The following is a 922,746-nucleotide window of genomic DNA, read 5'->3' on the forward strand; positions in this document are numbered from 1 at the left end:
TGATTTGACGGTTGGTGATGCGGTGGCCTTGGTTAATTCAAATCCAGAACAACACTTCACCCAACCACCAGCCCGCTATACCGAAGCGGCTTTGGTTAAGGCCTTGGAAGAAAATGGGGTGGGGCGTCCTTCGACATATGCCGCAACGATTGAAGTCATTCAAAAGCGTAATTATGTCCGGATCGATACCAAGAAGTTTGTGCCCACCGAATTAGGTGAAATGGTCCAAGATACGGTGCGTCAATTCTTCCCTGAAATTGCTAATATCAAATTTACGGCCAAAGTTGAAGATGAACTTGACCAAGTTGAAAATGGGCAAGAGAATTGGGTCCAAGTCATTGATGATTTCTTTAAGCCCTTCTCAAAGGAACTTGAAAAAGCAGAAACCGAGATGGAAAAAATTGTCATCAAGGATGAACTAGCCGGCTACAACTGTGAAGTCTGTGGTGCGCCAATGTTGGTTAAAATGGGCCGCTATGGTAAATTCCATGCGTGCTCACGCTTCCCAGATTGTCGTAACACTAAGACCATCGTGGAAGAGATTGGCTTAACTTGCCCTAAGTGTGGCATCGGTCAAGTCGTTGAACGTAAGACCAAGCGTGGTCGGACCTTCTACGGTTGTTCACGCTATCCTGATTGTGATTTCGTTGCTTGGGACAAGCCAAACGAACACACATTAGCTGATGGCACAACGCCAAAGGTCGAAGATCAGGCTGACTCAGCAAAAGAAGCTGCAGCGACTGAAGCATAGATCCAACTAAAAAAGCCGCGCTTAGCTTGCGCGGCTTTTTATGAAGCATCTCGTCAGGAGGTATCACATGACAACAGATTATCCACAATTGTTTCATGACTATCTGCGCGTTGAACGCCAGTATTCTCTCCAAACGGTGCGCGCTTATGATTCAGATATGCGTGAATTCATCAAATTTTTAGCTGATAGTCGCCACACCAGTGATTTGTTACAGGTAGATTATTTGGATGTCCGGGTGTTCTTGAGTTATCTGTATGAAAAAAATGATCAACCACGGACGATTGGTAGAAAGGTGAGTTCTTTACGTGCCTTCTACGATTTTCTCGTACGCAATGATTTTCGGGCATCAAATCCCTTTGCCGGTGTCCAGCTGCGTCGCTCAGGGCACCATCTGCCACGTTTTTTTTACGAGAAAGAAATGACCGCGCTTTTTGAGACTGCAGCTCAGGATGATTCACCGCTGGGGTTGCGCAATCAACTCTTACTGGAATTGCTGTACGATACTGGGGCTCGTGTATCGGAAGCTTCAGATATGACCTTAGCTCAGATGGATCAGTCTGCCCGGATCATCATGATTACTGGTAAGGGGAACAAGACTCGAATAGTGCCCTATGGTCGTTATCTTGAAGAACACCTGCAGACCTATCTGACTAGTAGTCGTCCAATCTTGATGGTGCATGCTAAACAAGCGCATGATTATCTCTTAGTGAATAAAAATGGGGATAAATTAACGCAGAGTGGGATCGAATATGCGCTGAAACATCTTGGTCGTAAAGCTGGTTTGACGCAAGAGGTGACGGCACACATGTTCCGGCATACTTTTGCCACCGATTTATTGAACAATGGCGCGGATTTGCGCACGGTCCAACAGCTACTAGGCCATAGCAGTCTCAGTACCACACAAATTTACACGCACGTGACCCGCGAAAATCTACAACAAAGTTACCGCGATTTTTTCCCGCGGGCCTAGCCAGGGGAGCACGTGTCAGGCGGCAATTGATGCCGATGAATGGTCACTAGATGATTGAGAATACCTGTCATTTTTGTTACACTATAGTCAAAGTTGAGAGCGTTTGTGGGGTTTTATCATGTCAGTCATTTTAGAAAATGATTCAATTATCGTCACTGTGAGTGAGCACGGTGCGGAGCTAAAAAGTGTCAAGAGCAAGCGAACTGGGATTGAATATATGTGGCAGGCCGATCCAGAATTCTGGGGCCGGACCGCACCAAACCTATTTCCAGTGGTTGGTCGTTTAAAATCAGATCGGTATACGTACCGTAATAAGACGTATTTCATGACCCAGCACGGATTTGCGCGTGATAACGAATTCGAAGTGGTGTCATCTAAGCCAATGACAGCACGTCTACGCTTAACGGATAGTGAAGATACAGCCGCCATCTATCCGTTTAAGTTTCAATTGGACGTCATTTTTCACCTGACCAGTCAAGATACATTAGGAATTACGTATGCAGTGACTAATGTTGATACGAAAGATATTTTCTTTTCAGTCGGCGGCCATCCTGCGTTTAATATTCCTTTGAATCCAGCAACTGAAAAGTTTGAAGATTACTACTTTAATGTTGAACCACAAAAGATATTTAGTCGTGAGAAGTTAGTTGGACCATACGTTGATTTTAGCCAAGAGACAACGCATGATACGCATATCCCAACCCGTTTATCGCGGGATGATTATCAGGATGATGCCATTATCTTGCGGTTGGACGGTGAACCCACGGCGATTGTTTTAGCCAAGGTTAATGAGTCGCATGGGGTGACAATGCATATCGCAGATGCTAAGTTTGTTGGTATTTGGACCAAGTATAATAAAGAAGCCCCCTTCTTAGCCATTGAGCCTTGGTGGGGAATTGCTGATACAGTCGATGCTGATGGTAATATTGCCCATAAGTTTGGGATTAATCAATTAGCGCCAGCTCAGACCTTTACCGGATCATACTCAATGTCATTCTTCTAAAGCAACAAAAAAATACGGATTCACGGCGTCGTTTCGCCGTGAATCCGTATTTTTTATTTGCGCTTATGCTGTGACCAATAAACCAGGCCAAAGGGCACTAAGCTTTCCTTGCCGCGCCGGATACGTTTGATATTCCCGCGATGCCGGTAGACCACAAAGATGGTCAAAATTAGCGCGAGGCCAAACAAGAACCAATCCCCCATAAAGAGCGTCAAAATGGTGACCAAGATGAAGCCAAAGATCGAAGCGACTGACACCATACTCGTCAAAAAGATGAGTGTCAAAAAGATTAATAACGCTTCTAGGGATAGCACGGGGGCATAGGCAATCAACATGCCAAATGACGTCGCCACCGCTTTACCACCACGAAAGCCAATCCAAATCGAGAAGGTGTGCCCAATGATCCCGGCCAAGCCGAAAATCAATAACCACCAGTGGACAGGGAGTGGCCCCCAGATAACCCCCATCAACGTGGCGGCAGTTCCTTTGAGTGAGTCTAAGACAAAGGTCAAGAACCCGGCCGTTGGTCCCAATACCCGGAAGGTGTTGGTGGTGCCGATATTACCCGAACCTTCAATCAAGAGGTTTTTATGATAAAAAACGCGGCCTAAGACATAACCAAACGGAATTGACCCTAATAAGTAGGCAAACACAAAACTAAGAATAAAATGTAGAGTAGACATCGCGTCTAATTCCTCCAATAAATAAATGCAAGATTGATTGATAAACAATCGACTATCATTGTAGCAAATTTACTAGCGCTTGTATCAATCTATCATCAATTGTTAGGGACTTCTAATGAAATAGCGGTTGCGCCAGTTAAGTTTAGTGCGGTATATTGGTAGTTGGATTGTTTTGCTATTAGTCATTGCGTTGCCCAGTGCCAACCAAAAAGGACACGAGCCAGCCAATGACTGGAGAGTACAGCTTATTACTATTTAATAAGATTATAGAATTTACTTGTCAGATCAGAAAATGATGACTGATCGCAGAAGAGGAGTGCAACATGGCAGAAAAAGAGACTTATTCAGACGACTCGATTACAGTCTTGGAAGGACTTGAAGCCGTTCGCAAGCGTCCCGGTATGTACATCGGATCTACTGATGGCCGTGGCTTGCATCACTTAGTTTATGAAATTTTTGACAACGCGGTCGACGAAGCCTTGGCCGGTTACGGTAGCGAAATCAACGTGACCATTCATCAAGATAATGCCATCACTGTGGTTGACTACGGCCGTGGTATGCCGGTGGGGATGCATGCCTCTGGTAAGCCAACTCCTGAAGTTATTTTGACGGTGTTACACGCTGGTGGTAAGTTCGGTCAAGGTGGTTACAAAACCTCTGGTGGTTTGCACGGGGTGGGTTCATCAGTGGTGAACGCCCTGTCATCCAGTCTTACGGTCACGATTGTACGTGATGGCATGAAGTACCAAGAACACTTCATCAATGGTGGTCACCCGGATGGGACCTTAAATAAACTCGGTAAGACGAAAGAAGGTAATGGGACGACGGTGACCTTTAAACCCGACCCAAGCATTTTTTCAACGACGGTTTATAATTATGACATCTTAGCTGAACGGTTACGTGAATCGGCTTTCTTATTAAGTGATGTTAAGGTCACCTTGACTGACGAGCGTTTGGGTCAAGAACGGCATGAAGAATATCACTACCCCGAGGGTATTAAAGCATTTGTCAATTACCTGAATGAAGATAAAGACACGTTGGGGGGCGTCATGTACTTTGATGGCACGGCCCAAGGTGTCGAGGTTGAAGTAGCCGCCCAATACAACGATGGTTATTCAGAAACTATGATGTCATTCGTTAATAATGTGCGCACACCCGGTGGTGGGACGCATGAGGCAGGGTTCCGTTCGGCTTGGACCAAGGCCTACAATGAGTACGCGCGTAAGGTTGGTCTGTTAAAAGAAAAAGACAAGAACTTGGAAGGCTCGGATGTACGTGAAGGGCTATCAGTGGTGGTGTCTTTGCGTGTGCCGGAAGAACTGCTACAATTCGAAGGCCAAACCAAGGACAAATTAGGGACCTCAGAAGCACGTTCGATCGTTGATCAAGTGGTTTCTGAGCAATTAGGTTTCTACTTGATGGAGAATGGTGAATTCTCACAAGGCTTGATTCGCAAGGCGCTCCGTGCCCGTGAAGCACGTGAGGCTGCGCGGAAAGCCCGTGAAGATGCACGTACTGGTAAAAAAGGTAAGAAAACCGAGCGGGTGTTGTCAGGTAAGTTGACCCCCGCCCAATCAAAGAATGCGGCCCAAAATGAGCTGTTCTTAGTCGAGGGTGATTCCGCCGGCGGTTCTGCTAAGCAAGGACGTGACCGTAAATTCCAAGCTATCTTGCCCCTACGTGGTAAAGTGCTGAATACAGAGAAGGCGAAATTAGCCGATATCATGAAGAACGAAGAAATCGCCACGATTATTTATACGATCGGTGCGGGCGTTGGTTCTGAATTTAATGTCGCGGATGCCAACTACGATAAAATTATTATCATGACCGACGCGGATGATGATGGGGCACATATTCAAACGTTGTTGCTCACATTTTTCTATAAGTACATGCGGCCAATGATTGATGCGGGTAAGATTTACATCGCCTTGCCCCCTTTGTACATGTTACGTAAGGGAACGAATAAAAAAGAAATTGTCTATGCCTGGACCAATGAACAATTGGCCGAAAAAGAGAAAACCATTGGCCGTGGGTATACCTTGCAACGGTTTAAGGGGCTTGGTGAAATGAACGCCGATCAATTATGGGATACCACCATGGATCCGGCTAAGCGGACATTAATCCGGGTGACCATCGATGATGCCGTTACTGCCGAGCGGCGCGTCACCACGTTAATGGGTGATAAGGTTGAACCACGGCGTAAGTGGATCGAAGCCAATGTGGCATTTACCTTAGCTGAAGGTGACTCACTGCTTGATTCAGCCACCGCCACTCAGGAAGCGGCAGAGGATGACTTTGTGGCACCCGAAATTCAAACTTGGACCGATGGTGATGGCGAGGAGGTTAACTAATGGCAGAAGATATCAATTCCAATATTCAAGAACTTTCCCTGGAAACGGTGATGGGTGATCGGTTCGGCCGCTATTCAAAGTACATCATTCAAGACCGCGCTTTGCCAGACATTCGTGATGGTTTGAAACCTGTGCAACGGCGTATTTTGTATGCCATGAACAAGGATGGGAATACCTACGACAAACAGTTCCGTAAGTCCGCTAAGTCGGTGGGAAATGTCATGGGTAATTACCACCCCCATGGTGATTCATCGATTTATGAAGCGATGATTCGCATGTCACAAAGTTGGAAGCTCCGGGCGCCGCTGATCGAGATGCACGGAAATAATGGTTCCATCGATAACGATCCCGCTGCTGCGATGCGTTATACCGAAGCCCGGTTGTCAAAGCTGGCTGGTGAAATGTTACGTGATTTGGAAAAAGACACCGTCGACATGGTCTTGAACTTTGACGACACTGAATACGAACCCACCGTGTTACCAGGTCACTTTCCTAATTTGTTGGTCAATGGGGCCACGGGTATTTCAGCGGGTTATGCGACGAATATTCCGCCACACAATCTGGGTGAGATCATCGATGCGACGGTCTACCTTTTGGGCCATGAACATGCCACAGTGGATGATTTATTAACCTTTGTACCCGGACCAGACTTTCCAACGGGTGCGATTGTACAAGGAGCTGAAGGCATTAAGGCCGCTTACAAGACTGGTAAGGGTCGGATTGTTGTCCGTTCACGCACGGCGATTGTGCCCCTGAAGGGTGGCAAGAGTCAAATTGTCATTTCAGAGATTCCATATGAAGTCAACAAGGCCGATTTAGTACGTAAAATGGACGAAATTCGCGCCAACAAAGATGTCGCTGGCATGACAGAAGTGCGTGATGAATCAGACCGTGAAGGACTGCAAATTGTCATTGAACTCAGTAAAGATGCCAATGCAGATGGGATCTTGCAATACTTGTTCAAGAAGACTGATTTGCAAGTTGCCTATCACTTCAATATGGTTGCGATTCACAATCAACGTCCTGAACAAGTCGGTCTCTTAACTGCTTTGCAAGCGTTCCTAGAGCATCAAGAAGAGGTGATCACGAAACGGGCCCGGTATGACTTGAAGAAGGCCCAAGATCGCCAGCACATTGTGAGTGGCTTGATTAAGGCCCTCTCGATCCTTGATGAAGTGATTGCAACCATTCGTGGTTCCCAGGATCGTAAGTCGGCCAAGGGGAATTTAATCGCGGCGTATGACTTCACCGAAGCCCAGGCCGAGGCGATTGTGACCCTCCAGTTGTATCGTTTGACGAACACGGACGTCACACAGCTTCAAGCTGAATTTGAAGACTTGAACGATCAGATTGCCCAACTCAAGATCATTTTGACTGACCCCAAGGCTTTGAAGAAGGTCTTGAAGTCAGAACTGTTGGCCATTAAAAAGGAGTATGCCACTCCACGGCTGACTGAAATTCAAGGCGAAGTCCAAGAAATCAAGATTGATAAGACGGTGACCGTGGCCAATGAAGATGTTGTGTTGTTGGTTTCGCGCGCAGGGTATCTGAAGCGGGCCTCATTACGCTCATTCAGTGCATCTGGCAATGACAATGGACTGCGGGATGATGATGAAATCGTGTATCTCGATAAGGTCAACACCTTACAGCACGTCTTTATCTTTACTAATAAGGGTAATGTGATCTACCGGCCGATCCATGAGATTCCTGATTTTAAGTGGAAAGACGCCGGTGAACACTTATCACAAACCATCGCTGGTCTATCGGGCGATGAAGTCGTGATGAAGGTCGTGGTGGTTGATGACATTGATGCATTGACTGGCGAGTGGTTGATTGCCACCAATGATGGTTATATCAAACGGACTAATTTTGCCGATCTCGCGCCACGAAGCACCTATAAGAAGAAACCAGCCACTTTCATCAAGTTAAAGGATGACAATAGTCTGGTGGTTGGCTTGCATTATGTTGATGAAGAGAAGCTGGCCTTTGATGAGGTCTTCTTAGCTTCATATAATGCCCAAGGATTACGGTACAACTTGGCTGAAGTACCAACGACAGGTCCCCGGACAGCCGGGGTCAAGTCAATGAACTTGGTAGCCGGTGACTACATTGTCGGTGCTGATTTGATTACCAAAGATGACGCAATTGCCCTAATTTCTAATCGCGGTGCCTTCAAGTGGATGGCGGCTGATGAAGTGCCTGTCACTTCCCGTGCGAAGAAGGGGGTAGCGATCATGCGTGAGTTGAAGAGCATCCCTCATCGTGTGGTGGGTGCTGTGGTGGTTCCAAAAACGGCGCCAACCGCTTTGACAGTGATCACTGATCGCAATCAAACGATTGACATTATGCCAAAGGAACACCCAATGGCCCAACGTTATAGCAATGGTAGTTTTGTCATTGATACCGATACAGTCGGGGTACCAACCCGCATGCAGCCGGTCGTGACACCATTGATTTTAGTCTAAACAATAAAAGCTTGTGATCAGCTCCATTTGGAGGTTTGATCACAAGCTTTTTAATTATTTTTTGAAATAGCGTTAGTTGCCCATATCTAAAATGGCGTCAAACACTTCTTGTGGTAGTTCAATGTCGCTCTTAGCTTGACCGGCCCGCCGTAGTTGTTCTTGTTTTTTAGAGACTTTAGTGCCTTTAGCCGCCATCTTGCGGAGGGGTGGAATATTTTCCCGCGCGACGACCCGCCCTTCAACGATGGCCTGGACGGGCATCTGTTGTAATTTGCGCGGTACTAAGTCACGGAGTTTTGTCACCGTATCCTGGGCAAATTTCTCGACTTTGAAGCGGTGGAGTACAAACGTCAACGCATCCACATTGGCGTAGTCAATGGCAATATCCATCCGTACCATGTCGGATGCTTCAAAATCAGCGATTTCGGTTGAAAGGGTCGCAAAGCCATGCGAAACAGATTTAAGTTCGTTGAAGAAATCATAAGCAATTTCAGAAACGGGCATCTTGTAGGTGACCATTAACATCGAACCCAATGTATCAAGATCTTCAAGGACACCACGACGGCCTTCGGCGAGGCGCATCACATCATTTAACATGTCATTTGGTAAGGTCATCTTAGCATGAACATAGGGTTCTTCAACCTTAGCAATTTGCGCAAAGTGGGGGAATTGCGTGGGGTTTTCAACCATGACCATTTCATCTTTTTGCTTCAAAGTAACCCGGAAAGTCGAGTTAGGCATCGTCGTCAAGATATCAAGCCCAAACTCGTCTTGCAAGCGTTCACGAATGATTTGGAGATGAAAGATGCCCAAGAAGCCACCACGAAAGCCCATCCCTAGGGCTTCGGATTGTTCTGGTTCATATTGAAAAGCCGCATCGTTTAATGCTAATTTTTCAATGGCAATCTTGAGATCTTTATAGTCAGTGCCACGGGGGTAAAGGCCTGCATAAACCATTGGTTGAACCATTTGGTAACCAGGAAAAGCCGCAGGTGTTGGTTGCGCCACACTGGTAATTGTTTCACCAACTCGAATCGCGTGTGCGTCCTTAATACCGGTAACGATATAGCCAACATCCCCAGCTTGGAGCTTAGCCAGGGGCGTGGTAAAGGGAGCAAACACACCGACTTCTTTATTTTGTGATGTCAAATCAGCGGCCATGAATAACATTTGGTCCGTGGTGTTTAACGTCCCTTCAAAAAGACGGACCAAGGCAATGACGCCTTTATAAGGATCAAATTTCGAGTCGAAAACTAATGCCTTTAAGGGCGCCGTCTCATCACCAGTCGGCGCGGGAATCCGATCACGAATGGCCGTCAAGACTGCGTCCACCCCTAAGCCACTCTTGGCCGAAATCTTGAGAATTTCTTCCTCGGTAAAGCTATCATCGAGGCCCAAAATTTCTTCAACCGTCTTATCGACATCGGCCATAAGATTATCAATCTTGTTGACGATGGGGATAATCGTTAAGTTAGCTTCTTTAGCTAGTCGGTAATTGGCCACTGTTTGGGCTTGAACACCCTTAGTAGCGTCTACCAGTAGTAAGACCCCATCCGTTGCTGATAATGACCGAGAGACTTCGTAATTAAAATCGACGTGTCCGGGGGTATCAATCAAGTTATATTGGTACTCATCCCCACGGTCATCTACATAATAATTCCGTACGGTCCGGGACTTCACCGTGACACCATGGGCTTTTTCAACGGCTAAATCATCTAGCAATTGGGCAGCAGTGTCGCGTTCACTGACGGTATTTGTCATCTCCATGATGCGGTCAGCTAACGTCGACTTACCATGATCAATATGGGCAATAATTGCAAAATTTCGAATATATTTTTGTCGGTCAGACATGTTTGTGACCACCTTTAATTGAATATTTCATACAGTGCAAACTGTATGGACTAGCTATAAGTTTACCATGAAATCAGCCACCAAGGGCAGTTAGTCCATGAAAGCTGCGCTGCAAGTTTGGTCACTAGATCAGTTAGTCTTAGATTAGTTAACCGGGCAAGCGGCCTCATGAGACGACCCGTTCGCAAATTTTGCTGGCGATGGACAAGACGAATTGCGCCAACTAAGTTATAATTAACATAACGAAGACAATTTTATATCGATTAGCGGTTGCAAGTTAATCGATTCAACCAAATAGATGAGGGCATTATGCAAAAATTTAAATTAATGGCAACGATGAGCGCTGGCTTAGAATCCTTAGTGGCTAAAGAACTTAAGGATCTGGGATACCAGGTGCAAACGGAAAATGGCCGCGTTAAATTCGAAGGGACCATGGAAGATATTTACCGGGTCAATTTATGGTTGCGGGTCGCTGATCGGATTAAGATTATTGTGACAGAATTTGAAGCCAAAACTTTCGAGGAATTGTTCCAAGGGGTGAAACAGTATCCATGGGAAGACCTCTTACCATATGATGCTGAATTCCCGGTGAATGGGCGTTCAAAGAATTCTATCTTGCACTCAGTGCCAACGGTCCAAAGTATCACCAAAAAGGCGATTGTTGAACACATGACGGAAGCCTACCATGCCCGGGGGTATTTACCTGAATCAGGGAATCGTTTCGTCCTGGAGACGGCCATTGACAAAGATCACGTCATGGTGACACTTGATACCACAGGTGACTCTTTGTTCAAGCGTGGTTACCGTACTGAAAAGGGTGGTGCCCCATTGAAGGAGACCATGGCCGCAGCATTGGTCTTGTTAGCCCACTGGTTTACTGATAATCCCTTCGTGGATCCCGTTGTTGGTTCTGGTACGATTCCTATCGAGGCAGCCCTGATTGGTCGGAATATTGCGCCTGGTTTAAACCGTGAATTTGATATTTCAGCCTGGGACTGGTTTGATCCAGCCATTGGTGAACGACTAAAGGCCGAAGCACGCGCCGCCATTAAGCTTGACGAACCACTTGATATCACTGGTTACGACATCGATGGCTCAATGATTGAAATCGCCAAAGCCAATGCCGAAGCTGCCGGAGTTGGGGATGACATTGTCTTCGAACAACTCGCCGCCAAGGACTGGTCAACAAACAAGATTAATGGCGTGTTGGTGGCTAACCCGCCTTATGGTGAACGTTTGGGTGATGAAGACTCTGTCCGTTTACTGTATAGCGAAATGGGGGCCATTTACCGCCAAATGCCAACTTGGTCAAAGTACATTTTGACCAGTGATGAAGGCTTTGAAGAGGCCTACGGTGAACGCGCAACGAAGAAGCGTAAGTTGTACAATGGGGCTTTGAAAGTTGATTTGTACCAATACTGGGGTAAGAAGATTCGTAATTAACGATGACAACGAGAGGTATCGCTGTGCAAACAGGGGTACCTTTCGTATTTGGCTACACATAGCGTAGAAAGGAACTGGAAGATGTCTTTACTAGATGGAATGAATCCAAAACAGGCTGAAGCCGTTAAAACGACGGAAGGCCCATTACTGATTATGGCGGGGGCCGGTTCCGGGAAAACTCGTGTGTTAACCCATCGTGTGGCGCATATCATTCAAGACTTGAATGTAGCACCTTGGCGTATTTTGGCGATCACATTTACCAATAAGGCAGCCCGTGAAATGAAAGAACGTATCGCTGGTTTGATTGGTGAGGAGGAAGCCGACAAAGTCTGGGTTTCCACTTTTCACGCCTTGGCCGTGCGCATCTTGCGGCGTGACATTGATAAGCTAGGTTACAAACGCGATTTTTCAATCATTGATGCCAGTTCACAACGGACTCTCGTCAAGCGTATTTTGAAAGATCAAAATGTGGATATCGAGAAGTATGATCCCCGCACTGTCCTGGGAACCATTTCCAACGCCAAAAACGCGATGGAAACACCGGCAATTTATGCAAAAAAAGCGAGTGGTCCGTTTGAAGAAGTCGTTGCCAAAGCCTATCAGGAATACCAACATGAACTAAGCTTGGCCCAAAGTGTCGATTTTGATGATTTGATCATGCTGGCCATCCAATTGCTCGAGCAAGAAGCAGATGTCTTGCAATACTACCAAGATAAATTCAAGTATATTCACGTCGATGAGTACCAAGACACCAACGATGCACAATACCGCTTGATCCAGTTGTTGGCTGCTGGTTGGCGTAACCTGGCCGTGGTCGGTGATTCTGATCAAAGTATCTATGGTTGGCGTGGTGCCAATATGCAGATCATCTTGAACTTTGAAAATGATTATCCGGGTGCGAAAAAGGTCATGTTGGAGCAGAATTATCGTTCCACGCAAACCATTTTGAATGCCGCTAATGATGTGATTGCAAACAATAACGAGCGGATTGCTAAGAATTTATGGACGGATAATGGTACCGGCGAGAAAATTACCTACTACCGTGGGCAATCGGACCGTGATGAAGCGTACTTTACGATTAAACAAATTCAAGACCTTATGAAAAATGAGCACAAGCAATATCGAGACTTCGCGGTGCTATATCGGACCAATGCCCAGTCGCGTGGTATTGAAGAAGCGCTGGTGAAGGCAAATGTGCCATACACCATGGTCGGTGGGTCAAAGTTCTACGAGCGTAAGGAAATCCGTGATATTTTGGCCTACTTAGCGTTAGCGACAAACCCAGCCGATAATGAGAGTTTCTTGCGGGTTGTCAATGAACCTAAGCGTGGTCTTGGCAGCACTTCGCTGGAAAAGCTGCGCCAATTCGCGTTGCAAAATGATTGGACCTTATTAGATGCCGCGACCAATGCGGTGCTGATTCCTGGCTTGCAAACCCGGGCGATTAATCAGTTGATTAAGTTTGCCCAATTAATCACTAATTTTGCCCAACAAGAAACGTTTGATTTAAGTATCACCGACCTCACGAAAGAGATTTTGACTAAATCTGGCTATCAGGCGGCCTTAGAGGCTGATTCGCGCAGCATTGAAAACCAAGCGCGGTTAGAAAACTTAGCTGAATTTCTTACGGTGACTGAGCAATTCGATAAAAACTATGAGCCAACCGAAGAGAGCGTTTCAAAGTATGTTGACTTCATGGGGGAATTGGCTTTGGTTTCCGATCTTGATAATGTTGAAGAAACCGATAACAGTGTGACCTTGATGACCTTACACGCGGCCAAAGGACTGGAGTTTCCGGTTGTCTTTCTTGTCGGCATGGAAGAGGGCCTTTTCCCATCGAGTCGTTCGATTCAAGAACCGGATAAGATTGAGGAAGAACGGCGTTTGGCGTATGTCGGGATTACACGGGCCAAAGAAAAGCTGTTCATCACCAATGCCTACAGCCGGATGTTGTACGGCCGGACCTCCTCGAATATGCCCTCTCGGTTTATCGATGAAATCTCCGCTGAATATCTCGAACAACCGGCTGGCCAAACTTTGGCCAACGCTGGGATTTCAGAAGGGGCCTTACCCTTCGCCCGCCGGACGCAGCAGGCTACGGCAACGACCTTCCGGGGACGGCAAGCAACGCCCCCAACCAATACCCGTCCAGCACCCTTTATGCAGACTAGTCAGCCAACCCCAGCTACCACCAATGATGGTTGGGTGATTGGTGATCAGGCGATGCACAAGAAGTGGGGGGTTGGCACGGTGGTTAAAGTGAATGGTCAAGGTGAAGATCAGGAGCTCGATATTGCGTTCCCACAACAAGGTATCAAGCGACTATTAGCAGCATTTGCGCCAATTACCAAAGCAGATTAAGGAGCATTCAAATGTCAATTGATATTGAAAACCTTACAGAAGACCAAGCCCGTGTTCACGTGAGCACGTTACAAGCTCAATTGAAGCAATGGGCACAAGAATATTATGAAAATGATGCGCCCTCGGTTGAGGATGCGGTCTATGACGAAGCCTACAATCAAATACTCGCGTTGGAAGCGCGTTTTCCAGCATTGGTCACGGCCGACTCAATTACGCAACAAGTGGGTGGTCGCCAATTAAAAAATGATTTACCAAAAGTGGCGCATCCCATCCCAATGTTGTCACTGGGTGATGTTTTTTCCTTGAATGCCCTCATGGACTGGGTAGCGACGACCGAGAAGGCCACGCAACCCCATCTGGATTTCAATGCCGAACTGAAGATCGATGGCTTAGCAATTAGTTTAATTTACGAAAAGGGGACCTTGGTGCAAGCCTCAACCCGTGGCGATGGGAATATTGGGGAAGACGTCACTGCCAATGTTTTACAAATTGACGCCGTACCCAAACAGTTAAATGAACCACTGTCAGTTGAGGTACGTGGGGAAGTCTACATGCCAAAGGACGCTTTCGTCACGTTAAATGAAAAGCGTGAGACTGAGGGCCTGCCAACCTTTGCTAATCCCCGCAACGCTGCGGCTGGTTCATTGCGCCAATTAGATGCCCGTGTCACCAAGGCCCGGCAACTAGCTGTTTTCCTCTACAACGCGGTTGAAGCTGAAACAACATTAGGGGTCAGCACACAGGCTGCCTTACTCACGCGCTTGGCGGCGTTAGGGTTGCCGACGAATCCAACGAATGCGGTCGTCACTGACCAAGCGTCCGTCGAGGCGTATCTCGCAAAATACACCGCCGTCCGTGATGACTTGGCTTATGGCATCGACGGCATTGTCGTGAAAGTGAATGACTTGGCGTTACATGCAGAACTGGGCAATACGGTTAAAGTTCCTCGTTGGGCGATTGCGTATAAATTCCCACCTGAGGAAGCAGAAACGATTGTCCGTGATATTGAGTGGACCGTGGGCCGCACCGGCGTCGTGACCCCAACCGCGATCATGGATCCGGTGCAATTAGCTGGTACCACGGTGTCACGTGCTTCATTACATAATCCCGATTATCTCTTGGCAAAGGATATCCGGCTTGGCGATACGGTCACGTTACATAAAGCCGGGGATATTATTCCAGAAGTTGGGCAAGTTATTTTGCCCAAGCGACCAGCTACGGCGACGGAGGCCTATCCCATTCCGGCTTTTTGTCCGGCTTGTGGTCAACCCTTAGTGCATACCGCTGATGAAGTGGCGTTGCGTTGTATCAATCCGTTCTGTCCCGCCCAAATTCAAGAGTCTGTAACCCACTTTGCGTCACGTGACGCGATGAATATTGATGGTTTGGGGCCCAAGATTGTGGCCCAGTTATTAGCGAAAAACTTGATTCATAATGTCGCCGATTTATATAAATTAACTTTTGATGAATTGACCGGCCTTGAAAAATTTGGCGTTACGAGTGCCAATAACTTATTAGAAGCCTTGGCTAATTCCAAAGAAAATTCTGTGGAACGCTTACTATTTGGTCTCGGTATTCGCAATGTCGGTGCAAAAGCTGCTAAAGTGATTGCGGCCAAATATGGCGATTTAACAGCCATTGCGGCCGCGACGGCTGATGATATTGCAGACCTGCCCGGGCTCGGTCAAACCATCGGTCAAAGCATTGAACAATACTTTGCTGAAGCCCCCACACAAGCACTGGTGCGTGAATTTCAGGAATTAGGGGTCAATCTCAAGTTCATATCCGATGGACCCGTGGCCACTGATACGATCTTTAGCGGTAAAAAGGTGGTCTTAACCGGTAGGTTGACTATGTTTAGTCGCAAGGATGCGAGTGATTGGCTTGAACGGCAAGGTGCCATTGTGAGTGGATCCGTTTCCAAAAAGACGGACCTCTTGATCGCCGGTGCGGATGCTGGTTCTAAGTTGACGAAAGCCCAAGAACTTGGCGTCGAAATCTGGTCGGAAGCCCAATTTCGTGATACCATGGAAGCATAGTTAGGCACAATTCACAAATCGACAGAGAAGAAGGAAAGCTCATGCGTTTTGCAAAATGGATTGGTGGCGGCTTACTTGTCCTTATCTTAGGAGCGGCATTAGTGTTCTTTGGTAATTTCTACCATGAGAACTCGTCAAATGTCTCAAAAAGTACGAAGACGTCATCTTCCACTACAAATTCAAAAATAACCTCAAAATCCGGTATTCAAGTGACCGGAAAAGCCTCTGATACCGAGTATAAGACCGTGGTCAAGGACGGGAATTACCTGGTCAGCAAGGCGCGTGGTGTCACATCAAGTGAGAATGCCAGTAATGCATTTAATACCACTAGTTTTGAAAACGGCTTACTTGAAGTGGCCAAGAACCACTTTTCACCCAAGTCATATATCTTCCAAGAAGGTCAATACTTATCTTCAGCAACGGCTTTGAATTGGCTTGATCGTAAATCATCAACGAATTCGCTTGGGTTGAATCCGACTGATAACAAGAAATATGATGATTCACGGGCGCCAATTTACCTACAAACTATCGAAGAACAAGACTTCATGACGCAAGACGGCAATAACCTGAAGCTGAGTGGGATCGTGATTGGTTTGGCCATGAACACGCAAGATTCATATCAAAAGGTGCAGTATGGTGCGACATACACGCAAGATATTGCCAAGGCTGATATGATTGCACATGGTAAGACGATTGCCGCGGAAGTCATCAAGCGTTATCGTGCGATGAAGAGTGTCGGTAAGGATGTCCCAATCGTTGTTGCCATGTATGCGCAAGCCAAGAATGATAGCCTTTCAGGGGGTAGTTTTTACGCCTGGGCCCAATCAAAATCTGGTGATTCACTGGGGACTTGGAATGGCATTAACGACGCAACAGTCGTGCTGCCAATGCAGGATGGGACGACATACGCCAAGGCAGTCGCCACTGAGACGAACAAGAGTTTTGTGAAGTTCCAAGATAACATCGAAGGCTTCTTCCCGAACTTATCATCAGTGACTGCCCAAGCTGCGTTCAATGGGTCGACGGTGAAGGGGATGAATGTGACGGTGACTACCCAATTCTACTCAGCCACAGAAATTCAAAGCTTCGCTAACTACATTTCGCAAGTCGCGCCAAACTATTTACCAACCAATGTCCCCGTCCAGATTCGTGTCCAAACATCGACTGGTCTCCAGGCATTGATTGTGCAACAAAAGAATGAAAAGACCTATACCGTGAATATTATCGGTTCATATTAGTTATCAAACCTCGGTCAAACTGACTGAGGTTTTTCCATGTAAAAATTGGAGGTATCATGTTACTGCAAGTCATCTTACAAGGGATGCTCATCGGGTTTGCCTACTCAGCCCCGATTGGTATGCAGAACTTGTATATTTTTAATAATGCGCTATCAAATCGGCTAAGTAAGGCCTTCCTCTATGCCAGTGTCATCTGGTTAGTCGATGCCGTGTTCTCATTGATCGCGTTTTTAGGTGTCGGCACCTTAATTATGCAAAATGATTTTATCAAATTAGCTGTCATGCTGATTGGTGGGTTAATCGTCAGTTATCTTGGTGGGACGATTATTCGCACGGCCAACGCTGTCCAACTGAATACGATCGAACAAGCGACCACGCTGGGTAAGGTGTTCGTCACGGCGCTGGTATTAAGCTTTGGGAATCCACAGGCTTTAATTGATGGTTCGTTGATGTTGGGGGCGTTGCGAGGCACGTTAGCCGATCGTGAGGTCATGCCATTCTATGGTGGTGTCATCCTAGCAACCGCCATCTGGTTTACGGGTATCACCTTAGCGTTTAATATTTTACGCGATCGTCTATCAAAGAGATTCCTAGTTTGGATTAATTTGATTTCTGGGTTCATCGTCTTGTTATATGGACTACATCTCATTTTGGAATTCATGAAACATTTTTTCTAGCAGTTTAACTTGCATTCTCCAAAAAAGTTGCGTATAGTGTTTAGAAATGTATTTAAGGAAAAGGGTAGGTAAAATGGGAATTCATCAATATTTGTCTGGACTGACAGAACTAGAAATGATTAATCGAGCTCCTGGTTACTTTAAGTATTTTCCACACTCAGTGGCGTCCCACTCATGGAAAGTCACGCAGGTGGCGCAGTTCCTAGGTGACGTCGAAGAACAATCTGGTAATGCTGTGAATTGGCGGCTCTTGTACGAAAAGGCCTTGAATCACGACATCACCGAACGCTTTATCGGTGACATTCGGACCCCCGTCAAATACGCTTCCGCGGAATTACGCCATATGTTAGCTGATGTGGAAGAATCTTTGGCGGACAACTTTGTCCGGGCGGAAATTCCTGCTGAATACCGGGAAGCTTATCATCGACGGCTCGGCGAAGGGAAGGATGACACCCTTGAAGGGCGGATCCTGTCAGTCGCTGATAAAATCGACTTATTGTATGAAGCCTTTGGTGAACTACAAAAAGGCAATCCAGAAAGCGTCTACAGTGAAATCTATAAGGAGAGTCTGGAAACAATCTATGCTTTCCGCGATATGCCAAGTACGGATTACTTTATTCGTAAGGTATTACCTGAAATGTTGGCGGAAGAATTTCCAGGTTCAGAAAAATTACAACGTATCTACATCGCCATTTTTAATTCAAAATAAGCGACTAGTGGTAAAATATTAAGTTTAAACGTATAATAAAAGAACTAGTTCCCTAGTTCTTTTTTGTTTGAAATAAGCAACGCCCGCAAATAATGTTGTTGTGCGCTGGAAAAGAGGTTCTTCATGATTACACGACAAACTGACCACCCCTACCGTGTGGTCTCAAAATACGAACCAACTGGTGATCAACCCACGGCGATTAAGCAATTAGTTGATGGCCTTCTTCAGGGCACCAAGGAACAAATTTTGCTTGGGGCCACGGGAACCGGTAAAACGTTTACGATTTCAAACGTGATTGCACAAGCCAATAAACCGGTTTTAGTTCTATCCCACAACAAAACACTGGCGGGACAACTCTATGGTGAATTTAAAGAATTCTTCCCTGATAATCGGGTCGAGTACTTTGTCTCCTACTATGATTATTATCAACCCGAGGCTTATGTGCCTTCTTCAGATACTTATATTGAAAAAGATTCTTCCATCAACGATGAAATTGATAAGTTGCGTAACTCAGCAACAGCATCTCTGTTGAGTCGTAATGACACCATCGTGGTGGCCTCTGTGTCCTCAATCTTTGGGTTGGGTGACCCGCACCAGTACCAAGACCACGTCATTAACATTCGTATCGGGGATTTGCTGGAGCGTAATGACCTGATGCGCCAATTAATTGATATCCAATTTCAACGTAACGATATTGATTTTCAACGTGGCCGTTTTCGCGCGCGCGGGGATGTCTTAGAAATTTTCCCAGCTTCTGAAGATGCGAAGGCCTTACGGATTGAATTCTTCGGGGATGAGATTGATCGTATCCGGGAGGTTGATAGCCTAACGGGTGAAATCACCGCCGAACTAGATGTGGCAACCATTTATCCAGCCACTCACTTTATGACCAATGATACGATTCGTAATCGGGCCCTGGGGACCATTAAGGCCGAACTTGATGAGCGGTTGAAGGAGTTAGAAGGGGCGGGTAAGTTACTGGAAGCTCAGCGGTTGAAGCAACGGACGGAATATGATCTTGAGATGATTGCCGAGATGGGCTTTACCACTGGAATCGAAAATTATTCGCGCCACATGGACGGGCGTGCACCCGGTGAACCTCCCTTTACTTTGCTTGATTTCTTCCCTGAGGATTTCTTGATTGTGGTTGATGAGTCTCACGTGACGATGCCCCAAATCCGGGGGATGTACAATGGTGACCGGGCACGAAAGCAGACGCTGATTGACTTTGGTTTCCGGTTGCCCTCGGCGCTTGATAACCGGCCATTACGCCTAGAGGAATTTGAACAGCATGTTAATCAGATCATTTATATGTCAGCAACGCCCGGTGACTATGAACTTGCCCGGGTCCCTGACGATCAGATGGCGCAACAAATCATCCGGCCCACTGGCTTATTAGATCCAGAGGTTGAAGTCCGCCCAGTCATGGGGCAAATTGATGATTTACTCGGTGAAATCAACGCCCGGGCCGCTAAGGATGAACGGGTCTTTATCACCACCCTCACAAAGAAAATGTCGGAAGATTTAACAGACTATCTCGAAGACGTTGGGGTCAAGGTGAAATACCTGCACTCGGATATCAAGACGCTCGAACGGACAGAAATTCTGCGTGATTTGCGTTTAGGAAAGTTTGATGTTTTGATTGGTATCAATCTACTCCGCGAGGGTATCGACGTGCCAGAAGTGTCATTAGTGGCGATTCTGGACGCCGATAAGGAAGGCTTTTTGCGTAACGAACGCTCATTGATTCAAACGATGGGCCGGGCGGCACGAAACGAAAATGGGCATGTTATTTTATATGCCGATAAAATCACCGGTTCGATGCAACGGGCCATGGATGAAACGGCACGACGGCGTTCAATCCAAATCGCCTATAATACCGAACATGGGATTACTCCACATACGATCAAAAAAGATATTCGCGGCCTCATTAGCGTGACGCATGCGACAGACAAGACGGTTCAACCAGAGAGCTTTACTGAAATTGCCTTCAAAGATATGGCACGTGATGATCAAGAAGCGATGCTTGCTAATTTGGAAAATCAAATGCGGGCGGCGGCCAAGCGTTTGGATTTCGAAGAAGCGGCTAGTCTTCGTGATACAGTCATGGAGCTTAAATTAACCGTCGGCAAGTAAAAATAAATGGGACCTCACTGATTAAAGTGAGGTCCCAATTTTTATGAACGTTTTTTTAACGCCGCGAGTGCTTCAGTAATGTAGGCTTGGCGTTCTTTAATCCGGGCCAGGCGTGGCGCATTTTTGAAGTTCATCTTCTCAGTACCAACCTGCAGGGCGTCCAACACATCTTGGATGACGGGCAACGTGGCTTGCAAATCGGTCACGGACTGCTTCACATGCTTTTGCGCAGTGGTCAGCCGGGTAAGATCGGCCTTCGTGGTTTGGAAGAGCTGCTTCATTTTTTCGATGACTGTTGGCATATTAATCCTCCAAATGAGCGATAATGTTATCTGCAATCGCGACATATTGCTCAGGCGTGTAGTCGGCTGAATTGTCGCCAGTCGGAATTTTCACGTGATCGTCAGCATAGCGGGGTAGAATATGCCAGTGGGAGTGGAACACTGATTGACCAGCTGCTTCACCGTTATTTGACAGGATGTTAACCCCGATGATGTCTGGGTTAGATGCTTTTATCGCCCGGGCAATCTTTGGTAACTTCGTCAGCACACGCTCAGCTAACTCCTCATCATATGCGAAGATGTCGGCGACGTGTTGTTTAGGTACCATTAATGTATGACCTGGGGTCACCTGTGAAATGTCCAAAAAGGCGAGCACGTCGTCATCTTCGTATACCTTATACGATGGAATTTCACCCGCAACGATTTTATCAAAAATATCAGCCATGTAGAGTTCCTCCTAGGAATAATTAACTCTATTATACCGTTATTGGGCGGAAATTTAGTGTAAAATATAATGTAAACCAAAATAGAAGTGAGATAAATAATTATGTTAGAAATTAAACACCTGTCAGGAGGGTATGGTCAGTTAAAAGTCTTATCAGACATTAACTTCACTGTCGCTGATGGCACCATGACCGCCTTGGTCGGGTTGAACGGTTCTGGAAAATCAACCACGATTAACCATGTCATTGGTTTATTAGCCCCGAAAACGGGTGAGATCCTGTTGAATGGGGTGGCACTACAAACTGACCCCGTCGCCTATAAGCGTCAAATTGCCTATATTCCAGAACAACCCGTCTTGTATGAAGAATTGACCTTACGTGAACACCTCGAAGTCACGATGAAAGCCTATACCCTAGATCGTGATGTCGCCTGGGCTCGTGCTGAACAATTATTGACCATTTTCCGTTTGACCAACAAATTGGAGTGGTTTCCAACCCATTTTTCAAAGGGGATGCGGCAAAAAGTGATGATCGTGATGGCCTTTATCACCGATGCGCCTTTGTTCATTATCGATGAGCCATTCCTAGGACTCGATGTAGTCGCGGTACGCGATCTGTTGCACCTGATAGATGAACGTAAAGCCACGGGGACCTCTTTCTTATTGACGACGCACGTGATTGATACGGTCGAAGCGCACGCTGACCATTTCGTCTATCTCAAAGACGGCGTGGTTGACCAACAAGGGGCCGTGGCTGATTTCGCGCGTTTGGTACCTGAATTAGTCGAAGAGGGGTAGGTGCGATGCAACTATTTCAACAACGACTGGCAGTCCAGTGGCGACGTTATCTGAAGCTGAGTCGCTATGTGTTTAATGATCACGCTGTGATTGCCTTTGTCATTTTGCTAGGGGCAGCGATGCTGGCCTATCGGAACCTGTGGATGAACGCGCCGATTACTTGGTGGGCCCAGGCACTGCTGATTGGACTGACCGTGCTCACCCTTAGCGTCTTTAATAAACCAGCTAGCTTTCTACAACCAGCCGACCCCGTTTTCTTATTAGGGGATGAGGCGGCGTTACGCGAGCTTGTGCAAAAAGGCACCCGTTACTCGATGGTCGTCAACGGCTTGATTGAGGGGGGGCTCGCATTCATCCTATGGCCAATGTATCTGCGGGAATTTAAGGTATCGATCATCGGTCTAATCGTGATCAGTGGCGCTTTAATGCTCATTAAAATGGCCTTGACCCAAAAGATCGCGGCCCATGCTGCCAAGTGGACGGACCGGGCTGCCGGCAACCTCCTAAATTGGCGGCAGATTGAACAAAAAGAGGCAGAGCGCCGCGGGCGTGTTGATGGCTTCTTTAACCTCTTTATTGATATTCCCGGGCAGCAACAACAGGTCCGCCAGCATAAATGGTTTGAGACCTGGTTACGTCAGGTGCGGGTGTTGCAAGCGGGTGACTTATTGACGATCGCCTTTCTCCGAACGCCAGCCTTTTTTGATGCTTGGCTACGGTTAACCATTTTTGGTTTTGGGGTAGGTGTGTTCACTAGTGGTTGGTTACGGGTTGCCTTATTAGTCTTGTTCTTGTACATGCTCATCTTGCAATTACTCCCCCTAGCCCACAAGCACGAACAGATTGTCTTCGATCATTTGTTGCCAATCACTGACCGTGAGCGCCGGGTACGCTTTACACGAACAGTGCGGCCGTGGTTTGGCCTAACCACTTTAATTTACATGGCGAGTGGCTTAGTGAACGTGGCTAGCTGGCAAGAATTGGCAATCTTACTGGTAACCCTTGCAGTCGCAGGGCATTCTCTGTTATTCTTTTATTCGGACTTTATACTGAAAAACAATCAAAAGAAGAGGTAAAACGCGTGCGTTTACGAAATAAAAAATGGGCTAGCGGTTGGCTAGCAGAGCACAATGACTTGGTTATCGATCAAGAACGGGCCACTGGCTTGCAAGGAAACTGGCAAACCATCTTTGAAAAGACCCAACCCATTCATGTCGAAATTGGTACCGGTAAGGGGCAATTCATCATTGGCATGGCTAAAAAGTATCCTGAAATTAACTTCATCGGGATGGAAATTCAAGAATCAGCGGTGGCCGTGGCGGCCCGTAAAGCGGCTGAAGACGAGGCTGTACTACCTAACTTGAAGTTTATCTTTGGGGATGGTGCAGGCGTTGAGACTTACTTTACCAAGGGTGAAGTTGCCAAGATTTTCTTGAACTTCTCAGATCCATGGCCAAAGTCACGTCATGAGACACGGCGACTAACTTATAAGACCTTCCTTGAAGGTTATCAGAGTGTCTTACCGGCGGGTGGTGAGCTCGAATTCAAGACGGATAACCGTGGTTTGTTTGAGTACTCATTGTATAGTTTTGCCAATTTTGGTATCAAATTTGATCCAGCTGGTATTTCATTGGACTTGCACAATGATGCGTATAAGATGGTTGATAATGTTGCCACTGAGTATGAAGAAAAGTTTTCAGCGCAAGGTTTCCTAATTTACAAGTTCGTTGGTTCATTTGAATAAGCACACTAAAAGCGGATCTGCCCGAGTTGGGTAGATCCGCTTTGTTGTCCTTAGCTTAATCTTGCAAAGTCGCAGCGACTTCAGTCATCACGGTAAAAACCACCTTGTTCTTACTGATTTCAGTCTGCGTTTCGGCACCGAAGCCAACTTGTTGTTCAGTTTGTTGGGCTAAGAAGCCAGCTTCTAATTCGAACGAGGCTTTTGGATTATCATCCAAGCGTGCTTCGATAATCGGTCCATCGAGTTGCCAACGTTGGATGGCCGCTTTTTGGCTGAGCATGGTTAAGTGACCAAAGCCGGCATCCGTAAAAAAATTCTCAACCGCTGCAATACCATTTAAATCAATTTCACGGGCAATGTTTTTACCTGCCCAGTAGGTGATTTCATCGATATCTTCCTTCAACAAGTCGGGTAGCAGGCGATCCCGAAGCAACATTAGTGCGAACAAGCTTGCTGTGTTTTGTGGAGTATCCATCTATATTTATCTCCAATTTCATATTATCTGATTGTTGTCATACTGACCATTCATTATTATAACGAAATTCGACCAGATTTGCCAATTGTATAACAAACATGTTACAATTGATGTTATCGGAAGGACACAATTTGTATGCAAATGCTCGACACACCTTTAATAACTAGCACGCTTGGCCTACTAGACGGGGACATGCGTTCACGTCAAATGACTGATCCCGCGACTAACAATTGGGGCAGTGATGGGGCCTTGACGCTTGCAACTGTTGCTAGTTTGTCATCAGGATACAACTTATCTAAGATGATGACTGAATTTACGAAATGGTACACTAATGGGGCTTATTCATTAAATCATGAAAAAGTCATGCCCGGTCACACAACGCGATATGCCTTAGAGGAGTATTTACAAGCCCACGATCCTTATAGTTCTGGTGGGCGGGGCATCCACGATAATGGCAGCGGCGCCTTAATGCGTCTCACGCCAGTGGTTCTGTTCCTCATTACCCAATATGGCAATGAATTCTATAAGGACGATGCCGCACGGCTGATCTTACATCAAGTTGCGGGTCTCACGCATAATCATCCCCAAGGATTGATTGGCGCGGGGCTATATGGGACCTTTTTGTCACTATTGTTAACCACCCGTAACGTCCAAGACGCTGCGGAAGAAGCGTTGGCTGAAACCTATGAATACTATTCAAAACATACCATCTTTGCTAATGAACTACCGGCCTTTGAACGCTTGAATCGGCCAGCATTTGTCGAAATGTCGATTGATGCGTTAGAGGCGAATGGTTACTTTATCAGCACGATTGAGAGTGTCTTATGGGTCATGTATCATGCGGTATCTTATGAAGATGCGCTGACGCTGACACGCGGTATCGCTGGCCAATCCCACCGCATCTTGCCACTCGTTGGGGCGCTAGCAGGAATGTATTTTGGTGTCAGTCAACTACCTGATTATATTAAAAATATCGAAAAGAATAATGTGGCCGCGCAAGTGCTTGAACGGGCCTTGCGCAGTGGCAATTTTATTGCCCAACCAGCCATGAATGAATAGTAGCCGAGAGAAAGTCATAGTCGCTCGGCTACTTTTATACTATACTTATATGAGGAATAATAAGTAAAAATTAATTTAGATTAGGGGAAGTGCTATGCAGAAGTATGTGCTACATGCGCCATCGCACAAATTAATTACATCAGGAAAGGTACGCGAAGACATCGTCCAATTGGCTAGTGATTTAGATTATGCCAAGCTGTCAGTCGACGTCGTCCTAGAAACAGAATTTGAGACTGGGGATATCATTTTGTATCCTTATCCTTCTGAAAAAGGTAGCGAACAACTTGACTTGCTCCGTATCGAGCACATTAAAGACTTAGGGGCTCGTGTAATCGTTATCACTTTGAACATCGACTACCTGCGTTATCCCGATGCGGATAAAGGAGCGATTATTCAGAGTTTGAATGATGCAGATTTCGTGATTTCATTGACTATGTACTTAACCACTCAATTGCGTGAAGATGGCATGACGACGCCAGCGGTCGATTTAGGATTACATGACTACCTGGTACCAGAACCACTCAATGCACCTTCATTCGAGAAGACAGTGATTTTTGCTGGATCACCGTACAAAGCACCATACGTCATGAACTGGCCAAATACAACTGGCTTAGACGTGTATGCGCGTGAACAAGATTTACGTGGGGTGGAATTCCAAACGCAAAACGTGCAATACGTGGGGTACATGCACCCAAACCGGATGCCCAAGTTGATTAACTATGGTTTCGGGTTAGCGTTTGACGTGGATTCTGCCGCTGGTGATTTTTCGGATTACCAAACGATGAACTTGTCACATAAAGTATCAATGTTCTTAGCCGCCGGGATCCCAATTATTTTGAATGCCAAAGCGGCAGTAGCGCCGACGATTGAAGCGGCTAACGCTGGTATCTTGATCAACGAAATCAATGATATCGACTTAGCGCTGGCAGATTTACGTGAGTCTGATTATCAGGACCTAGCTGCCGGAGCCAATGCCCTTGGTCGCCTGGTACGACGTGGTTACTACTACCGTCGTGCGATTCTGGAAGCTGAGAAGCAACTTAACTAATTAGCATTGCTTTATAAATACTGATCATCAAAAAACACCGCCTAGTTCGAACTAGGCGGTGTTTTTTTGTTCTCGTGGTAAGGATTAACTGCAAGACTGGCATACTCATCTGCTAAATATAATTTGATTTTCCAGCTCATAAGTAAGGTTATCAGTAATTTTCGATTTATTAAGCAAACATTAAGACAATTCATTGTGAAATAGTAGAAACAGCCCACTCATAAATTCTTGTATTAGACATTTAATAACTTGTATATAACAGCTAAGATGCTATTTAAATGAAATATTGGTCAAAACAGGCATCGTTCAATTAATTATGTTCTGTTATCGACAACCTTTTACCAGCGTTCAGTGCATTTTGCAGTGTCATATTTTTAACCCGGCTCTTATTTGTTCGTGAAGACATGTGTGTTTTGTTAAACCAATAGACCTTGCTGGTACCGTTTGAAGCTACGTAAACTATTTGATTAGGCTTAGCATAACCAATGAAATGGCTATTTTTTGATTCTGTAATTTTTATCGTGTAGCCGCCACCGCGCTGATTGGCCAATTTAACCCCGGCAAAGGTTTTAATCGTCAGGGTTGGTTTTTTAACTACTGGGTTGATTATCCCGGTGGCCGTGCCAGTGGTGTAGTTAATCTTCGCGTTAAATGAGACATTATCTAAGGTGACAGTGGTCGTACCGTTGCTATTACGCTTTTCTTTGGAAGAACCCAGCTTGATCGCAAGTAACTTACCGTTATTTGAGTAACCTACATAAGTTAAACGAACATGGCGGGGAATCAATTCAGCCCCCGAGTATTGCGGGGTGACTTGATAATCTAAGCGATAGCTCGGGTTGTTTTTGACCCAGGTCGTCAGTTTGTTTTCATAAAACAACATACCATTAATATTGTTGGCATTCAGGCCATTCACTGATCCTGCATTTAAATAGTGGGTTTCAATGGTCAGATTGCGCGGGACATTGTTTAAGCCACTGAGCTCATAGCCAATGAGGTGCCCGCGATCAAAGAGCCATGCTTTTTTGGTACTATTTTTGTCGAAGGATAAGTGATAGTTATGCCAACCGATTGGGTTGTACGTTAGCGCTGTGCGCTCTAATCTTGGTAATTGGTTCGCACTGACTTGAATATGGGCAGTGCTGGCGCGTTGGTACCGATCTAAATTACCTAGCATCAGTTGTTTTTTGGTCGTGTATTTTAACGGGGCATCGGTCGCCGCGTTAACCGGCGTAGTATGCAGCAACACTGTGCTCGTCAACACTGAGATGAGTAGGATGGGGACTATGTTTTTTTTCATTGGATTCGAGCTCTCTTCGCGTAGGGTGATGGAAATCAAAGTTAGATTGGCTGCCTGCTTAGTTAAACGTCGGCTTTGCCTGCCGGTTGCACTTGGTGATACCAGGCTATGAAATTTTTCATCAACATGCCCAGGCGCAGCACAAACCTTAAAATAATCAAACTGGTTTTATTCTATAAAGAATGGCACAACTTTACAACAACAATGTCAAACCACGGTTGTTGTGACCGCTGCAAGCTCGTCTGAATCTGACGAAAATACCTTTTAATATGGTCAAATGATTTAGTATTTTTTAATCAGATAAATATCATTTATTTTTTGTAAGAAAAGTATTATGATTATGGTGTAAACAAAATGCAACCGCTTACATCATTGTACTAACCATGGTTCAGGCCTGCCTCGCAGCGTTTGAACCATCTGAAGTACCACCGAGTAGGGTACTCGGCATTGTAGGTGGTAGCAAAGTCGAAAAGGAGATAGTTGTCATGGCAACTGAAACAAAGAACATGGACCGTCGGTGGTTGGTTATCGTCGGGACGGCGATGGTCCAACTAGGAGTGGGTACATTTTATGCATGGAGTATTTTTAATACACCGATTCTCAGAATGTTTCATCAAATTGTGTTAGATAAAAACGGCCAGGCCGCGGCCCAACAACCACATCTTGGCGCGGTATCATTAATCTTTTCCATTGGTGCGTTAGCCTTGGCGCTTTCAACCATTTTTGTTGCGCGCTTGGTACGTCGTTTTGGTGTCCGGCGGGTAACCATGGGAGCGGGCTTAATGTTTGGTTTATCGACGCTGGTTATTTCAACCATTCATCAAGCTAGCCAACTCTGGATGTTTTATCTGTTTGCTGGGGTTGTCTTGGGGGCTGCCGACGGGATTGCTTATATGGCAACCTTATCAAATGCGATTAAGTGGTATCCCGAAAAGAAGGGTTTAATTTCTGGAATCGCGATTGCCTTCTATGGTCTGGGATCATTTGTCTTTAAGTTCATTGATGCTGCTTTTTTGGGCAATGATGTCGTCAAGAATTTACCAACGGCCTTCATTGGTTGGGGCATGAGTGCGATGGCATTGATCCTTGTTGGGGCGCTTCTATTACGTGACGCACCCGATGTGGCACCGGCAAACCAAGCTGGTACCATTAAAAACCACGAATTTACGACAGCTGAAATGTTGCGGACACCGCAAGCATATCTCTTATTTTTGGCATTATTTACCATTTCTTTGAGTGTTTTCATGACGGGAATTGCGACGAATTTAGGCACGACATTGGCCGGACTGTCTTTGGCAGAAGCTACTACCGTTGTGGCTTTGATTGCCATTGCTAATACGATTGGTCGGTTCGTCATTGGCGCATTGTCTGATAAGCTCGGTCGTAAGCCAATGTTCATCCTGTCTTATGCAGCGACCTTGGCAGCAGTGTTGGTGTTAACTTTCAGCACACAGTTGCATATGGTGACATTCTATATCGCCATGATGGTAGTTGGATTTTTCTTTGGTGGCACAATTACAGTATTCCCAACGATGGTGGCCGATTACTTTGGTTTGAAAAATCATAGCCAGAATTATGCTCTTATTTATCAAGGGTTTGGCTTTGGTAGTCTAGCCGGTGCCGTTATTTTATCTTTCGCGGGTGGTAATTTGCACATTGTATTTGATGTTTATATCGTGTTGTTAATTATTTCGTTGATCATCTGGGTGGGCATCAAGAAGCCCGTCTATGATTTGAAGTAACAGACCGTCAGTTAACTGAATCAATTTTTAGCTAATCTCTTTGAAAGGGGATTGGCTTTTTTCTTGTTAATTTTGTAAAAAATACCGCCATACAGGCAGACACGGTACAAAAGATTAAGGGGGGCAATCAATATATAGTGGTTGCTGAACGGTTGGTAGCTCGCCATTTGATGAGATAGCAGGTCCTGCCATACCGGTTTGGGTGCCATGCCCTGTAAATGGCATGCCCCCGATGACTTTCCAAAAAGAAATTGACTAATTTCGAAATTATATGAAAGCGCTTACAATAAAAGTGCTAAAATATAGGTGTAGAAAATATTAAGCACTACAAGGGGGTAATTATCTTGCGCTATATCAATTATTTGGGGACAGATGCTTACACGAACATCGCTATGGATAGTTGGTTGTTATACAACCTAAAACTCAATGAACCGGTTTTCTCACTTTGGCAAGATGCACCATCGGTGATTATTGGCCGGAATCAAAACACCTTCGCGGAAATTAACCAGGACTACATTGATCAACATGATATTCCAGTTGTTCGCCGGATGTCAGGTGGTGGTGCAGTTTATCACGATTTGGGGAATATCTGTTTCACCTTCTTCGTGCCAGTTTCAAGTAGTGGTGAGGTCAACTTTAAACAATTTGTGCAGCCCATGTATGATGCGTTACATTCACTTGGTATTCAAGCCGAAATTTCGGGTCGCAATGATTTGGAGATTGATGGGAAAAAGGTTTCCGGTAATGCGCAACGTTATGCTGGTGGCTATTTGATGCATCATGGGACTTTGCTTTGGGATACGGATGTTGATGCCATGGTGCATTCACTGAATGTGGCCGATGAAAAGTTCATGTCCAAAGCCGCTAAATCCGTGCGTAGTAGAGTAGGTAATATTAAAGACTATGCGCCAGATATCACCATTGAGCAGTTTATGGCGGCGTTGCAGTATTACTTAACCAACAATGGACAAGATGGCGAATACGTCCTAAATGACACGCAACTCGCCGGTATCAAACAATGGCGTGACGAACGTTTTAGCACTTGGGCATGGAATTATGGTGCTAGCCCAACATTTGATTTTAACAATCATGCCAAGCTACCGGGTGGCAGTATCGATGTCCATGCTAACGTCACGGCTGGTTTAATTGAAGATATTGATTTCCAAGGTGATTTCCTCGGTGTCCGTGATTGGCGTGACATCAAGGATGCCTTTATCGGTCAGCCATTTGAACCAGCGGCGATCTTCCGAATTCTTGAGCAGCATAAAGAGGGGCAATACTTTGGTACCATCGATAATCTAGCCTTATCAGAACTATTTACCGGTTCACAAGTTGAACCAGAAAGGATTAACTCATGACAATTACTGAAACAAACAAGAAGATACTTGACTTCAACTATCAACTAGCAGCGCAAGATGAGGCCTTCCCAACCTTACAAGTCTTAGCAAATGACGGTTCAGTTGTGGATGAAGCTGCTTTAGAACGTACCGGATTGACGGACGATCAGTTAGTCGAACTAATGAAGCACATGCTATTTAGTCGCGAGTTGGACATTCGCTCGACTAAGTTGGCTAAGCAAGGTCGGTTTGGCTTCTTCGCACCAACCGCTGGGCAGGAAGCTTCGCAAATGGCCTCAGCGTTTGCTTTTAATGATGAAGATTGGCTATTCCCAGGTTATCGTGACATTCCAGAAATCATCATGAAGGGGTGGCCAGTTTGGAAAGCCATTCTTTGGTCACGGGGCCATGTCCAAGGTAATGTGATGACCACTGATGACGGCAAAGATGTTCACAGTTGGTTCCCACAGATTATTATCGGCGCTCAATATGTTGAAGCTGCGGGAGTAGCTCTAGGATTGAAGAAGCGGCAAAAAGATGCCGTTGCTTACGCCTATACTGGTGATGGTGGTACTTCCCAGGGTGATTTCTACGAAGCCATGAATTTTGCGGCTGCCTACCAAGCCAACGCTGTCTTTATTGCACAAAATAATGGCTTTGCGATCTCGACCCCGCGTGATTTTCAAACGGCCGCAAAACACCTGGCTGCCAAAGGCTGGGCGGCTGGTATCCCAAGTGTCGTCGTCGATGGTAATGATGCCATTGCCGTTTATCTAGCTGCTAAGGAAGCCCGTCAATGGGCGGCCAGTGGCAATGGACCAGTGCTGATTGAGACCCTGACTGACCGGTTGGAGCCCCACTCAACCGCGGGGGATGATCCTCTGCGTTACCGTACTAAAGATGATATTGATGCTTGGTGGCAAAAAGATCCCCTATTGCGGATGCGTCACTTCTTGACCCAACGTGGTATTTGGAATGAGGAGCTTGAGACAGCTTACATCGCAGAAGTAAATGCGCACATTGATGACCAGATCAAGCGAGCTGACGGTGTTGAGAAACAAAAGATTAGTGATTTCTTGAAGAATACGCTTGAGGTACCTAGCCAAGTGATGCAAGAACAGATTGCAATTTTTGAAAGCGAGGGCAAGTAAAATGACTGAAAAGACTTATATTGCAGCGGTGCAAGACGCCCTTGATTTGGCGTTGACCAAAGACGACAATACACTGATTTTTGGTGAAGATGTTGGTAAGAACGGTGGTGTCTTCCGTGCAACGGATGGATTGCAAGCAAAGTTTGGTGAGGAGCGGGTCTTCAATACGCCCCTAGCAGAATCTGCCATTGGTGGTCTCGCAATTGGGTTAACAACCCAGAACTACCGGCCAGTGATGGAAATTCAATTCTTCGGTTTCTTGTTTGAAGTGATGGACTCAATTGCTGGGCAAATGTCACGTAACCGTTTCCGCTTTGGTGGTACGCGCCAAATGCCGATCGTGGTTCGTTCGCCATATGGTGGTGGCACAAAGACCCCTGAGATGCACGCTGATAACCTAGAAGGTATGGTTGCCCAAATTCCGGGTATCCGCGTTGTTATGCCGGCTAATCCGGCCGATGCAAAAGGGCTATTGCTGAGTGCAATTGAATCAAATGACCCCGTAGTGTTCCTAGAGAACATTCATCTCTATCGTTCAATGAAGGGCGAGGTGCCTGAAGGTTACTACACAACCCCACTTGATAAGGCGGCGATTGTGCGTGAAGGGCAGGATGTCACGATTATCAGCTATGGTGGAGGTGTACCTGTGGCCCTCAAAGCAGCTGATGAATTAGGTAAGCAAGATATCAATGCTGAAGTATTGGATTTGCGGACAGTTTCGCCATTAGATATTGAATCAATTGGTGCTTCTGTAGAAAAGACAGGTCGGGTCGTTGTCGTGCAAGAAGCACAGCGGATGGCCGGTATCGGCGCCACCGTCATGGCTGAAATTTCAGAACGCTTCATTTTGAGCCTGAAAGCACCGATTGGTCGCGTCGCTGCGCCAGACACGGTGTACCCATTTGGTCAAGCTGAAAACGATTGGATGATTAAGGCGGATGACGTCATTGCCAAGGTAAAGGAGATTGTAGATTATGACTGAAATTTTCAAGATGCCTGATATCGGCGAAGGCATGGCTGAAGGTGATATCACGGACTGGCTCGTTAAAGTCGGGGATGTCGTCAAGATGGACGATCCAGTGGCTGAAGTCCAAAACGATAAGCTCATGCAAGAAATCTTGTCACCTTACGCCGGCACAGTTACAAAATTATTTGTCGACCCCAATACGACGGTTAGTGTTGGCGACCCATTGATTGAATTTGACGGGGATGGTCAGGGAACGGCGGCGGCCGCACCGGCTGCACCAGCATCAGAACCGGTAACTACTGCCGTTACACCAGCGCCAGCGACAGCTCCAGTGACTGAACCAGCCACTGCACCGGAGCGACCAGTGGTGGCTTCCAACGGTCAAATCCTAGCGATGCCATCAGTCCGGCACTATGCGGCAGAGCATCACATTGACCTGTCACAGGTACCAGCTACTGGCCGGCATGGCCACATCACCCTAAATGATGTCACGAATTTTGCCGGTAGTGCACCAGTCGTAGCAGCCACGCCGGGTGTTCCGGTGACTGAAGTAGCCCAACCAGTCCAACCACCTGTTCCTGAAGCTGCACCCGCACCAGTGGTGGCACCGACTGTTACTGAGGGTCGGCAACCCATGACACCAACTCGCCGGGCGATTGCGAACGCGATGAGCGCACAAAATGCCGCCATCCCAATGGTGACTAACTTTGATAGTGTGGAAGTCTCTAAGTTGGTGGCACACCGGCAACAATTTAAGCAACGGGTTGCTGATGAAGGCATCCACTTAACTTATTTGGCTTATGCTGTGAAAGCTTTGGCAGCTACCGCCAAAAAGTTCCCTGAATTAAATGCTTCAGTCGACATGGCCACTCATGAAATTATCTATCACGAGGAAGTGAACATGGGGATTGCGGTGAATGCACCAGCTGGTCTGTACGTACCCGTAGTCGCCAATGCTGACGCCAAGTCAATCACCGTGATTGCAAAGGAAATTGCCGAGCTGGCTGATGCAGTACGTAATGGCACGATTAAGCCTGCTCAAATGAAGGGCTCAACGATTACCATCTCAAACCTAGGTTCCGCTCGGGGTACCTGGTTCACACCAATTATCAACGGTTCAGATGTCGCCATACTTGGTCTCGGATCAATTTTGAAGGAACCAATTGTCAATGAAAATGGTGAATTGGCGGTCGGTCAAAACATGAAATTGTCATTGACATACGATCACCGTTTGATTGATGGGATGTTAGGTCAGACTGCTATGAACTACTTAAAGCAGTTATTGGCTGATCCAGCCTATATGTTGATGGAGGTGTAGAGACATGGTAGTAGGCGCACAAGCAACAGAATTAGATACAATTGTCATCGGTTCCGGTCCTGGCGGATATGTAGCGGCCATTCGGGCAGCTGAACTCGGCCAAAAAGTGACGGTGATCGAACGTGACGCAATCGGTGGGGTTTGTCTAAACATTGGTTGTATTCCGTCAAAGGCGTTAATTAATGTTGGCCATCATTATCAAGCCGCGACGGCCGGTAATCCATTCGGATTGACCACCGGTGACGTCCAGCTCGATTGGCAACAAACCCAAGATTGGAAACAACATCAAGTGGTTGAAAAGTTGACTGCCGGTGTTGCAGGGCTCTTCAGAAAGCACCATATTGATGTGATCAAAGGCGAGGCGTCATTTAATGACAATGAGACCATCAACGTGGTGCAAGAGGATGGTCATCAGCTCTTACAGTTTAACAACGCGATTATCGCCACCGGTTCACATCCTGTAGAAATTCCTGGTTTCAAGTTTACTGGACGCATCGTAGATTCCACTGGGGCACTGAGTTTGCCAGAGATTCCGAAGAGTTTAATTATTATCGGCGGTGGGGTCATCGGTTCAGAACTTGGTGGGGCTTATGCTAATCTTGGCACAAAAGTCACCATCATCGAGGGTCTTGACCACACGTTGAATGGCTTTGACGCCGAGATGACCAAGCCAGTGTTAGATGACTTCAAGGCTAAAGGTGGCCAAATTGTGACTTCCGCGAAAGCTAAGGCAGCCGTGCAAAACGACACTTCAGTGACCGTGACTTTTGAACTCGATGGAGCTGAACAGACTGTCACAGCCGATTACCTCCTAGTCTCAGTTGGTCGTAAGCCAAACACAGACACCTTAGGACTGAATAACACAGATGTTCACTTGACGGACCGTGGTTTGATCGACATCGATGATCAAATGCAGACGACAGCTGCACACATTTACGCCATTGGTGATATCACAGCCGGCCCAGCACTTGCTCATAAAGCCAGTTACCAAGGTAAGATTGCGGCGGCCGCCATTGCAAATGACGCAGAAGCGCATGACATTCACTATTCAATGCCTTCAGTGGCTTACACCAATTATGAATTGGCCACTACTGGTGAAACGCCTGAGTCTGTCAAAGCACAAGGATTGGCTGCTAAGATTTCAAAGTTCCCATTCGCCGCTAATGGCCGGGCCTTAACAATGGATGAAGCAGTTGGGTTCGTGCGACTCATTACCGATAAGGCAACCAATGCCCTCATCGGTGCCCAGATTGTGGGGCCGGGCGCTTCAGATTTGATTTCAGAACTATCATTGGCGATTGAAAATGGGTTAACCTCAAATGATATCTCATTGACAGTTCACCCACATCCAACTCTCGGTGAAGCCATCATGGACGCTGCCGAAGTGGCCGATGGTCTCGGTATCCACGTTTAGAACGATTAATTAAGATATCTTGGAATTGTCGCAGATTGGCAATTCCATCTTGCGAATATGGCGAAATTGGTAAACGCAACGGACTTAAAATCCGTCCCTTGTTACAAGGTTGTGGGTTCGACTCCCACTATTCGCATCTAGGTAGGAGGTCATGAGCATGAATTTTATCACATCAGATGGTGTCAAACTAAGCTATGAATTAAAGGGGCAGTATGGACAGCCAGTTATCGTGTTTGTTAATGGGTATTCGGCATCCCAATGCACCTGGCTTGAACAGGTACCAGCGTTTATGGCACAGTCATATCGCGTGCTGACCTGGGATTATCGGTCACATGGGCATAGTCAACGGGTTGATTACGGCTTGCGAATCGCCCGGCTAGCACAAGATCTGGCCGAGCTATTGACCTCACTCCAACTAGACCGCCTCATCTTAATCGGCCATTCCATGGGGGTAAGTGTCAGCTACGCATTATTGTCATTGCATCCCGAAATATCAGTGATGGCGCTGATTACCGAAGATCAACCACCCAAAATGATTGCCGATGATGACTGGCATTATGGGCGTCATCAGTTGACTTACGCCGATATCGTGACCGCTGCCAAAAAATTCCCAACAATGCGCTTGATCAAGCGGCCACTGCCGCAAGATGTCAAGATCGCGATTGGCCAGCAAACGGTCCCGTTTGATTATGGTGCCACTTTGCCATTATTAATTGATGGTTTAGGACAAAACTTTCTCGATGTCGTTCGTCACGAACAGATGCCGCACTTGTTTTTAGCGGGAGGCGCGTCATTACTCTATGATGCCGAACACGCGGCCGCCGCACATGCGTTGCAACAGCATCCATTATCTCAGGATTATGTTTTTGCGGATTGTGGTCATATTCCACATTTGGAGGCGGCAGATGAATTCAATCGGGTGGTCACAGACTGGTTAACCACGTTAAAACTGTGAGGTATTTAGTATGTATCAGCATCATCACATCTCTTTATTAACGGAGAACGTCGTCGCAAATAAGCACTTTTATACAGATGTATTAGGCCTGCGGTTTATTAAGAACTCAGTTAATCAAAATAACCCACATCGGCGTCATATCTATTATGGTGATTATGTTGGCAATCCAGGGAGTGTGGTGACGTTTTTCCCGGTCAATTTTCATGGCCGGCAACGGGTTGATGGTCCCAGTTATTTTGATGGTTTGGCTTTTAACGTGTCCCTTGAAAGCTTAGGGTTTTGGCAGCACCGTTTAGTTAATCAATTTCAAATCGCTGTGGTACAGGCACCAAATACGTTGATTTTTCAAGATTCCGATCATGTTCCACTGCGTTTACAAGGCGTTGAAAACCCACCACGCAGTCGTTGGACAACCAACCCCCAGAGTGACATTCGTGCACAATATCAACTACTAGGTATCGCGACAACAACGCTCGTCGTTAGAAATCAAGCTGCCACGGTACAGTTTTTTGAGCAAATGTTTGGGTTATCTGCGATTGATCATGTGATTACGTTAAATCAATATGAGCATTTGTTGATTAAGCAAAGTCAAACAGACGCTTCGTTAAAGTGGGGGCCTGGTTCAGTTGATCACTATGCGCTTGGTGTTGCGACAAGTACGCAACTCGATGCACTCTGGGAACGTGCGGCCCAGTTAGGCTACCAACAAGAATTCCGAGCCAATCGTGGTTATTTTGAGTCCGTCTATTTCCGTGAACCAAGCGGCCTCCGAATTGAAGTAGCCACCAACGGTCCCGGATTTACGCTTGATGAAAGTATCGCTGACCTAGGCACGACCTTATCCTTACCGGGTGAATTTGAAACCAGACGGGCAGAAATTAACGATTACTTTGCACGACATGGTTTGTTGGATTAGTTTGACCGTTTGATTATTAGTATGACCTCCAGTTGGACGATGCATTTGAACACTTTTGATAACGTCTACTGTATAATTAAGGTAATTAATTTCATTAGGAGAACGATTATGGGGAAGACAAAAATAATTAGTACGCTTGGGAAAGTGGCGCTGAATGCAGTCGCTCCTGATGTATTGGAGCAAGGAACAAAAATGCTTAATAATCAATTGGAGAAGAGAAAAGAGTACATCAAAATACCCGATGTCAAGTCAGTTGATATTGAAGATGCTAAGGCGACATTGGACAAGTATAATTTTAATCATTCTGAGGTCCCTGTGCAGCCCGACGCAGAGTATGCCAATGCAAAACCTAACACGATTGTCAAAATACAACCAAAGGAAAATACTTCTGTAGCGCCGAACACATTTGTGAAAATGTACTACGTAGATGAGCAAACTATTATAAGTAGTAAAATTCTAGTTCAAGAAGCAGAAAATGCAAAAGCTTCAAAAAAACAAAAGCGGCAAGATCGAATCCAAAATGTAATAGGAACTACTTCAAACGTATCTGCCAACATTGGTGAAAAATTGCATTTAAAAAAGACTAAAAAAGTTGAAATAGAAATCAATGATGATCAGATTTGACCACTAATCAAAAAAACCAAGGCCTTATTTTGATAGGTCTTGGTTTTTTGATATAGATAAATATTTATTCTATTAAAGAAAGCAGTGGTTAAACTGGTTATTTAGTTGGCATCCATTGCATTCGCAATTTCATTGTGCACCCGTTGAATTTCATCTGACGACATTTCTTGATACGAAACACCATTAATCATTGAACCGGTACCGTTCATTTGATCCCGATTAATTGTTGAGGCAGCGCCACGGTACTTGCTTGCTAAGTTTCGTAGTGACGTGAGGGAGATATTTGAGCGAACATTGTCTGAAACAGAGTTCAAGAAAGTACTATTCAAAGCTGAAGTAGGGTTGGTTTTCAATTTGTTCATCACTGCTTCAATCACTAATTGTTGACGAACTTGACGGCCATAGTCACCCCGAGGATCATCGTAACGCATGCGTGAAAAGGCAAGAGCAGCTTTACCATCTAGTTTGGTTTCCTGGTTTTTAATAAAAGAATAATCCTCATAAGAGAAGGTTAGGGGAGACTTTACTGAAACACCACCAACAGCATCCACTAATTGCTCTACCCCCTTCATATTCACCAAAAGATAACCATCTAATTTAATATTAAGTAGTTGATTAACTGTGTCAACTGCTTGACTGGCATTTCCAAGTGCGTAAGCCGCATTCAGTTTAGCATCGGTACCATCGATTTGAATTCGTGTATCACGTTGCAAAGAAATCATTGTGGTAGTTTTTGAATCTGGGTTAACGACCATAACCATCATGGTATCCGTACGTCCTTTGTATGTCCGTCCGAGTTCACCGGTATCAGTCCCAAGGAGAAGATAAGCAACTGACTTACCGGCATTGGTCTTGCTATCTGAAGATTTACTCAACAGGCTATCCATTGAGTGAATCTTATGAGTGAATCTTAGAAGTAGTCTCGTGAATTTTATATGCTGCGACACCACCAAATACAACGATAACAGCTAGGGCGATTCCTAGAACCCATAACAGAATTCTTTTTAACATGGGTAGAGCTCCTTAATTATTACGAATATACTATTCATTATATACTATGGGTAGAACATTGGTTACTGATAGTAAAAATAAAATACGGAGATGGATGTTGGTTAATAGCAACGGGAAACTGTCAAAATAGATAATCTTCAAAAATACGATTCCTTCTAGTTTACATAATATATATTATCAAGAGTTGTCATTTAACAGAAAATAACTACCACAGCTCTGAAAAATCGATGCCCTATGACTACCTCATTGAGCAATTAGACGAATCCTTGTTAATGCTTATTATAGACATAAAAAGCTATGCCTAATTGCTACATAGCTCTTGAAATATTACTATTTTAATAGAAACAGTTCTTCAATTTTACTTTCCAAAATTTCTTGACGATTCTGTAACTCATCAATACCAAATATGTTTTGGTTTTTATCAATGGATTCATTCAAAAATAACCCTAATGAAAGACCAACAAGTTTCCCATCAATTGTCAAATTTTTCTTTTCTTCAAATGAACGGTTCCCCATTTCCGAATTATATGGGGTTAATGTCAAATTCCCTAATTTATGAACATTTTCAATTTGAATTTCTTCAGCTTGTCCGCGATCAGTTGGACTAATTGCATCCTTCCAAGAATCTGATAGGTTTTTCCCTTGTGGAATAATATGTTCAATCGACCACCTTAGATTTTTATTATTGTCATATTCGTCAAGCGTATCAACCGTGGCTTTATCAAAATATTTACCAAATTCTCGCTCAAGTACAATCAAAATGAATCGAGCTGTTCTTTTATTTTTATCATAAATTCCTTCTTGTAAAGCAAGCTTGACAGCCTCAAATTTGGGTTGAATTCCAACTAACTTATCATGTATTCGCTGAATAAGCTCCTCTGATCGCCAATCACTCTCTGAAATTTCTTTTCGTAAATTATTCATTGCAGCTCTCATGTTCGATGCTTTAGGCGTTAGTGCAATATTTCTCATTACATAAAGTTTGATTAAATCGGCGATAATTTGATTGAATTGCTCATCTGTTAACTCATACTTTTCTTGGTTTTCTAATAAGTTTAAGACGAGAGGATAACTTGTTGTAGCATCTAGTTTTGCGAGCCCTGAAAGTGACCAGCTATAAACCTTTTCATTATTTGCAACTCTATTATATAACTTTGCTCGTTTAATTAAGGTATCTATATAGCAACTTCCAGCCTTTTTGAATATCTTTTCATATTCCTTGACTATTTTCCCCTTAGTTAAACTTGAAGTTGTCGTTGTTTCGAATGCATCATAATTATTAAGCACAAAAGATGTTATTTTTGCTGTATCAATATCTTCGTTCTCATTATCGGTAAAAACATCTTGTAATTGTTGCCATTTAGCTATTTGTCCACCCATTGAAAGATATACGTTTTTTAATAGATCCAATGGTGTAAGTGGAACTCCTTTTGAATTTAGACTAGCAAAAACTTGATATGCATCGGATAATTCTGGTACTGAAATTTGTAATAATTCTATATTACTTAGTTTTTTATAGAAGCTAAAAACATCATTGGCACTTTCAAACTTTGAAAATAATTCCTCGTTTATATATTTATAACGTTTATATAAAAAATGTCTTCCCCAGGCCCCAGCGGATTGATGATTTAATACTTTAACTAAATCTTCCCATATCTGCTGATCTTTATCTAGTAATACCAGGCGAACATTCGACTTATTTTCTACTGAGTCATCATCTGATTCATCTAAAAGTAATTGTCGCTTAATATCCGATTGAGTTTGAATTAATTTATCCAAACTTGGATCTGTATTATCCATCTCTTTTCGATATTCAGATAGTTTTTCATATGTTGCCAGTAACATTAATGATAGGGTTGTCAGGCGTTGTTGACCATCTATCACATTGTTATCGCCATTATCTGAATTAATCAGCAAATTTCCTACATAATACCCAGTATCTTCAGCTAAAATGTCATCAAAAAGTGTTTCAATTTGTTCATCTTTCCATGAATAGTTGCGTTGATAAACAGGTATTAAATATTTATTATCACTGTTAAATTGAAAAATGGTGGCTAACGTTTTTGTCTCTGGAGTAATTTTCATGATTATCCTTACCTAAATATTGTTTTACTATATATTAGATCACAATTCACCTTACATTGCACGAAAAATACAACTTATTTAGCCAATCAAATTTTTCCTACTTTATAATGATGATCGTTGATATTTCTTTCTCCAGATTGACACTGTTTGTTCATAAATATTTCTTGACACAGGCCATATCGTCGGAACTTATTGAAAGTCTAAACCTATCTTTTTTAAAGGCAACATGTACAATTAAGAACGAACGGATACCATACAATAAAACAACCCTCACAATAAAACAACCCTCACAATAAAACAACCCTCAACTTTTGATTGTTGGTTGAAGGTTGTTTTATTATCTATTTGTATCGCATTAACAACTGAATGCAGTAAGTGCTCCATCAAGAACCAGCATGTGGCCTGAAACATATGATGCTTCGTCGCTGGCCAAGAACAGAGAACCATTGGCGATTTCTTTTGCAGAACCTGTACGCTTCATTGGTACGCTTGGCAAAACAGCCTTTTCGAAATCACTACCCTCTTCGACCATTTCAGAACGTGTCAATCCTGGTGCCAAAGAATTTACGCGGATGTTATCACCAGCCAATGCAACGGCCATTGATTCAGTCATATGCTTGACAGCAGCCTTAGATGTTGAGTAGCTAATGTTAAATGGCATTGGTTGACGTGCGCCTACAGAAGCAGTGTTGATAATGCTACCTGCACCTTGCTTCTTCATGTAAGGTGTAACCAATTGGATCATTGTTAAGTATGACGTCACATTGACGTTAAACATGTGATTAAATTCTTCTGTTGGATCAATTTCATCAAGTGGTGTTGTGGCAAGAATACCAGCATTATTGTTCAAGATATCAATGCGTCCATATTTTTCAATTGTTGTATTAACAACATTTTCCAAATCTTCTTTTTTAGTAGAATCAGCTTGAATGAACAAGCATTCACCACCATTATCATTGATAGCCTTCTCGATCTCTCGCCCCTTCTCTTCACGGCGTCCAGTCATAACGACCTTAGCACCTTCTGCAGCGTAAAGCTCTGTAATCGCCTTACCAATGCCACTCGTTCCACCGACAACAATCGCGATCTTGTTTTCTAATCTGTTTGACATATCAATTCACCTCTGTTTTAAAATATTATTTATTTGCTTTTGACTATGTCTAAAGTATAGCGCATTGTTCAAATATGAGCAATGCATTCTGTTCATTTATTACCTTTATAAAAGCAATCATGATTATTTTCATAAATAAATAGATGATTTAGTGTTATTATTCACATTATGGAACTCTCAAATAATATTGAAATTAACTATCTTTTAGATAGCACAAAAATAGCCACCAATCATCTTGATTAGTGGCTATGACATGCGGTTTATTTTTGCTGAAAATCAAGGCTTGATATAGCTATAGCCTTGCTGTTGCTTAAGCGCTAGTTCCACCACTCCTGATGGCACGACCACTGCTACTGCGTCTTGTAAGTCTGCTGTAGCGATTTGGCGTTGATCGAGTGAATTTTGGCAAACGGCAATCTTGATATTATGATCAATCATCGCTATGAAATTAACATCAGACGCTTTAATCGCTTGTTCTACAGCTTCACCATTAATCAATAACTCGATCGTACCAGTCGAACCAGTTTCGCTGTACCACTCATTCATATGTTTGAGATTAGATAACACGGTTGGCCACTTGATTGTCTCGTCAATATGAAAAATAACATCCATGGTTGATTTCTCCTAATGTCACTTTTTAGCAACTTCCCCATCAAAACCTTTTCGATTTTCAATATTTAGTAGTTGTGTGGTTGCTGTTTCAAATTCCAATAATAAACACCTGCACCTAATATGCCAAACCCAATGCCTACCAAAACTGTCATCAAAGAAAACGTCGTGAACAAGTAGGCAACTACGATCAGTGTCAAATACGTTAGCCATTTTCCACCAGGTAATTGATAGCCTTTCGGTAATGAATCATCGTGACGTAATTTCAATGATGAAAAAATTGTGCCTAAATACTGCATAAAGTCACTCAACACGATTAATTTAATCAAAAACAGATAGCTACCACTTAACAGCAGACCACCTGCGATCGTCATTGTTACTAAAATAGCCAAAACGGGGGCGCCAAACTTGTTGGTAATTGCTAATTTTGCCGGTAAAAAACCATGTTCACTGGCCATTGAAGCCAATTCAATGGGCGAGTTAAAGGAATTAGCGATGGCTACCCCAATGATTGATAATGTCATGCCAGTAATAATCACTGTGCGGCCAGGACGACCCATGATGGTGCCGATGATATCTGCAACTGGCAATGATGAATGCACCAGGCTAGTGCCAAGAACTGTCACGGCCACTAGCTGCATGAGGACAAAGATGGCGGTTGTCACCAACATCACGGTCAAAATAGCGCGTGGTAACATTTTGCCAGGATTTTTCATCTCCTTAGCCGCAATTGGAATGAGAGAAAAGCCAGTAAACATATAGAATGCATTCCCAAAAGCCCCAGAAAAATTAGTAACTTGTGGCGTGTGCGTCATTGTAATATTATCAGCCTGTCCTAATGCTAACCAGGTTGCCACAGCGATAAACACTGCCGCAATCACGAGAATTTTAATCAAACTTGCTACATCATCAACGTAACTTGAAATACCTGTACCAAATAAATTGATGATAATCAGGATGGCCATAATTGTAATTGTCAAAGTATTATAGATAAATGGTTGCGCCACTATTGGCACGATCCCAGACAAGGTCTTTAAAAAGGCCGCAGATTCAGCGCTGATTGTGATTACCCCAAACAGCCAGCCAAACCAACCAACTAAGAATCCAGGAAATCGTCCAAACGCCTGATAAGTATATGTCCATGCTCCCCCATCATCATCAATTTTTGAGGACATTACCGCATAATGCATAGCTATCAACGTTGCTGCAATACCAGCTAGAATAATGGCAAGGATAGTTAAATTCCCACCCTGCTCATATAAAGTACTCGGCAAGAGAAATAGTCCTCCTCCAATTACACCATTAATCCCTAGCAAAACAACACTGGCGAAACCCATTTGTTTTTTATTCCATGCCATATTTATATACCGCTTTCATTTAAACAAGGTATTTAATTTAGATTTTGGACATAACTCATTGTAACACTTGAATGAATTCTCAAATAATATAGAAAACGCACACTGAAATAGCCGCGAAATGATATCATTTCGCGGCTATTTCATGTGGTCTATTTTTGCTGATAAATTCAGGCTTAGTATAGCTATGATCTTGGTGTTAATTAAGCGCTAATTCCATGACTAATCAACTTTGACCAAATGATTATTTTCAACTTTATACATACCGGTACGAATGTGTTGATGGTAGACCTTCCGAGTCATCGTCGAAAAGGTACTATGCCATTCCGGAATCACAATATAGTCATATGAATTGACCGTTTGTTTGAAGTCCGCAGCTGACATCATGAAATTCTCCCGAGCAGTAACGTTGCCATCAAAGAAATAGTAACGGCCAACTAGTTCCGTATACTGACTTTTAACCATGTCTTTATGCGGATCAACAATTAGAACTTTCTTATTATTTAACCGATACTGCGGTTTAGCAATTTGTGTTAGTTCAACCGGCAATGTGTGCATATTTTGTTCATTACTAAATTCAGTACCATTTAATTCGGAAAGCATCAAAATAGTTGCAAAGACAAATAGGATGAATGCCGTCCATTGATAGATCTGCTTACTGATGACTGAGCTATATGAATAAAAGTTACGTTGTTCAATATTTGGTTCATAAAAGGCATAATCGATGGCAATCGTAATTGCCATGGCTCCTACTAACAAATTAAATACCACAATGCTAGACATATAGCGCTCAAAGCCCGCTAAGACGATTGCCTCAGGATAGGGCATCGAGACAACATACATCGCGTAAATACTCAAATAATAGGCTACCATGATCACATCTAAGGCAATTAATACCTTCAAAAGGATATTTTGTTTATGCAAGCCAAACTTTAGGACTGCCCAAATGATGATGAGAGTCAGGTTGACTAACAAAAAACCTATCGATGATAACGAATTCAAACTAAATACCTGAGTTGTCATTTTATGAGCAATCACGGTAAACATCTGTTGCCCCTCATGAGTCACTTGACTTTCGTAGGCTTGTAAGCTGATTTCATGTTTGGACACACCAGCAAAGGTCTGGGCCACATGGTTCTGCCACCAATAAAATGGTAGGTAGCCCAGGATCAATGATAACCCTGTGAAGCCCAGCGCTTGACGTATTTTCAGAATTGATTTTTGGTGCGTACTATTCTTGATGATTTGATAGCACAAATAGATCGCTAGTATGACTGCATAGAACATACCAGAATTTTTGCTTAACAACAGCACCGCAATAAAAATAGTCGTATGGGTGATCTGCAGTGCTAGTTTGCGGCGGTAGATATATATACCAACAATACCCACTATCGCCAGGAGTGGTAACACAAAATCAACCAGTAGGTTATTGAGTCGAATGGAAATGTTAAAAATCAAAGCCACTGCAATAGCGGCAGCAATAATAAATGTATTCAAAGCACGAGTACGATCACGCACCATGCCAAACATCGCATAGAGGGCACTCCAAATCAGAAGAAATTGCCCAATTAACATATTACCTGCTGAGAAACCTACCCAGGTCACAAAATGAGTGATAAATAAGGCTAACGCTGGTGGATAAGAAGTAAAAGTCACGAGTGACTGATGTGCGACTGGTAAATGTCCTTCAAATACCATATATTTGACAATCGTTGCCCAATGCGAATAATTGTCATAATGAATTAACGGACTTTTTGCCAACACGACGATAAAAGCAATCCCGAACAACACCATCCAGATATCAAAGTAGTGCACACTTTCTTTTTGATACGCCTTAACATCTGGTTGCCGGATATACTCAACCAATGACCAAATAAAGAACAAACCGCCTAAACTGGTCACGCCGATAATGCCTGCTTGTAAAAAATCCAACATCGCAAAGGCATACAGCATTAAAATTTGGATCGCCATCGTTGTAATCCAGGCCAGATAACGCGTCACCCCCATCTTTTTTAAAACAAAATTATATCCATTTAAGGATAGAAAAAAGAACAACGTCCCTAAAATATTCAACATTGTCATCTGTCCTTTCATGTTAACTCAGATGTAGTAAACGCCTTACCTGCTGACGCCAAAGGTTTATCTTCTGGCGCCACTGGCCGCCTCGAATTTGGAGATTGATTTGCAGTGTATCAAATGGTGTGATCCAACCATCCTGTTCGGATGGCAAAAGTTTATTAGTCCCATCATAAATTAATTGAAGGTGTCGATTTGCGGTTTCTGGTGATGCTGACATGGTTGCACCATATAGCGTCACCTTATTTTCGATTAGAATTCTAATAATGGACCCACTAATTTCAATTGGTTGATTCTCATAATAAAGGATACCCGAAAAGTCTTGATCAACTGCCATCCCATTTTTTGAAGAAGCAAAATGAAATAAGATTCCACTTTCCGACAAATCGTCGATCTCAATTGCACGCGCAGTTTCTCCATTATCGATGTAAATTTTGCCAGTGGTTTTACGAGCAAATCTTTCACTGTTACGATAATTAGTACGATTTAACGCCACGAAGATACTAAACGTTAAGTTGGCGAAATGCAATAATAGCCAAAAAGTGATGATACTACCCATCATAATTTCTGAACCCCACTTGCCATAATTGAATTTAACAATCGCAAATAACGTGATGATCCATAACATTAAATGTGGCAGAACATAGATGCGATCAATAATTGATGCTTCTGCGTTCTTAATTGTCACCTTAAACTTTTTTGCCTTGATGCCCAGGGTCTCAAGGATAATTGGAATAAACAGATACGGTGCAAAAAAGGTTTCCTGCACTTCACCCCAGAATTCAGTCCGAATGTGATTTGGCGAAATACTTAGCGCATAGTGTAACAGAAAATAGCCAGGTGCCCATAGCACGAGTAACAGCCAAAAATTGGCATTCACCACTTGTACTTTGAAAAGAGCATAAAGTACGGGTGCAGCAATATAAACTAACCGTCGTGCAAATGACCACCAGTAGAGATATGAATTAATTAAAATGACACGATTCATAAATGAAATGTTTGGATTAGTAAAGATATGCAAGTTTCGCGTACTTTGCATCACCCCCCGCCCCCAACGAACGCGTTGTTTGATAACACCTTTGACGTCCAACGGGGTCGTCCCGGCAGATTCTGGCAGGATTGTTGAAATACTGGCATACCCAGCAATATTAATTTTGGCGCCCAGCTCAAAATCTTCCGTTAAAGTATCTGTGGGGAAGCCCCCCGCCTCATCAACCGCTTGCCGTAAGAAAATAGCATTCGAACCAGTAAAAATGGCCCCATCATTGGCACCGTTCAGGACATTAATATCACGTGAAAAGAAGTCTTGTTCATTTGAAATTGATTTACCAGAAAATAAATTGTGTTGAAAAATATCAACATGATAAAAACTTTGCGGTGTTTGCAGAAAACCCAGAGGCTTAACTTGATCTTCGTCGTTGGCTAAATCATCAATGTTTTTTGTGAAAAATGGGACACTATGCTCCAAGAAAGTTGAAAATGGAATCATGTCTGCATCAAAAATCACAAATAATGGTGAATGCAACTGCTTTAAAGCATGGTTGATATTGCCAGACTTTGCCTCAGTATTATTCGTCATACCAATATACTGCACGCCATATGCTTCTGCTAACTCACGAACTGCCGGGCGATTCCCATCATCAGCAATCACCACATGAACTTTACTCTTATCCGGATATTTTAAAAAAGTAGCGGCATTAATGGTCTTTTGCAACAATGCTAGCTCTTCATTATGCGTCACGATGATGACATCAACCTCAGGAACTATTTGATGAGGCATAAATTTTGGAATACTGGTCTTTGCCTGCAATTTACCCGTACTAGAAATGCGCAAAATTAATAGTAAAAAGGCGGTGGCATTGGAAATGATCTCATTACCGACTAGCAAGAGCGCAAAAATTAAAACGAAAATATTCGTTTGCCATGGAATGGTGAAAAAAATACGCCAAATTAAATAAATCGTGACTAACACCACTGAGACAATATATAGTAATTTTCTTTTTTTCGATATTTTCATTGTGTCTATTCCTTTTTAACAAAAATCAACTTTGTTTGAATTTGATAACTCGCCAAAAATAAAACAAAATCAATGAAAATTTTCATTAACGTAATCAGCAATGTGGTTTGATGTGCTACATGAATCTCCGTTGAAACTAAGTGCGTTAAGTAACCAGATAACAACATTTGCACGATGACTAACGCCCCATACTTGCGCATCGTCGCCGTACCCACGCCTTCAAACACAAGGTGGCGGTTAACTAGATAATTGGCAATAGATGAAACTAAGCGTGCTAAAATTGTGGCCCACATGATGGCTTGGAAAGATGCTTCACCAAGTAAGTGAATGACCAAGGCAAAAACAGCAATATCGATGACAAAAGACAACAAGCTACTCAATGAAAATTTAAAGAATTGTAAGTAAATCGATAATGAGTCGCGAATCACACGAAAATGCGACGTTGCATTGTTATCGATGTAAATTGTCTCAATCGGCTGTTCATGAATGGCAATATGGTATTTCTTCGCCTCTAGCAACATATCAAATTCAAATTCAAAACGATCACCTGAAAACGTTAATAGTTCCTTAGCATAGTCGATTGGAATCACCCGGAGGCCAGTTTGGGTATCCGAAAGCTTCAAGCCCGTGAGTAAACGGACCAAGCTGCTAGTTAACGTGTTACCAAAGCGACTCCGAAATGGGATATCTTTTGAAAAAGTACGGCTACCAATCGTTAAATCATGTGGTTGTTGAGCAAACAACGCGATACATTTTTGTAGATCAGCGACTGTATGCTGCCCATCTGAATCCAGTGTCGCAATGCCTGTGATTTCCGGATGATGCTCAATGAAATACTTGAAGCCCGTTTTCAGTGCCGCCCCCTTACCAAAATTTTCTGCATGATGAATAATCTGAACTTCGTCAGACGTCTTATGAGCTATTTCATCAAAAATTGTCTGCTCTTGGGTACCATCATCGATAATCACGATTCGGTGACTAAACAAATTAGTATTCACTAATTTGTCAATTAAGATAATTAGTTTCTCATCGGGATCAAGCGAGGGGATGAGCACACCGATGTTATCAGTTATATTTTCTACCATATATGTTTCTCCGTTATGTTTAGTAAAAATTCGATATTGTCTAAGTGACATGTCTTTTAAATTGAAAACAGCTCACACTTAAAAAACAAGCTACAGCAGTTCAATTGGCCCGTCGATAATTTGGTAACCCTTGTCGGCCATGTCTTTTAGCCGTAAATCATGGGTTACAACGATAATGATTTTATTACGCCTACGGGCAAGATCTTTTAACAAGATAATCACGGCCATTGAATGTTTATGCATCTCAGGTAGCTGTGGTTTGGTATACCCAAGCCTTCACAATCACAACACACTTTAGAATTTCGTTTTTTTCTTCCAAAATAGCGAGGCAGTTCTCTAATTGCTTATATCCTTGAAAGTCTTAGTCTTACCATTAATCATGGCCGAGGTAGCTTGTTTGACCCAAATATCAATAGAATCTTTTGAGGGGTTCAAATTCCGCTGCTAATAATTTAAGGGAACGTCCTTCTTGGTGAAGTTTAACCTGTGAATCTTTAAAATGCTGTGAATAACGAATTGACATAAAAATACGCCTATACTCTCATTTTACGGACTGAATAAAAACAGTTTACTTTTTAGTATAAGAGAATGTTACCCCAGTAATTTAATAAGGAAAAAGTTGAGATAACGATCCACTCTAACGCCTCTTTTATAATCCTGTCTATCCAATTAGTTAAACCAATCAAAATAGCAAAATCTCAAAATTACTGTGTTCTAAAAAATCGCTAAACTTTTGATATAGTGGGTTTAACGATTTTTTTATTTTTCATAATCGACCTTATGTTAAGGGAGTAAATTTTAGAATATTTATTAATTATTTTGACTTATTTTTATGATAGTTCACATCACAAAAAGTGGTTATAATATTAAACACAATTATACTAAACCCAGCGGCTTTAATTACAATATCAGAATGCCTAGGATCTGAACCAGCAAAAAGACCTGTAACTACCGTGTTTAAATCTAAAACAAGTCTATGCAAATCCTTTTTAAAGACTCCTATTCTATATTCTTACCCAAAATAATGAATATAAGTTTAACCCTTATGATACCTAGAAACATTTATTAAAGATTGTCGGTGTAATTCAGTCAATTCTATTTCAGCAGCATTACTAAGAATAAGTGATTGATCAATAACAAATTTTGTTCCCATCAGAATTTAAAGAAACAGCATTGTTAAAACGATTAATAAATTCTTAGGAAACATGGCCATCTCTTTGCTCTTGAAACGCAACTAGTGCTACTAGTTACGCTTACATTATATCAAATTGTTCAATTATGAGCAATTACTCATGGTAATTAAAATCCTATTTAAAGGCGCTTATTAATATTTTTATGGATAAGTAGATTATTTAGTGTTATTATTCGCAATATTAAAGTCTCACATCATATAGATAATAAACATATTATAAATAACACAAAAATAGCCACCAATCATATTGATTAGTGGCTATTACATGTGGTTTATTTTTGCTGAAAATCAAGGTTTGATATAACTGTACCCTTGCTGTTGTTTGATCGCTAGTTCCACCACTCCCGATGGCACTACCGCTGCTACTGCATCTTGTAAGTCTGCTGTAGCGATTTGGCGTTGATCCAGTGAATTTTGGCAAACGGCAATCTTGATATTACGATCAATCATCTCGGTGAAATTAACATCAGACGCTTTCATCGCTTGTTCCACAGCTTCACCATTAATCAACAATCGATCGTTCCAGTCGTACCCGTTTGCTTGTACCACTCATTCATATGTTTGAGATTAGATAACACGGTTGGCCACTTGATTGTCTCGTCAATATGAAAAATAACATCCATAACTGGGGCCTCCTAGCATCACTTTTTAAATGCTGAACGAAACAACATGATAACGAGCTACAGCATGGTCATTTGCCCATCAATAATTTGATAAACTTTATCGGCCATATCTTTTAACCGTAAATCATGCGTCACGACAATGATGATTTTATTGCGCTTATGCGCGAGATCTTTTAACAAATTAATCACGGCCATTGAACGATCTGTATCTAAAGCGGCCGTGGGTTCATCTGCTAAGATATACTCTGGATTGGTATATAAGGCCTTAGCAATTGCGACACGTTGTTTCTGACCACCAGATAGTTGATTGGGGTATTTATTTAATAAATCTGACAACCCCAAATCATCCAGTAATGCCTGCATTGCTTCCTTAGTCAGATTATCCTGCTTGATTTTATCCATTAATTTGAATTGTTCGGCGATGGTTAAAAAAGGTACAAGATTATATGATTGTAATACGAAGCCAATTTTATCTAGCCGAAGCTTGGTTTGGGCTTGCTTGGACAAGCTGGTGATTTGTTGACCGTTGATTTCAACTTCACCCGTACTTGGTGTTTGCAATCCACCAGCAATCGTTAAGAAGGTTGTTTTCCCAGAACCAGATGGACCGACCACGATGATCAATTGCCCACTTTCTGCTTCGAAATTAACATCTTTGAGCGCCACATACTTACTGCTACCCTCGCCGAAAATTTTGGTTACAGAATCAAAAATTAAAGATGACATCTTTATCCTCCAATAATCTTGTAGGGATCGACTTTTGTGATCTGCCGAATCGGGATCAACGCACCGAATAATGACATAATGATCAACCCAAATCCTGAAATCAATAGATTGCTGGTCGTAATGACAATCGGCACTTCACTTGGTAGGCCGATAGCGGTTATTTCTCCTAAGATGATAGCTAACACCACCCCGATAATAGACATGATGAGTGATTGGTATAAGATACTTAGCACGAGATACTTTGTTGAAACACCTTGTGCTTTTAGCACTCCCAGATTAGGGAGCTTTTGCACAGTCAGAATATATAAGAAGATTGAGATAACAATTAAGATAATCACGTACAAAAAGCCAATCATAAAGTTAAAGGTCAACTGTTGGGCACTGTATCCGGGTAACTTATTAATAAAGGCCTGAATAGCAAACAGTTTAGTCCCCATCGGCAAATCACCCCGACTTGGGCTATGATTCTCGAAAACGACGGCGTTAACCATCCCCTTATTCAGTGGCTGAATCGTCTTAGGTGACACATATACAACCGGTGCCACGTTCAGGGTTGCGCGGGGCGTAAAGCCGGTAATTTTGATCTTAACGTCTGAATTGGCCACCTTTAATTGATCGCCGATCTTGAAACCATCGTTTTTGAATTTATCGGATACGAGGCCCTCATTCAACTTGGTTGCCTTCTTACCGGCTGTGACTTTCAGGTTCTTATAGATAAATGAATCTGACGCAACAGCGATCAGCTGGGTATTTTCCTTAAGACCCGCCGCGGATTTTACCAACGTACTGTACTGAGATAGTTTGGCCCCATTGCTTGGCAAAGCCGCCACCGTCTTTTTTGCGAGAAAGGATTGTGATAAACGTCCCTCAGCATCCTTATTTAATACAATGGCACTGGCTTGCCACTCGTCGACAGCAGCGCGATTAAGGTTAGCTAAGCCCGTGGCTAAGCCGCTTAAAATGATTAACAAGTAGCTGACTAATAATATGAGCGCAATGATCAACCCATAACGTAATTTTTCATGTAACATTTCTTTAATGGCTAGAAACATATTTTTTCTCCTGATCGCGGTTCAAGTGACCATTTCATTAACTGAGTGCTTGCTGGTGAGTCAATTGTACCATCATTTGTAATGGTATCTTCACCTTTTTTTAACTTTTGTTAACAAATAAATGGCCGCCGTCGCTGCTGCTTTACAAGCCATCAAAAACGCCATCTCTTAGAAAATGTCTAAGAGATGGCGTGTTAAACCAGTTAAATCAAATTATTTTTCGCTGCTAAGGCTACTGCTTCAATACCACTGGAAACAGACATCTTGTTATAGATCGTGCTCAAGTGGTTCTTCACCGTTCTTTCAGATAAGTGAACTTTGATTGCAATATCTTTTATTCTGAGACCCTTACTAATGTCAGTTAGGAGCATTAACTCCATATCATTTAGGTTGAAATCTGATGGATTTAGCCCTTCCGTGGACATAATTTGTGTTATTTTACTATGTAATAAAGTGTTACCTTCCAAAGCATTATTCACTGTATTAATGATTTGTTCAGGCCCGGCATCTTTTAGCAGGTAACCCTTGGCACCTAAATTCAACATTTTTTTAATGTCATTGCCGGTATCTACTGTTGTTAAAACAACCACAGGTACCTGTGGGCAAAATTCATTGATATAAGCCATCACACCGAAACCATCAATATGATCCATGATAATATCTAGTAATATAACATCAGGTAATGCCTGTTTTAACTGAGCGATAGCCTCCGTACCATTACTCGCCTCATACGCAACCTCAAAACCGGCTATATTTTCAAAAATTAGTTTTAAGCCTTCTCTAATTAGAAAATGATTATCAACCACCATTATTTTTTTATTCATTTTGCTACCTCAACTCACACGGGATTTTTATCTGGATATTAGTTCCCTCACCAATTTGGCTGCTGATATTCACTGTACCATCTAATTCAACTACCCGTTCATGCATTGAACTGATGCCAAAATGACGATTACGTGTTGCATCATTTTGAACTTTAAAACCACGCCCAAAATCAATAATTTCGATAATTAAAAACTTATCTAATTCAATTTTAACAAGCGCCACATCTGTTTCAGCATGTTTAACTATATTAGTAAGTGCTTCCGAAATAATTCGTATCAGCGTCTCCGTGGTTTCTGATTTTAATTGGATATCAGCTGTGATTTTAACATTGACATGCAATCCATAATTTTCATAAAATAGCTCTGCTAACTTTTCAAGACGATACCTGAAACTAATATTGTCCGTGTGCTCTCTACGCATCTCATATACGGCTGTTCGGGCATCTACCAATGAACTTCTAGATAACTTTATTGTTTTTTCAATTTCTGCAGTTGCCCGCTGAATTTTGCCATGTGAAATTAATCCCTTAATACCTTCTAATTGCATTGTCACACCTGCCAACCCTTGCATTAAAGTATCATGCAATTCACGTCCAATCCGATTTCGTTCATTTTGTTGGGAAATTTCTTTGACTTCAGTATACGTCACTTGCAATTCCTGAAGGATACGTTGTGTTCTGATCATTTGATTTACTTGCCGATGATAAAACTGCCACGCTATGAAAAAAATGACGTTGAGAAAAATTGAAGCTTCAAGCGCCATCAAGGCCAAAAACACACCTTCATTAATTAGTTCAATTAAAATAACCACGATTTGAGCTGGTCCAAGAATCCACAAAAGCGTCTTTAATTTCATATCAAACAAAGAAATAATCTGAACTCCAAAAACTGGTAACATGGTAATGTATAAAATAGTTTCATTAGGAGAAATTAATATCCCAGCCATTATCACAATAATCATTTGAATAGCAACAAAGCCTATTGAGCTCCGCTTAATCAAGCTAGTACTTTTAAAGTTTACCAGTGCTTGTACAAAAAATAATGTAAAAAACAGTGATGACTGCCAATCACCAATCTGCGATGACTGGAGCATCAAATAATATGACAAAAAATACATCATCAAGCTCCAGAAAATCATTGGCCATCTATATAGAATCAAAAAATGTTCACGTGTTTCTTGCTTAACGTCATGTTCCATACGAACTCCTTATACAGTAAAAAAACTAAGCTATGCATTCATTTTAGCTTAGTTTTTAAGTTTTAAACATCAATTAATCTATTTTGACATTAGGTAATAGCTTATCTAACCACTTTGGTAAGTACCAACTAGCTTTGCCAAATACTGCAATTGTTGCGGGCACTAAAATCAATCTAACTAACAATGCATCAAATAAGATTCCAGAGGTTAATACAAGACCCATTGATTTTACGATGGCATCACTGGCAAAAATAAATCCTGAAAAGACTGCCATCATAATTAGAGCTGCTGCTACAACCGCTGGACCACTGTTCCGCATTCCTGCGATCACCGCTTCAGTAGTTCGATGTGTTTTTAAATATTCCTCACGAATCCGACTCACTAAGAAGACTTCATAATCCATGGCTAACCCAAACATAATACCAATCACGAGAACTGGTAAGAAATTGAGAATGGCGCCCTTAGCGGGTATCCCAAAGAATTCAATGAAATGACCATCTTGGACAACATAAACAATTGTTCCTAGTGTTGCACCCAATGATAATATAAATCCTGCCACTGCAACCACTGGAATTAATAATGATCTAAATACCAATGTCAGTAATACAAAAGCAAATAGGACAATCAAAGCGGCAAACTTAGGTAAGGCTTTCATCAATGCGTCAGACATATCAATATTAATGGCAGTTGAACCAGTGATATATAATTTGGGTAAATCTTTGTCAGAACTCAAGTCACGAATTTTATGTACCAACTGCTTAGTTTTGACGGCATTGGCGTTTGTTCCTGGTTGAACAGTAATCATCTGATATTCGTTATTTTTGCTTGGCGTTGCCGCTGAAACAGATGCCACGTTGTTTAGAGCATCAATATCCTTGATGACATGCTGAGTTGCCTGATTGCTACTAGTTTTTGCTATTATGACTAGTGTTGCTTGACTACCCTGACCATACTCTTGCGTTAAGATGTCATAAGCTCGTCGTTCCGTCAATTTTTCTGACTTAACGGCATCATTAGGTAGACCCAAATTAATATGCGTAAATGGCATCGTAGCAAATCCTAATATGACAATGACTGCAATTGTTAATACGTACTTGTATTTAGTGACTATCTTGCCCCAACCCCCTCTAATACGGAGTAACGTTGCAAGATATAGTACTCGATTAGGTTTCTTACCAGTTACACGATCACCTAGTAAAACTAACATCGCCGGCACGAAGGTTAATGATGTCAAAATTGCCGTAAAAATCGCCATCGCTGCCGTTATACCCATGACTGAGAGCATATCGATGTTTAACACAGTCATTCCCAATAATGCAACGATGACCGTTAAACCAGCAAACACGATGGACGTTCCTGCCGTTGACATAGCTGTCATTAGGGCATTTTTTTTATTCAAATGTTCTAGTTCTTGTCGATATCGTGAAAGCAAAAATAATGCATAATCAATCCCGACAGCCAATCCCATCATCCCCACTAACGACATGGAAAATGTTGCAACTGACAAGAAATTTGTTGAAATTAAGACTAACATCATTCCAACAACTAAACCTAAAATAGCTGAAAAAATAGGAATACCAGCCGCCATTAACGATGCAAAAGTGATTGCTAAAATAACAAAGGCTATGGCCAATCCAACCACTTCAGCTTGTTCACCATTATCCATACCGGAAATCGTGACGTCATTTGAAGTTAATTCCGTTTCAATATTTTTGTTTCGCGTAATATTAATAGACTTCAATAGTGCTTTAACTGTCTTAGTAGAAACTTGATCCCCTTTTTGCTTATAGATTACTCTGGCAGTCGCAGCCATCTTGTCCTGACTATAGCTCTGAAGTATCTGTGGGGTCACCACCATTTTGACATGTTTATTTGTTTGAACATCTTTAAACATGTCATTCATAATTTGTTGGTTGGCCGGTGAGGTTAGTACATCGCCATTAATTGAATGTAATACAATTTCTACCTGACCCCCTGTTTGCTTCGTGTTAGGAAATTCTTTTTCCATTAGTCGATTAGCTTGTTCAGATTGTGATCCTTGGATAGACATTCCAGCAGAATCAAAGTTCACTCCCATACTAAGTGCGGCACCAATTGAAATAAGAATGGTTAAAACAAAACCGAATATAGTCACCTTTGCATGACGGTATATCCATCCTCCTAATTTTCCAAGTGATTTTCCCATGAGTATTCTCCTTAAACTTGTTATGTACTCAATATATCAAGGAAAACTAGAATATACATCGTCCTACCAGGCATACTTGATTGCCCTTTAGTGCAATTAAGATATAGAACTACTAAGAACACCCTGGTCTTGAATTTTTGTCGATAATAAAATATCGTGTCTTAGCATAGATATAAGACACGATATTTTATTTTTTATAGATGATCAGCCCACTTACCCTGCTTATTATTACGCTTCGTAAGCGTATGCTGCTTTTCTAATAACTTTAATTGTTCTTCCGCATCGAGCATATGATCATAGAAATGCTCTACTTTATACTGTAAATAATCTAGTGTTGCCGTTAAATCGTCACGTTTTTCAGTCAAGATATTTATTTGCTCAACTAGAATAGCCTTTTGTTGTTCAACGTGTTCAGCTTCATCATCAACCAGGTCAACATAGCGCTTAATGGCTTCAACCGACATCCCCGCACTGCGCATATTTTTGACAAAGTTGATTCGACCAATATAAAAATCATCAAAGTCACGCACACCACTAGTTTTTCGATCGACCACAGGAATCAGACCAACCTGTTCGTAATAACGAATGGTACTCGCCTCAACGCCAGTAATTTCACTTGCCTCTTTGATATTCATTTCATCATCCCTCTTAGTTTTAGTAGACTGGCCGGTCCAAGCCAGCAGTAGCCGGATCAGCTAGTCCTAAACTATCAAAATTCCCCATATCAGGTGTCGTTATTAATTCTAACACTAAATCAGCCACACTTTGACGCGAACCAGATACCCCAATATAAGGCTCATCACGATGTGTCACTACATAATGAATCTCATCACGATCATTCAACCAAGGTAAACGTAGGGTCGTATAATTCAACCCTGAGGTCGCTAAAAGATGATCCGAATTTTGAGCAGCAGCTAGTCCAGGAGCAACCATTGATAAATTCCAACGACCAAATTCGCCGGGAACTTCATCGTAAATACCTAAAATGTTAGTATAAATGATACGGTCAACCTGGTGTGCTTGCATAGCTGCGATGACATTCCTGGTTGGTACATTTTGCGCATCATGATCAACAACGGCCACAAAGATCAAATCTTGACCGGCTACAACTGATGTTACCGATGTCAAATCGTTCAAATCCGCTTTTACAATAGTGACCCGGGGGTGATTGGCTAAATGTTTAAGTTGATCAGGATGTCGGATTGCCAAAGTTAATGCAACATCGGCAAAACGGTCTTCAGTTAACAATCGTTCCGTGACTAACTGGGCAATTCGCCCACCAGCTGCGATAATCGCTATTTTCATCTTATTTTCTCCTATCATTAACACTCATTGCAATAAAACGCGTTACTGCTCGTCGGCTATGAGTTGCCCTATCACAAGGTATAGCGCAATCAAGATAGCTACCACAATAAAACTAAACATCACCCATAAATTAGTATGGATGTTACCCCCGATCATTAAAACCAGAGACAGACCAATCGGACCACCAATTTGGTGCATGGTATTTGTGATCCCGGAAGCAATACCAGCTAACTCGTTAGACGTCTCATAGATACCTAAGCTGGTGACCGGTGATAAAATAAAGCCTTGTCCGATGCCTAAAAATACCATGGGTAACGCAATAGCTGACCAATAACTGGCATTAAAATTAGCCAGCGCCAAGAGTAGCATGCCTAATCCCAGCATGATCTCACCAAATAGCAACGTTTTTGTTTGGCCGAATTTAGCAGTGATCATTGGTAACCGCATTGAAATTAAAAACATAATCACCGTCAATGGGAAAAAAGCTAACCCTGCCTGCAATGCATTGAATCCATACTGACTTTGCATCATTTGGGGTAATAAAAACCAAAATGATAGCATCGACATCATAAAGAGCAATCGCAACAGATATGCACTCGCACGAATCTTATTTTTAAAAAGTGACAGTGGCATCAGTGCCCCTGCAACGTGACTTTCTCGCCAAACAAAAACACCAATTAAGCTCATTCCTATGGCGATATAAAGCCACTGTTCACTATTTGCGAGTAACCCATAGATAATACTACCCAGCCCAACCACTGATAGTCCAGCTCCTAGCAAATCAACTGGCTGAGAACCAGGTTTAACGACGTCCGGTTTAATAAAACGCCACGCTAACATTAAGAGCAATAATGTGAATGGCACATTAATCAAAAAGCCCGCTCGCCAAGATACCGCGGTGGTCAACCAACCGCCAATGACTAAACCTAAACTGGATCCCACGCCAGCAGTTGCCCCATAGTAAGCAATCGCAGTAGTTAGTTGGTTTCCTTGATAGGCATCTATCATTAGCGCTAAAGTCGACGGTGCCAAGATTGAAGCACCAATGCCCTGCACGCCACGTAACAAGATAGTCAAAAGCATCTGATTAGATAAGCCAATCATCCATGAAGCCACGCCAAAGATAGCGAGACCGATTAAAAAAATACGCTTTCGACCAATTAAATCTGACAGTCGCCCACTCAGCAACAAGAAACCGCCAAAAGTCAGCGTATAAGCATTTGATATCCACGATAGCGCCTGGGCTGTCAAATGTAAATCACGCCCAATTTCAACAGCGGATGTAAAAATAATTGAATTATCCATTAAAATTAAAAAATATGCTAATAAGGCGATGGGTAGTACCATGCCAAATTTTTGTTTCACCATACAACTCTTCCTCTCAAAAAAACAGTAATTTAATCCTGTTTTTCAGTTTACTTATCCTCGCGAACGAACATTGTAAAACCAATCCACCCGATTAGGATCTAAATGATCAAAGTCCGGTGTGTTCGTATCCAGATTTTCAATCTTAGCTATATCCTCGCCATCCAACGTAAAGTTCCAAATATCCAAGTTTTGGGCCATTCGTTCCGGCTTAGTCGACTTAGCTACCGCAACGATACCTTCTTGCATGACCCACTTCAGAACTACTTGAGCAATCGCGACTTCGTGTTTTTTAGCAATTTCTAACAGCACCGGGTGACTAAAAATGCCATGCTGTCCTTCTGCAAATGGACCCCAGGCTTCCATTTGCACCCCATACTTTGTATGCCACTCACGAGCTACCTTTTCTTGGTAAAAGGGGTGGAATTCCACTTGATTTATTTGTGGTTTTGGCAGACTAGCTTGTTCAACAACATTCACAAATTCGATGAACTTTGCAGGATAAAAATTTGAAATACCGATGTTTTTAACCTGGCCAGCTGCTTGTGCCTCGGCCAAAGCACGCCAGGCACCATACACGTCACCATATGGTTGATGTAGTAAAATAAGATCAAAGTATGCTTGTCCCGCATTTTGCAATGAATCATCAATCGCAGCACGCGCCCGGTCATAATCAAAATCTTGAATAAACAACTTCGTAGTTAGAAAGATATCCTCACGAGCTACCTCTCCAGCAGCGACAGCTTCATTAACAGCTACACCTGTTTCAGCTTCGTTACCATAAATACGTGCAGTATCGACACTCCGATACCCTGCTTTAATGGCATCGCGTACAGCCTGCTTAGTTTCTGCAACCGGAATCTGAAAAACCCCGAATCCTAATTGTGGCATCTTGTTACCGTTATTCAATGTTGTAAAGTCCATGTCTGTTTCCTCTTTTCCTATTCATGAGTTCTATTAAAAACCTTCGAGTGAGCTTTAAGTCAACCCTTTTAATTTCTTATGTTGCAAATTAGAAATTCAAATAAACAAATCTAGGGGAAATTTTACTTAACAAATCAGTTATTATTGACTATTTTATTCATATATTATGAAGAAAATATACAGATAGATCGTAATTCTGCCTAATATTCAGCTAGATTTAATCTATTGCAGTATTTTAATTTTTGTATAATTATGCTAAAATAAGCCTAATTGTTCTACTATGAACGTGGCTTAAATTAAGTAGTTATTCGCATTTCATTGGGGCTATGATGACATGTGAACAACTGCTTTTATTTTTTAATGAACACTGGAGTAAAACCATGTATATGAAAGAATTGTCAGTTTCAGATGTAACCGAATTACAAAAAATTTGTGTTGACACTTTTTATGATGCCTTCGCTACATATAACACAGCTGAAAATATGAGTCTTTATTTAGATCGCCAATACAATTTAGAAAAATTAATCTCTGAATTAAAAAACAAAAACACCTATTTTTATTTTATATTTGATGATGACCACGGTGCCGTGGGATATCTGAAATTGAACACGGCAGATGCACAATCAGAAAATACTTTCAAGGACGCTCTAGAAATTGAACGTATATACATTCGCCACGCTTTTCAAAACCAAGGCCTCGGTGAGATCTTATATAACATTGCAAAGACTAAGGCTACCCTCTTAGGTAAAAAACAAGTTTGGTTAGGAGTTTGGGAATACAATCAAACAGCCATCACATTTTATCAACACTACGGTTTTGAATTCGCAGGTAGCCGCACCGTTCATCTTGGTGATGCACCCCAAATCGATTTGCTAATGGTCAAACATCTGTGATTAAAATGATTAACTACGTAAAAAGCCCTCAGAATTGGCATTGCCAACCTTGAGGGCCTTTTATGTAGTTATACTATGATTAGAAATTAAACTTCTCACCATAGATGTCAGCTTTACGAACACCTGCATCTTGGAGCAACTTCATCGTGCCGACCATCATGGGCGTTGAACCACCCACAATATAGAAGGAATTGCGATTTTTAGTAACAATCGTTTTGACCTGATTTTCGTTTAAGCGGCCCACTTGCGACGCATACTCTAGATTAGGGTTTTTCACCGCTAAATCCTGCAAATCATTTTCATAGATTAAATCTTCTTTTTTCGACGCCACACGGATAAAGGACACCTTGTGCTTATCGATCAGCGACCTGGTGAGTGAAATCAGTGGGACCGATCCCACCCCTGAGCCGATAAAGACCAAATGCTTGCCTTCATTTTCCTTAATCGATTCTGACAATCGTCCATAAGAGCCATCAATCTTGACCTTGGCACCCACTGGTATTTTGTCTAACTTTGCGGTGAAATCACCCCAATTACGGATGGCAAAGACCAGTTCTCGTTTCGCCTGGTCATAGCGCAAAATTGAAAATGGGTGCATCTCTTTAAAGCCATCAACTTCTGGAAATGAAATATAGACAAAATCACCCGGATGAATCTGTGCATTTTTATTAAGACGGATGACCAACTCAGTCACGGAATGTGCCAACTTTTTATTGGCGATGAGCTGCCCATGTCTCGCGAGGAGCGGCTTACCAAAGTGATAATACAGATACATCACCGCGGTCACACCTGAGTAGACAAAGAACAATGTCATGAATGGCGTGATCGTCACAATGTAGGGTATTAAAATAACGTGTGCAAACACTAACAGCGTGGCCACAATATTTAAACGATGGAGCCATACTGAGACTTCATAGCTCAAAATCTTTTCAATGGTTGTCTTGATCTTTCGGAGCACTTTACTTCTTGATGTTAACCAACCCGACATGAAGAAAATTGAGTAGGCCGCAATCCCAATGAAGATGATTAACGCGATATCACCAGTCTGTTTAATTAACCCTGAGGATTGCAACATCATTTTGTGTGTAAAAGCCAAGACAATCGCACTGACACCCAGGATACCATGGACAAAATACATCTCTGGCAAACCGATCAATTTGTCAATCCACTTCGGTTTGATGGAAATAGCAATGGCAAAAAGCATCCAGACGTACGCGATGATACCAATTTGTGAAGCGAATAGATTTGACACATTGATTGTGTTTTGCATCCCCTGTGATAGGGTCTGGATTAACGGTAGTGGCAAGACAAAAATAGCTGCCATCCAGAAAAGTCCGAGCCAATATTTATGAGATTTTAGCATGTGTTTCGCCCTCTTGTCTTGTAAAAATAAACCCACTTAAATTGTCAGGTAGTGCTAGGTCAGGATTCACCATTAAGGCCGTCGCCCACACATCAACTTCCTGGAGCGCTTGGCCAATCACCGTTGTTTGTAGGATATCGTCGACAGCTCCCTTAATATGGTGCCCCCGTTCAGAAATGCCCGATGTGGCAATCGCCCCGGTTTTTAGCTGGACCGTCTTAATAATGCTATAACGATCGGTCGGATCAACAATGCCGATGTCAAATACCCAGTCCGATTGCTCCCGGGTCTCCATCTGCATATCACCCCCACCGATCAAGTTCACCGCTTGCACGCTGGGAAATTGGAACAGGGGCACTAGGAATTTTGAAAAGCCAACTTCAATCGACCAGCCCTTCACAAAACCAGAGGGTTCAAATTCACCATTGTAGTTGGCATCAAAAGCATCATGCGTTGCTAACTTAGCTGCTAAACTTGAGGCAAAGACGAAATAAAGATCTGGCGACATCGTCAGGGCCGTGATCTCACCACGATTATAGCGACTGACCTCAGAATCAGCTAAATACGGTGAAAAACGGGTATTGATTTGCTCTAAATATACTTCTAACAGATTTTGGAAGTGTTGCACTTTAGCGAGCAGCGCCGGCTTCTCGGCTGTCTCATCCAAAACAATTTGGCTAGTAAAAACAGTGCCCATTGTGTGATACACAAAACTCAACATGGTATGCCCTTTGATGCGCTTAGAATGCATTTCCATATGCCTATACCTCTACCTTATTATACTGCTTTATCAAGGGCAGATTGTAGTGATTGGGTGTAACCTTCATATGTCACGGTTGCCCCAGAGATAGCTTGGATATCAGCGGATTGGGCTTTCTTTGTTTCAGAGATGTAAACGGGTTCAGCCTGGTTGTCAATTGCCTGACTGCGGCCTTCACCATCTTCACTTGTACTATGAACCATCGTCACGTCGGTGATTTTCCCGCCAGAAATGGTCACTTTAACCTGGACGTTACCCCACTGGGTGCTCACAGATGAGCCCTTATAAGTGCCATCCTTATACTTGCCGCTCGAACTACTCGTCGAAATCGTCGATGAACTCGAACTCACACTGGTGGTGTCACTTGTGCTGTCAGTCGTCGTTGCTTGACTCGTGGTGGTCGCACTAGCATCAGTCGATGATCCTTTATTCATTAGTAACAACCAGTAAGCATCTAAAACCATCGCGACCGCGATTAAACCTGTGACCAGAACTGCAAGAATTTTTTTCATAATCAAACCTTCTTTTTAACTTTTTATATTATTTGCTTTCTAACTGTTGTCAGTTTAACTGCTATGGATAAACCCAACCTTAAGTGGACACTAACTGAACCTTAAAAAAATAATTTCACCAAATATTTGCAAAAAATAAAATTATGCACTATACTTACTTTTAGTAATTAAATTTGTTGATTAGTTAGAAAGAGAGTTGTATTTATTTATGTCTAAGTTTGGTATTATTGTTGGTTCAATTCGTAAAAATTCATATTCAAAGGGTGTTGCTGATGCCCTAGTCGCTGGTTTGCCAGCCGATGCAGAAGTCACTTATATTAATATTGCTGACTTGCCTTTGTACAACCAAGATTTGGATGAGAACTCACCTGAATCATACGTGAACTTCCGTGCCGAAGTGGCTGCACAAGATGCTTTCATCTTCGTGACACCAGAACACAACCGAAGCATCCCTGCTGCATTGAAGAATGCTTTGGATATTGCTTCACGTCCTTGGGGACAAAGTGTTTGGGGTGGTAAGCCAGCCATGGTTGCCTCACAATCAATCGGTGGTACTGGTGCCTCATTGGCTAACCACGCCTTGCGTCAATCATTGGTAATTTTGGACATGCCTACCATGCAACAACCTGAATTGTACATTGGTAACACAATGGCTTTGGCTGATGAAGCTGGTCAAATTACTAACGAAGACACAAAGAAGTTCTTGGCAGATAGCGCAAAGCAATTCGTAGCCTTCGCTGCAAAGTTTTAATTAATACAGAAAAAAGACTGATCATCTGATGATCAGTCTTTTTTCTGTCTTCAAACTATTTTGAACTCGTTATATTTGAGTGATCAATTGACAGATTCAGCAATTAATCAAGTTCTTGAAAACGAGTCACTTGCATGTGTAACTGGTACTTATCCCTGAGTTGCGCAATTTCTTGCATCATTGGTGATTTATGATGAAAGTCAATGGCTTCTTGATTAGTCCACTGATCAATCAGTAGCACACTATCAACATCTTCCATCGGGAAAAAATATTCATACCGCTCATTACCGACTTCTTGACGCACGCGCGCAACGATGCCAGAAGCAACCATTTCTTCGGCAAACTTCTTGGCATTCCCGGATTCGCCTGTATATAAAATATTAACGGTGATCGCCATGCTGAATCTCTCTTTCTTAAAATGCTAATTTAATTTTATTGTATCATCTAGTCCCTTAACAAGAATTTTAAATAACTCGTCTTGTAGATGAAAGAGTTTGTTAACTCGTAACATTTTTTTGATTTGTTGATCAAACTATTTGACTCGTTGGCCGGATCAGAACCTCACTAATGGCAACATGTTTGGGTTGGTCAATGGCGTACAAGACTGCGTTTGCAATATCATCAGCTGCCAAAGAATTCATTGAACCGCTATTTTTCGGATCATAAAGATCTTGGAGTGCCTCTTCAATCACCCTGTTGTCAACGGACTGAATCAATTCAGTTGCCACCGCCCCTGGTGAGATGATGGTTGAACGAATGCCAAAGTCTCTTTCCTCTTGGCGCAGACCTTCCATGATGGCACGGACAGCATATTTTGTCCCATTATAGACCGCACTACCTGGGTATACTACATGCCCCGCGACAGAATCGGTTGTGATGATCAGGCCATCCTTTTGTTGCTCCATAATAGGTAAAACAGCCGTAATGCCATGCAGAACACCCATGATGTTAATATCTAACATCCGTTGATAACTCTCTAAGTTGCCTTCACGTAAGAACCCCTGAGGCATCACGCCGGCGTTATTATATAAAACATCTACTTTACCGTATTTTTCATAGGCCAAGTTAACGAGTTGCTTAACATCCTGGAAGTTCGCCACATCAGTGACCTGATAAATAGCATTGGCCCCAATCGTGGCCGTTAAGGTTGCCAACCGATCTGCACGCCGGGCACCGAGAACCACCTTAGCTCCCCGACTGGCTAACAATTTAGCAGTAGCTTCCCCAATTCCTGATGAAGCACCCGTAATAACAACGACTTTATTCTCGACTGTCATTGATTATGCCTCCAATGCATTATAAACTTCGTCAGCGACTGGTTCCAACCATTCGGGGCTGCCAGCTGTAATGGCGATATGTTCAAACCAACTATCAACTTTAGCACCATGCCAATGTTTCACACCATCCTTAGTGATCACAACATCGCCAGCTTGTAATGACCTAGCTGGTTGTCCCGCTTCCTGGTACCAACCCTCACCGGCCGTGACCAGCAAAATTTGATACCCATGGTGATGGATATGCCAGTTATTACGCGCACCTGGCGCAAAATCAACGGTGCCGATATTAATTTTTTCATCGGGGCTTTGGGTCAATGTATTGAGAAAGGTGTCGCCAATGAAAAATTGGCTAAAGGGATTAGGTATCCCAGGCCCAAAGATGGCCCCATTTTTAAGTTCTGTATATTTTGTCATTTATCATCTTCTCCAAAAATTTCTTTTGCAATATTAAACGCTGACCAAGCGCTTGGCCACCCAACATAAAATGCTAACTGCGTGATAATTTCGACGACTTCATTTTTCGTGAGGCCATTTTCTTTAGCCTTATTCAAATGAAAGGGTAATTGTTGAAAGGCGCCTTGGGTAATCAATGCGCTAATCGTTGCTAAACTCCGGTCGCGAGGTGATAATTCGGTTTCACGTGACCAAACCTGACCAAATAGGACATCGTCGTTTAATGCCGCAAATTTTGGTGCAAATTCACCCAGTGCATCACGACCTGCTGTGACTTTTTCTGCCATTCTTCATATCTCCATCCTTCATTATTAAGCCCATTTTATTCGTTAGAGTGCACTCTAAGTCAAGTGAATGTTGTATAATCAGTGCATGGAAAAAACTACCCCACAATTTAAAATGAAATACGTTGCCGAAAAAACTGGTCTGTCGGAATATACCCTCCGTTACTATGAAAAAGAAGGCTTGATTGTCCCCGCTCGGTCTGCGAATAATTTACGGTTGTACAGCCAAGAAGATGTTGAATGGCTCTTCTTCATTGAACACATGCGATCGACCGATATGTCCATTAAAGATTTAAAACACTTCGTTAAATTACGGCGCAATGGCACTGAATATGAAACAGAACTATTGGATATTTTGCTACAACACCGTCAAAACGTCCGTGATAAACTTACTAAATATCAAGCCAATTTAGAGCTGTTGGATCATAAAATTGACATTTACACTGATCAATTAAAGAACCGCGATCAAAATCTTTATGATTATTTCGTGACACTCAATGCCGACAAATTCCAATAGACACAAAAAACAGGTTCAACTGGTATTTCCAGTGAACCTGTTTTTTGTTGTTCAGGCATTAAACTTGTCTAACATAATAGGCTTGGCCATTATCAATTAGAATATGTTTATCCTGATGCATATCGTTATCAATTAGCATCACTTTGGATCTAATTGGTTCCGTTTTAACAATTTGGTTGATCAGAGCTGAGATAGACTCGATTCTAGCATCACTCGCTTCAAAATCTAAACCGTAATCTAGTCGTTCATCAACAGGCTTGATTATGGTTTTAAGTCTATCCGTAAAAGGAAGTTTTTGTAACTTTTCAGATAATTTTTTAACCCGCTTCTCGGAATTTCGATCGGCTATCTTAAATTGTGCATCGATACTTAATAGGTAATCCTGTATAAGAATTTTTGTATCATGAAATTTATTCAGTTGCGTCTCAATACTATCATTTACAAAACCTCTGCTACCTGTTTCAGGCATGAATAACATTCGTAATTCAGCAGTTAATGCGATCAAATTTAAAGTGTAAACGTTGATACTGGTCCACTTATTAATTTTTTCAAGCTGCATCTGGGCCTGCTTAAGTTTTCGATTTTGTTTTAAACTACCTTCATCCACTAATTTATGCAGTTTCTCATTAGCCAAATTATTATATTCGTGCAAATTACTGTCAATTGTTTCTAATTGATTCCAGATACGATTCCGACTTGGTTCGTCCATCAACAATTCTGACTTGTATATGAGGATTCGCTCGAGCTCTTCCCGGCGGGTCTTAATTTTTGCGATTAATTCATCCTGTTGAAACGCCATAATCTCTTGTGTATTGATTGCAATACCATCTAATTTAGCACTAATTTCATTCATGTAATATTGCCCGACCACTACGGATCCCAATTGCATCGAAGCTGCCGTTATCTTGGCAGCATTCGCCTTCACTGTCGGTACACTTTTCACATAGTCAGTTGGGTTAACTTTATGAAGTCGTGCTTGACCAAGTATCTTACCCTTTTTGCCTTTATACATCGCTAACTGACCAACCTCTGAATTCGTCAATTTATGCATTAATTGGGCACCCTTGTTATCTGTCAAACGATATAATTTATCAGTGTTTTTTGCAACTATTTTTGTTTCATTTCCCTGAATCGTACGAGAAATTTGTGAAATGACCGTTGAAACAGCATCATCGGTTTTTAATATCATGCCGTTTGTATTAGCATCTAGCGTGACGAGACCGCGATTGACAGTTGTTAAATTAGTCTCAAAGGAAGTCATTAATTCATCATTTAGTCGTTCTATTACTTTAGCATCACTTATTTTTTGTAATTCATATTCCATATATTAATCCTCGAGACGAACTATCGTTGCACTAAGCTCTAACTATTACAACTTACCCGTCAAGAACTGGGCTTCACCATGACCAAAACTCCAGTCGTCATCATGATTACCAATGAGACTAACGACCAAGTCTTCCTTACGTAAGCCAAGTTCCTCGTGTAAACGGGTGGCCAGTTGGTCATAGAAAGCAACCTTAGCTTTAGTCGTCCGAGGTCGGCTGACGAGATTGAAGACGACAAGGTCTTTGGAACGTTCAATCCCTAACCCAGTATCCAAGATTTGCATCTCAAAAGGCTCGTGTTGTGTCAAAACTTGATAACGATCACCCTGGGGCGTGCCAAAAGTTTCCAATTGTACTTCATAAGCGATATCTAAGAGCTGCTTTAGATAGGCTTCATCGTGACCCTTAATTACATCAATGCGCATTAATGGCATATTTTTTACCTACTTTCAATGATTAAATGACTGACTTATTAATAGGTCTATCTTACCATTTTTCTATGGTGCGACCCATGCTAAAAGGCACTTGCAAATAACGCTGCAAGTGCCTTTTATGAACTCTACTTATGCTTCTTTACGCTTCAACAAACCGTAGATGACACCAGAAACGACCGCACCGATCAACACAGCCAATAAGTACAATACCGGTTGACTCGTCAAGGCAATCACGAAGATACCACCATGGGGTGCGAGTAACTTGATGCCCAAGCCCCCAACAATCCCACCAGTTAATGCTGAACCAACAATGAAACTTGGAATGGCCCGTACTGGGTCGGCTGCAGCGAATGGAATGGCGCCTTCAGTGATGAATGACAAGCCCATGACAATGTTGGTCAACCCAGCTTCACGGTCCTTCACATTAAACTTGTTCTTGAACAAGAGGGTTGCCACGAAGATCGCCAATGGTGGTACCATACCACCGGCCATGACAGCAGCCATAACAACTGAACCACCGGTCGCAACTGTTGCTGCCAAGGTTCCTGTACCAAAGACGTAAGCCGCCTTGTTGATTGGGCCACCCATGTCAACAGCCATCATACCGCCAAGCAAAGCACCTAGCAATAAGGCATTGGTACCATTCAAACCAGCCAAGAAGTTGTTCAATCCACTGTTAATGGCTGACATGGGGATGTTAATAATCAACATGGCAAAGCCAGTCAAAATGACTCCAAGCACTGGGTAGAACAAGATTGACTTGATACCATCAAGTGACTTAGGCAACTTTTTGAACGCTGACTTGAGCAGTAACATGATACCACCAGCCAGGAATCCACCAACTAACGCTCCCAAGAAACCTGAAGGAATTGGTGCATGAGTTGCATCCAAACCGACATTGTAGATGTTATAACCAGTAGCCGCAATTTCACCAGCCACGAACCCAGCTACTAACCCAGGCTTTTCAGCAATTGAATAAGCGATATATCCAGCCAAGACTGGGAGCATAAAGCCAAAGGCCGCCCCACCAATTTGCTTGAAGAAAGCCGCAATTGGATGATAAGTTCCCAAACTAGCTAATTGATCATGCGGTACCCCCAGTGATTGGTCAATTAAGAAGGCCAAGGCAATGGCAATTCCACCACCGATTACGAATGGCAACATGCTTGAAACACCACTCATCAAGTGTTGGTAAAAGGCTTTTCCAACGGATAAGTCTTGCGTGTGATTGTCACTTGGTGTCTCACTACCGTCAGCATGAAAGACAGGAGCTTCATCTTGCAAAGCCAAATCAATCAGCTTACCTGGCTTACGAATGCCGTCAGCGACCGGACGCTTGACCAAATGCTTACCATTGAAACGTTGCATCTCAACTTTTTTGTCAGCTGCCACGATCACCCCTTGAGCATTGGCAATGTCTTCAGGGGTCAACCGGTTACCGACACCACTCGCACCGTTGGTTTCGACCTTAATGTGCACACCTAATTTTTCCGCTTCTTTCTTCAAAGCTTCTTCTGCCATATAGGTATGCGCAATGCCCGTAGTACATGCCGTCACTGCGACCAAGTATGGTGCATCGGCTGCGACGTGTGAACCAAGCGTCGTGGGCACCTCATCCCCCGCAAACAAATCCCAAACTGCTTGTGATGTTGGGGCGGTCTTTAATTTGGCCATAAATCCATCTTGCAACAAGTAACGTGACAAATTGGCCAAAGCTTGGAGATGCGTGTCATTAGCGTCCGTTGGTACGGCAATCATGAAGAATAATTCGACCGGCTGCCCATCCAAAGAATCATAATCCACCCCCTTGCCTGACCGTGCAAATGCAATCGTTGGTGTGATTACCGCCGCATTCTTAGAATGTGGCATGGCAATTCCTTCACCCAAACCAGTGGTCGTTTGCGCTTCACGGGCTAAGATACCCTCCAAAAATTCTTGTTCATCCCGGATTTTTCCGGCGTTATATAGACTAGCAATGATTTCTTTTAAGGCAGCCCGCTTAGTGGTGGCTTGTAAATCCAGAATCATCACTTCTGGTGCTAATAAATCTTGAATATTCATAGGTTCCTACTCCCCAATAATGTGAATTTTGGTCAATAAATCAGATATCTGTGCCTGTGTTGCAAGATCATCATGAAAAGCTGTGGCTGTACCAGCAGCGACACCGTATTTAAAACTAGTGAGCGCATCATGACTTTGTTGCCACGTGGCTACAAAGCCGGCAACAACTGAATCACCTGCCCCAACCGTGTTTTTTACCGTCCCAATTACTGGATCAGCACGATACTTGCCCTGTGAGGTATAAAGAATTGCACCAGCGCCACCAAGCGAAACAATGACATGCTGGGCTCCTTTTGCCACTAATTGTTGCCCGTATTCGTCAATTTGTGCAGCTGTAAGTGCATGTTCACCAAACAGCTCAGCGAGTTCATCTTGATTTGGCTTTAACAGTAATGGTTGATAGGGTAAAGCATCTAACAAAACCAGCCCTTCAACGTCTAAAATAAATTGTGCCCCAGTTGCGTGAATCCGTTGCACCATTTCCAGCAGATATGACTTAGGCACATTTTTCGGCGTGCTCCCCGAAATTACTACGATATCTTTTGTTTTCAATTGATCAAGTTGCTTTAGTAACTGTTCCAATTCAGCTGCGGTGACTGCCGGGCCACTTGTATTAATCGCCGTTTCCGACTGTCCATGAACCTTCACATTGATCCGCGACGTACCGGTGACCCGGGTAAAGTTCGTCGCAATTTTTTCTTGCGCTAATTGCTCTTTAATGAATTCACCGGTGAAGCCGCCTATAAATCCTAGAGCAATGTTTTCAACACCCAACCGTTTGATCACCCGGCTAACATTGATTCCCTTGCCACCAGCAAAATATTGTTCATCCGTCGCGCGATTAAGCGTACCAACTTGTAATTCTGGTACCTGGGTCAAAAAATCAATCGCTGGATTTAATGTCATTGTATAAATCATCCCTTATCAACCTCGATTATTTCTGTTGTTTCCCGAAGTGCGATGTATTCATCTGCCAATTGATTAGTAATAATGGTGACATCCTGCAAGGCCGCGGTTTGCACAAAGGCTACACTGCCGAATTTCGATGCATCTGCCAATACATACGGACAGCGTGTCTGCTTGATAACGACACTTTTGATCGCAGCTTCTTCAAGATCCGGTGTGGTTAAGCCATGGGCGGCATCAATCCCGTTGGTTCCGAGGAAACTAATGTCAAATGCCAGATGTTGGATCTGTTCAACCGCTGTGACCCCGATCGTGGCATCCGTCGTTTGCTTGATTGGACCACCAATAATAATGGTGGGAATCATTAAATCTGACAAACGCGCCGCATGATGCACAGAGTTGGTAACCACGGTGATGCCTGGATTTTTATCAATCAGGTAAGGAATCACCTCTGCCGTCGTGGTACCAGCGTCTAAGAAGATGGTTTCACCCCCCTGTACTAAATCAGCGGCCGCCTTACCGATCCGTTGTTTGCTGCCTGAATGTACAACTTGCTTTTGTTGCATGCTTGGTTCGGTTTGCAAACTTTCCAGTAACTGCACCCCACCCCGCAAGCGTTTTACCTTACCCGCCGTTTCTAAATCTTGGAGATCACGGCGTAATGTCGATAAAGATGTCCGGGTAATCGCCTCCAAATCGGCTAGTTTCATAAATTTATGTTTATGTAAGATAGTTAGTATTTTCTCTTTACGTTCTTCAATAATCATGGGCACCCCTCAAAATGTAAGCGCTTACTTGCTTACTTTATGTAACATACTATAGCCTTACTTGGATTATTTTGCAACATCTAATTTTCAAAATGTGTCATTTTATGTCAAAAAAGTAGTACATTCTATTGAATGTACTACTTAAAGATCCTACTTAGACCGTTTAATGGCTGCAATCATCACCGTGGTGATACTATTTGCGGTTGCTGTAATGTCATATTCGGCAGCCGGCGTTAAACGGGTCATCCGGATAAACTCATACATCATTTGCCCAACTAACAAACGCATAAATTCAGCGGGTTGCATTTGTTCATCAACCAAAAGAAGCGTTACCTGGTCTAACAAGCGTTGTATGATCGGCCCCAAACGTTGTTTTGTTTCTGCAACCAGAGCATCATTTATCAAAAATTCATTTGCTAAAATTTGTAAAATGTGACGGTTTGTATACACAAAGGTCAATCGATTTGCCACCACCACTCGCACAAATTCTTCAATTTTCACATTTTTGGGCACCTGATGATCAACAAAGTTAACGCCATAAGTTGGAAACAAATGGTCAATTGCTGGATCAATAATCGCTCGTAAGAGTTCTTTTTTAGTCGGATAGTACTTAAAGATGGTCCCTTGACTCATTTGTGAGCGCGTGGCAATCTGGGTCGTACTTGTACCGTCAAATCCTTGGGCTGCAAACAATGCCACTGCGGCCTGTAATACCTTGCGCTGCCCTTTGGTCATTGATATATCTTGCTCAAAGAGCACATTAAGATCCTGAATTACTTGTTCGGTCATAAGCGTGCCCTCCTAAACTTTACGATAGCGTTTTAAGCCGACGATGTTACCAATTGTCAACACAATAATAAAAATGAGTAAGGCGCCTAAATCTGGCCAAATAGCCGTCCAACCACTGTTGGTCATGATGACTTTTGTCAGACTATCGCCAGCGTATTTCATCGGGATAATGCCTGCAACGATCTCAGCCCACTTGGCCATGCTATCTAGGGAAATCAAGCCAGAAAAGAAAATCTGTGGCACCACAATCAGCGGAATAAATTGGACCATTTGAAATTCTGATTTAGCAAATGTCGACATGAATAAACCAAAGGCTAACGCTAAGGTCGCCAAGAGAATATTTGTGATGACTACCCAGAAAATTGAACCATTCACGGTCACCCCAAGTCCCCAAATCGTGTAACTAACGATGACTAATGTTTGGATAATTGCAAGCAGACCATAACTCACCATATAGCCAAAGACCACCTCAACGCGCTTAACGGGGGTCGCTAACAAGCGCTCTAGCGTACCGGTTGTTCGTTCGCGCAGCAATGACATCCCCGAAATCAAGAAGACAAAAAAGAAGACGAAAAAGCCCATCAAAATTGGCATGATTTTATCAAAATAGGTGGTGTGCTGGTCACCATATCGATAAACACTCATCACTTGTGGTACAGGCTGGGTCGCAACACTCATGCCCGTTTGTTGCTGCAACCTGGTCACAGTCATTGTTAGTTGTTCCATGCGTGTTTTAATTTGTGCAGCCGAGAAAGCACCCCGGACCACGGCCGTTTTTGAGGCATCGACATTGGCATAAGTGACGGTATATTTATGATTAGCATATTCGATGATAGCATCCAATTGGCCATTTGCGAGTTGTTTATCTGCTTTGGCTCTAGTAGCATAGTGCACTACGTGGACATGGGCCGTCGCATCGATATTTTGAGTAACCGGCTGCGAGACAGCCACGGTTCCGACATTAACCGAAACGGTTTGTCCCGAATCAAAGACCACTTTCATTAGCGTTAAAATCAACAACGGCGCCACAAACAATAATGCCAGGGTCCGTTTATCACGAAACAATTCTTTTAAAATGCGTCGGGCAATTGACCAAATTCTCATCCTTTTACTCCTTCGGCCTTTAAAAAAACATCCTCAATACTATTCACACCGTACTCAGCTTCCAATACTTTGGGTGCATCATTAGCAATCACTGCACCGCCAAGTAATAAGGCGACGCGGTCCACTAATTCAGCTTCATCCATGACATGCGTCGTGACAAGAATTGTTTGCCCCTGATCGCGCATATGTTGCAATTCGGTCCAAATCTGACGACGCAAAGCAGGATCAATGCCTACGGTTGGTTCATCTAAAATAACCAAACTGGGGTTACCTAGGAAAGCGATTGTCAAGGAAAGTCGGCGTTTCATTCCACCTGAATAACCAGATACGCGTTTGTCCAAGTCACTGGTCAAGGCAACAATCGTTGCCACGCGTTGAATTTCCCCGGCAATCTTTTGTCGGGGAATGCCCTTCATTTCAGCAAAAAATTGCAGATTTTCGCGTGCCGTTAATTGCTCATAAAGGGCATCAGATTGCGCCATATACCCTAATTGCCCCAATACCTTCCGATTAGGCATCACTTTGGTGAACACGGTCGCTTGACCGGCATCGGCGATTTCCATCCCCAGCGCAATTTTTATGATCGTTGATTTACCAGCACCTGAAGGCCCAATGAGGCCGACAATTTCCCCTTGATGCACTGAAAAATCTACGGCATCAAGCACGACTTGCTGCCCATACTGCTTTGTCACTTGGGTTAAACGGATGATGTCATTTGTCATAATTTATCCTCATGTATCTTTTTTTATAAAAGTGAGTGATTACTCACTTGTTTGATAGATAGATTATAACACTAAAGTTGAGCCAATATCCCCCCCATAAAATTAAAAGCGCCACATCACTATCGATGCGGCGCTAATCAGTGTTTATTTACGTTGCTTGTTAAACAAATGAACTTGTGGACGACCGATTAAGAAACCAAACGGTGGAATCCGGTAGAAGGCGTAATTCAAGACATAGCCCAACGCCACCACGGCCAGATAACCAAATGGAATCAAAACTAACAGAAGCAGATTGTTATGCAAATTGGCACCTTCAACTAAATTACCAACCAGCAAGATCGGTAAGGTTTGCGACAAATAGATCCCAAATGAAATTTTTGCGCCATTGGCAACAAACCAAGTCACCGCCTTTGGTAAGCCATGCTGACGTAAATCAGCGTACCGTAGACCAATCCAGATAATGTAGCCAATAATCACAACATCATACATGAAAATAAATGGTTGGTGCACTTCTTCGGCCTTGTTCAATGATAAATGTAAGACGTCGACATTAAAGAAGTACAAGCCAATCGTGCCGATGGCCACGATCAATGTTCCCCAACCAAACCAGACATGCCACTTGCGAATGAAGGCCATGAATTCTTTATAGTGAATGGCGGCATAGGCGCCCATCATAAAGTAGAATTGGTAGACCAACACGTTGAAGCCGTAATTTTGCAGTAAGTAAGGCCAGTTTGAGGTATCCAGATGTGGCAACTGGTACTTCACAAAGAACAAGATGACTAATTGCAGGAGCGCTGACAGCCCCATGATGAGATTGTGGCGACCTTCAAAACGCTTAAAGATCCACACCATCACTGGGAAAATCAGATAGAGCTGCATGGTCACGAGAATATAGTACATATAGTAGTCATCACCATAGAGTGATAAATGGCCCCATTTCTGGAGAAAGTCGCCCAATGAGCTGACCTTAGTGACAAAAAGGGTCAGGATCGCCGTCCAGCTCAGATAGGGAATCAAGACCCCCAGGTAGCGTTTCTTCCAAAAGCCCCATAAACTAATTTGTTTGAAGTAGTTATTCATAAACAACACCAGGCCCGTGACGAACATGAAGCCCATCCGGGTGAAGTGTAGTGAGATGTGCGTGGCCATCAAAAAAGTGTATGGCCCTGAATTGGTGCTCATCTCATGGGTAAATAAGGTTGTCGTGTGATTTGCGAGCACCCCTAAAATAAAGACGATCCGGAAAAAGTCGACTTCATAGAGGTAAACGCGCTTCTGCTTAGTTTGTGCCATTTTGGTGTCGTCCCCATATCCTCTCAATTAAATCTGCCCGCAATACTTTACCGGTTGGATTACGTGGAAAGTCACCCGTTACATAGTAGGCCGTTGGGCGTTCGTATTTAGCTAGTTCGTTGGCCATATGGTCTTGAATCTTTTCGATAATCGCGTTGACTTCAACGATATTTTCAGTTGCCAAATGAAGCACCGCCGTCACACGCTCACCGTACATATCATCAGGCAAGCCGACAACCGCTGTCTCAACAACCCCATCGATTTGTGAAATCAAGGCTTCAACCTTAGCCGGCGCTACTTTTTCACCACCATAGTTGATAATTTCTTTGACACGGCCGATGACATACAAATAGCCGTCCTCATCAAAGTAGCCGATATCACCGGTGCGGAAGTAACCGTCGACCAAGATGCCATCTTTTGGATCCATGTACGCCTCTAAGACACGGGGACCGCGTAACACGATTTCACCCTTCACATGACTATCGTAAGTGACCCCGTTGTCACCATAAATCGCGATATCTGTATCAACGACTGGTCCAACTGACCCAATTTTAGCATTATCCAGTGGGTTAATCGAAACGACGGTCGTTGATTCCGTCATGCCATAGCCCTCTTGTACACGGACACCAAACGTTTGTTCAAAGTCAGCTAACAAAGGCGCTGGCAATGAGAATGAGGCCGATCGGACATATTGCAGGTGAATGTGATCACGCAATGCTGTGAATTGTTGACGACTCTTCTCGTTTTGCAACAAAATATTGATGATTGTTGGCACGACGGACAACCATGTAATTTGGTATTTAGCGACGATTTCCCAGAAATGACTGGCTGAAAACTTAGGTGCCACGATTAATTGCCCACCATTGATCCGGGTGGTCACCGTCGACACAATTTGGGCATTAATGTGAAACAGTGGCATGACGATTAGTGAATGATCCTCGGCAGTGATATTTTGGCTCCATGTCACAGCCCGAGTAGCCAACAAAATCTTTTTAAATGAAATACCGACGCGCTTGGGCTTACCGGTCGTGCCTGAAGTATTCAAAATCAAAGCCGACTGCTCTTCAACATTGTCAGCAATGAAACGTTTTGGTTCACCGTCAAAGCGATAAAAATGCCCCTTGTAGAGGTAGGTCTTGAACGCTTCTGGTAGCAAGACCGTTTGCTTCGTTAACCGTGCCGCAATGTCATCCGAAACCAGAGCCGCCGCGTATTGATAATCTTCAAACTCACCAATAATTTCGACCACCCCAGTCGTTTCTGAGATCGGGTGGGCAATGGCGCCGATTTCCCAAAGCGCTTGTTCAATAATCGTCAACCAAGCGGTGTTACCCAGCGCTAGGAGCACGACATCCCCTTTTTGGATGTTATGTGCTTCAAAGTTTTCACGAAAATCTGCCACAGCACGCTTAACTTGCGCCCCCGTCCACTCTTGCTCAGTGGCAAGATCTACCAATTGCACGTCATGAGCATGCACGTCTAACTGCGCGTTTAATGCGTTTAATAATTCTGGCATAATTTTCCTTCTCTTTCATATGTATAAAATGCAGGTGCTCGCAACCACCTGCATTTACCTTACAAAGTCAGCATTTAATTAACGAGTTGGTTACTTTGTAACTTTAACAACGGCATTCTTCACATAAACCTTCTTGGTGATCAAGCCTTGATCAAAGAAGGTATCTGCAATATTCTGTTGTTCAGTGATGATTTGATTTGTAATCGCCGTCATTGAGAATGGCTTACGATCAACCATCTTCTTCACGACCGACTTCTTCATATTCAATGACTTTGTGTACAAGTCGATCACTTCCGAGCGATGCGTATCGGCCCAAGCCATATCCTCTTGCAAGTACTGCAACAAATAAGCTGAAACCGTCTTGTTAGCCTTGGCATACTTTTGCGTTGATAACAAGAATTCACGGTTCTTAGAACTACCTGAACCATCAATCAAAATCTTTGCATTCTGAACGATTTGCGCCTGTGCAGTATAGGGATCCCAGGTAACCCAGGCATCCACCTTACCACGACCAAAGGCAATACTTGCATCCGGTTGTTTCATATTAACCCAAGTCACATCACTCGCATCCATGCCGGCATTCTCCAGTGCCTTCAATAAGAAGTACTGTGAAGAGGTTCCTTGCGTGTAGGCGACTTTCTTACCCTTCAAATCCTTGACCGACTTGATGCTTGAGTTCTTGCCAACCACAATCGCAGAACCCTTTTCACGCGTCCCACCAGCGGCGATGTAGGCAATGGACGTGCCCGCTGCCTGCGCGGTCACTGGTGGCGTATCACCAGTTCGTGCGTAATCGACACTACCCGCAGCCAATGCTTGCATTTCAGCCGAACCGTCTGTGAATTGGCGGTAGACGACCTTATAACCCTGGGCCTTCATCTTCTTAGATAATTCACCGTGTTGGATGGCCAAATCGATTGGATCACCCTTTTGGTAGGCGATAGTCACCGTCTTTAACTTTGAGCCACTATCAGTTGCTTGAAAGTAACCATAGACTGCGCCAGCTCCCCAAAGGACCAAGAAGACCGCAAGCAGTGTTTTTTTAATTGTTTGCTTCATGTCGATTACTCACTTTCTGCCAGAATAAAGTTTTGCACGTCATCAATCGTTTGATCAATAGCGAGGCGATCAGTTTGATGGCGTTGACCGGCGACGATCAATCCTAAGTCACCATCTTTGACAGCGACCACGCGATCAGCCAGTAACACACCTTCACGCACATCGTGAGTAATCAAAATAGTTGTCAGATTAGACTCCGCCACAATGTCCGCCACTAACTGTTGCATCTTTAAACGTGTCAGAGCATCCAAAGCCCCCAACGGTTCATCCAACAGCAAGATCTCAGGGTCAGACATCAATGCCCGGGCCAAAGCCACCCGTTGTTGTTGACCACCTGACAATGAACTTGGGTAGGCATCCGCCTTTTCACCCAATTCCACCCGTTCTAACAAGGCTAAGGCGCGCTGCTTTTCTTGGGCATCCTTGCTACCAAAGGTCAGATTGTCAACGACGGTCATCCAAGGCAACAAACGTGCGTCTTGGAACATGACCCGGGCCACTTGGTTTTGCCCCTGCAACTGTTGACCGGCAATGATGATATCACCTGAGTTCGTTGCTTCCAAACCGGCGATTAACCGGAGCAGCGTCGTTTTACCACCACCACTTTGACCAACGAACGAAATGAATTCACCTGCTTGAATCTCAAAATTAATATCTTTTAAGACAACATTGTCACCATATGCCTTAACGACATGTTGCAATTGAATTTTTGTTTCTGTCATGTTGTCTTATCCCTTCTGCCAGTTCAACAAAATGCTTTCAAAGCTCAACGCAATCCAGTCTGACAACTTTCCCAAAAGTGCATAAATCAAAATACTTAAGAAAATAGTTGGCATATCCAAAAATTGTTGGGCATTGGTTTCCATATAGCCGATACCTGAGCTTGATGAGATCGTTTCTGACACAATCAAGGTCGTCCACATCACACCCAAAGCATATCGCAAGCCCATCAGAATAGATGGTAAGGCCCCTGGGAAAATGATCTTCGTGAACATCTGCCGTTTGCTCAAGCCATAAGAGTGCCCCATTTCAATCAACTTTTGATCAACTGAACGAATCCCATGGAATGTATTAATGTAAATCGGGAACAACACCCCGATCGCCACCAAAGCAATCTTGGCATCTTCACCAATCCCCATCCAAATGATAATTAATGGAATTAAGGCCAAATGAGGAATATTACGTACCATTTGGATGGAACTGTTAAAGAATAGCCGGGCGTAGTTGGAAACACCATTGAAGACACCAAAGGCAAAACCAATCAGCCCACCAATTAGTAAGCCAGAAGTGGCTCGAAATAGTGAAATGCTCATATTCTTTTGCAATTCACCACTTTTAGTGAGCGTCACCGCTTGTGACACGACGTCGGTTGGGGATGGCAAGACAGAGACTGAAATCAATTCCAAGCTGGCCGTGATTTGCCACCCAATGATGATCAAGACTGGCAGTACCCAAGGTAGCACTACTGCAGTCAACAACCGCGGTTGTTTAGTTTGATTGTTCATACGTTTTTCTCCAATGCATTTTCTTTAATTTCGGCAATTAATTGATGGCGCAACACCTTACCCGTGGGGTTACGGGGGTAGTCCGTGACATAGATGACAGTCGTTGGCCGTTCCGGCTTTGACAGCTCGCTCGCAGCATAGGCCTTAATTTGGGCGGTCTGTTCATCTTCTGACAAGACTGTCTCCCGGCTAATGACCACGGCAGTGACCTCTTCACCGTATAGTGGGTGCGGGGTCCCGACTACAATCACTTCTTGGATGAAAGGCAATTTAGACAGCGTGGCTTCAATCGCTGCGGGGGCGACTTTTTCACCACCATGATTGATGATTTCTTTGATTCGACCAACGATGGCCAAGTAACCATCGTCATCAAACCGACCCACATCACCTGTTTTTAGCCAACCATCGATAAATGAAGCGGGGTTTGAATCGACATAATCGTTAATGACGTGTTCGCCACGCAACAAAATTTCCCCAACTTGGTGTGCGTCCTTGGTAATTTCACCGTCATGCAAGAGCGCAATATCCGTGGCAATGGGTAACCCGACCGTCCCAATCTTTGGGTGGTCCTTTGGATTCAAGGTGATTAAGCTAGCGGCTTCCGTCATCCCATACCCTTCAAGGACAGGCACCCCAAACGTGGCTTCAAAGGCACGCCACCGCTCTTCTGGCAAGGAGAAGGAAGCGGAACGGACATACTGTAGCTGGATAGCGTCTTGGTACTTCGTGTATTCTGCCAGTGCATTGGCATTCATCTGCAAAATACCAATAATGGTCGGTACAATGGAGACCCAGGTGACTTGATGTGTCGCCACTTGACGCCAAAATTCGCGTGCCGAAAACTTAGGGGCCACTACCAAGCGACCACCAGAAACACGCGTTCCTAGAATCGAGATCAATTGGGCGTTAATATGAAAGACGGGCATGACCAACATATTTGTATCCGTCGCTGACAATCCCTGACTTTGACCAATATGCACGGCGGCATGATAAACCTGCGCGTGCGTCAGGCCGACTCGCTTGGGCTTACCCGTGGTACCGGACGTATTAAGCATGAGGGCAATCGCTTGTTCAGTCGGTGCTTGGTCTTCCCCAGTACTTGCTTGGGCATGCCGATACCGATAGAAATTGTAGGTCATGGCACCCTCAATGGTGAACGTTTCTTGATGAAAATTTTCATCATGATCGAAAGCGGCCGTTAAGGTTTCTTCGATAATCATTGCCTGATAATGATAATCAGCGAATTCATTTTGGATAATCGTCTTACCCGATGATGGGGCGATCGGATGGGCAATGATGCCTAACTCAAACAACGCTTGCTCGAGGATCACCACCCGCTTGTCATTTTCCAAGGCGAGCAGGACCACATCGCCAAAATGTAAATCGCGTGCGCGCATGGCCGCCTTCACTTCATTTACTAGATTGGCAACCGCCGTTCCGGTGAGCCAATCGTCTTCCGCAACATTTTTCAAAGTTGGTTCCGCTGCCCGTTGAACCAACTGCTGTTGCAAGGCGTCCACTAATTTTGTCATGAAAATTCCTCTTATTAATCTATTGTGATTTTAATAAAAAATCAATATTAACTTCATTATAGTAGTGCTTCTGTCTTAAATAAAACCAAATTAGGGACAAAACACTTACATTTAATATTAATGTGACACCAATGAAAACAAATGAAAACAATGTAACATTAAATTAATGTGCTGAATATTTATACCCTGTATACAAAAAACTTTGGGTCCGCAAGGGGACCCAAAGTTTTAGAATGTTCGTTATTTTTATGATTGGTTATTCCCAACGAATCACTCGCTGACCTTGAGCATCTTGCACCCCCAAGGCTAACTCATTGACGGTTGTATCATCGAATACCTGAAACATTTCCGCAAAGGTATTGGGTAATTCGTAGTCCCCACTTAAAATTTCAGCGCGCGTCAGCCAGCGAAGCGCCCCCTCGCGCGCCTGGAGTTCCCCCTGATATTCAGTGGTTTTATATAAGAAGACAATGTAGCGCGCACCATCCCCGATCGGCCACTCTTTGATACCGACGAATTGGGGATGAGCAATCACCAGCCCGGTTTCCTCCAAGGCTTCCCGATAGACTGATGCGGTCACCGTCTCACCGGGTTCAATGTGACCACCCGGAAAAGCTAGCCCTGACCACGCATCTTTCACACGGTGTTGGACCAACAATTGGCCGGTTGTCGCATTTTCAATCATAATCATATTGGTTAGTTCAACGGGGGTTGTCCGATCGTGTGTGTGTGTGTTTGGATTAACCATCGTACCTACCTCATCTTCATTGCATGACTTGTTCACCAACAGCTACCCCTTTTGGGCAACAAAAAACCCGAAAGTAACAAGCGCTTTCAGGTTTTTGATTACTTTTACAATTTGGTTTTAGTTCTTGTTACTTGAGAATAAGTTATCGAATGGTGACTCGCCAGTATTGGCCACTTGCGTCAAGAAAATTTTAATTGCAGTCTGAGTTGTCAAACCTTGTGCTTTAAAAATTTCATCAGCTTTATCTTTAACATTGTCCTCGACACGCAATTGGATTAGCTTTTCACTCATGGTATCCACCTCTTCTATGCCATTTTCTATATTATTATTATAACATTGTAATATACCTAATCGCAAAAATAAACAGTCAAAAAAGCATTTTTGTAAAAGATTTATCTGCAGATAGGGGTATTTATGCGAACAATGCGCTTATTTTAGCATATTATTTGTGCCGAAAGGGAGTCACGTGGCCACCATGCTAAAAGAATAGGTTAATTACTCAACGTATTTGATTAGTATCGAACCAAATCGTCACCGGGCCATCATTCACCAGGCTTACTTGCATATCCGCACCAAATTCACCGGTCGCGACGGTCAGACCGGCGGCGCGCAATTGCTCATTGAATTTTTGATACATTTCCTTTGCAAAAGCGGGCTGGCCGGCCGCCGTAAAGCTCGGCCGGTTGCCCTTGCGTGTATCGGCATACAAAGTGAATTGTGATACGGATAAGATACTGCCGGAAACTTCTTGAATGCTTAAATTCATCTTGCCGGCAGCATCTTCAAATACCCTTAAGTTCGTGATCTTACGGACCAAATAAGCCACATCCTTGTCCGTATCAGCATCCTCAATGCCAACCAATAAGACGTAGCCATGGTCGATTTCACCCACCACGGTTTCACCGATCTTGACCTGTGCTTGCCGACTTCTTTGTAATAGTACTCGCATTATTTTCTCACTTTCACTAAAAATGGACTAGAGATACTCCAGTCCATCTTAATCAATTTTTTATTTAAAGGCCCGCTTAACTTCAAAGATATCTTTGATGTTCTTCAGGGTATCCATGATGTGTTCAAGTTGCTCTAAATTACGCACCCCGACTGTCATCGTGATAATGGCGTTATTGTTATTATCAATACGGCCATTAATTGAGTTCAATGACTTCGTCGTGTTGCTGGCAATCCGAATGACATCATTCAACAGCTTACCCCGGTTCATCCCCAAGATAACCAAATCAGCATCGTACTCGCGCTTGGTGTTACCCTCAGGATCTTCCCAAGCAACATCAACCGTCCGTTGACCCACTTCAGTGGCGGCGGCTAAATTAGGGCAGCCGACGCGGTGCACTGAGACACCCCGTCCCTTAGTGATATAACCGACGACCTCATCCCCGGGTACCGGTGTACAACAGTGCCCCAAACGGACCAACATTGAATCAATCCCCTGAATGACAATGCGATCATCGCCCTTTTTGTTATGATGATTTTTCTTAACGTCCACCGTTTGATGTTCTTCAAAGAGGGCTTTTTGCTCGGCCGCTAGCCGTTCTTCTTCTTCACGCGCGCGAATGTCTTCCGTAAAGCGGTTGGCCACGCCCTGAGGTGACAATTCGCCAAAACCAAGTGACGCATACATATCGTCCACGGAATGGTAGTGCAACCGCTCCATCGCACTCAAGGCATTCTCATCTGACATGATCTCGTCAGCATCGTAACCTTCTTCCGTCAAGAAACTGGCCAACATGGTCTTACCAGCGGTGATGTTCTCGTCTCGATCCTGCTTGCGGAAGTATTGCTTGATCTTATTACGTGCCCGCCGGGTCTTGACCAGGTTTAACCAATCACGGTTTGGCTTGGCGTTGGCACTGGTCATGATTTCGACAATATCGCCAGTTTTAATTTCATAATCCAAAGGGACAATTTTGCCATTGACCTTGGCACCCGTGGTGGTCGTACCGACATTGGTGTGAATCGTGAAGGCCATGTCTAGCGGACCAGCACCCTTTGACAGTTCAAAGACATCGCCCTTGGGTGTGAACGCATAGACGCGGTCGGAAAACAAATCACCCTTCACAGACTCCATGAAATCATCAGAATCACTAGATTCTTTTTGCAATTCCAAGATACCTTGAATCACATTCAATTTCTGTTGGTCGGTGTTTTGTACGTCGGCTCCGGCAAAATTACCTTCTTTATAGGCCCAGTGGGCAGCGACCCCGAACTCGGCAATTTCATGCATTTTATGCGTCCGGATTTGTACTTCCAATGGGCGGCCACCGGGACCAATCACGGAAGTATGTAATGACTGATAGCCATTGGCTTTAGGCAAAGCAATGTAATCCTTGAAACGACCAGGCATGGGCGTCCATCGCGCATGAATCGCACCCAACACGGCATACGTATCGGGCACGGAATCAACGAGTACTCGAATCGCTAACAGATCGTAAATTTCATCGAACTGCTTATGCTTGTCTTGCATCTTACGATAAATCGAATAGATGTGCTTGGGCCGACCATAAACTTCCACATTTTTTAATTTAAGTTCATCAATGGAAGTTTGAATGTCTTGCACCGCATGTTCGACAATGTCCAAACGTTCTTGCCGTCGCAATTGCATTGACTGCGCGATAAAATGATAACTTTCATAGTCTAGGTAACGTAGCGCCGTATCTTCCAACTCCCACTTAATCGTCATAATTCCTAAACGATCTGCCAATGGGGCGTAGATCTCTAATGTTTCTGAGGCAATGCGCTTCTGCTTGTCCTCACGCAAAGCCCCTAAGGTACGGATATTGTGTAAACGATCCGCCAACTTTACAAAGATCACCCGAATGTCATGTGACATTGCCAATAACAGCTTCCGGTGATTTTCAGCTAATTGTTCTGAAGCTGATTTATACTCAATCTTTGAAATTTTTGACACGCCATCAACAATGCCCGCAACGTCTTTGCCAAAGGCAGCCTCAACGTCTTCCAACGTGGCATCCGTATCTTCAACGACATCATGCAAGAACCCCGCAATCACTGTGTCGGGGTCCATATGGAGCTCGGCCAAAATACCGGCCACTTGAATTGGATGAATAATGTAAGGTTCACCTGACTTGCGCTTTTGATCCTTATGCAGGTTGGATGCAAACTCAAATGCCTGATCAACTTTGGTAATATGTTCGTCGTTCATATAAGATGCATAAAGGTCATGCACCTCAATCCAAGTTAATACTTTTGCTTCTGCCATAATCTAATCCTTTGTTATCGATACCGGACCGATTGGGATTAGTACCCGCAGTCCAATACCGTATTTTACGCAGTAAACTAAATTGTTTGCTATGTATCTAATCAGCTTGTGAAAGCTTGACTAGGGCTAATCTTTATTGTACTCAAAAAACGGGTAAAACACTAGCATTTTACCCGTTTTGGAAATTTTATTTGCTTGTGCACTTATTCTGAGAAACCACTGGTTGTCCGAATAAATGTTTGGCACTTGTTTTTAGTCCAAGAAATCACGCAATTGCTTTGAACGTGATGGGTGGCGTAGCTTACGCAAGGCCTTAGCTTCGATTTGACGGATACGTTCACGCGTCACCCCAAAGACCTTACCCACTTCTTCCAAAGTCCGCGTCCGACCATCTTCCAAACCAAACCGCAACCGCAACACGTTCTCTTCACGATCAGTCAACGTATCCAAAACAGATTCTAATTGTTCTTTCAACATTTGGTAAGCTGCTGAATCAGCTGGAGACACGGCCTCATGGTCTTCGATGAAGTCACCCAAGTGGGAATCATCCTCTTCACCAATTGGTGTTTCCAATGACACTGGCTCTTGCGCGATCTTCAAGATATCACGGACTTTTTCAGTGGCGATATCCATCTCGGCACCGATTTCGTCAGGCGTTGGTTCACGACCCAAATCTGACAACAAGTTACGTTGGATACGGATCAACTTGTTAATCGTTTCCACCATGTGCACGGGGATACGAATCGTCCGTGCTTGGTCGGCAATGGCACGGGTAATCGCTTGACGAATCCACCAAGTAGCATAAGTTGAGAACTTAAATCCCTTGCGATAATCAAACTTCTCAACGGCCTTCATCAGACCCATGTTTCCTTCTTGAATCAAATCCAAGAATTGCATCCCACGACCAACGTAACGCTTAGCAATTGAGACAACCAGACGGAGGTTGGCTTCAGCCAATTCTTGCTTAGCTGAATCATCACCTTGTTCGATACGCTCAGCCAAGGTAACTTCTTCGGCACCAGTCAACAGTGAAACTCGGCCAATTTCCTTCAGATACATGCGCACAGGGTCGTTGATCTTCATCCCAGTTGGTGCATCAGCAGATTGCTTCAACTCTTTTTCAGTCAAAGTGGTCTTCTTGTTGTTCAAAGCACGTACGGAAGGTTCACCCTTTTCATCAACGATGGCAATCCCGGCTGATTCAATTGTATCGTACAAATCATCGATCTGATCCGCATTCAAACTGAAAGCCTTCACCAAGGTCTCTTGCAAAGAAGATTCCTTGATTTCCTTATCGGCCTTAAATTCTTTGATGACCTTCTTAGTTGCCCGATCAAAAACTGCTTTATCAAATTCAACAGTTGCTACTTTTTTCTTATTTGCCATGTTAAAAGGCTCCTTATCTTCATTTAAGACTTGCGTTGCGGTTGATTTTGCTTCATTAGTTCAACTAACTTGATGGTTAATTGTGCCACTAACGCTTGATTATGCACTTGACTAGCCTCAGAAAGCTCACGGCGAACCTGCTTAATTTGGTCTTCAAGGGGACTTTCCTGCATAATTACCCGGATATAATCATCGATTTGGCTTTGGTAATCGTCAGTGTCAAACAAGCGATCGTCAATGTCATCAAGACTCGCAATGATCCGTGTCAAATCTGGTCGCTGCACATAGTCCATAAACCGGGCGGCATCGACTGGCACATTGCCCCCAAACTCATCTTTATACGCTGACGCTAACAATAATAGGGTTTCATAGTTGGCCTGGTTGAAATGAAAATCCTCACGACTGGTGACATTGAGCCAAACAAGCGGATCACGTAAAATCCACGCGAGCACAATTTGCTCAGCTTGTTCACCACGTGATGACCGTGGCCGCAAAGTGGGCTGGGCAGCCCCCGACCAGGAACGGGTGTCATTTTGCCAAGGCGTCTGTGCCCCAGCATTTTGCTGACGTGACTGAGTCTGGGTCTGCCGGGCACCACCCTGGCCCTGCGCAATCTTTGCCAGTAACAGCGGTTGGATTTGTTGTTGCAACCCTGCCAGCGAAATATGATAGGCATCGGATAATTGTGCCAAATACGTTTCACGAATCAATGGTTCATCCACGCTGGCAATCACCGGCAACACGTCTGCAATATAGGCAAACACTTCCGCCTGATTATTCATATTGCGATCAGTCTGGAGATAGCGAATATTAAAGGCCACCGGGTCTTCCGTATTATGCACAAACACATTTGTGAACGCTGTTGAATCATGACTACGCAAAAATTCATCTGGATCTTGATTGTCCGGGATATGCACAACCTGGGCCTTTAATTGACTGTTCATCGCAATTAAATCTAAGGCGCGCTTGGTGGCTGCTTGACCGGCACTATCGGCATCATAAGTAACCGAGATACTTTCGGCCATCCGGTTCAAAATGTGCACTTGTTCCGGTGTCAAACTGGTGCCCATTGAGGCAACCCCATTGTTGATGCCCGCTTGAAAGGCCGCAATCACATCCATAAACCCTTCAAACAAAATGACCTGCTTCGACTTACGAATAGCATTCTTGGCCATATCTAGATTAAAGAGCTCACGTGACTTCTCAAATAGTGGACTTTCTGGTGAGTTGATATACTTGGGCTCATCATCGCCACTCGTTAACTTACGGCCTGAGTAGGCAATTGGTTGCCCCTTGGCATTACGAATCGTGAACAGTACCCGATCGTTAAAACGATCATGGAGTGTCCCATCCGACCAAGTGACAAATAATTCCGAGGCGCGTAATAATTGATAATCAATCTTTTTTTCTTCAAAATATTTTAGTAAGACATCCCCTGTCGGCGCAAAACCCAGACTATAGGCATCAATCGTGCCATCGTCGAGCCCCCGCTCATGGAGGTAGTCAAGGGCTTGTTCGCCGACGGCTGTGTTCACCAGGAAATGGTGATACAGCTTTGTAGCATCGGCGTACAAGTCAAGTAAGGCCTGGATCTGGGGATCAACTGGCTTAGCAGTTGTTTCCGAAACATCTTCAGCAATTTCGATGCCCGCCATTGGCGCAACTTTGGCCACGGCCTGGGGGAAGCTCAAGTCTTCCAAATCCATCAAAAAGCTGAAAACATTCCCACCGCGGCCACATGAAAAACAATGAAAAATCTGCTTTTCTTCGTTGACCGAAAATGATGGGGTGCGCTCCTCATGAAAAGGACACAATCCAAACAGATTGCGTCCCTGTTTACGGAGTTGTACGTGTTGGCTAATCACGTCAACAATATTAATGCGTTGACGGATTTCTTCCACGACTTCATTAGGAATACGTGTCGCCATGACAACCTCCGTTCTTTACATTGGTTACAACATAATCAGTATGCTTAGATTGCATAAATCAAAGCAAAAAAATAGTATTACAGCTCCTATAATTATACGCACAATAAGTAAAAAAGCAACCCCTTTGTCAAGGGGCTCTTTTGAAGCAGAAGCCCGCTATCATAGGGATTGGAATTTTGTGTAAATATATTATGTAAACTAGAAAAAAAGAAGAGGTTGTCATCAACTATTAAGCTCAATGACTTTGAAAAAAGGACCCCCAGCGCTTTTGAACTCCTGACGCATAAGCGTTGCGACCAAAAAAGAATCCTCATCACTCATAAGGATCCTTTTTGCAGCGGTAATTTAATTTGCTAGTTTCTTTCGTTAATGCACCAGATGACTGGGTACCTAATCGTGGCTAGTACGTAATCTTCAAGTGGTTCACCACTGCTTCAGCTTCATTGAACAAACCTTCAATAATATCCTTTACGGGACGCTGGCTATTAACCATACCTGCAATCTCGCCAGCCATGACGGAACCATTTTCAACATCCCCCTCAAAGACAGCCTTTGACAAAGATCCTAAAGACAACTCTTCCAAGGCATCTCGTGAAGCCCCTGAGTACTCAAGCTCCAGATACTTAGCGATCATCGGATTCTTGATGGAGCGAACTGGCGCTCCTGAGCGACGACCCGTCACCGTCGTTGCTGTGTCATTGGCGTCCAAAACGGCTTGCTTGAAGGCCTCTGGCACGGGGGTTTCATCGGCCGTTAAGAAAATCGTCCCCGCCTGGATACCTTGCGCACCCAAAGCATAAGCAGCCGCTACACCGCGGCCATCACCGATACCACCAGCGGCAATCACGGGGATGTTCACAGCTAACACGACTTGTGGCACGAGTGCCATAGTCGTCGTCTCACCAACGTGGCCGCCGGACTCCATCCCTTCGGCAACTACGGCCACAGCACCCAAATCTTCCATCTTCTTAGCTAATTTAACTGAAGGAATCACGGGAATCACCTTGATCCCGGCTGCGGTCAGGGCGGGCATGTAAACCTTTGGCGTACCAGCACCAGTCATCACAATTGGTACCGCTTCTTCGATGATCACGTCAACCATATCAGGAATGTTTTTCATCATCAACATCAAGTTCACAGCGAAAGGCTTGTCAGTACCAGCCTTCACCTTACGGATTTCCGCGCGTAAGCCTTCCTTATCAAACCCAGCTGACGTCAAAACACCCAGTCCACCAGCGTTTGACACTGCAATGACCAATTCGTGACGTGAGATACGGGCCATTGACCCTTGAATCAAGGGATACTTTGTTCCTAGAATTTCTGCAACAGTTGCCATGATACCTATTCCTCTTTTTTCTTGCGTATTTTTATTGGTTAACTAGGGCTGATAACCCGCCCCATTTTTCGGCGAACAAACCAGCATCCATTTCCTTCAAATGATCACTGATGAGTGGCTTGAAGTCCATGTGTGCCAAAATGTCCTTGTCTAAGTCCATGCCGGGTGCGATTTCCGTCAACATCAACCCACTTGCTGTCAGTTCAAAGACAGCGCGCTCAGTGACATAAACCACTGGTTGCTGGTTAGCGGCAGCGTATTTACCTGAGAAGGTAATTTGCTCAACCTGCGCCACAAACTTAGTAAAACGGCCTTCTTCATCGATGACCAACTTGCCATCGGCGATGTGTTCCTTCAAACCAGCCGCCGTGAACGTACCCGCAAAGACCAGCTTCTTAGCTGTTTGTGAAATGTCGATAAAGCCACCAGCCCCGGCGACACGACCGTTGAACTTGGAAACGTTGACGTTCCCCAGGGCATCGGTTTGTGCCAATCCCAGCACGGATAGATCAATTCCACCACCATCATAGAAGTCAAATTGAGCATCCATATCAACAATGGCTTGTGAGTTATAGGCATGCCCAAAGTCTTTCAGACCAGCTGGCACACCCCCAACGGAACCCGCTTCGGTGGTCAAAACAAAGTCATTGCTGACACCTTCTTCAGCGGTAACCGCTGAGACGTTCACTGGGATACCAACGCCCAAATTCAAGATGGCGCCTGAACGTAATTCCATGGCTGCACGACGGGCGATGACCTTCTTGGCATCCAAAGGCAACACTGTCACTGACTGCAACGGTACCCGGACTTCCCCTGAGAAGGCAGGGTTATACAACGTATTTTCCGTTTGGAATTGGTTCTCAGGCTGGGCAACCACGAGATAATCAACGAGGATACCCGGTACCTTGACCTGCTTAGGATGTAAGGTGTTGTTTTCAGTCACCGTTTCCACTTGGGCAATCACGATGCCCCCTGAATTGTGAGCGGCTTGGGCAATCGCTTGTACTTCCATGTCCAACCCTTCTTTATCAAGGGTCAAGTTACCAGCTTCATCCGCATACGTACCACGAATCAGCGCCACGTTAATTGGAAAGGTCGGATACCGCAGCCATTCATCACCATCCAAAGAAAGCTTGGTCACGATATCTGCAGTCGTCTTGGTGTTCATTTTGGCACCTTCTAATTCTGGGTCAACGAAGGTGCCTAAGCCAATTTTGGTGATCACACCAGGTCCCTTCGTGGCAATGTCATGATACATACGTGTGATGACACCCTGTGGTAGGTTGTATGCCTCTAGCTCATTATTATTGATCGCCTCAGCAATTCGTGGGGATGCCGACGCAATACCACCAATCCAACGCTTCAACAAACCAGGGGCTGCCAAGTGGCTCATCCCTTTTTGATCACGGTTACCAACCGCACTGGAATGCATAGCCGTCAATCCTTGGGGATGGGCTTCAGTTGCATACCGCTCTTCCAAAGCCATTAATAGCTCTTCAGCGACTCCGGCCAGGCCAAACCCACTGACTGCGATTGTGTCATTATCTTTAATCAAGTTTACAGCTTCACTTGCTGAAATAACCTTACTCATGGTTGTTACTTCTTAGTTTTAGGTTCAAAATAATCTAATAAAAATCTTATATTGTTAATAAAATCACTTACTAACAAGGTTTAGTGTAGTATCATTGTGAATGATTGAACACAAACGATAAGTTTGTTACCCCAACCAAAAGTTGATCCAGGAGGGTTTTATGAGTATTGAACGCCTTACCTACTTTCTTGACGCCGTTGACCTAGCTAGTTTCACAGCCGCAGCCCAAAAGAATTTCGTCTCGCAGACGGCCATTAGTAAACAAATGAAAAATCTTGAAGAGGAAATTGGCACGCCCCTGTTTATCCGGCAAAAGAACCGGGTCACCGTGACCGCAGCTGGGCGCCAGTTTTATAATCACGCAAAACAGTTGGTTAACAATTACGAACAAGCCGTTCAACTGGCCTACGCGATTGGCTCAACTGATAAGCAAACCTTATCAATTGGTTTCACGACGTATTACGAGACACAGTTAATGTCCCCCCTGCTGCACGAGTTTATGGCGCAACACCCTGAAATTGACATCACCCTTTTGCAAGATAATTTTCGTGATAATAATCAAGCCCTGCTGTCGCAAACCGTCGATATTTTGTTTTCACGTGATTATGCGCTCAGCGCCATCCGAGATTTTGCCCAAATTGAAACAACCATCCTGGAAGAAGGTCATATGATGATTGCGGTGGCCGAAGATGATGATCTTTGCCAATACGACGTGGTACCCAGCAAGGCCCTCGCTAACCGCGATGTCATTTTCATATCTTCTGATGCCGGTGTCACTGAGCCGCATGGTCTGACTGATAACGCGCACAAAGACGGCTATGCATTTCACAGCATCACCCGTATCCAGAGTCTGGAGTTATTATTTATGCTCATTAGGCTGAAGCGGTTGATCGCCTTTTTCCCGGAAAACTCGCTCTTTAGCACTAATGGGGTCGTTTTCAAAACCCTAGCGAACACCGCCCACTGTTATAAAATCATTTTGGCAACTAACCGCCAAAATCCAAATCCAGCTGTCAAAATGTTGACAAATTTCATTCGTGAAACCCAATAACCCTGGTTTTTAGTCATGCCAAATTATGCGCTAATTAAAAAAATAAGCCAAAGAGAAGCTAACCTCTTTGGCTTTTTAGCGTCATACGCGCTAACGATATTCTTGTCGAACTAATTTAGTAAATTTGCAGGTAATACTTTCCCACCAGCATCTTCAAAAATATGTTCATTGAAATCGATGACCGTGTCATAGCGTTTCAATTCTGCTGGTTCGTAATGGTGGATCACTTCGATAAAAGTAAAATCTGAAGCAAACAAGTAGTCATGAATCACCTGAGACGTTGCTTTATCCAGCGAAGCATTAACCTCGTCTAACAGTAGGATTGGTCGGTCAGCTAAAATCGCTCGTGCCAATTCGATTCGCGATAATTGACCACCAGATAATTGATCAGCATTATCGCCCAAGTGATAATCAAGGCCCTTTTCTTTGACGAGTTTACCTAAGTCTAACCCCTCACACACTTGAAGGACTTTTGTTTGGTCGAGATCTACACCCAAAGTCAAATTAAACCAAAGTGTATCCGCAAAAATCACAGCACTCTGACTCGAGTAAGCGAATAATTTCGTTATGGACCCTTGTTGGATTTCGGTTTGATTGACCAAAAGTCGCTTTGCTTGTCCATAATCCCCATACATCAAAAACTGGAGCAGGGTCGATTTCCCCGAACCAGATGGTCCGATGATTGCAACCTTCTGCCCTTTTTTAAGGGTGAAATCAATGTGATTTGCAAGGCTCTGTTGGTGACGTTTTAACGACAAATCGTCAACTATCAAAGAATCAAACTGTTTGATCTCAATTGCATCCGTGGTTTCCTGATCGGTGCTTGTAATAAATGCCTTGATTTTATCAACGATTCCCTTGGTCGTTGATAAGTTATTCCGTTGATTTAAAATTTGTAAAATTGGATTAGTAAACGAATTAGACAGTTGCGTGATTGCAAAAAGCGCGCCTAACGTCGTCTGTCCTTTGATAACTAAAACAATCCCGACGAAAAATGGTATTAAAAAAGTCCCCCCGATGGCAATGATATTAAGATAGGCATTGGCATTGATGTTAAGTAGGTTCATTTTTGCCAATTTTGCCTCTAAGTGGTTGATCGTCCATCGATTCTGTGCGACGGCGTTATCTTGTTTGCCATACAAGTTGAACGTTGCTGTGCCAGCCAACAAATTTTTAGTTTGGCTGACATACTTATCATTGGCGGCTGTCCACTCATCGGAAGCCGTTTGAATACCCTTTTGGAAAAAATTAGAAGCAATAGTGGGCAAAACGGATCCAATTAAGAAAATCAATGTAATGCGCCAATTTAAATACAATGCGTAACTCAATGCCAGAATAACTGTATAAAAATTGATCAGGATTTCGATCTCAGCCGCATACCGATTCGTTTCCAGTAGTTTGAAATCATTCGTCAAAAAACCTAAATTCGAACTATCTTCCCGCTTATTTCGCAGCATCCCACCCAATACTTTCGCTCTGAGCTTAGAGTTTGTCTGCTTGATTGCGTCGGTCTTAAGATAATTGAAACTCAGATTAGCAACCAAAACGATGATCAAGGCTATCAAGATCTGAATAAAAAAGGTTGATACTTTAGAAAACTGATTACGCGTCGCCATGTTGGTCAAAGTCCCGACAATGTAGGCCATAATAATGTTCTCGGTACTGTAGATCAGGCCAAAAACATTCAGCCAGAAAAATTTATAGTGTGAATAGTTGTGATATATCATGCATCTTCTCCAACGACAGTAATCTTCTTTAGTATTATTAATCCAGATTTAGCCAGCATCCTATTCTCTGTTTTTTTGCTAATCATTTTATTATCGTTTTCTCATTTTAATTGAATATACTGTATCTCTATACAAGTACTATGTCAACCTAAATTTAAGTAAATAGGCTAATTTATTATGGTAATAATGAAGTCAGAGATCACTACAAAAATACCCCTATACTAATTCCACGGACTCAACAAGAAAATCCGTTAATTAGCATAAGGGTATTTTTAAATGCAAGCTATTTCTAATACTTTAAATTTCTAATCCTTCATTACGAGCTTTTTCCTGTTCTTGCTCAAATAGATATTGATCATATTTCTTAGCAAATGGAAAGTAGACCAATGCGGAAATGACCAACGTGATGGCCTGCCAAATTGCCATTTTCCAGCCACCAATCAGGAACCCTGAAATAATCGCAGGCGTTGTCCATGGTGCCGCCACACCGTTTAGCGGTGGCACAATCCCAAAGTAAATCACACTGTAGGTTGAGATGGCAATGATAACTGGCGTTAGGAAGAATGGAATTGCCAAGAATGGATTCAATACCAACGGCAGACCAAATAAAAATGGTTCATTAATATTAAATAGTGCGGGCACGAACTCTATTCTACCAATCGTTTTGAACTGCACAGATTTGGCAGCGACCAATGTGAAGATAACCAGCCCAATGGTAATACCCGAGCCTGTTAAATTAATGAAATTATTGTAGAACTCATTCGTGACGATGTGGGCGCCATTGTTTAATGACAACTTGCCTGCTTGATACAATGCCGCATTGTTAGCAGTATTTGGAATCAAAAATGCACCGGCAATACCACCCATGATTAAGCCACCATGGACTCCGAAGAACCAGAAGAATGATACCAAGAAGGCAATCAAGATCGCGCCGACGAGTGAATCTGACAAGCCTTGCATTGGTGCTGACAATGAATTATAAATCAAGTTCAGCATGTCTGTATTAAGGGTCATCTTGATGACGGCATAAATTAACATGGTAGCAATTAAGATAACACCTGAAGGAATCATCGCTGTAAATTGATTCGCCACATTCGCGGGAACCTGTTCTGGTAGTGTAATTTTCCACCCAGCTTTGATCATTTTTGAGTAGGCCCAACCAACTAGGATTCCGACGATAATGGCGGCGACCATGCCCTGACCACTTAACCAGCTAATGTTAATGACACCTGTCACTGGTGATTGTAAAAATGATTGCAGTGCAGCCGGTAATTTATCGATATGATTTGATACCTCTGCACCTGATAAAACAACTGTTCCGGCACTATTTGTGATACCGGCACCACTTTTGCCCATCACCCCGACCAGAGGCGTGGTCACTTGTAGCATTTGCAACATTAAGAAGGCTGACAAGGAGGTCAAACCAGCAGGAAGCGCTTCGAGGCCTTCATTACGTACGTAAACATAGGCGATACCAACCGCTGCCCAAATCGACAAAATACCAAAAGTCGTCGTATAGGCTTGCGTGAAGAAAGCAGACCAACCTGAATTTTTTAATGCCGTGGCGATGGCTGGGACAGGGACGTTTGACAGAATCAAAAAGATAGATCCGATGATGATAAATGGCAAAGCATAAACCATTCCATCTTGCAAAGCCTTCACGGCCTTTGTATTAACAAACTTCAAAATTGCCGGTAGCAGTTTTTTGGTTATAAATGAGCTCATTTTTCCATTAACTTGATTTTCCATTATAAGGTATCTCCATTCTGACCTAAAATGTTTTGGAACCAGTAAAATGACTTTTTAGGGACGCGCTTTAAGTCCTTAAGATTGTGATTGGTGCGATTAACGTAAACCGCGCCGTACCTTTTTTCAACATCAGCATGCGAACTTGGAATGTCTATCAGCCCCCAGCCTAAGTAACCTAAAACTTTGGCACCATCGATGAACATGGCATCCTTCATCGCTTTAATGTGCTTCTCATGGTATTGAATGCGCAGATCATCTTGAATCTCGTGTTCACCATCCCAAACTTCTTTGATGCCAATACCATTTTCAATTGGAAATACTGGCACGCGATAGCGGTTATAGAGATCCGTAATCACATTTCTAAAGCCTAATGGGTCAATATTCCACCCCCACTCGCTATGCTCTAAAAATTGATTCTCAGCAGTACTATGATTCATGAAGCGATTAGGTACTTCATTGGCAGGTATGCGACGCGCATCTAAAACCATTGTCCGATAATAGCTAAATGATAGGAAATCGGCATAGGTGGCAGCCAAAAGATCTGCGTCTGCTGGTTGCCAATCTAGATCAATGTCATGAGTGTCAATATACTGTGCCACTTCAGGCGAATATGCATTGCCCACGAACAAAGAATTGATATTTTCATAGGTGAACTCGTTTTGCTTACGCACAGCAAATGCGTCTGCGGGACTTTCAGTAGCTGGATAAATCGGTGTATAAGCTAACATGCCACCAATTTTTAGTTCGCTATACGTGTCATGGATGTACTTTGTAATCTGAGCGTGCGCCAACATGGTATGATGAAAAATAGTATACATATGGTCCACTGACTGCTCAGTTTCTGTATAGCCTGAAATATGAAAAACTTCATCGGTAAAATATAAATTATGTTCATTAAATGTGATCCAGTACTTGACCCGATCGGCAAAATGATCAATCACGGCCTTGCCAAACCGAAAGAATGCCGCCACGGTGTCACGTGACAAAAAACCACTTTGCTTCTCGGCTAAGGCTAATGGCATATCAAAATGATACAAACAGATCATCGGTTCAATGCCTCTGGCTAACATCGCATTTACCAAGCGATCATAATAAGCAAACCCCTGTTCGTTAATTGCGCCGTCACCATCTGGCACGATTCTTGACCAAGAAATTTGAATACGATACATGTTCATATGCATGCTCTGCATCAAATCAAGATCTTCCTCGTACCGATTGAATTCATCAATGGCATCATGCCAATCCGTTGTACTCTCTGTTGCTGGACGTACATCATAAACCGATAGTCCCTTATTATCTGCCTGCCATGCCCCTTCAGTTTGCATACTTGATACTGAGTTCCCCCAGTAAAATGTTTTGGGCATCTTTCGATTCGTTGTCATAAAAACCAGTCTCCTTTTGATATGCATCAATGAAAGCGCTTTCTCATGCGATGATTCAATTATATTACCTCGTTTAATCAAAATCAATGTTTTATATTTTAAAGATTATGTTTTTTGTTTTAAATGGACGATTTGTTATAATGATTAATAATGAGCTGATCGTCACGAATGCTGCTTTCTGAAAGTTTAGGCATGATAGAAAATAGCACTAAGACCTGATGTTTTCCGACAATCACGATGTCTCTTAAAACAACACTACTAAAGGAATTTATACATGAAGAAATATGAATTAGTCGCCAACGATATTAAAGCAAAAATTATTTCAGGCTATTACGCCAAAGGCAGTATCCTACCCGATCAAAAAACGCTGGCTGAAGATTTCGCTGTCAGTAAAATCACGATTAAAAACGCCCTCGACAATTTAGCGAATGCGGGCTTCGTTTTAAAAACTTCTGGTTTCGGCACGGTTGTGATCGGACCCTCTACATTAATTACCGACAAAGACGCCCCGGCCAGTAACTTTGAAGGCCTCACAGATCAAGCGGGAGCAGAGCGCGTTGCCAGTAAAGTCATCAAGTTTGATCTGGAGTTTCCAAGTGCAGACGTGAAAACCCATCTCAATATCAACGATGAAGAACCGGTCTACCACATCATTCGGTTACGTCTGCTTGATGGCGATCCTTTCATCATTGAAAATACTTATATGCCGGTAGCCTTGGTACCTGGTTTATCACAATCAGTCTTAGAGTCTTCTATCTATACCTACATTCACGATACGTTGCACCTTAAGTTTGCTGGTATTTCCAGAAATATTCAGGCGCGACAGGCTGATGAGTTAGATATGCGTTATTTGAATGTGTCCAAAAATTCTGCCATTCTCGAAATCGAACAAATCGTTTGGCTGGTGAACGGTAAACCGATTGAATACTCTACGTCTAGAAATGATTCCAACAAAAGGTCTTACTACCTATTTGAAACGATGTAATTTAATAACCACAAAAAAGCAGCTAATCTCAACACCGTGAGATTAGCTGCTTTCTTAATTTTACAATCGTATCTTCAATTGAGCCGTCAGCTCTTCATAGCCCGGCTTGCCTAGCAAACCAAACATGTTGCGCTTGTAGGCCTCAACGCCTGGTTGGTCAAATGGATTGATTCCATTCAAATAACCAGAAATTGCAACAGCCACTTCAAAGAAGTAGATGGCTTGTCCCAATCCAAATTCGTCTTGCTTATTCAGCTCCACGATCATGTTTGGAACACCGCCGTCAACGTGGGCCAACAACGTGCCTTCTGACGCCGTTCGGTTGACATAGCTCATCTTCTCGCCTTGCAAGTAACCCAAACCATCGTCAGCGTCCATTTCTGGAATGACGACATCTGATACTGGCTCAGTGATCCGGAACAATGTCTCAAACATGTTGCGTCGACCATCTTGGATGTATTGACCAAAACTGTGCAAGTCGGTTGAGAAGTTTCCGGTAGCTGGGAAGATGCCCTTGCCATCCTTACCTTCTGACTCACCTTGCAATTGCTTCCACCACTCACCGAATTGGACCAATGTTGGATCGTAGTTGATCAACAGTTCAGTCGTATACCCTTTGCGGTACAAAATGTTACGGTAGGCAGCGTATTGATAGGCTGGATTCTTCGTTAGATCAGCGTCAGCGTAGGCCACCTCACCAGCAGCTGCACCGGCCGTCAATTGTTCGATGTCACCACCAGCAGTTGCGATTGGCAATAGACCCACTGCGGTCAAAACTGAGAAGCGTCCACCGACACCATCAGGTACAACGAACCTTTCGTAGCCCTCTGCATCTGCCAAGGTCTTCAAAGCACCCCGCTTAGCATCGGTTGTGACATAGATGCGATCATGCGCACCGTCAACGCCATACTTGTCTTCCAACATTTGCTTAAATACACGGAAAGCGATGGCTGGTTCAGTCGTTGTACCGGACTTTGAGATGACATTCACTGAAAAGTCACGGTCACCAATCACTTTGATTAAGCTGTTCAAGTATGCTGGTGCAATCGAGTTACCCGCGAATAACACCTGTGGAAAGTCACGTTGCTCGTCTGGCAAGTAATTGTTGAAGTATTCGTTCAAAAAATCAATGGCTGCCCGGGCACCCAAGTATGATCCACCGATACCAATCACAACCAAAACCTTTGAGTTTGCTTGGATTTTCTTGGCTGCCGCCTGAATACGAGCAAATTCATTCTTGTCATATTCTGTAGGTAAATGCAGCCAGTCAGTGTAGGCTGCACCAGCACCAGTCCCTTGGCGTAGCATTGTATCCGCAACGGTCACCATGGGTTGTAGCATTGTTAACTCTATATTTGAAACAAACGGTGCTAGCTGTTGTGTTTCAAACGTTAATGTCGCATTATTCAAGATTAGCATGCCTTTCTTTTAAATTATCTTCGGCGATGTCATATTCATGCATGTAATTTAGCGTAAATAAATCACCGAATAACCAAACGGATTGTTCAAATAAACTGCCCATTGGTTGGATCGTGACGGCTTCTGCACTAGTAAATTTACTTTTACCGGCTAATAAAGTCACGTAATCGGCTTTATTAGCGAGCGGATTAGTATCATTAGTACTCCACAACCAAATTTTTGCACCCGCATCCTTTGCGATGTCAGCATACTTAATCAATTGACTCGTTTCTCCAGATGAAGAGGCGATGATTAATAGATCTGACTCACCGATTGCGGGCGTGGTTGTTTCACCGACGAAGAAAACCACTTTTCCTAATTGCGACAAACGCATCGTAAAGGCCTTTAATGCTAGCCCTGAACGACCGGCGCCAGTTAAGAAGATCCGATCAGTTTGCTTGATTAATGTTAATAATTCGGTAGAAATTTGCGTATCTGTATTTGCATTTAGTTCAGATAAGATAATTTCCCAATTCATACATGCCTCCTATTAAACTAGGAGTTATCCTAGAATTTGCTTGAATGCTGCGGCAGCCGCTGCTGGATCATCAACAGTACTGATGGCACCACCAATGATCAACAAGTCTGGGTTAGCTTGCTTGATCTCGTCTGCTGCCTCTAACTTAATTCCACCAGCGATGGCAGTCTTGGTCTTTGAGACATTTTCCTTAATGATACTGAAGGTCGCAAATGGATCTTGACCGAGGGCTTGCAAATCGTAACCAGTGTGCGTACCAATATAGTCAGCACCGAAAGCATCGATCTCACGCGCACGCTTGGCCACATCTTGCACACCAATCATGTCGACTAGGAGCTCTTTACCAGCTTCATGAGCGGCCTTAACAGCATCCTTAATTGATTGATCCTCAGCAACACCTAGAATTGTCGTAATATCTGCACCATACTTGAAAGCTTGATTGACTTCATATGACGCAACGTCCATAATCTTTAAATCAGCCAACAAGGTAATGTCAGGGAATTCCGTACGAATCTTTTGTAACCCTTCCAGACCAAAATTAATCACTAATGGTGTACCATATTCAAAGATGTCAATGCTATCCTTAGTCTTGTTAATCAGGTCGATGGCTCCCTGCACGTCCTCTAAATCAATTGCTAATTGTAGTTTCATAATAAATTACTACCGTCCTTCTCTAGTTGATATAATCATTATAGGATGTTCGTCAAGATGCCAACAGAGGGCACTTTTAGGTAACCTCTACAATGGCTGAAGTTAGGAGAAATAAATCATATCATGACAGATAGTTTTAGAAATAACGTCATCAATAAGTTGCAAAATGGTGATTTTGATTGCACCAAGGAATTCACGGTCTCAATGTTCAGTGGGAAACACAAACTCATGATCCTGTGGATTTTAATCCAGGAAGGTCCACAAAGCTTTTCCTACTTTATGAATAATCTCAAGGGCATCAGCAAAAAAGTCCTGTCTAACCAACTCAATGAACTCATGGACGATCATCTGATCGATAAGAGCGAATATATGGTTGGGCGTGTCAAACATACGCAATACAGTATGAGTGAAATTGGCAATACCCTAGTGCCAATCATCAATAGTCTCAATGCCTGGGGTGAAATGCGTCTAAACAGCGTGGATATCGAAAAGAAGTTCAATCGATAAGATAGTCCTTGAGTAAGGATTTATCAATATTGATAGTTTAATCAAAAGAAGCCTGCCTACTTTATAAGTGGGCAGGCTTATTTAGCACTATGAAAATTATAATACCGTGAATTACGTCTCATCCCCATCACTACTGTCACTGCCATCACCATCCCAATCATTATCATCTCGGTCATGGTTGATCAGATAGTCCGCAGCGACATAGGTAATTATGTCGGCAGTATCATCATCTATTAGTGTCCGGTCGTCAGAAACGTCTGGCCCAATACTTTTAGCATTTCTTTTAGCTACAGTTGTGGGAGAGGTTTTAGTTGCCGTCGCAGGAACCGTTTTAGGTGGCTCAGATGACGCTAGTAACTCATTTTTCTTAGTAATTTCCCTTGAAAATTGTATCAGACCTCCCCCCATGATTAACGCAAACCAGGTAGGTGCAGCTTCAAATATGGCCCAATTCCAATCCTGAGTGTGTGAGAACAAACTCACCGACACAAATATGAAACATAAAAAGCCAAGCGACCAAAATATGTCCGCTTTATCAGATATAGAACGCCAAAAATTTTCCATAATTTGCTCCCAAATGCGGCCTTTTAACGGTTTCTTATGGGACTAATTATAGCACTACGTTTGACAGGACTATTATAAGTGAATCACGGGTATCAAAAAATTCATTCTAATCCGTTAATAAATTGAAAAATCAACTTAGCGACGCTCTTTTAATCTTAAAATGGTTGCTGTCATAGTTTACAAAATAACAATGAAACATCTCGTAATTCATTAATCCCTTTAATTCTTCCTACCAAAATTTAATGTAAAATACTGTTAGACAAACATTCTTTGCAGGAAGCCCTTTTTCTGTTCTTTAAGTAAATCTAATTTACGCTCTTGAAAAGTAATAACGTCATCTAACTTTTTGAAGAATGCACCTATTTTTTGTTGTTCAATACTAGTTGGGACAATTACTTGTACCTGATTAATGGTTTTTTTTGAAAGACTAGGCACTCCTGTACTCTCATCGTATTGTTTCCAATTAATCTGTTGAAAAATACTATTGATAAAATTTAAATCGTTACCATTCTCAGGGATTGCAAAAAACAATGTGTCAACGGTCCAAAAAGGTGCTCTTAGAATATAAGGCTTATCAATGGTCCCTTTTCGTCCGATTCCTATGGCGTCTACCTCTTGTGATAAAGCCTCATCAACACTGGTCATATAACCACCGGTTCCGTACACAGGTACGTTTCCTTTATTCAAATGTTTATAGTCACGACCGGAGTGCACATTGATCAGGTTACCTAACTTGTGCATCGCCCAATCACCACTAAACCCTGCAAACCGAACTTCAAGAACCATGGCACCGTCTTGAGGAAACATTTTTTGCAGGAAGCCTTTTTTCTGTTCCTTGAGCAGGGCCAACTTACGCTGATGAAGGTCGATGAGGTTATCAAGTTGTTTGAAGAATGAACCTATTTTTTGTTGTTCTTGTATATTAGGAATGGTAATTTTAAACACTTCCAAGAAATCTTTTTGAACATGGGGAATATTTGGAGTTCGATAATTATTATAAATGTACTCTTGATTTTTTTTCAATAACTGATAGACAAATTGTGCATATGATTTCGTTCTAAATCCCTTTAAGGTAGAACCTAATGCACCTTCGTATCCAATATATACAGTGCCTGCTTTTGAGCCATCCCAGAGGATTATGATATCATCTCTAGTTACATCCTTCACTCCATCAGTAAAGACTGGTTGCGCACCATTTAATCGTGAAGTATCCAAATATTCAACATCACCACTGTGTAGTTTCTCAAATTGTGCTTTACCTTTTATTTGATTAGTTACTACGTCTTTCAGAGCATACATTTCCCAATCATTACTAAACCCTACAAAACGAATTTCTGGCACCCTCTTATTCATGATGACCACCTACCAATAAACGCTTTGTAGCTTCAATAATGGCTTCACTATCTTCCGTTACTGCCAATTCATCAATCATACTTAACAGCTCTGCTTGGGTGGTTTCTATATCGGCTTCCACTTTGGCTAGATCGTCACTGACTTGCACCAAATCAATGGGATCTTCCTCCTCAAATGTATCCACGTAACGCGGAATATTTAAGTTGAAATCATTTTCTTTGATTTCTTCAAAACTAGCGACGTGGGCATACTTATCGATATCAACACGACTCTTATAAGCGCTCACGATCTTTTCGATGTGTTCGGGCAACAAAATGTTTTGATTTTTTTGTTTTTCAAAGTCATTTGAAGCATCAATAAACAACACGTCACGTGTATCACGCTGTTTCTTTAGAATAATCACTATGGTTGGGATACTTGTTCCATAGAAGATATTAGCTGGTAACGCAATCACAGCATCAATCGCGCCCATCTCAAGTAAGGCCTGGCGAATAGTACCTTCAGCTGCCCCGCGGAACAAGACCCCGTGTGGTAGAACAATGCCCATTGTTCCTGTATCTTTTAAGTGATAAAAACTGTGCAATAAGAAAGCAAAGTCGGCTTTTGATTTAGGCGCTAACTTACCAAAACGTTCAAACCGTTGATCTGATAAAAACTTGTCTGCCGCTGACCACTTTGCTGAGTAAGGAGGATTCATCACCACGGCATCAAATTGGTGTGGCTCTTCAGTAGGCCAATCAGCGTCCAGGGTATCCCCATTGTTTAGGTTCATACGATCCTGATCAACACCATGCAAAATAAGATTCATACGCGCAAGGTTATACGTAGTCGTATTTAATTCTTGTCCATGATAATGAACTTGCTGTGGATGCAATAAATAACGTCGGATATTTAACATCAATGAACCTGATCCCATTGTGGGATCATAAATATGAAAGGGGGCACGATCTTCTTGACCAATAGCCGTAATTTCAGAGATAATGCGTGACACAGCTTGTGGAGTGTAGAACTCTCCTGCTTTTTTACCAGCACCAGCCGCAAATTGTCCGATTAGGTATTCATAGGCATCCCCAATCACATCTCCATCGTGTGCAAATAGGTCAATTTCATCTAAAGCCCGGAGGACTTCAGTAATCGTAACATTCCGTTGTTGCGCATTGGATCCCAACTTAGTTGAGTTCAGATCAATATCTGCAAATAACCCTTGAAATTGGTTACCCTGTCGTTCAAGCTCATTAAACCCAGCTTGTAAATCAGTCAAATTAAATTCATATCGATCGGCTTGCTGACGATATGTATAAAACAAGTGAACCGGTGGGATAAAATAACCCTTTTGTAATTGAATAATTTCTGCTAATTCAGTTGCATCTTCTGCATACCAGTCCATTAATGTTTTATATTGAACATCACGAGCTGGGAAAACAGTTATTTTACCATTTTCTTGTTCATACGCTTCACGGAGTTCGGCATCTGACAGGTACTTGTAAAAGACTAACCCCAAAAGATAATTTTTATATTCACTTGCATCCATTTTGCCGCGTAAGATATCAGCGGCTGCCCATAGTTGTTGTTCTAAACCTGCTGCCATTATAGTTCTTCTTTCCACTTTTGAATAACATCAAAACGTTCTCGTAAACGTTGTTCAATAATTTTAGTGCGCCTACGGTATTTTTCACCGGTTTGTGATTCAAAATCAGCCTTTGACAGCGTCATTGTATCTAGTAGATCGGATAGATACGGAATCACTTGTTTATCCGCCTGGTATTCATTTGCTGCTAACTTCAGAAAATCCAAAGACAGCCCAAACTCAGCCGCCTGCTCTTCGGTCAAGGCTGCAATTCTGGCTTGGATAGCTTCCTCTTTCAGTGCGACCACATCCACTTGCTCATCTGATTGTAGTAGGTGCTCCTTCAAATCACGATACATCGGTTGTACCAAGGGATCTTTCCCCTGCACTTCTTTATCAAATTCCTCAATTGCACCGACTTTGTTATCTTGAATTGCTTTTAGCAATTGGTTGATATAGAAGCTATCCACATTTTCTTTATGTGTTGCATTTTGAGTTGATGAGAACACAATATCAGCTAATAATTCATCAACATCGATTTGATCGTCGCCATCTCCAGCGGCAACTTCAGCTTTGATCTTTGCCTTGAGATTTTCCACTTTACCTTGGAAAGTTGGCAATTGCTCGACAATGGGGGCCAATGTATCCGCTTCTTCTTCATAATCGTCGTAACTTTTTAAGGCTTTGAAACTATTTTCCAACTTTTGATATGCCCTAACCTGTTCAATCATGGTAGGTAAATGCCCTGGATTATCGGTTAAAGCCTCTTCCGCTGCGTAGTAAGCATTAACCAGACTATCAAATTCAGCCCGCACTGCTGTATACTCTCGTGGTACCAGTGCTTCAAAGTTTTGATTTTCATTTGAGAACAACCGAAAAGTAGCCTTCACATTTTCTTTCATCGTTTCTGGCTTACGGAAAGTGACAATCTTACCTGCGTCCTTACCCAAGTAAATTCGATTCGTTCGTGAGAAAGCCTGTAATAACTTCTGGTATTTCATCTCACGATCAACATATAATGTTTGAATTGTTGGAGAATCAAACCCGGTCAATAAACGATCAACAACAATGACTAAATCAAGCCACTGACCATCAGACTGATATTGTTTTTCTTTCCGAGCCAATCGATTATTGATGTTTTGATTATATAACTTTTCGTCAGTATACGGTGTACTATTGAATTGCTTAGCATAGTCGGCCATAATTTTTAACAATTCATCATCAGTCTGATTTTGATCCTGTTGCTCAGGATTCGTCGAGAACGTAATCGCAACTCTTGGAAAATCAGGATCAACTAATTTATGCCGTTCATCGAACTGGCGACCAGTTAGCAACGTACCAGCTGCTTTCAATTCTTGCAAGGTATTGTAGATTCTTTTAGCCTGTGCAATGGAACTGGTTGTCAAAATCCCAGCCATGGTCGGAAACCCATTTTTAACTTTAAACTTCTTCACCACACTGCGACGGTCAAAAATTTTGTGTAACATCGCTTCGATATGTTGCGGTGTTTCGTAAATCTCATTTGGCAATAACTTTTCTTGCTCAATCACCTCTTCAGGGACGTGGCCGTGATTAACCCGGGCCACAATAGCCTCTTGATCACCTTCTGGTAATAGTGAATGGTACTCGACTTGAAAGCCTAGGACAGCCTCATCATCCATGGCATTTTTAGTGGTATAAGCATGCAACAGTGGACCATACTGTTGTTCAGTCGTTCGCGCATACGTCCCATTTTCTTGCTTTTGATTCTCTTCAAAGATTGGTGTACCCGTTAAACCAAACCAAGTTGAATTAGGTAAAAACCTTTTTATTTTGCGCATTTCCTCATCACTGACCGCACGATGGGCTTCATCAACAATAAATACAATGTGTTCTTTACGTAATTGATCAAACTTATTATGCCCATCTTTATCACTTTCTGCTTGTGCCGAACGCATTGCAGCGGAAAGTTTTTGAATGGTCGTAATTATGATCGTATTATTATTCTTTTTCGATAATAAACCTTGTGCTAATTGATGTTGATTTTCAATACCAACAATGAGCGTATTATTGATGCTATCGCCGGATGTTTGCCCAGTTTGATACTCAGAAGCAAATTTAGTGAATTCATTTTTGGTTTGGGAATCTAAATCAGTTCGGTCAACAACCATAATCGTACGATCAACGCCAACTGAATTTTGTGCCAGTAATTTGGTGGCGACAAAACTAGTAATAGTTTTACCAGAGCCCGTGGCATGCCAAATAAACCCGCCTTCATGTAGAGCAGCTTGTTGTCTGATTCTACGAATAGCATGAATTTGATAAGGCCGTAACACCATTAAGAACTTTTGACTTTTTTGATCATCTACCAAAATTGTAAACTGGCTAATTAATTCATGGGCATCGGGGATCCGCAATACCGTTCGCGCAAAATCGAACAAATCCGGAACAGGGACATTGTCTATTGTTCGCCAATTGAACAAAAATTTAGTCATTTGTTGATAAGCTGCATCAGTGTCCTCGCTAGGACGAGCAAAATAACGGGTGTCGACTTTGTTAGAGACCACAAATAATTGCGTGGTCGCATAAATTCCATTGAGAAAACCATCTTGGGCGTAGCGTTGGATCTGGTGATAAGCTTGCATGTAGCCATCTTTAGCTGATTCTTTTTTTAGTTCAATATGAATAATAGGAAGACCGTTAATGAGCAGGGTCACATCACCTCTCGTACTTCGTTCCGTATCAGGAACAATTTGATGAACCACTTCATATGCTGAGGTACCACCCGCGATATCTTTATTACGAAAAGCCTCTAAACTGATTTTGTCACCGGACTCACGTTCCAAGAGAATTTGGGCAACACCATTTTCACCACGTAACCATTGTGAGGCTAAAAATGGGGAACTGGTCAAACGCAAAAACTCAACCCGAACACGTTCAAATTCCAGATCAGTTAACATGAGACCTTCTAAGACAGCGGTATTTAACCGATTGAGATGCATTCTAAAATTAATCCACAGATCAGCCTCAGTCTTCAAATCTGGACGAAAACGCCATTGGTTTTCCTGTTCACTTAAAATATGAATAAATTGACTTTCAATCGATAACTCTGATGTCATAGTTCAATGATCCTTAACTGTAATTAATCAATAATCAGCCATAGAATCAGTTCATCCAATACGCATTGCTAATTATTGTTTGCTTATTCTATTATGACATGAAATAGATGAAAAAAAGCATCTTTTAGACTGAAAAAACTTCAACCATCTCAACAATATCACTAGTCATTGCTGATTCAGAATTTTTTTGTTTTCAAATCATCAGATTTAGAATATTAAACCTACCAATCATTTCATTTTATCCGTTGCAATTGTACTCGCTTCGTGGCATTGGTTTCTCATTGAGACAGAAAATTAAATTCTTTTTAAAAATAAAACAGGCAGCCCCCCTTTAATCAAGGGACTCTGCCTGTTTTTTTATAGCATTAAACACATAACATCCTAAATATCCAAGAAAATATCAAAGACGCTTTGGGGTAATTCAAATTCTAGTTGCTTGGCTTTGCGCTTGTTTAGGCTTTGTCGGCGGAGCAAGGCTTGTTGCTTTGAGATACTCTTTTTCTCACCAGAGACGGCGGCATTCTTTCGAATTGGGGGAATGTCGACGCGGGCGATGACTTTCCCTTCAACAATTGCTTGTGCCGGCATTGGATACAATTGGCGGGGCACGGCGTACTTTAGCTTGTGGACAAGTTCTTGGGACTGATCCGCAGCATTGACCCGGTTTGTAATGAACGTCAATTGTGGTACATTACTGTAATTAATATCAAAGGTCATTTTCACGACATCGGCGGGCTGATAAGTGATCTCACCCATCGACAACGTCGCGTAACCATGAGTTTCTGACTTCAAAGCGTTGAAAAAATGGTACGCGATTTCAGATAACGGCATGTTATAAGTCAACTGGACTAAGTTACTGAGGTTACTGAGGTTATTCAAGTCAATCAAGACCCCCGGTACTTCTCTGATAAGTTAATCACCTGATTAACGGACTCGGGCAGTGTCGTGATCGTCACCATGACAATGGGTTCTTCCACATAATCGATATCCGAATAATTGGGGAAATTGACGGGATTATTGACTGAAACGACCTTGTCATTCTTCAAATGCACCTTGTAGGTGACATTCGGTGAAGTCGTAATCACTTCCACCCCATACTCCACGAGTAAACGTTCTTTGATAATCTGCAAATGGAAATTACCCAAGAAGCCCACGCGAAAGCCCTGACCCAACGCATCAGAGTAATCGTCTTCAATCTTCAAAGACGAGTCATTTAACGCGATTTTAAATAGCGCTGACTTCATCGCTAGAAAATCGTCCTTCGGGAAAATACCCGCATAGACTACGGGAGTTGCCTCTTCATAACCAGGTACTGGCTCTGCCGTACCGGCAACCGCGGTCGTGATCGTATCACCCACTCGAATTTGGTTCACTTCTTTGATACCCGTGACCACATAGCCAACTTCACCAGCGTACAGCGTGTCTTGTTCAACCATATTCGGATTGAAGATGCCGATTGCTTTGGCATCAAATGTTTTACCAGCATTCATCAAGACGAGCTTCTGGTTGGCTTTGATCTCACCGGCCACTAAGCGAATGTGGACGATGACACCTTGATAGCTATCATAGGTCATATCGAACACGAGCGCTTTTAGTTCTGGGGCTTGGTCAGCTACTTGCGGTGCAGGAATGTTGGCCACGATGGCTTCCAGTAATTCAGGCACCCCGGTACCGTTTTTCGCAGAAGTCTCCAGGATATCTGCTGACTTAAACTCACTATCCAGATCCAAGATTTGCTGTTTAACGGTCGCTACTTCAGCATTGGGACTGTCAATTTTATTAATCACCGGCATGATTTTAATATGCTGGGCTTTGGCCAAATTATAATTCGCAATCGTTTGCGCTTGCACTCCTTGCGTAGCATCAACCAGTAAAATCACACCTTCTGTCGCAGACAGGCTTTTAGATACTTCATACGAAAAATCAACGTGACCTGGTGTGTCAATCAAGTTCAATACGTATTGCTGATTGTCTTTGGCAAGATAATAATTGGTGACAGTTTGGGCTTTAACCGTCACACCGTGTTCTTTTTCGACCGTCATATTATCCAGTAATTGGGGCTTAGCAGTCCTGTCATCCACCGTGTTGGTGAACTCCATAATACGGTCTGCTAAAGTCGACTTACCGTGATCAATGTGGGCAATGATCGAAAAATTTCTAATATTGTTTGAATCTATATTCATCATTCCGTTCTCCATCTCGTTTAATTGAAACTAAGCGAAAAAGAACGTCATTTTTTTAGACGTCCTTTTAACGGACGCCACCAACTAACATAATCATTATGTCTCTCCTTGTAAATTTACATATATACGTATCTATATTAACAAAAATAACCCCTATGTGCCATAGGAGTTATTGCTGTGTCTCGGTTTGTTTAGTCTAATGCACTTTCATCGAGGTCATTTAAAACCTTATAGTAGGTGAAATCTGCAAAACTATCGTGTTGATGAGCATCGGTGACTGCTAAGAAGTTAAACAGGCCGGTGAAGCCGCCAATTTCGCCCTTCACGCCGTTGACGCCTTCATCGGAGAGATACTGGACATCAATATCAGCGACAATCGTGGTCCATTCATCGGCTGCTGGTGTCTTCGCCAAAACCGTCGCAATTCCGAAATTGTAGCGCACCTTGAGCTGCACCTTACCCACCTGGACCGGCAGTTTTTGATAGAGATAGGTTATTTTTTCACCCAACTTAGCTTGTGATAACCCAACCGCCAAAGAATTTGCAGAAGCTGACCAATATAGGCGTAGGTATAACCAATTGTTTGAATCATAATACAAGCCCAAACCAGCCGTTTCTGAATAATGATCAGGCTGAAATTCTACTTCGGTTTCAATACTATAATCAAACGACGTTGCCCGCGTCGCTAGCATACTAGGGTTCATTTGTGAGAACAACGACTCCCCTCCATAGATGCGCAGGTGACCCGGCCGTTCAGTAGTATTGACCCATTGTTCATGCTGGAAACGATACGGCGACATGAAGTTGGTCTGATAAGTATGGCCGGCAAAAGATTCAGTGATGTCGTGTGATACCGGTGTTTCGATGATGGCATCCTTAGGCGCATCAACGGTTTCTTTAGCAAGATTAGAACCATCGGCCATCTCTAACCAATCATCTGCGGTCCAATGCATCTTTTGCAGACCGGTTTCACGGCCCAACGGATTGAGCGTCGTATGTGGTAGTGGCCGTGACATGAGATGGGCCAGATACCATTCACCACCGGGCGTTTCAACTAATGACCCATGCCCCGCTTTTTGAATTGGAGACGTTGGGTTATACATTTGGAATTGACCAGCATCGGGGTCACCCTTAGAAAAGAGGTGCGCTGGTGAGGCCGTGACAATGGGTTCACCACTTGGATGCGGTTCATATGGACCAAAGATATTGCGTGAACGCCCAATTTCCACACCATGGGCATAACCAGTCCCACCAGCGGCAATCATGAGGTAATAGTAGCCATGGCGCTTATAAACGTTTGGCGCTTCCGAAGCCCCGCGGGTCGTAAATCCCGTCGTCACGGTGTGCCAGGGACTCGCTAATTTGTGTGCCTCAAAGTCGAATTCGGCAATCACAATCCGACCAGGTGCCTGATAGTTTGGCCGGGACTCCCATTCTAGGATTGAGACGTAGGTCTTACCATCTTCATCATGGAACAACGATGGATCAAAGCCGATAGAAGTCAGGTAAATTGGCTCCGACCAAGGTCCATGAATGCTATCAGACCAAATTGCGAAGGAATTCGCATTGAATTCCCGGCCGTTCATATTCAGCATGTGTGAATAGGCAATCCAGTAGCGCTTATTTTTTTGATCATATGACAAATGGGGTGCCCAGATACCTGCGGGAGTTGCCGTGCCTTGCAAAGAAATTTCATCGTTGTTAAAAGCGTGTTCGATTACATGCCAGTTTTGTAGATCAGTCGACTCATATAGTTCAATGGCCGGTGCCCAATGAAACGTCGATGTGGCAATGTAATACTTATCGTCAACGCGCAGAATTGATGGATCCGGCGCCATCCCCGGAATAATTGGATTTTTGATTTTCGTCATGCTCTTTATGCCTTTCAATTGCGAAAAATGTTAAATTTCGGCCCAGCCCTTATTCACTGAGCGTTCAAGTGACCAAGAATCCCAACCAAACCAGTCTTTGTCATTGATCGTATCGATGTTAATCTTGTAGCTCCAGAAGAAATAGCCATCCCCCCGTTGCCACTGATCAACTTGCAAACGCCACAAATCCTGATAGATCTTCAAGGCCCGGTCCTTGTCAACCGTGACTTCATGGTCAAAGACTTCTTGCGTGGGATTGAGGCCACCCTTGGTGTCAACGCCGGTCGCCAGTGAATTAAACAGGGTCCACTCACCCACAACCACGGGTACGAACTGCTTTACCTCAGCAATTGAATCACCAACCCCTTCAATGTACTTATGGTAGGAATCTAAGGTTAATTCACCAGTTTCAATCTCGGCAATCATCAAATAATGATGCGTATCCAAAACGACATTTTCAAAGGTATTCTTTTGGAAGAAATCAGCCCACTGGGTGATGTCAAAGCCGTCATGGAACATAATGACCTTATCGGCAGGGAGCACCGTTCGCAGATCTTCATACGCGGTTTTATAGAAATCATATAGGAACTCAAAGGTGATAGGTGCATTCTCTGCGGTCATCTCAGGTTCCCGTGCTGGGTAACGGTCGAGCATATTGCGATACATTTTTTCAGTCGCCGGCTCATTTAACACCTCGATACCGTACAACCCACTGCGGTCACCATAGCGCTCAGCCAAACGGTGCAGCACTGAAAGCGCAAAGGCTACTTGATCAGGATGTTGGGCCCAATTTTGCACCCCTGAAATCCCCCCATTATCAAAGCCATTTTGACTACCAGGCACCGTATGCAAATCAATCAAAATTTGCAAGCCGTACGCTTCAGCCCAGTTAAAGGCCTTATCTAGCCAGTCGATTGCCCCAATAAATGGTTGCACATCCCCGAAAATGAAATAGGGTACCGGGATGCGGACCGTATCAAGCCCCATACTGGCGATTCGCACAAAGTCTGCTTCCGTGATGAAGTTTGCCCGATGCATCGCAATCCGATTCTGATAATCAGTTTCACTTAAATCTTGGGGCAAATAATATTCATCATCAGCCGCAACGCCCGCAAATAACTGTGGTGACATCCACTTTTCTAAGACGAGCCAGCCACCTAAATTAACACCTTTAATCATTTTAAAATTCCTCACTTTGTTGACTTAATCATTTGAATAAATACCATTGCAAGCACTGAGAAGACAACCGCCGTTGGAAAAACTAGGTTATACCCACCAACACCAACCAGGATACTGGTAACGATTGGCCCAGCTGTCTGACCTAAGGTGGTTGCCATGTTTAGAATACCTAAATCTTTACCAGACTCTGCCTTATTAGGCAGCACGTCGATGTTTAGCGCTTGGTCGACCGCCCCATAGACGGCGTAACCTAAGCCCGCAAACCCGGCAAACAAAATCATTGAAAATGGTGTTTTTAGCAACCATGGCAGTAAGAAACCAATTGACATCAACAAGGTTGCAAAGTTAACTGGTAACTTGCGGCGACCAAATTTATCTGACAATGCACCTGAAACTAATGAACCAACTAAACCGACCACCATGGTCACAAGTGACATGACGGAAATGGTGGCAGCGGCTGACTTTTCACTTTGTCCGATATAACTCAGCAAAATGTATAGTTGGTAATTTAAAATCATGTAGTATGAGAAGATCAGTAGTGACCGACCACCGAAGGCAAGCCAGAAATCACGCGCACCCTTAACTGGTGGTTTGAATGAAGCAATTAACTCTTTGATCCCGCCCGTAACTGGTGGTAGATCCTGCGCTGTCTTTTCATGTGGCCACACGATAACGGTTGCCAAACCAGCAACGGCCATCAAAATCCCAGCTGCGATGAACCCAGGCATTTGAATGCTAATAAAGCGTGCCCCGATTAAAGTTCCCAATGATGTACCAACGGTTGTTCCAGCTGAATAAAAGGCAGAAGCAGTGGCCCGCATTTTTTCTGGCACACGGTCTGAAAGCGTTGCCATAGCGGGCGCAATCATCATGTTCAAGCCCACCATGCTCATGCAGTAGCTAATACCAATCAACCAAACATTATCGAATAGACCAACCGCAAACAGCGACAGACCACCAACAATGCCACCCGCGATAATCCAAGGTGTGCGTTGGCCAAAACGTGACCGTGTTCGATCGGATAAATTACCGACAATCAAATTCGATACCAGCGAGGTGATGGCCGTCGCAGCATTCAAGACACCAAAGGCCGCCGTGGAACCGGCAACACCAACAACCGTTCGCAAATGTTGTGGTAACAAGACGGCCGCCACAATCGCGAGTCCAGCCATCCAGAGCAACGAAAACAGGAAGTAGGCACTTTTGAAGCGAAGACCTACATGTGGTTCAACTTGTTCATTTACCATATTATTCATTTATCTCTTCTTTCTAGAATTTTAACTGACCAGGGAGCTAACTCCCATTGCTGATTAGAATTTATATTTTCTTGATGCAAGAGTTCGACGCCATCAAACGGCAGCGTTATTTGCTGTGTTTGATCAGAAAAATTAAACAAGAAATCTATGTGTGCATGCTCATGGTTCTCCGCCGACTTCACAATCAGTGGCCAAGCTACCCCATATGGGCTAGGCGCCACATTTGAATTTTTGACGACATGTTTAATTAACTGATCAATGACACTCGCACTCGCCCAGGTACCCAAATACCAAGCCATCCCCGCACCATAATGATTTTCAGTAATGGCTGCATATTGGGCCCAATGATCATCATAGTTAGCTAAAGACGTGGCTGTATCGGTGACGAGCAACTCTGACCAATCACTGATGACTAGATCACTATCTTGGAAAACGCCACTGACATCGCGTAATTTCTCGCCATTGGGATCAACAAACAATTGATAGTGGGCGCCCACAGCTTCTTGAATAATCGCCGGTTGCAGTGCCGTGCGGACCTTAACATGCTCATCGGCCACCCCATCCTTGAAGGTAAAGAGCACATGGCCCCCCTCATGAATATAATCATTTAATCGTTGTAAAAATGAACGATCACTCACATACAGCATTGGCACAACCACCAAAGCATACTGATCCAGTGCAATCGTTTGCGGATTCAAGATATCAGTACGAATATTTTGCCGATAAAAACTGTCATAAATGCGGCGGAAGACGTCGTTATATTTGACGTGATCACCGACCCCAAACTCCATCCAGCGGTCATCTGACGTGGTCGTCAGACTCTCATTGTCGACGACAATCGCCACCGTTGCGTCGTGTTTTAAGTTGACTAGTTTATCGGACAGTCGTTTGAAATCTTGCCCGACTTGTTTGGCTTCGTTATAGACCGGGTTGGGCTGGAAATCGTGACTTAACAATCCCTTCCAGTAGGTCTCAAATGAATTATGAATCGAATGCCAATGCCAATACTCGACCATATTGGCACCATTAGCGATGTGGTTAAACGCTAATTGGTAGAGTTGGCCGGGATAAGGCGTCCAACTTTTAAAGGCCTGGGCTTGCGTTTCTAAAACCAGGTAATTTTGTTGTTTCAAATTTCTGGCCACATCCCCAACAAAGGAATTTTCGACACCTGTGAGCTGTTTTTGCGATGGATGATAGACATCAACGCCAGCCACATCAAGTGCCTGGGCAGCTGAGAAATGATTCACATCTGGCTGGATACCATATGAATAGTCCCGCCATTCAAAATCAAAATTATGGGTCACAAACTGGTTGGCTTTCTTATAATCATTAACAATATCAACCTGCCAACTTAAATAATCTGTGACGAGTTCCCGCTGAAATTTTGAAAAGGCCCCTGCTAAACTTGCATTGATGGTCCCGTTCACACTGGGAAAATCCTCCCAGGAATTAATCCGATTAGACCAATAGTCCAAACCAAATGCTTGATTTAAAGCAGCTAAATCACCATCAAATGTAACTTTCATTTTTTGAATGAAAGCAGCTTGCACATGCGCAGCGGACGTACCGTAATGCTTGGTTTCATTATCAACCTGGTAACCAATGATATTGTCAAAATGAATCACTTCACTGAGCATCCGTCGAATAATTCTTTCCGCATAAGCCCGAAAAACAGGACTTGTGATATCCATGATTTGGCGCCGACCATATAGTTGCCGTTGACCGTCATTTTCGACCAAGACTTCGGGATACTTCTTTGCCAACCAAGCTGGAAAAGCATATGTTGGCGTGCCAACAATCACGGCGATCCCGGCTTGTTGCATTTTTTCTAGCGTATAAATCAACTTGCTGAAATCAAAAACCCCATCCTCTGGTTCATAGGTACTCCAAGTACTTTCACCGATTCGCACGACATTAATGTTGGCAGCCAGCATCATCTTAATATCTTCATCAATCCGGTCATACGGTAGGTACTCAAAGTAATAAGCAACGCCATACAATAAGTTGTTCTGTTTTTCCATTACGTTCCCCCTCTGAAAACTAATGAATTCATTGTTGTCTTGTTAACAACGTTATTATGGGTCATAATAGATATTAATGTAAGCGCTTTAATTGTTGTAAAACTGCCCTTTTTGAGGATTACCCATGGAGAAATTTAAAACTAAAGAATTACAAAACTCAATCAGAATGCCCGCAATGGATTGGAATATCACCTTCTTTGGGGGCCATCAACAAGCCATTAGTAAACAGTGGCACTACCCTTTAGAACGACACTTAGCTTTTGAAACATTTTACATAGTAAAAGGGGCGATCGTCGTTGAGGTCCTCGACAGCCAAATTCACCTGAATGCTGGTGATATCATGGTGCTCAGCCCGAATGTCTGGCATGAAACTAGAAGCTTAGCTGAGACCACATACTTCAATTTTCACTTTAATTTAGATGATGATCGCTTTGTTAGAAATTTGATGAATCAAGCCATCTTGAGCTTTCCAAGTGGCTCGGAAAACAGTGTTGAAGTGGCCAAATCAGTTGAGCAATTAAGATGTTTGCTCAATGAAAATATGGAATACTCGTTCATCGATGAATTAAAAATTCATAAGGCATTATCAGAATTTATTCTGAATTTATTCGCCAATGATCATGCTACGACAAATGCGATCGATGCCTCACAACTCAAAATTGCCAGCTCGATCGCCTATGGCATTCGCTCAAAACTCCAACATCAAGTGCACGCCTACTTTAATGAGGACTTTTTGGTACCCGACAAATTCCAAAAAGTCAGTATCGATAAAATCTACCAAGAGCTACAAATCAGTCCAAGTTATGGTGGCAGTGTTTTTAAAAAAATTTACGGTTACTCACCCCGCCAATACCTGACCAAATTAAAAATAGCCCAAGCAAAAAGATTGCTCAGGCTACCTGATATCAATATATTCACGATTAGTGCCGCGTTAGGCTACAACGACTCGGCCCATTTCACCCGTCAGTTTAAGCGATGGACCGGTGAAACACCCTATCAATTTAGGAAAAATGATGAGCAATAATCAGTTCAGCTAGCGCAAACCAAAACTGGCCAGAAAAACCTCGGTACAATACCGAAATTTTTCTGGCCAGTTACTTTATCCCCTAATTTTTAGAGGTACTACTATTTACTTAAAGCATCCTATGCCATTTAATATCACTTAGCGATAGAGCCATTTATTAAAAATACTAGCTGACCCAATACCCAACGATAACGACATCGCGACAATCAAAGTGTTCAGCAAACCTTGAATCAAATCTAACGTATTCGAAACATTTTGGATTGTCGTGAAAGCCATCCCACCCGGTACCAGTGAGATCAACGAGCCGATGAAAATCATCGTCACGGGGATCTTTATTTTCCGGGCCAAATAGGTTCCCAAAACACCGATGACGATCCCCGCAGCGAAATTCGGAATCGCAAGGCCAATGTTGTTGATGTTCAAACTATAATATACAATCCACGCCACCAGACCGGTAATCGCAGAGCCGGTTAAGGCCCGGCGTGGCACATTGGCAATAATTGAAAAGGCCACACTGGAAATGAGCGCTAAGATACTACTCCATACAATATCCATAACCACTCCCCTAAATCATATTCATGAGTTCGATTGCAATCCAAACGCCGATCGCCAGGGATGTCAGCACAATCATCGAATTGACCGTGCGCACGATGCCTGAAATGACATCCCCCCTGACCATTTCACGTAGCGCGTTGGTGATCGCTAAGCCGGGCACTAGTGGCATCACGGCGCCTAAAACAATCGTACTCGGCGTCACGTGGCTATTAATGAGCGTCCCTAAAATAGCGAAGACACCAATCGCAAACCCACCAATAAATTCTGGGGCATACGGCGTCGTCGATCGCTTGGCCGTTAAATAATAAGCCAGGTAGCCGAGTAGGCCGGTCACAAACATCAATACATATTCTAAAAAGGTGGCTTTAGCGACTAACATCGGTGCCATTGAGACTAAGCCGGCACTAATGATTTTCAAAAAGCTTGGATAATCGATAATATGGTGCTTAATTTGATTGAGTTGCGCGATGAATTCCACATCTGAAATTTTTTTATCAGTCAACGCACGCGACAAGGTATTGATTTCATCGACGGTCCGCAAATTAAAGGCACCAGGCTTGGCCTTAATCACCTTCGCTTTGGAACCGTTTTTTTCTGAAACCATCACCGCTGTCAAGGTAACATAACACGTTAATGGTAGGCCGAGCGCGTTACCGATGCGTTCAACCGTGTCTTCGGTACGAAAAGACTCGGCCCCCCCAATTAGCAACAATCGGCCAGTTTCAGAGGCGATATTAATTATTTCATCGTTTGTCATAGGTCTTTTATTCTTGCGTATCAAAATAGCGCATCACAACAGTCGCAACTGTTTTAGCGGCAATCAAAATACTATCCTCATTCATTTTAAATTTAGGGCTGTGGTGTGGATAATTACCACCATCAGCGGGACGTGCACCAACGTATAGGAATGTTGCGGGTACGACTTGACCATAGTAAGAGAAATCTTCAGAAGGATTTTGTGGGCCAAGATCGAGCACTTCCGTCACCTCAGGAATCGCTTGCTCCTTAATGGCTTCCACGGCGAAATTGGTCAACTTTTCTGAATTATAAAGCACTGGGTAATTGTCATCGTAGTTAATATCAACGGTCACACCAAAAGTGATTTCCAAGCCCTTGGCAATTTGGGCAATTTGTTCCCGAATCACTGTCCGCGTGGTCTCCTTCATCATGCGGACATCACCCTTGAGCTTCACCTGATCTTTAATTGCATTATAACTACCGTCACCTTCAAATGAACCAATCGTGAGTGTGGCCGTATCGAATGGGTCGACACGCCGTGACACGATGGTTTGTAATTCTGTGACAAAGTAACTTGCAGCGACAATCGCATCATTTGAAATCTGTGGCATTGAGGCATGCCCACCGGCACCGGTGATGGTAATGTCAAAGTTAGAACGGCCAGTTTGTGATTCCTTCGTGTGGTAAGCAACCACACCAGTATCCATGCTCGTCATCACGTGAACCCCGATAATGTCATTGACATCGGCCAAGGCACCATCAGCGATCATGCCCTTAGCACCACCGGGAGCAACTTCTTCGGCTGGTTGGTGGATAATGCGGATTGAGCCAGGAATTTCATCCTTGATTTTGTTGAGCTCACGAGCTAATACCATTAAATAAGCCGTGTGAGCATCGTGACCACAGGCATGCATGACCCCACGGTTTTTTGATTGAAAAGGTAAATCATTATCTTCAACGATGGCCAGGGCATCAAAATCAGCCCGGATGGCTAATTTCTTGCCTGGCTTACCATCATTGATGTCAACGACCATACCGTAACCCTCGCCAACATTCTTGATGTCACAGCCTAAATCTTTGTAAAAGTTATAGATGTAATCGTGAGTCTCTTTTTCTTGAAAAGAAATTTCGGGATTTTCATGTAAATGACGCCGAATTTCAATCATTTCATCTTCATAAGTATTTAAGTCATTTAATAGTGTATCCAATGTACTCATCGCTATCACCTCATCATTAAAAGTATATCGGTAGCATATTAATGTTCCCTTTTACTAAATTATAACGCAAAAAACCAAAAAAGAGTTACGCACCCAATCGTGGTGCATAACTCTGAAAAATTTTAATTATTGATTCATTTTCGTAGCAATAGTTGCCAAAGTGACTTGACTGGTAGCCGTAAAATGTAACTTTGCCTCTGGCAAGACCCCAGCTGCTGCAATGCCGAGGGATGTCTGCCCCGCAGCATTAATTGACTTAATGCCCGCAGCTGAATCTTCTAAGCCAATGATTTGTTCATTAGGCAAATCTAGAACGGCGGCGGCGCGAACAAAGATCTCCGGATCGGGCTTACCAGCTGACAAAGTCGCCGGATCTACGATACCGATAAAATACTTGGTCAGTCCCAGATTATTTAAGATGGCTGGGGCATTCTTAGAGGCCGAAGCGATTGACAAACGGTACCCTTGAGCCACGGCATCTCTGATAAAATCACCCATCCCAGGCAAAATATCTGCAGGTGTCAATGTCTTGATGAGTTCTTGGTAGGCTTTATTTTTCTCATCAGCCAATGCTTCCTTTTCGCGCTCGGTATAATCATTGGCGTGACCGCCCGCAGCGAGGATCATTTCCAAGGATTCCAGTCGTGAGATCCCTTTTAAACTTTCGGCTAATTCAGCCGTCCAGGGGGTGCCAACCGTATCAGCGGTTTGCCGCCATGCCTGCCCATGTAAGCGTGCTGTGTCCGTAATAACACCATCTAAGTCAAAGGCAAACCCTTTGATATCTTCAAATCTAGGCATGTCACTTGACCTCCGTCTCAATGCCGTTTAACAGGATGATCAATGGCTCACCATCGATGAGCTTCACTGTACTATCCTCCGCGGCAACTTTAATTTCTAAAATGCGACCACGGTAGATCAAACGGAACTGATAACTCGTCCACTTCTTTGGCAAGAAGGGATTTAAGACTAATTGATCATCACGCACCCGCATCCCCGCGAACCCTTGCACGATTGACAGCCAAGCACCCGTCATCGAAGTGATGTGTAAGCCATCATTGGTATCGTTGTTATAATTATCCAAATCTAACCGAGCGGTGCGTTCGTAGAACTCCACGGCCTTATCTTCCATCTTCAAATCAGCCGCAATAATTGAATGCACTGAGGGACTCAAAGAAGATTCATGCACCGTAAATGGCTCATAGAAGAGATAATTGTCACGTTTTTGTTCCTCGGTAAAGGCATCTGGAAAGTAATACATCGCATGCAATGTATCAGATTGCTTGATGTAAGGTGAACGTAAGACTCGATCCCATGACCAGTGTTGGTTGATTGGTAATTCGTCTGCTGGCAAATCACGGACAGGGACCAGATCCTTATCGAGCCAACCATCCTGGGCCAAGAAAATATGGCGTGGATTGCCGTCAACATCCGTGGTGTCCACTTCTGGCAACCACATCTTAGCAATAATATCTTGCCAATGAGCCACCTCTTCATCAGTCACAGCTAACTTGGCTGCGATTTGGTCATCAATCTTTGGTAATACGTCCGTCGCATAAGACAAAACCCACTTGGCCATCCAGTTAGTGTAGAAGTTATTATTGACGTTATTTTCATACTCGTTTGGCCCAGTGACCCCATGGATCATGTAGGCCGCTTGGTGCTTTGAGTAATGAACGCGACCAGCCCAGAAACGCGCAATACCGATGAGCACTTCGGCTCCTTCACCGCGTTCCCATGTATGGTCACCGGTCAGATTCGTGTAATTGTAGATGGCATAGGCAATCGTTGCATTACGGTGAATTTCTTCAAAGGTAATCTCCCATTCATTGTGCGACTCAATCCCATCAAACGTCACCATCGGATAAAGTGCCCCCGCCAAATCTTGTTGTTGGGCATTGTGATAAGCACCTGCTAATTGGTCATACCGGTATTTCAGTAAGGTCTTCACCACTTCTGGCTTGGTGACCCCAAGATAGACGGGAATCGCAAAGGCTTCCGTATCCCAGTAGGTTGCCCCACCATACTTTTCACCAGTGAAGCCCTTTGGTCCAATATTTAACCGTGAATCATTGCCGTAGTAAGTCGCAAACAAGTGGAACAAGTTAAAACGAATCCCCTGTTGTGCTGGGACATCCCCTTCAATTTGGACATCGGCTTTTTCCCAACGCGCGTGCCATTCAGCGGCATGGGCGGTAAAAATATCTGCAAAGCTACGGGCCGTGACCTGCTGTGACAGCGTGTGGGCACCAGCCACCACGGCTACATTATCCGCATAATCACGCGAAGTCGTGACAATCACCCGCTTCTCCAAGACCACCGGTGTAGCGCCGACCGTCGCCGCAAAACTGTTTGTCACGGCAAAGGCGGTACTAGTGTTCGCAGTTTGTGTAAAATCACCGGCAAACGTTTGTTCAGCCACCACCGTAAATTGGGGCACCCCAAAATCATTTGGCACGGTTTGCGTTGACATCCAGGATGCTGACTGGTCAGCATTTTTATCCAAGACCTGCCAGAATTTCTCATCATAATTGGCGTCTTCATTGACGACGTCCGCATCGATGCTAGCATCAACGACGACCTGGTGCGTTGCCCCATCGACAGCCTCAAAGGCAAAGCGCCAAGCTGCCAACTCCTTAGTCGCTGCAGAGATCAAGCGTGTAATCGTCACATGCACGCCAAACACCGTAAATTCGCGATACAAAACCCCATCGTGCATATCCAATGTCACGACAAAATCTTGATAGGCATGCTTGGCTAAATCAACCTCTTGGCCATCAATGGTGAATTTAGCCTTGGTGAAATTCACGGCGTTGATTGCCTTACCAAAATACAAGGGGTAGCCATTTTTCCACCAACCAACGCGGGTTTTATCAGGGAACCAAACCCCACCGATGTAGACCCCAAGATGGGTGTCACCAGAATAGGTTTCTTCAAACATCCCCCGCATCCCCATGTGTTCGTTGCCTAACGAGGTGATTGATTCCTGCAGACGCTTATCTTCAGCGTTTAGTTCGTGCGATGTGATCGTCCAGGGATCGATTTCAAAAATTCGTTTCATGATAAATTCCTCTTCTTAATTTTGGTAAATAACAAAACCATGTGGCGCTAAGTGCTGTGACTCATACTGATTAGCTAACAAGACATTTGTGACCGCCAGGGGTTCTGCTTGTGTACCGGCATTGAAAACCGCCGTCAGTTGTTGCTGACCAAGCGTCCGCGTCAGTGCCACCACGTCAGTCTTGATGATGTGCCACGTCAGCGTCCCCTCAGATAGCAGCGGTGCTTGCTCCCGTCGGAAACTGATGAGTCGTTGCATGAAGGCAAACATAGCCTGATCCTGTAACGCTGGCTCCCACACCATTGGTTTGCGATCATCCGGATCATTTTCACCCGTCATGCCGTATTCAGTGCCGTAATAAATCGATGGCACCCCTGGTTGGACGAAGGTAAAGGCTAAAACTTGCTGCACGAGATCCATATCATCCCCAGCTAAGGTTTTGATACGGGGAGTATCGTGCGAGTCTAACGCATTAAACATCATTTGATTAGTTTGATCACGGTAGCGCATCAATTGCTGATTTAATCGGTCCATCATTGCAGTCGCCGTGATTTTATGATGGATGAAATAATCAAGGATAGCGCCCGTGTAGGTATAATTCATCACTGCCGAGAACTCATCCCCATGCAACCAGGCTTGTGAATTGTGCCAAATTTCGCCTAAGATGTAAAAATCAGGCTTCAAGGCTGTCGTTGCTTGTTTAAATTGTTTCCAAAAGTGATGTGAAATTTCATTGGCCACATCCAACCGCCACGCATCAATATCAAACTCACGAATCCAGTAGGTGGCGATATTTAACAGATATGCTTGTACTTCTGGATTGGCAGTATTTAATTTTGGCATATGCGGGGTGTAATCAAAGGTATCGTAGGTCGCATCCGCTGCAAATTCGAAATTGTCAGTAGCCGTGTAGGTAACCGGAAACTCATGAATATGAAACCACTGCGCATATTTAGAGTCAGCGCCATGCGTCATAACATCTTGCCATTCAGGTGCCGTATCCCCCATATGGTTAAAGACTGCATCTAACATTACCCTGATACCCCGAGCATGCGCTGCGGTTACGAATGCCTTAAATAAGGCTTTGTCACCAAAATCAGGATCGATTTCTAAATAGTCCTGCGTGTCATACTTATGATTGGAAGGTGCCTTAAAAATAGGGTTGAGGTAAATACCATTGACGCCCAAGGTCACCAAATGATCTAAGTGGTCCAAAATGCCCTGTAAATCACCACCATAGTAGTCCTGCCGACCAGGATGATCAGTTGACCGCCAAGACTTTGTACCGACCGGATCGTTGCTTACATCTCCATTTGCAAACCGTTCAGGGAATATTTGATACCATACCGTTTGCTTAACCCACTCTGGCGCATGGAAGGCGTCAATCGTTTGAAAAAAGGGCATCCGGAAGTAGGTATTCATATCCATTAACCAGGCATCGGTTGCTGGCACAAAGCCCTTATCGGTATATAACACCGTTTCACCAGCCGTATCGGTGATAAAAAAAGCATAACCTAACCGGCGTTTAGGTTCGGTGACACTGATTTGCCAATAATCAAACTGCGCGTCAGATAAAATTAATTGCATCGGCACCGGCCTTTTATAGAACGGTTCGACTTGAGGAAGGCTACGTAAACTATATGGATCTCCTGCAATCAAAGACACTGCTGCGATATCCGCGCGCGCTGTGCGTAGCCGGATATGCATCGTCTCTTCGTCATATAGATAAGCCATCTCACTTTCCGGGCGATGGTAAATGGCTGCTAAATTCATAGAATCCTTCTTTCTAATTAACTACGGTCAGCATTGTTCAACACCACAATCAGCTGTTGATTGTTTGATTTAGTGACATTTGTTTAGAGAGAATGTTGATGCCTCATTGTGATGTTGAACAATGCCGCCGTAGCGACATTCATTGCTTACAAACCGTGTTCAACTGACGTTTCCTTAATAATCCAAACTGACAAGGCACCGATCAAGAATAGAACGGCAGATACCAAAATCATGTGTGGCATGAAGTTACCCAAAGCTGGGAACAAAGCAAACGAAGCAACTGAAGCGACAATTTGTGGCAAACAGATCCAAGAATTGAACAAGCCCATGTAAGTTCCATCATGTGAACCGTCCAAAGCATTCGTCAAAATCGTGAATGGGATGGCGTTCATCGTCACCCAAGCGATGCCCAAGAAGACAAAGGCCACTGCTGACATGGCTTGTGAGTGCGTGGTTGCGACCAGATAGAAGCCGACAGCTCCCAAAAGCATGCCCAAGGTGTACGCTGGCTTACGGGTCTTATTGTTAAGTCGAGAAATCATAATCCCCCAAACAATGGCAGCAACCGTTTCAATCGCTGACAAAACACCAAACCAGTTACCGGCTGCTTGGAAGCCCTTTGACGCTGCGTCAACTGTATGCCAAATATTTTGCGCCACAGTACCCGTACCATATGTCCATAGGTATTGGAAGCCAGCCCATGAGAAGAATTCAACTAGGCCCAACGTCCAAAATACCTTGGGTGCCTTAACCAAAATTTGCACCATGCTGAGCTTTTCACGGTTCTCTTCGATACCGTGGTACTTGGCATAGGTCTTTGGATCATACTCCTCAACCTTCCAAATGGTGAAAGCGGCAGAAACTGCTAAGATGATTGCTCCAACATAAAATGCTAGCTTAACGGATGCTGGCAATTGACCTTCAGCCGCAACATTGGCAACCCCTAATGCTGTGAAAATGTAAGGGAATAAGTTCGCAATGACACCACCAATATTGCCCCAGATGGTTTGCCATGACCATGCAAAATCTTTTTGCTCATCGTTAACCATGTCTGAAATCATCATTTTAAATGGTTGCATTGACATATTTGATGACAAGTCCATAAACAAGATCGCAATCGCCCCAAACCATAAGGCAGTCGAAGTCTTAAACCCAAAAGAGCCTGAATTTGGTAACAAGACCATTACAATGATGGCCACCACTGAACCAAGAATCAAATAAGGCAAACGACGCCCAATTTTTGGTATCCAGGTACGATCTGAGAAGTACCCGACGAGTGGTTGTACTAACATTCCTGCCAATGGTGGCAAAATGAAGAAAAAGCCTAACTTCGTTGGATCAGCGCCCAAGGTTTGAAAAATTCGCCCCATATTGGCACTTTGTAATGAAAAGGCCATCGAAGTTCCCAAATTACCAAATGTCATTAACATCAACGTCGAAAGTGCTAGGGTTGGTAGCATCTTCTTGCCGACTGTTGTATTACTACTCTGCTTTGTCATGTTTCTTTCCTTTCTCGAACCGACAAAATCTCAAAATCCCATCTCGAGCTACTCAAATTAATAATCATTTCAACCTAGGTAACATTTGTGCATGCCCGATTGGATGTCTTAACTATAAACTGTCCATGTAAGCGTTTTCAAGTGTAAAACTAGTGTTACCGGTATCATAAATAAAACGCTGTTCATTCCATATATGACAATGATGTAAACGTTTTCAAAAATGACTTGTTTTTGCTATACTGAATTGAGTACTTTTTGAGGGGGAATTGTATGGCTACTTTAAAAGATGTCGCCGCTTTAGCCCATGTATCCAAAATGACTGTTTCGCGGGCCTTAAATCATCCAGAACTAGTTTCAGCTGAAATTCGGCAGGATGTGCTCGCGGCCGTCACTGCGTTAAACTACCAACCTAACCGGGCCGGTTTAGCACTTTCGAAACATAAATCGTTTGTGTTCCAATTCTTGATGTTAGAGGATGTTGATCAAGTAGAACCCTACTATGGCAAGCTGCTGATCTATATCAGTGATGCCTTACAGCAATCTGGTTATACCTTAGAATTGGGGCACTCACGTCAAAGTTTAAATCCAAATGTTGATGGTTTAATTGTCGTGGGCGCGCGTCACCATGACTTGGTCTGGTTGAAGGCATTGGACATCCCGTACGTTAGTTATGGAGAAATTAGCGAAGATATTCCGTATGTCGATGTCGATAATCGCTTGGGCACAAAAATAGCCACGCAACAATTATTGATGCATGGCTATACTAATATTCACTATATCGGGCTGACGATGGACGAATACTTTGCGCGGCAACGTGAGCAAGGATATCTCGATGCGACGCAGGCCGCCCATAATCTCCCCCACGTCCATCGTATTACTAATAACGATCGTTTGGCTGAAACATTAGTCCAGCAGCTGGCTTTGACGCCTAACATGGCTTTTGTTTGTGCAACCGATCAGATTGGCTTGGGGGTCGTGCGGGGAATTTTGGATGCGGGGTTCCGTATTCCAGAGGATGTCGCGGTGATTGGCTTTGATGGGGTTTATTTGGATCAAATTGCGTCACGGCGACTGACGACCATCCGACAACCACTACCACAGATTGCCAATGAGTTAATTCACCTCTTAGAAGCGCAATTAACTAATACCGCTTGGCAACCACAACTTATCGTTCCTGAATTAATTGTCCGGGAATCAACTCGTAACTAAAAAGAACGGCTATGCAGACAATTGCGTAGTCGTTCTTTTAGATTAATCGTTTGTTTTTTCGTGCTTCTCAGCGCGTGCAAACAAAATCCAGGCAATGATTGCAAATAATACTGGGCCTAAAATCGTCCACATACCATCAAACCAATCACCGGTGCTAAAGGGCTCCCAAATCGTCAAACCGATTGAAAGCAACATCAATAACTCAACCAAAATCGTTACTGGCCAATAACTTTTTGCACTCTTAAAGAAGACAAACGGGCGCTTCACATTTGGTAAACGCTTAAAGAATGGAAATGCCAAAACTAAGAAGACATATGGCAGGGTCGTCGAAACATTGCCCATATTCGTCAAAATCAGGTACAACTGGCTGGCATTCTTCCCACCGAATGAAATTCCTAGGATTAAGACCACCACAATGATGGCTTGGGCCCAAACAGCCGTTGCAGGAATACCGTGCTTATTCAAACGCACCACGCGCGCTGGCCAAAATTCTTTGGGCGTACCAAGAATGAATGACTTGATTGGTCCATAAGTTAGATAAAAGAAGGAACCCACGTAGGCCATAAACATACCAATCCCCGCAAAACGAGTGAAGAGATCACCTAATAAGAGCGCGGTGGCCTGGGACAAATGCAAAGATTGACCCAGCTGCACACCCAGATTATTCATCAAGACATAGGTGATATTCCCCAGATTAGCTGATTTCATTGCGCTTAAATGTAGCCAGTTCGTTGAGACACCCCATAGCAAGATTGACAGCGAATACCCAATACCGATCACGATGGTTGCGATAATAGCGCCCTTCGGATAGGTCTTTTCAGGTTCATCGATATTCTCCATAACACTACCCATTTGTTCCAACCCAGCATAAGCAAAAATAGCATACAAGGCAAACGAAATCATTTGGAAAGGTGATTGGAAGGCTGGGTTACTTGAAATTAAGAATGAATGCAACTGCACTGGTTCAGCGAAGTGCCCCCCAGAAGCTAGTAAAATTACCACGGAAGCCAGCAACAAGATTCCATTCAAAGCCATCACGAAGACGCCCCCGATTGATGAGATCCGCGCGATGGCCGAAACCCCACGATTGACAAAGAACGCAACGACGATGACGAACAACGCCGCCAAAACGCCGACAGTTTCTCCACTCGACATACCAAATAATGACCAGCTTTGGGTGGCATCATGGCCCGCAAACAAGGTTGAAAAAGGAATCCAGACCTTTTGGGCCACCCCAATCATCCAGGTAATCCATGAAGCCAGGCCCACAAACGTGGCAATGAAAGCAACTTTTTGGCCCAGTGCTTCTTCCATCCACGTATAAATACCACCTTTGGCATCGGTATATGAAGCACCAAATTCAGCGTACATCATCGCTGTCGGTAGAAAAAATAGTAAGCCACCTAACAAATACCAAATGATGGCGGCATAGCCCATTTGTGCAAAGGCCACCGGCCCATTGGCAAACCCAAAAATGGTCGTAAACATCATTAAAATTACGGCCCCTAAGCCCAACTTTTTCGATTTCGAACTCATACAAACTCCTCTACTTATAAATTATGATGCTGTATCACATGCTGATCCACAGCAAAAAACAGACTATAATTATTCAATATACATGAATAATTATAGTCTGTTTTGTATATCTATTCAGTTATAGTTTCATAAGAGATTGTGTGCGGTTACTCATCAACCACTTAATTAATCACTTAATTTTTAAAGAAACCGCGGTTACCCGCTGCTACTTGGTCGATCCAGTATTGGTGTTGTGAATTATACATAGTTGGTACCGGATCCAATGGTACAAATTCTGCTTCTATGGTCTCATCCCCATCAACCTCAAGATCACCACCAATTTTCTCAACTTCAAGGAGGGTCCCAATAATTTGCGCCTTGTCCCCTGAGGGAAATTCAATATGGAAATCAGATTGGACCCCCCACAATGAAACCGGCTTGACATCCAAGTTCATTTCTTCTTTAAACTCTCGGATAATAGCACTACTATTGGTGTCATTTAATGGAATCATACCACCTGGAATTCCCCAAACATCCTGGCTTGAATCACTACGTTTCTGCAGTAAGACAGCCGTGCGATCCTCGTTGAATAAAATACCGGCCACACCTGACATAATAATTTCATCATGCCCGATTTTAGCGCGTAAATTTTTAAAGTAGTTTTCCATTACAACCATGTTGTGCCCCCAAAATATTGTTGTTACATCTGACAAGCAAAAGCCAGCAATTAATGTGCTGGCTTCTATCTTATTAACGCATCCCACCAGCTAAGCCATAGGTCCATCATCATTTACTATGATTGTTGTCTAAATGGCATAGTCGGTCGTGTGTTATTTTACTTTCTCTTAATCACTCAATGAATCAGCCTTAGCTAACAAATCTGCCAGTTCTTGCTTACGCCGATCGTGTGGAATGAACAAGCCTAACATATCTTGATTAATGCCCGCCATCACATGGGTGACATGGGCTGCTTCATCGAACTCTACCGTCAATGGTGACTTCAATGATTTATTGGGCGACGCAATGATATCTTGAACTGTCCAGTCATCAATTGACATGCCACGCGGATTTTTGAATATCGTTGTTTCTGGATCCTCGGCTGCGCAAATTTGGCGCATCGTAGGCAAATCTACCGGTAATGATTCAGAATCTTTCATCTGGACCACATTGTATGGTAGCTGATTAAGCTCAAAAAACTCTGTTACTGACTTTAATGCACTTAATGCTGAAGAGCGATGTGAGAAAGAATAAACCGTCACAGGCATAATATATTCTCCATTCTATCATTATTGGTTATACAACCAATGCAATTGCTAATAATTATAGCATAGGCGTGGAAGTCCACAAACCTCTTTATTTGCATTCATAATAGATATGGATAGAATAACATGTGCTTGCGGGTTTAAGGGGCGTCATCTTTACTCATCAAAGTTTTTACTTGAACCAAGCATCGACTTGCTTAGGGTGCTTGCTGATCCAATCCTTAGCTGCTGATTCAACGGATTTACCATTGGATACATCCAGCATCACCTTTTCCATATCAGCCTTCGTCCACTTGAAATTCTTCAAAACTTTATAAACCTTAGGCTTATCTTGCTTCAAATCCTTACGCGTAAAGGTATTAATGGTTTCTGCTTCACCAAAGACATGCTTTGGATCCTTCAAATACTTCAAATCATACTTTTGGAACATCCAGTGTGGCTGCCAACCAGTCACAATGATGTCCTGGTGGGCCTTGATAGCCTTACCTAAGGCGACGGTCATCGCACCAGATGATGCGGGTGTTAACTGCCAACCTTGGCTCTTCAGACCATATGCGGTTAAGGCCTTGGTAGCTGCCTTCATTTCACCGGCACCTGGCTCAATACCCGTAATGTTCTTGTTGGCCTCAGTGGTCAGGTCAGCAATTGAGTTGACCTTCATATACTTTGGCACTACCAAACCAGTGGTGGCACCCTTTAGATTTGGTCCAAGCAAATCAATTTGATCCTTGTACTTGTTGTATTGGGCTGAGTGGGTGGTTGGCAACCAGGCTGAAACAGAAGCATCTGCCTGACCGTTGGCCACTGATTGCCACATGATTGAATTATCCAGCGGTGTCAAATTCACTTTATACCCATGTTGTCGCATGGCCACCGCCAAGACGTTACTTGAGGCCACTTCAGAATCCCATTGAACGTAAACTAAGTCCAATGTTTTTGCTTTGGCACCACTTGCAACAAAACTATTTGCAAAACCAGTACCGATCATCACAACAAAGATTCCCAAGGTAGCCCACTTACGCCATGGTTTTGAACCATTTTGCACTTTATCTTCTGGTGAGACATTTAATTTCTGGGTAAAACGGTCAATAATAATCGCTAAGACAACCAGCGCTAATCCATTGACGAATCCTTTACCAACATCGGCATTTTGGACGGCGGAAAGCACACCACGACCTAGCCCAGGGGCACCGATCATTGAGGCAATCACAACCATTGACAATGCCAACATAATAGTTTGGTTTATACCGGCTAAAATCGTACTCGTCGCCAATGGCAATTCAAGCTTGAATAATTTCTGTTTTGGCGTTGATCCAAATGAATCAGCCGCTTCAACCAAATCATTTGGCACTTGCCGGATTCCTAAGTTCGTCATCCGGACAGTTGGTGGCAAGGCGAAAATCACTGACGCGAAGACACCTGGTACGACACCAATGCCGAAGAACGCAACCGCGGGAATCAAGTACACGAACCCAGGCATCGTCTGCATGAAGTCCAAGATTGGTTGCACAACACGTGCCACGTATTCTTTCTTTGACATCCAAATTCCTAGTGGTACCCCGATCACAATCGAGATGATACTAGAAACGAGGACCAACGTTAAGGTACTCATCAAATCTGCCCATAGATTTTGATTCCAGATAAAGAGCAACCCAATAAACGTGAAAAAGACAAAGCCTAATTTTTTACTTGAAAAAATCAATGCTAACGCGGTCAAACCGATAATAAACATCCAAGCGGGAATCGCTGTCAAACCAGCCGTCATTCCATCCATCAGTTTATTACCGACCGTCTGAATGAAATTAAACATCCCACTCAAATTCGTCGTTAACCAATCAACAATATCTTCCACCCACTGGGCTACCGGTAGTTTCCCAACTAATTCTCCCATAATTACTTCTCCTCCGTCTCAGCGCTCTCGGCCAATGCCTCTAGCACACGACCACGAATAATGACTCCTAGTAAGCGTCCCTGTTCAACCACTGCCAAAGGGGTTGGCGCATCATAAATTAATGGCATAATGTCAGCCACCAACATATCCTTAGGGACCGTTGGCATCTGAGTGGCAACTTCAGAAAGGGGTAACCCTTCTTTTCGTGCCCGTAGCGCATCCTCACTCGTCACAAACCCACGGAAATTACGACCACGATCAACGGCCACCAAACCACTAACTTCTTCAGTACGCATTTTCTTCAACGCCACGTTAGGCCCATCGACCTCGATATTGGTATAAATTGGCGGAATCATGATATTTTCAGCTGTCAAAACCTTTGAACGATCGACATCCTCAATAAAGGCACGCACATAATCATTCGCTGGGTGGGTCAGGATTTCTTCACCAGTCCCAACTTGTTGAATCTGACCATCTTTCATGATGGCAATCCGATCACCGATACGTAAGGCTTCATTCAAATCATGCGAAATGAAGATAATCGTTTTTTGGAATTTCGTTTGTAGATCCAATAGTTCATCTTGCATATCACGCCTAATCAAGGGATCCAAGGCTGAAAACGCCTCATCCATTAATAGGATTTCAGGATCATTTGCCAAGGCACGCGCCAAGCCGACACGTTGCTGCATACCACCAGATAGTTGACTGGGATACTGATCTTTAAACGCCAAGAGATTCGCGTTTTCCAACGCCTTTTCTGCTTTTTTACGCCGGATTTCAGGTTTGACACCCTGAATTTCCAAGCCATATTCTGTATTCTCCAGAATAGTTCGCTGTGGAAAGAGACCGAAACTCTGAAAGACCATGCTCATTTTCTTGCGACGAACTTCTAGTAAATCTTCTTTATTTAGTTTAGAAACATCTTGATCATCGATCAAAACTGAACCAGAGGTGGGTTCGATTAAACGATTCAACAAACGAATCAGAGTTGACTTACCTGAACCAGATAGCCCCATGATCACAAATATTTCACCGGCTTCAATGGACAAGTTAACGTCGTACACACCAACTGTTGCACCCGTCTTCTTCAAAATATCTGTTTTTGGTACTTGTTCATGAACTAACTGCAAAGCAGCTTTCGTTCGCTTACCAAATATTTTCGTTAAATGCTGTATTTCTACTTTAGCCATATTCTCTTCTCCTACTTGTTCGAAATATCTCACTTTCGATAAGTGACAACCCTATTGTAAACATAAAGTTGTCACTTTTGTCAATGTTTTCATGGTATACCATTTCAAACAATTACCTTTTGATTACCTACATTGTGACGTTTATTAATGAATACCAATTTTTAAAGTAACAACTTATAATTCTATTTTCGTGTCACTTAAAACATTGAAAGTGTCAGTTTTTAAGCTCATCTGTGTTATGCTATGGGTAGTAATTTAAATGAGGTGTAGATGTCATGTCGACAATTAAGCAACCCCGCTATCGTGTCATTGCATTACGTATCGCGGAAAAAATCAGTACGAATCAGATTAAGGTTGGCGAAAAGATTCATGCGCGTTCAACCTTGGCTACGACTTTTGGTGTCTCATCAGAGACCGCTCGCCGGGCCTTAAACGTCTTAGTTGACTTAGAGATTGTTGAAATTCGCCATGGGAGCGGCGCCATCGTGGTTTCCCGGCAAAAAGCCCAGGAATATGTGGCCGCTGAAAATGAGGCCCGCGACTTACAATCACTAGAAAATGGGCTAACCGAACAGATTAAAGAGCACCAAGCAGGCTTAAATGCCCTGGCAAAATCAATCAAGAACTATGTTGATCAATCCCAACATTATCAACAGCATAACCCGCTAACCCCATTTGAGTTGACGTTAACCGAAAATTCATCACTCTATGGTAAAACGCTGAGTGAACTCAATTTTTGGCATCTCACCGGGACGACTTTAGTCGGTATCGGTCATGAAGATAAACTGGTGATCTCCCCGGGACCCTATGCTAAAATTGAGTTGGGTGATACCCTGTATTTCGTTGGTGACGAAAACAGTGTGCAAATTGTCCAAAACTTTTTCTATGATAATTAACCGCCATCAAAAAGAGCAACCTATCCAACGATAGGTTGCTCTTTTTTTGTTTTGATTAATCGGCCATACGTTCTTCAATCCAAGCCCAGACTTCATCTTTACCTGACTTAGTCACCGCTGAGAACATTTGGAACGCTGACGTTTCCCGGTCGAATTCAAGTGCTTTTTTGATCACTGATTCGGCCTTATTCCACTTACCGCGGGCGATTTTATCAGCCTTAGTCGCCACTACCAACACCGGAATGTTGTAGTAAGTCAACCAGTTGTACATGGCGATATCCTCTTCGGAAGGTTCGTGGCGGGCGTCAACTAAAGAAACGACCCCTTTTAGCTGCGGGCGTTCAGTCAGATACGTTTCAATCATCTGACCGAACTCTTCACGCATTTTCTTTGAAACCTTGGCGTAACCATAACCAGGCACGTCCACGAAAAACACCTGTTCTTCAACTTTATAAAAGTTCAAGGTTTGTGTTTTACCAGGTTGAGAAGACGTCCGCGCAAAAGACCGTCGGTTAATCAAGCTGTTTGTTAATGATGACTTACCAACGTTTGAACGACCGACGAAAGCAATTTCAGGGATATCAGTTTGGGGATATTGACTAGGCTTCACGGCACTGGTCGTTATCTCCACATTATGAACTTCCATAGTATTCTCCTCTTACGCCTTAATCAATTTTGGCGCAGTATGATCAGTAACGTTTTCGGTAGTGATTACTACTTCGTTGACATCTTTTTGCCCAGGTAAATCAAACATGATATCACGTAACACTTCTTCGATAATTGAACGCAAACCACGCGCCCCGGTTTCACGCTCAATCGCCAAATGCGCCATCGCCTTCAAGGCATCCGGTTCAAAGGTCAACTTGAAATCATCCAACGCAAACAGGACTTGATATTGCTTCACCAAGGCATTCTTTGGTTCCGTCAAAATATGCACCAAGTCGTCCTCTGACAGCTCTTGTAAGGCAGTCAAAATTGGCAAACGACCAATGAATTCTGGGATCAGACCAAAACTCATCAAATCCTCGGGCAAGACTTGTTCCATGATGCTCTTATGGGTATTCAAGCCGGCACCTGACTTTGAGTCAGTCCCAAACCCAATGACTTTAGCGCCGAGCCGTTCCTTGACGATTTGTTCAATACCCGCAAAGGCGCCCCCAACGATGAATAAAATATTCGTCGTATCAATTTGAATAAACTCTTGGTTAGGGTGCTTACGACCACCCTGGGGTGGCACATTAGCAATGGTACCCTCTAGCATTTTCAATAAGGCTTGTTGGACACCTTCGCCGGAAACATCACGCGTAATTGAGACATTTTCAGCTTTTTTAGCAATCTTGTCGATTTCATCGATATAAATGATCCCAACTTCAGCACGGTCAACATCATAATCCGCCGCTTGAATCAACTTCAACAAGATGTTTTCAACGTCTTCACCAACATAACCTGCTTCAGTTAAGGTGGTCGCATCCGCAATCGCAAAGGGCACATTTAGCATCTTTGCCAATGATTGGGCGATGTATGTCTTACCTGAACCAGTTGGTCCCACCATGGCGATGTTTGACTTTTGGAGCTCAACACCTGATTCCATCGATTCACCAGACAACATCGCATTAACCCGCTTGTAGTGGTTGTATACGGCGACAGCTAAGGTGCGCTTTGCATCTTCTTGACCAACCACGTACGCGTTCAAATTGTCGACGATTTCGTGGGGGGTCATCAAAGTCAATTGCGCTTCTTCATGGGCAGCGGCGGCATCTTCATTGATGATGTCTTGCGCCAAAGCCACACATTCGTTACAGATATAGACTCCTGGGCCAGCGATTAACTTATCCACTTCTGCGGCTGACTTACCACAGAATGAGCAATAAGCCATATCGTTGCCATCTTCATTATTAAACACGAATAACTCGCTCCATTTCTATTTTTAATCAAGTACTACCATTGTATCAGATAGCGCAAGTTTTCGCTTTATGCAAAAAGGATGAACTCATGCCAAGACATGAATTCATCCTCATATTTGCGTTAAAATTAAGCTTCAACAGCGTTATCAACAACGACTTCAACAGCCTTCTTGATAGCGATATCGTGCTTCAACATGTCAGTTGACAAAGCTGCACGAACATCGGCGTCTGACATACCGTAAGTTGCGGCCAAGTCAGCAATTTCAGCTTCAACGTCAGCGTCTGATGGCTCGATGCCTTCAGCCTTAACGATGGCTTCCAATACTAAGTTAGTCTTCACACGGTTAGTAGCACCTTCTTCGTATTGCTTGTGCAAATCAGCTTCAGTCGTACCAGTGATTTGGAAGTACAATTCTGGTGAAACACCTTGGTTTTGCATGTTTGAGAAAAAGGCGTTCAATTGACGGTGCACATCTTCTTCAATCATGCCATTAGGGATAACATCCCCAACAACCTTCGCGTTATCAACAGCTGCAGAAACCGCTGCATCTTCCTTAGCTTCATTAGCTTCAGCTGTCTTAGCTTCAACCAAACGATCCTTAACCTTGGCCTTCAATTCTTCCAATGAAGCAACTTCTTCATCGACATCCTTGGCGAATTCGTCATCAAGCTCAGGAACTTCCTTTGTCTTAACTTCGTGGATCGTTACTTCAAACAAAGCATCCTTACCAGCCAAGTCAGCTGCTTGGTAGTCTTCTGGGAAAGTTACGTTTACATTAACGTCTTCGCCAGCCTTGTGACCAACCAATTGGTCTTCGAAACCAGGAATGAATGAACCTGAACCAAGCTCTAAGCTGTAGTTGTCACCCTTGCCACCGTCGAAGTGGTCGCCATCAACGGAACCATCAAAGTCGATCACAACAGTGTCACCATTCTTAGCTTCGGCATCTTCAGCTAAAACCAATTCGGCTTGACCTTCACGCAAGCGTTCGATTTCTGCATCAACATCGGCGTCTGAAACTTCAGCGTCGACCTTATCAACCTTAACACCCTTGTATTCACCCAATTCAACTTCAGGTGCAATTTCAGTTTCAGCAGTCAAAACCCATGCTGAACCCTTTTCCATTGATTCTGCATCGATCTTTGGTTGTCCAACCGCAACGATACCAGCTTCAGCAACGGCGTCAGCGTAAACGTCTGGCAAAACAATGTTCAATGCATCTTGGTACAATGATTCCTCACCGTACATCTTCATGAACATTTGCTTTGGCATCTTCCCCTTACGGAAACCAGGAACTGAGATTTGTCCCTTTACCTTATCAAAAGCTTGTTCAAGTCCCTTTTCGTAGACTTCAACTGGAACTTCGAACTTCAAAGTTCCCTTATTTCCTTCACTCTTTGTGAAAATTGCGTTAGTTGCAACCATGACTTTAATTCCTCCGAAACAAGGTCCCTATCGAGAACTTGTATTTCTATCATTACATACTAGTATATAATACCGGAAATTCCAGTCGTTGACAACGATTCTGGCTAAAAAAGTTTCAAGCGGTGTCACCCTGATTGGCTGACACCGCTTGATGAATTTTATTAACCTAAGAAGTGACGTAGTTGAGCTTCACGATTAATCAACGCTGTGATGGCCACACTAGCACCTTCACGGATTTGTACCAATTGCAAAGCTAACTGGGCATGCTGTTCTTGTTCGCGCGTTTGTGGCCCAACCTTGAAGCCAAATTCGGCTTGTAATATCTCGATGTCTTCACGCACGGACGTCCAAGCTGAATTCCCCGTTTCCAAAATAGCCAAAGCATCTAAGTTGACATATTGTGCCAACTCAGTGAAATCAGCCTTAAGGTTTGGGTAGTGGCGTTCAAAGACCGCCCGAGTCTGCGCATCCATGTCCCGCAAAGCACGGCCAAAACCAATGAACTCTGGTGGCACACCAATTGAGTAGAAAGCCCCGGTAAAGTTAATTGCCCGTGGCAATGAAATCCCATCTATCTGACGTGAGTAGCCTAAGACACCAACGTGTTGCCGACGATCACGCCGCTTTGGAAAGGCCTTGAACAGTGGCTGCATATCCATCACCAAGTTATCAAGGGTCTCGTGATAATATTCAGCCGAATGACGCGCAATTTCGATCATGATGGCTTTGTCTTCAGCCGTAAACGAAATGGCTGGGACGTCTTGCAAATGATCTTGCAAATCTTGAATGGCATTGACGACCTCAACTAGAGGGTAATCATAACGGAAGGCTGATTGAACGGTAACCGTCCGCACGCCCCCGAACTCTTCAAAGAAGCGAGGAATCCGACGTGGTGACAAGCCACCACGGAAGATGGCTGAACCCATTCCCACGATTGGGAAAATTTCAATGCCTTCCTCTTCAGCAAATTCGTAAAGACGCGCAATGGCCAACTTGTTACCAGAGATAGAACTCATAAAGCCTGATGACAAGGCTGAATCAGACCCAGCTAAGAAAACACGCATGTACTTTGGTCGGAAACCAAAGGTCTCTTCATGTAACGCAAGGTACTCCTTTAAGATCTCAGGCGCACCAAGTTGCGTTTCGAAGTCTTCAAACAAAGGAATCATCTCGATATAAGGTGTATTAGCTTTGCTTGACGTGGTGAAGTTCTCTGACTTAAACTCGGCCAATTTCTTGAAGAGCTTTTGCATCTCGATGATTTGATCAGCCCGCTGTGCCATTGGCAGAATAGCTTCAAATAATGGTCGGTTTTCAAAGCCCAGGTCTGAGGCGAAATCCTCAGATGACAAGAAGGCGGTCATCGCCTGCATCAAATTATAACCACGCTCCTCCCAAATGTTTGGAAAGCGGAACGTAATAAACTTATCACGGCCAAGTTGGTGCGCCTTGAAGTATTCCAATTGGTCTGAGAATAGACGATCAATTACAGCCGCATCCGCATGCTTACCTTCCCAATCCCACATATATTCATCAACATCTAACGAAGAAAAGTTTTCATAAGCTTCCATTGTTTCGTTATATGCAGAAATAAATGGATGATTTGATACATCCCAAAAAGGACCATTTGCATTGTCAGGATGTTGCGTTCCCATCGTCACTGGAATTTTGCGGTCAACCATCATATTCTCCTTTGATTTTTAGCATAATAAATGAACAATAACTCTATTTGCTAAGTTATTGTTTCTATTATGCCATATTTTCCCAAATATTTGTAGCAAATTCTAATAAATAATTCGTAAACTGCACAAAAAAAGGAAACAAACAAAGTTTGTTTCCTTTTCTCAAAGTTTACTAGTTAGAAACTAATATCTAAATATTAGTCGTTAACTGTAGTAACAGTTCCGGCACCGACAGTACGTCCACCTTCACGAACAGTAAACTTCAATCCTTCTTCAATGGCAACTGGAGAGATCAACTTTACATCGAAAGTAACGTGATCACCAGGCATAACCATTTCTACACCTTCTGGCAACTGAACAACTCCAGTAACGTCAGTAGTGTGGAAGTAGAATTGTGGACGGTAGTTAGTGAAGAATGGCGTGTGACGGCCTCCTTCTTCCTTAGTCAAGACATAAACTTCAGCCAAGAAGTCTGTGTGTGTCTTGATTGAACCTGGCTTAGCCAAAACTTGTCCACGTTCGATTTCAGTACGGTCAACACCACGCAACAAAGCACCGATGTTGTCTCCGGCTTGAGCTGATTCCATAGTCTTACGGAACATTTCGATTCCAGTAACAACTGTCTTACGAACGTCTTCCTTCAAACCAACGATTTCAACTTCGTCGTTCAAGTTAACAGTTCCACGGTCGATACGTCCAGAAGCAACAGTTCCACGACCAGTGATCGTGAAGACGTCTTCAACTGGCATCAAGAATGGCTTTTCAGTATCACGCTCTGGAGTTGGGATGTATTCGTCAACGATGTCCATCAAGTTCTTGATGATTTCAACGTTTTCTGCATCACCTTCCAAGGCCTTCAAAGCTGAACCACGTACGAATGGAATGTTATCACCATCGAAGTCATATTCTGACAACAATTCACGTGCTTCCATTTCGACCAAGTCAACCAATTCTTCGTCGTCAACCAAATCAGTCTTGTTCAAGAAGACGATTAGGTATTCAACACCAACTTGGCGAGCCAACAAGATGTGCTCACGAGTTTGTGGCATAGGACCGTCAGTGGCAGCAATAACCAAGATAGCACCGTCCATTTGGGCAGCACCAGTGATCATGTTCTTAACGTAGTCCGCGTGACCAGGGGCGTCGATGTGGGCGTAGTGGCGCTTCTCAGTCTCATACTCGATGTGAGCAGTGTTGATTGTGATTCCACGTTCCTTTTCTTCAGGAGCCGCGTCGATTGATGCAAAGTCTGTTTGCTTTGACAATCCCATGTCAGCCAACGTCTTTGAGATCGCAGCTGTCAAAGTAGTCTTACCGTGGTCGACGTGACCAATAGTTCCGATGTTAACGTGCGGCTTTGTACGCTCGTAATGTTCCTTAGCCAAAAGCTTATCCTCCTAATTTTCGCAGATGTAACTAGTTACAACTTTAAAAGTTGCATATAATAATTATACTACAACCCGTGCTGAAATACACATCTTTGCGAAAAATAAATAATTGTTTGTTTCCATTTGGAAAACTTAAGTTATTATATCCAATCAAAACGCATTTGTAAACTGTTTATCAGTGAATATATCTGAATTTACCGGACTTTTTGCCGATTATGGCGCTCACATTAACAGGGCCAGTGATTTTTCTTGCAGTTCACGGCGTAATGCGCGTTGGGTTGGATCTTCATTTGCATATTCCTCACCCACCATTTCAGCCAAAACAGCCTGTGCCCACTGATCGGGATCTTTGACCACCCGATCCAGTGCTGGGTAAGCCACCATTAACGCAAGCCGCACCGTGGCCAGTAACGTTTCGAGTTGTTGATCATCAAAGTTTTGATATTTTTCTAAGGCTTGTTTGATGGCTTTAAACTCAACCGTGTCGTCGATAGCCACCAGTTTTGCAGGGACAAAGGTAATCTGTTGGTCCTGCAACCAATCACTTTTGACCGGCTGGTTGACGGCTAACCGACGCAGGCGATCAATGATCGTGGCCCGCGTAATGGGATGAATATAGGGGTCGACCAATAAGTATTGCGCGCCGTGCACATAGGCCTCGTAAGGGAGCTTCTCAGCCTCTTCTAAACGATGCGCTTGTTGGGCAACGTCTTCATTACTAAGATGGTAAAAATGGCGTTGAATAGTTTGGATGGTTTCGCGCATATCCTCGGCATAAGCTGCTTCAGCCGTTTCAATTTCACTCAATAACGCAGCAGATACGGCAGTTTCCAGACTAAATTCACGCGCCTTTAAAAAATGACGATTGTGCATTAACACAGCCATGTAGGCTTCTGGTTTTGTTTCGAGATACTCATCCACAAACTCATCCATAATCATTTCAGCCAATTGAAATTGACCATCAGCGATTAAAACTTCAGTGACAAATTGATTGAGGGCAAAGGTTTGTCGCTCATTATACAAGTCATCTAAGACATCAAGGGCATCAATGATCCGACCATCCGCAAAAAATTGACGTGCTTTTGTCTCTTGTTGGTTAAATTCGATGTCATTCATAGCGCTACCCCCGTCTGTGTAGAAAAACTGCTATCCAACCATTGCTTGTTGAATAGCAGTTCTTAATTAGTTTTCTTGTGTTGCTACCGGTGCAACTGTCGCCGGGTTTTTAGGCTTACGACGACGAGGACGGCGCTTCTTCTTCGCTTCCCCATCACCCGTTTGGGCTGGTTGGTTCACATTAACCGCAGGCGTTGGTGCGTTCCCTTGATTTGGTTGATTATCAGCATGGGCTGACTTAGGCTTCTTACGACGACGACCGTTTTGGTTTGCCTCCATAATAACCGGCAAAATCACGGGCTTACGACGTGTTTGTTCGTACAAGTACTTACCTAAAACATCACGGACAGAATTTTTTAAGTTACCCCAATCAAATTCCTTGGTATTCTTGATGCCATCAGCAACCGTATTTTGCACTAATTCACCCGCTTCATGCATCAAATCCCGCGAAGTCTTCACGTAAACAAAGCCACGTGAATCAATCTTTGGTGCGGCCACCACCTTTTTCTTTTTACGATCAATGGTAACAACGGCGATTAACACGCCATCTTCTGACAAAATGCGGCGATCGTTCAAGACGATTGAACCAATATCACCCACGCCAGAACCGTCAATCATCGTTGAACCAACTTGGATTGAACCAGTCAAGACAGGCTCGGCTGTCAATTGCAAGTTGTCACCATTCTTAAGGATGAAGGTATGTGCCTCGGTGTAACCCACTTCCTTAGCTGCATGAGCCGCGGCGTTTAAGACCCGGTACTCCCCCTGCACTGGAATGACATTTTCCGGCTTGAGCAAGTTTAACATAAATTGGAAATCGTTCTTCGAGGCATGCCCTGAAGACTTCAAATCAGTTGAGATTTGCTTCACATCAGCCCCAGCACGGAAAAGTGAGTCACGCGTACGGGCCACAATTCCCTCCATCGCTGTTGATGGGGTCGTTGTAATAAAGACCAAATCACCCTTTTGGATTTGAATGCTCCGGTCATCACCATGGGCCATCCGTTGTAAGTGGCGGATGGGTTCCCCCATCTTACCAGTTTCTAGGATGACCGTTTCTTCAGGTGTCAACTTGGCCATGTTCTTCAATGAAACAAAGAGTTCATTTTCTGGTACCGGCAGGCTCAACTTCTTCAAGCGTAGCGCCGTGCGCACAACCTTTTCTAGATCATTCCCAGAAAGGACGATTTTACGCCCAACCTTATAACTGGCGTCAATGACTTGTTGGATACGTTGGATGTTTGAAGCCACTGCAGCCACAATGATGCGTCCCTTATGATGATGCATGCCATCATAAATGTACGTCGCAATTTCGGATTCATGCGCAGACTGACCAATGTTAGCCGTCCCAGCCGCATCAATCAACAAGGCCTTCACACCCTTACGTCCAATTTCAGCTAAGCGCAATAAATCAGTCCGGTAGTATGGTGACGCTGTGGTATCAAACTTGAAGTCACCAGTATAAACAATTTGCCCCTCTGGTGTCCCAATAACAATCCCCAAAGACTCTGGGATCGTATGGGTCGTTTCAAAGAATGAGACGGTAACATCTCCAAATTCCACTTCTTGATCACCACGCACAATGTGGTAATCATTAAAGTCCTTCGTCAAAGGTTCTGCTTCAATGGCCAATTTTGCCAATTCAATGGTGATTTCTGAACCAAAAACAGGGACAGACATCTCTGACAATAAGTATGGCAAGGCCCCAATGGCATCCGCATGACCATGCGTCAAAAAGATGCCGGCCACCTTATCTTGGTGTTCAACTAAGTATTGGAAGTCAGGAATGACTACGTCCACACCCAACAAATCACTTTCTGGGTACTTTAACCCAGCATCTAAAATAAAAATATCTTCATCAACCGTTACGGCATACATGTTTTTCCCGTTTTCACGCAAACCACCGAACGGCATTACGCTTAATGTCGTGTTACTCATAATTTATTAATCTCATTTCTTAACGGGCTAGCAGTTACTAAGACCCAACGTTAGTATTTATTTTCTATATTACCATAAATCTTAGACGCCTCCAACAAAATCTCTTGCGTAAACGAAAAATCCCTCAGTGATAACTCAAAGAAAGCAAGGACATTTCTTGAGCTACCACCAGGGACTCTGTGTGGTACTTATTGATGATGATTTAACCAACTCTGCATTTTCTCAATTCGTAAGACGCGCAGGTTTGGTAACCCATTTCGTGAGACACCGTGCCATGATTGGGGTAATCGGACCAACTCTACTTCAACGTCATTCGTCATTTTTAGTGCAGTAAAGTAAGCTTCGGACTGACTCAACGGTGTGCGCATATCATACTCACCGTGCAGCAATAAAATTGGGGTCCGGACCGTTTTGACATAGGCAATGGGTGACTTATGGTAAAGCACTTGGCGGCCACTCTCGTCATATGGACTGACGCCCATCTCATCGGTAATGAACACCGATCCAATATCGGAAGTCCCTGCTAACATCATCCAATCAGTGACCGGACGTTGCGCAATAGCTGCTTTAAACCGGGTTGTATGACCAATCGCCCAAGTCGTCATATACCCACCATAGGAACCACCAATGATGTACTGGCGCGTGGCATCAATCAACTCGGGGTGTTGCGTGATCGCTGCATCCAACCCGGTCAGCAAATCACGGTAATCCTGTTCACCATAATGCTGGATGACTGCATCCATAAAGGCTTGCCCATACGTCGTCGAGCCATGGGGATTAATAAAGACAACGTTATACCCTAACGCGGTTAATTGCTGAAATTCCAAGAAAAAAGTATCACCGTAGGCCGCATGCGGGCCACCGTGGACATACAAAATGACGGGCGCCTGGGTCCCTGCTTGATTAGGCATAAACCAGGCATCGATAATCGCTTGATTTTCACTGAGGAAAACATATTTTTGCGCGATTGGATAGGTTTGATGCTCGTCAAACTGCACCGCCTTGGTCGTGAGATCAATTAATTGACTCGGATGGTCAGTGGTTGAACGCAACACCATGGCAAATTCGTCATCAAATGCAAAATCGACAATCTGTTCACGTTCATCGCGAATCAAAGTAACTGCCCCGCTCAGATCGCCGATATACAACCGGGAATGCCCGTGATAGCCCGTTTGAAACACAAAATTATCGTCATCAAGCCACTTCAAATGGCGGGCTTGCCCTTTGATAATCGTATCAGAGCTAATGCCAGCCGCCACATCCTCACTTTGAAAAATGCCATTCAACGTATTTTCAGCAAAATTAAAGCGATAGAGTGCACTCATCCGGTGGTTCAAATTTTGCTTATCTTGCGCCACAAATAAAACATCGGCCCCGTTTGTGCTGTATTGGGCCTCTGAAACCTCAGCAATTCCATCATGCGAGATGACAAAGGTTTTGTCCGCAGCAACCTGATATTCCACCAATTCATTAAACACATATAAGGCATCATATGATGTCGTTTGCCGCGTATAAAGCACGCGACTATCTGCGAAGGCATCCAGCAACACCAACGGCGTCTTAGCGGACACGATTGTCCAATTCTTCTCAAACGTCTGGACTTTTAGATAATAATGCTGTTCCGTATCAATATAACCCTTGTTATCAGCCTTATACGTTAAGGTTTTGATGCTGTGCAACGTGGGTTTATCTAAAACAAGGTTATGCTTTGGATATTTCTCAACCAAGGTCACATAAACAATTGTGCCTGTGTTAGTTGGCACAAAATTGGTGATCTTAGTCTTTTCTGAGACAACCTTTTCATCCGCTGCATCGGGATGAAAACGGAAAATGTCATTGTCAACTTGGTAATATAAGTGTTGACCCTGCGCGCGTATCTGTACGACTTGTTCCACTAGAATGGAAAATTCGCCGTCATGCAGTTCAACAAGATCGCTGACATAATCATTTTCAGTTTCACGCGCATGACTACGTAAGGCATATGTATGCCCATCTAAAACGTGTAAATCAGATAGCGGAAAGATTTCAAAGAGGTTTGGATTGATTGTCACTGTCATATGGGTACCTCGGTTATTGACTAAGTTATTACTCGTATTTTCCCATAAAAGACAGGTAGATACAAAAAAACTACCGATCTCTTGCGAAATCAGTAGTTTTTCTTAAATTTATTACTTGTTTAACAAAGCTGCCAAACGTGACTTGTCACGTGAAGCCTTGTTCTTAGCAATCAATCCCTTTGAAGCTGCGCGATCCAAAGCAGATGAAGCATTAACAAACAACTCTTGTAAGTTGTCTGCACCAGCTTCAACAGCCTTGCGGAACTTCTTAACTTCAGTACGGTATGCTGAAGTAGCAATGATGTTGCGCTCGCGTTGAACCTTGTTCAAACGAGCACGCTTGATTGAACCTTCGATAACTGGCATCGTCTATTCTCCTTCGATGAAATGTCTTTGAATTTACGTGTTAATCGCTTAAAATTAACGACGCAAACCAAGCTTAGCAATCAATTCACGGTAACGTTGTACGTCAGTGTTACGCAAGTAGCGTAGCAAGTTACGACGGTGACCGATCTTCTTCATCAATCCACGTTGTGAATGGAAGTCATGCTTGTGCTCAGACATATGCCCGTTCAATGAGTTAATGTCAGCAGTCAAAACTGCAACTTGTACCTCAACTGAACCAGTATCACCTTCGTGACGTGCGAACTCCTTCATGATCTCATTCTTGCGTTCTGCAGAAATAGCCATTGGAATGTTCCACCTTTCTTAAATAAATATAGTGTCGCCTAAAACCGAGTAGAACGATGGTGAACCGTTAAACACAGATTTAGGTCATGCAAAATTGCACTAGGTTAGTATACCGGTTATTTCCAATAAGTGCAAGTACTAAGATTGATTTTGAAAACGTAGGATAAATAACTCAAATAATAATTCAGGATCGCGCCGGGTGCTCTTAAGTTGCTTTTCCATGTTAACTAGGCCCAAAAAAGCTTGTGCTAGGTCTTTGTAGCCAAAACTACGCACAGTTTGTCGGGCTAACTTCACTCGATATGGATGCACCGATAACGCCGTTGCCAGTCCCTTTTCACTTAACTTGGACCCCTTCGCCTGCACTAAAAGTCGGAATTGGCCTAAAATCGCACCTTGCAACCGTAATGGTTCTTCACCGTTCAAGATTAATTGATGATAAAGCATCACCGCTGGGGTAATTTTACGATGTAACAACAAATTAATGAGTTCAAAGACATCCTGGTTCAACGTGCGCGAAACCAACGCATCGACGGCTGCTTCTTCAATCACCTTGGTATCGATACTGTACAGCATCAACTTATCCAATTCGGCCATAATTTGGGTGAGATTTAGATTAGTTAATTCAATGAGCCGATTACCTGCCGCTGCCGTCATTTGATACCCCTGCTCAGCCAACCGTTCATTAATCATTTGCCGAATCTCTTTTTCTTCGATTTTCCCAAATGTTAAGTAGCCGGGCAATTCTTTTAACTGTTTCGTGATTTTCTTACGGCCATCCAATTTTTCAAATGGCGCGAAAATCACTAGAATTGTTTGTGGTTCGGGATGGGCCATGTATGTCTGTAGATCTTCGACATAGTGCTCGATCTTGCCACCAGTTTCCCCCGTGAGAAAATAGGCATTATCGATGATAACCACCCGCCGCTCACCAAAAAATGGCATGGCACGACTATCATCAATGGCAGCCCCGAGGGGTTGTTCGCGCATATCAAACGTTGCTAAATTCATTGAACGATCTTCAGGCGCGACAATAGCAGTAAAGGCAGCCCGGACTTGTTCCATCAAATACAAATCAGTCCCTTGAATGAGGTAAATGGGCTCGAACTCACCGCGCGATAGACTATTTTTGAGTGTTTGTAGCGTCAACGCCATGTAACTGAACCTCCCATTTTTCGGACCAATTTGTCCATCTGTAATCTATCATACCAGACGTTTGCGTATTATAAACCTGGATATTCGCATCAGCCGCCGTTTGAAGTGTTTCCGGGGCCGGATGATGATAACGATTGTGCATCCCCGCCGAAACAATTCCAATTGTTGGCTTCAGTGTGGCCACAAAATCTGGTGCGGTACTATTTTTGGAGCCATGGTGACCAAATTTCAAGACATCCGTGCGCAAAGTCGGAAAGGCCTTGCTCACGGCTAATTCACCGGCCTGTTCTAAATCACCCGTCATCAAGAAATTCCGCCGACCAAAGTGCCCATAACTCACAATTGAATCCTGATTTTCAGCAGTTCCTGCACCGAACGGATGCAAAAACTGCACTGGAAAATCGGTTTTGGCACCGGCAGTAATCAAAGTAACTGGGATGTGCGTTGGTTGAATCTTTTTTAAGTAAACATCGGTCGTTTCCATCCCCGCGGGTAAGTAGACACGCTCAATCTTGATTAACTTGGCCATATCCGCAAAATCACCAATATGGTCAGTGTCCTTATGCGTAAGCACCAACCCGGCAATTCGTTTTACACCTAACCCCTTAAGATTAGTAACAATTTCCTCAGCTAGATAGTTCTTGACATGGGTCCTGGTCTGCCAGCTGGCCTGTTGAAAAACCACCTTACCCCCGACATCGATGAGATAAGCCTGCTGTGAACCCGGCAATTTGATGATCGTACAATCTCCTTGACCCACATCAAAAAAAATGACGTGACCGACCGGGTTAAGCGCTGGCCAAACAACCATCATCCCAAAGACGACACTAAGCACCCAATAAGTCGAGTGGCGGTGCTTAGCCATGGCATAAAGCACCCCTAGAAAAAAAGCCAGCAAGAGCATGAGCGGCGTTTGACCAAATATTAGATTACCGGGTAGTTGATCACACCAGGCAATGGCATGCTGACACATCAACACAAATTCGTTACAGAGATTCATCAGTGGCAACCAATCCAACCCACTAGCGACTAATCCTACCAAGACAACCGGCACGATAAACATGGAAAAAAGTGGCACGATCAAGATATTGGCGGCTAAAGTCATCGGGTGCCACTCATAATTATGCCAAATCAATACGGGCATGATGAGTAACCCTAGGTAGCAGCTAATCTGCCAGTACCGACATCTTTGTAACCACAGGAGGCCAAATGATAGTAAATAGGATAATTGGCCCCCTAAATTCTGTAGCACACCCGGTTCAAGCATGAGACCGAAAATGAGCGTTAAGCCCCACGCATCCAATAAAGTGAGTTTAAGATACCCTAATTCCTTAAAGACCGACATACTGGCTAGTAAAACGGGGCGAATCAATGATAAAACTTCACCTGAAAACAGCCAGATAAACATCAAACCAACTTGCAACGTCCATAAATTGGTTTCCTTGGAGACATGACACCAGCGCCAAAAACGACGCCAGCATACATAAAAGCCCATAATTTGAAAACCCGAGATACTGAAGAGATGCACTAAGCCTGTTTGTTCAACCCCAACGTTATCCTCGTAAAAAGTCGCCCGCGTATAGCCTAAAAACAACGTTTCGCCGTAATCGCGCAAACCACTTGGCAGGGCTTCGAAGTGCCGGACTGCCAACAGATGGAGCGTCTTGATCCAACTAACCAGGGACGGCTGTTCGACCCCATGCGCTTGACCATTCATAATCGTTGCCTGCCAATAAATCCCTTTTGTATAGAGGAATTGTCTAAAATCAAAACTATAACGATTCCGTTTTACCGCCGGGGCAGCCGTCTCGATGTTACCGGTCAATACAAAGGGTTGCGTCCAGGTTTTAACTGAGGTTAACTGCGTGGGTGTCGCCAAATACCACCTAAAATAGACCTTGGCTTGCGTGGCAGTAAGTCCCGTGCCTGTCACCATCCCACCATTAATTTTGATATCGTCGGGGTGTACCAGGAGCTGGGTGACACGCATCTCCCGTTGGTGTGCAATCATGGTAAAGTCTTGCCAGCCAGCGATCCCCACACTCACCAATAAAATCAGGATCGTGCAGCGTAACCAGCGGCGAAAGTAATACCAGCTGAGGACAAAAAACCACCCCGCAAAACCCGCGAGCCACCAAATATGCCAAACGATTAAGGACTGTAAACAAGCAAAACAAAGACCCAGCAGCAACCAGTACCCACTCATGGGACCTGTACGTAGGGGGCAATTTTTTCAAACGTCTTATCGCCAATGCCACTCACTTCTTTTAGATCAGCCACCGACTTAAAGCCACCCATCCGATCACGCAGATCAATGATATCCTGCGCGCGTTTTTCACCAATGCCCGACAAAGTTTGCAAATCAGTTAGCGTTGCCGTATTCAACGAAATTAACGGGGTATCACCAGTGCTTCCACTCGCCGTTGACGAACCACTCACGACTGACGCTTGGGTCGTCATCCCCGGCAAGGGAAACTCCACGGGCACTTTTTCATCATTAATCGGGATATACAGAACCTGTGCCGTTTGCATGCGGGCAGCCAGATTTAACCGCGCGAGCTTCACATTCGGGGTCACGCCCCCAGCTTTTTTCAATACCTCATCGACAGTGGGCTCCGTTGTAAAGGTGTAAACACCAGGTTCCTTGACGCCCCCCTTTACATCAATGGTCACGGTGTTAACGACACTGGTCGCCCGGACAGCGGTGACACTAGGGCTCGTACTCGTCGTCGCATCACTGATTGTAGGGGTACTTGTCACGAAGGACATGGCCCCTGATGGACTGGCCTGCGCGCGCGTGACCAACCAAATACCGCCACTAACCAACAGGCCCACGACACCGATAATTATCACCATATATTTTGTATCATCAAGTCTATCTTTGATTCGATCAAACAGGTCATCAAACATTAAAAAACACCTCCATAGCACTGCACTTAATAAAGAGCGCGGCTACCTGGAGGTGTCCAAAATTAATTTAAGTGTTCTAATTCTTCAGCCATTTCTAGATCTTCAGGATTCAAGCGCACATATTGTTGCAATGCTTCTTGCGCCAAAGTTCGCTCACCTTCTTCACGGAAGTAATAATAGGCCGGCTTTAAGAAATTGGTATTGTCCATAAAGAATGGCAAGGCGGCATTCCAGTACTTTGTCGCCATCTCATAGTCTTCAAGCGTGGTATATGATTGTGCCAAGTTCCAGTACATTTGCGGATCAATTTCAAAATCATCCGCTTCCATGTATTGATTCAAGAAGTTGATATTTTCAACTGAATCCCCCTCAGAAACCAACAAAGTTGAATAGCCCATAATTAACGTGATGTCCTCTGGGTTAGCTTCTAAGCCCTTTTTATAAAGGCTTTCAGCCTCTGCAACATCCCCTTGTGCTTGGGCAATACGCGCCGCTTTGACGTACAATTTTTCGTTAAATTGGTCGACAGCCAATCCCGCTTGATAGGTAATCAAGGCCTTCTCTAGGTTACCCTTATCTTCATATAATTGACCAAGAGGTTCATATAAGCCGGCAAATGAAGTATCCAATTCCTGTAACGCTTCTAGTTGATCAATGGCTTGATCACGGGTTTCTTCATCTGTCGCATACACCATCCCCAACTGGAAGCGCACATCCGGGGTCAGATCGACATCCTTGATTTGCTCCAAGTAGGCCTTGGCTTTTTCAGCATCCCCTGACAAAGCGTAGGCAACCCCGATGCGTGACACAATATCCAAACCAGAGAACTTACGCGCCCCAATTTGCAATAAGCCCCGATAGTATGGAATCGCTTCTTGATAACGACCCGTGGCAAAATAGAATTCAGCCAAGGCGAATTGGACAATCTCTTCATCAGGAGCCAGCTGATAGGCTTCATTTAGCTTGGCCTCAGATGCTTCAACTAACCCTTCTGTTTGGTAAAGGTCCGCACTCACTAACAAAGCTTGTAGATAAGCATCAGAATCAGCGTTAATTTCCGACAAAAGTGATAATGCCAGATCGGTATCATCTTCATCAATGGCGATATCCGCCAAGGCCGTCCGCAATTGATCTTCCTCAGGATACTTATCTAGCAACTTTGAATAGGCGCGCTTGGCTTGATTTGAAAAGCCCAAAGCGTACAATTCCTCTGCTAATGAATAAATCGTATCATCATCATCGTAACGTAATGAAGAGGCAAACGACTTTTGGGCTGCCTCGATTTGTCCACCAGCTAATTCATCTAACATTCGTTCTGCAAACGTTGCCATGTTATACCGCCTTTTCACAATCAATCTGTTCTAAAGTAACCCATCTACTATACATAAAATATGCCTAAAAAGCGACAAAATTAGGATTCTTTGGTTTGTTTAGCCTTTGCCTGTGCTAATAAGGCCAATCGAGCTGCTTTTTTAGCTTCAGCACTCACTTGACCCTTCTCTTTGGCACCGCGGGCAAAATCATTATGTTTAATCGTTCCCTTGCTCATCTTTCGTTCCTTTCAATAATAACGCCCGGGCAGCCACTAACTCTGCCCACTCATCTGCATCGGTTTGGACTTGCAAAGCAGCAAATTCCTCATCTGATAAACTACTTAAGATGGCTGCTTGTGCCGCATATTCATGCTCGTACCACGCGGCATCGACGGCCTCCCAATCACCATTGGTCGCCGTTAAAATGGCTTGATAGTCACTAGGTAATTGTTGAGTACCAATCGCGAGTAGGGCATCGGCATGTGTCTGCAATGCCGGTGGGAAGGCTTCACCTGGATGCGCCATCCAATCTTCTAATTCGACGGTTGCTGGAAAATTCTCGTGGATTAAGGCATCGTCAACTTCTAATAAATCGGCGTCAGTGGCCACCGCAAACGGTGCCACCAAACGAGGGCTATCTAAGACCCATTCAAAACCAGTCGCCGTTGGTGTGATTGATTTGACGCGCAAAATACCCAGGGCATAGCCTTTAGCTAACCCTAAGGCATACTCACCGCTAACTTCCTCATTACCTGAGACGAGCAAAATTTCTGATGCCTGGGTCGTCACCGCTAAATCAATTTCAGTGAACTTACCTAAGACAAGATCATTCGCCCATGGTTGTGGAATGACAATTGCTTGCATATTTTTCTCCCCATTCTTGATTCGTACTTTAATTATAGCGTATTTTACAAAGCCTCGCCCTGTCAGAAGATGCATTGGGCAACCAAAAAAGCACCCGCCGTAACGTGTGCTTTTGCGTCAGACTGACTTGGCATTTGTGCTTTACATCTCGCTCAAAATTTCAGCTTTCTTCGTGTCAAAATCCGTTTGTGAGATCAGCCCGGCATCTAGCAGTTCCTTGAGCTGTTTTAGTTTTTCCATTGGGGATGGTGCGGCCGGTGCACTAGATTGGGCAGGCGTGGCCATTGGATTACCCATGGTGCCCGCAATATTGGCACCTAGCATGAGGCCACCACCATCACCCAACCCGTGATTTTCGACACCTTGGGCAATCTTTTGCTGGGCCGCCACGTTCGCTGCATCAGTTGGAATATTGGCAAAGGCCATTGTCGACATCCGATTAGTATTGAATTGCTTCACGAGCTCACGCGAATCTTGGCTGAACTCGATGGATTCAATCGCAATTTTCTCAATACTCAAACCAAAACGACGCAACCAACCATTCGTATCTTCCGCACCACCCGTAATCGCATTCGCTAAAATCAATGATTGGGCTGGTAACTGTGAGATGCGATAAGTCGCTGACAAGCCATTGAGACTCGCATTAAATTGCGCAATAAATTCAGCAAATAATTGTGAAGTGGCCGCATCGTCTGCAAATGAATAGTATGTCGTATTGGCAGGCACGAATTCTTTTAAGAATCGAATCGGATCCTTAATTTTAATCGTGTATTGTCCCCGCGCCAGCACTTCCAAATCGGCACCATAGAAGGCATCGTTATAAACTAATGGACCGGGTGTGCCAAACTTATTACCCCGAATTTCACGCAAGTTCACATAGACAATGGCTTTTTGCGCAGCGGGTTGGCCACCAAACTTAAAGCGTTCCCATGATTCGTGAATCAGTGCATCAAGCCCATCAGCTAAATCAGAGTTCGTAAAGATGCTTGGTTCACCATCAGTGACCGTAAAGCCCCCTGGTTCCGTAATAACATCCGTCAGCCCACCTTCATTAAAGATGATGGCCGCGGTGTTTTCTGGTACATATACTTTTGAATCATTCGTGATGATGCCGTATGAACTCTTTGTATTTGAACCCCGACCATTATTTTGACCTTGCTTAACACCTGGTACCACCGCTGTCATTTCGTCAAATGCTGCGGGTACGATAATGTCTTTCCAACTATCTGCGAATGCGCCACCAATTGCGCCGGCGAATGCTTTAATTAATCCCATATTAAGCTCCTCTTTTACTAAATTGATGGATTGGTTGAACGAATCACCCGGTCAACCCACACATCACTACTCTCTAGATCAAACATTTCATTTTCGGTATTACGCACGTAATCGTTGTGCTTATCCGTGTTACGGACAGCCGTATAAGTAAAGTAGGCGATAGCGGCGAAAACGGCCACTGACAAGCCGAGAATCCACTTTATGTCGATATCCACCCCACCAAAGGGAAAGACAAAGAACAATAACACAAACATCGCCACGGCACCCGCAATTGACCACCCTATTTGAGCAGTCACATTGATCGGCATTGAGCCAATGGTCTTACCTGTCTGACCATTCACGACACAATAATGTTGCCGCTTAAAATTGCCTTTGCTGTCATATTCATAGTAAGAATACAACCAAATGGGACAAAGCACCGCCGCGTAACGAATCCCGTTGACTTCCATCGTGGCATTGTCATAACGCACGCCATGATCATAATTCAACGTCGGCTGAACTTGACTATACCCCATATCAATGGCAATTTTTTGCACGTCCGGTGTCACATCATCAACATCCAGAGTCCGACGTTCTGACCGATAACCCCCCTGTAGATATTGATGCTGATAGGGCACTGCCTTACTGGTATCAAACGGCTTGACAACATCAATCACATTGTTAGTTGACGTCTTTGATTGTTGCGAAAGGGCCTCATTTGCCCCTAGGGTCAGGTCGTTGATACCCAGGACAAAATGCCGTTCCCACTGATAAACATCATAATCGTAATAAGTGACCGAATAAGTTGATTTACCGTCATCACTTTCATAAGTTTCGGTGTACATATTTAGCAAGACCCCGCCGAGACCTTGAATTGATTCATTCGCGTTCACATCAATCATCATTTGAGGGACATACACTGGTCGAATGTCGGCTGCCTTGAATTCCCGCAAGAATTTTTTTGAAACCAACCACCGGCGCCGATTGATAAAATCGGCCACGTTAGCCTGCGCCTGTTCTTTGGCAACTTCAAAACGTACCACCAAATCCGGATTGTAGCCATTGGGCACGACATTTTCTGCTGAAATTTCACCACGGCACCATTCACATTTAATTGAAGACCATGCATCTTGGGTGGAGAAAGAAATGGTCGCACCACAATTGGGACACTGGTACGTGACAATGCCGACATTTTCTTTGTCGACGGCCTTACTTAATCCGACAGAAACCGTTTTACCTGATAAGTTATAGACTTCATCATTCTTCAATGCCGCTGCTTTTGCTAAGTAGTCGGGCGTTTCAATTTCAAACTGTGCTTTACAGTAATTGCAAGCGAATTTTTGCAGACTAGGCTGCCATGCAAAATCCGTTGAGCCACAATTTGGACAAGTCGTTTTGACCGCAAACTTAGCTGCTTGCTTGGTCGCTTCAGGCTTAACATCAGCCTGGTCCAGGTGGTTTGAATTCAGCTGGGCCATCTGTTGATCATAGTCAGCCTGGGTGATTAACCCCTGGTCTAACATTGCTTTTAATTCAGTTTGTTTATCTGCCATCGTCATTCCTCTTCCCTGGCATACTATTAGCTATATTTTAGCATAGCGGCAGGCTTAAAAGCATAGCGGAACCTTGAAAAAATAGTTTACTTACTCCCATGATGACATAGAAAAAAATATGCAGATGAAATGCAGGGGCCCGCCCTTGTAATTTCATCTGCATATTTAATTATTTTACGCCACTAAAGGGTGAACATCTTTTCCCAATCAGCTAATGATCGGCGTTCCATCGACTCAAAGTCAATGGCCGTCTTCCTTTGACTACCCTGACGGACAAAGTCCACCACATGGGCCACAAAATCATCACCCTCATTGTCAGAAAAATACATGTAATCTTCAGCAGGATGCTGCTGTGAATCATTTAAGGTTTGCACAATGGGTGGCAAAGCCGTTGAAATCACCGTTGTTTCAGCTGCGAGCGCCTCAAAGGCAACTAACCCAAGTCCCTCATAGCGAGAGGGAAACAAGAACGCCTCCGCACGACGCATCAGTGCATATGGATTTGACATGCCACCAAGCACATAGACCTTTTCGGAAAACTTACTTTGGCGAATGTAATTAATGGTTTCCGCCTTGATATCACTTTCTCCGTGGGGGGCCACGATCACCAAACGATATTCCGGATGGTCCTTTTCAATGGCCGCAAATGCTCGCAATACCCGATCATGGGCCTTTTGCGTTGAGAAGCGACCCACATTCACAAAGAATTTCAGTGCCGGATTATATAAGTCATTTAATAAGCGGAGCACTGAAATACCATAAAAGGCCGATAAGGCAGATTCATTGATTTTAATAGCGCTTTGGGGACCAAAAATGGCCGCGATATCTGAAAAAATCGCTTGTCTATTTTGATAGACAAATGGCAAGCTCGTTTCAAGATTACCGATGACATCTGATAGCACAAAAGCCGCTTTCACTGCATCGCTAATTTTATCCGTTGCTTCAAAAAGATCATATTGTCGCATTAATGAGCGATTGTCCACGTATTGAACGGGCGTCTTTAACAAGGCAACCGCTTGTGAAACGGCTGATTGCTCTTTAACTTCCATATAATTTGTAAAGTTGTTCACGACCGTGAAGTGCCCACGCATTTTGTTAGGATTGACAAAACGACCGTCGGCCACCAACAGGTCAATCATGGATTGATGCACACCAACGACGGCATCTGCCACCTCATAAGATCTTGAAATGATGGCCTTATCAAAATTATGCCGGACATCAAATTCTTGTGGCATATCTGAATGAATAAAGATAGCCGTTTTAATGTTAGTGCCTGAAATACCATTCAGTAACAAAGCTTGCCGACGCTCATAGCCCGGATAATGGACAAACCAATCAGTTGGTAAACCACTAACTGTGCGCAAAAATTCGTAGCGGGCGCCCTTTTCGGATAGGTTTCGCAAAAAACCAAAGTCAAACCATGAAGAAACATGTTCATCATTTAACCGGCCAAAAAAGGTCGCGGCTTGTAGCAGACCCATCTGACCAGTACCATGAGGCATGACATAGCTCACCGCCAATTCTTCCAATTTATACAAGAATTGCGCCGGAATCATCTCACCCGGGATGTAGACCACATAATTACGTTTAGACAGGTCGATACTCTTAAGGGTATTCACAAAAGCACCCGTGATCCCGTTATCAAGGAGGGGGCCCGGGAATAATAACACCGTCTCCTTGCCATTTAACAATGAAACAGCTTTGGCATCATTAGGCGCCAAGATGAAATTAGCGACTTCACGATAACCAAATGCTTGATCATGTGAGGCATATTTTTGCGCAAAGACTTCATACGCCTCATCCAACTGGAAAGCGACTAGTTCATCAACGGTAGCACTAGCCGTGGTGGTCACGACAAATGGGATATCATCGACAGCTTCTTGATAGACACCACGGTCGGCTTCATAAAGATCCTTTTCAAATTGATACAAGACCACTGGCAAACGAATGGCGGCCACATCAAATAAAATTGAACTGTAATCTGTGATCAACCCCTTGGATAAGCCGAGTAATTCGTAAACTGGCACTTCACGAGGTAAGCGTTCAATATTTGAAAAGACTGCGACATCTTGATCTGTCAATAGTTCATCTTCAAACGGGTGCAACTTCACTTTTAGCTTGGTATCACTAGGCAAACTCTGTGAAAATTCAGTCAGCAAATCCATAAATTGAGCCGTCGTATGTGATGGGTGCCACGTCGGCATCCAGACATAGTAATTTTCATCGCTCACTTGGTCATTGAATAACTCACTATTACGTGGTGAAGGTAATTCAACAAGCTTAGTCTGCGCAATATTTTTTAAATTATACGCTGCGGTAAGGGTCCTGAGCATATACTCATTATTACCAATCAAGTAGTTGGCTGATAATAAGTTATGCTGTACGTTGCCCCAGCCGACTGGTTGCTCGTGCTTCCCCATGCGCTTCAATGGCGTTCCATGCCAGATATTGAAGTAGGTTTGACCATGACGCTTATGGAAAAATGGCCAAAAGCTAGTATCGTTAACCAGCTTCTCGGCAGTTGCCAGGTGGTACATATAGGCCGTACTTGAAAACTTGATGACTTGCACATTAAGGCCACTATCACCGACCACCGCCTGCACAGTCGCGCTGACCGTGGCAAAGACTTCTGCCCGTGCAACAACGTACACCTTAACTTTTAAATTTTGCGTCTCAGCCAATCCTCGTAGAACCGCCTTTGGATGCCCGGCAAAATCTGTTCCTTGCGTACTTTCCATTATAATTGAATTTTTTTCAATTGGTAATTTACGGAAATAGAAATACGCAAATTCACCCGCTTTCTTCAATCTATCTTTAATTTTATTCACTTTAATCATTGATTTTCATCTCTTTCAGCAGGATAACTCACTTTTAACAATCAAAAACAGTTTACAATATTTTGGCCATGATATCTATCAAAAGATAGATTTGGGCGCGAAAAGAAGACCTCAAAAGCCGACACAGTTTGAGAGGTCTTCTTGCTAATAATCCAGAAATTTCGTTGATATATGAAGCAACTATTCCACAGCTCTAATATCAACCCAATACCATGCACCATTGATTTTTAGATGAATAAATGTAGCCCCGGTCGTCCCATTGGCCCGCCGAACGGTCGCTTGTTGATCGGCGACAACCGTTAATTGATTATAACTCGTGGTTGTGCCAACCCGTTTAGCTTGAATGATACCGTAAGGTGCATTGGCATAGATCCCATCCGCACGCTGACTGGCATCAATCGTCACCGTTTTGGCCAGCTGCTTAACGTTGCTCAAAGTTGCAATTCCATTCGTGATACTACGTAGTGCGAGCTGATCCACCCACACCTGTTGGCCATTTAGATTAATGAGCGCAAAGGTGGCCCCGGCGGTTAAGTCGGCACGGCGCACCTGGGCATAGCGCGTAACGGTCACCGTGGTGGCATTGTAGCTCTTGGTGCCACCGTAGCGTTGCGCTGTGACCAGTCCGTATGGTGCGTTTAAGTATAGCCCATCCGCACGTTTAGTCGCATCGATGATCGCCGTTTGACTCACTGTTTTTTGATTAATCAACGTGGCTGTTGCAGTTTTGACATTGGTGAACGCATTCATGTCGATCCAGTAATACGCATTATTAAGCTTCACATACGCGAAGGTGGCACCCACTTTACCCGTTGGTAGACGGGTTTGGGCAGTTTTGCTAATCCAAACTTGTACACCGTTGTAGCTCTTTGTGTTGCCCACATTCTTGGCACCGGCGACACTATATGGTGCCCCTGAATAAATCCCATCAGAACGTGTGGCTGTCGAAATGGTGCCCACTAAATTGGTCGTTTTCTGATTGATTAAAGTCGTTTTACCCGTTTGAATAATTTTTAAACCAGCCAAATCGACCCAGACATTTTTACCATTTAGCGAAATATAGGCATATTTGGTCGTCTTAGTGCCATCGGGCTTTTTAATCTGTGCCGTTTTTGAAATCACGACAGTTAACTTATTGTAGGTCTTCGTTGAGCCATACCTGGTGGCCCCCTTCACATTGTACGGTGCATTCAGGTACAAGCCATCATTACGCGTCGTTGCGTTGATGATCGCTGTTTGACTCACGGTCACTTCGTTGGTTAACGTATCTTTACCTTGTAACTCATTTGCATAGACTTTGCTCAACAACGCAAAATAGTCATTCATCGTATAGGTCGTCCCAAACCACTTTTTAGCTGAATCACGCCAGTACCCATCCGGATCAGTGTGATCGGTCTCACCGAATGCTTTTGAAGTCATCTGATGTGACCACACCGTGCCTTTTTTGGTACTCGTATTACCAAGCGTTGGTTTAAGACCGTATTGCTTCAAATAAGCCGCCTGCGTTGTGGCTAGATTCAGTAATTCCTGTGCAAATTGATTTTTACTACTGACCCGCACTTGTTCAGTTTGCAAATACCGTGAATTAGCGGTAGGACCTGCACCCCATGCGAGATAATTTGTATCAGCTAGCGCGACTGAGCCCGAATTATCACCTAATTTTGTACTAGCACTCCCGGTGACAAAGCCGTGGACAAAAGCAGATTCATAATTATTGACCATATACGCAATTTCACCGGCTGCTTTATTGCCGTCAGAAGTGTTGGCCGTTTCATGCACAACCACCCCCTCCGGTTTCTTGACCCCCTTGCGAAAGCCATAGTCTGAGCCATTTTTACCATAATCGCCCCGCAGATAATTAATCACTGCAAAATAATCTGGTGACGTGATTTCGGTCGCACCATGCCAGTCCGCATTATTCACTTTGTCAATAATATAATTATTAACCGTGTTGGCACTTGCAGGTGAGGTTTGGCCGAGCATGATTCCCGTGAACACCGCACCAACGACCAGTGCTAATGTTTTCAAAATCCTCATATTACCTCTTCTCTCATGTTGAATTAGTTAAGTATTGTCAGGCCCTTGATATCAATCCAAACGGCTTGATTATTTAGCGTGATTAATGCAAATTGGGCACCAATCTGACCATTCGGCTTCTTCACGATGGCAGTCATGGTCACCGTAACTTTCTTACCCTGATAACTGCTTGATGTCGCCACCCGCTTCGCGTTCACCACTTGATAAGGTGCCCCACTGTAAATCCCATCACGCCGTTTAGTGGCATTAATAACGGCTTGCTTATTAACCACTTTCACACTCGTTAGGGATGCAATACCGTTTTCAATGCTACGGAGGGCGCGTTTGTCGACCCAATAAGTCTGACCATTGACTGAAATGTGTGCGAAGACGGGACCTGTCGTCCCATCCCCTTGCATCACCTGGGCGTATTGACTAATTGTCACCGTCTGCTGATCAAGCGCTTGCGTAGTGCCCTGCTTCACCGCCGTTGGCATCCCTGATGGATTGTTACGATACAGGTCATAAATCGCCTGTGACGCATTAACAACGGCGGTTTGCTTAACATTTTGGACATTGGTCAACGTCGCGGTCCCATTTTTAACCTTGGTCAGAGCGCGGGCATCAATCCAAAACGACTTACCACTAATGGTGACATAGGCAAACTTAACACCGGTCGTCCAATTGGCCTGATACACTTGCGCATAACGTGACACGGTCAACGTCTGGCCCGCATATGCGGTGGAAGTACCTATGCGTTTTGCATTACTCATACCATAGGGGTTATTGCTGTATAAGCCATCCTTACGCGTGGTTGCATTGATGATTGCCGTCTGGTTGACCGTCTGTTGATTAATGAGGGTCGCTACCGATGTTTTGATACCAGTCAAAGCCAACACATCGACGTAATAATTTTTTGTTCCCAATTTAATGTATGCATACGTGCTGGCAAGCTTCCCATTTGGTTTTTTAGTTTGCACCGTTTTAGAAATTAATACTTGTTGACCGTTATATAATTTCGTATTACCGGCATTTTTTGCACCAACCACGCTATATGGCGCCGTGAGATACAAGCCATCCGTACGTGTGGTACTTGAAATCGTCGCTGTCTGATAACCACTTTTGGCATTAACCAATGTGGTTACCCCATCCTGGATCACTTTAAAGCCAGCTAAATCAACCCAGACATTTTTACCACCAATCGTCGTATAAGCGTACTGCGCGCCATTCGTTCCATCCGGCTTTTTTACCTGGGCAATTTTTGTGATTTTGACGGTTAAGCCCTGATAAGCACTCGTATTACCAACATTCTTAGAACCCGAGACATTATAGGGAGCACCTGAATACATGCCATCAACTCGTGTACCTGTTTTTAATATGGCTGTTTTGACGACATTTTGTTGTGTTTTGATCACACTTTTAGTCTGGTCCAAGGTTGTTAAATCATGAGTATTAATGACACTTTTTAATGTGGTTGCATAATCAGGGTCAGTCGCATAATTTGGAATCAACCCATTGGCAGCTTGCGTACCTGATTTAGCCTTCTCCCGCCAAGTACCTGAATAAATGGCATGATTCCAACTAACACCCTGTCGCAATAAAGCTGCGTTATCCTTCATTGATTGATAAGCAGAAGGATATTTCCGAAATGATGCCGTAATTTCATACTGGTTACCATACTCGTCGAATTCGGCAGTAGGCATAGTCACTGACTGCCCATTATAACTACCTTTAACCCCAAAATAATTATTCGCCTCTTTTGCGAGAGCACTTTCCCCCCAGCCACTCTCGACAATCGCTTGTGCCATCTGCAATGACGCGTACAACCGTTGTTCCTCAGTAGCTTTTTGCACACTCCCCTTTAATTTATTAATGAAAGCTTTTTGTTCGTTGGCATCAAGACTCGCAAATACTGATTGTTGCTGACCAATAATACCAATAAATAATCCGAATAAAATTAATAATTGAACTGTTTTACGTGCCATAAAGTGTTTTCCTTTCGTGTTTTCAATTATTTAAAGAAAGCGGGAAAAAGCTCCTCAATGGCTGTCTTATAATCGATACCTTCGTTGTTAGCTTTTTCAATCACCTTAGCGATGTCTAAATCGCTGAATGAACCGGGTTGGACGCCTTGCTCGCGTAGCTCGCCACGGGCCTCTTGTACCATCTCATCTGTGATTGTCACCCCTGAATTGGTCTTTTTAATCGCGCTGTATTCACTTGCTTTGTCGACATTTTCGCCAGTAGTGACGCTGGATGTGTTAGCGGTCGCTGCTTTAGCTTTGGCCGCGCTGACACTCGCTGCGGTACTGGCGTCGGTGGTGGGTGTATTTGATGTGGTTGCCCTGGCAGTCACGGCACTCGTGGCACTTTTTTTCTGCGTGCTTTGCTTTTTGGTAACCTGCTTACTTGAACTCTTTTGCGTCGTTTGATGACTTTTAGTACTTTCTTGTTTACTCTGATGATTGCCTAACACAACCGCAGTGCCACTACCTAAAATGACAACTGCAACAACACTCCCAATAATCCAACCAAATTTCTTATTCATCATGACTCTTCCTTTCGTACTCGTCACACTGCTCTCAATATATAACTAGTCTACACGAAGGAATTTATCATCTCTTTAACAATGTATAACAATTTTAAAGTTTTCTTAAACTTTAGTCGTATCAGGAAAATATACCGGCCACATCACCTTTGACAGCTATTTTTTCTCATCTGTCACACCTCATCGCCCTGTTAACTCGACCGTCACCCGGAACGCTGGTCATGTTTTGTTACAATATTGCAACATAACCAGGATTTTGGGCAGTAAAAAAAGCTTTGATAGTCAACTGACTGCCAAAGCCTAACTTGAATTTAAAAGTGTGTTTTCCCGCCATTTTTGCCAAAATGGCGTTTCAAAAATTGATAACCTTTATCTAACCAATTTGTCCGTTCCGTTTGCACTAACGGCACTTCAACATAATTTTGGTGTGAGCCAAGCAACCAGACATCCATTAAGCGCTCACCTAAGAATCCCAAGGCACGTCGATCTTGACCGGTATATTGATCAAGATCCACCCGTTTGGCCACTTCACCAAGAACATCAAACACAAAGTCGGTGTACGCCTGGAATTGCGCCTGCTTCATAATACTCATATTAAACAAATGGGCCGCTTTAGAGGTCCGCATCTGCGTTGTGGCTGCCGCAAACTGCGGATATTTTTCAGCCACAACGGCCAGCATCGTCTCATAGGGGAGCGCAGCGTGCGCATTCAGGTAATGTTGTTCTTGCGATTCAATGTAGTAATGGCGTTTCTTGGGCACAATCACGTCATGGTCACTCAATAACGTGGCAATCTGCTCCGCATTGAGAATGTCTCGTAAATCATGACTCGCTCGCTGACCCAGATAGCGACGATAATGGGCTAACCCCACGACATCTTGATCAGCCAGGTGATACTTCGCCCAATAAAGGGCCGTTAATTCATTATAAAAAGGGTTCTGGGCAGAAATATGCTGACCGGTATTATCTGGTGTATAGCCAGCAATGGGTTCATTGAGTGCTGCCCCCACTTGGACGGGCAGGTAAAGTTCATTCTGTGGCATCGCATAAGCCTTATGCGTCGCGACGATTATCTTGATATTCATTAGCTAATCCTTTTCTTCGGGATTTCATTCATTCTATTATAACAAAAACGCCTGACCACAACAGTCAAGCGTTAAATTACTTGTCAGATGCGACTTCACGCGTGTTGACAAAAAATAGAATCGCATTCAGTGCAATCAACATCGCTGACGCAATGAAAATCCCACGATAATCAAAGTAACTCGCGACCACCGTCCCGAGTAACGGCCCAGCCACGGCCCCAATCGCCTGAAACGATTGATTATAAGCAAAGACACGACTCGTAATTTCTTGCGGCGTCGTCTTGGCCAACATCGTTTGCACGGCTGGTAACATACTAGCATCAGAAATACCAACCATGAATCGTAGAATGCCTAATTGTAGGACTGAGGTGACAAAGCTCGTGGGAATAAACATCCAAAAAGCTAGAATAAAACCATACATTACAATCCGCCGTGTCCCAATCTTGTCACCTAGACGACCAAACCGGGGTGCCGCGATCACTGTCGCAATACCAGGCATTGCCGCAATGACACCTGCTAGGAACGTTGTATTACCCGCACCATGGTTCAATTCACGCACGAACAATGACACAATTGGACTAATTGAAGTATTCACCGTCATCACGATCATCGTGGTAATAAACAGCCCGATTGTCACCCGAGGATGGGGTAATTTAGCCACGACTTCCCGCCTCGACAGCGTTTCGCCACGCGCAACTGGGCTAAACTCTTCTTTCACAAAGATTAACACCAGAACAAAGACCAATAGCAAAATAACGCCCGTGATGAAAAAAGCCATGCGATAACTCACAATTGAGGCTAAGACACCACCAACGAAAGGCCCTAACAAATTACCAGCTGTGATACCAGTTACCAAGATACCTAAGGCATAGCCGGAATGTTCCTTAGGTGTTTGGGCCGCAATCATGGCGTTGGCATTGGAAATAAAACCGCCAAAGAAGCCTTGCAGCGCCCGTAACCCAATTAACTCCCAGACATTGGTCACAGTACCCATCAGTGAAAAGGCAATCGCCATCCCAAAGGCTGCCCGTAGTAACATTAATTTACGACCTTTTAAGTCGGCTAATTTACCCCAAAGTGGTGAAACAAAGATTTGCACCAAAAAACTCATCAGAAAGGCTAAGCCACTATAAAAAGTCAACTCATTTTTTGTGAAATGTCCTAAAGTATCAACATAGAGTGATAAAAATGGCATCACTTCACTAAAGCCAATACCAGTCATGAAGACCCCAAACCACAAAATAAACAAATTGCGGCGCCAGGTTTCAAGTTGGTTTAATTTTTGCAACACGATACCGTCTTCTTCCTATTTTTATTTGCATTCATAAATATTTTTAACTTCGCTAACAAGACATTCTAAACTCATTATTGAATTACGTCAAAAAAATGGCGCCAGGCCTTGACTTTGTGCATTTTAGAGCAACAATCAGCTTAAGTTTTTGATGATCAATTTCACTATTGATGTCAACAAAGCTAACGTATTTTTCGCTATTATTTTAATTTCAAGTTATGTTTACACTGTGAGATTTTTATAGAATTAGGAGGATACCATTTTGTCTAACACATCTGCAAAACGTACGGAACGATCAACGGCGAGCAACATCATCAAAGGTTCACTCGGTAATTTAATTGAGTGGTTTGATTGGTATGTCTACGCTTCATTTTCTGTCTACTTTTCAGCGTCATTTTTCCCAAGCGAGGATCAAACTGCTCAGCTACTCAATGCCGCTGCGATCTTTGCGATTGGCTTCATTATGCGCCCAATTGGTAGTTTAATTCTTGGCCGTTTTGCGGATAAAAATGGCCGGCGCGCGTCACTAACCCTCTCGATTCTCCTGATGGCAGGTGGGTCGCTTGTGATTGGTCTGACGCCTGGTTATGACACGATTGGTATCTTGTCGCCAATCATCTTAGTCATCACCCGTCTGATTCAGGGGTTGTCACTGGGCGGCGAATACGGCACTTCGGCCACGTACCTCTCTGAAATGGCCAGTAAAGAACATCGCGGTTTCTATGCGTCATTCCAATATGTGACCTTAATCGCTGGTCAATTGATTGCCTTATTGGTGCAAATCATCATCCAAGCCACCCTCACTTCGGCGCAAATTTACGCCTGGGGCTGGCGGATTCCCTTCTTTGTCGGGGCAGTCGGTGCCTTAATCGTTCTCTGGTTGCGTTTATCTATGCTTGAATCCGATCAATTCACAGCTGCCAAAGCCGCTAATAAAGAAACTGGGACTTTACGCCAATTGGCTAAATACCCCAAAGCCGTGCTTACGGTGGTTGGCCTCACATTAGGTGGGACGATTTCGTTTTACACCTATACCACTTATCTACAAAAATTCATGATTAATTCCATGGGTTTGGCACCCAATGTCGTTTCACAAGTGAATTTCTGGGCATTGTTTATCTTCATGCTCCTCCAACCGGTTGCTGGTCATCTATCCGATAAGATTGGCCGCAAAGCCCTCTTGCTCTGGTTTGGTATTTCAGGTACTTTACTTACTGTGCCCCTTTTCACGGTACTCCAACATGTTAAATCGCCTTGGATCGCCTTTTTACTCATGCTGGGGGGGCTTGTCATCGTCACCGGTTATACCTCAATCAACGCGATTGTCAAAGCTGAGATGTTTCCAACTGAAATTCGGGCCCTCGGTGTTGGCCTCCCGTACGGCCTCACCGTCGCCATTTTTGGCGGCACGGTTGAATACATTGCCCTTTGGTTGAAAAATGCACACCATGAAAATTTCTTCTTCTGGTATGTCAGCGGCGCTATTTTAATCTCATTGCTCGTGTATACGCGCATGGCCGATACCAAAAAAACCAGTTACTTGGATAAATAAAAAGAAAAAAGCCCGGGGGTGTTTTGACACTCTCGGGCTATTCATTATTCAGTGACGCGCTTAACTAGACCAGGTTGGAACAATGCCGCCCAAGTTGTATTTTTGATGACCTTTGATGGAATTGTCTCATTCAAGCGACTAATCGTCACCCCATTTGTCGAATTCGCATCTTGCAAAATGAAGCCGCCACCGAGGTAAACCGCCATATGCTGTAAGTCCTCGCTTGAGCCAACTGGTGTAATCAACAAATCACCCCGCTGCATGTCATCCCACGCAACCGACGTCCCGACTTCTGAGAATAAAGTCGTGGTGGCAGCTGATTGGACGACCAGCGGTAAGCCAGCTTTACGATAGATCCACGCGACGAACGCAGAACAATCGAATTTACCGGCGGCAACGTCCGCGTCAGTCCGACCACCACCATAAACGTAGGGACTATTGCCAATATATTGCATCCCAATTTTGATCGCTTTATTCACCCGCGTGTCGGTACTCTGCAGGCTGGCGGCAACTGTCTTGTACGCCTTAACAGGATTGTCTTGCCCATTTTTCTCAAAATAATAGGTGTAATTGCCAATTTTTTTCAGGCCATGCGCCATTTTACCAGTCTTTTTATCCAAATAGTAAGTCGCCCCGTTAATGATATGCAACCCCTTCAATTTCTGCTTGGTCTTAGTATTAACAATGTAGGTCACATCATCCACTTTATGGATTTTGTACTGTGTCCCCTTAATTTTTTGGTTCGTGATGACTGGTTGCGTGGCTTCCTGACTGAGCAGGTAACCCGTCGTACCCCCACTGATTGCCAAAATGATTGGCACCACCACGAAAAAGATGATGGGCCAAATGCGTTTTTTTTGCTTTCTTTTCATGGTCACTCTCACTTTATGTTAGTAAATTCATTATAGCAAGAATAGATTGCTGGAAACTTAAAGCTTGCTGTTACACCAATGTCAAGTTATGTCACATTATTGCTAACATTCATTTGGACTAGCTATATACTTTATGTAACTTAAAAATAAAAGGACCGCTTTGACTATGCCTGATTTACTGACCGAATTTCCAGAACTTGAACCCTATGCAACCTATACACCCACATTTTGGCGTAACTCAGAATTTCGTGATCTGGCTGACTTACCGTTCCGTGCGGCCGATGTGATCGATGCCGTGGCGCGCTGGCACCGGTTTCAACCTTACCTAACAAGTGCCTTCCCCGAAACCCGTCCATCTGACGGTATCCTGGAATCACCGCTGCTGGCTGTGCCCCATATGCAAGCCGCCTTTGAGCGATTCAATCAAGCTGCTGTCCCGGGAACCATCTATGTGAAAGCTGATAATCAACTACCAATCTCTGGCTCTATCAAGTCCCGTGGCGGTATTTATGAAGTGCTGAAATTTGCGGAAAGCATTGCCTTAGAACATGGTCTTAGTTACGAGGACGATTACAGCATCTTAGCCACCGCGCAATACCGGTCGCTTTTTGCCAAGTACGGCATTGCCGTTGGTTCGACTGGCAACTTAGGGATGAGTATTGGGATTACCGCGGCTCGGTTGGGTTTCCATACCACCGTGCATATGTCGGCCGACGCCCGGTCCTGGAAAAAAGACCTACTCCGGAGCAAGGGTGTGACCGTCGTCGAATACGCCGATGACTTCACGGCTGCCATTGATGCTGGTCGCCAGCAAGCCGCCAGTGAGCCGATGACCTACTTCATCGATGATGAAGGGTCGAGTGATTTATTCCTAGGCTACGCTTCAGCGGCTTATCACCTCCAAAAACAACTCCATGATGCTGACATCACACCCGATGCAGCCCACCCGGTCTTTGTCTACTTGCCAGCTGGGGTCGGGGGTAGTCCTTCAGGCGTCAGTTTTGGCATTCATGCCTTACTTGGCGAGCATGTTTACCCGGTCTTTGTTGAACCAACACATGTGCCCTCAGTCACGCTGGGGATGCGGACCAAGCGTAACGAAAAAATCACCGTCTATGATCTTGGGTTGGACGGCAAGACGGAGGCCGATGGGTTGGCCGTTGGGCGTCCCTCACGCCTCGCTGGTAAAATAATGCGGACCTTGCTTTATGGGTCACAAACATTTGACGATGACATCATCTATGCCTACCTCGCCTTATTACATGATACCGAAGGCTTAAAACTCGAACCATCATCCAGTGCTGGTTTTACGGGGATTCTGCCAACTGTTGCCCAATTTGAGCACCCTGAGGTCTTAGATCAAGCGACCCACATTGTTTGGATCACTGGTGGCGGGTTATTACCTGAAGCTGATTTTGAAAACTACGTTACCCGTGGTCGTGACATGTTAAAAGTTTATAATTAAGCACAGAAAAACGCCCGGTTTTATGTAACCGCGCGTTTTTCTGTGTACTGACATCCTTATTTCAAAGATGATGTTTTTGCCGTAACGGCCTTATCGTATGGTATTTCAAATAGATTGACCGCGCCAACTTCGACGGTCACCTTCCCCTGTAGATGATCCGTCACAGCCTGTACAAAGTCCGCAACAAGTTCCGTGTTCACAGGTACCGTTAGGGTTACTCCAGTCGCATATTCAGTATCTAAAATCGAGTACGCTTGACTTTCCAACCAATACTTAAGGGGTTCATATTGGGCATACTCGATTGTTAACGTCAGTTGGCGCCGTTCAATCCGTTGTACCAAGCCCACAGTTGCCACTGCACTCGCCATCGTCCCAGCGTAGGCTCTAATCAAGCCACCAGCGCCCAACTTGATGCCCCCAAAATAACGCGTTTGTACGGCGACAACGTCATGAATACCGTTGTTTTTCAATACCTCTAACATTGGTACCCCAGCCGTACCAGCCGGTTCGCCGTCATCAGAATAACGTTGAATTTCATCACGATCACCTAGTAAATAGGTCCAGACATTATGGTTTGCCTTGCGATTGGCTTGACTAATACGTTCGATAAACGCTTTGGCCGCTGCCTTATCTGTGACGCGCATTAAGCTGACAATAAATCGTGACTTTTTAATCACTTGCTCATACGTATACTCAGATTGGGCAATTGTAATATAAGGTGCTGTCATCAAACTTACCTACCTTAACTAACATCGTAAAATGGGAGGAGATGCTAACATCCCCTCCCAATTAACTTCAATCTAATTAAATCATAATAAACATTGGCAAAATCAATGGTCGCCGCTTAGTTTGTTCGTACAAGAAACGTTGCAAACGTGAAATAACGGCATTACGAATTGAATGCTCCGTTGCACCTGGTTCGTGCATCGCAGTGAGCAACGCATGGAAAATTTCCTTACGTCCTTCGTTGATCAATTCTTCAGATTCACGCATATAGATAAAGCCACGTGACAAGATATCCGGACCAGCCGTGATTTCTTGGCTCTTCAAATCAATTGTAGCCACGACGACGACCAAGCCATCCTGTGATAGCATTTGACGATCACGTAGGACGGCAGTGCCGATATCACCGATACCGTTACCATCGACATACGTGTCTTCAGCTGGGATGTGGTCTGCCAAGCGAGCTGAATCAGCCGTTAAAGCCAACACATCTCCATTATCTAAGACGAAGATATTCTCTTCAGGAACACCAACTTGCTCACCTAGACCAGCATGGACTTTCAACATCCGATACTCACCATGGACTGGCATGAAGTACTTCGGTTTCATCAAAGACAACATCAACTTCTGCTCTTCTTGACCACCGTGACCAGAGGTGTGAATGTTATTCACTTTACCATGAATCACATCCGCCCCGGCCTCTTCTAATTCGTTGATCACGCGGTTAACTGACTGCGTGTTACCAGGAATGGGTGAAGAGGAGAAGATGACTGTGTCCCCAGGCTTAATCGAGATTTGCTTATGTGTCCCATTCGCAATACGGGCCAATGCCGCCATGGGTTCACCTTGTGATCCGGTAGACAGAATTAACACTTCATTGTCTGGCAGGCGATTGATTTCGCGGGCATCAACGAGCATATCCTCAGGAATATCAAGGTAGCCTAAGGCACGACCATTTGTGACCGCGTTGTCCATTGAACGACCGAAGACCGAAATTTTGCGACCATGTGCGATCGCAGCTTCAGTGGCCATTTGGACACGCGACATGTTTGAGGCGAAGGTCGCAAAAATAATCCGGCCATCAATTTCATCAAACAATTTGTCAATCGTCTTACCGACCCATTTTTCTGACTTGGAGAATTCATCACGTTCAGCATTGGTTGAGTCAGACATTAATAGTAAGACCCCTTCAGAACCAATCCGTGCCATCTTTTGCAAGTTTGGTGGCTGCTTAGTGGTTGGCGTGAGATCAAACTTAAAATCACCCGTCTCCACGATCACACCAGCTGGTGTCGTGATGGACATCCCAAAAGTATCAGGAATGGAGTGTGTTGTTCGGAAGAACTCCACTGACATGTGGTCGAATTTAATGACATCATCTTCTGACAATTCATGTAATTCAACCTTACCAAGTAAGTGATGTTCGTCCAATTTGTTTCTAATTAACGCTAAGGCGAGTGGTCCTGCATAAACAGGAACGTTCACAGCATTTAAGAAAAAGTGAATGGCACCGATGTGATCTTCGTGCCCGTGGGTAATCAATAACGCCTTCACTTTGTCACGATTTGCAATGAGGTATGAGTAATCAGGAATGACATAATCAATCCCAAGTAACTCATCTTCTGGGAACTTAACACCGGCGTCAATGACGATAATTTCGTCTTGCACTTGAATCGCATACGTATTCTTACCGATTTCGCCCATACCACCCAAAGCAAATACCGCTGTCTCGTCTGAACGTATATCCAGATTTGTTGACATTCAAATACCGCCTTAGTCTTCTTTGGCAGCTGCCAATTCGGCAACCGTCACAACTTTGAAATTAACACCTTGTTGTTCATAGGCCAAAGCCTTGTCTGACAACGCCTCGATCAGTTCGATGTTGTGGCTGGTGTTTTCTTCAACGATCATCCGAGCTTCAGGCATGTTCGCTGCATCAATGTACAATGAACGTGTGTCTTCACGCTTAGGGTTACGTTTCTTTGTCTCTTGGTAATAAACCTTAAAAATCATGAGATAAATCTCTCCTAAATATAAATTTTCTGTTAGCTAATTAGTCGACGACTAACTAGATCGAACTTTCTTGTTCCGAACATTCTTATTATATAGTGTATCAGAAAATGCAAGACTATTCCATATTTCGTATTCTTTTACGCACGAAAAAACGACATTATCAGTTAATAATGTCGTCAGATAAGCGGACGACGGGAATCGAACCCGCATTCCCAGCTTGGAAGGCTGGAGCACTAGCCATTGTACTACATCCGCATATTAAGTTGATACCTTGTCTAACCAGACAAAGCGGACGACGGGAATCGAACCCGCATTCCCAGCTTGGAAGGCTGGAGCACTAGCCATTGTACTACATCCGCATATCCACGACTTCTCGCAAACAACAATATTCATAATAAAATGTTTTGCAACGGATGTCAACACTTTCCCGCTATTTCAATTAAGCGTATGATGTAGATAACAGATTAGGAGGTTTGATTATGTACGTTTATACCTTTAACAACAGTACCGATCAAGTACCAGCCGTTGGGTTTGGTACCTGGAGTCTCAAGGGGGATGCCGGGATCGCAGCCATCAAGCAGGCCCTCACCAATGGCTACACCTATCTAGACGGTGCCTTTAACTATGATAACGAAGCCACTGTGGGCGAGGCGATTCGGCAGTCCGGTAAAGCCCGCGATGAATTGATCATTGCTTCTAAATTGCCTGGTCGCTATCAACATTACCAGGCCGCTTTGGATACCATTCAAGAATCCCTCCTCCGTTTGAACTTAGAATTTTTTGATGTTTATCTGATCCATTGGCCAAATCCTAAACAAGATCTTTACGTTGAAGCTTGGCAGGCCCTAATTGAAGCTAAAAAGCGGGGTTGGGTTAAGCACATTGGGGTGTCAAACTTTACACCGGCCCATATTGATCGCTTGATTGCCGAAACCGGCGTGACCCCTGAAATCAATCAAGTTGAGCTCCACCCATACTTTAACCAAGAAGGAACGTTGGTCTATGATCGTGAGCATAAAATCATCACCCAAGCCTGGAGCCCATTGGGCCGAGGCAGTGAAATTTTGAACGATCCTGTGTTGACGTCCATTGCAAAGGCACATGCCAGATCAGTTGGTCAAGTGATTCTACGTTGGGATCTACAACGTGGCGTGATGGCACTACCAAAGTCAACTAATGCCGCTCGTCAACGCGAAAATTTGGCGATTTTAGATTTTGAATTAACTGGGGATGAAGTCCAAATGATTAACTCTCTCTCTCGGGTTGATGGACGTTTACAGAACCAAGATCCAGATATTTATGAAGAATTTTAAGGTAGCTACAAAAAACACCACCCGTCAGTGATGACGGATGGTGTTTTTTTAGTCGATTTATTTGTGGTTTTGTTGGGCCTTCATTTGCGCCATCATTTGGTTCAAACGCTTTTGTGAAGGCTTTTGACCCATTGAAGTCATCATTGATTTCATCATCTCTTCAGAGATAGGTGGGTTCTTCTTCAAATAACTTTCCATTGAACGACGGGCCAAAAAGAACCCAGCAATGGCACCCAAAACTGCCGCAATCACGACAATAACGATCCAAATACTTGTACTCATAATTGTTTTCTCCATGTATGGTAGCTAACTACCCATAATTTATTCATCTTATATTCTATACGAAAAATAAGTTACTGGCTATGTAATTCACAAATTCTTAATAACCAGTTATGCCAGCAGCGCGGTGCCCGCGACTAAACCTGTCATGAACTGCCCGTGCTGGATTCAAATTAATCTTCGCGGACACCCTTTTCGCGTTGCACTTGTTTAATCTTTTCAGGCGTCACTTCATTACCATCATCATCGAATACTTGTAACATTTCGACCTGTGAGCGGAAGGCTGCCCGGAAGTTGGCCAAGAATTCTTGGCGCAAATCAGCGCGTTCAGCTTCCTCTTCTTTTGTCAATCCTTCAGCCGTCTTGTCCTTTGCTGCCAATTCGTTAATCCGTGTCCGAACCGCTAAGATACGTTCACTTTCAGCCATCTTTTCACCCTCACTTCATCTTTTAATTTTACCTGATGCTTATTTTACCACGTTTAAGAAATTGTTTCTGTCCGAACATTTTGCCAGACAAACGCGCTTTAACCATGTAAAATTTGAGACAGAACTATATTTGAAAGGAGGCCTGCGCATGGCTGAACGTGGTCACACATCTGATATTATCCTTCGTTTCATCTATTCCTTTCTCCAATCCAACGGTTACCCACCCGCGATTCGTGAGATTGCGCAAGCCGCGAATTTGGCTTCACCTTCAACGGTGCACGGTCATTTGAAACGTTTAGAAAGTAAAGGCTTTTTGGTTCGCCATGATGATAAAAATCGCGCTATCGAGCTAACCGAAGCTGGATTAGCACATCTTGGCATCTACCAAGCAATCACCACAATGCCCGTTTTTGAACTGGCCACCATCAAATTTGATGACAATTCCGTACCGCAATTCCCCATTCCACCGAATTTATTACAACACCGCGGTAAACTTTTCATGATGCGTTATCATGGCAGTCATTTAAAAAATATGGGCATTTTAGATGGTGATAATATCATTGTGCGGCGTCAAGAAACCATCGATAACGGTGAAATTGCGATTGTCCGCTACCGGGCGGATGAGTACTATATCGGTCGGTATTTCCAAGAGACTGAACGCATCCGTATCACCACCGATAACGATGGCATTGCCCCAGATCTATTAGACCCGGCGTACCTCACAATTTTAGGCCGTGTCGTCGGTCTATACCGGGACTCAATTTACTAAAAAAGCACTAAGCCACAGCAAAACGGCTTAGTGCTTTTTTATGCTTGAATATCACGAACAATGTAAACCGCTGTGTATACCGGTGCTAAGACCGAACTAATGGCAAATAACTGATCGATTACCCCGATTAAAGGCAGTCCCATCGCTTGGACACCTAATCGTAAAATAGAGAACAAAATCATCAAAAGGGCTGCCAAGCGCCAGACGTTATTTAAAGCTGGATGATCTAACCGACCATATTGCAAGCCAATTTGATAAAAGGATACGGCTAACAATATGACGATGATGAGACTCACTAGTGCGCGAACCGAGATGGTTTGGTCAGCGCTGATGACACTGGCCATCGAAGTTGGTGGCCAAATCACGGCGAACACGACCCAAACTGCCCAACCGATCGTCGCTCCACGTACCGCCACCATCAATTTAGCTTCACGATGATACTGTGCCAGTAAAAAAAGCGCACTAAAAATTAAAAGGATCAATAAATTCCCCAACAAATTAACGCCCATAAAGCCTGCTTGCATTGGGGCATCACGGGCGAATAACACTTCGCGGGGATACGCAATTGGCTGGAAAAGCCGCCAGAACAACCCACCCAATAGCGGCATTAGGACAATCACAACGCCCCCGAAAATTCCGGCTAGCCACACAAATCGTTGCTGCCACCACTTTTGTTGCATGTTTCAAACTCCATTCTGCACTTGCAAATGATATGTACACAGGCATAACGCCTGTAAATGTTTATTTCCGTAGGTTCAATTCAGAGATTTTCAACAACACATCCACGGCTTGGGCCATGACGGTTGTCGAAACGTACTCAAAACGACCATGCATGTTCTCGCCACCAGCAAACAAGTTTGGTGTGGGCAAGCCCAAGAAGGTAATCTTTGAACCATCAGTTCCCCCACGTACGGGTTCGATGATTGGTTCAATCGCTAATTCCTTCATTGCCTGCTCAGCCAAATCAACTGGCGTCATATCATCCTTCAAGATTTCGCCCATGTTGTAGTATTGGTCATGCAATTCTACCGTGACGCGCTCTTCACCAAACGCTTCGTTAAACTTAGCCGCAATGTCTTGCAAAGTTTGCTTACGCTCGTTGAACTTCGCCCGATCGTGATCACGAACGATGTACCGCAATTCTGCTTCTTCTGGGTTTCCAGCGACATTGATGACATGCCAGAAACCTTCGCGTCCTTCAGTATGTTCTGGTCGGTCACTTGCAGGCAATTGTGCATGGAAGTCAAAAGCCACTTGAATAGCGTTAATCATCGTATCCTTGGCCGAACCAGGGTGCACATTTAATCCTTGAATCTTCACGCGAGCATCAGCTGCTGAGAAAGTTTCCCATTCTAATTCGCCGAGTGGGCCACCGTCCACCGTGTATGCAAAATCAGCGCCAAATTCAGCCACGTTAAAATGATCTGCCCCGATCCCAATCTCTTCATCAGGACCGAACCCAAAGACCAACTTACCGTGCTTAATTTCAGGATGGGTTAACAAGTACTCCGCTAACGTGACGATTTCAGCCACCCCTGCCTTGTCATCGGCCCCGAGCAAGGTGGTCCCATCTGTTGTAATCAAGGTATGTCCTTGATACTTCTTCAATGATGGGAACTGCGCCGTCGTCAATTTGAAGTCATCATTCAACTTGATGTCGGAAACACCATCATAATTTTCAACAAATTGTGGGTTGACGTTCTCAGCGTTGAAGTCAGCCGTATCAACGTGTGAAATAAACCCAATGGTTGGGACTTCCTCGGCCACGTTCGCCGCTAATTCGGCAAATACGTAACCATCAGCCATTGTTCGCACATTCTCCAAACCAATTGACTGCAACTCCGCAGCTAAATCAGCCAAAAAAGCGACTTCCTTGGGATCTGAAGGTACTGTTGTTGATTCCTCATTTGAACGTGTATTAACTTTGACGTACTTGACAAAGCGTTCAACCAAATTTGGATATTCTGTCTCTACCATGCTAAAAACCTTCCTCTAAAAAATATAAGTGTATGGATCTGTATTTACGGTTGACGCAAATACCCGGGTTAATGCCCAATTATTTTCAACTTGCCATCGTTGGACTAGTTCAGCCATTTTCGGCTTGGCAATGGCTTCCATATGATGATCCGGGTCGATCACGACAAAGTCATCTGCTAACACATCGTGCCCTACATGATAATACAAATCTGCCGTTACATAAGCATCGGCACCCGCGGCCAACGCGGCCGGGTACTCGCTACCACCATCGCCACCAAGCACGGCAATTGTTTGAATCGGCCGTTCTAGGTCATTGGCAATCACCCGCACCGTCGCGACATCAAAAGTTGCCCGCACTTGTTGTGCAAATTGCGCGACGGTCATTGGTGTTGCTAAGGTACCGATCCGGCCTAACCCTGTTACGCCGTCTGCATTTGGCAGAATGGGTTTCGTTTGGGTGATCCCCAATAATTCAGCTAACCAATCATTCATGCCATCAGTCGCCGCATCCAAATTGGTATGCGCGGCATAGACCACAATATCGTGCTTGATCAAATCAGCGTACATTTGATTTTGTGGCTGTGATAAATCAAGATTTTTGGCTGGCCGAAACATCACTGGATGATGGGCAAAAATAAAATCAACATGCTGTTCAATGGCTTCTGTGACCACTTCTGGGCGCACATCTAACGTGGTCATCACTGTTTTGATATCACGGTTAGGATCACCGATCTGCAAGCCAATTGGATCCCGTTCCCACGCTAACTCGCGTGGCGCATGGGCTTCGATCTTTGCAATTAATTCACTAGCTATCATGCCAACACCTCCAGAATGTGATCCCGGGCGGCCTGATACGCGTGATATGCCGGTGTCGCGGTCTTTTCCGCTGCAGCTAGCTGAGTCATGATTGTATGAATCCGATCGGCTTCTTGTTGCCAACGGGCTTGCCAAACTTCTGGTCGGCGTGCAAGATTAAACGGCCCAAATTTCAGCTGTCGGGTGGTAAACTTTGTGACTCCCGGTTCAGCAACTAGGACTTCGTAGTAATGATTGTCATCAAAGACCATCGTTTCATCAATCAAAGCGTAGCCATTATCTTGTAACCAAGTACGAACGACATCCACATCAATATTGGGTTGTAAAATCAACCGTTGATACTGTTTTCCTGGCGTATGCCCAGCTGTTAAAATCTCGGCAATCAATCGGCCACCCATGCCTGCAATCGTCACCGTATCAATCTTGTCAGCCGGCTCAATTGCTGCAAAGCCATCCCCTAAGCGCCCAATCAATGTCTCACTTAAATGTGTGCGTTCAATTTCATGTTGCACATTTTCTAACGGCCCGGCGGCCACCTCGCCAGCTACTGCAAAGGAAATTTTTCCTGTCAATAATAAATGCGCTGGTAAATAGGCGTGGTCCGAACCAATATCTGCTAAACGGGCCTGTGCGGGTACAAAAGACGCCACCAGTGCTAACCGTGGCGACAACGACATCGCGTCCATATGCATCCTCTTTTCCTAATCAATATCTAATATTTTAGCACAATATCAGAACTTCTTCCGCCTGTTATGCTTTTGCATGATGATTAACGACACCCTGTTCGTTAAATTCACGTATTAATAGTACTTATTAATTTATTTTTGCTAAAATGAATAGAATTAGCAAGCAAGGAAAGTACTATGTCTGACTATATTTTTTTAATTAACCCCTCTGCCCGATCGGGTAAAGCGACCAAGCTTTGGCCGGTTATTGAAACCTATTTAAAGGAACACCGCTGCCATTATACCTTTCGGATTAGTCAACGTTTAGGCGATATCGCCAATTGGACGGCCTGGTATGCCTTGCACGGTCTCCCTGACAACACCTATCTCGTGGTAGTTGGTGGCGATGGGACGCTTAATGAGGCACTGAACGGCATCTTACACGCTAAGCCGGCTGCCCAATTACCACTGGCATACATCCCGGCTGGTTCTGGTAATGATTTTGCCCGGGCCCATGGGTTACCTAGCACACCCCTCGCCGCGCTCGAAATGATTCTCAACACGACCGCCACGCAACCGCCCAAGTTAGTCGATATTGGGGTCTATGCCGACAGTTTGACCAAGCAACCCGCTTATTTTGTCAATAACATCGGGATCGGGTTTGACGCCCTTGCCGTATTTAACACGAACCACTCGCGTTCAAAAAAGGTGCTAAATGCCCTTGGGTTAGGCAAACTCGCTTATCTGACATCCATTGTCAAAACGCTAGTCCATCAGGTACCCTTTACTTTAGACGTCTATGTGAATGGCCAGCATACACGCGTGCATCAAGCCTATTTGCTGACTCTCTCGAATCATCCTTACTTCGGTGGCGGCGTAAAAATCCTGCCAGATGCTAACCCGACAGATGGCCTTCTCGATTTGGTCGTGATCGAAAAACAAGCTACCATGCGTCGTTTAATCTGGATTCTGGTCAAAATACTAACCGGTAACCCATACGAGCAACTACCTGAGGTTCACCGCTGGACAAATGCCAAAATCCATCTCCGCACCGACGAAATTAATTATGCCCACGCCGATGGTGAAGAACTTTGCCGGCAAGCCATTAATTTGGAATTCACGACCCAGCCATATCCCTTCTGGCTGTGATGCTCATAAAAAGACCCCGCAACAATTTGATGCGGGGTCCTTTTTGGTTTTCATCGATGAGGTGTCTCTTTGAAACTTTTATGTGATTACTTTGCTGATCGAGGGTTACCAGATGTAACTGCCTTATCAGAAGTAACAGACAACTTTGCCCAGAAGTTGTTCGTTGGTGCGGTTGTCCAGCCCTTCACACGACCGTTTACCAATTGCACATCGATATTAGTACGTGTTGGGATGGTGTAAGCTTCATCATCAACCACCAACTTTTGGAATGCCTTAACACCAGCAATCAATTCCTTGTCGGATGTTGCAGCTGACGTTTCCTTCAAGTTCTTTGTTAAAGCTTTTGAAGTAACGTGACCCAAGTTGTATGGCGCGTTGTCAGCCCACAATTGGTCAAATGTTGGTGCAGAACCTTCTGACCAACCACCATCAGTGATATCCCAGTCATTGTTGTTAGCTAACACGATTGATTGCCAAGTTGAAGGATCAACGAGCTTGTCTTGATACAACTTCACCTTGATACCAGCGGCCTTCCAAGCAGCAATGTAAGCCTTAGCTTCAGCTTCTGAAGTAGTTTTACCTGAACGAGCCAAGTATGTCAAAGTCAATTCTTTACCACTCTTAGCAAAGTAACCATTGGCATCCTTCTTGTAGCCAGCCTTCTTCAAGTACTTCGCCGCGTTCTTAACATCACCAGATGACTTGGTTTGGTAACCCTTAACTGACTTATTGTAGAACTCACTCTTAGTAATGTTCTTTGATACAAGCGTTGACGCAGGGACAACCAAGCCGTTTCCGTACTTCTTAGTGACATCACCGACGTTCATTGCATAACCAACGGCCTTACGCACGTTCTTGTTTTGCAAAGGTGTTGAACGATCTTGGACAATCTTTGAGGTCTTAGCATTTGTGTGACCCAAATTAAAGTACAATTCCCAGTAACCTGAGTCGTATTGCCCAGTTGATGCGTAACCCTTGGCATTATTGAACTTTGACAAAACAGCTGTGTTACCATCTTTCCACAAAGCTGATGGCACGGACGTCACGATATCAAACTTCTGCTTGCCCAAATCAGAAGACAACTTCGTTTGGTCTTGGTTGACGTAGTAGGTAATTGAAGCCAACTTAGCCTTCTTGCCGTAGTATTCACTGTTACGAGTGAACTTAACCGTTGAGTCTGATGAAACTGACGCTACCTTGTATGCAGCAAATGACAATGGGTGCTTTGTGACCTTTGTTGAAGTAGCCAAATCCTTTGACTTAACATCTTTCAAGTCGTGGTATGGCAAGGCATACGTTGGAATACCATCCCCCCATGCCAAAGCGGCTGGCAATGAAGTATATGAAATCGTCAACTTCTTACCATTCTCACCATCGTTGTACTTAATACCAGAGATTGAGTCAGCCTTACCATTTTGGAAATCCGTCACACCTTTAATATTTGTGTAAGCCGTTGAGAAATTGCTCGTGGCCACCTCATTAGTTGCCAAAGTCTCAAGTGAGAAGGCCACGTCACGAGCAACAACTTGCTTACCGTCTGACCACTTCAAATCCTTACGCAAAGTGATGGTAACCGTCTTCTTGTCCTTGTCGATCTTGAAATTAGCTGGCCCACCATTTTCCAAACGATTCTTTGAATCTGAATAGAAAATGGAGTTACTTGCTGGTCCCAATTGTGAAGCTGCAGCAGACCATTGGGTAAATTCAAGATATCCACCAAATGAAATGGGGCTAGAAGCAGTTCCTGGTGTGGTTACGGTCAAGCTACCGTTTTTAACTGCTGTCTTTGCATTTTTATAATCACCCTTAAATGATCCGGCACTCGCGACCTTTGCTGTAGATGAGCTATTGTTGTTTGATTGATTGGCCAAGATGGCCCATGCACCACCGGCAACGACAATCAAACCACCCACGCCATATCCGATTTTCTTTCCCGTACTTACCATAAACACTTATCCTCATCTTCTAAATCCACTACCTTAAACGTGAATTAAATTTCTAACTGTTACCAAGTTTACCAGTGGAAATTAAAAAGTCAATACTTTTTCTAATCTAATTCTTATTTAATTTGATTTTACACATTTATTAGCTATACAAGCTATTAAAAAGGCATTTTTAAAAAATCATTCATCCTTTTGAAACCGTTTCACTATGGCTCATTAAGGCATAACTTAAATAACCATCATTATTTTATGAGAACAAATATAATAAATTTAATAAAAAAGACATTCCAAACGGAACGTCTTTTTTAAATTATGAAATTGATTGGCGTTGATCGATTGCTCGGCGAACGACTTGTCCTAAGACAACAATCCCAAAGGTGATAATAATCAAAACCAAGGTAACTGGTAACCACAACCACCAGTTCGTGTAGATTGATGAGGCCGAGCTATCACTTAACACTGTCAACATTGAACCAATTGAACTCGTACCGTGCTTCAACCCAAACCCCAAGAAAGTCAACCCAGTTTCTAGACCGATCGAGCCGGCTAAGGTGAGTGCATAGTCAGAAATGATAGTTGAAGAAATGTTTGGCAAAATACCCGTGAACAAGATTTTGAACCAAGGTGTGCCTGATATCTTACCTGCTTCAACATAATCACGATTGACTTCGGACAGCGTTAACGTGCGCACCAACCGCACGTTCGCCGGCCAATTCATCAGTGACAAAATAACAATCAAGCTCCAAATGGACATCCCCTTGGCCGTTGAAAAAATAATTGCCAAAATCATCAGAATCGGCATCACTAACCAAAAATCGATAATCCGCATGGCAAGCCAATCGACCCAACCACCAAAATAACCAATCATCATCCCAAAGACCACCGAAATCAAAGTGATCAACGTGGCCACCCCGAAACCGATAATCAAGGAATTACGGGCCGCTACAATGAGCGTCAAGAGTAAGTCGGCCCCTGAGTCTGTCGTGCCCAGAATATGACCATTGGTCAATGGAGGCAGATTAGAATCCAATACACTACTCATCGTGCCAATATCACTGGGAACGAAAAGTTGCCCGATAAAAATAAACAAGAAGAGCACGATCAAGAGTATCGTGGCAATCAATCCTAAATTATCATGCTCGAGTTCACGCCAAAAGTTTTTGACAAAGCGTGACCCCAAGCGTTGTTTGTTAAATGTACTTTTCATGTCACACCCCTTACTTCACACGAATGCGTGGGTCAACCCATGCAGAAATGATATCTGACAATAACCCACCCAGCAAGGCTAAAAATCCTTGCAACAACATCAATGCTGTAATCACTGTGTAATCACGACTGGTTAAGGCTTGTACGAACAAGGCCCCAAGCCCCGGATAACCGAACACCGTTTCAGCAAAGATCGCACCACCAAGCACACCCGTAATTGAATAGCCAATCCCAGAAGCGATTGGCAAAAAGGCGTTTCGTAAGATGTGGCGCCGGAAAACATCCTTCAGATGGACACCCTTCGCCCGTGCCGTCCGCACATAATCTTGCGCCTGTTGATCAAGTAAATTAGCGCGTAAATATTGAAAAATACCATTTGTACTAAACAACGCAATCGTCAATGCTGGCAAAAATGCATACCGTAAATTACTGAAAAAGTTCGTCAAGAAAGATTGTGAATCATCAATACCCGTCCCGGAACTTGGGAAAATGGGAATCACATACACAAACAAAACCATCATGATGAAATAAAAAACAAATGAAGGGACTGCTGACGTCAAAGTATTCCAAACAACCAATGTATTATCAATCCACTTATTCTCATGACGAGCTGCCAACAGTGCTTGTGAAATCGCCAGCACATAGGTTAAGATGGCGGCAATCAGACCCATAGTCAAGGTTGGCCAAATGCGCGTACTAATAATCCGAGTTACTGTCCAACCCTTATTCACGACATATGAGGTACCTAAATCACCGTGTAAGACATTACCAACCCACTTAAAGTATTGTTGGTACCATGGTAAGTCCAGCCCAGCCGCATGCCGCATCCGTTCGATGGTCGCCGGATCCAGATTGGGATTAAGATTACCGTAGAACGGGTCACCGGGCATTAATTGAGCGATGGCAAAAATAATCACCGAGACCAAGATTAACTGGGGAATCATGATTAAGAAACGGCGGAAAACTGTTTTCCACATAGCTTAGTTCTCCTCTCTCTTCACGGCTGAAAAATGCGTCATTGAACCAGCAACCGGCGCGAGATCGTATGCCTTATCACGAGTACCATCTTTTTCGTAGTACTTCGTCTTATTGTTTTGAAACTCTTGCTCAACCGCTTTACGAATAGCGCGTTTTTCACCACGTTCGCGGACATTCAGACTCGGAATCGCTGAAAGTAAGCGTTTCGTGTAGATATGTTGCGGATTGTTAAAAATGTCGGCCGTGGTGCCGACTTCAACGAAACGACCATTGTGCATGATGGCAATATTATCAGTCATATACTTCACCACACCCAAATCATGTGAGATGAACAAAAAACTAATGCCATAATCACGCTGAATCTTTTTCATGAAATTTAAGACTTGCGCTTGCACTGATAAATCCAATGCCGACACTGGCTCATCAGCCACAATTAAACGCGGATTTGACGCTAAAGCCCGCGCCACCCCGATTCGTTGGCGTTGACCACCCGAGAATTGGAAGGGGTATTGGGTAATGGTCCGTGCTGGTAAGCCGACAATCTCCAATAACTCTAACACACGTTGGTCAATGAGCACTTGATCAAACGACCGTTCACCTTGGTAACCCGCTTCAATCTTGCCTGGTACCCCGAAGCTCTTCAAAGGTTCCGCAATGATTTCACCAATGGTCTTGCGCGGGTTCAAAGATGATTGACTATCCTGAAAAACCATTTGAACATCTTTGTTGTAGTTCAGGGCCTTCTTTTGTTTGATGGTGGTGACTTCTTTTCCTTCAAACAAAATTTTGCCACTCGTGGGATCTTCCAATCCCACCAATGACTTCCCAATGGTTGACTTGCCTGATCCTGATTCACCCACTAAGCCATATGTTTTACCGGCCTCGATGACAAAGGACACGTCATCAACCGCTTTGACATTATCCGTGATACGATTCAAAAAGCCTGAACGGATTGGATAATAGACTTGTAAATTTTCAATTCTGACTAATTCGCTCATCGTATACTATCCTCTTTCACAACATCAATAAACTCAAAACTACGCCAGGCGTTACCGCGGACAAAGTGTCCGTTACCCAAGTCTTGGAGTTCTTCATCAACGGTCGCTTCGACCGTGGCTACATCCAACCATGGCACACGCTTCAAGAACAGATCTTTGGAGTGATCCATATCCTTCAAGGCTGGTACCGTACCAGGAATGGCGTATAACTCTTCCCCTGGATTGACGTCAGATGGGTCAGCCCGCAACAATGAACGAGTATAGGGATGCTGAGGATGTTCAAACAAATCCACTGCGCTAGCCTTCTCGACGATCTGACCGGCATACATCACTGCCACGGTGTCAGCCATTTCAGCCACAACGCCTAGATCATGCGTAATTAGTAAAATACCCGCATTTTTCTTTTCTTGAATATCCTTAATCAAATCTAGGATTTGTGCTTGAATGGTGGCATCCAAGGCTGTGGTTGGCTCATCGGCAATAATCAAATCTGGTTCATTGGCTAATGCAATCGCGATCATGACACGTTGCCGCATCCCACCAGATAGTTCGTGCGGATAGGCTTCCGCAACCCGTTGTGGATTCACAATACCAACATCATCGAGTAAACGAATCACATGTTCATGCACATTTGTCTTCTTTGATTGGTGAATCGTGATCGCCTCACCAATCTGGTCACCAATTTTCATCAACGGGTTCAAACTTGACAAAGGATCCTGGAAAATCATACCTACCGTTGCCCCGCGGTAGGTATCAAAAGCCTCTTCTGACAATCCAACCAGTTCATCACCGTTTAATGTAATTGAACCGGTCACCTTTGCCTGATCACGACTATGTAGTCCCATAATACTCATCGCAAAAGTTGACTTACCCGATCCCGACTCACCTACCAAGGCTAATACCTCGCCCCGATGAATATCGAGGTTCACCTTATGCAGTGCCGTTTGGAACTCTCCCGCAATTTTAAAGGCGACAGATACATCTCGTGCAATTAACAATTCGTCGCTCATACGCAATTCATTCTCCTAATAAATTTCTAATAATTAAGATAACACTTATCATTTTGTTCTTCAAGAGTTTCTTAACCAAAAGATTGATTTCATATAAAAAAGCGACTTAGTCAGGGACTAAATCGCTTTTTCAACTTTATTTAGGTGACCGATTACGCAAATTGCACTCTCATAATTCACTCATCTTATTGTGTGAATTACCCTTCGTTGACACCCCAATGTGCATCAATAAAGTCTTGGCGAGGGGCATGTTCGGCTTCATAACGATCGACATTTTTCTTGTAGAAGTCTTGATGATAATCTTCTGCAATCCAGAAAGTCTGGGCATCTTCGATAGTGACCACGATAGGTTCATCACCAAAGACTTTGCTTGCAACCAATGCTTGCTTTGATTCTTCAGCAATGGCCCGCTGCTCAGGAGAGTTGACGAAAATCACTGGTCGGTAATTATCACCCCGGTCTTGGAATTGACCCATGGCATCCGTTGGATCAGTCACTTGCCAATAGAGATCAACTAATTCCTTGTATGAAATGACAGCATCATCAAACCATACCTTGACCGCTTCAGTGTGACCCGTTGTGTGGGCTGACACTTCTTCGTAAGTCGGATTATCCTTGTGGCCACCGGTATATCCTGAAAGAACCTTTTCAATCCCGGCTAACGTGTCAAATGGTTGCACCATGCACCAAAAACATCCCCCTGCAAAAATGGCTGTTTGTTCTGCCATGTCAATTTCCTCCATCTTTCTTCTATAACGCTTGCGATGTATCTATTTTAGCTTACTTCAACTTGATATCCCAGGCAGCTTTTTCAGCTGTACCATACAATGCCTTGATATGCTTCTTTGTCTTGTCGGTTTGGTAGGCTTTGACGACTTGCTTGTAAATTTTCTTGTTCTTGTCCTTCTTCAAGGCCACAATGTAGTTGATGTAACCGGCAGCCTTCTTGTTAACGGGCTCCGTGAACAATGTTTCCTTATCAGTCAACTTGGCATCCAAAGCGTAGTTCGTGTTCACCACCGCGGCATCGACTGACTTCAGAGCAGCCGCCGCTTGCGCAGATTCAACTTCCTTGATCTTCAAATTCTTCTTATTCTTAGTAATATCCTTAGCCGTTGGCGTCTTCTTTGACGTATCATACTTGATTAACTTGGCTGAAACCAACAAGTCCAAAGCGCGCTTTTCGTTTGAGGCATCATTTGGAATGGCAATCGTAGCGCCCTTCTTGATATCCTTCAAGCTAGTCAATGTCTTTGAATACAACTTGATTGGTGTGATATACGTCTTACCAATCGTGGCCAATTTGTTCTTGTATTCTGGATTTTGTGTCTTAAAGTAGTTCAAGGTCTGGAATGAATTCAAGTCCAATGACCCATCAGCCACGGCCTTGTTCGGTTGCACATAATCCGTGAATTCCTTCAGCTTGATCGTGATGCCATACTTCTTCTTTGCATCCTTTACAACATATTCCCACAATTGACGGTCAGAATCACCGACGACACCCACTGTAACCGTTTTCTTGCTTGCAGCTGACGCCACCTGGGTCGTTGTGGATACGACAGTACTAGCAGTAAAAACAGTCGCCGCTGTTGCAGCCAAAATTTGAATCTTCTTCATCTCACACCACTCCTAAAAAGTAAAATAATCATTGTTTGGACAATAAAAAAGCCCATCCCTAAGTTAAAAACTTAGAAACGAGCTCTCGTGATACCATTCTAATTCGTAAATTTGGTCGCCCAAATAAACCTCAGCAACATACGGGTTCAAAGCGAGATGATGCCGAACCGATATGTGTGTGTTGATAACGGTCACCACCCCGTACTCAGCTTCTAGACTTGCTAGTCACCGTAGTCCAATCACAGGCCATCTTCGAAAACTCACCGCACGTTATCTTCCACCAACCGATAACTCTCTTGAATTTGGTAAGTAACCTACTTTCCTGATCACTTTGTTTTAAACTATGTGCATAATATTAACGTATCCTCATCGTTTCGTCAACACTTTTTCATAATATAAAAATAATCAGTGGCCACGATTAACGTGAACATCGATTATTAAGCTTGATTAGAAGGCCGCGTTCAATGGTGGAACGACTTGCTTCTTACGTGAAACCACCCCTGGTAAGTCGATCACGTTATCCGTCAAAGACTTGTCGAAGGCCTTTTCAACGGCCGCTGTTTCTGCACCAATGTAGAGTGCCTTTGAGTTTGAATTCAGGATATCAGTAATGACAAACAAGAAGTTGTCGTAACCTTCAGCAGCCATTTCCGCCTTGATTTCTGTTTCAAGGGCTGCTTGACGTGTCAAAACTTCGTCGATATCAACTGTATTGACTTGACCGATGCGGAAAGTATGACCGCCAATTTCAAATGACTTGGCATCGCCATCAATCAATTCCTTTTCTGACTTCTTTGACAAGTCAGTACCGGCCTTCAACAAGGCCAAACCGTAAGCTTCAACATCGTCCAAACCAGCAGCTGCTGCCAAACCTGCCAAAGCTTCCTTGTCCATTGCAGTGGTCGTTGGGCTCTTCAACAACAATGTGTCTGAGATAACGGCTGAAGCCAACAAACCAGCAATTTCAGCTGGAATGGCAACATTCGCCGTCTTAAACTCAAAGAAGAGGATTGTCGCCACTGAACCCCAAGGCTTATTAATGATGTAAAGTGGTGCTGATGACTTAAAGTCAAACTTGTGGTGATCATAAATTCCCAACACATTAACTTCAGCGATATTAGCCACTGATTGAGCAGCTTCATTGTGGTCCACCAAATAAACATCTTCAGTATCGGCTGTTTCGATGACACGTGGTGCGGCAACACCAAATTTGTCCAAAGCGAACTTTGTCTCATCGTTAACAGTTCCCAAGGCCACTGCTTCGGTGTCTTGGTCGTACAACGTGTTCAACAAATATGATGCTCCGATTGCTGATGCAATTGTGTCAGTGTCTGGGTTTTGGTGTCCAAAAACAAGCGTCTTAGCCATTTTTTAGTTCTCCAATTCATTAATGAAATTACCGTGATCGACTCACGTACTATCTAATAGTTTACTACATTATGTGGCAATATTGTGCTACTTTGTCAAAATTCAACCACTAAGCGCGTGCACCTAATTCATTGACTGATCTGTACAGCAAAAAAGAACCCACCTACTCAAACGAGTAAGTGGGTTCTTTTGAAAACTTAAGGTAAAATGCAAATTACCAAGAAGCCTTCTTAACACCAGGAATCAATCCCTTGTGTGCCAATTGACGGAAGTTCAAACGAGACATTCCGAATTCACGCATGTAAGCGTGTGGACGTCCATCAATCTTGTCACGGTTGTGAACACGTACAGGTGATGCATTACGAGGCAACTTTGACAAACCAATGTAGTCTCCAGCTTCCTTCAATGCAGCACGCTTTGCAGCATACTTAGCAACCGTTGCTTCAATTTTCTTAGCCTTAGCGATCTTTGACTTCTTAGCCATGGTTACTTAACCTCCTTGAATGTGGTAACACGACGCAACTTTGGAGAGTACTTCTTTAGCTCCAAGCGATCAGGTGTGTTACGACGATTCTTAGAAGTTAGGTAGATACGCTCACCTGTTTCGGCGGCTTCTAACAAAATGTTAATGCGCATTAACATCACTCCTTGATATAAGATTAGGTAGGTGCCCCTACCGACTAATGATAACGACAGATTTAGCTGCATTGGGCCAAATCCCAAGCTTGCGTCGTATTCAAAAGCTAGTAAATTACAAATACTAATACTACACGTGTTCTTTTGAAAAAGCAAGCCATTTCAACGATTTTCTGACAAGTAATTTTACTTGTCACATAATTGATGTCACCTTGCAATCAAAGCCCACTAATAAGCGTCCTCAGACCGGATAGAAATTTGTGTAACATGCTCCAATCATAAAGAAAGAGCCCAGGGGTCACCCGCTGAGCTCGGTATAGAACGATCACAATTAGATGGTCGTCAATTCTTTTTCTTTATCTGCTTGAATCACATCGATATTCTTGATAGCTTCATCAGTTACCACTTGAATATCCTTTTCGATCTTGCGCTCTTCATCTTCAGATAAGTCGTCAGCCTTCTTGGCATCGTTTAAGGCATCACGGCGTACATTACGTACCGCAACCTTAGCTTTTTCAGCTTCAGCTTTCACATCCTTAGCCAAAGTCTTACGTGATTCCTCAGTCAAAGCTGGGATAACCAAGCGAATAACAGACCCGTCATTCGCTGGTGTAAGACCAAGGTTAGCCGCAAAAATACCTTGTTCGATAGCCTTTAAAGCTGTCTTATCAAATGGTGTAATCAACAAAACACGTGGTTCTGGTACCGAGATTGAAGCCAATTGGTTCAATGGGGTTTCCGCACCATAGTATTCAGCTGTGACACTACGCAAGATTGAAGGATTAGCGACACCAGCACGGATGTTTCCCAACTCACGTTGCAAAACATCTGCAGCCTTAGCCATACGTTCTTTAGCAGATTCAATAATTGGATTTGCCATAATTAACGTCCTTCCACTGTGGTTCCAATATTTTCACCCAATACAACTCGTTTGATGTTTCCTGGCGTATTCAAATTGAAGACGACCAAGTTAATATCATTGTCCATTGACAATGTTGAAGCCGTTGAGTCCATGACATTCAATCCTTGTGACAAAACATCCATATGCGTTAAAGTTTCATACTTTACCGCGTCAGGATTCTTGCGAGGATCGTCATTATAGACACCATCAACCCCATTTTTACCCATCAAAATTGCGTCAGCATTGATTTCAGCAGCGCGCAAAGCTGAAGTTGTATCTGTTGAGAAGTAAGGTGAACCAGTTCCTGCACCGAAAATGACGATGCGTCCTTTTTCAAGATGGCGAACAGCCTTACGACGAACGTAAGGTTCAGCCACTTGACGCATTTCAATCGCCGTTTGCACGCGCGTTGGGACATCTAATGACTCTAAGGCATCTTGCAATGACAAAGAATTCATCACCGTTCCAAGCATACCAACATAGTCTGCTTGGGCACGTTCCATCCCCAACTTAGCACCTGCTTCACCACGCCACAAGTTACCACCACCGATAACAATTGCGATTTCGACGCCTAGTTCGTAGACTTCTTTAATTTCAGCCGCGATTGCATTAACCGTTGCCGGATCGATTCCTTGACCTTTTTCACCAGCCATGGCTTCACCTGACAACTTAAGTAACACACGCTTATACTTTACATCTGCCATGTTTGTTTGCTCCAGTTTCGAAAAGGATTAGCCGATTTGTGCTGCAACTTCAGCCGCAAAATCAGTTTCTGCCTTTTCGATACCTTCACCAACTTCGTAACGAACGAATGACAATACCTTGCCACCCTTTGATTCAACGTAAGCCGCAACCGTTTCACCGTCACCCTTAACAAAGGCTTGGTCAACCAATGAGATGTCAGCCAAGTACTTGTTCAAACGACCTTCAACGATCTTTTCCTTGATGGCATCTGGCTTGCCGTTCAAGTCTTCTGCAGCCAATTGAACTTCCTTTTCGTGAGCCAAATCTTCCGCAGGAACCTCTTCACGTGAAGTGTACTTAGGTGCAATCGCTGCAACGTGCATAGCGATATCCTTAGCAACTTCGGCATCAGCACCTTCAACCAAGACGATTGATGAGATCCGACCACCCATGTGTGAGTATGCTCCCAAAACTTGACCTTCTTCAGCAGTAATCACTGCGAAACGACGCAAAGTGATCTTTTCACCAGTGATTTGAGTTGTGTGCACGATCAATTCGTTCAAAGTTTGACCTTCAGCATCAACCTTTAATTCTAAGGCAGCTTCAACATCGGCTGGCTTAAACTCAACGATTGCATTGGCAACAGCGTGCAACAAGTCATTAAATTCCTTGTTACCAGCAACGAAGTCAGTTTGTGAGTTCAATTCGATGATAGCAGCTTCGTTACCCTTAGTAGCAACATAAGTCATACCTTCAGCAGCAATAGCGCCAGCCTTCTTAGCGGCCTTTGCCATTCCCTTTTCACGCAAGAAGTCGATAGCGGCGTCCAAATCACCATCAGTCGCAACCAAGGCCTTCTTAGCATCCATCATTCCAACGTTCGTCTTGTCACGCAATTCCTTAACTTGAGCAGCAGTAATAGCCATTTTTAAGGTCTCCTTCAAAATATACAATATAGTTATCTTGTTAATTATACATGAAATACGTCAGTTTTCATAGAACAGTTGTATTTGTTCCTTAAAATGCTATGCGACTGTCTGTGCCAGGGTCGCAATAAAGTAAGTGACACTCGCATGCTCATTGAAGGCAACGGCTGGTTCACCTTGACCAATAAAGTACAATAACAAGGTTTGCCAGTCCTTTTCTGCTGGGGTATAGGCCGCAAAATCGAAGACACGCGGCGATAAGTCTTTGGCATCCATGTAAAACGCCTGCGCAATCTCAAAGTAAAATTCATACGGCGTCATCGGTGCCCCGTCATGCCATGTGATCTGTTTTTGGTAATAGTCCACCAGCGTCGGTGCAATCCCACTCCCAATGGCAACCATGCTTGCAATCGCTGCCTCAGCGGTTGGATTAGTGACAAAGGCGTTATCCACCTCTTCAGCAAATTTTTCTAAGAAAGCTGGCTGATCAGTATGCACCGCATGGACTTGGCCGATGTGGTAAAACTGCCAACCGGGCACATTAAAGTTAGGCACAAAGTCCCGTGGATTAATCAGGTTATGAATATTTGCATACCCGGTCAGGGGCTCACCACGAAATGCCGGCGCAGGGGCCACGGCGTAGCTATAAACCGTCGCCGAGTGTTCATCAGTCAGTACCTTAGCCACATACTCAGCTACCGCCCCACCCCGTGATTGACCGGTCACCCAGAGTCTGCTTGTTTGATGCGTCTCTCGGTATACCTGTAGGTTCGTTAGCAGTGCCTCACCCGCCAGTGCATAGTTACCATGATATGGTAAGTTGGTGGCGCCATCATCCCCACCGTATTGAAAATCACCAACCCATTCAATCCCTTGTGGGGTGCCCCGAATCACGATGGCTACGACATCCCAGACCGGTTGATAACCCAATGTGTAGGCCACCTGATTTTTCTCATCATGCCCCGTTGGATAAGTTTGCAAAGTGGCGTTCCAGGCAGTGTCTGAATAATTAAAGTCTTCAATATCTTCAAACCCTAACGCCCGTAAATTTTCACAGGCAAACCCATGGGCCATACTATTTTGCACCACTGGATAGGCACTCGCCGCCAGCCCCGCACTCAGCTGGGCCAATGGTTGGTTAAACACCGTGGCATCAGTGAACAATGTCGTTTCATCAAAAGTCACCGTGCTTTGTCCAATCTGAGCTGTTTGACCGCTTAAGTATCCTGGAATCGCGTATTTTAATTTTATCTTTGCCATCAATGCTACCTCCATCTACGGAAATTGTAGCACAAGCAACCATAATTATCCCGGCAGAGTTTATGAACCACGAATCCTGTATAGACAACAAAAACCCACAACCTCAATAATGAGATTGTGGTTTTGATGAACTAAAATTAGTTGTTGTCGCCTTCAACGATTTCAGTCAATTCTTCGATTGAAGCAGCCTTGTCGGCACCGTCTTCAGCTGAAAATTCATCAGCAACGGCGTCTTCACCTTGGTTACCTTCGATAACGGCATCAGCCATCTTAGCAGTAATCAAACGTACGGCACGGATAGCATCATCGTTAGAAGGGATCTTCACATCGATTTGGTCTGGGTCAGCGTTAGTGTCAACCATAGCCACGATAGGAATGTTCAACTTGTGTGCTTCTTGCACAGCCAATTGTTCCTTATGAGGATCAACGATGAACAACAAGTCAGGAACCTTAGGCATTTCAGCGATACCACCCAAGAACTTCTCCAACTTTTCGCGTTGCTTTGTCAACAAAGCAACTTCCTTCTTTGGCAAACGATCAAAAGTACCATCTTCTGACATTGCGCGCAATTCCTTCAAACGTGCGATACGCTTTTGGATTGTTGACCAGTTAGTCAACGTTCCACCCAACCAACGGTGGTTAACGAAGTACATGTTTGCACGAGTTGCTTCTTCAGCAATTGCATCTTGAGCTTGCTTCTTAGTACCAACGAACAATACAATGGCACCGTCAGCAGCAGCGTCGCGAACGTAGTTGTAAGCTTGGTCAACCATCTTTACTGTCTTTTGCAAGTCAATGATGTAGATACCATTACGCTCAGTAAAGATGAATTCACCCATCTTAGGGTTCCAGCGACGTGTTTGGTGTCCGAAATGTACACCAGCTTCAAGCAATTGCTTCATTGAGATAACTGCCATGAGTTAAATCCTCCAAATGTTTTTCCACCTAATACCGCATGTAGTTCGACGACCATATAGGCACCCGTTCAACTATTGGTATTAGTGAGTATTTTTTGGTCCGTAAACCAATATTAAATTCTACACCTACCCGCGAGCATCGTCAAGTCTTTACAACCACTTATTTACGTGGCGCTGGCGTGAAATCTGTGACCCCATGTTCCCGCAAAAAAGCTTCTTTCTGCAGACGCGTTAATTTTTTAAAGGCCGCTTCAGCACGCAAGGCGGCACTCTTCGTTGCAAATGCCTCGGCGTAGAGCAGACGCAGGGGATGCCGCCGGGCTGGCCGCGTGTACTTGGCGCCTTTGCCAGCTTCGTGGACGGCCAAGCGCTTACCGACATCATCGGTGAAACCACCATAAAAAGTATTATCAGCTGTCAGTAAGACATACATATAGTAAGGCTTATCAGTCATGATTACGGCCTTCATAAATCGCCCAAACTTCATCACGATATGTACCATCGGCATTATGCACAATCACTGGTGGTAAAATCTGGGCCCCGGTCAGTCGCCCGTTCTTAATGGACTCAATCAAGACCATGTTGGCCTCCTTACCGACTTTGGGGTACACAAACTGAATCCGTTTGGGGATTAAATTCTCAGCCCGCAGCGCATCCAAAATCTCAAACAAGCGATCTGGGCGGTGCACCATATAAAAATGCCCGCCCGACTTCAGTAATTTCTTAGCCGTGTAGCTGACTAGCTTCAAATCCGCTTTAATCTCATGCCGGGCAATCGCATAATGTTCATTGGGATTCTTATGCGATTGCACCGTAGCTGCAAAGTAAGGTGGGTTGGAGACGACCGTTTCAACTGAGCCAGGGAAAATATCGGTAAAGATATCTTTCATGTCTTTGTTGATCACCGTAATTTTGTCATCCAAGTCATTCAAAGCAATTGAGCGTCGCGCCATATCCGCCAACCGTGGTTGAATCTCAATGCCGATAATGTGGCCGGTCACCTTGTGAGCCATAAATAATGGAATGGCCCCATTACCGGTACCTAAATCAACAATCGTGCCCTTACCACCGTTATGGGGATTGGCAAAGTTAGCCAACAAGACTGCATCAATTGAAAAGGAAAAAACTTCTTTACTCTGGATAATCCGCACTTCATCGCGGTACAACATATCCAACCGCTCATCCCCAAACAATTCAACTTCCATCGGCCACACCTTCATTTCCTACAATGTCTTTTCTAAATATGATATTATACTACATGGCCCTGAAAGGTCATGCACTTATTTTATTTTTAGTAACCCTTGTGAGCCAGCAAGCGCATGGCTCCAAAATTATTTTACGAGGTATTTAGTAATGTTCTATTCATTTGCTCGCTGGGTATTAGCAGTATTAGCAGTCATCTTTAATGGACGTTACACCACCGTTAACAAGGAAAAGTTACCCGCCGGCAACTATGTTCTCGTCGGGCCACACCGTACTTGGTGGGATCCATTGTACTTTGCCATTGCGACTTGGCCAAAGACGTTTACTTTTATGGCTAAGATTGAATTGTTCAAAAATCCAATCTTACGGTTTATCTTAAACCATGGCCACGCCTTTCCCGTCGATCGGGAGCATCCCGGCCCATCGGTTATCAAGACCCCGGTGAAAGCCTTAAAGAACACGGATATGAGTCTGATTATGTTCCCCTCAGGTTCACGCCACTCCAACGAGATGAAGGGTGGCGCATTGATGATTGCCAAAATGGCTGGTGTCCCAGTTGTCCCCGCAGTCTACCAAGGACCATTGACCTTATCTGGCTTGTTAAAACGTGAAAAAATCACCATCGCTTATGGTGATCCAATCATGATTGACCGCAAAACCAAACTTAACGATGAGGCCATTGCTGCGTTTGGTGATACGTTGACCGCGGCTTTTGATGACATTGATAAAGAAGTTGACCCAACCTTCGTCTATGTCGATCAACATCCCGAAAAGGGCCAGAAATAAACCCCAAGCTCCTGTTTAAACACAGGGGCTTTCTTTGTCTCTGGACAAACAAAAAAGTGTCCCAATTGGGACACTTTTGCTTAGTTCGTTAGTCTTCAAATTCAAATTGGAAGTCCAAGATTTGAACCGTGTCACCGTTTTTAGCACCAGCTGCGCGCAAGGCATCATCGACACCCATGGTACGCAATTGCCGTGCAAAACGCATCAATGACTCTGTGAAGGCCGTATTCGTACGTTGGAACAACGTTTCGATTTGATCACCCACCAACAGCCACACGCCATCTGGATCGCGCATGATTTCAAATGGTGCTTCGGCTTCTTCAAACTCGTAAACTGCTGTTTCATCGACGTTAGGCTCCATCCCCTTAGGAATAAAGTGTGGCGTCTCATCCAACAAATTGGCCGTCTGTTGTAGCAAGGGTTCTAATCCTTGCCGAGTCAACGCTGAAATTGGCATGATTTTGATATCAGCAGGGACTTTCGGGTCAGCGGCGAGCTTCTCTTTGAAAGTTGCCAAAGTCTCCGCAGCATCTGGCATGTCCATCTTGGTTGGCACAATAATCTGTGGCCGGTCCAATAATGCTGGATCATACTCCGCCAATTCTTGGTTAATCTTAACATAATTGGTATATGGATCTTCTTCAGGGTCCACACCACTCATATCAAGCATATGCAAGATGACACGTGTACGTTCGACGTGTCGCAAGAATTGAATACCTAGGCCAACACCTTGTGAAGCCCCCTCGATCAATCCAGGCAAGTCAGCCATGACAAAGTCACGACCATCTTCCAACCGAACCATCCCTAAGTTAGGGACCAAAGTCGTAAAGTGGTAAGCCGCAATCTTTGGCTTAGCCGCCGTCACAACTGATAGCAAAGTTGACTTTCCAACGGATGGGAAACCGACCAAACCAACGTCAGCTAGGACCTTTAGTTCAAGGGTAATGTTACGCTCAATCCCTGGTTCACCGTTTTCAGCAATTTCAGGGGCGGGATTCTTTGATGACGCGAAACGAATATTACCACGACCACCACGACCACCTGCAGCAACAATCAAACGATCGTCCTTATCGACTAAATCGCCCAAAATTTCACCCGTGTCGGCATCCGTCACGGTCGTACCTTCTGGCACCCTGATAATCATGTCATCAGCTGACGCACCAGTCATGGCCTTAGTAGCACCATTACCGCCACCATCAGCTTTAAAGTGGTGCTTATATCGGAAATCCATCAAAGTGCGTAATCCTTCGTCAACGACAAGAATCACATCACCACCATGGCCACCATCACCACCAAAAGGCCCCCCCATGTTGATGTACTTTTCATGACGGAATGAGACGGCACCATCGCCACCTTTTCCGCCTTTAACGTATATTTTAACTTGGTCAACGAACGCCATCGTGAACCACCTTTCCGCCGTAATCGGCCGCTTGCTCTTTTCCGAGGCTGCCTTGCAACCTATTCATGGACCAAGTTGTCCACAAACCTGGTCGTTACTAACTGCGAAATTAACTAATTCATTGTAACACAAACACCTAGCTATCGGCATCCTTCAATGCAGTCAAAGAAATTTTAATCGCCTGGGCAACTTTTTCCGTGACCCCGACCGCCCGCAATTCTGCAATTGAGGCATTCGCAATCTTATTGATGGACCCAAACGTGGTCAATAATTTCTGCCGGGTTTTCGGTCCCACCCCATTGATTTCATCCAACTTTGAGGCCAGTGAATGCTTTGAGCGTAAATTACGATGGAATGTAATGGCAAACCGATGGACTTCATCTTGAATCCGTTGTAATAAGAAGAACCCTTGTGATTTGGCATCCAAATGGACATGGGGTTCACCCTCTTCGCGCAACAAATCAGCCGTCTTGTGATGGTCATTTTTCACCATAGCAGCCACTGGAACAGCCAAGCCTAACTCATCTTCAATGACCTCACGCGCGGCGTTCAATTGAATCTCACCACCGTCCATGAGGATCAAATCAGGCAGGTCACTGTGTTCTTTGAGGACCCGCGTATAACGACGGCGAATGACCTCCATCGTGGCCGCCCGTTCATCAGCATGATCAAGGGTCTTAATCTTATATTTACGGTACAAACTCTTATTGGGGATCCCATCTTCAAAAACAACCATGGCCGACACCATCTCTTCACCTTGCGTATGCGAGTGATCAAACGCCTCAATACGATGAATCGTGGGGATGTTAAGGGCATCCGCAATCTCTTGCATGGCCCCGTTGGTCTTGGACTCATTCATTTCCATCAGCCGGAATTTTTCAGCTAGCACAATTTGCGCATTTTTGGCGGCCAAGTCCATTAGCTCACGTTTTTCACCACGTTGGGGGGTGCGCACAGCCACGTGCAATACTTCCGCAATCATTTTCGTATCAACACCCTTAGGTACCAAAATCTCTTTTGGCAAAATGGCATTTTTTCGATTATAAAACTGCAGAATAAAACTCGTTAGCTCCTCTTCAGCCGTATCTACAATGGCAAAGGTCCGTTTTTCACGCTTCATCAACCGGGCTTGCCGGATAAAGAATACTTGTACTGACAACCACCCTTTGTCCAAATAAAAATTGAACAAATCACGTGGGGTGCCATCCTTTGAAATAATTTTCTGCTTTTCAACAGTAGCTTCGATAAATTTCAACTGGTCCCGCAAATCGGCAGCTCGTTCAAATTCTAGTTTTTCAGCGGCTGCCATCATCTTGGTATTTAACGTCTTCTTGACGGTCTTAGTATCGCCATCCAAGAAACGTTGGATCTTATGAATTTGGGCATCATATTCAGCCGTTGGAACCTCATGGTAACAAGGGCCTAAACACTGCCCCATATTGGCATATAAACAAGGCCGACCTTGATACCCATTACAACGCCGTAGCGGATAGACTTTTTGTAAAAAGTGCAGGGTTTCTTGCGCAGCATACACGTTGGGGTATGGTCCAAAATACTGACCATTATCTGGTTTAACTTCACTGACTAATTCGATTTTAGGATCGCGTTCATGGGTGATTTTGATGTACGGATAGCCCGTCCCACGCTTCAAACGAATATTGTAATATGGCTGATACTTTTGAATTAATGTAATTTCAAGTAATAAAGATTCCTTTTCAGAACTGGTCACAATAAAATCAAAATCGGCAATATTTTCGACCAATTGTGCTGTTTTACCAGAATGTTCACTTTTAAAGTATGAACGCACGCGATTTTTTAAATTTTTTGCTTTACCAACATAAATGATTTTGCCGTTCAAATCTTTCATTTGATATGAGCCAGGTAAATCCGGTAGTAGAGCTAACTTTTGTTCAATATGTTCAGAAGCCATCCTGCACTCCTTTCTATCATAGGTGACGCTGTGGCAAACGTTTCGTGATACTTAAAATAATGGTGGCTATGATAATTGCCGTCAAAGCCCCCGTACTATCAAGGGCAACGTCTTGAATCAACGGTGTCCGACCACCCGTAAGTGACTGATGAAACTCATCCAAGCCGGCATAACCAGTCGCCGCTTGCCAGGCCACAAAACCAGCTAACAAACGATTGCCGATTCGTCGGCGTAACCCCATAAACCAACTCAATCCTAAAATGAAATACGTCGAAAAATGCGCGGTTTTACGCATTAAAAATTCGACATAGGTAAAATAATTTTTAGCAGCATCTTCAACCTCACCGGCATACGTAAATTTAAATTGAGCTAGAAATTCTTTAAATGGTTGATTCACCAACCAATGGCGTAGATTGCCTTGTTGGCTTTGCTCAGCGTAAGTCTGACTACTTGAAAAAAACAAGACCGCCATCACACCAAACGCGATTGCTAACCAAACGATTTCGCTGTTAAATTTTTTCATTATTACTCCCACCTATCACAGGAAAACGATAGGTTTTTTACTTTATTGCGTTGATGTTACGTCGCCTGCATGTGCAAAATTATCACAAATTGAACGTCTATTTCAACCATTGAACACTTCACAGACCAAACAAAAAACGATGAATCATAAAACTGATTCATCGTTCCGTTATGACTATCTAAATCATAGCATACTATGCAAATTTCGCTTATAGCATCTTTGCCAAAAAGTCTTTGGCACGATCCGTTTGGGTATTGGTAAAGAATTCTGTTGGTGTCCCTTCTTCGACGATGTAACCACCATCCATAAACCAAATTTTTGAAGCCACTTCACGCGCAAAGCCCATTTCGTGGGTGACGACCAGCATCGTCATCCCTTCCTTGGCCAAATCATTCATAACCTTCAAGACTTCCCCAACCATCTCTGGGTCCAGGGCTGAAGTAGGCTCGTCAAACAACAACATCTTTGGATGCATCGCCAATGCCCGGGCGATAGCCACACGTTGCTTTTGACCACCCGATAGTGAACCAGGGTAAACATCGGCTTTATCACCTAACCCGACCTTTTCTAACAACTCCTGGGCCGTGGCGGTGGCAATATCATCAGCGATGTTTTTTACCTTGACAGGGGCCAACTTGACGTTTTCAATCACGGTCATATTAGGGAATAGTTCAAAACTTTGAAAGACCATCCCCAAATCCGCCCGCACGGTGTCCAATGCCGCTTCATCAAGACTAACCATATCTTGATCCTCAAAGAAGATCGCCCCTGAAGTCGGTGCTTCTAACATATTCAAAGCCCGCAAAAAAGTTGACTTACCTGAACCAGAAGGGCCAAGAATCGCGATTACTTCGCCTTCTTCAACCTGGTTACTGATGCCTTTGAGGACTTCATTTTTACCATATGTCTTCGTTACGTTTTCGATTTTCATCACAGTTGTCATACACTTTTCCTTCTCTCACTCATATCTATGCACATAGTATAGCTGTTTTTGTAATTTTATGCAACTATTTCGGTTGAAAATGTATTTTATGCATTATTGTGACCAAAAAACCGCATTTCGCGATTCGTGTTATACTAGTGGCAACAATTAATAAAAGAGGTGCCACCATGGGATTACAATCAAAACGACAAGATAATTTGGAACGTGAATTCGAAGGTTTCGTCTTTCCAGATCTGAACGATTCTAAAAAAGATGACTTTCTCGGCAAGAAAACGGCCGATCCATTGAAGTCTACCGAAGAAAAGTAAACAAAAAACGCTGCGACCAGCTCATCATCGAACTGGTCGCAGCTTTTTTTGTTTATAGCCAATTAATTTCATCAGCCGCAATGGGTTGATAATCTAAATCAGCGATTGGATGACGTTCTTTTTGCCCTTGGCCATGCACCTGTAAGTACAGATTGGCATCAGGGTTATCCCGAATATCAGCTACTTCGACAACGACATTTTCAAAGTGCATGCGAAACTTCCCCAGCTTGGGATCAAAAGTGTACTTACGCCCAACATCATAACTAATATCATGTTTAAACATCACGATAAGGTCATTTTCAGGTTGTTGGTCATGCATATCATAGCGAATTGTCATCAGGAGCCTCTTTTCTTACTGATTGTTGATTGCTTGGGCAGCTGCCTGCTGTGCATAATACTGCTCTTTGGTCATTAAAACACGACTTGGCTTAGATTGCGACTCTTTAGGGGCCAAGACCCCCGCTGCAATCAAATCGTCGTTCAAGCGGGCCGCCCGGTTATAACCCATGCGGAAGTGCCGTTGTAACATCGACGCTGATCCCTTACCTTCCAGATTCACAAAATCAATCGCTGCATCCCAATTTTCATCCAAGTCGCTGGTCGTACCAGCACCTGTTTCACCATCAATCACAGCCAAATCTGAATCGGTAATTTCCATGGCTTCATCGTATTGTGCTGTCCCCTGATTCTTGACAAAGTTCGTCAAACTAGCCACATCTTCATCAGATAAGAAGGCCCCTTGCACACGTAACGGACTGTTTGCACCGATTGGATTAAACAGCATGTCCCCACGGCCCAATAACTTTTCAGCGCCGTTACTATCCAAAATGGTACGTGAATCAACACCCGAACCGACCGCAAAGGCCATGCGTGATGGCACGTTTGCCTTGATCAAACCGGTAATAACATCAACGGAAGGGCGTTGCGTCGCCACGATCATGTGAATACCCGCCGCACGGCCCAACTGGGCAATGCGCACGATGGCTGGCTCAACTTCGCCAGACACGGTCATCATTAAATCAGCCAACTCGTCAATCACCACCACGAGATAAGGCATCTTCTGCATGACAACGCCCTGCGCTGCTTGCTTATCAACGTAATCATTATAACCGGCAATGTTACGCATACCGGTCTCCGCCAAGGCCTTGAAACGATTATCCATCTCGACCACGACCTTTTTGAGTGCGGCCGCTGCTTTACGCGGTTCCGAAACCACTGGGGTAATCAAATGCGGAATATCATTGTAGACATTCAACTCGACCTGTTTGGGATCAACCAGCATTAACCGCACTTCCGACGGCTTAGCTTGGAGCAAAATCGATGCCAAAATCGAATTGATAGCTACTGATTTACCAGAACCCGTCGAACCGGCAATCAATAAATGCGGCATCTTCGTCAAATTCATTTTGATAATTTCGCCCGTAACACTTTTACCGATTGGTACCAGCAACACATTTTTCGTGTCAACGCCGGCCTTATCCATCATGTCACGGAAGCCGACCATCGCCTGTTGATCATTGGCCACTTCAATGCCGACTAATGATTTACCTGGAATCGGCGCTTCAATACGCAAACTTTTGGCCGCCAAAGCTAACGCCAAGTCATCCGCGAGATTTGTAATTTTAGAGACCTTCACCCCGATCGCAGGTTTAATTTCATACTGCGTGATGGTCGGTCCCAAGACAACTTTTTCCACGGTGGCTTTGATATTAAAACTGGCCAAAGTTTGTTGCAAAATGCGCGACTTCTCTTCTAATTGATTTCGTTCCTTACTTTGATCAGTCGAGCCAACCTTAGTTAATAGGGTTGTCGTTGGTAATTGGTAATTACGATCATCAGGTACCTTACCAAACCCACTCACCACTACGTCTTCAGATGGTACTGATTTAGTCGATGGCTCAACATGACCGACATCAGTCTGATGTGCGGTCGTTTTTGGTGAGGTATTTTCATTGGGTCCCCGTAATGCATCGACGTGACTTAATGGTGCAAAATCACTTGGTGCCTCATCATCGGGCATGGCAGCCGTCAACGAAGCCAGATCGTCGTTCGTGGCCACAGCATTATCGGGCGCATAACTCGCCACGGAATGAAGCGGTGCCAGGTTACTTTCTTCAAGATCGATTGGTGCTGGGGCGACGATTTCAGGCATCTTAAATTCATCCATCGTAGTAGCCACGGTCTTATTTAAATCGACAGCTGCCTCAACATCCTCAGCATCAGCTGCTGAATCAGTCCCACTCGCTGGCGCAAAATCATAGGGGGTACTTTCACGCTTCGCTTGATAATTACTTTTTAGTTCTTCTACCTTTGCCGCACCACTGGATACGACCTGTCGGGCTTGATCAGCCACAACGTTTCCTGCCAATTCACTGGCCCCAAAGAAGCCCGTGAGCAGTTCCTTTACCGGTAGATTGAAAAAGATGACAATCCCGGCCAACATTGCAAAAACTGCTAGAATCCATGAGCCCCAGTTAGCGGTTGCGATGTAGGTCACTGACAGGATCGCAGCCCCAATGACGCCACCGCCAACCGGTGTGGTGGTAGCTTTATTACTCATATCTTGGGCAATTAATCGCCCAATCGTGTTAATCATATCGGTATGTGTTTGCATCTCATTAAATAATAAGATCGCGCCAGCCAACATAAAGCCCAGATAAAATAACCCTAAGCCCCCATAAATCCGGGGCCGGACTTTCGGCCACTTGCCATAAACGGCCACATACAGCAGAAACATGGCCAAAATAATCAAGACCGCTTGATAGGATCCACCGACCACATAACGGACCAGATTGGCCATGAATTTACCGACCAAGCCAAACTGCCCGACTGCTAAAATTTCAAGCAGTAAGGCGACGACGGCAATAACATTGCTGGTATAAGCGAAATCACTTTGTTTACTGGTTGGTGACTTGCGCCGGACGGGCGTTTTACGCGCTCTCGTCGGCTTGCGTTGAGTTGGTGCTTTTCTAGTTGCCATCACCCGCTCCTCTCACCATTATTTTAGTTTGTCAAATTCGTATTCGTAAGTTAGATCTAGTTCTGGGAACCCTTGTTGGCGTAATGTTTCATAAATGATAATGGCGGCCGAATTAGCAAGGTTCAATGAACGAATATGATCGTCATTTTGTGGAATGCGCAGGGCCTTTTCACCATGTAAACGCATGAAAGGTTCTGGCAAGCCGGTCGTTTCTTTACCAAACAAGAAATAATAGTCATGATCGGGATTTGTGTAGTCCGCTTCGTGATATGAACGCGGTGCAAATTTTGAAATCAAAAACAACTCGTCCGTTGCCTGCAAAGTCTCCATAAAGGCTGGCAAGTTTTCGTGCACGGTAATATCCACTGTATCCCAGTAGTCCAACCCAGCCCGCTTAACTTGCTTATCACCCAATTCAAATCCCAAAGGCTTAATTAAATGTAACTTTGTGTTCGTGCCAGTCGCCGTCCGGGCAATATTACCTGTGTTGGCTGGCATCAATGGTTCAAACAAAACAATATGATTAGTACTCATGCTTCCCACTTCTTTCTCAATTATGTATTCAAATTAATGATTTTATCGCGACAGTCATTTCTGTCCACACAAAAAAAGTATAGCATGTTGCTTTTTACAACATGTTACACTTCCATGATTCTTATTAAAAGATTTATGTTCTACTCGTCTGTTGGCGCTGGCGCAACCGGCGTGATATGATCGTTGGTCTCATCATCGTCAAACAAGTTAGAATTATGCTTCCACCAGATATACAGCCGTGAAGCCAAGACTTTCACGATTGCATAACCCGGGATACCAAAGATGACGCCAATGACGCCAAAGATATTACCGGCTGACAGCAAAATGATTACTACCGTCACTGGGTGAATCTTCAATGAGTTACCAAGTAACTTTGGTGAGATCACCTTACCTTCTAAGGTTTGTTCAATGATGAATACGATTAAAATATAGACCAACATCATCGGACTAACAAACATCCCAACCACAACCGCCGGAATCATCGCCAAGAACGATCCCAAGAAGGGAATCAAGTTCAAGAACCCTGCAATGACCGCAATGAGCCAGGCATAGGGTAGGCCAATAATCATGTACCCGATGCCAAACATCAGTGCGACCGCAAAGGCGACACTCAATTGGCCCCGAATGTAGTTTGAAATTTGCAGATTAATCTCTGTAATTGTCTCAATAAATGACTGACGCGCTTTCACTGGCAGGAATTGCGTCATATAACCGGGTAATTGATGCCCATCCTTTAATAGATAGAACAAGATCAACGGGAAAGTCGCGATGGTGATGAAAATCATCGTAATTGTGCTAAAGACTGATGAAATCGTTGACCCACCTGAATTTTTGAGCAAACTCGCAACGTTTCCCACATATCCTTCCAAATTACTATTGGTTGATTTGACCCAGCTATTCAAAGCCTTAAACCGTCGATCAGATGTCCATTGGTTCAACTTATCGGTGATATTGTTCCAATACTCTGGCCAATGACGCACCAAGCTATCGATTTGGTCACGTGCGATTGGCACTAGGACGGCCCCCGCCCAAACAATCAAAGCCGTCAAAATCACAAATTCCAAGGTGATGGTGAGGTTACGCTTCATCTTAAAGCGTTTCTCGGCCCAATCAACCGTGGGATTCAGTAAGTAATAGAAAACACCAGCCACAACAATTGGCGCACCAACCGCCCCCATAAAGGCTGCGATGGGTTGAAAGATGAAGCGCACAGCATGTAACATGTACACAACCATTAGCAATAATAAGATGACTAGTAACCCGGTGACAAACTTGTTATTCAAAATTAAGCGAAAAAACGCTGAATTTTCGGAATTCATTTTACGTCGCATCTAGCTACCCCCTAAACCGTTATGTGTCTATGATACCAAAAAACCGGCAAACATGCAGTTCACCGGCGTTTTTCGATTTATTTTAGACAAATTCAACACGAACTGTTTCTGGCACGGCGATATCCTTGTGCACTAGCTCTAACAAACCAGTCTCGATATCACGGCGGTAAACACTCACGTTGTCTGTGTTTTGGTTAGCAGCAACGACCCAAGCTTGTGATGGATCCAACGCGAAGTCACGTGGGAAATCACCTTCAGTTGAAATCAATTGGATGCGTTCAAGGTGGGCACCCGCTTCACTCACTGCAAAGACAGCAATTGAATTGTGGCCACGGTTTGAAGCGTACACAAACTTACCGTCATCAGACACACGAAGCGCTGCTGTACCATTATGCTCAATCCAGTCAGCTGGCTTCGTTGAAACTGTTTGAACCAATGTAAATGATCCTGTAGCAGCATCATACTTCAAAACTGAGAGCAATGATGACAACTCACCTAATAGGTAAGCGTATTGACCGTCTGGGCTGAAACGAATGTGTCTTGGACCAAAACCAGGCTCAGTCTCAAACGTCGTCACCAAGCTCAACTTACCTTCAGCTGAAACATCGAAAGTGTAGACTTTGTCAGCACCCAAATCCACAACAACCACGCGGTTATCAGGTGTCAAATTGTTAAAGTGCACATGCGCTGATTCTTGCTCAGGACGAGGACCAGAACCTTCACTTTGGAAACTATCCGTCAAAGTAATTTGACCGTCTGCAGCAATTGCAAAGACTTCCAAAGTTCCCTTGTGGTAGTTACCTGAGTACAACAATTGACGAGCCTCGTCGACGGCCAAGTAGGCTGGTGAAGCGCCTTCAGCCAGCACCTCTTGCTCAATGGTGCCGGTTGCAAAATCAACCACAGCCACCCCACCTTGATCACCTTGCTTGTCAACGGCATACAACTTACCCGCTGCACTTAAAGCAGTATAGGTAGGGTTGCCCAGCTCAGCAAACTCAGTGATGTTTTCCAAGTCACCGGTTTCAGTGTTCAACTCAGCCGTATACAGACCCTTAGAAACGCGCTTTGTATATGTTCCAAAAACAACTTTTTCTGATGCCATGATTACTCTCCATTTTCGTGTAAATCGTAACAAGTTAGCAAAACTTGTAACCGTTTACAGTATACCATTTTTACAGAAAGTTGAGCAGATTTGATATTTTTTGTGTCAAAAAAAAGCTGTTAGTCTGACACAATCTCTTCATCTTTTGGGGTATCTGGTCGTTGTACCAGATTAATGCCATGCAACAATTTTCGTAAAAATTGATCACCCGCAATTTTATACTTTTTGTGGGTGCTAGCTCGTAGGATATCGGTAATTTCAGCGTTTGACATGGTAAACCCGGCCTCCATCATGAAACCAAGGATATCTTCGCTGGTATACTGCATCGCAATTTTTAACTTTTTGAAAACGACATTATTAATTTGATTGTCCCGGTTCATGCTATAATTTGGCGCCATTGGCTGACCATCAACCGCCAACTTCACCCCACGCTGGGTAATGATCAAGCCATTCATGAATTGCTCCAATTCATGTCGTGATAACTTTTCATCACGCGGGGTGTCTTTGGCTTGTTGCGTCATAATTTCACGGTAACGTGCTTTAGTAATTTCTAAGCCACCCAACCCAAAAATTTTAATCATGTCAGCGTCTTTGATGTCATACGCATAACGAATGCGCCGAACGATATCATTATTATTCATAAGTTCTCCACGGCTAGGTTACGACCTAGTTTCTAATTCATACTCCAATTGTATCAAAAAAAGCGCTTATTCGCCGACCATAGCTGCTGCACCATAAAAAAACACTCTGTCTTAAATTTACAGAGTGTTCATTAATTATTGTGCCGTCTTTTTCAATGCAACATATTGACCCAAGCGTACCAAGGCTTCTTGCAAGTCTTCCATTGAGGCAGCGTATGACAAACGCACGTAGCCTTCACCACCGGCACCAAAGATTGAACCAGCCACAATGCCTAGCTTAACTGTATTAGCCACATCGTGAATGAAGGCCATGTCGTCTTGATCCAACCAAGCCGGAATCTTCACGAACAAGTAGAAAGCACCACCTGGTTGCGCAGCTGTAAACCCTAATTCAGTTAACCCAGCTACTAACATATCACGACGGGCCTTATATTCATTACGCATATCAACAGCATCCTGGTGACCATTACGCAAGGCTTCTTCGGCGGCAGCCATCATTGGACCGGGTGCAGTCGTAACCAAGAATTGATGCATCTTCCCAACATGCTTCATCAAATCGGCGGGACCCGCAATGTAACCAATGCGGTAACCAGTCATCGCGTGTGACTTTGACAAACCAGAAATCAAAATCGTTTGTTCGGGCAAAATTGATGCAATTGATGTGTGCGGTGCATCATAAATCAATTCGGCGTAGATTTCATCAGAAAAGACCAACAACTCATGTTGCTTAAGAACGTCCGCAATGGCATGCACTTCAGCGTCTGAGTAAGTCACGCCGGTTGGGTTTGAAGGGTAATTAAACATCACTGCTTTCACATCAGGATGTTCAGCAATCGCTGCTTCCAACTTAGCTGGTGTCAACACAAATTCAGGTGCCGTATTAATCCCAATCACCTCAACCCCCATGGCTTCAGCAATCGCTTCATACATTGGGAACGTTGGCGTTGGAATGATGATCTTATCGCCAGGGTTTAGCAGACCATTAAAGGTCGCGTAGATGGCTTCTGAGGCACCCACTGTCACCAAGATTTCACTTTGTGGATCATACTTCGCGTCAAATTGCGTCGCCAGGTAATCAGCAATGGCTTCACGTAAACTAACGTGGCCCCACGCCGTTGCGTAGTGTGAATCATCCGCGTCAACGGCGCGCTTCACCGCTTCCTTGATATGCGCCGGTACCGCAAAGTCCGGTTCACCCAAAGTCAAACGCAGGATTCCTGGAATCTGGGCGAATTCACTGTCGATGACCCGGATTGGTGATGGCAAAATAGCCGCCAAACGATGATTGTAAGTTTCACTCAATGCAGAAAGTGTTGCTGGCATAATTATCTCCTCTTTCAAACCGCCTTGACGGTAATTCATTGTATTTAGTATATAGAAAAAAACTTGGCGATACAATACAATAAACAAACTTTATCTATAAATTTTTATAAATTATTCGGCTTTTGGGCCAGGAATCGTGACATTCGCTGGTACATGTACCAAATCCAGCGCAACTAAGCGTTCAGCGATTTGTACCGTGTTCCAAGCTGCACCCTTAAGCAAGTTATCGGCGACCACCCACATATGGAAAGAACCGTCATTTTCTACGTCACGGCGGATGCGGCCCACAAAGGTTTCCCGCTTCCCCTCAGCATTGAGTGGTTGTGGATATAGTTGGTTGGCTGGATCATCTTGCAAGACGACCCCATCTGCTGTTGATAACACTTGCCGAATGCCGGCAACGTTCGCCTTTTCAGCATCGCTCACCTCAAAGTAGATTGACTCGCCGTGGCCGATACCGATTGGTACCCGTACCGCCGTTCCCGTCACCTTGATGTCCTTGGAGAACTTATCACCCAACATAATCTTCTTCGTTTCACGAATCATCTTCCATTCTTCATGCGTGTAATCTTCTTCTTCAAACACATCAATTTGTGGCAACAAGTTGAAGGCCAATGGGTAATGGTGTTGCGCCCCTTTGACTGGCAAGATATCAGCGGTCATCGTTTCACCAGCCAAATGTTGCGTAGCCTCCGCATTTAGTTCATTCCAGGCTGTTTGGCCAGCCCCCGAAGCCGCTTGATAGGTTGACACAATGATTTGATTAAGCCCATATGCTTGGCGCACTGGTTCCAAGGCCACCACCATCTGAATGGTCGAGCAGTTTGGGTTGGCGATAATGCCATGGTGCTCGTAAAGGGCTTGTTCATTCACTTCAGGGACGACCAAAGGGACATCGTCATGCATCCGCCAAAATGAGGAGTTATCGACGACGACGGCCCCCCGCTTAACCGCTTCGGGTGCCAAGGCCGCTGAAACAGAACCGCCAGCTGAAGCCAATACGAGGTCAATGCCTTCAAAAGATGCTGGTTGCGCTTCTTCGATCACGATGGCTTGCTCGCGAAAAGTGCGCGTTTGGCCAGCCGAGCGCGCTGAAGCCAACAACTTCAGTGACTTGACTGGAATGGTTGATTGGCTCAATTGCTCGATCAAGCGTGTGCCAACCGCCCCCGTGGCGCCAAGAATGGCCACATTATATCCTGCTGCTTCTGTCATATTCATTCTTCTTTCTATGTCTACTACAAAACTTTATCTAAGCCAACCGCTAACCCTGACACGGTAACTACGTTTTGCACTGCTAATACCACGCCATTCATGAAGGATTCCCGTGAAAATGAGGTCTGCTTAATCCGTAAACTCTCACCAATCCCACTGAAAACCACTTCCTCTTCGGCCACGAAACCCGGTAAACGCATGGCATGCACTGGAATGCCTTCAATCAAGTCACCCCGCGCTGCTAAATCAGTCACCGGTGCTTGGGCGGTTGCAGTCCGGGCAGCCGCAATCAAACTTGCCGTGGTTTTCGCCGTGCCAGATGGCGCATCTAGTTTACCAGGATGATGAATTTCCAAAATCTCAGCGTCCGGAAAATATTTTGCAGCCTGTTGGGCAAACTGCATCAACAACACGGCTGATAAAGCAAAATTTGGTACAACCAGGACATGGCGCTCATGCGTTGTCGCCAGTGTGGTTAACTCTGCTAAGTCCGCCTCTGCGATGCCACTCGTACCAATCACCACGTCCATCCCCTGCGCTAAGGCAAACTTCGCATTTTCGGCAACCGTGGCGGGGGTTGTCACATCCAACCACACATCTGCCGCCACATTAACGTCAGCCAAATTGGTAAAGACGGGCAACGCACTGGCATGCGCGTGGCCACTAACAATTCCGACAATTTCGATATCTGGTGTTGCAGCAAGCTTTTCTTGAATGGCCAACCCCATCTTGCCAAAGCCACCGGCTAGTATTACTCGTTGCATTAGTCACGCCCCAATCGTTGTAAAATATCTGCCGTTTCCGCTTCATCAAGTGGTAAAATCGGCAAGCGCGTTGTGTTAGCCACCAAACCATCTAAGGCCAGCACGGCCTTGACCGGTGCTGGAGATGGATAGGCAAACAAAGCGTTCATCCGTGGTGTCAACCACCGTTGTAAACGGCCAGCCTCTTGGATATCACCTGCTGCCAATGCTTGATAGAGGGCCGTAATTTCAGGGCTGTACAGATGTGCAGCCACTGAAATGGTCCCCGTGGCACCGATCGCCTTGACTGCTAATGTTTGTGCATCCTCACCTGAGTAGACATAAAAGTCGGCTGGTGCATGTTCGACCAGATAAGCAATATCATCAATGGTGGTGACTTGCTTCACCGCATTAATATTAGGGTGTTGCGCTAAGGTGATCACTGACTCATTCGTCAACCCAACAGCAGAACGGCCGGGGATGTTATACAACATCACTGGGACAGTGGCGGCATCAGCGATGGCGCTAAAGTGCGCAATCATCCCCTTTTGACTGGGCTTACTATAATATGGGGTCACGGCCAACAGCGCATCAACCCCACTAATAGCACTGACTTCCGCAGCCAAAGCAACTGAATTAGCTGTGTTGTTGTCCCCGACATTGGCAATAACCGGGCCACGATCACCGACGAAGGCCGCGAAATGTGCATATAATGCCAACTTTTCAGCATGGGTCAACGTTGGTGACTCACCAGTGGTCCCACCAATCACAAAGCCTTGCGTACCTTCTGCCAGTAACTTGTCCGTTAAGGCATCCAGTGCCGGATAATCAATCGTATCTTCCGTGGTAAACGGCGTGATAATTGCCGTAATCAATTCAATATCGTTATACATGTTATTGCTCCATTCGATAATTCAAAAAGCCAACCATCGCATCTACCCCAGCCGCTAAAGCCCCTTCATTGGGACTCATTTTGGCATGATGTAGGGGATGGTCTGGATCACCAACGCCTAACCAAAACATCACCCCAGGAAATTGCTGTAGTAAGAAGCCAAAGTCCTCACCCGTCATCGCTGGCGCAATATCTGCAAAAGCGACCGTGGGATCTGCTTGAAAGTAATCAATCATGAGTTGCGCCAATGTCGCATCGTTTTCGACGGGCATATACCCACCTTGAATCAGTTCCAAATCAACCTGCACGCCATACATCGTGCCAATGGCCTCAGCAATTGTGCGGACACGCTGTTGCATGTTTACCAAATTCGTTTGTGTAAAGGCGCGAATCGTGCCATCTAGATGGGCCGTTTCCGCAATAATATTACCGGCGGTACCTGCTTGGAAGGTCCCCAGTGTCACCACGCCTCCTTGAACAGGATCGACATTGCGCGACACCACTGTTTGTACCTGACTGACAAACGCTGCGCCGGCGACGATGGCATCATTGCTATCTTGTGGGAAGGCTGCATGGCCACCCTTTCCGGTAAAGGTCACATGAATTTCAGTAGTCCCCGCAAACAAGGTCCCCGGCCGAGTCGCAATTTGACCAGTCGGTAACTGTGGATTGTCATGTAGCCCGTAGAATTCATCTGGGCGCCATTCACCACTAAAGACCCCTAAATCGTAGACATGTTTACCCCCAAAGTCAGCTTCCTCAGCCGGTTGGAAAAAGAAAATTAAATTGTCTTTCGGTTGTTGTTCGGCAAAGTATGCTAGAATCCCCAGCCCAACAGTCATATGAATATCATGACCACATGCATGCATGACCCCGGCATGCCGGGAACTAAAGGGTAAGCCCGTAGCCTCTTCAATCGGCAACGCATCCATGTCCGCCCTGTAACCGATCGTGCGGGTAGGGTGGGTTCCCTGCAGGCGTACCAAAATTGCAGTGGGCACTTCTGGCACAGTTCGAATAGTTAACCAATCTTGATTCAATTGGCTAATTTCATTTAACAAGTACCGGTGTGTTTCATATTCTTGTAACGCTAATTCGGGCATGGCATGGAGTGCACGACGCACCCGAATTAGTTCTTCAGTTGTCCATACCATGCAGATGCTCCTAATCTAGTGTGCGCAAGGCATCGATCAAAGCCGTCTTAGCTTCCGTCTTAGCATCAATTTCCTTGATGACCCGGGCAGGTACTCCAGCCACCACAGTATGTGCTGGCACATCTTTGGTCACAATCGCACCAGCCGCAACTACGGCACCCTCGCCAACATGGACACCCTCGATGACCACCGCATTGGCACCAACTAAGACGTTATCTTCAATAATCACCGGTGTGGCTGACGCTGGCTCAACGACACCAGCTAGGACGGCGCCGGCACCAATATGACTATGCTTACCGACGATGGCACGACCACCCAAAACGGCCCCCATATCGATCATGGTCCCTGCGCCAACTTCCGCCCCGATATTGATGATAGCACCCATCATAATCACCGCATTATCACCGATGCGGACTTGTTCACGGATCACAGCGCCTGGTTCAATGCGGGCCTTGATATCATCGTAGTCCAACAAGGGTACCCCTGAATTACGGGCCAAGATTTCAAGATGGCTTTGCGTAATCGCTGGACTTGCTAATAACGGCCGAATGACTGCCAAATCACCAAAAAGCACGCCCGTTGACACTTCTAGAAATGCCTCCACGCCATCAGGAATTTCCAAACCAGTTAATTCACCAGCAATGTACACCTTAACCGGCGTTTTCTTGGGTGCGGTTGCAATATAGTTAATGATTGATTGTGCATCTAGTTCTGCCATGTTATTTCTCCACTTTCTTCTATAATATTAAATGTAATGCCGGTCCAAGCGCAGGATGTCGGAATAAGTTTGACGCGCAACCACTTCCTTGGCCTCGCCATCTTCCACGAAGACAACGGCTGGAATCGGGTTACGATTGTAATTTGAAGCCATTGAGTAACCATAGGCACCCGTTGAAAGAACAGCTAGGACATCCCCGGGCTTTGTCTTAGGCAAGGCTTGTTGCCAGACCAAAACATCCCCCGATTCACAGTACTTACCCGCAACCCGCACGACCTGTTCCGTTGGCGCGTCTAGTTGATCAACCAACACCGCCTCATAATTGGCCTGGTACATTGCTGGTCGAATATTATCACCCATGCCCCCATCAACGGCCAAATACGAACGAATGCCAGGTACATCCTTGCGTGAGCCAATCGTGTACAAGGTCGTCCCAGCCTCACCAACGATTGAGCGGCCAGGTTCAATCCAAATGGCCGGCATCGGCATGCCATAGGCACCCGTCTTTTCCCGAATCTTAGCGATGATGGCCGTGACAAATTCACTAGCCGGCTTAGGGTGATCTTCGTCGGTATAGCGAATACCAAAGCCACCACCGGTATTAATCACTTCAGGATCAAAGCCCCAATCATGGACGATAGCCACTAATTTTTCAGCAGCAGCTTCAAACCCCGTGACATCAAAAATTTGTGAGCCGATGTGAGCATGCACACCCAGCACATGCAATGACGCGGTCCCGCTGGCGATATGGTAAGCTTCTTCAGCTTGACCGCTGTCGACATCAAAGCCAAATTTTGAATCAGTCTGACCAGTTTGAATAAATTCATGGGTATGGGCTTCAATACCTGGTGTGATACGCAGCAAAATATTTTGCACGATACCCCGTTCAGCAGCCAATTCAGATAACATGTTCAATTCATAAAGGTTATCTACGATAATTGTCCCTAGACCATTGTCTAAGGCCATGATTAATTCAGCTTCCGACTTGTTATTACCATTAAATGACACATGGGCCATTGGATAGTTCGCATTCAAAGCCGTGGCAATTTCACCGCCGGAAACAACATCCAGATGAATCCCTTCCTGGGCGGCAATTTCGTACATCGCCGTTGTCGCAAAGGCCTTGGAAGCAAAACTCACCACGTAATCAATCTGTTCTTCATCAAACACTTGCTGGAAGGCGCGCATCGACTGTCGAATTTTCGTCACGTCATAGACGTAGAGCGGTGTTTGAAATTCAGCTGCCAATGCATTCGCCGTGATCCCACCGATGCTCAATTCGCCTTCTTCACTTACTTCATAAGGGGTTGTCATATCTGTTCTCCTTCTAACTAATCAACGAGTTCACGCTTGATACGTTCTTGTAATGAGGTGGTTACCACCCACGGTGCCAAGCCCGCATGGTCACTAAAATCTTCAAGGGTGTTTTCTAACCCACCGTTTTTACCAATAAATGTGACCTTAGTGCCAACGGGAACCTCTTCTGGTAGTGAGACCATGAGTTGATCCATGGCAATCTGGCCGACGATGCGTGCCCGCTGACCATTGATGATGACCCCGAAATCTTGTAGGTTCCGTGATAAGCCATCCCCATAACCAATTGGGACTGTGCCAATCCACTCACCAGCATGGGTTGTATACGTATGCGAGTATGAGACGCCGACACCGGCTGGCATTTGCTTGACATAGACTAACGCACTTTCGAGTCCAAGGACTGGTTCCAGATAATTGGCTGGTCGCACTTGCCCCCGGGATGGTTCAACGCCATAGACCACGGTGCCAACGCGCACCACATCCGTAGGAATTTCATCGGCGTGATACATGGCGGCCCCTGAATTCGCGATATGCACCATAGGAGGTAATTCAATCCCCGCGGTCAACCGTTCCCAATTAGCCAATTGATAATGAAAATAATCATTGTTAAGGGAATCAGATTCTGCAAAGTGTGTCATAATCGCTTGGTAAACGAAATAATCAGGTGCGCCTTTAATGTAATCAATCAATTCATGTAACGCTTCTTGCGACCGGACACCAATGCGGGTCATGCCCGTATCCACTGCGACGTTGATCAGGAGGCGCGTCCGGCCGTCCATCACCGCCTGTGCTTGTTCAAGCCAAGCCAGATCACTCACGGTTGCCATAATATTATTCTCTGCCATGACTTGCGCATACTTTGGATCAACGATGCCCATAATCAAGATTGGCATGGCGATTCCCGCTTCACGTAAGGCCAACGCCTCTTCCAAAATGGCCACGCCAATTCCGTCTACTCCAGCGCGTTCTGCTGCCTGGCCCATTTCCAAGAGGCCATAGCCATACGCATTGGCCTTCAGAGCGAGAAAAATCATACGCGCACCTGTCGCCTGTCGTACTTCATTAACGTTATGGGTGACTGCGTGCTGCGAAATTGTAATTTTTGTTGGTCTTGAATATCCGACTACCATGTGTTTGCCCCATTCATTATTTTTTGTTTGAAGAAGCACGTGCACGCTCAGGGTACAAAAAAACGTCCATGAGTGTGCACTGCCGCACAGCCTCATGAACGCATAAAAAATCGTTAACGTGGACCATCCGATAGCACTCCGCTGGGTTACAGCGACAGTCCGTTAACTATTCATTAACGGCCCAATTAATTTGCTGCCACACAAATCAATTTCGGCAAAATCCCCTTTCACTTCATTTCAACACCATTGGCATGGTTCCATGAACTTACTCTTGTCTTTCGCGACCTCTATCAAACATTAAGTTGTAATGAGAATAACACGCATTAAAATGAGTGTCAATCTTGACATTTTAATTTTCTTACTCTTAAATAGACTTCAATACATTCCCAAAAGGACTTAAGCACATGAAAGTTATTAAATTTGGGGGAACTTCACTAGCTGATGGCCCCCAATTAGAGAAAGTTATCGCCATCATTGATGCTGATGCAACCCGCCAAGTAGTGACTGTATCAGCTCCCGGCAAGCGTTTTTCCGGCGACACCAAAGTCACTGATCTATTGTTGCAATACGCGCAAGCTGCCATCAACGGCGATGATACGCAAGCCATCGTGGCTGAAATTGCAGCGCGTTATCAAGCAATTGCGACCTATTTCCACGTCGATAGTACTGCCATCATGCCCAAAATTATTGAGCAATTACAGCATTTGGCCAAACAGCACTACCCTTCGTTTGATTACCTCTACGCCGCTTTTGCTGGGCACGGTGAACTATTGAATGCCCAACTAATCGCATTTATTTTACAGGCAACTGGCCATAATGCTCGTTTTGTATCACCCAAAGAACTTGGTATGCAGACAACGGGTGCCCCCCGTGCCGCCACGCTAGCTGAAATCAGTTACCAAAAAATGGCTTGGTTTACACTGGCCAGTGATGAAATCATCGTGGTCCCCGGCTTCTTTGCCTACGACGAACATGGTTACATGAATACCTTTAAACGTGGTGGTTCAGACATTACGGGGGCCATTTTGGCACGTGGGTTGAAGGCTACTGTCTACGAAAATTTCACAGACGTGTCTTCAATCTATGCTGTCAGTCCAAAAATCGTGGCCAATCCTGCCCCCATCGCGAAAATGACGTATCGTGAAATGCGTGAACTGGCCTACGCGGGTTTTGCCGTTTTCAGCGATGAGGCAATTGTCCCGGTTATTAAGGCGGGCATCCCAATCAACGTCCGTAACACCAACGAACCAGCAGCACCGGGCACCCTCATTGTGCCCGAAAATGAAATTGCGACGACCCACGCCATTACGGGGATTGCCAGCGACGATCGGTTTGCAACGTTGTATCTACACCGCTACTTGCTCAATAAGGAAATTGGCTTCACCCGACGCCTGTTAGATATCTTGTATCGACATGGCATCTCATATGAGCATATGCCGACCGGAATTGATGATTTATCGATTATTTTCGATAAGTCACTCACTTCACGTGCCCAATTTGAAGCCATGATTGCTGACATTCGCACAGAAATCCAGCCCGATATTTTAGAATGGCATACCGATTACGCCTTGATCATGGTCGTTGGTGAGGGGATGCAAGAAATGCACGGTGCCGTCGCTAACATCATCGAACCGCTCACTGAAGCTGGCATCAATATTTCGATGGTCAACCAAGGAGCTTCACGGATTAGCGTGATGCTTGGTTTGCCTGCTGATCAAGTGGATGCCGCCGTGAAAGTAATTTATGAACAAGTTTACTAACCTCTAACACGAAATCAACAAAAACCCCTGATCGCGCCGCCTATTTTGCAGTGCGATCAGGGGTTTTTGTTCGCATTATCATCAAACTAACACCGCTTAATTATGTTTGACAGCATCCTTAATTAAGCTTTATTTTCCCCCTTATCTTTGTTTTCTTTAAAAAAGACAGTCAGGCTGCTCAAACATATAAAACTAAACTACAATATAGATAACAGTTGATCCCGCAATTTATAACCGACGGACAACAAATTTTATACAAATAACAAGACATTGATTGTGGTGACACAATGTTCATAAGAAAAGGAATAAGCGTAATGAAAGCTGCTATCATTAAAAATTTTGGAGACAAAACAGAGCTACAGGTTGTATCAGATTATCCAGCACCATCGATCAATGATGATCAAGTCCTCGTGGCTATCTCTGCGACGAGTGTCAATCCGATCGACTACAAAGCCCGGCAAGGATTGCTTAGTGGTAGGTTTCAATGGCAATTTCCAGTGGTCCTTGGTTGGGACGTTGCAGGAGAAATCATCGCAATAGGAAAAAATGTCACCGATTTTTCAATTGGTCAACGTGTCTTTGCTCGTCCTGCAAATGATGTGACTGGTCGCTTCGGATCTTACGCCGAATTCATGGCCGTTGATACCAACCAATTGGCTAAGATACCTGATAATTTAACAGATTCTGAAGCCGCCGCCGTTCCTTTAGCTGGTGAGACCGCCCTCCAAATGTTACGGGCATTACAAATTGGCCCGGGTAAAAAGGTCTTAATTCAGGCTGGTGCTGGTGGTGTTGGTATTTTTGCTATCCAACTAGCAAAATTAATGGGAGCGCAAGTCGCCACCACTGTCAGTGGATCCAATATTGCCTTAGTGCAACAATTGGGTGCTGATATTGCTATTGATTATCATAAGCATGCCATCCAAGATACCCTATCAGACTATGATGCTGTCTTAGATACGATTGGTGATATCGATGGTGGTATGGATATTTTATCGTCGGGTGGGCGCTTAATTACTATTTCTGCCAGTCTTTCACCGGAACAAACCCAACGGGCACAAAATGAAGCTAAAATAATTGCCACTGGCTGGCTACAACCAAACGGTCAAGACCTACAACAATTGGCAGATTATATCGCAAATGATCAGTTAAAAATAATCATTGATTCACAATACCCGCTGACCACTAGTGGCATTCAAGCAGCCCATGCGCGCATCGAATCACATCACGCACGCGGAAAAATTATTATCAATTTGTAAAAAGTGCGCTAACAAATTCCCTTTTTTCAAGATCATCTGACCAAACAAGGTTACAAGGAAGGCCCATAAAATGCGATTATGGCACGAGAAATTAATTAAGCAACTACCCCGCCAACAACTCTTAGGGCAACATCGCGAATGTTGCGCTCTTCGTGGTGGTGGCTGGGGTAAAAAACACGCAACTGTCGACTATGTTTTTAAATATTCACCATACAAACTATTTCAATACCATGAATTAGTGATGCAAGAAATGCTTGCTCGGGGCTATGTTCCTAACCAAAATTGGTTTAATCCACTCTACCGCGGCACCAAAACACCAGCCTACTCTACGTTAGCTATCGTCGCGCTAACCACACCGATTTATCCTGAGCATAATGATGATTATTATGCTGAATGTATCGACAATCTCTTGGGCAAAGGCATTGAACTTACTAAATAAGTCATTTTTTAATGCGTATTTTACGTGCAGATGGGACTCACGTTAAAAGCTATAAGGGGCGTAATCATGCAAGAAATTTTAATCACTACGACTGAAAATGTTGCCGGCTATCATGTGACAGAGACTTATGGCGAAGTATTTGGCCTGACAACGCGGTCGCGTAATGTTTTTTCAACTATTGGGCAGTCCTTTAAAACGATTGTTGGTGGGGAAATCAAAGGATATACTAAATTACAACATGCTGCCCGTGATACTGCTATCAGACGTTTAAAGGATGAAGCGCGGGCATTGGGTGCTAATGCTGTTATCATGATGCGTTTTGATTCATCATCAGCAAGTATCGGTGACTCGGTCACAGCTTATGGTACAGCTGTCCGCATCGAAAAAACAACGTTTAAGCATCCTTGAGATATTAGATTAAGAGCCAAGCAGCTGTTGCTACTTGGCTCTTTTCTTTTTATAAAAATACCAGATACAGGACAACAGTGACAAGTTCCTGCATGTTGATCTACTTCAACCCGTTTTTATATCTTTTAAGCTCTAAGTTTTGTCCAATTTGCCCATCTAGGAGTTGGATTACAACACTTTATAATGATCTTTCATGTCAGGTGTAATTTCTTTTTGTACTTTACATGGAACCCCAAAGGCTACCACATTGTCAGGTATATCCTTGGTAACGACGCTACCCGCTGCGATAACAGTGTTATCCCCAATCCTGACACCAGGCACAATCACCGTCCCTGCCCCAATCCAACAATTTTCACCAATATGAATGGGTAAATTATATTGTTGTTTCTCTTTGCGTAATTTTGCATCAACGACGGCGAGATTTAGAAATTATGATTCGTGAACTGGCCGATCAAGTGGCCACACGGATTCGTCGTCAAAATTATCTTGCCGGAACCTTAATCCTTTACGCTGGTAATATGATTGGCTCATTATTGGCGATGAAAAGATGGCTTACGCGGACATCCTTTTGATAAGTCTAAATAATTAAAAAAAGCCGACTTTTTGCGTATAAACACAGTGCGAATATGTAGTACTGCTGTCAAATTGCTAATTTGTACGATTTAGGTGACCTTTGAACGAAACAAAGAATAGCACCAAGTCCCCAAAAAAGTTCCCCAGAATGTTAAAGTCAAATCATCGCACTTATTCGGTTACGTCATCAAAAAAGGCCATGGTTAAATACCAAGGCCTTTTGCGCAAATTCTTTTTGATATTTACTATCGCAGAAAAGTTTACCGTACTTCTAACATAGAAAGAACACTCACAGAATGCCATTCCAATATTAATAACTAATCCAATCAACGAGTCTTTTGCTCTAATTCATCAATTTCTTCCGATAACTTTAGAATTTCATTTGTTCGCGAAGACCGTCCCCAGAAGAACCCAACCGCGAAAAGACCAACAATGCTGATAAACGTCGTAATGATTTGATGTTGAGCTGGTGCAGAATCAAACATGTCTAACACCATCCAACCAACTGGTCCACCTAGCACAATTACCGCAAAGATATATGGAAGATTTGTATTCACATAAACACTTTTATTTTTCATTAAAAATACCTTCTTTACGCAAAGACGTAATTATCATTTTTACCATCCAGACGATCGAGTGCTTCTGCTAGCACTGAACCAATGCTGTATCCTGAAATTGTTGAAGCAATATCTAGCGCCGTGCTTACCCAAGATGCTGCTGATATTCCCAACATTGCTTTAATTTTGCCGTATACAGCCCTGTTAATATTTGCGCGATGCGCTTTAATATATTTCAAAACTGCACTGGTGCTTTTTGCTGAAAATCCTACACCAGCCGCAATTGTCGCAATATCAATCGCTTTACCAACGTTCACAACTTTATTATACCAGTGCTTCCCCAATTTGACCCAATTAGGGTCAGCAATAATAGGGAAGAAGTTGTTTTCATCAAAATCAATCACTTGTGTAATAGTGTTACCGTTAATAACATAATGTGTTGGAACTGATTGGCCTTTTGAATCTTTTGCCCATGCGGCTTTAATCATATCAACCGGAATACATATGTTTAAAATAATTACGTGACTTTCATATGTCACGTTATCAGAAAAAGTCACTCAATTTATTGGAAAATTTGTAGCAAATGGTAGTAAAAATGATGGTAAATCATGGTATTTAGTAGTAAAAATTACGACTTTCAAAACAAAGAAAATCCCTGTCATACCAAGGGTTTAGACTGGTATAACAGGGTTCCTACGGAAATATGAAAATTGTATCTGAATGCCGCCGACAGGAATCGAACCTGCACGGGATTGCTCCCACACCGACCTGAACGGTGCGCGTCTGCCAGTTCCGCCACGGCGGCAACAACATCTATTAATATATCATTTTTAGATGCATTCGTCTATTAATTTTAGCTTCAAAGTTACTTGAATAACAGCAAGCCTAAAATCAATAATGTTGCCACAGTATTGTTGATAAAGTGTGTGATCATGGCATACTGAATCTGCTTGGTTTTTTTATAAACAATGGCCAAGGCCATCCCCATCAGACTATATTGGATAAAAGCAAACCACTGGAATTCCTGGAACACCACGTGGAAATACCCAAATAGCACACCTGATAAGAGGATGTTAGCCCACCAATTACGCTGCGTAAAAAAGAAATTAATCACAACACCCCGGAAAATCAATTCTTCGAGGATGGGGGCCACAAAGACGGCCAATAGAATCACAAAGATGGCCCCAGAAAAGCCACTTTTAACTAAACTTTCTAGCTCAGCTTGGTTACTCGAGGTGATTGTTTTGCCCATGATCAGCGTTTGTAGAATACCTGTCAGTAAACTACCTAACAAAATGAGCCCATAACCGCGCAGACTCCACTGCAACCGACGGCCATCAAGTTTATGAAACCCGATGCGTGGATTTTCTTTACGCAACAGCTTCATGAACAAACTGACTGCTAACCAGGTAACTAACAGCGTGACACCAATTTCAAGACTCAATACAATTGGTGAGTTAGCCGTCACATGCAGCCATTTCTGTGGTAAGACAATGGCGAATTGGCCGGAAAACTGAATGACTAAGTCCAAAACCAAGCCAATGATTAGTAAGATGATGCCAGTGAACCACTTGGTATCAAATTGCTTAGTTATATTATTCATCAACATCCTCATCTTCTTTTGAGTCTGGTCGCAAATAGATGGTCAAAAGCGTCATCCCGATGGAGGCCAAAACAAATAAGCCAATAAATGCCACAATCGTCAACCAAGTCGGCCAATTAAAAAACTGCGACACGAAGGCCAAGATCACAAAAATGACAATGATCCCCACGCTCGCACTTATTGACATCGCTCGTGCAATCATGCCTGGTCAGCTCCTTCATGTAACACATACGTATTTAATAATTCAGCAACCGCCCCTTCATTATTGGTACGCTCTAATACCAGGTCAGCCACTGCTTTAACCGCTGGGATACCATTAGCAACTGAAACCCCTAGACCGACAGCCTCTAACATCTTGATATCGTTAGAATTATCACCGATTGCCATGATTTCGTCACGGGCAATACCTAATTTTTCCCCTAGTAGTAGCGCGGCGTTACCCTTATCGACACCCTTTGGATTAAATTCTACATAGCGCCCTGATGAGTATGTTGCCTCGACGGCCGTGTCACCGACTGCTGCCAAGACAGCATCATGAATGGCATGTTGGACATCAGTATCAGGATGTTCAAAAATCACTTTCATCAGGGGCGCTTGCGTCTGCAAGAACGCCAAATCAGTCGTCTCAACGATTTCATATGAAACCCCTCGTTCATGCATATAACGCTCATCAGATGGTGAAATATTATAGATAAACAAGGTATCAACGGTATAAATGTGCACGTCAACTTGGTCATTCACCAAACCAGCATCAAATACTTTTTGCGCTAAGGTTAAGTCCATCGCGCGGGCCAATAACACTTGATTGTCTTTGTTCTCAACAATGGCCCCACCATTGTATGAAATCACAAATTGCCCAGCTTGATCACGCAACCCCAATGTCGTCAACAGATCTTGCACTGAAGTATATGAACGCCCTGTGTTTGGTACGAACTTAAATCCATGTGCCACCGCCTCACGGATTGCCTTAACATTGGCTTCATGAATGGTCCCATCATTGTTCAATAAGGTTTCATCTAAATCAGAAACCAGCATCTTATACGTCATTTTGTTGCCCCCATTTACTCTATTATCTAATATTTTATCAAATTTAACGTTTTTTCGATATGAATTCACCGCAAATAATATATAATAGCTTTATCACAGAAAGCATAAGGGAGTATTTATTATGAAAAAGTTTATTTCAGAATTCCGTGATTTTATCGTCCGTGGTAACGTTATGGACCTTGCCGTTGCATTTATTATGGGTGCTGCATTCACAACTGTTGTGAAATCAGTTGTTGATGACTTGATGATGCCATTGATTGGTATCGTGACCAAGTCTGTTTCTTTTGCTAACATTGTTTGGCAAGTCGGATCTGCACAAATCAAAATTGGATCATTCATCTCAACTTTGATTACATTCATCTTCACATCACTAGCCGTGTTCGTGATGATCAAGGGGATCAATGCTGCACAAAACCTGCGTAAGAAGTCTGATAAAGAAGAAGAAGCTGAAGTGGTTGCTGAAACAGAATTGTCTGTCTTGTTGGAAATCCGTGATACATTGGCTAAGAACGAAGCAAAGTAATTGCGCTCTAAATTCTCACTATGTTGCTAAATTTTAGTAACATATTTGTATTATTTTTCTAAACGCTGATAAACCGGTATTCCCGGCATATCAGCGTTTTTTTTCGTTTGTCAACCCGTTGTTTTTCATAAAATATTCCGCTAAGATAGATATCAGCTTGTTGTTATCTAACATACTGTTAGATACACACTCAATTCTAAGATCCAAATCTAACGGAAGAAGGACGACCATGGTGATTATCACAGCCGGAATGATTGGAGTTGGTAAGACGACTCTAACAGATTTAATTGCAAAACATTTAGGAACTAAAGCCTTCTTTGAGCCAGTCGGGGAAAACCCTGTATTACCCCTGTACTACGCTGACCCAAAGCAATACGGTTTTCTTTTACAAATTTATTTCTTAAATAAGCGTTTTGCGATGATCAAAAAAGCACTCGCTGATGACAATAACGTTTTAGATCGTTCAATTTATGAAGATGCCCTATTTACGCAAGAAAATCATCGCGAAGGTAACATCTCAGATGCTGAATTAGATGTTTATATGACATTACTAAACAACATGATGGCTGAATTAGAAGCAACTGATAAGAAGCGTCCTGATTTAATGGTCTTTGCTGATGCTGATTTTGATACGATTCTCTACCGAATCAAAAAGCGTGGCCGTGATTATGAACAATTCGATGACAACGATGAGTTACGGACATACTACTTTAAGATGTGGTCAGCATACAAGCAATGGTTCAACGCTTACGATGCTTCTCCTAAAATGCGCATTGACTTGCAAGAATACGATTTGGAAGATCCTGAAAATCAAGCGAAGGTGCTTGCATTAATTGATGAGCAAATCGCGCGCTTAGATGCACAAAGTAACTAAATCACCGCAAAAAGAGCTCATGAATTTAACATTCATTAGCTCTTTTAATGTCTTAATGATTAGAATGAGGTTCCATTTGAAATACCGTCAATAATATTACCGTTAATCCCAAACCCAACCTTAGTTGTATCTGGACTTAACAACCACCGGCGATGTCCCAATGGTGAACCTTGCATACCAACCGAGGCATCATCAACATACCACGCATTAATTACTGGTTCGCCAGCGCCCCATTGGATCGCAATCACTTCCGGACCAGCGCCCCAACTCCAGTGGTCACTAGGAATTTCTCCAGTGGTCGCAATTTGATCGGCACGTGCTTGAGCCCGGGTGGCCAAACTAGCATCCCAGGTCACCTCACCAAGGCCCATTGAAGTACGCAAGGCATTCAAGGCATCTAATGTGGCTTGTTGGGCGGTAGAAATACCAGCGACTGTGGTTGATTCTGAGGCTGCTGAGCTACTTGCTGATGAACTAGCAACTGCACTACTTACAGATGACGCCGTTGAACTAGCGGCTGCACTGCTTGCTGATGACGCCGTTGAACTAGCAACTGCACTGCTTGCTGATGACGCCGTTGAACTAGTGGCTGCACTACTTACAGATGAGGCTGTTGAACTAGCAACTACGCTACTTGCTGATGAGGCAACCGTCGCTTCACTTGAAGCAACAACTGAGCTGGCAACCGTTTCAATCTCAGCAGCTGAACTAATCGTAGCCGTTGCAGAACTACTATCGACAGCTGCAACGGTTGCTACATCAGAAATAACAGTTGCTTCTGATGAGGCAGCGTCGGCAGTCGTTGTTACCGTAGTGGCTGCACTAACTGCAGTCGTCGTTGGAATGATGAGTGTCTGACCAATTTGCAGTGAGGTTGCGGTCACATTGGGGTTAGCCGCTTGAATATCTGTCACAGCAACGCCAAATTTATCAGCCAACTTGCCAAAAGTATCGCCATCGACAACTGTATAGGTCTGACCGTCAACTGAAGGTGTCGCGGTAGACGCAGCGACACTGGCCACAGCAGCTGATTGCGCTGGCGTTAATGCGGCTGCATCAGAAGACGCAGCGCTTTCTGATGAGGTATCATTTTCTGATGAGACCGTTGCGACTAATTGGCCATCTTCATTTGAACTCACATGCAATTGCTTATCTGACGTAGCGGTCTTCGTCTTCGTAGCCGTCTTGGCTGCTGCAGCAACCCGTGCTTGCGCGGCTTTAGCCTTTGCCACAACTTTTGAAGCTTTTACCACCCCGTTGTCTTTATCTGAACTCTTTTTAATATCCGTTTTGGTCGTTCCTTTGGATACTACAGCAAAATTTGCGTTTTGTGTGTCAGCAACCTTTTCGATCGCTGCTTGTACGCCTGGAAGTTGCGTCGTAGCGACAACCCCAAGTGCTCCCGCTACGCCGGCAATTGCTTTTTTATTAGTAATTCGCGCCATATCTCATACCTTCCTAAAACTATACTTAACCTATGATCATCTTACTTTCTATCATAACCCTAAATTCGCCAATACAATGGCGAACACATGTTCGCGTTAAAAATAAGAAGACTTTAAAAAAAGCAGTCAATGTGTGCCCACTGACTGCTTTTTGACAAACGTATAAAATCCGTGGATTTATGCCGTTTTTAATTTAATTTGTAGAGAAAGCCAAGCTTAATATCTTAAGACCAAGCTATTTGACTGCAGGTTTGTCTGTCATGTTACCTAAATGTAACTTAAAATATACAATATCGTTATACTATTCGACATCTAATGGGAACATACGTGCTGCTTCAACAGCCTTTTGCCAGCCTTGGTAGGCTACTTGCATGTCTTCAGCGTGCTGTTCATCCGGTAACTCTACGGTAACTTCATCGCTATTTGGCAAGGTCGCAACTGAATCCCAGTAGCCAACTCCCAGTCCAGCCAAGTAAGCCACCCCTAATGCAGTTGTTTCTAATTGGTCTGGTCGACTAATTGGGGTAGCAATTAGGTCAGCTAGGAAACGTTGTAGGTAGTCATTAGCAGCTGCCCCACCATCAATGACCAGGGTTGAAATATCTAATTGGGTATCAGAAATCATCGCGTCCAGCACATCCTTAGTTTGGTAGGCTAGCGATTCCAACGTGGCCCGCACGATATCTTCCCGACCAGTCGCGCGCGTTAGGCCAAACATTGCACCACGCGTATTTTGATCCCAGTATGGGGCACCTAATCCGGTGAACGCCGGAACAAGGTAAACCCGCTTGGGGTGGTTTTCACGTGACCGATCAGCCATCTCAGCCGTTTCTTGTGCATTTATAATGAGTTGCAAGCCATCCCGCAACCATTGAATCGCCGCTCCTGCGATAAACACAGAGCCTTCCAGGGCATAAGTTACCTTACCATCTAGACCATAGCCAATCGTGGTTAACAAGCCATGTGTTGAAATAGCTGGTTGCTCACCAGTATTCATCACGATAAATGAACCCGTACCAAACGTATTTTTGACGTCACCAGTTTTAAATGCCTGGTGCCCAAATAAGGCTGCCTGTTGATCCCCAGCAATGCCGGCAATCGGTACCTGGAGGCCAAAGAATACAAATTCAGCCGTATACCCAAAGATACCTGATGAGTCACGCACTTCTGGCAAAATATTTGCTGGAATATCAAATAGTGCTAACAATTCTTCATCCCATTGCAAATCATGAATGTTAAATAGCATCGTCCGAGAGGCATTTGAATAATCGGTAGCATGCACCGCACCATTGGTTAACTTCCACAGGAGCCACGTATCAATCGTCCCAAATAGCAAATCCCCCTCTGCTGCGAGCTCACGTGCCCCAGGTACATTCTCCAACAACCACATAATTTTAGTCGCTGAGAAGTACGAATCAATCCATAAGCCGGTTTTGTCGTATACCTTTTGGGTCAGCCCTTGCTCTTTGAGTGCATTCGCAAAAATATCTGATTGCTTTGATTGCCAGACTACTGCATCAGCAATTGGCTCACCGGTACGACGGTTCCACAAGACCGTAGTTTCACGTTGATTGGTAATACCGATTGAGGCAACTTTATAAGGCTTGATATTGGCATTGATTACAACTTCCGCCATCACTTGGCGGGCATGTTCCCAAATCACATTAGCATCATGTTCAATCCAACCAGATTGCCTAAAAATCTGGGGCAATTCTTTTTGTGCCGTAGCCACCTTATGACCATCATGATCAAATAATATCGCTCGTGTGCTGGTCGTCCCCTGATCCAGCGCTAAAATATATTGTTGTTCCATGAGTTCCCCTTTATTCCTAATCAGGCTTGCTATCCTAATGATATTATTTTAGTGCATAAAAAAACAAGGAATTTCACTAAAAAATTCCTTGCTTAATAATTTTTTATGAGTTTACTTCTCTGAACGCAACGTGCCACCGTCCATAAAACGATCAGCATGTAGCTCATTAACCATCACTTTGATGGCTGAACGAGGAACCCCAATGTTCTTTTCGACTGCGTCAGTAATGTCAGACATCATCGCCTTTAATTGAGCCTCTGAACGTCCTTCAACTAGTTCCACGTGAATAAATGGCATAATCTATCTCCTTGAGGAAAAACTTTTTACTTAGTTTACCACAAGTCTAACTATGTGAACAGACACACAATTAAATAATTGACTATTCATCCAAAGCCGCTTTAATTTGCGCTTGGGCGGCCAAACGTTCACTACGTACTTGTGATTGTAATTCCTCATTCCAAAAATTGGTAGAAGTCTCAATCGTATTCACGACATTGATAAATGCATCTGGATCAACCGACTTAGTCAGCCGTTGCATATCATTCATCTCGTAACGTGACAAAACCATCATCAGTGTTTGTGAACCTTCACGTGTGTAAGCACCCCGCGAATCAATAATCGTGATGCCCCGAATCAAATCGTTTTGCAAAATGCGCACGACATCTTCGGTATGCTTAGTCACAATAAACGCCGTTAACTTTTGATGTGATGTATAGATCTTATCCACGGTCACTGAGGTTGCATAAATACCAATAACTGTGTACATCGCATTTTGCCAACCAATAAAGGCACCCGCTAATAGGACCACAACCCCGTTAATTGCAAGGTTAATGAAACCAATCGACCGCCCCGTCCGCTTCTGCACGGCCATCGCGACGATATCCATCCCACCAGTCGAAAAACCAAGTTTGAAGGTGATTCCAATCGCCACCCCAATCAGGATCCCCCCAAACAAGGCGGCCAAAATTGGATCATGTGACACCAAGGTCGTCTTAGGCAACATGACTTGTAAGAACGCCGCCAAAAAGTTATTTAAGAAACTTAAAATGGTGAAATTCTTACCAGCCCAAAACCAACCAACAATCGCAACGGGGACATTGAACGCAAAGGCAATGAAACCAACTTGCACATTCACTCCAAAAACTGTCTTAAGAAAGAGGCTGATGAGTTGCGAAATACCATTAAATCCCGCTGAAAAAATATTGTTTGGGATTAAAAAATTATTCAAAGCAATCGCAATTAAAGCGCTAGCGATAATAAATACGCCAATGCGTAATAAGATGTCGCGTGTACGAGAAACTAACACATCCCCTACCTCCTTACAAAGTAACTTCAATTATTTTATAGTACCACAACCCTAATTGATACGATATGGTTTTTTGGTTATAGTTTTTCACATGCAATTTTCTTTTTTAGAAAACAGAAAAGGCACCCAAATTGGATGCCTTTCCTGTGAAATTAAACGCGACGAGCTTCTCGGATACGAGCAGCCTTACCATGCAAGGCACGCAAGTAGAACAACTTAGCGCGACGAACACGACCATGACGAGTAACTTCGATCTTTTCTACACGTGGTGAGTGTAATGGGAACGTACGTTCAACACCAACACCGTTTGAAATCTTACGAACAGTGTAAGTAGCTTGAATACCAGCTCCTTGACGCTTGATAACAACACCTTCGAACAATTGAACACGTTCACGGGTACCTTCGACGATCTTAGCGTAGACACGTACTGAATCTCCAGCGCGGAAGTCAGGAACATCCGTACGCAATTGTGACTCAGTCAACTTTTCCAATAATGCATTTTGACGCATAATCAAATCTCCTAGCCGACATTCTTACGTCATCCGACCAGCGGAATATCGTTAATGTGGTTTTAAAACCAAACATTAGTGTACCAAATATAGCCACATACTGCAAGCATAATCATTTAGAAAGATTAACGTTGCGAACGACGGCGCAATGGCATTCGCCCATCCAATTGCTTACTAGCCACATCATAACTGGCGATGTCTGGGATCCGCGACCCATTATATAGCCAATTCAACAAGCTAAAGAAAATGACATAGAGCATAATATTTAGAATTAGGGATGGGAACATGTGGAACAAAATAAAATTCTCACCACTCATATCAGCCACGTTAATCACCCCAAAAGCCAAATAATCAAAGATTAAATAGGCACTCAAGGTTAGGAACCAGGTACTCAAGCCCCATAAAAAGCTGGTTGTAAAGTATTGTTGAATCGATGATGCTAACCACACCATCAACGGGAAGCCAATCATTGAGACCCCCACATAGCCCGTGTAGTAGATATCGTAAATCAGGCCGGCAATAAATGCCGTGCCATACATATTCCAAGTTGAAAGCTGGTCTTGGGTCCCAGAAAGCAGTGGCATAATTATCGCCAAAATCACCAGGTAAGGACTGGCGGCCATGGGCATTTTATACAAAACTTCAGCGCCTTGGAAGGCAATTGAGCCATCCAGTAGCAAAGCCACAAAGACAAGCAAAGGGTGCACCCACCAGGTACGTAAATATTTAAAAAACATAGATATTCCTCAATCTATTTTTTAGTCATCACTAGTTATCTACCTATTAGTTTATGCTTTAACCAGGCGATCCGTCAAACGGAAATAGAAAAGGAATTGACGTTTGGCCAATTCCTTTCTTTCATGATTCTAGTTAGCGGTAGCACGAACTAACCGACTACACAGCCTGGCAAGAGAAGCCTGCTACTTCGCACCCTGAATGTCAGTGCCGTGCATTAAACTCGTGGTTCATGCTACTGCTAGTCATTATTCTTCAATGTTTAATTCAATATCATCGGCGGCAGCTTCGGCAACCACCTCATCATTTGAGCCATCGTTAGTACCGATGTATGCTGCACGAACCTTGCTATAGATGTCATCATAAATCGCTTGGTTTTCAGGATCTTCAAGCCAACGGATAACATTAACCTTACCTTGACCAATTTTTTCACCATTATATGAGAACCACGAACCAGACTTATTAATGATGTCCTTGTCCGAAGCCAAATCGATCATTTCACCGGTCTTTGAAATGCCCTTACCAAACATGATTTCAACTTCAATCTCACGGAATGGTGCAGCCACCTTGTTTTTAACAACCTTAATACGCGTCAAGTTACCCACGGACTTAATATCATCCCCATCGGCCTTGGTAGCGTCAATGCCACCTTTACGACGTACGTCTAAACGAACCGTTGAATAGAACTTCAAGGCACGACCACCAGGTGTAGTCTCAGGGTTACCAAACATGATACCGATCTTCTCACGCAATTGGTTAATGAAGATGGTCGTTGTGCCAGTCTTTAAGATCGCACCTGACATCTTACGCAAAGCTTGTGACATCATACGGGCTTGCAAGCCCACCGTTGAGTCACCAATTTCACCGTCGATTTCGGCTTTTGGTGTCAAAGCGGCAACAGAATCGATAACTACCATATCAATTGCCCCTGAGGTGATCAAAGCATCGGCAATGGCCAAGCCTTGTTCACCAGTATCAGGTTGTGATAGCAACAATTCATCTACATTCACACCCAACGCCTTGGCGTATTCAACGTCCATAGCGTTTTCCGCATCAATATAAGCCACGATCCCACCATTACGTTGTGATTCAGCCACTGCATGCAATGCCAAGGTTGTCTTACCTGAAGATTCAGGTCCATAAATTTCAATAATACGTCCCTTAGGATAGCCACCAATACCTAGTGCAATATCCAATTTAAGTGATCCAGTTGGCGTTGATTCAATTTTGGCAAATTGAGACTCACCCATTCGCATAATTGACCCCTTACCGAAAGACTTTTCAATTTTCTTCAAAGCATCATCCAATGCTGTTTGCCGATCCTTTGGATCAATGATCTTGCCTTCAATTTTCTTGTTTGGATTAATATTTTTTCCGGATGCCATTTTTATATCCCCATTAGTTCTAACTTAATTTATTATAGTATAACCTAATTTAAAGCCCCTGCCAACTAATTTTTACTTAATAAATTAGTCAGTTCATCTAAGGCTTGTTGGACACTCTGCTGGCGCACCACTTGTCGATTGCCAGCGAAGTGTCCTTGGGCGATGTGCACCTCATCGTGATCATCAATAATCGCAATGAACACCGTCCCTGCCGGTTGCCCCTCTAATTCATCAGGGCCGGCCACCCCGGTAAAACTCACCGCCCAGTCAGCCTTGGTTTGGTACTTGGCTCCACGGGCCATAGCCTCAGCCACTTGCGCTGAAACGACGCCATGGCGTTGAATCAAAATATGGGGCACCCCGATTAATGCCTCCTTCATCTCAGGTGAATAGGTCACAAAGGCCCCTTTTAAGGCCGCTGAAATGCCACTCACTTCAGCTAATGTGCTGGCAAATAACCCCGCCGTCAAACTTTCCGCGCTAGTAATCGTTTGTTGCTTTTGAATTAATAACTCGCCCACTTCGCTCACTGTTGCCATTCAATTGTCCACCTTATTTCTAAATATCATCGCTTACTTAATAAAGAGTCCGTACATTTAAATTTGTTGTATCTCCATTTTAACATTTTTCAATGACGTTCCAGTGACAAAAAAAGCGTATCCAGAGGATACGCCTAATCGTAAATATAGATGGACAGTCAGGGGCTCGAACCCTGGACCCACGGATTAAGAGTCCGTTGCTCTACCAACTGAGCTAACTGTCCAGATCAATTCAACTTAAATATCATACACCTTCAGAAAATCAAATGCAAGTTTATTGTGGTTAAATTGATTTAAATAACTCATTGGCCACCGGTATTACCGGATTGACCAGTTTGCTTTTCGAACTCAAAGCCGGTTAAAGCCACGGTCATCTTTTCTGTGTCACTTAGCACGCGTGGTTCATTTGGAATACCGAATTTAGCCAAGACATCCGCATAAGTCAACTGATTTGCATTCAGATACTCCACTAACAGGGCTAATTCATGGCGTTGCTCAGGCGTGGGTTTATTGATCGTAATCGTCTCCCCAAAAGCACGTTCAATGGAACGATCAAAACGCTTATTTTCAGATTCAACGGCGTAGATTGCTTCAATCGTCGCCTGGCGCTCTGCCAATACTGGGGTCAATTCATCAAATGAAATGGGGGCACCGAAGCGTCGCGTCTGCATCAAGGCCGAGTCCAACGACAAATTAACCATCCCCGCACGCTGGTACTCCGCTTCGTGGATATGACCATGGATTGACAAAATTGGATAAGGTAAATCAATCGCATAATGACTTAACCAGACTTGATAGCCATTAATTTTAAGGGCTTTCGCTGTTGTCACAACCTCCACCAGACCAGTCGTTTCCTCTTTTAAAGCGGCCTTTAGTTGATCACTATGATCATGATTGCCTTTGAAAAATACCTTATGACCATGTAAGCGTTGCAACTGCGTGATGAAATCTTGCTTCTTACGAAACATACCAAGGTCACCTAAAAAATAGACCGTATCATCGGGCTTGATAATGTCGTTCCAAGTTGTTTCAAGATAGGTATCCATATTGGCCACCGTTGGCTCAATGCCTAAAGCTTGCAGACTGGCTGCCCGTGATTTATCAAAATATAGAATCTTTTCATGATTAAAATGTGTATCCGAAATAATGTATTCCATTTTATTCTCCGTATCTACTCATCCGATAAAACAGATAGGCCACTAATAAAGTGACGAGCATTAGAATGGCCATTGGTGCATAGCTTGTTTCACCAAACAGACCAACCACTGGCGCCATGATACCAGCGACTAAATAGCGTGATACACCCAACAGCGCTGATGCAGCGCCTGAATGTTCACGCTGGCCAGCCAATGCTAAAGCCATCGACATACCAAATGTACCACCCAAAGCTGAGATGGTTAGCATCAATGTACCAACAAACAGCCATAGATTGGGTGAAAATGCCAACGTGCCAACCAGTAATAGCGCACCGCCGATCGCGATTTTTATGAACCAGCCCAGCGTGGCATAGGCCCCGATATGCCGGGCAATGCGCCCACTAATATAGGTCATCACCGCCATGCCAGCCCCATTTAATGCATAAATAATGCCAAAGGCGGTCGTTGATAGCTGAAAATTTTTCTCCAAGACGAAGGTTGACCCAGCAATATAGGTAAACAGCGTAGCCATAATCGCCGCCTGTGCGATGAGCATCCGCGTGAAATGACGGTTTTGTAACAGCTTCAGGGACGCGGTCGACCTCACTATCTGCTGGGCCACCAGTGGTTTTCTCGTTTCCGGCAAAAAAAACACCACACCTAATAATAAGCCAAAACTAGTAATCGTTAGTACCCAAAAAGTCATTTGCCAGTCGGCCAGACCAACGACGATTCCCCCGAGCACTGGTGCTAATACCGGGAAGACACCATTAATTGTTTGATTAATCGTGACATTTTTGGTTAATGCTGGGCCACTAAACACATCGGTTAAGATGGCCAGTGACAAAACGATGCCAGCCGAGCCAGAGAGCCCCTGAATAAAGCGCAAGGCAATCATCAACCAAATATTTGGTGCAAATACGATTGCCAATGAACTTAACGTGAACAACAACATCCCCGCAATCAACGGCCGCCGCCGCCCAATATGGTCAGACCAGGGACCAATCAACGCCTGGCCCAATGCAATGCCAAAGAGGGTTGCCGTCATCGTGATTTGTGCCAGCGAAGCCGATGTCTCTAGATCATGTTGTAGTGCCGGTAATCCTGGCAAATAAAAATCCATGGCTAGCGGCGCAATCCCATTTAACAGGCCTAATAAAATAATTTGCAAACGCCCAATCTTTTTTTCGTTCATTCTCAATCCTCGTCAATCATTTATCATGATCAACCCTCACGCCATTTCCTTAGTTAAACACCCAATTGACAGTGTGTCGTTCGCGATATGTATGCAGTACAAAGAAAATGACTTAGCCGATCTAACTAAGTCATCTCACTTCTTACTGCGCTCATTAAATCTTATCCATGACCGGTTCGTAACCGTCCATGACCGCCACAAAGTCAGCTGGCATGGATGCAATATATGACTTTTGCTCCTGTGCAAATGGATCATACCAACTCAGCCAAAAGGCATGCAAAGCCTGTCGTTGAATGCCCCGATCAAGTGGTCCACCGTAGATTTCATCACCCACTAATGGGTGACCAATATACTTAAAGTGCACGCGAATTTGATGAGTGCGCCCCGTATGCAATTGCACTCGGACCAAGGTTTGATTACCGAAACGCTTGATAACCCAATATTCTGTTTGTGAAGCGCGACCATCCGCCCGCACTTCACGACGAATAAAATCATCATCCATGCGGCCAATTGGTGCATCAATAAAGCCGTAATCATCTGGTAAATCACCATCTACCAGGGCATAATACCGCTTGTCAACGGTGTGTGACTGTAATGCTTTATCCAACAGGCCATGGGCAAAACGATGCTTAGCCAACAAAGCAACTCCGGAAGTGAACCGATCCAAACGGGTCACTACGTGGGGGACTAAGTCTTTGGCACCGGATGCCATCAAATAACCCTTGACCCGGTTAACCATTGTGGTTTCACGATCAGCTTTACCGGGAACTGAGGTCACCCCAGCTGACTTATTGACGACCAACCAATTTTCATCTTCAAATAAAATATCCAGTGGTAAATCAGATGGCGGAATAATGGTATTACTTTCTTCTGGTGGCATCACCACCGTGATTTTTTGACCCTGCTTAATTTCATCAATCGTCGCCGCGTGTTGTCCATCTAACAAGATGTTCCCGCCCCCACGCTTAATGATGCTAAACATGCGGTGAGAAACCCCGCGTTGTGCCAAAAAGGCTTTAATTTTTAAGCCACCTTCGTCCAATTTTGTCCAACTAAATGTGGCCATTAATTTACCTCGTCCCCAATGAAACTATTTCGTACACGGTGCCAAAATGGCGTATGCCGGTACTCTGCAAATGAAATATGTTGCTCCGCTGCCCGAAATTCGACCCATTCAATATCCGTGGTTTCAACCGTCAAGTGATCATATGCCAAGGTCACCGAAGCGTTATTATTAATTTCGGCAATACGCACCACTTCGTTTCTACCAATAATCAAGGGGGACCCTAGTGTCCGATATACCCGATTATTGATTGAAGCAATTTCTGATAGTTGGACTGATGCCAAGCTAGGGTGCAAAATGGCCCCACCATTGGCCTTATTATAGGCCGTAGAACCCGTCGGTGTGGCCGCGGTTAAACCATCTCCCCGAAAGCGTTCAAAAAAATCGCCATCGATGGTAATATCAGCCACCAAGGTGCCCCGTGGTCGCTTAATGGCCGCTTCATTTAACGCCAACACATCTTCTTCAATGCCTGACTTATGATGTACGCGCATCGTTAACAACGGATACTGAACGGTTTTCGCCTTATCCACGAGCAATGATTCCACTAACTCGGGCAGTTCAAAACTTTGCCAATCAGCATAGAAACCCAGATGGCCTGTATGTACACCGATAAATCGTACTTTTTCTAAATCGTCAGCATAATGATGGAACGCGGCCAAAAGGGTGCCATCGCCACCAACTGAAATCACCACTTCTGGATTTTCATCGTCAATCGTGAATTCATGGGGATGGGCACTAAGTAAATTTAGCAGGTCCTTGGCGACCGTCACTGTTTGCTCAATGTCATTGTGATAAATTGCAATTCTCATTTTCCGCCTACTTATTGATCATCGTAACTTCTTCTTGAATATCTTGAAACATGGTATCCACTCTCATTGAAAGTGTGGCTACCTCTTCCAGCTTATCTTGAACGTCACTTGGAATTTCACCGTCGAATTTATAATTAATCGCATGTTCAATCGTTGCCCACACATTCATTTGCATGGTCCGAATCTGAATTTCGGCAATCAACTTTTTTTCACCAGAGATGGTTTGGATAGGATATTCAATCACCACATGGTAGGACTGATAACCTGAAGGCTTCGCGTTGGTCACGTAATCACGCTCTTCAAGAATCACCATATCCTGCCGTTCACGTAGGAGATCGACGACGGTATAAATATCTTTGACATATTGGGTCATAATCCGTAAGCCCGCAATATCTTGCATGTCTTGCTCCAAACGATCCATCGCGACATGCCGTCGCTCAGCCTTTTCAATGATGTTTTGCTGTGCCTTAACGCGACCGGTGATAAATTCAATGGGGGTATGCACGCCAGCCGTTTCAAACTCAATCCGCATTGCCCGCAATTTTACTTTTAACTCTGCGACTGCTTGTTCATATGGTTGTAAAAATTCTGTCCAATTTTCAATCATGGCAGCCTCCTATTTTAACTTTGATTTTTGTACTGATCGTTTGCTAATGATACCAAACAGTACTATTTTATCACAAAAAGAACCCGCGTTTTTTCGGATGCACACCAATAATCGCCACTAACGTCACAAAGGGCACCAGAATAGGCCCGGACTGGCCTTGCAGGATTAGCTGATGACCACAATAAATTAAAACTCCTGTAACTAAATTAGCTACAGGAGTCACTTTTACATTAAGTGTTATGCTTCTTCATACCAAGTGTAGTGGAACATTTCACCACGGTCCTTGTCGACACGTTCATACGTGTGGGCACCGAAGTAGTCACGTTGCGCTTGAATCAAGTTAGCAGGCAGAACTTCTGAACGATAACCATCGTAATAAGCTACCGCTGCTGACAATGATGGTGCTGGCACGCCAGCTGTCACTGCCAAAGCAACGACCTTACGAGCGGCTGTTTGGTATTCCTCAACAATGCCTTCGAAGTATGGATCCAAAAGCAAGTTGTGAATCCCTGGGTTAGCATCGTAGGCATCCGTGATACGTTGCAAGAATGATGCACGGATGATGGCACCCGCACGCCACAATTGCGCAAGTTCACCAAATGGCAAATCCCAATCGAAGTGTTCTGAGGCCATTCGTAACTGATCAAAACCTTGTGCATAAGACATGATCTTACCAAAGTATAGCGCCTTACGAATGTCTTCCTTCGTCGCTTCAACATCGCCTTCAAACGTAAATTCAGGACCAGCCAACACCTTTGAAGCAGCGACACGGTCTTCCTTCATTGCTGAAAGGTAACGGGCATAGACTGACTCAGTAATCAGTGATTGTGGTGCTGAAACTTCCAAAGCTGATTGTGAAGACCACTTTCCAGTACCCTTGTTACCAGCAGCATCCAAAATCATATCAACGATTGGCTTACCTGAACCCATGTCATCTTTTTGTTGCAAAATATCAGCTGTGATTTCGATAAGGTATGAATCAAGCTCACCCTTATTCCAATCAGCAAAGGTAGCAGCCAATTCATCAGCTGACAAACCAAGGACCCGGTGCAACAAATCATATGACTCAGCGATCAATTCCATATCGCCGTACTCAATACCATTATGCACCATCTTGACATAATGCCCTGCCCCGTCTGGACCAACATATGAAACAGTTGGCTTACCATCTTCTGGGGCCTTTGCAGCAATCTCCTTGAAGATTGGTTCAACCAAATCATAAGCTTCTTTTTGGCCACCAGGCATCATTGAAGGACCTTGCAAGGCTCCTAGCTCACCACCAGAAACACCGGTTCCGATAAAGTTAATGCCTGATGCGGCTAATTTCTTGTTACGTGCGATCGTATCTTCAAAGTAGGTGTTACCACCATCAATCAAGATATCACCCTTATCAAGCAAAGGTACCAATTCATCGATAGTCGCATCGGTTGGTGCCCCTGCTTTAACCATCATCATAATACGACGAGGCTTCTTAATTGATTTTACGAAATCAGCCACGGTCTTGGCTGGCACAAAGTGCTTATCAGCATGCTTTTGCGCCAAGTCTGCCGTTTTTTCATATGAACGATTAAAAATTGCCACAGTATATCCACGTGACTCAACGTTCAATGCTAAGTTACGTCCCATGACGGCTAACCCAACAACCCCAAAATCTGCCATTTCGTCTGCCATATTTACAGTTCCCCCGTAATAGTTCTGTTACAACATCTACTCGTATATTATATAACTCTTTATCAAAATAGTACGTGAATAAGTCACGAAGAGTTTTCGAAAATATTTATGCTATCTAAAAATTAGTAGTATGCTCACATATAAAAAGCCCCACATAGTACACTATGCCGGACTTGTTAGTTAATGAAATTCATCATGGGCAAAATTAAAGTCAGCTGCAATGCCAAACTCCTTGCGCACTTCGTTCAAAGCAGCATTGAACACTTGGTCCATGTCAAAGTAACGATACTGTCCTAACCGGCCACCGAAAATAATATCAGGATGTTCAGTCCGCGCCAATTTCGCATATTGCTTATAAATTTGCGTATTCTTCTCATCATTAACTGGGTAGTAAGCTTCCTTGCTACGATCCCAGGTCTGTGGGTATTCACGCGTGATAATGGTCTTACCTTCATCGGCTAAACCATCGAAATGCTTCCATTCCATTACTCGCGTATATGGTGTCTCTGCATCCGTGTAATTGATGACCGAGTTACCTTGGTAGTTGTCTGAATCAATGACTTCATGCTCAAAGCGCAATGAGCGGTACTCCAATTCACCAAACTGGTAATCAAAGAATTGGTCAATCATCCCTGTGTACAATACATGCGCAAATTCGGGCAAGATTTCATCTTTGATATCAAAAAAGTCCGTGTTCAACATGACGTCAATCAAGCCATTTGACTGGGCCATCATATTCTCGAAAATTTGCGTATAGCCACCAACGGGAATTCCTTGGTACCGGTGATTAAAGTAGTTGTTATCGTAGATGAAACGGACTGGCAAACGCTTAATAATGAACGCTGGCAATTCAGTTGCCTTACGTCCCCATTGCTTTTCCGTGTAGCCCTTAATCAGCTTTTCGTAAATATCCGTACCGATCAACGAAATTGCTTGTTCTTCCAAGTTACGAGGGGCCTTATCACCAAGATCAGCCAGAGCAGCCTTCTTTTGCTCTTCAATCTTCGCCTTAGCCTCGTCAGGTGTCTTAGTTCCCCACATCTCGTAGAAAGTGTTCATATTGAATGGTAAGTTGTACAAATCGCCCTTATAATTGGCCACCACTTGATTTTGATAACCATTAAATTCAGCGAATTGACGAATATAATCCCAAACTTCTTTGTTGTCGGTATGGAAAATATGGGCTCCAAAATCGTGCACCGTGATGCCATGCTCCGTATGCGTGTACATATTACCACCGATGTGGGCCCGTTTTTCAACAATCAATGAGCGCTTACCGCGTTTAGCGGCTTCATAGGCAAAAATCATGCCAAATGGACCCGCCCCAATGATGAGATAATCGTAATTTTTTGTGTTGTATTTATTAGCCATTATTTACTCCTCATAACGATCTGCAAATTCAATATCCGGATTAAACTGCTTACCAGCAGCCACACCCTCACGCCAAACCTTCAAGCGTTCAGCGCGATGACTAATGCCTGGTAATAGTCTTAATTGTAAGCCCTCACCATAAATTCGCAAATTCGACTTTATACGACCAAGCAAGTCGCGCTTGGCACCATAGTATTTTTTATTGCGATACGAATAAAAATACCGGGGTAAGCGCTCCAGCGAATCGTGTAAAATGTTTGAACCGACATTGGCGCCCATCTTGTGTATCACCCGACTAGCCGGTACGAAATAACCGGGAGCAACCCGGCCAGCCCGTTCAGTATATTCAATATCATCACCCCAAATGAAGAACGCCGTAATTGGCAAACCAATTTGTGCCACCACTGCGCGTCGCACAAGCAACGAAACAAAAGTCGCGTTCATCAATTCAACCGGGGTTGTTTCATTTTCTGGAATTTTAAAAAGCCCATGCTTAGGAGCCGGATTGTTCATCTTCGCACGATGACCATCGATCCAGCGGACATCTGATGACAAAAAGCCAAAGTGCGGTTCTGTTTTGGCAAATGCCAGCAACTTCCCTAAAGCATCGGGTGCTGGCACCGTGTCATCATCCATCAGCCAGACAAACTCATCTTGTGTGTGCTCCATAAAGTAACGGACACCATGATTAAAACCACCAGCGCCGCCTAAATTCTCCTCTAAACGCACATACTCGATTGCCGTACCCAGCTTGGTTAAGTATTCTTTTGTCTCTTGATCCGAATGATTATCAACCACAATCAAATGGTCTACCGGTGTCTCAGATGCTTGCAAGGCTGCAATCACTTCCTTGAGCAACGGTAACCGGTTGTATGTCACAACCACTGCACTTGTTGTCATATTTCTTCTCTCACCATTTCGTTCTTATGCAAATTTTGCAACCAATAATAAGATTATCATGGATGGCTTAAGACTGCTATAAAAATGATGTTTTATTATGAATTCTCATTGCAGCCTTGCCCTCATTTACCAAAAAAACTCTAATTTGCATTGCTACAAACTAGAGTTTTAAAAATAGATTAACGCCGTGCTTCAAGACCCTTCAGCAACAAATCATTGACAACATTAGGGTTGGCATTACCCTTTGTTTGTTTCATGATTTGGCCGATCAAAGCCTTGGTAGCGCGTTCTTTACCACCAAGGTAGTCAGCTACGGATTGGGCATTATTGTCCAAAATTTCATCAATAATTGGCATCAAAACAGCTGGATCTGATAATTGCTTCAAGCCATTTGCTTCAACGTATTCAACTGGATCTTCACCCGCTGTAATCGCAGCAAAGACCTTCTTAGCCATCTTAGTTGAAATCGTGCCATCTTCAATCAACTGAATCATGCCAGCCAGGTGCTTAGGCGTCAACTTAGTATCTTGCAAGTCCATGTGTTCAGCGTTTAAGAACGCATTCACATCCCCCATCAAGTAGTTAGCGGCACGCTTAGCATCCGCACCCTCAGTCACCGTCGCGTCAAAGAAGTTAGCCATTTCAAGGGTTTGCGTCAAAACAGCAGCATCGTATGGCTCCAAGCCAAGGTCGTTAACATAACGTTGTTGCCGTGATGGTGCTGATTCAGGTAACTTGGCCGCCACTTCATCAACCCACATTTGGTCAATGTGGACTGGTGTCAAATCTGGTTCTGGGAAATAACGGTAATCATCCGCCGTTTCCTTAACCCGCATCAGGACCGTTTGACCCGTAGCTTCATCATAACGCCGGGTTTGTTGCTTGATTGTGCCACCAGCCAAGTAAATTTGTGCTTGACGTTGCTCTTCGTATTCAAGACCTTTACGCACAAAGTTGAATGAGTTCAAGTTCTTCAACTCGACCTTGGTCCCGTATTGCTCAGCACCATATGGTCGGATGGAAATGTTAGCGTCGACACGCATTGAACCCTCTTCCATCTTAACGTCAGAAATACCGGTAAATTGAATAGCTTGCTTCAAAGCTTCCAGGTAAGCATAAGCTTCATCAGGTGATTGAATGTCAGCTTCACCAACGATTTCAATCAATGGTGTGCCTTGACGGTTCAAGTCGACATAAGAGTAGCCATCCCCACCGTGCGTGTTCTTACCAGCGTCTTCTTCGACGTGCAATTCACGGATACCGACTCGCTTCTTCACACCGGCAACTTCGATTTCCAACCAACCATTGCGACCAATGGGTTCGAATTGTTGTGTGATTTGGTAAGCTTTTGGATTATCAGGATAGAAGTAATTCTTACGATCCCAGTGCAAATCATGAGTCACTTCACCATGCAAAGCCAAAGTTGCCATCATGCCATATTCAAGGGCCCCCTTGTTAGCTTGGGGCAAAACACCGGGGTATCCCCAGTCAATCACGTTGGTATTCGTGTTTGGTTGGTCACCGAATTGAGCAGGTGATGGAGACATCGCCTTTGAATTGGTCTTCAACTCAACGTGGACTTCTAGTCCAATCGTCGTTTCAAAATTTGAAATAGCCATTAGTTTGCACCTCCTGGAACTTGTTCAAACAAACGGGTTGCTTGTTCAAAGGCGTATGCTGCACGGAAAACAGTTTCTTCTTGAAAACGGTTTCCAATAATTTGCATACCAACAGGCAAACCATCAACAAACCCAGCATTGATTGACAAACCTGGCAAACCAGCCATGTTCACTGGAATCGTCAAAACGTCATTCATATAAGTAACTTGTGGATCATCTTCATTAGCACCGAAGTTGTAGGCCACATTAGGTGTTGTTGGTGCCACAATCAAATCATAGTCGGTAAAAACATTTTGGAAATCTTCATTCATTAATGTCCGCACTTGCGCTGCCTTCTTAAAGTAGGCATCGTATGAACCGGCTGACAATGAGAACGTTCCCAGCATGATACGACGCTTCACTTCATCACCAAAGCCTTGCGTACGCGTTTGTATGTACAAATCATCCAAAGTCTTAACGTTTTCAGCGCGGAAACCGTAGCGAATACCATCAAAACGTTGCAGATTTGATGACGCTTCTGACGAACCTAAGATGTAGTAAGCAGCCACCCCATACTTGGTATGTGGCAAGGATACTTCATCAACTTGGGCACCCAAAGCCTCGAGTTGCTTGATACCGGCCCGAACAGTTGCTTTAACCTGCTCATCAATACCGTCACCAAAGTATTCCTTTGGCACAGCAATTTTTAAGCCTTTGATGTCACCATTCAATGAGGCTGTGTAATCAGGCACCGGCACATCAGATGATGTCTGATCGCGGGCGTCACGACCAGCAATCGCCCCTAACACAGCGGCGTTATCCTTAACGGTGCGCGTAAATTGACCAATTTGATCCAATGAAGAAGCAAAGGCGATCAATCCCCACCGTGACACCCGACCATACGTTGGCTTCAATCCAACAATCCCGTTAAAGGCGGCTGGTTGACGAATTGAACCACCCGTATCTGATCCCAAGGCGAATGGGACTTGACCCGCAGCAACCGCCACGGCTGACCCACCTGAAGACCCACCAGGAACCTTTGTTTGGTCCCAGGCATTTTTGGTCTGTTTATAGTAGGACGTTTCAGTAGTGGAACCCATGGCAAATTCGTCCATGTTCAACTTACCAACCCCAATCGCACCTTGGTCAGACAACTTTTCAACAACCGTGGCATCATAAATGGGCTTGAACCCTTCAAGAATTCGTGAGGCGGCCGTTGTTTCTACACCATTGGTGACCATGTTGTCCTTGATACCATAGGGAATTCCTGACAAAACATTGTTCGGATCAATCCCAGCAGCATCAACTGCTTCGGCCTTAGCCAAGGCTTCATCACGCATGACCGTGATAAAAGCTTCATATTTACTATCGGTAGCATCGATATTTTCCAAAGTAGCCTTGGTCAAATCAACTGCACTTAATTCTTTGTTGACCAACTTAGCATGCAAGTCAGTTAAATCAGTTTGTAAGAAATCCATTCTGGCTACTCCTCCGTCAAAATTGCTGGCACCTTGATCAACGTTTCTTGATGTTCAGGTGCATTTTGCAATAATGCCTCCAATTGGTGGGCATTATCGGCCACGTCTTCACGCAAAACTGTCCGCATTTCTGTCACTGAATACGTTGGTTGAACGCCCTCCGTGTCCACTTCGGCCAAAGTATCTACCAAGTCAAAAATCTTTTCAAGTTGCTCGGTGAACTTATCAGCCTCGGTCGCTGACAATTCTAGCTTAGCCAACTCGGCAACGTGTAATACGTCATCACGAGTAATTCTTTCGTCTGCCATCTGCAATTCCTTTCCAACCATCACCGTTTTTGATGATGCAATTATCTCTATTTTAGCTTAATTAATTATTAATGAGAATACCAAAATGCCAGGATGTACAAGTTTAGTACATCTCATCCTCGAGGGCTGTTGGTTGCTCACGTACCTGGAAGCGTAACCCCTTGGGATAGAAGTTTTTCATCTGGCCATCGACCAACTTACCAAAACCAGTCCCGTTCCCATTCATGGTCAACAAATACCAACCATTTGCATACGCCGCCCGGTCCGCCACGAAGAAGGTGTCGCCATGCACATATTTTGCCCATTCTTCATCGTTCGTTGCATAGACCCGGGTAAATTCGGTCGGTTGCACAGCCAACGCCAATGACAAACTAGGTTCAAAGCGATTCTTTTTAAACGTGCCTAAATGTACACCGGCCCGCATGACTTGTACGCGCTTCATGTCAGGTGTCCCCGCTGGTAGCGCGTACAGTTGCTCACCAAAAGCCTGCAAGACAGCTGGTTGATAATCTGGCAACATATCCTTTTGGAAGGCAGCCCAAAGCGCGCTTTGTTCCTTGTTCAAATTTGTTGTAGCGAGCTTGGGTGCCTTTGCGGTGACATCTTCATCCGTTAACTTTGAACGCAATTTCGCCACAAAATGCCCCTCACCGTCCAAGTGATTAGGGAACAAGCGGGCTGTCTTAGCCAACTCAGGGTTACCATCAGCCCATTCTGGTCGACCATCGTCCACACCAGCAGGCTTATCAATTGGCACAATTTCCAACCATGGATACGTGTCAATTAACCAAGCAATGATTTGTTCATCTTCTTCTGGCGCAAAGGTGCAAGTTGAGTATGTTAATTCAGCCCCTGGCTTCATCATCTTGACCGCTTCCGTCAAAATTTCGCGTTGCAAGGCAGCACACTTGGCCGGATAATCGACATCCCAGTACTGCATCGCCCCTGGATCCTTACGAAACATGCCTTCACCTGAACAAGGTGCATCTAAAATAATTTTGTCAAAGTAACCCGGCAACCACTTTGATAAGTCCTGGGGTGCGTGGTTGGTCACAATCGCATTTTGGACACCGAACCGTTCTATATTTTCAGATAAGACCGTCGCCCGCTTACGGAAGATTTCGTTTGAAATCAACAGGCCCTCCCCATTCATAAATGAAGCGAGGTGCGTCGACTTGCCCCCCGGTGCAGCAGCCAAATCCAACACCCGTTCACCTGGGTTAGGATGGGCAACCTCGGCGACCAACTGGGCACTTGGTTCTTGCGAGTAAATCAGGCCCGTCGTGTGGTCCACTGAATGACCCGAAACTGTCCCAACATGACCCCACTGCCCCCAAGGAACCCGACCGTCATCAGGTGTGTCATACAAAGTTTGTTGTGCTTTAAGAGGGTTAACACGGTATGCCTTGACAACGGGCTTATCAAATGAAGCCATGAATGCATCAGCTTCATCACCCAATAAGGCGCGATATTTCTCTTCAAAACCTGCTGGTAATTTCATCGTGTCCTCTTTCTAATCAATGTCCATATGGAGCATCTTGGCGATATAACGGGCCATCCCATCCTGCGTGTTTGGTAAGTCAGTGACATCATCAGACACCGCCTTTAACTCAGGATTCCCATTAGCCATCACAATCCCATGGTCAGCCCATTGAATCATTTCCAAGTCGTTCATCTCATCCCCAAAGGCATAGATATCTTGCTTGTCAATCTGATAAATATGGCGCAAGTAGTCCAAACCCGTGGTCTTAGAAACCCCGGCCGGTGCCACTTCCAAAACCGGTGACTCACCACCCCAAGTTTTGACCGTCACCTGATCTTCACCATAACGATCCATCACAAACCGCTTGATTTGAGTTTGATGGAGGGGACTGGCGGCTTCCAATAAAATCGCATTAATATCTGCATTTAAGGATAACCGATCCAACATTTGCGGTCCTGCTTCGCGCGTTGGAAAGAACATTTGTTCGATGTCATCCAAATTTGCTGACACTTTTCCTGGGGATGCCCACACAGAGTCCTTATTCTCAGCAACCACCCGCTCGATATTCATCTCTGGTGCAATTTCTAACAAGTCGAGCGCGATGTCACGTGAAATTTGATGTGAGTATTCACGATCCCAAACTTGGTGGGGTTTGTGTCCCAAGGCGCCGTTGAAATTAATCATCGGTGATTTCAACCCTAACGTGTCATAAATATCGGTTGATAGTCGAGCTGATCGACCAGTGATAATGGAAATAATGTGTCCTTCATTTTGAACTGCCTGTAAAATACGGCGGGTCCGTTCAGAAACCTGACTCTTCTCATTTAACGTCGTGCCGTCAAGATCGATACCAATTAGCTTTCTACTCATCGGTAGCGCGCTCCTTTTGTTGTGCAAGTCGCTCATCACGCAAGCGTGCAATCATCTCTGCGCGCGTTTCACCACGCTTTTCATTGATCGACCACTTCTTATTCATTTCTTTTTGCTTATCATCTAATAGGTAACGTCCCAAAGCAGTATCCTCACTCTCTGTTCAATACGAAAAAACGTATTGAACCTATACAATTCAATACGTTCTATTTTAGCGTATTTTATCAATTTTTCCTAACTGAAGCAGGTTCACGCTAATCGTTCAAAATTGATTCGATCGCGGCCAATTCCTCAGCACCTAACGTCATATTATCGGCCACGCGCACATTATCCAACAAATGCTCAACTGATGATGCCCCAATGACGATTGATGTCACTCGTGGATCACGTAATAGCCAGGCCATGGCCAATTGGGCCAATGTTTGTCCACGTTGTTGTGCAATCGCGTTTAAGGCATTCAACTTGGCCACATAGGCCTCACGGTTATCAGCAATGAAACTGTTCGTCCGGTGCAATGGGAAATCAGCTGGAATGCCATCTAGATAACGATCAGTCAACAATCCTTCGGCCAGTGGACCATATGCAATCAACCCAGCATGGTGCGCATCCAACACGTCCAACAAACCAGTTGTCTCGGCTTCACGATTCAACATGTTATATGACACCTGATTACCAATAAATGGTGTGTGTAACTCATCAAAGATTTCTGCAATGGCCGCCGTTTGTTCTGCCGTATAGTTTGACACACCCACGTACAATGTCTTTCCTTGGCGTACCAACAAATCTAGTGCTTCGGCTGTTTCACGTAAGTTTGTGTTAGGATCCCAACGATGCGCATAGAAAATATCAACATAGTCTAAGTGCATACGCTGCAAAGATAAATCTAAGGATGCTGTTAACGGCTTCTTACCAGAAAACTCGCCAAGAGGACCCGGCCACATGTGATACCCCGCTTTGGTGGTAATCACCAATTCATTACGGTAAGGCTTCAAATCAGATTGGAAAACGGCCCCAAAGGTCTCTTCGGCGGTACCATTTGAAGGACCATAGTTAGATGCGTTATCAAATGAAAAAATACCATTGTCAAAGGCTTTCAACATCACCTCACGTGAATTGGCCAATGGCTTTTCATCACCCAAATTACGCCACAGCCCAAATGATAGTGCGGGTAAAATCAGGCCTGAATCAGCGACACGCCGGTAAGGTAACTTTTCATAACGTTGTTCATCTGCTGCATATACCATGATTTGCTACTCCTTATAACTTAACTTCAGGATTATTTGACGAACGTAAGAGTGATCCGACGTCCTGATTATTGTGAATGCGGGTAATGGCCTCAGCCAATAGTGGTGCCACTGACAAAACCACCAACTTTGAAAATTGCTTATCTTCAGGAATGGGCAAAGTATCCGTTACCACCACTTTGCGAATATTGTCGTCATCTGCTAAGACATTTGCCGCATCATTTGAGAAGACTGCATGGGTCGCTACTGCGTACACGTCAAGTGCGCCAGCTGCCTTCAAAGCGGCTGCCGAGGTTACCATGCGTCGACCAGAGTCAATAATATCATCAACGATGATCGCAATGCGACCAGAAACATGACCGACAATGGCATCTGGGTTCTTAGGATCTTCTCGTGCCACGCGGTCATTAATCACACCCCAAGGTGCGCCTAGGATTTCCGCAAAACGCCGGGCACGACCAGCACCGCTATGATCAGGCGCAACAACCACTAAGTTGTCCAATAGTTTACGTGAATAGAAATAATCTGATAACAACGGTGCGCCAAGGAGATGATCCACAGGAATATCAAAGAATCCCTGTACTTGATCAGCATGCAAATCAACCGCAACCACGCGATCAACGCCGTTCATCTCGAGTAATGAAGCAATTAATTTAGCACTGATTGGTTCGCGTGCTTTTGCTTTACGATCTTGTCGGGCATATCCATAATATGGCAGGACAACATTAATCGTTTTAGCTGATGCACGTCGTAAAGCATCTACTGCAATCATGATTTCCATAAAGCTATCATTAACCTCACCACCGATTGGCGACACAACAAATACATCATCCCCACGGATACTTTCCAACACGCGTAATGCGATCTCGCCGTCCTTAAAGCGCTTCACCTCAACCGGTGTTACTGGCAAATGTAGTTCTTCAGAAATTTTTTGGGTCAATTCTGCATTTGTTGATAACCCAATAATTTTTAGTGTGCTTTTCACCAGTCATTCCTCCGCGTCATCTTTGTTACTGACAATTGTTTATTGTCTTAATTTTACCAGAATTTTTACGTTTTTGTTACTTGACTGCTAAAAAAGAAAGCGCTTCACGTTAGTCAGTTAAATGCAACTAAGTGCTACCAAAAAGTAAGTTGTCATTCTCACTTGACTTCCCGTGTGATTTTTCTGTGGAAACACGCCTGATCGCTAGCTACTCTTTGAGTCATCAACCCATTCTTAGATTTTTCAATCTATATTCTCTACCTTAATGCATAGTAAGTCATCGCCGGTGTACAAGGAAAGTTGTACGCAAAAAAATAATTCCATATATCACTATCTTTCCCTTCCCTTTTCACCAAATATTGGGTACACTGATTAAAATAAATTTTTCACAATATTGTTATGTTTAATTAGTCACAGAGAGGAATAAAACATCATGACAACGCTTACCGCCAACATTGCTGGCTTTGAATTTGACGACATCCTACTGAATGCCGCTGGTGTCTATTGCATGACCACCGAGGAACTTGACCAGGTATTGACTGCCCCCGGGGCTGGGTCACTGGTCACCAAGTCAGCCACACCTAGTTTCCGGGCTGGTAATCCAGCACCCCGCTTTACCAAAATGCCCCTTGGTTCAATTAATTCGATGGGTTTACCTAATAATGGCTTAGATTACTATTTAGACTATGTCATCACTAAGCAGGCTGTAAAGCCCCTTTTTCTGTCAATTGCTGGCTTGACCAAGACCGATAATCTGGCGATGCTTCACCAAATTCAAGCGTCTAATTTTAATGGTTTGGTTGAACTAAATCTATCTTGCCCAAACGTCCCTGGTAAACCACAAACGGCCTATGATTTCGATGCAACCCGCGCCATTTTGACTGAGGTCTTCCAATTCTATACCAAGCCCCTCGGGGTCAAGTTGCCACCCTATTTCGATATTGTGCACTTCGACATGGTTGCGGCTGTGTTAAACGACTTCCCTTTGGCATTCGTCAATACCATTAATTCAATTGGTAACGCCCTGGCCATTGATCCAGAAACCGACAGCGTGATGATCGCTCCTAAGGGCGGCTTTGGCGGTATCGGCGGGGAAATCGTGAAGCCAACTGCTTTGGCCAATGTTCGGGCCCTCCGACTGCGTCTGAACCCTGCCATCAAAATTATCGGGACCGGTGGTGTCCAAACCGGCCGTGACGTCTATGAACACATCCTGTGTGGGGCTGATTTAGTTTCGGTCGGGACCAACCTTGCCTTTGAGGGACCAGCTATCTTTGACCGTCTTAAGACAGAATTATTAGCTGAGATGGCCAAAAAAGGCTATCGTTCACTAGCCGATTTCCGGGGTAACTTGCAAACGCTGTAACTATCTATTGAATTTATTTTAAGAATCCGTTATGCTTACCTATGACGATTCAAACAAGCTGGGGTGCTCCTTTTGGGGCTGAGATAATACCCATCGTACCTGATCCGGATAATGCCGGCGGAGGTAGCTTGGTTTGTTTACCTAGTAAGTAAACTGACCCAGTCCAGCTTTTTGCTTGGACGGGGTCTTTTTTCTTTTCCATGCGTTCGATCATTCCAATGCTGTGATGTTCTACTGCCATCGCGCTTGCGGGAATCACGCTTGTTTGACGTTACATTCTAATAATTCGGAGGTTTGCGCCATGCAAACAGTTTCATCAAAAGACAAGCGTTCATGGTCATTAAATGACGTCATTACACTTGCCATTATTGCTATTTTCTTCGGTGTGATCTATGAAGTATGGGGCTTCGCATACAATGCGATTGCAGCCACACCTTTAAAGATTTATGCCAATGACATGACGCTGGGTGTTTGGATTATGGCTGGTCCAATGGCTGGTGTGTTACTCAAAAAGGCCGGTGCCACAACCATTGGTGAAATCTTGGCAGCCGTCGTTGAAATGCTACTCTTCTCACAATGGGGCTTTTCAAATGTCATTTATGGTTTAGTGCAGGGAGTTTCCAGTGAAGCTGGGTTTGCGCTCACTGGCTACAAGAACTGGGATAAGTTTGGCTTGTTCATGTCAACGGTATCAACGACGGTCTTGATGTTCATTTGGGACTGGTTCCAAAGTGGCTACAACACATTCTCATTTGGCCTACTCATCACCCTTTTCATCATCCGTTTCATTTCAATCGGATTTTTCGCCGGTGTATTAGTTTACTGGATTCAAAAGTTAGTTGATCAGTCAGGCATTCGCCACTAGGAATAATTTCATGACCAAATTAGAAATTCGAAAACTTAATTTCTCTTATGGGTCAAAGAATAGCGACATTCTTCGGGATGTCGCTTTAACTTTAGCACCCAACTCGTTTAATTTGCTTTACGGGCCCAGTGGCTCTGGCAAATCGACCTTACTTAAATTAATGGCTGGTCTCTACCCTAATTTTAGCGGTGACATTACGCAAGGTGATGTTTATTTGCTGGGACAACCCGTTGGACCAATTGTCAGTTTTGAACGCGCACAACACATTGCGATGCTTTTCCAAAATCCGACACGGCAATTTGCGATGCAAACACCGCGTGAACAAATTGAATTTGCGTTAGAAAACCTGCAATTACCCCGTACAGAAATTCAGACGCGTACTGAAAATGCTTTGCTGATGCTGGACTTGGTACCATTAGCTGAACGACAGTTATTCACCATGTCTGGTGGTGAACAACAGCGCGTGGCCCTGGCTGTCATTTTTGCGCTGAATGCGGAAATCATCTTGTTAGATGAACCCTTTGCCAATGTTGATCCCGAAAGCCGCCAACAGTTGTTGCACATCATTAAGTCGCTGCAAACTGATCATGGTAAAACGATTTTTATCTCTGACCACGATTTAACGGGTTATGCACCATTAGTTGACCACGTTTTTCAATTACGGGAGCAACGCCCCGTTGAAGTCGCCCTGACTGAATTAACGGCGCCAACTGTGCCACCAATTGTTGGGACACCTGCAGCACAAAGTCAGCTACACTGGCGTGACTTGACCTTACAGGTTGGCGCAACGATTCTCGTGCATGATAGTAGCTTTGCCTTACCCGTTGGTCAGCTTGGCCTGCTATCAGGAGCAAACGGTTCTGGGAAATCGACCCTTTTCCGTGTCCTTAGTAAGCAACTTAGCATGTCCGGTGAAGTCACTTTTGCTGGTAAAACAATGGCTGACTATAAACTCTTTGATTGGGCGCAAGTCGTAGGTTATGTTTTCCAAAATGCCAGTGACCAATTCATCACGATGACCCCCCGAGAAGAATTTGCGCAAAGTCGTGCCCACAGTCACTTAACGGACTATTGGACGGATGACCGTATCAAGCGCGCCATCACTGCGTTAAACCTCGACCACGTATTGGATCACGTCGTGTACCAACTATCTGGTGGGCAACAGAAAAAAGTCCAATTACTGAGCGTCCTCATTAGCGGTCATCCCGTTCTATTACTAGATGAACCCCTGGCTGGTCTGGATAGTGCTTCGGTTCGCACCCTGCTCACATTGCTTAAAGACTACATCGTGACTAATCAGATTAGTGCATTGATGATTTCACATCAACGTCAATTCTTAAACGAATTCGTCGACTATGAACTGCACTTAGCTAATCACCGCATCGCACTAGTAACGGAGGCCCCTCATGACTAATCGCCAACCCTTACCCTTGTTGATCTTCGTGTCCATCACTGGTTTAGGCATCATGTTTGTTAAATCAGTTTGGTTAAATAGCGTGTTGGTGTTGATTGGGATGGCCTTGTTGCTCCTATTACGTGTTAAACCAAAACCAGTGTTCTGGGCGCTGCTGATTTCACTACCCGCTGCGTTTGGGACTTGGTGGTCATACATGGCTTTTAGTACCTATGACAACTGGCATATTGCGTTGATCTATACGAGTCGTTTGTATGCCTTTTTGATGCTTGGCTTGACCGTCACCTTAGCTTATACGCCCCGCGAGATTTTGTTCAGTTTGCGTGATTATCTCAAATTATCCGACACCTTTACGTATGGGATTTTGGCGGCATTTAACCTATTACCTCGGGTGCGTCATCAAATTAAGATTATCCAGTATGGTGCTGCCATGCGCGGCATCAAATACCATTTGTGGTCACCACAGCTTTATTTCAAGGCAATATTGACGGCGATTAATTGGGCGCAGGATCTATCGGAGGGGATGACCTCCCACGGATTTTCAGAGGGGTTCCCCCGCACGAACATCAAAACGCCCCTATCTATACCACTGGTTTTCCTAACAACTATTAGTGGCTTGACTCTCCTATTGATTAGTCTACTAGGACATTGGTGGTAACTAGGCCACATGAAACTATATAAAACCAATTAACTTTTTACGGAGTTAGTTGGTTTTTTTATAATAAATCTATGCAAAAAAGGTCGTTTTACATCATAACTTTTAAAATGAACATAAAAATTATATTCAAGCAACAAATTAAAATCAGCATGCCAGTTCATTTAATTGAAAAATATTTTTTCTACTCGTTTTCTACCAGTTATAAAATTCTTGATAAATCACTATGTTAAATGCCTAATTAACCCTTAATTACCAGTAAGACAACATGACCTAATGATTCACTTACTTTTTATAATGCTGGCCGTAAAACCAACCATTATTTTTGATTATCCAAAAACATATCCATTTATTTTTATTGTTATTTTCAAAATAGTATGCTATTTTTCATTTAATATTATTATTTGAATGGTGAAAAAGATGAATTCATTTTTATTTGATGTGTCTATATTTATTGACATTGGAATTGTATTTCATATCCTACAATTTTTACCAACAATTGGAATTAAATTTTTAATTTCTTTTAAAACTGGTAAACGAAAACTGACCCTCACATTTAAAGGACGTCCACTATTTTCGGAAGAAGAAAACCAAAAAGGTTTAACGGACCACTCTTTGTATATTGTTGTTTTAATTCCGGCATGGAATGAGCAAGATACAGTTGCTAAATCTGTAACAAGTATCTTAACCCAAACGCGCAAGCCAGATAAAGTTCTAGTTGTTCCAAATAATACAACAGATTTAACGGCCGTTGCAGCCATGGCTGCTGGTGCACAAGTGTTAGTTATGCCCGGTAAAAATACTAAGAAAAAAGCCGGTGCATTGAATTATGCCCTCGACCAGCTCTCAGCTGAACTTGATAGCCATAAACACTCTGCCGTCATTGTCATGGATGCAGATACCACGGTGGACAGTGATTTCGTTGAACGTGCTGAAAATAAAATGGGACGAAATAAATATGTTGGTGGCGTCAGTTCTATTTTTGTTGGTCGCAACTCCCACAATATCCTGGGTACCTTACAACAAATGGAATTTGCGCGCTTTAGACGGTTAGTTAAGGAACGAATTGAAGTATATGTTTTATCAGGAACGGCTAGCTTAATCAGTTGGAATGCTCTGAAAAAAGTCAAGGAGGCTCGTATCATTGGTAAACAATTGCCAAAAGGTGACAGTTATTATGATGTCGATAGTATGACCGAAGATAACGAGTTGACCTTGGCCTTATTAGCGTTAGGCTACACGATTCCCCACGTTGGGATCGAGTCGATTACTGATGTCATGGAAGATTTTAAATCACTTTATAATCAAAGAAAACGGTGGTATATGGGGGCCCTACAAAATATTAAAATGTATGGACTAAAGATGCCTGTCTGGATGAGATTTATTTACTGGTTTCAACAAATTGGTCTTTACATGGCTCTGGCAATCACACCAATTATCCTCTTTGCGTTTATAACATATATCATCAGAACTATTATGATCACCGGCACCCTAACTTCCCTATTTACACTCAATACGATAATTGCTTTAATTTTGTTTTATGCCTATATTTTTGTTCAAGTAATCACAGTTTGGGATCAGGGTTGGATGGCCCGATTACTAGCATTCTTCTATATTCCAGACCTAGTTTATGGCATTTTTTTGCTCATTTTCTACGCTGGGGCCCTCTGGACATTCATCACGAATAAAGAGCTGAGTTGGATACAAACATAACCTTTTGACGCAAACTCAGCCAATTTCAGCATGAAATACAACAAAGTAGACGCGCTTGAATGTTACATTCAGCGGGTCTTTTTTTTGGCAACGAAATGCTGGCTGTTTGATCAGTTATCAATAAAATAAAAAACCGCTGGTCCAAAGACCAGCGGTGACGACCTTAACTTTAAAACACTGACCACTATTTTTTATCCTTGATCTGCGAACCAATCATAAAAGCAACTACAGCTACTGCTAATGAAATAATGGTCTGCTGACCAAAGGAAAAAACACTAGGAAACAGAAATGATGCCAAAGATCCTGTCCCTATAAACGCAACAAGGAATAGTCCAAGTCGCACAACAATATTTTTATTCAAATCAACATACCCTTTGGCATAATACAGCCCTTATGACCAGCTTAAAAAATTCTGGCTGCCAGATAATTATAAAACACCGCTTGAAAAACCACAACGAGCTGTCACTTTTTCGGGGATCAGATAAAACACCCAGTTTCTCTCCAACCTCTATCCTGACGTATTACTAATCATTACGTGAAAAATGGTTCGCCATCAAATTTGACGCGGTAAACAAAACATCAGCCAATAGTTGCTGAGTTTCTGCGACCACCGCATCCGCGATTTGTTGATTTGCCGTCGCAAGCACACTTTGTACATCATCGACTCCAGCAATAACGGCCGCATCAGTTGTATTCAACAACAAATGTCCAGCGGCCATCGTCGACTCGGTATAATCTTCAAATAAGGCCACTGTTTCATCAAATACTGGACTGGCTAAAGCGGCAATGATGCGGTTTGTCCAATAAAAACTATCGGTTGTCACTGCGGCCGTCGTATTTGCAAAGGCTGCTGGCGTCGTCCCCACATTGGTATAGAACGGCACCATCGTGTTAAATGGTTGCGATGAATACGCCAGCCATTGGACACCAGCAATTTCAGCTGGTACATTAGGCCGGATTTGCAAAATACTGAGATGACCATTGCGGTTAATGCCGATTGGACGGAAAGTCTTGCGAGTTTGCTCATCCCCCTGCTTACCATATGGATCATAGGGCGTATCTTGGTAATGACTCGACAAGACGTCATTCACATCTTCGATCGTGATCTTGCGTGTTGGCTTATTTGACCATGGAATATCATCTGACATTGGGTCTTGAATCATTGTTGGGGTCAACTTCTTTTGAATGTACCAAGCCCGCGGTGTGTTGTAATGATGATCCTTATCGGTATGTGAACCGAAAGCATCACGGGCATTCAGCGTACCATCAAGACTGAGATTCAGGTGATATTGAGCCACCCATTCTTCCAAATCGCTTGCGGCCATGTAGTTGTCTGGATCATCAAAACGGAATTCTTGAATCCCGAGTTGGTTGGGATTGGTAACATAGGCATCATCTGGGACCCGCTTGGCAATCCAGTGATGACCGCCAATGGTCTCTAACCACCAAATCTCATCGATGTCAGAAAAAGCAATACCGTTATGTTCATAGGTTCCATACTTTTCAAGGTACTGGCCCAGTAATTCAACACCTTCCCGTGCTGAATGCATGTATGGCAAGACAATGGTCGTGATATCTTCCTCACCAATACCACCGGGTACCATTGGATCAGCGCCTAACACACGTTCATTGGTTGTGATGGTTTCAGTCGCACTCACAGCAACATTGGCATCATTGATACCCGCCTCAGCCCAGAGACCATCATCTAAAATCGCATTTGGTACTGAAGTATACCGCATGGGATTTTCGGGTAATGTAATCGTCACACCACTAATGACTGACGTATAGATCTTTGGTTGTTCCTCAGGCGTCACAACAACAAACCGCTTTGGCGCAAATTGGCCATTAGCTGAATCTTCCGTCCGTGCCACAATGGTTGAGCCATCATAACTAGCCGCTTTACCAACCAAAATCGTCGTACATGACGAATAAAACTTTTTCACATTTGCAACCATCATTTCACCTAATTTCATCAAATTCTAATTCTATTGTACGCCAATTAATGGGAATTTTCAGACTTAATATAGCCCATTACCCCCATTTCGCATGACCATTATCCAGCCGATTGAGGCCGTGGCTGAGCTGTCTGACAACCTCAGTTTGCATGCTTGATACAAAAAAATGACTGGGGCAGCTATCCCCAGTCATTCTCATTAAAATCAGTTTACTTATGGTGTTGCTTACCCGCATTACGGGGATGATTTGGATTGTCTGATTGCTTTGCTGAATCAGTAACATCCTTACGTCCCGTTGTTTGGTCTTGTTGTGCTTGCTGTTCTTGCGCTTGTTGCATCATCTTGGCAAAGGTTCCAGTTGGCGCTGGTTGTTCAATCTTGCCAGCCAATGCATCATCAACAACATCCTTAACGGTGAAAGTTGACTCAACATGCTTGCGCAAATGTGGCCGCCAAGCGTTGATAATCAATGTTTGCACGATCATCACCAAAGCACCAACGAAGAAGTACAAACCAACCCCGGCGTTAGTGACATAAGTCATGAAGAACATCATGATTGGCATGATGTACATCATTTGACGCATTTGCTTACGCTGATCTTCTGGCACACCAAGTGATGATAGATATGACTGGGCAGCATAGGCCAAGGCTGTTGCAATCGCTAAAATCAAGCTCGCCTTCGTCAAAGGAATGCCGAAGAAAGCAGCGTGCTTGATTTCGGCCATTTGCGTTGATGCCCATGCCATTGATTTCCAATTGTGAATCACGTGGGGATTAATCGCACCATACAACCCAGAAAAGATTGGCCATTGGATAATCAACGTTGCAAAGTTCATCCCACCAAGCATTGAAACATTGTTCTCACGGTAAATGGTCATCATTGCCTGTGAGGCAAGCATCTTTTCTTCTTGGGTTTGCGCGTTTTTAGTGGCTTCTTGCACTTTACGCATTTGTGGTTGTAACAGACGCATCTTTTCTTGTTGGATGGTCATATCACGTGATTGGTGTAACATCATTGGTAACATCAACACACGGACAACGATGGTCAAAATAATAATCGACCAACCAACTGAGTTAGCGCCACCCAAATATTGACCAGAAATATTCATAAAGTTAGCTAATGGACGTGCCAAGAAATAGATATTTCCAGTGAAGAATAGCACTACCAAAACAATCAGTAAAATTGGGGTTAACCCTTTAATTTTCATGGATTTTTGATCCTGTCTTTCTATTTTTAACGTAATGCCAGACCTATGCCAATAAAAAGTCCCTACTCAATTTATTGCCCCTCTGTCGGAAATACGCGTACAAAAAATTATAACATATCTCGCAATTAATCTCTCAAATGTCAGTGAAACTCGTTCCTTTGTCCGTTTTACTCAATGGTCAACGCCATGATGTCCAACGGATAAATCTCACCAGCTTGATTCTGCCATTCAGGCACAACCCGCTGCATCTTGAAGCCTTGCTTGAATAAAAACATGTGTGCGGTCACATTTGGTTGAATCACCTGGAGCTCGAGCTGTTCAATCGCCCGATCATGGCCCACATTTTTAAGCGCTGTGATGACTTTGGTCGCCACCTTTTGTTCACGCCACTGTTCAATCACGAAAAAGGTATCGATATACCAGGAAGACACTGTCGGTTCAGCTAATGATACTAAGCCAATGATGGCCCCGTTGGCGTAAATACCCAATAAATGATTGGCAAAAAGGTGCGTCACTGCCGCATCAGACAGGTTGACACCCCCTTCGAATTCATTAAAATAATCAGCCGCGCCCATTAAAGCGACCTTGACCTCAATTTTTTGGTCAGGGGTCATTTCCCGTAACTCAATATGCTCACCCAAATCAAGTTGCTCAATCAGTGTTGTCATCTATATGATCCTCTTCTAATGTTTATTTTCAGGTTCGTATTACTAATATCTTACTATATAAATTAGGCCATCGTATCGTTATAATTAACCTGTATCATTGTGACATATCCTAAAGTGAGGCTCAATATGAAAGCACTAATTTCAATCGATTACACTAACGATTTTGTAGCTGAGGCCGGGTCCTTAACAGCTGGCATCCCCGCCCAGGCCATTCATGATCGCATTCTCGAACTAACAAAAGAATTTACAGAACGTGGCGATTTCGTTGCCTACACCATTGATCGCCATGAAGCTGACGATAGCTATCACCCTGAAATGAAGCAATTTCCACTCCACAATGTAGCGGGTACCTGGGGCCACGATCTTTTTGGTGACCTCCAAGCCTACTATGAACAAACGGCTGATTTGGCCAATGTCTACTGGACTGACAAGCGACACTACTCTGCTTTTGCGGGTACGGACTTAGATATCCGGCTCCGTGAGCGTGGTATCACCGATATCACACTGATTGGCGTCGATACGGATATCTGCGTCCTGCACACCGCCGTGGATGCCTATAACTTGGGTTATCAAATCACAGTGGTTAGTGATGCGGTCGCTTCATTCAATCAAGCCGGGCACGAATGGGCACTAAACCACTTCAAAACGGTCCTTGGTGCCACTGTTATTTAAGTTAAAAACCGCTATGTTGCCTACTAATAGGGCAACGTAGCGGTTTTCATCGATCATGGATCACTTGGCTTCAAGATCAATAAAACTAAATGTTTCAAAATCAAATAATCCTTGGTCCGTGATTTTTAAACTCGGAATCACTGGTAAGGCCATGAATGATAAGGTGATAAATGGATCAAATACAGCATCACTAATCGTATTGAACGCAGCCTGAAGTGCATTCATTTGCACAATTAGTTCTTCATATGGCTGATCAGACATTAAGCCCCCAATCGCTAATGGCACCGCCGTGACTTGGTATTGACCGTCAACCACCACTAACCCACCACCGATTTCCTTTAACGTATTGACCGCGAGTAACATCGCTGTATCATCAACACCTGCCACCACCAAATTATGGGAATCATGCGCAATTGTCCCTGCAATCGCCCCCTGTTTCAGTTGGAAGCCTTTAATGATGCCCAAGCCATGTCCCAATTTATGATAACGTTCCACCACCGCAATCTTAGCAAACTCCTCATTCGCGACGAATTGCCCATCCTCCACTGGTACATCCATCACCAAATGGTGCGTTGTGATATGATGAGGCACAATCTCGATGACATGTGCACGTGTTTGCGTCATCGGTACCGTAAAATCGGCCAATGACATTTCAAAATTAAGCGCTTGATTAGCCAACGGCAAAACAACATTCGCTTTAGGGTCATCATCTACCCATTCACCACCAACTAATACGCGCTTGGCAGTGAAATGATTTAAGTCATCAAAAATCGCCAAGTCGGCGGCATAGCCATCCGTGAGCGCACCAACGTTTTGCAGATGATGTGCTTGTGCTGCGTTATAAGAAGCTAATTTTAAGGCGAGCGTCATTGGCAGTCCCTGTGCAACGGCCAAGTTCACATTAAAGTCAATGGACCCTTCTTTTTGGATATCAACAGCCGTCTTGTCGTCCGTGGCAAACGAGAAATATTGTTGGTTTAAAGCAGTCACAATTGGCAAAATTGCCACTTCATCACGCTCGACTGTCCCTTCACGGATAAAGATAGCCATCCCCGCGTCCAAGCGTTCTAAGGCGGCTTCAGCGCTATCTGATTCGTGATCCGTATCAATGCCAACTGCCCGATAAATCGCGAGTTGCTCACGTGTTAAGCCAGCACCATGTCCATCGACATGCCGTCCAGCAGCCTGTGCATCATGGATTTTAGCCATCATGTCAGCATCGCCATTGGCAACGGCCGGGAAGTCCATCACTTCGGCTAACCCATGCACTTCTGGATACTCATAAAACGGCTTCAAATGTTGGGCATGCAACACCGCCCCGGCGTGTTCAAAAGGGGTGGCTGGCACTGAAGAAGGTAACATAAAGTGAAAGTGTAACGCTGATTGCCGGGCTTCATCAATCATGTATTGCAACCCTGAAATCCCCGCCACACTCGCAATTTCGTGGGGATCAGCAAACACGCGGGTCACGCCACGGCTTAATAGTAATCGACTAAATTCAGAGGGTGCTAACAAGGAACTCTCCACATGTACATGCGCGTCAATCAAGCCCGGTGTCACATATTGTCCCGCCAAATCAACCGTTTCGCTGGCCGTCAAGGCATCCGAATGACCCCGTCGGACAATCTTATCACCGTCTATCCATAACTCAGTTTCTTCAAAAACTGATGTAAAGACATTCAGAAATTTACCGTTTATTAAATGTTTATCTACTAATTTTGTCATTATCTTCTCGATCTATTATCCGTTTTGGTTATGGAAAAGGCTGGGATATCAGATGATACCTCAGCCTTATGTTGATTACTTGTAGTTTGGGGCCGCCACAGTAATCTCCACATCGTGTGGATGTGATTCGATTAACCCAGCATTTGTAATTTGTATGAATTGGCCTTTTTCAACCAAATCCTTAATAGATGCAGAACCAGTGTAGCCCATTCCTGAACGCAAACCACCAATCAATTGGAAGACAACATCCGCCAACGTACCTTTGTACTCAGTACGAGCTTCGATACCTTCTGGCACCATCTTGTTGACTTCCTTCACTTCGCCTTGGAAGTAACGGTCCTTTGAACCGTTTTCCATGGCCGCGATAGAACCCATACCACGGTAAGCTTTGAACTTCTTACCAGTTGTAGAATCTTCCAAGACTTCGCCTGGTGTTTCATCAGTACCAGCCAACATTGAACCCAACATCACCGCATTACCACCAGCAGCGATGGCCTTAACAATGTCACCTGACCACTTGATACCACCATCAGCAACAATCGTCTTACCATATTGTGCAGCAGTAGTTGCAGCTTCGATGATAGCAGTGACCTGTGGTACACCAGTTCCCGCAACGACACGTGTCGTGCAAATTGAACCTGGTCCGATACCAACCTTAACAACGTCCGCACCGGCATCATACAAAGCCGCCGCACCCGCGCTGGTCGCGATGTTACCAGCAATGATGTTCAATTCTGGGAAGGCTTCACGAACTTCGGTAACCTTACGCAAAACACCAGCTGAGTGACCGTGGGCTGAGTCCAAAACAATCGCATCAACCCCAGCTTCAACCATGGCAGCGACACGATCAAGGGTGTCGTTTGTCACTCCAACCGCGCCGGCAACCAACAAGCGGCCATTCGCATCCACCGCTGCGTTTGGGTTCAAGCCCAAATCAACTGGTGCATCCTTAACGCGCTTCACTTCAGCGGCTTGTTGTTCGATTAACATGTTCTTGTGCACGACACCCAAACCACCAAGTTGTGCCAAACGAATCGCTAAACGTGATTCAGTCACTGTATCCATCGCTGCTGAAAGAATTGGAATATTCAAAGTCAACGTTGGTGTCAATTCAGTCTTTGTGGAAACGGTATTTGGCGTGACATCTGATGGTGCTGGCACCATTAAGACGTCATCAAATGTTAACCCTAACATTGCAATTTTGTTTGCAAATCCACCTTCTACTACACCATTCATTACCATGACTTTATATTCCTCCATTTTATAAAAAATTGTTTCTTTTACAGAAAAAAGCATTCGTGAACAAACGTTCCACAAATGCTTTGAAGGTTACAATGATAGTAATTTCAAATATTCGCGGATAGTCGCCACTTTCGGTGGGCGGTAGAAACATCCAAGCCATTTTCTCGGATTATATCTGCTTCGAAAACTAATTTCGTAAAAGTTATTGTTGTTTATAATACCCGTTTCTGAACTTTTTGCAAGGGGATAATCCCTTTCTCATTTTTGCCGAAAACAATCACACTATTTTAGCAACATCTAACGGCTGTATATGAAAAAAATCTAATTTTAATGATGGTGATGCTCTTCCGTTTCTGCCGCCACAAAACCGTTACCATACAGCCATAATTTAGCGGCCTGCATCTCCACTTGATTAATCGCATGTGATGCTTGATAACGAAAAACAGATAGTGCTGGGTTACCCTTGCGTAAGGTGTCTTTCAAGTTTGCAAAAGCTTCTTGTGAAACTAATGGATCAAATTCACCATACGTCATGAAAATTTTAGTATCCTCTAAATTAACGACAATATCTGTTGGTTCAATTAACATTGGGTGCAACAAGACGGCCGCGCGAAATGAAATTTCTGGATGACGCATCAACATTTGCACAGCAACATTGGCCCCATTTGAATATCCGACGACCACGAATTCACTAGGATCAAAATCATAGCGGAGAGCTAAGTCACGAATCGCTCCAACTAACCATTCACTTTCTTCATGTAGTGAATCGATGTTAAATGTACCATCTTCGAATCGTTCAAAATAACGATTTAAGCCATTTTCATTCACCCGACCCCGGATTGAAAGCATCGGATTATCACTGCCTAAAAACTCACCCAGCTCCAACATATCCTTTTCATCACCACCCGTGCCATGCAGTAATAAAAACGGCACCTTGTCTGGATCGCCTGATACATATGCATGCCGGATATTTTCATTCGTTTTGACCATCATATTTCCCCTTCAACCTTTGTCTGATATGCCCTTAGTATAACTTTTTTACTTACCAAAAGTAAAAGAAATAGTCTGACTGACAGCCCACTAGCCTTATTTAGACAAAAAAACAATCGACTCCTTGTGGAAATCGATTGTTCTACTTGAGTTTGTAACTTAGAATTCTGAGCTACCAGATTCAGTACCAGAATTAAAAGCAACCAAATTTGCTTGGATTGCTTCACGTTGTGGTTCCAAGAATGGTGGCAACTCCAAGTGATGACCTGCTTCTTCATACGTCTCATCTTGCAAGAATCCTGGTCCATTGGTGGCAAGCTCTAACAAGATACCTGGCGTTGGGCGGAAGTATTCAGACTTAAAGTAATAGCGTTCGACAAATCCTGAGTCTTGGAAGCCTAATTGACGCAACCGGTTGATCCAGTAGTTCAAAGCATCCTCATCATCAACCGTAAAGGCCATGTGATGTGAATTTCCAAAACCTTGCAACCCACGCGGAATCAAACGCGTCAAATGCGTGTGTACCTGTGACCCATAACCACCATTGTCGAATTCATAAAGGACATCATCGCCTTCACGAGCGACTTCCTTAGCACCCAAAACATTCTTAAAAATCAAATCAAGCGCATTTTCGTTGTTAATGGTGAGCAATTGTGGTCCAAAGCCCACGATTTGATGTTCCGCCGGAATAACCGAGTTACGATAAGGCTCACCCGTCGCCCAGTTACCTGGGTTACCTTCATTTGACATCAAGGCATATAACTGACCATCAAAATCCTCAAAGTTAAGGTACTTGGCCCCAAACTCTTCATGGATCGCGTCAGCATGCTTAACATCATGATCGTCAAACCACTTAATCCAAAAATCAAATGAAGCATCACTTGGAATACGGAACGCCGTCCGCGTGATTTCGTCAGTCCCGTGAATTGCCTTTTGAATACCAGGAAAATCAAAGAACGTCAAAATCGTGCCGGCTGTCCCCATATCATCGGTAAAGTACAAATGATACGTACGAACATCATCTTGATTAACTGTCTTTTTGATGAAGTGTAATCCTAAAGTCTCAGTCCAAAATTCGAAAATCTTGGGTGCACTCGAGGTAATTGTCGTCAAGTGGTGCATCCCACGAATAGTGTTTGCCATTTACTGGCCTCCTCTAGTTACTATTTAATGATTAAAATATATCACTTACTTTTACATAGTGCGAAGAAAAAGGACTATTTTTTGAGAGCGTCTTTGGTTTGGTTTATTTTTGCCTGGAGCTGTTTCTTTTTATAGCCAATCAACGCAAATAAAACGGCCACCACCCCCACGGCGATATACTGATTTGGTGAGCCATGCAGCCAATCGGTCGTGAGTTCAATGATCAATAGAACGAAAATAACCACGTAGGTAGCTGATTGGAGTAGAAATAATGGTGTTGGTCGCTTTAAGTGATCCATAAAAGTGTCAATGAGTTGATACATGTGGTTTCCTCGCTTTAATTCATACCTCTATTGTACACTGAAATCGCTTTCAAAAACATTTATAAAGCTGTTAATAATTGATTTTAGTCTGCAGATAAATACCCTAGTGCCAATTAAAAAACCTGTGAAAATCACAGGTTAAAAAATATTATTCAGCTGTTGTGAAGACGGCCGAAACATCTTCATTGTCTTCTAGTTCTTCAACTAAATGTGCGAGCACTTCTTCCTTGTCCGCTGGAACGGCCATCGGATTTTGGGCAACCATGGTTACTTCATCATTTTGCAAATGGTACCCTTTGGCTTCCAAAGCATCGCGAACTGTTTCAAATGACTTTGGGTCATCAATGAGAATTTCAAATTGATCGTCAAAGGCTTTCACATCATCGGCACCCGCTTCCAAAGCATCCATCATCACGTTGTCTTCGTCCAACTCGGGCTCTTCTTCACCACGTGGGATCTCAATATAACCCTTACGATCGAATTGGAACGCCACTGAACCAGAAGTACCTAATTCACCACCAGAGCGCTTAAACGCTGAACGAATCGCTGAAGCAGTCCGATTGGTGTTATCAGTCAAAACTTCAACCAATACCGCAATTCCAGCTGGTCCATAACCTTCATAAGTTAATTCTTGGTAGGCTGCCCCACCCACACCCGCAGCTTTGTCCAAAGCACGCTGCACGTTCTCCTTGGGCATGTTAGCAGCCTTGGCTTTATCCATCACCAAACGCAATGCTGCGTTACCATCAGGGTCAACACCACCTGCCTTTGCAACTGTATACAAATCACGCGAAATCTTTTGGAAGATCTTACCACGTTTAGCATCTTGGGCGTTCTTACGTCCTTGAATGTTCTGCCACTTACTGTGTCCTGACATATCAGAAACCCCTTTTCAATCGATTTTTAACGACTTATTTTATCATATTTTAGAAGGGATTGTCATGCGACTCAATCCAGCCCGCCTTGAAAATAACCAGTGCCGTTTGTTAGGATCTGCTTAATTTCAGTTGCAAAGGATCTCAGAATTCATTATACTATTTAGTATTGTGGAGCTATGGCAGAGTGGTAATGCAGCGGACTCGAAATCCGCCGAACCGGTGTTGAGCCGGCGCACGGGTTCAAATCCCGTTGGCTCCTTAGAGAATTTCATATTGTTTCATAGACTTTCACAAAAGCCTATAACACGGGCTTTTTGGGCAACTTAGTTTCATATTGTCTCATAGACTTTCAAGCGTTTTGCACCCAAAATGCACCCACGAATGCACCCACAGAATTACAAAAATGTCTTGATTATTGTTGGCGTTATTATATTCACATTAAAAAGGCCGTACCGAAATGGTATGGCCTTTTTGCTATTCATCAAATCCTGAAAATTCTACACGCACATTTGTTTCGCGTTCAATGCGTCTACCCAATTCATGCATGCGATCCTTTTCAATTCTATCATACTCACCAATCTGTTTTGAAGTTGGAGATGGATGTATATCACCATATTCAAAGAACACATTGATCATTTTTGAGAATCTTTGATATATAATTCGCACCCAGTACAGTGTGTTAGGTTGTTTAGTGAACCGCTTAATAATTTCTTCAATTAATTCATCATCATAAATCGTAATTAATTAGAGTTTGTTGGCATAAATTTATACCAATGATTACTATTACTGTGATCACGATCTGAATATCTACCTTTGATCATTTCAAGATACTTATAAAAATCGGAGAATAAATCATTACTAATGTAATTAAACCTTTTCATTTTGAATCACTACCCTGGATTTTAGTTATCCGTGCAACCTCAGGGACATCATCTGCCTCTACTTCGCTATCACAATTCATTCATACACTATTTGGCTCCTTTGAAAAATTCCATATTTTTTTATAGAATTTCAAACATTTTATGTCCAAAATGCACCAACGCATACACAAAAACACATCCTATTTACGGCCTTTTATTGTTGTATTTAGATACTATAAAGTTGTGATACACTAGGTAAAATTTACTTTGTGTAGCGCAACTTTTTTCTATTTTCTATATACTATCTAAAACAAAAAATGTCCCTAGATTTAACTAGAGGACATTTTAAGATAGTACCTATATTTCTATGTCGTACTTATTTTCGTGCACTAATACCCATCACATATGACACGATTAATACGACAATAACAGCTCCAATGATTGATGGGAAAAGTGCCATGCCTGCTAAGCTAGGGCCCCATGTACCAAGTAACCATTGTCCCAATGCAGAACCAACCAAACCAGCAACGATATTAGCGATCCATCCCATGGCAGCCCCACGATTGGTAATAGCACCAGCGACAGCACCAATAATAGCTCCAACAATTAATGACCAAATCATAATTTTGCCTCCTACTCTTTCTTATAAATGATACCTTTATAAACAGCAAGATAAGCTTTTGCTAGCTTAATGATAACATAAAATGCATTTGGCAACAAATTACCTCAACATACGAAGTTGAAGGGAATTAAATCAACAAATATATTAACATTGTTAATCAATAGAGATGCATCTATTACTTAAATATAATTTAAATATGTTTAGTAAAAAATACTTTTTAGAATTATTTCCTCATTTGTTATGGATTAGGCTTGTAATGATGATCGCCCTTACCACTTAAACGGATATTGTTATCTGTTGTAAAGTAAAACCCTTGTTGGAGACAAACAGATAAATTTTTAGCAATTTTTAATTTGCGCAACGAGTCTATTCTTTCAACGACAATCTCAATTCTTTTGGAAAAGAACAGTCGCATACAGCTAACATAGAGGACCAATCCTAAAATGTGAAGAATAGATTTATATCCTAAAAATGTGATTTTAACACGGTCATAATATCTTCGATGATTTTTGTATAATGAAAAAGTATTTATGCCTTCAGTATAATCATCGATTGCGATTTTGTAATCACAAAGCTTAATATTTTTTAATATCCCATCCAAAGCGAATAAAAGCTCTGGATTATTCTTTGGCGTATGTTCTGTTATCTCAATGATCAATTGATCATGATACTGACAAAAATACTTTAGAAATTGAAATGTTGAGTGGAATTGAAATTGGTCAATATCCAGATTAACAGAAAATTTAGTACTCGGATACTCTTGTATTTTCTGTTTCAGCTCTGATTTAAACCAACAAATATACTTGTTATATTTACTTTCGTTTTCAAGTATTTCATGAAAGGTATCAGCCGGAAATTTTCGCGTTTTAATTGATCTTAACAAGACTTCAAATTCTTCAACTACAAACGTATCTTGATCACTAACTCTGACTATTGGTTGGAAAACCAAATAAAAATGTTCTGATTTTATCATTTTTTAGTATGCTTTCTTTTGTAAGGCATTAGCATTTTTAACTGTCATCATCAGTCTCAGGATTAGATAAGTATGTGAAACCTAGTATAAAAATTCAATAGTTGATCTCCTTACATTAAATAATATAAAACTTTGAGAGAAACTCATTGATGTCTCACCTTTGAATTTCTTATATAATCTCCTTTTTGGAGCCTCTTTCGTTCATACATTTTTAGATCAGCGGCATCAATATAATAATCTAAATTGTTGTTGATAGTATCTTCGGCAAATGCTTCCCCGATTGACACTGAAACACCTAATTCGTCAAGATAAGTTATACTATTTTGAATGGTTGTCTCAATCACACGTAGACTTCCATATGTTATATTTGGAACCAACACTAAAAACTCATCTCCACCCCAACGCGCAATAATCGCTGATGAGGGAAACGTAGACTTCAGCAGATTACTGAAATCCACCAACACCTGGTCTCCTGTAACATGTCCGAAAGTGTCATTTGAACTCTTAAAATTATCCAAATCAAAAATCAAAACCCAGATTTTTTGATTGTCTTGTTGAACCAGTTTGTAGTAATCAAAAACTTTACGACGATTAAATATATTTGTTAAGGGATCTTGATAGATTAATTCAGTGAATTTTTCTTTTTCTTGAACTGAACCAGTAATATCTGTTGTTACACAACAGATTGCGTATATTTCGCCTCGGCTATTTTTTACTGGGGAATAGGTAGTGTACAAATATATATCCTGACCGTCAGTTTTCAGAATATCCTCGGAGGTTTTAAAACCCAATGAAATTGCAGCATTAACATTTTCTTTAAACACTTCCATATGAAGTGGTGTCAGATATTTTGATACATTTTCTCCTACTTTAGGTTGTATTTTATAGTAGTTATCCATGAATTCAATGTTTGATTTATTCATGTATAAGTAATTAAATTCTAAATCGACGATATAAACGCTAACGTTTACTAAAATTTCAAAACTATCTTGATATAATGCATTTTGATTTTCATATTTATTAAAAAGCGAAAAAAATCTTTTAACGCCCAAAAACAGGAATATAATTATGCTCACCGATAGGACATAGCTTATATTAGTCCAGATACCGTGAAAATACTGCATATAAATTAAAATACTAGCAAGCATGATCAAACCGATACCTTGAACATAGCTATACATTAGCAATTTATTACGATATTTTTTTGTCGTTAAATTTGTTTTTAGCATAGTTCAATTCCACCCAAAGCCAATTAATTTCTTGAAATAATTGTTTAATATACTGCAAAACAAAAATTAACCACGTTGACCATTTTGGAGGTATGTTAGTCGTATGAGTTAATTCTTAGATAAACCATTGCCCCATTAAAATTGTGAAGAAACTATTTTATATAAGCGCCATAATGTCCTTCAAATGAAAAGAGTAAGTCAATTAACCCATGATAGTAAGGGACAAAGATCTTACCTTGTATCATCTCTTTTAGTTCACTAAGGCTAACCCACTTAACTGCTCTCACTTCTTCGGCTTGCAACGTCAAACTATCTAAATCAACATCTTGATAATGAATATAAAAATCATCGAATCCACCCTCAAAATTAATAGTCAAATAAGGACGAGTATCTTCGAAAGATATCAATAAGCCAAGCTCTTCTGATAACTCGCGTGATATAGCTTCTTGACTTGATTCACCAACGACAGCGGAGCCAGCAGCGGTGAAATCCCAAAAATTCGGCCAGTCAGCTTTAAAGGACTGTCTTTGTTGTATTAATAATTCACCGTTTGAGTTCATTATCAGTAACGATGCAACAATATGAAAATCACCTGTATTAATGTTCTCCCCCCTAACTATCGTTTTCCCGTTATTGTTTCGATTAACGTCGTAAACATCCCAAAATTCAAATTTTTCAACTGACATTATATTATTTCTATCTCTTGTAAAGATAGAGTTTTTCTCCTTTCTGCTTCATTACTTTTGATTTATTATATCATTAAAATTGTTCGTAACATTCCCCTGCTTACTTTACACATAAAAAAGGCTACAAACACTTTCATATAGTGTTTGTAGCCTTTTGTGTTGCTATTTAGTTTTGTCAATCTTTGAGATTTCACCTTCAATATTTGAAATCTTCTTCGCATATTCCAGTGGTAAAAACTTTTCTACAATGTGTACTGCCGGCCAAAATTTAGGAAATGCCACCGCAACATTCGTCACGGCACTTCCTGAAATACCGATCCCCACAACCATGAACACCGCCCATGAGAACAAGCGAATCGTGCTTAGATCATCTGGACCAGCGCCAGCCAATAACGGGTTCCATCCTACCATATCCAAGAAGTATGGAATGAAGGCCATCGCTGTGTTAATCATGAACCCCACCATAAGTTTCTTGGACAGCCACGTTTTACTAATCGTCAGACGGGATTTCATCACTAACAACGTGTCAAACAGCACGAGCATGATGAGTGCTTGGCTCATGGTTGCGCCGTGTAGGTTCAAATAAATATCCTTGATTGTTTCAATCATACACGTTTCAAATCCCCTCCATTAAAGTGCCACAAAGTATCGTAGCCCGTTTTAGCATTGACGAAGTGCACGAGATACATATACCCGGCCTGCTTATCAGGACGCGCACCAATGGCTACTACCGTTCCTGTGGCTTGTTTAACCTTTTCGGTGACCGGATTACCATAGCTAGTCTTGGTCCCCTTAACCTTCACTTTATCACCTTGCTTATAATAAGCACCTGATACACTTTCAAACACTTGTCCTTCCTCCTTAATTGTTGTGATGGTTTTGACCGCCGTGTTAATGTTCGTAATCGCTGGCTTCACCTGCTTCGCATACTTATGCCAGTCACCCAGTAGGACATTTCGGTCGTAGGGTGCACTTGTGTATTGGTGCATGAACACATTTTTTCCCCAATAGCCGCCATATTTCTCAACAGCCCAGTCCGTTTGTGCTTCTTGCCATGCCCGGGCGTCTCCGTAAGGATAGGCAGCTAGCCACAGTCCGTACGTACCGTCAATGTCAGACCAGTTAAAGCGTCCTGCGCCACCAGCCCAGGATCCCATCGTGTAAAACACCATGCGTTTACCCGTTTGCGAGTAGACATAGTCCATGAACACCTTTGGTTCGTTACCAGTGAAGGTCTGGCCAGTGGCTTTTTCGCCGTCAGCTTCATAGTCTAAGGCTAACAGGTAACCATCCTTTGTGGCGTCGGCTCCCACTTGCGCCAAGAAATATTTAGCTTGTGAAATGGCATCAACACCCGCCTCCATGAAATGATAGTAACCTACCTTCTTTTTTAATTTTTCAGCATGCGCACTTTGTGCAGCTGCCAACGGGTTCGTGTAATGAATACCTTGCGTCACTTTAACGATCGCAAATTCATTATCATTAATAATATCTTGATAGCTCGCATTATGTGAGCTGAGATCGGTCCCAAATTTAGCCATCTTCATCCTCCTAATTTTTCTAAAAATTGATTAGTTGATTACAGTATAGGTCGCAAAGACGTTGAGCCAGGATCCCTTCGGGATCTTAACATTGCTACCAGCGCCATACCTTGCATTGTAAGCTTGCCCATCTGTATTAACGGTTAACATAAAACGGTTCATACCCGTACCTTGTTGGACTGTTCGATAGCTGTAAGGGGGAATAAACCCTGCTGGCAAGGTAAACATTGGGTCACTACCCACACTCGTACTGACGTCATACTTATTGGTTATCGCGCCGGAGAGGGTCACCACATTACCACTCTTATACAACAGCAATGGTTCTCCACCAGGATATTGTTTGTAATTAGCTAGTAACGTGGGCCTGCCAATAATGGGCTGATGCAACAAAGACGACGTCGTCGTTAAGGAAGCCGTGGTCGCCGTACTTGTAAAGTTAGCGAGGGGCAACTCATAAATCACACCCCCATTATTCAAATCATCTTGGGTAATAGTGCCACTGACTGCTGATAAATATACTTGATTAACAGTCACTGCGTAATCCACATCCCCCACAGTACCGCTGACATCATTATCCTGTGACAAATCTACTACTAGAGCAATGGTACCTGAGGAATTAGCCGGTAATACAAGCACTTCTGGATCGATTATTTCAACCAATCGTCCTTGAATAATCGCTTGTCCTGTACCAACTGTGATAGTAAGACCATTGACACTTGTCTTAAACCTATCACCTCGATTAATTACGGCGCTAGTGTCCCGAGCCAAAGCACTGTATAGACTGGCATCATTAACAGGGGTCACAAAATTACGATCTGCTTGATACATTGTAATTGTCATAATTTCTCCTTAATTTGTAGTACTAAATATATCAGTTTTACCAAAACGCAAATTACCAAACGTGAGCGAAATCGTATCACTGTCACTATTCAATGAATACCCTGATAAGACTGATTTATAAAGTTTCTGATTATAATATATGTTCGATTTTAGCCCCAACTCAACCTTTGAAATGGGCATGAAATTATTATCAATCGGCATTGAAAACTGAATATTATGGCTGTATGTGTTCCCAGACAACTCAGTTTGTGCAATTGAATCATTTGAGGGATTATCTGTAGCCGTTTTATCGTACAAATAAACGTGTACTTGCGTAGGTTGTGCGACATTTGAATTTAAAACTTTAACCACTGTACCGTCTTTTTGTAGCCAATATTTTGCTAAAATGATCGGCTTTTCCATGTTTGTTGACGCTTTATCAACTATCCAAAGTTCATTATTATAACCACGCAATCCTTGACTGTCAGTGACCGTCCAGCCAGTGAAATCATATTTATTATTTTTGAAATTCCAGCTATCTGTAATTTGATGAATATCAATTTCCGGATAATAAAAAGGAACATCATTGGATGTTCCTCGCAAGATATCTTTAATTGTCACAACCACATTATGTAACTTGAATCCTCTTACCAAATAATCAATGAAATTACTAGTATTCAAGCCGTCAGAACTGGTTACTGCAAAGGCCGTATCAGTAGAATGAGTTAGTGAACGTCCTAAAACATTTGTTGTTTCAGTCGAAGTCACATATCCTTGGATTAAATTAATGATATGGGATTCATAACTTATTCCAGACTTATTACCAACAACAATTTCACCATTTAAGACATTCCAAATATACGTAGCAGTCAATGTATTTATATTTGTATCTTGTGCCATATCCACGGCTGTTAATTGCCCATAATATAAAAGCGCATTTGCGTTTACAATTTTGATGGCAATATAATCACCAAGTTGACTACTTCCTTTATCATTAATTGCAAATGTTGAGGTTGTATTACTTAATGCATCCATTTGTAGATCATAGGTTATCAGTGGGTACGTACCCCGAATCGTTAAATCTGAGCTTTTAAAAATAGTCGCCTGTAAGTATAAACTCATACAATCAACCTCTCTTCTTTAAAGGTCAAATTAACACCTGTGTCTTTATCAACAGAAAACAATGCCGTAGATTGACCTGCAGGCACTTGAACAAAATTTGTTTTAGTAAAATCTTGTAACTGTGAAACATCTGCAAAGCTGCCATCTGCATTGTAAACTCTGGCATACTGATTTTCAGGATAAGAACTTACTATTAATATTTGATCACTCGTTAATGTTAGATGAAAAGCATCCTCATATAGAACATTACCATTTTGAATAATTCTCCATGATGGATTGACTGAACAAGGACCAGTAATTGTGATCAGACTTGGGGACGCAGACTGCAATCCAAAATATTCACTATTATTATTTAACTGCATACCTTTCTCGTTAGAAAGACGATTGGACTCGAAATAGACATAATAATGTGGATCCTGTGTCATCACAAAGTCTAGGGGCAGTATGTGAGCTAACGAACTTAAAATATCGCCACCCCAATATTCATACCACTCATTTATATAAGGATTAGGACTAAACGTTCCTTCGACTTGTGATGTAGAAAATGGATCCTCTGAAATTGGAATGACCATCTGATTCAAATAACTCAGCCCTCTATTGATAAGATTGTAAATGAGTTGTTGCTGTTGAGCAGTTAGATTGGCATTAATACCCATAGATAATGCTCTGATCAGTACTGCCACCATGTGTGGGTCATTTTGTGAATGCGCCGGTAGCACACGATCGTTAAAGTCTGTCGGGAAAGTGTTGATGTCATCTGAATCAAGCCAAATTTCATTTAGTCCAGTAACAAAATCTAAGAATATTTTTCGTGCTTGAGCATTCTCTGGATCATTAGTTAATACGCGAGCGACATCACTGAATGTACGATACTGGAAGCCACCCCAAACATTTCCCCACGGTCCAGTCATACTAAATGAATTAATCGGGTGCCCATTAGCGTCATCTCGGTAATCCCACCAGAATACTGGCGCAAAAAATCCACGGAGTCCAGTGTTGTTGGCATAGTAATCTTGGGAATCTGACAAAAATTGCAGATTTGTCTCAAGTGCAGTAGCATTGCCAATTTTTTCATCTGTATTAAATGCTGAGGTTTCTTGGAAGATCCAAGGGGCTTGGTATCCAGTATATGGTGCACCACGTAAATCTGACAAGCTACCTCCAGTGTGGTCAACAGAACCACTATGGCTTTCTTCAGAAAGATTCCCCTTAAGAAAATGCATATCAAAGGGTGCAATATAGGGAGAATAAGGAAGCGGGTTACGTCTTGGCATTGAAATAGCGTAACCAATTGCTAAGCTTAACGCCGGTTTTAAATTGTAACCAATGGAGATATTAGTTATCCCGGCACTTTCAGGCATTATTTCTTTTTGCCCCATATATTCAAGGTCTAGTGAGGCTTTATTATCAATCGCATCAAAAAACATCGTGTTGTATGCACCCGCCTGGAGATCTGAAGATTGTGCACCATTAGTACCAGTAAAGTTCTGGACGTTTAAAGTCTTGGTGACAAAGGCACCATTAGTTGCAGGTAAACTATATCGCCACTGCTGACCTTTACTATCAACAATAACGAAATCAATAGCATTTTGTGTCCGATAGCTGATATCGAATGGTAAGTTAGTAAACGCACCGACGAGGACATATTGTGCCCAGCCATACCAGCCCCCTTCGTCACCACGCGTAAAATCAATCTGTTTGTATAAACCTTTCTTACCATTTATATCAGCTATCTTCTCCGTAGCACTGATAGCACTATGAGCGCTCACAGATGCATTACCGTCACCATCCGTGGTATAACCATGTCCCCACCAAATTGCAGAGGCTTTGAAAAAGTCTGAGGGTTTTAAATTAAAAATTTCCAATTGTTCAGGCACAGTTCCTTGACCACTTGTGAACAGAGCACTTGTCCAACGTCTTTGCGGATCATAAGTCCCAGTTTCATCAATCAGAAAATTGATTTTTGCTGGAATATCTGTTCCCAGTTTCATCTGCATATAGTGAGTGTTGTTGAATACTAAATGATCACCCACCCATGAACCGAACAATTCCTCTCCGTCTGATTCAGGGTAAGTGATTGAAATAAGCCCATCTGTTGTATTCTGGTAAGTCGCTGCAGGTGATCGCGTAGAATAAGAAGTCACTCCATTACTTAAAACTTCTTCATTAGCTCCTCTTGGTTTTAAAAAGTAATCCGTATTATCAACTTTATAAGCCGCCTCAATCGAAGCGACAGTAGAGTTAACCGCATTTTGCCACTTCGTACTTCCAGTAGCCTTATAAAATAATTGGAAGACATCCAAAGCCCACGGAAGTGAATCAATGGCTGCAGCAATTTCTCCCTCTTGTAAGGGGCGCCATACAGGGTACGCCTCGACCATCTCACCCTTTTGGATAACTGGCCCAGTCTCAGAAGAATAAGCAACTAAAGCATCTCCCGTAAACGTGGTATCTTTGAGATAGATCACTGCCTTAGATTGTCCATAGGAGACGTTTGTATGGTCAATCTCATAATTCTTACCAGTCTTAATAGGTGCGTCTGGTGCCCAGTCATAGGCTAATGTTGCATCAATAGCACGAACCGAAAAGATTTTAAAAACCTGATCATAGTTCACAGTTGCAATACCCTGTTCAAAATGTGCCTGTCCATTTAGAAAGTATTCTCGACTTTTAAATGGTGCAGTGACATTGACTAACCAATGTGGCACCCAACTGTAATCTGGTTCACTCGGAATAACTGGTGTTGGATAAAAATATTTTAAGAGTGCATTCACCAATGTATTAGCTCTTTTTAACCAAAGCTTATCACCAGTCTGCAAGTATAATTCTAAACAGCCCCTTATGACCAATAACTGCCCTTCAGAAGTGCCTGTAGTAGGAGGTGTGTAAGAAGTCAGGGGGTCATCTGTAACGAATCTACCCCCAACAAGCCCTTGATCACTGATAGCAATATTGCCCAGTGTAGTTGACCCTAGCTCGCCATCCCATGTCCACTTAGATAAGAACTGATCATAATTACTTACCCATGAAGATAAAGTATCACTATCTACTTTTAATTTTGTTAAATCTAGATTTGTCATCGCATCTCCTAATCCATAGGTCCTTGATATACATAGCCAAATTCTGTGCTATTTTTTTGAAAATAACCTTTACCATATGTGGCTAAATCAGGATCGGGGTCATAAGTCTTATATTCTGCAGTTTTATTGTTATACCAATTATTGATAAATTCCAACGTAAATGATTCATTCAATCTATCAGTTGCAAAAATTGTACTGCCACCTATCTCTGTTTTTGTGAGGCTTCCTAACCGACCGTCCCGATACCAAATACCCGCATCAGTTGTATACGTTAAAGTCAAAGGTTGATAGGCTAAGAATTGCACAAAATCACTAAATGTTTGATACGCTTGACTCTCTACATCACCAAACAAAATTGAGATTTGAAATTGTCCTTGTTGAATAGTTGATTTTGTTAATTGAAAATACGTTTCACTTTGACTGTACATATTAGAGAATTGTACGCCTAAACCATTCGGTGTATAAGCTAATAAATTATCACCATTTAGATCAACGGATTCACCTCGAGAGTTGGTTAGGATAAACATACTCATCCTAGATCCTTTCTAAGCCCGCCCACATAGAGTGTACTGTGCATTTCAGTGGCGAGTTTCTTCTTTAGTTAGCTAACCTCCCCGCTCTGTTTATTAACAAACGCGTTAAGGTGTTTTGCGTTGTGGTCGAGAGGGGTTCGTTCCCCTTTTGAGCTTCACCAAGTATACCTGCAAGTAATTCTGTAACTGTCGCAAGTAATGTATTACTTTGTGTTAACTGCCTCAGCAATTCCTCATCACTGTTATTACTGGTATTAATACCGTCTCTTGCAGCCATAGCAACTGCTGTTTTGCCAAGTAATTCAAATCCACGAGAAGATTTAATGCCTGATAACGGTATGATCATTTCTGATTTATCCCCTTCGCCAACTTCAATCATTTGGTTTTTAGTAATTAAACCACCGTTTGCATAACCATGGCCTTGGCCCAAGTAGGATAGATTAGAGCCGTAACGGTTTTTAGCATAAGCCAATGCTGCTAGTAGATTGTCATAACCATTGAAAATATTGTTGTGACCAGGAAATGCATACGCATTAAATGTTGCAGAAATTGTTTGCATTAATCCTTTGGCCAAGTCACCGCTCAATGTATTCACATCTGTGTATCCACCTTGGACCGCTTTTTCATTACCACCTGATTCAGTTTGAATCTGGCGTAGTACTTTATTAACCATTTCAGAACTGGTACTTAAATTATTAGCTTTCAAAGCATCCTTAACTTGTTCTGTCCAACGCGTTACACCAGAACCGCTAGGGGCATTTTTACTTTGCTCATGTTGAACCTTTTTAAGGCCCTTCGTGAACCACCCGCTGACACTATTAGCTAACTTATCCCATGTACCTGTTGCCAGTTGTCCAAAGTTCCCCATGCTTGAAACGATGCCATTTGTTGCTTTATTAATAAGAGATTTAACAGTAGATAGTGGACTCTTCAAAAAGTGAGTGATGGCATCCATCTTATCTCCTATCCAATTACCTACATCAGTTAGTGCACCCTTAGTCCAATCCACTGCGGAACCGACAACACCACCATTTGCATACTTCTCTATGCCAGCCATCGTCATGATAGCCTTAGTTTCTTTACCGTTGTATACACGAGTTCCAACCGGCAATGCCATCACAGCATTACGTTGATGTGACATCTTCATTTCCCCGTTGGGTAACTGAATTAATTCTTTCCAATGCTCACCTGCTCCGTCATTAACCATCGACAACCGTTGTTGAACGATTCCACCTTGTTAGAATTTGACAGGCTTCAAATGGTGAATAGATGTTTCATGGCCAGTAAAGAACTTCCAAACTGAATCGATGCCATCCACTCCCGCATTGATGACATGAAGTACACCATTGATACCATCTTGTGCAAATCGTTTAATATCTTTCCAAATTCCACCAAAGAAATCACTCAAATCTCCCCAAACAGATCGCCATGTTGAACGAATACCCCGCAATACATCTGCTATCTTGTCACTAATAGCATTAATTGCTTTACTGCTAGTGTTAGAAATTGCTCTCCAGACTTTATCAAAAAATCCAAAGATATTATTCCATGATCCCGTCCATGTCTTGTAGATAGATTTCAATGTGTCTTTGATAAAATCAGCAATAGCATCAAAAACTTTATTGATAGTTTTCTTAATATCATTGAAGATATCAGACACTTTATCCCACATCTTCTCAAACCACTTCACCATATTTGTGTAGAGTTCTTTAACTGATTTAATCAGATTGTCCACAAATGAACGGAATTTTTTATTGTGCTTGTATAGCTCAACAAATGCTGCAACAACTGCAACAACTCCAGTGATGATTAAGATGAATGGGTTTGCTTTCAAGAAGTTGAAGGCTAATTTCAAACCACGACCGGTTGCTTGTGCTGACTTAACTAAACTAGACATTGCCATTGAAGCACCCTTTGTTGCAACTGAAGCAGTAAATTTCATTCCTTTTGTAATTGCAGATTTTGATGCACTCACACCATTTTTAAAAAGGGTTAAACTTTTAGTAGCCCCCTCAGTTACAAGGTCAGCGGTCCATCTCAAACCACGCTTAATTCCCTTTCCAGTTGCTGATAGCGTCTTTCCAAGGATCGTTAGCTCCTTTTCAGATTCTTGGCCATCAATGCTTGGTTTTATAACCAAACCTTTCGCTAACTCTCCAAATGCCGTGACTTTACCAAAGGCTGTCATTGTTCCTAAGGCGCCCTTTAAAGCAAGATCAAATCCGATGATTGACCCCGCAAGTATTTTGAATGATTTGGGGTGTTCTGCTGCGAACTTTCCAAGTTGTTCAAGTAATGGCAAAGCAATCTTAAGTGTGGATCTCATAACACCAAACCCCGCGCCACCCAACTCCTTTGTCATTTCAAAAAAACTTTTAATGTCATCAGCATGCTTAGCTACATAATTCCCGAGTTTCTCAATACTATCCGCCGTGTAATTCGCCATATCAGCGATTGGATTTGTCGTTGATTTGCCGAACGATTCACTAAATGATTTAACAACTGTATTCACTGAAGTGTTTGCCGCCTCACCGATTCTATCAAAAGATTTATCGACCTTTGCGCCATCCAGTGATTTAGAAAGCCCTGCTAACATACTGTTAGACTCACTGAAAAAACCTTCCGTTATTTTACCGGAAAGGCTTTTGTATCTTTCTTCAAAATGGCTGGAAAAACCATCAAACGTTCTGTAGTAATTATCTAGACCTTTAGGTTTGGCATCTGACATCGTTTCAATTGCCTTAGCTAAATCTTGCATAGATAATTTTCCACTTGAAGCTAATTTTGATAATTCATCCCTTGAGACGTTCATCGATTTTGCTAGTACATCACTAAACCCTGGTAATTGTTTATTCAATTTTGTAATAGAACCCGAGGTAATAGTACCTGACGCATTTGCTTGGCTGAACTTGGTGATAAGTCCAGTTAATTTATCGTCGCCCATACCTGTTGCACGGCCCAAATTAACGAATGCATCAGATAACTGTTTGGCGCCATCAACATTCTGTGTCAACCCATAAGTTTTCTTAGTTAGAAGGGCTACAGTATTTGAAGCGTATCCAGATTCTTCTTTTACGCTCTTGAAATTATCGAGCAGATCACTCGCTAATTGTTTGTTTCCATTAGTAAAATTGTCAAAACCGACTTGAATATTTTGCATTTCTTTGTCGTATTCAATACCGGCATCAATAACACCTGTGATATGGGATTTAACCGACCCTAATGCATTTGTGACACCGGTTGCTATAAGATTTCCCATAAATACAGTTTTAAAACGGCTTCGAGTCCCCTCTAAACTTCTATTCAAAGACTCAATTTGACCGCTAAATTTAGTGAATCCACTTGTGTTTGGCTTAACTTCTGTATTATTAAACTTTTGAACGTCCCTAGTAGTCTCAGCAAGCTTAGCTCCCATTTGTTCAACACGTAGCTCTTGACGCCTATACGCATCACTATTCTTGTCGCCACTTTCAGATAGCTTATTCAACTCATTCTTTTGAATGGTTAGTATCTGATTATATTTTTCTTGAACGTTTTTTAAATTATCAAGTTTAACTTTTTGAGCTTCTTCTTTATTACCCTCAGCCTCTAGCTTTTGTACCCGTGCGTCTGTTAAATCATTACTATGCTTGACCTCATCATTTAGCTTGGCGAGACCTGATTCTTGGTACTTATAGGCTTGTTCTGCCTTCTCAAGTTGACCATTATAACTAACATATTGACGTTCTGCCTTCGCTAATTCATTGGTCAGATAAGTTTGTAACTCTTGTCCTTTTTTGGTGGTAGTATTGTTATTTTCTAAAGCTTGTTTTAACTCATCCACCTTAGCTTTTTGTTTTTCAATAGTAATTCGCAAACCTTCATACTTAGCTTTTGAAGCATTTAGCGTATCACCCGCTGCCTTGTACTGGTTCTCCATTATTTTCGATTCAGTACTAGCACTTTTCACTTCTTGAGTTAATTCTTTAATCGCAGCGGCTGCACTCTTTGAATCAAGCGTCAGGTTAGTTGCCATTTCATTAACAATTTGCTTGGCCATTTAATGCCCTCCTTTCTAAATAGATTGTTGAACCATTGTTGAATCGATGCCTAATGAAGCCATAAACTGTGAACCAGTCATTGGCCTATCTTCTTGACTTTGAGCACTTAATATCTCGTTCAATCTATAGAAATCCTCCTCTTCGAATTGTGAAGGCATAATATGCAAGTTAGAGAGGACATTTTGTTCGTTATAATCAAAATCCTTTATTGCAGTATCTAGTATGTTATAACGCTCAACTAATCTTTTAAACCCACTTCTTCTTCACTAGCATCGACCATTTCAACATGCATAATGGCCGCAGCAATTCGTTGAGCAAAGGAAACGGTGTCATCAAAATTAATATCTTGAATTCTTTCTGCTTGATTCTCTGTCAAACCTAAGATATCTACAATGTACTTGATAACTGCATCTTGCATCTCTAGCATGCTAGCAAGACTTTTTTCAAAGTTGGCCGCTTCGTTATCACTTTGCTCTTGATCAATAGCTACTTTGGCCAATACTTTTTGCATGAGCCATGTCATACGTACATTTTTATTCGATTCTTTGACTTCAAATGGCTTGGCAATACCTAGTTCTTCTTTTGCATTAATTTTTACTGACATATTTTTCTCCTGTAATTATTTATTTTGGGGCCTCACCCTGAGACATAATAAAAAGCCGCTTGCGCGACTTCTGACCTAATTTAATTCGTTCCACCTGTCGTTGAACTATTGTTCTTGAATACATCATTCATCATGGCTGCTTGATCAAATTTCGAAGCTGTGCTGAAATAATACTTACCAAAACCGTCATCTCCACGTTCAAGCTGTGCAATAGTCAACACATCTTGTGTGCGTGATTCAGTGGAACTATTAGAAGTCAATGTAGCGGACGCCTCCGAAGCATTGCCCATATACATACCGATATATACCGGCTTTGCTTCATCAAAAGCCTCTGCTGATTCAGCGAGCAGTGCTAATCGTACATTAGAGTCCTGTTTCCCAGTAAATGTAAACCCACCTTTACCATCAGATGGCATACCAAGAATGGCCATTTTAATTTCATTGGGTAAAGCATTGACTGTTAACACAGACTGAACTGATCCCTTACCTGCAGATTTATAAACAATCTTGTTATTGCCGGGAATATCAGTTGTTGAACCGACCAAATTTGAGAGTGCGAGCGAAGCTACTCCAAATGAATCATCAATTGTAACGTCGTAAATACCTGATGTATCCGTTGCTGCCTGATCGGTATATTTATAAATACCTTGTGTACCGGTCAATGTCACCCCATTTTTATCTACTAATGCAAGTTTTGCGCCTGCAATACCTAATGTTGCCATATAATTATTTCTCCTTTAAAACTGTTATTCGTTTAACTTGAATTGTTTGATAATCCTGTCCAGTATCTGGATCAGTTTGTCTACCTTTAATGTCACTAACCATATATCCATTAGCAGTTAGGAATTTCATCAATTCGATTTCAACTGTGTCATAATCTAAATCACTTTCTAGTGAATAGTAGATCTGGATGATAATATTTTGGGATACTGTGTTGAACGTGTTACCACCGTAATTGCCAAGACTGCTGTATGCATCTCTAATTAACAGAGACGTTTGGTTAGCGAGTATCTCTTCTGGAATTAACTTAGGATAGATACCATCTACCCATGTTACATGTCCATTTAACAAGCTAAAGGTATCCATTACTGCTGTCATGAATTACCTCATTTCTCTTTGATTATTCGTTCAAATACTTCTGCTTCTGCTTTTAAAACTTCTTCTGAAGAATTATCGCGTGCATTATCAATGAAACTGTCACCTTTAATATATCTGGTACCATCATTCAGAAATCTTGCTATTCGAGAATGATTTGCGTCTGGTTTAGTAAACCCTACGGCCGAACTACCATCAGTCACTGTTCCTTTTAAATTACCAATTTGAATACTGTCTGCGAGATGAGTCATATCGCCAATCTTACGATTAGCATTATAGTGACCAGAATCTATTGTTGCCTGCCTTAGATTCTTAGCCAGTACTGTTGCGCCCGCATGAGTGATTTCTTCACGTTCTTCAATCGTTAGATTTACAATACCGCCTATTTGTTGCAACATGTCATCAAGTTGTTCTGATAAATCAGCCATTTTTCACCACCTTTTGTAAGGTTAATAAATCAAATGTCTCTCGTGCTGAACGATCATCAGAACTAATCAAGATAATTTTGTAAACATCTCCACCAATTCTTACATTGAGTTGATCATTAATACTTGCATCATGTCTAATCGCAATTAATTTGGTATTAGTAATCGATTCACCAGCTAACGTATATTGTTGATTCAATGATTGATTTATGTAACCAAACCATCTTGAGAATGCTGGCATAAATCCTTTAGTGGGATTACCATTTTTAGGATTATATCCGGTCGTTCCTTCAACACCGAACTCAGCTCGTTCATTAAATTCAAGTGGATTTATCGCCATCATATGCTCCCTTCTCGGCCAAATAATTAGCATAATTACCACGTAGCTGTGCAATGATTGAATTGGTTGCTAAATCAACAGGAAAAGCCTGAACCAATGACAATGACGTTCGAAAAGTATAATAACCGCTCGCTAAAGCAATCGTAGCTACATCTACTAGCGTTGTCACGCTGGCATCAGCATAAAATGCATCATCCTCTGTACCGATAGCGTTTTTAATATACTGGAGAGCCGCCAAGATATAGCCACTTAACAATTTATCATCTGCCTCTGAATCTACACGCAAGGAACTTTTTAAATCCTCTAAAGATACAGCCATACAAACCTCCTTAATACCCGCCCGCTTTTGCGAACTGTTCATTTATAAGCGAGTATATATTTAATTAGCTACCTGATGGAACGCTAGCATTAAAATTAGCACTTTGATCGGAAATAGCGGTAAATGAACCAGCGACAAATGCCTCAGAATCGGTCGCTTCCACATCAAAGCGATCAATGACACGAATCTTAGTCAAATCCTTTTCAAATGCCCCTGCACCAATGTTCGTTGACAACAATGACATTTGTTGACGATCAAACAAAGTCACAGCTTGTTTGAGATCACCAAAATACAATGGGTAAACAGGAGCCGATGTAGTTCCAGCGGATGGCAACCAGCGGTCTGCTACAACTACAATATTTTTACCGTCGATTTGCTTCACATCTGGTTGCGTTGGATTGGGCTGTAACAAATAGTTACCCATTGCGTCCTTCACCTTCGCCAAAACTGCCAAACCAGACACATTAGTCATGAAGAATGACGTAGTTGCAATCGCAGGATCCACTGACGTGTAGACAATGTCCTTGATATCATCAAACTTTGCTACGGTTGGCTTTTTAGGAACTGCATTCATTGCAGAAATAATCGCCTTATTTCGTGTAACCACAACCTTTTTTGCGATCCATGACGATAACCATGCCAAAATATTTTCAGCAGTATCATTCAAAAGTGTATTTGTAACTGTTGAAATACCTGCATAACGCTTGATGAGATACTTAACAATGGCTAACTTAGGATCATCATTATCGGTAATAGTTGCATCATCAGCATCTAAATTCGCCAACGGTGTGACATCCGACCATTTTTCATAAACGCGAGAACCCGACAAGGTTGACACTGATTCTACATTGACATATTGTTCCAAAGCATCATATTGGCGAACTAAAGTATGAATCGCAGTTTGAATATCTTGTGGAATAGTCAAACCAATGGCATTACCATTTGCATCAGTACTTGAATCAATTTGATTAACAACAGAAGGTGTCCCCTTGATCATCCCCTTAAAAGTATCAACAAAGCTCTTCTTTAAGTCGTCCTCTTTAGGTGTCAGTGGTGGAATTGGTTCATGCTTTTCAACAATGTTCTCAGCTTGTGCTTGAACCAAATTTTCATGTGCCAAATCTCGTTTAGCAATTGCATTTGTAATTTTCGTTTGAATATTGGTTACATCTTCAGCAGAAGTACTATCATCATCTACCATAAGTTGTGCTTGATTTTGTAAATCCGAGACCTTTTGTCCTAAATTCACCCATTTTTCGTTTAATTCGTTGATATTAACTGTCATACTAATTATTTCTCCTTTGTTTTACCTAATAAAATAGCCAACTTACTTTGCTTTAAATCGCTAGTAGGTTGACTATTTTTAACTTCGTTTTCTGGATTGATTGACTTGTTGAGCAAGTTGAAGAGTTTATTAACAGCTGATTTAGGTACAAAATTAGCTGTTGTATTGGAAAATACTGCCTTTTTTTCATCTAAAAACATGATTTCATCAGCAAACCCTTTATCTACAGCCTCTTGCGCCCCAATCCATGTTTCTTGCGCCATCATATTAAGTAGATCACCTTGTGGCAATCCTGTTTTAGCTTCGTAAGCATTAGCAATTGACTGATCGATACTATCTAACACACTGATTTCATGTGCCAAATCGTCTTTGTTCCCTCCACCATAACTCGCAGCTTGATGAATCATAATTTGAGCTGTTGGTGAAATTTTTACTGTATCTCCCGCCATAGCGATAACACTTGCAGCGCTTGCAGCTAGACCTTGAATGTTAACGGTCACATGTGCATCAGATTGCCGTAACATGGTATAAATTTCGCTAGCTGCGAAGACATCCCCACCATTTGAAGCAATATTTACCTCAACATCTGGATCAGGATTATCTGGATCATCATCTTCATTAAGAATGTTAGCAACGGCACCTGGTGAGGCACTCGGAATACCGAAGAACGTATAAAAGGCTGCAGTGTCATCGTCCACAACAGTACCTTTAATATCAATTTGTTTGGTCAATATCTTAACTCCTTTTTACATATTATCAGGAATATCTGGCATGTTAGGTGGCAGATAACCTGTTTGCTTAAGCAACCACTTAGCTTCATTGGCTGTGAGTGTATTACTCTGTTTAAATGCATTGATGTTGGTAGTATAGTCATCATTTACAGGATCAATTGCCGGTTTAATGTCAATATCAACTGATGATGACTGCTTATTTGATAATTCACTAGTAATTGAACGTCCAAATCTCATCAAAGCTTTGGCATAGTCACCGCCGATCATTTTCAATGAACTTTGCTGATCTCCTTGACCATTTAAAACCGAATCTGGAATACCATAGGCTTTAGCAATTTGTTTGGATGTCCAGTCAGTCTGGGCGAGTAGTTTTGATACATCCCCTTTAATTTCAAGCGGCGTATATGTCTCAAGCTTATCAATTACAACCGGTCCACCATTGGAGTTATTAATTTGGTTCATAAATTGTCGAGATAATGCTGATTTATGCTTCGCTTGCATTAAACCACCACCATCAACTTCCAGAATACCAGGGGTCAAGACTGATTTGGCCAAGGCGTTAATTGTCAGCTTATTAGATGATTCCTTGATTTTTAACTCGCTAGCCAATGAGCGTAATGGACTAATTCCAGTTGCACCTCCGTTTTGGCTCAACAATCTGAAATGAATCATATCGCTTGATGGAATACTTTGCTTGATACCGACTAATGGTGAGTCAAAAGTAATGTTGTAATAGAGCCCTGAATAGTCGTCTAAGGGAAACACACTTACCTGACTTGGTCTCAGATATTCCCATCGCACATCAATGCCATTACGATTACGCCAGCGATAAATAAAGGCTTCACCACCTAACAATAATTGCGCAAAGACCGATTGCCAAAAACTATAGCCGTTTGTCCAAGTTGTTGGATTATTCAACATACTTTGATTCTGTGCATTATCAGTAATCAACTTTGATGAAGCTAAATCTGCACTTAATTGAAAAACAGCAGAATAAATATCTGAATTTCGTAAGGCAACTTCCGCACTTACATAATCATCTTTACCTGCCGGATTCAAAAAATTCACAATTTCCGAATCATCAAAATTAATCTCGCTACCACCACCCACATCCAAGCTGTTTTTAAATCGTGGGCTAAATAATGGCAATATTAATCACCCCCCTTCGGTGTATTATTAGCAATTAATTCGCTAACTAATCCTGTAATTGCAAATGAGATTGCTAATGTGACTGCTCCTGCAGTCTGGTTTAAGCTAAACATTGCCCAGTTAATCGTTATTAACGCAGCTAAATAACAAATCAGGTCAAATATGCGCCAAATAATCGGTAAAATTTGCTTAAAAATCATAATTCATCCCCCATTAATCCAGCTTCCTCACTTAGTAGCCAGTCTAATTTCTGTTGTGGTGTCATTCGTTCAATTTGCTTTTCGGGGTCATTCACATCTGAATAATCTTCAAAATGTATCATTCCTTGATACAAGGCATCAATAATGGCATCAACAACATCAATCTTCAGTGTTGCTTTGGCTTTATCAACTTGAATACCTATCTTGTCTTCAATCACTTGTGCATTCAATAATGCCTTTTCCATTATTTTGTCATCAAGTCGAGTGATCGAACTCTCAACAAAGACAGACTGTAAAAACTTAGTAGGATCTTTTAACTCACTTGTTCGCTGTCTAATCGCCATCAAGTTCCATGAAGTATTTAGCTCCAGTTGTTTAATGGCAGGTGTCGCACCCCATGCATCATAACCAAAAAAGACAACGTCCAATGCGTTGTCTTCTACATAATTTATTAGCCATTGATAAACTTGATCATCATTAATTAACCCTTGTGGATGTGAAGTAATCGTACAATATCCCTGCTTGGCTAATTCACGATAATTAATCCCATCTTGCTTTTCTTTAGCATCAATACTCCCAGCTTTTTCCCAAGGGATAAACGAGTGTTGCTGTACATGCCAATGTTTGTTACCGTTCTTATCTATATATGGATATACGAAGGCAATGGCTGTATTATCGCTAAACATGGAATAATCAAACCCTATGTAAACTTGTTTTCCATGAATTTGGAACTCACTCACAATTGCACGTTCTACGTCAGATAATTTTAAAAAACTATTAGTCGACTCCTGCAACCACATGTTCAAGTTTTTGTTCTGAAAGTCACTGATTGTTCCTGCCAATAGATCACTATCCCGTTTATCAAGTAACCCTTGGCTCAAAACATCTTTTTCGCTATCCAACTCTAGTAGAGGATTACTTTTTATCCATGTTTCTGGCTTAAACGTTTCGTCTAAACTATCATTCGCCCAGATTAAGCCCAGATAGCTATCAGCATCCCTGTTCCAATCTTGTTCCATAGCTTGTTGAATCATTTTTTCATCTTCATGAAATGGTACTGTTGGGTCAGGATAGGAGGTGGAAATCTGAATGAATTGTCGATTTTTTACCTTCACCTGGCCTGATATAATTTTGGAAATCTTAGCCCGACTTTTAATTTCACCAATTTCATCAACAACAGCTGTTGTGAAATGAAAACTATCATACTGTCCAGACTCATGAGAAATGGCTCTCATCACATTGTTCTTTTTCTTCATAATGATTTGATCTGTCTGAATCATCAAACCGACCTCATCTGCATATGTTTTAAACGGTGACTTACTAATCAACTTTTGCATCATACTCTTGATGTATCCGAATAATTTGTTAGTTTGTTTGAAATTAATCGAAGCTACTAAAAAATCTTGATTTTCAAGACCAATTGTCTCAACCAAGAATGAATATGTTTGAATGATTGCCATCATGTACGTTTTACCCTGCCCTCTGGCCACTGATACGATAACACGACTAAATCGCTTACCACCATCATCATTACGCCAGCCCATCATTTGAGTTAGGATGAATTTTTGCCAGGACATTAATTTTGTCGGCTCTCCGGTATCAACATTTGGTGAGATACTGGCAAATTTAAGTATATTTCTGGCCTGTTTAACCGAGTAATAAAACGGGAATCCATCAGTGCCTTGCCTTTGTAAATCGCGTAAGTGTCTAAATGCTGCTAGTTTGATGAGATAACCTTGATCAATTTCCCCATCTAAGACATCAAACGCATATTGTGTACCCTCATCGTTGTATTGCATTCTAACATCTGAAAAATCCATCGAATGATAAATACCGATAACGTCATGGCTTATAGTTAGATCAATCTTCTTCATCAGCAAAGAACTCCTTCATTTGTGACATTGAATTTTCGTCATCATTATCACTAGAACTTAAGTCCATTAGTTCAGATCTGCTCTTTGGAGATAAGCCTAGTTCTGAACCAATCTTTGCAAGATTTTTCAATGAGTCACTGTAAATATTCGTCATTGGATTACGTTTGTAACCCTGAAAAACTTTATCAATGATGGTACCTTCAAAATCTTGAACCGGTTTGTAGATTGCTTGTACCTCTCCGTTTTCTCTGACATGCTTGTAGGCATTTCTATAAATTTCATATTGTGTACAATACATTTCTACTAAACCAGAATCAATGCGATTGACGCTACTTTGTGTTTCTAAAAAAGGCACAACTTTACGCCAAATCATCTTCGCTTGCTGTCCCAGATAAGCCGGAGGTGTGCGTGTTAAACGCCCGCCATTAACATCTTTATCTACTTTTTTGACCAAGGTTTAACCACCTCCTTCCTTGTCAATCCCCCCCTACCCTAAAATTTTCAAAATTCAACATTTTTACAAGACGACGTCATGTGTGTGCTCTTAATTCTCATAACAAGGGGCGGGGGTATCTAATGGCTTCCTTTTTGAATTATACTAATTTTAAAATCATCTCTTCATTGGTTTATAATTGATTACTGGATATAGAATTGGAGGGAAAATCATGGGGATTTTTGAAGAAATTGAACAGGATCCTGCGAACAAAGGATTTACAAAACTAGGCTTAAGCCCGATTTACAGCGCCCCAGTAACCGCTAGAATTATCATCATTGGCCAAGCACCTGGATTACGAGTTCAAAATAGCGGTATTTCGTGGGATGATGCCTCTGGTGATCGATTACGTGACTGGTTAGGTGTCACCAAGGATGTCTTTTATAACTCAGGAATGATTGGTATTATACCAATGGACTTTTACTACCCAGGTAAATCTAAATCTGGAGACTTACCACCTAGAAAAGGTATTGCTGATAAATGGCATCCCCGTTTATTAGAGGAAATGCCTGATGTGAAGTTAATTGTTTTGGTTGGTTCTTATTCTCAAAAATATTATCTACATCTTAAAAGTCAAGATAAAATCACTGACGTTATTAAAAATTATCGTGACTATCTTCCTAATTACTTTCCCATCGTCCATCCTTCACCCAGGAATAATATCTGGCTTAAGAAAAATGAATGGTTTGAACAGGAAGTTGTTCCAAATTTACAAAAAGTTGTCTCAGGTATACTATCTGAATGACCTATTAAATGGGATGTTAGAGAACGTGACATTTAGTCATGTTCTTTTTTCATTAGCCTATTTATAGTTTGTATATTTCTAATCGCTGTAATATGTTTAAGCTCTCCTGCCTTCCCCGTGCCATATGTTTGTTGTTCCCATATTGTTTTTAATGTATGGCAAGAATGACATATAACAGCTAAATTACTGATGTCCGCTTTTTCATTCGGGGATGCTTCAATAGGAACGATATGATCCACTGTCTTGCCTTGCTTGACTATACCATCGCACTTACAGTATTGGCACAAGTAATGTTGCTCATCTAACACTCGTTGTCTTAGATGTACCCACTGCTTTGTTCTGTAGAAGTTATACTGGCTGCGCTTATTATCATCACGATTACGTATAACTGTATTGTAACGGTGTGTTGCTTGCTTATCTCTGAGAGTATCTGTTTTCTCTAGATTTGCATGTTTATTACAATACCTTTTAGGCAGTTCCACTACGTTAAAACAACTATTTGCTTTACATCTCCTTACTCTTGGCATACTGGTACGCTCCTCCACAGCGATATTCTCAATGAATTCAGTCACTTTTCTCTATACACAAAAAACACCCAACAAGAGTTAGATGTTTAAAACTTATTCGATAGATTTAATAATACTAATTTACCACTGAATGAGTACAGAATGTATACAGGAGTTGTACACATTCTGTACACTTGAGCGTTCTTAGAACATTCTATGCAGTAGATTCATTGTTGTGCATGTCACCTCACTTTGGGATAACTCTGTCCACTTAATGTTTCGATCAACGTCTTGGTAGCATCATCGACATCTTCAGGCAGGTGTCCCTCGTGAATTCGTGTGATCTCTTTCTGGACTTGCACATCAGCTTGGAAAGTAAATTTGAACTTTCCCACAAAGTACCAAGCAAGAGCTATGAACAACGTTACACCACCGATCAAAATAAAAGCAATTGCTATATGAACAGTATTTGGTTGTGAACTAGTTCTATTAACATAACCAGCTTGGTCCAAAATGAATCCGACTAAAAACGTTCCTATCGAAGAGGTCGACTTGCGAATGAATGTCATCACAGATGTGAAAGATCCCGCTCTTTTGTATCCATTCAAGACCTCGTCAATATCAGGAATGAAGGAGAAAATATTCCAAGGGGTATAGACCATACCAGCACGACCTAATTGATAAACAATGCCCACACCAATTAGATACATGACAATGTGACTAGGCTTATATAACCATATTAACAACCACCCCACAGAAGACAAGACTATGAGAGAATAGGAAAAGTGATAAATCCAGTTAGGACCCTTTCGAACAATCAAATAACCTAGAATTGCAGTCATAGGAATCGAAATGACGTTAATGGCTTGAATTTCGGCAGCTACTGTTGTTCTCAAGCCAAGATCTATAGTAATGAAGTAGACAAATACTGCATTCCAAATATCCATAGATCCGTATGAAGCGATGTATATCATGAGGTGTTGCCTAAATGTCTTAATTTTCAGGGTTTCCAGGTATTCTTGCATTAATCCTCGCAGGTGAAAAGTTTGCTTCTCCTTGTTAAGCATTTCGTGAGGTCGATCCTCCCAAGTGGTCAACCACGAGATGAAGATAGCAATAGCGAAAATGATACTAAAGATAATACTGTTGACTACGAATGGCATCGGACTGTTATCACCAAATATCTTGAATAATTCTCGTGGCATTAACATAGCTAGAAATGTTGCCAGTTCTGAAATAATTAAACGAACCGTCGATAACAGACTTCTTCTGTGATAATTATTGGTCATCTCAGTCGGAAGAGTTTCCCATGGTATCAAGACTAAAGAAACGATAAGTTCAAATAATATGTAAGTAACTAGATAGTAGACGTAACCATGCCCTGGTTGCCATATGAGCATATATTCTAAGACCAATGGTATCCCAATTAGCATTAGTAAATGACGTCTGCCGAACCTACGCCCTAGCTTAAATTTGAACAAATTATCACTCAAATATCCCACAAAAACACTAAAAAAGGCATCGAAAATCTTTGCAATTACTAGTATGCTTGCCCCCTGAGTGGCAGAGATGTCCGTGTATTGAGTGAAGAAAAACAGTAACCAGGCGGAAACAATCGCATACGCACTTCCGCCCAGCAGATCAGTCACTCCAAAGCCTAAGGCTGTTCCGAGTGTGACCTTTCTTTCTCTATAAATTCTTTTCATTCGAAAATTCACCTCTCCATCTCATCATATTGAACCCCTTACACATTAGAAGTATATAAGAATTTGATTAGCATTGTAAACATTGATACCAATCCTACAATACACAAGTCCCTATTAATAAGATATGTAACTTTTCCTGCTACCATTTTGTGAACTAGTAAACAGCATAAATAGCCCTGTGTCTTTGTTAAATCCAGAATTATCGACTAAAAAATTAATCAAAAAAGCCGTGAATTCAATCACGGCCATAGTATATTGATAAATTTAATCTAATGTACGTTCCCTTTGTAATGGTCTTTCATGCCATGTGTAATTTCAGTCCGCACCTTACAAGGCACACCATAGGCGATAACGTTATCTGGTATATCCCTTGTAACTACACTTCCAGCCCCAATCACCACATTATCACCAATACTGACACCAGGAACAACCACCGAGCCTGCACCTATCCAACAATTTTTTCCGATATGAATAGGTAAATTATATTGATTCTTCTCTTCACGTAATTTTGGATCGAGCGGATGCCCCGCCGTGGCGAGGGTTACATTAGGGCCAATCATAGTATCACTATCGATATAAATATGAGTATCATCTACACATGTAAAATTAAAGTTAGCATAGACACCATCCCCCAGATGAACATTTTGCCCACCCCAGTTCGCATAAAACGGTGGCTCAAAGTAATTATTCTTCCCTTGATCAGGGATAATTTGCTTAAAGATTGTGTTTCGCTTTTCAATTTCACTAGGTCGAGTATGGTTGAATTCGTACAATAAATCCAAGTATTTATTTTGTTCTTCAACTAATTCGTCTTCCTCTGGCAAATATAACTCCCCATTGTGCATTTGATCAATCATTCTAGTTTTCCCCCCGCAAATAGATTAGCTTGATTTTATCATTTAATCCATTTCTAGAAATTAAAAATGAAAGCGCTTAATCAATTTATTAAACATTTTCGTTTATTTCAAATGGTTCCAACAACCCCGGAAAACTCTGATCAAACAACCTCGCAAACCACTCATATGCTTCTTTACGTTTATTAGCGATCCAACCATGTGAGTATCCACTGATCATCTCAATCTCAAGCCAGGTTCGACCTTCTAAACGCCACTGTAACACATTCCTACCGCGCTTGGCTGGAATGCTCCTTACGACTGCATTCACCGCTTCGACAATCATGCTAGCATGGGCGATATTTGTTAACTTATCCAATTGCGCATTATTAGTCGAACCACTACGTGGCATATCGCTAATTTCAGGTGACCTAATCAAATCCTTCATGTTAGCGAGCGCAACGTACATCTCAAAATCGTGTTCAAAGAAATAATCCACATTCTCAACCGTATTACTGCCCATGTCCAACCCTCCACATGCTATACTAATAAGTATTCAAATCACTAGTTAGCCTGCGTGTTCCGTGGGCTTTTTTTATACTTATTCATTCCCGATTTTGAAAATTTCAACATCAATTGAATCCACTGACTCCAATACTTTGAATAAATCAGTTGCCCTACTCAATGTCATTCGTTTAGCGAGTTCTTGACTCAACACCCAATCATCACCAGACCAGTAGCGTCCTATCAGCTTTATAACCCTGTTTTTGTTTAATTTACTCATTCGTTTCACCACTCTTCGCGCCAGTCAAGTGGCACTACCTTCATTATCTGATAAGCCTTACCATGATAGGTGGACAGCAGTGCTTTCCGATCGTTGCCATATGCCTGAATTTCATCTGTATTTAAATTAAACACAATGTATTTCGCTATGTTACTGGTTTTAATCATTGCCCACCTCCGCACGTTTTAATCTATCTGCCTGCCGTAATGCCTCTTCTTCTAAAGAAATATAGAGAGCGCCATTGTAATTAGTGCTCCATCGTCCATCGCGATTATAGATTTCAGTCTTTTTGTTCTCTCGATGACGTTCTATTCTATATCCATTACCCTGTCTGACGATTTTAATCATCTGAATACCTCATTATTATTTTTGATTTTTTAACACATTTAGATTTGCTTACCTACATGAATTTCAACACGTGGATTCGTCTTATCGATTGTAATAAATGTATGTCTGATATCAGACACTTGATCTAGATTGTCGTTTTTGATGATATTAGCATGTTGAGCCGCATCAAATATGAATTTTTGCATAAAACTTATGTTGTCTAGATCCGTCCGCTTATCTTTCAGATACCAACTGAAATGCCAGTATGTCTCATCACTAGCAACTTTACGCTGATTTAAAATCGGTACAATCCTATTCTCAACCCGCTTCTTATATCCAGATGCCGTGTACATACCTCTTTTAGCTCGTGAAACTAGATTCCATTGATTGAGCGTCAATAGGCGAGGCTTCTGTTTTATAGATACTGTGAATGCATCTAGAGGAATGGTTACATTCATCATTCATACACCCTGAACAGATCGTCATAATCGTTACTCTCAACCTGTCGAAACTTAATGCCATTTTGTGTCAGCAATTTTGATTTATTTGGGGAGAATCTCACTAATGTGGGCAAATCATCATGCTTCTTTGCCTTAGCAATTTCAAGTTCGATCTGCGCGATCGTCATTTCATCTTTGATCCTTATCTGTTTCATAGTTATCCCTCGCTTTGTAATGGCTCATTAGATATGTTTTAAGATATTTATTCTGGTTTATAACCTGCTGGGATGAATGCTTTCAATGGCAACAGGATTTTAACGATGTCTGATCCAGCGTAGATACCATCTTTGTCAACATTGGTTAGGATCTGATAGATGGTATCACCAAGCCGTTGCTCCTTCTTTGCTTCAACATGATCAAGAATGGTCTGCTTACTCAAATCCAATTCATGTAACCTCACAGCGTCTTGAAGTACCTTCTTACCTCTAGCATTCAAGTTACCAGTTTGTGTCCAAAACTCTTCGTTGGTAATGGTGACACCCTCGATATTTTCGGCTAGGAATTCGCCCACCATCCAATTACGGGTTACGAAGAATTCTTCAAGATAGGCTTGGGCCTTCTCCAAATATTCCCGCTTATGAGCTTGACGATAGCTAGCCGTCTCTGCGTCATATCCTAGAACCAACTCTTCAGCCAGCTCTGCGATCATATGAAGTTCTGGAACGCTAACATCTAAACGTTGCTCTTGCAGCTTTAGCCATTCTCTCCTAGCCTTCCCAGCTAGTGTCTTTAAGCGATTAATCTCTGCACGATGCTTCTTCGCGACCTTATAAGATTCTGAGCTGTCACCTACTTCCAGAACAACCTGTTCATTAAGCCAGTTAAGTACATCATGTGCACCGATGAATTCACCGGTTTCATTAATGCTTAATTCAGGGATCACTTCAATAATTTCGGGCATATTACATCCCTCCAAAGAATTCATCGGCTAAATTAGTTAGTTCCTGTGTTGGATCAACTGCCTGACTAGCAAACACGTCCTCATTGGACGCCTGCGCTTGATTTGATAATTGTGGCATTTCTGTATGTTTGTCATTCAAAAGCTGCTTAGTGCCCTGTTCTGTGTCGAATGGTGTGATGTCAATGGCTTGTGTGTATTCAACCTCTGTGTCCTCTGCAATTGCTCGTGCCATTTCAGTAGACTTTGGCGCATACTGCAAGATTGATTTCAGAACAGTTTTCAAAGCCATTGCTTCAAAATCGGTAGACCATGGTCCACTTTTTGACTTCGAGAACTTATTTTTATGATCTTCCACACGCTTTTTTGACCAGTACTCCGCTTTACGGAAACCAGTAACTAATTCAAAGAACGCATAGTAGCCAACTACCTGACCAGTCTCTTCGCCCTCATGGATCAGCTCTTGGGTATACTTGTCCCACTTTGGATTTTCACCTTCATAAACCGGGACTGCGCCAAACGCCTTCATTTGGCCAGAACGCATAGCTAATTGGATTAGGCCCTTATAACCAAGTTGGAATTGTGCAGCACCCTTATATGGCACTAGATACGCCTCACCCATTGAAGGTAACAATGAGAGACCTAATGCACTCGCCTTAGTTGCCTCCACTATGATTGAACTCAGTGTGGCTTTTTCGAGTGCTGGATTTCCCATAATTGAAATAGCTACCTCGCCAGCGAACGCCTTAGCATGTTGACCGGCTGTTGCCTCAAACTGTGCGACCACCTCATCGCTCTTCAGTTGTGCTATTAATTGATTCTTTGCCATTTTATTTTCTCCCCAATTTGTGATATATTATTTGTGTCCAATATTCTTTATTACATACCCTGATCGTTGATAAACGTTCAGGGTATTTTCACGTAGAACACTCTTTTAATTCCAGAAATTTTATGATACTATTTTAGATATCCTATCTCCTAGGCCTTGTTAATTGCAGATAACAAGGCTTTTTTTGTCTAGTTTTACTAATCTATGTGCTGTGATGATGTGTAAAATTCAACTTCAAATACATAAGTAATTCATTTCCCCGTGTTAAATCACTTGGCCAATGTAATTTTTCTAAAACAGTAATACGTGCTAAGGCCATGACATCAGCTTTGTTGCCACCTTTATAGGTGGTTTTTTCTTTGCTCATTTGTAGATCCAATAGGCCTAAATTTTCTTCACTGTACGTTGTATCTTTGAATTTCTGAAACACCAGATCAGCGACACGATTCGCCTGCGTACTGATTTCATCATCGTCCAACGTGAAGTTGGTTGCCTCAACATGTTGTCCTGGCCCTAGTCTGGGTTGCTTGGCTTTGTCCGCTTTATCTTGCTCATACTTGATTACGTCGTCGCTATCCAATAGACCAGCGCTAATATATTCATCCACCGTTTGTTGAATCGACAACGTCGTTTTCCAGTTGTTCGCTTTAGCCTTTTTAATCGCGATAATCACGATCTTAGCTGCATCCTTATCTGTCTTAAAGGCCTGTTCAGCATCATTCATGATGCGTTTCAAATCTTGGTTTGTTAAGCCATTAAATTTGATATTAGTCTTTTGAAATTCATGAACAATTTGTTGAAAATAATCTTGAATCAATTAGTTAGTCTCCTTTCTGTTCGAACATACTAACTAAATTGGGCATACTAACTAACTAATAACGGTTATCTTTAATTAATTAGTACTTGGTTATTCAGTCCTTAGTATTATTAGTCTTTAGTAGCTCGACGTTTTGCACATCTGCAAATTGCACATCTGCAAAACCGCAATCTGCGATTTTGAAATCTGAGACTTCCTTCACCCACTCCTTGAAATTCTTCTTTTCATCCAGAATTTTTGTCGTTCTGGCATATCCCTGAGTTTCCAATTCTTTCCATGCTGATCTTGTTGATCGCTCACCATCTGTCGAATGTTCTGTTAATTCTTCAAAATAGATCTTCCAGTCATCAGGTAAACTCATGATGTAGCTTAACAATCCTTTAGCTTTTAGGGACAAGTTTTCATCCCTTAAAAAATCGTTGCTGATGATCGTGAAATTATCCCCAGAGCGCTTTCTCCTAATACTTTGAGACATCACAATTTCTCCATTTCGCTTCCAATTTCATAAATTTTTATTTGCAACTCTTCGCGTTCCTGATCTAATTCTTCAAGTTCACTTTCAAGTGTTTCTTTTTCTTCAGCTAGTCCCTGCCACCGACTATCGTCATCTGGCTCTAAATCGTACGGTGCTACTGCCATAATTCCACCTACTTCCATTCATCAATCTCTTTAAATTCGTTCATATCGATATCAAGCAAGATGGCAAGCTTAACCATGGACTTGATTGTGGGATTTGCATTCGCGTTCAGTAGCGAATCTAACGTTCCGGAACCTAAGTTTGTTCCTTGCCTAATCTTAGATACTGAATAATCCTTTTCATTTATGTGTTTACGTACTATTTCACTAATTGTCATATAACTAACTCCTTGTTATATTTTTGATATTTTTTATTAGTCCAAATTTTGATAAGATATAGTTACTCACAAGATTTAACACTGATGATACCAAGATAATCTTGTGAGATTACTCAGAAAGGAGAATTTCAATGTCAAAGATTATTAAGCCCGGCTCTGACAATCAAAGGCCTGGCTCATACCATGAAGTTGGGCCACGTGGTGGTTCAGTTCCAGACGGCCATAACGCCACAATAGACTCTGGCGATAGGCTTCCACCAACTACCAAAAAAGGTAACGGATGGATGCATAATTAATCTAGGAAAACAGTTGGCTACATCCAGCTGTTTTTCTTTACTCTTTTTCCATCGACATAATAGCGTTCACTAAATGCGATTGAACCAATTTGTAACCAACTCGTATAAGTCTCGTTACCTTTCTCTGAGTACCTTGTCATGTAGTGATGAATCATAGCAACCATCCTTTCCACAACCCATCTAACAAGACCAGCCCAGTAATGACATCCGCACCAGCAGCGCAGTCAAATAACAAACTGTGGATATCCAATGTGACGCCGACGGTGTACAGGAAGATCCCAAACAAAACAACTAAAACACTCACTAACTTTTCGAAAAACATATGTTTACCTCTCAACATAACGGGGCCACACCCATTAATTTTTGTGTTCTTTTATCCAATTACTTGATTCTTCAATGTCGAAGTAGCGAGTGCCTTCCATCTGATGGAACGGCATCCCTTGCCTCACATATTTGATTAGCGTGTTATACGATATATGCATCTCCTTAGCAGCATCCATTGTTTTGAACATGCCACTAGATTGATGCCTATGTTCTAGTTCTTTAATCCTATTTTCTAAAGATGCCGTTGCCCTCCTAACAGCTTCATCCACTATCAAGCCAATTGCTTCGTTTATATTTGGCATGTCTGGGCCTCCTACAGCTATTGCTGTTCACCAAGGAACTTATTAATAAAGTACTGCTGACCCTTGCCAGTCACCTTTGGCGTCTTGGTGGTAACGTTCACACCATTTGAATTGATATGGTTATGTTCCTTAATTTCGAATAACCCAAGCTCCATGCTTTTTTGCGTTGGCATATTACGATCTGATCCCATACGTCGCACTAGATAGCCATTCTCCCGCAAATAAGTGAAGAGACGATTCTGTCCCATCTCTACGCCATTTTGTTTAAGCAACTTTGCAAGCTCACCAATTAGGATTGATGATTGACTTGCACTCACTGCGTCAGCGAACAAAGCCTTTGGCTTCATCTCAGCAATCCGTTCTTCATATCCAATGAGTTTCTTGTTCGCATACTCAAGCGAACGTGCCATCATCATTTCTGGTGAATTGAATGCCTTCTCAACTTGTATAAAGTAATTTCGAACTTCGTATCCTTTTGTTGTGCCAGACATCATGGCAATGTGCTTTGCCATTTCGATTGTCATTAAGTAGTCATCTAGTTGACGAGTTGCACCATTATTAACAACCGTGGTTGCAACCACACTTGTAAAATCCATACCTGAATTAAATAACTTAGAATTAGTTTTGAACCAATCATTAAAGCGATATGTTTTTGCAATCTCCAATGCCTTATATAATTCACGAGCGCTAACTCGTTGTTCACCTTGTTCAGTTGCCTGAACTTTAATTAATTCATTATTCATGTTTCGCCTACTTTCTGTCTTCCCTTTATAGTTCAATTCCTAAAATCTCGGCTGCTACCTTTTGAATTTCAATATCCTTAGGCGTTGTGTTACCAGCTAGTGCGCGACTTACTTGCGCGGGTGTTGTGTGTAACAGCTTAGATAATTCAACTTGGGTCATACCACGTTGTAGCAAAGCTACTTTGAATGTGATTTTTGTCTTCTTAGCGGCCGACTCTAATTCAGTCATACAAAATTCTCCTTTCTTATTAATTCATCAAGTTATTGTTGACTTTAAATATCCAAATGGATACAATTAAGACATATAAAAATAAGCTTGTTAAATCCCATATATCAACTCTCGCTCGTCCAAAAGCATTTGATATTAGGTGTTTTAATTTGCTCTATCACTTGATGAATTAATTGTAATCCATTAGGATACTTTTGTAAACATAAAGATATCTACTTGGATACTTTTAATTCGTCATATCACTGAAAGGTCTTGATATGACTGTATTCGAACGTATAAAAGAAATTTCAAAAAAGCGTGGAATCAACCTAAAAACTACCGCCATTGAAGCTGGATTGTCTGAAAATGCTATTTATAAGTGGAAAATCCAAACACCTGCGACAGATAAATTAAAAGCCGTAGCTGCGGTCTTAGACGTATCTGTAGATTACCTGCTAGGCAATACTGATGACATGCACAGCAACAAGCAAGATGATATGCCTATTGATCTGGAAGAAACACTTAGCAAGCTCGGTCCTGCTGTTTCATTTGGTGGTAAAGAACTTACTGATGAACAAAAGTTGAAGTTTTATGAGATGGCTAAATTGATGTTTGGTGATTAGATGAATGAAGAAGATTTACGAGATGAACTCCTTGCATTAGCAAGACGACAAGATATTGAAATTATTAATATTGAAACAGACGATGATGCATCACCAGACGTTGCTTTTCCTTTCATAAGAAAGATTATGATGAATCCTAACTTTGATACTAGCTACGCCTATAACTTTCGTTTGGCTCATGAAATCGCTCATGTTATGTACGCGGATAAGGAAGCTCTTCCCTACTATCGGTTTTCACCCTTCTTTTTGAAGGAAGAGGAAAACTCCGCTAATGATCATGCAATTGAGTTAATTGTGAATATGGTTTACAAAGACGTACCTACCGAACAACGTAATTGGTTAGACTTCATGAATACACTAGGATTACAATCACAGTTTGAATCCACTGTGAAACAAATTTTATATAAATAAAAAAGCCACCTATTGAGGTAGCCTATGAGGTACGTGCAGTCAGGAACCACGTTAAAAGCTAGGGCACACTATTTCAAGGAGAAGTAAATATGGATAAGCAAGAATTTTCAACTAAAATAAAGCAATTTTCAAAACGGATTGAACAGTTTAAAAATACAATTTCAAACGAAGAACAAACAAAAAATTCATTGATACTACCCTTCTTCTCGGCTCTTGGATATGATGTTTTTAATCCAATGGAATTCATTCCGGAATTTACAGCTGATGTGTCCGGAATTAAAAAAGGTGAACGCGTGGATTTTGCGATTAAATTAGATGATCAAGTTGTGATCCTAGTTGAGGCGAAAGAACTAAGTGCCCCCCTTGATAAGCATACTACACAAATTAATCGTTATTTTAATGTTGTTGACGCAAAGTTTGCAATCATCACTAATGGTAAAGAGTATCGTTTTTACACGGATCTCGAAAAAGAAAATATAATGGATGGCAAGCCGTTTTTGACGGTTGATCTAACAGATATCAAAGATTCACAAATCAGTGAACTTTTTAAATTTGTAAAAGACAACTTTGATTCAGAAAATATAACCAGTACAGCTTCTGATCTGAAATATGTAAGTCAAATTAAGGCATTTTTTACTCAAGCAATAGATTCACCAAATGATGATTTCGTTAGATTAGTTCTTGATGAGATCGGATACGATGGTGTTAAGCGACAAAATATTATTGAAGAGTTTAAACCTATGGTTTCTAGAGCTGTACAATCCTTAATTAGCGAGCGTGTAAATGATCGACTATCTAGTGCATTGAATTCTACCAGTGTTACGACGTCCGAGGAAGTGGTGGTATCTTCTGACGAGGCAGTACCAGAGAAAACAGAAAACGAAATTGTAACTACCGCGGATGAACTTGAAGTTTATACAATTACGAAACTAATTTTGAATAAGATACTCCCTTCTGACCGTATTTTTTATCGGGACAATACTACATACTTTAATATTTTGATAGATGATAATAATCGTCGCTGGGTACTACGTGCCTACTTTAATTCCTCACGTTCATGGATCGTATTAAATGACCAAGACAACACAAAAATAGAATTCAAACAACCGATAGATATCTATGAATATGCTTCTAAAATTAGCGACATAGCTCAAAACTTTGTATAAATGAAATACAGATCCTCCAAACATCATTTATATAAATAAAAAGCCACTTGTGAGGTGGCATACATACGTCCAGCAAGGAACGACGTTAAAAGCTAATTTAAAAATGTGTGGAAAGGATTAAACAATGCCAACCTCAATATCTATTAGACAAATATCCCAGTTGAAAATTCCAGAAGGAGAGACAGTTGTAGAAAGAGCAGGTGTCCCACTAGGATCAATAAGACGAAGTGAAACTACATTTATTATTAATAGCGAAAGTTATACTATCTATAACTGTTCATTTAGTAAAGACTATGCTGATAACATTTCCGTATTTATCCCAGAAATAGATGACTACATAGAACTGAATTCATACAAGAAAAAAATTGAATTTAAACTATATTATAACTCCCATAAAGGAATCATATTCTCAGATGCAACCACACCTATAACAAAAAGCTTTCTTAACTGTCTAAATGCTACACCTTCAGTTAATATCGAGTACAAGACTCCGCATTTTAATTTAGAAAGTATTGCAAATCAACTAATTGAGACAAAAGGAGTAGGATTTGATTCGGATGACGAAGGAGTAAGCAGTAAGAGCTTTTATGGAAGTGAAGTTGATACTAACCAAGAAGCTAGCTATGCTCTAGAACAAGATCATTCTACAAAACTAATTGGTTCAATAGAAGTACTTGGTTCACTATATACGATAATGTTTACGCAATCAGGAAGCATTGTAGCCTACTCTAAAATACCAACAACAAAAGAAGGAAAACCTTTGGAAAATCCAATGTTACACTTCTCTTTAGATGTGCTTAGTACAATTCATTTTTTGGATTAGTATACATTAGTCAATGGAATGTAATTTTTAACTATATCTTCAAGTGTTTCTAAATCAGATGATGTTGCATATATTTTATTTTTTTGTATCTTTAGTGTCATTTCATCATTTTTAATATCAATTTGAACACTTTTAATTTTAATAGGTTGTATAGTCTTAATTGTAATTTTGTAAAATGGGTTTAAATTACTACTATTTAAATCAATTCCGAGTGTATATGAACAATCATTGAATGTAAATTTGCTCGTTATAAAATCCTTATATTTTTTGAAATCTGACCATACAGATTTTACAGATCTAGCAGCAATTTGATATTCGAACTTTAATACTAGTTGTTGATTTGTTGGTTTGTTGACTAAATTGGCATTTATAGTGAAACGCAATTTGTTTGAAGTAGCTGTTTTTATTGAAAGACTTGATTCTCTTTTTTCAATATCTCTTTTTTTTGAAAGATTTTCTTTATCCATAAATGATATCAAAACCTCTTCAACATCCAATAATTGTATCTCATCGGCAAGTTCTAAGCGCACTGAAGGTTCAAATACAACTGTAGAATTTTTTATGTACGCTTTTAGTTTATTAACCCAACGATAAATGAAATCGCTTTCATTATACAACGCGATTAGTACGGGAGCTAAGCTAAATAATTCTAAATAATTAGGAGCCATCTGATTCACAATTGCATGAATTACATTGTAAGTGGTGACTATCAGAGTTATGGCAATTAAAAATATAATTAAAATTTTTTTAAAATCAAATTTTTCCATCAATGCTACTCCTCTACAAATTGAATTTAAAAAACTTACTGTTTGTCCTGAAACTGAATCAAAATACAAAAACTAAAATTATATTTAGCAATATACTATTAAATTATTGTATCATGACTCGACAAGTCGTTAAACTGCTATACCACTCCGTGAATCTCCTGATAAGGCATTACAAAAGGAAAATCATGATAAATAAAAAAGCACACCCTCCATCGCCAAACTTGAGGTGTGCGTGTAACAAAAAAACAAAGCATCACTGCCCTATTTCTGTATTCGATTATAACAGACCTGAGCAAGTCTATAAACTGCCTAATGTGATCAATAACTCCTCAATTATTCAGGGCCACACCCAAGTTGAGGTATTTTGAATGGCAACAATTAATTATGAACAATATACAAAAAAAGACGGTACTAAGTTATGGGTTGTAAAAATTCGTTATCGTGACGATTCCACGGGGAGATTAAAAGCTACAACACGACGTGGCTTCACTACAAAAAAAGCTGCTAAAATAGCAGCTGAAACATTATCGATTGAACTTCCAAAGGTTGAAAAATCTAAAAGATATCTAGATTCAAACAATATGACCTTAGATAAACTATTCGAGATCTGGTGGTCCAGTTATGAACATACAGTAGAAGCATCTACCGCTAGAACAACTAAGATGCTCTTCAAAAATCATATTTTGAACTCATTAGGCAGCTACTTAGTGACCAAACTGTCTGTGCCCATCATTCAACAATGGATTAATGCTGAGATGTCTCAGTACGTTCAGTATAACAAATTTGCTAATTACTTGCGATCACTACTCGATTTAGCTGTTTCCATGGACATCATACCAATTAACCCATTTCACAAAATTAAAATACCCCATCGATCAATAAATATTAGAACTCCGAAATCCAAAGCATGGGATTCCGAAGATTTTATAAAATTTATTAATACGTTAATGGGGCCTTACAGAGCTCAAAACGAAATGGGATTCACTTATTTATGGATCGTTGCCTTCACTGGTATGAGACGTGGTGAGGCATTGGCCTTAACATGGGATGATATTGATTGGGATCAAATGACAATATCCGTGAATAAAGCAGTTAAGCTCTCCTCTGAAGGAAATTATGTAGGCGTACCTAAAACTGTCTCTGGTAACCGTATATTAAGATTTGACAATATGACATATAAAGTGCTCGTAGACTGGCAGACTAGGGCTAATCCAGAACATCGTTTCATGTTTTCTCAAAAGAGTTCGGATAAACCAGTTAATCTGACACGACCTGAAAAATGGTTTCATGCCGCTGAACAACTAGCCAATGTTCCCCACGTAACCGGGTTGCATACTTTGCGTCATACATTCGCCACGTTAGCTATCGAGAATGGGTTTACACCTAAACAGGTTCAATATCAGTTAGGACACAGCGATAGTGCAATAACAATGGATATCTATACCCATATAACACGTAGATCATCGGATGATATCGGTGCTAATTTTGCTAACAAAATTGATAATAAACTGAATTAGAAGTTGCACGCAAATACACCCAAAAAATGCACCCAAAAATGCACCCACGGGCACTTATAAAAGTCACAACCGTTGATATATCAGCGTTTCAAAGGCATTGGGAACGAGACCCGTTGGCTCCTTAAATCACTGTATCAAAACATCCGCTGAACTAAGGATTTATTTAGTTCAGCGGATGTTTTTTTATACATCAATTAGCGTCTGGATGTACCATTTTTAGTCGTGAGGTATCCGTTAATACTGTCATCATAATGTTACTTATGAAAAAAATCTCTTTATGCTATATTTTAAAAATGCGAAAAGGAGAAAGACAATGCCCCATAATTTTAAAGAAGAGTTGATCTTCACGTTTTTAATGGCTGGCCTCATGGTTTTGGGGATGACATCTTACAATGTCTTCTTACAAAATGGCTTTTCAGATACACTAGCTAACGAAATTATCCTCGGGTTCCCCCTTGGATTCCTCGTCGCTCTGATCTGTGACCTCATCGTCATTGGCCCCATTGCCAAACAGTTAGCGTTCAAATTTATCATTCCCAAATATATGCTTAAAAGTAGCCTCCAAATTGGCATCACTATATCTTTGTTGATGATTCTAGGCATGGTAACCTGTATGTCATTATTTGGAATATTGATCAGTAAGCAGGCTCTCTCTGCTTATCCATCAGCTTGGTTGATGAATGTTATTGTGGCCATTCCGTTGCAACTGTTACTTGTTGGACCATTATCTCGCAAAGTGCTCGCGCTTGTCCAAAATTAAAGAAGATCAACTGATTAATTGCGGTGTACCCAAAAAGTTAAAGTAAAATAATTTAGCTGATTAAGCGGCCATTTGTCGGTATTCTACCGGTGAGTGGCCGTTTAATTTTGTTTGAATGCGTGCGTTGTTGTCATACCGTATCCAATCATTAATCGCATTAATCAATTCTTTTGCGGGTGAATACTTGTTCAGTGCACCAATTTCAACTTTTAGTTTATTAAAGAAACTTTCCATAACCGCATTATCTAGAGCGGTCGCACGACGCGACATGCCTTGGATAAGGCGGTTTTGCTTTAACGTCTTGCGCCATGCCAACGTAGCCAAACTTGGCCGCAACAGCCGTGAATGAAGCGTTCTCCCTAATCGCCCATGAAGCAGCTACCGCAATACGAAATTTCCACGTTATTGCTGGGAGATTAAATAACACATCAGGTCCATGGGCAGCGTAAGCTGCTATAAGCATACTAAATAACTCTTGAGCAATATCGTAGTGTTTGGCTACTTGGGCCTTTGAGTTGAAGCCTGCGTGATACGCCGGAATCGCCTCAAGTTTTGTTTGTTTTGAAATTTTTGTCATAAAGAAACCCCCGAAAGTTACTTCAACTTTCGGGGGTACGCCTCATTCATTCCTCAACCTTTTTATTTTTAATGATATATATTTTTTGATTCACTAATAAATTACGTCATCCATATACCCAAAGAACTCGTCATCGGGTTCGATTACAACCTTAGCATTAGGAAACTCAGGCAGTATCCCATAGTAAACTTCAAATGGATCGTTAATATCAGCATTGCGAACATCACCAGCATCCGTTTCGATGTCCGAAACATGATATTTACCGGCCTGCTTAAAGTAGTTTAAAGCGTCGTCATCATCACTTTTCAGATTAGTATCCCACCAAAACAGAACATCCTCGTTGTCATACCTTGCTTTAATTTTAAAGTCCATCTTTTCACCTCGTTAGTAATTGGGGTGATTTAATGTACTACTCTTAAAAACCATTTTTCTACTTGGTGCGCTTATCCTTCATAACAGTCATGATCGGTCTTACCTCTAATGATATTTTTTTCTGTCCCGAAGTAATACCCTTGCTGAAGACAAACGGACAAACTCTTAGTAATTCTTGATTTTCGTAACGAGTCTATTCTTTCAACAACTATCTCAATCCTTTTGGAAAAGAAAAATCGCATAATATTTGCGTAGATAACAAATCCTAAAATATAGAGTACAGATTTATATCCTAAAAACATTATTTTAACACGATCATAATATTGCCGATTGCTTTTGTATGATGCGAAAGTATTGATCCCTGCAGTATAATCATCAATCGCAATCTTGTAATTACAAGCTTTGATTTTTTTTAAGATACTTTCTAATGCCAACAAGAGCTCTGGATCATTCTTCGGTGTGTGTTCAGTAATCTCAATTATCAATTGATGATGGTATTGAGAAAAGTACTCTAAAAATTGGAAAGTTGAGCCAAATCGGAATTGATCAATATCTATATTGATGGAAAATTTGATATTTGGATGCTCTTTTATCTGCTGTTCCAGCTCTAACTTAAACCAATTCATGTATTTGTTATATTTATTTTCATTTTCAAGTATTTCATGAAAGATATCTGCAGGAAATTTTTGCGTTTTCATTGATCGCAGTAAAACTTCAAATTCCTCAAAACCAACCGCGTTTTGACCACAAATTCTTACTATAGGTTGAAAAACTAGATAAAAATGTTCTGATTCATCCATTTTTTGATACGCTCTCTCTCTATAGAGACTAAACACTTTTTAAGGGCATCATTTTTCAGAAGTAGACAAATGCATTTAACTTAGCTTAAAAATTTAATGTTTGTTCTATTTAGATTAAAATAGTTTATCCTTATCGAGAAGCAGCGTATCCAATGAAATCAAATACTATACTGTCCTTAAAGGAAGTCATTGTTGTCTAACCTCGGCAATTCTTCTGTAATTTTCTTTTTGGAATTTCTTTTGTTCATACATTTTTAAATCGGCAGCATCTATATAATAGTTCAAATCATGATTCATAGTATCTTCAGCGAATGCTTCCCCCATAGACACTGAGATTCCTAATTCATCAAGATTACTTATATTACTTTGAATCGTTGCTTGAATCATCCGGAGAGTTGCAAACGTTATGTTTGAAACTAACACTAAAAACTCATCCCCACCCCAACGAGCAATAACTGCCGACGAAGGAAATGTTGATTTTAGCAAATTACTGAAATCTACTAACACTCGGTCACCTGTAACATGTCCATAAGTGTCATTTGAATTTTTAAAATTATCTAAATCAAAAATCAAAACCCAAATTTTTTTATTTTCATTTTGAACCATTTTGTAGTAATCAGAAACTTTACGACGATTAAATATATTTGTTAAAGGATCTTGATAGATCAATTCAGTAAATCTTTCTTTTTCTTGAACTGAATCTGAAATATCTGTTGTTACACAACAAATCGCGTATATTTCGCCATGATTATTTTTCACTGGAGAATAGGTAGTATACAAATATAGATCTTGTCCATCATTTTTCAGAATATCCTCGGAAGTTTGAAAACCCAATGATATTGCGGCATTCACATTATCTTTGAATGCTTTCATATGAAGTGGTGTGAGATATTTGGATACATTTTCTCCTAATTTAGGATGTAATTTATAATACTTATCCATGAATTCAATGTTTGATTCATTCATATATAAGTAATTAAATTCTAGATCAACGATATAAAAGCTACCATTTACTAAAATTTCAAAACTATCTTGATATAACGCGCTTTGATTTTCGTATTTATTAAAAAGTGAAAAAAATCTTTTAATACCCAAAAACAGGAATATTAATATACCCACTAATAGTAGATATATTATATTTGTTCCAATACCATCGAAAAACTCCGTATAAAGTAACACACCAACGAGCATTGTCAAACCAATGCTCTGACCATAGATATGCATCAGTAATTTATTACGATATTTTTTTGTAGTTAAATTTGTTTTAAACATAGTTCGTTCCCACCAAAAGTGATTTGATTTCTCTAAACAAACATTTAATATCCTGCAAATCAAAAATGAATCGAAAGATATGAGATGTTTCATAATATTACTAATTTAAATGTGTATGGAACTTTAATGTTTTTCAACTATTAGAATAAATTCTCCTTCTAACTATCTAATAATATTATAACTTATTCATCATCTAATTGCCCTGCACTAAACCACCCCCCTCGAGTTCTAAAACTCAAATTATCATAATAATTGCCAGTACCGCCTCAATAAACGCTTGCGAACATTCGTTACTCATATGACACCTTTCTATCTTATATCTCAAATTAGTAACTTTTAAATTTAGCTTAATTTGACATCTAATGGCATCCAACCAGCTACACCTATTAGTGATGATAACTTATTAAAAAAACTAGGAATTAATATTGACTATTTAACTGCCAATAATGTGTTAAAATTAGCTTTCTTATTCCATATTTTTGCTAATCAAGCTAGATTATCAGCAGATACTAATGGTAATTTTAGCCGTTAAAATTTTAAAGAACCCTAATGATTTTGGCACACGCGGTGATTCATATAATCTAACTAGTGGTGATATTTATTATATTCAACAACTAGCAAAGGATCTTCAAAGTAACGCTTTTAGAAACAAAATATGTAACCATGTAGTATTGGATAAAGATGTTAATGTATCAATTGAGAATAACAAAGTCTTTATCAATGGTATCGCTATGGATAATTTAAAACCTGAGGATGTCTATCAAGATATCAATAATCAAACTTATATTGATTTTCGCGATGCATTTCAACAATTAGAAAAAGCATCTATTAGTTATGCTAATACTGCTAAATCCGCAGGTGTTATTTCAAATTATTCTGATATGAATAATCGTTATATTGATGTTTCGGGAGTAGCACCTGAGACGCAATTTATTTATGTAACTGTTCCATTTGAGTATTTAAATAGTCCTCAACCAATTACAATCAAAGGAATATCTAATTTGTTGACTGGTCCAACTATCGCACAACCATTCACACTGATCAAGGGTGGCACTATCGTCACAAATCATGGCGCAAGATGTTAAAACAAAACCGCATTATCTACAGCATGTCGCGTCGTGCGACCGCTCTAGATAATGCGGTTATGGAAAGTTTCTTTAATAAACTAAAAGTTGAAATTGGTGCACTGAACAAGTATTCACCCGCAAAAGAATTGATTGATGTGATTAATAATTGGATACGGTATGACAATAACGCACGCATTCAAACAAAATTAAACGGCCACTCACCGGTAGAATCCCGATTGTCACAGCCGATACCATTTTATGCAAGTTCCTGCCGTATTAATTTATTTTTTTACGATTAAAGTGTTATTAAATGGATCTGTGATCCGCAGCGTTGTCTCATCAACAACCTGGCTGATAGCTTGATCCCGTAACATCGCAAAATAATTTTCATCAACCGCCACTTGCCAGTCAACTAAGCCCGTCTCATCACCTTGTCGCATTTCCACCGCGCTACCTAACCACGTGTTATATGCGTGGTGGTGATGGTACTGATTGTGTGAATAGAAATGGGCACTGTCGGCGATAGCGGCCGTCATGTCCATGCCTAGCAACTCCAAAAAGAAATGATCACCCGCTGCCAGATCACCGCCAACAAAATGAACGTGGCCAATGGTGGTCCCAGCTGGGAAACCAGTCCATACATCTTTTTTCTGGGCTAGCAATGCCCGTACATCCACATCGTTAGTGCCCATGGTCACTAACCCATTGTCCCAGTACCAACTTTCCTTTGGCCGATCATGATATAGCTCAATGCCGTTACCATCTGGATCATTTAGATAGAACGCTTCACTCACATCATGATCACCCGCACCCAACGGATACTGAATCCGAATCAAGCGCTCGACCAATGCCGCTAAACTAGCCGTGTCGGGTAATAACACGGCAAAATGATACAGCCCACCGCGTTGTGCTGCAGGTGCCACACCACCAAAAAGAATGTTCAAAAACGGCTGGTCACTTGCCGTGAAGGCATATGAAAATTCGTGTTCAGCGACCTGCTGTTCAAGCAAGCCTAGAATATCACGGTAAAATATACGCATGGCATATTCGTTTTTTCCTTGCAATGTCAGATGCTCAATCTTATATGTAACGTTCATGATGTCTCCTTCAAGTACATGCGTCCAATTTTTCTCTGCGGTTTATCTTAAAGTGGCGGTATTTGATACCCAGCACTAAAAGGCAAATGACAGACACTTGTTTAATTCTATAACATCCGGCTGCTTTTGCAATTGAAAAAGGCATGGCCTTCATCCTGATTTTCATCCCTAGTCCACTACCAAAAAGAAAAAATACCAGGAACCACGATGGTGGCTGTTGGTATTTTTTACCGACTAATGTTTTAAGGTGTTTTCTAAATATTCTGGTTTGCCAATAAAGTAGCCTTGGCGATTGCCAACGTAGAACAGATCAGCTAATTCCACACCTTCAATGGCTTCGATTTCAGTCAGATCAACGGTGACATTGCTGTCTTTGCTTAATCTAACCCAGTCACCAATGTTGTGGTAGAACCAGTCACTATCGCCACTCTTTTGAAATTTCGACAGCGGGATTTTCACACCGGATAACATCTTCAGATATTTTTTTACTTTTTTATAGTACTTCATATCTGGGCTAACCTGCTCTAAAATGACCTTGACGCCCATCTTTTTGCTTAATCGTAAATTTCGTGTCAATCTACTATGCATGACGGGACCAATGGTTTTGGTTGGGTCAATTTGAAATTCAATATGCACATTCATGGGGTAAATCTCACCGGTGAGCCAGTCAATAAAATAGACATAGCGCGGATCGACCAACTGGGTTAAGCTGATGTTAATGGCTAAAAAAGCATCTGGATATTTGTTCTCTATCGAGCTCTTATTGAGCAAGTAGATAATCTCGCGCAACGTGAATTTGGCGATATCTTCAGGCAACGACCACTTAGCGTCAGCTGCATCATACTTGCGTAATAACGCTTCATAACCCGAAACATGACCATCTTTATCGACAATTTTCTGAAAATCGAAGCGGTATTGATCGATACCATCCATTGTTTTGGGGAAGATACCATTCTGTCGCCGCGCCCAAATGTAACTGACCATGATTGCAATGGCACACGCGATGAAAAATATGAGAGCTATGATAATCAGTACTTCAATCAACATATTTACTCCTTTTTCAAACTTTTTCTAATAGGGCTAACCCATGCACCAGAGCTTGTATTTTTACCCAAAAAGGCCTTCAATGCCGGGATGAACGTTGTGATAATTGTTAATGGATTGACCATCCAGAAAAAAAGCATGTAGAGAGGCGCGAAAATGAAGTAACGCATTTTTGCACCACGGCTATCCAAGATGAGGGCGGCCAACAATTGTAACGTGCCGGCAATTAATTCAAAGGTAACAAAGATAAATGACATGACAAATCCATGCCAAACTCTTTCCATGTTGCCAGTTGCCAAAAAATAGAGCATCAAAGCAATAAAGATAAATGAAGAAATGAAAAAGAAAAACGACCAAACAATTGAAAAGGTGGTGTCAACAAACATCGAAAAAACGTAGCGGTATTTAATCGGATGACGAATGAACATTCTAAAGTTTGTTAACCAAACTTCTGTCCCGCCTTGTGCCCACCGCTGTCGCTGCTTATAGAGTTGCGGCAGCGTTTCTGGCACATTCATGTGGAAAATAATGTCCGGTGCAAAACGCGGTACAATGCCAAACATCAAATGATCCCAGGCAATACTAATATCTTCTGTGCTACGATCTTGACGAAAACCGGCCACGTTGATTAAGAATTCCTTTTTATACATCGTGTTGGCGCCACTATAAGCGTACATTGAATCGTTCACCGCCGTTTGGCTGCGCTTGATCACGCCAACAATGCTCGAAAATTCTACTGTTTGTGATTTCCCTAAAATTGTGGTTCGATTTTGAACATCCATATTAGCCGTCACTGCAGCAGTGTTCACATCGGTCTCATCAATGAAATAATTCATATACTTCATTAAGGCATCTTTTTCTGGAATCGTATCCGCATCATTACTGAGAATATATTCACCTTTTGCGAAGAAAATTCCTAAATTGAATCCATGTGCTTTTCCCTGATTCTTTTGTATATTTAGCACCCTGAGTTTTTGATATTTTAATTGTAATGTCTTTAATATTTGTAGCGTATTATCTTTGCTACCATCATTAATCACTAAAATTTCGTAGTTATCATAATTTAACTGCGTGGCTAGATATTCAATAGTTTCTGCGATCATTGCTTCTTCATTATGGGCCGGAATCATGATCGTAATTAGAGGTTGTTCTTCCGGCGTCAGCATCCGAAAATGCTTCTCTTTTTTGTTTTTCTTTAGCAATTTGTAACTTAGCGAACCAAAGAACCAAAATAATGCACCAATAACCGGATAAAGACACAAAATCAAAAAAGCAACCGTGATTACATTGTGTGAAAAATTGCTTAAGAAAGCCCCGTTACTGAAAAATAGATCATTCATCAGTCGTACGCTCCCTTCCATTTATAATTTGTGATAACTCCTTATTAGCCAAATTTTTATCAGGTGTTACATCATAATATCGAACATTGAAACGAAACGCTTCATCGCCGAATCTTTCCGACATAAAATGACTTGCTCGTTTTTGTCGTTCAATACTGTCAATCGCAGCAAACGTTGGCCATTTTTCCACAAAAGACTCTCTGCGGTTATTTTGAACAATGGTCATTGTAACGGTGTATGTAAGCGTCATAAAAGCTGCAAAGACGAAGATAATTATTAATAGGTTTATCAACTTAATGCCTTCTGGATACATCCATATTTTCCAACCAATACGCCCATCAGAAGTTAAGTACAGATAGGTACCTATTGTGATGGCGGATGGGATAATGAAAAGCACCCAACCAATGAGCGCATAAATAATTTGCTTAACTTTCAAAAGATAGTGTCCTTTTTCGAAGAACAAGTCTGTATAACTATAATTAATATCTGGATTTTTTTGATTTCTTTTTTTCATAAATCTCAACTCTTTTGCACTAATACTTTTCTGAATTTACACATTTTAATAACTCACGGTTCAATGTTTATTTTACTATCTGATCACCTAGATTATTATAATACTCGTAATCCGTGAAACTTCTAATTAAAGTGCTATCCGTCCTAAAATAATAGCCCTGCTGCTGGGAGACAGATAATTTTTTCATGATTTTTGATTTTCTTAATGTATCTATTTTTTCAACCACAATTTCAATCTTTTTTGAAAATAAAAACTTGACAATATTCACATAAATCACTAAGCCTATTATGATCAATATTGATTTATATCCAAAGAGCGTGATTTTGATTCTGTCATAATATTTTCTATGTTTTTTATAAAGAAATAAAGTATTAATACCCTCATTATAATCATCAATTGCAATATTAAAGTGATGATTTTTGATTTTTTTCAAAATATCATCTAACTCAATTAATAATTTAGGGTTATTCTTAGGAGTATGTTCGGTAATCTCAATAATTAATTTTTCATGGTATCGAGAGAAGTACTTCAAAAAATGGAAAGTCGACTTGAACTGAAATTGGTCAACATCTATATTGATCGAGAATTTTATGTCTGGACACGCTTGCATTTTCTTCTCTAACTCTACTGTAAACCAGTCAATATATTGGTTATACTTTTGTTCATTTGCAAGTAGTTCATAAAACATATTCGCAGGAAATTTTTGAGTCTTGATCGACCGTAACAACACTTCAAATTCTTCAAAAATCAATGTGTTTTTATTACTGATTTTGACTATCGGTTGGAAAACCAAATAAAAATGTTCTGATTTCATCATTTTCGATACGCTTTCTTTTTAAGGTTGAAACAACATTTTTAACTGTCATATACTTTAATTCGGCGAAAGTGAATGGATGGGTTGAATCCCAGCTTTTAAAATTCAATACTCGATTCACTTAGATTAAAAATGGTTTACCCTTATCGAGAAATAGTGTATCCAACGGATTTAGGTATATACTGCCTTTACTTATATTATGAACCAGTGCGATCATTAATGATAGCTATTACTAACTATACCAAGCTAAGAAATCCTTTTTTAGAATTTTTATGCTTGTACATTTTCTTATCAGCTAAGTCCAAATAGTAAGTTAAGTCATGTTCTTTAGTATTGCCAGCAAATGTTTTCCCAATTGATACTGACACACCATAATTTTCAATCTTATTCATTCTTTTCTTGATTGATTCTTCAAAGTCAATTGTTTTTTGATATGAGATGTCCCCCGGTACAATCGCACAGAACTCATCCCCGCCTGTGCGAGCAACGATTGCTGATTGTGGAAATTCCGTTGCCAATATATCACTAAAATTTACCAGCACCTGATCTCCAGCAATGTGTCCATAAGCATCGTTTGCATTTTTGAAATTATCCAGATCAAAGACAAAAAACCACACCTTCCGATCCTCTTTTTGAATATTTTGATAATAATCAACGATTTTGCGTCGATTAAATAGATTCGTTAAAGGATCTTGATAAATCAATTCTGTAAATTTTTCTTTTTCTTGCACTGCATCAGTTATATTTGTCGTGATACAACAGATGGCATAAATTTCACCCTTACTATTTCTTACAGGTGAATAAGATGTATCCAAATATATATCTCTACCTTCAAAATTTAAGATGTCTTTTGAGGTATGAAAACCTAATGAAATGGCTGCTTGCACATTCTCTTTAAACAATTCAATATGCGGATCTGCTAAATATTTAGACACATTTTCGCCTACTTTAGGATTTAATTTATAATACTGATCCATGAATTTTTCATTTGATTTATTCATATATAGATAATTAAATTCCAGATCGACAATATAAAGGCCAACATTCTCTAGTACCTCAAAGCTATCTTGATATAACCTACTTTCATTTTCGTAATTATCAAACAGCAACAAAATTCTTTTAATGCCCAAAAATAAAAATAATAGCGTACCTAATAGTAACAAATAAATTATTTTGGTCCCGCCACCATTAGATATTTCCAAAAATAGCAGCACACCAATAATAATTATTAAGGAGAGACATTGACCATAAAAATGAGTGAGTAATTTTTTACGATATTTTTTTGTTGTAATATTTGTTTTTAACATCGGATTCACCAACCATTGTTTAATTTTAGAAAAATCATTTATTATTCTCTTGATTGTAACCTACTTTACAAAATATGATATATTTCATAAAATGTGAATTTATTCAGTTCCCCCTACAATACCTGTTTTAATTAGCAATGCAAACAAAAAGGCTATAGCATCCATGAGCGTGGATGCTATAGCCTTTTTACCTCTTGCTCACCTAAATTTTCGTCAGAAAATCATGGCCAATTATTCTAATAGTGTTCTCTGGTCACTCTTGAGGTTTTTCTAAATCGGCTGCCCCTCGCGCTGCAAAGTTTGATTTAACTCTGTAAACAACATGGGGTATAAATAGTCAATCACGCCTGCCATGATCAATAAATCTTGGTCTTGTCTATTTATTCATTAGGTAAACTTGGTTTCCTCACATACAGGATAAAGCTAAAGCAAGCCTCAAAACAATGTACATTAAATCAAAAATGACCAATCTTTAAATAGCTAGTTTGACCATATGAATGATTATCTGATCGCCTGAAACAGTACCAATTTATAAACAAATTAACGGTTACTAACAAACTGCCTCTCCGTTAGTAACCGTTAGTTATATTATTCTTTGAATTGCGGTACTCGTACCATAAATACTGTCCCCTGTGGTTGATTATCAGTTACTGTAATCGTGCCTTTTAATCGTTTCACATAAGATTCAACAATTGACAAACCTAATCCAGTTCCAGGCACAAGCTGTGATCTTGATTCATCAATGCGATAAAGTCGTTGAAAAATTTTTTCACGTTCATTTTCCTTGATGCCAACACCTTGATCAGCTACCCGTAGCATGATATCGTCCTTATCGCTAGATAAGCGAATATTTATTTTACTTTCAGTTGGTGAATATTTTTCCGCATTTAGGATCAGTTCATCAATAATATGTTGCCATGCCAATTTATTGGTTTTAACATTCAATGCATCCGGCGTATCAATTTGCAGCAGATGTTGACTCGTTTTTTGTCGTTCAATCACACCCTGTTGAAGCAATTTGGCTAAATCAACATTTTCCATTGTTACTGTTTGATTTTCGAGCCGCGATAATTCAAGTAATTCTTCAATCATGCTTTTCATGCGCTCAGTTTGCTGTGTAATGTAGTACATGGCTTCTGGGATGATTTCCGGATTTTGTTCACCATGTTTTTTGATTAAATCAACATTCCCTTTGATTGCAGTGATTGGTGTCCGTAATTCGTGTGATGCATCGGCGATAAACTGTTTTTCCCGGGCCAACTGTTCCTGACTTTGCCGCAGGGCTTGATTAATCACAGCCGTTAAAGCTTGTACTTCATTAGAGGCCCTTTCTGGTATCCGCAGTTTTTGTGGGTTTTTAGTGATTTGTTCTGAAATATCGAGCAACGGTTCATTCAAACGCTGAATCAATCGGCGTAATTCAATGACACCAAAGATTAGCATAATAATCAGTAAACTAGTTGATACAATTAGCAGCGTAAGTATAGCATGCCATATTTGTCCAAAATCCAACCAAATTTCGTAACGTGTTCCCTCTTTATCGACAGTAGTGGCCTGGTAATAAATACCATGATCATCAACCTGTCTAAAATGGGTAAACGGTACTTTAAATATTTTGTGTGTTAAAAATTGTTCTGTATCATTAGCGAAATAATACCGACGATGATGCGTGACACGTACCCGCACATTCTTATCGACTTCAGAAATTTGCTCCCACTTTTTAAAATTAGGCACACCATTATTGGTCGATTGAACCAAAACCTTCATCACTTCTTCAGCATCGTTGATACGACCACGCACAAGTTCAGTGGTGACTGTCACTTGCATGATCACAACAAACAGGAATATCGTGATGCCAAAAAATCGCAATAAAGCAACTGTCAACAGCGTTGCTTGACTGTTTGGTTGCCATGGATGGATTTTGATTTTTTTTAAGACACTATCCCACCATTTAACTTTTTGAGTTTCTTTCATCATCAACTCCTGCCATACGATAACCAACGCCACGAACGGTTTCGATGTTTAATGGTAATTCTGCGAGCTTATTCCTCAAGAATCGAATATAGACATCAATAATATTAGGTTGGTTATCATAATTGTCTTGCCATACATTGGTTAAAATTTCATCACGCGTAACCACTTGTTGAAAATTCTGCATCAAATAAAATAACAGGTGGACTTCCCGCGCTGTTAAACTGATACGCTGGTCATGATAAACAACTTCGTGAGTGGCTCGGTTGACAAACACATTACCAACTGTAATACGATCCAATGCGTTTTTTTGTTTGCGAAGTACCAGTCTGATCCTTGCAAATAGTTCTTCAATTTCAAATGGCTTGGTGATATAGTCGTCAGCACCCTGATCCAAACCGATGACCTTATCACTAACATAATCACGTGCCGTCATAAAAATTACTGGTATGTTGGATGTAGTACGAATCCGCTTTAACAGACTTAACCCATCTAATTCTGGTAGCATCCAATCTAATAAGATGACTGAAATCTGTGCGTCTTTCTGCCAAAGATGCCAACCTTCAAGCCCTGTCATCGCTTGAATAACTTCATAACCTTCAAACATTAATTCCCGCGATAAAAAGCTCTGTAAAGCAGCTTCATCTTCAATAACCAAAATTTTTGTCATAATCTTCCTCATCTTAAGTATTTTAGCATAATTTATTTACTTATTTTATGATCACCAATCAAACGATTCGTAATAAACATTGGCCTTGCTAATACCATGATCTTGGAGAAAATTTTGCCAATGATTGGTCATCGCATGCGGTCCTGCTAATAGATAAAGGGCATCACCCTGCATGACACTGGCCACTTGATCTGACTTAAAACGACCAATTTGAAAAATAAAGTGAACGTGGTCCGACTTTACTGCCCTTAGTTCATCGACATAAATGGCATCCTGTTGTCGCTTACTTGAATAAAGAAATGTTACTTGACGCTTTTGCTGAATAGCGGCTTCTAATACTGACATAAAAGGTGTAATACCAATACCACCAGCAATAATAATCAAGGGTGCCTGCGCATGATGCCCCCGTAAAAATTGGTGATATTGTCCAAATGGTTTGGATAACTTAACTTCAACTGCCCGTTGCACAGGGTTTAGGTTCTGTAAAAGCTTAGTGAAGTCGCCATCACCACGAATGGCGAGCTTCAAAATATGTTGCTCATTTATCGTGTTCACAATTGAAAAGGGGTGCGCTTCACGCAGCCCCCGGTATTTAGGGAACCGAATGAATACCCAATCTCCTGGCCGCCAACGGTAATTATCAGGAACACGTATCACTAGTTCCTTAATATTATCAGCGATGGTTCTTTTTTCAATTAAATAGGCTCTTTTTTCAAAATGTGGCTGAATTAATTTGTAGTACAAATAATAACCAATTACCAAAATTGAAATCATGTTAAATAACATCATAAAACCGTGCAAGCGACTAATATAGCCAATCAATTGGACGTGCAAGAAAATTGCAATGACCCCCACTACATTTAACCGATGTAGCCACACACTCAATTCGTGTGTAATAACATGGCCAATTTCTGTTTTTATTTTGTTCAGGATCGGAATTCTACGGGTGATCCAGCCAGCCATCATAACAATTGAATATGCTAAAATACCCGAAAAAATGTATAAACCAATATCACCAGTTAATGAGATTAAGCCACCTGAATGAACCAACATCTTATGGAGCCATGCTGAAAAAACAGCCATTAAGGCAATCATTCCATGCATCATATAGACTTCGGGTAGCCCAATTAACCGGTCTAGCCAGTGTGGACGAGTACTAAGGTACATACTTAACAACATCCAAACATATGCAATTAATCCTAACTCAATTCCTAGCAAACTATGCTTAAATTGGCTTGGGAGCTCCAACAGAACTAAAACAATGAATGGTAATGGTATGATCACCAAAAATAATCCCCATAAAGTAATTCTTATTCTTAACAACCTAGATAATTTCATTAATGAGTGCTCCACCCTTTTTGCTAAATTTGAATTCAGACAACCATTTAAAATTAATTTTTTTGTCAATCCTTTAATATAACTATAAAGCTTCCATCACCTCATTGCGTTTGAGTTTCGCTGAATTTTTTCTGAAAATTTTTCAGAATTTCTTTTACTTTAGCTACTAATATAATTAGTAACTAAAAAGGGGATGTCACCGGCTGGTGACATCCCCATACAAAAGCTAATCTAAATAACAAAATCACGGCGACGATAACCCATAAATCCCGCTAAAATGAGAATTATCGCAACCAGTAATGTTAACCACCACGGCTGCCATGCAATGGTCTGCACTGGCACCTTTGCAATCCAAGCTGATGGCATCATCTCAATGACATTCGTGGGAACCTTTAACAGTTTACCTAAATACATCATATAAAAATTAATACCCAAAATCACATACGTGACATAACGCCAACGTGGTGACCATCCAAGTAAGAACGTTGCTAGCCCTATAAATAACAAGATACCCGGCCATTGATTTACAGCTAACTCATTGAATTTTGCGATGGCAATGGGCGTTTGCGTGACAGCAGCTTGGGCCAGGTACAAACTGTACACTGCTGTCACCCATCCCAACGTCGCCAGACTAATACCACCGCCAATATACCCGATAAACATTCTGGTACGACTTAATGGCGTTGCAATGACTAAATCAATAACGCCCCTTGCAATATCCGTTTGAGCACGGAATATCAGTGACAGACCCGCCACAATTGAAATTGAAAATGGCATGATCGAAACAGTTTGTAGGAAAGTCAAAACTAACTTTTGTCCTAATGTATGGATAATATCTGAACCTAACAATTGTCTCAAGGTATCATTTTGCGTAACTAATTGCTTCACTTCGTTAAAAATAGAACCATACGACGCCCCCAGTATAAATAGGCCAAACATCCAAGTAATCACAGCTGTACGTTCCAAGTACCATTGCAAACTTAGCCAACCACGAAGAGTTACCGGAGCAGTACGCCGGCCATGATCAATATTTATCAAGCCAGTCCCTAAATCGCGGTTAATTGCTAGTTGAACACTGCCAGCTATGATGATGAGACCGGTCGTGAGGAGTATACCAAAAGGTAACCAGTCATTTCCATGCCCTATCGCACCCTTTTCGATCCACCCAAATGGTGACCACCAAGTGTAGTCAGGGTTGATGACATCCGTTATCATACGTACTAAATACATGGATGCAAAGATAAAGTATGTGATCCCCGTAGCGAGGCGGGCACTTCCAGCAATTTGGGCGACGAACAAACTCAGCGCAACGGATAATAAACCGCCGGCAAATAGTAGGCCCACAAATAAAGCTACGGCATTAATTGTGGCACCATGGAGATTCAAATAGGTAAGACCAGCAAGCGCAATGAGCCCATTTACTAAAACAGCTTCAATTAGAACAGCACTAATTTGGGCTACCCGGCCGACTGCTAGGCCACGTATCAATTCAACGGTTCCTTTATCCTCTTCACCACGCGTATTTTTAATGATTAGTTGAATATTCATTATGAATAGCATAATCACTGAAAACACCAACATTTCACCAACTCCTGTATCAAAAGTGGTATACGTTTGGGTTTCTGGCAAAACCCCAAACATTGAAGCCATAGCTGGTGTTTTGAGAGTCTGCACAATGGTTTTAATATTATTAGCTGATCCATACATTCCGTTATAGATCAGACCGATGATGATATTCAAACCACCAATCACGAGCCACCAGATCATCAATAGAAGCCAGTCTTTACGCAAATAAAAATTAACTAATGCCCTTGTCTGCGAAAAATTATTTTGCATGTTCCTCCTCACTTTCATCTCGATAGTAAGCCATGAACAGTTCTTCTAAAGTTGGCATTGCTACTTTTAAATCTATTAACCCATATTTTGCTAACTCAGCCGTCACCGCTGATAAATCCTGATGTTGCACTGAAAATCGTATCGTATCATTCTTTTGCTCAAAATTCAGTACACCCGACAACGTCGCTAAAGCTTGTGCATCCTTTTGCACACGCGCTTCTACCTTTAAACTGGCGATTGACTGTAAATCTTTTAAATTACCCATTTCGATGATTTTCCCTTGACGAATAATAGCCAAGCGATCCATCACTTTCTCAACCTCGGCTAAGATATGTGAACTGAGTAAAACTGCTTTTCCCGCCACTTTTAATGACATTACTTCTTCTTGAAAATTTAACTCCTGTAAAGGGTCCAACCCACTTGTCGGCTCATCAAAAATGTATAAATCGACATCTGCTGAAAATGCAGCAATCAATGCTACTTTTTGCCGATTACCTTTTGAGTATGTGCGTGCCTTTTTAGTTGGATCTAATTCAAATTTAGCAATTAATTCATCCGTCTTCGCTGTGTGTTCATGACCACCCATACGCAATAACAGATCAATGATTTCACCACCCGTGAGACTTGGCCACAAGTATACATCCCCTGGGACGTACGCAATGCGACGATGTGTTATGACCGGTTGTGCCAACATATTGATACCACTTAATTCAACCTTGCCACTGTCTGCTGTAAGCATTCCCAACATGGTACGAATCATGGTCGACTTGCCAGCCCCATTTGGCCCTAGAAAGCCAAATACTTCACCTGCGTGAATATCGAATGAAACATCCTTCAAAGCATGAAATTTACCGAAATATTTGTTGATTTGCTCAACCTGCAAAATTTTTTCTGTCATAATGCTCCTCTTTTATCATGAACCAGTATCTAATCATGCGTTCATTGTCTATCAAAGTATCGTGACTTGCAAGATAAAACAGCCTACCTTCTCCTGTATTAATGAAGCAATAAAAAATTATCCAATCATTGAACTGATTGGATAATTTTTTATTGCTTCATTTATATTCTGCGATATTCTTGACCATTATACTCAATAATCATCGCTAGCAATTCGGTTAACAAGGGCCTGTCGTAGTTGTATGGCACTTGAATACTTTCTTTACTAAACGATAATTTGTGTCTATTCAAATAGTCTGCAGATACCTGATTAAATTCTGGGGGTTGCATAAATTCCCAGCCAATGCTTATTCAGACGAACAAAAATTAATGGGTGATTACTATTTACGCTGGTATTCGGAAAAAAGCCTGGCATCGACCAAGCAATCCGTTCATCCACCTTTGGCCAAAGTTCATGAATTCGACTTTGCACAAATCGAAACATTGCAACGTGTTCAGCTGGTAAATCAGTTAAATAGTCTTCTAGGTCCATGATACATTCCCCGTTTAGGCAGTTGTTGATTTAATAAAGGGACCAAAAAGCCTTAAATGTCTGTCAAAACATATGATAAATGACATTTTAGACTAACAACTGACTACCACCAACCATTAGCTTGTCGGAAGGTCACCGCTGCGTCAATAGAACCATAACGAGAAACCGCATAGTTAACCAAACCAGCCGTTTGTGTCGCTACACTACCATATCCCCATGATTCCATCGTTTGGCCAAGCCCGTGATAACCATTCGGTGAAACCGCATTAGGATTACCACCTGATTCCGGCAAGACGATATACTTCCACAACAAGTCAGTACCACCAGCGGCAATGAATTGATCATAAACTGAACCTGAGCCAGAAACTGATGAGGTCGAAGCAACTTCTTCAGTAGAAGCACTTTGGGCAGCTTCGACAGCAGCGACACTGGCTGCTGCGCTTGAAGCGGCGGCTACAGATGCTGCTGATGACGCAGCCTTTGAAGCAGCCACACTGTTAGCGATGGAAGTAGCAGCTGATGACGCGGCAGCAGCCGAAGCCACAGCGCTCGACGCAGCAGCTGATGATGCGGCGGCTTCTGATGATGCTAAGGCCGCTGATTCAGTTGCCGCACTTGATGCAGTGGCTAACGAGGCCGCTTCTGATGAAGCCAAGGCCGCTGATTCGGCGGCGGCTGAGGCTGCTTCTGATGAGGCCAAAGCTGCTGATTCAGTGACCGATTCAGCCACCGCACTTGATGCGGCAGCTAATGAGGCTGCTTCTGATGAAGCCAGGGCCGCTGATTCAGCTGCAGATGAGGCCGCTACTGATGAAGCTAAGGCCGCTGATTCAGTTGCCGCACTTGATGCAGCAGCTAACGAAGCCGCTGCTGACGAAGCCAAGGCCGCTGATTCAGTAGTTGCCGCACTTGATGCAGCAGCTAATGAGGCGGCGGCTGATGAAGCTAAAGCAGCTGAATCAACTGTGTCAGAGGCCACAGTAGCTGCTGCAGATGAGGTCGCAACACTTGTTGCAACACTTGTCGTAGCCGCACTGTCCAAAGTAACCACCTGATCAATATAAATCAAATTGGGGTTGTCAATGGCATTGCGGGCCGCAATATTTTCAACCGTATCATTCGTTACGGCTGCTAAATGCCACAACGTATCACCTTGAACGACCGTATAGTCGTAGGTGTCAGCACTAGCAGTTGTCGATACAAGGGTTGCTGCTGCCGCGGCAACAGTTCCCGAAAGAACAGCTTTCACTTTTTTCATACATTACTCCTATAAATGGAAATTAGTTTTCGTAGTAAACGTTACAGTGACGTTGATGTTAACTTAACATGCCAACCCTACCAAATATACATTCCTGCAGAATTACAGATACTTTCTTAGCTAACTTTATTTTTTCTTTCAAAAGGCAATCTAATTGTAATGAAAACGTTGCCGAAACGACACAAAAAGCGTTTCAATCGCTGAAACGCTTTTTGTGGATCATCTGATGCATTTATATGATGAGCATGATCTATTTCTGATTACCACCAACCATTAGCTTGACGGAATGAAATGGCATTTTCGATTGAACCATAACGTGAAACCGCATAGTTAATCATGCCCGCCGTTTGCGTGGCTACGGAACCGGTCCCCCAAGCTTCCTTAGTTTGGCCGAGACCACGGTATCCATTAGCTGAAACTGCATCTGGATTACCACCTGATTCAGGCATGACGATTGCAGTCCACATGGCATCGGTCCCACCAGCGGCAATGAATTGATCATAGACTGATCCACTTGTTGTAGTAGCACTAGACGTCGTTGAAGTCGTCGTAGCGGTGGCGACAGTGGTCGTTGCCTCAGATGTCGTTGTCGTTGCTTCAGATGTCGCAGTTGTGGTTACTGCAGCACTTTCTGCTGTACTTGCATCAGCTGATACTTCAATTTCTTGACCAATTGACAGAAAATTGACATTAGTGATGCCATTTAATGCGGCTAATTTTTCAATAGTTGTGTTATTTGTTTCAGCAATTTCGCTGAGTGTATCCCCAGACTTAACTGAATATGTATCGGCATTAGCTACGCCTGCGGTCATCCCCATTGTGGCTAAAGTCACGACACTGCTTAAAATCAATTTTGCATTCTTCATAATGATTGTTTGTCTCCTGTTTTTTGATGAGTAACCTCATCTTGATTACTATTTACAAGAAATAGTCCAACATTTTAACGCGTTAGGATCGATGACCAGTCCGGTCAAATCACCCTGATTGCTGACAATCCTTTGCCAATCAACATCCACTAGTTTAACAACCACAGCCATGTAAATTTTACAATTTGGTAACAGAATACCTCTCAATGTATCAGATATGGTCGATTTTCTTGTTACACAAATGACATAATACTGTTTTTCAAACTGGCCAATGCCCGTAAACACGAACTTTGCACCCGCCAATTGTTAACCAGTTAATGACCCTGCCGGATTTTCAATGTCCACTCGATTTTCCCCAAAAAAAGTTGTGAATCGACCAATCAGCGTGCTATATTACCATATCATTACAAAAAGTTAGTTACACAAATCAACATCCGTAACCAAATGCATGTTACAAATTAACAATCAACTAAGAGAAAACCGTGATGTTATCTCATTTTAAGTGGTGTTACACAAAAAAATCCCCCAAAAATTGGGAGATGTGGGAAACGGATTAAATGATTTGCTCGAGTGCCTGCTGCAATTGCGTCATTTGTGCTGGCGTACCGATCGTAATTCGTAAGCCCTGATCCGCATAGGTATTTACTTGAATTCCAACGGCAAGCAACTCCTGTTGGATGCGATCAGAACCACTAATATTCACATAAACAAATGAACTGGCCGATTGATTGACGCTGATACCCTTACTTGCAAGATAAGCAATGAAATCAGCCCGGGTTGCTTTTAAAGCATTAATTTTTTCGACGACGAGTGCATCATAACTCAAGGCCTGCGTTGCTAAATCGGCATTGACATCACTCAAAACAAAGGCCCCCTGGACTGCTTCCAAGTATGCACGCAATTCAGAATTGGCCAGTAAAAAGCCGACCCGTAAATTAGCTAATCCCCACGCCTTTGACAAAGTACGCAAAACAATCAACTTGGGATAGGTATCTACTAAATCAACCACACTGACCTGCCCATATTCAGCATAAGCCTCATCGATAACGACATAGGCCGTCGTTTCATCAAGTAGCCGAATCAAATCAGCGCGCGTAAATTCAATTGACAAGGGGTTATTAGGATTTGATAGCATAATAATCTCTGGTTGCGTGGCTTGAGCAGTGGCAATCAAACCTGTGATACCAAGGGCGACATCGCTGGTGAGCACTTTTCTTTGCAACACTTTAGCAATCTCATAGTACCGGAAAAAATCACGTGAAAAAAATAAGACCGATTCTGTTGATAACGCATTAATCAACAATGGAATCAGTGCCTCACTACCAGGCCCTGGTAACACATTCGCGACTTGTAACCCCACATAAGCGGCATATTTCGCCCGCAAAGCATCATGCGTGCTCTTACCATAGTGGTTAAAATCAATGCGGTGCGTATCGATGCTGAGCAAATCACGCCAGTCAACATAGGCATTTTCATTATTCGCTAATACGACCAAGTCGGTCTGGGTGGGTGCAGCATACACTGGTAAATTCTTTAAGTCTTCACGCATTCTAATTTCCTCATCATTTATTAATATTTATGCGATTATACCACGTGTAGACCGAATTTTCTAAACAAAAAAACGATGCAGCTAAACTGCATCGTTTGATTAGCTTCTATATTAGTCGGCAATCAACGTATCAATCGTCGCCTTAATTGCGGCGAGTTCCTCGTCGGCAGCTTGAGCCGTAGCCCCCTTTGTCCCTACATAGAACTTAATCTTTGGTTCAGTTCCTGAAGGACGTACTGCCACCCATGAACCATCAGCCAGCCAGTACTTAATCACGTTAGCTTTTGGCAAAGTCAACGCTGATTCAGCATGAGTTGCGACATCAATTTCAATCTGGGTGGCAAAGTCTTCAACTTTCACGACTGATACCCCACCAAAGTCGGCCGGTGTCTTCGCCCGGAACTTGGTCATTAACGCGGCAATCTTATCAGCTCCGTCCACACCAGCAAAGGTCAATGACTTGGTATTTTCAACGAAGTAACCATACTTCTCAAACAATTCTTGCACACCGTCATAGACGGTCTTGCCCAAAGACTTGTAATAAGCAGCGACTTCCGCCATCAAGACCGTTGCTTGGACGGAATCCTTGTCGCGGGCAAATGATTGGACCAAATAGCCATAAGACTCTTCAAAACCAAACAAGAAAGTGTGTTCATTGGTATCTTCATAGTGTTGAATCTGTTCAGCAATATACTTGAACCCAGTCAACACGTTCACCGTTTCGATGCCAAAATCTTTGGCGATCGTCGTCGCAAATTCAGATGACACGATTGACTTGACAATCGCACCATTGGTGGGCAAAGTGCCCGCATCTTGCTTGGCCGTCAAAATATAATTAACGAGCACGGCGCCAATTTGGTTACCTGTTAGCAAGGCATACTCACCAGATGGTTGCCGCACCGCCAAGCCCATCCGATCAGCATCTGGGTCAACCGCAATGACCACGTCGGCATCCTCAGCCTTCGCCAAAGCAATGCCCATTGATAAGGCTTCTGGATCCTCAGGATTTGGCAACTTAACAGTTGGGAAATCACCATTTGGCACAGCTTGTTCAGGAACCATGACAACTTGCTCAAAGCCGGCATTCTTCAATGCTTGGCCCGTAATCAAAGCCCCCGCCCCATGAAGTGGTGAGTACACCAACTTCATATCTTTACCAACGGTATCAATCAACGCTTGGTTGATTGAGATTTTCTTGACCTCAGCTAGGTAAGCATCATCAACTTCCTTACCAATAACAACCAATAACCCATCGGCTTGCAACGCTTCAACATCAGCAACTGCAACTGCAAACATATCGGCTTGCCGAATCGAGTCGGTGATAATATCTGATTCCTTTGGTGGCATTTGCCCACCATCTTCACCGTAAATCTTGTAACCATTGTACGCACTTGGATTATGCGAAGCGGTAATCATGATACCAGCATAGGCATTTAAATGACGAACAGTAAATGACAACTCTGGCGTTGGACGCAATGACTCAAAGACATAGGCCTTAATACCGTGTGCGCCCAAAACAGCGGCGGCTTCATACGCAAATTCTTGTGAAAAATGACGTGAATCGTACGAAATAGCAACCCCACGATCCTTTACCGCATCATCTAAGCCATCCATCAACCGGGCTAAGCCTTCAGTAGCTTGCCGGACTGTATAGATATTCATGCGGTTAATACCCGCCCCTAGAATCCCACGCATCCCCGCAGTACCAAAACTCAAAGGGGTATAGAACGCATCTTCTTTCTGCTTGTCATCAGTTAGTGATGCCAAGTTTTCTGCTAAATAGGCTGGCAAATCGGTACGATCAGCCCAAATTTGATAATTTTCTTGCCAAGTCATTATCTTACTCCTGCTTCATAAATAGATCATTGATTCATGTAATCGTTTAATACGTAATTAGTATACCACACCTTAAAATTCACTAAGATTTTGGTCCCATTTTTTTGTAAATAATTTTTTTACTAGACATAATGTTTGGTTGTGTTAATCTATTTTAGTTAACTATTTGTAACCACCTGTGTTGCTGATGGTTAAATAACCTATTAGATTAATCCGGAGAATTGATTAATGATTCGTTTAGCAAACCTAAATGATCTATCGCGTCTAGTAGATATCTACTATCAAAGTGTCGAAAAAGGCGGTATCACAGCTGATTGGGCAACACCTGATGTTCCTGTGGCTTATCTGAATAATTTAAGTACACATATTAATAATCCGCAATATCCTCTCTATGTCATTGAAGATGAGGCCAAAAATATCATCGGCTATTCTTACCTTGCCCCAACCCGGCAACGTGCCGGTTGGAAAAATACCGTTGAAATCACCTACTACTTTGATTTAAATCATGTTGGTCGTGGTTTAGGTTCAAAAATGCTGGCATTCATTATTGATGAAGCTACCCGGTTGGGTTATCGTAGTCTATTGGCCACGATTCATGCCAAAAACGAAGCCAGCGCGGCACTTTTGAAGAAATTCAAATTTGATCAATGGGGATTTTACCCCGAGGTAGTCTACAATGCCCACCTTGATCAATGGTTCGATATTGGTATTTTTGGGCGAAAATTAAATTAATAATCAAACAGCCAGTTTACGTCAGATGACGCAAACTGGCTGTTTTATAATTTTCGGCGCAGGTTACGCCAGAATTGCTTGATAATACGATCATCCGAGTAGCTCAACACATTTTTGGCATAAAGCTTTTCGCCAAACTTTGCTATCACGATGACAGCAAGCACCTCTAACGATAATGAGAGCCAAGCTTCCCATGGTTGTGCATATTCCACCGCAAACCGACTGGGCATCAAAGTAGGACTAATGAATGGGACAAAACTCAATCCCTTAAGAATAATATTCGTGGGTGCACTCGAAACAGCAAAACTCATAATATATCCCACCATAGCCAAGTAAATAACTGGTTGCGTCGCTTGTTGCACCTGGGATTGCTCATTGACCAGACTGGCAAATATAGTGGCAACAAACAGGTAGCCAACCACGCCAACAATAAACATTAAACTAGAAAAAATGAGAAATTGCATATCAATTCCCACCAAAATGGGTTTTATTTGCTTCACCACCGCATTGTCTTTGAAACCAATCAACATGCCAATAAACCCAATGATGTAAATCATTATTTGTGTTATTAAGAGACTGAAAATGCCGAGAATTTTACCATAATACTGGACGCGAGTTGAGGTGGTTGCCAACAATATTTCCATAATGCGACTGGATTTTTCATTGGCAATTTCTTGGGCAATCAAACCAACATAAACACTTAAAATAATGAAAATAAAGATGCCAATTGCACTCGCAATGACATAATTAGCCGTGTTTTTGAGTTTACCTCCTGTTGCCGCGCCCTTATTAGATTGTGCTTTTACTGTCAGCCGGGCTGGTGTCTGTAATCGGCTGATATCCGCAGCCGTTAGCTTTAATTGTTGCGCCGTTTTACCTAATTCAATCTGAGTCAGTGCACTTTGTATTTTGGTTTCATTAAACATCACCGCAGTATCAGCACTGGTGACTAATTGGTAGCCTTGGTTGGTCTGCCTCAAATAACCGTCAATTTTTGTTTGTTTCAATTGACGCTTGGCAGTATCTACGGTATCAACCGCTGAAAGTTTTGCTTTGATCAAATCAGCTTTTTTCAGAGTCTGATATAAAGTTGGTTGAGCAACAATGGCTAAGTTGGGTGTCTTATCGCTACCACCCGTCGATACAATCCAACCCACTAATAGGCCAATTAATGGCACAAACAATGGTGATAACACCAGTGCCCAAAAACCAAATGTTTTAACCCGCACCCGATATGTTTGCCGGGCGACCAATAAAATGTCGTGCGTCATAGGGTTGCCTCCTGACGAAAAATTTCATCAAGCGTTGGCGGAGCCTGCACAAATGCCTGTACATACCCCGATTGAGAGACACGGGTGAAAATAGTGCGACCGACTGCTTCGTCAGTGACAGTGATTAACCAACCAGCACCCTGTGGTTCAATCTTTAACACACCCTCAATATCGTTTAGATTCTCATTAGTTTCAACATAGATCTCTGTTTTACCAAAACTATCGCGAATTGTCTGTACGCCACCTTGTAGAATAGGCTTTCCTTGTTTTAACATCGTGAGATTATCCGAGAGTGCTTCCACCCCACTCATGTTGTGACTTGAAAAGATGATCGCTGCGCCCTTGCGTTTCAATTGCTTAATTTCACTCATCAAAACCTGCGTATTCACTGGGTCCAATCCTGTAAAAGGTTCATCTAATATTAAAAATTCTGGTTCGTGAATCAACGTCGCAATAAATTGAATTTTCTGGGCATTGCCCTTTGAAAGACTCTGTACTTTATCAGTGACTTTGCCAACTACCTCTAACCGTTGCATCCAATTCTGTAACTGCACCCGAACGTCTGCGCGTTTCATTCCATGTAATTCTGCAAAATAAAGAATTTGTTCCTCAACAGTCCACTTCTGATAAAGCCCTCGTTCCTCAGGCAAAAAACCAATGCGTTTTTGCATGGTCGGTCCAATTAATCGCCCATTCCAAGTTATTTGCCCACTATCTGGTTGAATAAAATCCAAGATCATCCGAAAGGTGGTTGTTTTCCCAGCACCATTTTGGCCAATCAAACCCATAATTTCGCCCGCTTTCACAGTCATGCTTAACTCGCTGACCGCTACTTTTGTACCAAATTTTTTGGATACTTGATTAATTTCCAACGTCATAAAATGCCTCGCCTTAATCCGAATCGTTTCGGTAATGTTGTGATTAGTTGCATTTGATATCCCCTATTTTAACATTTTACCTACCAAAAAATCGTCATTGTCTACCTAGACAATGACGATTCCGGTGATAAATTTATTTTGCAGCCTTCAAATCGGCTAAGCGCGCTTCAGTCGCAGCCAACTTAGTCTGCCAATCAGCTAACTTTTCACGTTCTTCAGCAACGACAGCTTCCGGTGCATTATTCACAAACTTAGCGTTTCCTAACTTACCTGCACCACGTTTAACTTCACCAGTAAACTTCTTCAATTCACCCTCAAGGCGGGCAATCTCTTCATCCAAATCAATCAGTTCTTCCAATGGCACGAAGATTTCTGCTCCTGAAATCACCGCTGACATTGATAGCTTGGGTGCTTCGATATCAGCCGCAATTTGCAACTCCTTTGGGTGTACAAAGCGATTGATGTAGTCAGCATTTTCTTCAAAGATACGCTTCAAATTAGCATCTTCAGTCTTTACCAAAACGTCAATTTTCGTTGACATCGGTGCATTCGCTTCATTACGAATCGTACGAATTGACGTAATTAATGCCACTAAGCTAGCGAAATCAGCCTCAGCCGTGTCATTAGTCAACTCAGCGTGTACCTCAGGATAGGCTGCATCGACCAAAGTCTCGCCCGCATGCACCGGCAATTCCAACCAGATCGCTTCAGTCACGAATGGCAAGATTGGGTGTAGCAGACGCAATGTTTGATCCAAGACATAGGCTAACACGTGTTGGACGGCATCCTTAGCTGCTTCGTTATCGCCATTCAAGGTTTCCTTGGTCATCTCGATGTACCAGTCAGCGAAATCATTCCAGATAAAGTTGTACAAAGCACGGTCGGCCTCACCAAATTCAAACTTTTCGAAATTCTTCGTTACCTTGGCAATCGTGTCATTCAAGCGTGACAAAATCCACTTGTCTGCCAAAGTCAAGGTGTCATAGGCTGGCAATTCTGCCTTCGTATCTTCATTCAGATTCATAATGACGTAACGTGACGCATTCCAGATCTTATTAATGAAGTTCCATGAAGCATCCATCTTGGCGTATGAGAAATTCAGGTCTTGCCCTGGCGTTGATCCATTCGTCAAAAACCAACGCAATGCGTCAGCGCCATACTTCTCAATGACATCCATTGGGTCGATACCATTACCTAGGGACTTTGACATCTTACGACCCTGCTCATCACGAATCAAACCATGAATCAAAACGTTATTAAATGGCCGGCGACCAGTAAATTCCTTTGACTGGAACATCATCCGGGCAACCCAGAAAAAGATAATGTCATAACCCGTGACCAACGTATTCGTTGGGAAATAACGCTTAAAGTCTGCTGAGTCTTCATCAGGCCAACCCATCGTTGAAAATGGCCAAAGAGCTGATGAGAACCACGTGTCCAAAACATCCGGATCTTGTTCCCAGTTTTCAATGTCTTCTGGCGCTTCTTCACCAACGTACATCGCCCCAGTTTGCTTGTTATACCATGCTGGGATTTGGTGACCCCACCATAATTGACGTGAGATAACCCAATCATGAATATCTTCCATCCATCGTGTGAAGGTTCCTTCAAAACGTGGTGGGTAGAAATCAACGCGATCATCAGATGCTTGCATAGCCAATGCTTGTTCAGCCAATGGCTTCATTTTAACGAACCATTGTGTCGAAAGTCGTGATTCAACCTGAACACCTGTTCGTTCTGAGTGGCCAACGGAATGCACGATTGGTTCAATGTGTAACATCCAGCCGGCTGCTTCAAGATCCGCAACGATTGCCTTACGTGCCTCAAAACGATCCATACCGTTATACTTACCAGCATTTTCATTCATTGAAGCGTCATCATTCATCGTGTTGATGCGTTCCAAATCATGCCGATTACCAACTAAAAAGTCATTAGGATCATGCGCAGGCGTAATCTTAACCATGCCTGAACCAAACTCTGGATCAACATATTCATCGGCAATAATCGGAATTTCACGGCCCACTAGTGGTACCAAAACCTTCTTTCCAACTAGATCTTTGTAGCGTTCGTCAGATGGATGCACAGCTACTGCAACATCCCCAAACATGGTTTCAGGACGAGTCGTTGCAATTTCAATATAGTTCTTGCCATCATAGCTATCATTGGCATCAACAAAGGGATACTTCACATGGTAGAAAGCCCCTTCGTCATCTTGGTGAATAACCTCGATATCAGACAAAGCGGTCCGGGCCTTTGGATCCCAATTAATGATGTACTCACCACGATAGATTAAGCCCTTGTTATACAGTGTCACAAAGACCTTGCGCACAGCAGTTGATAGACCCTCGTCAAGCGTAAAACGCTCACGATCATAATCCAATGATAGGCCTAGCTTACCCCATTGTTGCTTGATCGTTGAAGCATATTCGTTCTTCCAGTCCCACACTTGATCGATGAACTTTTCACGACCGAGATCGTAACGTGAAAGTCCTTGTTCCGCCAAACGTTGTTCAACCTTCGCTTGTGTCGCGATACCCGCGTGATCCATGCCGGGCAACCACAAGGTATCAAAACCTTGCATCCGCTTTTGACGAATCAACATGTCTTGCAAAGTGGTGTCCCAAGCATGGCCCAAGTGCAACTTACCCGTCACATTTGGTGGTGGAATCACGATTGAATAAGGGCGGGCCTTATCATTTCCTGATGGCTTAAACCGTTTTTCTTGTACCCATTTGTCATAACGACCCGCTTCGACACTCGCTGAGTCGTACTTTCCTGGCATATCAACTTCACGCATGATACATCCTCCAATTTGATATTCTTCAGTCATTTTTACCGCCAAAAAAGCCCTGACGATGTTGTAACACATCATCAGGGCGTTCATATACGCGGTACCACCTGATTTTAGGACCATACGATCCTAATCTCATTGCTCCTTAACGCGGAAAACGATATTGACTACTCTAAATATGTTTCATCAATATAGCCCATCAGCTACCTTCATCATGACGATTTGGTCTGTCTTTCACCAACTACAAACTCGCTCAACAACTCGTCACAACTACTCTCTAATGCATTGCTATAAGACTCATTTTACGGTTTTTAAGCTAAAACATCAAGCCTTTTCTAAGAAGTCGTACGGCGTCAAGTCACCCATACCGATATTGGGATCAAAGCGTCCTTCCATGATACTGGCAATTGTCAACGTGTCTGGATCCGCATCAGCGACGGCCATCTCCGGTGCAGCCGTTTTTGTTGCAGCCGGCTTAGCCGTGGCATGCTTGAGCGTTTCAGCAACCGTCTCGGCCGCATGATTCAATTGGTCACGCTTAATTTGCGTCGGTATCTTTGGCATGACACCGTCAATCGCCTCTGCTAAACGTTGTTGTAGGGTCGTCCGGCGGTCCCCCCCCTCTGTTTCAATGGCCTTTGCAAAGGCCGCTGGTTCACCCAACAGTACGAGCGATTCGCTGGCACGCGTTAATCCGGTATAGAGCAAGTTTCGTTGTAGCATCCGACCAAATTGCATCACGAGTGGCATAATCACTAAGGCATATTCACCACCCTGTGCCTTATGAATAGTTGTTGCATAGGCGAGCGTGATATTAATGAAATCGGGGCGCATGTAACACACCATACCTGCATCGAACTCAACTTCCATATAGTCAGCTTTTTCGGCGTTTTCTTTATCTTTGGCAAGCATGATCGTTTTGATATAGCCGATATCACCATTAAACACGTTATTTTCAGGATCATTCGTTTTTTGCATCACCTTGTCACCAACGCGGAAGCCAAATTCAAACTCACCTTCGCGCCATTTGATCTCACGGGCACCTGGTTTCAGTGGATTAAATAAACTCTGTCCGAGTAGATTTAAACGATTGACGCCCGCTGCTGTCCGATACATGGGAGCCAAAATTTGCATGTCCCGGACGCTCTTACCGCGCGCAATCCAACTTTTAACCACCTTTTCGATATATGGTGCGACTTGTGCCATATGAACTGGGAAAAATGATCGGTCAGGCTTGCGCTCCAACAAATCAGCGGGCACCGTACCTTCTTTCACAGCACTAGCCAATTCAATAATAGTTGAACCTTTACCTTGGCGATGAATCGTTTCCAATTCCCGAAAATTCAACATCCCCGAGGCGAGCAAATCATAGAACACACGACCGGGTCCCACTGATGGTAATTGATCCTTATCACCTACTAAAATAATTTGCATATTTTTGGGTGCTGATCTTACCACCGTCGCAAAGAGTTCCGTGTCAACCATCGACATCTCGTCAATAATCAATAATTGCCCTTCTAAGGTCGTAGGTTCAGCATTACTAATTGCTTCACGCCCATTGATGCCTAACAAACGGTGAATGGTACTAGCTTGTTTACCAGTTGATTCTGATAAACGCTTAGCTGCCCGCCCAGTTGGTGCCGCCAGATTAATCATCTTATCGAGGTCATCTGCCTTGGTGCCATCATTTACCAAAAGCTTTTCATACGCTTCAACAACACCATTGATGATGGTTGTTTTTCCGGTACCAGGCCCGCCCGTCAAGATAAATAGCTTATTGGTCAAAGCAGCCAACATCGCATCTTTTTGCAAAGGATCATATTCAAAGGGGTTGGCGGCCTCCACTTCTGCTAGGGCCTTAGCGGCGGCTTCCCGTTTAAACAGCCCTGCACTTTGATTTAACGCTAACATATTTTGTGCAATTTCGACCTCGGCCGCATAAATTGTGTAGACAAAGATGCGTTCGCCTTCTGCAACAATCACGTTTTCTTTGGTGAGCGCCAGGACTGCCGTTTTAATTAACGCCATATCCACAACAATATTTCGCGTACGTTGCAAGAGTTGTTGCGCCTCGCCTAATAACTCATCGACGAGCAGATAGGTATCACCCTTTTCAAAGGTAGCTGCGTTAATCGCCGCCACGACCCCGGCTTTAATGCGACGCTCATCCAACGGATCCATTTCACGTTGCGCGGCTAACCGATCTATTCTGGCAAATGACACCCCTTCAATATCTAAAACGAGTTGGTATGGATTGTCTTGCAATACATGTAAGGTCTCTAACCCATATTTTGCATAGATGGCCGCCGCAATTGAGGCACCAAAGCCATAGTCGTTCAACGCGACGATTGCCCGTTCCATGCCATCTGAAGCTTTAAGTTGTTCGATAATCGTTGTTTGTTGGGCCGGTTTCAAACCAATGTCACCTAACACGTCTGGTCGATTTAAAATGATGTCGATCGCGTCAACGCCTAATTCAGCGACAATTTTTTCAGCTGTTTTTTCGCCAACCCCTTCGAACTTGTCACTCGCCAAATATTTGACGACCCCCGAATTCGTGCTAGCTGCTAACCGCTTGTAATTAGTTGCTTGAAACTGCTCACCAAACTTAGGGTGGTTTTTAAGGACCCCTTGAAACTCATAACTCGAGCCGATCTGGACATCCCCAAAACTACCGGTCACCGTAATTTCTTTTTCATCATACTCAAAGTTTTGTTTATCGATTTTCACCGCTAACACTTTATAAAAATTATCATTTGCCGCAAAGACGATGTTCTGTACTTGCGCCTCCATTGTTGGTGTCTCGTGCGCCTTGGCGGAAGAATCACCGAACAAGTCAATTTCATCATTCATTCTTTGAACCTGCTAATAGTTGTGCGATCTCGTCCAATCGTTGGGCTTGGTTTTGGTATCTGTCACCATCAATGGCCTGTGCGGTTGCTAACCAGTGATTACCTGGCTCGCCATGCACTGTCTGTACTAAACCGCGACCAAAGTTGGCATCAAAGCTCTTTGAATTAAGTGCCAGGGCCTTTTCAAATGCGGCAGCTGCTTGTGTCAAATCTTGCAGGCCCAACCAAATGTTTCCCAGTAAAATAATCGCGGCCTCATCGTCTGCGACCTGTTCAACACCAGTCAGGGCAAAGACTAAGGCCTGCTTAAAGTCATTTTTAGCGTAAAAAGCTTGGGCCTGCATCATCGTGGCATCATGCAGCAAGGTTGCATCGGCAATTTTACCAAAGAATTCGTTTGCCTTGTCGTATGCACCGACGGCATAATACAGATTCCCAACAGCATAATTCAACTGCTGTACAGCCGCGAAATTATCTGCAAAAATCCCCAAACTCTTGAGCCCAAGTTCTTCCGCCTCGAGATAATTTTCAGACACGATTAAAACGTTAACCAAATCAACATACGCGGGCCAATTTTGTGGTGTGGCTTCAATCGCAGCCACTAATTTTTGCATATCCGTTTGTAGTCCCGTTTGTTCTGTCATGCTTATGCCTCTTCTTAAATCGTGTTACTTGAATCACTGGTAATGTCTAAATAGGAAACATCATTACGGATAATTTCAACAAATGTCTGACCATCATGCGTTTCCAAAATTGAGGTTGAGGTATTTCCCAACCCACCCCGGGCTCGTGATTCTGCCAAAGGAGTGCCTAGGAGATATGCCATTCCAGCCGTTAAGGTCATGCCATGAGAAAAGAACACTAGGTTAACATCTGCGCCACCATAACCGGCCACTGCTTCAACCACCGCTTGGCGAAACCGTTGTTGGACATGTTCAAAACTTTCTGCTCCCGCAACTTGTGATGCATCAAAGCGTTCGGGATGATGCCGATAAGCGTCATACATTTCTGGCCAATTTTCTTGAACGTCGACAAAGGTCTTACCTTCCCAAACACCCATGCCAAATTCGACCAAGCCCGACTGTAACGTCAGCTCAGGCCGTTGCTTCAGATAACGGATTGTTTCATCAGCAGTTGTACGAGCTCGTTTGATTGGTGATGCGAACGCATGCGCAAACTTGATATCTTGCAAATGCTTTCCTAATAATTCGATTTGTTGATATGATTCAGGCAAAAGTGGTGAATCACCGTTTGCTCCTTGGAAACGGCCTTCATTGTTCCATTCTGTTTTACCATGGCGGATAAAATAAAGTTTCGTCATGTCTGCTTGCTCCACTTTCATTCGATAATTGATGTTTCCATTATACGCTAAAAAACCTACGCGACCAAAGATGATTCCAGGTTTACGTAGGTCTATTAAGCTTCTTTAATAAGTAGAATTTCTCGTTCAACTAGCTCGTTGAGGTAGAAACGAAACAGCTCCACTAATTCAGGATTTGAGTTTTTGAAGATATTAACCGTATCATTACCTGAAGGATTAACCGTCTTGATCTTGACCCCAGTTAAATTTTTATCAATCGACACCTTTAGTTTAATCGATTGGGCCAAGCCCTTGCTGGGTTCAAGAGCTCGTTGCATGATATAAGCACCTGCATTATTTTGCACGAAACCCGTATCCCCCAACGCATACTTCTTCAAACCTGGATTAAATTCATATGTAACTGTATCACCAGCCACCTTCACCGACTTTTCAAATGCCATGGTCTTTTCTCCATTTATACATATTGTTATACTTAGTGTACTAATACCTGTTCAGAACTTCAAATGTTTTGATGTTCACAGACACTCTACCTCGAGGAGCAAAACTATGCGTGAGATTCAAATTAATGACACCACCACCGTTGCTAACCACCGCGTTGGTCAACCAGATTTAAACGAACATCAAACTGTCTTTGGTGGCCGCACCCTGTCGATTGTCGATAATACCGCCTCCATTCCAGCCATGCGCGTTGCCCGCAGCATCGTCGTCACTGGGACCATGGATCATATTCACTTTCTCCAGCCTTTCGATTTACGCCATGCGTTATCAGCCGAATCCTATGTAACTGGGATCGGTTCACGTTCCATCGAGGTTTTTACCAAAATCATTGGCGAAGATATGGAAACTGGAACTCGTTTTCTAGGGTTCTATGCCTTCACTACCTTCATCATCCAAGATGCTAACGTACGCATGCCAGCCACCACGCTGATTGCAGACACACCAGAACAAGCACAGCTCATTGCTGGTTACACTGATCGCAAGGCACTCCGCGATCAAACCCGCCACGCTGATGAAAGCATTTTAGATACCGTCACCCTGGCGATGCCTTGGGAAAACAGAAATCATGAAAATCCGCTAACGAACTAGTCTTCGTTAGCGCTTTTTTTGTCTTAAATAAAATGCAAAAAAGCATTGCTCGGCTGAACTTCATCAACCAAGCAATGCTTTATATGATAACTATTAATGGAAGACCATACCACCGTCAACAATCAAAGTTTGACCGGTGATGTAGTTTGAATCTGATCCGGCCAAGAAGCCCACGGCATTGGCGACATCTTCAGGTTCTGATACCCGGCCTAAGGCAATCCCATCTGAGAATTGAGCCATCCCCCAGTCGTCATCCTTACCAGCGTTTTTACCAACGTTGTGCGCAACATCATACATCATTGGTGTCTTGACGATACCAGGAGCAAATGCGTTCACTGTGATACCGAGTGGTGCCAATTCCTTAGCTGTAGTTTGCGTAATCCCACGAATGGCAAACTTAGTTGCGCCGTAGACTGACAATTCAGCATTACCCTCAACACCAGCTTGTGACGTGGCATTGATGATCTTACCACCGTGACCTAATGCTTTAAAAGTTTCTGTGGCAGCTTGAATGCCCCAAATTGTCCCATTAACATTTGTCTCAAATGTCCACTTTATCGTGTCTTCATCAACTTCCAAAATCGGTGTTGTTGGTGCGACCCCGGCATTGTTGATTACAACCGTCAAATCACCAAAGGCATCAGCCGTTTGCTTGACTGCGGCAAAAACCTCATCACGCTTAGTAACGTCAACAGAAATTGCCAAAGCTGCATCCGCATGCTTGGTATTAATTTCTTCAGCAACACGTGCCACCTTAGTCAAGGTGCGACCAACTACTGCCACTTTAAAACCATCGTCAGCCAAACGCTTTGCGATTGCTTCACCAATACCTTGTCCTGCGCCTGTTACAAATGCTACTTTTGTCATAATATTAACCTCACATATTTCGCTTTTTAACTTGTGATTGTTTTAACAACCTTTAACGTATGTAAGTATAATACCACATTCAAAACTTGTCAACGTGATATTTTTCACAATTTAACCCTTGTTATACCAACACATCAAAAAAATCGTCACCTGATTAAAGATGTGACGATTTTGTGAATTTATTTACTTGCACCAGTGGCCAACAGCTTACCAACGACTGGTAACTGGCCTAATTGACCAACTTGATCACTCGGCACCACAATGGTATTTGCTGGGCTCTTCGCTAGTTCTGTAAAGGCATTAATTGATTGATTTTGGAAATATTTATCATCTACAGCTTTCAGACCAGCTTGCACTGTGTCAATCCGGTATCGTTCTGCATCTGCCCGTGTTTTAGTCGCATCCGCTTCGGCTTTAGCCGTCGACATGACCGCATCATTTTTAGCCTTGGTCGTCAGTTGAATCGACTGGGCTTCACCTTCGGCTTTTGCAATAGTTGCAACTCGCTCACGATCCGCCGTCAATTGCTTATCCATTGCTTCTTGAATCGCTTTTGAGGGCGTCAATTCGTCAATGTTAATACGATCGACATTGATACCATACGTATTCGTTAAATCACCAATGGCCACGCTTAATTCTTGATTGATTTTTGCTGTTGAACCTAGCGACTCATTCAAGTCCATCCGCCCGATGATATCACGTAGATGACCACGTACTAATTGCGCCATGGATTCAACGGAATCAGTATTTTCATACATATACTTAACCGCATCAGTCACATGATAATTCAAAGTCACACTAGCGCTCACATCGGCATTATCCTTTGTGATCACGGAATAGTTTGGCAAGCGCAATGGCTCCATCGCCAAACTTACCGTCCGAACTTTTTGAATAATTGGTATATAGAACTGTAGTCCCGATTGAACCGTACTGGCATATTTACCTAACATTTCTTTTAACCCGACGTTATTTTGTGGCACAATCTTGATTCCAAATGGCATTTCCCTACTCCTTATTCAATTCCAATTAAGACTATGGCTTCTTGACGCCCTCAGTAATATACAGTTTTAAATTCTCTGTAATCTTGCCCCGGGCTGACATATAACTTCTTTCACGACTAATACCATGGCGCAAGCGCTTTTGTTGTTGCATACTAATGTGCGCTATTTCCCGCAAACTTTGATGTTTCGCTTGTCGTCGTGGCGCTGCTTTTACGGCTGAATGATGCTGATGACGCAGCGCATCAGACTGTTTCAATGCCTTCTGCACCCGTTCCGCGCCAGCATCAGCACTTGCATCACTATAGAGCGCACCGATTATATCTAAAAATCCCATGGCCTCTCCCATCAATTCTTACAAAGCTCGTAATGTCAAAATATTGCCATTTGCCTCAATAATGACATACGCTTTGTCCATCTCAACTGGATGATTACCATCAATCAAATAACGGTAATAAATACCATCCACGACAACTAACCCATTTTCAGGTGTAATACTCCTTCCGTTAATCGTGCGACCGACAAACTGCCGTTGTTCAAACGATGATGTAGGTCTAGCAATTAACTGATCATCGAGTGACTTTTCTAATAAATAAGCAACTAAGTTATTAATACTCCGGTTCTCTTTATCTGCTTCATTGGCTATACGCTCGTGTAATTCTGGCGTCAGACGAAGTGATAATTGCCCGCTATAATTCTTTTTTTCTTCCATGACCACATTGTAGCACAAATGATACTATTTGTAACTGCATTGATTTTTGGAAACCTCATATAGCAGGTACATTGTAGTTCCTGAAGGATGTCCTTACAAATTTCAGTTCACAAAAAAAAGCCGTGATTTTCATCACGACTTACTAGCTTCATTATCAAGTTTATGGCCGCTACAGCGACCGCTGTCAGAAGGATCCATGCCCTAACGCGGTTGATGATGCTCGCATTTCCTTCTGATTATTTCAACGCCCACGATGAGCCAACTCACCATCGCGACTACTAGACTGATAGAGACCCATCGAGCTGGTTGATAAGTGACAAGAAGCTGATTGAGCCCTTGATGACTTTGCACCGTGATGACACCGACAGCATTTTGGTGAAGCGGTTGAATAGTTTGACCATTCAATTTAAGGTGCGTTTGTTGGTACTTCACCACCGGTACTTGGATTGGGGTGGCCTGGGGCGCATTCCAATCCACCTGTAACCCCTGTCGAGTCACTCGTTTATGGAAGGTAGTGGTGCTTGTATAGATGCTATGATTAACCAAGTGGTAAGCGTCCGCTGTTTTACCCATTTTTGGTAAATAGTCCGACGTATCCTTAGTCAAGCGTTGCAGGCCGGCAGCTAGTTTAGGACTTAACCAGGCTTGGCGAATTTGATGCATCGTACCGTGCTTTTGCACGGATGATGAGGTCGTAAAGTTGGTCGACCACTGTTGCGTTTCGCTAGTCACCGTTTGGAGGTTACCCACAAACAATAATGCCAAGACCACAATGCTACCTGTTTGACGCCAATGTCTTGGTACCTGAAGATCAGTCTGGACCGTTTGCAGACTTCCTAATAGAATTAGCGGCGTCGCAATAATCATAAAACGCGCTGGAAACTGTAGAAGCGAACCCAAGATTGGCAAATTGTCTTGTATTAGTTGCCAAGGCATCAATGCACTACTTAGAAAGACAAAAAATAGACCAACAAGTGCGACCACTCGATTCGTCAATGATAACAAACGCCAGCGGAAAATTAGCTGGTACAATTGCCACATCACGAGGATGAGAATCGGAATACCCAACCAATGACTCAAAATTGACGGCACCGTTGTATAGCTTGCTAATACAAAATTAACTGGGTTCATCAATCTGTTGTGCAGTGTTAAATCTAATAGTGTGGCCCACACATTAGCTGTTAACACCATAAAAATAAGAGCCGCCAGCAATGTATGTTTGACAAACAACCACCATTGTTGCTGCCTAATCAAACCAATCAACCAAAATGGTATGAGCAGCATGACCGCCATGAGCGCGGTTAAATTATGAACTTGAACTAGCAAACTCAAACCAATCGCCAACAACCATATTGGCAATGCATGCTCTTTTTGCTGAATCATTTTCACTGCGGCTAAAATGACCAGTGGTAGAATAGCTGCAGCCAAGGCAGCTCCTTTTTGCGCTGTTGCCCATGATGTGATTGCTTCAGTATTCAAGTAGATTAGGCTACCAACTAGCGCCAATCCGCGATCAAGTTCAACTTGGCGTGCCAAATAGAAAAAAGTTAACCCACCAAGATAGAGGATACCGATACTACTGATAATTTGAAACAACCACCAGCTGCCCGTCACCAACAGCACAGCACCATAGATATAACTAGAAAATGGACCGTAGACCGCATTGATCACCCGGGCACTTTGATTGAAACCAAAATCACTCACAAAATAGTGAAAATGTAGTGTCTTCAGCTGCATCATGGCATCGTAAATACGATTAAAATGAAATAGCGCATCTCCTTGAACAGTCGTGACCCCGCCTAAAATCACCTGGTGTCCCAGAATCTGTGGCATCATCACCGCTATACTAACCAGTAGGATCATGACTGGTGGTTTTTTAATCCATTTGTACATCGGCTTCAACCACATCAGTCCGTACCATAATACCAATCAGGACAATAAACATCACCAGCCAAATGATTGATAATCCCTGACTTCCTAGCGCACCATTGTGCCACTTGAGTCCGAAATAATCTGCAAAACTGGCGCCAATTGGGCGGGTTAAGATGTACGCAACCCAAAAACTACCTGTTTCCAGCAAGAGATTACGCACGAATACCTGACGTACAGTTAATGCAATCACCAACAAAATTGATAGGAATACCCCAGTCAAAAACAGTCCTAACCCAAGATCATTGCCAATGTAGTCGCCTAACGCGGTACCAAGCATAAAACTAAAGCTTACTGTCAGCCAATAAAACAGTTCTGCCCGCCGTGTTGTAATGGTATGGATTGAAATATCATGTTCGACTAGGAACCAACCCATAAAGCTCGCTAACATCAACCCAAAGAACAGGATACTTGCCATGTAATGACTGATATGTAAGCCACCATGCACCGCATCCGCCATAATTGTGCCTAAGATGGCTAAGGTAGCCACTGGTAACCAATATGAAATGACGTGATATTGTTTCCGGGTGACTTGCCAATACAGGGTGGCACCAAAACTAATCACTGCAAAAATTAATGTCGGAATCGGTCCGATTGATTTTGCTAATGTATCACTGAGTGACTCGCCCATACCGGTAGTCACGAGCTTGGTAAGCCAAAATATCAGTGTAATTGTTGGTACTTTGACCAATAGATTTTCTTCCATAATGTGAGACCTCATTTCAATTGACAATATGGTCATTTTACGGAGATAAGCCCTACCGTCGCTACCAGATTACGCTGAATTTTTTCTGAATTTTTTTCATTTTTTGTTTTGGAGGGTGGTTCCAGAGTTAATTGTTACACCTGATAATCGGGCCCCTTAGCCAAGCTTTTTAGATTCTTAAAACATAAAAACCGCGATGAGTTTTAACTCATCAGCGGCTAATTCGTGGCATGTTACAGGCTTAAACAAAAAAACAAGCCAATAATTGACTTGTTTCTTTAAACCTATTCATTTTGATGGTTATCGCTTTGCGCTGATACCCAAGATATATGACACAACTAGGACAACGATAACCGCCCCAATGATTGACGGAATAATTGCCATACCAGCTAAGGTTGGACCCCAGCTACCAAGCAACCATTGACCCACTGCTGAACCAACTAAACCAGCAACAATGTTGGCGATCCACCCCATTGCTGCACCACGGTTTGTGATGGCGCCAGCGACAGCCCCAATAATTGCACCAACGATTAACGACCAAATCATAACTCTGCCTCCATCTCTTTTTCAAAATTCGGGTCATACAACCCAATACAGATATAATATCATAAGGCTTACTAATATACAAATTTCATAACAATCTGATATTACAAAGAATAACGTTTATTACAAAGCAATTAAAAATATCTCAAAAAGGTTAACACGGGTACTTAATGTGCCTATTTAGTTATCAAATAGGCGAATCTATTGTCCCAATTGTTGGAACTTGCAACTGTAAGTGACATCCACACAAAAAAGAGTTCACCCAAATTGGGTGAACTCTTTTGAAACAATATCAGGCTGAAAGTGACCAAGATTGGCCACCTAGCATATAAACATTGTTCTCTATCAGAAGCAAATTACTTAGTGTACTTAGCTTCGTGGAACTTCTTCATGATACCTGCTTTTGACAACAAGTTCTTAACAGTATCTGATGGTTGAGCACCGTTGTTCAACCATGACAATACCAATTCTTCGTCCAACTTAACTTCAGCAGGTTCAACCAATGGGTTGTACGTACCAACAGTTTCAATAAAACGACCATCACGTGGTGAACGTGAATCAGCAACAACAACACGATAGAATGGGCGCTTCTTTGAACCCATGCGCTTCAAACGAATTTTAACAGCCATGTGTAATATCCTCCAGTAATTTTCTACATATTATATCATAACAAATTTTTTATGATGTGTAAAGTGTTTTACCTTTACACATTGATAGCGTGTCAAGTGAATACCCTTTACACCTATCCGACATCTATAAATATACCCTATCTTAAAAAATCATGCAACCCATTATTCAAAATCTTAGGCCGATGAATTGTGCTAAAATAGATGCATAATCCCAAATATGTTGAATAAGAATTGAGGCTTTTCTTATGACTGAAGTTATCGCTCACCGTGGATTCCATAACCACGTGCCTGAAAACACGTTACCTGCATTCGCATCAGCACTGGCAACTAATGCCGATGCCATCGAAATCGATCTGCACCGTACCAAGGATGGCCACTTAGTGATCATTCACGATGAAATCATCGATCGTACCACTAATGGCCACGGGTTCGTTAAAGCATTGACCCTAGCTCAAATTCAAACCTACGCCACCCGAAATACAAATGGCCCGCTGTTTTATGATGTCCAGGTTCCGACCTTTCGCGATTTATTGACTTACTTAGCCGAAAAGAACTTTACGCGGACCCTAGTCATTGAAGTCAAAACCGATAAATTGAATTATCCAGGGATCGAACAAGAAATTTTGGATACATTAGCTGAATTTGATCCACAGTATTCGGTTATTTTCCAAAGTTTCAACCTCAACACACTACATACATTCCGTGAATTAGCACCCACTGCTGAAATTGCGGCACTGACATTTATCATCACCCCAAAAGTATTAATGGGCCGACGCCGTGGTGATTTTGATTATATCCATCCAGATATCACAAAATTGAAAAGCATCCCCCTGATGTACGCCTTAGCCAAGCGTATTGGCCATATCCGGCCTTGGAATGTCGACCAATATGCCGACCAACAACGATTAATTCGCGATGGCTTCGCTGGGCTGATCACAAACGAAGTACAAAAAGCCCTTGCCCTTCGTGATTCTATAAACTAAGCACATCTAACCCGTAGTACCAACAGTACTGCGTTTTTTTTGTTGCGCCGTAATCTAAAATGGCCCCCACAGTTGGAATTCTCCAATTGCGGGGGCCATTATTCAATATGCACAAGCTATTGAATAAATTTTATCCTATTTTACCAAACAAACAGACCAGCCATGGCTGCTGACAATAATGAAACCAAAATTCCTGAAATCAAGATCAATGGCACGTGTTTTGCCACGTAATCTGCAGTGTCTTGTGAAGTCATTGAACGATATTCACCAATTACCATCCCTAAGGTTCCAAAGTTGGCAAATGACGTTGTGAAGACCGTTAAGCCAGCTAAGAAGTGCTTATCTGCAAACAAGCCAGTCCCTGCCAAAGCAGCCTTAGAAACCTGCCCCATGACCACGAATTCGTTAGTCACTAACTTAGTTCCCATTAATTGCGCCATGTGGAAGGCATGTGTGACATCATTTCCTAATAACCACGCAAATGGGAACATGATGACACCGAAGATATTTTCTAATGATAGCCACTTAAAGCCAGTCAAAGCAAAGGTATTATCTACCAAAGTCGCCAAACCAACAAACCCAATGACTGATGCAATGATGATCAAAGCAACCTTACCCGCACCTAGAATTGAAGCTCCCAAGTAACCAAAGAATGGTTCGCGCTTTTGCTTCTCACCAGTTGCTGGATTGACCGAAATATCTGCTACGATGTCCTCGGCTGGGTCAATCTTGGTTGGATTCAAGATAATTGACATCGCTACCGCTGACAAGATATTCAACGGAATGGCCGTCAACACATAGGCGCCTGGCATCATCTTGACATAAGAACCAAGAATGGAAGCTGAAACGGCCGAAATTGACATCATCGCCACCGTCAAATTGCGTCGTGCGCTCATTTGACGAAGTTGTAACTGAACCACTGGCAAGACCTCAGTTGTACCCAAAAACATCATTTCGATTGAAAAGAAGGATTCAAACTTAGGCTGACCAGTAACTTTTGATAGACCTTTACCGATGAATTTGATGATTGCTGGCATAATACCGACATACATCAAGACATCAAATAATGGAATAATCACCAGGATAGGTAAAACCACACCAGTAACGAAGTTCATTGAGCCCCCCGCTGGTGGTGTGACCCAATCTGGTACCGCAAACGCGATGCCTGCATATGCGGCTTTCAACAACCAGTTGAAGAAATCTGAGACGGCCATGATAACATCACGACCCCAACTGAATTTCAAGAAGAACCAAGCCAAAATCAATTGGACCAATAAAATGGCCCCCACTGACTTCCAGCTAATGTTCTTACGGTCATTGGAAAGCAAATAGGCAATCCCAATAAAAACAATGATTCCAATAATATTAATCGCTAATAGCATCTCTCTGAATGCCCCTTAATTTAGAATACGTGGAAAAACCACTTCTACTAGAGTACCAAAACGTTCGGTAAAATGCTATATTTTATTTAAAATGACGAACAAAAAAGGTAGCTGCTCGCACAACTACCTTTTTGTGATTACTTACTAATTTTCTTAAATACAATGATACCTAACACAATCATGATCATACCAAAAGCGAAGAACGGTAAATTCGCCGAATTGGTGATGTAACTAAATAGAATGAAAATACCACCCAAAATAGCAATGATTGGCGTCACCGGGTATAACCAAGTCTTATATGGTCGTTCCTTATCTGGCATTGTCTTACGGAGCTTGAAGACTGCTAAGAACAATAAGATAAAGAACAACCAACTGATAAAGACAGCTAAATCGGTTAAGGGGTCGAATTGATTTGAAAGCATTAATCCAATTGAAACCAAGGCCACCAACACTGAACTATTCCAGGGACTCGCAAACCGGTTCAACTTCACAAATGTCTTGGCAAACGGAAAGTTTCCTTCACTCGCCAAAGCATATGGGACGCGAATCGCTGTAAATGTATAGCCGTTCAACGCCCCATAAACTGAAATCAGAATGCCGACCGTCACCAACTTACCACCGATACCACCGAATAACATTTGTGCGACCTGGCTAGCTGTTTCTTGGTTACCCATAATTTGGTTAATGGGCATGTGTCGCAACATGACGATTGACACCAACAAATAAATGAGCCCGATAATGGCTAAACCAGACGTTAATGACAATGGCAAATCACGCTTGGGGTTCTTCAACTCCCCGGCGATATTTCCAATACCGATCCAACCATCAAAAGCAAACATCGCCGCGACAATCGCCCCACCAACACCGGCAATCGGGTTAATATGACTTCCAGCGGCCAAAGGCAATAGTTGGAAATGCACGTCGGCCTTTGAGAACAAACCGGCAAACACAATCAAAGCAATCGGAATTAACTTGAGAATGGTAAACAGTGATTGCGCCCGCGAAGCGAACTTGGATCCTAAGGCGTTGATGATTAGAATCGTGATAAAAACAATGATAGCAATATAAATTAAATTTTTACCCTGTTTGATACCAAACAAATTAGTGAATTGCGTCGTCCAAATAATCGCCAAGGCTGCAATATTGGCTGGATAATACACTAATGTTTGAATCCAACCAAATAAAAACCCATAGATCGGACCATAAGAATATTCTAAATACTTGGTGGCCCCTCCAGTTTCAGGGAACATGGCACCAAGTTCTGCGACGGTCAACCCACCCGCAATGGTGAAGATTGCCGCTAAAATCCAGGCCACAATCACCAAATTTGCGGATCCGGTTCGCTCAGCCATGGCAGCAATTTTGAAAAACACTCCTGCCCCAATTACCGTTCCAACAACTGCCGACAAGGCTCCGATCAAGCCCACTTCTCGTTTTAAGCTGGTTTGTCCCATTTCATCCTCTCAACTCACAAATATGAGCCATATCCTTTATAAAATTTCAAATAAGTAACATTATCCCATATGATACCCGCTAAAAGCAAACATTTCATGAGTTTTTAGCGAAAAAATTCGTGATTATCCACATAATAAAGAAAAGGCCTTCCAAGTCTCCCTGAAATGCCTTTGCTTTATTTTGGAATCGCGACAGAAACAACCGGAATGTTGTTGAAATCTGTAGCCGGTTCAATATAGATTTTCTTCGATAACCCGTAATCATCAGTCACTACGGATGAGACTTTACCAACATACAAGCCAGAGGGCGTAACGCCACCCAAGCCGGACGTAGTCACCAAATCACCCTTCTTAACGGTGGTATTGGATGTCGTATTACCCATCACGATACGATTCTTGGATTGGTTAAAGCCCGTGATAATACCGTCAACCGTGTCACCACTCGTCGTGGTCACCCGAATGGCAAATCGATCTGAAGTTTGATTGTTATCAGAAAGTAATTCAACTTTCGCATTGGTTGTATTCACTTGGGTGACACGTCCAACCAAGCCACCGGATCCCATCACTGACATCCCCTTTTTGATACCAGCCGAACTTCCCTGATTGATCACCAATTGGGTTTGCCAATTAACTGGTGAACGCGAAACAACAACCGCATTAACGACATCGTAATCAGTTAAGGTATCATTTAACTTCAACTGTGCTTTTAAGGCCTTGTTTTCGTTCTTCACGATTTGAAGCTGCACCTTGGCCTGTGCCAGTTCATCAACGCGCGACGTCAACTTCTGGTTTGTCTGGTAGGTGTTCAACAAGTTTTGTAAACTATTAAACCCATTATGCACAGTGCCAATTGGGGCAGAAACCAAATCAGACATCCAGCCGGTCACATCTGACACAATTTGACTTGGAATTGATGGTGACTCTTGTGAATCTTTCGAGCGGGAACTAACTGTAATAACCCCCAGGGTTATGATGATTAGTAAGACGGCCACCACCAAACGTCGTGACGAAAAAACATTTTTCATGTTTGACTCCCTCTACTAATTGAAACAATGGCTAGTTAGCAGTGCCACTATCCATCGTTTCATTACTTACAATTAGTTATTCTTCAAAACATCGATTGACTTCAATGCTTCACCAGTACCAATAACGACAGCATCTAATGGATTTGGGGCGACGAATACTGGGACCTTTGTGGCCTCAGCAATCACCGTATCGAGGTGCTTCAAAAGTGCACCACCACCAGTTAAGACAATACCACGATCGATAACGTCCGCGGCAATTTCAGGTGAAGTCTCTTCTAAAGTTTCCTTGATCGCCACGATAATTTCAGCAATCACATCCTTCATGGCAATTGCCACGTCTTCCGCTAATACTTCAATTGTCTTTGGCAATCCTGTGACCAAGTCACGGCCACGCACCGTTGTCGATGCCATGTCCTTGGCTGCTTCAACATCCGCTGAACCAATTTCGATTTTCAAACGTTCTGAGGTTTGTTCCCCAATTAAGACTGAATATTTTTGACGAATGTAAGACATGATGGATTCATCCAACTTATCGCCCGCCATACGAATGGAACGTGATGAAACAATCCCACCCAATGAAATAGTAGCAACGTCAGTGGTGCCCCCACCCATGTCCACAACCATTGAGCCAGTTGGTTCCATCACTGGTAAACCAGCTCCGACTGCAGCCGCAAATGGTTCTTCGATCACATACGCGTCACGCGCACCAGCGACACGTGCAGCATCAATCACGGCCCGTCGTTCAACAGCCGTCACACCTGAGGGTACCCCAATGGTCACGTATGGTCGTGAACTATGTCCACCAAGCGCCTTGCCTAAGTAGTACTTCAACATGGCCACCGTTGTTTCGTAGTCTGCGATAACACCATCACGCATCGGACGAATGGCCTTGATTGAGCCTGGAGTCCGGCCAATCATATCTTTAGCTTCTGAACCGACTGCAACGACTTCGTTTGTTTTTGTATTTCGGGCGACGACTGATGGTTCGCGTAAAACGATTCCCTTACCATCGATATACACCAACGTGTTGGCTGTACCTAAGTCGATTCCGACATTTCGAGTTCCAAATGAAAACACGGCGTTTGTCCTTCTTTTTTCTTATTTATTAAACTTGATTAGGCCGCCCGTTTACAGACGACCTCCATCAAATCATTTTTACTTCATACTGTCGTTAAGTCTATCATAGATTGACGTGCTTCGTCCATAAATCTAGCAAATTTTGCCATTGAATTTCTGGCACCATTTTCCGCTCAAAAGCGCTGATATAGCCATCGGCACTAACAACTAAAAAATCGAAAAGATGAATTTGAACAATTGCTGCACAAACCGCCAATTTTCTTAAAACTTCCAGATCCATCTGTGAAAAAACCAACCGGCCGCTCGGGTGATTATGGACGATGATAAACCCATAGGCATTCATCGCAATTGCATGCCGAAAAACATCACGTGGATGGATGACAACCGCATCCAGTGTGCCTTTAGCAATGCACTTAACATGGCGTATGACCAGTTGCGTATCCACGTAAACTGCCCAAGCTTCTTCTTGGGGGCGCCGACCGCCGACCTCAATCATCCAAGGGATAAACTCATCACTCGTTATTTTCATTCTGCCACCTCTTTATTAAAGAGAGGTTATTTGCAAAGGTGTTTAAAAGAAGCCAACTTGCGGTACACTATTTATATAAGAAAAGGAGAATAGCATGCGTGTTAGTCAATTAAGTCCACTCAGTATCCCCGCTCAAGATATTCCGCGGGCAGTTCGCTTCTATCGTGAAGTTTTTGATTTACCATCAGTCTTTGGTAAACACGAATCTGCCCATCTGTCACTACATGGTGAAGGCATCACGTTTATTGAAAACGCTGCGCCCACCAATGTTCAGGTGATTGTCAAGGATACGCCTGCTGACATTCAAAATCATTTCATTAATTACTTCGTACCTGAAACACGACCAGCCGAGGTCATTGATCAGGCCACCCACTTCTTTATTGCCGATTTTGAAGGCAACACCATTGAAGTCATTGCTAAGTAAAAAAGCTGTATGTTGTTACCGGATAAAATCCATCACGGTCACAGCATACAGCTTTTTGATTGCCCTTTAGTTGATGTTTGATCAGTCCAACCACTAACTATTCTAAGTGGCGCAATGCACGAAAAGTTAACAGAATGATCATTTGCACGAAGGCAAAAATTAACACAAATTCAATACTTGAAAGCGAGAACGACTTAACAATCAGTGATACCACTTGATTCCAATTGGTAATAATGTCCCAAGAATTCAACCGGGCGTACCGGCCTAAGTACATCCCATAAGCCGATAGTAATGATAAACTACCGAAAAATCCGAGCACAGACCGGGTGGTTGCCTTTGGAAAATAACTCTCAAAGATAATTTCAGCCGAGCGAGCGCCTAACAAGACCCCTAAGAAAATACCTAAAACAAGCATGCCATAGTTAAAACGAGCGCTGCCACCATCCAAGCTATAAATATGCATAAAATCAGTAATCATATACATCGAATTGGGAAAAAAAAGCACCCAAATCGTGGTTAACGAGATTTTCATTGTCCGCGCAGTAACTTTTTTAATAACCAAACTCAAATCAAATGGAATCACCGCTAAAAACAGATTCCAAATCAAGAAAGTGAGGTGACTAGGCGCAACGTACAGGACGATCATAAAGAGCGCAATTACCGCATGGATAGTCATGATAATTCGTCGATTCATCTTGTACCTCCGCTAATCTCATAAAATCGTTTATTTAGATGCAAAGAAATCGATCAAGACTTGGGCACTACGACGACCTGCTAAGACAACAAATTCATCATAGGCCATAGCTGATTCCCCATCGGCATTATCAGAAATTGCCCGCACAACTGCAAAAGGCACATCAAAGTGGGTCGCAATTTGGGCAACCGCTGCCCCTTCCATTTCAGCTGACTGTACTTCCGGAAAGTGTGCCAAAATAGCTTGCTTCTTCGCCTCAGAATCCATGAATTGATCACCTGAAACAATCAAGCCACGCACGGCATTCACCTCATCATTTTGAAAACCAGCGGCTAATCCGGCAGACAATTCTTCATCGGCTACAAATCGAGCTGGCTGTTGTGGTACTTGACCAAAAGCATACCCAAAGGCACGTGCATCAGCATCTGAGTAGGCTAATTCACTAGCGATCACAATATCCCCAATCTTCAAACCAGTGCCTAATGCACCAGCCGAGCCAGAATTGATCACCGCGTCAACACCAAAATTAGTAATTAACAAAGTCGTTGTTAATGCAGCGGCTACTTTACCAATGCCACCATTCACAACGACAACGTCAACATTACCGATTTTACCGTGATGAAACACTTTCCCAGAGATTTGTGATATTTTGTCCGCATCCATTGCTTCAATCAAACCATCCATCTCGGTTTGTTCAGCATTAATAACTCCGTAACGCATTTTTTCCCTCACTATTCGTTATTTAACTAAAAAACAAGATCAACCAGGTAATAATAATCATTAAGCTTAAAAGCCCCATCGTGATATTCAAGCGACGCCTTAGCCGCATTTGCTTACCCAACGGGGTTAACTTGCGGGTGCTCGGGTCAAGTTCATACCGTCCTTTACCTGTTAAACGGTTTTCTGCCCGGGTCAATGCCTGTTGATCGCCCCCGGCATAACGCTTCAAGCGTTCGTGAACATCCTCAGCTTGATCAGCAACCGCAGTCGGTTCGTCTAATGACTTGCTTTTTGGTAACCAGGCCTGCACCCTAGTTTTAACCTTCTGCATTAAGCCGGTCTGCCGTTGACCACGTGATGTTGGTACAGCGGTATCCGCCTTAGGTTCGATGTCATCAGATTCAACATCATTCAAGAAAAACTTTACTATTTTTTCAAGCATTTACTTCAATCCTTGTTCCAATCGCATAATTTTCCAGTATTGGTAAGCGACCACTGTCTTACCATCATCCAGCAAGCCTGCTTCATACAAATCCGTTGCTTCATCAAAGGATAGGTACACCACACCGATATTTTCATCGGCATCCTGTGGTAATTCCGTTGTGACGGGTTGCAAATCAGTTGCTAAATAAAGATGCATATACTCATCTGCAAAACCGATTGAAGAGTAGAAACCCGCAAATTTTTTGATGTTACCGGCTTGTAAACGCACTTCTTCATTCAGTTCACGATTGACCGCAGCCAGGGCATCCCCGTGATCACGTTCATCTAATTTACCAGCTGGAATTTCTAAGGTGACTTTTCGCACTGGCGCACGCCATTGTTTTTCAACAATCATCTTATCGTCGGCAGTCAACGCTAAAATAGCGACGGCACCAGCATGATGCACGATATCACGATGTGTCTGGTGGCCATCACTTAAGACGACCGTTTCATCCACCACGTCGATAATATGGCCATGATAAACAACTTCTTCTTTGATGACGGTTTCCTTAACTTGTGCTTCAAAGGCCTTATCTTCCATAATTAATCAGCTACCTCAACTAATGCCGCTTGTGGTCCCCGTGAACCTTGGACAATGACAAACTTGACTTCTTCCCCTGGATTCAAATCACGAACCCGTCGATCTTCAAGCCCTGAAAAGTGGACAAAAACGTCCTCTTCACCTGGTAGTTCAATATAACCAAAGCCATTTTCTGCATTCCAATTTTTAACTGTACCAACTAATTTTTCCATATTATTGTCCTTTTATTTACTTATTGATGACCAAAACTAAAATCACAACCACTAAATAAGCCAACACAGTTGCCCATTTAATGATAATCCACCAGCTTTTTAAAAAACGACGGACTTCGAAGTGACCACCAATAAATGCTTGCAATAAGATTAATGCCATTCCCCAAAGGAAAAACATGATCCATAAATTAACGATTCCAGCGTGCATCCATGTCTGAAAAGCCAGCGCACTCATGCTCCACCATAACACCAGTACCATCACATCAAGCGGCTGGACGCCACGCATCCCTGGAATGCGTGTGATGCGATGCCATAGCGCAAAAATCACCACTCCAACTGCCAATGTAATGGCCAGAATATATGGCCATTCAACAAAAGTTAGCATCTCCACTCCTTACTAATCGCGACGTCCAAACACATCGAAATATCTTCTTTTCATTATACAGTAATTTCGCAAATGAAAAAGTAAGCAACCGTTTTCACGTCATTTCCTTATATAACTGGGTAGTTGCGACGGGGACAGCCTTGTCAGCACCCGTTAAAATTGCTACAATAGATTGAATATTTTGAAAGCGAGTGTATCATGCCCAGAAAACCAAAATCACGCTTAGCAAAGATCAATCAATTTTTCGTCATCATCATGTTAATTCTATCTCTCGGTGGTGTTTTTGTAGTTTTGCTTCAAGCGTTCTTAGCCTATTAAATTAATCCATGGCGTCCTGTATAAATACTTACAGGACGCCTTTTTTGACCATTTAAAGAAAACAATTACTAATTGACAGTATCTTTTATCTTTACTTTAAGGTCATTAGTCGGTAGTATAATATATCGCAGTGTTAGATTTTACTAACCCGCGATGGGCGCACAATTTTAACTTGTTGTGAAGGAAAAATCACATTAAACTACCCTAGCAGAAGTAACACATTATGTGAAAAACTGCGGAAAATTAAACCTTAAGGAGGAGTAGATTTTATGAATCGCTCTACAAAACTTGCAGCCGGTATCGCTGCCGTTATCGTTGTCGCTGGTGGTGTTTACTACGCTACCCAATCAGGCAACTCAACCAACAAAAAATTCTCCGTTGCCATGGTCACTGATGCCCCTGGTAACATTGACGACCATTCGTTTAGTGAGGCCGCCTGGTCAGGCTTGAAAGCTTGGGGTAAGGAAAATGGCGTTAAAAAGGGCGTCAATGGCTATGATTACTTTATTTCAAAGACGAAAGCTGACTTTACACCTAACTTCAACCAAGCTGTTGCTTCTAAGTTCGACCTGGTTGCCGGGATTGGCTTCGATCTCCAAGCCGCAGTCGAAAAGGCTGCTAAGGCCCACCCAAAGACTAAGTTTGCTCTAGTTGACGCTGAAGCAAATTCAAAGCTAAAGAACGTGCAATCATTGATGTTTAATTCTGAGGAATCTTCATACCTAACTGGTGTGGCTGCGGCTACGAAGGCTAAGGAATTGGGTGACACCACCGTTGGCTTTATCGGTGGTATGAAGGGACCCGTTGTCGGCCGCTTTGAATATGGCTTCCGTTTGGGAGTTGCCTCTGTTGATAAGAACATTAAAGTTGATGCAGTCTATGCTAATTCCTATGCTGATCCAGCTAAGGGGCAATTAATTGCCAATGCCATGATGGCTGATGGTGTGCATGTCATTAACCACGTTTCTGGTGGTACTGGTAATGGTGCCTTCACCGCTGTTAAGCAACACGACCAAACGTTGGCGGCTGATTCAAAGGATAAAGCCTATATGATTGGTGTCGATATTGACCAATCTGCTCAAGGTAAGTACACTTCAAAGGATGGTAAAGCGGCTAACTTCACGCTGACTTCATCACTAACCAACGTTGGTCGTGGTTTGCAACTTTCTGCAAACGCGGCTAAAGCTGGTAAGTTCCAAGGTGGTAAGGTCACCTACTATGGCTTGAAGGAAGGCGGCGTTTCCGTTATCAAGAAGAACCTGGATACCAAGACAAAGGCTGCCGTCAACAAAGCTGAAAAGGCTTTGAAAGACGGTTCAATCAAGTTGAAGTACAACAACCAATACGCAAAATAATACAATAACCCTACCAAAAAGGACGACATCGAGATGCCGTCCTTTTTAATTTGCTTATTCAAATACAAATTGATTCTTATATAATTCAGCGTAGAAACCATCCTGTTGCAACAAGGATTGGTGATTACCTTGTTCAATCACCTTACCATCGCGCAACACGATAATCTTATCCGCATTCAAAATTGTCTTCAAACGATGCGCAATCACAAATGACGTCCGACCAGAAATGGCTGCCTCCATGGCGGCTTGGATTTGTTGCTCGGTCACCGTATCAACATTCGATGTGGCCTCATCTAAGATCAAAACTTGTGGATCGGTGATGATCGTCCGGGCAATCGAAATTTGTTGCTTTTGACCGACTGAAAAAACATTTTCATCATCATTCACCTCAGTGGCATAACCATCAGGTAGTGACATAATGAAGTCGTGGATATGGGTTGTCTTAGCCGCATGGATCACTTCTTCATCGGTTGCATCAGGTTTACCAAATGCAATATTGTCACGAATCGTACCCGTAAACAAAACAGATTCTTGCAAGACGAGTCCCACGTGTGAGCGCAGTGAATCCAGATCAAGCTGCTGAACATCAATCCCGTCAAATTCTACCGCCCCATGATCGACGTCATAGAAACGGTTCACCAAATTCATGATCGTGGTCTTACCACTTCCAGTTGGACCAACGATAGCCACCATTTCACCCTTTTTGGCTTCAATTGTGACATCCTTTAAAATCTGTTTACCTGGTAGATAACCAAAGTCGACATGATTAATCTTGACGCTATTCTTTAATTCATCGACTACCAACCCATTTTCAGGTCGCACTTCGTCAGCTTCATCGAAGGTTTCTTGTAGACGACGGGCCCCGGTAATCGCCATTTGCAATTCATTAAATGATGACGACACTTGCATGATTGGTTGGAAGTATTGTTGCGCGTATTGGACGAACGTCACCACTAATCCTAACGCCGCTGCTCTTGATAGACTAGCATCGTTCAATGCAATGATTGAGCCACCAAAGATCACAATCGCGACATTCAACAATGATAATCCGTTCATCATGGGGAATAACATACCACCAAAGACACGTGCCTTGAAGGTCGCTTTACGTACCTTATCGTTGTGGACTAAGAAACCGTCAATGACGTCATCTTGCAATCCTTCAACAATGATGGCCTTTTGACCTGAAATCTTTTCATCCATGTAGGCATTCAATTTACCAACTTCATTTTGTTGCAAATCAGTAAACTTCTTACCTTGACGGATAATCAAAATTGCCAAAATAATGGCTACCGGTGTTAAGGCCATCGTCAACCAAGCCAACTTAACATTTTGGTTGAACATCATGATGATAATCCCAATGAACAACGCAATATTAGTAAAGACTTGTGACAATGATTGATTCAATGAGTTTTGGATATTATCCAAATCAGAAGTGAATCGTGACAAAATATCTCCATCAGCATGACTGTCAAAGAAGGCAATGGTCATGCGTTCGATCTTACCAAACAAACCTTTACGCATGTTGTTCGTTGAGTGTGATACCACCCGGTTGAACAACAGTGAGTAGATTAGCTGGGCAACTGCTGTGGTCACATAGGCGAGCAACAACTTCCACATCACATCAAAGAATGGTTGCTTCGATGGCGTTGTGTGTGCGAGATGTTGCAATCCTTGCAAAGTTGTTGGCATATCATTTTTGGCTAATTCCTTCACCATCTTAGCTGGTAATTGGAAGCCATCCGGAATCTGGCCACCAGGAATAGCCTGTGCGAGTTGCGCTAACACCTTGGTAGCGCTCTTATGTTGCATGGTTGTCTGTAACCACTCACCCATGCGAGTCAAAGCTTCACCAAGATAAACGGGTGCTTTGACCTGCAAATAGGTCGCCCCAATCACTGCAATCACAATCACAAAGAATTGTAATTTGTACTGCTTCATATACCGGAAGAAAAATTTGAAGGCATTTGTATATTCTTTCATGATTAATTTTCTTCCTTTCCCTTTTGTGTCTCGTAAATGTGTTGATAGACGGCCGACGATTGAAGCAATTCAGCATGTGATCCCTGGGCAACTAAACGACCCTCATCCAGTACCAAAATAGTATCGGCATGTACAACTGACGAAATTTTTTGGGCAATAATCACCGTCGTCGTCGCCTTCAACTCATGATCTAGGGCTTCTTGGACTAACTTTTCAGACTTGGCATCCAAAGCAGACGTCGAATCATCTAAGACCAAGACTTTTGGTGATTTAATGACGCCCCGCGCAATCGACATGCGTTGCTTTTGCCCACCAGAATAGTTATTACCACGCTCTTCAACTGGCGCCTCATACTGACCAGGTAACTGATCAATAAATTCTAATGCTTGCGAAATGCGAGCTGCTTGATACAAATCATCAGGTGAAGCGTCTGGCTTACCTTGCTTTAAATTATCAGCCACCGTGCCTGAAAATAGAATGGCCTTTTGCAAAACGATTGAGATATTCTTTTTTAGAGTACCCTTTGATAATGTTTTCAGGTCTTTACCACCGACGGTCACAGTGCCTTCGGTTGGATCAAACAACCGTGGAATCAACTGTGCTAACGTGGACTTACCTGATCCAGTTGCCCCAACAATACCAACTAATTGGCCTGATTTGATCGCAAATGAGACATCATGCAACGTCGCGGTGTCATCATTAGGGTATTTGAATGTCACATGCTCAAATTGAATTGATCCCTCTAAGTCAACGACCTCATCCGTGGCATAAGTCATGGCTGGTTTGGTATCCAACACTTCTTGAATACGCTTCAAAGAGATCATGGCACGTGACGCCATCATCATCATCATGCCCCCCATAATGATGGCAAACATGATTTGACCCATATAGGTCATAAATGAGGCAACACTTGAAAGGGCACTGGGATCATTCTCGACAAAGGTTGAGACCAAGTAAATGGCGGCAAAAATGGTCAGTTGTGACACCAGCGTAAAGGCTGGGATCATCGCGGCAAATAAATTACCAACTGCCAAATTATGACCCAATAATTCATCAGATGTTGCATCGAATTTTTTAATTTGATTTTTTTCTTGTAGAAATGACTTAACGACACGCGTACCGCGCAAATTTTCCTTCGCAATCCCGTTGATTTTATCCATCAACTTTTGGAAGGCACTAAAATGCGGTCCCATTTGGCTCATTAAGCCAGCAGTAATGATCAAAATCAATACAACTAAAACAATAATCAACCACCACAACTTTGGCAAAACGTTGATCGCCAAAATAAATGAGCCAATGAACAACATTGGAACACGCAATAGGATTTGGAAAATCATCATCGTCAAATTTTGAATTTGGTTAGTATCATTGGTCATCCGCACAACCAAATTTCCAGCGTTGAATTTTTCAACGTTTTCATATGAAAAGCTTTGAATTTTGCGGAAGGCTTCCTCACGAATATCCGCGGTCACACCCTGCGCGATTTTGGCTGCCAGAACGGTGTTAATCAACCCAGCAATCAGTCCAATCACGGCCACAACTACTAATTTGACACCCACTTGATAAATTTTATCTTGATTGTCATTTGTGATTGCGGTTAGGACATCCGTTAGATATTGTGGTTGAATCAAGGCTGCTGCCACAATTCCCACGATCATCAGGAGTGATGCCATCACATACCACTTATACTGCATTAAATGTTTGAAATACATAAATTCTCTATCCTTTTAGTTTCTTGTAGTCCTCATAGAGTCGGTCGATACCCATGATTTTCCCGTCATACTTTTTTAATAACGCTTCTGTACGACTTTCATCGGCATGTTCACGGATGATCGTTGATAAGCGGCTAAATTCATCGATCTCATCATCTGTTAAGCCAGCTAACATCGTGTGAATATACTCATCGAAAAATTGCTCCATCTCTTTAAAATGACGCTGTCCTTTATCAGATAAAAAGACACGCATTTGGCGTTTGTCATACTTATCTGGTCGTACTTCAATTAATTCAAACTGGGTCAGTCGCTTAATCATCGCGGTCACACTCGCTGGTTGTAAGGCCAACCGCTCACTAATTTCAGTATTTGTCAGGCCATCTTGTTCGGTTAACAAGTCCATTAACCGTGGCGCACCAATGCGATTAGCAGATATTTTACGCTCATGTTTATCAAGCATATTTGCAACCACGATCCAAGATGGTCGACGAAAAAAGGCTTGCACTGAGCTCAGTAAATCAGGTATATGTGTTCGCATAGTTCCTCCTTTGCAAAGAAATTAGTTAGTTAGTTTCAAAAGTAAACTAATAGATTATAACACGATTCATTAACAAAGCAAATAAAAAAGCACCTCCAAATGGAGGCACTTTATTACTTGGTAACGCGTTCATATAATGCGTTAATTTGTCGATTATTCAAAATAAGAATTGAGACAATAACTTCAATTGGCCACATGATGAATTGCTTGCCGACACGTGCCCACACCACTGGTGAAGACAATGCATCTGACAGACTAGTCAGCTGAACTGGCAAATAATGATACACTGCCAACAAATACGTATTCAAGATGGCGTTTGATAACATCAATTGAATCAGAATTGTGATGGCAATGCGAGCAACTGAAAGTTGCTCACGCTTGTAATAACTGATACCGAAAATCAAAGCATTCAGCACAGCGACTAAGGCAAACGGGAAAATATATGGCATACCGTGCATGAAATTCGTGACGAAATCAAGAATAAAAGCAACTAACATCCCCCAATAGGGACCAAACCACTTGGCAATCAATCCAATGGTAATAAAAGTGAAACTTACCTTGAGAAATGACGTCCCGACTGACATGAATGACAACGCTAATTCAAGCGCCATCAGCACACCTAACACCGCTACTTGCCCAGCTTGTAACCGTGACCAACCATTTACTGCTAATGTCTTCATTTGAAAACACCTCCTAAAAATTTTGGAGGGTTTCACTTAAAACGCTCAAAGAGCCCTTACAGTGAATGCGTCAACGATATCGCAACCGCAGTTTTCGTCCATGGCTCACATTCCGTTTCCATGACACTTAACGCATCGCTGACTACCCTGTATTGAATTGCTTCAATGGACACAAGTATACGCCTCCTTTATTTCAACCGCGTTTCAAAAGGGATCATTCATGTGCTTACGTTAAATTTCGTGGGAATGACCGCGGTAATGGTGCACTAATTGACCGGACGGTTCCTTCAAATGGCATGGGCACCCTAATCGAAGCCGCATGTAACATCAACCCGATGTCAGGTGTGGCTTGTGGATTATATAATGCATCACCAATTAGCGGGTGACCAATCGCTGCAAAATGCACGCGAATCTGATGGGTCCGCCCGGTTTCTAGTTCAATCCGTACCAAAGTATTTTGATACACCTGATGAATTTTCTGCCAATGTGTCAATGCTAAGCGCGCATTTGGCCCATTCACCTGCCGTAAGCGATCATGCACTGGATCCTCTCCAATTGGTAAATCAATGGTGCCCGCATTACTGGTCAATGCGCCGGTGACCCAGGCCAAATAGGTGCGTTTAATTTCTTTTTCACGTAAAAGTTCGTTTAAAATCGGCACAATATAAGGCTTTTTACCAACCAACATGGCCCCAGTCGTTTCACCATCCAAACGGTGCACCATATAAGCGTGCTGCCCCTGTGGTTGCAGGTAGGCTTCGACAAAATTCATCACCGTGCCATCTTCCCCTGGCGAATTTGGGTGTGATTTCATCCCCTTGGGCTTATTAATCACCAAAAAATCGGCAGTCTCAAACAGTACCGGTAAAACGACTCGATCATCCGGCACGTAGGCTGATTCTGGTGCAAAGTCAGCTTGTTCAAAGTGCATTGTTATGACATCCCCCGGCTGCAAGTTGGTTGATGTCGGTTGATAGTGGCCATTCAATAATACCCGGCGCTGCTGACGCAAACGACCCCGCAAGCGTCTTGGTACGTGCCACAACAACAATTGTTCTTTCAAGGTCACCGGGGCTTGATTTGCTGGTAACACAACTTCTTTTTCCCACATATTTTTTCTCTTCTTATTTCAAATTACGACGCCAAACCGGTTGTCTTCAATAATGAAAAAGACGACTGTCGTCGTCTTTTTTCGTGACTATAACTTAATAATCGACCGACCAACATGCGTACCCTGCTTAAACTGCGCCAAAACAGTGGGCAAAGCTGCAAACGCCACTTCATCGACGATGAGACTTTGCAAGGCCACTCGCCAGGTCGGGGCAGCCAGACGCCGCCAAATCAGCAATCGTTCTGCATGCGTTGCCAACACAGAGTCCACCCCAAGCAGGTTGATGCCCCGCAAAATAAATGGCAAAACATTGGTATTCAGCGATACCCCACCTGCATTACCAAGCGCTGCAACTGCACCGTTCGCCTGTACTTGTGGTAATACCGCAGCCAGTATGTCACCACCCACTGTATCAATCACAAAATCAAAAGTTTGTTTTTGTAATAATTTAGCCGCATGCGCCGTTAATTCAGTGGCCGTGATGACCCGCGTTGCCCCAAGTACTTCTAGTTGCAAACGGTATTCTTCTTTGCGTAGCGCCGCCGTGACATTTTCATACCCGGCCGCATGCAATAAGGCCACTGCAATGGTACCCACTCCACCCGTAGCGCCGGTGACTAGTATGCGTGGTTGCTGTGCGGCAGTCATGCCGTGGTTTTCCAGCTTGGTAATCGCCTGGGCAGCTGTAAATCCAGCAGTACCAACAATCATTGCCTCCCGGGTCGAAAAATTTTCATGTAAGGCAATGACCCAACTGGCTGGGACTTGGACGTACTCCGCCCAGCCACCTGGGTGATTTGTTCCCAGATCAAACCCCGTCACAACGACCAATTCACCCGGCACTAGCTCGGCAACCGTTGACTCAATGATGACACCGCTCACATCGATACCAGGTGTCATGGGGAATTGTCGAATCACACCACCATGCGTCTGGGTTGCCAAATAATCTTTATAATTGACTGCAGAATATTCGGTCTTAATTAACACGTTTCCTGCTGTAACCGCTTGGTGGGCCACATCCTGTAGTGATGTGACCACTTCACCTTGAATTTCTTCGACAACCCAGGCACGATAGCTCATTTGACTAACTCCTATTCTCGATTCTTGGCGACAAAAGCCTCCATACGATCCAAAGCTTCTAGCAAATCTTCATCAGAGGCCGCATATGAAATGCGGACAAAGTCGGCCGTAAATTTAGAAAAGGCGGCACCAGGTACGACAGCCACATGGCCTTCATTTGCCAAGCGCTTAGCAAACCCTGTCCCATCATTACCAAAGTCGGCTGGAATTTGGGCAAAGATATAAAATGCCCCTTCAGGATTCGTGACCTGAAAGCCCATTGCCTCTAGCCGTGGGACTAACATGTCCCGGCGACGCTTATAGACATCGCGCATCTCATCAGCGACATGCGCCGCCGAAGTGACCGCAACCAGTGCCCCATCTTGCAAAACCTTAGGCAAAGAGAATGTTAAGGTTGCATGAATCTTGGCCGCTTGCGCAATGAGATCTTTTTGACCAATCACAAAACCAATGCGGTAGCCGGTCATCGCATGCGACTTAGACAACCCGGTGATTAGAATGGTTTGATCTGGAATGAGTTCGGCCAGTGATGTGTGCTCTTGATCGTAAGTCAGCTGTGAGTAGATTTCATCTGAAATGACCCACAATTGGTTCCGTTCAAAGGCCGCTGCCAATGCCTCCAATTCAACCCGTGAATACGTGACACCTGAAGGGTTTGAAGGATAGTTGAATAAAATGGCCTTAATCGGTACATTCGCACTATCAACTGCTTCATCGACCATTTCTGGCGTGAGTTTAAATGCATTTGAGCGGGTGTTAATTGAGATCTTCTTACCACGAGCTAATGCCAAAGCCGCAAAATAAGGTGGGTAAGCTGGTTCAGGAATAATGACCCCTTCACCATCATTTAGCAACGTTTGAAACACCACATTAATGGCCTCTGAAACGCCGGCCGTCACGACAATATTGTCTTCGCCTTCATAAGAAAGATTATATTGATCGTTAAAATAATGGATCGTCGCATTCCGCAAGTCACGGATGCCTTGAGAATCAGCGTAGTGCGAATTGTCATCACGCACGGATTCAATAATACGGGCCTTGATTGAGTCAGCCACATTAAAGCCAGGTTCCCCAAAAGTTAACCGAACCAAATCTGGAATATCGCGAATCTCCTCTTGGAAACTGGTTAAACCGTCCTGCTCCATGCCAGTGACAATTGGGTTAAGTGGTTGCACATAACGTTTCATATATAAGTCTCCTATTTCAGTTCAGTAATAATTAGTACCATTATAAAGTAAACCCTGCTAAAGAACCTTACAAATTTGATTTCTTATCATTTTTATTTAATCTTCGTAGGATACGTGACACCCAAATATATACTATAATATAGGTAGACTAATAGATTGGAGTATGGTCATGTCAGTTAATTTAACACAGCCCATTCCCACTCCCAAAACAGCTTGGGACTGGAACACACTACTTTCGTATCCGATCATTGAAAATATGGAACCAATGGTCGCCTTAAGTTATCATCCGCAGATTATTACTCGGCCACAGTATGCGATTCAGGGATTATCTGGTGCGTTGTTTGAGATTTACGGCCGCCAGGGATTGCAAGAACGGCTTGCGGCAGCAGCCCAGCTATTGCCAGCCGGTCACCGGTTTGTAGTTTTTGATGCTTGGCGCTCAATTTCAACGCAGATGGCGTTATTTAATTCACTATCTCGACGCATTGCGACGAATCATCCTGATTGGTCAGAAGATCAAATTACACAACAGACGTTAAAAACCGTGGCGGCCGTGTCGCGTGATCCAAAACGGCCCTCGCCGCATAATACTGGTGGGTCAATCGACCTAACAATTGTGGATGAGCATGGTGTGCTTTTAGAGATGTTATCACCCTATGACGATTTTGATGAGACTGCGCGCACCAATTATTTTGAAATCAAGGCTGACCTCACCGAACGCGAAATTAGCGCTCGTGATCACCGCCGCTTACTCTATAACATTATGACCACTGTCGGCTTCACAAATTACGATGAAGAATGGTGGCACTACGACTTTGGTAATCAAAATTGGGCCTGGAAGTCTGGCCACGAGGCTGCGACCTATGGTGCCACCCAGCCAGTATTCCCTTGGACGCAAATCCTTGATTAACCAGTGCAAGGAAACAATCCTAAATTAAGCTTACCCCTAGAATTTGCTTGGTAGAAATTCTAGGGGTTATTAATATGCTAACGACTAACGCTCACTTTGCGAGCTTGTCAAACATCGCCGGGGTGATGCCCCAAATGACCGTATCATGCCAGGCATGATTTTGATAATGATCATTTGCTAAAATGCCTTCTTGTTTGAATCCTAAACGGCGTGGCACCCCAGCTGAAGCATCATTGCCCACTGCATGACCTATCCAGACCCGGCCCAGTTGTAGCTCTTCAAAACTCAGCCGGACCAACTCGTGCACTGCTTCGGTGACATACCCATGATGTTGATATTTTGGGTTGAGCACATAGCCGACTTCAGCTGTTCGATTACGTTCGTCAACTCGCAAATCAATAGTCCCCATCAGGATATCTTCACCGGGGAGTGTGATGGCCCATTTACCAACCGGATCTTTGAGAAAATAGTTCGTGATACTAGCAACTGCCTCACGCATGTCCTTTTGTGGCACACCGTTGGCAACCCACTGGGCCACCGTCACATCAGTCATATAATCAAATAGGGCTGGTGCGTCTCGCAATACCACTGGCCGTAAGACTAATCGCTCTGTCGACAGCCTTGTTAATGTCTCAATTTTCATAAACCCTCCTCTAATGAATTTTAATCATTTTATCACAAATATAGGATGAACCTATTTCGGCAAAGAAAAAAGCACACTCCCACGCGGAATGTGCATTATTTTATTTTTGCAGCAATTTTTGGAGTGTTTGGTAGATGCGTCCTTTAAACAACAGATCAGCACCAAAGGCGATGACGATGACGATGACCAAAAATACCATTTTAATTAACTTCATGATCTTTCCTCAACTCTCATTGATAATGAGCACAGCTTACTATTGAAATGATAAATTGTGCTTAATCGCTGACCCGCTTGACGCCAATCCCGGTCCAAGCTGACAATAATGAAAATACAGGGGAAAGCAACGCAAAAAACACAAATGGGGCAAACTCAATTACCGGCACCCCTAAGGTTTGCGCAGCAAATCCGCCGGCCACGCCCCATGGAATCAAGTAGTTAACCACCGTGCCGGAATCTTCTAGGGACCGGCCCAAAGCTAATCGATCTAGCTTGACACGGTCAAAGGATTCCTTCCAGAGTTGCCCTGGTAAAATAGTTGCCAAGTATTGTTCACCAATCATGAAATTAGCAAAAATACCTGAAAGCACGGTGCCAGTGATCACACCACTACCAGTCTTGATACGCTTGGCAATTGGCGCCATCACCGCCGTTAAGATCTTTTGCTCAGTTAGCAGACCCCCTAATGCCAGGGCCAACATGATGATAATCACTGTCCCCATCATGGCCATCATGCCACCCCGATTAAGCAATGATTGCAAAATAACATTTGAACTATCCGTTTTATACCCGTTCATCAACACATTTGAAAATTCCGTGGCATTACCATGAAAGAAAAACGCCACCGTTGAGACGGTAATATTCATCAACAAGGTTGGAATGGCTGGGATGCGTAACCAGGCCATCACGAATAGCATTACTAGTGGCACAACTGTCCACCAGGTAGGATCAAGCAACTTAGCTAATTTTAAATTATTCGCTACACTAGCCCCATCATGCGTCATACCGATGACTAGGAAAATAATAATCGACAATATCAAGGCCGGTAGTGTCGTCCACATCAAATTCTTGATATGGGCGAACAAATCAGTTTCAGCGACTGACGATGCTAGATTTGTTGAATCAGACAAAGGGGAACTCTTATCGCCAAAGATGGCGCCCGATAAGATGGCGCCGGCCACAATCGCTGGACTAAAGCCCATGGCTGTGCCCACCCCGAACAATGCGACCCCCACGGTTGCGATCGTTGTGAAGGCTGATCCAATCATTGAACCAACAATGGCCGTAATAATGACCGTCGTGGGTAGGAAGACGGCGGTATTACCCAACAGCTTAAATCCAGCCCATAACATGGTTGGAATGACCCCCGTGGCCATCCACAAACCGATTAACATCCCAATCAAAAGAAATAAAAACAGTGGTGCCAGACCGGTTTTAACCCCCTCTAGCATCTGTGCCTGAATCGTCGCCCAACTAGCGCCACGAAACTTCGCAAAAAATGTGACAACGACTAAACTAAATATCAATGGCACGTGGGCACCAACACCCAAACCAATAATCCCACCACTAAAAATACCAATCAATACAATTACCAAGGCCAACGCTTGGCCAAACTTTGGTTGTGCAACTTCTGTCATGCCCTTCTCCTCAAAAAACGATTCCCTAACTGTTTTAGGGCAAAAAAATAATCCCAACCAGAGCAAAGCTCTAGTTGGGACGAATAAACAATTTTATCCGTGGTACCACCCACATTGTCATGCTAAAAAAGCATGACCACTCTTGGTATGATGACTTGCGCAAGCCAATGTAAAAAGTCCGAAGACAATAGTTCAAAATAATGACCTGCGCCGTTCACAGCAACCACGGCTTCTCTTACATACAATCATCATTTCTAATACCGAGTAGTTTACGCAACAATTCTTTTTTCGTCAACTGTTAATTCTGACGAACCATGTTTTGGTGCGCTAAATTCACTGCCACCATCACATCGCACCACCAGTGAATATTGGTTACTTACTTCGCACAAGACTCAAAAAATAGATCCCCGCTTCAATAATGGCAATATAAAAGCTCACCGGAACATTGGTGTAATATGACAGGGCCAAGGCACTCCAGACACCTAGGACTGCAAATAAAATGGCCAAGCCGACCATCTGTACGACGGTGCGTCCCCACCGCATCGCCGCGGACGCTGGCAGAGTCATCAAGATAAAAATCAATAATGATCCCACCACCTGTGCGGATACGGCGACCGATGTGGCCATAATCACCAAGAAAATCATTTCATACCAAACCACATGTTTCAAACTAAACACGGCCGTGCTGTAGTCAAATGCATAATGGCGTAATGGGCGATATAACAGGAACATGGCCAACAAAACGATGACCGCTAACACTAATACTTCCCGAACATTTTGGCGACTGATACTAAAAATGGAACCAAATAAAATGCCCGTCGCGGCACTCGCATTTTTTTGTGACAAGGCCAAAAACGCAATCCCCAGTCCAATAGCCACCGCACTGACCGCTGAAATAAGAGATTCAGAACGCTTTTCTTGCAAGCCCAGTTGACCAATCGTCATGGCGGCTAAAATTGTAAATGCTAACATGCCAAATAATGGTGACCATGACATAAATAAGCCAAATGACGCCCCCGCAAAGCCAATTTCACTCAGCGTATGAGCAAAAAAAGACATGTGACGGGCCACCGTGAACACTCCCACAAAACCACTAACCACCGCGATTAAGGTCCCCACGAGATAGGCATGTTGCATGAAGGTGTAACTAAGCATGATTTTGACTCCCTTCCTGTAACCGTGTGATGTCAAGATCAGCCACGAAGCCCTGTTCGCCGCCTTCTTTGGATAATAGCAGATAGTCATCAGCGTAGCGCGTAATGATATCAAGATCGTGGCTCACCATCAAAATAGTGAGCTCATGGTGATTTTGATAATGCTTGACCACTTCCATAAACTCATATTTAGCTGAATTATCCAAATTGGCCGTGGCTTCATCCAAAATCAAAATATTGGGCTGTTTTACCAATGCCTGTGCCAGATAAGCCCGCTGTTTCTCACCGCCAGATGCAGTATCAATGCGACTGTTGGCTAATTGACGAAGATTGGTATCTTCGATGATGTGTGCCAATAACTTTTTCTCTCGTGGCTGCTTCCATGGCAACAGGCCACTATCAAAACTCAAACTAATGTACTCCGAAATTTTAATCGGAAATGCTTGCATATCCGGCCGGTATTGCGGCACATACGCGATCACCTGGTGATCATCGCTGTACTTAATCGTACCTTCTGTTAGTGTTTGGACTCCTAGAATAGCACGCAACAAGGTTGTCTTGCCTACGCCGTTGTCACCAACAATAGCTAGTATGCGTTGTTTATTCACTGCAAAATTAATCTGTCGATATAACCATCGATTATCGAACTGGATACCGACATTTTCTCCCGTAACAACTTTCATTACTTCAACACCTTCTCAATTGCTTTAAACTGGTTGGTCTGCCACGCCGCAAAACTGAGTCCATCTGGCTTGGTTTCTGTCACACTGACGACCGGGACACCCCGTTTTTTTGCATACCTTAACGCAGCATCAACGGTCTGGCTAGTCGTTTGCTTGTTTTCAATCACCAAGGCGACCTTTCCTTGATCAATCAAGCGTTGCCAGGCGCGGACGGCGGTCGGCGTAGGTGTCTCACCCTCCTCAACAGCCATTGAGAAGGCTTGATCAGCAATTGTGACGTTGTCGTTGGCTAAGGCATTATTAAAGACTGGTTCAGTCACTAAAATTGTCTTGCCTGCTAATAATTTTCCCACCTTGGCACGCTCCTTATTTAAGTGATTTTGTTTATTGAGGTAAGCTTGCGCGTTACGCTCAAAGTAAGCCTGCGCTGTGGGCTGTGCCTGTGTCAATTTCTTAACTAAAGCTTGGGTCACCCGTTTAGTAACATCGGCTTTGTACCAGAAATGTTCATTTTCACCGTCTTGATAAGCGTATAACTGGCCAACATTGATTGCCTGTGCCTGCTCGTTAGCTTGAGCAAGTTTAGTACTCCAAGCATCGTAACCACCACCATTGGAGATAATCACATCCGCCTGTTGATATAATCGAGCCGTCGTTGCCGTGGGTTCAAAATCATGGGGATCAATGGTGGCCTTTGTTAGCACGCTGGTCACTGATCCTTTATTACCAACTACTGCTTTTGCCATTTCACCATATGTGTTTAAACTTGTCACAATCTTGATCCGATTGCCATGTGTTGCGTGCATATTTGTCGAACTTTGCAGCCCCTTAACAATGACCACCCCGATTAGAATCAAGACAATCATGGCAGGTATCAGTAATGCCCACGAGTTCCGTTGTGTACGCATAATCACTCCTTATTTTTCAGAAATAAATCGATCCCGAATGAGCATCAAAAAGTGACCAATCGCCAGTTGGTTTTCAGGTGAAAACGCGGCAATCACCTTTTCATATTCAGCCAACGTTTCCCGATGTTGCGTCGCATGGCTGGCTGCCAGTGACATCCCCACATTGGTTAACGTCCAGCGCATCACCCGCCCATCATTTTCATCCGGCATCGGGGTGACTTTGGGATCAGCGCCCTCTTGCAAACCCTTCATGGCCTTGGTCACGGCTGCGGGTGTCACGCCAATCTCGTGCGCTAACACCGAGTTAGTCTGTGGTCCCTTTTGCGACAACAACATGAGTAGGTGGCCTTGGGTCGCAGTAATTTTCTGACCATCAGCACCCAATAGGACTTCACGTTGATTTTCTGATACTAGCCGAATAGCATTCAAAAATTCGTCAATTTGCTTAGCGTATTGCTCGGTTTGTTCTGACATATAAAACTCCTTTACCGGTAAGTTAACCAGTAAAGGAATTTTAACATGGATGTTTTTTTTTGACAACTGTCTAGGATATACAAAATAAAAGGCATCAACTGATTAAGGTGATGCCTTAGTTATTTCAACTTTTGGGATTATTTTTTTGAGATTTGTTTTACGATTATTTAGTTTGAGTATTGTTTTTGAGAGTATTGTTTGAATTTGTTTAGTTTTAAATTTGTGTCAGAATTGTCATATCCTCTGACAAATCAGTATAGAGCTTACGATACAAGGCAAAATACTTATTATAACGTTCATGACGTTTTGGATCTGGCAGTATCTTCTTCCCTAACACCTGCCAGGTTTTGACATCTTCAAGGGTCAGTGTTTCAGTTGCCAATCCTACTAAAATGACATCACCTAAGTTAGCCTCCGCATCTTCAATTGGCGTCCGAACAGCATAACCTGTCACATCAGCAAACATTTGCACCCAATCAGCTGAATTAGTGACGCCACCAGCAATGACGATGTAGTCTCCTAAATCTTCACCAGTTAATTCAATAGAATGACGAAGCGCATAGGCAACCGCTTCTTGGAAAGCATGAAAGACATGCGCCTTGCTATGTGCAAGCGACAATCCAAAGATCACACCTTTAGCATCAGAATTCCAAATAGGCGCCCGCTCACCCATAAAATATGGTAATACGATCAGGCCATCACTGCCTGCTGGAATATCCTTAGCTTGTTCACCGAGTGCTGCGTAGGCATTTATACCAGTCCCATTGCGTTGCATCTCTAGTTCATGCTCGGCAAAGTTATCACGAAACCATTTGGTAATTCCACCAGCAGTCGCTGAACCACTAAAGTTATAATTCAACGCTCGTGATTTGTATGGGTATGGCCACACAATCAGCCCTTTATTTTTAATCGGCTTTTCACTGACCAGCGCGGCATTCATCGATGTACCAATCGCGGCGACATACCGACCTGGCTCAAGTACGCCCATGCCAACATTGGCTGCACCCACATCAACGCCACCAACGATGACGGGTGTACCCGCTGCAACACCCAACTCAAGCGCGGCCTCTACTGTGATGTGACCCGCAATTTCATTGGCTGATACCAGACGATCAGGCATCATCGTTGCCGGAATTCCCAAGCTAGCCATTAGTTCTTCTGACCATGTGCCCGCGTTGATATCAAAGACGCCACCGATATTGCCAGCCGCTGAGTAATTGACCGCTAATTCTCCAGTCAAAGCTTGTACGACAAAGGTATCAGGCGGTAAGAATTGTTTAATTTTCGCCCAATTTTCAGGTTCATTATCTTTAATCCATAAGATTTTTGTATAACCATAATAGGGGTCAACAATATCATTGCCTGTGATTTCAGCTAAACGATCCAAATCAATATTATGCTTGACCCATTGTACTTGTTTCTCAGCCCGTCGATCCATCCAAATTAATGTTGGTCGGACCTCAGCCCCTGCTGCGTCGACTGGCACACCTGATCCTCCATACAATGCGGAGATACCGATTCCTTTGATATCCGCTACTGCAACGTTGCTCTTGGCCACTACTTCTTGAATGGACTGTTTAGCAGCCGCCAGCCAGACACTAGCCCACTGCTCAGCCCATAAATTCTTAGGGGTGAGTACATCATATTCGATAAGTGCTTGGGCAATTAACTTACCGGTCGTATCCATCAAGACGCTTTTAGTACTGGACGTGCCAATATCGGTTCCAATTAGGTAATTCATGTCACGGATTCCTCTTTTCAACTCATAAGATGTCTATATGCAATTTAAATTTAGTGCAAACGGCCTAGGAAGTTTTGAGTGATTCTATGCGATTACCAAGCAGTAAAAGCGCCATCTATTGCAAAATCAGCACCAGTCGCAAAGCTGCTTGTATCTGACGCCAAATACACGGCAATTCCCTGCAACTCCTCAGGCTTACCCATCCGACCAAGTGGTGCCCAGTCATTCCAAATATCAATCAATGGCTTCAATTCTTCTGAATTCTGCGTTAAGTCAGTCGCCATGTAACCTGGTGAAAGGGTATTTACCCGGACACCCTTCTTAGCCCATTCAATAGCGAGTGACTTTGAAAGCTGAATCACACCGGCCTTTGAGGCATTATACGAGGCTTGTGGTTGTGGCCGATTAACAATATGTGCAGACATTGAGGCTGTATTGATGATTGCTCCGCCACCGTGTTCAATCATGTACTTACCCGCTGCTTGTGATGTTAGGAAAACACCATTTAGATTCAAATTAATCACTTTAGTCCATTGGTCAAATGTGGTTTCTTCAGCCGGCGTATTAATTACCATCCCGGCATTATTAAAGGCAACATCCAAGCCACCTAATTTATCAACCACGGTGGTGATCATCTTTTGCACATCCTCTGGATTGGTCACATCCGCCTTCACTGCAATAACCTTTTGACCAGTTGCGGCGGCAATTTCCGCCGCGGTCGCTTGTGCCTTTTCCAATTGAATATCCACAATCGCCACATCAGCACCAGCTTCAGCCAATGCTTGTGCCATTGACTTCCCTAAACCCTGTGCACCGCCAGTGATATAGATTTTCTTACCATCCAAACGTAGCTTATCAATAATAGTTGTCATTTCACTATTCCCCTTTTGTATTGTGTTTAAGCAAGCGGCAATCGAACTGGCCAATTCTTATTTTTGTAAAATCACTTTACTTAATACTCCACTAGTTTATGATAGCGCTTTCAAAATGTCAATTTATTTTTGTAAATTCATTTAACATAACTTTCGTTGCCCGCGTCATATCAACGTGGTAAGCTGGTTTTAATCATTATTATGGAGGTTACAGCTATGGCTGATCAGGGAATGAAAAGTGTCCAACGATCAAATTTCACGGACACCTTTCAGTTATTCTATAAACATCAACAATTAACTAAGCAAACCATCATTGATGAGTTAGCACTGAGTCGCCCCACGGCCACAGCTAATTTACAAAAATTAATCGATCGCAACCTGATTATTGAAGCAGGCCAATCAAGTAATGAAGGTCGTGGACGAAAGGCAATCGCCTATTCATTGAATCCTACTGCTTTTGTCGCCCTGGGGGCGGAGCTATTCAGTGATCACGTCACATTAGTGGCAGTCGGTGCAAATGAAAAAACGTTATATCACACAACTTTCAAGTTACCTTTTGCCAATAAAACGAGCTATTATCTAGCAGTAACCAGTGCCATTCAAAGCTTCACTAAGCAACACCATCTGAACGCCAAGCAAATTATCGGTCTTGGCTTAGGGCTACAAGGTTTGGTTTCAGCTGATGGTACAGAAGTCATTTATGGTAAAATTTTGAATTTTACGGGCTTAACTACTGAAATCTTTGCACAATACTTGCCCTATCCAGTGACATTTTTTCATGATGCAGACGCCGTAGCCATTGCCGAACAACATTTATCTCAGCAAAAAGAGGATGCCATCTATCTTTCAATTGGTGAACACCTTGGGACAGCTATGATGGTTGGTGGCCAAATTTACCATGGCTCAAATGGTCGTAGTGGCACCATGGAACATATTTCAATAGATCCAGAACACGGTCGTCTTTGTTACTGTGGCCGCCGAGGCTGTATTGAAACCTATGTCTCAGGCAGTGCCCTCTTGCACGGGCGCACTGACACAATTACCGAATTTTTTGAGCACCTGCACGATCAGGATCAGGCGGTACAACTTCGCTGGCAAAGTTATCTCGACCACACTGCCCATGCAATTAATAATTTGCATATGTTTGCCGATTCACCTATCATTTTGGCTGGTGAAGTTGCCCGTTATATGGATCAGGCAACGATCACCGCTTTGCATGAACGCTTAACAAAATTGTCAGCTTTCCCTGAGCCCAAACCTTATTTACAATTAGGTCAAGCCGGTCAACATCCAGTTGCTGTTGGCGCGGCCTTACCTTTGCTAGAGGCCCATATCGCTCATATTTAGATCACTAATGATTAATAAACCGCCCCATCTTGAAGCTCAGATGGGACGGTTTATTTTTATAAATGATTTTACAAATTAATATTGTCAATTGTGGCGATGTCTGTTAATATCATTTTGTAAGCGCTTACTTAATAGTGTTTACTGATTCGTGTCTATCCTTAAATTTAACCAAACGGCCTAGGAACCTACTGGTGAAGATATGTCCCCTAATCAAGGAATGAGGAAAGACACGTGAAAAAATATCTCTCGTTTGCGGCCGGTGCGTTCGGCCATGATGCTTTTTATAATACATTAAGTCTCTATTTTGTAATGTTCGTGACAAGCCAACTATTCGCCACATCTGATCAAGCCTTCAACACACGCATGATTGGTTACGTGACAATTCTAATGACCATTATTCGGGTGGTCGAAATCGCATTTGATCCCATGATTGGTGGCGCAGTCGATAATACATCAACCCGTTGGGGCAAGTTCAAACCTTGGCTATTGATTGGTACGTTAACCGCCTCAGTGATGTTAGCGCTAATTTTCTCTAGCTTCGGTGGCTTAGCAACAAACAAACCAATGCTTTATTTGGTTTTATTTGGGATTGCCTTTCTTACTTTGGATGTTTTCTATTCATTTAGTGATATCGCGCTTTGGTCAATGCTCCCTGCCCTGTCAATGGATTCAAAGGAACGAACTCGTTTCGGGACGGTTTCTCGTTTTGGGTCAACTTTGGGTGCGCAAAGTGTCATTATTATCATTGTCCCAGCCGTGACTCTAATTTCTGGATTTTTCGGAGCCTCCGCTGGCCAACAAAATCAAATGGGGTGGTTAGGATATGCCGTAATTGTTGGTTTGCTAGCCTCGGTTGGTGCCATCGTTTTGGCAAAAAATGTTAAGGAAGATCAAAATCTAATCCGAGCCAACGTTGAACATACCCGTTTCCGTGATGTATTCAAGGTTATTGCTGGTAATGATCAATTAATGTGGCTCGCATTAAGTTACTTCCTTTTCGCCTTTAGCTATGTGATCAACAACTCCCTGTTGCTCTACTACTTCCGCTATGTTTTGGGTCACGCTGAAGCTTATGCACTGGTTGGGATTATTACTAGTATTTTGGGCGTCATTTCAGTTGCAATCTTCCCCTCATTAGCCGTCAAGATTTCACGTAAATTTGTCTACATTGGTGGGATTGGTCTGATGTTTATCGGCTTTGTGATCTTTGCTTTTGCTGGTACGAATCTCACCATGGCTTTGATCGCTGCCTCAGTTATTTTCTTTCCCTACCCACTAATCTTCCTGGCCACTTTGATGACCATCAGTGATTTAGTTGAATACGGACAATTGAAAAGTGGCAAGCGTAATGAAGCCGTCACTTTGTCAGTCCGACCATTGATTGATAAATTAGCGGGTGCGTTCTCCAATGGAATTGTGGGGGTCGTTGCGATCGGTGCCGGTATGACTGGTAATGCAAAGCCTGGTGACATTACTAGTTCGGGCCTTTTCCAATTCAAAGCCTTCATGTTTTACGGTCCCATGGTCTTGTTAGTAATTTCCGCTCTGATTTTCTTATGGAAGGTAACGTTGACTGAAGAAAAGCACGCCGATGTCGTTAAACAACTACGTAAAAAGCTTACGAATGACGCAGCAGCTACAGACAATAAAGAATGAGGTCGCACAAATGACACTAGATAAACAACAAGTACACATTGAGCCCGCCGATTTTGCCTTGGCCATTTTAGCTGGTAATCAACAACAGACTAATGAAGATAACAAACGTTATATCAAACGTCAATTAACCTTATATCTTGAAGCTATTTTGTTAGTGCAAGATTTTAATCAATTGGAAAAAACACAGTTCGAAATGTCTCGTGAAACCCAACGTACTCAAATTTTGGAAAAATTAATTGAACGACGTTATCAATAAGAGACAACAAAAGCACCTATCCTCAATCTTAGTTAGGATAGGTGCTTTTGTTGTCTTTTTGTTATCTAATATTGAAATTACTTAAGATTCCAAGCGGCACTCTCAAATCCATCATACAAGGCGTTAATTTTCTTTTCGGTTGCTTTAGTTTGGAATTCCTTAACCACTTCCCGGAAGGCTTTGGTCTTGGCACGATCCTTACGTGCAGCGATGATGTTGATGTAAGGGGCGGCCGTTTTTGGATCAGAAACATCCTGTGTTAACAAGATGGTCTTCTTCGCTAATTTAGCATCTTGCGCGAAGTTACCATTAATCACGGCGGCATCGGCTGATTTTAGATCAGCGACCGTCTGATCCGATGATACTTCAACAATGTCTAAGTGCTTTGGGTTTGAGGTGATATCTTTGACGGTTGGATTGGTCACTTTTTGGTTATACTTAATTAACTTTGCTTGCGTTAACAAGTTCAGTGCACGCTCTTCATTCGTGGCATCATTTGGAATCGCAATTTGCATACCGTCTTTCAAATCAGCTAACTTGTCTACTTTTAATGAGTACAAACGAATGGGTGAGATCACTGTTTTACCAATCGAAACTAATTTATTACCTAGGTTCTTATTTTGATCATCAAAGAAGATCTTGGTTTGAAAGGCGTTGATATCTAAACTACCATCAATCAAAGCTTGATTGGGCTTCACGTAATCGCTGAACACCTTAATTTTTAATTTCACATTGTATTTCTTTTCAGTACGTTTACTAATATCTTGCCAGAGTTCACGTGATGAATCCCCCACAATGCCGACGGTAACGGTTGTGTCTTTAGCAGCCACTTTTGTTGTGCTTGAGGTATGTGCCCAAATCCCACCGGCCACGGCAACTGCTGCCACAACACCAATTCCAGTAATAATTGCTTTCTTACTCATAACTCTCTCCTTCATAAATCGATTGCTTACTTTACTTCATATGATCCAATTAATGCCTGAATTAACTCGACATGTTTGTCATAATCCGCCACCCGTATATTTTCATTTGGGGCATGGACTAAACTATCATCATAGGCCAACCCAACGGCTGCGATGGGCGCCTGAATGTATTCATTAGCCCAATACATTGGTCCTGTGCCAGGCGAAGTTGGGGTCACTTCAACTTCGCTGTATAAACGCTGACCTAATGCGATCAAGGCTTGAATCCGTGGGGCCGTCATATCTGAGCGATAGCCTGGTGTTGCTAGGGTTAATTCTGCTTGAATATCACCAAAGCCATTCTTAGCAAGTTGCGCGACCACCTTTTGGAAAATATCCTCTGGTATCTGCCCAGGTACTAGTCTAATCTCAAGCTTAGCTGACGCCGTCGCCGGGGTAACCGTTTTAACACCAGCGCCTTGATAGCCACTTTGAATACCCTCAATGTTCAGATTGGACTTAAAATACAAATTATCATAGAAATCTTCGCCCGTTGTTTCTGATAGTAAAGGCCGTTGCAACCCGAAATCTTGCTTAATCTTTGTCGGTGTCACATCCAGGGACCGTACTAATTCATTTTCACGCTCGTTTGGTAAAATGGCATCATCGTACAATCCATCAATTGCAATTGCACCAGTTGGAGTTCGTAATGAATTCAGGGCTGCAATCAGACGCCAAGTGGCCGAATCAACCACTGTGGCAAAAGACGAATGTAAATCGCGATTAGCCGTTTCGCTGGTGAGTGTAAAGGTGATAATGCCTTTATTACCACCGAGTACTTCAAGGCGATCTGCGCCCCGCACTTCACCGGATTCCCAGATGACTAAATCCGTATCGGCAAATTCAATTGCATACTTTGCCAAATACTCCCGGAAGTACGTTGAACCCGACTCTTCCGCCCCTTCAACGAGAAAGAAGATGTTCACCGGCCAATCACCGTGGGCCTCTCGATAATCGACAATGGCATTTAACCGGGCGGTAATATGCCCTTTATCATCAGCGACCCCGCGACCGAATAGCTTACCCTCCTTAGCCACTAATTCAAACGGATTCGTCGCCCATAACGCGATGGGATCTTCTGGCTGGACATCGTAGTGATTGTAAATGACTAGCGTTTTGGCTGCAGAGTCATGACTCAAAAACTTACCAAAAACGAATGGTGCTGGATAAGTTTCATCAATGATCACTTCTGCCCCCGCCTCAGCAAATGCTTGGCCAACGAGCTGAGCGGCTTCAAGCTGACCCTCCTGGCGTGCTGAAACACTCGGAATCGCAATTAAATCACGCAATAAGTCTAAATACTTTTCTCGATTATCTGTCATATAAAACGCTCCTCAAATTATAATGAATTGGGTAACACGCAACAAAACAAAAAAGTCCCGGGACATCCAATCTATGGATATCCCGGGACGACGCATTCGTGTTACCACCCAGTTTTCCTCTTTCATCACTAAAAGAAGCTCATCACGTACGCCAGTGTATCGAACTACTCAACCACCGGATATACGTTAGCGCGATAACGGGCGCACCCGACCACGGCTCACATGCTGCTCACCCTGATTCCGACTCGGAGACCATTTTCATTACCTGCTGGAAGGCCAACTTTCACCAAACATCGGCTCTCTATACATCTTTCAGTAATTACTCATCTCGTCTTAATCAATAAAAGCAGTTTATGCCAATTATGAGAACTTGTCAATTATTTATTTAATTTGATTTTAATCTTACTTCTGATTGTTGTGCATGTTTTCGGATTTTCAAAGGCGTAGTGCCATATTGCTCTTTAAAAAGTTGCATTCCTAATTTCTTATTGGTAATACCATGTTGCAGAAAAATGGTTTCGATGGCCGTGGTACCATGAAGTAAATCTTGATAAACATATTGCAGTCTCAATTGATAGAGGTAACGTGTTAACGGTAACCCTGCTTGTTCTTTAAAATAGCGACTCAAATAGTCCGGATGATAGTGAAATCGTTCAGCCAACCCTTTAACTGTCAATGTTTCATCATAATGTTCATAAATATATCGCAACAGGTCTTTAATCCGGCTTTGATCAACAACATTTTCTGGTGCGACACTAATACTGTATGTAGTAATTAACGTATACAAGGCCTCCATCATTTGCCCAGTGAAACGTAGGAGATAACCCGGTTGTTTCTCGACGTATATTTGTGTCATTTGACGCAAGCAAGAAACAATCTCTTGATACTTAGCTGAAGCTTTCTCTGAAGGATTGTATGGTACATTGAACGTTAAAAGCTCACAATTTTTCCAATAGGCATCCAAGTACGCGACCGGTACTTGGAGAACTAATGAGGTGTTTTTCTCATTGGTAGTAGAATGAATTACCTCAGATCCGATTGCGACAAACTCATTAGGCTTCAACAATACCTCTTGATTTTCAAAACGAAAGGTCACTTGACCTTCGAGCACTAAAACAATCTCAAGATGATGATGCCAATGCAAAGCCTTGAATCCTGCTGATTCTTGAGAAACAAATACCCGTACACCAACATCATGATTGTCTGTAATTATTTCATGCCGTTTTTCATCAGTAATCGTCATTTTACACGCCACTCCTCACAGTAATTGGACAAAAACTCCTACAAATATTATCTGACACTTTCGGAACAGATTCTATACGTAGAAGTTTGTTGTTTTTTCACGATTATTTTAAAACCAACCTAATCAACTTGTTTCCACAATGGTAAGCTCATAAAATCATACTTTTCAGCCATCCACCGCCCATTTTCAGGTACGGCGAGAATCCGACCGTCTAAAATATGTTGCCACTTTCCAGCTGGTAGGTAATACTCAACCTCCCCACTCTCTGCCATGACTGGGGCAATTAACCATTGACTACCCAACATATATTGTCGATCTAACGTTGCCGTATTAGGGTCGTCAGGGAATTCCATATACATTGGTCGCATTAATGGTATCCCTTCGGCTACTGATTGTTTAGCTTGGTCGTATATATAGTCCATATTATTCATTTTCAGTTGCGTAAACTTCCGCGTTACTGCAACTGCTTCTTCATCGAACAACCAAGGAACCCGATACTGAATATTACCATGGTAGCGGGAATGTGATGACAAAAGGCCAAATTGCGTCCACCGCTTATAAATAGCTGGACTAGCATTTTCTTCGAAGCCACCGATGTCATGGCTCCAGAATGTAAATCCCGATGAAAGAAAACTTAATCCACCACGTAATGAGTCTGCCATTGAATGGAATTGACTTAAATTGTCACCACCCCAGTGAATTGGAAATTGTTGCCCACCAACGGTTGCCGAACGGGCAAAGACAACCGCTTCATCGGCACCCTTAACTGATTTTAAGAGATCAAATACAGCATCATTATAGCGATGTGTGTAATAATTATGTTCCCCCTGTGCATTATTCCCATTATAATAAACGGCATCATGCATTGGAATACGTTCTCCAAAGTCAGTTTTAAAGCAATCAACACCCATATCAAGTAACTTCTTTAGAAGACCTTTGTACCACTTGACGGCAGCTGGATTCGTAAAATCTACATATGCCAATCCAGGTTGCCACAAGTCCCACTGCCAAACATTGCCATCCCCTTGTTTGATGAAATATCCATTTTCTTGCCCAATTTTAAACAATGGTGACTTTTGGGAAATATATGGATTAATCCACACACAAACTTTCAATCCTTTGTCATGTAAACGTTGCATCAGACCTGCAGGGTCGGGAAATTGTTCATTATCCCACTCGAAGCTACTCCACTCAAATCCCTTCATCCAGAAACAATCAAAATGGAAAACAGATAACGGAATATCACGTTCAAACATGCCATCAATAAACTTCATTACGGTATCTTCTGAATAGTCGGTCGTAAATGACGTTGATAACCAAAGTCCAAACGTCCATTTTGGTGGCAACACAGACCCACCCGTCAACCGATTATATTTCCCAATCACATCTTTTGGTGTATCCCCGGCAATGATGTAATATTCCAATGATTCTCCACGTGTTGAGAAGCTGACCCGATCAACCACCTCGTTGGCAACTTCAAAACTAGTTGGCTGGCTCTCGTTCACAAATACCCCATAATAAGTTCCTGGATTGCCAGCAACGCCGGACTTGCCAGCAAGATAGAATGGAATGGACTTATACGATTGTTCAGAACCAGTTCCTCCATCCATGTTGATAGTTTCGATACTTTGGCCATTTTTTACGAAAGCCCCAAAACGTTCACCGAATCCATATACATTTGTACCTGGTAATAAACTCAACTGTTCCCGCATAAAATGTTGCGCACGTTTTACTGTACCTGGTGCTGCTAAAGACTGGGCACCGGTTACAGTATTCGCATGCATCACTTGTCCTAATTCCGTACCGGATAAATCATCAATGGAAGCCTGGGCTTTATATTCTGACCCGGTAATTCGCTGACCTCGATATTTGAAATCAATATTGAACTTATCATGTAAGCTAAAGGTGACTTCTAACTCACCACTTTTTAAACTGGCAGTGGTTTCAGTTTTTGAAATTTTCGGTTCGACATGTGATGGATATAACGTATACAGGGGGTTCTTATCCATCTGATTAAAATGTTTAATTTCAACACCAACAATATCCTCTCCTGGGGTAAATACTGTAATTGTTGATATACCAACATCCAACATATCGCTTCGTGATCGTAACGGCTGGTAAGCAGCTGAGACTCGTAACGCATCACTGACATAGTTTTCAGTATCTGCCAAAACAGTTTCTGCATCGAAGGCTTCCATCGGTGAGTTAATAATATACTCATCACGACCAAGCCAGTACCCATTAGTAAATTTCATGTCTAACTCCTATTCCTATTCCCCAAACTCAGCTAATTCCCGAGCGTGCTTTACTGACAATTCTGCGACCATTTTTGGCTCTACTTTATCGATATTGTTAAACAATAATGCAATAGCAGACAGAGCATATCCGATAAACGGAATCCAAATGAATCCTAAGGAAATAGCATGTAATGCTGACGTTGGTTGACTAGCTGCAGCACCTGAAGTGTATTGACCCGCTGCCAAAATCGCCGCTAAAATCATACCACCAATTCCCATTCCTAATTTTGCTGAAAATGATGAAAATGAAGTGACAAAACCTTCGGCACGAACATTGTTTTTCCATTCTCCAAAATCAACCGCATCTGACAGCATGACTGCAATCAACGCGCCGGTTAATCCATACGAAATATAGTAAACAACAATTCCAATCAGGATAACCGCAATGTTCCCATTCATCTTGTCTGCTACAAATAGAATTAATTGTGATAGCGCGGTTCCAACCATTCCTACCAACATGGTGTTTCGCTTACCAATCCGTGCGGCCACGAATGGTACCAAAGCCGTTGAAAATAAGGTGATAAATGTAGCTGCCAAGGTCAATGATCCGAGAGCTTCATTATGCAATACATATTTAAAATAATAAGGCAATGAACTTGAACGGACCGCGAAACCACCCCAATATATAAAGTTGATGAAAATAATAATGGCCCACGGATAATTACCCTTCAAAGCCTTCACTGATTCACGCATCGGTATTGAACGCTTGGAATCACGTGTCACAACCCGCTCTTTAGTCCCTGCGAAAGCAGTTAACAAACATGCTGCAGTAATAATCGCCAAAATCACTGCCCAAATAAACCAACCAATTGGGGAAGTCGTTGCATCTCCCTTGGTACCACGATCTCCAAAGATCCCACCAAAAAAAGCAACAGCTGGCAAAGTCAATGGTAAGAAGATCGCCCCACCAAAATTACCTAAAAATTGACGAATAGTTGACAAAGTAATCCGTTCCTTTGGATTACTGGTCAATGATGGCAAAATTGATGTCACAGGAATATTAATTCCTGAATATAAGATCTTCGATCCAATATAAGCGATGTAAATCCAAATAATTTTGCCTGTCTGTCCGAGACCTGGAATGGCTGTAAAGCACATCACACAGAAGATGGCAAAAGGAATTGAAAACCACAACCAATAAGGACGTGATTTACCCCACTTCGTTCGCGTGCGATCAATAAACTGTCCCCAGACTAATCCATCCACTGAATCTATAATGGCACTTAATGCAAATAGGCCAGTTACTGCCGCCGCTGCCACTCCCAACGTATCCGTACAAAATACTAAAAAGTATGTGCCAACAATCTGGAAAATGGTGTTACAACCAAAATCCGACATAGCATATGCTATTCGCTCTTTAATTTTCACCTGATTAGCTTGGACCGGTGCCGATGTCGTATTATCATCAACCCCACCAACTATAGTTTTACGATCAACCATGACAACTTCTCCTAAAATTTTTTTCTCGCTCGAGCACATTTCTTAGTATGTTATGAAAACGCTTTCATAACAATTGTATTTTTATCGCTAGTCAGAATTTCAACGATTTCAGGTCAGATATGACCTGTTTTTACAAAAAAACCTGCCAGATGTGATTCATCTGACAGGTTTTAAAATAATATGGTTTGGCTCATTTTATATTACACAATCAGTGTTTTTGCGGAGTGTCGTCTTTTTTAAAAGTAATACCAGCATTATTTTGTCAAATGCAAAATGTCCGCTGCAGAGAGTCCTTTGACAAGCTGATCCAATGTTGGCGAGGCCAACCAATCACTCGGCTCGCTGGCTCCGTATTTGATATTATGAGTCACTGCACCAGCAAATTGAAAGATATTATGAATCGTGTGGTGTGGAACAATAAACACGTCTGTTTCAGCATATAGTTTTAGCTGCAACTGTTCGTGATCGTTTAATATTGCTAAGGCGACTTGACCTTCTTGGACAACGTATAGCTCATCATATTTCTCATGATAATGGCTATTTTGCCAGGTAGCGACCTGACTGACCGTACGCGTATACGAGCTACCATCATCGGCTAAGAGACCTAACCGGACTTCACCATTGGGCATCTGGCGAAAATTATTTTTGACACCAAAGGCTTCACCATTTTCAAAATATTGAATATCAGTGCTCATTTTATAACTAACTTCCTTTCATTATCAAATCGCACCATCCCAACCCGGTCATTATTCGAGTACCCTTAGTGATGAGGATACTGATGACCCAACTCGTACACTTGTTCAGGTTCTTGGCTAATACGCGTAAACGTGTTTAAATCAGTTATTTTTTGCATGTCAACTGGGGCTAACTCAAAATCAAAAATAGCTGCATTTTCGATAATTCGGGCAGCATGGACTGACTTAGGGATGATAGCAGTGCCACGTTGCCAGTGCCACCGCAATACGATCTGGGCAGCTGACTTATGATACTTTTGCGCAAGTTCAACCAAGATTGGTTCATCTAAAGCACGCGCCCGGCCCAAAGGAGCCCATGCTTGTGTAATAATGCCCTGTGTTTTATTAAATTCTAACAAACCATCTTGCGTTAAAAATGGATGGTTTTCAACCTGATCAACTGCCGGCATGATATTAGCTTTGGTGGCCAAATATTGTAGATGAATGACCCCATAGTTTGAAACCCCAATTGACTTAACTACACCCTGTTCCTTCAAGTATTCAAAAGCCTTCCAGGTTTCAAAGAAATGTTGGTGTAACGGCCAATGGACCATCAGCATATCAACATAATCAACTTGCAAGTCTTTCAGTGATTTTTCAAAGGAACGTAGGGTATTATCATAGCCTTGATTTTCTTCAGCAATTTTTGTCGTTAAGAAGTACTCTTCCCGCGGTAAATTCAATTCTTGAGCAGCAAGACCAAACATATCTTCATTCTGGTACATTTGAGCGCTATCAAACAACCGATAACCCTGCTCCCAGGCTGTTTTCACGACTTGAGTTAACTCTGCTTGTGTGGATACTTTATATAATCCCAATCCTAATTGTGGCATTGTATTGCCATCGTTTAACTTTAGGCCCTTTAAATCAATCATGCCAGCCCTCCTGTAGGTACATGCAATTAATTCTGTTGCTTACGTCTCTAATTTATACGTATAATTTTACACTAAAATGTAATCGCTTACCACCGTGCGCCTGTCACCGCTGGCAATTCACGTTATTTAGAAAAACACTCAATCCTTTGAAAGATGCGCCCATAACTTCTATAATATGAAGTGTAGTCAAGGAAACAAGACGAAAGGGGATTTTCATTCATGAAAGTATTAGTTGTTGGTGCAAACGGTGGCGTATCTCGTCAATTTGCTGATTTAGTCAAAACTAATGAGCAAATCGAAGAAGTTGCAGCCATTCGTAATATGGATCAAACACCATTCTTTACAGAACGTGGTATTCAAACGGTTTACCAAGATTTAACCAAACATACCCAGGAAGACATCGAAGCAATTATCAAAGATAATGCCATCGATAGTGTGATCTTCTCCGCTGGTGCCGGTGGTTCTGGTGACGATATCGTCATGATGGTCGACCTAGATGGTGCCATTAAAACCATGCAAGCAACCGAAGCTGCTGGTGTAAAACGTTTCGTCATCGTGTCGACTTTTAGAACTGGCCGTGCAGAAATTGAAAAGAATTACATCCGCGTATACACAACCGGTAAAACCTATGCAGATGAATGGCTAAAATCTCGCACAAAGCTTGATTGGACCATTGTCCATCCTGGTCTATTACAAGATATTCCTGGCACAGGTAAGATTACCACCGTTCCCCAATCTGACATGATTGGCGTTTCTCGTCAAGATATTGCTCGTACTTTAGTAAGTGTCTTAGAAAATGACACGACGATTGGTAAGGAATTTGAAGTGGTTAATGGTGATACACCAATTGATGAGGCCATCAAAGCCTTATAATAGCTACACATAAAAGGAAGTCTGCAGTGGTTGCACCATTGCAGACTTCCTTTTATTTATGTTTACAACTAGGATCTTTTGTCCTAATCACTTTTTGGAATTATTTTTGAGAGATTTTTTTGAGAGTTTTGTTTCGAGATTGTTGAGAGATTTTAGACAGCAGTTAATTGGTACCATCGGCTTCGATTTCTTCCAACGTGCGACCAGCTGTTTCTGGCACACGGAACCGAATGAATAGTACGGCAATGATCGAAATGACACCGAAGATGGCAAAAACTGCTGACTGTGACATATGGGCGGTCATAATTGGGAATAACAAGCCCACGGCGAACGATCCTAACCAGTTAAATGATGACGCCAATCCTGAAGCCCGGCCACGAATCGCCAATGGGAAGATTTCACCAACCAACACCCACGTTAATGGTGCCCAAGTAAATGAATAGAAGGCGACGAAGATTGATAAGAACACGACAATTGTCATTGATGGTAGTTTATCAGCGCCAACAACCATATTCAAAATCGCAGGCATCAAGAAAGATAAGGCCATAACCGTGCCACCAAGCATCAACATCTTCCGGCGACTAAAGCGATCACCAACCATCATGTAGACAATTGCACCGATCACCAAGATCACACCCTGGATGATTGGCCAAAGCAAAGCACTCGATGCCGCTTGGCCAGTTGCCTTTTCGACAATCAAAGGGATGTAGTAGAAGATCGCGTTGGCACCCATAAATTGTTGAAAGGCTGCGACGCCGATTCCAGCAATGACCAAGTAACGATACTTACCAGAGAATAATGTTCCTAAATTGATATTAGCTGCGGCTTGCGCTTCTTTATCTGATGTTTCTTGAATATCATGCAGTTCGCTGGCGATGACATTATCCGGACGAATGTATGATAGCACCTCACGTGCCTCAGCAAATTTTCCTTGCTTAACCAGGAATCGTGGTGATTCTGGTAACTTCAATACCCCAAAGAAAAGAATAACCGCTGGCACGGCTGCCAATCCAAGCATCAATCGCCATGATAGTCCTTCAGGTAATTCCTGCAAGAGGTAGTCCATGATATATGAAATTAACATTCCTGACACGATCATCAGTTGATTCAGGCCAGAAAGTGAACCACGTTTTTCAGCGGGTGCCATTTCCGACATATATGATGGTACTAAAGCTGATGCTGCACCAACAGCCAACCCCAGCAATACTCGTGCAACCAGCAACCAAGCCACCCCATTATCGGGTGACAAGCCGGCCATGATCGCACCGACACCAAACACGGCTGATGAGATCAAAATCATGCGTCGGCGGCCCAGCTTATCTGAAAGCTGACCTGCCAAGGCACCACCAACGATGGCACCTAGCATCAATGAAGATGTAATCCAAGCGATTACCGTTGGATTTTGCGCCGCTGGCCAGTCCTTTTGCAAGAATGGCAACGCACCGGTCATCACACCAATATCGTAACCAAAGAGGATTCCACCAAAAGCCCCAAAGAAATAGATGAATCCTGCTGGAATTTTCTTTTTTGTATTTGTCATTAAATTGCCCCTATTTGCCCCTATTGCTTACTTAATATCGACAAATGTCAAATCAAATAACTTGGCTAAGTCTTCGAGTTGCTCAGTGTCAATGGTGAAACTAAGTGTTGTATGGTGGCCACCCCCCACGGTTAGCCAACCTTCAGCACCAGCTTTAAGCCCAACCTTTGGCGTCCACAATTGCTTGGCCACTGGTAAGAATGGTGTCTCAGCTTCTGGCTTATTACCACGTACTTCATAGCTAATCAACTTAAATTCATCACCAAAATCTGCTAGGGTGACATCGACAGCGTCACCTTCACGACCAGAGAAGACCAGCCGTGCTGGATCATCTTTGCCACCAATCCCAAGTGGATGGACTTCCACTCGTGGCTTATCTGAAGCGATACTTGGATCAACTTCAAGCATGTGTGATCCCAAAATGGCCTCATGTCCCTTACGCAAATCAAGTGTGTAGTCTTCCATAAAGGCGGTTGCTTGATTATGTGACATAATCTTCAACAAACGAGTCAATCCAGCCGTCTTCCAGTCACCCTCACCGGCGAAACCATAACCTTCTGCTAATAGCAATTGGGCGGCTAAGCCTGGCAATTGTTCCAAACCAACTAAATCTTCGAAGTTTGTCGTGAAGGCTGAGTAGCCCTTTTCATCCATGAACGTCTTGATACCAATGTATTCACGCAATTGATACTTCACATTGTGCTCAAACTTTTCAGGTGAATTGTCACCGATAACATAGTCATATGACTCCTGCAATGAGTCATACAAAGCATCGATATCAGCGTCTGGTACCGCGTTAACATATTCAACTAGATCACCGACACCGTAGTAATCAACCGTCCAGCCAAGCTTGATTTGTGCCTCAATCTTGTCACCATCGGTCACCGCGACGTTTCGCATTTTATCCGCAAACGTCACCACTTTGATCTTGTAGCTTTCGTTGTATGCAACAGCCACATCCATCCACTTTGCGATCTGATGTTGAATGTCCTCATCAGCCCAGTGACCCAAGATAATTTTGTTGTTCTTACGCAAACGCGCGTTAATAAAGGCATATTCGCGATCACCATGGGCTGATTGGTTCAAATTCATATAATCGAAATCAATGGTGCTGTATGGAATTTCATTTAAGTATTGCGTTGCTAGATGTAGCAACGGCTTAGTAAGGAGTTGGGTACCCCGAATCCAATTCTTGGCTGGTGAGAAGGTGTGCGCCCACGTGATAACACCGGCAACAGAATCATCGAAACTAGCTTCCTTGAGTGTTTCTGTGATGTTTTCAGCAGTGACCCCCACGGTCTTAAACTCAACAGGATATGGTAGCTTTCCCGACTTGTTCAAAGCATCGACGATTTCCCTTGAATCTGCTTCAACTTGCTTCAAGACTTCTGGTCCATACAAGAACTGAGACCCAGTAACGAACAAAAACTTGTAATTTGCAACTTCAGACATGTTAAATTCCCCCTAATTTACCCTTCAACTAATTGATTGCAGTGGAGTGATTATGTGACAACGCGTTATCTTGGCCGTAGTAGGCATTTGCGCCATGCTTCCGGTAATAATGCTTATCTAGTAGATACTGTGGAATTGAGCTATCCCCATGGGTCAGCATCAAAGTGTGGTAATTCATCTCAGCTACCACTTCTAAGACTTTGGCATTGTGCACCGCGTCCATGGCGTCTTTGCCCCAAGTAAATGGACCATGTTGACGCACTAAGACCGCTGGCACATCCATTGGGTTCAGCGATCGCTTGGCGAATTCACGCTCAATCACGACCCCGGTGTTGAGTTCATAGGCACCTTCAACTTCTGGTTGTGTCAATGCATCAGCCACCGGCACGGTACCATAGAATGTATCGGCGTGGGTTGTCCCAAAAGCCTCAATGTCGACACCAGCTTGTGCAAAACTAACTGCCCAAGGTGAATGGGTATGCACGACGCCCCCAATTTCTGAAAATGTACGATACAAATAGGCGTGTGTCGGCGTATCTGATGAAGGATTCATCTCGCCTTCAACGACTTCACCATCCAAATTTACCACCACCATATCGGCCGGTTGAAGTTGGTCGTAGTCAACGCCCGAAGGTTTAATGACGAATAACCCACTCTCACGATCGATTTCACTGACGTTTCCCCATGTAAAGGTCACTAAATCATATTTAGGCAAAAGCATATTTGCCTCATAGACCTTTTGCTTCAAATTTTCTAACATATCGTCTCCTAATTATTTAGAGTCAGCACGGCATGGGCTTCAATTGGCAACCCAGCCTTGTATCGATCCATAAATACATTGAATCCGTCGATATCTCGTTTATCCGGGAAGATTGTCGTAGATTCTTGATCTACAAAGACTTCACGATCGAGGAAGTCTTCTAATGCTTGATCTGATTTGCCATTTGCATACGCTGCCAAAATGGCCATTCCCCAAGGACCACCTTCACCCGCGGTTTTCATCACTGTTACGGGTGCTTCCATCACAGCTGCCAGAATTTTTTGGGCGACAACTGGTGTTTTAAAGATGCCACCAGCCGCAACAATCGAATCAGTTTCGACTTGCTCATCCGCTAAGATTTCGAGCCCAATCTTCATTGCACCGAAAGCCGAATAGAGATTAGCCCGCATCAGATTACCAATGGTGAAATTACTGTCTGGTTGACGCGCCAATAAGGGCCGTCCTTCTGACATGTGGGTGATATTTTCACCTGAATAATAACCGTACGTTAGCAGGCCGTCCGCATCCGCATCTGCACCTAAGATCGTATTGAACAATTTAGCGTACAACTCATTGGTTGAAATATTAACTCCCAGTAAGTCAGCAAATTCTTTGAATAACTTGGCCCAAGCATTGATGTCAGAACTTGAATTATTCGCATGCACCATGGCTACAAGCTCACCAGTTGGTGTCGTGACAATATCGATATCGCTATGCCACTTTGATAATGGCTTATCCATCACGATCATCACAAACGCCGATGTGCCAGCTGAGACGTTTCCGGTATGCACCCGGACGGCATTAGTTGCGACCATGCCAGTACCGGCATCCCCCTCAGGTGCGGCTAAACGAGCGCCGGCTTGCAAGGTACCTGAAGGATCCAGCAACCGAGCGCCGGCTGCCGTTAGTACACCAGCCGTTTCACCAGCGGCTAGTACTTTCGGTAAAATATCACTTAATTGCCAGTGATATTGTTGTACTGAACGTAATTTATCAAACCGTTCAACCATGGATTGATCATAATTTTTTGTATGCATGTCAATTGGGAAAACCCCTGAAGCATCCCCAATACCAAGGACCTTTTCACCTGAAACTTTCCAATGAACATATCCCGCTAACGTGGTGATAAAGTCAATATCTTTGACGTGTTGCTCTTGGTTCAGGATAGCCTGATACAAGTGTGCAATTGACCAACGTTGTGGAATATTGAAATTGAACAGGCTGGTTAACTCCACCGAAGCTTGCTCCGTGATGCTGTTGCGCCATGTTCTAAATGGGACTAACAATTTCCCTTCAGCATTGAATGGCATATACCCATGCATCATTGCGGAGAAACCAATTGAGCCGATGGTTTTTAACTCGGTATGATATGTGCGTTTTACTTCAGCTGCCATCTCAGCGTAGGCTGTTTGCAAACCTTCCCAAATCAATTCTTCAGGATAAGTCCAGATACCATTCTCGAGTTGATTTTCCCATTCAAACATCCCTTGTGCGATGGGTGAATATTTACTATCAATCAGAACGGCTTTAATTCGCGTTGAGCCAAATTCTACTCCCAGACTCGTTTGTCCGGTTTCAATATCATGTTTAGCTAGTTCACTCATAGTATCCTCCAAAGTATCCGTAAGCGCTTACAAGAATAATAATATGCTTTTGTCCGTATAAGTCAATCCTATTTTTAGTAAGTTGTACGTTATTTGTTTAATGCACAGCGTTAAAAAGCGGGTTGTGGTTAGATAATTGTCCGTATAAATTAGAAAATGCGTACAAAAAAAGCACTTTTGAATTTTCATCAAAAATGCTTCATTAATCTAATTTGCTAGTTGAGTTACGTAAGATCAGTTCGGCTGGATACTGAATCGAGGCCACAGCTTCACCCCGAATCATTTTTAAGAGCATCGTAGCCGCGTCCCGCCCCATTTGCGCCTGTACATGCCTCAAAGTGGTCAAACTAGGGGTCATATATTTTGACAAAGTATAATCATCAAACCCGACCACCGACAGATCCTCTGGCACCTTGAGCCCCAATGAATTCGCTAAATCTAAAATACGAATCGCAATTTGGTCATTATAGGCCACCACGGCTGTCGGCCGTGATTCTTGGGGTTGGGTTAATAGACTACCGATGCGTTTCATCAAGGTTGCCCGGCTATCACTTGTTTGATACATCATCGTTGCGCCATAAATCGATAATTGGGGATGTTGGCGATAGGCTTGCATAAACCCATCCATTCGGTCCACCCCCTGATTATCATCCACCTGAAACACGCCCAGAATCCGCTCATGGCCCTGTTCGATGAGATAATTAGTGATATCACGCATGGCTTGTGTATCATCAGTCGTCAAAGATGGTGCATTTAGCCCGGCATACTTGGCATTAATAAAGACGACTGGAATATGTAACGCTTCTAATTCACGATATAAATCCAAATTTTCCTGGTTAAGGGCACTTTGGGTGGGTTCAACGATGAAGCCATCAATACTTTTCCCCATGAGTGACACTAATGCTTTTCGTTCACGACTGGGATCATTGTGTGTATTAGACAAAATCAAGGAGTAGCCTTGTTCGGAGATGACATCATCAATGCCAGACACAATTTGTGGAAAAATATAGGACGTCAGATGGGTCGTGATGACACCGATATTGCGATCACTCGACTTGGCGGGTTCTGAATGCCGCCAATCATCGACGAACATCCCACCCCCTTGAATACGGTAGATATAGTGGTCGACCTCTAAATCCTGCATCGCGCGCCTGATGGTATAGCGACTCACCCCATATTCTGCCATTAACTCTGATTCGGTTGGTAACCGATCGTTTACTTCATAATCGCCGGATAAGATTAATTTCTTAAGCCCCTCCTTGACGATGTCATATTTATTTGCCATTTCTCTACCTTGCTCTCTCAGTTATGCGGATAAATTTTTACCTGTTCATATTATTGAACCATACTCCCGCAAAATATGCCAACCATGGCACCAATTCTGCTAGTCGTCAGCTTGATGAGGCGCACAAAAAAACCAGATATACAGCCTCGTACATCTGGTTCTACTAAATTCAAATAACTCACGGCTGGTATTCACAAAAGCGACTTTGCTAAATAAAATGTCCCGATAACGCCAGCATTATCACCGTGTTCAACACCGACAATATAGTCCTCAACGGCAGGCGTTGGGAGATAATGAGCCATTTTTTCTGCAAACTTTTCGCGAATCAACGGTAGCAATACTGCCCGGTGAGGCACACCCCCACCAAAAATGACTTTTTCAGGTCGCAAGGTCATCGTATAATCCACCACTGCTTGGGCTAGGTAATCAGCCTCAATTTCCCAGGCTAAATGGTCATCTGGCAATTCTTTAGCTGAAATGCCCCACCGTTGCTCAATGGCTGGGCCAGAAGCAACGCCTTCTAAACATTGATTACCGTGAAAGACACAATAACCGGCATAAGTATCTTGGGGGTGCTGCCGAACAAAAATATGGCCCGCTTCTGGGTGACCCATACCAGCTAATAGCTGATCATTGACGATAATGCCAGCCCCAACACCGGTCCCGACCGTCAAATAAACTGCATTATGCACTGCTTTGGCAGCCCCACTCACGAACTCACCCCAACCAGCTCCGTTGACGTCCGTTGTCCAATAATAGGGAACATCTAACCATGCTGCCATCGCACCTAGAAAATTATAGTGCGACCACCCTGGCTTAGGTGTGTCTAAAACATAACCATAGGTTTGAGACGCATGATTCACATCAATTGGACCAAAAGCAGCAATGCCAATCGCCACAATATCGTCATACTGGTCAAACCAATTTTGGACATCTTTAATTGTTTTAGCTGGTTCTTGTGTTTTAAAACTGGCCCGTGCCAATACTATTTCAGGTTGCTCAACGTCAGCAACCGCCACCACAAACTTTGTGCCGCCAGCTTCAATTGCCCCTAATAATGCCATCCTCTTGCTCCTTAGAAATAACGTGCGGTCATGACAAACTGGCCGTCACCTGCAAAAACTTCTACAATATCCTGATCAATTACTAATTGCACCATTGCTAATGCACCTGTAATTTTACGTTCCTCCCATTGCTGAGATTCCCACTGGCGTCGTCGCATCGTCAATTGATCGCCGGTCCGCTCTATATACATTGTAGCACTCAACTTCAGTTGCCACGTGGTATCTTCCAGCTCCCAGAGCCCAACGCCCGTAATCTCGGTAGCCTCCACGCGCTTGAACGGTCCCAGTTCAGCCACCGGCTTTTGTAACAATTGCTTTGCCTGCAATGATACTTCACGTGGCAATGACAAGACATGTGCCCAGCCATCGGCAATCGTCGGCAATGTCTGTTCACGAGCTTCAGGCATCATACCTGACCAACCCCATAACAACGTCCGTCCAGCATGCGATACCGTTTGCGATGCATAAAACTCAAAACCATGATCAAGCTCTTCAAACGAACTTTGGACCGCAAATTTGGCCCGTTGGGCATCAAATTCACCGATTACATAACCCGTATTATGAATATTCTCCAATGTACCTGCTTTAGCAGTTAATCCTTGTGGTGAAAACATCAAGACGGCTTGTCCATCCATAAAAGCAATATCTGGACATTCAATCATGTAACCCCGTACTTCTGCTAATTGATCATCAATCAAGGAACCCCGAAAATCCCAATGATGCAAATCTGGCGAAGAATAAATGATGATATCCCCTGTTAAATCAAGCCGTTGGGCCCCCAACAGTAAGAAATACGTCTCATTTTGCTTAAAAATTTTAGGATCACGGACATGGCGCGTAAAGCCGGCCGGTTGGTCAAATAGCTTGCCTAATTTTGTGAAATGCACCCCATCCGTGGACACCGCTCCCATTTGATATGAGGCGATACTTTCACCTGCCTCATTGCGCACATTGCCAGTATAAAAAGCGTAAAGTTGGTCATCAACTACGATTGTACTTCCAGAGTAAATGCCTGATTGATCCTCTGGCAAACTCGGTACCAGTGCTTCAGGCAGACGATGCCAATTAACTAGGTCATCGCTGACAACGTGGCCCCACACCTTATACTTATGATCGGTTCCCCAGGGATTCCACTGGTAAAACACATGGTACTGATCTTTGAAATAGACCAAACCATTGGGATCATTTAAGAGACCATGGGTTGGATAAATATGAAATTCTTCAAACCGTTCCTCATCACCAACAATCATTATTTGTCTCCCTTAGTTGCTGCCAACAGGGTTTGTGCACGTTCGACTTCTTGACCAGCGACTAGCAAGACCTGATCAAATTCTGCTGTATTGGTAATAATTACCATCACGCGCGTATCCAAACCAGCTTGTTGAATTTTCTTTTTATCAAAGGTGCCTAATGTCTCGCCCACTTTGACCTTTTGGCCTTGGGTAACAACGCTGTTGAAGCCCTCCCCATTCAGCGAAACGGTATCGACACCGATGTGAACCAACACCTCGACGCCATCATCACTTAACAACCCATAAGCATGGGCCGTTGGATATGCAACGGTAACCGTACCAGTGACTGGTGCGACGACCTCATTTTCATTTGGTTCAATGGCAATCCCCTTACCCATGGCTTCGCTTGAAAAGACTGGATCATCCACATTTTTCAAATCATCGACATGTCCTGCAACCGGTGCATATACCAATTTGTCAGCGGTCGTTGGTGTATAACTAGGTTGCACATCAACTGTTGTATCAAAATGTTTTTTTCCATAAATGAATGTCGCGCTGAAAGCCAATGCAAAGGCAATCGCGATACTAATAAAGAAACCAATCCACTTCGCCGCTGGAATGGCAATAAAGCCAATCACACCAGCTGGGCCAAGTGAAGACGACAATACGTGGAAAAGACCGATCACTAACCCGGCAATCCCGGCTGAACCCAACGCAATGAAGAATGGGAACCTGTACTTCAAATTGACTCCAAACATCGCTGGCTCAGTGATGCCAAGCATCGCACTCGCACCAGCTGATGAGGCCAACGCACGAATCTTTTCATCCTTTTTTGCTAAGAAGAAGATAGCAAATGTGGCGGCCCCTTGGGCGACATTTGATACGGCCGCGATTGGGAAAATAAAATCACCACCTGTTTTAGCAATATCGGCCAATAGCGTTGTTTCAATCGCTGGGAAACTTTGATGTAAGCCAGTCACCACAATCGCTGAGTAAACACTACCAAAGATACCCATACCAAGGAACCCAGTTGTTTGATAAAGACCGACCAGACCATCAGTTAGGAAATTTGAAACTGTTCGTAGGACTGGTCCCACGATAATAAATGTCAAAAATCCGGTGATAATAATTGAGAGCATTGGTGTAAAGGTAAAATCAATCGCCCCCTTCAAACGCTTGTGGAAGAACTTTTCCAACGTGGCTAGAATCAGGGCCACACCAATCACTGGTAATACTTGTCCCTGGTAACCTGCTTGGGCCACATGTAGACCAAATACATCCCAAAATGGCATTTTGCCATCTGCAACTGTTTGCGAAACGTTATACCCGTTAATCAATGATGGCATCACTAACATCATTCCGGCTGCTGCACCCAAAATTTCACTACCACCGAACCGCTTAGTGGCTGTAAAACCAATCAGAATCGGTAGGAAAGCAAATGGTGCCGAGGCCATCAAATTGACCATTTCAGCCATGCCCGCAATTTGCGGATACATCTGAACAAGTGACTGGGCGCCGAATAAATCTTGCCCCGTTAAAATATTGTTCAAGGCCATCAACAAACCACCAGCGGTCATCGCTGGAATCAATGGCACGAAGATGTCTGATAGTATTTGAATCACTGCCATAACCGGATTCGTTTTAACACCTTGTTGGGCAGCGATTTCCTTAACTTCTGCAGGCGTCGCTGTTTGGACACCCGTTTCCTTCACATAGTAATCAAAGACCTTATCAACGTCACCAGGTCCGACAATAATTTGGAATTGACCATTGGCATCAAAGGTACCCTTCAAATCGGGATCACTATCCAACGCTGCTTGATCAATTTTGTCACGATCTTTAACAATCAAGCGCAACCGCGTCGCACAATGTGCTGCCGTTGCGACATTATTCTCCCCTAAAGCACGTGCAACGCGCTTTGCAACCTCTTCATGATTCATCCTAATACCCCACAGTACATGCTGTTATTGTTCACTTTGGAACCGGTTCCATTTACGGTTCATAAATATTGTAACCGCTTTCAAAAAAGGAGTCAATAAAAAAAACGAGCTAACTTGCTCGTTTCTCATCAACTCGTTTGTTTAATGACTAATTTCCCTCCGACGCGGACACTTTTGACTTTCGGATTCGTTTGTTGTTCCTTGAAAAGTTCATAAATTTCTTGCCCAACGCGGTAGTAATCAAAGGCAAAAGTAGTAATGTTTGGGGCAGCTAAATCACTAATCAACGTACCACCAAAGCCCAAAACTTTGGTCTCTTCTGGCACACGCCTGTGATCTGCTAAGAGGCTTTGCAAGGCTCCCGCTGCCATCAAATCAGTCATGGCAATAATGGCATCATAGTGGTTTGTGGCCAAAGCCTCGGCCGTTAGCTGCTTGGCTGAATTAAGTGAGAAATCAGCGTACACCGTATCGACGACGCCCGTCAACTGAAAGCGAGTTGCCTGGTAACGGATTTGACCAATCTCAAAATCCTTTAATGGATCGACGCTAATCATTAAGACACGGGCAGCGTTGGCCGCCAATTGGCCAATTTGGGCGCCTGCGAGACCATCATCAACGACCACTCGCGAAAATTCAGGCATATCTTGTCCCTGGATGACGACTGGTACGTCAAGCTCGGCAATCATCTTTTTGGTGGCATCACTTAAATTCGCCGCGAAAATGATTAAGCCACTTAAACGCAAGGTTTCAACTTGTTGAATCGCTTTTTGTACTGTCGCCTCAACTTGATAGGTATTCATGATCAAAAAGACATCATCTTGATTGGCATCATCTAGTCCATGTAACATCTCAGTTTGTGCATAGGAATCCAAGCGCGGTACAATCACACCAATTGTGCGTGTCGTCTGTTGTTTCAAACTTTGTGCAAAAACATTAGGTTGATAGCCAGCAGCATCAACAATGGCCTCAATCTTTGTCCGCGTCTTAGCTGAAACCGAGCCACCATTTAAAAAACGAGAAACCGTACTTTTTGCGACACCTGCACGTGTCGCAATATCTTGAATGGTGATTTTAGGCATAATTTTCCTCATTACTAAACTGTTAGAATACCGTAATCATAACAAACAGCAATGCCTAAATCAAACCAGCCCGGGCAATGCCTGGCCACCATTCAACATCTTTGACTAATTAAATCATTTCCAGATGCAAATCTTGTGGTTGTACCAACCCCTTCGCCAAGAGGATCCGATAACCAATGTGCGAGACTACGGCTGGAATGACCACGCCGACTACCACATAAGCCATAAACGCTGTGATATCTGTCGTGGCAACCGCCAATGGCACAATCAAACTATTCAACCCAATTCCCGCCATCGTAAAATTAGTGGTCAAGTGGAACACCAGTGTCCCGATTGGGGCGCCAATCGCAGCGCCAATCATTGGTGGTAGCAGTAAAATTGGGCGCTTAATCAAATTTGGAAATTGAATTTTTGGGGTCACCACCGCTTGGGCAATGGTCGTACCAATTTTATTTTCCTGATAAGACATCACTGGATACCCTGCATACACAGCGGCTGTTCCAATCATGATCGCACCAGCAACTTCTGGTGAAGTCACTCCAGTAGCCCCAATCGCAACTGATAAAGCAGCCGCTGAGGCAGGTGACATGGTCAACGCACCAAAAGTCATGGCGATCACGGCCGTCCCAATAATTGGACTAACAGCAATACTTGCAACAATCATTTTAGCAATCGCCACTAGAATTGGTGTGGTCAAGATAGCCAAGACATACCCAGACATCACCCCAACGAACACCGTTGCTGCTGGTACCAACACCATATCTAACGGCGTTTTACCAGTAATCCACTTACCAAATATCACGGCCACAATGGCCGCCGCCACTGCAGAGACCGGTTGCCCAGTTGTCATGACGCCTACACCTGCTGCTTGCGCTGATCCGTAACCCGTGGCAGTAATTCCTTGCGTCGCAGATTGGGTGAAAAAGACTGCATTGGCGCCAACTGTCGAAGCAGCCATCGCCGCAAACATGACCATCGTATTCGTTTTCATTTGTGAAGCGACAGCGGCACCAAAGGCAGCTGGTAGCAAAATCATCGTAATGGAACCCATTTGATACAGGGGCGCCCAATCAACCATCTTTGAAATCGATTGCATTAACAGTCCCATCCCCAACGTCACTAAAATAGCATTCGATACAGCTGCTGAAACATTATAAATCATTTCTTTATTGATATGTCTCTTCAGTGCGACCCCAACTTGTTGCGCAGTTTGCGTCTTCATTTGTACATCCATCTGCTCTTCCTCCCAATCAAAACAAAAAATGGACTAGTCCGATAGACTAGTCCATTTTAATGACATAAGTTACTCAACCACTCATGCATTTATGCTAGTCAACCGTTTTTTGGATAAAACGGCTGACAAAAATTTGGCCAACCGTTAGATTACAATAGCAATCCCAACAAGTTGCCCAACAACGCAATGTTTTGGTTATTCATTTGTGTTTTTTTCTGCATAATTGACATGTGTAATTCAGTCCCTTCTTTAACAATGAGATTATTATGGCATTATTCACCTTGAAATGCAATGTTTTTAATTTAATTCTTTTACTACATCGCTAATCGTCCGTTATTTTGCTATAATTTTCTCTATTGTTCATTTAAATAAAAGGGAGCGTCACATGTATAAATCACAATTCACACAAGCGCTACTTTTAGGAATTCTCGCCGCTCTGTTTTTCTCAGTCACTTTTATCCTCAATCAAGTGATGAACGTTGCTGGTAGTTATTGGCTCTGGAACGGCACCCTGCGTTATCTATGGATGTTACCGCTGTTATTATTATTACTGATGATACAACGTCAACCAATCAAACCGATCTACCGCGTCATAAAGTCAAATTTAGGTGCTTGGATACTCTGGAGCAATCTTGGCTTTGTTGGCTTCTACTTACCACTGGTTTTTGCCGCCGATTATTTACCAGGCTGGCTGGTGTCTAGTATCTGGCAACTGACCATCATCTTCGGCGTACTCACAAGCCCCCTGACCAAGATCCCGCAAATGATTGATGGGAAACCTCACCTGGTGCGGGCTAAAATTCCATTAGTTAGTCTGCCCTGGCTCGTCATCATTGCGATTGGGGTTGCGTTTACCGTTGTCGGTGAACATGGTCATGTGCGGCCCTGGGAACTGACCATCAGTTTACTGGCACTGACTTTTGCAGCCATTGCGTATCCTTTAGGTAATCGTAAAATTATGCCCCATGCCCAAACTCTAACTGGCGTGCAACGAGTGTTTGCGATGACACTATGCGCCTACCCGACTTTTTTAATGTTAAGTTTAATCGCCTTATTACAGGTCGGTCTGCCCTCGGCCGAGACCCTATTAAACACATTTTTTGTCGGCCTATCATCAGGTGTCATTGCAACGGTCCTGTTCTATAAAGCGACGAGTTTAGTGGCGCATGACATGCGCCTCCTCGCCCAAATAGAGGCCACCCAAGCTTTAGAAGTCGTATTTTCGGTAATCCTTAGTTTTATCTTTCTGGGGACCACTTTCTCAAATAGCTGGCAAATCTTAGGCTTAATTATTCTAATTTTTGGTGTCATCATGGTCAATCTACGTCGCTAAACTGTGTCACCTCACAAAAACACCGCCTAATTGCGTTCAATTAGGCGGTGTTTTTATGTTCATGACAGTCAATTAGATGACTTAATATTGTGGTCCACATGACCAGTGCAAATCATCAATTAGCGTAAGATTTCATTTTCTGTATGACCACCATTCGCCAACGTGACTGCGTCTGTCAAAGAAATTGCGACCATGTTTTTGATCGCCAAGTCCGTGTAAAAGGCAATATGTGGTGACATCAAGACATTACCACGTGCGATCAAACGTTGAATTTCAGCCGGCACTTCACTTGGTGCTTGTTTTTGCTCCATGAACTGGGTCTCATTCTCTGTCACATCAATGGCTAATCCAGCGATCTCACCAGATGCTAACGCTGCTTCAACAACTGCAATATCAAGCACACCACCACGAGACATATTCAAGACAAAGGCCCCGGTTTTTAATTTCTCAAAGAAAGCCGCATCCCCCAGGTGATGTGTTGATTCATTTAAGGGTGTGTGGAAGGAAACAACATCAGCTTGGGGTAGTGCCTCATCCAAACTGACATAGTCGACAAATGGTTCATTTTGGGCGTGATACACTGGATCCACCGCCAACACCCTCGCGCCTAACGCGTGTAACATCTGGGCAAAAGCCGTGCCAATGCGGCCAACACCAATCACGGCCACGGTCAATTCATGAATTTCACGCGTTTGACCAACCGTTTCCCACGTCCAGTCGCCTTGTTGAATAGCGCGTTCCACAATCTTAGTGCGCCGTAATAGGGCAAATAATTGGGTCAATGTAAACTCAGCAATTGCCCGTGGTGAATATCCCGGTACATTCGACAGCCGGATGCCGTGCTGTCGCGCTAAATCTATATCAAGGACATCATAACCAACCTGACGAATTGCAATTTGTTTGATACCATAACTGGCTAAAGTTTCATAAACATCAGGCGTCACCACCTTCGTTTGCTGCGTCACGACAGCATCAAACCCCTCAGCCAAGACAGCCGAACTTGTATTCAAAAAATCTGTCACCGGGTGCACTTCGTTACCAGTTTTGGCTGCCCACTCGCGGATATAAGGTAGTTCTTCTTCAACCAATGCATAAAAAATAATCTTCATCTCTTTGCTCCACCTTCAAAAAATATGCTTCTAACTATACCACAACTTTTATCATTTTTGTTTAATTTTTCTCTAATAAAATCATGAATTAAAAAAATATTTTAGCGCAGTTTAGTTGACCTCACCATCAAAATTGGGCTGTTAATCGCTGACCTTGTTGTTGCCCACGTGTGCCGGCCTATTTGACAAAATAAAAAACGCTATTTAAGAGCTGCTTGAAAACAGCTCTTAAATAGCGTGATTTGATGCTTTATTTTATTGTACTGTCACTGACTTGGCCAAGTTACGTGGTCGATCTACATTCAAACCACGTTGCAATGAAGCGTAGTAGGCCAATAGTTGTGTTGGCACAACTGTCAACAATGGTGACAATAATTCGTTAACATCTGGCAAGATGTAATCATCATCAGCCTTAGCCAATGACTTAGTCACAATGGTATAGGTCTTTGAACCACGGGCCGTTGTTTCTGACACATTACCACGAACCAAACCAGCCGTCTTTGATTGGGAAATAATCGCAAATACTGGCGTACCTTCTTCAATCAAAGCCAATGTACCGTGCTTTAATTCACCAGCAGCAAATCCTTCAGCCTGTACATATGAAATTTCTTTCAACTTCAAAGCGGCCTCCAAAGAAACTGATGAGTCGACCCCACGCCCAATGTAGAACGCGTTCTTAGCATCACCTAAGAAGTCAGCGGCTGCCTTTTCCAAGGTTGCCTTATCATCAACGATGGCCTGGATATCCACGGCAATTTCTGACAGATCTTTATGCAAGTTAAAGTCAACCCGGTCACCAGCAACGGCATAAGCGATAATCGCTTCCAAAGCCACTTGTGCGACATAGGCCTTTGTTGAAGCCACAGCAATTTCTGGACCGGCCAACAATGGCAAAGCATACGTTGCTTCACGCCATAACGTTGACTTTTCAACATTAGTTAATGTCAATGAGTGATAACCTTGCTCGTTAATGTTTTGCAAAACTTCACGTGAGTCAGCCGTTTCACCGGATTGCGTCAAAAAGATAAAGAATGGCTTGGCTGACAACAAAGGTTGCTCGTAAGCAAATTCTGATGAAATGTGCACTTCAGTTGGAATACCAGCCCATTGCTCAAACATCCGCGCACCCGCCAAACCAGCATGATATGATGTACCAGCTGCGATGATATACAAACGATCAGCAGCCTTGATTTCATCTAAGATGGCCCCACCGATGTGCACCCCATTTTCATCGAGGTACCGATCCAACAAATGCCGGATCACAATCGCCTGCTCATCGATTTCCTTCAACATGTAGAATGGGTAGGTTCCCTTGTCTGCTTCAGAAGCATCGATATCTACATGGAAAGGTTCACGAGTGAATTGCACAGCATTCTTGTCAAAGAAGTCAATCTTATCTTTACCAACGACAGCGATGTCACCATCATGCAATTCGATAAAATCGTGGGTCACTTCCAAGATACCAACGGCATCAGAAGTCACGACATTGCCTTGTTCTGACAAACCAACCAACATTGGTGACTTATTCTTGGCCACATAAATCAAGTCAGGGGCTTGACGGTCCATCAACAAGAAACCGTAAGCAGAATTTTGATCCAACTTAGAGATCATCATCCGCAAAGCATCAAAAGTTGAAAGGTGGTTTTCAGAAACAAACTTACTGATCAATTGCACAGCCACTTCGCTGTCAGTCTCAGACTTCAGCTCAACCCCTTGCAAGTATTCTTCCGTTAATTCTTTATAGTTTTCGATCACACCATTGTGTACCAAGTAGAAACGGCCGTCAGCTGACAAATGTGGGTGAGCATTTTCAACGCTAACCCCACCATGAGTGGCCCAACGCGTGTGCGCAATCCCGGCAGTTCCGGCAAAGTCTTGCCCATCTTGCGCCAAAGCAGCCCGCAAATTGTCGACACCACCAGTAACTTTTTCTAGATAATCTTGGTCACCGTTGTTCAAATAAACGCCGGCTGAGTCGTAGCCACGATACTCAAGCTTTTGTAATCCATCCAACAATTGTGGCAAAACTTGGTTCACCCCTGTAAATCCGACAATTCCGCAATAAAACATTTGATAACCTCTTCTAGCACCACACCAAATTGGTATAGCTATAACTTATTTATTTTAATTGATAACAAATACTATTATAGTGTACTAAAAAAGCGCGTCAACATAAATGACACGCTTTTTATTTAAAATTGGTATGAATTGGTATAGATTAACGGAAACGTTCAGCAAATTGCTTTTGCCAGATGGCTTCAATCGCCTCGTTATGGAAAGCCTCCACCGTCTCACCGTGTTGGTAACTATCCAAGCCCTTTTCTTCAACCTCATCTTCGACCCGTAATGGGATGAAAATATTGACCAATTTCGCAATGACATAGGTGACAACAACCACGAAAACCAATGTGATCAAGATACCTAAGGTTTGGTTCCAGACTAATGACCAGTTGCCTTCTAAGCCACCCTTAACACCAGCATTAGCTTTTGTAGCGAAGACACCGGTTAAGATACCACCAACGATGCCACCAATCCCGTGAATACCAAAGGCATCCAAGGTATCATCATAACCGAAGAATGACTTAACCCAGGTCGTACCGAAGTAGACCAAAACTGAAACCACAACCCCCATGATTGCTGCAGCCCCCGGATTAACATACCCGGCAGCTGGTGTGATGGCGACCAACCCAGCCACACCACCAGACATCAGACCTGAAACTTTGACCTTCTTTTCAATTAATTGATCCACTAACATCCAAGTAATCATTGCCGCGCCGGCCGCAATGTTAGTGTTGACAAAAGCCAAGACGGCTTGTCCATTTGCCTGTAAGGCTGAGCCGGCGTTAAACCCAAACCAACCAAACCAGAGTAACCCACCACCCAGTACGATCGCGGTTGGGCGATGTGCTTGTAGTTCCTCCATGTGTGTCCGCTTGCCTAACATCAGCGCCAATACCAAGGCGGAAACTCCAGATGAGATGTGCACGACATCCCCACCCGCAAAGTCCAAGGCACCCAATTGGGCAATCAAACCACCCCCCCAGACCATATGTGCTAATGGTACGTAAACGAATAATAGCCATAAAATCAAGAACACGAAGAAAGCCTTAAAATTCATCCGACTCACGACGCCCCCCGCAATGATCGCCATAGTGATCATTGGGAACATCCCTTGGAACAAAGCAAACGCACCATCAGGAATTTTTAAGCCCATCGTGCTTTTGAACATCGGCACGTTATTGAAAAATGCATGCTGCAAATTGCCAATAATCAGGCCATCACCACTAAATGCCAATGAGTATCCCACTACAAACCAGACTACAGCACCAACTGCGATGGCGATTAATACCATTGCAAATGTGTTAATCATACTCTTAGGATTTGTAAAACCACCATAAAACAAGGCCAATCCAGGAACCATCAACCAAACTAATGCGGCGGAAATCATCACCCATCCAATACTTGCAGCGTCCATACCAATTCCTCCAAAAAACTTGTATTTCAATATGTTTACTAGTTTATCCCAATAAACCAATGAAACAGCGAGTTATGTTATGAAACCTCACATACATTAGCGTTTTTTATTGATAGTTCGTAATTTAATTACAAAATAAGGTATTGATGTTTTAATTGTTCGTCATTTGACCACATCACAACAAAAAATCATTCGGCGATTGTCGAATGATGCTTTATTGATTACTTTTTGCCGCTTGCGTGAGATAGTTCTGAAGCCCCATCGGCACCTTCTTGGCAATATACTTCTGATACTTAGCTGATCTGATATAGCTAAAATCTTTAGCACTATTGATGTACCCATTTTCAAGTAAGACCGCAGGGACGGTATTATGATGGATCACCCAAAAATCACCGACCTCGACACCTTTATTCGTGATGGGCATCGCCGGTTTCATGACGTTATTAATGTTTTGCGCCAAGCTTTTCGAACCATTGCCAGCATTGTAATAGTAGGCGGTATAGCCACTAGCTTCGTTATTTTCGGGTGCAGAATCAAAATGGAATGAGATAAACAAATCCGCTTGCTTTTGTTCAGCTATTTTAGGAATTTTCGATAAATAGACAATGTGATCTGTCGACCGGGTCATGATCACGTGTGTCCCGTAGTCCTTCTCTAAAACTGTCTTGACCCGCTGAGCTAATTGCAAGGTATAGTTTTTTTCAAAGTGTTTCTGATCAATCGAGAGCGCCCCTGAGTCAGAACCACCGTGCCCTGGGTCCAGGACAACCGTTGCCTCTGATAAGCTTCCCATATACTTGACTGGCGTCTTACGGTTCAACAACCAACTTGGTGCCCAACCGGTTGTTTCATCCTCCCGCCGGACCTGTACCCAGCCATGTGACCGCTTTAAAATATTCAGGTGTTCGCCTCGTTTTAATACCCCAACTTCAGCGTATTTGATACCAGCACCCGTTCGAATCGTGATATTTGGAATTTGGACGGTACTTTGTTGTTTAACCAATAAGACAATCGTAAAACTGATTGCAACACTTAGCATGCCAACAGTGATGGCTAGCGGCACCCAAAAATGCATGACCCACTGCCACATAATTTGTATTAAGCGTTTCATCACGACCCCCACATCATCAATAACTAAAAGACAGTGACAATGTCACTGTCTTTTTAAATACAATTTAGAAAATCTTGCCTTCCCATTCGTTAACAGGCATGGCATCAAAATCATAATTTGCGATCTCAGCAGCTTTTGTCACAAACGCATGACCAGGGACTGACATCATGATATTCAAGTGACCTGGCTTTTCCTTCAGGATAATGACTGGCTTCTTTTGGGCACCCGCATAGCCGATTTCCCAAGCAGTCCCAGGATCGACGTCATCATCACCATAGAAATCTGCCATCGCTACGATCACATCAGCATCATGTAATTGGGAACGGTCACTTTCAAAAACCACGTCACCCCATTCTTTTGAACCGAATTCGTATGCATCATATTGATGACGGAAGGGGCTAAAAAAACCGGCAACCGTTGGATTTGCTTCCAAGGCCGCTTCTAAACGTTCCAGACGATCAATTTGTTCGTCATCAAAGAATGGCCCTGCCAAGTAAATGTGCTTCATGGTAAGTAATTTCCTATCTTATTTATGATAAGTCTAATTTTACAGGATTTTCAATGATAAATCAAAAAGCCTTGTAAAAAATAACAAGGCTCACTTTATTTAAATTTAATTAGAATAACAAACGGAAAATTTCTTCGAACATGAAGCCTACCAACCCGGCGCTAGGAACGGTAATAATCCAAGCCATCACGATATTCTTCAATGTTCCCCATTTTACTGACTTAATGTCATCAGATGCGCCAGTACCAGCTATGGCAGACGTCACGGTATGTGTCGTCGAAATGGGCGCTTTGATGAAATAAGCTGTAATGAACAGGACACTCGATGAAACCAACTCGGCCACGAACCCCTTTTGAGGACTCAAAATCGTAATCTTGCTACCAAGTGTGTGAATGATTCGTTGACCACCAAAAATGGTCCCTAGGGAGATAGCAATCGCACACATCACGATGATTTCTACTGGAATTGCTTCCGTTTTACTAGTGACGCCAAAGAAACCAACTGGGGCTGAAGCCATAAAAATCAATCCCATTGACTTCTGCGCGTCTTGCAATCCATGCCCCAAAGCTAAGGCTGATGAAGTAAAGATTTGCAAAATCTTGAAACCTTTATCTTGCGCTTGCTTTTCAATTTTAGCAGCCTGCAAGAGCTTGTTTAGGATAACCATGATAATCAAAGCCAACGAAAAACCGACAATCGGTGACAAAATCATCGGATCGATTACCTTTTCAATCACCTTGTGGACATTGATTTGCACCCCTGAACCTGATAGTTGTGAGGCTAAACCAGCACCAACTAGGCCACCGACAATGGCATGCGTTGATGATGAAGGTAGTCCAAACCACCAAGTCAGGAGGTTCCAGCTAATTGCACCCAGCAAGGCAGCAATCACAATAAACAATTGGTGCATTGGTTGGATTGCTGACATATCGACGATATCCTTGGCAATAACAGACGCGACGGCCGTTCCCAGCACCGCTCCGACCAGATTACACACTGCAGCGATGGTAATTGCCGTCCGCGCCTTCAATGCACCCGTAGTGATTGAGGTTGCGATTGCGTTTGATGCATCGTGGAAGCCATTCACACCATCGAAAATCAACGCAAAAATAATTACCATCACGGCTAAAATATAGATTTCCATTATCTACTCCTAAAAGTAAATTCGAGACCATTTTTGATCCAGAAATATTTTATGTATCATGACCAATTTCATGACAATAATTGCATATGTTGTATACCGGTTCTTTACACAACCATAATATTGTATCAAGAAAACAAGAAATAAAAAACCGTTTTACAAGTTTCTGTTGCCCGAAAACGCCGATATTATAAATATCATAAAAAAACACACCACAATTAGGATTGTGATGTGTTTTATTCATGAACTATGATGACAGCTTAGAAGCTGTACTTGTTACCTTCAACATGAATGTAACGAGATTCCAAACCTTCTTCTTCAAGGAATTCGCGCAAAGGCTTCAACTCTTGTGCTTCGTACTTTTCCTTGTAGGCTGCAACTGTCTCTTCATCGTACAAGTTAGTATCAACCTTCAAAGTTTCAACTGGGATTGGACGATCCTTAGTGATCTTCGCATCGATCAACACTGTACGACCTTGCTTGTAGAATTCAACGGCCTTGGCAAAGACATCATCCAATTCTGAGATCTCGTGTACCGTCAAACCAACAGCCCCTTGGGCTTCAGCAATCTTAGCGTAGTCTACGTCACCAAAGTCAACACCGAAGTTGTAAGTATTTGTATCCTCATACTTATTCTTGATGAAACCATATTCAGTATTCGTGAAGACAACGTTGATAACTGGTAGGTTGTAACGCACGTTAGTCACAACGTCTTGCATGGTCATGGCAAATGCACCATCACCGATGATGTTCCAAACTTGACGATCTGGGAACGTGTTCTTGGCACCAATTCCACCAGGAATAGCAATTCCCATCGTGGCGAACAATGGTGACGTACGCCACTTGTTCTTTGGTGTCATGTGCAAATGACGAATTGACAATTGGGTAACGTCACCGACATCAGTTGAGAAGATTGCATCTTCGTCAGCATACTTGTTGATTGCGTTGTACACTTGGTAAGCTTGCAAAGGACCTTCTGTCTTTTGCTCCAACTTATCCATGTAGGCACGCCAGTTCGCAACGTTCTTCACGTTGGCGTTCCACCATGCTGATTCTTCAACAGCATCAACACCGGCCAAGATAGCTTCAACAGCTGTACCAGCATCGCCAAGGATGGCTACATCAGCATCATGACGCTTACCAAGCATTGCTGGGTTAGTGTCAATTTGAATCAACTTTTCGATGTTACGGAATGTCTTTTCAACTTCAACGAATGGGAAGTTTGAACCAACAAACAAAACCGTATCAGCTTCAAGAACCGCTTCATTGGCTGGCTTCCAACCAACACGGAAAGTTGAACCAGTAAAGGCTTCAAAGTCCCACTCGAACGTCTCGAAGTTCTTACCAGTCGTGATGATTGGTGCCTTCACCTTGCGAGCCAACTCTTGAACAAGTGGTCCATGACCCATTGTTCCGATTCCAGCGTAGATGACTGGACGCTTTGCATTGTTCAAAATTTCAACTGCGGCTGCAATTTCGTCTTCTTCCAGTGCAGGGGCCTTATACTCGTGGAAGCTATGACCTGATGAATAGAAATCATCTTCGTCAATTTGCGCAAAACCAAAGTCGGCTGGCACTTCAAGAACGGCCACACCACGCTTAGCGATAGCCGTACGAATAGCATCGTCAACCAAGTGTGGTAATGACTCAGCCGTTGCAACACGACGGTTGTATACGGCAATGCTTTCATACATTGGGTTTTGGTTCAATTCTTGGAATGAGTCCATGTTCAATTCACGTACTGACTTTGATCCCAAAATGGCCAAAACTGGTGTGTTGTCCATTGCAGCATCGTAAAGTCCGTTGATCAAGTGCGTTGCACCTGGACCCCCAGAACCAACAGTAACGGCGATGTTACCACCGAACTTACGTTGCATGACGGCTGCCATGGCACCCACTTCTTCGTGCTTAACTTGCACGAACTTAATATTATTTTCAGGGTTACCCATTGAGTCCATAAATCCACTCAATGTTCCAGATGGAATACCATAAACGGTATCAACACCCCAACCTTCCATAACTTTTAACGCAGCTAATCCAACATTAATTTTGCGTCCCACGATTTTGTACCCCTCTCTGATTTATGAAAACGCTTTCCGCTTTCGCTTACATTGTACATTTTATCTAATTTGCACACTAAATACAAGTAAAAATTAGATAAATACGCCATTTTAAGCGCTAACAATTAGGGCAATGATCATTAGTTCAAAAAAAGACACATCCGGGCCGACCGAATGTGTCTGAAAATGCTCATATTAACTAACTACGGGCAACCATTGAAGATACTTTTGCGTGACGAGCAATATACGCCGCCTGCGAACCAATGGAATCCCAGAAGCCCTGCTTTGAGTGGGCCCCCACGATAATCAAATCAGCTCCGACTTCCGGTGCGATCTGGTTAACCAATACTTCACCAGCCTTGGCACCATCCGCAAAAATGGTCCGAACATTCTTAGCACCCTGTGACTCAGCATATGCTTTATAGCGTGCTAAATTAGCTTCAAATTCTTTACGCTTAGCGATCACTGCCCCCAGGTTTAAAGCATCGATCGTTGATAAGTCACCCATTTCAAGGATAGTTGTAATCGTCAATTGTGCATCATCTTCTGACGCTTGGTGAATCGCATTTGCTAAGGCAAAATAACCTTGCTCAGATTCATCAACCCCCACCAAGATATGCTTGTATTGTGTTGGTTCAATATTTAAGTTCAATTCAGACATCTCATATTCCCCCTTTAGAATATACCGATAATCAATTTGATGTTCAAATAAGTTAGGACCGTAAAGACGATCCACCCGATAATGGTCATCCACTTGGCATTCACGAATTCACCCATCATCTTCTTTGACGATGTGAAGTAAATCAACGGTGCCATTGAGAATGGTAGTGCCACTGATAGGAACACTTGCGAGAAGATTAGGAGTTCATCCAATTTTGCTTCTGAACCGCCATACAATAAAGTAAATGTCACCACTGGTGCCAAAGCAAACCCACGTGTTAAGATACGTTGCGCCCACATCGGCATCTTTAAGTGCAAGAAGCCACTCATGATGACTTCACCAGTTAAGGTACCCGTGATGGTTGAGTTTTGACCAGAAGCCAATAAAGCAACCGCAAATAAAGTCGACAAGATTGGTGAGGCGACCGCCCCAGCAATCGTGCTATCACTAAGCGCGCGATACATGTTGCCAAAAGTTCCAACTGAGTCAGCATGCCCGAAAAACAAGGCCGCCCCCAAAACCAATAACAATGAGTTAATAACAAAAGCCAATGATAGTTGAATCGTTGAATCCCACGCCATCAACTTAACGGATTCCCGCAATTCTGACTTATTTTCATGATCAATATTACGCGTTTGGACGATTGATGAATGTAAGTACAAATTATGTGGCATCACTGTGGCACCCACAATTCCTAGGGCCATCGTTAATTGCGATGAACTCGCCCCCTGCGGAATATGTGTATCCAGTGTTTGTAAGGCTGGTAAGTACCCACCAAAAATGGCCACCAAATTAGGATTTGACAACGCAACTAAATAACCGAAGATGACTAAAATGGTTAGAATCAAGGTCATCACGATGGCCTCGATCTTGCGGAAACCAAACTTCATTAAACCAAGCAATAAAATAACGTCAAGCGCCGTTGTCAAAACAGACGCGATCATTGACCAGCCAAAGAGTAAGTGCAAAGCAATCGCACCACCGATAACTTCGGCGATATCTGTAGCCATCAGGGCTAATTCAGTAATCACCCATAAAATGATGCCACCAACCTTGTTTGTATGTTTACGCGTCGCCTGCGCCAAATCTTGTTGTTTCACCATCCCCAGCTTACCAGCCATGTATTGCAACATCATGGCAACCAGCGAGGACAATAGCACAATAGAAAGGAGTGAATAATGGTATTGGGCACCACCACTAACTGAGGTAACCCAGTTACCTGGATCCATGTACCCAACAGCGACGAGCGCCCCGGGACCTGAAAAAGCTATCAATTTGCGCCAAAAACTACCTGTCTTTGGTACTTCGATTGAACCATTGACATCGCCAAGGCTCTTCTCTTCGACATTTGCTGCCCCTGCTGGGCGAGCTGCATTAGAATTCGTCATTCAAATATCTCCTTTGATTTCTCTCGGGCAAAAAGATCGAATTACGCCTTATCAGCCTACATATTAACTATTCACTTGTGATGCAAATCCAGGTCAGTTGAGCCTGGCAAAACGCTTGCCTGATTCTAAGTGAGTATGTAACACATACTTTGACAAGTGCTAAATAAATTTCATAAAGACTGTCATACAACTTGGCTGTTATAAGCTTATGAAAAATACTTAACTCGGCTATTTCTGCCTTAGTATACCTTTATATTACTTAAGGTTCATTAAAGCGTCAACTACTTTAATGCACCTTTGCATAGACGATGAGCGGTGTTTTCGCCTGATTAAAAAGCAGGTATCGAGCAAACATCACATGCAATCGCTTCCAATTAAAATATCTCAAAATGATTAACTTATTTTCTCACGCTAGATTCCTACCGGTAGCGCATCTCCATCCCGATCAAAGTCATAACGAACGCTGGCAGTTACTGCCACAAGCGCATAAAACAAAACTGGCCGGTAAAATTCCGGTGTAATACCGAAAGCTTACCGACCAGTTCACCGTTAACACGCTACCCCAATCTTATGGATAACACAATGTGATGGGCCTATGTCATCGATCGTTTCTGTGTCGTCTGATCAGCTTATGAAAACAGGACAAGGACATAAACATAGCAGACCTGTATCATGAATCCCCAAATCGCGTGGCCTAATAATTCTGAAAAGTGTTCAGCTAGGGGCTGATTTTTGATTGGTGGCACCGTATGCATCGTTGGCAGAATAATCAGATGAAAAATTGCCCAGATAAACACACCATACAAGCTCCCCTGTCCTAGGCTGACAAAAGAGAACTGCGCGCTCGCAATAATATAGACAAAACTGAAGAAGATGGAAAACCCAAAATGCATTAGTAGTGATATATATTGCACACGTTGCCCGGAAAACAGGAAATAACGGTGTGTAAATCGCTCCGAAAAGCCGATTTGTTGTAAGAGATGCTGTGGTGGGTTCGTTTCATTTCGTTCAGGCGTTCTTGGCGGTAATAGGATTTCCCAGCCTAATTTAAAGAATCCTGACGCTAGCCCACCAAGTAATCCAGCGATTAGTAATATTAGCATAACAAGCTCCTTTTTAGAATTATTATATCATTTAAATGATAACCCAACCCCCTGGAAGCTTATTTAACACCTAATAACATTTTGGCATAGGGCGTCATCATATCCTTATGCCACCGGGGCGTCCAAACTACCCGAAACGCAACGAGTTCAATCGCACTGCTCGCTAAAACGGCGCGTCGAATCCGTTTTTCTAACAAATCAGTCAACGGACAACCCAGCATTGTCCAAGTAAGTGTAATGATGGCCTGCTGATTGACCACTTCAATATTATAAATCAGGCCCAAAGCTACGATGTCACACCGTAACTCAGGATCTTCAACCGTGGCTAACCTGGCCGCTATTTCTGCTCTTAATAACATGCAATCACCCGACTGAACCGGTCATTTCAAAACTCATTAACCGATTGAGTTCCACTGCGTATTCCATGGGTAGCTCCTTAATGAAGGGTTCCGCAAACCCCATGATAATCATAGCGGTCGTATCCCGCTCACTAATACCCCGTGACATACAATACTGTAATTGGCTTTCCGATAATTTCGACACCTTTGCCTCATGCTCCAAAGTTACTAATCCATTTTCAATACGATTGTATGGTAGCGTATCAGCCGCTGAAAGATCGTCCATTAGGATCGTGTCACACTCGATGTGCGCAAAGGAACCCGCTGCATCTTTGCCAAATCTGACATCGCCTCGATAATCAGTCCGCCCACCGTTGTGTGCGATCGATTTTGAAATAATGGATGAGGTCGTCTGCGGGGCATTATGAATCATCCGGGCGCCAGAATCCAATTGAATCCCCGCCCCCGCAACAGCAATCGACAACATCGTCCCCCGGGCACCCCGACCTTGCAAATAAACCGATGGGTATTTCATGGTCACTTTTGAGCCAAAATTACCATCGATCCATTCCATGGTGGCATTTTCATAGGCATACGCCCGTTTCGTTTCTAGGGAATAGACATTCTTTGACCAATTTTGAATGGTCGTATAGCGCGCATAGGCATGGGCTTTAACAATCACTTCTACCACGGCCGCATGCATCGCCTCACCCGAGTACATAGGGGCCGAACAACCTTCGACATACTCCACATGTGCTCCCTCCTCGACGATGATGAGCGTCCGTTCAAACTGTCCCTCATTCGCGCGGTTAATCCGAAAATACGATTGGATCGGCACCTTGACTTCAACCCCTTTAGGTACATAGATGAAGGTGCCTCCAGACCAAACAGCACCATTCAAAGCTGTAAAAAAATTATCATTTGGACCAACTAAACTTCCAAAATATGCCCGCACCAACTCAGGATATTCCTGAACGGCTGTATCCATATCAGTAAAAATGATCCCTAACTGTTCAAATTCTTTTTTTAACCGGTGATACACAACCTCCGATTCAAACTGTGCCGATGAACCCGCCAACCAGCGTCGTTCAGCTTCTGGTACGCCTAATCTTTCAAATGTCGTTTTTAACGTGGTAGGCACATCTGCCCAATCACGATAACGCTCAGCCGTTGGCTTATTGTAATAGTAGATTTTATCAAAATCAATTTTGGATAAATCTGGTCCATAGGTTGGTAAAGTTGCTTGGCGATAAATGTTATAGGCCTCTAAGCGCAACGCTAACATCCAAGCAGGTTCATTTTTGGCTGCTGAAATCTGTCGCACGATGCTCTCATTTAACCCCTGTCCCGTTGAAATAACCGGGTCGACATCATCGGCATAATTCAAAGCGTCATGACTAACCTCAGTTTCAAGAATGGCTTGGGTGTCGGCTAAAGCTTTGGCCCGTTCAATTTCTGCCATGGTGCACCTCTTTTTCTTCATCTAATAAATCGCGCATCACGTGCCATGGTTGAGTGGCACAAGGCAGGCGCGCCGGGAATTGTTGGACACCAGCAAGCAACACCGTCTCACCTAAGCCGTCTTGCACAACGGTGTCGCCACGAACCAACTGCAAAAATTGATCGATTAAGGCACGTCCTTCAGACACCGAATGCTGTACAAGTAGATCAGACATCATGGATGCACTCGCTTGATGAATCGCACACCCCTGACCAACCCAACCAATCTCAGCAATCAACCCCGTTTCAGCACGCAATACATTAATGACAATGCGATCACCACAACTGGCATTGGCGCCTTGTCCCATCCCGGTACGCTTGGCTAATTCACCATAATGATGGGGATGTTGGCTGTATTCAACGAGCACTTGGCGATATAACAGATCTAAATTTGAAAGGGCCATCGGTTACCTCCGAAAATAAACAATAATTTCATCTAATGCCACTAAAAAACGGTGGACCTCAGCGAGCGTGTTGTAGGGTGCTAAGCTGACCCTGACCGTCCCCGTATTCGTCAGGCCCAGCGCATGCATCAAGGGTTGCGCACAGTGATGCCCTGCACGTACAGCAATGCCTAGTTGATCTAGGGCCGTTGCGACATCGTGGGGATGCACACCAGCCAGGTTAAAGGAAATAATTGGGCTACCTGAGACACCATAAGTAGTCACGGCCACCCGGTGCGCGAGACCTGCAAGTAAGGCTTGCGCTAGGCGTAGGACATGTTGTTGTAAGCCCACCTGATCTAACGTCTGTAGCCACGTGATCACCGCGGCCAATCCAACCGCACCGCCAACATTTGGCGTCCCCGCCTCCAAACGTTCTGGTAATGGTAACCACTCGGCGGTCGTATTAGTGACTAGCGCTACCATGCCACCACCGATCAAGGCCGGTTCAATTTGATTTAGCAAGGCGGGTTTCCCGTAGAGCACCCCGATGCCCATTGGACCATACAGTTTGTGCCCAGAAAACACAAGATAATCAACATCTAATGCGACAACATCTATCGTCATATGCACTATCGCTTGGGCGGCATCAGCCACCACCACCGCACCAACTTGATGGGCCATGGCACTCACTCGACGCATATCAATCGTTGTACCAGTCACGTTGGACATCATAGTGAGGGCCACGATCTTTGTTTGCGGTACCAGCTTATCTTCAAACGCTGCCCAGTCGAATGCATTGCTTGGTGTCAACCCAATGACAACTAGTTTAGCCCCGGTTTGTTGGGCGAGTCGTTGCCAGGGCAAAAAATTGGCATGGTGTTCAAATACCGAGACGATAATTTCATCTGTCTCGGTGAGCTGTTGCGCAAAACTCTGAGCCACCCAGTTCAATCCTTCAGTACTGCCTTTTGTGAAAATGACGTCAGTTGCCGTTGGTGCATGAATAAAATCAGCCACCGTCTGCCGGGCCTGATCGTATAATTCCGTGGACCGGGTACCTAAAGTGTGCACACCCCGGTGGACATTGGCCTTATTATTTGAGTAATAGTTGGTCACCGCATCAATAGCTACTTGTGGTGATTGGGCCGTGGCTGCGTTATCAAAATAGATCAAGGGTTCGTCATTAATTGGTTGGTCTAACCCTGGAAAGGCCGCGCGAAAAGAATTTAGTTCATCTTGATGCACTTGTTTCACCCGACATCGCCTCCTCTAGTTCAGTAAATACCTTTTGTTGCATGGTTGTTGATAAACTGACCAATGCCGGGGCCATAAATCCCCTTGTCACCAGCTGTTGCGCCAAATTCATGGCAATCCCGCGACTTAACAGATACAGCAACTGCGTTTGATTCACCTGACCAACTGAGGCTGCATGCCCCGCTAAGACGTCATTTTCATCAATCAACAGGATCGGATCGACACTGCCTGTGGCGGTTTCGTCTAACATCAGTAAGCGTGATGTTTGCTGGGCATCGGCACCCACGGCACCCGCAAATATCTGACCAACACTCTTAAAATCAACGTGACTACGAGCCATGACTAACCCCCGTTGCTCAATATATCCGCGCGTGTGGCGACCGTTATTCTGCATTTTGGTCACAATCGTCTTATGGTTAGTCGCATGTGCGACCGTGACAACGGCTAAAAATGCCTGGGCGCCTTCGCCGGTGACCATCATCTCCAAATGAATGGTACGACTGCCGGTAGCCAATGATAATACCACCATGTGCACCACTTGCTGTGGTCGGGTCACTACTACCTTAACTGTGGCCACCAGCGAGGCCACATGCGCTTGATCTTCAATGATTAAAGTGACGTCATCGATTGATTCCAGTACGATCGTCATGTCACCGGCGATTAAGCGTCGGTGTAACACTTGCTGTGTCATTCGTACACCTCGTCCGTTAAGGTCACCTCAAGACCTAATGCATCACGGAGTTTAGCATAGCCTGTTTTTTCGAGGTCCTTCGCTAGTTGGGCACCCCCGGTGGTCACGATGCGACCATCCATCATAATGTGCACGAAATCTGGTGTAATGTAATCTAACAATCGCTGATAATGCGTGATCATTAAGGCTCCAAATGCCGTTGACCGCATTGCATTGACACCTTTAGCCACCACTTTTAATGCATCGATATCGAGGCCTGAATCAATTTCATCTAAAATTGCAAACTCGGGTTGTAGCATCATCAGTTGGAGAATCTCATTACGTTTCTTCTCGCCACCCGAGAAGCCCTCGTTTAAATAACGCGTCGTCATATCACCGGCCATATCTAAAAAAGCACTCACCTCCGCTAATTTATCTAAATATGTCTTGATACCAATTTGTTGATCGGCTGGTCGGCGGGCATTGATGGCTGCACGAATAAACTCGGCATTCGTGACACCGGGGACTTCCACGGGATACTGCATGGCCAAGAACAAACCAGCACGGGCGCGGGCATCGATGGTCAACTCACTAATGTCCTGCCCATTTAACCAAATCGTGCCCTGCGTAATTTCATAATTTGGAAATCCCATCACCACATTGGCAAGGGTCGATTTACCAGTACCATTTGGGCCCATAATTGCATGGATTTCACCCGTATTGATGGTTAAATTAATGCCTTTAAGGATCGGTTGGCCCGCAACCGTCGCATGCAAATCAATAATTTTTAATTGCCCCATAATTTCTCCTAACCGCATTTAGCGACCAATATCTTCATGCCGCATCGCACTAAGTTCATTTTTATCTTGCGTGTCACTTAACCCGCCATCCTGGACAGCCACGTAATCGTCCTGCCACAACACTATTTGATCTTGCATCAGTGAGGCTGCAACATCAATCATGCGTTGATTACTTGAGCCACGAAAACGTAGCGTTAAATCCATTAATGCTTGCACAAACCGGCCATCGACGACGACGTCAATTTCATGCAGCAAGGCGATTTTGTCGGCCGTTTCTTCTTGCAATTCTTCCCAGGTATACCCAGTCCATGTCCAAATATCTTTCGTATGTCCAAACTCAGCCCGCACTCGTCGCGCTAATCGCAGGGTCACACCCGTATTTAAAAACGGTTCACCACCTAAAAGTGTCAACCCCTGGACATAGGGCTGCCGCAGATCCGCGATAATTTGTTCTTCCAAGGCTGCTGAATACGGTTCTCCATATTGGAATTTTTGCGCCACCACGTTATAACAGCCAGGACACAAAAACTTACAACCAGATACATATAGTGAACAGCGAACGCCCGGGCCATCTACCATTACAAAGGGTTTATAATCGGCGACACGATCTAGTGATAGATCTGCTGATCGCCACTCTTGTGGTTCAGGATTCTGTATCCCAGAGGTTGATTTCGTAACCATCTTGCACCTCCTGGGTGGTCATATTTTTTTGACGGGCCGCAATTTCGGCATGCCGGCCATGAATCATTGGCCGTTGTTGCGGATTTCCCAGGTAACCACAGGTGCGCTTGACCACATCACATGTTTTAGGGTTATGATTACCACATTCTGGACATCTAAACCCACGTGCCGTTGGTTTAAAATCACCTTCAAACCCACACTCATAACATTTATCAATTGGCGTATTCGTCCCCAAATAACCGATATGGTCATATGCAAAATCCCAGACAGCTTCCAATGCTGCTGGATTTTGTCGCAGATTGGGATACTCACAATAATGAATAAAACCACCCGATGCATAATGTGGATAGGCTTCCTCAAATAAAATTTTTTCAAAGGGATTCGGATGTTTACGCACATCATAATGAAATGAATTAGTGTAATAATCTTTATCTGTCACATCTGGAATGACGCCATAACGGGCTTTATCTAAACGACAGAACTTATCCGTCAATGACTCGGCTGGTGTTGAATAAAGTGAATAATGATAGCCATCTTCCGCCTCCCATGCCTGGCAAGCTGCATGCATGCGACGTACAATTTCTACCGTAAATGCATGCGCCGTGGCATTATGTTCCCAATTTGGACCATAAAATAAGGTGCCCACTTCATATAGGCCAATGTATCCCAGTGAAATTGTCGCCCGCCCCTTAGCAAATAGTTGATCCACCGCGTCAGTGTCTTGGAGCTTATGACCAAAGGCACCATTTTGATATAACACGGGAGCGTTTTCGGGCATCGCTTCTTTCGTACGCGCTAATTTCATTTTTAATGCCTTTTTAGCTAAAGCTAGGCGATCAACAAAAATTTCCCAAAATAAATCCTGATTGCCATGGGCTTGAATGGCAATACGGGGCAAATTCACTGTCACCACCCCTAAATTCATCCGCCCAGAATTGATTTCCTCGCCATTAGCATCACGCCACGCTTGGAGAAATGAACGGCAACCCATAGGTGCTTTGAACGAACCGGTGATTTCAACGATCTTGTCATAGTTCAAAACATCCGGATACATCCGTTTGGCTGAACATTCAATCGCAAGCCGTTTGATATCATAATTGGGTTCAGTTGGTTGCATATTGAGACCACGCTTTAAGGTGTAGACCAGCTTAGGAAAGATGGCCGTCCGATGATCAGGTCCGATACCTTTAATGCGAATTTTTAAAATGGCGATTTGAATCTCACGTTCCAACCAACTGGTACCCAGTCCGAATCCCAAAGTCACAAATGGTGTCTGTCCTTGTGCTGACGATAACGTATTGATTTCATATTCTAAGCCCTGCATGGCATCATAAATATCTTTACGTGTTTGTTTCTGGGCATATTGAACTCGTTGTTCAGCAGGCACCCACTGGTTAGCATCCACTAAATGCTTTTGATAATTCATGGCGGCATATGGTGCTAAAACCTGATCGACACGATTAGCGGATGTCCCACCATATTGGGAAGAAGCGACGTTAGCAATAATCTGCGCCATTTGCGCGGTTGCCGTTTGGATTGACTTTGGTGATTCAACCTGGGCATTCCCTAGTTGATAGCCATGCGCCAACATATAATCAAAATCGACCAAACAACAATTGGTCATTGGTGACAACGGCGTATAATCCAGGTCGTGCCAATGCAAATCACCCCGAATGTGGGCTTTGGCAACTGTTTCCGGTAGCAAGCGTAACCCCGCTGATTTACCAACCATCCCCGCTGTCATATCACGTTGGGTATTAAACACCCGTGAATCTTTATTCGCATTTTCATGCAGCACCGCCGCGTCTTGAGTTGAAAAGGCGGATAACTTGTTCTCGAGGTTAAGCGCTTGGCGCCAGACCTCACCCTCTAATTTTTGAATCGTTGCATACCGTTCAGCAGCTTTTGGTGCCAACTCTTGCAACTGCGCGTAAACCACAGCATCGATCTCGCGGGTCGTGATTTGCGCTGAACTTGTGATGTTTTCAACTGCCGTTAAGATTTGTTGTTGATCTCTCCCAACGACACCTAATTGCTCCAAGATTAACTGCACCTTGTAACGCCGAAACGGCACCAATTCACCAGACTTCTTCTCTATCAACATCATGCACACCCTCTTGTCATTAATTACAAAAGTAACTTTACGTTATATTTATAGGATTTAGTATACGCTGTTCGGCGTCGTGAAATTCTTCTAATTTATGAAGGTTTTGTGAATTATATCGCAGACTACTGCTGCCCTGAAACGCACAAAAAAACCTGTCTGGCGAAGGCCACACAGGTTTTTTTGAAGGTATTTAATTATGCTAAACCACGGATTTTGTCCAAACGAAAACCAGTCCAGGCATCAGTCGCACCATTATCAATCTTGATCACTGGCGCTTGCATGTAGCCTTCTTGCTTCAACATTTCGGCATATTCTGGTTCGTTATCGATGTTAATTTCATCGTAAGTCACACCCATTTGGTCGAATTGCTTCATCGTCATCATGCACTGAACACAACCGTTCTTGTGGTAAACCGTCACGTGTGAGCCCGTTCCTGGGGTAATAATTGCTGCCATATCTGATATCTCCAATTTCTAGTTGACACTTCATTATCACTTACAAAATGTAAACTCTTATTAATGATTGTCACTAGTATACCACTAATTTAAATAACATTCTGTTACATTTTTTTGACAGGTTATGACACATAAAAAACGTTTGCACGCATCTGTACAAACGTTTTTTCAATTAACGCGTCACTAGCGTCGTCAAGGCACTCACCAATACCCATAACATATAAGCGCTGAACAACCAGTGCATTGCTGTAAAGAGTTTTGGGAATGGTCGCAATAAACTATGCCCGGTCGTGTACACCATAGCTGGCACAATCATCACCATCGCAAACACTTGCAAACCTAACAGCCATGAATGAACGATTGGTAACGGTAAGATTAAGGCTTCAATCATAGCTTGGCCTCCAATTTCACATCAGGATACTTGTCAGCGAACCAGCGTTCAGCGAACATATTTTCAAACAAGAATACTGGTTGCCCAGCACGATCTCGGACTAACAAATTACGTGATGAGGCCATCTTTGGATCCAATTGTTCTGGTACAATCCAACGTGCGATTTTTGAACCCATCGGCTCAAGGACGACGTCGGTATTATATTCATTCTCCATCCGGAACTGGAAAACTTCAAATTGCAATTGCCCCACGGCACCCAAAATATAATCGCCAGAATCCCAGGCAGTATACATTTGAATCGTACCTTCTTGGACTAACTGCTCGACACCTTTGTGGAATGACTTTTGCTTTAGCACATTTTTAGCGTGCACCCGCATGAATAGTTCCGGGGTAAAGGTTGGTAACTCTTCAAATTCGATCTTCTTTTTACCAGCAAAAATCGTATCACCAATTTGGAAATTACCGGTGTCATACAAGCCAATAATATCACCCGGTACAGCATTTTGAACATTTTCACGAGTATCCGCCATGAATTGGGTCACATTTGATAGGCGGACCTTTTTACCAGTACGGGCCAAGGTAACGTCCATACCACGTTCAAATTCACCAGAAACCACACGGACAAAGGCAATCCGATCACGATGATTTGGGTTCATATTAGCTTGAATCTTGAAAATAAAGCCAGAAAAGTCAGCATTGGTGGGCGCAATTTCCGTCTTTTCAACTGTTTTCTTCGCTTGTGGGGCTGGTGCATAGGTCAAATAGGTCTGTAGGAATGTTTCGATACCAAACCCAGCTAAGGCCGAACCAAAGAAGACTGGGGTCAATTTACCATTCATGATGGCTTCTTCATCGAATTGATTACCAGCGTCTTTTAGCAACTCCACTTCTTCCAAGGTTTCCTGCCACAAACCATTTGCTTGCAATGGATTGGGTTCAGCCAAATCACCATCGGCACCCAATGCCAAGAAGCGCTCTGTGGCCGATGCGGGCCGATAGACTTCGACGTTGTTGTGATACAAATCATACAACCCCGCCAAGATTTGTCCGGAACCAATGGGCCAATTCATTGGGTAAGCTTGAATACCCAAGACTGATTCCAACTCGTCAACCAAGTCAATGGCTTCCCGACCATCACGGTCCAACTTGTTGAAAAAGGTGAAGATGGGGATGTGGCGCTCTTTAACAATTTCAAATAACTTTTTTGTTTGGGGCTCAATACCTTTAGCCGAATCCACCACCATGATGACTGAATCGACCGCCATCAACGTCCGGTAGGTGTCTTCAGAGAAATCCTCGTGCCCAGGTGTATCCAAAATATTGATCCGCTTACCATCAAAATCAAATTGCAGAACTGATGACGTCACTGAGATACCACGCTTTTGCTCAATCTCCATCCAGTCTGACTTGGCAAAGTTACCTTGCCGTCCCTTAACCGTGCCAGCTTCTCGCACCACGCCACCAAGCAATAACATTTGCTCAGTAATAGTCGTCTTACCAGCGTCCGGGTGGGAAATAATGGCAAATGTTCGGCGGGTATTAATTTGTTCTTCTAAACTTGCCATATACCTATTATTCGTAGCAATTTGCCACGAATACTCCTAATCTATCCTATATTCAAAGCGTGCGATTGATTCTTAATCAACTTTACGACCTTTACGTTTTTTTAAACAACTTAACTATTAGTTTACCTAAAAAACACCCGCTATTCAATATAGTGGGTGTTACAAGTTTATGAAAACTCATTAAGAAGCGCACTCATCGGGATTAATGTGCGACATATTGACGTTGTTGACGTTGTAATCCGGCTAAAACAAATTTGGCAGGGTCCTGTGAAATATCTAACACGCGATCCTCAGCACCACTTAACTGTTCGTTAAAGAGCTGTTCGTAGGCTGGGATGCTCAATTGTTGGCGCTTGGCAAACAACGTCTCAAGCTGACCGCTAACCAACCCTTGCTTAAAATCAGGTTGGACAATGGCTGAATAAAACTCACCCTCAGCTCCTGATCCGTATGAGAAAATTCCTAAACGATCACCAGCTTGCAAAGTAGTCGAATTACTTAACAAAGATAACAAACTTAAATAAACGGACCCCGTGTATAAGTTACCAATGCGTTTGTTGTATACCCGACTTGCTTCAAACTCAGCCAACAAGGCCGCTTGTTGCGTTTCACTAGCTTCGGGCAAAATATCACGCAATGCCTTTAATCCTTGTTTTGTATAAGGTAAATGGAACGCAAAGCCCTTGAAGTCATGAATTGTCCGGCCGGTGACCGCTTTATAGCGCTCCCAGAGCGTCTTAAAGAAATCACGGTACACATCTGCTGAAAAATGACCATCAACCAACGCCTCAGTAGCATAAACGGGACGCCAAAAATCCATGATATCCGCTGATTTGAATTGATTATCACGTTCCAGGGTCACAATACGTGGATTCTCGGTCACTAACATGGCCACGGCCCCAGCACCTTGGGTCACCTCACCAGGTGTGTGCAAGCCATAGCGGGCAATGTCTGATGCCACGACCAGCACCTTAGACCCAGGATGCAAAGCGACATAGTCACGAGCTTGCATCAACCCATATGTTCCCGCGTAGCAGGCCTGTTTCATTTCAATCGTGCGCGTCCACTCATTCAATCCCAACAACCGTTGTAAATAGACAGCCCCAGACTTTGAGTTATCAATACCGGATTCAGTCGCAAAGATAATCGTGTCGATTGCTTGGCGATCGGCCGCTGTCAACATTTGATCAGCCGCATTCGCTGCCATGGTCACCACATCTTGGGTTGGCGGTACGACAGCTTGCTCAGTCTGTCCGATACCCACCAAATATTTACCCGGTTCTTCATTACGCGCACGGGCTAATTCCGTCATATCCGTATAGAGATGTGGCGCAAAAAAACTTATTTTATCGATCCCAACTGGTACCATTTTATTCTCCTTCGGTTAAATCAGCGGCCATGCGACGTACAATTTCACGTGCCACATTAATTTTGCTATCAAGTGCCAAAACTTCATTTGCAACACCAGGCTTCAAAATCGTGACCCGATTCGTATCAACACCAAAACCGGCATCATGTTGTGAGACATCGTTTGCAATCAACATATCAGCATTTTTCTTCTGCAATTTAACTTGCGCATGTGCAATCAAATCATTCGTTTCCGCTGCAAAAGCCACAATATACTGATGTTGCTTAAACTTACCCAATGAAGCAATGACATCAGGATTCTCAACTAACTTCAGTATCAATGGTGCCCCAGACTCTTTTTTAATCTTTTGGTCAGCGATATGGGCTGGGCGATAATCAGCCACCGCTGCAGCCATGACCACCCCAGTCGCTTCATCAAATCGATCCTGTAAAGCCCATAGCATACTCTCAGCACTTTTTACCTGAATGACATTGGCACCCACAGGAACAGGCAGGTCAACCGTTGAAATTAAATCAACCGAGGCCCCTTGTTCTAATAATGCTTGAGCAAAAGCATAGCCCATTTTACCTGAAGAGCGATTAGTAATATAGCGCACAGGATCCAATTCTTCCCGCGTCCCACCAGCCGTGACTAAGAAATGCTTTCCCTGTAAACGACCGCTCCGTTGCCGGAGTCGCATTTCTGCTTGTGCCATAATCTCGGCTGGTTCTGGTAACCGACCCCGGCCAGCGTATCCTTCAGCTAACAATCCCAAAGCTGGTTCAATCACAATGACGCCATCAGCACGTAATTGGGCGACATTTCGTTGCACTGCAGGATTATCGTACATCTTCGTATTCATCGCTGGGACCACAATAATCGGCGTGTGGGCGGCTAATAACACCGTGGATGCAGCATCATCAGCAATACCATTGGCCATTTTGCCAAGTATATTAGCAGTTGCTGGTACCACGAACAGATAATCAACCTGGTCGGCCAAATGAATGTGACTAATTTCAGGGTCAGTGGGCGCCATGAACAAGTCTGTCAGCACTGGATTACCCGTCAGCGTCGCAAAGGTTTTTGGCGTAACGAATTCAGTGGCCGCAGCAGTCATCACCACATACACGTCCGCCCCCTGTTTCTTTAAAAGTCGGGCAAAAATTGCGCTCTTGTACGCAGCCACACCACCGGTAACCACAAGGGCCACTTTTTTATTTTCAAACATGCTATTTACTCCAAATCGTTTTTCATAAAATCAATTTCAATTAATTTTATCATAGTACTTGCAAAGCAAAAAACTATCTGGTAATATATTTTTTGTTGTTAAATAAATGGCTCATTGGTCAAGCGGTTAAGACTCCGGTTTTTCACACCGGCATCCAGGGTTCGACTCCCTGATGAGCTATTATCAGTTTTTGCTGATATTTTTGCCATAACAACTCTGGCTCATTGGTCAAGCGGTTAAGACTCCGGTTTTTCACACCGGCATCCAGGGTTCGACTCCCTGATGAGCTATCTAAAAAAACCTCCGATTTATTTCGGAGGTTTTTTATGCTTTTAAGATGTTACCATTCTATTCACCACGACTTGCCGCAATGGCTTGTTTTAAATCAGCAATTAAATCAACTGTATTTTCTAACCCCACCGATACCCGAATCAATTGATCAGTAATCCCCAACGCCTCGCGCTGGGCTGCCGTCATATCATGGTGAGTTTGGACTGCCGGTACCGTAATCAAACTCTCAACCCCACCCAAACTCTCAGCAAACGAGAACACGGTCAAATGGCGGAGAAATGCGTCGACCGAGTAGGCTGCATTCAAATAAAAACTAATCATGCCACCAACGCCTGGATATAAAACCCGATCAACCCCTGGCAAATCGGTTAAGACTTGGACCACTGCTTGTGCATTTGCCGTGTGCGTCTTCATACGCACATGTAACGTCTTTAAAGACCGAATCAATAACCAGCTATCGAATGGTGCTAGCACTTGACCAGTGGTGATTAAAGCGTCATCAAACGCGCTCACATACTGTTGATTTTTTAAAACAACGGCCCCGGCCAGAATGTCATTATGGCCACCTAAATATTTCGTTGCTGAGTGCACCACAATATCCGCACCATCAACCAATGGTTGCTGATAAATGGGGGTCAAAAAGGTGTTATCAACCGCAATTAAGATATCAGCACGCACAGCCTTGACCGCCGCCACCACCGCTTGAATATCGATCACTTTCATGGTTGGGTTTGAAGGTGTTTCTAGCCAAATTAACTTCGTCTTGGGGGTGATTTGCGCAACCAAATCGACCACCTTAGCGCCATTCCAAGTATCATACGCAATTTGATAATGATCGCGGAGCTGACCAAAATATCGAAACGTCCCCCCATACAAATCATCGGACGTAATAAAATGTTCACCAGTCTGCAACAACGTTTGGAAAACTAATTGAATCGCTGACATCCCTGAACTAACCGCATAGGCTTTTTGACCAGTCTCTAACTGTGCTAATTGCGTTTCCAGGAGGGCCCGCGTCGGTGCGCTGACCCGGGCATAATCAAAACCGGTTGATTCGCCCAATCCAGGGTGTCTAAAAGCGGTTGAAAAATTCAAAGAAGGTGAAATCGCACCGGTTCGATCATCCTCAGTCCGGTTCGCCCCCTGCACTAACTGTGTCTCAATGTTACTCATAAGATTTCCTCACTTCACCAATGTTCTATGCGTTACCGACGTCAATTTTGCTATCAGACTGCTTGTGCATCAACCAAATCGCACTTTATCACGCAAATAAAAAATCCCGCAAACCTTCAACTCGGTTTGCGGGACGACTACTCGTGTTACCACCCGTTTTTTGGACCATGTCACCACGCTCCACTCAAAACGTACAACTACTAATGAATCAACAGCAATACGCCTGTACGATAACGGGTACATCCCGGGTTGAGCTTGCTATAAATAGTTCACTCCACCGTGACTCCAAGACCATTTTCGATCACTTCCTGATAGCTGCTCACACCATTTACAGCCTCTCTGTGTCAGTCTAACCAGACCTACCATTATCAATCCATAAACTACTTATCTCTTCTTAGTCATTTCCACTGTGCTTATGCATGTATCATAAAACGTACGCTTAATATTTGTCAATTGTTTTATCATTGTATTTTAATTTAAACACGAAACGACCCGCTGATATTAAAAAATCGATGCGTTTTAGCATCGATTGTGATTCATTTCATGCGTTCTGCCAGTACGGCTTCAGACGCGCAACATTACTTCGTACGAGCTTGTTTCCACATCATATATAATGGTCGAACTTGCGTCACAAATGCCGGTACTTCTTCAATCAAGAGATAATTAGCACCATCGACCCAATCAATTGCTTGATCTTGATTCAATGCAATCAAAAACGACTTTTCATCTTCTGAGATCGGAGCCGCCGTAATCGCTGTTTCATCGGTTGCATTGATGTACTTCGCATAATCCTCAATTTCGGAGGCTGGCGTACCCTTGGCACTGATTTTTTTAGTGGCAATTTCTTTGATAACGGATTCGAGTGATGTCTTATTCTGTAACATACTCGTCCAATCCTTAGCAGAGGCTACCATTTGCGCCTGGACAGGGGTGAGGGGCAAATTAGCAAGACCACCATGCTTCATAATTTTATATTCCAACCACCAATATTCAATGACATCTGGAATATTCATCACCAAAACCGCGGCAATCCAGACGCCGACTGGCCAAGTTAATGGGCCAATCATCGCAATGATGCCAAAAACAATAATTTGGATCGCCACTGCATTCAGTAGTCTTTTTAGCAAATTACGGTGTAATTGCTTAGGAACGGCACTTTCGTCTTCAACCTTTGAAAAAGTGACCTTTGGTTGATTCTTTTGCAGGCGCATTGCGAATAACTTAATCACAATCTCACCAATAAAAACTAATCCTAAAATAAAGATGATGCTATTCATATTTGACCCCCATCTTCTAAAAAACGGTTGAACTTAGTCAATTTAATTGCCCAAATTCAACCGCTCTAATTGCTTACTTAGCTTAGCTAAAAAAGCCCTTCTTGTGACTTTCAGCACCGTTCATCGCATTTTGGAAATCCTTCAATGCTTCCTGTTGCTTCTTAGTCAGCTTCTTTGGTACATCAACCGTCACGACGACGAATTGATCACCATTACCGCCACCACGCATGTAGGGCGCACCCATACCGCGCATCCGGATCCGGGTACTATTTTGTGTACCAGCGGCAATCTTTAACTTTTTGTCGCCATGAACCGTTTTAACCATGACTTCACCACCCAAAGTTGCCGTTGCGAAGTCAATGTGTTGTTCTAAGTATATATCAGCCCCGTCACGTTCGAAACCATCTTTTGAGGCTGCAACCCGGAAGACGACATATAGATCACCAAATGGACCACCGTTCAGACCTGCTTCACCCTGACCAGATAAACGCATTTGTTGACCATTTTCGACACCCGCTGGTACGGTAACCTTCAATTCCTTTGACTCACTCTTACCGTCCGCCGTCGTCCGTGTATATGAAATGGTAGTTTCCTTACCAAAGACAGCTTCTTCAAACGTCAAAGTCATCCGGTACTGCAAATCTTGACCCTTACGTGGTCGATTTGGATCCGCATAACCGCCAAACATTTGGCTAAAGATATCCTCAAAACCACCGAAGCCACTTTGGCCATTAAAGCCGCTAAAGCCACCCTGACCATTGAAGCCACCTTGTTGATCCCCCGTGGCACCATATTGATCATACATGGCCCGCTTTTGCTCGTCACCAAGCGTTTCGTAGGCATCTTGTACTTCTTTATATTTATCCTCGGCACCAGGCTCATGATTCAAATCAGGATGATATTTCTTTGAAAGTTTACGATAAGCCTTCTTAATTTCATCCTGCGTGGCATTCTTGTCAAGACCAAGCGTGTTGTATAATTCTGTATTATTCATGAGGAATTAGCCTCCATTAATTTCATTGTTAGTCATAGAACAGCAGGCATCCTGCCGATCATTTAGTTCTATGTATCAAAGCGAGTCTCGATTGAAACTCGCTTTGGATATCAGTGTTGTAGGGAAACACTTTTTATGTGTATATATTATAAATTAGAAATTACTTTTTGTCTGAGACATCTTCAAAGTCGCCATCTACCGTCTTGTCATCAGCTGGCTTAACACCCTCTTCGGCTTGAGCGCCTTCTTGAGGAGCGGCTTGTTGATACAACTTAACAGCTAATTCTTGAGCAACCTTTTCCAAAGCTTCCTTCTTTTCCTTCATTTGGTCAAGATCATCAGCTTCCTTAGCAGACTTCAAGCTAGTCAAGGCTTCTTCAACTGGCTTCTTATCAGTATCAGGAAGCTTATCACCAACATCTTCTAACGTCTTTTCTGATGAGAAGATCAATTGATCGACATCATTACGCAAGTCAACTTCTGCCTTCTTCTTTTGATCAGCTTCTTCGTTAGCCTTAGCTTCATTCATCATGCGCTCAATTTCATCTTCAGAAAGTGAACCTGAGTTTTGGATGGTAATCTTTTGTTCCTTGTTAGTTCCCAAATCCTTAGCAGAAACCGTCACGATACCGTTACGATCAATGTCGAACTTGACTTCGATTTGTGGAATACCACGAGGAGCTGCAGGAATGTCAGTCAATTGGAAACGACCCAAAGTCTTGTTGTCAGCGGCCATTGGACGCTCACCTTGCAAGACATGGATATCAACAGCAGGTTGGTTATCAGCCGCCGTCGAGAAGACTTGTGACTTTGAAGTTGGGATAGTCGTATTACGATCAATCAACTTAGTCATCACGCCACCCATGGTCTCGATACCAAGTGTCAAAGGCGTCACGTCAAGCAACACGACATCCTTAACATCACCGGTGATGACACCACCTTGAATAGCAGCTCCCAAAGCAACCGCTTCGTCAGGGTTGATTGAGTGGTTAGGCTCCTTACCAGTTAAGTCCTTAACGAATTCTTGAACTGCTGGAATACGGGTTGAACCACCATTTAAGATAACTTCATCGATATCTGAGTTCGTCAAACCTGCATCCTTCAAGGCTTGTTCAACTGAAACCTTAGTCTTTTCAACCAAGTCACTCGTCAATTCATTGAACTTTGCACGAGTCAATGACGTTTGGATGTGCAAAGGACCGTTGTCTGATGAAGCGATAAATGGCAAATCAATTGAAGCTTCAGTTGATTGTGACAATGTCTTCTTGGCAGCTTCAGCAGCTTCCTTCAAACGTTGCAATGCCAATGAATCCGCCTTCAAATCAATGCCGTTTTCAGCCTTGAAGTTATCAGCCAACCAGTCGATAACCTTGGCGTCGAAATCGTCACCACCCAAGTGTGTATCACCTGATGTTGACAAAACTTCAAAGACACCATCACCCAACTCAAGGATTGAAACGTCGAAAGTTCCACCACCCAAGTCGTAAACCAAGATCTTTTCATCCTTAGTCAAGTCATCCAAACCATAGGCTAGCGCAGCAGCCGTTGGTTCGTTGATGATACGTTCAACTTCCAAACCGGCAATTTTACCAGCATCCTTAGTTGCTTGACGTTGTGCATCGTTAAAGTATGCAGGAACTGTGATAACAGCCTTATCAACCGTTTCACCAAGATAATCTTCAGCGTACTTCTTGATGTATTGCAAGACCTTAGCTGAGATTTCTTGTGGCGTGTAGCTCTTGCCAGCAGCTTCGACCTTGTAACCAACTTCACCCATGTGTGACTTGATTGACATAATCGTATCTGGGTTTGTGATTGCTTGACGCTTAGCAGCGTCACCAACAATTTCCTCACCACCCTTGAAAGAAACAACAGATGGTGTTGTACGTGCACCGTTTGGATTAGTGATAACCTTTGGCTTACCACCTTCCAAAACAGCGACTGCTGAATTAGTTGTACCTAAATCAATACCAATAATTTTTGACATAATTTAAAACCTCTTTTTGAAATTTATATTTCGTGCTTCATTTTTCGTTGTTCGGTTCATGCAACGAATTCTAAGTCCAATAGTTGCACTCACAATTCGTTGCATGAACGCCATTTGTATTGCTGGGTTAGTTGTAAACAACTACCATTGCTGGTCGGATAACCCGATCATGCAAGACATACCCCTTTTGGAACACTTGGGCGATTGTGTCTGCAGGATGCTCATCATCGGCCGGCTGTGATTGAATAGCTTGGTGGACATTTGGATCAAACGATTCACCTGCCACACCAACAGCCTTAATATCATTTTCTGCAAGGGCACTAACCAGGTTGTTGTAAACAATTTCAACGCCAGCCTTGATTTGTTGTGCGGCCTCATCCGCTACTTCAACCGCGAGGGCCCGTTCCAAGTTATCAAGCGCTGGTAACACTGACTTTGCCAATTTGGAACTAGCATACTTCAGGGCCGCTGCTTGTTCTTTTGCAAACCGACCATGCATATTTTGCATCTCCGCTTCGGCCCGTAAGAACTTGTCATCAAGTTCATCATACTTGGCTTGTAACTCTTCAAGAGGGTCAACTTCGACAATTTCTTCTGTCGTAGTTTCAACTGTCTCAGCTTCTTCAACCTCAGGCCTTACCTCTTCTTGAATTTCTTCATCGACTGACTTTTGATCTTCCGCCATGTCAACACCTCTTTTCTAATAGTATTCTTTTAATTCACTGACAAGAGTTTCACGAACTGTCGCGAGCAAAGTGACCACTTCTGAATAATTCATATTGGTGGGTCCAAGGATGGCGATTTCACCGGTACCATGATTAGGTACCCGGTAGGAAGTTGAGGCCAAGCTATATGGCGACAACAAGTCATCATCATTTTCAGAACCAATTTGAATCATCACACCATCATTTGCAGCGCCAATGACCTGACGCATTTGTGCTGGTGATTCAAGGAGTTGGTACAATGCCTTAATATCTTGCAGATTGGTATCCGTTGTAAAATCAAAGACATTTAACCGACCGCCAATAAAGACGGTATCTTGTATTGAACGAGCCAAAATATCCCCAAATAATTGTAGGAAAGCAGCTGGTGTCCGAATAGTCCGCTCCAACCCAAGTGGTAAATCACCACTCAAACTTTGCAAAACCACTCGAATCGGCTGACCGACTAATGTCTGGTTGATGTTACTGACCAAAGACTGCAAATCAGAACTACTTGACCCCGTTGGTAATCGGAAGCTCTGACTCGTCACCTGACCATCACTAGTCACAACAATCGCCATGTTTTGCTGACCATCAATTGTGACAAGCTGGAATCCTGACAAACGTACGTCTAAGGCTTCCGGCTTCAAAGCAACCACTGTGTAACCTGTCACTTCAGCTAGTATGCGAGTGACCTGTCCCAACAAGTCATCAACTTGTTGGAAACGATGGTTGAACACCCGCCGCAACTTCACCTCAAGCTCCGTTGGTAATCGCCGTGACTTCATCAAGAAATCAACATAGTACCGATACCCCGTTTGCGAAGGGACGCGTCCTGAGGATGTATGTTCCTTTTGTAAAAGTCCTTGATCCTCAAGATACGCCATTTCGTTACGAATTGTGGCTGAACTGACCGGCAACTGTAACTCTGCCAGTAGCGTCTTTGAGCCAACTGCGCGGCCAGAACGCGCATAGTCCGCAATGATCGCCATCAATATTAAACGTTGACGTTCTGTTAACATTTGCGCGCCTCCTTGTTAGCACTCTTGTTTCTTACTTGCTAACATTTATTATAATACACACATCAAAGGACCTTGTCAACACTTTTAGCACACTTTTGTTCAGAGTGCTAAAAGTAAGTTAAACAAAGGCACCAAGCGTCACCTTGGTGCCTTTGTTTAACTTACTTACGATATTTATCTAATTTCTCATCAGTCGTCAAAATATGTTTCTCAGGTGCATACGCCAATTTAATGTAATTATTGATCATTTCAGCACCGGCTGCGACACTTGCTGCTTGAATGGCTGGAATCAAGGCCACCAATTGATCCAAATCACCTTCAATTGTCGTTTCAAAGGCACCGACCTCATAATTCAATCCACTTGCATCAATTGCCGCAATCGCCGCATCGACGATTTCAAGTAACTTAGCCGTGTCAGTTGTATTTGGTAACACTTGAATTGCCATTGCTGCATTTGCCATTTTATTCTCTCCATTCCATGCTTACGCATATAAAAAACTCATCCCTAGACCATAAGTCTAGAGATGAGTTTTCGATATCATCTATTAAACTTACTTCCCTACGCAAATGTTAATTTGATCAGGTTCAAAGGGTTCATCTCAACCATTGCTGGTGCCCCTAGTAAAATTTATTTTTATTGACTACTTAGCCGCATTTTCTGCGTAATACGCAAACACAGCTGTAACAATTTCTGCTGATTGCTTATCTTGGATCAATAGGTCAAGCAAGTGGCCCTGTGTTTCTTCTAATAATTCTTTACTATATGCCATGATGGCCACCTCTATCTGTCATAATATCTATATTGTAGCACTATTTTGCCGACTTTTTAACCAATCTGATGCTATTTGTGTTTTAACGCTTCTGTTGATATAAGTCCACTAACCGCTGCCGCAAATCATCATCATACGCTGTCAAATACAAGCCAAACTTACCACGCTTCATCAACACATTCAGAACGTTAGCAATAAACTCCTTGTACTGGGCTTCTGTAAATTTCATATCAGAGCGCTTTTTAAAAATTTCTTTGTGTGAATACTTTGACGGAATAATGGTCATGGCATCCGTCTTTGCATCATAACCAAAAGATGGCCCAATAATCATCCCCACATAATTCAAATCAAACCCCTGCAAGGTGTAAATTGTCCCCACTTGGTCAATTGAGTATTCCCGCTTAGCCCAGTGCATGCGTTGTGGATCCCACTCATCCCAGGGCTTTGAAAAGGTATCCATCTCGACATTATGCCGGCCATCAATCCGGGGAAATCCTGAAGTAGCTACCACGCGTGATAACCCAACTTCTTTATTTTTTAATTTAATTTGTTCATATAAAGCACCGGCTGTGTCAAACACTTCAAACTCGAAAGGACTATTTTCAGGGAATGCATAAATGGGCTTTTCAGCCGTTAAATCATCAATCCAAGCAACCTGTTCTTGGCTAGCAACCATACGATATTGAAAATCCATATCAAATTGCTTGTAAGGATGATTACCAATCGTTTTAAATAATAAGTCCTTTGACCAATACATCTTTGATTGGAAGACTTGCGCAAAATCATACACGACAACCACGATCTTGGCCAAGTTCATCAGATCGGTTAACTGGTTCTCACCGCGATAGTGCGCATAGGGTTCTGATTTGGAATATAGCAAATGCGCTTCATCCACGAAAATAACATCATATGACCAATTCTTTTTCTGTGCCTCATTAATCAATGACGTTGGTCGTCGAATATCACGTTCTTTGATACCAGGTATATCTTCAGCTAAATCTTGATAAGCCTTATATAGCTCGGGATGATTCACGACCAAGGCGGTACGGTACTGCTTATCGGTCATGTATTGCTTCACTAATTGCATCAAGACAACTGATTTTCCTGTACCGGCAGCACCTTGAATAATAGCAACCGCATGCTGATTACCCCGAATCCCGGCCGCGATATAGTCATTCATCTCAGCAATGACTGTTTGTTGCTGATCGGATAATTCATCGATCAAAAATTGTTCTTTTAGGATTTCACTCATGATAACTCTCTTTTCCGCTAACTTCTTTTCATATTATACACATTTGTAAGTATTGAGCTACTTTTCAAGCACCTTAATATAGGGATTAGTTTTCTAACGGAACCAATTGAACACCCTGTTCAAATAAGCTATATTAAGCAGTAATTACAAATCAATTAAAGGAGTATCATCATGAAACATATTGAACAAAATGCCCAGACCCAAGCAAACATTAAAAAAGCTTTCATCTCGTTGATTAACGAAAAAGGGTTTTCAAATCTAACCGTTTCTGACATCACGCGTACGGCCGGCATCAGTCGTGGTACCTTCTATGTGCATTTCACCGACAAATTTGCCTTGCTTGAACACCTGGAAAATACGATTCATCAATCAATTGCGGCCGCGATTCAGTCCAACATTGATTATGCCATTGATAATACTCCAAACAACAAAGCCGAAGAACTCTTTAATACGTTTAATGCTGCGCTCGATTATGCAGATTCAGAACGTGAAACTATTCGTACCTTATTTTCAGAAAAGGGGGATCCCCAATTTTTCAATCAGATTAAAGACCTGGTTGATGACATGATTTCTAGTAAATTAATCGCGTCCAACGGCCATTATTCTGATATCATCCCCATTGACTATACCAAACAAATCGCCATTTACAGCATTTTAAACATTATTCGCCATTGGCTCAACAAAGAACACCCAGAATCACCCGCGGAAATTGCCACCATTCTGATGCGCAGTCGTTTTCTGGCGCCCCATGACTTGCTGGTCTTTGATGACGGTCAAGCATAAAAAAAGAGATTCACCTAAGGGAATCCTTAAGTGAATCTCTTTTTGGTTAGGCTTCTTCTGACAAGATTCCCTCAACTTCAGACGCATCAACTAATTCAACGTGAACCAAACCACGCTTTAATTGTAGCTCCAAATCCTTTGTCAAACGGGATGCTTCCTTCTTGGCCAACTTTTGTGCCTTATTCATGTTCAGAACCTCATTTTCCGCTTTTTTTATATTGTAACATTCTAAACCAAAGAATAGGCAATTGAACTATGACCATCGCCATGTTTTTTCACCAGCAATTGTTGTTGAATTTCACGTTTCATGGCATCAACGTGCGAAATGACGCCAACGAGACGCCCACCCGCTTCGACCGAACGCAACGCCTCAATCGCCTGTTCCAAAGTCCCACTATCTAATGAACCAAACCCTTCATCGATGAATAATGCCTCAATTTTGGCACCACCCGCGCGATTTTGCACCACTTCAGCCAGCGATAGCGCAATCGCCAACGCTGCCATAAAGGATTCTCCGCCTGAAAGGGTCGTCGTTGAGCGCTGCACCCCACCAGCTGCATAATCGATGACGTTAATTTCCAAGCCATTTTGATTTTGCACACCATGTTGGGTGTCATCCAAGGTAAATTGATAACGCCCATTTGACAGCGTATTAATATAATTGGCGTTAGCATAGTGTAATACTTCAAGCATAAACTGGCGTAAGACATACCGTTCCAAATTAAGCTTAATCCGACCACGACCGGTCATCACGACCACCAATTCATTTAGGGCTTTCCCGGCCGCATTTTTTTGTTCAATCGCCCTGATTTGTGTCGCAATGGCGTCCACTTGGTGCGCAAAATTGGTGACGGTCGTTCGGATTATCATGTACCGTTCATGGCTTTGCTTATACCGCATTTCAGCATCTGTCTGAACTTTGCGTAGTGCTTCTAAATCAGGCCGCGATTGATCCGCCAATTGCGCGTTGAGCTGGGTCAACTGCTCATGGACAGCTTGCACATTAGCTTCATAGGTTGTGATCTCGCGCTGAAGATCATTTGCTTCATCCGCTAATCCTGGTTGTTGTAAAAGCTCGATGAAGTCAGTCAAGTTGGTGACTGAAAATTTGGTAAACAACCCCGTAAAGTCCTCTTCATGGGCTGTTATCTGCATGGCCACCTCAGCTTGCTGCTGTTGTGCTAATTTCAACTGGGTCTCAATGCGTTCAATCGCAATGGCGGTTTTTTGTTGTGCCTTGGCCAATGCGGTTTGTGCTTCTTCAAAGGTGCTAATCACGCCATTTAATTGCTGTACTTCTTCATCGTAGGCGGTCATCGATAACACTGTTTGCCCGGCCGTCAACTGGGCTAACTGGTGTTGTTGCTCCTCGCGGCTGACTCGCCCGGTGGTTAACCGCTGTTCTATTTGTGCAATGGCGGCGGTCGTCTGATTTAGTTGTGACTGAGCAGTCGCCTTGGCAGCGGTGAGCGCCTCATAGCGGGTTTGGTTGGCTTTCAACAGATCTCGTAATGTCATCACATTCGCGGTCACCTGGGCTGCTTCAAATGCAGCTGGCCAGGTCATCGTCGTGGCAAATGCAGCTGCAGTCACCAAAAAATCAGCATACGCGTCGGCCAGTGCTTGTTGCGACTCACCTATCGTGACAGCTAATTTATCTAGTGCTTGCTGCACGCCTGTCATCTCGGTATGCACCTGTGTGAGAGCGGTCAACGCCTCTTGCGCCCATTGTTCTGCTGCATCAACTGCATCCATTTGCTGATGCAAGTCAGCTTGATCCAGGTTTTGGAGATGAACATCATTGTGTTGGCCAGTAAAAATTTCACCACAGATAGCGCAAGGCTCACCAACAACTAAATCTGCCTGCAACATGGCAATCATAATCCGTGCCCGTTGCCGCTTGGCTTCTTGAGCCGCTGCCTGCGCAGTCTCATTTTGCGTTGTTAATCGTTCAGCCCGCGCCTGCAACTCATTTAATTTAGCGCGTTGCGTCTGTTGCTCCTGTTCAGTTTGCATAATCGTTGCTTGTTGGGCTTCTAACCCGGTATACTGCAAATCTAAATCGTGTTGCTGACGTTCAACTTCCTTCAAATCGGCCAATTGGTCAAGTTGATCTCGTAAGGACTGGACCTGCGTTTCTTGAGTGCCAAAATCCGTCTGAACACTTGCTAATTGGCTGGTGTCAGTCTGGAGTTGGTGCTCTGTCTTATCGATTTGACCCTCCAAATCAGTCACTCGGACTGCTAAGGGTTTCAACTCTTCTAATATCTGACGCCGACGTTCGCGCGCGTCAGTCACTTTAGTTTGGGTGTTTGTCAACTGGTCCTGCCGTTTTGCTTGGGCCGCCACTTCTTGTAAAACCTGGGTCCGTTCAGCGACCAAGTCAGCTAGCCTTATTGTCAGTTCCTCGGCCTCTTTTTGCAAGCTTTGATAAGACACCACTTGTGGCTGATAACTCAAAGCCTCATGTAACCATTGTTGTCGCTGTCGTTGTTGCGCAAACCGCGGTTCGTCGGCTAACAAGCTCGCCTCACGCACGGCCAGTTCTTGATGCCGATCAAACTGCGCTGATAAAGTCACAGCCATGCTATACGCCTGGGCTGCCTCCGTCTGCTGTTGCTCAGCGACCTCGGCCTCTTTTTGCAGTCCTGCCAATCTAGACTGTTCGGCGACCTTGACTTGTTGGGCCTGGGCCAAGCGTTCAGATAGCACACCAGCTACCGGTTCAACAGTGTCCGTTGGCCATGATAAATTTGTAAATTGGCCCTCAACCTGATCCGTCAGCTTTTCAATCGCTTTTGCCTGGGCACTATTAGATTCCTTCAATTGCTGTGTAAAGGTATCAAAAATTTCGGTACCAAATAACGAACGCAAGGTATCCGCTTTGACATCACTGGGAGCACTCAGAAATTTACGAAATTCACCTTGTGGCAGAATAATAATTTGCCGAAATTGTTCCGCCGTTAAATGCAATAATTCCGTAATTAGGCGATCAACGATATTTTTCTTCGTGCCAAGCGCTTTCGTTTCATGGGTCAAATCAGCAGCAACTTCCGCCATCTCAACGGTCGCTTTGGCGTCGACTAATTTTGTGGGATCTTTACTACGCACACTACGCCGTAAATAGGTTGGTTGCCGTTTGACCCGATAATATTTACCATGATGCTCAAACCAAAAAGTTACCGCAGTCGCGTCATCAGGGGTGGCAAACTCTGAGCGCATCTCAGTGCCTTTACGATCGATGACATCCCCAAATAACGCATACGTCATAGCATCAAACATCGTCGTTTTACCGGCACCAGTTTGACCCGATATCAAAAATAATTGTGACTCCGTGAATTTTGTGAAATCAATGGTCTCATCAGCATAGGGCCCGAAATTTTGCATTTTAATTTTTAATGGTCGCATCTTACACTCCTCGTCCAATATCGGTCAGCATCATTTCTACTAGCTGAACTTGTTCAGCTGACAGCGGCTTTTCAGCGACCGTTTCGTAAAAATGACTGATGATTTCCTGATCGGAAAGGGTGCCATCCACCAATTCCGACTGCACCACATTACCCAATTGTGCATTCTGACCAACATAATTGACTTCCACGATATCGCCATAAATGGTCGTCAAAATCCCGCGTGCATTCCGAACATCTGGAAAATCAGTCAACGATATGCTAAACCAATTGGCACCCTCCCGCGCGTACTGCTCATAAAAGGCTGGTGCGGTGATTTCTGAAAACGTGCCCTTGATAACGATTAAATCTTTGACGGGTTGAATGGGCCGCCACTTCACAGTAACCGTGTCACCAACCTCAACGATATAAACCCCTTTTTCAGCTTGAGCTTCCTTAGTATTGAATTTAACCGGGGAGCCTGCATACCGGATGGTGTCAGTTGGGCTGGCTTGGCGCAAATGAATATGCCCTAACGCCACGTAATCAAAATCGGCAAACAAACTTGCTGGGACACCCTTTAACCCCCCAACTTGTGAATTGGTTTCAGAGGTCAGTTCATAGCCTATGTTCCCTGTGCCAATCACGTTATAATGCGTCACCAAAATGTGATGCTTGCCTGGCTTAAATTTAGCAACCAGATCAGGAATGATTCTAGCCATCACCGCTTCAATGCTCGTGTAATCCCGGCTTTCTTCATCAGACATCTGGTAATAGATGCGCGCATCCAATGGATCTAAAAATGGGAGCATAAAAATCTGCATGTCTGGCAACTCTACTGGCTCAAAAGCTTCTGCCAAGGTTGTGTGTATGAAAAAAGCAGTGGTTTCACGCCACTCTCGACCGGCCCCTAAACGCACCGCCCCATCGTGATTACCTGAAACAGCGTAGATTGGCCAATGATGCTCAAGGTTCATAATGCGGGCCATTTGTTCAAATGCTTCAACAGCATTTAATGGTGGAATACCACGGTCATATAGATCACCAGCGATAATAATCCCATCGACAGCTTCATCTTCGGCAATGGCGACAACTTGTTGAAAAGCATTCCATTGCTCAGATAGCAACGAAAATGCTCCCAGTTCCTTACCGATATGCCAATCAGCTGTATGTAGAAATTTCATATGTGCCTCCGCTACTCACTTCATATATATTGAGTCTATTATAGCAATATTCGAGACCTGCATAAATTACCCATCATTTTTGCATGCAGTGTAAGCGTTTACGCGTATAATATAAAGTATCAACCCAATGGAGGATACATCAATGACTAAATACTTACACGTCACTTTTGGTTCTAAAGCCGTATTACAAAATATTCGTAATACCTATTCAAACCGAACACTATTGATGGCCCAAGATGAACGGGATGCCCTACGCTACCAATTAATTGAATTAACTGATCACGAAGACACGGTCTTTGCGGCACCGACCACCTACACCATCATGGAAGAATACGGTGATACGCAAGATATTCGTGGCTGGATGCACTGGACTTTTATCACCCTAAACGATATGGAACGCGACAACTTTTTACGACAGTGGCATAACTGGACCACACACGATGTCGCTAACCGACATGGTTGGTTGTCCACCCGGTTGTTAAAAGTCGCTAATTCGCACGACTTCGTTTTTTTGGAAACTTGGCAACGTCGTGAAGACTATTTCAATTGGACAGTCACTAATCAGGCATCCATTCAAAATCTCACTGGTAACGCTTCACACTATAATCTCCGCGAAAATAATTATCACTTTGCGGCACTCACTAATTAAATGCCCTGCATTCGCGCGGCGGTCTTGAAAAGATTGCCTCAGCTGATTTCATGAACTCCTGTAATCAATTAGCGTAATCAAAAGACACTGCAAACCATGAACGGTTTGCAGTGTCTTTTGATTAGACTTCTTCTTTTGGCGCCGGCTGATTGTCGGCATTAGTCTGTAAAGCCACTAACTTTGCCAACAACTCATTGGTCTTCGCTTGTTCTGCTCGTAACATTTTGGTTTCAACCAGAGTCGCATTGTATCCAAACTGTTCCGTTTCATCCTGTGCCCAGATTGAATTCAAAATCTTCACGAGCACAAATACCGCCCCGGCAATTAAAAGCATCGAAACGACTGATGATACAAAATCACCAAACGGAATCAACTGCCACCTGACTGTGTGCTGCGCCGTGAAAAGAAAGGTTGAAATAAATTTAATGATGCCCCGCATCAATGCCACAAATTGCTTCACCGTGTCAGTAAATGTGTTACCAACGACCACACCAATAGCAAAGCCCAGGACTTTGTCATTCGTCAAGAATTTACGAAAGTCTGTGATCGTACTGTTGCGCAAAACCTCGTTGATGCCAGCCGTGATCTGATTCGGTAAAACCGTTTGAACCTTTGTATGAAATAATGGCATGTTTAGTTCCTTTCTACTCGCACCGTGCGTACTTATAAAATCATATCTTATATTACGGCAATAAACTTTGTAAACACTTTACGCAATGATTGTCATATAAATGGCCCATCATCAGCCTTGCCTATACAACCAACTACACACAATGATCATTGCATCTCACAATGAAATAAAAAGCACATACCTTAAGCGGTATGTGCCTCGACTTTATTTGAACCCATCTGAAAAGACGTTGCGGTTTTGAATAAAGTAATCAATTCCTGAGTAAATCGTAAAGATCAGCGCTACCCAAATCATGATTGTTGCAAACGGAAAACCGATGGCAGCAAAGAAAATATTATGCAGCAGGAAGAAAATAATCGCGACCATTTGCGAGGTTGTTTTGATCTTGCCTGGCATGGCTGCAGCCATCACCTTACCATTATTTTCGACAATCAAAGTTCGTAGACCAGTAATGGCCAGTTCGCGAATGACGATGATGGCCACAATCCACGCTGGTACCCAATCGAACTGCACGAAGAAAATTAAGGCAGTCATCACGAGTAGTTTATCAGCTAATGGATCTGCAAATTTACCAAAATTCGTAACCAGGTGATATTTACGGGCAATCTTACCATCCGCTAAATCGGTTAATGAAGCGACGATAAAAATAATTGCGGCCACCAGGTGTGTCACTGGCAATTGAGCACCACCAATTGACCATGTGCCCCAGTCTAGCGGCAACCCCAATACCAACATAAATAAAGGAATTAAGATAATTCGAAATACGGTTAATTTATTAGGGAGATTCATAATTTTTGTCTTCTTTTTTATTAATTATCGGTTAAATTCAAAGTGGCCGTCCACACCAGTGAGGTGTTATTCATGGTCACGTCCTTGCCGTCAAATTGAACTGTCACGTTGTCAGCATTACCAAAATGTAGGCTAATCGATTGCGCATTAGCGGGGACTTCAATTTCTTTTGATGTTGAGCCCGGCAACGTTTGGTAATACACTTGGGAACCATCAATGGTCACTTGTGACCAGACGTCACCGGCAGCGGTCAATACCAAGGTATGTGCCTTCGCCGTATTCGTCGTGATGGCAATCGTTGAAGTAGTGCCCGAAATCGTTGGTGTGCCAATCGTTGTCGTATTCTTGGCAGAAGCCGACTTCGCACTGGCGGTTTTCTTAGAGGTACCTGACTTGGTCGTTTCACTCTTAGCAGCTGAATTCTTCTTACTTGAGGCGACCTTAGAAGTCGTCGTGACAACTTCAGATGATGCAGAGGTTGCGTTATTCTTGGCGTTACTTGCAAACGTTGAAACCAACGCCCAGATCAAACCAATCACCGCGATAATCGCAATCACCGCGATAATTTTTGGAATTAAGCCCCGCGTCTTTTCAATCGCAGATTCCTCTGCGCGATGCATACCAGTACGCGTGATGTTATCGGCATCTACGCGCGCATTTGACATATCAGGCACTGGTTCTGTCGCAGCCAATGCTGGCGCCACATCACCTTCATGCTTCTTGATAAGTTCATCTGCATCGACACCAACAGCCGCAGCGTATTGGCGCGTAAAAGCACGCTCGTAGAAAGCACCAGGCAACTGATCAAATTGCCCATTTTCAATGGCGGCCAAGTAACGCTTCTGGATCTTAGTCGTCGCTTGGATGTCATCCAAGGACAGACCTTTATCAAGACGTGCCGCTTGTAGTTCTTCACCGACCGTGCGGCTAGTGTTCTCAGTCATGTCACACTCTTTGTACTGCGCAGTATCACAGTACCTCTCCTTCGTACTTAGTAAGTGGAGAGATTACTAATATAGTAAACACTCCGAATAATTGCATTTAACCCTAATTTTAGCATACTTACACCATTTTTGGGCGGGCAATTATGCTTGTTATTGGCGTAACCTGTGCATTTTTCACAATTGTTAACACCTCATCGAAGTCGAGTGTCCTTAAGATATCAATCTCATCTACCAATGTTGTATAGGCAAACGTTGCCCCTTCAAATCTTGTCACAATTTCTTCTAAATTATTTAATTTATTAACCAAGCGGCCCATAGCATCCTTTTTCACCAACTCAAATTTCGAGCGCAAAGCGATAAATTCAGACGGTAAATTAGCCAATTTCGCTGACACGGCGGTCACCAGTTCCTCTGGTTCAGCTGTTTCAGCAGCAACACTTAGAAAGGCAAAACCACGCTCCCAATCAAATTCAGTGGTAAAACTTTCATCAATTAGGCCTTCATCGTACCAGAGCATATAGTCTGGTGAATAATCACCAAATACCAAGTCCGTCACCATCGATAATGCAATCACCTGCCGTAAGGCATCGACGCCTTGGGGTAGCGTCTCGCGACCGAAAAAACGTTGCCCCATGGCAATCTTATTACGTACCGTGGGGACATCGACTTCAACTAATTCGTGCCGAATCGTGGCGTCGTTAGGATATAACACCTGAGCTACTGCGCCACCCTGGCGAACACCCGCCGGTGAATCCTTGATGAGGTCCATAATTGCGGCGGTATCAAAATTACCCGTGATAAACACATCCATGTTAGCCGGTTGATAAAACGCATCAAACGCTAATTGCAAATCTGCCGGCTTGATGGCACGCACACTAGCGCGCGTACCGGCAATATCATCCGCTAGCGGTTCACCTGGAAAAAGTTGTTTTAATAACTCACGATATAAGCGGGCATCTGCATCGTCTTGATACATGTCCACTTCTTGACTAATAATCTCAGCTTCCCGGGCAACGGTGGCCGCTTCAAAGAAGGGTTGTTGCGTAAAGGTCAACAATTCTCGCAAAGCTTCATACGACTGCCCCGTCGTACTGATAAAATAACTTGTCCGACTCTGTGTTGTGAAAGCATTGCCATTGGCGCCTAGCTCACTAATACGAGTGAACGCATCGTACCCCTTTTGTGTAAAAATCTTATGTTCTAAAAAGTGGGCAACACCCGCCGGTTGCTGGTAGTCAGTACCTTGATACCGAAATCGTTGATCACGGGCGCCATAGTTGACACTCAGCATGGCGACCATCTGATGAAATTCAGGTCTTGGGGCCAAATGGATCCGTAACCCATTAGCTAATTGCGTATGACTGACTGTGTGCATAAAATCCATGACCATCATTCCCCTTTCTCAGTTAACTGATACATGACTTGGGGCACCAGTCGCTGTGCAACCATTTGAATATCAGTGGCTGTAACCGCCTGAACCCGGGCAACCCATTCTGTTTCGTCCACGAATTGTTGTGTCATAAATTGCACCACCACCCGATCAGTCACACTACTTGGACGATCTAAGTTCGCCATATAATCCGCAATCATCAGTTTTTTAATCATCGTCAATTCTTCATCGGCCAATAATTCTGTTTGAAGGCGTTCAATTTCAACTGCAATCAAATTTTGAGCCGCCTGCACTTGCTGCCGTTCTAAGCCAACTTCAATCATGAGCAAACGGGAATATGGATTGTAATCTGAGCTGATTGCATAAGCCAGACCCGCTTTTTCACGCACATTCAAAAACAGTCGTGATACGGCCAACCCGCCCAATAGCGCATTAAAGACGTAGACACTAAACCGTTCAGCAATTGGCACAGCAACATGGTATCCCTGCACCAAACGGGTTTGGATGATGTCATCAAAGGCCGTAATTGTTGCTGTTTGCGTTTTTAATGGGTGTTCAAAATATGCGGTGACGGTATTTTTGCGATTTGCAAATGCCCAGTGCGCTAATTTTGTTTGAACCAGTTGTGTATCGACATCCCCCATCACAACGATATCGATTTGATCGTGTTGCAAAGCGGCTTGCCATGCGGCCCATGCCGTTTTAGCCGTGGTTGCTTCGATTAATGTTTCATCACCAAATGCAGCCAAGGCATCGATATCATTATCAAAGTAGTGTTGCAACATTGCACGTGCTGCAATGTAACCCTTATCTTCACGTAAATCAGCCAGCCCATCAAGTGCATTTTCTTTTTGGCGCTCAAACATCGTCACATCAAAGCCCTGCTGTGGATCACCCATTGGATTGAAGATAATTTCGGCAAGCAGCTCTAAACTATCAGCCAATAATGAATTAGTTCCCATTGCAAAGGCATCGTGCACAACCGTTAAGGTCAAACGTAATGCATGGATTGAGCCGGTATTCGTGACGTACGCGCTAAAATCCGCGCCATATAATTCACTTAACCGTGTTGAAAAAGCCGTTTGACTGGGGAATTTAGCTGACGCAGTTTCTAGCATATCCGCCACCAGTGCACGACCAGCAATATCAACTTGATCTTTTTGATTCGCAAAATTCACCACGATTTGCGTTGTCGCAAATTGAGTCGTTGGGATGATATGCAAGTTCACACCTGCATGTAATGTAGTATTCAGCACATTGCCACCTTCATTTTCGTAATTTATCATATGTATCCGAGAAAATTCCCGGCACGCCTACAAAATAGGTGAGAGCAGACGTGAAAAACGTTGTTTGAATCGCTTCCAATAAGATTGATTTTTGAAGTAGGCGGTCGTCAATTGGGTTGACTGCAAAACGTCTAATTCAAAGATTTGTTCCAATGCTTCAGTAATTTCTTGGTCATACATGAATGCATTTGATTCGAAGTTCAAACCAAATGAACGAATGTCCATATTTGCTGAACCCACTGAAGCAATCCGACCATCCACTGTGACCACTTTGGCATGTAAAAAGCCTGCATCATAGCGATAGACCTCTGCCCCAGCATCCAAAATCTCCTGCGCATAGTATTCGGTCGCGCGATAAACAAATGGATGATCAGGCATATGTGGAATCATCAAGCGTACTCGAACACCTGACAAGGCTTGCATCCGTAACACCTTGAGAATACTTGCATCTGGAATAAAGTAAGGACTTTGAATAGTAATTGTCTGCTTAGCAGTTGCAAACAGCTTCAAGTACCCTTGTTCAATCTGACCTTCATCCGTATCCGGTCCCGACGTAACAATTTGCATGGCTGTATTACCACGTACCGTTGTTGTCGGAAAATATTCTGGTGCAAAATCTAGTTTCTGTTTGCGCACAGTCGCATTCCAATCAGTAAAGAAACGCGATTGTAGGGCCAAAACAGCATCACCTTCGATCCGTAAATGCGTATCCCGCCAATAACCAAATTTAGGAAAACGTCCCAGGTATTGGTCACCCACGTTAAAACCACCGATGTAGCCAATTGTACCATCTACAATGACTAACTTACGATGATCACGGAAATTCGCGCGAAAGGTAACTGGTAAGAAATGTGGCGCCATAAAGGGTTCCACTTGGCCGCCAGCAGCCCGCAATCGCTTATACATTCGATCATGGCGCCCTTTTGAGCCCATTTGATCGTAAATCACGCGAATCCGCACTCCCTGTTTGGCCTTGCGGGTTAACAAATCAACCAGTTCATTGCCAATTTGGTCGTCGTAAATCGTAAAATATTCTAAATTAACGTGATGTTTCGCTCGTTCAATATCATCGAATAATTGCGCAAACTTCTTATGCCCATCTGTGAAAATGCGCACGGCATTTTTTTGCGTCAAAATGGCTTCTTCATTTTGCAGGAACAGCCGCACGAAGCTTTGCTCTTCATACTTTTCTTTAAACTGGTCATCGACTTCATCAAGCAAGAGTTTTTGGTTACGGGCAATTTCATTTAGGCCCATCCGTTCCTGCGTTTGCAAGCTAAAAATTTTCTTAGATGATAATTTACGTCCCAGGAAAAAGTAAATGACGAAGCCAATAATTGGCAAGCCGAGTAACACTACTAACCAAGCCCAAATACTCGTCACATCACGACGTTCCCTGAAAATCGTGATAATGGCTGCTAACATATTTAGTATGTATGTCGTCCAAAGAAGCGTCCCGACTAAATGATATGTGATGAAATTGCCCATTTTCCAACCCCTCCGTTGCTCTAAATCAATAATACGAGCTTATCATAGTATACACTACCAATTAGCCTATTTTAAGGCTAATTCATCGCATACAGAAAGACCCACAGCTAGCAATACCGTGGGCCCTCAATAAAATATTTATGAATGCTCATATAGAATACTGTAAAATCAGATAATTAGCAAGTACAATAGCCAATGTCATTCATGGTAAATGAAAAGGCAGCATCAGATCGATGCTGCCTTTTCTCAGGAATCTTGTGCCTATTTGCTTGAACTTGAGCTTGAGCTTGAACTGCTTGAAGATGAATCCGTGGTTTTCTTCGAATTATCCGAACCATGACCACTGAGGATCGACTCAGGTGTCGCAGAGACATTCGAATCGTCACCCAAAATAGAACTCTCTTTAATGCCGTCCACTAGGTCATTATCATCGTTGTTCAAAGTCTGCTTAATGCCACCAAGTTCTGGGGCGTTAGTCACATACTTATCCAGCGTTGATTTACCACCATTTTGGGCCTTCACACTCGTCCCCTTCTTCTGCGCTGCCTTTAAATTAGCAATGCCCGTTGAAGTTTTGTAGGAGATGTTTTTCTTATTAACCCGTTTCAGTTCACTCTTAGAAGCGAATCGTAATAGGTTTCCTTGAATTAATTTATCATTGTAATCCAGCGTTTGCGTCACAAATTTGTTCGTTTCTTTGATGATTTGCTTAACTCGTGGATCTTCACTAGGCTTAATCTTAGTGCCCGTCGCCGTGACATAGTAGCTTGAACCTATCTTGGTATATTCAGAGGAAACCCAATCACCATTACGGAATGGCACAACTTGGCGGTGCTCAGATGATAATAGGTCCGTACCAAATTGGACAACCTGCTCATCTTTGATACCCAACAAACCAAGCAAGGTTGGCATCACGTCAATCTCACCACCGTAAGTATGATTAATACCACCCTTCATACCAGGTACGCGTACCATGAATGGGACTTTTTCCCAATTAACTAAATCAGTTGCGCTAAGCTTTTTCTTACCTAACAACTTGGCAATCGCCGGTTGATGGTTGGTTGAAATACCATAATGATCACCGTATAAAACAATCATCGTTTTATTCCATAAGCCAGCCTTTTTTAAGTAGGATTCAAACTCACCAAAGGCCTGGTCAAGATACCGCGCGGTTTGAACATACCCATCGACCGTCGAATCACCAGTCGTGGTCTTTTTAATTGAGATATTTTGTGAATCCAGGTCATATGGATAGTGGTTCGTGACCGTAATGATCTTGGCATAGAAAGGTTGTGGCAATTGTTGTAGATAGCTTGCCGTGTCTTTCAAGAAAATCTTGTCTTTCAAACCGTAACCGATATTATAGTTGGGGTTGTCCGGATCCTTGTAATAACTCTTTGAAAAGAAGTATTGATAACCCCAAGATTTGTAGGCATTATCACGATTCCAAAATGATGGGACATCACCGTGGAAGGCCGCCGTCGTATACCCCATTTGATCCAACACACTCGGCATTGCCTGGAATGTATTCGTTGTACCATAATTAGTCATGACTGAACCTGAGGCCGTACCATATAATGAATTTTCTAGCATCAACTCGGCATCAGAAGTCTTTCCTTGACCAACTTGGTTATAAAAGTTATCAAAAGAAGTGGTATTTGTATCATGGTAAAAAGCGTTCAAATTAGGGGTTACTTCTTGGCCATCCCATCGATAATCTAGCATAAATTGTTGGAATGACTCCAGATGGAAGATAATGACATTCTTTCCCTTCGCTTTACCAAAGGTGGTTGCATTCGCCAATACCTTGTTTTGTTTAGTGAATGCTTTAATCTTATCCAAATCAGAACTCTTGGCTTCTTTAACTTCATTAGCTTGTTGATTCGTCTTAACGATGTTATAAGCTGCGTATTCGTTCAACCCTAGATATTTAACAATGTAGTTATTATCGAAAGTGCGCGTCAACAAACCAGAGCGGTCCTTTGAAGCGATACCAAAGTCAACCATCATTAAAACAACCCCAAAAACGGTCATCAAAATAGCAAAGCGTTTCTGAATCAGCGTCTTGTCAACTTTGATAATCTTCAGTAATAACAAAATTAACAAGACAATCAGGTCAATGTACACCACAAAGTCGATCGGCTTAATAATCCCGCCGATTGCCTTGGAAAGATTATTGTCAACCGAACCCCCTGCCTTCACGATATTCAATGAAATGAAATCTGAGAACTCACGATAGTATAAAATGTTGGCAAACAGCCAGACAGTCTGCAGCAGATTTATCAGCATCATCAACCAGTACGCAATGCGTCCACGGAAGTACAACGCGATACTCAACAAGATAATGGCGGTTGGAATCGGATTTAAAATCAACAAGAATTGTTGTAATGCTCCCGTAGCGCCTAAGCTAAACTCAAACTGATATGCCCAGTATGTTTTTAACGTGACCAGGAAGACAGATAGGATGAAAAAGCCGACCGTTGAATTAAAATCTGGCCACCATTTTCGTATCGTTGATACTAAACGTTGCACGATAATGTACCTTCTCTTTCGAAATTTTATTAATTATGTCACTCTTAAGCCATTGTTAAGTATACTCAACAAGCTTATTGTGTACTTAAAGATAGCTTAAAAGATTTCCTTGAATTCATTAAGAGCTTCGTAGACATCAATCGCTAATAAATCTAGATCATCGAACGCAAATTTCTTATCACTGCGTCCGTTCACCAGCGCAAATGTGCTTGATGGTCGATCAAACTGAACGGTCACCACCGTCACCCCAAATTTATCAAAATGACGTTCTTGCAGTTCATTTTTATCATCTAACGTCATCGCTTTGATGCGTTGGATGATATGTTGTAACTCGGTGTCTTCTGTCATTGTTCGTTATCCTTCTTTACAGAAATATTAAACGCCACAATTCCCAGAAACATCCCCAAATAGTATGTAATTAATCGCCAAATGACCATCACTAAAACAAGTTCAGCGGCCGTTGGTAAGAAACTATTAAATAACATTTGGAAACTGACTTCTGCACCACCAGCCCCGCCGGGAATTGGAAAGAGCGAGATCACCATCACAATCAAAATATGCAACGAGGTCACTAACATCACGTTGATATGTGACACACCCATCGCCAGCAAGATAAAGTATGGAATCAAGTAGTAAAAAAAGAGTTGGACAAAAGTTAAGGCAATGGCTTTGAGCAAGGCTGGCCAATTGTGACTCATTCGCCGACTCTCATCATGAAAACTATCAACTTTTTCTGATAATACCGTTGACCACGCCACTACTTTTTTGGGTCGCAACCATCGCACTGGTATCATTATCCAATGCATCAACGTATGCGTCAATCGTGGCAAATACATCACTAATAACAAGACCACAATCACGGCCATATGAATAATAAATCCCAAGATAACTAGCAAGGCCAACGCATGTAACTTAGTGGCAATATAATTGTAGCCAATGGTCAGTGCCATCAAAAAATTTAAAACGATCATGCCTTGATAGACCACAAATTTCATTAGCAAGATTGACCCCGCTCGACCAGGATCAATCCCAGTTTGGGCCATCGCAATCAATTGCATGGGTTGCCCCCCGGTGGCAAATGGTGTAATCCCATTACCGAGTTGTTCGACCAAGGGCACACGAATGGCATTGTGCCAACTCATTTTGCCGTGTTCAGTATCGACAAACACCTTGATTACTGCCGCTTCCAAGACGAAGTAGAGTAACATCGCCCCGACCGCCACTAACAACCACCACCAATTTGCCGATGCTAGTGAGTGGAAAAATTGGACTGGTTTAACGCTACGCATAGACCACCAAAATACGCTCACCCCAACCAGTAACATTAGGATGAACACTATGCCATTTTTTCGTGTCACATTTCCCATCTTTTAATCTCCCTACTTTTTACCCAAAGCAGCCTGCTCATGATAGAATTGGTCCCAAATTTTAGCGACATGTTCCGCTGAATAACGATATGAGGCTTCTAATGCCGCATCATGGAGTTGTTGCTGTGCCTCTGGGTCATCTGCCAACCGCTGCAATTGTACTTGCATATCAGCCTGATCACGAGCTGGTAAATAGTAGCCTGTAATAATCGCTTTATATAAGTCTAAATCACGTAAAATCGTGGGTGTCCCTGTGCTGAACGCTTCTAGCGCTGACATTGGAAAAAGCTCATTGTAACTTGGTAATAAAAAAACATCTGCAACATTGTAATAACTATTGATGACCCCACGATCCACAATGCCAGGAAACTTCAAGTTAGCTGGCGGTTGTTCAAGGACCGTTTTGAGCTCATCATAGCCTGCCGTGATACTACCAAATGAAAAACCACCCACCCAAATAAAGTGCCATTGCGGATTGTGTTTAGCTAATTCAATAAAGTCAAAAATACCTTTACGCTCCTGAATTTGCCCAACGCCCAAAATGACAAATGCCTCGTCAGGGATACCAAATTGCTGCCGCAAAGCCGTCTTTTGTGCGGGTGCTAATTCAAAGAATTGCGTTTTTGAGACAAAGTTTGGAATGTAGGTCACCCGTTCACGCTTCACCCCATTCGCAACTAATTTATCGATAAAGGTGGGATTCACCACAACGAGGTGATCCATCCGCCGATAAAACGTCATCACATACCAATAAAAGATTTGTTTTATCGGCCAATGGAGAAGAATGGATCCCTCAAGTGTTTCTGGCAAGAAATGGACATACCCAATCTTGCGACCACGGCCTGGTAAAAACGTACTCAGATAAAATGTAAAATCAATGGTGTGATAATGACTGACGTCAGCTCTTTTTAATGAATTTTTGCGAATCAAAATTGTCTCCGTGAATTTGGCCTTTAACAAATTAACCAATTCACGGTAAGCCGAGCCAACTCCCTGGCCCGGTACCGTTTCAGCTGACGAAAACATGGTTACTTTCAGCATCATGATTCCTTCCTAAATGGATTTCGTAAACGGAATGAACGAACGTATTCATCATCCGCTGCTTGATTTTCTGCCTCTGTGGCGTTGTCTTGATAGACTGCCAAAGCTTCATTATATAAATCGATCACCCGCTGTCCAAATGTGCGTTCATCAATTTCATGAAGAATCTGTTGGCGAATGGTCGGATCCCCTAATTCAAGGGCCTCGGTTTTAGCTGTCAGATATTTTAAAAGCACGTCCGCGATTTCATAAGTTTCTGAAACTAATGTACCAATGTTTTCATCAATCACGATATCGCGTAGATAAAGTGAATCCATCGCGACAATCGGCTTGCCCGCTGTAATCGCCTCGATGTAAGTTAACCCCTGCGTCTCAGTGGTTGAAGCCGAAACAAAGACGTCCGCCATCCGATAATAACTATACGCCTGCTCATGGTCGACATAACCAGTGAACGTGACCGCATCGTCAATCTCTAACGCTTTGGCATGATTTTCAATGGCATCTAGTGCGGGGCCATTCCCAGCCACGACTAACCGAGCCGTGGGCATATCTTCGAGTACCCATTTAAAATTTTCTAGCACTGCCTCAATGTTCTTTTCAAAAGCAACTCGTCCAAGCACCAACGCAACGGGTGTTTCAGGTGTAAATCCTAACGATTCCCGTAAAGCCGTACTATGATCTTCAGTCGATGTAAAATCAACTTTGACACCCGTGGGAATAATTTCAAGCGGTGGTGCCACCTTATAACGTGCTAAAGTTTCATAAGTTTGTTTTGAAGGTGCAATGACAGCGGTCATCCCATGCGTAAAGCCACGCGCTAATAACGCCACGGCCCCGGCATGAAAAACCTTGCCGTTGAAAACATAATGTGTATAATCTTCGTAATTTGTGTGATAAGTATGTACAGCAGGTATTTTAAGCGCACTCGCGACTGATTTACCCATTAACCCGATTGAAAATTCAGTTTGCGTATGCACGATATCTAACTTTAATTTGCGGGCAATGATAATGCCTTGGATGGCACCGCGATAAGAAATACGCCGTTCCTTAAAACCAACAAAAGGCACACTTGAGAAGCGATAAACATTTGGCTCTGCAATACCTTTTTCCAAGCTTGGATCAGTGGTCGTGAAAATATACACATGATGACCGTGTGCTTCCAATTGGGCCGTCAATGTCTTAATTGACGTCAGCACACCCGAAAGCTGTGGATAATAAGTATCTGTAAAAATCCCAATATTCATCAATAGTACTCCTTTGTATCCTACTCTTCGTACTAGTATACCTGAATTCAAAGGTTAAGACGACGTTTCAGCCCTGTTGGATAAAACATTTCTATATTATACAGTGTATAACATAATTAGACAACTGACTGACCAAATCAAAAGCCGCTATACCTGGCATGGCATAGCGGCTGAGAGAGAAAGAGAATTGGTTGTATAGAGGGATTGCTCCCCTATGTGATTAATAATAACACATTGTAAGCGGTTTCACCAGTGTGTTATTAAGCTTTTTTATTTTGACATCCCAGCGCTTTAGTTTAGTGTTTGGGCTTATTTTTTCGTCAAGCGACTCGCTGCCGCTTCATCCAAGATGATCGTTACATGCGGATGACGTTGCAAAACTGAGGCCGGTAGCATCTCCGAAACTGGCCCTTCAATCATTGCCTGAACAGCCTCTGCCTTGGCAGCCCCATAGGCTACCAATAAAATTTGCTTGGCTTTCATGATTGAAGCAATGCCCATTGAGTAGGCAAATCTAGGCACCGCCGTGGCACTGTCAAAAAATCGCGCATTGGCTGTGATTGTCGATTCAGTCAAGGCGACTTCATGCGTCAATGAATCAAATGGTGTCCCGGGTTCGTTAAAGCCAATATGCCCATTTTTACCTAACCCCAAAATTTGTAAATCAACGGGATGGGCATCCACGATTTTTTCATAACGAGCAACTTCGGTGGCTGCATCAGAATTGGCACCATCTGGCACAAAACTTTCCTTAAAGGGCTTTTCATTGAACAGGTGTTGTGCCATAAAATAATGATAACTTTGGGGATGATCAGCTGCCAGTCCTTTATATTCGTCCAAATTAATGGAAGTAGCAGCTGAAAAATCTAAATCACTCGCGACCAATGCATCATAAATTGAAATTGGTGTCGACCCCGTGGCTAATCCGAAAGTCTCCGTGCCTTTCTTTAGCGTTTCAGCCACTAATTGATACCCTACCTGTCCGCCTTCGTTCTTATCACGCACTTGAATAATCTTCATAATAATAGACCTCTTCTTATTTTTGGTATAGTCCAATTATATATTGGTATAGTCCATTTTGCAAGACAACAAAAAAACTGAAACAAGTTACCTTGCTTCAGTTCAAAAATGTTTAATTTTTATAGCTTACTTACCGACATGTTTGCGTTGGAAGTCAGCAATACTCTTATACTCAGTCTGCAATTGACGACTCAACCGAATAAAAATTGGCGCCAATTCACGATATGCTTCGTAATTCTCTGGGTTTGGTTGATAAGTATTGGCTTCACCAACCATGTCACCGATAACTTCGAGTGAATCAACCATGCCCAACGCTTTTTGGGCCATCACAGTAGCCGCTAAAGCTCCTGATTCAAAGGCCGTTGGTACAGTAACTGGTTGCTCAAAGATATCCGCTAACATTTGACGCCACAAGGCCGAACGGGCAAACCCGCCAGTAGCTTGAACAGATTTCAAATCGCCTACGACTTCTTCCAAAGCTAAAGCCACCATGTAAATATTAAAGATAATTCCTTCAAGCACGGAGCGCACCATGTGCGCACGTGTATGATTATGCGTCAAACCAAAGAACGAACCACGCGCATTGGCATCCCAAATAGGCGCACGTTCGCCGCCTAGATATGGATGGAATAATAGTCCATCGGCACCTGCCGGAATCTTTGAGGCAATTTCAGTCAACAAATCGTAAGAATCAATCCCCATCAAGGCTGCCGTTGATTTCTCAGCGTCAAACATCTTATCCCGAGCCCAACGGAAAACATCCCCACCATTGTTCACGGGGCCTCCGACAACCCAGTGGTCCTTGTCTAAGGCATACGTAAACGTACGACCCTTAGGATCAATCTTTGGTGCATCCGTCACGACACGAATGGCCCCAGAGGTACCGATCGTTACCGCAGCCACTCCCGGTTGGATGGCATTAACTCCCAAATTTGAAAGTGGGCCATCACCGGCACCATAGACGAATGGCGTATCCACCGGCAAGCCCATGATAGCCGCATATTCAGCAACCATGCCCCGTTCAATTTCGTATGGCTCGACTGGTTGTGGCATTTGTTCTTTCTTAATACCGGTGACTGCTAAGGCTTGTTCGTCCCAATCTAAATTAAAGATGTTAAACATTCCGGTACCTGAGGCGATTGAGATATCCATCTTATTGGCACCAAACAAGCGGTGGAAGATATATTCCTTAATACCCAAATAGTGCGCGGCCTGGTTATAAATCGCAGTCTCTTCACCCTTTAGCCATAACATCTTTGATAAAGGTGCCATGGGATGAATTGGCGTTCCGGTTTTGGCATAAATTTCTGCACCAAGGCCATTCGCCCGCAATTCTTCAGCATACTTGACAGCACGCGTGTCAGCCCAAGTAATCACCCGGGTCAACGGCTCCCAGTCTGCATCAAAGGCAATCAAGGAATGCATGGCTGATGAAAAGGAAACCCCTAAAATCTTGCCGTCATTTGCTTCACGTACGACTTCGCTCATTGCATCAATAAAGGCTTCCCAGATTTCATTTAAATCTTCTTCAGCCATATCCGGTTCGTCACGGTACAAGTGATACCCCTTGTTTGCACTTGCAATGACATTACCCTTCGTATCAAAAAGCACTGCCTTAGTAGACGTAGTCCCCATGTCCACGCCAATTAAATAATCCATTTCCTAAACCCCACTATTTCCACGACGCTCAACACGCCATGCCAATCGATCAATTGTTATTTTTTTCTCTCTAACTATTATTTTATGTAAAGTCCTTACTTATTGCAAGGCGAGATTATGTAAGGCTTTTTGAAAACTACTCTTGTGATTTTGGATGATAAACTGACCGATTATCCAAAGCAAATTGGCGGTTTGAAAAGGTCCCTGGTTCAGTATCAGCCAAGGCATTAGAGAAGCTTTGCATACTGGCGTCGAGTTCATCTAATTGATGCAAGATATTCGCCTCCAAAATAGCTGGTCGGACTGGTGAACCATATTCCAATAACCCATGATGGGCTAAAACAACATGCCGTAAGACCACCATATCTTCACTGAACAAATCCATTTTTAACTCTTGTGCCATCAAAACAATTTGTTCATCAATCAGCACAATGTGTCCCAATAAATTACCCGCTGTCGTATACTTTGTGGCGATTGGACCAGTTAGTTCGAGAACTTTACCTAAGTCGTGTAACAGGGCGCCTGCTAGCAATAAACTGCGGTTCAAGTCAGGATACTGATTAGCGACCGAGTTGGCTAAGCGTGCAATTGAAAGCGAATGATATGCCAGCCCCCCGGTGAAAGCATGATGGTTACTTTTTGCAGCTGGAAAACGGTAAAATTCTTCATGGTATTTCTGCAAAAGTGCACGTACAATGCGCACCCAGGTTGGATTGATAATCTGAAAAAGCAACGCATTGACTTCCTCTTCCATGTCCTTGGCCCGCATCGGTGCAGCAACCATGTAATCCGTCGGATCATTTGGTTCGCCCAACTGGGTTGGTCGAATTGAAAGCACCTTTAATTGAGGCTTATCTTGATAAACTTGGCGAACAGCAGTGATGGCGACCACCATGCCCGCCTTGAGTTGCTTAATTTCTTCGTCAGTAGCGTCCCACTTATTACCCTTAATTTCCATTGAACGATCAGCTACTGTAATCGATAAATAAGGTTTACCTTGATTAGTGACCCGCGCATCGATATCCTTTAGTAGCAAAAAAGCATCAATGCGTTCATCCACTTTATATTCTTTTAAAAGTCGCTGTTCTGCCATATCAATTCCTCTTTATTTCAGTTGTTAACCCCATTTTAGGCTACATTTGATTAAGCGTCTATTCATCCTCTGCTTCAGATACTAAGGATGCCGTTTCATTTGCGTCCAAAGTTGCGATGCTCGACAATTTCCGACGCATCACATTTGTCCGCGTGGTAACTAATTTGGTCATATCTTCATCGGCGCGCTTAATGCGATCATGCACCTTTTCGAGGGTATCAGCGTACTTATTAAACTCGGTTTTGACTTCGCCTAGTGTTTTCCAGACTTCCGAACTACGTTGCTCAATTTGCAGGGTCTTAAAGCCAATTTGCAAACTATTGAGCAACGCCGTAATCGTTGATGGACCAGCCACGTTAATCTTATATTTATTGAACAATTCCTCTACTAGGGCAACATCAGAGACGATTTCCGCATACAAGCCTTCGGCCGGCAAAAACATAATCGCATAGTTCGTTGTCAAAGGCGGTTGAATATATTTCTCACTAATCGATTTTGCCTGTGCTTTGACCCGTGCATGAAGATCTTTGCGCGCCTTTTGGGCTTCACTGGCCTCACCCGCGGTTAACGCATCTTGCAGACGTTGGTAATCCTCAATCGCAAACTTACTATCAATTGGCAAATAAACTGGGTGCTCAATGTCATTCTCACGGCCAGGTAATTTAATGGCAAAATCGACCGCCGTTTGATCACCAAAGATATTGGCCTGTTCAAGGTATTGGTTACTTGTAAAGATTTGTTCCAAAATACGAGATAATTGAATTTCACCAATGATACCCCGCGTTTTGACCCCCGTTAAGGCCGACTTCAGGCCACCGACATCCGCGGCTAACGTACGCATTTCGCCTAAGCCTTCTTGTACAGACTGCAGGTGTGTGTTGACTTGCGCAAAACTTTCGTTAATGCGCTTTTGCAGGACCGTTTGGAGTTGGTCGTCAACCGTATGTTGAATTTCTTTCAACTTTTTATCATTGGCATCTTGCAATGACCGTAAGTGTATGTTCATTGTTTCGGTCATCGTTGAGATCTTTTTATCCAAGGTATCTTGAATGGCCGTTAACCTATTGTCATTGGATTCTTGTAGTTGCAACAATCGTCCATTCACGGTTGGCATGATTTGGGCAACTTGTTTTTCAACCCCATTCATCCGGACGTTGACAGTTTCAAAGCTTTGCACGAAATTCTTGGTTAATGACTCATCAAGCTTTTCATTAATTAAGTTCTGTAAAGTGGTGGTCTGTGCGTTGGTAGTCAGCGTTTGTCTGTTTGATAGATCGTTTAGCGCCTGTGTTTGACTAGCGAAAGCCTGTGCCATTTCGGTACGTTGGCGGGATGCATCATTGGCTGAATTTTCCAATAAAGTTTGCCGTAACGCTTCATTTTGTTTACTTAATTCACTTGTGTCGATAATGACCCCACGACGACTATTATTCAGTATGAGAACCAGTAAAATAATTGCTACAATCAGCAACACCATGATGATGACTTGCATACAGTACTCCTTCAGTACGGATTTTTCTAACTGAATTCAATTATAACTTAATTACCATGATAAATAAAAGTTGCCTAGTGCAAATTTGTTACAAACAAAAAAACAACCGTGGTGATATGAATCCCCTAATCGTCTTAAACCTTATATTTTTCTATAAAACATATTTTTAAAATGATTATCCATTCTTTTTGTGACACTTTTATATCATTTAGATCCTTAAAACTAGGTCATCGCTGAACGTGGATCATCATGATCAGTATCAGAATGCTGTAACTTAACTAACAAAGTGACCCCTTCTTTCGACAAATTTTGTTGAATAGCTAAACTGCTTAAATTTAATACAACAAGCGTAAACATATATTGAATAAATTTGGCATAATGAAGACCTTTTCAATTTGAATGCATTTGGAAAATGCACAAAAAACCCACGAGTTAGACATTCTCTAACACATGGGTTTTTACCTTAATATCTATACAATCACCGCTTATTATAGTGCTATCGGTAGACGGCTGTACTTAAATTAAATGTCATACAATTCAGCAATCGGCTTAGTCACAATATCATTAATTTCTTGCAACAAGGCATTCACTGCTTGTTCAGCGGCCATCATATTCTTTAAGTCTTCATGTTGATCCATTTGACCAGCAATCTCTTGCCATTTTTGGACTGCTTCTGGTTTTGGTTCTTGGCCAGATTGCATCGCCGTATTAATTTCCATTTGGGCCGCTTGAAAATCCTTGAAGACCTGCATAGCCTCAGGATTCTTTTGCATCGCGGCCACCGCATCCCGCAAAGTTTTGTATTGGGCTGTCTCTCGTAAATCAGTAGCAACTGCATTGACGTTATCATAAATATTAATCATTATAAAATCCTTTTCTAATTACCAAAAATACTTTTAAGACCACTCCAGACCTTAGACGCACCGTTCGTGACGGCATCCCCTGCCTTGGTCAAACCATCACTGAAATTACTTTCAATTTGACTAGCAATGGATGACGCATTACTTGCGATCCCACTCTGCGCGGTTGCGCTGGTCGAACTTGAGGACGCTTGTTGGGTCTCGATGCTCTGGACACTAAACGCCGTTTGGGCCGTATTTGGAATGATTTGTTCCAGGGACGTTTTGACAAGCGGTGCAGCTGTCTCACTTAGATAAGCTGGAATCACCTCATTATCATCATAACCTGTCCAAGTAACGGATACAATATCTGGCGTATAGGCCACTGCCCATGAATCAGTAGCAGCATTCAATGACTCATCACTGGTAGCCTCTGTCGTACCTGTTTTACCAGCTACATCGTACCCAGAAGGATCAGCTGAGACACCTGTACCATTTGTATAAACACCCAACATCATTTGTGTCATTTCATTAGCAACCTTAGTTGACCATAACCGTTTTTGCTTAACCTTAGCTTCAGCCACTGTTTTACCGGTTGCGTCGACAATTTTCGTAATAAAGTGGGCATCTGACATCACACCACCATTCGCAAAGCTCGTGTAGGCTTGTGCCATTTGCAATGGCGAAACGCCTTTTTGCAGGCCACCAATGGCCATTGACAAGTTCTTATCATCAGTCGTTAGTGGTAACCCTGCCTTGATACCAGCTTTATAGCCCACATTGACACCCATCTGATCCAACAGCCACACCGCTGGAATATTGTATGAGTTCTCGATAGCTTGATACATTGGTACATCGGCACTCACATAGTCATTATAGTTATGGGGCGTGTAACCATTTGTACCAAAGGACATTTGCTTATTTGGCAATTTGGAATCATAAGAGAATCCACGTGACAACGCTGGGGCATAGTCAACGATTGGTTTGATCGTTGAACCTGGTTGCCGTCTCATCTGCGTCGCCCGGTTGTAACCACGGAACTGGTGTGTACCCCGGCCACCGACCACCGCTCGGACGCCACCAGTCTTGGCATTCAAGACAATTTGGGCCGCTTGTGAGTCGCTACCAATCGGATTAAGTGATGTATCCTCAAAGTCATTTTGCAAGTTTGTTTGATCCGTTTGGTTCAAGGTGGTGTAAATCTTATAACCATCATTCATGATCTCTGATTCAGTCAAACCATATTTAGAGATTGCCTCATCAATGACCGAATCAAAGAAGTAAGGATAGTTATATGACGAGTTATCTGAGGTATGCTCTGATGCACCCACGGCCGTTGCGGCATAGGCTTTAGCTTGTGCAGCCGTCAGCTTACCGGAGTTGGCCATGTTGTAGAGCACTTGATCACGTCGCGTTTTGGCAGCTTGTCGATGATCAATGGGATTATACCCATTTGGTGATTGCAACATGCCTGCTAACATCGCCGCTTGCGTCACCGTTAACTTACTTGCATCGACCCCAAAGTATTTTTGTGACGCGTCTTGGATACCCCAAACACCGTCACCAAAATATGCATTATTTAAATACATCGTGAGAATGTCGTTTTTAGAATAGACTTTCTCAACCTGAATGGCCAAGAATAACTCACGGGCCTTACGATTAATTGATTGGGTTTGTGAGAGAAAGGCATTTTTAACCAACTGTTGCGTAATCGTTGAGCCACCAACGGAAACACTGCTTCCTAACAGCCGATAGTAGATGGTGGTCAAAACCCCTCGTGCCATCCCCGTAACCGAAAAACCAGGTTCGTGGTAGAAATTACGATCTTCAGTTGCTAGGACTGCATTAATCGCATTTGACGAAATTTGGCTATATTCAATATACGTTCCTTTTTGCCCAGCAATGGCCCCGGCTTTATTACCACTGGCATCATAAACTGCCGTAGTTGCCTTCAGCCGTGTTTTTAAATCACTCACATCTGTAAACTTGGCTTCAATCGTTCCTAAAATTGAGATGACGGCAATCAGTGCTAAGAACGTCACTGCTAACCAGCGCCATAACTGAAATCGTTGCAAATATGGCCGGATTGTTTGACGCTCCCACGCCCAATACTGCTGCCAAATTTTCTTCATGCTTACTTTCATCTGTTTACCCAATCATGGCTTCAAATTGCGCCATAAACTGTTGTGCCGCAGCGTTGTCAGGACTGGTGACATAGATTGTGTCGTGCCCCGCCAACGTCGCGATGACCGTTACTAGATTAGCATCATCAATTAGGGCAGCCAAACGATTACCATTACCGGCAGTGGTTTTGATGATCGTCAAAAATTCAACGCGGGTCATTGACAAAGCCATTTCTTGAAACCCTTGATCAATTTGCGTTGATTCGACTTTGGGTGCCTCCTCCAATAACTGATAATGGGAGACGCCATTCGCCCCGGTGTGGCGTACGATACGTAATTCATTAATATCACGTGACACCGTTGCCTGGGTGACATCAATCCCTTCTGCCTGTAACTTATACATTAATTCTTCTTGTGATTCGATAACTTGATTTGTAATGATTTCTAAGATTTTTGTTTGGCGTTCTTTTTTCTTCAAGGCCATGATTTTCCCTCTCATCTTAAATTCTTATCCATTATAGCAAAATCCGCCCGAGCGTAACATAAATGCAATAATCAATCTAACTCCTCTGGTGGCACTTTACAAAAAAAGTACACGATCTCATTCGTGTACTTCTGCTGTTGTATCCTTATTTCTTTGGTTCATCGTCGCCAGTCTTCAATACTGCCATAAAGGCTTCTTGTGGCACATCAACGGTCCCAACTGACTTCATCCGTGCCTTACCACGTTTTTGTTTGTCTAACAATTTTGCCCGTCGATCAGGATCCCCGGTGTGAATCTTAGAGGTCACATCCTTACGATAAGCCTTAATTGTTGACCGCGAAATGATTTTTGAACCAATTGCTGCTTGCACTGGAATTTCAAAATTACGCCGGGGGATAATTTCTTTCAACTTAGCGGTGATGAGTCGACCACGTTCTTGCGCAAAGTCACGATGCACGATGAATGACAAGGCATCCACCTTTTCACCATTGAGCAAGATATCAATCTTCATCAAGTCAGACTGACGATAACCAGCGAGTTCATAGTCCAACGAAGCATAGCCACGCGTGGAAGACTTTAATTTATCGAAGAAATCAAAGATGATTTCTGATAATGGCATGTAATATTTCACATACACACGATGATCATCAAGATAATCCATCGTATCAAATTCACCACGCTTACGTTGGGCCAATTCCATCACTGCACCAACGTATTCTTTGGGCACCATGATTTGAGCATGCACATAGGGTTCCTCGATGGACTTGATGGCCCCGACATCAGGTAATTCTGAAGGATTTTCCACTTCGACCATCTGGCCATCAGTCGTAAAGGCATGATACGTCACCGAAGGTGCTGTCGTAATCAAATCCATGTCGAATTCACGCTCTAAGCGTTCTTGGATGACATCCATATGCAATAATCCTAAGAACCCTGTTCGAAAGCCAAAACCCAAGGCCTGTGAAGTTTCCGGTGTAAATTCGAGAGAAGCATCATTCAATTGCAGTTTTTCTAACGCGTCTCGCAAATCGTTGTACTTAGCATTATCTGTCGGATAAAGCCCTGAATAGACCATGGGTGTCATCGGCTTATAACCAGCCAACGGCTCGGTGGCTGGTTTATTCACCATAGTGATCGTATCACCAGGGCGAGCATCACGAATATTCTTAATCGAAGCTGCTAGATAACCTACGTCGCCAGCCATCAAATAATCGCGCTTCACAGAATATGGTGAGTGCACCCCCACTTCAGTAACTTCGTACTCAGCGCCAGAGTGCATAAAGCGGACCTTATCACCAGGTTTCACAATCCCATTTTTGACACGAATCGTTAAAATAACCCCTTTATAGGCATCATAGGATGAGTCGAAAATCAACGCTTGTAATGGCGCTTCTAAGTCACCTTCTGGTGCTGGGAATTTTTGAACAATTTGTTCCAACAATTCTGGGATGCCAATCCCCATCTTTGCGGATGCTAAAACGGCCGAAGAAGCATCCAAGCCGATCACATCTTCGATTTCTTGCCGCACCTTCTCGGGATCTGCTGCAGGTAAATCAATCTTATTGATTAAGGGTAAGATCTCCAAATCATTTTCAAGGGCCAAATAAACATTTGCTAGCGTTTGCGCTTCAACACCTTGCGCTGCATCGACCACCAAAATGGCGCCATCCGCGGCAGCCAATGCCCGTGAAACTTCATATGAGAAATCGACGTGCCCTGGCGTATCAACCAGGTGGAAAATATACGTTTCCCCATCTTCAGCCTTATAATGCACTTCCACCGCATTCATCTTAATCGTGATGCCCCGTTCACGCTCTAAATCCATTGTGTCCAACAATTGGTTTTGCATTTCACGTTCCGTCACACTGTGGGTTGCTTCCAAAATTCGATCTGCAATCGTCGACTTACCATGATCAATATGGGCCACGATTGAGAAATTACGAATATGTTGTTGGCGCGCTTTCATTTCTTTAAGAGTATCCATTTGCGCTCCTTTTTCTTAATAACATTTTTTAGTCTAACTACTAATTATACCGGTTTTCACAACCGAAAAAAAGATATCCTGACAACAGGATACCTTTTAACAGAATCAACAGTGTTTAATTCTTCTTGAACACTGTAATTGATTCGATGTGTGTTGTTTGTGGAAACTGGTCAATTGGTTGCACTGGGCCATCAATATGGAAACCATTCGCCAAAATTTGAACAGTATCACGAGCCAATGTCGCTGGGTTACATGAAATGTAAACAATCGTTGCTGGTTCCATACCCGTGGCGGCGTCGATCAATTCTGGTGTCAATCCCTTACGAGGTGGGTCAACGAAGATAACATCTGGTTTAAGATCAGCCTCACGCCACTCAACCATCTTCTCTTCAGCCATCCCTAGTTCAAAGGTAACATTCTTAATCCCATTTAACTTGGCATTTTGCTTAGCGTCTGCCACCGCACCTTCAATAATTTCAACCCCGATCACTGACTTAGCTTTATCAGCCACCGTTAATGAAATAGTTCCAATTCCTGAATAGGCGTCAATCACTGACTCGGTACCTTGCAAATGGGCCTTTTCAGTGGCCAATTTATATAATACTTCTGTCGTTTGTGGGTTAACTTGGTAGAACGATGTTGGTCCGATCTCAAAGGTCTTATCAAACAGCGTGTCTGTAATGTAGTCAGCTCCCCATAATGTCTTATTCTTTGAACCCATAATGACATTAGTTCGATCTGGATTTACATTTTGAATAATTGACTTTACTTCAGGCAAGGCAGCATGAATCTCGTCAACAATCATTTCAGTTGCAGGCAACTTGGCACGCCGTGTCACCAAGACGACCATCATTTCATGGCTGTAGTAACCACGACGAACCATTAACGTCCGGATATCACCACTGTGTGCCGTTTCGTTGTAGGCTGCAATATGGTATTTACGCAAGATATTACGGATGACCACCAAAGCCTTATCAATTTCAGGATCCTGAATGTAATAATCTTCGATTGGTACCATGATATGCGAGTTACGGCGATAGAAACCAGTCTCTAGTTGACCCTTAATTTCACGAACCGGCACTTGAGCCTTGTTACGGTATTGGGTAGGATTTTCCATCCCTAGCGTTTCCGCAACTTCAACATCAACGTGAACCTTGTTAAACAGTTGCTTAATTTGGTTTTGCTTAAACTTCAATTGGGCTTCGTAAGTCAGATTTGCCAATGGGGCAATTCCAGTTGTTAAAGCCTTTTGATCAGCATTAGGGTTACGGTCCGCAGATTCCTGCAAACGCTTGATCACCCGACCAAACGCAAAACTCTTCTGAACCTTAGTAACCCCAACACGGACGATTTCGCCAGGAATTGCATCCACAACGAAAATTGGGTAGTCGTCAATTTTGACGACACCCATTCCTTGATACGTTAAATCAACAACTTCAGCTTCGAACTCTTGATTCTTCGTAACTGGTGCTTTTTGAGCCATTTATATTCTCCTTAAAATGGTTTTTGCGACAACACATTTGGAAGTATGATAGCTAAACTAAATTTCTTCATACTCCAATAGTACCATACAACCAGCGAAAAACGGGCAGGATTCCTGAATTCCATGCATGTTGATCTCAATAAAAAAGAACGGCGTTTAAACTCACCGTTCTCTACTGACTTTAATTCACATTCTTAGGTTCGGTTGAAACACCGTTGGCCATGCTAAGTAGCTTAGCCTTCAACTCATTTTCCATGGCTTGCATTTGCACTTGTGCATCAGCCCGTTTTTGACGACCGTCGGCTTGAATCCGCATCGTTTCCTCAATCGTATTAATCAAATCCGCTTGGGTCTTTTGCAGCGTGACAATGTCGACCACCCCACGTTCGTTTTCTTGCGCCGTTTCGATTGTGCTTTGCTTAAGCATCTCCGAATTAGCCTTTAACAAATCGTTGGTGGTTTCCGAAACAGCCCGTTGGGCCGCGACAGCATTGCGTTGCTTTAAGAGGGTTAATGCAATGGTGACTTGATTCTTCCACAATGGAATGGCCGTTGAAACTGATGACTGAATTTTTTCAGCCAAAGCCTGGTTGGTTGATTGGATTAACCGAATTTGGGGCGCTTGTTGCATCGCCACTTGACGGGTTAACTTTAAATCATTAGTGCGCTTTTCCAAGCGGTCGGCAAATTGGGCCAAATCTTGCACCTTTTGCGCATCCAATTGACTACCAGATGCTTCTGCCTGGGCTCGTGCAGCTGGTAAGTCGGTCTTGTTAATCTCTTGCAACTTCAATTCAGCCCCACCAATGTAGACCCCTAATTGTTGAAAGAAATCCAAATTCTCTTTGTACAAACCATCCAGCATTTTGTTATCAGCCAATAGCGTATCCTTATGGTTATCTAAACGTGCGGCCACTTGATCAATTTGCGCACCAACTTTTTGATACTTCGCCGTCATTTCGTAAATTGATTTTTGCACCTTACCAAACATTTTGGCAAATAAGCCCTGCTTGACGGGCATCAGTTCATCAGGTTTAGTTGATTGCAAATTGGACATTAACTCAGTTAAAGCATCCCCAATTTGACCTAAATCTTGATTCTTAACCTGATCCAAAACCCCTTGTGAGAAGTTTGATAGATTTTTTTGGGCATCGGCACCATAAGTCAACACGGAATCTGATTGATCAGTATCCAGTTGTGCTGCTACCTCATGTGCTTGAGCCTGTTCTGCTGGTGTCAAGGTTGACACCAAATCAGTCGCCGTTTGCTCTGTCGTCATCAATTGTTCGTCACTCATAGTGTATCCTCCATTGTTCGCTTAGCAACCGAAACCTTATCCCGTAAGCTAGCAACGTCATCTTCTGTGACAGCCAAGTAGGCTGCTTGTACCTTTACTGCTAAATCACGAATCACAGCGCGTGCCTTCCGCAATTCTTCTTTTTGTGCATCTGAGATAATCTCGTGCTGTGCAATTTCTAGATAAGAGGCTAACAACTCATGTAATGTGGGCACCGTTTTATAAACAAAATCATTTGCGCGCATTAAGTCCGCAGGTTCCTTAGCCATTTCTTGCATGACTGCATCGGCATAATACATCAATTGCGTTTCCTCATTCAATTTGATGAGTCCTTTAGTTTTTCCTAACCAGCGTTTGATGTCAGTGAGCTGCGCATCAGTCTCACTATATACCTCATTAAAGACTGCAACATCGCGTTTTGTTAATGCCGAAAAATCAGCCTTTTCCAGCCGTTTAACTGCCGTCCCACTTAATTTAGCTTGGCCACTGCGTCGGTTTTTGAACAAAATTTGTTGGCCAGCGATCACACCAATGATTCCTGCCAACATCACCAGCGTTGGCAGACCACTCGCTAAGAAGGCTACTCCCAGTCCCCAAGGCAGGAGATATTTTAAATTAAACTTTGGACTCGTAAATAGACCAATCAGGATCGTGATTAAAAGGGTGTCCCCAAAAGCTCCCCCAACAAATTGCCCCAAGCCAGCCATAACAACTAAGGTGACCCACTTGATAATAGTTAACGTTTTTTTATCAAATCGTTTTAAATCTAACATACTTTCCCATCCCACTATTAGTCCCAGATGCGGTCACTGATATCAAGATACCAATATTCAACATCCACGAATTGTGCACCCGTATACATTACTTCTGGCAGCAAGCCCTTTAAAGTAAACTCAAACTTTGACAAAATTTTCCCACTAGGCACATTGCCCGCAGCCACGATGGCAATTAACTTGCGATAATGTAAGTCTAAGGCTTTATTAATCAACCAATCAACCATCTTGGTACCATAGCCCTGCCCCTGCGCCGCATGATCAAAATAGTATGATAATTCAGCGACCTGATCATACCCTTCACGATCAATAAAACTGCCTAGATAACCATAACCAACAACCATCCCAGCTTCATTGACATAGGCAAACAACGGATGTTGCTCATCATTTTCATGTTCGGCAAACCAAGCCTCCCGATTTGCCAATGTTTTTGGGGTCAAATCAGCCGTAATGCCCTGCCGGACGACCGCTTGATTATAAATATCCATCATGACCGGAATATCGGCCTTAGTTGCTAAACGAATTGTCATTAGTATTCCTCGATTGCATAAGTAATATATGCTATTATTCTACCTTAATTTCAATAAAAAAACGCGTGCCTCCAATCGAAGTCACCCGTTATTTTGAAATCTCTCTTAAATTACTTTTCCACGCGGAAACGAATATCATCAGCAACGTAAGCTTTCTCGCCTGCTTCAGCTTCTAGTGAACCAATGATCAATTGTGACCGTAACCGCCAGTTGGCTGGGATATCGAACGCCTCAGCAAACTGCTCATCAATTAATGGGTTGTAATGTTGGAGATTTGCGCCCAACCCGGCCGCAGTCGCAGCTAGCCAGACTGCATAGGCGGCAATGCCATGGCCTTGTTCTGACCAGTCATAAAAGTTATCCGCGTATAAAGCAAACTTTTGTTCAAATTCGGTCACTACGTCAGTGTCGGTGTAGAATAATACAGTCGCATAGCCCTCTTTGAAGCCGTCAAGCTTGGCCAAGGTAGCTTGATAAGCTTCTGCCGAAGGGACCTCTGCCTTCAACCGGTCAGCCACGATATCCCAAACTTGGGTGTGTTTATTACCCAACAAAATCACTGTACGCACCGTTTGATTATTAAAAGCCGTCGGTGCTTCCTTAACGGCCGTTTTGATCAATTCAACCAATTGTGCTTCGGTTAATGTGACGTTTTTTCCCAAGGTGTAGACCGAACGCCGGGATGCTTCTAACTGCAAAAAATCATTTTCAAGTGTCATCAAATAGATCCTTCTTTCTACAACTCTTTTTCTGGTTGTTCAACCTTAGCTTCTACAATAACAAAACTTCTTACTTTTTGTGAACAAATATACATTGGCCAAGTTATCCATTCTGAACAATATTTGACCCTAGTAGCAGTGTTGTTAAAGTAGTGCTGCTTTAGCAAACTTGCCACAGGTCTTTGAGACCAAAAGCGCCCAACAACACAAGGTGTGTCGTTTGGGCGCTTTTGTTAGGCCTTAAATTTACGTGCTGCTAACCAACCAAACCCGATAATCCAAACAAGTCCACCCAGTGCGGCAATCATATTAGTCTGATCTAAGAATAAAGTCCCAAAAATGAAGACAAAAAATAGCATGGTTAAGGGACTGGTCACTTTATAGCCCGGCATTTTAAATCCATCAGCTAAGTAATCGGCACTCTGGCGATATTTGCGGTGGGCCCACATGATTAAGCCATAAATTACTAACGTAATCGCCGAGGTTGCTGAAGCCAAAAATTCAAACGCTGAGGATATAAAGGGTAGCAAATGGATTACGGGTGTCAGCAACATTAAACTAGCTGAAAACAACACCGCTCGTGCCGGAATAGCATTCATTGAAAGAGTTGCAAAATGTTTTTCCCATTTACCAGTGTTTTCCAAAGCCAATGCATAGACATCCCGCCCAGCTGAATAAATCAACGTATTCAAAGCTGATAACGCTGCTGTCAAGACCACAAAATTCACGGCAGCGGCGGCCCATTTTAACCCAACTAATTTAAAGACCCACACGAACGGACTTTGGTCCGCAGGTAAGTAGCGCCAGTTAATAATCGTCATAATGATGAACAACGCACCAACATAAAATATTAAAATTCGAAACAATACCTGGTTAATCACACGCGGCATCACTGCACGTGGTTGTTGTGTCTCAGCTGACATCATGCCCACAAACTCAATCCCAACGAAAGCAAAAAACACCATTGGAAAGGCCATCAAGAAATTTATTGTGCCTTTAGGAAAAAACTCAAAATGCGTAAAGACATTATTGAAGCTCACGATACCACCATGGACGCCAGGCGTTTTGAAGCCAGTCAATACCATCACCAGACCCGTCACGATAATTGCTAGGATGGCAATAATTTTGATTGAAGCGAACCAAAATTCTGCTTCACCAAAGAAACGAACCGCGGTTAGATTCACAAGTGTGAGCATGACGATAACTAATATCTCAGTTACCCAAATCGGAATACCCGGGAACCAATACTGCACGTATTGACCAATTGCTGTTAGCTCAGCCATTGCTGGCAACAACAAGGTCACCCAATAGGACCAACCGACAAAATACCCTGCCTCAGGGCCGACATATTTAGACACGAAACCAACAAAAGAATTACTAGCCGGATCCGCATAAAGTAATTCGCCGATTGCCCGCATCATCAAATATAAAAATAAACCGGTGATCAGATAGACGATCAGAATTGACGGTCCCGTTAAACTGATTGAACTACCTGCTCCTAGGAATAGTCCGGTACCAATCGTTCCCCCAATGGCAATCATCGTGACATGCCGTTTGGAAAGCCCCCGTGCTAATTTAGTTGGTGCCTCTTCAGCCATAAAAACTCCTTATCCTGACATCCTCATTCGTGGAAGACGCAGCTTAATTACTTGTTTTAAAAATTACCGCCTTCAATAATAGCATATATATGCACCTTTTTTAGAACTAATTTGTTTTTATACAAAAAAAACATCTGGTACATGTTATACCAGACGTCAATATATTAATTAATCGTACTTACTTGTCAAACTTTTCTTTGACGTCTTCTACCAAATCAGAAGCAGCATCCTTCACGTCACCAAGCTTTTCTTTTGCCTTACCAATCAAACCTTGGGCTTTTCCCTCGGCCTCGGTTTCGGCATCACCAGTAACCTTCCCGTAGACTTCCTTAGTCTTACCGGCTGCTTCGTCCTTCAATCCATCCAACTTGTCGTCTAATGCCATAATAGATCCTCCTCTAGTTGTACAAAAGAATTTACATTCATGCATGGTTACATCTGTGCATATATGTATTATACCAAAAAAATGAGAATATTGCCATCATGAACGATTAATTTTGTTCATTCTGCTAAAAATGAACCTAGACAAGAATCGGTTGAGGTCCCTCTCCAAAATCAAAATAAAAACCGTATGCTACACGAATGCGTGTGTCATACGGTTTTTACGGGAAAGCTTATTAAGCCAAACCGTACTTCTTGTTAAACTTGTCAACAGCTCCGTCAGCTTGAGTAAACTTAGCCTTACCAGTGTAGAATGGGTGTGAATCTGATGAAGTTTCGATACGAATCATTGGGTATGATGCGCCTTCAAATTCAACAGTGTCTTGTGAGTCCACAGTTGAACCTGCCAAGAACTTAGCACCAGTAGTAGTATCAACGAATACAACTTGACGGTATTCTGGATGAATTCCTGCTTGCATGATTATCTCCTTATCGCCCTGCTTTCTTTGGAAGCAGAGTCAGTTTTTATAACTAAACCATTTTAACACAATCCTCAGGGTTTGTGTATAGTCGATTTATGACAAAAATTGGCAAATTCACGACCGTGCTACCGAACGTTACCGATGGGTAATTACAAAAAAAATCGGCGTATCACTACCCCGACTTTTAATAGAGCGGACGACGGGAATCGAACCCGCATTCCCAGCTTGGAAGGCTGGAGCACTAGCCATTGTACTACATCCGCATAAATTATCCGTTGCCTTAACAACGAATAATATCTTACCTAATTTTCAAAAGAGTGTCAACCCAATTTTACGATTTATGCCATGCACTTGGATTTTCGCGCCACTGATGAAGCGTTTCTAAATCGCTCTCGACAATCAAGCCCTTGGCTTGGGCGGCGGCAATTAACGCTGAATAGGTCGTCAATGATGCGAATGGGGTTTGCACAGCCCCAAAATTATCATCCGCGGCCGCCAACTCATATGAAAAGATGGAAACCACCCCAAGCACCGTGCCCCCTTCACGTCGAGCGGCCGCCACCGTCCCTAACACTGACCCACCGGTTGAAATAAGATCATCAATGAGTACAATTTTTTGACCTGCTGTCAACACGCCTTCGATCTGCTTGCCTGCCCCATGATCCTTAGGCTTTGATCGGACATAAATCATTGGTAAATCCATGATTTGTGCCACCCAGGCCGCGTATGGAATACCAGCAGTAGCGACGCCACCAATAATTTCAACATCTGGATAGTGAGTCTTGATTAAATCAGCTAGGCCAGCCGCAATGAGGTTACGCACAGCAGGAAAAGCAATCGCCAGCCGATTATCTGTGTAGATGGGACTTTTTAAACCTGAAGCCCACGTAAACGGTTCGTTGGGTTGGAACTTCACCGCTTCAATATCTAGCAAACTTTCTGCTACCGCTTTCTTATAATCAATCATGCGTCTTCTCCATTTAATTCATTAAGTGCCCGTGTGTAAGCTACCACTGCATCAACTGCTTGTGTAATTGAACGACCAACAACAATGCCATTGGCGCCCATCGCAGCAGCCCTGGCTGGCGTGACTACCCGTGATTGGTCACCCACAGCATCGCCAGCGAACCGAATACCGGGGGTAATCGACAAAAACTCGGCTGCAGTGGCTGCGTGAATATCATCAGATTCATAAGCTGACGAAATCGTCCCGGCCACGCCCGCTTGGTAAGCTAATTTTGCTAAGTGGACAACCGATTCGCGCAATGACACACCAACCAATTGCGTGGTGTGCATTTCTTCCTCGCTAAACGATGTCAGTTGCGTAATGGCCAAGGCCTTGGGTATAGTAGTGTGGCCTGCTGCCTGCGCCCCCATCCGTAAGCCAGCCACTGCACCTGCTAACATGCGCGCGCCCCCCGCAGCGTGGACCGTGACGTAATCAACCCCTAATTTACCCACATTAACGGCGGCCTTTTGGACCGTACTAGGAATATCATACATTTTTAAATCTAAGAATACTGTAAAGCCAGCCACCTTGAGTTCTCGTACAAACGCGTACCCACCCTCGGCATAAAATAATTCCATGCCCACCTTGACAGCAGGCTTAGTCGTTTGCTGAAACACTGTCAAAAATTGCTTGGCGGCAATCACCGTCTCAAAATCTAAGGCAATAAAGACTGGTTTAGTCATGCTGCACCTCATTCCATTCAGCCACTGATACCGGAAATTTCTTCAAGCCGTGTGTCACATCACGCACTGTTTCAAAACCATATTTATCCAATGCCGCTGGCAATTGGTCAATCAATTTTTCCATAATTTGTGGATCAACGGCATTGGCATGGCCCACTTGCACCGCGTCAGCCCCGGCCAGCATTAATTCTAAGACATCATCAATTGATTCAATCCCGCCCACACCGATGATGGGAATCTTAACCGCTTGACGAGCCTCATAGACGAAACGCACTGCGATAGGGTGAATCGCCGCCCCAGAAATACCCCCAGTTCCCCGATATAACTTGGGGGTCCGTGTGTTTAAGTCCAAACTCATCCCCACCACGGTATTAATCAACACAATACCAGCGGCCCCGGCAGCTTCTACTGCCTTGGCAATTGGTTTGATATCGGTCACATTTGGTGACAACTTGGCATAGATGGGCTTATCAGTTACCGCCCGACACGCAGTAATCACGGCAGCTGCAGTAGCGGGATCAACGCCAAATTCCAATCCGCCCTGATCAACATTTGGGCAACTTAAATTAATTTCGAGGGCATCTAAGTAAGGATCATTACCAAAAAATGCGGCTAATTGTTGATACTCTGCCACCGATTCACCTGCTAATGACAACATCTTAGGCGTGTTTGGCAATGCCTGGGCAAGTTCAGGCAGAAAATCACGCTTTACTTTCTCCATACCTGGATTTGCCAAGCCAACTGAATTCATGACACCTGCCGCTGCACCGATAATCCAGGGCTGTGGATTACCGGACCGTTCTGCCACGGTGGTGGTCTTCAAAACTAAGGCGCCCAACTTGCTCAGATCAAAATCATCTAAATGATCTAAGCCATAGTACAAAGAACCCGATGATGGCATAATTGGATTCTTTAAATCTAACCCCGGTAACTTAACTGCTAAACGCTTCTCTGACATCTTAATTTTCCTTTCGTAAGCATGCTCACTGACATGTTTATTACGGGTAGTTTATCGCCATACTCAGGGCATATATGTATTTGGAAGCCCAATCTGGCTTCCAATGTTTTTTACTTCATGTTATTAACGGTAAAACCTTGCGCTTCGAGGACGGAAAGCAACGCAGCCACTGTATCAAAGGCGGTAAACAATGGGACCGCATTCTCGATCGCGGCGTTTCGAATTGCCCGGCCATCTGATTGGGCAGACCCATCAGGACGTGCGGTGTTGACAGCAAGTTGCAACTTGCCAGTGCGAATAGCAGTCACCGCATTGTTATCAGACTCTGAAATTTTATCCAATACATCAACTAAGACGCCGTTTTCTTGGAAGAATGCGCCCGTTCCTGAGGTTGCCACAATGCCAAACCCAAGATCAGCAAAGCGCTTCGCTAATACCAAGGCTTCATGCTTATCTTCATCAGCAACAGTGAACAAAACATGCCCAAAGGTTGGGATGTGAATGTTTGAAGCAACGAACGCCTTAAACAACGCCTTTTCGAAGGTTGAATCAGAGCCCATCACCTCACCGGTTGACTTCATTTCTGGTCCAAGTAATGAATCCACTAAGGGCAACTTCGTGAAAGAAAATACCGGTGCCTTCACGTGGACCATATCATCTTCTGGCAAGACACCCGTCGTGTAACCCAAATCAGCCAGCTTCTCACCCAGCATAACCCGAGTCGCTAATTGGGCCAACTGAGTATGGGTCACCTTTGAAATAAACGGTACCGTGCGCGATGCACGTGGATTGACTTCAATGACATAAGCCCGATCTTCGTGGATAACAAATTGAATGTTCATCATACCCAGCGTCTTTAATTCCTTAGCTAAGTTGATGGATGCATCAATCATCTCTTGCTTAACCTTGGCTGACAAGGTTTGCGTTGGATAAACCGACATTGAGTCTCCTGAATGCACACCAGCCCGTTCAATATGTTCCATCAAACCAGGAATAATAATCGTGTCACCATCTGAGAGGACATCAACTTCTGCTTCTGATCCGACCAAGTAAGAGTCGATTAACACGGGATGGTCGTTTGAAATTTGGACAGCCCGTCCCATATAGTCAATCAATTCGGCTTGGCTGCCGACAATTTCCATGGCCCGACCGCCCAAAACATAAGATGGTCGAATCAACACCGGATAACCAATTTCTTCAGCCGCTGCGACGGCTTCGGCCACTGTCGTCGCCGTCTTACCAATTGGTTGTGGTAATCCTAACTTCTTGATGACCTGATCGAATGCTTCACGGTCTTCCGCCCGGTCCAAGTCCTCTACGGTTGTACCTAAAATGTGCACACCATGCGCCGCTAAGGGAGCTGCTAAGTTAATCGATGTTTGCCCACCGAACTGGACCACCACGCCACGGGGCTTCTCTAAATCAATCACATTCAACACATCTTCTAGGGTCAATGGTTCAAAATATAACTTATCCGAAACTGAGAAATCAGTGGAAACCGTTTCCGGATTTGAATTCATAATAATTGCTTCCAACCCGGCTTGTTGAATAGCCTTAACGGCGTGGACCGTCGCATAATCAAATTCAACTCCTTGACCAATGCGAATTGGACCTGATCCGAGCACCAATACTGACTCACGCTCGGTCACCACTGATTCGTTTTCACGTTCATAGGTTGAATAGTAGTATGGGGTTTGAGATTCAAATTCAGCCGCCACCGTGTCGACCATCTTATACACTGGCAAAATATGATGATCGCGACGCAGCGTACGAATCGCATCATCCGTCGTGTGCCAGTAACGACCAATTGTCGCATCCGCAAAGCCATATTGTTTAGCTTTTTTCAAGACCATCAAGTCATTAGGGTGCGCCTTAATTTCATTTTCCAACTCAATCAGGTGCAACACCTTATCCAAAAAGTACAGATCAATTTCGGTCTTTTCATGAATTGTTTCAATCGTTGTCCCCCGCCGAATCAAGTCGGCAATCATGAAGAACCGATCATCCCGCGCTGGCATTAAAGCAGCCAGCAATGCCTGATCATCATAGTTTGAATAGTCTCGTTCATCCAACCCAATTGAGCCGATTTCTAGTGAACGGACGGCCTTATTAAAGGCTTCCTCCAGGTTACGACCAATCGCCATCACTTCACCGGTAGCCTTCATTTGCGTACCTAAGTGCCGATCAGCTGAAGCAAATTTATCAAATGGGAAGCGTGGAATCTTGGCGATGACATAATCCAGCGCCGGCTCAAACTCAGCCATCGTCGTACCAGTAACTGGGTTAACAATTTCATCCAGGGTCAAGCCAATGGCAATTTTTGCCGCCATCTTTGCAATGGGATACCCCGTTGCTTTAGAAGCTAGGGCTGATGACCGGGATACCCGTGGATTAACTTCAATGATGTAATAGTTAAATGACTTGGGATCCAAAGCCATTTGAATATTGACACCACCTTCAATGTTTAATGCCCGAATAATCTTTAAGGCCGCATCCCGCATCATTTGATACTCACGGTCTGATAAGGTTTGTACGGGAGCCACCACGATGGAATCACCGGTGTGAATTCCCACCGGATCAAAATTTTCCATTGAGGCAACAATCAAGGCGTTGTCATTGGCATCGCGCATCACTTCAAATTCAATTTCTTTGAAACCGGCAATTGAACGCTCAACTAAGATCTGGGTCACTGGTGATAATTCCAACCCATTTTCGGCAATGGCTTCTAATTCAGCCCGATCTTGCGCAATACCGCCCCCAGTGCCACCCAATGTATAGGCAGGACGCACGATCACTGGATAAGTATGGGTTTCAGCAAACGCGACCGCTTCGGCAACCGTCGTGGCAATGGTTGACTCTGGAATTGGCTCAGCCAACCGATCCATCAAATTTTTAAATTCTTCACGATCTTCAGCTTCTTCGATGGCTGAAAGTTTCGTACCTAACAACTCAATGCCCATCTCTGCCAAAATACCATCTTCTGACAAATCCTTAGCCATATTCAAACCAGTTTGACCACCTAAAGTGGGCAAAATCGCATCTGGTCGTTCCTTACGAAGGATGCGCTTCAAAAAATCTAAAGAAAGGGGTTCGATGTAGACCTTGTCTGCTGTTTCAACGTCCGTCATGATGGTCGCAGGATTTGAATTAACCAAGACAACGGAGTAACCCTCTTCCCGCAAGGCCATTGCTGCTTGCGTGCCAGAATAATCAAATTCAGCGGCTTGTCCGATCACAATTGGTCCAGAACCAATGACCAAAATTTTTTGAATATCTGTACGCTTAGGCATTTTCAGTGTGCTCCTTTTCATTAGCGATCATTTCCAAGAATTCATCAAACAAGTACTCTGCATCATGTGGACCAGGGGCTGCATCTGGGTGAAATTGAACTGAGAAGGCGGCATGCTTTTTTAAACGAACGCCTTCAACAGTGTGGTCGTTAATTTCTTCATGCGTAATTTCCAAATCCGTGCCTGCGATTGAGGCAGGATCCACCGCATACCCGTGGTTTTGCGATGTGAAATCAATCCGGCCGGTTTTTAAATTGCGAACGGCATGGTTAAAGCCACGGTGGCCAAACTTCAACTTATAGGTTTTTGCACCATTGGCCATGGCAAATAATTGATGTCCCAAGCAAATTCCCATTAATGGCAACTGCTCTTGCAAAGTACGAATGGTTGCAACGGCTTTTTCAACCGATTCGGGGTCACCTGGTCCATTTGAAAGCAAGACCCCATCTGGATTGGTGTCTAAAATGGTTTGGGCGTCGACATCCGCTGGGAACACCTCAACGTTCACGCCACGACGCGCCAGTGAGCGTAAAATCGAATTTTTCAACCCAAAATCGATCATGGCGATGGACACACCCTCAGTCGGGTTAACATAAGTCGATTTCGTTGTCACTTCCTTCACTTGTTCAGTGGACAGCACCACCGTCTTTAAGTTGGCTAGCACCTCGTCAGTCACTTCATCGACCAAAGCGGCCTTCATCACACCGTAACTACGTAACTCTTTTGTTAAGGCACGTGTATCAACGCCCGTGATTCCTGGCAAGTCCATCTTCTCAGCCCATTCAGCCAAGGACATGTTAGCCCGCCAGTTCGAGGACCGGCGTGCAATTTCATGCGTCACAATTGCTGAAGCAGCTGGTTTAAATGATTCGAAATCATCTCGATTGATACCATAATTACCAATCAATGGATACGTAAAGGTTAATATTTGACCATGATAAGACAAATCCGTAATGGACTCTTGATAACCCGACATACCCGTATTAAAAACTAATTCGCCAATAATTGACTTAGGGGCACCGAAGGCCTCACCTTCATAGATTGATCCATTTTCTAGTACTAAATAACGTTGCATGTTTATTCCTCTCTGTGAACTAATTAACTATGCTTCATAAACAACTTGGCCATCGACAATCGTTGTGACCGTCTGCCCATAAATGGTGGCCCCAATAAATGGGGTATTCACGCCCTTGGATACAAATTCCTCAGCCGTGATGGTGTGGGCCGTTTCTAAATCAAATAGGGCTAAATCTGCCTGGCCACCAACTTCGATAACCGTCGGCGCCTTTAATTGAAAGACTTCAGCTGGTTTAACAATCATCCAGGTTAACAATTGTTCCAATGTGGCTATGCCCGGCCGCACCAAGTGGGTATATAGCAATTGGAAGCTGGTCTCAATGCCTGTAATACCAAAGGCTGCTCCCAAGAATGAGCGCTCCTTTTCAGCGGTTGCGTGGGGCGCATGATCTGTGGCGACCATATCGATCGTGCCGTCTAACAAACCAGCAATCACGGCTGCCCGATCCTGCGGTGCACGCAATGGTGGGTTCATCTTAAATAGCGCGTTATCACCATCAATATCAGTTTCATCCAATAACAAATGATGTGGTGAGACCTCCGCAGATACCCGTACCCCCAATTGCTTAGCAATGCGGACGAGTGCCACGGACTCCTTGGTTGAAAGGTGGGCGACGTGGTAACGCACCCCGGTGGCTTGTGCCATGACTAGATCACGCGCCAATTGGGTCGATTCAGCTAACGAATCAATCCCTGGCAAGCCCAATTCAACCGAACGCTGACCTAAGTTCATGACACCACCCGCCATCAAGCTCTCATCTTCCAGATGCGTCACAATCGGCTTATCGACCGCCACCGCTAATTTCATCGCTTGCAACATGGTCGCTGCTGTCTGCACACCCTTACCATCATTGGTAAACGCAACGGCCCCTGCTGCAGCTAATGCTTTAATATCATCGACTTCTGGGGATGTTAAGCCATCAGAGATAGCCGCATATTGCTCGATATGAATCACCCCATCCTGAGCATTCCGGCTTTGTACTGCTTGTAGAGTGTCAACCGTTGCCGGAACAGGATCTAAATTAGGCATGGCGGCAACTGTCGTAAAACCACCCCGTGCAGCTGCTCGTGAACCAGTAGCAATGGTTTCCTTATACTCAAAACCCGGTTCACGGAAATGTACATGCACATCAATGAGGCCAGGTGTCAATAAAGCCCCCTTGGCATCTAGCACGCGATCCGCTTCAAGCTTAAGTTCATCACCAATGGCTTTAATCTGAGTATCTTGGATTAATACATCCTGTTGGATGAGCTTGTCATGATGGACCACCAGCTGCGCATTTTTAATCAATAATGTCGTCATGCTAATCCTCCAAATTATTCAAAATTGCCATTCTTGCATAGACCCCATTTGTCATTTGGGCAAAGATGCGTGATTGATTGGCTTCTACCAAATCCGAAGCAATTTCCGCGCCCCGATTAACCGGTGCGGGGTGCATCACAATCGCTGTCTTTTTCAACCGGTCATAGCGGGCTTGATTCAAACCATATAACCGATGATACTCATCAACGGAGAAGGTCTCGTTATCCGCCGAAGAAATCCGTTCATGTTGTACCCGGAGTAACATCAAAACATCCACATTCGCAAAGTCATCATCCATAGGCACATAGCGCCCGAACTGATTGAAACTGGTTGGATACCAATGGGCTGGGCCACTAAACGTGACTGTTGCTCCTAACCGCTGCAGGATTTCTGCATTTGACCGCGCCACTCGTGAATGGGCGAGATCCCCGACAATTCGAATTTGCAACCCCTCGAAGTGTCCATATTCCTCATAAATAGTAACTAAATCTAGTAAACTTTGTGAAGGATGTTGACCATTCCCATCCCCGGCATTCACTAGCCGTGGCATCAAGGCTGATTGCTCTGCTAATAGCGGTTGATACCAATCATTGCGTGAATGCCGGACCACTACTGTATCAACGCCAATGGACTTGAGGGTCTTCAAGGTGTCACTTAATGTTTCACCTTTGCTCGTTGAACTCGTTTGTGGATCTAAGATGATCTGCTCCCAACCAAGTCGCGCCTCAGCCATTTGAAAACTTGCATGGGTCCGCGTTGAATTTTCAAAAAAAAGATTTGCCACATAATGCTTAACGTTTGTGGGGACCTTCGTGCCATGCTTATAGGCAATGGCTGTGTTGATCAAGTCCATAATGGCATCATTGGATAGCAAGTTTAAATTTACAAAATTACGCATGATAACTTCTTTCTGTTGAGCACAAGACATAAAAAAACCGGCAGTCATGAGAGACTACCGGTTTTCGCTTCAGTTGGCTATGATGATAGTCTGGTCTCCAGCTATCCCTAACCAACGAGGTGAATCCTTTGCTAGTCTCTCGGACTAAATTAAAAGGTTCTTTTTCGTTAAACTGAGTATACCAAACTACCTACTTTATGTACATAACATTCTTGATCAAACTTCAAAATGGCACCTAAGCGAGTTGGTTTTCTGCCAAAATCGCCTCAATGACCTGATCCATTTCCGGCGTTTTCTGCCATTCCGTCCAATGATCAATGGCAACCATCTGTGGAATTTCGAAATTAGTATTAATGTACTGTTCATACTTCTCGACATTGCGTGAATGTGGGATATTGATTTTCATAATACGCACTTCTTTAATGAAGCCCTGCTCAGCGGCATATTCAGCCTGCCCATTATGCAACAAATTACCAATTTCACGGTACTTGGTCCCGTCGATTCGCGTAATTTCTTCGATGATATTAAACGTTTGCAATTCTGCCATTACTTGTGCCTCTCAATTAATCTATTCGTGCACACCCACCTCAGCAACGACCACGTCAACGATGCGGTCAACATAAGCTGACACGAGCTCTTCTGTCTTGGCTTCAGCCATAACCCGTAGTAAATCTTGCGTTCCAGAAGGTCGTACTAAGACACGGCCTTCATCGCCCATTTCAGATTCGACAGCGGCAATCACTTGCTTAATCGTGGCATTATTTAACGCCACGTTTTTATCTTGCACCTTAACGTTGACCAATTTTTGCGGATAAACCGGCATCTCAGCCGCTAGCTCAGATAATTTCTTACCTGTTGCCTTCATCACGTAGAGCAATTGCAGCGATGTCAACATGCCATCACCAGTTGTTGCCCAATCTAAGAAGACCACGTGACCAGATTGCTCACCACCCACATTGTAGCCCGACTTCAACATTTCTTCGACAACATAGCGATCACCCACCGCTGTTTTCACTGAATTAATGTGATTTGCGGCCATGGCCTTATACATGCCGATATTTGACATGACCGTGGTCACGATGGTGTCTTGTTTGAGACGCCCGTGTTCACTTAAGAACTTACCGGTGATAAACATGATCTGATCACCATCCACGATGGCACCGGTTTCATCAACTGCGATTAATCGGTCACCATCCCCGTCAAAAGCCAAGCCAACTTGGGCTTCACTTTCAACAACAAATTGCGCCAATGCTTCAGGGTGCGTCGATCCGACACCCTCATTAATATTTAACCCATCTGGGCTGGTTGCCATGGTAACGAAATCAGCTCCCAAATCAGCAAATAGGTTAGATACTAAACTACTGGTCGCACCATTGGCAGCATCGATAGCAATGGACATGCCTTCTAGCTTTTCAGGAATGGTTGTTTGCAAATACTCAAGATATTTGGCCGCCCCCACTGGAAAATCTGAGACAGTGCCTAACCCTGCAGCTGCTGGGCGTGGTAAATCGTCCGTGGGTGCGTCAAGCAAAGCTTCAATTTCAGCTTCTAATTCATCTGATAACTTAAAGCCATCATTCCCAAAGAACTTGATACCATTATCTTCAGCTGGATTATGTGAGGCTGTGATTTGAGCAGCCGCATCTGCTTGCTGCGCGCGAACCAAGAAAGCGACCCCCGGTGTCGAAATAATGCCTAAGCGCAATACTTCAATCCCGACTGATAAGAAGCCAGCAATCAAGGCTGATTCCAATAATTGACCAGACTTACGAGTGTCTCGGCCGACCAGAACACGTGGCTGATGTTCACCAGTCGCATGCTGTGTCAATACATAGCCGCCCATGCGACCAAGCCGAAAAGCTAATTCAGGGGTTAACTCCTGATTGGCAATGCCGCGCACACCGTCTGTTCCAAAATAATGTAATTCAACCATTTTATTCTGCCTCCTTTGGGGTGATTGTCACAGTAATTGAGGTTGGTGAAAGTTTATTCACGCCATCTGGTACTGATAAGGTCACCTTTTGTGTCGTTTTCGCTGTAATATTTTTGAGATTGACTGGCACACTAATTTGGCTCACTTTGGCTAACTTATCCATGTTACCTGTTAGTGTGACTGTATTGACATTCGCCGTGATGGTAAAGTTTGCTGCGTCACCGTTAGAAGTCACAAATTTAACAGCCGCGCTCTTAGTGCCAACCCCTGCTTGCACTGGCAAAGTTAAGGTTGTTGATGCTTCTGATAAGGTGACATCCACGGGATTACCATTAGCATCGACTGCCTGTAACGGCACGGACTTTGAGACGTCCGCTTTGGTATTACGTGACAAGTCTAACGTGGCAACAACCTGCGCGACTTGATTAACCGCAGTAGTCCGCCCAGAAACGGTCACTTCAGACACTGACGTTGTAATGTCGCCCGCCTCATAACCTTCGGCAATAGCATCCGTATTATATTGAGGCGTGACCTTGAAATAGGCTGATGATTTTTGATAGATCGATAAGTTAACCGCCTTCGTTTTTAACGTATACGTTAAATCCTTATTCAGGCCCTTAACCTCTAAGTTAACCTTATGTTCACCATCGCTGAGCCCTTTCAAATTAGCAATTACTTGAAAATTATGTGTATTCTCGGCTGCCACGACAATGGCAGCCGGTCCCTTGATTTCAATTTCAACTGTATCTGGCAAACCACTAATCAAGTACTTATTGGTATCAACACCCGTCACTTGTAAAGATGCCTTTAAAGTGATCGTTTTTTGTGTATTTAAATGAATCAAAGAAGTATCAGTAGAACTACTTTCGGAAAGTTTTGAAGTATCCGTACCTGACTGTCCGTCAACAAAAACAGCTAATAGAATCGCTAACACTAACGAAAAGAGCATATAACTCATTCGACTCAACCTACTGAACATATTATTGCTCCTTTCGTGATCCGAATTTCCGGAACTTAGGAATCTTAAAGCCCAAGAAAGTCATTGTCTCTTCATCAGATGTTTTGATTAACTGACGAGTCAAATATTTAACGTAGTCGTCATGCGTCAAATCAACCATGAACTCGGAGTTACGTGTGATGGTCACACCACCGGTTTCTTCTGACACAATAATCGTCAAGGCATCGGTCACCTCTGAAATACCAACACCCGCACGATGCCGTGTCCCAAGTTCTTTTGGAATCAATGGATTGTCAGAAAGTGGTAGATAAGCGGCTGCTACTGCTAAACGATTATCTTTGATAATCACTGCCCCATCGTGTAAGGGGGTGTTGGGAATAAACGTATTGATCAATAGCTGACTTGATACCACGGCATCAATATCAATACCGGTTTCAATATATTCCTCTAACCCAGTTTCCATTTCGATGGAAATTAGTGCACCAATGTGTCGTTTAGACATATATTGGATCGCTTGATCGATACTTTCGATTAGATTGCGTTCAGCTTGGTCAACTTGTTGCCGCCGGAAAACTTGCGAGCGGCCGATATGCTCCAAACCACGCCGAATTTCTGGTTGAAAGACCACAACGATGGCGATGGCCCCCCAATTAATAATCTGGTCCGTTAACCATGAAATGGTCGTAAAACCAACATACCAACTAACTAACTTGATAATAATAACAAACGCAACGCCGCGTAATAGGGTCACCGCCTTGGTACCACGAATCAACATCAAGAGTCGATAAACTAACCACCAAACCAAAGCAATATCAATGATACGAACCAGGGTAATTTGTTCTAAAAAACCTGAGATATTAAGCATTTATTCTTCCTCACTTGTCAACAAACCTGTTTCGGCAAAGTTAATGCGTTGACGTAATTTCAAACCTATTTCGGCTGAGATAAAGTGGGCTTCAAATAGGTGTTGAACCGCCTCACGTTGGGCGTTCAATCCGATCACTTCAAGCTCAGTTTTGGCCGCTTCTAGCTGTGCTTGCGTTAACTTACGATTAACATTGTGCTCTTTTTCTAAGCGATTACGATACGTAATGATTAAATTATGCGCCGCTTGTTGATCGATCTTTAACTGCCGGCCTTCATCTGAATCGATAAATTGTGAAATAGCATTAATTGCTGCCTTGGCGCCTTCATGCTTAGCTATCAGGTATTCAGCCATTAAGCGTTCGCTGTCTTCATCGGCAAACCAGACACGAATCGCGCGCATCATGCGAATCAGATAACGCTTAGTAAATTGCCAAGATCGCTTTTTGTTAAATAACAAGACATCTTCCAATTCTGCTTCAGCACGATCCAAACGCCGACTTTCACTCGTAAATACAAGTGGCGTAATCTGCTCAGCCACTAATAACCGCCGCAAGGTTGACCGTTCAGCCTCAAAGCTAACTTGACGCAGTCGATACTCCGCCTCCAAAATTGGGCCTAATTTTTCATGACTGATATTATCAATTTGTAACTTACGAATCTTCATTTGATATCGTAACATGATGTCATATGTGACCGCTTGATTCGTTTCACGGCGATGTTCCTCAATTTCACGTACTGCAGATTGCAAGACATAAATTTGGGCACGGGCTTCCGTCATGTGCTGGGCAACTGGTTTGACCGCTGTTTTAGTATTTTTATTTGGTTTTTCAGACAGCATTGGCAAAATGACAATGGCTGCCACGAGCGAAATAATAATGGTCGTTGCCGCAATAAACAACATCAACCCCCGTTCTGGGAACTTAACGCCATTGTCCATCATGACTGGCACCGAAATGACCCCAGCTAGGGTGACCGCACCACGGACACCGGTAAGCCCTGAAATAAGTGCCACGCGCCATGAGGCTCGATGCCCGCCACGAGTTAGCTGCCATACTTTCTGGTTGAAGAATGTCCAGAGCACCCGGATACCAAAAATGACTAACCAAGTTGCAAAAGCATACCACAAAACCATTGGTAGTGCGAGATGCCCAGATTCCCCAGCATATTCATGCAAGGCTACCGGTAATTCCACGCCTAAAATGACGAAAATCAACCCATTTAACAGATAGCCAAAGACCTTCCAGACCATCACCCCGGTGAAATGTAATTCATCCGAGTAGTTAACATCTACTTTTGAATGCAAGTTAGCAATAATCGCTGCAACCACGACCGCGATGACCCCAGAAGCATGGATAGATTCAGCAACAATGTAGATCATGAAAGGACTAAATAATTGCAAAACAACCATAAAGACAACATCATTGCCATCGTGTTCTGCCAAAAAATCACCCAAATTATTCAAGATAACCGCGATGACTGCTCCGACGGCCGTTCCCACTAGTGACACATACAAAAATGACGTTGTGGCGCCCAAAATTGAGAAAGTCCCCGTGGCTGCTGCCGCGACCGCAAATTTAAAGGCGACCAACCCACTGGCATCGTTGATTAAACTCTCTCCGGCCACAAGGTGCATCACATTTGGTGGTAGTTTAGCCGACTTAGCGATTGATTGGACCGCCACTGGATCAGTTGGCGATAAGATGGCTGCAATTGAGAAGGCCACCGCTAAGGGCAGTTCAGGCACGATGTAGTATATCAATACCCCCCCGATAACCGTGGTTAGGACAACCAAGAGAATGGCATTCCCAAAGATACGACCGCGGAGATTCCAGAGTTCATGCTTTGGAAAACGCCATGCATCAGAATACAGTAATGGTGCGATAAAAAGTAACAAGAACCAATCCGTATCAATCTCAATTTGGATATGCAAAACAGTTGTTGCTAGCAAACCTAAGCCGATTTGCACAATGGCCACCGGCACCCGTTTGACGAAATGTGAAAACACATTACTCAACAACACGATTGCCAATAAGCCGACGACTGTTTCAATCAGATGCATAAGCACTCCCCCCATTCTCTTTTACTGTTCGCCTAAAATGCGCACTTCAGTTTCTAAAGTCACTCCGTATTTCTCTGCTACCACTTGCTGGACATGGCGAATCACTTGAATATAGTCCGTCGCTGACGCGGTACCACGATTCACAATAAATCCAGCGTGCTTGGTTGAAACTTGCGCCCCGCCGATGGTGTAGCCCTGCAAATCGGCATCCATAATCAACTTACCTGCAAAATAACCAACTGGCCGTTTAAAGACCGAGCCACAGGATGGAAATTCTAAGGGTTGCTTGCTAGCGCGCCGGGTGTTGAAATCTTCCATCATGGCATCAATGGCAGCTTTGTCACCTAATTCAAGCGCAAATGTTGCTGACAAAATGATATCACCGGTCTCTTGCACTGCACTATGACGATAAGCGAATGCTAAATCCGCATTGGTTATGGATTTGATTTCGCCCGTTCGCGTTAAGACCTCAATGGTTGACACGACACTATCAACTTGACCACCGTAGGCTCCCGCATTCATATAAACGGCCCCACCAACGGAACCAGGAATGCCGGCCGCCCATTCAAGCCCTGTCAATCCATTTTGTTGTGCCACCCGCGCGACATCAATGATGGCCGCGCCAGCACTTGCCGTGATGGTTTGCTCCACCACTTGGATCTCAGCTAAATCAGTTAAAAATATCACCAACCCACGTAAACCATCATCAGTGATGATCAGATTTGAAGCATTTCCTAAAACCGTAATTGGTAACGCACGATCAGATGCATGGAGCTCTTCAATGACCGTTTTGACTTGGGCGATTGTTTTGGGCCAAAATGCCCAATCGGCCGGCCCACCAACACGCGTATTAGTGTAGTCTGCTAGCCGGACATTTTTACGAATATCATATCCTGGAAAGTATTGAATTAAATTTTCCATGAGAGCTCCTTATATTACTTTAACAAGTGGTTTAATCGGATCAACGCCAAAGGTTGTCGCTTGCGTGACCAAAATTTGCGCAGCAGCTACCGTATCATCTAAGGCATTGTGATGGTGCTCCAAGTCGATGCCTAATGCCGCGGCAACTGTGTTTAATTTATGATTAGGCAGTTGCGGGTACAATTTACGCGAAGTTCGCACCGTGTCCAATGATAAATAATGCGGGGCACCAATGCCATAATGTCCTAATGTTGCCCGCAAAACACCATTATCAAAGGGCGCGTTATGCGCAATCACCAATTGTTCTGGCGTATAAAACTGTTTAATTTGCTGCCACACATCCGGAAACATTGGCGCATTAATGACGTCTTCAGCAACGATACCGTGGATGGCCGTATTACGGCTATCAAACCGAACATCACTACCTGGATTAATTAAACTGTAAAACTGGTCCACTAATTGATTATCACGTACCACCACGACGGCCATAGAAACTGCACTATGTCGTTGCACACTGGCCGTCTCAAAATCCATCGCAATAAAATTCATGATTATTTCTCCACTACTCGTTCCATGTCAAATGCGGTTACCTTTTCTCGGCGTGTATTTAGAATTTGCGTTGTTGAAGCAGTTATTTTTGTGAATCCATATTTTTCGTAAATATGAATTGCTGGTAAATTTTGGGCCTGCACAGTCAACACGAGTTTTTCAATTGAACTAAAATCGTGCGCCCACAGCAATAATTCTTCTAGTAAAATTTGGGCAAAGCCATGCCCTTGATATTTTTCCAGCACGGCCACCCCAATTTCCGCTACTCGCGGCTGGCCAGGAATTGCTGCTGCCGAAATCACCCCGTATAAGTTGGCTTGTTCATCAGCCATCACCAAAATGATATTATTGGTCGTTGTTTGCAAATACTCAATATTATCGGCTTCAGTGACCCCATCAACAGCTGATAAATCATTAGCCACCATAAAAGTACTTGACTCATTTTGTAATTGCATCAACAACTGTAGCAACCCGGTGGCATCATCGGCTTCAGCTGGCCGTACTACTAATTCCATATTGTCTCTAGTTTCTCCAAAATAGCCTGACTCTGTTGGCCAGTTGCGTCCAATGTTACCACCCGTTCGGCCTCATTATGATTGCTAGTACGGGCAATTGTAATAGTTAAAAAATCATTTGGCCAAGCTGCCTTAATAAATTCCGGCCATTCAATGATTGCTACCCCATCGCGCCCAAAGTATTCTTCCAACCCTAATTCATCGGCCCCGCCTTCTTCACCAAGCCGATAAACATCGAGATGATACAGCGGGAAGTTAGTGGTTTGATATTCACGTACTAACGTAAAAGTTGGACTCTTGAGGGGGCGATTAATCCCGAGCGCGCGCGCGAATCCTTGCGTAAAAGTCGTCTTACCTGCACCTAAATCGCCATTCAACAAAATGGTGTCACCCGGTGTCACCAGTTTTGCAAGTGCCATCCCTAATTTTTGTGTCTCTTCTGCATTTTCTGTAATAATTCTCATACTAAAAAGTATAGCATTTTCAACGGTTTCAGCAAAGTAGGCTGACCCCGCCTAAACTTGATTTGCTTCGCATCATCCCCAGATTATTTGCGGGATACAGAAGACAACTTTTTAAAAAAACGGGCGTAATGATCAAAAAAATGGTGTTCTGGGAAAACCCAGAACACCATTTAATAGATGATCTAACTATTTTTGGTTAGCAAAAATGTAGTCAACTGTGTTGTTGATTGTAATCAATTTTTCGGCAGCTTCATCTGAAATCTGAGTGTCAAATGCATCTTCCATCTCAAGTACCAACTCAACAAAGTCGATTGAATCCGCTTCAATATCACTTAGAAAGTTCAACTCACCAGAAACTTTGCTTGAATCCAATTCGAAGTGGTCTGCTACAATCGTAACGACCTTATCGTAAATTTCTTGCTTCTCCATTTTTCTATCCTTTTCAACACCCGGTTAACCCGGTTGATTAAACTCTAATAAACAGTGTAGCGTGTTACTTACTGATATTCAAGTCACACTTTACAATTTTTATTCCGTCGCTCCGGGCACCCGGGCCGCTAACTCTTCTTTATGTTCAGCCACAAAAGTTTGTACTTTCTTTACCAAGTCAGCTTCTAACATGGTATTAATCTGCAGCATGGTACTCAAAACTGCTTCAGGACCGGCAGCACCATGAGTTTTTACGACCGGTGCCTTAACGCCCAAAACGACCGCACCACCATGTTTTGAGTAGTCTAACTTATCTTGCAAGCCTTTTAATGAGGGCTTCAACAAGCCACCACCAATTTTAGCAGCTAACCCTGAATGTAAGATGGTTTGCTTGATTAAATGCAAGAGCTCACCGGCTGTGCCCTCAATTGATTTTAGGACCGCATTACCTGAGAACCCATCGGCGACGACGACATCAACAGGGCCTTGCAGAATTTCGCGGGATTCAACATTTCCCACAAAGTTCAGATAACCCTGTGCCCCACCGTGCTTCAACAGCTGATGCGCTTCCTTATGGACGTCGTCACCCTTATCTTCTTCAGAACCGTTGTTTAACAAACCAACCTTAGGGGTGTCGTATCCCAATATTTCCTTTGCATAAAATGAGCCCAGAATACCGTACTGGTAAAGGTGTGAGGGCCGATTTTCAGCATTGGCACCGACGTCCATCATGACAAAGGCATCATGTTCCCCTTCAAAAGCAGGCAAGATCGTCATTAAAGCTGGTCGATCAATGCCTTTAATCCGTCCCACCAAGAAAATACCCGCTGCTAACAAAGCACCCGTATTACCGGCTGAAAATAAGGCATCGGCTTCGCCAGCTTTAACGGCATTGGCCGCTAATACTAGTGAGCTTTGCTTTTTAGTCCGCACCGACTTCACTGGTTCATCACCCATCGCGATGACTTCATCGGCTTGAATTAATTGCAACCGCTCTGCATTTTTAACCAATGGTTTAACTTTATCTAATTGACCAAACAACAAGAATTCAACACCTGGCATTTGGTCACGGGCCAATTCAACACCCTTGACAATGGCTTCTGGCGCATTGTCGCCGCCCATTGCATCAACCGCAATTTTAAACATTTTTATCACCTAATTTTTCTTTTTGATTCATGTGATACAGCGCATCACGAAGTAAATTTTAACATATTGGCTGTTAAACTGCTTTTGATTAATCAAAATTCCGATATTTTCCCATTGTTTCAGACATATAATCAGCCAAAAATTGATTTGCAGGTTGTTGATCCCATTTTTCATCTGATACTAATTCAATGGCTTCTTGTTGCGCGTATTCCATCATAATCAGATCGTTGACGGGGTCACCGACGCGAAATTCAGGAACCCCCGATTGACGTTTACCTAAAACATCCCCAGAACCACGTAATTCTAAATCCTTCTGCGCCAAAATAAAGCCGCTCGTTGTTTCAACCATGGCCTCCATCCGGTCGATCCCATACTGCGTTTTCGGGTCGGCAATCAAAAATGTATATGATTGCCGTGAGCCACGCCCGACCCGTCCCCGCAATTGGTGTAATTGGGCCAAGCCGAAGCGATCAGCATCTAATATCAACATCACCGTCGCATTGGGGACATCCACGCCAACTTCAATCACAGTTGTGGCGACAAGGACTTGGTAATGATTCGCTTTAAATTCAGACATCACCGTCTCTTTTTCTTGATTTGATAACCGGCCATGCAACAAACCCACCTGGTATTGTGGCGCAAAATAGTGGGAGAGATCAGCATATACTGCCTCGGCATTTTGGACATCCAGGGCTTCAGACTCTTCGATCAAGGGGGTGACGACATAAGCCTGAGCACCCTCATCAAGCTGTTGTTTGATAAACTGGACGGTTTTATCAAGTTCATTACCACGTAGCCAGCGGGTTTGAATTTGTTTACGTCCCGCCGGTAGTTGGTCAATCACTGAAACATCCATTTCACCATATGCGGTAATTGCTAATGTGCGTGGAATGGGTGTCGCCGTCATCGCTAAAATGTCTGGGTTCATACCAATTTCACGCAGCATAGCGCGCTGGCGTACCCCAAAACGATGTTGCTCGTCAATCACCGCTAATCCTAGATTCCTAAACGCAATATCCGGCTGAATTAATGCATGCGTTCCGACCAGAATATCAATGTCACCCATTGCTAAATCTTCCAGAATTTGGCGACGAGCCGCGGCTTTGGTCGAACCCGTTAATAATTCTACCCGCACTTCGGTACCATCAAAAAAATCGCCCAAAGTCCTAGCATGCTGCTGCGCGAGAATCTCCGTTGGTGCCATCAGCGTTGCCTGCATACCCGCCGTAAAGGCCGCATACATGGCCAACGCCGCCACCACTGTTTTACCTGAACCAACGTCACCTTGTAAGAGACGATTCATATGAATTGGTCGCCGCATATCACGTAATATTTCATTAACCACCTTTTTCTGGGCAGCCGTTAATTCAAAGGGTAATTTTTGAATAAAAACCTTGAGTTGCTCGTTATCAAACATGACGGCCCGACCAAAATTCGATTTATCCATTAACTTCAGCAGTTGCAAACGCATTTGAAACAAAAAAAACTCTTCAAATGATGCACTTCGTCGTGCTGACTGCGCTTCTTGTCCATCCTTTGGTGCGTGCATCCCAAAGACCGTATCATGTTTATTCATCAAACGATAACGGGTCTGAATTGATGTTGGCACCAGATCGACCATTTGATCCTGATACTTACCGAGTGCCTGCTCAATTAAAGCTTTAATCGTGCGTTGTTGGACTTCTTTTGAAGACGGATAAATCGCTTGCAGTTCATCTTCAGCCATTTTAGGTAAAACTTTCATCCCCGTCAAAGCTTGTCTGGCTTTATCGTATGTCCCGTAAACTGCGACTTCTTGACCTAACTCTAGTTGGTTAACAATCCAAGGTTGGTTAAAGAACGATACCATGACGTTATCATTTTCAACGAGCAAACGAAAATTAACCCGCGTCTTCTTATAACCAAACCGTGCGACAACTGGTGCAGACGAAACAATGCCTTTGAAAGTGATTTTTTCACCATCGAGAGCCAACGATGGCAACTTCATCGCTAAATCATCGTAACGTGTTGGATAATACATTAAGAGGTCAGCAATGGTGTAGATACCCAATTTATTCAATGCCTGTTCACGCTTCGGTCCAACACCCGATAGCACAGCGATTGAGTCCGTTAAACTCGCCATCTCACCACGCTCCTTTTTAGTTTCTTACATTAATTATAACCTAACAACACAAAAAGCCGCCATTTCTGACGACTTTTTAATAATTATTCAACTGAAATCAAGAATGGATACAATGGTTGCCCACCATCATGAATTTCAACTTCCAAATCTTCATCAATTTCAAGTACAGCCGCTTCAAGCAGTTCAGCTGCCTCGTTTGTCAAATCAGCACCATAGATAATCGTGACCAACTCTGAATCAGCATCTAACATCTTGTGCATCAATGCGACGGCCGCTTGTTGAATGTTGGCATCAGGTTCAGCGACAACGATGTCGCCATCAAGCAAGCCAATTGCATCGCCAGAATGGATCTCAAGTCCATTAAGGGTTGTATCACGAACTGATGTCGTCACAGAACCAGACTTAACATCACCCAGGGCTTCTGTCATTGCCGTCACGTTTTCGGTCAGGTCACCTTCAGGATTGAAGCCAACAATTAAAGCCGTCAATCCTTGTGAAATTGTCCGTGACTTTACCAATTCAACCGGTACTTCAGCCACTCCTTGTGCTTGTTCAGCAGCCATAAAGATATTTGAATCATTTGGCAACAAGATCGCCTTCTTGGCACCAGACTGTTCAATGGCAGCGACTAAGTCAGCCGTTGAAGGGGCTTGCTCCCCATCAATAACGATCGTTGCACCAGCAGACTTGAAGAGCTTCTTAACCCCTTCACCTGTTGCTACTGTAATGACTGCAGTATCAACATCCATCATCGTTTCTGCGATATTTTCTTGTGCGCGGATCGCACTAGCAGCCGCAGCCGCTTCAGCTTGTTGATTACGCATGTTATCAACCTTAGTCTTACGCAATGAACCAAACTTCAAGCCCCATTCAAAGACTTCACCAGGATGTTCAGTGTGGACGTGAACCTTAACTACTTCATCATCATTGATCACCAGCAATGAATCACCCATACCAACTAAGTGATTATAGAACGTATCATAATCAAAGTCTTCAGTCCAAGTGGTCCCGTTTGACAAATCAACCATCATTTCCGTGCAATAGCCAAATTCGATGTCAGCAGGATTTAGCGCACCTTGCACACCGGCGTTATGCAATTGTTGTACCATGGCTTCAAGGCCAGCATTATCAATGGCTTCATGTTGAATTTCTTGACCTGATAAAACGGCATAAAAACCTTCAAGGACGATCACTAATCCTTGACCACCAGAATCAACAACACCAACTTCCTTTAACACAGGTAATAAGTCTGGGGTTGTCGCCAGGGCCTTCTCAGCAGCATTATAAGCCGCTTCAGCAACGACAACGACGTTATCCGATGCCTTAGCTGCCTTATTAGCAGCTGCAGCAGCTTCACGGATAACTGTCAAAATGGTTCCTTCGGTAGGCTTCATAACTGCTTTATAGGCTGTTTCAGCCCCGCCCATCAAACCATCAGCAAAATCACGGGCCGTCAAAATTTCTTTATCTTTGACAGCTGCCGCGAAGCCCCGGAAAATTTGTGACAAGATAACGCCTGAATTACCGCGAGCTCCCATCAACAAACCTTTAGCTGTGGCTTGTGCTAAGACACCAAGCTTGGTGTCTGTCTCATTACGCTCATATTCAGCACCTGAGGCCATTGACAAAGTCATATTTGTGCCAGTATCGCCATCAGGCACTGGAAACACATTCAATTTATTAATCTTGTCAGCATTGTCCTTCAAGGCATTCGCTGCAGCGTTGATCATTTTACCAAATTCAACATTGGTAATTTCTTTAACAACTTCCACTGTTTTTCTCCTTAAAAAAGTGTCCTGAGTCCTGCTTATCCTAGCAAGCGCACACCTTGAACTGTAACATTAACTTCGTTAGCTACAATTCCGAGCATCACATTCAAATCATTCTTGACACGTGATTGCACACTCTTTGAAATTTCTGAAATTTTCATACCATATCCAACGATCACGTGCACCTCAACTGAAATACCAGTTTCCGTTTGACGTACGACGACACCCTTAGAAAAATTGTCACCATTTAAAACTTGGTTTATCCCGTCGCGCAAAGGATTTTGACTTGCCATACCAACAACACCGTAATTATCTGTTGCGGCACCACCAACGATTGTTGCAATCACATCGTTATCAATTTCAATAACCCCGTGTTGAGTTTGCATTTTCACTGCCATTTGTATGACCTCCATCTTTGTTGAATCATGTGGTTTACCCACACAAAACATGACTAACTAACATTTTACCACAAAACATGAATGTCTTACTAACAGACGGTTCGTCGACAATCCTTCACCCCTAATTAAACAAAAAACGCTACCCTTTCAGGTAACGTCTTTATTTGTAACTAATTAGTCTATTAACTAATCAGCAACCTAATTAAACGCGTTCGATTGAACCGTTCTTCAAACCAGCCTTCAAAGTACGGGCTGACAAGTAAACCTTCTTAGGTGCTGAACCGTTAATTTTAACAGTAACCTTTTGCAAGTTTGGCTTCCATGAACGACGGCTTGAGTTCAAGGCGTGTGAACGTTGGTTACCAAAGCGAGTACGCTTTCCATTGACTGCATCAACTGCCATGGGTGTATCCCTCCAATCCTAAGCTCTTTTTATTTCAGTGCTTTTATTTACTTGAATTATATTACCAAAACACGGGCGACTATGCAAGTGTTTTGTGACAAGTATTTTTACTTTACAGAACTATCTTTACTTTGCACAACTGCTATCATACCACTTTCAAATGAAAAATGATTAACTTTGCCGTTAAATTCATTAGATTCAAAAGATTTAGGTCCACCTGTCCAGTGTAACAACGGGTACTTTTCATCAATTAAATTTAATTCTTCAACTGGTTCAAGAGCCACAAACCCTAGATATTTCATGGCTGGTTCTTGCACAATTGTATAGTCACCTGGCAAGTAAAATGAAATCACATTATTCCGATCAACTAACTTGGTGCGGGTGGCCATCTCTCGGAAACGTGGTTCCGTAAACATAAATAAATTAGTCAGAAGTTGATCCATGCGACCACCGGTAGCGCCATAAATTTCAAGCGTTTCCGGTTTAATATCAGTTTGAATTAAATTAAGAATCCATTTGGTATCAGTATCAATTTCATCGGTTTTAATCACCACATTTGGCAGGCGGTCTTGGAGCATCTCCCGATCATTTTGAGCAATTGAATCAAAATCACCAACCACCAAAATAGGATCGAAACCCATTTTTACCAAATCAAGTGCGCCACGATCCGCAGCTGCCCAAGGCCCCGCCAGCTGCCCGTTTTTCAAACTTTCTGGCCATTCTGATTTGGGACCACCGACCAACAAACGCAAGCGCTCCATTAGTCTGCCGTCACTTCCTTCAACCGGGCAATCTTGGCAGCTGGATCAACTTTATCAAAGACATATGAACCAGCAACCGCCACTGTTGCACCGGCTTGATATGCCAATGCAGTCGTTTCATCATTGGCGCCCCCGTCAATTTCGATATCATAAGTGTAGCCTTTTTCACGTTTGATTTCTGCTAGCCGGGTAATTTTTGCAAGCGTTTCAGGCAAAAACTTTTGCCCCCCAAAGCCAGGATTAACCGTCATCACTAATACCTGATCAACCATATGCAAAACTGGCTCAATCAACGCCACTGCAGTGCCTGGGTTGATTACCACTTCGGCCTTGACACCCTTGTTTTTAATCATTTGTAAGGCCCGATGAATATGTGGGGTTGCCTCATAGTGTACACCGATAATGTCTGAACCAGCATCCGCAAAGACGTCGATATAACGTTCTGGTTGCTCGACCATCAAGTGTACGTCCAATACCATGTCGGTTACCGGCCGTAAAGCCTTAACCCATGCTGGACCGTATGAGATAGCTGGCACAAACATGCCATCCATCACATCGATGTGGACAAATTCGGCACCGGCCTTTTCAATTAGTTCAATATCACTTTGCAAGTTGATATAATCTGCTGACAAAATTGATGGTGCAACTTTAATTGCCATGTTAACTTCTCCTATCATATTAGACAACGCTCTTAAATAAAAAGCCCGCTGAGAAAACCCAGCGAGCTTTCATAACACAGAAAGCACGATTAGTGTTTCTTGTCATGTTTATTATATACCGGACGCCGACCCTCTATCAAATCATAAAATAATTGATAGTTGGTATAACGTGAGGCCATGATATCACCATTTTCAACGGCTTCTTTCACCGCGCACCCGGGCTCGTTCAAATGAACACAACCGCGGAAACGACATTTTGGCGAGAATTGATTAAAATCACGGAAGTAGTGGGTCAAATCACGGGCCCCCATGTTAAACACCTCAAAGGATGAAAACCCTGGTGTATCAGCCACCAGACCATCTGCCAGTGCTAACAAGCCAACTTGACGTGTTGTATGCCGGCCCCGACTCAAAGCTTGTGACACTTCACCTGTTTTAAGATTCAATTCTGGCGCAATATGATTCAACAAAGTTGATTTCCCAGCCCCGGTTTGCCCCATGAAGACCGATAGTTTACCCGCAAAAGTGGCCGCAACTTCGGCCAAACTCGCATCATCAAAAGCCTTTTCAGGCACAATCACATCATAGCCGGCGGCCCGGTAGCCAGCAGCAACTTCTTCTAAGTGTGCTAACTCACTAGGCGAAAGTAAATCTGTTTTAGTAAAGTAGATGACTGGTTCAATCTGATCCTCTTCAAGCGTCACTAATTGACGATCCAGCAAGTTATCTGAAAAATCAGGCATCTTAACCGCAGTCACCAAGATTGCTTGGTCGACATTAGCTACCGGTGGACGGACCAAACTATTTTTACGCTCATCGATATCGAGGATGTAACCTTCGTGTTGTGTTTCAGCACTAAAAATCACCCAATCACCAACTAATGGTTTCATATCGCGCTTACGAAAATTCCCACGAGCACGTGTCCGATACAATACACCGTCCTCAGCTAACACATCATAAAAGCCAGCTAAAGCCAAGTGGATTTGTCCATGATATTCTGCCATGTACACTCCTTAATTAGAACTAGTCGAAGATTCTGCTGAAGATGAACTGGAACTGCTTGAAGAAGATGACGTTTTTGTGCCCGTTGAGACAGATACCGTAATGGTACCGCCCTTTGAAACTCGCTCACCTGCAGTTGGACTTTGATCCGTAACTGTCCCCTTTGGTTGCAGGGAATCAAGATCTGAAGTTTGTTGCACGGTAATGCCATACTTCTTAGCCCAGGCCAAGACGCTCTTGTATGTAGAACCAACAAAGTTTTTTGTTGCCACTGAATCTGAAATATTGATATTGACCGTTTCACTTTGACTAATCTTTTGACCAGGCACCACACTTTGGTTAATGACCTTACCGTAGTCTACTGAATCCGAAGTGATCTCATTAAAGTAAACCGTCAAATCAAGTGCATCGGCCTTGGCCTGTGCCTCGGCCTTAGTCATATCACTAAAGTCAGGTACCGTAATTTGCTTTTCACCCTTTGAGACCTTGAAAGTTACCGTTGTATCACTTGGTACAACCTTTTTCTCAGCATCAATATCTTGTGAAACGATGTAGCCAACCGGCACCAAATCACTATTAACCTTCTCTTGTTGAACAGTGTAACCCTTTGCACGCAGGGTGGCCGCCACTAGTGAGTACTTTTCGTTCTCATATTCACCAAAACGGACATGCTTAGCCCCCTTAGACACTTCGATGTTGACCGCAGTGCCTTCATTGACTTGCGCACCCTTCTTTGGATTAGTTGTAATAACCTTGCCTTTATCTACCTTCTTTGAGTAGACATATTTGACGTTACCAACTTTTAAATCATTTTCCTTCAAAGTAGTTTTAACTTGTGCCAAGCTTTTACCATTCAACTCGGCAATGGTCACTTTATCTGGAATAATATAATTCATCGCGGCCAAGACAACCGCTAGCGTCACCAATAAGCCAATGGCATATACCAAGAAGCGCCACTTAGACTTGGCTGGTTTCACCATTTCAAAGGCCACAACCACACCATCTTCAACTGTGATTTTGGCTTCTTTAGCCTTCTTGACGGTCGACCATAAATCCTGTTTTAAGATAAACCGCTGACGCTCTTTAGTATCGGGCATCAAAACATTGATATAATCCTCACGCAAGCCAGCTGCCTTACGCCCGTTAGTCTCTTTCCCAGTCACGGCCACCAAATACGTTTGGCGTTGTTTTGCTACTTCAGGAGCGACACTGTCATTTTGGTCAGTAATTGGCAAGACACGGGTGGCACTATTATCGACAATGGTTTTGATTTTTTCGACGCCAAACCGTGTTTCATTAATTCGCTCTGGTGCCAAAACAGTACTCAAATCACGCCGCATTTCGGTCACATTTGCATAACGATCCATCGGATTCTTCTGCATTGCCCGTAAAATCACGTTTTCCAATGCCTGTGGGATCCGTGGGTCAAAGTCGCGTACATAAGGAATCGGTGCGCGTGCATGCTTCACCGCAATGGCGACCGCATCATCAGCATCAAATGGCACCACCCCGGTCAACATTTCATATAACATGACCCCTAAGGCATAGATATCGCTGCGATTGGTCGCCCCCTCACCCTTAACTTGTTCAGGTGACATGTAGTGCACTGAGCCAATCGCGGTGTTGGTGGCCGTCATACCTGCTTCACTTTGGCCAGTCGCAATCCCGAAATCAGTAATTTTGGGATTCCCCTGGACGTCGATCAACACATTTTGTGGTTTCAAATCGCGATGGATAATATCATGCGCGTGGGCTTCTTCCACGCCCGCTAAAATACCATCATAAATATCCACGACACGGGTGACTGGAATTGGTTTACGCATCGCGATGTAGCGCTTAAGATCGGTACCTTCAATATACTCAGTAACTAAGTATTGCATCGCTTCGTCTTCACCATAATCATAGACTTGAATGATATTGGCATGATTTAATTCAGCCGTTGCTGCAATTTCATTTTCAAATCGGTGTCGCACCGTGGGATTATCACGCAAATCGAGCCGTAACATTTTGATCGTCACATCTCGACCTAAAATCAAATCATGCGCGCGGTAGACATTCGCCATGCCACCTTCACCAAGGGGTTCTATGATCTTATAGCGATCTCCAATAATTTCGTTAATACGCATCTATTAGAGCTCCTTTCCGTCTTGATAGCCAAGCAATACCGTAATATTATCGGGACTACCTTTTGCATTTGCTTTTGAAATTAAGCCGGCAACAGCATCAGAAATACTATCAGCCTCATGAATCGTATTAATAATCTCAGCATCTGACAGCACTTTACCAAGCCCGTCAGTGGTTAGCATCAATAGGTCACCCGTTTCAACCTTAAAATCATGTATCTCAGGGTCAGCTTCTTCATTCACACCTAGTTGACGTGTCACTAGATTCCGGCCTGGATGTTCGGCCGCTTCCGTCGGCGTAATCGCCCCACGACGGAGCAATTCACTAGCAAGATTATGATCTTGCGTCAGTTGCACAATCTGCGCATTACGTAACATATACGCTCGTGAATCACCCAAATTGGCGACGACAACTTGGTTTGGCAAAACAACAGCTATCACTAGTGTTGTCGCCATACCTTGGAGGGTTTTATAACGCTTAGCCGCGGTTAAAATCAATTCATTCTCACGTTGCGTATGAGCATAAATCCATTCCTTGACCTCAGCTACACCTTGCAGCGTTGAGGTCTCCCAGTCATTTCCAATGTGTGAAACCGCCATTGTCGCAGCGACATCCCCAGCATTTTGGCCACCGACACCATCTGCTACAATCGCAAGTTGTAGACCGTTTTTATTTACAAAAACATCGACGTAGTCTTGATTATCGGCTCGTCGGGTGCCTTTATCTGTGGAAAAAGCGAGTTTCATAGAAAGTCCTTTCAAAGAGAATTTTTTCAATTATTTCTATTATGCCTTATTTCGTTGCTTTTTTCACCAATGTTGCAATGAAAAAACCATCAGAATCGTAATCATCTGGATACATATGCAACATTCCCTCTTCATCAAGCGCATTCAGCTCATAGGCTGTTTCAGTCGGTACAAGTTCAAATTCAGGATGTGTCGTGACAAATTGATGGACAACATCCTCATTTTCTGCACTGAGAATCGTGCATGTCCCGTAAACTAGACGACCGCCAACTTTCAACTTGTCAGCTACTGAATCTAAGATGCCTAATTGAATTTTTTGTAGACTGAGACTGTCTGCCATGGTCTTATCATAGCGAATTTCAGGCTTACGTCGCAGCAAGCCAAACCCTGAACATGGTGCATCCACTAGAATGCGATCAAAAAATTCGTCGGCGAAAGCTTCATCAACTTGACGTGCATCTAAATTACGTGCTGAAATTCGGTCAGCTACGTGCAAACGTTCCGCATTTTGATTAATTAACTGGATCTTGTGATCATGGATATCAAGTGCTTCGACACGCCCACCCACTGTTGCATCAAGATAGGTCGCAATTTGCGTCGTTTTCCCACCAGGAGCAGCCGCCGCATCTAATACGTGATGCCCCGGTTCGATTTGTAGGCTAGGCGCCATCAACATAGCAGATTCATCTTGAAGAGTCACCAAACCATCCTGAAAAGCCTGTGATGAGGCTACATGACCACCATGCAATAACAGTGCCTCAGGTACAACCTTTGAAGGCGTCACCGTGAAGCCCTCCGCCTCTAATGCGGTTGTTGCTGCAGCGACCGTTGTCACTGCCAAATTCACCCGAGCTGATTGAGCTGGTGCTTCATTAATCGCCCCTGCAATCGCAGTAGCTTTTTCGACCCCTAACTCGGCGGTCAACTCTTCGATTAACCAGACAGGTAAAGAAGCTGCAATCGATAAGCGTTGGACAGGATCAGTGATATCATCAATCGCCCGGACACCTTGACGATCAATCGCATGAAGAACACCCGTCACAAACTTACGTGTGCCGTCATGTCCTCGCCGTTTAGCAATGGCAATCGCTTCATCAAAAATGGCATGATTGGGCACTTTATCCAAGTATTCCATCTGAAAAAGTGAGATGTAAAGTAATTCTTTGACCCAAGCATCCAATTTTTTCCAATCAGCCACAAAAGGGTGCAACCAGTATTCTAAGGTTAACCGATGCTGAATCACACCATAAGTCATCGTTGTCATCAAATGAATATCACGTTCTTCTAATTGTGATTGTTTAATAATTTGATTTAATTGCAGATTTGAATAGGCACCATTTTGAATTTTTTCAAGTGCGCGTACGGCTAAGGCACGCGGATTCTTTTGTTCCCAGCCTGCGATGACGTTACTCTTACCTTTACTCATGTGTAATTACCTGATCTCCCTCTACAAACTGCGCGTGTCCATTTAAATAGGCTGTGATTGCCATCTTTGGTTTTCCAGCTGGTTGAATTTCATCAATCGCCACGGCATGGCCATCCCCCGCTGCAATCCAAAGTGCATGTTTATCTTTCTTGACGACCGTACCTGGTAAAACTTTAAAAGTTACATCTTCTACGAGGTGCGCCTGTTGAATTTTTGTCCGGATCCCATTGATCGTCGTATGGGCGATTGGCATCGGATAAAGACCCCGAATGTGATTCCAAACTTGGCGTGCTGACTTTGACCAATCAAGCACTTCTTCTTCTGGTTTAATCGTTGGTGAGAAGGTCACTTCATTTGGATCTTGCGGTGTCGCTACATTGGTGCCATCAATGAGACTTGGCAAAGTAGCCATCAACAAATCGCGGCCAAGTATTGATAGCTTATCAAATAACGTCCCTGTATTATCGGTATCCAAAATAGGTAGCTTAGCGACTGATAGAACATCACCCGCATCCATTTCCTTAACCATATACATAATAGATACTCCAGTTTCAGCGTCACCATTCATCACTGCGTAATGAATAGGAGCACCGCCCCGATACTTTGGAAGTAACGAAGCGTGCACATTAATCGCACCAATCTTGGCAGCATGTAAGAGTTTGGTTGGTAAAAATTGACCGTAGGCGGCAGTGATCATGATCTCTGGTGCCAGCGCAATAATTTCAGCCATCTCCGGCGAACCAGACAACTTCTCCGGTTGTAAGACTTTAATATTTGCTGCCACGGCAGCTGCTTTAACCGGTGACGGTGTCAGCACCCGCTTTCGACCAACTGGTCGATCTGGTTGAGTTAAAACCGCCATCACATCATACGCTGGGTCATCGATCAGCGCTTGTAAAATCCCTACTGAGAACCCTGGGGTGCCCATAAAGACAATTTTTGTAGTCATGTTGTTTTCCTCACTTTAATTGATATGTATGGTGAGTTAACTCACCGTTAAATGAAATTAACTGGATCACGATCAATCGACAACATCGTGCCATGTTTAGCTAACCTTTGCGCGCCCTCTGCGAGCTCCAACAAAGCCTGTTCTAAACCTTCATCATGTTTAAATTTAATCAATACTCGATAATAATACTTATTTTTCAAACGGCGTACCGCCCCACTCGATGGTCCCAAAATCACCGTCTCAGGTGCGATTTTATTTTGCAACCATTTCACGGTTGCATATGCGACTTTAGCCGCTTCAGCTTCCGTCTCATTAGCAAATTTTAACTGAATGGCATAAAAATATGGCGCATAATTCCAGGCGTGTCGTAGTTGCATTTCCGTTTGATAAAATGCTTCATAATTTTGTTCCCGAGCAAGCTGAATGGCATAATGATCAGGATTAAAGGTTTGAATAACGACTTCTCCCGCTTTATCAGCCCGCCCAGCCCGCCCAGCTACTTGGGTCAGGAGTTGAAATGTCTTTTCGCTGGCGCGGTAATCGGGTAAGCCCAACGTTGTGTCGGCGTTTAGTACCCCAACCAACGTCACGTCAGGGAAATCAAGACCCTTGGCAATCATCTGCGTTCCTAAAAGAATATCGGCTTCTTTATCACCGAAGCTTTGCAGCATTTTATCAGTAGCACCTTTTTTGCGAGATGTATCCACATCCATGCGAATCACCCGGGCATCTGGGACGATATCCTGCAAGAGTTCTTCAATTTTTTCAGTACCGGTACCATATGGACTGATCCGCCGTGAGCCACAATTTGCACAAACTTGCGGAATTATTTCATTATAACCACAATAATGACATTCAAGACGGCCCGTCTCCTTGTGAACAGTTAACGCCAAATCACAGTTTTTACAACGCGGTACATATCCACAGTCGCGACACATCATAAAATTAGCATAACCGCGGCGATTTAGCATTAACACGGTCTGTTCATGACGGTCTAACCGATCTTTTAATTTTTCCACGAGCAGTGGTGAAAAATTTTCTTCGCCAGAATTTTGCATGACTTCACGCATATCAACCACCACTGCCTCTGGCAAAGGATTATGTTGGGCGCGCTTGGTTAACCGTAATAACTCATAGACACCCCGTTGTGCCCGGGCCCGACTTTCAAGTGATGGTGTGGCAGAACCTAATACAACGGTCGCGCCATGATAACGGGCGCGCCACAGCGCCACATCACGCGCATGATAACGCGGATTTTCATCTTGTTTATAGGTGGCTTCATGCTCTTCATCGATGATAATCAACCCGATATTCTTTAAAGGTGCAAAGACCGCCGACCGGGCACCCACCACCACGTTCACTTCATCACGCTCCACGCGCCGCCACTCATCATAACGCTCACCATCGGACAAACCTGAATGCATCACCGCCACAGTATCACCAAAGCGTCCCTGTACCCGTCGCACCATTTGCGGTGTGAGCGTAATTTCAGGAACGAGCATCATGGCTGTTTTACCTTGTGAAATTGTCTCAGCAATGGCATGTAAATAAACTTCAGTTTTACCAGAACCGGTAATGCCTTCTAGCAAGAAAGTGTCCGTACCCGCACGCGTCAACGTGGTCGCAATTTTATCATAAGCCAACTGTTGTTCAGCATTGAGCGTCAAAGGTTCTGTTCGTGCCACGGGCTGACTAAGCTGTGGTAATCGATAGGTTTCAATTTCATCGCGTCGTAGCCAACCGGCCGCAGCCGCCGTATTTAAATCAGCCGATGTCACATGAAGCTGTTGCATAACAGCCCGTGCTAATAACACTTTGCCCTGTGCTTGTTGCATCAAAAAGGTGAGGATACGCGCTTTCTTTTTTGCCGTTGCTGGCAATTGTTGTCGCAGTGCCTCATAAAACGATGCTTCTGCTAAAACCTCAATGACCGGGGCAGTTTTCACACGAGCCTGATTTTCGACATGATAACCAACCTGAATGGCTTTACTCATTTGGTAGCGTTTTAAGACCGGCAATAATTCCTCATCAATCTCATCAACGGCAAATGGTACTTCAAAGCGATCTGCAAATAACTGTTGCACGCGTTCATCCGTGACCGCTGTTTGATCAACTAGTTGCAGCGTTTTCGTATATTTTGCCCGCATCACATTTGGGAGCATTGTTTGAAAAACCGAAATTTGAAAGGAAAAATTTTCGGTTGCCAGCCATTGCCCGAGTGCCAACAATTCAGTATTAAGCACCGGTTCAAGTTCAATAATATCATCCACGGCTTTGACTTTAGTCACATCAACGTTCGTTGGTAATGTGTCTAACACAGCCGTGACAAAACCTTGAATCCGCCGATTACCTTTTCCAAAAGGAACCACAATCCGCATCCCTGGTGAGATTAAATCGGTGAATTTTTCTGGCACGCGATAGGTATATGGCTGATTGGTTTGCATCGTTGGGACGTCCACGATTGCTGTTATATAATTCATAAAGACTCCTTTCTAGTCGATGACTTATTTTATATATTAAACTGCTTGTCAAAAATATGACCATCATTACTATTCTACCAGAAAAATGATGGCATCCAAAACGCAGAAATGCCTAGGTCATCAAGATGACCTAGGCATTCGCTTTACGATTAATTATTCTTCAATGACTCCACATCACGAGCAATCATCAATTCTTCATCCGTTGGAATCAAGAAAACCTTCGCCGTTGAATCGGGGGTAGACAATTCAGTTTCCTCACCACGAACCTTATTGGCTTCAGCATCCATCTTAATACCCATGAAGTTTAGCTTTTCAATAATATGCTCACGTTGCGGATCTGAATTTTCACCAATTCCGGCCGTGAAGACAATGGCATCGACGCCACCAAGTTCAACAATGTATTGACCGATGTAGCGTAACACGCGGTTTTCCCACATTTCAACGGCCAATTTAGCATGTTTATTAGTATCTTCAACGGCCAACAAATCACGCATATCTGGTGACAAAGTTGAAATCCCTAGCATACCTGACTTCTTGTTCAAGATATCTAGCATTTCTTCATTTGACAAGTTTTCCTTCTCTTGAATGTAATAAATCAAAGAAGGATCAACATCACCGACACGGGTTGACATCATCACACCTGCCAATGGCGTGAAGCCCATTGACGTATCTAATGACTTACCATCCTTGATGGCCGTAATTGAAGCACCGGCACCCAAGTGCAATGTGATTAGCTTCAATTCTTCCAATGGCTTACCCATCAGTTCAGCAGCGCGTTGGGCTACATAGCGATGTGATGTGCCATGAGCCCCATACTTACGGGCACCATAACGCGTGTAATATTGGTATGGCAATGGGTAAAGGTAGTTAACCTCAGGCATTGTTTGATGGAAGGCGGTGTCAAAGACCGCAACTGATAGGGCATCTGGCAACAATTTCTTGAATGCGCGAATTCCAGTAGCGTTAGCTGGATTGTGCAATGGTGCATAAGCTGCCAAGCGATCAATCTTGTTTAGCACTTCATCGTCGACAATAACTGAATGGTTAAAGAACTCACCACCCGCGACGACACGGTGACCAACACCTGTAATTTCATGCAAGTCTGCAATCACGTTGTGTTCCTTCATTTGTTCCAACATGTAGTTAATGCCTACTTCATGATCGGCAATATTAACGATAGTTTCAAACTTTTCGCCATTGAACTTCAATGTGAAAATTGAATCTGGCAAACCGATGCGTTCGATTTGTCCCTTCGCAATTACCGTCTCTTCAGGCATTTCGATAAGTTGGAACTTCAATGATGAAGAACCTGCGTTGATTGCCATTGTTTTAGCCATGTTTCCTAAATCTCCTTCAATTTGTGGCAAAATACATTTGCGGATGCACCGGCGCCTGTATGAACCAAATTATAGTCTATTCTATCACGATTTCTAGTTTCTGAACTATTTGCGCAACCTAAGGCATCAATCCTGGGGCATCTTCAGATGATTGTCTTGCATCCATGTTGAAAATTCACTAATGAATTGTGCGTTTGCTGCTTTATTCGCCACCTCAGGAATTTGCCCTAACATCACCGGTTCTGCTTGGGTTGCCTGCGCCCCAGCACGTTGCAAAATCAGCAAGACTTTAGCGACTGCTGGATCAACAAACAGCTTATCTGGAAAACGCAGCATCCCTTGAAGGTAGACTTCATCAGACTGTAGATATCCGAGCAATTGCTTAGCCTGATCGCTTTCAAATAGGTTAGCTGGGGCCACAAAAATTCCTAATCCGCCTGGGATCAATTGACGCATCCCCTGTTCAATCAGAAGATGGTGCGCAAAGGTTTTCTCAGGTGCAGCATTGACTTGATAATGCGCTACTTCGTCCTTAGGATAATAGCCAACTGGCAAATCGCTAATTAACAAATCTGTGGTGCTTTGGGCGGTCAATGCCACCGCATCACCGAGTTCTAATTGCCAGTCATACCCAAGTAAGGCCGCTAGACCACTCGCTACTGTCAATAAGGTATCATCGTTATCATAACCAATTACCGTCGTCGTGATCGCGGCCGTTGCCAATACTTGCGACACGGTAGCCACAAGGTTGCCGCTACCGATGGCAACATCTGTCAGCCGTACACGATCGTGCCCTATCGCAAATTGTTCAGCAATATATCCGACCCACATGCCGATCGCATCTGGTGTGACTTGGTAGTTTGCTGGCAACCCGTCAGTTTGCATAACTGATACTAAGAGAAACTGTAAGACTTGCCTTTTTGAGGCTACTGCCAGGTCTTGAAACGCACTGGCAGCAATGAGCGCGTGAATCTGACCTTGCATCTCACCAGACAAACTCGCAAAATCAACATCCTCTTGATCTAACATGACCGAAAATAGGATGATCGTAGCTTCAATGGTCGAGATATCTAATTCTGCGGCAATCAATTTAATTGCTTGTTGCAACTGATTGGTGGCAGTTGTAATTTCTTCATACATGATTAAGATCCTAATTTCCATCGTATTTTCATGTTTCACGATAGCACAAATCTAACATTTTCTCACTCTTTTCCCGCCATTTTTTGTTGCAGCAACCGTTCACGAAAGGCATAGTATCTGATTTCACTTTGAATGATTTTGGCACGCTGATTCTCTTGATTGATCCAACTGAGATAGATTAACGAAAACGTGATCATGGCCAGCATCGCAGAAATCGCCGCGCTACCGCTCCGCTGCCAACGAAATTTTTCTTGCATATGCCTTTCCTCGTAGTAAACCATTTTGTGGTGCCTGGACAACCATCTGAAAATGGTCGTCGTCTAATTTTGTAATGTGAAAAGCCTCCGCACCCACAAAGATAGCCATATAACCGCCATTTGGCGTACTGACATATAATGTTTTTGACGGTGTTTTACCCGTTAAGTAATATTTTTCTCCCGCTTGATTAACAAAAAACAGCCAGTCATATGGCTTGCTATTCTGAATTCCGACAAGATGGTAATCTGTCATTTTCAGTTCAAAATCAGCAGCTAATTGATCCACTCTAATTTGAAAAGCCTGATCTGCCATATGCATCGCATGCACCTTCATCAATCGCATCCCCATGCCCACTGTCAACGTGACTAGACTGATCACAAAAATTGCTGCTAGCGTTTCAATTAATGTGAATGCCTCTTGCCTAGTGGGCTTCTTGCCATGCCAAATAGGCGCTTTTTGTGGCATCATAGTCCTTCCGTTGGTTCTCCAAATCTTGACGCAGTGTTGCTTGACGCTCCATGTCATGAGCAAATCCTCCGACAAATAAACCCGTGCCCGAAGCCACAATCAACATTGCGACAATTGCATCTAACAATACGAAGCCCGCTCGTTTATTTGATGGTGTACTCGCTCCAACCGAATTGAAATACAATTTGCTTACCATGTCCCACCTCATCTTTTAAATAAATCGTTCCTGGATGAATTTTGTGATGATGATAGCCCACTGCATTCTTGTAATAATGCCAGTTAGCCGGCAACCTAACTTGGACACCATTCACCGTCAGCGTGCGATCAGAAGTGCCCCCATCGATGAGTCCTTCGATGTCTTTTGTATTATACAAAATCTGTTCATCAATGGCTTGATTGAAACTCGCACGAAATTCATCCCAATGATCCCGATTAACCGGCAATGGAAAATAAGCCACCGTTGTTAACAAGCTACCCATAATCCCTAATACCGGGACTGATTCAATCAAAGTGAAACCTGGACGCTGGCTATGACTTACGCACATACGCCTTGCCCTGCGCATCAACTGAGATCTTCAACGTAATACAACGCTGATACTGCACGGCTGACAAGTAGCCGGCTTGCTCTAGATTAAAGATATTGTATGTCACATCATCTGGATGTTCCGAAGCATACATATCGGCCTGTGCCTGGACAGTATGCACCATGGCCTCGGCTTGATTTTCATTAGCGACTTCTTTTATTTTCGAGACGTTCGGCACAACTAGCAATAAGATCAACCCGATAATGAAAATAGAAGTCATGATTTCAATCAATGTGAAACCCGCACGCACATTCAACGTTTTAAAATCTTTTAGTTTATTTTTTACCATGATTCAACTTTCCCCATACTGCTATACATCGGTAACAACATCTTTGCGTACATATAAATCACTAATCCACCAATAATACAAAACGCCACCGGTTGAATCATCGTTAAGCCACGCTGCACCAGTCGGTTAAATTCATCTAATTTATGCCGTGATAACCGTTCCATATCACGGCCAACCGCTTCTTGCGGTTTGCCTACCTGAAACAAGACTTCGCATTCATTCGGCAATAATGGCATGTTACGGACAAAACCACAGACATCATGACCACCTTCTAAGGCATTTTGCGCCTTGCTCGCTAGGTTGCCCACGAGGGTGCGCTGATTGATACCAGCTAATCTTTGAACAACTGTAGACATACTTACCCCAGACTGTAACAACAACCCTAGGTGCAAACAGATGTAATACCCCATGAGACTTTGTAGGCCGCGACTAATACCTGGAATTTTCATCAGCCACAAAAACCGTTCAAAAACGCTCAACCTGACCATGTAGCGTATCGCTAACCCAATAATGACGACACTTACACTGGCCCCAAGTACAATGACACCCATTTCCATGGTGGACAGGTGGTGTTTGACGGTTGGCTCTCCCGTTAAAGAAACCATTTGTGGCATCAAAAAACGCGCCATAAAGATGCCCATGCCAACCACCATGGTTAGTAAAATGGCTGGATAAACCAATAGGCCTTGGCATTGTTGAATCTGTTGTGACCGTTCATATTCATGCTTACCAATTTCGCTCAAGACCCCTTTTAAATTACCATGCAATTGAACCAAGCTCAGTTGCATCAAAATAACTTTTGAGACATATGGCTGTATGGCACTAGCCATTGTACTTCCCTGGTTAAGCTGTACTGAGATGGCTTGAATATCGCCTTGCTGCTTTGGCACAATTTTTTCTAGTACCGCTAACGCTTCCTTCAGGCCATAACCACTATCAATTAAATCACCTAATGTTTCAAAAAACTGCACTTGTATTCTTCGTGACCACCGTTTACGCTTCCACACGATCAATCATCTCCTCAATCGCTACTTTTGTTAGAAACCGAAAATCTACTAAACTACCCGCGTCATCTGCCCGGATTGATTGGTTACCGATCCCGGACAAGACATGTTTCAATACCTCCGGATCAATCCCAAACGACAACATACGATACCAAATCCCCACCATTGAGGTGGCATGCACGGTACTGATAATGAGGTGACCGCTCAAGGCCGCCTCAACCACAATGCGCGCCGTATCTGCATCACGGATTTCACCCACAATCATGATATCTGGGTGATGTCGCAGTGCTAGTTTTAACAGACTGGCATAGGACATACCTGCAAAATCATTCACTTGCAATTGTAGAAATCGATCAGTCGCAATCTCTACTGGATCTTCAATGGTCAACACAAATTTATGATGCGCAACTTTTTGCGCGACATAGTACATTGTTGTTGTCTTACCAGACCCCATCGCTCCGCTTAACAAGATCAACCCATTATGTGAAATGACCGTTTGGTAAAACCGTTCCACGGCCCCTTCGTCAGTCCATCTGAGTGTAATATCTTGTGCTTCATAAATAAAACGAACGACTAAGGACTGTCGATTTAAAAAGTCACCAACAGATGAGATCCGACAATGCACAACGCGTTGGTCGATCACATACCGCATCCTTCCTAACTGTGGTCGTCGTGCATCGGAGATATCCATCTCACTACGATACTTGACATGCTGGATTAAGTGATTCCCTTCCTGGAGTGACACATCTTTTAAATGATGTAATTTTGTCCCCGCGACATACCTGACAACAAAGCCTAATTGCGTAGGTAATACATACAAATCGCTCGCATTCGCTGCAACACAAATTTTAACCAACTCATCAAATTGTTTTACGACTGCCATCACACACCTCCAAACAAAAGAATGCGCTGTCAATCATTAATGTCCAAAATAAATACGCGCTGTTTTAATAGACGTTGCCATGGTGATGATGGGCTGCACATCGATCGTAATTGCAGCCACACGTTATCGACAGCAGTCTTTCAACACAAAAAAACGTGTACACCAAAGTCGTGTACACGTCATGCTTATATTTAATTAACCGATGGCTAAAATGATAAAGTTCAACAAGAAGAACAATGTCACTACCCAAAGAATTGGACTGATCTCATTAAATTTCCGCTTAGCGGCCTTAATGACAATGAAGAAGATAAAGCCAGCTGCGATACCATACGAAATTGAGTATGAAAACGCCATGAAGGCTGAAGTAAAGAATGCTGGAATCGCAATTTCAATGTCATCCCAGTTAATTTGCTTAAATTCACCCATCATCATGATACCTACAATAACCAAAATCGGTGCGGTAGCGGCAGATGGAATGACATTCACAAATGGTGCAAAGATGATTGAAACTAAGAACCCTAGCGCAACCACAACTGAAGTTAATCCAGTACGACCACCGGCCTTGATTCCTGAGGCCGATTCGATAAACGTGGTTGTGTTTGAAGTACCCAAGATACCAGCAAACATCGTTGCGAAAGTATCTGCAACCAAACCACGATCCATCTTTGACTTAAAGCCCTTACCTTCATAAAACTCTTTTTGATCAGCTTCTGAGAAAATACCAGTGGTCAAACCAGTACCAATAAATGTACCAATGGCATCAAACAAGCCTGAAAGTCCCATTGAGAAGACTGTCAAAATCACGACCAGGATATTCTTAGGTGTGGTAAACATTGACCACAGGCCATCCTTACCCAAGGCTTGCCCAAAAATCTGACCAAAATCAGTAAACATGGCATTGAATGATGAACTCCACTCAATATGCGTGCTTGTCACTCCCATGGGAATCCCAATCAACGTTGTCGCGATGACGGCAATCAAGAAAGCACCCCGCACTTGGAAAACCACCAACAAGACCAAGATAACGAGACTAATCAAAGCCAAGACAACAGCTGGTGTGTTGAAAGTTGCAATTTCAGGTGTTACCCCACCATTACCAACCATACTTGAAATCTTTGCGGCCCCTTGCCCATGAAAGGCTTGGTTATTCAATGAGATGATGTTGTCTGGATCAATCAAAAAATTCAAGAAACCGGCATTTTTCAAACCGATATAAGCAATGAACAATCCGATACCCGCTGCAATGGCATGCTTCAATTGATCAGGAATCCCCTTCACAATCATTGAACGCACCTTAGTCAAAGTGATAATGACATCAACCAAGCCAACCAAGAAAACCATTCCCAAGGCTTGTTGCCATGTAAAGCCAAGTCCAAAAACAATCGTGTAAGTGAACATCGCTTGCATACCAATTGAAGGTGCTAATGCATATGGCAAATTAGCAAACAACCCCATAATCAACGTACCAATGACCGCCGTCAAGATCGTTGCTAGGAAGACCCCTTGTGAAGGCATTCCCGTCATCGATAGCACGGCTGGGTTGAGGAAGATAATGTAAGCCATTGCAACGAAGGTTGTTAGCCCAGCAATGACTTCCGTACGCGCTGTCGTATGGTTCTCTGACAACTTAAAAAAACGCTCTAACATAAGACAAAAAACTCCTTAAAATATTCAGAATTTCAAATAGTTTCTATCGTCACTATGCTGCCAGAATAAGTGCATCCATTATTACGAAATACCCATAAAAATGAAAAACGACGCTTCTAAAAAGATAGAAGGCGTCGTCAAAAAGTAAAACCCATGACAGGCTTTATTTTTTTGAGTCTGTGGCAAAACACGTTAACGACCCTAAATAAATTCAATGTTAAAACTATAGGTTTATTTGCAATTAAAGTCAAGGGGAAAAGGATGAGAATTTAGTTAGGGTTGCAACGTTGAGATGTCCCAAACACCGGCTATCAATAATTGATTCCATAGCTCATCCATTGAACGACCACTGCTTACCACATACCCTGATTGGTTTCCTGGGTGATAAAAGACACGCCACTCAGGTTTGATGTGCCAGTGGTTTTGAATCTTGTCAATTTGTGCACTATTGAATGGCAATAGAATGGCTTGTTGGACTTCACGGACTGGCGCTAAAGCCTGCCCCACTAGCGCCCGCAGATGATTTTCATAAACTGAAATATTCGCGGTTGTCGAATAGAGCACCGTGTTATCATCCAAGCCTGCCAAGACATCCCGCACATAAAGATTACCGGTATCGCTATACAAAAAAGCGACGGTATAAGCGCCGACAGACGCAATATTTTGACCAATTTGCGCGACGGTATCATTGACTGCCTCGACCACATCTGCCGATAATTGGTCCGTACTAGACCACAGCACCGGCGCGAGCTGATCGACTGATTTGCGATAATTGATGGGATAAATCACAACTTCACCCTGGGCATCGCGCACCGCAGTGACGATTAACTCGGTTACATCATCTAGCCAACTCTCGACTAGGATGGTGCCCCCATCAATCAATGGTGCAACCAGGCCTAAATCATATTCGCCACGCAAGATCACCCGCGATGAATGGGGCCCATGTTTAAAAATCGGCTTCACAACCACCGGATAACCTAACTGATGCGCATTGATCGAAATCTCTTCTAATGAAGTAGCTAATGCATATGGCAAAATGTTGACACTGCTGGCTTCTAAGAAGGCTCTTGAAATGGCATGATCATCGGTCATTTCCAACAAATTGATCCCTTGTGGCAACGACAAGTCAGCTATTTTTTGGATCATCTCTAAAGTCAGCCATGTATTCGCGTAGGTAATGACACTCGAAATGCCAACAAAAGTTGCCCACTCATCAGCACCATGAAATTGATAATCCGCCTCACTTGGCGTGATTGGCTCAATTTTATCGGTATATGTGGCTACGGTATAGCCCAAGTTGTGAGCAGTCTGAATCAAATAGTGACTACTACTACGATCACCTAAAATTCCAATAACACTGCCTGGTAATAATTCTAAACTCATATTTTTCTTTTCCTATTTGTCGTATTGCTCAAGTTTGTATACCGCAATAATATTTAATAACTTCTTAGCATAGTCCGGGTCAGTGGCATAACCACCACTCACCAAGCCGGCGACGGCTGTTTCAACTGAATCAGCGTAAATCACCGTCTGATAACGCTGCGGTTTGTCGGTCGTCCCATTGGTCAGTAAAATTGCGTGATCGACCATTGATGCTTGAAAATCATCATACACCCGAAAATTAGCATCCACTGTGATCCATTGTCCGTTCACATATTCCTTTGTAGGCAAAGTCACACTGCGCATCCCCACAGCTGCCTTCACGCCAAAGAAATTATTGTAGCGAAAGGCTAATTCTGAACGACCCCAATCAGATTCCAAAGCTGCTTGAGCAATTGAAATGGACGCCCGGAGATGATAGCGTTGTTGAATTGATTGTGCTTCAGGTGCAAGCCGCTGGATAAACTGCTCACGCGTGAGTTTATTCAGTGCCAAACTAGTCGGCGTATTAGTTGCTTGGGATGTCGGATTGACTTTGATATCACTCAGATAGCTAGCTAATCCCAGTACTAACACTACTGTAATTATAAACCTTCCCCGCCGTAACTTGCCACGATAGACAAAGAAACGCAATGGCCGCCACTTCTTCAGGCGCTTGAAAAAAACGGTCAGGTTTTTTTTGCGCCGTTGCTTGGCCATTGCGTTTCTCCTATTCTTGAATTAATGCACCATGATCCATTTCTAGTAGTCCGTTAAATCGTGCAGATGAATTCATTAACTCAGCTAAAGTACCAGATAACATAATCGTTTGATTTTCGATAAATATAATCTTATCAACTAATTCAATTCCTGTTAAGTGATGTGTGACCCAAATCACTGTTTTTTCTGCAAGCACTTCAAAAATAATTTCTAACACCGCCCGTTCTGTAATCGGATCAAGCCCAACCGTGGGCTCATCCAGAATAACGATTGGGGCATCTTGCAGTAAGATTCGGGCTAAGGCAAACCGTTGTTGTTCACCACCTGAAAAGCGTTGACCCATTTCTGTCATTGGTGTATTCAAACCCTCAGGTAAGCTTTCAACCAGATGCGTTAAGCGTACTTTTCGCAATGCTGTCCATAATTCTTCATCCGTGGCTTGTAAATTGCCTAACCGTAGGTTATTTGCGACCGAACTAGCAAAAAGGTATGGATGTTGATCCAAAACAGCTAGATACCGTGCACGATTAGCCAACAATGCTGCCGGCGACACACCACCAATTGAAATAGACCCTGCTTGCGGTATTTCATCCCCTAACAAGAGCTTGAGTAAAGTTGTCTTACCCGCACCAGATTGGCCCAGAATTGCCAACTTCTGCTGGGCTGGAATCGCTAATGAAATATTGGTTAACACATTTTGATCATCTTCATAAGCAAAGCTCAACGCGTTTATCTGGATATCATATTGGGTTAAGGTTGGCTGCTGAACTGGCTCTGCAACCTGAACCGCGTCAGTTGAATAGTGATTTAACCGTTCAATGGAATCTTGATAACGTGGCAATTCCTCTGCACCAGTAGCAATACTTATGAAGGCATCACTCATGGGGAAAATGGCTAAAGCAAAGGCAGCCACCCAATTCACGCCAAATGACGTATCGCCAAACCGGACATCTGCAAACCACAACAGCAATAGCGCCGCTAGACCAATCACAAGTTCACTTAAGAAAGTCCGCCACCAAGTAAAATGTTTCTGCCGTCGTGTCAGCATCCAAATATCACTTAAATGTTGCTTTTCTTGGGCGATCAGCTCTGCCGTCCGTCCTGCTAAAATCCAGTCTTCCAGCCCCATGACCGCATCAGTAACTCGGGTATACATGTTGGCCTCAAGTTGCTTTTTTTGGTAGTCTCTGGCACCGTTAACAGCCAGGGTAACTAGGGGAGCTAGCACGGTAATCATGCCAATTAAAATTAATAAATAAAGACCGACAAAAGGATTGAAAATGCCCACGCCAACTGTAATGAACAGGTATAGGACAAAGCCAATGATCGTCGGAAAAACGAGTCTTAGATAAAAGTTTTCAATCTTATCTAAGTCATTAGCCAAAACATTCAACATATCGCCGGTCTGCGTCTTGGCATAGATTGACTTGGTATTGGCCTCAACTAATTGAAAGAGCCGCTTACGGAATTTTGAGACAATCCGTAGTACCCAGTTATGTGAGACCAGCCGTTCAGCATAGCGAAAACTAGGGCGCCCAATACCAAACGCACGGGTCAACACGATGGGCACGTATACCATCAAGATATTTTCCGGCCGTTGGGCTGATCTTGAAATTAAAAATCCTGATGTAAACATCAATGCCCCGCCGCTAAAAACCGTCATGAAGCCTAGGAACACGATGAGTGCCAGTAACCCTTTATAGGTTTTGAGGTACGGAATGACCCAGGAGTCAGTTCGGATTAACTTTTTAAGATTTTGCATCCGTCACACCTCGCATGGCTTTCTCTAATTCAACAAAGTAACTATCGTGGGCATACAAGTCACTTAAAGTGCCTTGTTCAACAATCTTCCCTTGGCGCATCACCACAATCCAGTCCATTTGTTTCAACCAATGCAACCGATGCGTGGCAAAGAACACTAATTTATGCTCAAACAATGGTAACATTTTCTCCTTAAGCAAGGCTTCCGTTTCAATATCTAGATGTGCCGTTGGTTCATCTAGGAGTAAAATGCGCCGTTGGTCATCCAATAAAATGCGCGCTAAGCCTAAACGTTGCGCCTGGCCACCAGAGACTTGCAAAGCTCCTTCACCGATGATCGTATCTAACCGGCTTGGCAATTGTTCAAACCACGTCATTAGGCCCACCGTTTGCAGGGCTTGCACTAATTGGTCGTCGGTGGCAGTTTGTGAATAGAAACAAAGGTTATCCCGCAATGTCGCATGAAAAATATACGGTTTTTGCGGTAATGTCATGACATTGATTTGCCACCCTTGGTCTCGCAAATGAGCCACGGGCGCTTGATTAATTTGAATTGATCCTGAACCAACATTAAAGCCTCCCAGTAAGTTCAACAACGTTGACTTGCCGGAACCAGATTCCCCAATTAATGCTACTTTTTGGTAGCCCTTAACGCTAAGATTAATATCTGCCAATGTGGCGTGGGCTGCATTTCCATACGTGAAATTGACATCCTGCAACGTCAACTGGTCCTGTTGCTGCCAACCCGCTGGTAAAGCAATCTGACTCGTGGGAGCAATCGTTGTTTGGTCCAATAAATTTAAGATATCGGCCAATGAATTTTTACCATTCAGTGTCGCATGGTAATCATTGGCAAAATTACGAATTGGCAAAAAATACTCGGGTGCTAACACTAACATCGTTAGGGCCGGTAATAAACTAATTTGGCCATCTAATAATGATAAACCTAAGAACACGGCGACAATGGCAATTGATAACGTTGTAAAAAAGTCTAGCGCAAAAGTCGATAGAATCGCAATTTTTAAAGTATTGACGACCGCGACACGATGCTGCTCACTCACCTCAAAAATATTATCAGCATATTTTTTGGATAATCCTAATTGTTTTAAGGTTGTCAAACCACGCATTGAATCAATAAAGTGATTGGAAAGCTGATTAAACGTTTCGTATTCACGATCAGCCTTACCTTGTGCTGCTAACCCCAAAATAATCATGAATAAGACAATCACTGGATAAATAAACAATAGAAAGGTAGCCTGCTCCCAGTGAATCGTATAGAGATAGGCCAAAATAATCCATGGAATCACCATCATATCCACCGTCTTAATTAAGACCAAACTGATATAATCATGGACCTTAGTAAGACCTTCTAATAGCAAGGTCACCGACTTACCAGTTCCCTCGCTCGCAATGACTTGTGGTCCAAGAGTGGTATATTTTGTCAGCAACGCCTGTTGTAGTTGTTGCGTGACGCGGTCAGCAAACGGCGTGAGTACATATTCTTTGGCCACCGTCATCAACTGACGTACGACATATGCCAAAGCAAAAATAATGATGAGATTAGTGATAGTTGCAAAGGGTTTACCCTGCCATAATGCAACAATCGTCCGGCTCAAAAAACGTCCTTGACCAATAATGGCGAATCCCTGGATACCAGCCAGCAGGGTCAACCAGACCAAGACTTGCCGCGCCCCTGAAAATTTAAAAATACGTTTATCCAACATAATATTTTATTCCTTTTAATATATTCTATATGTATCAAAAAAAGCGAGCTGCCTCGCTTTTTTTGCAAATTTAGTGTTCTTCACCAACTTTGATACGCTTACTAAATACCCAGAAACTCCAGATTTGATAAGCCAAAACCATTGGGACCACTGTTAATGCAATAATCGACATCCAACCTAATGTATAGGCTGACGAAGTTGCATTTTTAAGTAAAATACTGTGAACTGGATTGTTGGCGACCATGACCCGTGGGAACAACCCAACGAATAAGAGCGTCACCAATGAAACGATTGTCAACCCGACTGAGATAAATGCAGTTACCTGTTTATCTTTGAGGGCGGCGAACCATCCAATCAATGATAGGACCACAATGAGCGCCAACAAGGCCAATGTCAGTAAGAATTTAGTTTGGAAGAAGTCCGTGTAGAAATACAAGCCCACCGCAAATGCGACCTCACCAACTAACAATACGGGATACAATACTTTCACTTGCCGTTCAACTGTGTCGTGCATGGCACTTTTTTCAATCTTCAACTTCAAGTAGTTTAACCCATGTAAGTATGATAACAATGCTAATGCAATACCACCAATCAATGAAAATGGATTAATGTAGTCGAAGAATGTGGCACTCACATCGCCAGCCGCATCAATTGGCATGCCCTTAACAACATCTGAGAAGAGGATCCCAAACATGAAGGGCAACAATAATGAGGTTACCGCCGTCACCGTGGTCCACAAATTACGATACTTCGAAGTCAACATGTGCTCACGAAATTCAAAGGACACCCCACGGTAAATCAGGCCCATCAAAATAAATAGCAACACCAGATAGAAACCTGAGAACAACGAAGCATACCAGAATGGAATTGCCGCGAACATGGCACCACCCGCTGTAATCAACCATACCTCGTTACCATCCCAGTGGGGACCGATTGACTGATATAAGGCTTCAACATCTTCTTCATTCTTGGCCACTGACTTAAATGCCATACCAACCCCAAAGTCAAAGCCTTCTAGGAAGAAAAATCCTGCGAACAAGACAGCTTCAAGCACAAACCATAAAAGTTGTAAGTTAGTCATTATTTATCCTCCTTCTTTGATTGATCGAATGCTTCGGCTGAAAATGGATCAACCAACGCCTTTTCCTCAGTTGATTCTTCGCTCTTTGGGAAAGCCAGGAGGACTCGCCGAGAAAGGAAAATCATAATGCCACCCAGCGTAGCAAAAGTAGCAAAGTAAAGGATATTTGAAATCAACAATGACGTAGTTGATACATTTGGTGACACTGCATCTGCAATTGTTAATACGCCATAAACAACCCATGGATAACGACCCAACTCCGTAATCAACCAACCAGCGGTAATCGCTGCAAATGGTAGGAAGGTAGCAACGCCGTATACCCACAATACAATGCGTAGTTTAGGATTCATCAAATCTAGCTTGCTCTTCTTACGTGTAAACCAAAGCGCAACCACTGCCATCAGCCCAAAGACCCCAGCTGACACCGCCATCACTCGGAATGCATAGAATAAAGTATTTGCTGGTACGAAATAATTCATATTCTTACCAAACTTCTTGTCATACTTAGCATGCAATTCTTTGTTAATTTCTGAAGTACCGTCGTTTTCACCCTTGATATCATGGTGCGCCAAAATAGAAAGAACATATGGGATATCCAAAGACCACTCAACTTTGTGCGTCTTTGGGTTTGTATATGACACAATCGACCATGGCTCTTGTTCGTTCTTACCACCGATTTTCTTTTCGATACCTTCCATGGCCGCAAACTTCATGGGTTGGTCAAATTGCACAGCGTAGGCATGTTGGTCTCCGGTGAAACCAAGACCTAGTGTTCCGAATAACCCAACAACCGCGGCAATCCGAATTGACGCTTTAAAGAACTCAACATCCTTGTACTTACGGAGCAAAGCAAACGCCGACATTCCCATGACGACGAAACTCCCCGCAATGAAAGTACTAAAGAAGACGTGTGGAAATTCGATCCACAGTTGATGATTTTTCAACAATGCTGGGAGATCAACCAATACAAACCGGTTAAATTTGTGATCCACCTTGAACCCGACCGGATTTTGCATAAATGAATTGGCGGCCAAAATCCAAAGTGATGAAAAGGCTGACCCAATTGAAGTGATCCAAATAAAAGCTAAGTGCAGCTTCTTTGAAAAACGATCCCAACCAAATATCCACAAGCCCAGGAATGTTGATTCCATAAAGAACGCAACTAAAGCTTCAATCGCTAAGGCAGGCCCAAAAATGTCACCGACATAACGAGAGTAACGGGACCAATTCATTCCAAATTGGAATTCTTGAATAATACCAGTAACAACCCCGACCGCGAAGCTAAGCAAGAAAATCTTGCCCCAAAACATGGTCATACGTTTATATAATTCGTCCTTCTTTACCACATAGAATGTTTCCATGATGGCAACAATTAACCCTAGCCCAATTGACAAAGGCACAAAGAAAAAGTGGAAAATTGTTGTCATTGCAAATTGAAAACGTGCTAAGTTTAGTATCGAAAGACCTTCTGAAAACAAATTCATACCTATCTCCTAAAATACAAAACAAAAAATCTGGAAACTTTGTCCCTACTGTTACCTATTTTACTCGTATTATGTCCCTTAGTAAAACTATTTTTAGCAGAAAACAATCAAAAAACATGATGTTCATACATCATGTTTTAGCCCTCTTCGTCTGGTACTTCCAGTACAATTGTTGATCAAATATAACCCTTGGCCGCGAAGGCGCTCAGTCTTATTTGATACCTAGTGACACGCTTATCAGAAAATCGCGTGCGCTCAGTAACCTAGATTCGATTTCTTTAAAAATCGACGTTTAGCCTCATGCCACGACCGATCATGAATATATTTCCCTATATAAATCTCATGGAAAACAGTCATAAAACCTGGTTAAAATAACTGATCGACATTATGATGGCGCAAATATGGGACAATATCATCCATTAGTTTCGCATCGCCAATGGTCTCAGCATCGCTATATGCCTTGATAAATGAGTGACATGATTCATGCAGATTATGCAACGCTAGGCGAATCCGTCCCTCCAAAAAATTTATTTTGACTATATCACTATTTAAAATCATTTTCGGTACGTATACGCGCGCATCATGCAAAAATTCTAACGCTTGTTTATGTTCATTATCAATCATTGCTAATTCAGCTGCGCGTAAATACACGCTAACACATGATTTTGGATGTGCGTGCGTCTTAGATCGATTCATTGCATTGATTAACATGATCGCATTGGCAATCACCTCGCGGGCGTTCTCCAAATCATTTTCGGCAATCCAAACAGCCGCTAGTTCACTCTCAATTTCCAAAGTTAACTGTCGCTGTTCAGGCGACGCATATGCCCGCGCATGATTCAAATGGTTGACTGCCAAATTGGTATGTTTCAGCCCAGATTCAATTTGGCCATATAATAAGTGGAATTCAGCGATTGTATAGCTAGGTAACTTGGCCTTAAACTCAGGTACGCTGATAATTTTTCGAGCTTCTTTGTAACGATGTTCTTCTAATAACGTACGTACATGACATAAGGATTGATTATCCTCCTCACTCCAATGCACCACATCATCTAGTTTGATGGCTAAACGTTGGCAGAGATGTTGTAGTATCGTCATGCTAGTAATGTGATTTGAAGTTTCCAATCTTGATACTAATGACTGATGACAAATTCCTCTTGATAAATCTTGTTGTGAGATACTTAATTCCTCACGCCGACTCTTAATAACACTTCCTCGAATAATCATGCCCCGCCCCCTTATACTTTATATTCAATATTGTATTGTGAAAGTTCTTACAATATAAGTGTATATTATTTTTCTAATGTTATGTTACTGTAACAATATATGAATATAAGAATAATTAGTTGTTCTCATTAACTAAAAGTTCATAAAAAGCGACATATAAGGCGCATTATCACCGAGTCGCTTCATCTGATGACAGCCGTTTATTTATATTGCATAAATATTTCAAATTCAACTAATGCATATAATTTAATTAAAAAGATCCTTTGACTTGGCATGATATCTAGCGTACTTCAGATTTTCACCAAAACTAACCTCTGTTTGGTAATTGATCTGGGGCGTTCTACACTCTTTAGAATGGCAATAAAAAAACCGCCTGCATCAGCAAACGGTTGAAATGATTCAATAAATTAAAAAAGTAGGCGAATGCCTACATCGTAGCGGAGACAGAGGGATTCGAACCCTCGCGCCAGTTTCCCGACCTACACCCTTAGCAGGGGCGCCTCTTCAGCCTCTTGAGTATGTCCCCATGTCAAAGTATAAACTTTAAACAATGGGCCTGACAGGACTCGAACCTGTGACCCCTGCGTTATCAACACAGTGCTCTAACCAACTGAGCTACAGGCCCACAAAGCGGACGACGGGAATCGAACCCGCATTCCCAGCTTGGAAGGCTGGAGCACTAGCCATTGTACTACATCCGCATGGTATTTAATTATGACTTAATTAGTCAATGGCGCGGGACGGAATCGAACCGCCGACACTACGAGCTTCAATCGTATGCTCTACCAACTGAGCTACCGAGCCAAAATTAACGGTCACAACGGGGTTCGAACCCGTGATCTCCTGCGTGACAGGCAGGCGTCCTAACCAACTGGACCATGCGACCAAATTGCGGGAGCAGGATTTGAACCTGCGACCTTCGGGTTATGGGCCCGACGAGCTACCAAACTGCTCCATCCCGCGATAATATTATTTTACTAGTCCTTGAACAAGAACTAAAGGAGATGGTGGGATTCGAACCCACGCGCCGGTTTCCCGACCTGACGGTTTTCAAGACCGTTCCCTTCAGCCAGACTTGGGTACATCTCCATGAATTATTAAACTCGACAAAAGTCTATGGACCCTGTCGGACTCGAACCGACGACCGGACGGTTATGAGCCGTCTGCTCTAACCAACTGAGCTAAGGGTCCAAAGGATGAGTCAATCGCGGCGGGGGGAATCGAACCCTCGACCTCCCGGGTATGAACCGGACGCTCTAGCCAGCTGAGCTACACCGCGAGATTTATATCAACTTAATAGTAGACAAAATCAAGTCGGGACGACAGGATTCGAACCTGCGACCCCCTGGTCCCAAACCAGGTGCTCTACCAAGCTGAGCTACGTCCCGAATTTAATTATTATATCGCTACTTCGTAGCAATGCACCTAGCAGGACTCGAACCTGCAACCTTCTGATTCGTAGTCAGACACTCTATCCAATTGCGCTATAGGTGCATAGTAAATGCCGGATGCCGGGTTCGAACCGGCACGGTATAAATACCGGGGGATTTTAAGTCCCCTGCGTCTGCCTATTCCGCCAATCCGGCAAAGCGAAGTACGGGATTCGAACCCGCGACCTCCACCATGGCAAGGTGGCGCTCTACCAGCTGAGCTAACTTCGCATAACAATGCCGACTAAAGGACTCGAACCTTCGACCCCCGCTTTACAAGAGCGATGCTCTACCAACTGAGCTAAGTCGGCATAATATTATACGCCAGATTATTCAAAATGAGGCAATGGGCCGTCAGGGGCTCGAACCCTGGACCCATGGATTAAAAGTCCACTGCTCTACCAACTGAGCTAACGGCCCGATGGACGTTACAGGGATCGAACCTGTGACCCCCTGCTTGTAAGGCAGGTGCTCTCCCAGCTGAGCTAAACGTCCATAAGTGCGTCGCGACGTCCTATCCTCGCAGGAAGCGATCCTCCAACTACTTTCGGCGCTACTGAGCTTAACTGCTGTGTTCGGTATGGGAACAGGTGTGACCTCAGTGCCATCATCACGACACGTGCTATTTAATTAGCATTACGAGATTAATTATCTCAAAACTGAATCATATTGTCAAGTAAATTTTATTGAACTTTGAAACCACGTTATCTGTTACTACTTGGTTAAGTCCTCGAACCATTAGTACTAGTCCGCTCCATGCTTCGCAGCACTTCCACTTCTAGCCTATCTACCTCATCATCTATAAGGGGTCTTACTTCATTTCTGAATGGGAAATCTCATCTCGAGGCGAGTTTCACACTTAGATGCTTTCAGCGTTTATCTCATCCGTACATAGCTACTCAGCGATGCTCCTGGCGGAACAACTGATACACCAGAGGTACGTCCACCCCGGTCCTCTCGTACTAAGGGCAGCTCCTCTCAAATTTCCTACGCCCGCGACGGATAGGGACCGAACTGTCTCACGACGTTCTGAACCCAGCTCGCGTACCGCTTTAATGGGCGAACAGCCCAACCCTTGGGACCGACTACAGCCCCAGGATGCGATGAGCCGACATCGAGGTGCCAAACCTCCCCGTCGATGTGGACTCTTGGGGGAGATGAGCCTGTTATCCCCAGGGTAGCTTTTGTCCGTTGAGCGATGGCCCTTCCATGCGGAACCACCGGATCACTAAGTCCTACTTTCGTACCTGCTCGACTGGTAAGTCTCACAGTCAAGCTCGCTTGTGCCTTTACACTCTGCGAATGATTTCCAACCATTCTGAGCGAACCTTTGAGCGCCTCCGTTACTTTTTAGGAGGCGACCGCCCCAGTCAAACTGCCTGCCAGACACTGTCTTCCACCACGCTGAGTGGTGTGAGTTAGAGTGATCATACAACGAGGGTAGTATCCCACCATTGCCTCCATCGAAACTAGCGTTCCGACTTCTACGGCTCCTACCTATCCTGTACAAGCTGCACAAGCACTCAATATCAAGCTACAGTAAAGCTCCATGGGGTCTTTCCGTCCTGTCGCGGGTAACCCGCATCTTCACGGGTATTTAAATTTCACCGAGTCTCTCGTTGAGACAGTGCCCAGATCGTTACGCCTTTCGTGCGGGTCGGAACTTACCCGACAAGGAATTTCGCTACCTTAGGACCGTTATAGTTACGGCCGCCGTTTACTGGGGCTTCAATTCGTACCTTCGCCGAAGCTAAGCACTCCTTTTAACCTTCCAGCACCGGGCAGGCGTCAGCCCCTATACGTCATCTTACGATTTTGCAGAAACCTGTGTTTTTGATAAACAGTCGCCTGGGCCTATTCACTGCGGCTCAGCTTGCGCTGAGCACCCCTTCTCCCGAAGTTACGGGGTCATTTTGCCGAGTTCCTTAACGAGAGTTCACTCGCACACCTTAGGATGCTCTCCTCGACTACCTGTGTCGGTTTGCGGTACGGGCAGGTAAATACTAACTAGAAGCTTTTCTTGGCAGCGTGACATCACAGACTTCCCTACTTTATTTCGGTCCCCATCATCACTTGTCCTATGAGGAATAAGCATTTAACTACTTCCAAGACTTATGATTTAGCCCAGCATTTCCAGCCGCTGGGTTCTGTTAGCCTTCTGCGTCCCTCCATCGTTCAAACATATTCACCTGGTACAGGAATCTCAACCTGTTATCCATCGACTACGCCTCTCGGCCTCGCCTTAGGTCCCGACTAACCCTGGGAGGACGAGCCTTCCCCAGGAAACCTTAGTCATACGGTGGACAGGATTCTCACCTGTCTTTCGCTACTCATACCGGCATTCTCACTTGTAAGCGCTCCACCAGTCCTCACGGTCTGACTTCATCGCCCTTACAACGCTCTCCTATCGCGCCACTTACGTGGCACCCGCAGTTTCGGTAGTGTGTTTAGCCCCGGTACATTTTCGGCGCAGAATCACTCGACTAGTGAGCTATTACGCACTCTTTAAATGATGGCTGCTTCTGAGCCAACATCCTAGTTGTCTGTGCAACTCCACATCCTTTTCCACTTAACACACATTTAGGGACCTTAACTGGCGGTCTGGGCTGTTCCCCTTTCGACAATGGATCTTATCACTCACTGTCTGACTCCCGGACATACGTCATTGGCATTCGGAGTTTATCTTAATTTGGTAACCCGAGATGGGCCCCGCACCAAAACAGTGCTCTACCTCCAAGACGCTACATTCCGAGGCTAGCCCTAAAGCTATTTCGGAGAGAACCAGCTATCTCCAAGTTCGATTGGAATTTCACCGCTACCCACACCTCATCCTAGCATTTTTCAACATGCACAGGTTCGGGCCTCCAGTGCGTCTTACCACACCTTCACCCTGGACATGGGTAGGTCACCTGGTTTCGGGTCTACAACCACATACTATCTCGCCTATTTCAGACTCGCTTTCGCTTCGGCTCCGGTCTTTCCACCTTAACCTCGCATGGGATCGTAACTCGCCGGTTCATTCTACAAAAGGCACGCTATCACCCATTAACGGGCTCTAACTTCTTGTAGGCACATGGTTTCAGGAACTTTTTCACTCCCCTTCCGGGGTGCTTTTCACCTTTCCCTCACGGTACTGGTTCACTATCGGTCACTAGGTAGTATTTAGCCTTGGGAGATGGTCCTCCCAGATTCCGACCGGATTTCACGTGTCCGGCCGTACTCAGGATCCTGTACGGGAGATGGCTTGCTTTCGTTTACGGGGCTATCACCCTGTCTCGCGTGGCTTCCCAACCACTTCAACTAACAAACCATTTTGTAACTCCACAACGACAGTCCTACAACCCCAAGATGCAAGCATCTTGGTTTGGGCTCTTCCCGTTTCGCTCGCCGCTACTCAGGGAATCGATTTTTCTTTCTACTCCTGTTGCTAATGAGATGTTTCAGTTCACAACGTCTACCTTCAAACAGCCTATGTATTCAACTGCTGATAACTTGCATAACAAGTTGGGTTCCCCCATTCGGAAATCCCCGGATCAAAGCTTACTTACAGCTCCCCGAGGCATATCGGTGTTAGTCCCGTCCTTCATCGGCTCCTAGTGCCAAGGCATCCACCATGCGCCCTTAATAACTTAACCTATCAGCTTACGCTGATGATTCAAGTTCGAGTATGTGACCATAAAGGTCACTTGCGATTATTACTAATTAAAGTAATGAACTTGTTTTAAAACTCAAAAAAATAACGCGGTGTATTTCTCGGTTCAATTTAATTTAAATTGAAATTTAAAAATTTACATTAATATGATTCAGTTTTCAAAGAACTAAACTTGAGAGATATTTCTCTCAAAACTGAATAACGTTTCGATGCTGTGCAGGTTTCCGATTTTCCTTAGAAAGGAGGTGATCCAGCCGCAGGTTCTCCTACGGCTACCTTGTTACGACTTCACCCTAATCATCTGTCCCACCTTAGGCGGCTGGCTCCTATAAAGGTTACCCCACCGACTTTGGGTGTTACAAACTCTCATGGTGTGACGGGCGGTGTGTACAAGACCCGGGAACGTATTCACCGCGGCGTGCTGATCCGCGATTACTAGCGATTCCGACTTCGTGTAGGCGAGTTGCAGCCTACAGTCCGAACTGAGACATACTTTAAGAGATTAGCGCACCCTCGCGGGTTGGCGACTCGTTGTATATGCCATTGTAGCACGTGTGTAGCCCAGGTCATAAGGGGCATGATGATTTGACGTCATCCCCGCCTTCCTCCGGTTTGTCACCGGCAGTCTCGCTAGAGTGCCCAACTGAATGCTGGCAACTAACAATAAGGGTTGCGCTCGTTGCGGGACTTAACCCAACATCTCACGACACGAGCTGACGACAACCATGCACCACCTGTCACTTTGTCCCCGAAGGGAAAGCTCCATCTCTGGAGTGGTCAAAGGATGTCAAGACCTGGTAAGGTTCTTCGCGTTGCTTCGAATTAAACCACATGCTCCACCGCTTGTGCGGGTCCCCGTCAATTCCTTTGAGTTTCAACCTTGCGGTCGTACTCCCCAGGCGGAGTGCTTAATGCGTTAGCTACGCCACTCAAGGGCGGAAACCCTCGAACAGCTAGCACTCATCGTTTACGGTGTGGACTACCAGGGTATCTAATCCTGTTTGCTACCCACACTTTCGAGCCTCAACGTCAGTTACAGTCCAGAAAGCCGCCTTCGCCACTGGTGTTCTTCCATATATCTACGCATTTCACCGCTACACATGGAGTTCCACTTTCCTCTACTGCACTCAAGTCATCCAGTTTCCAAAGCAATTCCTCAGTTGAGCTGAGGGCTTTCACTTCAGACTTAAATAACCGTCTGCGCTCGCTTTACGCCCAATAAATCCGGATAACGCTTGGGACATACGTATTACCGCGGCTGCTGGCACGTATTTAGCCGTCCCTTTCTGGTAAGATACCGTCACTACTTGAACAGTTACTCTCAAGTACATTCTTCTCTTACAACAGTGCTTTACGAGCCGAAACCCTTCATCACACACGCGGCGTTGCTCCATCAGGCTTGCGCCCATTGTGGAAGATTCCCTACTGCTGCCTCCCGTAGGAGTATGGGCCGTGTCTCAGTCCCATTGTGGCCGATCAGTCTCTCAACTCGGCTATGCATCATCGTCATGGTGAGCCATTACCTCACCATCTAACTAATGCACCGCGGGACCATCTCTTAGTGATAGCAGAACCATCTTTCAAATAAAAACCATGCGGTTTTTAGTGTTATACGGTATTAGCATCTGTTTCCAAATGTTATCCCCTGCTAAGAGGTAGGTTTCCCACGTGTTACTCACCCGTTCGCCACTCCTTGCATTGTTTTAAATCATATTGTGCAAGCACGCTATTCATTAAAACCACAAGGCGTTCGACTTGCATGTATTAGGCACGCCGCCAGCGTTCATCCTGAGCCAGGATCAAACTCTCAATTTGAAAGCTTGAGTATAACTCAATCTTTGTTGTGTTTAACCAATGTTAAACGAATTTACTAGCGAATTGACTTCGCAAATGTTTTTTGCTTCAAATTCTAAAATTTGAAGACCCTACACATTTGATCATCGAAACGTTATTCAGTTTTCAAAGAACTATTTCCAATTGCTTTTCAACAACGATATTTAATATACTTCATTACCAGTTCAAAGTCAACAACTTATTTACTGACAATTTTAATTAATTATATATCGCCCTTAAGCAACTTTTATATCATATCTAAATCTCGAATAAATGTCAACAACTTATTTTTATATAAATTATTTTCTGGCTTATTGGTTTTAGACAACTTGAATATACTATCCCACCCAAAAGTATTTGTCAATAAAAAACAAGCCTGTATTTCTACAAACTCATCCTGGCATACTAGTCAAGGCGACCAACCCCATTCATATCAACGGTCGTTAGTAGGCTATTTAAGTCTTTCGCGTTAGCAAAATGCATGCCTAGCATACTTAATCGTTCATGATCAAAGATGGCTGGATTAACCACCTCAAAAGTATACAACGCGATTAAATCAGCATCACTCTTCATATGCCAACCGGCCAACTCACCAAGGCGTAAATTATCCAAATTCAATGCGAGTTCATTTTTAAAGCCATTAAGAATTGCACCTAAAGCCGTTTCATCATTATGCCGATGCATCTTCACTGTATAGAAGTTTGGCTGTGGAACTTCATCCGTTACTAAGAAATAGGTATTATTCGTTTCAGTATCTGTGTAAAAAACAGTGCCAGCAATTAAAGACATCTTTACTTACTTTTCCTTCTTTTTCTATTTCATTAGCCTAGTTAAGGCTTCTGATATCATATCATCTTTATTCTCGGCAATCGGTCGAAAACCAATTTCTAGATGTGAGTTAGTCCAATAATGACGATAGCCACGATCAGCGATTGGTTGGTCATCGTGACTAGAAGCATGCGCTGACTCGATCACGATTCGTCGTGACAACGAAATTTTGCCTGTATATTGGTCGATATCCAAAACCATCACTTGCAATTCTTGCCCAATGGTTAATTCATCCCCAACATGATGAATATAGGCCGACCGACATTCTGAAATATGAATCAAGCCCTGTGTTTGATTATCTAGTTGGACAAATGCACCGTATGGCTGAATACCCGTTACGACGCCGTCCACAATTTCCCCGATTCGATACATCTGTCAATCATCCCTCCACCCTGTCAAATTTCATACTATATGTATCCCGTAAAATTACGGGCATTTTATTAAGCTTCAACTGAAGCCTTAACAATGACAACATCTTCAACTGGCTTATCAGCATAATCCGTTTTGACACCATCAATTTTCTGAACCACATCCATACCAGCAACCACTTGACCAAAAACAGTGTGGCCATATGGCGTTAATGGGTTTTTACCATCCAACCAAGGCGTACCACCCACTTCAGCATACTTCTCAATGATCTCTTTTGGATACAGACCATTCAAGGACTTCAAGTCACGTGCGGCAACCTTAGGCGCGTTAACAATGAAGAATTGTGATCCATTTGTGTTAGGACCGGCATTCGCCATTGATAGTGCACCGTTCAGATTAAAGACTTCATCTGAAAATTCGTCGTCAAAAGCCTTGCCAAAGAATGACTCACCACCCATACCAGTACCAGTAGGGTCGCCACCTTGAATCATGAAGTCACGAATCACACGATGGAAAATAATACCATCATAATATCCTTGCTTAATCAAGCCTGTAAAATTCTCGACAGTCTTAGGTGCTTGGGTAGGAAACAGTTGAATTTTGATCGTACCGTAATTTGTTTCTAAGACAGCGATTGGTCCCTCAACGGCTTGTAAATCTAATTGTGGCAGTGCCATGATGTATATCTCCTCAATGTTTTACTATTTTAGAATTCATTATAACATACCCAACAATCAACCAAGGAGGTAGAAAACATGCTAAAATGCCAGTTGAAACTATAGAAGGAGTTACAAATAATTTTATGAATGCTATTAGTCTTGTGGTCGACTTATTTCTACACCTAGATAAACATTTAGCCCAATGGGTGAGTATTTTAGGACCGTGGTCATATATTCTACTATTTGCCGTGATCTTTATCGAAACCGGTGCCGTTGTCTTACCTTTTCTACCAGGGGATTCGTTGTTATTTGCAGCAGGGGCAATATCAGCCATCTCAGGTAGCTCACTAAATCATTGGTTACTGATGCTAATCTTTTGGTTAGCAGCCGTTGGTGGGGATTCACTAAACTTCTTACTTGGCCGAACTGTCGGTATTAAACTCGTGCGTCATCCCCTCCTTGGACGTTTTATCAAGGAAAAGCATCTCATCGAAGCGCATGCATTCTATGAGAAGCACGGTGCCATGGCGATCATTTTGTCACGTTTCTTACCAATTATACGGACCCTAGCACCCTTCATCGCGTCCATTTCTGGTTTTAACTACAAGCGTTTCCTAGCGCTTGATATGATTGCGGCAACCCTCTGGGTCATTGTCGGTGTGGAAGCTGGTTACTATTTTGGTAGCATTCCGTTCATCCAAAAACATTTCTCACTCGTGATCATTGGTATCCTAGTAGTGTCCGTCTTACCAGCGATCATCTCCGCTGTCCGCTCGGCACTGGCATCAAAAAAAGAAGCCCAAATGAAGAAATAACTATCCCGAGCGTCACCATTATCAATGGTGATGCTTTTTTCAACGTGCCATGTTTGGTATACTATAATTGACTAACATCTTGGGGGTGTTACGGAATCGACTGGCATCGTTCGAGCTAGTATTGCGTTTAGGGGTTGTGAACCTTAATCCACTCAGAAGAATTAACTGCAAAAAATTCAAACACTATGGCTTTAGCTGCCTAAAAAACAGCTTGCCTAACTCACTCTTTTCTTAGTTGCTGATTTGAGTAAGTCATTAGATTGCAACCTGCGAGTAACCCTCCCACCTGAAGTGGTTACTAAGAGGATAATCAGGTTAGCGAATGTGATCGCCTTGTGGATTGGCGTGCACGTAGCGAAACTTAAATAAATCGACTATGAACGTAGATGTATTAGTGCCGAGATGGTAGGACAGGGGTTCAACTCCCCTCACCTCCATTAACAGCAACTTGGTATGCAGCCTGATGCAAATCAAGTTGCTTTATTTTTTAATTAAGAAAGCAGAAGGGCATATGTCATTTATTTTTATCTTATTTCCAGTATTAGTCGCACTTGAGGCTCTCTACATTATGTATCTCGAAATGTTTGGTTCAATCAAAGCGCAAGCGAAGGCTTTTGAAATCGACCCAAAAGCACTGATTATCCCTGAGGTTAAAACCTTGTTAGGGAATCAAGGGGTTTATAACGGCTTGTTAGGGCTGTTGATCATCGCCACCATTTTAGTTTTGCCCACCCCCTATGAAACTAACCTGTTGTTATTAGAAATGGCTTTTGTCCTCATCGCAGCTATTTATGGCGGCTTCACTGCCAGTCGCAAGATTTGGTTAGTCCAAGGGCTGCCGGCTGTCGTTGCGATCCTCATGTTACTAATCAAATAATTAATTTTATTTGGCAAAATAAAAAGGCACTCCAATTTGCGCGTAGGAGTGCCTTTTTGCTATGTCTCAATGTTTAAAGATCTTCTTCTCCAATTAAAGACTTGATAGCATTTTGAATAATTATATTATAAAACAGACTTATCGAAATTGTTAGTGAATTATGAAAATTTATGACTAAATTTTGACATTATTTTAAAGTAAAGGGGGTGTCAGCACCTAATCGACAATCGCTGCAAATAAAAAACGACCTTTCATGCCGAAAGATCGTTTAGTCTATTTATTATTCAAAATCAGTTTCATTAGGATCAACGATGACGTTGCCAGCTTCGATCTCTTCAAAAGCTTGCCCGATTGGCTTTACTGAGTCAAAGTGACTCAACGTTGGCAATGCGCCCTTCTCCAACTCATGGGCCCGCTTAGCACCCAATGCGATCAACTTGTAACGTGAATTTTCAACCTTTAACAAGTTGTCAACTGATGGATATAGAATTCCTTTTTCGCTCATTTGTCAATCTCCTCAATCATCGCAATATATTCTGGTAACACTCGGTTCACCCGTAAACGTTCTACTTTAACTATGTCTTTAATACGTTGCACGGCGTTTTCAACCTCATCATTGACCACAGCATAATCATAATTAGCCATCATGCGAATCTCAGAAGCAGCCGTATTCACCCGCTTGTCAATCACGTCCATATCTTCTGTGCCCCGCCCAACTAAACGTTCTTTTAAAGCGTCCAAGTCAGGTGGTGTTAGGAAGATATAGGCGCCCTCAGGCATCTTTTCTTTAACCTGCAAAGCTCCCTGTACTTCAATTTCAAGGAAAACGTCGCGGCCTGAGGCCAATGTATCATCAATGAAAGTCTTCGGTGTCCCGTAATAGTTCCCAACGTATTCCGCATACTCAAGCATATTACCCTCGGCAATATTCTTTTCGAATTCTTCACGGGTGACAAAGAAGTAATCCTCACCATTCATTTCACCTTCTCGCGGATTACGAGTGGTCATCGAAATTGAATATTGAAAGTCGATGTCTGTTTCTTCAAACAACGCCTTTCGTACTGTGCCCTTACCAACACCTGATGGTCCTGACAAGACAATCAATACGCCACGCTTCATGGTAGATACTTCCTTTTCTAAAAACTATTACTCTAATCATACTCGGTTTACCCTATTTAGACAAGGTATACAACACGCCCCACAAGATAATCTCAGGATTCGTTAATAGCAACCGGCGCGTGATGCCCGTATTAGGTACATTCAAGCTCTGCCATTGTTGCTTGCCCAGCTCACGAATGGCTGTCACAAAGGTCGCCGCTGTATACACAGGCAGCTTATCCACGCCCAGTAACCGACCTAATCGTTCAATCACAGCTAAGCCAAGGGCTTGTGCATCATAGTCTTGATATTCCGTATCGACGGCCAGCCATTGTTTAAAACGCAACCACACGAGCGGATCTGCCAAGAACAAGGCAATCGGGGCTGTCGCAGCATGCTTAGCTAACGCTTTGCGAAATGTTTGACTGAATGGTTGCCAATCCGTGTTTGGTTCAAAGGCGTAATAATAACCTGCATAATCTCCTAACATTTGGCGGGTACGAATTTCACCCAAGCGCATATGTTCGGCACTCCGTTCAGGCAAAAAATCTAGCAAAGGGCCTAATGTCCAGGGCGAACGCACCATATGGACCTGCACATCGGCTGGTACCTTATCCTTGTAGACAGAACCCTCCATCATATACACAGCCCAAATCTCTTTGGCACCTTGTTTGGCCGCATATTCGATTGGAATATTATCTGTAAACCCACCGTCAATATATTGTTTCCCCTTAATCCAAACTGGATCGACAATCGGATAAAATGCGCTGGATGCGACAATCCATTCGACCAGTTCTTCCACCCTAGTCTCCTCATTCACCGCGTAATGCGTTTCCTTGAGGAGTGGGAATTCTGTGGCTACTAAGGTAAACGGTATTTTATGAGGTAAAGCCAATTCTTGTGCGACAACTGGACGCAGGATTTCACGTAATTTATCTTTCTCAAAATAGTTTTGCCGGACAAAATGTTCTGCAAGCACTTTGCTTAATTCATATCGTGTGGCACCCACAGTGGCGATGCCATACACTTTGTCTGTCGTTAACGAATCCCAGGTCGCATGTGCCACCGTACTATCTAAATGCATTAAAGACATCCCTGTGATTGCACCAACCGAGACACCCCACAGATAATCAGGTAGGATCTGGTGCTCCTTGAGCACATCGAAAACACCCGTTGCAAAGGCACCATGGGCCCCACCTCCACCTAAAACTAACGCTGTTGGATACGTAAATTCTCGGACGTACACCTGATTGGCAACTTGATTAAGTTCCAGGCGCTGCAATAAATCAGCATTGTCGATCACCAGGCGCACTTGAACTGCATCGAAGCGGTGCTGACTAAACACCGTCAACCAATATTGCATCGCCTTGATATCTTGCAAGCGGCGACTAATCAACGCATTGATGATGACCGCCTGATGATGCTGCTTTTTGTATAATAAAACCCCTTCTAAGACATTGCTTTTCTCGTCTACTAACGTTAATGCAAACACATCAGCCTGCGCTTTTTGTTGCTGGTAAGCTTGCCGGGCTGCCGTCGCATCTGAATAAATACCGATGGCTTGAAGATACGGATATTGTCCTAATTCGGGCTTCAAAGTACTAATTTTCATTGCTTCTCCCCCTTAAAAATAGCTATTTCAAGTGCATTATAGTCTTTTATCGTGAAAACAAAAAACGCCATCTATTTTAAATAGAGCCGTTTTAAGGTGTTCAGATCATATTTTTAAAAGATCACGCGCATTTTGGCGGGCTGCAGCGGTAAGTTCACTACCTGACAACATCCGGGCCACTTCGTCCACCCGTTCTTCAACAGTTAATTCCCGCACACTTGTTTCGGTGCGATCAGCAACGATATTTTTTTCGATGTACAAATGAGTCGCTGCAATGGCCGCCACTTGTGGTAAATGCGTGATTGTTAACACTTGTGAATTCTCCGCAATCATGGCTATTTTTTCGGCAATTGCTTGGGCCACCCGTCCAGAGACACCCGTATCAACTTCATCAAAAATAATTGAGGTGATACCTTGTCGTTTCGAAAAGATGGTCTTCATGGCCAACATCATCCGACTAAGTTCACCACCAGAGGCGATTTTAACTAAGGGCTTCGCAGTTTCACCTGGATTCGTCTGAATATAGAATTCGATATCATCTTGACCAGTGCTCGTTAAGGTATTTGCTTTATCAAAATGAACTGAGAAAATGGCCTTGTCCATCACCAAATCCTTTAGTTGCAGATGAATTTGTTCAGCCAGTAAACCTGCTTTGGCTTGGCGGACTGCGGTTAATTCATCCGCGTAAATCTGGGCTTGTGCCTGTGCCACTGCTACTTGATCAGCCAGCTCAGCAGCCGTCGCACCCGTGCCAATCATTTGGGCTAACTCTTCATCCACTTGACTTTGATGTGTCAAAACATCAGCAATGGTGACACCATACTTACGCTCTAGGTTACGAATCAAATTCAACCGATCTTCGACAAATTGCAGACGTTCCGCATCAAATTCCAGATTATCACGCGCACTTTGAATGGCAGTGGATGCCTCCTGTAATTCAAAATAAGCACCCCGAACTTGTTCCGTTAATACTTGGTAAGTGGGGGTTAATTCCTCAATATCTTCCATGGCATCAACCGCGACCGAAACGGTCTCTAATCCGTTACCATCCCAGTCACCTGCTAAGGCTTCATAAGACTTAGACAAGGCCTCCAAGACATCCTGAAAATTAGTTAATGCCTGATATTCTGCTTCTAAGGCAGCTTCTTCACCATCATGCAAGTCCGCTTCAGCTAATTCTTTTGCTTGAAACGATAACATATCATAGCGTTGTGCCCACTCTTGCTCATTTTCGAGGCGTTGATGGTACTGTTCCTCAAGTTCACGATAGGTATCATATGCTGCCTGATATTGTTGTAGCAGGGGTTCAATCTCTTGCTTCCCAAATTCATCCAACAACACCCGATGGCGGTCGACGTGCATTAACTCTTGATGCTCATTTTGACCATGAATATCAACTAAGAAGAGACCAATGCGTCGCAAAATCGTGGTATTGACTAAGGTGCCATTCACCCGAATCACATTACGGCCATTCCGTTGTAATTCACGATGAATCAATAGTTGCTGCGACTCTAATATAATGCCGTACTGGTCTAAAACGGCGACCAACTTAGAATTTTCAGGAATGTCATAGAGCCCTTGTAAAATTGCCCGATCCGCCCCTTCGCGAATGAAATCTTGTGAACCACGCCCACCCGTCAGTAAGCCAACGGCATCAATGATAATTGATTTACCCGCACCCGTTTCACCGGTCAAAACCGTCATGCCATCATTAAATGTCAAATTCAGCTTCCGAATAATCGCAAAATTTTGAATGGATAATTCCTGTAACATCACAGCTCCTTTGCTCATTAACCAGGTAAACTCTGTAACTTTTTAACAAAATTTGCAGCATTAACCGCTGTTTTCAAGACGATCAGTGCACCCGTATCGTCACCAATAACCCCAAAAACTTCAGTAAACTCACATGTTTCAAGGGCATTCTTCAATGCTGGTCCGGTTCCTGGTGCGACCCGAACCATAATCATATTGGCCTGAAAATCAATTGAACTGGTCTCTTCATGCAAGATTTGACCGAGTTGAGCTAAATAATCAGTGCCATTCATCATGGCATAGGCAAACCCGCCCGTCTCTAAAGGTACCTTGACTAGTTGCATACTAGCGATATCGCGCGAAACGGTTGCCTGCGTGACTTCCCAACCTTGCTCATTTAACAAATCAACCAATTCTTCTTGTTTTTGAATCTTATGCGTACTGATGAGTTGCTTAATGGCTTGCTGGCGTTGTTGCTTATTCCGTGCCATCGGCCTGCTCCTTTCGACGCGCGTTCAGCTGAGCATGGGCCGCCTCAACAACCGCCCGACGATCGCGTTCAGAAATGGTCTCCTCACCACCGTCAAGCTTCAAATGGGCAATAAACTCAATATTCCCTGAACCACCTTTAATTGGTGAAAAATCAAGGGCCACGATGCTAAACCCTGCCGTTTGTGCATACCCTGCCACTTTATTAATGACTGCTAAGTGCGTGGCGGCATCTTTAACAATGCCATGTTTACCAACTGCCTCACGTCCAGCCTCGAATTGTGGCTTAATCAATGTGGCGACTGAGCCTCCGGGCGCCAAAATTTTAGATAATGGTGGCAAAATCAAATTCAGAGAAATGAATGAGACATCAATCGTCGCCCGTTCAGGTTGACCATGCGTAAAGTCATCTGGCTGAGCATAACGAAAATTAGTATTTTCCATGACCACGACGCGACTATCTGAACGTAATTTCCAGGCTAATTGATTTGTCCCAACATCCAGTGCGTACACTAATTTAGCACCATTCTGCAATGATACATCCGTAAACCCACCCGTTGATGATCCGATATCTAGCACCACTTTATCAGCCATTGAAATGTCAAACACATTGATCATTTTTTCCAACTTAAAGCCACCACGTGAAACATACGGCATGGGCTTGCCTTTAAGATGTAGTTCGGTCGTCACAGGAATTTTTTCACCGGCTTTGTCCATACGTTGTTCATTTTGACCAAGGATTTCACCTGCCATAATGGCCCGCTTGGCCTGTTCACGTGATGTAAACAAACCCTGTTGTACCGCTAATATATCCACGCGTTCTTTTTCAATTCCTGCCATCGTTACTCCATTTCATCCTTAAAATATGCTAAAAACGCGTTCAGCTGCTGCATCGAGTGCCCAGTTAAAGTCTGTAACCCATCCACCTGTTCCTGGGCCAACGTGACCTGCTGTTGTAACGCTTGTTGCGCACCAGTCACTCCCAGGAGATAGGGGTAACTTTGCTTATCCTCGGTATCATCTTGGGCCAGATCATCTAAGTCATCTTTAATTTGAAAAGCCAACCCATAGGTCATCCCGAAATCCCAGAGTAAGCTCAAGGCATCCTCGTTTGTTTGGCCGATAATCCCGCCAGCAACGGCAGCATACCCGAGCAAAGCGCCAGTTTTACGATAATGAATGGCCATTGCTTGCTCGAGGGTGATGGTTTCAGCAGCGGTCGCTGCCATGTCTGCAACTTGACCAGCTACCATGCCATCAGCACCACTCGCCTGTGCCAACTGTAACATCAGCTCAGACTTTTGCCCTGCTGAAAGGAGTTCACTTTGCGCCAACCATTGATACGCCAAAGGTTGTAGGGCATCCCCAGCTAAAATTGCTAACGCCTCACCGTACACTTTATGACTGGTCGGCTGACCTCTGCGTAAGTCATCATCATCCATTGCCGGTAAATCATCATGGATTAAGCTATAGGTGTGGACTAATTCAACGGCGCTGACCTCAGTTAAATAATTTTGCCAAGCCAGCCCTAAATCTGCTAGCACAGCTAACGATAAAGCTGGTCGCAGTCGCTTACCACCATTCATCACAGAATAATTCATCGCTTCAGCGAGGGCTGGTAATTGACTGGCTGTCGTTAATTGTTCAGCCAAGTTCTCTTCAATGGCCGGCTGTACTTTAGCCATAAATGCTGCTAAGTTCATGCCTGTCCCTCTGCTGAAAAATCAGTCATTGTCCCATCTTCGGCCACAATTTTGGTTAGGCTTTGTTGGGCATTTTGCAAAGTGTTTTGTAATTGTTTAGATAACTTCACGCCAGTTTCAAATTGTGCAATGGCTTCTTCTAATGGCACATCACCTTTTTCTAACTGGTTCACAATTTTTTCCAATTCAGCCAAGTTCTCTTCAAATGTTTTTTCTGCCATCATGCTTTCCTTTTTTCTGTAATCGTTGCCTTAACATGACCGTCATGCAACCGTACTTCGATGTGATCACCCACGGCTAAATCATCAATACTTTGAATAATCCCCTGCTCACCAGTGGTCACACTATAACCGCGTGCCAACACCTCGAGTGGACTCACTAAATTCAAATGCGCCACTAACTGCCTAAAGTGCTCATCCTTCTTTGTAAATGTCTGACTTATGGCTGGTTGTAGCCGTTGTTGAACTAACGCAAACTGATGTTCGGCCCGCTCCACCTGCTGACCCATGTTGCTGACTAAACGATTTTGTGCTAAATCTAATCGCTGCATCACTCCCTCATATAGGCGGTTTGGCTCAGTGAGGACATAGCGCCCTTGGACTCGCTGTAATCGGCTTTCAAGTTCAGTGATTTTGTGCGACACGCTGTTCACCATGCGTGTTTGCCAATCTGTCAAACCATTCCATACCTGTGGTAGCGTAATCGGGGTGGCTAGTTCAGCGGCGGCGGTGGGGGTAGCTGCTCGTTGATCAGCAACAAAATCAGCAATGGTCGTATCGGTCTCATGACCAACTGAACTGATGACTGGTAAGGGCATATCCGCTAGTCGATAGGCTAGTTTTTCATCGTTGAACGCCCACAGGTCTTCCATCGAACCACCACCACGCCCGATGATTAAGACGTCGTAATCGCCTTGAGCGACAGCATCTAATTGTCGCAACAGGTCTGGGACAGCCTGGGCTCCCTGGACAACCGCTGGGTATAAATAAATGCCGGCGATTGGATAACGGCGTGCCACAGTGGTCATGATATCGCGAATGACTGCGCCACTAGGGGATGTAATCACCGCAATTTTTTTCGGGAACTGGGGGATGACTTTTTTAGGTCGACTAAATAGTCCAATTTCAGCGAGCTTGTGCTTGAGTTGTTCAAATTGTAACGCCAAGGCCCCCACACCATCAGGTTCGATCTTATCAACAATAATGGAGTATGACCCACTGGTCTCCAACAAATCCATATGGCCAGTGACATTGACCTTCATACCATCTACCAGTTTAAATGGTAAACGGGCATACACACCTTGCCAAATGGCGGCCCCAATCGTGGCGTGCGCATCCTTAATTGAAAAATATTGATGTTTGGCACGTGGCCGAAAATTAGAGACCTCACCAGTTAGATAGATCTTTTGCAGATGCGGATCGACCGTAAATTTCCGCTTTAAATATTTAGTTAACGCGGTAACTGTTAAGTATTCAATCATCTTAATCCAATTCTACTCCGTGATTTACGGCGGCTAATTCAACCGTCGTTTGCATCAAGGTGGCAATGGTCATTGGTCCTACACCACCAGGGACTGGCGTGATAAAGGCGGCTTTAGGTTCCGCTGAAGCAAAATCAACATCCCCAACCAGTGAACCATCTGCTAACCGATTAATACCAACATCAATCACAGTAGCTCCCTCTTTGAGATCATCACCAGTGATTAATCCGGGCACACCGGTAGCAACGACCACAACATCGGCTTGCTGCGTCAAACGTCGTAGTTCTGCACGTGGTGTATGCCGGTGTGCTAACGTCACCGTCATATTAGCCCGTTCAAGCAATGAAAACATCGGCCGCCCAACTAAAATTGAGCGACCAATGACGATGGCCTGTTTGCCGTGCAATGTTTGTTGCGTTGCGTCTAGCAACGTCATCACACCCCGGGGCGTATTGGCGATCGGATAATACCCGGCACGATTAGCAAATAAACGGCCTATGTTTTCAGGATGGAACCCATCAACGTCCTTGCTTGGCAGAATCGCTTCTTGTACTTTTTCTTCGTCAATATGCTTTGGTAATGGACTTTGCACTAAAATAGCGTCAACCGCTGCATCTTCATTCAGTTGTGCCACGATCGCCAACACCTCTGCCTCGGTCGTTTCAACTGGCATCACAATCGTTTGTGACTGGACACCGACCTTTTTGGCTGCACGTGATTTGTTGCGGACATAGATTTGGCTGGCCGGATCTTCGCCAACTAATATCACCGCTAATCCAGGTACGATCCCCATTTCAGCTAACTTTTGTGCCCGCTCAGCTGCTCGTGCACGTACGGTTTGTGCAATTGTTTTGCCATCAATCAATGTAGCCAATACTCTCACCCGACTCTTTCATCTTGTTTATGCATCATTTCTGTATATTCTACCATGTTTAACGCTTCTAAAATACCGACGTCCATCGAAAAAACTGTGTAGTCGACCTGATGTCAGACTACACAGCTTTCATATTTTTTAAAAAGGGTACCAATAACGACCACCGTCGACACCAATTAATATCAAATCAATCAGCACCAGGCCCACCATCAATAAGAGTACAAGATAATCGCGTCGCGTCAAGACTTGGGCGAAGTACCATGTGCGCCGTTTACCTTTACCGAAGCGGCGTAGATCCATGGCACGACTAATTTCATCAATCCGATTGAGTGATGAAAAAACCAGTGGCATCACGATACCAGCCGCCCCCTTGATCCGTTGCCTAAAGCTCGCCTTCTTGGACATTTCAAAACCACGGGCTTGTTGGGCATTGGCCACCATCCAATACTCTGCCTGGATATCTGGGATATAACGCAAGGTCAACGAAAATGCGATCGCAATCCGATAAGAGACCCCGATCTTATTCAAGCCCGCTGCAAATTCACTTGGGTTAGTTGTCAATAAAAACACCAATGCTAAGGGCAAGGTGAAAAAGTATTTGATCAAGACGATGAACTCATACACTAACTGTTCCAGCGTTAAAGCATAGCCCCCACTGCCTAACAATATCGTTTGGTGATGAAATAGGGTGACCCCGTACTGTGGGGCAAACAAGTAAATTAAAACCAGATTCATGACCGCAAAAACGGCCACCAATTTAACCATCAAGGCAATGTCTTGCCATTTGATATGCGCTAATTTCAAGGTGAAGCTTGCCAATAAAGCTAATGCCACCAAATAGCGCAAATCGAAACTCAACATTCCAGCTAAAGTCAATACCAGAAAGGTAATCAACTTGGTCGTCCCGGTCAGCCGGTGAATCATTGAATCACCCGCTTGAAAGCCAAATAAATTATTCATCATGACCTCCTTGAGCAAGGGCGCGGGCCAATTGTTCTGGCCTATCTAACTGCAAAGCATTTGCTAATGTGTAGACTGATGTCAACCGTAAATCAGCCTGCGCAACCAATGCCGGATTAACCAACAGATCGGCAGGGGCAACGTCAGCTAATAATTGACCATCAACTAAGACTAACGCCCGTGCAGTCATGGCCAACATCAACGCCATGTCGTGGGTAATAATGAGCACCGTTAGTCCGAGCTCTTGATTCAATTTTTGGACAAAATCCATCATTTCGTGTGCATGACGCAAATCTTGACCAGCCGTGGGCTCGTCCAAAATCAAAAGCTTCGGCTCTAAGACTAGTACAGCAAGCATTGAGAGTCGTTTCTTTTGCCCGTAGCTTAATACGGCAATGGGCCAGTTGCGCATTTTATATAGACCAGCAATTTTCAACAGGCGATACACCTGTGCCTGGATTTCAGCCTCAGGCACACCTCGTAACTTAAGGCCGATCGCGACCTCATCAAAAATGATTGTCTGGGTCATCATACTATTCGGATCTTGAGCCACATAACCAATGTATTCAGCACGTTCCTTGATTGATAATTGCCGTAAATCAATTTCTTGTTGCCAACGAATTTCACCAGCGGACTCATGCAAAAATCCCACCAACAATTGACTAAGCGTCGATTTGCCGGAACCATTCTTGCCAACCAAAGCGACAATCTGGCCTTCATTTAATGTCAGCGATAATTTGTCGAATAATTGCCGATGATCTGGATAACTAAAAGCGAGATTTTTAATCTCAAGCAATGGCTTCGTCATCGATTGAGGGCTGTTTTCAGGCAAGGTTGCTTGATATGCCAGCACTTGATCACGAATTGCCGGTGCCGTGATTTTAGCAGGCTCTTCCAGATTGGCGATCGTACTGAAATCGACCCCGGCCGCATGTAAGATTTGAAGATACGCCGGTGTTGATAACCCATAGGTCGTTAACTTATTTTCAAGCAAAACCTCCCGGGCGGTACCTTCAAAAACAATTTGGCCCTCATCAAGAATCACAACCTTATCGACCCCGGTTTGTAAAATCTCTTCCAACCGATGTTCAATAATAATGACTGTCAAATTTTCTAATGTTTGAATCCGATTCAATAGCTGCATCATGCGATAACCACTTGCCGGATCAAGACTAGCTAAAGGCTCATCAAACAGCAAAATCGGTGAATCGTCAATTAACACCCCACCCATCGCCACGCGTTGTTTTTGGCCACCGGATAAAACTTGGGGTGCCAGGTCCAATAATTCCGTCAACTGTAGCTCTTCCGCCCATTTTTTGACCTGGGCGAGCATCGTCGGATGATCGACAGCATCGTTTTCTAAGGTAAACGCTAAGTCTTCAGCTGTGGTTAACCCGACAAACTGTGCATTAGAATCCTGTAAAACCGTACCGATTTGCAAAGACCGCGCAAAAACATCACTAGTTGTAACATCCTGCCCAGCTATTTTTATAGTGCCCGTCACCTGACCAGGGAAGGCGTGTGGAATTAAGCCATTTAAAACCCGACTAAATGTGGACTTACCAGAACCAGAGGGCCCAGCAATTAAAATCTTTTCACCACGATTGATGACCAGATTAATATCTTTCAAGGTTACTTCAGCTTGCGCATCATATTTAACCGACAAGTTTTCAATTTCAATCATCGGCTCGCTCATGACTAGTCTCCCTATTTTTAAATAATATGTATCCGGGCGAACCACCCGGAAAAATAATCACTATGTTTGTAATTAATCTTCTTTCGTCAACGAACCACGTTTTACTTGCGTCCGGTTATAGGCGATCAAGAGAATTGTGCCCAAAATCGTGATTGACAAAAAGTTTGCGCCGACGGTCACTGCACCTTGCAAGAAAACCTTTTTAGCTGGTTCACCATAAATCAAGATATCACCCAGTGGGGCCACCACTGCCCAAGCAATCACATTCGCAATTAATTGCCAAATATTGAACTGAATCAATTTACTCGTCGTGAGATTACCATCAGCTAACGCCAAGCGTTGCGTCATCAAACCGAGCAACAAACCAAACAATGCATCGGCAATCACCCACGACCACCAGACGGAACCATACGAAACAGCATCATTCAACGTGTGACCAATAAAGGCCACCAAAGCCCCAACAATCGGTCCAAAAATGGCAGTAATCAATGCTAACCAAGCCTCGGCAACATTGATTTGCGTGTTAGCGACTCCGGTTGGGATCGCGACAAACTTGAATAAAATAAAGAATACCGCCGCCCCAATTCCAGTAGCAACGACGTTACGAGTAGATAACTTCATAATACAACTCCTCTTCTTCGCAAAAAAATCTTAATTAAACGCGCTTAATTTCAACAGACCAATCTGGCCCTGCCGTGACATGGTTGGCAGTGGCGAAATTACCAATTCGAATCGCAAAACCAACGGTGTAAACTGAATCGATATAAATCAATGATTCACCCGGATGAACATCTGAAAAAGTCTTAACGTATTGAATCTTATTGCTATATTGTAATTCGGCTTGGTGATAAATGCGCACCTCAAACCAGTCACCCAATTGTGCCTTAAATTCTTCTGTCCAGATGTGTTCTGGAATATTTGACCAGAGTGAGCCAAAATTAACATCCGTAATGTCGATATTTCCCGTCAACTTACCATCAATAATCTCTGGCAGATGGGTTGGCAAGGTCACAATATCAGCTGGATTCAGTTCACGACCGACTGCTTCAAATGTCATCAACCCAGCCGCAAGTCGGGCCCCATTATAGGCATAAATGTCTCGGCCGTGGAACGTTGCTGATTTTTCTGATCCAGGTAACCGGTTGACCGTTTCATCAATGACTCGGACTGCTTCAATCCCGTATTCCAGCGCTAAGTGCGTCAGCGTCCCATTATCTGGGGTCACAACGTATTGACCTGTTTTTAACTTTGCCAGCAATGATAACCGCTTTGAGCCGACACCAGGATCAATGACCGAAACAAACACCGTGCCCTTAGGCCAATATTTAACCGTCTGAGCCAATCGAAATGACCCTTCAAAAATGTTAAATGGGGTGATGCCATGTGTCAAATCTGCCACGGTGATCTCATCACTAACACCATACGCGACACCATACATGGCAGAAACGGCTCCATCTTGGCGACCAAAATCAGTTTGCAGTACTAGATATTTTCCCATAATTGCTCCTTTAATACAAAAAAACCTCTATGATCTAAAAAAATCATAGAGGACGTCATCAACGCGGTACCACCTCAATTTATAATTACCATCAACCCCGGTAATTAACTTAAGTAGCTATAAGGCACCACCCTGATATTTCGTTACCTTCAATATCATCAATGCTCCAGACCATCTTCAGCAACACCCGTTTATGTGCTTACACCATTTGCACACTCTCTGGAAAACTTTGGTAACTTACTCATCCTTCAACACATTAAAAAACTATGAGATTTACTATAATTTAAAAAACATTCTTTGTCAATGCCCATTAAGCAAGACGCTTATTTTGCAGCGTCATCATCTGCTGCTGCCATTTCGGTCGCCGCGAGTACCGCTTCATTAATCGTTTGTAATTCACGATTATAGAACTCTGAAATTTTGGCATTGACTGAATCTGGGTCATCTAGATAAGCCGCGACCGATGCTGCTAATTCAATACGCATCCCCGAATGAGTCACCAACGGATGCTCGACATACATATACAGATTCACCTCAGCCTCAGGATCATTGATCACGATTTTCCCTAATTGATTAGCATACCGAATCGGCAAATTCACCAAATTCGTTTCTAACGCTAAATGAATCGGCTCATCACCACTCACTAACGTTTCAACACTCAACAAATCACCCGCGGCAAGATGTTTTTGGACAAAAGTAAACATCGTATCCAACACAATCGTTGCTTGATCCGCTGCCGTCCAAGTTTGGTGCACAAACGTATCGTTGGTCACTTTTTCAATCAAATCATTTCCTGACAATAACATTTGCCACCCTCACTATTCTACTTCTGCCAAAAATTCTTCTAAGGCCATTGAAGCTTCAGCCCATGCTTCCTCAACGTCACTTAATTCAGCGTTCACTTTTTCAATTTCATTGTTAATTTCGGTTAATTTACCTAGATCACTGCTATTTTCCGGCGCATTTAATGCCTCGGTTAATTTAGTTTGTTGGTCAGCTAATACCGTCATTTGCTCTTCAGCATTGGTAATGGCCCGTTCTAATTTACGCTGTTCCTTAGCCCGTTCCTTACTTTGCTGATAGTCAACCACGATACCGGTTGTCGTTGCCTCACCAGTTGGACTTTCTTGCGCAACACTTTGTTCATCGGCTGCTTTTTTCTCAAGGTAATAATCATAATCACCATCATAGAAAGTCGCTCCCGTGGGTGCTAGTTCAACCACTTCAGTCGCCACTTCATTGATAAAGTAACGGTCATGTGACACAAATAAAATCGTCCCATTATATTCATTCAATGCGGTTTCTAACACTTCACGTGAATCGATATCTAAGTGATTTGTTGGTTCGTCCAAAATTAAGAAATTATCTTGATTCATCGCCAAAACGGTTAACAACAAGCGGGCTTTTTCGCCACCTGATAAGGCACTCACCTTTTTCTCAACGGTATCGCCTGAGAACAAAAACGAACCTAAAATTGAGCGAATATCTTTTTCTGGTGTGGTTGGATGCAAATCCCAAACTGAATTAAGCACTGTTTTATTAGGGTCAAGGGTTTGTTGTTCTTGATCGTAATAACCAATTGAGATGTTGGCCCCAAGTTTAATCGTGCCACCCAATAAGGGTAACTTACCCAGCAACGTTTTAATGAAGGTGGATTTACCAATACCATTTGGTCCAACTAAAGCAACCGCATGTTGCTTATCGACGTCCATATTGAGATGCTCGGCTAAAATATTTTGCAAATCATAACCTAACTTCACATCACGCACCCGTAATACTTCATTACCTGACTCTTCCTTGGCACTGAAGGTAATATGGGCAACACCAGATTCGTTCTTAGGTGCCTCCAAGCGTTCCATTTTGGCTAGCTGCTTCCGACGCGACTGTGCTCGTTTTGTCGTTGAAGCCCGAACGATATTGCGATTCACAAAGTCTTCTAACTTTGCAATTTCTTCTTGTTGCTTATTAAACGCTTTTTGCTCGGCCAAAACCTTGGCTGCTTTTTTCGCCATATACGTCGAATAATTCCCCGTATAGTGATCCAGCTGGCCAGAGTGCATGTCATATACTTCTGTAACTACCCGATCCAAGAAATAACGATCGTGTGAAACAATCAGGAGCGCACCACGATAATTCTGGAGGTAATTTTCTAACCAGGTCAAGGTCTTCATATCCAAATGATTGGTTGGTTCATCCAAAATCAGCAAATCTGGCGTTTCTAATAATTGCTTGGCAATCGCTAAACGCGTACGTTGCCCACCTGATAATGAGGCCACCTTGCGATCATAGAAACTCTCGTCAAAATCAAATCCCTGTAAAAAGCTACGAATCGTCGATTCATAGCCATAGCCATTGCTGGCATTGAAATCATATTGTAATTGATCGTACTGCCGCAACAAATTTTGATATGCAACTGATTCATAATCTGTGGTATTGGCAATGTCGATCTCCAATGCACGCATTTTTTGTTCCATCGCACGAACTGCCGCAAACGAGTCTAACATCTCATTGTAGACACTCTTATCAGAAGTAAGTCCCGAATTTTGCGCCAAATAAGCCAGCTTGAGTCCCTTCTTCATCGAAATGATCCCCTCATCAGGTTGGGTTTCCCCAATGAGCATCTTCAACAAAGTTGACTTACCAGCTCCGTTACGGCCGACTAGGCCGACTCGAGCACCCTCTTGCACTTGCATTGAGATATTATCAAAGAATGTGACCCCGCTAAAACGACGTGCGACATTACTAGCTTGTAAAATAATCATGCTTACCTCTAACAACCACTGTCTGAGTGGTTTCTTGTTTCTTGTATCTATATCTAATTAGTGTACCATGCCAACTGAAAAACCACACCTTAGCAGCCGCTAAAATGTGGTTTTCAAGCAATTACTTGGCTTCGTCAGCACTAAAGTTATTGATGAAGTATAACAATGTTTGTAGTTCATTCGTCAAGTCGACGTTTTGCACTAAAACATCCTTGGAAACATCTAAACGCAAGGGCGTAAAATTAAGAATACCCTTCACGCCACATGCCTCTAACCGATGCGCAATGTCTTGAGCAACGGTCGCAGGCACTGTCAAAATTGCCACCTCAATCCGTTGATCTGAAATTTGCTTTTCTAAATCATCGAGGCTGTAGACGGGAACCCCTGATTTGATGGTGTTTACAATGTCAGGATTAACATCAAACGCCGCTGAAATGCGCGCATTAGAGCTTTGATGGAAGTTGTAGTTCAATAGGGCTTGCCCCAAGTTTCCGACCCCAACTAAAGCGACCGATGCTAAGTCTTCTTGATTTAATACTTCTGAAAAGAAGGCCAATAAGGCTTTAACGTCATAGCCATAGCCACGTTTACCCAACGCACCAAAGTATGAGAAGTCACGGCGAATGGTTGCAGCATCAAATTTCACCGCATCTGAAAGTTCTGTTGATGAAATTCGGGTGGTACCTGCATCTAACAACAACTTTAAATAACGGTAGTAAATTGGTAAGCGCTTTGCAGTAGCGCGTGGAATTTCATGTTCTGCCATATTATATCTGTTCCTATCTCTCAAAATTTTATTAATATTTTAACTGAATCGCCTGCTAATTAACTATGAAAGCGATGCTAAATCACACAATTTTTAGACTCATAGCATCAAAAAAAGTTTGTGAATATTACACAAACTTAGTTTATCATATATTTACTATTTGTGAAACAATAAACATAAAATATTTGTAAATACTGTCAATTAATTATGACTTTTAGGCTTACCTTTGTTCTTAGAATGCTTACGCTTAGCCTTCTTTTCCTTTTCAAAACGATCCACTCGTGAAACGACTTCGACCTTTTTCACGCCAGGACGGACCTTTTTAACTGGGGTTGGCTTTGCCTCAACCACCGCTGCAGCATCATCAAAAGCCTGCACACTCGAAACTAGCCGCTTTTTCTTCACATCTGGCGTCGCTGATCGTGGGGTGGTCTGAACACTTTCCCTTGGTTCGTCATGACGACGCGCCTCTTGACCATTTGTCGTGGCGATTTCAACCTTAACTAACCGCTTTAAATCACGCAAATCATGATCGTTACCAAGCGTTAACACCAAGCCAGCTTTACCCATACGCCCAGTACGCCCGGCACGATGTGTATAGGTTTCCCCATTACGTGGCAAATCAAAGTTCACCACTGCTGGCAAATCGGCGATATCCAACCCACGCGCTGCCACATCCGTAGTCAGCAAAAATTTAGCTTTGCCATTGCGGAAGTTTTCCAATGACTTCGCCCGGGTTGAACTCGAATCACCACTGACCAAGGTGGCCATTGCCACGTGTTCATGGGCTAAGTAACTAGCCGTTGTCTTCAATGCCTTAGTCGTGTTAAAGAAGATCATGGCTTGAAAATTCTTACGTGAAGCTAATTGGCGTAAGCGTTTCGTCCGTTGGTCATTGGCGGTTGGCCAAAATTCATGCGTAATCGATGTGGGCATTGGGACATCCCGTCGATCAATACGTTCAAATTCGCGATCAAACAAACCGGCCGCGACCGTTGGGTCAACCTCTGTCGCCCCAAATAAGGCCACTTGTACCTCAGAATCATTAATCGCATCCCAGATACCATCAATCTGATCAGCCGTTTCTTCACGTAACAAAACATCCGCTTCATCTAAAAGGAGTGTCCGCAACCGGGCTAGCTTAAGCTTACCATTGTGGACCAACTCAGCGACTCGACCAGGCGTACCCACGATAATCTCTGGGTGCTTCTTCAATGACTCGATTTGTCGTTTAACATTGGCACCACCCGTTAAGGCCAGGACCTTTAAGTCCAGCAAAGTTGCCCATTCCCGGATTACCCGGGTTGATTGCATCGCCAGCTCTTGTGAAGGTGCCAAGATTAGCAATTGCTCACCATCCCCAGGCTGTAGGTTTGGTAAAAGTGGCCAAGTAAACGCAAGGGTTTTCCCAGTTCCCGTTGGCGCCAAAGCGTCAATCGAAGCCCCTTCAGCTAATGGTGTCGCCACAGCTTCTTGAATGGGGGTTAATTTAGTGAACCCGATTGTTACCAAACGATTCGCAAATAATTCATGCATATAATTTTCCTTAATTCTCTCTTGATTGGATGGTCGCATCCACGCGTTCTAATCGATACTTACTATTCTATCATGAATGACGTTGAAATTCTTGCTGACTAAGGCACTTTCACTGGTCGGAACACAAAAAAATGTCGTCCTATAATGGACGACATTTCACTGATAGCTTAGGCTGGATCTGATGGGAAGACCACTCCTGCATCTTTTCGTAGGTTTGTCAAAACGGCGTTAACGCGTTGACTGGTCAACAACAATTCATTATAACGTGCTTCATTGGCAACTGGTTCGTTGATAATTGCTGCAAAGAGCCGGGCCTCTTCAACCATTGGATTCGCTGGTGCTGGTGTTGAAATAACCGTGCGTGAGCCCTGACCATCGTCATAAATCACTTCTTCAAGTTCCGCGATGTTATCAATGATGATGGTATCACGGTACCCTAGAATCTCTGATTGCAAGTATGAGTTGGCACCCTTACCAAAAATCAAGGTGACATCAAAGTCTGCATAACGCAAAATCGCTGTCCCACGACCATCAGTATCATTATTCAACAAGGTTGCAAAATAGTGTGAACTCTTAGGCATCCCAAACAGTGCAATCGCGGCATACAAAGGATAGACCCCTAAATCAGCAAGTGCCCCCGCTGAAAACTCACGATTCAAGACGTTGGGATTTTCACCAGCCAGGTAAGCATCAAAGCGTGAAGAATACTTTTCATAAACAAATGTTGCCCCGGAGATATGCTCCATCTCGCCAATCTTCTTAGCAATCGCCTTGAAGTTTGCTTGTTGAATGTGCCGGGCAGCTTCAAACACGTGGACGTTATTTTCACGCATCAAGGTATAGATGGCTTCATATTGCTTGGTATTATCAAACGCTGACTTTTCAACGATAACTTCAACCCCAGCTTTAAGTGCTTCAGCTGCCTGCGCAAAATGTAACCCATTCGGTGAGGCAATGTAGACAACATCGATCCCACTATTAAAAAATTCATTTAAATCAGTATAGACGGTAGCTTCTGTCTCAAATTTATCAGCAAAAGCCGCCCCAGAGTCAGAATGTCGTGAATAAACGGCTGACAATGCATATTCCCCAGTGATATGCGCAGCTTCGACAAACATCTGTGTGATCCAATTTGTACCAATCGTTCCCAACTTAAGTGTCATGTTGAGGCCCTCTTTTCTTTGAATACCTCCATTATAGACTGAACTGCATTTCCTGTCGAAACAAAAAACGAACACTGCGAGCAGTGTCCGTCCTGGATAATTCGTTTACTTGATTTTTTGTGTATTTTCATCGAAATTCAGTGGTGCTAGCATGCGCATCAACATCACCTTTTCCATCTGCTTAAAATGTCTTGTCATCTGCTTAATCATGAACATATCCTCCTCGATCTCATGTCTGTTTCGATTTTGGGAATAGGTCATTGACCTCCTTTCATGATTCGACCACAACTTTGTTTTGAGTATATTAATCCAAATGATGAACTTTGTCAACTCAAAATGATAATATGTTCGTATTCTACTTGAGCTCCTGCTGCAATTCGTGGAGGAAGAGCATCGTTTCAATTGGTGTCATATTAGCTACATCCGCAGTCTGCAATTTCAGGAGTACCGTTTGCGTTGCCTGATCGACCGCTGTTGCAAATAAATCTAGTTGTTGGTCGGTTGGTACAGCTTCTGGCGTAGGCGTGACATCAGTTGGGCTAACGGTCGCCACCGTTGATGGCGCCACATCTTGATTTTCAAGCATTTTTAGGAGCGTATCCGCGCGGTCAATCACCGCTGTGGGTAAGCCGGCCAACTTAGCGACGTTAATCCCGTAAGATTGGTCCGCTGGTCCTGGTAATACTTTGTGTGAAAAAATCAATTGACCATTTTCTTCAGATGCCCCAACGTGCACATTACGTAACTTAGGTAATGCTTGATCCAAGGTCGTCAACTCATGGTAGTGCGTTGAAAAGAGCGTTTTAGCGTGCACATTTTCATGAACGTATTCAATAATCGCCTGGGCCAATGCCATACCATCGTAAGTGGCCGTGCCCCGCCCTAGCTCATCAAATAGAATTAGCGAGTCTTTCGTCGCATTTTGCAGGGCCGTATTTGCCTCAGCCATCTCCACCATAAAGGTCGAATTACCCGAAATCAAATCATCGGCGGCGCCTATCCGGGTGAAAATTTGATCAAAAATCGGCAACTTAGCCGCATCAGCTGGTACAAATGACCCAATTTGCGCCAAGATAACCGTCAGTGCTAACTGACGCATATAGGTTGATTTACCTGACATATTCGGCCCAGTGATTAACTGAATCTGTTCATCGGCAGCCATCATAATGTCATTAGCCACATAGGCTTGGTGGCCAAGCACTTTTTCAATAACCGGATGCCGTCCATTTTTGATGTCTAGATCGTTGTTTTGTGTAATTTCAGGCCGCACAAACTGATAATTTTCTGCGACCGTCGCTAGCGCCTGCAGCACATCTAATTCGGCAAGCGTGCTGGCCAATGATTGAATACGCGCAATATTTTGCTTAATCTGTTCGCGCAACGCACTCAACAAACTATATTCAAGTTGGCTCGATTGGGCTTCAGCTTCCAAAATTTTTTGTTCATGTACTTTCAATTCTGGTGTCACAAAGCGTTCAGCATTCACCAAGGTCTGCTTACGGGTATACCGGTCAACATCTAACTTGGGAATATTGGCTTTGGTCACTTCAATGTAATAGCCAAAAACCTTATTGAAGCCAATCTTAAGGGAATTAATACCTGTCGCTTCACGCTCAGTGGCTTCCAACTCAGCTAGCCAACGCTTACCATTTTTCATGATATCGCGGTAGTCGTCTAACTGTTGATTGTAGCCTGCCTTGATAATGCCACCATCCGTGACTGAAATCGGTGGTTCCTCCGTAATTGCCTCAGTAATCACTTGTTCAATATCAGTAACGGGGTCCAGATGTGCCACTAAACCACCAAAAATGGCTGTATCCATATCAGACAAGATGACCAGAATTGCAGGGACTTGCCGCAATGAATTACGTAGTTGGAGCAAATCACGGCCATTAGCCGTCCCATAGGCGACCCGTCCAGCAATGCGTTCCAGATCATAAACCTGTTGCAAGGCATCTTGCAAGGCAGCCCGATTAAAGTAATCCTTTAAAAACGCCCCAATTTTATCGTAACGTGCTTCCAACTGCATTTGATCTAACAGCGGTTGTTCCAGCCATTGCTTCAACATCCGCCCACCCATGGCCGTCTTAGTCTCATCCAACAGCCATAACAACGTGCCTGAACGCTGCTGCGTACGTAGATTAACGGTTAATTCTAAATTAGCCCGTGAATTGCGATCCATCTTGAGATATTGCGCAATTTCGTAACTGGTCGCTAATTGGAGATGATCTAATGACCGTTTTTGTGTCGTAAATAGATAAGTTAACAAGACTGCTACGGTCTGCGCTTCTTCACCAGATAGTTGTTGGGTGAGATATGAAATCTCGGCCGAACGGGTCACAGTTGACACATGCGAAATCAAAATGCCTAAATTTGTTAAATTAGCTAATAAATCCTCAGCTAGTTCACTATCAGTCACAATTTCGCGCGTTTCCAGGCGCGCGATTTCATTGAGAATAGCATTTGTCGAATTGAGCGTCGTGGCGCGCACTTCCCCCGTCGAAAGATCGGCATAACTCAGGCCATAAACCGGCTCAGTACCTGATATGGCCACCAAGTAATTATTTTCCTTAGCAGCATCGGCACCCGTTCGCATACGTGTACCAGGTGTTACCAATTGAACAACCTCTCGTTTAACCATGCCCTCGGCAGTCGCTGGATCTTCCATTTGCTCAACAATCGCCACTTTATAACCTTTATCAACTAAAATATCAATATAATTTTGCGCGGCGTGATGCGGTACGCCCGCCATTGGTACCGGATTAGCAGAATGTTTATTCCGCTGCGTCAACGTTAGCTCAAGTAATTGTGATCCTTTGATCGCATCATCATTAAACAACTCATAAAAGTCACCCAATCGATAGAACAAAAATGCATCTGGATATTGCGCTTTGATGGCATTATACTGCTGCATCATCGGCGTTTCTTTTACTTTTGCCATGTCTCACTCCTTAACCTTGATTACTATGTATAGTGGCCATTGCCACTCGCTGTTACTTAATCTTCATCCTTCAACAAATCAGCCAATCCGGCCAACGGTGTGTTGGCAGCTTTGGGTTGGTCCACGGTTTGTTGTTGATAATCATCTTCAGAAATAACGACCCAACCATTACCTGCAGGCATTGGTTCATCTGCTTCACCTGGCGCCAAAACTTGTAGTGGAATTTGCAAAACAATGTATTCAGCGACGGCTTGATCAAAGTCAATCACCTCATCATTAATCAAAATCACTGAATCTTCGATTTCATACCGCTCAGCGTTGGCTTCAGCGTTGATGTATACTTCATCAATGTCAAATGATAATGGTAAAGTAACGGGTTTTCCTGAACGCGTTGAGGGGGTCACAATCGTGGTCTCAACATGGGCGTGCACGATAATATCAGTCCGATCTGCCTGAGCGAATCCTTTAACTTGAACCGGTTCAATTGCCTCAATGACATCCCCAAAGTTGGTGGTAAGCTTCTCTGCCAGATCAATGGTTTCCTCAAAGGGGTATGCTTCTTGCTTGTACTTTTGTAATTCAACAAATTGCCACTTCATAGTAGTACCTCATTCTAAAATAATTGGTATGCGACCAGTGTCTTGGTGCATCCCGTTTGTGCTCGGGTTAGTCATTAATTCATAGAGCCGACCAGCACGGTAATCTAATTTCTGGAGTCCAGCAATTGCTTGTTCATCCGTGCGATTGACCACTGGTAATGCCACCTGCTGTCGGTGGTCTTTAATGAATTGACGGCCCCGACCAGTCGTCCCCAACACGCGTAAATACGGTTGTTGCATCGCCAGTTGCATCTCATCATCTGTGATGTTTAACAGGGTGTATAACAAACTACGTTGGAGCCGGGCCTGGGTATAGCGTTTCGATTTATAGCGCGCCATTAACTCGGTCATCGAGGCATTTTTTGGTAACCTGTCCATAACTGTGTGTAATCGGAAAGCCAGTCCATCATTGAGTTGATAGATCTTTTCTAATGCACTTACCGGTGACATTTGCACCCGGTAGCGCAGCAATGGTAACCACTCATCCCACTCCTGAACCACGGCTGGGCTTGCAAAGGCAGCGGCTACTTGCGTGGGGACATACTTGGTCAATTCAGAAAACTGTTCGGCCGCTGCCAACGCCCGAATCGTTGTTGCACTCGCGATATGCTCATCTGTGGCAACGACATCATGATACTGGGCTGCAACCCGTTGGATGGGTTGTAGCTGAACTCGATCCGCTAGTCCTAAATCTAACAGGGCACTGGCATAACTTAACCCCAAAATATCATTTGGATCGGTCAATGAGACCCCCAATTCAGCTTGCAGAACTGTATTTACCGCGGTGGCATAGGTTTGTGAATAGTCTTTAAACGCGGCTGCATGCGTTAGTTTTTCACGTGCCGCCTTCGCTAAAGCCATGAAATCCCAATCAACATGTTCGGCGCCAAAAACAATGGCATCAACACCCGCATCAACTAGAATCTGAATGGCCCCACGCGCAAAGATGTGCCCCGGTTGCACCGCAAAAGCCAAGGGCAATTCATAGACCACATCGACGCCATGCTCCAATGCAAATCTCGCGCGGGTCCACTTATCAAAAATAGCAGGCATGCCCCGTTGCACAAAGTTACCGCTCATCACTGCCACGACGGTCGCCGCACCGGTAAGCTGTTTAGCTTGCTCAATGTGGTAGATATGTCCGTTGTGGAAGGGATTATATTCGGTTACTAGCCCAACTACTGTCATCCTGCTATCCTCTTATTTTTTTGTTGCCGAAAAGAACCAACGCGGCGTGGCGTCATCTATCTCGGTTTGCCGGCCAAAATCACCCGTCACCTGAATGTTTTCAAAACCAGCTGTTTCCAGTAAACGCATATAGGTTGCTACCGGATAAGTCCGCTCGGTATGGATTTCTTGAATTTGTTTATAACCATCAATGGCTTCATCATAAACAAAAAAGGTCAATTCATGTTCGGCCGTGTGCGCTTGTTCCTCAATCCCATATGAAGACCACATAAAGGCGGTCTCTTCATCATGCCAGTTATACATATACCCTGGATAATAAACATCCGTTTGGTAGGGTGAAATGACATCAAAGACAAACTGACCGGCATCTTCCAAATGGGCCGCGACCTGTTTGAAAGCCATGAGCATCTCATCTTCATTGGCCAAATAATTAAATGAATCCGCAAACGAAGTAATCGTAGCAAACTTTTCAGGATAATCTGACCACTCCCGCATATCGCCTTGAATCAACGGCAAATCAACGCCCGCTTCACGAGCATGTTGCATCGCCAAAGTGAGCATCTCTTCAGATAAGTCAAAGACGGTGACGTCAAACCCAGCCTGCTTCAACATAATGGCCAAACGTCCAGCCCCACCAGCTAATTCCAACAACTTACCTTGTGGATTCACAATGGTCTTCAAAGCATATTGAAACCAATCTTCATATGCTGATTCATCAAATAAATCATCATACAACTTAGCAAATGTTGCGTAATTAGCCATGTGTACTCCTTAGCTTAGAATTCTTCTTTGACAATCCAGTTTTCGATATCGATATCCTTACCTTCGGCACCCCATAGTTTTTCGAGGTTATAGAAGCTACGCGTATCCTTTTTGAAGATGTGAACGATGACATCCCCAAAGTTCATCAACACCCACTCACCCTCACGGCGACCTTCATGCTTAATTAATGGATAACCAGCTTCCGCCATCTTGTCTTCAATTTCGTCAGCGATCGCGACAACTTGACGATTTGTGGGCGCATCCAAAATCACGAAGGCATCAGCCAACAATGAGATTTCGTGGATATCAAGCGCAACAATATCTTCAGCGCGCTTTTGGTCAGCTGCCTTCACAGCAACTTCTAACATATTTTCTAATGACATAATTTTCCCTTACTTCGTGGCCCAAGCATTATAGGTGTAAACCGATGCTGGGTAAACTTTGGTTTCTTTTTTCAATAAGTATTCAAGCGTGTGTTTGGCTTGCCAACCAACACTGGCATCTAAATCAGCCATGGTTAGTTGACGAACTTCTGCCACCCCTGGAAAATCGCGACCAATTTCAACGAAATCAGCCATATAAATGATTTTAGCCAATGGCGTCATGTAAGGCGCCCCCGTCGTGTGTTGCCGGATGGCATCCAAAATCTCTTGATCATAGATGTGTAACTCATCAGCCACCATTTCAGCGCCAACGACACCATGCCAAATGTAATTACCCCAATTAACCAAATCAGCATCCAAATGCTTGGCTGCAATCACGGCTAAGAAATCAGCATCTGAGCGTTCCTTAGCATAGTCATGGGTCAAAGCACCAATTGACGCCTTTTCAGGATTAACATCCCACTTTTGAGCTAACGCAATGGCCATGGCTTCAACACGTAATACATGATTAAAGCGGTATTCTGACAACCCGCTTTGCACCTTAGCAATAAGTTCGGCACGACTACCATCAAAGTAGCGGCCGGTGTAAATCATTTCGCTCATCTTGATATAATCCATTCTCTAATATATACGCTGCAACTAAATCTGGTAATAAATATCGCACACTGCGATTGGTCGCGAGTCGCTGACGAATATCCGTCGAACTCACTGCCAAATCCGGAATTTCAACCCACTCAATTGGATAGTTACTCTGTCGTGGCTGACCAGGTCGGTTCACACCCACGAACGTCACCAGTTTTAAGAGATCATCAATCCGGTACCAGGTGGGCAAATAGGCTACTTCGTCACCGCCGACAATGAAGTAATATTCATAGTTAGGATGTTCCAATTTTAATTGTAACATCGTGTTATATGAATAACTCTTCCCGCCTCGCTGCACTTCAAGCAACTCAATGCCAAAACGACTATTCCCCTGAATAGCTGCTTTAACCATGCGCGCTCGATGCCAGGGATCAATGGCCGCTTTCAGATCGACATGGGGGGGCTTAGCATTCGGCATAAAGTAGACTTTATCCAATCCCAGCTGGTCCGCGACTTGTTCAGCAATCACCAAATGGCCCATATGTGGTGGGTTAAATGTCCCTCCCAAAATACCAATTTTTTTCTTTTCTTGGACAAAAGCCTGGCTAGGTTGGGTTTGCGTGAATGTGTGTTCAATTTTCATATCCAGAGTTTGTGCCATATGAGAACCTCCATCATGACTACGGATACATGATTGAATTAAATCTTCTGCACTGCAGCTGAGTAGTGCCGATTTTCGGCTTCTGATGACTCGCCAAACAAAACCAGGGTATGACCGATTGTTTGCACAACTTGAATGCCAGTTTCCTCTTCAATCATTGTCTTTAATTCATTAACCGCAACGTCTGAATTATTTAAGATATTAACCTTGAATAATTCGCGCTTGTTAATCGCTGCTGATAGTTGTTCCAACCATTCAGGCGTCAAACCTTGCTTTCCAACACTGAAAAGAGGCTTCATTGTGTGTGCCTGAGCACGTAACCAGCGCTTTTGCTTACCGCGTAATGCTATCATTTTAAATCATTGCCTTTCGTGTGAGGACAGAAACGCCTTTAGGGGCCCAACCAGCAATCACGGTCTCGGCTGGCACAGTAATCCAACCGAGGCCATCAATCACTAAATCAGTTTTTTCTGTCGTTTTAAATTCGTGTCGTTGCAACGGTGGCAAGGCTGCCAACCCCTCCGTTGTGGGTGGTAACAGCAGTTCACCGGCATGCTTGCTGTAGAAGTCATCCGCATTGGCCAACTTCGTGCGGTGCAACATCAAGTTATTTTCAAAGTACGCTGTGATACCTGTCTTTGGTCCTTGAATATAATCAAAACGAGCCAATGCCCCCATGAACAAAGTCTGTTCTGGGTTTAGTTGGTATGTTTTAGGCTTCAATTCCTTTTGCGGTGACACATACTTCAAATCATTTGGTGTCAGGTAATGTGCCATTTGATCGGCATGGATAATACCAGGTGTGTCAATAATATTTGACGCATCATCCAATGGAATTTCGATACGATCCAAAGTTGTGCCTGGGAAACGTGATGTCGTAATGACATCCTTTTTGTCGCCAGTCACATACTTAATGATTTGATTAATCAAGGTTGACTTACCGACATTCGTGACACCCACGACATAGACTGACCGACCATCACGATACTCCTCGATCAGATCCAATAAGTGTGGGATATCATCCCCATTCTTACCTGAAGTCAATGCGACATCCACAGGCCGTAAACCGGCCATATTAGCTTGTTGCCGCATCCAATCACGAATTTTAGTCCGCTTCAAAGAACGTGGTAACACATCTACTTTGTTTCCAACCAATAAGACCGGATTAGAACCAACAAATCGGTGCAATCCTGGAATTAATGACCCACTGAAGTCAAAGACATCCATCACATAAACCACCAATGAATTAGTAGCTGAAATCTGGTCCAACAAGCGACGGAAATCATCGTCTGTCAAATCAACTGGTTGAATTTCGTTATAGTGGCGCAACCGGAAACAACGTTGGCATAATACTTCATCATGCTCAAAGCCCTTTAACAATGCAGACATTGGTGTGTAACCCAATTCACCTTTTTTGGTGGTTTGAATTAAGGCGCCACACCCAATACAGCGCAAGCCATCAGCTAGTAATCCTTGTACTTCTGTTTCACTAATCAAGGTTAGTCCTCCATGTTAATTCGGGGTGATTTTTCAACATATTCTTCTTTACCCCTTTTTCAAAGAATCGATTAATTTTTGTATTCCATTGATCTGTTTCAATTAATGGTTTCACCAAAATGCTGCGAATACCGAAATTATTTGCAGCCCATACGTCAGTGAGTAACTGATCACCCACCATGACCACCTGCGCCTTGTCGACTTGTAGACGGTCGACAGCTTCATGTAATCCGCGCGTCAATGGCTTGAATGCACGTGATACGTAGTCTAAACCTAAGGGATTAGCAATACGGGCAATTCGTTCGGCCTTATTGTTTGAGACGATCATCACGCCAATATCAGCTGCAGACATGGCATCTAACCATTGATGTAATTCTTTAGTGCCATCCGGATTATTCCAGGCAATCAACGTGTTATCTAAGTCAGTTAAGATGACTTTAATCCCCTGGGACTTTAGGTTTTCTGGAGTTAGTCGATAAATTGCATCAACCATCCAAGTAGGCGTATACTTTTCGCTCATTTAATCTTCTCTCGTAATTTATTAGTCTACTTCAGCACGATGTCAGAGGATCTCTGACGTTATCCAATTCATTATACGCTAAAAAGCCCTATCGATAAAGGCGCGGGTTGACATCTGTTAATGTTTAAGGTTTTTTTGAATCCTTTGCGCCTTATATAAAATCATTTGGGATACCTAAATTTTCCTGCGATTTCATGCTAAAATAAAGTGGATTAATAAAAATGACCCCTTTCATTAACACTGCCTTTTTGAGACAGTCTAGCGCGAGTTATGATATCCGTCCTTATCGGTTTGGTAAGACGAATACGTAGCGCCATTTATGAAATAACAATTGGGAAAAGTGAGTAGCTATGAATAAAAATAATCTTGTTAAAAATACCAAATTAGTCGGGATTGGAATTGGTGGGTTCATCATCATGGCCATGATTGCATTTGGTGTGACCACCACTTTTTTAAATATTACCAGTCCCACCTCTAACAGTGCCACTTCTTCTAGCAAGGCGACCACGTCTGCTAGTTCAAGTAGTAGCTCAACTGCCACTACATCTGACAGTAGTTCTTCTAGCTCTACTACATCTTCGGCATCATATGCCTCAGCATCGACAACTGCCGTTAAAACATACACCGTTGCCAGTGGGGAAACATTAACGTCCATCTTCCGTAATTTTGCCACCAATCACGGCCTGACTACCGCAGAAGCACAAGCGCAAATTTTAGCTGTCAATTCAAATTTGACGGTTACTTCAGACTTACAAACGGGGCAAGTGATTAACTTACCCGATTTACCATAAACGACTCAAAAAGGGTGCCGACGATATTGTTTCGTCGACACCTTTTTAGTTCACAGCGTACTTCGCGCTAGCTTCCATTTTGAAAACTGCCAGTTGCTAACATTAAAAGTCTTCTTGCCAGTAACTGGCAAGAAGACTTTTCGTGCTTCAGGATGATTGTGAGATGTTACTTTTCGGAAATAGATGCAATACCTGGCAAAGTCTTACCTTCCAAGTATTCCAATGAAGCGCCACCACCAGTTGAGATGTGTGACAAACGATCAGCTACACCCAATTGTTGAACTGCGGCTGTTGAATCACCACCACCAACGATGGTTGTCGCACCATTTTCTTCAGTAACCTTAACAAGTTCTTCACCAATGGCCAAAGTTCCCTTAGCAAAGTTTGGCATTTCGAAGACACCCATAGGTCCATTCCAAACAACAGTCTTTGCATCAGCCAAAACAGACTTGAACAATTCAACAGACTTAGGTCCAATATCTAGACCCATGTAGCCATCCTTAACACCATCTTCAGCGATGTAAGTATCAGCGTCATTGTTAAATGCCGCTGCAGCAATTGCGTCAACTGGCAAAACCAACTTGTCACCTGCTTCAGCAATTAATTGCTTAGCCAATTCAACCTTGTCTTCTTCAAACAAAGAGTTTCCAATGGCCTTGCCGTTGGCAGCATCGAATGTGAAGGCCATACCGCCACCAACGATGACCTTATCAGCCTTCTTTAACAAGTTTTCAATGATTGTAATCTTGTCTGACACCTTAGCACCACCGATAATGGCAACGAAGGGACGCTCTGGCGCTTCAACAGCACCACCCAAGAACTTGATTTCTTTTTCCATCAAGAAGCCGGCAGCTGTTTGTGCAATGTTAGCAGCAATTCCGGCGTTTGAAGCGTGCGCACGGTGTGCAGTTCCAAAGGCATCGTTAACAAAAACATCGCCCAATGAAGCCCAGTACTTACCCAACTCAGGATCATTCTTAGACTCACGCTTAACTTCAACACCGTCTTTGACATCTTCATAACGTGTGTTTTCAAAGATCAAAACTTGACCGTCTTCCAACGCATCGATAGCATTTTCCAATTCGACACCTTCAGTTGCTGGCACGAAAGTAACTGCTTGTCCAAGCAAGTCAGCCAACTTTTGTGCAACTGGGCGCATTGACAAACCTGGCTTGTCATCTTCACTCTTAATACGTCCCAAGTGAGAGAACAATACGGCACGTCCGCCTTGAGACAAAACGTACTTGATAGTTGGCAATGCAGCTACGATACGATTGTCATTTGAAACAACCACTTCACCGTTTTCTTCCTTCAAAGGAACGTTGAAGTCGACACGCATCAAAACTTTCTTACCCTTCAATTCCAAGTCTTCAACAGTTAACTTAGCCATTGTGAGAAATCCTCTTTTTCTTTAAGTATGTTTATATTTTAACAAATTTACGGCTATAAAAGTATAGACAATCCGTTAAAACCGCTAAATGTTTTTTGATTTTAAAAAAAAGACTACTAGTCCAGGACTAATAGTCTTTAATCCAACGAATCGGATTACAAAGTTGCAAAGTGCAACAAAGTACGGATCATGTTTGAAGTGAAACCATACTCGTTGTCGTACCAAGCAGCAACCTTAACCAATTGTTGTCCATCACCTTCAACGATTTCAGTTTGAGTTGGGTCAAAGACAGTTCCGTGAGTGTCGTTAATGATATCTGATGATACCAAACCGTCACCGTTGTAACCGAATGAGTCTGACTCGTACTTCTTCATTGCAGCATTAACTTCTTCAACTGTAACGTTCTTCTTCAAAACAGCAGTCAATTCAGTGATTGATCCATCAGGAACCGGAACACGGATAGCTGAACCAGTCAACTTGCCATCCAATGAAGGCACTACTGATCCGATAGCCTTAGCGGCACCAGATGAGTGTGGCAATGAGTTTGATGCAGCATCGCGGTTAGCTTGACGCTTTGCGAAGTTAGCTGACTTAGGTCCGTCTTGCAAGCTTTGTGAAGCAGTGTAAGCATGAACAGTCAACATCAAACCAGTCTTAACACCAAATTCTTCTTCCAATGCATAGGCCATAGGAGCCAATGATTGAGTCGTGCATGAACCGGCAGAAACGATACGATCATCTGCAGTCAAAGTGTCTTGGTTAACACCGTACACAACTGTAGGGATCGCACCAGCTGGAGCAGAAATCAAGACCTTCTTGGCACCTGCATCCAAATGAGCTTGTGACTTTTCGGCTGAAGTATAGAAACCTGTGGCTTCCAATACGTACTCAACACCGTCATTTTCTACCCACTTCAAGTCAGCAGCATTACGCTCTGAGTAAACTGAGTAGTGCTTACCATTAACGATAATACCATTCTCATCTGATGATACTTCAGCGTTCAAAGTACCGTGAATTGAGTCATACTTCAACAAGTATGCCAACATTTCAGGTGAAGTCAAATCGTTAATCGCAACAACTTCGATGTCTGAAGCGGTGTCAGCCAACTCCAAGATACGACGGAAAGCCAAGCGACCGATACGGCCGAAACCGTTGATACCAATCTTAACAGTCATTATTAAGATACCTCCATATATTCTTAATGTAACTTCTTATTACAAGTCTTATTTTACTACTATGTACATTTTTTAGCAAACGCCTTCATCGAGAGTGACCAGCGGGGATGTACCCGTTCAGATATCCCATAGTACACCTTCTGCAGGCTCACATCAGGTGCTGATTTAAAATATAAACGTTTCACCTTGGATAGAACTTTAATTCTGTACATTTTCCCCTAAGCCGTTGTGTTCCACGCTGTACTAAGGGTCAAATATCAAACACATCATTCAAATTTTCAGACATCGTGGGATGCGTGAAAACTTGATCACGTAGATAGGTATATGGCACGTGATTGTCCATTGCCAGTTTGATCAAGTTAATAATTTCTTCAGAGTTGACTCCCAAAAGAGTTGCTCCTAGAATGGCTTTGCTTTCTGAATTCACCACCACTTTATACATGCCACGTAAATCATTATTGACATGGCCACGTGGCATCGTAGCAACGGCCAAAGTCTTAGCCATATATGGTAACCCTGCTTCGGCAGCCTGAGCTTCTGTGAGACCTACTTGCGCCAGCGGAGGATTGATGAAGAGGGTATGCGGCACATTCACGCGATCACTACGTTTGTAGTTACCATCATGCAGTAATTTATGCAAAACAATGCGTGAGTCATCTAATGAAGTGTATGTGAACTGTGGTCCACCAGTGACGTCACCAACAGCATAGATCCCTGGTACGCTGGCTTCCAGATCATCATTGACTTCAATTGCACCATTAGCCGTTAGTTTAATTTCTGTATTTTCAAGGCCAAGCTGCTGCGTAGCTGGCTTTCTACCTAACGCATATAAGAGGGCATCATAGGTTTCTTCATGACCGTCAACTGTGACAATCACAGACGCACCCGCATTTTCTAAGGCCGTAATTGAAGTCGCCAGGCGGACTGAAATCCCAGCATCTGCCAGATATGTCTGAGCCAAAGCAGCTATCTCAGGCTCATAGTGGCTCAATATTTCACTGTGTTGTTCAAACACTGTCACCTGACTACCTAACCGAGCATAAAGACTGGCGAATTCCAAACCAATACTACCTCCGCCAATAATCGCTAGGCGTTCAGGTAATTTTTCCAACCGTTGGATACCCGTACTGTCAAAAACGTTTTTAAGCGCTGTGGCACCTGCAATCGAGGGTATATTCACCACAGCACCTGTGTTAATAATAATTGTGTCTGCAGTCAAGGTTTCTAAATCTTCACCCAAAGTAATCTCCACGATTTTATTTTCAATAAAACGAGCGTGTGCATTATATAGATCAACCCCTGCGCCTACCAAAGCTTTTTTGTTTTTATCATTAAGACGACTAACAACTGTTTCTTTAAGCGTCATTGCTGCTTGGAAAGATAGTCCCTGTTCGGCTGCATGGATCAAAGTTTTAGTTGGAATACAACCGATATTAATGCATGTACCACCAAACATTTCACTGTCTTGCTCAATTAGGGCCACTTTTTGACCCGATGCCGACATTTTCGCGGCTATTGTTTTCCCAGCCTTACCAAAACCGATGACAATCAAATCGTAATGTAACATAAACATCTCCTTAAATAACACTTTATTTAATTGTATCAGTCTCGTCAATGACCAAAAAGACCTGTTATACCCGCAACAAAGGTTGGCATAACAGGTCTTTTTAATAATTTAACTGCGGCTAGGGGGAATCGAACCCTCATCTCAAGAACCGGAATCTTACGTGATATCCATTACACTATAGCCGCGCAACAAAAATCATTATAACACAATTCAGCAAGGATATGAAATGAAATCATATCCTTTAGTTAAACATGATTAAACAAATCAAGTCATTAAATTACTCTGACAGGCCATAACGTTGATAATAAGCAATCGTTTCTGCGGCAAAATCATGCGGATAACCCCACTCCTCCTCCAACATCCATGCTGCTAAGGGTTGGTTATCGTAGCTGGCCATCAAACGATGTAAGTCAGTCGCAGACGTCATGTAAGTGATCACATTGGTACGGGCTTCAACTTCATCGTTATGTGCATGTTTTGCATCATAATCTAAATGATTACCAATATCTGAAATGGCATGAAAATATTCTTCGACTAGTGTTTTAGCTTTGTCAAACAAATCTAAATGTTTGTCAACAAAGATAAAAACATTCGTGCCTTTAATAAAGGTCACCCCATCTAAGCCCGTATTTTCATGCAGTGGTACTGTATCTGAAATGACTGGATTCATTTGACGGGCGGTCAAATCATTCTCGACCCGAATCAGTAAATCCTCATATGAAGCGCTATGCATGATGGTCCTCGTAATCAGCAATCAATCCTTCAACATAAGCCTTCGCTTTATCAACCACCCGCTGCCGTTCGACTTCCGGTAAACCAGTGATGTCGAGACCCCAATGAGCAGCCATTAAAACTGGCTCTTCAGAGGAACTATTACTGATAGTTTGTGGATCTTCAACCAACTCTGCCTTGGAAACACCAAAATAATCAGCAATGAACTCTAATTTATCGATGCGTGGATATGTCTTACCATTTGACCAATCTGAAACGGTCGCTGTTGAAACTCCAACAACTTCTGCTAATTTAGCTGCTGTCATCCGATTTTGCTTTAAGAGGCGCTTGATATTCGCTCCCATAACTTGCTTTCCTTCTGAAGAAGCCATAATACTCACCCATCTTTCTTTAATAACCTAATTATAAAATACAACCTAATTTTTAACAAGGTTAAACTTAATTTAGGCTTGTTTTTAACTTAAACCTAATTTATAATTAGATTAATCAAGTAATAACCAATGTTAATTAGCCTAAATTTGATTTCACGACAGGAGTTTACTATGAATAATGCCTTTTTCTCATCACTATTATTGTTCTTTTTCGCGATTGCTATTGTTATCGGTACCCTCGTTATCTCGACTGCCCTGATTTCAGTTGCACAACAATTTTTGTTAGCTCTTTACCGTTTGTCACGATATAGCTACATGCGTTTACGCGGTCACTCAGATGGCGAAGCATTTGATTTCGCTTTGAAACATGCCCGTTAATAACATAGAAAATGCGGCAGAACACTGATGTTCTGCCGCATTTTTTAATTGACTAACTTTGCATGACCTGTTGCATAATCGATCACAACGCCCGGTTGAACATTTGGAATGAAGACATTAAATTCTAACGATCCATCTGAAGATTTCGCCTCGAGGTGATTGCCTGCAGGCACGAGATTGTTGCCATCATAAGTTGGCGTCACACGATACCGCACTTTTTTATTCGCGTCCAAGGCGCGGCGAATCAATGTTTCATAATAATTTTGGCCAGTATTGGCAGCGTCCCCATTTGAAGACTGATTAGCCCAGGCTGTTTGAGCGGTGATGTTTTGTGCATTTGCCTCACTGGCATCAAAGCCCTTGATATTCCCCGCCAGTGCATACCCCACAGAGTGTCCTCGGTTGTACAAGGTACTATACCGCCCACTTAACTGTAATTGATGCCAACCAACGGGTTCGATCGTTCGGTTATTACCCGTTTCCGTACGGTTTTGATACTGTCGGCCTGCCTTCGTCAACCAAGCATTGGCCATGCCAGCACGTCCCAAACTGTCAATTTTTGAGAGTTGCACATAGGGGGCTGACGACACCTTCGTATTTAATGTCGTTTGATTATTATTCAATAAAAAAGCACCGGTACCATTAAATCTAATACTCTTCGCTTTTAGTGTTTGTTTTACTTTATCAGATAACACGGTCGAAGCTAAGGCCTCAGTGGGATGATCATCGCTGGTCGAACCATAATCCACACCACTCTTGGTGGCCACTGATACACTAGCATAATTAGTGTTTGAGCCCTGCGTACCAGACAGATTGGTCTGTTCGTCAATCATCTTGAAGATGATTCCAGCAACAATCACTAAGATAGCCCCACCCAGAGATAGTTTAGTTTGTTTCCGCCGTCGTGCCATTATTGTTGTCCCTTCGCCTGCTTATTTTTCCAAATTAGGATTCCAAACCAAAGTAACGCCAAAATGACAGCCGTGCTAACTAAGCCCTGGACAACCATCGGTGCATTAAAAACCATCGTGACCCACCAAAAGACAACGACTAAGACCAACGTAATTACCTGCAACACCATCTTTTCCAAGGCCCGCGTGTCATTGACAATTTTTTGGAACTCTTTTTCTTTGACACTGAAGATCTCGACAACTTCCCGACCACCATTGGCGCGTAACTTCAGCGCACATGCTTGGGCCTCGTTCCAAGTTTGGAACTCTTCATAAATCACGCGTTTATTACCATCACCCACGGTGACGATATATTGAAAATTAATCTTTTTTGCCATCTGTCAATCCATTCTTTTACTACTAATAATATTTAGTTTAACATAATTTTGGGGTCCACCCAATTTGACAGCACAAAAAGACGCAAGAACAATTTGCTCTTGCGTCTAATCAAAACTAATTAGAAATTAGTAGTTGATGATACCATCTTTGGCTTCCTTGGCAACATTGTAGAAGCTGTCAATACCCTTGTATTCAGCCACAGTCTCACCTAGTAAGTCTTCAATACGCATCAATTGGTTGTACTTAGCAATACGGTCAGTACGTGACATTGAACCTGTCTTGATTTGACCAGCGTTAGTAGCAACAACCAAGTCAGCGATAGTCGTGTCTTCAGTTTCTCCTGAACGGTGTGAAACGATGGCAGTATATCCTGCTTCCTTGGCCATTTCGATGGCTTCCATAGTCTCAGTCAAAGTACCAATTTGGTTAACCTTGATCAAGATAGCGTTGGCGGCACCCATGTCGATACCCTTCTTCAAGTACTCAGTGTTAGTAACGAAGAAGTCGTCACCAACTAATTGTACCTTCTTACCCAACTTGTCAGTCAACTTAACCCAAGCATCCCACTCGTTTTCATCCAAAGGATCTTCGATAGATACGATAGGGTACTTGTCAACCAAGTCTGAAAGGTAATCGATGAATTCGTCAGTCGTGTATTCCTTCTTGTCAGGTTCCCCATCCAAGACGTACAAACCACGTTCTGCATCGAAGAATTCTGAAGAAGCAACGTCAAAGGCGATAGCAATGTCCTTACCAGCCTTGTAACCAGCGCGTTCGATAGCCTTCAACAAGTATTCAAATGGTTCTGCGTTTGACTTAAAGTCAGGAGCAAATCCACCTTCGTCACCAACAGCAGTTGCATGACCTGATTCCTTCAACAATGCTTGCAAAGCGTGGAAAGTCTCTGAACCCATACGAACAGCTTCAGCAATTGACTTTGCACCAACAGGCATAATCATGAACTCTTGGAAGTCAACTGAGTTAGCAGCGTGAGCACCACCGTTGATGACGTTCATCATTGGTGTTGGCAAAACGTGTGCGTTGAACCCACCAAGGTAGTTGTACAATGGTGTGCCCAATTCGTCAGCAGCTGCACGTGCAGCAGCGATTGAAACACCCAAGATTGCGTTAGCACCCAACTTAGCCTTAGTTGGTGTACCATCTAAGGCGATCATTGTCCGGTCCAACAAGACTTGATCAGTTACATCTAAACCAACCAACTTGTCCTTGATGATCTTGTTTACGTTTTCAACGGCCTTCAAAGTTCCCTTACCAAGGTAACGTCCCTTATCACCATCACGCAACTCAACAGCTTCGTGTTCACCAGTTGATGCTCCTGAAGGAACGATTCCGCGACCGAAACCACCCAATTCAGTGTAAACTTCAACTTCGACAGTAGGATTACCACGTGAGTCTAGGACCTCGCGTGCGTAAATATCAGTAATTGCAGACATGTTGTCTTCTCCTTACTTTGCATTGAAAAGTTTTATTTTTTTAGGAAAACAAATAAAGTTATCCTGTACACGTTTAGTATACCACACTTAACGAGGACAAGATAACTTTATATGCTCATAGATATACAAACTAGTTTGCCTTACTACGCGTGGCCTGACGCGCTAATTGAACTAATTCAACAAAGGTACTTGGATCCAAAGCAGCATCGCCTACGAGTACGCCATCAATGTCTGGTTGGCGCATTAATTCAAACGCATTGGTAGGTTTGACTGAGCCACCGTACATAATGCGTACTTGATTGGCAATTTCCCAACCATACATATCAGCCAAGGTTAACCGAATGCGCCGCAAACTGAATTGTGCTAGTTCCGGCGTCATGGCTTGACCGCTACCAATCGCGGCTGTCGGTTCATAAGCCAACACTAATTTGACGACATCGGGAGCGCTAATTCCCTCAAGCGATTCAATCACTTGATTCACCACCCAATGCACATGATCACCTTCAGACTCGGTGACAATGGCCTCATCAATCGCGATGATTGGCACTAAGTGATGTTGGATGGCGGCCAACGCCTTTAAATTAACCATTTCGTCAGTTTCACGGAAATAATTACGGCGTTCTGAGTGGCCAATAATGACATAGGCCACCCCTAGGTCTTCCAGGGCTGCCGGTGAAGTTTCACCTGTGTAAGCACCCCGTTCTTGCCAATAAACATTCTCAGCCCCGATGGCAATGGTCGACTCCCGGGCTGCTTTCACCATCTTACTAAGTAACACATCTTGCCCAGCCAACACTGTTTCAACATCATCTTGGCCAGCTAAAGTAACTTGCACTTTTTCAATATATTCCTTTGTTTCACTGGGCAATTTGTTCATCTTCCAATTTGCCACCACTAGTGGTTTGCGAGTTGTCATCTGGACAACCTCCTCTGTCACTTTTTTCCGATGAAAAAAGAGGAGTATGAACTCCTCTTTTTAGATTATTTGTCGTAAACTTCCGCTTCAACTAATGCCTTAACTTCGTCATTAGTTTCCATATCCAAGGCCTTTTCGGCCAATACGGCCATTTCAGCAGTTGATAAACGCTTCATCAATGAACGAGTTTGCAAAACTGAAGTTGCTGACATAGAGAATTCATCTAATCCTAAGCCCATCAAGATAGGCACGGCGATTTGATCACCCGCCATTTCACCACACATCGCCACGAACTTATTGTACTTATGTGCGGCATCAATCACGTTCTTAATTAAGCGCATGATTGATGGGTTGTATGGTTGGTACAAATAAGCGACATGTTCGTTACCACGATCAGCAGCCATTGTGTAGGCAATCAAGTCATTGGTTCCGATTGAGAAGAAATCGACTTCTTGCGCAAATTTATCAGCAAGCATCGCTGCGGCTGGAATTTCAATCATGATACCCAACTTGATGTCGTCAGCAACGGCAACACCATCCGCAATGAGCTTTTCCTTCTCTTCATTAAAGATTGACCGAGCCTGACGGAACTCGCCAAGTGTAGCAATCATTGGGAACATAATCCACAAGTTTCCGTAAACAGAAGCTCGCAATAATGCCCGCAATTGTGTGCGGAAAATGTCTTGCTTGTCCAATGAAATACGAATGGCGCGATAACCCATGAATGGGTTTTCTTCTTCAGGAAGTGGCATATATGGTAAGTACTTATCCCCACCAATGTCCATCGTACGAATCGTGACGGGCTTGCCATCCATCCCTGCAAGAACTGTCTTGTAGGCTTCGAATTGATCATCTTCAGTTGGCAATTCTTGTGAGTCCATATATAGGAACTCAGTTCGATATAACCCAATTCCTTCTGAACCGTTAGCCAAGACACCATCCAAATCCTTTGGTGTACCAATGTTGGCACCAGTCATGAATTCCTTACCATCGGCAGAAACTGTCTTCTCATTCTTTAATGCAGCCCATTCCGCCTTTTGTGCCAAGTAAGTCTCACCCTTTTGAGTGTATTCCTTAACTTGCTCGTCAGTTGGATTGACGATAGCTTGACCATCTAGGCCGTCCAAGATGACCAAGTCACCTTCATTAATCTTAGCTGTTGCTGTACCACTTCCAACTACGGCTGGGATTTCAAGTGTACGTGCCATGATAGCTGCGTGCGCTGTCCGCCCCCCAAGGTCAGTAATAAAGCCTTTAACGTACTTACGATCAAGCTGAGCAGTATCAGAAGGTGTCATATCCTTTGCAATGATTACAACTTCATCTTGAATCAAGGCTGGGTTAGGCAACTTCTTACCCAACAAGTGGGCGAGCACACGCTTAGTGACGTCACGAATATCTGCTGCACGTTCAGCCATGTATGGGTTATCATCCGCCATTGCTTCAAACATACCAATATACGTGTCGGTAACATTTTTCAAGGCTGCTTCTGCGTTAATCTTCTCAGACTCAATTGCATTGTGAATCCCACCGATCAATTCAGGGTCTTCCAATACCATGATATGCGCGGTGAAGACTTCGGCCTCTTCTGCACCCATATTTACTTTTGCTTTGTCGCGAATAACTTCCAAATCTGTCTTAGATACAGAAAAGGCCGCAGTTACGCGGTCCTCTTCAGCTTGAACATCATCAATAGTGACCTGTTCAAAAGACAAATCTGGATCCACGAGCTTATATGCTTTTGCAATTGCGACACCATTTGATGCTGCAATTCCCTCAATCACTTCTGCCATCGTCGTTTCCCCTGATCCGTACTTAATCTCGTAAATTAAACTGATTATTAGTCAGTCAAGCCTTCAGCTGCCATAGTATCGGCGATTGCTGAAAGTGCTTCAGCTTCGTCATCACCTTCTGCAGAAATAGTTACATCAGCGTTTTGACCAACACCCAATGACATAACGCCCATGATTGACTTCAAGTTAACATCTTTACCTTGGTATGACAAAGTAACGTTTGAAGCAAACTTTGATGCTGCTTGTACCAACAATGTTGCAGGGCGAGCGTGGATACCAGTTTCGGCTACAATGTGAAACTCACGTGATTCCATGATTCTATTCTCCTCTAAACCAATAATTAATTTTATTAATAATAACTAAGGCAACGACGCCCCGGTTCTATGTTGTATATAGTAGCAGTTTTTGATTTCTTTTGCAAGCGTTTTCATTCCTTTTTCACATACGTGATGCTCCCACCTTGTGCTGCAATTCCACGAATCGCATTTTGGTAGGGATAGTCACGCCAGACTTCATAGAACTGCGGAAAGTCTTGCGCTTCAAGCACAAACTGTTCAAGTTCACCATTTCGCACTTGATTTAGCAACGCTTCAAAATCCATCTCAACTTCCTTTCTAAAAACAACTATCTACATTCTAACAAATTTTTTATGAAACCGTTATCTTATTTTCACCAGAACTCAAAAAAGATTGATTGATTACTCCATAATCATCAACCTTTTTCAATGTTAGAATTGCAACAAAAGACTACCGTATGTGAAGCCCGCACCAAAACCAGTCAACAATACTTTTTTACCTGTTAAATCTTCTTTACGGTTTAATTCATCAAATGCCATCGCAATACCAGCTGATGAAGTATTACCATAGTACACCACGTTAGCGGCAAACTTAGCCATCGGTTGCACCAATTGATCAGCAATGTTTTCAATGATGCGTAAATTAGCCTGGTGTGTGATATAAAAGTCAACGTCATCAGGTGACAAATTTTGGTCAGCCAAGAATTCAGTAATGTGTTGGGGGATTAATTCGGTGACTTCCGTGAACACTTGGCGGCCAAGCTGTGCGAAGGCGTCCGTCTTAGGATAATTATCCGCTGACAATTCAGTCAACGGCGCCACACGTCCAGAATGAACCACCTCAGCATCGCCAATTGTACGCATCCGCTCAGCAACTACTTGATTTTCGTCTTCATCAACCGCACTGACAATCACTGCACCGGCACCATCACCGAAGAAAACAGTCGACGTGCGATCTTTAAAATCCATCATTTTTGAATTCACTTCAGCAGAAATCACCAACGCATACTTATATTGTCCGGAACGGATAAACTTATCCGCCGTACTCATCCCAAAGACAAACCCGGCACAAGCCGTTGAGATATCATAGGCCCATGCATGCTCAGCTTGCAGATTTCGTTGGACTAAGGCTGCCGTCGAAGGTGCTAACCCATCCGGCGTAAAGGTCGTCACAATAATTAAATCGATATCAGCTGGTGTGAGATCAATTTGGGCTAACGCCAAGCGTGCCGCTTGTGTTGCCAAATCAGACGTATTTTCACCCTGTAAAGACATCCGCCGTTCTTTAATACCAGTGTGTGCTTGAATCCATTCGTCGTTTGTTTCCATGATGGCTGCTAAATCATCGTTCGTAACGACATCAGATGGCACATAGTGCGCTGATGCAATGATTTTAGTACCTAGTGTCATAGTAACTTCCTCTCTCTTTGCTCTATATTAGGACCATAATGTTTGATCTTGATTCAAACATTCAATTATCCAATCTTACACTATCCTTTGCAGATATTAAACTAATCAGTACAAAAAAGACTCCTTGTCCGAAAACAAAAAAGTCTTGCTAAAATACTTATTCAGTTACCGCACTGGCGACATCTTTTAACGCTTCGACATAACCGTATGCCGCTTGGCCGGCAATCGCAGCATCCCCAACGGCGGTGGTGATTTGACGTAGTTCCTTCTCACGAACATCACCAATCGCAAAGATACCCGGTTGGTCCGTTGCCATCCTGTCATCAGTTAGCACCCAGCCTAAGTTATTGGTCACACCTAAGTCATTGAATGGCTCTGAGATTGGCAACAAGCCCACATAGATAAAGACACCGGCGGCTGCCAAAGTTGAAATTTCATCAGTTTGATTATTGCGAATACGGACACCCGTCACGCGGTTATCTGCCCCTAAAATTTCTTCCACTTCAGAATTCCAGATAAAATCGATTTTGTCGTTGGCAAACGCCCGATCTTGAATGATTTGTAAGGCGCGCAACTTGTCACGGCGATGCACAACTGTGACCTTGTCAACGATACCAGCTAAGTACGTTGCTTCTTCAATGGCTGAATCACCGCCACCAACGACAATGACATGTTCCCCTTTGAAAAAGGCACCATCACAAACTGCACAATACGAAACACCACGGCCAGTGAACGTTTCTTCACCAGGCACACCCAACTTCTTGTAGGCGGCGCCGGTCGCCAAAATCACTGAGCTGGCTGTATATTCATCCATGTCGGTGATAATCCGCCAAGTTTGTGCATCTGCAGCAATGACGTGTTCAACAGAGCCAAAAGCGTACTCTACCCCGAATTTAGTCGTGGAAGCGAACATTTTTTCGGCTAATTCAGGTCCCAAAACACTTGGAAAGCCTGGGTAATTCTCGATTTCAGCAGTATTATTCATTTGACCGCCATAAATGCCACGATCAACCATCAATACTGACATGTTTGCACGAGCCGCATAGGTTGCCGCAGTCATACCGGCAGGCCCAGCCCCGATAATTACGACATCATAGTGTTGTGTCATGGTTGTTTCCTCCATATTCAAGATTTATATTCACAAAATGATCTTTTATTAAATTAGTGAATATTTTACCCTGCTTAACCCCGTTTGGCTATATCTATTTCATTACAGAAAAATGAGAGGTTACTACAATGCAGTAACCCCTCACTTTCTTCCACCAGGCTTAGTCCAAAGTGGCCGCTAAATCCTTAATGTATTGCTTCAAGGCATCCTTTGTTTGGGGATGTTCCAAACCAAATTCAATATTGGTCATCAAAAAACCAATCTTTGAACCGACATCGAATCGCTTACCCTTGAATTCATGAGCGTAGACGTGTTGCCGTTGATTCAATGAATCAATCGCATCCGTCAATTGAATTTCATTCCCCTTACCAGGAGCAGTGTGTTCCAACTCTTCGAAAATCTCTGGCGTTAGCAAGTAACGACCAATGATCGCCAAGTCAGAAGGGGCATCTTCTGGCTTTGGCTTTTCAACGAATGAAGTCACCTTGAACAAACCATCGCTGACTTCAGCTTCAGGGTTGATCACCCCATATTCAGAAACCTGCTCATGAGGTACTCGCATAACGGCCAAGGTTGAATCACCCGTCTGCTCGTAACGATCAATCAATTGCTTGGTCAAAGGTACTTCGTCAGTCATCAAATCATCACCTAACATGACCACGAAAGGTTCGTCACCGATAAAGGCTTTAGCAGTCAATACGGCGTCACCCAAACCACGTGGGTGTGATTGACGAATGAAGTACAAGTTGATATCCGTTGTTTCTTCAACAATCTTCAACAACTCGTCCTTTCCCTTTTCTTTCAAGTTGTTTTCCAACTCAGGATTTGAATCAAAGTGATCTTCAATTGAACGCTTTGACTTACCATCCACGATCACGATGTCTTCGATACCTGAGGCCAAAGCTTCTTCAATGATAAATTGAATCGTTGGCTTATCAACAATCGGCAACATTTCCTTAGCTAATGCCTTGGTAGCAGGCAAAAAACGTGTTCCCAACCCTGCAGCTGGGATAACAGCTTTACGTACTTTCTTCATAACTCACTATTCTCCTTCTTGGTGTACGGGACGGCCCATCAATTCTGCAATGGCATCCTTGGGATCTTGATTTTCGTACAACACTTGATAAATTGCTTTTGTAATTGGCATATCGACGTGCTTTTGCTGTGCGAGTTCATGCACAACCTTAGTCGTTGAGATACCTTCAATAACCATTCCCATGTGAGCAACAATCTCATCAAGGCTTTTGCCTTCACCAAGCTGTAGCCCAGCACGGAAATTACGAGAATGCACGGATGTAGCGGTGGCATATAGATCACCAACCCCCGCCAGACCCATAAAGGTCAATGGGTTAGCACCCAAGGCTTGACCTAGACGCGCAATTTCGGCCAAACCACGCGTGAACAAGGCAGCTTTCGCATTAGCATCATAACCAAGGCTTTCAAGAGCCCCCGCGCCAATGGCGATGACATTCTTCAAGGCACCCCCAATTTCAGAACCAACTAAATCATCATTAGTGTAGACACGGAAACTAGCATTGGTAAAGACTGCTTGCACACGTTCGGCAACTTTCAGATCATCACTGGCGACACTCACCAAAGTGGGATCATGTTTAATCGTCCCCTCAGCATGTGAAGGTCCTTCGATCACCGCAACCGCTTCGCGATACTTGGGATCGACCTCTTCAGCCAACATTTCAGATGTTCGCTTATAGGTACCCGGCTCTAAGCCTTTTGTCGCACCAACGAGAATCACCTTTTGACCAATATTGGCCAGCGTTTCCTGTAACTTATGGGCCACTTCGCGTGTGGCCTTCGTTGGCACAACACTTAAAATGATTTCAGCACCGGCAACAGCTGCGCGCAAATCAGTATAGGCGACAACACCTTCATGCAATGGATTTTCACCCAAGTATTTACTATTTAAGTGGGTTTCGTTAATTTCAGCTACTTGGGCAGCCCGATGGGACCATAACCGAACGTCATGATGATTCTCCGCCAAGACGTTTGCTAGTGCAGTTCCCCATGAACCGGCACCAAGCACAGCAATTGATGTTGTACTCAAAATAAGCCTCCTAATTTGCTATTTATGAACAGCAATAACAGAATAATTTTATCACACAATTAAAAATTGTATATAAATCAAATTTTAATTGTTTTCATTTTTTAACTAATTTGAATTCTCAGTAATTAACGAATTCAGATGACTATTAAACGTTTCCGTGGCATCAAAGCCCATCTGCTTGGCCCGAAAATTTTTAGCCGCCGTTTCAATCAAAATAGCCAAATTACGACCCGTTTGCACCGGTAGCACCAATCGTGGTAAGTCAACGTCCAAAATTCGGATAGAATCCTCACCATTACCTAACCGATCGACCACTTGACCATCCTCCCATTTTGCTAGATGCAAATTAAAAGAAATGGTCGCATGATTACGCACTGCACCGGCACCAAATAAGTTTAAGACGTCAATGATACCCACACCGCGTAATTCCATGAGATTCTTTAAAATTGCAGGAGCTTCCCCGACCAGCCGTTCTTCATCTTGTTGATAAATATCAACGCGGTCATCTGCGATCAACCGGTGGCCCCGTTGGATGAGTTCAAGCGCAGTTTCTGACTTACCAACACCGGAATCACCAGTAATCAGGACGCCTAAGCCGAAGATATCAACCAAAACACCATGTACTGATTGCCGTTCTGCCAGTTGTCCTGATAGAAAGTAAGTCATATTGGACAAAATTCGTGATGACGTGAGCTCAGTCGCCAAGACCGGTATCTGAGCTTCATTTGCCGCTTGCATGAACTCTTCTGGTAATTGACGTCCAGTCGACACCACAAAAACCGGCGTCTCAGCTGACATCATCTTACGGGCAACTAACAATTTCTCTTCATGGCTCATCCGTTGTGCAAAAGACGTTTCCGTTATGCCCATGAGTTGCACACGTTCTGCAGCATAATAATTGAAATAGCCGGTCATTTCTAGCCCTGGACGGGAAATGTTTTCCGTCGTGATGGGACGATCCAAATATTCGCCACCCGTCACCACCGTCAAACGCGTATTGTCTAATAAATCTTTTACTGTAATTTTTTTTGCCATAGTATTTCTCACTTGTTGTTTCGAACTAGATAACTTGACAGGATTGCGTTAATCACCGACATAATCACCGAAATTAGCAAGGCCCACCCAAAACTTGCGAATTGGAATCCAGCACCCACGATCCAACTTGTCAGCCACAAAATTACCGCGTTAATCACAAAACCAAATAGGCCAAAGGTTAACAAAGTTAATGGTAAGCTAATTAATTGTAGAAATGGACGCAAGATGCCATTTAAGATACCCAGTACCAAGGCTGCTAAGATCCCTGTCGTAAAGTTTTCGATATAAAGACCGTTCTTAAAAAATCCTGCCAACGCCAATAACATAATTACATTAATTAGTAATCGTTGGAGGAATGAAAATCGATTAAACATCATATAATTCCCCAGCTTTCCTTATAATTATTACCATACACAATTCCATTATACCAGTAATGAAAGCGTTTTTTTAATCAAAGTGTGTAATTTTACAGATTCCCTAAGCTCGGGACAACTCGGCTGGATTTAGTTAGTGCAATAAAAAAACGTCAAGGACAAGTCCTTGACGTTTAGTTTGGCAATGCTATTGTAATGACCGGCAATAGCTCCGGTGATAGATTACTCTACCAGTCAACGTACACCAATTCCGAAAAATTGCAGTCATGTGCAGAGGGGGAGTTCCACAACGTCCGTCCTCACCTACCACTAATACGCGTGTTGAGATTTAACTCAGTAGGCCGTATATAAAGATCGAAACATGATCTTCTCGACTCATCGCATAACCATAATTATACAGAATTCTATTCGGTTTTTCAAGTGTTAAATGCCGTGATGGCCGATTTCTAACCGTTTTCTCACCGTTCCAGCCACGTTAGCAGACCTAGATTGATGCCTTATTTGGTGAGGTTTTTAGGACCAGGAGCAGCAGCCAGACTTGTATCTCTTAAACATTTGATCTTGGGATTACTGAAAATTGAAAACCCTTTCATATCATTCTGATAAAAGATATAATGTAAGTACAAATAACTGGTATGGCATCGTACCACTTTTAGAACGATGCTAACCTTTTAAAAATCGGGGGAATCTTATGGCTAACGAATTAGAGTACAAGAATATTTTAGCACCTGTTGACGGTTCTGCCGTCTCTGAACATGTGGCGTTAAAGGCTGCCGCAGTGGCCCATCGCAACGATACGCGGCTGGACTTACTATATGTCATTGACACCAACGCTTTGTCAGGCGTGGCTGGCATGTCCATTACTGGAGATGTTGTCTACCATTTGGTCCAAGACTCCGAAGACAAGCTCAACAAATTAAAAGAACAGGTTCTAGCAGCATTCCCAGGGTTGGAAGTCGACATCCACATGCGTTTTGGCTCACCAAAGAAAGTGATTGTATCCGAATTTCCAAATGACCACGATACTGGTTTAATCTTGATTGGTAAATCAGGACTGAATGCCCTGGAACGTTTGATTGTGGGTTCAGTGACAACGTTCGTCGTGCAAAATGCTAAAACTGACGTATTGATCGTCCAATAATTATAGTTTGATTAGAATGAAATAAGTATTATAATAGAGCTTAATACTTATTTAGAGGGGCTACTTATGAAAATTATTGGTAACAACCTTGAAACAATTCACAAGTTCCGACACGAGAACATCAGTGAACGCTTCTTACAGGATCCAATGTTGTCAGTTATGGCTGGCTTAACAACGGCAAACAATCCTCATCGTTTAGTGCTATTATACCTAGATTCAAATAAAACCTTCTATCTAGTCGATAATACTTCTTCACTAGCCCATTCATTGACCTATATCGATGGTGCCATTGCTGTTCGCGAATGGAGTCCTGCAGATTTAATGGCGCTTATTCGTGGCTATCCAGGTGGTGGTTTTGATAACTACTTCCAAATTTTGGTTAATAATACGGCCGAGGCCCATGAAGCCGTGGCAACGCAAGAAACCCCTATTCAATAAGCACAACGCCCCCCAAGCTCTGTGGTTTGGAGGGCGTTTGCTATTTTCCAAGCCAGGTTATCCTTAAATACCAACGCAAAAAAGCACCTAAGTATAAATACTTAAGTGCTTTTTTCGGTAATTCTAAATAGAATTAACCTTCTTGCTTACCATACTTGGCGATAATTTGTTCTTGAACATTCTTAGGAACAGCTTCGTAATGGTCAAAGGCCATTTGGAAAGTTCCACGTCCTTGAGTAGCAGAACGCAAAGTAGTAGCATAGCCGAACATTTCAGCCAAAGGAACCTTACCATGGACCATGATTGAGTTTCCACGTTGCTCTTGACCTTCGATCATACCACGACGAGATGAGATATGTCCCATAACATCACCAAGGTTGTCTTCAGGTGCAACAATGTCAACCTTCATCACTGGTTCAAGGATAACGGCACCGGCAGTCTTAGAAGCTTCACGCAAAGCCAATGAGGCAGCGATCTTAAAGGCAGCTTCTGATGAGTCGACATCGTGATAAGATCCATCGTACAACTTGGCCTTCAAGTCAACCAATGGGAATCCTGCCAAAGGACCGTTGTTCAATGAGTCACGCAATCCAGCTTCAACTGAAGGAATGTATTCACGAGGAACCACACCACCGACGATGGCATCTTCGAATTCGAATCCGGCACCCTCTTCATTAGGTGTGAATTCGATCCAAACATCACCATATTGTCCCTTACCACCTGATTGACGCTTAAAGTATCCACGTGCCTTAACAGATTGAGTAAAGGCTTCACGGTAGGCAACTTGAGGTGCCCCAACGTTAGCTTCAACATTAAATTCACGCTTCATACGGTCAACGATGATATCCAAGTGCAACTCACCCATTCCTGAGATCAAAGTATCACCAGTTTCAGGGTTAGTTTCGGCACGGAATGAAGGATCTTCTTCAGCCAACTTTTGCAAAGCATTTGACATCTTGTCTTGGTCAGCCTTTGTCTTAGGTTCGATAGCCAATTGGATAACTGGGTCAGGGAATTCCATAGACTCCAATACCAATGGGTGATCAACGTCAGTCAAAGAATCACCAGTGGTAGTATCCTTCAAACCGATAGCGGCTGCGATATCACCAGAGAAAACTTCTTCGATTTCAGTACGGTTAGTTGCGTGCATTTGTAGCAAACGACCAACACGTTCACGCTTGCCCTTTGAAGTGTTCAAAACGTATGAACCTGATTCCAAAGTACCAGTGTAAACACGCAAGAACGTCAAACGACCAACGAATGGATCAGTCATAACCTTAAATGCCAAAGCCGCAAATGGCTTGTCATCATCGGCAATCAAGTCAACTTCTTCATCAGTATCAGGATCGTTAGCAATATATGGCTTAACGTCCAAAGGTGATGGCAAGTAGTCAACAACCGCGTCCAACATCATTTGAACACCCTTATCCTTGTAGGCTGAACCTGCAAGTACTGGGTAGAATTCCAATGACAAAACGGCACGACGAATGGCAGCCTTCAAGTCAGCTTCTGAGATTTCTTCTCCACCAAGGTACTTATCCATGATGTCATCATCAACATCAGCGATGGCTTCAACTAATTCTGAATACTTTTCTTCAACCAAATCAACGTAATCTGCAGGAATATCATGCTTCTCCCACTTCTCACCTAATTCATCGACTGGGAATAAAGCTTCCTTAGAGATCAAGTCAATGATCCCTTCAAAGTCATCTTCGGCACCGATTGGCCATTGAATAGCCTTTGCGTTAGCACCCAAACGTGACTTAATTGAGTCAACTGACATTTGGAAGTCAGCACCCATCTTGTCCATCTTGTTAACGAAAACAATACGTGGTACTTGATAAGTTTCAGCTTGACGCCAAACAGTTTCAGTTTGTGGTTCAACACCAGCAGCACCGTCAAGGACGGCAACAGCACCATCCAACACACGCAATGAACGTTCAACTTCGATTGTGAAGTCCACGTGTCCTGGGGTGTCAATGATGTTAACACGATATGGTTCCTTGGCGTATTGGTCGTGGAAACCATGCCAAACTGCAGTCGTAGCAGCAGATTGGATTGTGATTCCACGTTCCTTTTCTTGATCCATAAAGTCCATTTGTGAAGCTCCATCGTGAGTCTCACCAATTTTGTGGATTTTACCAGTATAGTACAAGATACGTTCAGTCGTAGTTGTCTTACCGGCGTCGATGTGGGCCATAATACCGATATTTCGAGTACGGTTCAATGGGTATTCACGCTTGTTAGCCATTGTGAAAAATTCTCCTATGTTAATATTCGATTTTCGATTGTAGAAAACCGCTTACGTTAAATTATACCGCAAAAATCACGTATTGACTAGTTGAATCCCAGTCTCACTTGACTAGATGCAACTTGGCCACTTTGTGAAATTTACAAAAAAAGAGATTTTAGCCGAAGCTGAAATCTCTTTCAATACCAATTGATAAGAAAAGCTTACCAACGGTAGTGTGCAAAGGCACGGTTGGCTTCAGCCATCTTGTGTGTGTCTTCGCGCTTCTTGACAGATGCACCAGTGTTATTGGCAGCATCCATAATTTCCTTAGCCAAACGCTCTTCCATAGTGTGCTCACCACGGAGACGTGAATAAGAAACCAACCAACGCAATCCCAAAGTAACTCGACGTTCTGGACGAACTTCGACAGGAACTTGATAGTTAGATCCACCAACACGACGTGCGCGGACTTCCAATACAGGCATGATGTTGTTCATGGCCTCTTCGAAGACTGCTAGTGGTTCTTGATCAGTAGATTCCTTAATACGATCGAACGCATTGTACAAAATAGTTGAAGCAGTTCCGCGCTTTCCATCAAGCATCAAGCGGTTGATCAAACGTGAAACTAGCTTTGAGTTGTAAATTGGATCAGGCAGAACTTCAGCCTGCTTAGTATAACCCTTACGTGGCATTTTATATGTCCTCCCTTAAATTACTTCTTCTTAGGACGCTTTGCACCGTACTTTGAACGGCTTTGCATACGTCCGTCAACACCGGCAGTGTCCAACGCACCACGAATAACGTGGTAACGAACTCCTGGAAGGTCCTTAACACGACCACCACGAATCAAAACGACCGAGTGTTCTTGCAAGTTGTGACCAATACCTGGGATGTAAGCAGTAACTTCAATAAGGTTTGACAAGCGCACACGAGCGTACTTACGCAATGCTGAGTTAGGCTTCTTAGGTGTCATAGTTCCCACACGAGTAGCAACTCCACGCTTTTGTGGAGCAGATAGCTTAGTGGCCTTCTTCAAGATTGAGTTATATCCGAAGTTCAAAGCTGGTGAGTTTGACTTCGTGCTCTTTGACTTACGGGGCTTACGAACCAGTTGGTTAATTGTAGGCATGTCTAAGAGTCCCCTTTCGATTTTTTGTATTTGTAGTCCACAATTCCGGGCGTATCGTTAAATAACTCGAAATAATAGCTTAATTCGGCTATCCGCAATCAGTTCAGCACGTCTCGCGAACCGATCGCGGACACTAAATTGCTTTAAGCACAAAGAATATATTACCATTCCCAGGTTTTAATTGCAAGCATTTATCCAAAACAAATGCCCTTTTCACAACTTTTGTTTTGCAAACCACCCCGGGCGTGTCATTTGTACAAATTTATACCCTTCGATTCTCTTTCTTGCATACGTTATAAGGAGATCTCATATGGTGCTCACGTTGTTTTTTGCCATTCTATGTATTGAAAGTTGTTTTGATCTGCGTTCTCAAACAATTATTTGGGGCTTGCTTTGTCCATTTTATGGCTTAATTTTTGTTTCGCCACATGCATTGTGGTCATTGCTACTGATGACCCTCCTGTATATTGCCGGATCCTTGTTCAATACACTCTACGAGACAATGATTGGCAATGGTGACTTAGATATCATCTATTTGGTAGCCTTAGTAACTGATTTCTATCACTTTAATCTCTGGCTGACTATTGCTTGTGCCCTCGCATTGATTCCAGCAATGGTTTATAGAACCAGGATTCCTTTTGTCCCCTTTTTAACAATCAGTTTTGCGGTGATTCAATGCCTTTAAATGCACAAAAAAACCATCATTTCTGATGGTTTTTAACTAAGCATTAAACCAATGCCAATAATTCTGCCTTCTTAGCTGAAGCAGCGTATTCAGTGCCTTGAGCATCCAAATATGCCTTAATTTCAGCAACAGTATTCTTAGCTGATGGCTTTTCTGAAGAAACGGCAACAGTCTTAGTAGCCTTTTCAGCAACCTTGATTTCTACTGAAGTTTCCAAAGTAGCTGGAGTTGCTACACGGAAGTCTTGTCCGTTATCTGCCAATGCCTTCTTTGAAGCTTCTGCCAAAGCTGCAAATGCGGCTGAGTCAGAAACAGCCAAGTCTGCCAACATCTTACGGTTCAACTTTGAACCCAACAATGACAAACCGTTCATGAAACGTGAGTATGACAAACCGTTCATACGTGCTGCAGCGTTGATACGTGCAATCCACAACTTACGGAAGTTACGCTTAGTAGCCTTACGGTCACGGAAAGCGTAAACCCAACCCTTCCAAACTTGTTGCTTAGCAACCTTATAGTTAATATGACGTTGACCACGGTATCCCTTGGCCAACTTAATCATCTTTTTGCGACGTGCGCGTGTAACAGTTCCACCCTTAACTCGCATGGGTAAATTCCTCCGATAATTTTTCTAAAATTCAACGTGTCAAATCTAATTACTTAAAGAAGTTGATTAGATGTTGTACAACAAGTGAGTGTAAGTCTTCAAAGTTGTGTGGTTCATAGTTGAAGTTCCACGTAATTGACGACGTTGCTTCTTAGTCTTACCGTGGAAACGGTGTGACGTAAAGGCGTTACCCGACTTCAAAGCACCCTTAGCAGTCTTCTTGAAACGCTTTGCTGAAGCGCGGTGTGTCTTAAACTTAGGCATTAAAATATCCTCCAAACTGGTTTAATTACTTAGTTTCCTTAGGGGCAAGCACCATAAACATGCTGCGGCCCTCCATCTTCGCCTTGGCTTCGACCTTTGCGATCTCCTCCAAGTCGGTAGCAAGCCGGTTCATTACTTCGCGTCCGATTTCCTTGTGCGTAATTGCACGGCCACGGAAACGAATTGAGACCTTAACTTTGTTACCTTTTTGTAAGAACTTAATTGCATTGTTCTTTTTAGTGTTAAAGTCGTTGTCGTCTATTGTTGGGCTCAAACGAATTTCCTTAACGCTAACGATTTTTTGATTTTTGCGTTGCTCCCGTTGCTTCTTTTGGCTATCAAATTTGAACTTACCGTAATTCAAGATTTTGGCAACCGGTGGCTTGGCGTTAGCTTGCACTAATACCAAATCCAATTCAGCTTCGTCAGCGATGCGTTGTGCATCTGCTGTATCCATTACACCTTGATCACCGTCATCAGTAATCAAACGAACTTCACGAACACGAATGTGATCATTAATCAAATCTTGTTGTTGTTGTGGTTGACGCGCGTTTGCTATGGTCCTAACCTCCGTAAAAACTTGTGTGAAAATAATAAAAGCGAGCTACCGTAACAATACGATATCCCGCCAATCATCTACTCTAAATGAAAGTTGATTTACCCGCAGATGAAAATCTACAAGGTGAATGACGGGATGCCATTACTTCTTTTCTCTAACGGAATATAACTATACTCGCTTATCTTTAGAACGTCAATACTTTTCCTAAAACGCCGTTGATAAACTTACCTGACTTCTCATCAGAAAATTCTTTGGCCAAGTTCAAAGCTTCGTTAACCGAAATCTTAGCAGGAGTGTCTGTGTAACGGGCTTCGTATATTGCCAAACGTAATAAGACGACATCGATCAAATTTAAACGATCAAGGGTCCAACCGTCCGCCAAGTTTTCAGCAATCAACAGGTCGATCTCATCTTGATGTGCCAAAACAGCTGTCACCAAGTCAATCAAGTCAGCAGGTAAAGCACCCTCCCACTTAATTTCTGGATCACCAGCCATGACTTGCGCTACTACTACTTCCAAATCAGCATCTGGATTCATTGACAAGCCAAATAAAGATTGTAATGCACCTTGACGTAACTGGTGTCGATTTAAACTAGCCATTACTTATCCCCATTCGCTTCTGTCTTCTCACCAAACAAATCATTTGGATCAATTGATACTTCAGGCTTCAATGAAACGACGCCGGCAATGTGCACATTAACCATATCCACATGCAATTCAGTCATAGCCGCCACTTGATTGGCAATGTGTTCTTGAATCTTATGAGCTACCTTAGTGACGCTCACCCCATAATTCAAATCCACATAGACATCAACTTCCAAACCATCGGCAGTTTGGCGCATTTCGACACCCTTACCGTGGACATGACGTCCAAAGGCTTCCTTGGCGCGTTCACTAATTGAACCACGCAAACGAGCAACCCCTTCGACTTCTTCTGCTGCCAAGCCGGCAATGATTTCTAGCACGCGTGAATTCACTCGCGTTTCACCGTTTGCTTCGCCCTCATGAGCAAGTAAAATTGTCTCTTCAGCCATGTTTTTTACCTCCGTTTGATGTCAATTAACGTCATCTCTAACAAAAAGCACCGGCCGGCAACCGGTCGGCGCTTTTACCATCTAATAAATAATTAGGCACGTGCTGAGTAAGTTCCACCATTATCAGTGTTCACAACCAACTTGTCACCTTGGTTAACAAAGTCAGGCACTGTGATCACAAGGCCTGTCTCCATAGTAGCAGGCTTACCACCACCATTAGCAGTAGCACCCTTGATACCAGGTTGTGTTTCAGTAACTGTCAATTCAACAGTCTTTGGCACTTCAACACCCAATAGTTCGTTACCATAGTAGGTAACCTTTACTTCAGTACCTTCCAACAAGAACTTCATAGCATCTTCAATCTTGTCAACAGGAATCGCTACTTGATCGTAAGTTTCCATATTCATGAACACACGGCTATCACCATCAGCATATGAATATTGCATTTCTGAAGTTTGGATATCAGCTTCTTCAAACTTATCACCTGGTCGGAAAGTATATTCGTTAACCGCTCCGTTACGCAAGTTCTTTAACTTTGAACGCATGAAGGCGCCACCCTTACCTGGCTTAACGTGTTGGAAGTCCAACACCTTCCAAATACCATTGTTATATTCAATGTGCATTCCGTTCTTAATATCATTCATTCCGATTGACATGATTCATATCTCCTAGAGTTTTCTTGAAATCTATTTTTCAAAACAGCTATAAAGGCCGTTTCTCCATCACTTTACAATATTACCAGAAGTTTAATAAAAAAACTAGTTATGCCCTGATTTTTGCATAACTAGTATCATTTTCTTACAAACGTGCCCGTAATTCAGCCGTCAATTCTTCATAACCTGGCTTACCAAGCAAACCAAACATATTCCGCTTATAGGCTTCAACACCTGGTTGATCAAATGGGTTGATACCATTTAAGTAACCAGAAATAGCCACAGCAACCTCAAAGAAGTAGATCACATAACCCAAATGGTAGGCATCTTGCTTTTCTAATTCGACAACCATATTTGGAACCCCACCGTCAACATGGGCCAACATGGTCCCATCTGAAGCTGTTCGGTTCACATAGCTCATCGTCTCACCTTGCAAGTATCCCAAGCCATCCTCAGCATCCATTTCTGGAATAACCACATCTGACACGGGTTCAGTCACACGTAACAAGGTTTCAAACAAATTACGCCGACCATCCTGGATATATTGTCCAAAGGAGTGCAAATCGGTCGAGAAGTTTCCGGTAGCTGGGAAAATTCCCTTACCATCCTTACCTTCAGATTCACCCTGCAATTGTTTCCACCATTCACCAAATTGCACTAACGTTGGTTCATAGTTGATCAATAACTCTGTGACATAACCCTTGCGATAGAGAATATTACGATAAGCCGCGTACTGGTAAGCTGGATTCTCGGCCAGCTTAGCTGAGACCAACTCACCTTCAGCTTGAGCAGCACCAGCCAGCAAAGCCTCGATATCACCACCACCAACTGCAATTGGTAACAATCCTACAGCAGTTAACACTGAGAATCGACCACCGACACCATCAGGCACCACAAACTTTTCAAAGCCCTCGGCATCAGCGAACGACTTTAAAGCGCCCTTATTGGCATCAGTCGTGGCATAGATGCGTTCGCGAGCACCCGCAACCCCATACTTTTCTTCCAACTTTTGCTTAAACACTCGGAAAGCAATCGCTGGTTCTGTCGTCGTACCTGACTTTGAAATCACATTCACTGAAAAATCGCGCTCACCGATCACTTTGAGCACTGAATTCAAGTATTGGCCCGAGATGTTATTCCCCACAAACAACACCTGCGGATAATCACGATCACTATCGGCGTACGCATTGACGAAATAATCATTCAAAAAGTCTAATGCCGCACGAGCACCCAAGTATGATCCCCCAATACCGATCACCACCAAAACCTTCGAGTCGGCTTGGATTTTCTTAGCTGCAGCTTGAATACGGCTAAATTCTTCACGATCATATGCTGTTGGCAAATGCAGCCAGTCGGTATAGGCCGCACCTACCCCAGTACCCTTGCGTAGCAATTCATCGGCCACCGTCACCATTGGTTGCATCATTGCTAGTTCATCTTCAGAAACAAACGATGCCAACTTACTAGCATCAAAAGTCAAAGTACTCATCACTACATCTCCATTCATAATTGGTATAGTCCAATTATACATCATTAACCGCTAAATGAAAAGCAAGACTGACGACAATTCTCACAATCTTCACAGTCTTACCCAGTCACCTTTCACGCATCAGATGTTCTTGAAAACATAGCGTGTTTCATAATGCTTTTCAACACCCGCTGGCAAGACAATATCCCCAAATTCCGGATGATGAATCGCGTCAGACAGGGTTTGTGCTTCCAAAGCCACACCGTTAAAGGGGTTTTCAGCCAAAAACGCGGCCTGGTCTTCGTACTTATCCACGTCAGGATTCGTAATAAAGAAAATCACCCCATTACGATCCGTTGACACCTCAACAGTCCGTCCTGAAACGGGATCGGTCAAAATAGCTGCCGGTGCATCCGTTCCAGTGGCCACTTCAAAGGCATCATCAAACTTGGCATCAAAAGCATCCGTCTCTAACTTCGCAATATTATCACCGATTTTAGTTTTCGTTTGGAAGTCAAACGCTGTTCCAGCCGTCTCTAAGAGCTTACCTGTTGGCAACTGGTCAGGCCGAAATTCTAAATGGCGCGATGCATTCAGCTGTAGCTCTAACTCGCGCGCATCGGCACCTAAGCCAGCCATATTAAAGTAAACATGAGAGGTTGGGTTGTACAATGTGTCCGCATCCGATGTGGCCCCAAAGTCCAACTTAACTTCATCATCATCCGTTAGGGTATAGGTAACCGTGGTCTTGAGGGTGCCTGGAAAATGGTCTTCAGCCTCAGTCATCGTGGTAGAAAACGTGACCGAATTGTTTGCTTCATCAACAGTTGCAATTTCCCAATTTTTGTGTGAAAAATTCTTTTCCCCGCCGTGCAATGTGTTTGCACCCTCGTTCGCATCCAAATGATAGGTCGTACCATTTAAGTCGAACTTGGCTTGGTCTAAACGACCACCTACCCGGCCAACGATATTACCGAGGTAATAGTCATTATCCAAATAGCTAGCAACATCATTGAAACCCAATACCAAATCCACACCAGCCGCTGTTTTGAAGGACTGCCATGAAGCCCCCCACGAAACGAGGCCAAGCTGATGACCATTCGCATTAGTGATGACCACGTGTTTAATTGTTTCACCTGCTGGAGTATTACCAAAATCAGTTACTGATACTGTCATGTGAGATGCCTTCTTCCATATACTAAGATATTTTACACCTTCATTTTAACATGTAAACGCTTCCACGACACGTCGAATCTGATGTAACAATAAAAAAAACGATTACGTCATCCCCGACGTAATCGTTACTTGTTGATTGCTAATTAATATACAATTACAAACTCTTCAAAACCGAAATCATGATACCACCGATCACAACCAGGATGGCACCGATGACGATAAACACCATTTGACGTGAGGTTTTCTTCTCGCCCAAGATGTAGATACCACCAAATGTTCCAACGATGATCCCCATTTGAGAAAGGGTGGTCGCAACTGCTTGACCAACGTTAGGGTTAGCAGCTGAGATAAACATGAATACGTTTCCCAAAGCCCATACTAAACCAGTAACAATGTTACGCCAAGTAGCGGCTTGGAACATCGTCTTACCTTCCTTCATAAAGAAGATAACGATGATGAAGGCACCCAATACTTGACCAATTGATTGTGGTCCCACGATTGAAGTCATGTAGTACAATCCTGTGTCATGTGGTGCAGCCTTAGTTGCAGCTGAGATGTAACCCACCTTAGCCAACAAATTAGGGAAGACGAAGTACATCATGTATCCCAAAGTTGAGATGATAACTGCGATCAAACCACCGCGGAAATCATGCGCTGGATTAACTTCAGCCACGCTTGACTTTGAGTCAGGCAAAGCAGTGAAAACCGCACCAACGATAACTGCGACAATGGCTATTGAACCAAACAACCACATACGACCAGTTGTCCATTCGCCCAAAACAGCCGCTGCCATAATCGCGTTGGTCGCGATTTGACCAGCTGTTGACAATGGGTTACCAACTGAGACACCCAACTTCTTGAATCCAACGAATTGACCAGCTGTACCAACAGCCCAGAACAATCCTGAAACAAAACCAACGACCCAGATACGACCATTAAAGGCAAAATCTGAACCAGCTGTTGGCAACACGTAGAAAAACATTGTTGCCAAACCAAAAAGCAAGGCACCGAACGTCATCCCCAACGTTCCTTGAGCGGCTGTGCCGCCCATCTTGCTCGTAACAATACCAGTTGATCCCCAAGCTAACGCTGGAATCAACGCAATAAGAATTGACATAAATAATACCTCTAAACAAACTCTCTAATAATCAACGTTATATATACTATCATGATGTAAACGTTTTCACAAGTGATTTGTTCAAGGTTTTGCCAACTTAAATTAAATTAATTCAAAACAAATCTAATTACACGTTAATTGCCTATAATAGTTATAATTTAATATAGTGATTGAAGTGTAACTTTTTTACATCGAACCTTAAAATTGTAATGAAGATCACTGATTTTCCGGCAAGTCAGGGAGAGTCACCGCAAAAATAGTGCCTTGACCAACTACCGAGTGCACACTGATTGTGCCACCATGAGCTTGGACTAACTGGCGGACAATTGCCAGACCGAGGCCGGTCTCACCGCTTTGGATGCGGGTTGGATCAGCTTTATAGTAAGGTTCCCAAATTTTGGTGACTTGTGCCGATGTCATCCCAATGCCTGTGTCGGAAATGCGGATGAGCGTCTGGCGCGCCTCACGCCAAGTTTTAATTGTAATGGTGCCATTTGCTGTGAATTGAATCGCATTATTGACCAGATTATATAAAATTTGAATAAAATAATCTTGATCAGCGTGGATAATCACTGGCGCAGCCTGCTCGTAAATCAGGTGGTCCTTTGCTAGACGCGCCTTATCGGATAGTTGGTCAATTAACGCATTGATCAACGGCGTCACATCAAACGTTTGCCGTTGCAATCGGATCTGACCCTGCTGTAAGCGCCCATAATCCAGGGTGTGCTTCACCAGACGTGCTAGACGATCAGCTTCATTTTTAATCATGGCATAGGCATGTAACTTATCTTGTTCAGCAATCACATCATATTGAAGTCCTTCAACGATACCCGAAATCGTCGTCAAAGGGGTCCGCATTTCATGCGCAGCATTGGCCATCAACGTCCTATATTGGGCTGTTTGCGTGTCAATTTCCTGTTTTTGGTGGGTCAAAGTATTCGACAAAAGATTAATCGCCTGGGCCAAATCGCTGATTTCATCATGACCGTTGGCGGCTAGTGTCGTTTTGTAATCACCCCGCGCGATGCAGCGCGTGCCTTCCTGGATCGTTTGCAACCGTTTGCTGAGCCGCTGCACGCTAACCATCCCCAAAATACTCACCAACAGACCGACCATCAAAAAGATCATCACTAAACTTTGACAAAAGTGACCTAACTGACTTACCACCACCATGTGTGCTGTCAGTTGCATTAAAAGAAGTCCGGCAGCGAACAACACAATCATGATGATCGCGATAAACGTTAACATTTGTTGTCTTAATCTCATCATCAACTCTCCCTGATATCAGACTGCATTAACAAAAAAACGAGGACCACGCTAGCCCTCGTTCATTTTGCTCTTGATTTAATCAGCGCCATTTACACTAGAATCGTCGAATTTATAGCCCACACCCCACACAGTCTGAATCACTTGGGGGCCAACTTTTTCAATTTTTTGCCGTAATTTTTTGACGTGCGCATCAACAGTGCGTTCATCACCAAAATATTCATAATCCCAAACCAATTGCAATAATTGTTCACGCGAGAAAACTTGCCGTTGCTTCCTGGCTAAAGCGCGTAATAAGTCAAATTCCTTGGGGGTTAAATCTTGAATCAATTGACCATTCAAGTATGCTTCCCGCGTTGATGAATTTAATTTCATTGTACTGGTAACCACATCAAACTCTTCATGAACATCAACCGGACCAATCGTGCCGTTCGCGATTTCAGCACGCCGGTAGATTGCTCGCATCCGTGCAATTAATGTGATTGGTGAAAAAGGCTTTGTGACGTAATCATCTGCGCCCATTTCCAGTCCGAGTACTTGATCGGATTCTGTGTCACGCGCGGTTAACATCATAATGAGGACTAGTTTGGAAACCTCACGGATTTTCATTGCAACTTGCATCCCATCTAATCCCGGCAAATTTAAATCGAGTAAAATTAAATCCCAAGACTGTGGGGCCGCATTAAAGGTGAGCACTGCATCGTTGCCATCAGTGACATAAGTCGCTTCCCAACCTTCTTTTTTGAAGAACATACTCATCATTTCTGATACGGATGTATTATCTTCGACCATTAAAATTCTCACCAGTATATCCACCTTAAATTTATTTAGTATGATTTTAATTGCTTTGCTAATGCTAAATTGGCGTCGCACTAATTATTTGCAACGAATTAAATTCTCAGATGATTTAAATTCATTCTAATTTGTAGCAGAAAAACTAAGATTCTCTCACAAAATCTATCGGTCCTTCAAAAAAACATCACACCATGTGAAACTTTTCTCTATATGCCACATTTTACTCCTTTTACCATTATTTGGTCTGACAATCAGACGTTTTCCACGATTTGCACAATGTCTGCAGTGCTTCCCGTCTGGGGGTTGACGCATCCGCCTTTAAACGCTAAAAAAGCAGCCAATTGCAAACAATCAGCTGCTTAATATTGATGACTAATTTGACTTAGCTAACTTCTTTTCCGCCAAATTCAACAAACGACTCAAGACGAATGTCAACGTAAAGTAGATCAGGGCCGTGATCATCAATGGCAAGAATGGCTTAAATGAGACACCTTGAACCAATGACGTCTGGAAGGTCAACTCACCGACACCGATAACAGATACCACTGAACCTTCCTTGATAACGGTCACGAACTCATTACCTAATGCTGGCAGGATATTCTTAACCGCTTGCGGCAAGACCACATAGCGCATCGCTTGCTTCTTTGACAAACCAAGTGAACGAGCGGCCTCGGTTTGTCCCTTGGCAATTGAATTAATACCAGAACGAATAATTTCTGCGACATACGCAGCCGAGTTCAAAGACATGGCGACTGCACCAGCGACGAAGCCAGCCACATTCAACCCAATCAATTGGGTACCGAAAAATACGATGAACACTTGGATTAGCAAAGGCGTACCACGAACGAACTCAATGTAGACATTCGCGATGGCCTTTAATACCCAAACATTTGAGGTCTTCATCAAGGCTAACAAGGTTCCCAAGATGGCACCAGCTAAGACACCGATTACGGCTAGGCCTAATGTGTAACCAGTTCCCTTAACAAAGTATGACCAGTACTTATCAAAAAAACTTTCCTTCTTATTAAGCAGAGCAATTGCGTCACTCTTCCAACCTTGCAAAGGCGCACCTACCACATCATTTTTGATGATCTGATTAACTTTAGCCTTCAAAACAGGCGAATTTTTAGGCATGGCAATTGTTGAACCATTTGAATTAGATGGCAACTTGACCTTTGAAACCGCAAATTGGCTTGATTGTTGCAGATAAGTATCCGCTGTTGTTGAAACAACAACCATTCCGGCGACTTTACCCTGTGCCACTTGGGTTGCTTGATCAGTCACTTTCTTCAAAGCCACAACCTGAGCGCCCTTCATTGTAGCCTTAGCGATGTCGTATTGCGTAGAAGCCATTTGTGCGACGACCTTCTTGCCTTTGAAATCAGCAGCCGTTTTTAATGAGTTAACATTGGTCTTCTTGACCAACATCACGTTCTTATCCTTGAAATAAACATTCGAGAAATCGACCACCTTAGCACGCTCAGGGGTCGCTGTCATACCGGCAATGACCATATCAACCTTACCAGTTGTGACCGCACCTAACAAAGCATCGAAACTCATGTCTTCAATTTTGATTTTAACACCTAATTTTTTAGCAATCGTGCGTGCCATCGTCATGTCAAAACCAACAATTTTATCCTGCCCATTCACCGTAGAATGAAATTCATATGGTGCATAGTCGGCAGAGGTTCCAACAATCAGCGTCCCCCGCTTTTGAATTTTTGCCCAAGTCTTGTCGGTGGTTGCCGCATTCGTTGTACTCGAAATACCCACCAAGCTCATCAATGTTGACATTACAATCAACAGCGTCATCATTAATGTACCAATTTTCTTATTCATAGACGTTCTCTCCCAATCCAACGATCGCTTTTGATCGTGTAACTTTATTCATTAATTGATGTATTTTAGTATATTATCCTTTGTAATTTTATGCAACAACTTCTTTTGTTTTTGCATAAAATATACAAAAAAAGCTCTGCTTCATGCAGAGCTGTTCGTCTAATCAACATGTAATTGAATTTCAGCTGGCTTAGTTTCCACCAAGATATGACCGTTATGGATTGAATAGAGAACCTCTGCCCGTTCATTCAAGGCATTATAAAAGTTATCGCTATTCATAATCAAGAACGAGGCTGGCTTACCCACTGCAATCCCATAATGATCTTGCACGTTCATCGTCCGTGCGCCATTATGGGTCACAAATCGGTACGACTGCATAATTTCAGAGTAACCCATAATTTGCGTGGCATGCAGACCCATATGCAAGGAATCTAACATATTACCATTCCCCATTGGATACCATGGATCCTTAATATCATCTTCTCCAAAAGCTACATTAATCCCGTTAGCATCCAACTCCTTTACCCGTGTCAAACCACGACGCTTTGGATAGGTGTCAAAACGACCACCAAGATACATGTTGATTAAAGGATTCGACACAAAGTTGATGTCCGCCAGCTGCAATAAGCGCATCAACTTATAGACATAAGCATCATTATACGATCCCATGGCTGTCGTGTGTGAAGCAGTCACCTTTTCCTTTAGACCCGTTTCTAAAGCCAGTGTGGCTAACGTTTCCAACCCGCGCGATGCCGGATCGTCAATTTCATCCGTATGTGCATCGATCATCAAATGGTACTTTTTGGCTAACTCGGTCACAAAATGTAAAGATTCAACCGCGTACTCCCGGGTAAATTCAAAGTGTGGAATGGCACCCAAAGCATCAACCCCTAATTGAGCAGCCGTTTCCATGAGTTCCTTACCATGTGGAAATGACAAGATGCCCTCTTGCGGAAACGCGACCAACTGTAATTCCATCCATGGTTTAACTTCTTCACGCACCTCTAGCAATGCCTTTAACGCAACTAACTCCGGGTCCGTCACGTCCACATGTGAGCGAACAAATTGCAAGCCATGCGCCGCCTGAATTTTTAGCGTTTGCAGCGCACGCTTTTTAACATCATCATGGGTGAGCGTTTGCTTGCGTTCTGACCAAATCCGAATCCCATCAAACAACGTCCCCGTTTCATTCCACTCAGGATCACCCGCAGTTTGCGTTGAATCTAGATGCACATGCGGGTCAACAAACGGTGGAATCACTAACTTACCCGTTGCGTCGATAACTTTCTCATCCTGCAATGGGGCTAAATGCGTTGCAATTTCAGCAATGCTGCCCTCAGTGACGCGAATATCCTGTAATTCAGCGTTATTTTCAATTGATACTTGCTTAATGAGCATGTCTATCTCCATTGATTACATTTAGTTTTTCATCATTATATCAAAAAAGGGCCACCCTCACGCGAAACCCCTTGCGTTAATCACTATTTTGATGACTTGCGTGGTTTAGGATTCAACTTGAACCCATAGAAAGTGGCCCCTTTAAAGGTTTGCTTGGCTAACTTACCGGTTGCCGTATATGATTTGCCACGCTTACTTTTTGACGCAAACGAGATTTCCTCGCCACGTAATAGACGAGCAATTTCTTCATCCGTAAAGGTATGATCGCTCCAAGTCTTAGCAAAGGCCACTTCCTGCCCTTGCCAGACACCGGTGACTTTTTCCACTACTTTGCGTGGCTTGGCTGCAACTGGTTTCGGTGTCCCTAATTTTGGCGCCAGCTTATCCGCATTGGCCACCATAATCGGCATATCGTGTTCAACGACTTTAGTCACCGAATCTAATAATTCTGTCATTGGCATTTTAAATTCCCCGACGGCATGCATCATATCAAACAGTCGCTTGGTAATTTTTGGCGACGCAATCCAGGTATCCGCCACCATGATGGCGGATACATAACCTGTATCAGTCAACGTTAAACGCCCACGGGCTTCCTTCATCATAGAACCAGGCCGGGTCATCTCAGACAAAGTTGAGACACGGGTCGCTCCAGTACCAACATTGTGTTTCTCCAAAAAAGCCATAATCCACTTCGTAGAGGGGTGCGTTGGTTTCTTGTTGGCCCCTTCTGCTAGATAAGGCTGGGCAGTTGGCCCAACTTCTTTGGATGTTGGGCTACTTTCTTGTTCATCATCCGTTTGATAGGTTGCGTAGGTGTCGTAAACTGCTTTGTAATTCAACGCCACTGGCACATTAAACATGGTGACAAACTCTGGATAATCCGCCAAATTAGCAGTCACGTGATCATATATATAGTTTTCAGCTAACGTTGCTAAATAATTTTTCGCCAGTGTCTCATAGATTGCTGGTCCACTCTTACCATATTTACTCAATTCGCCTAATGTTGCTGGGATCTTGGAACCAGGACGATTGGCTCCGTGCGAACCTTCATTACGCACATGCGAGCCAAATCGGGGTTCCCGATGGGTCAATAAATGACGATCTACGCCAACAACGGCAGCAATTTGATCAATCAGCGGTAACAATTCAAAAAATTGTCCCGGCGTGACATTCTTATCTTCTGTCCGCGGATAAGAAACAATTTGGGCCTCATACATCTTCTGATAAGTCGTTAACACCTCTTTGGAAGCAAATCCCTTAGGGGCCAACACAGCCGCTAACCCGGCCAAATCCAAGAGCCGGCCCGGAATTTGCGTTTTCTGCTCATGTTTTTCATTAACAACTGGTGATTCGTGGAAATTTGCTAAATCGCCTGTGCCAGCCGTCTTATTTGGGTAGCGCCAGGGGACGATGTCACCTTCAGGCAACTTGCGCCCATAAATATGACCTGCTGGGTCTTTAAACTTGACTTCAAAGAACGGGGTCTTCACATAACTGGCAATCGCTTCAAGTTGATCATAAACCTTCCAAACAATCACTGACTTCAACCGACCTTCGCGGGCCACTACTTTGAAGCCCGCCTTCTTCGCTGCAGTCGTGGCAATGCGCGTCAGTTGCATCGATGCAAAGTCCCAACGACTACGACTTTCACCTTTGACATAATCACCGTCACGCCATTGGTCTGATACGTCACGAAGATGATTCATCGCCGCTTGAATGCCCCGCTTAGACTCATCTAAAAAGTTAGCCCGCAGAACTTGACCTGACCAACGAATTGCATTAATCGCCTCCCAAGCCAGCAACTCCCCTTCACCAGAGGGATCGGTATCTGTCGCAATGATCAACGCGTCATAGCCTGATCGCGCTTGTCGGCGTAAATCGTCCAATAATGCTTTGGTGCCATTGCGGCCTTTGATATATGTACGCGACCAATTCATCTGTGAAAGATCCCATGGTAATCGTTTCAACGCCCAAGATTTATATGCGGTCGTCAGGTCAGCCGGGACCATCTCCTCAGGTTCCTTGAACTGCATCACATGACCACGCAAATTAGTGATGGTGTAGTCGAAATCTGCATAATGACCACTCTGTCCCCCTAATGCTTTGGCGAAATTTTTGGCCGCACTAGGCTTTTCCGTGATGATGAGATAGCGCATGGTTATTCCTCCACTTCGATCAGTCGTAACGTTTGTATTGATAACAAAAGGCCACCCAGCTTCCTGAATGACCTCCTTGCTTTATTTAGCGTATTCAATTGAGCGTGATTCCCGGATAACCGTGACCTTAATATGACCAGGGTAATCCAAATCATGTTCAATTTGTTCTTTGATGTCGTGAGCCAAAACTTGACTCTCCAAATCAGACACCGCGGCTGGTTCCACCATCACTCGAATCTCACGACCAGCTTGGATCGCAAACGACTTTTCAACACCATTGAAGGCATTTGCAATACCTTCAAGTTGTTGTAGTCGTTGAACGTAATTTTCAAGTGATTCTGAACGAGCACCAGGTCGGGCAGCTGAAATTGAATCAGCCGCTGCGACCAAGACAGCGATAATTGACTCAGGTTCGACATCCCCGTGGTGAGAAGCAATTGCGTTAATGACAACTGGCTTCTCATGATACTTGGTCGTCAATTCAACGCCAAGTTCCACGTGTGAGCCATCAACTTCATGGTCGATGGCCTTTCCAATATCGTGTAATAATCCTGCGCGCTTGGCAAGCGTAACATCTTGACCTAACTCGGCAGCCAACATGCCAGTTAGTTTTGCAACCTCAATTGAGTGAACTAACACATTTTGACCATAACTAGTACGGTAATTCATGCGTCCAATCGTCTTAACCAAATCGGGATGGATATTATGCAATCCCAAGTCGAAGACCGTTTGTTCACCGACTTCACGAATATGCTCGTCCATCTCCTTGCGAGCCTTATCCACCATCTCTTCAATACGAGCTGGGTGGATACGACCATCTGCAATCAACTTCTCCAAGGCATTCTTCGCAATTTCACGACGAACCGGATCAAATCCACTCAATACGACCGCTTCGGGAGTATCATCGATGATCAGATCAATCCCCGTCACCGTTTCGATAGCCCGGATATTACGACCCTCACGACCAATGATGCGACCCTTCATGTCGTCATTTGGTAATGTTACAGTCGATACAGTCGTTTCAGCGACCATATCGGCAGCCGAACGCTGAATAGCTTGCACAACCAAATTCTTGGCGCGCTTGTCTGCTTCAGCAGCCGCTTGCTCTTCGCTCTCCTTGATCATGACAGCACGTTCCTTGACAAGAGACTCCCGCGTTTCACGCAAGATTTTCTCACGCGCATCTTCACGAGATAACTCGGCGACTTCTACTAACTTTGCTTCACGCGCGGTTACTAATTCATCAGCCCGGTGTTCCTTATCGTGGACACTTTGTCGTTGTTGATCAAGTTTCTTTTCTTTCTCCACAATCACGTCTTCACGCTTTTGCAAAGATTCATCTTTACGATCCAGTACAGATTCACGGCTTACCAAGCGCTCTTCTTGTGTCTTGACTTCACTACGACGTTCAGCCAAATCACGTTCGAGACGATCTTGATATCGTTGGCTTTCATCACGGGCCTCAACCAGAGCAGTTTTTTTCAACTGTTCGGCATCGATAACCGCTTGATCCGTGATATCTTGTGCTGTTTTATTTGCTAGTTGCAACGCGTTGTTAATCTTAATCTTAGCAACGGTATATCCAACCACAAATACAATTACGATTGCGACAAGCGACAACAGGATGACCATTGCAATGTTCATCTTTATCTCCTGTCTGTTAAGTTAATTATTAAAGTCAACTTATAGTTTTTTGCGCTTATTAACACTGTTTAATCATAAGAAATTTTTATGGTATTGTCAATGAAACACATGCATTACATATGTAGAGTTTAAAAACCCTTGATATATAAAATAAAAAAATCGCCATTGCCAGCTCAGGCAATGACGAAGCATTCTCATTAACTTTAATCTTCCGAGACAACTGCACTCAATGTTAGCGACAATACCAACCGAATACCGACGGCAAAAATTGGGGCAATAAACAACCATGATGAAAAGAAAACACCCACACCAGCAGCTAAAATGATTAACAAGGCTGATAAAATCGTGGTAATTGTTAACACACGGTGATCATTTTGCTGCAACAAATCGGCCGTATCCCACAATTCGTGCAACTGGGCAATGCCTGGTGCCTTAATATCTGCAAATTCTAGTGCGCCATTGACACCAACGACCATGGCATCCTCAATTTCAACTGGAACAGCTTGATTAGTGACCAATAAAGTATGATCATTCCTCAATAAACTGGCTTGGGCAGCTAATTTAGCTTCAGGCGTTAGATTAGCCTGTGGTTGAACCAGGGTACGTAATGTCTTTTGCATCTCAAACAATGAACCATTCGTGTCCGCCGTGACAATATGCAGATTGATGTGTCGGCTGGCCAAGAAGCGATCAAACTTCAACAAGTCCGCATTGAACGTTGCCGCATAAGTCAAAATACCAATAATTTGCACACCATCGATGATATAACTTACTGAATTGCCTAATGCAATAAGCTGGTCTAACGTAGCTTCATTGATTTCATAATGTTCTGATGCATAACTGGCTGAAACAATTTGGAAACGCTCGTTGTTGATGACACCACTGGCACCCACGTATGGTATCTTCTCTTGTTCACTAGCTTCACTTGGATACACATTATATTCACGCGCGTATTGCAACAGCGCCCGAGCCATCGGCGTATCAGTACCCGCCAACAAACCAGCGGTAATGCCCAAAACATCATAATCACTATACCGATCATCAACGCTTGTGATGGAGCGAATTTTGAGGTCATCACTCGTTAACACCCCTGACTTTTCAGCCACAATGTCCGTAATTTTAGGTAAATCATCTAACGCGCGTGGGTTTTGAAATTTCAATCCCTGATCCGCTAATTGACGTAACAAGCGAAAGCGTCGGTAAGCCGACCACATCGCTGGCCAACGAGGATCGATGATAATCAACACAGAAACCGCCACCGTCAAACCTGATTGCCAATTCAACGTGATGCCATAGAACAGAGTTGCATACACAGCAGCCACCAAAGCCACTGATTCCAAGCGCATGGCTGATTTAATACCAGCCTCGTCTAAAGCGATCGCCCGTTCACGACGTTGCAACAGCCCTAATGAAATCATCAACCCGGCCCAGCCTAGCAACATCATTGGCAATGTCATCGTTTTAACAAAATTACCCAACGCTGGCGTTAACAGCAACCAGGTCAAGACGACAAACCATAAGGTCTGCCCAATAATTGGTAACCATAACGTCGTCACCCCTTCTTCACGTTGTTGTGCCAAGGCCTGCCTAATCATGCCATAGTCCAACCAAATAATCAGCGCTGCTGGAATCGCTAGCATCGCTTTAGTAAGGTACGGAATATTAACGGACAAAATTGGTTGCATACCGATCAAAATCGGCAACACAACGGCAGTGAGCAAAGCCATCACAAAAGCCCCCGCTGCATAACGCAAGTATTTTAATTGTACTGTGAGCATCGCGTTCTCCTTCATTCTAGCTGGTATTAACCACTCATTTTTAACTATATACCTCATAAATTACCGTGTTTAGAACAGAAATTCAACGATATCCAAAGAAAAAAGCCATTTCCTTAAGAAACAGCTTGAAGATTGCGGGAGTAGGATTTGAACCTACGACCTTCGGGTTATGGGCCCGACGAGCTACCAGACTGCTCCATCCCGCGATAATATTAAATTACGCCTCACAGCGTATAAGGAGATGGTGGGATTCGAACCCACGCGCCGGTTTCCCGACCTGACGGTTTTCAAGACCGTTCCCTTCAGCCAGACTTGGGTACATCTCCAGATAGATCAAGTAATTTCTTAACGAAAACTACTCTATCTATACTAATGATTGAGTCACATTTTGTCAACTCTTTTTAAACATTTTCTTTCAAGCGCAAGGTCATCGCATTCAACGCCACAATCACTGTTGAAAGTGACATGATGATTGCACCAACCATCGGACTTAAAGTAAAGCCGAATGGAATCAATAAGCCAGCTGCCAATGGAATTGCGATGACATTATAACCGGCACCCCAGGCCAAGTTTTCTTTCATCTTGCGGTTAGACTGATGTGCTAAGTCAAGCAAGGCCAGGATATCAATGGGGTTAGAGTTCACTAACACGACGTCAGCAGCATTGATCGCCACTTCGGTTCCTGACCCAATCGCCACCCCCAGATCAGCTGTAGCTAAAGCCAATGAATCATTCACCCCATCACCAACAAACATCACTAAACCGCTCTGCTGATATTGTTGTACCCGTGTGGCCTTATCCTCAGGCTTCAAACCGGCTTCAACGTGGGTAATTCCCAATTCAGTCGCAATTGCTTGGGCAGCTTGTTCATTATCACCAGTCAACATCACGGGGATCAGTTGCCGCGCCTGCAAGGCTGTAATAAAGGCTGCGGCTTGCGGCTTGATTTGATCGCCTAGGGCAATGGCTCCTAACACTTCATCAGCTTGCGTAACGAGGTAACTGACCGTGTATGGACCAGTGAGCAAGGCAACTGATTGGCCGTGCTCCTGGAGATATTGGCCACTCACAATTTTTAGTGATTGGCCGTTAATCGTTCCCTGCACCCCGACACCAGTGATACTAGCCACATTTTCCGCACTTGGAACCGGTACCTGTTGAGCTTGGGCATAAGCCATGATACTCTGACCAATTGGATGCACACTACCAGCTTCCAATGCCGCAATTTGCGCCAAAATTTCTGATTCAGGGGCATCATTATAGGCAACCACTTGTTGGACGGTGAATTTTCCTTCGGTTAACGTGCCTGTCTTATCTAGCACAACATAGCGGAGACGATCAACCTGCTCTAAGGCCGTACGATTTTGAATCAATAGACCACGACTAGCGGCCAAACCGGTTAGCCGCGCCACGACCAAAGGAACAGCGAGTCCCAGGGCATGGGGACAGGCAATAATAAAGACGGTGACAGCAATTGGCAACGCAAAGCTCATCCCGTTAAGCACCGTCCAAATAATCAATGCCAAAACACCAATCATCGTGGCTGCGTAAAACAACCAGCTAGCCACTTGATCAGCCAAATTTTCGACACGTGACTTATTCTTTTGTGCGACGGCAACCAGTTGCTGCACTTGTGAAACATAACCCGCATCGGCTTTTTTCGTCACCATCATGACGAATGGTTGATTACCATTCAGCGAGCCACCAACCACATCATCCCCGGTCTTTTTCGCGACTAATGCTACTTCACCCGTCAATAATGATTCATCAATTTGGGCACTCCCCTCAACAATCATCCCATCTAGTGGGACACGTTCGTTTGCCTTGACTAGTACGCGATCATGGACCGCCAGTGTATTCGTTGGGACATCATGTACCATGTCTTGCATCTGCATGTGTGCCACATCGGGCATCAAATCACTCAAGGCATCAACCGCTGAACCTGCTCGCATGACTGCATTCATTTCGACAATATGCCCAATGAGCATAATGATGATTAATGATGCCAGTTCCCAAAAGAAGTTCATCCCCATTTGTTCTGGGTGTAGCATCTCTTGAATCGTTACATAGACACTATAAACATATGCCACACTGATTCCCATGGTGATTAACGTCATCATGGCTGGCTTACGTGCCGCAAGTTCACCGCGTGCTCCTTGATAAAACGGCGAACCACTGTAGAAAAAAATAATCGATCCCAGTAACAAAATTAACCACGATTGTCCTGGCCGATCAGTCACGGTGAATGGCAGATACACCCCCATCATTGGCGTTAAAATCAACAGTGGAATTGTCAAAATGACTGCGACAATTAACTTCAACCGCATATTTCCCATATGCATCATCTGGCCACCATGGTCCATCATATCCATATGGTCATGGCCACCATGCTGCATTTGGTGATGGTCCATCGTAGCCATTGTATCCTGTTTGTCCTGCATAGCGGCTTGCCCCATATCATGAGCTTCATTGCTCATTGAATGCATATCCATCTGATGGTCGTGCATCGTCATGGATCCATGCTGCATTTCATTATCTTTTTTCATATCCACACCTCTTTACATAATATCTTACACTGTCTATACTAAATACCAATAAACAAAAATAGACAGAGTGTTGATTTATGAAAATAGCATCTAGCAAACCAAAGATCAAAGCAGCTTTTGCCGCGTTATTAACGACCGAACCCTTCGAAAAAATTACCGTTGCCCAAATTGTGAGCCAGGCAGAAATTAACCGGGGCACTTTTTATCTCCATTATTCTGATAAATATGCCTTAGCTGAAGAACTGTCTCATGAAACTCTGCAACAGCTCTCTGAAATCACGACCAACTATACTGGGGGCGATAACCAACTACTATCAACAGAAGGTATTCATCAATTGCTTCACTACCTGCGTGAGAATCGTAACACGTTACAAGCCCTGTTATTTGGTGGTACCGATCGCTCATTTGGGGATGCCTTCAAAGCCTTATTGCTGCAAAATATCCAAATTAACGAGTCACCCTTACCTGAAATTTATCTACGTGAAATGCTGGTGGCGCACTTCATGAGCATTATTATTCTTTGGCTAAAACGTAACACTAAAGAATCAATCGCTGAAATCGCTGATCTGCTCGAAACTGGCCGTATGTCCGACGAGTGGCACCACTTATATCATTAACTTGTCGTTAGATATATTGCATCTAACCCCCCATTGTATTAATCTCAAAGTAACCGGAGGGCCTATCTCCAAACACTATTTAAGAAGGAGCCTAACCATATGAAAGCAATCGTTGTGACTGATCCCGGCACCCCAGAAGTGCTCAATTACACTGATGTTCCTACGCCAGCTGTTAAGCCCGGCTGGTCACGAATAAAAGTCATGGGCTTTGGTATCAATCGTTCTGAAATTTTTACCAGAGAGGGCAAATCTCCCTCAGTACAATTTCCAAGAATATTGGGCATTGAGGCAGTCGGTATCATTGATGAAACAACTGATCCTGAAAGATTACCCATCGGCCACAAAGTAATTTCAATCATGGGTGAGATGGGGCGTGCCTTTGATGGTAGCTACGCCGAGTACACCTTATTGCCAAATGAGCAAATTTATCCAATAACGACTGAGCTAAGTTGGCCTGATCTCGCCGCTGTACCAGAAACTTTCTACACCGCTTTTGGTATTTTTAAAAGTCTACAAATCCGGGCAACTGACAAAATTCTCGTACGCGCTGCAACTAGTGGGGTTGGAATTGCTGTTCTAAAGCTAATCAAAGGATTATCCACCGATATTCAGGTAACAGGAACTACCCGTTCTGACACTAAAAGACAAGCTTTGTTAGATAGTGGTTTTAATGACGTCATCGTAACTCCCGATGCCAACCTGCTACCAGATAATGTTGGCTCATTCGATAAAATTGCTGATCTAATTGGGCCATCTGCAACGAGAGATTCTTTAAAGCATTTAAATGAATTCGGCATTCTCAGTGCAACTGGCGAACTAGGTGGCGTTTGGGCACTCAACGACTTTGATCCGATTTTTGATATTCCAAATAATCGTTACCTCACTGGGTTCTATTCAGGAGATGTATCGCAGGTAAAAATTCAAGAAATGCTAACTTACCTCGATGAACATCAGATTGATGTCCATCCGACGAAGATCTACAAATTAGCTGAAATCCAAGCAGCCCACCAGTACCTGCAAGGGCAACATAGCTTTGGTAAAGTAGTTGTGATTAACGCTTAAATTTTTGTTTTGTTGTCAGCCATTAAAATATCAACTAAACCTAAAAGATCCACAACCCGTCTCATCGAGGTTATGGATCTTTTTATATGTAGCAAACAAAAAAAGGCGTTGCATCAAGGTTCAGCACCTATCAACAACGCCTTGAAACACAAAATGCGGTCGGCGGGGGTCGAACCCGCACGATATTTCTACCACAGGATCCTTAGTCCTGCGCGTCTGCCAATTCCGCCACGACCGCAATATCGGTAATCACCAACAGATATTAGTATACCAACATAAACGACCCGTCGCAATAGTTTTCACTGATTCAGGGAACCCAGTGATTGCCAAAGCCGGATGACCTGATGGCAACCACTACCGGAATACCCACCCATTATGTGCATCACCTTGATATTTTTTTAGTTTCATCTGGCGTATTCCACGCTGATGATCGTAGCAAGAATGTACGGACATCGTCTTTTTTGATGCGGTCTGGATTTTTAATCCATCCGGTCAACACACCAACCATCGAGTAGTAAAGTAACTGGCGCTCCGCTGATGATAATGCTTCAAAGAAGGTCATTTTCCCAACACCTTGCATGAAAACCGTTAGCATCTCGACGTCAAATGTTTCATGAAAATTTGCCAGGTGAACAAATAACAGACGATGTTCATCAATGATGTCTAGGAATTGCGTCACCAGTTCAGAAAATGGCAACATTTCATTTGCTGGAAAACTAAATAATTCAGAAAAAATTGCAAAGACTACTTCTGATCGGGTTTCGAAATAATGGTAAAAAGTATTGCGATGCACATGGGCGACTTTCGCAATTTCAGTGATTGATGGCTTTTTATCTGGGTTTTCACTAAACAACTGAATGGCAGCTGCAACAATCTGCGACTGCGTTTGATCAAGCGATTCCACATCATTCTCCCTTCGTCATTATAATATGATGTAGCTAATAATTTATTAGTTGTTTTTCAATTTTCGTACACTAATAAGTATACTTGCATTTGCTCAATTTGTAACTATTTTGTCCTAATCACTGAAATTATTTGCCAGACTTGCCCAGTATGGTTGGCTCAACCACAGCAAAAAACGACCATGATAGATAACCTCCATCACGATCGTTTCTCAGCTAACGTTTCAAAGCGCGCCGCAAATCACGTTCTTGATCACGTTTCTTAATTGTTTCTCGTTTGTCATACGTATGCTTACCAGTACCCACACCAATGAGCACCTTAGCAAAGCCGTGTTTCAAATAAACCTTTAACGGCACAATTGTCTTACCAGCTTGAGCAGATTCCGCAGCTAACTTAGCGATTTCCTTCTTGTGTAACAATAACCGCCGTGATCGTAATGGTTCATGATTAAACTGGTTACCTTGCTCAAAGATGGCAATGTTGACATTATCCAACCAAGCTTGGCCATGCCGTACTTGAATGAAACCCTCAGCAATAGTAATCTGGCTGGCCCGCACTGATTTAATTTCAGTACCGGTCAACTCAATACCCGCTTCAAATGTCTCGCCAATTGCATAATTGTAGCGCGCCTTATTATTAGTAGCTAATGCATCATTTTGAACTTTTTTCTTCGCCATATACATTACCTCCTACTGATTTAGTGACGATCTTTACGATTCGCACCAGTATGCTTTGCAGCACCGACTGGTTTGCGCCGGTCTGACTTCGCACCAAACGGCTTGCCACCCTTATTGGTGTGGTGATTCTTATCACCACGAGCACGACCACCAAAACTACCACGATGGTCATCAGCTACCTTGATATCTGTAATTGGTGCATCATCCGGGTCAACGAGGACAAAGTCCAAAGCGCTTTGTTCCTTATCAACACGAATTAACTTCACTTTCACAGCTTGACCAATTTGGTAAATGTGATGGAAGCGTCGCCCAATCAATGCCAAGTGCGCTTCATCGTAAACATAGTAATCATCAGTTAAGTTCGAGGTATGAATCAACCCTTCAACTGTATTAGCCAAAGACACGAACATACCAAACTTCAAGACACCATTCACGACTGCATCGAATTCTTGACCGACCTTGTCTTCCATGAACTCAGCCTTCTTCATCGCATCAGTATCACGTTCGGTATCAACCGCACGCCGTTCACGCGTTGACGTATCTGTGGCAATTTGTGGCAATTTTGCACGATACTTTGCTTGAGCTTCTTCACCCAACCCTTGCGCAGCATAGTGCTTAATCAAGCGATGCACTGTTAAGTCAGGGTAACGACGAATTGGTGACGTGAAGTGTGTATAGTACTCCGCACCGATTCCAAAGTGACCGATTGGTTCCTCTGAATATTTAGCTTGCTTCATAGTACGTAGCATCATCGTTGAGACCATTTGCTCTTCTGGCTTACCAACAAACCAGCTGTGGATTTTTTGGAAATCTTCTGGCTTAACCTTGTTAGGATCAGCTTGAACAGGGGCACCCAATGCCTTCACAAATTCAAAGAACTTCACCACGCGTTCCAGGTCTGGCGTTTCATGGACACGATACAAGAATGGGACATTCAGTTGATCGAAGTGCATCGCCACCGTTTCGTTGGCAGCTAGCATAAATGACTCAATCATCCGCTCTGACAAACCACGTTCACGGAGCTCGATATCCGTGGGATGACCTTGTTCGTCAACAACAATTTTAGCTTCTGGTGCATCAAATTCAATCGCACCACGGGCAGTACGTTTGTTGCTCAACGCTTCATGCAACTTAGCCATGTCTTCAAACATTGGCACTAATTCTTGATATTCGGAACGCGTGTCGTCATCCCCAGCTAGAATCGCATTCACAGCTTTATAGGTCATACGAGCATGTGAACGCATCACTGAGGTGTGTAGACGATGTTTAACTAAATCACCTGCCGGCGTGAATTCCATTTCAGCAGACATCGCCAATCGATCCACCCCTGGATTCAAAGAAGCAATTCCGTTAGAAATATTTCGGGGTAACATTGGAACAACCCGGTCCGTCAAGTAAACTGACGTACCACGGTTGTAGGCTTCCTCATCTAGAGGGGTTCCCTCAACAGCGTAGTGTGAGACATCCGCAATGTGGACCCCTAGGTGAAAATTACCGTTCTCTAAACGCCAAACAACGACCGCATCATCCAAGTCCTTTGATTCAATAGAATCAATGGTGACCAATGGTTGATCGGTAATGTCTTCCCGGCCAGCCCATTCTTCGGGTTGCACAGTATCTGGAATTTGGTTAGCTTGTTCGATAACAGCTTCAGGGAAGATGTGTGGCACTTCATGTTGATAGATGATTTGTAAAATATCAACTCCTGGCTCATCTTTATAACCAATCGTCTCTGTCACGACACCGGTAAAATGCTTAGGCATGGTCACAGTTGGATAAGTGTCAATTGAGGCAACTACCACTTCACCATCAGTTGGGTGCAAGCCACCCTCCTTGACCAAGAATTCATATGTTGCCAGTTTTTTATCAGTCAGCTTAATTGTGCCGATATAACCAACATAGTCTGATCCCAGTTTAAATTCACCCACGACACTTTCGATATGCCGCTTGATAATTTCTTCGACCTTACCTTCTGGTCCTTTGCCATTGGCCGCATCACCACGTGTCAAAATCTTGACACGGACTTCATCTAAGTTCAACGCCAGCATCGTATTATCCGGGTTCACAAAAATATCATCTTCTTTTTCGTCATACTTAACGAACCCAAAGCCTTTTTCATTGGACCGGAAAACACCGATAATACCTTGGCTACCGTCGTCGTATTGAAAGTCACCACTGTCAGAAACCTTTACTTTTTTAGCTCGTTCCAAAGCAGCTAGTGCTTGCACGACCTTTGTAAAGCCCTGTGCGTCGTTTAAACGCAAACCATCCGTTAATGCTTGTGCAGAAAATGTTTGCGTGGGATTGGCCTTTAAAAAACCAAACAGTTGTTCTTGTAATTGTTGTGCGTCCATGTGTACCTCTTTCAATTATTGAACAGGCGCCATACGAGGATATATGACTAAACAAAACCAAGCATAGCAGTTATGGTCACTCATATATCGTGTAATGGTCGCCTGACGCAATCTATCATTAGTTAATTTTAGCACGGAATGCCAGCTGACGGGGATGTCGTGCGCTGAATTGTTGTAATAAGTCGTTGATACGCCTCATCATCGGGCGTGTAAATAAAGACGTCCTCCTATAATAGGGGGACGTCTTTATTAATCAATCTTAGTGTGATGACACATAAACCAAAGCCAATCCTAAAATAAACCAGATTGCACCAAGGACTGCTGTGATACGTTGCATAACGGCAACGAATCCACGTGCCTTTTGGGTAGCAAACAAATCACCACCGCCGCCAGACAATGCTGACAATGCATCTTGTTGCTTTGAAGGTTGCATCAAAACAGCCAGAATAATCAAAACACCGACGATAATCATCGCTGTTAGTAAAATGCTATACATTATGTCAACTCCTATACTCGTAATTACCTTCGAACAGCATACCACATTCCAGGTATGTACTCAATCTGAATATAACGACGCGGTTAAATTTCCCATTCGTCCAGATTAGTCACTTCATAACTTGGTTGCGCCATCTTGGCATGCACATCTGCCGGTTTCGAAACACCCGTATACGTCAACAATGTATCAATACCAGCATTAATGCCCGCTAAGATGTCCGTATTGTAATTGTCACCAACCATAATCACTTCATCTTTAGTGTGGCCGGTTAGAGCTAATGCACCGTCCATAATCACCGTAAATGGCTTCCCGATAACAATTGGTTCGGTTTGGGTCGCGGTTTGTAAAGCGGCTACCAATGAACCAGCACCGGGTTGCAGGCCCAGTTCGGTAGGTAAATTGGTATCAACATTAGTCGCGATAAACTTGGCTCCAGCTTGAATAGCAAAGGTAGCCTGCACAAGTTGGTCATAGGTAAATTGGCGATCAATACCCATGACAACGGCATCAGCTGGTGCCGTTGTCACGATCTCAAATCCCTTTTGGGCCACAGCGCTGCGTAGTCCGTCTTCACCAATCACTAAGACGCGCTTGATTGCCGGTAAGGTCGCTAAGTAATCCGCGGTGGCCATGGCTGATGTATAGACCTGCGCTGGAGTCGTGATGATACCGTGATTTTCAGTCAGATTCTGGGCAACCATTGCGGGCGTTTTGGTCGAGTTATTTGTCACAAACAAATAGTCGGTACCACTGGCTTGCAACCGTTCAATGAACCGCTTACCAACTGGGAATTGTGTCGTTCCCTGGTAGATTGTCCCATCAAGATCTATGAAATATCCAGTGTACTTTGCCATAGTTTACTCCGTTGTCCGTTCACGAATACTAAAGTGACGCCGACTCTTACTGCCTTTAGTCGCCACCTTTTGGTTACCATGTTTTTCTTTAAAGGGTTTGTCAGTCACCTTGGTCCGTTTTTCACTCACAGCTGCTGAATTATGATGCCGTGATCCATTATGACGACGCGTCTTAGTCGGTGGCTCATCTTCTTCATCATCAACGACTGGATGCGGATCCATGTTTTGTAACACAAAATAGGGTGCGCCAAAATTGATTTCCTCAAATAAATAGTCTTCTAAAGCGGAAATCTGTTGCGAACGCGACACACCATTCGTGCCATCAGCGTATAAACCATGCAAACGCAATTGGTCAGCGGCAATATCGCCGACTAAGTAATCATATTTTTCCAAAAAACTACTAAAACGCGCCGCTAACTTAGTGGTATCAAAGGCCGAACGATAATTCAGTATTAATTTGTATGGTCGCTGGTTGATCTGGATCATCTCGCTATTGTCAGTCAACACGATATGCGTGGCTTTTTGGCGTTCAATAAATTGATCTTCAGCTAATTCTTTCATTCGCTCACGATTCATAGCATCCTCCTTTCTTGTTAATCGAAAAATTTTTCATGTAGGTAATCCGCAAAATCTTCGCGAAAAACCGTACGATAACTCATTTTATTGTCACCAGCAATTTCAATTGTTGGAAAAAATGGTAAAAAGTAATAATGATCTAATGACCCAATTGTATATGGTTCTTCAAAATCAATCAATTCATCATGCACGTAGACATCGCCGTTATCGGCCAAAGTGATCCCATCCCAGATGATTTCACCCCATGACCCACCACGAAAGCCCATGCCACGAATCTGGCTAGACTTCATGTAAGCCCGGGATTTGGCGACTTCATGAACCAACCGCCACAGATCGACACCTTGCAGGGTCGTACGCATCGGATGGACCGCATGGGGTAAAATTTCATGAAGCACATCCTTAGTGACCCGCCCCGTTGGTAAATCCCCCAAGAACATGCCCGTCGATAACATCGCGATAGTCGTGCGCGTACGGCGCTCCAAAGCGGCCAGGCCTAGATCAATCAGACGGTTATCTGCATGTTTATTAGTGGAATAGGCTGTCGGTAATACCGCCACAACTTCTTTATCCAGCTGTTCTCGACCACTCTTGCGATAGCCTTCAATTTCAACCGTATCAGCGATTTCTGCAGGCAATGCATCCGTATCAACAGTTGTCGCCTGCATTTTAGTCAATGTGCCATCCGTAATTTCTAGATCGATTCGCCCAATGTGTTCACCATATTTACCAGCAGCAGCCAGCAGTGCCGAACCACGTTTTTCACCATGTGGTAAGTGATGATGGGTATGCGCGCCAATAATGACTTGTAAATCTGGAAACCGCTCCGCTAAATAATGATCAGTCGGCAACCCCAAATGGGACAGCAACACATTAAAATCGGTTTTCCCTGCCAGTTCGGCTAAAGCTTGCGTCATCGCTTGGTCCAGCTTTTCTGGCATCCAACCAAGCAATGGCAGCGTCAAAATAAACGGCGCAGTCATCCCCAACACCCCGACACGGGTCCCTTTAGGCGTGGTCAAAATGACCGACCGCACCGCCCACTTTGGCAATTCACCGGTCTGCATATCGGTGATGTCACCAAGCAATACAGGGAACTCGGCTGCATCATGTAGATGATTCATATCTTCATGTGCTAACCCCAAAATTTCATTATTGCCAATTGTGGCCGCATCATAATGTACTTGATTCATCAATGCCGTATTAGCTTGTCCCATCGTGGCTTCCGTCAATGGGTGCGCCCGGTCAATAAAATCACCGATGTCAAAGGTGAATACCGCCACCCCATTTTGGCGTAAGTTAGTTTGTTTTTGGAGCAGATAACGGCGAATTTTTGGCCACCGTTCCAAATGCGAGTGCAAATCGTTAGTATGCAGAATTGTAATATGCTCTTGCATGATTTACCGTCCTTTCGCAAACGCGTCGTGCTTTCGTTGAATGATTATATCTAGTTCATCTAGCGACAACGGTGTCCCCCACGCTGGCCGTTCGGTCTGCATCAAATAATCTAGGTCAGCACTATCCACACCCACATTGATGTTTTCTGGCACCGCCACGCTGTAATGGTGAATGTGGCCGTGTAGATTGATGCTTGAATCAGTTTTACCAAACATCATCGGATAGTGCGTCAAGAAAAATTGGTGATGGTGCGCTTTAACAATCAACCCAACATCATGAAACACAAATTTTGGTTGACCATCTGCCAAATCATAATTGTTTTTTGCTAAAAATTTTAGCATATCACGCGTGTCATGATTGCCCTTAACTAATACGATATGCCCATGCAATGAGCTTAAAATTGCCAGCGTTTTTTGATAGGCGTCTTTAACCGGCCGCATATGATTTAACAACGCCACATCCCCAAGATGATAAACCGTATCTAGTTCACCAACCCGAGCATTCCAAGCATTCACCAACACTAGGTGCTCTTCGGCCAGCGAATTGAATGGCCGTGGTGCAAAATCATTTTGACCTAATAATTCTTGATGAAAAAAATGTGTATCACTCGTCACAAACTGCATAGCTACCTCCTCTTCACGTAGGAGAACGCTCCTAGCGAATTCGGCGTGAAGCCATCGAATCCAACCACTTCAAAAAGTCGTCAAAATTATCGGTATAGCGATTGACACCCCAAAAACGTTGTTCTTCCTCGTTTGTATCATATTTTACACGCAATCCCCATTCATCATTCGCACCAAGTGCATCTGAAGAACCATTATACTCCTTGGCCCAACCACCAATGAACCCTTCCATTTGCTTTGAAAAGGCTTGCCATTGAAAAGTCAAATCAATCCACAGACCATCGTATTGCTGTAATTTTGGGTTAGGAGCTAGTTGTCGGTTGAAATCGAAACTAGGCTCCGTGACTTCAGCCGGTAGGAAACCTAGATCCTTTGTGGTTTTTAGTAAAAAAGCGTGCTGATCCGTCAATTTTCCATAATAATAATCAAAACCAGTGAGCATATTGCCCCGATAAAATTCAAAATACTCTAACATAAGTTTACTTCTCAATTACAATTAATTCTTTCGTCAAGCCCGCTGTCAAGTTTTCCATACCATCAGTTGTCACGATGATATCGTCTTCGATGCGAACACCACCCTTACCAGTCAAATAAATACCTGGTTCAATGGTCAACAACATGCCAGCGTGCAGCAAATCTTCTGAGGTCTTTCCGATATATGGACCTTCATGAATCGCTAATCCAACCCCGTGACCTAATCCATGCGTGAATTGCTTGTCATATCCAGCTTGCGCAATGACATCACGGGCAACTGCATCCAATTCGGCTGAGGCCATTTCTGCATGAGTTGCCGCCAAAGTAGCCTCATTAGCCTGCTTGGTGACGTCATAGATTATTTTTAATTCTTTGTCGATCTCACCAAATGCAATCGTTCGTGTCACATCAGAAGTGTAGCCATCTACATAGTAGCCAAAGTCGATAGTCACTAAATCACCGGTTTCTATGACTTTATCCGTTGCTTCGGCGTGTGGTAATGAACTATTGACACCGGAAGCGACAATCGTATCAAAGGATGCCTTCGTTGCACCACGACGACGCATAATAGCATCCAATGTGTTGGCAACTTCACGTTCGGTCATCCCAACATGGACAACTGTCAACAACTCCTCAAACCCAGCCACGGCAACTTCAGCCGACTTACGAAGTGCGTTCAATTCTTGTTCATCCTTCACTTCACGAATCGCTTCGACCAGACCAGGCACTGGTGCAATATCTTCGCCCACAAAATTTTCATCAATATAATCAAAATCACGATATGGAATCGTATCCTCAAAGCCCAACTTAGTAATGGCATAGCGCTTCGCTGCCGCCATAGCCACCCCCCAATAGTCCCGTGTCACCAGCAATTGGACATCTTCAGGTAACTTAGTACGCATATCATCCTCATACCGCGCATCCGTGATCAGGGCAGCCTTTTCTGCACCGATTAAGACCAAACCGTCACCAGTTCCACCGTAAAAACCAGTTAGATACTTCATATTGTCGCCATCAGTCACAATTAAGCCATTGATGTCGAGCTTCTCAAATAAACGACGGACGTTCTCGATTCTTGCAGTCATGCTTTTTACCTCGTATTAGTTTAATTCCAATTATAGCAAAAAATCAGACCTATTATGGTCTGATTTCAATCGTCGACGTAACTTGCAGAGCGTGAATCGCCTCCCAGTCTAATTCTATCTGGGTTGGCACCTGAATCGCGCCATGTTCGATAACCATTGGCGTTTTAATGATATCCCGTTCAAAGTAACGGTCACTCCCTGAAACATCCGTTGGAATATAGGCTGCAAAGTGATTGGTTAAGGATACCTGTGCCAGTGCCAAATCAACTGAGCGACCGAGACCACTTGCTAACATGCCCCCGACCCATGCATTAGCATCGGTTTGTAAAATATGCATAGCTGTGCGCCAACCACCAATTTTGGCCTGCTTGATCGTAAAGAGAGCGCCAGTCTGTCGATATCGTTCATAGTCCTCGATACTATGTAAGCTTTCATCCAATGAAATACGCAAGGACGTCAGTTGCTTGATAGCCGCAATGTTGAGCTCATTTTGATCCTCAGAAAAAGGTTGTTCAATGAATGTAAAGCCCATGCCTTCCAGACGTTGTAAGCGTTGCAAGCCATCATGCACCGCGAACCCGCCATTGCCATCCGCTGAGAACATGGTCGTTGGAAAGCGAGGCATGACTTGCGCGATCACATCATCATAAGGCGCAGCTCCCAATTTTAACTTAATCCGTTGGTACCCCTGGGCAATGGCCCGCTCAATCTGGTTGGTTAACCTTTGGGCATTTGGCATGATACCAATGGCCTGCCCCACCGGTACACCTTGTGCTGTATCGTCCACCATAGTGGGGAGTGAGATCAACTGCGCACCTTCTCTGGCCGGCATCACCGCTGAAAACGCCATTTCCAGGGCTGCTCTGGCAAATGATGGCATGCCCACCGGAATACTATTTTGAAAAACTGCTGGTGCTGCTGCACGAATAGCCGCAATGGAAATAGCTTGTGTCTCAGTATCATACGCTGCATCATAAAAAGACTGAATTTCACCATACCCACGTGAACCATCACCCCAAACTAGCTCTACCAGTGTAATTGGCCGGGCCGTCGTCAGACCATGGGCAGTCTTAAAAGGGGTCTTAAGCTGTAATTCCAATGGGTAGAGGTTAATCTGCTTGACGTAGCCATTGGTTGTAGGCAGCCTTTCGTTCAAAGTGTACATTATGACCAGCTCCTTCTACCTGTACGTGGTTGACCGTTTTGATTAACGACCGCATTTGGTCAGCAATGGCCTTAAACTTAACATCGCGCTCACCAGTGATCAAATGCACCGGCATCGTTAATTCATTTAAGCGTAACCAGTTATTTGGTTGATACCCAGTACCAAAATAACGTAAAGAATTGGCAACATTGGCTGCTAAATGATGCAATCGTTGGGCATGCATAAAGGCTTGCTGTGCTGTACTGACCTCAGTTTGGCTAGCAAACAGGGGCATCGTTTCCCAGGCAGCAATGAATTTTGCCATGCCTTGCTGTTCCACACGCAGTGCTTTTTCATGATCACTCTGTCGCCGGGCGAGGCGGGCCGCCGCATCAGACACACCCGCCGTACTACTCTCTAACCATAAGCTCGTCAAATCAGTGGGATAGGTTAATGCATACTGCAAGGCTAACCGCCCCCCCATGGAATAACCAAGCAAGCGCACTGGCTCATCCGTTATGGCATGAATTAAGGTATGTAAATCAGCCACCTGTTGTGCGGCGGTAAATCGTTTGGCAGCGACGAGCTGATCGGTTTGCGCGAAGCCTAGTAAATTAGGAATAATCACCGTACCAGGAAATGTTATCTCCGCAAAATCAGCTGCGCTCCCAAGAAAGCCATGCAAGGCCACCCAAATTGGTCGCCCGCTCCCGCGAAGTTCAACTGCGTAGTCGTAACCTGTAATAGTAATGTGCTTAATCATTGTATAGTGCCTGCAATTCGTTTTGAATTTGGCGATGATCAAGGACATTCTGTGCACGATCACTAGTGATTTCAATGATGTTCAACCCAGGCATCGGCTGCATAATCAATGCTTCTAATGCCTGCACGGTATGAGGATGATGATAAGTTGCATCATACAAATTGGCGACCTTCTCGACATTTAGTCCAAGGGGTGTGCCAAACATCTCTTCAAAATAATCCTTAGCATTCGCTTGGGGTAAGAATGAGAAAATTGACCCCCCATCATTATTGACCACAACGACCGTCAAATTAAGCTGATATTGTTTTGCCATCATCAAGCCGTTCATATCATGGAAGAATGTTAGATCACCTGTGATCAGATACGTCTGGTCAAATTGGGTTGCCACACCTAACGCAGTCGACTCGGTCCCATCAATGCCATTCGCACCACGGTTTGCCATCACTGTCACCGCGTGGTCCGGTACAAAGAAATTGTCCATATCACGAATCGGCATACTATTGGCGACAAAAATCGCACTATTAGATACTGCTTTACGCATCGCATACACGGTTGTGATTTCGTTGAGATGATCAGCTGATGACATCAACTTGGTGACCTGCTGACCTAACGCACTGAATTCAGCAAGATATTCCTGATTTGCTCTAACATCACTGGCCAACAACGCTTGCAAAAAAACATTCTCGTCAACGTGCAACTGGCGACTAATTTGCCGTTTATAATCCTTACCGACCGTTGCCTTCCCAACCACAATTTGCGCAACTGTGTGATCTTGTACCCAGGTCATCACCCTGGCCGACACTGGCGTTGACCCGAGACGGATCACTATATCCGGTACAAGTGTGTCATCAATTACTTCAGTTTGTAGCAGTAGTTCAATGCCGTTAACAACTCCCGCAACACCGCGTACATTCGCCAGGACATCGGCAATAATCGGGAATCGCTTCGTAGCGGCCAGTTCTTGCAATAGCTTGACATTAACAGTCTTTTGCAACGGCCCAGCTAAAATGACCACTTTTTTATCGGTAATCATCGCCGTTAACGCCGTTAAATCGATCTGCTCAATCGCCGCCACATTGGTTTGTGCCGCCACATCGGGCCAAGGTTCGCCGAGCACTGGCATCAATGGTTTCCGTAAGGGTAAGTTCAAATGGACTGGTCCAGCCGGTGTAGCTGCCGCCAACCGCACTATTTCCTGCACTTCGTAGTCAATATACGCCGTAACATCCGGGTGAGCATCTTGCAAGGTAATGGCCACAAAGCGCTTCACCTGCGTACCAAACAGCTTCGTTTGATCAATTGTTTGTTGGGTCCCAATATGTTGTAATTCTGCTGGCCGATCGGTACTCAATAAAATCAACGGTACATTTGAAATTTGTGCCTCGACCACAGCTGGCATCCAGTTAGCAATCGCGGTCCCCGAGGTCGCAATCAAAACGACCGGATGCACCGTCGCCTTTGCAATGCCTAAGGCAAAAAAAGCGGCCGACCGTTCATCGACGTCGACATAGACATTGATAGATTCTGTGTAGGTAGCATATTCTGCCAACAGCAACGCAATTGGGGTGGTTCGTGAACCGGGTGAGATGACATAATCTGTCACCCCTTGCGCTGCTAACGCCTTAAACAGGTGCTTGATATTATTTGTTAAACTATCAGTCATGCTGTCTCTCCAGTAATTTCATCATTGGTTGCATTTTTAATGCTGTTTCTTCGTATTCTTGGGTCGCATCTGAATCTGCCAAGATACCCGCCCCCGCAAAAAGATCAACTTTGCCCGCATGCGCAAACATTGAACGAATCCCGACAACCATTTCACCATCCCCAGAGGGCCTCAACACGCCAACTGGTGCGGCAAACAACCCCCGTGGATTTTGTTCCAACTGAGCAATCTGTGTCAACGCCCATTCTTCTGGTTGACCGCCCAAAGCCGGGGTCGGATGTAACCGATCCACAATCGACAATGTCGTCACACCATCGTTGACTTGTCCTGTTATTGGTGTATACAAATGTTGCACTTGAGGATTCTTCATAATCGTCGGCCCCTTTGGAACAGTGAGTGCAGCCATCCCTGCTAAGCGCTCGACAATCCGGTTAACTACGATAGCATGTTCCTGTAAATTTTTGGGGTCATTCAGTAGTGTTGCCGCTAACTGCAGATCCTCTGTCTCATCTTGACTGCGGCGGGCAGTTCCAGCCACCCCCGCTGTTGCCAAATGACCGTCATTAATTTTAACTAACCGCTCTGGCGTGGCTGAAATGAAAATATCATTGTCCCGCTTTAAGATAAAATGATAGTTGTGGGGTTGTGTCATTTGCAAATCAGCGATCAACTTGGCCATATCAAGTGGTTCTGATAGCGTCACCTGACGCTGTCGCCCGAGCACCACCTTTTGTTTTGTGCCATCACTTTGCATCGCATCAATCGCATGCTGAACTCGCTGTACCCAGTTCGTCTCATCCACGACCCTTTCAATTTCAGGCCGGCGGCGTTTGCTCCGGTTCGTGACGACATTCGTCTCATATCCCCATAAATGTTGCTCGGCAATGTCATACAACACTTTGGGCTGTAAAAAATACCCATTCATCATTGTGGCCGTATGTAACTGATCATCAAACGGTACGCCACCAAATACCGGATAATTCTTCCCGGCCGCCCATGTTGCGATTTCATGTATGTCACGACTAAAAATTTCATCAGCCACCCCAAAGCCATAATACCGCGACTTCTTATCGGCAGTCGCGAAATATACAGCTACTTCAGCTAACTCAAACCGTTGCCATAATTCCTTTTCTGATGGGAAACTCATAGTGCACCTCGTCTTTTTGAATACCTTTTATTTTACGCTTACCGCGATAATTTACAAAATATGCGCCCTAAATTTATAAAAATACCATGACTTAGTATTTTGGCAGAGGGTTCGCACCTGATGATATCCATTCCAAAATAGTTTGACTATTGGTATGCAAGGTCGACAATGTCATTTTTTTAACGACTAAAAAACCACCCGTCAATATGACTAAACGGGCGGTGTTTATTTTAAATAGTATTAGACGACATTTACTTAAAGCTGATTTTACTCGTTAGTCCCTTCTAATGGTCCTTCTTGCGTAATCGCTTCTTCTTTAGTTGCTTCGGTGACTCCATGATCATGCTTGACCGGTGAATAGATGGAATAACACTTCATCACTTCATCACCAGCATTGATAATATTGTGCCATGTGTTGTCCGGAATAATCACTGCTTCACCAGGATAGATGTCACGATCAACGGTTAATTTTTCCTTATCCGTTCCCATTTGCACATGACCAACTCCCTCAACTAGATAAATGAATTGATCATTACCATGATGGATTTCCATACCAATATCCCCACCATGTGGTGGAATAGCCATTAATGTAACTTGGAAGTGATTCCCCGTCCAAAAAGTTGTCCGGTAGTTGGTATTTTGCTTCGCAGCTTCACTAAGGTTCACAGCAAATGGACTTGGTCCAAAATCTTTTAGTTCCAATTTGTTATCAGTCATTGTCTTATTCCCCCTTTTCAACTATTATATTACACGATGACACAAATTTGTAACATGATTACAAAAACATGTGCATTTTCGATAAAGTGTTTCCAAGGTACCACCACAAATTGATGTACAGTCATGCAGCTCATCCAAACGTGAGCGCCACCCCAACCGGCCAGCTATCATGAACTGGACATCACACGCGTGACAACAGCGTTATCTGAGTAACCAACAAAAATGCCCGTGTTCCTGAACACGGGCATTCCTTGTAAATGATATGCAATCTCTTGCTACTGACTAGATGTCTGGCTGTAATCTAAGCTAGCAATCTTTGCTTTAATATAGTACGTATAAACATCTTATCTTAAATGTTTTCGAGCTTGCCTGTCTTATCCTTAGCAATTAGATAATATACCGTCGCTGCAATTGCCCACGCCCAGACGATATGCCCGAAAAATTCTGAAAAATGCTCATCAAATGGTTGGTTCCAAGGTGCGGGGATCGTCCCAACAGCTGGCATCAAGATAATATGCCACACAACCCATAGGACAATACCATACAAAGTACCTTGCCACATACCAATTTTAGGCCAGTACTGAGAAATGAACACATAGACTACTGAAAATGCAATGGCAAAAGAGAAATGTAAGAGCAGAGTGAACCAAAAAACTTTTTGATCCTGTGAATAATAAACGAATGATTCCACTAATTTTTTAGGTATTCCCAACTGCATCGCCATGTGTTGTGGTGGATTAATTAGATTTCTGGCAATTGTACGTGGTGGAAAAATACTTTCCCACCCAATTTTAACCATACCAGAAATCATACCAGCAATTAAACCATACCAAATACTCTTGATACTGATTTCCTTAAAGCTTGCGCCCGGTTTTTTCAAAGAAAACATACTACTCCTCGTTTCGTAAATAAATTAATTTATTCACAAATTTTATTAGATTCACACTCTTTTGTCAATAGCAGTTTTACAATATTGATTTGTATATTATATACCAATTAAACATATCCGATATAGTTTATATAATCTTATTTTTATTAAAAACAAGATGCTCTGTACTCAGTAAATACACTTCAAACTATCTTAAATTGTGAAAAAATTCATAAAAACCATAGATTTGCATGTTTTTTAAATCAGCCTGATCTTATAATTAAATTAGCGGGAGTCGTTAAGTCGGCCGCCTAACAAAAGGAGTTATCTAATGCATCGTCAGGAATTAATCGATCTAGTTAAACTAACGACCCATTCATTTGAAGACTACCCGTTTAATACTGCCCATCGTCAAGATAAAATCATTTGGACGGTGATGAGGCGAGTCACAAATCAAAAAATAATCGCGCTGATCTTTGAGAAGAATGACGCCTTAATGATCGACCTGAAACTAACGCCCGACCATGGTGAAATCATGCGTCAGCGCCAGGGCGTCTACCCAGGATACCATATGAATAAAACGCACTGGAATAACATCATTGTGAATGATACAGATCTTTCAAAAACAGAATTAATCAATATGATTAAGGAGTCTGATCGATTAACCTCATGATTTACTGAGGATCATTGGGTAGACAAAAATCCCCGCTATCTCTATGAAATAGCGGGGATTTATTAATTTATCGTAAATTATATTACTTAGCAATGATTGCCTTGTACTCTTCACGAGAAACAACTGATACTTGGCGCTTGTCACGACCCATACGGCCGAACTTTACAACACCATCAGTCAATGCGTACAACGTGTCATCGTTTCCACGACCAACGTTTACACCTGGGTAGATGTGAGTACCACGTTGACGGTAAATGATTGATCCAGCCTTGATATCTTGACCATCAGCACGCTTCGTTCCAAGACGACGTCCTGCTGAGTCACGACCGTTGGCAGATGAACCACCACCCTTGTGGTGGGCAAGCATCGTCAAGTTAGTCAAATTCAATTGCATGATTTTATCCTCCTATATTCGATGTCTTAGGCAATCGTGTCAATGACAACCTTAGTATAAGGTTGACGGTGACCTTGCTTACTGTGTGAATGCTTCTTGGCCTTGTACTTGAAGGTAACAACCTTCTTTTCCTTACCTTGCTTTTCAACAGTAGCTGTAACTGATGCACCTTCAACGTAAGGGGCTCCGATTGTGCCGTCGATGTAAACGACCTTATCGAAAGTAACCTTTTCGCCTTCAGCGGCATCTAACTTTTCGACGTAAACTACGTCGCCAGCGGCAACTTTATATTGCTTACCGCCGTTCTCAATGATTGCATATGCTGCCATGAGTCTGTAGACCTCCTAATAAAATGTATGAAACTTAGACTCACCTCACCCGCGGGCCATGCCACTTAATACAGGATTCGAGTGGTTGCAGTTTGCGGGGTTTCCACAAACACAACAAAGCTATTATATTACTATTACCCTGATATATCAACCTTTTAAGTTACATAATTGTATAATTAACTAAGTAATCAAAATAAATGAGTTGATCAGTGATATCGATCAACAATCCTTCGCGTTTGTATAATACCAAACGCCAATCACTCACCTTATTATTATGCTTTTCGTCAATAAATTGATTCAATGTACCATCATGATTCAATAAAATATAGCCGGCAAATTCATCCAAGACTGCCGGTAACTCATCAGTTAGACGCTCAATACTTGGTGTCGGACCATCTGATGTAAACAACGCAATCGCAAACAAACCCAATTCAGGTCGGGTATTATTAAAATACCATTTAAAAACCATCAGATCACTCATCGTTAGCCCAATGTTCATTAAGTAATCGACACTCAACCGAAAATGAATCGGTGGCTCATTTTTTGGTAATGCAGGGACATGAAACTTTTCGGCATAGTATTCCGCAAACGATTGCCATTGTAAAGGTGTCGGTTGCGTTTGCCCAGTCTCAAAGGCATGTAGTTCATCTGTCGTCATTTTCAGGTCTGCCGCAACTGCTTGCGGATGTAACTGAAAGAAATTTCGTATCATCGCTAAATTATTCATAACATTATTATATTACAACTGTTGTGGTGTTTCATTTTTTTGATACAATAGATAAGGTTAGATTTTGCCCCTGTAGCATAATGGATAGTGCAAAGGAGTTCTAACCCTGGGATGGGGGTTCAATTCCCTCCAGGGGCATTCGCAAGGAATTTGTAGCAAAAATTCCACCAAAATAAAAGGCCATACCGCATGTTGGTATGGCCTTTTTATTCTTCAGGTAGTCATCTATTGGCAATATAATGATTCCTACGTGGATCAATACCATTAAATTTCGCTCATTAAACATCATTTTATTTAATTGTCCAACCACCATCAATTGTGAACACCTGTCCCTGAACATAACGGCTTGCCGCACTGGTCAAATATAGGGTTAAATCAGCTACTTCTGTGGCTTGAGCCCACCGTTTGACAGGTGTTGCTTGGGCAACTTGCTTAGCCATGGCACCATCCCCAGCAAAATCAGCTGCATTCATCGGCGTGTCAATCGCGCCAGGTGCAATGGCATTAATATGAATACCAAAAGCGGCATAATCCAAGGCTAACTGCTTCATCCAACCAACCAAGGCATGTTTTGAAGTTGTGTAGGCACTACCACCACCGCCAGCAATTTGACCAGCAATAGATGCCATATACACAATCTCACCAGCGCGTCGTTCAACCATTTCAGGCAATATTGCCAGTGTTAATTGAACGGCCGCATAGACATTCACCTGCATGAAATGTTGTATCTCATGCAGATTAGTCGCTAAGGCTGGTCGAAAGGTATCCAAAATCCCCGCTGTACTCAAGAAGATATCGATTGTATCCAGGATTGGTCGCTGTGCTTCAATCCAATTTTGCAAACCTAATTCATCACCTAAATCCAGCTGCCAGGTGTGCAACCGATCATGCTGAACCAGAATTGGTTGTACATCGAGTGCAATGACCTCGGCGCCCGCGTTTAGATAGGTTTCCATTTGTGCAAGCCCAATTCCTGATGCCGCCCCAGTAATTAAAACCGTTTGTCCTTGATAGTTTTGATCAATCATTTTATTTACTCAAATCAATTGTTTTGTTCAAAATATAAATAATCACCCCGCCGACAATCAACGAGAATAATTCACCAGGAACCACACTGATATAGTATGCCAACCATTGTGCGAAGATGCCACCATGTGAGCCAGAAGAAAATGCACCGCTTGCGCCAATGTTAAAGGCGAAGACAAATTCACCAGCTAAGATAGCCATCCCAATTGTCGCCACAACAACCGTACTAGTAATAATCTTGGCCAACGCATTCTTCATATTGCGGGTCAAAAAGTATGTGATGGTGGTCATGATGACCGTTCCTAATGTACCAAACACCCAATCGATCCAGCCAAGCGGTGACACTAAATTAGCCAATAGTACACCCAACCCCAATGCGACAATGTAACGCTTATTCCAGGCTGCCAAATGGTTTAAACCTTCCGACAAACGTAATTGAACCGGACCAAAACTGAACGGCGCGATCATCAAAGTGATTGCCGCATACAAAGCTGCCACAACTGCAACCAACGCAACGTTACGTCCTTGACCAGTTGTCTTTTTTTCATTTACCATATCTTTTTACGCTCCTAGTTTTTTTGAGTGGGATGGTTACGAACCACTGCCTTTCATACTATCAAAAAAAGGAAGTACCGGCAACCAAAGCTGATACTCCCTCATTTAAACGGTTTTCAAAAGGCGCCGAATCGCTTCATCTAGAGTTGCTGGGCTAATCTTCAATTCGTTCAGCCCTAACTTTAAATATGAACGCCAAGCATGCGAAAAATCAGCATGTCGCTTTTGATGATAACTATTGAGCAACATCGTTTCGATACCAATAAACTGATGGTTTAATCTCATTTGTGGAAAACGCGCAAATACTGCTAAATCAGCTTCTTCCAGATTGATCAAATGCGTCCATTGTTGTTTTAAACTAATCAACAACATTTGAACGACACCGCGGGCATAAAGGGTGACTAACGCCTCATCGTCATCGGTGGGACCAGGCACGTTCAGATTCACTGAATTTGTCGCCACCAGCAACTGGTTTAATGTCACACTCATATTAAGATAATCATTTAGCAAAATATCTTTGGGGGCGATAGGTGTCGCCCATTCGGCCGCGACCTCGCGATACATATCCCGGGCAGCCCGCAAGTAGAAAGGAAAATCAAGCTCCATTAGTACATCTCCCGCGGTAACAACAATTCAACCTTGACACCCGTGGCCTCAGTACGTTTGCGTACCCCAACTTTAAAAACTGATTCACGGGAGGCAACTTCAATCGTTTTACGTTCTCGTAGATACCACACACCAATGAATTCGTAATCAAGCAAGACATCAAGTAATGACACAGCATCCGTGCCATCAACTACTTGGAAATGCCATTCCTGGCCACCAATGGCCGCTAAATTACGCTCATAAAAGACCCGCAGCTCAACGCCATGATCCAAAACCATACCCGCGCCATTATGAATACCCTGGAGAAAATAATGAGACTCGGCTGAAAGGATAAATAAGCGATCAATCATGCCAGCCGGCATCTCACTTTGCACCATTGGATAGAGAAAACTATCCTTGGTTTCGAGGATATTGTAATCTACATCGTATCCAAATGTACGTTCCATATAGCGTCCAAATTCTAGTAGTAAATTAGCCAAGGGACGAATGATGTTAGCAGCCGCATGCGTGCGATAATTAGCTACTAACAGGTTAGTAATCGCATGAGAATTAAAGAATAGCCCCTTACGCTCTAATGACCAGTAGAATAATTTTTCGCCGGTACCCATTTCAGTGAAGTAGGCACCACCATGCACATTGTCGTCATTCAAAACGAACTGGAAAACACCTGGTACCGTTAACCCCTCGATCACCAAAGTTAATTCTTCACGATCTTCCGGCGTTAAAATATCAAAGTTATCAATGCCGGCAAATGTCAAAAAACGATGCATAGCCATCATATACCAATCAACTTGCTTAAATTGACGTGGCACGACTACCCATTCCGTTGCTAATTCTGATGTCACAAGTGCACTGGCAACATCATGAACGATAATGGGGTCGCTGGTTTCTGACAACAAGCGAATTTTACCCAATTGGGCTTCGATACTGTGTACATCAGCTGTAAGTAAATCCACATAAGCAGATACATGATTTTGTACGTGATCAGACATGTAATAATCCTCCCTCAGCACCTAATTCCTTTTCAGGTAATTGACTAACATAGTCCTTATATAGATTCTTAACCGCATGCTCAAAGTCAGCAAAACTACCAAATGTTTCGTTAATGGCGCGTTGCTCATACAGCAACACCGTATCCTCTTTTGAGTAGTACAGAATCAAGTTGTTATTTTCAGCAATTAATTCTGGTACTTGTGACGCCTTTTCATCAAGCGCATCTAACTGTGATAACCGGGCCTCAACTTGGGTACGCCGATCCTTGGTCTCTTGTGATTGGAATAACCCACGTTTATCGTCAAGTTGTTGATACTCAGATTGCAAAATGCGGCGTTCTTCATCACGCGCCACCTGCTCATCCAGCAATTTATGCAACCCTTCGTTGGTCCGCGTCGCATCTTCAATCACATCACTATGGTAGCGCCGATTAACCGCTGCCAAGGCCACTGACTTAGCCAACATGTCATATTCTTCATCGCCAAAGATGAAATTGACCGTCAACGGATCCAAAATACCAAAGCGCCGGCGATCCCACCAATTACCAAATTGCAATTGATAAACCCCTAGTTCATCTTCTTCATAATAAAAGAACGGGAATTTTTCTTGGAGGTATTCAATTAAGTGCTTAGCCAGGTGGTGCGATAATTCATCCTGAATATCACTAACTAGACGTGACTCAGTCTGGTTATCAACTGCCTCGGTCGCACCTTCAATTAATGCTGCATACTTTTTTGTATTCAACAATTTATAAACTAATCGATCATTATCTTCCGCCACAGCTTGTTGCACATCACTCAAAAATTGCATTTTGGCACGTAATTTTTCAGTAATGGTGACCAAGTTATCAGGAATTTCCGTTTTTAGATATGGTGTCTGTTCCATGGCAAACCTCCATGTATTTGCTTATTTTTAACGCTTAAGTCTAGTTTACATGATTGCCGTAAAATTAGCTGGATTTGCTGTGACCCTATTTTCTTTCTTAACAGTATTTAAGAAATTTAGTCTTTTAATTAGCTCAAAAAAACACCGAACGAATCGGTGCTGTTTCTGCAAATTAATATTGTTCAAAATAGGTGTCAAGTTCCCATGCTGAGACTTCTTGACGATATGATTGGTATTCTAAGCGCTTCGCTGAAATAAATGCTTCAGCAATATGGTGTCCCAATGCGCCCAAGATAGTTGGGTCTTCAGCCAAATCGTTGACAGCTGATAACAAAGTATCAGGTAAGTCAGTGATACCAGCGGCACGACGCTCTGATTCATCCATCAAGTAGATATTGCGATCAACGGCATGCGTAGGCTCCAACTCACGTCGAATACCATCCAACCCAGCTTCCAAAATCGCCGCAAAAGCCAGGTATGGGTTGGCCGTTGGATCAACTGAACGCAATTCCAAACGCGTTGAATTACCACGTGAAGCAGGGACACGCACCATTGGTGAACGATTTGAACCTGACCAAGCCACATATACTGGGGCCTCGAAACCAGGTGTCAATCGCTTATATGAATTAACGGTTGGATTAGTCAATGCCGTATATGCCGTGGCGTGGTCCAAAATACCACCCAAGAAGTTATAGGCCGTCTTTGATAACTGCAGGTCACCTGTTTCGTCAAAGAAGGCATTACCAGTTTCATCAAATAATGACATATTTGTATGCATACCGTTACCGTTAATACCTGACTTTGGCTTTGGCAAGAAGGTTGCATAGTAACCATATTGACGGGCAATAGTTTTAACAACCAACTTGAAAGTCTGGATATTGTCCGCGGCATCTAACGCGTCTGCATATTTAAAGTCGACCTCATGTTGTCCTGGGGCAACTTCGTGGTGTTCTGCTTCAATCTCAAAGCCCATCGCTTCCAGTTGCAAAACAATTTTACGTCGCACATCATTCCCCATGTCCAATGGTGCAAGGTCGAAGTAACCACCCTTATCATTTAATTCAGTCGTAGGGTTACCGTTTTCGTCTAACTTAAACAAGAAGAATTCTGGTTCAGTTCCCAAGTTGAAATTCTTGAAACCAGCTTCTGTCATTTCTGACAAAACACGCTTCAAGTTACCACGAGGGTCACCAGCGAAAGGCTGACGGGCTGCTGTGTAAACGTCCGCAATAAGTCGGGCAACCTTACCCCCATTTTCATCCGTTGACCATGGGAAAATCATGAAAGTTGACAGGTCTGGGTAGAGATACATATCAGATTCTTGGATACGTACGAACCCTTCGATTGAAGACCCATCAAACATCAAGTTGTTGTCCAAAACTTTTTCTAGTTGTGAAACAGGCACACCAACATTCTTGATTGCACCGAAAACGTCAGTAAATTGCAAACGCAAAAACTGAACGTTTTCGTCTTTAATGATGTTACGGATGTCATCTTTAGTATATGCCTTACGGACCATGTTACTTCTCCTCTGTATAATAACCCTAGAAATGTGATTGATTGCCAAATCGCCCAATCTTCAAGAACTCATCTTGCAATGCATTCCGCAATGCCGCATCTGAGGATGCTTGTTGGCGCCGGATGATTTGCTTATGCTCAACTTCACGGATCTCCGAAATCGTATACCCCGCGTCAAGATAGTCCGCAATTTCCAACAGTCGATCCACGTCATTTAACGAGTATCGGCGTTGTTTACCCGCACCGCGCTTTGGTGTGATAAGTCCCTGTTGATCGTAATATCGAATTTGGCGATCAGATAGGCCAGTCAACTCACGCACAACACTGATGGGAAGCACTGCCATCTCGCGGCGTAATTCCTTTTCACTCATACGTTCGTGACCTCCTTGTATGCCTATATTCTAACAAATAGCGTAACAGAAAAAAGCAACCATGTCAGCTTTTATGACATGGTTGCTTCAATATCGGCAATTATTCGGTTCATTTCTGATGGATCACTCACTAAATCGTACCAGTGAATATCATCAAATTGGTTATTAAACCATGTGATTTGGCGTTTTGCATACCGGCGAGAAGCCTGTTTCAGTCTTTCAACAGCTGTTTCTAAAGATTCCTCATCAGTCAAATAACCGAACAATTCCTTATATCCAATCGCTTTTTTTGCGGTACTGTCATCTGGCAACGCTAACGCCAGGCGGGCTTCGTCTAACAGACCGGCTTGGATCATTTGGTCGACCCGCTGATTAATACGGTCATATAAGACATCCCGTGACGTGTTCAAGCCAATGATGTATGCGTCGTATTGGCGCTGTGGTTTTGGTTGTTGCGCTGAAAATGGCTGCCCGGTATGATCACTCACCAGCAATGCGCGAACTAATCGTCGAATTTGACCAGGTAAGATGCGGTCCGCACTGACAGGATCCAACTGACGTAAGGCCGCCCGAACGGTTGCTTCCCCTTGCGTCGATGCAATCTTCGTCCATTTTTCGATGAAGGCTGGATCTTGCAAATCATGTACCTCGGCTAAGGGACGATCACCCAGGAGTGCTTGCACGTAAAAACCGGTGCCGCCAACTAAAACTGGCAGCTTACCACGTGCACCAATGGCCATTATTTCATCCTGTGCCGCTTGCACGAACTTAGCCACTGAATAGGGCTCAGCAGGCTCAGCAATGTCAATCATGTGGTGTGGCGCTTGCGCTTGTTCAGCCGGTGTAGCTTTAGCTGTGCCAATATCTAACCCGCGATAAATTTGCATGGAATCACCTGACACAATTTCACCATTAAAATGTTTGGCTATTTCCAATGATAAAGCTGTTTTCCCCACGGCGGTTGGTCCGACAATGACGATTAATTTTTGCATAGCATGTCCGCTCCTCGTTCTTTTCAAAAAAGCCCTGTAATCTTGCTATCTCATCCGCCTTTTTCCATGCATCCATGCTAAAATGGAACTATATTAAAATATTAAGATTTGTTAAACATCTTGGAGGATACATCATGAAGAAGTTTGGACTAGGTGTTATTACCGGTGTCGTTGCTACTGTCGCCTCAGCTGCAGCTGGTTTGTTTGCATTCCACAAGACAGTTGTTGAACCAGAGGAACAACGTGAAGAAAAGTTCACAGAAACTGAAAAGAAGGCTGCCCGCAAGATTGGCGCTTCACACACACCACGTTTCTAATTATCAAAAAGCGGCTGAAAATTTTTCAGTCGCTTTTTAAATTACTTTTTCTTACCTTCATACTTCGCAAAGCCACCCTTTAAGACATACATGTCAGTGTAACCTTGTTTCTTAAGCTTGCTAACCACTCGCGCAGCGACTTGATTGTTGCTATCAACAAAGAAGACCGGCTTATCTTTACGAATTGCGCTCGCATTTTGCAGTAACATCGTTGCTGGAATGTTGCGTGATCCTAATACATGCTCCGCCTTAAAGTCAGCACCATCACGCAAATCAATAATTTGACCGCCATGTGATTGCTTTTCAAAAGCAGCACTTTCCAAAACAGTGGCATTTTGCTTCAGGTTAAAACTCGTCCAGAAATACATTCCAACGGTCCAAACAATCCACAAGATAATAACAATTAATAATGCTTGTAACATACTACTCACTCCATCATTTTCAATATATCTATTTTAGCATATACAAAAAGAGTTAAGACGGCGCTTAACTCTTTTTTCAATCATTTTGCGACTATTGAATTACTTTGCTTCACCGACAAATGTTCCTGTGGCAGCATCATAACCAAAACCGACCTTAGTGATTGAAGCGCTTAGCTCCCAGTCACGATGACCAGTTCCACTAGCAGATTGCATATTTGTTTCATTGTACCAAGCATTAATTGCTGCAGCCCCAGAACCAAATTGGATAGCAATGACTTCATAACCATATGATTGGGCCCAGTGCGCTGCATCAACCGTTCCCTTTAACATATTAGCTCGCATTTGTGCGGTCGCTGCTAAACTAGCATCATATGAAACTGGTGATAAACCATGCTGTGCACGCAAAGCGTTCAGAGTAGACAAAGCTTCTGAGAACGTACCCGCAGTACTTGCAGTTGTACTCGTTGTTGTTGTTGTTTGCTTAGTAGCTGTCGTTGTCGTGCTTGATGCTGAACTTGAAGTTGTGGCTGTCGTTGTTGTCGCCTTAGCTGCTGAACCGGTCAACTTCAGTACTTGACCTGCATAAATAATAGTATTTTGTGAACCCAAGTTGTTGTATGACACCAAGTTATCAACTGACACACCCGTCGCAACGGCAATTTTTGATAAGTAATCACCAGATTGCACGGTGTATGATGTAGCATCTGCTGAGACGCTAGTAGCTGTCGTTGTCGTTGCACTAGTGGTGGTAATCTTCAAAGTTTGACCAACATACAAGTAATCAGTCGTTGACATGTCATTGTTCGCCGCTAAGTTGCTTACTGATACACCAGTTGCCCCAGCAATTGAAGACAATGTATCGCCTGAATGAACTGTATATGAACTTCCTGAATCATAGTTAGCTGCTACTTGATCAACCGTATTGGCAGTCCAAGTGTCCGCAGATGCCTTTGGCTGGTCTGTGAATGGCACCACTGCGCCAACAACTGATGCGGCAGCTGCTACCCAAAACTTGCCTGACTTATATAATTTCTTTTTACCTTCGTTTTGCATAAACACTTAATCTCCTTGATTGACTCCCTATATAACAAGGCACACTCACGATACGTTAATATTATCAAGGCCATTTGACAGTTACATTACCGCCCGACAACATAAACTTAAATTAAATAAAAACTTTTCAAAATTTAATTAAATTACGGTAAACATTGCAAACATTACTATAAGCAGCACGGTAACCATTTTAATGAGGCCGTCCCGTGTCAGTATCTCATAGTTTATTAATAATCTGTTTCAACGTCAACCCATTTTTATTTACAAAACAAAAACACCCATCATGTCGAAATGATAGGTGCTATTTTTTACATAATTATGCAGTGATCGTACGATCTGAAATACGAGCCAATGAGGCAGCACCATATGCACCAGCATCGTTACCCAATTCAGCCAACTTAATTTCAGTGACATCACGTGTTGACTTGAAGGCAAACTTTTGGAAGTTCGTCTTGACACGGTCCAACAAAATCTTACCCGCAGCAGAAACACCACCACCGATAACAACTGCTGAAGGGTTCAAAATGTTTGAGATATTTGCTGAAGCATATCCCAAGTAGTACCCAACCTTATCAACGACTTCGTTTGCCAAGAAGTCACCTTCTTTAGCTAAATCAAAAACAATCTTTGATGTGATTTCATCACCGTTATCAACCATTGCCTTCAACTTTGAGTTACCAGCGTAACCTTCGGCAAAGTCTTGGGCCAAGTGAACGACACCCGTGGCTGAAGCATATTGCTCCAAGCAACCGCGGTTACCACATGTACATAGGTATCCATCAGGTTCAACAACCATGTGGCCAACTTCACCACCGGCACCAGAAACACCATGGATCAACTTGCCTTCATTAATCAGGCCACCACCAACACCAGTACCCAAAGTGATAAATACAACTTCAGGGGCATTATTACCGGCACCACGCCATTGCTCACCCAAAGCGGCAGCGTTAGCGTCGTTATCCAAAGTTAATGGCAAGCCCGTTCCGGCTTCGATTTGCTCACGAACGTTTTGGGTTTCCTTCCAGTTCAAGTTGAAGGCACCCTTAACAGTTCCTTCTTCAATATTAACCGTTCCAGGTGTACCCATACCGATACCGATAATGCGTTCCTTATCCAATTGGTACAAGTCCAAATGGTGGTTAATTGAATCAACGATGTCAGGTACAATATGTGAACCCTCATCCAGGATGTTAGTCTTGACTGACCACTTTTGTTGAATTTCACCTTCAGCAGTCATAATGGCAAACTTGATAGTTGTTCCACCAAGATCAACCCCGATTAGCTTATCTTTAGCCATGTTTATTTCCTCAAACAATCTCAAATAAATTTAGTTGTAAACTTATCAACGGAATTAATTATACGCTTATCGGCTCAAAAGTAAACGTTTTCATTCGGTTTTCAAAAAAGAAAAAGTCTTAAAAACCCGTTGCAGCTTTTACTAATTAGGTCAAATTCTTGCCTAAATTTAGTCTAATAACCACGTTCACGTTTAACTTCTACTTCATGTTCATGCGCTAACACCAGTTTGATCTTGGCATAGTCTGCATTATCGATTAACCCACTCCGCCACATGTTATCAATTTCCAACGCCGCAAACTCAATATCCCATAATCGTTTACCAACATGGACGTAAGTATCATATTTTTTTAAAAGTTCCAAAACATCGAAAAAATTTTGATATTTCATTATCAAAGCCTTCCTAAAGCAAGCATGAAGCCAAGGGCTACAAATAGCACTACCCCGATTATGGCAACCATCTGTAAACGCCAATTAATTTTGATCTGGCGCATGTTTGGGTTTTTCACAAGTAATATTGGCGTCAAAAGCATCCCCATGATCCCACCACCAATGTGTGCTGCAAGATCAATACCTGATTGAAACAAAGCCATAAAAATCGAAAGACCAACTAATAAGCCAATAATGCGTGCTTCGCGTTTCCAAAAGTCATTGTCCCGGTCCAAAAAACCAAGCGCAATCATGGCACCAAATAGACCGTAAATACCACCAGAGGCACCCGCTGAGACCCCATTCATGGCGCCAGTCCCTAAACTCAAGAGATTACCAGCCATGACACTCAAAACAAATAACACTAAATAACGTAAGTGGCCAATTTGCCATTCGAGTAATTTACCGACAAAATACATCACCACCAGATTAAACAAGAGATGCGATGGCGAGACATGTAAGAAGCCCGCCGTCAGTAGCCGCCACCATTCACCGCGTCCCACCACTGCGGGATAGTATTGTGCGCCATCTTTGAAAAGTACATCAACATTGATGATCAATCCAAATGACTGTATTACTTCATATAAATATACAAGCACCATCCCAAAAATTAAACTTAGGTTGACCGGTTGTAATTTAAAATAGTTTTTAACTTGTTTGTTCACGAGGCCCCCTTATAACAATCACTTCGTCCATAGCCACATCAGTCTCTTCAACTGCCCATGTGCCAGCTGGCACAATATTTTGTTCAATTGCCAATGCTAGTTTATACCCCGTTGTGCGCGGCAGGTAGCGATCATAGTAACCGCCCCCAAATCCAATTCTTTGCTGTGCTTCATCGTAGCCTAATCCTGGCACGATGAGTAAATCAATCTCATTAGGCATAACGATTGGCGCATCGATTGGCTCTAACATGCCAAAACGATGCCGCGCATATTCCGTACTGGTCGTTACTTGATAGAAATCCATTTGTCGCTTAGGGGCCACCTTTGGTACCACCACGCGTTTTCCTTGTATTAATGCGGTGTGGATGAGTAATTGAGTTGGCAGCTCTTCATCTTGTGATAATGTCACGGCCACCGTTTGTGCAGTTTGCCAGCGGGGATGTGCGGTCACTAACTTAGTCATCTCTTGCATCATGACTATCCGCTGGATGTCACTTAAGGTTGCTAAATTGCCACGAAACTGTTTGCGCAATGTTTCCTTATCGATCATCATTGTACCCCATGTCTTATAATTGCTAATACTTTAACACCGAACGCCTAAGAATGCTATGTCATCGCCCTAAAAAAGAGGCCAGAAACTAATTCCAACCTCTTGATTAGTCTATTTTGTGCTACTTCCCTTATTTTCAACATCTTGCCAGAAAGCTTTCCAAATAGCATGCGACATCGGAATACTTACTGAGTCAGATGTTTGACTAGAGATACCTGGGATGGCAACGGCAACGGCAACGTTTGCGTTTGGCACAAACGAAATGGCAGTGGAACTATATGTGTCCTCACCATCTGTCGTTGTTTCAGCAGTACCAGTCTTAGCGTAAACCTCTGGCGTCAGATCCTTCAAGCCAGTACCAGTCGCATAGCCTGAACCGTGAACAACTTGATACATACCCTCATAAATTAAATCACGCTCTGCCTTGGTCCAACCAACTGTCCCCAAAACCTGCGTGGCAATTGAGGTTGCCACAGTGCTCTTACTTGAATGCGCTGAACGTGACAAGATAGCATCAACGACGTGCGGACGAACGCGATAGCCACCGTTTGCAACAGTGGCAGCATATTGTGCCAGTTGCATCGTGGTGTACGTATCGTATTGACCGAAAGATTCGTCCAAGGTATTACCTGTGTGATCAGAATCGGTAGATCCACGCACACCGGAAGTTTCACCTGGTAAATCAATCCCGGTCATCTGGCCAAGGCCGAACAAGCCCAAACCATTGCGCATTTTATTCCAGACATTACTGTCTAAGCCGGTCAACGACATACCTGAATGATACGTCAACCCACCCATCTTAAGCATCAATTGCATCACGTATGAGTTTGAAGACATCTTCAAGGCAGTTGGGATATCCAATGCGATACTATCACTACCATCCGTGTTGAAATAAGATGCCTTAGTGGCAGTACCTGCAATCTTGATTGGCACATCGGTAATGGTATTATTCGTAGTGGTGATGACATTATTCAACAAAGCCGTGGTGATCATCGCTGGCTTAACCACGGATCCAACTGGGAATGATCGGTTAATCGTTCCCAACGGATCAGAGGTCTTCTCACCTGTTTTATTATCACGATATGAACCAGCCATCGCATAGATCGCACCAGTCTTAGGATTGATGATGACCGCGTATGCTCCTTGTGTCAATCCGTCTGGCATTTGTTCTTCCAAAATCTTTTGGACATCCGCTTGAAACTTTGAATTAACCGTCAGCCGCAAGTTATTGCCGGCTTGGCCTGCGTACAAGGTCGTCTTGGTGGTCTTATCAGTTTTACCATTCGTGGTCACAGTGTACTTCTTTTTCGTACCCCGTAATGTGGCCTCATAGAATTGCTCCAGATAGGAAGTTCCCACGGAATCATCACGAGCATACCCTTGTGATAATAATTGATTGACTGAAGAATCTGGTAACCCAGTCTTCGAAGTTGAAACCGAACCAATCAGGGACTTCATCGCCGTCCCATTTGGATAATCACGCGTGTAGTATAGGCCGACCTTGACCCCTGGCATCTTAGATTGCCGTTCACCAATCTCGGCGATTTCCTTATCAGTGACATCCGTTTCCTTCAAATAAACCGTTGACAACGCATAGGCGTTTGCCATCTTTTGGTAGAGCATCGCCTTGTTTTCTTGGTTCTTCGTCAAAGGAAACTTTGCTTCGTGTTTTTGCACATAGGCTTCAAGTTGGGCAATATAGGCATCTGAACCACTAGGTAACGGGTTTTTCAGGGCAGCGGCTACTTTGGCGCGCCGCTTATCATCTTGAATGTAATAAACCGCGTAATTTGCTTTTGATAACGTCTTGGTATCGACCTGCAAGTGATTACCGACTGTATTAGCAGTATGATACATATCACTAGTGGTCACTGACTTAGGCCGCGTATAGGTGATGGCCTTTGATCCCTTGTTAGCAACGATCACTTTACCGGTACTATCATAAATCATGCCACGCTGAACCTTCTCAGTTTCAGTACTTTCGGAATTACTGGTAATTTGCGCGACAAATTTATCGTGTTGTGAAATTTGCAGCTTTACTAGCTGCATTCCCAATGCTGCTAGCATCAGAATGACAATTCCCATCAGTACATTCAATCGAATTGGAATACGTGATAGGGAGTTTTTTGATATCCGCGAACGTGCACGTCGACGGCGCTTTGAACTAGCCATGTCACACCCTTTTCTATCTGATTTCTATCAATATATTGCTTTACAAACTAACCTAGATTTTACCACAAATCGCGTGGCAGATACTTAAACTGCATCGATTCGTATGAATACAAATAAAGGTGCGAGCCCGTGTCATACGTACTCACACCTTTATCATACTCGCTACCAATAATTATACCAATTCGACGTTCACGATCTTTACTTCGTATGAGATACCAGCGTCTGGTACCTTGATTGTAACTAAGTCACCAATCTTGTGGCCCAACAAAGCTGAACCCATTGGTGATTCATTTGACACATACTGATCTTTGTTTTCATCAATGTTGAAACGAATTTCTTCGGCCCCAAAGATGTAATACGTTTCAGGCTCATCATCGTCTTCTTGGAAAGTCACCTTTTTACCCAAAGTAATCTGATCAGCTGGTTCTGAGGCTGGATCGATTAAAGTCACATTGTCCAAGATATTTTGTAATTCAGAAATACGACCTTCAGCAAAAGCTTGTTCATCCTTAGCTGATTGATATTCTGAATTTTCTGATAAGTCACCATGCGAACGAGCTTCTTGAATTGCAGCCGTAATCTTAGGGCGCTCAACCGTAATCATCTCATTCAACTTTTCTTCTAATCGTTGCTTGCCCTCAATTGTCATTGGGTATGTTTTATTCTCAGCCATAACGGCCTCCTTTTTTATATTTAAGCGTATTTGATAGTTTTTGCCATCATTTTTCAAATTGTACAATACCACGGCTAGCGGCTAGTGTAAAGTTAAATCTTTCACACGACGCTTTTTCCGCGCTCCTTCTGACCAACTAAACCCGATCATAAAGAGTATAAAGCCAATCGTCGTAATCACACCATACCGGAGCATTGGTACCGAATATTTGAATGTAACCGTATGCTCGCCTGGCCCGATAACCGCCGCCATAAAGAAGTTTGCAACTTTGATCGTATCCACTTCTCGGCCGTCAACATACATTTTCCAACCGGATGATGCCGGAATTGTCGTCATCAACAAGCCACTACCAATTGGCATTTTAATTGAACCGGTGATTTTAGTCGACGTTGCCGACGAGATTTTCAAACCATTCTGTTGCAAGCTAGATGCTTGTTGCTGGAATACCTCAGTTTTAAGATGATACAATGACACATCTTGTAACCAAACGGAAGCCTTTTTCAAAGTAATCGTAATCGTTTGCTGTGCATTCTTATTGGCATTTGGCAATGGCAAAATGATGGTGTGTCGGTGCGATGGAATCTCACTAACCTGGACACCATTCACCAAAATTGAGATGTCGTCATTGGAAACACCACTACCGATGGTCAGGTAATATGGCCCATTGCCATCGGCCTTATAGCGCAAGGTTAACGATGCACCTAAATTGGCGTCCTTTTTCTTCAGGAAGGCACCAGTCACGACGCTAGGCGCATCCAAATTAGCCCCAATTGCTTGTTCAAAGTTAGCACTAATGATTGGCCCGGTATCAGTTGCTCCCAACAATGCCTGCCACAAACGATTCTGATTGGTCATTGGATCATTCTCTTTGGACGTCACCGATAAAGCGGCGGTATTCGCTGCAAAGGCCACCGGCAATGCTTGATTGTTTTTCGATAATTCAATATTATTAATGATTTTTTGACTACTATAAATGCCATCAGTATCATCACGCGGTAAGATGGCCATGTTAGCTGGTGTGCCAGCAATGGTCGCGTCGATGCCAGTGGTTTGCATCAAGTAACGCATTCCTAACAAACTATCAGTCACCAAGGTACCACCATCATAGTTAACATAGTTATCCCCTTCAGGTTCACCAATAATGGCCATAAAATCACTCTGTTGATGCTCTAATGCTGAGGTGAAGGTCGACGCACCATAGTAGCCACCTTGCAATGCATCACCCTTAGTACGTTGGAATGATTGTGCCACTCGATAAAAGTCTTTTTGCTTGCTTGGTAAGGTTTTAGTCACACTTTCCAAAGAAGTAATCAAATTTTGATATTCAGTTTGTGTCAGGTAGCTAAAATTATTTAGTGTCCCGACAGTTGAAACCACCATTTCACCGGCAACAAGAATGAGCATGGCTGGCAACCACCACCAACCACGCCATGGTAGCAGATGGAAAGCTAAAATAACCAAGAAAAAACTAACGCCAACCCATAATTGCGTTGATGACAGGTAATTTAATTTAGGCAAACGTTGATATAAATAAGCTACCACCGCGATCAGAATGATTAAAATACCGATGATCTGCGGCCAACTGAAAGTCAACTTTGGTGACCAAACCGACCCCGCTAACCAAATCAGCCAGAAACTAAACACAAATGAAAAACGATATGGATACCATACTGGAAACTGGAAGCCATGCCAGGCTACATCCAATGGTGCATACATCATTGAGACAATCAGAAAAGCAGTGACCAAGAGAGCCACCACACGTGTTTGCCAACGAATATCCCGATAGGTAAAGAAAAACCAAACCACAATTAAAATAAGACTGCCAACAAAAATATTCGCCGTACCCGTTTGCATCTGGTCAAAATTATAGGTGCCATTAAATAATTTGGCTAACAAATCAAGCGGCTTATATTCAAACTCATTCTTCAACCCAGACAACATATGTTGCCCTTTGGAATTCACCAAGCTGGCAGCCGTTGGTAGCCAAACAAATGTGGCTAAGCCCAAACTAATGACAGAACCAAAAACGAACCTGCCAAAGATAATGCCACGTTGCCGCAAAGAATATGGCTGCCACGACAGACGCCACAGCAAATACACCACTAAAAAGATGCCGATCATATAGGCCATGTAGTAATTAATGATAAAAATGGCCGTTAAACCCCAGATATAACGCCAATGTGATTGGTTATCTAAATAACGTTCCAACCCCATGACAATCAGTGGTAACAAAATAGCCGCGTCTAACCATAAGAGGTTCAGTTCGTTAGCGACAAACCAACCCATAAAGGCGTAGCTGACTGAAAAAATAGGTAGTTGCCACCCGCTCTGCCAACGCATACTCCGGAGAGCATACGCCATACTCCAGCCAGCGAAACTATACTTCAAAACCGTCACGAGTAAAATACCCACCGGTAATTTTGCATTTGAGAATGGTAGTAACAATAAATTAAATGGACTCAGCAAGTAGTAGGCCCAATCGCCATAAGTTTCACCACCAAGTCCCTTGGCAAAACTGTAAAAGATTGAGGTGGGCGAATGCAGTACAGCATCCCGATAACCCGCAAAAAAATCAATATATTGCTGACCTAAATCAACGGTTAATATCGAACTAGTACCAAAGGGCGCCATTTTGCGGTATGCAAAATAAGCCAACATGATCAAACCAGGTAAGAGGAAACTCACCCAAAGGGCGTAGGTATTCACACGCCACCGTAATGGATTTAAATTTATTTTTTTCACATGGATTGCTCCAATTTCTTTGTTATTGAATTCATACCTTTTCATTTAACCACACAGTCGACACTCTTAGGTTACATCCATGTAAATCTTTAATAGTTAAAACCATAAAAAAGACCATTATTTTAGCTTAACTCAGCGCATACAACGTGCCTCGTAAGGTAAATGGCAGGGTTATGCATTGCCGTCATTTATAAAAAACAGCATCTTGGCATGCCAAAACGCTGTTTTTACGATCATAAATAATTTGCTTAGATAAATGACGATGCACCGGGGTTCAACTCAACAATCTTACCCGTCCGCTTGTAGATAATCCACTCCGCAATGTCTGTCACATAGTCAGACGTCCGCTTCAAGTAACCACCAACAACCAGGTAATCCGTGGAAGCATTCACCAATTCAGGATCTTGCTTCATTGATTCAACCGCCAAGTCACGGATGTGCTTGGTATCTTCAGAAACTTCTGAAGCAACAATTGACATGCGATCAGCATTAGCAGCATCATCGTTGACATAATACATCAACACATCCGCTACCATCTTGGCCACCTTGGCGCCAGTTTCCCCAATTTGTTGCTCAATTTCAGCAACTCGTTGATTACCCTTCACGTGAATGGTCGACAAAGCAATGTTACGCGCGTTATCACCAATTCGTTCCAAAACTGAGACTGCCTTTAAAATCGTGACGATCTCACGTAAATCAGTCGTAACCGGTTGATATAAGGCAATCATTTCAAAGGTCTTCTTTTCCAAAGCAATTTCGCGTTGGTTGATGGCCTTGTCACCTTCAATAATTTCATTGGCACCACTACGATCATGGTCCAAAAACGTTTGAACAGCATGTTGGATCGTCTCTGATACCAACAAGCCCATTTCAGTAAATGATGTGTCCAAATCTGCTAATTCTTCATCAAATAAACGACGCATATTACTCTCCTTATCCGAAACGACCAGAAATATAGTCTTGAGTCTCTTGCTTCTCAGGGTTCATGAAAATTTGCTTCGTATCACCCACTTCAATTAAATCACCACTCATAAAGAAAGCAGTTCGATCTGAAATACGAGAAGCCTGTGACATTGAGTGCGTCACAATAATCATTGTGTACTTGTCACGCAATTCAATCAAGGTGTTTTCCACCAAGTGCGCTGAAACCGGATCCAAGGCTGATGTTGGTTCATCCAACAGCAAGATTTCTGGCGAAGTCGCCAAAGCACGGGCAACTGACACACGCTGTTGTTGTCCACCTGACAATGATAACGCTGACTTATGCAAGTTATCTTTAACTTCATCCCAGACGGCAGCTTGCTTCAAACTAGTTTCAACTTTTTCATCAATCACTGACTTATTCTTTTCACCAGCCGTACGCAACCCAAAGGCTACATTATCATAGATTGAAAATGGGAAAGGATTAGGTTGTTGAAAGACCATGCCAATTTTCTTACGTAAGTCAACTGTATCCATGGTTGGTGCATATATGTCAACGCCATCTAACAAAAATGTCCCCGTCACGGTCACATAATCAGTCAAATCGTGCATCCGATTCAAGGCACGCAAGTACGTTGACTTTCCTGAGCCAGAAGGACCAATTAGAGCAGTGATACCATACTTGTCATAATCCAAGTTGATGCCATGTAGCGCTTCTTTATCGTGGTAATACAACCGTACATTTTCTGTTGTTAATAACTTTTCTGCCATGTTGTACCCCTTAACCAAAGTTTCCATTCACGTAATCGATAGTTCGTTGAACCTTCGGCCGCGTGAAAATCTTACGTGTTTGATCGTATTCAATGACTTGACCGAGATGGAAAAAGGCCGTGTAATCTGAAATACGAGCCGCTTGCTGCATATTATGCGTCACAATGATGATTGTGTACTTATCTTTTAATTCCAACAATGTATCTTCAATCTTTGACGTTGAAATTGGATCTAAGGCCGATGCCGGCTCATCAAGCAATAAAATGTCTGGTTGCATGGCAACGGCTCGCGCAATGACCAACCGTTGTTGTTGACCACCCGATAATTCCAAAGCTGACTTGTACAAATCATCCTTGACCTCATCCCATAAAGCAGCTTGCTTAAGACTAGTTTCAACCCGCTCAGCTAAGACGGCTTTATTCTTAATGCCATGTTGCTTCAAGGCAAAGGTAATATTTTCATAAATTGACTTAGCAAATGGGTTTGGCCGTTGGAACACCATGCCAATGTGCTTACGCATTTCGTAAACATCGACGGCCTTAGAATTAATATCAATACCACGGTACATGATATTACCCTTAACCGTCGCCACATCGTCATTCATTCGGTTCAATGAACGTAAGAAAGTTGACTTTCCTGACCCAGAAGCACCGATCAATGATGTAATCTTAAACCGCTCAAACTTCAAATCGGCGTCTTGCAAAGCTAAATTATCACCATAGTATACTTTTAAATCATTGGTAGATAAAGCCACCTCATGCTTTGATTCATCCATATTCATGATGTAACGCTCAGGCATCACATCATCGAATACCAATCCTGAATTTTCACTCATTAGTTTTTCCTCTTACCTTCTAGACCATCATCTTACTTTGATGACGTCAAGCGCTGGTACAAAACCTTACTCAAGTAGCGAGCTAAGACGTTGAACAACAATACTGCCAAAATCAACACTGCCGAGGCGCCAGCTGAAACAGCGGCTGCATCTGGCATAATACCTTCTGAATTAATCTTCCAGATGTGCACAGCCAAAGTTTCGGCGGGACGCATCAAATTTAAAGGTGATGACACATTGAAGGGATTCCAGTCAGTAAAGTCCAACGCGGGTGCCGACTGACCAGCAGTATAGATCAAGGCAGCGGCTTCACCAAACACACGTCCCGCGGACAAAACAACTCCCGTCACGATTGAAGGTAACGCGGCTGGCAAAATGACATGGCCGACCGTCTCCCAACGTGACAAGCCCAAAGCAGAACCTGCTTCACGTTGCAAGTTTGGAATTTGACGCAATGATTCTTCGACCGAACGTGTTAACAAAGGTAGATTAAAGAATGTTAATGCGACCGCCCCTGAAAGTAATGAGAAGCCAAAGTTGAATTGTACAACAAAGAGCAAGAAACCAAACAAACCAACAACAACTGATGGCAATGATGATAAAATTTCGATCGCTGTGCGCACAAACCCGATGACCCTTGACTTTTTTGAGGCATATTCATTTAAGTAGATGCCTGATCCCAAGGCAATTGGAAATGAAATGATCATGGTAATCAATAGCAGATAAAATGAGTTAAAGAGCTGGATACCAATACCACCACCAGATTCGAAGGCCTTGGCTGGTGAGGTTAGAAAATGCCATGAGAGATGTGGAATACCGCGATATAGGATGAATCCCAACAAGGCTGCCAAGACGATGACAACGAAGCCCGCGATACCATACAGGACGGCACTGGCAATTTTATCAACACGTTTTGCGTTTAACATAATTACATAGCTCCCTTCTTACCGATCGCACGGATAACCAGATTGAATACCAATGACATCAACAACAAGATCAAAGCTAAACTCCACAAAACGTTGTTATCAAGTGAACCCATAACCGTGTTTCCAATGCCTTGTGTCAACACTGACGTCAAGGTAGCGGCTGGCGTCGTTAAGCTTTGTGGCATCAATGCCGCATTACCAACAACCATTTGTACGGCCAACGCCTCACCAAATGCCCGCGCCATCCCAAAGACAATCGCTGTCAAAATACCAGGTGTGGCTGACCGCAAGATAACCTTGTAAATCATCTGCCACCGCGTCGCACCCAATGCCAGCGCTGATTCACGGTAATGACGAGGGACTGCCCGTAACGTATCAACGGTCATGGAAGTCACCGTTGGTAAAATCATGACAAACAAGACCAAGGCACCAGCCAAAATTCCAAAGCCAGAACCGCCAAAAATTGTGCGCATAACTGGCACAATGACCGTCAAACCAATAAATCCATAAACAACTGAAGGAATTCCGACCAACAACTCGATAACTGGTTGTAGCACCTTTGATCCACGTTTTGGTGAAATTTCAACCATAAAAATGGCTGTGCCAATCGCGAACGGCGTCGCAATCAATGCCGATAACAGCGTTACCAAAAACGAACCAACGATCATTGGTGCAGCACCCGTATAGGGATGACCAGCCGCATCAGTTTGTCCCGGTGCCCACTTGGTACCGGTTAAAAAATCCCACAAGTTTACATGATTAGTAAAGAATGTGGCTAAGCCCTTTGAGGCTACGAACCAGAAAATCGATAATACGACGATTACAATTACTGTCAAAGCCGACAAAGATACCACCCGACCAAACCGATCTTTCTTGGTCGCAGTTGATGTCTTTGTTAATGCTTCACGGATTTCATCCATGTCTATTCTCCTACTCAACCTTACTTAACGTTTGTAATTTTCCCATCGACTGTACGTTCAATCTTCATATTTTGAATTGAAATGTAGCCCAACTTTGGGACAACAGTCGTTTGAATCTTCTTAGATTGCAAATAATTCAAGAAGCCTTGCACTGCGGCTTTAGGTTTGCCTAATGTATAGATGTGTTCGTATGACCAAATTGGCCACTGACCAGTTTCAACGTTTTTCTCAGTTGGTGCGACACCATCAATCATGGGGGCCACAACGGTACTATCTACATATGAAAATGCGGCGTATGAAATGGCGCCTGGTGTGGTTGCAACAATTGAACGAGCAGTTCCTGAAGAATCTTGCTCTTGTGCATCAGCAGCACTGTGACCATCTAAGCCCCATTTTTCAAAGGTTGCCCGCGTTCCAGAACCCGTGACACGATTCACCAAGACAATTTTTAAATTCTTACCACCAACTTGATTCCAATTAGTCACCTTCTTAGTGAAAATTTGAATAAGTTGTTGTTTGCTCAACTTCTTAACCCCGGCTGACTTATTAATCAGCGGTGTAATTCCAACGACGGCAATCCGATGATCAACTAACTTTTCAGCCTTAATACCGTCTTTTTCTTGGGCAAACAAATCTGAATTACCTAAATCAACGGCACCAGCTTGTACTTGGGCCAATCCGGTACCAGTTCCACCACCTTGAACATTAATAAAGATTCCTTTGTGGGAAATCTGGTACTCTTCACCAGCGGCTTCAACCAGTGGTTGTAACGCTGTTGAACCAACGGCATTGATATTAACACCCGAAGTCTGACTCCGCGTGTTAAATCCCCAAGCCAACAGTCCCGTTGCAGCTACTACTACAACGGCACTCATTAACCATTTGCGCTTCATGAATCACGCCTCCTAATTTTTCGTCTACTCTACTGATATCTATTATCCATTGACTTTGTAAAGGTCTGATGGCGTAATTGTAAAGCTTTCCTTTACAAAAGCATAAAAAAAACTGCACACGCACTGTGTACAGTTTTGAAAACGCTTCCTAGTATTTTAGGATGCAAACCTTTTAGTCATTTGCTAGTTCGTACATGGCTTGTGCAAAGATTGCCATCGCACGCGTCAAGTCAGCAACTGGGTAAAATTCATCCGCCTGGTGCATCGTATCTGGCACCCCTTCAAACATGGCCCCAAAGGCAACACCACGTTCAAACAAGCGTCCGAATGTTCCCCCACCGATGACCTGCTCGCCAGCTGGCAAACCGGTGTGCTCACGATAAACCTTCAACAAAGTGGCCACTAATGGATCATCACCAGGCACGTAGTGTGGTGCCATATTGTGGGCTGCTTGACTGGTTGTGGCAGCAAAATCATCTGCGAAGCCGGTCTTCACGGCTGCTTCGATTTCGGCTGGATTTGTATTCTTAGGATAACGGAAGTTTAAGTTCACGTAACCTTCTTCATCAGCCGCAAAACGTTGGATACCAACGTTCATTGACAAGTCACCCATCAAATCATCATGCTTGACAGCGCCAATCTTCACGGCTGTTGTGTCATCATGCACGGCATCCCCCAAGAAGTTTAGGTACCCCTTAGCATTCGCACCAAAGTCAAAGTCTTTCAAGAAGTTAGCCAAGTATGTTCCAGCGTTCTCACCAGTTTCTGGCATGGCGCCGTGAACTTGCTTACCGTAGAAAGTCAACGCCACGCGATTGTCCTCAACTTCAGCATCTGCCTTAACCCGTGATTCATTAGCCAAGTATGCTGTTAAGCGCTCAGCCAACTGGGTAGCCAAAGCCGTGTCCGCTGTTTCAACAACAGCCTTGGCAGTTCCAGGCACCATGTTAGGTCGTGAACCGGCTTCAAATGAAACTAGCTTGTATGAACCATCATTTGTACCGTCAAACTTCACTTCAATCGAAACATTTCCCTTTTCACCGTTAATGATTGGGAATTCAGCGTCTGGGGAGAAGCCCATAGTTGGTTGACCTTCAGCCGCGAAGAATTCATCCATACCCGTCCAATCAGATTCTTCATCGATGCCCATGACCACACGAATCTTACGCTTCAAAGGCAGGTTCAAGTCCTTCAATAGCTTCAAGGCATAGTAGGCCGTGAATGAAGGCCCTTTATCGTCTGATGAACCACGGGCGTATAGACGCCCATCTTCAATAACTGGCGTAAATGGATCTTTCGTCCAACCATCACCGGCGGGCATCACATCCAAGTGACCAACCACCACCAATGACTCCTCTGCATCAGGGTCACCCAATTCAGCATAAGCCACCAAGTTCTTGTAGTCGCCCACCTTAAAACCATCACGCTGGGCAAACTCTTCAAACTTAAGCAAAGCTTCCTTTGGACCTGGTCCCAACGGCGCATCTTCAGTAGCAGCCGCATCATCTCGAACTGAATTAATTGCCAACATTTCCTTTAAATCTGTTAGCAAAGCGTCTTCATATTTCAATGATTCTAAACGCCAATTTGTCATCAAACTAACCTCCAATATAATTCATAGGTAATTCCCATTTAATATAAATTACATTATAGCGCTTTTATTAATATTCCGCACTCCATCACAACAAAGCGTATCTGCTAGCACCTCGCATTGCGTTATTGGACCATTTGGAGCATTTGCGCATATAGGTGACTCACTTTTCGCTCGACGATTTCACGCTTTTTGATTAGATTTGAGTCACTTTGTTCAGTCTGGCGTAACTCCTCAGCCAATTGTTTAAAATCAACCCATGCGTCATACAGCACTGGTAAATCTGCATATCCCGCTAAGGCTGTTTCTAATTCAGTCGGCAGTTCGGCATCTGCTTGTAAGGATAATTTCGTAATAATCTTCAGATTAAGCTGCTTTGAGATGGACTCTGGGTACGCAGCAAACCGTCTCGTTAATTCCGCCTCAATGCGTCTGCGTACCAGCGGTACATCATACCCATTTTCAAGCAGCGCATGCACCTGTTCTGCCTGACGACGCGCCAGTAAACGCGCATCACGTAAAACCAAGGGCACATCGGCGGCGGCTAATGGCTCAAAGACATCATATAAGCGATGATGATCGGCACCGAGGACATCTTTTAATTTGAAATCTAACCATAATTTGGTTGGAAAATGCTGCCCTTTTTTAAACCGTGTGAGACTTTCATCGAAGGTCCGATCAATCCGTAATTTTTCTTGATTGACCAACTGGGCAATTTTGGGATCTAACTGCGCATGCATCGTAAAATGGACGCTTCCTAGAGCTAAAATTTGGCCGGTCCGTTTGGATTTCAATAGATATTGATTTTTTAACATGCGTCCACAGTCGCAGTAGAGTTTTTCCCCATTGGGCATTGCCGCTGGATACCATGGATTTTGTTGAAAACCCGCAAATTCCCACTCGGTATCAATTAAAAAATGTTGCTGCACAAACCACGAGGTCCATTCATAACGCTGATAATGTGCTAACGCATGCACTTGCTTGCTCGTCATGCCTGCCTGAATTTCATCACGTTGTTTTTGAGTCAGCATTCGCCATTTTACTTCAGATAATTCATTTCGATATTCATATTGATAAGCCACTAATTCACACCTCGATAAGTTTAACTTAACAAGTTTACCAAATATTCAGTTTTATGCAAGGACGACTAGCATGCATGCTGCCCCACCCTGCATTTAATCTCGCATAAAAAACTCGCATTGGCTACATAGCCAATGCGAGTAAGTCTTTATTAATTTGTTAATACGCCCGCTTTAATCAGCAGCTAGTGCGTCGATGGGATTCAACTTAGCAGCCTTGCGACTTGGCAATAGTGCCGCTAAGAAAGAAATCAACAAGGCAATCACAAAGGCAAAGACGACATTACCAATTGAAATTTGAACCATGTTAAATTTGGCAATACCATATAGGGCGGTATTTAGGACACCCATACCTAATCCGTAGGCCAAGCCTAACGCAATCACGGCTGAAATCAAACCGATGAAGAGCGCCTCACTGGTAAACAAACGACGAATGTCACGCTTACTTTCACCTAAGGCGCGCAAGATCCCAATTTCCTTGGTACGTTCTGCAACTGACATGTACATCGTTGCAATAATCATCAACGCTGACACAATCAACGAGATACCAGCAATTGCCGCCAGGACATACGAGGCGAGGTTGACAATCGTATTGATGGTATCCAGAATGCTGCCGATGGTTGTGGCAACGAAGGCCCGCTTGCCATCAGTCTTAATCTGATTCAAGCCCTTCGCAACCTGTTTTACATCATCCGTCTGACTTGCTAAGGCAACTGCAGCCATGTAATTTGTTGATGCCCCAGCCTTCACCAAGGCTTCCTTCACAGTCGCACTGGTTGGTGCGTTAATCGCCCCTGCTTGACCGCCATCCGTAATACCGCTGACCTTTAAGGCCAAAGTAACTGGCACTGGCAAGCCCTGCTTTGATACCGCCGTAAATTGGACGTTAATCGTCTTGCCAATTAAAGTTTTCGCTTTTTTGTCAGTCAATAATGCCGCAGTTTGCTTGTCTAACAACATTTCATTTTTACCAGGCTTATCACCAGATTTAATGACATCTTCGTTGTAAGAAACTGACCATGATTGGATGGCAGCTGTCGTCTTTTTTGAACCAAGACTTAATGATGAGGCCGCAAAATTATAAATTCCTTGTACTTTCTTGACATGTTTAACCGTGGTCATCTTCTTCAAATCATCACTTGAAATGGAAGCATGTGCATAATCTGTTTGTAGCTTTTGGCGGGTTTGTTCAATCCGTTGTGTATTCGCCGTCTTTTTATCATCAGTCACATTCTTCATGACGGTCACGATGTTTGGATTCGCTAATGAATTGACTTGATCATTAATATACGCCTTAATTCCATTACCCAAACCTGAGAACAAAAGCACTGCGAAAATACCAATCGCTGTTCCTAAGACAATAATTGAGTTTTGCTTCCAGTTATACGTTAAATGCTTAAAGGCCGTCTTATAACTCGAAGAACTTGGCAAGGGGCGATCCTCGATTTGAACACCACCATTTTGAAGTGGGTAGCCCTCCTTCAAGCGGGTATCAGATTCAATGACACCATCTGCTAAGTGAACGATGCGTGTACCATAGTCGGCGACTTCTTGTGAGTGCGTGACAGCAATGACCAGCTTGCCAGATGCCGCGATTTGGTCCAAGATTGCCAAAACTTCTTGCGTATTCTGTGAATCCAAAGCGCCAGTTGGTTCATCGGCAATAATCACTTGTGGATCTGAAGCCAGTGCACGAGCAATCGCAACTCGTTGCTTTTGCCCACCTGACAATTGGTTCGGATGCTTTTTAACTTGCGTTTCCAGTCCGACTTGCTTTAACAGCTCCATCGCACGATCATGCTTTTCTTTGTTTGTCAGCTTCGTCATTTCCAATGAAACTAAAACATTTTCCAAAACTGTCAAATGATTAATCAAATTGTACGACTGATAAATATAGCCGATCATACCCCGCCGGTATTCATCCATTTGCTTTTCTTTGGAGTGATCCAAACGCTGACCGTTAATAGTGACATTCCCTTGGAATTCACGATCCAAGCCCCCAATGATATTCATCAAAGTTGACTTACCACCACCAGATTCACCCAAAATGGACACGAAGTCACCGCGGTCAAATGACAAATTGATGCCCTTTAATACCGGAAATTCTTCTTTGCCGAGAAAATATGACTTGTAAATGTCATGTAGCTCAAGAAATGACATACTATCCTCCTTCACGCGTTCGGTGCGTGTCTCTATCTCTTTGATGTCACCAAGTTTACCGCCGCCAAAAATTAATGTCAACAAAAAGTTTAATTTAAAACTTGAAAAGTTAACTTTTTTGATTTTTGCCCGCATTCCTGCTAAACTGGTGGCAAGAGGTTTGATAAAATGAAACGAGAAGAAAAAAAAGCCCTCACAAGGCAACAACTGATTAAGGCCACGTTGGCCGCCATTGCCAATGAAGAAGATATTGAGCTCAAAAATATTGCCCGCGCTGCTGGTATTTCAGTCGTCACGTTATACAAGTATTTCCCTAGTAAGCAAGCACTACTAGAGCAAGCTGCCATTTTTCAATTCGAAATCATCGCCAACCATGTCCAGGAAATCATGAACCAAACAGAGATCGACTTTCCAGTGCGTATGGATCAATTCCACACCTTCCTCGCTGATTATCACATGCGCTATGCCAATAGCGATAAGAACAATCCAATCTATGACATCTTTGTGAATTCACCAATACTACAAGCTGAGTATCGAACACGGCTGGCAGCCCTATGGCAAATCATTATTGATGCGGGGCGTGACGCTGGCTACATCAATCGCACAATTAGTGATACAGCGCTCCGTCTATACATTGAAATGTATCTTTCATACTTTCATGATCCTGATAAAATCGCCTTAGTCCGTAGCACACCTAAGTTGGACGAAGAATTTGACGCCCTCTTCTTTTTTGGTTTAGCAGGGACTGTCACTAGAAATGAAACTGACAATACGCTGGATTTTTTCAAGAAGCCAAAGCATTCATAAATCAGGCACCGGCAAGCGGTGTCTTTTTTTGAGGTGCCGCTTAAGACACAAAAAAACCTCCGATTTCTCGGAGGTTTATCTAATAGCTCATCAGGGAGTCGAACCCTGGATGCCGGTGTGAAAAACCGGAGTCTTAACCGCTTGACCAATGAGCCATAATTACTACTTACTGTCTCTCAACAACAAATAATAATATACCAGGATTTCGCATTGAATGCAACCCTTTTTATCAATCAAATTCAGAATTTTTTTGCATTGTCGCTGCAATCGTCTTAGCAATGGTCTTTGCAAAGCCTTCAGACTCTAAGGTTGACCATCCAGCGGCCGTTGAACCACCTGGCGTCATCACACTATGCGCAAATTCTGTAGGCGTTTGTTCATGCTTACTTAGCACCTTCATCGTCCCGTTAACCATTTGTAAAGCAACCTTGTCAGCTACTTCGGATTCAATCCCTTGCGCCACGGCCGCCGCACTCAAAGCATTCACGAAGGCGGCCACAAAGGCGGGCCCCGATCCTGCTAAAGCGCTAATTGCCCCGAATTGCTCTTCTGGTAATTCATCAGCCCGACCAAAATAGGTAAACAACCCAAAGACCGCGCCCCGTGTGGCCGCATCCAACGTTCCTGCAAAGGCAATTGCTGTATAACCTTCTTTTTCTGCGACATTAACATTGGGCAATGTCCGGACTATTTGGGCCTGACTTCCTAAAGCAGCCTGCAGACTGCTAATTGATACGCCCCCCAAAACAGACGTGATGATCTTTTGTGGTGCCAACATCAGCAACATCTGCAAGGTTGGTGCAACTTCAGCCAAAGCCTTTGGTGGCATGGCCAAAATGAGTAAATCACTTTGCATGAAGGTCTCTTCAATTGAGGCCACGGCTTCAATCTGCAACTGCTCCGCCACCGCTGCACCAGAGTTGGGCGCATAAACGATTTGCCGTACCTCAGCGAGATCACGCCACCCCTTAATCATTGCCTGAGCCATGTGCCCAGCACCAATAAAGCCAATTGTTAACATTTTACTGCTCACTCCTTATTAAAAAATAGGCCTGTTGCAAAAACAAACCTATCATCTTTTATGAAAATCCTTCGTGCGTTGATAGTGTATAAGATCGGTTATGATAGCGCATCGACATCACCAAACCGATCCCGATCATATTTCCCACTAAGGCTGATCCACCCTGTGAAATGAATGGCAACGGGATACCAGTCAATGGCACCAAACCAATGTTCATCCCAATATTTTCAAAAATGTGGAATAACAACATCATCACCACCCCTGATGCAACGTACGCATAAAACTGATTTGATGTATCATTGACGACCTGAAAAATATGGTAAATCAGATAAAAGTATAGGACTAGTAATAACAAAGCACCTACGAAACCAAAGTTTTCTCCAATAACTGAGAAAATCATATCCGACTCACGAACAGGCACATTAACGTTTGAAACGTTGAAGCCAGTCCCGGTGAGACCGCCTGAGCCAATCGCCGTCATCGCTTGCCATAATTGATAGCCCGTATTGGTTGTGTCGCTTTGTGGGTTCATCCAGGCATCGATACGGGCAAACTGGTATGCCTCAAACCCAAACTTTTCCAAAATGTGTCGGCCCCAGGTTTGCGTGACGAATAGAATGGCCGTAATACCGACCGCGGCACCCGTAAAAATGATGGGTCCCAAAATTTTCCAAGAAATACCTGATACCAAGGTCATGCCAAAGACAATCGCTAAGAACACCAACATAGTTCCAAAATCGTGTTGGGCCAAAACCAATAGAATAATTGGCGCGGTCCAAAGCGCGATTTTACCCAATAGCAACCGATCAGAATTCCAGCTGTGTTCTGGATGCTGGACATTATGTGCCGTGATGACGCGACCAAGCATCAAAATAAAGGCGGGTTTCATAATTTCTGATGGCTGAAAGGTCAGCCCACCAATTGCAAACCATGATTTACCACCGGTCTCAACATAGTAGGTCTTGCTGTAAAAAATTAACACCGCGACCATCAAGAAAGTCCCAATGGAAAAAACGTACGGCGCCACGCGCCACAACCGTTCAGAATCAAATTGCATAATTACAGCAACGGCAATAATACCGATAACGTACCACAGCCCCTGCATGGTCACCATCCGGGTCACACTGACGCTTCCCGTATCATGCGTTGCCGCCACATAAATTGAGGCTAAACCGATAATCGCGAGCATCAGAACCGCAAAGACAATATTCCAATCAATGACGCCTCGATCTGCTTGTTTATTCATTTTTTCACCTCGTTAATCGTAAAGCTCAGTAATTAATGGTGTAGATTGTATTCTGAAATCAACAGCTCAACTGCCTCGTCAAATGACTTAGCTGTGACTGCTGTCTTATTTTCAAAATTAACCTTGATATTTTTTTGTGCTTCGTCGATGGTCCCAAGACGCACCTTGTTGATCTTTACCTCACTCAAGTTACCACCCAAGTCATTAATTTCAACGTCAATTGCTTTATTTCGTGAAGCCATAATTTTTTCCTCTTTCTTAGTGGTGCATGTGCTCTAGTAATTCACCGGCACCGCGCGCAACATTATCCAGTGGATGATCAGCGATAAATACGGGCACACCAAGTTCAGTTGAAATGAGTGTATCCATTCCCTTTAACAATGCGCCACCGCCAGTCAAAACAATCCCACGATCAATAATGTCTGAAGCCAATTCTGGTTGGATTTCTGACAAGACTTCATGGGCTGCTGCCACAATTTGATGCAATGAATCATGTAATGCTTCTTCAATTTCATTCGCGTTAATTTCGATGGAACGTGGCATACCTTCATGCATATCACGACCACGTACATTCATCTCCGCGGGTTCTTCTGAATGCAAAGCGGTCCCAATTGTAATCTTAATTTGTTCAGCCGTGCGTTCGCCGACCTGCAAATTATGGTGCCGCTTGATGTAGTTAGCGATGTCAGCATTCAATTTGTCCCCTGCGACACGGATTGAACGGGCTGAGACAATGTCCCCTAATGACAAAACAGCAATATCTGAAGTACCCCCACCCATATCAATCACCATTGAGGCAATGGGTGAGAAAATGTCTAAGCCTGCGCCAATCGCAGCCACCTTTGGCTCGTACTCCAAGTAAACTTTGGCACCACCAACCTTCTCAGCTGCTTGAATGATCGCTTTACGTTCGATTTCAGTAATATTCGTTGGTGCTGCAACCATAATGTTAGGGCGTGAAAAGATACCCTTAACATTCAACTTGCCAATAAAATATGACAACATGGCTTCCGTCATGTCAAAATCTGAAATGACACCATCCTTCAAAGGACGAACAGCACGAATATTTCCAGGCGTACGCCCAACCATTTGGTACGCTTCCTTTCCAACTGCCAAAACTTTGTCAGTTTTAGTATCTACCGCCACAACGGATGGTTCGTTTAAAACAATTCCCTCGTTTTCAACGAAAACCAACACGTTGGCCGTCCCTAAATCAATTCCGATTTCCTTGGCCATTTTTTTACCTCATTTTTTATTCCGCTTTGTCAAAAACAAACCGGCTGACTTTTTTTACATTCAGTAAACATTTTAGCACAATTTAACACATTAATTGCCCTTGGTTTTTTTTGCACGTACAATATAAGCATCACTTAAGATTCCGAGGAAAAATCATGCATTATACTGTTAATGAAATTGCCGCCATTCTTACGGCAGAAGTCTTAAACGCCACCGATGCCATGATCACCAATGTCGTTTTTGATGGTCGAAAAGCCACTGAAGGTTCATTATTCATCCCCCTTGTGGCCACCAATGATGGCCACAATTATGTGAAAGGCGCCATCGATAATGGTACGGTCGCAACCCTTTGGCAGATTGATCACCGACAGTCGGCGCCAAGCACAATTCCTGTCATTCTAGTTGAAAACACAGAGCATGCCTTTCAAGCACTGGCTGCTGCGTACCTGCAGCAAGTACATCCGCGTGTCGTGGCTATCTCTGGTTCCAATGGTAAAACGACCACCAAAGATTTTACAGCTGCGATTGGGGCAACCACCTATAAAACCGTGAAAACGCCAGCAAACTTCAACAATGAAATTGGCGTACCAACGACCATCTTAGCGATGCCTGAGGATACGGAATTGTTAGTGGTTGAATTTGGTATGGATCACCCAGGGGACTTGTCGTTACTATCTGGTCTGTATCACCCTGACATCACGTTACTCACCATGATTGGTGAAGCCCATATTGAATTTTTCAAAACGCGAGCCCGCATTGCCGATGGCAAGATGGAAATCATCAACGGGATGAATCCAGCTGGCACCTTTGTGTACAATGGTGATGAGCCCCTGTTGCGCGAACGGGCCGCACAACATCCTGAATTAAAGATGACCACGTTTGGCTTAAACCCTGACAATGATTTGTATGCTCATCACATTGAACTAACGCCAGTTAAGGGAACTTTCTTCACCAATCAAAGTCGCCACCGTTTTGAAATTGCGCTGACCGGTCGTTATAATGTGGCCAATGCCCTGGCTGCCATTCAAGTTGGCCGCTTACTGGCGATTCCATTTGATAAGATTGCAGTCGGTCTCGCGCAGGCTGCGCTCACCGAAAATCGGACCGAATGGTTGCCTGGTAATTTCGGTGGTCGCATCTTGAGCGACGTTTACAACTCTAATCCAACGGCCGCCAAGGAAGTATTGACCTTCTTTGCGGCCGCGCCAACTAAAGGTCGACGGATCGCCGTGCTCGGTGATATGCTGGAACTCGGTGAAGCTGGTCCCGCCTTACACGCAGCGTTAGCAGAGGTGCTCAACCCAACGACGATTCAAAAGGTTTATCTAGTGGGCTCAATCATTGAAAGTTTAGAACAAGCCCTCAAAGACAGTTATCCAGCTGGTGCTGTCAGCCGGTTTGACAAAGACGCTAAGGCGGCCTTGACGACGGTCTTAGAAAACGAATTAACGGCTGATGATATCATCCTTTTCAAGGGTTCGCACGGTATTCATCTAGAAGATATTGTGACTAAACTACGCCAATAATTTAAAGAAGCTCCTAACCTATTGCGGTTAGGAGCTTCTTTGCGCGTTACTTAACTGTAAACTTGTGATCCTTCAATTCGATTTGCACATCAGCTTCTTGCGCAACCTCCCGATCATGGGTAATCAGGATGACTGTCTTACCATAATCATGAGCGAGCTCTTTGAACAAGTCAACAATCAACTCTGAATTTTCATGATCCAAATTCCCAGTCGCTTCGTCGGCTGCCACGATCGGGGCATCAACTAATAATGCACGGACAATCGCGACACGTTGCTGCTCACCACCAGAAAGCTTTTGCACATTCTTAAAGGCTTTTTCTTCATCAATCCCAACCTTGGCTAATTGATCCAAAATATACTGACGATCACCCTTATGCGATGAGTTTGTTACTGCCAAGGCCGTTTCAATGTTTTGATAGGCTGTCATGGTAGTTAGTAGATTATAGGCTTGGAAAATCGTCGCCACGTACCGTTGCCGATATTTCGTCAAACCAATCTTATTAATTGATTCACCATCCACTGCAATTTCACCTTCACGGGGTGAATCCAACCCGGCTAAGAATGATAAGATAGTTGTTTTACCAGAACCAGATTCACCGACAATGGCGTAGAATTTCCCTGATTCAAATTCAAGATTAACATCAGTGTACAACTTGTTTGATTCATCCGTGTACCAATGAGTTAAATGTTTAATTGTTAATGTCATGTTTTCCCCTCACTATCGGATTAATCAGCTTGCAAAATTTGCTTTGGCTTCATACGCAAAATTGTGATTCCCGCACCACCGACTGAAAGCAAAGCAATCAATACCGCGACACCACCGAGTTCAGCCACAGCTGCTGGCGTCAAGACCGTGTCAATGTCGGTCGTCTGGGCTGTTGTTGTACCACCCATGCCGCCACCACCAGTTGGGGCACCACCGGTCTTACTTGTACCACTACCACCTGGCGCACCTTGAGTTGCGGCAGACTGTTGTGAACTTTGTTGTTGTTGAACCAGTGTGTTCGAAATTGAACCTGAAACAGCTGTTCCAGCGGCTGTGGCAACACCCAAGGCAACTGCCAAAACGATCAATAGTTCAGTGAACAATTGTGCGATCACCTTACCCTTAGTCTCACCAAGTGAAACTAGGATCCCGATTTCGCGACGACGTTCACGTGTCATCAACAAGATGATAAGTCCAAGAATCAAGACACCTGCGATGGCCACAATCCAGACAATCTTTGAAGCAAAACTAGCAACACCCTTCATCTGCTTAGCAGCCGCCTTGTATGATGACGCATCACTTGTCAAAGTCATATCTGAATCATTCAAAATCTTCTTCGCTGCGGTCACAAAGGCCTTGGTCTTTGAAGGGTCAGACATCGTGTAAGTGACATTTGAAACCTTACCAACAGTACCCGCGATCTTATTTGACAAAGTGTATGAGCCATAGATCGTGTTTGAAGGATCTTGTTGTGAGAAACCATCCGTGGTGGTCTTAACCTTGTAAATACCAACGATCTTCAAGGTCGTCTTTTCAGATGAATCAGAGGTATCCGCAACCTTGATTGTGTCTCCAACTTTCAAGCTGTTCGCTGAAGCCAATTCAGACTCAATTACAACGTTGTTTGTACCCTCGTCACTCGCTTTGATGCCACGGCCACTGGTAATCTTAGCCGTACCATCTGAGAAGCTTGTGGCCCCCGCCGTCGCACTGACACCATTAATTTGGATATCGCCAGAATTTGAGGTACCGCCGCCGAAACCACCTTGGGTTGAAGATGTCGTAGTTGATACGGCGCTAAAACCACTTGCATTAACTGAAGTGCTGGTTGAGACGTTATATGATGCCACGTTTGAAAGTGCAGCAATCTTCTTCGCCTTTGCAATCGTTGTCGTTGCTTGTGTGAAAGTTGGCTTACTTGAGCTTGATGAAGATGAGGAAGATGAGGAAGCCATTTGCTTTTGCATTTGTTTCATCATCTTGGTCCGGTTTTGCGAGAGCGTCACGGTTGACCCGATCGAGTTCGTCGCCGTCTTCGCCGAGGTCAACGCAGCGTTTTGGATAATCAAACCTGCCATAACAAACATCAAAATGACGCTTGACGTGATCATCAGTAGGATTGTGCGACCTTTCCTGGCCCACAGGGTGATCCCTGCACGTTTAATAAAGTTCATAAGTAATTCTCCATTCCAAGAATAATTTCTACGTATTGAATACTTGTATTCTATGCAGATGAACTTGCAGGAAGATTAAATAAGGCTCAAGTGAAACTTAAAAGCAAGAAAAGAACTATTGGACGACCGCCCCTGCCAACCATCCCCCAGTCAAACCGCCAAGTGCCAAAATAAAAAAAGCCATTAGATTAATAACCTAATGACTTCTTACGCGCTAATTTTAACGATTAAACTGACTTAATATAGTTCACACCATCAGCAGCTGGCGCCTTTGACTTGGCAAAGAACAAAACCAAAACAATGATCGTGATCGCATATGGTGCAATTTGCAGGTACACTGATGGAATTTCTTTGATACCTGGTAATTGACCACCAACAATGGCCATGGATTGCGAAAAGCCGAAGAACAAAGCGGCTAACATCGCCCCGATTGGGTTCCAACGACCAAAAATCATGGCTGCCATGGACATGTATCCTTGGCCAACGATGGTCGATGACGAGAAGTTACCGGCAATCGATTGTGCAAACAAGGCACCACCGATACCACCCAAAACCCCTGAAATCAACACCCCTGCATAACGTAACTTATAAACATCTAAACCTAAAGTATCTGCTGCTTGTGGATTTTCACCAACTGACCGTAACCGCAGGCCAAAGCGTGTCTTATACAACAACCACCAGGCCACAATCGCGACAATAATGGCCACGACTGCCGGATAAGATAATTTGGCAAACAAAATGGGACCAATGACGGGAATCTTACTTAAGCCTGGCACTGCAGAGTTACCAAAATTTTCTGAGATCATGTCTGTTTGACCCTTACCATAGATGACCTTAATTAAGTAAACCCCCACTGCTGGAGCCAATAGGTTCAAAACCGTTCCAGACACAATATGGTCAGCCCGCAAATTAATGGTTGCGACCGCATGTAAAACAGAAAATACCAACCCAATAACCGCGCCGGCAAGCAAACCAAGCCATGGTGTGGCTGTCCCAAACGTATCCGCAAACGTTAAATTGAACACGGTACCACCAAAGGCCCCCATGACCATAATGCCTTCCAACCCAACGTTCACGATCCCGCTACGCTCAGAGAATGTACCACCCAAAGCGGTAAAAATCAATGGAGCTGAATAAACCAAAGTTGATGAAATCACCAACTGTAAGATTGTTTGTAAATCCATGATTAGGCATCCTCCTTCTTAGCTTTAGCTTGTTTTTTTGCAGCCGCTTTTGCCTGGTCTTTCGCGTCACCTTCATCAAGCTTAACCAATGACCAACGAATCATGTAGTTTGCACCCACGAAGAAGATAATCGTCGCGGTCACAACTGAAACTAATTCAGTCGGCACGCCTGAAACTAATGGCATGCCTAAGCCACCAACTGTCAACACCGCAAATAATAGGGCTGACAAGGCAATACCAATGAATGAACCTGAAGCCAACAAAGCCACCGCCATGCCATCATACCCAACGGATGGCGCCGTTGATTGCACGAAGATATTTAGGTATGTGCCAAGACCTTCAGTTACACCAGCTAGTCCAGCTAAGGCGCCAGACAAAGCCATCGCAAGTACCGCGGTCCGCTTGTCAGACATCCCTGCATAACGCGCTGCATCCATGTTTAAGCCGACCGCACGAATTTCAAATCCCAACGTGGTCTTTTTCATGATAAACCAGACCAATGCCAAGACGATAATCGCAATGATAAAGCCAGTGTTCAACCGCGACCCACCGGTTAAGTTGCTCAATAAGCTCCAACGCAAACTCGTTGCATCCGACAAGTTAGCGGTCGTATCACTTGCTGACATGTACTTACCTGGCAATGACGTGATGACGGTGTTACCAATGTAGAGCACAATGTAATTTAACATAATCGTCGTGATAACTTCACTGGCCCCAAACTGTGCCCGTAGCCAACCGGGAATAGCACCGGTAATGGCGCCGCCAATGGTCCCTAGAATCACGGCTACTGGAATCACCCAGATCATTGAATCTGTTGCGTGGGTGGTGACAAAAACAGTTGAGACGAGCCAACCCACCCAAACTTGACCAGCCAGCCCAATATTAAAGAACCCAGCTGATTGTGCTACCAAAAATCCGGCAGCAGTCAGAATTAACGGCGTCATACTACGGAGTACTTCACCAATATTTAGGGATGATCCAAATGCTGATTGAATCAAGCTAACGTAACCTGAAATCGGGTTATACCCAGAGATCAGCATGACAATTGCGCCGACGACCAAGCCAAGGAAAACGGCTAGGGCAGAAACGACGCCAGTGCTATATGAATTAATCTTATTCACTAGCCTTTCCTCCTACTAATTGCGCACGTGCTTCTTTTAATGACATACCCGCCATCAACAAACCAAGTTCTTGCTTATCCGTTGCTTTAGCATCAACAACACCCGTAATTTCACCATGTGAAATAACCGCGATCCGATCAGCCACATTTAAAATTTCGTCCAGTTCAAAGCTAACTAATAACACAGCCTTATCTTCATCACGTTGGTTGATTAATTGTTGATGAATATATTCAATGGCACCCACATCTAATCCACGGGTCGGTTGGGCTGCAATAATTAACTCAGCATGGCGATCTAGCTCACGTGCAATGATTGCCTTTTGTTGGTTACCACCAGACAACGCCCCCGCATTAACCAGCTCATTCACAGTCCGCACGTCAAATTTTTCAATTAATTCACGTGCATGCCGATTGATGGCTTCATAGTCGAGCACCCCATTTTTTGAGTTGGGGGCTTGATAGTACGTTTGCAGAGCAATGTTTTCGGCTAATGTCATTTCTAACTCAAGGCCAAAACGCTGCCGATCTTCTGGCACGTGACCGACACCACTTTCGGTGATCTTACGTGGTGGCAAATTCGTGATATCTTTACCATTCAATGTGATTTTACCTGATTCAGTACGAATCAAACCGGTAATCGCTGAAATCAACTCGGATTGACCATTACCATCAATACCGGCTATTCCTAACACTTCACCCCGTCGAACTTGCAGATCAAGATTTTTAACTACTTCAACACCACGGGCATCTTTAACCGTTAGATCTTGCACATCCAAAACAACGTCACTTGGCGTGGCATCACGCTTAACCGTCTTAAATGAAACGCTCCGACCAACCATGATATCAGCCAATTCTTGTGAAGAAACGCCTGCAACTGGGAAGGTGTCAATTGATTGCCCCCGTCGAATAACGGTCACTTGGTCAGCCACTGCCCGAATTTCATCTAACTTGTGGGTAATCAAAATGACCGACTTGCCTTCATTGGCTAAGTTCTTCAAGATAACCATCAATTCGTCGATTTCTTGTGGCGTCAATACAGCAGTTGGTTCGTCAAAGATCAAGATATCAGCCCCACGATACAAAGTCTTTAAAATTTCGACACGTTGTTGCATACCAACAGAAATATCTTCAACTAACGCCTTTGGATCAACTTCTAAACCGTATTGTTTTGACAATTGCAAAATATTTTCAACTGCTGATTGCTTATCCAATACGAAGCCATTCTTAACAGGTTCATCACCCAGAATAATATTTTCAGTCACCGTAAAGGCATCAATCAACATAAAGTGTTGATGCACCATGCCAATCCCCAATTCAGCCGCTTTCTTGGGACTATCAATCTTAACTTTTTCACCATTAATCAAGATATCCCCGGACGTTGGTTGTAGTAACCCTGATAATTGATTCATCAGAGTTGATTTACCAGCCCCATTTTCACCTAACAAAGCATGAATTTGCCCCTGCTTAACCACCAAATTAATCCCATCATTGGCTCGAAATTCACCGAACTGCTTCACAATGTCGCGCATTTCAAGAACTACATGTTGTTCTTCAGTCATTACAAAACTCCTATTAAATACCGCACACTACTTTTGTTGGTCAGAATTGGTTCGCGATAAGGTAACCCGATGACAAACCTAGTGATCATATCGATCAAACTTCGATCTCCAATAAATGCATGTGCTATGTTTTGTCTGTTAATCGTAACGACAATATTTTATATTACCGTATTAACCATGAGTATTATCATACCGAGTTTATCCGGATTTTTCCATAGGAAAAGTAACCTTTCTTGACATAATTTTCGGATATTCACAAAACTGAAATATTAAATCACTAAAATACGAACATTATTCAAATAATACCGAACATTAAACCACTGAAAAAGGTCCTTTATCCCGTTACAAAATAAAAAACGCATGCAGCACCTGCATACGTCTTAACATTAACTATTACTCAACAATTTCCTTGCCAGTAACGTTCAAATCAGCATCAAACTCATAAATCCATGGTTGACCATTGGCGATTTCAACATTCAAAATATCATCATCAGAGATATTTTCAATGTGCTTTACCAAAGCACGCAATGAGTTACCGTGAGCCGCGATGATCACGTTCTTACCGGCTGCCAAATCCTTAGAAATCTTTTCATCCCAGAATGGTAGGACACGTTCCAAAGTAACCTTCAAGTTTTCACCTAATGGTAACTCATCAGCAGGAACATCAGCATAACGACGGTCGATGGCAGGGTAAGTCTTACCTTGTACTTCAACTTCAGCTACGGAAGCTTCCAACAATGGAGGCAATACATCATATGAACGACGCCAAATATGAACTTGCTCATCGCCCCACTTTTCAGCAGCTTCAGCCTTGTTTTGCCCTTGCAAAGCACCATAGTGACGCTCATTTAAACGCCATGACTTTTCTTCTGGAATCCACAATTGCCCAGCTTCTTCTAAAGCAAGGTGCAATGTCGTGATGGCACGTGTCAAAACTGACGTGTAAGCTTGATCAAATTGCAAACCTTTTTCAGCTAACTTTTGACCAGCATCCTTCGCTTGTTGAATACCCTTGTCTGACAACTTTGTATCAACCCAACCATTGAACAAATTCAATGCGTTCCATTCTGATTGTCCATGACGGATCAAAACCAACTTAGCCATTGGATGATTACCTCTTTTACAAATATTTTTTATACGTGAAAATTATAACAAAATTCCGTAATAATTTACAGGTATCTGATTATAATTATACGCCACTTTGTGGATTAGCGCTTAATGGTCCCATTTTCAATGGTGATTCCTGATGAATGGACGACCGTTGCTCGTTCAGGGTAAATTCGACTAATCAAACTATTGATGGCGGTTGGTACTTCACCAAAGCCAGTTGCAATTAATTCAGCCTTTCCTGGGTAACCAGCGACATCCCCCACAGCATAAACTCCTGGTACACTGGTCTCCATTTGCTGCGATACCGTAAACTTTTGCCGTGCGACCTCTGGCTGAATCGTCCAACCAGCGACAATTTTATTTTCTGAAAGAAAACCATAATTGATCATGATTTCATCTACCACGATTTGTTTATGTTCTGCCTCACGCACCTTCGCAAGTGTCACCAACAAGGACCCATCCATCTGTTTTTCAATCGCTTCAATCGTGTACGGTGTGTCAACGATCACATCTGAAGCGGCTAAGTCGGAAACCGCTCGTTCCATCGCGCGAAATTTATCGCGTCGATGCGTCAAATGTACCTCACTTGCCACAGTGTTTAAGAGGGTGGCCATATCGACCGCTGAATCCCCACCGCCAGCTACTAAAACACGTTTATCCCGGAAATGCTCAAGCTCGTTCAAAAAGTAGTTGATCCCTGCATCTGCTAGGTCTCCTTCAAGGGCGGGTGCTAAACGCCGTGGTTCAAAGGCGCCCTTACCCGTGGCAACAATCACGCCTTTCGTCCAAATATCGTCCTGACTTGTATGCACGATAAATCCAGTGCCTTCTGGGCGCACATCCAACACCGTGGTATTTAAACGCACATCGGTCTCAAACTGTTGCATTTGCGTCTGCAAGTTGGCGATTAATTCACGGCCGTTTGTACCGACGAAACCAGCAATATCCAAAATCGACTTTTGTGGATATAAATTAGCGACCTGACCACCAACAGCAGCCAAACTCTCAATCACAACTGTATCTAGTTCCCGCAGACCAGCATAAAAGGCTGCAAACATCCCCACGGGCCCCGCACCAATAATTACTACATCAGTTGTCGTCTTATATGTCATTACTTTATCCTTCATATTTTGTACCTGTTATTTGCATATATCAAATCCCATTTTACCAGAATTAAGCTGCACATTTTTTCATTTTAAAGCAAAAGAGGAGTCAGCCCACTAGCTGACTCCTCTGATGAAAAACATTACTTTGATGACTTCTTAGAAGACGCCTCATCAGCCACTTGATTGTTAATCGATTCAAGTGATGACGCTGCAGCTTGGTGTTTAGCATAATCGTGATTGTACACAATGGCACCTGTCTTCAAATTAGCCACGAAGTACAAGTAATCTTTATCCCGATCTTTGGGATTCAAAACTGCCTTGATAGACTCCAAGCTCGGACTGTTAAATGGTCCTGGCCCCAAGCCGGAATTCTTGTACAAGTTATAAGGCGAGTTAACTTGCACATCTGCATTTGTCAGGTTCACCTTATCAGAATTCAGGGCATACTTGACTGTGATGTCTGATTGAATTGGCATATTAATTGCTAAACGATTCAAGAACACACCGGCAATAATAGCCCGGTTTTTAGCATCAACACCTTCTTTTTCAACAATTGAAGCGAGGGTTAAGACTTCCTGGGTAGTCATATCAGCCTTTTTGATGTCTGACAACAAGGGTTGCACATTATCGTATTCAGTTGAAACCATGATTTGAATTAAATCTTTAACTGATTTTACGCTCGTAATATCATAAGTTGCCGGGTACAAATAGCCCTCTAACTTGTAACGAGTTTTCTTTGATGCAATCGCTGAATCCAAGAAACCCGGATAGGTCTTATTCAAGAACGTCAAAAAGGTAGTATCATTCAATGCCTTCAAGAAATCTTGCTTTGAAAACTTAGTCTTGGCAGCGACTTCATCAGCAATATCTGAAGCCATCTCACCTTCACGCACGATGACCGCATGTGTATTATTCAATGGATAGCTGGTCCCACCGGCCTCAATTTTAGCAATCAATGTCTTAATTGGCATTGCTTTACTCAATTGAAAATAGCCGGCCTTTAAATTTTCTGCACCATGAACCGCTAAATAATTAAGCACCGGCGTTGTTGAACGGACTAACCCGGCTTTAGCCAAAACTTGCGCAATGTCCGTTGTCGTTGCCCCCGCAGGAATGTGAATTTCCTTTTTCTTAGTGCTCTTTGGATTCACCGCGGTGTAATCCGTGGCAGCCTGATGTGCTGTGTACAATTGATAGCCCTTATATCCACCAAAGCCAAGGATGGCGACAATAATTAGCACCACAATCCAAGGCCAAATACGACGCTTTTTATGTGTATCTTGGCTTCGAGCTGATCGAGGTTCGAACTCCATGTTCATACTCCTTAAATTCTAGTCCATATACCAGTGTTTCATAATACACAGTACGCATATATATAAAAACACAACCAAAAATAATAATAACATTTTTGGTTGTGTATAATGTTTCATTTTATAGACATTCTAAAAATCAGACAAGCCTTAGCGAATTTCAGCATGATGATTTTCAGCTAATTTTTGTTCAATTTTGGCCACTGCGGCATTGATTTCGTCATCAACTAACGTCTTTTCTGGATCAACAAATGTTAACGCATAGGCCAAGGACTTCATGCCTGCCGCCACGTTTGTGCCACTATAAACATCAAATAACGTGACATCATGCAAGTGTTGCCCCCCGGCCGTGATAATGGTCTCACGGACAGCCGCCGCAGTGGTATCTGCGGTCACCAAGATAGCTAAATCACGCGCAATAGCTGGGAATTTAGAAATTGCTTCATAATTTGTTTTGTTTTTAGGCAAAATTAAGATGGCCGCTAAATTCAATTCAAAACCATATGTTTCGCCAATGCCATATTCTTTAGCCGTCAATGGGTGAATTTGACCAATAAAACCAATCAAGGTTTCACCAACATAAATATCAGCAGTCCGACCCGGATGCATATCTTCACGCGCCCCGTTTGCTTCAAAACGCACGGATTGTGCGAGAGCATAATTGGCTAATAGTTGTTCAACAACCCCCTTCAAAACGAAGAAATCAGCCTTCTTAGCGGGCGTTGCCCATGTCTTTGGCAACCAATTACCAGCAATCACACCGGCTAAGTGTTCAATTTCTGCTGGCCGTTGTGTGGTATCGCCATCAGAAACAAAGACCCGGCCCTGTTCATAAAGCGCGATATCGCTTTGCTTGCGGGCAACGTTATAAGCGACATCATCCAACAAACCGGTTAATAAGCTCACCCGGGTTTGTTGGCGGTCTTGTGACATCGGATAGTCCAGTTGAATGGGCTGACCTGCGTGCAAAGCAAACCGAGCCGCCTTCGCTGGTGTCGTCAACACGTATGAGATCGCTTGGTCCAACCCAAGTCCCTCCAAAGTGTGGCGTGAGGCCCGAATCAGAGCCTGCTTAACCGTCAACTTGCCGGGAGTCGTTGCACCAGTAGGCAACGTTGCAGGTAAGTTATCATAGCCGTACAAACGCGCGACTTCTTCAATCAAATCAGCTGAAATCGTGATATCCCACCGTCTTGCTGGGATGGTTACCGTGAACTTTCCATTCGTCTCAACATAATCAAAGAACAACCGATCAAAAATCGCAGCAACTTCGGCAACCGTAATCACCGTCCCTAACACATGATTAATTTTATCAACAGTCACTTCAACAACTGGTGCGACATAGGTGAAGTCTTGCGCGACAACCCGTCCAGCAGCAACTGTACCACCTGCTAACTCTGCAATCAGAGCCGCCGCATGATCCAAAGCTGTAAAGGTATCCTCAACATTAACCCCACGTTCAAAGCGTGTCGAAGCCTCTGAATGCAGGTTCTGGTCACGTGCAGTGTGGCGGATAGCCCGTGGTTCAAAAACAGCCCCCTCCAACACAATATTGACCGTGTCAGTCGTCACTTCAGTTGAGGCGCCTCCCATAACCCCGGCAAACATCAACCCTTCATTGCCCGCTGCAATCACGATGTCTTGCGGGTTCGTCACGCGTTCTTGACCATCCAAAGTCACAATTTTCTCATCCGCATAAGCATGACGGACTTTGATATCATGAGCTGGCAACTTATCATAATCAAAGGCATGCAATGGTTGGCCGTATTGTAGCAACATATAATTTGTTACATCAACAACGTTTGAAATGGGCCGAATACCCATATTCCACAAGCGCTTTTGCAACCAAAGGGGTGAATCTTGTACCTTGACACCCTGAACAACCCGTAAAGCATACTTCGGGGCCAATTCACCAGGTGCTTCAGCTGTCAACAAGTCCGCCGTTTGGGTATCACTTTCAACTAGTTCAAATGAGGGTAAAGTTGGCTGTTCTTCTAAAATAGCCGCAACTTCCCATGCTGTACCGTTCATCGAAAATAAATCTGCCCGGTTAGGTGTAATCCCCGTTTCAATGATGTCATCATCTAATCCGAGCACATGCAAGGCATCTTCACCAGGGGTCAATTCACCAGCATCCACTTCATCAAAGACCCAGATACCTTCTTCGAAATTCTTCGGTGCTACCTTATCTTCAAAACCGATTTCTTGCAACGCGGCCAACATACCATTAGAAGCAACCCCACGTAGCTTGCTCTTACGAATTTTTTGACCACCACCAATGATGGAACCATGCTTGGCCAAAATGACGGTTTGACCAGCCGCCACATTAGGTGCCCCAGTCACAATTTGAATGGGCTCGGCTTCACCAGCGTCCACTTGGGTAATAACCATATGGTCTGAATCAGGATGTGGCTCCACACTCAACACCTTGGCAATGACAACATTCTTCATATTAGCTTGTGGCTGATATTGTCCTTCAATTTCAACCACTGTCCGTGATATTTTTTCTGCCAGTTCATTGACTGGCACTTCGATTGGCATGTAATCACGCAACCAATTAACTGATACCTTCATGGTCTACCCCTTCTGATTAAATTGCTTCAAGAAACGTACGTCATTTAAGTAGAAATTACGAATGTCTTCCACCCCGTACTTCAACATGGCAAATCGGTCTGGACCCATTCCAAAGGCAAAACCACCATATATCTCAGGGTCAACACCAGCCATCCGCAAAACATTTGGATGAACCATACCTGCCCCTAAGACCTCAATCCATTGAATATCTTCTGGTTTGGTCTTTTCGGTGACTGGTCCCCATGAAATATCTACTTCAACAGATGGTTCCGTGAATGGGAAGTATGATGGCCGTAACCGAATGTCATGGTCTTCACCAAATAGTTGCCGCGCCACAGCCAACAAAGTCCCTTTTAAATCACCCATGGTAATATGCTTATCAATCACCAAACCTTCAACTTGATGGAATTGATGTGAGTGCGTCGCATCATCTGTATCACGACGGTAAACACGACCTGGCGAGATCATCTTTAATGGGCCTTGGCTAAAGTCATGTTGTTCCATTTCCCGTGCTTGCACTGGTGAGGTTTGCGTACGCATCAAAATTTCTGGTGTGATATAGAACGTGTCTTGCATATCACGGGCCGGATGATCCTTTGGTAGGTTCATCATTTCGAAATTATACTTATCTTCTTCAATTTCAGGACCTTCCGCAATCTTATAACCCATTCCCAAAAATTGATCTTCCAGTGATTCAATAATTTGTTGCAAAACATGTGGTTGGCCTTGTTTCACCGCGGCACCAGGTAAAGTAACGTCCAAAGATTCAGTGGCTAATTGGGCTTCCAACATGGCAGCTTCTAACTTCTCTTGCCGCATTGCAATGGTCTTCGTCAAAGTATCACGCACATCGTTGGCCAATGACCCAACAACCGGGCGTTCTTCCGGTGTTAAATCTTTCATGCCACGGAGCACTTCCGTGAGCGGACCTTTTTTCCCCAACCAACTAACCCGGACATCATTTAATTTCTTTAAATCTTCAGCTGCGGTGATTTCGGCCACGGCCTGATCACGTAACTGTTGTAATTCATCAGCTAAACTCATAGTTGTCTCCTGTAATAAAAAATAACGTCCCTTCGAACATAACAGTTCAAAGGGACGTCTAATTAACGTGGTACCACCCAAATTCGACAGAAATTTACATTTCGATCCTTGGTCATTGTTTAACGGTAATGAACCGTGTTAGCCTTATCAACCAACAAACTCCTGACTGAAATTCAGTTGTTGCCTGCATGACTTCCCACTGCCAGTCACTCTCTTGAGCATTTCACAACCTACTAGGTCATTCATCGTTTATATCTACTAGTTTACTTGGTTTATTAATTAATTCAAGTCTTAGATAAATTCCTTGATATTGTTAATTGAAGCTTCACGGCCTAATAACTCCATCACTTCACCTAAGTTAGGTCCTTCATTGACCCGGCTGGCGGCGATGCGCAATGGCATCCACAAATCACGCCCCTTCACACCCATCTCATTTTGCAACTCACGAATGGTTTGGACAATTGAAGTCGCATCAAAAATGGTTAGCGCTTCTAATTTAGCAACCCATGCCGTCAACAAAGGCTTCACATAATCTTTATCAATCCACGCCAAGGCATCTTCACCTAAATCAGCTTTAGCTGTCAAGTCAACGAAGATAGGCTTAACCAGTGGCGTAATTTGTGAAGTGTAGGCAATCCCATCTTGATGCATTTTAAAGACTTGGTGCCACCAAGCTAACTTACCAGCGTCTAATTCTTCAGGCTTCACAAAGCCAGCCTTCACGACCTCATTAAGTAACTTATCAAACAAGACGTTTTCATCAATCTTCTTGATCCATTGGTTATTAACCCATTCCAACTTCTTATTATCAAACTTAGCAGGTGATTTTGATAAACGTTCAGGATCAAACATCTTCACAAATTGCTTTTTGTTGAAGATTTCATCCTCACCCTTTGGTGACCATCCTAACAGGGTGATGAAGTTTAACATCGCTTCTGGCAAATAACCTAATTCACGATATTGTTCGATGAATTGCAACACCGTCTCATCACGTTTAGATAACTTCTTCCCAGTTTCAGTGTTAATGATCAATGACATGTGACCAAAAATTGGTGCTTCCCAACCAAAGGCTTCATAAATCATCAATTGCTTGGGGGTGTTAGACACGTGATCATCTCCACGTAAGACGTGTGAGATTTCCATCATATGATCATCAACGACTACAGCGAAGTTGTACGTGGGCATCCCGTCAGCCTTTTGAATAACCCAGTCGCCCCCGACTTGGCTGGCACCAATCTCGACGTGCCCCTTAACAATATCTTCCCAACCATAGACGTTTTCTTCTGGTACTCGGAAGCGGACAACATATGGCAGGCCCTGTGCTTCAAAGTCAGCTTGCTTGGCCGCAATCTCTTCGTCTGATAAACCGGCATACTCATAAACATAGTGTGGCGCGATCTTGGCAGCGATTTGGGCCTCACGTTCTGCCTCTAACTCTGCTGACGTCTTGTAAGATTTATAAGCCAAACCACGCTCCAAAAGCTCTTGCACTAATGGTTGGTAGATATGCAATCGTTCTGATTGGCGATATGGTCCATATTGCCCAGGATTAGCTGGTGATTCATCCCAATCTAGTCCTAACCATGCCAAATTATCTAGTTGTGAGAACTCACCATCGGCAATATTACGCGCTTGGTCAGTATCTTCAATACGGATAATGAATTGGCCGCCAAAATGACGAGCAAACAACCAGTTGAATAAAGCTGTTCGTGCATTTCCAATGTGTAGATGTCCGGTTGGTGATGGTGCATAACGCACGCGAATTTTCTTTTCTGTGTTTTCCTCAGCCATTTGAGTTAAACCTCTTCCTTATTTTGAATAATTAAAGCGCGCGAACCGCGCTGTCAATATACTAATTTACACTGTTTTATAGATAGTTTCAAATCTCAAATCATGATTAATTCTGTGTCGTGACATAATTTCCAAAAATCATCCGTCCCGCATCTGTCTGCAAGCTTGAAGTAACTTCCACTTCCACGACTTCTTGCATGTGATGACGTCCTTCTTCAACGACAACCATCGTCCCATCATCCAGATAGCCAACCGCCTGCGCACGTTCCGTGCCGGTTTTGACTAGCTGCACATGCAAGTGGTCACCCACGGCGACCCGTGCCCTTAGGACACCAGCCAATTCATTGATGTTGAGGACCTCAACATTTTGGAAACTTGTCACTTTGTTCAAATTATAATCATTGGTGACCAAGATCCCATTAATATCTTTGGCCAAACGAATTAACTTCTCGTCAACTTCTTTGATATTCTCATAGTCGCCTTCCCACATCTCAAGCGGTATTGCATCAACTTCACGCAATTCATTTAAGACATCAAGGCCACGACGACCACGGACGCGTTTCAAAGGTTCACCAGCATCCGCAATATACTGTAATTCATACAAGACAAAATTAGGGACTAGTAACGTGCCTTCAACCCAACCTGTCTTGACCAATTGGAGAATGCGACCGTCAATCAAAATATTTGTGTCCAAAATTTTATAGTGATGGTAATTAGTCTCCGCATCCGTCAAGACATCACTGTTATTTTCGGAACGCCGTGGCTTAACCCGCGTACGGAAAGCTTCTAATGTGAACAACTTACGAATATCGTCTATCCGCGTTGTGCCGAGCCGAAATCCTAAGTAGCCAAATAACAGCATAATCAATCCAGGCACGACGGCACTAAAGAAAATATTGTTATCAATCCGCTGTAACGGCGTCGTGATTAATACCGCTAACAACAGGGAAATAATTGTACTCAAGCTACCAACTAGTAAAACCAGCGGCGCCTGCTTTGCAAGATAGGCCTCAATTGCGCGGACCGCCTGATCAACTAAGCGCCACCCACGAATACTTAAGAGATAAAAAATAAATGCACCAATGATCATATCCGTAAACGGATTATTGACCCAGATTTGATCTGTGTATCCTAGTAAGTTCCAAATCAATGGTAACAATGTGACAGCCAATGCGCCACCCGCGACCGCAAAGGCGACTTGAATAATTCTTTTGCGCATGCGACTCACCCCCTTTCTTTAATCTAGTGCTAGTTTAACCGCTTCAACCAATGTTGCCACTGGTATGATCTGAATCCCACTAACCTGCTTGTCATGACCGATACTATTTTTAGGTACAAAAATGCGTTTAAAGCCTAATTTTTTGGCTTCAGCAATCCGATCTAGTACGCGTGGCACGCGGCGAATTTCACCAGTCAACCCAATTTCACCGACAAAGGCATCCGTCTGCTTGGTACCGCTATCTTTATAGCTTGAGGCAATCGCAATCGCCACCGCTAAATCAATGGCTGGTTCATCTAATTTCACACCGCCAGCGGCCCGAACATAGGCATCTTGATTCTGTAACAATAGACTAGCACGCTTTTCTAAAACGGCCATTAACAGTGTCACACGGTTACGGTCAATCCCGGCTGATGTCCGTTGCGCATTCCCGAAAACGGTTGGCGTCACTAAGGCCTGAATTTCGACCAAGATTGGTCGGGTGCCTTCCATTGCGACCACAACCGCAGACCCTGAGGCATCTGCCAAACGTTCTTCTAGAAACATTTCAGAGGGGTTCGTAACTTCAGTCAACCCATCTTGCACCATCTCAAAGATTCCCAATTCATTGGTTGATCCAAAACGATTTTTAACCGCCCGCAATAGACGGAAACTGCGTTGATTATCACCTTCAAAATATAATACGGTATCCACCATGTGTTCCAAAATCTTGGGACCTGCAATGGTGCCTTCCTTTGTCACGTGGCCGACGATAAAGATGGTAATCCCGTTACTCTTGGCAATTTGCAATAGCTCGGCCGTGGTTTCCCGAATTTGTGCAACTGAACCCACCGCTGATTGTATATCTGGTTGTTGCATCGTTTGAATGGAATCGATAATCACATAATCAGGATTTAATTCATCAATTGCTTTACGAATTTGACCCATATCTGTCTCAGGATAGAGATAAAAGTTTGCGTCATCATGGACACCTAAACGTTCTGCCCGCAACTTCACTTGTGAGGCACTTTCCTCACCGGTCACATATAAAACAGTACCAACCGTCGCCAAATGTCCTGACACTTGCAAAAGCAATGTTGATTTACCAATGCCTGGATCGCCACCAATGAGCACCATAGAACCTGGGACGACACCACCGCCTAGCACGCGGTTAAACTCTTCGTACTGTGTTGCAACACGTGGGGTATCCTCAATTGAGACATCTCCCAGATGCTCAACTTTAGCAACTTGACCCGCTAAATTGACCCGTGACTTGCGATCTGATCCCTCAGGGCGAATGACTTCTTCAACCAACGTTCCCCAGGCACCACAATTCGAGCAACGTCCCATATACCGTTGTGACACATAGCCACAGTTTGAACAAATAAATTGTGTGCGTGTTTTCGCCATTACTTGACCCCCGTGCTACCAAAACCGGCTTCACGGGTACTTTTGGCATCCGCACCATCAGAATCAGTTATTTGAAAAGGCATAAAAATACCTTGCGCAATGCGTTCACCTTTCTTCAAGTGCACATCGCGAAAACCGTAGTTAACTAATTGAATAAATATTTCGCCTTCATTGGTAGGATTATCGACATAGTCGGCATCAATCACGCCGACACCATTTGGCAAGACCAATCGACGTTTAAGCGGATTGGATGACCGATTGGCTAACATCAAAAACTCATTAGGTTCCATGTAAGCCTTGATACCAGTTGGCACTAAAACAGGTTTGAATGCTGCATCCGCTGCGTCAATATCCGCTGGCACATCCGTGGACAATAAATTTGCTAATCGTTTAACAGCGTTCAACTTCCACATCGCGGGCACGACAAAATCTTCAGCTACTTCAAAATCATAACCAGCAGCTGCTTGCGTTGAACGCTTTGGCAAGTTGAGCCCTGCACCTTCATACCGTTTTACAATTGCAAATCCACGTGCCATCAGATCACCCCATCTATAATCGTTTACTCTAAATTATACCGAATTCCCAACGAATATCCTAAGGGACTAAAAAAAGTACCAAAAATTTTGGTACTTTCTTAATCTCAAATCGACTGATTAAGCCTCATGCCACTCTAACGTCTGATACTCAGGCGTTCTAAAAAACTTCTGTCGGGCATAACTGCAAATCGGCCGTAACTTGACATCTTGTTCAATGGCTAAATCAACGACCGCTTGCAATAGTTGCCCAGCAACACCTTGTCCCCGTAATTCAGGAGCCACAATGGTTGAATTAATCGACCATACGCGGCCATCTTCAATGGCTGGAAATAAAATTTCAGCATCCACAGTGCCGGTCGCGTTTTCGTGATAAATCCGGCCAGGTTCATAATTAAATTCCATCTCAACATCCCCCATTAGGTATTACGCAATGTTCCCGCAAAGTCTGGTAACCATTGTGATTGTAGTGGCTTAACCAGTACCTCGTTATCTTGCGGATCAGCCACCAAATATTTACCACCACCCAAATAGATACCTGCACCATAGGCATTACCGTGTGAACCCCAGAAAAGCAGGTCACCCGGGCGTGCCTGGGAAGCTTCAATCGGAATGGTTGCACCTTCTTGTTCTTTAGTAATCAGGGGGAAATTCACCCCATATGAACGATTATAGACATATTGAATCAAGGTGCCTGTATCGAATCCTTGCTCTGGTTCACGGCCACCAGCCACAAATGGCACGTGTTGCAGCTTGTTAACTAGTGTCCAAAAATCTTTGCGTAAATACGCCATCAAGGCCGCAAACATTTGTTGTTCAATACGTCGATTCTGCAATTCTGGCGCCAACTTCACGGACAATAGTTTAAAAACCTCTTCACCACGTGGTTCAACGAAAAATATTTCGGCATCCACGATACCCTCTTTATCTTTATGGAACAAATGTCCATTCGATACCTCAAATTCCATGACGCCCCCCTTCGCTTTATAGTCACGTCCATATGCATCGCCACAAGCGATGTTACCATTTTATACTGTTATCAAAAAGAGATAGAACACCTAAATGCTCTATCTCTATTTTAACCGATTTAACGTTTTATTTGTAAATTATGATTGGTGGATGTAAGTCCAACCAGAAGCTGAAATCGTCCGTGTGTGATACAACAACCCAGCGTAGTTTCCTTCGGAGATGGTGATGGTACCGTCACCGTTGACTGACTCAACAATGGCAACGTGACCGTATGCACTTGCGCCAGCTTGACCAGCTTCAAACACAACAACGGCACCCTTAGCAGCTGTATTATCTACGCGATAGCCAGCAGCGCGTGCTGATGTATCCCATTGGTTAGCATTGCCCCAGTAGTTACCAACCCAAGAAGCATGGGCCTTGACGTACCATGTGCATTGTCCGTATGGGTATGTGTTAGTCGTGCTAACAGTCTTTGATGTCGTACTAGTCGTAGCGGTAGTTGTGGCAGCCGTTGTTGTCGTTGACGTCTTAGTGGCTGTCGTAGTAGTGCTGGCACTAGCTGATAACTTCAATGTTTGACCCACGTAGATCAAGTTACCATTGTTAGCTAATTTATTGATTGAAACCAATTCAGCCGCTGAAATGTTGTTAGCAGCCGCGATGGCATACAAAGTATCCCCAGACTTTACCGTAACTGTACGGCTAGTAGAAGTTGATGCTGTCGTCGTTGTACTAGTGCTAGTTGTCGTGGCAGTCGTTGATGTTGCTGACAACTTGATTTCTTGACCAACAAAAATCAATCCCGTATTCGTGATGCTGTTCAGACGAGCCAATTCACTAACTGATGTGCCATGTGCCTTGGCAATTTGGTATAAAGTATCCCCAGATTTTGCAGTGTATGTATCAGCGTTAGCAATGGTTTGTGAACCAGCGATCGCAGCAATCGTCCCAGCAGCTACAAGCAATGTGTTCTTTGTCGCGTTTTTCATATTGATTCCTCTTCCTTGTACTTACTATGTATTTCGATTCTTAAGTAATCGACTTTTCTTTACTTTTCCTAAACGTTCTTTAGATTTCCTTAAACAACTTAACAATATCTAGTATAACGATTGATTGTTGCATAGAGATAGTCGCTTCTTTGTAGTTTTATGAAAAAAATTACATTAATGTTACACCAACCTTAAGCGCGCAACCCGCAGTATATCAACATTTGTGAAAAGTAACATTCTGTTATCCGCAGATTTGTACCACGAATATTTCAAAAGTTACAAGTGACATCGCGCACACCAACAGAACAAACCTTTGCTGTGACCGCATTTTGCCTGTTACACATCCAACTAATATTTTAAAATAAGGTCCCCATGTGCCCTAAAAACAAGCCCACGATCATCGCCCAATAAATTCACAAGCACAAAAAAACAAGTAACTCATCAGACTTGATGAGTTACTTGCAAAATTATTTTATTTTAACTAGCCGCCACCGTCTCATCGACATGCAAGGCGGCAACCTTGATTTCATCGTCAATCAGCTCAGCTTGCAATTGCTTGATATCTGGATTATCCAAGTAAAAGTCGGCAATTTGGTCTTCCAACTGATCTTGGATCACTCGGCGTAATGGTCGGGCTCCCATCGTTGGATCGTACCCCAGGTCAACTAAGCGATCCTTAACGTCTGCCGAAATTTCAATCGATAGCCCGTTTTCCACGAGGACAGCTTGCATATCAGCCAGCATCAAATCGACAATCTGCAACAGATTTGCCTTTGACAAGGCGTTGAATTCAATTACCGCGTCAAAACGATTCAAAAATTCTGGCTTGAAATATGGTGCCAAGCGCGCCATTAAATCATCATTATCGGTCGTTTCATCGAAACCAACCTTGGCACTCTTGACCCCTGTCCCAGCGTTTGACGTCATGATGATGACAGTGTCTTTAAACGAAACCGTATGCCCTTGTGCATCAGTTAAGCGGCCATCATCCAAAACCTGTAAAAACATGTTCATCACATCAGGGTGGGCCTTTTCAACCTCATCTAGCAAAATCAATGAATACGGGTGACGCCGAACTGCCTCTGTCAATTGACCAGCTTCTTCGTAGCCAACGTAGCCAGCTGGTGCCCCAATCAGCTTCGAAACACTGTGCTTTTCCATGTACTCTGACATATCAAACCGGATCATACTATCAGTTGTGCCGAATAATTCCTTGGCCAAACGCTTAGCTGTTTCGGTCTTTCCCACACCGGTCGGTCCAACAAACAAGAAGCTTCCAATTGGACGGCCAGACTTGTTAAAGCCAACACGATTCCGGCGAATAGCTCGGGCAATCTTACTAGTTGCTTCATCTTGACCAATCACATGGGCAGCCAAATTCTCAGCGAGATGATTCAACTGCGTTTGCTCAGACTCCTGCAGCTCACCCACTGGAATACCCGTCTTCTCCTCAACAATTTGTTGAATATCCTTGACGGTGACTGTCTGCGCATCATCAACAACTGGTTGACTAGTCTTAGCTGCCTCCAGTTGACGTTGAAGCTGCTCAGCCTGGGTCTTCCAATAGCCAGCCTTCTCGAAGTCTTCACGGTCAATGGCTGCCTGCTTTTCTTTTTCAGCATAATCAATCTGCTTTTGCACCTTAGCCGGATCATCAACCTTGATAGTCAAATTCTTGCGTGAACCCGCCTCATCAATTAAATCAATGGCCTTATCCGGTAAGAAGCGTTCCTGAATATACCGATTCGACAAATTCACAGCGGCTTCTAAAGCCTCATCACTGTACTTTACCTTGTGATAATCCTCATAACGCGAGCGAATTCCATTCAAAATCTGTAAAGCTTCATCTGTTGAAGGCTCGTTGACTTGGACAGTTTGGAACCGACGTGCAATCGCTGCGTCTTTTTCAATTTGTCGATACTCATTCAAAGTAGTGGCCCCAACCAATTGGAACTCGCCACGAGCCAAGGCTGGCTTTAGGATGTTACCAGCATCCATCGACCCTTCGCCAGCTGTACCGGCACCCATAATCTCGTGAATTTCATCAATGAACAAAATGATGTCATCACGCTTTGAAACTTCATCCATCAACTTTTGCATCCGCTCCTCGAATTGTCCACGCACACCTGTGCCCTGAACCAAGGAAACAACATCTAGTCGAATGACTTCTTTATTTTGTAACTTAGCTGGCACTTCGCCATTAACAATTGCTTGTGCCAATCCTTCAACCACGGCCGTCTTTCCAACACCCGCTTCACCAATCAGAACAGGATTGTTCTTGGTACGACGGTTCAAAATTTCAATAACTCGCGCTATTTCATCATCTCGACCAATGACTGGGTCAAACTTACCTTGACGTGCCAACTCAGTCATATTGATACCAAATTGCTCAAGTAAGCCCCCATCCTGCGCTTGTTGTACTTCTTGTTGACGTAATTGTGATTGTTGTTGGGCAGCGCGTAGTTGCTGCTCACGACGTAAACGATCACTATCCATGGAACCGTTTAATGCCCGGAAAATATCGTCAAAATCACGAAATGGATCATATGTAGCCATAATAATGACCTCCCTATTTTTTATTTTATTTATCATTGTAACTTCTGGTATTTAATGGTATTCCCTGATAAATACCTTCGTCTCCACACCACTAAGTGGCAGGTCGAATTAGGACTCATCTCTATATCTCACTCCTAACTCTATGATTCTATTTTAGCACTCTACTACGAAGAGTGCAAGTGTTTATGTCTAAAATATTTCATTTATTTCAATATGAGCAATCGCTAATTTAGCACCAATCAAATAAAGCCGTGTATAATGATCTCATATAAAACTAACGGAGAAAATAATTGCAAAATGACAATCACACGCATGCAAGCAGTAATTACAACTAACAACCCAGCACAACCATTGATCGAAGCCAGCGTGCCAACAACGCCATTAGGTGCTAACGACATCTTAGTGAAAGTGGCCGCAATTTCGATTAATCCGGTTGATCAGAAACAACGACTCATCGCCACACAAAATAACGCCACCAAAATCCTGGGATTTGATGGCGTTGGTGAAGTGATTGAAATTGGTTCCGCTGTGACTAAATTTAAAGTGCATGACCGCGTCTATTACGCTGGGGAACTTGGCCGGAATGGTTCTTATGCTGAATATCAAGTTGTCCGTGAAGATCTAGTGGCCATCGCCCCGGCCAACTTAGACGATGCAGAAGCGGCCGCCATCCCATTGACTTTTCTAACTGCGTACGAACTGTTATTTGATCAATTTGGTTTGAAGCCTGAAGCTCAAAGCCAACGCGGGCAAACCATTTTGATTATTAATGGCGCTGGCGGCGTCGGTTCTGCCATGATCCAGCTTAGTCAGTGGTTGGGCATGGATGTGATCGCCACTGCTTCACGGCCAGAGACCACCGCCTGGGTGACCAAACTAGGTGCCCACCATGTGGTTAATCATCGCCATGACTACGTTAGTGAGCTGAAACAGCTGGGCTATCCCAGCATTCCCTACATTGCAATTTTAAGTGCCACGAACGAGCATTTTGCCAAGGCCGCCGAATTAATCGCGCCATTCGGCCATATAGGCATGATTGTTGAACCAACAGCCCCATTAGCCATTGGTGATCCCTTGAAAGCCAAGGCAGCCTCGTTGCACTGGGAATTTATGTTTGCCAAGGCCTTGAATAACTACAACGTTGCCTCACAAGGGGACGCCCTAGCTTTTGCAACTGATCTCATCGAAAACAAGCACTTTAACACAACCCTGACAGAAACCATTGAAGGTTTTTCAGCTAGCAACATCTATGCCGCGCAAGAGAAAGCCGGCAGTGGCAAAATCATTGGCAAGTTAGCCATCAAGTATTAATTCGGATTCCTTAGAGAACACAAAAAAGCCAGTTATCAGATGATAACTGGCTTTTTATGATTATTACTAATTACTTAGCAACAACTTGCTTACCATTGTAAGTGCCATCAGCGGCCACGTGGTGGTTACGTACGTAAACACCATTTTCGTTCAAGTGGATGGTAGGGGTCTTCAAACCACCTTGACCACCACGACGTGAGCGCTTAGCATTCTTTGAAGTCTTACGTGCAGGAACTGCCATAATTTAATCCTCCTTCACACCGCCGGGCCCGAAGAGGAGGCAGTGTTAAAATTAATAATCGATTATTTTTTCAACTATCCCAATTTACATGAAATTCATGACATTGTCAATGTGTATTACCCCTTTTCTTAATATTTGCAGAAAGAACCCCCCTTAACTCGTCACCGATTGACTCCATCGAGTGGCCAGCAATCCACATATTTTATTATTTATTCGAAAATTACTTCCTATAGGCGCGAAAACACCTGACAATTTGTGAAATTTATGGTAAACTCAGTTTGTTATTAAATTCACGAATTCCAGGAGGACATTATGCAATTACTTGATGATTATATCGATGCTTACATTTCAACCCTCAAGTATTTGGATGAAGTTGTGTCTGAACCTGCAGCAGAGTATGGACTGTCTTTTGAACAATATTTGATTATGCATGCCATCGCCGAATCATACGACGATATCACACTTACTGACATTGTTGAGAAACGCAAAGTTACTCGAGCCGCAATTTCTCGCCAAATCAAAATGTTGATGAAAAAGGAATATGTCTATCAGGAAACTGATTGTCATGATCGTCGTCGGCAAATTCTGCGCCTGACTAATGAGGGCAAAGAAGTTTGTGAAGTTGTCACCAATCGTGTGACAAATCGCTGGTTATCTTGGGAGCAAGCATTTGGAGCAGATCGTCTGCAAAGCTTTTTAGACTTTGTACATGACTTCGAAAAAGTAGTTGTTTCTAAGACCAGAGCACAGTCGCATACTATTAACTAGGCATGCGCGAGTTACCACGAAAATATTATTGATAAACAAGTAACTTTAGTGTACAATTATTGAGTTAACTTGTTTGGGTATTAGCCAAGTGGTAAGGCATCGGTTTCTGGTACCGTCACGCACTGGTTCGAATCCAGTATACCCAGTTTTATCCCATTTAAAAAAACGACCAAGCTCTTGATATCAGGCTTGGTCGTTTTTTTGATGATCTTTTCAATGAAAGCATTAGACAAAAAAAGCAATTGCATCGGAACATGCAATTGCTTTTTTAGCTAAAACTATTAGATTTCTTGTTCGAAGTCAGCTGGCTTGTACAAACCAACCTTCGTCGATACGAAGTCAACAACCAAACCTGCAACCACTGGAATCACAAAGAAAATGACTAGTGAGAGTACAGGGCTGATATAGTGATTGATGAAAGCTGCATCAGCCGCATCCTTAACGAATGAGTTAACGGGTGATACCATTCCAATCCAACCAAATCCGGCTGAAGTTGGTGTTCCTTGGGCGTTAAACAAAGCCACTGGAATACCGGCGATGGCAGCCGTGATCATAAATGAAATCAACGTTTGTGGCTTTGCAAAGACGGAAGGCATCATGCCCTTCATTGCTCCCAAGAAGATGGCTGCTGAAGTTCCCTTCTTGTTTACCTTAATTGAGTTAATCAACAGAACGACTGTGGTTGCAATAACTCCCACCCCCGCAGCGGCTGATCCAACCCCTGACAATGAAATGGCCAAAGCGATACCGACCGTAGAAACTGGTGTCACGATAATCACTGAGAAAGCAATCGCAATCAACATTGCCATTGGTACCGGTTGTAGATCAGTGAATGTCTTAATGAGTTCACCAATCCAAGTAGTAATATCCCCAACATAAGGGGCGATGTACTTACCAAGTAATCCGACCAGACCACCAACAACGATGGGACTCAAGATAATGGCAACCGAACCAAAGCCCCAAAGGTACTTTGAGACTAACCACGTTGCCAAGACAGCAATGGCTGCGACAATCATGGCGTTAATCACGTCACCCGCACCACTCGCAATATACACTGTAGATGGTGCAACAGACTTAATCCCAGTAGCTGGGTTAACCCAGCCAGCCACCGCAGAACCCCATTTGATTGACCCTGAAGCTGCACCAACCGCGATAGCAGTCACGCCGACATCCAGTGGCTTCATCTTAAATTGCAAAGCAACTGCGACACCAATCAGAAATGGAATAAATGATGTAAATAAAGTCAAAATAGCTGACAATTGTGAAGCCCAATTTATTACACCGGGTGTAATAAACAACTTCAAGAGATATTTCAAAACAGCTGATGGCAAAACACCAATCAAGATACCTTGTGCCGAACCACTCAATACCTTAAAGAAGAAGTCTTTTACTTGAAGCTTTGTGTTGCCACTAAAATACTCAGTTTCCATAGAACAATCACTCCTCAAAATCTTTTAAACTAACCATATCTCTCTCCAGAAATAGTTAATTTCATCCGAAAAATAGCAAAATAAAAAGGCTTACCGTTAATGGGGTTACCTTTCTACTGTAGGTAGACTTACTACTCGCTTGACTGCCTGAAATAGCAACTACGCTGCGTGATTGTTATTTCAGGCAGCCCCGCTGGGCTACCTTTATCATCAAGCACCAAAATTAGTACTTAACGACGTTTCCTTCTTTTTCACCACCGTTAGCAAAAGCCACAGCTGCATCAAATGATTGATGAACCATCTCACGTACAGCATGGGTAGTATAGAAAGCAGTGTGAGGGGTAACGTATACGTTCTCACGGTTGATCAAATTTAGCAAACGAGCATCTGGGAATTCAGTGTCACGCCAATCGGCATTGAAAACACCAACTTCATTTTCATAGGTGTCAATAACAAAGCCGTACAACTTACCTGAATCTAACGCCGCAATCACTGCATCGGTGTCAACTAGCGCACCACGTGAGACGTTAACCAAAACGGCATCATCTTTCATGTGCGCAATCGCATCAGCATCAATCATATGATCGTTGGTACCAGGAATGTGTGGCACATGCAATGAAATGATGTCAGATTGTTCTAATAGTTCTTCTAGGGTATCCACATACACACCTGCAGCTTCTAGCTCAGGGTTACGGAATACGTCATATGCAATAACTTTAGCGCCAAATCCCTTCATGATGTTCATGAAGACACGTCCAATGTGGCCAGTTCCAACAACACCCACAACTTGATCACGGACCTCACGACGAATCGTTGGTTCCCAACGTAAATCATGTGATTGAATTTTGTTCTCCATCACCTTAGCTTGGCTTAGCAAAGCCGCCACTTGAATGGCTGCATGTTCAGCAATGGCATTTGGTGAATAAACGGGCACATTTGAAACATTGAAGTTAAATTCACGTGCAGCATCGAAGTCGATGTTGTCAGTTCCAACGTTACGCAATGACAAGTTTGTCACCCCGACCGCTGCCAAAGCGCTCAAAGTTTCACGCGTGTAATCAAGTTGTTGATAGACAACTGCGGCGTCTGCACCTGCAGCCAACTTAGCGGTCTCAGGATCTAAAAGTTCTTGTGTGTAACCTACCTCGATCTCGGGGTTAGTTCGCTCCCAAGCTTCAACGTATGGAATCTCATCATTACGAATACCGTAAGCAAAAATCTTCATGATTCGTTCTCCTAAAATTTTCTTTTTGTAACGTTTTTACAGATTTTATTATACTTCACATTTGTGAATTTGACAACAATGTTAACAAATTTTAAGTGTTTAATATCTACAAAAACGCTAAAACGTTTATTTAACAACCTTTTACACCTTGTGAATAATAGTAAAATAGACCCAAATTGGCCTTTGACAGTGATAATTTTTTTCATAATTTCACTGACTTTTTGTAAACTACACCCACATAATACTACATTAAATTGGCTTTTATCAACTAAGACGAAAAAACACCGATAAAAAAGCACATATACATCCTTTTTTATCGGTGAGATTTAAGTCAATTATTTAATTTTGATCATTAGATGAAGTCATGACCTTGTCAATCAACCCATACTCTAACGAATCCGTGGCTGATAACCACTTGTCTCGTTCAATATCGGCATTTACTTCTTCCAAAGGCTTACCAGTATTCTCGGCCAATACTTGGGCTAACTCTTGACGCGTCTTTTGGATTTGTTCATAGGCAATCCGCATCTCTGTTTCTTGACCTTGTGTGCCACCCATTGGTTGGTGAATCAAGAATTGTGAGTGTGGCAACATTGAACGCTTACCTTTGGCGCCTGATGAAGCCAAGATTGACGCCATTGAAGCCGCCAAACCAACTACAATCGTTTGCACGTCCGCATGAATAAAGTTCATCGTATCGTAGATTGACATACCTGCAATAACTTCACCACCTGGTGAATCAATGTACATATAGATGTCCTTATCTGGATCTTGGGCATCCAAAAACAACAACTGCGCCTTCACGGTAGCTGCCATAGCTGAGTCAATTGGCCCAGTCAACATAATGATACGGTCGATCAATAAACGTGAGTAGATGTCATATGAGCGCTCCCCACGGGCTGACTGCTCAATGACATATGGAATCGGATTCATTTTAGTTCCTCCTATAAATATCAGTGTATATATCATACCACTAACTGACTTGTGTTACATGTTTTTTGGTAGTTGACCACCATTGCGTAAATCATCGGCTAATTTTGAAATTTTGCGCAACCGATGATTCACACCTGATTTAGAAATTTCACCACTACGCACAAATTGTCCTAATTCTGATAGTGGTTCCGAACGATGCGTTAACCGGACTTCCGCGATTTCACGCAACTTTTCCGGTAACCGGTTTAAACCGACTTCCGCATCTAAAAATTCAATATCTTGAATCTGCTTTTGACTAGCAGTCACCGTTTTTTCGATATTAGCATTCTCTGCATTTACGAGGCGATTCACGGAATTACGCATATCACGCATCACCCGAATATCTTCAAACTTTAACATCGCTAGCGTGGCACCAATCAAATTCAGCATATCAACAATCTTTTCAGCTTCTTTTAAATAAACAATATAACCCGAACGACGTTCAACTAGCTTAGCGTTCAAGTCGAATTCGTTCATAAATTGTGCTAACTGCTGTACCTGTTCTTCATAGAGCGAATAGATTTCCAAATGGTATGCGCTCTTATCGGGATTATTTACTGACCCAGCTGCTAGAAAAGCGCCCCGTAAATAGGAACGTTTCATACCCTCGTTACGTAACCATTTTTCAGAAACTGTCTGTGACATTTCGAAATCTTCGAAGATATGAAGTTGATTTAATAATTCCTCAGCCCCTTGCATGACCCGAACAACATATAAATTATTCTTTTTTAACTTCATTTGACGCCGGACACTGATTTCGGCATGAACATCAAAAAACTGTTGCAATAAAGACAAAATTCGACGAGCAGTGGCTGCATTTTCGGTCTGCACATTCAGCGTCCAATGCATGTTACTGAGCCCTAACGCACCATTCATCCGTAATAAGGCGGATAATTCAGCCTTGGCGTTTTCTGGCTTGGTAATTTCAAGCATGGTTAATTCTTTTTTGACTTCACTGGCAAACGACATATGCACCCTCCTCTCATTAATTTTGTTTGGTGTCACTAGCGATTTGCATTAACAAATCGGCTAAAACATTAGCATCGTGAAACGCACCATCATCACGTAATTCCAACAAATCACCGGTGATCGGCACGGCCCCTTGTTCAATAATGGCGTCAGGATCGTGCCGGACTTGATGTGACAGTTCGTTCCAATGTTGCCAATCAATATATTCCTCAGGCACAATGCCACTATTCATAACGACCACGTCAACAATTTCCCCCTCAGCATGTTGGTTAATCACACGCAAATGATCACCATCGGAAAAATCATCTGTCTCACCTTTTTGCGTCATGATATTTGAAATGTAGACCACTTTAGCTCGTGTATTACGTAATGCAGACGCCACATTGGGCACGACAATGTTTGGCAAAATGCTTGTGTATAAACTACCCGGACCAAGCACAACCACATCTGCATCCAAAATGGCGTTAACTACTTCGCGACTAGCTTCTGGAGGCTGCTCCTGGCCGGCCGTCACCCACACACGCTCGATTTCTTTATGAATGGCCGTAATTTCAGCCTCACCCGTTAATTCTGTGCCATCGGTAAACTTAGCATGCAACTCTAGCGGCTCATTGACCACTGGATACACATGCCCATTCACTTTCAGAATCTTTGACAAGTATTCGATTGCTGGGAAAATATTACCTGTTTTTTCAGACATGGCGGCAATCACCAGATTCCCCAATGCGTGACCAGTCAAAAAATCGTCACCTTCTTTAAACCGGTATTGAAAAAAATCAATAAATTCCTGATCAACCGTTGAAAGGACCGACAAAACATTGCGAATATCACCAGGTGGCACCATCTTCAAATAATCACGCAATGTACCTGATGAACCCCCATCGTCAGCTACTGTAATAATCGCTGTGAGATCAACATGATACTGCTTTAGTCCGCGCAAAATAACAGGTTGCCCTGAACCGCCACCAATAACGACAATTTTACGGGGATCTTTTATTTCATAATTATAGGTCATACGCTCTGTCCGTTATCCTTCCGACGTTGCATATCCCGGTGATACTCATCTACTGGCCATGGTGTCGTTTTCAATTGCTCTACCAAACGATGCGTGAATGCCACCGAACGATGTTGACCACCCGTGCATCCAAAGGCAATGGTCAGTGAACTCTTCCCCTCAGCCTGGTATCGCGGTAAACTCCATTCAACCAAATCAGCAATTTTCGTATAGAATTGTTCGGCACCTTCTGAACGCCAAACAAACTCAGCTACTGGTTCATCCAGTCCCGTTAATTCACGCAGTGCGACGTCATAATAGGGATTCTGCAAAAAACGCACATCAAATACTAGATCGGCATCCAAAGGTAAGCCATATTTGAACCCAAAGCTCATGACATTGATCCTAAACAGGCTATCCTGGGCAGTCGTGCCACCATAATGCTCGATTAAATATTTTCTCAGCTCCCGTGGACCAAAGGAAGATGTCTCAATCACTTCATCCGCTTTATAAAGGACCTCAGACAGCAACTCACGTTCATTATGGATATCGTCCAGTGTCCCGTGCCCCCCAGATAACGGATGATGCCGCCGCGTTTCTTTATAACGTGCGACCAATTCTTCATCAGTTGCATCCAAAAAGATTAATGATAGCTTGTAACTACTATCATTCGCATCGCGCATGTCTTGGACCACTTTCGCCAAGTCAGCAAAAAATTGTTCTGAACGCAAATCAATCACAACCGCCGCACTCCGCGTTGGCTCTTGTTCTTGAAGCAAACTCCAATAGCTCGCTAACATTTCTGGTGGGAGGTTATCGGTTGTAAAGTAATTCAGATCCTCAAAAGCGCGCATCGCTACTGTCTTTCCAGCTCCTGACATGCCTGTCAAAACTACCAATTCAGATTTAGCCACTTCGCTACCTCTCTTTTATTTTCTGATTTCAATTATACCAGATGTCAACAACAAAACAGGCATGCCCCAACGGACCTGCCTGTTAATTAATTTTTATTTAATTAGAAGTAACGCGTTTCCGCAGCTCGCCAGGAAAATGACCCATCAGCTTCTAGGTAATCGCCCAACTCCTTGTAGTCAAAGAAATCAAATTCAGCAGTGCTATCATATCCTGAATAATCAACCGCTGCTAATCCAACATAAGCACCTGTGAAGAAGCCACCATATTCACGTACTACGTAATCATCTGACAAGACAGCTGCATCTAGCGTAATACCAGTTTCAATCCAATCACCATCGTCAAATGCATATAGATAAGTGTATGACTCTTTACGTACTTCAGTTTTGAAACGAACCCATTCAGTACCCACGGGAATTATAGGAGCATCGTCCTTAAAATATGAAGAGTACGAACCGTTGCGTAGTCCACCTTTGTTTTCACCGATCTCAATAACTGGCGCACCCTCGTCATTTTTTGTCACAAAAATCCATGACCAATGAGAATGATTATAATAGTTTGTCAGCCCAGCCATTGCTTGGTATGAGTAGGGATCAAACTTAACCTTGGTCTCGGCATCGAAGTAAAACGCTTGCCAACGACGAGCAATCAAAGATAGATCAAATGGATTGGCTAATGAACCTTGTCCAATCAACTTTAATGATCCGTTACCAGTTGTACCCATCTTTTCAGTGAATGGTACCCGAAGAGTATTCCAATTTAAATCCAACTTTTCTGATACGAAATCATCATGTTGTGAGTGATCGGCAGGCGCTTCAGTTTCAATAGCATCTTTAGGTGCATCTACAAACGTTTTGCCCCCATGGCCGCCCTCAACCCGTGGCCATCCTTGTTCATCCCAGTAAACCTTTTGGAGAGAAGTTTCACGTCCTAAAGTTGACCAACCACGCGGGTCAGTAGCCGACTCGTTATCATGGTTCCATGGCCGAGCAGTTAGTGAAGCATAATACCATTCACCACCAGGTGTATTCACTAAAGCACCATGACCCTGCTTTTGTAAGTATGAATTTGGTGTGTCAAAATTAGTGAGAAATGGTCCATCAGGTTCTACAACGAATGACTTGGCATCTAAACTCTTTGAACGTGCCACTACCTCTTGGTGAGTGAAGATAGTACCACCTTCAGCGGCAAATAAGAAATATTCACCATTAAGTTTGTATAAATGCGGACCTTCGACTAATTTTACAGCAGTACCCTCAAAAATTGTACGCGCCGTCGCTGGTTTCAACTTCATCGTCTCAACATCAAATTCAGTTAAAGTGATGCCATCAAATGGGTGATGGTATTCACGATGGTCCCAAGTTTGTTGCACTAGGTATTTACGACCATCCTCATCATGAAACATTGATGCATCAAATCCGACACCATTAACAAGCGTTGGTGCTGACCAAGGCCCTTCGATCTGCTCAGCCGTTGTCAAATAGTTTTTCATATCCTTAAATGCGCCATCAGTAATCTTGACATCAGTGTAAATCAACCAGAATTTACCATCGGCATATGATAGATCTGGGGCCCAAATACCTCCTGATGATGGGTTGCCTTTCATGTCCACCAATTTAACAGTGTCCAACACATTAGTGACTAAATTCCAGTGAACTAAATCCTGCGAGGCGTGAATACGCACCCCAGGAAACCATTCAAAAGTTGATGTTGCAATATAATACGTATCTTCAACACGAATAATTGACGGATCTGAGTTAAATCCAGGTAAAATTGGGTTTTTAATTTGCATGTTTGTGCTCCTTTTAATTAATGAATTCAAACCATGAGTGAAATCGCTTTCATTGCACAATATCATTATAAAACGGTTGGTTTATTAAATCAACCAACTTAATGACGTTTGTTTTTTTTAAACAAATGTTTCTTTTTTCACAATTAGAGCCATCAAAAAAACAGCTCAAAATGAGCTGTTTTATCATGCCTAATGGCGTAATTCTGGTTTTTTTGATTCTCGATAGAGGCCAAAGGCAGTCCATAAAGCGATCAAAACAATAAAGTAACTTAGTACAGTGATATTGATGCCGGTGACAAATTTAGCCGCGATGATGACCCCAATAACACCACCCACCACCAAACCGGGTAAGCCACGCCATTCAACGCGACCAGTACGCACAAAATTCAGAGTTGCCGTGAACATAATCATTGCTGCATCCATCATCATAACCGGGAAGGCAATCAATGGGTTGACGCCAACCAATGAAAAGAAAATTAATTCTGGCGTATAGTTACCCAAACCAATTGTCATCAAAACACCCAGACCAAAGTTGACCACTAACCCAAGAACTAGCAACCACCCATGCAAACCATGCACAGCCATTGAATCCGTTTGTCCCGGATTGGCTAATAGTTTAATCAACATAAAGAGGGCTGCAATCGTTAATGCAATCGATAAAGCGTGTTGAATTTTACGGGTTGGCCAATTAGCTGTAAGACGTGTCCCAATCGTTGCACCCGTAACCGCTGCTAGCGTCATCGGAATCAAGGTCATTAATTCAATCTTCACTGATGTTAAGAAGAAAAGGGCCTCAACGAATACCGGAATCGCATGGGCCGCGTTCATTGTTCCTGGTAATTTACGATCATCATCCATATAGTTAGTTAGTTTAAACAATGTCGTTGTGGTCGCAAAACTACCAATACCAATCGTATCACCAAAGTCAGTCACTAACCCGATGAAGAAACCCTTACCAAAACTCTTAGTTAAGCCTACTTGTTGCTTCTTCATATTTCGCAAATATACTACCACTAAACTCAGCAGAGCCACAACCAATAACACTTGTAACCCGACTAAGACTTGCATCTCAATATTCATCGCTGCTTCTGTCATATAAATTTTCTCATCTCTCAAAATTCAATAAATTCTATTTTAGCATCTCACTCTTCACATTTCGACAACTAAAGTAAAAAGACCACCTCAACATGAGATGACCAGTTTCACTTTAGACCTGCACTAGTTCATTATAGACGGCTTCGTCCAACACAACATCGATTTCACCGATGTATTCTACTGGAGCTTCCTTGATGAAAGTGTGTTTAAATACATACAACCCATCGGTCTCATCTGGTGTGTCGATACCACCCATGTCATACCTTGCAACACCTGCATCCAGCGCCCATTGAATCATGGCCGTTTGGACCGCATATGGTGCATAAAAGATATTACCATCTTCCGAACCGGCATACATATACCAGATTTTGTCACCATACTTAAAGCCAATCCCAGTTGACAATACTTGCTGATCTTTCTTGGCAATAAATACTCGTAAAATGTCTCCATCTGTGCCGAAAGCGTCTAGCATACGTTCAAAATAGGTCATCGGCCGATATGAGATGCCGTGGCGATCAGCCATATCAGCATACGTCTTAAAGAAAACTGCGATCGCTTCCTGGTCAGCAGCCCAATCTACTTCAACACCATCCCGCAACGGACGCTTTAATTTCGATTTAGTTTTTGAAGGATACAAATCAAAGGTTTCTTTTGCATCGGGCTTAGCTGTCAAATCTAATACCATGTTCAAACGTGGTTGAATTGTTGCATGCATCCCCCCCGCCAGATTGCGATTACGAGTGACATAACCGCGCGCTTGTAATTCAGTATCTAATGCATCAGAATAAGCAATTTCCGGGTCCATCCGCAACAAATAAACATTGTCATCTGCCAATGCGGTTTTGGCCTCAGCAACTAGTGCATCAAACAAATTCAAATCATGCATATCCATCACCGGACCTTTCGATGCATACGCAAACTTTTTACCACTAGCCGTCTCGGTTAGTAACATGGAGAGGGTGGCCTGAATATTTCCCTGATCATCTTCAAGATAAACATACTTGGGCACCCAATTATTCTTCACCATTGCCCAACCGAGATCTTGTGTGACTTGCCCAAATTTCGAAGAACGGACAAACGTTTGATAACGCGCAACTGTCTGTTCATCATGTAAATCTAAAACTGGCATAATTATCGTATCTTCCTCATATTCATAATCCTAATCCGTAGAAAATAATAGCATTTTTATCACATAAAAAAAACGTTCTGCCATTAGTCAGAACGTTTCCTTAAATTATTAGCAGCCCCTCATTATGCAACTATTCTGGATTTTGTTCGGCTAATTTCCATTGCAAGTATGCATTGATAAAGCCATCTAAATCGCCATCCATAACTGCTTGTGGGTTACCAGATTCAAAGTTAGTCCGGTGATCCTTGACCATTCGGTAGGGATGGAACACGTACGACCGAATTTGGGAACCCCAGCCATTTTCCAGTTGATCACCAGAAATCTTGGCGCGCTCAGCTTCCTTCTTGTCCATTTCCAACTGATACAGCTTGGCTTTCAACATTCCGTAGGCCGTATCCTTATTTTGGAATTGTGAACGTTGCTGTTGCGATGCGACAACGATACCCGTAGGAAGATGTGTCAATCGAACGGCCGAAGAGGTCTTATTGATATGCTGCCCACCGGCTCCTGAGGCGCGATAAACGTCCATTTTAACATCGGCTGGGTTGATATCAACCTCAACTGAATCATCCAATTCAGGCATCACATCGATTGAAACAAAGGAGGTATGGCGCCGGCCAGCTGAATCGAATGGTGAAATACGGACAAACCGATGTACCCCACGCTCTGAGCGCAAGTAACCATAAACATTGTGACCGCTAATCCTCAATGTTGCTGAATCCAAACCCGCAACATCCCCTGGGTGGTAATCCATTAGCTCAACCTTAAAGCCATGTTGTTCCGCCCAACGAGTGTACATTCGACGTAAGTTTTCACCCCAGTCAGCCGACTCGGTACCACCAGAACCCGGGTGGATTTCTAAGATCGCGTTGTTTTTGTCGTATGGTTCGTTAAGAAGTTGCGCCAAGCGATAACTTTCCAGGTCTTTTTCTAATTTATCTAAATCAGACTCAAGTTCCAGCATCATCTCTGCGTCTTCCATTTCAGCAAGTAATTCGATGGCCGTTTCCACTGACTCGACGCCATTCGTCAAGTTCAGATAGTCATCGCGCCGATTTTTGAGATCATTATTCGCATCAATAACTTTTTGCGCCGCCACATGGTCATCCCAAAAATTAGGATGTGCCATTTCATCTTCATTGGCCGCGATTTGATCCGTGAGTGCGTCCAAATCCAAGGATTCACCTAGATGTTCAACTTCTTCTTTTGCTTCGCCCAGACGACGACGTGCTTCTGCTAATTCCATTTGCCGACCTTTCTATTAATCATCTACATAGAAAAAGAAAGCCGAAAAATCGACTTTCTCCAATTTTAAGTGGTTAGTTACGCAGGTTTTGACGAATTTCTGACTTCATGAACAAACGGGTGGCATCATATTCGATCCCCGCAATCATTTCGTCAAACATCCGGAACCCTTCATTTTGATATTCAATCAAGGGATTTAATTGACCATAGCCACGTAGTTGAATCGCATCACGCAATTGGTTCATCGCTTCCATATGATCCGTCCAATGTGAATCAACCACCCGTAAGATCACAACCCGGGTGAATTGCAAAAGTTGTTGCTTATCAGTTAAAGCAGCCACTTTTTCGTCATAAACAGCCTTCGCACGATCATGTAGGTATGCCTTGATTTGATCAATTGACTTGCCTTGCAGATTTTCACGTGAGATGGATGTTTCCGGAACAATCGTGGCGCCCGCAAAATCGACAACCGCCTTTAAATCCCATTCCTTCTCACTACCATTGACATGGGCATCAACCACCCGGTCAATCGTTCGGTAAACCATTGGCAAGATCACATCTTCTAAGGAATCCTCAGCATCAATGACGGTGTTCCGATCACGATAAAAGACTTCACGTTGTTGCGACATCACATCATCATATTGCAACACATTCTTACGAGAATCGTAGTTATTTCCTTCAACCCGCTTTTGGGCTGACTCAACTGAACGAGTGATGAGACGATTCTTGATAACCGCATCCTCTTCTGCTAGATTCATGCGTTCCATGAGCAACTTAATCCGCTCACCACCGAAACGAATCATCAAATCATCTTCAAGTGACAGGAAGAATTGTGAAAATCCTTTATCACCTTGACGACCAGCACGACCTCGTAATTGATTATCGATACGCCGTGATTCATGACGTTCAGTACCGATAACGGCCAGGCCACCTAGTTCTGCAACACCCGGTCCCAGTTTGATGTCCGTGCCTCGACCAGCCATGTTCGTGGCGATTGTCACAGCACCGCGTTGACCAGCGTTAGCAATAATTTCAGCTTCCCGGGCGTGGTTTTTAGCATTCAACACATTATGTGGAATCCCAACACGATCTAATAATTGCGCTAACAATTCTGACGTCTCAACCGCGACCGTACCAATCAAAATGGGTTGCCCCTTGGCATTTAAGTCTTGTACCATTTCAACGACAGCGCGGAATTTTGAGCGCAACGTTGGGTATAACAAATCTGGTGCGTCAAACCGCTGAACAGGCCGGTTCGTTGGTAATGTGATGATTTCCATATTATAGATTTCACGGAATTCTTCCGCTTCAGTCTTGGCAGTACCTGTCATGCCGGATAACTTGCGATAGCGCCGGAATAGGTTTTGATACGTAATTGAGGCCATCGCCCGATTATCTTCTTGGATTTGGACTTGCTCTTTGGCTTCCAAAGCTTGGTGCAGACCGTCAGAGAAACGACGACCTTCTTGAATACGTCCTGAGAACGCATCCACTAAGACAACTTCACCATCCCGAACAACGTAATCTTTATTGTTATGCATGGTGTAATTAGCACGCAAAGCATGATCAATATGATGTGTCAAAGCGGTGTTTTGCGACCCATATAGGTTTGCCAAATTGAAATACTTTTCAGCCTTGGCAATCCCTTCATCGGTCATCATGACCGTCTTTGATTCTTCATCAACGTTAAAGTCCGTTTCAGCAACCAATGATTTTGCAAAACGATCAGCCCGAATATAGAGTTGCGTACTCTCTTGCGCCGGTGCGCCAGAAATAATCAACGGCGTACGCGCCTCGTCAATCAAAATTGAGTCGGTTTCGTCCACCAAAGCATAGTTTAGGGGACGTTGAACACGGTCTTCCTTACGGGCAACCATGTTATCACGTAAGTAATCAAAGCCAATTTCAGAGTTGGTTGAGTAGGTGATATCTGCCAAATAGGCTTCACGCTTCTCTTCAGGTGATTTCTCAGAGGTGTTAATACCAACTGTCAATCCAAGCCAGTTGTATAACTCACCCATTTCAGTTCCGTCACGCTGGGTCAAATATTCATTGACCGTCACAACGTGGACGCCTTCAGCAGGCAAAGCATTTAAGTAAACGGCCATTGTAGCCGTTAACGTCTTACCTTCACCAGTCTTCATTTCGGCGATATTACCACCGTGTAACACGGCTGAACCCATAATTTGCACGTGGAATGGGTATAACCCTAAGACACGCTTGGCTGCTTCACGCACGACCGCAAAAGCTTCTGGTAAAATGTCATCCAACGTCTTACCTTGGGCCAACAGTTCACGGAAGTAGGGGGTTTTAGCTTGCAATTCTGTATCTGACAGAGCCGCCATGTCATCCGCGTATGTTTCTACTTTGTTTGCTAGTTGATTCAGCTGACGTAGTGTACCACGATCACTTTCAATTATTTTCCGTAATGGATTATTAGCCATATTATTTTTTCAATCCTCTTAACCATCAAGTCATGCACCGACAATTCGGCCATGCTACCTCATACCAGTTTAACATAAAATTACCCGACTAAGATAGCATTTCAGATAGTTGATTAGTGCGATTCCCATTAATCCAAACCCATTAATTTAGGATTATTTCAAACGCGCTGGGCGCCGATTTGCGCGAATTAATTTTCTCAGGACCGTCGAATCCTACTTGCTTATGGCGACACGACGCTGATTTCACAAATGTTGTTGACCAACGTCTTGTTCACTAACCTACTAATGCCAATTGAAGTAATGAATTTGTTATAATTTTTGCGTATAATAGGCCCTAGAATATCCATCTTAGGAGCGCTTATGACAGCTGAATTAAACTCAGAAATATTGCACGAAGTTTTTCAAAAACGTGCTGTGAATACCCATAAAGGCGACTATGGTCGCGTATTACTCATTGGTGGTAACAAATATCTTGGTGGTGCCATCTTAATGGCTGCATCCGCCTCGGTTGATTCCGGGGCCGGTCTCACAACTGTTGCCACTGACGCGACAAATATTGGCCCCTTACACGCCCGCACACCTGAAGCGATGGCCATCGATTGGGCTGACACGGTGGCGCTTGCGGAGCAACTTGAAAAAAGTGACGTGATTCTAGTTGGCCCAGGCATGGGAACCGACGAATTCGCCGTCCAGTTACTCAAGACTGTCCTGTTTGGTGTCACTGCTAAACAGATTTTAGTAGTTGATGGCTCAGCGATTACGATGATGGCTGAACATAATCTCTCATTCCCGCTCAATACATTTACGATTGCCACCCCACACCAAGGTGAATGGGAGCGACTTTCAAATGTGATGATTAAATATCAAGAAGATATTCCGGAAATGACCGAATTACAACGACAAAATCTCAATATCGACGTTTTGGTGCTCAAGAAATATCACACGCAAGTCATTAGTAATGATCGGCACGTTGAGTTACGCATCGGTGGTCCCTTCCAGGCCACAGGCGGCATGGGGGATACACTAGCGGGGATGATAGCTGGCTTCGTTGGCCAGTTTCCAGAGCCACGGCGCGCGACCGAAGCGGCCGTTTATGCGCATAGTGCCATTGCTGAACAACTAGCTGGTCACAATTGGGTGGTTAAGCCCTCATTTGTCTCTTCCTTCATTCCAAATTTCATCGCCTCAATTCAGACGAACTTATAGTATTTAATGACGCATAATTAATTTTAACGGCAAAAAAGGGCCTTCAACCGAAGGCCCTTTTTATGTTAAAAAAATTCAGGTTCAACATGTGCCAGCTGAGCTGCCCAATCGACTTCAGGATATTTGCGTGTCAAGATAACCTGTAACACGCGTAACGCCAAGTTACCATTACGAGTGAAGATTGGGCCATGGAAATAGGTACCATAGACATTTTTGTAAATTAGCCCTTCACTCCCATCTTCACCGTTATTACCGTTTCCTTGCAAAATATCGCCTAAAGGACGTTCATCTGCACCTAGGAAAGTACGTCCTTGATGATTTTCAAACCCGCGATATTCTTGACCGGTTTCCTTATTCTTAACCAAGACGTTCCCGATAAACCGGCTATTTTGCTGATTCAACGTGTAATGATCCATCGCTGCAATACCTTCAATGCGGGTACCATCAGCTAATAAAAAGTATTGGCCGAGTAATTGGAAGCCCCCGCAAACGCCTAACAAAGGCCCGTCATTTTCAATATACCGTTTGATCGCCACAGCCTTATTTGGTAAATCACGTGCAACCACTTCTTCTTCATAATCTTGGCCACCACCAAAGAGCACAAAATCGTATTGGGTCTCATCGAAAGCATCCCCCAACGACACTGATGACACTTCGACGTCCACGCCAATTTGTTGCGCATAGTATCGCAAGGCAACAATATTGCCGTAATCACCATAGGTATTCATCAAATCAGCGTACAAATGTGCAGCATGAATAACATATTCTGCCATAACTACTCTCCCATTCCACCCTTAATAAAGCCTTGCGCTGCTAATTCTTCACGCAATTGCAACATCGCTGTATAAGTTGCGGCGATATAGACCCGCTTGGTGGGTAGCTCGTCAATTGCTTTGATAACGTCTTTAATCTCAGGATAAGTTGGATGATCACCAAATCCCGCCATCTTCAGTCGCACGTACAGATCTTTATACCGTTCGCCACCGGTTGCTACCGCTTGGACACCCATTGTTTTCAAGGATTCAAAATCAGCATCCCAAATCCAGCTTGTATCAATACCATCTGCGTAATTAGCATTCAGCAACGCAATCAACGAGAATGGCTCTGAGTCCGTCTTCATCATATCTAAGACTTGGTTGGCACCAACTGGATTTTTAATCAAGACAATGGTGACTTCCTTGTCGTGCACTTGTAAAGCTTCTTGGCGACCAAAAATTTGGGCGTTTGACTCAAAGGCATGTTTAATTTGATCCGTATTCACACCAAGCCAGCGACCTACTGCATAAGCAGCCAGCGCATTATAAACATTGTAAAGACCACCCACTTCAATTTGCATGGGTGTGCCATCAATATCAACATTCGAGTGACGTGGCGTCAGCTCATTGATTTTGGTGACCGCATAGTCCAAAGCGGGGCGTTTGAATTCAGTTGAGTGCGAGAAATAATATCCTTGGTTAGCATATGTGCGGAAGTGATACGACAAAACAGTATCATCATCTGGTGATAATACCCCATCAGTGTTATGCGGCGCACGTTCATCGCCTACAGCTGGCAAATGATTAAACCCATAATAGATCTTAGGGTTTGGCAAATTACCCCGCATAAAAATTGGTGAATCAGCGTTAGCAATCACCATTGCCTCTGGAAATAATCGAATACCCTTTAAGATTTTCTCGTACGTTGTATAGATTTCACCATAGCGATCCATCTGATCACGGAAGATGTTAGTCAATACAAACGCCTTGGGCTTTAATTGTCGCGCCACCTCTTCAATATTGGCCTCATCAACCTCAAGAATTGCCAAGGGCTTTTGCCGTGCGTCACGTACCTTAGCTGTTAGCATGGTACCTGCGATTCCTTGCATCATATTTGAACCAGATGGGTTCGTGATAACATCAGAATACTTTTCACGCAAGACGCGTGTAGTCAAAGCTGTTGTCAACGTCTTACCGTTGGTTCCTGTGATTAAAACAACGTCATATTCGTCTGCCACCGACGTTAGAATCGTTGGATCAATCTTCGTGGCTAACTTACCAGGTAAAGATGTACCACCTCGATGTAGCACGTCATGTAATCCCCAATACGTCGCTTTACCAACAGTTTTCGCTACCGTACTCTTAAAGCTCATCCTGTCCTCCTTCATAAACTACCGTGCACTGTCGGTAATTTCAATTAACTGTTTTCTATTCTACCATTGTTCCATAAAATAAAACTACTTAACCGTCACGAGGCTAAGTAGTTCTCAACTTATAAAATAGATTAACGCGATAGGAATCCTGGCGTGGATGAAATCATGGTTAATTGACCATCGAATGCCCATTCTTCGACATTTGCCGGCAGGATCAAGCTTTGTCCTTTTTGCACATCATAATCGTGACCATCGACTGTCAAGACGCCACTACCATCGACCACCGTGACCTGAGTATATGGGGCTTGTTTGGTAAAGTAGGCTGGTCCCGTCACTGTGACACGGTAAACATTGAAGTAGGGTGCCTCAACCAATGTCGTCTTTTCAGAGTTACCAAAATTAATGGTGCTTGGCTCCGGCTGTTCGGGTTCAAAGGGCACCCTGGTGACCGCCTTAGCATCTGCCAAATGTAATGCGCGCTTTTGACCTGTTTCATGATCCACCCGATCAAAATCGTAGACCCGATAGGTTAAATCTGAGGATTGTTGCGTTTCCAACGCTAGCACCCCTGCCCCCAACGCATGCAACGTTCCAGCTGGTACATAAAAGAAAGCGCCAGGCTTTACTGGCACCGTGCGCAATAATTCGCCCCAGGCTTGTTGATCAATCATTTCATCAAAAGCCGCATGGGTCATCGCGTTATGGCCAAAATAAATTTTAGCATCCGGTTTTGCATCTAAGATGTACCACGATTCGGTTTTACCCAGCTCGCCAGGTTGGTGGGCATTGGCATAGGTGTCGTCCGGATGTACCTGCACTGACAAATCTTGATGGGCATCTAGAATTTTAACCAACAATGGATACTGGCGGGTGGTGTCATGATTTTCAAATAACTGTGGCTGCGTGGTCCACACCTCGGCCAGCGTTTGTCCGGCAAACTGACCACCAACAACCGCCGTCACGCCATGAGGATGACCCGATACCACCCAAGCCTCCCCAGTAGTTTCTGATGGAATATCGTATCCAAAGTCCTCGCGTAATGCGACTCCACCCCACATCTTCTCATGCAAGACTGGCGTTAAAAATAACGGCTCTGACATCAAACTACCCCCTAGGTCTAAATCAACATATCAATTTTTCATACCCTTCTATTATAACAAAGAAACCGCTTACAATCTGTATTTTAAAAAATTATCTCGTCGCAACAAAAAAGCGTGTACATGTTGTGTACACACTCGCTTGCATTTATTATAAAACATCTATCGCGACGTACGTGCTGGTCAACCAACCAGCATGCGCGACATGATACCATCGAATGCCACTAGGATCAGTCACAACCTCTTTAATCTGCACCTTGGCACCGTGCGCCAGGGTACCAACTTCATGACCATATGGTTGTGAATAAATCGTCACCGATTCGCCAGCTACAAAATCAATCGTCGCCGCCGCATCAAAAGGCATCGGTGTCCAGTCGAATGCCTTCACTTCAGGAACATCAATCGCTGGTTGACTTGACCCGTCTATGACTATCATCTTCTTACGATCATACAAGACCCATCGGCCGTCAACTAGCTCATGCCAAAACAAACCTTTATTGGTCACCATGCGCGAAATGATTTGCCATTCACTGGCTGCTTTTAAGCCTTCAACTTCTGGTATCGTGCTAAGGTCCGGTTGCTTATATGTGTCCGCATCAGCCTTTAATTTGAGCCATTTATCTGTCAATTCTTCAACTTGGGCAACACTAGCATCCCGATAATAGAAAGTTACTGTGTGTAAATTTTCATCAAACGTGCCCTCAAGATCACCATCGATATCGGCCACAATATAGCCTTCGATAGTCGCTGGTTGCACTTTAAAAGATGCTCCTAGTACCCCATTAATCAGCTTGACTGGTTGGAGCGTCTTATTTGTATCCTTTTCTTTCATGTATACAAAAATCGGCATACCTTGTAATTCAAAATCAGCCATATGAGCGACTCCTTTGAGCATTAATTTTTATTGTCTTAAGTAATAGTGTACCAACATTTGATCAAAAAGAGGCCTTGTTGCATTCGGTCTTTGGACTGTTTTAACATTTACCTCAAGATTATGCACCCTGTTGCAATAATTTCCAAAAAATTGTTGACATCATGTAAAAATGTCGATATGATAATAAACGTGTTGAAAGCACTAATTTGTTTCTAATAAACTTATTTGGTATTTTCAGCTCAAAAATTTTTGCTCAGTAGTTCAGCGGTAGAATCGCGCACTGTTAATGCGTTGGTCACTGGTTCGAATCCAGTCTGAGCAGTTTCATGATATTGCATCATGTTTAATTTAATTTTTGCTCAGTAGTTCAGCGGTAGAATCGCGCACTGTTAATGCGTTGGTCACTGGTTCGAATCCAGTCTGAGCAGTTCCATGGTATTGCACCATGTTTAATTTAATTTTTGCTCAGTAGTTCAGCGGTAGAATCGCGCACTGTTAATGCGTTGGTCACTGGTTCGAATCCAGTCTGAGCAGCTAAATAAAAGACTTCCGTAAGCAATTACGGAAGTCTTTTATTTTATTCAAATTGTGCATCATAGAGTGTCTTATAAACACCAGCTTGCGCGATTAACTCATCATGAGTGCCTCGTTCTACCACACTACCTTGATCAATCACGACAATTTGTTCCGCATTGTGCACTGTTGATAATCGATGCGCAATGACAATTGCGGTTTTATGGCGCATGAGTTCATTCAAGGCATGTTGAATGGCTCTTTCAGACTCATTATCAAGCGCCGCCGTAGCTTCATCTAGTATCACGATTGGGGCATCCTTCAAAAACGCCCGCGCGATACTTAGGCGTTGTTTTTGCCCACCGGAGAGTTTCACGCCGCGTTCACCAACCTGTGTTGCCATCTGATTAGGTAAGCCCCTAATGAATTCTGAAATATTCGCCTGTTCTGCGGCATTCCAGATTGCGGCCTCAGTAGCACCTGGTGTGCCATATGCAATATTTTCGCTAATGGTGCCATCGATAATTGTGACTTCCTGACTCACAAACGAAATATGCTGCCGTAAACTTTTCATGCTGATGTGCTCAATCGCGACATCATCAAACATAATTTTGCCACCACTACGTTCATAAAGACGGGTCAGTAGGCGGACCAAGGTTGATTTGCCAGCGCCAGAACGTCCCACGAGCGCAGTTGTTTGGCCAATTGGAATCATCATGTTGATATTCTCCAAAGCGTCAACATTCCCCATATCGTAATGGAAGGTCACGTCCGTCAATTGGATACCCCGACGCAGCGGGCTCGGAAAGGCGACCGGATGCGGTGCATCAATAATGGTTGGTTCATAAGCCATGATTTCTTTAATCCGGTCATAAGATACCTGCGCCGTTTGGAAAACATTCAATAACCGCGAAAATGACCTGATGGGGTCTTGCAATAGTGTCAAGTAACTTAAATATGCCACTAAATCGCCCACCGTCATCCGTTGTTGTATGACAAAATAGCCACCAACCCCCAATGCAATGGCCACACCGATGGTATTAACCAGTGTGACTAATGGATTAAAGATAGCTTGCAAACGGGTTGCTTCCAATTGATAACGATTACTCTCGGCCACAATCGCCTCAAAATTAGCCGTTTCCTGTTGCTCAGTCGTGAAACTTTTTATTAATTCGATTTCCGTTAAGGTGGCTTGTAATTGATTTGAAATCCGCGAACTTGTCGCGCGTAGTTTGCTAAAGGCTTCCCGAATACGTGAACGGAAAAAACGAATAATCACAAACAATACTGGAAAAGTCAAACTGATTGCGAGGGCTAATTCCCAGTTTTGCGCATACAAAAATCCTAGCACCGCAATAAAGGTAAAGAGATTTCCAACAATGCCAAACGTATCCGAACTAATCAAGTTCTGTAAACTATTAATGTCGCCCGTTAACCGCACCATCAGATCACCAGTTTTGGCGTTTTGAAAGTAAGCATAATCTTGCTGCAAGATCCGATAATAGGTTTGCAAGCGTATCTCAGTAATAGACTCTTGCGACAACCGTTGCATGAGATAGGTTGAGACAAAATTCACGACCCCTAAGGCAATGGTGGTGACAATTAACCATACAACTTGGCTGATCAGTTCATTGACCGACCGTTGCCCGATGGCCTGGTCAATAATATTCTTGGTAAATTGTGGAATGATAAAATTTAAACCCGCAACCATCAATAAAAGCAATACATTCAAGATCAGCAGGTAACGTCGTTTTAAGACACTACTAAACACAAACCGTAGCATTTCCATTAACGTCGTATCTGAATTTTTCAACGCAGCTTTGATTTCTGACGGGCTCAACCATCGTGAACCTCGTTGCATAAAACCCCTCCTGTACTATTTTTCATATGTGTTAATATCTCACGCTATGGCCATTTATGCAAAAGAAAAATTGCATCTGCGATCAGATGCAATTTCTGGGTAATCTCACTAATATTTTACAATCTGTTATCGATTGCATCATCAACACAGCATCCAAAATTACTGAATGTACTTTTCAAAGCGAGCTAATTGAGGCGCCGTTAAGGTCACGGATAGCAGAGTGCCTTCTTCAGTGTAGTCGGTGGCATTGATAATTGCTGAATCATTCAATTCTGAGATCAAGGCACCTTCACTGAATGGTACTAATAGCTCGACCGTCGCAAAGTCTGACAAGATATGGCGACGAATGGTTTCAACTAGCAAATCCAAGGAAGTATCCTCAACCGCTGCCAAGGTGACGGTATCTCCATCACGATCCGGGTAAATAGTTTCGGGCCTTAGATCAGCTTTATTAAAGACCGTAATCATAGGAATATCGGTCACGCCGATTTCTTTCAACGTTTGTGCCGTTGTTGCCATCATTTCACGGTAATGGTCGTCTGCATAATCAACAACCTGTACTAACAAGTCTGCTTGAGCTGCTTCAGCTAAAGTTGCGCGGAAAGCAGCCACTAACCCGTGGGGTAGGTTTGAAACAAAGCCGACTGTATCTGATAGCAAAAAACTTTGATTGTCTGGTAAGTTCAACTTACGGACAGATGTTTCAAGCGTGGCAAACAGCATATCAGCTTGAAAAACAGTCTTCTCTTTATTTTCACCAAAACGACGTACCAACCCATTCATAATGGTCGATTTACCAGCGTTTGTGTACCCAACCAACGCCACATTTTTGATGTTTTGTTTGTCACGGCGTGCGCGCCGTGTTTGATCGTCTGCCTCAATTTCCTCAATTTCCTGACGAAGCAGTGAAATTTGATGTTCAATATGCCGACGATTCATCTCAAGCTTGGTTTCACCCGCACCACGGCTGGTGAAGCTACCACCGCCACCACCAGTTTGTTGATCTAAGCGAATATTCATCGAGGTACGTAGGCGTGGCAATTGATACTGTAATTGCGCAATTGCCACTTGCGCTTTCGCCAAACGGGTTTTAGCACGCGACGCAAAGATATCCAAAATCAAAGCCGTTCGATCCATGACTTTAGCGCCAGTTTGTTGTTCTAAGTTACGAATTTGTGAAGGTGAAAGTTCGTCATTTGCGACTACCATTTCAACGCCATGGTACTCCAAGGCTTCCTTTAATTCTTCAACCTTACCCTTGCCAAAATAGGTTGCTGAATTTGGTCGATTCAACTTCTGCGTAATCATGGCCACAATTTCTAAATGATTGGCTGTGGCTAAATTGGTTAATTCTGTCATCTGGTAGCCAAATTGTGGATCGTTCTTGTCTAATCCGACTAATAAAACCTTAGTAATCGGTACTAATTCATTTTCATACATATAATTTACCAAACTGTTGTTGTGTCATTATAATGTTTCAGCTCCAGGTCAGTATCTGATACTTCCCAAACGGAAACCGAACCATTATCAGGGCGTGTTTCTGCAATTTCATGTGAAGCAAAGCGATCCGTTAAATTGCGAATCAAAGTCCCATGAGCGACCACCAAAATGGTCTGCCCATCAGTCACTGTTTCACGCAAGACATTTAAGCCATGATCGAGACGCTCCCAGAATTCCGCAGCATTTTCAGCATCGTGGGTGGGATCGCCTAATTTAATGGCATCCATCACTTCATCCTGCGAGAGTTCACTCATCAACTGGCTATAAGTCGCGATATCATCCCGTCCAATCGCTGCACCAACGTGCCGGGATGTACGTGATGATGACAATCCTTCAAATGACCCAAAGAATTCCTCACGAAATTGTGCCATCTGAATTGGTGTTAAACTAGCATATTGATGCTGGTTCTTAGCTAAGATGTATTCAGCCGTGTGAACTGCTCGTGACAAATCTGAAGAATAAGCTGCATCGAACTTAACATTTGCCAACCGTTCGCCAGCAGCATACCCATCCTCAATCCCCTTATTGGTCAGGGGAGCATCGGCCCAGCCTTGCATGCGCTCATACTTATTAAAAATTGTTTGTCCATGGCGTACCAAATACATTTTGAATGTCATCTTAATGCCCTCCACATTCATCCTTCTACATTGATACTACCAGTATAACATTGTAGACAATAAAACCACGAGTACGTTGACCCGTGGTTAACTTTAGTTAGGCTTTGATACACCCTAACTAGGGGAGCGCTACTCCGCTACCCTATATTCAATTGTGATTGAGATTTCTTGGAGGTCTGATCTGCAGCTTCAGACGCCTGTCACCAATCTATCCCACTCCGATCTTCATCCTAATGTATTCCCTTAACCGTGTTATCCGTGCAAAACGCGGACCATGCCAGGACAGTTTATCTACACTGCTATTCAACTTACATCACTTACAGACACCCTGTTAATTATTACATCAACGCTTAACACCCTGATTCACATCAGTGCTGGTGAAGGTAGTTTGACTATCAATAACATGAGATAATACTGGTTGCTAATAACGTAAGATGTGTCAATTCATGACTTGTGTGTTTATCTTTTATCTGTGATACAATCTTAGCTCTTACGTCACTACTGCGACACGCCTACACGCTCATCGGTATACATCATTTTGAATTCGGTTAGATTTTGCCATTTTTCCAAATTCCATGCCACCTTTCGCGTTATTTAATTGCATACCTTTTTGGTACACTCTTATAATATCACCTAAAGTAAGCGCTTACAAGTGGAAAAATAGTTTTATTTTATTTTGACTGGCCCTCCCTGACCATGAAAGCCAATTAATCACAAAAAAGACAGCAACCATTCAGTTGCTGTCTGCCATAAATATTAGTCTTGATTATCTTTAATAACGAATGAACGGCGTGCACGAGGTGCACCACTCTTACCACGTTGTGAACGATCACCAGAACCAGTACGAGCGCCACGGTCAAATGACTTACGACGACGATCACCACTACGGTCGTTATCACGGTCACCTTCACGACGGCCACGGAAGCCACCGCCACCGTTTCCGCTACGACGGCTGCCACCACCATTACGTGAACCACCGCCACCGCCGAATGAACGCTTGCGAGGCAATGGACGCTCACGTGACAATTCGAAATCAGCATCCATTTCAGATACATTAGCAATGGCACCCAACAAAGCTGCAGCCAAAGTCTTAGCATCATACTTTGCTACCAATTCATCAGCAGCATCTGTGACAGAAGCTGCATCTGTCTTAGCAACTACGGCGTCAGCATCAGCAATTGCATTCTTCATACGAGCTGCAGTTGCTTCTTCACGAGTGTATGGCTTCAAAGCCAACATACGCTTTTTCGTCAACTTCTCGATATCCTTCAAGTAATCCATCTCATATGAAGTGATGAAAGTTACTGAAGTTCCATGGGCCCCGGCACGACCAGTACGGCCGATACGGTGAACATATGATTCAGGATCCTGTGGAATATCAAAATTGTACACATAGTCCACACCTGAAACGTCCAAACCACGGGCAGCAACGTCTGTCGCAACCAAAATCTTGATTTCACCAGCCTTGAATTGCTTCAAAACTTGTGAACGCTTTTGTTGTGTCAAGTCACCGTGAATTCCAGCGGCGTTAAAGCCACGCAATTCCAAACCACGGGCCAATTCGTCAACTCGACGCTTTGTACGACCGAACAAAATCGCCAACTTTGGTTGTTGAACATCCAAAATACGCGTCAAAGTATCAAACTTTTCTTGTTCACGTACACGAACATAGAATTGTTCAACCAAATCAGTGGTTAATTCTTTAGCAGCAACTTGAATGTGTTCTGGGTTCGTCATGAATTGCACACCAATACGCTTGATAGCTGGTGGCATCGTGGCTGAGAACAACAATGTCTGACGTTCGTCAGGAACGGCAGTCAAAATTGCTTCAATATCTTCCAAGAATCCCATGTTCAGCATTTCGTCGGCTTCGTCCAATACCAAAGTCTTAACCTTTGATAAATTGATCGTGCCACGACGAATGTGGTCTATCAAACGACCAGGTGTCCCAACGACAATGTGTGCACCGCTCTTCAAACCATTGATTTGGCGACGAATGTCTGCCCCACCAAAGACTGCTTGTACACGCACGCGCTTATCGCGTCCCAACTTGAATAGCTCATCTTGAGTTTGAATAGCCAATTCACGTGTTGGTGATACGACAAGTGCTTGAACATCATAATTGTCCGTATCCACATTATTCAGGATAGGCAATCCAAAGGCGGCTGTTTTACCAGTTCCCGTTTGTGCTTGACCGATAACATCTTTACCGGCAAGCGTCAATGGAATTGTCTGCTCTTGAATTGGTGTGGCTTCGACATAGCCATGCTTTACAATGGCTGTAAGTAGGTCTTCTGATAGACCTAATTCTGAAAACTTCAAAATATTCCTCCATGTGCAGAGGTAAGCAGATATGCTTCCCTGCGTCCTTTTTAACGAAAAGTAGTTGAACGTGCTTACCAACCTAGACACAATCCGGTGTCCTTATAACGTATTGATATCCGGCAACTACTTTTTAACAACTAACCTAGTGTACCTTGTTCCTGGATAAAACACAACGATATAGTTTCAAAAAGCTAAAAAAAGAGATCCCAACACTTTGGAATCTCTTAATGCAGGCTGCTTTAATCTTCTTCAATAATCTGAATGTCACCATTCAAGTTAGTGACCTTCCAAACCAAACGGTCGTAACCACGCAAAATGTGATCTGCATTTTTGACAGTGGTAATACCATCCGCCATCAACGCAGCAATCATCAAGGATGCGCCAGCGCGAATTTCGGCCGCAGCTACCGTTGAGCCATGGAAATCTGAACTTGGTCGAATGGCGATCAAGCCATGTGTCAAAGATTCAATATCCATCCCAAATTTACGTAACTCTGGAATGTGGCGTGTCCGTTCTGGATAAATGGTTTCTTGGATGATACTCTCGCCACTGGCCTTAGTTAGCATAGGGGTGATTGGTTGTTGTAGATCAGTTGCAAAACCTGGGAAAGGCGCCGTCTTAATCTTAATTGGTTTCAGCGTATCTGTCCGTGGCACAAAGATGCTATCTTCGTTAATTTGCAAAGATACCCCAGCCTCTTCCATTTTTGCGATATAAGCATCCAAGTGTTCTGGAATGACATTCTTAACCAAAACACCATCACCTTGCGCAGCCGCCATTGCTAAATAAGTTCCTGCTTCAATGCGATCAGGAATAATTGTATGCGTGTTGTGAGCTTCTAACTTATCAACACCGTCAATACGAATAGTATCCGTACCCGCACCACGGATCTTAGCACCCATGTTATTCAAAAAGGTCGCCAAATCAATAATTTCTGGTTCCTTAGCGGCGTTTTCCAGGATTGTTTGCCCTTCAGCACGCACGGCTGCCAAAATGATATTGATGGTTGCACCCACTGAAACCATGTCCAAGAAAATGCGTGTCCCATGCAACCCATTGGGTGCAGAAATCCGTACGGTGTCTTCATCGTATTCAACTTCAGCACCTAAAGCCACGAATCCCTTCACATGTTGATCAATTGGACGAGGTCCAATATTATCACCACCAGGAAACGTCACGGTAGCACGGTGGAAACGGCCCAACAATGACCCCATGAAGTAATATGATGCTCGTAAACTTTTAATGGCCGTAGATGGTAATTCAGCTTCCTCAATTTGCGTTGGATCAATTGATAGTTCACCATGAGCAAACTCTGAAGTCACATTCATCGACTGCAAGATAATTTGCAAGTTATTAACGTCCAATATTTGGGGTACGCTATCAAACTTTACTGGTGTGTCAGCCAAAATAGAGGCGGGAATTAATGCAACGGTTGAGTTCTTCGCACCACCAATGGTAACTTCACCCTTTAAACGACGTCCGCCGTGGATAATCAACTTTTTCATATTTCTAACCTTCTACATTCAGATCATACCCAATATGGTATGCATAGCACTGTGTTTTATTTCATAAAATTAATATGGATTACTGTAGATAAGGGCGCAAAATCGGCGTCCAGCTACGTCTAATTCCTTATTTGAGTTTACAGTAAATGCTGAAATTTAACAAGATTAAGTCATTTTGTTTGCAATAACTTTACTTTTTGAATGCAAAAAAGACCGGTATTTTTCATACCGGTCTCGATTGTATCAATTATAATTCGATGTCTCCTGAACCATAATCGTCATCAACCTTTGTCTTAACGCCAGTGATGTCGTCACCTAATCCAGCTGCAAACTCATCTGAATCAGCTTCTTCTTCTTGATCTGCTTCTTTGACAGTATCATCATCATCATCAGCGACTGTAGCGGTTTCTTCACCCTCAACTTCGAAGTCATCGTCGTCTTCTGGATCATCATCGTTGTAATCGATCACATCGTCATCATCAGCGACATCAGCCAAGAAGGCATTGACCTTCTTACGCTTCTTCTTCTTAGTAGTGGTCTCTTCTTCAAGATCCAAGTGCACTGCTTCGTCGATAGAATCAATTGGATACCATGAACGAAGTCCCCACACGTTATCTCCCAAAGAGATGAACGAACCGTCAATATTTAAATCTGTGTAGAATTGTGCCAAGCGGCCTTGGATTTCTTCATCAGACTTTCCTGTAAATTCTTGTACTTGTTGAACCAAGTCTTGGAAAGCAATCGTTTCATGACGCTCATGAAGAATCTCACGAGCAACTTCAATCATAGAAAGCTCTGCCTTGTTTTGGCCGTCAAACGCTGATAATGCCAAATCACGCACGTCCTTTCGAGTTATATCACAATAAAGTCGACGATAAGCCGTCAACAATGTCATTCTATCTTATCCAATACTCAATAATAGCGTATTTACGAATTTCTATCAAGAAGTTCCCTATGCATTTAGCACATATTTTTCGATTGCGACCCCAACACCGTCTTCATTTTGGGTGGTCGTCTCCGCTTGAGCAATCTGTTTTAATGCAGGTATCGCATTGCCCATAGCAATCCCTAACCCTGCTGTCTCAATCATCGTTAGGTCATTTTGTTGATCTCCTAACGCCATTGTTTCAGCCACAGCTAACTGCAAAATATCACGCAATACGGCCAGCCCTGCGCCTTTTGAAGCCGCTTTATTCATAAATTCAAGATTATGAGGTGTCGACTGCACAACATAATATTTCTCTAGCACGTTTTTTGGCAACGCTTGGTACCATTGCGTAATATCGTTTTCCTCGCCAATCATGATCATCTTAACGTAATCCTCATCGCGTGGCATATCCGCTAATGACACAGTCCGCAAGTCCATATTGATGAGATAATTTTCTAAACTAGCCCACGGATTCACTTCAGTATTGGTAGTATATGCCTTGGTTAACGTTTCCACTTGCAGATAGGCACCGAGGTCAGTAGCAATCGCTTGTAATTCCAAGAAATCGTCTCGCGTCAGGCTTTCACCACCTAATCGCTGGCCACTTGTGGTTTCGACGACTCCGCCATTATACGTAATGACATATTGATCGTCTTGTTGATTCAACCCGAGTTCATCTAAGTAGCGCGTCACTCCTGTCAACGGACGACCCGTTGCTAACACTACTTTCACCCCTTGGGCGGTCGCTTCATTTAACGCCGTCTTAACGCGTGCTGTAATTTCCTTTTGTGAATTAACCAATGTGTCATCAATATCAATTGTAACTAATTTAATACTCATTTTATTCCCCCCTCGACCGGCCGAATGAGACGATCATTATGCACATAACGTTGGAACTCCTCGTATAATGGCGCCATGACATCCCCAACCGCCTGTTCCAATAACATTTCACGCGGAAAGAAGAACCGGGCGTTGCCAAACGTACGTCCTTTAATTGCATCCACCAATGTGCTGACCTCTGACAATTCTCGCATGGTACCATCTTTTTGTACCAACTCAATTTGGGTCTGAGGCTTCTTAGCGTTTGGATGGTATGCATCATAGGGTAAGTCAAAGCTATCATTTTCGGCAGTATAGTATTTTGGTTCGTACCCCGCGGCCGCAATCAATTCTGTGATTGCTGGTAACATCGAACGGGCACCTTCTTCAATCTCAACAGATTTCAAGGGATGCCGATCCAAAAAGCGCGTCGCTAAGTCAGCCAGAATTGGATCTTTCACATGGCGCCATTCACTAATCGCCGCCAACATGATCGAATCATCCAACTCAATATACTCTGTCAGGGTGATACGGCCTTCAAATAGCGAGCGTAGTGATTTTGGCATAAAGTCGCCATCAATCATATCATCGGTCTTGCTTAGTTCAAAATAATCCTTCGCCCGGCGCAAAATATTAGTTAACACGACTTCAAAACCACGTGATACAGGGTGGAAATAGACTTGCGCATACATCTGATAACGGGACACCACGTAATCTTCCACCGCCGCCATACCCTTAAAGTTAAAGGCAATCCCCCCTTTATAGGGACGCATCATGTGGATAATCCGCGACAAATCAAAGGTGCCATAATTCGCGCCCGAATAATAAGCATCCCGCAACAAATAATCCATTCGATCAGCGTCAATTTGACTAGAAATTAATTGCACCACTTGTTGATTGGCATAGGTTTTAGCAATAACGCTAGCGACTTTGGCTGGGAAATCGTCACTAACTCCCCGCAATACTCGGTTAACTTCGGTCTCTGGGGATAGAATGATTTGTTGGGTATACTGCTCATGATCAGTACCAAAAATATGTTCAAAAGTATGCGAGTATGGCCCATGCCCCAAATCGTGTAACAGTGCTGCTGTGAGTAGCACTAGCCGCTCATTAGGATCCCAGCCACCATCATCGGGCGCTTGCATTGTATAATTTTCAGCGAGATGGTCAGCAAACTGGCGCGCAATTTCATACACCCCCAAAGAATGGGAAAATCGTGAGTGCTCTGCCCCATGAAAGACCATGCTAGAAACACCTAGTTGCTTGATGCGACGTAATCGTTGAAATTCACGTGTACCAATTAAATCCAGAATCACTTGATCTTGTACCCGGATAAAATTATGAACTGGGTCACGGAATACCGTTTCTACCATCTCATTTTCTCCCTTTATTTGTTATAGTAAGATTAATATATATTATACCGTATTTTAATCATTCCCACGGTATATAAACGAAGTACGAAAGTGAGCAATCATGACCATTCCAACCGAAAAAACGATCATTAATCTGCATGTTATTACATCAATCACGCAGGGCGATGAACATGAAGTATTTACCTTTGATGAAGCTGGTACTTTATTACATAAAAACGGGGCAAGTTTCATCAAGTACCAAGAACCGCAAGCCGATGGTTCAAAAGCCACCGTCCTTTTCAAGATCAATCCTGATGGCACAGTGCAATTAACCCGCCATGGTCAAAGTGACTTACGCCTCGTGTTTAAAGAAAACGCACGTCAAAGTACCCGCTACCTGACACCCATGGGGCCAATGGTCATCGAAACGCTCACTAACTCAATTGATGCCAGCATCAACGTCGAGCATAGCCAAGGTAATTTAAACATTATCTATTCATTGTACCAGGGTGATTACATGGTCGGCGAATATATTGTCCACGTTGATTTCATCAAAGCATAGCCAAATAAACAGACGAACGATCATCTAAGAGGTGCACGTTCGTCTTTTTATTTGGCTATGTGAAAATTTTATACAGCTACTCGGTAACTCAGCAAACGCGCTGAGCTATAGTTTATAAGACACGCTCATCAACACGCATGTTATGTAGTTAAAAAAACAAAAAAACCCGGTACGCAAGAGGGGGGCGCGTACCGGGTGATGTTGAATACTATCGCAATCAACATAGTATGGGGCGTCAGAATTTGGGGAACTCTGACGGAATTCATATACTTTGGGGAGTAATGAAATCCACTATTGCTAGTAGATACAAGTAATATAGACTATCAAAGTGTTTACTACATGTACAAAACTTTTCTTTTGTGTAACAGAATTTAGTTTTCTTCACTTGCTTCTAATTTTCACCAAGCTTGTGGTTAACTATTTAAATCAGACGTCTTCGTGGTTAATTTAACCTCACTAGTTTGCACTTTACCATTGTGGTAACGCGTCACCTTGATCGTATCACCTAACTTATGCGCATACAAAGCATCCCGTAGATCACCGGTGTCTGTGATCGTTTTACCGTCAATCTTTGTGATCACGTCGTACTTTTCCAAGCCCAACTTTGCCGCTGGCGTATTCTTCACGACACTCATCACAACTACCCCACCAGTGACGCTTGACGGAACATCCAAAACACTTGATTGGTCACTAATAGAAACCTCTGACAAATCCAACATTTTAATACCTAACGCTGGTCGTTCAACTTTACCCTTAGTTTCTAGCTGATTGATGATCGTCACAACTGTGTTTGAAGGAATGGCAAATCCCATCCCTTCAACAGTTGCTTCACTAGTTGAAGTACTTGAGAGTTTCATCGAGTTAATACCAACCACTTGGCCTGCCAAATTAATCAACGCACCCCCTGAATTTCCTGAGTTGATAGCGGCATCTGTTTGAATAACCGTGGCGGTACCAAGCTCATTGCCATCTTCATCCGTTGACTCAACTTCACGCTTAGTAGCTGAAATAATCCCCTGAGTCACTGAAGTAGCATACTCAGTCCCCATGGGTGATCCAATGGCCAAAACTGTTTCACCTGTTTTTAATTCATTTGAATTCGCAAATTCAGCGACATCAGTCACCTTATCCGCCTTAACACGCAAGACTGCTAGGTCACTGATATCATCTGTACCAATCAACTTAGCCGTCAATTTAGTGCCATCACTCAACAAAACTTGCAAAGCATTCGAATCTTCAACCACATGGTTATTGGTGACAATATAGGCGTATTTTCCAGATGTCTTATAGATAACACCTGAACCTTCTGAGGCAGTTTCTAAGCTACTTGAAGAGCTACCGCTGCTGCTCGAAGATGACGACGATTGACCGAACAATGTATCATATCCAGAAATACTGTCATCTTGTTTTTGCAAATTTATGACCGATACAACGGCCGCTGAAGTTTTATTAAATGCTTTTGTAGCTGCTGAACTACCTTTAACATTTGTGTCCGAAACCTTAACCGGCGTTGAATTACTGGTTAACGTCGACCCCGTCTCCGTTTCATTCATAAAATAGGTCAGCCCCGCTGCACCAGCCCCGCCACCGACAAGTCCAGCCACCAAGGCAACCACCCCGACCTTAACTAATGAATTCTTTTTGTCCGCGCGTGTGTCATCCGAGCGGGTCTTCCGATCTAAACCTAACATATGCAACCTCCGCTGAGATACCTTTAATAACTATATTTTAAGGTTGATTACTTTATCAATACTTAAATTTATAACATATAAAAACAGCCTTAGATGGACCGTAATCGAGTGGCGGCATCTGGTGCGGTATCAAATAGCTCAAAATCTTGGTTAACCCCTAGATCGTGTTCTTGCAAAATCGAACTAACGGTTAAATTAGCCAATGGAACTTGATTGTTTTCCGCACTCAGATGACCCAGGTAAACCTGTTTGGTACGGTTACCAATGGCATCAACTAAGGTTAACGCCCCATCTTCATTTGAGAGATGCCCTTCATCCCCTAAAATACGTTGTTTCAATGACCAGGCATAGCTACCATAGCGTAACATTTCGAAATCATGATTAGCTTCCATCAAAATTGCATCTGCATTGCGGATCATGCCCGCAACCTGGTCGGTCACATACCCGACATCCGTTAACATCGCAAAACTTTTATTATTATGATGAAAAACATAAAATTGTGGCTGTGCCGCATCATGTGACACTGAGAAACTTTCAACATCTAAATCACCCAGCAACTTCGTGGAATTCACATCAAACGTAAATTTTTGTTCATCGTTAATTCGACCAATTTTGCCCGCCATTGCTTGCCATGTCAGATCATTTGCATAAACATTCAGCCCGTATTTACGGGCAAGCACCCCAACTGATTGAATATGATCACTGTGCTCATGCGTCACAAAAAGGGAATCGACATCATTTAAAGAACGCCCAATTGAATTCATCAGGCTCTCAATTTTTTTACCACTTAACCCTGCATCTACGAGTACGCGATGCTCATCTGTTTCAATGTATGTCACGTTACCCGAACTTCCTGACGCTAACATTGATACTTTGAATTCGTTCATTTCCCACCTCAAAAACAAGAAGTCGAAGCAGCGCTCCGACTTCTAACTGTTATCTAAAATATTACCACATTACTTGAGTACTGAACCATCAATTGCATTTACACGCAAGATGCTCACATCCCCGTTTGCATCTACCACGGCCACAACCCAAGTTGGGACAAAAATCGTGTCAGCTTTCACTGTAATCAATGCGCTATACGCTAGCTTGGTCCACTTAACCGTACTATTATTTGGTAGCTCATTATATTGGTATAAATCCTTCAGTGCATCAGCCCCAGAAATCACTTCAACGGCATCGCGCAACACCTCAACATTACTGATATACGTTTGCGTATACCGTACTAATCGGTTCTGCTTATCGAAGGTAAATCGAATTTGACCAGCGGTCCCCATGATCACCTGTCGCGCGGTCATTTTTTGTGAATACACCAAACTGTAATGACCATGGCTATCTGGCTTGGTCATGGACGAAAATTGTTTATCAAAACGATACTGAGTACCCGATAAGACCTTAGCCTCATTCTTAAGATACTTACTAATCGATCGCTTAAGTGTCGTTTGTGTCGTGCCAAATTTTTGTGGTTGCTCATAAGTGACTGACAAAGTACCTGTCGCTGAGTCGAACTTCTTCTTACCATCAATCAAATTCATTTGACTTTGCAAATAATTTGAATTCACCTGACCAGATAAGTAACTCCCCATTGAACTCACCGTCGAAGGATTGGTAAATTTTATATTGTCATTGGCCATTTCCGTCAGCACACTCACGGCAGTATCTGCTCGACTGGTCTCAGTATTTGCTCGAATCAATTGCACGGTCAAAAAAATGTTGACCACCCCAAATACCCAAAAGAAGACAATCAGAATTCGTTTAAAATCCATCATTGCACCTCCTTAGTCAGGGCGGAAACCGGGTGCCAGGTCTCATTTTTCGATAATTCGACGTACCACTCTGGTTTTAACACCACAATATTTTCATTCTGCGAATCAGTCTCCCAAGTATAACCAATTCGCATATCAGCGATATCAGTATGGTGATAACCAGCTTGAGCAAGCGTGGCTAACACGGTATCCGTGGGCACAACCTCGGTGATTTCATCATCATCCACTGGCAAGGGTACTTGTAGAATATATTGTGAAAACTCTAAAGTGACATGCTTAGCCGATTTTGTTTTAATCACGACTGTGCCATAACCATTCTGATTGAAAATGGGTAAACCATTACTATACAAACGAAATACCAGGTCACGACCATCATGATGACTTTCAAAATAATATAAATTATCTGGTAACTGCTGTAGTTGTTTCAGCATGGTGTACCCACTACGCAAACGATCTGAATAGCTCGAAATCGGTAAATTCGTGTGATAGTTATCAAATTGGAGCGTGTTTTTCTTGGTATTAATGGTCAACTGCTTAGAATCACCATCGTTATAGATCACATTCGCTTGTTCCTGATAACCACGCGGTGTTGCCTGACTATCTGCAAACAAGGCCGTGACAAAGGTATCCACTTTAGTACTGGCTAACAAGTATGAATATGTAGCCATCTGCAATGACTGGGTATACTTCAACATCAGGTGCTGCGAAAAGTAGGCTACTTTAACTGGCACACGATTTTTCGTCTGACTTAAACTGACATTCTTTAAAGTTTTATCAATATGGGTGATAGTGAATTCATAGACTTTAAGATGTTTGTCATCCAGGAAATAGACTTTATGTGGATTAGCTGATAACGGCACTACCACATTAAAAACATAGCCATTAGCGGGTAGATCAAATTGTGTACCCACCACTTTACTAACGATTTCACCAGCGATACCATCCCCAAAACCCAAAACAGCTGTATTCTTCTGTTTCGCTAGTTGCATTAATTCCTGCCGCGAGACGGAACGACTTTTGACCTTATCAACGCTCCAACTGGACAGCCGTTTTAGAATTTGTCGCGTCGTTGGTCGGAAATCCAGAATCGCTTCATGCTGTCCCATCGCATTATTCCACAGTAACTGCTCAATCGCATAGATATTCTTTTGTGATTTTGGCGTTGAAATAACGCCCGTTGTATCATTAACCGTGCTTTTTGCAATACTCTGGTTTGAATTAAACCAAATCATGAGCGAAAGAAAAACGCTGAGAAGAATCATCACCCCCGTACCAATCGCCCAAATATGTTGCCAAATCAATACACGCACGGTGGCCCACCGTTTATGCTTCATCATCCCATGCTCCTTCATCCCAATCTTCAGCTTCAAAATCAGGTTCGAAAGGTAGTGCAATATAGAATGTTGAACCCTTACCTTCAACTGATTCTGCCCAAATCCGACCATGGAATTGCTCAATAATTTCCTTCGAAATCGCTAAGCCTAGTCCCGAACCGCCTTGGGCTCGTGACCGAGCCTTATCAACACGGAAGAAACGATCAAAGACATGGGTCAAATCTTTCTTAGGGATTCCCAAACCTTGATCTGTAATGCTCAAGATCACATGATGCTCATTTTCGTGCATGCTAACCACAATCTCACTGCCATCCGGTGAATATTTAATAGCGTTATTCATGATATTATCGATAACTTGCGTGAATTTGGAAGTATCCAACTCTGCCCAAACGGGAGCTGTTGTGATATCACGTACAATCGAATACGTTTTTTCTGGTTTATCGTCAGAAGAGATGATCATATCAAACCGATTCAAAATATAATTGAACAATTCGCCCACGTTGACGAATTCCATATTTAATTTCATGCGACCTTGGTCCATACGTGATAATTCTAATAGATCATTGATCATATGAATCATCCGGGTGGTCTCATTTTGTGCCACTGTCAAGAAACTATGCGCGACTGTCTGATCTTCCAAGGCACCATCCTGCAAAGCATCGATGTATGACTTCACTGAAGTCAACGGTGTCCGCAATTCATGTGAGACGTTGGAAACAAACTGACGCCGCTCTTCGTTAATCCGCTCTTGTTCAGTGACATCATGCAACACCACCACCAAGCCTGAGATAAAACCAGATGAGCGTTGTAACAAGTTAACGTAGGCCTTAAGAATTAATGGCCGCTCTTGGGTACTAAAATCAAGCGTAATTTCACCTGTATCTTCGAGCAATTCACGTAATGAGTACTCTTCTTCAATCTTCAATACTTGGATGATGGAACGTTGATCACCCTCATTAAGTGATTCAATCCCAAGAAAGTTTAAAGCAGATGAATTAATGATGTTAATCATCCCGCGTCGATCGGTGGCAATCACCCCATCGGTCATATGCCCCAATACCATGTCCAAACGGCGGCGTTCAAATTCCGTTGAATTAGTCGTTTCTTCGATACGTTCAGCCAACAGATTGACATTTTTACCCAGCTCACCAATTTCATCACGCGAACGAATGATAATTTCGCCTGAATAATCACCACGGGCAATCCGCGTCGTTCGTTCACTAATTTCTGAAATTGGCTTGGTTAAAGCCCGTGAAATAATCAACGACATGACGATTCCCAATGCTATCGCTAATAACGTCGCAGAGAAATAGAGCGTTGAAATCTGCTGCAGACTATCATAGACTGCTTCCAGATTAGCCGTGACTTTTACCACTCCAACCACTGTACTATTGCCATCTGTTGAAGTCACCAAGGGCTTCACAATCACTTGGTAACGTTTATTACCTTTTTTCTCAATTGGATTTTTTGAATATTTAGAATTTGAAAGGGCCGCTCGTAAGTTGGCATCAGTCGTTTTTTGTCCAACCACTGATTGATTATTAATATCGCTAACACCACGAATAATCCCTTTGGCATCAATCACTTCGATATCAGTAATACTGCTATTATTGACCGCCGTAAGTACCGTATGGATATCCGAATTAATTTTTGATCCGCCACTCTCGCCTTCAAGCTGTTGCACCAACGCATCATTAACATACGCCGGCAGAGTAATTTGTTGCCGAAACGATGCCAAACTTGATCGCTCAAGCTGTCGAATAAATACTGCTCCAATTAATTCCAAGGTCACTACTAGGGTTAGCGTAAAAACCAGGGCAATTTTGAAATGAATCGAAGAGAAAAACTTTATCTTTTTTCCAGTCATTATTTCTCCAAAAAGTAAAAGCCAGTCGGACGCTTCAAAGAGGGGCTTCTGCCACCTTTGAAGCGTCCCACCGGCTCCTCAATTAATCTTCGTTGGCCTTCAAATAGTAGCCAACCCCACGTCGTGTCATCAAAATTTGTGGATGACTTGGTGTATCTTCAATCTTTTCACGGATACGACGAACTGTCACATCAACCGTACGAACGTCACCAAAATAATCATAACCCCAAACTGTTTGTAAGAGATCATCCCGTGTCATCACTTGACCAATATGTTTAGCCAAATGATGCAGCAGTTCAAATTCACGGTGCGTCAACTCAATATCCACACCATTCTTTGAAACCATATAGGCGTCAGGATGAATCGTCAACGCGCCGATTTTAATGTCACCCGAATCATCCCCGTTGGATGCAGGTCCAGCCATTGGCGTTTGACGACGCAAATTAGCCTTGATACGAGCCAACAATTCTCGATTTGAGAATGGCTTGGTGACATAGTCATCGGCACCCATCTCAAGTCCTAAAACCTTATCGATTTCAGAATCCTTGGCTGTTACCATGATAACCGGCGTTTGTGATTGCGAACGAATTTGACGCAACACTTCAGTGCCGTCTAATTCTGGTAGCATTTGATCCAGCAACACCAACTCTGGTGATTCTGATTCAAATAACTCAATGGCTTCACGACCATCCATTGCCACAACAACATCATAGCCTTCTTTGGTTAGATTAAATTTGATGATATCTGAAATTGGTTTTTCATCATCCACTACTAAGATTTTTGTCATGTTTAGATTCTCCTCGATACAGCAACCGTGCATATCACACAAATACGTTGCTTGTAGTATTTATAGATTACAAAGTGACAATATTTAATTTACATAATAACAGTAACAATTATATCATGTTACAACGTTTTCAGGTATTTTCATTGCGACATGACCCGATTACTCACATAAAATAAACTTGTTTTTAAAAACACTTGCAAACCATTTATGATGTTGCTATAATATATTCTGTTGTTTGAAAAGAACACATGGACAGTTAGCTCAGTTGGTAGAGCAACGGACTCTTAATCCGTGGGTCCAGGGTTCGAGCCCCTGACTGTCCATCCTAGCCACACTCATCAGGAGTGTGGTTTTTTTATTACTAATAATAAAGCGACTTTCAAATTGAAAGTCGCTTTATTTGTTACCAAATCAAGACACGATCGGCAGCGTCACGCCACATGCCATCACCTTCATGAACGTCAAAGGTTTCAATAAAATCATCGAAATTTGAAACCTGCACATTCACCCGTAACTTAGCTGGTCCATGCACGTCGACACTGGCCATCATCTTCATAAAGTCTTCACGCGCCTTCATACGCCAGATAGTTGCCCAACTCTCAAAGAATTCTTTACTTGAAAAATCAGTCTCACGCTTAGCTGCTTCCAGCGCGGCGGCCAGGCCACCTAGATCAGCTACGTTCTCTGACACTGTTAATTTTCCATTGACCTTAGCGCCATATGAGTCTAGACCATCAAATTGGTCAATCACTGCTTGCGTGCGCCGTTTAAAGGCAGCATAGTCTTCTGCAGTCCACCAGTCCTTCAAACTACCATGTTCATCAAATGAAGCACCGTTTGTGTCAAAAGCGTGTGAAATTTCATGCGCAATCACCGCCCCGATGCCACCGTAATTAGCCGATGCAGATTGATCTAGTGAGTAGAACGGATATTGTAAAATAGCAGCCGGGAAAACAATTTGATTTTGTTGCGGATCATAGTAAGCATTCACCATGTTGGCGGGCATGTGCCATTCACTACGATCAACCGGTTGATTCCATTTTGACCAACTATGAGCGATACTGAGTTCCCGCAATTTTTGTGCATTCTCAAATAAACTCAATGCTGGATCAATTTTCTTATCGAAATAATATGCGGGCAATTTCTCTGGATAACCAATATGTGGCGTGATGGCGTCCAACTTCACAACAGCCTTTGCGCGGGTAGTTGCTTGTAACCAATCAGCCTGTTGCAAGCGTGCCTTGTACACATCAATCATCGTCGCTACTTTTTGTTCAACATCCGCTTTAGCCGCAGCCGAAAACTTCTCGTGGGCGTACCATAGACCCAATGCTTGACTAAAGGGGCTTTCTGCCAAATAATAGGCTGCTTTTTCGGGCGATTGAGCCTCTGGCACCCCGCTCAAAGCCCGGCCATATTCACCTGCCAAAACGCGAATGTCATCAGTTAAGTAGGCCGTATAAGCGCTTGCTACTGAAACTAACAACGTCGCCTTCAACAAAGGCCAAGCTTCTTCAGAGTAAAATTCATCAGCATGTTGCCAGAAACGCTCTTCAGGTACAATCACCAATGCTGGTTCTTCACCTAAAATTTCCTCAAAGATTTCCGTCAATGGTAACTGCGTTAACTTTGTAAATTCATGCCATTCATAAGGGTGGTACAACTTGACATACTCAGAACCCTCTTCATTAGATAAAACATACTTCGCGATGCGGGCATCATAGGCAATTGTCTTATCTAGCAAATCTTCAATTTCGTCAGCTGCAAAGCCAAATTCAGCTAACAGTTTTGCTTTCGCCGAACGCCACTTACTCAGTAATTCCTTGCCTTGCTCATTGTCTTTGGCATAATAGGTCGTATCAGGCAAAATCAAGCCCAATGCATCCGCCCACAACACATTTGTTTGTGCATCCTTAAAGTCTGGTGCCACGCCAAAAGGAAAGGCATTCGGCCGGCCCATCTTCTCAAATGAGGCAATTTTTTGCGTAAATTCGGCAAATGAATTCAATGCTTGATATTCAGCGATAATCGGTAGAACAGGCGCGACACCTACCGCTTCACGCTTATCATAATCTGCTGTTTGCTTATGATAAGCAATGAATTGTTGCAACAATTCATCCTGTGGTACTGCTTCACCTCGTTGCCACTGCGCTGTTGTATCTAGCATCAACGCCTCGATATCATCTGCTAAGTCTGAAAAACCACCCGTGCGTGTCTTATCATCTGGAATCACAGCTGTTTTTTCCCACTCGCCATTGATTGCATCATAAAAATCATCTTGTACTCGAGTCATTCATGCGGGCCTCTTTTTCATTAAATTTTAATGCTTATATTGTATCACTATTTAGTCCCCGGACAACCCAGCAAATTTCACCCAATATTTCATCCAATAATATGAAGATAAATTTGTTTTTTATTAATCAACTTTATTGTAAGATTGAGGATATAGGATAGTATGCCGATATTAGACCAATTGGAGGAATCGCTTATGCCATTTGAATTTGAAAACATTAAAGATCTGGCTGGTGAGACGCTTGAGCGCGTTGACCCAGACACGGTTAAGGAAACTGCTTCAGATTTGTTAGGTGACAAGGCCGAAGTATTGGACAACGTTGATTTGGATGACGTTAAGGACAAGCTTTCTGATTTGCTTGACTAGTTCAGCTTGACTAAATACAAAAAAGGTCAATTTCGTATATCTACGAAATTGACCTTTTTATGTATGGTGTCAGCTAATTACTTAGCTTCCAACTCTGCATAACCCTTTGCCCATTGAGCAATGTTAGCAGTCTTGGCTTGACGTGTCGTCTTGCTTGCATCATGGTTAACTGGACGAGCTCCAGCCCATGAGTTGTGTGGCTTACGAAGTGCCATGTTACTTACCTCCATTTTTGTTATCGATAACCAATACAGTATACCTATGTCCGAGTAGTAAGTCAAACATTGCAGCATAAAATCTTACGGTTTAACACTTATTCCGGCCGGACAAATGCTGTTTGCCATTGTCCGTTCATTTTGCGTTCACGAGCAGCGCGCAGTAAAAAGAAATACTTTTGCTTGGCTAAAGCTGTTTGGGCTTTGATTAGGCGCGGATTAATATCACTCTCAAACAGGGCCTCTTCTGAATTTTTAGCTTTTTGAAAATCATATTTCATATCATCAATTGCAAAAACCAAGCGCCGGTCATATTCACTACGGTCTAATTTTGGTCGACGAAACATTCCAAACATTATAACTTGGTCCTTCCTTCTACTGATTTAATCAGGGTAATTTCATCAGCATAATCGATGTCACTACCAACCGCTAGCCCTGTTGCCAGTCGTGAAACATCTAGTCCCGCCGGCTTTAACAGACGACTCAAATACATCGCTGTCGCTTCACCTTCAGCGTTTGCATTCGTCCCAACAATCACTTCAGCAATCGCTTCATTTTTTTGCAAACGCATCACCAATGATTCGATATTAATATCGTCAGGCCCCTTACCGGCTAGCGGTGATAACACCCCGTGTAATACATGATATAAACCATGGTATTCACCAGTGTTTTCAATCGCCATTAAATCTTTGACTTCTTCAACTACCAAAACGGTGGTTTGATCCCGCGTGACATCAGCACAGATGACGCATGGATCAGTCTCAGTTAAATTACCACAAATACTACAAAAGCGTAAATCACGTTTGGCTGAGACAAGTGATTGGGCGAAGCTGGTCACGTCGTCCTCATCCATATCAATCGTATGAAACGCTAAACGCGTGGCGGTTTTTAACCCAATCCCCGGTAATTTGGTATAACTATCAATTAGCTTTGCAATCGGTTCTGGATATTGCATATTTCCTCCTATAAGGATAGGCTACTTGCCTTAAACAAGTGCTAATTATAAGCCCAATTGCCCAGTATACTTACCAAGGCGTTGCTTCGTATCGTCATCAACTTGCTTCAAGGCCTCATTCACCGCAATGATAATCATGTCTTGTAAATTCTCAACATCATCTGGATCGACGATTTCTGGTTTGATTTGAAGATCTTTCAAAGAACGATCACCGGCAACCGTTGCCCGAACTAAATCTTGTGGCGCACTTCCAATATAGTCAGTTGCCTCAATCTTTTCTTGCTCAGTTTCCATTTCCTTTTGGATTTTTTGTACTTGCTTCATCATTTGTTGCATATTATTGCCACCAAACATACTGCATCCTCCATTAATCTTTTACGACTTTAACAATGTCTCCAAATAAGGCCAACGCCTTTTGCGTACTGGCATCTTGTTCGACAACAACAGGTGATTCAAGTGGCTCATTATCGATTGCCCCCGTCTGACTGGTTGGTGTAGCCGGTTGTGTTGCCATTTGCTGACGCTGTTTAACATACTCTGCCCGAATCGTAGGCCAATTTTCATTATTGATTAATACTAATTGGCGTTCTGCTGAAGCGTTAGAGTAAGTACGAATTTGCTCAGTTAATAAATTAATGAGCGTTGCGTTATTCATGACTTGCACACGAAAAATATCGAAATCAAAACCAATAACTAGTCCAGTAGGTGAGGCAGCGATTGGTTTTGCTGTATTCATCTGCCCCTTTTCAACCCCCGATAATTGGTTGACCACATCAGCCCACACGGTATTCACGCGTTCTAAATCACCCTTGGTCGCTTCATTCAATACCTCAAAAACAGCCGTCTTATTCTCAAGGGGCTTGGGTGCCTTACGAATTGCTTTGTTTGCGGTGACAGCCTCGCTGGCAACCGGCGCTGGTTCAGGGGTGACAGTCGGCGCATCAGTCGACACCGGTGTAGTCGTAGCTGGCACAGGCTGGTTCACCTGTGGCTGGGGTGTTACAACTGCTTGAACCGTTGTTTGAACTTGTGGCTGACTTAACTTCACCGTTAAGACTTCCAAATAAATACTTGGTCGGCTGGTAAAACGCAATTGCTGTTGTGTTTCATTTAAAGTATCAATCATCCGATACCATGTCGTCGCTGGTTGCTCAGCAGCTAATTGTTTAAACGTTTCGTCAGGTACCAATGAAATTAATTCTGGCGCCTCTGAACTCAATAACAAATCACGCGCATAACTAATCAGGTCTTCTACAAAACGCCCAGCATCCTTACCCTCTGACAAGACTTCGGATAACTTCACCAAAGCGGCCTGGGTGTCCTCAGCTACCACGGCGGCCACATACTCGCCCAAAATAGTTTGCGTAACTGATCCAGTAACCAGTAGGGCATTTTCTAAGCTCACATGCCCACTACCAAATGATAAAGCCTGGTCAAGGATACTCAGTGCGTCACGCATACCACCGTCAGCCGCGTTAGCAATCACCCGTATCGCCGCGTCATCAAAGGTATTACTGCGTTCGCCAAGAATGTAAACCATGCGCTCATAGGCTGCCTGTGCATCAATCCGCTTAAAATCGAAGCGTTGCGTACGTGAAATGATCGTCGCTGGAATTTTTTGGGGTTCCGTTGTTGCTAAGATGAAAATCACATTGGCTGGTGGCTCTTCCAAAGTCTTTAATAAGGCATTGAATGCGCCCGTCGACAACATATGCACCTCATCAATGATGTAGACTTTAAACTTAGCTTGCGTCGGTGCGTAATTCACATCCTCTCGAATTTGACGGATTTCATCTACCCCGTTGTTTGAGGCCGCGTCCAGTTCAATCACATCCCCCAGCGTGCCATCATCAGCCGCTTGGCAAAGTGCACACACACCATCCGGTTCACCATCAATTGGATTTAAACAATTGACCGCTTTAGCAAAAATCTTGGCTGCCGATGTTTTACCGGTCCCCCGGGGCCCAGTAAATAAATAGGCATGCGATGTCTGCCCAGTCATAATGGCATTCCGTAATGTCTTGGTGACCACTCCTTGACCAATCATGTCACTAAATTTCTGTGGCCGCCAGGTACGATACAATGCTTGATAAGCCATTCACTCATCCCCCTTTCCCTAATTTCTTCAGATCACGTCAATGATGATCGACATCAGATACATTATCTCTATCTTACCAGAATTAACCCTATATTTAATTAATGAGATAAGAAAAACCGACAATCGTCGCAACGATTGTCGGCAGTTATATTCAAAGTAAGGCACAATGCGAAATCTCCTTAGTGCTGCTGCCTTCCGACCCTGACACGGTTCGAAGCACACACTTGCCTCGTAAAATATAATAACAAACAATCGACCATATTTCAAGTCATTCACTAAGCGCGGACACTATCAAAATAAAAATAAACGCCACTGTATAAATACAGTGACGTCTATCATATAACTAATTTAATTTTCAACCAAATTCAACAATGGCTTACGGAAGATGAACAAAATAACCGCAAAAATCATTGGAATAATTGCAAAAATCATGAAGTATAGGTTGGCGTTTGAGATAAACAAAGGCGCCGTAACCGCATTAATTGATTGGGCAACTGAGTTTGACAACAACCACAATGACATCATTTGTGATTCAAATGACTTGGGTGCCAAACGGTTTGTCACACCATAAGTCACTGGTGAAATCAAGACTTCACCAACGGCTGTCAAAGCAACTGATCCAAAGACCCACATGGCAGAGAAGCCATGACCTTGAGCTGCTGCTGGCATCAACAGGAAGTATGATGCGGCCACAATTAACAACCCCAGCGCATAACGTGAGAACAAGTTTGGTAACTTATCCTCATACTTCTTATAGATAAGGCCCATGATAGTGGTCAAAATCATCACCACAAATGGGTTAACAGATTGCAACCAAACCTTTTGCAAATCAAAGAATCCGACATGCAAGTTGGCCTTTTCGATGAAGGATGCACCAACTGAACCGGCACCTTCTTGAACAGCCCACATTGAGACACCCGCCAACCAAATTGGAATAAAGGCTAAAACCTTGCGCCGTTCAACCTTAGTAACTAACTTTGAACCTGAAATCCGAACAAAGTACGCGACTGAAATGGCGATAGCTAAGAAGGCAACAACATTAGCCATCAAAGCTGAGTTAAATTGACCATTGTTAAAGAGCGCAAATGAACCTGACTTGATATTCGCAGTAATCCCAAAGAAAGCTGCTACAACAACCAGCCCAGCGACAATTGCACCAATCACACGACCGCGTTCTTCTGGCTTAATTGGATTTGGTGCAGGTGTCTTAACATGCTTCAATGAAGTAGCTCGTCCTATCATAAAGACAAACAAACCAATTCCCATCACAATGGCTGCTAATCCAAAGCCGTAGTGGTAACCATAATGATTTTGTAGATAACCAACCATGAATGGTGAGATAAATGAAGCCACGTTAATGGCCACATAGAAGAAACTGAAGACGTAGTCGTAATCTTTTTCATTATCCAAAGATTGGCCAACGAAAGTTGAAACATTGGGCTTCAACATCCCGGTTCCCAAAATCAACAAAGCCAGTGATACGAATAAGGCACTGGCCCCAATTGGCAATGCCAAAACCACGTGACCAGCTAGAATGAAGAAACCACCAATGATGATAATTTTTCCAGTTCCAAAAATACGATCAGCTAACCAACCACCGATCACGGCTGACATGTAGATCAATGCACCATACATTGAAACTACGGCTACGGCTGTCGTGTTATCAAACCCAAGACCGCCCTTACCAACAGTAGCCACCATGTAGTAAAGCAAAATAGCTTTCATACCATAGTATGAGAAGCGTTCGGCAAATTCAGTCCCTAAGACTGTTGGATAGCCCTTTGGGAATCCAAAAATACCCGTTTTTTTCTCTTGCATGAGTTCATCTCCTATATACTAGAGCGTTCTATGAAATTTCTGCTCTATTAATTAAAAATAAGACAAAGTTTGATGAACTGACTCATAAATTTTGTCAGGCCAAAAAACCAACCATTCAAGTTTAGCAAGGTTTGAATGTGAATACAACTGTATCATGTATCCTAATTTTTCTCATAAACAAAAAAAGAACTGCGTTGTTAACCACAGTTCGTATTATTGTTCGTGTTTTATAGCCTTACGGGCACGCTTAGCCGCTTTTTGCTGCGCCCGAATTTTACGAAAAAAATTAGTCAGCATTTCACTGGTTTCGGCCGCGCGCACACCCTGGTGGACCTGGACTTGATGATTCAATCTCTCATCCTCTAGTAAGTGATACATCGAATGAACCCCACCAGCTTTCGGATCTTCGGCCCCGTAGTAGACATCTGTGATACGGGTTTGTTGGATAAGGCCGGCACACATGATGCACGGTTCTAACGTCACGAACACCTGCGCATCTGGCAAGCGCCATGAATGCAGTACCCGGCTTGCTTCAACAATGGCCTGATACTCGGCATGTTGACTCGGATCTTCGAGTCGTTCACGTAAGTTAAAGCCGCGCGCAATGATTTGACCATCAACAACCACCACTGCGCCAATTGGCACTTCACCAAGAGCCTCAGCTTTGTGGGCTTCCATGATGGCTTCACCCATAAAATGATCAATTTGCTCAGGCGTTAGCATTGCCGTCATAGACACTCTCCAAAATATAATAACCTTTATTCTTTGCAATCACTGCCACGTTACCAAAGGTTTCTTCCATTAATTTCTTAGCGGATGGTGCGCCTTGTTTCTTTTGCAAAACAACTGTCAAAGTTCCCCCCGCTACCAAATGATCCACCGCACCAGCAATCATATCGGTCACAATCTGCTTACCTGCACGAACTGGTGGATTCGTCAAAATAGCAGCGTACTTATCCTGAATATTTTGATATCGGTCTGTTTGGATACCCTCCACTCGGGCACCGACGCCATTTTTCGCTGCGTTCTTTAACACCAATGCCAAAGCACGTTCATTAATTTCAGCAGCATCAAATTCACGATCGGGCATCTGCGTGGCTAAACTAATCGCAACTGGACCATAGCCTGCACCTAAATCTAAAATTTTGCCCATCGGAATATCTTGATTAAAAGCTTCCAACATCACGCGTGTTCCAAAATCAACTGTTTGCTTTGAAAAAACACCCGCATCAGTGGTGAACGTGAATGTACGATCAAATAACGGAAACGACCAAGTATGTTCGTCATGCGCCGTTGTCGGCGTTTGTGTATAGTAGTGCTCTTCAGCCATATAGTTTCATCTCACTTAATTGTTCTAATGCATTAATTGTACCAGACAAACCTTGATCGCGTTTATTTCCAGCCAAAATACCCGCTCATGCCCCCCTTTTAATGGTCTCGATCAATGGCTGTACTGAAAATAAATGCCCATCATTTCTGGAAACGATGGGCATGGTGCGTTGATTATTTAAAGTATTTCGCTAAAAACTTTGCTACTTTAGCTTGGTACTTGGTTGGGTTTGTGGCATATGACTGCACATGCGCTGCTCCTGGAACCTTATATTTTTCCCGAATTCCCTTAGTAGCATTGTAATTTTGATTCAAAAATGCGGTTGGCACAAATGTATCGTTACCACCATGAATGAATAACATTGGTTTATGATTCTTAGCCAAATAATCAGTTGGTGTGGCCTGGCCAATGCTATAGCCTGCCAAAATCTTGGCATATATTGAAACCACATGGATTAATGGCCATGCGACTAGATAAGGCAAATGATACATGTCCTGGGCTTCATGAAAGAGTTCCGCATAGGTTGAAGAGTACCCCGCATCCTCAATAAACGCTTTCACTTGAGTTGGTGTGTTCATACCAGAAAGGGTCATCGTTGTCGCACCACCCAATGAAGCGCCCATCACCACAATTTCAGATTGCTGACCATTATGCTTAATAATTTTCTGAATCCATTGCCGCATATCCTTAGCTTCGAGGTAGCCATAACCGATATACTTGCCACCTGATTTACCAGCCGCCCGATTATCAGGCAACAATACATTGTAGCCCATTTTATGGAATAACGTCCCATACGGTGCCATCGCAACGTGGTCAACACCAAAACCATGCACCACTAACACGGTCTTGGTAGTTGGTTTATCAGCCTTCCAATAGTTACCCACTAGTTTTGTGCCATCCTGTGCGGTTAAATGCCAAGTCGTTTTTGAGGCAGTCAAAAACGCTTGTTGCTCCACATAGAGTGGCTTGCCCTTAGAAATCGCCCGTCCCGTGATAAACGACTTATCCGACCGAACGACCGCCACCGTAAAGAAATAATAACCAACACCAGCCGTTAGGACCGCTAAAACAAGAATGATGGCTGTCAAACTAGTCCATATTTTCCGTGCCCGTGACCACGGTTGTTTTCGCTTCATCATACATACTCCTCGTAAATTGAATAAAAATAAGTGCAAGGAATATTGTAACAAAGAATCTGGTGGATTGAACACCTTTGACAAGCTTATTAAAAAAGCAGACTTGCCAATTATGACAACCCTGCTTCACCAAACCCGATGAATTATACAAATTGCGCCGACAAAGTTAAGAACTCATCAATATCTTGCTTCACCAAATCCGCAGCGGCTTGCCAGAAGTCTGGCTTGGTCAGATCAGCACCCAAATGCTTAAGGGCCAACTCCTCAGTCGTCATATTAGCTGTGTCACGCAACAAAGCAATATACGCCTCTTCAAAGTTATCTTGTGTTTGCGCCCAGGCATAGATACTCGTTGAGAATAAATAACCAAATGTGTATGGGAAATTGTAGAATGGCACATCATCAATATAGAAATGTAATTTTGATGACCAGAAGTGGGGGTGCCGAACCGTTAAGATATCCGCGAAAGCATCCTTTTGTGCCGCATCCATCAACTCATTCAAACGTTCAGCTGGGACATACCCTTGCTTACGTTCCTTGTAAAAGGCATCCTCAAACTCAAAGCGCGCATGAATGTTTAAAAACATGGCGATGGGATTGGTCATTTTAGCATCCAACAATACGACCTTTTCAGCATCTGATTTAGCAGCTTGGACATTCGCATCAGCAATCAGCATTTCAGCAAATGTTGATGCTGTCTCCGCCACATTCATTGCATACTGGTCACGCCATTGTGGCAAATCCTGCAAAACTGATGTGTGGAAGCCGTGCCCCAATTCATGGGCCACCGTAGCGGCATCGTTCACAGAACCCGTAAACGTCAAGAAAATACGTGATTCTTTGACATCAGGGACTGATTCCATCCAGCCACCTGGTTGCTTACCAGGTCGATCTTCTGCCTCAATCCATTGCTTTTCAAAAGCACTTTTGGCAAAAGCAGCCATCTTAGGTGAGTACTTACCAAAGTTTTCGATAATAAATTTAGCCGCATCATCGTAAGTTAATTCAGCTGGTTCATAATCACCTAAACTGGTAATAGGGGCAACTTGGTCTTGCCAACCAATACCATCAAGTCCTAATAGTTGTGCTTTACGCTCAAAATAGGGCTTGAACATTTCCTTATTCGCATCAACAACTGACCACATGGTATCTAACGTTTCACGTGACATATGGTTGATTTCTAATGGTTGTTCCAAGTGATCTTTGTACCCATGCGCTGCTTGCTCAGTCAGACGAGCCCCGGCTAAATGATTTAGGGTATCTGCCGTCAACTTGTCGGCCCCACCCCACATCTTTTCGTAACCAGCCATCAACTCCGCCCGCACCTGAGCATCGGGATAACCATCTAAATTATTGAGGGCTTGCCCCGCTGAAATTTCTTTAACTTCACCCTTTTCATTAGTGAATGGCATCGTCAAACTACCGGCGATCGTATCGTAATGTGCTGACCACCCTTTCAATCCATCTAAGCGCAAGTTATTCAATAGACTCTCAGTCGTATCGTCTAACAAACGTTCTGCAGCTTGTCGATTTTCCCGTAAAGTAAAGGCGACCACGGCTAATTCAGGAACTTTCAAGGCTTCTTCAAATTCTTCATCAGTAAATGTCACTAACTTCTTTGCAAACACATCCGCAGGCGCTTGAAAGTCCACAAATAATTGCTCGATCCGTGACAGATATGGCCGATACACGCCATTAGTGAAGTCTGCCGCGTACAACGCATTAACAAACAGACCGGCCGTACGCAAGCCTGCGTCAATTACCTGGGCGTCATTCACTAACTTTACCAGACCACGATACACTGGTGCATCTTTTTCATATGCCGCCACTGCAGTCGCAAAATCGGCAATTTGTGTAACTAATAAATCCAACTTTGCTGCTAATTCTGGTGACTCAATGCCACCGGGATAGATACTATCAAGATTCCAATTTAGTGAATACGTCATGTCTACACTCTTTTCTCATTTTGTTCTAATTAGTATATCATACTATACCCTGTCTGATAAACGTCCCGCAATCAGTCTAATAATGATGCATTTTCAATCACTATTAGTCAAAAATAGCTCGCCAAGGCATCTCTGCTTGGCGAGCTATTTTATTCATTGACTCATAATCTGCTGTTGACCTTTAAAACAGTTCTTCTTGATGGTTGATTTTAATATCATCATCTTGAATAAAGCTATGACTACGATTTTTATTTTGGAAGTACTCGTTAATTGATTGAAAGATATTATAACGATCTTGGTCAGTTAGAGGTGAACCATTAAAATCAATTTCTTTTCCCGACAAGAACAGCAAAGACAAATCCGTCTTTTCAACGCTGACGCGACCAACTAGAAAATCCATGGTGACATCAAAATAGTCCGCCAATTTCTGTACTTCAATATAAGAAGGTGAGCGATCGCCACGTTCCCAATTACCAATTTGAGCAGCTGTGTTTGGCTTCTGCCCTGGTTCGAGCTGTCGATTCAACTCAGCAGCCAAGGTGTCCATGGTAATATTATGTCCTTTACGCAATTGACGTAAACGTTCTGGGAACATAGTTTCGTCTCCTTTCTATATTTTATTGCTTATCAATACTCAGCACCTACTATGATACCTTAATTTATTTGGTTTTTCCACAGGTACATGTGGACAACTTTTAAACCCAGCATGCACCCGTGCACACAAGTTAACTTAACCATGTCAAAAAAGGGCCAAAATTAGCTAGGCTGCTTACTTGTTTTTAGCTTTACCAAAAAGTCGAAGCGCTTTTTTCACTGCTTGATTTAAATCCTCTTGTTGCACCTCAGCGCCCTTTTCAAGCCGTTCTACCAATTTCCAGCCCATCGTTTCGGTCACAGTGGCTGCAAAACTAGCATTAATAATGCCCCCAGTAATCGTCCCAACACCAGGTAAAATTTTCATAAAATTACCCAAGGTTAGATGAGCAAAAGTGGTTGCCATCGTTGCTGATGACATGCCGCGTGCAAAACCAGCATTGATCTCTTTGCCATATAACTTGTACAGTGCTGTAATCATCCCCACTTGTGCGGGCACAATCACGACCTCATCAGCAAACGGTACAGGTGAAGCACCCACACCGGCAGCTGCGATCGTTGCCGTATGAATAATCGCGGCTGCTTGTTGTCGTTGTGTTAAGCCAGTGGCTACTTCTTGAACAGTACGTATGGTTTTCTTAATCATCAGCAGTCTCCTTACTATTTGCTTTTTAATACCATGACATCAACCGTGACCTTCGGGAGCGGTTGCGTCTCAGCAGCAGTTTGTGCCTCCGGTCGCGCGCCCCAATGTAACGGTGTCATGTGTAACAAATCGACCCATAGGTCACTCGGAATGATCCATTCATAGGTTACCTGTTCAACTGTCGCAGCTGGATAATGCTGCTTGAACAGTTCAACCACCCGTGAATTATCATAGGTATGGTTAGGTGATTCCACTGGGTATAACAATTCCCGCAATTCATGTAGATAACCTGACGCGGGCACAATTTTAACAATTGTACCATTTGGAGCTAAAACCCGGTTAAATTCTTCATACGCAGAAGGTGAAAAAAATTCAACGACTGCATCAAATACAGCATCATTAAAAGGTAATTGTGCTAGATCAGCCACCGCAAAAAAAGCAGATGTATCTAATTGTGTTGCCAGATTAACTCCCGCCTTGCTGATGTCAAACCCCACACCAATATCCTGGGTGGCCCGTGCAGCTAACAATTTTGCAAAGGGGGTTCCCTCCCCAGTGCCGACATCTAGAATGCGTAGCTTCTCAGTTGGCAACGCCCGCTGCATCCCTGCCACAATCCCATCAAATAACCCGGCTGTTAACACTTTACGGCGTGAAACCAGCATCGCATCATCATATTCCGTATTCACGGCATGATTCAAAAATACCAAGCTACCTTTTTTATTAATGTCCAAGCGATGCCCCGCAGCACACACCAAACTAGTTCCTTCTATATAATCATATGGTAAATGATCAACATTACAACGGAATAGCGCTAAGTTACGTGTGACAAATTGCGTACCCTTTTCAATTTTCTTCATAGTCATCTCTTTTCAGTTCTTCTGATGCTATTATATCAACATTTTCAAAACTTTCCTGATTATGGAAGTGATTAACGAGGATGATTGTTTTGAACACTTAGGTTGGGTAACCCTCTTTGTTTACCACGTTGCCAGATTAACAATGTCGCCATTTGCGCCTGATTAGAGGATATCTGATCAGGGCTTGCCACATAACTTACTATATTATTAGTTACATTGATTGCCGACATCGAGCCACCTGCAGTAATATTTGTATCTGTCATTGCTAGCACTGGTGCACGCTTACTTTTAGTTTCGAAACGGTTACCCATAATTGCGACGTTTGAAGTGTTTTTGAACGCTTGCCGGGAATAAAGACTAATCCAACTCCCAGGTACAGCATCACTCCTAAAGACATTATTAGCAATAATTAAATGGTTAACGGGCAAAAAATGTAACACACCAGAATAGTGATTCAATTGTGTTTGGCCGTTGACCTTAACCCAGATTCTCTGAGCAATACTATCGGAAACGGTATTATTAATAAATGAAATATTAGTAGCTGAACGCCCCATATTAGAGGTATATGCATGTGCGCCCAACGGGTTCTGGCCAATGGTGTATCGTCCATTAGCTAGCCTTGCCTTCCCAAAAGTCGAATTTGAAATAGTGATATCTGCCGGAAAGTTTAGTTGTTGCGCTAAACTGACAAAATTTGGTACTAACCTGATCATCATCGCTTGATCATGCTGTCCAAATGAACTATTTAACCGACCGTAATCCAACTGAATTGCTTCTGACGTCGCAATATGTGATTCACTTTTACGGTCGAAATTACTACCGTTGCCATAGCCCAAAAATTGGTTGTGATCTAACAAGATTTTTTCAGATCCATTAATGTCAAAGGCATGATTATTATATAAGATAGCTGTTTTGAAACGCATATTTGCAAACTTCATATCATGTCCATGAAACAATGTAAACCGAGCTGAGTAATTAGACCCGTCACCCAAAAATTGCCCACCCTGCCAAGCAAAATTGTTGATACCACCGTCGTTTGACGACTTCGAAACGCCTAAGAATGAAACATTTGTAGTTAAATCAATTCGCGTATTACTTTCCATTTGGATGGTGGTATAACTAGGCAAATATATCGGCAAATAATTTTGGTGGTTTCCTATAAGAAAACGTCCTTGCGGGAATTTAATCGTGATTGGTAATTTAGATGTACTATGCATCCGTGCATAATTCATCAATTTAACAAAGGCATCAGTATCATCGCTATTGTCATTTGGTCGCATGTCAGCAATCTCATTATTAGTTGCATCAATATGTGTGTAGACTGCATCACGATTGCCATTGTTAGTAATGGTTTTAGTGGTGGCTATAAGGATCAGTATCGCACTAGCTATGATGATGGTTATTTTCCACAACCACTTCATCTATTCACCCCCAAAAACTAATTATAAGGTATTGTACTCTGCGTCTATGATTGATCGATATCAATAAAATAACGTTCCTGATGCAGTTCAGTAACAAGTCGTTTTAGTGGTGTATGATAGGTTTTCTCAAGCTCTGCATGCGTTAAGGTTGCGAAAACATCAACCGAATTATGCCGCACGAGCCAAAATTGTTGCCCTAACATTAAGGCTAAATTCACATCATGAACAACTACCACTACTGGCTTTTCCCGTCCTAATTTTTTGAGATATTTTACTAAAATTGCTTGATACGCAATATCTAGCGCATTGAAGGGTTCATCCAGCAGATAACCAGTTGCCACTTGTTGTAACGCATAGACTAACCAAACACGCTGCTTTTGACCACCAGAAAGTGTGCCAAGACGTTGCGATAAGAGGGCCTGTACCCCAAACGTCTGCACTAAGGTTTGGTATGCATCTTGACCAATACGCGCGGTGACTAAATCTAAAATTTCTTGCACAGTTAAATCTTCATCAAAAACAGCATTAGTTTGTGGTAAGTAGCGCAAATTCAGCCGATCCGTGGCATGTAAAGTTCGTAATAACTGGGTTTTACCAACCCCATTTTCCCCCAAGACAATTGTCACACCACCTGCGAGATGCAATGCCGGTGTCGTAATCAATACACGCTGTCCGGCTGTAACTGTGAGGTCTGTCCAATTAAATTCTTCTTTTTGCATAAATTATTCCTCGCATCACTAATAACACACCCACGGCTGTTAGTTGAATGACATCAGCACTCGGTAACTGACGACTACCCAGCATATGCGCGCTTAAGATATCACCAACATTAAAAATAGTCATACCCAGCAATACGGAAAGGCCTAGTCGTCGGTACATTGGCCGGTGCCAAAGCATGCCAAGCATAAATTGCATCATCACCCCAACAAATAACACACTCCCTAAGACACTAGCAGCACTACCCGCTAACACCCCAGCGATGAGTAAACTTTGCCACCTGATACGATCAACCGCTAACGGTAATTGCTGCAGTTGTACCTCAGGCAAGGCTAGGAAGCGTAACTTTGGATAATAACTACTCAATACCAAGCCACTCAGGGTCAGGATACCCAATAAAAATATAATATCTAACCAGGTCACACTACCGAGCGTGACCCCGCGCATACCATCACCTGATGCGATGATATGGGTCATTGCCAAAAAGAAGATTGCCGTCGCTAAACCACTTAGGATCAGTGAACGCCCATACAATTGATGAATATTTTGCAGGTGACTGATCACGAACATCATTAATCCGCCGGCAACGGCCCCAATGATGACACGGTCATTCGCCAAGTCAGGGACAATCACAATACTTAATAGTACCAAAAAGTATGGCCCATCCATTAGCCCTAGATTGGCTGCATCAATCATTTTTTCTTGGAACACAATTTGCACTAACCAACTGCTGATCGCTACCATGCTGCCAACGAGTAACGCGGCCAGCATGCGTGGCAATCTAATTTGTGAAATAATCAGCCACTCTTGCTGGCCATTTGGCCAAAATAATGCTAAGCCACAACTAACAAAAAGGGCGCCAACTAATGTGGCTAGCCCTAATTTTTTATATTTATTTATTTGCTTCATCGATCCATGCCTTTATTTGCTGATATGTCTGCTGGACGTGATCATTTGCACTAGGTGAAAACTTTGGTGCATGCCCATCATAAACCTGATGCTTTTGAACAGCCGGCAGTCTTGGCCAAATACCTGTTTTAAATTCGTTATTAAATTGTTGTTGCACAATTTCAGGCATGGCGTGAGCTATCCGAATGATCACCTGCGGCTTAGCTTTTAAAATCGTTTCTGAATTTAAAAGCATATACGCCGATTTTTGATCGTCTTGAATAAGTCGACCACCTGCCCGCACGACTAAATCACCAACATAACTTTGTGACGTTGCGACCATACTCTGACCACCAGGCATACCCAACAATACTAAAACTGAGACAGGATGCTTAGGATGCACGGTGGGTATCGTTAATTTTTGCACCAACTGCCGGGCTTGTGCGGTGCGCTTAAATAACTTACCAAAATGCAAAATAGCTTTATTTTGCTTAGCAGCTGTTCCCATGTCAACACCGACGACCCGAATTTTGTGGGCCCGTAGTTTAGGCCGATAATCTGAGACTAAACTAGCATCAACGTACACAACGTCTGGTTGCAAACTGATTATCTTTTCAAAGTTGGGCGTCACATGATCCCCAACTTTTGGTAGCTTTTTTTGACTCGCTGCTAATGTGGCCGTGGTCGTAGGAACACCAACCACCGGAATATCTAACTTAGCAAAAATATCTGCCAACCCAACTGTGGTAACCACCACCCGTTGCTGGGCTTGTCTGGCAATCATTTGTGGTCGTAACAACCATGTACTACCCGCAATGATGATAATCACGATGGCACCCAGCCAAATTCGCCAATACCGTTTAAACATGATGCCTATACCACCAAATACCGCCGCCGATAGCCCCAATGGCCACGACGCCAATGCCGATTGAAGCTGTGATTTTATTCATTTTTTGCTGCTTAGTTTGCTGCGACGTGTTTTTTTGTTGCGCTACCGTCGGCTTACTAGTGCCTGATTTCTTTTTTGATGAAGCCCGGCTTGTAGTGCCCTTTTTTGCAGTCTGCTTGGCGGTCTTAGTGACCTTTTTGCTGGAACTGCTTGTCTGATTGGTAGCAGCTTTTGCTGTCCTTTGCGCTTGGCTAGTTGATTTTGTTGCTGAACGGCTAGTTGACTTAGACGTTGCTTGCGTTGTAGCCGTACTTGCTTTGGTATTTTGGACCGTAGACGCGCTCGTAACTGCTGAAGTTTGCCGGCTCACACTTGAACTAGCAATCTCTGGCACACCACCAGCGTTTATCACGACGCCAAACCCATAGGTGTGATGATAATTGATGCTATTGATGTCAACTTGCATGCTACCATTCAGCCGGTTAACCAGATTGGCTGTCGTAAATGAAAACGCGTAGTAGTGCCGTCCACCGGTCGCCCATTTTGAAACACTTGGTTGTTGCCCGGCAATATTTAAAATTTTGACCGGATACGCCCCTAATGAATCAGCCGTACTAATTGTCATGGTTACGCGATATTGTTGGCCGGCGATCGCAATCTTGGCTGGTTGCGTAAAGTAACTATTGGCAACTGATGTACTTGAACTACCTGCCTGTTCAACCACGTAACTGGCTGTATAGTCAGCGTAGGCAGGCTTACTAAACATCAACGCAAAGACAAGCGCACAGCTCGTTAGTAAAATACGGACAATTTTCATCTTAGTTGCCTCGGCGTCGGTTCAACTTTACTGCTGCGAAAATACCCGCGATGGCCATCAATAATGTAACGCCCAAAACACTCACTCGGCTGGCAGCCGTGGTTGGTAAGGCATTGTCAGATGATGATGATGATGCAGTTTCAGAACTGTCAGCGGATGCTGTGTTAGCCTTGGCACTAGTAGCTTGATTAACCACCCCTGCTGCTGATGTTGATGATGTCGTTGCATTCTTTGCAGGAGTGGCCACTGGGGTCGTTGCTCCCGTTGTACTAATCGCCTTGAACTGCAAATAGACTGCATAGTCGTTGTCTTCGATACCGTCAACCTTAACATGAATTTGTTGTGCAATTAATGCATTCAAATCATCCAATGCAGCAACGTTAAATGAATATGTTAACAAATGTCCATCCATGCCATTACTAGTATAGGCTGCTTCAGAAACAATCTTTTCACCATGAGTGTTACCAGATGCCAAAGTAAAAGTGGTTGCTGGTTGGCTTGGTTCAAATACTTGGACGGAAACTGTATAAGTCCCATCCGCATTTTGAACGTAAGTTGCTTCCTTGGTGTAGAAATCATTTGCCGCTGAGACACTCTGCTTGTCGGCTTGCAACACTGAGTACGCTAACGTGTTGTTAACCTTAGCTGCGGTACTTGTAGCAGTGGTATTATCCGTAGCTGTTTTATCACTTGTGGCAGTGGCCACTGATGATGAAGAACTGACACTAGCTGATGTCGCGCTTGAAGAAACCGTTGGTGTCTCGACTAAATCGGCCATTCCTGATTGAATGGTGACCAAGACCGTATGGTGCATTTGTCCATAAGGACCAGCATCAACCGTCAATGAAACCGAGTGCGTTGATCCATTTGTCAAAGTATTAGCCGGCAGATCAACCGTCCAAGTACCACTCTGAGTACTCTCACCATTTTTAGTCCCAGTCATCGCCTTGCCATCAAAGGTCATATTAGGTACGGCTGTAAACATGCTACTTTGTGATAAAGTGACCGTAGCGACATCATCTTTGACTGAAATAGCAACTGGTGTCACACCGGTAGTCGCATCACCACCCCACATGCTGGCCATAGTACTTGCCGTACCAGTGCCGGTGCCGGTAGTATTATCAGTCTTCTCAATAAATGCACTCGCTGCATAGTCACCGTCAGGCATGACCTTAGTTGCCGTTGTAGCAGCTGATACCACAGTCTGTGGCACGATGATGGTTGAGCTAACAACAGTGCTCGTCCCAACAAGTGTCAACGTTGCAAGGACAGCAGCCGACTTAGAAATAAAATTCATAATATACCCCTTAAATACCCTAAAAATTTGTTCTATAATTCACTAACTAAGTGTACTTTATAACAAACTACTTTGCAAAAATCGATTTTTAAGTTTTTAGCAAAAAAAGTTTCACTGTTTCTTCACAAAAAACACACATTACCATTAGGTCACTAACCATCCCTATCGGTTTCATTTTCTGATATACTTAATCGAGAATGTAGAAGAATCAGGAGTCCCCAAATGGCACTATATAAAGTTGGTAGCATCGTGAATACACATGGTATCCGTGGTGAAGTTCGCGTCATCGCTACAACAGATTTCCCCGAAGAACGTTTTGTTAAAGGTAAGGAACTGGTCATCGATGGCAAGACACCGACCAAAGTTACTATTGCAACGGTACGTCCACATAAGCAATTCATCTTGTTAAGCTTTGTTGATTTGCAAAATATTAACCTCGTTGAGCAATTTAAGGGCCATGATTTGCAGGTCGCTGACGCTGATCTACAAGACTTGGATGATGATGAATACTATTACCATGACATTGTTGGATTAACCGTGATTAATAATGAAGACAACAGTGAACTTGGTTCTGTCAAAGAAATTTTGCAGCTACCCGCCAACGACGTTTGGGTGGTTGGCAGCAAAGGTAAGGATGACTTATACCTGCCCTTCACCGAACAAGTCGTCACTGAGATTGATTTGGAAGCTAAAACGGCCCATGTAAATCTACTTGAGGAAGTGTAATATGCGAATTGATGTCCTAAGTATTTTCCCTAATATGTTTGCGCCGATGCGTGAGTCAATTATGGGCAAAGTCATCGAACGCGGCTTAGTCGAGTTTAACGTCATTGATTTTCGTGACTATACCGATAATAAGCATAACAATGTTGATGATGTCGTGTACGGCGGTGGCCAGGGCATGTTACTTATGCCCCAACCCATTTTTGATGCGATGGCCCATGTAGAGGCCGAAGCCGGTAATCGTGGGCGGGTCATCCTCCTCGATCCAGCGGGCAAGACTTTCAATCAAGCCATGGCAGAGGAGTTAGCGCATGAAGAACATCTGACCTTCATTGCCGGTCACTATGAAGGTTATGACGAACGCATTCGAGAATTAGTCACTGATGAAATCTCAATCGGCGATTTCGTACTAACTGGTGGTGAATTAGGCGCGATGACTGTGATCGATGCAACCGTTCGCTTGTTAGACGAAGCATTGGGAGATGAAATGTCCGCCGTTGATGACTCGTTTTCAACTGGTTTGTTAGAGTATCCTCAATATACGCGTCCGGCTGATTTCCGTGGCCTGAAAGTACCAGATGTCTTACTCAGTGGGCATCATGCCAATATTGATCGTTGGCGCAAAAAAGAATCCCTACGACGCACCTATCATCGGCGCCCGGATTTGCTTGAAAACTATGCCTTCACTCCAGAAGAGCATAAATTACTTAATGAAATTAAAGCTGAAGAAAAAGAATAACTTTGTACGACAACTTTCTAATAAGTTGTCGTTTTTTATTTGGCCAGACTATTAACCGCTGAAGGGCACATAAAAAGCAGTTGCTAGCAAGCAACTGCTTTTTAATTAATCTTGCACATGTAAGGTCGTTGTGCCGGTGTAGCTACCTGTGAATTTTGCTTCATAAGTACCCGTTGTTAAGTGTGGTGGTACAAAGAAAGTACCTGACGAAACTGATTGTCCCGCCTGTACGAAACGACCCTCGGCTGCTAACTGGTGAACCAACCAACGTAAAGCATTCATTGGATTATCAAGTACTTCAGTTGAAGCACCTGCTGCAACACTCACCCCATCTAGGAGTAAATCAACTTGCACTTGTGCCAAATCTGAGGGTGTCAAAGTAGCCCCGTCTACCCGATTGCCTAATTCGATATAGCCGCCAACTGCTGTATCACTGACAACCAGATACTTATTGAGACTAGGAAACCAATCTTTAAACCGTGCGTCTGGCACCTCAATTGCGCCACTAACCCAACTATTAGCTAACAATTCCTCATCAGTCATTGTGGCATATAAATCGGTCTTGGCGGTGAAGCCGATTTCCACTTCAATTAGCGGTTCATTCATCGTCGCCAGCGAAACCGTTGCATCATTTTCTAACACATGATCCGCCACTTGTTCGCCATAGAGTGGCGTATCAGAATCAAACATTTGTTGCGTAGTCACGCTAGTTAACGAAATCTTATATCCCTTTACTGGTTGGACCTTCATCGCAACTAATGCTGCTTGCACCTTGTACCCAGTAGCAGTGTCATTGACAACATCGTCCCAGGCAGTCATATCTAGTGGCTGATTGGTCGTATAAGCTGTATATAATGCCTGCAGTAGTTCTTGCTGACGTGCATCAAATCCCAGATGTCATAATATGATCCTCTTTTTCTTTTCTTTGCTTTTTAAAAAATTAATCTAATGGTACATCGACTGTCCAACCAAATGTATCGGCTGAATCACCAAACTGCAAACTAGTTAAACGATCGTACAACTTTTGTGTCCATGGACCAACTTCAGTCTCTGAATAAAAGACATGCTTTTCACCATTATGTGTGATTGAGCCAACTGGACTAATCACGGCTGCTGTACCCATTGCGCCAGCTTCGGCAAATACATCCAAGTCTTCGATTGAAATGACTGTTTCTTCAGCCTTTAAGCCCACCTCTTCGGCCACTTCAAGCAAAGAATACTTGGTCACTGAAGGTAAGATTGAAGGTGACTTAGGCGTCAAGAAACGACCATCTTTTGTAATACCAAAGAAATTGGCTGATCCTAATTCTTCAATATACTTATGCTCACGAGGATCCAAGTACACGACGTCCGAGAAACCATTGCGATGCGCCCGATCCCCAGGCAACATTGAAGCACCATAATTACCGGCTGCCTTGGCCTGGCCAGTACCACCGTAGGCTGCCCGATCAAACTGATCGGTGACGTAGGCAGTTGGGGTGAGGCCACCCTTGTAGTAGGCACCCACTGGGGTAGCATATACTTCGAAAACATATTCATCAGCAGGATGAACGCCCACGACTGGCCCATTTCCAAACATGAATGGTCGCAGATACAACGTCGCCCCCGATCCATAAGGCGGTACAAAATCTTGCAGTTCCTTAACCACAGCCTTCAAAGCATCAACAAATTGATCTTCTGGTAAGGGCGCCATCAGCAACCGCGCAGCTGAGCGATTGAAGCGTGCAGCGTTCATATCTGGACGGAAAAGATTGATGCCCCCATCCTTACGACGATAGGCTTTCAAACCTTCAAAAATGTTTTGACCATAATGAAGCCCGGTCGCCGCTTCATGTACTTTGATTTCTGGATCGGTCTCCAAGGCACCGGCTGACCAGACATCGTCTTTGAAATATGCTCGGTACCGCTTAGGTAGTTCGTGATATTCAAACCCAAGATCATTCCAATTAAAATCTGATGGTTGTGCTGCTGTCATTGCTATTTCCTCCCTTAATACAAAACATGTTAGCTATGTTGATGCCATAAGTTAAATTTCTTTTTCGTTGATTGATGTCATTATCACACCCTTAAAATTAAAAGTCAATGCGTTTATGAGACTATTCTCATAAAAAAATCAAGGATATGATTTAAACGACTTCAAGGAACAAATCTCCCTTTTTCGCCAAACCAACCATTTTCAAAACATAGTAATAAACAACCGATAAGACAGCTGGAATTACCACACCAAAGGCCATTAAAGTCCAAAACAACTTAGGAGTCGATAACAAAGCAATTGGGGCAATAAATCCATTTAATCCTAAGCCGGCGATAGTATATGGTACTTGGAAATCAAAATATACGACGGCGACGACGGCGTTAACGGCTGCAATCACAGCGGGTCCCACGTACAACAAAGGACTCTTCAACAAATTCGGAAATTGAATCTTCGGTGTGCCCAGCAAAGTTGCCATCCGAGCACCCCAATTATTCTGGGCCCAAGCCATCGCCGTGTACATGGCAAAGGCCGAAGCAGTTCCAATCAAAGCCGCACCACTCGACATCGGATCCAACATAACGGCGATTGCCAGTGCCGCTGAAGAGGCTGGCGTCATCAAGAATGTTAACCAAGCAAATGACACGACAGCAGCTCCTAGAACTGGGCTAATCTTCATGGTTTCTGCCAAAGCTTCTGAAATGCTATTCAAGAGTGGTGTGGTTACTGTGGCGGCTCCCAGACCAAAAATTGAACCACCAAGGGTTGCTGCTAGGGGGACCAACAACATATCGAGTGGCGTTTTCCCAGTCAACCATTTCCCAATCAATGCAGCAACTAACCCCGCTAACACAGCTGAAACCGGTTGCCCAGCAGTTTGCACCAAAGAGCCTGCTGGTAATTGGGCGGCAGTCGCTTGCCAGCCAGTTGCCGTGTGACCTGACTTGATAGCTACATCAGTAAAGTAAACGGCATTTGAGCCGACGTGTGCTGCGATCATGGCTGCACCAATCGTCAAGATATTGGTACGTAGCATATAGGCAATCCCGACACCCAAAGCTGGTGCTAACAACTTTTGGCCGATTTGACCGCTATCAACCAATGCTTGGCCGAAATTAGTCACGCCAAAATTCATCAAGATTTGACCGATAGAACCCATCAACAGCCCCATCCCCAAGACCGCCAAAATGACGTTTGAAATCCCTTGGGAAACTGAGAAGACCCAGTCTTTCATCGTCATGGTCTCTTCCGGACGCGTCAATTGACCTTGCCCTGGTAACAACACCTCTTCTTCCGAACGATCTTCATGCGGGGCGGCCTTGGTAGCGGCCTCCGCTTTCTCTTGTGACGTCATCCGTCGCTTCTCTTCCTCTGTCATAAACCAATCCTCCTAGATATAGAAAAAGGCATACCCATCACGAGTGATGGGTATGCCTAAACATATACTTCATCACCAACCCCCATTATGTAGTGGCTGGTCACATCAAAATATGATTAGCCACCTAGATAATAATCAAGACGTTGCTAATCAAAATAATGTTTGCGTTGTACATTGCTGATGAAGTCATAATGTTATTTTCCTTTGCTTTTCGTTGGACTTATTATGCCAGGTATAAAATACACTGTCAACACTTTTATTAAAATAAACTCATTTAAGGCTCATTTAAATTAAAATATCCTCACCGGAAATTCCATTGTTGCTCCGGTGTTTTAGCCCAATAAAAAAATCTCTGAACAACAAGTGTGCAGAGATTTTCTCATGCTTGGTTAAGCCTTAAATTTGACCAAAACTATCATTGGCGATTGCAGGGAAAATCGTAATAATCCGCTCTAGTTGTGCAGCATCCAGCTTCAATTCAATCACTGGTGACAGTGTATTGATGACATCTTCAGCGCGATCAGAAACTTCCACGGCTCCCACTAACAAACCATCTTTGTTCTTAATGATGGCGTTAAAGCCCTTTTCATTTTTAACTTGACGGTACCAATCTTGTGAAATGTCATGTTCAGCGACATCATACAAATCAGGGTTAGCCAATGCATCATCCAAAGTCACACCAACCGCAGCAATACGTGGTGATGTAAAGGTTGTGTGTGGAATGACTGGGTAATCGATGGCATCCGTAGTATCACCAGCAAATTGATGCATCAAGTACGTTGACTCAAAGACTGCTGTTGGTGTCAAACGAGGTTGAGTCTTATCAATCACATCCCCAGAAGCATAGATTGATGGCACAGACGTTTGCAAGTGATCATTGACCACGATACCACGCTCATTAAATTCAACACCAATTTCTTCGAGACCCATGTTTTGAACGTTAGGAACACGACCAGTCGCATCCAAAACCCACTCAGCATCAAACGAACCAAGATCAGTTTCAACGGTGACACCCTCACTGGTACGCTTAAATTCAGCCACTTCAGCATTGGTCACAAACTTGACACCACGTGCCTTCAAGTCTGCTACAACAAACTCAACATACTTTGCTGGGAATTGACGTAGCGCACGGTCATGTCGCATGATAACAGTGACATCAGCCCCTGCTGCGTTAGCCATGGTGGCAAATTCCATTCCCACGTAACCAGCACCAACAACAACCAATGACTTTGGCATCACTGGCAAATTCATGAACTCTTCTGAATCATGGGCCAATTCAGTACCAGGAACGTCCAAACGGTGTGGCCGCAAACCAGTAGCAATCACAATCTTTTCAGCAGTGTAAGCCACACCGTTGACATGAACCGTGTGCTCATCAAACAAGTGACCACGACCACCCAACACTTGAATGCCATGGCTAGTAATGAAGCCTTCAATCATGTCAGGCAAGTCCTTGATAACGTCATGCTTGTGAGCCACTGCAGCTGACCAATCAATTGGTGCTTGCTTGTGACCCGTCAAGGCTTCTTGTTGTCGTTGTACAACCACGGGATCGTCCAAGGCAATCTTTGGGTTGCAGCCACGATTTGGGCATGTTCCTCCAATTTCAGCAAATTCAACAACACCAACCTTAACACCGCGTGCAGCCAATGGGATCGCTCCATCGAACGTTCCATGACCAGCACCAATGTATAACACATCAAAATCATATTTTGTCATAAGTTTTATTGTGCACTTTCCGAAAAGTGCCCTCCTCTTTTAATGACTCTATTTTAACACGCTAAGCAACTTAAGATACGACACAACTATTGCATCAGAATTGAAAAATGTGGCCAACCAAACTTTTATTTAAATTCCATACAAAAAAACCAACAAATCACCGTAGTCATTTGTTGGTTTTTTCAAAACATATTTAAAACCTAAAGTCAGCAAGAATATCCGCTAAACTGATTTGTGCCATCTCATTTTCAGCAGCTCGCTGAACCTTCAGATAGGCATTTGTCAGTGCACCTTGAATATTTTTACCTACTGGACAACCCAGATTAGTTTTCTCGTCCACATGTAAGAGTGACGTTTTTTCAACTGCTTGATAAACATCAAGCAATGAAATGTCTGCTAAAGCACGTGTTAAAGTCGGCGCAGCCTTCCCTCGGTTAGTTTGGATTAAATTTGCATTCGCTAAATCTGACATCAAACTCCGAATCACCACTGGATTAGTTTGAACACTAGCGGCAATCGCATTGCTCGATAAATCGCCATCAGCAAAAACATGGATAAATAACAAGATATGAGTTGCATCACTTAGTTTCGTAGAATAGCGCATGTTTTACTTCCTCTTTAATAGTAACAACCGCTCATTGTATCAGTAAAATACGTCCGTTGCAACTATTAAAGATGAAAATCGATTAGCGTTGCACTAATTCTTGCACCGCTTGCGTTAAACTAAGGGGCTCGCGACCTAGTACTTTAGCTAAGTCGTCAGTCGTATATGACAATACACCGGCTGCGATATCTTGTTGTAGTTGCCAATTAATCTTTTCAAAAACATCAGGATGTTCTGACAATACAACTGGTTGATCGATAACTTTGACTGTACGACCACTCACACTTGAGATAGCTTGTGCTAAGTCAGCATATGTTTGTGCGCGGCCACCAAACTCATAAATCTTTTGTGGTTGTTCAGCCGTCAAAAGTTTGGCAGCAGCTTCGCCGTATTCACGATTTAGGGCCCAACCAATTTTAGCGTCGCCCACGGGATTACTAAAATCTTCACCAGCTAAAGCCTTTTTAATCAAATCTAATTCATTTTCCAAGTACCAATTGTTACGCGCAATTGCGTAGGCAAGCCCAGACGTTGCGATATACGTTTCAGTATTAGCATGGTCTTCTGCCAAAAATGTCTTATTTTGATCAGCTTCGGTTAATGACGTATAAACGATGAAAGTAACCCCAGCGGCCTTCGCAGCATCAATGACATTACGATGTTGATCGAAACGAGATACCTCGCCGCCAGGAACTCCTGATACCAACAATAACTTATCAACACCAGCTAAAGCCGTTGTCAAAGTTTCTGGTTTAGTATAATCTGCCTGACGAACGGTGACACCCAATGCTTCAAACTCTGGTGCCCGTTGTAAATCACGGACACCCACGATCACGTCTTCAGCCGTCACATCTTTTAGTAAATTACTCAACGCGGCCCGACCAAGACGTCCCGTAACACCTGTCAAAAAATACTTTGTCATTCTAATCTCCCTATAGCATCAAGAATATTTGTCGCTGATTACAATTGGTGCAATGCTTACTTGATAATTGCAAAACCAGCAGTCCAGCTGATCTTTTCAGCTGCAGCCAAGCTAATTTGCAAGAATCCAAAGGCTTCCAACTCACGAGCGCGCTTCAATGAACCAGCATCGATGAATTCCAATCCGCTACCAGCTAAAGCTGCTGTAACTGACTTCTTTGCTTCTGCATCATCACCTGCCAACAAAACAGTAGTAGGTTGTACACCACCAACTTGCTTAGTAGCCAATGTAGCTGCGAAAGTTGTGTTGAATGCCTTAACGATCTTGCTTTCTGGCAACTTTTGTGCGATTTCTGCGGCAGCTGAACTGTCTGCAGGAACTACCAAGTCGTCAAAAGTTTCAAAGTTAACTGGATTAGTAATATCAATCACAATCTTACCTTGAAGAGCTTCACCGTAAGTGCTAATGATTCTTTCAACAGCACCATATGGTACGGCCAAAACAACGATTTCACCCAATGCATCGACTGTTTCTGTCTCTGTTACGTATGCGACGTTGTTACCGGCTGCGGCGAAATTTTCACCGATTGCTGATCCCATGTTACCTTGTCCAAAAACTGTTACGTTTGCCATGTGTAAATTCCTCTTTTTCATTAATTAAATTTCTTTCATGAAGTATCATAACACTCACACTAAACACATGTCAACACAAAAGTTACAAGTTGATAGGGTTAATCATTTTGCCTGCCTACTTGATATATTATACAGTAGCCAATCGCCAACACATTGGGCTACAAACGTTGTTCTAAAGGACTTTTCTGTCCTAACAACATCCGTTCAATCTCGCGACTAAATTGCGTTCGTGAGAGTGGCCGCAACTTTCTAAAATATGGCAAGATGGTTAACTGTGCCAACACCAAGCCGGGTAGATACGAACTAAAACGCGCCTTATCAAAAATGATTCCTGGGTAGACCAGATAGGCCTGTTCTGCGAGCCGTTGCTGCATATCCTGCTCAACTGCCCGTTTCGCTTTTAAATACGGTTTCATGAAAAATGGGCCGGCATTCGCAGATATGAATAAGAATTTGACCTTTGGCTCATTTACTAACACATCCATAATATTTTTTGCCGGTGCATAGCTACTATTTTGATAAGTCTGTTTTTTAAGCGGATTGGGCAACAAAATACCCACGGCATCAATGACCCAGTCTGCATCGTGCACAATTGATTGCCACTCCTGTGGTCGGGCTAAATCAACGGCATGATAAATTGTTTGGTCACCAGCCTCCCCTTGGTGAGGATGTCGTGATAAGCTATGTACTTCAAATTTTTCTGGTAATAACTGCTCAATGATCCCTTGACCAACAAATCCCGTCCCACCAGCAATAACAACTTTAATTTTCATAAACTCTCCATCCATTACGTTGAATGTCTTCCATGATACACCACCCTTAAAAATATGCGACATAAAACCCCGAAAGTTATGACTACTTTCGGGGTTTCGTTATCGTACTATTTTTTAGTAATTAATGTGTCGGTCGCTTTATTGCACACCAAATGAATTCAAAGGTGTTTTGGTGTCACTAGTCATTGGTGGTAACTCAATGTCCACCAATTGAACTTGGACCTTTTCAGCAATCCGACGAACTTCTTCAATCGCCAACTGGTGATTGCGTTCCGCTAACGCTTCTTCGCGTGCGATTCGTGCTGTTTCCAACGCTTCAGCAGTTGCTTCAGGGTCTGGAACGGGTTTGTCTTCTGCGATTGGCTCCGTTGGTTGCGCGGTGCTCTTCCTCGGCGTTTCAATCACCGGCGCCACTTCTTCTGGCTCTGTCACGTCGACAAATTCAACAATGTGACCGTCTGACGCATCTGTCAGCTCGGCACCTTCTGAAGTGAGTGGCGTTGCGCTAGGTGTAACTTCCACCTCAGCATCCTCAATCACAGTTGCCGCGCTGTCGTGCGCAACGACTGGTGCCAAATTGGCTAAATCAGCCTCAGCAATCCTAGTTTTATCAAATAAGACTGCTTTAATGGCCTCTTCAATTGATGCATAGGATAACACCGCTTGATTGTCTGACAGGTTCAAGCGAGCAGATGCCTTCATAAAACTTTCGAGTTCACTCAAAAGTCCTTGGTCTTGCTCAGGATCAAGTGTCAATTGAACATTAAATGGTTCACTCATGCTCCTTCTCCCCTAATGGTTTTGACTAGTCTTGAATCAAATCAACATAGAAACCACGAACATTGGCAGTTTCTGGTTGATCGAACCGGTAAACCATTTCAACCCGGTTTTCAAAGGCTTCGGCGTTAACCCAATTAGCACCACCACCGGTAATAATCAAGGCAGCCAAGGTGTTAAATTCGATACCCGCGTGGTTGATGTTATCCAACAAGTTGTTAACATAACGATTGATCTCACGTTGGAAAACATCTGAGAAGTCACGTTCTTTACCGATACCAACACGCATCACATAATTTTGCTTAATTAACATGTCTTGAATCTTGCTGTGGTTGTTACGGTTAGGATTAGTGACACCCTCAGCCGTAATTGCACGAACTAAGTTGTCAATCAAGACATCAGCACCCTTGTTTTCTTGGATATTAAAGTCACGCAACAAAGCCATACCGTCTTCCGTAACACGGTAAACGTCAAAGACCATGGTACCACCACCGAAGTCTAATACGGCGACAGTTTCACCAAAATCCAATTCGTAGGTCTTAGCGAACAAAGCTGCCGTACCGTAACTTTGAGGACGCACCTCAACATCAGTCACATTAAAAGTCAATGTCTCACCATCGATAGTGAGTACATGCTTACCGCGTAACCAAGCATATGATTCACCCTTTTCGCCACCATTACGTGGATCCAAGTAGTGCGCCGTTGGCATCCCTGTTTCAATTGCCAAGTCAGTGACTTTAGTTGCATCATCCTTAGCGTTTTGTTCCTTTACATATGAAGCAACTGCTGCCAAAACCAAGTTCTTGAACAATGGATCATCATAACGCGTGAAGTCAGTCCCCTTAGTTTCTTGAACGTTTGCCCCAAAGGCAGCTAGGTTTTCACCCCATAGGAAGGGCGCATTATTAGTTTCATCTGTTTGATATAATGAATAGTTCTTTAATTTAGTATCGTCAACCATACTTTCAATGGTATCGTACTTGACCAAAGCAGCTGGATAAATGGCTACGTCGGAATTGTCACCAAGAATCTTGACTTGCTTATTTCCAACGTCAACACCTAATTGAGTAATTTTTTTAGCCATCTGAATGGGTCCTCCGTATTTATTGTCATATATTCATTATACCGAACTAAACCCTAAAAGAATAGTGAGAAACACGACAATTAAAGCCTTGGTAGTTGACAAACGTTTCCTTTTCTTCATTAAATAGCAAATTGGAAATGGTTAAGGAGCTACAAAAAAACCGTGTGAAATATTAATTTCACACGGTTTAATCTAATAATAAATGCCGTCGGTGGGGGTCGAACCCACACTCCCTTGCGGGAACGGGATTTTGAGTCCCGCGCGTCTGCCAATTCCGCCACAACGGCAATAAATAAATCATGATATGAAGTATGCATTTTACTGCAATGCCGTCGGTGGGGGTCGAACCCACACTCCCTTGCGGGAACGGGATTTTGAGTCCCGCGCGTCTGCCAATTCCGCCACAACGGCAAAACATATCATGATTTATTTAATTATATAGAGGGCGATAGATGGGATTCGAACCCACGCGTGCCGGAACCACAAACCGGTGTGTTAACCCCTTCACCACTACCGCCATTATATAAAGCAGGGATAGAGGGAATCGAACCCCCGCTAACGGTTTTGGAGACCGCTGTACTACCTCTATACTATATCCCTATCGATGTAAGATTTATATTAAATTTTACAATGGCGCGGGACGGAATCGAACCGCCGACACTACGAGCTTCAATCGTATGCTCTACCAACTGAGCTACCGAGCCATTAACGGTCACAACGGGGTTCGAACCCGTGATCTCCTGCGTGACAGGCAGGCGTCCTAACCAACTGGACCATGCGACCAATGGACGTTACAGGGATCGAACCTGTGACCCCCTGCTTGTAAGGCAGGTGCTCTCCCAGCTGAGCTAAACGTCCATGTTGTTTAATTCGTCGTTACCTGTCGCAACAACAAGATTTATTATACGGAATCTTTGTTTAGTTTGCAACCCTTTTTTGTATTTCTATTTCATTTCAACCAAACACCCCCGTATAACCGCATTTCAAAGCCCTGAATTTACTTTAAGTTCACCAATATGACAATTTAATTTCAAAAAACACCGCCCGGATTGCTCGCCAGTTGAGACATCCTCCATCAATATATCATCTCTTTTTTACTATATGCTGTCCCGTACCCCGTCCGCGTGATAACTTCATTTGACATCGATTAAGGCAGGTGCCTCGCCTATCCATTTGCACACCCTTTATATTTCCCGTATAATAGCATACGTTGGAAATTTTGGTAGTGTAGCCAAGTGGTAAGGCATCGGTCTGCAAAACCGTGATCGCCGGTTCGATCCCGGTCACTACCTCTCAAAAAAATAACCCCCTGAGTTTTTACTCAGGGGGTTATTTTTTATATTCTATAATACTGCCTGCCAAGCAGTGTACATAGCATCCCCATTATATTGACGGGCCTTCGTATAAGCTGCCGTACTAGCTGCTAGCCACATAGCTTCATCATTAAAAAGGGCTATTACTCGCTGGGCCATCTGATTCACTGAACCAGATGGTACCACATAGCCATCACTGCCATCCGTGACCAGTTTTTTGGCACCATAGTTAATATCATATGTTACCACTGGTACACCGTGCGCAAATGCCTCAACTAAGTTCATCCCAAATCCTTCACCAAGCGATGTTTGCACCAATACTTGCGCTGTATTCAACACCGCATTCACCCGGCCATAATCGCCGTATGCAGTAAAGATCACTTGGTCAGTCACACCTAACTCTTGTGCGAGTCTATCCAGGTTACTACGAATCTCAGTATTAGCAGCATACCCGATCAACTCCAGCGTGGCATCTGGCACAACGGTCCGTACCTTAGCTAAGACCTTAATCGCGTCTTCTGGGCGTTTTTCTGGACTCAATCGACCAACATATGCTATCCGATGCCGAACGCGCTCAGTCAGTCCGGTTAATGGCTGCGCTAATATGGCATTATCGACATACGTATCAGGAGCCGCTTTGAACGTTGCCTTAGGGAAACGCAACTTCAGATCTCGGGCTTGTTCAGCCGTTGGTGTAAAGATGGCCTTAAAATCCATGGCGCGTTCTTCTAGCACCACTCGATAAGCATCATACAGCTTGCCCCTTTGTGGATGGGCAACATCCGGTGTGTGTATGTCATGCAAATACGCATACTTATTAGTCGTACCCGCGATATCCGCCACCACCCGATCTAATGAACGACGGTCTGAAATAAAATTAGACCCTGGATTTTGATTGGCTAAATCACTTAAGAAAAAGGTGAACAAGGCGTCTTGTGAATCAAAACGAATGTTGCGCCCTTGAAAATTAAGTAATTTCCACATGGTAGGATAACGCGTACCATTCACATCCATATGGATAATTTCTAGTACCGGTGTACCGGCTAAATTCAAAAACTGTTGCACTGCCAGGCTACCGTCAGGATTAAAATAATCGACTGATGACTTGAAACCACGCCAGTCAAAATTTTCACGAACAGTGGTATTGCCAGCCGCATCATAATAAATGATTTCGTTGACCAAGCCGACGGTTGCTGGCATTACCGTGATCTTGGCCATTTCACGACCCGCATGGTTAATGGTTGAATAATTCGGTCCATGCCCCACAATATGGTACTCGGCCAATGGAATTTGATCAAGTAGGCGCAATGCTTGTTCCTTCCGTGTGACATTAGTCACGCCTTGGAAGTAATCATACATATTTAACACTTGTGACATATCTAGATCAACTGCGGCGACATCACGATGCAAAAATCGGTTATAGTTACGCGTCACATAAATCGCGCCCTGCCCATGTTCATTAAACAGCTTCGTTCGTTTGGCTTGTCCATGCTCTGTACCTGAGTTAAACGTAAAAATATTTTCACTAACAAAATAATTCATTCTCTAACCCCTCACTACTTAACCATGGCATGGTTTGGTATGGCCGCTAACTTTGCCGGCCAAGTTGCCTTGGCATCATCCAGTAATTCACGCCAGGCAGCCCAGACATTGGCTTCAGAATAACGTGCAGCTGATGCATATGCCCCAGTTGAATAACGCTGGGCCAACTCAGGATCACGCAATACCTGTAACATGGCATCTGCCAACGCTTGATAATCTTCATATGCCACAACATTACCATTGACGCCATCTTGAACGATCTCATTTGGACCGTAATTCACATCATAGGAAAATGAGATTAAGCCATGGGAGATGGCTTCCATAATGGCTAAATTGAATCCTTCCATCCGTGAAGTCAACCCATACATCATCGCCTCATTTTCGACCGCATCAATGTCTGTCGTATAGCCCTTTAACTGCACTGCATCCCCTAAGCCATACTCGGCAATCGCATTTTCGACGGCCTTGCGAGCTTTATAGTCGTCCGTGGGATCGGCATAGCCATACAAATCGAGCGTTACTTCAGGAAATTCGCGTTTAACGATGCCGACTGCGCGCACCAAATCATCTAGGTGTTTTTCCCAAGCAATGCGGGCAAAAGCAATCACTTTGCCAAATGTCCGTGCAGCTACTGGTACACGCGGCGCATTTAAGAGACGTTCTGGCACCACACCAACGGGAATGGTGAACAAGTGAGTCTTTGGTGCAAACCGCAATTGCAGGTCATGCGTTTGCTTGTGCGTCGCTGAGACCACCGCATCAAACTGATCAAGTGTATTCAGCGCAAACTCATAATGGTTATTCACCATTGAATGCATTGGATCTTGCGCATCCCCAGCGTGTGAGTTATGCAAATGCATGACTGTATAAGCCGGCTTTTTCAGGTGCAACAACCCCCAATCGCCCAAATGCGCACGATCTAAAATAAAGACATTTGGCATTTCAGCTGACCAGAAATCATCATTCAAACGATCAAAGAAATGCAAGGTTAACTCTTCGATGGTGTCAAATTGCATAACTGTGCCATCCGCTTCAATCAAGCGCCACCCTGTTTTAATCAAATCATTGTTGTGAGTCATCGTGTGCTTATTAAAGGTCTCCAAGGCCACACGACCAGTTGGCGTTAACCAAGTTTCAGTCCCAATCTTATTATCAGGAGTGTACCACTGTATTAATGAAACAAACCCTCGCGAATCATAATGGGCCACCTGATACAAGTTACCAAAACCATCAAATAATTCTGTTGATCGCACACGTTGGGCATCATTGGCATCATAATTAACCCGGGCCACCAGTTTACCGGCCGGATCAGTGACTAAAAAGCGTTTGTTTGCCGGGTCATCAATAACGTTCGTATTAAAGACCCCAAAATCAATATCGCCAACAGATACTGGCTTTGCTTGAACTGCTGTTGCTTCTTGAAAATAGTCAAACATATTGATTAACTGTTCATCTGAAATGCCCGCAGCGTTGGCGTTTAGATGGGCGATGGGATCCCACTCACGTAAAACAATCCGTGAATCAGTTTGATGATCATTAAACAACATCAATCGCTTCAATTGGGCATGTTCAATACCGGATTTATGGTCAGGCATTGTCGCATTAATGAAAAAGTTCATCTAATCACCATCACTTTCATTATTAAAACTACGCAAATTGATGCCATAACTTAATCAACGCTTGCGTGCCTGCATCACCCAGGCCACGTTGATCGGCTAGTTTGGTATACAAGGTTTCTGCTAATTCGGTTGCTGGTAACACCACACCTAATTTTTCGGCTTCATCTAACGCAATGCGTAGATCTTTAATAATGTGCTTAACATAGAAACCTGGTGCATAGTCATTTGCCAAAATACGGGGACCATAATTATCCATCGACCAGTTTTGTGCACCGCCCGCCGATAAGGTGGCCATCACATCAGCTACGTTAAGGCCAGCTGCTTTAGCATAAGTGAAACTTTCTGATAAGCCCAACATCGTGGCCGCAATCATAATTTGATTGGCCATTTTAGTGTGTTGGCCCTTCCCGGCCGCCCCAAACAAATGGGTCGCCTTTGAAATTTGCTCGAAGATAGGTTGTACCTGGCTGTAGGCCGCCTCATTACCGCCAACCATAATCGTCAAAGTACCATTTTTCGCACCAACATCGCCACCCGAAACAGGCGCGTCAAGCACTGAAACACCGTAACTTTCGCCATCAGCGGCTAACTTTTCAGCTAGGGTTGGTGTTGATGTCGTCATATCCACCAAGATTTGACCTGGCTTCGCCCCAGCAAAGAGGCCCTGCTCGCCATAATATTGTGCTTCTACATCAGCAGGATACCCCACCATTGTGATTGCAATATCCGTTTGTTCGGCAACCTCTTTCGCCGTATCAACCCAAGTGGCCCCGGCGTCTAGAACGGTTTGCGCATGTGCTTTTGTTCGATTGTTAATGACCAATGTATGTCCTTTTTTCAGTAAATTCAAAATGATGCCAGTGCCCATAACCCCAGTTCCAATAAACCCAATTTTCATAACAATCCTCCTATTTAAATGATTGAATGATAGTCAATATATTTGTCGAATATGTTGTCCACCCGTTTCATTACTTGTAAAAATTATAACAAGTTTTCTTTAACTTAACATGAATCAGCGCGATACCTGGGCAATTACTTCCCTGGGATCAAAAAAAGTATGCCCCACGCTCAAATTCACGTATCACGTGAATGCCAATGAGCTGCGACATACTTTTTTCATCTCTTAATTCACAAAAATGACTTGGCCGTCTTCAAAGGCAGCAATCCGGGCCAATGATTCAACACGGATCCCTTTTTCATCTAGGATGGCACGGCCTTTCTGAAAGGTTTTCTCAATCACAATCCCAACGCCGACAACCTCTGCCCCAGCAGCATCAGCGATTTGCAGCATGCCTTCAACTGCTTGACCATTTGCCAAAAAATCATCAATTAATAGGATGCGTTCACCAGCCGAAATAAACCGCTTATCTACAATAATATGGTTTGTCTCTTGCTTAGTAAAAGAATACACGTCTGCCGTATAGTTATCATCAACTAAAGTAAGGGATTTCTTTTTACGAGCAAACACCATTGGTACATGTAACGCCAAAGCGGTAAATACCGCGGGTGCAATCCCTGAAGATTCAACCGTGAGGACTTTATCGATGTTATCGTTTTCAAATAGCCGGGCAAATTCTTCACCCATCGCGGCCATCAAAGCCGGGTCAACCTGATGATTCAAAAAATTATCAACTTTCAAGACCTCAGTACCAATCACACGGCCTTCATTTTTGATTTTATCTTCCAATAATTTCACAATAATACCTTCTTCTAAACTCTAGTCAACCTGCTGCTCACGACCAGGTAAAACAATATTTAACAACACGGCCAAAACGGAGGTGACGACCACTGCGTTTTCGATAATCAACTTGACCAATGTTGGCATTTGTTGGAAAACCTGTGGGTATACCGTCACACCAATACCAGCCCCAATTGAGACAGCCGCAATCATCAAATTACGTTCTGATCCAAAATCAACATTGCGCATAATGGTCGTTCCTTGAATACCAATCGTCCCAAATAAGATGAGCATGGCGCCGCCTAAGACGGGGTCTGGGATAATCGTCGCCAAAGCACCAAACTTAGGTAACAGACCAATCAATAATAGTAATCCGGCCGCATAGTAAATCGGTTGTTTTGATCGTACCCCCGATAAGCGCACGACCCCGACGTTTTGTGAGAACGTCGAATAGGGAAAGGTATTGAAAATTCCTGACAAAATCACGGCCAATCCCTCTGCCCGATACCCTTTCGCAATGCGTTGGTCAGATAACTTGGTCCCAGTCAGATCCGCTAAGGCAAAGTATACCCCGGTTGATTCTATCATTGAAGTAATCGCGACGATAATCATCGTGATTATCGCTGATACGTGAAAAGTTGGTGTCCCTAAGAAAAATGGGGTTGGCAAGTGGAACCATGATGCATCAGCCACTGGTTGCAGGGATACAACCCCAAGCATGCCAGCGAACACTGTCCCAATAACAATCCCCAACAAAATGGAAATTGACTTGAGAAAGCCCTTGGCAAAAATAGCAATCACAATGATGACAACCATCGTTACTAAAGCAATCCATAAATTAGTTGGATCACCAAAGTTTTTAGCCGTAGCATCACCACCACCAATCTTAGCCACACCAACTGGAATTAGTGAGAATCCAATCACCGTAATCAATGATCCGGTTACAACCGGTGGAAAATATTCACGCAACTTGGCAAACAAGCCCGCAATCAAAAAGACGAAAATTCCGGCCGCAATCGTAGCCCCATACATCGCACCGATGCCCAATGTGCCACCAATATTTACTAATGGGGACACCGATTGGATCGCTGAACCAAGGACTACCGGCATAGCGATACCCGTTAAACGTGTTGTTTTTAATTGCAATAATGTCCCAATACCAGTCATAAAGATGTCTGCAGAAATTAAATACGCCATTTGTTGCGCGTCAAAATGTAAGGCTGCTCCAATCAACAATGGTACTAAAATGCCGCCTGAATACATTGCCAAGACATGTTGCAAGCCTAAAATAAGGGCTTGCAAGCGGTTGGGTCGTGCTGTGGTTTCCATACAAATATTCTCCATCCACTTGATCATCGGCATAATTGGAGGCTAAACAGCACAAAAGCCCCCATATTGAATGGGGGCTTTGATTCATCATGAAATAACTGCACTGCATCTATTTCACAGTCATCAGTAGTCTATGTTTAGGAACATAGGTAGGAACTCGTTGGCCATTCTCCAACAATTATACTGACGACAATCAAGATATTCTTAGTTGTTGCTTTTAATATAACGGACATTCTTGCCCCTGTCCAATGATAAATAAATGAGCGTACCTCAAGTGAGATCGGCTAGCACTAGAAAAACGTTTTACAAATGAATGTTCGTGTTTTTCAAGTTTGTTTTAGTAACGGTTAATATTTTTTTCGTTAAGTGAAACCAGCCCGAAACGTCTATATATCAGGCGTTTATGGTTATTTTAACGTATAGGTATATACCAATTTCAAAAATAAATATATTTACACGCTTTAACAATTATCGTATATTCATAACTGTTAAGGAACATTTAAGTTTTAATGTTCGTATTTTTGCTCAGGCAAAGAAACTGCCCTATCAAACTCACATTTTTAAGGAGAATTCGATCTCATGAATCGTTCTACAAAGATTGCTGCCGGTGTTGCAGCTGTTGTCGTTGTCGCTGGTGGTGTTTACTTCGCTACCAACTCAGGAAGCTCTTCTGATAAAAAGTTTACCGTTGCAATGATCACTGACGCACCTGGTAACATCGATGACCATTCTTTCAACCAATCAGCCTGGGAAGGTCTGCAAGCTTGGGGTAAAGAAAACGGTGTTAAGAAGGGTGTTGATGGTTACAACTACTTCCTTTCAAAGACTAAGGCTGATTTTACTAACAATTTTGACCAAGCTGTTGCTGCCAAGTTTGATTACATTGCTGGTATCGGTTTCGATTTGCAAGAAGCAACTCAAAAGGCTGCCAAGGCTAATCCTAAGACTGAATTCGCATTGGTTGATTCAGTTGCTGATTCAAAGTATAAGAACATTCAATCATTGATGTTTAACTCAGAACAGTCATCATACCTTGCTGGTGTTGCTGCTGCTGAAAAGGCAGAAGAAGTTGGTGATACTAAGATTGGTTTCTTGGGTGGTGTTAAGTCAGAAACTGTTGGTCGTTTCGAATACGGATTCCGGTTGGGTGTTGCTTCAGTGAACAAGAGCTTGAAGGTTGAGTCAGTTTACGCTAACTCATTCGGCGATGCTGCTAAGGGTCAATTGATCGCTAACACCTTCATCGCTGAAGGCATCCACGTCATCTACCACGCTGCTGGTGGTACTGGAAATGGTGCCTTTACCGCTGTTAAGCAACACGACCAAACTTTGAAGTCAGGTTCAGCTGATAAGGTTTACATGATTGGTGTCGATGTTGACCAATCAAGTGATGGTGCATACAAGACTAAGGACGGTAAGTCAGATAACTTCACTTTGACATCTGCTTTGAAGAATGTTGGTAAGGCTTTGCAAGCATCTGCTAACTCTGCAAAGGACGGTAAGTTCAAGGGTGGCAAAGCAACCTTCTACGGTTTGAAGCAAGGTGGTGTTGGTATCGTCAAGAAGAACTTGGACGCAAAAACTTTGAAGGCCGTTAACAAGGCCCAAAAGGCTTTGGAAAACGGTTCAATCACTTTGAAGTACACTACCCAATACTCAAAGTAATCATCATTAAATAACCTAAAGAAGAGGATTAACATCATCGTTAATCCTCTTTTTCTCTGCATCGTTCACAAATTTAGCCCCTTTATCAGCAAAAAACGAACTATAATTTCTCATATAAAACTAATGTAGCTAATTTGCTTGAATTAACCCGAATTCTTTTACATACTAGATAAGTTGTTTTTCAGAAAGTGTTCTGAAAAAAATTGAAATCATTTATATATTTAGGGAGTTTTTCATGATTGAACGTTATTTTAACTTCAAAGAATTAAAAACAAATTATCGAACTGAATTCTTCGGTGGTTTAACAACTTTCGTTTCCATGGCGTATATCTTATTCGTCAATCCAGCTGTCCTTGGTGCTGCTGGCATGGATCAAGGTGCTGTATTCACTGCTACAGGATTAACAGCTGCGATTGCAACTATTTTCATGGGTGTCTTCGCAAAATATCCATTCGCGATTGCCCCAGGGCTTGGTATTAACGCCTTCTTCTCATACTCCGTTGTCATTGGTATGGGGATCAAATGGCAAACCGCTTTGGCTGGTGTCTTTATCGCCGGGGTAATTTTTTGGTTAATGACCCTTTTCAAAATTCGTGAAATCATTATTGATGCCATTCCGGCTGATTTAAAAGCAGCCATTGCTGGCGGAATTGGTTTATTTATCGCCTTCGTCGGTTTGTCAGATGCTGGCATCGTCGCCGCTAACAAATCAACTATCGTCGGCTGGGGAGACTGGTCAAAGCCCACAACCATGCTCGCGATCGCTGGGATTATCATCACTCTGATTCTTTTCGCTCGTAACATCCCCGGGGCCTTATTCATTGGGCTAGTGTTAACCGCCATTTTGGGTTTGATCACTGGTCTGATCCCCATGCCCAGTGAAATCATGTCAACTGTGCCCTCACTTCATCCAACATTTGGAGCTGCTTTCCAAGGGCTTGATGAGGCCTTTACGCCACAGATGTGGATTGTAATTGCCACTTTCCTATTGGTTGCCTTATTTGACACCACTGGCTCACTAGTCGGGGTTGCTAAAGCCGGTAACTTTATGGAAGGTAATACCTTACCTCGTGCTGGCAAGGCGTTAATGGCGGACTCAGTTGGGATGTTGAGCGGTTCAATCTTGGGAACTTCCCCAACAACTGCCTTTATCGAATCATCTACTGGTATCATGATGGGGGCCCGGTCAGGTTTTGCCTCAGTAGTCACGGGGGGATTGTTCTTAGTGGCACTCCTCTTCTCACCACTGCTTTCAGTGGTGACATCAGCCGTAACCTCACCTGCAATGGTTGTCGTGGGTATCCTCATGGCCGCCAACTTAGCTAATATTAACTGGAAAGATTTTCCAATTGCTGCTGCATCATTCTTAACCGTTTTGGGGATGCCCCTAGCCTATTCAATTTCAGACGGCATTTCGATGGGCTTTGTCATCTACCCAATCTTGATGGTGGCGACAGGTCGTCGTAAGGAAGTTCATCCAATTATGTATGTCTTGGGTCTAATCTTCATTGCTTTCATCATCATTATGCAAACTAATTAATATCTAAAAACGGGTGGTTACTAAATTTAGTAACCACCCGTTTTTAATTACAGTTACAAGAAAAAAGCCCCCCAGGTAGATCACCCGAGGGAACTTAAATATCTTTAATTAGTTATGACCATTTTCCAAGGCAGCCTTGATGAACGCAGCATACAAAGGTTCTGGTCGATTTGGACGTGAGATGAATTCTGGGTGATATTGGGCTGCCACAAAGAATTTGTTGGCTGGCAATTCAATAATTTCCATCAAACGGTCATCTGGTGAAGTTCCAGCAAAAACCATCCCCGCATCTTCGAATTCCTTACGGTAATCGATATTAAACTCATAACGGTGACGGTGACGTTGTTGGATCTCTTTTTGGCCACCGTAAATGTCAAAGGTCTTTGTACCTTCCTTCAACTCAGCAGGGTACAATCCCAAACGCAATGTGCCACCTAGTTCGGTCACGTGCTTTTGATCATCCATCAAAGCGATCACTGGTGCATCGGTAGTAGGATCCAATTCAATCGAGTTGGCATTTGCATATCCCAAGACATTCCGTGCAAATTCAACTGTGGCCAATTGCATCCCTAAGCAGACGCCCAAGAATGGAATGTCATTTTCACGGGCATATTTAATGGCTGCAATTTTACCTTCAGTACCCCGGGCACCAAAGCCACCGGGCACCATGATTGCATCAACATCGCCCAATAATTCAGCTACGTTGTCATCATTGACCTTTTCTGAGTTCAAATCCAAGATCTCAACATCAGCATCTTCAGCATAACCGGCAGACTTCATGGCCTCATGCACTGAAATATAGGCGTCTTGCAAATCGGCATACTTACCAACCAATGCGACCTTCACGTGCTTAGTGACATTACGAATCTTATCAATCATGGCTTGCCATTCAGTCATGTCGGCTGGTTCAGCTGACAAACCTAAGCGCTTCAAAATAACATCATCCATACCTTGTTTTTGCATATTCAACGCGATTTCGTACAAGATATCAACGTCCAATGATTCAATAACAGCTTCTGGTGCGACGTCAGTAAACAAAGCTAACTTCTCACGCATCCCCTCAGAGATATGTTGCTCTGTCCGAACAACTAGCATGTCAGGTTGGATACCCATGGAACGCAATTCGGCGACTGAATGTTGCGTTGGCTTAGTCTTCATTTCACCAGCGGCTCGCAAGTACGGAATCAAAGAAGTGTGGATGTACGCCACGTTTTCAGGACCAACCTCCCGCTTCATTTGGCGCAACGCTTCGATAAATGGCAATGATTCGATATCACCAACTGTCCCACCAACTTCAGTAATGACGATGTCGGCATCTGTGGTTTCAGCAGCCCGCTTCATTTTCTCTTTTAAAGCGTCTGTGATATGCGGAATAACTTGAACGGTTGCCCCATCATAATCTCCACGACGCTCCTTGGCCAAAACTTCAGAATAAACACGACCTGAAGTCACGTTTGAGTACTTGTTCAAGTTAATGTCGATGAAACGCTCGTAGTGACCAAGGTCCAAGTCCGTTTCTAATCCATCTTCAGTAACGAAAGTCTCACCGTGTTGATATGGTGACATAGTCCCTGGGTCGATGTTGATGTATGGATCGAACTTTTGTACCGCGATTTTGAATCCACGATTCTTCAAAAGACGTCCCAATGAAGCAGCGACAATACCCTTACCCAATGATGAAACAACACCACCAGTAACGAAGACATACTTAGTTGCCATGTTTGATTCCTCCAAAATTTCTATCCAAGCATTCAATGACTCATTAAATGTTTGGGTGCTTACCAATTTGTCAGGGAGACTCGTATAAATAACAAAGCTCCCACGACCGTCAAAACGGTAATGGGAGCATCAATTCATATTTGAATCGGTCACGTATATAATACATGAGCCCGGAACTTAATTATATAGAGTTATTTCGAATTCGTCAAGAACTCAAAACAACTAAGCTTCGACTTCCTGATATTCTGCATCAAATGCATCTAACAAAGCCCGTACTTCAGTCGTATTCTTGGTATCCATCAGGGCGACCCGCAACTCAGAGGCTCGTGCAAAATTACGGACATAAATTTTGAAGAAACGCTTTAACTTTTGAAAACTCCTTGGGCCAATGGTCTCTGTGAATTCATCATATAAAGCTAGTTGCATGCGTAATAAGGCCAATGTTTCTGCTAAAGTATGCTCAACTGGTTCAAGTTCAAAAGCGAATGGGTTGGCAAAAATGCCCCGGCCAATCATGACCCCATCAACACCAGGATGTTCGGCAACTAATTGTAGCCCCTGCGCACGTGTCTTGATATCCCCATTGATTTGGAGCAAGGTTGCTGGTGAAATGTCATCGCGCATTTTCACAATTTCATCAATCACTTCATAATGTGCTGGCACCTTTGACATCTCTTCGCGTGTGCGCAAATGAATGGTCAAAACTTGAATATCTTGTTCTAACAAAAAGGGTAACCATGTTTTGTAAGTGTCAAAGTCATTAAACCCCAAACGTGTCTTCACTGAAACTGGTAATCCCGCTTCCTTAGCAGCTGCAATGACCGCCTTAGCATCATCAAAATGACGAATTAAATCTGAACCACCACCGTTTTTTACGACGGTTGGATCTGGACACCCCATGTTCAAATCGATCGCCTGATAGCCAAGTTTCTTTAACTCAGGAATCGAACTACTAAAATCTTCACCACGATTGCCCCATAACTGAGCAATTGGTTGCTGCTCGTCTGCAGTCACAAACAATCGTCCTTGGACAGATTGCTGCGCCTTGGGATGCGCCACGCTGCGCGCATTCGTGAACTCCGTATAATACACATCTGGTCCTGCGGCCTGCTCAACGACTCGTCGAAAAACCGTATCTGTGACTGCCTCCATTGGGGCCAACGAAAAGAAAGGTACACTGGCTCCATCCGCCCGCGCAACCGCCTGATCTACAACATTTTGCCAATACGCTGACTTTGCTTGTCGAACCATTAACTTATTTTCCTACTTTCTCGATTCATTATCAGTTGTTATTCTACTTATTTTTCATAAGTTTGTAAATTTTTACCTACAAAAAGCCCTTGAACGACTCAGCCGTTCAAGAGCTAATCCTTAACTATTTTACGATCGGTTGCTTCAAGACAGCCCGTGATACTAACGTTGAAATACCCACGCCAATCGTTAATGGTAGTAAGGCCGTTGCATTTAAATGCGTGATTTCAAATAACATAAACATTGCCATCAATGGTGCCTGTTGTGACGCTGCCAAGAGCGTCACCGCACCAAACAGGGCACTTTGCCAGATTGAAATTCCCGGGACAACCACCGAGAATAAAATACCAATCATCGCACCAAGACTACTACCGATGCCGATCGCTGGCGTTAAAACACCACCCGCTGCACCAGCGCGAATTGTCAAAATAGTCACGATGTACTTTAATAGCGCGGCCAACAACAAAAATGGTAGCACCTTAACCGATAAACTATCCAACGCCGTTTGTGCCAAAGCGCGACCATTACCCATGATTTGTGGCATCCCAAACATTGTAATTAACCCAGTGATCAACCCCATGATTGGCAATTGCCATAGAATAGCTACCCCGGTGGTTTGATGGGTCGTGGCCCAGCCAGAACTTTTCTTAAACCAGGCGCCGACCAGCCCACTGAGCGGTGCCACCAGCAAGATAATCAGGACAAATTGACTATGGAATGCTGTATTACCGACATGGTAATAGGCATTAAAGCCTTTCATTGACCCGCCTACAAACGCTGCAATAGAAGCCATTGATAGGCTCACCATCGTAATTTTGAGATTGATTTGTTTTAGTAACACTTCGATGGCAAACAAGGTACCCGTCATCGGTGAGATATATATGCCGGCAAAGCCCGCACCCGCTGCACTCGCAATGAGTAGTTGCCGATCACTTTGGGTTAATGCGGCTAACCCGACTCGTTGCGTGAGTTGCTGCCACTGTTGTGCAATTAAGGCGCCGGCTTCCCGTGGCGCGACTTCACGACCAACTGAGCCACCAGTGGCCACAAAAAATATTTGTAATAGCACATGCATGATCGTGCCTGAAACCGGCATCTGTTTGCCAGCAAGCGCCCCTTCAACGCCTACTAATGGCTGACGACGACGCAAAAAGTACCAAAATACCGCCACAATTATCGCACCAATGGTCACTGCCAGTAAGCGCCGGCTTGGCATCACTTCATTGGCAACTGCATTATGTAATGATTCTTGCCAGTTTAACGCGAATCGTTCAACACTATCCAAAAACCAACTCAACAAGCCTGAGCTAATCCCAGCCAATACGCCAATCACAACGGTGCTTAGACCTAATGTGAAATTCTCTGATTTTTGCATTTCTCAAACCATCATCCTATATGAAAAAGCCCCAACAACTGTCAGAGCCTCCCAGCTTATGGGTTACTTTGCGGCAACACCAATGGCCCACTTCTTCTTGCCTCGCTTAACAACCACGTACGCGCCATCCCACTTATCGGCCGGATCAATGATCGCCTCTTCGTCTTTAATCTGTACACCGTTGATCCGGATAGCGCCATCCTTGACAGCCCGACGTGCGGCGGTCTTTGACGTTTCCAACCCTGATGCAACCACTAGATCAAGTAGTCCAATTTCAGCGCTATCAATGGCAAACGACGTGACATTACCAGCCAATGCCGCTACTTCATCCTTACTCAATTGAGCGACATCTGCATTACCAAACAAAACGGCGGTCACCGCTTCGGCAGACTTCACCGCAGCCTCACCATGGACGAACGCGGTTACTTCTTCAGCTAAACGACGTTGCGCCTTACGATCAGCGGCATTTTCAGCCATATCAGCCAACAACGCGTTAATTTCCGGTTCAGGCAAGAAGGTGAAGTACTTCAGCATTTTTTCAACATCGGCATCAGCGGTGTTCAACCAAAATTGATAGAAATCAAAGGGCGTTGTCTTTTCTGGATCAAGCCAAACCGCACCACCTTCTGTTTTACCAAACTTAGTCCCATCAGCCTTCAATAACAATGGTACCGTCAACCCAAAGGCTGGTGCATCGTTACCCTCCAGCTTGTGAATCAAGTCGATCCCACTTGTCACATTACCCCATTGGTCTGAACCACCAATTTGCAAACGGACGTTTTCCCGTTGCCACAATTGGTAGAAGTCGATGGATTGCAAAATTTGATAGGTGAATTCAGTAAATGAAATCCCCGCTTCTAGTCGTGAAGCAACCACGTCCTTGGCCAGCATAACGTTAATAGGAAATAACTTACCATAATCACGTAAGAAATCAACTAACGATAATTTACCCAACCAATCCTTGTTGTTGGTCATCTTAAACCCGTTGGCCCCAAACAGTTTTTCTAATTGTGCAGTCAACTTAACCACGTAGCCATCGATCGTGGCCTGATCCAACAATTTACGCTCTGACTTCTTACCTGAAGGATCACCGATGGAACCTGTGGCTTCACCGACAACGATTACTGGACGTACGCCAGCCGCTTGGAAACGCTTCAAAATCATGAATGGTACCAAGTGACCCACATGCATTGAATCGCCCGTCGCATCGATACCGACGTAGGCGCTCATCTCACCAGTTGCAATTTCTTTACGCAACCCATCTTCATCAGTTAGTTGATTAATTGCGCCACGCCACTCTAATTCTTGTAAAATATCTTCTGCCATCGTACTTCTCCTCAAAATAATAAAAAAACACCCCAATCCGTAAAGATTAGGGTGCAATTAATACACGGTACCACCTAAATTGCGGAATTTCCGCCACTCAGCGTTCGATATCGACGAACTACCCGATTGCCATTTGTGTAGTTGTATTTCGATCATTGGGTTTGTACAACTTTCAGCATCCGTTGCATCTCTCATGTCCACCAAATTTTCTACTGGCCTATCAACAATGTTTTCATTCTACCATCAAACAATAAAAAAAGCGACACAGGATCTTGGTCCTGTGCGCTTTCGTATTTCAATCTTTTAAATTAAACAATACCACTGTCGTAATAAAAATTACTTAGCTGAATCCATTGCGTGACCACCGAAGCCATTACGCAAAGCTGAAACAACCTTACCAGTGAATGTATCATCTTGCAATGAACGGTAACGCATCATCAATGACAAAGTGATAACTGGTGTAGGTACTTCCAAGTTCAAAGACTCTTCAACAGTCCACTTTCCTTCACCTGATGAGTGCATACGCCCAGCAATAGCTGATAGCTTAGGATCCTTGGCAAATTGCTCTTCGGCCAATTCCATCAACCATGAACGAACAACTGAACCGTGGTTCCACAACTTAGCAACTGCTTCGTAGTCGTAGTCGTATTGTGAGGCTTCCAATACTTCGAATCCTTCGGCGATGGCTTGCATCATTCCGTATTCGATTCCATTGTGAACCATCTTCAAATAGTGACCTGAACCCAACTTACCAGTGTACAAGTAACCATCTTCCAAAGCAATTGACTTGAACAAAGGTTCGATAACCTTCCAAGCTTCAGCGTCGTCTCCACCGATCATGAAGTTTCCACCGTTACGTGCACCAGACATACCGCCTGAAGTACCTGCATCGAAGAACTTAATTCCGGCAGCAGTAGTACGCTTGTTTTGCTCCAAGTTATCCTTGTAGTTTGAGTTTCCACCATCGATAATGATGTCCCCAGCAGCCAACTTTTCGATCAAAGTGTCGATCGTTGAGTTAGTTGGCACACCAGCTGGTACCATTACCCAAACAACCTTTGGTGAAGGCAATTGCGCCAACATATCGTCCAAATCAGTTGCAGGAGAAACCTTGTCTGAGTATGCAGCAGCTTCCTTAACGAAATCTGCGTTCAAGTCGAAGGCAACGACTTCGTGTCCATTGTCTGCTGAATTCTTAACTAAGTTCAAGCCCATCTTACCAAGGCCGATCATCGCGAACTTCATCTTGTATACCTCTTCTTGTAATTCAAATTATTTATCAACAATTATTATTATATGCAATCTTTTTTCATTTTGCAAGCATTAATGTTGTAAAAAGTTTTCATGACGTCCGCCAACTAATTAGCTATAATGTAAATATACATATTACAAATCAAATATAAACAATTGGGGACATATTATGACACAAAGTGGCTTTGCCCGTATTCGTTCGATGCGCGAACAATTAACCGGGTCCGATGAAAAACTAGCCAATTACATCATAGAAAACGCGACGATCACACGATCAATGACTATCCAGGCATTGGCACAAAGTACTAAACTTTCAACGGCAACCGTTTCGCGTTTCGTTAAACGCATCGGTTACAGCTCATTTCGTGAATTCTCACTGAGTTTAGCCATCGCGACCCCCACTGAGGCAACCTTCTTCGGTGAAATCGATGAGAACGATAATCCTGAAGCAATCGTCAAAAAAGTTTTCTCAGGCGCCCAAAACGCGCTCACTGCGACCAGCGATTTATTAAAACCAGCTGACATGATTCAAGCAACCGATTGGCTCATTAATGCTCGTCGTGTCGGCCTATTCGGTATTGGTGGTTCATCGATTGTCGCTTTTAATGGTTATCACAAATTACTCCGTACCCCCCTTGATGTTGAGCAACATCCTGATTACGATGTGCAATTGATGCAAGCGGTCCGCATGAAAAGCAGTGATGTTGCCATCATCATTTCACATTCTGGTCGTAATAGTGATACCTTAAAGATTGCCGAACAGCTCAAAGAAAATGGTGTCAAAATCATCGCGATTACCGCTTATCCACAAGCCGATTTGGCAAAACATGCTGATCTAGTTTTAGCTAGTGCCGCGGAAGAAGTTAATATTCGGAGTGAGTCCATGTCGTCGTTGATTGCCCAAATTACCATTGTGGACAGCTTGTTTACATTGGTCGGCGTCCGTCTTGGCGCTAAAACACAACAAATTGTCGATGATATGCGTGTCGCCATTGAATCGACACGTGAATAAAATAAAATAGCGGTTACCTCTCCACTGAGAGGTAACCGCTATTTTATTTTGCGACAAGCATCGCTGCCCTTATTGTAGTTGGTTTGCTTGTAAACTAGCTAGTTCACGCAACCAATCTCTGGTCGCCGCATCAACGTCATGATCTAACGACAGAATTGTGGTGGCATATACCGAACCCACATTCGCCCAATTACCATACCCATCTGATCCAAGAAAACTTTTTTGCATTTCACTAACTTGGGTCTCTGCAATGCGTTCAAGCATTTGGTGATTGTCTTTAAAAGTCTGTAAAAACCAATTTAAAGCCATTTGGTTAGCCACTAATTCCGCGAATTCTTGACGTGATAATGTTCCTACGAGGACTTTACGTTCCGCTAACTGCACTGCTGGAATTTCACGTTGCAAAAATTTTTGGAAATGTTCCCATTCGCCCAAAAGCAATGCGTAAAATTGCCAAGGCACTTGCGCAGCTGTCTTAGCGAGTGCTTGCGCTGTCATACTTGGAAGATCCCACTGGCCGGTATCCGGTGCTTGATCAAGCCACACCATCAAAAAGCGTTGCATCGTCTCCTTAACCAGTGGTGTCAAGCGCTCATTTTGCGTTAAGTGGTAGCGGACGATCAAAAATTCTTCAAGCTTTGTCGGATCGATTTGCTGATCCGCCGTCACTGGTTTATTTTGACGAAATTGACGTACCCGTTTTAACTGGGATGTCTTAGCATATTGACCTTGTCGTACCATCTCTACCCCTGATCCTCCATATCGCTCTCCGCTAGTGCGCTCATCATGTATGCCCTGCGATGCCAGCCGATAACTGTCACTTGATTGAACGGTGTCAATTGCGGCGCTAATCGTAAGTTTAGTGCCCGCCATGTCGGGTTATCGCCCTTGATTATACCAACACCTTCATGTGTCATCACATGGTCATTATTCAACATGACTATTTTTTGCATTTCTTGTTCCTCAATTCTCTGTAATTCAATCTTACACCGAATTTAAGCAACAACCCTAATTTTTATGACTTAAACTGGAATTTTTTTGAAAGCCTGACCGAAGTCAGCAATGAGATCATCGACATCTTCAAGTCCCACCGATAACCTCAATAGACCTGGCGTGATACCGGTCGCAGCCAGTTCATTGGCATCAAGCTCCGCGTGAGACATTTTTGGCGGGTAAGACAAAATGGATTCCACGCCACCAAGTGAGACTGAAAACACTGGAATTTGGACATTTTCGGCGACGATTTTCGCATTTTCATAACTACCCACATCAAAACTCAAGACGGCCCCACCATTCTTAGCCTGGCGCTGCTGAATTTCAAAAAATGGCGATGAGACTAAACCAGGATAGTTCACTCGCAACACGACCGATTGTTGCTCTAACCATGCCGCCATCTGTTGCGCCGAGGCTGTGTGCCGTTCCATACGAATCGCCAGTGTTTTCAACCCCCGTTGCAAAAGCCAACTATCCGTCACACCTAATGTTGCGCCAACAGCATTTTGGACAAAATAAATTTGCGCAGCTAGTGCTTGGTCATTCGTGACAACAGCCCCTGCCAAAATATCAGAATGGCCAGCTAACCATTTCGTAGCTGAATGGACAACAATATCGATGCCCAAATCCAATGGTTTTTGCAAATATGGCGACATGAAGGTGTTATCGGCAATCGTGACTAACTGATGGTCCTTAGCAATGGCCACCACCCCCGCAATATCCGTGACTGCTAGAATGGGATTCGATGGGCTTTCGATATAAATTGCTTTGGTATTCGGTTGGATCGCCTTGGTGATGTTTTCCAAATCGGTACAATCAACAAAAGTATGGGTAATTCCAAACCGATTGAGGACATCTTCAAATACCCGAAAAGTTCCCCCATACACATGCTTAGTCACAATCAAATGATCACCTTGACTAAATGTCAGCAAGACGGAACTAATGGCTGCCATCCCCGTGCTAAATAAATACCCAAAATTTCCATGTTCTAATCGAGCCATCGTTGCTTCAACAGCATTACGGGTCGGATTACCTGAACGCGCATAATCGAATTCGCCGAAATCGTCAAAACTGACTTGATTGAAGGTCGACGAAAGATGAATGGGGGTATTTAATGAACCAGTAACTGGATCAATCTGCGTTGTTGCTTTAATAATATCGGTTATTTCAGTCATATTTTTTCTCACTTGCCTTTGATATACAGGAATATTAAAACTTAATGAGACAAAATACAAGGTAGCCCTCGGGTGCCAGCGCTAAAAATCCTCCAATTGATGAACTCTCTACATATGAGCGCCCTTTTTGATGAATTTAAAATGAGAAAAATTAAAATTAACCATTGACATCTTAAAGGCACGCTCGTAAACTACAACGTATAAACAGACAGAGAAAAGATAAGTAACTAGCTGAGTAATTATCAGAGAGCTGGTGGTTGGTGTGAACCAGTAATGAAACGCTATTGAAAATGGTCTTGGAGTCTAGCGAAGGCGAATGCAGTGCTTTAGTCTTCACCGGGAGTGCCCGTTATAGCACAGCGTATCGCGAACAATAGTTTCGCTGCACGTATTGAGTAGCTATGGATAACCATAACTAAAACTCGGGTGGTACCACGATTATTCGTCCCGTGAATCAGCAATGACGCTGATTCACGGGTTTTTTTATGTTTACAAATCTTTTGAGGGTAGGAATTTATATGTCAAATCTTGATCAACAACATGACGCACGCAAGAAAATTTATCTTTCTGCATTAGCTTTGGTTACCGCAAGTGCTGCGATTAACCTTTCAGTCGTTGGCATACAACAGGTTCACGCAGCCAGCAAGACTAAGACGGTGGTCATTGGATCAGTAACAAGTGATGCTGATATTTGGCGGCACATCGCCAAATCATCCGTTGCTAAACAGGCGCACCTCAAAATTAAAGTCAAAGAATTTACCGATGGTGCCACGCTAAACCTGGCAACTGCTGAAAGTAAAGTGGATGTCAATGCTTTCCAGTCATACGGTTATTTTGCCGCCTTTAATAAGGCGCATCCAAAGGAACAACTCGCCAATATTGGCCTAACCTACTTGGAACCGATGGGCATCTACTCTAAGAAGTACACGAAATTAAGCCAGATTCCTGACGGCGCAAAAATTGCCGTCGCTAAGGACTTAGCCGACGAAGCGCGTGGGTTACGCCTATTACAAGCCGCTGGTTTGATTACCTTAGACAAGGATTTTGGTGATTTGGATGGTTTGAATAAAATTAAATCAAATCCCCACCATTTCAAATTTTATGAAATTGATGACACGACTGGACCACGCGTGATTAAAGATGATTCCGTAGCCGCAGTTTTGATGTCAAACTCGATCTCACAATCAGGTGGCTACAATGTTCTCAAAGATGCTCTCTTCTATGAAAAGGTCGATGCCGATACAAAGGCCAACATCAACCTATTGGCAACTGCCAAAAAGGATGCCAATAACAAGACTTTCAAGAAATTAGTAAAGTTATACCATAACAAGAAAATTCAGAAGTACATCAAAAAGCAGTACCAGGGCACCAAGTTTGAAGTTAAAAAGCCCATTAGTTATGTAAGCACAGCCAAATAAAGGAGAAAACCATGGCAGAAGTTGAATCATTTACCCTTGACCACACTCAAGTAAAAGCCCCCTACGTTCGTTTAATTGAGGCTCAAAACGGACCACACGGTGGTAGGATCACTAATTATGATCTTCGTTTGACACAACCAAATGAAGTCGCCATTGAAACCAGTGGTATCCATACATTGGAACATTTATTTGCCAGTTTGGTGCGCGATGAACTAGATGGCATTATTGATATTTCACCATTTGGATGTCGGACTGGTTTCCATATCATCTCATGGGAACCCTATACACCCACCGAACTTGCGGAAACTTTGACACGTGTGTTGCGTAAAATTGCCACCACTGTGACTTGGGAAGATGTCCCTGCTACCACTATGGAAGAATGTGGTAACTATAAAGACCATTCACTACATTCAGCTCGTGAATGGGCCAAGATCGTTTTGGCCCAAGGATTGTCAGACGATCCGTTTGAACGCCACGTTGTTGAAGCTTAACTCGGAGGATTATTTTATGTCTAAAACTCATTTCCATTTTGATCATGTCGGTTCATACTTGCGTCCCAATGAACTGAAACAAGCCCGTGCCGATCTTGATGCTGGCAAAATTTCTGCTGCAGAACTACTGACCACCCAACATCAACTCGTTGATGACTTGGTAGATAATGAAGTTAAGTCTGGTTTACATGTTATCACTGATGGTGAATTTGGTCGTAGCTGGTGGCACCTGGATTTCTTATGGAATTTGAACGGTATTGAAGCTTATGATCAAGCCGCATCGTACGCCTTTCATGGTGCAAAAACTCGTGCGACGAATGTGCGCATTAACGGCAAGCTCTCAGCAAATTTTGATCACCCTTTCTTTAACGACTTCAGTTACTTAAAGAGTATTGCGCCAGATGGTGTCGAAGTGAAGACGACCATCCCGGCACCGACATTACTTTTCCGTGATGGTCGTTCAGACTTAGCCCTTAATTTTTATGACACTTGGGAAGATTATCTAACAGATTTGGCCAAGACATACCACGATACCTTGCAACACTACTACGATTTGGGGTCACGTTATGTACAACTTGATGATACTACCTGGGCCTTTTTGATCGCCAAGTTGAACGAATCAAAGGATGATCCCATCGCCCATGCCAAGTATGAAAAGATTGCGCAAGATGGTGTCTGGGTAATTAATGAGGCTCTGAAGGATTTGCCTGAAGATCTTCGCGTCGCAACCCATATTTGTCGCGGTAATTTTAAATCAACCTATCTATTTGAAGGAGGCTACGCGCCAGTGGCCAAGTATCTCGGGGCCCTCAACTATGATACCTTCTTCTTAGAATATGATGATGAGCGTTCCGGTGATTTTGCCCCACTAGCTGACATCTGGAACGGTCGCGAAAATGTTGAGCTGGTTCTTGGTCTCTTAACCTCTAAAAGTCCTGACTTAGAAACTGTTGAAGATGTGAAAGCCCGCATCGAAGCGGCCGCTCAAATTGTCCCCTTACAGAATTTAGGCATCTCAACACAATGTGGTTTTAGTTCTACTGAAGAAGGCAATGTCTTAACCATTGCGCAACAATGGGACAAACTAAAACGCGTTGGCGAGGTTGCTACCGCAGTTTGGGGTGATTAATCCAAGTCATCTATCAAATCGGTAGTATGCTTATTATTCAAAAAGCCATTCGTCATCTTAATTGATGACGAACGGCTTTTGATGCTTTAATAAGCTGTTAATTGGTTATGCTTTATTTTTAGCCCACTTGTTTCGGGTTATCGTATTAAATTGATCAATTGGTATCGCCTTGAATGCTCTTTTAGCCCGTCGTCGCACCAGACTTTCCATACCAAACATTAAATTAGCCGGCTTGACGTCTAAGCGATTATGATCAGCACCACCAATCTCGGCATAATTGACAGATTCAGTATTCGCAATTTGCAGTAACTCTGGCGTCGAATACTCTGCAGGATTCGATACAATTTTACCGTCGACGGTTTCACGCAAAACATTCCACTGGCTGATTGCCTTCCCATCTTTATTGAAGACGACCTCCACATGATAGCCTTCATCACCAATGAATTGATCTTTGATATTCAAGTCTTTGGTTTTCACGTCAATAGTTTCAAGTTCACCCTTAGAATAACGATTGTGCAAGCGTGGATTTGACTTACCAAATGGATAATGTATGATGCGGGTTTTTTCAAGCCACTTTTCGAATTGCTTACGTTCCGAACTAAATCGTCCGTTTTGCTGCGTTTGCTCATCTATAAAAATAAAGTCAATGATTGGCAGACTCAACCAATACCTCATTTGATGATCCCAAATATCATACAGACCACGCGTGGCATATTTTTCCTGTATCAATTGTACAAACTGATCGACAAACTGAAAATACACGATTAATTCAGCTTCACCTGCTGGAAAGCGAAATGTTTTATCCGCCACACGATAGAGCTGCATAAAATTAAACTGATCAATGCGTGCTCCAAGCAGTCTATAAAACATATTTAGCTTTGCATCGGTTGCCAGTTCAGCATCATCAAATAACATATGATTAAACAATTTTGAACCAATTCGATGCGCCGCTTCCCAACTATCCTCGATGATCGTCACGTTTTCCAGGATACTTTCTGCCTCAATATGTTGCATATATTCAGAAATGGCAAATTCAGACCAGCCCTCTTCACGAAGTGTTTGAACTTGCATTTCAAGTTGTTGTCGAGTTGAACTCATGATGTCACCTCAGTCTTCCTATTGTCCCTTCTATTTTAACGGGAATTCAATTTTGATGGGGTGAAAAGGACTGATTTTGCGCGTTTCTTAGCAATATTGTAAATAATTCTACCATGCATAAAAGTCTCCACATAGTTGCAGAGACTTAAGCGGTTTAAGAAGTGGTCACTGTCATCTTGTTTTTAGAAAAAATGTCCCAGCACCATCTTCACAGATGCTAGGATCTATAAAACGGTGTCGCGCTTTAAGCCTCTTTACTGAAGTTAAGCATTGCTTCAACTGCATTGAGATAGTAATCAATCGCATAAGGAAGCGCGCCATCATCAATGGTTAAGGTCGCTTGATGCAGCGCCGCGCCACCGTTTGAACCAATCAGTCCAAAAACAGCCGGCACATGCAACGTATAATGAGAGAAATCCTCGCCCACACTACTTGGTCGAACGGTTACTTGGTGCATCGTCGTGGGCATCTGCGCGCGAAAAGCCGCTGCAAGATTATTATCATTCACCGTGACGGGTGCTGGTGGATCCATCACCCAGACAATGGTCGCTTCAACACCATAACCAGATGCTAAATCCTCAACTAGGCGAACGAAACGCTCCTTGATACGCACCTGATCCGCATTGTTGAAGGTGCGGATGGTACCTTCAAACCAAGCTGTCGTGGGTAATACATTCCAAGTCGAACCACTCTCCACATGAGTCACGGATAGGACGTTCGCATTCATTGGGTCCACATTACGCGCGACAATTGTTTGTAAAGCAGAGATAATCCCACTAACTGCGACGATCGGATCAGCACCATTTTGTGGCATTGCTGCGTGGGATTCCAAACCAGTTAGGGTAACCTTGAAACGATCTACCCCAGCAAACACCACATCATTCAAGATAGCCACATCACCCACTGGCAAGTCTGGCATATTGTGAAAACCAGCGATTGCCTTAACATTGTCTAAGTATCCCTGCTCGATTAATTGTAAGGCACCGCCATTAACTTCCTCAGCCGGCTGGAAGAATAGCCGGACCCGTCCGCTCAATGACTGCTCCATCTGCTTTAAGGCGTAGGCAGCCCCGAGCAGGGAGGTCATATGTAAGTCGTGTCCACAAGCATGCATGACACCCTCGTTCACTGATGCAAATGAGAGCGCTGTTTGTTCTTGAATGGGTAAGGCATCAATGTCAGCTCGAATTGCAACAATTTCCGTTGCATCCTGGGGGCCAATTTCTGCAACTAGCCCTGTTTTCAGACCTGCCCGTGAATAATCGATGTCCCACTCATCTAGCTTTTGCGCGATAAATGCCGTGGTTTGATATTCAGCTAGCGAAAGTTCAGGGTGTTGATGAAGATAATGACGAATCTCAACAAGCTCATCTAATGTTAACTCACCCGCCATACTAGCCCTCCACGTATTGATTCAAAATTGTCTCTAATTCATGCAGGGGAGTGTAGCCGGTGATACGATTGACCACTTGACCATCTTTTTTGACTAACAATGTTGGAATCGCACGAATGTCAAGCGCCTCTGCCACAGCAGGGTTCTCATCAACATCAACCTTGGTAAAGTGCACCTTATCCATCTTCTCTGACAACACTTCAAGAACTGGTGATTGCATGCGACATGGACCACACCAAGTAGCCCAGAAATCAGTAATTGTGACACCATGATTAGTCTCTTGCATAAAATTTTTATCGGTAATTGGTTGTACAGCCATTGCTTTTTCCTCTAATTCTTTTTTAATATAAGTATAGTATACACGGGTTTGTACTTTTCTCAAAATGTAGCAAAAAGACGTTCAGCATATCTGCTAAACGTCTTTTCAAAAGGGGGGACTCCGAATGTCGGGCTCGAACCGACGACAGCACGATTAACAGTCGTGTGCTCTACCAACTGAGCTAATTCGGAATAATTATCTTTTAGTGATTTCTCACCACAAGATAATATTGTAGCTAATTCCATTTTGGATGTCAACATACATTAATCAATTCACTTATTATTAGTTCGTGATTAGTCTGACAACTATGGCTTTAACCATGATCAATCTAAATTACGTTGGCCGTCGACCAACACTTTACGTCGTTCATCTAACAGATCTTGGACAGTAGCAACTTCATCCACCGTCGCCAAGGAATTAATTAAGTCACGAACTTCTTCTAAATGTTCTGCCTTCATTACAGCTCACCTCACTTTATTTCGTATACTTAGTATACCCTATTTACTGGCCAAACACCGCATGTCAGCTAGTTGCTGAGCAACTTTTAACCAACAAAAAAGAGATATTAGTTATACAACTAATATCTCTTACTTTTATGCCAACTGGCGGGCTCGAACCGCCGACCCTCGGTTTACGATACCGATGCTCTGCCAGCTGAGCTAAGTTGGCAACAGACTCCGAATGTCGGGCTCGAACCGACGACAGCACGATTAACAGTCGTGTGCTCTACCAACTGAGCTAATTCGGAATAATGCATCGCGACGTCCTATCCTCGCAGGAAGCGATCCTCCAACTACTTTCGGCGCTACTGAGCTTAACTGCTGTGTTCGGTATGGGAACAGGTGTGACCTCAGTGCCATCATCACGACACGGTATTTAATTAGTGAGAGTTTAGTTCTCTCAAAACTGAATCATATCTCTGTAAATTGCATTGAACTTTGAAACCACGTTATCTGTTACTACTTGGTTAAGTCCTCGAACCATTAGTACTAGTCCGCTCCATGCTTCGCAGCACTTCCACTTCTAGCCTATCTACCTCATCATCTATAAGGGGTCTTACTTCATTTCTGAATGGGAAATCTCATCTCGAGGCGAGTTTCACACTTAGATGCTTTCAGCGTTTATCTCATCCGTACATAGCTACTCAGCGATGCTCCTGGCGGAACAACTGATACACCAGAGGTACGTCCACCCCGGTCCTCTCGTACTAAGGGCAGCTCCTCTCAAATTTCCTACGCCCGCGACGGATAGGGACCGAACTGTCTCACGACGTTCTGAACCCAGCTCGCGTACCGCTTTAATGGGCGAACAGCCCAACCCTTGGGACCGACTACAGCCCCAGGATGCGATGAGCCGACATCGAGGTGCCAAACCTCCCCGTCGATGTGGACTCTTGGGGGAGATGAGCCTGTTATCCCCAGGGTAGCTTTTGTCCGTTGAGCGATGGCCCTTCCATGCGGAACCACCGGATCACTAAGTCCTACTTTCGTACCTGCTCGACTGGTAAGTCTCACAGTCAAGCTCGCTTGTGCCTTTACACTCTGCGAATGATTTCCAACCATTCTGAGCGAACCTTTGAGCGCCTCCGTTACTTTTTAGGAGGCGACCGCCCCAGTCAAACTGCCTGCCAGACACTGTCTTCCACCACGCTGAGTGGTGTGAGTTAGAGTGATCATACAACGAGGGTAGTATCCCACCATTGCCTCCATCGAAACTAGCGTTCCGACTTCTACGGCTCCTACCTATCCTGTACAAGCTGCACAAGCACTCAATATCAAGCTACAGTAAAGCTCCATGGGGTCTTTCCGTCCTGTCGCGGGTAACCCGCATCTTCACGGGTATTTAAATTTCACCGAGTCTCTCGTTGAGACAGTGCCCAGATCGTTACGCCTTTCGTGCGGGTCGGAACTTACCCGACAAGGAATTTCGCTACCTTAGGACCGTTATAGTTACGGCCGCCGTTTACTGGGGCTTCAATTCGTACCTTCGCCGAAGCTAAGCACTCCTTTTAACCTTCCAGCACCGGGCAGGCGTCAGCCCCTATACGTCATCTTACGATTTTGCAGAAACCTGTGTTTTTGATAAACAGTCGCCTGGGCCTATTCACTGCGGCTCAGCTTGCGCTGAGCACCCCTTCTCCCGAAGTTACGGGGTCATTTTGCCGAGTTCCTTAACGAGAGTTCACTCGCACACCTTAGGATGCTCTCCTCGACTACCTGTGTCGGTTTGCGGTACGGGCAGGTAAATACTAACTAGAAGCTTTTCTTGGCAGCGTGACATCACAGACTTCCCTACTTTATTTCGGTCCCTATCATCACTTGTCCTATGAGGAATAAGCATTTAACTACTTCCAAGACTTGTGATTTAGCCCAGCATTTCCAGCCGCTGGGTTCTGTTAGCCTTCTGCGTCCCTCCATCGTTCAAACATATTCACCTGGTACAGGAATCTCAACCTGTTATCCATCGACTACGCCTCTCGGCCTCGCCTTAGGTCCCGACTAACCCTGGGAGGACGAGCCTTCCCCAGGAAACCTTAGTCATACGGTGGACAGGATTCTCACCTGTCTTTCGCTACTCATACCGGCATTCTCACTTGTAAGCGCTCCACCAGTCCTCACGGTCTGACTTCATCGCCCTTACAACGCTCTCCTATCGCGCCACTTACGTGGCACCCGCAGTTTCGGTAGTGTGTTTAGCCCCGGTACATTTTCGGCGCAGAATCACTCGACTAGTGAGCTATTACGCACTCTTTAAATGATGGCTGCTTCTGAGCCAACATCCTAGTTGTCTGTGCAACTCCACATCCTTTTCCACTTAACACACATTTAGGGACCTTAACTGGCGGTCTGGGCTGTTCCCCTTTCGACAATGGATCTTATCACTCACTGTCTGACTCCCGGACATACGTCATTGGCATTCGGAGTTTATCTTAATTTGGTAACCCGAGATGGGCCCCGCACCAAAACAGTGCTCTACCTCCAAGACGCTACATTCCGAGGCTAGCCCTAAAGCTATTTCGGAGAGAACCAGCTATCTCCAAGTTCGATTGGAATTTCACCGCTACCCACACCTCATCCTAGCATTTTTCAACATGCACAGGTTCGGGCCTCCAGTGCGTCTTACCACACCTTCACCCTGGACATGGGTAGGTCACCTGGTTTCGGGTCTACAACCACATACTATCTCGCCTATTTCAGACTCGCTTTCGCTTCGGCTCCGGTCTTTCCACCTTAACCTCGCATGGGATCGTAACTCGCCGGTTCATTCTACAAAAGGCACGCTATCACCCATTAACGGGCTCTAACTTCTTGTAGGCACATGGTTTCAGGAACTTTTTCACTCCCCTTCCGGGGTGCTTTTCACCTTTCCCTCACGGTACTGGTTCACTATCGGTCACTAGGTAGTATTTAGCCTTGGGAGATGGTCCTCCCAGATTCCGACCGGATTTCACGTGTCCGGCCGTACTCAGGATCCTGTACGGGAGATGGCTTGCTTTCGTTTACGGGGCTATCACCCTGTTTCGCGTGGCTTCCCAACCACTTCAACTAACAAACCATTTTGTAACTCCACAACGACAGTCCTACAACCCCAAGATGCAAGCATCTTGGTTTGGGCTCTTCCCGTTTCGCTCGCCGCTACTCAGGGAATCGATTTTTCTTTCTACTCCTGTTGCTAATGAGATGTTTCAGTTCACAACGTCTACCTTCAAACAGCCTATGTATTCAACTGCTGATAACTTGCATAACAAGTTGGGTTCCCCCATTCGGAAATCCCCGGATCAAAGCTTACTTACAGCTCCCCGAGGCATATCGGTGTTAGTCCCGTCCTTCATCGGCTCCTAGTGCCAAGGCATCCACCATGCGCCCTTAATAACTTAACCTATCAGCTTACGCTGATGATTCAAGTTCGAGTATGTGACCATAAAGGTCACTTGCGATTATTACTAATTAAAGTAATGAACTTGTTTTAAAACTCAAAAAAATAACGCGGTGTATTTCTCGGTTCAATTTAATTTAAATTGAAATTTAAAAATTTACATTAATATGATTCAGTTTTCAAAGAACTAATAAGTGGTCCACTCACGTGGGCCAATGGAGAATATCGGGATCGAACCGATGACCCCCTGCTTGCAAAGCAGGTGCTCTCCCAGCTGAGCTAATTCCCCATGGGATAATATATTGTGAGTGTAAGACACTCAAAACTGAATAACGTTTCAACGCTGTGTAGGTTTCCGATTTTCCTTAGAAAGGAGGTGATCCAGCCGCAGGTTCTCCTACGGCTACCTTGTTACGACTTCACCCTAATCATCTGTCCCACCTTAGGCGGCTGGCTCCTATAAAGGTTACCCCACCGACTTTGGGTGTTACAAACTCTCATGGTGTGACGGGCGGTGTGTACAAGACCCGGGAACGTATTCACCGCGGCGTGCTGATCCGCGATTACTAGCGATTCCGACTTCGTGTAGGCGAGTTGCAGCCTACAGTCCGAACTGAGACATACTTTAAGAGATTAGCGCACCCTCGCGGGTTGGCGACTCGTTGTATATGCCATTGTAGCACGTGTGTAGCCCAGGTCATAAGGGGCATGATGATTTGACGTCATCCCCGCCTTCCTCCGGTTTGTCACCGGCAGTCTCGCTAGAGTGCCCAACTGAATGCTGGCAACTAACAATAAGGGTTGCGCTCGTTGCGGGACTTAACCCAACATCTCACGACACGAGCTGACGACAACCATGCACCACCTGTCACTTTGTCCCCGAAGGGAAAGCTCCATCTCTGGAGTGGTCAAAGGATGTCAAGACCTGGTAAGGTTCTTCGCGTTGCTTCGAATTAAACCACATGCTCCACCGCTTGTGCGGGTCCCCGTCAATTCCTTTGAGTTTCAACCTTGCGGTCGTACTCCCCAGGCGGAGTGCTTAATGCGTTAGCTACGCCACTCAAGGGCGGAAACCCTCGAACAGCTAGCACTCATCGTTTACGGTGTGGACTACCAGGGTATCTAATCCTGTTTGCTACCCACACTTTCGAGCCTCAACGTCAGTTACAGTCCAGAAAGCCGCCTTCGCCACTGGTGTTCTTCCATATATCTACGCATTTCACCGCTACACATGGAGTTCCACTTTCCTCTACTGCACTCAAGTCATCCAGTTTCCAAAGCAATTCCTCAGTTGAGCTGAGGGCTTTCACTTCAGACTTAAATAACCGTCTGCGCTCGCTTTACGCCCAATAAATCCGGATAACGCTTGGGACATACGTATTACCGCGGCTGCTGGCACGTATTTAGCCGTCCCTTTCTGGTAAGATACCGTCACTACTTGAACAGTTACTCTCAAGTACATTCTTCTCTTACAACAGTGCTTTACGAGCCGAAACCCTTCATCACACACGCGGCGTTGCTCCATCAGGCTTGCGCCCATTGTGGAAGATTCCCTACTGCTGCCTCCCGTAGGAGTATGGGCCGTGTCTCAGTCCCATTGTGGCCGATCAGTCTCTCAACTCGGCTATGCATCATCGTCATGGTGAGCCATTACCTCACCATCTAACTAATGCACCGCGGGACCATCTCTTAGTGATAGCAGAACCATCTTTCAAATAAAAACCATGCGGTTTTTAGTGTTATACGGTATTAGCATCTGTTTCCAAATGTTATCCCCTGCTAAGAGGTAGGTTTCCCACGTGTTACTCACCCGTTCGCCACTCCTTGCATTGTTTTAAATCATATTGTGCAAGCACGCTATTCATTAAAACCACAAGGCGTTCGACTTGCATGTATTAGGCACGCCGCCAGCGTTCATCCTGAGCCAGGATCAAACTCTCAATTTGAAAGCTTGAGTATAACTCAATCTTTGTTGTGTTTAACCAATGTTAAACGAATTTACTAGCGAATTGACTTCGCAAATGTTTTTTTGCTTCAAATTCTAAAATTTGAAGACCCTACACATTTGATCATCGAAACGTTATTCAGTTTTCAATGTCCTACTTCGTTGCTTTTGACAACTTTTATATCTTACCAACATGTTAACTCAATGTCAACACTTTTTATTGATAAGTTTTGTATCAATCAAGTAAGCGTTTCCGTTACCAAATTTGGTACTTGAATAATATACCGCATCCCCCAAAGTTCGTCAACTACTTTGTTTCATTAATTTTTTCCGAACGATTTGTCGTGTCTGATCAGACCACCTAATAATCAAAAGAGGCCCTATAGCATCACGATATCAGCCCTCCAACAACATAAATTTATATCAAAATACAAATAAAGAGCATGCACAGAATCTGTACATGCTCTTTATAATCTCATTAACGCATTGTTGGGAACAACAAAACATCACGAATTGATGGCGCGTCAGTCAACAGCATTACTAGACGGTCAATACCGATTCCTAGACCACCAGTTGGGGGCATACCGTATTCCAAAGCCTCAATAAAGTCTTCATCAATACCTTCTGCTTCATCATTACCAGAAGCCGCTTCAGCTGCTTGCGCTTCAAACCGTTCCCGTTGATCAATGGGATCGTTTAGTTCAGTAAACGCATTTCCATATTCCTTACCTAGGATGAACAACTCAAAACGATCAGTAAACCGATCATTTTCGGCGTTCTTCTTAGCCAATGGTGAAACTTCGACTGGATGACCATACACAAAAGTAGGATTGATGATTGTATCCTCGACAAATTCTTCAAAGAATTCATTGATGATGTGTCCAACTCCCCAGAAAGGTTCAACCTTAATATGGTTTTCTTCCGCCAAAGCCTTTGCTTTTTCTAGGGTCATTGGTTGCCAGAAATCAATACCCGTTTGTTCTTTAATCAAATCGACCATGTGCTTGCGCGCAAACTTCTTACTCAAATCTACTTCGGTTCCTTGATAAGTGATTTTTAAATCGTCTGACACAACCGCTGTCGCAGCCTTAAAGATATTTTCCGTTTCCGTCATAACATCTTCAAAATCCCAATAGGCAGCATATGTTTCCATTGAAGTAAATTCAGGATTATGCATCGGATCCATACCTTCATTACGGAAGTTACGACCAATCTCATATACCTTTTCCATACCACCAACGATCAAACGCTTCAAATGCAATTCAAGGGCAATACGTAAAGCCATGTCCATGTCCATCGCATTATGATGGGTCAAGAAGGGCCGAGCTGCTGCCCCACCAGCATCATTTTGCAAAATGGGCGTTTCGACTTCAATAAACCCATCGGCATCCATATAAGCTCGAATCGCTGAAATGATTTTTGAACGCTTCACAAACCGATCATATGATTCATCATTTGTAATAAGGTCCAAGTAACGCTTACGGTAACGAATTTCCTTATCAGTCAAACCGTGGAACTTATCTGGTAATGGGCGCAATGCTTTTGACAAGTGCGTCAAAGATTCAACATTAATTGAAAGCTCACCCGCTTTAGTCTTCATCACCTTACCAGTAAAGCCAAGAATGTCACCCAAATCAGCCTTTTTCAGCCATTCATAGGCCTCTTCGCCAACAACAGGCTTTTGGACAAACACTTGAATTTGACCAGTACGATCCTTAATGTTAGCAAAAGTAATCTTTCCTGAACGGCGCTTAGTCATCATACGACCTGCAATCGTCACTTCGATTGCCGCTGCTTCTAAATCTTCAATCGTCTTTTCATCGTATGAAGCATGCAATGCTGCAGCCTCATGCGTGCGATCAAAACGGTGTCCAAACGGATCAATTCCTGCTTCACGCATTTCCGTCATCTTTTCGCGACGGGCGATCATTTGGTCATTCAATGACACTTCTTGCTCAGCCATGTTTAATCTTCCTCTTCTAAAATAGTTGTCTGTATAAGTTTACCAATATTTAGGCTTAGTTCAAGCCTTCAGCCGCTTTTTCACCGATAATCACTTGTAATTCAGAAGCGTCAAATTGAATGGCTTCTCCCGTAAACTTATCAACAATTTCGACACCGTGATCATCTTCCAGTAATTCTTGAAGTTGTTCCAAAGGTAAAGTCATCAACATACGTGCATACTCACGCTTTGTAATACTTGGAAACAAGTTAACCTCAGTCGTACTCAATACTTTGATGGCATCCCCAAACAGTGCTTTGACGATCGCGACTGGTCCATCACCCTTTGCAAGTAATACTGACATATCACCCAGATTCTTAGCTTGCTCATAAAACGCATCCAAAGCTTCCTTAGAAGCATCTGGCAGCGCAGAAACAATAAAGCCACCAGCGGACTTCACAGTACCATCTGGTTGTACATCTACTGAAACCACCACGACTGAATCAATTTGCTCTGACTTAATCATATAGTAAGTCAAATCGTCATCGATGCGCCCACTTAACAATTCAACTGACCCAGTATATTGTTCAACGTGGTTGCCACCCTCTTCACTGTAAGCATCCATTTGCTTAGTGACACTGACCATCCCATCATTACCGACAGCTGTAGCCACATCTTGACCACCCTTAGCATTTAGTGGCACTTGTACCCGCGGATTTTCGACATAACCGCGGACTTCACCAGTGGCACTGGCTTCGACGACGACCCGGCCAGCCGGACCTTTACCATCAATGACAACGGCCAAGCGTTCGTCTCCTTTTAAGACTGCGTTTGACACCAACAACGACGATAACAGTGCTCGTCCTAAAATTTCAGTACCCAATGTGGTTGCATCATGAAATTTATTGGCAACATTCATCAAGTCAGTTGCTTCAAGCGCAATCACACGGAAATTATTATCATTCGTAATTGTACGAATTAATGTATCTACCATGTTATCTCCCTTATCCGATTCAATGACGATTGCCATCAAGAATTCTTTATTCATTCTATCATGTTTAATTCATTCATGTCGTGATAGAAAAAACGGCATGTGAAACTCACATACCGTCCATTTACACCTAAATTAGTTTTATTCTGCAGTACCTTCGGCCGCGCGAATACTCTCGGCCAAACCTTGCATATCCTGATGATAATCACGGAACGCTTGATTTTGAATTGGTAAATGCAAATTGAAATCATCGAAAATTTGATAATTACCTTCCAAGTCACCAGCCGTGTAATCGAGCAGGTGACCACCAAATGTTCGATCATCTGAAATAAAATGCAAATGCCAGCCGGCAACGACCGCACCTTCATAGAGTGCTGGTGAAAAGAATCCTAACAACGTACCATCAATCTCATCTGCTTCAAATTCAGGTTGATTGTCAGCGACTTCTGCCAAAGTCGGATAAGGTTCTTCTGACTTTGGGGCAATGCGAATTTTGACGTGCTTAAATGAACCGTGTAATTCAAACAAAGCAAATGTATTTTGAATCTGCTGCTCTTCAGCAAAACGATCTAACCCACCTTCATAGAGTGCTGGTAAAGTCATCGCAACTGCATTTTCATCGAAAAACGCCACTGTTGCAAAGGGGGTTGTCGTCGATAAATCAGTGATGTGATTGACTTTACCACTGGCCTCACCTTGGTAAACCTCACCATTGATGACAATCACTTCACCGTTCAATCCGGCCAGCGTACCGATACCAGTATCTCCGTGTTTTAAGACTTCGGCCCAGGTAATTGTGCCCGCGAACAGACCTTCCATTAACATTCCTAAAGTACCATGTTGATAAACTGTTGCCATTTTGCCATCTCTTTCTTGATACGATATGTACTAAAAGCAGTGTCACCACTGCTTTTTTGATCTACTTTAACCGATTTCAGCAACCATGCTTTCAGCCAAGTCAATATTGTGTGAATAATCCACTGGAATATCCACGACAACAGGACCTTCCGTTGCAAAAGCCTCGTCCAAAACTGCATTTAATTGGTCTGGCGTTTCAACACGCAACCCCTTGGCACCCATTGACTCAGCATACTTAACAACATCAATTGGCGCCAACTTTACGCCAGCGTGTGAGCCATATTTCTTTTCTTCTTGGAACTTAACCATGTCATAGTAATGATCATCATTCCAGACGATTGAAACTATGTTCAAGCCCAACGCAACCGCCGTTGCAAGTTCTTGACCTGAATAGAAGAATCCACCGTCACCGGAAACCGAAACCGACTTGGCATTAGGACGTACTAAGGCAGCTGCCATGGCCCATGGCAATCCAACGCCCAGCGTTTGCATGCCGTTTGACAGCAAGAAGTGACGGGGCTTGTATGAACGGAAATGACGAGCCATCCAAATGTAGTGTGATCCAATGTCATTGGAAACAGTCATGTCATCAGTGACATGATCTTGCAACGCCTTGATAATCGCCAATGGATGGTTCAACCCTGGTGCTGGTTGGAAATCAGGCTCATCGGCTGCTTTCAACTCTGCTAAAAATTGATCCAAAATTGCTTGTGATTCAGGCTTAATTTCATAGCCGGCAATCTCAGCTTGCAAATAGGTTAGGGTTTCTGCCAAATTACCAATCAACTGACGTTCAGGTGCAAAATTATTATCAATCTGAGCGGCCGCCGTGTCCAAAGCTACGATACGCAAGTTCTTTTCTGCATTCCAATTACGAGGCTCATATTCAATCGCATCATACCCTAAAGTAATGACCAAATCTGATTGCTTTAACAAACGGTCTCCAACTTGATTACGGAATAAGCCGATACGGCCAAAGAAAGCCTTATCTTCTAAATCACGACCAATGGCCCCGACTCCTTGAAATGTCTCAACAACTGGTAAGTTGGTTTCGTGGAGCAATGTGTTCAAAGCAGCTACTGATTCATCATCAGAACCACGTTGCCCAACTAGGATAACTGGTAACTTAGCGGCTTTAATTTGTTCAGCCAACCACTTAATATCCTGCAATGAAGCCGCCCCCATCCGTGGATCCTCGGCCTTTGGTAGCGCTTGTGCTCCTTCAGGCATCTCCGCATCATCTACGTCTTGTGGAATTGAGACAAATGAAGCCCCTTTTTTCCCATCTTGAGCGGCCACAAAAGCATTCGCCAAAATTTCAGAAAGGTTGTTCTCATCTTGTACTTCAACCGCATATTTTGTAATTGACTCAAACAATGCGACGGACTTGGTTGATTGATGTGTCAACCGGTAAAGATCTTTACGGGGGACTTGGCCACCCAACGCAACGACTGGGTCACCCTCGGCTGTAGCAGTCATTAGACCGGTTGCCAAGTTACCCACTCCAGGTCCAGAGGTCGCAATCACCACCCCAGGCTGCCGGGTGATGCGCGCAAATCCTTGTGCCATGAAGGCCGCATTTTGCTCGTGGCGCGTAACAATTAGCTTGGGTGACTTTTGATCTGCTGCTGGTAATTCCAATCGTTCAAACAACCGATCAATTTTCGCACCAGGCACACCAAAAACATAATTAACGCCATGGTTATTCAATGAGTCAACAATAATGTCAGCTCCAAACTTCTTCTTAGCCATTTTTTACGCTTCCTTTTCTTATATTAATGCCTTTGATATTACCATAATTTAATGCGTGTTTGTAAAATAAAAGTCGACTTGATCAAGATATACAGCACTTTTGTTCACTAACTAGCAAAAAAAGTGAGTAGACCAATGCAGTCTACTCACTATCTATTTTTTACTTATCTGAATGCGGTTCGAGCACTTCTGCCTTACCAGATTCACGATGACCTTCAACTGATTCAGCAACCTTACGATTTGCTTCTTCAAGTGCTTGATCATAAGTCATTGGATCTGAGGCATAATCTCCCGTTCGACTATCCTTTGGCATTTCACCAGTTTCAAACAAACTTAAGATTTGCTTCTCATCCAACGTCTCGTACTTCAACAAGGCTTGCGCAATGGCTTCGTGCTTATCAGCATACTCTACGATGATATCATGCGCCTTTTGATGACCTTCAGTCGTCAAACGACGAACTTCTTCATCAATCAAATGGGCGGTTTGATCTGAGTATGCTGGTGATTCACCATATTGACGACCTAAGAATGGTTGACCACCACCCTCAAGCTGTACCATACCAAGCTTGTCAGACATTCCATACTCAGTAACCATTGAACGGGCAATGCCAGTAGCTTGCTCAAAGTCGTTTGAAGCGCCTGATGATTGTTGGTTGAAAACAATTTCTTCCGCCGCACGACCACCCATCAAACCAGCGATTTGATCCATGGCGTCCGTTTTGTTCATCAGCATTTGATCCTCACGTGGCAACATGATGGCATAACCACCCGCACGACCACGCGGTACGATCGTAACTTTATGCACAACGCGCGCATCATTTAATACCAGACCAACGATGGCATGACCAGCTTCGTGATAAGCAACTGTCTTACGTTCCTTTTCAGAAACGACCCGATCACGCTTAGCAGGTCCAGCAATCACGCGATCTTCTGCCTCATCAACGTCAACGGCTTCAATGGCAGACTTGTTTTGACGTGCAGCCAACAAAGCTGCTTCATTCAACAAGTTAGCTAAATCAGCACCAACAAAGCCAGGTGTTTGCTTAGCAATTTCTTTCAAATCCACATCAGCAGCCAAAGGCTTGTTTTTAGCATGGACATTCAAGATAGCTTCACGACCCTTAACGTCAGGACGACCAACCAAAATCTTGCGATCAAAACGACCTGGACGGAGCAAGGCTGGATCCAAAACATCGGCACGGTTAGTAGCTGCCATCACAATGACACTTTCATTACCTTCGAAACCATCCATTTCAACCAACATCTGGTTCAAAGTTTGCTCACGTTCATCATGACCACCACCCATGCCGGCGCCACGTTGGCGACCAACAGCATCAATTTCATCAATAAAGATGATTGATGGCGCAGTTTTCTTAGCGTTTTCAAACAAATCACGAACACGTGATGCTCCAACACCGACGAACATTTCGACGAAATCAGAACCTGAAATTGAGTAGAATGGTACGCCAGCTTCACCAGCAACGGCGCGGGCAAGCAAGGTCTTACCAGTTCCTGGAGGTCCTTCAAGAAGGACACCCTTTGGAATTTTAGCACCTAACTTAGTGAACTTGGCTGGATCCTTTAAGAATTCGACCACTTCGACCAATTCTTGCTTTTCTTCTTCCGCACCAGCAACATCACCAAAACGAATCTTGTTATCTTCAGGATTAGATGGTTTAGCCTTTGATTTACCAAAGCCCATCATGCCCCCAGCACCGTTACCGCCACCGTTACGCATGCCACCCATCATCAAGTAGAAGAATCCAATCATCAATAACACTGGTACCAATGTCACAAGGACACTACCCCACATATTTGATGATTCAGGCTTCGTTGTGATGTCAGTATTAGTCTTCGCTGCAGCTGTTTGAATCTCTTCAACTACTGGATCATTAGACAATACTTGTGTGGTAAATGTTGTTACCTTTGTCGTTTTTGAACCAGAAATCTTAGCTAACAAGTCTTCACTTGAAGAGTCAGATGTCTGAGCCTTACGATATGTTCCCGTAATGTCATATACTCCGGCACCCGGTTGAATTTCGATTGATTTAATTTGCTTGTCCTTCATCTGAGTAATAAATTCAGAAGTTGTGACTTTCTTGACGCTCGTAGATTGTGTCGGTCCAGCGAACCAATACACTAATCCTAAAATCGCCAAAATCACAATCACGTAGAACAAGCTATTGCGCACGAAATTATTCCCGTTGCCGCCATTACCATTCGGACGATTGTTCATCTATTCCTCCTACCGGACATGTCTTGAAGCAGACTATACTAGATCCCTACAATCTAGCCTAGTTCCTTCAATAAATGGCCTTGTTAATTAAGCCATTTGCAATCTTGCACATGCACTCAATGTATCCTATTATATCAAATTTTGCTCACATTAATACCAAACTAAGCATTAGTGTTCTGGTGTAATATCCACAACATCTTGATGCTCTGGGGCGTATACTTCAAGCTTCAAGACACCAACATATGGCAAGTTGCGATACAAGTCCTTATAGTCCAGACCATAACCCACCACAAATTCCTTTGGCACATCGAAACCAATGTAATCAACATTAGCCTCAACCACACGACCATCCTTCTTATCTAAAAGGCTAGCCACCTTAACACTCTTAGCACCACGCTCCATCAACATATCAAGCATAAAGCGAAGTGAACGACCAGTGTCCACGATATCTTCCATAATGATGATATCACGTCCCTTAATATCAGATGTAATATCTGTCACCAGCTTGACTTCACCTGAACTAGCCACGCCACCATTGTAGCTTGATACGTTAATAAATTCGACTTCTGAATATTGCATGTGACGCATGACGTCAACCGTCCACAACGCTGCTCCCTTGAGAACGGAAAGGATGATTGGCGTACGTCCCTCATAGTCACGAGCCAATTCCTCGCCGATACGTTTAGCTGCTGCGGCAATATCTTCAGCGCTATACAATACGCGTTCAATATCATTATTCATGTCCCATTGGCTCATGTTAAATTTCTCCTTCAATATATACACAAAGTTAAGTTTAGCATGAAATGCATCGTTTATTAAGTCATTATTAATAATGTTTAACGAATAAATGACTTTTTTCACGCACAAGTTGCAACCCAGCTTCCAGATTAACCGTCCCTTGTGCGACACTCCTATTTTGCATGAGTTGAATCACTTGTTGTAACTGCCGGTCTTTCACTACATAAACGTGCTGCTTTTCCAACCAACTTTGCAAAATCAACAACACTTGGTTTTCTGGTTGCTGCCAGTCAAATTGTCCCGCGTCGATTTCGACCATCCCCCGCGAGATTCCTTGTTGGGCTAATGCAATCATCCCGGTTAATTGATCAGCAGAATCAATAATATGATCACTCACTGCTGAATTGATTTGCCGCATTTCAGGCAAAATCACTCGCCGAATGCGATTACGCGCATAATGCAGATCGGCATTCGTACTATCTTCAATCCAATGCGTAATTGGTTGGGCAACAATGTTTGGCAGTTCATGCTTTGCCAACTGGAGCAGTGGTCGGACAATCGTCAACCCATTCCACGTTATCGTTGGTGTCATCCCAGCTAACTGGGCCAAACGACTGCCTCTAATTAATTTAAACAAGATGGTTTCTGCCTGATCGTCACGATGATGGGCCGTAATAACCTTACTTGCTTTCCATAGGTCTGCATAGCGTTGCAAGATTTCATACCGTCGCTCCCGCGCAAGGCCTTCCACCCCACTCGTTGGTACCTCATCCCAATCCATCTGGGCCATCATAATATTTTCAAAGCGTTGGCCATGTGTCGCAAGCCAATCCGCAACAAATGCCTCTTCCATATCGGCATCCGAACGTAGTCCATGATTGATGTACACCAAGCTGACCCGTGGCTGCAAATCAACTGGTAAGCTACCATCCGTCAACCAAGTTGCTAGATGCAATGAATCATAGCCACCAGAAAACGCGACAACCACATGATCAGACGCTGAAAAAAGTTGGTTTTCACGGATATATTTAATCAACTTAAGCGCAATCTGATTAACTTTCATCTGCTGCTTCCTTTACAAAATCACTAGGGATCATACCCGTGTCTCACCAATACCATCATTAATTTACAAAAAACTGCCGAAGCAATTACGCCTCAGCAGTTTTTTAGTCGCTTGAAGAATCAGTGATGTTAAAGACGGTCTCACCATTCTTTGTATACATGTAACGCTGACGAATCAACTTTTCCACGTAATCATCATCCTTCAAATTCTGTTTTTCTTGCTTTAGCTGAGCATTTTCTTTCTTCACCTTAGCCAAAACCTTCTGCTGCTGACGAACACTCGCCTGTGCCTCATGTAATTTCGGAACCTGTAAGCCAACGGCAAGCACGCCCAATACAAACGCAACAGCCATCACGATGATAACCCTACGGTGGCGGCGCTTGTAAACACGACGTTCATACTTAGCTCGTGGTGCATCATAACTTTCGACGATTTCGTCATTGATATTCACAATGTTATTAGGTCGTTTAGCCATAATACACCCCCTTCTGCCCTTTACTTTTCCTACTTTACGCCAAAAACAAGGTGGGTCGAGTTTTTTAAAAAGCTCTTAACTTTTTTATATAAAAAAGTAACGATGCGTTATAAAAAATGCTAAAACCAAAGCTTTTTCCCAATTAAATACCGTGACTAACCGTAGCCAGCACCGATATTATTCTGGATCATCGGCATAATTGGTCTCGTAAGTTTCACTCACGATACTATACATGTGTTCAGCGGCTTCCTTTTTAGTCGTTTCAACAATGCGTTCAATCTTAACTACCAATGTCTTATTACCAAAACGAATTGTCAGATCATCCCCAACTTTAACATCCGCCGATGACTTCGCCGTCTTACCATTAATATCAATACGCCCTTGGTCAGAAATTTCCTTAGCAATCGTGCGTCGTTTGATCAAACGTGAAACCTTCAAATACTTATCTAATCGCATTATTTTCCTCTTTCAACTAACAGCTGGTAGATTTGATCACCTTTAGGTAATAATAACCACTCTGCCGGTGTCAATAATTCAAACTTCACTAATAAGGTGACAAACACCCCACCACCCGCAAAAGTACCTAGCAGGGTGGTTACTAGACTGGCCATGCGTGAAGTTCCCAGTAACCAGTCACCTAAGCTTGTTCCAATTATAGCAAAAATTATCAACATCACGAGGCTTATTACCACTTTAGTTACCCAGGTGCCAGGCAAAGCGCCGCGCCAGCTCAGATTAGGCATACGATAGATCGTGTACACCATAAGCGGCAAAATTGCGATAATTGTGGCGATACTGGCACCGGCAACACCCCACCAGGCAACTAAATCACTGTTCAGTAGATATTTGATAACTAGTGCCATCCCAATCCAAAACATCAAACCACGGGTACGATCAACACTTTGTAAAACACTGCTTAATAATAAAATGATCGTCGCAGGTAAAATTAATACGACATACCACGCTAAGGCGATACTTCCCTCACGCGAGCTAAATAACATCTGATTCATTTGTGGCATAATAGCAATCATACCGCACATCGTGGCACTGGCGACGAGCACCGTTACCCGTAATGCACTTCGAAAATCATGCTGGAACTCATGGTCTTGCTGGCGTAGATGATAGGTCCGTAACGCCGGTAGTAATGATGCACTGACGCTGGTTGCTAACACCATCCCCAACTGTAACATTGGTTGACCACGATCATACACTCCTTTAAGTGCCTCCGCTGTCTCAACTGAGAGCCCCTGTGCCACTAAGGCTACCTTCAAGGTCATTGAATCCATTAATTGTAACAATACCAATAACATTGCTAGTAATGTTATTAGCCCACCTTCACGGAAAAAACGGCGTCCTAATTGCCACCAGCTAGGCAACTGATCTACTTTACCAATTTTCCCTGACCAGATTGCAACCAACACTCGCCACAATAAAACAATGGCAAAAACAGCCGCAATTGGCGCACCAGCCATAGCCCAGGCACCCATTTTATAAACCGACCAGTGCCCTTGGACTGCAACTAGAGCTATCGTGAGGATGACGATAACGCGAATTACTTGCTCCACTACCTGTGACAGCGCCGTGGGAAGCATATTCAAATAACCTTGTGAATACCCCCGACTAATCGATAGCAATGGCATACACAAGTACAGCCAAGCCACCGCTTGAATCACTGGTGCTAAACGTTTGTCACCACCAAGCAATCCAGCCATGGGCGTTGCGCCAAAGAAAAGCAAGGCAAACATAAGTATCCCAACAATACCAAAAATAATGAAAAGCCGGCGTGCGACCGCTTTGGCATGCACTTCATCAGGTTGTTCGATAATAATTTTCGAAACAAAGACCGGCCACCCGCTCAGGGCCAGCACGACCGCAATCCCATATAACGGATAAACTTGTTGATAGACATAAAATCCTGTATTACCAACAATATTTTGAAATGGCACCCGGTAGATTGCACTGAACAATTTCGCGATAAATCCCGAAAGCGCTAAAATACCAGTCCCGGCCATCACATTATGCGTCACCTTCATCGGTCTCTTCCTCCGCTGGCACAAAGCTTGCTACAAATGTCTGTACCCCATTTAACCAAGTATCAACCGTCATTTTAGGCTGGATCACTAAATCAATCTGCACCGGACTGGCACTCACCGCGGAACCACGTAACCCCGATGGCTTTAAGGCCGCTAACCAATCAACATCAGCTAATTGCGCCTTTTCGGCAAACTTAACATGCAATAAGGCGGGTATTTTGAAATCCTGCTTAATACTAATGATATTAGCCCGATCCGCGAGACTCTTTATATATGAAACAACTAATAAGCGGTTGACTTCGGCGGGTAACTCACCAAAGCGATCGATCATATCAGCCGCTAATGCATCAAATTCTGCCGGCTTAGTTGCTTTACGGATTTGTTGATACAAATCAATCTTTTGCGGTCCGGCTGGGACATAATCACTTGGCAAATAAGCTTCAACTTGCAAATCAAGTTCAGCATCGGTGAGCATCTGACGCTTGGTCTTACCCTGCTTCAGAGCGACCGCTTCTTGCAGCATCTTCGTGTACAAGTCATATCCAACTGAATTAATGAAGCCATGTTGTGACTGCCCTAATAAATCACCTGCGCCACGAATAGAAAGATCGCGCATCGCAATTTTGAAACCTGAGCCAAGCTCAGTGAAATCACGAATTGCCGACAGCCTTTTTTCACTTTCCTCACTGAGTGACCTATTTCCTGGATACATAAAGTAAGCATACGCAATATTATTCGAACGGCCGACCCGACCACGGAGCTGATATAGCTGCGCCAGTCCCATGTGGTCGGCATTTTCAACCAACAAGGTATTCGCATTTGGGATATCGACACCAGTCTCGATAATCGTGGTGGTCACCAACACATCGTATTCGCCGTTAATAAAGTCAACCAAAACACCTTCTAATTGCACTTCAGACATTTGTCCATGCACATAGCCCACCCGTGCTTCTGGCACCAATGATTCGACATAGCTCACGACTTGTTCCATATCCTCTACACGGTTATGCAAATAGTACGTTTGACCACCACGGGCCATTTCGCGTTCGATTGCAGTGGCAATTGCGCGACCGTTTTGTTCAATCACATATGTTTGAATTGGGTAACGATTAGCTGGGGGGGTTTCAATGACTGATAAGTCACGCGCCCCGACCATCGCCATATTCAATGTGCGTGGAATCGGTGTTGCTGTCAGAGTTAAAACATCAACTTCCGTTTGGAGCTGTTTCAAACGCTCTTTATGTTTGACACCAAAGCGTTGCTCCTCATCAATAATCAATAGCCCAAGATCGGCAAATTCGATACCCTTACCAAGTAATTTATGTGTTCCCACAACAAAATCTACTTGATGATTCTTCAAATCTGCCAGAATTTGTTTCGTTTGTTTGGCCGTTTGGAAACGGGATAGCATCGCAATACGCACCCCGAAATCGGCAAACCGTGCCACCATTGAGTCATAATGCTGTTGCGCCAAGATCGTCGTGGGAACCAAAATTGCAACCTGTTTATTTTCATGCACGGCTTTGAAAGCGGCGCGAAAAGCTACTTCTGTTTTACCAAACCCGACATCCCCCACCAACAAACGATCCATGGGTTGCCTTTTCTCCATATCAGCTTTAATCTCGGCCGTTGACCGAATCTGATCAGGCGTCTCGGGATAAGGAAAAGCCTCCTCAAATTGACGAATAGTGTCATCATCTGGCGCATACGCATATCCTTGGCGCATTTCACGTTCTGCATATAGTTGAATCAATTCATCCGCAATGTCTGCAACCTTTTTGGCCACCTTGGCACGTGTTCGAGCCCATTGTGGACTACCCAACTTATTGATTTTCGGCGCCTTTTCAGCGGCACCAACATATTTTTGGACCAAATCTAGCTGTGTCACTGGAATGAAGATTTTAGCACCCTCTTGGTATGAAATCGTGATGTAGTCTTGCTTCACACCACGATGATCAATCGTTTGCATGCCTTCATACACACCAATACCATGATTAACATGGACGACGTAATCACCCGGATTCAATTCATTGTAACTACGCAACCGTTCCGCGTTACTCAACAACTGACGTCGCGGTGCTTTCTTGCGCACCTGCTGGAATAATTCATGCTCCGTGAGCACCACTAAATTTAATGCGGGCAATTCAAACCCCGCACTGAGCTGCATGGTTGTGATTTGCGTACGGCCGACAACCAATTGATCTGTGGATACCGTATTTACTTTGATACTAAAGTCGCTAAATGTCGCCGTGAGTTTTTCAGTCCGTTCAACCGTATTAGCTAAAAAGACCACCGTTTGATTTTGCGTCTGCCAACGTTGTACTTCACCTTTTAACAATGGTATCTGACCGAAGAATTGTTGCGTTGGTCGCACCACGACATTCGTAATACTCGTTTGCCGTAAATTACCAATCCCTCGTTGAAGAGGTGAAGCCACGATACTAGCATGCGCATCGGTGCGTGCTAGCTCAGTAATTTTCACCCCCAAGTCCATCGTATCCAACACAGTCGCTTCTTCTAGATGGCGACTCCACCACTCGCCGTTATCTAACTCGGCTTGTGCTGCATTCTCCAACATACGAGGATAATCATCATAGACAACCACACCATGTTCTGGTAAATAATCCAGTAATGTCGCGGGGTTAGCGTACAACAAGTGTAAATAGCTGCGAATTTCCGGCAGTAATTGACCTTCTGCTAACAAATTTAGCATTGGGGTAAAAGCTTCTGTTAAATGGCGCTTGGCAGCCCCCTCAAGCTTGTCCCGACGCACTGTCATTGCCTGTTCCAAACGTAACACCGCGCCGTCAATCTCAGCTGGATCGAGCACTAAATCAGTGACTGGTAAAATTTCCAATTCATCCAACTCTGCCAAACTATGCTGGTCACTAGCATCAAAAAAGCGCATCGTGTCCAAATCCGTATCAAAGAAGTCTAACCGTACTGGATTTTCTTGATTCAACGGATAAATATCAAAAATTGACCCACGTAATGCATACTCACCCGGATTTTCGACTGCATCCCTGCGTTCGTAGCCCATTTTCTGGATCATTCGTTGCAAAGCTGTTAAATCATATTGCTGATCAAAGGTGATTTTTAACGTTGCCGCAGCAAACGAATTTACTGGTGGCAGATAACGTTGTACGCCCGCAAAACTAGTAATCACAATGGCTTGCGAATCGGTTAGCAACCGATGTAGCGCCTCCACCCGTAGCAAACGGGTTTCAAGTGATGACACTGAAATCTCAGCACCAATCGTTTCTTCGGCGGGGAAAATTGACACATGGGTCTCGCCCACTAAGCCAGCGATATCCTCGGCTAATTGATCCGCATGAAATTGACTATCCGTGACAACCACCATTGGATATGTGCTTTCTCGTTGCACAGCGGCATAATACGCTGCACGAGCTGGCCCAGTGATACCTGTTAATACGTGACGTCCACCGGTTCGAACAGCTTGCGCTAATTGTTGTAATTCAGTATTTGCTTGTAAAAGTCCAACTAAATCCACCTTATTCTCCTTAATTAAACTTATTCATAAGCGTAGGCATATCATCACCTTGCGCTAACGCCTTAATAATCTCAATTGATTGATCGATTCCCTGCATAATCACCGGTTGCTCATCAGCTGAAAATTTTCCTAAGACAAAATTCACAACCGCCTGTTGTTCATGCTTAGGGTGTGCGATACCAAACTTAAGCCGATTAAATGTCTGGGTATTTAGGTGTTGCGCGATTGACTTGATACCATTGTGACCGCCAGCTGAACCTTTCGCGCGTAGACGTAATTTACCTAGATCCATGTCCATATCATCTTGAATAATCAACAGATCGGCCAAATCCAAATCATAGTAAGCAACCAAAGGGCCCACCGCACGACCAGAATCATTCATATAGGTAGTTGGTTTCACAAGTAATACCTTTTCGGTACCGAGATACAAATCAGCTACAAAAGCATTATGAGGGCCATCTTGTTTAAAACTCACCCCGTACTGCTCAGCTAATGCGTCAACCACCATGAAACCAATATTGTGACGTGTTTCATGATACTTCCTGCCAATATTGCCTAAGCCAACAATCATCTTCATTTTTATATTCTCCTGTATACGCAGAAATGGGGTTGAACCCGTATAGTCCACCCCGCTCACGTTCGATTTAACTAAATATATTTTACCGCCTTCATAGAGGCAATGCACGTAAAATCTTAAAGCATTCCTATCTGAATTCAACTATACTTTAGGTAATAGATGGTCCAGGAGGAGTTTTGATGGCTACAACAACTACACGCCGACAGAAAAGACAACGCGATCCTGATAAAGGCACTGCTTTTTTGATGTCGTTTCTACTATTCTTTGTGGGTGTGGCGCTGGCAAGTAGCGCCATTGCCATTACAACCGTTTTCAACCGTGATTATACATCACGTATTATGACTCAACCAACACAAACTAAACAGTTCCAAAAGATCTTGCTCACCAACCTGAGTCCCCTGATTGAGAATACTTCGCTGTCTGGTGATGACTTAAAATTGATTGTGACTACCGGCGTCGCACAAGCCACAGCTAACCAAACTGTCGCAGGTGTCTACAGTAATAGTGCCCGACCATTTGCGACTGGACCGGTTGATCAAGCGATTACAAACCACCTCACCAACCAAGGGACTAGTGCGGATGATGCGGCCACAGCCGTGACGGTCATCAATAACAATATCGACCGCCGGGTGCAATCGTACGCAAGATACGGCGCTAAGCAACTGGCCAATGATCGGACCAAATTAGCGTGGAGCGCACTAGGATTATTGATCGCAACGATTTTATTACTAATAATCCATCTTTGGTCAATGCGCGGTGATATTTTGGCGACCCTTTGGAGCTTTAGTCTGGTAAACATGCTCGGATCAGGCGCTGCCTATTTAGTAACCGTGTTTGGTGCTAAAGAAATTCCTGATATGATGCCCATTAGCCTCGGGGTTGCTGGCCAAAAACTACTCATCGTTTATGCTCAGCATGTGGTCGCATCAGCCCGTATGATCTACGGTTATGTGGCCGGTGCTGCGCTTATCATTCTATTGGTACTACTAGCACTGAAAATCACCGCTGCACCCAAACGTGTGTAATACAAAATAGCGAATCGTTAAGCCAACGATTCGCTATTTCTATATTTTATAGCAGGTATGATTTTTCGTGAAAATCTTCCAAAGACTCTAAATGGAAGCCCTTGCGACCAAGTACGCGGATAATCTTAGATAGTGTATCTTCACTAACCGTATCAGGTAGCGTAAATACCAAGCGTGTCGTCCGGTTGTTATTATCCGGGTCCAGTGACAAGACCGATGAAACACTCGTGTAACGTGAAATATACTTCGATGCGCGTTCAATACTACCACGACTACCATCGGTCAAAACAGTTAAGGCATATCGACCGCTCTTCGTCTGCCATGACTCAGCCATTAGTGACATCATCCGGCTGTGCGTCAAAATCCCCATGAAATGATTCTCTTTGTCCAATACTGAAATAAACGGCAAATCTCGTAATGTGAACAACGTTTCAAAGAAGGTTGCTTCCACACTCAAAAACTTGGTCATGTTACGCATCAACGTTGTCACCGGCAAACTCATGTCGCCTTGATTGGCTTGATGGCGGTAGATATGCATCTTATAAATGACCCCACGAAATAGATTACCCGTTTGATCGAGAATCGGAATCGCACGAAAACTCGAGTCATTGAAGATGTCCAAAGCATCTTGAATTGTTGAATTTTCGGTCACCGTGGTAAGCTCTTCCCGCGGCTTAATTAAGGTGGCAAACATGCAAATCTCCCTCTCTATTTTCTCTAATAATAATCTAATCATTATACCATACCATGCTTATTATTAATAGTATTCGCCATCAATATTCGTATTTTCTTGCCAAAAAATTTAAATTTACGAACGACCACGTCAACAATTCTGACATCCGATTAGAAACGAACAGAGGCCTCACGTCATTGCCAAAGGGATAACCAGCTGATCCTAGCCCCCCGCTTCGGACATAGCAAAAAGGCCCACCGCAAAGCTGGGCCGTCTGCCTATCTTTAATTATCATTCACCCGTCGATAATCCATCAAAGCGTGTGACACTTCAGCAGTAGCTGGATATACCTTTCGGTAGATTGCATATATTTGCTGATACTTGGCGACATTTTCTGGCACTGGTTCATAGGTTTCACCAAATGAGGCGAACCTTTCAGCGGCTGCTGCTACTGAATCAAACCAGCCCAAACCAACAGCTGCCAAGATCGCAGCGCCCATGCCTGGTCCTTGTTCATTCTCTAATACAACGACCTTCTTATCGAAGATGTCCGCTTGTATTTGCAACCATAATGGTGATTTAGCACCACCACCTGAAGCAATGACAGTATCAAAATTCGCGCCAGCACGCTGGTAGATCTCAAAGATATCCTTGAATGAGAAGACAATACCTTCCACAACTGAACGGACAAAATCATGGCGCTTGTGCATGGAATCAATCCCAATCCACGACCCGCGGATAGCACTGTCAGCATACGGTGTGCGTTCACCAACAATGTATGGTGTAAATAATAAACCATTCGCACCGATCGTTGATTTCCCAGCCGATGCAACCAATGACGTGAAGTCCTCTTCAGCCGCAAAGGTTGACTTGAACCAGTTCAACGAGTGACCCGCTGCCAAAGTCACACCCATCGAGTAAAACTTACCTGGAATGGCATGATTGAAAAAATGAATCTGTCCCTTGTAATCAACTGAAGCACTATCTTCATATTTTAAGACAACTCCGGAAGTTCCAATCGATGACCAAACCATATTCGGCTTTAAAATTGCTGAACCGATGGCACCTGCGGCATTATCGGCAGCACCACCAAAGACTTGCGTATCAATTTCCAAACCTGAGAACAAGGCATACGACTGTGAAATATGCCCGGCAAATTCTGCGCCACCAATAATCTCTGGGAAGAAGCTCGCCGGTAAATCGAAGGCCGTTTGTATTTCCTTTGACCAGGTGCCGGCAGCAACGTCCATGGCCACAGTACCAGAAGCATCTGATATTTCCATGGCCAACTTGCCGGTCATCCGGTAACGTACATAATCCTTTGGTGTGACAAACGTCGTTGCTTGCTCAAAAATAGTTGGTTCATTTTCTTTGACCCATAAAATTTTAGGCAACGTAAATCCTTCCAAAGCCCGATTGCGAGTAACCTCGATGAATTGAGCCCCCATCTTCGCAGCGATTTCTTTAGTTTGCGCGGTGGTACGGGTATCATTCCACAGGATGGCAGGACGCAAAACTTGCTTATTAGCATCCAATAACACCAATCCATGCATTTGACCTGAGTATGAAATTCCTTTAATATCTGCCGGCTTGAGGCCATCGTTCAAAATCAGACGAACAATCGCCACGGTGACACCATTGACCCAGTCCTCGGGGTTTTGTTCTGACCAACCTGGTTTTGGTTGTGATAATGGATAATCAAATGATTGTTGTGCAATGATACTACCCGTACGGTCAACTGCTGAAACTTTGACCGCCGAAGTACCGAGGTCGATACCCAATACTACTTCACTCATGTATTTTTCCCTCTTCTTTAATATTATTAATAACGTGTCAATGATAATGGGCCTGGTTAAGACCACTACAAACGATTTTTCATTGAAAAACAGTTTGTAGTAACCCCAACCAATTTTCCAAAATATGTATACAAAAAGAGCTGAGCTAGCGATAGCCCAGCTCTTTTTGTCTCGGTGTTTTGTGCCGAGTAACATGGAGTGAGATAGGTTCCATGTCGATTTATGAGTCGGGGTGAGAGGACCCGACTCAGATTGTAGTTGAGATTTTTTGTTTGAGATTTTTTGAGATATGGAGTTTTTTAATTAACTATTACTTGGCAAAAGTTGAACCCAAAACAGCATAGATGTAGTTATTGACCGTTGCCTTGATTGCTTCCAAGTGAGCTGACTTAACTGATGCAAATACTTCTTCATCCGTCTTGTTTAAGACATAGTCTTCAAAATCAGCCAACTTGATTGGTGATGCTTCATTCTTACGCGAAGCAACATCGAAATCCTTGAAAATACCTTCATCAAATGATGAGTATCGTTCGGTGACAATATTGTCCAAAGCGCCATCCTCGATCAGCTTAGAAGCTACTCGGAAGCCAGCGGCGTAAACGTCCATACCAGCCATATGACCATAGAATAGATCTTCAGGCTTAAACGATGCCCGTCGCACCTTTGAATCGAAATTCAACCCACCCGTTGGCAAGCCGCCATTCTTGATGAATTCCAACATAACGAAAGTCGCTTCGTAAATGTCATTTGGGAATTCGTCGATGTCCCAACCAGTTTGCTTATCACCCATATTGGCATCCAACGATCCCAGTAATGACTCACCTTTGCTGTTAATCGCTTCACGAGCAAAACGGGCTTCGTGTTCAAACTTGTGCCCAGCCAAGTAGGCGTGATTTCCTTCCAAATTCAACTTGAAGACATCATCCAGGCCATACGTCTTCAAGAAGGCGATCGTCGTTTGCACATCAGTATCATATTGGTGATCAGTCGGTTCCTTTGGCTTTGGTTCGATTAGGAATTGACCAGTGTAACCAATTTCTTCGGCATATTCCTTAGCCAATTTGAAGAAGGCTGCAATGTGATCCAACTCACGCTTGGTATCAGTGTTTAGCAATGATTCGTAGCCTTCACGGCCACCCCAGAATACATATGACTCTGAATCAAGTCGCTTAGCAATTTCCAACGAGTGCTTAATCTGAGCAGCGGCGTATGCAAATACATCAGCGAATGGTGTTGTGGCCCCACCAGCCAAGAAACGCTTATTGGTAAATAATGATGAGGTATTCCATAACAATTTCTTACCAGTTTCTTGCATCTTAACTTCGATGCGATCAACAACTTTGTCCAAGTTAGCATTAGTTTCAGCCAACGTTGCACCTTCTGGGGCTAAGTCACGATCATGAAATGCGAAATACTCGACCCCTAACTTATCCATAAACTCAAACATGTAATCAACCTTGGCAATTGCATGATCCAGGTCTGACATGTCATCAACACCATTCACATCCCAAGGACGCACGGCAGTCCCCTCACCAAAGGGATCAACCAACCGCTGGTCCATCGTGTGCCAATAAGCTACCGAAAACTTCAACCAATCTTTCATCGCCTTAGTTTCCCCAGTTACAGGGTTGGTGAACTCTTCTTCAGGGTTGTAGAAGTTATAGCCCTTTGCTGTGCGGAAATCCAATCCCTTAGCACCATCAATGAACTCTACCTTAGGAAAGTCAAACAATTCTGCCATTACGACATCCTCCAAATTCTATAATACAAAAACCTAATTCAGGGCCCATGACAGGCTCTTCCAGTTAGTTGGTTTTTCCAAACAACTAACTTACAAGATTTATTATACGCACCATTGCATTGAATGCAAGCCTTATTTGCTCATAATCTCATCAAAATAATTAAAACATCCTCACTAAATTGATAATGACAGCGTTTTCATTACTTATATGATAATATTTCTAATAATTACATTTTTTGTGGTTTTGTTCACAATCATCTAAAGATAGCAAAAAAAATGCCTGGCAACTAGCTAAAGTAGTTACCAGACATTTCAGATTAATCGTGATGTGGTGCATTCTGCAAAACATGAGCTTCATGATCTAATAGACGTTGCACTGTTTCAATGATATGCGAATCAGTTGCACTATAATAAATTTCCTTGCCTGCACGGCGCTGTGAAACTAACTGAAATTCGCGCATTTTCTTCAAAGTGTGTGATAGGGATGATTGTTCAACGTTTAATAGATGCGCCAACTCTCCTACAGTCATGGTTTGTTGGTTTAACAGATGCAAAATTTGAATACGTAAAGGGTGGCCGAGAACTTTAGCCAACTTAGCCGCCGCTATCAATTGTTCTTTATCAATGAAGTCTAATGCCATTTATTTACCTCATAACCACGCGAACAATTCTTGGAGGGCCCGCGTATCTATCAGTATATAGCATCCTAAGGCAATATATAAAACCGACTGTAGCCATTTCGCGTATTTTTCCATAAAACTGCTCAGTACTTTAACAGTTGAACATTTAAAGGCCAACCACGATACGCTGATCAAAATGGCTAAAAACATCAATAAAATAATCGGTAAATAGCGGAGTTCTAAATTAGCAAAATACGGAATGTAAACCGCCATATTGTCCGCGCCACATGTCGAAAACGCCAACAGCGCCACAGTCGTGATTAACCCCTTGGCTGGTTCGTCCTCTAACTTCTCCGCAATTTCCGCATCGTCATCGTCGTCAATGACGAGCACGCGAATGCCCATAATGATTGGAATAATACCAAGTAATCCTAACACCCATTGTGCCGGAATTAATTTAAAGGTCATACCAATGATAATGCTAAGACCCACTAGTAGGCCATTACCAATGAGTGACCCCCACATAATTTGATTTTTTTGTTCTAACCGATGACAACCAAAGATAATCATCAGCACAATAAAGTAATCGGATATTGTCCCAACATAAGACATAAACCCCTGCACAACTGCATCTACCATATCAACACACACCTAACATATGAATTATTTTTCATATTTCATTTTACCATTATTCCACAGCGGTGGATATTGTGCAGATAATGAAAAATGGCGCTTCAGTCGCATTATTATCACTTACTGTGATGAATCTTCGCGAATTTTCGCCCACAAAGTTCGGATACCGCCGTCACCTGGCCATTTTTCATCTAAAAAGGCCATCACCAATGTACTCAGCATAATGACCGTTGCGATTAGATCGAGCCAAATCAATAAAATAATTACTGATCCCACCGCCTGATAAAAGCTGTATGTCCGACCGGCAATGGCAACATAGTACCCAAATAATTTTGATAAGAGTAGTAATGCCAAAACTTCCACTGCCGTACCAACCAAAGCCCAGATCAAACGGGGCTTCTTCCCTGGTAACACCCAGTTAAACAATCCCATTCCAAAAAATAGACCCACAAATACAATCAGCACTTTAGCAGATTCTAACCGTTGCACAAACATCTGGTCAATCGGCAAGGCTGTTAAAATCATCGAACCAATTGAAGCTAGTACAATTAAAGCACCCATTGCTCCTAAAACCACCACCATCCATAACAGCGAAATTAATCGTTCGACGATAGCGACATTCTTCGGTTCGTAATCAAAAATTTGGTTTTGCGCATTACGCACCGTCACAATCACCCGGGACAGCGACCAGAGTGTCACAATCAATGACAACGAAAGTGCACCAACCCCGCTTTGTGACAATATTGATTTAACAATTGGCACGACCATTCGATATATCGTTCCTGGCAAAGCTGTTTGCAAATAATCTAATGCCACATCTGTCGTGACCCCAAATATCGGCAACAAAGCGGCGGCCACGATAATCATAGGGAAAATGGCTAACATCGCATAATAGGCAATAGCTGCACTGGCATTTGGAATATCAACGCGCTTAAACAAAACCATGAATAGCTTAATATTTGGGTTTTGCATTACCCTTTTAATCTTTTCTATCATGCTACCCTCCTGACTCCTGTTATCAAGTATCTCTATCCTATCAAAGGAAGACGCCTTTGTCGCATAGAAATTGATAGAAAATACCAGATAAGTTTGGTGATGTTAATGTTATTTTATGGTACGCGCACTATTATTATCTGTGTTGAAAGGTATTAACCAATCAACTACTTATTCATAACAACATCAAGTTTTGCCCGAACTTGATGTGCGAAGCAATTCGCAACCTACTCCTTAAAACGAATTAGAGCGGACCTTTTACCCAAAAGGACTGCTCCGAAAAAGCACTCAATTGCCCGTTGAGTGCTTTTTTGTATATATCGTATTATCGACGCCAATAAAAAAATTTTATACTGAACTGAACCACAAAATTGGAGTGAAAGCTAAGTGGCCCACTGGTTGGGGGAATTTCGGTATTGATTCGGATTTTTGACGCCTTCTAACCCTAGAAACTTTATGGATTCGACCCAATTGTAGAGGGTTACAGAACCTGTGATTTGATATTTGCGACGAGGCACGCTTTGCGGAACTCCAAAAAGATATTCCGTCACCGCCACCATTTGAATTTCTTTTGAAAACATAACAAAACCCCCATGCGTTGGAGCAAATCCAACGCATGGAGGTTTATTCATAATCACCCGCCCGATTATGATTTTGTTGAGAATTAAATTACTTCTTCTTACCCATTGCAGCCTGCAAAACTTTAGCCACAAAGAATACTACAGCCACACCAACCAAAACTAACAGCAATGCCAACGGATTCGTTTGCGTAGAAATAATTGGATTACTTGGAATAGGAATGATCAATCCAATAATTGGTACTAACCCATAAATCAGTACATACAAGGCCATGAAAAGCAAAACCAATTTCCCAATGAAAGTGATTATAGGTGCGTTCACCTTTGTCTGAACCTTTGTATACAACTCTTCGTTGCGTCCTGGATTATTCATATTAGTGTACCCCCTTAATTTTCTGATAATTCGCGGTTCATTGCTGTCACATCATCATCATCAAGTGGATAAAGTACAATGAGCAACGCTGCAACGATGGCCAAAACGATTGGAATCCAGATGAATGATACTTCAATACCAGTCAATCCATTTGTCCCAACATGTTCTGAATCTTTGAAACCATATGCTGATAAGATCAATGCTGGAATGATTCCACCAAGTGCTAATCCAACCTTAAAACACAACCCCATGATAGCATTAATAATACCAGCCGCACGCTTACCAGAAACGTACTCCGAGTACGTCACAATTTCGGGAACCAGCGACCACATGAAGCCAGTCGCTGAAGTTAAGCCCCATTGTTGTAAGAAACGGCCAATATAACCATACATGATCTGATCCTGATGTCCATGCGACCAGAACCACAATACCAACTGACCTAGGATGAATATGCCTAAGAACGCTAGGAAGAAGTTTTTCTTACCTAACACTCCCCGTAATCTTGGCCACAATGCAACCAGGAAAATACCTGGAATTGAACCAATCAAACCAATTGAAGTCATCCACTCTTGATGCCCGATTGATGACTGCATGAAGTATGGCCAAACAGTATTACCAAAGAACATAAAGGTAAAGGCAACTAAGAAGAAGCCCCCTAACAATTGCAAAGCTTTGTTTGATTTCAGTTCAATGAACAAATCAGTGATCTTGGCTACTTTTTGATTTTCATCAGGCAAGACTCGTTCATGAGTTCCAAAGTAGGAAAGCATTAGAGCTGCAAATCCCAACACCATATAGATACCATAGACTAAGAACCAGTCACCTTGAGCAGATGGCTTACCATAGTCACCTAAAGGCATTTTCAAGCCAAAGAATCCAGTGTCAGTCATTGGTCCACCAACAGCTAATTGGACAAACATTGGGAAAAAGGTATACACCAACAAATTAGCCGTATTGGCCAAAATCATTCGCGTCGATGTCAACTCTGCAATCGATTCACCATCACGTGTCAATGAAGCATTAATTGAACCATAAGGTACATTCACGAAAGAGTAAATCAAAGCTGTTGCCAAGTACGAAATTAAAGCATAGATGAATTTTCCATTGGCTGTAAAATTTGCAGTTGGGAAAAATAACATCGCTGACAAAATTGTCAGGGGAATGCCAAAGTATACCAGGTAAGGTCGATACTTACCTGCACGTGGATTATTCTTATCAACAGCGGCACCAACATATGGATCCCAAACAACATTGATAGAACGCACAATCATGAAAATTAGGGCGCCTGAAGCAGCTGAGATACCATCGATGTTAGTCATATAAAACAGCAAGTATCCGCCAACCGTACCGAAAACCAGGTTTTGGGCAAAGTCACCGAATCCGTATGAGATGCGTTCGCGAAGTGATAACTTCACAAACTCATCCTTTCGAACATTTGCGTCCATAACAAAACTCCTTAAAATTTATAACATAGTGAAAATACGATTATTTGCATAAGATAACCCTCATTGCTATGAAAGCGCTATCTTCTATCAACAAGACAAAGTATATCACGGTTGGTTTTTTAACACAACCAACCGTTTGTTAAAAAAAGGAATAACTGATCAGCCTACAACGAAAACCCCTAAAATAACTTAAATTATTGATATATCAACAATGAAAACGCTATCATTTTCAAGATAAAACACATCCCACATTAAACATTGTGAAATAAAATTTAATAATTGGTCTATCTAATCAATCAACGGTTTGTAATCTATCAACAAAAAAATTGAAAACATGCTCATAAGTCCCGTGTTACAATGGTTTACATACATATTATGAAAACGAGGTATGTGCATGGCTAACAAAGTCGATCAAGATATTATGCGCGAGGCCAATCGCAAATTAATTATCCAAGCACTATTTAACGCTGAGCAGACATCCCGTAGTGAAATTGCGGATCAAATTGAATTACATAAATCAACTGTGACCACTATCTATCGTGAGATTGAGGAAAGCGGCTTTATTGAAGAACTTGGTGAAGGAACTGTTTCAAAAGCCGGGGGTCGCAAACCAAAACTCATTCGGTTTAATCATAATTTAGGCTACATCGTTTCATTTGATCTTGGTCACTACCATTTACGCTATATGGCCGCTCGGATAACTGGTGAAATTATCACGCAAGGTGAATTGACTATTACCGGCATGGACATTGCAGCTATTCAGCGGGCCATGCTCGCTTATATTACCCAACTTGGTACCTTAAAAACCGATCGTGGTTTAATGGGCGTTAGCGTCGCCATCCATGGGGTGGTGGAAAACAATCGCGTGCATTACGCGCCATACCATCTTGATTTGCTGAGTATTGACTTGGCCAAACAACTCGAAAGTCAATTGAACGTGCCCGTATATCTAGAAAACGAAGCCAATTTAGCAGCCGTGTACCTACGTGATTACCGGGACTATGATGGTGGCGCATTACTCCACAACTTTATCACTGTCAATATCCATGATGGTATCGGTGCCGGTGTCATCTTGAACGACCGTCTCTTCCCTGGCGTTCATGGTGAAGCTGGTGAAATTGGTCGTATGGTTATGTCAAACAACCATTGGCAAGATGAAGGATTTACGGGCGATGTTCATTTAGAAGATTTATTCTCTGAAGATGCTCTCATCGCCCGTTTGGCTCGCATCAAAAAAATTGATTATCTCACGATGGATGAATTCCTTTCCTTGTGGGATAACAACGATGCAGATGCTTTACGTTTAGTTGATGAATGGATTGAGACATTGGCTAAAGCCATTTTCAACCTAGTACAATATATGGCACCTGAAGCAGTCTTTGTCCACTCGCGCATTCTCGCTCGGCATCCTGAATTTTATACAAGGATGGAAGCGCGTTATCAGACCATCGCACCCCATACGACTATTCCACTGAAATTCGCGCGTCGCTCGGTTGATCGTGCGACCTTAGCCGGTGGTATTTCATACACGACTCGAAAATTACTCGATATGATCGATTTCACTTTAATTTTCACAGATAACAAAAGCAAACAAACTACATAACAAAAGAAGCAACCGTTCTTTGATGAACGATTGCTTCTTTTTAGTCTTATTCTGCGTCTGGATGAGTTGCCTTATAAGCCTCTTTAACTGACCAATAAATCACATCATCCCCTTGGAAGTCACGATAAGTGACTTCCACGCCTAAGTCAGCTAATTTCTTAGCAAACTTACGCTTAGCTGGCAATGCCAGCACCACACGATACTCTTCACCCTTTGGTTTAACCCGATCAGGCAGGACTTTAGCAGAAATAAATAAGTCACCCGCATCAAAAAAACGCATGGCACGAATCTCAGCCATTTTTTCGCTGACCTTGGTTTCCTGATACCTGATTAGTTGTTGCTTTTTAATGGGATCATTACGCTCATAAATTGGATTTTGCTTTTCAATCAAGCGAATAATATATCGCATCACATCAAAATCACGATCAAAGCGATAGAACCGTTCGTCTACAGCCATAATTTCCTCTATTTCGTTTTCTCAACCAATTATTTAGTCTGTTCGTTACCACAAAATTAAAAATGCAGAAGAACGCTCTTCTGCATTTTACCATGTTTCACTAATCACTGGGCAAAACGAATCGATTAACCCATGTTTAATAGGCCAAATGCCCCTAATATGAATACCACGATTCCGGCGGCGATCCGGTACCAACCGAATGCTTGGAAATCATTTTGCTTGATGTAATTCATCATGAACTTAATTGCTAAGTAAGCCACAAACCACGCGACCAAGAAACCAACCATTAAAGTCGCAGACTGCATCACAGTGAAACCACCACCGTTAAGCAGATACTTACCGACCTTCAAGATGGTCACCCCAATCATGACTGGAATACTCAAGAAAAATGAAAATTCAGCTGCTACAACCCGTGAGGCCCCTAAGAAAATCGCACCCAAAATAGTTGAACCTGAACGAGACGTGCCAGGAATAATTGACAATACTTGTACCAACCCGATAGCAAACGCCATCTTGTAAGTCATGGCGTTGACATCAGTCAAGGATGGCGTTTTCGTCGCATTGCGTCGTTCCAAAATGATGAATAGAATACCATAAATGATCAATGTCGCAGCCACCACACTCGCCTTCATCCAGTGAGCATCCATATAATCATTTAATAATAATCCCGCGATCATTGCTGGCAACACACCAACGATTACCTTGAACCAAAGTCGCCAAGTTTGATTACGCTCACGAGGCGACTTTGCTGGGGATAAGGGATTTAACTTATGGAAATACAATTGAATCACCGCAAAAATGGCGCCCAGCTGAATCACATAATCAAACATATTGGTAAATGCCTTGGTCCATACGGTACCGCCCGGAATACGCATCAACGATTCTGCGATAATAATATGCCCGGTTGATGAAACTGGTAAGAATTCCGTAATACCCTCAACAATTCCAATAATGAGCGATTTGATTAAATCAAACATATCTATCTCTTTTCTTATAATTAATATGCAAAGTTTTGCAGAGTGACCAGTACTTCACTAATTTTAATTCAATGTGATATCGCCATCAACAACGGTCAAGACCAAATTGTCCTTGGCATTTTCATTTTTCTGATAATGACCGACATACTTTTTACCAAGCACCGTCAAGTCACCATCACTAATCCGTGCTTCGATACCTGTCACATGAACTGATCCACCAGAGACGTCACCGTCTTGAATACTGATTGTATTCTTACCCGTAAATGTTGTCCGATTCATTGCAACATCACTTTCTTGCAAATTAGCCGCAAATGTACTGATTGTGGCATCAGTAAACTTGATATTACCATCAGCAATCATAACTTTGTTATCACCTGAGACAGTCGTGCGATCAATGTCGACATCCCCATCTTCCAAATCGCCATCAAAATTTGCAATCTGGCTCCGTTCTAGTTTGACATCACCACCGTGTGACGTTGTTTGCAGATTTTTGATGTTTGCCTTGATCGTCCGTAAATCACTATCATTATTTGACGTGATCACCTTATCTGCGTTGACTTGTTGTAACCGTAGCCCACTGTAGGTCAAATTAGCTGTCAATTTTGCAACAGTAACTTGTTTCAGGATTACGCCACTGTCATTACCGGTTAACTGAATATCCTTCAAAGACATCTGACGAGGTAGCAATACTGTGATATACGTTGATCCCGAACTACCAAACCCAACACCTGTGTAATCACCGTTTTGGGCATACTTTACAACTAGGGTGCCATTGTTTACTTCATACGTGAAGTCATCAGAATCATCGACGCGTGCGATAATTTTTGGTTTTGAAATTGAATTATCTCGCTTAATATTGACATTAATCGCATTCGCCGCAATATTAATTTTAGAAAATGACGTTAACTTTTCATGCACCTTGGCCTCTTGTGGTACAAAAAAACGACCATGGCGTAGTTGAATTGCGTTCACTCCATGATTGAGATAGCCCACCGTTGCTAATGAGAGTCCCACAGCAATGGTGACAAATCCTATCAAAATCAATTTAAATAGTTTCGCCATTTTGTGTACCTCCACTGTGTGAGAAACGACGACCCAAGAATTTGACAAATTTCATCAAACTTGCAAAAATCGTCCGCACAATTAACCAGCCCACTGGCCAGGCTACAATTTGAATGCCAACAAAGGTGATCCCTAATCCAATTTGCAAGACAGAGGTTTGCCAACTTTGTCCAATCACCGCGAACCCACCAACAATTTGGAAGAGACCCATTGCTAGCAAAGAAAGTAAGATAATGGCGACCGCCACACCGGCGACAATCACCAGGAATAAGCCTAGCATCACCGCTAAGGCAGCTGGCACCCAAATAATACTGGTTAACAAACCGATGACGACAACCCATAACAAGTTTAATTGCCGTTTGACGCGACTTGATTCACGCTGTCGCAAACCAGTTGCGCAATCGACCGCCTCTTCTTCAGCAGCATCATCATACTTGATTGAATAATCTACTAATACCCGTCGAGCCAATTGCTTGGGTGTCCCGAATTCATTGATTAACGTTTCACCAGATAATTTCGCGTCAACAGCATATTCCTGATAGAAGGACACCACATCATCGCGCTCTTCTTCGCTCAAGCCATATAAGTGTTTACGCAAAGTTGAGAAATAAACATTATTTTCCATCTTCATCCCCTAATATATGTTCGACGCGGGCACTGAAGTCATGCCAGTCCATTTGTAAATCTTGCAGTGCCGCCCGTCCTTCCTTGGTAATGGAATAATAACGACGGTTCCGGCCTTCAAATGGCTCATCATATGTGGTGACCCACCCCTTGGCTTTAATCCGCCGGAGAACTGGATACATGGTGGATTCTGAAACTGCGAACACTTCTTGGACTGATTTAGTTAAGACATATCCATAGAGATCTTGCTCAGCTAGGAAAGCTAACACAATCCCATCCGTCAACTCTTTTGAAAGTTGCATCGACATGAAGTGCTCCCCCTTTTTATATTATACATTGTATACTATAATAAATTTGTATAGCAAGCAAGTTACAAGCATATTTTACCGAGAGGAGGACTGTCACATGACACCAAAGAAATGGTATAAAAACCCAAACGATAAAGTAATCGCCGGTGTTCTTTCGGGACTAGTCGATTACCTCGGCTGGCATATCGATCTCTCATTAGTCCGCATTATCTACACTTTGCTCGCCTTGATGAGTAGTGGTTTATTTGTCGTGCTGTACATTGTTGCAGCGATCATCCTACCTACTAAGCCGACGCACTATAGTTCAGCTGTGATTGACGATGAGGATGTTTACACACATCCTGAAGACGAAGAAATCTAGTATCTCACGCTTAACACCGCCTTCTGACCAACCCGCATCGTTTGGAAAACAGTCATAAACCGATGATCTCACTGATTCATCGGTTTTTTTGTGCAGTGGGTGGTGAAATGCCTGCCCATAAAAAAGATGAGCCAGGCTAACCCGACTCATCTTTTGCACACCCTTATTTATTAACCCTTCATCCCACCAATACGCATGCCATGGACAACATATTTGTGCAAAGCAAGGTACAAGATAACCATGGGCAAAATGACAAATGTTGCAGCTGCCATTAATTCAGGATAACTCATCCCCGCATCAGTTGAGAAAGCTTGCAAGCCGACTGGCAAGGTACGCATCGTTTCACTATTTGTCACAATTAATGGCCACATAAATGAATTCCACGAACCAATCACTTGTAGTAAAGCAACTGCCATAATTGAAGATTTAGCATTTGGCACCAAAATCTGCCATAAGAAACGCCAATCTGAAGCGCCATCTAATTTGGCTGCAGCATATAATTGGTCAGGGACTTGCGCAAAACTTTGTCGCAAGGTGAATACTGCAAAGAAACTAGCTAACCAAGGGATGATCAATGCGCCATAAGTGTTAACCAGGTGCCATTGAGACAAAGTCACAAAATTTGGGATAATCAACATTTCACCTGGCACCATCATCGTGGCTAACAACAACCAGAACAAGAGACGCTTACCAAAAAACTTCAGCTTGGCAAAGGCAAAGGCTGCCATAATCGACGTGATGACTTGGCCAAAAGTTGTGACGACAGAGATAATCACTGAGTTCAAGAGGTACTGGGCGAAGGGGGCCGCGTGCCATGTTTGCACCCAATTACGCCACAATAGATGTTTAGGAAACCAAGTTGGGGGCGTTTGCATAGCTTCAAAACCAGTTTTGAAGGCCGTTGACACCATCCAAAAGAACGGTAACAACATCATCAACCCACCTAGCACTAAGAGAACATAAATGAAGACATGACTGGTGATTTTGCTTACTTTCATCAGATAGTCTCCTTTCCATAGTGTAGGTGCTTCTTAGACCACCAGATCTGAACCAAAGTAACCACTAGAATCATCAAAAATAACACAACCCCCGCAGCTGCGGCACGGCCATATTGATTTAATTCATAGAATTGTCGGTACAAATAGTAAACCATGGTTAGAGCTGAATTTTCTGGTCCCGGCTGGCCACCAAAGAGCGCAAAGACTTCATCAAAAACCTTGAAACTACTGATGATACCACTGACTGATACCAAGAATGTCATCGGCGAGATCATGGGTAACGTCACATGCCAAAAACGCGACCACGGACCAGCACCATCCAAACGAGCCGCATCGTACAATCCCTGATCAACAGTGTGCAAGGCAACCAAGAAGAGGAGGATGTTCAGTCCCAGTCCCTTCCAAATAGCTAAAATAATTAACGCCAACATGCCATAATGCGGATCATTCAACCAATCAATTGGTTGCACTCCAATGAATCCCAGCAAGTAATTCATCAGTCCTGCATCTTTGTTGTAAATCCAACGCCAAACCAATGCCATGGCGACCGTCGAAGTTACAAATGGCAAAAAATAAATTGAACGAAAGACGCCTGTTAATACTTTGATGTGGTTTAGTAACACTGCGAATATCAAGCCGATGATTACCTGTAAAGGCACCACCCCCACAACGAAGATTAATGTATTTTTCAACGCCAAGATGAAATTTGGATCAGAAAAAATGTACTTAAAATTGTCAAACCCAGTCGCTAAAACTTTATTTTGAACGCTATTGTACTGCGTGTAAAAGCTCATGGCTAAACTTGAAATGAGGGGATAAATACTGAACGTGCCCACAATGATCAGCATAGGTAACACATAGAGCCATCCCTTTAAGGTTTGACGCCAAGTTGGTTTGCCTCCGATCATGCTTCACCACCCTCTGGGTAAACGCGGTTACCCACCGGATCAAAGGCGTACAGCCCCGACAAACGTACATTCGCTAAGACTTCAGTTGCAATAGGAGCGGATGGTGCGATTTCCGTCGAAACGACTTCGTGTCCGCCCATAGTCAACTGTGCATGATAGTCGCGACCATACGCGGTCACACGTGAAATCGTCACTGGCACCTTAATAGTTTGTTCAGCCAACTCAGCCAATGTAATGGCCTCGGCACGAATACCAACTTGATCAATAAGTTGCGTGCGTGTGCCAAAAATCTGATAAAGCGACTCACGAATCGCATCCCCAGACACGATATTTAAGGTCGGCTCGCCAATGAAACCAGCCACAAATTGATTGACTGGCGCATGATAAAGTTTTTGTGGTTCAGCATATTGTTGAATCACGCCATCATGCAAAATCATAATCTTATCAGCAAGATGCATGGCTTCGCTTTGATCATGGGTCACGAAAATCGTCGTCACCTTCGTCGCTTGTTGAATGCGCCGAATTTCTTCACGCATCTCGACCCGTAAACGCGCATCGAGATTTGACAAGGGCTCATCCAATAACAAAATACTTGGTCGCTTGGCCAATGCACGGGCAATGGCAACCCGTTGTTGTTGCCCACCTGATAAGGCACCCGGTTTCTTGTCAATTTGATCATCCACTCGAACTAGTTTCGCTAATTCTAGCGCGCGTTCACGCCGTTCAGCTCTTGGCACCTTAGCCATTTTCATTGGAAATTCAATGTTATCCAACACTGACATATGTGGATACAAAGCATAGTTTTGGAAAACCATGCCGACCCCACGCTGCAGGGCGTCTAGTTTGGTAACGTCTTTTTCGCCAAAATTAATCGTGCCAGAAGTGGCCCGCAACAACCCTGAAATTAGATTCAACGTCGTTGACTTACCACTACCAGAAGGACCCAACAAGGCAATGAGTTGGCCAGCCGGAATTTGAAAATCCAGATCATGCAAAACTTCAACGCCATTGGGATAAGTTAAGGTCACATGTTTAAAGGTCACATCCATTTTTCAAATCTCACTTATTTCTTTAATTCGTCTGCAATACCGTCAAATCCAATAATAGTTAAATTCGTTGGTTGTGGAATCATGATGGCTGGGTGTGCCATAATGTAATCACCAATCAGTTCCGCCGTTTCAATTTGCACTTCACGTACAATCTTGTCCCCCGCAAACATTGTAAAATTACCCGCCCCACCAGCACGATAATTATTCATGGTTACTTCGTATTCAGCCATTAAATTCAGCGGTTCACCTTCCTTTGTCACCCGAACGACCCGATCATTCATCGGGCGACTAATATCAAAAGTATAGTCAATACCACTCCAAATATCATAATTATAATGTTGCACCTTGGGCATGATAAATTTTGGATTGATGGTTAACTTGCCATCTGGCGTCAATGCAAAGTAACGCGCATTAACTTCTAAGGCATCCTTAATAGCCTGTCCAGTCAATTTTTCAACAACCAATGTATTGGGATAAATGTAATTTGTCATGATGTCCCGCAAAGTCACCGCATTTGATAACCCCCGAACCTCATCATTAAAAATAGCCGTATTGGCAATAGTGGTACCAGTGGCTGCCATTTGCACACGGTTCACCAATTCAACGAATGGATGGCTATGTACACGTGCCGCAAAATGGTCCGTGATTTGCATATTTTCGCCAACATGACCAACCGCCTGGTCTAACCATGTATCAACCTGCGTTTGGATGGGATCAATCAACGTTTCAATCTTATCATCAGGGGCATAATCAGCCGTTGTGATCAAATTGGCGGTATGCGCCACAATCTCATGGGCATCGTTTAATTCTAGCGTGATCGCCCCGATGTGATCACCCCGGTAACCTGGTTGGGTTGTCGGTACATCTTGGCTCACGGTGGCAATCTCGCGGTGCTGATGCCCAGTCACCAACGCATCCACCCCTGGTAATTGTAAGAGTTGATAACCCTGATTTTCTGAAGTTAGACGTTCAAGGGGTGCCCCTGTGGCCAAATCTTGTGCAAACCCACCATGATAAGCCAGAATCAACACATCTACGTCGGCACGAATCTGATCAATATAGTGTTGTGCAGTCTCAACTGGGTCCAAAAAAGTCAAATTTTTAATGTGATCTGGTTGCTCCCAGTGTGAAATAAATTTGGTCGTTAAGCCAATGATACCAAGTTTAAGACCTTGTTTTTCCAAGATCGCGTATGGTTTACCAATGAAAGGCTTTTGGGTGATCGTGTCCACGATATTAGCATTTAACAACTTGGGGGCATCCCCGATGACGCGTTCCAAATAATCGCGCCCGTAATTAAATTCATGATTGCCCAAAATGCGGACATCATAACCAATCACATCCGCTAATTGCCGGTAAACAGCCACCGCTGCTGGGGCCTCTTTTTCTATGTAGTTGGTCAATGGTGAGCCTTGGATAAAATCACCATTTTCAATTTTGACTAGCACATCTGTAGGTGCTAGCGCACCCGCCACTGCATTGATCGCCGTTGCAGCACGCGTCAATCCCAAGCCGTCATTCAACAATGGGCGCCGAAAGTCATCTGCCCGCACATAACCGTGAACATCTGACGTCGAAAGAATTTTGACTTGCATGATGAACTCCTCTTATTTTTCGCCGTAAAACTGCCTTAATGTAACCTAATTTTATCCTTATATGTTAATCAATTCAAGCACTCCACTGAGTTAACGTTCACCTTTAACATAGCAATAGTATTTTATTTCCATTAAAAAAATAAATATCCGTTCAATAATCCGAACATTTGCATCGCTAACGCTTTAATACTTAAACAACATTTTATCGGGATGCCTTTCAATGAATTTCCCACTAAAGTTGATTCCGCCAAACCATTCCACATCGATGTTTAAAAACAAAAAGCAACTTCTCTTTTATGAAAAGTTGCTACTTAATTTTTGAACTTATTGACCCGTTGAGGTCGTGCTAGTGGCTGTACCAGTTACGGTGCCAGTAGTAGTTGTCGTACTGCTACTTGTGGTCGACTCCGCCGTTGCATTAGCCTTAGCCTGAGCATCTGAAACCAAGCCATATAGCGACAAAGTGGTATCGGAAACCTCACCTGCATATAATGACCCTGTTTCCGCCTTGGTCAATCCAAGTTGCTTACGAAGCTTGTTCGTAATCCGTTGCTTTTCAGTATACGATGCAATTTGGAAAGATTGACCAGCCAACGAAACTTCCGTACCTTGCAAGTGATCCTGCGTGATATTTCCAGCTGCCCCAATGTATTTTTCAACAATGGTCATCAAATCATTGAAGGTTAAGTCAGTTTGCGCGCTATCTGACATAGCTGACAAGAACTTAGCATTGACTAACTTAGTTGGGTTACTCTTTGCCTTATCCACAATCGCTTGTACCACTAAACGTTGCCGCTTTTGCCGACCGTAATCCCCTTCAGGATCATCGTATCGCATCCGTGAAAAGGCTAACGCAGCTTCACCATCGAGCTTTTGGTAAGTCTTCCAAGTCACCCCATTATCCGTTGACTTCTTATATGCAGACTTGCCCTTAGTAAAACTATAAACCGTTTGGGCTGATGTATTCTCTTCATCAGGATTGTATGTAAATGTTAGTGGTGAAACAACTTTCAATCCATCTAGCTTGTTAACAATTTCTTGAATACCATTCATGTTGACCAAAGCGTAGTAGTCAATTGGTACATTTAAGTATTTTTGAATTGTCTTAATGGTCGCCTTCACGCCACCATCGGTATAGGCAGCATTCATCTTTTGTGGGAACAAGTTCTCATATCCGGGCACTGCGGTGACAATATCACGTTCGATTGAGGTCACCGTTGTTTTATTCGTCTTTGGGTTAATCGTGACAACCATCATACTGTCAGTACGAGCATCATCGGCCGGCCGGTTTAAGGCACCTGTATCAGTTCCCATCAACAAAATTGAAATGGGTTTACCCTGTTTTAACGCTTTAGATACATCACGTGATTTCTTCACTCCAGATGCCTTATATGAATCATCGGCAGCTGTTTTCAAATTATGATAAACACGTGCGCCAACCACCCCAGTCGCAACTGCTAGCAGTGCAATCACAGCAAAGACAACACGACGCCACTTGATTCTGCCAAAGACTCCAGACGTTTGACTTGCTTTACGAGCTTTACGAGCGTTCCGTGATTCAAGTTTACCCTGATGACGAGTAGAACGGGTAGGCTTTGAATTTTTTGGCTCATTATCCATTCGCGGTATCCTCTTTCCGGTCGGAAATATCCGATTGATTTTAATTTTCTATTCTTAAAAAAGAGATTTCATTAAGTAAACTTATCAAAAATGATTGATAAATACACCTTAAACATAAGCGTCTTAAAGTGTACGTATCCCAACTTAAATAAATCTTTAGTAGTTCAACCATATTCAAAAAATTATAGCATAATTTCAGCCTAGATTCGAAAAAAAACGAGCACCACATCTGGTGCTCGTCGTAACGTGCTGCATTTAAACTGCAACTGGGGCCTTGATTGCGCCCGCTGATTGATAGTTTTCAACTTTAATATCACTCATCGTGTAATCAGAAATTGATTTAACATCCGGATTCAAAACCAACTTTGGTAATGCCAGCATTGGCCGTGATAATTGTTCTTTGATTTGGTCCACATGGTTTGAGTAGATATGCGCATCACCGAAGGTATGAATAAACTCACCCACTTCCAAGCCAGTTTGTGCAGCCACCATATGGGTCAACAAGGCATATGAAGCAATGTTAAATGGCACTCCCAAGAAGATGTCACCTGAACGTTGGTACAACTGCAAACTTAACTTATTGTCATTGACATAGAATTGGAATAAAGTGTGGCATGATGGTAACGCCTGTGTTGGCACGGCTTCTGGATTCCAAGCGGTCACAATCAAACGTCGAGAGTTTGGATTAACTTTGATTTGCTCAACAACATCAGCGATTTGATCGATAAAGCCCCCTTGCACCTTTTGCCAGTTACGCCATTGGGCACCATAAACATCCCCCAACTCACCATACTTAGCTGCAAAATCATCATCAGCCAAAATCCGATCCGTAAACAATTGATGTTGCTTGTCGTATTCAGCCTTAAATCCAGCGTCCGCTAGTGCACGTAATCCAAAATTTGTCATATCAGGCCCAGTATATTCATCAGATTTAATCCAACGATCAAAGGCCCACTCATCCCAAATGTGGTTTTTGTGTTCTAACAAGAACTTGATGTTAGTGTCACCACGTAAGAACCACAATAATTCACTCTTAATTAAGCCAAATGGGACTTTCTTGGTCGTCAGTAGAGGAAACCCTTCGTTTAAATCATAGCGCATTTGTCGACCGAATACTGAAAGTGTCCCTGTCCCGGTGCGATCACCTTTGAATTCTCCATTTTCCAAAACATCACGGGCAAAGTCGAGATAAGTTTGTTCGTTTTTACTCATATTTCCAGTCTCCTAATTCATGTAATTATCGAAATGCAAACGTTCGATAGTTGCTGGCGTAATTACAATTTGGTTCAACAGCACATTTTTTTGTGCGATCAATTCCATGACAAAGGGATCATTATTATAGTTACGCAAGTAATTGATTTTTGTGATCCCGGCTTGCAACAAAAACTTTGTGCAATGGGCACACGGAAAGTCCGTCACATAGATTTCTGCGCCATCAGCGGCGATACCCATCTTAGCGAGTTGCAACAACGCATTCTGTTCTGCATGAACGGCCCGAATACAGTGGCCATCCACCACATAATCTCCGACTTCAGTACAATGTGGCGTCCCAGTCACTGATCCATTATAGCCACTGGCAATAATACGACCATCTTTAACAATCGCTGCGCCGACATTGAGCCGTGTACAGGTACTACGTGATGCCAACATAACTGCTTGCATCATGAAATACTCTGGCCAACCAATACGTTCGTCTTTCATCATTTTTATATTCCTTTATTTTCAAGTATGGCATAAGTTTAGCAAAAATACCGAACGTTTAACAGGAGTTATCTGCAGACAGTTTGTTAATTTTAGCCAAAAAATTGCGAAAAGCCAGCTTATTAAAGGCACCTTGCAACACAACATTAATTGTTATTTGCATAACAGAATTTTTTGAGGCTTGAAAATGGTTGCTTTTTTTGGTAAAATACTATATGTGCATTTTGTATACTAACTTGCACATGAACTGATGCGTTTCATTTGCGCATGTTTAGTGGGTTGCCCACGAAAGGAAGGTGTTTTATGCCATCAGCATTAGCCGAGATCAAACAACAACTTGATGATCATATTGGTCAAACGATTACATTGACGACTCATGAAAGCCGCCACCGTAATATTCAACACGAAGCAGTTGTTCGTGAAACATTCCGTTCAGTATTCGTGTTAGATTTACAAAAGAATGGCAGTGAATTCGATCGCGCCTCATTCTCATATACCGATATTTTAACAAATAACATCGAAATCGCTTACGCATAATTCAATGTATGCAGCGAAACATAAAGAGCCACAACTCCACTATGAGTTGCGGCTCTTTTTTAGTTCCCGACATAACCATGTCAATTAGGAATATTAGGCTTAATCAGAAATTCTATTCTTTGATCCATCTTGCAAACGCACGACTTCAAACGAATCAATATAAGCATCATCAGCTGAATCTAGTGGAATGACATTGAATTCAGCAACGTGCAACGTTTCACCCTTCTTAATATCAGGTTTTTGTTCCAAGACATACCCCGTCAATGTGACCATCTCAGAATCGTCAAATGGTTTTACATCGGTATCAAAATAACGTTCAAAATCGTATAGCGTCATCTTACCAGAAATGTGATAGATCTCCTCGCCATCCTCGGAGTGACCAACCTTTTCAACCAAACGATGATCGCTCGTGTTTTCATCACGTAAAGCACCAAACAACTCTTCATAGATATCCGTGTCGGTCACGACACCAGAGGTACCACCATATTCGTTCTTAACGACCGCCATCGGTGTACTATCCTTCATCATCTTGCTCAAAGCGTCCGTCAAACCTAGATTCTCAGGGACCGTTGGCAAGGAACGGACAATTTTGGCAATCGTCACTGAATCATCCAACTGTAACTGACGCATCAGATCATAGTTACGGACATAACCGATAATCTTATCTTTATCATTGTCAGCCGTCACTGGCAAACGTGAGTGCTTTGTTTCGAAGTAAACCCGCGCGACATCCTTAACCGTTGCGGTCACATCCACAACGGTCATTTGTGTCCGGTCGACCATGATGTCAACTGCCACTTTTTCCGTCATTTCAAAGGCCCGCTCCATAAAACGGACTTCTTCATCTTCCAATTCACCCGTTTTGGCCGCCGCCCGTGACAAATTCAAAATTTCACTTTCAGAATAAACCTCGCCACCTTCGTCCACTGACTTTAAGCCAAAGAGGCGCAAAAGACCTTCTGCTGACTTATTCAAAAACCAGACGAATGGGTAGAACAACTGGTGTGACCAATGAAGTGGTCGCACAATTAACATCATCACCTTAATGGGGAACTCAATCGCCAAATTCTTAGGCAAAAGTTCAGTTACGACAACTTCAACGTACGTCAATAATAGCAACGCGATAACTGAAGCGATCGCTCCCGCACTAACCCCCGGCAACTTTTGCAGGATACCCATTTCCAATAGGAGGTGGGCAACCGTTTCTTCACCCAACCAACCAATAATCAAACCACCGGCGGTAATTCCAACCTGTGTGGTTGATAGATATTCGTTCAGGTTTTCAACCATATGAATAGCCGTCGCAATTGCTTTTGATGGCCTTTCACGTTGTTCTTGTAAATCTTCCAGCTGTGACCGCCGCACCTTAACTAAAGCAAATTCTGCCGCCACAAACAAAGTCAATAATGCTAACACGATAAAAATCGCAACTAACGAACCAACTAACGCTCCTGTACTCAAATGAATACCTCTTTCTTTTTAATCAATAATCTCACTACTAATGAACCCAATTATACCTGAAATATCCAGAAATGCTTAACGAAAAACGCCGACACAGGCCGACGTTTTCTACGATTAATCTTCTGCTTGAACTGAATCTTCAATATCTTCGATAGTTAAAGGAAGTTGCACAACTTCGAATTCATTAATATAGGCATCTTTGTGATCCAATGCCCTAATCTCAAAGTTTTCAACCTTCAAAACTTCACCGACTTCAATATCAGGATTTTCATGCAGAACATATCCGGTCAAAGTTACCATTTCTGATTCTTCAAATTCAGTAATCTCAGTGTCAAAATAACGATCAAAATCGTACAATGTCATCTTACCACTAATCTTATAGTGCATATTACCATCATCATCTGAGGCAATCTTGGCAACCAAATCATCGGCGACATCGTCAATTTCGTCACGCACCGTGCCAAACAATTCTTCGTAGATATCCTTATCAGTCACGATACCTGAGGTACCACCATATTCGTCCTTAACCACCACGATAGGGGCCCGGTGTGTGATCATTTCTGTCAACACATCCTGAACATCTTGGTTTTCTGAGACATTCGGAATATTACGTAGAATTGTGCGGACTGAAGCTTGGTCGTTCAAGCGACCTTGACGTACTAAATCAAATGAATAGACATAGCCCAGGATTTTATCCTTGTCGCCATTAGCCACAACAGGGAATCGTGAATAACGCGTCTCTAGATACAACGCTAACCCATCTCCAATGGTTGCCGTGACGTCAATGACTGTCAACTGTGTACGGTCAATCATGATGTCGATGGCGACCTTGTCATTCATATCGAAGGCTCGTTTCATGAACCGGACGTCTTCTTCGTCCAATTCACCAGCATGGGCTGCATCTTCAGATAATGACAAGATTTCAGTTTGTGAGTAGATATCTTCATCAGGATGGGTATTGAATCCCATTGCTCTCGTGATGACAATTGCTGCCCGGTCAAATAGCCAAATCAACGGATACAAAATCACGTGGAAAAAGCGGACTGGCCGTGTGATAAACAGTAACACACTTACTGGCTTATCAATGGCAATATTCTTAGGTACCAAGTCCGTGAACACGGCATGGATAAATGTGAAAATCAAAATAGCTGCCACAGACGCTACTGGATGAGCCCATTCTTTAGGCAAAACATTCGTACTTAAAATTAGGTTAGCAATAAACTCTTCACCAATCCAACCAAGAATCAATGACGTTAGGGTAATTCCAACTTGAGCAGTTGAAAGATACTCAGTCAATCGCTCGGTCATATGAATGGCATTATCTAAGTTCCGAGATGGTGTTTCGCGATCCTCCTGCAGTGCGCGTAACGCACTGGGACGGACTTTAACCAATGAATACTCAGTTAAAGTAAATAGGACAGCAAGCAATAGGATGACAATAATCACCACAATATTAATGATAATAGACGGACCGGAATCCATAATTTGATTTTCCTTCTTTCAAAAAATATTTTAATAGTATGATTCTAGCAAAAAAAACAGGTGCATAAAAGCCCTTTAACTGGCTTCTTTACTTTTTATTCATTATTCGCCGTACACGCCGGCATCAAAAAGGGCATTATGCAGGGTGATGAATTGCTCTAACGTTAATTTTTCAGCACGGATGCGGGGGTCTAACCCAACCGTTTCTAGTGCTGTCGTCAACTTGGTGGTAACTTCTTCAGTTTTACCAAATTCAGAGATTAAATTATTCCATAGAGTCTTACGACGTAGCTTAAAGCCCACTTTGAATAACTGAAAGAGCTTCTTTTCATCTCGTGGTTGCACCGTCAATGGTTCACGCGGCGTTAAGACGATAATCGCTGAATCAACATTTGGATTTGGGACAAATGACCGACGATCAACAGTGAATGCCAACTTAGCCTGCATACGGTATTGCACTGCCAAGGTCAGTGATCCGTAATCTTTCGTGCCTGGTTCAGCTGATAACCGATCGGCCACCTCTTTTTGCATCATGACGACAATGCTATCAAAAGTAATCCCTGATTCCAAAACCTGCATTAAAATAGGCGTCGTAATGTAATATGGTAAGTTTGCTACTAACTTCAAGGGTGCTTTGGGGTCATCAAAATGTTGCGTCAGAGCAGTCTCCAAATCAACCTTCAAAATGTCTTGATTGATCACCGTAACATTCTGATATGGCGCCAACGTCTCTGCTAAAACTTCGATCAAACGTTGATCAATTTCAAACGCTAGGACTTGTTGTGCAGCACGGGCTAATTGTTCCGTCAGAGCACCGATACCGGGCCCGATTTCCACCACGTTATCCGTGGTCGTCACTTCACCAGCGGCCACAATCTGCTTTAACACACCAATGTTAGTTAAAAAGTTTTGTCCCAATGATTTTTTGGTGTTGATACCATATTGATTCATGATGGCTTGGGTACGAAGTGGCGTTGCAATATCTGGATAATCTGCCATTTATTTGTGTTCCTCTAATACTTTTTCTAATTGTGCAAGTGTGATGCCAAACATTTGCAAGCGCTTCAATAATTGTTTTCCGTTCACATAACCAAGGCCCAATCGTTCTGAGACGTGTTCCCGCGTTTGGGCTGCCCTTGGATGACCAACGAACCCCAACCGGCGCAAATCAGTCATCGACACGTCCGACACAGTCATACCATCACCAGTGGTCGCAACCGCCAATAAGGCGTTTTGAATTGCTGCAGTCGTTGCATATTCAATACCCAAACTATGATGTTTAACCAAAGCACCCGCGTCTTTTTTCGTCAAAAACGCATGTTTAGCATCGGGTACCAATGCGGTAATCATTTTACGTAGGCGTTCCCCATTGAAATCAGGGTCAGTAAAGACAATGATACCACGGGTTTGGGCCGCCGTCAGGATAGCTTGCTTCTTTTCAGCTGGCAATGCCGAACCTATCGTCTCAATGGTATCTGCTTCAACGGCCATTTGAATGGCTTGTGTGTCGGATTTGCCCTCGACAATAATGACTTCTTTAATTTTCATCGGGGGTCTCCTTTGACAATAAAAGGGATTGAGGCGTGCTCAATCCCGCTTTTTACTGAATGTGCCACAGACGATGGGCATTAGCAGTCGTCAACTCGGCAACTTCGTTATAGGTCATGTCCAATTGTTCAGCAATACTTTCGATTGTGTACTTCACATACATCGGCTCGTTTGGCTTACCACGCATTGGCACTGGTGCCAAGAATGGCGCGTCAGTTTCTACCAAAAGACGATCAAGCGGAACAACTTGTAAGGCCGCCTTAATTTCCTCAGATTTCTTAAAGGTCACAATGCCCGAAAATGAGATGTACATACCAAGGTCTAGGAAACGCTTCACTTCTTCTGGACCACCTGTAAATGAATGCATGACACCACCAAATTCAGCCACGTTAGCTTCCTTCAGTACTGCATACGTATCCTCAAAAGCATCACGTGAATGGACTGTGACTGGTAACTTAAACTCACGCGCCAGTGCAAGTTGCCGCTTGAAGGCGTCCTTTTGTTCGTCAGCTGTTGGGTTCTCTTCCCAGTGATAATCCAAGCCCATCTCACCAACACCAACCACGGCTGGATCAGCCAATTGGTCACGTAGGGTGGCTTCAGCAGCAGTATCAAATTGGCGGATATCTTCTGGTTGCCAACCAACGATTGCATGGATCCCTTCAAATTGATGGGCAATTTCTAGAGCACGTTGGTTACCCTCAAAATCATACCCGACCAAATTCATCTCTACAATGCGATATTCACGCGCGCGCGCCCAGTAAGCCGCTACATCATGCCAGAAACGATCATCATTCAAATGTGTATGTGTATCAAAAGCGTCAGCGGGACGCTTGGTTGGATCATAAATTGCCATAGTTTTATCTCTTATCTTCTATATCTCTGTTTGGGAAATTCCCACTAATACCCATTTTACCAGACTATTCATCCTTATTCAGTGAAATTGGCAAAGTTTCTGGTTTGATGAATGATTCAGTTGGCAATGCTGCCTATTGATTGTCTGGCAACGCTCAACCACGAATCGCCCAACCAGTTGATGCATACTACAAAATGTGATTTGTTACTAAAATTTAATCGTACGTTACCCTTGAGACGAGTAGAATAGGCTAAGTAATATTTGAAAGGAGTCGCGATCAAATGGCTATCAAAAAAGGCATGTGGCCTGGTATTATTTTAACCTTTGTACTCGCCCTGGCAGCAAAGTTGCTCGTTCAATTCATCCCCCAACTAGGTGCTGAAGCCTTGGCGATGCTCATCGGCATCGTTCTTGGTAATACCATTTTTAACGATTCAAAATGGAGTTTAGGCATCAAATGGGCTGAAAAATTTCCTATTGAAATTGGTATCGCGTTACTGGGTTTAACCGTAACCCTAGCAACGATTGAAACGTTAGGTTGGTCTGGCGTAATCTTTATACTCTTACAAATGACCTTAACCATTATTTTCGTGATGTGGCTTGGGGGCCGTATTTTCAAAGTTAGTCCTGAAGCAGCCATGCTAATGGGTGCTGGCAACGCGGTCTGCGGGTCCTCGGCCATCGCCTCAGTAGCACCAGCCATTGGTGCCACTGATGATCAACGTCGGACCTCAGTCGCTACCGTCTCAATTATGGGGGTCATTTTATTGCTGGTTTTACCCTTCTTAGGTCCGAACTTGCTACATCATGACAACTTATTAGTCGGTGCTTTAATTGGTGGCACAGTGCAATCAGTGGGGCAAGTTGTCGGCACGGCGGCGCTAGTGAATCCTACCGTTGTGACTTATGCCACCTTATTCAAGATGTTACGCGTCATCCTCTTGTCTGTCGTCGTTGTAGCCCTTTCTAATCATGCTCATAAGCTGCAAAACGCAACCACCGCGACGCCTCAATCGGGGTTCAAATTCAAGGCACCCTGGTTTGTCACAACATTTGTCATATTGATGCTCCTAGGATCGGTTATGACTTTACCAACCCTGCTTACCGGTACGGCAAAATCAATTTCTGGTTTCTTCGGTGTTGTGAATTTGGCTGGCATTGGTTTGAATTTAAAATGGACAACCATCAAGGCAGCCGGTGGTAAATTCTTCGGTTACGGTCTGGTAATCATTATTTTCCAGGTTGCTTTGGCCTTATTGTTAATTTATACACTGATGCATTAACCGCAAACCTACCTGTCACTCAACCACCATTTTTAAAGCACGCGCGCATGCGGGCACTTGGCTCCTATGTGCGGGTGCTTTTTGATTGCTTTGACCGGGGGTTAGATATTGTGGTTTACCCCGTTAAGTTCTACAATAAGAAAATCTACAATTATCTCATTTGATAATGTCTATCCAAAAAATAAAATAACCGATACATCATGCCCACCTTCAGCAGCAGATGTATCAAAGAAGGAGATCTACTTATGCGTCAAGCAAAGTCTGCCTTTTGGCAAAACATTGTTGATACAGCCCACACACATGGTGAAAACACACCTTTCTTTTCCCTAGCGCCCATGGAAGCAGTCACTGATACTGTTTTTCGGCGCGTGGTTGCTAAGGCGGCAGCACCTGATGTCTTTTTAACTGAATTCATCAATGCACGCAGTGTTGCTCATCCTAAAGCTAAGTTTTCAGTCCAAGGTCGCTTGGCAGTCACTGAAGACGAACAAATGCCCATCGCCCAACTTTGGGGTAACCGGCCTGAAGACTTTATTTCAGCGATTGCAGAAGTTAAAGAACGCGGCTACCAAGCGATCGACCTTAATATGGGGTGTCCGGATGGTACGGTGATCAAGAATCACGGTGGCTCAGATTTGATTTTGCATCCAGCCGATGCAGCGCGGGTGATTGCTGCTGCTAAGGAAACAGGGTTGCCCGTCTCTGTGAAAACGCGTTTAGGCTTCAATAATCTTGACACTTACAAGTCATGGTTGCCATTCTTATTGCAACAAGACGTACAATTATTGACCGTGCATTTGCGCACCCGGAAGGAAATGTCCAAGGTACCCGCTCATTACGAATTAATTGATGAAATTATCGCCATGCGCGATGCGATTTCACCAAATACTTTACTGCAAATCAATGGTGACATTGCCGATCGCGCTGCTGGATTAAAGCTAGTCCAAGAGCACCCGGGGATTGATGGCATCATGATTGGTCGGGGTATCTTTAACGACCCTTACTGCTTTGAACATGAGCCTAAAGAACATAGCTTGGCCGAAAATCTTGAATTGTTGCGCATGCAACTAGATTTGTATGACGAATTCACTGCTAATTTTGGTCCGATGCACTTCCAAAAATTGAAGCGTTTCTTCAAGATCTACGTACGTAATTTTTCCTATGCCTCAGATTTGCGGATGGCTTTGATGGACACTAATTCAACGACTGAAGTTCGTGAAATTTTGGCCAAATTTGATCAGGAATGGGCAGCTCACAAAGCTGCTTCAGTTACCGCCTAAAAGGAGCTACTATGACTGATATTGTGCGTTGCGCTTGGGTTAATAACTATAAGCAAAATGATTTAATGACTGCTTACCATGATAATGAATGGGGGCGCCCCTTTCACGGCGATGATAATCAATTATTCGAATTGCTGACACTCGAAATTTTCCAAGCCGGCCTGAGTTGGGAAACCATTCTTAACAAACGGGCCAACTTTAAGGCCGCCTTTGCGAATTTCGATGTTGATCGTGTGGCTAGTTTTACTGAAATTGATTTTGAACGCTTAATCGCTGACGCTGGTATTATCCGTAATCAGTTAAAAATCAAAGCTACCATTAACAATGCCCGCGTTATCCAGGCCATGCATCATCGTGATGAAAATTTCGTCGACTACATGTGGCAGTTCACTGAGCAACAAGTTATCGATCATGCCATTGTTGTAATGGCAGACATCCCCGCCAAAAATGCCTTATCCGAAAAGGTAGCTAAACAAATGAAGCATGATGGTTTTAAATTTACCGGTCCAACGTCAATGTATTCCTTCTTGCAAGGGATGGGTGTCATCAATGACCATGAAATAAACTGCGCATTCAATCTCAATCATGCCTAAATCATGAAAAACCAAGGGAGTCCCCCTTGGTTTTTTTACGAGTGGCCATATGCTTGACTATCTTGTGGAATTTAACGAAAAAAGGTACCCTAATATCACAAATAAGAAGTTTTACCGGGTCCCCCTCTGCTAGACATGCCGGAGCAATCAGACCCCCTTCTTAAAGCATTACTCTTGAAAGTTGGTATATATTGATGGAACGTTTTATTGATCGCACCTATGACCACATCCCCGCACAGACTGATTTTGTGACCCGTCAATGGTTGGACATTCCTTACATGGAAGGTCCCCGTCACACCCTTGATATTTACCTACCAAATGAAGTGCATGATGCCTATCCCACGATCATTGATATCTACGGTGGTGGTCTGATCCTGGGTGAAAAGAGCTCTCACAAGCTCGAACCAGCCTTACGCCTATTAGAAAAAGGATATGCTGTGGTTAGCATCAATTATTCATTGATTTCCCAAGCTCCTTTCCCGACCCAAATTTTGGAAGTGAAAGCAGCCATCCGTTGGGTCAAAGCACATGCCAGTGAATTCAACTTTGATGCCGCCCGCATTGCCTTGATGGGTGAATCTTCAGGGGCCCATCTGGCATTGCTTGCTGGCGTAACAGCTGACCAGACGATGAACGAACCCCTTTTCGGACAATCACCAACGCAGTCAACAACGGTGCAAGCGATTATCGCACTATACGGTCCATATGTTTTTGATCAGTTTAATGCACAATTTGCTGAAAACAATGTGACGCCAAAATACGATGAAACAGGGGCTGCTGATTCATTTGAAGCCCAAATGTTTGGTGGCGTGGCCCCAGTTGAGGTGCCTGAGCAAGTTCGTTTAGCAAATCCTGCCACCTATTTCTCAACTGAAATGCCCCCAATTCTAGCCTTTGCCGGCACAGCGGATCCCGTCGTACCCGTACAACAAACTGAAAATATGATTACGGCCGCCCGCCAATTAGTTGCTGATGACCAGGCTGAATTGCATATCGTCACCGGGGGCGTGCACGGTCCCAATGATTATATGACCCCAGCAATGACTAATTTGAAACTAGCTTTTCTTGAAAAGTGGTTGTAATCGAAAAAAGGTTAGCGTCATACATGACACTAACCTTTTTATGGCTATTTTTAATTTAAAAATCAATCAGCTCACTGATTTAACGCTTTTTTAACAAGCTACTTAACAAAACGCGCTGCCACAATCATCATCACAACATACCAAACCAGTGCAATAAGCGTTGGTCCCATGGTGTCAGCATTAAACAACAAAGTTCCCATAATTGCCAACAAGAAAATGATAGTAAGGTAATTGGTAACTGGTGCGCCCGGCATTTGGAAATGTTTAGGGCTAGCTGCATATTCAGCTGATTTACGGAACTTAATATGCGCAAATACCAACACGATGTAAATACCCACGAAGGCTTCTGAAGCGACCGAAGTAATCAGATCAAAGGCATTGCTTGGGAATAAATAATTCACAATAATCGCAAATGCTGCCAACCCTGTTGAAACATTCAAGGCATGAACCGGGATGTATCGACGATTTAGTTTACCAAGCCAACCCTTTTGTCCAGACAAAGCATACAACATGCGTCCCGTAGTAAACAAACCACTGTTCAACGATGACGCTGCCGCCGTCAACACAACGAAATTAATGACCGCCGCTGCTGACTTAATCCCAATCCCTGAAAAAACCTGCACGAATGGCGATTGTGCCGCACTGTAATTTGTCCAAGGCTGGATACTCATAATGGCCACCAATGCCCCGACGTAAAAAATCAAGATACGCATAATAATTGAGTTAATTGCCTTGGGAATTGTCTTTAATGGATCCTGCGCCTCGGCCGCAGTCATCCCAACGAATTCAATCCCCAAGAAAGCAAAGAAGACCATCCGAAAAGCTGCAAGTAAGTGCTCACCATGATCAGCAAAAAATCCATGTGACCATAAATTACTAATTGAAGCGACCCCAGCTGACGTCTTGACGTGTCCCAAAGCCATGATCAAGCCCGTGGCAATCATGGCAAGAATCGCCACAATTTTAATCATTGCAAACCAGAACTCCGCTTCTCCAAAGGCCCGCACCGCCACAATATTAACCATGTACAAAAGGCCCAATACAATAAATTCAAAAATCCAAATTGGCACCTGGGGGAACCAATATTGCATGTAGTAACCAATCGCGGTCAGCTCCGCCATGGCAATAGTAATCCAACCAATCCAATACGTCCAACCAATGACAAAACCGGCTTTTTTACCTAAATATTTATGGATAAAGCCCACAAATGTTGTTTGTGATGGGTCACTGAGTAACAATTCACCCAGCGCGCGCATCATCCAAAACATAAAGACTCCTGTTATGATGTACACCAGTAAAATTGCTGGGCCAGCCGCACTGATCGAGCGACCTGCTCCCAAGAACAACCCCGTTCCGATTGTTCCACCCAATGCGATCATTTCAACGTGGCGACTTGATAGGCCACGTTGCAGTTCATTATTCTCTGTTTCTGCCATGTGCTCTCTCATCTCTCCTATGTTTATATTGCTTCCATCATATCAAACTCCATTAGACCGAGCACATTTATCTCTTTTGTTTTATAATAAATTAACTTATCGAAAGTGGGCATGCATATGACAGTATTTAATTCCACCACCTGGCAAATTCTTGCTGAACAAGATCAACTGATTGAATTAACACGTGGGCAATTTGGCCTCGAGATCGAAGCCCATCGGATTACTAATGATGGCCATTTTAGCCGCCATCCCCACCCTGAATCAATTGCCCCCCGAGCTGTGCACCCCTATATTCAGACCGATTACAGTGACACACAGTCTGAATTAGTGACTGAGCCAGCTGGCAGTTTTACCGAAGCCCGTCAGCGGCTCGCACAATTACAATGGATCTTCCGCCGTGCGCTACAACCCAATGAAGCAATCTGGCCACTCAGCATGCCACCACATTTGGACGACACAGATTTAAATTGGCTTGATACAACTTTCGGTCGGCCATGGGTTCAAGATTATCGGGATTGGTTAAAGGTCAAATATGGTCCCACACATGAAGTCATGACGGGACCGCATATCAACTTTTCCATATCCGCAAACCTCATTGATGCACTGTTTGCTGCAGCGACCGAAACTGATAAAGTTGCCTTTACTAATGCGCTTTACTTCCGGTTTGCCCAAAACTTTGCTGCTCACCGGTGGTTGTTTGTCTACTTATTTGGCGCCTCACCATTTAACTTCAATACAACTGATTCACGCATTCCAAATGATCTGACGCAACCAGTCCGTTCAATTCGTGACAGTGAATACGGCTTTACTAATGATCCTGACATTCATCTTGATTACGATGTCGATCTGGCGCACTCCATCGCTGTGATGAAGCAATACATTAAAGCCGGTCAGTTATTCTCGCCGCATGAATTTTATGGCACTGTCCGCTTCAAGGGTTATGAAAACGAGGACAAATTACTCACTAACGGGGTAAAATACCTAGAATTACGGGTCCTAGATACTGACCCATTTAATCCCATGGGTATTCCTCGTGATGGTCTAAATACGATCCAATTGTTGTTGATGCAGTTTATCGTCTCTGATCGTCAGTATACGCCGGCTGAACTACATCATTATGATGCTTTGGCCAAAGCAGTCGCGTTACAACATCCCCGGGAACCGCTGCCGGCTGAATTACTCGGCGAAGCTTTGACCCTTCTCGAGGATTTACGGGAAATCGATGGTTACTTTAATCTGAACCATGCCGGTGATTTGGAAGTGATGGAAGATCGCCTATTAAATCCCTCCCATACCTTAGCAAATCGCCTCATAAGTGTTGCTCCCACTGCCGAAGCACTACACCAATGGGCCATCGATCAGGCCACGATACGCCAAGCGGACTTCCATAAGGCCACCCTTTTAGATGCTAATAGTTTATTTGTCGCGGCACCCTTACGTGACTTGCACATTGCGGCCTTAGTCCATGGTGCAAAGGTCCTGTCTGCCAAAGATGACGAACTAATTCTAAGCGTTGGCGACCATCGCGAGGTGATCACAACCAAGCAAGAACTCTTTGACCTATTTCCTGAATTAAAGCAGGACTAATTTACTGACTATTTATAAGTAAGATGGTAAACTGATTTATTAGTAAAATATGATGAATTAAGAGGTCACTGAAAATGGCAGTTAAATTACATGATTTTGATTTTGCAAAGTGGGATACGTTCCTGGCTGAAATTGAAGGCGAGACCGTGAAGTGGAACTCAGGCATTGGTGTTGAAGAATACCCCGTCTACGATCCCCGTATGTATGCCTTAGCAAAAGAATTTGAAGCGTCTGACTTCTTTGATCAAAGCTTCCAACGTACTTTATTTCAAAAAAAGCATGAAGCAATTACCGAAGAAGAAGTTGATGAAATTTCACGTAGTTCCGCGGATTTCTTCGATGTGCGCGCGATTACTTCAATCGTGATTTATAATGAGCGCCATATGAAAGGGATGTGGGCGGCCATGACGGAAAAGGGAATTTTACGTCGCCTCCTCCAACGTCTCCACAGCCTAACACCGGCAGAATTCCCAATTTTCTAAAAATATACTTATCAAGCATGTCAATGAATTTTGACATGCTTTTTTGTTGGTGGTGCGATCAACATGATTGTTTCATTTGTGTTACAATATTAGCAATGTTAATCAAAGGGGATGCTTATGAAATTAACTAAGGGGCTCACAGCCTTACTCATTATTGGTTCACTAACTACTGCAGTAGCAACAACGACGCGTGTTTTCGCTGCCGATAGTTCAAGCAGTAGCACCAGTTCAACCAATGTCCAAACAACCGCTCTTTCAAAATCTTATATTGTGTATGGCGCTGGTGCCTCTAACCACACCGAAATTGCTAACGTCCTTGGGGCAACCAACGATTACACGGCACTAACAACCACCGGGACTGACGCATCATATATCGGTCTTTCAGGTGTAGCAGACAGTACCATGATCAGTTCAGTTTCGCTCACACCAGCAACCACTGGTGCTGGTACGTTAGTCAATATCAAAGATTATGATGGTCAAAATAACATCACCACCGTCACTTCACAGCAGTATGCGATGGCCGCCACCATGGCCGGTGTCAATGATATTATCATCAACGTGACCTCAGATAAATCCGTCACTGGCGAAGCTGCTTTAGCCGGTGTCTATAAGGCGCTGGCCGCGGATGGTATTAGTTTGAACGAGGAAAACACACAAGCCGCTAATTCAGTACTTTCAGCCACGTCAGACGCCATTGCTGACAATTCTGATGACAAGTCTTATCCTGGTAAGCTGACGTCAGCGGTGACTGACACCTCCGCTGATTTAGCCGAGAAAAAGCAGGCTGGTACCACGATTACCTTGAATATTATTGGCAACACATTGAATACAAACCTTGAAAAGCAAGGTATCGCTGATCAAACTTCTGACACCGCAAAAACCGCCATTGTGAATTCCTTAAAACTGGTGGTTAATGCGCCAATCTCGGATTCAAAGTCATTCGTTGAAAACGCACAAAATTTGGCCGATAAGCTGAAAAATTCAACCGGTGATCTGATGGCTAAGGCCAAAGATTTTGCCAATTCTGCTGATGCTAAACAAGCTACAAATTGGTTCGTTGAACATGTGGTGAATCCTGTGAAAATTTGGATTCAGAGTATTTTTTCTAAAAATTAGTCATCAAGTGCGTACTGAGCACGTTGCTAGTTGGCTAAATTTAATTTCATTAACTAAAAAACTCCCGTTAGCAACGTTGCTAACGGGAGTTTCATTTTTAATACTATAAGCTAGCCACAAAGCGCGCAAAGGCATGTTGGCCTACGGAATCACGTTTGAAGACACCAGCATCCTCCAGTACTCGCACAAACACTTGCCCAACCGCATTGCGCACATACTCATCAACAGCTTCCCCGTGATAGTTAGCCTTTAATTCATCGGCCCACGCTTGGTGATATTCCTTAACAAAATCGACTTCACCCAAAACATAGCGCTGCACATCAAATAATTCTGACTTTAACCGGGCCGGCAAAATAGCCAATCCCATAACTTCAATCAAGCCAATATTTTCCTTCTTGATGTGTTGCACATCTTGATGGGGATGAAAGATACCATCAGGGTGTTCAGCAGACACATTGTTATCACGCAAAACCAAGTCCAACTCATATTGGCCATCACGCATCCGCGCAATTGGCGTAATCGTATGGTGTTGGACACCCTGAGCATCCACCGCCTGGACTTGCACCGTTTCATCTGAATAGGCTTGCCACCGCGTCAATACATGCGTTGCTGCCTTAACTAATGTGTCACTGTTCGTGCTACGCAACCGTAACACGCTCATGGGCCACTTCACAATTCCTGCTTCGATATTAAAGCCAGGTATCGTGATCACCTTCTCAATTGGGGCCAGCGCCATCGGAAATTCATGGCGACCACCTTGATAGTGATCATGGCTCAATAATGAACCCCCAACAATTGGCAAATCGGCGTTTGAACCCACAAAGTACTCTGGAAATTTAGTCACTAAGGTCAATAAATTCACAAAGTTCGTCGCATCAATATGCATATTACGGTGCTCTGGAGCGATGAAAATCGCATGCTCATTGAAATAAGCATATGGTGAATATTGCATGCCCCAAGTTTCGCCGTTCAAAGGTACCCGCACAATCCGATGCTCGGAACGGGCTGCCCATCCCAAATGGCCAGCGTAGCCTTCATTTTCCATACATAAAACACACATGGGATAGGTCACTGATCGGGTTTTTCCGGCCGCGGCAATCGCCTTAGGATCTTTTTCCGGCTTAGACAAATTAATCGTAATTTGAATTTGACCGTACGCACTTGGTACCGTATATGCGATATTTTGTGCGATGGCTTGGGTTTTAATGTAATCCGTTGTCTTGGCGAAATTGAAATAATTATCAGTAGCCAAGCGCGGGGTCACCCGATAATCATTCCAGAACTGGCGATTGACTTGACTCGGATAGGGTGCCAACAAGGCCATCAATTTTGAACCTAAAATTTCACGATCGGTTAATGAATCGGCAATCGTTTTATTGGTAATCGCAACTTCAACGAGTTGATCCCGCAATGCCAGTAAGTCATGCGTCTCCTTCGCTGGCTCATGTGTTAAGCCAACTAGTGCATAGACTTGATTGGTCACCACCAACTCATCTAGCTCTTCTAGAAATGGGCTTTTTGCGATGACTAATTCCGCAAATATTTGTGCGACATTCTTCATAATCATACTCCCAAACTACGCCTCAAATTAATCAAGCGCCTTAGCGCCATCACCAATTTCAGCCACATAAAATGATGGTGCGTAACCCACAACCTCTTCATACTTAGCAGCGACAATGGCTTCCAGGTGCGCCACTTCATCCTTGTTAACTAAGGCGATGGCCGTTCCACCAAAGCCGGCACCAGTCATACGAGCACCCAATACTCCGGGAACTTGTTGCGCGGTTTCAGCCAAAGTATCCAATTCGATACCGGTGACCTCATAATCATCTTTCAATGATGCGTGTGAATCGTTGATTAATTGTCCAAACAATACCAAATCATTAGCCTTCAAGGCTGCCACAGCTTCCTTAGCACGAATGTTTTCATACACAGCATGTCGACCACGCTTAATCAACAATTCGTCATCAATCAAGTCAGTATTAGCATCAAAGGTTGCCTTGTCTAATTCACCCAAATTTTGGATATCCAACTTGGTTTGAAGACGTGCTAACGCTTCCTTGGTTTGAGCAACGCGTTCATCATACTTTGATTCCGTCAACGCCCGTGGCTTATTTGTGTTCATAATGACGATGACATTATCACCGAAAATCGCCGGCACTAACTCATACTCCAACGTATTGGTATCGAGATAGATAGCCTTTTCAGCTTCCCCAAACCCGATCGCAAATTGATCCATGATACCGGTTTGCACACCGATGTAGTGGTTTTCATCACGTTGGCTCACTTGGACCATGGTCAAACGTGGCACGTCTAAGGCAAACAGACGATCCAAGACAACACTAATCAACAATTCAAGTGATGATGATGATGACAAACCTGACGCTGTTGGAATTGTACCATTAACGGCCAACTCAAACCCATGATCGAAGCTGTAACCTTCAGCACGCAATTCAATCAACAAACCCTTAATAAAGTTTGGCCATGCATTTCCTGCCAATTTTTCTTCATCGTTGATATCGAATGTAACAACGCCTTGATCAGGAAAGTTTAAGGAATAAACTTTGACCAAATTATCTTCACGACTACTAGCCACACCAAATGTGCCAATTGTAATTGCAGCTGGAAAAACGTGACCACCATTATAATCAGTGTGCTCACCAATTAAATTCACCCGCCCAGGTGAAAAGAAATGGTGGGCTGGCTGGTGGCCAAATTTATCAGCAAAAGTTCCTTCTAACTCAGTAAATATTTGATTATCCATGATTTTAACCCCTTGTTTTTGTGTATTGATTAAAGATTCCAACTCACCTCAAACACAATTAATCATATAATTTACTAAACAACACCATTAGTTTACCATTTTGTTTCTCGAATGCAAACCCGAAAATAAGCCACTGCAGATGGTTGGCTTGGCAAACCCATCCTGGCCCAGCTTAGCGCTTAATTTGTTTCTTAGTAAACGTTTCCCGATAAATCAACTGTGTCGGAATGGTCACCCAACTGACCCAATCACGATTCTTCCGCGCCAAGTCTTCTGCTAATCGGACTGCCGCATGGCCAATCTTAAAGTGTTCCAAACGTACCGTCGTGAGGAGTGGCGCAATGTAATTAACTAATTCTAAATCACCAAATGAAACCACACTAATGTCCTTACCAGGTACAAGATTATACTCTTTTAATACTTTAAGTACCCCCACAGCCAATGGATCCGAAGCTACAACAATTGCATCCAATTTTGGGGCTTCGTGCATTAGTTCCTCAGCAGCATCAACCCCAAACTGAGGATCCCAAGACCCCGATTTTACAATTGGTGTCAATCGATGCTCACGGCACCACTGATAATAGGTAGTGGTACGAATATCTTCAGCGACTTGCCGCACTTGCCCATCTAAATCAACCAGATCATTTTGTCCGGTCACTAAAGCAATATTTGGCTGAGCCGTAGACCGTAGTTCATCTAAAATACGCCGGGTCATTGACCCTAAATTAGGGGTCACATCGTCGATATCGTCATAGTGCACACCACCAGCATCAACCAACACAATATTTTGATTGATCGCTTTGAGCTCATAAACCGCCGCCCGTGAAATTGGACCCGTCACAATCAAGGCATCGTAATTGCGCAAGCGTGACAAATCAACCCCTTCGATGAAACGAGCTGAGTAGGCCACATTAATCCCCCGCCGCTGTGCCTCTTCATAGATGCCTTGTTTAATGTGTCGCCAATAGTCATCATTATTTTCACGCTCCAATGAATGACTCATCAATAGAGCCACTGAAAAATGATGCTTATCAGGCGCTTTCTTCTGTTGACGCGTGCGATAATTGTATTTATTGGCAATGCGATTGACACGTTCCCGCGTCTCATCCGTCACTGACAAAGTTGTATCTGCATTCAAAATACGCGAAACCGTGGCCGCTGAAACCCGCGCTTCTTCCGCAATTTGACGAATTGTCACCATCTGCTCAACCTCCTGGTAAATGTTTACTAAGGTAAATTTTAACGATAAATTGCCCAGATTACAACTTAATTGCCCGTTATAGCAATAATTCACAAGGTAAACATTTAGTTAGAACGCTATTGTTCAAAAAAATGTAAGCGCTTACTATGATAGTTGTGAAAGATTCCAACTTTATTTAAACACATGTAGTAGCAGCAGCTTACGGGATTGAGCTTATTTTGAGGGAAGTATTATGGAAAAGATTAATAAAGTGCCTGTTAAGTCACGACTGACCTACTCGATAGGTGCATTCGGACACGACATGTTTTATGCGACACTCGGAACATATTTCATTATGTTCGTGACCTCGCACCTTTTCACTGGAGATAGCAGTGCTGAGGGAACTAAGATGATCGGGTTAATTACCCTGATTATCGCTGGTTTGCGTTTCGTCGAATTAGCCATTGATCCATTTATTGGAAATACCATCGACAACACGCAAACACGTTGGGGCCACTTCAAGCCTTGGATTGTGGTCGGTGCGACCATCGGTTCAATCGCCTTGGCGCTCTTGTTTACCGATTTAGGTGGTTTGAACAAGTCAAACCCAACTTTGTACCTGATTTTATTCGCCGTACTCTATATTACAATGGATATTTTCTATTCATTTAAGGATATCGGTTTTTGGTCGATGATTCCTGCCTTGTCATTTGATTCACGTGAACGTGAAAAGACAGCTACTTGGGCCCGTGTTGGTTCAACCATTGGTGGTAACATCGTCGGTGTCATCGTGATGCCATTCATCTTGTTCTTCTCAATCAATTCAAACAACGGTCAAGGTGATAACCGCGGTTGGTTTGCCTTCGGTTTGATGATTGCCTTAGCATCATGGATTACGGCCTTAGGCGTTGCCTGGGGAACTAAAGAAGTTGACTCAGATCTACGTAAGAACACCAAAAAGACTTCTATTAAAGACGTCTTCGGTGTGCTGTTGAAGAATGACCAATTAATGTGGTTATCACTCTCTTATGCCGCTTACACGGCCGGTATTCAAATCACTAATTCACTAGAACTGTACTACTTTACGTACATCTTGGGTAATGCGTCACAGTTCTCAATTTTAGCAACAATTAACACCTTTGTTGGTTTGTTTGCCGTTTTGGCATTCCCACCAATGGCGCAAAAGTTTAACCGTCGTAACGTTTTCTTCATTGCCATCGTCATTCTGATGATTGGTATCGGTATCTTCTTGACTGCCGGCACAAACCTCTGGATGATCATCTTAGCTGCTGAACTCTTCTTCATTCCACAACCATTAATTTTCTTGGTTGTCTTGATGACTTTGACGGACTCGGTTGAGTATGGGCAATTAAAGATTGGTCACCGTGACGAATCTTTGACTTTGTCAGTTCGTCCATTGCTTGATAAGCTTGGTGGCGCACTTTCGAACCTAGTCGTTGGTTTGACTGCCGTTTGGGCTGGTATGACTGCCGGCGCCACTTCTAAGACAGTGACTGATCATGGCGTGACGATCTTTAAGTTTATGATGTTTGGTGTCCCAGTCATCTTGATTCTGTTTGGAACATTTGTGTTCTGGCGTAAGGTTAAGTTGGACGAGAAGATGCATGCAGACATCGTCGACCAACTTGAGCAAACTTGGGGTAAGGAAGTGACTGTTGAAGACACGAGCATTGCTCTGACAACCACACCTTTCTACGCACCAGTTGCAGGTGAGTTAGTGCCTTTGGAATCTGTTTCAGATCCAAAATTTGCTTCCGGTGAACTCGGCCCTGGCTTTGGTATCAAGCCAACGGATGGACAAGTCTTTGCACCATTCAGCGGTACGGTTCGGGCTACCTTTACGACCCGACATGCCTTGGGTCTCGTTTCTGACACGGGTGTCACCGCTTTGATTCACGTTGGAGTCGGTACGGTGAACATGCAAGGAACCGGCTTCGTCAACTTTGTTGATCAAGGTCAACACGTTGAAGCTGGCGACTTGATTATGGAATTCTACCAACCAGCTATTCGTGATGCTGGTTATGATGATATTGTGATTGTGACAATTACCAATGCAGCTGATTTGACAGCGATTACGGCTGAACAATCAACTGGACTGGTAACGGCATCAGATCGTATTTTAACCATTACTAATAATTAGTAGCATGGCGGGTGACGCAATTCGTCACCCGCTTTGTTTGTTATATTGAAGCAACCTGTTGTTTCATTCAGGAGGAGGACCAGCACATGACCGACAACTTTGATCAAATTATCGCCCGCAAGGATTGGGAAAACCCAGGTGTCTTGCATGTCAATCGGCTACCAATGCATACTAAAATGACTTACGACGAGACGCCACACTCATTAAACGGTCACTGGCAATTCCAGTATTTCAAGAATATTAACGAGGTACCGGCGGCCTGGTTGGATGATGATTTTGTAAGCACAGACCTCATTCCAGTACCCAGCAACTGGCAATTAGCGGGCTATGATGCCCCAATTTACACCAATGTTGCCTACCCAATTCCGGTGACGCCACCGTTCGTACCAGCCGATAATCCTGTCGGGGCCTATACCCACGTGTTTGATTTGCCAGCAGAATGGTTAGCCACTGGCGAAACCCATATCACTTTCCATGGTGTGGGCTCTGCATTCTATCTCTGGGTTAATGGTACTTGGATTGGTTACTCAGAAGATAGTCGGTTACCGGCCGAATTTGATCTTTCAGCTAGTTTAGTTGCCGGTGCTAATGTTATCAAAGTATTGGTCTTGCGCTGGTCAAAAGGTACCTATTTTGAAGATCAAGACATGTGGCGTATGTCAGGCATCTTCCGCGATGTTGAGTTGCACCACCTCCCCACCGTGCGTTTAGCCGATTTTACGATTAACACCGATCTGGACGCCGACTTTGATGATGCTAAGGTCGTGATTAAGGCCTTTACCAATATTGCCGATGCTTCTGGCTATCAGGTTCAAGCTGCTCTATATGATCATGAAGAGCTGGTCGTCACTGATAAGCAAGGCATTGATACGCAAGTGGTCGATGAACGCGGTTACGACCAAAAGCACTTTACGATCACTTTACCAGTACGTCAGCCAAAACTTTGGTCCGATGAAACACCGTATCTATATGATTTGCAATTATCATTACTAGATGATGCCGGCAATGTACGCCATACGGTCAGGCAACCCGTTGGCATCCGCCAAGTCAGCATTGAAAATGGTCAATTACTGGTCAATGGTCAGGCAGTCCTAATTCGTGGTGTGAATAAGCATGAATTTACCGCCACGACCGGTTATTATGTGGATGAAGCAACCATGCGCCAAGATATGACGCTGATGAAGCAAAATAATTTCAACGCGGTCCGTCTGTCACATTATCCCAATGCTCAACGTTGGTATGAATTGGCTGATGAATACGGTCTATATCTAGTGGATGAAGCCAATATCGAAACACATGGCATGACCCCAATGAACACCCTCACCAATGACCCACGTTATTTACCGCTGATGAGTGAACGGGTGACGCGCATGGTCCAGCGTGATTTCAATCACCCATCAGTCATCATTTGGTCGCTGGGTAACGAGTCTGGCTATGGCCACAATCATGCAGCCTTATACAACTGGTTGAAGCAAACAGATCCTAGTCGACCTGTGATGTATGAAGGGGGCGGTGCCAATTCACCAGCTACGGATATTATTGCACCCATGTATGCCCGAGTGGAACAAGACCAACCCGATCCAAGCGTGCCTAAATGGTCATTAAAGAAATGGATTGGCCTGCCTGGTGAGCAACGCCCGCTTATTTTAGTTGAGTATGCACACAGCATGGGTAACAGTTTAGGTGGTTTCATGAAGTATTGGGATGCTTTCCGCAAATATCCTCGCCTACAAGGTGGTTTTATCTGGGATTGGGTTGATCAAGGCTTACTAAAAACCGAGGCAGATGGTACGAGTTGGTATGCCTATGGTGGCGATTTTGGTGACACACCAAATGATCGCCAATTTAGTTTAGATGGCTTACTCTTCCCCGACCGTACACCTAAACCAGCTCTACAAGAAGTGAAGTATGCGCAACAATATTATCAATTTAAGTTGCAACGTAATCCACAAGGCGTGGCTACAGGCTTCACTGTCCAATCTGAATTCTTGTTTAAACAGGCAACCGATGTGTTGACATATACTATTTTGGTGGCCGGTAATGCAGTGTTCACGGACACCATCACGCTGACTTTGGCACCAGCTGAAACACTGGCAATTGCCTTACCAACTGATTTAGACTACAGCCAAGACATTGTCATCAATCTAACGGTGCACACAGCTACAGACACGGCACTGGTGCCGGCTGACTTTGAAGTGGCGCATGAACAATTCCGTATCAACGCTGCCAACAACATCATCGCAACTACGGCTACACCTGGTGCAACGATAGTGGTGGCAGGATCTGACATTGTCCTAGGTGAACAACGCATCCATTTTGACGCCACATCTGGTGAGTTAACGCAATGGACGGTGGCTGGCGCAGACAAATTGCTGCACCCGTTGGCCGATCAGTTTACCCGCGCCCCTTTGGACAATGATATTGGTGTCTCTGAGGTTGAGCATGTTGATCCTAATTCATGGTATGAACGTTGGCAAGCGGCCGGCATGTATGAATTAACGAAGAACTTGATCGCTTTTGACATTGTTCCCGTACGTGACGATCTCGTCTACGTGAATACGCAACACACCTACCATCACACTGTGAGCACCTTATTTACCGTGACTAAGCAGTACGCCGTGCATGGTGATGGGCGTGTCGATATCGAAGTCGATGTGACTCGCCAAACAAGTGCCCCTGCACCGGCACGAATCGGGTTAACTCTCCAATTAGCAGACAAACCAGAGCGTGTGCACTATTACGGTAACGGTCCCTTTGAGAACTATCCAGACCGGCAAGCCGCAGCCATTCGTGCCCCATTTGACTTGCCACTGGCCGACTTCTACACACCCTACGTTTTCCCAAGCGATAATGGTCTGCGGACTGAGGTCGCCAATGTCACCGTGGGTAGCTTGCAGGTGACGGCGTTGCATCGTCAACCATTTGATTTCAATGTGCTAGAGTACAGTCAGGCGCAACTCCATCAGGCTAAGCATCGTCATGAATTACATGCTGAACCAGGAGTTTGGCTTAACATTGATGGCTATCACATGGGCGTTGGTGGCGATGATTCATGGAGTCCTAGTGTCGCTCCGGAATATCTATTAACTGCGGAGCACTACCACTATGGTGTGACCCTAGCCATGCAAGATTAAATAATTAGCAAAAACGACTGAAGTCAGTGAATGACTTCAGCCGTTTTTTCATGATTATTTGTAAGCTTGCTTGATGATGATAATTTTACTTCAATGTCCCAAAATACGCCCGTAATCGTTGCCCAGCTTCCAAGATATCGGCTGTCGAAGCAGCATATGATATCCGTAACCAACCTGCCCCGCCGTCACCAAAGGCACTTCCTGGCATCAATCCTAATTGTTGCGTATGTGCTAGATCACGGGCTAATTGCCAATCATCATCGCCTAGACTCTCAGGTGCTTTGAACCATAGATAGAAGGCCCCCGCTGGTTGCGCATAGACCAGGTGCAATTCATCCAGCACGGCTACCAGCATATCGCGCCTTTTCTGATATTCAGCCTTCATCCCCGTCGTCACTGCATCATCTGCACCGGCCCCAAAGGCCTCGGCCGCAGCGGCGACACTGGCGTTTGGCAAAGCCGCCACGATCAGTTGATGCACCACTCCGATCTGATCACGAATGACTTGCGGAGCAGCAATGATACCAATCCGGTAACCGGTCATCGCATGCGTCTTCGAGACACCGTTAAATAAAATAGTTTGCTCCGGTAACAACGCCGCTAATGACACGTGTCTATTGTCGTAGACCAACTCTGAATAGATTTCATCTGAAATCACATAGACATCATATGCTCGTAACACCGCCACCAATGTCTGTAATTCACTTTCGGTATAAACGACGCCGGTCGGATTACCGGGTGAAGTGATGATAACCGCTTTGATTTGGGGATGCGTCTGCAAAGCAACCTCCAAGTCTGTGGCCGTCAACTTAAACCCGGTCGTGCTAGTATCAACGTTCACCACCTGGCCCCCGTTAAACGTTACGCCAATGCCATATTGTGGAAAGTTTGGCGTCGGAATCAAGACTGCATCCCCTGGATTCAAAAGTGCTTTGAACGTTGCATAGATTGCCTCCGTGACGCCAACCGTTGCCATTATTTCACTAGCTTCATACTGCGTACCATAATGTTTATTGAGAAACCGCGCAGCATTTTCTCGCAACGTGACCGTCCCATCATATGGTCCATAATGCGAATCATTCGCTAATACATCATGGATAGCGGCTTGTTTAATATGCTCGGGCGTATTAAAATCTGGTTCACCGATTGCCAGGTTAATGATCCCTGCGATCGTCTTCAATTCGTTAGAAAAGGCTAAAATAGCATTCGTTGATGTCCCTTGTACCAGCGGGTTTGCCTGGGTGACCAAACTAGGTTTTACTTGAATCATACGTGCCTCCCGCACTAACTACTTCAGCGTCCAAGCAGGTTGCTCCGCATCACCCCATGTCTTCTCGAGCCACTTCTCAGCCTTAGCTGTTTGGAAAGACTTCACCACTTCTTTGTACAGCTTCTTGTTGACATTCTTGTTAGTGGCTGCAAATTGGATGTACCACTTGTTTGATGTGCTGGTAACCGGCTCCACATAAATCGCTGATTGCAAATCAATCTTGGCATCTTTGGCAAAGTTAGTATTAATCACCGCAGCTCCAGCTGACTTATACGCTGCAGGAGTTTGATCAGCGGCGACTTCTTTAATAACTAGGTGTTTCTTATTTTCAACAATGTCTTTGAGTGTTGGTAAAGCGACCCCCGCTTTAATCTTAATCAACCCAGCTGACTGCAATAATTGCAAAGCACGGCCTTCGTTCGTAGCATCGTTTGGCACAGCAATTGTCTGCCCATCCTTAACTTCTGATACCTTTGATGCATTCTTATCGTAGAAGCGTAGTGGCGTAAACACGGTACGGCCAATTAACTTAAGTGCATGCCCATTTGCCTTGTTCCAATTCGTTAAGAACACTTGATTTTGATATGCATTCAAATCAATCGAACCATTCTTCAATGCAATGTTTGGTTGATTGTAATCTGTAAACTGCTTCGTCTTCAACGTGATGTTATACTTTTCTTTCGCGGTGTCAGCTGCAATCTTCCACAAATCATTATCAGCTGTACCCACGATTCCAACCGTGACAACCTTTTCCGTCTTGTTGCCAGCGACATGCGAGACACCAAATCCAATTGCACCAACTGCCACCACGCCAATAATGCCATACGTAACTGCCTTACTTACCATACTGCTATACCTCTAATCCTCATTTGCTTTTAAACAGAAAAAAGGAACCATCCCTACACACAAAAGCCAAAGCCTTTGCGTGTAGAAACGATTCCTCGTGATACCATTCTACTTCACCCATGATTTACAACATGAGCCTCCCTAACGAGCGGGCAGGATTATCCTGCCGATTCGCGTGTCCGATAACGTAGACCATCCCGTCATTGACTGAAAAATTCATCAATGCCAATCCCAGACCATCTTCGCGCATCCATCACGCAACATCTCTCACCAAACGATGTCTCTCTTGAGCGTTGTAGAAGCGGTACTCTTCTGTTCTTTTTGTTTATGAGAACTATATTAAATTGTGATTAGGATTTTGTCAACTAGATTGATGCTTTTAAACATGCACAAATTTAGCATGTGATTTCCGCTCTTCCCCCGTTGGTATTACCTGCCAGTCACCATATAGCTGAGTTAAATATTTTTCATAATCGGCTGGGACTTTAACTTGTGTGTCCTCAAATGGCATGAACACCGTATGATCAAATGTTGTTGTCGGAAAAATTTCGCGCATCCCATTTATTCCCTGCACAACATACAAACTGCGTGCAGTTGACCTGCGATGATACTTAGCATTAGTATGCTTGGCTAAACTACTTTGCCGGCGTGCCCATTGATTAGTTGTATGTATCTTTGCTAATAGAATAAACAACCACTTCAAATACCAATATGGTTCTTCACGTCGAATAGCTAACCGACGCGTACTATTACGCATCAAATCTAGATACTTCATTTGTCCATACTTCACTCGTTGACCGAACTTGCTTGTTGGCAGCGCATCAATGGGGAAAATATCGATGTAAATACCGTTATTAACCTTTGCCCACTCAGTCACTGCCATAGTGTGTGTGTTCGCTACCCGAGCATATGAGTAATACCAGTTGTCAGTATGTTCTAGGCTAAGCAGCTCCCACGCTTCTGATCCCGGTCTATAATGTTTCACAAAGAATTCATAGTCGTCGCGTGCTAACGCAATATCTGCGTCATCATCCCAAGGAATGAATCCCTGATGCCGGACCGCACCCAGGGCCGTACCACCAGTAACCACATAATTAATGTGTTGTTCATCAAAAAATCGAATCACGTCTTTCATGATATTCAGCATTTCCGCTTGAATATCAGTTAGTGAAATAAATTCTGTCGCTTGTTCTTCAATTGCCGTCATCGTTTTATACACCATTAAATTCCAAAATAAAATGTGTTCCTACTAAATATCTTAGCAGAAACACATTTCAATACATACGTAAATCTGACATATTCACGTAAACGATTCAATTGATTTAGTCCAAAGTGGCCGCTAAATCCTTAATATATTGCTTCAAAGCATCCTTTGTTTGTGGGTGCTCCAAACCAAATTCAATATTGGTCATCAAAAAACCAATCTTTGAACCGACATCAAATCGCTTACCCTTGAATTCATGGGCATAGACGTGTTGCCGTTGATTCAATGAATCAATCGCATCCGTTAATTGAATTTCATTACCCTTACCAGGAGCTGTGTGCTCTAGTTCTTCGAAAATCTCTGGCGTTAGCAAGTAACGACCAATGATTGCCAAATCAGAAGGAGCATCTTCTGGTTTAGGCTTTTCAACGAATGAGGTCACTTTGAAGAGGCCATCGCTGACTTCAGCTTCAGGGTTGATTACCCCATATTCAGAGACTTGCTCATGCGGTACCCGCATAACAGCCAATGTTGAATCACCCGTTTGCTCGTAACGATCAATCAATTGCTTGGTCAAAGGTACTTCGTCAGTCATCAAATCATCACCTAACATGACCACGAAAGGTTCGTCACCGATAAAGGCTTTAGCAGTCAATACGGCGTCACCCAAACCACGTGGGTGTGATTGACGAATGAAGTACAAGTTGATATCCGTTGTTTCTTCAACAATCTTCAACAACTCGTCCTTTCCCTTTTCTTTCAAGTTGTTTTCCAACTCAGGATTTGAATCAAAGTGATCTTCAATTGAACGCTTTGACTTACCATCCACGATCACGATGTCTTCGATACCTGAGGCCAACGCTTCTTCAATGATAAATTGAATCGTTGGCTTATCAACAATCGGCAACATTTCCTTAGCTAATGCCTTAGTAACAGGCAAAAAACGTGTCCCCAACCCTGCAGCTGGGATAACAGCTTTACGTACTTTTTTCGTAACTAATTTTTCTCTTAAACTCACTTCATTATTTTTTCTACATAGTTAATTATTATTAGGATTAATCAATTCATTAATATAATCCATAGGGATATCTATAGGAGAATCTATTTTGTAAAGATACCGCTTTGGAGATGACTTCCAACTTGACGCAGATAAAACTCTATAATGATTTATCGAGAAATTGGTAGCTATCTTTACATTAGTATATCTATCTAATATAAATGCAGATCCTACATTATTGAGTATTTTTCTTGAGGTTGTAATCCATTTATATGGTGCATGAACCCCAAGCTGGACATCTCGTGGTGTGCGCGTTAAATCAACAATATATTTACGTGCTCCAAAATTTTTTAAATTAACGTTAACATCATTAATAGGATATTTATATGGAGTATTATTGATGTTGTTATATTTAAAATCATATACACGCAATTCATTAAGTGGTTTCTTGATATTTTTTTCATCAAAAATGGGCAGTACATTATACCCCAGAAGAGTTAATTCTGCTGATTCCGAGGAAAGTACTGAATCAATGATACCATTACCTTTTTCTAGAGGAAATATATATTCATCTGTATCAACATGAGTAAAGGTTTTCGCTTGTGGTAAGAAGCGTTGATGTGCCATTTCCAAAGCTGTATATTGTCCGTAATCAGAATCGTAGATAGGTACACCAGGTTTTGCTACCGGACCAAATTTAACTGTATAAGGTACAATAATTAATTTTTTGAGTTTTGGAATGTCTGCCAGACAAGTTGACATTTCTGTAATCATATACTTCGATGAATTATTATCAAATAGAATTAACGCATCAAATTTATCTACCCGTACATGGTATTCTACCCAGTCATGTAACCATGTGAGTTCTGTATCCTTAGTCATTGATCCAAAAACATTATGACCTCGCAATAATTCAAAATCTTTCGTATCGACTTCAAATTTACCCCTTGCATTTCCAAGCTCAAAATCAACAACAGCTTTATTTTGGGCCCTCAACGCATTACCATACTCATCTGAAAGTTTATAATAAACATTTGTAACCCTGGAGTGTTCAACAAACTCTGGTGATCCATTTATTAATTGACCATTAATTTCAATTTTTGCAAGATTCCAAATATTATATTCTCCATATAAAGGTGGCGAAACAAATGCAAGATAATTATCATCAGTAATCATTACATCATAAAATATTGAGTGCAGATCGTACTTTTCTAAGTAATCTTCTTGTTGATCTTTAGGCTGACGGGGTATTTTTCTTTCAAAGTCATTTGAAACTAACGGATGAATATTCTTTATAAATATCTCGGTCATCGTTTTACCTCTTTACTAGTGAGCGTATTCTTGAACACTGTTGGTTTAATAATATTGTCAGATACCGCCTTTTCTAAATTATATGCAAATACCTCAACAGGCATATTAACATCATAATTTGGAATTTCAGCTATCGAGTACTGCCACCACTTTAATTGAACTAATTTTTCAATTACTTTTTCAGGAAAACGATACTTAATTACTCGTGCGGGAACTCCTCCAACTATGGCATATGGTGGTACATCTTTCGTAACCGTCGCATTGGCAGCAACAACAGCTCCATCACCAACCGTGATGCCTGTTGAGACGAAGCTAACCCCTTCTCCAATCCAAACATCATTACCGATGATAACTGGCTGATAATTTCCCATGTCAAATTTATCGATTTGTGAAATAATACCGAAGTCTTTAAAATACTCATTAATATGTGTATTGTGACGCTCATATATAATGTTTGATGTAGTGAACTTTGTAACATCATGGTTCATTCCTAACACATGCACATTATTTGCAATTGATGAATATCGTCCAACGATTGTATTTATTGGTAGAGGACTTCTAACCATACTTAACATTCCAAGAGAATGAAGATTCTTATTTGAATAAAATTGCGCATATGGTTCAATGCTTGCATCTACATGAATTTTATATTCACTACCTTCAACCGGCGTAAATACTTTAAATTGTCTGAATAATTCCATGTTTTCTGAATTCATACGAAACTTCACATTAGCAAATGAATCAATGTCAGTTTTAATATTCTTATCTACAAATGAAACCATTATCTTCTTCCTATTCTAGCTATTACAGTATTTATACCCCATTGTTCATTAGCATTTCTACCAAATTTATATGTGAGTTTTTGAAGAACTGTATCTTTGAGTATTTGATTGATCCATTCGTTTGACTTATTTTCAAAGAAAGAGGCTTGGATTCTATGAGATTCAGTCGCAGAGAATCCTCGTGAATCTATCCAAATTTTTCCCATTTCTGAATTTATCTGGATCATAAAATTCCACAAAGCATGAAACATATAGTAATAAGCGAATTCATCATGTGTCTGGATATACAACACAAGAGCCTCATAAATCATATTTACAAACTGGCGTCCTGAATTATCGCCAATACCAATAAACCAATTGGAAATTCCTCGTGATTTTAGTACATTCCCATAACGTGGCGTTAGTACATGATTATTATCCAGAAGTGCATCCACTTTTTCCTCAAAATTATCACCCACAAACACTGTTGCGTCAATCCAAATACCACCATATTTAGCCAGTAACGCCACTCTTAGGATATCTGTCCAATGTGCAACATGATTCGGCAATAGTTTTTCAACCTCTTCAGGTAAATCAACATAATAACGATAATTTTCTTGTGTTAATACATGTATTGTATGTTTTGATATTTGTTGTTTCAACCTATTCACTGAAGTTTTTACAATTTCAGGTGCGTTTTCAATGCCTTGGGCCCAAAAAATGAAAATGGGTTTTTGTAATTCAGCTTCCCCTAATTGCATATTAGAAATTTTAGAATTTTGAATAATGGTCTTATTATTAGCAATCAACCATTTAAGTAATTCATAGCGGGCTGGCAACCACGTAATGTGTTCACGTGAAAATTCTTCCCTATCAATACCGAACACCGGAAATTCTGTCTCGCTTGAATTTCGAATACGTTTTGTCACTTCCCCCATCTTCTTCTCTTTATGAAGAATCATTGTATCAATGACAAATTGATTACTACTAACAATATCCAATTTATTAGTCAATACAAAACCAGCATCAAATAAAATTCGTTGAATCTTTTCTGGATATTGAGAAACCATACTCTCTTTTACTCGAATCTCATCACTCGAGAATTCGAGTAAATTTCCTAAAGTTGAATTTATTAAAGGATGTAAATCAAAGTATCCATCGAGGATACCTATGTTTTTAACAAATAGTTTCCCACTATCAGATAACCCTTTAAAGGCTACTCGCAATAAAACTGATTGCCAATCCGGTGATGGTTTAACCGGAATAGTAATAAATTTTCTCATACGTGCATTATTCGGCAGAACAACTTTAAACTGGTTCCACTGCTTTTCACCATTTTTTAAGATAGGCGTAACAGAAACAACAATTTCCGACCCACTTTTATTTACAATTTTTTCTTCTAATGATAACTCAGCTACTAACGTAAAAGATTTCGTGATATCCATTACGGACTCTGTATCCGATCGCCCTCCAGGAAAAATTGAGGCGTCTGCATTATCATTTGAAACAGATTCCATAACCAATCCACCATGATATTCGCTTACCTCTACACGCGACGACAGCATCGTGAGATCAAAGCCTATCAAACCCTCAATATTGGTTGTATGTGCTAAATTGATCTTTTTAATTTTTAAAGGAATTTGGTACATATGCATTCTCCCTAGCCCCATCAAAGATGGCTTTACCTTCTGACAACTATGTACGTTGGCATACCGCCAACAATTTAAAGCATTACAAGATTAATAATTTTGAAATCCAGTAATCTGCGCTAACTTTATCCAATGCTGAGACTTTCGAAACATTAATATTTCCTAGTGATCGTTGAATTTCGATTTCTTTAAGCTGTTGTAAAACACTCAATTCTTGATCATTGATACTATACCCACTCACATATTTCATTAGCAATAGGAACTCAGCTTCTGAAGATACGATTGGTCCTACGCGATAAAAATTCCGAGTATCATCAGGTAATTTTGAGAATAATAAATTATCTGCTTGAGAATAATCACCATAATGCATCAGTACCAATGGGTGTTGGTTAACTCGAGTGATTTCTTCAAGAATCTTACTAGTATTCTTTCTAAATTGGTCCGTAGAAACTAGTTGAACGTCTACTTTGGTAGCTTCAGTTTTAAATTCATCTGTAAATAAAAGATTTTGAACATGATTCATGTCAATGTGATCAGAAATAAATGAACTATCATTAGCTTCATATTCATCCAAATGGTTCAAATAGTAAACTAACTGTCGTTCATTGTCCGCAATCCATGGCATTTCAGAAAAGATTTCAGGGTAAAATCCTTGTTCTGAAACATATTCATCCTTGTCATACATCCAAGATATAACCGGTTTCTTCGTTAAGTAGAAATCAAACATGATACTTGAATAATCACTAATCAAAACATCCGTAACTGATAAGATCTCAGCAGCATCTAGATATTCTGGGATGAAGAGTCCCACATCAACTCCCGAACGGATCAGATCCTTATACGCATTTGCATGAACTTTTAATACGAGTTGATAATCTGCAGGAAGATTTTCTTTGATCAATTGATATTGTTTAATAAAATCTGCCGTTGCATTTTTAACCTGCTTATTATCGCCCCGCCACGTTGGTGCGTAAAGAGCAATTTTCTTTGTTGTATCAATTGGAACTTCTTTGGCTAATACATCCAACAAATAATTTTCTTGCTTCGCATTCAATACACGTTCCCAACGGGGATATGCAGCGATAACACGATTCACATTTTGAATATCTTTCAAATCAAGGGTATCCATGACTTTTGTCTCTGTGTAAAGGTTAGGATTCAAAAAGGTTGTTGCTTGGGCAAGCGACCGAATCACGTTGCGGTTAGCTCCACGTGTAGTCTTCATGTCACGACCCAAAGCCTTCAACGGCACACCGTGCCATAACTGAATAACACGTTGTCCCTCTCTACGTGCAAAATATGACATCATAGAGGTGTTCACAATAATATGCTTAGCAACAGCTAAGAAATGCCTGTATGCATCACTGTTATGCTGTACAAAAACAACATTTGGATACGCAATATATCGTGCCATTTGAGGTGTTAACTTAAGTGACTTTACCGCCCATACATGCAGATACTTTTGTTCAAGATCATTTTCAAGTATATGCTTAAAGACCGCATATGGATTATCTGTCATACCTGAACCAAAGAATGATTCATACAGGATAACATCATCTTCAATAGGTAGGAATTGACGAAAGTATGCATAATTATTGGTCTGTTTTTTAGTATTCGAATCTCGATACTTCTTTTTCCATTCATGAAGAATAGAATCTGAAATATTTTCAAAACTATGCACTTGTGCTTGAATAAACAGGGGGTGATTTTTGCGTGTTGTATCTGCAACAAATTTAAAGGTAGTATTTTCTAACTGCATAGGTGTCTGTCTACCCAGACGAACAATACTATTCCAAACTTTATTAAACACACCATCATACACTACAAAATTTAATTCTTTAGTTTCATTACCGGTAAAGTTCAGAGACTTCGGAATTCTAATTGTAGCCTGATACTGGTGATTAAGTTGTTCAATGTTTCCCACAGGTAATACTGCTTCAATAGTCTGCCCATCCTGTATTTGTACGTTAAGCTGGCGCAAAATCACGTCAGAATCCTCAAAAACCATCCTAATAACAGACTCTGGTACAAGAACCACCAAATCAACAGTATTCTCGGCTTCCAAAAATTCAGAAACTAACACTGGTCGATAATCAAAGTCGATCACTGTTTGTCCCAAATTATTTGTAACCACACTTATTGCTTGGTAATTATATTCAGAATATGTATTACCAATCGAAGTGGAAATTCCTATTTCTTTCGTTGAATTTATTTCTTCTAATCTAAACTGTTTAGTTGCGGGGCTATTGAATTTCACTTTATAAATTGCTAACGAGAATTGTGTATCAGAAATCTTGCCAAATTGATACTCGTTATTATTATCCATATTGTGCAGAATCAACCCACTAACTGGATTATCCAGAGTAACAATAAGTTCATGATTGTTAACATTCAATTTTTCAATGTTAGTTGTTGTTACATAATCAAATGCGATCAGAGCAAAATTGGTAGTTTCACCTAGTCCAATGCGATGCCCATTCTGCCTGATAGTCTGCCGATCAAATGCAGCTCGGTAACGGTTAACGATTTCTAAATTCGCTTCAACTCCTGCTACCCTAACCTGTACAGAAACTAATTGTGTATCACTCTCACCCAATGCACGGGTGATTGCCTCTGGAGTAACATAAAAAATAAGTTTTGTCTTAATATCCTCAATGGTTTCAGCTATTAATTGGCCTTCCGCAATTATTTGATTGTTAACAGTTAAAGCAACACTCATATCTTGGAATGTGTGTTCTAATCGGCCATTAACACTAATATTACTCTCAACCGTAAGTTGAATTAACTTGTCATCATGACGTTCTGCAGAAATTACACTTAGCCATCCGGTAATATCACCCGGTTTCAAATGATAATCTTCAAGATGTGCCACTTTTGAATATTGACTGGTTACAACAGTGCCATCAATGATTTCAGGATAGAAGACATCATTTTTCAGATCATTCTCTAACTCTGTCAAACTACGCCAATCACCCTGAGATGCTAGATGTAAGCGCAACGTATCGAGGTATGACATTTGATTAATAGCTTGTTTGTCAAATGTTTCTAAGAACCACTTCGCAGTAGACTGCAAGGAACGTTTGTACTCCCCACTAAGTTTCTGTTGAAGTTTAATATACATAGGGTAATCCATCGTCAAAACTTTAGTTTGATATTCTAACAAAGCTACCGGGTTACTCTTAGTGCCTTCAAGTGCCGCTTGAATAGCCACCAAACGATCATTCCAATTTGATATTTCAGTACGACGTTGCGTAATAGATGGCTTATTAGGATTACTACGAATACGCCAAAGATATACAGTACCTGGATATACATCAATTGAATTAGCCTTTGAAAAGGCTGGAACCGTTACTGGAATATCTTCATATAACATTGTTGGAAAGTGGAATCCTAATGCTGTGAACCAACTGCGCTTGTATAGCTTGTTCCAGGCAGTTGTGTCATAAACTAAAATTGGCGTCTCGGCTAAACTAGTCTGCTTAATCTCATGGGTAAAAATTTTACGATAAACACCCGAGATAATCTCTTTTCCATTTTTATACTGCTTAACACCACCGGTAATAATATCAGAACCCGTTTTTAATACCCGATCCAACATTTCTCGATATCCATTTTCAATTATGATATCATCTCCATCAGCAAAATTGATGTATTTACCTTTTGCATTGGCAAGACCCGTATTACGTGCCTCGCCTAACCCAGCATTTTCCTGATCAATCAATCGGAAATTGTCATACTGATCTTGGTAAGCTACCGCAATTTCTCGTGAACGATCATTTGAACCATCGTTAATCATCAATATTTCATGCTCCGTCAGCGCAAGTCCCTGATGAGTCAATGATTCCAAGAGTTCTTCAAGATAATCTTCCACATTATAAAATGTAACTATCGTCGTTAGATTAAGTTCTTCAGCTTTTTCAAAGCTAAACACTTCCATATTTTTTAAAACATAAATTACATGATCACGCTTATTGTCATCTACATTATTGGATACAACACTATAATTATTGTTACCTTGAACCTTGATATATAACGTATACTTTGTTCGTTTTAGGATGTTTTTTAAATCAAAAACCAGATAATTATCATTTATTTCATTCGCTGTTTGAAAATTTATACCATCAAAAATAATAGCATCTTCAATCGGCAACATACTATTCAAAGTAAAGCGAGTTGCCGTTTCGTCACTTATAACCTTGGTAACAGAAACCAAATCACTTAGTTTACTATCACTTGTTCTAATGGCGAGTGGAGTACTAGATATATCCACAATTAACCGGCCGGTGTATGTATACATAATGCTGAGATGACGACCATTCTCCAGCTTTACTTCTTCAGAGCTTAAATAATTTGATAACTTCTTTTTTTGTGGATTTTGGATACGATAATCAACACCGTCGCTAGTACGGACATATAGATTGTAACGTCCATTTTCTTGCAATTCGGTCAGTTTAGAGAAATCAATTTGAATGCCATTTTGAATTTTTTCAAAGGGTAATTCAATGTCTTGTAACGTTTTACGATTTACTAAATCCACGCTCAAAATAGAATTAAAAGCTCCGTTTATACGAATTTCATCATTAGATACTTCGATTTCATCTGTAATCTGTATGGTCGTTCGTAAATTTTCTACCTTAACTCCAATTGACTTGCCCCAAGTTGCAACAATCACTTCATAGCTTTTTTGGTTATCATATTCTCCAACAACTGCAATTTGCTTAATGGAAGGAAACTTGAGCTTGCTCTTTTCAAAAAGAATAAATTCATTATCTTCATTGAAAAAGCCAAATTCATAATATCCTTCCGGCGTGTTACGATTCACAAGCTTTTGTTTCAAGTCTTCAAGAAATAGCTGTCCATCACGCAATCGTATAATTTCAAACGAATTGTCACTTAACGAATGAATTGCAATTTCATTAAATATTCCAAAATATATTGATTCACCATCAATTTTCTTTACATCAATAGCTTGCGTATTAAAAACAGCCGTTTGTGCATTGTTTTCGACAACACTTGTGACTTGTAAGGCAACGGACCCATTTTGGGAAATTTTGATTGTAGCCTTATTGACAAGTGTTGATGTCAAATCCACTTTCAGAAAAATTTCGGTTTCTAAATTTCCTTTTTCTAGAACTAGAGTGCTTACTTTATCATTTACAAGCCCATAAATATTAAAAGTGCCTTTTTGTTTAACAGTCTCAAGAATTTCTCTTAGATCTAGTACATACTTATGTCCATGTTTATTCACTGGTATCTCTACCACATTATCAACTATGTTCATTTGAAATTTTGTAATTTCAGTTTTGGAATTAAAAAGTAAATGATTATCCAAAACAACCATGTCTGAAATACTAATGCCCGATTTCTGTACACTATCTTTTTTCTTAAATATACCCATCCCGGCCTCCAAAACCACAACTTGATTACACAACTTATTTTTAAAAATGACCCACACCACTAGTTTTGGTGTGAGATCATACTGAATGACTACTCTTTTAATTTTTCATCACGAATAAATGACACTAAAGCATCCCCTAATCGTCCATGTACTTCTTTTGTAAAATGATCACGATCATCGACATATTCTTCAATGGTTTCACCAATACCATATTCACGCATGTCGAAGATATGTACACCTTCTTGTTTATATACCTCAATGTAGGCATTAACCATATCACCATATGAAAAGCCATTGGGTCCCAGCATATCCCAAGCATCTTTGCCCTTACGGAAGGCCTTTGTTTCTAATACGCCAATGATCTCGCTTTTTTTATTGATTCGGCGAATCTTGTTGATGTTCTCTGATAGCTCGTGCTTTACTTCATCAAGCGTATGCGTAGTGTTGTCGGTATTATACTGCTTCCAGTCATTATTTCCGTAGGCAATCACGATTAATGAAGATTTCACAATATCTCTTTTATGATGATCAATTACATTACTAAAGGTATATACCCAGCCACGTTGCTTATCTAAATCATGTCGACCTTTAAACTGACCAACACCAGTTTCCGCTAAGTTCTTATATGCATAAACACCTAGTTTATACGCTGCTTGACGCGCATAAACTAGGTCTCGGTATGGAGTTTCCCCACGAACTAATTCTTGTCCTGCAACAATGCTATCACCAAAAACTAGCATACGTTCATGGTTCATTAGTCTACTTAACAAACCACGTCCATTAGGGTATTCCCAAACTCTTATCGGGGTAAGTGCCACTGCAGATCTCCCTTCCAAATTATCGCTCATCTTAAACCATGTAGATATTGGTTTGACTACTCGCCGTTTCAAATAGAATATCAAAATCCCGATTATAATTGATGATGATAGTATCCTCATCAATTTCTGGTAAAATCCATTGCATATACAAATCCATTTCGCTATTTACAACTTCCAATCCCCACTTTGTGAATTGGTATGATTCACGTAAACCTTTTGAATCATATTGGACCTTCATAAACGTTTGCAATTCAGAGTCCAAATAGTCATCATATTCTGGATGCCGCGTCGTCGTACTAAAATGACGAAGTACTTGGATATTGCCGTCTTGATTAACTAATGCACGCATAATGGGATGATTCTGCCCAGGATTAGCATAATCAACAGATTGAATCGTTTGACCATTCTTGGCATGATTAATAGCCACACGGATGCTCCCATCGATTTCCATCAAAGTTTTATTACCAGCTTTATTTTGACGTACTGACTTTGAATTGGTCCCAAGAAAATTATTTGTAAAGCCGTTCACATTGCCAACCTTGTCTGAGACAAAGTATTGATCTAAATAAACAGACTTAATTGAAACTGGGTAAGTAAAGTCCTGTTTAAATGTTTCATATTGGCGCTTCAACTCAGCATAGTTCGGATGATAACGACTATCCAAGATTTCAACCGTGAAACTGGGTGTTTGATCAGAAGGATAGCGCATTTCTAAACGATGTAAATGCGTCAACAACGTGTCTTTAAAGGCCTCATTTAATTGATTAATTATTACTACTACTTTTCTCATGTTGAAGTCCATCCTACCTTATTTGTTCAAATAAATGATGAAAGATGAGTCTGGGTCTTTAACCCCCTTAACAAACGGTGTGACCCGCCATCCTTCAGAAATCTTATGAACTTCATATGATCTAGATGTATTACCCGAAGTCTTTAAAGCTAACACTAATAATCCACTTTTGCGACTTGTGAAGCGGTTATCCACGATTACCGCGCTGGCTGTTTTAGTCAGAAACCGTGTCTTCGTAATAGTTAATTGTGACCATGCGCCGACACCAGTAGTCTGATAGGTGCCGTTTGGAATAATTGTAGTGTTGTCTGAATAACCAAAAACGTGACTGCGTTCAGAAAATGCCCCGATTACGATGCCAATGAAAAGGATGGCCACGATTTGTAATATTCCAATTGATTTTTTCATATTTATCTATCCTTTATACCAAATCCATAAAACGATTACGGAAGCGAATGTGAATATGTGCGCCACCAATTAACATCATGAGCGTAATGCCCCAGAATACTGATGCGTGCGTGCTATCTTGCCAAAACCAAACCGGATTTTCGAGCATAGTTTCACGGAATCCTTGAATGACATAATAAAGTGGATTCAATTTCATAACAGCTGACAGAATATAGGGGAACATTGGCGAGTCAACGGAAATAATAACACCCGAGACCCACATTCCAACCCGTAATGCGGCATTATAAGCATTATAAAAGTCAGGAATCAAAACGGTAACCGTTGAAGTAACCAATGATAGGGCGTATAAGAAAACCACCATCGCTACGAAATAATACCCAAATTGCAGCCAGTACATGCTTGGACGTACATCCATAAACAACATCCCGGCTAATACTAACGATAACATCGTAAAGTAACGGCGAAATTCACCAACAATTGAGATCATTGGAATAGCTGACAACGAAAAATTCATGCGCGAAAGCATGGCCACCTGACTTTGAATGCTCTTTGCCGACTTTAACATAGCTGTTTGCATGAAGAAAAATGTCACCATACCAACCGTAATCCATGTCACGTAACCAATCAGTCCAGAAGCATGCTCATTAGATTGATCGCCACCACGCACCGCAAACATTAGCACCATAATTCCAATTTGTAAGAGTGGGTCTGCAAAATGCCAAAAATCACCAAGATAATTGTTAGCATATATCTGACTATTGTCATATTTAGCAATTCGATAGACGACGCGCCAACTTCCGATCAATTCTTTAATTATTTGTATCACATCTCGCATGACGATTACCTCTCAACTGGCAAAATCAAAATTTGACCAGGACTAACTTCGTCGGTCTGCATATGATTTGCCCCCATAATTGCGTCAATTGAAATATTGACCTTCTTTGATATTTGCGCCAATGTCTCGTTACTACCTACCTTATATTGATTAACCGTCTTTTTAGCCGTAATCGCCGGTTTATCTGGTTTATTAGCGACATTGATACGGCCCATCTTGATATCTAATTCTTGCAGTTTTGATGGTGCATAGTTTGTAATTAAGCTGGTTGGGTTTGCCATCACCTGTTTAGATGTTAAGTCCAAGATGGACATATCCATTTGCAACAATACAAAGGCCCCAATAACTATCAAGATGATGCGTGTGAACCATGACATCCGCTCATCGGGTTCTTTAAAATAAATGTTCTCTTTCAACTCATGATCGTCAGCATTAATGTCCAGTAAAAAGTTGCGATTACGTTCACGAGTAATTAGCTTTTTTAAGCTAAAAGCCTTTTGCGCGTCTTTGTAGCGCTTTTGATAAGCTAAACGCTCACTGTCTGACAACTGATTAAAGCGTTTTAAGAAAGCATTGTACATAGGCAGGACTTCATCGGCTGGTCCATCCATTCGAATTTGACCGTAGTGCATCCATATCACACGCTCAGCCATTTTCTTGACCTGACCAGCGGAATGTGAAACGAAGAAGATTGTCTTCCCTTCTTCCTTAAACCGCTGCGTACGCTCCATTGATTTTTCTGTAAAGGTTGGGTCACCCACTGATAAGGCCTCATCAATGATGATAATGTCTGCATCAGAATATACTGAAATGGCAAAGCCTAACTTGGACCGCATCCCGGAAGAATATGACTTCACAGGTTGGTCAATAAAGTCCCCTAATTCAGAAAATTCAATAATGTCGTCCATTTTCTCATCAATTTCTTTTTCGGTCATCCCTTGCATTAAGGATTTTAAACGAATGTTAGCTCGTCCTGTCAAACGTGGCCGGAGTCCCGAACCAATGGCAATCATTGACGTTGTACCATACGTTTTCATTTCACCTGTCGTTGGTGGGATCAATCCTGCTACCATTTCAAGTAACGTTGATTTACCAGAACCATTTGTCCCAATAATTCCAATAGTTTCACCAGCATGTGCCTCGAAGGAAACACCCTTAACCGACCAAAAATGCGGAATGCCCTTACTCCAGAATTTAAAAATTGATTTTACTTTGTCTGACTGCTTCTCAGCCAAATCATACTGTTTAGTAACATATTTGGCTGAAACAGTAATTTTATTGTTATCTATTTCAGTAGCCACGACTTATTCACCACTTCCTGTTGATGTAGCTTGATCAGCACTCCCAGTATCAGTAGATCCCACATCACCTGACACAGCTCCTGTTGTGGTGTCACTAGTTACAGTAGTGTCAGCCGTTGAGCTTGTAGTACCATCCGTTACCGTAGTATCTCCAGTGTAGGTAGGAGTTGTGGAATAGTATGTGGAATCCGTAGCATAGTAGCTAGAGTCCGTCGTCTCAGCTACCGTTGAATCGGAATAAACGTATGCGGAATCACTAGTTGAATCCACTATAACTTCAGAAGATAGTTCAGTATCATTAACCGTGGTAGTTGCGTTTGTCAATTTTTTATTTTTGTCTTTACTGATCACAATTGTTTTCTTGACAACCATTTCGCCACGTGTTGCCACAATCGTATACTTACCTGCCACGACAAAAGTAAGTTGTAGTGTTTGCTCACTATCTGTCGCTGGATATGTTATATCCTGTACCAATTTTTTAGCTTCAGAAACCTTCACCGTAGTATTCTTTGAAACGGTAACATTTACCACATATTTCCCACCAGACAAGACACCATCTTTTTTATCGAGATGAATCAATTCTGCCTCACGAATTTGAGCTTGCCGTTGTTCCGCCTGTTGTCGCGCAACAGTCGCGTGGGTTTGCTGCTCGTGATATAACATTGCCGCCGCGAGCACAATAAATAAAATTCCTAATTCAATAACAGTTTTTCCAGTCTTTTTTGACCGTTCGATATGCTTTCTATAAGCCGTAATTTCTATAATAATTCCTAATAGTAAAACGGCTATAGATAGGATTAAAATGATGATATAAGCCATCTTGGTTACTCCATAATCATAAAATTGCCCAATATACTCAACATTATAACTTTTTTATGTTACAAATTAACGAAAATCCTTCTCTAAAGTGACCCTTTTAAACCAAAAATAAGGAATTAACATTCATGAATGTTAATTCCTTATTTTTCAAAATCTATCTTACTTAGAAATCAAAATTTGATTATTTGTATTCCCGAGGATGTAGGTCGTATTCCCAAAAAAGGCTAATTGCTCTGTCTCCATCTTTGAGTTCAACTTAACACTCTGAATGTTGATATTAGCTGGTTGTGTGATGGGATTACCCGCCGCATCTCCATAAGCTACCTTATTATACTTACCTAAGAGGTTGTTACCTGCTGTAACATAGGCAGATAGATTGTAACTTACCCATGCATCATTTGAAGTAATATACAACTTACCATCCCACGGATTATAAGTAATTGATTGAACAGGATCACTTCCCTTACCAGCATCCCCCAACATTCCTTGCATCACCAATGGTACTTGGGTAATGACTAAACGACCACTAACGACCTTAACTTGATATAACGTATAGCCCCACCAAGCCTTCTGGTTGCCATTTGACTGTGAGTAAGGAATGACAAAGTAACCAGTATTGGCAGAAACCAACGTAAAGTTTTTTGGCATTGTTGTAATGCCTGATGCGACTGTGCGACCATCATTTTTGAAGAATTGCCCTGTTCCCAATGAAGAAGCCGTCAAAACGACACGTGGATTTCCATCCCAGGCCGATGTCGTTGCTTGATATGGTGAACTGGTAGTTTTAGCGGTTGCATACTTAAATTGCAACTTAAACATCGTTTGTGCTGATGACGTCCCGCTCAAAATATATGGTGTATTCCCCCACACAGCAAATGTTGAGCCATGTTGAGCAGGAATAAGCTTGCTTAAGGCCATATTCCCACTATCCAAAGCCGTTGCCACTGCTGACTTGTCTAACCAAATCGGTGTGATTTTACCATCTACCTTAGTATTACCCGACTTTTCCGACAAGTACTTAGCGTACGCGGCTGAAATCCGTAACACAAAAGCACCACCATTAGAGGTGTTACTATCGTTATCAAACTCTACGTACACGGTACCATCATTAGCAAGCTGCATACCTTGTTGTGAATCTAAATTATACGTTTGTCCTTGCCAGGTTAATGAAATGCCCGCTTGGGGCATACGAAACTTAGATGCGAAACCGACATTACTTCTGCGATTCGTAACGCCATTCGAAGAGACTACGTTCCACAGCCAAGAAGTAGTTTGAGTTTGACCCTTCAACGTCGCTTGCACTATTGATGATGTTGGCTTAAAAGTGAATAGATTACCAAACGGATATGTTTCTTGACTACGAGCTTTTAACTGCGTTGTCACCACCGAATTAGCTGTAGGTGCACTGACGGCAGCTGGCAATTGTGATGATGTCACAGAAGTAGTGTTACGTCGCTTACCTTGGAACTCTTTGCTTGTTTGCTTAGCCGCAGCTTGTTTGTTAGCTGGATCGGATGGATCGAAATACTTCACACCATCAATGACACGATCATAAACGGAATAATCGCCCTTATTACTACCAGTATTATCAGTGACGTATACCCAAGTATACAAGCCTGTTCGCAAATGGTGATTCAACTTAACCCTAAAATTACCACTCTTATCTGCCTTAGTTGCACCAATAACCATACGCTTGCCATTAACGTCCAATGCGTTATATGAGACTGAAGCATACGGCTCCGTCTTACCATAATAATATTGATCACTTGATGTGACAGCGTTCCCGCCTGTAATAGTCGGACCTGATGTTGCTGCATCAGCCGTGCTACCGATAGCGAGTGCGATCAGCACACCTACGCTTGCTAATACCCATTTCATATTCATAACATGCTCCTTGATAGATAAAAACCTACGCTGTTACAATAATTTTATAACAAAATCATTCACAGCGCTGGTATTATATCTATTTGTGTCAAATTCCTCAAAGTACATGACATGTTCAATCGAAAAATTGAGTGCATCGGCTAAGGCGTTCGCGTCGACTCCATTGGAGATGTACGCAAATTTTTGATTACCAACAACACCAATGTTAGCCTTAATATTCGAGGCAATTACGATGGCTGATTGTTCCAGTGCTTCAAGTAGGACCATGGGTTGTCCTTCATAATATGACGGATGTACAAAGAAATCAGTTGCTGCCAAATACTCTTTCGTATTAGTAACATAGCCCACTAAATGAACATTCGCTTTTAAATCGAGCATGCGAATTAACTCTGTAAGTGCTTTACGCATAGCGCCATCACCTAAAATGTAGAGATGCGCATTTCCATAACGCTCCACTACTGCCTTAAACGCCAAAATTAAGTTAGTATGATTCTTTTCTGGCGAAAGTCGCCCCATTGCCACAAAATTAATATGATTTGGTTCCAATTCAACATGGGTTTCATTATCCACTACTTGAAATACTTCGACATCCGTTGCTTTGATAAAGTATGTTCTGCCATTAAAGACAATTTCATACCAAACGATACCTTTTGTTAGCACGTAAGAAGTTTGCACAAAAACGTTTTCCAAAACTTGCCGATCTACCAACGTACCATCAATCTGATCGAATAGATTAACACTAATCTCATCGTCAATGTAATATCTTCCTTGATGTTCTCGTTTTTTAATCACCTGTGCATTATCGTTAACATGGACAGTTGCCGGCACTTGAGTTTTGACTTCAGTCATGTCAATTGCAAATTCAGCTTGTAACTCGGCGAGATAATTTTCTACATCTTGTTTAGTTGTTGATGCTACTTCGATAGTACGTGGATAGAGAACTTCTGAGCCTAATTTTGCCATTGTGTCTTCTAGCTTTTTTTGCTGTTCAAGGATTTGTTGAGATTCATCGGTAACCCACTCAACCTGTTCCTCGTCTAAATGATAAATTACATCCAACCAGATACTATTAGTAAAGTCCCGCACCCGTGCCAACTTAATTTGTTGTTTATCATCTCTAAATGACTGGCCAAAATATCTTGTGTTGATCATCAAAATATCTGATGAAGCAACGATTACCTGACGACCCGTTCTTTTTGATTCAAGTAAGAAACTTTGCTGACCGATAAATGGTAGTCGTTCATCAATTTTGTGAGCTTGCCAGTCATCATTTTCTTGTGAATACTGATTGATAGCGACGGAATTTCCTTGCAAATCCGTTCCAGCCACTACACCGTTTAGCCAAATAATATTACGCCAAGTAGAACGATTGATATACTCTGTGATATCAAATTCTACGTTACGAAAAGCCGTTCTCAATAACACCGGCGTAAATTCACGACTATTTGCCCATACATGTTTAGTCTCTGCGCTGAGGATTTCGTAGAATTCTCCAGCACCGGTGATTGACCGATTATAAACATACGTTAATGGCAACATTGACCGATGTGCCTTTTGAGATCGACGTCCTAATCCTAATGGTTCTTTATACGTATCAATCGATGGATCAGTCCACATCACGGCATGCACAGGCTCATAAGTTGTTTCAATTTTTTTAGTGGTAACTGCGTTGTAGAATCGTTGAAAAAGCGATAACTTACGTCCCTTTAATAATTTTACTGATTTGGCATTCAACCAAGCTGACTTGACATTAGGTAAATCTAATCGATAGTAAGTTCCGTCAGTATTTTGCACAATTTGTATAATTTTTACAAATGAATTATTCAGCAACCGTCCTCGGCTCACCGCCACTTCTTCAGAATCCATGCCATATGGAGCTGCCAAAATACGCCGTTTATTAGGCTTAACCCAACCAACCAAACTTGTTGTCTGGTCACTAATCAAATGAACATGTTCGACAAGGAAAACATTATCATTTATAGCCCAAATACTTGGCAACCCATCAACTATCAACTTATAATACGTTTGTTCTTGAACAGTAATCTCAGCTACTGCTTGAATATTATCGGTGACTACCGCAAACTTGGCTATTTTATCGACCTGTCCAATTTCATCTAAACGAGCATAGCCAACAAGCATATCTCCATTGAGGTATACGTCAGAATTAAGTTGTTTAATGGCCGTATTTGATTGTTCACTGTTCGCAGAGCCTTCACTGATATTCATTGAGTTTCGCACAAACGTTTGTGACCCAGGATTCAAATACTTTGCTAACTTCACCTCATTAATCTGACTCAAAGCCTCTGAAACTGAAACTACTCTGTCAAAATAACGATAAATACTAAATAAAGCCAACAACGCATGCTTATTAGCTTGTTTACCTTTAACCACTTTATGCGCATCAGTCCACAGATCATTATGTTGATAGACTGATTTTTTTTCTGCATCAGAGAAAGCCAAGAGCTTTGCTCCATTATACGAATATCCTGAAAAATCAATCACTGCCCGATAGTGAACATGGCCGGTCAAACGATATAACTCTCGCCGATAGCCCTTCACTGGTAACAACCACTTGTTCCAAAACTGTAGACCAAACCGCGTGATGAGCGTATCACCAAAAAACTCTTTAGTCGTAAGAGCTGCTCGGCCAAAGCGATAAACTAATCGTGCTCGTTCATCTAACTGATTTACATTAGCTACCTTTTCTGCTGCGGTGCTGTCCCAGGTCATGATGCTCAAATCATATTTTTCATAATCAAAATTACGCGATAAGTTAATCATACTTTGCGTAATACCGTTATTCACCATACCACCAGTAAAAATCAAAACCTTTGGTTTGTCGTGTGGTAACGCTAATTCATGGCCAAGCGTAATTGCAGTGGTGTTACCCTCAAAAATACGCGCCACAATGCGTTCGGTGACATGGCCATCATCATATGCAACCATTCGTTGTGCCAGTGCATCATACTCAGGCTGATTATGTGAATACTCAGCAATCGCTTTTCCGATATCATGAATATCTTCCATCACTGGCGCTGGTAACTCAGAATCCTCTAAGTACATACCTCGATACAGGTCATACTGTTCTTTATCCCAGGCATAAAAGAAAATTGGTCGTCCAGTAACCAAAAAGTCAAAGAAAATGCTTGAATAATCTGTAATGAGATAATCCGTTACCGATAAAACGCGATTAGCATCATATTGATCGGGAATTAAAATATCAACTAAATTCTGTTCCTGTTTCGCCATACTATATGCATATGGGTGCACCTTAACCAAGACTTGTTTATCGGGATTCATAGCTTGTATGACGTTTACTTCTGCAACAATTTGTTGCATACTACCACTTGGATTAGTGATTGATGTCCCTTTCCAAGTCGGTGTGTATAGCACAATTGGCTTGCCATTCAACTGCACACCGTCAACCACTAATTGCCTTAAGATTGTTTCATCTCGATGTTGCAAAACGTCATTACGTGGATAGCCTGTTTCTAGAATTTTCCCCTCATAAAGACCATTTAACTTGTAACGATCTGCGAAAATATGAGTCGTATGTTCATTTGGCGAAAGAAGATAATCTGTCATTAAAAAATTACGTTGTACATTTTTTAATGATGTCTTACTTCCAGGAATGTCATAACCCATGTACTTCAACGGCGTGCCATGCCAAGTATTAATGTACGTTTGACCGGGACGCTTAGCATAAAATGATTGAAAAGTTGAATTGGTAATCACGTACTCAGCTTCAAGTAACCATTTCATGTACTCAATCGTGTCACGACGAACAATTTCAATCCGATCACGGAATTCCAATGGTACATTGACCAATGCTTCTTGTTCAGAGACTGCATCCTTGAGCACCCAAACGTGCCGCCAGTTGTGATATTTTTCGTTTTTTACTAACTCTAAAAATATGTATAATGGACTGTCAGTGATTGACTGCCCATCGCGGGTCTCATAGAGAATGGTTTGTGATTGAATCTTAGAATTATCAAAATTGAAAAAATAATAGCTCAATATCGGCCGCCGGGCGCTATAGTACTGTGGCAGATATTTACGTGAGGCACGTGCTATTGCATTCACCCCATTCATCAATTTTTGTTTAACACCCATCTTATAATTCCCTACTTAACCTATGTTTTTTGGCAACTTGCCACTTTTAAAAAACCATTCAATCAATGGTTTGCAATAAGATTTTATTTATGATAAATTCGCGTGTCTTATCTCGCAGTTCCACTGGCAAATATTCATCCCGTGTTGCTTTAATTACCCGCTTTAAATTCGGCTTATTTTCTAATAACTCATCAAATTCAAATTCCGAGTGAGCAACAGGAAATCCTAGAGCCTCTGGTGAAAGGTATAATCCCCTACGCTGTTGATACTCTGTTATATCTGGCTCAAAGAAATATATTGGTTTGTTGAACGGCAAGAATTCGAAAATTGCGGAAGAGTAATCGGTCACCAAAATATCAGCGATCCAAAACAATTTATACAGGGATTCTTTGTTGACAGTAGTCACATTTTTATAGTTTTGCCCTAACTTGAAATAGTGTCCACGATATAATACATTATAGTGATTTGTCAGATGCTTGAAGTAGGCTTCCGAAAAACCAGTTGCCATTGCCGGCGTGTACTCCCTGAAAGTCGGTACATATAAAATTGTTGGTTTGTGCGGATCGAGCTGCAATGTTTCTCTATATTTATCTAAGTTATGCTTTCGACGTTCAATAACATCAAATCGTAAACTTCCTGTTTGTACAAATTGTTTCGTTTTTGGAAAAACAGTTTTGAAAATTCCTTCGTCGTACGTATTATGCGTAAAAAAATAATCAAATTCGACATTCTTATACCAAGATTTAACCAAACGGGACAACCCTTTTTCGTGAGGTCCCAATTTTTTGAGCGGAATGCCATGCCAGAACTGAATATATATGTTGTTAGGATGTTTGAAAGCTAACAAACGATCTATCGAGCTATTTGCAACCCAGTACTTTGAACGTACCAAGTGATAAAAATATGAAATTTTATTAGCACTTATTTTATTCTCTGCCGGGATACTTGGCACTTTGTCTGGTTCGTTCAGTGCCCAAATTAATTTATAATCAGTAAATCTTGGATCTTGTGATAGCTGCAGATAAAGTTCTTTTGGAGAATCTGAATATTGTCGACCACTATATGAAACAAACAATATTTGCTTTTGATTCACTGGGAATAGCAACTGTAGAATTTTGACGTAAAGTACCGCGACAAAATGATACCATTCACCAAGATGGGTCGAATTTTTAATTCGATTTTTCCATACTTGGTTTAGCCCTTTTAATAATTTCATTTAGCCTACTACCGTTTCATAATTAAGATTACTTTTCAATCACGGATTCGTGTTCAGTAATCAAGTTACCACCTGTCAAATCCTTCTTAATTTGAGTAGTAGAAATCTCAGGTGTACGACCAAGATATACGACTTCAGCATCTGTCTCATCTTCAAGATAGTCAAATTGCCCCTTCCAATCATCGCCCATGACGAAGGTATCAACTTTATACAATTTAATGTCAGAAACCTTTTGACCCCATCCTTCTTCAGGGATGACTAAATCAACATAGCGCAATGCTTCAAGCAATTGCTTGCGTTGTTCATAAGTAAAGTAGGTTTTCTTATTTTTTGAATCCCAGTTGAATTCGTCCGTTGATAACGCAACAATGAGATAGTCTCCCATTTCCTTTGCACGGCGCAACAGATTAATATGTCCGTAATGCAACATATCAAAGGTACCGTATGTAATTACTCGCTTCATAATTTATTTCTCCAATTAACCCAATTTTTTTATTCAACACATTCTTATATTTTATCAAAAACAGTTTACAAATCCGTTACTGTTCATGTTTAATTCTAGATTGACGCCACCTGATAGGGATTATGCGCATAACAATCTTTGGCATCAATGTTACACTTCAAAAATCTTTTATTTTCTGATGCTACTTATACTCATCTAAAGCTGAAACGTCAGCTGACTTATCACTGTTGTAGTCACCACCTGAGATACCTGTGAACTCTTCGAGTGTTGCGACACCCCATTTATGCATTTCTGTAGCATACTTCACTCCAATATAGCGTAGATGCCACTGTTCCTGATCATAACCCGTAATTGACGCTTTGCCCTTTGGGTATCGGATAATCAACCCATACTTATAGGCATGATTCTTCAACCAGTTATACATCGTTGTACTTGTAGGTAGATCACCATCTTCACCGACTAGATCAAACGCCATGCCTGATTGATGCTCTGAATAACCTGGCCGTGCTGAATACTTGTCAGCCCATGATTGACCGTGTTGCGTCACGTAGCCGTCATATAAGGATTGTTGATAACTATAGTACCGAAAACTAGATACATTTGAAGCTATCGGGAACCCGGCCTGTTGCATCGCTAAGATCAATTTACTTTTTGCTTCATTTGCAGCCGTCATCAAACCACCACCATCCGGGTTATTACCCGTAACAGCGCCATTATAAGGATTATAATCGCTGGGTAAAGGGTGCTTCTTGTTCACTACTATTAGTAGTTTAGCAGCCTCAGTTCCTGTTTTGATCTTAATCGGATACTTCTTCTGGGCTGATGTTTCACGTGAAACACTTTGTTTTACTTTGCTGACTGTCTTTTTAATGTCTTGTTTTGTGGCTGAATGCTGATTTAAGGCAACATATCCGCCCGCTGCAATTATCAAAAGCGCAGCTAAAATTCCCAAACCTTTTTTCATGTTTCCGTCCTGTCTGTCTTAGTCTTTTTCTATTATACGATGTGACCAGACGTTCGCAGCATAACCTGGCCTATTTCTTAAGCAAATAATGTTGTTTAACCAATAACGACATATTTAATTAAGTCAACCCACGCAAAAAAACAGACAACCATCACTGGTTGCCTGCTAACTGTGCATCGCGACGTCCTATCCTCGCAGGAAGCGATCCTCCAACTACTTTCGGCGCTACTGAGCTTAACTGCTGTGTTCGGTATGGGAACAGGTGTGACCTCAGTGCCATCATCACGACACGGTATTTAATTAGTGAGAGTTTAGTTCTCTCAAAACTGAATCATATCTCTGTAAATTGCATTGAACTTTGAAACCACGTTATCTGTTACTACTTGGTTAAGTCCTCGAACCATTAGTACTAGTCCGCTCCATGCTTCGCAGCACTTCCACTTCTAGCCTATCTACCTCATCATCTATAAGGGGTCTTACTTCATTTCTGAATGGGAAATCTCATCTCGAGGCGAGTTTCACACTTAGATGCTTTCAGCGTTTATCTCATCCGTACATAGCTACTCAGCGATGCTCCTGGCGGAACAACTGATACACCAGAGGTACGTCCACCCCGGTCCTCTCGTACTAAGGGCAGCTCCTCTCAAATTTCCTACGCCCGCGACGGATAGGGACCGAACTGTCTCACGACGTTCTGAACCCAGCTCGCGTACCGCTTTAATGGGCGAACAGCCCAACCCTTGGGACCGACTACAGCCCCAGGATGCGATGAGCCGACATCGAGGTGCCAAACCTCCCCGTCGATGTGGACTCTTGGGGGAGATGAGCCTGTTATCCCCAGGGTAGCTTTTGTCCGTTGAGCGATGGCCCTTCCATGCGGAACCACCGGATCACTAAGTCCTACTTTCGTACCTGCTCGACTGGTAAGTCTCACAGTCAAGCTCGCTTGTGCCTTTACACTCTGCGAATGATTTCCAACCATTCTGAGCGAACCTTTGAGCGCCTCCGTTACTTTTTAGGAGGCGACCGCCCCAGTCAAACTGCCTGCCAGACACTGTCTTCCACCACGCTTAGTGGTGTGAGTTAGAGTGATCATACAACGAGGGTAGTATCCCACCATTGCCTCCATCGAAACTAGCGTTCCGACTTCTACGGCTCCTACCTATCCTGTACAAGCTGCACAAGCACTCAATATCAAGCTACAGTAAAGCTCCATGGGGTCTTTCCGTCCTGTCGCGGGTAACCCGCATCTTCACGGGTATTTAAATTTCACCGAGTCTCTCGTTGAGACAGTGCCCAGATCGTTACGCCTTTCGTGCGGGTCGGAACTTACCCGACAAGGAATTTCGCTACCTTAGGACCGTTATAGTTACGGCCGCCGTTTACTGGGGCTTCAATTCGTACCTTCGCCGAAGCTAAGCACTCCTTTTAACCTTCCAGCACCGGGCAGGCGTCAGCCCCTATACGTCATCTTACGATTTTGCAGAAACCTGTGTTTTTGATAAACAGTCGCCTGGGCCTATTCACTGCGGCTCAGCTTGCGCTGAGCACCCCTTCTCCCGAAGTTACGGGGTCATTTTGCCGAGTTCCTTAACGAGAGTTCACTCGCACACCTTAGGATGCTCTCCTCGACTACCTGTGTCGGTTTGCGGTACGGGCAGGTAAATACTAACTAGAAGCTTTTCTTGGCAGCGTGACATCACAGACTTCCCTACTTTATTTCGGTCCCCATCATCACTTGTCCTATGAGGAATAAGCATTTAACTACTTCCAAGACTTGTGATTTAGCCCAGCATTTCCAGCCGCTGGGTTCTGTTAGCCTTCTGCGTCCCTCCATCGTTCAAACATATTCACCTGGTACAGGAATCTCAACCTGTTATCCATCGACTACGCCTCTCGGCCTCGCCTTAGGTCCCGACTAACCCTGGGAGGACGAGCCTTCCCCAGGAAACCTTAGTCATACGGTGGACAGGATTCTCACCTGTCTTTCGCTACTCATACCGGCATTCTCACTTGTAAGCGCTCCACCAGTCCTCACGGTCTGACTTCATCGCCCTTACAACGCTCTCCTATCGCGCCACTTACGTGGCACCCGCAGTTTCGGTAGTGTGTTTAGCCCCGGTACATTTTCGGCGCAGAATCACTCGACTAGTGAGCTATTACGCACTCTTTAAATGATGGCTGCTTCTGAGCCAACATCCTAGTTGTCTGTGCAACTCCACATCCTTTTCCACTTAACACACATTTAGGGACCTTAACTGGCGGTCTGGGCTGTTCCCCTTTCGACAATGGATCTTATCACTCACTGTCTGACTCCCGGACATACGTCATTGGCATTCGGAGTTTATCTTAATTTGGTAACCCGAGATGGGCCCCGCACCAAAACAGTGCTCTACCTCCAAGACGCTACATTCCGAGGCTAGCCCTAAAGCTATTTCGGAGAGAACCAGCTATCTCCAAGTTCGATTGGAATTTCACCGCTACCCACACCTCATCCTAGCATTTTTCAACATGCACAGGTTCGGGCCTCCAGTGCGTCTTACCACACCTTCACCCTGGACATGGGTAGGTCACCTGGTTTCGGGTCTACAACCACATACTATCTCGCCTATTTCAGACTCGCTTTCGCTTCGGCTCCGGTCTTTCCACCTTAACCTCGCATGGGATCGTAACTCGCCGGTTCATTCTACAAAAGGCACGCTATCACCCATTAACGGGCTCTAACTTCTTGTAGGCACATGGTTTCAGGAACTTTTTCACTCCCCTTCCGGGGTGCTTTTCACCTTTCCCTCACGGTACTGGTTCACTATCGGTCACTAGGTAGTATTTAGCCTTGGGAGATGGTCCTCCCAGATTCCGACCGGATTTCACGTGTCCGGCCGTACTCAGGATCCTGTACGGGAGATGGCTTGCTTTCGTTTACGGGGCTATCACCCTGTCTCGCGTGGCTTCCCAACCACTTCAACTAACAAACCATTTTGTAACTCCACAACGACAGTCCTACAACCCCAAGATGCAAGCATCTTGGTTTGGGCTTTTCCCGTTTCGCTCGCCGCTACTCAGGGAATCGATTTTTCTTTCTACTCCTGTTGCTAATGAGATGTTTCAGTTCACAACGTCTACCTTCAAACAGCCTATGTATTCAACTGCTGATAACTTGCATAACAAGTTGGGTTCCCCCATTCGGAAATCCCCGGATCAAAGCTTACTTACAGCTCCCCGAGGCATATCGGTGTTAGTCCCGTCCTTCATCGGCTCCTAGTGCCAAGGCATCCACCATGCGCCCTTAATAACTTAACCTATCAGCTTACGCTGATGATTCAAGTTCGAGTATGTGACCATAAAGGTCACTTGCGATTATTACTAATTAAAGTAATGAACTTGTTTTAAAACTCAAAAAAATAACGCGGTGTATTTCTCGGTTCAATTTAATTTAAATTGAAATTTAAAAATTTACATTAATATGATTCAGTTTTCAAAGAACTAATTGCTATGATCACAACGTGATCAATGGGCCTGACAGGACTCGAACCTGTGACCCCTGCGTTATCAACACAGTGCTCTAACCAACTGAGCTACAGGCCCATATAAATCATTATATGACTATTTACATTGAGTGTAAGACACTCAAAACTGAATAACGTTTCAACGCTGTGTAGGTTTCCGATTTTCCTTAGAAAGGAGGTGATCCAGCCGCAGGTTCTCCTACGGCTACCTTGTTACGACTTCACCCTAATCATCTGTCCCACCTTAGGCGGCTGGCTCCTATAAAGGTTACCCCACCGACTTTGGGTGTTACAAACTCTCATGGTGTGACGGGCGGTGTGTACAAGACCCGGGAACGTATTCACCGCGGCGTGCTGATCCGCGATTACTAGCGATTCCGACTTCGTGTAGGCGAGTTGCAGCCTACAGTCCGAACTGAGACATACTTTAAGAGATTAGCGCACCCTCGCGGGTTGGCGACTCGTTGTATATGCCATTGTAGCACGTGTGTAGCCCAGGTCATAAGGGGCATGATGATTTGACGTCATCCCCGCCTTCCTCCGGTTTGTCACCGGCAGTCTCGCTAGAGTGCCCAACTGAATGCTGGCAACTAACAATAAGGGTTGCGCTCGTTGCGGGACTTAACCCAACATCTCACGACACGAGCTGACGACAACCATGCACCACCTGTCACTTTGTCCCCGAAGGGAAAGCTCCATCTCTGGAGTGGTCAAAGGATGTCAAGACCTGGTAAGGTTCTTCGCGTTGCTTCGAATTAAACCACATGCTCCACCGCTTGTGCGGGTCCCCGTCAATTCCTTTGAGTTTCAACCTTGCGGTCGTACTCCCCAGGCGGAGTGCTTAATGCGTTAGCTACGCCACTCAAGGGCGGAAACCCTCGAACAGCTAGCACTCATCGTTTACGGTGTGGACTACCAGGGTATCTAATCCTGTTTGCTACCCACACTTTCGAGCCTCAACGTCAGTTACAGTCCAGAAAGCCGCCTTCGCCACTGGTGTTCTTCCATATATCTACGCATTTCACCGCTACACATGGAGTTCCACTTTCCTCTACTGCACTCAAGTCATCCAGTTTCCAAAGCAATTCCTCAGTTGAGCTGAGGGCTTTCACTTCAGACTTAAATAACCGTCTGCGCTCGCTTTACGCCCAATAAATCCGGATAACGCTTGGGACATACGTATTACCGCGGCTGCTGGCACGTATTTAGCCGTCCCTTTCTGGTAAGATACCGTCACTACTTGAACAGTTACTCTCAAGTACATTCTTCTCTTACAACAGTGCTTTACGAGCCGAAACCCTTCATCACACACGCGGCGTTGCTCCATCAGGCTTGCGCCCATTGTGGAAGATTCCCTACTGCTGCCTCCCGTAGGAGTATGGGCCGTGTCTCAGTCCCATTGTGGCCGATCAGTCTCTCAACTCGGCTATGCATCATCGTCATGGTGAGCCATTACCTCACCATCTAACTAATGCACCGCGGGACCATCTCTTAGTGATAGCAGAACCATCTTTCAAATAAAAACCATGCGGTTTTTAGTGTTATACGGTATTAGCATCTGTTTCCAAATGTTATCCCCTGCTAAGAGGTAGGTTTCCCACGTGTTACTCACCCGTTCGCCACTCCTTGCATTGTTTTAAATCATATTGTGCAAGCACGCTATTCATTAAAACCACAAGGCGTTCGACTTGCATGTATTAGGCACGCCGCCAGCGTTCATCCTGAGCCAGGATCAAACTCTCAATTTGAAAGCTTGAGTATAACTCAATCTTTGTTATGTTTAACCAATGTTAAACGAATTTACTAGCGAATTGACTTCGCAAATGTTTTTTGCTTCAAATTCTAAAATTTGAAGACCCTACACATTTGATCATCGAAACGTTATTCAGTTTTCAATGTCCTACTTCGTTGCCTCACGCGACAACTTATATATCATATCAATTATCAAATAACTTGTCAACACTTTTTGTTAACTTAATTAAATTGAATTAATATGTGTTATCGCAAATATCTCGCTGACAACTCAATCTATATTACGCATGCTTTGACCAAATGTCAATACTTTTTGCCAACAAAGTTTTTATTATGTCGAAACCGTTTTGTGCCAAACAAAAAGCTGCGAAGATTTTCATCCCCACAGCTTAGACTAATTCACTTTTAACTCTGAAAAAAAGACCGTCGCATCCCCAATAATTTGCTCCACCCGATCAGGTGCCGAGATGCGCTCGAGATTAATCGCCATCATATGAGCAGTCAGCTTGGCATATTGTAGTAGTCCCGCAAAAGGATAAACCACAAAACTAGTCCCAACAATCACAATCAAATCAGCTGTGGCAACCCATTGCGCAGCCTCATCCACTCTAAATGGAATCTCACCATATAACGTAATGGCCGGCCGAAGCAATTCCCCATTAGCTGCATACATAGATTGCAAATATTGATCCACTGTAGCTGGCTGCTTAGTCTGAGTCCCATAGATTCTATATAGCGACCCGTGAAACTCCAAAACATGCTCAGCGCCTGCTTTAGTATGCAAACCATCGACGTTTTGTGTCACAATTCTAGCCCGACCTTGTTGCGTTAATGTTGCCATCTTCTGATGAATGATATTTGGTTCAGCAGCGGGAAAATACATATTATCCCGCATAAACTGATACATTTTCTCAGGAGCTTCCCGCAATGCATCCGTACTCAATAAATACTCCGGTCGCAAGGTAATCCCATCATATAACCCCCCCTTAGATCGATAGTCGGGAATACCAGATGCCGTTGAAACACCTGCACCGGTTAAAAAAACAATGTGCTGTGCTTCATCAAATTGTTTCTGCACTGCTTCAGTGATCATGGCATCTCCTCCTAAAATTAGCGCATAGTAAATGGTTGTTTCATTTGATCAAACAAGTCTTGCACTGGCATGGCGTACAACTCCTTAAACCAATCAGCAGTAGCTTCAGTTGGGGCAGCTAAGACAAAACTATTTTGCCCAGAAGACTTCTGTAACCCAACATAGGCCGTGTCACCAGTCACTTGGTTCAACAAATCCACATGCTTAATATCAAACACTTGGGCCACAGGTAAACGCAATTGCCGTTCTGAAAGAACAGGCGTCACTGTCGTGAACTCTTTACTATTCAACTCTGGTAATTGCCAAGTGATCATCATCGCATCAAACCCATCAAAGGCGGTCACAATCGCTTGATGCAACGTGAATGCATCCACGATATGGTCAATTGCCATTTGATCAAAAATCAACGTAGCACCTTGCCAAGCTTCTGGGAATGCATCCATAAAAGTAGCCGTGAAAGCAGTCGTGTCAGTCGGCACGTTATGCATGAAAACCTTCGCATCTAGCAAAGTCAACAAACGTAAGGCAGCTTCATCACGATTACCTGGTGTTTCCTTGGTCAAAGTGGTCATGACTCCCTTGGCATAGGCCTCCGCAACTTCAGCCGTTAGCAAACCGTGTTTGGCTTGTTCACGATAGATGATTGCATGCAGAGCTGGCCGATAAAGATACGTAGCCATCACCATTAATTGGTTGGTCACATCCTCATCCCCAGTTTTTAATTGAAAATAGACCTGTGGAAATCCTGATAATGTCAACAACATGTGCAACAACTCATGTGTCGCCTGGAAATCCGGAGCTGTCGCGTCAGTGACTTCAACCATTAAACGCGTTTCCAACATTTCAGTTGTCACCTGATCATGAGTGATTATCCCTGAAGCCTCACCTTGGCCCCGTAAAATGACAGACCCTGGGTAAACTTGATTAACTTGCTCTAACAACTTTAATGTATCATCTAAAAATTTCATTTCACTCATTTTCCATTTCGTAGTGCATGCAGCAATGACCGTGCATGTGTTTCATCAATTTTATCAGCTTGTTGAATCAGGTCGGTCAGCTTGCCAACCTCATCGGGCTGAGCACCCACTTGTAATGCTAACGACTTGGCCTGCAATGCCATATGCCCTGCTTGAATACCTGTGGAAACCAACGCACGCAACGCAGCTAAGTTCTGGGCCAACCCAACCGCTGCAACAATCGCTGTTAACTCCTCAACCGTGGGATTCCCCATGATCTGATGGTTCAACTTAACTGCTGGTACAATACCGATTGAACCACCAACCACCCCCAATAACAAGGGTAGGGTGGTCTCGCCCACTAATTCAGCCCCAGCAACCGTCCAACGCGTCAAACCGCGATATTGACCTGACCGCGCAGCAAAAGCATGCAAAGTCGCATTGACTGCCCGCGTGTCATTACCACTGGCTAGCACTGCGGCCTCAATGCCATTGAGCAAGCCTTTATTGGCCGTCGCCGCACGGTAAGGTGATAGCGTTTCAATCAAACTGGCTTCAGCAATCTTTGCCACAATTTCTGCGCCCGTCACCCCTTGCTTCGTTGCAAGGGCAGCAACTGGTATCCGGACGGTCGCGTGAATTAACGCCTCACTGGCCAAGTTTGACAAGATTGCCATTAAAACCGAATATCCTTGCCCACGTAATTCATCAGCAACCGCTTCAGCCATGGTATTCACGACATTGGCACCCATGGCAGCTTGTGGATCAACTAAAATATTGACAATCGCCCGCTGTTCGTCCAATTGCTCGAAAAGAATTGACTTCGCACCACCACCACGGCGGGCCATCGAAGGATGTGCAGCATTGGCAATTTGCAGCAATTCTGTTTCATGCAACGTCACATATTGCTGCAACGTGACCATGTCAATAATATCCGTCAGAATAATTTGCCCGCGCACTAACCGTTGTGATGCTTGGGTTTGCACCCCAAGGCCAGCGCGCATCATTTTAGCACCGTTATTTGCGGCCGCAATGACACTCGGTTCCTCTGTGCTCATCGGTACGTTCACTAAGCGACCATTCACCGGCAAATCAATTAACAAGCCTGTTGGTACACCAAAATTATAAAGATAATTTTCAACCTGATTATCCCCGATGACCGATTGATGCAGACGCATCATCGTCGTTTGTTCATCCGAAAGGCCAATTTCTGCGGCTAACAATGCAATGCGTTCAGCCATCGAGCGTTTGTAAAATCCCGTTAGATTTGCCATCATGCTTCCTCTTTCACTTGGTGATACAGAACCTGACCTGCGTCATTTCGATACGCGTAAAGATGTGTCGTGGCATCGAGCATCCCCATATCTAGCATCTGTTTCCCATCGATTTCTGCGATACCATTAATCAAGTGTGGCACGAAATTATGAATTAACGACCACATCGCAACCCGCTCATTCGTCTTGGCCACAGCAGCTTTAAGCGTGTAGCCCTCATCGAGTAACGCCTTAATGCTTGAGACACGGACGAATGTGCTAAATGTGTAAACGCGCGCATCCTGTTCACCAGCCCGTTCAATCGACGAAACAATTCCCTTACTCTCCCAGTACCGCAATTGACGTGTTGACACACCCGTCATTGCGGCCATCTCACCAATGCGGAACTGGAATTTATCTGAATTAAAGGCACTTTTTATAATGTTTGCTTGGTCATATCCCATAATCACATCCCAACGCTCTCCTAGTATTATCTACCTATATTGTCAGGTCAATTGACAAGGTTGTCAATCGTTCCAGCCCATCCTGTGGTGTTTTACTTCATCGCAACAAAAAAGCCGTAGTAGTTCTACCTACTACGACTTTCATCTCATTATGGATTTGGTGTATCATCCTCACTCGAACCACCATCTGTTGTATCCCCGCCATCGGGATTCGTTTGCTGGATACGTGACGTGTTTGTTTTTGGCAAATCCTTTTCGGGCGCATCTGTGTTATACAAATTCTGCGTCATCTTATCATTGTTTTTAGTATATTGATCCGTTGAGCGGACACCCATACTCTTCTCAAGTTTGATCAACTTATTTAAACCATTGGAATAATTATAGTTCTTGGCCTTAATACCCTTAAAGCCCTTAGGTGTATAGAAGCGTAACAGATCTTTTTGGTTAACCGAATCGGAAACCGCCAATTGCTTGTTCACTTCCTTTTGATACTTCTTGACTAGCTTTTGCTGAGCGGTTGTCCAATCATCCTCAGCAATGACCTTACCATTCTTATCATACAAGTTACCATTCACGTAGCTATACTCAGCACTAACCCAATCCTTATCACGGAAGGCGACTACTTTTGAACGCTTTGATGACAGTAAATCTTGACCAACATTCACATACTTCGATGGATTTTTAACCCCAAGCAGACGTAACAGCGTTGGCATGACGTCAATTTCACCACCATACGTATCTTTGACACCACCATCAGTGTAACCAGGAATGTTAACCATAAATGGTACCCGTTGCATTTGGGCATTATCCCAATCCGTCCAATTGTCAGCATTCTTGCCAAGCACTGAGGCTAAAGTTTTATTTTCTGAATTGGAAATACCATAATGATCACCATACAAAACAACAATTGAATTGTTATACAGACCCGACTTCTTGAGATATTTATAGAACTCAGCAATCGATTGATCAAGGTAATGATTCGTTTCAAAATAACCATTTACAACATCTGAATCGGTACTAGTTGTCTTAAAATTGGCATCCTTATCAGTTTCATCCAAGTCATACGGGAAGTGGTTTGTCACGGTAATATACTTTGCATAAAATGGTTGTTGTAGACGTTCCAAATATGGAATTGAATCATAAAATAACAACTTGTCCTTCAGTCCATAGCCCATGGCCTTCTCACCGGAAGTGTCATAATAACTGGCATCAAAGAAGTACTGGTAACCCATATTCTTATAGGTATTACTACGATTCCAGAAACTAGCATTATTACCATGAAAAACAGCAGATGAGTAACCCTCTGTTTGACGCAAAATCGCTGGCATGGCCTCAAACGTTTGATCTGAACCTTGGGTGGCAAAGAGTGAGCCCGTAGGCAAACCAAAGAGCCCCGTCTCCAACATTGTTTCCGCGTCAGAAGTCTTACCCTGACCCACTTGATTAAAGAAATTACTAAAAGCAATCGTCGACTTAGAATGATAGATACTATTTAGCGTTGGTGTGACCTCTTTACCATTGACCTTCAAATCAATGACGAATTGTTGAAAGGACTCCAAGTGAATCACAAAGACATTCTTGCCCTTAGCAACCCCGACATACTTAGCATTATCTGAAACATTATGTTTTTTGACATACGCTAATACTTTATCAATGTCTGACTTCTTAGCTGATTTACGTTGTTCGTTCACCCGTTGGACGCGCAGCCCATCAAAAGCAGTATAGGCATCCAACCCTAAGTACTTTACCAAATACTTGGAATCAAACTGACGCGTGATCAATTGGGGCCGGTCGATTTCACCAAGCGTTAAGGTGATTAAAAATAGGAATAATGCAAACGTGGTGAAACTAAAGCCCATCAATTTAGTCGTTGCTAATTTATCAAAACGAAACTTCTTCATAAAGAACAAGACAACGAACACCACCACATCTGCCCAAAAGAAAATGTCATGGATATTAGTCAGCGCAAATCCTGAAGCACCCAGACCCTGGTTCACCTTGTCATAACCCAACATCGTTGAAACGGACATAAAGTCTGAAAATTCACGATAATAGATGACATTCAACTGTAAAAGCACCACATTGATGACATACATAATGATGGCAACTGGGTAGAATAGTTTGGCCTTATGAAAATAGAAGGCCACACCAATCAACAACAATGCCAACGGCAAGGGGTTGATTAGAGTAGTAATAATTTGGATAATACTTGATCCACTAAATAAATTGAAATCAAGCACGTCAGCCATCATTGTTTTAGCCCAAACTAATAGGACCAACAGCAAAACAAAGCCTACCCGTGACTTCAACCAATCAATTCGACCATAATGTCTCATGAAAAAAACTCCTTCTTTGAGGATGCTCCTCTAGATCAAATATTTTAAAATAGTAGTTATCAACATAACAGGTCTGGTTTATCCCCGTGATAACCCTATGATTAAGTCATTAATTAAAAAACCTTTTTAACTGGTTTAACTTTCCTATTATAGCGTAAAATATTCTTAAACAACTTAAAGCGCCTAGCTTGGTTTACTAAAAAGGAGCATATTATGCCAGAAAACGAATTGATTGTTAGCAAAGAATACGGTATTGGCCATCTTAGCGATCTCGCTTTGGCTATCCGTAAAACCGTTTTTGTCACTGAACAAAAGGTACCCCTTGAACTTGAGCTAGACGACTTTGATGATGCAACAACTCATTATATCGGCTTCGTCAGTGATCGGGCTACTACGACCGCTCGTGTCCATATTATGGATACCGGTAATTGGCACGTGCAACGCGTCGCAACTTTACCGGAAGAACGCGGTAAGGGGTTCTCATCGGTAATTATGAATGCCATCATTGATGATGCCAAGGAAGCGGGTGCACCCCAAATTGAATTAGGTGCACAACTAGAGCGACGTTCATTTTATGAAAAATTTGGCTTCAAAGCCGTCGGGGATACCTTCCTAGATGCCGGCATTGAGCACATTGAAATGATTTTACCATTAAAATAATTTAATTAAATAAACGAACACGACCAGCACTTGCTCTATGAGTAAGTGCTGGTCGTGTTCGTTTTCTATTACTTGGACAGAAAATTTGCTAAGGATGGGGATACTAGCCGCTGATTACCACTTAATATCTTCCGCTTTGATAAACCGTAATTCAAATAAATAATTCTCAACTTGCTGTTTTGTCCACTTGCTACCCTTTGCTGGCAACAAACGAACTTCATCCTTCAAACGCTTGATAAATTTTACATCCATCGGAATTCCATCAATGGCGACATTTTTTGCCAAAACATCTGCGAATTGCTTGTCCGTTAATCCATTTTCATACATTGTGTTTTCATCACTTTCTTAGATCATAATACCTAAACTCATTTTACGGCTTTTTCGACTTTCCAACAATAGACAGGTCTGGACGCAGCGGGAAACGGCTATCATGGGCTACTTACCACAAATCATCGCACCAGCCATTTTATCGCAAATAGACAAATAAATGACACAAACAGCTACCGATTTGTAGACCATTCATGCCATTTATTTACTACTCCACTTAATTGCTATTCAACGTCATTAGTATCGTCTAATGCACGCTCCAACAATTCAGTTACTTCAGCTGGTTGAACGCCAGCTTCAGGAGCTGCTGGCAATGCTTCACCACCAACGACATCCTCAACTAACCCCACCTCGTCAGCAGCATCGACCGTCGCGAATGTTGCTACCTTAGCATCATCCCCCAAACGCATCAAACGCACACCTTGAGTTGATCGACCGGTTTGTGACACTGATTCAACCGTGAAGCGAATCATGACACCTTGATCAGTTGTCAACATAATGTCTTCTTCACCATGAACCACCGCGATACCAACAAGGGGACCATTCTTTTCAGTGATATTGGCCGTCTTGATACCCTTACCACCACGACCCTTAATTGGGTATTCAGTAACAGAAGTACGCTTACCAAAGCCGTTTTCCGTGATAACTAGAATTTCTTCATCATCATGACGGACATCTGCACCAACAACAAAATCACCATCACGCAGTGTGATACCCTTAACGCCGGCAGCTGAACGACCCATTGAACGGACAACAGCTTCTTTAAATGATACTGAGTATCCAGTATGCGTACCAATGAAGATATTTTCTTCACCATTCGTAATAATCACTGAATTCAACTCATCTTCATCACGCAAAGTCAAAGCCTTCAATCCATTCGTACGGATATTACCGAACTCACGAACTGGCGTCCGCTTAACCACCCCGTTACGAGTGACAAAGAACAGGAAGTCATTAGACTCACTAGCATCACCACGGACAGCTACTACCTTTTGAATATTCTCGCTGTCTTCAAGCTTGCCCAATAAGTTAATCACTGGGATTCCCTTAGCAGTCCGACCGTATTCTGGAATCTCATATCCCTTCATACGGAAGACACGACCACGACTAGTGAAGAACAACAACGTATCATGTGTACTAGTACCAATCAATTGATCAATGTAGTCATCGTCGTTCAATCCCATACCTTGGACACCACGACCACCACGGTTTTGTGCACGGAATTCAGTAGCTGCGACACGCTTGATGTAGCCATTATTTGTCAAAGTGACAATGACATCTTCTTCTTCAATCAAGTCTTCATCTTCCAAACTCGTAACCCCGCCAGCTTGCAATTCAGTACGACGCTCATCGCCGTACTTTGCTTGAATTTCAAGCAATTCATTGTAGATGATTTCATCGACACGCTTTGGATTAGCTAAAATATCCTTCAATTCCGTAATTTGAGCCATCAACCCTTGGTATTCATCTTCAATTTTATCGCGTTCCAAACCGGTCAAACGTACCAAACGCATGTCCAAAATGGCTTGGGCTTGCTTATCTGATAGAGCATAGTCGCTCATTAACTTGCTTTTAGCAATATCTGATGTTGCGGAAGAACGAATAATATTGATAATAGCATCGATATGATCTAAAGCAATCCGCAATCCTTCAAGGATATGGGCGCGGGCTTCAGCCTTCTTCAACTCAAATTTAGTACGACGAGTCACCACTTCTTGCTGGTGCTCCAAGTAAGCTTCCAAAATGGCCTTCAAACCAAGCAATTTAGGTTCGCCATCCTTAACTGCCAACATATTGAAGCTAAAGTTTGTTTGCAACAACGTATTTTTGTATAAGTTATTCAAAACAACTGAAGCTGATGCATCACGACGCACCTCAATAGCAACTCGATAGCCTTGACGGTCAGATTCATCGTTAACCGAGGTAATACCATCGATACGCTTTTCGCGTGCTAACTCAGAAATATGTTGAATCAATTTTGCCTTGTTGACCATAAATGGTAACTCAGTAACGACAATCCGTTCCTTACCACTCTTTTCGATCTCGATTTCAACCTTTGAACGAACTGTGACCGTACCCTTACCGGTTTCATAGGCGCGTCGAATACCTGACTTACCCATAACAATCGCTCCGGTTGGAAAGTCTGGACCCGGAATAGCCTCCATCAACTCGGCCGTTGTAACATCTGGATTATTCATCAACATGTGAATACCAGAAATAACTTCACCCAAGTTGTGTGGTGGAATATTTGTCGCCATACCAACAGCGATACCAGTTGCACCATTCACCAAAAGATTTGGGAAACGGGCTGGTAGCACCACAGGCTCCCGATCAGATCCATCATAATTATCGATAAAATCGCTCGTGTCCTTGTTGATATCCCGCAACATTTCCGTCGCAATTTTTGACAAACGGGCTTCGGTATAACGCATTGCGGCCGCTGGGTCACCATCAATTGAACCAAAGTTACCGTGACCATCAACTAGCATATAACGATAACTAAAGTCTTGGGCCATACGAACCATTGATTCGTAAATCGCTGAGTCACCGTGGGGGTGATACTTACCCATGACATCACCGACGATACGGGCTGACTTTTTGTGGGCCTTATCTGGTGTGACACCCAATTCATTCATACCGTACAAAATACGACGATGAACGGGCTTCAAACCATCACGCACGTCAGGCAAAGCACGCGCAACGATAACGGACATTGCGTAATTTAAAAATGAATTACGCATCTGATCGCCAAGTTTAGCTGACTTGATGCGACTGTCCAAAGCATTTTCTTCTTCAGCCATTTTTTCCTCCTATATGAAGTTTCATATAGTGCTTTCACACTGTTTCCTAGACACGCACTGATTTAAACATCCAATTCAGCGTAACGCGCATTTTGTTCGATAAACTCACGACGAGGTTCAACCTTATCACCCATCAACATACTAAATACTTGATCAGCTTCAACGGCATCATCGAGCTCAACGCGCAACATACGACGCACTTTTGGATCCATCGTTGTTTCCCAGAGTTGTTCGGCATCCATTTCACCAAGTCCCTTGTATCGTTGGATAGTTGGTTTTGGTGAAGCTGGTAAGGTTGGCAAAATCTCATTTAACTCTTGATCGGAGTCAAGATACTTCACAAACTTACCTTGGCGTATTTGATACAAAGGTGGTTGTGCAATATACACGTAACCAGCTTCCAATAATGGGCGCATATAACGGTAAATCAAAGTCAACAACAATGTACGAATGTGGGCACCATCGACATCGGCGTCCGTCATGATAATTAACTTATGATAATGCACCTTTGACACATTAAATTCATTACCAAAACCAGTTCCCATGGCTGTGAACAGAGAACGAATTTCTTCATTACCCAAAATTCGTTCCATCGTGGCTTTCTCGACGTTCAAAATCTTACCGCGAATTGGCAAAATAGCTTGCGTCAATCGATCACGACCTTGCTTGGCTGAACCACCGGCAGAGTCTCCCTCAACAATAAATAGTTCTGAAACTGCTGGATCCTTCGAAGTGTTATCAGCCAATTTACCTGGCAAATTTGAAATTTCTAAACCTGACTTCTGACGCGTAGCTTCACGGGCACGCTTGGCGGCAGCACGTGCTTTACCAGCTAAAATTCCCTTTTCAACGATTTGTTTAGCCACAGTTGGATTTTCCAACATAAACCGATTGAATGTATCTGAGAACATACGATCGACCGCCGTACGCGCATCAGAATTACCCAACTTTGTCTTTGTTTGTCCTTCAAACTGTGGGTCAGGGTGCTTAACAGAAACGATTGCCGTCAAACCTTCACGCACATCATCACCACTGAGTGCTTCATCATTTTCCTTCAAGATATTATTCTTACGGGCATAATCATTGATTACCCGTGTCAACGCTGTCTTGAAACCGGTGATGTGTGTCCCACCTTCAATCGTGTTGATGTTATTAGCAAACGACAACATATTCTCGTGGAAGTCATCCGTATATTGCAATGACACTTCTACCTCGATACCGTTTTCGCTACCCTCAACATAAATGGGCTCTTCAAAAATTGGCGTCTTGTTAGTGTTCAAATACTCAACATATTGCTTAATTCCACCTTCATAATGGAAGGTCGTCGTTTCTGGCTCTGCTTCACGATTATCCGTGATTGAAATGCGCAATCCTTTATTCAAGAAGGCCAATTCACGGACACGGGTAGTCAGCGTTTTAGCATCGAACGTGGTTGTCTCATTAAAAATATCTGCATCTGGCAAGAAATGAACAATTGTTCCACGTGAAACAGGTTGGCCTGCAGCAGAAATCTCTTTGATTGATGTCTTAACATGTCCACGCTCAAAGTCCATGTAATAGGCTTTATTATCACGAACAACGATTGCTTCTAGACTAGTTGATAGTGCATTAACCACTGAGGCTCCAACACCGTGTAGTCCTCCAGAAACTTTGTAGCCACCGCCACCAAATTTTCCACCAGCATGCAAAACGGTAAACACTGTTTCAAGGGCTGATTTACCTGTCTTTTGTTGAACGTCAACTGGAATACCACGCCCATCGTCAGTGACGGTGATTGAGTTATCTTTTTCAATCGTAACCGTAATGTGACTAGCAAAACCGGCCAAGGCTTCATCAATTCCGTTATCGACGATTTCCCATACTAAGTGGTGCAATCCTTGACTCGTCGTTGTACCAATGTACATTCCTGGACGCTTACGAACCGCCTCAAGTCCTTCTAGAACTTGAATTTGGCTGGCATCATAATCGCCAGCATTTGTATGCGTTTGTGTGATATCTTCATCTGCCATGCTTACTCCTCTCCTGATTCAGTAAGTGTTCCTGCTGAAACGTTAAAAATCTTAGGTTCATTAATTAATTGCTTAGCCACATCGCTTAATGAAGGCGTCGTAATAAAGGTTTGTACCTTATCTTGGATTGCTGTTAGGAGATGTGTTTGGCGCGTTGTATCCAACTCTGACAACACATCATCCAACAAAAGAATCGGATATTCCCCTGTCTCTTGCTTCATGAGATCAATTTCGGCGAGCTTTACTGCTAAAGCAGTCGTCCGTTGCTGACCTTGTGAACCAAATGTCGCCACGTCGTGATCATTGACATTGAACAACAAATCATCACGATGGGGCCCAAGCAATGTGGTCCCCATGATAATTTCACGGGGTTGTAAATTTTCAAAACGTGCCATCATGGCTTGCTTAATCGTGACTTCATCCCCAAGTTCATCAGCATGTAGCTGTGAAACATAGTTAATTTGCAATGATTCAGTTCCTTGCGTGATGGCCGCATGAATAGGTGCCGCGGCCGCATCTAATTTTTTCAATAAATGCAACCGACGAACAATCAACTCACTAGCAAAATTAGTGAGTTGATCCGTTAAAACTTCTAAGAACAAGATGTCTTTAGCCTGTTTTGATTGAAGTTGTTTTAAATATTGATTGCGCTGCTTTAAAACAGCTCGATACTGATTCGCTATGTATAAGTACTTTGGACTCATCTGGCTAAATTCGCGATCAATGAAACTACGTCGAATGGTTGGCGCCCCTTTGACCAAAGCCAAATCTTCCGGTGCAAACAAAATGACATTTAGCTGACCGATATAATTCGCGAGCTTGGCTTGATCCAAGTGATTCATGCGCGCTTTCTTACCTTTGTTGGTAAACATCAGCGACAAAGGGACATTCCCGTATTGTTTTTTGACGATACCTTGCACGCTAGCTTCCTTACCATCCCAACCGATTAATTCTTTATCGGTGGTGGTGCGATGCGAGCGTGTCAAAGCTAAGACATAAATTGCCTCCAATAAATTCGTTTTTCCCTGGGCATTTGGTCCTAAAAAGACGTTCACACCTGGCACGAACTCGACGGATAGCTCCTTATAATTACGAAAGTTTCGAAGCTGCAATGATTGCAATTCCATTAGGCTTGTGACTCACCACCATTGATGATAAAGCGCTCGCCTCCTGGCAATGCCACGATGTCCCCAGGGTATAGCTTACGCCCACGACGATCATCATGTTCTTCGTTCACTAGAACTTCATTCTCTTTCAAAAACCATTTGGCTTGGCCGCCGGTTGAGATGATACTCTCTTCTTTAAGTAATTGACCCAATGTAATAAATGGGGTTTTGATGGACACTTCTGTTGCCAAATCTCTGTCCTTTCTACCGGAAAAATTCCAGTCTAAAAAAGTAACTTAACTCTTAGTATTATACTCTTTTTTTAATGGTTTCTCAATGTAACTACCGCTTATTTTGCCTTCTAAGCGCTTTTAGGTATGATGAGAGACTATTATCAAAAGACAGTTATTCGTCACGAGAGGTTTATTTGTACCCGTTTTTCAAAATTTGAGGTCTTTTGGCATGATTTACTGACCTATCAACTCATGTTATGGTGATACAAGACACCAACGGAGGACCTTTTATGGAAACATTTATTGAAGAAGTCATTAGCCAATATGGCTATGTGGCCCTTGTATTACTGCTGGCGATCGAAAATATCTTTCCGCCCATCCCCTCAGAATTAATTCTAACTTTCACGGGATATGCTACAACGACGGTTCTAAACCCCATCTGGGCGGTCATTTTCGCAACTTTAGGTTCGATGATTGGGGCCATTATCCTCTATTGGATTGGCACCCAACTGACTTTGACTCGCCTGGAACATTTAGTGAATTCTAAAATCGGTAAAATTTTGCATCTGAAAATGGCCGATTTTATTAAAGCCGAGATGAGCTTTACGAAATATGGGTATTGGTCTGTTTTCATTGGTCGCTTCATTCCAGTAGTGCGCAGTTTAATTTCTGTACCTGCTGGCATGACAAGGATGAACTTTCCCCGTTTCTTACTTTTTAGTACATTAGGTTCGATTATTTGGAACAGCGTTTTAATTAGTTTAGGCTATTACGCCGGTAAAGCCTGGCAACATGTATTGGTCCAATTTGAAACTATCACGATGTATTTTAAATACGTCCTCATTTTGATTGCTGGCTTTCTTATCATCTACTTCATCTGGACTCGTTTTATTAAAAAAGCACCTAAAGAATGATTTTCACTCAAAAACCTCATTAAAATCCTAACAAAAAGCGACTTGTAACTGGTTCCAAACCATTACAAGTCGCTTTTGATATACAAATTATATTTTATTTGTCGAATGAAGTATCCACAAAATACTAAACAACATGTTCACTAAAATGATACCGATCAGCCAGGCCAACCAAAAATACCATTTCTTGGTTTTATGATGCCACACTAAACCACCCAGTAAAGCACCATAACCACCAAAAATTACTGCCATGGTTAAGAGCGTTTTTTCGGGCGTCCGCCAAGCATGCGCAATCGCTTTGCGTTTATCCGCTGCATATGCTGCCAACACCATAATATTCCAGATGAATACGACTAGGATACTTATTCCAAATAAGGTCATATCGCAATCTCGCAATCAATTAGTAAGTACGAACTGGTGTAATCAAGTAGATGAAATTCATCGCATTATTCGTTGGTACTAATGTGAACGGATCCAAGGGTGTCTTAAAACCAATTTGAATCTCGGTATCGCCGAATGTACGTAAAGCATCCTTCATGTAATCAGGGTTGAATGAAATTGTAATTTCATCACCAGCTGTTTCGGCGGCAAAGATTTCTTCTTCAACTTTTCCAACTTCTGGTGAATTTGATGAAATCATCGATGAATTTGCTGAAATTGAAAATTGAATGACATTTGAACGGCCTTCATGTGATAGCAAGGCGGCTCGATCAATGGTTTGCGCCAACTCACGCGCGTTGATGGTCAGTGTTGTCCGCTTTTCAGTGGGAATCAAACGTGACGCATCTGGGTAGTTACCCTCCAACAAACGTGAATAGAACAATGTATTAGCACCTAATTGGAAGATAATCTGGTTTTCAGCAACCCGAATTTCAACCGTTTCAACTTCTTCCAACATCCCAACTAATTGCTTTAACGAATCACCTGGTACAACGATGTCTGCTTCAACATCACTTTCACCAAAGTTTAGCGTACGTTGTGCCAAACGGTGACGATCAGTTGCAACGGCTGTCAAGTTACCACTAGCTAAAACAAAGTGTACCCCTGTCAAAATTGGTTGGCTTAATTGTTTTGAAACTGAGTCAATGGTTTGACGAATCACTTCAACTAGCGTATCTGCTGGTAAGATCAATTGATTTTTAATCGTAATTTCTGGCAAATGTGGATAGTTGTTCGCATCTTGACCATTAATATCGAATTCGGCAGAACCTGAATTGATCTTTGCTTGGAAACCAGTGGTTTGCGTCAAAGTCATTTCTTCACCTGGCAAGCGCTTCACGATATTCGTAAAGAACGTTGCTGGTAAGGCAATGGCTCCGATTTCTTGGATTTGCAAATTGGCACTGTCATCGGTCTTTTCAATGGTTGTTTCAATAGAAATATCAGTATCTGAACCAGTCAATGTAATGCCTGTCTCTTCAACAACCATCTTAATATGCGTCAAGATTGGCATTGATGCTCGTGAAGAGATCGCACGGTTAACATAGTTCAACGCTTTAATAAATGCTGATCGATTTATTGTAAATTGCATTTTGTATACTCCCAAGTCAGTTAGATTAATTTTATTTTAGCCGGGCTTAATTGACTTATTTATTAATACTTAGAAGTAATAATAATAATAAGGGCTGTGGAAACTGTGGAAAAGTCTCGTGTAGCCAATGTTATCAAGGAATGAAGCCTTCTGAAAATGTTGTGGAAAACTTTGAAAAACTAAATTATTTATCCACAGTCTATTCGGTCAATTTAGTGCGAATAGCTTGTAATTGACGTTCAACTGTATTGTCTTCATCCACTAGTTTAGCAATTTTTTCGGTTGAATGCATGACGGTTGTGTGATCTTTGTTACCAAAGGCTACTCCAATTTGGGGTAATGATTCTTGGGTGATCTCACGTGATAAGTACATCGCCACTTGACGAGCAAAGACAACCGGTTTAGTACGACCCTTACCAATGATATCAGCTACCGGTACATTGAAGTACTCTGAAACCGCTGATTGGACTAAAGGAATCGTAATGACACGATGACGTTCATAATTCATTGATTCCAGGATTGCCTGGGCATCTTTTAACGTGACTTCAGTCGTACCAAACTTCGCCTTGGCCACAATTTTATTGAAGACCCCCTTCAGCTCACGAACGTTAGTATCAACGGCACCAGCGACTTCTTCGATAATCTCTTTGCTGATCGCCACGTTTTGATGTTCTGCTTCATTCATCAAAATACCAATTCGTGCGTTGACATCGGGCTTGGTGATATTGGCCGTGAAGCCTTGTGAGAAGCGGGATACCAGCCGATTTTCAACACCAGCAATCTGGTTAGGGGCTTTATCGGAAGTCATCACGATCTGGTGCCCATTACGCGTAATGACATTAAAGGTGTTGAAGAATTCTTCTTGTATTTTACGGTCAGTATCGGGATTACTGTTCCCAGATAAGAATTGCACGTCGTCGACTAATAACAGATCAACACCACGGTATTCAGATTTAAACTCTTCTGCTCGGCCCATCCGCAAAGCATCAAACCAGTCATTGGTAAATTCTTCAGTGGTGATGAATTTAACCTTGGCGTTAGGATTACGTTGCATCACATCGTTGCCAATTGATTGCATTAAGTGGGTTTTACCTAAGCCTGAATCACCATAGATGAACATGGGATTCCATTGTGTGCTTAGAGGGTGTTCAGCAATGGAGCGTGCGACACTGACCGCTTCTTGATTATTGATTGATGGCACGTAGCTATCAAATGTGTATGAAGCATCTAATTTAGAATCGGTCATCCATTCAGGTGTATCAGCTAAGTTTAATGTAATTTGTTCTTCATGGCGCGTTTCAACCACAGGTTGGGCAACGGTTTGTGTTGCAATCAACGTCACTAGCGGTTGTACGAAAACAGGGGTGCCATTTAAGACCATCGTTGCCTGCATCGCAGCTTGGACAAATGGTTGGTAGTAGTCACCACTTTGTTGCCATTGCTCAGCTACTTGCTCATGTGATGTGGTTAGGTATAAAACCGCGGTGCCATTGTCTTTAATCTCAAAACTCACCGCAGTCAATGACCCGACAAATGTTTCATAAGTTAGGCCAGATGCAACGGTTGCCTGCAAGTTTTGTTTGATGGCGTCCCAAAGTTGGTTATGATCCATGGGAGAGCCTCCTTCATCCTTAAAATCGATTTCTATATTTGGCAATAACAGCAAAAAGTGCGTTATCACATGTTACACAGGCTAAAAAAATCAGTCTACGCAATTTAACATAAGACTATTCTATCAAGGTTCCAGCGAGTTTTCCACAGGAGAACAGTTTAATAATTTTTAACTACATAACGATTTGTGATGTCCACACCCTGTGGAAAAAGATTTGCACTAATTCACAGGGATGTGAAAAAAAGAAGCAGTCCGCATGTGGAAAAGTGTGGAAAAGTCGCAGAAGCTAGTGATATCCACGGGTTGTTGTGGATAAATTTGAACGTAAAACACTAGTTTTCAACAGGTTATCCACATTTCCACAGGCAGTATTAGGGTTTTTATACCACCCTGTGGATATTGTGGATAACCTGTGGAAACTGTGGAAAAACTCAAAAACAGGGTCCACCCCTTACGTAATTGCTAACATAACGTAAAGTTAGATTGGGGATAAAATTCATACAAAATAGTTGTATATTTATGCTTATACAAAGTAAAGAAAAGGTTAAGAAGATAAAGAGGGTTGCTTACCTGCCGTAATTCTGGTAACATTAGTTATTGAATTTGTGGTTTGGCTCTGCCAGCCGCAGGCCAAATCTAACTACGAATGGGAGGTGTCATCTTATGAAGCGTACATACCAACCTAAGAAGCGTCACCGCGAGCGTGTACACGGATTCCGTAAGCGCATGAGCACAAGCAACGGACGTAAGGTACTTGCACGTCGCCGCCAAAAGGGCCGCAAGGTATTGTCAGCCTAATTAGGGTTACTGATAAAAGCGAACACGCGCGGTTCGGCCAAATGGCTGAGCTGCGCGTTTTGTTTTATATTTTTAATATTATGTTTTCTTCTATAAAAAGAAAGCGCCATGGAGTGAAATAATGCGTAAGAGTTATCGTGTTAAAACCGAGCAGGATTTCCAAACGGTCTATGATCAACATAATTCAGTTGCTAACCGGATGTTCATCATCTATACGATGGAACGTGAACAGCCTGATCACTTACGCTTGGGAATTTCCATTTCGAAGAAAGTGGCATTACGTGGGCATGAACGAGTCTGGATCAAGCGCCGGATTCGTCAAAGTGTGCTTGAAATGATGCCAGAATTGAAGCCAAATGTGGATATTCTGGTCATTGTACGTAAATCCGCCTTTCAACAAGAAATGTCAGTGATTAAACAAAACTTGCAACATGCGTTTAAATTAGCTGATTTGTTCAAATAAAGTAGTTAATGGGATATAACGGTTTTATATAACAACTACTATCATAATTAGGTATATACAAAGAATATGGAGAATTAGAATGCAGACTGCAGAAAATTCAGCAAAGCCGGTTCGTTACGTGAAGTCAACGGTTGCCTCCGCAACGGCGTTGATTGTCATGGTGATTGCAGCGATTACTTATCAAGGTCATGTTGCTGGCACGGGATTGTGGCATGGTGTGATCATTGGTAATTTTGCCCGTTCAATTTTGGGAATTTCAAGTTGGTTTGGCGATAATTATGGTTTGGGAATCATTGTCTTTACCCTGATGATTCGTGTTTTGATTTTGCCATTGATGGTGTATCAAACAAAATCAATGCGTTTGATGCAAGAAGTGCAACCAGTTATCAAGAAGATTCAAGAGAAGTACCCAAATCGTCGTGACACTGCACAAATGCAAGCCATGCAAACGGAAACTAGTGCCGTGTATAAAGAATACGGCATCAATCCATTTGCATCATTCTTACCATTATTGATTCAAGCACCTGTCTTGATTGCATTGTATCAATCAATCATGAATACGAAGGTCTTGCAAACGGGATCATTTATATGGGTGCAGTTAGGTCAACACGATCCGTACTTTATCCTACCGATCTTAGCTGCTTTGTTTACATTTGTATCTTCATACTTGGTCATGCTAGGACAGCCTGAAAAGAATGGCGTATCAACAACGATGACGTATGCTATGCCAGTGATGATCTTCATCTTTGCTATTAACGTACCATCGGCCTTGTCGCTGTACTGGGTGGTTTCAAATGCATTCCAAGTGATTCAAACATGGACGATTCAAAACCCCTTTGAAATTCGACGTGAACGTCAAGCGAAGAAGGCCGCTGAACGCGCTCGAGAACGTGCGATCCGTAAGGCAAAGAAGCGTAAGAAGTAAATTGAATTATCTTTAGCGACCCTGTGTCAGTCACGGGGTCGCTTTTTTGCGTTCAAATTAGCGCATGATTTATCAATCAGTTGAAAAGGGTACCATCTTTTTAGAAATAAGGTATATTTAGTGAGTTGGGTATTATAATGGGGTGGGAAATGAAAAAAATAAATCTGCAAACGACGTTCATTTTTGGGTTAATCTCAGTTTTAAGTTATATTCCTATTATGCGGACGCATCGCGTTTTTGGTCAGGGAGATTTGTTATTTCATCTGAATAGAATGTTAGGGCTGGCAGAAGGTCTCCGTCATGGACAATTGAACTATCGTAGCTTTGATGTGTTATCAAATATCGGTAGTGCGACAAATTATTTTTATCCGTTTGTGTTTACATTGGTCTTCGCGGGATTATTTGTCGTATTGGCGAATCATCTGGTATTGGCATTCTACGTCGGTGAATTAATCTTATTGTTTTGCACCTTGATGGTAGCCTATTGGAGTATGAAATCTTTTGCCGGTAATCACAAACGGGCATTCATCTTTGCGATTTTTTGGGGCTTTAGTGGGTATCGTTTCTATTTAGCATTAGATCAATTTGTCTTAGGTGAGGCTATTGCATTTGTATTTTTACCATTGGTCTTTCTAGGATTTTACGAGGTTTTTTTCAGAAATCACAAACGATGGTGTCTTTTAGGCTTCGGCATGACTTTGTTGCTGTACGCGCACATGCTTTCGGTTGTTTTAACAACGGCTATATTTGTGGTCATTGCACTCAGCGCGATGTTAACAAAACGAATTAGTGGCTATAAAGAACGGATTGGCGCATTGATTAGAGCCATTAGCCTATTCATCATTTTGGGAGCTGTGGTTTGGGTTCCTTTACTGTACCAATTCTCAATGACAAAGATTCAGACAACAACAAAACAGTCAGTGCTGTTCATGGCATCGTTAGGTGATAACCTAGTTAATGCGTTGAACGGTTCGTACCAAAATATTGGTATTTTCGGGGTGGTTGCGGTCGTTTGGGCTTTAGTTTTGTTGTTTCAAAAGCGCTATGAGTTAAATGTGCTGTTTGGTCTGATTGGCGTGATCATATTTATTTTGGGTACAAATATTTTCCCTTGGTATGCCATACCATTTAGGCTACAGGCCTTGATACAATTCCCTTATCGCTTATTCAGCTATGCCACGCTATTTTTATTTGTCTTTTTATCTAAGGAATTAGCGGATAGATACAAGCAACTACAGCATTATCGACTAGCCATGGTGACGCTGATGGTATTCTCAGTTATTAATTTTTGGGGACATTCAGAACTGTTGGTTGCAAATCGCCAAAATAATCCCGTGCTCAACTTGAAACAAGATCGCGCTGCAGATTCAAATCATCAAGAGTCAACATTTGTAGCAGATACAGCTGGGTTAAAAACAATCTTGGGTAGTCGGCATGACTATATTGGGATGACGGATTATGCACCAATCAATAGTTGGCAACCGCTCAATACAGCCAGCTTGTTAAAACAAGAGGTCTTGTTTAATCATCAGGCGGTTGACGCAAAAATAAGTTATCAATCAAATCAGAGTATGTATCAGGTGACGGTTAATCAAGCTGGTTGGTTAGATTTACCCGTATTAGCATATGGTAATGAAACAGTGCTGTTAGACGGTCATCAGGTGGCAATTAAGCAAAGCCAGCGTGGTAGCGTGGCCGTTTATCTTGAAAGTGGTCAACATATGATTCAAGTTAGCGCACCAGCCCCGAGGTGGATTTATGGTCTTTGGATATTTGTTTTTATCGCATGGATAATTGTGTTACTTCGTTTATGGTCTCGCGATAAAATAACTAAGGTACCGATATCAGCACGATAACTGGTCATTTGTTTCACGTGAAAATACTGTTCTGTTTTTTATTTGGTAAAACCGTGCTACATCAACTCATTTTGCTTCAAAGTGTCTCAAAAATCCAAATAATAACACCAATTTGACACCACTCTTTCAAGAAGGTCTTTATTTTTTTGACAAAATTATGTTTACAATACTATCAATTAGCTTTAAAGGAATAAGATCATCACGATTAAAAAAATATTTCCCCGGTATATCTTGTAAGTATTCTTGTATACTGGATCGAATCGCATATTGATCCACTAACCTAAGATCTAAGTAGTTTGTCTTATGGTATAACCTCTGTGCAAAGATAAATTTAAACATCTCAATAGTATTTTCGCTATTGTCAGTTAAAAGTTTGACAACCTTACGCTGTGTATTGTCTATCACTTCATCAGCCGTCTCATCGTAGGTTTTAGCGAAGCTGTACCCTGCTAATTGATATCCATCACTGTAGAGTACTTCATCAAATAAAATTTGACCATACTTGAAGTAGCTAGTTTTTCCTGAATGTGACTCTCCAAGTACAACATAGTTGGTTTCACTTACTTTTCCTGCGGTACCATGTATTGGCAAGAAACCACTGTACATAAATTTTCGATTAATTCGCCCCTCAATTAACTTTTGAATGAGCGGCAAAAAGGTCGTGAAATCAGACAGCGTTCGATATGAAATATCTACTACATCGTCACGTACAATAATATGATTATCAGAAATTTGGAAGACAAGGTTATTATATATATCAACCCCTTTTTTTACACCACTTACTTCGTCTTCAATTGTTACCATTCTAGGTATCGATTTTTGTGAAATTCTGAAAATTGTAGCTTGTGATGCAATGATTGAGTTCTTCCGTTCCTCAAAATTAAAATACTTCGAAATTTTTTCAAGAATATTTAGATCATCCGCAGAAAAATATATGTCTATATTGTGTATAAATGACTTCACAGTAAAGTCATACATAAATTCAGCTAAATTGATTGGAGCATTTATATACTTATCTCTAACTAGGATTTTCCCATCTAGTATCGTTACCTTATACTTACTATAATTCATCTAAAAATCCCATCCATTCTACAACCAATGAGCTAACTTCTGAATCTGATATATCGATTTTTAAAAATCTAAGTTGTGTATACTTTTTGAATAACTCGTCAGTTACTATATTCTTAAGCAATTTTGGTATCTATTTTCCATTTAGCGTAGTGATATTTTTTTTCAGTAGAAGTAAAATTGCTAAATCATCACCGATGGATTCAATAACAATTTTCCGACTGTATGGCTCATCTATTGACAAATCTTTCAAATCATTCAACAATTGGTAATAAAATTTTTGATACAACAGATCAAAATCAATATCATTTTTGGCATGTTCAATTTTATTTAACAAAACTTTTTGAGTATCTTTAATGACTTTTCCTGATAAGACACGACCACTCAAAAAGTTCATATCACGTTTTGCAGTTAACATATCTTCAGTGAATGCCTGTACTAGCTTTTCAAATTCATCGATCGAAATGTTTTGAATGTGAAACTTCGCTCCCTCTACTATACTCACAACCAATTTTTCTAAATTCGTGATGTCAGATGGCTTGTATACTACAACTAAATCCACATCGCTATCCCTGTTAGAAACCCCCATCGTTGTTGACCCATGCTGGATTATTCCAAGTGAGGATTTCATAAAAGGAAAGGAATCCATTATAAATTTAACATCCATAAGTTAAGTCACCTCAAATAAATAATAGAATAGTAATCAAGATGATAGTGATGATTAACCGCACTACGTGATGTTGCCAGTGAAACGAATGTGTCGATACTCCACGGTATAGTGCTAATGCTTGGTATCCAATCAAACTAATTGATACTGGAATTACAATATACGGCTCAGAAACATATATTAGTGATATTATCAAAGCGATACTGATTAGGAAGTTAATATAGTGAAACTCTCGATCGGTGTCTTTTTCGCTTATCAGGCTTTGCACTGATGCTATAATCATTAGCAGGGCATATATGCCGATTAAAACTCTTATAATAATCATGATTACTTCTCCTTAATTTTAAACCTTACGGTATTATTTGAATTCCTAAAACCGCTAATAAAAGCACAAAAAATATTGAAAGTATGAACAACATCCCCCAAGCCATTACAACCTTTTGGGAATAAGCGTCTAAATGCTGAGTATCATCACGCTTAACGAAGTTTTTTGCTAATTCAAAGAATTTTTGCTTTAGTGCATATACTCCGGTAATGTCCTGAAATAGTAAATATCCGTCTCCTCTTAATAAGAAGGGGTAGCTAGACGCTAAGATCATTACGGTAGACACTAGGGATATAGACTCTAGTAGAGTCTTCATTTCATAATTAGAGCTACTCAAAGCAACCGAAATAGCTAGTACAGGGACGGCAATAATTTGTATTGTACTCATTAAAATAATATGAATCCGCTCCCTCTTGGAGAGTAAGTATATTGCTGATTTCCCACTACCTATTGATAAAAAAATCAAAAATGAAACTCTTATATAGAATGCGGTGTACCCAAAAAGTTAAAGTAAAATAATTTAGCTGATTAAGCGGCCATTTGTCGGTATTCTACCGGTGAGTGGCCGTTTAATTTTGTTTGAATGCGTGCGTTATTGTAATACCGTATCCAATCATTAATCGCATGAATCAATTCTTTTGCGGATGCGTACTTGCTCAATGCACCAATTTCAACTTTTAGTTTATTAAAGAAACTTTCCATAACCGCATTATCTAGAGCGGTCGCACGACGCGACATGCTTTGGATAATGCGGTTTTGCTTTAATATATTGCGCCATGATTTGTGACGATATTGCCACCCTTGATCAGTGTGAATGGTTGTGCGATAAGAGCGTGTGGGTAGCAGCTCTACGAGCTGATTAAGTGGTTGTAGGGTAAAGGCAAGATTAGGACTAGTGCCAATTGCGTGCGTAAGTATTTCATTATTATACATATCGAGAATAGGCTCCAGATAAACTTTTTCTCCCGTAGCTGGTACCTTAAATTCAGTGACATCACTAGATAGTTTTTGGAATGGACGATCAGTTTTAAAGCGGCGGTGAATCTTGTTCTTCACGCGCTTTCTCTCAGGTCCTTTAGATGAATCATACTTACGTGATGGCTTGTTGTACCCAACACCTTGTAATCCCATCTCATGCATAACTCGTTGGACTTTCTTATGATTTACTTTTGCGAACTCTGATTGCTTACGTAACTTTAAATAAACTCTGCGCACGCCATAGTGTTTATCAGCTTTCCAGATTGTTTTAATAGCCACGCGAAGTGGCTCGTCAGGGTCATCGTTTTTGAACTTGCGTTTCCAATAGTGGACGGTGCTCTCTACAATTGGTAGAACACTTAGGATATCAATCAGTTTAAATTGCGCCTCGAGTCGGCAGGTTACTTCTGCGAGTTGTCGGTTCGTTGCTGAATCGAGGCTAATAATTTTAACGCTTCATTTTGGATTTTTAATCGCAGTACTTCATCTTCCAATTGGGCGAGTCGATTTTCTTCTGCGCTCAACTTGTTTGTTTGGGTTTGCTTCTTCTTAGTCATTTTAGGTTTTTGTCCTTTTTAAATAGACAATAACCCATTTGGTCCAAGTTTGGAATATATTTCTTTCCATTTAATTATTTGTGCCGTGCCAACGTAGCCAAACTTGGCCGCAACAGCCGTCAATGAAGCGTTTTCCCTAATCGCCCATGAGGCTACCGCAATACGGAATTCTCCCGTTATTGCAGGGGGATTTAATAGCACATCAGGTCCATGTGTAGCGTAAGCTGCGAGAAGCATACTAAATAGCGTTTTAGAAACACCGTAGTGTTTGGCTACTTTGGCCTTTGAGGCGAAGCCTGCATGATACGCCAGAATCGCCTCAAGTTTTGTTTGTTTTGAAATTTTTGTCATAAATAAAACCCCGAAAGTTACTTTAACTTTCGGGGTACGCCTCAAATCAGAGCCCTTTTTTATTAACAAGAAATAGAAAAGGAGCCCTAAAAAATGGCTAAATCCCCCACATTTACGAAAGTAAAAGATGGTAAGCACAAAGGAGAATACTTAATACGTGTTCAATATCGCGACGTTGAAACTGGAAAGTTAAAGAGCCTTCCCCGCAAATATGCGAGAACAAAGTCAGATGCGCTTAAGCTGTGGTCAGAAATGACTAATCAGCCTAAAACGCCTACATCTCAAGAGAAATTCCAACAAAACACGTTACTCGCTACCTCGTTTGAGCATTGGGCTAATCAGCGACTAGATGCAGGGTTAGCTAGATCAGAAAGCGCGCGACAACGGTTAAATCGTTCGATTGAAATTGTGAATAAATTTGCTCCACGTGTTACCGTTGAGAATACCACTCAAGTTACGATTGGCACGTTAATCCGTTCCACCCAAGAAGCGCATGCTGAAAAATGGAAACTCACAACGAACGGCGTTGCTGGAAAAACTGCCACACAGTTACGTCAATTTTTTGATGAGACACAGGGATACCGACAAAACCCGGTGCCAAAACGAGCAATAGAAATTTTCTTCTTGTTGGATGAAATTGAATCATCTGGTGGCGCACCTGTTCTGACCTGGGAACAACTGGAAAAAACAAGAAAATTTGTTATGAGCAAAGTGAGGACAGCGAGTATATTTGACACTGGTGCGTGGTTAGGTACTTGGCTTGCGACTGAAACAGGCGCGCGAACCGGTGAGATTTTGGGCGCTGAATTTGGTGACATTCACCAAAATAATCAAGAAGTCATCGTGTTCAATATTTCTAAATTTTTCAATCTTACTGAGGATCGATTTACATCGCACGTTAAAGCGAGAATAACGGGTGAGAACCGAGATAGCTTAGCACTTTCGGATGAATTAGTTACCGCACTTCGTGAATTCGAAAAGCGTCGAAAAAAATTCCTTGATGCTAATCATATTGATGTTGCTAATAAATTGGTTATGTTAGATATCAAACGCGTTAAGCGTACTGCCGAAGCGAAACCGGCAAGAATAGCACCGTTTGAAGTACAGCTAGAGGCGTTGCGTAAATTAATGAAAATGCCGAATTTGACGGTTTACAGCTTTAGAAAAACGATTGCGATCCAACTAGTAGCGGACGGTGTCCCTATCGCACAAGTTGCTCAAATCATGGGACACACTCCCGAAACATTGATGCGCTATTACATTAAACCGCAGGGCACACCGCTTGATGTGTTAAACATGTTCAACGACAAGCGTGCTTCGTGACACCAATTTGACACCACCTTTTAGAGGAATGCAGGTTTATCAAGGTGTTAGAGACGAAAATATGTTTCACGTGAAACAATACAAGTTGGCCAAACATTAAAAAAATTTATTAAAAAAATTTATTAAAAAAATTTATTAAAAAAATTTATTAAAAAAATAAAGAGGCTATAAACATTTAAATGACAATGTTTATAGCCTCTTTAAGATGATGTTAATACGTATCAAATGGCGTTAAAGTCGAAATTTAGGTTCATTTGTTGTAATATTAATAGCGTTGTTTTCAAGGACGCACAATCTAATAATAAGAGAATAAATTATGTGGAAAAAAATATTAATATTATGCGTGATTATTGCCGTAGTTGGTGTGGGGATGACAGCCTTTTTTAAAAACTACAACGTGAAGATTGCGATCACGACAAAGCAGCATCAAACTAAGCATCCAAAGAGGCAACTGCAAACGGATTGGTCGCAACAAAATGTTGTGGTATTTGGGGACTCAGTTTCGGTAGGTTATACCGGTATTGCAAATCATGCTGATACAAATGCGTGGACCTACCAAGTGGCTAAGAAGTTGAAATTCCATTCATTCACGAAGTATGCGGTGAATGCAGCGACCATTACAGGTAATGACACAACCAAAGATTTCTTAGGCCAAATACAACGTTTTCAAATGAGCAAAACTGCTGATTCAGCAACAGTGGCAATTATTTCGCTTGGTGTGAACGACATTAATTTAACGAAATATACGCCGGCTGAAGTCGCTAAGCAATTAAAATATTACATTAATGAGTTAAAGGCGATGAACTCAAAGTTAGTCATTTATGGTGTTGATCCAATGGCTAATTATGTTTTGAATGATAAAAAACAGAACACAAAAAACGCCGTGGGTTACACAGCTAATGCTTATATCCAAGCAATTAATCAGGTATATCAACAAAAGGGCATTCAAGTCTATAACTGGGCAAAAGATCCGATTGTGACTGATGAAAATCACCAAAAAATGTACGGTGATCATGTCATTCATCCAACGCAAGCGACACAAAATAAAATGGCCCAGCATTTAGCAACGTGGCTCGCAAATCAATAAGAGAAAAAGCAGGATTCAGCAGTGATGCAAGGATTCTGCTTTTCTAACAAATTTAAGGTAGCAGGTATGGTAAAACAACGTATTCAACTATTTGATATCGCTCGTGGGTTAGCGATATTTATGGTTATTTCAGCGCATACGCTGACGATTTTTAAAGGAACTTCAATTAGTAATTTTTTGTTTTTAGGTAATTTAGCTGTTTTCTTTGTTGTCTCAGGATATTTTTATCGACCAAAGTCACTCATGCAAATTGTAAAAACAGGCGTAAACACATTATTGATCCCATATTTTATTGCTGCAATTGGCTATTTACTAATTCGTGGTTTCATCGGGGTAGTTTTTTTGCACCACGAGTTCATTACGACGGCAAAATGGATATCACTAATTTATGCGAATGGTGTATTAGCAACGACGCCAACTGGTTATGAATTAACGGCTCAGATTGGGGCGATTTGGTTCTTACCAACGATGTTTATCGCTAATATTATTTTCCAATTGATTATGCGTTTATCAAAACGTTGGGAGCAAAGGTTAGTCATTTTAGTGATGTTTATCTTAGGGGTAGGGCTAGCCCATTTTGGATTATGGCCATGGTCATTTCAAACGGCGCTTCAGGTTCAAGTATTTTATATGTTTGGCTACGAATTAGCGCAATATGTAAAGCAACACCAGACGTTGATCTTTACTAAATGGTGGGTTGGTTGGAGCAGCTTTACAGTTTGGTTAGTCAGTAGCTGGTTTACCTGGTATGGGTTAAACCAGGGGCGGGCTGAGCACATTGTGTTAGCCACCATCGCAGCAGCAGCCAGTGCGATTGCCATTTTGAGCTTTAGCTATTTTATCGAAAGACATTGGGTCTGGCTGACAAAATTTTTAGCATATGCTGGGGAATTCTCGTTGATCATTTTGATAATTCACACAACTGACCTTAATTTAACCGATATGTATTTGCAACAATTCATGGATCGGCAAGCACCAGGTACGCGATTAATGATGTATATCAGTTTAACGATCCTTCGTATTGGGTATGCAACTGGCTTAACTTGGATTATTCTAAAATTTAGGTTGTTACGTAAGTGGTTGGTGCAACGTGATTTTCCAATTACTAAGTAACATAAAATAAGACCGCAACGCTGATTTTTCCAGCATTGCGGTCTTATTTTGATTACTTATTGATATTACGGATGAAGTTGTTAAAGGGTTCATCGGCTGTTTTCTTGGGAATGACAAGACCTTGTTGGCGGCCTACTAGCAAGTAGATCGCAGTTTTATCTTCGACAATCTTATAGATGTTGGTGTAATCAAAACGCGTTTTACCAAGACTTGAGGTTTGTTCAACATAGGTGTCAAAGAAATTGTAATGCACCGCCAGATTTTGTATAGCTTCATTTGAAGTATATGTGCGTTTAATCATCACCGTGTAGAAGGCAAAAAACAAGAACATAAAAGCCAAACCGCCAAGAATATTAAGCAACCAGGAGGTATTCCCGGAGGTCATTGCGGCTAGCAAGTAACCAACAAGGAAGATTAAGGTCAGAAAAACACTTAGACGCGTGCGATTAACGATGAGTGTGAATTTACGATACGTCACAAAGTCAAAGGTGACATCTTGTTCGTATAACTTTTTCATTGGATGCTCCTAGAAAATGAGGCCGAGACCCAAGCCAAGTGCTAAGAAGATTGAAATGACAACGGCATTTTTAATCGCCAAGATGAAATTTGGGTTTTTAGCAGGATTGGCTTGGAATTTGCGGACGTTGCGATGCACGATTGGATATGACAGAATTGCGATCAAAGCTGTCCAAGGCAAAATACCCAATAGGACGGAGATAATCACCATGACATAGCCAGCATCATAAATCCAACCAAATAACTTCAAGGTTGTGGCCTTACCGAGGTAAAAGGCCAAGGTATGGCGACCTTCAGCGACATCTTCTTCAAAATCACCAAGGTTATTAGCCAACATGATATTTCCAATGGCAAACCAGGCCACCGCAGATGCAAAGATAGCATGCCACAGGAGTGTGAAATTAAAAGTTGGCGCAATATTAACATAAGTTGCTGCCAAGAAGATGAGGTAGCCCATCGTTAAGCCGGAAGCCAGTTCACCAAACGGTGTACGTGATAAGGGTACTGGTGTCCCAGCATACCAGTAGGCAATGACAAACCCGATGATCCCCATGAATAGTAAGGGTAGGCCAGTAACGGTCACTAGCCAAATGCCGCCGATGGCCACAAAGGCTACTAAGCCAAACAAGGTACCCCATCCTTGGACAGGCGTGATCCCAGCTTCACCGATGATGTTGTTAACCCCATTTTTCCAGTCATCACTCGTGGCCCGTTGAAAGTCGGATAAGTTATTCCAGACGTTAACGGCCATTTGGAGCGCGAAAGCAACTAACGCAAAGACAATGGCGTAAGTAGGATGTATCAGGTGATAAGTTTTAACTGCGTACAAGTTACCTAAAATTAAAGGTAGCGCACTGGCAACGAGTGACTGAATCTCAATAAATTTCAGCCATTGTTTAAAAGTCATGAATCTTTCTCTTTTCTAGATAGTGCGGAAGGTACGGCGATTTTCATCGACGGTGCCAGCCGTCACTATCACTTGATCAATACGTGCAAAGGGAGACGGATTAGCTTTGATTGCGGCAACAAAGTGTTCAATGTCAGCTTCTGCTCCTTGCGCTTCAATTTTAACAGTTCCATCACTGACATTCCAGACAACGCCAGTGATGTGGTGCTTTTTGGCAATGAGTTGGGTTGAATAGCGGAAGCCGACTCCTTGGACATGCCCAAATATATGGATATTGATTGCTTGCATAATTTTCCCCTTTTAATGGTAGTTTAACATATAAATTAACAGTAAAAAACCGACTACAAACCCCCAATAGAGGGTGTGTAATCGGTCGATGAACTATTTTGTTAAATCATTTGTAAAGTATTTCTTCGAAATTTTGGTTAGTGTACCATTATTTTTGAGATGCTTTTCGGCTTTTTTAACGGCCTTAAGCAATTTTTTGTCTTTTTTGTTAAGCATTGGGTAGGCTTTTGAAGCACCGGCTTGCTTAGTCACATCAATTGTCCGCAATTTTTTAGCTTGCTTTGGGTTCGCTTTCTTATAGACCCCCCAGGCGGCATCATCGTTAATTGTGGCGTCAGCCTTACCAGACTCAATTAAGGTCATTGACTCACTGAAACCTGGCGATGCAACAATCGTGGCACCGAGTTTCTTAGCAGCTTGGCCGAAGTTGGATTCAGCTGTCTGAGCGGCCGTGTGGTTCTTGAGTTGTGCGGCCGTTTTAATTGATGACGACTTCTTAACAACCAAAACAGCACCCGTGTTGAGGTAGGCAGTGCCGAAACCATATTTTTTGAGACGTTCGGCATTCTTGGACATATTATTTAGGACAAGGTCGTATTTGTTAGTATCCAAACCGGCGACCAGAGAATCAAACTTAGTCGTCACGAATACAGGTTTCAGCTTTAATTGCTTGGCGATGGCCTTACCCACAGCAACATCGTAACCAACTAGGTTACCCTGCTTATTACGGTATGAGAATGGGGCGTAGGTACCCTCTAACCCAATGGTTAAAGTACCCTTGGTCTTCACCTCTGATTTATAGCTGGCAGCCGCAACGGTCGTTGTTGCAGGCACAAACGCACTGGTAACCAAACCAGCAGTCAAAGTAACAGCAGTTATTTTAAGCATCTTGTTCATTATTTTTCTCCTAATGTGGGTCAAGCTAGATTATAAAAATAAAATGAGCATCAACAGACATTAGTTGAGGCATTCATGATAAATGCCAAGTGTGATTGGGTATGCATGGACAATGCCTCCTTGAGAGAATTTAAGTCAAAATGACACCTGCATTGCGTTACTTTGACTTCTGAATACGGCTTTAACCATAGCGGAAAAGTTTTTGACCGTCAACCCTTGCAATTCGTAAGTATAAACCCTATCATTGGAAATGACTAAAATAAGAGTTTCTCAGAGGAGTTACCACATGATGTATCTGGTAAAGAATCAAATTACTTGCATCAACCTAGCGCGTTCACTGCGTTAGGTCGTTTTGGTCAACCATTAAAACGCTCTTTTATTTTACTGAAAAAGAATACGGAGTAGTTATTATGTTTGAATTCATTGGGACATATGGTCCAAAGCTATTATGGGCTGGGCTGCAATATACCATCCCCTTAGCACTTATTTCTTTCGTGATTGCCATCATAGTCGCGGGCGTCGTCGCGGTGGTGCGGTCATACCAAGTACGGGCGACTGGGCTTGGGTTAATTTTTTGGCGTATTATCCGATTTGTGGCTTGGTTCTATGTGTGGTTATTCCGCTCAACACCAATGTTAGTCCAGTTATTCGTGGTATTTTATGGGTTGCCAAAATTAGGAATCAGTTGGTTAGCGCCATCGGGTTGGGCAGCCGCCATTTGGGTGTTGTCTCTTAACACTGGGGCGTATGCTTCAGAAGCGATTCGCGCGGCCATTACGTCAATTCCGGATACGCAAAAAGAAGCCGCGGCCGCTTTGGGGATGACCGACGGGCAAGCTTATGTGCGGATTATTTTGCCACAAGCGTTACGGATTTCAATTCCCACACTTGCCAATTCATTTATTTCTTTGGTAAAAGACACATCGTTGGCGTCAGTAGTGACGATTGTTGAAATGTTTTACATGGGGCAGCAATTTGCCGCCGCTAACTTTGAACCCTTGCAAATGTATTTGTTAGTCGCCGCAATATACGCTTTGTTTGTATCAGTGCTGTCAATTCCGCAACACTTCTTACAACGCTGGGCAGATCGTTTTGTGAAAGGATAAGGATAACCATATGTTGCAATTAACCCATATTGATAAGCGATATGCAGAACACCATGCATTGATCGATATTAATCTGACCTTCAATGAACATGAAACAACCGTGATTGTTGGGCCATCAGGGTCGGGTAAATCAACGCTCTTGCGTTCTTTGAATCTATTAGAGATGCCAGATTCAGGGCAGTACACGATTGATGATCAGGTGATTGATTTTAGTCGGCCAGTGTCAACCGATGTGTTGTTAAAGGTACGCCGGTTGACAGGGATGGTTTTTCAGACACCACGGATGTTTGATCATTTGACGGTCCTGGGTAACTTGATTGAAGCACCCGTGCACGTTGCCAAAGTATCCAAGCCAGTCGCTACTAAGGAGGCCCAGGCCTTGTTAACCGCTGTTGGATTAGATAATACTGCAGATCGATACCCATACCAGCTCTCAGGTGGGCAAACGCAACGGATTGCCATCGCACGGGCCTTGGCAATGCATCCTAAGTATTTATTGTTAGATGAACCCACGTCGGCATTGGATCCAGAGATGGAAATGAAAGTGCTGCGCATTTTGAATGGGCTGTCACAGGAGCGGCAATCCATGATTATCGTGACCCATAATATGGAATTCGCACGGGCCGCGGCTGACCGTATTTTATTTATCGAAGATGGCGCGGTGCAATTTGACGGTAAACCGGCGACCTTCTTTGCATCGCCAACCGAGCGCATTCAGAATTTCTTACACGCCTTCACTCTTTAAAATAACCATCAATCAACACTAGTCCTCTTATAATTGAGAACTAGTGTTTTTATCAATACTGGTTGATGAACCACTTATATAGGAAAATCTAGTGTATCGGATGGGTTTCTTTTTGCTATAATTGAGAAATAATGACGGCTTGCTCATCTGTAAGTCGCGAAAGGAAAAGATATCATGGCAGAAAAGAACACATTTTATATCACAACCCCAATTTACTATCCATCTGGTAAGCTCCACATTGGAAATACGTATACGACGGTGTTGGCAGATGCGGCGGCTCGTTACCACCGTTTGTTGAACGAAGACGTTTACTATTTAACAGGAACTGACGAGCACGGGTTGAAGATTGAGCAAAAAGCTGAAAAGCTGAACATGACACCCAAGGAATACGTGGATGGCATGGCCGCCGATATTCAAAAGCTTTGGGCAGCATTGGATATTACCAATGATGGGTTTATCCGGACTACTGATGAGCAACACGAAAAGGCTGTTCAGAAGATTTTCCAACAGTTGCTTGATCAAGGTGATATTTACAAGGGTGAATATGAAGGTTGGTATTCAGTTGACGATGAAGAGTACTTTACTGAATCTCAATTAGCTGAGGTTTATCGCGATGAAAACGGTAAAGTGATCGGTGGTAAGGCGCCCTCAGGACATGAAGTTGAGCTAGTTAAGGAAGAATCATACTTCTTTGCCATGTCAAAATACGCTGATTGGTTGTTGGAGTATTACCACACGCACCCAGAATTTATTCAACCTGAGACGCGTATGAATGAGATGATTAATAACTTCATCAAGCCAGGCTTGGAAGACCTAGCAGTTACACGTACGGCCTTCTCATGGGGCGTACCTGTACCATCAGATCCAAAACACGTGATCTATGTCTGGATTGATGCTTTGTCAAACTACATTACGGCACTTGGTTGGTCGTCAGAGGAGGATGCCTTATATCAGAAATTCTGGCCAGCTAATGTACACTTGGTTGGTAAGGAAATCGTCCGTTTCCACACGATTTATTGGCCAATTATGTTACATGCATTGGGCTTGCCATTGCCAAAGACAGTGATTGGGCATGGTTGGTTGACGATGCGTGATGGTAAGATGTCAAAGTCAAAGGGTAACGTGGTTTATCCAGATGTTTTGGCTGATCGTTATGGTATCGACTCAGTGCGTTATTACCTGTTACGTGCCATGCCATTCGGTAACGATGGGGTCTTCACACCAGAAGATTTCGTATCAAAGCTGAATTATGACTTGGCCAATGACTTGGGTAACTTATTGAACCGTACCGTAGCCATGATTAACAAGTACGAAGGTGGGGTTATCCCTGAGTTGCAGACGGGTGCCACTGAATTTGATGCTGATTTGATTAAAACAGCTGAAGATGTCATCGAAGCATACAATGGCTATATGGAGACATTGCACGTATCAGATGCATTGGCTGAGGTTTGGAAGTTAATCGCGCGGGCCAATAAGTATATCGATGAAACAACACCATGGGTATTGGCTAAGGATGAAGCACAGGCTGCTACCTTATCATCTGTTATGGCTCACTTAGCTGCTGCTTTGCGCGTAGCTGCAATCCTATTGCAACCAGCTTTGTCACAGGCACCAAAGCAAATCTTCGAACAACTCGGCTTGGCGGAAACAAACTTGTTGATCGCTGATCTGAAGTTTACTGATTTGCCAACTGGTGGCAAGGTCGTTGCCAAGGGTGAACCAATTTTCCCACGTGTTGACGTAGAGGCAGAAGTTGAATACATTCGCGATTCAATGATTGGTGGCGGTAAGGAAACGGCAGCAGTCAAGAAGGCCAAGGAAGCTGAAGCCAAGGTTGACGAGGCACAACCGGTTGCAGAGGACATTGAATTTGATGAATTTGAAAAAGTTTCAATGAAGGTTGCTGAGATTCTGGAAGTATCTGAGATTGAGGGTTCAAAAAAGCTTTTGATGTTCAAGTTAAACGACGGTACGCCAAACGGTCGGACAATCTTGTCAGGTATCAAGGCATTCTATCCAGAATATCAAACCTTAGTTGGTAAGAAGGTTATCTTTGTGGCTAACCTGAAGCCTCGTACGATGATGAAGAAGTACGTCTCTGAAGGTATGATCCTATCAGCTGAAAAAGATGACAAACTTGTTCTGACAATTTTGCCAGATGAAGCTGTTCCTGGTGCAGAAATCGTTTAAAATGATGACTAAAATCTCGGTGAAGCAATCCACTGAGATTTTTTATTTATTGGCGGCCTGTTTGTAAAAATTAATAAAGACCAACTTACTCAATTAGGGTCTGAGAAATTTTCATGCTAGAATAAATCATAGTTAATTCCGAGTATAGAGAATAGGATAATGTAATGAAAACCTTTAAAAACATTATGGGATATGTTGTTCCCATCGTTGTTGGTCTATTGATTGCTTTGTTGATTAAGCAATACTGGTTCACCTTGGTTAGGGTTGACGGTACGTCAATGGATCCAAATCTGTATG

General features: G+C 43.3%; 845 protein-coding genes, 49 tRNA genes, 9 rRNA genes, 2 other RNA genes, 5 pseudogenes, 7 riboswitches and 6 other annotated features (2 of these 923 running past the window's edge). Of the genes and pseudogenes, 143 read left to right on the forward strand and 767 right to left on the reverse strand.

All coding sequences use genetic code 11. From position 1 onward, the window contains the following. From topA to WSWS_RS03325, 3 genes are all read left to right on the forward strand, one after another. On the forward strand, window positions 1–751 hold the 3' end of the coding sequence (gene topA / locus WSWS_RS03315) for a type I DNA topoisomerase (RefSeq protein WP_070229945.1). It extends 1,349 nt beyond the left edge of the window; 751 of the gene's 2,100 nt are visible here — the last part of the coding sequence; the start codon falls outside the window, past its left edge; the stop codon is at window positions 749–751. 67 nt (window positions 752–818) lie between these two features. Continuing rightward, window positions 819–1,721, forward strand: a complete 903-nt coding sequence (locus tag WSWS_RS03320; RefSeq protein ID WP_070229946.1) for a tyrosine-type recombinase/integrase — start codon at window positions 819–821, stop codon at window positions 1,719–1,721. 118 nt (window positions 1,722–1,839) lie between these two features. Beyond that, window positions 1,840–2,724: an aldose 1-epimerase family protein gene (locus tag WSWS_RS03325; RefSeq protein WP_070229947.1), complete on the forward strand. Its 885-nt coding sequence runs from the start codon at window positions 1,840–1,842 to the stop codon at window positions 2,722–2,724. Window positions 2,725–2,777: 53 nt separating this feature from the next. Here the strand turns inward: WSWS_RS03325 and plsY are convergent, their stop codons facing one another. Continuing rightward, the gene (gene plsY / locus WSWS_RS03330; protein ID WP_070229948.1) at window positions 2,778–3,407 is read right to left on the reverse strand and encodes a glycerol-3-phosphate 1-O-acyltransferase PlsY; all 630 of its coding nucleotides are present in this window, start codon (window positions 3,405–3,407) and stop codon (window positions 2,778–2,780) included. A gap of 323 nt (window positions 3,408–3,730) precedes the next feature. Here plsY and parE point away from each other — a divergent pair, with 323 nt between their 5' ends. Beyond that, entirely contained in the window at window positions 3,731–5,758 is a 2,028-nt protein-coding gene (parE, locus tag WSWS_RS03335; RefSeq protein WP_070229949.1) for a DNA topoisomerase IV subunit B, read from the forward strand. Beyond that, the gene (gene parC, locus WSWS_RS03340) at window positions 5,758–8,223 is read left to right on the forward strand and encodes a DNA topoisomerase IV subunit A (RefSeq protein WP_070229950.1); all 2,466 of its coding nucleotides are present in this window, start codon (window positions 5,758–5,760) and stop codon (window positions 8,221–8,223) included. The genes parE and parC overlap by 1 nt, the downstream gene beginning before the upstream one ends. A gap of 72 nt (window positions 8,224–8,295) precedes the next feature. Here parC and lepA (WSWS_RS03345) read toward each other — a convergent pair whose 3' ends face one another. Beyond that, on the reverse strand, window positions 8,296–10,074 hold the full coding sequence (lepA, locus tag WSWS_RS03345) for a translation elongation factor 4 (protein ID WP_070229951.1): 1,779 nt from the start codon (window positions 10,072–10,074) through the stop codon (window positions 8,296–8,298). Window positions 10,075–10,383: 309 nt separating this feature from the next. Here lepA (WSWS_RS03345) and WSWS_RS03350 point away from each other — a divergent pair, with 309 nt between their 5' ends. The 7 genes from WSWS_RS03350 to uvrB all read left to right on the forward strand — a co-directional run bounded on the left by WSWS_RS03350 (window position 10,384) and on the right by uvrB (window position 20,677). Beyond that, on the forward strand, window positions 10,384–11,517 hold the full coding sequence (locus WSWS_RS03350) for a THUMP domain-containing class I SAM-dependent RNA methyltransferase (protein ID WP_070229952.1): 1,134 nt from the start codon (window positions 10,384–10,386) through the stop codon (window positions 11,515–11,517). Between the two features lie 81 nt (window positions 11,518–11,598). Beyond that, window positions 11,599–13,878, forward strand: a complete 2,280-nt coding sequence (gene pcrA / locus WSWS_RS03355) for a DNA helicase PcrA (protein ID WP_070229953.1) — start codon at window positions 11,599–11,601, stop codon at window positions 13,876–13,878. Between the two features lie 11 nt (window positions 13,879–13,889). Then, window positions 13,890–15,917, forward strand: coding sequence for an NAD-dependent DNA ligase LigA (ligA, locus tag WSWS_RS03360; protein ID WP_070229954.1), 2,028 nt, complete (start codon window positions 13,890–13,892; stop codon window positions 15,915–15,917). Window positions 15,918–15,958: 41 nt separating this feature from the next. Then, entirely contained in the window at window positions 15,959–17,155 is a 1,197-nt protein-coding gene (locus tag WSWS_RS03365) for a CamS family sex pheromone protein (RefSeq protein WP_070229955.1), read from the forward strand. Window positions 17,156–17,211: 56 nt separating this feature from the next. Beyond that, window positions 17,212–17,832: a LysE/ArgO family amino acid transporter gene (locus WSWS_RS03370; RefSeq protein ID WP_070229956.1), complete on the forward strand. Its 621-nt coding sequence runs from the start codon at window positions 17,212–17,214 to the stop codon at window positions 17,830–17,832. A 73-nt stretch (window positions 17,833–17,905) separates the two neighbouring features. Next, entirely contained in the window at window positions 17,906–18,541 is a 636-nt protein-coding gene (locus tag WSWS_RS03375; RefSeq protein ID WP_070229957.1) for a YfbR-like 5'-deoxynucleotidase, read from the forward strand. Between the two features lie 123 nt (window positions 18,542–18,664). After that, complete coding sequence (gene uvrB / locus WSWS_RS03380) at window positions 18,665–20,677, forward strand: excinuclease ABC subunit UvrB (RefSeq protein ID WP_070229958.1); 2,013 nt, start codon at window positions 18,665–18,667, stop codon at window positions 20,675–20,677. A gap of 41 nt (window positions 20,678–20,718) precedes the next feature. Here the strand turns inward: uvrB and WSWS_RS03385 are convergent, their stop codons facing one another. Together WSWS_RS03385 and WSWS_RS03390 are read right to left on the reverse strand one after the other, a co-directional pair. After that, a complete protein-coding gene (locus WSWS_RS03385) occupies window positions 20,719–20,979 on the reverse strand; it encodes a hypothetical protein (protein ID WP_114981102.1) in 261 nt (86 codons plus the stop codon). Between the two features lies 1 nt (window position 20,980). Beyond that, entirely contained in the window at window positions 20,981–21,403 is a 423-nt protein-coding gene (locus tag WSWS_RS03390; protein ID WP_070229959.1) for an HIT family protein, read from the reverse strand. 99 nt (window positions 21,404–21,502) lie between these two features. Here WSWS_RS03390 and WSWS_RS03395 point away from each other — a divergent pair, with 99 nt between their 5' ends. The 3 genes from WSWS_RS03395 to trmB are packed head-to-tail and all read left to right on the forward strand — an operon-like array spanning window position 21,503 to window position 23,942. Continuing rightward, entirely contained in the window at window positions 21,503–22,198 is a 696-nt protein-coding gene (locus tag WSWS_RS03395; RefSeq protein ID WP_070229960.1) for an ABC transporter ATP-binding protein, read from the forward strand. 5 nt (window positions 22,199–22,203) lie between these two features. Then, window positions 22,204–23,274 (forward strand): ABC transporter permease, encoded by a 1,071-nt coding sequence (locus WSWS_RS03400; protein WP_070229961.1) that lies wholly within the window; start codon window positions 22,204–22,206, stop codon window positions 23,272–23,274. 5 nt (window positions 23,275–23,279) lie between these two features. Further along, entirely contained in the window at window positions 23,280–23,942 is a 663-nt protein-coding gene (gene trmB / locus WSWS_RS03405; protein WP_070229962.1) for a tRNA (guanosine(46)-N7)-methyltransferase TrmB, read from the forward strand. A gap of 55 nt (window positions 23,943–23,997) precedes the next feature. Here the strand turns inward: trmB and WSWS_RS03410 are convergent, their stop codons facing one another. After that, entirely contained in the window at window positions 23,998–24,417 is a 420-nt protein-coding gene (locus WSWS_RS03410) for a DUF2507 domain-containing protein (RefSeq protein WP_070229963.1), read from the reverse strand. Between the two features lie 192 nt (window positions 24,418–24,609). On the opposite strand from WSWS_RS03410, the gene WSWS_RS03415 reads away from it, so the two are divergent. Together WSWS_RS03415 and WSWS_RS03420 are read left to right on the forward strand one after the other, a co-directional pair. Beyond that, on the forward strand, window positions 24,610–25,476 hold the full coding sequence (locus tag WSWS_RS03415; protein ID WP_164699422.1) for an ADP-ribosylglycohydrolase family protein: 867 nt from the start codon (window positions 24,610–24,612) through the stop codon (window positions 25,474–25,476). 94 nt (window positions 25,477–25,570) lie between these two features. Further along, window positions 25,571–26,524 carry a glycosyltransferase gene (locus tag WSWS_RS03420; RefSeq protein WP_070229965.1) on the forward strand — a complete coding sequence of 318 codons (954 nt, stop codon included), beginning with the start codon at window positions 25,571–25,573 and terminating at the stop codon, window positions 26,522–26,524. 310 nt (window positions 26,525–26,834) lie between these two features. Here the strand turns inward: WSWS_RS03420 and WSWS_RS03425 are convergent, their stop codons facing one another. Further along, window positions 26,835–27,824, reverse strand: a complete 990-nt coding sequence (locus tag WSWS_RS03425) for a DNA/RNA non-specific endonuclease (RefSeq protein WP_070229966.1) — start codon at window positions 27,822–27,824, stop codon at window positions 26,835–26,837. Between the two features lie 485 nt (window positions 27,825–28,309). On the opposite strand from WSWS_RS03425, the gene WSWS_RS03430 reads away from it, so the two are divergent. The 10 genes from WSWS_RS03430 (at window position 28,310) to WSWS_RS03475 (ending at window position 38,248) form a co-directional block, all read left to right on the forward strand. Beyond that, entirely contained in the window at window positions 28,310–29,566 is a 1,257-nt protein-coding gene (locus WSWS_RS03430) for an OFA family MFS transporter (RefSeq protein WP_070229967.1), read from the forward strand. A 344-nt stretch (window positions 29,567–29,910) separates the two neighbouring features. After that, window positions 29,911–30,924 (forward strand): lipoate--protein ligase, encoded by a 1,014-nt coding sequence (locus WSWS_RS03435; protein ID WP_070229968.1) that lies wholly within the window; start codon window positions 29,911–29,913, stop codon window positions 30,922–30,924. After that, complete coding sequence (locus tag WSWS_RS03440) at window positions 30,921–32,054, forward strand: thiamine pyrophosphate-dependent dehydrogenase E1 component subunit alpha (protein WP_070229969.1); 1,134 nt, start codon at window positions 30,921–30,923, stop codon at window positions 32,052–32,054. The genes WSWS_RS03435 and WSWS_RS03440 overlap by 4 nt, the downstream gene beginning before the upstream one ends. A gap of 1 nt (window position 32,055) precedes the next feature. Further along, entirely contained in the window at window positions 32,056–33,036 is a 981-nt protein-coding gene (locus tag WSWS_RS03445) for an alpha-ketoacid dehydrogenase subunit beta (RefSeq protein ID WP_070229970.1), read from the forward strand. Continuing rightward, a complete protein-coding gene (locus tag WSWS_RS03450; protein WP_070229971.1) occupies window positions 33,029–34,339 on the forward strand; it encodes a 2-oxo acid dehydrogenase subunit E2 in 1,311 nt (436 codons plus the stop codon). Before WSWS_RS03445 ends, WSWS_RS03450 begins: the two co-directional genes overlap by 8 nt. Before the next feature lie 4 nt (window positions 34,340–34,343). Continuing rightward, window positions 34,344–35,753 carry a dihydrolipoyl dehydrogenase gene (lpdA, locus tag WSWS_RS03455; RefSeq protein WP_070229972.1) on the forward strand — a complete coding sequence of 470 codons (1,410 nt, stop codon included), beginning with the start codon at window positions 34,344–34,346 and terminating at the stop codon, window positions 35,751–35,753. Between the two features lie 51 nt (window positions 35,754–35,804). Beyond that, a tRNA-Leu gene (locus WSWS_RS03460) sits at window positions 35,805–35,889 on the forward strand. A gap of 21 nt (window positions 35,890–35,910) precedes the next feature. Next, on the forward strand, window positions 35,911–36,708 hold the full coding sequence (locus WSWS_RS03465; RefSeq protein WP_070229973.1) for an alpha/beta fold hydrolase: 798 nt from the start codon (window positions 35,911–35,913) through the stop codon (window positions 36,706–36,708). Between the two features lie 10 nt (window positions 36,709–36,718). Next, the gene (locus WSWS_RS03470) at window positions 36,719–37,624 is read left to right on the forward strand and encodes a VOC family protein (protein ID WP_070229974.1); all 906 of its coding nucleotides are present in this window, start codon (window positions 36,719–36,721) and stop codon (window positions 37,622–37,624) included. 108 nt (window positions 37,625–37,732) lie between these two features. Next, window positions 37,733–38,248: a PASTA domain-containing protein gene (locus WSWS_RS03475; protein WP_070229975.1), complete on the forward strand. Its 516-nt coding sequence runs from the start codon at window positions 37,733–37,735 to the stop codon at window positions 38,246–38,248. A gap of 101 nt (window positions 38,249–38,349) precedes the next feature. Here the strand turns inward: WSWS_RS03475 and WSWS_RS03480 are convergent. The 19 genes and pseudogenes from WSWS_RS03480 to WSWS_RS03565 all read right to left on the reverse strand — a co-directional run bounded on the left by WSWS_RS03480 (window position 38,350) and on the right by WSWS_RS03565 (window position 60,991). Then, a pseudogene (locus tag WSWS_RS03480) lies at window positions 38,350–39,259 on the reverse strand (LCP family protein). Window positions 39,260–39,589: 330 nt separating this feature from the next. After that, a complete protein-coding gene (locus WSWS_RS03485; protein WP_070229976.1) occupies window positions 39,590–41,344 on the reverse strand; it encodes a DUF262 domain-containing protein in 1,755 nt (584 codons plus the stop codon). Window positions 41,345–41,699: 355 nt separating this feature from the next. Further along, window positions 41,700–42,455 (reverse strand): SDR family NAD(P)-dependent oxidoreductase, encoded by a 756-nt coding sequence (locus WSWS_RS03490; protein ID WP_070229977.1) that lies wholly within the window; start codon window positions 42,453–42,455, stop codon window positions 41,700–41,702. A gap of 276 nt (window positions 42,456–42,731) precedes the next feature. After that, window positions 42,732–43,067 (reverse strand): DsrE family protein, encoded by a 336-nt coding sequence (locus WSWS_RS03495; protein ID WP_070229978.1) that lies wholly within the window; start codon window positions 43,065–43,067, stop codon window positions 42,732–42,734. A gap of 65 nt (window positions 43,068–43,132) precedes the next feature. Continuing rightward, the gene (locus WSWS_RS03500; protein WP_237342599.1) at window positions 43,133–44,338 is read right to left on the reverse strand and encodes an APC family permease; all 1,206 of its coding nucleotides are present in this window, start codon (window positions 44,336–44,338) and stop codon (window positions 43,133–43,135) included. A gap of 303 nt (window positions 44,339–44,641) precedes the next feature. Next, entirely contained in the window at window positions 44,642–46,495 is a 1,854-nt protein-coding gene (locus tag WSWS_RS03505; protein ID WP_237342600.1) for an ABC transporter permease, read from the reverse strand. A 19-nt stretch (window positions 46,496–46,514) separates the two neighbouring features. Further along, window positions 46,515–48,512: a glycosyltransferase gene (locus WSWS_RS03510; RefSeq protein WP_210726290.1), complete on the reverse strand. Its 1,998-nt coding sequence runs from the start codon at window positions 48,510–48,512 to the stop codon at window positions 46,515–46,517. A 5-nt stretch (window positions 48,513–48,517) separates the two neighbouring features. Next, window positions 48,518–49,597, reverse strand: coding sequence for a bifunctional glycosyltransferase family 2/GtrA family protein (locus WSWS_RS03515; protein WP_070229980.1), 1,080 nt, complete (start codon window positions 49,595–49,597; stop codon window positions 48,518–48,520). Window positions 49,598–49,687: 90 nt separating this feature from the next. After that, window positions 49,688–49,828 (reverse strand): annotated as a pseudogene (locus tag WSWS_RS08115) (ABC transporter ATP-binding protein); the annotation flags it as partial. A gap of 1,249 nt (window positions 49,829–51,077) precedes the next feature. Beyond that, window positions 51,078–51,302 carry a DsrE family protein gene (locus tag WSWS_RS03520; RefSeq protein WP_237342601.1) on the reverse strand — a complete coding sequence of 75 codons (225 nt, stop codon included), beginning with the start codon at window positions 51,300–51,302 and terminating at the stop codon, window positions 51,078–51,080. Window positions 51,303–51,469: 167 nt separating this feature from the next. Next, window positions 51,470–52,138, reverse strand: coding sequence for an ABC transporter ATP-binding protein (locus tag WSWS_RS03525; RefSeq protein WP_070229981.1), 669 nt, complete (start codon window positions 52,136–52,138; stop codon window positions 51,470–51,472). 2 nt (window positions 52,139–52,140) lie between these two features. Next, window positions 52,141–53,190 (reverse strand): ABC transporter permease, encoded by a 1,050-nt coding sequence (locus WSWS_RS03530; RefSeq protein WP_070229982.1) that lies wholly within the window; start codon window positions 53,188–53,190, stop codon window positions 52,141–52,143. A 203-nt stretch (window positions 53,191–53,393) separates the two neighbouring features. Further along, window positions 53,394–54,014, reverse strand: a complete 621-nt coding sequence (locus tag WSWS_RS03535) for a response regulator transcription factor (RefSeq protein ID WP_070229983.1) — start codon at window positions 54,012–54,014, stop codon at window positions 53,394–53,396. A 4-nt stretch (window positions 54,015–54,018) separates the two neighbouring features. Beyond that, a complete protein-coding gene (locus WSWS_RS03540; RefSeq protein WP_070229984.1) occupies window positions 54,019–55,212 on the reverse strand; it encodes a sensor histidine kinase in 1,194 nt (397 codons plus the stop codon). Between the two features lie 73 nt (window positions 55,213–55,285). Beyond that, entirely contained in the window at window positions 55,286–57,397 is a 2,112-nt protein-coding gene (locus WSWS_RS03545) for an MMPL family transporter (protein ID WP_070229985.1), read from the reverse strand. Between the two features lie 194 nt (window positions 57,398–57,591). Further along, window positions 57,592–58,032: a MerR family transcriptional regulator gene (locus WSWS_RS03550; protein WP_070229986.1), complete on the reverse strand. Its 441-nt coding sequence runs from the start codon at window positions 58,030–58,032 to the stop codon at window positions 57,592–57,594. A 19-nt stretch (window positions 58,033–58,051) separates the two neighbouring features. After that, window positions 58,052–58,702 carry an NAD(P)H-binding protein gene (locus WSWS_RS03555; RefSeq protein WP_070229987.1) on the reverse strand — a complete coding sequence of 217 codons (651 nt, stop codon included), beginning with the start codon at window positions 58,700–58,702 and terminating at the stop codon, window positions 58,052–58,054. Between the two features lie 42 nt (window positions 58,703–58,744). Beyond that, window positions 58,745–60,070: an MFS transporter gene (locus WSWS_RS03560; protein WP_070229988.1), complete on the reverse strand. Its 1,326-nt coding sequence runs from the start codon at window positions 60,068–60,070 to the stop codon at window positions 58,745–58,747. A gap of 51 nt (window positions 60,071–60,121) precedes the next feature. Further along, a complete protein-coding gene (locus WSWS_RS03565; RefSeq protein ID WP_070229989.1) occupies window positions 60,122–60,991 on the reverse strand; it encodes an aldo/keto reductase in 870 nt (289 codons plus the stop codon). Between the two features lie 380 nt (window positions 60,992–61,371). Between WSWS_RS03565 and WSWS_RS03570 the strand changes: the two genes are divergently transcribed. After that, on the forward strand, window positions 61,372–61,884 hold the full coding sequence (locus WSWS_RS03570) for a GNAT family N-acetyltransferase (protein ID WP_070229990.1): 513 nt from the start codon (window positions 61,372–61,374) through the stop codon (window positions 61,882–61,884). 79 nt (window positions 61,885–61,963) lie between these two features. On the opposite strand, the gene WSWS_RS03575 is transcribed toward WSWS_RS03570, so the two are convergent. From WSWS_RS03575 to WSWS_RS03585, 3 genes are read right to left on the reverse strand one after another with little or no spacing between them, the layout of a single operon-like run. Then, window positions 61,964–63,247, reverse strand: coding sequence for an FAD-binding oxidoreductase (locus WSWS_RS03575; protein ID WP_070229991.1), 1,284 nt, complete (start codon window positions 63,245–63,247; stop codon window positions 61,964–61,966). Next, the gene (locus tag WSWS_RS03580) at window positions 63,231–64,004 is read right to left on the reverse strand and encodes an FAD:protein FMN transferase (RefSeq protein ID WP_070229992.1); all 774 of its coding nucleotides are present in this window, start codon (window positions 64,002–64,004) and stop codon (window positions 63,231–63,233) included. The genes WSWS_RS03575 and WSWS_RS03580 overlap by 17 nt, the downstream gene beginning before the upstream one ends. Before the next feature lie 20 nt (window positions 64,005–64,024). Further along, on the reverse strand, window positions 64,025–64,519 hold the full coding sequence (locus tag WSWS_RS03585; RefSeq protein WP_114981104.1) for an FMN-binding protein: 495 nt from the start codon (window positions 64,517–64,519) through the stop codon (window positions 64,025–64,027). A 208-nt stretch (window positions 64,520–64,727) separates the two neighbouring features. Between WSWS_RS03585 and WSWS_RS03590 the strand changes: the two genes are divergently transcribed. Next, on the forward strand, window positions 64,728–65,270 hold the full coding sequence (locus WSWS_RS03590; RefSeq protein WP_070229993.1) for an NADPH-dependent FMN reductase: 543 nt from the start codon (window positions 64,728–64,730) through the stop codon (window positions 65,268–65,270). A gap of 103 nt (window positions 65,271–65,373) precedes the next feature. On the opposite strand, the gene WSWS_RS03595 is transcribed toward WSWS_RS03590, so the two are convergent. The 4 genes from WSWS_RS03595 to WSWS_RS03610 all read right to left on the reverse strand — a co-directional run bounded on the left by WSWS_RS03595 (window position 65,374) and on the right by WSWS_RS03610 (window position 67,287). After that, on the reverse strand, window positions 65,374–65,667 hold the full coding sequence (locus WSWS_RS03595) for an antibiotic biosynthesis monooxygenase family protein (protein ID WP_070229994.1): 294 nt from the start codon (window positions 65,665–65,667) through the stop codon (window positions 65,374–65,376). Window positions 65,668–65,797: 130 nt separating this feature from the next. Next, window positions 65,798–66,547 (reverse strand): SDR family oxidoreductase, encoded by a 750-nt coding sequence (locus tag WSWS_RS03600; RefSeq protein ID WP_070229995.1) that lies wholly within the window; start codon window positions 66,545–66,547, stop codon window positions 65,798–65,800. 3 nt (window positions 66,548–66,550) lie between these two features. Further along, window positions 66,551–66,961 carry a cupin domain-containing protein gene (locus WSWS_RS03605; protein WP_070229996.1) on the reverse strand — a complete coding sequence of 137 codons (411 nt, stop codon included), beginning with the start codon at window positions 66,959–66,961 and terminating at the stop codon, window positions 66,551–66,553. After that, on the reverse strand, window positions 66,958–67,287 hold the full coding sequence (locus tag WSWS_RS03610; RefSeq protein ID WP_070229997.1) for a carboxymuconolactone decarboxylase family protein: 330 nt from the start codon (window positions 67,285–67,287) through the stop codon (window positions 66,958–66,960). Before WSWS_RS03610 ends, WSWS_RS03605 begins: the two co-directional genes overlap by 4 nt. 85 nt (window positions 67,288–67,372) lie before the next feature. Here WSWS_RS03610 and WSWS_RS03615 point away from each other — a divergent pair, with 85 nt between their 5' ends. Beyond that, complete coding sequence (locus WSWS_RS03615) at window positions 67,373–67,801, forward strand: MerR family transcriptional regulator (protein WP_164699424.1); 429 nt, start codon at window positions 67,373–67,375, stop codon at window positions 67,799–67,801. Window positions 67,802–67,859: 58 nt separating this feature from the next. Here the strand turns inward: WSWS_RS03615 and WSWS_RS03620 are convergent, their stop codons facing one another. The 22 genes from WSWS_RS03620 to WSWS_RS03725 form a co-directional block, all read right to left on the reverse strand. After that, window positions 67,860–69,125 (reverse strand): hypothetical protein, encoded by a 1,266-nt coding sequence (locus WSWS_RS03620; protein ID WP_070229998.1) that lies wholly within the window; start codon window positions 69,123–69,125, stop codon window positions 67,860–67,862. A gap of 45 nt (window positions 69,126–69,170) precedes the next feature. Then, window positions 69,171–69,560: a tautomerase family protein gene (locus tag WSWS_RS03625; RefSeq protein ID WP_070229999.1), complete on the reverse strand. Its 390-nt coding sequence runs from the start codon at window positions 69,558–69,560 to the stop codon at window positions 69,171–69,173. 129 nt (window positions 69,561–69,689) lie between these two features. Then, on the reverse strand, window positions 69,690–71,621 hold the full coding sequence (locus tag WSWS_RS03630; RefSeq protein ID WP_070230000.1) for a PTS fructose transporter subunit IIABC: 1,932 nt from the start codon (window positions 71,619–71,621) through the stop codon (window positions 69,690–69,692). A gap of 6 nt (window positions 71,622–71,627) precedes the next feature. Then, window positions 71,628–72,539, reverse strand: coding sequence for a 1-phosphofructokinase (pfkB, locus tag WSWS_RS03635; RefSeq protein WP_070230001.1), 912 nt, complete (start codon window positions 72,537–72,539; stop codon window positions 71,628–71,630). Next, window positions 72,536–73,294: a DeoR/GlpR family DNA-binding transcription regulator gene (locus WSWS_RS03640; RefSeq protein ID WP_070230002.1), complete on the reverse strand. Its 759-nt coding sequence runs from the start codon at window positions 73,292–73,294 to the stop codon at window positions 72,536–72,538. Before WSWS_RS03640 ends, pfkB begins: the two co-directional genes overlap by 4 nt. 150 nt (window positions 73,295–73,444) lie before the next feature. Continuing rightward, window positions 73,445–74,083: a TetR/AcrR family transcriptional regulator gene (locus WSWS_RS03645; RefSeq protein ID WP_070230003.1), complete on the reverse strand. Its 639-nt coding sequence runs from the start codon at window positions 74,081–74,083 to the stop codon at window positions 73,445–73,447. A 12-nt stretch (window positions 74,084–74,095) separates the two neighbouring features. Continuing rightward, the gene (locus tag WSWS_RS03650) at window positions 74,096–75,187 is read right to left on the reverse strand and encodes an ABC transporter permease (protein ID WP_070230004.1); all 1,092 of its coding nucleotides are present in this window, start codon (window positions 75,185–75,187) and stop codon (window positions 74,096–74,098) included. Continuing rightward, on the reverse strand, window positions 75,184–75,909 hold the full coding sequence (locus tag WSWS_RS03655; RefSeq protein ID WP_070230005.1) for an ABC transporter ATP-binding protein: 726 nt from the start codon (window positions 75,907–75,909) through the stop codon (window positions 75,184–75,186). Before WSWS_RS03655 ends, WSWS_RS03650 begins: the two co-directional genes overlap by 4 nt. Before the next feature lie 144 nt (window positions 75,910–76,053). Beyond that, complete coding sequence (locus WSWS_RS03660; RefSeq protein ID WP_070230006.1) at window positions 76,054–77,205, reverse strand: acyltransferase; 1,152 nt, start codon at window positions 77,203–77,205, stop codon at window positions 76,054–76,056. Beyond that, complete coding sequence (locus tag WSWS_RS03665) at window positions 77,192–78,721, reverse strand: AMP-binding protein (RefSeq protein ID WP_070230007.1); 1,530 nt, start codon at window positions 78,719–78,721, stop codon at window positions 77,192–77,194. Before WSWS_RS03665 ends, WSWS_RS03660 begins: the two co-directional genes overlap by 14 nt. Window positions 78,722–78,811: 90 nt before the next feature. Next, window positions 78,812–79,780: an aliphatic sulfonate ABC transporter substrate-binding protein gene (locus tag WSWS_RS03670; protein ID WP_070230008.1), complete on the reverse strand. Its 969-nt coding sequence runs from the start codon at window positions 79,778–79,780 to the stop codon at window positions 78,812–78,814. A 5-nt stretch (window positions 79,781–79,785) separates the two neighbouring features. Beyond that, the gene (locus tag WSWS_RS03675) at window positions 79,786–80,502 is read right to left on the reverse strand and encodes an ABC transporter ATP-binding protein (RefSeq protein ID WP_070230009.1); all 717 of its coding nucleotides are present in this window, start codon (window positions 80,500–80,502) and stop codon (window positions 79,786–79,788) included. A 6-nt stretch (window positions 80,503–80,508) separates the two neighbouring features. Further along, on the reverse strand, window positions 80,509–81,285 hold the full coding sequence (locus tag WSWS_RS03680) for an ABC transporter permease subunit (protein WP_070230010.1): 777 nt from the start codon (window positions 81,283–81,285) through the stop codon (window positions 80,509–80,511). Beyond that, window positions 81,282–82,817: an AMP-binding protein gene (locus tag WSWS_RS03685; protein ID WP_070230011.1), complete on the reverse strand. Its 1,536-nt coding sequence runs from the start codon at window positions 82,815–82,817 to the stop codon at window positions 81,282–81,284. The genes WSWS_RS03680 and WSWS_RS03685 overlap by 4 nt, the downstream gene beginning before the upstream one ends. A gap of 256 nt (window positions 82,818–83,073) precedes the next feature. After that, window positions 83,074–83,565, reverse strand: a complete 492-nt coding sequence (locus tag WSWS_RS03690; protein ID WP_070230012.1) for an 8-oxo-dGTP diphosphatase — start codon at window positions 83,563–83,565, stop codon at window positions 83,074–83,076. Between the two features lie 117 nt (window positions 83,566–83,682). Further along, complete coding sequence (locus WSWS_RS03695) at window positions 83,683–83,856, reverse strand: type II toxin-antitoxin system RelB/DinJ family antitoxin (protein WP_070230013.1); 174 nt, start codon at window positions 83,854–83,856, stop codon at window positions 83,683–83,685. 208 nt (window positions 83,857–84,064) lie between these two features. Continuing rightward, window positions 84,065–84,514 carry a D-aminoacyl-tRNA deacylase gene (dtd, locus tag WSWS_RS03700; RefSeq protein ID WP_070230014.1) on the reverse strand — a complete coding sequence of 150 codons (450 nt, stop codon included), beginning with the start codon at window positions 84,512–84,514 and terminating at the stop codon, window positions 84,065–84,067. Between the two features lie 60 nt (window positions 84,515–84,574). After that, the gene (locus WSWS_RS03705) at window positions 84,575–86,800 is read right to left on the reverse strand and encodes a RelA/SpoT family protein (RefSeq protein ID WP_070230015.1); all 2,226 of its coding nucleotides are present in this window, start codon (window positions 86,798–86,800) and stop codon (window positions 84,575–84,577) included. Window positions 86,801–87,052: 252 nt separating this feature from the next. Continuing rightward, window positions 87,053–88,186: an RNA polymerase sigma factor RpoD gene (rpoD, locus tag WSWS_RS03710; protein WP_070230016.1), complete on the reverse strand. Its 1,134-nt coding sequence runs from the start codon at window positions 88,184–88,186 to the stop codon at window positions 87,053–87,055. A 23-nt stretch (window positions 88,187–88,209) separates the two neighbouring features. Beyond that, complete coding sequence (gene dnaG, locus WSWS_RS03715; RefSeq protein ID WP_070230017.1) at window positions 88,210–90,114, reverse strand: DNA primase; 1,905 nt, start codon at window positions 90,112–90,114, stop codon at window positions 88,210–88,212. Window positions 90,115–90,514: 400 nt separating this feature from the next. Next, a complete protein-coding gene (locus WSWS_RS03720; protein ID WP_070230018.1) occupies window positions 90,515–91,450 on the reverse strand; it encodes a nitronate monooxygenase in 936 nt (311 codons plus the stop codon). Between the two features lie 31 nt (window positions 91,451–91,481). After that, complete coding sequence (locus tag WSWS_RS03725; RefSeq protein ID WP_070230019.1) at window positions 91,482–93,041, reverse strand: acyl CoA:acetate/3-ketoacid CoA transferase; 1,560 nt, start codon at window positions 93,039–93,041, stop codon at window positions 91,482–91,484. A gap of 160 nt (window positions 93,042–93,201) precedes the next feature. Between WSWS_RS03725 and WSWS_RS03730 the strand changes: the two genes are divergently transcribed. Beyond that, window positions 93,202–94,092 (forward strand): LysR family transcriptional regulator, encoded by an 891-nt coding sequence (locus WSWS_RS03730; protein WP_070230020.1) that lies wholly within the window; start codon window positions 93,202–93,204, stop codon window positions 94,090–94,092. A 110-nt stretch (window positions 94,093–94,202) separates the two neighbouring features. Here the strand turns inward: WSWS_RS03730 and WSWS_RS03735 are convergent, their stop codons facing one another. From WSWS_RS03735 to WSWS_RS03745, 3 genes are all read right to left on the reverse strand, one after another. Continuing rightward, window positions 94,203–95,819, reverse strand: a complete 1,617-nt coding sequence (locus WSWS_RS03735) for an ATP-binding cassette domain-containing protein (protein ID WP_070230021.1) — start codon at window positions 95,817–95,819, stop codon at window positions 94,203–94,205. Between the two features lie 297 nt (window positions 95,820–96,116). Next, window positions 96,117–97,568 carry a PTS sugar transporter subunit IIC gene (locus tag WSWS_RS03740; protein WP_070230022.1) on the reverse strand — a complete coding sequence of 484 codons (1,452 nt, stop codon included), beginning with the start codon at window positions 97,566–97,568 and terminating at the stop codon, window positions 96,117–96,119. Beyond that, the gene (locus WSWS_RS03745) at window positions 97,568–98,950 is read right to left on the reverse strand and encodes a glycoside hydrolase family 1 protein (RefSeq protein WP_070230023.1); all 1,383 of its coding nucleotides are present in this window, start codon (window positions 98,948–98,950) and stop codon (window positions 97,568–97,570) included. The genes WSWS_RS03740 and WSWS_RS03745 overlap by 1 nt, the downstream gene beginning before the upstream one ends. A gap of 274 nt (window positions 98,951–99,224) precedes the next feature. Between WSWS_RS03745 and WSWS_RS03750 the strand changes: the two genes are divergently transcribed. Beyond that, on the forward strand, window positions 99,225–99,935 hold the full coding sequence (locus WSWS_RS03750; RefSeq protein WP_070230024.1) for a GntR family transcriptional regulator: 711 nt from the start codon (window positions 99,225–99,227) through the stop codon (window positions 99,933–99,935). 60 nt (window positions 99,936–99,995) lie between these two features. Here WSWS_RS03750 and WSWS_RS03755 read toward each other — a convergent pair whose 3' ends face one another. Genes WSWS_RS03755 through hxlA form a run of 3 tightly spaced genes read right to left on the reverse strand, consistent with a single transcriptional unit; the run spans window position 99,996 to window position 102,522 of the window. Further along, window positions 99,996–101,354: a glucose-6-phosphate isomerase gene (locus WSWS_RS03755; RefSeq protein ID WP_070230025.1), complete on the reverse strand. Its 1,359-nt coding sequence runs from the start codon at window positions 101,352–101,354 to the stop codon at window positions 99,996–99,998. Further along, window positions 101,338–101,871, reverse strand: coding sequence for a 6-phospho-3-hexuloisomerase (gene hxlB / locus WSWS_RS03760; RefSeq protein ID WP_070230026.1), 534 nt, complete (start codon window positions 101,869–101,871; stop codon window positions 101,338–101,340). Before hxlB ends, WSWS_RS03755 begins: the two co-directional genes overlap by 17 nt. A gap of 24 nt (window positions 101,872–101,895) precedes the next feature. After that, entirely contained in the window at window positions 101,896–102,522 is a 627-nt protein-coding gene (gene hxlA / locus WSWS_RS03765; RefSeq protein WP_070230027.1) for a 3-hexulose-6-phosphate synthase, read from the reverse strand. 123 nt (window positions 102,523–102,645) lie between these two features. Here hxlA and WSWS_RS03770 point away from each other — a divergent pair, with 123 nt between their 5' ends. Then, window positions 102,646–103,029, forward strand: coding sequence for a winged helix-turn-helix transcriptional regulator (locus WSWS_RS03770; RefSeq protein ID WP_070230028.1), 384 nt, complete (start codon window positions 102,646–102,648; stop codon window positions 103,027–103,029). A 111-nt stretch (window positions 103,030–103,140) separates the two neighbouring features. Here the strand turns inward: WSWS_RS03770 and WSWS_RS03775 are convergent, their stop codons facing one another. From WSWS_RS03775 to WSWS_RS03815, 9 genes and pseudogenes are all read right to left on the reverse strand, one after another. Then, the gene (locus tag WSWS_RS03775) at window positions 103,141–103,593 is read right to left on the reverse strand and encodes a hypothetical protein (protein ID WP_070230029.1); all 453 of its coding nucleotides are present in this window, start codon (window positions 103,591–103,593) and stop codon (window positions 103,141–103,143) included. A 255-nt stretch (window positions 103,594–103,848) separates the two neighbouring features. Next, window positions 103,849–104,946 carry a restriction endonuclease subunit S gene (locus WSWS_RS08270; protein WP_070230030.1) on the reverse strand — a complete coding sequence of 366 codons (1,098 nt, stop codon included), beginning with the start codon at window positions 104,944–104,946 and terminating at the stop codon, window positions 103,849–103,851. Then, complete coding sequence (locus WSWS_RS03785; RefSeq protein ID WP_070230031.1) at window positions 104,939–106,534, reverse strand: type I restriction-modification system subunit M; 1,596 nt, start codon at window positions 106,532–106,534, stop codon at window positions 104,939–104,941. Before WSWS_RS03785 ends, WSWS_RS08270 begins: the two co-directional genes overlap by 8 nt. Further along, a complete protein-coding gene (locus WSWS_RS03790) occupies window positions 106,534–109,611 on the reverse strand; it encodes a type I restriction endonuclease subunit R (RefSeq protein ID WP_070230032.1) in 3,078 nt (1,025 codons plus the stop codon). Before WSWS_RS03790 ends, WSWS_RS03785 begins: the two co-directional genes overlap by 1 nt. Window positions 109,612–109,992: 381 nt before the next feature. Next, a pseudogene (gene lepA / locus WSWS_RS03795) lies at window positions 109,993–111,788 on the reverse strand (translation elongation factor 4). A gap of 197 nt (window positions 111,789–111,985) precedes the next feature. Beyond that, a complete protein-coding gene (locus WSWS_RS03800; RefSeq protein WP_070230033.1) occupies window positions 111,986–113,665 on the reverse strand; it encodes a glycoside hydrolase family 43 protein in 1,680 nt (559 codons plus the stop codon). Window positions 113,666–113,695: 30 nt separating this feature from the next. Beyond that, entirely contained in the window at window positions 113,696–114,844 is a 1,149-nt protein-coding gene (locus WSWS_RS03805; protein WP_070230034.1) for a glycoside hydrolase family 5 protein, read from the reverse strand. A gap of 11 nt (window positions 114,845–114,855) precedes the next feature. Then, window positions 114,856–116,091 carry an MFS transporter gene (locus WSWS_RS03810; RefSeq protein WP_371859414.1) on the reverse strand — a complete coding sequence of 412 codons (1,236 nt, stop codon included), beginning with the start codon at window positions 116,089–116,091 and terminating at the stop codon, window positions 114,856–114,858. 5 nt (window positions 116,092–116,096) lie between these two features. Continuing rightward, window positions 116,097–118,124: a beta-galactosidase gene (locus WSWS_RS03815; protein ID WP_070230036.1), complete on the reverse strand. Its 2,028-nt coding sequence runs from the start codon at window positions 118,122–118,124 to the stop codon at window positions 116,097–116,099. A 124-nt stretch (window positions 118,125–118,248) separates the two neighbouring features. Here WSWS_RS03815 and WSWS_RS03820 point away from each other — a divergent pair, with 124 nt between their 5' ends. Next, window positions 118,249–119,148 carry a helix-turn-helix transcriptional regulator gene (locus WSWS_RS03820; protein WP_070230037.1) on the forward strand — a complete coding sequence of 300 codons (900 nt, stop codon included), beginning with the start codon at window positions 118,249–118,251 and terminating at the stop codon, window positions 119,146–119,148. 138 nt (window positions 119,149–119,286) lie between these two features. Here the strand turns inward: WSWS_RS03820 and WSWS_RS03825 are convergent, their stop codons facing one another. From WSWS_RS03825 to WSWS_RS03855, 7 genes are all read right to left on the reverse strand, one after another. Continuing rightward, complete coding sequence (locus tag WSWS_RS03825) at window positions 119,287–119,703, reverse strand: threonine/serine exporter family protein (RefSeq protein WP_070230038.1); 417 nt, start codon at window positions 119,701–119,703, stop codon at window positions 119,287–119,289. Window positions 119,704–119,713: 10 nt separating this feature from the next. After that, window positions 119,714–120,460, reverse strand: coding sequence for a threonine/serine exporter family protein (locus WSWS_RS03830; RefSeq protein WP_070230039.1), 747 nt, complete (start codon window positions 120,458–120,460; stop codon window positions 119,714–119,716). A gap of 7 nt (window positions 120,461–120,467) precedes the next feature. Next, window positions 120,468–121,658 (reverse strand): amidohydrolase, encoded by a 1,191-nt coding sequence (locus WSWS_RS03835; RefSeq protein ID WP_070230040.1) that lies wholly within the window; start codon window positions 121,656–121,658, stop codon window positions 120,468–120,470. 126 nt (window positions 121,659–121,784) lie between these two features. Beyond that, complete coding sequence (gene pgmB / locus WSWS_RS03840; RefSeq protein ID WP_070230041.1) at window positions 121,785–122,459, reverse strand: beta-phosphoglucomutase; 675 nt, start codon at window positions 122,457–122,459, stop codon at window positions 121,785–121,787. A gap of 1 nt (window position 122,460) precedes the next feature. After that, window positions 122,461–124,719, reverse strand: a complete 2,259-nt coding sequence (locus WSWS_RS03845; protein WP_070230042.1) for a glycoside hydrolase family 65 protein — start codon at window positions 124,717–124,719, stop codon at window positions 122,461–122,463. Window positions 124,720–124,734: 15 nt separating this feature from the next. Then, window positions 124,735–126,492, reverse strand: a complete 1,758-nt coding sequence (locus tag WSWS_RS03850) for a glycoside hydrolase family 13 protein (protein WP_070230043.1) — start codon at window positions 126,490–126,492, stop codon at window positions 124,735–124,737. A gap of 146 nt (window positions 126,493–126,638) precedes the next feature. Beyond that, entirely contained in the window at window positions 126,639–127,991 is a 1,353-nt protein-coding gene (locus tag WSWS_RS03855; protein WP_070230044.1) for an SLC45 family MFS transporter, read from the reverse strand. A 270-nt stretch (window positions 127,992–128,261) separates the two neighbouring features. On the opposite strand from WSWS_RS03855, the gene WSWS_RS03860 reads away from it, so the two are divergent. Next, complete coding sequence (locus tag WSWS_RS03860; protein ID WP_070230045.1) at window positions 128,262–129,200, forward strand: LacI family DNA-binding transcriptional regulator; 939 nt, start codon at window positions 128,262–128,264, stop codon at window positions 129,198–129,200. Window positions 129,201–129,242: 42 nt separating this feature from the next. Here the strand turns inward: WSWS_RS03860 and yjeM are convergent, their stop codons facing one another. From yjeM to WSWS_RS03885, 5 genes are all read right to left on the reverse strand, one after another. Beyond that, on the reverse strand, window positions 129,243–130,736 hold the full coding sequence (gene yjeM / locus WSWS_RS03865) for a glutamate/gamma-aminobutyrate family transporter YjeM (RefSeq protein ID WP_070230046.1): 1,494 nt from the start codon (window positions 130,734–130,736) through the stop codon (window positions 129,243–129,245). Window positions 130,737–130,909: 173 nt separating this feature from the next. Next, complete coding sequence (locus WSWS_RS03870) at window positions 130,910–131,392, reverse strand: NUDIX domain-containing protein (protein ID WP_114981106.1); 483 nt, start codon at window positions 131,390–131,392, stop codon at window positions 130,910–130,912. A 168-nt stretch (window positions 131,393–131,560) separates the two neighbouring features. Then, window positions 131,561–131,980, reverse strand: coding sequence for a hypothetical protein (locus WSWS_RS03875; RefSeq protein WP_070230047.1), 420 nt, complete (start codon window positions 131,978–131,980; stop codon window positions 131,561–131,563). A 169-nt stretch (window positions 131,981–132,149) separates the two neighbouring features. Further along, entirely contained in the window at window positions 132,150–133,868 is a 1,719-nt protein-coding gene (locus WSWS_RS03880; RefSeq protein WP_070230048.1) for an ABC transporter permease/substrate binding protein, read from the reverse strand. Window positions 133,869–133,870: 2 nt separating this feature from the next. Then, a complete protein-coding gene (locus tag WSWS_RS03885) occupies window positions 133,871–135,058 on the reverse strand; it encodes a quaternary amine ABC transporter ATP-binding protein (RefSeq protein ID WP_070230049.1) in 1,188 nt (395 codons plus the stop codon). 275 nt (window positions 135,059–135,333) lie between these two features. On the opposite strand from WSWS_RS03885, the gene WSWS_RS03890 reads away from it, so the two are divergent. Continuing rightward, window positions 135,334–135,954 carry a GntR family transcriptional regulator gene (locus WSWS_RS03890; RefSeq protein WP_070230050.1) on the forward strand — a complete coding sequence of 207 codons (621 nt, stop codon included), beginning with the start codon at window positions 135,334–135,336 and terminating at the stop codon, window positions 135,952–135,954. A gap of 55 nt (window positions 135,955–136,009) precedes the next feature. Here the strand turns inward: WSWS_RS03890 and yihA are convergent, their stop codons facing one another. The 24 genes from yihA to WSWS_RS04005 all read right to left on the reverse strand — a co-directional run bounded on the left by yihA (window position 136,010) and on the right by WSWS_RS04005 (window position 166,978). Continuing rightward, window positions 136,010–136,600: a ribosome biogenesis GTP-binding protein YihA/YsxC gene (yihA, locus tag WSWS_RS03895; protein WP_070230051.1), complete on the reverse strand. Its 591-nt coding sequence runs from the start codon at window positions 136,598–136,600 to the stop codon at window positions 136,010–136,012. Window positions 136,601–136,612: 12 nt separating this feature from the next. Next, entirely contained in the window at window positions 136,613–137,857 is a 1,245-nt protein-coding gene (gene clpX / locus WSWS_RS03900; protein ID WP_070230052.1) for an ATP-dependent Clp protease ATP-binding subunit ClpX, read from the reverse strand. Window positions 137,858–137,985: 128 nt separating this feature from the next. Next, window positions 137,986–139,284 carry a trigger factor gene (tig, locus tag WSWS_RS03905; RefSeq protein ID WP_070230053.1) on the reverse strand — a complete coding sequence of 433 codons (1,299 nt, stop codon included), beginning with the start codon at window positions 139,282–139,284 and terminating at the stop codon, window positions 137,986–137,988. A gap of 161 nt (window positions 139,285–139,445) precedes the next feature. Next, window positions 139,446–140,966, reverse strand: a complete 1,521-nt coding sequence (gene ppcA, locus WSWS_RS03910) for a phosphoenolpyruvate carboxylase (protein ID WP_070230054.1) — start codon at window positions 140,964–140,966, stop codon at window positions 139,446–139,448. Window positions 140,967–141,163: 197 nt separating this feature from the next. After that, window positions 141,164–142,351 carry an elongation factor Tu gene (tuf, locus tag WSWS_RS03915; RefSeq protein ID WP_070230055.1) on the reverse strand — a complete coding sequence of 396 codons (1,188 nt, stop codon included), beginning with the start codon at window positions 142,349–142,351 and terminating at the stop codon, window positions 141,164–141,166. Between the two features lie 225 nt (window positions 142,352–142,576). Next, complete coding sequence (locus tag WSWS_RS03920) at window positions 142,577–143,470, reverse strand: hypothetical protein (RefSeq protein WP_070230056.1); 894 nt, start codon at window positions 143,468–143,470, stop codon at window positions 142,577–142,579. Window positions 143,471–143,536: 66 nt separating this feature from the next. Beyond that, a complete protein-coding gene (locus WSWS_RS03925) occupies window positions 143,537–145,408 on the reverse strand; it encodes a ribonuclease J (RefSeq protein WP_070230057.1) in 1,872 nt (623 codons plus the stop codon). A gap of 188 nt (window positions 145,409–145,596) precedes the next feature. After that, the gene (locus WSWS_RS03930) at window positions 145,597–147,465 is read right to left on the reverse strand and encodes an alpha/beta hydrolase family protein (RefSeq protein ID WP_070230058.1); all 1,869 of its coding nucleotides are present in this window, start codon (window positions 147,463–147,465) and stop codon (window positions 145,597–145,599) included. Between the two features lie 111 nt (window positions 147,466–147,576). Continuing rightward, window positions 147,577–147,831 (reverse strand): 30S ribosomal protein S20, encoded by a 255-nt coding sequence (gene rpsT, locus WSWS_RS03935; RefSeq protein ID WP_070230059.1) that lies wholly within the window; start codon window positions 147,829–147,831, stop codon window positions 147,577–147,579. A gap of 54 nt (window positions 147,832–147,885) precedes the next feature. Further along, window positions 147,886–148,155, reverse strand: coding sequence for a 30S ribosomal protein S15 (gene rpsO / locus WSWS_RS03940; protein ID WP_070230060.1), 270 nt, complete (start codon window positions 148,153–148,155; stop codon window positions 147,886–147,888). 138 nt (window positions 148,156–148,293) lie between these two features. Further along, window positions 148,294–149,310, reverse strand: coding sequence for a DNA polymerase III subunit delta (gene holA, locus WSWS_RS03945; RefSeq protein ID WP_070230061.1), 1,017 nt, complete (start codon window positions 149,308–149,310; stop codon window positions 148,294–148,296). Beyond that, window positions 149,279–151,321 carry a ComEC/Rec2 family competence protein gene (locus tag WSWS_RS03950; RefSeq protein ID WP_164699426.1) on the reverse strand — a complete coding sequence of 681 codons (2,043 nt, stop codon included), beginning with the start codon at window positions 151,319–151,321 and terminating at the stop codon, window positions 149,279–149,281. Before WSWS_RS03950 ends, holA begins: the two co-directional genes overlap by 32 nt. 191 nt (window positions 151,322–151,512) lie before the next feature. Continuing rightward, entirely contained in the window at window positions 151,513–152,220 is a 708-nt protein-coding gene (locus WSWS_RS03955; protein WP_114981107.1) for a helix-hairpin-helix domain-containing protein, read from the reverse strand. 62 nt (window positions 152,221–152,282) lie between these two features. Next, window positions 152,283–153,551: a tetratricopeptide repeat protein gene (locus WSWS_RS03960; RefSeq protein ID WP_070230063.1), complete on the reverse strand. Its 1,269-nt coding sequence runs from the start codon at window positions 153,549–153,551 to the stop codon at window positions 152,283–152,285. Between the two features lie 80 nt (window positions 153,552–153,631). Continuing rightward, window positions 153,632–153,769 (reverse strand): hypothetical protein, encoded by a 138-nt coding sequence (locus WSWS_RS08155; protein WP_164699427.1) that lies wholly within the window; start codon window positions 153,767–153,769, stop codon window positions 153,632–153,634. Continuing rightward, complete coding sequence (locus tag WSWS_RS03965; RefSeq protein WP_070230064.1) at window positions 153,750–154,397, reverse strand: hypothetical protein; 648 nt, start codon at window positions 154,395–154,397, stop codon at window positions 153,750–153,752. The genes WSWS_RS08155 and WSWS_RS03965 overlap by 20 nt, the downstream gene beginning before the upstream one ends. 141 nt (window positions 154,398–154,538) lie before the next feature. Continuing rightward, window positions 154,539–155,672, reverse strand: a complete 1,134-nt coding sequence (locus tag WSWS_RS03970) for an SPFH domain-containing protein (protein ID WP_070230065.1) — start codon at window positions 155,670–155,672, stop codon at window positions 154,539–154,541. 17 nt (window positions 155,673–155,689) lie between these two features. After that, window positions 155,690–157,204: an SHOCT domain-containing protein gene (locus WSWS_RS03975; protein WP_070230066.1), complete on the reverse strand. Its 1,515-nt coding sequence runs from the start codon at window positions 157,202–157,204 to the stop codon at window positions 155,690–155,692. A gap of 182 nt (window positions 157,205–157,386) precedes the next feature. Further along, window positions 157,387–160,041 (reverse strand): CDP-glycerol glycerophosphotransferase family protein, encoded by a 2,655-nt coding sequence (locus WSWS_RS03980; protein WP_070230067.1) that lies wholly within the window; start codon window positions 160,039–160,041, stop codon window positions 157,387–157,389. A gap of 180 nt (window positions 160,042–160,221) precedes the next feature. Further along, entirely contained in the window at window positions 160,222–162,078 is a 1,857-nt protein-coding gene (locus WSWS_RS03985; RefSeq protein WP_070230068.1) for a GW dipeptide domain-containing protein, read from the reverse strand. Between the two features lie 23 nt (window positions 162,079–162,101). Continuing rightward, window positions 162,102–164,042 carry a GW dipeptide domain-containing protein gene (locus tag WSWS_RS03990; RefSeq protein WP_070230069.1) on the reverse strand — a complete coding sequence of 647 codons (1,941 nt, stop codon included), beginning with the start codon at window positions 164,040–164,042 and terminating at the stop codon, window positions 162,102–162,104. 26 nt (window positions 164,043–164,068) lie between these two features. After that, window positions 164,069–164,608 carry a hypothetical protein gene (locus WSWS_RS03995; protein ID WP_123773681.1) on the reverse strand — a complete coding sequence of 180 codons (540 nt, stop codon included), beginning with the start codon at window positions 164,606–164,608 and terminating at the stop codon, window positions 164,069–164,071. A 308-nt stretch (window positions 164,609–164,916) separates the two neighbouring features. Further along, complete coding sequence (locus WSWS_RS04000; RefSeq protein ID WP_070230071.1) at window positions 164,917–165,690, reverse strand: DUF4422 domain-containing protein; 774 nt, start codon at window positions 165,688–165,690, stop codon at window positions 164,917–164,919. A gap of 76 nt (window positions 165,691–165,766) precedes the next feature. Beyond that, window positions 165,767–166,978, reverse strand: a complete 1,212-nt coding sequence (locus WSWS_RS04005) for a multidrug efflux MFS transporter (protein ID WP_070230816.1) — start codon at window positions 166,976–166,978, stop codon at window positions 165,767–165,769. 265 nt (window positions 166,979–167,243) lie between these two features. Here WSWS_RS04005 and WSWS_RS04010 point away from each other — a divergent pair, with 265 nt between their 5' ends. Beyond that, the gene (locus WSWS_RS04010) at window positions 167,244–168,533 is read left to right on the forward strand and encodes an MFS transporter (protein WP_070230072.1); all 1,290 of its coding nucleotides are present in this window, start codon (window positions 167,244–167,246) and stop codon (window positions 168,531–168,533) included. A 44-nt stretch (window positions 168,534–168,577) separates the two neighbouring features. Here WSWS_RS04010 and WSWS_RS04015 read toward each other — a convergent pair whose 3' ends face one another. Next, on the reverse strand, window positions 168,578–169,405 hold the full coding sequence (locus WSWS_RS04015) for a C40 family peptidase (protein ID WP_070230073.1): 828 nt from the start codon (window positions 169,403–169,405) through the stop codon (window positions 168,578–168,580). 166 nt (window positions 169,406–169,571) lie between these two features. Between WSWS_RS04015 and WSWS_RS04020 the strand changes: the two genes are divergently transcribed. Beyond that, window positions 169,572–170,870: a D-serine ammonia-lyase gene (locus tag WSWS_RS04020; protein ID WP_070230074.1), complete on the forward strand. Its 1,299-nt coding sequence runs from the start codon at window positions 169,572–169,574 to the stop codon at window positions 170,868–170,870. A gap of 56 nt (window positions 170,871–170,926) precedes the next feature. On the opposite strand, the gene WSWS_RS04025 is transcribed toward WSWS_RS04020, so the two are convergent. The 5 genes from WSWS_RS04025 to WSWS_RS04045 all read right to left on the reverse strand — a co-directional run bounded on the left by WSWS_RS04025 (window position 170,927) and on the right by WSWS_RS04045 (window position 173,965). Further along, complete coding sequence (locus WSWS_RS04025) at window positions 170,927–171,598, reverse strand: YigZ family protein (RefSeq protein ID WP_070230075.1); 672 nt, start codon at window positions 171,596–171,598, stop codon at window positions 170,927–170,929. 76 nt (window positions 171,599–171,674) lie between these two features. Then, window positions 171,675–173,354: a ribonuclease J1 gene (gene rnjA / locus WSWS_RS04030; protein WP_070230076.1), complete on the reverse strand. Its 1,680-nt coding sequence runs from the start codon at window positions 173,352–173,354 to the stop codon at window positions 171,675–171,677. Between the two features lie 12 nt (window positions 173,355–173,366). Beyond that, the gene (locus tag WSWS_RS04035; RefSeq protein ID WP_070230077.1) at window positions 173,367–173,606 is read right to left on the reverse strand and encodes a DNA-directed RNA polymerase subunit epsilon; all 240 of its coding nucleotides are present in this window, start codon (window positions 173,604–173,606) and stop codon (window positions 173,367–173,369) included. A 183-nt stretch (window positions 173,607–173,789) separates the two neighbouring features. After that, a tRNA-Gly gene (locus tag WSWS_RS04040) sits at window positions 173,790–173,861 on the reverse strand. A 32-nt stretch (window positions 173,862–173,893) separates the two neighbouring features. Beyond that, window positions 173,894–173,965, reverse strand: a tRNA-Gly gene (locus tag WSWS_RS04045). A 120-nt stretch (window positions 173,966–174,085) separates the two neighbouring features. On the opposite strand from WSWS_RS04045, the gene WSWS_RS04050 reads away from it, so the two are divergent. Then, window positions 174,086–174,919 (forward strand): aldo/keto reductase, encoded by an 834-nt coding sequence (locus WSWS_RS04050; protein WP_070230078.1) that lies wholly within the window; start codon window positions 174,086–174,088, stop codon window positions 174,917–174,919. A gap of 57 nt (window positions 174,920–174,976) precedes the next feature. Here WSWS_RS04050 and WSWS_RS04055 read toward each other — a convergent pair whose 3' ends face one another. Together WSWS_RS04055 and WSWS_RS04060 are read right to left on the reverse strand one after the other, a co-directional pair. Next, window positions 174,977–175,201 (reverse strand): YneF family protein, encoded by a 225-nt coding sequence (locus WSWS_RS04055; RefSeq protein WP_070230079.1) that lies wholly within the window; start codon window positions 175,199–175,201, stop codon window positions 174,977–174,979. Between the two features lie 170 nt (window positions 175,202–175,371). After that, window positions 175,372–175,626 carry a DUF896 domain-containing protein gene (locus WSWS_RS04060; protein WP_070230080.1) on the reverse strand — a complete coding sequence of 85 codons (255 nt, stop codon included), beginning with the start codon at window positions 175,624–175,626 and terminating at the stop codon, window positions 175,372–175,374. A 148-nt stretch (window positions 175,627–175,774) separates the two neighbouring features. Between WSWS_RS04060 and lexA the strand changes: the two genes are divergently transcribed. Continuing rightward, window positions 175,775–176,395: a transcriptional repressor LexA gene (gene lexA / locus WSWS_RS04065; protein ID WP_070230081.1), complete on the forward strand. Its 621-nt coding sequence runs from the start codon at window positions 175,775–175,777 to the stop codon at window positions 176,393–176,395. Window positions 176,396–176,433: 38 nt separating this feature from the next. On the opposite strand, the gene WSWS_RS04070 is transcribed toward lexA, so the two are convergent. From WSWS_RS04070 to WSWS_RS04085, 4 genes are all read right to left on the reverse strand, one after another. Further along, complete coding sequence (locus WSWS_RS04070; protein WP_070230082.1) at window positions 176,434–177,075, reverse strand: hypothetical protein; 642 nt, start codon at window positions 177,073–177,075, stop codon at window positions 176,434–176,436. Window positions 177,076–177,136: 61 nt separating this feature from the next. Then, on the reverse strand, window positions 177,137–178,372 hold the full coding sequence (pepT, locus tag WSWS_RS04075) for a peptidase T (protein ID WP_070230083.1): 1,236 nt from the start codon (window positions 178,370–178,372) through the stop codon (window positions 177,137–177,139). 15 nt (window positions 178,373–178,387) lie between these two features. Beyond that, window positions 178,388–179,188, reverse strand: a complete 801-nt coding sequence (locus WSWS_RS04080) for a Nif3-like dinuclear metal center hexameric protein (RefSeq protein WP_070230084.1) — start codon at window positions 179,186–179,188, stop codon at window positions 178,388–178,390. After that, window positions 179,185–179,874 (reverse strand): tRNA (adenine(22)-N(1))-methyltransferase, encoded by a 690-nt coding sequence (locus WSWS_RS04085; RefSeq protein WP_070230085.1) that lies wholly within the window; start codon window positions 179,872–179,874, stop codon window positions 179,185–179,187. The genes WSWS_RS04080 and WSWS_RS04085 overlap by 4 nt, the downstream gene beginning before the upstream one ends. Before the next feature lie 177 nt (window positions 179,875–180,051). Here WSWS_RS04085 and WSWS_RS04090 point away from each other — a divergent pair, with 177 nt between their 5' ends. After that, complete coding sequence (locus WSWS_RS04090) at window positions 180,052–181,002, forward strand: diacylglycerol/lipid kinase family protein (RefSeq protein WP_070230086.1); 951 nt, start codon at window positions 180,052–180,054, stop codon at window positions 181,000–181,002. Window positions 181,003–181,088: 86 nt separating this feature from the next. Here the strand turns inward: WSWS_RS04090 and WSWS_RS04095 are convergent, their stop codons facing one another. The 17 genes from WSWS_RS04095 to WSWS_RS04175 form a co-directional block, all read right to left on the reverse strand. Further along, window positions 181,089–182,948, reverse strand: a complete 1,860-nt coding sequence (locus WSWS_RS04095; RefSeq protein ID WP_070230087.1) for an ABC transporter substrate-binding protein — start codon at window positions 182,946–182,948, stop codon at window positions 181,089–181,091. Window positions 182,949–183,255: 307 nt separating this feature from the next. Next, window positions 183,256–184,152, reverse strand: coding sequence for an ABC transporter permease (locus WSWS_RS04100; RefSeq protein WP_070230088.1), 897 nt, complete (start codon window positions 184,150–184,152; stop codon window positions 183,256–183,258). A gap of 10 nt (window positions 184,153–184,162) precedes the next feature. Then, window positions 184,163–185,128, reverse strand: coding sequence for an ABC transporter permease (locus WSWS_RS04105; protein WP_070230089.1), 966 nt, complete (start codon window positions 185,126–185,128; stop codon window positions 184,163–184,165). Window positions 185,129–185,131: 3 nt separating this feature from the next. After that, window positions 185,132–186,127: an ATP-binding cassette domain-containing protein gene (locus WSWS_RS04110; protein WP_070230090.1), complete on the reverse strand. Its 996-nt coding sequence runs from the start codon at window positions 186,125–186,127 to the stop codon at window positions 185,132–185,134. Then, window positions 186,124–187,137 carry an ABC transporter ATP-binding protein gene (locus WSWS_RS04115; protein WP_070230091.1) on the reverse strand — a complete coding sequence of 338 codons (1,014 nt, stop codon included), beginning with the start codon at window positions 187,135–187,137 and terminating at the stop codon, window positions 186,124–186,126. The genes WSWS_RS04110 and WSWS_RS04115 overlap by 4 nt, the downstream gene beginning before the upstream one ends. Window positions 187,138–187,334: 197 nt before the next feature. Next, on the reverse strand, window positions 187,335–187,865 hold the full coding sequence (gene msrA / locus WSWS_RS04120) for a peptide-methionine (S)-S-oxide reductase MsrA (protein WP_070230092.1): 531 nt from the start codon (window positions 187,863–187,865) through the stop codon (window positions 187,335–187,337). A gap of 52 nt (window positions 187,866–187,917) precedes the next feature. Then, complete coding sequence (locus tag WSWS_RS04125) at window positions 187,918–188,754, reverse strand: MetQ/NlpA family ABC transporter substrate-binding protein (protein ID WP_070230093.1); 837 nt, start codon at window positions 188,752–188,754, stop codon at window positions 187,918–187,920. A 447-nt stretch (window positions 188,755–189,201) separates the two neighbouring features. After that, on the reverse strand, window positions 189,202–190,122 hold the full coding sequence (locus WSWS_RS04130; protein WP_070230094.1) for a manganese-dependent inorganic pyrophosphatase: 921 nt from the start codon (window positions 190,120–190,122) through the stop codon (window positions 189,202–189,204). Between the two features lie 214 nt (window positions 190,123–190,336). Then, entirely contained in the window at window positions 190,337–190,606 is a 270-nt protein-coding gene (gene rpsN / locus WSWS_RS04135; protein WP_070230095.1) for a 30S ribosomal protein S14, read from the reverse strand. A gap of 2 nt (window positions 190,607–190,608) precedes the next feature. Further along, window positions 190,609–190,758 (reverse strand): 50S ribosomal protein L33, encoded by a 150-nt coding sequence (rpmG, locus tag WSWS_RS04140; RefSeq protein ID WP_070230096.1) that lies wholly within the window; start codon window positions 190,756–190,758, stop codon window positions 190,609–190,611. A gap of 331 nt (window positions 190,759–191,089) precedes the next feature. Next, window positions 191,090–191,638: a ribosome recycling factor gene (gene frr, locus WSWS_RS04145; RefSeq protein ID WP_070230097.1), complete on the reverse strand. Its 549-nt coding sequence runs from the start codon at window positions 191,636–191,638 to the stop codon at window positions 191,090–191,092. A 2-nt stretch (window positions 191,639–191,640) separates the two neighbouring features. Continuing rightward, the gene (pyrH, locus tag WSWS_RS04150; RefSeq protein WP_070230098.1) at window positions 191,641–192,363 is read right to left on the reverse strand and encodes a UMP kinase; all 723 of its coding nucleotides are present in this window, start codon (window positions 192,361–192,363) and stop codon (window positions 191,641–191,643) included. Between the two features lie 27 nt (window positions 192,364–192,390). Next, entirely contained in the window at window positions 192,391–193,269 is an 879-nt protein-coding gene (tsf, locus tag WSWS_RS04155; RefSeq protein ID WP_070230099.1) for a translation elongation factor Ts, read from the reverse strand. Window positions 193,270–193,368: 99 nt separating this feature from the next. Continuing rightward, window positions 193,369–194,529: a lipase family protein gene (locus WSWS_RS04160; protein WP_070230100.1), complete on the reverse strand. Its 1,161-nt coding sequence runs from the start codon at window positions 194,527–194,529 to the stop codon at window positions 193,369–193,371. A gap of 137 nt (window positions 194,530–194,666) precedes the next feature. After that, a complete protein-coding gene (rpsB, locus tag WSWS_RS04165) occupies window positions 194,667–195,446 on the reverse strand; it encodes a 30S ribosomal protein S2 (RefSeq protein ID WP_070230101.1) in 780 nt (259 codons plus the stop codon). 160 nt (window positions 195,447–195,606) lie between these two features. Further along, window positions 195,607–195,900, reverse strand: a complete 294-nt coding sequence (locus WSWS_RS04170; protein WP_070230102.1) for a GIY-YIG nuclease family protein — start codon at window positions 195,898–195,900, stop codon at window positions 195,607–195,609. Then, window positions 195,893–196,651 carry a tRNA1(Val) (adenine(37)-N6)-methyltransferase gene (locus WSWS_RS04175; protein ID WP_070230103.1) on the reverse strand — a complete coding sequence of 253 codons (759 nt, stop codon included), beginning with the start codon at window positions 196,649–196,651 and terminating at the stop codon, window positions 195,893–195,895. Before WSWS_RS04175 ends, WSWS_RS04170 begins: the two co-directional genes overlap by 8 nt. Window positions 196,652–196,799: 148 nt before the next feature. On the opposite strand from WSWS_RS04175, the gene WSWS_RS04180 reads away from it, so the two are divergent. Then, window positions 196,800–197,435 (forward strand): lysophospholipid acyltransferase family protein, encoded by a 636-nt coding sequence (locus tag WSWS_RS04180; protein WP_070230104.1) that lies wholly within the window; start codon window positions 196,800–196,802, stop codon window positions 197,433–197,435. 88 nt (window positions 197,436–197,523) lie between these two features. Here WSWS_RS04180 and obgE read toward each other — a convergent pair whose 3' ends face one another. From obgE to WSWS_RS04200, 4 genes are all read right to left on the reverse strand, one after another. Then, a complete protein-coding gene (gene obgE, locus WSWS_RS04185; protein WP_070230105.1) occupies window positions 197,524–198,834 on the reverse strand; it encodes a GTPase ObgE in 1,311 nt (436 codons plus the stop codon). A 136-nt stretch (window positions 198,835–198,970) separates the two neighbouring features. After that, window positions 198,971–200,764, reverse strand: coding sequence for an excinuclease ABC subunit UvrC (gene uvrC / locus WSWS_RS04190; protein WP_070230106.1), 1,794 nt, complete (start codon window positions 200,762–200,764; stop codon window positions 198,971–198,973). Between the two features lie 16 nt (window positions 200,765–200,780). Then, entirely contained in the window at window positions 200,781–201,287 is a 507-nt protein-coding gene (locus WSWS_RS04195; RefSeq protein ID WP_070230107.1) for a VanZ family protein, read from the reverse strand. A 208-nt stretch (window positions 201,288–201,495) separates the two neighbouring features. Next, window positions 201,496–202,230, reverse strand: a complete 735-nt coding sequence (locus WSWS_RS04200) for an amino acid ABC transporter ATP-binding protein (RefSeq protein ID WP_070230108.1) — start codon at window positions 202,228–202,230, stop codon at window positions 201,496–201,498. A 167-nt stretch (window positions 202,231–202,397) separates the two neighbouring features. Here WSWS_RS04200 and WSWS_RS08160 point away from each other — a divergent pair, with 167 nt between their 5' ends. Then, window positions 202,398–202,538 (forward strand): SPJ_0845 family protein, encoded by a 141-nt coding sequence (locus WSWS_RS08160; protein WP_164699429.1) that lies wholly within the window; start codon window positions 202,398–202,400, stop codon window positions 202,536–202,538. A gap of 52 nt (window positions 202,539–202,590) precedes the next feature. Here WSWS_RS08160 and WSWS_RS04205 read toward each other — a convergent pair whose 3' ends face one another. The 14 genes from WSWS_RS04205 to alr form a co-directional block, all read right to left on the reverse strand. Then, a complete protein-coding gene (locus tag WSWS_RS04205; protein WP_070230109.1) occupies window positions 202,591–202,875 on the reverse strand; it encodes a hypothetical protein in 285 nt (94 codons plus the stop codon). Between the two features lie 15 nt (window positions 202,876–202,890). Then, entirely contained in the window at window positions 202,891–205,518 is a 2,628-nt protein-coding gene (locus WSWS_RS04210; protein ID WP_070230110.1) for a DNA translocase FtsK, read from the reverse strand. 18 nt (window positions 205,519–205,536) lie between these two features. Then, complete coding sequence (locus tag WSWS_RS04215) at window positions 205,537–206,052, reverse strand: tRNA (cytidine(34)-2'-O)-methyltransferase (protein ID WP_070230111.1); 516 nt, start codon at window positions 206,050–206,052, stop codon at window positions 205,537–205,539. 140 nt (window positions 206,053–206,192) lie between these two features. Beyond that, window positions 206,193–207,383, reverse strand: a complete 1,191-nt coding sequence (locus WSWS_RS04220; protein WP_070230112.1) for an AI-2E family transporter — start codon at window positions 207,381–207,383, stop codon at window positions 206,193–206,195. A gap of 82 nt (window positions 207,384–207,465) precedes the next feature. After that, window positions 207,466–208,488 carry a lactonase family protein gene (locus WSWS_RS04225; RefSeq protein ID WP_070230113.1) on the reverse strand — a complete coding sequence of 341 codons (1,023 nt, stop codon included), beginning with the start codon at window positions 208,486–208,488 and terminating at the stop codon, window positions 207,466–207,468. 119 nt (window positions 208,489–208,607) lie between these two features. Further along, window positions 208,608–209,129 carry a YehS family protein gene (locus tag WSWS_RS04230; RefSeq protein ID WP_070230114.1) on the reverse strand — a complete coding sequence of 174 codons (522 nt, stop codon included), beginning with the start codon at window positions 209,127–209,129 and terminating at the stop codon, window positions 208,608–208,610. Window positions 209,130–209,264: 135 nt separating this feature from the next. Continuing rightward, window positions 209,265–210,452: an aminotransferase class I/II-fold pyridoxal phosphate-dependent enzyme gene (locus WSWS_RS04235; protein WP_070230115.1), complete on the reverse strand. Its 1,188-nt coding sequence runs from the start codon at window positions 210,450–210,452 to the stop codon at window positions 209,265–209,267. Between the two features lie 111 nt (window positions 210,453–210,563). Next, a complete protein-coding gene (locus WSWS_RS04240; RefSeq protein ID WP_070230116.1) occupies window positions 210,564–211,667 on the reverse strand; it encodes an aspartate-semialdehyde dehydrogenase in 1,104 nt (367 codons plus the stop codon). Between the two features lie 23 nt (window positions 211,668–211,690). Further along, the gene (dapB, locus tag WSWS_RS04245; RefSeq protein WP_070230117.1) at window positions 211,691–212,431 is read right to left on the reverse strand and encodes a 4-hydroxy-tetrahydrodipicolinate reductase; all 741 of its coding nucleotides are present in this window, start codon (window positions 212,429–212,431) and stop codon (window positions 211,691–211,693) included. Continuing rightward, on the reverse strand, window positions 212,431–213,303 hold the full coding sequence (gene dapA, locus WSWS_RS04250) for a 4-hydroxy-tetrahydrodipicolinate synthase (protein WP_070230118.1): 873 nt from the start codon (window positions 213,301–213,303) through the stop codon (window positions 212,431–212,433). The genes dapB and dapA overlap by 1 nt, the downstream gene beginning before the upstream one ends. Window position 213,304: 1 nt before the next feature. Then, entirely contained in the window at window positions 213,305–214,456 is a 1,152-nt protein-coding gene (locus tag WSWS_RS04255) for an N-acetyldiaminopimelate deacetylase (RefSeq protein ID WP_070230119.1), read from the reverse strand. 10 nt (window positions 214,457–214,466) lie between these two features. Continuing rightward, window positions 214,467–215,174 (reverse strand): 2,3,4,5-tetrahydropyridine-2,6-dicarboxylate N-acetyltransferase, encoded by a 708-nt coding sequence (gene dapD, locus WSWS_RS04260; protein WP_070230120.1) that lies wholly within the window; start codon window positions 215,172–215,174, stop codon window positions 214,467–214,469. Between the two features lie 27 nt (window positions 215,175–215,201). Then, window positions 215,202–216,488, reverse strand: a complete 1,287-nt coding sequence (gene lysA / locus WSWS_RS04265; RefSeq protein WP_070230121.1) for a diaminopimelate decarboxylase — start codon at window positions 216,486–216,488, stop codon at window positions 215,202–215,204. A 17-nt stretch (window positions 216,489–216,505) separates the two neighbouring features. After that, window positions 216,506–217,618 (reverse strand): alanine racemase, encoded by a 1,113-nt coding sequence (gene alr, locus WSWS_RS04270; protein WP_070230122.1) that lies wholly within the window; start codon window positions 217,616–217,618, stop codon window positions 216,506–216,508. Between the two features lie 123 nt (window positions 217,619–217,741). After that, window positions 217,742–217,916: riboswitch (Lysine riboswitch) on the reverse strand. 106 nt (window positions 217,917–218,022) lie between these two features. Between alr and WSWS_RS04275 the strand changes: the two genes are divergently transcribed. The 4 genes from WSWS_RS04275 (at window position 218,023) to WSWS_RS04290 (ending at window position 221,484) form a co-directional block, all read left to right on the forward strand. Next, complete coding sequence (locus WSWS_RS04275) at window positions 218,023–219,378, forward strand: aspartate kinase (protein ID WP_070230123.1); 1,356 nt, start codon at window positions 218,023–218,025, stop codon at window positions 219,376–219,378. Window positions 219,379–219,692: 314 nt separating this feature from the next. Further along, entirely contained in the window at window positions 219,693–220,637 is a 945-nt protein-coding gene (locus WSWS_RS04280) for an NADP-dependent oxidoreductase (protein ID WP_070230124.1), read from the forward strand. Window positions 220,638–220,707: 70 nt separating this feature from the next. Further along, window positions 220,708–221,076, forward strand: a complete 369-nt coding sequence (locus tag WSWS_RS04285) for a TIGR02328 family protein (protein ID WP_070230125.1) — start codon at window positions 220,708–220,710, stop codon at window positions 221,074–221,076. Between the two features lie 66 nt (window positions 221,077–221,142). Continuing rightward, on the forward strand, window positions 221,143–221,484 hold the full coding sequence (locus WSWS_RS04290; protein WP_070230126.1) for a heavy metal-binding domain-containing protein: 342 nt from the start codon (window positions 221,143–221,145) through the stop codon (window positions 221,482–221,484). Window positions 221,485–221,652: 168 nt separating this feature from the next. Here WSWS_RS04290 and WSWS_RS04295 read toward each other — a convergent pair whose 3' ends face one another. Further along, window positions 221,653–221,811 carry an LbetaH domain-containing protein gene (locus WSWS_RS04295; RefSeq protein ID WP_418382523.1) on the reverse strand — a complete coding sequence of 53 codons (159 nt, stop codon included), beginning with the start codon at window positions 221,809–221,811 and terminating at the stop codon, window positions 221,653–221,655. A 104-nt stretch (window positions 221,812–221,915) separates the two neighbouring features. On the opposite strand from WSWS_RS04295, the gene WSWS_RS08165 reads away from it, so the two are divergent. After that, window positions 221,916–222,056 carry a hypothetical protein gene (locus tag WSWS_RS08165; RefSeq protein WP_164699431.1) on the forward strand — a complete coding sequence of 47 codons (141 nt, stop codon included), beginning with the start codon at window positions 221,916–221,918 and terminating at the stop codon, window positions 222,054–222,056. A 327-nt stretch (window positions 222,057–222,383) separates the two neighbouring features. On the opposite strand, the gene WSWS_RS04300 is transcribed toward WSWS_RS08165, so the two are convergent. The 6 genes from WSWS_RS04300 to WSWS_RS04325 all read right to left on the reverse strand — a co-directional run bounded on the left by WSWS_RS04300 (window position 222,384) and on the right by WSWS_RS04325 (window position 225,264). Continuing rightward, the gene (locus WSWS_RS04300) at window positions 222,384–222,635 is read right to left on the reverse strand and encodes a hypothetical protein (protein WP_070230127.1); all 252 of its coding nucleotides are present in this window, start codon (window positions 222,633–222,635) and stop codon (window positions 222,384–222,386) included. 14 nt (window positions 222,636–222,649) lie between these two features. Further along, window positions 222,650–223,102, reverse strand: a complete 453-nt coding sequence (locus WSWS_RS04305) for a hypothetical protein (protein WP_114981111.1) — start codon at window positions 223,100–223,102, stop codon at window positions 222,650–222,652. 233 nt (window positions 223,103–223,335) lie between these two features. Continuing rightward, window positions 223,336–223,419: transfer RNA gene (locus WSWS_RS04310), tRNA-Leu, on the reverse strand. A 60-nt stretch (window positions 223,420–223,479) separates the two neighbouring features. Then, window positions 223,480–224,217 carry a CPBP family intramembrane glutamic endopeptidase gene (locus tag WSWS_RS04315; RefSeq protein ID WP_070230128.1) on the reverse strand — a complete coding sequence of 246 codons (738 nt, stop codon included), beginning with the start codon at window positions 224,215–224,217 and terminating at the stop codon, window positions 223,480–223,482. Further along, entirely contained in the window at window positions 224,210–224,419 is a 210-nt protein-coding gene (locus tag WSWS_RS04320) for a hypothetical protein (protein ID WP_070230129.1), read from the reverse strand. Before WSWS_RS04320 ends, WSWS_RS04315 begins: the two co-directional genes overlap by 8 nt. Continuing rightward, window positions 224,416–225,264 carry a Cof-type HAD-IIB family hydrolase gene (locus tag WSWS_RS04325; RefSeq protein ID WP_070230130.1) on the reverse strand — a complete coding sequence of 283 codons (849 nt, stop codon included), beginning with the start codon at window positions 225,262–225,264 and terminating at the stop codon, window positions 224,416–224,418. Before WSWS_RS04325 ends, WSWS_RS04320 begins: the two co-directional genes overlap by 4 nt. Before the next feature lie 121 nt (window positions 225,265–225,385). On the opposite strand from WSWS_RS04325, the gene mscL reads away from it, so the two are divergent. Next, on the forward strand, window positions 225,386–225,787 hold the full coding sequence (mscL, locus tag WSWS_RS04330) for a large conductance mechanosensitive channel protein MscL (RefSeq protein WP_070230131.1): 402 nt from the start codon (window positions 225,386–225,388) through the stop codon (window positions 225,785–225,787). A gap of 229 nt (window positions 225,788–226,016) precedes the next feature. Beyond that, window positions 226,017–226,661 (forward strand): deoxynucleoside kinase, encoded by a 645-nt coding sequence (locus WSWS_RS04335; RefSeq protein ID WP_070230132.1) that lies wholly within the window; start codon window positions 226,017–226,019, stop codon window positions 226,659–226,661. A gap of 59 nt (window positions 226,662–226,720) precedes the next feature. Here the strand turns inward: WSWS_RS04335 and WSWS_RS04340 are convergent, their stop codons facing one another. From WSWS_RS04340 to WSWS_RS04455, 25 genes are all read right to left on the reverse strand, one after another. After that, on the reverse strand, window positions 226,721–228,106 hold the full coding sequence (locus WSWS_RS04340; RefSeq protein ID WP_070230133.1) for a CAP domain-containing protein: 1,386 nt from the start codon (window positions 228,104–228,106) through the stop codon (window positions 226,721–226,723). Between the two features lie 301 nt (window positions 228,107–228,407). Then, a complete protein-coding gene (glpK, locus tag WSWS_RS04345; RefSeq protein WP_070230134.1) occupies window positions 228,408–229,919 on the reverse strand; it encodes a glycerol kinase GlpK in 1,512 nt (503 codons plus the stop codon). Window positions 229,920–230,030: 111 nt separating this feature from the next. Then, the gene (locus WSWS_RS04350; protein WP_070230135.1) at window positions 230,031–230,216 is read right to left on the reverse strand and encodes a 2-hydroxymuconate tautomerase; all 186 of its coding nucleotides are present in this window, start codon (window positions 230,214–230,216) and stop codon (window positions 230,031–230,033) included. Window positions 230,217–230,298: 82 nt separating this feature from the next. Further along, window positions 230,299–231,225: a YitT family protein gene (locus WSWS_RS04355; RefSeq protein ID WP_070230136.1), complete on the reverse strand. Its 927-nt coding sequence runs from the start codon at window positions 231,223–231,225 to the stop codon at window positions 230,299–230,301. 152 nt (window positions 231,226–231,377) lie between these two features. Then, window positions 231,378–231,734: a 50S ribosomal protein L19 gene (rplS, locus tag WSWS_RS04360; protein WP_070230137.1), complete on the reverse strand. Its 357-nt coding sequence runs from the start codon at window positions 231,732–231,734 to the stop codon at window positions 231,378–231,380. 125 nt (window positions 231,735–231,859) lie between these two features. Next, the gene (gene mreD, locus WSWS_RS04365) at window positions 231,860–232,471 is read right to left on the reverse strand and encodes a rod shape-determining protein MreD (protein ID WP_070230138.1); all 612 of its coding nucleotides are present in this window, start codon (window positions 232,469–232,471) and stop codon (window positions 231,860–231,862) included. Between the two features lie 246 nt (window positions 232,472–232,717). Continuing rightward, window positions 232,718–233,854 (reverse strand): recombinase RecA, encoded by a 1,137-nt coding sequence (gene recA / locus WSWS_RS04370; RefSeq protein ID WP_070230139.1) that lies wholly within the window; start codon window positions 233,852–233,854, stop codon window positions 232,718–232,720. 65 nt (window positions 233,855–233,919) lie between these two features. Then, window positions 233,920–234,393, reverse strand: a complete 474-nt coding sequence (locus WSWS_RS04375; RefSeq protein ID WP_070230140.1) for a nicotinamide-nucleotide amidohydrolase family protein — start codon at window positions 234,391–234,393, stop codon at window positions 233,920–233,922. 151 nt (window positions 234,394–234,544) lie between these two features. After that, window positions 234,545–234,617, reverse strand: a tRNA-Lys gene (locus WSWS_RS04380). Between the two features lie 78 nt (window positions 234,618–234,695). Further along, window positions 234,696–235,550 (reverse strand): metallophosphoesterase family protein, encoded by an 855-nt coding sequence (locus tag WSWS_RS04385; protein WP_070230141.1) that lies wholly within the window; start codon window positions 235,548–235,550, stop codon window positions 234,696–234,698. A gap of 1 nt (window position 235,551) precedes the next feature. Further along, window positions 235,552–236,724 carry a multidrug effflux MFS transporter gene (locus tag WSWS_RS04390; protein ID WP_070230142.1) on the reverse strand — a complete coding sequence of 391 codons (1,173 nt, stop codon included), beginning with the start codon at window positions 236,722–236,724 and terminating at the stop codon, window positions 235,552–235,554. Window positions 236,725–236,878: 154 nt separating this feature from the next. Next, on the reverse strand, window positions 236,879–237,790 hold the full coding sequence (locus WSWS_RS04395; RefSeq protein ID WP_070230143.1) for an RluA family pseudouridine synthase: 912 nt from the start codon (window positions 237,788–237,790) through the stop codon (window positions 236,879–236,881). After that, entirely contained in the window at window positions 237,790–238,599 is an 810-nt protein-coding gene (locus tag WSWS_RS04400) for an NAD kinase (RefSeq protein WP_070230144.1), read from the reverse strand. The genes WSWS_RS04395 and WSWS_RS04400 overlap by 1 nt, the downstream gene beginning before the upstream one ends. Window positions 238,600–238,606: 7 nt before the next feature. Further along, complete coding sequence (locus WSWS_RS04405; RefSeq protein ID WP_070230145.1) at window positions 238,607–239,206, reverse strand: GTP pyrophosphokinase; 600 nt, start codon at window positions 239,204–239,206, stop codon at window positions 238,607–238,609. 237 nt (window positions 239,207–239,443) lie between these two features. Beyond that, window positions 239,444–240,877 (reverse strand): NADP-dependent phosphogluconate dehydrogenase, encoded by a 1,434-nt coding sequence (gndA, locus tag WSWS_RS04410; protein WP_070230146.1) that lies wholly within the window; start codon window positions 240,875–240,877, stop codon window positions 239,444–239,446. A gap of 180 nt (window positions 240,878–241,057) precedes the next feature. Continuing rightward, window positions 241,058–242,248: a UDP-galactopyranose mutase gene (glf, locus tag WSWS_RS04415; protein WP_070230147.1), complete on the reverse strand. Its 1,191-nt coding sequence runs from the start codon at window positions 242,246–242,248 to the stop codon at window positions 241,058–241,060. A gap of 3 nt (window positions 242,249–242,251) precedes the next feature. After that, window positions 242,252–243,148, reverse strand: coding sequence for a glycosyltransferase family 2 protein (locus WSWS_RS04420; protein WP_070230148.1), 897 nt, complete (start codon window positions 243,146–243,148; stop codon window positions 242,252–242,254). Window positions 243,149–243,327: 179 nt separating this feature from the next. Next, complete coding sequence (gene gatB, locus WSWS_RS04425) at window positions 243,328–244,767, reverse strand: Asp-tRNA(Asn)/Glu-tRNA(Gln) amidotransferase subunit GatB (protein ID WP_070230149.1); 1,440 nt, start codon at window positions 244,765–244,767, stop codon at window positions 243,328–243,330. Then, complete coding sequence (gene gatA, locus WSWS_RS04430) at window positions 244,767–246,224, reverse strand: Asp-tRNA(Asn)/Glu-tRNA(Gln) amidotransferase subunit GatA (protein WP_070230150.1); 1,458 nt, start codon at window positions 246,222–246,224, stop codon at window positions 244,767–244,769. Before gatA ends, gatB begins: the two co-directional genes overlap by 1 nt. Before the next feature lie 5 nt (window positions 246,225–246,229). Further along, the gene (gatC, locus tag WSWS_RS04435; RefSeq protein WP_070230818.1) at window positions 246,230–246,532 is read right to left on the reverse strand and encodes an Asp-tRNA(Asn)/Glu-tRNA(Gln) amidotransferase subunit GatC; all 303 of its coding nucleotides are present in this window, start codon (window positions 246,530–246,532) and stop codon (window positions 246,230–246,232) included. Between the two features lie 103 nt (window positions 246,533–246,635). After that, window positions 246,636–248,033 (reverse strand): RsmF rRNA methyltransferase first C-terminal domain-containing protein, encoded by a 1,398-nt coding sequence (locus WSWS_RS04440; RefSeq protein ID WP_070230151.1) that lies wholly within the window; start codon window positions 248,031–248,033, stop codon window positions 246,636–246,638. A 12-nt stretch (window positions 248,034–248,045) separates the two neighbouring features. Next, complete coding sequence (locus WSWS_RS04445; protein ID WP_070230152.1) at window positions 248,046–248,885, reverse strand: Cof-type HAD-IIB family hydrolase; 840 nt, start codon at window positions 248,883–248,885, stop codon at window positions 248,046–248,048. Next, window positions 248,878–249,027, reverse strand: a complete 150-nt coding sequence (locus WSWS_RS08170) for a hypothetical protein (RefSeq protein ID WP_164699433.1) — start codon at window positions 249,025–249,027, stop codon at window positions 248,878–248,880. The genes WSWS_RS04445 and WSWS_RS08170 overlap by 8 nt, the downstream gene beginning before the upstream one ends. A 112-nt stretch (window positions 249,028–249,139) precedes the next feature. Then, window positions 249,140–250,129: an aldo/keto reductase gene (locus WSWS_RS04450; protein ID WP_070230153.1), complete on the reverse strand. Its 990-nt coding sequence runs from the start codon at window positions 250,127–250,129 to the stop codon at window positions 249,140–249,142. Window positions 250,130–250,142: 13 nt separating this feature from the next. Beyond that, a complete protein-coding gene (locus WSWS_RS04455; protein ID WP_070230154.1) occupies window positions 250,143–251,114 on the reverse strand; it encodes a ribose-phosphate diphosphokinase in 972 nt (323 codons plus the stop codon). 433 nt (window positions 251,115–251,547) lie between these two features. Between WSWS_RS04455 and WSWS_RS04460 the strand changes: the two genes are divergently transcribed. From WSWS_RS04460 to WSWS_RS04480, 5 genes are all read left to right on the forward strand, one after another. Next, window positions 251,548–252,480, forward strand: coding sequence for a dihydroorotate oxidase (locus WSWS_RS04460; RefSeq protein WP_070230155.1), 933 nt, complete (start codon window positions 251,548–251,550; stop codon window positions 252,478–252,480). Window positions 252,481–252,529: 49 nt separating this feature from the next. Further along, a riboswitch (TPP riboswitch) is annotated at window positions 252,530–252,623 on the forward strand. Between the two features lie 158 nt (window positions 252,624–252,781). After that, window positions 252,782–253,345, forward strand: a complete 564-nt coding sequence (locus WSWS_RS04465; protein ID WP_070230156.1) for an ECF transporter S component — start codon at window positions 252,782–252,784, stop codon at window positions 253,343–253,345. A 10-nt stretch (window positions 253,346–253,355) separates the two neighbouring features. After that, the gene (locus WSWS_RS04470; protein ID WP_070230157.1) at window positions 253,356–254,759 is read left to right on the forward strand and encodes an ABC transporter ATP-binding protein; all 1,404 of its coding nucleotides are present in this window, start codon (window positions 253,356–253,358) and stop codon (window positions 254,757–254,759) included. Beyond that, a complete protein-coding gene (locus tag WSWS_RS04475) occupies window positions 254,752–255,417 on the forward strand; it encodes an energy-coupling factor transporter transmembrane component T (protein ID WP_070230158.1) in 666 nt (221 codons plus the stop codon). Before WSWS_RS04470 ends, WSWS_RS04475 begins: the two co-directional genes overlap by 8 nt. A gap of 417 nt (window positions 255,418–255,834) precedes the next feature. Further along, on the forward strand, window positions 255,835–257,127 hold the full coding sequence (locus tag WSWS_RS04480; protein WP_114981113.1) for a glycosyltransferase family 2 protein: 1,293 nt from the start codon (window positions 255,835–255,837) through the stop codon (window positions 257,125–257,127). A 184-nt stretch (window positions 257,128–257,311) separates the two neighbouring features. Here WSWS_RS04480 and WSWS_RS08175 read toward each other — a convergent pair whose 3' ends face one another. The 4 genes from WSWS_RS08175 to WSWS_RS04495 form a co-directional block, all read right to left on the reverse strand. Further along, entirely contained in the window at window positions 257,312–257,488 is a 177-nt protein-coding gene (locus tag WSWS_RS08175; protein WP_164699435.1) for a hypothetical protein, read from the reverse strand. A 163-nt stretch (window positions 257,489–257,651) separates the two neighbouring features. Then, the gene (locus WSWS_RS04485; protein ID WP_070230820.1) at window positions 257,652–259,082 is read right to left on the reverse strand and encodes a C69 family dipeptidase; all 1,431 of its coding nucleotides are present in this window, start codon (window positions 259,080–259,082) and stop codon (window positions 257,652–257,654) included. 209 nt (window positions 259,083–259,291) lie between these two features. Next, window positions 259,292–260,290 carry a membrane protein insertase YidC gene (gene yidC / locus WSWS_RS04490; RefSeq protein WP_070230159.1) on the reverse strand — a complete coding sequence of 333 codons (999 nt, stop codon included), beginning with the start codon at window positions 260,288–260,290 and terminating at the stop codon, window positions 259,292–259,294. 167 nt (window positions 260,291–260,457) lie between these two features. Beyond that, entirely contained in the window at window positions 260,458–260,958 is a 501-nt protein-coding gene (locus tag WSWS_RS04495; RefSeq protein ID WP_070230160.1) for a GNAT family N-acetyltransferase, read from the reverse strand. Window positions 260,959–261,084: 126 nt separating this feature from the next. On the opposite strand from WSWS_RS04495, the gene WSWS_RS04500 reads away from it, so the two are divergent. Continuing rightward, complete coding sequence (locus tag WSWS_RS04500) at window positions 261,085–261,630, forward strand: cysteine hydrolase family protein (RefSeq protein ID WP_070230161.1); 546 nt, start codon at window positions 261,085–261,087, stop codon at window positions 261,628–261,630. A gap of 60 nt (window positions 261,631–261,690) precedes the next feature. On the opposite strand, the gene ade is transcribed toward WSWS_RS04500, so the two are convergent. The 6 genes from ade to WSWS_RS04530 all read right to left on the reverse strand — a co-directional run bounded on the left by ade (window position 261,691) and on the right by WSWS_RS04530 (window position 267,930). Further along, window positions 261,691–263,355 carry an adenine deaminase gene (gene ade, locus WSWS_RS04505; protein WP_070230162.1) on the reverse strand — a complete coding sequence of 555 codons (1,665 nt, stop codon included), beginning with the start codon at window positions 263,353–263,355 and terminating at the stop codon, window positions 261,691–261,693. A 75-nt stretch (window positions 263,356–263,430) separates the two neighbouring features. Further along, window positions 263,431–264,591, reverse strand: a complete 1,161-nt coding sequence (guaB, locus tag WSWS_RS04510; RefSeq protein ID WP_070230821.1) for an IMP dehydrogenase — start codon at window positions 264,589–264,591, stop codon at window positions 263,431–263,433. A 105-nt stretch (window positions 264,592–264,696) separates the two neighbouring features. Then, a riboswitch (purine riboswitch) is annotated at window positions 264,697–264,794 on the reverse strand. Window positions 264,795–264,924: 130 nt separating this feature from the next. Then, complete coding sequence (locus tag WSWS_RS04515; protein WP_070230163.1) at window positions 264,925–265,587, reverse strand: alpha/beta hydrolase; 663 nt, start codon at window positions 265,585–265,587, stop codon at window positions 264,925–264,927. A gap of 159 nt (window positions 265,588–265,746) precedes the next feature. Then, window positions 265,747–266,730, reverse strand: coding sequence for a VOC family protein (locus WSWS_RS04520; protein WP_070230164.1), 984 nt, complete (start codon window positions 266,728–266,730; stop codon window positions 265,747–265,749). A 74-nt stretch (window positions 266,731–266,804) separates the two neighbouring features. Continuing rightward, window positions 266,805–267,053: a hypothetical protein gene (locus WSWS_RS04525; RefSeq protein WP_070230165.1), complete on the reverse strand. Its 249-nt coding sequence runs from the start codon at window positions 267,051–267,053 to the stop codon at window positions 266,805–266,807. Window positions 267,054–267,201: 148 nt separating this feature from the next. Continuing rightward, window positions 267,202–267,930: a YebC/PmpR family DNA-binding transcriptional regulator gene (locus WSWS_RS04530; RefSeq protein ID WP_070230166.1), complete on the reverse strand. Its 729-nt coding sequence runs from the start codon at window positions 267,928–267,930 to the stop codon at window positions 267,202–267,204. Window positions 267,931–268,101: 171 nt separating this feature from the next. Here WSWS_RS04530 and WSWS_RS04535 point away from each other — a divergent pair. Further along, window positions 268,102–268,190: transfer RNA gene (locus WSWS_RS04535), tRNA-Ser, on the forward strand. A 977-nt stretch (window positions 268,191–269,167) separates the two neighbouring features. Here WSWS_RS04535 and WSWS_RS04545 read toward each other — a convergent pair. From WSWS_RS04545 to WSWS_RS04660, 24 genes and pseudogenes are all read right to left on the reverse strand, one after another. Then, the gene (locus WSWS_RS04545; protein ID WP_070230168.1) at window positions 269,168–269,413 is read right to left on the reverse strand and encodes a GlsB/YeaQ/YmgE family stress response membrane protein; all 246 of its coding nucleotides are present in this window, start codon (window positions 269,411–269,413) and stop codon (window positions 269,168–269,170) included. 238 nt (window positions 269,414–269,651) lie between these two features. Then, window positions 269,652–270,386 carry an EAL domain-containing protein gene (locus tag WSWS_RS04550; protein ID WP_070230169.1) on the reverse strand — a complete coding sequence of 245 codons (735 nt, stop codon included), beginning with the start codon at window positions 270,384–270,386 and terminating at the stop codon, window positions 269,652–269,654. A 143-nt stretch (window positions 270,387–270,529) separates the two neighbouring features. Beyond that, the gene (locus tag WSWS_RS04555) at window positions 270,530–271,615 is read right to left on the reverse strand and encodes a sensor domain-containing diguanylate cyclase (RefSeq protein WP_070230170.1); all 1,086 of its coding nucleotides are present in this window, start codon (window positions 271,613–271,615) and stop codon (window positions 270,530–270,532) included. 152 nt (window positions 271,616–271,767) lie between these two features. Then, window positions 271,768–272,301: an NUDIX hydrolase gene (locus WSWS_RS04560; protein ID WP_070230171.1), complete on the reverse strand. Its 534-nt coding sequence runs from the start codon at window positions 272,299–272,301 to the stop codon at window positions 271,768–271,770. Window positions 272,302–272,463: 162 nt separating this feature from the next. Beyond that, entirely contained in the window at window positions 272,464–272,910 is a 447-nt protein-coding gene (locus WSWS_RS04565) for a hypothetical protein (RefSeq protein WP_070230172.1), read from the reverse strand. Then, window positions 272,907–273,842 carry a GH25 family lysozyme gene (locus tag WSWS_RS04570; protein ID WP_070230173.1) on the reverse strand — a complete coding sequence of 312 codons (936 nt, stop codon included), beginning with the start codon at window positions 273,840–273,842 and terminating at the stop codon, window positions 272,907–272,909. Before WSWS_RS04570 ends, WSWS_RS04565 begins: the two co-directional genes overlap by 4 nt. 30 nt (window positions 273,843–273,872) lie before the next feature. After that, window positions 273,873–274,682, reverse strand: coding sequence for a hypothetical protein (locus WSWS_RS04575; RefSeq protein WP_070230174.1), 810 nt, complete (start codon window positions 274,680–274,682; stop codon window positions 273,873–273,875). A gap of 9 nt (window positions 274,683–274,691) precedes the next feature. Beyond that, the gene (locus tag WSWS_RS04580) at window positions 274,692–275,783 is read right to left on the reverse strand and encodes a hypothetical protein (protein ID WP_070230175.1); all 1,092 of its coding nucleotides are present in this window, start codon (window positions 275,781–275,783) and stop codon (window positions 274,692–274,694) included. Next, entirely contained in the window at window positions 275,780–278,863 is a 3,084-nt protein-coding gene (locus tag WSWS_RS08275; RefSeq protein ID WP_237342575.1) for a glycoside hydrolase family 76 protein, read from the reverse strand. Before WSWS_RS08275 ends, WSWS_RS04580 begins: the two co-directional genes overlap by 4 nt. An 8-nt stretch (window positions 278,864–278,871) precedes the next feature. Beyond that, window positions 278,872–279,396 (reverse strand): phage distal tail protein domain-containing protein, encoded by a 525-nt coding sequence (locus WSWS_RS04590; RefSeq protein ID WP_237342576.1) that lies wholly within the window; start codon window positions 279,394–279,396, stop codon window positions 278,872–278,874. A gap of 387 nt (window positions 279,397–279,783) precedes the next feature. Beyond that, window positions 279,784–280,153: pseudogene (locus tag WSWS_RS08325) on the reverse strand (lytic transglycosylase domain-containing protein); the annotation flags it as partial. A gap of 480 nt (window positions 280,154–280,633) precedes the next feature. Beyond that, window positions 280,634–283,435, reverse strand: a complete 2,802-nt coding sequence (locus tag WSWS_RS04600; protein ID WP_070230177.1) for a tape measure protein — start codon at window positions 283,433–283,435, stop codon at window positions 280,634–280,636. A gap of 239 nt (window positions 283,436–283,674) precedes the next feature. Then, window positions 283,675–284,040 carry a phage tail tube assembly chaperone gene (locus WSWS_RS04605; protein ID WP_070230178.1) on the reverse strand — a complete coding sequence of 122 codons (366 nt, stop codon included), beginning with the start codon at window positions 284,038–284,040 and terminating at the stop codon, window positions 283,675–283,677. 80 nt (window positions 284,041–284,120) lie between these two features. After that, window positions 284,121–284,762, reverse strand: coding sequence for a phage tail protein (locus WSWS_RS04610; protein WP_070230179.1), 642 nt, complete (start codon window positions 284,760–284,762; stop codon window positions 284,121–284,123). Window positions 284,763–284,766: 4 nt separating this feature from the next. Beyond that, a complete protein-coding gene (locus tag WSWS_RS04615) occupies window positions 284,767–285,138 on the reverse strand; it encodes a DUF806 family protein (RefSeq protein WP_070230180.1) in 372 nt (123 codons plus the stop codon). 8 nt (window positions 285,139–285,146) lie between these two features. Continuing rightward, window positions 285,147–285,563, reverse strand: coding sequence for an HK97-gp10 family putative phage morphogenesis protein (locus WSWS_RS04620; protein ID WP_070230181.1), 417 nt, complete (start codon window positions 285,561–285,563; stop codon window positions 285,147–285,149). Beyond that, window positions 285,556–285,903 (reverse strand): phage head closure protein, encoded by a 348-nt coding sequence (locus WSWS_RS04625; RefSeq protein WP_164699437.1) that lies wholly within the window; start codon window positions 285,901–285,903, stop codon window positions 285,556–285,558. Before WSWS_RS04625 ends, WSWS_RS04620 begins: the two co-directional genes overlap by 8 nt. After that, window positions 285,881–286,219 carry a head-tail connector protein gene (locus WSWS_RS04630; RefSeq protein WP_070230182.1) on the reverse strand — a complete coding sequence of 113 codons (339 nt, stop codon included), beginning with the start codon at window positions 286,217–286,219 and terminating at the stop codon, window positions 285,881–285,883. The genes WSWS_RS04625 and WSWS_RS04630 overlap by 23 nt, the downstream gene beginning before the upstream one ends. A gap of 64 nt (window positions 286,220–286,283) precedes the next feature. After that, entirely contained in the window at window positions 286,284–287,504 is a 1,221-nt protein-coding gene (locus tag WSWS_RS04635; protein WP_070230183.1) for a phage major capsid protein, read from the reverse strand. Window positions 287,505–287,509: 5 nt separating this feature from the next. Continuing rightward, window positions 287,510–288,235 carry a head maturation protease, ClpP-related gene (locus WSWS_RS04640; protein ID WP_070230184.1) on the reverse strand — a complete coding sequence of 242 codons (726 nt, stop codon included), beginning with the start codon at window positions 288,233–288,235 and terminating at the stop codon, window positions 287,510–287,512. Window positions 288,236–288,250: 15 nt separating this feature from the next. After that, entirely contained in the window at window positions 288,251–289,384 is a 1,134-nt protein-coding gene (locus WSWS_RS04645; RefSeq protein ID WP_070230185.1) for a phage portal protein, read from the reverse strand. A gap of 2 nt (window positions 289,385–289,386) precedes the next feature. Beyond that, entirely contained in the window at window positions 289,387–289,584 is a 198-nt protein-coding gene (locus WSWS_RS04650; protein ID WP_070230186.1) for a DUF1056 family protein, read from the reverse strand. After that, a complete protein-coding gene (locus tag WSWS_RS04655; protein ID WP_070230187.1) occupies window positions 289,581–291,458 on the reverse strand; it encodes a terminase large subunit in 1,878 nt (625 codons plus the stop codon). Before WSWS_RS04655 ends, WSWS_RS04650 begins: the two co-directional genes overlap by 4 nt. Then, window positions 291,445–291,912, reverse strand: coding sequence for a phage terminase small subunit P27 family (locus tag WSWS_RS04660; protein WP_070230188.1), 468 nt, complete (start codon window positions 291,910–291,912; stop codon window positions 291,445–291,447). The genes WSWS_RS04655 and WSWS_RS04660 overlap by 14 nt, the downstream gene beginning before the upstream one ends. Window positions 291,913–292,123: 211 nt before the next feature. On the opposite strand from WSWS_RS04660, the gene WSWS_RS04665 reads away from it, so the two are divergent. Beyond that, complete coding sequence (locus tag WSWS_RS04665) at window positions 292,124–292,696, forward strand: uracil-DNA glycosylase family protein (protein ID WP_070230189.1); 573 nt, start codon at window positions 292,124–292,126, stop codon at window positions 292,694–292,696. A 32-nt stretch (window positions 292,697–292,728) separates the two neighbouring features. Here WSWS_RS04665 and WSWS_RS04670 read toward each other — a convergent pair whose 3' ends face one another. From WSWS_RS04670 to WSWS_RS04735, 14 genes are all read right to left on the reverse strand, one after another. Continuing rightward, complete coding sequence (locus WSWS_RS04670) at window positions 292,729–293,223, reverse strand: HNH endonuclease (protein WP_070230190.1); 495 nt, start codon at window positions 293,221–293,223, stop codon at window positions 292,729–292,731. Between the two features lie 221 nt (window positions 293,224–293,444). Next, the gene (locus WSWS_RS04675; RefSeq protein ID WP_070230191.1) at window positions 293,445–294,908 is read right to left on the reverse strand and encodes an MFS transporter; all 1,464 of its coding nucleotides are present in this window, start codon (window positions 294,906–294,908) and stop codon (window positions 293,445–293,447) included. A gap of 269 nt (window positions 294,909–295,177) precedes the next feature. Next, complete coding sequence (locus WSWS_RS04680) at window positions 295,178–295,765, reverse strand: sugar O-acetyltransferase (RefSeq protein ID WP_070230192.1); 588 nt, start codon at window positions 295,763–295,765, stop codon at window positions 295,178–295,180. An 88-nt stretch (window positions 295,766–295,853) separates the two neighbouring features. Then, window positions 295,854–296,264 carry a hypothetical protein gene (locus WSWS_RS04685; protein WP_070230193.1) on the reverse strand — a complete coding sequence of 137 codons (411 nt, stop codon included), beginning with the start codon at window positions 296,262–296,264 and terminating at the stop codon, window positions 295,854–295,856. 78 nt (window positions 296,265–296,342) lie between these two features. After that, window positions 296,343–296,525, reverse strand: coding sequence for a hypothetical protein (locus WSWS_RS04690; protein WP_070230194.1), 183 nt, complete (start codon window positions 296,523–296,525; stop codon window positions 296,343–296,345). Window positions 296,526–296,684: 159 nt separating this feature from the next. Further along, on the reverse strand, window positions 296,685–296,873 hold the full coding sequence (locus tag WSWS_RS04695; protein ID WP_070230195.1) for a hypothetical protein: 189 nt from the start codon (window positions 296,871–296,873) through the stop codon (window positions 296,685–296,687). Between the two features lie 38 nt (window positions 296,874–296,911). Then, window positions 296,912–297,313, reverse strand: a complete 402-nt coding sequence (locus WSWS_RS04700) for a RusA family crossover junction endodeoxyribonuclease (RefSeq protein WP_070230196.1) — start codon at window positions 297,311–297,313, stop codon at window positions 296,912–296,914. After that, window positions 297,310–297,507 (reverse strand): hypothetical protein, encoded by a 198-nt coding sequence (locus WSWS_RS04705; protein ID WP_070230197.1) that lies wholly within the window; start codon window positions 297,505–297,507, stop codon window positions 297,310–297,312. The genes WSWS_RS04700 and WSWS_RS04705 overlap by 4 nt, the downstream gene beginning before the upstream one ends. 47 nt (window positions 297,508–297,554) lie before the next feature. After that, window positions 297,555–298,253, reverse strand: a complete 699-nt coding sequence (locus WSWS_RS04710) for a hypothetical protein (protein ID WP_070230198.1) — start codon at window positions 298,251–298,253, stop codon at window positions 297,555–297,557. A gap of 1 nt (window position 298,254) precedes the next feature. Next, a complete protein-coding gene (locus WSWS_RS04715) occupies window positions 298,255–299,079 on the reverse strand; it encodes a recombinase RecT (protein WP_114981118.1) in 825 nt (274 codons plus the stop codon). A 202-nt stretch (window positions 299,080–299,281) separates the two neighbouring features. Further along, the gene (locus WSWS_RS04720) at window positions 299,282–299,896 is read right to left on the reverse strand and encodes a hypothetical protein (RefSeq protein ID WP_070230199.1); all 615 of its coding nucleotides are present in this window, start codon (window positions 299,894–299,896) and stop codon (window positions 299,282–299,284) included. Between the two features lie 94 nt (window positions 299,897–299,990). Next, complete coding sequence (locus WSWS_RS04725; protein ID WP_070230200.1) at window positions 299,991–300,371, reverse strand: helix-turn-helix domain-containing protein; 381 nt, start codon at window positions 300,369–300,371, stop codon at window positions 299,991–299,993. Continuing rightward, window positions 300,371–300,535: a hypothetical protein gene (locus WSWS_RS08180; RefSeq protein ID WP_164699439.1), complete on the reverse strand. Its 165-nt coding sequence runs from the start codon at window positions 300,533–300,535 to the stop codon at window positions 300,371–300,373. The genes WSWS_RS04725 and WSWS_RS08180 overlap by 1 nt, the downstream gene beginning before the upstream one ends. 8 nt (window positions 300,536–300,543) lie before the next feature. Continuing rightward, a complete protein-coding gene (locus tag WSWS_RS04735) occupies window positions 300,544–300,750 on the reverse strand; it encodes a hypothetical protein (RefSeq protein ID WP_070230202.1) in 207 nt (68 codons plus the stop codon). Between the two features lie 131 nt (window positions 300,751–300,881). Here WSWS_RS04735 and WSWS_RS04740 point away from each other — a divergent pair, with 131 nt between their 5' ends. Then, the gene (locus tag WSWS_RS04740) at window positions 300,882–301,046 is read left to right on the forward strand and encodes a YjzC family protein (protein ID WP_070230203.1); all 165 of its coding nucleotides are present in this window, start codon (window positions 300,882–300,884) and stop codon (window positions 301,044–301,046) included. 151 nt (window positions 301,047–301,197) lie between these two features. Here WSWS_RS04740 and WSWS_RS08185 read toward each other — a convergent pair whose 3' ends face one another. From WSWS_RS08185 to WSWS_RS04755, 4 genes are read right to left on the reverse strand one after another with little or no spacing between them, the layout of a single operon-like run. Next, complete coding sequence (locus tag WSWS_RS08185) at window positions 301,198–301,368, reverse strand: hypothetical protein (RefSeq protein ID WP_164699442.1); 171 nt, start codon at window positions 301,366–301,368, stop codon at window positions 301,198–301,200. A 34-nt stretch (window positions 301,369–301,402) separates the two neighbouring features. Then, a complete protein-coding gene (locus tag WSWS_RS04745) occupies window positions 301,403–301,672 on the reverse strand; it encodes a hypothetical protein (protein WP_070230204.1) in 270 nt (89 codons plus the stop codon). 17 nt (window positions 301,673–301,689) lie between these two features. After that, window positions 301,690–302,415: a phage antirepressor KilAC domain-containing protein gene (locus WSWS_RS04750; protein WP_070230205.1), complete on the reverse strand. Its 726-nt coding sequence runs from the start codon at window positions 302,413–302,415 to the stop codon at window positions 301,690–301,692. Between the two features lie 25 nt (window positions 302,416–302,440). After that, window positions 302,441–302,644, reverse strand: a complete 204-nt coding sequence (locus WSWS_RS04755) for a helix-turn-helix domain-containing protein (protein ID WP_070230206.1) — start codon at window positions 302,642–302,644, stop codon at window positions 302,441–302,443. Between the two features lie 257 nt (window positions 302,645–302,901). Between WSWS_RS04755 and WSWS_RS04760 the strand changes: the two genes are divergently transcribed. The 4 genes from WSWS_RS04760 to WSWS_RS04775 all read left to right on the forward strand — a co-directional run bounded on the left by WSWS_RS04760 (window position 302,902) and on the right by WSWS_RS04775 (window position 305,646). Continuing rightward, window positions 302,902–303,246, forward strand: a complete 345-nt coding sequence (locus WSWS_RS04760; protein WP_070230207.1) for a helix-turn-helix domain-containing protein — start codon at window positions 302,902–302,904, stop codon at window positions 303,244–303,246. Further along, entirely contained in the window at window positions 303,247–303,657 is a 411-nt protein-coding gene (locus WSWS_RS04765; protein ID WP_070230208.1) for an ImmA/IrrE family metallo-endopeptidase, read from the forward strand. 89 nt (window positions 303,658–303,746) lie between these two features. Further along, window positions 303,747–304,823 (forward strand): type I restriction endonuclease, encoded by a 1,077-nt coding sequence (locus WSWS_RS04770; RefSeq protein WP_070230209.1) that lies wholly within the window; start codon window positions 303,747–303,749, stop codon window positions 304,821–304,823. A gap of 124 nt (window positions 304,824–304,947) precedes the next feature. Next, window positions 304,948–305,646: a hypothetical protein gene (locus tag WSWS_RS04775; RefSeq protein WP_070230210.1), complete on the forward strand. Its 699-nt coding sequence runs from the start codon at window positions 304,948–304,950 to the stop codon at window positions 305,644–305,646. Here WSWS_RS04775 and WSWS_RS04780 read toward each other — a convergent pair. Next, a complete protein-coding gene (locus WSWS_RS04780) occupies window positions 305,643–306,413 on the reverse strand; it encodes a hypothetical protein (RefSeq protein ID WP_070230211.1) in 771 nt (256 codons plus the stop codon). The genes WSWS_RS04775 and WSWS_RS04780 overlap by 4 nt on opposite strands. A gap of 368 nt (window positions 306,414–306,781) precedes the next feature. On the opposite strand from WSWS_RS04780, the gene WSWS_RS04785 reads away from it, so the two are divergent. After that, a complete protein-coding gene (locus WSWS_RS04785; RefSeq protein WP_070230212.1) occupies window positions 306,782–307,930 on the forward strand; it encodes a site-specific integrase in 1,149 nt (382 codons plus the stop codon). 313 nt (window positions 307,931–308,243) lie between these two features. Next, window positions 308,244–308,690: a DUF2798 domain-containing protein gene (locus tag WSWS_RS04790; protein WP_070230213.1), complete on the forward strand. Its 447-nt coding sequence runs from the start codon at window positions 308,244–308,246 to the stop codon at window positions 308,688–308,690. 60 nt (window positions 308,691–308,750) lie between these two features. Here WSWS_RS04790 and WSWS_RS08125 read toward each other — a convergent pair whose 3' ends face one another. From WSWS_RS08125 to WSWS_RS04810, 5 genes are all read right to left on the reverse strand, one after another. Beyond that, window positions 308,751–308,924 carry an IS3 family transposase gene (locus WSWS_RS08125; RefSeq protein ID WP_164699444.1) on the reverse strand — a complete coding sequence of 58 codons (174 nt, stop codon included), beginning with the start codon at window positions 308,922–308,924 and terminating at the stop codon, window positions 308,751–308,753. A gap of 7 nt (window positions 308,925–308,931) precedes the next feature. Further along, the gene (locus WSWS_RS04795; protein WP_070230214.1) at window positions 308,932–309,267 is read right to left on the reverse strand and encodes a hypothetical protein; all 336 of its coding nucleotides are present in this window, start codon (window positions 309,265–309,267) and stop codon (window positions 308,932–308,934) included. 93 nt (window positions 309,268–309,360) lie between these two features. Continuing rightward, window positions 309,361–309,639, reverse strand: a complete 279-nt coding sequence (locus WSWS_RS04800; protein WP_070230215.1) for a hypothetical protein — start codon at window positions 309,637–309,639, stop codon at window positions 309,361–309,363. A gap of 71 nt (window positions 309,640–309,710) precedes the next feature. Further along, entirely contained in the window at window positions 309,711–310,439 is a 729-nt protein-coding gene (locus WSWS_RS04805) for an EAL domain-containing protein (RefSeq protein WP_070230216.1), read from the reverse strand. Between the two features lie 186 nt (window positions 310,440–310,625). After that, entirely contained in the window at window positions 310,626–311,711 is a 1,086-nt protein-coding gene (locus tag WSWS_RS04810) for a sensor domain-containing diguanylate cyclase (RefSeq protein WP_070230217.1), read from the reverse strand. A 512-nt stretch (window positions 311,712–312,223) separates the two neighbouring features. On the opposite strand from WSWS_RS04810, the gene WSWS_RS04815 reads away from it, so the two are divergent. Next, window positions 312,224–312,796: a hypothetical protein gene (locus WSWS_RS04815; protein WP_070230218.1), complete on the forward strand. Its 573-nt coding sequence runs from the start codon at window positions 312,224–312,226 to the stop codon at window positions 312,794–312,796. Between the two features lie 59 nt (window positions 312,797–312,855). Beyond that, complete coding sequence (locus WSWS_RS08320) at window positions 312,856–313,077, forward strand: IS3 family transposase (protein WP_418382545.1); 222 nt, start codon at window positions 312,856–312,858, stop codon at window positions 313,075–313,077. On the opposite strand, the gene WSWS_RS04825 is transcribed toward WSWS_RS08320, so the two are convergent. The 16 genes from WSWS_RS04825 to WSWS_RS04900 all read right to left on the reverse strand — a co-directional run bounded on the left by WSWS_RS04825 (window position 313,060) and on the right by WSWS_RS04900 (window position 331,647). Continuing rightward, entirely contained in the window at window positions 313,060–313,875 is an 816-nt protein-coding gene (locus WSWS_RS04825; RefSeq protein ID WP_210726292.1) for a VOC family protein, read from the reverse strand. The two genes, WSWS_RS08320 and WSWS_RS04825, sit on opposite strands and share 18 nt — an antisense overlap. Before the next feature lie 234 nt (window positions 313,876–314,109). Further along, on the reverse strand, window positions 314,110–314,922 hold the full coding sequence (locus tag WSWS_RS04830; protein ID WP_070230221.1) for an EAL domain-containing protein: 813 nt from the start codon (window positions 314,920–314,922) through the stop codon (window positions 314,110–314,112). Between the two features lie 2 nt (window positions 314,923–314,924). Next, window positions 314,925–316,259, reverse strand: a complete 1,335-nt coding sequence (locus WSWS_RS04835) for a glycosyltransferase family 2 protein (protein ID WP_070230222.1) — start codon at window positions 316,257–316,259, stop codon at window positions 314,925–314,927. Further along, a complete protein-coding gene (locus tag WSWS_RS04840; protein ID WP_070230223.1) occupies window positions 316,252–316,773 on the reverse strand; it encodes a hypothetical protein in 522 nt (173 codons plus the stop codon). The genes WSWS_RS04835 and WSWS_RS04840 overlap by 8 nt, the downstream gene beginning before the upstream one ends. A gap of 67 nt (window positions 316,774–316,840) precedes the next feature. Continuing rightward, on the reverse strand, window positions 316,841–317,590 hold the full coding sequence (locus WSWS_RS04845; RefSeq protein ID WP_070230224.1) for an EAL domain-containing protein: 750 nt from the start codon (window positions 317,588–317,590) through the stop codon (window positions 316,841–316,843). Window positions 317,591–317,823: 233 nt separating this feature from the next. Continuing rightward, window positions 317,824–318,894: a sensor domain-containing diguanylate cyclase gene (locus tag WSWS_RS04850; protein WP_070230225.1), complete on the reverse strand. Its 1,071-nt coding sequence runs from the start codon at window positions 318,892–318,894 to the stop codon at window positions 317,824–317,826. 588 nt (window positions 318,895–319,482) lie between these two features. Further along, window positions 319,483–320,868: a sensor histidine kinase gene (locus tag WSWS_RS04855; RefSeq protein ID WP_070230226.1), complete on the reverse strand. Its 1,386-nt coding sequence runs from the start codon at window positions 320,866–320,868 to the stop codon at window positions 319,483–319,485. After that, a complete protein-coding gene (locus WSWS_RS04860; RefSeq protein ID WP_070230227.1) occupies window positions 320,846–321,535 on the reverse strand; it encodes a response regulator transcription factor in 690 nt (229 codons plus the stop codon). Before WSWS_RS04860 ends, WSWS_RS04855 begins: the two co-directional genes overlap by 23 nt. Before the next feature lie 51 nt (window positions 321,536–321,586). Next, window positions 321,587–322,702, reverse strand: coding sequence for a ferric reductase-like transmembrane domain-containing protein (locus WSWS_RS04865; RefSeq protein ID WP_164699446.1), 1,116 nt, complete (start codon window positions 322,700–322,702; stop codon window positions 321,587–321,589). 402 nt (window positions 322,703–323,104) lie between these two features. Further along, window positions 323,105–324,709, reverse strand: a complete 1,605-nt coding sequence (locus tag WSWS_RS04870; RefSeq protein WP_070230229.1) for an ABC transporter permease — start codon at window positions 324,707–324,709, stop codon at window positions 323,105–323,107. Continuing rightward, on the reverse strand, window positions 324,699–325,607 hold the full coding sequence (locus WSWS_RS04875) for an ABC transporter ATP-binding protein (RefSeq protein ID WP_070230230.1): 909 nt from the start codon (window positions 325,605–325,607) through the stop codon (window positions 324,699–324,701). Before WSWS_RS04875 ends, WSWS_RS04870 begins: the two co-directional genes overlap by 11 nt. Window positions 325,608–325,916: 309 nt before the next feature. Next, entirely contained in the window at window positions 325,917–326,138 is a 222-nt protein-coding gene (locus WSWS_RS04880; protein ID WP_070230231.1) for a DUF5655 domain-containing protein, read from the reverse strand. Window positions 326,139–326,241: 103 nt separating this feature from the next. Further along, window positions 326,242–327,396 carry a LysM peptidoglycan-binding domain-containing protein gene (locus WSWS_RS08130; protein WP_114981133.1) on the reverse strand — a complete coding sequence of 385 codons (1,155 nt, stop codon included), beginning with the start codon at window positions 327,394–327,396 and terminating at the stop codon, window positions 326,242–326,244. Between the two features lie 260 nt (window positions 327,397–327,656). Beyond that, window positions 327,657–328,262, reverse strand: a complete 606-nt coding sequence (locus WSWS_RS04890) for a LysM peptidoglycan-binding domain-containing protein (protein WP_070230232.1) — start codon at window positions 328,260–328,262, stop codon at window positions 327,657–327,659. Between the two features lie 553 nt (window positions 328,263–328,815). Then, a complete protein-coding gene (locus WSWS_RS04895; protein ID WP_070230233.1) occupies window positions 328,816–329,811 on the reverse strand; it encodes a pyridoxal phosphate-dependent aminotransferase in 996 nt (331 codons plus the stop codon). 111 nt (window positions 329,812–329,922) lie between these two features. Next, on the reverse strand, window positions 329,923–331,647 hold the full coding sequence (locus tag WSWS_RS04900) for a phospho-sugar mutase (RefSeq protein ID WP_070230234.1): 1,725 nt from the start codon (window positions 331,645–331,647) through the stop codon (window positions 329,923–329,925). Window positions 331,648–331,875: 228 nt separating this feature from the next. Between WSWS_RS04900 and WSWS_RS04905 the strand changes: the two genes are divergently transcribed. Further along, a complete protein-coding gene (locus WSWS_RS04905) occupies window positions 331,876–332,379 on the forward strand; it encodes a GNAT family N-acetyltransferase (protein WP_070230235.1) in 504 nt (167 codons plus the stop codon). 44 nt (window positions 332,380–332,423) lie between these two features. Here the strand turns inward: WSWS_RS04905 and WSWS_RS04910 are convergent, their stop codons facing one another. The 7 genes from WSWS_RS04910 to WSWS_RS04940 all read right to left on the reverse strand — a co-directional run bounded on the left by WSWS_RS04910 (window position 332,424) and on the right by WSWS_RS04940 (window position 341,932). Continuing rightward, the gene (locus tag WSWS_RS04910; RefSeq protein WP_070230236.1) at window positions 332,424–333,650 is read right to left on the reverse strand and encodes an ABC transporter permease; all 1,227 of its coding nucleotides are present in this window, start codon (window positions 333,648–333,650) and stop codon (window positions 332,424–332,426) included. Continuing rightward, the gene (locus WSWS_RS04915) at window positions 333,647–334,528 is read right to left on the reverse strand and encodes an ABC transporter ATP-binding protein (protein ID WP_070230237.1); all 882 of its coding nucleotides are present in this window, start codon (window positions 334,526–334,528) and stop codon (window positions 333,647–333,649) included. Before WSWS_RS04915 ends, WSWS_RS04910 begins: the two co-directional genes overlap by 4 nt. A 133-nt stretch (window positions 334,529–334,661) precedes the next feature. Next, a complete protein-coding gene (locus WSWS_RS04920) occupies window positions 334,662–337,325 on the reverse strand; it encodes a valine--tRNA ligase (protein ID WP_070230238.1) in 2,664 nt (887 codons plus the stop codon). Between the two features lie 72 nt (window positions 337,326–337,397). Further along, window positions 337,398–337,614, reverse strand: a binding site (T-box leader). Between the two features lie 29 nt (window positions 337,615–337,643). Next, entirely contained in the window at window positions 337,644–340,172 is a 2,529-nt protein-coding gene (gene recD2, locus WSWS_RS04925) for an SF1B family DNA helicase RecD2 (RefSeq protein WP_070230239.1), read from the reverse strand. Continuing rightward, window positions 340,165–340,815, reverse strand: coding sequence for a tetratricopeptide repeat protein (locus tag WSWS_RS04930; protein ID WP_070230240.1), 651 nt, complete (start codon window positions 340,813–340,815; stop codon window positions 340,165–340,167). The genes recD2 and WSWS_RS04930 overlap by 8 nt, the downstream gene beginning before the upstream one ends. Before the next feature lie 14 nt (window positions 340,816–340,829). Beyond that, the gene (locus WSWS_RS04935) at window positions 340,830–341,492 is read right to left on the reverse strand and encodes a histidine phosphatase family protein (RefSeq protein WP_070230241.1); all 663 of its coding nucleotides are present in this window, start codon (window positions 341,490–341,492) and stop codon (window positions 340,830–340,832) included. A 95-nt stretch (window positions 341,493–341,587) separates the two neighbouring features. Continuing rightward, the gene (locus WSWS_RS04940) at window positions 341,588–341,932 is read right to left on the reverse strand and encodes a cysteine desulfurase (protein WP_070230242.1); all 345 of its coding nucleotides are present in this window, start codon (window positions 341,930–341,932) and stop codon (window positions 341,588–341,590) included. A gap of 106 nt (window positions 341,933–342,038) precedes the next feature. Between WSWS_RS04940 and WSWS_RS04945 the strand changes: the two genes are divergently transcribed. Further along, a complete protein-coding gene (locus WSWS_RS04945) occupies window positions 342,039–342,578 on the forward strand; it encodes an acyl-CoA thioesterase (protein ID WP_070230243.1) in 540 nt (179 codons plus the stop codon). A 93-nt stretch (window positions 342,579–342,671) separates the two neighbouring features. Here WSWS_RS04945 and WSWS_RS04950 read toward each other — a convergent pair whose 3' ends face one another. From WSWS_RS04950 to rpsP, 8 genes are all read right to left on the reverse strand, one after another. Continuing rightward, window positions 342,672–343,445: a (S)-acetoin forming diacetyl reductase gene (locus WSWS_RS04950; RefSeq protein ID WP_070230244.1), complete on the reverse strand. Its 774-nt coding sequence runs from the start codon at window positions 343,443–343,445 to the stop codon at window positions 342,672–342,674. Window positions 343,446–343,624: 179 nt separating this feature from the next. After that, window positions 343,625–344,446 carry an SPFH domain-containing protein gene (locus WSWS_RS04955; protein ID WP_070230245.1) on the reverse strand — a complete coding sequence of 274 codons (822 nt, stop codon included), beginning with the start codon at window positions 344,444–344,446 and terminating at the stop codon, window positions 343,625–343,627. A 31-nt stretch (window positions 344,447–344,477) separates the two neighbouring features. Next, entirely contained in the window at window positions 344,478–344,780 is a 303-nt protein-coding gene (locus tag WSWS_RS04960) for a hypothetical protein (protein ID WP_070230246.1), read from the reverse strand. An 18-nt stretch (window positions 344,781–344,798) separates the two neighbouring features. Continuing rightward, on the reverse strand, window positions 344,799–345,155 hold the full coding sequence (locus tag WSWS_RS04965) for a toxin-antitoxin system HicB family antitoxin (protein ID WP_070230247.1): 357 nt from the start codon (window positions 345,153–345,155) through the stop codon (window positions 344,799–344,801). 201 nt (window positions 345,156–345,356) lie between these two features. Continuing rightward, on the reverse strand, window positions 345,357–347,048 hold the full coding sequence (locus tag WSWS_RS04970; protein ID WP_070230248.1) for a glycosyltransferase family protein: 1,692 nt from the start codon (window positions 347,046–347,048) through the stop codon (window positions 345,357–345,359). Then, window positions 347,032–347,790, reverse strand: a complete 759-nt coding sequence (locus tag WSWS_RS04975; RefSeq protein ID WP_164699447.1) for a COG4705 family protein — start codon at window positions 347,788–347,790, stop codon at window positions 347,032–347,034. The genes WSWS_RS04970 and WSWS_RS04975 overlap by 17 nt, the downstream gene beginning before the upstream one ends. Window positions 347,791–348,090: 300 nt before the next feature. After that, on the reverse strand, window positions 348,091–348,336 hold the full coding sequence (locus tag WSWS_RS04980) for a GlsB/YeaQ/YmgE family stress response membrane protein (RefSeq protein ID WP_070230249.1): 246 nt from the start codon (window positions 348,334–348,336) through the stop codon (window positions 348,091–348,093). 353 nt (window positions 348,337–348,689) lie between these two features. After that, on the reverse strand, window positions 348,690–348,962 hold the full coding sequence (rpsP, locus tag WSWS_RS04985) for a 30S ribosomal protein S16 (protein WP_070230250.1): 273 nt from the start codon (window positions 348,960–348,962) through the stop codon (window positions 348,690–348,692). A gap of 245 nt (window positions 348,963–349,207) precedes the next feature. Between rpsP and WSWS_RS04990 the strand changes: the two genes are divergently transcribed. Next, on the forward strand, window positions 349,208–349,945 hold the full coding sequence (locus WSWS_RS04990; protein ID WP_070230251.1) for a glycerophosphodiester phosphodiesterase: 738 nt from the start codon (window positions 349,208–349,210) through the stop codon (window positions 349,943–349,945). Between the two features lie 140 nt (window positions 349,946–350,085). On the opposite strand, the gene WSWS_RS04995 is transcribed toward WSWS_RS04990, so the two are convergent. The 5 genes from WSWS_RS04995 to WSWS_RS05015 all read right to left on the reverse strand — a co-directional run bounded on the left by WSWS_RS04995 (window position 350,086) and on the right by WSWS_RS05015 (window position 355,412). After that, the gene (locus WSWS_RS04995) at window positions 350,086–351,327 is read right to left on the reverse strand and encodes a NupC/NupG family nucleoside CNT transporter (RefSeq protein ID WP_070230252.1); all 1,242 of its coding nucleotides are present in this window, start codon (window positions 351,325–351,327) and stop codon (window positions 350,086–350,088) included. Window positions 351,328–351,464: 137 nt separating this feature from the next. Then, window positions 351,465–352,781, reverse strand: coding sequence for an APC family permease (locus WSWS_RS05000; RefSeq protein ID WP_070230253.1), 1,317 nt, complete (start codon window positions 352,779–352,781; stop codon window positions 351,465–351,467). A 176-nt stretch (window positions 352,782–352,957) separates the two neighbouring features. Then, window positions 352,958–353,806: a rod shape-determining protein MreC gene (mreC, locus tag WSWS_RS05005; RefSeq protein WP_070230254.1), complete on the reverse strand. Its 849-nt coding sequence runs from the start codon at window positions 353,804–353,806 to the stop codon at window positions 352,958–352,960. Window positions 353,807–353,878: 72 nt separating this feature from the next. Continuing rightward, the gene (locus tag WSWS_RS05010; RefSeq protein ID WP_070230255.1) at window positions 353,879–354,883 is read right to left on the reverse strand and encodes a rod shape-determining protein; all 1,005 of its coding nucleotides are present in this window, start codon (window positions 354,881–354,883) and stop codon (window positions 353,879–353,881) included. 103 nt (window positions 354,884–354,986) lie between these two features. After that, window positions 354,987–355,412 carry a JAB domain-containing protein gene (locus WSWS_RS05015; protein WP_070230256.1) on the reverse strand — a complete coding sequence of 142 codons (426 nt, stop codon included), beginning with the start codon at window positions 355,410–355,412 and terminating at the stop codon, window positions 354,987–354,989. Window positions 355,413–355,506: 94 nt separating this feature from the next. On the opposite strand from WSWS_RS05015, the gene WSWS_RS05020 reads away from it, so the two are divergent. After that, a complete protein-coding gene (locus WSWS_RS05020) occupies window positions 355,507–355,836 on the forward strand; it encodes a VOC family protein (RefSeq protein ID WP_070230257.1) in 330 nt (109 codons plus the stop codon). Window positions 355,837–355,933: 97 nt separating this feature from the next. Here WSWS_RS05020 and WSWS_RS05025 read toward each other — a convergent pair whose 3' ends face one another. The 6 genes from WSWS_RS05025 to WSWS_RS05050 are packed head-to-tail and all read right to left on the reverse strand — an operon-like array spanning window position 355,934 to window position 358,871. Then, window positions 355,934–356,530: a DUF1361 domain-containing protein gene (locus WSWS_RS05025; RefSeq protein WP_070230258.1), complete on the reverse strand. Its 597-nt coding sequence runs from the start codon at window positions 356,528–356,530 to the stop codon at window positions 355,934–355,936. Between the two features lie 30 nt (window positions 356,531–356,560). Then, complete coding sequence (locus WSWS_RS05030; RefSeq protein ID WP_070230259.1) at window positions 356,561–357,250, reverse strand: 5'-methylthioadenosine/adenosylhomocysteine nucleosidase; 690 nt, start codon at window positions 357,248–357,250, stop codon at window positions 356,561–356,563. A 22-nt stretch (window positions 357,251–357,272) separates the two neighbouring features. After that, entirely contained in the window at window positions 357,273–357,692 is a 420-nt protein-coding gene (locus tag WSWS_RS05035) for a hypothetical protein (protein ID WP_114981140.1), read from the reverse strand. Then, on the reverse strand, window positions 357,693–358,274 hold the full coding sequence (locus tag WSWS_RS05040; RefSeq protein WP_070230260.1) for an NUDIX hydrolase: 582 nt from the start codon (window positions 358,272–358,274) through the stop codon (window positions 357,693–357,695). A 2-nt stretch (window positions 358,275–358,276) separates the two neighbouring features. Next, complete coding sequence (locus tag WSWS_RS05045) at window positions 358,277–358,486, reverse strand: cold-shock protein (RefSeq protein WP_070230261.1); 210 nt, start codon at window positions 358,484–358,486, stop codon at window positions 358,277–358,279. A 16-nt stretch (window positions 358,487–358,502) separates the two neighbouring features. Further along, window positions 358,503–358,871 (reverse strand): DUF3397 family protein, encoded by a 369-nt coding sequence (locus WSWS_RS05050; protein ID WP_070230262.1) that lies wholly within the window; start codon window positions 358,869–358,871, stop codon window positions 358,503–358,505. A 198-nt stretch (window positions 358,872–359,069) separates the two neighbouring features. Between WSWS_RS05050 and WSWS_RS08135 the strand changes: the two genes are divergently transcribed. Together WSWS_RS08135 and WSWS_RS05055 are read left to right on the forward strand one after the other, a co-directional pair. Beyond that, entirely contained in the window at window positions 359,070–359,189 is a 120-nt protein-coding gene (locus WSWS_RS08135) for a DUF4044 domain-containing protein (protein WP_210726293.1), read from the forward strand. 269 nt (window positions 359,190–359,458) lie between these two features. Next, entirely contained in the window at window positions 359,459–360,544 is a 1,086-nt protein-coding gene (locus WSWS_RS05055; protein WP_070230263.1) for a BMP family lipoprotein, read from the forward strand. Between the two features lie 54 nt (window positions 360,545–360,598). Here WSWS_RS05055 and WSWS_RS05060 read toward each other — a convergent pair whose 3' ends face one another. The 7 genes from WSWS_RS05060 to WSWS_RS05090 all read right to left on the reverse strand — a co-directional run bounded on the left by WSWS_RS05060 (window position 360,599) and on the right by WSWS_RS05090 (window position 368,832). Continuing rightward, a complete protein-coding gene (locus WSWS_RS05060) occupies window positions 360,599–362,524 on the reverse strand; it encodes an ABC transporter ATP-binding protein (RefSeq protein ID WP_070230264.1) in 1,926 nt (641 codons plus the stop codon). Between the two features lie 2 nt (window positions 362,525–362,526). After that, complete coding sequence (locus tag WSWS_RS05065) at window positions 362,527–364,236, reverse strand: ABC transporter ATP-binding protein (RefSeq protein ID WP_070230265.1); 1,710 nt, start codon at window positions 364,234–364,236, stop codon at window positions 362,527–362,529. Window positions 364,237–364,243: 7 nt separating this feature from the next. Then, window positions 364,244–364,774 (reverse strand): MarR family winged helix-turn-helix transcriptional regulator, encoded by a 531-nt coding sequence (locus WSWS_RS05070; RefSeq protein ID WP_070230266.1) that lies wholly within the window; start codon window positions 364,772–364,774, stop codon window positions 364,244–364,246. 113 nt (window positions 364,775–364,887) lie between these two features. Then, window positions 364,888–365,454: a folate family ECF transporter S component gene (locus WSWS_RS05075; RefSeq protein WP_070230267.1), complete on the reverse strand. Its 567-nt coding sequence runs from the start codon at window positions 365,452–365,454 to the stop codon at window positions 364,888–364,890. Between the two features lie 57 nt (window positions 365,455–365,511). After that, window positions 365,512–365,606: riboswitch (THF riboswitch) on the reverse strand. 74 nt (window positions 365,607–365,680) lie between these two features. After that, window positions 365,681–366,565 carry an RluA family pseudouridine synthase gene (locus tag WSWS_RS05080; protein ID WP_070230268.1) on the reverse strand — a complete coding sequence of 295 codons (885 nt, stop codon included), beginning with the start codon at window positions 366,563–366,565 and terminating at the stop codon, window positions 365,681–365,683. An 87-nt stretch (window positions 366,566–366,652) separates the two neighbouring features. Then, window positions 366,653–367,645, reverse strand: coding sequence for a YhdH/YhfP family quinone oxidoreductase (locus WSWS_RS05085; RefSeq protein ID WP_070230269.1), 993 nt, complete (start codon window positions 367,643–367,645; stop codon window positions 366,653–366,655). 11 nt (window positions 367,646–367,656) lie between these two features. After that, a complete protein-coding gene (locus WSWS_RS05090; RefSeq protein WP_070230270.1) occupies window positions 367,657–368,832 on the reverse strand; it encodes an aminotransferase class I/II-fold pyridoxal phosphate-dependent enzyme in 1,176 nt (391 codons plus the stop codon). 169 nt (window positions 368,833–369,001) lie between these two features. On the opposite strand from WSWS_RS05090, the gene WSWS_RS05095 reads away from it, so the two are divergent. Continuing rightward, window positions 369,002–369,742 (forward strand): M15 family metallopeptidase, encoded by a 741-nt coding sequence (locus WSWS_RS05095; protein ID WP_070230271.1) that lies wholly within the window; start codon window positions 369,002–369,004, stop codon window positions 369,740–369,742. Window positions 369,743–369,833: 91 nt separating this feature from the next. Here WSWS_RS05095 and WSWS_RS05100 read toward each other — a convergent pair whose 3' ends face one another. From WSWS_RS05100 to WSWS_RS05135, 8 genes are all read right to left on the reverse strand, one after another. Then, entirely contained in the window at window positions 369,834–370,385 is a 552-nt protein-coding gene (locus WSWS_RS05100) for a GNAT family N-acetyltransferase (protein WP_070230272.1), read from the reverse strand. 275 nt (window positions 370,386–370,660) lie between these two features. Further along, on the reverse strand, window positions 370,661–372,019 hold the full coding sequence (locus WSWS_RS05105; protein WP_070230273.1) for a Na+/H+ antiporter NhaC family protein: 1,359 nt from the start codon (window positions 372,017–372,019) through the stop codon (window positions 370,661–370,663). 372 nt (window positions 372,020–372,391) lie between these two features. Next, window positions 372,392–373,174, reverse strand: a complete 783-nt coding sequence (locus WSWS_RS05110) for a metal ABC transporter permease (RefSeq protein ID WP_070230274.1) — start codon at window positions 373,172–373,174, stop codon at window positions 372,392–372,394. Further along, complete coding sequence (locus tag WSWS_RS05115; protein WP_070230275.1) at window positions 373,167–373,856, reverse strand: metal ABC transporter ATP-binding protein; 690 nt, start codon at window positions 373,854–373,856, stop codon at window positions 373,167–373,169. The genes WSWS_RS05110 and WSWS_RS05115 overlap by 8 nt, the downstream gene beginning before the upstream one ends. Further along, window positions 373,856–374,764 (reverse strand): metal ABC transporter solute-binding protein, Zn/Mn family, encoded by a 909-nt coding sequence (locus WSWS_RS05120; RefSeq protein WP_070230276.1) that lies wholly within the window; start codon window positions 374,762–374,764, stop codon window positions 373,856–373,858. Before WSWS_RS05120 ends, WSWS_RS05115 begins: the two co-directional genes overlap by 1 nt. A gap of 9 nt (window positions 374,765–374,773) precedes the next feature. After that, entirely contained in the window at window positions 374,774–375,238 is a 465-nt protein-coding gene (locus WSWS_RS05125) for a MarR family winged helix-turn-helix transcriptional regulator (protein ID WP_070230277.1), read from the reverse strand. 214 nt (window positions 375,239–375,452) lie between these two features. Continuing rightward, window positions 375,453–376,979, reverse strand: coding sequence for an FGGY-family carbohydrate kinase (locus WSWS_RS05130; RefSeq protein WP_070230278.1), 1,527 nt, complete (start codon window positions 376,977–376,979; stop codon window positions 375,453–375,455). A gap of 92 nt (window positions 376,980–377,071) precedes the next feature. Beyond that, complete coding sequence (locus tag WSWS_RS05135; RefSeq protein ID WP_070230279.1) at window positions 377,072–377,851, reverse strand: SDR family oxidoreductase; 780 nt, start codon at window positions 377,849–377,851, stop codon at window positions 377,072–377,074. A 216-nt stretch (window positions 377,852–378,067) separates the two neighbouring features. On the opposite strand from WSWS_RS05135, the gene WSWS_RS05140 reads away from it, so the two are divergent. The 3 genes from WSWS_RS05140 (at window position 378,068) to WSWS_RS05150 (ending at window position 381,110) form a co-directional block, all read left to right on the forward strand. Further along, window positions 378,068–379,198: an ROK family protein gene (locus WSWS_RS05140; RefSeq protein WP_070230280.1), complete on the forward strand. Its 1,131-nt coding sequence runs from the start codon at window positions 378,068–378,070 to the stop codon at window positions 379,196–379,198. Window positions 379,199–379,429: 231 nt separating this feature from the next. After that, on the forward strand, window positions 379,430–380,854 hold the full coding sequence (locus WSWS_RS05145) for a glycoside-pentoside-hexuronide (GPH):cation symporter (RefSeq protein WP_070230281.1): 1,425 nt from the start codon (window positions 379,430–379,432) through the stop codon (window positions 380,852–380,854). Between the two features lie 10 nt (window positions 380,855–380,864). Continuing rightward, the gene (locus WSWS_RS05150; RefSeq protein WP_070230282.1) at window positions 380,865–381,110 is read left to right on the forward strand and encodes a hypothetical protein; all 246 of its coding nucleotides are present in this window, start codon (window positions 380,865–380,867) and stop codon (window positions 381,108–381,110) included. A gap of 77 nt (window positions 381,111–381,187) precedes the next feature. On the opposite strand, the gene WSWS_RS05155 is transcribed toward WSWS_RS05150, so the two are convergent. The 7 genes from WSWS_RS05155 to WSWS_RS05185 form a co-directional block, all read right to left on the reverse strand. Further along, a complete protein-coding gene (locus tag WSWS_RS05155; RefSeq protein ID WP_070230283.1) occupies window positions 381,188–382,033 on the reverse strand; it encodes a MetQ/NlpA family ABC transporter substrate-binding protein in 846 nt (281 codons plus the stop codon). A 26-nt stretch (window positions 382,034–382,059) separates the two neighbouring features. Next, entirely contained in the window at window positions 382,060–383,394 is a 1,335-nt protein-coding gene (locus WSWS_RS05160; RefSeq protein WP_070230284.1) for a M20/M25/M40 family metallo-hydrolase, read from the reverse strand. A 385-nt stretch (window positions 383,395–383,779) separates the two neighbouring features. Next, entirely contained in the window at window positions 383,780–384,637 is an 858-nt protein-coding gene (locus WSWS_RS05165; RefSeq protein ID WP_070230285.1) for an AraC family transcriptional regulator, read from the reverse strand. Between the two features lie 119 nt (window positions 384,638–384,756). Then, entirely contained in the window at window positions 384,757–386,892 is a 2,136-nt protein-coding gene (gene yicI / locus WSWS_RS05170) for an alpha-xylosidase (RefSeq protein WP_070230286.1), read from the reverse strand. Window positions 386,893–386,907: 15 nt separating this feature from the next. Next, window positions 386,908–388,272, reverse strand: coding sequence for a glycoside-pentoside-hexuronide (GPH):cation symporter (locus WSWS_RS05175; RefSeq protein ID WP_070230828.1), 1,365 nt, complete (start codon window positions 388,270–388,272; stop codon window positions 386,908–386,910). A 356-nt stretch (window positions 388,273–388,628) separates the two neighbouring features. Beyond that, window positions 388,629–389,069, reverse strand: coding sequence for a hypothetical protein (locus WSWS_RS05180; RefSeq protein WP_070230287.1), 441 nt, complete (start codon window positions 389,067–389,069; stop codon window positions 388,629–388,631). A 65-nt stretch (window positions 389,070–389,134) separates the two neighbouring features. After that, entirely contained in the window at window positions 389,135–389,983 is an 849-nt protein-coding gene (locus WSWS_RS05185) for an aldo/keto reductase (RefSeq protein WP_070230288.1), read from the reverse strand. Window positions 389,984–390,202: 219 nt separating this feature from the next. Here WSWS_RS05185 and WSWS_RS05190 point away from each other — a divergent pair, with 219 nt between their 5' ends. Then, complete coding sequence (locus WSWS_RS05190) at window positions 390,203–390,856, forward strand: SDR family oxidoreductase (RefSeq protein WP_070230289.1); 654 nt, start codon at window positions 390,203–390,205, stop codon at window positions 390,854–390,856. Window positions 390,857–391,019: 163 nt separating this feature from the next. On the opposite strand, the gene WSWS_RS05195 is transcribed toward WSWS_RS05190, so the two are convergent. From WSWS_RS05195 to WSWS_RS05240, 10 genes are all read right to left on the reverse strand, one after another. Further along, window positions 391,020–392,396, reverse strand: a complete 1,377-nt coding sequence (locus WSWS_RS05195; RefSeq protein WP_070230290.1) for a sugar porter family MFS transporter — start codon at window positions 392,394–392,396, stop codon at window positions 391,020–391,022. A 27-nt stretch (window positions 392,397–392,423) separates the two neighbouring features. Beyond that, window positions 392,424–393,848 (reverse strand): L-arabinose isomerase, encoded by a 1,425-nt coding sequence (araA, locus tag WSWS_RS05200; protein ID WP_070230291.1) that lies wholly within the window; start codon window positions 393,846–393,848, stop codon window positions 392,424–392,426. 28 nt (window positions 393,849–393,876) lie between these two features. Continuing rightward, window positions 393,877–394,608: an L-ribulose-5-phosphate 4-epimerase gene (locus tag WSWS_RS05205; protein WP_070230292.1), complete on the reverse strand. Its 732-nt coding sequence runs from the start codon at window positions 394,606–394,608 to the stop codon at window positions 393,877–393,879. A gap of 8 nt (window positions 394,609–394,616) precedes the next feature. After that, window positions 394,617–396,212, reverse strand: a complete 1,596-nt coding sequence (locus WSWS_RS05210; RefSeq protein WP_070230293.1) for a xylulokinase — start codon at window positions 396,210–396,212, stop codon at window positions 394,617–394,619. 202 nt (window positions 396,213–396,414) lie between these two features. Next, window positions 396,415–397,497, reverse strand: coding sequence for a GntR family transcriptional regulator (locus WSWS_RS05215; RefSeq protein ID WP_070230294.1), 1,083 nt, complete (start codon window positions 397,495–397,497; stop codon window positions 396,415–396,417). 191 nt (window positions 397,498–397,688) lie between these two features. Then, window positions 397,689–398,561: an ROK family protein gene (locus tag WSWS_RS05220; RefSeq protein WP_070230295.1), complete on the reverse strand. Its 873-nt coding sequence runs from the start codon at window positions 398,559–398,561 to the stop codon at window positions 397,689–397,691. A gap of 11 nt (window positions 398,562–398,572) precedes the next feature. Further along, window positions 398,573–399,814: a glycoside hydrolase family 32 protein gene (locus WSWS_RS05225; protein ID WP_070230296.1), complete on the reverse strand. Its 1,242-nt coding sequence runs from the start codon at window positions 399,812–399,814 to the stop codon at window positions 398,573–398,575. Next, entirely contained in the window at window positions 399,811–401,733 is a 1,923-nt protein-coding gene (locus WSWS_RS05230; protein WP_070230297.1) for a sucrose-specific PTS transporter subunit IIBC, read from the reverse strand. Before WSWS_RS05230 ends, WSWS_RS05225 begins: the two co-directional genes overlap by 4 nt. Before the next feature lie 128 nt (window positions 401,734–401,861). Further along, a complete protein-coding gene (locus WSWS_RS05235) occupies window positions 401,862–402,815 on the reverse strand; it encodes a LacI family DNA-binding transcriptional regulator (RefSeq protein ID WP_070230298.1) in 954 nt (317 codons plus the stop codon). Between the two features lie 109 nt (window positions 402,816–402,924). Further along, complete coding sequence (locus tag WSWS_RS05240; RefSeq protein ID WP_070230829.1) at window positions 402,925–404,037, reverse strand: PTS sugar transporter subunit IIC; 1,113 nt, start codon at window positions 404,035–404,037, stop codon at window positions 402,925–402,927. A gap of 397 nt (window positions 404,038–404,434) precedes the next feature. Between WSWS_RS05240 and WSWS_RS05245 the strand changes: the two genes are divergently transcribed. Beyond that, window positions 404,435–405,382 (forward strand): multidrug resistance efflux transporter family protein, encoded by a 948-nt coding sequence (locus WSWS_RS05245; protein ID WP_070230299.1) that lies wholly within the window; start codon window positions 404,435–404,437, stop codon window positions 405,380–405,382. 119 nt (window positions 405,383–405,501) lie between these two features. On the opposite strand, the gene WSWS_RS05250 is transcribed toward WSWS_RS05245, so the two are convergent. From WSWS_RS05250 to coaBC, 23 genes are all read right to left on the reverse strand, one after another. Then, window positions 405,502–406,491, reverse strand: a complete 990-nt coding sequence (locus tag WSWS_RS05250) for a D-2-hydroxyacid dehydrogenase (protein ID WP_070230300.1) — start codon at window positions 406,489–406,491, stop codon at window positions 405,502–405,504. 255 nt (window positions 406,492–406,746) lie between these two features. Beyond that, window positions 406,747–408,561, reverse strand: a complete 1,815-nt coding sequence (gene glmS / locus WSWS_RS05255) for a glutamine--fructose-6-phosphate transaminase (isomerizing) (RefSeq protein WP_070230301.1) — start codon at window positions 408,559–408,561, stop codon at window positions 406,747–406,749. 148 nt (window positions 408,562–408,709) lie between these two features. Further along, entirely contained in the window at window positions 408,710–409,966 is a 1,257-nt protein-coding gene (locus WSWS_RS05260; protein ID WP_070230302.1) for an ammonium transporter, read from the reverse strand. Window positions 409,967–410,180: 214 nt separating this feature from the next. Further along, window positions 410,181–411,077 carry an N-acetylmuramoyl-L-alanine amidase gene (locus tag WSWS_RS05265; protein WP_181777837.1) on the reverse strand — a complete coding sequence of 299 codons (897 nt, stop codon included), beginning with the start codon at window positions 411,075–411,077 and terminating at the stop codon, window positions 410,181–410,183. Between the two features lie 64 nt (window positions 411,078–411,141). After that, window positions 411,142–411,585: a nucleoside 2-deoxyribosyltransferase gene (locus tag WSWS_RS05270; RefSeq protein WP_070230304.1), complete on the reverse strand. Its 444-nt coding sequence runs from the start codon at window positions 411,583–411,585 to the stop codon at window positions 411,142–411,144. A gap of 109 nt (window positions 411,586–411,694) precedes the next feature. Then, window positions 411,695–412,729, reverse strand: a complete 1,035-nt coding sequence (locus tag WSWS_RS05275) for an inorganic phosphate transporter (protein WP_070230305.1) — start codon at window positions 412,727–412,729, stop codon at window positions 411,695–411,697. Window positions 412,730–412,986: 257 nt separating this feature from the next. Further along, window positions 412,987–414,789: a pyruvate oxidase gene (gene spxB, locus WSWS_RS05280; RefSeq protein WP_114981156.1), complete on the reverse strand. Its 1,803-nt coding sequence runs from the start codon at window positions 414,787–414,789 to the stop codon at window positions 412,987–412,989. Between the two features lie 196 nt (window positions 414,790–414,985). Next, complete coding sequence (locus WSWS_RS05285) at window positions 414,986–415,447, reverse strand: universal stress protein (RefSeq protein ID WP_070230306.1); 462 nt, start codon at window positions 415,445–415,447, stop codon at window positions 414,986–414,988. A gap of 14 nt (window positions 415,448–415,461) precedes the next feature. After that, window positions 415,462–416,835 carry an Nramp family divalent metal transporter gene (locus WSWS_RS05290; RefSeq protein WP_070230307.1) on the reverse strand — a complete coding sequence of 458 codons (1,374 nt, stop codon included), beginning with the start codon at window positions 416,833–416,835 and terminating at the stop codon, window positions 415,462–415,464. Between the two features lie 629 nt (window positions 416,836–417,464). Then, a complete protein-coding gene (locus WSWS_RS05295) occupies window positions 417,465–417,938 on the reverse strand; it encodes a DUF1440 domain-containing protein (RefSeq protein ID WP_070230308.1) in 474 nt (157 codons plus the stop codon). A gap of 59 nt (window positions 417,939–417,997) precedes the next feature. Then, a complete protein-coding gene (locus tag WSWS_RS05300; RefSeq protein ID WP_070230309.1) occupies window positions 417,998–418,297 on the reverse strand; it encodes a metal-sulfur cluster assembly factor in 300 nt (99 codons plus the stop codon). 4 nt (window positions 418,298–418,301) lie between these two features. After that, window positions 418,302–419,738 (reverse strand): Fe-S cluster assembly protein SufB, encoded by a 1,437-nt coding sequence (sufB, locus tag WSWS_RS05305; protein WP_070230310.1) that lies wholly within the window; start codon window positions 419,736–419,738, stop codon window positions 418,302–418,304. Beyond that, the gene (gene sufU, locus WSWS_RS05310; RefSeq protein WP_070230311.1) at window positions 419,725–420,180 is read right to left on the reverse strand and encodes a Fe-S cluster assembly sulfur transfer protein SufU; all 456 of its coding nucleotides are present in this window, start codon (window positions 420,178–420,180) and stop codon (window positions 419,725–419,727) included. Before sufU ends, sufB begins: the two co-directional genes overlap by 14 nt. A 3-nt stretch (window positions 420,181–420,183) precedes the next feature. Then, on the reverse strand, window positions 420,184–421,416 hold the full coding sequence (locus WSWS_RS05315) for an aminotransferase class V-fold PLP-dependent enzyme (RefSeq protein WP_236151064.1): 1,233 nt from the start codon (window positions 421,414–421,416) through the stop codon (window positions 420,184–420,186). Next, complete coding sequence (locus tag WSWS_RS05320; protein ID WP_070230312.1) at window positions 421,394–422,107, reverse strand: SufD family Fe-S cluster assembly protein; 714 nt, start codon at window positions 422,105–422,107, stop codon at window positions 421,394–421,396. Before WSWS_RS05320 ends, WSWS_RS05315 begins: the two co-directional genes overlap by 23 nt. After that, window positions 422,104–422,886: a Fe-S cluster assembly ATPase SufC gene (gene sufC, locus WSWS_RS05325; protein ID WP_070230313.1), complete on the reverse strand. Its 783-nt coding sequence runs from the start codon at window positions 422,884–422,886 to the stop codon at window positions 422,104–422,106. Before sufC ends, WSWS_RS05320 begins: the two co-directional genes overlap by 4 nt. Before the next feature lie 18 nt (window positions 422,887–422,904). Beyond that, window positions 422,905–423,567: an anaerobic ribonucleoside-triphosphate reductase activating protein gene (nrdG, locus tag WSWS_RS05330; protein ID WP_114981158.1), complete on the reverse strand. Its 663-nt coding sequence runs from the start codon at window positions 423,565–423,567 to the stop codon at window positions 422,905–422,907. After that, on the reverse strand, window positions 423,530–425,674 hold the full coding sequence (nrdD, locus tag WSWS_RS05335; protein ID WP_070230314.1) for an anaerobic ribonucleoside-triphosphate reductase: 2,145 nt from the start codon (window positions 425,672–425,674) through the stop codon (window positions 423,530–423,532). The genes nrdG and nrdD overlap by 38 nt, the downstream gene beginning before the upstream one ends. Window positions 425,675–425,868: 194 nt before the next feature. Beyond that, window positions 425,869–426,129 carry a glutaredoxin domain-containing protein gene (locus WSWS_RS05340; protein ID WP_070230315.1) on the reverse strand — a complete coding sequence of 87 codons (261 nt, stop codon included), beginning with the start codon at window positions 426,127–426,129 and terminating at the stop codon, window positions 425,869–425,871. A gap of 172 nt (window positions 426,130–426,301) precedes the next feature. Continuing rightward, on the reverse strand, window positions 426,302–426,520 hold the full coding sequence (locus WSWS_RS05345; protein WP_070230316.1) for a hypothetical protein: 219 nt from the start codon (window positions 426,518–426,520) through the stop codon (window positions 426,302–426,304). After that, complete coding sequence (locus WSWS_RS05350) at window positions 426,517–428,085, reverse strand: peptide chain release factor 3 (RefSeq protein WP_070230317.1); 1,569 nt, start codon at window positions 428,083–428,085, stop codon at window positions 426,517–426,519. Before WSWS_RS05350 ends, WSWS_RS05345 begins: the two co-directional genes overlap by 4 nt. A gap of 202 nt (window positions 428,086–428,287) precedes the next feature. Then, entirely contained in the window at window positions 428,288–429,454 is a 1,167-nt protein-coding gene (locus WSWS_RS05355; RefSeq protein ID WP_070230318.1) for a hydroxymethylglutaryl-CoA synthase, read from the reverse strand. Between the two features lies 1 nt (window position 429,455). Continuing rightward, window positions 429,456–430,661, reverse strand: coding sequence for a bifunctional phosphopantothenoylcysteine decarboxylase/phosphopantothenate--cysteine ligase CoaBC (gene coaBC, locus WSWS_RS05360; protein WP_070230319.1), 1,206 nt, complete (start codon window positions 430,659–430,661; stop codon window positions 429,456–429,458). 108 nt (window positions 430,662–430,769) lie between these two features. Here coaBC and WSWS_RS05365 point away from each other — a divergent pair. Both WSWS_RS05365 and WSWS_RS05370 read left to right on the forward strand, forming a co-directional pair. Next, window positions 430,770–430,841, forward strand: a tRNA-Glu gene (locus WSWS_RS05365). A 38-nt stretch (window positions 430,842–430,879) separates the two neighbouring features. Further along, a tRNA-Glu gene (locus WSWS_RS05370) sits at window positions 430,880–430,951 on the forward strand. 58 nt (window positions 430,952–431,009) lie between these two features. Here WSWS_RS05370 and WSWS_RS05375 read toward each other — a convergent pair. The 9 genes from WSWS_RS05375 to WSWS_RS05410 all read right to left on the reverse strand — a co-directional run bounded on the left by WSWS_RS05375 (window position 431,010) and on the right by WSWS_RS05410 (window position 440,128). After that, window positions 431,010–432,125: an aminotransferase class I/II-fold pyridoxal phosphate-dependent enzyme gene (locus WSWS_RS05375; RefSeq protein ID WP_070230320.1), complete on the reverse strand. Its 1,116-nt coding sequence runs from the start codon at window positions 432,123–432,125 to the stop codon at window positions 431,010–431,012. Between the two features lie 578 nt (window positions 432,126–432,703). After that, window positions 432,704–433,402 carry a hypothetical protein gene (locus tag WSWS_RS05380; RefSeq protein ID WP_070230321.1) on the reverse strand — a complete coding sequence of 233 codons (699 nt, stop codon included), beginning with the start codon at window positions 433,400–433,402 and terminating at the stop codon, window positions 432,704–432,706. Window positions 433,403–433,484: 82 nt separating this feature from the next. Next, window positions 433,485–434,396 carry a DnaJ C-terminal domain-containing protein gene (locus tag WSWS_RS05385; RefSeq protein WP_070230322.1) on the reverse strand — a complete coding sequence of 304 codons (912 nt, stop codon included), beginning with the start codon at window positions 434,394–434,396 and terminating at the stop codon, window positions 433,485–433,487. 160 nt (window positions 434,397–434,556) lie between these two features. Next, window positions 434,557–436,383 carry a molecular chaperone DnaK gene (gene dnaK / locus WSWS_RS05390; RefSeq protein WP_070230323.1) on the reverse strand — a complete coding sequence of 609 codons (1,827 nt, stop codon included), beginning with the start codon at window positions 436,381–436,383 and terminating at the stop codon, window positions 434,557–434,559. Window positions 436,384–436,510: 127 nt separating this feature from the next. Next, entirely contained in the window at window positions 436,511–437,068 is a 558-nt protein-coding gene (gene grpE, locus WSWS_RS05395; RefSeq protein ID WP_070230324.1) for a nucleotide exchange factor GrpE, read from the reverse strand. Between the two features lie 15 nt (window positions 437,069–437,083). Next, window positions 437,084–438,106, reverse strand: a complete 1,023-nt coding sequence (gene hrcA, locus WSWS_RS05400; RefSeq protein ID WP_070230325.1) for a heat-inducible transcriptional repressor HrcA — start codon at window positions 438,104–438,106, stop codon at window positions 437,084–437,086. 161 nt (window positions 438,107–438,267) lie between these two features. Further along, the gene (locus WSWS_RS05405; protein ID WP_070230326.1) at window positions 438,268–438,567 is read right to left on the reverse strand and encodes a thiamine-binding protein; all 300 of its coding nucleotides are present in this window, start codon (window positions 438,565–438,567) and stop codon (window positions 438,268–438,270) included. Between the two features lie 78 nt (window positions 438,568–438,645). After that, window positions 438,646–438,736: riboswitch (TPP riboswitch) on the reverse strand. Window positions 438,737–438,747: 11 nt separating this feature from the next. After that, a complete protein-coding gene (locus WSWS_RS08295; protein WP_257784809.1) occupies window positions 438,748–438,876 on the reverse strand; it encodes a hypothetical protein in 129 nt (42 codons plus the stop codon). Window positions 438,877–438,958: 82 nt separating this feature from the next. After that, window positions 438,959–440,128, reverse strand: coding sequence for a DUF2075 domain-containing protein (locus WSWS_RS05410; protein WP_070230327.1), 1,170 nt, complete (start codon window positions 440,126–440,128; stop codon window positions 438,959–438,961). 171 nt (window positions 440,129–440,299) lie between these two features. On the opposite strand from WSWS_RS05410, the gene WSWS_RS05415 reads away from it, so the two are divergent. Then, window positions 440,300–440,911 (forward strand): TetR/AcrR family transcriptional regulator, encoded by a 612-nt coding sequence (locus WSWS_RS05415; RefSeq protein WP_070230328.1) that lies wholly within the window; start codon window positions 440,300–440,302, stop codon window positions 440,909–440,911. A 46-nt stretch (window positions 440,912–440,957) separates the two neighbouring features. On the opposite strand, the gene WSWS_RS08190 is transcribed toward WSWS_RS05415, so the two are convergent. From WSWS_RS08190 to WSWS_RS05425, 3 genes are read right to left on the reverse strand one after another with little or no spacing between them, the layout of a single operon-like run. Further along, entirely contained in the window at window positions 440,958–441,098 is a 141-nt protein-coding gene (locus WSWS_RS08190; RefSeq protein WP_164699448.1) for a hypothetical protein, read from the reverse strand. Between the two features lie 41 nt (window positions 441,099–441,139). Next, window positions 441,140–444,319 (reverse strand): AAA family ATPase, encoded by a 3,180-nt coding sequence (locus WSWS_RS05420; RefSeq protein ID WP_070230329.1) that lies wholly within the window; start codon window positions 444,317–444,319, stop codon window positions 441,140–441,142. A 1-nt stretch (window position 444,320) separates the two neighbouring features. Beyond that, complete coding sequence (locus WSWS_RS05425) at window positions 444,321–445,481, reverse strand: exonuclease SbcCD subunit D (RefSeq protein ID WP_070230330.1); 1,161 nt, start codon at window positions 445,479–445,481, stop codon at window positions 444,321–444,323. A gap of 142 nt (window positions 445,482–445,623) precedes the next feature. Between WSWS_RS05425 and WSWS_RS05430 the strand changes: the two genes are divergently transcribed. Then, window positions 445,624–446,130, forward strand: coding sequence for a hypothetical protein (locus tag WSWS_RS05430; RefSeq protein ID WP_070230331.1), 507 nt, complete (start codon window positions 445,624–445,626; stop codon window positions 446,128–446,130). 121 nt (window positions 446,131–446,251) lie between these two features. Here the strand turns inward: WSWS_RS05430 and WSWS_RS05435 are convergent, their stop codons facing one another. The 97 genes from WSWS_RS05435 to WSWS_RS05910 all read right to left on the reverse strand — a co-directional run bounded on the left by WSWS_RS05435 (window position 446,252) and on the right by WSWS_RS05910 (window position 536,452). Beyond that, window positions 446,252–446,761: an MscL family protein gene (locus WSWS_RS05435; RefSeq protein WP_070230332.1), complete on the reverse strand. Its 510-nt coding sequence runs from the start codon at window positions 446,759–446,761 to the stop codon at window positions 446,252–446,254. 204 nt (window positions 446,762–446,965) lie between these two features. Next, the gene (gene pgsA / locus WSWS_RS05440; RefSeq protein ID WP_070230333.1) at window positions 446,966–447,550 is read right to left on the reverse strand and encodes a CDP-diacylglycerol--glycerol-3-phosphate 3-phosphatidyltransferase; all 585 of its coding nucleotides are present in this window, start codon (window positions 447,548–447,550) and stop codon (window positions 446,966–446,968) included. Between the two features lie 20 nt (window positions 447,551–447,570). Then, window positions 447,571–448,494, reverse strand: a complete 924-nt coding sequence (locus WSWS_RS05445) for a helix-turn-helix domain-containing protein (protein WP_070230334.1) — start codon at window positions 448,492–448,494, stop codon at window positions 447,571–447,573. Between the two features lie 118 nt (window positions 448,495–448,612). Continuing rightward, on the reverse strand, window positions 448,613–449,878 hold the full coding sequence (yfmH, locus tag WSWS_RS05450) for an EF-P 5-aminopentanol modification-associated protein YfmH (RefSeq protein WP_070230832.1): 1,266 nt from the start codon (window positions 449,876–449,878) through the stop codon (window positions 448,613–448,615). Window positions 449,879–449,883: 5 nt separating this feature from the next. Further along, the gene (yfmF, locus tag WSWS_RS05455; RefSeq protein WP_070230335.1) at window positions 449,884–451,170 is read right to left on the reverse strand and encodes an EF-P 5-aminopentanol modification-associated protein YfmF; all 1,287 of its coding nucleotides are present in this window, start codon (window positions 451,168–451,170) and stop codon (window positions 449,884–449,886) included. Between the two features lie 27 nt (window positions 451,171–451,197). Continuing rightward, complete coding sequence (cls, locus tag WSWS_RS05460; RefSeq protein ID WP_070230336.1) at window positions 451,198–452,658, reverse strand: cardiolipin synthase; 1,461 nt, start codon at window positions 452,656–452,658, stop codon at window positions 451,198–451,200. A 261-nt stretch (window positions 452,659–452,919) separates the two neighbouring features. Beyond that, window positions 452,920–455,190 (reverse strand): LTA synthase family protein, encoded by a 2,271-nt coding sequence (locus tag WSWS_RS05465; protein WP_114981162.1) that lies wholly within the window; start codon window positions 455,188–455,190, stop codon window positions 452,920–452,922. 96 nt (window positions 455,191–455,286) lie between these two features. Further along, window positions 455,287–455,538, reverse strand: a complete 252-nt coding sequence (locus tag WSWS_RS05470) for a DUF1797 family protein (RefSeq protein ID WP_070230337.1) — start codon at window positions 455,536–455,538, stop codon at window positions 455,287–455,289. Continuing rightward, window positions 455,535–456,548 carry a lysylphosphatidylglycerol synthase transmembrane domain-containing protein gene (locus WSWS_RS05475; protein WP_070230833.1) on the reverse strand — a complete coding sequence of 338 codons (1,014 nt, stop codon included), beginning with the start codon at window positions 456,546–456,548 and terminating at the stop codon, window positions 455,535–455,537. The genes WSWS_RS05470 and WSWS_RS05475 overlap by 4 nt, the downstream gene beginning before the upstream one ends. A 21-nt stretch (window positions 456,549–456,569) precedes the next feature. Further along, window positions 456,570–457,598, reverse strand: a complete 1,029-nt coding sequence (locus WSWS_RS05480; RefSeq protein ID WP_070230834.1) for a glycosyltransferase family 4 protein — start codon at window positions 457,596–457,598, stop codon at window positions 456,570–456,572. Beyond that, a complete protein-coding gene (locus WSWS_RS05485) occupies window positions 457,598–458,842 on the reverse strand; it encodes a glycosyltransferase (protein WP_070230338.1) in 1,245 nt (414 codons plus the stop codon). Before WSWS_RS05485 ends, WSWS_RS05480 begins: the two co-directional genes overlap by 1 nt. A gap of 309 nt (window positions 458,843–459,151) precedes the next feature. Then, the gene (locus WSWS_RS05490; protein ID WP_070230339.1) at window positions 459,152–459,862 is read right to left on the reverse strand and encodes a glucosamine-6-phosphate deaminase; all 711 of its coding nucleotides are present in this window, start codon (window positions 459,860–459,862) and stop codon (window positions 459,152–459,154) included. Between the two features lie 126 nt (window positions 459,863–459,988). Beyond that, on the reverse strand, window positions 459,989–461,521 hold the full coding sequence (gene gntK / locus WSWS_RS05495; RefSeq protein WP_070230340.1) for a gluconokinase: 1,533 nt from the start codon (window positions 461,519–461,521) through the stop codon (window positions 459,989–459,991). A gap of 136 nt (window positions 461,522–461,657) precedes the next feature. Then, window positions 461,658–462,614 (reverse strand): 3'-5' exoribonuclease YhaM family protein, encoded by a 957-nt coding sequence (locus tag WSWS_RS05500; RefSeq protein WP_070230341.1) that lies wholly within the window; start codon window positions 462,612–462,614, stop codon window positions 461,658–461,660. Between the two features lie 58 nt (window positions 462,615–462,672). Further along, on the reverse strand, window positions 462,673–464,106 hold the full coding sequence (locus tag WSWS_RS05505) for a DNA recombination protein RmuC (RefSeq protein WP_070230342.1): 1,434 nt from the start codon (window positions 464,104–464,106) through the stop codon (window positions 462,673–462,675). 521 nt (window positions 464,107–464,627) lie between these two features. Then, window positions 464,628–464,969, reverse strand: coding sequence for a YlbF family regulator (locus tag WSWS_RS05510; RefSeq protein WP_070230343.1), 342 nt, complete (start codon window positions 464,967–464,969; stop codon window positions 464,628–464,630). A gap of 14 nt (window positions 464,970–464,983) precedes the next feature. Then, window positions 464,984–467,077, reverse strand: a complete 2,094-nt coding sequence (locus tag WSWS_RS05515; RefSeq protein WP_114981164.1) for a PBP1A family penicillin-binding protein — start codon at window positions 467,075–467,077, stop codon at window positions 464,984–464,986. 16 nt (window positions 467,078–467,093) lie between these two features. Beyond that, window positions 467,094–467,552 (reverse strand): arginine repressor, encoded by a 459-nt coding sequence (locus WSWS_RS05520; RefSeq protein WP_114981166.1) that lies wholly within the window; start codon window positions 467,550–467,552, stop codon window positions 467,094–467,096. Window positions 467,553–467,697: 145 nt separating this feature from the next. Further along, the gene (gene lepA, locus WSWS_RS05525; protein WP_070230345.1) at window positions 467,698–469,536 is read right to left on the reverse strand and encodes a translation elongation factor 4; all 1,839 of its coding nucleotides are present in this window, start codon (window positions 469,534–469,536) and stop codon (window positions 467,698–467,700) included. Between the two features lie 115 nt (window positions 469,537–469,651). Continuing rightward, window positions 469,652–471,019, reverse strand: coding sequence for a 23S rRNA (uracil(1939)-C(5))-methyltransferase RlmD (gene rlmD / locus WSWS_RS05530; RefSeq protein WP_070230346.1), 1,368 nt, complete (start codon window positions 471,017–471,019; stop codon window positions 469,652–469,654). Between the two features lie 181 nt (window positions 471,020–471,200). Continuing rightward, window positions 471,201–472,316: a toxic anion resistance protein gene (locus WSWS_RS05535; RefSeq protein ID WP_070230347.1), complete on the reverse strand. Its 1,116-nt coding sequence runs from the start codon at window positions 472,314–472,316 to the stop codon at window positions 471,201–471,203. Beyond that, window positions 472,313–473,089: a 5-bromo-4-chloroindolyl phosphate hydrolysis family protein gene (locus WSWS_RS05540; RefSeq protein WP_070230348.1), complete on the reverse strand. Its 777-nt coding sequence runs from the start codon at window positions 473,087–473,089 to the stop codon at window positions 472,313–472,315. The genes WSWS_RS05535 and WSWS_RS05540 overlap by 4 nt, the downstream gene beginning before the upstream one ends. A 17-nt stretch (window positions 473,090–473,106) precedes the next feature. Continuing rightward, window positions 473,107–473,619 carry a GNAT family N-acetyltransferase gene (locus WSWS_RS05545; protein WP_070230349.1) on the reverse strand — a complete coding sequence of 171 codons (513 nt, stop codon included), beginning with the start codon at window positions 473,617–473,619 and terminating at the stop codon, window positions 473,107–473,109. A 110-nt stretch (window positions 473,620–473,729) separates the two neighbouring features. Continuing rightward, window positions 473,730–474,338 (reverse strand): nitroreductase family protein, encoded by a 609-nt coding sequence (locus tag WSWS_RS05550; protein WP_070230350.1) that lies wholly within the window; start codon window positions 474,336–474,338, stop codon window positions 473,730–473,732. Window positions 474,339–474,571: 233 nt separating this feature from the next. Then, on the reverse strand, window positions 474,572–475,936 hold the full coding sequence (locus WSWS_RS05555) for an amino acid permease (RefSeq protein ID WP_070230351.1): 1,365 nt from the start codon (window positions 475,934–475,936) through the stop codon (window positions 474,572–474,574). A gap of 178 nt (window positions 475,937–476,114) precedes the next feature. Beyond that, complete coding sequence (locus tag WSWS_RS05560) at window positions 476,115–476,321, reverse strand: CsbD family protein (RefSeq protein WP_070230352.1); 207 nt, start codon at window positions 476,319–476,321, stop codon at window positions 476,115–476,117. A gap of 232 nt (window positions 476,322–476,553) precedes the next feature. After that, entirely contained in the window at window positions 476,554–476,796 is a 243-nt protein-coding gene (locus WSWS_RS05565) for a type B 50S ribosomal protein L31 (RefSeq protein WP_070230353.1), read from the reverse strand. Between the two features lie 194 nt (window positions 476,797–476,990). After that, a tRNA-Gly gene (locus WSWS_RS05570) sits at window positions 476,991–477,062 on the reverse strand. 68 nt (window positions 477,063–477,130) lie between these two features. Continuing rightward, entirely contained in the window at window positions 477,131–477,766 is a 636-nt protein-coding gene (gene pyrE / locus WSWS_RS05575) for an orotate phosphoribosyltransferase (RefSeq protein WP_070230354.1), read from the reverse strand. Continuing rightward, window positions 477,763–478,491: an orotidine-5'-phosphate decarboxylase gene (pyrF, locus tag WSWS_RS05580; RefSeq protein ID WP_070230355.1), complete on the reverse strand. Its 729-nt coding sequence runs from the start codon at window positions 478,489–478,491 to the stop codon at window positions 477,763–477,765. Before pyrF ends, pyrE begins: the two co-directional genes overlap by 4 nt. After that, window positions 478,484–479,449 carry a dihydroorotate dehydrogenase gene (locus WSWS_RS05585; protein ID WP_070230356.1) on the reverse strand — a complete coding sequence of 322 codons (966 nt, stop codon included), beginning with the start codon at window positions 479,447–479,449 and terminating at the stop codon, window positions 478,484–478,486. The genes pyrF and WSWS_RS05585 overlap by 8 nt, the downstream gene beginning before the upstream one ends. A 110-nt stretch (window positions 479,450–479,559) precedes the next feature. Next, window positions 479,560–482,739, reverse strand: coding sequence for a carbamoyl-phosphate synthase large subunit (gene carB / locus WSWS_RS05590; protein ID WP_070230357.1), 3,180 nt, complete (start codon window positions 482,737–482,739; stop codon window positions 479,560–479,562). Continuing rightward, window positions 482,732–483,814: a carbamoyl phosphate synthase small subunit gene (locus WSWS_RS05595; protein WP_070230358.1), complete on the reverse strand. Its 1,083-nt coding sequence runs from the start codon at window positions 483,812–483,814 to the stop codon at window positions 482,732–482,734. The genes carB and WSWS_RS05595 overlap by 8 nt, the downstream gene beginning before the upstream one ends. A gap of 27 nt (window positions 483,815–483,841) precedes the next feature. Next, window positions 483,842–485,119, reverse strand: a complete 1,278-nt coding sequence (locus tag WSWS_RS05600; protein ID WP_070230359.1) for a dihydroorotase — start codon at window positions 485,117–485,119, stop codon at window positions 483,842–483,844. Window position 485,120: 1 nt separating this feature from the next. Continuing rightward, the gene (locus tag WSWS_RS05605; RefSeq protein ID WP_070230360.1) at window positions 485,121–486,017 is read right to left on the reverse strand and encodes an aspartate carbamoyltransferase catalytic subunit; all 897 of its coding nucleotides are present in this window, start codon (window positions 486,015–486,017) and stop codon (window positions 485,121–485,123) included. A 235-nt stretch (window positions 486,018–486,252) separates the two neighbouring features. Next, window positions 486,253–486,564, reverse strand: coding sequence for a hypothetical protein (locus tag WSWS_RS05610; RefSeq protein WP_070230361.1), 312 nt, complete (start codon window positions 486,562–486,564; stop codon window positions 486,253–486,255). Window positions 486,565–486,585: 21 nt separating this feature from the next. Next, window positions 486,586–487,950 carry a phosphoglucosamine mutase gene (gene glmM, locus WSWS_RS05615; protein WP_070230362.1) on the reverse strand — a complete coding sequence of 455 codons (1,365 nt, stop codon included), beginning with the start codon at window positions 487,948–487,950 and terminating at the stop codon, window positions 486,586–486,588. 1 nt (window position 487,951) lies between these two features. Next, on the reverse strand, window positions 487,952–488,908 hold the full coding sequence (locus WSWS_RS05620) for a CdaR family protein (protein WP_164699449.1): 957 nt from the start codon (window positions 488,906–488,908) through the stop codon (window positions 487,952–487,954). A gap of 22 nt (window positions 488,909–488,930) precedes the next feature. Beyond that, complete coding sequence (cdaA, locus tag WSWS_RS05625) at window positions 488,931–489,773, reverse strand: diadenylate cyclase CdaA (protein ID WP_114981168.1); 843 nt, start codon at window positions 489,771–489,773, stop codon at window positions 488,931–488,933. Further along, window positions 489,774–491,834: a cation:proton antiporter gene (locus WSWS_RS05630; RefSeq protein ID WP_070230364.1), complete on the reverse strand. Its 2,061-nt coding sequence runs from the start codon at window positions 491,832–491,834 to the stop codon at window positions 489,774–489,776. A gap of 21 nt (window positions 491,835–491,855) precedes the next feature. Further along, window positions 491,856–492,755 (reverse strand): UDP-N-acetylmuramate dehydrogenase, encoded by a 900-nt coding sequence (gene murB, locus WSWS_RS05635; RefSeq protein ID WP_070230365.1) that lies wholly within the window; start codon window positions 492,753–492,755, stop codon window positions 491,856–491,858. A gap of 9 nt (window positions 492,756–492,764) precedes the next feature. Next, entirely contained in the window at window positions 492,765–493,304 is a 540-nt protein-coding gene (locus WSWS_RS05640; RefSeq protein ID WP_070230366.1) for a 3'-5' exonuclease, read from the reverse strand. Window positions 493,305–493,306: 2 nt separating this feature from the next. Beyond that, entirely contained in the window at window positions 493,307–493,819 is a 513-nt protein-coding gene (locus WSWS_RS05645; protein ID WP_070230367.1) for a GNAT family N-acetyltransferase, read from the reverse strand. Then, the gene (tsaE, locus tag WSWS_RS05650; protein WP_237342578.1) at window positions 493,810–494,238 is read right to left on the reverse strand and encodes a tRNA (adenosine(37)-N6)-threonylcarbamoyltransferase complex ATPase subunit type 1 TsaE; all 429 of its coding nucleotides are present in this window, start codon (window positions 494,236–494,238) and stop codon (window positions 493,810–493,812) included. The genes WSWS_RS05645 and tsaE overlap by 10 nt, the downstream gene beginning before the upstream one ends. A gap of 231 nt (window positions 494,239–494,469) precedes the next feature. After that, window positions 494,470–494,712 (reverse strand): acyl carrier protein, encoded by a 243-nt coding sequence (gene acpP / locus WSWS_RS05655; protein ID WP_070230369.1) that lies wholly within the window; start codon window positions 494,710–494,712, stop codon window positions 494,470–494,472. A 99-nt stretch (window positions 494,713–494,811) separates the two neighbouring features. After that, window positions 494,812–495,858, reverse strand: a complete 1,047-nt coding sequence (gene plsX / locus WSWS_RS05660) for a phosphate acyltransferase PlsX (protein ID WP_070230370.1) — start codon at window positions 495,856–495,858, stop codon at window positions 494,812–494,814. An 88-nt stretch (window positions 495,859–495,946) separates the two neighbouring features. After that, the gene (gene recG, locus WSWS_RS05665) at window positions 495,947–497,980 is read right to left on the reverse strand and encodes an ATP-dependent DNA helicase RecG (RefSeq protein WP_070230371.1); all 2,034 of its coding nucleotides are present in this window, start codon (window positions 497,978–497,980) and stop codon (window positions 495,947–495,949) included. A gap of 83 nt (window positions 497,981–498,063) precedes the next feature. After that, window positions 498,064–499,752 (reverse strand): DAK2 domain-containing protein, encoded by a 1,689-nt coding sequence (locus WSWS_RS05670; protein ID WP_070230372.1) that lies wholly within the window; start codon window positions 499,750–499,752, stop codon window positions 498,064–498,066. Between the two features lie 35 nt (window positions 499,753–499,787). Continuing rightward, a complete protein-coding gene (locus tag WSWS_RS05675) occupies window positions 499,788–500,147 on the reverse strand; it encodes an Asp23/Gls24 family envelope stress response protein (protein ID WP_070230373.1) in 360 nt (119 codons plus the stop codon). 202 nt (window positions 500,148–500,349) lie between these two features. Then, window positions 500,350–500,550 (reverse strand): 50S ribosomal protein L28, encoded by a 201-nt coding sequence (rpmB, locus tag WSWS_RS05680; protein ID WP_003609111.1) that lies wholly within the window; start codon window positions 500,548–500,550, stop codon window positions 500,350–500,352. A 107-nt stretch (window positions 500,551–500,657) separates the two neighbouring features. Then, window positions 500,658–501,311 (reverse strand): thiamine diphosphokinase, encoded by a 654-nt coding sequence (locus WSWS_RS05685; protein WP_070230374.1) that lies wholly within the window; start codon window positions 501,309–501,311, stop codon window positions 500,658–500,660. Next, the gene (rpe, locus tag WSWS_RS05690) at window positions 501,311–501,970 is read right to left on the reverse strand and encodes a ribulose-phosphate 3-epimerase (protein ID WP_070230375.1); all 660 of its coding nucleotides are present in this window, start codon (window positions 501,968–501,970) and stop codon (window positions 501,311–501,313) included. Before rpe ends, WSWS_RS05685 begins: the two co-directional genes overlap by 1 nt. A gap of 89 nt (window positions 501,971–502,059) precedes the next feature. Further along, the gene (rsgA, locus tag WSWS_RS05695; RefSeq protein WP_070230376.1) at window positions 502,060–502,974 is read right to left on the reverse strand and encodes a ribosome small subunit-dependent GTPase A; all 915 of its coding nucleotides are present in this window, start codon (window positions 502,972–502,974) and stop codon (window positions 502,060–502,062) included. 9 nt (window positions 502,975–502,983) lie between these two features. After that, window positions 502,984–505,098: a Stk1 family PASTA domain-containing Ser/Thr kinase gene (gene pknB / locus WSWS_RS05700; RefSeq protein WP_070230377.1), complete on the reverse strand. Its 2,115-nt coding sequence runs from the start codon at window positions 505,096–505,098 to the stop codon at window positions 502,984–502,986. Between the two features lie 3 nt (window positions 505,099–505,101). Further along, the gene (locus WSWS_RS05705) at window positions 505,102–505,842 is read right to left on the reverse strand and encodes a Stp1/IreP family PP2C-type Ser/Thr phosphatase (protein WP_070230378.1); all 741 of its coding nucleotides are present in this window, start codon (window positions 505,840–505,842) and stop codon (window positions 505,102–505,104) included. 46 nt (window positions 505,843–505,888) lie between these two features. Continuing rightward, entirely contained in the window at window positions 505,889–507,268 is a 1,380-nt protein-coding gene (gene rsmB, locus WSWS_RS05710) for a 16S rRNA (cytosine(967)-C(5))-methyltransferase RsmB (protein WP_070230379.1), read from the reverse strand. Beyond that, window positions 507,261–508,217, reverse strand: a complete 957-nt coding sequence (fmt, locus tag WSWS_RS05715) for a methionyl-tRNA formyltransferase (protein WP_070230380.1) — start codon at window positions 508,215–508,217, stop codon at window positions 507,261–507,263. Before fmt ends, rsmB begins: the two co-directional genes overlap by 8 nt. A gap of 47 nt (window positions 508,218–508,264) precedes the next feature. Beyond that, on the reverse strand, window positions 508,265–510,697 hold the full coding sequence (gene priA, locus WSWS_RS05720) for a primosomal protein N' (RefSeq protein ID WP_070230381.1): 2,433 nt from the start codon (window positions 510,695–510,697) through the stop codon (window positions 508,265–508,267). Between the two features lie 149 nt (window positions 510,698–510,846). After that, a complete protein-coding gene (locus WSWS_RS05725; protein WP_070230382.1) occupies window positions 510,847–512,034 on the reverse strand; it encodes an acetate/propionate family kinase in 1,188 nt (395 codons plus the stop codon). Between the two features lie 126 nt (window positions 512,035–512,160). After that, entirely contained in the window at window positions 512,161–513,174 is a 1,014-nt protein-coding gene (locus tag WSWS_RS05730) for a class I SAM-dependent methyltransferase (protein WP_070230383.1), read from the reverse strand. 62 nt (window positions 513,175–513,236) lie between these two features. Continuing rightward, window positions 513,237–513,431 (reverse strand): hypothetical protein, encoded by a 195-nt coding sequence (locus WSWS_RS05735; RefSeq protein ID WP_070230384.1) that lies wholly within the window; start codon window positions 513,429–513,431, stop codon window positions 513,237–513,239. Next, window positions 513,397–513,897 (reverse strand): prepilin-type N-terminal cleavage/methylation domain-containing protein, encoded by a 501-nt coding sequence (locus tag WSWS_RS05740; protein ID WP_164699450.1) that lies wholly within the window; start codon window positions 513,895–513,897, stop codon window positions 513,397–513,399. Before WSWS_RS05740 ends, WSWS_RS05735 begins: the two co-directional genes overlap by 35 nt. Beyond that, entirely contained in the window at window positions 513,854–514,096 is a 243-nt protein-coding gene (locus WSWS_RS08195; protein WP_164699451.1) for a hypothetical protein, read from the reverse strand. The genes WSWS_RS05740 and WSWS_RS08195 overlap by 44 nt, the downstream gene beginning before the upstream one ends. Then, window positions 514,044–514,409: a hypothetical protein gene (locus tag WSWS_RS05745; protein WP_123773682.1), complete on the reverse strand. Its 366-nt coding sequence runs from the start codon at window positions 514,407–514,409 to the stop codon at window positions 514,044–514,046. The genes WSWS_RS08195 and WSWS_RS05745 overlap by 53 nt, the downstream gene beginning before the upstream one ends. 19 nt (window positions 514,410–514,428) lie before the next feature. Continuing rightward, window positions 514,429–514,773: a prepilin-type N-terminal cleavage/methylation domain-containing protein gene (locus tag WSWS_RS05750; RefSeq protein WP_070230387.1), complete on the reverse strand. Its 345-nt coding sequence runs from the start codon at window positions 514,771–514,773 to the stop codon at window positions 514,429–514,431. Continuing rightward, window positions 514,767–515,780: a type II secretion system F family protein gene (locus WSWS_RS05755; protein WP_070230388.1), complete on the reverse strand. Its 1,014-nt coding sequence runs from the start codon at window positions 515,778–515,780 to the stop codon at window positions 514,767–514,769. The genes WSWS_RS05750 and WSWS_RS05755 overlap by 7 nt, the downstream gene beginning before the upstream one ends. Beyond that, window positions 515,767–516,660, reverse strand: coding sequence for a competence type IV pilus ATPase ComGA (gene comGA, locus WSWS_RS05760; RefSeq protein ID WP_070230389.1), 894 nt, complete (start codon window positions 516,658–516,660; stop codon window positions 515,767–515,769). The genes WSWS_RS05755 and comGA overlap by 14 nt, the downstream gene beginning before the upstream one ends. A gap of 195 nt (window positions 516,661–516,855) precedes the next feature. Then, on the reverse strand, window positions 516,856–518,307 hold the full coding sequence (locus tag WSWS_RS05765; RefSeq protein ID WP_070230390.1) for an NCS2 family permease: 1,452 nt from the start codon (window positions 518,305–518,307) through the stop codon (window positions 516,856–516,858). A gap of 273 nt (window positions 518,308–518,580) precedes the next feature. Beyond that, window positions 518,581–519,690: an ATP-grasp domain-containing protein gene (locus WSWS_RS05770; RefSeq protein ID WP_070230391.1), complete on the reverse strand. Its 1,110-nt coding sequence runs from the start codon at window positions 519,688–519,690 to the stop codon at window positions 518,581–518,583. A 12-nt stretch (window positions 519,691–519,702) separates the two neighbouring features. Beyond that, the gene (locus WSWS_RS05775) at window positions 519,703–520,386 is read right to left on the reverse strand and encodes a glycoside hydrolase family 73 protein (protein WP_070230392.1); all 684 of its coding nucleotides are present in this window, start codon (window positions 520,384–520,386) and stop codon (window positions 519,703–519,705) included. A 10-nt stretch (window positions 520,387–520,396) separates the two neighbouring features. Further along, window positions 520,397–522,148 carry a thiol reductant ABC exporter subunit CydC gene (cydC, locus tag WSWS_RS05780; protein ID WP_070230393.1) on the reverse strand — a complete coding sequence of 584 codons (1,752 nt, stop codon included), beginning with the start codon at window positions 522,146–522,148 and terminating at the stop codon, window positions 520,397–520,399. After that, window positions 522,135–523,871, reverse strand: coding sequence for a thiol reductant ABC exporter subunit CydD (cydD, locus tag WSWS_RS05785; protein WP_070230394.1), 1,737 nt, complete (start codon window positions 523,869–523,871; stop codon window positions 522,135–522,137). Before cydD ends, cydC begins: the two co-directional genes overlap by 14 nt. Before the next feature lie 70 nt (window positions 523,872–523,941). Then, window positions 523,942–524,952 carry a cytochrome d ubiquinol oxidase subunit II gene (gene cydB / locus WSWS_RS05790; RefSeq protein ID WP_070230395.1) on the reverse strand — a complete coding sequence of 337 codons (1,011 nt, stop codon included), beginning with the start codon at window positions 524,950–524,952 and terminating at the stop codon, window positions 523,942–523,944. Then, window positions 524,952–526,436 carry a cytochrome ubiquinol oxidase subunit I gene (locus tag WSWS_RS05795; RefSeq protein ID WP_070230396.1) on the reverse strand — a complete coding sequence of 495 codons (1,485 nt, stop codon included), beginning with the start codon at window positions 526,434–526,436 and terminating at the stop codon, window positions 524,952–524,954. The genes cydB and WSWS_RS05795 overlap by 1 nt, the downstream gene beginning before the upstream one ends. Before the next feature lie 366 nt (window positions 526,437–526,802). After that, window positions 526,803–527,663 (reverse strand): helix-turn-helix domain-containing protein, encoded by an 861-nt coding sequence (locus tag WSWS_RS05800; RefSeq protein WP_123773683.1) that lies wholly within the window; start codon window positions 527,661–527,663, stop codon window positions 526,803–526,805. Window positions 527,664–528,101: 438 nt separating this feature from the next. Next, window positions 528,102–528,189, reverse strand: a tRNA-Ser gene (locus WSWS_RS05805). A gap of 25 nt (window positions 528,190–528,214) precedes the next feature. Beyond that, window positions 528,215–528,288 (reverse strand) — tRNA-Ile (locus WSWS_RS05810). 4 nt (window positions 528,289–528,292) lie between these two features. Further along, window positions 528,293–528,364, reverse strand: a tRNA-Gly gene (locus tag WSWS_RS05815). Between the two features lie 30 nt (window positions 528,365–528,394). Beyond that, window positions 528,395–528,467, reverse strand: a tRNA-Phe gene (locus WSWS_RS05820). An 8-nt stretch (window positions 528,468–528,475) separates the two neighbouring features. Next, window positions 528,476–528,549 (reverse strand) — tRNA-Asp (locus WSWS_RS05825). 3 nt (window positions 528,550–528,552) lie between these two features. After that, window positions 528,553–528,626 (reverse strand) — tRNA-Met (locus tag WSWS_RS05830). A gap of 36 nt (window positions 528,627–528,662) precedes the next feature. Then, window positions 528,663–528,752: transfer RNA gene (locus WSWS_RS05835), tRNA-Ser, on the reverse strand. Window positions 528,753–528,780: 28 nt separating this feature from the next. After that, a tRNA-Ile gene (locus WSWS_RS05840) sits at window positions 528,781–528,854 on the reverse strand. A gap of 14 nt (window positions 528,855–528,868) precedes the next feature. Continuing rightward, a tRNA-Met gene (locus tag WSWS_RS05845) sits at window positions 528,869–528,942 on the reverse strand. A gap of 35 nt (window positions 528,943–528,977) precedes the next feature. Next, window positions 528,978–529,051, reverse strand: a tRNA-Pro gene (locus WSWS_RS05850). Window positions 529,052–529,083: 32 nt separating this feature from the next. Further along, a tRNA-Arg gene (locus WSWS_RS05855) sits at window positions 529,084–529,157 on the reverse strand. A gap of 8 nt (window positions 529,158–529,165) precedes the next feature. Beyond that, window positions 529,166–529,249 (reverse strand) — tRNA-Leu (locus WSWS_RS05860). A 2-nt stretch (window positions 529,250–529,251) separates the two neighbouring features. Beyond that, window positions 529,252–529,324 (reverse strand) — tRNA-Gly (locus tag WSWS_RS05865). 7 nt (window positions 529,325–529,331) lie between these two features. Continuing rightward, window positions 529,332–529,404 (reverse strand) — tRNA-Thr (locus WSWS_RS05870). A 36-nt stretch (window positions 529,405–529,440) separates the two neighbouring features. Then, a tRNA-Lys gene (locus WSWS_RS05875) sits at window positions 529,441–529,513 on the reverse strand. 2 nt (window positions 529,514–529,515) lie between these two features. Further along, window positions 529,516–529,588 (reverse strand) — tRNA-Val (locus WSWS_RS05880). Between the two features lie 6 nt (window positions 529,589–529,594). Further along, window positions 529,595–529,711, reverse strand: a 5S ribosomal RNA gene (gene rrf / locus WSWS_RS05885). A 100-nt stretch (window positions 529,712–529,811) separates the two neighbouring features. After that, window positions 529,812–532,728 (reverse strand): 23S ribosomal RNA (locus WSWS_RS05890). A gap of 255 nt (window positions 532,729–532,983) precedes the next feature. Then, window positions 532,984–534,560 (reverse strand): 16S ribosomal RNA (locus WSWS_RS05895). Together the 16S, 23S and 5S rRNA genes with 16 tRNA genes alongside form the textbook arrangement of a ribosomal RNA operon. Before the next feature lie 423 nt (window positions 534,561–534,983). Continuing rightward, the gene (locus WSWS_RS05900) at window positions 534,984–535,367 is read right to left on the reverse strand and encodes a hypothetical protein (RefSeq protein ID WP_070230398.1); all 384 of its coding nucleotides are present in this window, start codon (window positions 535,365–535,367) and stop codon (window positions 534,984–534,986) included. Between the two features lie 24 nt (window positions 535,368–535,391). Further along, window positions 535,392–535,778 (reverse strand): CvfD/Ygs/GSP13 family RNA-binding post-transcriptional regulator, encoded by a 387-nt coding sequence (locus WSWS_RS05905; protein WP_070230399.1) that lies wholly within the window; start codon window positions 535,776–535,778, stop codon window positions 535,392–535,394. A gap of 68 nt (window positions 535,779–535,846) precedes the next feature. Next, window positions 535,847–536,452 carry a peptidylprolyl isomerase gene (locus tag WSWS_RS05910; protein ID WP_070230400.1) on the reverse strand — a complete coding sequence of 202 codons (606 nt, stop codon included), beginning with the start codon at window positions 536,450–536,452 and terminating at the stop codon, window positions 535,847–535,849. 125 nt (window positions 536,453–536,577) lie between these two features. On the opposite strand from WSWS_RS05910, the gene WSWS_RS05915 reads away from it, so the two are divergent. From WSWS_RS05915 to WSWS_RS05925, 3 genes are all read left to right on the forward strand, one after another. Beyond that, the gene (locus tag WSWS_RS05915; protein WP_070230836.1) at window positions 536,578–537,249 is read left to right on the forward strand and encodes a VTT domain-containing protein; all 672 of its coding nucleotides are present in this window, start codon (window positions 536,578–536,580) and stop codon (window positions 537,247–537,249) included. Between the two features lie 81 nt (window positions 537,250–537,330). Next, window positions 537,331–537,689, forward strand: a transfer-messenger RNA (tmRNA) gene (gene ssrA / locus WSWS_RS05920). Between the two features lie 71 nt (window positions 537,690–537,760). Next, window positions 537,761–538,126 carry a DUF1304 domain-containing protein gene (locus tag WSWS_RS05925; RefSeq protein WP_070230401.1) on the forward strand — a complete coding sequence of 122 codons (366 nt, stop codon included), beginning with the start codon at window positions 537,761–537,763 and terminating at the stop codon, window positions 538,124–538,126. 280 nt (window positions 538,127–538,406) lie between these two features. On the opposite strand, the gene rpoZ is transcribed toward WSWS_RS05925, so the two are convergent. The 29 genes from rpoZ to WSWS_RS06070 form a co-directional block, all read right to left on the reverse strand. Then, entirely contained in the window at window positions 538,407–538,631 is a 225-nt protein-coding gene (gene rpoZ / locus WSWS_RS05930; RefSeq protein WP_070230402.1) for a DNA-directed RNA polymerase subunit omega, read from the reverse strand. Then, complete coding sequence (gene gmk, locus WSWS_RS05935) at window positions 538,628–539,245, reverse strand: guanylate kinase (RefSeq protein ID WP_070230403.1); 618 nt, start codon at window positions 539,243–539,245, stop codon at window positions 538,628–538,630. The genes rpoZ and gmk overlap by 4 nt, the downstream gene beginning before the upstream one ends. Before the next feature lie 52 nt (window positions 539,246–539,297). Beyond that, window positions 539,298–540,836, reverse strand: coding sequence for a patatin-like phospholipase family protein (locus WSWS_RS05940; protein ID WP_070230404.1), 1,539 nt, complete (start codon window positions 540,834–540,836; stop codon window positions 539,298–539,300). Between the two features lie 105 nt (window positions 540,837–540,941). Next, window positions 540,942–542,609 (reverse strand): DNA repair protein RecN, encoded by a 1,668-nt coding sequence (recN, locus tag WSWS_RS05945; protein ID WP_070230405.1) that lies wholly within the window; start codon window positions 542,607–542,609, stop codon window positions 540,942–540,944. A 17-nt stretch (window positions 542,610–542,626) separates the two neighbouring features. Then, the gene (locus WSWS_RS05950; protein ID WP_070230406.1) at window positions 542,627–543,079 is read right to left on the reverse strand and encodes an arginine repressor; all 453 of its coding nucleotides are present in this window, start codon (window positions 543,077–543,079) and stop codon (window positions 542,627–542,629) included. Beyond that, on the reverse strand, window positions 543,066–543,917 hold the full coding sequence (locus WSWS_RS05955) for a TlyA family RNA methyltransferase (protein ID WP_070230407.1): 852 nt from the start codon (window positions 543,915–543,917) through the stop codon (window positions 543,066–543,068). Before WSWS_RS05955 ends, WSWS_RS05950 begins: the two co-directional genes overlap by 14 nt. A 2-nt stretch (window positions 543,918–543,919) precedes the next feature. Further along, window positions 543,920–544,780, reverse strand: a complete 861-nt coding sequence (locus tag WSWS_RS05960) for a polyprenyl synthetase family protein (RefSeq protein WP_070230408.1) — start codon at window positions 544,778–544,780, stop codon at window positions 543,920–543,922. Next, a complete protein-coding gene (locus WSWS_RS05965) occupies window positions 544,777–545,001 on the reverse strand; it encodes an exodeoxyribonuclease VII small subunit (protein WP_070230409.1) in 225 nt (74 codons plus the stop codon). Before WSWS_RS05965 ends, WSWS_RS05960 begins: the two co-directional genes overlap by 4 nt. Continuing rightward, on the reverse strand, window positions 545,001–546,260 hold the full coding sequence (gene xseA / locus WSWS_RS05970) for an exodeoxyribonuclease VII large subunit (protein ID WP_070230410.1): 1,260 nt from the start codon (window positions 546,258–546,260) through the stop codon (window positions 545,001–545,003). Before xseA ends, WSWS_RS05965 begins: the two co-directional genes overlap by 1 nt. 1 nt (window position 546,261) lies before the next feature. Then, window positions 546,262–547,134, reverse strand: a complete 873-nt coding sequence (locus WSWS_RS05975) for a bifunctional 5,10-methylenetetrahydrofolate dehydrogenase/5,10-methenyltetrahydrofolate cyclohydrolase (protein ID WP_070230411.1) — start codon at window positions 547,132–547,134, stop codon at window positions 546,262–546,264. Between the two features lie 138 nt (window positions 547,135–547,272). After that, window positions 547,273–548,094: an energy-coupling factor transporter transmembrane component T family protein gene (locus WSWS_RS05980; RefSeq protein WP_070230412.1), complete on the reverse strand. Its 822-nt coding sequence runs from the start codon at window positions 548,092–548,094 to the stop codon at window positions 547,273–547,275. Further along, on the reverse strand, window positions 548,087–549,790 hold the full coding sequence (locus tag WSWS_RS05985; RefSeq protein ID WP_070230413.1) for an ABC transporter ATP-binding protein: 1,704 nt from the start codon (window positions 549,788–549,790) through the stop codon (window positions 548,087–548,089). Before WSWS_RS05985 ends, WSWS_RS05980 begins: the two co-directional genes overlap by 8 nt. 72 nt (window positions 549,791–549,862) lie before the next feature. Beyond that, on the reverse strand, window positions 549,863–550,411 hold the full coding sequence (locus WSWS_RS05990) for an ECF-type riboflavin transporter substrate-binding protein (protein WP_070230414.1): 549 nt from the start codon (window positions 550,409–550,411) through the stop codon (window positions 549,863–549,865). Window positions 550,412–550,445: 34 nt separating this feature from the next. Continuing rightward, a complete protein-coding gene (locus tag WSWS_RS05995) occupies window positions 550,446–551,288 on the reverse strand; it encodes an SAM hydrolase/SAM-dependent halogenase family protein (protein WP_070230415.1) in 843 nt (280 codons plus the stop codon). Window positions 551,289–551,333: 45 nt separating this feature from the next. Then, window positions 551,334–551,549: a binding site (T-box leader), on the reverse strand. A gap of 62 nt (window positions 551,550–551,611) precedes the next feature. Next, complete coding sequence (locus WSWS_RS06000) at window positions 551,612–552,094, reverse strand: hypothetical protein (protein WP_070230416.1); 483 nt, start codon at window positions 552,092–552,094, stop codon at window positions 551,612–551,614. 12 nt (window positions 552,095–552,106) lie between these two features. Continuing rightward, window positions 552,107–554,050, reverse strand: coding sequence for an ABC-F family ATP-binding cassette domain-containing protein (locus WSWS_RS06005; protein WP_070230417.1), 1,944 nt, complete (start codon window positions 554,048–554,050; stop codon window positions 552,107–552,109). Window positions 554,051–554,171: 121 nt separating this feature from the next. After that, a complete protein-coding gene (locus WSWS_RS06010; protein ID WP_070230418.1) occupies window positions 554,172–554,816 on the reverse strand; it encodes a redox-sensing transcriptional repressor Rex in 645 nt (214 codons plus the stop codon). 201 nt (window positions 554,817–555,017) lie between these two features. Then, window positions 555,018–556,352 (reverse strand): DEAD/DEAH box helicase, encoded by a 1,335-nt coding sequence (locus WSWS_RS06015; RefSeq protein ID WP_070230419.1) that lies wholly within the window; start codon window positions 556,350–556,352, stop codon window positions 555,018–555,020. Window positions 556,353–556,519: 167 nt separating this feature from the next. Further along, a complete protein-coding gene (locus WSWS_RS06020; protein ID WP_070230420.1) occupies window positions 556,520–557,515 on the reverse strand; it encodes a Gfo/Idh/MocA family protein in 996 nt (331 codons plus the stop codon). A 355-nt stretch (window positions 557,516–557,870) separates the two neighbouring features. Beyond that, window positions 557,871–560,456, reverse strand: coding sequence for a DNA mismatch repair protein MutS (gene mutS / locus WSWS_RS06025; RefSeq protein ID WP_070230421.1), 2,586 nt, complete (start codon window positions 560,454–560,456; stop codon window positions 557,871–557,873). 56 nt (window positions 560,457–560,512) lie between these two features. Further along, complete coding sequence (locus WSWS_RS06030; protein ID WP_070230422.1) at window positions 560,513–561,055, reverse strand: YceD family protein; 543 nt, start codon at window positions 561,053–561,055, stop codon at window positions 560,513–560,515. Window positions 561,056–561,064: 9 nt separating this feature from the next. Beyond that, on the reverse strand, window positions 561,065–562,243 hold the full coding sequence (locus WSWS_RS06035; protein ID WP_070230423.1) for a nucleotidyltransferase: 1,179 nt from the start codon (window positions 562,241–562,243) through the stop codon (window positions 561,065–561,067). 12 nt (window positions 562,244–562,255) lie between these two features. Further along, window positions 562,256–563,005, reverse strand: coding sequence for a class I SAM-dependent DNA methyltransferase (locus tag WSWS_RS06040; RefSeq protein ID WP_070230424.1), 750 nt, complete (start codon window positions 563,003–563,005; stop codon window positions 562,256–562,258). A gap of 14 nt (window positions 563,006–563,019) precedes the next feature. Next, entirely contained in the window at window positions 563,020–563,388 is a 369-nt protein-coding gene (gene rsfS, locus WSWS_RS06045) for a ribosome silencing factor (protein ID WP_070230425.1), read from the reverse strand. A 9-nt stretch (window positions 563,389–563,397) separates the two neighbouring features. After that, window positions 563,398–563,991: a bis(5'-nucleosyl)-tetraphosphatase (symmetrical) YqeK gene (gene yqeK / locus WSWS_RS06050; RefSeq protein ID WP_070230426.1), complete on the reverse strand. Its 594-nt coding sequence runs from the start codon at window positions 563,989–563,991 to the stop codon at window positions 563,398–563,400. Continuing rightward, complete coding sequence (locus tag WSWS_RS06055; protein WP_371859417.1) at window positions 563,957–564,631, reverse strand: nicotinate-nucleotide adenylyltransferase; 675 nt, start codon at window positions 564,629–564,631, stop codon at window positions 563,957–563,959. The genes yqeK and WSWS_RS06055 overlap by 35 nt, the downstream gene beginning before the upstream one ends. 38 nt (window positions 564,632–564,669) lie before the next feature. Continuing rightward, the gene (locus WSWS_RS06060; protein ID WP_070230427.1) at window positions 564,670–564,984 is read right to left on the reverse strand and encodes a YhbY family RNA-binding protein; all 315 of its coding nucleotides are present in this window, start codon (window positions 564,982–564,984) and stop codon (window positions 564,670–564,672) included. A 1-nt stretch (window position 564,985) separates the two neighbouring features. Further along, window positions 564,986–566,125 (reverse strand): ribosome biogenesis GTPase YqeH, encoded by a 1,140-nt coding sequence (yqeH, locus tag WSWS_RS06065; RefSeq protein WP_371859419.1) that lies wholly within the window; start codon window positions 566,123–566,125, stop codon window positions 564,986–564,988. Continuing rightward, entirely contained in the window at window positions 566,121–566,648 is a 528-nt protein-coding gene (locus WSWS_RS06070) for a YqeG family HAD IIIA-type phosphatase (protein WP_070230429.1), read from the reverse strand. Before WSWS_RS06070 ends, yqeH begins: the two co-directional genes overlap by 5 nt. A gap of 350 nt (window positions 566,649–566,998) precedes the next feature. Here WSWS_RS06070 and WSWS_RS06075 point away from each other — a divergent pair, with 350 nt between their 5' ends. Further along, on the forward strand, window positions 566,999–567,439 hold the full coding sequence (locus tag WSWS_RS06075; RefSeq protein ID WP_070230430.1) for a LysM peptidoglycan-binding domain-containing protein: 441 nt from the start codon (window positions 566,999–567,001) through the stop codon (window positions 567,437–567,439). 166 nt (window positions 567,440–567,605) lie between these two features. Here the strand turns inward: WSWS_RS06075 and WSWS_RS06080 are convergent, their stop codons facing one another. The 6 genes from WSWS_RS06080 to WSWS_RS06105 form a co-directional block, all read right to left on the reverse strand. Then, complete coding sequence (locus tag WSWS_RS06080; RefSeq protein WP_070230431.1) at window positions 567,606–568,829, reverse strand: phosphoglycerate kinase; 1,224 nt, start codon at window positions 568,827–568,829, stop codon at window positions 567,606–567,608. A 155-nt stretch (window positions 568,830–568,984) separates the two neighbouring features. Next, window positions 568,985–570,004 carry a type I glyceraldehyde-3-phosphate dehydrogenase gene (gene gap, locus WSWS_RS06085; protein WP_070230432.1) on the reverse strand — a complete coding sequence of 340 codons (1,020 nt, stop codon included), beginning with the start codon at window positions 570,002–570,004 and terminating at the stop codon, window positions 568,985–568,987. 250 nt (window positions 570,005–570,254) lie between these two features. After that, on the reverse strand, window positions 570,255–571,571 hold the full coding sequence (locus WSWS_RS06090; RefSeq protein ID WP_070230433.1) for an FAD-containing oxidoreductase: 1,317 nt from the start codon (window positions 571,569–571,571) through the stop codon (window positions 570,255–570,257). Window positions 571,572–571,684: 113 nt separating this feature from the next. Further along, window positions 571,685–571,756 (reverse strand) — tRNA-Arg (locus tag WSWS_RS06095). Between the two features lie 92 nt (window positions 571,757–571,848). Beyond that, a complete protein-coding gene (locus WSWS_RS06100) occupies window positions 571,849–572,304 on the reverse strand; it encodes a hypothetical protein (RefSeq protein WP_070230434.1) in 456 nt (151 codons plus the stop codon). Beyond that, window positions 572,297–572,674 carry a helix-turn-helix domain-containing protein gene (locus WSWS_RS06105; RefSeq protein WP_070230435.1) on the reverse strand — a complete coding sequence of 126 codons (378 nt, stop codon included), beginning with the start codon at window positions 572,672–572,674 and terminating at the stop codon, window positions 572,297–572,299. Before WSWS_RS06105 ends, WSWS_RS06100 begins: the two co-directional genes overlap by 8 nt. Window positions 572,675–572,845: 171 nt before the next feature. Here WSWS_RS06105 and WSWS_RS06110 point away from each other — a divergent pair, with 171 nt between their 5' ends. Further along, window positions 572,846–573,052, forward strand: a complete 207-nt coding sequence (locus WSWS_RS06110; protein ID WP_070230436.1) for a hypothetical protein — start codon at window positions 572,846–572,848, stop codon at window positions 573,050–573,052. A gap of 44 nt (window positions 573,053–573,096) precedes the next feature. Here WSWS_RS06110 and WSWS_RS06115 read toward each other — a convergent pair whose 3' ends face one another. From WSWS_RS06115 to WSWS_RS06170, 13 genes are all read right to left on the reverse strand, one after another. Then, on the reverse strand, window positions 573,097–573,963 hold the full coding sequence (locus WSWS_RS06115) for a DNA/RNA non-specific endonuclease (RefSeq protein WP_070230437.1): 867 nt from the start codon (window positions 573,961–573,963) through the stop codon (window positions 573,097–573,099). Next, the gene (locus WSWS_RS06120) at window positions 573,963–574,340 is read right to left on the reverse strand and encodes a hypothetical protein (RefSeq protein WP_070230438.1); all 378 of its coding nucleotides are present in this window, start codon (window positions 574,338–574,340) and stop codon (window positions 573,963–573,965) included. The genes WSWS_RS06115 and WSWS_RS06120 overlap by 1 nt, the downstream gene beginning before the upstream one ends. 126 nt (window positions 574,341–574,466) lie before the next feature. Continuing rightward, a complete protein-coding gene (eno, locus tag WSWS_RS06125; RefSeq protein WP_070230439.1) occupies window positions 574,467–575,795 on the reverse strand; it encodes a phosphopyruvate hydratase in 1,329 nt (442 codons plus the stop codon). A 130-nt stretch (window positions 575,796–575,925) separates the two neighbouring features. Next, window positions 575,926–576,711, reverse strand: coding sequence for a triose-phosphate isomerase (gene tpiA, locus WSWS_RS06130; RefSeq protein ID WP_070230440.1), 786 nt, complete (start codon window positions 576,709–576,711; stop codon window positions 575,926–575,928). A gap of 65 nt (window positions 576,712–576,776) precedes the next feature. Further along, on the reverse strand, window positions 576,777–578,504 hold the full coding sequence (gene ptsP, locus WSWS_RS06135) for a phosphoenolpyruvate--protein phosphotransferase (RefSeq protein ID WP_070230441.1): 1,728 nt from the start codon (window positions 578,502–578,504) through the stop codon (window positions 576,777–576,779). A 47-nt stretch (window positions 578,505–578,551) separates the two neighbouring features. Continuing rightward, entirely contained in the window at window positions 578,552–578,818 is a 267-nt protein-coding gene (locus tag WSWS_RS06140) for a phosphocarrier protein HPr (RefSeq protein ID WP_070230442.1), read from the reverse strand. A gap of 113 nt (window positions 578,819–578,931) precedes the next feature. Continuing rightward, on the reverse strand, window positions 578,932–579,105 hold the full coding sequence (locus WSWS_RS08200) for a hypothetical protein (RefSeq protein WP_164699452.1): 174 nt from the start codon (window positions 579,103–579,105) through the stop codon (window positions 578,932–578,934). A 126-nt stretch (window positions 579,106–579,231) separates the two neighbouring features. After that, window positions 579,232–580,209: a beta-ketoacyl-ACP synthase III gene (locus tag WSWS_RS06145; protein WP_070230443.1), complete on the reverse strand. Its 978-nt coding sequence runs from the start codon at window positions 580,207–580,209 to the stop codon at window positions 579,232–579,234. Between the two features lie 157 nt (window positions 580,210–580,366). Beyond that, entirely contained in the window at window positions 580,367–581,317 is a 951-nt protein-coding gene (gene trxB / locus WSWS_RS06150) for a thioredoxin-disulfide reductase (protein WP_070230444.1), read from the reverse strand. A 160-nt stretch (window positions 581,318–581,477) separates the two neighbouring features. Further along, window positions 581,478–582,353, reverse strand: coding sequence for a UTP--glucose-1-phosphate uridylyltransferase GalU (gene galU / locus WSWS_RS06155; RefSeq protein ID WP_070230445.1), 876 nt, complete (start codon window positions 582,351–582,353; stop codon window positions 581,478–581,480). 6 nt (window positions 582,354–582,359) lie between these two features. Next, window positions 582,360–583,379 (reverse strand): NAD(P)H-dependent glycerol-3-phosphate dehydrogenase, encoded by a 1,020-nt coding sequence (locus WSWS_RS06160; RefSeq protein WP_070230446.1) that lies wholly within the window; start codon window positions 583,377–583,379, stop codon window positions 582,360–582,362. Window positions 583,380–583,484: 105 nt separating this feature from the next. Further along, complete coding sequence (hprK, locus tag WSWS_RS06165) at window positions 583,485–584,414, reverse strand: HPr(Ser) kinase/phosphatase (protein WP_070230447.1); 930 nt, start codon at window positions 584,412–584,414, stop codon at window positions 583,485–583,487. An 8-nt stretch (window positions 584,415–584,422) separates the two neighbouring features. Continuing rightward, a complete protein-coding gene (locus WSWS_RS06170; RefSeq protein WP_070230448.1) occupies window positions 584,423–584,791 on the reverse strand; it encodes a phage holin family protein in 369 nt (122 codons plus the stop codon). 688 nt (window positions 584,792–585,479) lie between these two features. Between WSWS_RS06170 and WSWS_RS06175 the strand changes: the two genes are divergently transcribed. After that, window positions 585,480–585,929 carry a universal stress protein gene (locus WSWS_RS06175; RefSeq protein ID WP_070230449.1) on the forward strand — a complete coding sequence of 150 codons (450 nt, stop codon included), beginning with the start codon at window positions 585,480–585,482 and terminating at the stop codon, window positions 585,927–585,929. A 66-nt stretch (window positions 585,930–585,995) separates the two neighbouring features. Then, a complete protein-coding gene (locus WSWS_RS06180) occupies window positions 585,996–586,367 on the forward strand; it encodes a hypothetical protein (protein WP_070230450.1) in 372 nt (123 codons plus the stop codon). A gap of 133 nt (window positions 586,368–586,500) precedes the next feature. Here the strand turns inward: WSWS_RS06180 and fusA are convergent, their stop codons facing one another. From fusA to rpsL, 3 genes are all read right to left on the reverse strand, one after another. Then, window positions 586,501–588,618, reverse strand: a complete 2,118-nt coding sequence (gene fusA / locus WSWS_RS06185; RefSeq protein WP_070230451.1) for an elongation factor G — start codon at window positions 588,616–588,618, stop codon at window positions 586,501–586,503. A 203-nt stretch (window positions 588,619–588,821) separates the two neighbouring features. Continuing rightward, window positions 588,822–589,292 carry a 30S ribosomal protein S7 gene (gene rpsG / locus WSWS_RS06190; RefSeq protein ID WP_070230452.1) on the reverse strand — a complete coding sequence of 157 codons (471 nt, stop codon included), beginning with the start codon at window positions 589,290–589,292 and terminating at the stop codon, window positions 588,822–588,824. A gap of 20 nt (window positions 589,293–589,312) precedes the next feature. Next, window positions 589,313–589,729: a 30S ribosomal protein S12 gene (rpsL, locus tag WSWS_RS06195; RefSeq protein ID WP_070230453.1), complete on the reverse strand. Its 417-nt coding sequence runs from the start codon at window positions 589,727–589,729 to the stop codon at window positions 589,313–589,315. 310 nt (window positions 589,730–590,039) lie between these two features. On the opposite strand from rpsL, the gene WSWS_RS06200 reads away from it, so the two are divergent. Then, window positions 590,040–590,414, forward strand: coding sequence for a hypothetical protein (locus WSWS_RS06200; protein ID WP_070230454.1), 375 nt, complete (start codon window positions 590,040–590,042; stop codon window positions 590,412–590,414). A 196-nt stretch (window positions 590,415–590,610) separates the two neighbouring features. Here the strand turns inward: WSWS_RS06200 and rplT are convergent. The 19 genes and pseudogenes from rplT to WSWS_RS06295 form a co-directional block, all read right to left on the reverse strand. Then, window positions 590,611–591,021 (reverse strand): annotated as a pseudogene (gene rplT / locus WSWS_RS06205) (50S ribosomal protein L20); the annotation flags it as partial. A gap of 66 nt (window positions 591,022–591,087) precedes the next feature. Continuing rightward, the gene (gene rpmI / locus WSWS_RS06210) at window positions 591,088–591,285 is read right to left on the reverse strand and encodes a 50S ribosomal protein L35 (protein WP_070230456.1); all 198 of its coding nucleotides are present in this window, start codon (window positions 591,283–591,285) and stop codon (window positions 591,088–591,090) included. A 25-nt stretch (window positions 591,286–591,310) separates the two neighbouring features. Continuing rightward, a complete protein-coding gene (gene infC / locus WSWS_RS06215; RefSeq protein ID WP_114981431.1) occupies window positions 591,311–591,880 on the reverse strand; it encodes a translation initiation factor IF-3 in 570 nt (189 codons plus the stop codon). A 148-nt stretch (window positions 591,881–592,028) separates the two neighbouring features. After that, a complete protein-coding gene (gene nusB / locus WSWS_RS06220) occupies window positions 592,029–592,445 on the reverse strand; it encodes a transcription antitermination factor NusB (protein ID WP_070230458.1) in 417 nt (138 codons plus the stop codon). Further along, a complete protein-coding gene (locus WSWS_RS06225) occupies window positions 592,445–592,879 on the reverse strand; it encodes an Asp23/Gls24 family envelope stress response protein (RefSeq protein WP_070230459.1) in 435 nt (144 codons plus the stop codon). The genes nusB and WSWS_RS06225 overlap by 1 nt, the downstream gene beginning before the upstream one ends. Before the next feature lie 92 nt (window positions 592,880–592,971). Next, window positions 592,972–593,535 (reverse strand): elongation factor P, encoded by a 564-nt coding sequence (gene efp / locus WSWS_RS06230; RefSeq protein WP_070230460.1) that lies wholly within the window; start codon window positions 593,533–593,535, stop codon window positions 592,972–592,974. A 142-nt stretch (window positions 593,536–593,677) separates the two neighbouring features. After that, entirely contained in the window at window positions 593,678–595,021 is a 1,344-nt protein-coding gene (locus WSWS_RS06235; protein ID WP_070230461.1) for a glucose-6-phosphate isomerase, read from the reverse strand. Window positions 595,022–595,141: 120 nt separating this feature from the next. Then, window positions 595,142–596,176, reverse strand: coding sequence for an aldose epimerase family protein (locus tag WSWS_RS06240; RefSeq protein ID WP_070230462.1), 1,035 nt, complete (start codon window positions 596,174–596,176; stop codon window positions 595,142–595,144). A 154-nt stretch (window positions 596,177–596,330) separates the two neighbouring features. Continuing rightward, entirely contained in the window at window positions 596,331–597,293 is a 963-nt protein-coding gene (locus WSWS_RS06245; protein WP_070230463.1) for a GRP family sugar transporter, read from the reverse strand. Between the two features lie 216 nt (window positions 597,294–597,509). After that, a complete protein-coding gene (locus WSWS_RS06250) occupies window positions 597,510–598,559 on the reverse strand; it encodes a HAMP domain-containing sensor histidine kinase (protein WP_164699453.1) in 1,050 nt (349 codons plus the stop codon). A gap of 78 nt (window positions 598,560–598,637) precedes the next feature. Beyond that, window positions 598,638–599,363, reverse strand: a complete 726-nt coding sequence (locus WSWS_RS06255) for a response regulator transcription factor (protein ID WP_070230465.1) — start codon at window positions 599,361–599,363, stop codon at window positions 598,638–598,640. Window positions 599,364–599,726: 363 nt separating this feature from the next. Continuing rightward, a complete protein-coding gene (locus tag WSWS_RS06260) occupies window positions 599,727–601,193 on the reverse strand; it encodes an ABC transporter substrate-binding protein/permease (protein ID WP_070230466.1) in 1,467 nt (488 codons plus the stop codon). Window positions 601,194–601,352: 159 nt separating this feature from the next. Further along, window positions 601,353–602,591 carry a cytosine deaminase gene (gene codA / locus WSWS_RS06265; RefSeq protein ID WP_070230467.1) on the reverse strand — a complete coding sequence of 413 codons (1,239 nt, stop codon included), beginning with the start codon at window positions 602,589–602,591 and terminating at the stop codon, window positions 601,353–601,355. Window positions 602,592–602,674: 83 nt separating this feature from the next. After that, window positions 602,675–604,747: a DNA topoisomerase gene (locus WSWS_RS06270; protein WP_070230468.1), complete on the reverse strand. Its 2,073-nt coding sequence runs from the start codon at window positions 604,745–604,747 to the stop codon at window positions 602,675–602,677. 81 nt (window positions 604,748–604,828) lie between these two features. Continuing rightward, the gene (gene rny / locus WSWS_RS06275) at window positions 604,829–606,391 is read right to left on the reverse strand and encodes a ribonuclease Y (RefSeq protein ID WP_070230469.1); all 1,563 of its coding nucleotides are present in this window, start codon (window positions 606,389–606,391) and stop codon (window positions 604,829–604,831) included. A 203-nt stretch (window positions 606,392–606,594) separates the two neighbouring features. Beyond that, window positions 606,595–608,169: an HAD family hydrolase gene (locus tag WSWS_RS06280; protein ID WP_070230470.1), complete on the reverse strand. Its 1,575-nt coding sequence runs from the start codon at window positions 608,167–608,169 to the stop codon at window positions 606,595–606,597. Between the two features lie 132 nt (window positions 608,170–608,301). Beyond that, window positions 608,302–608,375, reverse strand: a tRNA-Met gene (locus WSWS_RS06285). 30 nt (window positions 608,376–608,405) lie between these two features. After that, window positions 608,406–608,495 (reverse strand) — tRNA-Ser (locus tag WSWS_RS06290). Window positions 608,496–608,570: 75 nt separating this feature from the next. Continuing rightward, window positions 608,571–610,715, reverse strand: coding sequence for a copper-translocating P-type ATPase (locus WSWS_RS06295; RefSeq protein ID WP_237342580.1), 2,145 nt, complete (start codon window positions 610,713–610,715; stop codon window positions 608,571–608,573). Window positions 610,716–610,792: 77 nt separating this feature from the next. Here WSWS_RS06295 and WSWS_RS06300 point away from each other — a divergent pair, with 77 nt between their 5' ends. Then, window positions 610,793–611,332: a TetR family transcriptional regulator gene (locus WSWS_RS06300; RefSeq protein WP_070230471.1), complete on the forward strand. Its 540-nt coding sequence runs from the start codon at window positions 610,793–610,795 to the stop codon at window positions 611,330–611,332. 99 nt (window positions 611,333–611,431) lie between these two features. Continuing rightward, window positions 611,432–612,394, forward strand: coding sequence for a zinc-binding dehydrogenase (locus WSWS_RS06305; RefSeq protein ID WP_070230472.1), 963 nt, complete (start codon window positions 611,432–611,434; stop codon window positions 612,392–612,394). 154 nt (window positions 612,395–612,548) lie between these two features. Here WSWS_RS06305 and WSWS_RS06310 read toward each other — a convergent pair. The 17 genes from WSWS_RS06310 to WSWS_RS06390 all read right to left on the reverse strand — a co-directional run bounded on the left by WSWS_RS06310 (window position 612,549) and on the right by WSWS_RS06390 (window position 628,154). After that, window positions 612,549–612,632 (reverse strand) — tRNA-Leu (locus tag WSWS_RS06310). Window positions 612,633–612,776: 144 nt separating this feature from the next. After that, window positions 612,777–613,298, reverse strand: a complete 522-nt coding sequence (locus WSWS_RS06315; protein WP_070230473.1) for a TetR/AcrR family transcriptional regulator — start codon at window positions 613,296–613,298, stop codon at window positions 612,777–612,779. A gap of 214 nt (window positions 613,299–613,512) precedes the next feature. Next, window positions 613,513–613,974: an SsrA-binding protein SmpB gene (gene smpB / locus WSWS_RS06320; RefSeq protein WP_070230474.1), complete on the reverse strand. Its 462-nt coding sequence runs from the start codon at window positions 613,972–613,974 to the stop codon at window positions 613,513–613,515. Between the two features lie 20 nt (window positions 613,975–613,994). Continuing rightward, a complete protein-coding gene (gene rnr, locus WSWS_RS06325; protein ID WP_070230475.1) occupies window positions 613,995–616,328 on the reverse strand; it encodes a ribonuclease R in 2,334 nt (777 codons plus the stop codon). A gap of 259 nt (window positions 616,329–616,587) precedes the next feature. Further along, on the reverse strand, window positions 616,588–616,824 hold the full coding sequence (gene secG, locus WSWS_RS06330) for a preprotein translocase subunit SecG (protein WP_070230476.1): 237 nt from the start codon (window positions 616,822–616,824) through the stop codon (window positions 616,588–616,590). 83 nt (window positions 616,825–616,907) lie between these two features. Continuing rightward, window positions 616,908–617,678, reverse strand: coding sequence for a TIGR01457 family HAD-type hydrolase (locus WSWS_RS06335; RefSeq protein ID WP_070230477.1), 771 nt, complete (start codon window positions 617,676–617,678; stop codon window positions 616,908–616,910). 3 nt (window positions 617,679–617,681) lie between these two features. Then, the gene (locus WSWS_RS06340; RefSeq protein WP_070230478.1) at window positions 617,682–618,254 is read right to left on the reverse strand and encodes a YutD family protein; all 573 of its coding nucleotides are present in this window, start codon (window positions 618,252–618,254) and stop codon (window positions 617,682–617,684) included. Window positions 618,255–618,271: 17 nt separating this feature from the next. After that, entirely contained in the window at window positions 618,272–619,648 is a 1,377-nt protein-coding gene (locus tag WSWS_RS06345) for a bifunctional metallophosphatase/5'-nucleotidase (protein WP_070230479.1), read from the reverse strand. A gap of 3 nt (window positions 619,649–619,651) precedes the next feature. Next, entirely contained in the window at window positions 619,652–620,272 is a 621-nt protein-coding gene (locus tag WSWS_RS06350; RefSeq protein WP_070230480.1) for a metallophosphoesterase family protein, read from the reverse strand. Window positions 620,273–620,303: 31 nt separating this feature from the next. Continuing rightward, window positions 620,304–620,747 carry a hypothetical protein gene (locus tag WSWS_RS06355; RefSeq protein ID WP_070230481.1) on the reverse strand — a complete coding sequence of 148 codons (444 nt, stop codon included), beginning with the start codon at window positions 620,745–620,747 and terminating at the stop codon, window positions 620,304–620,306. Window positions 620,748–620,751: 4 nt separating this feature from the next. After that, the gene (locus WSWS_RS06360; RefSeq protein WP_070230482.1) at window positions 620,752–621,831 is read right to left on the reverse strand and encodes a M24 family metallopeptidase; all 1,080 of its coding nucleotides are present in this window, start codon (window positions 621,829–621,831) and stop codon (window positions 620,752–620,754) included. A gap of 52 nt (window positions 621,832–621,883) precedes the next feature. After that, window positions 621,884–622,996: an enolase C-terminal domain-like protein gene (locus tag WSWS_RS06365; RefSeq protein WP_070230483.1), complete on the reverse strand. Its 1,113-nt coding sequence runs from the start codon at window positions 622,994–622,996 to the stop codon at window positions 621,884–621,886. Then, window positions 622,941–623,738, reverse strand: a complete 798-nt coding sequence (menH, locus tag WSWS_RS06370) for a 2-succinyl-6-hydroxy-2,4-cyclohexadiene-1-carboxylate synthase (RefSeq protein WP_070230484.1) — start codon at window positions 623,736–623,738, stop codon at window positions 622,941–622,943. Before menH ends, WSWS_RS06365 begins: the two co-directional genes overlap by 56 nt. Continuing rightward, on the reverse strand, window positions 623,731–625,401 hold the full coding sequence (gene menD / locus WSWS_RS06375; RefSeq protein WP_070230485.1) for a 2-succinyl-5-enolpyruvyl-6-hydroxy-3-cyclohexene-1-carboxylic-acid synthase: 1,671 nt from the start codon (window positions 625,399–625,401) through the stop codon (window positions 623,731–623,733). Before menD ends, menH begins: the two co-directional genes overlap by 8 nt. Further along, window positions 625,394–626,548 (reverse strand): isochorismate synthase, encoded by a 1,155-nt coding sequence (locus WSWS_RS06380; RefSeq protein WP_070230486.1) that lies wholly within the window; start codon window positions 626,546–626,548, stop codon window positions 625,394–625,396. Before WSWS_RS06380 ends, menD begins: the two co-directional genes overlap by 8 nt. Before the next feature lie 267 nt (window positions 626,549–626,815). Continuing rightward, a complete protein-coding gene (locus tag WSWS_RS06385; protein ID WP_070230487.1) occupies window positions 626,816–627,265 on the reverse strand; it encodes a cupin domain-containing protein in 450 nt (149 codons plus the stop codon). A 349-nt stretch (window positions 627,266–627,614) separates the two neighbouring features. After that, window positions 627,615–628,154 (reverse strand): YagU family protein, encoded by a 540-nt coding sequence (locus WSWS_RS06390; RefSeq protein WP_070230488.1) that lies wholly within the window; start codon window positions 628,152–628,154, stop codon window positions 627,615–627,617. A 310-nt stretch (window positions 628,155–628,464) separates the two neighbouring features. On the opposite strand from WSWS_RS06390, the gene WSWS_RS06395 reads away from it, so the two are divergent. Then, window positions 628,465–628,806: an MmcQ/YjbR family DNA-binding protein gene (locus WSWS_RS06395; RefSeq protein WP_070230489.1), complete on the forward strand. Its 342-nt coding sequence runs from the start codon at window positions 628,465–628,467 to the stop codon at window positions 628,804–628,806. Window positions 628,807–628,888: 82 nt separating this feature from the next. Here the strand turns inward: WSWS_RS06395 and rpmA are convergent, their stop codons facing one another. The 3 genes from rpmA to WSWS_RS06410 form a co-directional block, all read right to left on the reverse strand. Then, the gene (gene rpmA / locus WSWS_RS06400) at window positions 628,889–629,200 is read right to left on the reverse strand and encodes a 50S ribosomal protein L27 (RefSeq protein WP_070230490.1); all 312 of its coding nucleotides are present in this window, start codon (window positions 629,198–629,200) and stop codon (window positions 628,889–628,891) included. A gap of 26 nt (window positions 629,201–629,226) precedes the next feature. Continuing rightward, complete coding sequence (gene rplU, locus WSWS_RS06405) at window positions 629,227–629,529, reverse strand: 50S ribosomal protein L21 (RefSeq protein ID WP_070230491.1); 303 nt, start codon at window positions 629,527–629,529, stop codon at window positions 629,227–629,229. Window positions 629,530–629,555: 26 nt separating this feature from the next. Beyond that, window positions 629,556–629,626: a sequence feature (ribosomal protein L21 leader region), on the reverse strand. Between the two features lie 63 nt (window positions 629,627–629,689). Further along, window positions 629,690–630,241 (reverse strand): XRE family transcriptional regulator, encoded by a 552-nt coding sequence (locus tag WSWS_RS06410; RefSeq protein ID WP_237342581.1) that lies wholly within the window; start codon window positions 630,239–630,241, stop codon window positions 629,690–629,692. A gap of 81 nt (window positions 630,242–630,322) precedes the next feature. Here WSWS_RS06410 and WSWS_RS06415 point away from each other — a divergent pair. Then, a tRNA-Arg gene (locus WSWS_RS06415) sits at window positions 630,323–630,394 on the forward strand. A gap of 152 nt (window positions 630,395–630,546) precedes the next feature. Here the strand turns inward: WSWS_RS06415 and WSWS_RS06420 are convergent. The 8 genes from WSWS_RS06420 to miaA form a co-directional block, all read right to left on the reverse strand. After that, on the reverse strand, window positions 630,547–631,284 hold the full coding sequence (locus WSWS_RS06420) for a 3-oxoacyl-ACP reductase (protein WP_070230493.1): 738 nt from the start codon (window positions 631,282–631,284) through the stop codon (window positions 630,547–630,549). A gap of 1 nt (window position 631,285) precedes the next feature. Next, window positions 631,286–631,837, reverse strand: a complete 552-nt coding sequence (locus WSWS_RS06425) for a QueT transporter family protein (protein ID WP_070230494.1) — start codon at window positions 631,835–631,837, stop codon at window positions 631,286–631,288. An 8-nt stretch (window positions 631,838–631,845) separates the two neighbouring features. After that, a riboswitch (PreQ1 riboswitch) is annotated at window positions 631,846–631,890 on the reverse strand. Window positions 631,891–631,942: 52 nt separating this feature from the next. After that, entirely contained in the window at window positions 631,943–632,443 is a 501-nt protein-coding gene (locus tag WSWS_RS06430; protein WP_070230495.1) for a dUTPase, read from the reverse strand. Further along, entirely contained in the window at window positions 632,443–633,435 is a 993-nt protein-coding gene (locus WSWS_RS06435; RefSeq protein ID WP_070230496.1) for a hypothetical protein, read from the reverse strand. The genes WSWS_RS06430 and WSWS_RS06435 overlap by 1 nt, the downstream gene beginning before the upstream one ends. Beyond that, window positions 633,428–634,321: a hypothetical protein gene (locus WSWS_RS06440; RefSeq protein WP_070230497.1), complete on the reverse strand. Its 894-nt coding sequence runs from the start codon at window positions 634,319–634,321 to the stop codon at window positions 633,428–633,430. Before WSWS_RS06440 ends, WSWS_RS06435 begins: the two co-directional genes overlap by 8 nt. Window positions 634,322–634,493: 172 nt before the next feature. After that, the gene (gene glnA, locus WSWS_RS06445; protein WP_070230498.1) at window positions 634,494–635,840 is read right to left on the reverse strand and encodes a type I glutamate--ammonia ligase; all 1,347 of its coding nucleotides are present in this window, start codon (window positions 635,838–635,840) and stop codon (window positions 634,494–634,496) included. A 25-nt stretch (window positions 635,841–635,865) separates the two neighbouring features. Then, window positions 635,866–636,210, reverse strand: coding sequence for a MerR family transcriptional regulator (locus WSWS_RS06450; protein WP_070230499.1), 345 nt, complete (start codon window positions 636,208–636,210; stop codon window positions 635,866–635,868). Window positions 636,211–636,281: 71 nt separating this feature from the next. Continuing rightward, window positions 636,282–637,202, reverse strand: a complete 921-nt coding sequence (miaA, locus tag WSWS_RS06455) for a tRNA (adenosine(37)-N6)-dimethylallyltransferase MiaA (protein ID WP_070230500.1) — start codon at window positions 637,200–637,202, stop codon at window positions 636,282–636,284. A 134-nt stretch (window positions 637,203–637,336) separates the two neighbouring features. Between miaA and WSWS_RS06460 the strand changes: the two genes are divergently transcribed. Continuing rightward, window positions 637,337–637,519 carry a DUF3042 family protein gene (locus WSWS_RS06460; RefSeq protein WP_070230501.1) on the forward strand — a complete coding sequence of 61 codons (183 nt, stop codon included), beginning with the start codon at window positions 637,337–637,339 and terminating at the stop codon, window positions 637,517–637,519. Window positions 637,520–637,560: 41 nt separating this feature from the next. Here WSWS_RS06460 and WSWS_RS06465 read toward each other — a convergent pair whose 3' ends face one another. The 18 genes from WSWS_RS06465 to WSWS_RS06550 form a co-directional block, all read right to left on the reverse strand. Further along, window positions 637,561–637,941: a rhodanese-like domain-containing protein gene (locus tag WSWS_RS06465; protein ID WP_070230502.1), complete on the reverse strand. Its 381-nt coding sequence runs from the start codon at window positions 637,939–637,941 to the stop codon at window positions 637,561–637,563. A 99-nt stretch (window positions 637,942–638,040) separates the two neighbouring features. Further along, window positions 638,041–638,994: a CAP domain-containing protein gene (locus tag WSWS_RS06470; RefSeq protein ID WP_070230503.1), complete on the reverse strand. Its 954-nt coding sequence runs from the start codon at window positions 638,992–638,994 to the stop codon at window positions 638,041–638,043. A gap of 316 nt (window positions 638,995–639,310) precedes the next feature. Beyond that, window positions 639,311–640,291, reverse strand: a complete 981-nt coding sequence (locus WSWS_RS06475; protein WP_070230504.1) for an ROK family glucokinase — start codon at window positions 640,289–640,291, stop codon at window positions 639,311–639,313. A 173-nt stretch (window positions 640,292–640,464) separates the two neighbouring features. Continuing rightward, complete coding sequence (locus tag WSWS_RS06480) at window positions 640,465–640,680, reverse strand: YqgQ family protein (RefSeq protein WP_070230505.1); 216 nt, start codon at window positions 640,678–640,680, stop codon at window positions 640,465–640,467. Between the two features lie 2 nt (window positions 640,681–640,682). Beyond that, on the reverse strand, window positions 640,683–641,384 hold the full coding sequence (locus tag WSWS_RS06485) for a rhomboid family intramembrane serine protease (protein WP_070230506.1): 702 nt from the start codon (window positions 641,382–641,384) through the stop codon (window positions 640,683–640,685). Beyond that, complete coding sequence (locus tag WSWS_RS06490) at window positions 641,368–641,937, reverse strand: 5-formyltetrahydrofolate cyclo-ligase (protein ID WP_237342582.1); 570 nt, start codon at window positions 641,935–641,937, stop codon at window positions 641,368–641,370. Before WSWS_RS06490 ends, WSWS_RS06485 begins: the two co-directional genes overlap by 17 nt. Before the next feature lie 108 nt (window positions 641,938–642,045). Beyond that, the gene (locus tag WSWS_RS06495) at window positions 642,046–644,106 is read right to left on the reverse strand and encodes a peptidoglycan D,D-transpeptidase FtsI family protein (protein WP_070230507.1); all 2,061 of its coding nucleotides are present in this window, start codon (window positions 644,104–644,106) and stop codon (window positions 642,046–642,048) included. 172 nt (window positions 644,107–644,278) lie between these two features. Further along, a complete protein-coding gene (gene greA / locus WSWS_RS06500) occupies window positions 644,279–644,779 on the reverse strand; it encodes a transcription elongation factor GreA (protein WP_070230508.1) in 501 nt (166 codons plus the stop codon). An 81-nt stretch (window positions 644,780–644,860) separates the two neighbouring features. After that, a complete protein-coding gene (locus tag WSWS_RS06505) occupies window positions 644,861–647,521 on the reverse strand; it encodes a YfhO family protein (RefSeq protein ID WP_237342583.1) in 2,661 nt (886 codons plus the stop codon). Window positions 647,522–647,769: 248 nt separating this feature from the next. Then, entirely contained in the window at window positions 647,770–648,444 is a 675-nt protein-coding gene (gene phoU, locus WSWS_RS06510) for a phosphate signaling complex protein PhoU (protein WP_070230509.1), read from the reverse strand. Between the two features lie 10 nt (window positions 648,445–648,454). After that, window positions 648,455–649,213 (reverse strand): phosphate ABC transporter ATP-binding protein PstB, encoded by a 759-nt coding sequence (pstB, locus tag WSWS_RS06515; protein WP_070230510.1) that lies wholly within the window; start codon window positions 649,211–649,213, stop codon window positions 648,455–648,457. A 10-nt stretch (window positions 649,214–649,223) separates the two neighbouring features. Continuing rightward, on the reverse strand, window positions 649,224–650,048 hold the full coding sequence (gene pstB, locus WSWS_RS06520) for a phosphate ABC transporter ATP-binding protein PstB (RefSeq protein WP_070230511.1): 825 nt from the start codon (window positions 650,046–650,048) through the stop codon (window positions 649,224–649,226). 32 nt (window positions 650,049–650,080) lie between these two features. Beyond that, window positions 650,081–650,974 carry a phosphate ABC transporter permease PstA gene (gene pstA, locus WSWS_RS06525; RefSeq protein WP_070230512.1) on the reverse strand — a complete coding sequence of 298 codons (894 nt, stop codon included), beginning with the start codon at window positions 650,972–650,974 and terminating at the stop codon, window positions 650,081–650,083. A 2-nt stretch (window positions 650,975–650,976) separates the two neighbouring features. Continuing rightward, the gene (gene pstC, locus WSWS_RS06530; RefSeq protein ID WP_070230513.1) at window positions 650,977–651,894 is read right to left on the reverse strand and encodes a phosphate ABC transporter permease subunit PstC; all 918 of its coding nucleotides are present in this window, start codon (window positions 651,892–651,894) and stop codon (window positions 650,977–650,979) included. A gap of 20 nt (window positions 651,895–651,914) precedes the next feature. Then, the gene (locus tag WSWS_RS06535) at window positions 651,915–652,787 is read right to left on the reverse strand and encodes a phosphate ABC transporter substrate-binding protein PstS family protein (RefSeq protein ID WP_070230514.1); all 873 of its coding nucleotides are present in this window, start codon (window positions 652,785–652,787) and stop codon (window positions 651,915–651,917) included. A gap of 172 nt (window positions 652,788–652,959) precedes the next feature. Then, a complete protein-coding gene (gene pepV / locus WSWS_RS06540; protein WP_114981425.1) occupies window positions 652,960–654,384 on the reverse strand; it encodes a dipeptidase PepV in 1,425 nt (474 codons plus the stop codon). A 119-nt stretch (window positions 654,385–654,503) separates the two neighbouring features. Next, entirely contained in the window at window positions 654,504–655,460 is a 957-nt protein-coding gene (locus tag WSWS_RS06545; RefSeq protein ID WP_070230516.1) for a hypothetical protein, read from the reverse strand. Window positions 655,461–655,631: 171 nt separating this feature from the next. Next, on the reverse strand, window positions 655,632–657,617 hold the full coding sequence (locus tag WSWS_RS06550) for an ABC transporter ATP-binding protein/permease (protein WP_070230517.1): 1,986 nt from the start codon (window positions 657,615–657,617) through the stop codon (window positions 655,632–655,634). 168 nt (window positions 657,618–657,785) lie between these two features. Here WSWS_RS06550 and WSWS_RS06555 point away from each other — a divergent pair, with 168 nt between their 5' ends. Then, window positions 657,786–658,424 carry a TetR/AcrR family transcriptional regulator gene (locus tag WSWS_RS06555; RefSeq protein WP_070230518.1) on the forward strand — a complete coding sequence of 213 codons (639 nt, stop codon included), beginning with the start codon at window positions 657,786–657,788 and terminating at the stop codon, window positions 658,422–658,424. 83 nt (window positions 658,425–658,507) lie between these two features. Here WSWS_RS06555 and WSWS_RS06560 read toward each other — a convergent pair. The 5 genes from WSWS_RS06560 to mreB form a co-directional block, all read right to left on the reverse strand. After that, window positions 658,508–658,579: transfer RNA gene (locus WSWS_RS06560), tRNA-Glu, on the reverse strand. 74 nt (window positions 658,580–658,653) lie between these two features. Then, window positions 658,654–659,445, reverse strand: a complete 792-nt coding sequence (gene proC, locus WSWS_RS06565) for a pyrroline-5-carboxylate reductase (protein ID WP_070230519.1) — start codon at window positions 659,443–659,445, stop codon at window positions 658,654–658,656. 58 nt (window positions 659,446–659,503) lie between these two features. Next, entirely contained in the window at window positions 659,504–660,691 is a 1,188-nt protein-coding gene (locus tag WSWS_RS06570) for an FtsW/RodA/SpoVE family cell cycle protein (protein WP_070230520.1), read from the reverse strand. A 32-nt stretch (window positions 660,692–660,723) separates the two neighbouring features. Next, entirely contained in the window at window positions 660,724–660,933 is a 210-nt protein-coding gene (locus WSWS_RS06575) for a DUF2969 family protein (protein WP_070230521.1), read from the reverse strand. 16 nt (window positions 660,934–660,949) lie between these two features. Next, on the reverse strand, window positions 660,950–661,927 hold the full coding sequence (gene mreB, locus WSWS_RS06580) for a rod shape-determining protein (protein WP_070230522.1): 978 nt from the start codon (window positions 661,925–661,927) through the stop codon (window positions 660,950–660,952). A 155-nt stretch (window positions 661,928–662,082) separates the two neighbouring features. Here mreB and WSWS_RS06585 point away from each other — a divergent pair, with 155 nt between their 5' ends. Beyond that, on the forward strand, window positions 662,083–663,453 hold the full coding sequence (locus WSWS_RS06585; protein ID WP_070230523.1) for a UDP-N-acetylmuramoyl-tripeptide--D-alanyl-D-alanine ligase: 1,371 nt from the start codon (window positions 662,083–662,085) through the stop codon (window positions 663,451–663,453). A gap of 46 nt (window positions 663,454–663,499) precedes the next feature. Here the strand turns inward: WSWS_RS06585 and WSWS_RS06590 are convergent, their stop codons facing one another. The 18 genes from WSWS_RS06590 to WSWS_RS06675 form a co-directional block, all read right to left on the reverse strand. Continuing rightward, window positions 663,500–664,159 carry an ABC transporter ATP-binding protein gene (locus tag WSWS_RS06590; RefSeq protein WP_070230524.1) on the reverse strand — a complete coding sequence of 220 codons (660 nt, stop codon included), beginning with the start codon at window positions 664,157–664,159 and terminating at the stop codon, window positions 663,500–663,502. Window positions 664,160–664,179: 20 nt separating this feature from the next. After that, window positions 664,180–665,613: an ABC transporter permease gene (locus tag WSWS_RS06595; RefSeq protein ID WP_070230525.1), complete on the reverse strand. Its 1,434-nt coding sequence runs from the start codon at window positions 665,611–665,613 to the stop codon at window positions 664,180–664,182. A gap of 227 nt (window positions 665,614–665,840) precedes the next feature. Continuing rightward, window positions 665,841–666,797, reverse strand: a complete 957-nt coding sequence (locus WSWS_RS06600) for an ABC transporter permease (RefSeq protein ID WP_070230526.1) — start codon at window positions 666,795–666,797, stop codon at window positions 665,841–665,843. 2 nt (window positions 666,798–666,799) lie between these two features. Further along, complete coding sequence (locus WSWS_RS06605; RefSeq protein ID WP_070230527.1) at window positions 666,800–667,918, reverse strand: ABC transporter permease; 1,119 nt, start codon at window positions 667,916–667,918, stop codon at window positions 666,800–666,802. Beyond that, window positions 667,911–669,476 (reverse strand): ABC transporter ATP-binding protein, encoded by a 1,566-nt coding sequence (locus WSWS_RS06610; RefSeq protein ID WP_070230528.1) that lies wholly within the window; start codon window positions 669,474–669,476, stop codon window positions 667,911–667,913. Before WSWS_RS06610 ends, WSWS_RS06605 begins: the two co-directional genes overlap by 8 nt. Window positions 669,477–669,869: 393 nt before the next feature. Beyond that, window positions 669,870–670,580 (reverse strand): 2,3-diphosphoglycerate-dependent phosphoglycerate mutase, encoded by a 711-nt coding sequence (gpmA, locus tag WSWS_RS06615; protein ID WP_070230529.1) that lies wholly within the window; start codon window positions 670,578–670,580, stop codon window positions 669,870–669,872. 104 nt (window positions 670,581–670,684) lie between these two features. After that, the gene (locus WSWS_RS06620) at window positions 670,685–671,698 is read right to left on the reverse strand and encodes an NAD(P)/FAD-dependent oxidoreductase (protein WP_070230530.1); all 1,014 of its coding nucleotides are present in this window, start codon (window positions 671,696–671,698) and stop codon (window positions 670,685–670,687) included. A gap of 134 nt (window positions 671,699–671,832) precedes the next feature. After that, entirely contained in the window at window positions 671,833–673,005 is a 1,173-nt protein-coding gene (mltG, locus tag WSWS_RS06625; RefSeq protein ID WP_114981423.1) for an endolytic transglycosylase MltG, read from the reverse strand. Window positions 673,006–673,152: 147 nt separating this feature from the next. Continuing rightward, window positions 673,153–675,576, reverse strand: coding sequence for a phenylalanine--tRNA ligase subunit beta (gene pheT / locus WSWS_RS06630; protein WP_070230532.1), 2,424 nt, complete (start codon window positions 675,574–675,576; stop codon window positions 673,153–673,155). A gap of 3 nt (window positions 675,577–675,579) precedes the next feature. Further along, entirely contained in the window at window positions 675,580–676,620 is a 1,041-nt protein-coding gene (gene pheS, locus WSWS_RS06635; RefSeq protein WP_070230533.1) for a phenylalanine--tRNA ligase subunit alpha, read from the reverse strand. A gap of 47 nt (window positions 676,621–676,667) precedes the next feature. Beyond that, window positions 676,668–676,875: a binding site (T-box leader), on the reverse strand. 36 nt (window positions 676,876–676,911) lie between these two features. Next, entirely contained in the window at window positions 676,912–678,411 is a 1,500-nt protein-coding gene (gene gltX, locus WSWS_RS06640) for a glutamate--tRNA ligase (RefSeq protein ID WP_070230534.1), read from the reverse strand. Window positions 678,412–678,517: 106 nt separating this feature from the next. Next, the gene (locus WSWS_RS06645) at window positions 678,518–679,630 is read right to left on the reverse strand and encodes a PIN/TRAM domain-containing protein (protein WP_070230535.1); all 1,113 of its coding nucleotides are present in this window, start codon (window positions 679,628–679,630) and stop codon (window positions 678,518–678,520) included. 18 nt (window positions 679,631–679,648) lie between these two features. Next, on the reverse strand, window positions 679,649–681,019 hold the full coding sequence (gene radA / locus WSWS_RS06650; RefSeq protein ID WP_070230536.1) for a DNA repair protein RadA: 1,371 nt from the start codon (window positions 681,017–681,019) through the stop codon (window positions 679,649–679,651). Continuing rightward, window positions 681,019–681,555, reverse strand: a complete 537-nt coding sequence (locus WSWS_RS06655; protein WP_070230537.1) for a dCTP deaminase/dUTPase family protein — start codon at window positions 681,553–681,555, stop codon at window positions 681,019–681,021. Before WSWS_RS06655 ends, radA begins: the two co-directional genes overlap by 1 nt. 117 nt (window positions 681,556–681,672) lie before the next feature. Next, on the reverse strand, window positions 681,673–681,957 hold the full coding sequence (locus tag WSWS_RS06660; protein ID WP_070230538.1) for a GNAT family N-acetyltransferase: 285 nt from the start codon (window positions 681,955–681,957) through the stop codon (window positions 681,673–681,675). A gap of 14 nt (window positions 681,958–681,971) precedes the next feature. Beyond that, the gene (locus tag WSWS_RS06665; RefSeq protein ID WP_070230539.1) at window positions 681,972–682,520 is read right to left on the reverse strand and encodes an NlpC/P60 family protein; all 549 of its coding nucleotides are present in this window, start codon (window positions 682,518–682,520) and stop codon (window positions 681,972–681,974) included. Window positions 682,521–682,658: 138 nt separating this feature from the next. Continuing rightward, window positions 682,659–683,510: a COG3942 and LysM peptidoglycan-binding domain-containing protein gene (locus tag WSWS_RS06670; protein ID WP_070230540.1), complete on the reverse strand. Its 852-nt coding sequence runs from the start codon at window positions 683,508–683,510 to the stop codon at window positions 682,659–682,661. Between the two features lie 477 nt (window positions 683,511–683,987). Beyond that, window positions 683,988–686,066, reverse strand: coding sequence for an ATP-dependent Clp protease ATP-binding subunit (locus WSWS_RS06675; RefSeq protein ID WP_070230541.1), 2,079 nt, complete (start codon window positions 686,064–686,066; stop codon window positions 683,988–683,990). 297 nt (window positions 686,067–686,363) lie between these two features. On the opposite strand from WSWS_RS06675, the gene WSWS_RS06680 reads away from it, so the two are divergent. After that, window positions 686,364–687,377, forward strand: a complete 1,014-nt coding sequence (locus WSWS_RS06680) for a zinc-binding alcohol dehydrogenase family protein (protein ID WP_070230542.1) — start codon at window positions 686,364–686,366, stop codon at window positions 687,375–687,377. 70 nt (window positions 687,378–687,447) lie between these two features. On the opposite strand, the gene rpmF is transcribed toward WSWS_RS06680, so the two are convergent. Continuing rightward, window positions 687,448–687,618 carry a 50S ribosomal protein L32 gene (gene rpmF, locus WSWS_RS06685; protein ID WP_070230543.1) on the reverse strand — a complete coding sequence of 57 codons (171 nt, stop codon included), beginning with the start codon at window positions 687,616–687,618 and terminating at the stop codon, window positions 687,448–687,450. Between the two features lie 312 nt (window positions 687,619–687,930). Here rpmF and WSWS_RS06690 point away from each other — a divergent pair, with 312 nt between their 5' ends. Beyond that, window positions 687,931–688,386 (forward strand): MarR family winged helix-turn-helix transcriptional regulator, encoded by a 456-nt coding sequence (locus tag WSWS_RS06690; RefSeq protein ID WP_070230544.1) that lies wholly within the window; start codon window positions 687,931–687,933, stop codon window positions 688,384–688,386. Window positions 688,387–688,460: 74 nt separating this feature from the next. Then, a tRNA-Gln gene (locus tag WSWS_RS06695) sits at window positions 688,461–688,532 on the forward strand. Window positions 688,533–688,667: 135 nt separating this feature from the next. On the opposite strand, the gene WSWS_RS06700 is transcribed toward WSWS_RS06695, so the two are convergent. The 11 genes from WSWS_RS06700 to secA all read right to left on the reverse strand — a co-directional run bounded on the left by WSWS_RS06700 (window position 688,668) and on the right by secA (window position 702,593). After that, the gene (locus WSWS_RS06700; protein WP_070230545.1) at window positions 688,668–689,816 is read right to left on the reverse strand and encodes a PTS sugar transporter subunit IIC; all 1,149 of its coding nucleotides are present in this window, start codon (window positions 689,814–689,816) and stop codon (window positions 688,668–688,670) included. 223 nt (window positions 689,817–690,039) lie between these two features. Continuing rightward, window positions 690,040–691,041, reverse strand: coding sequence for a D-2-hydroxyacid dehydrogenase (locus WSWS_RS06705; protein WP_070230546.1), 1,002 nt, complete (start codon window positions 691,039–691,041; stop codon window positions 690,040–690,042). 339 nt (window positions 691,042–691,380) lie between these two features. Continuing rightward, window positions 691,381–691,974, reverse strand: coding sequence for an ATP-dependent Clp protease proteolytic subunit (locus WSWS_RS06710; protein WP_070230547.1), 594 nt, complete (start codon window positions 691,972–691,974; stop codon window positions 691,381–691,383). A gap of 54 nt (window positions 691,975–692,028) precedes the next feature. Continuing rightward, window positions 692,029–692,982 carry a DNA-binding protein WhiA gene (whiA, locus tag WSWS_RS06715; RefSeq protein WP_070230548.1) on the reverse strand — a complete coding sequence of 318 codons (954 nt, stop codon included), beginning with the start codon at window positions 692,980–692,982 and terminating at the stop codon, window positions 692,029–692,031. A 16-nt stretch (window positions 692,983–692,998) separates the two neighbouring features. Next, on the reverse strand, window positions 692,999–693,997 hold the full coding sequence (locus WSWS_RS06720) for a gluconeogenesis factor YvcK family protein (protein ID WP_070230549.1): 999 nt from the start codon (window positions 693,995–693,997) through the stop codon (window positions 692,999–693,001). Further along, window positions 693,994–694,857, reverse strand: coding sequence for an RNase adapter RapZ (rapZ, locus tag WSWS_RS06725; RefSeq protein WP_210726309.1), 864 nt, complete (start codon window positions 694,855–694,857; stop codon window positions 693,994–693,996). The genes WSWS_RS06720 and rapZ overlap by 4 nt, the downstream gene beginning before the upstream one ends. A gap of 134 nt (window positions 694,858–694,991) precedes the next feature. Beyond that, window positions 694,992–696,680, reverse strand: coding sequence for a glycoside hydrolase family 43 protein (locus WSWS_RS06730; protein ID WP_070230551.1), 1,689 nt, complete (start codon window positions 696,678–696,680; stop codon window positions 694,992–694,994). 189 nt (window positions 696,681–696,869) lie between these two features. Next, the gene (locus tag WSWS_RS06735; protein WP_371859418.1) at window positions 696,870–697,775 is read right to left on the reverse strand and encodes a sodium:solute symporter; all 906 of its coding nucleotides are present in this window, start codon (window positions 697,773–697,775) and stop codon (window positions 696,870–696,872) included. Window positions 697,776–697,887: 112 nt separating this feature from the next. Then, window positions 697,888–698,904: a UDP-N-acetylmuramoylpentapeptide-lysine N(6)-alanyltransferase gene (gene femX / locus WSWS_RS06740; protein ID WP_070230552.1), complete on the reverse strand. Its 1,017-nt coding sequence runs from the start codon at window positions 698,902–698,904 to the stop codon at window positions 697,888–697,890. 130 nt (window positions 698,905–699,034) lie between these two features. Further along, complete coding sequence (prfB, locus tag WSWS_RS06745; RefSeq protein WP_070230553.1) at window positions 699,035–700,150, reverse strand: peptide chain release factor 2; 1,116 nt, start codon at window positions 700,148–700,150, stop codon at window positions 699,035–699,037. Window positions 700,151–700,223: 73 nt separating this feature from the next. Then, window positions 700,224–702,593, reverse strand: coding sequence for a preprotein translocase subunit SecA (secA, locus tag WSWS_RS06750; RefSeq protein ID WP_070230554.1), 2,370 nt, complete (start codon window positions 702,591–702,593; stop codon window positions 700,224–700,226). Window positions 702,594–702,953: 360 nt separating this feature from the next. On the opposite strand from secA, the gene WSWS_RS06755 reads away from it, so the two are divergent. Beyond that, window positions 702,954–703,799: an NAD(P)H-hydrate dehydratase gene (locus WSWS_RS06755; RefSeq protein WP_070230555.1), complete on the forward strand. Its 846-nt coding sequence runs from the start codon at window positions 702,954–702,956 to the stop codon at window positions 703,797–703,799. A 65-nt stretch (window positions 703,800–703,864) separates the two neighbouring features. On the opposite strand, the gene WSWS_RS06760 is transcribed toward WSWS_RS06755, so the two are convergent. From WSWS_RS06760 to WSWS_RS06775, 4 genes are all read right to left on the reverse strand, one after another. Continuing rightward, complete coding sequence (locus tag WSWS_RS06760) at window positions 703,865–704,572, reverse strand: type 1 glutamine amidotransferase (RefSeq protein WP_070230556.1); 708 nt, start codon at window positions 704,570–704,572, stop codon at window positions 703,865–703,867. Window positions 704,573–704,574: 2 nt separating this feature from the next. After that, window positions 704,575–705,927, reverse strand: coding sequence for a Mur ligase family protein (locus tag WSWS_RS06765; protein WP_070230557.1), 1,353 nt, complete (start codon window positions 705,925–705,927; stop codon window positions 704,575–704,577). A 131-nt stretch (window positions 705,928–706,058) separates the two neighbouring features. Further along, the gene (gene manA / locus WSWS_RS06770) at window positions 706,059–707,027 is read right to left on the reverse strand and encodes a mannose-6-phosphate isomerase, class I (protein ID WP_070230558.1); all 969 of its coding nucleotides are present in this window, start codon (window positions 707,025–707,027) and stop codon (window positions 706,059–706,061) included. A gap of 148 nt (window positions 707,028–707,175) precedes the next feature. Then, window positions 707,176–707,898 carry a MucBP domain-containing protein gene (locus WSWS_RS06775; RefSeq protein ID WP_070230559.1) on the reverse strand — a complete coding sequence of 241 codons (723 nt, stop codon included), beginning with the start codon at window positions 707,896–707,898 and terminating at the stop codon, window positions 707,176–707,178. A gap of 250 nt (window positions 707,899–708,148) precedes the next feature. On the opposite strand from WSWS_RS06775, the gene WSWS_RS06780 reads away from it, so the two are divergent. The 3 genes from WSWS_RS06780 (at window position 708,149) to WSWS_RS06790 (ending at window position 708,432) form a co-directional block, all read left to right on the forward strand. Beyond that, window positions 708,149–708,220, forward strand: a tRNA-Asn gene (locus WSWS_RS06780). Between the two features lie 34 nt (window positions 708,221–708,254). After that, window positions 708,255–708,326, forward strand: a tRNA-Asn gene (locus tag WSWS_RS06785). Between the two features lie 34 nt (window positions 708,327–708,360). Then, window positions 708,361–708,432 (forward strand) — tRNA-Asn (locus tag WSWS_RS06790). Window positions 708,433–708,475: 43 nt separating this feature from the next. Here WSWS_RS06790 and WSWS_RS06795 read toward each other — a convergent pair. From WSWS_RS06795 to WSWS_RS06830, 8 genes are all read right to left on the reverse strand, one after another. Then, on the reverse strand, window positions 708,476–710,272 hold the full coding sequence (locus WSWS_RS06795; RefSeq protein WP_070230560.1) for an ABC transporter ATP-binding protein: 1,797 nt from the start codon (window positions 710,270–710,272) through the stop codon (window positions 708,476–708,478). A 159-nt stretch (window positions 710,273–710,431) separates the two neighbouring features. Further along, window positions 710,432–711,712 (reverse strand): GTPase HflX, encoded by a 1,281-nt coding sequence (hflX, locus tag WSWS_RS06800; RefSeq protein ID WP_070230561.1) that lies wholly within the window; start codon window positions 711,710–711,712, stop codon window positions 710,432–710,434. A gap of 5 nt (window positions 711,713–711,717) precedes the next feature. Continuing rightward, a complete protein-coding gene (locus WSWS_RS06805) occupies window positions 711,718–712,389 on the reverse strand; it encodes a histidine phosphatase family protein (protein WP_070230562.1) in 672 nt (223 codons plus the stop codon). A gap of 756 nt (window positions 712,390–713,145) precedes the next feature. Further along, window positions 713,146–714,711: a degradosome RNA helicase CshA gene (gene cshA, locus WSWS_RS06810; protein ID WP_070230563.1), complete on the reverse strand. Its 1,566-nt coding sequence runs from the start codon at window positions 714,709–714,711 to the stop codon at window positions 713,146–713,148. 242 nt (window positions 714,712–714,953) lie between these two features. Next, window positions 714,954–716,219: a UDP-N-acetylglucosamine 1-carboxyvinyltransferase gene (locus WSWS_RS06815; RefSeq protein ID WP_070230564.1), complete on the reverse strand. Its 1,266-nt coding sequence runs from the start codon at window positions 716,217–716,219 to the stop codon at window positions 714,954–714,956. 247 nt (window positions 716,220–716,466) lie between these two features. Then, a complete protein-coding gene (gene rpoE, locus WSWS_RS06820; protein ID WP_070230842.1) occupies window positions 716,467–717,051 on the reverse strand; it encodes a DNA-directed RNA polymerase subunit delta in 585 nt (194 codons plus the stop codon). Window positions 717,052–717,171: 120 nt separating this feature from the next. Beyond that, window positions 717,172–717,987, reverse strand: a complete 816-nt coding sequence (locus tag WSWS_RS06825; protein WP_070230565.1) for a Cof-type HAD-IIB family hydrolase — start codon at window positions 717,985–717,987, stop codon at window positions 717,172–717,174. Continuing rightward, window positions 717,984–719,339: an HD domain-containing protein gene (locus tag WSWS_RS06830; protein WP_070230566.1), complete on the reverse strand. Its 1,356-nt coding sequence runs from the start codon at window positions 719,337–719,339 to the stop codon at window positions 717,984–717,986. Before WSWS_RS06830 ends, WSWS_RS06825 begins: the two co-directional genes overlap by 4 nt. A 100-nt stretch (window positions 719,340–719,439) precedes the next feature. On the opposite strand from WSWS_RS06830, the gene WSWS_RS06835 reads away from it, so the two are divergent. Continuing rightward, window positions 719,440–719,880, forward strand: a complete 441-nt coding sequence (locus WSWS_RS06835) for a YwiB family protein (protein ID WP_070230567.1) — start codon at window positions 719,440–719,442, stop codon at window positions 719,878–719,880. A gap of 413 nt (window positions 719,881–720,293) precedes the next feature. Here WSWS_RS06835 and WSWS_RS06840 read toward each other — a convergent pair whose 3' ends face one another. From WSWS_RS06840 to yycF, 6 genes are all read right to left on the reverse strand, one after another. Continuing rightward, window positions 720,294–721,571 (reverse strand): S1C family serine protease, encoded by a 1,278-nt coding sequence (locus WSWS_RS06840; protein WP_070230568.1) that lies wholly within the window; start codon window positions 721,569–721,571, stop codon window positions 720,294–720,296. An 89-nt stretch (window positions 721,572–721,660) separates the two neighbouring features. Continuing rightward, window positions 721,661–722,458, reverse strand: coding sequence for an MBL fold metallo-hydrolase (locus tag WSWS_RS06845; RefSeq protein ID WP_070230569.1), 798 nt, complete (start codon window positions 722,456–722,458; stop codon window positions 721,661–721,663). A 69-nt stretch (window positions 722,459–722,527) separates the two neighbouring features. Beyond that, window positions 722,528–723,340, reverse strand: coding sequence for a two-component system regulatory protein YycI (locus tag WSWS_RS06850; protein ID WP_070230570.1), 813 nt, complete (start codon window positions 723,338–723,340; stop codon window positions 722,528–722,530). Next, on the reverse strand, window positions 723,340–724,677 hold the full coding sequence (gene yycH, locus WSWS_RS06855; protein ID WP_164699454.1) for a two-component system activity regulator YycH: 1,338 nt from the start codon (window positions 724,675–724,677) through the stop codon (window positions 723,340–723,342). The genes WSWS_RS06850 and yycH overlap by 1 nt, the downstream gene beginning before the upstream one ends. Continuing rightward, window positions 724,664–726,541 carry a cell wall metabolism sensor histidine kinase WalK gene (gene walK / locus WSWS_RS06860; RefSeq protein WP_070230572.1) on the reverse strand — a complete coding sequence of 626 codons (1,878 nt, stop codon included), beginning with the start codon at window positions 726,539–726,541 and terminating at the stop codon, window positions 724,664–724,666. Before walK ends, yycH begins: the two co-directional genes overlap by 14 nt. 82 nt (window positions 726,542–726,623) lie before the next feature. Beyond that, the gene (yycF, locus tag WSWS_RS06865) at window positions 726,624–727,328 is read right to left on the reverse strand and encodes a response regulator YycF (RefSeq protein WP_070230573.1); all 705 of its coding nucleotides are present in this window, start codon (window positions 727,326–727,328) and stop codon (window positions 726,624–726,626) included. Window positions 727,329–727,578: 250 nt separating this feature from the next. On the opposite strand from yycF, the gene WSWS_RS06870 reads away from it, so the two are divergent. Continuing rightward, window positions 727,579–727,651 (forward strand) — tRNA-Lys (locus WSWS_RS06870). Between the two features lie 80 nt (window positions 727,652–727,731). Here the strand turns inward: WSWS_RS06870 and WSWS_RS06875 are convergent. After that, window positions 727,732–729,621 carry a M13-type metalloendopeptidase gene (locus WSWS_RS06875; RefSeq protein WP_070230574.1) on the reverse strand — a complete coding sequence of 630 codons (1,890 nt, stop codon included), beginning with the start codon at window positions 729,619–729,621 and terminating at the stop codon, window positions 727,732–727,734. Window positions 729,622–729,816: 195 nt separating this feature from the next. Here WSWS_RS06875 and WSWS_RS08205 point away from each other — a divergent pair, with 195 nt between their 5' ends. Then, complete coding sequence (locus WSWS_RS08205; RefSeq protein ID WP_164699455.1) at window positions 729,817–729,987, forward strand: hypothetical protein; 171 nt, start codon at window positions 729,817–729,819, stop codon at window positions 729,985–729,987. A gap of 77 nt (window positions 729,988–730,064) precedes the next feature. On the opposite strand, the gene WSWS_RS08210 is transcribed toward WSWS_RS08205, so the two are convergent. The 20 genes from WSWS_RS08210 to WSWS_RS06970 all read right to left on the reverse strand — a co-directional run bounded on the left by WSWS_RS08210 (window position 730,065) and on the right by WSWS_RS06970 (window position 747,614). Then, window positions 730,065–730,202, reverse strand: coding sequence for a hypothetical protein (locus tag WSWS_RS08210; RefSeq protein WP_164699457.1), 138 nt, complete (start codon window positions 730,200–730,202; stop codon window positions 730,065–730,067). A gap of 98 nt (window positions 730,203–730,300) precedes the next feature. Further along, a complete protein-coding gene (locus WSWS_RS06880) occupies window positions 730,301–730,558 on the reverse strand; it encodes a YaaL family protein (RefSeq protein ID WP_114981414.1) in 258 nt (85 codons plus the stop codon). Then, window positions 730,558–731,157 carry a recombination mediator RecR gene (gene recR / locus WSWS_RS06885; RefSeq protein WP_070230576.1) on the reverse strand — a complete coding sequence of 200 codons (600 nt, stop codon included), beginning with the start codon at window positions 731,155–731,157 and terminating at the stop codon, window positions 730,558–730,560. The genes WSWS_RS06880 and recR overlap by 1 nt, the downstream gene beginning before the upstream one ends. Before the next feature lie 45 nt (window positions 731,158–731,202). Then, window positions 731,203–731,511 (reverse strand): YbaB/EbfC family nucleoid-associated protein, encoded by a 309-nt coding sequence (locus tag WSWS_RS06890; RefSeq protein ID WP_070230577.1) that lies wholly within the window; start codon window positions 731,509–731,511, stop codon window positions 731,203–731,205. Window positions 731,512–731,524: 13 nt separating this feature from the next. Then, on the reverse strand, window positions 731,525–733,255 hold the full coding sequence (gene dnaX / locus WSWS_RS06895; RefSeq protein ID WP_070230578.1) for a DNA polymerase III subunit gamma/tau: 1,731 nt from the start codon (window positions 733,253–733,255) through the stop codon (window positions 731,525–731,527). Window positions 733,256–733,400: 145 nt separating this feature from the next. Next, window positions 733,401–733,496: signal recognition particle sRNA small type (ffs, locus tag WSWS_RS06900), an RNA gene on the reverse strand. 107 nt (window positions 733,497–733,603) lie between these two features. Next, window positions 733,604–735,073: a peptide MFS transporter gene (locus WSWS_RS06905; protein WP_070230579.1), complete on the reverse strand. Its 1,470-nt coding sequence runs from the start codon at window positions 735,071–735,073 to the stop codon at window positions 733,604–733,606. A gap of 213 nt (window positions 735,074–735,286) precedes the next feature. After that, a complete protein-coding gene (gene tadA, locus WSWS_RS06910) occupies window positions 735,287–735,796 on the reverse strand; it encodes a tRNA adenosine(34) deaminase TadA (protein WP_070230843.1) in 510 nt (169 codons plus the stop codon). Continuing rightward, the gene (locus WSWS_RS06915; RefSeq protein ID WP_070230580.1) at window positions 735,783–736,403 is read right to left on the reverse strand and encodes a class I SAM-dependent methyltransferase; all 621 of its coding nucleotides are present in this window, start codon (window positions 736,401–736,403) and stop codon (window positions 735,783–735,785) included. The genes tadA and WSWS_RS06915 overlap by 14 nt, the downstream gene beginning before the upstream one ends. Window positions 736,404–736,576: 173 nt before the next feature. Further along, the gene (locus WSWS_RS06920) at window positions 736,577–737,542 is read right to left on the reverse strand and encodes an alpha/beta hydrolase (RefSeq protein WP_070230581.1); all 966 of its coding nucleotides are present in this window, start codon (window positions 737,540–737,542) and stop codon (window positions 736,577–736,579) included. Between the two features lie 140 nt (window positions 737,543–737,682). Beyond that, window positions 737,683–739,485 (reverse strand): M3 family oligoendopeptidase, encoded by a 1,803-nt coding sequence (locus WSWS_RS06925; RefSeq protein ID WP_070230582.1) that lies wholly within the window; start codon window positions 739,483–739,485, stop codon window positions 737,683–737,685. 181 nt (window positions 739,486–739,666) lie between these two features. Continuing rightward, window positions 739,667–740,080: a helix-turn-helix domain-containing protein gene (locus WSWS_RS06930; RefSeq protein WP_070230583.1), complete on the reverse strand. Its 414-nt coding sequence runs from the start codon at window positions 740,078–740,080 to the stop codon at window positions 739,667–739,669. 174 nt (window positions 740,081–740,254) lie between these two features. Then, complete coding sequence (locus tag WSWS_RS06935; protein WP_070230584.1) at window positions 740,255–740,725, reverse strand: YcjF family protein; 471 nt, start codon at window positions 740,723–740,725, stop codon at window positions 740,255–740,257. Between the two features lie 14 nt (window positions 740,726–740,739). Next, window positions 740,740–741,585 (reverse strand): methyltransferase domain-containing protein, encoded by an 846-nt coding sequence (locus tag WSWS_RS06940; protein ID WP_070230585.1) that lies wholly within the window; start codon window positions 741,583–741,585, stop codon window positions 740,740–740,742. Window positions 741,586–741,656: 71 nt separating this feature from the next. Further along, window positions 741,657–743,006, reverse strand: a complete 1,350-nt coding sequence (locus tag WSWS_RS06945) for a hypothetical protein (protein ID WP_070230586.1) — start codon at window positions 743,004–743,006, stop codon at window positions 741,657–741,659. 44 nt (window positions 743,007–743,050) lie between these two features. Beyond that, a complete protein-coding gene (locus tag WSWS_RS06950) occupies window positions 743,051–743,725 on the reverse strand; it encodes an ATP-binding cassette domain-containing protein (protein ID WP_070230587.1) in 675 nt (224 codons plus the stop codon). Continuing rightward, entirely contained in the window at window positions 743,706–744,632 is a 927-nt protein-coding gene (locus WSWS_RS06955; protein WP_070230588.1) for an iron chelate uptake ABC transporter family permease subunit, read from the reverse strand. Before WSWS_RS06955 ends, WSWS_RS06950 begins: the two co-directional genes overlap by 20 nt. After that, window positions 744,616–745,479 (reverse strand): ABC transporter substrate-binding protein, encoded by an 864-nt coding sequence (locus WSWS_RS06960; protein ID WP_070230589.1) that lies wholly within the window; start codon window positions 745,477–745,479, stop codon window positions 744,616–744,618. Before WSWS_RS06960 ends, WSWS_RS06955 begins: the two co-directional genes overlap by 17 nt. Then, a complete protein-coding gene (locus WSWS_RS06965) occupies window positions 745,472–746,317 on the reverse strand; it encodes an NEAT domain-containing protein (RefSeq protein ID WP_070230590.1) in 846 nt (281 codons plus the stop codon). The genes WSWS_RS06960 and WSWS_RS06965 overlap by 8 nt, the downstream gene beginning before the upstream one ends. A 1-nt stretch (window position 746,318) precedes the next feature. Next, window positions 746,319–747,614 (reverse strand): hypothetical protein, encoded by a 1,296-nt coding sequence (locus tag WSWS_RS06970; protein WP_070230591.1) that lies wholly within the window; start codon window positions 747,612–747,614, stop codon window positions 746,319–746,321. A 222-nt stretch (window positions 747,615–747,836) separates the two neighbouring features. Between WSWS_RS06970 and rimM the strand changes: the two genes are divergently transcribed. Together rimM and trmD are read left to right on the forward strand one after the other, a co-directional pair. Continuing rightward, the gene (gene rimM, locus WSWS_RS06975; RefSeq protein ID WP_070230592.1) at window positions 747,837–748,340 is read left to right on the forward strand and encodes a ribosome maturation factor RimM; all 504 of its coding nucleotides are present in this window, start codon (window positions 747,837–747,839) and stop codon (window positions 748,338–748,340) included. A gap of 1 nt (window position 748,341) precedes the next feature. After that, on the forward strand, window positions 748,342–749,076 hold the full coding sequence (gene trmD, locus WSWS_RS06980) for a tRNA (guanosine(37)-N1)-methyltransferase TrmD (RefSeq protein ID WP_070230593.1): 735 nt from the start codon (window positions 748,342–748,344) through the stop codon (window positions 749,074–749,076). Window positions 749,077–749,181: 105 nt separating this feature from the next. Here the strand turns inward: trmD and WSWS_RS06985 are convergent, their stop codons facing one another. The 17 genes from WSWS_RS06985 to WSWS_RS07065 form a co-directional block, all read right to left on the reverse strand. Continuing rightward, window positions 749,182–749,895 carry a 2-keto-4-pentenoate hydratase gene (locus WSWS_RS06985; RefSeq protein WP_236151162.1) on the reverse strand — a complete coding sequence of 238 codons (714 nt, stop codon included), beginning with the start codon at window positions 749,893–749,895 and terminating at the stop codon, window positions 749,182–749,184. A gap of 121 nt (window positions 749,896–750,016) precedes the next feature. Then, complete coding sequence (locus WSWS_RS06990) at window positions 750,017–751,051, reverse strand: branched-chain amino acid aminotransferase (RefSeq protein WP_181777847.1); 1,035 nt, start codon at window positions 751,049–751,051, stop codon at window positions 750,017–750,019. Window positions 751,052–751,202: 151 nt separating this feature from the next. After that, complete coding sequence (locus WSWS_RS06995; protein ID WP_236151163.1) at window positions 751,203–752,426, reverse strand: PTS sugar transporter subunit IIC; 1,224 nt, start codon at window positions 752,424–752,426, stop codon at window positions 751,203–751,205. Window positions 752,427–752,822: 396 nt separating this feature from the next. Further along, complete coding sequence (locus WSWS_RS07000; protein WP_070230596.1) at window positions 752,823–754,145, reverse strand: dihydrolipoyl dehydrogenase family protein; 1,323 nt, start codon at window positions 754,143–754,145, stop codon at window positions 752,823–752,825. A gap of 193 nt (window positions 754,146–754,338) precedes the next feature. Further along, window positions 754,339–754,749 (reverse strand): Rrf2 family transcriptional regulator, encoded by a 411-nt coding sequence (locus WSWS_RS07005; protein ID WP_070230597.1) that lies wholly within the window; start codon window positions 754,747–754,749, stop codon window positions 754,339–754,341. 82 nt (window positions 754,750–754,831) lie between these two features. Beyond that, complete coding sequence (locus tag WSWS_RS07010) at window positions 754,832–755,671, reverse strand: SDR family oxidoreductase (RefSeq protein WP_070230598.1); 840 nt, start codon at window positions 755,669–755,671, stop codon at window positions 754,832–754,834. A gap of 56 nt (window positions 755,672–755,727) precedes the next feature. Next, on the reverse strand, window positions 755,728–756,303 hold the full coding sequence (locus WSWS_RS07015) for an NADPH-dependent F420 reductase (protein ID WP_070230599.1): 576 nt from the start codon (window positions 756,301–756,303) through the stop codon (window positions 755,728–755,730). Window positions 756,304–756,461: 158 nt separating this feature from the next. After that, a complete protein-coding gene (locus WSWS_RS07020) occupies window positions 756,462–757,076 on the reverse strand; it encodes an SDR family oxidoreductase (protein WP_237342584.1) in 615 nt (204 codons plus the stop codon). Window positions 757,077–757,214: 138 nt separating this feature from the next. Beyond that, on the reverse strand, window positions 757,215–757,856 hold the full coding sequence (locus WSWS_RS07025) for a hypothetical protein (RefSeq protein WP_070230601.1): 642 nt from the start codon (window positions 757,854–757,856) through the stop codon (window positions 757,215–757,217). Window positions 757,857–757,881: 25 nt separating this feature from the next. Next, window positions 757,882–758,937 (reverse strand): ParM/StbA family protein, encoded by a 1,056-nt coding sequence (locus tag WSWS_RS07030; RefSeq protein WP_070230602.1) that lies wholly within the window; start codon window positions 758,935–758,937, stop codon window positions 757,882–757,884. Window positions 758,938–759,140: 203 nt separating this feature from the next. Next, a tRNA-Leu gene (locus WSWS_RS07035) sits at window positions 759,141–759,224 on the reverse strand. A gap of 40 nt (window positions 759,225–759,264) precedes the next feature. Further along, window positions 759,265–759,348: transfer RNA gene (locus WSWS_RS07040), tRNA-Leu, on the reverse strand. A 33-nt stretch (window positions 759,349–759,381) separates the two neighbouring features. Then, window positions 759,382–759,454 (reverse strand) — tRNA-His (locus tag WSWS_RS07045). Between the two features lie 12 nt (window positions 759,455–759,466). After that, window positions 759,467–759,537, reverse strand: a tRNA-Trp gene (locus tag WSWS_RS07050). A gap of 31 nt (window positions 759,538–759,568) precedes the next feature. Further along, a tRNA-Phe gene (locus WSWS_RS07055) sits at window positions 759,569–759,641 on the reverse strand. A 5-nt stretch (window positions 759,642–759,646) separates the two neighbouring features. Then, window positions 759,647–759,720: transfer RNA gene (locus WSWS_RS07060), tRNA-Asp, on the reverse strand. Between the two features lie 2 nt (window positions 759,721–759,722). Next, a tRNA-Val gene (locus WSWS_RS07065) sits at window positions 759,723–759,795 on the reverse strand. Window positions 759,796–760,158: 363 nt separating this feature from the next. On the opposite strand from WSWS_RS07065, the gene WSWS_RS07070 reads away from it, so the two are divergent. Beyond that, window positions 760,159–760,229: transfer RNA gene (locus tag WSWS_RS07070), tRNA-Cys, on the forward strand. Between the two features lie 51 nt (window positions 760,230–760,280). Here WSWS_RS07070 and WSWS_RS07075 read toward each other — a convergent pair. The 5 genes from WSWS_RS07075 to WSWS_RS07095 form a co-directional block, all read right to left on the reverse strand. Then, window positions 760,281–761,792, reverse strand: coding sequence for a glycosyltransferase (locus WSWS_RS07075; RefSeq protein ID WP_070230603.1), 1,512 nt, complete (start codon window positions 761,790–761,792; stop codon window positions 760,281–760,283). 14 nt (window positions 761,793–761,806) lie between these two features. Further along, complete coding sequence (locus WSWS_RS07080; protein WP_070230604.1) at window positions 761,807–763,411, reverse strand: glycosyltransferase family 4 protein; 1,605 nt, start codon at window positions 763,409–763,411, stop codon at window positions 761,807–761,809. A gap of 28 nt (window positions 763,412–763,439) precedes the next feature. Continuing rightward, window positions 763,440–764,309 carry an NAD(P)-dependent oxidoreductase gene (locus WSWS_RS07085; protein ID WP_070230605.1) on the reverse strand — a complete coding sequence of 290 codons (870 nt, stop codon included), beginning with the start codon at window positions 764,307–764,309 and terminating at the stop codon, window positions 763,440–763,442. A 225-nt stretch (window positions 764,310–764,534) separates the two neighbouring features. Then, complete coding sequence (locus tag WSWS_RS07090; protein ID WP_070230606.1) at window positions 764,535–765,107, reverse strand: xanthine phosphoribosyltransferase; 573 nt, start codon at window positions 765,105–765,107, stop codon at window positions 764,535–764,537. Between the two features lie 21 nt (window positions 765,108–765,128). Further along, a complete protein-coding gene (locus WSWS_RS07095; RefSeq protein ID WP_070230607.1) occupies window positions 765,129–766,418 on the reverse strand; it encodes a nucleobase:cation symporter-2 family protein in 1,290 nt (429 codons plus the stop codon). 107 nt (window positions 766,419–766,525) lie between these two features. Continuing rightward, window positions 766,526–766,624, reverse strand: a riboswitch (purine riboswitch). A gap of 373 nt (window positions 766,625–766,997) precedes the next feature. Here WSWS_RS07095 and WSWS_RS07100 point away from each other — a divergent pair. Together WSWS_RS07100 and WSWS_RS07105 are read left to right on the forward strand one after the other, a co-directional pair. Next, window positions 766,998–768,083: a BMP family lipoprotein gene (locus tag WSWS_RS07100; RefSeq protein WP_070230608.1), complete on the forward strand. Its 1,086-nt coding sequence runs from the start codon at window positions 766,998–767,000 to the stop codon at window positions 768,081–768,083. A gap of 235 nt (window positions 768,084–768,318) precedes the next feature. Next, a complete protein-coding gene (locus tag WSWS_RS07105; protein ID WP_070230609.1) occupies window positions 768,319–769,623 on the forward strand; it encodes an NCS2 family permease in 1,305 nt (434 codons plus the stop codon). 108 nt (window positions 769,624–769,731) lie between these two features. Here the strand turns inward: WSWS_RS07105 and WSWS_RS07110 are convergent, their stop codons facing one another. The 5 genes from WSWS_RS07110 to gnd form a co-directional block, all read right to left on the reverse strand. Beyond that, the gene (locus WSWS_RS07110) at window positions 769,732–771,342 is read right to left on the reverse strand and encodes a CTP synthase (RefSeq protein ID WP_070230610.1); all 1,611 of its coding nucleotides are present in this window, start codon (window positions 771,340–771,342) and stop codon (window positions 769,732–769,734) included. 222 nt (window positions 771,343–771,564) lie between these two features. Beyond that, window positions 771,565–772,593 (reverse strand): tRNA dihydrouridine synthase, encoded by a 1,029-nt coding sequence (locus WSWS_RS07115; protein ID WP_070230611.1) that lies wholly within the window; start codon window positions 772,591–772,593, stop codon window positions 771,565–771,567. 124 nt (window positions 772,594–772,717) lie between these two features. Continuing rightward, complete coding sequence (locus tag WSWS_RS07120; protein ID WP_070230612.1) at window positions 772,718–773,968, reverse strand: chloride channel protein; 1,251 nt, start codon at window positions 773,966–773,968, stop codon at window positions 772,718–772,720. A 63-nt stretch (window positions 773,969–774,031) separates the two neighbouring features. Further along, window positions 774,032–775,294: a tyrosine--tRNA ligase gene (tyrS, locus tag WSWS_RS07125; protein ID WP_070230613.1), complete on the reverse strand. Its 1,263-nt coding sequence runs from the start codon at window positions 775,292–775,294 to the stop codon at window positions 774,032–774,034. 336 nt (window positions 775,295–775,630) lie between these two features. Then, on the reverse strand, window positions 775,631–776,539 hold the full coding sequence (gene gnd, locus WSWS_RS07130) for a phosphogluconate dehydrogenase (NAD(+)-dependent, decarboxylating) (RefSeq protein WP_070230614.1): 909 nt from the start codon (window positions 776,537–776,539) through the stop codon (window positions 775,631–775,633). A 175-nt stretch (window positions 776,540–776,714) separates the two neighbouring features. Here gnd and WSWS_RS07135 point away from each other — a divergent pair, with 175 nt between their 5' ends. Further along, on the forward strand, window positions 776,715–777,557 hold the full coding sequence (locus WSWS_RS07135; protein WP_070230615.1) for a MurR/RpiR family transcriptional regulator: 843 nt from the start codon (window positions 776,715–776,717) through the stop codon (window positions 777,555–777,557). 69 nt (window positions 777,558–777,626) lie between these two features. On the opposite strand, the gene WSWS_RS07140 is transcribed toward WSWS_RS07135, so the two are convergent. The 3 genes from WSWS_RS07140 to WSWS_RS07150 form a co-directional block, all read right to left on the reverse strand. After that, window positions 777,627–778,298, reverse strand: coding sequence for a hypothetical protein (locus WSWS_RS07140; RefSeq protein WP_070230616.1), 672 nt, complete (start codon window positions 778,296–778,298; stop codon window positions 777,627–777,629). A gap of 2 nt (window positions 778,299–778,300) precedes the next feature. Continuing rightward, complete coding sequence (locus WSWS_RS07145) at window positions 778,301–778,510, reverse strand: hypothetical protein (protein ID WP_070230617.1); 210 nt, start codon at window positions 778,508–778,510, stop codon at window positions 778,301–778,303. Window positions 778,511–778,579: 69 nt separating this feature from the next. Continuing rightward, on the reverse strand, window positions 778,580–779,725 hold the full coding sequence (locus WSWS_RS07150; protein WP_070230618.1) for a trans-sulfuration enzyme family protein: 1,146 nt from the start codon (window positions 779,723–779,725) through the stop codon (window positions 778,580–778,582). Window positions 779,726–779,927: 202 nt separating this feature from the next. Further along, window positions 779,928–780,178: a binding site (T-box leader), on the forward strand. Window positions 780,179–780,243: 65 nt separating this feature from the next. On the opposite strand from WSWS_RS07150, the gene WSWS_RS07155 reads away from it, so the two are divergent. From WSWS_RS07155 to WSWS_RS07165, 3 genes are read left to right on the forward strand one after another with little or no spacing between them, the layout of a single operon-like run. Beyond that, window positions 780,244–781,143, forward strand: a complete 900-nt coding sequence (locus WSWS_RS07155; protein WP_070230619.1) for a MetQ/NlpA family ABC transporter substrate-binding protein — start codon at window positions 780,244–780,246, stop codon at window positions 781,141–781,143. An 11-nt stretch (window positions 781,144–781,154) separates the two neighbouring features. Next, window positions 781,155–781,634 (forward strand): S-ribosylhomocysteine lyase, encoded by a 480-nt coding sequence (locus WSWS_RS07160; RefSeq protein WP_070230620.1) that lies wholly within the window; start codon window positions 781,155–781,157, stop codon window positions 781,632–781,634. Window positions 781,635–781,650: 16 nt separating this feature from the next. After that, window positions 781,651–782,763: a vitamin B12 independent methionine synthase gene (locus tag WSWS_RS07165; RefSeq protein WP_070230621.1), complete on the forward strand. Its 1,113-nt coding sequence runs from the start codon at window positions 781,651–781,653 to the stop codon at window positions 782,761–782,763. A 105-nt stretch (window positions 782,764–782,868) separates the two neighbouring features. Here the strand turns inward: WSWS_RS07165 and WSWS_RS07170 are convergent, their stop codons facing one another. The 23 genes from WSWS_RS07170 to pth form a co-directional block, all read right to left on the reverse strand. After that, entirely contained in the window at window positions 782,869–783,861 is a 993-nt protein-coding gene (locus WSWS_RS07170) for a DUF3114 domain-containing protein (protein WP_070230622.1), read from the reverse strand. Between the two features lie 244 nt (window positions 783,862–784,105). Continuing rightward, window positions 784,106–785,254 carry an amidohydrolase gene (locus WSWS_RS07175; RefSeq protein ID WP_070230623.1) on the reverse strand — a complete coding sequence of 383 codons (1,149 nt, stop codon included), beginning with the start codon at window positions 785,252–785,254 and terminating at the stop codon, window positions 784,106–784,108. Between the two features lies 1 nt (window position 785,255). Beyond that, window positions 785,256–785,573: a thioredoxin gene (trxA, locus tag WSWS_RS07180; RefSeq protein ID WP_070230624.1), complete on the reverse strand. Its 318-nt coding sequence runs from the start codon at window positions 785,571–785,573 to the stop codon at window positions 785,256–785,258. A gap of 118 nt (window positions 785,574–785,691) precedes the next feature. Beyond that, a tRNA-Asn gene (locus WSWS_RS07185) sits at window positions 785,692–785,764 on the reverse strand. A gap of 132 nt (window positions 785,765–785,896) precedes the next feature. Continuing rightward, window positions 785,897–786,031, reverse strand: a complete 135-nt coding sequence (locus WSWS_RS08300; protein WP_257784810.1) for a hypothetical protein — start codon at window positions 786,029–786,031, stop codon at window positions 785,897–785,899. 138 nt (window positions 786,032–786,169) lie between these two features. Continuing rightward, window positions 786,170–786,242, reverse strand: a tRNA-Thr gene (locus tag WSWS_RS07190). Between the two features lie 6 nt (window positions 786,243–786,248). Continuing rightward, a tRNA-Asn gene (locus WSWS_RS07195) sits at window positions 786,249–786,321 on the reverse strand. A 5-nt stretch (window positions 786,322–786,326) separates the two neighbouring features. Next, window positions 786,327–786,443: ribosomal RNA gene (rrf, locus tag WSWS_RS07200) — 5S ribosomal RNA — on the reverse strand. A 93-nt stretch (window positions 786,444–786,536) separates the two neighbouring features. Next, window positions 786,537–789,453: ribosomal RNA gene (locus WSWS_RS07205) — 23S ribosomal RNA — on the reverse strand. A 212-nt stretch (window positions 789,454–789,665) separates the two neighbouring features. Continuing rightward, window positions 789,666–789,738: transfer RNA gene (locus WSWS_RS07210), tRNA-Ala, on the reverse strand. Between the two features lie 80 nt (window positions 789,739–789,818). Beyond that, window positions 789,819–791,395: ribosomal RNA gene (locus WSWS_RS07215) — 16S ribosomal RNA — on the reverse strand. A gap of 477 nt (window positions 791,396–791,872) precedes the next feature. Continuing rightward, the gene (lysS, locus tag WSWS_RS07220; protein ID WP_070230625.1) at window positions 791,873–793,357 is read right to left on the reverse strand and encodes a lysine--tRNA ligase; all 1,485 of its coding nucleotides are present in this window, start codon (window positions 793,355–793,357) and stop codon (window positions 791,873–791,875) included. Between the two features lie 55 nt (window positions 793,358–793,412). Beyond that, window positions 793,413–794,330 carry an Hsp33 family molecular chaperone HslO gene (locus WSWS_RS07225; RefSeq protein WP_070230845.1) on the reverse strand — a complete coding sequence of 306 codons (918 nt, stop codon included), beginning with the start codon at window positions 794,328–794,330 and terminating at the stop codon, window positions 793,413–793,415. 138 nt (window positions 794,331–794,468) lie between these two features. Beyond that, window positions 794,469–795,185 carry an acetolactate decarboxylase gene (gene budA / locus WSWS_RS07230; RefSeq protein WP_070230626.1) on the reverse strand — a complete coding sequence of 239 codons (717 nt, stop codon included), beginning with the start codon at window positions 795,183–795,185 and terminating at the stop codon, window positions 794,469–794,471. A 66-nt stretch (window positions 795,186–795,251) separates the two neighbouring features. Further along, window positions 795,252–796,937 (reverse strand): acetolactate synthase AlsS, encoded by a 1,686-nt coding sequence (gene alsS / locus WSWS_RS07235; RefSeq protein ID WP_070230627.1) that lies wholly within the window; start codon window positions 796,935–796,937, stop codon window positions 795,252–795,254. 160 nt (window positions 796,938–797,097) lie between these two features. Further along, on the reverse strand, window positions 797,098–799,173 hold the full coding sequence (gene ftsH, locus WSWS_RS07240; protein ID WP_070230628.1) for an ATP-dependent zinc metalloprotease FtsH: 2,076 nt from the start codon (window positions 799,171–799,173) through the stop codon (window positions 797,098–797,100). Between the two features lie 168 nt (window positions 799,174–799,341). Next, entirely contained in the window at window positions 799,342–799,929 is a 588-nt protein-coding gene (gene hpt / locus WSWS_RS07245; RefSeq protein WP_114981459.1) for a hypoxanthine phosphoribosyltransferase, read from the reverse strand. A gap of 70 nt (window positions 799,930–799,999) precedes the next feature. Then, on the reverse strand, window positions 800,000–800,974 hold the full coding sequence (tilS, locus tag WSWS_RS07250) for a tRNA lysidine(34) synthetase TilS (RefSeq protein WP_070230629.1): 975 nt from the start codon (window positions 800,972–800,974) through the stop codon (window positions 800,000–800,002). 103 nt (window positions 800,975–801,077) lie between these two features. Next, entirely contained in the window at window positions 801,078–801,449 is a 372-nt protein-coding gene (locus tag WSWS_RS07255) for an FtsB family cell division protein (protein WP_070230630.1), read from the reverse strand. Window positions 801,450–801,626: 177 nt separating this feature from the next. Beyond that, window positions 801,627–801,905: an RNA-binding S4 domain-containing protein gene (locus WSWS_RS07260; RefSeq protein ID WP_070230631.1), complete on the reverse strand. Its 279-nt coding sequence runs from the start codon at window positions 801,903–801,905 to the stop codon at window positions 801,627–801,629. Continuing rightward, complete coding sequence (locus tag WSWS_RS07265; protein WP_070230632.1) at window positions 801,905–803,482, reverse strand: putative polysaccharide biosynthesis protein; 1,578 nt, start codon at window positions 803,480–803,482, stop codon at window positions 801,905–801,907. Before WSWS_RS07265 ends, WSWS_RS07260 begins: the two co-directional genes overlap by 1 nt. Then, a complete protein-coding gene (gene mfd, locus WSWS_RS07270; protein ID WP_070230633.1) occupies window positions 803,466–806,993 on the reverse strand; it encodes a transcription-repair coupling factor in 3,528 nt (1,175 codons plus the stop codon). The genes WSWS_RS07265 and mfd overlap by 17 nt, the downstream gene beginning before the upstream one ends. A 10-nt stretch (window positions 806,994–807,003) precedes the next feature. After that, a complete protein-coding gene (pth, locus tag WSWS_RS07275; protein ID WP_070230634.1) occupies window positions 807,004–807,570 on the reverse strand; it encodes an aminoacyl-tRNA hydrolase in 567 nt (188 codons plus the stop codon). Window positions 807,571–807,749: 179 nt separating this feature from the next. Between pth and WSWS_RS07280 the strand changes: the two genes are divergently transcribed. Continuing rightward, window positions 807,750–808,595, forward strand: coding sequence for a hypothetical protein (locus tag WSWS_RS07280; RefSeq protein WP_070230635.1), 846 nt, complete (start codon window positions 807,750–807,752; stop codon window positions 808,593–808,595). Between the two features lie 46 nt (window positions 808,596–808,641). On the opposite strand, the gene cbpA is transcribed toward WSWS_RS07280, so the two are convergent. The 9 genes from cbpA to WSWS_RS07325 all read right to left on the reverse strand — a co-directional run bounded on the left by cbpA (window position 808,642) and on the right by WSWS_RS07325 (window position 817,447). Further along, window positions 808,642–809,289 carry a cyclic di-AMP binding protein CbpA gene (cbpA, locus tag WSWS_RS07285; protein ID WP_070230636.1) on the reverse strand — a complete coding sequence of 216 codons (648 nt, stop codon included), beginning with the start codon at window positions 809,287–809,289 and terminating at the stop codon, window positions 808,642–808,644. A gap of 263 nt (window positions 809,290–809,552) precedes the next feature. Beyond that, the gene (xylB, locus tag WSWS_RS07290) at window positions 809,553–811,064 is read right to left on the reverse strand and encodes a xylulokinase (protein WP_070230637.1); all 1,512 of its coding nucleotides are present in this window, start codon (window positions 811,062–811,064) and stop codon (window positions 809,553–809,555) included. A gap of 310 nt (window positions 811,065–811,374) precedes the next feature. Next, window positions 811,375–812,805, reverse strand: a complete 1,431-nt coding sequence (gene xylA, locus WSWS_RS07295; protein WP_070230638.1) for a xylose isomerase — start codon at window positions 812,803–812,805, stop codon at window positions 811,375–811,377. Between the two features lie 317 nt (window positions 812,806–813,122). Beyond that, window positions 813,123–813,446 (reverse strand): ArsR/SmtB family transcription factor, encoded by a 324-nt coding sequence (locus tag WSWS_RS07300; protein WP_070230639.1) that lies wholly within the window; start codon window positions 813,444–813,446, stop codon window positions 813,123–813,125. Window positions 813,447–813,455: 9 nt separating this feature from the next. Then, window positions 813,456–814,064 carry a cadmium resistance transporter gene (locus WSWS_RS07305; protein ID WP_070230640.1) on the reverse strand — a complete coding sequence of 203 codons (609 nt, stop codon included), beginning with the start codon at window positions 814,062–814,064 and terminating at the stop codon, window positions 813,456–813,458. Window positions 814,065–814,178: 114 nt separating this feature from the next. Next, window positions 814,179–815,054 carry a YihY/virulence factor BrkB family protein gene (locus WSWS_RS07310; RefSeq protein ID WP_114981461.1) on the reverse strand — a complete coding sequence of 292 codons (876 nt, stop codon included), beginning with the start codon at window positions 815,052–815,054 and terminating at the stop codon, window positions 814,179–814,181. 380 nt (window positions 815,055–815,434) lie between these two features. Beyond that, window positions 815,435–815,632 carry a hypothetical protein gene (locus tag WSWS_RS07315; RefSeq protein WP_070230642.1) on the reverse strand — a complete coding sequence of 66 codons (198 nt, stop codon included), beginning with the start codon at window positions 815,630–815,632 and terminating at the stop codon, window positions 815,435–815,437. Window positions 815,633–815,720: 88 nt separating this feature from the next. Further along, complete coding sequence (locus WSWS_RS07320; RefSeq protein ID WP_070230643.1) at window positions 815,721–816,002, reverse strand: hypothetical protein; 282 nt, start codon at window positions 816,000–816,002, stop codon at window positions 815,721–815,723. A 14-nt stretch (window positions 816,003–816,016) separates the two neighbouring features. Beyond that, a complete protein-coding gene (locus tag WSWS_RS07325) occupies window positions 816,017–817,447 on the reverse strand; it encodes an MFS transporter (RefSeq protein ID WP_070230644.1) in 1,431 nt (476 codons plus the stop codon). 394 nt (window positions 817,448–817,841) lie between these two features. On the opposite strand from WSWS_RS07325, the gene WSWS_RS07330 reads away from it, so the two are divergent. Further along, window positions 817,842–819,050: an ROK family transcriptional regulator gene (locus WSWS_RS07330; protein WP_070230645.1), complete on the forward strand. Its 1,209-nt coding sequence runs from the start codon at window positions 817,842–817,844 to the stop codon at window positions 819,048–819,050. 46 nt (window positions 819,051–819,096) lie between these two features. On the opposite strand, the gene WSWS_RS07335 is transcribed toward WSWS_RS07330, so the two are convergent. The 5 genes from WSWS_RS07335 to WSWS_RS07355 all read right to left on the reverse strand — a co-directional run bounded on the left by WSWS_RS07335 (window position 819,097) and on the right by WSWS_RS07355 (window position 822,478). Beyond that, on the reverse strand, window positions 819,097–819,507 hold the full coding sequence (locus WSWS_RS07335; protein WP_070230646.1) for a hypothetical protein: 411 nt from the start codon (window positions 819,505–819,507) through the stop codon (window positions 819,097–819,099). Between the two features lie 125 nt (window positions 819,508–819,632). Beyond that, window positions 819,633–820,484: an undecaprenyl-diphosphate phosphatase gene (locus tag WSWS_RS07340; protein WP_070230647.1), complete on the reverse strand. Its 852-nt coding sequence runs from the start codon at window positions 820,482–820,484 to the stop codon at window positions 819,633–819,635. A 63-nt stretch (window positions 820,485–820,547) separates the two neighbouring features. Next, window positions 820,548–821,546, reverse strand: coding sequence for a DUF4097 family beta strand repeat-containing protein (locus WSWS_RS07345; RefSeq protein WP_070230648.1), 999 nt, complete (start codon window positions 821,544–821,546; stop codon window positions 820,548–820,550). Further along, window positions 821,530–822,171, reverse strand: a complete 642-nt coding sequence (locus WSWS_RS07350) for a DUF1700 domain-containing protein (protein ID WP_070230649.1) — start codon at window positions 822,169–822,171, stop codon at window positions 821,530–821,532. Before WSWS_RS07350 ends, WSWS_RS07345 begins: the two co-directional genes overlap by 17 nt. Continuing rightward, window positions 822,161–822,478 carry a PadR family transcriptional regulator gene (locus WSWS_RS07355; RefSeq protein WP_070230650.1) on the reverse strand — a complete coding sequence of 106 codons (318 nt, stop codon included), beginning with the start codon at window positions 822,476–822,478 and terminating at the stop codon, window positions 822,161–822,163. The genes WSWS_RS07350 and WSWS_RS07355 overlap by 11 nt, the downstream gene beginning before the upstream one ends. A gap of 97 nt (window positions 822,479–822,575) precedes the next feature. Here WSWS_RS07355 and WSWS_RS07360 point away from each other — a divergent pair, with 97 nt between their 5' ends. Then, window positions 822,576–822,839, forward strand: coding sequence for a PspC domain-containing protein (locus WSWS_RS07360; RefSeq protein WP_070230651.1), 264 nt, complete (start codon window positions 822,576–822,578; stop codon window positions 822,837–822,839). Between the two features lie 170 nt (window positions 822,840–823,009). Here the strand turns inward: WSWS_RS07360 and WSWS_RS07365 are convergent, their stop codons facing one another. The 7 genes from WSWS_RS07365 to WSWS_RS07395 form a co-directional block, all read right to left on the reverse strand. Beyond that, on the reverse strand, window positions 823,010–823,837 hold the full coding sequence (locus WSWS_RS07365; protein WP_070230652.1) for a carbohydrate ABC transporter permease: 828 nt from the start codon (window positions 823,835–823,837) through the stop codon (window positions 823,010–823,012). Continuing rightward, window positions 823,837–824,745: a carbohydrate ABC transporter permease gene (locus WSWS_RS07370; protein WP_070230653.1), complete on the reverse strand. Its 909-nt coding sequence runs from the start codon at window positions 824,743–824,745 to the stop codon at window positions 823,837–823,839. The genes WSWS_RS07365 and WSWS_RS07370 overlap by 1 nt, the downstream gene beginning before the upstream one ends. Then, window positions 824,742–825,794, reverse strand: coding sequence for an ABC transporter ATP-binding protein (locus tag WSWS_RS07375; protein ID WP_070230654.1), 1,053 nt, complete (start codon window positions 825,792–825,794; stop codon window positions 824,742–824,744). Before WSWS_RS07375 ends, WSWS_RS07370 begins: the two co-directional genes overlap by 4 nt. 14 nt (window positions 825,795–825,808) lie before the next feature. Continuing rightward, window positions 825,809–827,389 (reverse strand): bifunctional metallophosphatase/5'-nucleotidase, encoded by a 1,581-nt coding sequence (locus tag WSWS_RS07380; protein ID WP_070230655.1) that lies wholly within the window; start codon window positions 827,387–827,389, stop codon window positions 825,809–825,811. 324 nt (window positions 827,390–827,713) lie between these two features. Then, window positions 827,714–829,009, reverse strand: coding sequence for an LCP family protein (locus WSWS_RS07385; RefSeq protein WP_070230656.1), 1,296 nt, complete (start codon window positions 829,007–829,009; stop codon window positions 827,714–827,716). 255 nt (window positions 829,010–829,264) lie between these two features. Continuing rightward, a complete protein-coding gene (locus tag WSWS_RS07390) occupies window positions 829,265–830,221 on the reverse strand; it encodes a thymidylate synthase (RefSeq protein WP_070230657.1) in 957 nt (318 codons plus the stop codon). A gap of 12 nt (window positions 830,222–830,233) precedes the next feature. After that, window positions 830,234–830,710, reverse strand: coding sequence for a ComE operon protein 2 (locus WSWS_RS07395; RefSeq protein WP_070230847.1), 477 nt, complete (start codon window positions 830,708–830,710; stop codon window positions 830,234–830,236). Between the two features lie 303 nt (window positions 830,711–831,013). On the opposite strand from WSWS_RS07395, the gene WSWS_RS07400 reads away from it, so the two are divergent. Further along, a complete protein-coding gene (locus WSWS_RS07400; RefSeq protein ID WP_070230658.1) occupies window positions 831,014–831,247 on the forward strand; it encodes a Veg family protein in 234 nt (77 codons plus the stop codon). A gap of 99 nt (window positions 831,248–831,346) precedes the next feature. Here WSWS_RS07400 and WSWS_RS07405 read toward each other — a convergent pair whose 3' ends face one another. From WSWS_RS07405 to WSWS_RS07425, 5 genes are all read right to left on the reverse strand, one after another. Further along, window positions 831,347–832,708 (reverse strand): hemolysin family protein, encoded by a 1,362-nt coding sequence (locus WSWS_RS07405; protein WP_070230659.1) that lies wholly within the window; start codon window positions 832,706–832,708, stop codon window positions 831,347–831,349. Between the two features lie 114 nt (window positions 832,709–832,822). Then, window positions 832,823–834,190, reverse strand: coding sequence for a hemolysin family protein (locus WSWS_RS07410; protein ID WP_070230660.1), 1,368 nt, complete (start codon window positions 834,188–834,190; stop codon window positions 832,823–832,825). A 102-nt stretch (window positions 834,191–834,292) separates the two neighbouring features. Then, window positions 834,293–835,189: a 16S rRNA (adenine(1518)-N(6)/adenine(1519)-N(6))-dimethyltransferase RsmA gene (gene rsmA, locus WSWS_RS07415; protein WP_070230661.1), complete on the reverse strand. Its 897-nt coding sequence runs from the start codon at window positions 835,187–835,189 to the stop codon at window positions 834,293–834,295. Continuing rightward, entirely contained in the window at window positions 835,190–835,738 is a 549-nt protein-coding gene (gene rnmV / locus WSWS_RS07420) for a ribonuclease M5 (protein ID WP_070230662.1), read from the reverse strand. 52 nt (window positions 835,739–835,790) lie between these two features. Then, window positions 835,791–836,594: a TatD family hydrolase gene (locus WSWS_RS07425; protein WP_070230663.1), complete on the reverse strand. Its 804-nt coding sequence runs from the start codon at window positions 836,592–836,594 to the stop codon at window positions 835,791–835,793. A gap of 281 nt (window positions 836,595–836,875) precedes the next feature. Here WSWS_RS07425 and WSWS_RS07430 point away from each other — a divergent pair, with 281 nt between their 5' ends. From WSWS_RS07430 to WSWS_RS07445, 4 genes are all read left to right on the forward strand, one after another. Next, a complete protein-coding gene (locus WSWS_RS07430; RefSeq protein ID WP_070230664.1) occupies window positions 836,876–837,877 on the forward strand; it encodes a YeiH family protein in 1,002 nt (333 codons plus the stop codon). A gap of 245 nt (window positions 837,878–838,122) precedes the next feature. Then, the gene (locus WSWS_RS07435) at window positions 838,123–839,157 is read left to right on the forward strand and encodes a tRNA dihydrouridine synthase (protein ID WP_070230665.1); all 1,035 of its coding nucleotides are present in this window, start codon (window positions 838,123–838,125) and stop codon (window positions 839,155–839,157) included. An 11-nt stretch (window positions 839,158–839,168) separates the two neighbouring features. Further along, window positions 839,169–839,750, forward strand: a complete 582-nt coding sequence (locus WSWS_RS07440; RefSeq protein ID WP_070230666.1) for a DNA-3-methyladenine glycosylase I — start codon at window positions 839,169–839,171, stop codon at window positions 839,748–839,750. A gap of 194 nt (window positions 839,751–839,944) precedes the next feature. Beyond that, window positions 839,945–840,832 carry an alpha/beta hydrolase gene (locus tag WSWS_RS07445; RefSeq protein WP_070230667.1) on the forward strand — a complete coding sequence of 296 codons (888 nt, stop codon included), beginning with the start codon at window positions 839,945–839,947 and terminating at the stop codon, window positions 840,830–840,832. Between the two features lie 98 nt (window positions 840,833–840,930). Here WSWS_RS07445 and WSWS_RS07450 read toward each other — a convergent pair whose 3' ends face one another. Further along, window positions 840,931–842,268 carry an amino acid permease gene (locus WSWS_RS07450; RefSeq protein WP_070230668.1) on the reverse strand — a complete coding sequence of 446 codons (1,338 nt, stop codon included), beginning with the start codon at window positions 842,266–842,268 and terminating at the stop codon, window positions 840,931–840,933. 117 nt (window positions 842,269–842,385) lie between these two features. On the opposite strand from WSWS_RS07450, the gene WSWS_RS07455 reads away from it, so the two are divergent. The 3 genes from WSWS_RS07455 to WSWS_RS07465 all read left to right on the forward strand — a co-directional run bounded on the left by WSWS_RS07455 (window position 842,386) and on the right by WSWS_RS07465 (window position 845,453). Beyond that, window positions 842,386–843,855 (forward strand): hypothetical protein, encoded by a 1,470-nt coding sequence (locus WSWS_RS07455; protein WP_070230669.1) that lies wholly within the window; start codon window positions 842,386–842,388, stop codon window positions 843,853–843,855. Window positions 843,856–843,929: 74 nt separating this feature from the next. Then, the gene (locus tag WSWS_RS07460) at window positions 843,930–844,337 is read left to right on the forward strand and encodes a DUF6508 domain-containing protein (RefSeq protein WP_070230670.1); all 408 of its coding nucleotides are present in this window, start codon (window positions 843,930–843,932) and stop codon (window positions 844,335–844,337) included. 117 nt (window positions 844,338–844,454) lie between these two features. After that, a complete protein-coding gene (locus WSWS_RS07465) occupies window positions 844,455–845,453 on the forward strand; it encodes a DUF1002 domain-containing protein (RefSeq protein WP_070230671.1) in 999 nt (332 codons plus the stop codon). Window positions 845,454–845,556: 103 nt separating this feature from the next. Here the strand turns inward: WSWS_RS07465 and galT are convergent, their stop codons facing one another. The 3 genes from galT to WSWS_RS07480 form a co-directional block, all read right to left on the reverse strand. Further along, window positions 845,557–847,020, reverse strand: coding sequence for a UDP-glucose--hexose-1-phosphate uridylyltransferase (galT, locus tag WSWS_RS07470; RefSeq protein ID WP_070230672.1), 1,464 nt, complete (start codon window positions 847,018–847,020; stop codon window positions 845,557–845,559). A 21-nt stretch (window positions 847,021–847,041) separates the two neighbouring features. Beyond that, a complete protein-coding gene (locus WSWS_RS07475; protein WP_070230673.1) occupies window positions 847,042–848,217 on the reverse strand; it encodes a galactokinase in 1,176 nt (391 codons plus the stop codon). Between the two features lie 172 nt (window positions 848,218–848,389). Beyond that, a complete protein-coding gene (locus WSWS_RS07480) occupies window positions 848,390–849,418 on the reverse strand; it encodes a LacI family DNA-binding transcriptional regulator (RefSeq protein WP_070230674.1) in 1,029 nt (342 codons plus the stop codon). Window positions 849,419–849,650: 232 nt separating this feature from the next. Between WSWS_RS07480 and WSWS_RS07485 the strand changes: the two genes are divergently transcribed. Together WSWS_RS07485 and WSWS_RS07490 are read left to right on the forward strand one after the other, a co-directional pair. Then, a complete protein-coding gene (locus tag WSWS_RS07485; RefSeq protein WP_070230675.1) occupies window positions 849,651–851,558 on the forward strand; it encodes a sugar MFS transporter in 1,908 nt (635 codons plus the stop codon). 86 nt (window positions 851,559–851,644) lie between these two features. Next, window positions 851,645–854,692 (forward strand): beta-galactosidase, encoded by a 3,048-nt coding sequence (locus tag WSWS_RS07490; protein ID WP_070230676.1) that lies wholly within the window; start codon window positions 851,645–851,647, stop codon window positions 854,690–854,692. 85 nt (window positions 854,693–854,777) lie between these two features. On the opposite strand, the gene WSWS_RS07495 is transcribed toward WSWS_RS07490, so the two are convergent. From WSWS_RS07495 to WSWS_RS07630, 28 genes are all read right to left on the reverse strand, one after another. Beyond that, window positions 854,778–855,962 (reverse strand): aminotransferase class I/II-fold pyridoxal phosphate-dependent enzyme, encoded by a 1,185-nt coding sequence (locus WSWS_RS07495; RefSeq protein WP_070230677.1) that lies wholly within the window; start codon window positions 855,960–855,962, stop codon window positions 854,778–854,780. An 18-nt stretch (window positions 855,963–855,980) separates the two neighbouring features. Next, on the reverse strand, window positions 855,981–856,808 hold the full coding sequence (locus WSWS_RS07500; protein ID WP_070230678.1) for a MetQ/NlpA family ABC transporter substrate-binding protein: 828 nt from the start codon (window positions 856,806–856,808) through the stop codon (window positions 855,981–855,983). An 80-nt stretch (window positions 856,809–856,888) separates the two neighbouring features. Further along, window positions 856,889–857,137 (reverse strand) — a binding site (T-box leader). A gap of 50 nt (window positions 857,138–857,187) precedes the next feature. Further along, window positions 857,188–858,015 carry a LicD family protein gene (locus WSWS_RS07505; protein ID WP_164699459.1) on the reverse strand — a complete coding sequence of 276 codons (828 nt, stop codon included), beginning with the start codon at window positions 858,013–858,015 and terminating at the stop codon, window positions 857,188–857,190. Between the two features lie 115 nt (window positions 858,016–858,130). Beyond that, a complete protein-coding gene (galU, locus tag WSWS_RS07510; protein WP_070230680.1) occupies window positions 858,131–859,030 on the reverse strand; it encodes a UTP--glucose-1-phosphate uridylyltransferase GalU in 900 nt (299 codons plus the stop codon). A gap of 21 nt (window positions 859,031–859,051) precedes the next feature. Beyond that, window positions 859,052–860,320, reverse strand: coding sequence for a hypothetical protein (locus WSWS_RS07515; RefSeq protein WP_070230681.1), 1,269 nt, complete (start codon window positions 860,318–860,320; stop codon window positions 859,052–859,054). Continuing rightward, a complete protein-coding gene (locus WSWS_RS07520) occupies window positions 860,317–861,102 on the reverse strand; it encodes a CatB-related O-acetyltransferase (RefSeq protein WP_070230682.1) in 786 nt (261 codons plus the stop codon). The genes WSWS_RS07515 and WSWS_RS07520 overlap by 4 nt, the downstream gene beginning before the upstream one ends. Further along, the gene (locus WSWS_RS07525; protein ID WP_070230683.1) at window positions 861,102–862,730 is read right to left on the reverse strand and encodes a capsular polysaccharide synthesis protein; all 1,629 of its coding nucleotides are present in this window, start codon (window positions 862,728–862,730) and stop codon (window positions 861,102–861,104) included. The genes WSWS_RS07520 and WSWS_RS07525 overlap by 1 nt, the downstream gene beginning before the upstream one ends. A gap of 82 nt (window positions 862,731–862,812) precedes the next feature. Further along, window positions 862,813–868,128: a CDP-glycerol glycerophosphotransferase family protein gene (locus WSWS_RS07530; RefSeq protein WP_070230684.1), complete on the reverse strand. Its 5,316-nt coding sequence runs from the start codon at window positions 868,126–868,128 to the stop codon at window positions 862,813–862,815. Between the two features lie 89 nt (window positions 868,129–868,217). Beyond that, complete coding sequence (locus WSWS_RS07535) at window positions 868,218–868,883, reverse strand: SGNH/GDSL hydrolase family protein (RefSeq protein WP_070230685.1); 666 nt, start codon at window positions 868,881–868,883, stop codon at window positions 868,218–868,220. Window positions 868,884–868,977: 94 nt separating this feature from the next. Further along, window positions 868,978–869,736: a hypothetical protein gene (locus WSWS_RS07540; protein ID WP_123773685.1), complete on the reverse strand. Its 759-nt coding sequence runs from the start codon at window positions 869,734–869,736 to the stop codon at window positions 868,978–868,980. Window positions 869,737–869,754: 18 nt separating this feature from the next. Next, on the reverse strand, window positions 869,755–870,144 hold the full coding sequence (locus WSWS_RS07545; RefSeq protein ID WP_070230687.1) for a hypothetical protein: 390 nt from the start codon (window positions 870,142–870,144) through the stop codon (window positions 869,755–869,757). Between the two features lie 13 nt (window positions 870,145–870,157). Then, entirely contained in the window at window positions 870,158–870,979 is an 822-nt protein-coding gene (locus WSWS_RS07550; protein WP_070230688.1) for an ABC transporter permease, read from the reverse strand. Window positions 870,980–870,984: 5 nt separating this feature from the next. Next, window positions 870,985–872,280 carry an ATP-binding cassette domain-containing protein gene (locus WSWS_RS07555; protein ID WP_237342585.1) on the reverse strand — a complete coding sequence of 432 codons (1,296 nt, stop codon included), beginning with the start codon at window positions 872,278–872,280 and terminating at the stop codon, window positions 870,985–870,987. 3 nt (window positions 872,281–872,283) lie between these two features. Next, window positions 872,284–873,099 carry a hypothetical protein gene (locus WSWS_RS07560; RefSeq protein ID WP_070230689.1) on the reverse strand — a complete coding sequence of 272 codons (816 nt, stop codon included), beginning with the start codon at window positions 873,097–873,099 and terminating at the stop codon, window positions 872,284–872,286. 159 nt (window positions 873,100–873,258) lie between these two features. Further along, window positions 873,259–874,983, reverse strand: coding sequence for a hypothetical protein (locus WSWS_RS07565; protein WP_070230690.1), 1,725 nt, complete (start codon window positions 874,981–874,983; stop codon window positions 873,259–873,261). Between the two features lie 33 nt (window positions 874,984–875,016). Continuing rightward, window positions 875,017–879,096, reverse strand: a complete 4,080-nt coding sequence (locus WSWS_RS07570) for a CDP-glycerol glycerophosphotransferase family protein (RefSeq protein ID WP_070230691.1) — start codon at window positions 879,094–879,096, stop codon at window positions 875,017–875,019. A 58-nt stretch (window positions 879,097–879,154) separates the two neighbouring features. Next, complete coding sequence (locus WSWS_RS07575) at window positions 879,155–880,312, reverse strand: CDP-glycerol glycerophosphotransferase family protein (RefSeq protein ID WP_070230692.1); 1,158 nt, start codon at window positions 880,310–880,312, stop codon at window positions 879,155–879,157. A gap of 28 nt (window positions 880,313–880,340) precedes the next feature. Continuing rightward, window positions 880,341–880,775 carry a glycerol-3-phosphate cytidylyltransferase gene (gene tagD / locus WSWS_RS07580; RefSeq protein WP_070230693.1) on the reverse strand — a complete coding sequence of 145 codons (435 nt, stop codon included), beginning with the start codon at window positions 880,773–880,775 and terminating at the stop codon, window positions 880,341–880,343. Window positions 880,776–880,956: 181 nt separating this feature from the next. Next, window positions 880,957–881,739, reverse strand: coding sequence for a M15 family metallopeptidase (locus WSWS_RS07585; protein ID WP_070230694.1), 783 nt, complete (start codon window positions 881,737–881,739; stop codon window positions 880,957–880,959). A gap of 173 nt (window positions 881,740–881,912) precedes the next feature. After that, window positions 881,913–882,029: ribosomal RNA gene (gene rrf, locus WSWS_RS07590) — 5S ribosomal RNA — on the reverse strand. Window positions 882,030–882,122: 93 nt separating this feature from the next. Further along, window positions 882,123–885,039: ribosomal RNA gene (locus tag WSWS_RS07595) — 23S ribosomal RNA — on the reverse strand. A 211-nt stretch (window positions 885,040–885,250) separates the two neighbouring features. Further along, window positions 885,251–885,324 (reverse strand) — tRNA-Ile (locus WSWS_RS07600). Window positions 885,325–885,416: 92 nt separating this feature from the next. After that, window positions 885,417–886,993 (reverse strand): 16S ribosomal RNA (locus WSWS_RS07605). A 398-nt stretch (window positions 886,994–887,391) separates the two neighbouring features. Further along, complete coding sequence (locus tag WSWS_RS07610) at window positions 887,392–888,090, reverse strand: NAD-dependent protein deacylase (RefSeq protein WP_070230695.1); 699 nt, start codon at window positions 888,088–888,090, stop codon at window positions 887,392–887,394. 17 nt (window positions 888,091–888,107) lie between these two features. Continuing rightward, a complete protein-coding gene (locus tag WSWS_RS07615; protein WP_237342586.1) occupies window positions 888,108–889,067 on the reverse strand; it encodes an IpaB/EvcA family protein in 960 nt (319 codons plus the stop codon). After that, a complete protein-coding gene (locus WSWS_RS07620; RefSeq protein WP_070230696.1) occupies window positions 889,064–890,320 on the reverse strand; it encodes a hydroxymethylglutaryl-CoA reductase, degradative in 1,257 nt (418 codons plus the stop codon). Before WSWS_RS07620 ends, WSWS_RS07615 begins: the two co-directional genes overlap by 4 nt. Continuing rightward, the gene (locus WSWS_RS07625; RefSeq protein ID WP_070230697.1) at window positions 890,320–890,763 is read right to left on the reverse strand and encodes a MerR family transcriptional regulator; all 444 of its coding nucleotides are present in this window, start codon (window positions 890,761–890,763) and stop codon (window positions 890,320–890,322) included. The genes WSWS_RS07620 and WSWS_RS07625 overlap by 1 nt, the downstream gene beginning before the upstream one ends. Window positions 890,764–890,912: 149 nt before the next feature. After that, the gene (locus WSWS_RS07630) at window positions 890,913–893,099 is read right to left on the reverse strand and encodes an LTA synthase family protein (protein WP_070230698.1); all 2,187 of its coding nucleotides are present in this window, start codon (window positions 893,097–893,099) and stop codon (window positions 890,913–890,915) included. 213 nt (window positions 893,100–893,312) lie between these two features. Between WSWS_RS07630 and WSWS_RS07635 the strand changes: the two genes are divergently transcribed. After that, window positions 893,313–893,759, forward strand: a complete 447-nt coding sequence (locus tag WSWS_RS07635; protein WP_070230699.1) for a GNAT family N-acetyltransferase — start codon at window positions 893,313–893,315, stop codon at window positions 893,757–893,759. A 114-nt stretch (window positions 893,760–893,873) separates the two neighbouring features. On the opposite strand, the gene WSWS_RS07640 is transcribed toward WSWS_RS07635, so the two are convergent. The 5 genes from WSWS_RS07640 to yaaA form a co-directional block, all read right to left on the reverse strand. Then, a complete protein-coding gene (locus tag WSWS_RS07640; RefSeq protein ID WP_070230700.1) occupies window positions 893,874–894,086 on the reverse strand; it encodes a hypothetical protein in 213 nt (70 codons plus the stop codon). A gap of 224 nt (window positions 894,087–894,310) precedes the next feature. Further along, a complete protein-coding gene (gene gyrA, locus WSWS_RS07645; protein ID WP_070230701.1) occupies window positions 894,311–896,887 on the reverse strand; it encodes a DNA gyrase subunit A in 2,577 nt (858 codons plus the stop codon). Between the two features lie 62 nt (window positions 896,888–896,949). Continuing rightward, window positions 896,950–898,896: a DNA topoisomerase (ATP-hydrolyzing) subunit B gene (gyrB, locus tag WSWS_RS07650; protein ID WP_070230702.1), complete on the reverse strand. Its 1,947-nt coding sequence runs from the start codon at window positions 898,894–898,896 to the stop codon at window positions 896,950–896,952. A 2-nt stretch (window positions 898,897–898,898) separates the two neighbouring features. Further along, a complete protein-coding gene (gene recF, locus WSWS_RS07655; RefSeq protein ID WP_070230703.1) occupies window positions 898,899–900,023 on the reverse strand; it encodes a DNA replication/repair protein RecF in 1,125 nt (374 codons plus the stop codon). After that, a complete protein-coding gene (yaaA, locus tag WSWS_RS07660) occupies window positions 900,023–900,253 on the reverse strand; it encodes a S4 domain-containing protein YaaA (protein WP_070230704.1) in 231 nt (76 codons plus the stop codon). Before yaaA ends, recF begins: the two co-directional genes overlap by 1 nt. 272 nt (window positions 900,254–900,525) lie before the next feature. On the opposite strand from yaaA, the gene WSWS_RS07665 reads away from it, so the two are divergent. Further along, on the forward strand, window positions 900,526–901,149 hold the full coding sequence (locus WSWS_RS07665; protein ID WP_070230705.1) for a DedA family protein: 624 nt from the start codon (window positions 900,526–900,528) through the stop codon (window positions 901,147–901,149). Window positions 901,150–901,236: 87 nt separating this feature from the next. Here WSWS_RS07665 and WSWS_RS07670 read toward each other — a convergent pair whose 3' ends face one another. The 3 genes from WSWS_RS07670 to dnaA all read right to left on the reverse strand — a co-directional run bounded on the left by WSWS_RS07670 (window position 901,237) and on the right by dnaA (window position 904,289). Next, window positions 901,237–901,527: a DUF1294 domain-containing protein gene (locus WSWS_RS07670; RefSeq protein ID WP_070230706.1), complete on the reverse strand. Its 291-nt coding sequence runs from the start codon at window positions 901,525–901,527 to the stop codon at window positions 901,237–901,239. Between the two features lie 19 nt (window positions 901,528–901,546). Then, window positions 901,547–902,677, reverse strand: coding sequence for a DNA polymerase III subunit beta (dnaN, locus tag WSWS_RS07675; protein ID WP_070230707.1), 1,131 nt, complete (start codon window positions 902,675–902,677; stop codon window positions 901,547–901,549). Between the two features lie 199 nt (window positions 902,678–902,876). Next, complete coding sequence (dnaA, locus tag WSWS_RS07680) at window positions 902,877–904,289, reverse strand: chromosomal replication initiator protein DnaA (protein WP_070230708.1); 1,413 nt, start codon at window positions 904,287–904,289, stop codon at window positions 902,877–902,879. 663 nt (window positions 904,290–904,952) lie between these two features. On the opposite strand from dnaA, the gene rpmH reads away from it, so the two are divergent. The 4 genes from rpmH to WSWS_RS07695 all read left to right on the forward strand — a co-directional run bounded on the left by rpmH (window position 904,953) and on the right by WSWS_RS07695 (window position 908,331). After that, window positions 904,953–905,087, forward strand: coding sequence for a 50S ribosomal protein L34 (gene rpmH, locus WSWS_RS08140; protein WP_002828338.1), 135 nt, complete (start codon window positions 904,953–904,955; stop codon window positions 905,085–905,087). A gap of 121 nt (window positions 905,088–905,208) precedes the next feature. Beyond that, window positions 905,209–905,550, forward strand: a complete 342-nt coding sequence (rnpA, locus tag WSWS_RS07685) for a ribonuclease P protein component (protein ID WP_070230709.1) — start codon at window positions 905,209–905,211, stop codon at window positions 905,548–905,550. A gap of 79 nt (window positions 905,551–905,629) precedes the next feature. Further along, complete coding sequence (locus WSWS_RS07690; RefSeq protein ID WP_070230710.1) at window positions 905,630–906,475, forward strand: YidC/Oxa1 family membrane protein insertase; 846 nt, start codon at window positions 905,630–905,632, stop codon at window positions 906,473–906,475. A gap of 149 nt (window positions 906,476–906,624) precedes the next feature. Beyond that, window positions 906,625–908,331, forward strand: a complete 1,707-nt coding sequence (locus WSWS_RS07695) for a glycosyltransferase family protein (protein WP_070230711.1) — start codon at window positions 906,625–906,627, stop codon at window positions 908,329–908,331. A 138-nt stretch (window positions 908,332–908,469) separates the two neighbouring features. Here the strand turns inward: WSWS_RS07695 and WSWS_RS07700 are convergent, their stop codons facing one another. The 6 genes from WSWS_RS07700 to WSWS_RS07725 form a co-directional block, all read right to left on the reverse strand. Beyond that, window positions 908,470–909,402 (reverse strand): hypothetical protein, encoded by a 933-nt coding sequence (locus WSWS_RS07700; protein ID WP_070230712.1) that lies wholly within the window; start codon window positions 909,400–909,402, stop codon window positions 908,470–908,472. Window positions 909,403–909,532: 130 nt separating this feature from the next. Then, on the reverse strand, window positions 909,533–910,066 hold the full coding sequence (locus tag WSWS_RS07705) for a nucleotidyltransferase domain-containing protein (RefSeq protein WP_123773686.1): 534 nt from the start codon (window positions 910,064–910,066) through the stop codon (window positions 909,533–909,535). Window positions 910,067–910,416: 350 nt separating this feature from the next. Beyond that, complete coding sequence (locus tag WSWS_RS07715) at window positions 910,417–910,857, reverse strand: hypothetical protein (RefSeq protein WP_123773687.1); 441 nt, start codon at window positions 910,855–910,857, stop codon at window positions 910,417–910,419. Window positions 910,858–910,919: 62 nt separating this feature from the next. Continuing rightward, on the reverse strand, window positions 910,920–911,816 hold the full coding sequence (locus WSWS_RS07720; RefSeq protein ID WP_114981369.1) for an IS3 family transposase: 897 nt from the start codon (window positions 911,814–911,816) through the stop codon (window positions 910,920–910,922). Continuing rightward, on the reverse strand, window positions 911,771–911,926 hold the full coding sequence (locus WSWS_RS08280; RefSeq protein WP_237342587.1) for a hypothetical protein: 156 nt from the start codon (window positions 911,924–911,926) through the stop codon (window positions 911,771–911,773). Before WSWS_RS08280 ends, WSWS_RS07720 begins: the two co-directional genes overlap by 46 nt. Before the next feature lie 18 nt (window positions 911,927–911,944). Beyond that, window positions 911,945–912,277, reverse strand: a complete 333-nt coding sequence (locus tag WSWS_RS07725; protein WP_237342588.1) for a transposase — start codon at window positions 912,275–912,277, stop codon at window positions 911,945–911,947. A 93-nt stretch (window positions 912,278–912,370) separates the two neighbouring features. Here WSWS_RS07725 and WSWS_RS07730 point away from each other — a divergent pair, with 93 nt between their 5' ends. The 3 genes from WSWS_RS07730 to WSWS_RS07740 all read left to right on the forward strand — a co-directional run bounded on the left by WSWS_RS07730 (window position 912,371) and on the right by WSWS_RS07740 (window position 915,800). Further along, entirely contained in the window at window positions 912,371–913,600 is a 1,230-nt protein-coding gene (locus WSWS_RS07730; RefSeq protein WP_070230717.1) for a site-specific integrase, read from the forward strand. A 316-nt stretch (window positions 913,601–913,916) separates the two neighbouring features. Then, a complete protein-coding gene (locus WSWS_RS07735; protein ID WP_114981367.1) occupies window positions 913,917–914,687 on the forward strand; it encodes an SGNH/GDSL hydrolase family protein in 771 nt (256 codons plus the stop codon). A gap of 66 nt (window positions 914,688–914,753) precedes the next feature. Then, window positions 914,754–915,800 (forward strand): acyltransferase family protein, encoded by a 1,047-nt coding sequence (locus WSWS_RS07740; RefSeq protein WP_070230719.1) that lies wholly within the window; start codon window positions 914,754–914,756, stop codon window positions 915,798–915,800. A gap of 52 nt (window positions 915,801–915,852) precedes the next feature. On the opposite strand, the gene WSWS_RS07745 is transcribed toward WSWS_RS07740, so the two are convergent. The 4 genes from WSWS_RS07745 to WSWS_RS07760 all read right to left on the reverse strand — a co-directional run bounded on the left by WSWS_RS07745 (window position 915,853) and on the right by WSWS_RS07760 (window position 918,408). Continuing rightward, window positions 915,853–916,317 carry a YcxB family protein gene (locus tag WSWS_RS07745; protein WP_070230720.1) on the reverse strand — a complete coding sequence of 155 codons (465 nt, stop codon included), beginning with the start codon at window positions 916,315–916,317 and terminating at the stop codon, window positions 915,853–915,855. Between the two features lie 9 nt (window positions 916,318–916,326). Then, window positions 916,327–917,223 carry a prenyltransferase gene (locus tag WSWS_RS07750; protein WP_070230721.1) on the reverse strand — a complete coding sequence of 299 codons (897 nt, stop codon included), beginning with the start codon at window positions 917,221–917,223 and terminating at the stop codon, window positions 916,327–916,329. A gap of 15 nt (window positions 917,224–917,238) precedes the next feature. Then, entirely contained in the window at window positions 917,239–917,511 is a 273-nt protein-coding gene (locus WSWS_RS07755) for an acylphosphatase (protein WP_070230722.1), read from the reverse strand. Window positions 917,512–917,604: 93 nt separating this feature from the next. After that, the gene (locus WSWS_RS07760; RefSeq protein ID WP_070230723.1) at window positions 917,605–918,408 is read right to left on the reverse strand and encodes a transporter substrate-binding domain-containing protein; all 804 of its coding nucleotides are present in this window, start codon (window positions 918,406–918,408) and stop codon (window positions 917,605–917,607) included. Window positions 918,409–918,818: 410 nt separating this feature from the next. Between WSWS_RS07760 and WSWS_RS07765 the strand changes: the two genes are divergently transcribed. The 4 genes from WSWS_RS07765 to lepB all read left to right on the forward strand — a co-directional run. Next, complete coding sequence (locus tag WSWS_RS07765) at window positions 918,819–919,514, forward strand: amino acid ABC transporter permease (RefSeq protein ID WP_070230724.1); 696 nt, start codon at window positions 918,819–918,821, stop codon at window positions 919,512–919,514. Window positions 919,515–919,524: 10 nt separating this feature from the next. Beyond that, window positions 919,525–920,259: an amino acid ABC transporter ATP-binding protein gene (locus WSWS_RS07770; RefSeq protein ID WP_070230725.1), complete on the forward strand. Its 735-nt coding sequence runs from the start codon at window positions 919,525–919,527 to the stop codon at window positions 920,257–920,259. 174 nt (window positions 920,260–920,433) lie between these two features. After that, window positions 920,434–922,449 carry a methionine--tRNA ligase gene (metG, locus tag WSWS_RS07775; protein WP_070230726.1) on the forward strand — a complete coding sequence of 672 codons (2,016 nt, stop codon included), beginning with the start codon at window positions 920,434–920,436 and terminating at the stop codon, window positions 922,447–922,449. A gap of 164 nt (window positions 922,450–922,613) precedes the next feature. Continuing rightward, window positions 922,614–922,746 carry the beginning of a signal peptidase I gene (gene lepB, locus WSWS_RS07780; RefSeq protein WP_070230727.1) on the forward strand. 488 nt of this gene lie beyond the right edge of the window, so the window shows 133 of its 621 coding nt (coding positions 1–133); it begins with the start codon at window positions 922,614–922,616; the stop codon falls past the right edge of the window.

The organism is Weissella soli, assembly GCF_001761545.1.
GTDB lineage: Bacteria > Bacillota > Bacilli > Lactobacillales > Lactobacillaceae > Weissella > Weissella soli.

Bases quoted from the DNA above. Each gene is read 5' to 3' on its own strand.
- WSWS_RS03320 (WP_070229946.1), top strand. From the start codon at position 819: ATGACAACAGATTATCCACAATTGTTTCATGACTATCTGCGCGTTGAA.
- WSWS_RS03325 (WP_070229947.1), top strand. From the start codon at position 1,840: ATGTCAGTCATTTTAGAAAATGATTCAATTATCGTCACTGTGAGTGAG.
- plsY (WP_070229948.1), bottom strand. From the start codon at position 3,407: ATGTCTACTCTACATTTTATTCTTAGTTTTGTGTTTGCCTACTTATTA.
- parE (WP_070229949.1), top strand. From the start codon at position 3,731: ATGGCAGAAAAAGAGACTTATTCAGACGACTCGATTACAGTCTTGGAA.
- parC (WP_070229950.1), top strand. From the start codon at position 5,758: ATGGCAGAAGATATCAATTCCAATATTCAAGAACTTTCCCTGGAAACG.
- lepA (WP_070229951.1), bottom strand. From the start codon at position 10,074: ATGTCTGACCGACAAAAATATATTCGAAATTTTGCAATTATTGCCCAT.
- WSWS_RS03350 (WP_070229952.1), top strand. From the start codon at position 10,384: ATGCAAAAATTTAAATTAATGGCAACGATGAGCGCTGGCTTAGAATCC.
- pcrA (WP_070229953.1), top strand. From the start codon at position 11,599: ATGTCTTTACTAGATGGAATGAATCCAAAACAGGCTGAAGCCGTTAAA.
- ligA (WP_070229954.1), top strand. From the start codon at position 13,890: ATGTCAATTGATATTGAAAACCTTACAGAAGACCAAGCCCGTGTTCAC.
- WSWS_RS03365 (WP_070229955.1), top strand. From the start codon at position 15,959: ATGCGTTTTGCAAAATGGATTGGTGGCGGCTTACTTGTCCTTATCTTA.
- WSWS_RS03370 (WP_070229956.1), top strand. From the start codon at position 17,212: ATGTTACTGCAAGTCATCTTACAAGGGATGCTCATCGGGTTTGCCTAC.
- WSWS_RS03375 (WP_070229957.1), top strand. From the start codon at position 17,906: ATGGGAATTCATCAATATTTGTCTGGACTGACAGAACTAGAAATGATT.
- uvrB (WP_070229958.1), top strand. From the start codon at position 18,665: ATGATTACACGACAAACTGACCACCCCTACCGTGTGGTCTCAAAATAC.
- WSWS_RS03385 (WP_114981102.1), bottom strand. From the start codon at position 20,979: ATGCCAACAGTCATCGAAAAAATGAAGCAGCTCTTCCAAACCACGAAG.
- WSWS_RS03390 (WP_070229959.1), bottom strand. From the start codon at position 21,403: ATGGCTGATATTTTTGATAAAATCGTTGCGGGTGAAATTCCATCGTAT.
- WSWS_RS03400 (WP_070229961.1), top strand. From the start codon at position 22,204: ATGCAACTATTTCAACAACGACTGGCAGTCCAGTGGCGACGTTATCTG.
- WSWS_RS03410 (WP_070229963.1), bottom strand. From the start codon at position 24,417: ATGGATACTCCACAAAACACAGCAAGCTTGTTCGCACTAATGTTGCTT.
- WSWS_RS03415 (WP_164699422.1), top strand. From the start codon at position 24,610: ATGCGTTCACGTCAAATGACTGATCCCGCGACTAACAATTGGGGCAGT.
- WSWS_RS03420 (WP_070229965.1), top strand. From the start codon at position 25,571: ATGCAGAAGTATGTGCTACATGCGCCATCGCACAAATTAATTACATCA.
- WSWS_RS03425 (WP_070229966.1), bottom strand. From the start codon at position 27,824: ATGAAAAAAAACATAGTCCCCATCCTACTCATCTCAGTGTTGACGAGC.
- WSWS_RS03430 (WP_070229967.1), top strand. From the start codon at position 28,310: ATGGCAACTGAAACAAAGAACATGGACCGTCGGTGGTTGGTTATCGTC.
- WSWS_RS03440 (WP_070229969.1), top strand. From the start codon at position 30,921: ATGACAATTACTGAAACAAACAAGAAGATACTTGACTTCAACTATCAA.
- WSWS_RS03445 (WP_070229970.1), top strand. From the start codon at position 32,056: ATGACTGAAAAGACTTATATTGCAGCGGTGCAAGACGCCCTTGATTTG.
- WSWS_RS03450 (WP_070229971.1), top strand. From the start codon at position 33,029: ATGACTGAAATTTTCAAGATGCCTGATATCGGCGAAGGCATGGCTGAA.
- lpdA (WP_070229972.1), top strand. From the start codon at position 34,344: ATGGTAGTAGGCGCACAAGCAACAGAATTAGATACAATTGTCATCGGT.
- WSWS_RS03465 (WP_070229973.1), top strand. From the start codon at position 35,911: ATGAATTTTATCACATCAGATGGTGTCAAACTAAGCTATGAATTAAAG.
- WSWS_RS03470 (WP_070229974.1), top strand. From the start codon at position 36,719: ATGTATCAGCATCATCACATCTCTTTATTAACGGAGAACGTCGTCGCA.
- WSWS_RS03475 (WP_070229975.1), top strand. From the start codon at position 37,733: ATGGGGAAGACAAAAATAATTAGTACGCTTGGGAAAGTGGCGCTGAAT.
- WSWS_RS03485 (WP_070229976.1), bottom strand. From the start codon at position 41,344: ATGAAAATTACTCCAGAGACAAAAACGTTAGCCACCATTTTTCAATTT.
- WSWS_RS03490 (WP_070229977.1), bottom strand. From the start codon at position 42,455: ATGTCAAACAGATTAGAAAACAAGATCGCGATTGTTGTCGGTGGAACG.
- WSWS_RS03495 (WP_070229978.1), bottom strand. From the start codon at position 43,067: ATGGATGTTATTTTTCATATTGACGAGACAATCAAGTGGCCAACCGTG.
- WSWS_RS03505 (WP_237342600.1), bottom strand. From the start codon at position 46,495: ATGTTGAATATTTTAGGGACGTTGTTCTTTTTTCTATCCTTAAATGGA.
- WSWS_RS03510 (WP_210726290.1), bottom strand. From the start codon at position 48,512: ATGAAAATATCGAAAAAAAGAAAATTACTATATATTGTCTCAGTGGTG.
- WSWS_RS03515 (WP_070229980.1), bottom strand. From the start codon at position 49,597: ATGGTAGAAAATATAACTGATAACATCGGTGTGCTCATCCCCTCGCTT.
- WSWS_RS03525 (WP_070229981.1), bottom strand. From the start codon at position 52,138: ATGTCATCTTTAATTTTTGATTCTGTAACCAAAATTTTCGGCGAGGGT.
- WSWS_RS03530 (WP_070229982.1), bottom strand. From the start codon at position 53,190: ATGTTTCTAGCCATTAAAGAAATGTTACATGAAAAATTACGTTATGGG.
- WSWS_RS03535 (WP_070229983.1), bottom strand. From the start codon at position 54,014: ATGAATAAAAAAATAATGGTGGTTGATAATCATTTTCTAATTAGAGAA.
- WSWS_RS03540 (WP_070229984.1), bottom strand. From the start codon at position 55,212: ATGGAACATGACGTTAAGCAAGAAACACGTGAACATTTTTTGATTCTA.
- WSWS_RS03545 (WP_070229985.1), bottom strand. From the start codon at position 57,397: ATGGGAAAATCACTTGGAAAATTAGGAGGATGGATATACCGTCATGCA.
- WSWS_RS03550 (WP_070229986.1), bottom strand. From the start codon at position 58,032: ATGAATATCAAAGAGGCAAGTGAAATTACTGGCGTTGAGGCGAGTACC.
- WSWS_RS03555 (WP_070229987.1), bottom strand. From the start codon at position 58,702: ATGAAAATAGCGATTATCGCAGCTGGTGGGCGAATTGCCCAGTTAGTC.
- WSWS_RS03560 (WP_070229988.1), bottom strand. From the start codon at position 60,070: ATGGTGAAACAAAAATTTGGCATGGTACTACCCATCGCCTTATTAGCA.
- WSWS_RS03565 (WP_070229989.1), bottom strand. From the start codon at position 60,991: ATGGACTTTACAACATTGAATAACGGTAACAAGATGCCACAATTAGGA.
- WSWS_RS03570 (WP_070229990.1), top strand. From the start codon at position 61,372: ATGTATATGAAAGAATTGTCAGTTTCAGATGTAACCGAATTACAAAAA.
- WSWS_RS03575 (WP_070229991.1), bottom strand. From the start codon at position 63,247: ATGCTAAAATCTCATAAATATTGGCTCGGACTTTTCTGGATGGCAGCT.
- WSWS_RS03580 (WP_070229992.1), bottom strand. From the start codon at position 64,004: ATGGAAATGCATTCTAAGCGCATCAAAGGGCATACCATGTTGAGTTTT.
- WSWS_RS03585 (WP_114981104.1), bottom strand. From the start codon at position 64,519: ATGAAAAAAATTCTTGCAGTTCTGGTCACAGGTTTAATCGCGGTCGCG.
- WSWS_RS03590 (WP_070229993.1), top strand. From the start codon at position 64,728: ATGTCTAAGTTTGGTATTATTGTTGGTTCAATTCGTAAAAATTCATAT.
- WSWS_RS03595 (WP_070229994.1), bottom strand. From the start codon at position 65,667: ATGGCGATCACCGTTAATATTTTATATACAGGCGAATCCGGGAATGCC.
- WSWS_RS03600 (WP_070229995.1), bottom strand. From the start codon at position 66,547: ATGACAGTCGAGAATAAAGTCGTTGTTATTACGGGTGCTTCATCAGGA.
- WSWS_RS03605 (WP_070229996.1), bottom strand. From the start codon at position 66,961: ATGACAAAATATACAGAACTTAAAAATGGGGCCATCTTTGGGCCTGGG.
- WSWS_RS03610 (WP_070229997.1), bottom strand. From the start codon at position 67,287: ATGGCAGAAAAAGTCACAGCAGGTCGTGATGCACTGGGTGAATTTGCA.
- WSWS_RS03615 (WP_164699424.1), top strand. From the start codon at position 67,373: ATGGAAAAAACTACCCCACAATTTAAAATGAAATACGTTGCCGAAAAA.
- WSWS_RS03620 (WP_070229998.1), bottom strand. From the start codon at position 69,125: ATGGAATATGAATTACAAAAAATAAGTGATGCTAAAGTAATAGAACGA.
- WSWS_RS03625 (WP_070229999.1), bottom strand. From the start codon at position 69,560: ATGCCATTAATGCGCATTGATGTAATTAAGGGTCACGATGAAGCCTAT.
- WSWS_RS03630 (WP_070230000.1), bottom strand. From the start codon at position 71,621: ATGAATATTCAAGATTTATTAGCACCAGAAGTGATGATTCTGGATTTA.
- pfkB (WP_070230001.1), bottom strand. From the start codon at position 72,539: ATGATTTATACAATGACATTAAATCCAGCGATTGATTTTTTGACCCAG.
- WSWS_RS03640 (WP_070230002.1), bottom strand. From the start codon at position 73,294: ATGATTATTGAAGAACGTAAAGAGAAAATACTAACTATCTTACATAAA.
- WSWS_RS03645 (WP_070230003.1), bottom strand. From the start codon at position 74,083: ATGACCGAACAAGTAATTCAGGATCTTAATGTGCTCTTTGAGCAAGAT.
- WSWS_RS03650 (WP_070230004.1), bottom strand. From the start codon at position 75,187: ATGAGAATTTGGTCAATTGCCCGACGCATTTTAAAAGAATTGTTTCGT.
- WSWS_RS03655 (WP_070230005.1), bottom strand. From the start codon at position 75,909: ATGACAAATGACATCATCCGTTTAACCCAAGTGACAAAGCAGTATGGG.
- WSWS_RS03660 (WP_070230006.1), bottom strand. From the start codon at position 77,205: ATGGCACAAACTAAGCAGAAGCGCGTTTACCTCTATGAAGTCGACTTT.
- WSWS_RS03665 (WP_070230007.1), bottom strand. From the start codon at position 78,721: ATGCCAGAATTATTAAACGCATTAAACGCGCAGTTAGACGTGCATGCT.
- WSWS_RS03670 (WP_070230008.1), bottom strand. From the start codon at position 79,780: ATGAAGCAAACAATTAAAAAAACACTGCTTGCGGTCTTCTTGGTCCTT.
- WSWS_RS03675 (WP_070230009.1), bottom strand. From the start codon at position 80,502: ATGACAGAAACAAAAATTCAATTGCAACATGTCGTTAAGGCATATGGT.
- WSWS_RS03680 (WP_070230010.1), bottom strand. From the start codon at position 81,285: ATGAACAATCAAACTAAACAACCGCGGTTGTTGACTGCAGTAGTGCTA.
- WSWS_RS03685 (WP_070230011.1), bottom strand. From the start codon at position 82,817: ATGACAAAATTAGTGGACGCCTTGCAACAGCAGTTGGTTCAACGGGCA.
- WSWS_RS03690 (WP_070230012.1), bottom strand. From the start codon at position 83,565: ATGGTTAATCCAAACACACACACACACGATCGGACAACCCCCGTTGAA.
- WSWS_RS03695 (WP_070230013.1), bottom strand. From the start codon at position 83,856: ATGAGTGAAAAGCTAATCCAATTGCGTGTCGAGGACAATGTTAAAGAT.
- dtd (WP_070230014.1), bottom strand. From the start codon at position 84,514: ATGCGAGTACTATTACAAAGAAGTCGGCAAGCACAGGTCAAGATCGGT.
- WSWS_RS03705 (WP_070230015.1), bottom strand. From the start codon at position 86,800: ATGGCAGAAGCAAAAGTATTAACTTGGATTGAGGTGCATGACCTTTAT.
- rpoD (WP_070230016.1), bottom strand. From the start codon at position 88,186: ATGGCAAATAAGAAAAAAGTAGCAACTGTTGAATTTGATAAAGCAGTT.
- dnaG (WP_070230017.1), bottom strand. From the start codon at position 90,114: ATGGCGACACGTATTCCTAATGAAGTCGTGGAAGAAATCCGTCAACGC.
- WSWS_RS03720 (WP_070230018.1), bottom strand. From the start codon at position 91,450: ATGGCAACTGTTGCAGAAATTCTAGGAACAAAGTATCCCTTGATTCAA.
- WSWS_RS03725 (WP_070230019.1), bottom strand. From the start codon at position 93,041: ATGAGTAAGGTTATTTCAGCAAGTGAAGCTGTAAACTTGATTAAAGAT.
- WSWS_RS03730 (WP_070230020.1), top strand. From the start codon at position 93,202: ATGAGTATTGAACGCCTTACCTACTTTCTTGACGCCGTTGACCTAGCT.
- WSWS_RS03735 (WP_070230021.1), bottom strand. From the start codon at position 95,819: ATGATATATCACAACTATTCACACTATAAATTTTTCTGGCTGAATGTT.
- WSWS_RS03740 (WP_070230022.1), bottom strand. From the start codon at position 97,568: ATGGAAAATCAAGTTAATGGAAAAATGAGCTCATTTATAACCAAAAAA.
- WSWS_RS03745 (WP_070230023.1), bottom strand. From the start codon at position 98,950: ATGACAACGAATCGAAAGATGCCCAAAACATTTTACTGGGGGAACTCA.
- WSWS_RS03750 (WP_070230024.1), top strand. From the start codon at position 99,225: ATGAAGAAATATGAATTAGTCGCCAACGATATTAAAGCAAAAATTATT.
- WSWS_RS03755 (WP_070230025.1), bottom strand. From the start codon at position 101,354: ATGCTAATCTTGAATAATGCGACATTAACGTTTGAAACACAACAGCTA.
- hxlB (WP_070230026.1), bottom strand. From the start codon at position 101,871: ATGAATTGGGAAATTATCTTATCTGAACTAAATGCAAATACAGATACG.
- hxlA (WP_070230027.1), bottom strand. From the start codon at position 102,522: ATGAAACTACAATTAGCAATTGATTTAGAGGACGTGCAGGGAGCCATC.
- WSWS_RS03770 (WP_070230028.1), top strand. From the start codon at position 102,646: ATGACAGATAGTTTTAGAAATAACGTCATCAATAAGTTGCAAAATGGT.
- WSWS_RS03775 (WP_070230029.1), bottom strand. From the start codon at position 103,593: ATGGAAAATTTTTGGCGTTCTATATCTGATAAAGCGGACATATTTTGG.
- WSWS_RS08270 (WP_070230030.1), bottom strand. From the start codon at position 104,946: ATGAATAAGAGGGTGCCAGAAATTCGTTTTGTAGGGTTTAGTAATGAT.
- WSWS_RS03785 (WP_070230031.1), bottom strand. From the start codon at position 106,534: ATGGCAGCAGGTTTAGAACAACAACTATGGGCAGCCGCTGATATCTTA.
- WSWS_RS03790 (WP_070230032.1), bottom strand. From the start codon at position 109,611: ATGACATCAGAGTTATCGATTGAAAGTCAATTTATTCATATTTTAAGT.
- WSWS_RS03800 (WP_070230033.1), bottom strand. From the start codon at position 113,665: ATGACGAAAATCAAAAATCCAATTATTCCGGGGATGGCGCCGGATCCA.
- WSWS_RS03805 (WP_070230034.1), bottom strand. From the start codon at position 114,844: ATGATTAAAGGTGTTAATTTAGGTGGCTGGCTCGTCTTAGAAAAGTGG.
- WSWS_RS03810 (WP_371859414.1), bottom strand. From the start codon at position 116,091: ATGGTAAATGAACAAGTTGAACCACATGTAGGTCTTCGCTTCAAAAGT.
- WSWS_RS03815 (WP_070230036.1), bottom strand. From the start codon at position 118,124: ATGGAAAAACAGAACAACTTATTGTATGGCGTTGCTTATTACTTTGAG.
- WSWS_RS03820 (WP_070230037.1), top strand. From the start codon at position 118,249: ATGGAGAAATTTAAAACTAAAGAATTACAAAACTCAATCAGAATGCCC.
- WSWS_RS03825 (WP_070230038.1), bottom strand. From the start codon at position 119,703: ATGGATATTGTATGGAGTAGTATCTTAGCGCTCATTTCCAGTGTGGCC.
- WSWS_RS03830 (WP_070230039.1), bottom strand. From the start codon at position 120,460: ATGACAAACGATGAAATAATTAATATCGCCTCTGAAACTGGCCGATTG.
- WSWS_RS03835 (WP_070230040.1), bottom strand. From the start codon at position 121,658: ATGAGTACATTGGATACACTATTAAATGACTTAAATACTTATGAAGAT.
- pgmB (WP_070230041.1), bottom strand. From the start codon at position 122,459: ATGCCTAGATTTGAAGATATCAAAGGGTTTGCCTTTGACTTAGATGGT.
- WSWS_RS03845 (WP_070230042.1), bottom strand. From the start codon at position 124,719: ATGAAACGAATTTTTGAAATCGATCCCTGGACGATCACATCGCACGAA.
- WSWS_RS03850 (WP_070230043.1), bottom strand. From the start codon at position 126,492: ATGAATTTAGCAGCCATTTACCATCGCCCGGAAAGTGAGATGGCTTAT.
- WSWS_RS03855 (WP_070230044.1), bottom strand. From the start codon at position 127,991: ATGACAAAGCAGAGTAGTAATACAACAGTCGGCAAGAAGATGCTACCA.
- WSWS_RS03860 (WP_070230045.1), top strand. From the start codon at position 128,262: ATGGCTACTTTAAAAGATGTCGCCGCTTTAGCCCATGTATCCAAAATG.
- yjeM (WP_070230046.1), bottom strand. From the start codon at position 130,736: ATGAGTTCGAAATCGAAAAAGTTGGGCTTAGGGGCCGTAATTTTAATG.
- WSWS_RS03870 (WP_114981106.1), bottom strand. From the start codon at position 131,392: ATGGTTGTAATGGAAAACTACTTTAAAAATTTACGCGCTAAAATCGGG.
- WSWS_RS03875 (WP_070230047.1), bottom strand. From the start codon at position 131,980: ATGCCTGTGACGGTTTATTCTTTCTCACATCGCTCTTCAGCATTAAGT.
- WSWS_RS03880 (WP_070230048.1), bottom strand. From the start codon at position 133,868: ATGGGAGAATTAGTTGGGAAACTACCGGTAGCCCAGTGGGTGGAAGAT.
- WSWS_RS03885 (WP_070230049.1), bottom strand. From the start codon at position 135,058: ATGGCTAAAGTAGAAATACAGCATTTAACGAAAATATTTGGTAAGCGA.
- WSWS_RS03890 (WP_070230050.1), top strand. From the start codon at position 135,334: ATGTCGACAATTAAGCAACCCCGCTATCGTGTCATTGCATTACGTATC.
- yihA (WP_070230051.1), bottom strand. From the start codon at position 136,600: ATGGAAGTTCATAATGTGGAGATAACGACCAGTGCCGTGAAGCCTAGT.
- tig (WP_070230053.1), bottom strand. From the start codon at position 139,284: ATGGTTGCAACTAACGCAATTTTCACAAAGAGTGAAGGAAATAAGGGA.
- ppcA (WP_070230054.1), bottom strand. From the start codon at position 140,966: ATGGTTGACCGCAAAATTCCAGTGACGATGGGAACGCAACATCCTGAC.
- WSWS_RS03920 (WP_070230056.1), bottom strand. From the start codon at position 143,470: ATGAATGACATCGAATTTAACCAACAAGAGACAAAAGCACGTCAATTT.
- WSWS_RS03925 (WP_070230057.1), bottom strand. From the start codon at position 145,408: ATGAGTAACACGACATTAAGCGTAATGCCGTTCGGTGGTTTGCGTGAA.
- WSWS_RS03930 (WP_070230058.1), bottom strand. From the start codon at position 147,465: ATGACAGTGACAATCAATCCAAACCTCTTTGAAATCTTTCCGCTATCT.
- rpsT (WP_070230059.1), bottom strand. From the start codon at position 147,831: ATGCCAGTTATCGAAGGTTCAATCAAGCGTGCTCGTTTGAACAAGGTT.
- rpsO (WP_070230060.1), bottom strand. From the start codon at position 148,155: ATGGCTATTTCTGCAGAACGCAAGAATGAGATCATGAAGGAGTTCGCA.
- holA (WP_070230061.1), bottom strand. From the start codon at position 149,310: ATGGCGTTGACGCTACAAACACTCAAAAATAGTCTATCGCGCGGTGAG.
- WSWS_RS03950 (WP_164699426.1), bottom strand. From the start codon at position 151,321: ATGATTGCACACCAACGGGAGATGCGTGTCACCCAGCTCCTGGTACAC.
- WSWS_RS03955 (WP_114981107.1), bottom strand. From the start codon at position 152,220: ATGTTTGATGACCTGTTTGATCGAATCAAAGATAGACTTGATGATACA.
- WSWS_RS03960 (WP_070230063.1), bottom strand. From the start codon at position 153,551: ATGGCAACGTTTGCAGAACGAATGTTAGATGAATTAGCTGGTGGACAA.
- WSWS_RS08155 (WP_164699427.1), bottom strand. From the start codon at position 153,769: ATGAGCAAGGGAACGATTAAACATAATGATTTTGCCCGCGGTGCCAAA.
- WSWS_RS03965 (WP_070230064.1), bottom strand. From the start codon at position 154,397: ATGCAAGCAATTGTCATTCCACAACCATGGGCGAATGATCTTGTCTTA.
- WSWS_RS03970 (WP_070230065.1), bottom strand. From the start codon at position 155,672: ATGGGATTAATTAAAGCATTCGCCGGCGCAATTGGTGGCGCATTCGCA.
- WSWS_RS03975 (WP_070230066.1), bottom strand. From the start codon at position 157,204: ATGGCAGATAAACAAACTGAATTAAAAGCAATGTTAGACCAGGGGTTA.
- WSWS_RS03980 (WP_070230067.1), bottom strand. From the start codon at position 160,041: ATGATTAAAGTGAATAAAATTAAAGATAGATTGAAGAAAGCGGGTGAA.
- WSWS_RS03985 (WP_070230068.1), bottom strand. From the start codon at position 162,078: ATGAGGATTTTGAAAACATTAGCACTGGTCGTTGGTGCGGTGTTCACG.
- WSWS_RS03990 (WP_070230069.1), bottom strand. From the start codon at position 164,042: ATGGCACGTAAAACAGTTCAATTATTAATTTTATTCGGATTATTTATT.
- WSWS_RS03995 (WP_123773681.1), bottom strand. From the start codon at position 164,608: ATGATGAATAAGAAATTTGGTTGGATTATTGGGAGTGTTGTTGCAGTT.
- WSWS_RS04000 (WP_070230071.1), bottom strand. From the start codon at position 165,690: ATGAATATCAAGATAATCGTCGCGACGCATAAGGCTTATGCGATGCCA.
- WSWS_RS04015 (WP_070230073.1), bottom strand. From the start codon at position 169,405: ATGAAAAGAAAGCAAAAAAAACGCATTTGGCCCATCATCTTTTTCGTG.
- WSWS_RS04020 (WP_070230074.1), top strand. From the start codon at position 169,572: ATGCCTGATTTACTGACCGAATTTCCAGAACTTGAACCCTATGCAACC.
- WSWS_RS04025 (WP_070230075.1), bottom strand. From the start codon at position 171,598: ATGACAGCACCTTATATTACAATTGCCCAATCTGAGTATACGTATGAG.
- rnjA (WP_070230076.1), bottom strand. From the start codon at position 173,354: ATGTCAACAAATCTGGATATACGTTCAGACGAGACAGCGGTATTTGCT.
- WSWS_RS04035 (WP_070230077.1), bottom strand. From the start codon at position 173,606: ATGATTTTTAAGGTTTATTACCAAGAGACAAAGAAACGTAACCCTAAG.
- WSWS_RS04050 (WP_070230078.1), top strand. From the start codon at position 174,086: ATGTACGTTTATACCTTTAACAACAGTACCGATCAAGTACCAGCCGTT.
- WSWS_RS04055 (WP_070230079.1), bottom strand. From the start codon at position 175,201: ATGAGTACAAGTATTTGGATCGTTATTGTCGTGATTGCGGCAGTTTTG.
- WSWS_RS04060 (WP_070230080.1), bottom strand. From the start codon at position 175,626: ATGGCTGAAAGTGAACGTATCTTAGCGGTTCGGACACGGATTAACGAA.
- lexA (WP_070230081.1), top strand. From the start codon at position 175,775: ATGGCTGAACGTGGTCACACATCTGATATTATCCTTCGTTTCATCTAT.
- WSWS_RS04070 (WP_070230082.1), bottom strand. From the start codon at position 177,075: ATGCAACAAAAGTGGTGGCAGCAACGATTTGTGTGGCTAGCCGGAATT.
- pepT (WP_070230083.1), bottom strand. From the start codon at position 178,372: ATGGTAGAGACAGAATATCCAAATTTGGTTGAACGCTTTGTCAAGTAC.
- WSWS_RS04080 (WP_070230084.1), bottom strand. From the start codon at position 179,188: ATGATAGCTAGTGAATTAATTGCAAAGATCGAAGCCCATGCGCCACGC.
- WSWS_RS04085 (WP_070230085.1), bottom strand. From the start codon at position 179,874: ATGGACGCGATGTCGTTGTCGCCACGGTTAGCACTGGTGGCGTCTTTT.
- WSWS_RS04090 (WP_070230086.1), top strand. From the start codon at position 180,052: ATGTCTGACTATATTTTTTTAATTAACCCCTCTGCCCGATCGGGTAAA.
- WSWS_RS04095 (WP_070230087.1), bottom strand. From the start codon at position 182,948: ATGGTAAGTACGGGAAAGAAAATCGGATATGGCGTGGGTGGTTTGATT.
- WSWS_RS04100 (WP_070230088.1), bottom strand. From the start codon at position 184,152: ATGAAAAGTACATTTAACAAACAACGCTTGGGGTCACGCTTTGTCAAA.
- WSWS_RS04105 (WP_070230089.1), bottom strand. From the start codon at position 185,128: ATGTGGAAAACAGTTTTCCGCCGTTTCTTAATCATGATTCCCCAGTTA.
- WSWS_RS04110 (WP_070230090.1), bottom strand. From the start codon at position 186,127: ATGAGCGAATTAGTCAGAATTGAAAATTTACAAGTCTATTATCCAATC.
- WSWS_RS04115 (WP_070230091.1), bottom strand. From the start codon at position 187,137: ATGAGCGACGAATTGTTAATTGCACGAGATGTATCTGTCGCCTTTAAA.
- msrA (WP_070230092.1), bottom strand. From the start codon at position 187,865: ATGGCAGAACAAACAGCCATTTTTGCAGGGGGATGTTTTTGGTGCATG.
- WSWS_RS04125 (WP_070230093.1), bottom strand. From the start codon at position 188,754: ATGAAGAAGATTCAAATTTTGGCTGCAACAGCGGCGACTGTTTTTACT.
- WSWS_RS04130 (WP_070230094.1), bottom strand. From the start codon at position 190,122: ATGGCTAAGACGCTTGTTTTTGGACACCAAAACCCAGACACTGACACA.
- rpsN (WP_070230095.1), bottom strand. From the start codon at position 190,606: ATGGCTAAGAAGTCAAAGATCGCTAAGGCTAAGAAAATTGAAGCAACG.
- rpmG (WP_070230096.1), bottom strand. From the start codon at position 190,758: ATGCGCATTAACATTTTGTTAGAAGCCGCCGAAACAGGTGAGCGTATC.
- frr (WP_070230097.1), bottom strand. From the start codon at position 191,638: ATGGCAAATCCAATTATTGAATCTGCTAAAGAACGTATGGCTAAGGCT.
- pyrH (WP_070230098.1), bottom strand. From the start codon at position 192,363: ATGGCAGATGTAAAGTATAAGCGTGTGTTACTTAAGTTGTCAGGTGAA.
- tsf (WP_070230099.1), bottom strand. From the start codon at position 193,269: ATGGCTATTACTGCTGCTCAAGTTAAGGAATTGCGTGACAAGACGAAC.
- WSWS_RS04160 (WP_070230100.1), bottom strand. From the start codon at position 194,529: ATGGCAAAGATAAAATTAAAATACGCGATTCCAGGATACTTAAGCGGT.
- rpsB (WP_070230101.1), bottom strand. From the start codon at position 195,446: ATGGCAGTTATCTCAATGAAGCAATTGCTTGAAGCTGGTGTACATTTC.
- WSWS_RS04170 (WP_070230102.1), bottom strand. From the start codon at position 195,900: ATGACTGATAAGCCTTACTATATGTATGTCTTACTGACAGCTGATAAT.
- WSWS_RS04175 (WP_070230103.1), bottom strand. From the start codon at position 196,651: ATGGAAGTTGAATTGTTTGGGGATGAGCGGTTGGATATGTTGTACCGC.
- WSWS_RS04180 (WP_070230104.1), top strand. From the start codon at position 196,800: ATGTTCTATTCATTTGCTCGCTGGGTATTAGCAGTATTAGCAGTCATC.
- obgE (WP_070230105.1), bottom strand. From the start codon at position 198,834: ATGGCGTTCGTTGACCAAGTTAAAATATACGTTAAAGGCGGAAAAGGT.
- uvrC (WP_070230106.1), bottom strand. From the start codon at position 200,764: ATGGCTTCTGAACATATTGAACAAAAGTTAGCTCTACTACCGGATTTA.
- WSWS_RS04195 (WP_070230107.1), bottom strand. From the start codon at position 201,287: ATGAAAAAATTTAACAGCGAAATCGTTTGGTTAGCAATCGCGTTTGGT.
- WSWS_RS04200 (WP_070230108.1), bottom strand. From the start codon at position 202,230: ATGACAACTGTGATGAAAATCGAAAACGTAACGAAGACATATGGTAAA.
- WSWS_RS08160 (WP_164699429.1), top strand. From the start codon at position 202,398: ATGGGATTACAATCAAAACGACAAGATAATTTGGAACGTGAATTCGAA.
- WSWS_RS04205 (WP_070230109.1), bottom strand. From the start codon at position 202,875: ATGACAATTCGCTATGATATGCATGACCAACAACCTGAAAATGACCTT.
- WSWS_RS04210 (WP_070230110.1), bottom strand. From the start codon at position 205,518: ATGGCAACTAGAAAAGCACCAACTCAACGCAAGCCGACGAGAGCGCGT.
- WSWS_RS04215 (WP_070230111.1), bottom strand. From the start codon at position 206,052: ATGAGTACTAATCATATTGTTTTGTTTGAACCATTGATGCCAGCCAAC.
- WSWS_RS04220 (WP_070230112.1), bottom strand. From the start codon at position 207,383: ATGCGACGTAAAATGAATTCCGAAAATTCAGCGTTTTTTCGCTTAATT.
- WSWS_RS04225 (WP_070230113.1), bottom strand. From the start codon at position 208,488: ATGGCATCAGAAAAAGTTGTTTTTGGAACATATACAAAGCGCGTTTCT.
- WSWS_RS04230 (WP_070230114.1), bottom strand. From the start codon at position 209,129: ATGAATAATAATGATATCGTTCGGCGCATTCGTTATGCGTATGACATC.
- WSWS_RS04235 (WP_070230115.1), bottom strand. From the start codon at position 210,452: ATGCCAGCAACACTTTCTGCATTGAGTGAAACTTACAATCATCGTTTG.
- WSWS_RS04240 (WP_070230116.1), bottom strand. From the start codon at position 211,667: ATGACAGAAGCAGCAGGATATAATGTGGCCATTCTTGGCGCCACGGGG.
- dapB (WP_070230117.1), bottom strand. From the start codon at position 212,431: ATGCAACGAGTAATACTAGCCGGTGGCTTTGGCAAGATGGGGTTGGCC.
- dapA (WP_070230118.1), bottom strand. From the start codon at position 213,303: ATGTATAACGATATTGAATTGATTACGGCAATTATCACGCCGTTTACC.
- WSWS_RS04255 (WP_070230119.1), bottom strand. From the start codon at position 214,456: ATGGTATGGACAACTGAAGAACTAATTCGGGTGCGTCGTGCACTCCAT.
- dapD (WP_070230120.1), bottom strand. From the start codon at position 215,174: ATGGCAGAACTAGATGCACAATCAATCATTAACTATATTGCAACCGCA.
- lysA (WP_070230121.1), bottom strand. From the start codon at position 216,488: ATGACAACCCCTTATGAAGTAAGTGAAGAAGGCGAATTGAGCATCGGT.
- alr (WP_070230122.1), bottom strand. From the start codon at position 217,618: ATGGTAGTCGGATATTCAAGACCAACAAAAATTACAATTTCGCAGCAC.
- WSWS_RS04275 (WP_070230123.1), top strand. From the start codon at position 218,023: ATGAAAGTTATTAAATTTGGGGGAACTTCACTAGCTGATGGCCCCCAA.
- WSWS_RS04280 (WP_070230124.1), top strand. From the start codon at position 219,693: ATGAAAGCTGCTATCATTAAAAATTTTGGAGACAAAACAGAGCTACAG.
- WSWS_RS04285 (WP_070230125.1), top strand. From the start codon at position 220,708: ATGCGATTATGGCACGAGAAATTAATTAAGCAACTACCCCGCCAACAA.
- WSWS_RS04290 (WP_070230126.1), top strand. From the start codon at position 221,143: ATGCAAGAAATTTTAATCACTACGACTGAAAATGTTGCCGGCTATCAT.
- WSWS_RS08165 (WP_164699431.1), top strand. From the start codon at position 221,916: ATGATTCGTGAACTGGCCGATCAAGTGGCCACACGGATTCGTCGTCAA.
- WSWS_RS04300 (WP_070230127.1), bottom strand. From the start codon at position 222,635: ATGAAAAATAAAAGTGTTTATGTGAATACAAATCTTCCATATATCTTT.
- WSWS_RS04305 (WP_114981111.1), bottom strand. From the start codon at position 223,102: ATGATTAAAGCCGCATGGGCAAAAGATTCAAAAGGCCAATCAGTTCCA.
- WSWS_RS04315 (WP_070230128.1), bottom strand. From the start codon at position 224,217: ATGAATAATATAACTAAGCAATTTGATACCAAGTGGTTCACTGGCATC.
- WSWS_RS04320 (WP_070230129.1), bottom strand. From the start codon at position 224,419: ATGATTGCACGAGCGATGTCAATAAGTGCGAGCGTGGGGATCATTGTC.
- WSWS_RS04325 (WP_070230130.1), bottom strand. From the start codon at position 225,264: ATGACGTATAAGATGCTGGTTTCTGATTTAGATGAAACCTTATTGAAC.
- mscL (WP_070230131.1), top strand. From the start codon at position 225,386: ATGAAAAAGTTTATTTCAGAATTCCGTGATTTTATCGTCCGTGGTAAC.
- WSWS_RS04335 (WP_070230132.1), top strand. From the start codon at position 226,017: ATGGTGATTATCACAGCCGGAATGATTGGAGTTGGTAAGACGACTCTA.
- WSWS_RS04340 (WP_070230133.1), bottom strand. From the start codon at position 228,106: ATGGCGCGAATTACTAATAAAAAAGCAATTGCCGGCGTAGCGGGAGCA.
- glpK (WP_070230134.1), bottom strand. From the start codon at position 229,919: ATGGAACAACAATATATTTTAGCGCTGGATCAGGGGACGACCAGCACA.
- WSWS_RS04350 (WP_070230135.1), bottom strand. From the start codon at position 230,216: ATGCCATTTATTCACGTGGAACTAGTTGAAGGACGTTCAGAGGCTCAA.
- rplS (WP_070230137.1), bottom strand. From the start codon at position 231,734: ATGCGTCAAAATGCATTATTGGAAAAGTTGACTGAGTCACAATTGCGT.
- mreD (WP_070230138.1), bottom strand. From the start codon at position 232,471: ATGTTTTTTAAATATTTACGTACCTGGTGGGTGCACCCTTTGCTTGTC.
- recA (WP_070230139.1), bottom strand. From the start codon at position 233,854: ATGGCATCCGGAAAAAATATTAATCCAAACAAGAAAATTGAAGGCAAG.
- WSWS_RS04375 (WP_070230140.1), bottom strand. From the start codon at position 234,393: ATGGCAACAGTGAGCGAAGTGGGCGAGTTATTAATTCAAAAGCAACAA.
- WSWS_RS04385 (WP_070230141.1), bottom strand. From the start codon at position 235,550: ATGGAATACATTATTTCGGATACACATTTTAATCATGAAAAGATTCTA.
- WSWS_RS04390 (WP_070230142.1), bottom strand. From the start codon at position 236,724: ATGAACGAAAAAAAGATTGGGCGTTTGCAAATTATTTTATTAGGCCTG.
- WSWS_RS04395 (WP_070230143.1), bottom strand. From the start codon at position 237,790: ATGGCCACATTTAGTTGGACAAAATTGGACGAAGGTGGCTTAAAAATT.
- WSWS_RS04400 (WP_070230144.1), bottom strand. From the start codon at position 238,599: ATGAGAATTGCAATTTATCACAATGACATTGAGCAAACAGTGACGGTC.
- WSWS_RS04405 (WP_070230145.1), bottom strand. From the start codon at position 239,206: ATGATTGAAAATTGGACAGAATTTTTACAACCATATGAACAAGCAGTC.
- gndA (WP_070230146.1), bottom strand. From the start codon at position 240,877: ATGGCAGACGAAATGGCAGATTTTGGGGTTGTTGGGTTAGCCGTCATG.
- glf (WP_070230147.1), bottom strand. From the start codon at position 242,248: ATGGCTAATAAATACAACACAAAAAATTACGATTATCTCATCATTGGG.
- WSWS_RS04420 (WP_070230148.1), bottom strand. From the start codon at position 243,148: ATGACAACAAGTGCAGTGGTTGTGACATACAACCGGTTACCGTTGCTC.
- gatB (WP_070230149.1), bottom strand. From the start codon at position 244,767: ATGGCTATTTCAAATTTTGAAACGACGATTGGACTAGAAGTCCACGTT.
- gatA (WP_070230150.1), bottom strand. From the start codon at position 246,224: ATGGATTTCTTACAAACTGATTTAACTGACTTGCATGCTAAGTTGGTC.
- gatC (WP_070230818.1), bottom strand. From the start codon at position 246,532: ATGGCAGACGAAAGAATTACTCGTGATGACGTATTACACGTTGCCGAG.
- WSWS_RS04440 (WP_070230151.1), bottom strand. From the start codon at position 248,033: ATGAAATTACCAGCAGGTTTTGAAGAGAAATATCGCGCCTTATTGGGT.
- WSWS_RS04445 (WP_070230152.1), bottom strand. From the start codon at position 248,885: ATGAGTAGAAAGCTAATTGGTATCGATCTTGACGGCACGACGTTAAAT.
- WSWS_RS04450 (WP_070230153.1), bottom strand. From the start codon at position 250,129: ATGGTATATGCAGCAGATGAACAACGTTATGAAAAGTTACCTTACCGG.
- WSWS_RS04460 (WP_070230155.1), top strand. From the start codon at position 251,548: ATGACAACGCTTACCGCCAACATTGCTGGCTTTGAATTTGACGACATC.
- WSWS_RS04465 (WP_070230156.1), top strand. From the start codon at position 252,782: ATGCAAACAGTTTCATCAAAAGACAAGCGTTCATGGTCATTAAATGAC.
- WSWS_RS04470 (WP_070230157.1), top strand. From the start codon at position 253,356: ATGACCAAATTAGAAATTCGAAAACTTAATTTCTCTTATGGGTCAAAG.
- WSWS_RS04475 (WP_070230158.1), top strand. From the start codon at position 254,752: ATGACTAATCGCCAACCCTTACCCTTGTTGATCTTCGTGTCCATCACT.
- WSWS_RS04480 (WP_114981113.1), top strand. From the start codon at position 255,835: ATGAATTCATTTTTATTTGATGTGTCTATATTTATTGACATTGGAATT.
- WSWS_RS04485 (WP_070230820.1), bottom strand. From the start codon at position 259,082: ATGGTTGCAAATGTGAAAAAGTTTTATTCGTCATGTACGACGATTTTG.
- yidC (WP_070230159.1), bottom strand. From the start codon at position 260,290: ATGAAAATTAAAGGGTTAACCCCAATTTTACTGATTGTTTTGGTAGTG.
- WSWS_RS04495 (WP_070230160.1), bottom strand. From the start codon at position 260,958: ATGACAACACTGATTGAGCAACTTGATTTGGGTGAGCATATTGAGTTA.
- WSWS_RS04500 (WP_070230161.1), top strand. From the start codon at position 261,085: ATGAAAGCACTAATTTCAATCGATTACACTAACGATTTTGTAGCTGAG.
- ade (WP_070230162.1), bottom strand. From the start codon at position 263,355: ATGACAAAATTAGTAGATAAACATTTAATAAACGGTAAATTTCTGAAT.
- guaB (WP_070230821.1), bottom strand. From the start codon at position 264,591: ATGAATGGTGTAGTAGAAGGTGGATTTGCAAACAAAATTGCAATGTTA.
- WSWS_RS04515 (WP_070230163.1), bottom strand. From the start codon at position 265,587: ATGGTCAAAACGAATGAAAATATCCGGCATGCATATGTATCAGGCGAT.
- WSWS_RS04520 (WP_070230164.1), bottom strand. From the start codon at position 266,730: ATGGCAAACACTATTCGTGGGATGCACCACTTGACGACAATTACCTCG.
- WSWS_RS04525 (WP_070230165.1), bottom strand. From the start codon at position 267,053: ATGTATCAACTCATTGACACTTTTATGGATCACTTAAAGCGACCAACA.
- WSWS_RS04530 (WP_070230166.1), bottom strand. From the start codon at position 267,930: ATGTCAGGACACAGTAAGTGGCAGAACATTCAAGGACGTAAGAACGCC.
- WSWS_RS04545 (WP_070230168.1), bottom strand. From the start codon at position 269,413: ATGATTTGGTCATTAATTGTTGGAGCTATTATTGGTGCTGTCGCTGGT.
- WSWS_RS04550 (WP_070230169.1), bottom strand. From the start codon at position 270,386: ATGATAAAATCAGAACATTTTTATTTGGTTTTCCAACCAATAGTCAGA.
- WSWS_RS04555 (WP_070230170.1), bottom strand. From the start codon at position 271,615: ATGCTAAAAACAAATTTAACGACAAAAAAATATCGTAATAAATTGCTA.
- WSWS_RS04560 (WP_070230171.1), bottom strand. From the start codon at position 272,301: ATGTCAGTTGAAAAATTTGAATTTTGGGATGTTTACGACGTTAATCGA.
- WSWS_RS04565 (WP_070230172.1), bottom strand. From the start codon at position 272,910: ATGATTGAAACAATCAAGGATATTTATTTGAACCTACACGGCGCAACC.
- WSWS_RS04570 (WP_070230173.1), bottom strand. From the start codon at position 273,842: ATGGCTAAATTTGGGACCGATCTCAGCTCACATAATGCGAGCTATCAA.
- WSWS_RS04575 (WP_070230174.1), bottom strand. From the start codon at position 274,682: ATGACAATTACAATGTATCAAGCAGATCGTAATTTTGTGACCCCTGTT.
- WSWS_RS04580 (WP_070230175.1), bottom strand. From the start codon at position 275,783: ATGAGTTTATACTTACAGGCGACTATTTTTAAAAGCTCAGATTTAACG.
- WSWS_RS08275 (WP_237342575.1), bottom strand. From the start codon at position 278,863: ATGACAAATCTAGATTTAACAAAATTAAAAGTAGATAGTGATACTTTA.
- WSWS_RS04590 (WP_237342576.1), bottom strand. From the start codon at position 279,396: ATGAGTATGTTTATCCTAACCAACTCTCGAGGTGAATCCGTTGATCTA.
- WSWS_RS04600 (WP_070230177.1), bottom strand. From the start codon at position 283,435: ATGGCCAAGCAAATTGTTAATGAAATGGCAACTAACCTGACGCTTGAT.
- WSWS_RS04605 (WP_070230178.1), bottom strand. From the start codon at position 284,040: ATGTCAGTAAAAATTAATGCAAAAGAAGAACTAGGTATTGCCAAGCCA.
- WSWS_RS04610 (WP_070230179.1), bottom strand. From the start codon at position 284,762: ATGGCAACATTAGGTATTGCAGGCGCAAAACTTGCATTAGTAGATAAA.
- WSWS_RS04615 (WP_070230180.1), bottom strand. From the start codon at position 285,138: ATGACAGCAGTAATGGATACCTTTAGCTTGTTAAATGGACATGTAACA.
- WSWS_RS04620 (WP_070230181.1), bottom strand. From the start codon at position 285,563: ATGGCTGATTTATCAGAACAACTTGATGACATGTTGCAACAAATAGGC.
- WSWS_RS04625 (WP_164699437.1), bottom strand. From the start codon at position 285,903: ATGATGGCGATAAATCCACTTGAATTTAATGAACGAGCTGAGTTCGGT.
- WSWS_RS04630 (WP_070230182.1), bottom strand. From the start codon at position 286,219: ATGGCTGTATCTTTAGAGGATTTAAAAAGTTCCTTGCGTGTAGATTCA.
- WSWS_RS04635 (WP_070230183.1), bottom strand. From the start codon at position 287,504: ATGACAGTTAATATCAACGAATTAAACGAAAAATGGGTGAATTTAGGA.
- WSWS_RS04650 (WP_070230186.1), bottom strand. From the start codon at position 289,584: ATGATTTTTAAGCAAATTTTACCGATTATTTGGCGCATATTTGACCTG.
- WSWS_RS04655 (WP_070230187.1), bottom strand. From the start codon at position 291,458: ATGAAGAAGATTGATCTAACTATAAGCCATGACGTTATCGGTATTTAT.
- WSWS_RS04665 (WP_070230189.1), top strand. From the start codon at position 292,124: ATGGGGATTTTTGAAGAAATTGAACAGGATCCTGCGAACAAAGGATTT.
- WSWS_RS04670 (WP_070230190.1), bottom strand. From the start codon at position 293,223: ATGCCAAGAGTAAGGAGATGTAAAGCAAATAGTTGTTTTAACGTAGTG.
- WSWS_RS04675 (WP_070230191.1), bottom strand. From the start codon at position 294,908: ATGAAAAGAATTTATAGAGAAAGAAAGGTCACACTCGGAACAGCCTTA.
- WSWS_RS04680 (WP_070230192.1), bottom strand. From the start codon at position 295,765: ATGATTGATCAAATGCACAATGGGGAGTTATATTTGCCAGAGGAAGAC.
- WSWS_RS04685 (WP_070230193.1), bottom strand. From the start codon at position 296,264: ATGGGCAGTAATACGGTTGAGAATGTGGATTATTTCTTTGAACACGAT.
- WSWS_RS04690 (WP_070230194.1), bottom strand. From the start codon at position 296,525: ATGAGTAAATTAAACAAAAACAGGGTTATAAAGCTGATAGGACGCTAC.
- WSWS_RS04695 (WP_070230195.1), bottom strand. From the start codon at position 296,873: ATGATTAAAATCGTCAGACAGGGTAATGGATATAGAATAGAACGTCAT.
- WSWS_RS04700 (WP_070230196.1), bottom strand. From the start codon at position 297,313: ATGATGAATGTAACCATTCCTCTAGATGCATTCACAGTATCTATAAAA.
- WSWS_RS04705 (WP_070230197.1), bottom strand. From the start codon at position 297,507: ATGAAACAGATAAGGATCAAAGATGAAATGACGATCGCGCAGATCGAA.
- WSWS_RS04710 (WP_070230198.1), bottom strand. From the start codon at position 298,253: ATGCCCGAAATTATTGAAGTGATCCCTGAATTAAGCATTAATGAAACC.
- WSWS_RS04715 (WP_114981118.1), bottom strand. From the start codon at position 299,079: ATGGCAAAGAATCAATTAATAGCACAACTGAAGAGCGATGAGGTGGTC.
- WSWS_RS04725 (WP_070230200.1), bottom strand. From the start codon at position 300,371: ATGTCTCAAAGTATTAGGAGAAAGCGCTCTGGGGATAATTTCACGATC.
- WSWS_RS08180 (WP_164699439.1), bottom strand. From the start codon at position 300,535: ATGGCAGTAGCACCGTACGATTTAGAGCCAGATGACGATAGTCGGTGG.
- WSWS_RS04735 (WP_070230202.1), bottom strand. From the start codon at position 300,750: ATGACAATTAGTGAAATAGTACGTAAACACATAAATGAAAAGGATTAT.
- WSWS_RS04740 (WP_070230203.1), top strand. From the start codon at position 300,882: ATGTCAAAGATTATTAAGCCCGGCTCTGACAATCAAAGGCCTGGCTCA.
- WSWS_RS08185 (WP_164699442.1), bottom strand. From the start codon at position 301,368: ATGTTTTTCGAAAAGTTAGTGAGTGTTTTAGTTGTTTTGTTTGGGATC.
- WSWS_RS04745 (WP_070230204.1), bottom strand. From the start codon at position 301,672: ATGCCAAATATAAACGAAGCAATTGGCTTGATAGTGGATGAAGCTGTT.
- WSWS_RS04750 (WP_070230205.1), bottom strand. From the start codon at position 302,415: ATGAATAATGAATTAATTAAAGTTCAGGCAACTGAACAAGGTGAACAA.
- WSWS_RS04755 (WP_070230206.1), bottom strand. From the start codon at position 302,644: ATGACTGAATTAGAGTCGGCCGCTAAGAAGACAAAAATCACATTCAAA.
- WSWS_RS04760 (WP_070230207.1), top strand. From the start codon at position 302,902: ATGACTGTATTCGAACGTATAAAAGAAATTTCAAAAAAGCGTGGAATC.
- WSWS_RS04765 (WP_070230208.1), top strand. From the start codon at position 303,247: ATGAATGAAGAAGATTTACGAGATGAACTCCTTGCATTAGCAAGACGA.
- WSWS_RS04770 (WP_070230209.1), top strand. From the start codon at position 303,747: ATGGATAAGCAAGAATTTTCAACTAAAATAAAGCAATTTTCAAAACGG.
- WSWS_RS04775 (WP_070230210.1), top strand. From the start codon at position 304,948: ATGCCAACCTCAATATCTATTAGACAAATATCCCAGTTGAAAATTCCA.
- WSWS_RS04780 (WP_070230211.1), bottom strand. From the start codon at position 306,413: ATGGAAAAATTTGATTTTAAAAAAATTTTAATTATATTTTTAATTGCC.
- WSWS_RS04785 (WP_070230212.1), top strand. From the start codon at position 306,782: ATGGCAACAATTAATTATGAACAATATACAAAAAAAGACGGTACTAAG.
- WSWS_RS04790 (WP_070230213.1), top strand. From the start codon at position 308,244: ATGCCCCATAATTTTAAAGAAGAGTTGATCTTCACGTTTTTAATGGCT.
- WSWS_RS08125 (WP_164699444.1), bottom strand. From the start codon at position 308,924: ATGGAAAGTTTCTTTAATAAACTAAAAGTTGAAATTGGTGCACTGAAC.
- WSWS_RS04795 (WP_070230214.1), bottom strand. From the start codon at position 309,267: ATGACAAAAATTTCAAAACAAACAAAACTTGAGGCGATTCCGGCGTAT.
- WSWS_RS04800 (WP_070230215.1), bottom strand. From the start codon at position 309,639: ATGGACTTTAAAATTAAAGCAAGGTATGACAACGAGGATGTTCTGTTT.
- WSWS_RS04805 (WP_070230216.1), bottom strand. From the start codon at position 310,439: ATGGATGAATCAGAACATTTTTATCTAGTTTTTCAACCTATAGTAAGA.
- WSWS_RS04810 (WP_070230217.1), bottom strand. From the start codon at position 311,711: ATGTTTAAAACAAATTTAACTACAAAAAAATATCGTAATAAATTACTG.
- WSWS_RS04815 (WP_070230218.1), top strand. From the start codon at position 312,224: ATGGTAATTTTAGCCGTTAAAATTTTAAAGAACCCTAATGATTTTGGC.
- WSWS_RS08320 (WP_418382545.1), top strand. From the start codon at position 312,856: ATGGAAAGTTTCTTTAATAAACTAAAAGTTGAAATTGGTGCACTGAAC.
- WSWS_RS04825 (WP_210726292.1), bottom strand. From the start codon at position 313,875: ATGAACGTTACATATAAGATTGAGCATCTGACATTGCAAGGAAAAAAC.
- WSWS_RS04830 (WP_070230221.1), bottom strand. From the start codon at position 314,922: ATGTTGATTGAAGTACTGATTATCATAGCTCTCATATTTTTCATCGCG.
- WSWS_RS04835 (WP_070230222.1), bottom strand. From the start codon at position 316,259: ATGAATGATCTATTTTTCAGTAACGGGGCTTTCTTAAGCAATTTTTCA.
- WSWS_RS04840 (WP_070230223.1), bottom strand. From the start codon at position 316,773: ATGAAAAAAAGAAATCAAAAAAATCCAGATATTAATTATAGTTATACA.
- WSWS_RS04845 (WP_070230224.1), bottom strand. From the start codon at position 317,590: ATGATGAAATCAGAACATTTTTATTTGGTTTTCCAACCGATAGTCAAA.
- WSWS_RS04850 (WP_070230225.1), bottom strand. From the start codon at position 318,894: ATGTTAAAAACAAATATTACAACAAAAAAATATCGTAAAAAATTACTC.
- WSWS_RS04855 (WP_070230226.1), bottom strand. From the start codon at position 320,868: ATGAAAGAAACTCAAAAAGTTAAATGGTGGGATAGTGTCTTAAAAAAA.
- WSWS_RS04860 (WP_070230227.1), bottom strand. From the start codon at position 321,535: ATGACAAAAATTTTGGTTATTGAAGATGAAGCTGCTTTACAGAGCTTT.
- WSWS_RS04865 (WP_164699446.1), bottom strand. From the start codon at position 322,702: ATGTACCTTAGTACTCGTCCACACTGGCTAGACCGGTTAATTGGGCTA.
- WSWS_RS04870 (WP_070230229.1), bottom strand. From the start codon at position 324,709: ATGCAAAATAATTTTTCGCAGACAAGGGCATTAGTTAATTTTTATTTG.
- WSWS_RS04875 (WP_070230230.1), bottom strand. From the start codon at position 325,607: ATGACAGAAAAAATTTTGCAGGTTGAGCAAATCAACAAATATTTCGGT.
- WSWS_RS04880 (WP_070230231.1), bottom strand. From the start codon at position 326,138: ATGGACCTAGAAGACTATTTAACTGATTTACCAGCTGAACACGTTGCA.
- WSWS_RS08130 (WP_114981133.1), bottom strand. From the start codon at position 327,396: ATGAAAAAAGTGAAAGCTGTTCTTTCGGGAACTGTTGCCGCGGCAGCA.
- WSWS_RS04890 (WP_070230232.1), bottom strand. From the start codon at position 328,262: ATGAAGAATGCAAAATTGATTTTAAGCAGTGTCGTGACTTTAGCCACA.
- WSWS_RS04895 (WP_070230233.1), bottom strand. From the start codon at position 329,811: ATGCGTGAAGACTTAAAGAATTTACCAGTGTATGCTGCACCCACCCAG.
- WSWS_RS04900 (WP_070230234.1), bottom strand. From the start codon at position 331,647: ATGACTTGGCAAGAAAATTATCAAATTTGGGCTGATCGTACCGATTTG.
- WSWS_RS04905 (WP_070230235.1), top strand. From the start codon at position 331,876: ATGATTCGTTTAGCAAACCTAAATGATCTATCGCGTCTAGTAGATATC.
- WSWS_RS04910 (WP_070230236.1), bottom strand. From the start codon at position 333,650: ATGACGCACGACATTTTATTGGTCGCCCGGCAAACATATCGGGTGCGG.
- WSWS_RS04915 (WP_070230237.1), bottom strand. From the start codon at position 334,528: ATGACGTTGGAAATTAATCAAGTATCCAAAAAATTTGGTACAAAAGTA.
- WSWS_RS04920 (WP_070230238.1), bottom strand. From the start codon at position 337,325: ATGCGTGAAGTTGATATGCCAGGAAAGTACGACTCAGCGAGTGTCGAA.
- recD2 (WP_070230239.1), bottom strand. From the start codon at position 340,172: ATGAATGATGAAATTGACTTGTTCGGTGATTCTTCCGCCAAGGCGCAC.
- WSWS_RS04930 (WP_070230240.1), bottom strand. From the start codon at position 340,815: ATGACAGAACAAACGGGACTACAAACGGATATGCAAAAATTAGTGGCT.
- WSWS_RS04935 (WP_070230241.1), bottom strand. From the start codon at position 341,492: ATGACGAAACTTTATTTTATCCGCCATGGTAAAACAGAATGGAACAAT.
- WSWS_RS04940 (WP_070230242.1), bottom strand. From the start codon at position 341,932: ATGGCATTTGAAAAGTCGGTGAAGGTGGCTGGTGATACAGTTACATAT.
- WSWS_RS04945 (WP_070230243.1), top strand. From the start codon at position 342,039: ATGCGTGAGATTCAAATTAATGACACCACCACCGTTGCTAACCACCGC.
- WSWS_RS04950 (WP_070230244.1), bottom strand. From the start codon at position 343,445: ATGACAAAAGTAGCATTTGTAACAGGCGCAGGACAAGGTATTGGTGAA.
- WSWS_RS04955 (WP_070230245.1), bottom strand. From the start codon at position 344,446: ATGCCATTTGGAATCAAGATTGTGCCACAAAATAACGTCGGGTTAAAA.
- WSWS_RS04960 (WP_070230246.1), bottom strand. From the start codon at position 344,780: ATGGGATTTTTAGATATAATCGGTGCGCTCTATAGTGATGCAAGTGCT.
- WSWS_RS04965 (WP_070230247.1), bottom strand. From the start codon at position 345,155: ATGGAAGAAAAAAAGAATTATAGCGGGCAATTATCACTTCGTCTGACG.
- WSWS_RS04970 (WP_070230248.1), bottom strand. From the start codon at position 347,048: ATGTACAAATGGATTAAAAAACCACCAGTCATGATCCTACTGGTTAGT.
- WSWS_RS04975 (WP_164699447.1), bottom strand. From the start codon at position 347,790: ATGGAAGAAAATCTATTGGTCAAAGTACCAACAATTACACTGATATTT.
- WSWS_RS04980 (WP_070230249.1), bottom strand. From the start codon at position 348,336: ATGATTTGGTCGTTAATCGTTGGTGCAATTATTGGGGCTGTCGCTGGC.
- rpsP (WP_070230250.1), bottom strand. From the start codon at position 348,962: ATGGCTGTTAAAATTCGTTTGAAGCGCATGGGTTCAAAGAAGCGCCCA.
- WSWS_RS04990 (WP_070230251.1), top strand. From the start codon at position 349,208: ATGACTGAAGTTATCGCTCACCGTGGATTCCATAACCACGTGCCTGAA.
- WSWS_RS04995 (WP_070230252.1), bottom strand. From the start codon at position 351,327: ATGCTATTAGCGATTAATATTATTGGAATCATTGTTTTTATTGGGATT.
- WSWS_RS05000 (WP_070230253.1), bottom strand. From the start codon at position 352,781: ATGGGACAAACCAGCTTAAAACGAGAAGTGGGCTTGATCGGAGCCTTG.
- mreC (WP_070230254.1), bottom strand. From the start codon at position 353,806: ATGAAAAATGTTTTTTCGTCACGACGTTTGGTGGTGGCCGTCTTACTA.
- WSWS_RS05015 (WP_070230256.1), bottom strand. From the start codon at position 355,412: ATGAAAATAACGAGTGATGAGTTTATCCCTTGGATGATTGAGGTCGGC.
- WSWS_RS05020 (WP_070230257.1), top strand. From the start codon at position 355,507: ATGCGTGTTAGTCAATTAAGTCCACTCAGTATCCCCGCTCAAGATATT.
- WSWS_RS05025 (WP_070230258.1), bottom strand. From the start codon at position 356,530: ATGAATCGACGAATTATCATGACTATCCATGCGGTAATTGCGCTCTTT.
- WSWS_RS05030 (WP_070230259.1), bottom strand. From the start codon at position 357,250: ATGCGTTACGGAGTTATTAATGCTGAACAAACCGAGATGGATGGTTTG.
- WSWS_RS05035 (WP_114981140.1), bottom strand. From the start codon at position 357,692: ATGCTTGAAAAAATAGTAAAGTTTTTCTTGAATGATGTTGAATCTGAT.
- WSWS_RS05040 (WP_070230260.1), bottom strand. From the start codon at position 358,274: ATGGAAGATAAGGCCTTTGAAGCACAAGTTAAGGAAACCGTCATCAAA.
- WSWS_RS05045 (WP_070230261.1), bottom strand. From the start codon at position 358,486: ATGGAAAAATTAGTTGGTACAGTTAAAAATTGGAATGCAGAAAATGGC.
- WSWS_RS05050 (WP_070230262.1), bottom strand. From the start codon at position 358,871: ATGCTAACTTTTGTTGAATGGCCATATATTCTGGCCATTACATTGGCA.
- WSWS_RS08135 (WP_210726293.1), top strand. From the start codon at position 359,070: ATGCCCAGAAAACCAAAATCACGCTTAGCAAAGATCAATCAATTTTTC.
- WSWS_RS05055 (WP_070230263.1), top strand. From the start codon at position 359,459: ATGAATCGCTCTACAAAACTTGCAGCCGGTATCGCTGCCGTTATCGTT.
- WSWS_RS05060 (WP_070230264.1), bottom strand. From the start codon at position 362,524: ATGAAAGAATATACAAATGCCTTCAAATTTTTCTTCCGGTATATGAAG.
- WSWS_RS05065 (WP_070230265.1), bottom strand. From the start codon at position 364,236: ATGTATTTCAAACATTTAATGCAGTATAAGTGGTATGTGATGGCATCA.
- WSWS_RS05070 (WP_070230266.1), bottom strand. From the start codon at position 364,774: ATGCGAACACATATACCTGATTTACTGAGCTCAGTGCAAGCCTTTTTT.
- WSWS_RS05075 (WP_070230267.1), bottom strand. From the start codon at position 365,454: ATGAAGACATTAGCAGTAAATGGTTGGTCACGGTTACAAGCTGGGCAA.
- WSWS_RS05080 (WP_070230268.1), bottom strand. From the start codon at position 366,565: ATGTGGGAAAAAGAAGTTGTGTTACCAGCAAATCAAGCCCCGGTGACC.
- WSWS_RS05085 (WP_070230269.1), bottom strand. From the start codon at position 367,645: ATGAGCTATCGTGCCTGGGTTGTCGAAGAAATTCAAGGTGAAGTGGTC.
- WSWS_RS05090 (WP_070230270.1), bottom strand. From the start codon at position 368,832: ATGAAACGTTATGTGCAACCACTTAACCCAATTGTCACTGGCATGGAG.
- WSWS_RS05095 (WP_070230271.1), top strand. From the start codon at position 369,002: ATGTCAGTTAATTTAACACAGCCCATTCCCACTCCCAAAACAGCTTGG.
- WSWS_RS05100 (WP_070230272.1), bottom strand. From the start codon at position 370,385: ATGAAAATTGAGACATTAACAAGGCTGTCGACAGAGCGATTAGTCTTA.
- WSWS_RS05105 (WP_070230273.1), bottom strand. From the start codon at position 372,019: ATGACAGAAGTTGCACAACCAAAGTTTGGCCAAGCGTTGGCCTTGGTA.
- WSWS_RS05110 (WP_070230274.1), bottom strand. From the start codon at position 373,174: ATGCTTAGTTACACCTTCATGCAACATGCCTATCTCGTGGGGACCTTA.
- WSWS_RS05115 (WP_070230275.1), bottom strand. From the start codon at position 373,856: ATGAAAGTTGTTACGGGAGAAAATGTCGGTATCCAGTTCGATAATCGA.
- WSWS_RS05120 (WP_070230276.1), bottom strand. From the start codon at position 374,764: ATGCGTACACAACGGAACTCGTGGGCATTACTGATACCTGCCATGATT.
- WSWS_RS05125 (WP_070230277.1), bottom strand. From the start codon at position 375,238: ATGTCAGAACAAACCGAGCAATACGCTAAGCAAATTGACGAATTTTTG.
- WSWS_RS05130 (WP_070230278.1), bottom strand. From the start codon at position 376,979: ATGAATTACCTAATTGGAACCGATATTGGCACGTCCAGTACTAAAAGC.
- WSWS_RS05135 (WP_070230279.1), bottom strand. From the start codon at position 377,851: ATGACAACTATTATTGATAAGCTACGTTTGGATGGTAAGAAAATCTAT.
- WSWS_RS05140 (WP_070230280.1), top strand. From the start codon at position 378,068: ATGGCTGATCAGGGAATGAAAAGTGTCCAACGATCAAATTTCACGGAC.
- WSWS_RS05150 (WP_070230282.1), top strand. From the start codon at position 380,865: ATGACACTAGATAAACAACAAGTACACATTGAGCCCGCCGATTTTGCC.
- WSWS_RS05155 (WP_070230283.1), bottom strand. From the start codon at position 382,033: ATGAGTAAGAAAGCAATTATTACTGGAATTGGTGTTGTGGCAGCAGTT.
- WSWS_RS05160 (WP_070230284.1), bottom strand. From the start codon at position 383,394: ATGACAGATAATCGAGAAAAGTATTTAGACTTATTGCGTGATTTAATT.
- WSWS_RS05165 (WP_070230285.1), bottom strand. From the start codon at position 384,637: ATGACGATTACTGATGAAAAACGGCATGAAATAATTACAGACAATCAT.
- yicI (WP_070230286.1), bottom strand. From the start codon at position 386,892: ATGAAATTTACTAATGGGTACTGGCTTGGTCGTGATGAGTATATTATT.
- WSWS_RS05175 (WP_070230828.1), bottom strand. From the start codon at position 388,272: ATGTCGGATTTTGGTTGTAACACCATTTTCCAGATTGTTGGCACATAC.
- WSWS_RS05180 (WP_070230287.1), bottom strand. From the start codon at position 389,069: ATGAGCACTGATATTCAATATTTTGAAAATGGTGAAGCCTTTGGTGTC.
- WSWS_RS05185 (WP_070230288.1), bottom strand. From the start codon at position 389,983: ATGATTGATTTAAAGGGCCTAAAGTTAAACGATGGCAATACAATGCCA.
- WSWS_RS05190 (WP_070230289.1), top strand. From the start codon at position 390,203: ATGAAAGTATTAGTTGTTGGTGCAAACGGTGGCGTATCTCGTCAATTT.
- WSWS_RS05195 (WP_070230290.1), bottom strand. From the start codon at position 392,396: ATGACAAATACAAAAAAGAAAATTCCAGCAGGATTCATCTATTTCTTT.
- araA (WP_070230291.1), bottom strand. From the start codon at position 393,848: ATGTCTGAAGTTGCAAATTACAAGTTTTTGTTCGTTACTGGGTCTCAG.
- WSWS_RS05205 (WP_070230292.1), bottom strand. From the start codon at position 394,608: ATGTTAGAAAATTTGAAGCAAAAGGTCTATGAGGCAAATATGCTTTTG.
- WSWS_RS05210 (WP_070230293.1), bottom strand. From the start codon at position 396,212: ATGAGTGAACTAGCTAAACATGATATTGAAACCGGACAAACGAGTCTG.
- WSWS_RS05215 (WP_070230294.1), bottom strand. From the start codon at position 397,497: ATGGCAAATAAATATGACATCGTCAAGGAGGGGCTTAAGAAATTAATC.
- WSWS_RS05220 (WP_070230295.1), bottom strand. From the start codon at position 398,561: ATGGCATTATTAGGGGCAATTGAAGCTGGCGGCACAAAGTTTGTGGTG.
- WSWS_RS05230 (WP_070230297.1), bottom strand. From the start codon at position 401,733: ATGAATCATGAAGAGGTTGCAAAGCGCGTTGCACGTGCTTTAGGGGAG.
- WSWS_RS05235 (WP_070230298.1), bottom strand. From the start codon at position 402,815: ATGCCTAAAATCACCATTCAAGATATTGCGACACGTGCAGGTGTCGCA.
- WSWS_RS05240 (WP_070230829.1), bottom strand. From the start codon at position 404,037: ATGAAGACGCAAACTGCGCAACAAGTTGGGGTCGCACTGAAGAGACAT.
- WSWS_RS05245 (WP_070230299.1), top strand. From the start codon at position 404,435: ATGTATAAATCACAATTCACACAAGCGCTACTTTTAGGAATTCTCGCC.
- WSWS_RS05250 (WP_070230300.1), bottom strand. From the start codon at position 406,491: ATGAAGATTATTTTTTATGCATTGGTTGAAGAAGAACTACCTTATATC.
- glmS (WP_070230301.1), bottom strand. From the start codon at position 408,561: ATGTTTTATTGCGGAATTGTCGGATTTACAGGGGTGAACCAAGTTTTG.
- WSWS_RS05260 (WP_070230302.1), bottom strand. From the start codon at position 409,966: ATGGACGCTGCAAGTATTGGATGGGTGATGATTTCCGCCGCATTAGTT.
- WSWS_RS05265 (WP_181777837.1), bottom strand. From the start codon at position 411,077: ATGAAACGCTTAATACAAATTATGTGGCAGTGGGTCATGCATTTTTGG.
- WSWS_RS05270 (WP_070230304.1), bottom strand. From the start codon at position 411,585: ATGAAGCACATTTACTTGGCAGGGCCATTCTTTGATGACGAACAAATT.
- WSWS_RS05275 (WP_070230305.1), bottom strand. From the start codon at position 412,729: ATGGAAATCTATATTTTAGCCGTGATGGTAATTATTTTTGCGTTGATT.
- WSWS_RS05285 (WP_070230306.1), bottom strand. From the start codon at position 415,447: ATGTCTGAATTGAACTTAAATATTGAACCAACACAATACAAGCATATC.
- WSWS_RS05290 (WP_070230307.1), bottom strand. From the start codon at position 416,835: ATGACGAATTCTAATGCAGCTCGCCCAGCAGGGGCAGCAAATGTCGAA.
- WSWS_RS05295 (WP_070230308.1), bottom strand. From the start codon at position 417,938: ATGCTAATATTACTAATCGCTGGATTACTTGGTGGGCTAGCGTCAGGA.
- WSWS_RS05300 (WP_070230309.1), bottom strand. From the start codon at position 418,297: ATGTTATTAAGAGCAGAAATAGCGGCCAGGTTAGCCACGGTTGAAGAT.
- sufB (WP_070230310.1), bottom strand. From the start codon at position 419,738: ATGGCAGAAATTGAACGGGCCAAAGCTTTAGCCGACACCCAAGCCATT.
- sufU (WP_070230311.1), bottom strand. From the start codon at position 420,180: ATGGCCCTTTCAAATTTAGATCTGTTATATCGCCAAGTGCTCGTTGAA.
- WSWS_RS05320 (WP_070230312.1), bottom strand. From the start codon at position 422,107: ATGACACAGCAAGTGTTACACCGACGCTTAATCGCCGGTGACATGACG.
- sufC (WP_070230313.1), bottom strand. From the start codon at position 422,886: ATGGGGCAATTAAAAATTATTGATTTGCATGCGACGGTTGCGGGCCAA.
- nrdG (WP_114981158.1), bottom strand. From the start codon at position 423,567: ATGGTTACGAAATCAACCTCTGGGATACAGAATCCTGAACCACAAGAG.
- nrdD (WP_070230314.1), bottom strand. From the start codon at position 425,674: ATGATGTTGATAGAGAAGAAGTCTGGTGAATTGGTGCCGTTTCGGCGT.
- WSWS_RS05340 (WP_070230315.1), bottom strand. From the start codon at position 426,129: ATGGCAGCAATTATTACCCCAGGAACGGGCTCACACGTGACGGTTTAC.
- WSWS_RS05345 (WP_070230316.1), bottom strand. From the start codon at position 426,520: ATGATTGAAGCCTTAATCTTACCGTTACCAATCGTTCATTCATGGCTG.
- WSWS_RS05350 (WP_070230317.1), bottom strand. From the start codon at position 428,085: ATGGCAAGTTTAGAAGAACAAATTAATACCCGCCGAACATTTGCCATT.
- WSWS_RS05355 (WP_070230318.1), bottom strand. From the start codon at position 429,454: ATGGTACCAGTTGGGATCGATAAAATAAGTTTTTTTGCGCCACATCTC.
- coaBC (WP_070230319.1), bottom strand. From the start codon at position 430,661: ATGTTTGAAAATAAAAAAGTGGCCCTTGTGGTTACCGGTGGTGTGGCT.
- WSWS_RS05375 (WP_070230320.1), bottom strand. From the start codon at position 432,125: ATGAGTAACATTGAGACACAGTTAGTGCAGGGGGCGAACCGGACTGAG.
- WSWS_RS05380 (WP_070230321.1), bottom strand. From the start codon at position 433,402: ATGAATAGCATCATCTTTATTTTAGGATTAGTTTTTATTGGTGAGATT.
- WSWS_RS05385 (WP_070230322.1), bottom strand. From the start codon at position 434,396: ATGAATAATACAGAATTATACAACACGCTTGGTCTTGACAAGAATGCC.
- dnaK (WP_070230323.1), bottom strand. From the start codon at position 436,383: ATGTCAAAAATTATTGGTATTGATTTAGGTACAACTAATTCAGCAGTC.
- grpE (WP_070230324.1), bottom strand. From the start codon at position 437,068: ATGGCGGAAGATCAAAAGTCAGTCGATGAAGAAATTCAAGAAGAGGTA.
- hrcA (WP_070230325.1), bottom strand. From the start codon at position 438,106: ATGTTAACAGAACGTCAACGTTTAATATTGATGGCGATCATTGCGGAC.
- WSWS_RS05405 (WP_070230326.1), bottom strand. From the start codon at position 438,567: ATGGCAAATGCAGCAATGGCAATTCAAGTGTTACCAAATACAACTGAC.
- WSWS_RS08295 (WP_257784809.1), bottom strand. From the start codon at position 438,876: ATGGCATATAGTAAAGAATTATTAGAAGAAACACAGGGCCACTTGCTT.
- WSWS_RS05410 (WP_070230327.1), bottom strand. From the start codon at position 440,128: ATGAGTGAAATCCTAAAAGAACAATTTTTGATCGATGAATTATCCGAT.
- WSWS_RS05415 (WP_070230328.1), top strand. From the start codon at position 440,300: ATGAAACATATTGAACAAAATGCCCAGACCCAAGCAAACATTAAAAAA.
- WSWS_RS08190 (WP_164699448.1), bottom strand. From the start codon at position 441,098: ATGAATAAGGCACAAAAGTTGGCCAAGAAGGAAGCATCCCGTTTGACA.
- WSWS_RS05420 (WP_070230329.1), bottom strand. From the start codon at position 444,319: ATGCGACCATTAAAAATTAAAATGCAAAATTTCGGGCCCTATGCTGAT.
- WSWS_RS05425 (WP_070230330.1), bottom strand. From the start codon at position 445,481: ATGAAATTTCTACATACAGCTGATTGGCATATCGGTAAGGAACTGGGA.
- WSWS_RS05430 (WP_070230331.1), top strand. From the start codon at position 445,624: ATGACTAAATACTTACACGTCACTTTTGGTTCTAAAGCCGTATTACAA.
- WSWS_RS05435 (WP_070230332.1), bottom strand. From the start codon at position 446,761: ATGCCATTATTTCATACAAAGGTTCAAACGGTTTTACCGAATCAGATC.
- pgsA (WP_070230333.1), bottom strand. From the start codon at position 447,550: ATGAATCTCCCTAATAAATTAACCGTATTTCGAATTATCTTAATTCCT.
- WSWS_RS05445 (WP_070230334.1), bottom strand. From the start codon at position 448,494: ATGACTGAGAACACTAGCCGCACGGTCGGTGAAGAACTACAAGCGGCA.
- yfmH (WP_070230832.1), bottom strand. From the start codon at position 449,878: ATGGATTTTATGCACACAGTCAGTCATACGCAATTAGCTAATGGGTTA.
- yfmF (WP_070230335.1), bottom strand. From the start codon at position 451,170: ATGATAAATTACGAAAATGAAGGTGGCAATGTGCTGAATACTACATTA.
- cls (WP_070230336.1), bottom strand. From the start codon at position 452,658: ATGGGCAATTTCATCACATATCATTTAGTCGGGACGCTTCTTTGGACG.
- WSWS_RS05470 (WP_070230337.1), bottom strand. From the start codon at position 455,538: ATGACAGAAGACACCGAGTTACAACATATCATCCAACGCATCAAAGCG.
- WSWS_RS05480 (WP_070230834.1), bottom strand. From the start codon at position 457,598: ATGCTGAAAGTAACCATGTTTTCGTCAGCTGAAACGGTACCGGGCCAG.
- WSWS_RS05485 (WP_070230338.1), bottom strand. From the start codon at position 458,842: ATGAATATTGGGATTTTTACAGATACTTATTATCCACAGCTTTCGGGT.
- WSWS_RS05490 (WP_070230339.1), bottom strand. From the start codon at position 459,862: ATGAAGATTATTCAAGTGCGTGATAAGAACGAAGGCGGACAGGTAGGG.
- gntK (WP_070230340.1), bottom strand. From the start codon at position 461,521: ATGGATTATTTAATTGGCGTGGACATGGGGACTACGTCTACTAAGGCA.
- WSWS_RS05500 (WP_070230341.1), bottom strand. From the start codon at position 462,614: ATGGCAGAACAGCGACTTTTAAAAGAATATAAAGTGGATGAACGCATT.
- WSWS_RS05505 (WP_070230342.1), bottom strand. From the start codon at position 464,106: ATGCAAGTCATCATCATGGTGTTGCTGATTGTAGCAATTATTTTACTG.
- WSWS_RS05510 (WP_070230343.1), bottom strand. From the start codon at position 464,969: ATGATTAATATTTATGATAACGTCAATGCAGTTGCTACTGATTTACGA.
- WSWS_RS05515 (WP_114981164.1), bottom strand. From the start codon at position 467,077: ATGAAGAAAATTTGGCAGCAGTATTGGGCGTGGGAGCGTCAAACAATC.
- WSWS_RS05520 (WP_114981166.1), bottom strand. From the start codon at position 467,552: ATGGCCTTGAAGAAAAAAGAACGCCAAACAAAAATCTTAGAAATCATT.
- lepA (WP_070230345.1), bottom strand. From the start codon at position 469,536: ATGGATACTCTTAAAGAAATGAAAGCGCGCCAACAACATATTCGTAAT.
- rlmD (WP_070230346.1), bottom strand. From the start codon at position 471,019: ATGGCTCAAAAAGCACCAGTTACGAAGAATCAAGAGTTCGAAGCTGAA.
- WSWS_RS05535 (WP_070230347.1), bottom strand. From the start codon at position 472,316: ATGAGTGACGAACAATTGATGACGACAGAGCAAACGGCGACTGATTTG.
- WSWS_RS05540 (WP_070230348.1), bottom strand. From the start codon at position 473,089: ATGTTAGATTTAAAACGATTTGATAAAAAAACGTTAACTATTATCAAG.
- WSWS_RS05545 (WP_070230349.1), bottom strand. From the start codon at position 473,619: ATGACAATTCGTTTAGCAACTAAGGCCGATATTCCGGTCATGATGGAT.
- WSWS_RS05550 (WP_070230350.1), bottom strand. From the start codon at position 474,338: ATGACACTTGAAAATGATTTTTTGCAGTTAGAAGCATCCCGGCGTTCG.
- WSWS_RS05555 (WP_070230351.1), bottom strand. From the start codon at position 475,936: ATGGCTGAAGAGGCACCAACTAAATTAGCACGGGGGCTTTCCAAACGG.
- WSWS_RS05560 (WP_070230352.1), bottom strand. From the start codon at position 476,321: ATGGCATTAGACGACAAGTTGGATGGATTGAAGGACGAAGCAGCCGGT.
- WSWS_RS05565 (WP_070230353.1), bottom strand. From the start codon at position 476,796: ATGCAAGCAGGAATTCATCCAGAATACCGTCAAGTTGTATTCGTTGAT.
- pyrE (WP_070230354.1), bottom strand. From the start codon at position 477,766: ATGATTGATTATAAGAAAGCGGTAGCAGAAAGTTTGCTAGATATTGAA.
- pyrF (WP_070230355.1), bottom strand. From the start codon at position 478,491: ATGACTAAACCAGTCTTTATTGCCTTAGATTTTGAGACGGTGATTGCC.
- WSWS_RS05585 (WP_070230356.1), bottom strand. From the start codon at position 479,449: ATGTCAGAGAAGCGTTTAGCAGTTAAGTTACCGGGGTTAGATTTAAAG.
- carB (WP_070230357.1), bottom strand. From the start codon at position 482,739: ATGCCTAAGCGTACAGATATTCAAAAAATTTTGGTCATTGGTTCTGGA.
- WSWS_RS05595 (WP_070230358.1), bottom strand. From the start codon at position 483,814: ATGCAACGTTATTTAGTACTAGAAAATGGATCAATCTATGAAGGTGAG.
- WSWS_RS05600 (WP_070230359.1), bottom strand. From the start codon at position 485,119: ATGACGACATTATTGATTAAAAATGCGCAGCTGGTGGTCCATCATGAC.
- WSWS_RS05605 (WP_070230360.1), bottom strand. From the start codon at position 486,017: ATGCGTAATTTTGTAAATTTAAACTTGCTATCCAATGATGCCATTATG.
- WSWS_RS05610 (WP_070230361.1), bottom strand. From the start codon at position 486,564: ATGGCAGAATTGCAAACGTTTAATATCATCGAAGAAATTACGCGAATC.
- glmM (WP_070230362.1), bottom strand. From the start codon at position 487,950: ATGGTTGAATTACATTATTTTGGAACAGACGGTGTGCGCGGCATTGCC.
- WSWS_RS05620 (WP_164699449.1), bottom strand. From the start codon at position 488,908: ATGAGTTATATGCTCTTTTCGTTAGTGTTAGCGATTCTATTAGCTGTT.
- cdaA (WP_114981168.1), bottom strand. From the start codon at position 489,773: ATGCTTAATATCTCAGGTTTTTTAGAACAAATTACCCTGGTTCGTATC.
- WSWS_RS05630 (WP_070230364.1), bottom strand. From the start codon at position 491,834: ATGCATCTGATTGAAACAGTCGTCGGCTTATTGGCAATCGTGTTGTTG.
- murB (WP_070230365.1), bottom strand. From the start codon at position 492,755: ATGGAAAATTTAATTCAATACTTTCCAGGATATGATATTCGTAAAAAT.
- WSWS_RS05640 (WP_070230366.1), bottom strand. From the start codon at position 493,304: ATGAATTTTATTGCGATGGATTTTGAGACGGCCAGTGTGCAACGACAT.
- WSWS_RS05645 (WP_070230367.1), bottom strand. From the start codon at position 493,819: ATGGAATTAGTAGTACGGCCAGCTGAAGCCGATGATGCCACCGGGTTG.
- tsaE (WP_237342578.1), bottom strand. From the start codon at position 494,238: ATGGCACTTGCAAAACTGGTGACACCGGGTGACACCATTTTGTTGAAT.
- acpP (WP_070230369.1), bottom strand. From the start codon at position 494,712: ATGGAGAAGCAAGAAATTTACGATAAGGTCGTTACGATTGTAGCAGAC.
- plsX (WP_070230370.1), bottom strand. From the start codon at position 495,858: ATGTTTAAAATTGCGGTTGATGCAATGGGCGGCGACAATGCGCCAGAA.
- recG (WP_070230371.1), bottom strand. From the start codon at position 497,980: ATGGCGAGTTTAACGGACTCAATCGCTGTGCTATCGGGTGTTGGACCG.
- WSWS_RS05675 (WP_070230373.1), bottom strand. From the start codon at position 500,147: ATGGCAGTGAAAATGCAAACTCAACACGGGGTTATTGAAATTGATAAC.
- rpmB (WP_003609111.1), bottom strand. From the start codon at position 500,550: ATGGCAGTTGATGCAGTCAATGGAAAGCGTACTCGCTTTGGTAACCAA.
- WSWS_RS05685 (WP_070230374.1), bottom strand. From the start codon at position 501,311: ATGGAGCGCTTGCGTTTGTTGGTCGGTGGTCCCAAATCAGAATGGCCA.
- rpe (WP_070230375.1), bottom strand. From the start codon at position 501,970: ATGGCAATTAAAGTTGCACCATCAATTTTGTCAGCAGATTATATCAAC.
- rsgA (WP_070230376.1), bottom strand. From the start codon at position 502,974: ATGGCAGAATATCATGGACAAATCCACTTGGCTTTAGCTGGCTTTTAT.
- pknB (WP_070230377.1), bottom strand. From the start codon at position 505,098: ATGCGTATTAACGAAATTATTGGAGATCGCTATAAGATCATAGAACCC.
- WSWS_RS05705 (WP_070230378.1), bottom strand. From the start codon at position 505,842: ATGAAACTCGCTTTTTCCACAGATAAAGGCACCCGACGAGCCGATAAT.
- rsmB (WP_070230379.1), bottom strand. From the start codon at position 507,268: ATGAGTAAAGGTAAGAGTAACGTCATCGCAGGCTGGGAACAAAAGAAT.
- fmt (WP_070230380.1), bottom strand. From the start codon at position 508,217: ATGACTACAAAAATTGTCTTTATGGGCACCCCAGGGTTCTCAGTAGGG.
- priA (WP_070230381.1), bottom strand. From the start codon at position 510,697: ATGAATTATATAACAGCAATCGTGGACGTCCCAACGATGCAAACCAAT.
- WSWS_RS05725 (WP_070230382.1), bottom strand. From the start codon at position 512,034: ATGGCTAAAACAATGGCAATCAACGCAGGTTCTTCATCATTGAAGTTC.
- WSWS_RS05730 (WP_070230383.1), bottom strand. From the start codon at position 513,174: ATGTATGAAGAAATTACAACTGCCACCAATCAGTTGCAACAAGCAATT.
- WSWS_RS05735 (WP_070230384.1), bottom strand. From the start codon at position 513,431: ATGCAAGAAAAATTTCGTTGGCAGCGGAGCGGTAGCGCGGCGATTTCT.
- WSWS_RS05740 (WP_164699450.1), bottom strand. From the start codon at position 513,897: ATGCCACAAAAAGCGCCTATTTGGCATGGCAAGAAGCCCACTAGGCAA.
- WSWS_RS08195 (WP_164699451.1), bottom strand. From the start codon at position 514,096: ATGGTAAGCAAATTGTATTTCAATTCGGTTGGAGCGAGTACACCATCA.
- WSWS_RS05750 (WP_070230387.1), bottom strand. From the start codon at position 514,773: ATGGTAAAAAATAAACTAAAAGATTTTAAAACGTTGAATGTGCGTGCG.
- comGA (WP_070230389.1), bottom strand. From the start codon at position 516,660: ATGGCAGTCGTAAAACAATTTGATGAGTTGGTTAAAATTTGTGTTGCA.
- WSWS_RS05765 (WP_070230390.1), bottom strand. From the start codon at position 518,307: ATGTTAGAGCGTTTTTTTAAGTTGTCAGAGAACCATACGACAGCGCGT.
- WSWS_RS05770 (WP_070230391.1), bottom strand. From the start codon at position 519,690: ATGAGTTTAGAATTATTACCAGGCAGTGTTATTGGAATTTTAGGTGAT.
- WSWS_RS05775 (WP_070230392.1), bottom strand. From the start codon at position 520,386: ATGGCCAAGCAACGGCGCAAAAAAAACCTGACCGTTTTTTTCAAGCGC.
- cydC (WP_070230393.1), bottom strand. From the start codon at position 522,148: ATGCAAAATCTTAAAAAGTTAATCCGAACTGACTCCTGGGTCATTCCG.
- cydD (WP_070230394.1), bottom strand. From the start codon at position 523,871: ATGTTGGATAAACGTATTTTTAAATTTTCAGGGGCGCGGCAAGTCTTG.
- cydB (WP_070230395.1), bottom strand. From the start codon at position 524,952: ATGACTAACTTACAACTTTTATGGTTTGTGCTTGAAGCTGTCTTGTTC.
- WSWS_RS05795 (WP_070230396.1), bottom strand. From the start codon at position 526,436: ATGAATTTGTTTTCAGAAGGTCTTTCGATACTAAACTTAGCACGTTTT.
- WSWS_RS05800 (WP_123773683.1), bottom strand. From the start codon at position 527,663: ATGATTATTCGAGGAAGTGTTATTAAGAGTCGGCGTGAGGAATTAAGT.
- WSWS_RS05900 (WP_070230398.1), bottom strand. From the start codon at position 535,367: ATGTCTTTAATTGCTGGCACTGTTTTTTACACAGATACTGAAACGAAT.
- WSWS_RS05905 (WP_070230399.1), bottom strand. From the start codon at position 535,778: ATGTATCGAATCGGGGAAATTGTGGACGGCGTCGTAACGGGTATTCAG.
- WSWS_RS05910 (WP_070230400.1), bottom strand. From the start codon at position 536,452: ATGGCACTGCCACAATTAGATTTACAAGCCGTTGAGGGACCAATCGCT.
- WSWS_RS05915 (WP_070230836.1), top strand. From the start codon at position 536,578: ATGAATGCTATTAGTCTTGTGGTCGACTTATTTCTACACCTAGATAAA.
- WSWS_RS05925 (WP_070230401.1), top strand. From the start codon at position 537,761: ATGTCATTTATTTTTATCTTATTTCCAGTATTAGTCGCACTTGAGGCT.
- rpoZ (WP_070230402.1), bottom strand. From the start codon at position 538,631: ATGAGCGAAAAAGGAATTCTATATCCATCAGTTGACAACTTGTTAAAG.
- gmk (WP_070230403.1), bottom strand. From the start codon at position 539,245: ATGAAGCGTGGCGTATTGATTGTCTTGTCAGGACCATCAGGTGTTGGT.
- WSWS_RS05940 (WP_070230404.1), bottom strand. From the start codon at position 540,836: ATGAAAATTAGTACTTTGAAGCCCGAATTAGGACAATATCCGTATCTT.
- recN (WP_070230405.1), bottom strand. From the start codon at position 542,609: ATGTTACAGGAATTATCCATTCAAAATTTTGCGATTATTCGGAAGCTG.
- WSWS_RS05950 (WP_070230406.1), bottom strand. From the start codon at position 543,079: ATGGCACGGAATAAGCAACAACGCCAGCAAGCCATTAAGCAACTCATC.
- WSWS_RS05955 (WP_070230407.1), bottom strand. From the start codon at position 543,917: ATGGCAGGAATTGAAAAAGAACGCGTGGATATATTAGCGGTACAACAG.
- WSWS_RS05960 (WP_070230408.1), bottom strand. From the start codon at position 544,780: ATGAACTTAGCAGCATTTATGGCTAAAGTACAGCCGGCCATTGAAGAG.
- WSWS_RS05965 (WP_070230409.1), bottom strand. From the start codon at position 545,001: ATGGCAGAAAAAACATTTGAAGAGAACTTGGCTGAATTGGAAAAAATT.
- xseA (WP_070230410.1), bottom strand. From the start codon at position 546,260: ATGATTGAATACTTAACAGTTACCGCGTTAACTAAATATTTAAAGCGG.
- WSWS_RS05980 (WP_070230412.1), bottom strand. From the start codon at position 548,094: ATGAATAATTTATTTGGCTTTCAAGCGGGTGATTCAATGATTCACCGG.
- WSWS_RS05985 (WP_070230413.1), bottom strand. From the start codon at position 549,790: ATGAGCGAGCCGATGATTGAAATTGAAAACTTGTCGGTTAAATATGAT.
- WSWS_RS05990 (WP_070230414.1), bottom strand. From the start codon at position 550,411: ATGAAGTTATCTACTCGTAACGTCGTTGCTACTGGAATTGGGGCGGCG.
- WSWS_RS05995 (WP_070230415.1), bottom strand. From the start codon at position 551,288: ATGGGAAAATATCTAGTACTGCAAACTGATTTTGGTCGCCAAGATGGA.
- WSWS_RS06000 (WP_070230416.1), bottom strand. From the start codon at position 552,094: ATGTTATTGTCAGGAAATGATTTGATTGAAAAAGTGACCAACGATACG.
- WSWS_RS06005 (WP_070230417.1), bottom strand. From the start codon at position 554,050: ATGATTATTTTACAAGCTAGTAATGTCGCACGTCGTTTTAGCGGGGTC.
- WSWS_RS06010 (WP_070230418.1), bottom strand. From the start codon at position 554,816: ATGGCAGAACATGAAATTCCACGCGCTACTGCAAAGCGCTTACCAATT.
- WSWS_RS06015 (WP_070230419.1), bottom strand. From the start codon at position 556,352: ATGCATGAATTATTTGCGAATCGTTTGGTAACAATCGGGTTCACTAAA.
- WSWS_RS06020 (WP_070230420.1), bottom strand. From the start codon at position 557,515: ATGACACTTAAGTTGGGAACGATTGGTACAAATTGGATCACACAGATG.
- mutS (WP_070230421.1), bottom strand. From the start codon at position 560,456: ATGGCAAAAGTAAAAGAAACGCCGATGATGCAGCAGTATAATGCCATC.
- WSWS_RS06030 (WP_070230422.1), bottom strand. From the start codon at position 561,055: ATGAAGTGGCAATTTGTTGAATTACAAAAGTACAAGCAAGAAGCATAC.
- WSWS_RS06035 (WP_070230423.1), bottom strand. From the start codon at position 562,243: ATGACAGTAGTTGGGCTAGTAACCGAATATAATCCCTTCCACAACGGA.
- WSWS_RS06040 (WP_070230424.1), bottom strand. From the start codon at position 563,005: ATGGCTAATTACGCAACATTTGCTAAGTTGTATGATGATTTATTTGAT.
- rsfS (WP_070230425.1), bottom strand. From the start codon at position 563,388: ATGTCATTAGAAAATATGTTAGAAGTTGCTGTGAAGGCAGCTGACCAA.
- yqeK (WP_070230426.1), bottom strand. From the start codon at position 563,991: ATGAGCGAAATGATTTACACCGGCCGCTACTTTGATGGTAGTCGTGCC.
- WSWS_RS06055 (WP_371859417.1), bottom strand. From the start codon at position 564,631: ATGGCACAAACTCTGGATATGAAAATTGAACACACATTCACGCAAACC.
- WSWS_RS06060 (WP_070230427.1), bottom strand. From the start codon at position 564,984: ATGATAGCATTACGCGGTAAGCAAAAGCGCTGGTTACGTGCTCAGGCA.
- WSWS_RS06070 (WP_070230429.1), bottom strand. From the start codon at position 566,648: ATGAGCGAAAAGTATACGCCTACTTGGATGGTTGATGCAATTTATCGA.
- WSWS_RS06075 (WP_070230430.1), top strand. From the start codon at position 566,999: ATGAATAAAAATAATCTTGTTAAAAATACCAAATTAGTCGGGATTGGA.
- WSWS_RS06080 (WP_070230431.1), bottom strand. From the start codon at position 568,829: ATGGCTAAGTTAACTGTTGAAGACTTGGAATTGAAGGGTAAGAAAGTT.
- gap (WP_070230432.1), bottom strand. From the start codon at position 570,004: ATGACTGTTAAGATTGGTATCAACGGTTTCGGCCGTATCGGTCGCTTG.
- WSWS_RS06090 (WP_070230433.1), bottom strand. From the start codon at position 571,571: ATGTTACATTACGATTTGATTGTCATCGGTTTTGGTAAGGCTGGGAAA.
- WSWS_RS06100 (WP_070230434.1), bottom strand. From the start codon at position 572,304: ATGCATAGCGCTTCATATGAGGATTTACTGATTCGGGTCGAGAATGAT.
- WSWS_RS06105 (WP_070230435.1), bottom strand. From the start codon at position 572,674: ATGGCTTCTTCAGAAGGAAAGCAAGTTATGGGAGCGAATATCAAGCGC.
- WSWS_RS06110 (WP_070230436.1), top strand. From the start codon at position 572,846: ATGAATAATGCCTTTTTCTCATCACTATTATTGTTCTTTTTCGCGATT.
- WSWS_RS06115 (WP_070230437.1), bottom strand. From the start codon at position 573,963: ATGGCACGACGGCGGAAACAAACTAAACTATCTCTGGGTGGGGCTATC.
- WSWS_RS06120 (WP_070230438.1), bottom strand. From the start codon at position 574,340: ATGGCAAAAAAGATTAATTTTCAATATATCGTCACCGTGGGTGATGGT.
- eno (WP_070230439.1), bottom strand. From the start codon at position 575,795: ATGTCTGCAATTACTGATATTTACGCACGCGAGGTCCTAGACTCACGT.
- tpiA (WP_070230440.1), bottom strand. From the start codon at position 576,711: ATGACAACTCGCAAACCACTAGTGGTGGCAAATTGGAAGATGAACAAA.
- ptsP (WP_070230441.1), bottom strand. From the start codon at position 578,504: ATGGCAGAAGTGATTGAGGGAATTGCAGCATCAAATGGTGTCGCAATT.
- WSWS_RS06140 (WP_070230442.1), bottom strand. From the start codon at position 578,818: ATGGAATCACGTGAGTTTCACATTGTAGCCGAAACTGGTATCCACGCT.
- WSWS_RS08200 (WP_164699452.1), bottom strand. From the start codon at position 579,105: ATGGATTTTGAAGCGTTGCTAAATCAAGTGCGAAATGGTGAACTTGAA.
- WSWS_RS06145 (WP_070230443.1), bottom strand. From the start codon at position 580,209: ATGACACTAGGTACTAAAATCATTGCATCAGCGCACTATGTGCCATCT.
- trxB (WP_070230444.1), bottom strand. From the start codon at position 581,317: ATGACACAACACTATGATGTCGTAATTATCGGGGCTGGGCCTGCCGGT.
- galU (WP_070230445.1), bottom strand. From the start codon at position 582,353: ATGAAGAAAGTACGTAAAGCTGTTATCCCAGCTGCAGGGTTGGGAACA.
- hprK (WP_070230447.1), bottom strand. From the start codon at position 584,414: ATGGCAAAAAAAATTACAGTAAAAGATTTATTAGACAATACGCGTTTG.
- WSWS_RS06170 (WP_070230448.1), bottom strand. From the start codon at position 584,791: ATGATGTTTAATCGATTTTCATTCCTCCAACGATTACTAATTAATGTA.
- WSWS_RS06175 (WP_070230449.1), top strand. From the start codon at position 585,480: ATGGCTAACGAATTAGAGTACAAGAATATTTTAGCACCTGTTGACGGT.
- WSWS_RS06180 (WP_070230450.1), top strand. From the start codon at position 585,996: ATGAAAATTATTGGTAACAACCTTGAAACAATTCACAAGTTCCGACAC.
- fusA (WP_070230451.1), bottom strand. From the start codon at position 588,618: ATGGCTAACAAGCGTGAATACCCATTGAACCGTACTCGAAATATCGGT.
- rpsG (WP_070230452.1), bottom strand. From the start codon at position 589,292: ATGCCACGTAAGGGTTATACTAAGCAGGCTGAAGTTCTGCCTGATCCA.
- rpsL (WP_070230453.1), bottom strand. From the start codon at position 589,729: ATGCCTACAATTAACCAACTGGTTCGTAAGCCCCGTAAGTCAAAGAGC.
- WSWS_RS06200 (WP_070230454.1), top strand. From the start codon at position 590,040: ATGGTGCTCACGTTGTTTTTTGCCATTCTATGTATTGAAAGTTGTTTT.
- rpmI (WP_070230456.1), bottom strand. From the start codon at position 591,285: ATGCCTAAGTTTAAGACACACCGCGCTTCAGCAAAGCGTTTCAAGAAG.
- nusB (WP_070230458.1), bottom strand. From the start codon at position 592,445: ATGGCTAGTTTAAATCGACACCAGTTACGTCAAGGTGCATTACAATCT.
- WSWS_RS06225 (WP_070230459.1), bottom strand. From the start codon at position 592,879: ATGGCTGAAGAGACAATTTTACTTGCTCATGAGGGCGAAGCAAACGGT.
- efp (WP_070230460.1), bottom strand. From the start codon at position 593,535: ATGTCAATCGGAATGAATGATATTAAGAACGGAATGCACATTGAATAT.
- WSWS_RS06235 (WP_070230461.1), bottom strand. From the start codon at position 595,021: ATGAGTACTTTGACTTTTGATGCTAGTAAGTTGGCATCGTTTGTTTCT.
- WSWS_RS06240 (WP_070230462.1), bottom strand. From the start codon at position 596,176: ATGACAGTATCAGTAACTGATTTTGGTAATACTCCAGCAGGTGAAACA.
- WSWS_RS06245 (WP_070230463.1), bottom strand. From the start codon at position 597,293: ATGTCAATTCTTATTGCGTTGATTCCAGCGTTAGCTTGGGGATCAACT.
- WSWS_RS06250 (WP_164699453.1), bottom strand. From the start codon at position 598,559: ATGAGATTAAGACAACAAATGTTAACGTTTATCGCGATCATCATGATT.
- WSWS_RS06260 (WP_070230466.1), bottom strand. From the start codon at position 601,193: ATGAATAAGAAAATTGGTACATTAATGATGACGCTGTTGATTGTAATG.
- codA (WP_070230467.1), bottom strand. From the start codon at position 602,591: ATGCTCATTAAGCAAGTATCAATTGAAAATAACGCTGAATTACAGGAT.
- WSWS_RS06270 (WP_070230468.1), bottom strand. From the start codon at position 604,747: ATGCGCTATCTCATCATCACGGAAAAGCCTAGTGCGGCCAAAAATTTC.
- rny (WP_070230469.1), bottom strand. From the start codon at position 606,391: ATGAACATTGCAATGGTCATCCTGTTGTCGCTTGTCGCAATCGTAATT.
- WSWS_RS06280 (WP_070230470.1), bottom strand. From the start codon at position 608,169: ATGCTCACAGTACAATTAAAATACTTGCGTTATGCAGCGGGGGCTTTT.
- WSWS_RS06295 (WP_237342580.1), bottom strand. From the start codon at position 610,715: ATGAAAAAAGATAATGAAATGCAGCATGGATCCATGACGATGCACGAC.
- WSWS_RS06300 (WP_070230471.1), top strand. From the start codon at position 610,793: ATGAAAATAGCATCTAGCAAACCAAAGATCAAAGCAGCTTTTGCCGCG.
- WSWS_RS06305 (WP_070230472.1), top strand. From the start codon at position 611,432: ATGAAAGCAATCGTTGTGACTGATCCCGGCACCCCAGAAGTGCTCAAT.
- smpB (WP_070230474.1), bottom strand. From the start codon at position 613,974: ATGGCGAAGAAAAAAGTTCAAAATGATGCATTAGCTACTAATAATAAG.
- rnr (WP_070230475.1), bottom strand. From the start codon at position 616,328: ATGGACGCACAACAATTACAAGAACAACTGTTTGGTTTTTTAAAGGCC.
- secG (WP_070230476.1), bottom strand. From the start codon at position 616,824: ATGTATAGCATTTTACTAACAGCGATGATTATCGTCGGTGTTTTGATT.
- WSWS_RS06335 (WP_070230477.1), bottom strand. From the start codon at position 617,678: ATGGCAAAGTACACTGGATATTTCATAGATCTTGATGGGACAATCTAC.
- WSWS_RS06340 (WP_070230478.1), bottom strand. From the start codon at position 618,254: ATGAATCGTGAGCGAATGAAAGAATTAGCTGAAGATCAATTTATTGAA.
- WSWS_RS06345 (WP_070230479.1), bottom strand. From the start codon at position 619,648: ATGCAAGAGCATATTACAATTCTGCATACTAACGATTTGCACTCGCAT.
- WSWS_RS06350 (WP_070230480.1), bottom strand. From the start codon at position 620,272: ATGCAGTTTGTGACGAGTGATACACATTTTTTTCATCAAGAATTATTA.
- WSWS_RS06355 (WP_070230481.1), bottom strand. From the start codon at position 620,747: ATGTTAGAGTATTTTGAATTTTATCGGGGCAATATGCTCACTGGTTTT.
- WSWS_RS06360 (WP_070230482.1), bottom strand. From the start codon at position 621,831: ATGACTGCAAGAATCGAGAACGTCCGTCGTTTATTTGAGAAGCTCGAC.
- WSWS_RS06365 (WP_070230483.1), bottom strand. From the start codon at position 622,996: ATGTACACTTTGAACGAAAGGCTGCCTACAACCAATGGCTACGTCAAG.
- menH (WP_070230484.1), bottom strand. From the start codon at position 623,738: ATGATTAAGCACATTACTATTACAGGTTACGACTACGCAGTTGAACTT.
- menD (WP_070230485.1), bottom strand. From the start codon at position 625,401: ATGACTGATAGTTTAACAAATAATATCAAGCACCTGTTTAAGGCGTTA.
- WSWS_RS06380 (WP_070230486.1), bottom strand. From the start codon at position 626,548: ATGAGTTTCCCATCAGAAAAGGAATTATGGCAACGGTTTGAGTTAGCT.
- WSWS_RS06385 (WP_070230487.1), bottom strand. From the start codon at position 627,265: ATGACTGATAACAAATTGGAACTAAAAGATTTTGGACCAAGTCCATTT.
- WSWS_RS06390 (WP_070230488.1), bottom strand. From the start codon at position 628,154: ATGTTTTCTTTGAAAAAACCGGGCGCAAGCTTTAAGGAAATCAGTATC.
- WSWS_RS06395 (WP_070230489.1), top strand. From the start codon at position 628,465: ATGCATCGTCAGGAATTAATCGATCTAGTTAAACTAACGACCCATTCA.
- rpmA (WP_070230490.1), bottom strand. From the start codon at position 629,200: ATGCAATTGAATTTGACTAACTTGACGATGCTTGCCCACCACAAGGGT.
- rplU (WP_070230491.1), bottom strand. From the start codon at position 629,529: ATGGCAGCATATGCAATCATTGAGAACGGCGGTAAGCAATATAAAGTT.
- WSWS_RS06410 (WP_237342581.1), bottom strand. From the start codon at position 630,241: ATGATACGAAATTTCTTTCAGTTACATCCGCAAGCAGTTGCGGCAGAC.
- WSWS_RS06420 (WP_070230493.1), bottom strand. From the start codon at position 631,284: ATGATTGATCAAAACTATCAAGGACAAACGGTTTTAATTACTGGGGCG.
- WSWS_RS06425 (WP_070230494.1), bottom strand. From the start codon at position 631,837: ATGGTAAATGAAAAAAAGACAACTGGTCAAGGACGTAACGTTGCGTTG.
- WSWS_RS06430 (WP_070230495.1), bottom strand. From the start codon at position 632,443: ATGGAGCTTGATTTTCCTTTCTACTTGCGGGCTGCCCGGGATATGTAT.
- WSWS_RS06435 (WP_070230496.1), bottom strand. From the start codon at position 633,435: ATGTCTGATCACGTACAAAATCATGTATCTGCTTATGTGGATTTACTT.
- WSWS_RS06440 (WP_070230497.1), bottom strand. From the start codon at position 634,321: ATGGAACAGACACCATATCTAAAAACGGAAATTCCTGATAACTTGGTC.
- glnA (WP_070230498.1), bottom strand. From the start codon at position 635,840: ATGGTCCGTAAGGCATATACTAAAGATGACATCCGTAACATCATTAAA.
- WSWS_RS06450 (WP_070230499.1), bottom strand. From the start codon at position 636,210: ATGAGTGAAAAGGAATTACGCCGCGAGATGGCAGTGCTTCCCATCAGT.
- miaA (WP_070230500.1), bottom strand. From the start codon at position 637,202: ATGCAAAAATTAATCGTCATTGTCGGACCAACCGCCGTGGGGAAAACA.
- WSWS_RS06460 (WP_070230501.1), top strand. From the start codon at position 637,337: ATGAAGAAGTTTGGACTAGGTGTTATTACCGGTGTCGTTGCTACTGTC.
- WSWS_RS06465 (WP_070230502.1), bottom strand. From the start codon at position 637,941: ATGTTACAAGCATTATTAATTGTTATTATCTTGTGGATTGTTTGGACC.
- WSWS_RS06470 (WP_070230503.1), bottom strand. From the start codon at position 638,994: ATGCAAAACGAAGGTAAAAAGAAATTATATAAGTCAGGCAAGTTTTGG.
- WSWS_RS06475 (WP_070230504.1), bottom strand. From the start codon at position 640,291: ATGGCTAAAGATAAGCTAATCGGGGTTGATCTTGGTGGAACAACTATC.
- WSWS_RS06480 (WP_070230505.1), bottom strand. From the start codon at position 640,680: ATGAAATATCAAAATTTTTTCGATGTTTTGGAACTTTTAAAAAAATAT.
- WSWS_RS06490 (WP_237342582.1), bottom strand. From the start codon at position 641,937: ATGATGATCGATAAGGAAACATTGCGCAAACAGTTTCGTGGCAATTTA.
- WSWS_RS06495 (WP_070230507.1), bottom strand. From the start codon at position 644,106: ATGGCTAGTTCAAAGCGCCGTCGACGTGCACGTTCGCGGATATCAAAA.
- greA (WP_070230508.1), bottom strand. From the start codon at position 644,779: ATGGCTGAGAATAAAACATACCCAATGACAATTGAGGGCAAGCAACGA.
- phoU (WP_070230509.1), bottom strand. From the start codon at position 648,444: ATGCGTCGTTTATTTGATGAAGAATTAGCAGATTTGGACACATCATTT.
- pstB (WP_070230510.1), bottom strand. From the start codon at position 649,213: ATGGCAGAAAAGTTATTAACAACAGAAAATGTACGGTTGTATTACCAC.
- pstB (WP_070230511.1), bottom strand. From the start codon at position 650,048: ATGAGTGAAAATTCAGGATTGGTATTCGATGATGTGATGCCTGAGCGT.
- pstA (WP_070230512.1), bottom strand. From the start codon at position 650,974: ATGTTAAACGCAAAACGTGTTGATAAAATTGCCAGTGCCGTCCTGTAT.
- pstC (WP_070230513.1), bottom strand. From the start codon at position 651,894: ATGGATGAAATCCGTGAAGCATTAACAAAGACATCAACTGCGACCAAG.
- WSWS_RS06535 (WP_070230514.1), bottom strand. From the start codon at position 652,787: ATGAAGCGCAAATGGTTAATGAGTGCCGTTGTAGTAGTAGCTGCAACG.
- WSWS_RS06550 (WP_070230517.1), bottom strand. From the start codon at position 657,617: ATGTCATTTCTTGAGCTACATGACATTTACAAGTCATATTTTCTCGGC.
- WSWS_RS06555 (WP_070230518.1), top strand. From the start codon at position 657,786: ATGAAACGAGAAGAAAAAAAAGCCCTCACAAGGCAACAACTGATTAAG.
- proC (WP_070230519.1), bottom strand. From the start codon at position 659,445: ATGTTAACAATTGGCTTTATTGGTGCTGGGCACATGGCTCAGGCAATG.
- WSWS_RS06570 (WP_070230520.1), bottom strand. From the start codon at position 660,691: ATGAATAAACAAGCAGATCGAGGCGTCATTGATTGGAATATTGTCTTT.
- WSWS_RS06575 (WP_070230521.1), bottom strand. From the start codon at position 660,933: ATGGCTTCACGAAATAAAGCAATTGACGTTGAAATTAATGACTTGGGT.
- mreB (WP_070230522.1), bottom strand. From the start codon at position 661,927: ATGGCCAAGGAAATCGGAATTGATTTAGGGACGGCCAACGTGTTGGTT.
- WSWS_RS06585 (WP_070230523.1), top strand. From the start codon at position 662,083: ATGCATTATACTGTTAATGAAATTGCCGCCATTCTTACGGCAGAAGTC.
- WSWS_RS06590 (WP_070230524.1), bottom strand. From the start codon at position 664,159: ATGACATTAACAATTAAACATTTAACTCATTGGTACACGGATGAATCA.
- WSWS_RS06595 (WP_070230525.1), bottom strand. From the start codon at position 665,613: ATGAACTTTATTAAACGTGCAGGGATCACCCTGTGGGCCAGGAAAGGT.
- WSWS_RS06600 (WP_070230526.1), bottom strand. From the start codon at position 666,797: ATGGATTTACAAACAATCTTACAGTTGGTGATTTCATCAACTTTGGTT.
- WSWS_RS06610 (WP_070230528.1), bottom strand. From the start codon at position 669,476: ATGACTGAAGAACAACATGTAGTTCTTGAAATGCGCGACATTGTGAAG.
- gpmA (WP_070230529.1), bottom strand. From the start codon at position 670,580: ATGGCTAAGTTGGTTTTGATCCGTCATGGACAATCAGAATGGAACGCA.
- WSWS_RS06620 (WP_070230530.1), bottom strand. From the start codon at position 671,698: ATGACATATAAGACGACAACTGATGTAGTAATTATTGGTGCGGGGCCC.
- mltG (WP_114981423.1), bottom strand. From the start codon at position 673,005: ATGGAGTTCGAACCTCGATCAGCTCGAAGCCAAGATACACATAAAAAG.
- pheT (WP_070230532.1), bottom strand. From the start codon at position 675,576: ATGAAGGTATCAGTTAATTGGTTGCGTGATTACATGCCAATCGAAGTG.
- pheS (WP_070230533.1), bottom strand. From the start codon at position 676,620: ATGAGTTTAGCTGATGAATTACAACAGTTACGTGATCAGGCCGTGGCC.
- gltX (WP_070230534.1), bottom strand. From the start codon at position 678,411: ATGGCTGAGGAAAACACAGAAAAGAAAATTCGCGTGCGTTATGCACCA.
- WSWS_RS06645 (WP_070230535.1), bottom strand. From the start codon at position 679,630: ATGCGCAAAAGAATTATTCAAGTCGCCTTTGCGGTCGCGGGTGGCGCA.
- radA (WP_070230536.1), bottom strand. From the start codon at position 681,019: ATGGCGAAAACACGCACACAATTTATTTGTTCAAACTGTGGCTATGTG.
- WSWS_RS06655 (WP_070230537.1), bottom strand. From the start codon at position 681,555: ATGGCACGTGGATTTGCAATTGTAAAACGGTATGAAGGTGCAGGGCTC.
- WSWS_RS06660 (WP_070230538.1), bottom strand. From the start codon at position 681,957: ATGGAATTTAATTATGAACCTGGCCGGATTTATCACGAAAACGCGACC.
- WSWS_RS06665 (WP_070230539.1), bottom strand. From the start codon at position 682,520: ATGGAATTTGAGGTATCGAATGGACATTTGTTCCATAAAGATAAAGAG.
- WSWS_RS06670 (WP_070230540.1), bottom strand. From the start codon at position 683,510: ATGAAAAACGCGACAAAGAACACATTGCTTGTAGCTGCTGGGACGATT.
- WSWS_RS06675 (WP_070230541.1), bottom strand. From the start codon at position 686,066: ATGGCTACATATGATCCATTTCGTGATTTTGACGATATTTTCCGGGCA.
- WSWS_RS06680 (WP_070230542.1), top strand. From the start codon at position 686,364: ATGACAATCACACGCATGCAAGCAGTAATTACAACTAACAACCCAGCA.
- rpmF (WP_070230543.1), bottom strand. From the start codon at position 687,618: ATGGCAGTTCCTGCACGTAAGACTTCAAAGAATGCTAAGCGCTCACGT.
- WSWS_RS06690 (WP_070230544.1), top strand. From the start codon at position 687,931: ATGCAATTACTTGATGATTATATCGATGCTTACATTTCAACCCTCAAG.
- WSWS_RS06700 (WP_070230545.1), bottom strand. From the start codon at position 689,816: ATGGAAACTGAGTATTTTAGTGGCAACACAAAGCTTCAAGTAAAAGAC.
- WSWS_RS06705 (WP_070230546.1), bottom strand. From the start codon at position 691,041: ATGAAGATTTTTGCTTACGGTATTCGTAATGATGAGATTCCATACGTT.
- WSWS_RS06710 (WP_070230547.1), bottom strand. From the start codon at position 691,974: ATGAATCCGATTCCATATGTCATTGAGCAGTCAGCCCGTGGGGAGCGC.
- whiA (WP_070230548.1), bottom strand. From the start codon at position 692,982: ATGTCGTTTGCCAGTGAAGTCAAAAAAGAATTAACCATGCTTGAAATT.
- WSWS_RS06720 (WP_070230549.1), bottom strand. From the start codon at position 693,997: ATGACCTATAATTATGAAATAAAAGATCCCCGTAAAATTGTCGTTATT.
- rapZ (WP_210726309.1), bottom strand. From the start codon at position 694,857: ATGTCAGGAGCTGGAAAGACAGTAGCGATGCGCGCTTTTGAGGATCTG.
- WSWS_RS06730 (WP_070230551.1), bottom strand. From the start codon at position 696,680: ATGCAAATTAAAAACCCAATTTTACCTGGATTTAACTCAGATCCGTCA.
- WSWS_RS06735 (WP_371859418.1), bottom strand. From the start codon at position 697,775: ATGACAGAAGCAGCGATGAATATTGAGATGCAAGTCTTAGTCGGGTTA.
- femX (WP_070230552.1), bottom strand. From the start codon at position 698,904: ATGCCAGTTTTAGATTTACATGATGAACAGACAGTTGCGCGTTATCAA.
- prfB (WP_070230553.1), bottom strand. From the start codon at position 700,150: ATGGAATTAGCAGAAGCACGTCGTCGTCTGGGCGAAGCAAAAGAAGAA.
- secA (WP_070230554.1), bottom strand. From the start codon at position 702,593: ATGGCTAATAATCCATTACGGAAAATAATTGAAAGTGATCGTGGTACA.
- WSWS_RS06755 (WP_070230555.1), top strand. From the start codon at position 702,954: ATGACAGCTGAATTAAACTCAGAAATATTGCACGAAGTTTTTCAAAAA.
- WSWS_RS06760 (WP_070230556.1), bottom strand. From the start codon at position 704,572: ATGGCAGAATATGTTATTCATGCTGCACATTTGTACGCTGATTTGATG.
- WSWS_RS06765 (WP_070230557.1), bottom strand. From the start codon at position 705,927: ATGAGCTTTAAGAGTACGGTAGCGAAAACTGTTGGTAAAGCGACGTAT.
- manA (WP_070230558.1), bottom strand. From the start codon at position 707,027: ATGTCAGAGCCGTTATTTTTAACGCCAGTCTTGCATGAGAAGATGTGG.
- WSWS_RS06775 (WP_070230559.1), bottom strand. From the start codon at position 707,898: ATGGCTGATTTTGAATTACAAGGTATGCCGATTTTTGTATACATGAAA.
- WSWS_RS06795 (WP_070230560.1), bottom strand. From the start codon at position 710,272: ATGCAACGAGGTTCACGATGGTTGAGCCCGTCAGAAATCAAAGCTGCG.
- hflX (WP_070230561.1), bottom strand. From the start codon at position 711,712: ATGTATGAAAATGAATTAGTACCGATTACTAAGGTTTTATTAGTCGGA.
- WSWS_RS06805 (WP_070230562.1), bottom strand. From the start codon at position 712,389: ATGACATTCAAAATGTATTTGGTACGCCATGGACAAACAATTTTTAAT.
- WSWS_RS06815 (WP_070230564.1), bottom strand. From the start codon at position 716,219: ATGAAAAAGTTGATTATCCACGGCGGACGTCGTTTAAAGGGTGAAGTT.
- WSWS_RS06825 (WP_070230565.1), bottom strand. From the start codon at position 717,987: ATGAGTATTAAATTAGTTACAATTGATATTGATGACACATTGGTTAAT.
- WSWS_RS06830 (WP_070230566.1), bottom strand. From the start codon at position 719,339: ATGGTAGAAACGGTATTCCGTGACCCAGTTCATAATTTTATCCGGGTA.
- WSWS_RS06835 (WP_070230567.1), top strand. From the start codon at position 719,440: ATGACCATTCCAACCGAAAAAACGATCATTAATCTGCATGTTATTACA.
- WSWS_RS06840 (WP_070230568.1), bottom strand. From the start codon at position 721,571: ATGTTAGGTTTAGATCGGAAGACCCGCTCGGATGACACACGCGCGGAC.
- WSWS_RS06845 (WP_070230569.1), bottom strand. From the start codon at position 722,458: ATGAACGAATTCAAAGTATCAATGTTAGCGTCAGGAAGTTCGGGTAAC.
- WSWS_RS06850 (WP_070230570.1), bottom strand. From the start codon at position 723,340: ATGGATTTTAAACGAATTCTGATTGTCTTCTTTTGGGTATTTGGGGTG.
- yycH (WP_164699454.1), bottom strand. From the start codon at position 724,677: ATGATGAAGCATAAACGGTGGGCCACCGTGCGTGTATTGATTTGGCAA.
- walK (WP_070230572.1), bottom strand. From the start codon at position 726,541: ATGACTGGAAAAAAGATAAAGTTTTTCTCTTCGATTCATTTCAAAATT.
- yycF (WP_070230573.1), bottom strand. From the start codon at position 727,328: ATGACAAAAATCTTAGTAGTGGATGATGAAAAACCAATTTCAGATATC.
- WSWS_RS06875 (WP_070230574.1), bottom strand. From the start codon at position 729,621: ATGACTCGAGTACAAGATGATTTTTATGATGCAATCAATGGCGAGTGG.
- WSWS_RS08205 (WP_164699455.1), top strand. From the start codon at position 729,817: ATGCCATTTGAATTTGAAAACATTAAAGATCTGGCTGGTGAGACGCTT.
- WSWS_RS08210 (WP_164699457.1), bottom strand. From the start codon at position 730,202: ATGGCACTTCGTAAGCCACACAACTCATGGGCTGGAGCTCGTCCAGTT.
- WSWS_RS06880 (WP_114981414.1), bottom strand. From the start codon at position 730,558: ATGTTTGGAATGTTTCGTCGACCAAAATTAGACCGTAGTGAATATGAC.
- recR (WP_070230576.1), bottom strand. From the start codon at position 731,157: ATGCAATATCCAGAACCGATTGCAAAGCTAATTGATAGTTATACCAAA.
- WSWS_RS06890 (WP_070230577.1), bottom strand. From the start codon at position 731,511: ATGTTTGGTGGCAATAATATGCAACAAATGATGAAGCAAGTACAAAAA.
- dnaX (WP_070230578.1), bottom strand. From the start codon at position 733,255: ATGGCTTATCAAGCATTGTATCGTACCTGGCGGCCACAGAAATTTAGT.
- WSWS_RS06905 (WP_070230579.1), bottom strand. From the start codon at position 735,073: ATGCAAGAGAAAAAAACGGGTATTTTTGGATTCCCAAAGGGCTATCCA.
- tadA (WP_070230843.1), bottom strand. From the start codon at position 735,796: ATGCTAACGCCTGAGCAAATTGATCATTTTATGGGTGAAGCCATCATG.
- WSWS_RS06915 (WP_070230580.1), bottom strand. From the start codon at position 736,403: ATGGCTGAAGAGCACTACTATACACAAACGCCGACAACGGCGCATGAC.
- WSWS_RS06920 (WP_070230581.1), bottom strand. From the start codon at position 737,542: ATGATGAAGCGAAAACAACCGTGGTCACGGGCACGGAAAATATGGACT.
- WSWS_RS06925 (WP_070230582.1), bottom strand. From the start codon at position 739,485: ATGACGTATTCACTAAATTGGAATCTTGATAGTATCTATCCCGGTGGC.
- WSWS_RS06930 (WP_070230583.1), bottom strand. From the start codon at position 740,080: ATGTTCCCAGAACGTTTACGTCAATTGCGTAAAGGACATAATATTACC.
- WSWS_RS06935 (WP_070230584.1), bottom strand. From the start codon at position 740,725: ATGATTAAGAAAACCATACGTACTGTTCAAGAAGTAGCCACTGGCTTA.
- WSWS_RS06940 (WP_070230585.1), bottom strand. From the start codon at position 741,585: ATGAAGAAAATTGAAAAGGGTACGCAATTTGTCACACGTAACTTAGCG.
- WSWS_RS06945 (WP_070230586.1), bottom strand. From the start codon at position 743,006: ATGAAGTGGTTGTGGAAAATAACCATCATCATAGCTAGTGCGATACTG.
- WSWS_RS06950 (WP_070230587.1), bottom strand. From the start codon at position 743,725: ATGCAAAAAGAAGAATTTAATTGGACAGACCTCACAGTTACAGCCGGA.
- WSWS_RS06955 (WP_070230588.1), bottom strand. From the start codon at position 744,632: ATGAAGCAAATAAATAAATATAAAAAATTAGGGCTAGCCACATTAGTT.
- WSWS_RS06960 (WP_070230589.1), bottom strand. From the start codon at position 745,479: ATGTTTAAACGGTATTGGCGAATTTGGCTGGGTGCCATCGTGATTATC.
- WSWS_RS06965 (WP_070230590.1), bottom strand. From the start codon at position 746,317: ATGAAAATTGTCCGTATTTTACTAACGAGCTGTGCGCTTGTCTTTGCG.
- WSWS_RS06970 (WP_070230591.1), bottom strand. From the start codon at position 747,614: ATGAATTTTATTTCTAAGTCGGCTGCTGTCCTTGCAACGTTGACACTT.
- rimM (WP_070230592.1), top strand. From the start codon at position 747,837: ATGGCACTATATAAAGTTGGTAGCATCGTGAATACACATGGTATCCGT.
- trmD (WP_070230593.1), top strand. From the start codon at position 748,342: ATGCGAATTGATGTCCTAAGTATTTTCCCTAATATGTTTGCGCCGATG.
- WSWS_RS06985 (WP_236151162.1), bottom strand. From the start codon at position 749,895: ATGACTGCCTGGGACGATGTTGTCAATGACACTGCTACTGGGTACAAG.
- WSWS_RS06990 (WP_181777847.1), bottom strand. From the start codon at position 751,051: ATGACAGCAGCACAACCATCAGATTTTAATTGGAATGATCTTGGGTTT.
- WSWS_RS06995 (WP_236151163.1), bottom strand. From the start codon at position 752,426: ATGACAGAGGAAGAGAAGCGACGGATGACGTCACAAGAGAAAGCGGAG.
- WSWS_RS07000 (WP_070230596.1), bottom strand. From the start codon at position 754,145: ATGACAAAATATGATTTTGATGTGTTATACATTGGTGCTGGTCATGGA.
- WSWS_RS07005 (WP_070230597.1), bottom strand. From the start codon at position 754,749: ATGCGCTATTCTACGAAACTAAGTGATGCAACTCATATCTTGTTATTT.
- WSWS_RS07010 (WP_070230598.1), bottom strand. From the start codon at position 755,671: ATGACAAAGTATTTTTTGACAGGTGTTACGGGACGTCTTGGTCGGGCC.
- WSWS_RS07015 (WP_070230599.1), bottom strand. From the start codon at position 756,303: ATGGCAAACGTAACAGTTTTTGGACAAGGTAACATGGGATCAGCAATC.
- WSWS_RS07020 (WP_237342584.1), bottom strand. From the start codon at position 757,076: ATGAAAATTAAAGTTGTTATTGCTGGTGGGACGGGATTTGTTGGTCAA.
- WSWS_RS07025 (WP_070230601.1), bottom strand. From the start codon at position 757,856: ATGAGTGAACCATTTAATGTTCAATTGACACTTGATCCTGAGCAAGAC.
- WSWS_RS07030 (WP_070230602.1), bottom strand. From the start codon at position 758,937: ATGGCTAAAAAAATTACTCAATTAGGTGTTGACGTTGGAAATAAGCAA.
- WSWS_RS07075 (WP_070230603.1), bottom strand. From the start codon at position 761,792: ATGAATTATTTTGTTAGTGAAAATATTTTTACGTTTAACTCAGGTACA.
- WSWS_RS07080 (WP_070230604.1), bottom strand. From the start codon at position 763,411: ATGAACTTTTTCATTAATGCGACAATGCCTGACCATAAATCCGGTATT.
- WSWS_RS07085 (WP_070230605.1), bottom strand. From the start codon at position 764,309: ATGAAAATTGGGTTTATTGGAACTGGGGTTATGGGCACTGGCATCATT.
- WSWS_RS07095 (WP_070230607.1), bottom strand. From the start codon at position 766,418: ATGGAAACCACAGCACGACCCAACCGCTTGCAAGCCCTTATTTTAGGC.
- WSWS_RS07100 (WP_070230608.1), top strand. From the start codon at position 766,998: ATGAATCGTTCTACAAAGATTGCTGCCGGTGTTGCAGCTGTTGTCGTT.
- WSWS_RS07105 (WP_070230609.1), top strand. From the start codon at position 768,319: ATGATTGAACGTTATTTTAACTTCAAAGAATTAAAAACAAATTATCGA.
- WSWS_RS07110 (WP_070230610.1), bottom strand. From the start codon at position 771,342: ATGGCAACTAAGTATGTCTTCGTTACTGGTGGTGTTGTTTCATCATTG.
- WSWS_RS07115 (WP_070230611.1), bottom strand. From the start codon at position 772,593: ATGGTTCGACAAGCAAAGTCAGCGTATTGGCAAAATGTTGTAGATCAG.
- WSWS_RS07120 (WP_070230612.1), bottom strand. From the start codon at position 773,968: ATGCAAAAATCAGAGAATTTCACATTAGGTCTAAGCACCGTTGTGATT.
- tyrS (WP_070230613.1), bottom strand. From the start codon at position 775,294: ATGGCAGAAGATATTTTACAAGAATTAGAGTGGCGTGGCGCAATTAAT.
- gnd (WP_070230614.1), bottom strand. From the start codon at position 776,539: ATGAAGTTCGCGATGATCGGCCTTGGTAAGATGGGCTTGAACTTAGTT.
- WSWS_RS07135 (WP_070230615.1), top strand. From the start codon at position 776,715: ATGACACAAAGTGGCTTTGCCCGTATTCGTTCGATGCGCGAACAATTA.
- WSWS_RS07140 (WP_070230616.1), bottom strand. From the start codon at position 778,298: ATGGTACGACAAGGTCAATATGCTAAGACATCCCAGTTAAAACGGGTA.
- WSWS_RS07145 (WP_070230617.1), bottom strand. From the start codon at position 778,510: ATGCAAAAAATAGTCATGTTGAATAATGACCATGTGATGACACATGAA.
- WSWS_RS07150 (WP_070230618.1), bottom strand. From the start codon at position 779,725: ATGACTGAAATAACCGATATTATTAAAGCAACAACGCAGATTGATCCA.
- WSWS_RS07155 (WP_070230619.1), top strand. From the start codon at position 780,244: ATGTCAAATCTTGATCAACAACATGACGCACGCAAGAAAATTTATCTT.
- WSWS_RS07160 (WP_070230620.1), top strand. From the start codon at position 781,155: ATGGCAGAAGTTGAATCATTTACCCTTGACCACACTCAAGTAAAAGCC.
- WSWS_RS07165 (WP_070230621.1), top strand. From the start codon at position 781,651: ATGTCTAAAACTCATTTCCATTTTGATCATGTCGGTTCATACTTGCGT.
- WSWS_RS07170 (WP_070230622.1), bottom strand. From the start codon at position 783,861: ATGAGTTCAACTCGACAACAACTTGAAATGCAAGTTCAAACACTTCGT.
- WSWS_RS07175 (WP_070230623.1), bottom strand. From the start codon at position 785,254: ATGGCGGGTGAGTTAACATTAGATGAGCTTGTTGAGATTCGTCATTAT.
- trxA (WP_070230624.1), bottom strand. From the start codon at position 785,573: ATGGCTGTACAACCAATTACCGATAAAAATTTTATGCAAGAGACTAAT.
- WSWS_RS08300 (WP_257784810.1), bottom strand. From the start codon at position 786,031: ATGAAGGCAGAACATTTAGAAGAAGTTCGTGACTTAATTAATTCCTTG.
- lysS (WP_070230625.1), bottom strand. From the start codon at position 793,357: ATGGCTGAGCAAGAAGTGTCATTGAATGACCAAATGATCGCCCGTCGC.
- WSWS_RS07225 (WP_070230845.1), bottom strand. From the start codon at position 794,330: ATGGTAGATACATTAATTCGTACAATTACGAATGATAATAATTTCCGT.
- budA (WP_070230626.1), bottom strand. From the start codon at position 795,185: ATGGCAACAGTTTATCAACATGGTACTTTAGGAATGTTAATGGAAGGT.
- alsS (WP_070230627.1), bottom strand. From the start codon at position 796,937: ATGGCTAAGAAGAAGTTTGGAGCTGACATTATTGTTGACTCATTGAAT.
- ftsH (WP_070230628.1), bottom strand. From the start codon at position 799,173: ATGAACAATCGTCCGAATGGTAATGGCGGCAACGGGAATAATTTCGTG.
- hpt (WP_114981459.1), bottom strand. From the start codon at position 799,929: ATGAGCCAATGGGACATGAATAATGATATTGAACGCGTATTGTATAGC.
- tilS (WP_070230629.1), bottom strand. From the start codon at position 800,974: ATGAAAGTTAATCAGATTGCGCTTAAGTTGATTAAATATATCCGTGAA.
- WSWS_RS07255 (WP_070230630.1), bottom strand. From the start codon at position 801,449: ATGGCTAAACGACCTAATAACATTGTGAATATCAATGACGAAATCGTC.
- WSWS_RS07260 (WP_070230631.1), bottom strand. From the start codon at position 801,905: ATGCGATTAGATAAGTATTTGAAGGTTTCACGTTTGATCAAACGACGC.
- WSWS_RS07265 (WP_070230632.1), bottom strand. From the start codon at position 803,482: ATGAAGGTGACGCATAATGTGATGGCCGGGACTGGTATTTTAGCGCTT.
- pth (WP_070230634.1), bottom strand. From the start codon at position 807,570: ATGAAGATGATTGTTGGCTTAGGCAATATTGGCAGGAAGTATCATGAA.
- WSWS_RS07280 (WP_070230635.1), top strand. From the start codon at position 807,750: ATGGCTACAACAACTACACGCCGACAGAAAAGACAACGCGATCCTGAT.
- cbpA (WP_070230636.1), bottom strand. From the start codon at position 809,289: ATGTTTGCCACCTTAATTAAGCCGCGGGAAGAGCTTACCACGGTGACC.
- xylB (WP_070230637.1), bottom strand. From the start codon at position 811,064: ATGAGTGAAGTAGTATTGGGTATCGACCTCGGTACTTCGGCGGTCAAA.
- xylA (WP_070230638.1), bottom strand. From the start codon at position 812,805: ATGGCAGAATTGTTTGACTTTCCTAAGGTAGAGTTCATTGATGGTGCT.
- WSWS_RS07300 (WP_070230639.1), bottom strand. From the start codon at position 813,446: ATGGCATTAGACTTCATTGATAAAGAACAATTGATAGCGGCGGCTAAG.
- WSWS_RS07305 (WP_070230640.1), bottom strand. From the start codon at position 814,064: ATGGTAGATGCAGTTGTGCAGGGGTTTATGTCTTATGTTGGGACAATA.
- WSWS_RS07310 (WP_114981461.1), bottom strand. From the start codon at position 815,054: ATGATAGAAAAGATTAAAAGGGTAATGCAAAACCCAAATATTAAGCTA.
- WSWS_RS07315 (WP_070230642.1), bottom strand. From the start codon at position 815,632: ATGTTTTCAAAAGAAATTCAAATGGTGGCGGTGACGGAATATCTTTTT.
- WSWS_RS07320 (WP_070230643.1), bottom strand. From the start codon at position 816,002: ATGAATAATCCAGGACGCAACGAAGAGTTGTATACAAAGGTTCAGACA.
- WSWS_RS07325 (WP_070230644.1), bottom strand. From the start codon at position 817,447: ATGGACGCAAATGTTCGAAAGGATGAGTTTGTGAAGTTATCACTTCGC.
- WSWS_RS07330 (WP_070230645.1), top strand. From the start codon at position 817,842: ATGGCTAACAAAGTCGATCAAGATATTATGCGCGAGGCCAATCGCAAA.
- WSWS_RS07335 (WP_070230646.1), bottom strand. From the start codon at position 819,507: ATGGCTGTAGACGAACGGTTCTATCGCTTTGATCGTGATTTTGATGTG.
- WSWS_RS07340 (WP_070230647.1), bottom strand. From the start codon at position 820,484: ATGTTTGATTTAATCAAATCGCTCATTATTGGAATTGTTGAGGGTATT.
- WSWS_RS07345 (WP_070230648.1), bottom strand. From the start codon at position 821,546: ATGGCGAAACTATTTAAATTGATTTTGATAGGATTTGTCACCATTGCT.
- WSWS_RS07350 (WP_070230649.1), bottom strand. From the start codon at position 822,171: ATGGAAAATAATGTTTATTTCTCAACTTTGCGTAAACACTTATATGGC.
- WSWS_RS07355 (WP_070230650.1), bottom strand. From the start codon at position 822,478: ATGTCGATGCAACTTTCAAAAGAGTTGACGGATGGGATTGTGTTAGCT.
- WSWS_RS07360 (WP_070230651.1), top strand. From the start codon at position 822,576: ATGACACCAAAGAAATGGTATAAAAACCCAAACGATAAAGTAATCGCC.
- WSWS_RS07365 (WP_070230652.1), bottom strand. From the start codon at position 823,837: ATGAAAGTAAGCAAAATCACCAGTCATGTCTTCATTTATGTTCTCTTA.
- WSWS_RS07370 (WP_070230653.1), bottom strand. From the start codon at position 824,745: ATGATCGGAGGCAAACCAACTTGGCGTCAAACCTTAAAGGGATGGCTC.
- WSWS_RS07375 (WP_070230654.1), bottom strand. From the start codon at position 825,794: ATGGATGTGACCTTTAAACATGTGACCTTAACTTATCCCAATGGCGTT.
- WSWS_RS07380 (WP_070230655.1), bottom strand. From the start codon at position 827,389: ATGCAAGTCAAAATTCTTTCGACGTCAGATGTTCACGGTTATGTGCGG.
- WSWS_RS07385 (WP_070230656.1), bottom strand. From the start codon at position 829,009: ATGGATAATGAGCCAAAAAATTCAAAGCCTACCCGTTCTACTCGTCAT.
- WSWS_RS07390 (WP_070230657.1), bottom strand. From the start codon at position 830,221: ATGAGTAAAAACGAACAAACTTATCTCGACTTTGCCCGTGATGTTTTG.
- WSWS_RS07395 (WP_070230847.1), bottom strand. From the start codon at position 830,710: ATGAAAGACGAACGTATTGGTTGGCCAGAGTATTTCATGATGCAAGCA.
- WSWS_RS07400 (WP_070230658.1), top strand. From the start codon at position 831,014: ATGCCATCAGCATTAGCCGAGATCAAACAACAACTTGATGATCATATT.
- WSWS_RS07410 (WP_070230660.1), bottom strand. From the start codon at position 834,190: ATGGATTCCGGTCCGTCTATTATCATTAATATTGTGGTGATTATTGTC.
- rsmA (WP_070230661.1), bottom strand. From the start codon at position 835,189: ATGGCAGATTATCCAGATATTGCAACGCCACTTCGTACCCAAGCCATC.
- rnmV (WP_070230662.1), bottom strand. From the start codon at position 835,738: ATGAAAATTAAAGAAGTCATTATTGTCGAGGGCAAATCCGACACACAA.
- WSWS_RS07425 (WP_070230663.1), bottom strand. From the start codon at position 836,594: ATGGCAATTTATGATCCAACCAAGCGTCCCGCTGACGCTTTTGATACA.
- WSWS_RS07430 (WP_070230664.1), top strand. From the start codon at position 836,876: ATGGCTATCAAAAAAGGCATGTGGCCTGGTATTATTTTAACCTTTGTA.
- WSWS_RS07435 (WP_070230665.1), top strand. From the start codon at position 838,123: ATGCGTCAAGCAAAGTCTGCCTTTTGGCAAAACATTGTTGATACAGCC.
- WSWS_RS07440 (WP_070230666.1), top strand. From the start codon at position 839,169: ATGACTGATATTGTGCGTTGCGCTTGGGTTAATAACTATAAGCAAAAT.
- WSWS_RS07445 (WP_070230667.1), top strand. From the start codon at position 839,945: ATGGAACGTTTTATTGATCGCACCTATGACCACATCCCCGCACAGACT.
- WSWS_RS07450 (WP_070230668.1), bottom strand. From the start codon at position 842,268: ATGGCAGAAACAGAGAATAATGAACTGCAACGTGGCCTATCAAGTCGC.
- WSWS_RS07455 (WP_070230669.1), top strand. From the start codon at position 842,386: ATGACAGTATTTAATTCCACCACCTGGCAAATTCTTGCTGAACAAGAT.
- WSWS_RS07460 (WP_070230670.1), top strand. From the start codon at position 843,930: ATGGCAGTTAAATTACATGATTTTGATTTTGCAAAGTGGGATACGTTC.
- WSWS_RS07465 (WP_070230671.1), top strand. From the start codon at position 844,455: ATGAAATTAACTAAGGGGCTCACAGCCTTACTCATTATTGGTTCACTA.
- galT (WP_070230672.1), bottom strand. From the start codon at position 847,020: ATGATTATGAAGAATGTCGCACAAATATTTGCGGAATTAGTCATCGCA.
- WSWS_RS07475 (WP_070230673.1), bottom strand. From the start codon at position 848,217: ATGGATAATCAAATATTTACTGAGTTAGAAGGAACTTTTGCTGATAAA.
- WSWS_RS07480 (WP_070230674.1), bottom strand. From the start codon at position 849,418: ATGGTGACAATTCGTCAAATTGCGGAAGAAGCGCGGGTTTCAGCGGCC.
- WSWS_RS07485 (WP_070230675.1), top strand. From the start codon at position 849,651: ATGGAAAAGATTAATAAAGTGCCTGTTAAGTCACGACTGACCTACTCG.
- WSWS_RS07490 (WP_070230676.1), top strand. From the start codon at position 851,645: ATGACCGACAACTTTGATCAAATTATCGCCCGCAAGGATTGGGAAAAC.
- WSWS_RS07495 (WP_070230677.1), bottom strand. From the start codon at position 855,962: ATGATTCAAGTAAAACCTAGTTTGGTCACCCAGGCAAACCCGCTGGTA.
- WSWS_RS07500 (WP_070230678.1), bottom strand. From the start codon at position 856,808: ATGGTAAGTAAGGCAGTTACGTATGGCATTATTGGCGTGGTGGCAGTT.
- WSWS_RS07505 (WP_164699459.1), bottom strand. From the start codon at position 858,015: ATGACGGCAATTGAAGAACAAGCGACAGAATTTATTTCACTAACTGAT.
- WSWS_RS07515 (WP_070230681.1), bottom strand. From the start codon at position 860,320: ATGACCGAGATATTTATAAAGAATATTCATCCGTTAGTTTCAAATGAC.
- WSWS_RS07520 (WP_070230682.1), bottom strand. From the start codon at position 861,102: ATGGTTTCATTTGTAGATAAGAATATTAAAACTGACATTGATTCATTT.
- WSWS_RS07525 (WP_070230683.1), bottom strand. From the start codon at position 862,730: ATGTACCAAATTCCTTTAAAAATTAAAAAGATCAATTTAGCACATACA.
- WSWS_RS07530 (WP_070230684.1), bottom strand. From the start codon at position 868,128: ATGGGTATATTTAAGAAAAAAGATAGTGTACAGAAATCGGGCATTAGT.
- WSWS_RS07535 (WP_070230685.1), bottom strand. From the start codon at position 868,883: ATGAACCATGAACGTATGCTAGTTTTTGGTGATAGCATTGTTGCAGGA.
- WSWS_RS07540 (WP_123773685.1), bottom strand. From the start codon at position 869,736: ATGAGAAAAGTAGTAGTAATAATTAATCAATTAAATGAGGCCTTTAAA.
- WSWS_RS07545 (WP_070230687.1), bottom strand. From the start codon at position 870,144: ATGAAAAAATCAATTGGAATATTACAAATCGTGGCCATCCTTTTCATT.
- WSWS_RS07550 (WP_070230688.1), bottom strand. From the start codon at position 870,979: ATGCGAGATGTGATACAAATAATTAAAGAATTGATCGGAAGTTGGCGC.
- WSWS_RS07560 (WP_070230689.1), bottom strand. From the start codon at position 873,099: ATGGCTTATATCATCATTTTAATCCTATCTATAGCCGTTTTACTATTA.
- WSWS_RS07565 (WP_070230690.1), bottom strand. From the start codon at position 874,983: ATGAATATGAAATGGGTATTAGCAAGCGTAGGTGTGCTGATCGCACTC.
- WSWS_RS07570 (WP_070230691.1), bottom strand. From the start codon at position 879,096: ATGGGTGTTAAACAAAAATTGATGAATGGGGTGAATGCAATAGCACGT.
- WSWS_RS07575 (WP_070230692.1), bottom strand. From the start codon at position 880,312: ATGAAATTATTAAAAGGGCTAAACCAAGTATGGAAAAATCGAATTAAA.
- tagD (WP_070230693.1), bottom strand. From the start codon at position 880,775: ATGAAGCGAGTAATTACATACGGTACCTTTGATATGTTGCATTACGGA.
- WSWS_RS07585 (WP_070230694.1), bottom strand. From the start codon at position 881,739: ATGAAAAAAGGTTTGGGAATTTTAGCTGCGCTTTTGATAATTGCAGCG.
- WSWS_RS07610 (WP_070230695.1), bottom strand. From the start codon at position 888,090: ATGATCACTGAAGCAGTGCAGAAACAATTTGATGAAGCACAGCACATT.
- WSWS_RS07615 (WP_237342586.1), bottom strand. From the start codon at position 889,067: ATGAGTGAAATGAAATTTTTAGATGATACATTAAAGTTGTTAGAGCAA.
- WSWS_RS07620 (WP_070230696.1), bottom strand. From the start codon at position 890,320: ATGGCAAATCTAACGGGATTTTACAAACGCTCGATGGCTGAACGCATT.
- WSWS_RS07625 (WP_070230697.1), bottom strand. From the start codon at position 890,763: ATGGGATATGACCAAGCAAACATTATAAAAAGTGCCTTTAATTCAGAT.
- WSWS_RS07630 (WP_070230698.1), bottom strand. From the start codon at position 893,099: ATGAGACATTATGGTCGAATTGATTGGTTGAAGTCACGGGTAGGCTTT.
- WSWS_RS07635 (WP_070230699.1), top strand. From the start codon at position 893,313: ATGCCAGAAAACGAATTGATTGTTAGCAAAGAATACGGTATTGGCCAT.
- WSWS_RS07640 (WP_070230700.1), bottom strand. From the start codon at position 894,086: ATGTATGAAAATGGATTAACGGACAAGCAATTCGCAGATGTTTTGGCA.
- gyrA (WP_070230701.1), bottom strand. From the start codon at position 896,887: ATGGCTGAAGAAGAAAATGCTTTGGACAGTCGCATCAAGTCAGCTAAA.
- gyrB (WP_070230702.1), bottom strand. From the start codon at position 898,896: ATGGCAGATGAAGATATCACACAAACGCATACAAATGCTGGCGATTAT.
- recF (WP_070230703.1), bottom strand. From the start codon at position 900,023: ATGGAATTGCAATCATTGCAGCTTCGAAACTTTCGTAATTATAAGGAG.
- WSWS_RS07665 (WP_070230705.1), top strand. From the start codon at position 900,526: ATGGAAACATTTATTGAAGAAGTCATTAGCCAATATGGCTATGTGGCC.
- WSWS_RS07670 (WP_070230706.1), bottom strand. From the start codon at position 901,527: ATGACCTTATTTGGAATAAGTATCCTAGTCGTATTCATCTGGAATATT.
- dnaN (WP_070230707.1), bottom strand. From the start codon at position 902,677: ATGCAATTTACAATAAATCGATCAGCATTTATTAAAGCGTTGAACTAT.
- dnaA (WP_070230708.1), bottom strand. From the start codon at position 904,289: ATGGATCATAACCAACTTTGGGACGCCATCAAACAAAACTTGCAGGCA.
- rpmH (WP_002828338.1), top strand. From the start codon at position 904,953: ATGAAGCGTACATACCAACCTAAGAAGCGTCACCGCGAGCGTGTACAC.
- rnpA (WP_070230709.1), top strand. From the start codon at position 905,209: ATGCGTAAGAGTTATCGTGTTAAAACCGAGCAGGATTTCCAAACGGTC.
- WSWS_RS07690 (WP_070230710.1), top strand. From the start codon at position 905,630: ATGCAGACTGCAGAAAATTCAGCAAAGCCGGTTCGTTACGTGAAGTCA.
- WSWS_RS07695 (WP_070230711.1), top strand. From the start codon at position 906,625: ATGAAAAAAATAAATCTGCAAACGACGTTCATTTTTGGGTTAATCTCA.
- WSWS_RS07700 (WP_070230712.1), bottom strand. From the start codon at position 909,402: ATGAATTATAGTAAGTATAAGGTAACGATACTAGATGGGAAAATCCTA.
- WSWS_RS07705 (WP_123773686.1), bottom strand. From the start codon at position 910,066: ATGGATGTTAAATTTATAATGGATTCCTTTCCTTTTATGAAATCCTCA.
- WSWS_RS08280 (WP_237342587.1), bottom strand. From the start codon at position 911,926: ATGACTAAGAAGAAGCAAACCCAAACAAACAAGTTGAGCGCAGAAGAA.
- WSWS_RS07725 (WP_237342588.1), bottom strand. From the start codon at position 912,277: ATGACAAAAATTTCAAAACAAACAAAACTTGAGGCGATTCTGGCGTAT.
- WSWS_RS07730 (WP_070230717.1), top strand. From the start codon at position 912,371: ATGGCTAAATCCCCCACATTTACGAAAGTAAAAGATGGTAAGCACAAA.
- WSWS_RS07735 (WP_114981367.1), top strand. From the start codon at position 913,917: ATGTGGAAAAAAATATTAATATTATGCGTGATTATTGCCGTAGTTGGT.
- WSWS_RS07740 (WP_070230719.1), top strand. From the start codon at position 914,754: ATGGTAAAACAACGTATTCAACTATTTGATATCGCTCGTGGGTTAGCG.
- WSWS_RS07745 (WP_070230720.1), bottom strand. From the start codon at position 916,317: ATGAAAAAGTTATACGAACAAGATGTCACCTTTGACTTTGTGACGTAT.
- WSWS_RS07750 (WP_070230721.1), bottom strand. From the start codon at position 917,223: ATGACTTTTAAACAATGGCTGAAATTTATTGAGATTCAGTCACTCGTT.
- WSWS_RS07755 (WP_070230722.1), bottom strand. From the start codon at position 917,511: ATGCAAGCAATCAATATCCATATATTTGGGCATGTCCAAGGAGTCGGC.
- WSWS_RS07760 (WP_070230723.1), bottom strand. From the start codon at position 918,408: ATGAACAAGATGCTTAAAATAACTGCTGTTACTTTGACTGCTGGTTTG.
- WSWS_RS07765 (WP_070230724.1), top strand. From the start codon at position 918,819: ATGTTTGAATTCATTGGGACATATGGTCCAAAGCTATTATGGGCTGGG.
- WSWS_RS07770 (WP_070230725.1), top strand. From the start codon at position 919,525: ATGTTGCAATTAACCCATATTGATAAGCGATATGCAGAACACCATGCA.
- metG (WP_070230726.1), top strand. From the start codon at position 920,434: ATGGCAGAAAAGAACACATTTTATATCACAACCCCAATTTACTATCCA.